Source organism: Zobellia nedashkovskayae, assembly GCF_015330125.1.
GTDB lineage: Bacteria > Bacteroidota > Bacteroidia > Flavobacteriales > Flavobacteriaceae > Zobellia > Zobellia nedashkovskayae.
Genome location: NZ_JADDXR010000002.1, coordinates 3,979,335 through 4,902,080, shown reverse-complemented (window position 1 = coordinate 4,902,080; position 922,746 = coordinate 3,979,335). Strand labels below are relative to the sequence as shown.

Annotated in this window: 777 protein-coding genes, 4 tRNA genes, 1 other RNA gene, 1 pseudogene and 1 riboswitch (1 of these 784 cut by a window edge); of the genes and pseudogenes, 381 read left to right on the top strand and 402 right to left on the bottom strand. The window is 36.3% G+C overall.

Annotated elements, in window-relative coordinates; genetic code table 11:
- From IWB64_RS20200 to IWB64_RS20140, 13 genes are all read right to left on the bottom strand, one after another.
- A protein-coding gene (locus IWB64_RS20200; RefSeq protein ID WP_194535731.1) for a sulfatase-like hydrolase/transferase crosses the window boundary here: on the bottom strand, positions 1 to 1,061 show its 5' portion. The gene continues 421 nt to the left of window position 1, outside the view; the window shows 1,061 of its 1,482 coding nt (coding positions 1-1,061); its start codon is at positions 1,059 to 1,061; the stop codon falls past the left edge of the window.
- Between the two features lie 74 nt (positions 1,062 to 1,135).
- Positions 1,136 to 3,106 (bottom strand): glycoside hydrolase family 127 protein, encoded by a 1,971-nt coding sequence (locus IWB64_RS20195; RefSeq protein WP_194535730.1) that lies wholly within the window; start codon positions 3,104 to 3,106, stop codon positions 1,136 to 1,138.
- Between the two features lie 52 nt (positions 3,107 to 3,158).
- Entirely contained in the window at positions 3,159 to 4,733 is a 1,575-nt protein-coding gene (locus IWB64_RS20190) for an MFS transporter (RefSeq protein WP_194535729.1), read from the bottom strand.
- Positions 4,734 to 4,772: 39 nt separating this feature from the next.
- Positions 4,773 to 6,854, bottom strand: coding sequence for a glycoside hydrolase family 127 protein (locus tag IWB64_RS20185; RefSeq protein WP_194535728.1), 2,082 nt, complete (start codon positions 6,852 to 6,854; stop codon positions 4,773 to 4,775).
- Positions 6,855 to 7,105: 251 nt separating this feature from the next.
- Positions 7,106 to 8,887, bottom strand: coding sequence for an arylsulfatase (locus IWB64_RS20180; RefSeq protein ID WP_194535727.1), 1,782 nt, complete (start codon positions 8,885 to 8,887; stop codon positions 7,106 to 7,108).
- A 40-nt stretch (positions 8,888 to 8,927) separates the two neighbouring features.
- Positions 8,928 to 11,003, bottom strand: coding sequence for a DUF5696 domain-containing protein (locus tag IWB64_RS20175; protein ID WP_194535726.1), 2,076 nt, complete (start codon positions 11,001 to 11,003; stop codon positions 8,928 to 8,930).
- Between the two features lie 28 nt (positions 11,004 to 11,031).
- Complete coding sequence (locus IWB64_RS20170) at positions 11,032 to 11,679, bottom strand: bifunctional 4-hydroxy-2-oxoglutarate aldolase/2-dehydro-3-deoxy-phosphogluconate aldolase (RefSeq protein ID WP_194535725.1); 648 nt, start codon at positions 11,677 to 11,679, stop codon at positions 11,032 to 11,034.
- Positions 11,669 to 12,622 carry a 2-dehydro-3-deoxygalactonokinase gene (locus IWB64_RS20165; RefSeq protein WP_194535724.1) on the bottom strand — a complete coding sequence of 318 codons (954 nt, stop codon included), beginning with the start codon at positions 12,620 to 12,622 and terminating at the stop codon, positions 11,669 to 11,671. Before IWB64_RS20165 ends, IWB64_RS20170 begins: the two co-directional genes overlap by 11 nt.
- A 5-nt stretch (positions 12,623 to 12,627) precedes the next feature.
- On the bottom strand, positions 12,628 to 14,070 hold the full coding sequence (locus IWB64_RS20160; protein ID WP_194535723.1) for an aldehyde dehydrogenase family protein: 1,443 nt from the start codon (positions 14,068 to 14,070) through the stop codon (positions 12,628 to 12,630).
- A complete protein-coding gene (locus tag IWB64_RS20155; RefSeq protein ID WP_194535722.1) occupies positions 14,045 to 15,211 on the bottom strand; it encodes a mandelate racemase/muconate lactonizing enzyme family protein in 1,167 nt (388 codons plus the stop codon). Before IWB64_RS20155 ends, IWB64_RS20160 begins: the two co-directional genes overlap by 26 nt.
- A 34-nt stretch (positions 15,212 to 15,245) precedes the next feature.
- The gene (locus IWB64_RS20150; protein ID WP_194535721.1) at positions 15,246 to 16,253 is read right to left on the bottom strand and encodes an L-rhamnose/proton symporter RhaT; all 1,008 of its coding nucleotides are present in this window, start codon (positions 16,251 to 16,253) and stop codon (positions 15,246 to 15,248) included.
- Positions 16,254 to 16,401: 148 nt separating this feature from the next.
- On the bottom strand, positions 16,402 to 17,703 hold the full coding sequence (locus IWB64_RS20145) for a GntP family permease (RefSeq protein WP_194535720.1): 1,302 nt from the start codon (positions 17,701 to 17,703) through the stop codon (positions 16,402 to 16,404).
- Positions 17,704 to 17,859: 156 nt separating this feature from the next.
- Entirely contained in the window at positions 17,860 to 18,744 is an 885-nt protein-coding gene (locus IWB64_RS20140) for an AraC family transcriptional regulator (protein WP_194535719.1), read from the bottom strand.
- A 387-nt stretch (positions 18,745 to 19,131) separates the two neighbouring features.
- Between IWB64_RS20140 and IWB64_RS20135 the strand changes: the two genes are divergently transcribed.
- The 7 genes from IWB64_RS20135 to IWB64_RS20105 all read left to right on the top strand — a co-directional run bounded on the left by IWB64_RS20135 (position 19,132) and on the right by IWB64_RS20105 (position 28,280).
- A complete protein-coding gene (locus IWB64_RS20135; RefSeq protein ID WP_226975960.1) occupies positions 19,132 to 21,909 on the top strand; it encodes a c-type cytochrome in 2,778 nt (925 codons plus the stop codon).
- Between the two features lie 30 nt (positions 21,910 to 21,939).
- A complete protein-coding gene (locus IWB64_RS20130; RefSeq protein WP_194535718.1) occupies positions 21,940 to 23,010 on the top strand; it encodes an aldose 1-epimerase family protein in 1,071 nt (356 codons plus the stop codon).
- A 17-nt stretch (positions 23,011 to 23,027) separates the two neighbouring features.
- Positions 23,028 to 24,239 (top strand): class I mannose-6-phosphate isomerase, encoded by a 1,212-nt coding sequence (locus tag IWB64_RS20125; protein ID WP_194535717.1) that lies wholly within the window; start codon positions 23,028 to 23,030, stop codon positions 24,237 to 24,239.
- Positions 24,240 to 24,330: 91 nt separating this feature from the next.
- Positions 24,331 to 25,359, top strand: a complete 1,029-nt coding sequence (locus IWB64_RS20120) for a sugar phosphate isomerase/epimerase family protein (RefSeq protein WP_194535716.1) — start codon at positions 24,331 to 24,333, stop codon at positions 25,357 to 25,359.
- 23 nt (positions 25,360 to 25,382) lie between these two features.
- Positions 25,383 to 26,189 carry an alpha/beta fold hydrolase gene (locus IWB64_RS20115; RefSeq protein WP_194535715.1) on the top strand — a complete coding sequence of 269 codons (807 nt, stop codon included), beginning with the start codon at positions 25,383 to 25,385 and terminating at the stop codon, positions 26,187 to 26,189.
- An 87-nt stretch (positions 26,190 to 26,276) separates the two neighbouring features.
- Positions 26,277 to 27,089: a sugar phosphate isomerase/epimerase family protein gene (locus IWB64_RS20110; protein WP_194535714.1), complete on the top strand. Its 813-nt coding sequence runs from the start codon at positions 26,277 to 26,279 to the stop codon at positions 27,087 to 27,089.
- Between the two features lie 39 nt (positions 27,090 to 27,128).
- Complete coding sequence (locus tag IWB64_RS20105; protein WP_194535713.1) at positions 27,129 to 28,280, top strand: Gfo/Idh/MocA family protein; 1,152 nt, start codon at positions 27,129 to 27,131, stop codon at positions 28,278 to 28,280.
- 89 nt (positions 28,281 to 28,369) lie between these two features.
- Here IWB64_RS20105 and IWB64_RS20100 read toward each other — a convergent pair whose 3' ends face one another.
- From IWB64_RS20100 to IWB64_RS20090, 3 genes are all read right to left on the bottom strand, one after another.
- The gene (locus IWB64_RS20100; protein WP_194535712.1) at positions 28,370 to 29,455 is read right to left on the bottom strand and encodes a GDP-L-fucose synthase family protein; all 1,086 of its coding nucleotides are present in this window, start codon (positions 29,453 to 29,455) and stop codon (positions 28,370 to 28,372) included.
- Position 29,456: 1 nt separating this feature from the next.
- Positions 29,457 to 30,569, bottom strand: a complete 1,113-nt coding sequence (gene gmd, locus IWB64_RS20095; RefSeq protein ID WP_194535711.1) for a GDP-mannose 4,6-dehydratase — start codon at positions 30,567 to 30,569, stop codon at positions 29,457 to 29,459.
- 197 nt (positions 30,570 to 30,766) lie between these two features.
- Positions 30,767 to 32,143: a Gfo/Idh/MocA family protein gene (locus tag IWB64_RS20090; protein WP_194535710.1), complete on the bottom strand. Its 1,377-nt coding sequence runs from the start codon at positions 32,141 to 32,143 to the stop codon at positions 30,767 to 30,769.
- Between the two features lie 120 nt (positions 32,144 to 32,263).
- Between IWB64_RS20090 and IWB64_RS20085 the strand changes: the two genes are divergently transcribed.
- From IWB64_RS20085 to IWB64_RS20045, 9 genes are all read left to right on the top strand, one after another.
- Positions 32,264 to 33,652, top strand: coding sequence for a sialate O-acetylesterase (locus IWB64_RS20085; protein WP_194535709.1), 1,389 nt, complete (start codon positions 32,264 to 32,266; stop codon positions 33,650 to 33,652).
- A gap of 162 nt (positions 33,653 to 33,814) precedes the next feature.
- Positions 33,815 to 35,833, top strand: a complete 2,019-nt coding sequence (locus IWB64_RS20080; RefSeq protein WP_317171992.1) for a thioredoxin domain-containing protein — start codon at positions 33,815 to 33,817, stop codon at positions 35,831 to 35,833.
- 91 nt (positions 35,834 to 35,924) lie between these two features.
- On the top strand, positions 35,925 to 37,643 hold the full coding sequence (locus IWB64_RS20075) for a GMC family oxidoreductase (RefSeq protein WP_194535707.1): 1,719 nt from the start codon (positions 35,925 to 35,927) through the stop codon (positions 37,641 to 37,643).
- 2 nt (positions 37,644 to 37,645) lie between these two features.
- Positions 37,646 to 38,365 (top strand): gluconate 2-dehydrogenase subunit 3 family protein, encoded by a 720-nt coding sequence (locus IWB64_RS20070; protein ID WP_194535706.1) that lies wholly within the window; start codon positions 37,646 to 37,648, stop codon positions 38,363 to 38,365.
- A 49-nt stretch (positions 38,366 to 38,414) separates the two neighbouring features.
- The gene (locus IWB64_RS20065) at positions 38,415 to 39,236 is read left to right on the top strand and encodes a sugar phosphate isomerase/epimerase family protein (RefSeq protein ID WP_194535705.1); all 822 of its coding nucleotides are present in this window, start codon (positions 38,415 to 38,417) and stop codon (positions 39,234 to 39,236) included.
- Positions 39,237 to 39,471: 235 nt separating this feature from the next.
- The gene (locus IWB64_RS20060; protein WP_194535704.1) at positions 39,472 to 41,328 is read left to right on the top strand and encodes a DUF5060 domain-containing protein; all 1,857 of its coding nucleotides are present in this window, start codon (positions 39,472 to 39,474) and stop codon (positions 41,326 to 41,328) included.
- Between the two features lie 90 nt (positions 41,329 to 41,418).
- Entirely contained in the window at positions 41,419 to 42,141 is a 723-nt protein-coding gene (locus IWB64_RS20055; RefSeq protein WP_194535703.1) for a M15 family metallopeptidase, read from the top strand.
- Positions 42,142 to 42,156: 15 nt separating this feature from the next.
- Entirely contained in the window at positions 42,157 to 43,071 is a 915-nt protein-coding gene (locus IWB64_RS20050) for an alpha/beta hydrolase (RefSeq protein ID WP_194535702.1), read from the top strand.
- Positions 43,072 to 43,137: 66 nt separating this feature from the next.
- Positions 43,138 to 43,211 (top strand) — tRNA-Pro (locus tag IWB64_RS20045).
- Positions 43,212 to 43,292: 81 nt separating this feature from the next.
- On the opposite strand, the gene IWB64_RS20040 is transcribed toward IWB64_RS20045, so the two are convergent.
- A complete protein-coding gene (locus IWB64_RS20040) occupies positions 43,293 to 44,990 on the bottom strand; it encodes a carbamoyltransferase family protein (RefSeq protein ID WP_194535701.1) in 1,698 nt (565 codons plus the stop codon).
- A 377-nt stretch (positions 44,991 to 45,367) separates the two neighbouring features.
- Between IWB64_RS20040 and IWB64_RS20035 the strand changes: the two genes are divergently transcribed.
- Together IWB64_RS20035 and IWB64_RS20030 are read left to right on the top strand one after the other, a co-directional pair.
- Positions 45,368 to 47,122 (top strand): sulfatase family protein, encoded by a 1,755-nt coding sequence (locus IWB64_RS20035; protein ID WP_194535700.1) that lies wholly within the window; start codon positions 45,368 to 45,370, stop codon positions 47,120 to 47,122.
- Between the two features lie 166 nt (positions 47,123 to 47,288).
- On the top strand, positions 47,289 to 48,275 hold the full coding sequence (locus IWB64_RS20030; protein ID WP_194535699.1) for a hypothetical protein: 987 nt from the start codon (positions 47,289 to 47,291) through the stop codon (positions 48,273 to 48,275).
- A gap of 17 nt (positions 48,276 to 48,292) precedes the next feature.
- Here the strand turns inward: IWB64_RS20030 and IWB64_RS20025 are convergent, their stop codons facing one another.
- The 5 genes from IWB64_RS20025 to IWB64_RS20005 form a co-directional block, all read right to left on the bottom strand.
- Positions 48,293 to 49,711, bottom strand: coding sequence for a purine-cytosine permease family protein (locus tag IWB64_RS20025; RefSeq protein ID WP_194535698.1), 1,419 nt, complete (start codon positions 49,709 to 49,711; stop codon positions 48,293 to 48,295).
- Between the two features lie 13 nt (positions 49,712 to 49,724).
- On the bottom strand, positions 49,725 to 50,873 hold the full coding sequence (locus IWB64_RS20020; protein ID WP_194535697.1) for an alpha-hydroxy acid oxidase: 1,149 nt from the start codon (positions 50,871 to 50,873) through the stop codon (positions 49,725 to 49,727).
- Between the two features lie 9 nt (positions 50,874 to 50,882).
- A complete protein-coding gene (locus tag IWB64_RS20015; protein WP_194535696.1) occupies positions 50,883 to 52,256 on the bottom strand; it encodes an FGGY-family carbohydrate kinase in 1,374 nt (457 codons plus the stop codon).
- 10 nt (positions 52,257 to 52,266) lie between these two features.
- Positions 52,267 to 53,547 carry a sugar isomerase gene (locus IWB64_RS20010; RefSeq protein WP_194535695.1) on the bottom strand — a complete coding sequence of 427 codons (1,281 nt, stop codon included), beginning with the start codon at positions 53,545 to 53,547 and terminating at the stop codon, positions 52,267 to 52,269.
- Between the two features lie 82 nt (positions 53,548 to 53,629).
- Entirely contained in the window at positions 53,630 to 55,735 is a 2,106-nt protein-coding gene (locus IWB64_RS20005) for a bifunctional aldolase/short-chain dehydrogenase (protein ID WP_194535694.1), read from the bottom strand.
- A 176-nt stretch (positions 55,736 to 55,911) separates the two neighbouring features.
- On the opposite strand from IWB64_RS20005, the gene IWB64_RS20000 reads away from it, so the two are divergent.
- Positions 55,912 to 56,958 carry a GntR family transcriptional regulator gene (locus IWB64_RS20000; RefSeq protein WP_194535693.1) on the top strand — a complete coding sequence of 349 codons (1,047 nt, stop codon included), beginning with the start codon at positions 55,912 to 55,914 and terminating at the stop codon, positions 56,956 to 56,958.
- A 24-nt stretch (positions 56,959 to 56,982) separates the two neighbouring features.
- Here IWB64_RS20000 and IWB64_RS19995 read toward each other — a convergent pair whose 3' ends face one another.
- A complete protein-coding gene (locus tag IWB64_RS19995; RefSeq protein WP_194535692.1) occupies positions 56,983 to 57,894 on the bottom strand; it encodes a Ppx/GppA phosphatase family protein in 912 nt (303 codons plus the stop codon).
- Positions 57,895 to 58,177: 283 nt separating this feature from the next.
- Here IWB64_RS19995 and IWB64_RS19990 point away from each other — a divergent pair, with 283 nt between their 5' ends.
- The 11 genes from IWB64_RS19990 (at position 58,178) to IWB64_RS19940 (ending at position 76,333) form a co-directional block, all read left to right on the top strand.
- Positions 58,178 to 61,273 carry a SusC/RagA family TonB-linked outer membrane protein gene (locus tag IWB64_RS19990; RefSeq protein WP_194535691.1) on the top strand — a complete coding sequence of 1,032 codons (3,096 nt, stop codon included), beginning with the start codon at positions 58,178 to 58,180 and terminating at the stop codon, positions 61,271 to 61,273.
- Positions 61,274 to 61,331: 58 nt separating this feature from the next.
- Positions 61,332 to 62,828: a RagB/SusD family nutrient uptake outer membrane protein gene (locus tag IWB64_RS19985; protein ID WP_194535690.1), complete on the top strand. Its 1,497-nt coding sequence runs from the start codon at positions 61,332 to 61,334 to the stop codon at positions 62,826 to 62,828.
- Between the two features lie 78 nt (positions 62,829 to 62,906).
- Entirely contained in the window at positions 62,907 to 63,734 is an 828-nt protein-coding gene (locus tag IWB64_RS19980; RefSeq protein ID WP_226975959.1) for a 3-keto-disaccharide hydrolase, read from the top strand.
- 35 nt (positions 63,735 to 63,769) lie between these two features.
- Positions 63,770 to 64,345: a peroxiredoxin-like family protein gene (locus tag IWB64_RS19975; protein ID WP_194535689.1), complete on the top strand. Its 576-nt coding sequence runs from the start codon at positions 63,770 to 63,772 to the stop codon at positions 64,343 to 64,345.
- 169 nt (positions 64,346 to 64,514) lie between these two features.
- Positions 64,515 to 68,036, top strand: a complete 3,522-nt coding sequence (locus IWB64_RS19970; protein ID WP_194535688.1) for a sulfatase-like hydrolase/transferase — start codon at positions 64,515 to 64,517, stop codon at positions 68,034 to 68,036.
- A 157-nt stretch (positions 68,037 to 68,193) separates the two neighbouring features.
- Positions 68,194 to 69,531 carry a Gfo/Idh/MocA family protein gene (locus IWB64_RS19965; RefSeq protein WP_194535687.1) on the top strand — a complete coding sequence of 446 codons (1,338 nt, stop codon included), beginning with the start codon at positions 68,194 to 68,196 and terminating at the stop codon, positions 69,529 to 69,531.
- Positions 69,532 to 69,722: 191 nt separating this feature from the next.
- Complete coding sequence (gene rhaM / locus IWB64_RS19960; RefSeq protein WP_194535686.1) at positions 69,723 to 70,037, top strand: L-rhamnose mutarotase; 315 nt, start codon at positions 69,723 to 69,725, stop codon at positions 70,035 to 70,037.
- A 104-nt stretch (positions 70,038 to 70,141) separates the two neighbouring features.
- Positions 70,142 to 71,704, top strand: a complete 1,563-nt coding sequence (locus IWB64_RS19955) for a sulfatase family protein (RefSeq protein ID WP_194535685.1) — start codon at positions 70,142 to 70,144, stop codon at positions 71,702 to 71,704.
- A 20-nt stretch (positions 71,705 to 71,724) separates the two neighbouring features.
- Positions 71,725 to 73,635 carry a glycoside hydrolase family 97 protein gene (locus tag IWB64_RS19950; protein WP_194535684.1) on the top strand — a complete coding sequence of 637 codons (1,911 nt, stop codon included), beginning with the start codon at positions 71,725 to 71,727 and terminating at the stop codon, positions 73,633 to 73,635.
- 9 nt (positions 73,636 to 73,644) lie between these two features.
- Positions 73,645 to 75,246 (top strand): sulfatase, encoded by a 1,602-nt coding sequence (locus IWB64_RS19945; RefSeq protein ID WP_194535683.1) that lies wholly within the window; start codon positions 73,645 to 73,647, stop codon positions 75,244 to 75,246.
- A gap of 43 nt (positions 75,247 to 75,289) precedes the next feature.
- A complete protein-coding gene (locus tag IWB64_RS19940; RefSeq protein WP_226975958.1) occupies positions 75,290 to 76,333 on the top strand; it encodes a family 43 glycosylhydrolase in 1,044 nt (347 codons plus the stop codon).
- A 114-nt stretch (positions 76,334 to 76,447) separates the two neighbouring features.
- Here the strand turns inward: IWB64_RS19940 and IWB64_RS19935 are convergent, their stop codons facing one another.
- Positions 76,448 to 77,923 (bottom strand): helix-turn-helix domain-containing protein, encoded by a 1,476-nt coding sequence (locus IWB64_RS19935; protein ID WP_194535681.1) that lies wholly within the window; start codon positions 77,921 to 77,923, stop codon positions 76,448 to 76,450.
- A gap of 126 nt (positions 77,924 to 78,049) precedes the next feature.
- On the opposite strand from IWB64_RS19935, the gene aceB reads away from it, so the two are divergent.
- The 4 genes from aceB to IWB64_RS19915 all read left to right on the top strand — a co-directional run bounded on the left by aceB (position 78,050) and on the right by IWB64_RS19915 (position 83,281).
- Positions 78,050 to 79,648 carry a malate synthase A gene (aceB, locus tag IWB64_RS19930; RefSeq protein ID WP_194535680.1) on the top strand — a complete coding sequence of 533 codons (1,599 nt, stop codon included), beginning with the start codon at positions 78,050 to 78,052 and terminating at the stop codon, positions 79,646 to 79,648.
- A gap of 210 nt (positions 79,649 to 79,858) precedes the next feature.
- Entirely contained in the window at positions 79,859 to 81,466 is a 1,608-nt protein-coding gene (locus IWB64_RS19925; protein ID WP_194535679.1) for an isocitrate lyase, read from the top strand.
- Between the two features lie 122 nt (positions 81,467 to 81,588).
- Complete coding sequence (gene rraA, locus IWB64_RS19920; protein ID WP_194535678.1) at positions 81,589 to 82,065, top strand: ribonuclease E activity regulator RraA; 477 nt, start codon at positions 81,589 to 81,591, stop codon at positions 82,063 to 82,065.
- A 25-nt stretch (positions 82,066 to 82,090) separates the two neighbouring features.
- A complete protein-coding gene (locus IWB64_RS19915) occupies positions 82,091 to 83,281 on the top strand; it encodes a pyridoxal-phosphate-dependent aminotransferase family protein (RefSeq protein ID WP_194535677.1) in 1,191 nt (396 codons plus the stop codon).
- Between the two features lie 64 nt (positions 83,282 to 83,345).
- Here the strand turns inward: IWB64_RS19915 and IWB64_RS19910 are convergent, their stop codons facing one another.
- The 3 genes from IWB64_RS19910 to IWB64_RS19900 form a co-directional block, all read right to left on the bottom strand.
- The gene (locus IWB64_RS19910) at positions 83,346 to 83,729 is read right to left on the bottom strand and encodes a hypothetical protein (protein WP_194535676.1); all 384 of its coding nucleotides are present in this window, start codon (positions 83,727 to 83,729) and stop codon (positions 83,346 to 83,348) included.
- A gap of 77 nt (positions 83,730 to 83,806) precedes the next feature.
- The gene (locus IWB64_RS19905) at positions 83,807 to 84,019 is read right to left on the bottom strand and encodes a hypothetical protein (RefSeq protein ID WP_194535675.1); all 213 of its coding nucleotides are present in this window, start codon (positions 84,017 to 84,019) and stop codon (positions 83,807 to 83,809) included.
- A 73-nt stretch (positions 84,020 to 84,092) separates the two neighbouring features.
- On the bottom strand, positions 84,093 to 84,551 hold the full coding sequence (locus tag IWB64_RS19900; protein ID WP_194535674.1) for a hypothetical protein: 459 nt from the start codon (positions 84,549 to 84,551) through the stop codon (positions 84,093 to 84,095).
- Between the two features lie 338 nt (positions 84,552 to 84,889).
- On the opposite strand from IWB64_RS19900, the gene IWB64_RS19895 reads away from it, so the two are divergent.
- From IWB64_RS19895 to IWB64_RS19865, 7 genes are all read left to right on the top strand, one after another.
- Positions 84,890 to 85,255, top strand: coding sequence for an arsenate reductase family protein (locus tag IWB64_RS19895; protein WP_194535673.1), 366 nt, complete (start codon positions 84,890 to 84,892; stop codon positions 85,253 to 85,255).
- A gap of 49 nt (positions 85,256 to 85,304) precedes the next feature.
- Positions 85,305 to 85,763 carry a universal stress protein gene (locus tag IWB64_RS19890; RefSeq protein WP_194535672.1) on the top strand — a complete coding sequence of 153 codons (459 nt, stop codon included), beginning with the start codon at positions 85,305 to 85,307 and terminating at the stop codon, positions 85,761 to 85,763.
- Positions 85,764 to 85,872: 109 nt separating this feature from the next.
- On the top strand, positions 85,873 to 86,244 hold the full coding sequence (locus IWB64_RS19885; protein ID WP_194535671.1) for a hypothetical protein: 372 nt from the start codon (positions 85,873 to 85,875) through the stop codon (positions 86,242 to 86,244).
- Between the two features lie 102 nt (positions 86,245 to 86,346).
- Positions 86,347 to 86,868 (top strand): lipid-binding SYLF domain-containing protein, encoded by a 522-nt coding sequence (locus IWB64_RS19880; RefSeq protein ID WP_194535670.1) that lies wholly within the window; start codon positions 86,347 to 86,349, stop codon positions 86,866 to 86,868.
- 56 nt (positions 86,869 to 86,924) lie between these two features.
- Positions 86,925 to 87,383 (top strand): hypothetical protein, encoded by a 459-nt coding sequence (locus tag IWB64_RS19875; protein WP_194535669.1) that lies wholly within the window; start codon positions 86,925 to 86,927, stop codon positions 87,381 to 87,383.
- Between the two features lie 416 nt (positions 87,384 to 87,799).
- Positions 87,800 to 89,038 (top strand): cation:proton antiporter, encoded by a 1,239-nt coding sequence (locus IWB64_RS19870; RefSeq protein ID WP_194535668.1) that lies wholly within the window; start codon positions 87,800 to 87,802, stop codon positions 89,036 to 89,038.
- Between the two features lie 49 nt (positions 89,039 to 89,087).
- Positions 89,088 to 89,864, top strand: coding sequence for a M90 family metallopeptidase (locus IWB64_RS19865; protein WP_194535667.1), 777 nt, complete (start codon positions 89,088 to 89,090; stop codon positions 89,862 to 89,864).
- A 40-nt stretch (positions 89,865 to 89,904) separates the two neighbouring features.
- Here the strand turns inward: IWB64_RS19865 and IWB64_RS19860 are convergent, their stop codons facing one another.
- Complete coding sequence (locus IWB64_RS19860; RefSeq protein ID WP_194535666.1) at positions 89,905 to 90,246, bottom strand: hypothetical protein; 342 nt, start codon at positions 90,244 to 90,246, stop codon at positions 89,905 to 89,907.
- Positions 90,247 to 90,431: 185 nt separating this feature from the next.
- Positions 90,432 to 91,916 carry a helix-turn-helix domain-containing protein gene (locus tag IWB64_RS19855; RefSeq protein ID WP_194535665.1) on the bottom strand — a complete coding sequence of 495 codons (1,485 nt, stop codon included), beginning with the start codon at positions 91,914 to 91,916 and terminating at the stop codon, positions 90,432 to 90,434.
- A gap of 380 nt (positions 91,917 to 92,296) precedes the next feature.
- On the opposite strand from IWB64_RS19855, the gene IWB64_RS19850 reads away from it, so the two are divergent.
- Both IWB64_RS19850 and IWB64_RS19845 read left to right on the top strand, forming a co-directional pair.
- A complete protein-coding gene (locus tag IWB64_RS19850; protein WP_226975957.1) occupies positions 92,297 to 94,078 on the top strand; it encodes an arylsulfatase in 1,782 nt (593 codons plus the stop codon).
- 36 nt (positions 94,079 to 94,114) lie between these two features.
- Positions 94,115 to 95,380 carry a glycoside hydrolase family 117 protein gene (locus IWB64_RS19845; RefSeq protein WP_194535953.1) on the top strand — a complete coding sequence of 422 codons (1,266 nt, stop codon included), beginning with the start codon at positions 94,115 to 94,117 and terminating at the stop codon, positions 95,378 to 95,380.
- Between the two features lie 402 nt (positions 95,381 to 95,782).
- Here IWB64_RS19845 and IWB64_RS19840 read toward each other — a convergent pair whose 3' ends face one another.
- Positions 95,783 to 97,312 carry a glycoside hydrolase family 28 protein gene (locus tag IWB64_RS19840; protein WP_194535664.1) on the bottom strand — a complete coding sequence of 510 codons (1,530 nt, stop codon included), beginning with the start codon at positions 97,310 to 97,312 and terminating at the stop codon, positions 95,783 to 95,785.
- 217 nt (positions 97,313 to 97,529) lie between these two features.
- Between IWB64_RS19840 and IWB64_RS19835 the strand changes: the two genes are divergently transcribed.
- The 6 genes from IWB64_RS19835 to IWB64_RS19810 all read left to right on the top strand — a co-directional run bounded on the left by IWB64_RS19835 (position 97,530) and on the right by IWB64_RS19810 (position 104,095).
- A complete protein-coding gene (locus tag IWB64_RS19835; RefSeq protein WP_194535663.1) occupies positions 97,530 to 98,738 on the top strand; it encodes an Nramp family divalent metal transporter in 1,209 nt (402 codons plus the stop codon).
- Positions 98,739 to 98,749: 11 nt separating this feature from the next.
- The gene (locus IWB64_RS19830; RefSeq protein ID WP_226975956.1) at positions 98,750 to 99,769 is read left to right on the top strand and encodes an NAD-dependent epimerase/dehydratase family protein; all 1,020 of its coding nucleotides are present in this window, start codon (positions 98,750 to 98,752) and stop codon (positions 99,767 to 99,769) included.
- A gap of 22 nt (positions 99,770 to 99,791) precedes the next feature.
- Positions 99,792 to 100,859: a dihydrodipicolinate synthase family protein gene (locus IWB64_RS19825; RefSeq protein ID WP_194535662.1), complete on the top strand. Its 1,068-nt coding sequence runs from the start codon at positions 99,792 to 99,794 to the stop codon at positions 100,857 to 100,859.
- Positions 100,860 to 100,918: 59 nt separating this feature from the next.
- Positions 100,919 to 102,217 (top strand): Gfo/Idh/MocA family protein, encoded by a 1,299-nt coding sequence (locus IWB64_RS19820; RefSeq protein WP_194535661.1) that lies wholly within the window; start codon positions 100,919 to 100,921, stop codon positions 102,215 to 102,217.
- 16 nt (positions 102,218 to 102,233) lie between these two features.
- Positions 102,234 to 103,424 (top strand): hypothetical protein, encoded by a 1,191-nt coding sequence (locus IWB64_RS19815; RefSeq protein ID WP_194535660.1) that lies wholly within the window; start codon positions 102,234 to 102,236, stop codon positions 103,422 to 103,424.
- Positions 103,425 to 103,549: 125 nt separating this feature from the next.
- Positions 103,550 to 104,095 carry a DUF4442 domain-containing protein gene (locus IWB64_RS19810; RefSeq protein WP_194535659.1) on the top strand — a complete coding sequence of 182 codons (546 nt, stop codon included), beginning with the start codon at positions 103,550 to 103,552 and terminating at the stop codon, positions 104,093 to 104,095.
- An 82-nt stretch (positions 104,096 to 104,177) separates the two neighbouring features.
- Here IWB64_RS19810 and IWB64_RS19805 read toward each other — a convergent pair whose 3' ends face one another.
- Positions 104,178 to 105,836 carry a sulfatase gene (locus tag IWB64_RS19805; RefSeq protein WP_194535658.1) on the bottom strand — a complete coding sequence of 553 codons (1,659 nt, stop codon included), beginning with the start codon at positions 105,834 to 105,836 and terminating at the stop codon, positions 104,178 to 104,180.
- 177 nt (positions 105,837 to 106,013) lie between these two features.
- On the opposite strand from IWB64_RS19805, the gene IWB64_RS19800 reads away from it, so the two are divergent.
- Positions 106,014 to 106,217 (top strand): DUF3999 family protein, encoded by a 204-nt coding sequence (locus IWB64_RS19800; protein ID WP_194535657.1) that lies wholly within the window; start codon positions 106,014 to 106,016, stop codon positions 106,215 to 106,217.
- Positions 106,218 to 106,226: 9 nt separating this feature from the next.
- Here IWB64_RS19800 and IWB64_RS19795 read toward each other — a convergent pair whose 3' ends face one another.
- Complete coding sequence (locus tag IWB64_RS19795) at positions 106,227 to 107,258, bottom strand: LacI family DNA-binding transcriptional regulator (protein ID WP_194535656.1); 1,032 nt, start codon at positions 107,256 to 107,258, stop codon at positions 106,227 to 106,229.
- Positions 107,259 to 107,590: 332 nt separating this feature from the next.
- On the opposite strand from IWB64_RS19795, the gene IWB64_RS19790 reads away from it, so the two are divergent.
- The 8 genes from IWB64_RS19790 to IWB64_RS19755 all read left to right on the top strand — a co-directional run bounded on the left by IWB64_RS19790 (position 107,591) and on the right by IWB64_RS19755 (position 119,987).
- Complete coding sequence (locus tag IWB64_RS19790; RefSeq protein WP_194535655.1) at positions 107,591 to 109,075, top strand: xylulokinase; 1,485 nt, start codon at positions 107,591 to 107,593, stop codon at positions 109,073 to 109,075.
- Position 109,076: 1 nt separating this feature from the next.
- Positions 109,077 to 110,402 carry a xylose isomerase gene (gene xylA / locus IWB64_RS19785; RefSeq protein ID WP_194535654.1) on the top strand — a complete coding sequence of 442 codons (1,326 nt, stop codon included), beginning with the start codon at positions 109,077 to 109,079 and terminating at the stop codon, positions 110,400 to 110,402.
- A gap of 5 nt (positions 110,403 to 110,407) precedes the next feature.
- Positions 110,408 to 111,064, top strand: a complete 657-nt coding sequence (gene fsa, locus IWB64_RS19780; protein ID WP_194535653.1) for a fructose-6-phosphate aldolase — start codon at positions 110,408 to 110,410, stop codon at positions 111,062 to 111,064.
- 258 nt (positions 111,065 to 111,322) lie between these two features.
- Entirely contained in the window at positions 111,323 to 115,441 is a 4,119-nt protein-coding gene (locus IWB64_RS19775) for a hybrid sensor histidine kinase/response regulator transcription factor (RefSeq protein WP_226975955.1), read from the top strand.
- Between the two features lie 129 nt (positions 115,442 to 115,570).
- Positions 115,571 to 116,050: a GNAT family N-acetyltransferase gene (locus IWB64_RS19770; RefSeq protein WP_194535651.1), complete on the top strand. Its 480-nt coding sequence runs from the start codon at positions 115,571 to 115,573 to the stop codon at positions 116,048 to 116,050.
- 283 nt (positions 116,051 to 116,333) lie between these two features.
- Entirely contained in the window at positions 116,334 to 117,473 is a 1,140-nt protein-coding gene (locus tag IWB64_RS19765; protein ID WP_194535650.1) for an endo-1,4-beta-xylanase, read from the top strand.
- Between the two features lie 5 nt (positions 117,474 to 117,478).
- Complete coding sequence (locus tag IWB64_RS19760; protein ID WP_194535649.1) at positions 117,479 to 118,936, top strand: MFS transporter; 1,458 nt, start codon at positions 117,479 to 117,481, stop codon at positions 118,934 to 118,936.
- Positions 118,937 to 118,964: 28 nt separating this feature from the next.
- Positions 118,965 to 119,987 (top strand): glycoside hydrolase family 43 protein, encoded by a 1,023-nt coding sequence (locus IWB64_RS19755; RefSeq protein ID WP_194535648.1) that lies wholly within the window; start codon positions 118,965 to 118,967, stop codon positions 119,985 to 119,987.
- Between the two features lie 57 nt (positions 119,988 to 120,044).
- Here IWB64_RS19755 and IWB64_RS19750 read toward each other — a convergent pair whose 3' ends face one another.
- The 4 genes from IWB64_RS19750 to IWB64_RS19735 form a co-directional block, all read right to left on the bottom strand.
- On the bottom strand, positions 120,045 to 123,356 hold the full coding sequence (locus IWB64_RS19750; protein ID WP_194535647.1) for a VCBS repeat-containing protein: 3,312 nt from the start codon (positions 123,354 to 123,356) through the stop codon (positions 120,045 to 120,047).
- A 124-nt stretch (positions 123,357 to 123,480) separates the two neighbouring features.
- The gene (locus IWB64_RS19745; RefSeq protein ID WP_194535646.1) at positions 123,481 to 124,968 is read right to left on the bottom strand and encodes a RagB/SusD family nutrient uptake outer membrane protein; all 1,488 of its coding nucleotides are present in this window, start codon (positions 124,966 to 124,968) and stop codon (positions 123,481 to 123,483) included.
- An 11-nt stretch (positions 124,969 to 124,979) separates the two neighbouring features.
- Positions 124,980 to 128,006 carry a SusC/RagA family TonB-linked outer membrane protein gene (locus IWB64_RS19740; RefSeq protein ID WP_194535645.1) on the bottom strand — a complete coding sequence of 1,009 codons (3,027 nt, stop codon included), beginning with the start codon at positions 128,004 to 128,006 and terminating at the stop codon, positions 124,980 to 124,982.
- Between the two features lie 511 nt (positions 128,007 to 128,517).
- On the bottom strand, positions 128,518 to 129,762 hold the full coding sequence (locus IWB64_RS19735) for an MFS transporter (protein WP_226975954.1): 1,245 nt from the start codon (positions 129,760 to 129,762) through the stop codon (positions 128,518 to 128,520).
- A 483-nt stretch (positions 129,763 to 130,245) separates the two neighbouring features.
- Between IWB64_RS19735 and IWB64_RS19730 the strand changes: the two genes are divergently transcribed.
- From IWB64_RS19730 to galK, 3 genes are all read left to right on the top strand, one after another.
- The gene (locus tag IWB64_RS19730; RefSeq protein WP_194535644.1) at positions 130,246 to 131,586 is read left to right on the top strand and encodes a Gfo/Idh/MocA family protein; all 1,341 of its coding nucleotides are present in this window, start codon (positions 130,246 to 130,248) and stop codon (positions 131,584 to 131,586) included.
- A 145-nt stretch (positions 131,587 to 131,731) separates the two neighbouring features.
- A complete protein-coding gene (locus IWB64_RS19725) occupies positions 131,732 to 132,874 on the top strand; it encodes a formylglycine-generating enzyme family protein (protein WP_226975953.1) in 1,143 nt (380 codons plus the stop codon).
- 12 nt (positions 132,875 to 132,886) lie between these two features.
- Complete coding sequence (galK, locus tag IWB64_RS19720) at positions 132,887 to 134,014, top strand: galactokinase (RefSeq protein ID WP_194535642.1); 1,128 nt, start codon at positions 132,887 to 132,889, stop codon at positions 134,012 to 134,014.
- 52 nt (positions 134,015 to 134,066) lie between these two features.
- Here galK and IWB64_RS19715 read toward each other — a convergent pair whose 3' ends face one another.
- Complete coding sequence (locus tag IWB64_RS19715; protein WP_194535641.1) at positions 134,067 to 134,768, bottom strand: LytR/AlgR family response regulator transcription factor; 702 nt, start codon at positions 134,766 to 134,768, stop codon at positions 134,067 to 134,069.
- A 262-nt stretch (positions 134,769 to 135,030) separates the two neighbouring features.
- Here IWB64_RS19715 and IWB64_RS19710 point away from each other — a divergent pair, with 262 nt between their 5' ends.
- Complete coding sequence (locus IWB64_RS19710) at positions 135,031 to 135,876, top strand: universal stress protein (protein WP_194535640.1); 846 nt, start codon at positions 135,031 to 135,033, stop codon at positions 135,874 to 135,876.
- Positions 135,877 to 135,879: 3 nt separating this feature from the next.
- Here IWB64_RS19710 and IWB64_RS19705 read toward each other — a convergent pair whose 3' ends face one another.
- Complete coding sequence (locus IWB64_RS19705) at positions 135,880 to 136,578, bottom strand: LytR/AlgR family response regulator transcription factor (protein ID WP_194535639.1); 699 nt, start codon at positions 136,576 to 136,578, stop codon at positions 135,880 to 135,882.
- Between the two features lie 253 nt (positions 136,579 to 136,831).
- Between IWB64_RS19705 and trxB the strand changes: the two genes are divergently transcribed.
- Positions 136,832 to 137,797, top strand: a complete 966-nt coding sequence (trxB, locus tag IWB64_RS19700; RefSeq protein WP_194535638.1) for a thioredoxin-disulfide reductase — start codon at positions 136,832 to 136,834, stop codon at positions 137,795 to 137,797.
- A gap of 65 nt (positions 137,798 to 137,862) precedes the next feature.
- Here trxB and IWB64_RS19695 read toward each other — a convergent pair whose 3' ends face one another.
- Both IWB64_RS19695 and IWB64_RS19690 read right to left on the bottom strand, forming a co-directional pair.
- Positions 137,863 to 138,309, bottom strand: coding sequence for a hypothetical protein (locus IWB64_RS19695; protein WP_194535637.1), 447 nt, complete (start codon positions 138,307 to 138,309; stop codon positions 137,863 to 137,865).
- Between the two features lie 81 nt (positions 138,310 to 138,390).
- Complete coding sequence (locus tag IWB64_RS19690) at positions 138,391 to 138,837, bottom strand: hypothetical protein (RefSeq protein ID WP_194535636.1); 447 nt, start codon at positions 138,835 to 138,837, stop codon at positions 138,391 to 138,393.
- Positions 138,838 to 139,101: 264 nt separating this feature from the next.
- On the opposite strand from IWB64_RS19690, the gene IWB64_RS19685 reads away from it, so the two are divergent.
- A complete protein-coding gene (locus tag IWB64_RS19685) occupies positions 139,102 to 142,197 on the top strand; it encodes a SusC/RagA family TonB-linked outer membrane protein (RefSeq protein WP_194535635.1) in 3,096 nt (1,031 codons plus the stop codon).
- Positions 142,198 to 142,201: 4 nt separating this feature from the next.
- Complete coding sequence (locus tag IWB64_RS19680; RefSeq protein ID WP_194535634.1) at positions 142,202 to 143,710, top strand: SusD/RagB family nutrient-binding outer membrane lipoprotein; 1,509 nt, start codon at positions 142,202 to 142,204, stop codon at positions 143,708 to 143,710.
- 18 nt (positions 143,711 to 143,728) lie between these two features.
- Here IWB64_RS19680 and IWB64_RS19675 read toward each other — a convergent pair whose 3' ends face one another.
- The 7 genes from IWB64_RS19675 to IWB64_RS19645 all read right to left on the bottom strand — a co-directional run bounded on the left by IWB64_RS19675 (position 143,729) and on the right by IWB64_RS19645 (position 150,185).
- Positions 143,729 to 144,772, bottom strand: coding sequence for an aminotransferase class I/II-fold pyridoxal phosphate-dependent enzyme (locus tag IWB64_RS19675; protein WP_194535633.1), 1,044 nt, complete (start codon positions 144,770 to 144,772; stop codon positions 143,729 to 143,731).
- Positions 144,772 to 145,782, bottom strand: coding sequence for a dipeptide epimerase (locus IWB64_RS19670; RefSeq protein ID WP_194535632.1), 1,011 nt, complete (start codon positions 145,780 to 145,782; stop codon positions 144,772 to 144,774). Before IWB64_RS19670 ends, IWB64_RS19675 begins: the two co-directional genes overlap by 1 nt.
- 162 nt (positions 145,783 to 145,944) lie before the next feature.
- Positions 145,945 to 146,676, bottom strand: a complete 732-nt coding sequence (locus IWB64_RS19665) for a head GIN domain-containing protein (protein ID WP_194535631.1) — start codon at positions 146,674 to 146,676, stop codon at positions 145,945 to 145,947.
- A 119-nt stretch (positions 146,677 to 146,795) separates the two neighbouring features.
- Positions 146,796 to 148,646 (bottom strand): PspC domain-containing protein, encoded by a 1,851-nt coding sequence (locus IWB64_RS19660; protein ID WP_194535630.1) that lies wholly within the window; start codon positions 148,644 to 148,646, stop codon positions 146,796 to 146,798.
- Positions 148,647 to 148,708: 62 nt separating this feature from the next.
- Positions 148,709 to 149,038, bottom strand: coding sequence for a PadR family transcriptional regulator (locus IWB64_RS19655; RefSeq protein WP_155596681.1), 330 nt, complete (start codon positions 149,036 to 149,038; stop codon positions 148,709 to 148,711).
- 215 nt (positions 149,039 to 149,253) lie between these two features.
- Complete coding sequence (locus tag IWB64_RS19650; RefSeq protein ID WP_226975952.1) at positions 149,254 to 149,652, bottom strand: nuclear transport factor 2 family protein; 399 nt, start codon at positions 149,650 to 149,652, stop codon at positions 149,254 to 149,256.
- Positions 149,653 to 149,705: 53 nt separating this feature from the next.
- The gene (locus IWB64_RS19645; RefSeq protein WP_194535628.1) at positions 149,706 to 150,185 is read right to left on the bottom strand and encodes a DUF4870 domain-containing protein; all 480 of its coding nucleotides are present in this window, start codon (positions 150,183 to 150,185) and stop codon (positions 149,706 to 149,708) included.
- A gap of 133 nt (positions 150,186 to 150,318) precedes the next feature.
- On the opposite strand from IWB64_RS19645, the gene IWB64_RS19640 reads away from it, so the two are divergent.
- The 6 genes from IWB64_RS19640 (at position 150,319) to nudK (ending at position 154,789) form a co-directional block, all read left to right on the top strand.
- Positions 150,319 to 150,774, top strand: a complete 456-nt coding sequence (locus IWB64_RS19640) for a DUF4442 domain-containing protein (RefSeq protein WP_194535627.1) — start codon at positions 150,319 to 150,321, stop codon at positions 150,772 to 150,774.
- A 246-nt stretch (positions 150,775 to 151,020) separates the two neighbouring features.
- Positions 151,021 to 151,911 (top strand): DUF6268 family outer membrane beta-barrel protein, encoded by an 891-nt coding sequence (locus IWB64_RS19635; RefSeq protein ID WP_194535626.1) that lies wholly within the window; start codon positions 151,021 to 151,023, stop codon positions 151,909 to 151,911.
- 199 nt (positions 151,912 to 152,110) lie between these two features.
- Entirely contained in the window at positions 152,111 to 152,908 is a 798-nt protein-coding gene (locus IWB64_RS19630; RefSeq protein ID WP_194535625.1) for a TIGR00266 family protein, read from the top strand.
- Positions 152,909 to 152,970: 62 nt separating this feature from the next.
- A complete protein-coding gene (locus tag IWB64_RS19625) occupies positions 152,971 to 153,627 on the top strand; it encodes a DUF2461 domain-containing protein (RefSeq protein WP_194535624.1) in 657 nt (218 codons plus the stop codon).
- Between the two features lie 96 nt (positions 153,628 to 153,723).
- Entirely contained in the window at positions 153,724 to 154,146 is a 423-nt protein-coding gene (locus IWB64_RS19620; RefSeq protein WP_194535623.1) for a response regulator, read from the top strand.
- Positions 154,147 to 154,204: 58 nt separating this feature from the next.
- On the top strand, positions 154,205 to 154,789 hold the full coding sequence (gene nudK / locus IWB64_RS19615; protein ID WP_194535950.1) for a GDP-mannose pyrophosphatase NudK: 585 nt from the start codon (positions 154,205 to 154,207) through the stop codon (positions 154,787 to 154,789).
- A 31-nt stretch (positions 154,790 to 154,820) separates the two neighbouring features.
- On the opposite strand, the gene IWB64_RS19610 is transcribed toward nudK, so the two are convergent.
- Positions 154,821 to 156,089, bottom strand: a complete 1,269-nt coding sequence (locus IWB64_RS19610; RefSeq protein ID WP_194535622.1) for a D-alanyl-D-alanine carboxypeptidase — start codon at positions 156,087 to 156,089, stop codon at positions 154,821 to 154,823.
- Positions 156,090 to 156,242: 153 nt separating this feature from the next.
- Here IWB64_RS19610 and IWB64_RS19605 point away from each other — a divergent pair, with 153 nt between their 5' ends.
- Positions 156,243 to 156,440, top strand: a complete 198-nt coding sequence (locus IWB64_RS19605; protein WP_194535621.1) for a hypothetical protein — start codon at positions 156,243 to 156,245, stop codon at positions 156,438 to 156,440.
- A gap of 95 nt (positions 156,441 to 156,535) precedes the next feature.
- Here the strand turns inward: IWB64_RS19605 and IWB64_RS19600 are convergent, their stop codons facing one another.
- Positions 156,536 to 157,474 (bottom strand): LysR substrate-binding domain-containing protein, encoded by a 939-nt coding sequence (locus IWB64_RS19600; RefSeq protein ID WP_194535620.1) that lies wholly within the window; start codon positions 157,472 to 157,474, stop codon positions 156,536 to 156,538.
- A gap of 107 nt (positions 157,475 to 157,581) precedes the next feature.
- Here IWB64_RS19600 and IWB64_RS19595 point away from each other — a divergent pair, with 107 nt between their 5' ends.
- On the top strand, positions 157,582 to 158,061 hold the full coding sequence (locus IWB64_RS19595; RefSeq protein ID WP_194535619.1) for a Dps family protein: 480 nt from the start codon (positions 157,582 to 157,584) through the stop codon (positions 158,059 to 158,061).
- A 57-nt stretch (positions 158,062 to 158,118) separates the two neighbouring features.
- On the opposite strand, the gene IWB64_RS19590 is transcribed toward IWB64_RS19595, so the two are convergent.
- Positions 158,119 to 158,484 carry a TfoX/Sxy family protein gene (locus tag IWB64_RS19590; protein ID WP_194535618.1) on the bottom strand — a complete coding sequence of 122 codons (366 nt, stop codon included), beginning with the start codon at positions 158,482 to 158,484 and terminating at the stop codon, positions 158,119 to 158,121.
- Between the two features lie 187 nt (positions 158,485 to 158,671).
- Between IWB64_RS19590 and IWB64_RS19585 the strand changes: the two genes are divergently transcribed.
- Entirely contained in the window at positions 158,672 to 159,655 is a 984-nt protein-coding gene (locus IWB64_RS19585) for an NAD-dependent epimerase/dehydratase family protein (RefSeq protein WP_194535617.1), read from the top strand.
- A 3-nt stretch (positions 159,656 to 159,658) separates the two neighbouring features.
- Here IWB64_RS19585 and IWB64_RS19580 read toward each other — a convergent pair whose 3' ends face one another.
- Positions 159,659 to 160,264, bottom strand: coding sequence for an FMN-binding negative transcriptional regulator (locus IWB64_RS19580; RefSeq protein ID WP_194535616.1), 606 nt, complete (start codon positions 160,262 to 160,264; stop codon positions 159,659 to 159,661).
- 130 nt (positions 160,265 to 160,394) lie between these two features.
- Here IWB64_RS19580 and IWB64_RS19575 point away from each other — a divergent pair, with 130 nt between their 5' ends.
- Positions 160,395 to 161,228, top strand: coding sequence for an alpha/beta fold hydrolase (locus tag IWB64_RS19575; RefSeq protein WP_194535615.1), 834 nt, complete (start codon positions 160,395 to 160,397; stop codon positions 161,226 to 161,228).
- A gap of 74 nt (positions 161,229 to 161,302) precedes the next feature.
- On the opposite strand, the gene IWB64_RS19570 is transcribed toward IWB64_RS19575, so the two are convergent.
- The 4 genes from IWB64_RS19570 to metE all read right to left on the bottom strand — a co-directional run bounded on the left by IWB64_RS19570 (position 161,303) and on the right by metE (position 167,737).
- A complete protein-coding gene (locus IWB64_RS19570; RefSeq protein WP_226975951.1) occupies positions 161,303 to 162,136 on the bottom strand; it encodes an endonuclease/exonuclease/phosphatase family protein in 834 nt (277 codons plus the stop codon).
- A 285-nt stretch (positions 162,137 to 162,421) separates the two neighbouring features.
- Positions 162,422 to 163,717, bottom strand: a complete 1,296-nt coding sequence (locus IWB64_RS19565; RefSeq protein WP_194535614.1) for a DEAD/DEAH box helicase — start codon at positions 163,715 to 163,717, stop codon at positions 162,422 to 162,424.
- Between the two features lie 58 nt (positions 163,718 to 163,775).
- A complete protein-coding gene (locus tag IWB64_RS19560; protein ID WP_194535613.1) occupies positions 163,776 to 165,329 on the bottom strand; it encodes an NAD(P)/FAD-dependent oxidoreductase in 1,554 nt (517 codons plus the stop codon).
- A gap of 83 nt (positions 165,330 to 165,412) precedes the next feature.
- Complete coding sequence (gene metE / locus IWB64_RS19555) at positions 165,413 to 167,737, bottom strand: 5-methyltetrahydropteroyltriglutamate--homocysteine S-methyltransferase (protein WP_194535612.1); 2,325 nt, start codon at positions 167,735 to 167,737, stop codon at positions 165,413 to 165,415.
- A 159-nt stretch (positions 167,738 to 167,896) separates the two neighbouring features.
- On the opposite strand from metE, the gene IWB64_RS19550 reads away from it, so the two are divergent.
- From IWB64_RS19550 to IWB64_RS19530, 5 genes are all read left to right on the top strand, one after another.
- Positions 167,897 to 168,361: an Lrp/AsnC family transcriptional regulator gene (locus tag IWB64_RS19550; protein ID WP_194535611.1), complete on the top strand. Its 465-nt coding sequence runs from the start codon at positions 167,897 to 167,899 to the stop codon at positions 168,359 to 168,361.
- Between the two features lie 127 nt (positions 168,362 to 168,488).
- Positions 168,489 to 169,832 (top strand): 2TM domain-containing protein, encoded by a 1,344-nt coding sequence (locus IWB64_RS19545; protein WP_194535610.1) that lies wholly within the window; start codon positions 168,489 to 168,491, stop codon positions 169,830 to 169,832.
- Between the two features lie 147 nt (positions 169,833 to 169,979).
- Positions 169,980 to 170,273, top strand: a complete 294-nt coding sequence (locus tag IWB64_RS19540; RefSeq protein ID WP_194535609.1) for a 2TM domain-containing protein — start codon at positions 169,980 to 169,982, stop codon at positions 170,271 to 170,273.
- Positions 170,274 to 170,312: 39 nt separating this feature from the next.
- Positions 170,313 to 170,651 carry a 2TM domain-containing protein gene (locus IWB64_RS19535; RefSeq protein WP_194535608.1) on the top strand — a complete coding sequence of 113 codons (339 nt, stop codon included), beginning with the start codon at positions 170,313 to 170,315 and terminating at the stop codon, positions 170,649 to 170,651.
- A 30-nt stretch (positions 170,652 to 170,681) separates the two neighbouring features.
- Positions 170,682 to 171,437 carry a LytR/AlgR family response regulator transcription factor gene (locus IWB64_RS19530; protein ID WP_194535607.1) on the top strand — a complete coding sequence of 252 codons (756 nt, stop codon included), beginning with the start codon at positions 170,682 to 170,684 and terminating at the stop codon, positions 171,435 to 171,437.
- Between the two features lie 79 nt (positions 171,438 to 171,516).
- On the opposite strand, the gene IWB64_RS19525 is transcribed toward IWB64_RS19530, so the two are convergent.
- A complete protein-coding gene (locus IWB64_RS19525) occupies positions 171,517 to 172,704 on the bottom strand; it encodes an LETM1-related biofilm-associated protein (protein WP_194535606.1) in 1,188 nt (395 codons plus the stop codon).
- 294 nt (positions 172,705 to 172,998) lie between these two features.
- Here IWB64_RS19525 and IWB64_RS19520 point away from each other — a divergent pair, with 294 nt between their 5' ends.
- From IWB64_RS19520 to IWB64_RS19510, 3 genes are all read left to right on the top strand, one after another.
- Positions 172,999 to 173,679 (top strand): DUF4331 family protein, encoded by a 681-nt coding sequence (locus IWB64_RS19520; protein WP_194535605.1) that lies wholly within the window; start codon positions 172,999 to 173,001, stop codon positions 173,677 to 173,679.
- 25 nt (positions 173,680 to 173,704) lie between these two features.
- Positions 173,705 to 174,493, top strand: coding sequence for a DUF4331 family protein (locus tag IWB64_RS19515; protein WP_226975950.1), 789 nt, complete (start codon positions 173,705 to 173,707; stop codon positions 174,491 to 174,493).
- A gap of 99 nt (positions 174,494 to 174,592) precedes the next feature.
- Positions 174,593 to 175,870, top strand: coding sequence for a tetratricopeptide repeat protein (locus IWB64_RS19510; protein ID WP_194535604.1), 1,278 nt, complete (start codon positions 174,593 to 174,595; stop codon positions 175,868 to 175,870).
- Positions 175,871 to 176,387: 517 nt separating this feature from the next.
- Here the strand turns inward: IWB64_RS19510 and IWB64_RS19505 are convergent.
- The gene (locus IWB64_RS19505; protein ID WP_194535603.1) at positions 176,388 to 178,631 is read right to left on the bottom strand and encodes an efflux RND transporter permease subunit; all 2,244 of its coding nucleotides are present in this window, start codon (positions 178,629 to 178,631) and stop codon (positions 176,388 to 176,390) included.
- Positions 178,632 to 178,774: 143 nt separating this feature from the next.
- Here IWB64_RS19505 and IWB64_RS19500 point away from each other — a divergent pair, with 143 nt between their 5' ends.
- Positions 178,775 to 179,827 carry a BamA/TamA family outer membrane protein gene (locus IWB64_RS19500; protein ID WP_194535602.1) on the top strand — a complete coding sequence of 351 codons (1,053 nt, stop codon included), beginning with the start codon at positions 178,775 to 178,777 and terminating at the stop codon, positions 179,825 to 179,827.
- 9 nt (positions 179,828 to 179,836) lie between these two features.
- Here the strand turns inward: IWB64_RS19500 and IWB64_RS19495 are convergent, their stop codons facing one another.
- Positions 179,837 to 180,625, bottom strand: coding sequence for a DUF547 domain-containing protein (locus tag IWB64_RS19495; RefSeq protein ID WP_194535601.1), 789 nt, complete (start codon positions 180,623 to 180,625; stop codon positions 179,837 to 179,839).
- 165 nt (positions 180,626 to 180,790) lie between these two features.
- On the opposite strand from IWB64_RS19495, the gene IWB64_RS19490 reads away from it, so the two are divergent.
- Together IWB64_RS19490 and IWB64_RS19485 are read left to right on the top strand one after the other, a co-directional pair.
- The gene (locus IWB64_RS19490) at positions 180,791 to 181,501 is read left to right on the top strand and encodes a TIGR04283 family arsenosugar biosynthesis glycosyltransferase (protein ID WP_194535600.1); all 711 of its coding nucleotides are present in this window, start codon (positions 180,791 to 180,793) and stop codon (positions 181,499 to 181,501) included.
- 9 nt (positions 181,502 to 181,510) lie between these two features.
- Positions 181,511 to 182,557: a VOC family protein gene (locus IWB64_RS19485; RefSeq protein ID WP_194535599.1), complete on the top strand. Its 1,047-nt coding sequence runs from the start codon at positions 181,511 to 181,513 to the stop codon at positions 182,555 to 182,557.
- Between the two features lie 96 nt (positions 182,558 to 182,653).
- Here the strand turns inward: IWB64_RS19485 and IWB64_RS19480 are convergent, their stop codons facing one another.
- The 11 genes from IWB64_RS19480 to IWB64_RS19430 all read right to left on the bottom strand — a co-directional run bounded on the left by IWB64_RS19480 (position 182,654) and on the right by IWB64_RS19430 (position 192,057).
- Positions 182,654 to 183,457 (bottom strand): anti-sigma factor, encoded by an 804-nt coding sequence (locus tag IWB64_RS19480; protein WP_194535598.1) that lies wholly within the window; start codon positions 183,455 to 183,457, stop codon positions 182,654 to 182,656.
- The gene (locus IWB64_RS19475; protein ID WP_194535597.1) at positions 183,448 to 183,996 is read right to left on the bottom strand and encodes an RNA polymerase sigma factor; all 549 of its coding nucleotides are present in this window, start codon (positions 183,994 to 183,996) and stop codon (positions 183,448 to 183,450) included. The genes IWB64_RS19480 and IWB64_RS19475 overlap by 10 nt, the downstream gene beginning before the upstream one ends.
- A gap of 79 nt (positions 183,997 to 184,075) precedes the next feature.
- A complete protein-coding gene (locus IWB64_RS19470; protein ID WP_194535596.1) occupies positions 184,076 to 184,684 on the bottom strand; it encodes a superoxide dismutase family protein in 609 nt (202 codons plus the stop codon).
- A 200-nt stretch (positions 184,685 to 184,884) separates the two neighbouring features.
- Positions 184,885 to 185,523 (bottom strand): hypothetical protein, encoded by a 639-nt coding sequence (locus IWB64_RS19465; RefSeq protein WP_194535595.1) that lies wholly within the window; start codon positions 185,521 to 185,523, stop codon positions 184,885 to 184,887.
- Positions 185,524 to 185,657: 134 nt separating this feature from the next.
- A complete protein-coding gene (locus tag IWB64_RS19460; RefSeq protein WP_194535594.1) occupies positions 185,658 to 186,875 on the bottom strand; it encodes a bifunctional alpha/beta hydrolase/OsmC family protein in 1,218 nt (405 codons plus the stop codon).
- A gap of 38 nt (positions 186,876 to 186,913) precedes the next feature.
- On the bottom strand, positions 186,914 to 187,609 hold the full coding sequence (locus IWB64_RS19455; protein WP_194535593.1) for a DUF2490 domain-containing protein: 696 nt from the start codon (positions 187,607 to 187,609) through the stop codon (positions 186,914 to 186,916).
- A gap of 252 nt (positions 187,610 to 187,861) precedes the next feature.
- Complete coding sequence (locus tag IWB64_RS19450) at positions 187,862 to 188,881, bottom strand: transporter family protein (RefSeq protein WP_194535592.1); 1,020 nt, start codon at positions 188,879 to 188,881, stop codon at positions 187,862 to 187,864.
- Positions 188,856 to 189,902: a cytochrome-c peroxidase gene (locus IWB64_RS19445; protein WP_194535591.1), complete on the bottom strand. Its 1,047-nt coding sequence runs from the start codon at positions 189,900 to 189,902 to the stop codon at positions 188,856 to 188,858. Before IWB64_RS19445 ends, IWB64_RS19450 begins: the two co-directional genes overlap by 26 nt.
- Before the next feature lie 71 nt (positions 189,903 to 189,973).
- Positions 189,974 to 190,777, bottom strand: a complete 804-nt coding sequence (locus IWB64_RS19440) for an MbnP family protein (RefSeq protein WP_194535590.1) — start codon at positions 190,775 to 190,777, stop codon at positions 189,974 to 189,976.
- Between the two features lie 207 nt (positions 190,778 to 190,984).
- Entirely contained in the window at positions 190,985 to 191,326 is a 342-nt protein-coding gene (locus tag IWB64_RS19435; protein ID WP_194535589.1) for a hypothetical protein, read from the bottom strand.
- A gap of 137 nt (positions 191,327 to 191,463) precedes the next feature.
- The gene (locus IWB64_RS19430) at positions 191,464 to 192,057 is read right to left on the bottom strand and encodes a methyltransferase domain-containing protein (RefSeq protein ID WP_194535588.1); all 594 of its coding nucleotides are present in this window, start codon (positions 192,055 to 192,057) and stop codon (positions 191,464 to 191,466) included.
- Between the two features lie 178 nt (positions 192,058 to 192,235).
- Between IWB64_RS19430 and IWB64_RS19425 the strand changes: the two genes are divergently transcribed.
- Positions 192,236 to 195,268: a ThuA domain-containing protein gene (locus IWB64_RS19425; RefSeq protein ID WP_194535587.1), complete on the top strand. Its 3,033-nt coding sequence runs from the start codon at positions 192,236 to 192,238 to the stop codon at positions 195,266 to 195,268.
- A gap of 70 nt (positions 195,269 to 195,338) precedes the next feature.
- Here IWB64_RS19425 and IWB64_RS19420 read toward each other — a convergent pair whose 3' ends face one another.
- The 10 genes from IWB64_RS19420 to IWB64_RS19380 all read right to left on the bottom strand — a co-directional run bounded on the left by IWB64_RS19420 (position 195,339) and on the right by IWB64_RS19380 (position 204,650).
- On the bottom strand, positions 195,339 to 196,952 hold the full coding sequence (locus IWB64_RS19420) for a M1 family metallopeptidase (protein WP_194535586.1): 1,614 nt from the start codon (positions 196,950 to 196,952) through the stop codon (positions 195,339 to 195,341).
- A 169-nt stretch (positions 196,953 to 197,121) separates the two neighbouring features.
- On the bottom strand, positions 197,122 to 198,432 hold the full coding sequence (locus tag IWB64_RS19415) for an FmdE family protein (RefSeq protein ID WP_194535585.1): 1,311 nt from the start codon (positions 198,430 to 198,432) through the stop codon (positions 197,122 to 197,124).
- Positions 198,433 to 198,448: 16 nt separating this feature from the next.
- The gene (locus tag IWB64_RS19410) at positions 198,449 to 199,426 is read right to left on the bottom strand and encodes a permease (protein ID WP_194535584.1); all 978 of its coding nucleotides are present in this window, start codon (positions 199,424 to 199,426) and stop codon (positions 198,449 to 198,451) included.
- Between the two features lie 12 nt (positions 199,427 to 199,438).
- A complete protein-coding gene (locus tag IWB64_RS19405; protein ID WP_194535583.1) occupies positions 199,439 to 199,675 on the bottom strand; it encodes a thioredoxin family protein in 237 nt (78 codons plus the stop codon).
- A gap of 50 nt (positions 199,676 to 199,725) precedes the next feature.
- On the bottom strand, positions 199,726 to 200,031 hold the full coding sequence (locus IWB64_RS19400; protein ID WP_194535582.1) for an ArsR/SmtB family transcription factor: 306 nt from the start codon (positions 200,029 to 200,031) through the stop codon (positions 199,726 to 199,728).
- Positions 200,032 to 200,191: 160 nt separating this feature from the next.
- The gene (locus tag IWB64_RS19395; RefSeq protein ID WP_194535581.1) at positions 200,192 to 201,301 is read right to left on the bottom strand and encodes a polysaccharide lyase family 7 protein; all 1,110 of its coding nucleotides are present in this window, start codon (positions 201,299 to 201,301) and stop codon (positions 200,192 to 200,194) included.
- Positions 201,302 to 201,438: 137 nt separating this feature from the next.
- Positions 201,439 to 202,266, bottom strand: a complete 828-nt coding sequence (locus tag IWB64_RS19390; protein WP_194535580.1) for a PIG-L deacetylase family protein — start codon at positions 202,264 to 202,266, stop codon at positions 201,439 to 201,441.
- A 158-nt stretch (positions 202,267 to 202,424) separates the two neighbouring features.
- Positions 202,425 to 203,339, bottom strand: a complete 915-nt coding sequence (locus IWB64_RS19385) for an NAD(P)-dependent alcohol dehydrogenase (protein ID WP_194535579.1) — start codon at positions 203,337 to 203,339, stop codon at positions 202,425 to 202,427.
- A gap of 154 nt (positions 203,340 to 203,493) precedes the next feature.
- Complete coding sequence (locus IWB64_RS20480) at positions 203,494 to 203,649, bottom strand: hypothetical protein (RefSeq protein ID WP_226975949.1); 156 nt, start codon at positions 203,647 to 203,649, stop codon at positions 203,494 to 203,496.
- Positions 203,650 to 204,116: 467 nt separating this feature from the next.
- Positions 204,117 to 204,650 (bottom strand): nuclear transport factor 2 family protein, encoded by a 534-nt coding sequence (locus tag IWB64_RS19380; RefSeq protein ID WP_194535578.1) that lies wholly within the window; start codon positions 204,648 to 204,650, stop codon positions 204,117 to 204,119.
- Between the two features lie 502 nt (positions 204,651 to 205,152).
- Between IWB64_RS19380 and IWB64_RS19375 the strand changes: the two genes are divergently transcribed.
- Positions 205,153 to 205,647 carry a hypothetical protein gene (locus IWB64_RS19375; protein WP_194535577.1) on the top strand — a complete coding sequence of 165 codons (495 nt, stop codon included), beginning with the start codon at positions 205,153 to 205,155 and terminating at the stop codon, positions 205,645 to 205,647.
- Between the two features lie 65 nt (positions 205,648 to 205,712).
- Here IWB64_RS19375 and IWB64_RS19370 read toward each other — a convergent pair whose 3' ends face one another.
- The 5 genes from IWB64_RS19370 to IWB64_RS19350 all read right to left on the bottom strand — a co-directional run bounded on the left by IWB64_RS19370 (position 205,713) and on the right by IWB64_RS19350 (position 212,866).
- Positions 205,713 to 206,660 (bottom strand): SMP-30/gluconolactonase/LRE family protein, encoded by a 948-nt coding sequence (locus tag IWB64_RS19370; RefSeq protein ID WP_194535576.1) that lies wholly within the window; start codon positions 206,658 to 206,660, stop codon positions 205,713 to 205,715.
- 201 nt (positions 206,661 to 206,861) lie between these two features.
- Positions 206,862 to 207,953 (bottom strand): OmpA family protein, encoded by a 1,092-nt coding sequence (locus IWB64_RS19365; protein WP_226975948.1) that lies wholly within the window; start codon positions 207,951 to 207,953, stop codon positions 206,862 to 206,864.
- Positions 207,954 to 208,275: 322 nt separating this feature from the next.
- Complete coding sequence (locus tag IWB64_RS19360) at positions 208,276 to 209,445, bottom strand: MFS transporter (RefSeq protein ID WP_194535574.1); 1,170 nt, start codon at positions 209,443 to 209,445, stop codon at positions 208,276 to 208,278.
- 6 nt (positions 209,446 to 209,451) lie between these two features.
- Positions 209,452 to 210,639, bottom strand: coding sequence for a nuclear transport factor 2 family protein (locus IWB64_RS19355; protein WP_226975947.1), 1,188 nt, complete (start codon positions 210,637 to 210,639; stop codon positions 209,452 to 209,454).
- Between the two features lie 16 nt (positions 210,640 to 210,655).
- Positions 210,656 to 212,866, bottom strand: a complete 2,211-nt coding sequence (locus IWB64_RS19350; RefSeq protein WP_194535573.1) for a bifunctional alpha,alpha-trehalose-phosphate synthase (UDP-forming)/trehalose-phosphatase — start codon at positions 212,864 to 212,866, stop codon at positions 210,656 to 210,658.
- Positions 212,867 to 212,968: 102 nt separating this feature from the next.
- Here IWB64_RS19350 and IWB64_RS19345 point away from each other — a divergent pair, with 102 nt between their 5' ends.
- Positions 212,969 to 214,771 (top strand): glycoside hydrolase family 15 protein, encoded by a 1,803-nt coding sequence (locus IWB64_RS19345; RefSeq protein ID WP_194535572.1) that lies wholly within the window; start codon positions 212,969 to 212,971, stop codon positions 214,769 to 214,771.
- A gap of 79 nt (positions 214,772 to 214,850) precedes the next feature.
- Here the strand turns inward: IWB64_RS19345 and IWB64_RS19340 are convergent, their stop codons facing one another.
- The 6 genes from IWB64_RS19340 to IWB64_RS19315 form a co-directional block, all read right to left on the bottom strand.
- Positions 214,851 to 216,647 carry an acyl-CoA dehydrogenase family protein gene (locus IWB64_RS19340; protein ID WP_194535571.1) on the bottom strand — a complete coding sequence of 599 codons (1,797 nt, stop codon included), beginning with the start codon at positions 216,645 to 216,647 and terminating at the stop codon, positions 214,851 to 214,853.
- A 30-nt stretch (positions 216,648 to 216,677) separates the two neighbouring features.
- Entirely contained in the window at positions 216,678 to 217,868 is a 1,191-nt protein-coding gene (locus IWB64_RS19335; RefSeq protein ID WP_194535570.1) for an acetyl-CoA C-acyltransferase, read from the bottom strand.
- 39 nt (positions 217,869 to 217,907) lie between these two features.
- Positions 217,908 to 218,255 (bottom strand): four helix bundle protein, encoded by a 348-nt coding sequence (locus IWB64_RS19330; RefSeq protein WP_194535569.1) that lies wholly within the window; start codon positions 218,253 to 218,255, stop codon positions 217,908 to 217,910.
- Positions 218,256 to 218,299: 44 nt separating this feature from the next.
- Complete coding sequence (locus IWB64_RS19325) at positions 218,300 to 220,705, bottom strand: 3-hydroxyacyl-CoA dehydrogenase/enoyl-CoA hydratase family protein (protein WP_194535568.1); 2,406 nt, start codon at positions 220,703 to 220,705, stop codon at positions 218,300 to 218,302.
- Positions 220,706 to 220,727: 22 nt separating this feature from the next.
- The gene (locus IWB64_RS19320; RefSeq protein ID WP_194535567.1) at positions 220,728 to 221,210 is read right to left on the bottom strand and encodes a MarR family winged helix-turn-helix transcriptional regulator; all 483 of its coding nucleotides are present in this window, start codon (positions 221,208 to 221,210) and stop codon (positions 220,728 to 220,730) included.
- A 185-nt stretch (positions 221,211 to 221,395) separates the two neighbouring features.
- A complete protein-coding gene (locus IWB64_RS19315) occupies positions 221,396 to 223,171 on the bottom strand; it encodes an AMP-dependent synthetase/ligase (protein ID WP_194535566.1) in 1,776 nt (591 codons plus the stop codon).
- Positions 223,172 to 223,442: 271 nt separating this feature from the next.
- Here IWB64_RS19315 and IWB64_RS19310 point away from each other — a divergent pair, with 271 nt between their 5' ends.
- On the top strand, positions 223,443 to 226,016 hold the full coding sequence (locus IWB64_RS19310; RefSeq protein WP_194535565.1) for a T9SS type A sorting domain-containing protein: 2,574 nt from the start codon (positions 223,443 to 223,445) through the stop codon (positions 226,014 to 226,016).
- Positions 226,017 to 226,040: 24 nt separating this feature from the next.
- Here the strand turns inward: IWB64_RS19310 and IWB64_RS19305 are convergent, their stop codons facing one another.
- The 3 genes from IWB64_RS19305 to IWB64_RS19295 form a co-directional block, all read right to left on the bottom strand.
- Positions 226,041 to 226,493, bottom strand: a complete 453-nt coding sequence (locus IWB64_RS19305; RefSeq protein ID WP_194535564.1) for a GNAT family N-acetyltransferase — start codon at positions 226,491 to 226,493, stop codon at positions 226,041 to 226,043.
- A gap of 83 nt (positions 226,494 to 226,576) precedes the next feature.
- Positions 226,577 to 230,260 (bottom strand): phosphoribosylformylglycinamidine synthase, encoded by a 3,684-nt coding sequence (purL, locus tag IWB64_RS19300; protein WP_194535563.1) that lies wholly within the window; start codon positions 230,258 to 230,260, stop codon positions 226,577 to 226,579.
- 201 nt (positions 230,261 to 230,461) lie between these two features.
- The gene (locus IWB64_RS19295; RefSeq protein WP_194535562.1) at positions 230,462 to 231,676 is read right to left on the bottom strand and encodes an RsmB/NOP family class I SAM-dependent RNA methyltransferase; all 1,215 of its coding nucleotides are present in this window, start codon (positions 231,674 to 231,676) and stop codon (positions 230,462 to 230,464) included.
- A 72-nt stretch (positions 231,677 to 231,748) separates the two neighbouring features.
- Here IWB64_RS19295 and IWB64_RS19290 point away from each other — a divergent pair, with 72 nt between their 5' ends.
- Positions 231,749 to 232,777: a WD40/YVTN/BNR-like repeat-containing protein gene (locus IWB64_RS19290; RefSeq protein WP_194535561.1), complete on the top strand. Its 1,029-nt coding sequence runs from the start codon at positions 231,749 to 231,751 to the stop codon at positions 232,775 to 232,777.
- 19 nt (positions 232,778 to 232,796) lie between these two features.
- Here IWB64_RS19290 and IWB64_RS19285 read toward each other — a convergent pair whose 3' ends face one another.
- From IWB64_RS19285 to IWB64_RS19255, 7 genes are all read right to left on the bottom strand, one after another.
- Positions 232,797 to 233,255, bottom strand: a complete 459-nt coding sequence (locus IWB64_RS19285; RefSeq protein ID WP_194535560.1) for a hypothetical protein — start codon at positions 233,253 to 233,255, stop codon at positions 232,797 to 232,799.
- Positions 233,248 to 233,763: a hypothetical protein gene (locus tag IWB64_RS19280; RefSeq protein WP_194535559.1), complete on the bottom strand. Its 516-nt coding sequence runs from the start codon at positions 233,761 to 233,763 to the stop codon at positions 233,248 to 233,250. The genes IWB64_RS19285 and IWB64_RS19280 overlap by 8 nt, the downstream gene beginning before the upstream one ends.
- Before the next feature lie 11 nt (positions 233,764 to 233,774).
- Positions 233,775 to 234,329 carry an RNA polymerase sigma factor gene (locus IWB64_RS19275; RefSeq protein ID WP_194535558.1) on the bottom strand — a complete coding sequence of 185 codons (555 nt, stop codon included), beginning with the start codon at positions 234,327 to 234,329 and terminating at the stop codon, positions 233,775 to 233,777.
- Between the two features lie 58 nt (positions 234,330 to 234,387).
- A complete protein-coding gene (locus IWB64_RS19270) occupies positions 234,388 to 236,214 on the bottom strand; it encodes an ABC transporter ATP-binding protein (protein ID WP_194535557.1) in 1,827 nt (608 codons plus the stop codon).
- A complete protein-coding gene (locus IWB64_RS19265; RefSeq protein ID WP_194535556.1) occupies positions 236,214 to 237,923 on the bottom strand; it encodes a phospho-sugar mutase in 1,710 nt (569 codons plus the stop codon). The genes IWB64_RS19270 and IWB64_RS19265 overlap by 1 nt, the downstream gene beginning before the upstream one ends.
- A 39-nt stretch (positions 237,924 to 237,962) precedes the next feature.
- Entirely contained in the window at positions 237,963 to 238,937 is a 975-nt protein-coding gene (locus tag IWB64_RS19260) for a glycosyltransferase family 2 protein (protein WP_194535555.1), read from the bottom strand.
- A gap of 200 nt (positions 238,938 to 239,137) precedes the next feature.
- Entirely contained in the window at positions 239,138 to 239,659 is a 522-nt protein-coding gene (locus IWB64_RS19255; protein ID WP_194535554.1) for a DUF4199 domain-containing protein, read from the bottom strand.
- A 181-nt stretch (positions 239,660 to 239,840) separates the two neighbouring features.
- On the opposite strand from IWB64_RS19255, the gene IWB64_RS19250 reads away from it, so the two are divergent.
- Positions 239,841 to 240,149, top strand: coding sequence for a type B 50S ribosomal protein L31 (locus IWB64_RS19250; protein ID WP_194535553.1), 309 nt, complete (start codon positions 239,841 to 239,843; stop codon positions 240,147 to 240,149).
- Positions 240,150 to 240,285: 136 nt separating this feature from the next.
- Positions 240,286 to 241,461, top strand: coding sequence for a GlmU family protein (locus IWB64_RS19245; protein ID WP_194535552.1), 1,176 nt, complete (start codon positions 240,286 to 240,288; stop codon positions 241,459 to 241,461).
- A gap of 11 nt (positions 241,462 to 241,472) precedes the next feature.
- Here the strand turns inward: IWB64_RS19245 and IWB64_RS19240 are convergent, their stop codons facing one another.
- On the bottom strand, positions 241,473 to 243,191 hold the full coding sequence (locus tag IWB64_RS19240) for a hypothetical protein (protein WP_194535551.1): 1,719 nt from the start codon (positions 243,189 to 243,191) through the stop codon (positions 241,473 to 241,475).
- Positions 243,192 to 243,429: 238 nt separating this feature from the next.
- Here IWB64_RS19240 and mtaB point away from each other — a divergent pair, with 238 nt between their 5' ends.
- Positions 243,430 to 244,758: a tRNA (N(6)-L-threonylcarbamoyladenosine(37)-C(2))-methylthiotransferase MtaB gene (gene mtaB, locus IWB64_RS19235; RefSeq protein WP_194535550.1), complete on the top strand. Its 1,329-nt coding sequence runs from the start codon at positions 243,430 to 243,432 to the stop codon at positions 244,756 to 244,758.
- Between the two features lie 57 nt (positions 244,759 to 244,815).
- Here mtaB and IWB64_RS19230 read toward each other — a convergent pair whose 3' ends face one another.
- Complete coding sequence (locus IWB64_RS19230; RefSeq protein WP_194535549.1) at positions 244,816 to 245,109, bottom strand: GNAT family N-acetyltransferase; 294 nt, start codon at positions 245,107 to 245,109, stop codon at positions 244,816 to 244,818.
- A gap of 169 nt (positions 245,110 to 245,278) precedes the next feature.
- On the opposite strand from IWB64_RS19230, the gene IWB64_RS19225 reads away from it, so the two are divergent.
- From IWB64_RS19225 to cls, 3 genes are all read left to right on the top strand, one after another.
- Positions 245,279 to 245,941 (top strand): alpha/beta hydrolase, encoded by a 663-nt coding sequence (locus IWB64_RS19225; protein WP_194535548.1) that lies wholly within the window; start codon positions 245,279 to 245,281, stop codon positions 245,939 to 245,941.
- A gap of 186 nt (positions 245,942 to 246,127) precedes the next feature.
- Positions 246,128 to 247,093, top strand: coding sequence for a lytic transglycosylase domain-containing protein (locus tag IWB64_RS19220; protein ID WP_194535547.1), 966 nt, complete (start codon positions 246,128 to 246,130; stop codon positions 247,091 to 247,093).
- Between the two features lie 124 nt (positions 247,094 to 247,217).
- Entirely contained in the window at positions 247,218 to 248,690 is a 1,473-nt protein-coding gene (gene cls, locus IWB64_RS19215) for a cardiolipin synthase (RefSeq protein ID WP_194535546.1), read from the top strand.
- A gap of 43 nt (positions 248,691 to 248,733) precedes the next feature.
- Here the strand turns inward: cls and IWB64_RS19210 are convergent, their stop codons facing one another.
- Both IWB64_RS19210 and IWB64_RS19205 read right to left on the bottom strand, forming a co-directional pair.
- Complete coding sequence (locus IWB64_RS19210; RefSeq protein WP_155595807.1) at positions 248,734 to 249,249, bottom strand: DUF2892 domain-containing protein; 516 nt, start codon at positions 249,247 to 249,249, stop codon at positions 248,734 to 248,736.
- A gap of 5 nt (positions 249,250 to 249,254) precedes the next feature.
- Complete coding sequence (locus IWB64_RS19205) at positions 249,255 to 250,160, bottom strand: DUF6263 family protein (protein WP_194535545.1); 906 nt, start codon at positions 250,158 to 250,160, stop codon at positions 249,255 to 249,257.
- A gap of 185 nt (positions 250,161 to 250,345) precedes the next feature.
- Here IWB64_RS19205 and rpmH point away from each other — a divergent pair, with 185 nt between their 5' ends.
- Positions 250,346 to 250,513, top strand: coding sequence for a 50S ribosomal protein L34 (gene rpmH / locus IWB64_RS19200; RefSeq protein ID WP_072991142.1), 168 nt, complete (start codon positions 250,346 to 250,348; stop codon positions 250,511 to 250,513).
- 119 nt (positions 250,514 to 250,632) lie between these two features.
- Positions 250,633 to 253,488 (top strand): carbamoyl-phosphate synthase large subunit, encoded by a 2,856-nt coding sequence (gene carB / locus IWB64_RS19195; RefSeq protein ID WP_194535544.1) that lies wholly within the window; start codon positions 250,633 to 250,635, stop codon positions 253,486 to 253,488.
- 75 nt (positions 253,489 to 253,563) lie between these two features.
- Here carB and IWB64_RS19190 read toward each other — a convergent pair whose 3' ends face one another.
- From IWB64_RS19190 to gndA, 6 genes are all read right to left on the bottom strand, one after another.
- Positions 253,564 to 256,848, bottom strand: coding sequence for a ligand-binding sensor domain-containing protein (locus IWB64_RS19190; RefSeq protein WP_194535543.1), 3,285 nt, complete (start codon positions 256,846 to 256,848; stop codon positions 253,564 to 253,566).
- Positions 256,849 to 257,163: 315 nt separating this feature from the next.
- Positions 257,164 to 258,789, bottom strand: coding sequence for a long-chain fatty acid--CoA ligase (locus tag IWB64_RS19185; protein WP_194535542.1), 1,626 nt, complete (start codon positions 258,787 to 258,789; stop codon positions 257,164 to 257,166).
- Positions 258,790 to 258,875: 86 nt separating this feature from the next.
- On the bottom strand, positions 258,876 to 259,226 hold the full coding sequence (locus tag IWB64_RS19180; protein WP_194535541.1) for a ribose-5-phosphate isomerase: 351 nt from the start codon (positions 259,224 to 259,226) through the stop codon (positions 258,876 to 258,878).
- A gap of 16 nt (positions 259,227 to 259,242) precedes the next feature.
- Positions 259,243 to 261,471: a tetratricopeptide repeat-containing hybrid sensor histidine kinase/response regulator gene (locus IWB64_RS19175; protein ID WP_194535540.1), complete on the bottom strand. Its 2,229-nt coding sequence runs from the start codon at positions 261,469 to 261,471 to the stop codon at positions 259,243 to 259,245.
- Positions 261,472 to 261,607: 136 nt separating this feature from the next.
- Positions 261,608 to 262,174 (bottom strand): DUF3124 domain-containing protein, encoded by a 567-nt coding sequence (locus IWB64_RS19170; protein ID WP_194535539.1) that lies wholly within the window; start codon positions 262,172 to 262,174, stop codon positions 261,608 to 261,610.
- A 51-nt stretch (positions 262,175 to 262,225) separates the two neighbouring features.
- The gene (gndA, locus tag IWB64_RS19165) at positions 262,226 to 263,638 is read right to left on the bottom strand and encodes an NADP-dependent phosphogluconate dehydrogenase (protein WP_194535538.1); all 1,413 of its coding nucleotides are present in this window, start codon (positions 263,636 to 263,638) and stop codon (positions 262,226 to 262,228) included.
- A gap of 172 nt (positions 263,639 to 263,810) precedes the next feature.
- Here gndA and zwf point away from each other — a divergent pair, with 172 nt between their 5' ends.
- Together zwf and pgl are read left to right on the top strand one after the other, a co-directional pair.
- Positions 263,811 to 265,343 (top strand): glucose-6-phosphate dehydrogenase, encoded by a 1,533-nt coding sequence (zwf, locus tag IWB64_RS19160; protein ID WP_194535537.1) that lies wholly within the window; start codon positions 263,811 to 263,813, stop codon positions 265,341 to 265,343.
- A 55-nt stretch (positions 265,344 to 265,398) separates the two neighbouring features.
- A complete protein-coding gene (gene pgl / locus IWB64_RS19155; protein WP_194535536.1) occupies positions 265,399 to 266,124 on the top strand; it encodes a 6-phosphogluconolactonase in 726 nt (241 codons plus the stop codon).
- Here the strand turns inward: pgl and IWB64_RS19150 are convergent.
- The 7 genes from IWB64_RS19150 to IWB64_RS19120 form a co-directional block, all read right to left on the bottom strand.
- Positions 266,105 to 266,650 (bottom strand): acyl-CoA thioesterase, encoded by a 546-nt coding sequence (locus IWB64_RS19150; protein WP_155595819.1) that lies wholly within the window; start codon positions 266,648 to 266,650, stop codon positions 266,105 to 266,107. The two genes, pgl and IWB64_RS19150, sit on opposite strands and share 20 nt — an antisense overlap.
- Positions 266,650 to 267,015 (bottom strand): 6-phosphogluconate dehydrogenase, encoded by a 366-nt coding sequence (locus IWB64_RS19145; RefSeq protein WP_194535535.1) that lies wholly within the window; start codon positions 267,013 to 267,015, stop codon positions 266,650 to 266,652. The genes IWB64_RS19150 and IWB64_RS19145 overlap by 1 nt, the downstream gene beginning before the upstream one ends.
- Entirely contained in the window at positions 267,012 to 268,358 is a 1,347-nt protein-coding gene (gene rmuC / locus IWB64_RS19140; protein ID WP_194535534.1) for a DNA recombination protein RmuC, read from the bottom strand. Before rmuC ends, IWB64_RS19145 begins: the two co-directional genes overlap by 4 nt.
- Positions 268,359 to 268,423: 65 nt before the next feature.
- The gene (locus IWB64_RS19135) at positions 268,424 to 269,125 is read right to left on the bottom strand and encodes an ABC transporter ATP-binding protein (protein ID WP_317172005.1); all 702 of its coding nucleotides are present in this window, start codon (positions 269,123 to 269,125) and stop codon (positions 268,424 to 268,426) included.
- A 93-nt stretch (positions 269,126 to 269,218) separates the two neighbouring features.
- On the bottom strand, positions 269,219 to 270,094 hold the full coding sequence (locus tag IWB64_RS19130; protein ID WP_194535533.1) for a 3-keto-disaccharide hydrolase: 876 nt from the start codon (positions 270,092 to 270,094) through the stop codon (positions 269,219 to 269,221).
- A gap of 137 nt (positions 270,095 to 270,231) precedes the next feature.
- On the bottom strand, positions 270,232 to 271,263 hold the full coding sequence (locus tag IWB64_RS19125; RefSeq protein WP_194535532.1) for a FecCD family ABC transporter permease: 1,032 nt from the start codon (positions 271,261 to 271,263) through the stop codon (positions 270,232 to 270,234).
- A complete protein-coding gene (locus IWB64_RS19120; RefSeq protein WP_226975946.1) occupies positions 271,264 to 272,412 on the bottom strand; it encodes an ABC transporter substrate-binding protein in 1,149 nt (382 codons plus the stop codon).
- A gap of 220 nt (positions 272,413 to 272,632) precedes the next feature.
- Here IWB64_RS19120 and IWB64_RS19115 point away from each other — a divergent pair, with 220 nt between their 5' ends.
- The 4 genes from IWB64_RS19115 to IWB64_RS19100 all read left to right on the top strand — a co-directional run bounded on the left by IWB64_RS19115 (position 272,633) and on the right by IWB64_RS19100 (position 277,288).
- Entirely contained in the window at positions 272,633 to 273,100 is a 468-nt protein-coding gene (locus IWB64_RS19115) for an FKBP-type peptidyl-prolyl cis-trans isomerase (protein WP_194535944.1), read from the top strand.
- Between the two features lie 77 nt (positions 273,101 to 273,177).
- A riboswitch (cobalamin riboswitch) is annotated at positions 273,178 to 273,403 on the top strand.
- Positions 273,404 to 273,434: 31 nt separating this feature from the next.
- Positions 273,435 to 275,279: a TonB-dependent receptor plug domain-containing protein gene (locus IWB64_RS19110; RefSeq protein WP_194535531.1), complete on the top strand. Its 1,845-nt coding sequence runs from the start codon at positions 273,435 to 273,437 to the stop codon at positions 275,277 to 275,279.
- Between the two features lie 18 nt (positions 275,280 to 275,297).
- A complete protein-coding gene (locus IWB64_RS19105; protein ID WP_226975945.1) occupies positions 275,298 to 276,356 on the top strand; it encodes a YncE family protein in 1,059 nt (352 codons plus the stop codon).
- A gap of 5 nt (positions 276,357 to 276,361) precedes the next feature.
- Positions 276,362 to 277,288, top strand: coding sequence for an ABC transporter substrate-binding protein (locus IWB64_RS19100; protein WP_194535529.1), 927 nt, complete (start codon positions 276,362 to 276,364; stop codon positions 277,286 to 277,288).
- A 462-nt stretch (positions 277,289 to 277,750) separates the two neighbouring features.
- Here IWB64_RS19100 and IWB64_RS19095 read toward each other — a convergent pair whose 3' ends face one another.
- From IWB64_RS19095 to IWB64_RS19060, 8 genes are all read right to left on the bottom strand, one after another.
- Entirely contained in the window at positions 277,751 to 278,212 is a 462-nt protein-coding gene (locus IWB64_RS19095; protein ID WP_194535528.1) for a hypothetical protein, read from the bottom strand.
- A 354-nt stretch (positions 278,213 to 278,566) separates the two neighbouring features.
- Positions 278,567 to 278,737 carry a hypothetical protein gene (locus tag IWB64_RS19090; protein WP_194535527.1) on the bottom strand — a complete coding sequence of 57 codons (171 nt, stop codon included), beginning with the start codon at positions 278,735 to 278,737 and terminating at the stop codon, positions 278,567 to 278,569.
- A gap of 275 nt (positions 278,738 to 279,012) precedes the next feature.
- The gene (gene bamE, locus IWB64_RS19085) at positions 279,013 to 279,369 is read right to left on the bottom strand and encodes an outer membrane protein assembly factor BamE domain-containing protein (protein WP_194535526.1); all 357 of its coding nucleotides are present in this window, start codon (positions 279,367 to 279,369) and stop codon (positions 279,013 to 279,015) included.
- Positions 279,370 to 279,685: 316 nt separating this feature from the next.
- Positions 279,686 to 279,943: a hypothetical protein gene (locus IWB64_RS19080; RefSeq protein ID WP_194535525.1), complete on the bottom strand. Its 258-nt coding sequence runs from the start codon at positions 279,941 to 279,943 to the stop codon at positions 279,686 to 279,688.
- A gap of 239 nt (positions 279,944 to 280,182) precedes the next feature.
- A complete protein-coding gene (locus tag IWB64_RS19075; RefSeq protein ID WP_194535524.1) occupies positions 280,183 to 280,362 on the bottom strand; it encodes a hypothetical protein in 180 nt (59 codons plus the stop codon).
- A gap of 70 nt (positions 280,363 to 280,432) precedes the next feature.
- Positions 280,433 to 280,888, bottom strand: a complete 456-nt coding sequence (locus tag IWB64_RS19070; protein ID WP_194535523.1) for a hypothetical protein — start codon at positions 280,886 to 280,888, stop codon at positions 280,433 to 280,435.
- Between the two features lie 71 nt (positions 280,889 to 280,959).
- The gene (locus IWB64_RS19065; RefSeq protein WP_194535522.1) at positions 280,960 to 282,447 is read right to left on the bottom strand and encodes a S41 family peptidase; all 1,488 of its coding nucleotides are present in this window, start codon (positions 282,445 to 282,447) and stop codon (positions 280,960 to 280,962) included.
- Between the two features lie 79 nt (positions 282,448 to 282,526).
- Positions 282,527 to 284,056, bottom strand: a complete 1,530-nt coding sequence (locus IWB64_RS19060) for a S41 family peptidase (protein ID WP_194535521.1) — start codon at positions 284,054 to 284,056, stop codon at positions 282,527 to 282,529.
- A 237-nt stretch (positions 284,057 to 284,293) separates the two neighbouring features.
- Here IWB64_RS19060 and IWB64_RS19055 point away from each other — a divergent pair, with 237 nt between their 5' ends.
- The 6 genes from IWB64_RS19055 to IWB64_RS19030 all read left to right on the top strand — a co-directional run bounded on the left by IWB64_RS19055 (position 284,294) and on the right by IWB64_RS19030 (position 287,948).
- The gene (locus tag IWB64_RS19055; protein ID WP_194535520.1) at positions 284,294 to 284,803 is read left to right on the top strand and encodes an RNA polymerase sigma factor; all 510 of its coding nucleotides are present in this window, start codon (positions 284,294 to 284,296) and stop codon (positions 284,801 to 284,803) included.
- On the top strand, positions 284,790 to 285,239 hold the full coding sequence (locus tag IWB64_RS19050; protein WP_194535519.1) for a hypothetical protein: 450 nt from the start codon (positions 284,790 to 284,792) through the stop codon (positions 285,237 to 285,239). Before IWB64_RS19055 ends, IWB64_RS19050 begins: the two co-directional genes overlap by 14 nt.
- Before the next feature lie 16 nt (positions 285,240 to 285,255).
- Positions 285,256 to 285,804, top strand: coding sequence for a DUF4252 domain-containing protein (locus IWB64_RS19045; protein ID WP_194535518.1), 549 nt, complete (start codon positions 285,256 to 285,258; stop codon positions 285,802 to 285,804).
- 56 nt (positions 285,805 to 285,860) lie between these two features.
- Positions 285,861 to 286,406 (top strand): DUF4252 domain-containing protein, encoded by a 546-nt coding sequence (locus IWB64_RS19040; RefSeq protein WP_194535517.1) that lies wholly within the window; start codon positions 285,861 to 285,863, stop codon positions 286,404 to 286,406.
- 44 nt (positions 286,407 to 286,450) lie between these two features.
- The gene (locus IWB64_RS19035) at positions 286,451 to 286,987 is read left to right on the top strand and encodes a DUF4252 domain-containing protein (RefSeq protein WP_194535516.1); all 537 of its coding nucleotides are present in this window, start codon (positions 286,451 to 286,453) and stop codon (positions 286,985 to 286,987) included.
- Positions 286,988 to 287,132: 145 nt separating this feature from the next.
- Positions 287,133 to 287,948: a mechanosensitive ion channel family protein gene (locus IWB64_RS19030; RefSeq protein ID WP_194535515.1), complete on the top strand. Its 816-nt coding sequence runs from the start codon at positions 287,133 to 287,135 to the stop codon at positions 287,946 to 287,948.
- 81 nt (positions 287,949 to 288,029) lie between these two features.
- Here IWB64_RS19030 and purB read toward each other — a convergent pair whose 3' ends face one another.
- The 3 genes from purB to IWB64_RS19015 all read right to left on the bottom strand — a co-directional run bounded on the left by purB (position 288,030) and on the right by IWB64_RS19015 (position 290,780).
- Positions 288,030 to 289,373, bottom strand: coding sequence for an adenylosuccinate lyase (gene purB / locus IWB64_RS19025; RefSeq protein ID WP_194535514.1), 1,344 nt, complete (start codon positions 289,371 to 289,373; stop codon positions 288,030 to 288,032).
- A 118-nt stretch (positions 289,374 to 289,491) separates the two neighbouring features.
- Positions 289,492 to 290,064, bottom strand: a complete 573-nt coding sequence (locus IWB64_RS19020; RefSeq protein ID WP_194535513.1) for an adenylosuccinate lyase — start codon at positions 290,062 to 290,064, stop codon at positions 289,492 to 289,494.
- A gap of 14 nt (positions 290,065 to 290,078) precedes the next feature.
- Positions 290,079 to 290,780: an SIR2 family NAD-dependent protein deacylase gene (locus IWB64_RS19015; RefSeq protein ID WP_194535512.1), complete on the bottom strand. Its 702-nt coding sequence runs from the start codon at positions 290,778 to 290,780 to the stop codon at positions 290,079 to 290,081.
- 35 nt (positions 290,781 to 290,815) lie between these two features.
- On the opposite strand from IWB64_RS19015, the gene IWB64_RS19010 reads away from it, so the two are divergent.
- Positions 290,816 to 291,487: a TrmH family RNA methyltransferase gene (locus IWB64_RS19010; RefSeq protein ID WP_194535511.1), complete on the top strand. Its 672-nt coding sequence runs from the start codon at positions 290,816 to 290,818 to the stop codon at positions 291,485 to 291,487.
- 126 nt (positions 291,488 to 291,613) lie between these two features.
- Here IWB64_RS19010 and IWB64_RS19005 read toward each other — a convergent pair whose 3' ends face one another.
- From IWB64_RS19005 to IWB64_RS18990, 4 genes are all read right to left on the bottom strand, one after another.
- Positions 291,614 to 293,329 (bottom strand): alpha-amylase family glycosyl hydrolase, encoded by a 1,716-nt coding sequence (locus IWB64_RS19005; protein ID WP_194535510.1) that lies wholly within the window; start codon positions 293,327 to 293,329, stop codon positions 291,614 to 291,616.
- A gap of 50 nt (positions 293,330 to 293,379) precedes the next feature.
- Positions 293,380 to 294,156, bottom strand: coding sequence for a carboxypeptidase-like regulatory domain-containing protein (locus tag IWB64_RS19000; RefSeq protein ID WP_194535509.1), 777 nt, complete (start codon positions 294,154 to 294,156; stop codon positions 293,380 to 293,382).
- 104 nt (positions 294,157 to 294,260) lie between these two features.
- Positions 294,261 to 296,069 carry a DEAD/DEAH box helicase gene (locus tag IWB64_RS18995; RefSeq protein WP_194535508.1) on the bottom strand — a complete coding sequence of 603 codons (1,809 nt, stop codon included), beginning with the start codon at positions 296,067 to 296,069 and terminating at the stop codon, positions 294,261 to 294,263.
- A gap of 141 nt (positions 296,070 to 296,210) precedes the next feature.
- Entirely contained in the window at positions 296,211 to 296,780 is a 570-nt protein-coding gene (locus IWB64_RS18990; RefSeq protein ID WP_194535507.1) for a non-canonical purine NTP diphosphatase, read from the bottom strand.
- Between the two features lie 84 nt (positions 296,781 to 296,864).
- Between IWB64_RS18990 and IWB64_RS18985 the strand changes: the two genes are divergently transcribed.
- From IWB64_RS18985 to serA, 5 genes are all read left to right on the top strand, one after another.
- Positions 296,865 to 297,317, top strand: a complete 453-nt coding sequence (locus IWB64_RS18985) for a methyltransferase family protein (protein ID WP_194535506.1) — start codon at positions 296,865 to 296,867, stop codon at positions 297,315 to 297,317.
- An 83-nt stretch (positions 297,318 to 297,400) separates the two neighbouring features.
- On the top strand, positions 297,401 to 298,009 hold the full coding sequence (locus tag IWB64_RS18980) for a SatD family protein (protein WP_194535505.1): 609 nt from the start codon (positions 297,401 to 297,403) through the stop codon (positions 298,007 to 298,009).
- The gene (locus IWB64_RS18975; protein ID WP_194535504.1) at positions 298,010 to 298,708 is read left to right on the top strand and encodes a DUF3307 domain-containing protein; all 699 of its coding nucleotides are present in this window, start codon (positions 298,010 to 298,012) and stop codon (positions 298,706 to 298,708) included.
- A gap of 7 nt (positions 298,709 to 298,715) precedes the next feature.
- Complete coding sequence (locus IWB64_RS18970) at positions 298,716 to 299,495, top strand: alpha/beta fold hydrolase (RefSeq protein WP_226975944.1); 780 nt, start codon at positions 298,716 to 298,718, stop codon at positions 299,493 to 299,495.
- Positions 299,496 to 299,638: 143 nt separating this feature from the next.
- On the top strand, positions 299,639 to 301,531 hold the full coding sequence (serA, locus tag IWB64_RS18965) for a phosphoglycerate dehydrogenase (RefSeq protein WP_194535502.1): 1,893 nt from the start codon (positions 299,639 to 299,641) through the stop codon (positions 301,529 to 301,531).
- 70 nt (positions 301,532 to 301,601) lie between these two features.
- On the opposite strand, the gene rlmH is transcribed toward serA, so the two are convergent.
- Positions 301,602 to 302,075 (bottom strand): 23S rRNA (pseudouridine(1915)-N(3))-methyltransferase RlmH, encoded by a 474-nt coding sequence (gene rlmH, locus IWB64_RS18960; RefSeq protein WP_194535501.1) that lies wholly within the window; start codon positions 302,073 to 302,075, stop codon positions 301,602 to 301,604.
- Positions 302,076 to 302,205: 130 nt separating this feature from the next.
- Between rlmH and nadC the strand changes: the two genes are divergently transcribed.
- The 4 genes from nadC to priA are packed head-to-tail and all read left to right on the top strand — an operon-like array spanning position 302,206 to position 306,941.
- Positions 302,206 to 303,063 carry a carboxylating nicotinate-nucleotide diphosphorylase gene (gene nadC, locus IWB64_RS18955; protein WP_194535500.1) on the top strand — a complete coding sequence of 286 codons (858 nt, stop codon included), beginning with the start codon at positions 302,206 to 302,208 and terminating at the stop codon, positions 303,061 to 303,063.
- Positions 303,064 to 304,032: a YihY/virulence factor BrkB family protein gene (locus IWB64_RS18950; protein WP_194535499.1), complete on the top strand. Its 969-nt coding sequence runs from the start codon at positions 303,064 to 303,066 to the stop codon at positions 304,030 to 304,032. It begins immediately after the preceding gene.
- Positions 304,029 to 304,469 (top strand): DUF2147 domain-containing protein, encoded by a 441-nt coding sequence (locus IWB64_RS18945; RefSeq protein WP_194535498.1) that lies wholly within the window; start codon positions 304,029 to 304,031, stop codon positions 304,467 to 304,469. Before IWB64_RS18950 ends, IWB64_RS18945 begins: the two co-directional genes overlap by 4 nt.
- A gap of 15 nt (positions 304,470 to 304,484) precedes the next feature.
- Entirely contained in the window at positions 304,485 to 306,941 is a 2,457-nt protein-coding gene (priA, locus tag IWB64_RS18940) for a replication restart helicase PriA (protein ID WP_194535497.1), read from the top strand.
- 64 nt (positions 306,942 to 307,005) lie between these two features.
- On the opposite strand, the gene IWB64_RS18935 is transcribed toward priA, so the two are convergent.
- Entirely contained in the window at positions 307,006 to 307,698 is a 693-nt protein-coding gene (locus IWB64_RS18935) for a LytR/AlgR family response regulator transcription factor (protein WP_038232372.1), read from the bottom strand.
- Between the two features lie 229 nt (positions 307,699 to 307,927).
- Here IWB64_RS18935 and rpsF point away from each other — a divergent pair, with 229 nt between their 5' ends.
- The 6 genes from rpsF to hisS all read left to right on the top strand — a co-directional run bounded on the left by rpsF (position 307,928) and on the right by hisS (position 314,335).
- Positions 307,928 to 308,266: a 30S ribosomal protein S6 gene (gene rpsF / locus IWB64_RS18930; protein WP_155595851.1), complete on the top strand. Its 339-nt coding sequence runs from the start codon at positions 307,928 to 307,930 to the stop codon at positions 308,264 to 308,266.
- A gap of 6 nt (positions 308,267 to 308,272) precedes the next feature.
- On the top strand, positions 308,273 to 308,569 hold the full coding sequence (gene rpsR / locus IWB64_RS18925) for a 30S ribosomal protein S18 (protein ID WP_155595852.1): 297 nt from the start codon (positions 308,273 to 308,275) through the stop codon (positions 308,567 to 308,569).
- 13 nt (positions 308,570 to 308,582) lie between these two features.
- On the top strand, positions 308,583 to 309,035 hold the full coding sequence (rplI, locus tag IWB64_RS18920) for a 50S ribosomal protein L9 (RefSeq protein ID WP_194535496.1): 453 nt from the start codon (positions 308,583 to 308,585) through the stop codon (positions 309,033 to 309,035).
- 91 nt (positions 309,036 to 309,126) lie between these two features.
- The gene (locus IWB64_RS18915) at positions 309,127 to 312,306 is read left to right on the top strand and encodes a TonB-dependent receptor (protein ID WP_194535495.1); all 3,180 of its coding nucleotides are present in this window, start codon (positions 309,127 to 309,129) and stop codon (positions 312,304 to 312,306) included.
- A gap of 62 nt (positions 312,307 to 312,368) precedes the next feature.
- Positions 312,369 to 312,842 carry a DUF6495 family protein gene (locus IWB64_RS18910; protein ID WP_194535494.1) on the top strand — a complete coding sequence of 158 codons (474 nt, stop codon included), beginning with the start codon at positions 312,369 to 312,371 and terminating at the stop codon, positions 312,840 to 312,842.
- A 116-nt stretch (positions 312,843 to 312,958) separates the two neighbouring features.
- Positions 312,959 to 314,335: a histidine--tRNA ligase gene (gene hisS, locus IWB64_RS18905; RefSeq protein ID WP_194535493.1), complete on the top strand. Its 1,377-nt coding sequence runs from the start codon at positions 312,959 to 312,961 to the stop codon at positions 314,333 to 314,335.
- On the opposite strand, the gene IWB64_RS18900 is transcribed toward hisS, so the two are convergent.
- Together IWB64_RS18900 and IWB64_RS18895 are read right to left on the bottom strand one after the other, a co-directional pair.
- Entirely contained in the window at positions 314,330 to 314,878 is a 549-nt protein-coding gene (locus tag IWB64_RS18900) for an NUDIX hydrolase (RefSeq protein WP_194535492.1), read from the bottom strand. The two genes, hisS and IWB64_RS18900, sit on opposite strands and share 6 nt — an antisense overlap.
- Positions 314,879 to 314,924: 46 nt before the next feature.
- The gene (locus IWB64_RS18895) at positions 314,925 to 316,013 is read right to left on the bottom strand and encodes a M42 family metallopeptidase (protein ID WP_194535491.1); all 1,089 of its coding nucleotides are present in this window, start codon (positions 316,011 to 316,013) and stop codon (positions 314,925 to 314,927) included.
- 102 nt (positions 316,014 to 316,115) lie between these two features.
- Between IWB64_RS18895 and IWB64_RS18890 the strand changes: the two genes are divergently transcribed.
- A complete protein-coding gene (locus tag IWB64_RS18890; RefSeq protein WP_194535490.1) occupies positions 316,116 to 316,799 on the top strand; it encodes a DUF4294 domain-containing protein in 684 nt (227 codons plus the stop codon).
- Positions 316,800 to 316,803: 4 nt separating this feature from the next.
- Here the strand turns inward: IWB64_RS18890 and IWB64_RS18885 are convergent, their stop codons facing one another.
- The 10 genes from IWB64_RS18885 to IWB64_RS18840 form a co-directional block, all read right to left on the bottom strand.
- Entirely contained in the window at positions 316,804 to 317,046 is a 243-nt protein-coding gene (locus IWB64_RS18885) for a DUF6095 family protein (protein WP_194535489.1), read from the bottom strand.
- A gap of 37 nt (positions 317,047 to 317,083) precedes the next feature.
- The gene (locus tag IWB64_RS18880; protein WP_194535488.1) at positions 317,084 to 317,941 is read right to left on the bottom strand and encodes a DUF4249 family protein; all 858 of its coding nucleotides are present in this window, start codon (positions 317,939 to 317,941) and stop codon (positions 317,084 to 317,086) included.
- Between the two features lie 4 nt (positions 317,942 to 317,945).
- Positions 317,946 to 320,345 carry a TonB-dependent receptor gene (locus IWB64_RS18875; RefSeq protein ID WP_194535487.1) on the bottom strand — a complete coding sequence of 800 codons (2,400 nt, stop codon included), beginning with the start codon at positions 320,343 to 320,345 and terminating at the stop codon, positions 317,946 to 317,948.
- Between the two features lie 125 nt (positions 320,346 to 320,470).
- On the bottom strand, positions 320,471 to 322,690 hold the full coding sequence (locus IWB64_RS18870) for an NADP-dependent isocitrate dehydrogenase (protein ID WP_194535486.1): 2,220 nt from the start codon (positions 322,688 to 322,690) through the stop codon (positions 320,471 to 320,473).
- Positions 322,691 to 323,397: 707 nt separating this feature from the next.
- Positions 323,398 to 323,748 carry a 50S ribosomal protein L19 gene (gene rplS, locus IWB64_RS18865; RefSeq protein WP_155595864.1) on the bottom strand — a complete coding sequence of 117 codons (351 nt, stop codon included), beginning with the start codon at positions 323,746 to 323,748 and terminating at the stop codon, positions 323,398 to 323,400.
- Positions 323,749 to 323,888: 140 nt separating this feature from the next.
- Positions 323,889 to 324,563: a tRNA (guanosine(37)-N1)-methyltransferase TrmD gene (gene trmD, locus IWB64_RS18860; protein WP_194535485.1), complete on the bottom strand. Its 675-nt coding sequence runs from the start codon at positions 324,561 to 324,563 to the stop codon at positions 323,889 to 323,891.
- A gap of 11 nt (positions 324,564 to 324,574) precedes the next feature.
- Positions 324,575 to 325,018 (bottom strand): GNAT family N-acetyltransferase, encoded by a 444-nt coding sequence (locus IWB64_RS18855; protein ID WP_194535484.1) that lies wholly within the window; start codon positions 325,016 to 325,018, stop codon positions 324,575 to 324,577.
- 47 nt (positions 325,019 to 325,065) lie between these two features.
- Positions 325,066 to 325,689 (bottom strand): tRNA (guanine-N1)-methyltransferase, encoded by a 624-nt coding sequence (locus IWB64_RS18850; protein WP_155595867.1) that lies wholly within the window; start codon positions 325,687 to 325,689, stop codon positions 325,066 to 325,068.
- Between the two features lie 148 nt (positions 325,690 to 325,837).
- On the bottom strand, positions 325,838 to 327,286 hold the full coding sequence (locus IWB64_RS18845) for a glyceraldehyde-3-phosphate dehydrogenase (RefSeq protein WP_194535483.1): 1,449 nt from the start codon (positions 327,284 to 327,286) through the stop codon (positions 325,838 to 325,840).
- A gap of 113 nt (positions 327,287 to 327,399) precedes the next feature.
- Positions 327,400 to 328,791: a S1C family serine protease gene (locus IWB64_RS18840; RefSeq protein WP_194535482.1), complete on the bottom strand. Its 1,392-nt coding sequence runs from the start codon at positions 328,789 to 328,791 to the stop codon at positions 327,400 to 327,402.
- 189 nt (positions 328,792 to 328,980) lie between these two features.
- Here IWB64_RS18840 and dapF point away from each other — a divergent pair, with 189 nt between their 5' ends.
- From dapF to IWB64_RS18820, 4 genes are all read left to right on the top strand, one after another.
- Positions 328,981 to 329,757: a diaminopimelate epimerase gene (gene dapF, locus IWB64_RS18835; protein WP_194535481.1), complete on the top strand. Its 777-nt coding sequence runs from the start codon at positions 328,981 to 328,983 to the stop codon at positions 329,755 to 329,757.
- On the top strand, positions 329,751 to 330,275 hold the full coding sequence (locus tag IWB64_RS18830; RefSeq protein ID WP_194535480.1) for a GNAT family N-acetyltransferase: 525 nt from the start codon (positions 329,751 to 329,753) through the stop codon (positions 330,273 to 330,275). The genes dapF and IWB64_RS18830 overlap by 7 nt, the downstream gene beginning before the upstream one ends.
- Positions 330,275 to 331,318 (top strand): endolytic transglycosylase MltG, encoded by a 1,044-nt coding sequence (gene mltG, locus IWB64_RS18825; RefSeq protein WP_194535479.1) that lies wholly within the window; start codon positions 330,275 to 330,277, stop codon positions 331,316 to 331,318. The genes IWB64_RS18830 and mltG overlap by 1 nt, the downstream gene beginning before the upstream one ends.
- A gap of 146 nt (positions 331,319 to 331,464) precedes the next feature.
- Entirely contained in the window at positions 331,465 to 332,094 is a 630-nt protein-coding gene (locus IWB64_RS18820; protein ID WP_194535478.1) for a hypothetical protein, read from the top strand.
- Positions 332,095 to 332,179: 85 nt separating this feature from the next.
- Here the strand turns inward: IWB64_RS18820 and IWB64_RS18815 are convergent, their stop codons facing one another.
- Genes IWB64_RS18815 through dnaA form a run of 3 tightly spaced genes read right to left on the bottom strand, consistent with a single transcriptional unit; the run spans position 332,180 to position 334,797 of the window.
- Positions 332,180 to 332,905, bottom strand: a complete 726-nt coding sequence (locus IWB64_RS18815; RefSeq protein WP_194535477.1) for an SAM-dependent methyltransferase — start codon at positions 332,903 to 332,905, stop codon at positions 332,180 to 332,182.
- A gap of 14 nt (positions 332,906 to 332,919) precedes the next feature.
- Entirely contained in the window at positions 332,920 to 333,366 is a 447-nt protein-coding gene (locus tag IWB64_RS18810) for a low molecular weight protein-tyrosine-phosphatase (protein ID WP_194535476.1), read from the bottom strand.
- A 6-nt stretch (positions 333,367 to 333,372) separates the two neighbouring features.
- Entirely contained in the window at positions 333,373 to 334,797 is a 1,425-nt protein-coding gene (dnaA, locus tag IWB64_RS18805; RefSeq protein ID WP_155595877.1) for a chromosomal replication initiator protein DnaA, read from the bottom strand.
- Between the two features lie 208 nt (positions 334,798 to 335,005).
- Between dnaA and IWB64_RS18800 the strand changes: the two genes are divergently transcribed.
- Both IWB64_RS18800 and IWB64_RS18795 read left to right on the top strand, forming a co-directional pair.
- Positions 335,006 to 335,416: an acyl-CoA thioesterase gene (locus IWB64_RS18800; RefSeq protein WP_194535475.1), complete on the top strand. Its 411-nt coding sequence runs from the start codon at positions 335,006 to 335,008 to the stop codon at positions 335,414 to 335,416.
- Positions 335,417 to 335,904: 488 nt separating this feature from the next.
- The gene (locus tag IWB64_RS18795; protein WP_194535474.1) at positions 335,905 to 340,434 is read left to right on the top strand and encodes a DUF7507 domain-containing protein; all 4,530 of its coding nucleotides are present in this window, start codon (positions 335,905 to 335,907) and stop codon (positions 340,432 to 340,434) included.
- Between the two features lie 8 nt (positions 340,435 to 340,442).
- Here the strand turns inward: IWB64_RS18795 and IWB64_RS18790 are convergent, their stop codons facing one another.
- From IWB64_RS18790 to ribD, 4 genes are read right to left on the bottom strand one after another with little or no spacing between them, the layout of a single operon-like run.
- Positions 340,443 to 341,057 (bottom strand): IMPACT family protein, encoded by a 615-nt coding sequence (locus tag IWB64_RS18790; protein ID WP_194535473.1) that lies wholly within the window; start codon positions 341,055 to 341,057, stop codon positions 340,443 to 340,445.
- Positions 341,057 to 341,920: a DMT family transporter gene (locus IWB64_RS18785; RefSeq protein WP_194535472.1), complete on the bottom strand. Its 864-nt coding sequence runs from the start codon at positions 341,918 to 341,920 to the stop codon at positions 341,057 to 341,059. The genes IWB64_RS18790 and IWB64_RS18785 overlap by 1 nt, the downstream gene beginning before the upstream one ends.
- A 1-nt stretch (position 341,921) precedes the next feature.
- A complete protein-coding gene (locus IWB64_RS18780) occupies positions 341,922 to 342,527 on the bottom strand; it encodes an HAD family hydrolase (protein ID WP_194535471.1) in 606 nt (201 codons plus the stop codon).
- Positions 342,520 to 343,605, bottom strand: coding sequence for a bifunctional diaminohydroxyphosphoribosylaminopyrimidine deaminase/5-amino-6-(5-phosphoribosylamino)uracil reductase RibD (ribD, locus tag IWB64_RS18775; RefSeq protein WP_226975943.1), 1,086 nt, complete (start codon positions 343,603 to 343,605; stop codon positions 342,520 to 342,522). The genes IWB64_RS18780 and ribD overlap by 8 nt, the downstream gene beginning before the upstream one ends.
- An 87-nt stretch (positions 343,606 to 343,692) precedes the next feature.
- Between ribD and IWB64_RS18770 the strand changes: the two genes are divergently transcribed.
- The 3 genes from IWB64_RS18770 to ligA are packed head-to-tail and all read left to right on the top strand — an operon-like array spanning position 343,693 to position 347,118.
- Entirely contained in the window at positions 343,693 to 344,178 is a 486-nt protein-coding gene (locus IWB64_RS18770) for a GNAT family N-acetyltransferase (RefSeq protein ID WP_194535470.1), read from the top strand.
- Positions 344,179 to 344,197: 19 nt separating this feature from the next.
- Entirely contained in the window at positions 344,198 to 345,061 is an 864-nt protein-coding gene (gene prmC, locus IWB64_RS18765) for a peptide chain release factor N(5)-glutamine methyltransferase (RefSeq protein ID WP_194535469.1), read from the top strand.
- 59 nt (positions 345,062 to 345,120) lie between these two features.
- Positions 345,121 to 347,118, top strand: a complete 1,998-nt coding sequence (ligA, locus tag IWB64_RS18760) for an NAD-dependent DNA ligase LigA (protein ID WP_194535468.1) — start codon at positions 345,121 to 345,123, stop codon at positions 347,116 to 347,118.
- A gap of 42 nt (positions 347,119 to 347,160) precedes the next feature.
- Here ligA and IWB64_RS18755 read toward each other — a convergent pair whose 3' ends face one another.
- Positions 347,161 to 348,396, bottom strand: a complete 1,236-nt coding sequence (locus IWB64_RS18755; protein WP_194535467.1) for a hypothetical protein — start codon at positions 348,394 to 348,396, stop codon at positions 347,161 to 347,163.
- A gap of 72 nt (positions 348,397 to 348,468) precedes the next feature.
- On the opposite strand from IWB64_RS18755, the gene IWB64_RS18750 reads away from it, so the two are divergent.
- Positions 348,469 to 348,771 carry a hypothetical protein gene (locus IWB64_RS18750; RefSeq protein ID WP_194535466.1) on the top strand — a complete coding sequence of 101 codons (303 nt, stop codon included), beginning with the start codon at positions 348,469 to 348,471 and terminating at the stop codon, positions 348,769 to 348,771.
- Here the strand turns inward: IWB64_RS18750 and IWB64_RS18745 are convergent, their stop codons facing one another.
- The 3 genes from IWB64_RS18745 to IWB64_RS18735 all read right to left on the bottom strand — a co-directional run bounded on the left by IWB64_RS18745 (position 348,772) and on the right by IWB64_RS18735 (position 350,968).
- Positions 348,772 to 349,224: a GNAT family N-acetyltransferase gene (locus IWB64_RS18745; protein ID WP_194535465.1), complete on the bottom strand. Its 453-nt coding sequence runs from the start codon at positions 349,222 to 349,224 to the stop codon at positions 348,772 to 348,774.
- A gap of 2 nt (positions 349,225 to 349,226) precedes the next feature.
- A complete protein-coding gene (locus IWB64_RS18740; protein ID WP_194535464.1) occupies positions 349,227 to 350,138 on the bottom strand; it encodes a bifunctional metallophosphatase/5'-nucleotidase in 912 nt (303 codons plus the stop codon).
- A gap of 65 nt (positions 350,139 to 350,203) precedes the next feature.
- On the bottom strand, positions 350,204 to 350,968 hold the full coding sequence (locus tag IWB64_RS18735) for a 5'-nucleotidase C-terminal domain-containing protein (protein ID WP_194535463.1): 765 nt from the start codon (positions 350,966 to 350,968) through the stop codon (positions 350,204 to 350,206).
- Positions 350,969 to 351,070: 102 nt separating this feature from the next.
- Here IWB64_RS18735 and IWB64_RS18730 point away from each other — a divergent pair, with 102 nt between their 5' ends.
- The 13 genes from IWB64_RS18730 (at position 351,071) to IWB64_RS18670 (ending at position 363,614) form a co-directional block, all read left to right on the top strand.
- Positions 351,071 to 351,604, top strand: a complete 534-nt coding sequence (locus IWB64_RS18730) for a DUF6913 domain-containing protein (RefSeq protein WP_194535462.1) — start codon at positions 351,071 to 351,073, stop codon at positions 351,602 to 351,604.
- Positions 351,604 to 352,491, top strand: coding sequence for a 4-hydroxy-tetrahydrodipicolinate synthase (gene dapA, locus IWB64_RS18725; RefSeq protein WP_194535461.1), 888 nt, complete (start codon positions 351,604 to 351,606; stop codon positions 352,489 to 352,491). Before IWB64_RS18730 ends, dapA begins: the two co-directional genes overlap by 1 nt.
- Before the next feature lie 119 nt (positions 352,492 to 352,610).
- The gene (locus IWB64_RS18720) at positions 352,611 to 353,435 is read left to right on the top strand and encodes an outer membrane protein assembly factor BamD (protein WP_226975942.1); all 825 of its coding nucleotides are present in this window, start codon (positions 352,611 to 352,613) and stop codon (positions 353,433 to 353,435) included.
- Positions 353,436 to 353,447: 12 nt separating this feature from the next.
- A complete protein-coding gene (locus tag IWB64_RS18715) occupies positions 353,448 to 353,780 on the top strand; it encodes a DNA-directed RNA polymerase subunit omega (RefSeq protein ID WP_194535459.1) in 333 nt (110 codons plus the stop codon).
- A gap of 3 nt (positions 353,781 to 353,783) precedes the next feature.
- Complete coding sequence (gene coaBC / locus IWB64_RS18710) at positions 353,784 to 354,989, top strand: bifunctional phosphopantothenoylcysteine decarboxylase/phosphopantothenate--cysteine ligase CoaBC (protein ID WP_194535458.1); 1,206 nt, start codon at positions 353,784 to 353,786, stop codon at positions 354,987 to 354,989.
- Positions 354,982 to 355,869, top strand: coding sequence for a type IX secretion system protein PorD (gene porD / locus IWB64_RS18705; RefSeq protein ID WP_194535457.1), 888 nt, complete (start codon positions 354,982 to 354,984; stop codon positions 355,867 to 355,869). The genes coaBC and porD overlap by 8 nt, the downstream gene beginning before the upstream one ends.
- 55 nt (positions 355,870 to 355,924) lie before the next feature.
- Positions 355,925 to 357,577: a DNA repair protein RecN gene (gene recN, locus IWB64_RS18700; protein ID WP_194535456.1), complete on the top strand. Its 1,653-nt coding sequence runs from the start codon at positions 355,925 to 355,927 to the stop codon at positions 357,575 to 357,577.
- Positions 357,578 to 357,731: 154 nt separating this feature from the next.
- Positions 357,732 to 358,544 carry an enoyl-ACP reductase FabI gene (locus IWB64_RS18695; protein ID WP_155595895.1) on the top strand — a complete coding sequence of 271 codons (813 nt, stop codon included), beginning with the start codon at positions 357,732 to 357,734 and terminating at the stop codon, positions 358,542 to 358,544.
- Between the two features lie 126 nt (positions 358,545 to 358,670).
- On the top strand, positions 358,671 to 359,672 hold the full coding sequence (locus IWB64_RS18690; RefSeq protein ID WP_194535455.1) for a glycosyltransferase: 1,002 nt from the start codon (positions 358,671 to 358,673) through the stop codon (positions 359,670 to 359,672).
- A gap of 123 nt (positions 359,673 to 359,795) precedes the next feature.
- Positions 359,796 to 360,641 (top strand): CdaR family protein, encoded by an 846-nt coding sequence (locus IWB64_RS18685; RefSeq protein ID WP_194535454.1) that lies wholly within the window; start codon positions 359,796 to 359,798, stop codon positions 360,639 to 360,641.
- Entirely contained in the window at positions 360,638 to 361,225 is a 588-nt protein-coding gene (coaE, locus tag IWB64_RS18680) for a dephospho-CoA kinase (protein WP_194535453.1), read from the top strand. The genes IWB64_RS18685 and coaE overlap by 4 nt, the downstream gene beginning before the upstream one ends.
- An 83-nt stretch (positions 361,226 to 361,308) precedes the next feature.
- On the top strand, positions 361,309 to 362,892 hold the full coding sequence (locus IWB64_RS18675; RefSeq protein WP_194535452.1) for a sensor histidine kinase: 1,584 nt from the start codon (positions 361,309 to 361,311) through the stop codon (positions 362,890 to 362,892).
- 11 nt (positions 362,893 to 362,903) lie between these two features.
- Entirely contained in the window at positions 362,904 to 363,614 is a 711-nt protein-coding gene (locus tag IWB64_RS18670; RefSeq protein ID WP_155595900.1) for a response regulator transcription factor, read from the top strand.
- Positions 363,615 to 363,675: 61 nt separating this feature from the next.
- Here IWB64_RS18670 and IWB64_RS18665 read toward each other — a convergent pair whose 3' ends face one another.
- Genes IWB64_RS18665 through IWB64_RS18635 form a run of 7 tightly spaced genes read right to left on the bottom strand, consistent with a single transcriptional unit; the run spans position 363,676 to position 369,913 of the window.
- Entirely contained in the window at positions 363,676 to 364,167 is a 492-nt protein-coding gene (locus IWB64_RS18665) for a gluconokinase (protein ID WP_194535451.1), read from the bottom strand.
- The gene (gene miaA / locus IWB64_RS18660) at positions 364,157 to 365,098 is read right to left on the bottom strand and encodes a tRNA (adenosine(37)-N6)-dimethylallyltransferase MiaA (RefSeq protein WP_194535450.1); all 942 of its coding nucleotides are present in this window, start codon (positions 365,096 to 365,098) and stop codon (positions 364,157 to 364,159) included. The genes IWB64_RS18665 and miaA overlap by 11 nt, the downstream gene beginning before the upstream one ends.
- The gene (locus IWB64_RS18655) at positions 365,098 to 365,946 is read right to left on the bottom strand and encodes an ion transporter (RefSeq protein ID WP_194535449.1); all 849 of its coding nucleotides are present in this window, start codon (positions 365,944 to 365,946) and stop codon (positions 365,098 to 365,100) included. The genes miaA and IWB64_RS18655 overlap by 1 nt, the downstream gene beginning before the upstream one ends.
- 6 nt (positions 365,947 to 365,952) lie before the next feature.
- Positions 365,953 to 367,320, bottom strand: a complete 1,368-nt coding sequence (locus IWB64_RS18650; RefSeq protein ID WP_194535448.1) for an exonuclease domain-containing protein — start codon at positions 367,318 to 367,320, stop codon at positions 365,953 to 365,955.
- A 51-nt stretch (positions 367,321 to 367,371) separates the two neighbouring features.
- Positions 367,372 to 368,025 carry a YggS family pyridoxal phosphate-dependent enzyme gene (locus IWB64_RS18645; RefSeq protein ID WP_194535447.1) on the bottom strand — a complete coding sequence of 218 codons (654 nt, stop codon included), beginning with the start codon at positions 368,023 to 368,025 and terminating at the stop codon, positions 367,372 to 367,374.
- Positions 368,026 to 368,049: 24 nt separating this feature from the next.
- Positions 368,050 to 368,937: a 3-hydroxyacyl-CoA dehydrogenase family protein gene (locus IWB64_RS18640; RefSeq protein ID WP_194535446.1), complete on the bottom strand. Its 888-nt coding sequence runs from the start codon at positions 368,935 to 368,937 to the stop codon at positions 368,050 to 368,052.
- A 16-nt stretch (positions 368,938 to 368,953) separates the two neighbouring features.
- A complete protein-coding gene (locus IWB64_RS18635; protein WP_194535445.1) occupies positions 368,954 to 369,913 on the bottom strand; it encodes a Gfo/Idh/MocA family protein in 960 nt (319 codons plus the stop codon).
- 162 nt (positions 369,914 to 370,075) lie between these two features.
- On the opposite strand from IWB64_RS18635, the gene IWB64_RS18630 reads away from it, so the two are divergent.
- Positions 370,076 to 370,717, top strand: coding sequence for a protein-L-isoaspartate(D-aspartate) O-methyltransferase (locus IWB64_RS18630; RefSeq protein ID WP_155595908.1), 642 nt, complete (start codon positions 370,076 to 370,078; stop codon positions 370,715 to 370,717).
- Positions 370,718 to 370,726: 9 nt separating this feature from the next.
- Here IWB64_RS18630 and smpB read toward each other — a convergent pair whose 3' ends face one another.
- Entirely contained in the window at positions 370,727 to 371,191 is a 465-nt protein-coding gene (smpB, locus tag IWB64_RS18625; protein WP_194535444.1) for an SsrA-binding protein SmpB, read from the bottom strand.
- A 112-nt stretch (positions 371,192 to 371,303) separates the two neighbouring features.
- Positions 371,304 to 371,861: a SixA phosphatase family protein gene (locus IWB64_RS18620; protein WP_194535443.1), complete on the bottom strand. Its 558-nt coding sequence runs from the start codon at positions 371,859 to 371,861 to the stop codon at positions 371,304 to 371,306.
- A gap of 99 nt (positions 371,862 to 371,960) precedes the next feature.
- On the opposite strand from IWB64_RS18620, the gene IWB64_RS18615 reads away from it, so the two are divergent.
- Positions 371,961 to 373,745 (top strand): PorP/SprF family type IX secretion system membrane protein, encoded by a 1,785-nt coding sequence (locus tag IWB64_RS18615; protein ID WP_194535442.1) that lies wholly within the window; start codon positions 371,961 to 371,963, stop codon positions 373,743 to 373,745.
- Between the two features lie 120 nt (positions 373,746 to 373,865).
- Here the strand turns inward: IWB64_RS18615 and IWB64_RS18610 are convergent, their stop codons facing one another.
- Together IWB64_RS18610 and clpB are read right to left on the bottom strand one after the other, a co-directional pair.
- Entirely contained in the window at positions 373,866 to 374,462 is a 597-nt protein-coding gene (locus tag IWB64_RS18610) for a TetR/AcrR family transcriptional regulator (RefSeq protein ID WP_194535441.1), read from the bottom strand.
- A gap of 129 nt (positions 374,463 to 374,591) precedes the next feature.
- Positions 374,592 to 377,192 carry an ATP-dependent chaperone ClpB gene (gene clpB, locus IWB64_RS18605; RefSeq protein WP_194535440.1) on the bottom strand — a complete coding sequence of 867 codons (2,601 nt, stop codon included), beginning with the start codon at positions 377,190 to 377,192 and terminating at the stop codon, positions 374,592 to 374,594.
- A gap of 166 nt (positions 377,193 to 377,358) precedes the next feature.
- Between clpB and ytxJ the strand changes: the two genes are divergently transcribed.
- Positions 377,359 to 377,754 carry a bacillithiol system redox-active protein YtxJ gene (gene ytxJ, locus IWB64_RS18600; RefSeq protein WP_194535439.1) on the top strand — a complete coding sequence of 132 codons (396 nt, stop codon included), beginning with the start codon at positions 377,359 to 377,361 and terminating at the stop codon, positions 377,752 to 377,754.
- Between the two features lie 58 nt (positions 377,755 to 377,812).
- Here ytxJ and fahA read toward each other — a convergent pair whose 3' ends face one another.
- Positions 377,813 to 379,105, bottom strand: coding sequence for a fumarylacetoacetase (gene fahA / locus IWB64_RS18595; protein WP_194535438.1), 1,293 nt, complete (start codon positions 379,103 to 379,105; stop codon positions 377,813 to 377,815).
- Positions 379,106 to 379,217: 112 nt separating this feature from the next.
- Here fahA and glyA point away from each other — a divergent pair, with 112 nt between their 5' ends.
- On the top strand, positions 379,218 to 380,492 hold the full coding sequence (gene glyA / locus IWB64_RS18590; RefSeq protein WP_194535437.1) for a serine hydroxymethyltransferase: 1,275 nt from the start codon (positions 379,218 to 379,220) through the stop codon (positions 380,490 to 380,492).
- 145 nt (positions 380,493 to 380,637) lie between these two features.
- Here the strand turns inward: glyA and IWB64_RS18585 are convergent, their stop codons facing one another.
- The 8 genes from IWB64_RS18585 to IWB64_RS18550 all read right to left on the bottom strand — a co-directional run bounded on the left by IWB64_RS18585 (position 380,638) and on the right by IWB64_RS18550 (position 388,864).
- Positions 380,638 to 381,294 (bottom strand): hypothetical protein, encoded by a 657-nt coding sequence (locus IWB64_RS18585; protein ID WP_194535436.1) that lies wholly within the window; start codon positions 381,292 to 381,294, stop codon positions 380,638 to 380,640.
- 148 nt (positions 381,295 to 381,442) lie between these two features.
- Positions 381,443 to 382,114: a response regulator gene (locus IWB64_RS18580; RefSeq protein ID WP_194535435.1), complete on the bottom strand. Its 672-nt coding sequence runs from the start codon at positions 382,112 to 382,114 to the stop codon at positions 381,443 to 381,445.
- Between the two features lie 46 nt (positions 382,115 to 382,160).
- Positions 382,161 to 384,239, bottom strand: a complete 2,079-nt coding sequence (locus tag IWB64_RS18575) for a tetratricopeptide repeat-containing sensor histidine kinase (protein ID WP_194535434.1) — start codon at positions 384,237 to 384,239, stop codon at positions 382,161 to 382,163.
- A gap of 76 nt (positions 384,240 to 384,315) precedes the next feature.
- Positions 384,316 to 384,639: a hypothetical protein gene (locus tag IWB64_RS18570; protein WP_194535433.1), complete on the bottom strand. Its 324-nt coding sequence runs from the start codon at positions 384,637 to 384,639 to the stop codon at positions 384,316 to 384,318.
- 134 nt (positions 384,640 to 384,773) lie between these two features.
- Positions 384,774 to 385,505, bottom strand: coding sequence for a LytR/AlgR family response regulator transcription factor (locus IWB64_RS18565; protein WP_194535432.1), 732 nt, complete (start codon positions 385,503 to 385,505; stop codon positions 384,774 to 384,776).
- A gap of 279 nt (positions 385,506 to 385,784) precedes the next feature.
- Positions 385,785 to 387,329 carry a choice-of-anchor Q domain-containing protein gene (locus tag IWB64_RS18560; protein ID WP_194535431.1) on the bottom strand — a complete coding sequence of 515 codons (1,545 nt, stop codon included), beginning with the start codon at positions 387,327 to 387,329 and terminating at the stop codon, positions 385,785 to 385,787.
- 86 nt (positions 387,330 to 387,415) lie between these two features.
- A complete protein-coding gene (locus tag IWB64_RS18555; RefSeq protein ID WP_194535430.1) occupies positions 387,416 to 387,811 on the bottom strand; it encodes an acyl-CoA thioesterase in 396 nt (131 codons plus the stop codon).
- Positions 387,812 to 388,864 (bottom strand): glutaminyl-peptide cyclotransferase, encoded by a 1,053-nt coding sequence (locus tag IWB64_RS18550; RefSeq protein ID WP_194535942.1) that lies wholly within the window; start codon positions 388,862 to 388,864, stop codon positions 387,812 to 387,814.
- A gap of 138 nt (positions 388,865 to 389,002) precedes the next feature.
- Between IWB64_RS18550 and ffs the strand changes: the two genes are divergently transcribed.
- From ffs to fsa (IWB64_RS18535), 3 genes are all read left to right on the top strand, one after another.
- An RNA gene (ffs, locus tag IWB64_RS18545) (signal recognition particle sRNA small type) lies at positions 389,003 to 389,101 on the top strand.
- A 119-nt stretch (positions 389,102 to 389,220) separates the two neighbouring features.
- A complete protein-coding gene (locus IWB64_RS18540) occupies positions 389,221 to 390,030 on the top strand; it encodes an SDR family oxidoreductase (protein WP_194535429.1) in 810 nt (269 codons plus the stop codon).
- A gap of 71 nt (positions 390,031 to 390,101) precedes the next feature.
- Entirely contained in the window at positions 390,102 to 390,755 is a 654-nt protein-coding gene (gene fsa / locus IWB64_RS18535) for a fructose-6-phosphate aldolase (RefSeq protein WP_194535428.1), read from the top strand.
- 99 nt (positions 390,756 to 390,854) lie between these two features.
- Here the strand turns inward: fsa (IWB64_RS18535) and IWB64_RS18530 are convergent, their stop codons facing one another.
- A complete protein-coding gene (locus IWB64_RS18530) occupies positions 390,855 to 392,237 on the bottom strand; it encodes a transaldolase (protein WP_194535427.1) in 1,383 nt (460 codons plus the stop codon).
- Positions 392,238 to 392,417: 180 nt separating this feature from the next.
- On the opposite strand from IWB64_RS18530, the gene IWB64_RS18525 reads away from it, so the two are divergent.
- Positions 392,418 to 394,046, top strand: coding sequence for an ABC-F family ATP-binding cassette domain-containing protein (locus tag IWB64_RS18525; protein WP_194535426.1), 1,629 nt, complete (start codon positions 392,418 to 392,420; stop codon positions 394,044 to 394,046).
- Between the two features lie 143 nt (positions 394,047 to 394,189).
- Positions 394,190 to 395,326 (top strand): hypothetical protein, encoded by a 1,137-nt coding sequence (locus IWB64_RS18520; protein ID WP_194535425.1) that lies wholly within the window; start codon positions 394,190 to 394,192, stop codon positions 395,324 to 395,326.
- Positions 395,327 to 395,404: 78 nt separating this feature from the next.
- Here IWB64_RS18520 and IWB64_RS18515 read toward each other — a convergent pair whose 3' ends face one another.
- Positions 395,405 to 396,142 (bottom strand): hypothetical protein, encoded by a 738-nt coding sequence (locus IWB64_RS18515; protein ID WP_317171991.1) that lies wholly within the window; start codon positions 396,140 to 396,142, stop codon positions 395,405 to 395,407.
- A 174-nt stretch (positions 396,143 to 396,316) separates the two neighbouring features.
- On the opposite strand from IWB64_RS18515, the gene IWB64_RS18510 reads away from it, so the two are divergent.
- On the top strand, positions 396,317 to 396,880 hold the full coding sequence (locus IWB64_RS18510; protein WP_194535424.1) for a fasciclin domain-containing protein: 564 nt from the start codon (positions 396,317 to 396,319) through the stop codon (positions 396,878 to 396,880).
- 28 nt (positions 396,881 to 396,908) lie between these two features.
- On the opposite strand, the gene pheT is transcribed toward IWB64_RS18510, so the two are convergent.
- Positions 396,909 to 399,335 (bottom strand): phenylalanine--tRNA ligase subunit beta, encoded by a 2,427-nt coding sequence (pheT, locus tag IWB64_RS18505; protein ID WP_194535423.1) that lies wholly within the window; start codon positions 399,333 to 399,335, stop codon positions 396,909 to 396,911.
- Between the two features lie 130 nt (positions 399,336 to 399,465).
- Here pheT and IWB64_RS18500 point away from each other — a divergent pair, with 130 nt between their 5' ends.
- On the top strand, positions 399,466 to 400,689 hold the full coding sequence (locus IWB64_RS18500; RefSeq protein ID WP_194535422.1) for a peroxiredoxin family protein: 1,224 nt from the start codon (positions 399,466 to 399,468) through the stop codon (positions 400,687 to 400,689).
- 3 nt (positions 400,690 to 400,692) lie between these two features.
- On the opposite strand, the gene leuB is transcribed toward IWB64_RS18500, so the two are convergent.
- Positions 400,693 to 401,811, bottom strand: a complete 1,119-nt coding sequence (gene leuB / locus IWB64_RS18495; RefSeq protein WP_194535421.1) for a 3-isopropylmalate dehydrogenase — start codon at positions 401,809 to 401,811, stop codon at positions 400,693 to 400,695.
- 148 nt (positions 401,812 to 401,959) lie between these two features.
- Positions 401,960 to 403,129, bottom strand: coding sequence for a 2-isopropylmalate synthase (locus IWB64_RS18490; RefSeq protein ID WP_194535420.1), 1,170 nt, complete (start codon positions 403,127 to 403,129; stop codon positions 401,960 to 401,962).
- A 308-nt stretch (positions 403,130 to 403,437) separates the two neighbouring features.
- On the opposite strand from IWB64_RS18490, the gene IWB64_RS18485 reads away from it, so the two are divergent.
- Both IWB64_RS18485 and IWB64_RS18480 read left to right on the top strand, forming a co-directional pair.
- Positions 403,438 to 404,982, top strand: coding sequence for a hypothetical protein (locus tag IWB64_RS18485; protein ID WP_194535419.1), 1,545 nt, complete (start codon positions 403,438 to 403,440; stop codon positions 404,980 to 404,982).
- 3 nt (positions 404,983 to 404,985) lie between these two features.
- Positions 404,986 to 405,849, top strand: a complete 864-nt coding sequence (locus IWB64_RS18480; RefSeq protein ID WP_226975941.1) for a DMT family transporter — start codon at positions 404,986 to 404,988, stop codon at positions 405,847 to 405,849.
- A gap of 88 nt (positions 405,850 to 405,937) precedes the next feature.
- Here the strand turns inward: IWB64_RS18480 and IWB64_RS18475 are convergent, their stop codons facing one another.
- The 5 genes from IWB64_RS18475 to panB all read right to left on the bottom strand — a co-directional run bounded on the left by IWB64_RS18475 (position 405,938) and on the right by panB (position 410,673).
- Positions 405,938 to 407,587: an amidohydrolase gene (locus tag IWB64_RS18475; RefSeq protein WP_194535418.1), complete on the bottom strand. Its 1,650-nt coding sequence runs from the start codon at positions 407,585 to 407,587 to the stop codon at positions 405,938 to 405,940.
- Positions 407,588 to 407,752: 165 nt separating this feature from the next.
- Positions 407,753 to 408,421 (bottom strand): RluA family pseudouridine synthase, encoded by a 669-nt coding sequence (locus IWB64_RS18470; protein ID WP_194535417.1) that lies wholly within the window; start codon positions 408,419 to 408,421, stop codon positions 407,753 to 407,755.
- Between the two features lie 119 nt (positions 408,422 to 408,540).
- Positions 408,541 to 409,092 (bottom strand): DUF4252 domain-containing protein, encoded by a 552-nt coding sequence (locus tag IWB64_RS18465; protein WP_194535416.1) that lies wholly within the window; start codon positions 409,090 to 409,092, stop codon positions 408,541 to 408,543.
- A gap of 33 nt (positions 409,093 to 409,125) precedes the next feature.
- The gene (locus tag IWB64_RS18460) at positions 409,126 to 409,824 is read right to left on the bottom strand and encodes an RluA family pseudouridine synthase (protein WP_194535415.1); all 699 of its coding nucleotides are present in this window, start codon (positions 409,822 to 409,824) and stop codon (positions 409,126 to 409,128) included.
- Positions 409,825 to 409,854: 30 nt separating this feature from the next.
- Positions 409,855 to 410,673, bottom strand: coding sequence for a 3-methyl-2-oxobutanoate hydroxymethyltransferase (gene panB, locus IWB64_RS18455; protein WP_194535414.1), 819 nt, complete (start codon positions 410,671 to 410,673; stop codon positions 409,855 to 409,857).
- A 441-nt stretch (positions 410,674 to 411,114) separates the two neighbouring features.
- Between panB and IWB64_RS18450 the strand changes: the two genes are divergently transcribed.
- A complete protein-coding gene (locus tag IWB64_RS18450; protein WP_226975940.1) occupies positions 411,115 to 412,053 on the top strand; it encodes a 3-keto-disaccharide hydrolase in 939 nt (312 codons plus the stop codon).
- Positions 412,054 to 412,116: 63 nt separating this feature from the next.
- Here IWB64_RS18450 and IWB64_RS18445 read toward each other — a convergent pair whose 3' ends face one another.
- From IWB64_RS18445 to IWB64_RS18430, 4 genes are all read right to left on the bottom strand, one after another.
- Positions 412,117 to 412,914 (bottom strand): DNA/RNA non-specific endonuclease, encoded by a 798-nt coding sequence (locus IWB64_RS18445; RefSeq protein WP_194535412.1) that lies wholly within the window; start codon positions 412,912 to 412,914, stop codon positions 412,117 to 412,119.
- A 119-nt stretch (positions 412,915 to 413,033) separates the two neighbouring features.
- A complete protein-coding gene (locus IWB64_RS18440; protein ID WP_194535411.1) occupies positions 413,034 to 413,825 on the bottom strand; it encodes a DUF3050 domain-containing protein in 792 nt (263 codons plus the stop codon).
- 155 nt (positions 413,826 to 413,980) lie between these two features.
- The gene (locus IWB64_RS18435; protein ID WP_194535410.1) at positions 413,981 to 414,307 is read right to left on the bottom strand and encodes a DMT family transporter; all 327 of its coding nucleotides are present in this window, start codon (positions 414,305 to 414,307) and stop codon (positions 413,981 to 413,983) included.
- Between the two features lie 75 nt (positions 414,308 to 414,382).
- Positions 414,383 to 415,810 carry an L-serine ammonia-lyase gene (locus tag IWB64_RS18430; protein WP_194535409.1) on the bottom strand — a complete coding sequence of 476 codons (1,428 nt, stop codon included), beginning with the start codon at positions 415,808 to 415,810 and terminating at the stop codon, positions 414,383 to 414,385.
- Between the two features lie 319 nt (positions 415,811 to 416,129).
- Here IWB64_RS18430 and dnaK point away from each other — a divergent pair, with 319 nt between their 5' ends.
- Together dnaK and IWB64_RS18420 are read left to right on the top strand one after the other, a co-directional pair.
- On the top strand, positions 416,130 to 418,034 hold the full coding sequence (dnaK, locus tag IWB64_RS18425; RefSeq protein WP_194535408.1) for a molecular chaperone DnaK: 1,905 nt from the start codon (positions 416,130 to 416,132) through the stop codon (positions 418,032 to 418,034).
- Between the two features lie 124 nt (positions 418,035 to 418,158).
- Positions 418,159 to 419,112: a hypothetical protein gene (locus tag IWB64_RS18420; RefSeq protein ID WP_194535407.1), complete on the top strand. Its 954-nt coding sequence runs from the start codon at positions 418,159 to 418,161 to the stop codon at positions 419,110 to 419,112.
- Between the two features lie 29 nt (positions 419,113 to 419,141).
- Here IWB64_RS18420 and IWB64_RS18415 read toward each other — a convergent pair whose 3' ends face one another.
- The 4 genes from IWB64_RS18415 to IWB64_RS18400 all read right to left on the bottom strand — a co-directional run bounded on the left by IWB64_RS18415 (position 419,142) and on the right by IWB64_RS18400 (position 422,820).
- The gene (locus IWB64_RS18415) at positions 419,142 to 419,570 is read right to left on the bottom strand and encodes a YybH family protein (RefSeq protein ID WP_194535406.1); all 429 of its coding nucleotides are present in this window, start codon (positions 419,568 to 419,570) and stop codon (positions 419,142 to 419,144) included.
- A 94-nt stretch (positions 419,571 to 419,664) separates the two neighbouring features.
- The gene (locus IWB64_RS18410; protein WP_194535405.1) at positions 419,665 to 420,375 is read right to left on the bottom strand and encodes a Bax inhibitor-1/YccA family protein; all 711 of its coding nucleotides are present in this window, start codon (positions 420,373 to 420,375) and stop codon (positions 419,665 to 419,667) included.
- Between the two features lie 384 nt (positions 420,376 to 420,759).
- Positions 420,760 to 421,962 (bottom strand): mannonate dehydratase, encoded by a 1,203-nt coding sequence (gene uxuA / locus IWB64_RS18405; protein ID WP_194535404.1) that lies wholly within the window; start codon positions 421,960 to 421,962, stop codon positions 420,760 to 420,762.
- Positions 421,963 to 422,013: 51 nt separating this feature from the next.
- Complete coding sequence (locus IWB64_RS18400; protein WP_194535403.1) at positions 422,014 to 422,820, bottom strand: SDR family oxidoreductase; 807 nt, start codon at positions 422,818 to 422,820, stop codon at positions 422,014 to 422,016.
- Positions 422,821 to 423,195: 375 nt separating this feature from the next.
- Here IWB64_RS18400 and IWB64_RS18395 point away from each other — a divergent pair, with 375 nt between their 5' ends.
- The 5 genes from IWB64_RS18395 to IWB64_RS18375 all read left to right on the top strand — a co-directional run bounded on the left by IWB64_RS18395 (position 423,196) and on the right by IWB64_RS18375 (position 437,335).
- Complete coding sequence (locus IWB64_RS18395) at positions 423,196 to 426,264, top strand: SusC/RagA family TonB-linked outer membrane protein (RefSeq protein WP_194535402.1); 3,069 nt, start codon at positions 423,196 to 423,198, stop codon at positions 426,262 to 426,264.
- A gap of 17 nt (positions 426,265 to 426,281) precedes the next feature.
- Positions 426,282 to 427,850 carry a RagB/SusD family nutrient uptake outer membrane protein gene (locus IWB64_RS18390; protein ID WP_226975939.1) on the top strand — a complete coding sequence of 523 codons (1,569 nt, stop codon included), beginning with the start codon at positions 426,282 to 426,284 and terminating at the stop codon, positions 427,848 to 427,850.
- A 71-nt stretch (positions 427,851 to 427,921) separates the two neighbouring features.
- On the top strand, positions 427,922 to 431,212 hold the full coding sequence (locus tag IWB64_RS18385) for a VCBS repeat-containing protein (protein WP_194535401.1): 3,291 nt from the start codon (positions 427,922 to 427,924) through the stop codon (positions 431,210 to 431,212).
- Between the two features lie 55 nt (positions 431,213 to 431,267).
- A complete protein-coding gene (locus IWB64_RS18380) occupies positions 431,268 to 435,503 on the top strand; it encodes a two-component regulator propeller domain-containing protein (RefSeq protein WP_194535400.1) in 4,236 nt (1,411 codons plus the stop codon).
- Positions 435,504 to 435,508: 5 nt separating this feature from the next.
- Positions 435,509 to 437,335, top strand: coding sequence for an arylsulfatase (locus IWB64_RS18375; protein WP_194535399.1), 1,827 nt, complete (start codon positions 435,509 to 435,511; stop codon positions 437,333 to 437,335).
- A gap of 22 nt (positions 437,336 to 437,357) precedes the next feature.
- On the opposite strand, the gene IWB64_RS18370 is transcribed toward IWB64_RS18375, so the two are convergent.
- On the bottom strand, positions 437,358 to 438,221 hold the full coding sequence (locus IWB64_RS18370; RefSeq protein ID WP_194535398.1) for an AraC family transcriptional regulator: 864 nt from the start codon (positions 438,219 to 438,221) through the stop codon (positions 437,358 to 437,360).
- Between the two features lie 232 nt (positions 438,222 to 438,453).
- On the opposite strand from IWB64_RS18370, the gene IWB64_RS18365 reads away from it, so the two are divergent.
- The 4 genes from IWB64_RS18365 (at position 438,454) to IWB64_RS18350 (ending at position 446,251) form a co-directional block, all read left to right on the top strand.
- The gene (locus IWB64_RS18365; RefSeq protein ID WP_194535397.1) at positions 438,454 to 441,702 is read left to right on the top strand and encodes a DUF1553 domain-containing protein; all 3,249 of its coding nucleotides are present in this window, start codon (positions 438,454 to 438,456) and stop codon (positions 441,700 to 441,702) included.
- 26 nt (positions 441,703 to 441,728) lie between these two features.
- Positions 441,729 to 443,246 carry a DUF1501 domain-containing protein gene (locus IWB64_RS18360; protein ID WP_194535396.1) on the top strand — a complete coding sequence of 506 codons (1,518 nt, stop codon included), beginning with the start codon at positions 441,729 to 441,731 and terminating at the stop codon, positions 443,244 to 443,246.
- Between the two features lie 59 nt (positions 443,247 to 443,305).
- Positions 443,306 to 444,409, top strand: a complete 1,104-nt coding sequence (locus tag IWB64_RS18355) for an NHL repeat-containing protein (RefSeq protein WP_194535395.1) — start codon at positions 443,306 to 443,308, stop codon at positions 444,407 to 444,409.
- A 162-nt stretch (positions 444,410 to 444,571) separates the two neighbouring features.
- Positions 444,572 to 446,251: a sulfatase family protein gene (locus IWB64_RS18350; protein ID WP_194535394.1), complete on the top strand. Its 1,680-nt coding sequence runs from the start codon at positions 444,572 to 444,574 to the stop codon at positions 446,249 to 446,251.
- Positions 446,252 to 446,328: 77 nt separating this feature from the next.
- Here the strand turns inward: IWB64_RS18350 and IWB64_RS18345 are convergent, their stop codons facing one another.
- The 9 genes from IWB64_RS18345 to IWB64_RS18305 all read right to left on the bottom strand — a co-directional run bounded on the left by IWB64_RS18345 (position 446,329) and on the right by IWB64_RS18305 (position 456,702).
- The gene (locus IWB64_RS18345) at positions 446,329 to 446,670 is read right to left on the bottom strand and encodes an L-rhamnose mutarotase (RefSeq protein WP_155595960.1); all 342 of its coding nucleotides are present in this window, start codon (positions 446,668 to 446,670) and stop codon (positions 446,329 to 446,331) included.
- Between the two features lie 4 nt (positions 446,671 to 446,674).
- The gene (fucP, locus tag IWB64_RS18340) at positions 446,675 to 448,018 is read right to left on the bottom strand and encodes an L-fucose:H+ symporter permease (protein ID WP_194535393.1); all 1,344 of its coding nucleotides are present in this window, start codon (positions 448,016 to 448,018) and stop codon (positions 446,675 to 446,677) included.
- Positions 448,019 to 448,043: 25 nt separating this feature from the next.
- Entirely contained in the window at positions 448,044 to 448,838 is a 795-nt protein-coding gene (locus IWB64_RS18335; RefSeq protein WP_194535392.1) for an SDR family oxidoreductase, read from the bottom strand.
- 76 nt (positions 448,839 to 448,914) lie between these two features.
- Entirely contained in the window at positions 448,915 to 449,742 is an 828-nt protein-coding gene (locus IWB64_RS18330) for an amidohydrolase family protein (protein WP_194535391.1), read from the bottom strand.
- A gap of 26 nt (positions 449,743 to 449,768) precedes the next feature.
- On the bottom strand, positions 449,769 to 451,217 hold the full coding sequence (locus IWB64_RS18325; RefSeq protein WP_194535390.1) for a tagaturonate reductase: 1,449 nt from the start codon (positions 451,215 to 451,217) through the stop codon (positions 449,769 to 449,771).
- Between the two features lie 39 nt (positions 451,218 to 451,256).
- Positions 451,257 to 452,909, bottom strand: coding sequence for a UxaA family hydrolase (locus IWB64_RS18320; RefSeq protein ID WP_194535389.1), 1,653 nt, complete (start codon positions 452,907 to 452,909; stop codon positions 451,257 to 451,259).
- Positions 452,910 to 452,960: 51 nt separating this feature from the next.
- The gene (locus IWB64_RS18315) at positions 452,961 to 453,977 is read right to left on the bottom strand and encodes a zinc-binding alcohol dehydrogenase family protein (protein WP_194535388.1); all 1,017 of its coding nucleotides are present in this window, start codon (positions 453,975 to 453,977) and stop codon (positions 452,961 to 452,963) included.
- Between the two features lie 175 nt (positions 453,978 to 454,152).
- Positions 454,153 to 455,694, bottom strand: a complete 1,542-nt coding sequence (locus IWB64_RS18310) for an alpha-L-fucosidase (RefSeq protein WP_394370088.1) — start codon at positions 455,692 to 455,694, stop codon at positions 454,153 to 454,155.
- Positions 455,695 to 455,862: 168 nt separating this feature from the next.
- Entirely contained in the window at positions 455,863 to 456,702 is an 840-nt protein-coding gene (locus IWB64_RS18305) for an AraC family transcriptional regulator (RefSeq protein WP_194535386.1), read from the bottom strand.
- A gap of 183 nt (positions 456,703 to 456,885) precedes the next feature.
- Here IWB64_RS18305 and IWB64_RS18300 point away from each other — a divergent pair, with 183 nt between their 5' ends.
- The 22 genes from IWB64_RS18300 to IWB64_RS18195 all read left to right on the top strand — a co-directional run bounded on the left by IWB64_RS18300 (position 456,886) and on the right by IWB64_RS18195 (position 488,571).
- Positions 456,886 to 458,049 (top strand): cytochrome P450, encoded by a 1,164-nt coding sequence (locus tag IWB64_RS18300; RefSeq protein ID WP_194535385.1) that lies wholly within the window; start codon positions 456,886 to 456,888, stop codon positions 458,047 to 458,049.
- 5 nt (positions 458,050 to 458,054) lie between these two features.
- Positions 458,055 to 458,363 carry a 2Fe-2S iron-sulfur cluster-binding protein gene (locus IWB64_RS18295; protein ID WP_194535384.1) on the top strand — a complete coding sequence of 103 codons (309 nt, stop codon included), beginning with the start codon at positions 458,055 to 458,057 and terminating at the stop codon, positions 458,361 to 458,363.
- 6 nt (positions 458,364 to 458,369) lie between these two features.
- Entirely contained in the window at positions 458,370 to 459,626 is a 1,257-nt protein-coding gene (locus IWB64_RS18290; protein WP_194535383.1) for an NAD(P)/FAD-dependent oxidoreductase, read from the top strand.
- Positions 459,627 to 459,647: 21 nt separating this feature from the next.
- On the top strand, positions 459,648 to 460,766 hold the full coding sequence (locus IWB64_RS18285) for a Zn-dependent alcohol dehydrogenase (RefSeq protein WP_194535382.1): 1,119 nt from the start codon (positions 459,648 to 459,650) through the stop codon (positions 460,764 to 460,766).
- Positions 460,767 to 460,772: 6 nt separating this feature from the next.
- The gene (locus tag IWB64_RS18280) at positions 460,773 to 461,564 is read left to right on the top strand and encodes an alpha/beta hydrolase (RefSeq protein WP_194535381.1); all 792 of its coding nucleotides are present in this window, start codon (positions 460,773 to 460,775) and stop codon (positions 461,562 to 461,564) included.
- Positions 461,565 to 461,632: 68 nt separating this feature from the next.
- Entirely contained in the window at positions 461,633 to 462,517 is an 885-nt protein-coding gene (locus IWB64_RS18275; RefSeq protein ID WP_194535380.1) for a phytanoyl-CoA dioxygenase family protein, read from the top strand.
- A 181-nt stretch (positions 462,518 to 462,698) separates the two neighbouring features.
- Positions 462,699 to 464,303: a sulfatase gene (locus IWB64_RS18270; protein ID WP_194535379.1), complete on the top strand. Its 1,605-nt coding sequence runs from the start codon at positions 462,699 to 462,701 to the stop codon at positions 464,301 to 464,303.
- Positions 464,304 to 464,962: 659 nt separating this feature from the next.
- Positions 464,963 to 467,992: a SusC/RagA family TonB-linked outer membrane protein gene (locus IWB64_RS18265; RefSeq protein WP_194535378.1), complete on the top strand. Its 3,030-nt coding sequence runs from the start codon at positions 464,963 to 464,965 to the stop codon at positions 467,990 to 467,992.
- A gap of 30 nt (positions 467,993 to 468,022) precedes the next feature.
- A complete protein-coding gene (locus IWB64_RS18260) occupies positions 468,023 to 469,627 on the top strand; it encodes a RagB/SusD family nutrient uptake outer membrane protein (protein WP_194535377.1) in 1,605 nt (534 codons plus the stop codon).
- A 183-nt stretch (positions 469,628 to 469,810) separates the two neighbouring features.
- Complete coding sequence (locus IWB64_RS18255; protein ID WP_194535376.1) at positions 469,811 to 473,164, top strand: VCBS repeat-containing protein; 3,354 nt, start codon at positions 469,811 to 469,813, stop codon at positions 473,162 to 473,164.
- Between the two features lie 15 nt (positions 473,165 to 473,179).
- Positions 473,180 to 474,811: a tetratricopeptide repeat protein gene (locus tag IWB64_RS18250; RefSeq protein ID WP_194535375.1), complete on the top strand. Its 1,632-nt coding sequence runs from the start codon at positions 473,180 to 473,182 to the stop codon at positions 474,809 to 474,811.
- Between the two features lie 93 nt (positions 474,812 to 474,904).
- Positions 474,905 to 475,702, top strand: coding sequence for an IclR family transcriptional regulator (locus IWB64_RS18245; protein WP_194535374.1), 798 nt, complete (start codon positions 474,905 to 474,907; stop codon positions 475,700 to 475,702).
- A gap of 283 nt (positions 475,703 to 475,985) precedes the next feature.
- The gene (locus IWB64_RS18240) at positions 475,986 to 476,675 is read left to right on the top strand and encodes a helix-turn-helix domain-containing protein (protein ID WP_194535373.1); all 690 of its coding nucleotides are present in this window, start codon (positions 475,986 to 475,988) and stop codon (positions 476,673 to 476,675) included.
- Between the two features lie 124 nt (positions 476,676 to 476,799).
- The gene (locus IWB64_RS18235; RefSeq protein WP_226975938.1) at positions 476,800 to 477,945 is read left to right on the top strand and encodes a glycoside hydrolase family 117 protein; all 1,146 of its coding nucleotides are present in this window, start codon (positions 476,800 to 476,802) and stop codon (positions 477,943 to 477,945) included.
- 16 nt (positions 477,946 to 477,961) lie between these two features.
- Positions 477,962 to 478,978 carry a zinc-dependent alcohol dehydrogenase gene (locus IWB64_RS18230; protein WP_194535371.1) on the top strand — a complete coding sequence of 339 codons (1,017 nt, stop codon included), beginning with the start codon at positions 477,962 to 477,964 and terminating at the stop codon, positions 478,976 to 478,978.
- A gap of 30 nt (positions 478,979 to 479,008) precedes the next feature.
- Positions 479,009 to 479,773: an SDR family NAD(P)-dependent oxidoreductase gene (locus IWB64_RS18225; protein WP_194535938.1), complete on the top strand. Its 765-nt coding sequence runs from the start codon at positions 479,009 to 479,011 to the stop codon at positions 479,771 to 479,773.
- A gap of 45 nt (positions 479,774 to 479,818) precedes the next feature.
- A complete protein-coding gene (locus IWB64_RS18220) occupies positions 479,819 to 481,210 on the top strand; it encodes a sulfatase (RefSeq protein WP_194535370.1) in 1,392 nt (463 codons plus the stop codon).
- Between the two features lie 10 nt (positions 481,211 to 481,220).
- A complete protein-coding gene (gene aldA / locus IWB64_RS18215; RefSeq protein ID WP_226975936.1) occupies positions 481,221 to 482,675 on the top strand; it encodes an aldehyde dehydrogenase in 1,455 nt (484 codons plus the stop codon).
- Positions 482,676 to 483,770 (top strand): mandelate racemase/muconate lactonizing enzyme family protein, encoded by a 1,095-nt coding sequence (locus IWB64_RS18210; protein ID WP_194535369.1) that lies wholly within the window; start codon positions 482,676 to 482,678, stop codon positions 483,768 to 483,770.
- 36 nt (positions 483,771 to 483,806) lie between these two features.
- Entirely contained in the window at positions 483,807 to 484,850 is a 1,044-nt protein-coding gene (locus IWB64_RS18205; protein ID WP_194535368.1) for an aldose epimerase family protein, read from the top strand.
- Between the two features lie 60 nt (positions 484,851 to 484,910).
- Entirely contained in the window at positions 484,911 to 485,930 is a 1,020-nt protein-coding gene (locus IWB64_RS18200) for an L-rhamnose/proton symporter RhaT (RefSeq protein WP_194535367.1), read from the top strand.
- 97 nt (positions 485,931 to 486,027) lie between these two features.
- The gene (locus IWB64_RS18195) at positions 486,028 to 488,571 is read left to right on the top strand and encodes a glycoside hydrolase family 2 TIM barrel-domain containing protein (protein ID WP_194535366.1); all 2,544 of its coding nucleotides are present in this window, start codon (positions 486,028 to 486,030) and stop codon (positions 488,569 to 488,571) included.
- Positions 488,572 to 488,586: 15 nt separating this feature from the next.
- Here IWB64_RS18195 and IWB64_RS18190 read toward each other — a convergent pair whose 3' ends face one another.
- Positions 488,587 to 491,967, bottom strand: coding sequence for a VCBS repeat-containing protein (locus IWB64_RS18190; RefSeq protein WP_194535365.1), 3,381 nt, complete (start codon positions 491,965 to 491,967; stop codon positions 488,587 to 488,589).
- A gap of 283 nt (positions 491,968 to 492,250) precedes the next feature.
- Here IWB64_RS18190 and IWB64_RS18185 point away from each other — a divergent pair, with 283 nt between their 5' ends.
- The 4 genes from IWB64_RS18185 (at position 492,251) to IWB64_RS18170 (ending at position 499,968) form a co-directional block, all read left to right on the top strand.
- The gene (locus IWB64_RS18185; protein ID WP_226975935.1) at positions 492,251 to 495,451 is read left to right on the top strand and encodes a SusC/RagA family TonB-linked outer membrane protein; all 3,201 of its coding nucleotides are present in this window, start codon (positions 492,251 to 492,253) and stop codon (positions 495,449 to 495,451) included.
- 18 nt (positions 495,452 to 495,469) lie between these two features.
- Positions 495,470 to 497,221 carry a RagB/SusD family nutrient uptake outer membrane protein gene (locus tag IWB64_RS18180; RefSeq protein WP_194535364.1) on the top strand — a complete coding sequence of 584 codons (1,752 nt, stop codon included), beginning with the start codon at positions 495,470 to 495,472 and terminating at the stop codon, positions 497,219 to 497,221.
- A gap of 253 nt (positions 497,222 to 497,474) precedes the next feature.
- Positions 497,475 to 498,776, top strand: a complete 1,302-nt coding sequence (locus IWB64_RS18175) for an MFS transporter (protein WP_194535363.1) — start codon at positions 497,475 to 497,477, stop codon at positions 498,774 to 498,776.
- Positions 498,777 to 498,807: 31 nt separating this feature from the next.
- On the top strand, positions 498,808 to 499,968 hold the full coding sequence (locus IWB64_RS18170) for a mandelate racemase/muconate lactonizing enzyme family protein (protein ID WP_194535362.1): 1,161 nt from the start codon (positions 498,808 to 498,810) through the stop codon (positions 499,966 to 499,968).
- Between the two features lie 10 nt (positions 499,969 to 499,978).
- On the opposite strand, the gene IWB64_RS18165 is transcribed toward IWB64_RS18170, so the two are convergent.
- The 5 genes from IWB64_RS18165 to IWB64_RS18145 all read right to left on the bottom strand — a co-directional run bounded on the left by IWB64_RS18165 (position 499,979) and on the right by IWB64_RS18145 (position 503,583).
- Complete coding sequence (locus tag IWB64_RS18165) at positions 499,979 to 500,191, bottom strand: hypothetical protein (RefSeq protein WP_194535361.1); 213 nt, start codon at positions 500,189 to 500,191, stop codon at positions 499,979 to 499,981.
- A gap of 34 nt (positions 500,192 to 500,225) precedes the next feature.
- Positions 500,226 to 501,947: a phytoene desaturase family protein gene (locus tag IWB64_RS18160; RefSeq protein ID WP_194535360.1), complete on the bottom strand. Its 1,722-nt coding sequence runs from the start codon at positions 501,945 to 501,947 to the stop codon at positions 500,226 to 500,228.
- A gap of 111 nt (positions 501,948 to 502,058) precedes the next feature.
- A complete protein-coding gene (locus IWB64_RS18155) occupies positions 502,059 to 502,745 on the bottom strand; it encodes an SGNH/GDSL hydrolase family protein (RefSeq protein WP_194535359.1) in 687 nt (228 codons plus the stop codon).
- A 12-nt stretch (positions 502,746 to 502,757) separates the two neighbouring features.
- The gene (locus IWB64_RS18150) at positions 502,758 to 503,228 is read right to left on the bottom strand and encodes a hypothetical protein (protein ID WP_194535358.1); all 471 of its coding nucleotides are present in this window, start codon (positions 503,226 to 503,228) and stop codon (positions 502,758 to 502,760) included.
- 70 nt (positions 503,229 to 503,298) lie between these two features.
- Positions 503,299 to 503,583, bottom strand: coding sequence for a hypothetical protein (locus tag IWB64_RS18145; RefSeq protein ID WP_194535357.1), 285 nt, complete (start codon positions 503,581 to 503,583; stop codon positions 503,299 to 503,301).
- 232 nt (positions 503,584 to 503,815) lie between these two features.
- Between IWB64_RS18145 and IWB64_RS18140 the strand changes: the two genes are divergently transcribed.
- Both IWB64_RS18140 and IWB64_RS18135 read left to right on the top strand, forming a co-directional pair.
- A complete protein-coding gene (locus IWB64_RS18140) occupies positions 503,816 to 504,955 on the top strand; it encodes a Gfo/Idh/MocA family protein (protein WP_194535356.1) in 1,140 nt (379 codons plus the stop codon).
- 189 nt (positions 504,956 to 505,144) lie between these two features.
- The gene (locus IWB64_RS18135) at positions 505,145 to 505,549 is read left to right on the top strand and encodes a hypothetical protein (protein WP_194535355.1); all 405 of its coding nucleotides are present in this window, start codon (positions 505,145 to 505,147) and stop codon (positions 505,547 to 505,549) included.
- Between the two features lie 57 nt (positions 505,550 to 505,606).
- Here IWB64_RS18135 and IWB64_RS18130 read toward each other — a convergent pair whose 3' ends face one another.
- A complete protein-coding gene (locus IWB64_RS18130; protein WP_226975934.1) occupies positions 505,607 to 506,149 on the bottom strand; it encodes a DUF4269 domain-containing protein in 543 nt (180 codons plus the stop codon).
- Between the two features lie 119 nt (positions 506,150 to 506,268).
- Entirely contained in the window at positions 506,269 to 507,111 is an 843-nt protein-coding gene (locus IWB64_RS18125) for a helix-turn-helix domain-containing protein (protein WP_194535354.1), read from the bottom strand.
- Positions 507,112 to 507,340: 229 nt separating this feature from the next.
- Here IWB64_RS18125 and hxlB point away from each other — a divergent pair, with 229 nt between their 5' ends.
- Together hxlB and hxlA are read left to right on the top strand one after the other, a co-directional pair.
- Complete coding sequence (gene hxlB, locus IWB64_RS18120; RefSeq protein WP_194535353.1) at positions 507,341 to 507,925, top strand: 6-phospho-3-hexuloisomerase; 585 nt, start codon at positions 507,341 to 507,343, stop codon at positions 507,923 to 507,925.
- Positions 507,926 to 507,978: 53 nt separating this feature from the next.
- Positions 507,979 to 508,608, top strand: coding sequence for a 3-hexulose-6-phosphate synthase (hxlA, locus tag IWB64_RS18115; RefSeq protein ID WP_194535352.1), 630 nt, complete (start codon positions 507,979 to 507,981; stop codon positions 508,606 to 508,608).
- A 234-nt stretch (positions 508,609 to 508,842) separates the two neighbouring features.
- On the opposite strand, the gene IWB64_RS18110 is transcribed toward hxlA, so the two are convergent.
- The 4 genes from IWB64_RS18110 to IWB64_RS18095 form a co-directional block, all read right to left on the bottom strand.
- The gene (locus IWB64_RS18110; protein ID WP_194535351.1) at positions 508,843 to 509,952 is read right to left on the bottom strand and encodes an alpha/beta fold hydrolase; all 1,110 of its coding nucleotides are present in this window, start codon (positions 509,950 to 509,952) and stop codon (positions 508,843 to 508,845) included.
- Between the two features lie 71 nt (positions 509,953 to 510,023).
- Positions 510,024 to 512,069, bottom strand: coding sequence for a M13 family metallopeptidase (locus IWB64_RS18105; protein WP_194535350.1), 2,046 nt, complete (start codon positions 512,067 to 512,069; stop codon positions 510,024 to 510,026).
- A gap of 10 nt (positions 512,070 to 512,079) precedes the next feature.
- Positions 512,080 to 512,241 carry a hypothetical protein gene (locus tag IWB64_RS18100; RefSeq protein WP_194535349.1) on the bottom strand — a complete coding sequence of 54 codons (162 nt, stop codon included), beginning with the start codon at positions 512,239 to 512,241 and terminating at the stop codon, positions 512,080 to 512,082.
- A gap of 464 nt (positions 512,242 to 512,705) precedes the next feature.
- Positions 512,706 to 514,700 carry a YjhG/YagF family D-xylonate dehydratase gene (locus tag IWB64_RS18095; protein WP_194535348.1) on the bottom strand — a complete coding sequence of 665 codons (1,995 nt, stop codon included), beginning with the start codon at positions 514,698 to 514,700 and terminating at the stop codon, positions 512,706 to 512,708.
- Between the two features lie 68 nt (positions 514,701 to 514,768).
- Between IWB64_RS18095 and IWB64_RS18090 the strand changes: the two genes are divergently transcribed.
- Positions 514,769 to 515,083 (top strand): beta/alpha barrel domain-containing protein, encoded by a 315-nt coding sequence (locus IWB64_RS18090; protein WP_226975933.1) that lies wholly within the window; start codon positions 514,769 to 514,771, stop codon positions 515,081 to 515,083.
- 104 nt (positions 515,084 to 515,187) lie between these two features.
- Here the strand turns inward: IWB64_RS18090 and IWB64_RS18085 are convergent, their stop codons facing one another.
- From IWB64_RS18085 to IWB64_RS18050, 8 genes are all read right to left on the bottom strand, one after another.
- Positions 515,188 to 515,664 (bottom strand): hypothetical protein, encoded by a 477-nt coding sequence (locus IWB64_RS18085; RefSeq protein ID WP_194535347.1) that lies wholly within the window; start codon positions 515,662 to 515,664, stop codon positions 515,188 to 515,190.
- Between the two features lie 218 nt (positions 515,665 to 515,882).
- A complete protein-coding gene (locus IWB64_RS18080; RefSeq protein WP_194535346.1) occupies positions 515,883 to 516,506 on the bottom strand; it encodes a hypothetical protein in 624 nt (207 codons plus the stop codon).
- Positions 516,507 to 516,647: 141 nt separating this feature from the next.
- Positions 516,648 to 517,874, bottom strand: coding sequence for a sulfate reduction electron transfer complex DsrMKJOP subunit DsrP (dsrP, locus tag IWB64_RS18075; protein WP_194535345.1), 1,227 nt, complete (start codon positions 517,872 to 517,874; stop codon positions 516,648 to 516,650).
- Positions 517,875 to 517,959: 85 nt separating this feature from the next.
- A complete protein-coding gene (locus IWB64_RS18070; RefSeq protein WP_194535344.1) occupies positions 517,960 to 519,096 on the bottom strand; it encodes a 4Fe-4S dicluster domain-containing protein in 1,137 nt (378 codons plus the stop codon).
- A 10-nt stretch (positions 519,097 to 519,106) separates the two neighbouring features.
- A complete protein-coding gene (locus IWB64_RS18065) occupies positions 519,107 to 519,736 on the bottom strand; it encodes a multiheme c-type cytochrome (protein WP_194535343.1) in 630 nt (209 codons plus the stop codon).
- Positions 519,726 to 520,448, bottom strand: coding sequence for a cytochrome C (locus IWB64_RS18060; protein WP_194535342.1), 723 nt, complete (start codon positions 520,446 to 520,448; stop codon positions 519,726 to 519,728). Before IWB64_RS18060 ends, IWB64_RS18065 begins: the two co-directional genes overlap by 11 nt.
- A gap of 3 nt (positions 520,449 to 520,451) precedes the next feature.
- Entirely contained in the window at positions 520,452 to 522,779 is a 2,328-nt protein-coding gene (locus IWB64_RS18055) for a molybdopterin-dependent oxidoreductase (protein ID WP_194535341.1), read from the bottom strand.
- A gap of 11 nt (positions 522,780 to 522,790) precedes the next feature.
- Positions 522,791 to 523,024: a hypothetical protein gene (locus IWB64_RS18050; protein ID WP_194535340.1), complete on the bottom strand. Its 234-nt coding sequence runs from the start codon at positions 523,022 to 523,024 to the stop codon at positions 522,791 to 522,793.
- A 316-nt stretch (positions 523,025 to 523,340) separates the two neighbouring features.
- On the opposite strand from IWB64_RS18050, the gene IWB64_RS18045 reads away from it, so the two are divergent.
- The 5 genes from IWB64_RS18045 to moaA all read left to right on the top strand — a co-directional run bounded on the left by IWB64_RS18045 (position 523,341) and on the right by moaA (position 527,332).
- On the top strand, positions 523,341 to 524,522 hold the full coding sequence (locus tag IWB64_RS18045; RefSeq protein WP_194535339.1) for a molybdopterin molybdotransferase MoeA: 1,182 nt from the start codon (positions 523,341 to 523,343) through the stop codon (positions 524,520 to 524,522).
- 10 nt (positions 524,523 to 524,532) lie between these two features.
- The gene (locus IWB64_RS18040) at positions 524,533 to 524,874 is read left to right on the top strand and encodes a winged helix-turn-helix domain-containing protein (protein WP_194535338.1); all 342 of its coding nucleotides are present in this window, start codon (positions 524,533 to 524,535) and stop codon (positions 524,872 to 524,874) included.
- Between the two features lie 95 nt (positions 524,875 to 524,969).
- Positions 524,970 to 525,410, top strand: a complete 441-nt coding sequence (locus IWB64_RS18035) for a molybdenum cofactor biosynthesis protein MoaE (protein ID WP_194535337.1) — start codon at positions 524,970 to 524,972, stop codon at positions 525,408 to 525,410.
- Between the two features lie 4 nt (positions 525,411 to 525,414).
- A complete protein-coding gene (gene moaCB, locus IWB64_RS18030; RefSeq protein WP_194535336.1) occupies positions 525,415 to 526,326 on the top strand; it encodes a bifunctional molybdenum cofactor biosynthesis protein MoaC/MoaB in 912 nt (303 codons plus the stop codon).
- Between the two features lies 1 nt (position 526,327).
- Complete coding sequence (gene moaA, locus IWB64_RS18025) at positions 526,328 to 527,332, top strand: GTP 3',8-cyclase MoaA (protein ID WP_194535335.1); 1,005 nt, start codon at positions 526,328 to 526,330, stop codon at positions 527,330 to 527,332.
- Between the two features lie 54 nt (positions 527,333 to 527,386).
- On the opposite strand, the gene IWB64_RS18020 is transcribed toward moaA, so the two are convergent.
- Together IWB64_RS18020 and IWB64_RS18015 are read right to left on the bottom strand one after the other, a co-directional pair.
- Positions 527,387 to 528,679: an alginate export family protein gene (locus tag IWB64_RS18020; RefSeq protein ID WP_194535334.1), complete on the bottom strand. Its 1,293-nt coding sequence runs from the start codon at positions 528,677 to 528,679 to the stop codon at positions 527,387 to 527,389.
- Positions 528,680 to 528,765: 86 nt separating this feature from the next.
- A complete protein-coding gene (locus IWB64_RS18015; RefSeq protein WP_194535333.1) occupies positions 528,766 to 529,245 on the bottom strand; it encodes a DUF7738 domain-containing protein in 480 nt (159 codons plus the stop codon).
- 182 nt (positions 529,246 to 529,427) lie between these two features.
- Here IWB64_RS18015 and nrfH point away from each other — a divergent pair, with 182 nt between their 5' ends.
- From nrfH to ccsA (IWB64_RS18000), 3 genes are all read left to right on the top strand, one after another.
- A complete protein-coding gene (gene nrfH / locus IWB64_RS18010) occupies positions 529,428 to 530,024 on the top strand; it encodes a cytochrome c nitrite reductase small subunit (protein WP_155596024.1) in 597 nt (198 codons plus the stop codon).
- 11 nt (positions 530,025 to 530,035) lie between these two features.
- Positions 530,036 to 531,529, top strand: coding sequence for an ammonia-forming cytochrome c nitrite reductase (gene nrfA / locus IWB64_RS18005; protein WP_194535332.1), 1,494 nt, complete (start codon positions 530,036 to 530,038; stop codon positions 531,527 to 531,529).
- Positions 531,530 to 531,618: 89 nt separating this feature from the next.
- Positions 531,619 to 534,741, top strand: a complete 3,123-nt coding sequence (gene ccsA / locus IWB64_RS18000; RefSeq protein WP_226975932.1) for a cytochrome c biogenesis protein — start codon at positions 531,619 to 531,621, stop codon at positions 534,739 to 534,741.
- A gap of 164 nt (positions 534,742 to 534,905) precedes the next feature.
- Here ccsA (IWB64_RS18000) and IWB64_RS17995 read toward each other — a convergent pair whose 3' ends face one another.
- From IWB64_RS17995 to IWB64_RS17985, 3 genes are all read right to left on the bottom strand, one after another.
- A complete protein-coding gene (locus tag IWB64_RS17995) occupies positions 534,906 to 535,469 on the bottom strand; it encodes a hypothetical protein (RefSeq protein WP_194535331.1) in 564 nt (187 codons plus the stop codon).
- A gap of 102 nt (positions 535,470 to 535,571) precedes the next feature.
- Positions 535,572 to 536,084 (bottom strand): threonine/serine exporter family protein, encoded by a 513-nt coding sequence (locus IWB64_RS17990; protein WP_194535330.1) that lies wholly within the window; start codon positions 536,082 to 536,084, stop codon positions 535,572 to 535,574.
- A 3-nt stretch (positions 536,085 to 536,087) separates the two neighbouring features.
- Positions 536,088 to 536,849 carry a threonine/serine exporter family protein gene (locus IWB64_RS17985; protein WP_194535329.1) on the bottom strand — a complete coding sequence of 254 codons (762 nt, stop codon included), beginning with the start codon at positions 536,847 to 536,849 and terminating at the stop codon, positions 536,088 to 536,090.
- 317 nt (positions 536,850 to 537,166) lie between these two features.
- Here IWB64_RS17985 and IWB64_RS17980 point away from each other — a divergent pair, with 317 nt between their 5' ends.
- Together IWB64_RS17980 and IWB64_RS17975 are read left to right on the top strand one after the other, a co-directional pair.
- A complete protein-coding gene (locus IWB64_RS17980; protein ID WP_194535328.1) occupies positions 537,167 to 537,610 on the top strand; it encodes a DUF4199 domain-containing protein in 444 nt (147 codons plus the stop codon).
- Positions 537,611 to 537,750: 140 nt separating this feature from the next.
- Positions 537,751 to 539,133, top strand: a complete 1,383-nt coding sequence (locus tag IWB64_RS17975) for an exonuclease domain-containing protein (protein WP_194535327.1) — start codon at positions 537,751 to 537,753, stop codon at positions 539,131 to 539,133.
- Here the strand turns inward: IWB64_RS17975 and IWB64_RS17970 are convergent, their stop codons facing one another.
- A complete protein-coding gene (locus IWB64_RS17970) occupies positions 539,134 to 539,733 on the bottom strand; it encodes a GNAT family N-acetyltransferase (RefSeq protein WP_194535326.1) in 600 nt (199 codons plus the stop codon). It abuts the gene before it with no gap.
- Positions 539,734 to 539,869: 136 nt separating this feature from the next.
- Positions 539,870 to 540,865 (bottom strand): alpha/beta hydrolase, encoded by a 996-nt coding sequence (locus tag IWB64_RS17965; protein WP_194535325.1) that lies wholly within the window; start codon positions 540,863 to 540,865, stop codon positions 539,870 to 539,872.
- A gap of 587 nt (positions 540,866 to 541,452) precedes the next feature.
- Between IWB64_RS17965 and IWB64_RS17960 the strand changes: the two genes are divergently transcribed.
- The 8 genes from IWB64_RS17960 (at position 541,453) to IWB64_RS17925 (ending at position 550,626) form a co-directional block, all read left to right on the top strand.
- Positions 541,453 to 542,151, top strand: coding sequence for a lycopene cyclase domain-containing protein (locus IWB64_RS17960; RefSeq protein ID WP_194535324.1), 699 nt, complete (start codon positions 541,453 to 541,455; stop codon positions 542,149 to 542,151).
- The gene (gene crtD / locus IWB64_RS17955; protein ID WP_194535323.1) at positions 542,148 to 543,608 is read left to right on the top strand and encodes a 1-hydroxycarotenoid 3,4-desaturase CrtD; all 1,461 of its coding nucleotides are present in this window, start codon (positions 542,148 to 542,150) and stop codon (positions 543,606 to 543,608) included. Before IWB64_RS17960 ends, crtD begins: the two co-directional genes overlap by 4 nt.
- A gap of 87 nt (positions 543,609 to 543,695) precedes the next feature.
- A complete protein-coding gene (locus IWB64_RS17950) occupies positions 543,696 to 544,268 on the top strand; it encodes a carotenoid biosynthesis protein (protein WP_194535322.1) in 573 nt (190 codons plus the stop codon).
- Positions 544,269 to 544,270: 2 nt separating this feature from the next.
- A complete protein-coding gene (locus IWB64_RS17945) occupies positions 544,271 to 544,888 on the top strand; it encodes a 1-acyl-sn-glycerol-3-phosphate acyltransferase (RefSeq protein WP_194535321.1) in 618 nt (205 codons plus the stop codon).
- A complete protein-coding gene (locus IWB64_RS17940; RefSeq protein WP_194535320.1) occupies positions 544,889 to 545,989 on the top strand; it encodes a glycosyltransferase in 1,101 nt (366 codons plus the stop codon).
- Positions 545,959 to 546,717: a tetratricopeptide repeat protein gene (locus tag IWB64_RS17935; RefSeq protein ID WP_194535319.1), complete on the top strand. Its 759-nt coding sequence runs from the start codon at positions 545,959 to 545,961 to the stop codon at positions 546,715 to 546,717. Before IWB64_RS17940 ends, IWB64_RS17935 begins: the two co-directional genes overlap by 31 nt.
- A 17-nt stretch (positions 546,718 to 546,734) precedes the next feature.
- Entirely contained in the window at positions 546,735 to 547,817 is a 1,083-nt protein-coding gene (locus IWB64_RS17930) for a DUF4056 domain-containing protein (RefSeq protein ID WP_194535318.1), read from the top strand.
- A 247-nt stretch (positions 547,818 to 548,064) separates the two neighbouring features.
- Positions 548,065 to 550,626 carry a cyclic nucleotide-binding domain-containing protein gene (locus tag IWB64_RS17925; protein WP_194535317.1) on the top strand — a complete coding sequence of 854 codons (2,562 nt, stop codon included), beginning with the start codon at positions 548,065 to 548,067 and terminating at the stop codon, positions 550,624 to 550,626.
- A gap of 66 nt (positions 550,627 to 550,692) precedes the next feature.
- Here IWB64_RS17925 and IWB64_RS17920 read toward each other — a convergent pair whose 3' ends face one another.
- The 5 genes from IWB64_RS17920 to IWB64_RS17900 all read right to left on the bottom strand — a co-directional run bounded on the left by IWB64_RS17920 (position 550,693) and on the right by IWB64_RS17900 (position 553,676).
- A complete protein-coding gene (locus tag IWB64_RS17920; RefSeq protein ID WP_194535933.1) occupies positions 550,693 to 551,316 on the bottom strand; it encodes a class I SAM-dependent methyltransferase in 624 nt (207 codons plus the stop codon).
- A gap of 173 nt (positions 551,317 to 551,489) precedes the next feature.
- On the bottom strand, positions 551,490 to 552,035 hold the full coding sequence (locus tag IWB64_RS17915; protein WP_194535316.1) for a hypothetical protein: 546 nt from the start codon (positions 552,033 to 552,035) through the stop codon (positions 551,490 to 551,492).
- Between the two features lie 192 nt (positions 552,036 to 552,227).
- Positions 552,228 to 552,611: a hypothetical protein gene (locus IWB64_RS17910; protein ID WP_194535315.1), complete on the bottom strand. Its 384-nt coding sequence runs from the start codon at positions 552,609 to 552,611 to the stop codon at positions 552,228 to 552,230.
- A gap of 20 nt (positions 552,612 to 552,631) precedes the next feature.
- Entirely contained in the window at positions 552,632 to 552,976 is a 345-nt protein-coding gene (locus tag IWB64_RS17905) for a hypothetical protein (RefSeq protein WP_194535314.1), read from the bottom strand.
- 223 nt (positions 552,977 to 553,199) lie between these two features.
- Entirely contained in the window at positions 553,200 to 553,676 is a 477-nt protein-coding gene (locus tag IWB64_RS17900; RefSeq protein ID WP_194535313.1) for a hypothetical protein, read from the bottom strand.
- Positions 553,677 to 554,087: 411 nt separating this feature from the next.
- Between IWB64_RS17900 and IWB64_RS17895 the strand changes: the two genes are divergently transcribed.
- Positions 554,088 to 554,837 carry an SDR family oxidoreductase gene (locus tag IWB64_RS17895; protein ID WP_194535312.1) on the top strand — a complete coding sequence of 250 codons (750 nt, stop codon included), beginning with the start codon at positions 554,088 to 554,090 and terminating at the stop codon, positions 554,835 to 554,837.
- A 60-nt stretch (positions 554,838 to 554,897) separates the two neighbouring features.
- On the top strand, positions 554,898 to 555,770 hold the full coding sequence (locus tag IWB64_RS17890) for an RNA polymerase sigma factor (RefSeq protein WP_194535311.1): 873 nt from the start codon (positions 554,898 to 554,900) through the stop codon (positions 555,768 to 555,770).
- Between the two features lie 227 nt (positions 555,771 to 555,997).
- Here the strand turns inward: IWB64_RS17890 and IWB64_RS17885 are convergent, their stop codons facing one another.
- From IWB64_RS17885 to IWB64_RS17870, 4 genes are all read right to left on the bottom strand, one after another.
- Positions 555,998 to 556,756, bottom strand: coding sequence for a hypothetical protein (locus IWB64_RS17885; RefSeq protein ID WP_226975931.1), 759 nt, complete (start codon positions 556,754 to 556,756; stop codon positions 555,998 to 556,000).
- Positions 556,757 to 556,955: 199 nt separating this feature from the next.
- Positions 556,956 to 558,086 carry a DUF4932 domain-containing protein gene (locus tag IWB64_RS17880; protein ID WP_194535309.1) on the bottom strand — a complete coding sequence of 377 codons (1,131 nt, stop codon included), beginning with the start codon at positions 558,084 to 558,086 and terminating at the stop codon, positions 556,956 to 556,958.
- A 143-nt stretch (positions 558,087 to 558,229) separates the two neighbouring features.
- Positions 558,230 to 558,664, bottom strand: coding sequence for an RbsD/FucU domain-containing protein (locus IWB64_RS17875; RefSeq protein ID WP_194535308.1), 435 nt, complete (start codon positions 558,662 to 558,664; stop codon positions 558,230 to 558,232).
- Between the two features lie 103 nt (positions 558,665 to 558,767).
- Positions 558,768 to 559,535: an SDR family NAD(P)-dependent oxidoreductase gene (locus IWB64_RS17870; protein ID WP_194535307.1), complete on the bottom strand. Its 768-nt coding sequence runs from the start codon at positions 559,533 to 559,535 to the stop codon at positions 558,768 to 558,770.
- A 648-nt stretch (positions 559,536 to 560,183) separates the two neighbouring features.
- Between IWB64_RS17870 and IWB64_RS17865 the strand changes: the two genes are divergently transcribed.
- On the top strand, positions 560,184 to 560,951 hold the full coding sequence (locus tag IWB64_RS17865; protein ID WP_194535306.1) for an exodeoxyribonuclease III: 768 nt from the start codon (positions 560,184 to 560,186) through the stop codon (positions 560,949 to 560,951).
- 13 nt (positions 560,952 to 560,964) lie between these two features.
- On the opposite strand, the gene IWB64_RS17860 is transcribed toward IWB64_RS17865, so the two are convergent.
- The gene (locus tag IWB64_RS17860) at positions 560,965 to 561,414 is read right to left on the bottom strand and encodes a pyridoxamine 5'-phosphate oxidase family protein (RefSeq protein WP_194535305.1); all 450 of its coding nucleotides are present in this window, start codon (positions 561,412 to 561,414) and stop codon (positions 560,965 to 560,967) included.
- A gap of 124 nt (positions 561,415 to 561,538) precedes the next feature.
- Here IWB64_RS17860 and IWB64_RS17855 point away from each other — a divergent pair, with 124 nt between their 5' ends.
- Positions 561,539 to 562,264: an LOG family protein gene (locus tag IWB64_RS17855; RefSeq protein ID WP_194535304.1), complete on the top strand. Its 726-nt coding sequence runs from the start codon at positions 561,539 to 561,541 to the stop codon at positions 562,262 to 562,264.
- A 3-nt stretch (positions 562,265 to 562,267) separates the two neighbouring features.
- Here the strand turns inward: IWB64_RS17855 and IWB64_RS17850 are convergent, their stop codons facing one another.
- The 3 genes from IWB64_RS17850 to IWB64_RS17840 form a co-directional block, all read right to left on the bottom strand.
- Positions 562,268 to 564,493, bottom strand: coding sequence for a PAS domain S-box protein (locus IWB64_RS17850; RefSeq protein ID WP_194535303.1), 2,226 nt, complete (start codon positions 564,491 to 564,493; stop codon positions 562,268 to 562,270).
- Between the two features lie 109 nt (positions 564,494 to 564,602).
- On the bottom strand, positions 564,603 to 565,352 hold the full coding sequence (locus IWB64_RS17845) for a ThuA domain-containing protein (protein WP_194535302.1): 750 nt from the start codon (positions 565,350 to 565,352) through the stop codon (positions 564,603 to 564,605).
- Positions 565,353 to 565,377: 25 nt separating this feature from the next.
- Complete coding sequence (locus tag IWB64_RS17840) at positions 565,378 to 566,682, bottom strand: sugar phosphate isomerase/epimerase family protein (RefSeq protein ID WP_194535301.1); 1,305 nt, start codon at positions 566,680 to 566,682, stop codon at positions 565,378 to 565,380.
- Positions 566,683 to 567,103: 421 nt separating this feature from the next.
- Here IWB64_RS17840 and IWB64_RS17835 point away from each other — a divergent pair, with 421 nt between their 5' ends.
- Positions 567,104 to 567,514 carry a hypothetical protein gene (locus IWB64_RS17835; RefSeq protein ID WP_194535300.1) on the top strand — a complete coding sequence of 137 codons (411 nt, stop codon included), beginning with the start codon at positions 567,104 to 567,106 and terminating at the stop codon, positions 567,512 to 567,514.
- Between the two features lie 85 nt (positions 567,515 to 567,599).
- On the opposite strand, the gene IWB64_RS17830 is transcribed toward IWB64_RS17835, so the two are convergent.
- Together IWB64_RS17830 and IWB64_RS17825 are read right to left on the bottom strand one after the other, a co-directional pair.
- Complete coding sequence (locus IWB64_RS17830) at positions 567,600 to 568,499, bottom strand: SMP-30/gluconolactonase/LRE family protein (protein WP_226975930.1); 900 nt, start codon at positions 568,497 to 568,499, stop codon at positions 567,600 to 567,602.
- Between the two features lie 642 nt (positions 568,500 to 569,141).
- The gene (locus IWB64_RS17825; protein WP_226975929.1) at positions 569,142 to 570,545 is read right to left on the bottom strand and encodes a purple acid phosphatase family protein; all 1,404 of its coding nucleotides are present in this window, start codon (positions 570,543 to 570,545) and stop codon (positions 569,142 to 569,144) included.
- Between the two features lie 288 nt (positions 570,546 to 570,833).
- On the opposite strand from IWB64_RS17825, the gene IWB64_RS17820 reads away from it, so the two are divergent.
- From IWB64_RS17820 to IWB64_RS17805, 4 genes are all read left to right on the top strand, one after another.
- Positions 570,834 to 571,823, top strand: coding sequence for a FecR family protein (locus tag IWB64_RS17820; RefSeq protein WP_194535299.1), 990 nt, complete (start codon positions 570,834 to 570,836; stop codon positions 571,821 to 571,823).
- Complete coding sequence (locus IWB64_RS17815; protein ID WP_194535298.1) at positions 571,813 to 572,415, top strand: RNA polymerase sigma factor; 603 nt, start codon at positions 571,813 to 571,815, stop codon at positions 572,413 to 572,415. The genes IWB64_RS17820 and IWB64_RS17815 overlap by 11 nt, the downstream gene beginning before the upstream one ends.
- 85 nt (positions 572,416 to 572,500) lie before the next feature.
- Positions 572,501 to 575,869, top strand: coding sequence for a SusC/RagA family TonB-linked outer membrane protein (locus tag IWB64_RS17810; RefSeq protein WP_194535297.1), 3,369 nt, complete (start codon positions 572,501 to 572,503; stop codon positions 575,867 to 575,869).
- A 7-nt stretch (positions 575,870 to 575,876) separates the two neighbouring features.
- Positions 575,877 to 577,550, top strand: coding sequence for a RagB/SusD family nutrient uptake outer membrane protein (locus IWB64_RS17805; protein WP_194535296.1), 1,674 nt, complete (start codon positions 575,877 to 575,879; stop codon positions 577,548 to 577,550).
- A gap of 190 nt (positions 577,551 to 577,740) precedes the next feature.
- Here IWB64_RS17805 and IWB64_RS17800 read toward each other — a convergent pair whose 3' ends face one another.
- The 11 genes from IWB64_RS17800 to IWB64_RS17750 form a co-directional block, all read right to left on the bottom strand.
- A complete protein-coding gene (locus IWB64_RS17800; protein ID WP_194535295.1) occupies positions 577,741 to 578,229 on the bottom strand; it encodes a hypothetical protein in 489 nt (162 codons plus the stop codon).
- Between the two features lie 63 nt (positions 578,230 to 578,292).
- Positions 578,293 to 581,292 (bottom strand): type I restriction endonuclease subunit R, encoded by a 3,000-nt coding sequence (locus tag IWB64_RS17795; protein ID WP_194535294.1) that lies wholly within the window; start codon positions 581,290 to 581,292, stop codon positions 578,293 to 578,295.
- Positions 581,289 to 582,593, bottom strand: a complete 1,305-nt coding sequence (locus IWB64_RS17790) for a restriction endonuclease subunit S (RefSeq protein ID WP_194535293.1) — start codon at positions 582,591 to 582,593, stop codon at positions 581,289 to 581,291. The genes IWB64_RS17795 and IWB64_RS17790 overlap by 4 nt, the downstream gene beginning before the upstream one ends.
- Positions 582,594 to 585,173, bottom strand: coding sequence for a KAP family P-loop NTPase fold protein (locus IWB64_RS17785; RefSeq protein ID WP_194535292.1), 2,580 nt, complete (start codon positions 585,171 to 585,173; stop codon positions 582,594 to 582,596).
- A gap of 476 nt (positions 585,174 to 585,649) precedes the next feature.
- Positions 585,650 to 587,227 carry a type I restriction-modification system subunit M gene (locus IWB64_RS17780; RefSeq protein ID WP_194535291.1) on the bottom strand — a complete coding sequence of 526 codons (1,578 nt, stop codon included), beginning with the start codon at positions 587,225 to 587,227 and terminating at the stop codon, positions 585,650 to 585,652.
- A gap of 138 nt (positions 587,228 to 587,365) precedes the next feature.
- Positions 587,366 to 587,989 (bottom strand): hypothetical protein, encoded by a 624-nt coding sequence (locus IWB64_RS17775; protein ID WP_194535290.1) that lies wholly within the window; start codon positions 587,987 to 587,989, stop codon positions 587,366 to 587,368.
- 43 nt (positions 587,990 to 588,032) lie between these two features.
- Complete coding sequence (locus tag IWB64_RS17770) at positions 588,033 to 588,389, bottom strand: hypothetical protein (RefSeq protein WP_194535289.1); 357 nt, start codon at positions 588,387 to 588,389, stop codon at positions 588,033 to 588,035.
- The gene (locus IWB64_RS17765) at positions 588,386 to 589,309 is read right to left on the bottom strand and encodes an LLM class oxidoreductase (RefSeq protein WP_194535288.1); all 924 of its coding nucleotides are present in this window, start codon (positions 589,307 to 589,309) and stop codon (positions 588,386 to 588,388) included. Before IWB64_RS17765 ends, IWB64_RS17770 begins: the two co-directional genes overlap by 4 nt.
- 1 nt (position 589,310) lies before the next feature.
- Entirely contained in the window at positions 589,311 to 590,576 is a 1,266-nt protein-coding gene (locus IWB64_RS17760) for an MFS transporter (RefSeq protein ID WP_194535287.1), read from the bottom strand.
- A gap of 3 nt (positions 590,577 to 590,579) precedes the next feature.
- Positions 590,580 to 590,984: a hypothetical protein gene (locus tag IWB64_RS17755; protein WP_194535286.1), complete on the bottom strand. Its 405-nt coding sequence runs from the start codon at positions 590,982 to 590,984 to the stop codon at positions 590,580 to 590,582.
- 19 nt (positions 590,985 to 591,003) lie between these two features.
- Complete coding sequence (locus IWB64_RS17750; protein ID WP_194535285.1) at positions 591,004 to 591,378, bottom strand: DUF6804 family protein; 375 nt, start codon at positions 591,376 to 591,378, stop codon at positions 591,004 to 591,006.
- A 121-nt stretch (positions 591,379 to 591,499) separates the two neighbouring features.
- Here IWB64_RS17750 and IWB64_RS17745 point away from each other — a divergent pair, with 121 nt between their 5' ends.
- Positions 591,500 to 592,312 carry an endonuclease/exonuclease/phosphatase family protein gene (locus tag IWB64_RS17745; protein WP_194535284.1) on the top strand — a complete coding sequence of 271 codons (813 nt, stop codon included), beginning with the start codon at positions 591,500 to 591,502 and terminating at the stop codon, positions 592,310 to 592,312.
- 54 nt (positions 592,313 to 592,366) lie between these two features.
- Here IWB64_RS17745 and IWB64_RS17740 read toward each other — a convergent pair whose 3' ends face one another.
- Entirely contained in the window at positions 592,367 to 592,522 is a 156-nt protein-coding gene (locus IWB64_RS17740) for a hypothetical protein (RefSeq protein ID WP_155596093.1), read from the bottom strand.
- An 80-nt stretch (positions 592,523 to 592,602) separates the two neighbouring features.
- Here IWB64_RS17740 and IWB64_RS20565 point away from each other — a divergent pair, with 80 nt between their 5' ends.
- The 10 genes from IWB64_RS20565 to IWB64_RS17695 all read left to right on the top strand — a co-directional run bounded on the left by IWB64_RS20565 (position 592,603) and on the right by IWB64_RS17695 (position 606,894).
- Positions 592,603 to 592,737 carry a hypothetical protein gene (locus IWB64_RS20565; protein WP_262893346.1) on the top strand — a complete coding sequence of 45 codons (135 nt, stop codon included), beginning with the start codon at positions 592,603 to 592,605 and terminating at the stop codon, positions 592,735 to 592,737.
- A 146-nt stretch (positions 592,738 to 592,883) separates the two neighbouring features.
- Positions 592,884 to 593,642, top strand: a complete 759-nt coding sequence (locus IWB64_RS17735; protein WP_194535283.1) for a hypothetical protein — start codon at positions 592,884 to 592,886, stop codon at positions 593,640 to 593,642.
- A 188-nt stretch (positions 593,643 to 593,830) separates the two neighbouring features.
- Positions 593,831 to 595,279, top strand: coding sequence for a DNA/RNA non-specific endonuclease (locus tag IWB64_RS17730; protein ID WP_194535282.1), 1,449 nt, complete (start codon positions 593,831 to 593,833; stop codon positions 595,277 to 595,279).
- Between the two features lie 688 nt (positions 595,280 to 595,967).
- Positions 595,968 to 596,504 carry an RNA polymerase sigma-70 factor gene (locus IWB64_RS17725; protein WP_194535281.1) on the top strand — a complete coding sequence of 179 codons (537 nt, stop codon included), beginning with the start codon at positions 595,968 to 595,970 and terminating at the stop codon, positions 596,502 to 596,504.
- A gap of 68 nt (positions 596,505 to 596,572) precedes the next feature.
- Positions 596,573 to 597,541, top strand: a complete 969-nt coding sequence (locus IWB64_RS17720) for a FecR family protein (RefSeq protein WP_194535280.1) — start codon at positions 596,573 to 596,575, stop codon at positions 597,539 to 597,541.
- Between the two features lie 139 nt (positions 597,542 to 597,680).
- Complete coding sequence (locus tag IWB64_RS17715; RefSeq protein WP_194535279.1) at positions 597,681 to 601,166, top strand: SusC/RagA family TonB-linked outer membrane protein; 3,486 nt, start codon at positions 597,681 to 597,683, stop codon at positions 601,164 to 601,166.
- 9 nt (positions 601,167 to 601,175) lie between these two features.
- Complete coding sequence (locus IWB64_RS17710; RefSeq protein WP_194535278.1) at positions 601,176 to 602,681, top strand: RagB/SusD family nutrient uptake outer membrane protein; 1,506 nt, start codon at positions 601,176 to 601,178, stop codon at positions 602,679 to 602,681.
- Positions 602,682 to 602,932: 251 nt separating this feature from the next.
- On the top strand, positions 602,933 to 604,945 hold the full coding sequence (locus IWB64_RS17705) for a S9 family peptidase (protein WP_194535277.1): 2,013 nt from the start codon (positions 602,933 to 602,935) through the stop codon (positions 604,943 to 604,945).
- Positions 604,946 to 605,020: 75 nt separating this feature from the next.
- The gene (locus IWB64_RS17700) at positions 605,021 to 606,358 is read left to right on the top strand and encodes a sulfatase-like hydrolase/transferase (protein ID WP_194535276.1); all 1,338 of its coding nucleotides are present in this window, start codon (positions 605,021 to 605,023) and stop codon (positions 606,356 to 606,358) included.
- A 341-nt stretch (positions 606,359 to 606,699) separates the two neighbouring features.
- On the top strand, positions 606,700 to 606,894 hold the full coding sequence (locus IWB64_RS17695; protein WP_194535275.1) for a hypothetical protein: 195 nt from the start codon (positions 606,700 to 606,702) through the stop codon (positions 606,892 to 606,894).
- A gap of 1 nt (position 606,895) precedes the next feature.
- On the opposite strand, the gene IWB64_RS17690 is transcribed toward IWB64_RS17695, so the two are convergent.
- Positions 606,896 to 607,411 (bottom strand): NUDIX domain-containing protein, encoded by a 516-nt coding sequence (locus tag IWB64_RS17690; protein WP_194535274.1) that lies wholly within the window; start codon positions 607,409 to 607,411, stop codon positions 606,896 to 606,898.
- A 222-nt stretch (positions 607,412 to 607,633) separates the two neighbouring features.
- Positions 607,634 to 607,707 (bottom strand) — tRNA-Met (locus IWB64_RS17685).
- 137 nt (positions 607,708 to 607,844) lie between these two features.
- Between IWB64_RS17685 and IWB64_RS17680 the strand changes: the two genes are divergently transcribed.
- Together IWB64_RS17680 and IWB64_RS17675 are read left to right on the top strand one after the other, a co-directional pair.
- Positions 607,845 to 608,228 carry an START-like domain-containing protein gene (locus tag IWB64_RS17680; protein ID WP_194535273.1) on the top strand — a complete coding sequence of 128 codons (384 nt, stop codon included), beginning with the start codon at positions 607,845 to 607,847 and terminating at the stop codon, positions 608,226 to 608,228.
- A 57-nt stretch (positions 608,229 to 608,285) separates the two neighbouring features.
- Positions 608,286 to 609,131: an aminotransferase class IV gene (locus IWB64_RS17675; protein WP_194535272.1), complete on the top strand. Its 846-nt coding sequence runs from the start codon at positions 608,286 to 608,288 to the stop codon at positions 609,129 to 609,131.
- A gap of 20 nt (positions 609,132 to 609,151) precedes the next feature.
- Here the strand turns inward: IWB64_RS17675 and IWB64_RS17670 are convergent, their stop codons facing one another.
- The 5 genes from IWB64_RS17670 to IWB64_RS17650 all read right to left on the bottom strand — a co-directional run bounded on the left by IWB64_RS17670 (position 609,152) and on the right by IWB64_RS17650 (position 613,717).
- Positions 609,152 to 609,712 (bottom strand): YqgE/AlgH family protein, encoded by a 561-nt coding sequence (locus IWB64_RS17670; RefSeq protein WP_194535271.1) that lies wholly within the window; start codon positions 609,710 to 609,712, stop codon positions 609,152 to 609,154.
- Positions 609,713 to 609,823: 111 nt separating this feature from the next.
- The gene (locus IWB64_RS17665; protein ID WP_155596098.1) at positions 609,824 to 610,096 is read right to left on the bottom strand and encodes an HU family DNA-binding protein; all 273 of its coding nucleotides are present in this window, start codon (positions 610,094 to 610,096) and stop codon (positions 609,824 to 609,826) included.
- Between the two features lie 174 nt (positions 610,097 to 610,270).
- The gene (gene fmt / locus IWB64_RS17660) at positions 610,271 to 611,218 is read right to left on the bottom strand and encodes a methionyl-tRNA formyltransferase (protein ID WP_194535270.1); all 948 of its coding nucleotides are present in this window, start codon (positions 611,216 to 611,218) and stop codon (positions 610,271 to 610,273) included.
- A 37-nt stretch (positions 611,219 to 611,255) separates the two neighbouring features.
- Positions 611,256 to 613,154 carry a RecQ family ATP-dependent DNA helicase gene (locus tag IWB64_RS17655; RefSeq protein ID WP_194535269.1) on the bottom strand — a complete coding sequence of 633 codons (1,899 nt, stop codon included), beginning with the start codon at positions 613,152 to 613,154 and terminating at the stop codon, positions 611,256 to 611,258.
- Entirely contained in the window at positions 613,154 to 613,717 is a 564-nt protein-coding gene (locus IWB64_RS17650) for an AAA family ATPase (RefSeq protein WP_194535268.1), read from the bottom strand. The genes IWB64_RS17655 and IWB64_RS17650 overlap by 1 nt, the downstream gene beginning before the upstream one ends.
- An 87-nt stretch (positions 613,718 to 613,804) precedes the next feature.
- Between IWB64_RS17650 and IWB64_RS17645 the strand changes: the two genes are divergently transcribed.
- The 3 genes from IWB64_RS17645 to murA all read left to right on the top strand — a co-directional run bounded on the left by IWB64_RS17645 (position 613,805) and on the right by murA (position 616,161).
- Positions 613,805 to 614,092, top strand: a complete 288-nt coding sequence (locus IWB64_RS17645) for a DUF493 family protein (RefSeq protein ID WP_194535267.1) — start codon at positions 613,805 to 613,807, stop codon at positions 614,090 to 614,092.
- Between the two features lie 82 nt (positions 614,093 to 614,174).
- The gene (locus IWB64_RS17640; RefSeq protein WP_194535266.1) at positions 614,175 to 614,837 is read left to right on the top strand and encodes a DUF4290 domain-containing protein; all 663 of its coding nucleotides are present in this window, start codon (positions 614,175 to 614,177) and stop codon (positions 614,835 to 614,837) included.
- Between the two features lie 16 nt (positions 614,838 to 614,853).
- Positions 614,854 to 616,161, top strand: coding sequence for a UDP-N-acetylglucosamine 1-carboxyvinyltransferase (gene murA / locus IWB64_RS17635; protein ID WP_194535265.1), 1,308 nt, complete (start codon positions 614,854 to 614,856; stop codon positions 616,159 to 616,161).
- Between the two features lie 58 nt (positions 616,162 to 616,219).
- On the opposite strand, the gene IWB64_RS17630 is transcribed toward murA, so the two are convergent.
- Positions 616,220 to 616,669 carry a VOC family protein gene (locus IWB64_RS17630; RefSeq protein ID WP_194535264.1) on the bottom strand — a complete coding sequence of 150 codons (450 nt, stop codon included), beginning with the start codon at positions 616,667 to 616,669 and terminating at the stop codon, positions 616,220 to 616,222.
- Between the two features lie 309 nt (positions 616,670 to 616,978).
- Between IWB64_RS17630 and IWB64_RS17625 the strand changes: the two genes are divergently transcribed.
- Positions 616,979 to 618,028, top strand: coding sequence for a DUF6340 family protein (locus IWB64_RS17625; protein ID WP_194535263.1), 1,050 nt, complete (start codon positions 616,979 to 616,981; stop codon positions 618,026 to 618,028).
- Positions 618,029 to 618,041: 13 nt separating this feature from the next.
- Here IWB64_RS17625 and IWB64_RS17620 read toward each other — a convergent pair whose 3' ends face one another.
- The 3 genes from IWB64_RS17620 to IWB64_RS17610 are packed head-to-tail and all read right to left on the bottom strand — an operon-like array spanning position 618,042 to position 620,557.
- A complete protein-coding gene (locus IWB64_RS17620) occupies positions 618,042 to 619,352 on the bottom strand; it encodes a cryptochrome/photolyase family protein (RefSeq protein WP_194535262.1) in 1,311 nt (436 codons plus the stop codon).
- 3 nt (positions 619,353 to 619,355) lie between these two features.
- On the bottom strand, positions 619,356 to 620,048 hold the full coding sequence (locus tag IWB64_RS17615; RefSeq protein WP_194535261.1) for an SDR family NAD(P)-dependent oxidoreductase: 693 nt from the start codon (positions 620,046 to 620,048) through the stop codon (positions 619,356 to 619,358).
- 11 nt (positions 620,049 to 620,059) lie between these two features.
- Entirely contained in the window at positions 620,060 to 620,557 is a 498-nt protein-coding gene (locus tag IWB64_RS17610) for an SRPBCC family protein (RefSeq protein WP_194535260.1), read from the bottom strand.
- Between the two features lie 291 nt (positions 620,558 to 620,848).
- Between IWB64_RS17610 and IWB64_RS17605 the strand changes: the two genes are divergently transcribed.
- On the top strand, positions 620,849 to 621,697 hold the full coding sequence (locus IWB64_RS17605; RefSeq protein WP_194535259.1) for a DUF2911 domain-containing protein: 849 nt from the start codon (positions 620,849 to 620,851) through the stop codon (positions 621,695 to 621,697).
- A 53-nt stretch (positions 621,698 to 621,750) separates the two neighbouring features.
- On the opposite strand, the gene IWB64_RS17600 is transcribed toward IWB64_RS17605, so the two are convergent.
- From IWB64_RS17600 to IWB64_RS17545, 12 genes are all read right to left on the bottom strand, one after another.
- The gene (locus tag IWB64_RS17600; protein ID WP_194535258.1) at positions 621,751 to 624,882 is read right to left on the bottom strand and encodes a DUF5107 domain-containing protein; all 3,132 of its coding nucleotides are present in this window, start codon (positions 624,880 to 624,882) and stop codon (positions 621,751 to 621,753) included.
- Entirely contained in the window at positions 624,882 to 628,181 is a 3,300-nt protein-coding gene (locus tag IWB64_RS17595) for a VCBS repeat-containing protein (protein ID WP_194535257.1), read from the bottom strand. The genes IWB64_RS17600 and IWB64_RS17595 overlap by 1 nt, the downstream gene beginning before the upstream one ends.
- A 101-nt stretch (positions 628,182 to 628,282) precedes the next feature.
- A complete protein-coding gene (locus tag IWB64_RS17590; protein ID WP_226975928.1) occupies positions 628,283 to 629,842 on the bottom strand; it encodes a SusD/RagB family nutrient-binding outer membrane lipoprotein in 1,560 nt (519 codons plus the stop codon).
- Between the two features lie 28 nt (positions 629,843 to 629,870).
- A complete protein-coding gene (locus tag IWB64_RS17585) occupies positions 629,871 to 632,924 on the bottom strand; it encodes a SusC/RagA family TonB-linked outer membrane protein (RefSeq protein WP_226975927.1) in 3,054 nt (1,017 codons plus the stop codon).
- Between the two features lie 171 nt (positions 632,925 to 633,095).
- On the bottom strand, positions 633,096 to 634,136 hold the full coding sequence (locus tag IWB64_RS17580; protein WP_194535255.1) for a LacI family DNA-binding transcriptional regulator: 1,041 nt from the start codon (positions 634,134 to 634,136) through the stop codon (positions 633,096 to 633,098).
- Between the two features lie 141 nt (positions 634,137 to 634,277).
- Positions 634,278 to 636,011, bottom strand: coding sequence for a sodium:solute symporter (locus tag IWB64_RS17575; protein WP_194535254.1), 1,734 nt, complete (start codon positions 636,009 to 636,011; stop codon positions 634,278 to 634,280).
- Between the two features lie 107 nt (positions 636,012 to 636,118).
- The gene (locus tag IWB64_RS17570) at positions 636,119 to 638,644 is read right to left on the bottom strand and encodes a PIG-L family deacetylase (protein WP_194535253.1); all 2,526 of its coding nucleotides are present in this window, start codon (positions 638,642 to 638,644) and stop codon (positions 636,119 to 636,121) included.
- A 151-nt stretch (positions 638,645 to 638,795) separates the two neighbouring features.
- Complete coding sequence (locus IWB64_RS17565; RefSeq protein WP_194535252.1) at positions 638,796 to 639,341, bottom strand: mechanosensitive ion channel family protein; 546 nt, start codon at positions 639,339 to 639,341, stop codon at positions 638,796 to 638,798.
- A gap of 4 nt (positions 639,342 to 639,345) precedes the next feature.
- Positions 639,346 to 640,290 (bottom strand): septum formation inhibitor Maf, encoded by a 945-nt coding sequence (locus IWB64_RS17560; RefSeq protein WP_194535251.1) that lies wholly within the window; start codon positions 640,288 to 640,290, stop codon positions 639,346 to 639,348.
- A gap of 36 nt (positions 640,291 to 640,326) precedes the next feature.
- A complete protein-coding gene (locus tag IWB64_RS17555) occupies positions 640,327 to 640,908 on the bottom strand; it encodes a Maf family nucleotide pyrophosphatase (protein WP_194535250.1) in 582 nt (193 codons plus the stop codon).
- Positions 640,909 to 640,911: 3 nt separating this feature from the next.
- Positions 640,912 to 641,439 (bottom strand): KdsC family phosphatase, encoded by a 528-nt coding sequence (locus tag IWB64_RS17550; RefSeq protein ID WP_194535249.1) that lies wholly within the window; start codon positions 641,437 to 641,439, stop codon positions 640,912 to 640,914.
- The gene (locus tag IWB64_RS17545) at positions 641,423 to 642,187 is read right to left on the bottom strand and encodes a Rossmann-like and DUF2520 domain-containing protein (protein WP_194535248.1); all 765 of its coding nucleotides are present in this window, start codon (positions 642,185 to 642,187) and stop codon (positions 641,423 to 641,425) included. Before IWB64_RS17545 ends, IWB64_RS17550 begins: the two co-directional genes overlap by 17 nt.
- 286 nt (positions 642,188 to 642,473) lie before the next feature.
- Here IWB64_RS17545 and ccsA (IWB64_RS17540) point away from each other — a divergent pair, with 286 nt between their 5' ends.
- The 10 genes from ccsA (IWB64_RS17540) (at position 642,474) to bshB1 (ending at position 660,714) form a co-directional block, all read left to right on the top strand.
- A complete protein-coding gene (ccsA, locus tag IWB64_RS17540) occupies positions 642,474 to 645,653 on the top strand; it encodes a cytochrome c biogenesis protein (RefSeq protein WP_226975926.1) in 3,180 nt (1,059 codons plus the stop codon).
- Positions 645,654 to 645,775: 122 nt separating this feature from the next.
- On the top strand, positions 645,776 to 646,339 hold the full coding sequence (locus IWB64_RS17535) for an RNA polymerase sigma factor (protein ID WP_194535247.1): 564 nt from the start codon (positions 645,776 to 645,778) through the stop codon (positions 646,337 to 646,339).
- Positions 646,340 to 646,527: 188 nt separating this feature from the next.
- Positions 646,528 to 647,655 (top strand): FecR family protein, encoded by a 1,128-nt coding sequence (locus IWB64_RS17530; protein WP_194535246.1) that lies wholly within the window; start codon positions 646,528 to 646,530, stop codon positions 647,653 to 647,655.
- A 103-nt stretch (positions 647,656 to 647,758) separates the two neighbouring features.
- On the top strand, positions 647,759 to 651,199 hold the full coding sequence (locus IWB64_RS17525) for a SusC/RagA family TonB-linked outer membrane protein (protein ID WP_194535245.1): 3,441 nt from the start codon (positions 647,759 to 647,761) through the stop codon (positions 651,197 to 651,199).
- A gap of 3 nt (positions 651,200 to 651,202) precedes the next feature.
- Positions 651,203 to 652,873 (top strand): RagB/SusD family nutrient uptake outer membrane protein, encoded by a 1,671-nt coding sequence (locus IWB64_RS17520; protein WP_194535244.1) that lies wholly within the window; start codon positions 651,203 to 651,205, stop codon positions 652,871 to 652,873.
- Between the two features lie 3 nt (positions 652,874 to 652,876).
- Positions 652,877 to 655,405, top strand: coding sequence for an alkaline phosphatase D family protein (locus IWB64_RS17515; RefSeq protein WP_194535243.1), 2,529 nt, complete (start codon positions 652,877 to 652,879; stop codon positions 655,403 to 655,405).
- A 54-nt stretch (positions 655,406 to 655,459) separates the two neighbouring features.
- Positions 655,460 to 657,022: a sulfatase family protein gene (locus tag IWB64_RS17510; RefSeq protein WP_194535242.1), complete on the top strand. Its 1,563-nt coding sequence runs from the start codon at positions 655,460 to 655,462 to the stop codon at positions 657,020 to 657,022.
- A gap of 301 nt (positions 657,023 to 657,323) precedes the next feature.
- The gene (locus tag IWB64_RS17505) at positions 657,324 to 658,733 is read left to right on the top strand and encodes an MATE family efflux transporter (RefSeq protein ID WP_194535241.1); all 1,410 of its coding nucleotides are present in this window, start codon (positions 657,324 to 657,326) and stop codon (positions 658,731 to 658,733) included.
- Positions 658,734 to 658,773: 40 nt separating this feature from the next.
- Positions 658,774 to 659,949, top strand: coding sequence for a trans-sulfuration enzyme family protein (locus tag IWB64_RS17500; protein ID WP_194535240.1), 1,176 nt, complete (start codon positions 658,774 to 658,776; stop codon positions 659,947 to 659,949).
- Between the two features lie 42 nt (positions 659,950 to 659,991).
- Positions 659,992 to 660,714: a bacillithiol biosynthesis deacetylase BshB1 gene (bshB1, locus tag IWB64_RS17495; protein ID WP_194535239.1), complete on the top strand. Its 723-nt coding sequence runs from the start codon at positions 659,992 to 659,994 to the stop codon at positions 660,712 to 660,714.
- Here bshB1 and IWB64_RS17490 read toward each other — a convergent pair.
- The gene (locus tag IWB64_RS17490) at positions 660,711 to 662,777 is read right to left on the bottom strand and encodes a tetratricopeptide repeat-containing sensor histidine kinase (protein ID WP_226975925.1); all 2,067 of its coding nucleotides are present in this window, start codon (positions 662,775 to 662,777) and stop codon (positions 660,711 to 660,713) included. The two genes, bshB1 and IWB64_RS17490, sit on opposite strands and share 4 nt — an antisense overlap.
- 276 nt (positions 662,778 to 663,053) lie before the next feature.
- Between IWB64_RS17490 and IWB64_RS17485 the strand changes: the two genes are divergently transcribed.
- Positions 663,054 to 663,129 (top strand) — tRNA-His (locus IWB64_RS17485).
- 117 nt (positions 663,130 to 663,246) lie between these two features.
- Here IWB64_RS17485 and IWB64_RS17480 read toward each other — a convergent pair.
- Positions 663,247 to 664,815 (bottom strand): M28 family metallopeptidase, encoded by a 1,569-nt coding sequence (locus IWB64_RS17480; protein ID WP_194535237.1) that lies wholly within the window; start codon positions 664,813 to 664,815, stop codon positions 663,247 to 663,249.
- Between the two features lie 149 nt (positions 664,816 to 664,964).
- On the opposite strand from IWB64_RS17480, the gene IWB64_RS17475 reads away from it, so the two are divergent.
- Positions 664,965 to 666,152 carry an aldose epimerase family protein gene (locus tag IWB64_RS17475; RefSeq protein ID WP_194535236.1) on the top strand — a complete coding sequence of 396 codons (1,188 nt, stop codon included), beginning with the start codon at positions 664,965 to 664,967 and terminating at the stop codon, positions 666,150 to 666,152.
- An 8-nt stretch (positions 666,153 to 666,160) separates the two neighbouring features.
- Here the strand turns inward: IWB64_RS17475 and IWB64_RS17470 are convergent, their stop codons facing one another.
- The gene (locus tag IWB64_RS17470) at positions 666,161 to 667,021 is read right to left on the bottom strand and encodes an AraC family transcriptional regulator (RefSeq protein ID WP_194535235.1); all 861 of its coding nucleotides are present in this window, start codon (positions 667,019 to 667,021) and stop codon (positions 666,161 to 666,163) included.
- A gap of 142 nt (positions 667,022 to 667,163) precedes the next feature.
- Between IWB64_RS17470 and IWB64_RS17465 the strand changes: the two genes are divergently transcribed.
- From IWB64_RS17465 to IWB64_RS17450, 4 genes are all read left to right on the top strand, one after another.
- Positions 667,164 to 668,102 (top strand): dihydrodipicolinate synthase family protein, encoded by a 939-nt coding sequence (locus IWB64_RS17465; RefSeq protein ID WP_194535234.1) that lies wholly within the window; start codon positions 667,164 to 667,166, stop codon positions 668,100 to 668,102.
- 154 nt (positions 668,103 to 668,256) lie between these two features.
- Entirely contained in the window at positions 668,257 to 669,843 is a 1,587-nt protein-coding gene (locus IWB64_RS17460; protein ID WP_194535233.1) for an aldehyde dehydrogenase (NADP(+)), read from the top strand.
- 28 nt (positions 669,844 to 669,871) lie between these two features.
- The gene (locus IWB64_RS17455) at positions 669,872 to 670,879 is read left to right on the top strand and encodes a 4-hydroxyproline epimerase (RefSeq protein WP_194535232.1); all 1,008 of its coding nucleotides are present in this window, start codon (positions 669,872 to 669,874) and stop codon (positions 670,877 to 670,879) included.
- 14 nt (positions 670,880 to 670,893) lie between these two features.
- Positions 670,894 to 672,144: an NAD(P)/FAD-dependent oxidoreductase gene (locus tag IWB64_RS17450; RefSeq protein ID WP_194535231.1), complete on the top strand. Its 1,251-nt coding sequence runs from the start codon at positions 670,894 to 670,896 to the stop codon at positions 672,142 to 672,144.
- Between the two features lie 4 nt (positions 672,145 to 672,148).
- Here IWB64_RS17450 and IWB64_RS17445 read toward each other — a convergent pair whose 3' ends face one another.
- The 3 genes from IWB64_RS17445 to IWB64_RS17435 are packed head-to-tail and all read right to left on the bottom strand — an operon-like array spanning position 672,149 to position 673,757.
- Positions 672,149 to 672,538: a VOC family protein gene (locus tag IWB64_RS17445; protein ID WP_194535230.1), complete on the bottom strand. Its 390-nt coding sequence runs from the start codon at positions 672,536 to 672,538 to the stop codon at positions 672,149 to 672,151.
- Positions 672,535 to 673,113: a GNAT family N-acetyltransferase gene (locus IWB64_RS17440; RefSeq protein WP_194535229.1), complete on the bottom strand. Its 579-nt coding sequence runs from the start codon at positions 673,111 to 673,113 to the stop codon at positions 672,535 to 672,537. Before IWB64_RS17440 ends, IWB64_RS17445 begins: the two co-directional genes overlap by 4 nt.
- Entirely contained in the window at positions 673,113 to 673,757 is a 645-nt protein-coding gene (locus IWB64_RS17435; protein WP_194535228.1) for an alpha/beta hydrolase, read from the bottom strand. The genes IWB64_RS17440 and IWB64_RS17435 overlap by 1 nt, the downstream gene beginning before the upstream one ends.
- A gap of 73 nt (positions 673,758 to 673,830) precedes the next feature.
- On the opposite strand from IWB64_RS17435, the gene IWB64_RS17430 reads away from it, so the two are divergent.
- The 9 genes from IWB64_RS17430 to IWB64_RS17390 all read left to right on the top strand — a co-directional run bounded on the left by IWB64_RS17430 (position 673,831) and on the right by IWB64_RS17390 (position 683,596).
- On the top strand, positions 673,831 to 674,256 hold the full coding sequence (locus IWB64_RS17430) for a PaaI family thioesterase (RefSeq protein WP_155596141.1): 426 nt from the start codon (positions 673,831 to 673,833) through the stop codon (positions 674,254 to 674,256).
- Positions 674,256 to 675,371 (top strand): chorismate-binding protein, encoded by a 1,116-nt coding sequence (locus tag IWB64_RS17425; RefSeq protein ID WP_194535227.1) that lies wholly within the window; start codon positions 674,256 to 674,258, stop codon positions 675,369 to 675,371. Before IWB64_RS17430 ends, IWB64_RS17425 begins: the two co-directional genes overlap by 1 nt.
- A gap of 49 nt (positions 675,372 to 675,420) precedes the next feature.
- Positions 675,421 to 677,190, top strand: coding sequence for a 2-succinyl-5-enolpyruvyl-6-hydroxy-3-cyclohexene-1-carboxylic-acid synthase (menD, locus tag IWB64_RS17420; protein ID WP_194535226.1), 1,770 nt, complete (start codon positions 675,421 to 675,423; stop codon positions 677,188 to 677,190).
- Between the two features lie 28 nt (positions 677,191 to 677,218).
- Complete coding sequence (locus tag IWB64_RS17415) at positions 677,219 to 677,563, top strand: DUF2853 family protein (protein ID WP_194535225.1); 345 nt, start codon at positions 677,219 to 677,221, stop codon at positions 677,561 to 677,563.
- Between the two features lie 81 nt (positions 677,564 to 677,644).
- Complete coding sequence (locus IWB64_RS17410) at positions 677,645 to 678,475, top strand: CvfB family protein (RefSeq protein WP_194535224.1); 831 nt, start codon at positions 677,645 to 677,647, stop codon at positions 678,473 to 678,475.
- Positions 678,476 to 678,658: 183 nt separating this feature from the next.
- Positions 678,659 to 679,258 (top strand): SPOR domain-containing protein, encoded by a 600-nt coding sequence (locus IWB64_RS17405; protein WP_155596146.1) that lies wholly within the window; start codon positions 678,659 to 678,661, stop codon positions 679,256 to 679,258.
- Positions 679,259 to 679,260: 2 nt separating this feature from the next.
- Positions 679,261 to 680,169, top strand: coding sequence for a 1,4-dihydroxy-2-naphthoate octaprenyltransferase (gene menA, locus IWB64_RS17400; protein WP_194535223.1), 909 nt, complete (start codon positions 679,261 to 679,263; stop codon positions 680,167 to 680,169).
- Positions 680,170 to 680,203: 34 nt separating this feature from the next.
- Complete coding sequence (locus IWB64_RS17395; protein ID WP_194535222.1) at positions 680,204 to 680,956, top strand: LytR/AlgR family response regulator transcription factor; 753 nt, start codon at positions 680,204 to 680,206, stop codon at positions 680,954 to 680,956.
- A 669-nt stretch (positions 680,957 to 681,625) separates the two neighbouring features.
- The gene (locus tag IWB64_RS17390; protein WP_194535221.1) at positions 681,626 to 683,596 is read left to right on the top strand and encodes a sensor histidine kinase; all 1,971 of its coding nucleotides are present in this window, start codon (positions 681,626 to 681,628) and stop codon (positions 683,594 to 683,596) included.
- A 4-nt stretch (positions 683,597 to 683,600) separates the two neighbouring features.
- Here the strand turns inward: IWB64_RS17390 and IWB64_RS17385 are convergent, their stop codons facing one another.
- A complete protein-coding gene (locus IWB64_RS17385) occupies positions 683,601 to 684,398 on the bottom strand; it encodes an SDR family oxidoreductase (RefSeq protein ID WP_194535220.1) in 798 nt (265 codons plus the stop codon).
- Positions 684,399 to 684,443: 45 nt separating this feature from the next.
- Between IWB64_RS17385 and IWB64_RS17380 the strand changes: the two genes are divergently transcribed.
- From IWB64_RS17380 to IWB64_RS17370, 3 genes are read left to right on the top strand one after another with little or no spacing between them, the layout of a single operon-like run.
- Positions 684,444 to 685,496: an o-succinylbenzoate synthase gene (locus IWB64_RS17380; RefSeq protein ID WP_194535219.1), complete on the top strand. Its 1,053-nt coding sequence runs from the start codon at positions 684,444 to 684,446 to the stop codon at positions 685,494 to 685,496.
- Positions 685,487 to 686,470: a CPBP family intramembrane glutamic endopeptidase gene (locus tag IWB64_RS17375; RefSeq protein ID WP_194535218.1), complete on the top strand. Its 984-nt coding sequence runs from the start codon at positions 685,487 to 685,489 to the stop codon at positions 686,468 to 686,470. The genes IWB64_RS17380 and IWB64_RS17375 overlap by 10 nt, the downstream gene beginning before the upstream one ends.
- The gene (locus tag IWB64_RS17370) at positions 686,430 to 687,527 is read left to right on the top strand and encodes an AMP-binding protein (protein WP_194535217.1); all 1,098 of its coding nucleotides are present in this window, start codon (positions 686,430 to 686,432) and stop codon (positions 687,525 to 687,527) included. The genes IWB64_RS17375 and IWB64_RS17370 overlap by 41 nt, the downstream gene beginning before the upstream one ends.
- Before the next feature lie 22 nt (positions 687,528 to 687,549).
- On the opposite strand, the gene IWB64_RS17365 is transcribed toward IWB64_RS17370, so the two are convergent.
- Positions 687,550 to 689,178 carry an acyl-CoA carboxylase subunit beta gene (locus IWB64_RS17365; protein WP_194535216.1) on the bottom strand — a complete coding sequence of 543 codons (1,629 nt, stop codon included), beginning with the start codon at positions 689,176 to 689,178 and terminating at the stop codon, positions 687,550 to 687,552.
- A 71-nt stretch (positions 689,179 to 689,249) separates the two neighbouring features.
- On the opposite strand from IWB64_RS17365, the gene IWB64_RS17360 reads away from it, so the two are divergent.
- The 3 genes from IWB64_RS17360 to ettA all read left to right on the top strand — a co-directional run bounded on the left by IWB64_RS17360 (position 689,250) and on the right by ettA (position 692,226).
- Positions 689,250 to 690,245: a Gfo/Idh/MocA family protein gene (locus IWB64_RS17360; RefSeq protein ID WP_194535215.1), complete on the top strand. Its 996-nt coding sequence runs from the start codon at positions 689,250 to 689,252 to the stop codon at positions 690,243 to 690,245.
- A gap of 61 nt (positions 690,246 to 690,306) precedes the next feature.
- Entirely contained in the window at positions 690,307 to 690,489 is a 183-nt protein-coding gene (locus IWB64_RS17355) for a CAL67264 family membrane protein (protein WP_013995358.1), read from the top strand.
- Positions 690,490 to 690,534: 45 nt separating this feature from the next.
- Positions 690,535 to 692,226, top strand: coding sequence for an energy-dependent translational throttle protein EttA (gene ettA / locus IWB64_RS17350; protein WP_194535214.1), 1,692 nt, complete (start codon positions 690,535 to 690,537; stop codon positions 692,224 to 692,226).
- Positions 692,227 to 692,296: 70 nt separating this feature from the next.
- Here the strand turns inward: ettA and IWB64_RS17345 are convergent, their stop codons facing one another.
- Together IWB64_RS17345 and IWB64_RS17340 are read right to left on the bottom strand one after the other, a co-directional pair.
- The gene (locus tag IWB64_RS17345; protein ID WP_194535213.1) at positions 692,297 to 693,115 is read right to left on the bottom strand and encodes an MBL fold metallo-hydrolase; all 819 of its coding nucleotides are present in this window, start codon (positions 693,113 to 693,115) and stop codon (positions 692,297 to 692,299) included.
- A 22-nt stretch (positions 693,116 to 693,137) separates the two neighbouring features.
- Positions 693,138 to 693,587 carry a GNAT family N-acetyltransferase gene (locus IWB64_RS17340; protein ID WP_194535212.1) on the bottom strand — a complete coding sequence of 150 codons (450 nt, stop codon included), beginning with the start codon at positions 693,585 to 693,587 and terminating at the stop codon, positions 693,138 to 693,140.
- Positions 693,588 to 693,749: 162 nt separating this feature from the next.
- Between IWB64_RS17340 and IWB64_RS17335 the strand changes: the two genes are divergently transcribed.
- The gene (locus IWB64_RS17335) at positions 693,750 to 694,637 is read left to right on the top strand and encodes a hypothetical protein (protein ID WP_155596159.1); all 888 of its coding nucleotides are present in this window, start codon (positions 693,750 to 693,752) and stop codon (positions 694,635 to 694,637) included.
- 83 nt (positions 694,638 to 694,720) lie between these two features.
- Here IWB64_RS17335 and fumC read toward each other — a convergent pair whose 3' ends face one another.
- The gene (gene fumC, locus IWB64_RS17330) at positions 694,721 to 696,118 is read right to left on the bottom strand and encodes a class II fumarate hydratase (protein WP_194535211.1); all 1,398 of its coding nucleotides are present in this window, start codon (positions 696,116 to 696,118) and stop codon (positions 694,721 to 694,723) included.
- Positions 696,119 to 696,279: 161 nt separating this feature from the next.
- Here fumC and IWB64_RS17325 point away from each other — a divergent pair, with 161 nt between their 5' ends.
- Entirely contained in the window at positions 696,280 to 696,450 is a 171-nt protein-coding gene (locus IWB64_RS17325) for a hypothetical protein (RefSeq protein WP_162857241.1), read from the top strand.
- Positions 696,451 to 696,577: 127 nt separating this feature from the next.
- Here the strand turns inward: IWB64_RS17325 and IWB64_RS17320 are convergent, their stop codons facing one another.
- From IWB64_RS17320 to IWB64_RS17290, 7 genes are all read right to left on the bottom strand, one after another.
- Positions 696,578 to 699,076 (bottom strand): TonB-dependent receptor domain-containing protein, encoded by a 2,499-nt coding sequence (locus IWB64_RS17320; RefSeq protein ID WP_194535210.1) that lies wholly within the window; start codon positions 699,074 to 699,076, stop codon positions 696,578 to 696,580.
- Position 699,077: 1 nt separating this feature from the next.
- Positions 699,078 to 699,590 carry a hypothetical protein gene (locus IWB64_RS17315; protein ID WP_194535209.1) on the bottom strand — a complete coding sequence of 171 codons (513 nt, stop codon included), beginning with the start codon at positions 699,588 to 699,590 and terminating at the stop codon, positions 699,078 to 699,080.
- A 201-nt stretch (positions 699,591 to 699,791) separates the two neighbouring features.
- Positions 699,792 to 700,133 carry an arsenate reductase (glutaredoxin) gene (gene arsC, locus IWB64_RS17310; protein WP_194535208.1) on the bottom strand — a complete coding sequence of 114 codons (342 nt, stop codon included), beginning with the start codon at positions 700,131 to 700,133 and terminating at the stop codon, positions 699,792 to 699,794.
- Between the two features lie 43 nt (positions 700,134 to 700,176).
- Positions 700,177 to 701,278, bottom strand: a protein-coding gene (gene prfB / locus IWB64_RS17305) for a peptide chain release factor 2 (protein WP_226975924.1) whose coding sequence is annotated in 2 segments (ribosomal slippage) — positions 700,177 to 701,211 and positions 701,213 to 701,278 — 1,101 coding nt in all. Because the reading frame shifts where the segments join, the coding sequence is not laid out codon by codon here.
- A gap of 96 nt (positions 701,279 to 701,374) precedes the next feature.
- Positions 701,375 to 702,232, bottom strand: a complete 858-nt coding sequence (locus IWB64_RS17300) for a transglutaminase-like domain-containing protein (RefSeq protein WP_194535207.1) — start codon at positions 702,230 to 702,232, stop codon at positions 701,375 to 701,377.
- Between the two features lie 72 nt (positions 702,233 to 702,304).
- Complete coding sequence (locus IWB64_RS17295; RefSeq protein ID WP_194535206.1) at positions 702,305 to 703,252, bottom strand: alpha-E domain-containing protein; 948 nt, start codon at positions 703,250 to 703,252, stop codon at positions 702,305 to 702,307.
- A 71-nt stretch (positions 703,253 to 703,323) separates the two neighbouring features.
- Positions 703,324 to 704,787 (bottom strand): circularly permuted type 2 ATP-grasp protein, encoded by a 1,464-nt coding sequence (locus IWB64_RS17290; protein WP_194535205.1) that lies wholly within the window; start codon positions 704,785 to 704,787, stop codon positions 703,324 to 703,326.
- Between the two features lie 246 nt (positions 704,788 to 705,033).
- Here IWB64_RS17290 and IWB64_RS17285 point away from each other — a divergent pair, with 246 nt between their 5' ends.
- Positions 705,034 to 706,056 carry a threonine aldolase family protein gene (locus IWB64_RS17285; RefSeq protein WP_194535204.1) on the top strand — a complete coding sequence of 341 codons (1,023 nt, stop codon included), beginning with the start codon at positions 705,034 to 705,036 and terminating at the stop codon, positions 706,054 to 706,056.
- Here IWB64_RS17285 and IWB64_RS17280 read toward each other — a convergent pair.
- Entirely contained in the window at positions 706,051 to 706,425 is a 375-nt protein-coding gene (locus IWB64_RS17280; RefSeq protein ID WP_194535203.1) for a YegP family protein, read from the bottom strand. The genes IWB64_RS17285 and IWB64_RS17280 overlap by 6 nt on opposite strands.
- Positions 706,426 to 706,650: 225 nt before the next feature.
- Between IWB64_RS17280 and IWB64_RS17275 the strand changes: the two genes are divergently transcribed.
- Positions 706,651 to 707,751 carry an OmpA family protein gene (locus IWB64_RS17275; protein WP_194535202.1) on the top strand — a complete coding sequence of 367 codons (1,101 nt, stop codon included), beginning with the start codon at positions 706,651 to 706,653 and terminating at the stop codon, positions 707,749 to 707,751.
- A 52-nt stretch (positions 707,752 to 707,803) separates the two neighbouring features.
- On the opposite strand, the gene IWB64_RS17270 is transcribed toward IWB64_RS17275, so the two are convergent.
- Both IWB64_RS17270 and IWB64_RS17265 read right to left on the bottom strand, forming a co-directional pair.
- Positions 707,804 to 708,247: a thioredoxin family protein gene (locus IWB64_RS17270; protein ID WP_194535201.1), complete on the bottom strand. Its 444-nt coding sequence runs from the start codon at positions 708,245 to 708,247 to the stop codon at positions 707,804 to 707,806.
- 40 nt (positions 708,248 to 708,287) lie between these two features.
- Positions 708,288 to 708,614, bottom strand: a complete 327-nt coding sequence (locus IWB64_RS17265; protein WP_194535200.1) for a YbaB/EbfC family nucleoid-associated protein — start codon at positions 708,612 to 708,614, stop codon at positions 708,288 to 708,290.
- Positions 708,615 to 708,680: 66 nt separating this feature from the next.
- Between IWB64_RS17265 and IWB64_RS17260 the strand changes: the two genes are divergently transcribed.
- The 3 genes from IWB64_RS17260 (at position 708,681) to IWB64_RS17250 (ending at position 713,511) form a co-directional block, all read left to right on the top strand.
- Complete coding sequence (locus IWB64_RS17260; RefSeq protein ID WP_194535199.1) at positions 708,681 to 710,816, top strand: S9 family peptidase; 2,136 nt, start codon at positions 708,681 to 708,683, stop codon at positions 710,814 to 710,816.
- A gap of 266 nt (positions 710,817 to 711,082) precedes the next feature.
- Positions 711,083 to 712,126 (top strand): PLP-dependent cysteine synthase family protein, encoded by a 1,044-nt coding sequence (locus IWB64_RS17255; protein ID WP_194535198.1) that lies wholly within the window; start codon positions 711,083 to 711,085, stop codon positions 712,124 to 712,126.
- Positions 712,127 to 712,251: 125 nt separating this feature from the next.
- A complete protein-coding gene (locus tag IWB64_RS17250; RefSeq protein WP_194535197.1) occupies positions 712,252 to 713,511 on the top strand; it encodes an aminotransferase class I/II-fold pyridoxal phosphate-dependent enzyme in 1,260 nt (419 codons plus the stop codon).
- Positions 713,512 to 713,611: 100 nt separating this feature from the next.
- On the opposite strand, the gene IWB64_RS17245 is transcribed toward IWB64_RS17250, so the two are convergent.
- Both IWB64_RS17245 and IWB64_RS17240 read right to left on the bottom strand, forming a co-directional pair.
- Positions 713,612 to 714,730, bottom strand: coding sequence for a GTP cyclohydrolase (locus IWB64_RS17245; RefSeq protein ID WP_194535196.1), 1,119 nt, complete (start codon positions 714,728 to 714,730; stop codon positions 713,612 to 713,614).
- Between the two features lie 94 nt (positions 714,731 to 714,824).
- Positions 714,825 to 715,904 (bottom strand): transporter, encoded by a 1,080-nt coding sequence (locus IWB64_RS17240; RefSeq protein WP_194535195.1) that lies wholly within the window; start codon positions 715,902 to 715,904, stop codon positions 714,825 to 714,827.
- A 245-nt stretch (positions 715,905 to 716,149) separates the two neighbouring features.
- On the opposite strand from IWB64_RS17240, the gene IWB64_RS17235 reads away from it, so the two are divergent.
- From IWB64_RS17235 to IWB64_RS17205, 7 genes are all read left to right on the top strand, one after another.
- Positions 716,150 to 716,419 (top strand): DUF4834 family protein, encoded by a 270-nt coding sequence (locus tag IWB64_RS17235; protein ID WP_194535194.1) that lies wholly within the window; start codon positions 716,150 to 716,152, stop codon positions 716,417 to 716,419.
- A 184-nt stretch (positions 716,420 to 716,603) separates the two neighbouring features.
- A complete protein-coding gene (locus tag IWB64_RS17230) occupies positions 716,604 to 719,057 on the top strand; it encodes a YfhO family protein (RefSeq protein ID WP_194535193.1) in 2,454 nt (817 codons plus the stop codon).
- A gap of 45 nt (positions 719,058 to 719,102) precedes the next feature.
- Positions 719,103 to 720,374: a glycosyltransferase family 4 protein gene (locus tag IWB64_RS17225; RefSeq protein ID WP_194535192.1), complete on the top strand. Its 1,272-nt coding sequence runs from the start codon at positions 719,103 to 719,105 to the stop codon at positions 720,372 to 720,374.
- Positions 720,374 to 721,840 (top strand): lipopolysaccharide biosynthesis protein, encoded by a 1,467-nt coding sequence (locus IWB64_RS17220; RefSeq protein ID WP_194535191.1) that lies wholly within the window; start codon positions 720,374 to 720,376, stop codon positions 721,838 to 721,840. The genes IWB64_RS17225 and IWB64_RS17220 overlap by 1 nt, the downstream gene beginning before the upstream one ends.
- A 105-nt stretch (positions 721,841 to 721,945) precedes the next feature.
- Entirely contained in the window at positions 721,946 to 722,731 is a 786-nt protein-coding gene (locus tag IWB64_RS17215; RefSeq protein ID WP_194535190.1) for a carboxypeptidase-like regulatory domain-containing protein, read from the top strand.
- Between the two features lie 55 nt (positions 722,732 to 722,786).
- Complete coding sequence (locus tag IWB64_RS17210; RefSeq protein ID WP_194535189.1) at positions 722,787 to 723,155, top strand: DUF7009 family protein; 369 nt, start codon at positions 722,787 to 722,789, stop codon at positions 723,153 to 723,155.
- Between the two features lie 15 nt (positions 723,156 to 723,170).
- Positions 723,171 to 725,474: an FdhF/YdeP family oxidoreductase gene (locus IWB64_RS17205; protein WP_194535188.1), complete on the top strand. Its 2,304-nt coding sequence runs from the start codon at positions 723,171 to 723,173 to the stop codon at positions 725,472 to 725,474.
- A 75-nt stretch (positions 725,475 to 725,549) separates the two neighbouring features.
- Here IWB64_RS17205 and IWB64_RS17200 read toward each other — a convergent pair whose 3' ends face one another.
- Both IWB64_RS17200 and uvrA (IWB64_RS17195) read right to left on the bottom strand, forming a co-directional pair.
- Positions 725,550 to 726,746 (bottom strand): hypothetical protein, encoded by a 1,197-nt coding sequence (locus tag IWB64_RS17200; RefSeq protein ID WP_194535187.1) that lies wholly within the window; start codon positions 726,744 to 726,746, stop codon positions 725,550 to 725,552.
- A 248-nt stretch (positions 726,747 to 726,994) separates the two neighbouring features.
- Positions 726,995 to 729,772 carry an excinuclease ABC subunit UvrA gene (uvrA, locus tag IWB64_RS17195; protein WP_194535186.1) on the bottom strand — a complete coding sequence of 926 codons (2,778 nt, stop codon included), beginning with the start codon at positions 729,770 to 729,772 and terminating at the stop codon, positions 726,995 to 726,997.
- 245 nt (positions 729,773 to 730,017) lie between these two features.
- Here uvrA (IWB64_RS17195) and IWB64_RS17190 point away from each other — a divergent pair, with 245 nt between their 5' ends.
- From IWB64_RS17190 to IWB64_RS17180, 3 genes are all read left to right on the top strand, one after another.
- On the top strand, positions 730,018 to 730,599 hold the full coding sequence (locus tag IWB64_RS17190; RefSeq protein ID WP_194535185.1) for a sigma-70 family RNA polymerase sigma factor: 582 nt from the start codon (positions 730,018 to 730,020) through the stop codon (positions 730,597 to 730,599).
- 74 nt (positions 730,600 to 730,673) lie between these two features.
- Entirely contained in the window at positions 730,674 to 730,817 is a 144-nt protein-coding gene (locus IWB64_RS17185; RefSeq protein WP_194535184.1) for a hypothetical protein, read from the top strand.
- 417 nt (positions 730,818 to 731,234) lie between these two features.
- Positions 731,235 to 731,816: an RNA polymerase sigma factor gene (locus IWB64_RS17180; RefSeq protein WP_194535183.1), complete on the top strand. Its 582-nt coding sequence runs from the start codon at positions 731,235 to 731,237 to the stop codon at positions 731,814 to 731,816.
- A 231-nt stretch (positions 731,817 to 732,047) separates the two neighbouring features.
- Here the strand turns inward: IWB64_RS17180 and IWB64_RS17175 are convergent, their stop codons facing one another.
- A complete protein-coding gene (locus IWB64_RS17175; RefSeq protein ID WP_194535182.1) occupies positions 732,048 to 732,710 on the bottom strand; it encodes an endonuclease III domain-containing protein in 663 nt (220 codons plus the stop codon).
- Between the two features lie 50 nt (positions 732,711 to 732,760).
- On the opposite strand from IWB64_RS17175, the gene bcp reads away from it, so the two are divergent.
- Positions 732,761 to 733,216 (top strand): thioredoxin-dependent thiol peroxidase, encoded by a 456-nt coding sequence (gene bcp, locus IWB64_RS17170; RefSeq protein ID WP_194535181.1) that lies wholly within the window; start codon positions 732,761 to 732,763, stop codon positions 733,214 to 733,216.
- A gap of 67 nt (positions 733,217 to 733,283) precedes the next feature.
- Here bcp and IWB64_RS17165 read toward each other — a convergent pair whose 3' ends face one another.
- Positions 733,284 to 734,747, bottom strand: a complete 1,464-nt coding sequence (locus IWB64_RS17165; protein WP_194535180.1) for a TonB-dependent receptor — start codon at positions 734,745 to 734,747, stop codon at positions 733,284 to 733,286.
- A 77-nt stretch (positions 734,748 to 734,824) separates the two neighbouring features.
- On the opposite strand from IWB64_RS17165, the gene IWB64_RS17160 reads away from it, so the two are divergent.
- Both IWB64_RS17160 and IWB64_RS17155 read left to right on the top strand, forming a co-directional pair.
- Positions 734,825 to 735,601: an MBL fold metallo-hydrolase gene (locus IWB64_RS17160; protein WP_194535179.1), complete on the top strand. Its 777-nt coding sequence runs from the start codon at positions 734,825 to 734,827 to the stop codon at positions 735,599 to 735,601.
- Positions 735,602 to 735,622: 21 nt separating this feature from the next.
- A complete protein-coding gene (locus IWB64_RS17155; protein ID WP_194535178.1) occupies positions 735,623 to 736,117 on the top strand; it encodes a hydrolase in 495 nt (164 codons plus the stop codon).
- Here IWB64_RS17155 and IWB64_RS17150 read toward each other — a convergent pair whose 3' ends face one another.
- From IWB64_RS17150 to IWB64_RS17125, 6 genes are all read right to left on the bottom strand, one after another.
- On the bottom strand, positions 736,118 to 736,777 hold the full coding sequence (locus tag IWB64_RS17150; protein ID WP_194535177.1) for an alpha/beta hydrolase: 660 nt from the start codon (positions 736,775 to 736,777) through the stop codon (positions 736,118 to 736,120). It abuts the gene before it with no gap.
- Positions 736,777 to 737,097, bottom strand: a complete 321-nt coding sequence (locus IWB64_RS17145; RefSeq protein ID WP_194535176.1) for a hypothetical protein — start codon at positions 737,095 to 737,097, stop codon at positions 736,777 to 736,779. The genes IWB64_RS17150 and IWB64_RS17145 overlap by 1 nt, the downstream gene beginning before the upstream one ends.
- A gap of 88 nt (positions 737,098 to 737,185) precedes the next feature.
- Positions 737,186 to 737,500, bottom strand: coding sequence for a DUF4870 domain-containing protein (locus IWB64_RS17140; protein ID WP_194535175.1), 315 nt, complete (start codon positions 737,498 to 737,500; stop codon positions 737,186 to 737,188).
- A gap of 21 nt (positions 737,501 to 737,521) precedes the next feature.
- Complete coding sequence (locus tag IWB64_RS17135) at positions 737,522 to 738,781, bottom strand: dihydroorotase (protein ID WP_194535174.1); 1,260 nt, start codon at positions 738,779 to 738,781, stop codon at positions 737,522 to 737,524.
- Positions 738,778 to 740,730: a BatA domain-containing protein gene (locus IWB64_RS17130; RefSeq protein ID WP_226975923.1), complete on the bottom strand. Its 1,953-nt coding sequence runs from the start codon at positions 740,728 to 740,730 to the stop codon at positions 738,778 to 738,780. The genes IWB64_RS17135 and IWB64_RS17130 overlap by 4 nt, the downstream gene beginning before the upstream one ends.
- A gap of 81 nt (positions 740,731 to 740,811) precedes the next feature.
- The gene (locus IWB64_RS17125) at positions 740,812 to 741,819 is read right to left on the bottom strand and encodes a glycosyltransferase family 2 protein (RefSeq protein WP_194535173.1); all 1,008 of its coding nucleotides are present in this window, start codon (positions 741,817 to 741,819) and stop codon (positions 740,812 to 740,814) included.
- Positions 741,820 to 741,991: 172 nt separating this feature from the next.
- On the opposite strand from IWB64_RS17125, the gene IWB64_RS17120 reads away from it, so the two are divergent.
- The 10 genes and pseudogenes from IWB64_RS17120 to IWB64_RS17075 all read left to right on the top strand — a co-directional run bounded on the left by IWB64_RS17120 (position 741,992) and on the right by IWB64_RS17075 (position 751,633).
- A complete protein-coding gene (locus IWB64_RS17120) occupies positions 741,992 to 746,269 on the top strand; it encodes a PQQ-dependent sugar dehydrogenase (protein WP_194535172.1) in 4,278 nt (1,425 codons plus the stop codon).
- Between the two features lie 115 nt (positions 746,270 to 746,384).
- Positions 746,385 to 746,469, top strand: a tRNA-Ser gene (locus tag IWB64_RS17115).
- A gap of 371 nt (positions 746,470 to 746,840) precedes the next feature.
- The gene (locus IWB64_RS17110; protein WP_194535171.1) at positions 746,841 to 747,005 is read left to right on the top strand and encodes a Lacal_2735 family protein; all 165 of its coding nucleotides are present in this window, start codon (positions 746,841 to 746,843) and stop codon (positions 747,003 to 747,005) included.
- A 15-nt stretch (positions 747,006 to 747,020) separates the two neighbouring features.
- Entirely contained in the window at positions 747,021 to 747,422 is a 402-nt protein-coding gene (locus IWB64_RS17105) for a DUF2452 domain-containing protein (RefSeq protein ID WP_194535170.1), read from the top strand.
- A gap of 7 nt (positions 747,423 to 747,429) precedes the next feature.
- Positions 747,430 to 747,720: a TIGR03643 family protein gene (locus tag IWB64_RS17100; protein WP_194535169.1), complete on the top strand. Its 291-nt coding sequence runs from the start codon at positions 747,430 to 747,432 to the stop codon at positions 747,718 to 747,720.
- The gene (locus IWB64_RS17095) at positions 747,721 to 748,839 is read left to right on the top strand and encodes an FAD-binding domain-containing protein (protein WP_194535168.1); all 1,119 of its coding nucleotides are present in this window, start codon (positions 747,721 to 747,723) and stop codon (positions 748,837 to 748,839) included.
- A 24-nt stretch (positions 748,840 to 748,863) separates the two neighbouring features.
- Positions 748,864 to 749,493: a flavin reductase family protein gene (locus IWB64_RS17090; protein ID WP_194535167.1), complete on the top strand. Its 630-nt coding sequence runs from the start codon at positions 748,864 to 748,866 to the stop codon at positions 749,491 to 749,493.
- Positions 749,493 to 749,622, top strand: a pseudogene (locus IWB64_RS17085) (DUF2256 domain-containing protein). The gene IWB64_RS17090 and the pseudogene IWB64_RS17085 overlap by 1 nt, the downstream one beginning before the upstream one ends.
- On the top strand, positions 749,619 to 751,100 hold the full coding sequence (locus IWB64_RS17080) for a cryptochrome/photolyase family protein (RefSeq protein WP_194535166.1): 1,482 nt from the start codon (positions 749,619 to 749,621) through the stop codon (positions 751,098 to 751,100). The pseudogene IWB64_RS17085 and the gene IWB64_RS17080 overlap by 4 nt, the downstream one beginning before the upstream one ends.
- 35 nt (positions 751,101 to 751,135) lie before the next feature.
- Positions 751,136 to 751,633, top strand: a complete 498-nt coding sequence (locus IWB64_RS17075) for a CIA30 family protein (protein WP_194535165.1) — start codon at positions 751,136 to 751,138, stop codon at positions 751,631 to 751,633.
- Between the two features lie 430 nt (positions 751,634 to 752,063).
- On the opposite strand, the gene IWB64_RS17070 is transcribed toward IWB64_RS17075, so the two are convergent.
- Positions 752,064 to 752,588, bottom strand: a complete 525-nt coding sequence (locus IWB64_RS17070; protein ID WP_194535164.1) for a glutathione peroxidase — start codon at positions 752,586 to 752,588, stop codon at positions 752,064 to 752,066.
- 209 nt (positions 752,589 to 752,797) lie between these two features.
- On the opposite strand from IWB64_RS17070, the gene IWB64_RS17065 reads away from it, so the two are divergent.
- On the top strand, positions 752,798 to 753,559 hold the full coding sequence (locus tag IWB64_RS17065; RefSeq protein WP_194535163.1) for a CDP-alcohol phosphatidyltransferase family protein: 762 nt from the start codon (positions 752,798 to 752,800) through the stop codon (positions 753,557 to 753,559).
- A 57-nt stretch (positions 753,560 to 753,616) separates the two neighbouring features.
- Here the strand turns inward: IWB64_RS17065 and IWB64_RS17060 are convergent, their stop codons facing one another.
- Positions 753,617 to 754,030 (bottom strand): 6-pyruvoyl trahydropterin synthase family protein, encoded by a 414-nt coding sequence (locus tag IWB64_RS17060; RefSeq protein WP_194535162.1) that lies wholly within the window; start codon positions 754,028 to 754,030, stop codon positions 753,617 to 753,619.
- 152 nt (positions 754,031 to 754,182) lie between these two features.
- Between IWB64_RS17060 and IWB64_RS17055 the strand changes: the two genes are divergently transcribed.
- The gene (locus tag IWB64_RS17055; protein WP_194535161.1) at positions 754,183 to 755,445 is read left to right on the top strand and encodes an NAD(P)/FAD-dependent oxidoreductase; all 1,263 of its coding nucleotides are present in this window, start codon (positions 754,183 to 754,185) and stop codon (positions 755,443 to 755,445) included.
- 15 nt (positions 755,446 to 755,460) lie between these two features.
- On the opposite strand, the gene IWB64_RS17050 is transcribed toward IWB64_RS17055, so the two are convergent.
- Together IWB64_RS17050 and IWB64_RS17045 are read right to left on the bottom strand one after the other, a co-directional pair.
- Positions 755,461 to 755,835: a DUF2237 family protein gene (locus IWB64_RS17050; protein WP_194535160.1), complete on the bottom strand. Its 375-nt coding sequence runs from the start codon at positions 755,833 to 755,835 to the stop codon at positions 755,461 to 755,463.
- 2 nt (positions 755,836 to 755,837) lie between these two features.
- A complete protein-coding gene (locus tag IWB64_RS17045) occupies positions 755,838 to 756,065 on the bottom strand; it encodes a hypothetical protein (protein ID WP_194535159.1) in 228 nt (75 codons plus the stop codon).
- Positions 756,066 to 756,762: 697 nt separating this feature from the next.
- On the opposite strand from IWB64_RS17045, the gene IWB64_RS17040 reads away from it, so the two are divergent.
- From IWB64_RS17040 to IWB64_RS17030, 3 genes are all read left to right on the top strand, one after another.
- Positions 756,763 to 757,161 (top strand): hypothetical protein, encoded by a 399-nt coding sequence (locus tag IWB64_RS17040; RefSeq protein WP_194535158.1) that lies wholly within the window; start codon positions 756,763 to 756,765, stop codon positions 757,159 to 757,161.
- A 78-nt stretch (positions 757,162 to 757,239) separates the two neighbouring features.
- The gene (locus IWB64_RS17035; protein ID WP_194535157.1) at positions 757,240 to 761,574 is read left to right on the top strand and encodes a CusA/CzcA family heavy metal efflux RND transporter; all 4,335 of its coding nucleotides are present in this window, start codon (positions 757,240 to 757,242) and stop codon (positions 761,572 to 761,574) included.
- A 10-nt stretch (positions 761,575 to 761,584) separates the two neighbouring features.
- Entirely contained in the window at positions 761,585 to 762,733 is a 1,149-nt protein-coding gene (locus IWB64_RS17030) for an efflux RND transporter periplasmic adaptor subunit (RefSeq protein WP_194535156.1), read from the top strand.
- 25 nt (positions 762,734 to 762,758) lie between these two features.
- Here IWB64_RS17030 and IWB64_RS17025 read toward each other — a convergent pair whose 3' ends face one another.
- The gene (locus tag IWB64_RS17025) at positions 762,759 to 763,154 is read right to left on the bottom strand and encodes a YchJ family protein (RefSeq protein ID WP_194535155.1); all 396 of its coding nucleotides are present in this window, start codon (positions 763,152 to 763,154) and stop codon (positions 762,759 to 762,761) included.
- 179 nt (positions 763,155 to 763,333) lie between these two features.
- Here IWB64_RS17025 and IWB64_RS17020 point away from each other — a divergent pair, with 179 nt between their 5' ends.
- The 3 genes from IWB64_RS17020 (at position 763,334) to IWB64_RS17010 (ending at position 765,392) form a co-directional block, all read left to right on the top strand.
- The gene (locus tag IWB64_RS17020) at positions 763,334 to 764,191 is read left to right on the top strand and encodes a sugar phosphate isomerase/epimerase family protein (protein ID WP_194535154.1); all 858 of its coding nucleotides are present in this window, start codon (positions 763,334 to 763,336) and stop codon (positions 764,189 to 764,191) included.
- A 208-nt stretch (positions 764,192 to 764,399) separates the two neighbouring features.
- Positions 764,400 to 764,756, top strand: coding sequence for a pyruvate kinase (locus IWB64_RS17015; protein WP_194535153.1), 357 nt, complete (start codon positions 764,400 to 764,402; stop codon positions 764,754 to 764,756).
- Between the two features lie 69 nt (positions 764,757 to 764,825).
- Positions 764,826 to 765,392: a TlpA family protein disulfide reductase gene (locus IWB64_RS17010; protein ID WP_194535152.1), complete on the top strand. Its 567-nt coding sequence runs from the start codon at positions 764,826 to 764,828 to the stop codon at positions 765,390 to 765,392.
- A gap of 15 nt (positions 765,393 to 765,407) precedes the next feature.
- Here IWB64_RS17010 and IWB64_RS17005 read toward each other — a convergent pair whose 3' ends face one another.
- Complete coding sequence (locus tag IWB64_RS17005) at positions 765,408 to 765,803, bottom strand: DUF983 domain-containing protein (protein WP_194535151.1); 396 nt, start codon at positions 765,801 to 765,803, stop codon at positions 765,408 to 765,410.
- A 169-nt stretch (positions 765,804 to 765,972) separates the two neighbouring features.
- On the opposite strand from IWB64_RS17005, the gene IWB64_RS17000 reads away from it, so the two are divergent.
- Complete coding sequence (locus IWB64_RS17000; RefSeq protein ID WP_194535150.1) at positions 765,973 to 766,848, top strand: helix-turn-helix domain-containing protein; 876 nt, start codon at positions 765,973 to 765,975, stop codon at positions 766,846 to 766,848.
- Between the two features lie 44 nt (positions 766,849 to 766,892).
- Here IWB64_RS17000 and IWB64_RS16995 read toward each other — a convergent pair whose 3' ends face one another.
- On the bottom strand, positions 766,893 to 767,657 hold the full coding sequence (locus IWB64_RS16995; protein ID WP_194535149.1) for a TIGR02757 family protein: 765 nt from the start codon (positions 767,655 to 767,657) through the stop codon (positions 766,893 to 766,895).
- 28 nt (positions 767,658 to 767,685) lie between these two features.
- On the bottom strand, positions 767,686 to 768,378 hold the full coding sequence (locus IWB64_RS16990; RefSeq protein WP_194535148.1) for an ABC transporter ATP-binding protein: 693 nt from the start codon (positions 768,376 to 768,378) through the stop codon (positions 767,686 to 767,688).
- A gap of 210 nt (positions 768,379 to 768,588) precedes the next feature.
- Here IWB64_RS16990 and folE (IWB64_RS16985) point away from each other — a divergent pair, with 210 nt between their 5' ends.
- From folE (IWB64_RS16985) to IWB64_RS16965, 5 genes are all read left to right on the top strand, one after another.
- Positions 768,589 to 769,188, top strand: a complete 600-nt coding sequence (gene folE, locus IWB64_RS16985) for a GTP cyclohydrolase I FolE (protein WP_155596256.1) — start codon at positions 768,589 to 768,591, stop codon at positions 769,186 to 769,188.
- A gap of 96 nt (positions 769,189 to 769,284) precedes the next feature.
- Positions 769,285 to 769,590 carry a hypothetical protein gene (locus tag IWB64_RS16980; protein ID WP_194535147.1) on the top strand — a complete coding sequence of 102 codons (306 nt, stop codon included), beginning with the start codon at positions 769,285 to 769,287 and terminating at the stop codon, positions 769,588 to 769,590.
- Between the two features lie 291 nt (positions 769,591 to 769,881).
- Positions 769,882 to 771,102: a sulfite oxidase gene (locus tag IWB64_RS16975; RefSeq protein WP_194535146.1), complete on the top strand. Its 1,221-nt coding sequence runs from the start codon at positions 769,882 to 769,884 to the stop codon at positions 771,100 to 771,102.
- Positions 771,103 to 771,591, top strand: coding sequence for a monoheme cytochrome C (locus tag IWB64_RS16970; protein ID WP_194535145.1), 489 nt, complete (start codon positions 771,103 to 771,105; stop codon positions 771,589 to 771,591).
- Between the two features lie 42 nt (positions 771,592 to 771,633).
- A complete protein-coding gene (locus IWB64_RS16965; protein ID WP_194535144.1) occupies positions 771,634 to 772,530 on the top strand; it encodes a sterol desaturase family protein in 897 nt (298 codons plus the stop codon).
- A gap of 46 nt (positions 772,531 to 772,576) precedes the next feature.
- On the opposite strand, the gene IWB64_RS16960 is transcribed toward IWB64_RS16965, so the two are convergent.
- From IWB64_RS16960 to IWB64_RS16925, 8 genes are all read right to left on the bottom strand, one after another.
- Complete coding sequence (locus tag IWB64_RS16960; RefSeq protein WP_194535143.1) at positions 772,577 to 774,796, bottom strand: TonB-dependent receptor; 2,220 nt, start codon at positions 774,794 to 774,796, stop codon at positions 772,577 to 772,579.
- A 53-nt stretch (positions 774,797 to 774,849) separates the two neighbouring features.
- Positions 774,850 to 775,179 carry a hypothetical protein gene (locus IWB64_RS16955; protein ID WP_194535142.1) on the bottom strand — a complete coding sequence of 110 codons (330 nt, stop codon included), beginning with the start codon at positions 775,177 to 775,179 and terminating at the stop codon, positions 774,850 to 774,852.
- A gap of 50 nt (positions 775,180 to 775,229) precedes the next feature.
- A complete protein-coding gene (locus tag IWB64_RS16950) occupies positions 775,230 to 775,532 on the bottom strand; it encodes a DUF6787 family protein (protein ID WP_194535141.1) in 303 nt (100 codons plus the stop codon).
- 27 nt (positions 775,533 to 775,559) lie between these two features.
- The gene (locus tag IWB64_RS16945) at positions 775,560 to 776,018 is read right to left on the bottom strand and encodes a DUF6146 family protein (RefSeq protein WP_194535140.1); all 459 of its coding nucleotides are present in this window, start codon (positions 776,016 to 776,018) and stop codon (positions 775,560 to 775,562) included.
- Between the two features lie 102 nt (positions 776,019 to 776,120).
- Positions 776,121 to 776,753 carry a DUF937 domain-containing protein gene (locus IWB64_RS16940; RefSeq protein WP_194535139.1) on the bottom strand — a complete coding sequence of 211 codons (633 nt, stop codon included), beginning with the start codon at positions 776,751 to 776,753 and terminating at the stop codon, positions 776,121 to 776,123.
- A gap of 251 nt (positions 776,754 to 777,004) precedes the next feature.
- Positions 777,005 to 777,955, bottom strand: coding sequence for a D-2-hydroxyacid dehydrogenase (locus IWB64_RS16935; protein WP_194535138.1), 951 nt, complete (start codon positions 777,953 to 777,955; stop codon positions 777,005 to 777,007).
- 108 nt (positions 777,956 to 778,063) lie between these two features.
- A complete protein-coding gene (serC, locus tag IWB64_RS16930) occupies positions 778,064 to 779,128 on the bottom strand; it encodes a 3-phosphoserine/phosphohydroxythreonine transaminase (protein ID WP_194535137.1) in 1,065 nt (354 codons plus the stop codon).
- A 76-nt stretch (positions 779,129 to 779,204) separates the two neighbouring features.
- Positions 779,205 to 780,245, bottom strand: a complete 1,041-nt coding sequence (locus tag IWB64_RS16925) for an acyl-CoA reductase (protein WP_194535136.1) — start codon at positions 780,243 to 780,245, stop codon at positions 779,205 to 779,207.
- Positions 780,246 to 780,374: 129 nt separating this feature from the next.
- Here IWB64_RS16925 and IWB64_RS16920 point away from each other — a divergent pair, with 129 nt between their 5' ends.
- The gene (locus tag IWB64_RS16920; protein WP_194535135.1) at positions 780,375 to 780,728 is read left to right on the top strand and encodes a 4Fe-4S dicluster domain-containing protein; all 354 of its coding nucleotides are present in this window, start codon (positions 780,375 to 780,377) and stop codon (positions 780,726 to 780,728) included.
- Positions 780,729 to 781,058: 330 nt separating this feature from the next.
- Here IWB64_RS16920 and IWB64_RS16915 read toward each other — a convergent pair whose 3' ends face one another.
- From IWB64_RS16915 to IWB64_RS16905, 3 genes are read right to left on the bottom strand one after another with little or no spacing between them, the layout of a single operon-like run.
- The gene (locus IWB64_RS16915; RefSeq protein ID WP_226975921.1) at positions 781,059 to 784,172 is read right to left on the bottom strand and encodes a TonB-dependent receptor; all 3,114 of its coding nucleotides are present in this window, start codon (positions 784,170 to 784,172) and stop codon (positions 781,059 to 781,061) included.
- A 20-nt stretch (positions 784,173 to 784,192) separates the two neighbouring features.
- Positions 784,193 to 785,188 carry a FecR family protein gene (locus IWB64_RS16910; protein WP_194535134.1) on the bottom strand — a complete coding sequence of 332 codons (996 nt, stop codon included), beginning with the start codon at positions 785,186 to 785,188 and terminating at the stop codon, positions 784,193 to 784,195.
- Positions 785,189 to 785,243: 55 nt separating this feature from the next.
- Complete coding sequence (locus IWB64_RS16905) at positions 785,244 to 785,822, bottom strand: RNA polymerase sigma factor (protein ID WP_194535133.1); 579 nt, start codon at positions 785,820 to 785,822, stop codon at positions 785,244 to 785,246.
- Positions 785,823 to 786,104: 282 nt separating this feature from the next.
- Here IWB64_RS16905 and ychF point away from each other — a divergent pair, with 282 nt between their 5' ends.
- The 3 genes from ychF (at position 786,105) to IWB64_RS16890 (ending at position 790,481) form a co-directional block, all read left to right on the top strand.
- Entirely contained in the window at positions 786,105 to 787,199 is a 1,095-nt protein-coding gene (gene ychF, locus IWB64_RS16900; protein ID WP_194535132.1) for a redox-regulated ATPase YchF, read from the top strand.
- Positions 787,200 to 787,396: 197 nt separating this feature from the next.
- Positions 787,397 to 789,727 carry an ATP-dependent helicase gene (locus tag IWB64_RS16895; protein WP_194535131.1) on the top strand — a complete coding sequence of 777 codons (2,331 nt, stop codon included), beginning with the start codon at positions 787,397 to 787,399 and terminating at the stop codon, positions 789,725 to 789,727.
- A gap of 133 nt (positions 789,728 to 789,860) precedes the next feature.
- Entirely contained in the window at positions 789,861 to 790,481 is a 621-nt protein-coding gene (locus IWB64_RS16890; RefSeq protein WP_194535130.1) for an L-threonylcarbamoyladenylate synthase, read from the top strand.
- Positions 790,482 to 790,571: 90 nt separating this feature from the next.
- Here IWB64_RS16890 and IWB64_RS16885 read toward each other — a convergent pair whose 3' ends face one another.
- The 3 genes from IWB64_RS16885 to IWB64_RS16875 form a co-directional block, all read right to left on the bottom strand.
- The gene (locus IWB64_RS16885) at positions 790,572 to 791,426 is read right to left on the bottom strand and encodes an OmpA/MotB family protein (protein ID WP_194535129.1); all 855 of its coding nucleotides are present in this window, start codon (positions 791,424 to 791,426) and stop codon (positions 790,572 to 790,574) included.
- 103 nt (positions 791,427 to 791,529) lie between these two features.
- Complete coding sequence (locus tag IWB64_RS16880) at positions 791,530 to 792,531, bottom strand: glycosyltransferase family 2 protein (protein ID WP_194535128.1); 1,002 nt, start codon at positions 792,529 to 792,531, stop codon at positions 791,530 to 791,532.
- A gap of 12 nt (positions 792,532 to 792,543) precedes the next feature.
- Positions 792,544 to 792,990 (bottom strand): type I restriction enzyme HsdR N-terminal domain-containing protein, encoded by a 447-nt coding sequence (locus tag IWB64_RS16875; protein WP_194535127.1) that lies wholly within the window; start codon positions 792,988 to 792,990, stop codon positions 792,544 to 792,546.
- Between the two features lie 26 nt (positions 792,991 to 793,016).
- Here IWB64_RS16875 and holA point away from each other — a divergent pair, with 26 nt between their 5' ends.
- Positions 793,017 to 794,018, top strand: a complete 1,002-nt coding sequence (holA, locus tag IWB64_RS16870; protein ID WP_194535126.1) for a DNA polymerase III subunit delta — start codon at positions 793,017 to 793,019, stop codon at positions 794,016 to 794,018.
- A gap of 1 nt (position 794,019) precedes the next feature.
- On the opposite strand, the gene IWB64_RS16865 is transcribed toward holA, so the two are convergent.
- The 7 genes from IWB64_RS16865 to IWB64_RS16835 all read right to left on the bottom strand — a co-directional run bounded on the left by IWB64_RS16865 (position 794,020) and on the right by IWB64_RS16835 (position 805,980).
- On the bottom strand, positions 794,020 to 794,394 hold the full coding sequence (locus IWB64_RS16865; RefSeq protein WP_194535125.1) for a DoxX family protein: 375 nt from the start codon (positions 794,392 to 794,394) through the stop codon (positions 794,020 to 794,022).
- A gap of 144 nt (positions 794,395 to 794,538) precedes the next feature.
- On the bottom strand, positions 794,539 to 796,950 hold the full coding sequence (locus IWB64_RS16860) for an alpha-ketoacid dehydrogenase subunit alpha/beta (RefSeq protein ID WP_194535124.1): 2,412 nt from the start codon (positions 796,948 to 796,950) through the stop codon (positions 794,539 to 794,541).
- Between the two features lie 165 nt (positions 796,951 to 797,115).
- The gene (locus IWB64_RS16855) at positions 797,116 to 799,971 is read right to left on the bottom strand and encodes a gluzincin family metallopeptidase (RefSeq protein ID WP_194535123.1); all 2,856 of its coding nucleotides are present in this window, start codon (positions 799,969 to 799,971) and stop codon (positions 797,116 to 797,118) included.
- A gap of 8 nt (positions 799,972 to 799,979) precedes the next feature.
- Positions 799,980 to 800,666, bottom strand: a complete 687-nt coding sequence (locus IWB64_RS16850; protein ID WP_194535122.1) for an LOG family protein — start codon at positions 800,664 to 800,666, stop codon at positions 799,980 to 799,982.
- A 209-nt stretch (positions 800,667 to 800,875) separates the two neighbouring features.
- Complete coding sequence (uvrA, locus tag IWB64_RS16845) at positions 800,876 to 803,716, bottom strand: excinuclease ABC subunit UvrA (protein WP_194535121.1); 2,841 nt, start codon at positions 803,714 to 803,716, stop codon at positions 800,876 to 800,878.
- Positions 803,717 to 803,892: 176 nt separating this feature from the next.
- Positions 803,893 to 804,666, bottom strand: coding sequence for a TIGR03915 family putative DNA repair protein (locus IWB64_RS16840; RefSeq protein ID WP_194535120.1), 774 nt, complete (start codon positions 804,664 to 804,666; stop codon positions 803,893 to 803,895).
- Between the two features lie 45 nt (positions 804,667 to 804,711).
- Positions 804,712 to 805,980, bottom strand: coding sequence for a putative DNA modification/repair radical SAM protein (locus IWB64_RS16835; RefSeq protein WP_194535119.1), 1,269 nt, complete (start codon positions 805,978 to 805,980; stop codon positions 804,712 to 804,714).
- 168 nt (positions 805,981 to 806,148) lie between these two features.
- Here IWB64_RS16835 and IWB64_RS16830 point away from each other — a divergent pair, with 168 nt between their 5' ends.
- Positions 806,149 to 806,913, top strand: coding sequence for an XRE family transcriptional regulator (locus tag IWB64_RS16830; RefSeq protein ID WP_194535118.1), 765 nt, complete (start codon positions 806,149 to 806,151; stop codon positions 806,911 to 806,913).
- Positions 806,914 to 806,922: 9 nt separating this feature from the next.
- On the opposite strand, the gene IWB64_RS16825 is transcribed toward IWB64_RS16830, so the two are convergent.
- The 11 genes from IWB64_RS16825 to nfsB form a co-directional block, all read right to left on the bottom strand.
- The gene (locus tag IWB64_RS16825) at positions 806,923 to 807,357 is read right to left on the bottom strand and encodes a GNAT family N-acetyltransferase (RefSeq protein ID WP_194535117.1); all 435 of its coding nucleotides are present in this window, start codon (positions 807,355 to 807,357) and stop codon (positions 806,923 to 806,925) included.
- Positions 807,358 to 807,474: 117 nt separating this feature from the next.
- Positions 807,475 to 807,852, bottom strand: coding sequence for a nuclear transport factor 2 family protein (locus IWB64_RS16820; RefSeq protein ID WP_194535116.1), 378 nt, complete (start codon positions 807,850 to 807,852; stop codon positions 807,475 to 807,477).
- Positions 807,853 to 807,890: 38 nt separating this feature from the next.
- Positions 807,891 to 808,511 carry a MarC family protein gene (locus tag IWB64_RS16815; RefSeq protein ID WP_194535115.1) on the bottom strand — a complete coding sequence of 207 codons (621 nt, stop codon included), beginning with the start codon at positions 808,509 to 808,511 and terminating at the stop codon, positions 807,891 to 807,893.
- Between the two features lie 119 nt (positions 808,512 to 808,630).
- Positions 808,631 to 810,121, bottom strand: a complete 1,491-nt coding sequence (locus IWB64_RS16810) for an aldehyde dehydrogenase family protein (RefSeq protein ID WP_226975920.1) — start codon at positions 810,119 to 810,121, stop codon at positions 808,631 to 808,633.
- A 25-nt stretch (positions 810,122 to 810,146) separates the two neighbouring features.
- Positions 810,147 to 811,085 carry an NADP-dependent oxidoreductase gene (locus IWB64_RS16805; RefSeq protein WP_194535113.1) on the bottom strand — a complete coding sequence of 313 codons (939 nt, stop codon included), beginning with the start codon at positions 811,083 to 811,085 and terminating at the stop codon, positions 810,147 to 810,149.
- 18 nt (positions 811,086 to 811,103) lie between these two features.
- Positions 811,104 to 812,675: a carboxymuconolactone decarboxylase family protein gene (locus IWB64_RS16800; RefSeq protein WP_194535112.1), complete on the bottom strand. Its 1,572-nt coding sequence runs from the start codon at positions 812,673 to 812,675 to the stop codon at positions 811,104 to 811,106.
- A 7-nt stretch (positions 812,676 to 812,682) separates the two neighbouring features.
- Positions 812,683 to 813,540, bottom strand: coding sequence for an acetolactate decarboxylase (budA, locus tag IWB64_RS16795; RefSeq protein ID WP_194535111.1), 858 nt, complete (start codon positions 813,538 to 813,540; stop codon positions 812,683 to 812,685).
- 31 nt (positions 813,541 to 813,571) lie between these two features.
- On the bottom strand, positions 813,572 to 814,195 hold the full coding sequence (locus tag IWB64_RS16790; protein ID WP_194535110.1) for a putative quinol monooxygenase: 624 nt from the start codon (positions 814,193 to 814,195) through the stop codon (positions 813,572 to 813,574).
- Between the two features lie 29 nt (positions 814,196 to 814,224).
- On the bottom strand, positions 814,225 to 815,073 hold the full coding sequence (locus tag IWB64_RS16785; RefSeq protein ID WP_194535109.1) for a hypothetical protein: 849 nt from the start codon (positions 815,071 to 815,073) through the stop codon (positions 814,225 to 814,227).
- A gap of 3 nt (positions 815,074 to 815,076) precedes the next feature.
- Entirely contained in the window at positions 815,077 to 816,006 is a 930-nt protein-coding gene (locus tag IWB64_RS16780) for an alpha/beta fold hydrolase (RefSeq protein WP_194535108.1), read from the bottom strand.
- A 21-nt stretch (positions 816,007 to 816,027) separates the two neighbouring features.
- Positions 816,028 to 816,681 (bottom strand): oxygen-insensitive NAD(P)H nitroreductase, encoded by a 654-nt coding sequence (nfsB, locus tag IWB64_RS16775; RefSeq protein WP_194535107.1) that lies wholly within the window; start codon positions 816,679 to 816,681, stop codon positions 816,028 to 816,030.
- 265 nt (positions 816,682 to 816,946) lie between these two features.
- Here nfsB and IWB64_RS16770 point away from each other — a divergent pair, with 265 nt between their 5' ends.
- Positions 816,947 to 817,330, top strand: a complete 384-nt coding sequence (locus IWB64_RS16770; RefSeq protein WP_194527174.1) for a winged helix-turn-helix transcriptional regulator — start codon at positions 816,947 to 816,949, stop codon at positions 817,328 to 817,330.
- A 152-nt stretch (positions 817,331 to 817,482) separates the two neighbouring features.
- Here the strand turns inward: IWB64_RS16770 and IWB64_RS16765 are convergent, their stop codons facing one another.
- Positions 817,483 to 818,694 carry a winged helix-turn-helix domain-containing protein gene (locus IWB64_RS16765; RefSeq protein ID WP_194535106.1) on the bottom strand — a complete coding sequence of 404 codons (1,212 nt, stop codon included), beginning with the start codon at positions 818,692 to 818,694 and terminating at the stop codon, positions 817,483 to 817,485.
- A 227-nt stretch (positions 818,695 to 818,921) separates the two neighbouring features.
- Here IWB64_RS16765 and IWB64_RS16760 point away from each other — a divergent pair, with 227 nt between their 5' ends.
- Complete coding sequence (locus IWB64_RS16760; protein ID WP_194535105.1) at positions 818,922 to 820,220, top strand: serine hydrolase domain-containing protein; 1,299 nt, start codon at positions 818,922 to 818,924, stop codon at positions 820,218 to 820,220.
- A gap of 311 nt (positions 820,221 to 820,531) precedes the next feature.
- Positions 820,532 to 821,353: a hypothetical protein gene (locus IWB64_RS16755; RefSeq protein WP_194535104.1), complete on the top strand. Its 822-nt coding sequence runs from the start codon at positions 820,532 to 820,534 to the stop codon at positions 821,351 to 821,353.
- Positions 821,354 to 821,379: 26 nt separating this feature from the next.
- Here the strand turns inward: IWB64_RS16755 and IWB64_RS16750 are convergent, their stop codons facing one another.
- Positions 821,380 to 821,760: a Fur family transcriptional regulator gene (locus tag IWB64_RS16750; protein ID WP_194535103.1), complete on the bottom strand. Its 381-nt coding sequence runs from the start codon at positions 821,758 to 821,760 to the stop codon at positions 821,380 to 821,382.
- Between the two features lie 79 nt (positions 821,761 to 821,839).
- Between IWB64_RS16750 and IWB64_RS16745 the strand changes: the two genes are divergently transcribed.
- From IWB64_RS16745 to IWB64_RS16735, 3 genes are all read left to right on the top strand, one after another.
- Complete coding sequence (locus IWB64_RS16745; protein WP_194535102.1) at positions 821,840 to 822,244, top strand: MerC domain-containing protein; 405 nt, start codon at positions 821,840 to 821,842, stop codon at positions 822,242 to 822,244.
- The gene (gene folE / locus IWB64_RS16740) at positions 822,234 to 822,905 is read left to right on the top strand and encodes a GTP cyclohydrolase I FolE (RefSeq protein ID WP_194535925.1); all 672 of its coding nucleotides are present in this window, start codon (positions 822,234 to 822,236) and stop codon (positions 822,903 to 822,905) included. The genes IWB64_RS16745 and folE (IWB64_RS16740) overlap by 11 nt, the downstream gene beginning before the upstream one ends.
- Positions 822,906 to 823,150: 245 nt before the next feature.
- Positions 823,151 to 824,413 carry an aminotransferase class V-fold PLP-dependent enzyme gene (locus IWB64_RS16735; protein ID WP_194535101.1) on the top strand — a complete coding sequence of 421 codons (1,263 nt, stop codon included), beginning with the start codon at positions 823,151 to 823,153 and terminating at the stop codon, positions 824,411 to 824,413.
- Here IWB64_RS16735 and IWB64_RS16730 read toward each other — a convergent pair whose 3' ends face one another.
- Complete coding sequence (locus tag IWB64_RS16730) at positions 824,414 to 824,866, bottom strand: Lrp/AsnC family transcriptional regulator (RefSeq protein ID WP_194535100.1); 453 nt, start codon at positions 824,864 to 824,866, stop codon at positions 824,414 to 824,416.
- A gap of 138 nt (positions 824,867 to 825,004) precedes the next feature.
- On the opposite strand from IWB64_RS16730, the gene IWB64_RS16725 reads away from it, so the two are divergent.
- The 14 genes from IWB64_RS16725 to IWB64_RS16660 all read left to right on the top strand — a co-directional run bounded on the left by IWB64_RS16725 (position 825,005) and on the right by IWB64_RS16660 (position 837,657).
- Positions 825,005 to 826,159 (top strand): histidine decarboxylase, encoded by a 1,155-nt coding sequence (locus IWB64_RS16725; protein ID WP_226975919.1) that lies wholly within the window; start codon positions 825,005 to 825,007, stop codon positions 826,157 to 826,159.
- Positions 826,160 to 826,416: 257 nt separating this feature from the next.
- Positions 826,417 to 827,046 carry an O-methyltransferase gene (locus tag IWB64_RS16720; protein WP_194535099.1) on the top strand — a complete coding sequence of 210 codons (630 nt, stop codon included), beginning with the start codon at positions 826,417 to 826,419 and terminating at the stop codon, positions 827,044 to 827,046.
- A gap of 7 nt (positions 827,047 to 827,053) precedes the next feature.
- Entirely contained in the window at positions 827,054 to 827,248 is a 195-nt protein-coding gene (locus IWB64_RS16715; protein ID WP_194535098.1) for a hypothetical protein, read from the top strand.
- Positions 827,249 to 827,252: 4 nt separating this feature from the next.
- Positions 827,253 to 827,879 carry a ferric reductase-like transmembrane domain-containing protein gene (locus IWB64_RS16710; RefSeq protein ID WP_194535097.1) on the top strand — a complete coding sequence of 209 codons (627 nt, stop codon included), beginning with the start codon at positions 827,253 to 827,255 and terminating at the stop codon, positions 827,877 to 827,879.
- Positions 827,880 to 827,996: 117 nt separating this feature from the next.
- The gene (locus IWB64_RS16705; RefSeq protein WP_194535096.1) at positions 827,997 to 828,857 is read left to right on the top strand and encodes an SDR family oxidoreductase; all 861 of its coding nucleotides are present in this window, start codon (positions 827,997 to 827,999) and stop codon (positions 828,855 to 828,857) included.
- Between the two features lie 11 nt (positions 828,858 to 828,868).
- Positions 828,869 to 829,597 carry an FAD-binding oxidoreductase gene (locus tag IWB64_RS20560; protein ID WP_194535095.1) on the top strand — a complete coding sequence of 243 codons (729 nt, stop codon included), beginning with the start codon at positions 828,869 to 828,871 and terminating at the stop codon, positions 829,595 to 829,597.
- Between the two features lie 282 nt (positions 829,598 to 829,879).
- Complete coding sequence (locus tag IWB64_RS16695; protein ID WP_194535094.1) at positions 829,880 to 831,022, top strand: NHL repeat-containing protein; 1,143 nt, start codon at positions 829,880 to 829,882, stop codon at positions 831,020 to 831,022.
- Positions 831,023 to 831,050: 28 nt separating this feature from the next.
- Positions 831,051 to 831,512 (top strand): hypothetical protein, encoded by a 462-nt coding sequence (locus IWB64_RS16690; protein WP_194535093.1) that lies wholly within the window; start codon positions 831,051 to 831,053, stop codon positions 831,510 to 831,512.
- Between the two features lie 21 nt (positions 831,513 to 831,533).
- Positions 831,534 to 831,989 (top strand): hypothetical protein, encoded by a 456-nt coding sequence (locus tag IWB64_RS16685; protein WP_194535092.1) that lies wholly within the window; start codon positions 831,534 to 831,536, stop codon positions 831,987 to 831,989.
- A 312-nt stretch (positions 831,990 to 832,301) separates the two neighbouring features.
- Positions 832,302 to 833,303 carry an alpha/beta fold hydrolase gene (locus tag IWB64_RS16680; RefSeq protein ID WP_194535091.1) on the top strand — a complete coding sequence of 334 codons (1,002 nt, stop codon included), beginning with the start codon at positions 832,302 to 832,304 and terminating at the stop codon, positions 833,301 to 833,303.
- 179 nt (positions 833,304 to 833,482) lie between these two features.
- The gene (lgt, locus tag IWB64_RS16675; RefSeq protein ID WP_194535090.1) at positions 833,483 to 834,313 is read left to right on the top strand and encodes a prolipoprotein diacylglyceryl transferase; all 831 of its coding nucleotides are present in this window, start codon (positions 833,483 to 833,485) and stop codon (positions 834,311 to 834,313) included.
- Between the two features lie 203 nt (positions 834,314 to 834,516).
- On the top strand, positions 834,517 to 835,626 hold the full coding sequence (locus IWB64_RS16670; protein ID WP_194535089.1) for a serine hydrolase domain-containing protein: 1,110 nt from the start codon (positions 834,517 to 834,519) through the stop codon (positions 835,624 to 835,626).
- A 194-nt stretch (positions 835,627 to 835,820) separates the two neighbouring features.
- Positions 835,821 to 836,363: a DinB family protein gene (locus tag IWB64_RS16665; RefSeq protein WP_194535088.1), complete on the top strand. Its 543-nt coding sequence runs from the start codon at positions 835,821 to 835,823 to the stop codon at positions 836,361 to 836,363.
- Between the two features lie 160 nt (positions 836,364 to 836,523).
- Complete coding sequence (locus tag IWB64_RS16660; protein ID WP_194535087.1) at positions 836,524 to 837,657, top strand: MBL fold metallo-hydrolase; 1,134 nt, start codon at positions 836,524 to 836,526, stop codon at positions 837,655 to 837,657.
- Positions 837,658 to 837,663: 6 nt separating this feature from the next.
- Here the strand turns inward: IWB64_RS16660 and IWB64_RS16655 are convergent, their stop codons facing one another.
- From IWB64_RS16655 to IWB64_RS16645, 3 genes are read right to left on the bottom strand one after another with little or no spacing between them, the layout of a single operon-like run.
- On the bottom strand, positions 837,664 to 838,380 hold the full coding sequence (locus IWB64_RS16655) for a hypothetical protein (protein WP_194535086.1): 717 nt from the start codon (positions 838,378 to 838,380) through the stop codon (positions 837,664 to 837,666).
- A 20-nt stretch (positions 838,381 to 838,400) separates the two neighbouring features.
- Positions 838,401 to 840,104, bottom strand: a complete 1,704-nt coding sequence (ggt, locus tag IWB64_RS16650; RefSeq protein WP_194535085.1) for a gamma-glutamyltransferase — start codon at positions 840,102 to 840,104, stop codon at positions 838,401 to 838,403.
- Between the two features lie 47 nt (positions 840,105 to 840,151).
- The gene (locus IWB64_RS16645) at positions 840,152 to 840,736 is read right to left on the bottom strand and encodes an acyl carrier protein phosphodiesterase (RefSeq protein WP_194535084.1); all 585 of its coding nucleotides are present in this window, start codon (positions 840,734 to 840,736) and stop codon (positions 840,152 to 840,154) included.
- 81 nt (positions 840,737 to 840,817) lie between these two features.
- Here IWB64_RS16645 and glmM point away from each other — a divergent pair, with 81 nt between their 5' ends.
- Entirely contained in the window at positions 840,818 to 842,206 is a 1,389-nt protein-coding gene (glmM, locus tag IWB64_RS16640) for a phosphoglucosamine mutase (RefSeq protein WP_194535083.1), read from the top strand.
- A 276-nt stretch (positions 842,207 to 842,482) separates the two neighbouring features.
- Here glmM and IWB64_RS16635 read toward each other — a convergent pair whose 3' ends face one another.
- Positions 842,483 to 843,370, bottom strand: a complete 888-nt coding sequence (locus tag IWB64_RS16635) for a lysophospholipid acyltransferase family protein (protein WP_194535082.1) — start codon at positions 843,368 to 843,370, stop codon at positions 842,483 to 842,485.
- A 57-nt stretch (positions 843,371 to 843,427) separates the two neighbouring features.
- Here IWB64_RS16635 and IWB64_RS16630 point away from each other — a divergent pair, with 57 nt between their 5' ends.
- On the top strand, positions 843,428 to 844,078 hold the full coding sequence (locus IWB64_RS16630; protein ID WP_194535081.1) for a rhomboid family intramembrane serine protease: 651 nt from the start codon (positions 843,428 to 843,430) through the stop codon (positions 844,076 to 844,078).
- A gap of 180 nt (positions 844,079 to 844,258) precedes the next feature.
- On the top strand, positions 844,259 to 845,896 hold the full coding sequence (locus IWB64_RS16625; RefSeq protein ID WP_194535080.1) for an LVIVD repeat-containing protein: 1,638 nt from the start codon (positions 844,259 to 844,261) through the stop codon (positions 845,894 to 845,896).
- Between the two features lie 75 nt (positions 845,897 to 845,971).
- Here IWB64_RS16625 and IWB64_RS16620 read toward each other — a convergent pair whose 3' ends face one another.
- Both IWB64_RS16620 and IWB64_RS16615 read right to left on the bottom strand, forming a co-directional pair.
- Positions 845,972 to 847,090: a TlpA disulfide reductase family protein gene (locus IWB64_RS16620; protein ID WP_194535079.1), complete on the bottom strand. Its 1,119-nt coding sequence runs from the start codon at positions 847,088 to 847,090 to the stop codon at positions 845,972 to 845,974.
- A 102-nt stretch (positions 847,091 to 847,192) separates the two neighbouring features.
- Positions 847,193 to 847,711: a hypothetical protein gene (locus IWB64_RS16615; RefSeq protein WP_194535078.1), complete on the bottom strand. Its 519-nt coding sequence runs from the start codon at positions 847,709 to 847,711 to the stop codon at positions 847,193 to 847,195.
- An 87-nt stretch (positions 847,712 to 847,798) separates the two neighbouring features.
- Between IWB64_RS16615 and IWB64_RS16610 the strand changes: the two genes are divergently transcribed.
- Positions 847,799 to 850,711, top strand: a complete 2,913-nt coding sequence (locus IWB64_RS16610) for an FAD-binding and (Fe-S)-binding domain-containing protein (RefSeq protein ID WP_194535077.1) — start codon at positions 847,799 to 847,801, stop codon at positions 850,709 to 850,711.
- A gap of 9 nt (positions 850,712 to 850,720) precedes the next feature.
- Here the strand turns inward: IWB64_RS16610 and IWB64_RS16605 are convergent, their stop codons facing one another.
- Entirely contained in the window at positions 850,721 to 851,584 is an 864-nt protein-coding gene (locus tag IWB64_RS16605; RefSeq protein ID WP_194535076.1) for a UDP-2,3-diacylglucosamine diphosphatase, read from the bottom strand.
- Positions 851,585 to 851,943: 359 nt separating this feature from the next.
- Between IWB64_RS16605 and aroC the strand changes: the two genes are divergently transcribed.
- Positions 851,944 to 853,014 (top strand): chorismate synthase, encoded by a 1,071-nt coding sequence (gene aroC / locus IWB64_RS16600; RefSeq protein WP_194535075.1) that lies wholly within the window; start codon positions 851,944 to 851,946, stop codon positions 853,012 to 853,014.
- A gap of 99 nt (positions 853,015 to 853,113) precedes the next feature.
- Complete coding sequence (locus tag IWB64_RS16595) at positions 853,114 to 854,439, top strand: dicarboxylate/amino acid:cation symporter (protein ID WP_194535074.1); 1,326 nt, start codon at positions 853,114 to 853,116, stop codon at positions 854,437 to 854,439.
- A 72-nt stretch (positions 854,440 to 854,511) separates the two neighbouring features.
- Here IWB64_RS16595 and IWB64_RS16590 read toward each other — a convergent pair whose 3' ends face one another.
- The 4 genes from IWB64_RS16590 to IWB64_RS16575 all read right to left on the bottom strand — a co-directional run bounded on the left by IWB64_RS16590 (position 854,512) and on the right by IWB64_RS16575 (position 859,131).
- Complete coding sequence (locus tag IWB64_RS16590; RefSeq protein WP_194535073.1) at positions 854,512 to 855,618, bottom strand: DUF748 domain-containing protein; 1,107 nt, start codon at positions 855,616 to 855,618, stop codon at positions 854,512 to 854,514.
- 198 nt (positions 855,619 to 855,816) lie between these two features.
- The gene (locus IWB64_RS16585; protein ID WP_194535072.1) at positions 855,817 to 856,224 is read right to left on the bottom strand and encodes a thiol-disulfide oxidoreductase DCC family protein; all 408 of its coding nucleotides are present in this window, start codon (positions 856,222 to 856,224) and stop codon (positions 855,817 to 855,819) included.
- A 140-nt stretch (positions 856,225 to 856,364) separates the two neighbouring features.
- Positions 856,365 to 858,539 carry an endonuclease MutS2 gene (locus tag IWB64_RS16580; RefSeq protein ID WP_194535071.1) on the bottom strand — a complete coding sequence of 725 codons (2,175 nt, stop codon included), beginning with the start codon at positions 858,537 to 858,539 and terminating at the stop codon, positions 856,365 to 856,367.
- A gap of 79 nt (positions 858,540 to 858,618) precedes the next feature.
- A complete protein-coding gene (locus IWB64_RS16575; protein WP_194535070.1) occupies positions 858,619 to 859,131 on the bottom strand; it encodes a DUF3124 domain-containing protein in 513 nt (170 codons plus the stop codon).
- 159 nt (positions 859,132 to 859,290) lie between these two features.
- Here IWB64_RS16575 and IWB64_RS16570 point away from each other — a divergent pair, with 159 nt between their 5' ends.
- Entirely contained in the window at positions 859,291 to 859,956 is a 666-nt protein-coding gene (locus IWB64_RS16570; RefSeq protein WP_194535069.1) for a uracil-DNA glycosylase, read from the top strand.
- Between the two features lie 453 nt (positions 859,957 to 860,409).
- The gene (locus IWB64_RS16565) at positions 860,410 to 860,829 is read left to right on the top strand and encodes a response regulator (RefSeq protein ID WP_194535068.1); all 420 of its coding nucleotides are present in this window, start codon (positions 860,410 to 860,412) and stop codon (positions 860,827 to 860,829) included.
- A gap of 1 nt (position 860,830) precedes the next feature.
- Here the strand turns inward: IWB64_RS16565 and IWB64_RS16560 are convergent, their stop codons facing one another.
- The 6 genes from IWB64_RS16560 to IWB64_RS16535 form a co-directional block, all read right to left on the bottom strand.
- On the bottom strand, positions 860,831 to 861,676 hold the full coding sequence (locus tag IWB64_RS16560) for a substrate-binding domain-containing protein (protein WP_194535067.1): 846 nt from the start codon (positions 861,674 to 861,676) through the stop codon (positions 860,831 to 860,833).
- A gap of 97 nt (positions 861,677 to 861,773) precedes the next feature.
- Entirely contained in the window at positions 861,774 to 863,813 is a 2,040-nt protein-coding gene (ppk1, locus tag IWB64_RS16555) for a polyphosphate kinase 1 (protein WP_194535066.1), read from the bottom strand.
- A 57-nt stretch (positions 863,814 to 863,870) separates the two neighbouring features.
- On the bottom strand, positions 863,871 to 864,743 hold the full coding sequence (locus IWB64_RS16550) for a nucleoside phosphorylase (protein WP_194535065.1): 873 nt from the start codon (positions 864,741 to 864,743) through the stop codon (positions 863,871 to 863,873).
- 4 nt (positions 864,744 to 864,747) lie between these two features.
- A complete protein-coding gene (locus tag IWB64_RS16545; RefSeq protein ID WP_194535064.1) occupies positions 864,748 to 865,680 on the bottom strand; it encodes a DUF1835 domain-containing protein in 933 nt (310 codons plus the stop codon).
- Between the two features lie 120 nt (positions 865,681 to 865,800).
- Positions 865,801 to 866,130, bottom strand: a complete 330-nt coding sequence (locus tag IWB64_RS16540; protein ID WP_194535063.1) for a translation initiation factor — start codon at positions 866,128 to 866,130, stop codon at positions 865,801 to 865,803.
- 2 nt (positions 866,131 to 866,132) lie between these two features.
- Positions 866,133 to 867,083, bottom strand: a complete 951-nt coding sequence (locus IWB64_RS16535) for an isopenicillin N synthase family dioxygenase (protein ID WP_194535062.1) — start codon at positions 867,081 to 867,083, stop codon at positions 866,133 to 866,135.
- Between the two features lie 129 nt (positions 867,084 to 867,212).
- Here IWB64_RS16535 and IWB64_RS16530 point away from each other — a divergent pair, with 129 nt between their 5' ends.
- The 10 genes from IWB64_RS16530 to IWB64_RS16485 all read left to right on the top strand — a co-directional run bounded on the left by IWB64_RS16530 (position 867,213) and on the right by IWB64_RS16485 (position 876,445).
- Positions 867,213 to 869,189: an alpha-ketoacid dehydrogenase subunit alpha/beta gene (locus tag IWB64_RS16530; RefSeq protein ID WP_194535061.1), complete on the top strand. Its 1,977-nt coding sequence runs from the start codon at positions 867,213 to 867,215 to the stop codon at positions 869,187 to 869,189.
- Between the two features lie 142 nt (positions 869,190 to 869,331).
- Positions 869,332 to 869,814, top strand: a complete 483-nt coding sequence (locus tag IWB64_RS16525; RefSeq protein ID WP_194535060.1) for a lipocalin-like domain-containing protein — start codon at positions 869,332 to 869,334, stop codon at positions 869,812 to 869,814.
- Positions 869,815 to 869,824: 10 nt separating this feature from the next.
- On the top strand, positions 869,825 to 870,520 hold the full coding sequence (locus tag IWB64_RS16520; protein WP_194535059.1) for an OmpA family protein: 696 nt from the start codon (positions 869,825 to 869,827) through the stop codon (positions 870,518 to 870,520).
- An 86-nt stretch (positions 870,521 to 870,606) separates the two neighbouring features.
- Positions 870,607 to 871,731: an NAD(P)/FAD-dependent oxidoreductase gene (locus tag IWB64_RS16515; protein ID WP_194535058.1), complete on the top strand. Its 1,125-nt coding sequence runs from the start codon at positions 870,607 to 870,609 to the stop codon at positions 871,729 to 871,731.
- The gene (locus IWB64_RS16510) at positions 871,731 to 872,447 is read left to right on the top strand and encodes a methyltransferase domain-containing protein (RefSeq protein ID WP_194535057.1); all 717 of its coding nucleotides are present in this window, start codon (positions 871,731 to 871,733) and stop codon (positions 872,445 to 872,447) included. The genes IWB64_RS16515 and IWB64_RS16510 overlap by 1 nt, the downstream gene beginning before the upstream one ends.
- A gap of 4 nt (positions 872,448 to 872,451) precedes the next feature.
- Positions 872,452 to 873,507 carry a type III polyketide synthase gene (locus IWB64_RS16505; RefSeq protein WP_194535056.1) on the top strand — a complete coding sequence of 352 codons (1,056 nt, stop codon included), beginning with the start codon at positions 872,452 to 872,454 and terminating at the stop codon, positions 873,505 to 873,507.
- Between the two features lie 21 nt (positions 873,508 to 873,528).
- Positions 873,529 to 874,308 (top strand): SDR family oxidoreductase, encoded by a 780-nt coding sequence (locus tag IWB64_RS16500; protein ID WP_194535055.1) that lies wholly within the window; start codon positions 873,529 to 873,531, stop codon positions 874,306 to 874,308.
- 113 nt (positions 874,309 to 874,421) lie between these two features.
- Positions 874,422 to 874,874, top strand: coding sequence for a 3-hydroxyacyl-ACP dehydratase FabZ family protein (locus IWB64_RS16495; protein WP_194535054.1), 453 nt, complete (start codon positions 874,422 to 874,424; stop codon positions 874,872 to 874,874).
- Positions 874,867 to 876,141 carry a beta-ketoacyl-[acyl-carrier-protein] synthase family protein gene (locus IWB64_RS16490; protein ID WP_194535053.1) on the top strand — a complete coding sequence of 425 codons (1,275 nt, stop codon included), beginning with the start codon at positions 874,867 to 874,869 and terminating at the stop codon, positions 876,139 to 876,141. Before IWB64_RS16495 ends, IWB64_RS16490 begins: the two co-directional genes overlap by 8 nt.
- Before the next feature lie 49 nt (positions 876,142 to 876,190).
- Complete coding sequence (locus tag IWB64_RS16485) at positions 876,191 to 876,445, top strand: phosphopantetheine-binding protein (RefSeq protein WP_194535052.1); 255 nt, start codon at positions 876,191 to 876,193, stop codon at positions 876,443 to 876,445.
- 14 nt (positions 876,446 to 876,459) lie between these two features.
- Here IWB64_RS16485 and IWB64_RS16480 read toward each other — a convergent pair whose 3' ends face one another.
- Both IWB64_RS16480 and IWB64_RS16475 read right to left on the bottom strand, forming a co-directional pair.
- Positions 876,460 to 877,425, bottom strand: a complete 966-nt coding sequence (locus tag IWB64_RS16480) for a TerC family protein (protein WP_194535051.1) — start codon at positions 877,423 to 877,425, stop codon at positions 876,460 to 876,462.
- Positions 877,426 to 877,577: 152 nt separating this feature from the next.
- Entirely contained in the window at positions 877,578 to 878,093 is a 516-nt protein-coding gene (locus IWB64_RS16475) for a YceI family protein (protein ID WP_194535050.1), read from the bottom strand.
- A 150-nt stretch (positions 878,094 to 878,243) separates the two neighbouring features.
- Here IWB64_RS16475 and IWB64_RS16470 point away from each other — a divergent pair, with 150 nt between their 5' ends.
- From IWB64_RS16470 to IWB64_RS16455, 4 genes are all read left to right on the top strand, one after another.
- A complete protein-coding gene (locus tag IWB64_RS16470) occupies positions 878,244 to 878,573 on the top strand; it encodes a hypothetical protein (RefSeq protein ID WP_194535049.1) in 330 nt (109 codons plus the stop codon).
- A 440-nt stretch (positions 878,574 to 879,013) separates the two neighbouring features.
- Positions 879,014 to 879,370, top strand: coding sequence for a hypothetical protein (locus IWB64_RS16465; RefSeq protein WP_194535048.1), 357 nt, complete (start codon positions 879,014 to 879,016; stop codon positions 879,368 to 879,370).
- 286 nt (positions 879,371 to 879,656) lie between these two features.
- The gene (locus IWB64_RS16460) at positions 879,657 to 879,851 is read left to right on the top strand and encodes a cold-shock protein (protein ID WP_194535047.1); all 195 of its coding nucleotides are present in this window, start codon (positions 879,657 to 879,659) and stop codon (positions 879,849 to 879,851) included.
- A gap of 178 nt (positions 879,852 to 880,029) precedes the next feature.
- Positions 880,030 to 880,467 (top strand): hypothetical protein, encoded by a 438-nt coding sequence (locus IWB64_RS16455; RefSeq protein ID WP_194535046.1) that lies wholly within the window; start codon positions 880,030 to 880,032, stop codon positions 880,465 to 880,467.
- Positions 880,468 to 881,308: 841 nt separating this feature from the next.
- Here the strand turns inward: IWB64_RS16455 and IWB64_RS16450 are convergent.
- The 8 genes from IWB64_RS16450 to IWB64_RS16415 form a co-directional block, all read right to left on the bottom strand.
- Complete coding sequence (locus IWB64_RS16450; protein ID WP_194535045.1) at positions 881,309 to 881,533, bottom strand: ribbon-helix-helix domain-containing protein; 225 nt, start codon at positions 881,531 to 881,533, stop codon at positions 881,309 to 881,311.
- Positions 881,534 to 882,046: 513 nt separating this feature from the next.
- Positions 882,047 to 885,343: a type I restriction endonuclease subunit R gene (locus IWB64_RS16445; RefSeq protein WP_194535044.1), complete on the bottom strand. Its 3,297-nt coding sequence runs from the start codon at positions 885,341 to 885,343 to the stop codon at positions 882,047 to 882,049.
- Between the two features lies 1 nt (position 885,344).
- Positions 885,345 to 889,241, bottom strand: a complete 3,897-nt coding sequence (locus IWB64_RS16440; protein WP_194535043.1) for an ATP-dependent DNA helicase — start codon at positions 889,239 to 889,241, stop codon at positions 885,345 to 885,347.
- A 99-nt stretch (positions 889,242 to 889,340) separates the two neighbouring features.
- Positions 889,341 to 889,601 carry a hypothetical protein gene (locus IWB64_RS16435; protein ID WP_194535042.1) on the bottom strand — a complete coding sequence of 87 codons (261 nt, stop codon included), beginning with the start codon at positions 889,599 to 889,601 and terminating at the stop codon, positions 889,341 to 889,343.
- Between the two features lie 110 nt (positions 889,602 to 889,711).
- Entirely contained in the window at positions 889,712 to 890,956 is a 1,245-nt protein-coding gene (locus IWB64_RS16430; RefSeq protein WP_194535041.1) for a restriction endonuclease subunit S, read from the bottom strand.
- Positions 890,953 to 893,079, bottom strand: coding sequence for a type I restriction-modification system subunit M (locus tag IWB64_RS16425; protein ID WP_194535040.1), 2,127 nt, complete (start codon positions 893,077 to 893,079; stop codon positions 890,953 to 890,955). Before IWB64_RS16425 ends, IWB64_RS16430 begins: the two co-directional genes overlap by 4 nt.
- A gap of 8 nt (positions 893,080 to 893,087) precedes the next feature.
- Positions 893,088 to 894,074 (bottom strand): HNH endonuclease, encoded by a 987-nt coding sequence (locus tag IWB64_RS16420; protein ID WP_194535038.1) that lies wholly within the window; start codon positions 894,072 to 894,074, stop codon positions 893,088 to 893,090.
- Positions 894,052 to 896,016 carry an AAA family ATPase gene (locus tag IWB64_RS16415; protein WP_194535037.1) on the bottom strand — a complete coding sequence of 655 codons (1,965 nt, stop codon included), beginning with the start codon at positions 896,014 to 896,016 and terminating at the stop codon, positions 894,052 to 894,054. Before IWB64_RS16415 ends, IWB64_RS16420 begins: the two co-directional genes overlap by 23 nt.
- Before the next feature lie 249 nt (positions 896,017 to 896,265).
- On the opposite strand from IWB64_RS16415, the gene IWB64_RS16410 reads away from it, so the two are divergent.
- The gene (locus IWB64_RS16410) at positions 896,266 to 899,631 is read left to right on the top strand and encodes a TM0106 family RecB-like putative nuclease (RefSeq protein WP_194535035.1); all 3,366 of its coding nucleotides are present in this window, start codon (positions 896,266 to 896,268) and stop codon (positions 899,629 to 899,631) included.
- 3 nt (positions 899,632 to 899,634) lie between these two features.
- Here IWB64_RS16410 and IWB64_RS16405 read toward each other — a convergent pair whose 3' ends face one another.
- Entirely contained in the window at positions 899,635 to 900,198 is a 564-nt protein-coding gene (locus tag IWB64_RS16405; protein WP_194535034.1) for a tyrosine-type recombinase/integrase, read from the bottom strand.
- 169 nt (positions 900,199 to 900,367) lie between these two features.
- Positions 900,368 to 900,598 (bottom strand): helix-turn-helix domain-containing protein, encoded by a 231-nt coding sequence (locus IWB64_RS20620; RefSeq protein ID WP_194535923.1) that lies wholly within the window; start codon positions 900,596 to 900,598, stop codon positions 900,368 to 900,370.
- Positions 900,599 to 900,659: 61 nt separating this feature from the next.
- Between IWB64_RS20620 and IWB64_RS16395 the strand changes: the two genes are divergently transcribed.
- The gene (locus tag IWB64_RS16395) at positions 900,660 to 901,262 is read left to right on the top strand and encodes a hypothetical protein (RefSeq protein WP_194535033.1); all 603 of its coding nucleotides are present in this window, start codon (positions 900,660 to 900,662) and stop codon (positions 901,260 to 901,262) included.
- Here IWB64_RS16395 and IWB64_RS16390 read toward each other — a convergent pair.
- Both IWB64_RS16390 and IWB64_RS16385 read right to left on the bottom strand, forming a co-directional pair.
- Positions 901,251 to 901,925 carry an ATP-binding protein gene (locus IWB64_RS16390; RefSeq protein ID WP_194535032.1) on the bottom strand — a complete coding sequence of 225 codons (675 nt, stop codon included), beginning with the start codon at positions 901,923 to 901,925 and terminating at the stop codon, positions 901,251 to 901,253. The two genes, IWB64_RS16395 and IWB64_RS16390, sit on opposite strands and share 12 nt — an antisense overlap.
- Positions 901,925 to 903,967: a DDE-type integrase/transposase/recombinase gene (locus tag IWB64_RS16385; protein ID WP_194535031.1), complete on the bottom strand. Its 2,043-nt coding sequence runs from the start codon at positions 903,965 to 903,967 to the stop codon at positions 901,925 to 901,927. The genes IWB64_RS16390 and IWB64_RS16385 overlap by 1 nt, the downstream gene beginning before the upstream one ends.
- 1,154 nt (positions 903,968 to 905,121) lie before the next feature.
- Between IWB64_RS16385 and IWB64_RS16380 the strand changes: the two genes are divergently transcribed.
- A complete protein-coding gene (locus tag IWB64_RS16380) occupies positions 905,122 to 906,588 on the top strand; it encodes a hypothetical protein (protein ID WP_194535030.1) in 1,467 nt (488 codons plus the stop codon).
- On the top strand, positions 906,578 to 907,474 hold the full coding sequence (locus IWB64_RS16375) for a S1 family serine peptidase (RefSeq protein ID WP_194535029.1): 897 nt from the start codon (positions 906,578 to 906,580) through the stop codon (positions 907,472 to 907,474). The genes IWB64_RS16380 and IWB64_RS16375 overlap by 11 nt, the downstream gene beginning before the upstream one ends.
- Positions 907,475 to 907,759: 285 nt before the next feature.
- Here IWB64_RS16375 and IWB64_RS16370 read toward each other — a convergent pair whose 3' ends face one another.
- Entirely contained in the window at positions 907,760 to 908,446 is a 687-nt protein-coding gene (locus tag IWB64_RS16370) for an RloB family protein (RefSeq protein ID WP_194535028.1), read from the bottom strand.
- Complete coding sequence (locus IWB64_RS16365; protein ID WP_194535027.1) at positions 908,439 to 909,743, bottom strand: AAA family ATPase; 1,305 nt, start codon at positions 909,741 to 909,743, stop codon at positions 908,439 to 908,441. Before IWB64_RS16365 ends, IWB64_RS16370 begins: the two co-directional genes overlap by 8 nt.
- Positions 909,744 to 910,670: 927 nt before the next feature.
- Between IWB64_RS16365 and IWB64_RS16360 the strand changes: the two genes are divergently transcribed.
- Entirely contained in the window at positions 910,671 to 911,027 is a 357-nt protein-coding gene (locus tag IWB64_RS16360; RefSeq protein ID WP_194535026.1) for a hypothetical protein, read from the top strand.
- Positions 911,028 to 911,413: 386 nt separating this feature from the next.
- Here IWB64_RS16360 and IWB64_RS20465 read toward each other — a convergent pair whose 3' ends face one another.
- The 11 genes from IWB64_RS20465 to IWB64_RS16305 form a co-directional block, all read right to left on the bottom strand.
- Positions 911,414 to 911,611 carry a cyclic nucleotide-binding domain-containing protein gene (locus IWB64_RS20465; RefSeq protein ID WP_226975918.1) on the bottom strand — a complete coding sequence of 66 codons (198 nt, stop codon included), beginning with the start codon at positions 911,609 to 911,611 and terminating at the stop codon, positions 911,414 to 911,416.
- Positions 911,612 to 912,013: 402 nt separating this feature from the next.
- Entirely contained in the window at positions 912,014 to 913,798 is a 1,785-nt protein-coding gene (locus tag IWB64_RS16350) for a hypothetical protein (RefSeq protein WP_194535025.1), read from the bottom strand.
- A gap of 546 nt (positions 913,799 to 914,344) precedes the next feature.
- Entirely contained in the window at positions 914,345 to 914,851 is a 507-nt protein-coding gene (locus tag IWB64_RS16345) for a peroxiredoxin-like family protein (RefSeq protein WP_194535024.1), read from the bottom strand.
- A 140-nt stretch (positions 914,852 to 914,991) separates the two neighbouring features.
- On the bottom strand, positions 914,992 to 915,996 hold the full coding sequence (ahr, locus tag IWB64_RS16340; protein ID WP_194535023.1) for an NADPH-dependent aldehyde reductase Ahr: 1,005 nt from the start codon (positions 915,994 to 915,996) through the stop codon (positions 914,992 to 914,994).
- A gap of 19 nt (positions 915,997 to 916,015) precedes the next feature.
- A complete protein-coding gene (locus IWB64_RS16335; protein WP_194535022.1) occupies positions 916,016 to 916,735 on the bottom strand; it encodes a 3-ketoacyl-ACP reductase in 720 nt (239 codons plus the stop codon).
- 5 nt (positions 916,736 to 916,740) lie between these two features.
- Complete coding sequence (locus tag IWB64_RS16330) at positions 916,741 to 917,802, bottom strand: L-dopachrome tautomerase-related protein (RefSeq protein WP_194535021.1); 1,062 nt, start codon at positions 917,800 to 917,802, stop codon at positions 916,741 to 916,743.
- 1 nt (position 917,803) lies between these two features.
- On the bottom strand, positions 917,804 to 918,898 hold the full coding sequence (locus IWB64_RS16325) for an L-dopachrome tautomerase-related protein (RefSeq protein WP_194535020.1): 1,095 nt from the start codon (positions 918,896 to 918,898) through the stop codon (positions 917,804 to 917,806).
- 46 nt (positions 918,899 to 918,944) lie between these two features.
- Positions 918,945 to 919,397, bottom strand: coding sequence for a nuclear transport factor 2 family protein (locus tag IWB64_RS16320; RefSeq protein ID WP_194535019.1), 453 nt, complete (start codon positions 919,395 to 919,397; stop codon positions 918,945 to 918,947).
- 107 nt (positions 919,398 to 919,504) lie between these two features.
- On the bottom strand, positions 919,505 to 920,581 hold the full coding sequence (locus IWB64_RS16315; RefSeq protein ID WP_194535018.1) for an L-dopachrome tautomerase-related protein: 1,077 nt from the start codon (positions 920,579 to 920,581) through the stop codon (positions 919,505 to 919,507).
- 23 nt (positions 920,582 to 920,604) lie between these two features.
- Positions 920,605 to 921,003 carry a DoxX family protein gene (locus IWB64_RS16310; RefSeq protein ID WP_088696681.1) on the bottom strand — a complete coding sequence of 133 codons (399 nt, stop codon included), beginning with the start codon at positions 921,001 to 921,003 and terminating at the stop codon, positions 920,605 to 920,607.
- Positions 921,004 to 921,029: 26 nt separating this feature from the next.
- Positions 921,030 to 922,115 carry an alkene reductase gene (locus IWB64_RS16305; RefSeq protein WP_194535017.1) on the bottom strand — a complete coding sequence of 362 codons (1,086 nt, stop codon included), beginning with the start codon at positions 922,113 to 922,115 and terminating at the stop codon, positions 921,030 to 921,032.
- Positions 922,116 to 922,238: 123 nt separating this feature from the next.
- On the opposite strand from IWB64_RS16305, the gene IWB64_RS16300 reads away from it, so the two are divergent.
- Positions 922,239 to 922,613, top strand: a complete 375-nt coding sequence (locus IWB64_RS16300) for a winged helix-turn-helix transcriptional regulator (protein WP_194535016.1) — start codon at positions 922,239 to 922,241, stop codon at positions 922,611 to 922,613.
- The last annotated feature ends 133 nt before the right edge of the window (positions 922,614 to 922,746 follow it).

The following is a 922,746-nucleotide window of genomic DNA, read 5'->3' as shown; positions in this document are numbered from 1 at the left end:
GTAAAAGTAGGGTAGAGGTCAAGTGCAGTAACAGGGAAATCAAAACGCTGTTCTTTTTTGATTTTTTTTGGCCAATGAAAAAACATAGGTACCCGGTAACCACCTTCCCAAGTATCACCTTTAGTTCCTTTTAAAGGATAGTTACTAGCACCATGATCAAAGTTTCCTCCATTGTCGCTTAAGAAAACGATCAAGGTATTATCTAACTGGTTCGTTTCTTTTAAAGTCTCTACAATTTTTCCAACACCGCGGTCTACTGCATAAACCATGGCAGCGTAGGTTCTTCGGTCTTTGTCTTCTATATTGGAAAACTTAGCAATGTCTTCAGCCTTGGCTTGAAGTGGTACGTGTGGTGCATTGTAGGCAAGGTAAATAAAGAAAGGTTGTTTCTTTTTAGCGGCTATTTTAATATCATTGCTAGCCTCGCGAGAAAAGCCATCGGTTATATATTCTGTTTCGTTGGCAGGTTTCCCGTTATGCTCCATTGGAAATACATAATCTCTAATATTCTTATTCCCAGATTGCATTTGAACATCGTAGGTCTTGTTATATTCATTTGGAAAATAATCGTGACCTCCGCCTAAAAATCCATAAAAATTATCGAACCCTCTTTTGTTAGGGTGAAATTTTGGAGCTGATCCTAGATGCCACTTTCCAATAGCGCTGGTGTAATATCCTGCTTTTTGCAAGACTTTGGCCATATAAGTCTCCTCTACAGGAATACCCATATTATCGTCGTCATTTTCACTACTGTTGTGAAACAGGTTGTAAGCGGTACCAGTTAAGTGAGGGTATCTGCCGGTCATTATTGCAGATCGGCTTGGACCGCAGAAAGGATGAGCAACATAGGCGGAAGTAAATATTGAACCGTTCTGAGCTAATTTATCAAGTTCCGGTGTTGTAATATCCGTAGAGCCGTTAAAACCAACATCAGCATAACCGAGGTCGTCGCATAGAACAACAAGGATATTAGGACGCGTTTCTTGCCCTAGTCCGATGGTCGTTACAGACAAGATTGCGCCGAATAGAAATAGTTTAAAATGATTAAAGTGAATTGCCATAGTTATTAGTTTTGTTAAAAGTGATGTTTTTGATTTTTCAGTTTATTTAATGCCGTTTTCTTTAATATTTTGTCCTAATCATTCCAGACTACCGGCATGAAAACGGTCATTTCTGCCTGTCCTCTATTGCTCCAAGCAAAATAGGGTACAAGTTGAGTTTTATGTGGCGTCCATTTAGGTTTTTGGACTGCCCTGTAAATGCCTTCGCCTTTATCTTTTCGTATTAATATTTCTCCTTCTAGTGTAGTTATTCCTCCTAAAAAATCAGAATGGTAAGTTGGTTTCAAGCTTTTATTCCCATTAAAATAAACATCTAGAATATCAGTGTTTTTTGGTAAATCTGGTGACTCAATACAGTAAACAATTGGTCCGCGTTTTACGGCTATTTGGTTTCGTACTTCTTCAATTCTTGGGTGGCCTTCTATAAACTCAACCTCCATTGGCATATCAAGAACGAGTACATCTTCTTTTTTCCATTTTCGTTCAATTTTGACAAAGCTTCCTGGTTCTAAGGATTTGGATAATTCTTCTCCGTTGAGTGTTAGTTTGGAGTTTTTGGCCCATTTTGGAATACGCAGACTAATTGCAAAAGCACCTGCTTTACATTCTTCAATATTTAATTTTACTTTCCCTTGCCATGGGTATGCGGTTTCTTGTGAGACTTTAATGTGAGAACCATCTTTTAGGTGCGAGTTCAATGTATTGGCACCGTATAGATTTACGGTAAATCCGTTTTCAGAAAGACTGTATGCCCATTCCGAAACTGTAGCAATGGTACGCACCAAATTTGGAGGACAGCAGAAACAGCTCAGGTAAGGCTCTCTGTTAGGTGTTTCGGTTACATTTTCATGTGCATTGTAGTCTCTGGTATTGTTGAGCATCCGCAATGGGTTTGCGTAAAAGTATTCTTTACCTGTAACGCTAATACCGGATAGTGCACTATTGTAAAGAACCAGTTCAACAATATCTGCATATTTCGCCTCTCCGTGCAGATTCAGCATGCGATAGCTGAACATGGCATTACAAAGGTTGGCACACGTTTCATTATAAGCGGTCATGTTAGGCATCATATAGGCGTCAATAAAGCCTTCTTCTATCATATCCCGATTTACCGAAGCACCATAATGGGCTTGGCCTACGGCACCGGTAACGTACATTTTTTTAGTTGTCACGTTTTCCCATAGACGGTCCAGTGCATTAAGCAGCGCTTTTTCTCCTGTTTCGGCATAGACATCCGCAGCACCTGCATAGTAATACAAGGCAAGCACGGCATGGCCTACCGCTTCATTAGATTCTCGTAAAGGAGTACGTTCTTGTACCATGTCGCCAATAGGGTATCCTTCAGTAGTAGCATGATGTTTTACTTCGTATTTTCCACGATTATCAATAAATTTTTCAGCAAGCTGTAAATATTTCTTATCGCCCAGCGTACGGTACAATTCTACCAAGCCCATTATCTGTGTTTGGTTAAAACCAAAGCGACCAAAGTGTTTGGTGTAGGACATAAAAGTAGTGTACAGTAGGTCCGCATGCTTAATAGCGATGTCTAGAAAATTTCGCTGTCCAGTAACATTAAAATGAATGCAAGCACTTATTAGTAAGTGCCCAGTATTATACATTTCATGGTACTTACGATTTTCGTATCGGTCTACACCGTCTCTCAGCTGAATTTGAGTTTGAAGGTATCCGTCACTTTCTTGTGCCTTGCCAATTATGGCTATGTACTCATCTAATTCAGTAAGAAGTTCGTTGTTTTTTGTGTGGGCGTAAACGTAAATTTTAGCTTCCATGAATTTATAGAAATCCCCATCATGCCAAAACATGCCTTGGTGTTTACCTTCTTTTACACCTGCGGCTATTTTAAAATTATTAAGTGCATGGCCCACATCTCCACATAATACATCACCCATGTAAGGTACCATGGCATTTGCACAAAGTTCAAATTTATCGGCCCAGAAACCAGTGGTCCATTGGCAATCGCCAATGTTCATACTTGTAAGTTGGGTATATGGGCTGTTTGTATTTGCAGGAGTAGCTTGTTTCATCTGTACTGTGTTATTGGAAAAGAAATCTATTTATATGGATGTAGTATATCTATTAAGTTTTCCGTCTTGTGGCTAATGCTAATTGTACTTCTTCTATGGTCATGTTTTTAGTTTCTTTTAAATAGATATAAAGAATGACCAAACCAATGCTTACGACAATGGCATAAAATAACAGTGTTGAACTGATACCCATGGTGGCCAATTGCCATGGAAAAAATTTCTGTACCAAATAGCTCACAAAGCTGGTGACCAAAGTGAAAAAAGGAATGGCTACACCTCTCAGTGAAATAGGAAAAATCTCTGAAAATAAGACCCACATAACAGGACCGATGGAAAAATGGAAGGCACCAATAAAACTGAGTATGCCTAATAAAATAAGAAGCGCATTTATATCGGCTGCTTTCTGTAAAAGTAGGCCGGAATAATCTCTGGCGTCTGTTTCTCCTAAGGTTTCAATCAGCGCCGTTTTAAAACTTATATCGCTATCAAAAGGCACGTCCACTAAGGTGTTTAATCTTACTGAATTAGGAATAGAGGATAGTTCGGAAACAGCGGTTTCAGTAATGGTATAATTGGCAGTTTCAAATCCGTAATAGCAAACACCAAGACTTAAGATTATCCAAAGCATGCCCCAGATAATCATAGGCCTACGGCCTATTCTATCAACCAATAACAAACCTAAAACAGTAAACACCACACTGGTAAGTCCAATATAAATGGCCTGTGCAAAAGCAGCGTCTGTTCCTATACCCAATTGCTCAAATACGGTAGGTGCGTAGAAAAGAATGGCATTAATACCAGTAGCCTGTTGTGCGATAGCAATAGTCATGGCAATAATCATGGTGACACGCATTGGCTTACCAAAAATTTCCTTTAACTGAGTAAGCATTGAGCGGTCTTGATTACTGTTTTCAAGACTAGAGCGCATTTGGATTATTTTGGCCTGAATTTCGGTTTCAGGAGTTACTTTTGATAGCATGCTTACGGCTTCTGACTCACGCCCTTTATATAATAACCAAGCCGGACTTCTAGGAACAAAAAAGAGTAGGACAAACCATAAGAGAGCAAAAATAACTTCAGTACCCAACATCCAGCGCCATGTGTTCGTGTCTAGTCCCCATTCTTGAACCCATGGAGCTTCTGTATTTGCCCAACCTAAAATGAGATAGTTGATGAAGTAGGCAGCGGATAAACCTACCACGATGTTAATTTGGGTCATGGAAACCAATTTGCCACGCCATTTTGGAGGCGCTATTTCGCCAATATACATGGATGCTAAAGAGATAGAACTAAAAGCCAATCCACCCATAAAGCGAGCTACTAACAACGAGACGTATGTAGGAGCTAATGCGGAAGCTACGGCAGAACCAAGATAAAGGGCCGCAGCAATCATCAAGGTGGTTCTACGACCATATTTATTACAAGCATAACCTACAAAAACAAGTGCTAAAAGTACGCCCATAGCCGGAGCGCCAACTACCGAACCCAATTCAAGTTCCGACAGTGAAAATTCTTGTGTAATAAATTTCACTGTTCCCGATATTAGCGCAGCGTCCAATCCGAAGACAAAACCGCCCATGGCTACAATGGTTGCGTACTTAAATGCATTCTGTTTATAGGAACCCATAAATTATTTAAATTAAGGTGTGATGAGCGATCATAAATGCTAATTCCAGATTACCGGAAGAAAAACTGTCATCTCTCCCTGGCCTCTGTTGCTCCAAGCATAGTAAGGTATAAAATTGGTTTTAAAAGATTTAAATTCCGGTACACTCACTTCTTGGTACATTTGCCCCAGTTTGTCTTTACGAATTAAAATTTCGCCTTCTAAAGTGGTGACACCTCCTAAGAAGTCTGGTCTGGAGGTAGGAATAAGTTTTTTGTCAGAAGAAAGATAAACATTAGTAATATCTGTTTTTTCAGGTAAATCTGCGGACTCTATGCAGTACACAACTGGACCTCTTTTTAAGGCAACTTGGTTACGAACTTCTTCAATGCGTGGGTGTCCTTCAATGAATTTAGTCTCCATTGGCATGTCAATAGTGATTTCATCACCGGCTGCCCATTTTCTTTCAATTTTAGCAAACGTACCAGGCACGGCTTCGGCTGCTTTTGTGCCATTTACATAAATTTGGGTACCCTTTGCCCAACTAGGTATACGAAGAAGAATATCAAAGGCATCGGCTTTGGATTCATCAACCGTAATCTTAACGGCACCATCCCATGGGTAGTCTGTTTTTTGGGTGAGTTTTATGGTTGAACCGTCCAATAGGGTAGTGTTCAATTCATTTGCTCCGTATAGGTTAACTGCAATTCCGTTTTCAGATTTGCTATATGCCCAACCTGGAGATTTAGCAATGGTACGTACCAAGTTTGGAGGACAACAAAAGCATTTAAGATAGGGCTGTCTTTCCGGAAACTCAACGTTCATTTTTTCATAATCTAGCGCGCCTTCAATTTTCCGAAGCGGATTGGAATAGTAATAATTTTTTCCGTCTAGACTAATGCCTGAGAGTCCGCTATTGTGTAATACCAGTTCCATAATATCAGCATGTTTTGCATCTCCGGTCAATGTAAGCATGCGGTAGTTGAACATGGAGTTACAGATGTTGGCACAAGTTTCATTGTAGGCAGTCATGTTAGGCATCATGTACTCATCAATAAAACCTTCTTCAATTTTATCAAGACGAGAAGAACGGCCATAATGGGTTTGACCAATGGCTCCCGTAATGTACATTTTTTTGTTGGTCACGTTGTCCCACAACCTTTCTAGTGCGTCAATCAATTCTTTTTCGCCAGTTTCAGCATATACATCGGCAGCGCCAGCATAGAAATAAAGAGCCAGTACCGCATGACCTACAGCTTCTGTTTCTTCACGAAGCGGAACGCGTTCCTGAACCATATCACCAATAGGATAACCTAACGTGGTTTCGTCATCTTCAATTTTGTAAGTACCACGCATGTTAATGAATTGTTCAGCTAACTCAAGATAACGCTTGTCTTTAGTGGTACGGTATAGCTCTACCAAGCCCATAATCTGCGTTTGGTTAAAGCCAAAGCGTTTAAGGTGGTCTGGCTTGGGTGAGAAAATTTTATATAGATAATCTGCGTGCTTTACTGCAATATCTAGGAAATTGGTCTTCCCTGTAAGGCGGTAATGAATACAGGCACTGGTCATTAAATGCCCACTATTATAAAGCTCATGATATTTTCTATTTGTAAAAGGTTCAATGTCTTCCCGTATTATTGCAGGTGTAGATAAATACCCGTCTGCTTGTTGCGCTTGTGCAATGACATCTATGATTTCATCTATTTCCTCTACAATTTTTTCATCTTTATTTACACCGTAGATATACATTTTGGCTTCCATCCATTTATAGAAATCGCCATCATGCCACCAAAAACCTTTATGTTCTCCTTCTTTGAGACCGGCGGCTATTTTAAAATTATTATAACCGTGGCCTATATCTCCTTTTAGGATTACGCCCATATGGGGTATCATAGTTTCTTCTGCAACTTTCCATTTTTCAGCCCAGAAACCTTCTGTCCATCTGCAGTCTCCAATGTCAATACTTTTCAATTTAACATGCGGACTGTTTGTATTATTGATGACACCCTTTCCTGTATCCAGGCTGGCGGCATAGTCTCTTGTTTTTGTTGTATCCTCGTTGAGGCTTTGTTCAGGCGTGCTTTGTTTGCAAGAAAGAATGGTTAATAAGATACAAATGGAGAAGGTTATTCTTTTCATAATCCAATATTTATATAGTACACCGCTGTTTTGTTGTTTAGAATTCGTCTTGTAAATAGGTCTAGGTCATAGAACGAATGCTATATTAAAGTGTAGCATACAAATAAAGGATAATAGGAGAAACAGTGATTTGTAGATTTTATCCTGTTACGGCACTATTTTAACCTTGTTTGCTAATGAATGCTAAAAAATGTGGTACTTGAGTGTGATTTGATAAAGTAAAAATCGATTGAAATTATAACTTGTAAATTTTAATCAATACGCTCAACATCAACAAATAAAGGGCCTGTAGCTAATCTTTCTGTTTTTAAAAAGGCATGGAAGTTTCCTTTTCCTTCAGGAAGTACAACATCTGTAAAAGTGATTTTTTTCTGGTCTTTGTTTACTGGAAGTTTTAAATGCACGTCATTGTATTTCAAATGCGCTACACCTTCATGGTCCAGTTCGGGAAGGTCCAAACTTACGTTGTATCTACCAGCTTCCGTCTTTACGCGCCAGTGGCCCAGTTCATTCTTGGATAGAACTCTAGGGCCTCCCCAATCAAAATGAGATAGATTGGTAGAGCGTTGCGTGTTGCTGCCAAGATAAATACGTTGAATGCCTTTAGAATCTCTTTCTTCAGTAACCTCGTCAAACCAATTTTCATAACGTGCCAGAAGGTCTTCTACGATTTCAGGGTGATTTTGGGCTAAGTTTATACGTTCTGTTGGGTCATTTTCTACGTCGTATAATTCTAGGTTAGCGAGTACTTCTTTCAATTCTTCATCTTTAGGTTGATAAAGAATATGGTGTGGGTCATCATGCGGACTTATCAATTTATATTTTTGGGTTCGAACGGCAAAATGCATGTATTTAAATACCGTTGGGCCATAATGCATTTGGGTTATGAACTCCCTATTTCCAAAGTCCGTTTGTTCACCTTTCCAAAGAGATAGTAAGGATTTACCATCCAATTTAATATCCTCAGGAGCTTCAATTTTACAAACATCTAGGATTGTGGGCAGTACATCTATTACTGCACCCATAGTACTGTTCTGCTGCGCTTTTTCAATGTTTTTTGGCCATTTAACAAAGAAAGGAACGCGGATACCACATTCGTAAACACTTGTTTTTGTTCCTCGTAAATTTGCTACCCATCTTCCTGGATAAACGTCATTTTTTGTACGTCTATTTCTGGGGCCATTATCCGAAAGGAAAATGACTATTGTATTGTCTTCAATACCTAATTGTTTTAACCGCTTTAAAACGCGACCTACGCTGGCATCAATATTATCGATCATGCCGTAAGTTTTGGCATTGTCTTCATGGAGTCCTATTTTTCTATAAGGGTCTGCTTTTTCATCAGGCACTTCCAGCGGAAAGTGTGGTAGGTTAGTTGCTAAATATGTAAAAAATGGTTTGTCACTTTTCTCGCTCATAAAATCCAGAGCGGCATCCGTAAAAATATCATCGCAATATCCTTCGTATTTTTTTGATTGATTATTATGTTCAAGGATTGGGTCAAAATAGGTATTGCCAACGGGTCCTGCAGCTTGGCCAATACCACCTCCTTTATGTACAAGGGCTTCTTGAAAACCTTGGTCTGTTGGGCGCATTGGTGCATTGTCCCCCAAATGCCATTTTCCAAAAATTCCCGTACGGTAACCGTTTTTAGCCAAAATCTCGGCTAGGGTTTCTTCTGAAGTATTCATAAAGTGATCTACTTGCGTAACGCCTGTAACTCCTGTACGGTAAGGATACCGACCCGTTAAGATGGCTGCACGAGTAGCAGAACAATTTGGATAGGAAAAAAAATGGGTCATTTCAAGACCTTCCTCTCCTATCTTTTCCATGTTAGGTGTTTTTAAATACGGGTTGCCGTGAGAACCCAGGTCGCCATAACCTTGATCGTCGGTAAGCATAATAACTACGTTAGGACGGTCTTGTGCTGTAAGGAGCGTGTTATGGCAAAGAACTGTACAAAGGCAAAACGAGAATATAATTGAACTAAATCTAGTCTGATTTAATTTTAATTTTGTTGCAACATATTTCATAATGACCTGTCTTTTGTATTTGTTTGCTGGAAACCTTCTATTAATCCATGTGAAGACTCACTTGAAAATGACCGGTTTTTATACTCCCATCTTTCATTTTAATACTATAACCATATCCGGGAATGGAAGCGCCACCTTCAATTGTTTGTGCTACCGGACCTAAATTGGCAATTACTTCGGTGCCACTGGAGAAGCGACTTCTCTGTACTTTATAATCGGCACTTAAATATTCATGGCTTTTTAATTCCGAATAGAACGTTTCTTTATGAATAGGGCTTACCAAATCTCTAGCCATTTCTATCATAGGGCGCATGCCTTCAAATTCATAAGGTGAAAAGAATATGGTAGTACCTCGGCCAAATAACATACTTCTTAAGGCTTTAATTCTAAAATCGCCATTGGCGGTAACCTCATTATCCGGATCTTGAATCTTCCCGAAATTTGCTATGGCTTTATGATACACCAAATTAAAAAGCGGAGCGGGGTGGGAGATTACAGAAAGTGGACGGTCCTCTAAATAAGTCATCCCTTCGAACATATCAAAATAGGGTATCCACTGTTCTTGACCATGTTCGGTTCCATTTACCAAATTAAAGCTGTCTATATATTTAGCCAACTCAATCCGGCCTTCTTTTCCATTTTCACGGTATGCGGCAAAGGTAATATCCGTAATATCGGCCTCTAGGCCTAAATAAGAAATTTCGTTTTCAATGTTTTCTTGAGCCAGTCCTTTCTGAAATTTTGGGTCTACACGCGCCCAACGACTACCAGTATTCATTAAGTTTCCTTCGGCATCCCGCTGCATGAGGTCCGTTGTAAAATTAGGGTCGTTCTCTAGCATAGGTGAATAGGCATGATATGAGGAGTATAAATACCCGTAGGATTTAGCAAGATCAACAGCAGCCTTTAATTTTTCCGGCCCTCCTAAAGCTTCACTGATAGGGGAGTTGTGCGGTACGAAATTTGAAAAAGTTCCCCATGCATGAACAAAAGCTTTATTAATTTTTAAATCATCATGAATGGTTTGTATCGTATTTTTTAATTCATCAAAAGTGAAAGCCATTCCGGGCATGTTCACATAATGCGGATAGCCGCCGTAGATTCCGAAATAGATAGCTCCTGGAAGTTTATCTACATTCGGATTTCTTTTTAATTTTTCTTTTAAGGAAACAAAATACCCACGGGCCTTAGTCTCCTTTTGATATTCTTTTGCCATATCTACATAATCACCACCGGGAATAAAATGATAACTCATTCTCATTTTACCTTTTTCCTCATCTAGTTTCCAAATAGGGTCAAGAAAAACAATACGTTGGTAAGTAGACATTTCACCTTTAAAAAGGTATTGACCATTATTATTGATATTATATTGTAAATGTGGACGAGCTGACTCATCTACAATACCTATTACGGCAGATTTTTCATTGTACGTTCCCCACCAAGGCATCGTAAGCCCTGTTCCATTGTTAAACAACTCCAAAGAGCCTTGTGATTTATTATTGTAAGTGGCGTCATCCCATTTACAAAAACGACCTCCGTTCATAGGAAAAATATAGGACGGACAAATAATTCCCTGCTTTTGTGGAATTACAGCAGCACCCTTGTCTTCATCTGTTTTTAAGCTGAAAGCCCGTGCTGGATAACGTAAATCCGATAGTTTAAAATTACCGGCATTACGCTCAATAACTTCAACATCTAATAAAGCTGTTTTTGAGTCTAGTTTCAATTCTGTAACAATAGAAACTCCTGTAGCTACGGAGCCATCTTCAAAAACGGGGTCTATAAATTTGAGAGATACCGTATTGTTAGCCTTTTTTGAAACTTCAATTTTTTTACTTTTGGAAATGTTAACCGTATGTTTTTTTCCTTTGGAATCAATTATGGTCAATAGACCCGCGGCATTTTCCCACGGGTCCGATTTCCAAACGTGACCAGAAGTTTTTTCGGTAACAGAAAAGCATCCTGTTTCAGAATCAACACTCACATTCAACTTTTCATTTTCCAAAACAATAGGGTCTAATTTATACGTATCCAAAGCGAGACCGTTAAATACAGTCAGACCAATTATAACTAAAGATATGATCTTCTGTTTAGCCTTTTTTCTATTGTTTTTCATTTTAAAAAGTTGATTATGTTGATGATTTTTACTCTTTTATGAAATCTTTAATCTCGTTTTTCATCTTAATAAAATGCTTTTCCAAATCGGCATAGTTTCCTTCACGAATCATCTTTTTATCGAAGAGTGCACTTGCCAAACCGGCACCAACAGCTCCTGCTTCAAAAAACGATTTTATATTGTCTACTGAAACACCACCAGTAGGTAAAAGTTTTATTTCATTAAGTGGCGCCAAAACGTCTTTTATGTATTGAACCCCCAACTGCGTTGCCGGAAAGACTTTTACCGCAGAAGCACCCCAAGACCATGCTTTGTGGATTTCAGTAGGAGTATATGCTCCTGGAAAAATAGGAATGTTATTAGCTACACAATGTTTAATTACTTCCTCGTCAATAATTGGGGTTACGATAAATTGAGAGCCAGCATCTAAAGCAATTTTTAAATCTTCCATAGTACAAACCGTACCAGCGCCTACATTAAGCTCAGGATACTCTTTGGCTAAAGTTGCAATGGTTTCAGCAACCTTGGGTGAGTTCATGGTAATTTCAATCGTGTAAAAACCAGTTTTTACGTAAGAAGGCATAATCTTAAGAACCTCTTCTGTTGTTAGCCCTCTTAGGATTCCCACTATTGGGTTTTGGTTATATTTATCCCATGAAAATGTATTATTCTGCATAAGTCCGTAATATTTGTTGTTGTCCTGTTAGTAATGCTTTTTCTAAAATTTGCTCCTCAAAGCAAACGATTTGTTCGGTTGGTAAAAATGATTCTAGGGCTAGCTTATAGAGTATACTGTATATGCCACTTGCCGCTAGAAAGATGGTTCCGGTCTGGTTTTGTAAACTTGCCAACTCACCACCAATCATAAGACCGGACAAAAAGTAAAAGTTTTGTTCTCCAGAAACCTGATTAATTAGGGTATTTGCCCGGATTGCGAATAAAGATTGCATCTGTTGGTCTGCTAGTCCTTTTTTAACCCCTTCCAAGAAAATATCCTGAAAAGAAACATCCCACGCAGCCGGGGTTAGCGAAGCCGATAAAATTGTGTGCTTGCTAATAGTGTCAAAAAGTTCACCGGTCATATACGTGGTAAAGTCTTTAAAAACACCTGTTTCAAAAGCAATGTGTTTGCAATGCGTGCCTGGTAATAATAAAATCCCCTTTTCGTGTTTAGCAAGCTCTTTAGCGAGACCTATAGCCTGAACTTCTTCCCCCCGCATCACATCAGAATCTGTTTTAGCACCCGAAACAAGTAACAGGTCTGGCATATCATCAAAAGGAATGTACTTACTTATTAGGTCCTTGCCATTAAAAGCTAAGGGCATATTTGCATAATTTAACTCATGCATACCTATTGAAGATGAGAGCATTCCGGATGCTACTATAATATAATCATTACTGATTTTACCGTCTAGGTTTTTGATTTGATGTTTTAGGTATTTCGCAAAAAACTGGTCTTGAGAAACACTAGATTGTTCTTTAAATTCTTGAAAGCATTTTTTAATGCCCATATCTGTCGAGTGTTCCGAGAGAATTTTGAGCGATTTCGTTTCTATTAAACGCAGCCGAAAATTGGTGGTACCCCAATCGCAGCTAATAAATTTTTCTGGTAGTTTCATTGGCATTATAAAGCTTTGGTTACTCTTTTTTTGGCAAGATAATCATCTAGCGCATAAGTAGAGCAATCCACTCCTATACCACTGTTTTTAACACCACCATGTGGTAAGTATATATCATATTTAACACCATTAAGCTGTACTTCTCCAAATTCTAGGGCGTTGGCAAAGAAATCTAGCGTTTCTTCATCCTTAGAAAACACGTAAGAAGCTAGCCCCGCATCTGTATTATTGGCCAGTACAATAACCTCTTCTTTTGTTTTAAATGGAACAATGAGGGCTACAGGACCAAAAATTTCATGTTGAAGAATTTCAACTTCATTTTTGTTGAAGGTAATAACCGTAGGTTCAAAATAATAGCCAGAACCTTCTAAAGCACTTCCGCCATATAGTAATTTACCACCCTGTTTAACTGCTGTATCTACAATACCTTGGACTTTTATAACCGATTGCTTGTTGGTCAACGGACCCATATCAGGTTTGTTCTCTCGCCCAAACCCAAGTTTAGTTCCTTTAAACTTTTCTACCATGCCAGCCGCAAATTTTTCTATAAGCGATTCGTGAACGAAAAAACGATTAGGAGCTACACAGATTTGTCCTGAGTTACCAACTTTAAGAGCTGTACCAATATTTATGGCCAGTTCTAAATCGGCATCCTTACAAACAATAAACGGGGCATTTCCGCCGCATTCCATGCTGTATCTTTTTATGGATGTTTTTGTACTTTGTGCTATAAGCTTTTGCGCAGTTTCCGTAGAACCGATCATGGTAATCAGTCTTGGAATTTTACTTTCGCAAAGAGGAATACCCACATCGTTTAAATCCCCACAAAGAACAGTTATTACTCCTTTTGGGAAATTAATTTCAGCACATAATTCTCCAATAATATAGGCCGATAAAGGTGAAAATTCTGAAGGTTTTAAAATGATACTTGAGCCAGCGGCTAGCGCAGGCCCTAGTTTAAAACCTAAGTTCAACAACGGAAAGTTATACGCTAGGAAAGCAACTGCAACGCCTAAAGGTTGTGATACAAAATGGTGTTCATGAGTACCTTCTTTATCCTCAATAGGAATGTCATTTCGCTTCAATATTTCTTCAGAATAGTACTGTAAAGAATTGGTGATGCTGGTAAGGTCTTCTTCTGAGCCTTCCCAAGTTTTGCCCATTTCATACATGATGCTTTCACGTAGCAAGTCGCTATTCTCTATGATTTTATTTCTCAGCTTATCTATCCAATCTAGGCGCTCTTGTATGGGAAGTTTTGACCAAGTTTTAAAACCTGATTCTGCAGTTTTTAAAGCTCTTTTGGTATCTTCTAAACTAGCCCAAGCAATTGTAGCAGTGGGCTTTTCGTCCGCTGGGCAAATAACCTCAAAAGTTTTATTGTTTGAGGCTTCTACAAGTGCACCATCAATATATAATTTCTTATGACCGAATTTTAACTGCTCCATCTTTATGTATTTCTTTATCTAAATAGTATTCTAATTTGTCCATGTCAACATCTACGCCCAAGCCTGGTGTACGCGGTACTTCTAGATGTCCATTTTCGAGTTTTACATTGTGAAGGGTAACCTCGTCACGAAGTGCATTTTCCGTTCTGTCCAATTCCATTGTAGGTAGATCGTTGTACATTCTACCTGGATTCTTATCTAAATTGGCAACCAGATGAATTGCAGCACTTATAGCAATCCATGTTCCCCAAGTATGTGGTACAACATCTTTGTTGTATGCTTGTGCTAAAGTCGTAATTCGCTTGGCTTCCGTTAATCCGCCCGTTGCACAAATATCAGGTTGCGCTATATCTACACAATCATTCTCAAAAAGACGTTTAAAACCAAATTTCAAATATTCGCATTCACCACCCGCAATAGGTATAGTAGTATTTTCTCTTAGTCTGCGGTACCCGTCATAATCCTCTGGTGATACTGGTTCTTCAAACCAAGAAATATCATATTTTTCAGCTTTTCTTGCCAGTTCTATGGCCTCTTTATAAGAATAAGCATGATTGGAATCTATCATTAAACTCATGTCTGGCCCAATGGCTTTGCGAATTGCGGCAATATATTTTAGGTCTTGCTGAATGCCTAGACCTACTTTCATTTTTGTGGCTTTGAATCCTTGAGATTTGTATAATAGCGCCTCTTCAACCAAAAGCTCTTCAAGGTTCTCGCTTCGGGTAAAATATAATCCAGTGGCGTAAGGTTCTATAATCGGGTTTTTAATACCGCCTAATAACACGGAGACGGGCTGGTTTAAAAGCTTCCCCTTAATATCCCACAACGCAACATCTATAGCACTAATAGCAGCTTGAAATGCTCCGCTACGTGCGTAGTCCATAGAGCGCCTGTACATTTCTTGCCACAGCGTCTCATGCTCCAAAGCATTTTTTTCCAAGAGGAAAGGCGTGAAAAAATCGATACCGGATTTAATTACCGCCGCAGGACCATACCCTTCTCCCCAACCATATGTGCCATCATCTAAAGTTATTTTCACGATACATATCTTACGAGTATCATACTGCCACTGCGAAAAATAGAAGGGTGTGTCTAATTTATGTGTAATAACAAAAGGCTCTATCTTTTGGATTTTCATAATAAAAGTGCTTATAGTTTAATTAATGGTTGGTTTAGTAATTGGCGTATCCTAAAATACAAATGGCGATGATCAGAACGGCAAGGCCTGCTAATAAAATTTTAAAAGGCTTGTCCGCATTTTTCCATTCTCCTTCTCTATATCCCCAGATATTACTAATGATTAGGGCTAGTCCCAAAAGAATTGGCCACCCCACTACAGGACCTAAGTTACCCATAAGTGCTGCGCCTTGACCATAGACTCCAAGCGCTGCGAACCAAAAAATACCTGCAGCAATGGCCCATTTTAAGGCCTTGCCCTTTTTTGGGATTGAATAGGCATTCCATGATTTATTTTTGATGAAAAGGTAGAGCGCATAACCTCCGTTCATAACAAATGCACCTAATAAAACGACCACCCACGATGCTAAACTAGCATTTTGTGCACCTACACCATAATCGTTTACGGCAATTGCTGCAACCGGAGCTGCATTTGAAAAACCAACATTTAAAAAGGCAGATAACACACCTGATGCTACGGCAATCAATACTCCAATTTTTATAGATTTAGTCGTCGTGGAGGAATTACTATGTAATTTGTCTCTTTTGACACCTGCCACCGCTGTAATAGCAACACCCACAAGTAGTAAGGCAACGCCCACCATTATGATGGGGAATGACGGTTGGTCAAACGCTCCTTCAATCTGAAAAAGAGGAATAATAGAACCAACTGATGCAGCAAGACCCATAACAATACCATAGGTAATAGAAATACCCGTTTTCTCCACACTAACTCCAAAAAGAATACCGCCAATACCCCAAAGGAAGCCGTAAAAAGCAGCTAAGAATAAAGTGTTGCTATCAGTTTTAGAAATGATTTCAAAAAGGTTTGGCATGACTATTAATGCCCAGATAATTGGGAATAGTATCATGGCCGTAAATGCGTGGACTAACCACCAAGCTTCCCATTTTAAAGGTGCAATGTGCTTCATTCCTAATCCAAAAGTTCCTTGAAAGAAACTAGCGAATAGTATTAAAACGATAGCCAATAGATAGGTATCCATATGTGTTGTTTTATTTTCTTTGGAATTAGTAATATGGAAGATAGATGTGTTCAAATCCTCATGTGACACAAAGAAAATTGAATATAAAGCAGTTGGATTCTCGGATTTTACCCTAGTGTGACATTATTTTAACCGAGTTGTGGGTAGCTTAGAGTTCGCTAAAATAATATAATGCCAGCACAAGAAGTCCTCCACTTAAAGCCACCACACCGGATAATAGGCTGAAAGATTTTAGTAACCGTGATACAGAAACCTCATGTACTTCTTTAAACAACCAAAAGAAGCTACTGTTTACGTGGATAATCCCAAGAGAACCAGCACCAATTGCCGCAGCGGTAAACGTTGGGTGCAGGGTGCCATTAGAAACTAATGGAGCAACAATAGAGGCCGTAGTGATAAGTGAAACTGTAATTGATCCTGTAACTGTAGTAAAAAGAAAACTCAATAAAAATGGAATAACTACACCCATAGCTGCAATATCACCTACATCGGAAAACATTGAACCTACTATTTCCGTGTCTTTAATTACCTGTCCGAAAGCACCACCCGTACCGGTTATAAGAATGACAATAGCTGATTTCTCTCCCGAAGTTTTAAAGAATGTATTCAAACGGGTAGAAAAATCTTTTCTAGGAAGTAAAGGGAGTGCGAAGAGTACACCTATAAGAAGTGCCCATACTGGGTTTTTAATAAATGTGATAAATCCGTTTTCCGATGGAAAAATAGTGCCTATGGACATCAGAAATAGAGGTACTAATAAAGCGGCAAAAGGTAATATTCTTTTGAAACCAGTAAGCTCTTTTACTTTTGATGCCTCACCAATAGTTGTCTCGGGTAATTTAAGGGCAAGGTTTGTCTTGTTGAGTTTTATCCACAGTAAACCTCCAGCTATTGCTGCTAAGGCTACCACAATATTAATGGGAATCATGTCTCCAATATTAATCTCAAGAATGGCCGCAACAGCAAGTGGACCGGGTGTTGGTGGAATTAATGCGTGAGCAACCGTAAGACTAATAGCTAAAGAAAGTCCTAAAGTAAGAACGGAATGGCCAGATTTTTTTGAAAGGACGAATATGGTTGGTAATAAGGTTAAATAGGCAACATCCATAAAAACGGGTATACCAATTAAAAAACCGATTACGGCCACACTCAATGGAAGATACTTTGTGCCGAATAAATTTATAATGGTAAGAGCTATCACATCTGCGCCACCGGTTTGAGCCAGAATTTCACCCAATAAAGTGCCAAATAGAATAATAAGGCCAATCCACTTTAGGGTGTTTCCAAAACCGCTCAATAAACTATCGGTAACCAATTCCACAGAACTACCTGTGGTTAGCCCTAAAATCAATCCTGAAATAAGTAATGCAGGAATTGGGTGTACTTTAAATACGGTTACCGCAACAATGAGCAAAACAATACAAAGAAGTAAGAATAAAAGGCTCGTCACGCGGTCATATTAAAGTTAGGTCGGTAAGGCTATCCAAACAAAAATAATTGAAATATACCTTCGTAAAAATGCGTGTATTAACCATTGTAGGCACTATTATAACCTTCCTATATTTTTAAGAGAACTCAAACATGAGACAAGAGCATTTAATTTGGCTTATACCATCTCTTTCCGCTCATTGTATTTTTGCATGTATTCTGTTGGGGTGATATTCATTAAGGCTTTAAATTGCCTGTTAAAATTGGTAAGCGTATTAAAACCGGATTGGTAGCAAACGGTGGAAATTTGCATTTCTCCCTCTATTAAAAGTTTACAAGCATTGCGTAAACGAATTTCGTTCAAGTACTGCGTAAAAGATTTTCTGGTTTTCTTTTTGAAATACCTGCAGAAGGCATTTGGAGTCATATGCGCTATGGATGCAATTTCTTCTAATTCTATTTTCTTTTCAAAATTTTCGGTAAGAAAATTTATGATTTTACGCATTCTGTCCTTTTCGTTGCTGTTGTAAGTATTGGCAATTACTTCAGAGCATAGCGATTCATAATTTTCACTCATAGATAAGGTGTCTAAAATTTTCAAAAGCCCTACGATGCTAGATAAACCCTGGTCGCCAACAAGTCCGGAAATAAGATTGTGAACCATGTATGTTGCAGATGCAGAGAATTTTACACCTCGGTCTGCACGTTGCATAAGACTTTTTAAACGTTTTGATTCCGTTAAATCTAGAAACTCACTTCCTAAAAAATCGGGTTCAAATTTTATGACAATTAGGTTAACAGCTTCAGCTTCTTGCTGGTCATTGTAATACTCTTTATGATTTTTGAACAGATGTGGAATGTTGCTGCCAATAAGATACAATTCACCAGGAGCAAAACTTCCAATAGAGTTTCCTACATAACGAGTCCCACTACTTTTTATAAAGTAGATTAACTCTAATTCTTTATGAAAATGCCAATTCTGTTCAATACAGGGCAATCGATCTTGTCGAGCTAAAAAGGAATTTTCAGGTCGTTTTTCGGTTTGTTTGTACGTCAGCTTCATAGTCTCTTTCTTTTTTATTTCCTCGATTTAAAAGTCAAAAGAAGGCTTCTCAAAATTTCGAAAATCTCTTTTTTATAAGAAGAAAATTTCTATAAAGATATAAAATTACCTGAATTATTGATGATTATTAATTTTTAGAGATAGAATAGTGTAGATTGAAATTACATTTAAATCTATTATTCCAAGGTTCATTACTATAGTAATAGCTCATAATAAAGTGGTGATAAATTTAAGAAGTTATGTCGTTTTTGTCTAGGAGGATGATATTCAGTTAAATAGTCTCTTTTTTAACTTTTTCAGCTCCAATTGAGCAGCACACTACAGGATAGTAAACAAAAAATGCTTCATTAGTTTTAAACACTTAGAAGCATAGATTGTTAATTAAAAATGACTAATGCTTCTCATTCAAACCAACTCAGAATAGGGGATTTATTGGTTTTGACCAATGTATTTCTATTAAAACAAAACGAAGATATGGCCATAAAAACGTTGAAAATTTATAAGTTATTTCTCTTTCTCTCCTGTGTTTTAGTTTTAGCAACTTCCTGTACAACCGATACAAAAAAGGAAAGTGCAAATGCTAAGTCAGAAAACCCTAAAATAGCAAAGCTTAAACTGCAACCAGGTTTTAGTGCGGAACATTTATATAGTCCCGGAGATAATAACATGGGGTCTTGGGTTGCCATGACTTTTGATAATAAGGGTAGGTTAATTACTTCTGATCAGTATGGTACATTGTACCGTATGGAAGTTGCTCCAATAGGTTCGGATAACCTTGTGCCAGAAATAGAAAAGTTAAAAATTCAGACCGGTACTCAGGTTGCGGATTCAATTATACAAATGGGCTATGCCCAAGGGTTATTGTATGCTTTTAACAGTCTATATGTTATGGTAAACCATACAGGTAGTGATGAATTTGAAAAGACAAGTGGGCTTTATCGTTTACAGGATACAGATAATGATGATCAATATGATAAAATAACACTTCTAAAATCTTTGAATGGAGCGGGGGAGCATGGTCCGCATAGTATAGTGTTATCTCCTGATGGTAAGTCGCTTTACGTAATTGCTGGTAACCACACAGATTTACCGGAAATGGATGAATACCATCTTCCTAGTAATTGGAAAGATGATAATCTTTTTCCTCAAATTAAAGACCCACGTGGTCACGCCAATGATCGTGGAGCTCCAGGGGGATGGGTGGCAAAACTTAATCCAGAAGGAGAGAACTGGGCACTAATAGCTTCTGGTTTTAGGAATCCGTTCGATTTGGCATTTAATGAATTGGGAGATATGTTTGTTTACGATTCGGATATGGAATGGGATTTGGGTATGCCATGGTATCGGCCAACACGAATCTGCCATGTTACCAGTGGAGCCGAGTTTGGATGGCGAACGGGCAACGGAAAATGGTCTGCGGCGTATCCTGATAATCTGCCTCCTGTATTAAATATAGGTCAAGGTTCACCAACCAATGTATTGTCAGGAAGAGGGTCTAAATTCCCTGAGAAATATCAACATAGTATATATGCTTTCGATTGGAGTTTCGGTATTATTTATGCCATTGAGATGCAAACCGAAGGTTCATCTTACCGTGGCGAGAAGGAAGAATTTTTATCGGGCATTCCACTGCCATTAACGGACGGCGTTATAGGACCTGATGGAGCCCTATATTTTATGACTGGCGGACGTAGGTTAGAATCTGATTTGTACCGCGTATTTTATAATAATCAAGAAGAATTAGCTGGTAGTGTTAAGGATTTAGAACAAACAGCGGAAAATGAAATCCGTAAAAAACTAGAGACTTATCACGGTGCACCACAAGATGGAGCATTGGAATTTGCTTGGCCTTACTTAAATAGTAAGGATCGGTTTATTCAGTATGCGGCTCGTATTGCTGTAGAGCATCAACCGGTGAGTAGCTGGCAAGATAAGGTATATAAAGAGACTGATGCAGTAAGGAAAATAGAAGGAGCAGTTGCTTTGGCAAGACAGGGGGATAAAAGTCAACAGGGCAGAGTAATTAATTCACTCGTTAACATAGATTATGTAAGCCTTTCTGAGCAAAATCAGGTAGACTTAGTTCGTGCTATCGAACTTACATTGTCACGATTCGGAAAACCGAATGCTGATGTTAAAAGAAAAGTCAGTTCATATCTTTCAGCTCATTATCCGGCAGATACAGATGTGCTGAATCAATTATTAAGTAAAACATTGGTGTTTGTAGATGATGCTTCCGTAGTGTCAAAAACACTTGCTTTATTGGAATCTGAAGAGGGAGAAAACGCTTCTGTAATGGCAAATACGGCTACGGAGGCAGCTGATTTAATTCTCAGAAATCCGCAATACGGAATGGATATCGCAGAAACATTAAAAAATATGCCTTTGGCACAGCATACCTATTATGGTCTGGTTCTACAGGATGCTACAACAGGTTGGACGCCGGAATTAAGGGAAAAATATTTTAAGTGGTTTTACAAAGCCTTTTCATTTAAAGCTGGGCGCAGCTATATTGGTTTCATAGATAAAGCTAGGAAAAAGGCCTTGACCCATGTTGTTGCAAATAAAAAGGAATTTTACAATCAAATGTCTGGTGATTCTTTACTAAGTAAGTCAGGAAACGAATTGGCTTCGAGTGCGGTTCAACCAAAAGGCCCAGGCAAGAGATGGGAAGAAAAAGACATTGCACCTTTGTTAGTTGATGGTTTAAATAACCAGAATTTTGAAACGGGTAGAAATATGTTTTTGGCTACCAATTGTATCACCTGTCACAGTATGCGTGGCGAAGGTCAGAACATAGGCCCAGAGTTGTCTCAAGTCGGAACACGGTTCTCGCCGGAAGATATTCTTAGGGCAATTATAAATCCAAGTGATGTTATTTCAGACCAATATAACACAACTGTTTTCTCTTTAAAAGATGGAAACTCTATAGTAGGTAGATTGATCAGTGAAGAAGGAGCTGATTATAAAGTTTCTCAGAATCCGTATGCACCGGACATTCTAAGAACTATTCCTAAGGAAGATGTAACGGAAATGAAGATGTCTTCAGTTTCCTTGATGCCACCGGGTAGTATTAATCGTTTGAGTGATGATGAGGTTAAGGATTTATTGGCGTACCTTATTTCTGGTGGCGATGCAAAAAATGAGGTTTTCAGTAAAGAATAAATAAGTCAAAAGATCAGAATTAAATTATTAATGTCCACAGAAAATTTTATACGTAACGGAAAAGACAAAATAGGCAACACTACTCAGGTGGGTGGTGTTGAGACTTCTGTTTTGGATAATGGATTGGGGCGTGGAACACGCATTGCGTGGATTAATACAGGTACTGGACTTCGTTACAAGGTTGTTATTGACCGTGGGATGGATATTGCAGATGCTTTTTATAATGAATATAGTTTGGCTTGGTTGAGTCAAACAGGAGTTGTTTCTCCCGAGCGATTTTCTGATAAGGGAATGAGTTGGATACGGAATTTTGGCGGTGGACTTTTAACTACCTGCGGACTCTCGCATGTGGGTGGGCCAGAGGAAGATGAGCACGGAACAAGAGGCCTGCATGGTCTTATTAGCAATACAACTGCAGAAATAACCACCATTGTTCAACCAGATCCAGCTGCAGGAAAAATGGAAATGAGCATAACGGGTATCATCCGAGAAAGTCAAGTTTTTGGGCCTGTATTGGAATTGAAGCGAACTATTTCTGGTAAATTGGGTGAAGCTAAAATTAGGATACACGATGAGGTAATTAATCGTGGAAATCAAAAGGCGCCACATATGCTTTTATATCATGTGAATTTTGGTTGGCCTTTAATAGATGAAGGCACCGATTTACTTTGGAAAGGAAATTGGGAATCCCCGACACCGGATTCTAAACAAAAAATGTTTAAGGAAGAAGTTAATTTTCGAAAATGCCCTGAGCCTATGGAGGCGCATTCCGGAACGGGTGAGGATGTGGCATTTATTGATACAGAAGAGGATACAGAAGGAAATTGCAATTGCGGCATCTATAACGAAAAATTGAATTTAGCCGTAGCACTTCGTTTTCCTAAAAAACAATTGCCTTGGTTGATTAATTGGCAGCATTGGGGTAAAAATGAATATGTGACAGCCCTAGAACCAGCAACAAATCCACCTATTGGACAAAAAAGAGCAAGAGAAAAAGGTACTCTTATTTTGTTGGAACCAAATGAAAGTAGGAGCTATTCACTGGAATTAGAAGTGCTATCACCTGAAAAAATAAAATCATTTATAACATCTTTTTTATAAAATAAATATTGAGTAGTATGGCAAATTCATCAGCTAAAAAAGCATTGGAGCAGGGGCAAGGAATTTTACGTTTGGCGCCAACATGGGTACCACGTTCTTTTTGTGTTCCGGGTAGAAGAATAAAATTGCACCCAGACGATTATTACGTTTTGGGTGGAGAACGTGGCGGTATAGATGAACGTTGGTTTTCATCAACTACTCCCGCTGAAAATGGTCCGTTGACGGGAAAGAATGAAGGTTTAAGTCCAGTTGTTCTAGAAGAAGACGGTAAAGAAATACAGATTCTTTTAAAAGATGTTATTGATGAATTGAAAGGTGAAATTATTGGTGACCGTCTTTGGGACGAGTATCAAAGTTGGCCTATGTATTCCAAGTTTTTTGATAACATGGGGCCGTTGCCACATCACATTCACCATAATGACGAGCATGCAGCTAAAATTGGTCAAAAAGGAAAACCGGAAGCGTATTATTTCCCACCTCAGGTAAACAATCATGGAGGCGATTTTCCATATACTTTCTTTGGAATAACGCCTGGGACTACCAAAGACGAAATAAAAGAATGTCTAAAGAATTTTACAAAAGGAGATAATAAGATTACTAACTTTTCATCAGCTTTTAGATTGGAGCCGGGAACTGGTTGGGATGTACCACCAGGAATGCTTCATGCACCAGGTAGTATGTGTACCTATGAACCACAAAAAGCATCAGATGTTTTTGCTATGTACCAGTCTTTGGTGAACGAAGCTATTATTCCAGAAGTACTATTATGGAACGGAACCCCAGAAGATAGAATGGGCGATTTTGACCAGCTTATGGAGGTAATAGATTGGGAGTTGAATACGGATCCGAATATGTTGGAAACACGTTTTATGAGACCTGTTCCCGTAAAACCGCTTGAAAAAATGGAAGCAGAAGGGTATGTTGATAAATGGATATGTTATCGCTCCGATGCCTTTAGTGCTAAAGAATTAACTGTATTGCCAGGGCAAACGGTAAACATAAAAGATAATGCCTGTTACGGAATGATCATGATGCAAGGGCATGGTAAGATGGGTGTTTGGGATATTGAAACACCATCCCTTATTAGATACGGACAATTAACCAATGATGAATATTTTGTGACTGAGAAAGCTGCAAAAGAAGGTGTTACTATTGTAAATCATAGTAAAACTGACCCTATTGTAATGCTAAAACACTTTGGACCTAAAAATCCTGACCTTAAATTATAAATAAACCGTATTTTAGAGCAAGTGTATTTTATACGTTTAAAAATATGCTAAATTTAAAAAGTTGATACGTTTAATTTAAAAGAACAGAAGTATGAAAGACAACGCTTTTCCAAAACTCCACAATGCCTCATGGCCTGGTATCGTAGGTAAAGGACCAGATTCAGAACCGCCTATTTCATTTGACCAGATGCTTGATATGACTGCAAATGCAGAAGTGAACGGTATTAAGTTTGACGGAATAGATATTGGGCTATTTGATCCACATGTTGATATTCATAGTTCTGATGATGACATTAAAAGACTGGCGGATAAAGTCGCTGGTCGAAATTTGAACATTGGCACTTTGGTAGCACCTATTTGGGGCGGGCCCACCTTAGGTTCAGATGAGGATCGTAAGACCTTTGTTGCTATGGTGCAAAGAGCATGTCATTTTGGTAAGATTTTCCGAGAGCATGGCGTAAGACAATATGGGGTAATTAGAATTGATTCTGCTTCAAGTCCAGAAGAATGGGCTAAAGATCCAGTAAATAATACCAAGTTGATAGCTAAAACGTTTCGTGAGGCTTGCGATGTAGCTGCCGATTATGATGAAAAATTAGCTGCAGAAGGAGAAATATGTTGGGGAGGGATGCATAGTTGGAAGGCTATGGTAGAAACCTTGGAAGCTGTTGATAGACCAAATATAGGTTTTCAAGCAGATATGTCTCATACATTACTTTACCTATTGGGGTATAACGCGCCAGAGGATAGAATTCTGCCTAAGGATTTTGATTGGTCGGATAGAAAAGCCTTGGAAGCTGGATTGAAAACAGTTACAGATGCATTAAGACCTTGGACTATAGATTTTCATGTTGCCCAGAATGATGGTACAGCTCATGGAACTGGATCGCATGATAAAACGGGCCGTCACTGCTTGGCCACTGATCCTAATGGCAAATTAGATGTTGCCAACGATGCCGGATTCTGGTTAAGAGATGGAGATGGAAAATTGACAAAAGCTGTTAAGCATATTTGTTGGGATGGTTGCATGTTTGATAATGATGTGATGCTGAAACAACAGACTTGGAATGATATTTTGGCAACCCTTATCAAGGTTCGCGAATTACATGGATGGAGTTAACTAACAAACGAAAAATATAAACTATGTCATTTGTTACAGTTAACGGAGTTCAGTTATATTATGAAATAAGAGGAGAAGGTAAACCCTTACTCTTGATTATGGGAATTACAGCTGCATCGGCAGTTTGGGAAAAGCACGTGTCTCATTGGGAAAAAGAATACCAATGTATTCTTTTTGATAACCGTGGGGTAGGATTGTCCGATAAGCCGGAAGGACCTTATACTACGGCTGAAATGGCCGATGATAGTGCAGCACTTTTAGAAGCTTTGAGCATACCTAATGCTGCCGTTGTTGGTGTCTCTATGGGTGGAGCAATAGCTTTAGAGATGGCGATAAGACATCCTGAAAAGGTTTCAGCTATGGTGGCAATGTGCCCTTGGGCAAGTTGCGATAGAAAAGGAGAAGCTATTTTTAGGCATATAACGCATATAAAAGCACATTTAAGACCGGAGCAGTTCGCGAATTTCATGCAGTTGTTAATTTTTGACAAGCCTACTTTTGATGATGATGCTGAATATGAAGGATTGGTAAGCGGGCAAAAAGGAGCAGCTCTAGAAGCTATACAACAACCCTTACATGGATTGGAAGCTCAGGCGGAAGCCTGTATCAACCACAATGTGGTAGCACAATTATCACAAATAAAATCGCCTACACTTGTAATAGGAGGTAAGCAAGATATGTTCGTGCCAGAATGGATGGTACGTGAGGTGTCCGATGGGATTTCCAATAGTGAACTTCATCTTTATGATAATGCAGGTCATGCTTTCCATTGGGAAAAATTGGATGATTTCAATCCAAGAGTATTGAACTGGTTAAAAGCCAACTATTAAGTTAGATTATTGCCAGAACGTTTGCGGGTAATCCATATCGTTTTGGAATAAATGGCTAATCCAATCTTAACTAAAAATAATACAACGATGTCAAAAATAAAAATTGGTTGCGAGACCTATACTTGGGCAATGTCCGGGGAAAAATATAAAAATAATTTAAACCATATAATAGAGGTAACCTCAAAAGCAGGATTCAAAGGTATTGAGCCTGATACAGGTTTTATGAACGGGTTTGCAAATCCAAAAGTTTTTAAAGAAACTTTAGATAAAAATAATATTGAATTGTCTGTTCTATGTCATGTTGAAGATTGGAGAAATCCAAAGGAAACCGATGCGGAGAAAAGAAATGCGGATCAGTGGATCGAGTTCATGAAGTATTTTCCAGAAGCCATACTGTTGCTAGTACAAATGCCTGGACAAAATCGTGAGCATCTACAAGAGCGGCAAAAGAATTTGTTGACTTGTGTAAATGAAATTGCGACCAGAGCGGCCGGGGAAGGCGTGGTATGCTCTTATCACCCAAACTCTCCAATGGGTTCTATCTATAGGACAGAAGAGGATTATAAAATTTTGTTGAACGGTCTGGATAGTAAGGTGGTTAAATACACACCAGATGTGGGGCATATGGCCAAAGGCGGTATGGACCCTTTACCTATTATAAAGCAGTATCGTGAACTGGTTAATTGTGTACATTATAAAGATATGTACGATAACGGTAAATGGGCTGCAATGGGTGATGGTATTATTGATTTTAAAGGAATAACATCTTATTTAAAGGAAACCGATTTTGAAGGATGGATAATTGTAGAGGACGAATGTGATGCTGCAATTACAGATCCAGATGGGATTACTTTAAAAGATGGTATTTACATAGAAGAGGTCTTAAGGCCTTTGATATAAACAAATATGAACATTTTTTAAACTTAAAATTATAGTAGAATGGCACAAAAAAAAGAACTCCGTATAGGATTGATAGGAACTGGTTTAATGGCGAGGACGCACACAAATGGCTACAAGCGTAGCGGTGATTTTTTCCCTGAACTTGAATATCGCCCGGTCTTAAAAACGGTGTGTGCCAGGACAGAGGAAAAAGTGAAGGCTTTTGCTGAGCAATGGGGTTTTGAATCTTATGAAACAGATTGGAAAGCAGTTATTGCCAGAGACGATATTGATGCCGTTGATATCTGTACTCCTAATGATATGCATGCCAATATTGCAATTGCCGCAGCAGAAGCAGGTAAAATGGTACTATGTGAAAAACCATTGGCACGCTCTGTAGCAGAAGCGCAACCTATGGTGGATGCTATTAAAAAAGCAGGTGTTGCCAACACCGTATTTTATAATTACCGTCGTATTCCAGCTGTAACACTAATCAAGCAAATTGTAGATTCGGGTAAGTTGGGCAAGATATTCCATTACAGGGCCAACTTTTTACAAGATTGGACCATCAATCCTGAATTACCACAAGGCGGTGAAGCTTTATGGCGTTTGGATGCCGAAGCAGCAGGCTCTGGGGTAACGGGAGATCTTTTGGCACACTGTATTGATAGTGCCATGTGGCTGAATGGTGCAATAAAAGATGTGTCTGCAGTTACTGAGACTTTTATTAAGGAACGCGTACACCAAGGAACTGGGGAAGTTCAAAAAGTGACCATAGATGACGCATGTATTTTTCATTGTCACTTTGAGAACGGAGCTTTAGGTCTTTTTGAGGCTACTCGTTATGCTCGTGGTCATAAAGCTTTGAATACGCTGGAGATAAACGGAGAACATGCTTCGCTGAGGTGGGATTTGCATGATATGAACTATCTTGAAATGTATGACCATGCAGATGATGCTATAGTTAGAGGATGGAAGAGAATACTAATTACAGACAGTGATCAACCTTATATGGATAAGTGGTGGATTCCAGGTACGTCTATCGGGTACGAGCATTCTTTTGTACATCAAGTAGCCGATTTTCTAAAAAGTTTGGAAACAGGAGAGCCTTGCGAGCCTAGTTTTGAAAATGCTCTAATGACTCAAAAAGTTTGCGAAGCAGTAATTAACTCGGCCAATTCTAAAAGCTGGAAAGACACTGGATTAGTTTAGAAAAGTAGTTTCAAATTCTTTATCAAAATAAAATCCCGCTAAACAATTAAGTTTAGCGGGATTTTTATTTAAAAAATATTTATCAGTTATTATTTTGAACGATACCAACTGTACATCTTTTCTATACCCTCTTTAAGGTCAATACTATGTTTCCATCCTAGACCATGAAGCTTAGAGACATCTGTCAATTTCTTCATTGTGCCATCAGGTTTATCAGCATTAAAATTTAAAGAACCTTCAAAACCAACCATATTTTTGATTGATTCGGCTAATTCGCGAATGGAAAGATCCTTACCTGTACCAATATTGATATGGGTATTACGAATTTCTTTTTCACCGGAATTATAGGTGTCCTTGAAATCTCTACTTTTCATTATGAAAATACATGCATCGGCCATATCTTCTGACCACAGAAACTCACGCATAGGCTTCCCGCTTCCCCAAATCTCCACACTCATCTTGTCACCGGTCTTTTTTACACCGTATTTCTCAAGAATTGTATAGATATCAGATTCACTAGATTTACCATCTACACCTTCGATTGGACGTTCGTTCAAATCTTTTCGAACATTGTCCCAATCTTGAGCTTCCAACGCTCTACCTAAGTGCATTTTTCTAATTAGAGCAGGCAATACATGCGACTTCTCTAAATCGAAATTATCATTAGGACCGTAAAGGTTGGTAGGCATTACGGAAATAAAATTTGTTCCGTATTGTAAATTGTAGCTCTCGCACAATTTAATACCTGCAATCTTTGCGATAGCGTATGGTTCGTTAGTATATTCTAAAGTGTCAGTAAGAAGATAATCTTCTTTCATGGGTTGCGGACACTCTTTTGGGTAAATACAAGTACTACCCAAAAACAGAAGTTTTTTCACATTGTTCACGTAACTATGGTGAACAATGTTGTTCTGAATCATAAGGTTAGCGTAAATAAAATCTGCCCTATAGGTGTTATTGGCAACAATACCACCCACTTTAGCCGCAGCAAGAAAAACGTATTCAGGTTTTTCTTCGGCAAAAAATGAAGCGACAGCGCTAGCATCAATCAAATCAAGTTCAGCATGGGTTTTCAATACAAAATTAGAAAAACCCTCTGCTTTCAGCTTTTTAAGAATGGCGCTACCAACAAGACCCCTATGTCCTGCAATATAAATTTTTGCGTCCTTGTTCATACTATTCGAAATAGTTCATGATTCTGTAGCCACCTTCTTTTAAGTAAGTGTCTTTCTTCATCAATTTTAAATCGCTTTGCATCATATCTTCGATCAAATCTTTCAAATCGTATTTAGGAATCCATCCTAATTTATTATTTGCTTTGCTTGGATCACCAATAAGTAAATCAACTTCTGTAGGTCTAAAGTACCTTGGGTCTACAGAAACAATTTCTTTTCCTATTTCTACTTGGTAATCAGGGTTGCTACAAGAAACTACAGTTCCTACTTCATCGACACCTTCACCTTTAAATGCAACTTCTATACCTGCATGGGCGAAACTCATTTTTACGAAATCACGAACAGTGGTGGTTTTACCAGTGGCAATTACCCAATCTTCTGCCTCATCGGCCTGAAGAATCATCCACATCATTCTTACGTAATCTTTTGCGTGTCCCCAGTCTCTTTTAGCGTCAAGGTTACCTAAGTATATCTTGTCTTGAAGACCTAATGCAATTCTAGAAGCAGCTCTTGTAATTTTACGAGTTACAAAAGTTTCCCCACGAATAGGAGATTCATGGTTAAAAAGTATACCGTTACAAGCATACATTCCGTAAGCCTCACGATAGTTTACTGTAATCCAATAGGCATACATTTTTGCAACAGCATAAGGGCTACGAGGGTAAAACGGGGTAGTTTCCGATTGAGGTACTTCTTGTACCTTTCCGTATAGTTCAGAAGTTGAAGCCTGATAGATTCTGGTTTTTTTCTCCAGACCTAAAAGACGTACAGCATCTAGAATACGTAAAGTACCTATACCATCTGCGTTTGCAGTATATTCTGGAGTCTCAAAAGATACCGCAACGTGGCTCATTGCCGCCAAGTTGTAAATTTCGTCCGGTTCTATTTCCTTTATAAGGCGAATAAGGTTGGTACTATCCGTCATGTCACCGTAGTGAAGATGAAGGTTTCTACCTTCAACATGTGGATCTTGATATAAGTGGTCAATTCGATCAGTATTAAAAAGAGAGGATCTTCTTTTAAGTCCGTGAACTTGATATCCTTTTTTTAATAAAAATTCAGCCAAGTATGCTCCATCTTGTCCTGTAATTCCTGTAATCAAACATTTTTTCATAATGCCGAGTTCTAATGGTTTTTTTATTTACTTGCGCAAAGATGCCGATTTATATTCTTACATGAGTAACATCAGCTTTAAAATTATTTAAAAATGAGGATATTATCGTTGTAAGGTACATACTTTGAGAAAGCCTTATTAAGATCTTAGGTTTATGTCAAAAATTGAATTAGTAAAAAATCAACTCGATTTCGTATTTATTTAAACATCCCCGGAAGAGGATGTTCCCAGCCTTCTCTATAACTGCGTTGTAGCAATTTGGTGGCTTCAGGGTCATTCACTACTATCATTTGTTTTTGGTCGTAGACTAAAGGCCTTTCAAGTTTCATTGCCATATTGGCAAGTATACAACTGGCAGTGGATATATGTGCTTGTTGAATGTTAGCTATTGGTTGCGTTCCATTTTCTATGGCCGATAAAAAATCTAACATGTGAGCTCTTGTTGCAGGGGCGGCATGAAGTTCAATACCTTTTTCGGTTAAATCTTCTGGGTATTTTTCTCTTTCGTAGATAACATCTCCGTGAATTTTTTCGCCTTTGCCTATTGGAACAAAATCATATTTCATAACATCTCCAGAAAGTGTTCCCTTTTCTCCATAGAGTTTAAAGGACCATGGATATTCTGGGTCAGAGGATGTTCCCCAGGACCTGTGGTTCCAAACGCAATCTAATTCATCAAATTCAAAAATGGCAGTTTGTGTATCGGCAATGTTGGATTTCGCATCTTTTTGAACATAAATACCGCCTGTAGAACTTATTCTCTTCGGCCATCCTAAATCCAGCATCCATCGCACTGTATCTAACATATGAACGCACATATCTCCCATTATTCCGTTTCCATATTCCATAAAAGCACGCCACCAACCTCTATGAGGTAATCCGTCAAATGGTCTTAATGGGGCAGGGCCTGTCCACATATCATAATTGAAGAAATCGGGCACTTCTTGAACAGAAGGGTTACCGTTGGCTCGCATATGATAATAGCAACAAATTTCTACATGAGAGATTTTGCCTAATAAACCGCCATCTACGATATTCTTTTTAGCCTCTACTAAATGAGGTGTACTCTTTCTTTGAGTACCTACTTGAACCACCTTTCCATATTTGTTTGAAGCTGCGACTAAAGCTTCTCCCTCCATAACATCTACACTTATAGGTTTTTGAAGATAGAGGTGAGCTCCGGATTTCAATACATCTATGCCTTGTAGCGCATGCCAATGGTCTGGGCTTCCTACTAATACGATATCCAAATCTTTTTCGGCAAGCATCTTTTTATAGTCGGCGTAGAGACGGGGCTTTTTTTTTGATTTTTGCCTTAGTGCGATTAGCTTCCCTGCTTCCTCTAACATATGCTGATCTACGTCGCATAGGGAAACTACTTCAACATTAGCTACTTGGATAAGCCTAAAAAGGTCACTTTTACCGTACCATCCCGTTCCTATCAGTCCTACACGTAATGGTTTTTCTCTATTTGTAAAGTCTAGGCCGTACGCTCCAAATGTGGATAACGCCATGAGACTAGAGGTCCCTTTAATGAAATTTCTTCTGGTTATAGAGCTAATTTTTTTGTGCATCGGTTTTTTTGTTCTGTTCGCTTCCTAAAGATATTTAAATCATTACAATTAACACTATAGTATTGGGGTACTTTAATAATTTGGTATATTTAAATCTTGATCAAACTAATATCCATTTATATGAAATCTAAATTTTTTATTGTTGCTTTTTTACTGACACTGGCTTGCCAACCTTTATGGGCGCAGATTGAACTTCCCAACATATTCTCGAACAATATGGTATTGCAGCGAAATGAAAAAGTTTTGCTTTGGGGATGGGGAAATACAGGGGAGGAGGTTACCGTTATTACTAGTTGGGATAATAAAGAATATAGAGTAAAAACAACCATTGATGCCAAATGGAATCTTGAAGTAGATACACCCGAAGCTGGTGGTCCGTATGAAATTAATTTTAAGGGTAATGATAATGAGATAGTACTTAAAAATATTATGATTGGTGAGGTTTGGTTAGCTTCTGGCCAATCTAATATGCAGTGGAGTGCAACTACTGACAAAGGTATTGATAATGCGGAAGAGGAGATTAAAAATGCCAATTACCCTACCATTAGATTTTTTACAATTGCTAGACGTACTTCAGGTTTTCCTCAAGAGAATGTACCGGGTACTTGGGAAGTTTGTGCTCCTGAGACTATGAAAGATTTTAGTGCAGTTGCTTATTTTTTTGCAAGAAGGTTACAAGGGGAATTAAATGTTCCAATTGGACTTATTGATAATGCTTGGGGCGGTTCCCCAGCCGAAGTTTGGACACCTAAATCGGTTTTTGATGAAAATGAAGATTTAAAAAAGTCTGCCGAAAGTCTCGAAGAAACGCCATGGAGTCCTGTTTCTCCATCGCAGTTATACAACGGAATGGTACATGCTATCACTCCTTTTAAGATTGCGGGAACTATTTGGTACCAAGGGGAATCTAATAGAGATAGGTCTGATGTTTATGGCAAACTTTTTTCTGAAATGGTAGATTCTTGGCGGGACGCGTGGAATACCGATTTTCCATTTTATTATGTTCAAATTGCTCCATTTAACTATAAAGAACCAGAGCAAGGGGTCTTGATTAGAGATGCTCAGAGGCGTATTCTGAAAACGATACCAAATTCTGGTATGGTAGTCGTAAGTGATATTGCCACTATAGATAATATTCATCCAACCAATAAACAGGATGTAGGTCTGCGCCTTGCTAATTTGGCCTTAAAAGAAACCTATGAAAGTTATGATGGAGAGGTTTACGGTCCGCTTTTTAAGGAGATTCATCCGCAAGGAAAAAAGATTGAAGTGGTTTTTGACCATTCAGCCGGACTAATGTCTAAAGGAAAAAAAGTCACCCATTTTGAAGTTGCTGGTCCTGATGGGGCATACCACCCCGCGAAAGCAATAATTAAGAACGATAAGGTTATTTTGTCTTCAAAAGAAGTTAAGGAGCCTTTAAATGTCCGTTTTGCGTGGGACAATATTGCAGAGCCCAATCTTTTTAATGCTGCCGGCTTACCTGCCTCGGCATTTGTAAGTGAGTAATTAGTAAGTAATCAATTTTTAATTTCAATGCACGGTATTCATATAATTTCGTGGGATAAGAAGTGTACTATGACCTTAATATTATCTAGATTTTTGACTGGTTTTATAATACTTGTCATGTTTTTTAATGTTTCATGCAATGAGAATAAAACCGAGCAAGAAGTGATAACACATAAATACACGAATGCCCTAGCAAAAGAGACAAGTCCGTACTTGTTACAACATGCACATAACCCGGTTAATTGGAGGGCGTGGAGCCAAGAAGCATTAGAGGAAGCAAAAAAAGAAAACAAATTGTTGTTGGTGAGTATTGGTTATTCTTCATGCCATTGGTGCCATGTTATGGAAGATGAAACTTTTGAGAACGAGGAGGTCGCAAAAATCATGAACGATAACTTCATCAATATTAAAGTAGATCGTGAAGAACGTCCGGATGTTGATCAAGTGTATATGACTGCATTGCAATTAATTTCAGGAAATGGTGGGTGGCCTTTAAATGTCATTACATTACCCAACGGAAAACCTCTTTACGGGGGGACTTATCATACTAAAGATCAGTGGACAAAAGTACTGACCAAAATAAGCGAGCTATATAAAAATGACCCTAAAAAGGCAGAAGAATATTCGGACATGGTGGCAGCTGGAATTGCAGAGGCGAACCTAGTGGAACCTGCAAAAGATTTTGATGCTATAACCAAAGATGCCGTAAATACAAGTGTGGAAAATTGGAGTCAGAACTGGGATTTAGAAGAAGGTGGAGAAAAGGGCGTTCAGAAATTTATGATTCCCACCAATCTAGATTTTCTATTGAGTTATGCCGATTTAGCAAAAGACGAAAAAGCCAAGAATCATGTTAAAAACACGTTAGATAAAATGGCCTTGGGTGGTGTTTATGACCAGATAGGTGGTGGTTTCTATAGGTACAGTACAGATCCCTTTTGGAAAGTGCCACACTTTGAGAAAATGCTTTATGACAATGCCCAGGTATTAAGTTTGTATTCCAAAGCATATACTATTTTTAAAGATGATGCGTATAAAGATGTGGTTTGGGAAACTGTAGATTTTCTAGACAGGGAAATGAAAGATGAGAATGGAGGCTACCATGCCGCTTTGGATGCGGATAGTGAAGGGGAAGAGGGTAAATTCTATGTTTGGAAAGAAGAAGAGTTAAAGTTGGTTTTGGAAGATGGTTTTGAACTTTTTTCGGACTATTATACTATAAGTAAAGGAGCAGTTTGGGAGCATGAAAATTATGTTTTACACAGAAAGAGAGACGATGCTACGTTCGTAAAAGAGCACGGTATAGAGCAGAGTAAGCTAAATTTTATAAAATCCGAATGGAATAAAAAACTGTTAGAAGCAAGAAGTAAAAGAGTGCGCCCACGAAGTGATGATAAAATTATTACATCTTGGAATGCTCTTTTGATTAATGGACTGGTAGATGCTTATAAGGCTTTTGGTCAGGATAGATTTTTAGAAAAGGCAGAAAGTGTTTTTTCTTTTATAAAATCCAATTCTTTCCAAAACGTAAAGCTTGTACATACTTATAAAAAAGGAAGTCAGCGTAAAGAAGGTTTTATTGAGGATTATGCTTTCATGATAGATGCTTCGCTTCAGCTTTATGGAGTCACTTTAAATAAGGAATACCTCAATTTTGCCAAGGAATTAAATAAGACCGTAGAACAAGATTTCGCAGATGACGCATCTGGTATGTACCATTATAATGAAGGAAATACTCTCATCGCCAAAATAATAAAAACGGATGATGGTGTAATTCCTTCACCCAATGCTGTCATGGCAAATAATCTTTTTCAATTGGGACATTTGGAGTATAATACGGATTACACCAAAAAGTCAAAGCTGATGTTATCTGCAATGGTGCCAGTAATTACTGAAAGTGCACCTAGTTATTCAAAATGGAATGCACTTTTGTTGAACAATACTTATCCGTATTTTGAAATTGCAGTAGTGGGCAAAGACGCAGATATTTTGGTGAAAGCTCTAAATGAAATTCAATTGTCAAATGCTTTAATAGTAGGAAGTAAGGTAGAGAGTAAAGCGCCTCTTTTTAAAGATCGGTATGTGGAGGATAATACATTTATCTATGTTTGTCAGAATACCACATGTAAATTACCGGTAAAGACTATAAAAGAAGCTCTTATACAATTAAAAAACTTCTAGTTGTAATAATACCTGTAAAACCCAGTGTTAAAAAAGAGGTGGGTATACACTTTTTATTTATAAATTGTGCAAACAAATTAACAAACAACATATGCAAATAAAGGAAAACCCTGAGGAGTACGACGTTATTATCGTAGGCTCCGGGGCAGGTGGAGGTATGGCTACAAAACAATTGGCAGATGCTGGTCTAAAAGTAGCCGTTGTAGAAGCAGGACCTTTCTTTGATCCTGCGGATCCGAAGACAATGACTCAATTAAAGAACCCTTACGATTCTCCACGTCGTGGGGCGGGTACCACGCGCGCTTTTGGTGAGTGGGACATGTCCTATGGTGACTGGGAGGTGGATGGTGAACCCTATACCCATGCAGAAGGCACAACCTTTAAATGGTGGCGTTCTAGAATGCTAGGTGGGCGTACGAACCACTGGGGAAGAATATCATTACGATTTGGACCAAAAGATTTTAAAGGAAAGACACGTGATGGTCATGGTGAGGATTGGCCAATAGGTTATGATGATGTAAAACCATATTACGATAAAGTAGATAAATTAATAGGGGTCTTTGGTACCAACGAAGGTCTAGAAAATGATCCGGACGGTTTTTTCCTTCCTCCTCCAAAACCAAGGCTGCACGAACTTTTTTATATAAAAGGAGCTAAAAAATCAGGTATTCCTGTAATTCCTGGTCGGCTTTCAATGCTTACCAAACGTATCAATAACGAGCGCGGGGTTTGCTTCTATTGCGGTCAATGTTCAAGGTCATGTTCTGTATATGCGGATTTCTCCGCTGGTAGTTGTTTGATTTTTCCTGCTCAGAAGAACGGAGGTCAAGTAAAGATTTACGTAAATGCTATGGTACGAGAGGTGACGACCAATGCAGAAGGTAAGGCAACTGGTGTTTCGTACATCAACAAAGAAGATAGAAAAGAGTACAAGCTAAAAGCTAAAGTAGTTGTGCTGGCAGCCTCGGCTTGTAGTTCGGCACGTATTCTTTTAAATAGTAAGAGTAAGCAGCATCCTAACGGTCTAGGAAACAGTAGTGACCTTGTTGGTAAATATTTACATGATTCTACAGGTAGTAGTGGTATGGCTTTCGTACCAGATTTAATGGATCGTGATGTTTCTTATAACGAAGATGGTGTAGGGGGTATGCACGTTTATTCACCTTGGTGGGGAGATAATAAAGCTTTAGGTTTTCCTAGAGGATACCATATTGAGGTTTGGGGCGGTATGGGGCAACCTAATTACGGCTTCGGTTTTGACCAGGACAGTTTCAATAAATTGGTGGGGCAACCAACCGGTGGTTATGGAGACAAACTACGTGATGACGTTAAGCGGTATTACGGAGCATTAGTAGGTTTTGGCGGTAGAGGAGAAGGTTTAGCGGTAAAGGAAAATTACTGTGAGATAGACCCGACTACAGTGGACGATTATGGTATTCCCGTTTTAAAGTTCAACTACAAATGGTCTGATATTGAAGTTCGCCAAGCGAAGCATATGCAGGATACTTTTGAAGAGATTTCCCATAACATGGGCGGAATCTATTTGAACAAACCTGGTAAGGATAAGGACTATGGTCTTCATGCTCCAGGAGAAATTATCCATGAGGTAGGAACTACCCGTATGGGTAATGACCCCAAAACTTCTGTAACCAACAAGTTCAACCAATTGCACGATGTGGACAATGTTTTTATAGTTGATGCAGGTCCTTTCGTTTCACAAGCGGACAAAAACTGTACTTGGACTATATTGGCACTTTCTTGGAGAGCATCTGACTATATTATTGAACAACTTAAACAACAAAACCTCTAATGATGGATAGAAGAAAGAGTATACAGACCATGATTCTTGGAGCTGGTGCTTCGGCACTTGCCTTTCACGGATGTAAGACCGAAGGAGACGAACCTGTGGTGCCAGAAACTACCATTACTACAGATACCAATTATTATGGAAGGACGCCTAAAGAAATGGAGCGCGTAGAAAAATTGAATGCGGAGCAATTGTTCAATGAACATGAGATGGAAACTATTGCCGTTTTAAGCACAGTTATCCTTCCACCAAAAGAACCACACGGAGGCCCTATTGAAGCAGATGTTCCTGCATTTATTGAGTTTATTGGTAAGGATATGCCCGATATGCAGAATACGTTATTGGGAGGTCTAATGTGGTTGGATCACAGGTCTAATTCAGATAATGAAATAGAGTTTAAAGGCGCTAGCTTGGAACAACAGAAACAGATTTTGGATACCATCTGTAACCAAGATTTAGAGATACCTTTGGATAACCAACCTCTAGAAATCCAATTTTTTGCATTGATGCGTAATCTTGTTGTTACAGGTTACTACACATCAAAAGTGGGGCTTGCAGATTTGGGGTACAAAGGAAATTCGCCTAATGTTTGGGACGGTGTTCCAGATGAGGTTCTCAAAAAACATGGTGTAGCATATGATCCTGAATGGATTGCCAAATGTGTAGATCAAAGTAAGAGGAACGATATTGCTGAATGGGATGAGAAGGGAAATTTGTTAACATAGATAAACCTGGTTTAGAACAACTATCCGCTTTTAATCAAAATATAAGGAAATGAAAAAAATTAATGTTTTTATAGTAGCAGCTCTTTTTACGGTATCGCTATCGGCACAGGAAGTGGGTTTGCAGCTTTATAGTTTACGAAATCAGTTTAAGACAGATGTACCCGGAACACTTGAGACTATTAAAGGCTGGGGAATCACGAAAATTGAAGGAGGCGAAACTTACGGATTGCCGCTAGATGAATTCAAGAAATTATTGAAATCGAATAGTCTGGATGTGGTAAGTGTAGGAGCTAAGTTTGGCGATTTAGAGAAAAATGCAAAGCAAGTAGTGGAAGATGCAAAAGCATATGGCGCCAAGTATGTTATGTGTGCTTGGGTACCTCATGATGATAACAAATGGGACTTGGAAGAGACGCAACATGCTTCGGAAGTATTTAATAAGGCCGGCAAATTATTGAAGGAGAACGGTATTACTTTGGCATACCATGCACATGGTTATGAATTTCGTCCGTACGAAGATGGAACCTTATTCGATTATATGGTTAAAAACGCAACGGACTATACTTTTGAATTAGATGTTTTTTGGGCACAACACGGTGGAGCAGATCCATTGGCGTTGATGAAGAAATATGAGTCTAAATTCACCTTACTTCACTTGAAGGACATGGAAAAAGGAGTAAAAGGGAATAATACGGGACAAGAAGATCATGAAACTAACGTAGTTCTGGGTCAAGGTCAAGTAGATATTGCTGGTATTGTTGCCGAAGCTAAGGAATTGGGAATTGAGTATATGTTCATAGAAGATGAATCATCTAGTGTAGTTGAACAAGTACCTCAAAGCTTAGAATACTTAAAGAGCTTAGAAAAGTAATCTAGTACAAATTTTAATGGCAGGGGCCTTTATCTTTTTTGAGGTAAAGGCCTTTGTTTTTTAATCATTTTATTGGTGCTTTATAATAGGTTGTATGCACTACAGATCTTAAAGATGTAAGGTGGTTAAATTGAAAAAAAACATTGGTTCTATTCTGCTTAATAGAACTGAGAAATGTAGCCTGTTAATAAAAAATATTGTTACCTTATGGTCGCTTAAAACCAAATAACTGCTTATGTGTTCCCACAGACCAATGAAGTTTTTTGTGCTTAGCTGTGCACTTGTTTTCGTGTTCGGTTCTTGTACAAAAAAAGGAAGTACTAAGAATTATCTGCTTGAAGGTAATTTAAAGAAATGGCAACCCATCACCTTAACATTCAACGGACCAGAAGTATCTGAAATGGATTCTATAAATCCGTTTTTGGACTATTCATTATTGGTTAACTTCTCAAATAAAGATACCACCTATGCAGTTCACGGGTATTTTGCTGCAGATGGCGATGCGGCCAACTCTAGTGCTGAAGCTGGAAATAAATGGCAAGTAAAATTTTCTCCCGGTAAAACTGGTAAATGGGATTTTACAGCTTATTTAATGGAAGGGAAAAATATTGCCGTCAAGCAATTTTCCCTACCTAAAAAGAATAAAAGTATTTGGGATATAAAAGGAAACTTTGAAGTGCAGCCTATAGATTCAACCGAAAATGGATTTTATAGTAAAGGGATGCTCGTCTATAACGGCACGCATTATCTGAAGCAAAGTGAAACAGGAAAACCTTTCTTAAAAAATGGAGTGGGTAGCCCTGAGAACTTTTTGGCCTATTCGGAATTTGATGGTACATATGATAATGGAGGTCCAGATACGCCAACATTAGAAGATGGCCTTCATGAATATCCATCACATGTTGATGATTGGAAGGATAATGATCCGGTATGGGGCTTTAATAATGGAAAAGGAATCATAGGAGCCCTTAATTATTTGTCTAACAAAGGAATGAATAGTCTTTATTTTCTGGTTATGAACGAAAATGGAGACGGAAATGATGTATGGCCTTGGATTGCGCCTAAAGAGCAAACAAGATATGATGTTAGTAAACTAGATCAATGGGAAACGGTTTTTACTCATATGGATAAACTGGGAATGGCCATGAACGTTTTCACTCAAGAAACGGAAAATGATACGGTTTTGAACAAGGGTGATTTAGGACTTGAACGGAAACTATTTTATAAAGAATTAGTAGCTCGTTTTGGTCATCATTTGGGTATAGTTTGGAATTTAGGGGAAGAAACCAATCGTAGCCCAGAGCAGTTAAAGAATTATGCAGATTACATTCGTAAGATAGACCCTTATAAACATCCTATAGCGGTTCATAATCATGTCCGTGTTACTGGTGAACGAAGAGAGGGTAGACCTCTAGACCCTATAAAAGAAACGTTCACACCTATGTTAGGGTACCGTAATTTTGAAATTCCTTCTTTACAAATGTTCGATACAACAGAAGTACATAAGGAAGTGAAGAAGTGGTTGGATTTATCTGTAAAGAAAAAAAGACCATGGGTAGTTTACCTTGATGAAATTGGTCATTGGGATATTGGAGTAACTACGGATACTGCCGCCAATCATAATCATAACATGGTAATGCACAGCAGTCTTTGGGGAAGCCTAATGTCCGGGGCGGCCGGTACTTCCTGGTATTTTGGTGGTAAAGATGTGCCCAATAATGATATCTCTGCAGAAGATTTTAGAGCGCGTGATGCTTGGTGGGATATCAGCAATAATGCGAAGAAGTTTTTTGAAGACCACTTGCCGTATGAAACAATGCAAAATCATGACGAGTTATTGAGTAACGATAAAGCGTACTGTTTTGCTAAAAAGGATGAAATTTACGTAGTGTATTTACCAAAGAATGAAAATACCGATCTTGCCATAGGCGATGGTGCTTTTACCATTGCTTTTTATGACCCTAAAGCAGGAGGAATGCTGTTTGATAAGCAAAATGAAGGTTGGAAAATCACCAAACCTAATAGTGTGGAATTATCAGCTTACAATGGGCAAAAAGAGAAAGATTGGGTAATTGTTATAGCAAGAAAGTAATATCTTGCATGTAAATTGAAAATCGATTTTATATCAATATATCCCTAAAACCTGACCAATATCTCATGTCAGGTAGATAATTTATTTTTTATGAGGAATTTTTATAGTACCCTTATCTTATTTGTATTTTTCATGTCTTGTGGAGATAAGCCAAAAGCAGAAAAGAATGTAGAGAAAAATGAAGGTGTAACTACACAACAAGTAGATACGGTAGTTAAAGAAAAGGAAGTTCCTAAGAAAATATTTAAGACTTTTGATAAATTGGCGGACACCACATTTGTTCGCTTGGCAGATTTTAGCGATGGTTTTGGTTATGAATTACGATATGCTACCAAAAATAATTTTCTTAAAGAAAAAGTCTACGATTGCCCGGAGTGCTATACACGTGTAATAACGGCAAAGGCATTATTAAAGGCGAATGAAGATTTCAAAAAAAGCGGCGTACGTATAAAATTCTTTGATTGTTACCGACCAAATTCGGTACAATACAAAATGTGGAAAATAGTACCTAATCCACAATATGTAGCCAATCCTAAAAAAGGCTCTATTCATAACAAGGGTGGTGCTGTAGATATTACTTTGGAGTCTTTAGATGGCGAAGAATTGGATATGGGAACCGATTTTGATTTTTTCGGAAAACGGGCTTACCATGATAATTTCGATTTACCAAAAGAGATATTGGAAAACAGAAAGCTCTTGAAAGAAACGATGGAGAAACATGGATTTTGGTCTACCAGAACAGAATGGTGGCATTATAATCTAGATGGCGCGCACAAATATCCAATAGCAAATTTTAAATGGGATTGTAATTAATGACAATAGTTAAAGATGAAAAAAATCATATTCCTTACGGTATTTGCAATGAGTGTAAACGTATTTTCACAAGACACCATAATACCTTTATGGCCAAAAGACAAGATACCTAACCACGTAGTATCTAATGAAAAAGAAGAGCATGTAATAGAAGATATTTTACGCATTAGTAAAGTGCAAGAGCCAACAATTGAGGTGTATTTGCCTTCAAAAAAGAATGCTACTGGCCAAGCAATGGTTATTTTCCCTGGAGGCGGATATCGTATTTTAGCCTATGATTGGGAAGGTATTGACATAGCCAAATTCTTAAATAGTAAGGGCATAGCCGGTATTGTAGTCAAATACCGTTTACCATCACCAGTATCTCAGACTAATCAAGAAGATGTACCTTTAATTGACGCCCAACGTGCATTGCGGTTAGTGAGAAGTAAAGCAGAAGAGTTTAATATAGACCCCAATAAAATTGGCGCTATGGGCTTTTCCGCGGGTGGACATTTGGCATCTACATTAGGAACTCATTTTAATGAAAAAGTATATACACCAATTGATGAAGCAGATAAATTAAGCGCAAGACCAGATTTTCTGACGTTATGTTACCCGGTAATTACTTTTAATCAATCATCTACTCACAAAGGTTCTCAGAATAATTTATTGGGGGATAATCCTAAACAAGGAGCAGTTGATCGTTTTAGTAATGAGAAACAAGTATCGGCTAATACGCCGCCTACCTTTTTACTGCATGCTACTGATGATACATCTGTTCCCGTAGAAAATAGCTTGGTATTTTACAAGGCGTTGGTAGAAAACAAGGTTCCTGCTGCATTACACGTGTTTCCTACAGGAGGTCACGGTTTTGCTTTGGGGTTACAAGACCCATATTTAAGAACCTGGCCAGAGCTTTTATTTGGATGGATGGAGAGTCTAAAGTAGTTCTAGTATTTTTCAAAAAAGATAACAGAATATCTGTCTAACTTTTATATTTTTGCAATCCAAATTCGGGATGTAGCGCAGTCCGGTAGCGTACACGCCTGGGGGGCGTGGGGTCGCAGGTTCAAATCCTGTCATCCCGACTAATCACTTTCAATGTGGTTCCAAAGCACTGTTAACTAAATAGTTTACAGTGCTTTTTGTTTTGTTGTATTCGTTTGATATCAACTATTTCGCTTGCTCAATAGATAATTACCTATTGCCAAGTAATCTAATCCTGTAGAATAAAAACATCGTAACGCATCTTTTGGGGATTCTACAACAGGTTCACCTTGAATATTAAAACTTGTATTTAGCACAACGGGAATTCCGGTTCTTTCTCCTAACTTTTCAATTACTTCATGATATCTGGGATGCAATTCTTTCTTTACCGTTTGTAATCGTGCACTACCATCAACATGTGTAATGGAAGGTATTAAATGTTGTTTATCTTCTAAAACATTACAAACCTTAAGCATAAAAGGAGCTTCTACTTTCAAATCAAAAAAATCTTTATATGATTCTACAAGAGCAGAGGGTGCAAAGGGCCTATAGGCTTCCCTAAATTTCACTTCGGCATTGATTTTATCTTTCATTTGCGGAAAGGCAGGGTTTGCCAAAATACTTCGGCTACCTAATGCTCTGGGACCAATCTCCATAGGACCTTGAAACCATCCTATAATATTTCCTTCTGCCAATAAATCAGCTGTTTTTTGACAGATATCGTCTATGTACTCGGCTTCTAGTTTAGCTCCGTCAATGACTTTTTTTATTTCTTCATTAGTATAACTTGTTCCTACGTAGGGGTCATCATGCACAAAGTTTCTCTGATTGCCCAAAATACCATTATATAAGTAATAGGCTGCTCCAATGGCTGTACCATTGTCCCCTGCAGCGGGCATTACGTATATATCTTCAAACGGACTCTCCCTAACAATCCTTCCGTTTACAACGCTGTTTAATGAAACGCCGCCCGAGAGTACTAAAAATTTAGCATTTGTTTTCTGATATAGAATGTCGCATATTTCCAATAGACGTTCTTCCAATACTTTTTGAAAGGCAGCCGCTACATCCATATGATGTTGTTCAAATTCTTCACCGTGTATGCGTGGCCTACCAAAAGTTTTATAGAATTTATCCGAACACCTTTTACCGACAATATGCTGATAGTTAAAATAGCTTAGGTCAATTTTTATTTTCCCGCTTTTATCTACGGTAACAAGTTTTCTTACTTCATTAATAAAAGTATTGGGGTTTCCCATAGGAGCCAATCCCATTGTTTTTCCTTCATCGTAGTTGGGTCTAAAACCACAAAATTCGGTAACCGCTTCGTAAAAAGAACCCAAGGAATGTGGAAAGTAACTTTGTTCAAAACGGGTTACCGTATTGTTCTTTCCATAACCTAACCAAGAAGTGGCCCACTCACCAGAACCATCAATTCCCAAAAGAGCAGCCTCTTCGTAAGGCGATACAAAAAATGAACCCGCCACGTGAGTAAGATGGTGTTCTATAAAATGAACCTTTGGACCTTCTTCCTTTGTTTTAAAATGTTGCCTGTACCATATCCAAAAACGGCGTTGTTTGGCATAGGCATTTACTAGGTAATGACCAATAAAAGGCATAAAACTACCAAGATGTTTTAAGAGAAAGACCACTTTCTGTTTCCAATTGGTGGTTGGTTTTATGGAAACTGCAATATGATCAATATCTTCATATGATAAATCGGCCAATTTTAAACAACGATCAATGGCCATTACAGGAAAGGCTTGTGTATGCTTATCTCTGTTTAATCGCTCTTCTTCAATTGCAGCTATTAGTTTTCCGTCTTTTACTATACAAGCCGTTGAATCATGAAAATAATAGTTAAGCCCCAATATGATCATTTGTAGTGTGGTATTGGTTGATGTAAGTTTAAAAATAGGTCTTTATTAAGAGAAATTATATGACAAATGTCTCTTTTTTAATTGTTTAAAAGTACTTTATTCAGCTTGTCTTATTTTACAATATCCAATAATAGACAGCCTATGAAGTATTTAGAACGAGTTCTTTTAATCTACGGAATTTAATACATTTTACAATTATAAAGAAACTATTACGGCACAGTACAGGACAGGTAAAACAGATAGAGAAATTATATTTGGTTGTGGTGGGTTATAATGTTGAATAGTTTATTGGTTATATTCAGTGAACAATTAAAATGGAGGAAGTAAATACCACTTTTTAGTCTTAGACAGCCAAGCATTAAAATAAAATCTAAAAAATGAACAAGTATATCTCATTCTTGCGGACTTTATTGTCCTTTAGTGTTGTTTTTATATTTTTAAATGGATGCCAAACAAAAACTAAAAAAGTCGGAAAAGAAGTTGCCGTTTCTTCAGAAATAGAATTACCCAAACGGCCTAATATTTTGTGGTTGGTTACAGAAGACATGGGACCCTACATTCCTTCTTTTGGAGATTCTACAATTGTGACGCCCAATTTAAGTCGCTTGGCTAAAGAAGGTGTAGTTTATTCAAATTTGTATTCAACATCTGGAGTTTGCGCTCCTAGTAGAGCGGCGATTACTTCGGGAATGTATCCCACGAGTATTGGCGCCAATGGTATGCGAACTACTTCGTATACAGAGGTTACAGGCTTACCATCTTATGGGGCTGTTCCACCGTCAGAAACTCGTATGGTAAGTGAATTACTGCGGATGAATGGATATTATTGTTCTAATAATGACAAAGAAGATTATCAATTTAAAGCTCCCAAAACTGCTTGGGATGAAAGCAGCCCGTACGCACATTGGAGAAATCGCGGTGAAAATCAACCATTTTTCTCGGTTTTTAATTTTAACCAGACACACGAATCTGGTTTATTTGAACCCTACGGATTTAAAAATTCAGAAATCAGACATTATCATGCAGGAGATAGAAACTATACATGGGATAAGGGTAACCTAACAGAACAAGAAACTCCAGTACATTTGTCCAAAGACACAGAATTTTTTATTCCTCCTTATCTACCGGATACTCCTCTAGTGCGACGAGATATGTGGAAGGTATATAATAATATTGCTGAAATGGATAAGCAAGTTGGGGCAGTATTGAAACAGTTGGAGGAAGATGGACTTTTGGAGAATACGATTGTTTTTTTCTACGGAGATCATGGAGGACCTTTACCTAGAGAGAAGCGTTTAATTTATGATTCAGGATTAAATACGCCTATGATTATAAGATTCCCCCATATGCAACATTCGGAAACTAAGGATGAAGATTTAATCAGTTTTGTAGATTTTGCTCCCACGCTTCTTTCTTTAGTGGGAATTGAACCGCCGGCGTACATGCAAGGGCAAGCTTTTTCAGGAGAATACAAGGCTAAAAAAGAACGAGAATATATTCATGGTGCAGCAGACCGTTTTGATGGGTTTTCTGATGCAATTCGTGCTGTGCGTGATGACCAATTTAAGTATATACGAAACTACAGACCTAATCAAGGATATTATTTGCCGGTTGAATACAGAGAAAGAATACCGACTATGCAAGAGCTGTTGCGCTTACGTGATGAAGGTAGTTTAGATAGCATACAATCTCTTTGGTTTAGGGAAAGTAAGCAGCCCGAGGAATTATATGATTGTAGGACAGATCCGTACGAAGTAAACAATTTGGCCCAAGATTCTACTTATGATAAAAAACTAAAAGAGTTACGAACGGAAATGGATGAGTGGCTTAGTGAGATAGGGGATGACCCCAGCCTTCCAGAAAGAGACTTGATTACTAAATTATGGAACGGAGCAGCCAGCCAGCCTATAACTTCAGACCCCAAAATGGAATCTAATGATAATGTAATTACAATGAATTGTTCTACTAAAGGTGCATCATTGGGGTATAAAATTATTGATAGTAAAGGAGTTATTCCAAAAGCATGGAGCATTTATCAAAAGCCATTTCAAATTCCGTCAGGAAGTAAGGTTATGGCGCAAGCATATAGAATTGGTTATGTGCCAAGTAAAGTAATAGAGAAAGAATTATAATTCCCTTAAAAGGAGAGCTCACAAACGGAAGTAGTAAAGTTAGATGTCAATAAAGAACTTAATTAAAACACTGGATTGAAAATTAACAGATAAAGCAATACCAAAATCCTTGATGCGTTATAGTTCAGATAACGACCCAGATTTAAAAATAACTTTACCTGTCCCTATGAAAAATATAAAGCTAGTTTGCCACTTTTTTTTGATTCTTTTTATTGTCTCTTGTTCTAACGATATAGATTCTGTCCTTGAAGAAAATGTAGTGGAGGATCAAGAAATTATTGAAGATGAAGAATCTGTAGATGATGAAGTTATTGATGAAGAGGAAATTGAAGAAGAAGATTCTGAAGATAATGTTGCGATTACCGAGGAAGATTTTTTTAATTATGTTTACGAGGGAGAAACAGTAAGCATAGACAATTGGACTGGACAAAAAGTAGAAAATACATTAAGCATCACCGCTTCGGGGTCAGACGGGAACAGCATTAATCTGCTATTCAATACATTTGGCGACCAAGGAAAAATAACTTCATATTCCACAACCGATTTTGATTTTCCTTCATCAGGAAATTTTGCCTATTTCACGTCTAATTTTTTCACGTTTGAGTTGGTTAATATTGATGAAGTTAATAAAAAGGTTGAGGTTCAATTCTCAGGAAAATTATATGAGGATGAGTATGACATAGAATCTGACTCTCATGAAGTGGAAGGAAGTTTTATAGCCAGTTATATTGAAACGGAACCGGGCATAGCAAATTTGGGAACTCATGCACAAATAGGTGGAGAAGCTTGGTATAATACAAGTAGCTTTGAGGCTGGAGGTTTTGTTAGTGGTACTGACATAACATTTAACCAATTAAGTGATAACGAACACCTAATATCCATATCGATAAATCACGATACAACAGAAGAAGGTAGCTTTAATTTTAATGCAGATAGTAGCGTTAATTCAGTTGTCCTTTCGCGCTATGATGAAATTGATCATGAATTTGTGTCGTATGAAAGCTCTGGTATGTTGGTCATTACTGCAAAGGAAGTAGGACCCCAATTAACCCTAATAAAAGGAGAGTTTAGCCTCACAGGAATAGATACTACGGACAACAGTACTACGGAAGTTACTGGTGGCAACTTTTCTCTAGTTTATGTAAATTATTAATTAAAAGATTTTCAATTTTAATCAGCTTGTTTTTTCTGAAAATATTTACTAAAAACCAAAAACAAAGCGCCACATAATAACCATGCTGGCAAGGTTACAAAAGAAAGAAACACATTAAATTGAATTGAAATAAAATAAAACAATCCAAAACTGATGGCCCACGCCAAGAACACCGACTTATTGAATTTAATATTTGCCACTTCAGCATAGTTTTTAACGATTCCCGCTTGTTTATGGAAAAAGTGCTCAAATACGATAACAGCACCAAAAGGAGCTAGAATAAATCCGTAGAGCGCAACAAAGCCTAATAATTTCATGGCAAAAGCGGGAAACAATCCGGCAATTGTCGCTACTGTTCCCGCTATAATGGTTACCCAAAATGTAGACAGTTTAGGCATAATGGCCTGAAAGGCTAATCCAGCTCTGTAAATCGTAGGATTTGCCGTTGTCCATCCTGCTAAGACTACCGCAATAATTCCAAATATTCCAATAGCATTGTTTGCCAGAGGCCCTGGCGCTACCGGTGGTGCTTCTCCATTGGATAGGAAAGCTTGCGCTTCAGGAGACTTTAAATAGACGGCATAGAGTAGTGCAGCGGCAATCCACGCCATGTAATGACCTACGTACATTCCTGCAGCGGTAGTCCATCCGGCATTGGCTGTTTTCGCGAATCTGAAAACTGATAAATCAGACATACCTACGTGCATAGCTGCATTAGCGAACCATGACCATATCACTACGTGCCAAAAGGTGTATTTTAATTGTCCGGGAAAGGGTTCTGATCCTTCTCCCCATATATTCCAAAAATCCGTAAAACTCTTAACTCCTAATTGATTTAAAGCAACAATTCCACAGGCCAAAAAAGCAAGTACGATTATGGGAGACATCCAATTTGCTGCTTTAGATACGGTGTCGTATCCCTTTGAGGCAATCAGTGAGATTACAGCTCCTATAAGTACTACAATAATCACCCAGGTTGCTCCATTAGGCGTGGTGTCGGTTAGTTTTGGCATTTCCATATCAAAGGGAATACCAACAGCTGTGGCTGATACCGTTATCATGGCACCAGCAAGAAAACAGAATAATATGCCGTTGGCCAGATTGTAACCAATAACCAGTTTTTTACCACAGATTTTTTCAAATTGATAGTAAAGTGTCAACCTATTTTCTACGGCTATTTTTGCGGTTAGAAACCTCCAGCTTAATACGGCAAGAAGATTTCCTATCAATAAACCTACAATTAAATCAAAAGCACTGACACCAGCAGTCAAAAATAATGGGCCAATCATAAATTCGGTTCCCGCGGCATGCTCACCAGCATACATCCCTAAAAAACTTTTCCAGCTTTTTAGTTTTGATGTGGGTATTGGTTCTCTTTCATATTCGCCACCGACCAATTCTTCAATTAGTTCTTCTTCGTGATGATTTTGGCTCATAGAGGTGGTTAGTTTATTTAATAAGGTGATTTGGTAAGTCTTCGACACGTTCACAACATAACTGGTCCATAACCTGTTTAAACTGCGTTTTTAACATGGATATCGTATGGTCACCACCATTATCTCCTAGAGCACCACAACCGTAAAGAAAAGAACGCCCCATAAAAGTGAATTTAGCCCCGCTAGCCATAGTTCTTGCAATGTCCGGTCCTGAGCGTAACCCACTATCCATCATAATTTCTATCTGGTCTCCATATTTTTCTGTTATTTCAGAAAGTGAGTTTATAGTAGATTGGGCAGCATCTAATTGTCTGCCGCCATGATTGGAAACGATAATGCCATCAAATCCCATACGAATGGCATCTTGGGTATCTTGTTCAGAGGCAACTCCTTTGAGGACTAATTTTCCTTTCCATTTATCACGAATAGGTTTTATACGTTCTTCGTTTAATCTGCCAGAAAAAGTCTTGTCCATAAACTGCCCTAATTGCTTTAAGTTGAGTCCTTCTGGTGTATAGGGTTTTAATGTTTCAAAGGTGGGTTGGCCATGTTTTAAGGTGTTCATTGCCCAGGTGGGTTTGCCTAAAATCTGTAAAATATTGGTCAATGACATTTTTGGGGGTAAGGCCAATCCATTACGAATATCTCTAGGCCTGTATCCAAAAGTGGGTACATCACAAAGCAATACCAATACTGGACACCCAGCAGCTTCCGCTCTATTGATAATATCATCTCTTAAAGCATCCTCAGCAGGGTTGTACAACTGGAACCACGCATTGCCCTCTGTCAATTCACTTGCCCGTTCAATGCTCATGGTGGTCACTGTACTAAGAATAAAAGGGATGTTATTTTTGAAAGCCGATTTAGCTAAAATCTCTGGAGAATTGGGCCACATTAAACCTTGCAGACCAACAGGAGCAATGCCAAATGGTGCATCAAACTCCATACCCAGTACTTTGGTTTTTGTAGAACTAATACCTTGGTTTCTTAAATATCTAGGTTGTAGTTGCACTTCATGTATTTCCGAAGTATTTCTAGTTATACTAACATCTTCATTACAGCCACCATCCAAGTATTCAAAAGCGAATTTAGGTATACGCTTCATAGCTTTGTTTCTCAAATCATCCATGGAAGGGTAGGCCGGGTTGAATTCCTTGGTCATATCATTGGTTTATTTAAGGATAAATGGACGATGGTTTTTAACAGCGTAGTTTTTGTCTAAAAATGTAGACTCTAATACAATATCAGAAATAACGATAGCGGCTCCTAAGGCAGAGCCCAAAGAAGAATCTGTGGTGCTAAGCTTCATATTCCCTATAAATTGGGAAAGCAATTGAATATAGATTTCATTGTCACTAAAACCACCATCAATATAAAGTTGGTTTATTTCAGAATTTCCTATTGCCGCTCTAATACTTTTTTCTTGAAGGAAAACCAATTCCAACATCAACTGATGATAGGCATGCTCAAATTTATCATAGGGTATTTTGGTCTCATTAGGCATGTCTTCTGATGACATACTAGACCACTTAAACATATGGGTGAAATCTTTATTGATTTCAAAAAAAGTATCTTGATTAAATTTCACTTTTTTATGGGTATCTGGTGACACATTAAAATGGTCAGACAGCGCTTTTACCTGAAGTTTGTATTCGTTACCTAAAAACAACCGGGAAACTTTAACCGGACTACCGTCAATTCTCATATTGAACAATGAGTCGTTCTCAATATCATCTGGAGTAAGCATTCCTTCGTTAAACGGATTAATTGAAATGCTCCATGTTCCCGTAGAAATTAGCAAAAACGGTTTGGTTACACTTCTGATATACGGAATTAGGGCAGAAGAACTATCGTGGATTCCAACACCCATTTTAATTGTTTTACCCTTGTAATTTACGAGGGTCGTTTTTCTAGACGATTCAATAGGGGGTAATTTTTTATTAATCCCCTCTTGATAAACCCATGAATGATAGTCTTTTTTCTCAAAGTCCCATAGCATGGTATGACAACCAATACTTGTATATTCACTTACGGGAATACCTGTAAATAAATAGCTGAGGTATTGAGGTAGATGCAGGGAGTATTTTATTTTTTTAAAAGTTTCTGGTTGGGAATTTTTTAACCAATATAAGTGCATACCGGTATTTAACATACCTAATTGAGGAGAGCCTGTTACTCTTGATAATTCTTTCTCCGGTCCGTAAGCTTTATTAAAAGAAGTAAAAACATCATCTTTTAACGGCTTCATATAGTTGTAAAGTGGCGTGAGTGGTTTTCCGTTTTCATCAATATGTACCCAGCTTGCTCCGTAACATGAAAAGTTTAAAGCTATAATTTCATACTTTTCAGAATCTAGCATGTTATCAAAGACCTCTTTAGCCCATACTTCTAGAGCAGCAAGATTTTCAGTAGGGTAGCCGTCCTCATCTTCAATTTCTTCGAAACGATTATATTCTCGATGAACTTCTTGAAAATTTTCATCAAAAAGAAAGAACTTTTTGTTCGTCTTTCCAATATCAAATACGGCCGTTACTTTAACTTTCATAATGATGTAATTATAGTCCGGATGCTACGGAGTTAGCACCTCTTTCTTTTATTAAATTCTCTCTCACCTTTAAAGATCTATAAGCGTTAATTGGGTTTAATGCCCCGCCGCTGTTTAACCTTGCTTTTTGCAACAATGGTCTAACATCTGTGCGGTAAGCATCTTGAAGAATCTCTTGACATTTAACAACGTCATGATTCAGTTGTGCCTTAGCTAATAATTCTTGGTCAACAAGCAATGCTTTCGCGTGCGCTTCCTGTATGGCCTCTAAAGATTGGATTAAATCTTCTAACGGGTCTTTTATATTATGACTGGCATCTATCATCCAAGCTGGATAAGGGTTTTGTGGATTGTTTTCCATTCCATAAACCAAAGCATTGAAAATTAAGAATAGAGCATAAGGCTTTATACTACCAACGGTAAGGTCGTCATCGCCATATTTACTATCATTAAAATGGAATCCGCCTAGCTTTCCCTTTAACATTAAGGTGGAAACTATTTGTTCAATATTAGTGTTAGGAAGGTGGTGTCCTAAATCTACTAAAGTATACGCTTTTTCTCCGCAAGCATTAGCTAGCATAAATGAAGTTCCCCAATCCTGAATTACCGTACTATAGAAATTAGGTTCGTAGGGTTTATATTCTATAAACATTTTCCAGTCTTCCGGAAGTGTTTTGTATATGTCCTTTAAGCTATCTTCTGTATTTTGTAAAGCCGATTGAAAATTAGTTTGTCCAGGAAAATTAGAGCCGTCTGCCAACCAGACCGTCAAGCTTTTTGAACCTAATTTCTCTCCAATTTTAACTACTTCAATATTGTGAGCTACAGCCTGTTCACGAGCAGCTTTACTCGTGTTACTTAAAGAGCCAAACTTATAACTCTCCTTACTGTTCTTTTGATTTTGAAAAGTGTTTGAGTTGACTGCGTCAAATAGGATATTATGAGAGTTTGCCAAATCTTTAATGGCATTGTAATCTGTAGGTACATCCCAAGGTATGTGTAATGATATGGCTCCTGCACTTTGAGTGAGTGAGTGAATTAAGCCAACATCATCTATTTTTAACTCTAGACTTGAAGGTTCTCCTTGAAATCCAAAACGTCCGAACCTTGTACCACCTGCGCCCAATGCCCAACTTGGTATGGCTACCTGAAAGTCCTGTAATTTCTCAATTATTACGTTAACATCTTTACCCTTTTTTAAAAGTGTATAGGCTAAAAAATCGTAACGCTCATTATGCTCGGTGATTCCTTTTTTATTGGTATCTCCAAGTTGACCTTTGTCTATTCTCATAAAGTATTACATTTTAAAAAATACTTCCATGGGTTAAACGGCCCATGGAAGTAAAAAAACAAACTAACTAACTCAGAACTAACTATCGTACAAATGCATTGGCCATACCGCCATCTACATTAATAATATTTCCTGTTGTTTTGTTCAATACACCAACACAGGCAAAGACCCCATCGGCAATATCTTTAGGATAAATAATTTCATTTAAAAGATTACGCTTTGCGTAATGGGTAGGAAGCTCCTCAACCGTAATTCCGTATGCTTTGGCACGACCTTCGGCCCAATCTCCTTCCCATATTTTACTACCAACAATAACCCCATCAGGATTAACCGTATTCACACGTATTTTATCACCACCTAACTCTGCGGCTAGTAAACGAGCCATATGTTGTTGGGCAGCTTTAGCTGTTCCATAAGCTACATTATTTGGGCCTGAAACCAAACCATTTTTACTAGCAATACTAATAACGTCACCACCTAGGTTTTGTTTCCGCATAACCGCTACCGCTTGTTTTGCTAGTTCAAATTGGCCTTTTACCAGAACATTTTGAAGAATATCCCAATCTTTCTCCGTAGTATCTTCTAAAGGTTTTGAAATGGCAAGACCGGCACTGTGAACAACGATGTCTACACCACCAAACTCCAAACAAGCCTTTTTATAGGCATCTGCAACTGATTCGCTTTTTGTTACATCACAAACAGCATAGCTTGCAATATCTCTAGCGTAAGTAGCAACACCTTCTTTTAATCTATCTTCAACAATATCCGTCAATACAACATTGGCACCTTCTTCGGCCAACTTATCTGCAATAGCTTTACCTATACCGCCACCTGCACCAGTAACCAAAGCTACTTTGCGGGATAATGGTTTTTCTTTTGGCATACGCTGTAATTTTGCTTCTTCTAGTAACCAATATTCAATATCAAAAGCTTCTTGTCTTGGCAAGGATGTGTATTCCGTAATAGCTTCTGCACCACGCATTACGTTAATAGCGTTTACGTAAAATTCATTGGCAACGCGGGTAGTCTGCTTGTTTTTAGCAAAACTGAACATACCTACTCCTGGATATATAATTATAACCGGACTGGCATCTCTAACGGCAGGGCTATTAGGACGCTTATGGTTATCATAATAGGATTGATATTCCTTTCTGTACTGTTCAAAAGCTGGACGTAATTTGGCAAGAACGGCTTCCGTATCAGAAAGGTCTTCTTTAGTATCTAACTTTAATACTAAAGGTTGAATTTTAGTTCTTAAAAAGTGGTCAGGACATGACGTGCCCATAGGTGCCAAGCGCTCTAAATCATTACTATTGATATACTCAAGAACAACATCACTATCATTAAAATGCCCGATCATTCTGTTTTCAGAAGAACAGAGGCCTCTTAGCATTGGCATGAGTTGAGCGGCTTTTTCCAAACGCTCCTCTTTTGCAAGACTTTTTATCTTTTGACCGCCAAACACACTTCCGTTAGCGGCAATCTTTTTTTCTATGTATTCAGAAGCAGTTTCAATAACTTCAAGACTGTTCATGTAACATTCATAAGAAGTATCTCCCCAAGTAAAAAGTCCGTGGCTTCCTAAAACTATTCCACGTATACCAGGGTTATCGTTCAGACATTTTTCTAATTGAAGACCTAAGTCAAAACCTGGTCGTTGCCATGGTACCCAACCCATTGTATCTCCCCAAATTTCTTTGGTAACCTTTTCGCTGTCCTTTGCTGCGGCAACCGCTATTAAAGCATCTGGGTGTAGGTGGTCAATATGTTTAAACGGAAGTAACCCGTGCAATGGCGTATCTATAGAAGGGGCTTTACTGTCTAGGTCATATATACAATGGTTAAAAAGACCAACCATGCGATCTTCATCTTCAAGACCTCCATAGACATTCTTTAAACTTCTTAATCTTTCAGTATAAAGACCTGCAATTCCAGCTTTAGTTAATGTACCGATATCTCCACCAGAACCTTTAATCCACATAACCTCTACATCCTCATCGGTCAATGGGTCTTTTTCAATGGTTTTGCAACTCGTATTTCCACCACCATAGTTAGTTATTCTTAAATCTGCCCCAAGAATATTTGAGCGATAAAGAAATAAAGCCACTTGGTCATCACCTAGTGCAGCTGCTTTCTTTTCATCCCAAAGATGATCGACGTACTTGAATTGTTGTGTTGTATTTTTCATTTAAAGGGTTATTATGTTTGATAGCAAAAGTAGATTATGAAAGAAAGCTTTGTGTCCTGTACTGTACCGCTTATGTGAAAAATAAAAATGTTTTTTTTTGGTAGATTACCAAATTACATCTTTATTATTGCCATGTTGTAAGACCATTACAATGGAAAAGATAAAGACTTCTGCTGATGAATATATTTAATTTTATCAATATAAATGAGAATTCTAGAGTTCCAAAGTACAAACAGATTGTAGACTCTATCATTTATAATATTTCTGCAGGTAATTTAAAGATGGACGATAAAATTCCGTCTATAAACATGTTCAGTGAAGAGTACCTGTTATCAAGAGATACAGTAGAAAAGGCGTATAGTATTTTAAGGGAGCGGAAGGTAATCATATCCATAAGGGGAAAAGGGTATTATATAGCCAGAACTAAATTAATATCAAAAGTCAATATCCTCTTTCTAATCAATAAGTTGAGTTCGTATAAGATGCGGATTTATAATTCTTTTATAAATAGCATTGGAGGAACATCTCATACAAGTCTTTTCATTTACCATTGCGAGGAAGAACTTTTTCTAAATCTTTTGGAAAAAAATAGGAATGCTTATGACTATTATGTCATCATGCCTCATTTTAAGACAGAAAAACTAAAACATACGAGCTATACCCCTGAAGTAATTAAAGCAATAAATGAAATCCCAAAGGAAAAATTAGTCATAATGGATAATCCTGTTGCCGAAATTGAAGGAAACCATATTGAAATTTATCAGGATTTTGAGAATGATATTTATAATGCATTAAAAGAAGGATATAGTAAGATTTCTCAATATGAAAAATTGTTCATCACATATCCCAAAGAATCGGTTTATCCTTATCCCAAGCGAATTTTACATGGATTTAGAAAATTTTGTAGCGAGCACTCCATAGATTTTGAGGTGCTAGACGAGATTTATGATGATATGATTCTAAAAAAAGGCGATTTGTTCATTACCATAAGCGAATCGGATTTGGTGAATCTCGTTAACCAAATACGGAACCAGGAATTTGAGCTAGGAAATGATATAGGTGTAATTTCCTATAACGATACGCCCCTAAAACAATTATTGGGAATTACATGTATCTCCACAGATTTTAAAGCGATGGGAGAAACAGCTGCCCGTATGATTATGGATAAGAAAAAAGGGAAAGTAAAAAACCCATTTCATTTTATCGACAGAAATTCTATATAGTCAAATCAGCTATTGAATAGTAGTTTAGAGGTAGCCCAAATACTCTATTCTGTCAAGATTTTTATGAGTTCTTTGTTCGTAAAGCTCATAAATAAGACCATCTTTTAAACCCACTTTAGGGACAAGAATCTGGTCACTCCCCATTTCCTTTAGTACCCTTAAATAAATCTCAGAAGCAGGAATGATAACATCGGCCCTGTCCGGATTCATCTTTAAAATAGACATGCGTTGCTCATAAGTGAACTCACTTACATAAGCTCGCAATGCTTTCAATTCAGCAAAAGAAATCGCCATGTTTGAAGCCTTGTTGGCCAGTCCGTAGAGCTTGTTAATGTTACCGCCAGTACCAATACCAACTATATTTTTTGATTTATAAAAACTTGTGGTGTGAAGCCATTCTTTCATTGATGCAAAAACAGCCGCGCGTTCTTTTGCGGTTAATTGCCGTACTGATCCTATCTTAAAAGATCTACTTTGTATAAGTTTGCCCCCTTCAAGTAAATTTAGTTCCGTACTACCACCGCCCACATCAATATGCACGTATTTTCTATCCTGTAGCGTAGGCTTAATGGCTTTGTTTAGAATGCTAGCCTCCTTCTTTCCACTAATGACATTGATTTTCATACCAACATCTTTCAGGATTTGATTGCTAACTTCCTTTCCATTGCTTGCTTCCCGCATAGCGGAAGTGGCAACGGCATAGTAATCTTCCACTTCGTACAGGTCTATTAAATGTTTAAAGGTGCTCATTAGCTTCACAAACTTCTCTTTTGTAGGCTGCGATATTTCTCCTTGAGAAAAGACATCGTGACCTAATCGTAAAGGAAAACGTAATAATTGCAAGTTTTTAAAGCTGACTAAATCATCTTCTTCATAAACTTTTACAACCTGTAATCGTATGGCATTAGACCCAATATCTATTGATGCTAGTTTCATTTAAAGTGAAATTAATTGTAACGAATTTATTATAGAGTTAAAAGGTAATTCAAAATTTTGAAGAAAGCATATAATGGGTTTGTTCTAAGAGAGATTTAACAAGGTTGTCCATGTCAAATTAACCTTTGGTCCATGGAACTCTCGTGTAGTACAGGATAGTACAGGACACTACAGCACTGTACAGGATGAGTTCTTAGAATGACCCGTATATATTTGATTATCCCTTAAAATTCCGCTCAAAATATTAAGGATTTAATGTTACTCAACTAAACATCTCAAGATTATGAAAAAAAGATTTCGAAGGAATTCACAAGGATTTCTAATTATTGTTACCCTATTATGGGGTTTAGCAATGCAGGCACAAAGCGTTACCGTTACGGGTACAGTTATTTCGGCAGACGATTCACAAGCCTTGCCCGGGGTAAACGTAGTTGTTAAAGGAACAACTACCGGGTCTGTAACAGATTTTGACGGGAACTACAGTATTGTAGCTCCAAACGCCAATAGTGTTTTGGTGTTTACTTACATAGGATTTACTGCTCAAGAAATTACAGTAGACGGTAAAAGCCAGATAGATATATCGATGGCCGAAGATGCAGCACTTCTAGATGAAGTTGTAGTAGTAGGTTATGGTACCCAAATTAAGCGACAAGTAACAGGTTCTGTATCTACTATTCAAGCCAATGAACTTGCGGATATTCCGGTTTCTCAGGTTACACAAAAAATACAAGGTAGACTTCCTGGAGTTCAAATTAACCAGACCACAGGTAAACCAGGTCAAGGCATGTCCGTACGTATTAGGGGACAATTATCGGTTTCTGGTGGTAGTGATCCTTTATACGTGGTGGATGGTTTTCCTATTTCGGGAGGAATCAACAATATAAACCCAGATGAAATTCAGGACATTAGTGTACTTAAAGATGCCGCTTCTACTTCGTTGTATGGTTCTAGAGCAGCAAATGGTGTTGTATTAATTACCACCAAAAGCGGAAGAGCGGGAGAGACAAGTGTGAGTTTAAATATGACTACCAGTATGCAAAGTGTTCCGGAGCGTGGAAGAATAGAAATGATGGATGCTGTTCAATTTGCTCAATTTAAAAAAGAATATTACGAGGATCAAGGTAGTCCCGTTCCTGATATTTTCCAGAATCCTTCTCAATATGAAGGGCAGACTAATGATTGGTATGATGCGCTTCTAAGAACGGCACCTATGACCAATTACAATCTTAGTATTACTTCTAATAAAGAAAAATTGAAAACATCGGTTGTGTTAGGTTTCTTTGATCAAGAAGGGGTTGTTTTAGGTTCTGATTATAAGCGATATTCACTTCGTGCGAATTTAGATTATACTTTATCCGACAAGGTCCGTATTGGTGTAAACATAGCACCTAATCATGTAATTGACAATGTGCCAAGAACAGATGGTACCAGAGGTACCGGTCTTTTGTTTAATGCATTACATACTTGGCCTATTATGCCAATTTATAATGCGGATGGCTCAAGAACGGAATTCAATAATTTTCCAGCAGATACAGGAAACATTTTTTCTTACGCTAACTGGTTAAATTCTGCAGAGCGTATTAAAGATGAAACTAAAAGTATTAATCTTTTGACAAATGCCTTTTTGGAATATAAACCTATTGAGGGTCTTGCTATAAAAACTAGTTTGAATGCTGAATTATATAATGAGCAATATGAATTCTTCAGTCCTACTAATGCTACATACTCTATCAATAGACCTGTACCTACCAATAACGAGGCAATTTGGGATGACCGAAATACTTTTTCTTGGTTGAACGAGAATACGGTTACTTATGATAAAAGTATTGGTAATCATACTTTCTCTGTCTTAGGGGGTTTTACGTATCAAAAATACCGGCAAGATCGTAATAGGGTTCAGGCATCTGATTTTGCAGATGACCGCTTGCCAACAATACAAGGAGCCACCAACATAAACAGAAGTGGAACATTTGATGAGGTAAGAGAGTGGAGTTTGGTTTCTTTTTTATCTAGACTTACGTATAACTATAAAGGAAAATATTTATTGACCGGTTCAATACGTAGTGATGGTTCTTCAAGGTTTGGATCTGAGAATCGTTGGGGTACTTTTCCTTCCGTATCAGCGGGTTGGATTGTTTCTGATGAATCTTTTTTAGAAAATTCTGAGACCATATCATTACTTAAATTAAGAGGTAGTTTCGGAGTTACGGGTAATAATAACATTGGTAATTACACCCAATATGCTTTAATAGACAATACGGTAAATGCGGTTTTCGGAGACACTTTTGCGCCTGGTTCTGCTGTAAATTCTCTTTCAAATTCAAACTTAGGTTGGGAGACAACCAAGCAGTTTGATTTAGGACTTGATTTAAGCCTTTTTAATGACAGGGTGTCTTTCGTGTATGACTACTATACCAAAAATACCACTAATCTATTATACAATGTTCAAGTTGCGGAGGAATCTGGTTTTAATCAATTTAGCGATAATATTGGAGAGATTCGTTTTTGGGGTCATGAGTTTGGTCTAAACACTGTTAATACAACGGGTAAATTTAAATGGACAACTAATGCCAATATTTCATTCAACCGAAATAGGGTAGAGGCATTAGCAGATGGTATAGATAGGGTATATGGTCCAGGAGGATGGCATATTACCCAAGTGGGGCAACCTTTTGGGCAATTTTATGGACATGTATCCGATGGCGTTTACTTAAATCAAGAAGATTTAGATAGTTCACCACAGGTTCCAGGTCGTTCCACTGTAGGAAGTATTAAGTTAGTAGATATTAATGGTGATGGTATTATAACAAATGGAGGTGATGATGATGATCGAGCCATTACCGGCAGTCCTTTCCCTGATTTCACCTATGGTATTACGAATACAATCAATTATGGTAATTTTGATTTGTCAGTAGTGGGTACTGGTTCTCAAGGGAATCAATTGTTGGTGAGGCATTTATATAGTACGGCAAACTTAGACGGTGTTTTTAATCTTTTGGCTGATGTCGAGAATCGCTTTAGATCTATTGAAGACCCTGGAGATGGCTTCTATGGTACTACGGTTGGTGGCGGTAATGTTACCGGTATAGAAAGAGATTGGGTAAACGATCGTTTTGTTGCTGATGCTTCATATTTTAATATTAGAAATATCACTTTAGGGTACACAATACCTGGAGTTGAAAAGTATTTTAAGTCTGCCCGTATTTATGGGTCAATTCAGAATGTACATATTTTTACGAAATATTGGGGTGGACCAAACCCTGAGATAAGTGTACAGAACAATGGAGATGGAGATGGTGGCAACCTTGCTTCTGGTGTTGATATTTCCGGATATCCTGTTCCAAGAATATTTAGTGTTGGTTTAAACTTAAACTTTTAAATCAAAAACGATGATGTCCAAACATATTTCAATTTCGACAAATTATAAAACTGAAAACATGAAAAAGATATTCTACTGTATTGTAGCCTCGATGACTTTTTTAGTCACCAGTTGCGATGATGAATTAACTATATTTCCTGAGGATTCATTGAGTGTCCCTACATTCTTTAAAACACAGGAAGATTTTACTCAAGCAGTAAACGGAGCGTATGTTCCTTTACGCGGAATTAATAATCAAGCTAAGCCATATTTGGCGGAGATGCATTCTGACAACACCTATTTTGCTCGTAATACGGCGTTTGGAGCAACGGACAATCAAGAAGATATCGCAGATCACTCTATACCCAGTGACGGTGGCATTACAGCTAATACTCATGTAGAATCAATTTATCGCGAGTATTATCAAGTCGTAGCTCGTACCAATCAAATTTTGACAACTATTGACGAAGCAGAATTTGATGAGAAAGAAAAGGCAAATCTAAAAGGTCAGGCATTGTTTCTAAGAGCTTATTCTTATTTTGAATTAACACAATTATTTGGTAGTGTGCCAATGCACTTAGAACCTGTATTAGATCGTGATGGAGCCGCTTTACCGCTTTCTAGTGAAGATGAACTGTACACACAAATAATTGAGGATGCCAGAGCGGCTGCGGGCTTATTACCGCTTAAATCAGAACAAGAGCAAGGTAGAGTTACATTGGGTGCAGCTCAAACACTTTTGGCAAATGTTTATATAGTACGTGAACAATGGGGAGAAGCAGAAACTTTGTTGAAGGAAGTCGTAGCCAGTAATGAGTACATGTTAATGCCTAATTATGAAGATGCTTTTTCTGGAAATAGCGAAAACAAGAACAACATGGAGTCTATTTTTGAAATTCAGTATAGAGAAGGTGCTGAAGGGCTTAACGGTAGTTTTTTATATAACTTTCTTCCAAGACCACTTAATGCAGAGGAAGTTGGTTTAATAACTGGAACATCTAATCCGCAACCTCTTAATGGTGAAGGAAATAATATTCCTACGCCAGATATTATTGAAGCTTATGAAGATGGAGACTTAAGGGAGGAAGCTTCTATTATGTACGTAACGGCTAGTGAGAGTTTTTGGGAAGATGGTGTGTACCCAATTATTAAGAAATATGTTGAGCCTCATGCTCTAAATGGTAACCATGGTATGAATTGGCCTATTTATCGGTACTCTGAAGTGCTGTTGTTTTTAGCAGAAACTTTAGAAGAACAAGGTAAGAGTGGCGAAGCTCTTCCTTATTTAAATCAAGTTCGTACACGTGCCGGTCTTGGTGAGCCGACAGGTGATTTAGGTGAGGCGATTTTTAATGAAAGAAGAGTAGAACTCGCTTTTGAGAACAAAAGGTGGTTTGACTTGGTAAGAACGGGTCGTGCAATAGACGTGATTACGGCTCATGGGAACAATATAAAGGCAAACCCGATTGACTATTACTATCCCGCAGGAGTAGAACCACGAGGTAATGTCTTTACCAATATTTCCGAACGATACGCTCTTCCAGCTTCAGAGTCCTCTCTAAATCCTAATTTTTAATTAAATTAACCTAGAAGATATCAGGATACAAATATTTAAAGGTCATGGTTATCCATGACCTTTAATCATAAAAAAAATATGATGTATAAAAATAGTAGAAAAGTATCAAAATATTTAGCAGGCTGTTTTATGGCCCTTATGTTGCTTGCATACGTTCAATCTTGCAAAGAAAAAAAGCAAGAAACAACGATAGAAGCTGACGCTGTAGTTAAAATTCTAGAGGAAGGAGATGGCTTTGTAAATATTTTTGATGGCGAAACCTTAACGGGTTGGAAAGGTGATCCTAATTATTGGCGTGTAGAAAATGGTGCGTTAGTGGGTGAGGTAACCCCAGAAACTCTTTTAAAAAGTAATACTTTTATTATCTGGGAAGGAGATCAACCAGATGATTTTGAATTGAAGTTGGAATTTAAAATAGCTGAATCTGGGAATAGCGGTATTAATTATAGGAGTGATTTAATAGATACAATTCCTAATGCCATGAAAGGATACCAAGCAGATATTGATGGTAAGAGAAGGTATACCGGTCAAAACTATGAGGAGAAAAAAAGGGCTACCTTGGCCTATAGAGGAGAAAAAGTAACTATTAATAGCCAAGATAATCCTGATACTAACGGTTCGTTAAGAGCTAATGTGAAAAATAACTGTTGGCAGAGTAGGGAAGTGGTAGGTTCTTTGGGCGAATCAGATTCCCTGAAGACAAAAATAAAGAGTGAGGATTGGAACGAGGTACATCTTATTATAAAAGGTAATAGACTTCAACATTATGTAAATGGAGTTTTAATGAGTGATGTTAATGATGAAGACGCTATAAATAGAAAGTTAAAAGGATATTTAGGAGTACAGGTTCATGTAGGTCCGCCAATGAAAGTTAAGTATAGAAATATACGGTTGAAGAACCTGTAAGGACATCAATTTTAAAGAACATAATTCAATATTATATGAGTGAATTACAAGATTTTCAAAAGTTAGTTATTTCAAATGCAAGTCATCTCCAAGGATTATCCGTTGGCGATAAAGCTCCAGATTTTACTTTGCCAAATGCTTTAGGTAAAGATATTACGCTTTCAGAAATGCTAAAATCAGGGATTGTAGTTATTAAATTTTATCGTGGTGAGTGGTGCCCCATTTGCAATTTAGACCTTAGAGAAGTTCAAAGTAAACTGCCGGAAATTAAATCTCTTGGAGCTTCATTTTTAGCAATCAGTCCGCAAAGTCCGGATAGCGCATTAACGGCAAAAGAAAAGAATAATTTAGATTTTGAAGTGCTCAGTGATGCTGATCAGAAAGTAATTAAAGCGTATGGTCTTCAATTTGATCCGGGTGAAGATTATCATGCACGACGTGATTTAACACTTCTAAATGGCGACGGTTCAAAAACTCTTCCTATACCGGCTACTTTTATTATCAACACCAATCAAACAATTGAAGAAGCCCATGTTGAAGCCAACTATACAGAAAGAATGGGTGTAGACGAAATACTAAGGATACTTAAAGTGATAACAAACAAGGTTTAATTTGTCAGCCAGGTATGGTAGATAAATAAACAGTTAAAAGTATCAATCCTCAGGACAGCACAGGATGGGTAATGTTTCTATAAAACATAAGTTTGAAGAAGATTTTTTCTAGCTTCTTGATTTTAACCTGAATGCCTAGTTTCAGGGGAAATTGACAAATACCTAATTTATGAGAATACGAGTTTTGGTGGTTATTTTTCTTTGCGGATACTTACAACCATTAAAGGCCCAAAAAGCGGCGCAAGAACAGCAAGCTAAAAAGCCCAACATTATTTTTATTTTAACGGATGACCAGCGTTTTGATGCACTGGGTTATGCGGGAAACAAGCTTATTTCTACTCCAGAAATGGATAAATTGGCCAAGAAAGGCACTTATTTTGAGAATGCTATGGTGACCACCCCAATTTGTGCCGCCAGTAGAGCTAGTATTTTGACCGGACTTTATGAGCGTACGCATAGCTTCAATTTTCAAACAGGAAATATTAGAGCGTCGTACATGACTCAATCCTATCCTTCTATTTTAAAGGAGAATGGGTATTTTACTGGTTTCTATGGAAAATATGGAGTCCGTTATGATAACCTAGAAAATCAGTTTGATGAATATGAGTCTTATGACCGTAATAATGAATATAAAGACAAACGTGGTTATTACTATAAAACGTTAGGTAAGGACACGGTTCATTTAACACGCTACACAGGACAAAAAGCGATAGACTTTATTGCAGAAGTAAAAACAGACAAACCTTTTTGTCTTTCCTTGAGTTTTAGTGCTCCTCATGCCCATGATGGAGCTGAAGACCAATATTTCTGGCAAACGGAGTCAGATGCTTTGCTTCAGAATATGAATATGCCCAAAGCAGATTTGGGAGAAGACAAATATTTTGAGGCTCAACCTAAATTTGTACGTGATGGCTTTAACCGTTTACGTTGGACGTGGCGTTATGATACTCCCGAAAAATATCAACATAGCGTAAATGGATATTACAGAATGATTTCTGGAATAGATAGGGAAATTACCAAAATAAGGAGTGAGCTAGAGAAGAAGGGACTTGCAGAAAACACGGTTATTATTCTAATGGGAGATAACGGTTACTTTTTAGGTGAACGCCAGCTTGCGGGGAAATGGTTGTTATATGATAATTCTGTTCGCGTGCCTTTAATTGTATATGACCCAAGGGTAAAAAGACAAAAAGATAGTGATGCATTGGCATTGAACATAGATGTGCCTTCTACTATTTTAGATTTAGCAGGAATTGCCCAACCAAATGCGTGGCAAGGTAAAAGCCTCATGCCTATTGTAGATAAATCGAAGAAAAATTTTGAGCGAGATACCGTCTTGATTGAGCATCTTTGGGAGTTTGATAATATTGCGCCAAGCGAAGGAATCCGTACCGAAAATTGGAAATATTTCCGATATGTTAACAATCAGTCTTTTGAAGAACTTTACAATTTAGAAGACGACCCTAAGGAGATTAACAACCTAGCAAAAGATTCAAAATACGCCGAAAAGTTAGCGGCATTTCGCAACAAAACAAATGACCTTATTCTTGAGCTTTCCGATGACTATTCTAAAGGCCCTAGTGATTTGGTTGTGGAGTGGATAAGGAACACAGAAAGGGTTACGGTAATTGATACTGAACCAGAATTTGGGTGGGTGGTGCCGGACGGAGCGGTTTCACAATCGGCTTATCAAATATTGGTTGCTTCATCTAAAGAGAACATTACCAATAATATTGGTGATGTTTGGGATAGCAAGCAAATAAGAACAAGTACCTCGTCAGAAATAGAGTATGAAGGTACAGCATTGAAAAGTGGAGAGACTTATTTCTGGAAAGTACGAATTTGGGACCAAGACAATCGGCTTTCACGCTATTCTCAAAGTCAGTCTTTTACTATGGGAAGTCCTAAAGCAACGATAACCACTCCCAACAGTTTTCAAATTGATGAAATTAAACCCGTCAAATTTGAAAAAAAAGGCGAAACCTATTTCATGGACTTTGGAAAAGCAGCTTTCGCAACTCTAGACTTTACATATAAAACCAAAGAGAGTGACAGTCTTACTTTTAGAATAGGGGAACAATTAGATGGAGAAAACATCAACAGGACACCTTTCCACAGAAGTCATATCAGATATCAGGAAATTAAAATGGCTGTAAGCCCTGATCAAACAGAATACCAACTTCAGGTACAAGTAGATGAAAGGAATACAAGGCCAGGCAAGGCGCTACCGCTTCCAAAAGACTTTCCGGTTTTAATGCCGTTTAGATATGTTGAGGTTGATGGTGTAAAAGAGTCCATTACTGCAGAAGATTTCACGCTACTGGCACATCATAGTTATTGGGAAGATGATGCTAGTAGTTTCAAAAGCTCAGATGACATTTTAAATCAAGTTTGGGAAATCTGTAAATATACGATTAAGGCCACTACTTTTAATGGACTCTATGTAGATGGTGACCGTGAGCGCATTCCGTATGAGGCAGATGCGTATTTGAACCAATTAAGTCATTACACCACCGATCGAGAATATGCCATTGCAAGGCAGACCATAGAATATTTTATGGAACACCCAACCTGGCCTACCGAATGGCAGCAGCACGTGGCGCTCATGTTCTATGCAGATTATATGTATACGGGCAATACGGAGCTTATTGAAAAATATTATGACCATTTAAAATACAAGACCCTTTATGAGCTTTCTAATGAAGAAGGGTTGATTACTTCTACTAAAATGACGCCGGAGTTAATGAAGAATTTAGGTTTTTCTCCACAGTTAAAGGAGACCTTTAGGGATATTGTAGATTGGCCATCTGCAGGTTGGGGAGGAGACCCATCAAATAAAGGAGAACGGGATGCCTATGTTTTTAAAGATTACAATACCGTAGTGAATGCATTCTATTACCAGAATATGAATATCATGTCCGAATTTGCAAAAGTCTTGGGTAAAACTGAGGAAGCTAGAGATTTTGAACTTCGTGCTTTAAAAGCTAAAAAAGCGGTCAATGAAAAAATGTTCGATTCAGAGCGAGGTATTTATGTTGATGGTATCGGAACGGATCATGCTGCCTTACATGCTAATATGTTGCCCTTGGCTTTTAATATGGTGCCTGAGGAACATATTTCCTCTGTTGTGGAGTACGTGAAGTCACGCGGAATGGCGTGTAGTGTTTACGGTTCACAATATTTAATGGACGGCCTTTATAACGCAGGAGCGGCAGATTACGCTTTAGAACTGCTAACAGATACAAGTGATAGAAGTTGGTATAACATGATTCGTATCGGTTCTACTATGACCTTGGAAGCTTGGGATTTAAAGTATAAGAATAATCTAGATTGGAACCATGCTTGGGGTGCTGTGCCGGCTAATGCCATCCCACGTGGACTTTGGGGTATTCAACCTAAAACACCAGGATTTGGAATTGCTACTATCAAACCTCAAATGAGCGATTTAAAAAATAGCAGCATTGAAGTGCCTACCATAAAAGGAACTATAAAAGGAAGCTACAAATATGAAACTCCTAGGCTTCAAATTTTCGAAATTGAGATTCCAGCTAATATGGTTGCGGAATTTGAAATAGCTCCATCACCAGGAAAAGAACTCATGCACAATGGTAAAAAAGTAAACGCTGCTTTTGGCTCTGTGCGCTTGGAACCAGGTAAGCATGAAATTAAATTAGTGGTCAATTCTTTTTAAAGTTTCTTTAGTTTTTTTAATTGTAAAAGGTACATTTATAAAAACATAAGTTTAAAGATTAGCCAAATTTTGGAGTAGCCTAAACCGGCAGCATCCTGTTATAAGAACATGGAGACCGCTTTTTATTACAAGATTTTAAAATTAAAGAATAACAATAATGAAAACATCTAGAAGAAGTTTTATTCAGAAAACAGCATTGGGAACTACAGGTGCTATATTGGGTAGCTCTAGCTTATCGGCTAAGAGTTACAGAAAAGTGATGGGTGCCAATGATAGAATTCAGGTGGCCATTGCAGGTCTGGGACGCCGTGTAAGTGCTATGTATACGCCAATAGAGTTGAAGAGTAATAATGTAGAGCTGTTATACCTTTGCGATGTAATGGAGAGTCAGCGTGTAAAAGCCGCCACAGAAATGTCTACGCGATTAGGCTATACTCCAAAATTGGAAAACGATATTAGAAAAGTTCTAGAAGATAAAAAAGTAGATGCATTGTTCAACTTAACACCCGACCATTGGCACGCTCCAGGTTCAATTATGGCGTTAAAAGAAGGGAAACACGTTTACGTAGAAAAACCATGTAGCCATAACATGGCCGAAAATGAATTACTCGTTGCCGCCCAGAAAAAGTACGACCGTGTTGTACAAATGGGTAACCAGCAACGTTCAGCAGAGCATAGTATAGATATTATAAAACAAATTCATAATGGGGTAATTGGTAAGCCGTACAAGGCAGTTGCCTTTTTTAGTAGTAAAAGAGGAGAGGTGCCACATCAGAAAGCTGCGCCTGTTCCTGCTGGTTTGGATTGGGATTTATTTCAGGGGCCAGCTGTTCGTCGTGACTATACTTCTGAAACTTGGAACTACAACTGGCACTGGTACGGATGGAATTATGGTACGGCTGAATTAGGTAATAATGGTACACATGAATTAGATGTAGCACGTTGGGCGCTACAAGTAGACTTTCCAAATCATGTAGAGGCAGATGGTGTTAAATCGGCCTTTGTAGATGACGGTTGGGAAATGTACGATACTATGGAAGCTACTTTTAAGTTCGATAATGATACAACCATTAAATGGGATGGTAAAAGTAGAAATGGATATTCTACCTATGGTGGTGGTCGTGGTACAATTATATACGGCAGCGAAGGTAGTGTCTTTGTAAACCGAAACTTGTACAAGTTGTATGACAGAGGTGGTAACTTGGTAAAAACTGTTAACGCAAAAACGCAAGAAGGCGGAATTGAGCTTGGCGGCGGAGGTGGAATGACTACCATTCACGTTGGTAATTTTTTCAACACCATTAGAGGTAAAGAAACTTTACAAGCACCAATTGATGATGCATCAAAAAGTATGGCATTAGTTCACTTTGGTAACGTAGCCTATAGAATTGGTAATGGTTTTGATATAGATTCCAAAACCGGGCGAATGCTAGATCGTAAAGCATTGGCTTTATGGGGTAGAGAATACGCTAAAGGCTGGGATGTAAAACTCTAGTTTTCTAAATATTAAATTCGGGGGTAAAGTGGCTTTGGTCATTTTGCCCCCTAGTTTATTTGAACCATTTTTTGTTGATGAAATATGGGTTATATCGATTCAAATAAGTGCGTTTATTTTAGTTTAATGGTTGAATGTGATGAACAAGTAGGAAATAAAGTAAAAGAGTACTAAACCTAATCCAATAAAAAATGATTAGAAAAGCATTCAAAATGAAGGTATATCCTAATAATATAGAGGAATATGCAAGAAGGCACAATCCTATTTGGCCTGAACTAGAACAGCTACTTAAAGAACACGGGGTTCATAATTATAATATTTTTCTAGATTCCGAGACGCATTTTTTATTTGGTTATGCCGAGGTAGAATCTGAAGAGAAATGGAATGCATTAGGTGATACTGAAGTTTGTAAAAAATGGTGGAAACATATGGCAGGTCTCATGGAAACAAATACAGATGATAGTCCCGTTTCTATAGATTTAAAACATCTTTTTCATATGTCCTAGATTATCCAAGTTGTTTTTAATATTTCAGAAAGATTTATCATTTCTAATAATATCAATATCAGAGGGGGTAAAACACCACTCATTACTTTTCTAAACTAATACACATGAACAAGAAAAAAACAATCAATTTTCTACTCATTTTATTCAATGTACTCGTGGCTTTTGGTCCTATTGCTAGTCAAGATAAAAGTCCAAATATTATTTATATCCTAGCAGATGATTTAGGGTATGGTGATGTAAAGGCATTTAATCCTAATGGGAAAATTTCGACACCAAATATGGATGCCATGGCAGCAAATGGTGTTAAGTTTACAGACGCTCATACATCATCTGCGGTCTGTTCCCCAACCCGGTACGGTATTTTAACGGGACGTTACAATTGGCGTAGTTCCTTAAAAAGTTTCGTGTTAAGCGGGTATTCCAAGTCATTAATAAAGCAAGAGCGCACAACCGTTCCCGAAATGCTAAAAACACAAGGATATGCCACGGCTTATATCGGAAAATGGCATCTTGGTTGGGATTGGGCAATTGAAGATAAAGATGCCAATTTGAAGCATAATAAACTAAATGCTAACCCAAAGGTGGATTTTGCAGTACCGGTCAAAAATGGCCCGTCTACACATGGGTTTGATTACTCATTTGGTTTTTGCGGTTCGCTAGACATGGCTCCCTATGTGTACATAGAAAACGATATGCCAACCATGGTGCCGACTAAAACTACGATTTCAGTAGATGATAAGGGTATTTGGAGAAAAGGGCTAACGTCAGACGATTTTGTGCATGCCAATGTATTACAGGATTTAACGGATAAAGCTGTTGATTATATAGAGAAGAATGCAAAGGAAACTTCGCCTTTCTTTCTGTATTTTCCTTTACCTGCCCCGCACACCCCAATTTTACCAACTACGGAATTTTTAGGCAAGAGTAACACCAATATGTACGGAGATTTTGTAATGCAAGTAGATGATGTGGTTCGTCAAATACGGGAGACACTTAAAAGACAAGGTATTTCAGAAAACACCCTTCTAGTTTTTACAAGTGACAATGGGTGTTCTCCAAAAGCCGATTTTAAAGAGCTTGAAAAAGTAGACCATGACCCAAGTTATGTTTATAGAGGAACAAAGGCAGATATATTTGAAGGTGGACACCGCGTTCCTTTTATTGTGGAGTGGCCAAGTAAAGGATTAAAAAATTCAAGCACCGATAAGGTTATCTGTACAACCGATTTCTTTGCAACATGTGCAGAATTGACGGGATACCAAATTCCAGATACAGAAGCGGAAGATAGCTACAGTATGCTTTCTTTGATTAAAGGCGATAAGGATGAAGATATGCGCGAATATACAGTCCATCATTCTATTGATGGATCTTTTGCCATAAGACAAGGGGATTGGAAACTAAGTGTTTGTTCGGGTTCTGGTGGTTGGAGTTATCCGCGACCACAGGATGTAGAAAAAGAGAAGCTTGATTTGCCGGATATGCAGTTATACAACTTAAAAGACGATATAGGTGAAACCAAAAATTTAATAGCGGACAACCCTAAAAAAACCAAAGAACTAAAAAAAGCCCTTAAAAAAATCATTCTTGATGGTCGTAGTACGTCTGGAAAGAACCAAGAGAATGATGGTATGGAAGGGTGGAAACAAATTGAAATGATTGTAAATTAATAATACTCTAACTTCAATACATGCATAGTAGAAAAAGGCTGGTAATTGGTGTGATTTTACTCTTGGCGATTATTACGGAAGCGTGCAGTAAAACGAATACGTATGTTTTAAAATCCCCAGACCAATCCATTGAATTGACAATTGATAATACTGATGGTGCACTAAACTATGGGATGTCTATGAATGGACAACAGCTAGTTCAAAATTCCGAGTTGTCCATTTTTCCGAATACAAAAGTGAAAATAACGAACACCAAGGTGAGCTCCGTTGATAATACTTGGAACCCGGTTTGGGGGCAATTCAGTGAGATTCAAGATACCTATAATGAGTTAGAGGTATCCTTAGATTATGAGGGTGGCCCTGCCACTTTATATATTCGTGCCTATGATGGCGGCAGTGCTTTTCGTTTCGTAATTAATGAATTGATAGTAGATGCAGCACCTGCCTTCTATATTGAATATGGACTCTCTGTAAGCGATGAAGTTTATATGCCGGCTGGAGAAAGTATGCCCAAAGGTCCTATTGTTTTGAATGATTTGGCGCAGATGGACTCAATTCCGTACCGTTGGCAAGTGCCTTTGGTAATAGAGTCCAAGCAAAGCAAATATATCTCACTTCTTGAATCTGATTTGGTAAGTGCTCCGGGTTTTTCCGTTATCGATTTTGTATACGATAAGGAAAAAGGAAAACTCATTTCCAATAACGAATTTACTTCCGAAGGAAAAAAACTGGTGACACCTTGGCGTTTGATACTTTTGGAAGAAAACATAGGTGATTTACTTACCAACAACGTACCACAAAACGTAGCTGCGCCATTAGCTCTTAAAGACACTTCATGGATTAAGCCCGGAAAAACGGTATGGGACTGGCGTGTACATGGGTATACAACAGCAGATGGATTCAATTACGGAATAGATACGGAAAGCTATTTTCGATTTATCGATTTTGCCGCTGAGAACGGTGTTGAATACTTTATGATTGATGATGCTTGGTACACCGATGTTTCTGAAGGACATATTGAAATGTCCGATAAACTTGATTTAAAAAAGGTAATGGACTATGCAGAAGAGAAAGGCGTGTCCATATTGTTGTATTATGATAGACGAGAAGGGAATTACGGAGATGCTGCACTTTTTCCGTATTATAAAGAATTGGGTGCCAAAGGAATTAAATACGGCTTTATGGGGAGCAATGTTTCCTTTACTAGAGATGCCATTCAGATGAGCGCAAAAAGCGAACTGTTAATTGACTTTCACGATAGTCCGGTGCCGTTTACGGGAGTTACAAGAACATACCCTAATGCCATAACAAAGGAACATTGTCACGCCCAACAAGACTCCAGACGGGCTTTCACCCCAAAAGCCTTTATTAGAATGGCATTGATTAATGCTTTGCAAGGTCCGTTGGATATGAACAATGGTGTCTTTGATATAACCGGAGTTAATGCAGGGGAAAGGGAAAAAGGACCGAAAGCCAAAAACCTGTATACCACGGTCACTGCGGAAGCAGCCCGAACCTTGATTATTTTTAGCGGGCTCGTTTGTATTCCAGATGCTCCGGAAGCCTATACCGAAAAAAGCGACCTGTTTGAGTTTGTTAGGGAAATGCCCGTGGGGCAATGGGATGAAACAAAAATACTCCATGCCAAAATGGATGCCTATATTTCTACAGCAAGAAGGCATAACGAGTCATGGTTTATCGGTTCCGTGCATAATGAGCCCGGAGGAACTTTGCCTATTGCTTTGGATTTTTTGGAAGCCGGAAAGGAGTATGATATTACGTATTATGAAGATACGGAGGAGACTCATTTTAAAACAAATCCGGAAGCTTATCGTGTACGAAAAGGAGAGGTTAAAAAAGGAGATGTTATTAATGCCCAAATAGCACCCGGGGGAGGACATTGTATGTGGATTAGGCCTAGTAAGAAGTAAAGAATGATAATGAGAGCGAATATCATAAAGACTATTTTAAGTTGTGTTTGTACGGTGTTTTTGGCTTCCTGTGGAAACCAAAAGCAAATAGCTGAGCCAACTAAAAAACCGAACATCCTTTTTATTGTAGTTGATGATTTGGGCTATGCGGATTTAAGTGTTATGGGCAGTTCATATTACGAAACTCCAAATATTGATGGATTGGCAAAGTCGGGCACCATATTTACCAATGGATATGCCACTTGTGCTGTCTGTAGTCCGTCCCGAGCGAGTTTGTTGAACGGACAGTTTACTGCAAGACATGGAATTACCCAATATGAGGGAGCTAAATCTGGGCAGGCTTGGAAAGAATTGAATCGGTATACCAAATTATTGCCACCGGAGTATAAACATCACTTAGATCAAAAGGATGTCACTTTGCCAGAGGTACTGAAGGATAATGGGTATGCTACTTTTTTTGCAGGGAAATGGCATTTAGGAGGCGAAACGGACCATTCACTTCCAACAGACCATGGTTTTGATATCAACCAAGGAGGGTATGAGAAAGGTGGCCCCTATAGTGGCGGTTATTTTTCTCCTTTCAATAATCCACAAATGACGGATTATCCGGAGGAAAAAGGGATGTCGCTTTCTATGAAGCTAGCTAAAGAAACCTCCACATTTATCCGTGAACAAAAAGACTCAACCTTTCTAGCGTACCTCTCTTTTTACGCTGTACATTCCCCTATACAGACTTCTCAAACTAAATGGAAAAAATATAGAGATAAGGCGGATAGTATGGGCATTACCGAAAAAGGTTTTGAAATGGAGCGAGTGCTACCTGCTAGAACGAACCAAGACAATCCCGTATATGCCGGTTTAATAGAACAGGTAGATGAAGCCGTTGGTAGTGTTCTACAAACTTTAAAAGACCTTAGTCTAGATAAGAATACAATAGTGGTTTTTACTTCTGATAATGGTGGGGTTACCTCGGGCGATAATTTTTCCACTAACCAACTTGATCTTCGTGGAGGTAAAGGTTATCAATGGGAAGGTGGATTGCGTGTTCCCTATTTTATATATGTGCCATGGATGCTTCAAGAAGGTGTTAAAAATGAAGTACCCGTTTCTGGTGCTGATTTGTTTCCTACCCTTTTAGATTTAGCAGATATTCCTATTCAGCCGAAACATCATGCAGATGGAGTAAGCCTTAAGCCATTGCTGAAAGGGAAGCGTATTGCAGAAAGACCTTTGTATTGGCACTATCCGCATTACGGTAACCAAGGTGGAGAGCCTGTTTCCATAATGAGGAAGGGAAATTGGAAAATCATTCATTATTGGGAAGACAGTCACACGGAACTTTATGATCTAAATTCAGATTTGGGAGAAACTATTGATCTCTCTACAGAAAAAGAAACACTGTCGCTTGAAATGAAAAAAGAACTCTTGGCTTGGTTAGAATCTATGCAAACCGAATATGCCGAAGAAGACACTTCATGGAACGAAACTGAATGCAAACAAAAACTGGAAGACAATAGAAATATATTGATGCCGCGATTGGAAAAACAACGCCAAGAAATGCTGTCACCCGACTGGCAACCGAATAAAGATTGGTGGGGTAGTGCACGCTAAAACAATTCAAAATAATCATTTTTTCTAGAGCTAGATAATCACAATGAATAAATTGAAAATGAACAAAGTAAAATCTGGTTTGGGAATTCTAATGGTATTAGTTTTTTGCATAACGTCCTGTAATTCTGTAAAAAAGGAAAAAAATGCGAAGGAGGATGTAAAAACAGAAATCGACTCTATAAAGTTCTCTTATCAGGAAATAACAGGAATTGGAAAAGACTTCTTATATAATAAAAGGGATAATAGTGATATCATAAAAGTAGTTGATACGTACTACGTATGGTATACGCGTATGGTTAGTCCGGAAACTGCAGGTTATTGGGGAACTATCTGGTATGCAACTTCAGAAGATGAAGGCTACACGTGGAAGGAGCAAGGTATGGCGCTAGGCGTAGGAGAGGAAGGAGCGTTTGATAATCATTCGGTTTTTACGCCAAACATTTTAGCTTATGAAGGAAAATATTATTTGTATTATACTGGAGTAAAACCCACCCCAGACAATGCGAAAAACGAGTTTGAAAACAACTCAACTACAGACATTACCGCAATAGGTCTTGCAGTTTCAGATAGTCCAGACGGACCGTTTATAAGAGTAGAAAACAACCCTGTACTAGAGATTAGCAACGTAGCATCTGACTTTGATAGTTACCGAATAGATGACGCTAGCATGTTAGTTAAGGATGATAAAGTATGGCTGTTTTACAAGGGGAGATCTATCATACATGGAAAATCAGGGCCAAGTAAAACGCAAATGAGCGTAGCGTATGCAGATAGTCCAGAAGGTCCTTTTGAAAAGCATGATGGGCCATTGTTGGACAAAAGTCATGAGGTACTGATATGGGCAAAGGGTGGTGGCGTTGCATCGTTAGCTTCAATAAATAAGACTATAAATTTTGCAGTAGACGGAGTGAGTTTTTCCGTTATACAAGACAGCCTTGTAAATATTCCCAGAGCACCAGGTTTGTATCGTCCTCATTTAGAAAACGGAAATCCTAAAACCGAAATTCCTGGTTGGGGTATTTCACTGAAGGGAGGAAAAGGATTGGCTTATTTTGCTCGTTTTGAAAGTAAAAGTAATGAACACTAAGTTTATCTCCACTGATAATACTTGGGACCCGGTTTGGGGCAATTCATTGAAATTCAAGATGTATATCACTCCTTAGTATCAGAATACCTAATTCAGGCGATTATTGAAAAACGCCTAGCTAAATTTGGCCGTCAGCTCAGAAACTACTTCATCTATTACTTTGTTTTTTTTGATTTTCTCTAAGATTTTTGGAGCTACCACTCGCTCCTTACAGTCCATTATAGAACAACGTTCACAGGTGTTACCAACTATTTGTGTGTCTATTTTCGGGTCTTCTAAAAAGGCCATTTTCTTTTTCAATTGCTTATTGATAAGCAGACCAATACTAATACTTCTATATTGATCCTTTTTAAATGGATCTTTTGTGGCAGAAGAAAATACCAGGTATGAGACGTCATCATCCGGGTATTTGGATATTTGTATATCAAAAGCATGATCTTCTTTACTTTTATCGATGTCAGCTAGCACCTTTAATGAAACCCATCTTCTACAATAATGCTCATTGGTTTCATTACTATGAGGAGATTGTTGACTGGGTAAATGCAATTCTTTTGTCAGGTAATAATTTTTACTTCCTACGTCATGGGTAAAACGTAAAAAAAATAGCGTCTGAATGTTAAAATCTTGTGGTAGTAGATTTGTTAAACGTTGGTAGAAAGTTTCCGGTGAAGCCGCAAAAAAGGAAAAAATCTTTATAAAAGCTACCTTGTCAAAAGTGTCTTTTTTAATGAGTGTTGAAAACTCGTTAACCAGTGCCGCTCTAGGCAACAAAAGTGCGCCGGCAAAATAGGAGGCGTAAAAATTGTTCAGCACTTGATCAAAATTTTCAAACTTAATCCATGGAAACGTGTAAAGACGTTGCTCAAAATCCAAGTAGTTGTAGCCTATTTCTTTGGCATATATAAAAGTGCGTTGCGCCTCATCTATATCACTTGCCAGTAATAAGGTTTTAGTTTTTGGTACAAAGACAGAGCGCAAGTCGTAAAGTTCTTTGTGCTTTTTTAAATCGTTGTTATTTATAGTGTAACCGTATTCCTCAACAAGAACCTCTTCTAGTTCTTTAGATGATACTGGAGACTTCAAATCTATCTGATATGCCTTGCAAAACTTAACTACTTTCTGTTCTAAATCATCAAAATAATTATAGTTAGACTGTTGGTAGGAGCGTAAAGAGGAAAGGTAAAAACTCTCCCTATTAAAGTTGTAATGTTTAGCAACTTCAATTATAGTAGTGATAAAGGCATTGACCTTATCAGGCGCGTTTGCAATAATATCAATTAGGTTGCTCTCTTTTATTCCAAAAAGTTCCAATGGAATTTCCTTTAGAATCTTGGATTGTAAAATTTCACCAATAGGGGCAAGATTCTTATCCAATTTTAAAGAAACGAGGTCATCGTAAGGAATATCTAATTTTTCTGATAGTATAATAATCTTATCGGTCTTTGGATATTTCTTGCCTTTTTCAATTTCGTTCAGATACGATTTTGATAGTTTGGCAAGCTTTGATAATCCAAACAGAGATAGATTTCTTTCGGTGCGGATCTGTTTTAATTTCAGTCCAAAAATGAGCTTAACGTATTCTTCTTCCATAGTTCAAGAGCAAAGATAATCAATTATGCGAACATTGTAAATTATGTTAAAGTTTAAAATTTAGCGAACGTTCGCTAGAATATGTGAAAACTTTATTTTAATATTGTTTCATAAAACAATCGAGATATGGAAAATAGAACAACAACATTTACCAAATGGCAGTTTAATGCGGAAGTAAAAAATTACTATCCTCAGGTATTGACCGAAGAAGCTATGGCTTTTTTAACGGCCCTCCATGAGCGTTTTGATAATGAAAGATTATCACTTTTGGAGAGGAGAAAGGCAGAACAAGCTTTTTTTGATAAGGGAAAGTTTCCTGAATTTCCTGTTGAAACCAAAAGTATTAGAGCATCTGATTGGACAGCCTCGTCCATCCCGCATGATTTACAAGATCGTCGTGTAGAAATAACCGGTCCTGTAGATCGTAAGATGGTAATCAATGCCCTAAACTCAGGCGCTAAAACCTTTATGGCAGATTTTGAAGATAGTAATTCGCCTACTTGGTCTAATTGTGTAGAGGGGCAGCAGAACTTAATTGATGCCAACAAAAAAACAATTGATTTTTACAATCGGCAAAAAGACAAGTCTTACACTTTAAATACGGAAACAGCTGTTTTATTGGTGCGCCCAAGAGGTCTCCATTTAAACGAACGCCATATTCATATTAAAGAAAATGAAATATCTGCCAGTTTGTTTGACTTTGGACTTTATGTATTTCACAATACTAAAACTATGATGGCAAATAATACGGCCCCATATTTTTACCTTCCAAAGTTGGAACACTATTTAGAAGCACGCTGGTGGAACGAGGTTTTTGAATTTGCCCAAGAATACCTTAGTGTACCAAAAGGGACTTTCAAAACTACTGTATTGGTTGAAACCATTACTGCAAGCCATCAACTAGATGAGATTATATACGAACTTAAAGACCATATCGTTGGTTTAAACTGTGGCCGTTGGGATTATATTTTCTCTTTTATCAAAAAATTCAGAAATCACCCTAACTTTTTGGTCCCCAATCGTGATCAAGTAACTATGACGTCTCCTTTTATGGATGCCTATTCAAAATTGGTAATTCAGCGCTGTCATAAAAGAGGGATTCTTGCGATAGGAGGTATGGCAGCCCAAATTCCAATTAAGAATAATCCGAATGCTAATTCAGCTGCTTTAGAAAAAGTTCGGTTAGATAAAGAGCGAGAGGTCCAAAATGGACATGACGGTACCTGGGTAGCACATCCTGATTTAGTAGAGGTGGCTATGAACGAGTTCAATAAGCACATGCCAACCCCAAATCAATTGCATGTTACACGTAATGATATATCCATTACCGCTGCAGATTTGGTAGAACTTCCCATAGGTACGGTTACTGAAGAGGGCGTACGTAAAAACATCAATGTAGGAACCTTGTATTTAGAAGCTTGGCTTAGAGGTAATGGAGCTGTAGCGTTATACAACTTAATGGAGGATGCCGCGACAGCAGAAATTTCAAGAACACAGATTTGGCATTGGTTAAATAAAGAGGCTGTTCTTGAAGACGGTAGAAAATTTGATAATGCCCTTTTCAATACCATTTTTGATGAAGAAGTCGAAAAAATACTTACAGAAGTGGGGCCTTCTAAAATAAAGGAAACTCAGTTTAAAAGGGCTTTTAAACTATTTCAAGAATTGATTTTAGCCGATGATTTTGAAGAGTTCTTGACGATACCGGCATATAAGTATATCTAAAAAGAAAGAACCCTGCAGATGCGCGAACATCTATTACAGGGTCCTAATTATTAATAAATAATAACGTAAAACAAAAGTATGAAAACTTTAAAAAAATCTAAAGCTTTAGTTACCGAATGGTCAATTAGCAACACGTTGCATTACAGCGGGTCAGGAAATAGAAATGGACTTACGTCATTAATTAATCAAAACTCTTAAAACTCCACTATTATGACAAATTATAATTCAGCTCTTGATGTTGTACGTAACTTAAAAGCTAAACACGGAAATACTTGGGCAGCCATAAACCCAGAGAATTCGGCTAGAATGGCTATTCAGAACAGATTTAAAACAGGATTGGATATTGCTAAATACACGGCGTCCATTATGCGTAAAGACATGGCAGATTATGATGCAAACCCTATGAACTATACCCGGTCCTTAGGTTGCTGGCACGGTTTTGTGGCGCAGCAAAAAATGATAGCGGTAAAAAAGCACCACGGTACTACAGATAAATCATATTTATATCTTTCTGGTTGGATGGTAGCGGCATTGCGTTCAGAGTTTGGTCCTTTGCCCGATCAGTCCATGCACGAAAAAACCTCGGTGCCTAAATTAATTGAAGAAATCTATCAATTTTTAAGACAAGCAGATGCTGTTGAATTAAATGACTTATTTCACCGTCTGGATGCAGGAGAGGATGTACAGAATGAGATTGATAATTTTGAAACGCATATAGTTCCTATTATAGCAGATATTGATGCGGGATTCGGTAATGAGGAGGCCACTTATTTATTGGCAAAGAAAATGATTGAAGCGGGTGCTTGTGCGCTTCAGATTGAAAATCAGGTGTCAGATGCCAAACAATGTGGTCATCAAGATGGTAAGGTAACCGTACCGCATGAAGATTTTATAGCAAAACTAAATGCTTTACGTTATGCGTTTTTAGAGTTAGGTGTAGATGAAGGTGTAATCGTAGCTCGTACAGATTCCGAAGGTGCCGGCTTAACTCAGAAACTTCCTGTTTCTCAGGAAAAAGGAGATTTAGCTTCTAAGTATATCGATTTTATAGAAGCAGAAGAAATCTCTATGGAAGATGTAAAAGAGAACGACGTATTGATAAAGCGGGATGGTAAATTGGTTCGTCCCGTTCGTATGCCTAACGGACTCTACAAGTTTAAAGCAAACTCTAATATAGATAGAGTTGTACTTGATTGCATAACCAGTCTGCAGAATGGAGCGGATTTACTTTGGATAGAAACACCAACACCACATGTAGGCCAGATTGCAAATATGGTGAACAGAGTAAAAGAGGAAGTACCTAATGCGAAGTTGGTATATAATAATTCACCATCTTTCAATTGGACGCTTAATTTTAGACAACAGGCATATGACCTTATGAAAGAAGCTGGTGACAATATATTGGGGTATGATAGGGCAGAGCTGATGGATGCTAAATATGATAAAACAGAACTGTCTGAACGTGCAGATGAAATGATCAGAACGTTTCAAGAAGATGCCGCTTTACATGCAGGTGTTTTTCATCACCTAATTACTTTGCCAACATATCATACAACAGCATTACAAATGAACAATCTTGTCGAAGGCTATTTTGGTGATATGGGAATGTTGGCCTATGTAGATAATGTTCAGCGCCAAGAAATACGTAAAGGAGTGTCTTGTGTAAAACACCAACGTATGGCCGGTTCTGATTTGGGTGACGATCACAAAACCTTCTTCGCTGGTGATAAAGCCTTAAAAGCAGGTGGCGAAAAGAACACGAGTAATCAGTTTTCTATTGATAAAAAGGAGAAGCGAGAAGCTGTTTTATCTAGATAGTTTTACTAATTTTAATGATAAAGGCGACGTATACGTACTTCGTCTTTATCATTATTTTCATAACACGTATTTATTCTATTTCAATGCATTAAAAGTTTGTACTATAACTAATATAGATGTCTATGTTTACTACAGCAGATCTTTGGGACGAAAACATCGGAATTTTTGAATGTGCGACCCCTCTTTTTAAATCTTTTGGAAACAAGAAGACCTTCTCGGGAAAAATATCGACCTTAAAATTATTTGAAGATAATTCTTTGGTGCGCAAAAAATTAGAAACAAAAGGTGGAGGAAAAGTTTTGGTTATAGATGGTGGAGGTTCCTTGCGTTGTGCCTTAGTCGGGGACCAACTTGCCGCATTGGCTTTAAAGAATAATTGGTCCGGAATTATTGTTAACGGTTGTATTCGTGATAGTGAATTAATTAATACGATGGATGTGGGTGTAAGGGCTCTAAATACATGCCCCGTTAAGAGTGTTAAACGTAATATGGGGGAGAATGATATTCCTGTAAATTTTGGTGGGGTTACATTTGTTCCCGATCATTACGTGTACGTAGATACGGATGGTATACTATTGAGCGAACAAGCCGTTTTATAAATATTTCATCAATAAAATTAAAGATATGAAAAGTAGAAAATTATTAATGATTCCTGGCCCAATAGAATTTGAGCCAGAAGTTTTACGTGCCATGGGTATGGCAACTACCAGTCATGTAGCACCAAATTTTATTGAAATTTTTGGAAAAAGCCTAGAGATGATGAGAGAGGTTTGGTTGGCACCAAACGGACAGCCTTTTATAGTTGCCGGAACAGGAACATTAGCTATGGATATGGCTGCGGCCAATCTTATAGAAAAGGGAGATAATGCCCTTGTAATTTCTACCGGATACTTCGGAGAAAGGTTTAAGGATATTTTAGATAGATATGGAGCAAATACAACAATATTGGAAGCTCCCGTTGGTGAAGTTGTATCTCTTGAGGCTATTGAGAATGAGCTGAGGTCTAAATCATACAAAGTCTTAACCATGACTCATGTAGACACCTCTACTGGAGTTCTTGTTGACCCCGAACCTATAGCTCAATTAGCCAAAAAATATGATGTTTTAAGTATTCTAGACGGTGTTTGTTCTGTTGCGGGTGAAGAAGTTAAACAAGAAGAATGGAGTATTGATGTTGTTCTGACTGGTTCTCAAAAAGCAATAGGCGTACCTCCTGGTCTAGCACTTTTAGTAGCCTCCCCAAAAGCAATGGAGATTTGGGAAAATAGAAAAACACCCGTATCTAGCTACTATTCTGACTGGAACAATTGGTTACCGATTATGAAAGCTTATGAAGAAAGACGCCCTTCTTATTTTGGAACACCTGCCGTTAATTTAATCGTAGCCTTAGAAACCAGTTTAAAAACCATATGTGCAGAGAAGATAGCCAACAGGGTGGAAAGGAATAAAAATTTAGCAGAAGCCTTTAGAGCAGGAATTAAAGCACTTAATTTAGAGACATTACCTAAAACAGAAAAAATTACGGCCAATACATTAACAGCTATATATTATCCCAAAGGTATTGATGGGGCGGAATTACGCTTAAAAATCGCTAATTATGATGTTATTATTGCTGGAGGATTACTTACGGAAATGAAAACCTCCTATTTTAGAATAGGTCATATGGGCTCCGTATCTTCTAGTGATTTAGTAACCGTTTTGAGTGCCTTGGAAATGGCGTTATTAGAATTAGGCCATTCTTTTGAGTCTGGAAAAGGCCTGCAAGCTTTTCAAGATACATTGTTAGAATCTAAGCGAATAGCCTTAGTTATTTAATGGGAAGACCTTAAATCATTAAAGTTCATGTGGATAATATTAGCCCATATGAGTTTTTTGAAACTTATAAATATTCGCTTGAAAATTGGAAGAATTCTTTTTTTAGATTTCCATACGCTTCTCGTTGGGTTTCCATTTTGCTACGAAGTTTAAGGTGTTCTTTTACCCTGGGGATATCCATGGATTCATGTCCATTAGGTGTATGGTCTAAAATGTTTATCTCATGTTGTTTAATGCTTTTTTTGATATCCCTAACGACATCACTTTGAAGCGTAAATACATCCTTATAATGCTCTAGTTTTGCGAGTACTTCTTTATCTGTCCAATGGCTTATTAATTCTTTTAGCTTGTTCTCCAATGATTTTAATTCGCCTTCCCAAAAGGTTAGTTCTGACGTCCACAAGGTGTGTTCAAAATGTAGGTCAGAATTATAAATTACGTCTACCATGATGTTTTGTTTTAATTCTATAATCAGTTTTTATTGATAACACGAATAGGACAGCGATCCAATTTTTATAACTTAAATTACTTCTTTTTATGAGTGTCTAAATGATGCTGAAGCAGTTCTTTTAAATCTTCCAAATATTCCTGCATTACCTCTTTGTCGATATGTGGATGGTTCTTTGTTGGTAGGGTCATAGGGTTTTCATCCAGGGAACGATAAAGCTCCGGATAATTGGTTTCAATATTGGTGGTAAGCTGTGTAATTTGATTTAGTATTTTATGTAGATCTTTCATTTTATGAGTATTAAATCTTCTAAATTATATATGTTGTACTAATGATGAAATTTACACAACAATTCTAAATGATTTATTTTGGAATTAAATTTAGACGTCGTACCATTTCTTCCGCATCTATTACATGTTCCGTAATGGAGAAAACTGCTTTTCTATTTTTTCTAAAGCTCTTAACAAAAGAGGCAAGGTCATCTTCTATTTGTTGATGCTCTGTCCTAAACTTATTGGAGTCGTAAGCAAACGGATTATCCATTAACTCAGCCAAATGGTGCAAGTTTGTATTTACGTGCTGTAGTAATTTGCTAGATTGGTTATCCATCTCAACTAATCCAACTTCAATTTGTCGCACCATATCTATGTTTTCTTTTTTAGAGATCCACATAAAATATTTATCAATAAGGTGGTGTAAAAACTTAAGGTCATCATTATAGAATTCAAGATCAGATTTCCAATGCTCTGTTAGAACATATAATTCTGCCCAATCAGCTTCTTGAATATAGCTGTCTTTCGGTCTTTTTCTAAAATTGCTCACAACGGAATTATTTAGGTTATACAACTGGACTAGTACAAATGTATTGAGATTGTTATGATGAAAGCATGACGTAGGTCATGATAAAGAGGTAATAGTAAACTTATATTGTTTTGTATTAGGGCAAATGACCAATAGGGGCATATTCACAAAATAAAATATCATTAATTATACAGAATTTCATAAATAATTCACAACATGATCTATGTCAGGTCATCAACATGTCAAACTTTATAATTTTGAGTAATTAATAGTAAAGACATAGCTGTAAACTGGGAGAAGACTTACTCCAAATCTTTAGAATAAGGCAACATTAACTTGATATAAATCCTAAAAAGATTATGCCAGAATTAGCCACATCAGAATATGAAATTGTTTTGTATTACAATCCTAGCAGAGCGTCTGCAGAAAAAACATTGGCGTATGCAATAGGAGAGGGACTACCAGTACGGGACGTAGATATTCTTAAAAATATATTTACCGGAACCCAATTGGAAGAATTAGCCGAGCGTCTGTCTGTACCTCTAGAAGGATTGGTTAATAAAGATTATCCTGACTTTCCGTCTGAGTTCAATGATGCGAACCTGTCGGATAATGATTGGATCAAGCTGCTGCGTAAGAGTCCGGAATTCATTAAAGAACCAATTGCTATTCGTGGTCATAAAAGCATATTTGTAGAGACCCCTAGCGATTTATCACGATTATAAGCAGCTCATTAATTAGTATGAGATTCGTAATTATTTAATTAAAAAAGATATGAAAAGGATATGTATTGCATTGGATTATAATCCATCAGCAGAAAAAGTAGCAAAAACAGGGTATGCTTATGCCAAGGCCTTGGATGCAGAGATTTTTTTGGTCCATGTCATTTCTGATGCTTCCTATTATGCCATTGACTATTCTCCGTTTTTGGGTTATGAAAGTCCCTTTAACACAGGCTCTATGAAATTGGTACAAGAACTGATGCAGGGAGCCAATAACTTTCTTACAGATTCAGCGGCACATTTAGGTGGAGGAAGAATAAAGACAGCTGTTTTGGAAGGCGAAGCTGACGAGGCTATTTTAGAGTATGTAAATGAGAATAAGATGGATTTATTAGTAATTGGTACACACAGCCATAGCTCTTTTGAAAATGTGCTGATGGGTAACACCGCTGTAAAAATTGTAAAGCATACGAAAACACCTTTGTTGGTAGTGCCAACCAAAGTTGAATAATAATATAAAAGGATAGAAAATACAGGTTCCTTTATTTTCTGCAAAAAAATATGAATACGGCTCCATTTTCCAGTTTGAAAGAATAGGGTCAACATTAAATTAACCACCCATGTTAAAAAGAAACGCAATTTTAGTTTTTTCGATTTTACTGCTAACAGTAAGTTGTAGCAGCCCCTTAACAAATAAGGATAGTGGTTCTACTATTGAATTGAGTGAGAACGATGTGTTTACAATTGACCTGCAAGGAGAAGATTTTCCTGAATATGAATGGCGTATTGTTTCAGAAAATAATCATATAAAACTTGCGGAACCAGTTACAGCGGAGACTAGTGGGAAAAATACGGAATCTACGTTTAATTTTAAGACTGTGGGTACGGGAGAGGATATGCTTAAAATAGATTACACTAATGGAACGGAGACTAAAAAAACTTTTAAGTTAAGAGTCATTATTGGAACCATGGGGCGTATTGAAGCTTATTAGGTGAATCATTAGACGTATTTTCTAATGAAATAATATTAAAAATAGGGAATAGGGAACTCATTTTTAAACCCAAACGAGAACAGTAATAATAAAAAAAAGAAGATGAAACTAATTACAATAGTACTTGCATTGAGCATGACGTTTGTTGTGTCTGCACAGACAAGAAAGGATAAAAAAATTATTAAAGATGCCGCTAAGGCAAAAAAGGAATTAGTAAAGACCGATGCCAATATTAATACGTTTTTTGAAAACTCTGCCGGTTATGTCATATTTCCAAATGTTGGTGAAGGTGGTTTTTTAGTTGGCGCAGCATCGGGTAACGGCGTGCTCTATCAAGAAGGCACTGCACAAGGTATGGCTAATCTTAAAAAACTAGATGTGGGTTTCCAAGCTGGTGGTCAATCTGTTATTGAAGTCATTTTCTTTGAAAGTGAAGATGATGTAATGGAATTTGAAGAAGATAATTTTGAATTTTCGGCTCAAATTTCTGCTGTGGCCCTTAAATCCGGAGTGGCTGCGAATGCTAAATATAAGGATGGTGTTGCGGTTTTTACCCTACCTAAATCAGGACTTATGGCAAAGGCTACCGTAGGTGGGCAAAAATTTAAGTACAGTTCTTTTTAGAAAGAGGGAAGATTATTCTTCAAAAAAGGAAATCATAAATTCAATTTAGAAGAACCATGAAAACATTCTTACTAGGTGCAATAATGCTTTTTTGTATGCTAATGGTCAATGCTCAAAACCCATATGAAATTACGGAGCAGAATATGCCTTACAATAAAATGGCCACTAGTTTCACGGCTAATATTATTGGCCAGAACGAAAGTAATGTATACTATCAATGGCAAAAATTTATTGAGGAGCATAAGGGTAAGACCTATTTGGTTTCTGCCAATGAAGGTAATGTGGAGTTTGAGAGTGAACATGTGAGACTTCCTATGTTAGGTGAAAAATTGGTGGTATTGCATACACGTTTCGCCCCCAATTACTCAGAGAACGGCGTATTGTTGACTTTATGGATAGAGCTTCCTGACGGCAGTTATTATTCTTCTAAAACCGATGAAGATTCCGCACAAAAAATAAAAGATTGGCTGTTGAAGTATGATCAACAATTGACCAGTATTGAGTTTAGATATTGATAATTCTTTATTGATTAAATTTTAAATCAAAGAAGTGTTTTTTTTATTCAAACCCGGTGAATAAAATCATTGCCCAAAGAGCGGCCGTAGATTTAATTTTCCGGGTTTCTTTTTTTTCCGAACAAAAAAGAGGGATTTTCTTGAGACGATATGGTTGATTTTTGATAAGAGGATATTTGATAATGTGCTGTAAAGAATAAAGTTCTAATGATTTCAATAAAAATTATAGAAACATGAGCTTTAGTTTTATATAATGGAAGTGGGGTTTGAAGGGGTTAGATTACTTTTGCCATTAAGCCCAGATTACTTATTTGCACTGCCGTGCTGACATCAACACCTATTCTTGGCAAGTAGAATAGGTAATCAGTAGTGGATGTAATTAATTTAGTACAATTGTTAACAGCTTAATTTAAGACATGGATTTATTTACGATTATTAGTATTTTCATGGTGCTGGTGTCCATTTTCGCGTACATCAATTCTCTGTTCTTAAAATTACAGACTACTATAGGCACCATGATTATTTCCATTGTTTTTTCGTTGGGGATACTCGGTTTATCCAAACTCTTTCCTGAGCTGATAAAATTTGAAAAGGATATTGTAGGCACAATCGATTTCAAAAATTTATTGATGGAGGGCTTATTAAGCTTTATGCTTTTCGCGGGAGCGGTGCACGTAAATATCACTGAACTGAAATCACAAAGATGGAAAATCGTAGCTTTTTCCAGTTTAGGCGTGGTGATTTCTACTTTTTTAATAGGAGGCATTTTTTTCTTGGTTTTGCAACAAATAGGTATGCCTTTACCTCTAGTTCATTGTTTATTGTTCGGTGCCCTGATTTCTCCAACAGACCCTATAGCGGTTATGGGTGTATTAAAGAAAATTGGCATAAAAAAATCTATGGAAACTACTATCGTAGGCGAAAGTCTTTTTAATGATGGCGTAGGAGTGGTGGTATTTCTAACCTTATTACAATTTGCCAACGCCGGTAATTTGGACGGTATTGATCCGTTGGGTATTGCAGAAAATTTTTTAGTAGAAATTGGAGGAGGCTTACTTTTTGGATATATTCTAGGACGGATTGCACATAGGGCAATTTCAAAAATCAATTCGTATGAAACGGAAGTGCTCATAACTTTAGGTATGGTAATGGGCGGTTATGCATTGGCTGGCAAGATTGGTGTTTCGGGACCGATTAGTATGGTTGTTGCCGGGCTTTTTATTGGGAACAAAACCTATCGTCAAGAGAAAAAAGAAAATACGGTAGATTATGTGGATAAATTCTGGGAGTTGATAGATATCCTGTCCAACGCTATTTTGTTTGTGTTGATAGGCTTGGAAATAGTACTGATCCCGTTTTCGCAGCAAATTATTATCGTTGGTGTTTTAGCTGCTTTTGTGGTAATATTATCTCGTTTTCTATCTGTAGGAATGTTGATAGTTGTATTGCAAAAATGGCTGCATTTTGACTCAAAAACATCTTTGATAATGACCTGGGGAGGCTTAAGAGGAGGCATTTCCATAGCAATGGCACTTTCCTTGCCACAGACTGTTTCATGGGATTATATCGTGCCTATAACTTACTTAGTGGTAATTTTTTCTATAATTGTACAAGGTTTAACGCTAGAAAAAGTTATTCTTCGTTTAACAAAATAAGAACACCAGATTGCATAAAATGTTATATTCAATCTACTTTATATAAATTATGTCTACTAATTTCTTTGTCGTTCTGCCCCTTTTTCTTGTAATCACACTTATCATCTGGCGGATTTGGTTCTATAAGAAAACGGTTAATTTGAACAATTTTAATTCAGCTTGGCGCAATATCCTTAACAAAGAAGTATCATTTTATACAGATTTATCTCCCAAAGATAGGTTCCGTTTTGAAGAAGAAATTTTATACTTTTTTGATGATGTAACTATTACGGGTGTAGAAATTGAAATTAATGATACCGATCGTTTGTTAGTAGCTGCAAGTGCTGTAATACCGTTGTTTGGATTTCCAGAATTACGCTACCGGAATATTAACGAAGTTTTGCTATATAAAGGAAGTTTTAATGATGAACACCAAACTGAGGGTGAAGGGCGTAATATTTTAGGAAAAGTAGGTTCGGGCGGTATGAACCGTTTGATGATTTTGTCTTTGCCCGCGTTGCATGCTGGATTTGCAAATGAAAATTCTACCACTAATGTGGGTATTCATGAATTTGTTCACTTAATAGATAAGGCCGATGGCGCAATTGATGGTATTCCCGAAAGTCTAATGCAAAAGCAATATGTTGCCCCTTGGCTAAAATTGATGCATAAGGAAATAGATGATATTAGGAAAAATAAGTCTGACATTAACCCTTACGGTGCTACTAGCGAGGTAGAATTTCTAAGCGTTGCCAGCGAATATTTCTTCAATAATCCAGAGGCATTTCAGAAAAAGCACCCTGAACTTTATGAATTAATGAAGAAAATGTACCGTCATTCTTTCTAACGTATACTTCATAACCAAGTGCTGTTTAATTGTTTTCTACTTATTCAATTTGTTCTAAATTCAGTATAATTTTTTTCTCTTTTAATGGCACGCTGTTCTGTGCGTTGTTTTCTTCGGGGTATAACTTCTCAGTACCATAGGTAATTTTAAAAGTAGAACCCTTTAGAGAGTCATCGTTTAAGTTAAATTTCTGGAGGAGTTCATGGTTAATTATATTGAAAGTTATCGGACTTTCATCTAACCGACTTATAAAAAGGTAGCCTAGCTCAGATTTACTGTCGTAGGAAGCATCTATCATGTGCATTATTTTACTGTCTTCGCTTTGGCCTTGCAGTATATTTACAAATAGAACAAGAATAAGAAGGGGTATTAATTTTTTCATAGTTCAGATGTCTTAGTCGTTGATTTTCTTATGGTCTGGACTAAGGAGTATTAATAGAATAAAAAACCTTAACCGTCCGCTAGTTAAGTAGTTAAAGTTATGAATTACAATGGTAAATACTACTATTTCTTAAACAATCTTAGACATGTTTGGTTGCATAAAATCTATAGAAAGTATTGGATTAACTAAATATCAGCAATATAACTTTCCAAATTCTCCGAACGTTTCAACCCCATTTTCTTACGTATTCTAGAACGTGAGACATGAACACTGTGGGGTTCTATATTCAGGATTCTAGCCATTTCTTTTGTACTTAAATTCAGTTTTATGAGGGCACAGTGTTTCTGTTCTGTTGAGCTAAGTTTAGGATGTAGTTCTTTTAGTTTATCATAAAATGCTGAATTGACTTGGGTGAACTGAAGGTTAAATTCATTCCATAGGTCTTTAGACCCCTTTTTATATTTACTAAAAAGGGATTTGTAATGAGGGGAGAATTCTGTTTTTAGTAGGTTCAAAAGTTCATCTATAGCAGTATCCTTGTCTATTAATTGTATTGCATAAGAAGTGAGCTCCTTGCTCTTTAATTCTATTTCATTATTGCTACGCTCTTCTATAAATTTCGTTTTGAGTTCAGCTTCTTTTTTATGTAGAAGGGTCTTTTTGAGCTTTAGGCGCATCTGAAAAACAACACCTAAAACAAGACCTAATAGAACTAGTAAAAAGAGAATAATTTTAAGCCTAAACTGAATGGTATTACTCTTTTCAATAGTCCGTGTTTTTTGTTCTAATTGCGCATTTTTCTCTGAAATAGATTTTAAATAAGAATCCTTTATTTGAAAAAGCTCGCTGTTAGTTTGGTTCTTATTATGTAGGACCTGGTCAGCGGTATTTGTTGACTTAACAAGGTAGTCATAGGCAAGTTTGGTATCTCCGTTTGCAGAATATACTTCAGATATTTTTCGCAAAACTTCTGTTTCCAAATCGTTCCTGAATCCTTGATCTTGGCTCAGAGCTAAACTCTCATTGTAAAAGAATAGGGCACTATCTTTTTGGCCAAGGTCTTTTTTTAAATCGCCTAAATACAAAGAGATGTTGGGCCTGTAACTTGCTTTTTTTCCTAACGTATTGTTGCGAGATAAATGTAAAAAGGTATTTGCTTTTTTATACTGATGTAGTTCTTGCATAATTTTACCCTTTTCAGCATCCCAAAAAGGCATTTCTATACTTTTTTCTAGGGCAACGGAAGGAGTAACAAAACAAGAATCTAAATACTGCAGCGCTTCTTGGTGGTTCCCCATTTTTCTTTGCCGTACGGCCATATACATATAGCTAGAAATAAGATTATCTATTTGCGTAGAATCTTGAGCGTATAATTTTTTTGAAATTTCCAAGGCTTCCGTTAGATAGAAAACAGATTGCTCGTTCATATTAAATTCATCGTAAAGACGAGCCAGACTAATTCGTATTTGAACTTTTTGAGCTTTATTATGAGCTTGGTCACTTAAATATTTAGCTTGCCAAAGGTGGTCAAAAGACTTACTAAATTTTCCTTTTCTTTTTTCAATTTCGGCCATAGCCAAAAGACATTTTACCGCTGCACTTGTATCTTTTTTTCTTTCAAAATAGACTTTAGATTTATCAAGAATTTGATAGGATTCGGTAGGAAACAAATTTGAATCTGCTATAGCTTCCTTAAACCGATTTGTATAATAGGAAGTGCTGTCGTGTATACTATTTTTAGATTCTATAGTTTGATAAATTCCAATTTCTGTGATGAAGAATAGAATGGTAATTATATGTAGTGTTCTGTAATACAGAGGTGTGTGTTTTTGTTGAGGTATTCAAATCAAGATATTAAATTAAAATATGATTATAGTTATAATTAAGGGCAAATATACACTTGTATAATATTTGTAAAGTGCGTTTTTACCATTTTTTCATTTTCTATAGTTAGTTTTGAGAGGTATGCATGTGGTTGCACTAATACAAATAAGAAAATCGAAATAATGTAAAATTACCATGCTATAGTATGATAAAATTTAAGATGTTCATGAATAGATTTAGACACACTGCACTTATGTTATTAGTAGCATTATTCGTTACTAAAGGATTTGCACAAGAAGAGAAACCGCCTAATGTAATTTTGGTGATGACAGATGATCAAGGTATAGGTGATTTAGGATGTCATGGTAATCCATGGATAAAGACACCTAACATAGATAAGTTCTATAAACAAGCGGTGCGCATGACCGATTTTCATGTAAGCCCTATGTGTACACCAACCCGTGCAGCTTTAATGACGGGAAGGTATCCGGTAAATAATGGTACGTGGGCAACTTACAAAGGCCGCGATGCTTTAGCGGAAAATGCAAATACCATGGCAGATGTATTTAAAAAGAACGGGTATAAAACCGCCATGTTCGGCAAGTGGCATTTGGGAGACAATTATCCGTCAAGACCTACAGACAGCGGTTTTGATGTAGCTTTACATCATAAAGCAGGTGGAGTAGGAGAGCTATCCGATTATTGGGGAAACAGTTATAATGATGATGTGTATTACGTTAATAACGAGCCTAAACAATTTTCAGGGTATTGTACAGATGTTTGGTTTCAAGAAGCCATGGGTTTTATGGACAAAAATAAAGATGCTCCGTTCTTTCTTTACCTACCAACCAATGCACCTCATAGCCCCTTTATTGTTACAGAAAAGTACGCGGCTCCTTATCGGCATTTAGTAGGAGATAAAATTGTTGGAGCTGAATTCTACGGAATGATAACCAATATAGATGAGAACTTTGGAAAACTAGAAGCTTACTTAAAAGAGAAAAAACTAGCAGATAACACCATACTGATTTACATGACGGACAATGGTTCTGGAGGAGGGCTTAGTGAAGATGGTAAGTTAGGGTTCAATAAAGGGTTTAGAGGGAGAAAAGGCCAACGTACGGAAGGAGGTCATCGGGTTCCTTTCTTTATCCGCTGGAAAGATGGGAAGATAAAAGGAGGAAAGGACCTGAATGAATTAACGGCACATGTGGATTTGATCCCCACTTTAGCCGGACTTTGTAATCTTGAAATTCCTGAAGGCATGAAGTTAGATGGAATCGATTTTTCGCCTTTACTACTTAATAACGGAAAGTTAGATGATAAAAGAACAGTGTTTGTTCATACTCGTCAAGATTATCGTACGCCGCATGATAAAGAAGATACCGCTATACTAAATGAGAAATGGCGATTGGTAAACGGTAAGGAGCTTTACGATATAGAGGCCGATAAACATCAAGATATAGATGTAGCATCAGGAAATAAGGAAGTGGTAGAAGGACTTTTGTCTCAAAACAAGGCGTTTTTAGATGTGGCAAAATCAGGTTACGAATACCAGCAATTTCCGGTGAGTACTATTGGGAATGACAGTCAAAAGGAAATTAAGCTAACCATCCAGCACGCTATTGGAGAAGACGGTGGAATCTGGAAACCTGAGCAAGTAGCATCAGGAATGAAAAATAGAAACAATACACATCCAATAAAAGTGGAGAAAGCCGGCAGGTATAAAATATCGTGTATGCGTTGGCCCAAAGAATGTGCTGGACCTATTTTGGGTATTCCTACGGAGAATCCAAAAAACCAGTATGAATATAAAACTATGCATCCAGAGAAAGTGCGTATTCAGATTGCTAATCAAATTAAAGAACAAACTGTTGAAGGAGATATGCAGAGCGCAGATTTTATTTTAAATCTAGAAGAAGGCAAAACTATGCTGGTAAATGACTTCATTGAAAAGGGAGAAACCTTTGGCGTGTATTACACCTACATTGAATACCTAGGCAAATAATAAACAGAGCTTTTAAAAATATAACTAGACCATATGATGAAGAATATAATTTCCTTATTTCTGTTGCTTTTTGTGCTAAGCACATGCAAAGCACAATCTGAAAAGCAAGTAGTAGAACCTACTGAAAAGCAAGAAGGTTTCCCTTTTGTATTACCAAAAGAAAAACCCAATAGAAAAATGAGTGCTGCTATGGAGCGCATTTATACGGACTATGAAGCCCCGCAACCACAGCACAACGAGCTGTTTAGTCAGTTTAAGTATACGGAGTTAAAAGGATTTGATTATAACGGTCACGATGGTACAATTACAAGAAGAGATCCATCAAAAACACTTTTACATAATGGGAAGTACTATGTATGGTATACGTATAGGAACACTTCTACAGCGCCAAGGGGAGCAGATATGAGCAATGATACTATTCCGTCTTCAGATTGGGATTTATCGGAAATTTGGTATGCTACTTCTACAGATGGTTTTACTTGGGAAGAACAAGGTGTGGCTATTAAAAGACCCCAAAAGCCTATGGTGGGTTGGCGGTCTGTAACCACTACGGATATTTTAGAATGGAAAGGAAAGTATTACCTCTATTACCAAGGTTTCATGGAGGCCAGTGGTAAAAGAGGGGACGATTGTCCTGTTGCAGTTTCTTATGCAGATTCACCAGAAGGCCCTTGGACGCCTTATAACAAGATTGTGATTGAAAACGGAAAAGAAGGAGAATGGGACCAGTATTCAATTCATGATCCCTATCCGTTAGTACATAATGGTAAGGTCTATATTTATTATAAATCAGACTTTGGTGAAAAGCCGGATAAGGTACGCATGCAAGGACTTGCTATAGCGGATAGTCCCTTAGGGCCATTTAAGAAGCACCCGTTGAATCCTGTGATAACCTCGGGGCATGAAACCTCATTGTTTCCTTTTAGAAAGGGAGTAGCGGCTTTGGTGTATAAAGATGGTCCAGAGCATAATACAATTCAATTTGCAGAAGACTGGGTTAATTTTGAAATTGCTTCGATAACGGAATTGATGCCTTATGCCGCTGCGCCCCATGTGCCGGATGCTTTTACGAATACAGAGGATGGTCGTGGGATTACTTGGGGCTTGGCCCATTTTATTAATTTAGGAGGAAAAGGTGAATTCCATTCAAAACTGGTGCGTTTTGATTGTGATTTAAGCTTGGATATACACGATGAAGAAATGAAAGAGCACCGGGTTAAACATAAACCTGACGTGTACTTCAGACAGGGATTAAGTAAAAAACAGAAGGAACGTATACAATCTGAGAGTTTAAAGAACTAATTAATAGTTTAACAAACGTATTTAAAGGAGCATCATTTTATGGTGCTCTTTTTTTTATGCTCGGATTTTATCAGAATAAGTAGCTACTTCTCATTTCCAATTTCCATTCGTCTATAGGTAATTAGGTTTCAAGTGTAGATAAACGGTACTCACCTAAAATATCAAATTTTAACTAGAGCGATGCCGTAATTTTGGTGTAAGCAAATTAAAGAAATCACAATTTAGTTCATTAAAATGCGGACGATATATGTCTGATAGGAAGTTTGAAAAAGGTCAATTACTGTTGTTTATGATAGAATGATATTAAATGTTCCCCCTTTTAGAAAAACAACAATCGGCCTAGTTGAAATTATCGTTCGCATTTTTATATTTTCTTTCCGCCTAATATGAACTATTGGGAGTCTACTTATCCATTAAGTCAAAGTAATCTCCGTCTGTCCATCCTAATGGGGCTTCAACGGCATGATTACGAATTCCTTTTCCTTTAACCAATGGTTTTGTTCCATCCGCATTTTTCCAGACTATATTTCTTACTTGAAGGCCATCTACATCATCTACTATGATAGGAAACCTTGAATCTGGTGACTCTGTTCCAATGGTAACATTGTTTAAGGATATGTTTTCTGCATGCCTAACATACAATGTATGACTTGGTAAATTACCGTACGTAATTGCATGCGGATACCCTTTTTCATCTTCTTCAACAGTAGTACTAAAATCTCCCATTTTAAGTCCGCCTTTAGAGAAAAGCTGAATGTTGTTCAAAGAGATATTTTTAATTGGATGTCCTTCAAGTCCTGTAATAGAAGAACCCCAAGTACCCGCATTGTAAGCCACTACATTACTGATTGAAATATTTTTTACTTCTCCAATATTGTTGACCACAGCACCGGGCGTATGAGGCCTTGCCCTATTTCCCAAACGAATGTAAATAGGAGATTCTGTACCGTGAATAGTTAAATTATTTACGGTAAAACCTACCAACGTGCCACCATCTACAATCATAAGAGAAAGGCCGGATACACCTATACGAGGCGTATCCCAAATAGGTTTACCTTTTTCTTTTGAAGGTTTGATGACACAGTTACTTATGGAAACATTTTTAAAGCCACCAGTGGTTTCGGTACCTGCTTTTATGGCATTGCAAAAACTACTGACTACGCAATTTGTAATAGCAATATCTTCACAAGCAGCTGCCCCTGTACTCTTTAAAACGATACCGTCATCATCAGAATCAATAATACTATTTGAGAGAACAACACGGCGGCATCCGTCAATATCAATGCCATCGTTATTTCTGCTTCCATGACTGTAGACGTAAATGTTAGAGATAAATAAGTCTTCGCAGTCAAGATAATGTTGGTTCCAAATGGATGCATTGAGCATCCGTAAGCCGTCTATTTTAATATTCTTGCAGGAAATTAAAAGTATATTTCTAGGTCTTCCATCAACATCACCTGCATAAGGGTTGGGCATAGGAGTATGAAGCGGGCCTTGTCCGTCTATTGTTCCACTACCGGTCAAAGCTATGTTTTCTTGGCCTTCGGCATAAATAAGGGCATTAAATCCTCCAAGTTGGTCTTTATGAGATCGGTATATTGGCATGGGTTGTAAAGGGAAATCGGTAACGTTAATACTTGAAAGTAAAACGGAGTTATGTTCAAAATGTAGTTCAACATTACTTTTTAAAAGAATAGAACCCGATTTAAAAATTCCAGAAGGTATAATCACTTTTCCTCCTCCATTAGCAACGCAGGCATCAATTGCTTTTTGAATGGATTTTGTGTTTAAAAACTCCCCATCACCTTTTGCACCATAATCGGTAATGTTGTAGCCATCACTTTGTATTGGGCAGTCTAATTCTGCATATGCGTTATTAGAAACGAAGCCAAAAATTAAAACTAATAAGCTAATGCGTAATATTTTCATCATTCTAAAATTTATTTATTTCCTCCCAAAAAAAAATCTTCAATATTCGATAAAACTTTGGATGTGTAGTTTTAATAATTACCAATTAGAAAAGTGCGACGATTTTTTGTGAATTGCAAATTAAAGGTTATTCTGTTTTTAATGTTACTTTTAGGTTTTGGTGCAAATAGCCTTATCTCATGAGGTTCAAGTCCTAAATAATAAATCAGGTAAATTTTAAATGACAGATAGGAAAAAGAAGAATATACTTGGTTTAATAGGTCCGGGCTTTATTACTGCAGCTTTAGTTTTGGGACCAGGTAGTTTAGCAATAGGTTCTAAAATTGGGGCTAACTATGAATTTAGGTTACTTTGGGTAGTGCCTATTTGTATTCTTTTTATGGCGGCTTTCACCATAGTTTCTACTCGAATAGGGTTAAGCTCAAAACAAACACTTATTGAACTGATACGTGAAAAATATAGCAATACAATTTGTATTGTTATTGGTGTTGGTCTTTTTATAGTAGCAGCTTCTTTTCAGGCAGGTAACTCAATAGGCGCTGGTATGGTGTTTGGTGAAATGTTTAATGTATCGCCTGTGCCATGGATAATTGCATTTTCCGTTATTGCTATTATTTTACTGTTTTTTAAATCTTTTTTTAAGATTCTAGAGAAAATTATGATTGGTATGGTTGTTTTAATGCTGATTTCATTTGTACTAACCCTAATAATTTCAAAGCCTAATATTTCACTTTTAATACAGCAATTTAATTTTGAATTACCAAGTGGCTCGGAATTTTTGGCTCTGGCTTTAGTGGCTTCCAGTTTTTCAATTGCAGGAGCATTCTATCAGTCGTATCTCGTCCAAGAAAAAGGATGGGATAAGAGTGAGTCCAAGTCACATGAAAGAGAAAGTTTATCCGGCGTATTTATTCTGGGAATAATAACGGCAACAGTTATGTTAGTCGCTGCTTCAGTACTTTATCCGCAGGGAATTCAGGTTAATTCTGCTGCCGAAATGGGTAAAGCGTTAGAACCAATATTTGGAAGTTATGCCACGGTAATATTTATGTTCGGTTTGTTTGCAGCTTCTTTTTCTTCCTTAATCGGGAACGCAACTTTGGGCGGTGTTTTATTATCCGATGCTCTAAATATTGGCAGAAAGTTAGAGTCCCAAAAAGTACGCTATGTGATAATGTCAGTCATATTGATCGGTGCAGCTGTTGCTATAATTTTTGGAAATTTACCCATACAGCTTATAATTATGGCTCAAGGTTTTACTATCATAGTTGTTCCTGTAATAGGGTTTATGATTTTTATGATTGCGCGGGATAGAGCGGCAAAACACTTTTTTAAATTAAGTACAACATTGAATATTATTATGATTTTAGGATTGGCAATGCTAGTGCTATTAGCAGGTGCGAATACCTATAATATATTTATTAAATAAACTAGAAATCTATGATAGCTACAATAGCCGAATTAGAGGAACAACTCTCTAAACCTTCAAAACGATTAATAGAAGATATCAGTAAAATTGAAGGAGACATAATGATTTTAGGTTTGGGGGGAAAGATGGGGCCTACCCTGGCAAAGCTTGCTAAAAGAGCAATTGATGCTGCAGGAAGCACTAAAAAAGTAATTGGCGCTTCTCGCTTTTCAAATCAAAATCTATTTCAAGAATTGACAGATTATGGTATTGAATGTATCAAGGTAGATTTATTGGATGATGAAGCCTTGATGAAGCTCCCAAAGGTTAAAAACGTTATTTATATGGCGGGTAATAAATTTGGTACATCGGGTAATGAGCATTTTACTTGGGCAATGAACGCTTACCTTCCTGGTAGAGTTTCGGAAAGATATAAGGAATCAAAAATAGTTGTTTTTTCTACCGGTAATATATATCCGTTTGTGCCTATTGACAGTGGAGGAGCTAAAGAAGAAGTGAAACCTTCGCCAATTGGTGAATATGCCCAATCTTGTTTAGGTCGTGAACGTGTTTTTGAACATTTTTCCGTTAAAAACGGAACAGAAATGCTATTGTATCGGTTAAATTATGCACTTGATCTTAGGTACGGGGTTTTGTTAGAAGTTGCAAAGGCGGTGATTGAACAAAAACCAATAAATTTAAGTATGGGATTTGCCAATGTTATTTGGCAAGGCGATGCCAATGAGTATGCTATACGTTCCCTTTTACATTGTGAATCACCAGCTAGAAAATTAAACGTGACCGGGCCGGAAACCATATCCATACAATGGTTGGCAGAAGAATTTGGTAAATTACTTAAGGTAGAACCTATTTTTGAAAATAAGCCTGCAGAGACAGCATTGCTAAATAATTCAAACGGGGCTTATAGTTTATTTGGAAATCCCAGGACCTCACTGCAAGATATGATAAAGTGGACAGCTAATTGGGTCAAAATTGGAGGGGAACAATTAGGTAAACCTACGCATTTCCAAGAACGAAAAGGAGATTTTTAAATCAAATTAGTACAAAGTTAATATGAATACTTTAGACCCCGTATTAAAAAAATTGTTGCATCAAGGTACTGTAATTCCTGCTCATCCCTTGGCATTGACAGAAGGTCGTGAGCTAGACGAGAAACGTCAACGATTGTTAACAAGATATTATATGGCTTCAGGTGCAGGAGGTATTGCAATTGGGGTACATACAACACAGTTCCAAATACGAGACCCAAAAATCAATCTATATAAAAAGGTATTACAACTGGCGATAGAGGAAATTGAAATAGCCAATTTAGACAGACCATTTATAAAAGTAGCCGGTGTTAGCGGGAATACGGAACAAGCCGTAACCGAAGCTAAAATCTGTGCAGAATTAGGTTATGATATTGTTTTGGTAAGTACTAATGGCTTAGGAGATTGGTCAGAAGAGGCACTATTGGAACGAGCAACTAAAATTGCCCAAGTTATACCGGTATTTGGATTTTATCTGCAACCAGCTGTAGGAGGACGAGTTTTGAGTTATAATTTTTGGAAAGCTTTTGCTGAAATCAAGAATGTAGAAGCTATAAAAATGGCACCGTTTAATAGGTATCAAACTTTAGAAGTGGTACGTGCCGTTTGCGCTTCATCACGTTGTGATGAAATTGTATTATACACGGGTAATGATGACAATATAGTAGCTGACCTTTTAACGACTTATAATGTGACTATTGAAGGTAAAGTCATCAAAAAAGATATTGTAGGGGGATTACTGGGGCATTGGGCCGTTTGGACTAATAAAGCTGTTACGCTTTTGGAGGAAATTCATAAAGTAAAACAATCCGGCGGAACGATATCTAAAGAATTAATGTCATTGAATATTGCAGTAACGGACACTAATGCAGCATTTTTTGATGCGACCAATAATTTTGAAGGGTGTATAGCAGGTCTTCATGAAGTATTGAGAAGACAAGGTCTTCTAAAAGGAATTTGGTGTTTAGATGAAGCGGAAAAATTATCTACAGGTCAGAATGAAGAGATAAGTAGAGTTTATAATGACTATCCGCATTTAAATGATGATGATTTTGTTAGAGATAATATAGAAAATTGGTTGAAAGGCCTTTAAATAAGAAAGCAGTTTCAAACAATAATTTAATATTTTTAGAATAGTAAATAAGGAAGCATATGAAAACTAATCCACGGAGAAAATTTTTAAAACAAACTTCTAAAACAGTAGCAGCCGGTATGGTGTTTAGTCATCTTCCCGTTTTTTCAAATGTTAATGTCTTGGGGCAGCAAAAAATAAAATTGGGTTTAGTGGGTTGTGGAGGTCGTGGTACTGGGGCAATATTTCAAGCTTTAACGGCGTCAAAATCTGTAGAGTTAGTAGCAATGGGGGACGTTTTTCAACATGAGTTGGATAATAGTTTTCAAAGAGTTTCTATAGATTTCCCCGAACAAGTCAATGTACCGCGAGAACGTAAGTTTTTGGGATTAGAAGCGTACAAAAATGTTATTGATGAGTGTGATGCGGTAATTTTGGCTACACCACCTGGTTTTAGACCTGATCATTTTGAATATGCCATAGCATCTGGCAAACATGTTTTTCTAGAAAAACCATTAGCTGTTGATGGTCCTGGATATAGAAAAGTGATAGAAACCGGAAAATTGGCAACGGAGAAGAAGTTAAACGTTGTAGTTGGGTTACAATTCCGTTATGAAATTGCACTAAATAAAATGGTGGAAAAAATTCATGCAGGTGATATTGGAGACGTTCTTTCTATGGACGTTTATTATAACGTTGGTATGGCTACCGTACATCCACGAAAACCAGGTCAAACAGAATTGGAATATCAAATTAGTAATTGGCATTATTTTAATTGGTTATGGGGCGGTCAACTTGCCGGTCAGGCCATTCACCAAATTGATGTAGTTAATTGGATTAAAAAAGATTACCCCATTAAAGCAAGTGGAATGGGAGGTAGGGCAATGCTTAAAGGGCCGGACCATGGAGAGATATTTGACCATCATTATGTAGAATATGAGTATGCCGATGGTACAAAACTACATGTACAGTGTAGACAAATGGATAATTGTGCCAATAGACTGGGCTTTAATATTCAGGGTTCTAAAGGTAAGGCAGATGAACGTTTTCAGATGGTTGATTTAGAAGGAAATTCGCTTTGGAGATATAGAGACAAAGATGATCCATCATCTTCACAGATTGAACAGGATGAATTTATAGGAGCAATTTTAGGAAACAAACCCTATGTGAACAATACTAAGTACGGAGCAGAAAGTTCAATGACGACTATCATGGGTAGAATGGCAATTGAATCTGGTAAAATTATTGATTTGGAAAAGGCGAAAGCGTCTAATTTAAGTATAGTGCCTTCCGAATTATCTTGGGATATGAAAATGCCTAATGCACCATTAGAAGATGGTAATTATGCGATTCCAAAGCCGGGAATTCCTGTATTGTAAATGAATTAATCTGAGCATGAAAAATTTAATTAATTGCGTTGTCTTTATTTTATTGATTTCAGGTTGTTCTACGTCGGAGAAGATGCCTGTTGTTATTGTTTCTGAAACTGCGGGCTTAGACCGTCCTTTAGAATATGTAAACCCAACGATTAGTTTGGATAGTGAATTGCTGGAGAATGAGATGTTAGTAGCTATTGACCCAGAAGATGGAACTGCTATACCGGTTGATGATACAGCATTTGTTAAAAATGAAAATCGGTTTGAATATTCTATAATTTTTCCGATTACGCTTATGGCAAATCAAACCAAAAAATTCAATATCAGTATTAAAGAAAAGAGTAAGATTGGATTACCTATTCAGCAAATGCTCTCCGAAGATAATCTAGCTGTAGAGAACAAATATTACAAAGCTACTTTTAGCACGGAAGATGATAAACGCGGCGGACAAGTAAATGGAATAGAGTTGAAAAACTTTAAAAATCAGCTGTTGAAAAGAAGCCATATTGCAATGCATTGGGCTCCCAATTTTTCTAAAAGTAATTCAGGGTTATATTTTAATTTAGAAGATTTACGACCGGATTCTAAAAATCACCTAGAAGTAGAAAAGTACCGTGTAGTCAAGGAACGTTCAGGTAGTACGGATAGCGTGCCCGAGATTCTAATTGAAGGACGTTATGAGTTTTATGATAATCTGCCTTATTTTTTGTTTGAGTCTGTTATTTCGGTTCAAAAAGAGGTGGAACTAAATCTCTTACGTAATGATGAAATGACTATGGATAGTCTTTTTACCCATCTTGCGTATGCTAAAAAAGATGGTACCATTAAACGGTTAAATTTATACTCCGATGAACTAGATGTTTTAGAAGAAAATCATGTTACTGATGATGCAGCTTGGTTGGCTTTTTATAATTTAGAAAAAGGTTATGGTTTTGGTTCAATACGTCTTCAGTACGATAATTCAAATACAAAAGGAGAGCCCTCACCAACGCACAATCCATACACCAAGATTACCAAATCTTCAAACAATGGTAGATATTGGAATAGAGTTTTATCCGATACTATTCAGACCTTCCCAGTTGGAAGTCAGTATTATGAGAAAAATGCTTATTTAGTCTTTCCGGTAGGTTCAGAAAAGCCTGAAAAAGTAATTGAAAGTTATGCAGAGCGTTTAAATCAGCCACTGAGTGTACAGGTGATAGAAAATTAATATATAGCTCAGTATTAAAACCCTGGTTAATATAGAAAATAGTGTCGTCAGTATCTCCTATTTTTTTAACTCATTTAGAGTGATAAATTTGTTGTTAATTAACCTTAACAAGTACAATATTTAAAATGTCATTTTACAGCAACTTATCGGATTTCGGTTCACGTTTTGTAGGCAAGCATATCATTTTTAAACATGGTTTTAATCTTTCGCCTATGTACCGCAGAAGCACTGCTAGAATAAAGCATGTTTCTGAGGATCTTAGAAAGGTTACCATTAAGTTGCCTATCAGTTATAAAAACCGAAATTACGTAAGCACCATCTTTGGAGGGAGTCTCTTTTCAGCAGTAGACCCTATACCCATGACTCAACTAATCAATATTCTTGGTAATGATTTTGTTGTTTGGGATAAATCAGCAGAGATAGCTTTTAAAAGACCTGCAAAGGAGGATGTTTATGCAGATTTTGAATACAACCAAGAGGAAATAGACGAAATAAAGTTAAGAGTAGCACAGGAAGATGAGATAGACATTGTAAAGACTACGCGCTTAATGAACGCCGAGCGGAATACTGTTTTCTGTGAAGTGAAAAAAACAATCTATATAGCGGATAAGGCCCACTATAAAAAGAAACGAGCGCTGGCAAAAGCAAAGAAAAGCGAAGGGAAATTATAGTGGTTGTATTCTAAAGTACTACTGGTTAAAAATCTCTTCACTTTAATTGTTTCAGTATAAGTCATCTTTTATTATAAAAGTACTAGGCTCCCGTTTGACTTATTTCTGCCCTGTTCCCTTTCCATCCTTTGTTGAATTGCTGCATGAGCTCCGCTACAAGTTGGGGATTGTCTTTTGCAATATTTACCGTTTCTAACGGGTCTTTGTTGTGGTCATATAGTTCTACAAAAATGGGTTCTGCAGTAGCATCAGTATAGTCTTTCCAAACGATAAATCGGTAATTTTTAGTCCGCATGGAATAGCCCATAAGTCGGTTTTCAAATAAATCGCGATCCCATTTTTCGCCTTGTTGTTTTTTTATACGCCCTTCAACTTCTTCTATTAAAGGTCCAAAAGAAGTTTCGCGCATTCCTTTTGACAGTGGATTTGCCGCCCATTCACGAAGTGCTGGTGTAGGAAACTGAGAAAAAACTGCTGTTTTCCATTTTTGGTCAGGATTGGAAAGTAAGGGCGCAAAGCTCTGGCCTTCTAGGGTGTTGGGTTTAGAAATGTCCGCAAGATCACATAAGGTAGGATACATGTCTACTAATTCCACAAGGGCATCGGTAGATTTCCCTCTGGTTTCTTTTGCCATATCCGGGGTCCAAATTATCAAAGGAACTCTTGTAGCAATTTCATAGTTTGTCGCTTTTCCCCAAATACCCATATCACCTAAATGCCAGCCATGGTCACTCCACAAAATAACAATGGTATTGTCCTTAATCCCCGCATCTTCAAGCGCAGTAAGCATTCTGCCAATTTGGGCATCTACGTAACTAACACAAGCTAGATAAGCATGCTTGAGTTTTATGGCCTGTTCTGGAGAAATATCTCCTTTTTTTGGAATACCTGCTCTGGCCCTTAATTCAAAGGAAGCGTGTAATCCCATGGTAGCTCCGTCATTTGGAGCTTTGTCCTGGGCTGCAAGTTTTATGTCTGCCTCATCGTACATATCCCAATATTTCTTTGGGGCAATCCAATCTAAGTGTGGTTTTTTCATTCCCATACCTAAGAAGAAAGGCTTTTCAGGATTTTTCTGAAGCATATCTTTCATGGTGGCAATGGCCAGATCAGTATTGAATCCGTCTTCATAGGCGTTATCTGGAAAATCGGCAAATTCGTAAGAAGGACCTTTACCAAGACCATTTCTTAATGCATTCTCTCCGTATTTAGCAACCATGGCAGCGCTATTTTCTTTTTGCATTTTTATGTTTTCCGGTAATTTAAAACCGAATTTAACATCGGTTTTGCTCATCTTAACCGGTTCTCTGCTCCAAGAAAGCTCAGGGTCGTTATATTTCCCATGATATATTTTTCCGGTATATACCGCCTCATAGCCATTGTTTTTGAAATGCTGAGGAATGGTTACGATATCCGGATTTTTATCTCTGAAGTAGGTAAAATTTTCAATTACCTGTATGGTTTCTGGTCGGGCACCTGTCATTAAACTTGCTCTAGAGGGGCTGCAAATGGCTTGTTGGCAATAGGCATTATTAAAGCGAAGTCCGTCTTGGGCCAACGCATCAATATTTGGAGTGATGGCAATATCAGAGCCATATACACCAAGCTCTGGCCTAAGGTCATCTATAGCTAGAAATAAAATATTGGGTTGCTTTGCATTTTCTTTTTTTGGAGGAGTTGTAGTGTTCTTACAGCTAAATAATAGCCCTAAACAGATAAGAGCGAGGATGCGGATGTTCATTTTTATCGAGTTTTATAAAACGATTTAAAAGTAGATTATGGTAAAAAGCATAAAACAACATTTTGAACCTATTACAAATTAACCTTAAAATTGCGTTTATCCTTTTTCCGATTTTATCAAGCGTCGGCACTATTTTAACCATATCCGCTTACTTTCTATTCTAGTCTATTTTTACCATTGAAATTTGTCTCCATTTGGGCTTCCGATGACAAGAAAGATTGGCAAATGATCAAGAAGGAGATGTTTGCCAATGAAAACAATTTGGACCGGCTTAAAGAGATATCAATACAGCTTCCAAAGAAATCGTATTCATATTTAAAAATAATAGCGCAGCCTCAAAAAGGTCAGACTATACGGGTCAATCAATTGTTCTTTTTCTAAGATGGAAAACTAAGTTTTAATTAAGGGTATGGTGGAATCCCGCTCAATCATAGTGGTTTTGATAACTTCGGTTGCAAATGGTTTTTCGGTATCGTTTTGTTCTATTCTATTTACCAATTGTTGAGCGGCACGCTCACCCATATGATACCCGTGTTGACTGATAGATGTTAAACTAGGAACTACATATTTAGGAAGAATTCCGTTAGTAAAGCAAATAATGGAAAGCTCTTTAGGTATTTTAATGGCCAATGAATTAGCGGTCAATAAGGAGGTAACGCCCGCTTCTTCCTCCAAACCTAAAATGGCATCCACTTTTCCCGCGGAAAGCAATTTTCGTATTTCCACTTCCATAAAAGACTTTTCCAGCTTTTCAAAAATCAAGCTCTGATCTAGGTCTAAATTATGGTCCTTAAGACACTGGTGGTAGCCGTTAATTCTCAGCCGTGAAATCTCAAGGTCTCCTAATAGGGAAACTACGGCAATACGTTTAAATCCAGATTTTATAAGGTGCTCCGTTGCATTATATGCAGCTTTGGTATCATCTATGGTTACTTTGTCACAGTTCAACTTTGATGATACGCGATCAAACATTACTACGGGTACCCCTTTGTTCAAGAAGGGCTCAAAATGGTCTGTGTTATCCAGTTTACCTGTTTCTTCCGCCAACGAAACTAAGAGCCCGGATATAGCTCCTTTGCGCAACATTTCGGTAATGGCAACTTCCTTTGTGTAAGATTCGTTAGAGATGCAGGCAATCATATTATAGCCGTTGTCATTCAATACTTTCTCTACACCGCTAATAACTTGGGCAAAGAAGTAGTTGAGAATATTAGGAATGATTACACCAACGGATTGCGAAGGTTCTTTTCTAAGGTTAATTGCATTAAGGTTGGGACGGTACTTATGTTCCCGGGCATACGCAATGATTTTCGCCTTGGTTTTGGTGCTTATTTCATGGCTATCATTTAACGCCTTAGATACGGTAGATTTAGAGACTTTAAAATGCTTGGCAATATCGTCTAAACTAAGTTTTCGTTTCATAACTGTATCAAGATACTAAATATCCCATTAAGATATTACTTCTTTTTTGCTGTACTGATCGCTAAAATAGCATTTTGCACCTATTCTTTTTACGAAACCCATTTCGAAAAATACGAAATATTGTAAATATCTGATTTTAAACAGGTTGTGGTTGTGAAATTTTGAATTTATAAACGGTTCTATTTCGTATTTTTAGTACGGAAACGAATTATCTGGAACTCGTTTTAAGTTATAGTTTAAATTTGACAAAAGGGCTTGGTTTTTAGTGAGATACAAAAAATCCGATAGGATAACGTTCAAAAAACAGAAGCACTTACAAACACCAAATAATTATGTACAGTATAGGTTACGATATAGGAAGTTCGTCAATAAAAGCAGCTTTAGTTGAGGTGAGTACGGGTAAACCCGTTGCCGTAGTGAGCGAACCTAAAACAGAAATGGATATTCTAGCTATCAACAATGGTTGGGCAGAACAAGATCCGGATATGTGGTGGAAACATGTTTGTGCCGCAACTAAAACATTGCTATCAGAAAATAATATAAAATCAGAAGAGGTTACCGGTATTGGTATTTCATACCAAATGCACGGATTGGTGGTTGTAGACGAGAACCTTAAGCCTTTACGTGATTCTATTATCTGGTGCGATAGTAGAGCGGTAGGTATTGGTCAAAAAGCATTTAACGAACTTGGCAATGACCGTTGTAGTGAGCACTTATTAAACTCGCCTTCTAATTTTACCGCATCCAAATTAAAGTGGGTTAAGGAGAACGAGCAGGAAATTTTTGAACGTATCCATAAGTTCATGCTACCGGGAGATTATATAGCCTGTAGATTGAGTGGTACAGCAAACACAACACTATCCGGCTTGTCCGAAGGTATATTTTGGGATTTTAAAACGAATAGCTTAGCCACTTGGTTATTGGATTATTACGGATTGAACGAATCTCATGTGCCTGAAATAGTCGATACTTTTTCTGTTCAAAGTAAGGTATCGGAACAAGGAGCAAAAGAGTCAGGTTTAAAAGTGGGTACGCCTATTTTATACCGTGCAGGAGATCAGCCTAACAATGCGTTGTCCTTAAATGTTTTTAATCCAGGTGAGGTAGCTGCTACCGGTGGAACATCCGGTGTGATTTATGCGATAACAGATAATCTTTCGGTTAAGGAAAGCTCGCGAGTTAACAACTTTGCCCACGTAAACTACAGTGCAGAAAATAAGAATATAGGAAAACTATTGTGTATAAACGGTGCCGGTATTCAATACCGTTGGTTGTTAAACAATTTGGATGTCGCTTCATATGATGAAATGAACGATTTGGCCAATTCCGTACCACAAGGCTCAGATGGTGTAAAAATATTGCCATTTGGTAACGGTGCAGAACGCATGTTGAACAATGTGGATTTAGGTACAAATATGTTTGATATCAACTTAAACAATCATACCAAAGCACATTTGTGTAGAGCTTCATTGGAAGGTATTGCATTCTCTTTTGTATATGGTATGGAAATCCTTCGGTCAGATGGTATTACCGCTACCAAAATACGAGCAGGAAACGATAACCTGTTTAGATCGGAAATTTTCTCGAATACAATAGCAACACTTATTGATCGTGAGATAGAAATATATAATACCACAGGCGCTATTGGTGCAGCTAGAGCCTGTATTTTAAGTGATGGCGATTTTTCAAGCTTCGGAGAACAAATTATGGCTAATGATTATGTTATGAGCTATAAACCTTCCGCAGAAAAAGAAGCATTACAATCTGCATATTCCGCATGGAAAAAAGAATTAGAACAATTATTAAAAAACAAGTAACATGGCATTATTAGGAGACAAAGAGTACTTTAAAGGTATTGGAGAAATCAAGTTTGAAGGAAAAGAATCAGACAACCCTTTAGCATTTAAATATTACAACCCAGACCAAGTTGTTGCGGGCAAGACCATGAAGGAACACTTCAAGTTTGCTATTGCATACTGGCATACATTCTGTGGGCAAGGTTCTGATCCATTTGGCCCAGGTACACAAAATTTTGCTTGGGATAAATCTTCAGATGCCGTTCAAGCTGCAAAAGATAAAGCAGATGCTGCTTTTGAGTTTATCAGCAAAATGGGATTTGATTATTTCTGTTTTCATGATTTCGATTTGATTCAAGAAGGTCCAACTTTTGCTGAATCAGAAAAAAGATTAGCTACTATTACTGATTATATAAAGGAGAAAAAAGCTGCTTCGGGTATTAAGTTGTTGTGGGGTACGGCTAACTGTTTCTCTAATCCAAGATACATGAACGGTGCTGCTACAAACCCAGATTTTGATGTGGTTGCTAGAGCAGGTGGTCAAGTAAAATTAGCGATGGATGCGACTATTGCATTAGACGGTGAGAACTATGTTTTCTGGGGAGGTCGTGAGGGGTATATGTCTCTTTTGAACACAAACATGGGTCGCGAATTAGATCATATGGCACAGTTTTTAACTATGGCTAGAGATTATGCTCGTAAGCAAGGTTTTAAAGGTAATTTCTTTATTGAACCAAAACCAATGGAGCCAACCAAGCACCAGTATGATTTTGATTCGGCTACGGCAATCGGTTTCTTAAAAGAGTACGGATTGGATAAAGATTTCAAAATAAACATAGAAGTAAACCATGCAACTCTTGCACAACACACTTTTCAGCATGAAATGGAAGTTTCCGCTAAAGCAGGAATGTTAGGTAGTTTAGACGCCAACCGTGGGGATTACCAAAACGGATGGGATACAGATCAGTTCCCAAACAACATTCAAGAAACTACGGAAGCTATGCTAGTATTTTTACAAGCTGGTGGCCTACAGGGCGGTGGTGTAAACTTTGATGCAAAAATTAGAAGAAATTCTACGGACCTAGAAGATATTTTCTTAGCTCATATTGGTGGTGCAGATACGTTTGCAAGAGGTTTAATTACGGCTGATAAAATAATCCAGTCTTCTGATTATAGCAAGCTTCGTGAAAACCGTTACAGCTCTTTTGATTCAGGAAAAGGAAAAGAGTTTGAAGGAGGTAAATTAAGCCTGGAGAACTTATACGATTTAGCTACTACTAATGGTGAGTTAGAGCTTAAGAGTGGTAAGCAAGAATTGTTCGAAAACATAATTAATCAGTACATCTAGAATATATGAAGTTTTTTATAGATACAGCAAATTTAAACGATATTCAAAGCGCCTATGAGTTAGGTGTTTTGGATGGCGTAACTACAAACCCTTCTTTAATGGCTAAAGAAGGTATTACCGGAAAAGACAATATTTTAAAACACTACCTGGCAATTTGTGAAAAAGTTGAAGGTGATGTTTCTGCTGAGGTTATTGCAACCGATTATGCAGGTATGATCAAAGAAGGTGAAGAATTGGCCGCCTTACATCCTCAGATTGTGGTAAAATTACCAATGATAGCAGATGGTGTAAAAGCGTGTAAATATTTCTCTGACAAAGGAATAAAAACAAATGTTACTCTAGTGTTTTCAGTAGGTCAGGCATTATTGGCTGCTAAGGCTGGCGCTACATATGTTTCTCCATTTTTAGGCAGGTTAGATGATATTTCTACAGATGGTATGCGTTTGATCGAGGAGATTCGTTTGATTTATGATAACTACGGTTTTGAGACACAAATTTTGTCGGCTTCTGTACGTCATACCATGCACGTAATCAACTGTGCTAAATTGGGGTCAGATGTAATGACAGGTCCATTGTCAGCTATTGAAGGTCTGCTTAAGCACCCGTTAACGGATAGTGGTTTAGAGAAATTCTTGGCAGATTATAAGAAAGGAAATCAATAGGTAACCCTGTTGTAGACAGACATAATATTTAGGTCTTGGCAACAGTTTCCAATTTATTTTATAAGCTATATTGCCGGTGGTAGAAACTACCGGCAATTTGGTTTAAGAGCATTCTGTTTGTGTGAAATGGCCATTTGCCCTATCTTCAAACTGATTCCGTAATGCACGGCATATTTTTATTTTTCACTTTATCAAATACCATTTTTTAAATATCCAACAGAGTAGAAGTACTACTATATGAGATTAAGTAAGATAATTTTGAGTTTAGTTTTTTGCGTCTTCCTTACGCAATGTCATCTCTATGGGCAAAATTCAAATGACGATTACACCTTTATAGATATAGAACAAGATAATACCCAAAGAGCGGTCTCTACTATTGTTGAAGATAGCATGGGCCTTATTTGGATGGGAACCAATGGGGTGGGGTTAAAGAAATACAATGGTATTGATTTTACTACCTATAAACAAGATATTAGCGAGCCAAAATCACTAAGCAATTCGCTTATCCATACCTCATATATTGATAAATCTAATAGATTTTGGATAGGTACGGAAACGGGCTTAGATCTGTACAATAGAGATTTTGATAACTTTGATAAAATAGAGTTGAGGGGAGAACCCAGATTACAAAACGGTGTCCTAATTAGAGCAATTCAAGAGGGTATTAATGGAGAGCTTTTGGTAGGGTCTCATTACCATGGGGTATTTAGAGTAGACCCGTTAACCTTAGATAGTGAGTCAATTCCTTTTCAGTCTACCATAGCCAAATCGGCCATACAGGTAAATTGTATTTTAAAAAGCAAAACAGGTAACGTATTTGTAGCTACTAATTACGGTCTTTTTGAATATGATGGGGTTAAGGTTAAACCCTCGCAGATTATGATTGATAACGGCGAAATAGCTGAAAATCTAAATTTAAATATTGAGACTTTATTTGAAGATATAGAAGGTGCAATCTGGTTAGGTACGCTATCGGACGGATTGATCAAAATAATACTGCACTCTTCAAATAAGTATAAAATAGATTCTTTTAAAATAACTGCGGAACGGGTATTATCCATTGCCCAAGGCACAGATGGTAATATCATATGTGGTACGGAGAATGATGGGCTTTTTGTACTAAAGTCAAACGGAACACTAATTAAGAATTATCGCTATGATAAATTTGATGTTAAAAGTGTAAAATCAAACTCCATTTGGTCTGTTTTCGTAGATAGTCAAGAACGTATTTGGATTGGGTACTACAACAAAGGGGTAGGGGTTTACGATAAGTTGTTTGATAAATTTAAGGATATTGAAAGCTTGGCCAATATCAATAACTCCCTGCTACTTCCTTCTGTTACAGGTATTGCTAGTGATCAAGAAGGTAGGTTGTGGATTGGTTTAGATGGGGGTGGTATAGATGTATATAATGCTGCGGACAAAAGTATTGTTCATTTAAAAGACCCTGAAAATTCAATAGCAACTAACCTGCATGCGGCAGCTGTTTCGGGAATGTTTTTTGATAGTAAAGGAAACCTTTGGGTGGGAACATGGAATTCTGGTATCTATTATCTTCCAAAAAACACATCAACATTTATTAACTATACGATTTCAAATACCAATGGTGGGCTAACAAGCAACCGTATTATGGCATTTGATGAAGACAAAAACGGAATTATTTGGATTGGCTCTTATGTAACAGGGTTGCATTCCTTTAATCCGGAAACTAAAAAATTCACTCCTCACAATTCTCAAATTTACCAAGATGTAATTCCTAGTCATGGAGAAGTGCGTAAAATCTTGGTAGATAGTAATGATGTTATTTGGTTAGGAACCACAGGCGGACTTTATAAAATAGCTAATGATTTTTCTGAGGGAGACAAGGCTATTTCTTTAATAGAGCGCATGCACGGAGATACTGGTCAAAAACTTATAGTAGATAGAATAGTATCGCTATTTGAGGATAGCAAGAATATCATTTGGATCGGCACGGACGGTGGAGGTTTATGTAAATATGACCCATCTAAAGATATATTTACTTGGTATGGGGATAGAAATGGTTTAGGACAACAGACTATAGCTTCAATTTTAGAAGATGATAATGGTGCTATCTGGTTAGGCGGGAATAATGGTATTTCTAGATTGGATGTAGAAAAAGAAAGCTTTAAAAACTTTGATATTCATGATGGGTTATTGGCCAACGATTTTAATTACAATGCTACCTACAAAGATGATTCCGGTATTTTATATTTTGGCAGTTATGAAGGGGTTAATTCTATAGACCCCAAAAATTTGAGTTTCAATAGTAATGAACCTCAGGTTTACTTCACGGATTTTAAACTCTTTAATAAATCCGTTGTGCCAGGTACGGAAAAATCGCCTTTAGAAAAAGTTATAGGCCGTACGGAAAATTTAACCCTCACTCATAATCAGTCGGTTTTTACAATAGAATATGCAGGAATAAATTTCACAAGGCCCAAAAAGAACCAGTACGCCTATTTTTTAGAAGGTTTTGACAACCGGTGGAACTATGTAGGGAAAACCAGAAGTGCAACCTATACGAATCTTCCTGTGGGTGATTATGTTTTTAAGGTGAAAGCAGCCAATAATGATGGTGTTTGGAATGAAACACCAAAGACTTTACGGCTTACGGTTTTAGCACCTTGGTGGGGTACAACTACGGCTATTTTACTGTATGTACTGGCCATTTTACTAATAACTTACTTTTTGGTAAAGTTGGCAAATCAGCGAGTTCAGGAAAAAAGAATGGTTCAATTTGAACGCGAAAAGCGATTACAGGAAGAAGTGTTGAACGATAGAAAAATTCAATTTTTTACGAATATCTCCCATGAATTTAGGACTCCACTTACGCTTATTTTAAATCCGTTAGAAGACATTCTTAGAGATTCAGGAACTTCTTTTTCTCAAAAGATGAAGGAAAAGTTGGGTATCATCCACAAGAACACCAACAGATTAAAGCGGTTAATAGATGAGTTGATGGATTTTAGAAAGCTAGATATTAATAAGCTTAACGTTAAGGTGTCCGAGCTAGAGGCCATAACGTTCATCAAAGAAATTACAAATCATTTTGAAGAAGAGGCAACGCTAAAAGATATTCACTTTTTAGTAGAATCCGAGGAGCAACCTATAACGCTGTGGAGCGACCCTTCTATGTTGGAAAAAGTCATTTTTAACATCCTATCAAATGCCTTTAAAATTACACCGGATAGAGGAACCATAACGGTAGGCGTTTTTAAATGCGCCAATAAAATTATATTCCCATTGGTAAATGAAACGGAAGCTTTTCAGGCCTTGGAAATAAACATAGAAGATACAGGAAGCGGTATTGGAAAAGAAGAATTGGAAAAGGTTTTTGAGCGGTTTTACCGAGTAGAAAAAATGAACAGCCAATATTATGGTGGTACAGGTATTGGCTTAGAAGTAGTGAAGAGTTTTATAGACCTTTTAAAAGGTAAAATAGTTGTAGAAAGTGAAGAAGGACTTGGTACCAAATTCAGGATTTTTCTACCGCTTGGTAATGCCCACTTCAAACCCAGCGAGCTGTTTCTAAAGCCCGAGACTAAAAGTGAGGAATTAAAACCAATTACGACGGGCGGAGATATCGTTAATCAGTATGCAAATAATGGGTTGGATACGACGCTTCTTATTGTTGAAGATAATGCAGAGCTGAGAGCGTATTTAAGAAATGAACTAAAGGGAGAGTATAAAGTTATTGAAGCAGTAAACGGAACGGAAGCATTAAAGGCAGCCGAAAAAAGAACTCCGGACATTATCCTTTCTGATGTGGTTATGCCAGAAATGGACGGATTTGAGTTCTGTAGACATATACGGGAAGACCTGAAAACAAGCCATATTCCAATTCTAATGCTCACCGCCAAAACAATGACAGATGATTGGGTAAAGGGTATTGACTGCGGTGCGGATGTTTATCTGACCAAACCTTTTGAGATGACCGTGCTTAGAGCGCAGTTAAAGCAAATTTTGAGCAGTAGGCAAGTACTGTTTAATAAGTATTTAAATGATTCAAACAACGTAAAAGTACCCGAAAGTGCTTCTTTATTAGACAAAGGTTTTATTGCAAAGGTGCTAGATTATGTTACTGCTAATCTATCGGATGAAAATCTAAATGTAGAGCAGTTGGCTGAGGAACTGAATCTAAGTAGAAGTCAATTATATAGAAAGATAAAAGCGCTAACAGGCTATTCTGCAAATGAGTTTCTACGCAAAATAAGACTTGAAAAAGCCAAGCAGATGATAGAGAACGGAAACGAATCTATAAGTGAGGTTTGCTTTAAAGTAGGCTTTTCATCTCCTTCCTATTTTACCAAATGCTTTAAGGCCCAATTTGGGTTTCTTCCTACTGAGGTGAAGTAATCACTTGATAATTTCTAATGCAGTATAAATTCTATGACTTTGCTAGACTTAAGAAAATTACGGGTACAATAGAAGTATATGTACTGTTATGTGTAAATCTATATCTTTATATGAATTAAATATACTGGATTGGAAATAGTAGAAACACATAGAAATGATTATACCATTTCAACCGACAAGGATAAGTTAGATATTTTGAGCATCTACAAATTCCTTTCAAAAGAAACTGATTGGGCTAAGGGAATTCCAATGAATACCCTAAAAACATCCATTGAAAACTCTTTGAATTTTGGACTGTATCATAATAACAAACAAATAGGCTACGCCAGAATAATTTCAGACTATTCCACAATTGCCTATTTAGGAGATGTATTTGTTCTTAAAGAATATAGAGGAAATGGATTAAGTAAATGGTTGATAAATGAAATCATGGAACATCCAAAGCTACAAGGATTAAGACGATGGATTTTACTAACTGACACTGCAGAATGGCTTTATAAGAAATTTGGATTTACGGAGTTGCCCCATCCTGAATTTTACATGGAAAAGCATAATCCAAATGTATATAAAGGAATAGAAACTACTAAAGGCAATGCGGAGGAAACCTAAAACAGGATGCTTTAGCAATGAACTCAGCCTATCAAAACTTAATTAAAACTACTCATTTTCTACATTTAAAAACTTGAGTTTTAATCACTCGCAATTTCTGCGTCATGCCCAATTACTTAAAGCTTATGGCTTTTATGAGGCAAAATGCCACAAATGTTCTATACAGCGCTTCATTTGTAATATAGGTAACCTAGTAATTTCACGACTTTTATCATATTCATAGTCAATACAATTGACTAGTTATTTTATAGATTTCTCTGTTTAACCATTTTAATTTAATGATATGTTTAAAACTGTTGTGTTATTTTTTGTAATCCTGTTGTTTTTGTTCGGTTTTGGAAAAATTAAGGAAAGTGCATTTCAAACCGAAGACGATGCTGACAGTCTCAAAAAAGTTTACAAGAAAGAGTTTTATATAGGAGCAGCTATTAATGACAAGATTATTACTGGAAAAAATAAAAAAGCTCTTGAAGTTTTAAAGAGAGAATTCAATACTATTAGTCCAGAAAACGTAATGAAATGGGAAGAGGTTCATCCGTCTCCAGACACGTTTTATTTTGAAATGGCAGACAAGTATGTGGCTCTTGGTAAAGAAAATAACATGTTCGTTATTGGTCATACACTTTTATGGCATAGCCAGATAGGGCCATGGATGAATACCGTAAATGATAGTGCTACCATGGCAAATTATATCCGTGATCATATTACGACAGTAGCAAGTAGGTATAGTGGTAAAATTGATGGTTGGGATGTGGTAAACGAGGCTTTAAATGAAGATGGTTCGCTAAGGGAATCTGTCTTTTTAAAGGTGATGGGAGAGAGGTATTTAGAAGTTGCATTTAAGCTTGCAGAAAAAGCAGACCCATCTGCAGAGTTATATTATAACGATTATAATATGTGGAAACCCAAAAAGCGGGAAGGGGCTATACGGCTTATAGAAAATCTTCAAAAAAGCGGAGCTAAGATTAACGGAGTAGGTATGCAGGCACATTGGGGTTTGACAGAACCTTCATTGGAAGAAGTAGAGAATAGTATTGTGGCCTATGCAAAACTGGGTTTAAAGGTTTCCATTACAGAATTGGATGTTACCGTTTTACCAAACCCTTGGGGATTGGAGGGCGCAGAAATTGGTCAAAACTATGAGGAGAGCGAAGAAATGAATCCGTACCCAAATGCTTTGCCAGATTCTGTAGAAGTGCAGTTAGCCCAGCGTTACAAGGATATTTTTAAACTCTTTTTAAAACACAGTGATAAGATTGATAGGGTTACTTTCTGGGGTGTGAATGACCAAAGTTCATGGCTTAACAATTGGCCAATTACTAATAGAACTAATTACCCTTTACTTTTTGATAGAAAATTTGAAGCGAAAAAAGCATATCAGGCGGTAATGGAACTTAAAACAGATTCAACCAACCAACAGTAATTCTTATGAATCTAGAATCTCAAAAATTATCTGTCAAGGAGAAAATCGGTTACAGCCTAGGTGATTTAGCGGCTAACTTGGTCTTTCAGACTTTAATGACTTATCTGGCCTATTTCTATACAGATATTTATGGTCTGGAAACTAGCCATGCATCGGCCATTATACTAACGGTTGGTCTTATTGCGGCATTCGGTTTCAACCCTATCATAGGTGCTCTTGCGGATCGTACGACTTCTAAATGGGGTAAGTTTAGACCTTGGATTTTATTTACGGCGGTTCCTCTGGGTGTTGTAGCTCTTTTGGCTTTCAGCACACCTGATTTTAATTATAAGGGCAAGGTTATTTATGCGGTGGTTACGTATACATTTTTACTGCTTTTATATGCGGCTAATAATTTGCCGTACTCTGCATTAAGTGGCGTAATTACAGGCGATATGGGCGAAAGGAATAGCCTGTCCGCCTATCGCTTCGTAGGTGTGATGTTCGCACAGTTTTTTGTGCAGGTATTTATGCTGCCTATAATTGAATCTGCAGGTAATGGAGATAAAGCTGTGGGTATAGAGGTTGTTATGACTTGGTTGGCTATTATTGGCACGGTCATGCTCATTATTACTTTTTTAACTACTAAAGAACGTATTGTTCCTACTGCGGAGCAGAAATCTACCTTAAAAGAAGATTTGGGAGATTTATTCGGTAATAGACCATGGATTATAATGTTGGTGCTTACCACGCTCGTATTTGTGACCTTGGCAATGAAAGGCGGGTCTTATGTGTATTACTTTGAGAACTATGTGGATAAAGAAAGTTTAACGATTTTTATACAACCTATTTTAGATGCTCTAGCATCTATTGGGGTCAATTTTTTTGGTGAGAATCCGGTTTCTGCGGGTTTTGGACTTTTTAATGCCGGTGGTATTATTTTTATGATTTTTGGTATTACGCTATCAAAAAGATTTGCCGATAAATATGGAAAGCGAGATGTCTTTATGGTAGCGCTTTTTATATCAACGCTTTTTATTATTTTTTTTTACTTCTTTTTACCAACTTCGGTCGGGCTTATTTTTACCTCACAGATTTTTCATGGCTTCTTTTATGGGTTGACCATACCCTTATTATGGGCTATGATTGCAGACGTAGCAGATTTCTCGGAATGGAAGAATAATAGAAGAGCCACAGCCATAATTTTCTCTGCTATGATGGTGGGATTAAAAGGAGGCTTAAGTATTGGGAGCTCATTGGTTACTGGTATTTTAGGAGCGTATGGTTATATTTCAAAAGAAGCCATGGTTGCGGGAGAAGCTATTGTGCAACCAGAAAGTGCAGTTCTAGGAACAAAAATGCTAGTTAGTATTTACCCTGCAATTCCGTTTTTATTGGGAATTGCTTTGCTATTTTTATATGAGATAAATAAAAAGATGGAAACTCAGATAGAGGTAGATTTAAAGAAACGAAGACTAAAATAAATAACGCATAACATAATACGTATTTCAGATGCCAGAAGAATCTATAGAAAATATCGATTTTGATAAGTTAAACGAAACAGCTATTTCCCAGCCGTTGGTAAAGAATATATACACTGCAGATCCCTCCGCTCATGTTTTCAATGGAAAAATATATATCTACCCATCCCATGACATAGAAGCAGGAATTCCTTTTGATGATTTAGGAAGTCATTTTGCCATGGAGGATTATCATGTGATTTCTATGGATGGAATACATAGTGAAGCGGTTGATAACGGAGTAGCGCTTCATGTTGATGATGTGCCGTGGGCAGAAAAACAAATGTGGGCACCAGATGCAGCACATAAAGATGGCAAATACTATTTATATTTTCCCGCACGAGGATATGACGGAATTTTTAAAATAGGCGTAGCTGTAGGTGATACTCCAGAAGGGCCTTTTACGGCTCAGCCGGAAGCTATAGAAGGAAGTTACTCTATAGATCCTGCAGTTTTTGAGGATGAAGACGGTAGTTATTACATGTATTTTGGTGGAATTTGGGGCGGACAACTTCAAAAATATCGTAATAATACATACGATAAAAGCAATGAAATGCCAGAACCAGAAGAAGTGGCGCTATTACCAATTGTAGCCAAATTAACGGACGATATGCTAGAGTTTGCAGAAGAGCCAAAAGAGGTGCAAATTTTAGATGCAGATGGGAAATTACTTTTAGAGGCCGATAATGATAGACGTTTCTTTGAAGCTTCTTGGATACATAAATACGATGGTAAATATTACTTTTCCTATTCTACGGGAGACACCCATTTTATCTGCTATGCGATAGGAGATAACCCATACGGACCATTTACCTATACTGGACGTATATTGAATCCTGTTGTAGGTTGGACCTCTCATCATTCCATTTGTGAGGTAGAAGGTAAGTGGTATTTATTCTATCATGATTCTAGCCTATCTAAAGGCGTAACTCATTTACGTTCTGTGAAGGTTGCAGAAATTACCTATAATCCAGATGGTAGCATAGTGACTTTAGACCCTTATACACAAGAGTAAATTGAATATTAAAATGAGAAAAAGGGACTATTGTAATGATAGTCCCTTTTTCTTTTCTTATTTCTTTTTCAATTCAATGAATTGAAGATAGTCATTGTTTTTTGCAGCGATGATATAAGGCTGCGAGTTTAATTGTATGCTAGACATATTCTTCACATCACCAGAGACAAAAAAACCACTATCTGATGCGGGAATAGCCGTAAACTCTCCTTTACCATTTCCTTCTAAAAATAATCCATGACCGGCATCGTTACGTGGTGTTTCAACTTCAGAAGCATAAAGGTTTCCTGCTACAAGGATATCCAGATTGCCATCTAGGTTATAATCATCTATTAGTATCTCATTAATGCTAGAAGTTTGGGCTAAAACCGGAAGCTCATGAACTATGAATTTTCCATCCCTATTTTCTAAATAGATACTGGCAAAAGATTTCACTTGATAGTGAAGTGCGGACTCCAGAGATTTTTCGGTGTATACATCCTCTAAAGTAGCTTCTGCAAAACTCTCGTAATCCTGAAACTTTTGTTTTATGGCAGGAATCTGCTGCGATGAACAGCCCCGGCCACGAACCGGATATTGCTTGCCGTCATTGTAATAACTTAGTACAATGTCTTGGTTGTTATCTTTGTCAAAATCACTTACGAAAATATCAAAAGTTTCTTCTTCGGTAGCTTTGTATTTGTAGTTTTGACCGTTGTTACCAACAATATAATCCATATCGCCATCATTGTCAAAATCCCCCTGTTGTACGCTCCACCACCAACCAGTGGTATCTTTTGTTAACCCCAAAGATTCAGAAACTTCTTCAAACCCTGTTTTGGTATTATGGAACATACGTATGGGCATCCATTCTCCAACAATCATAACATCCTGTCTGCCATCATTGTCATAATCTGTAATTACGGCACTGGTAGCCATCCCAAGATTTTGAAATTCTTTGGGTTGTATTTCTTCAAAGATTTCAAAACTAACCTTTCCGTTACTACTCGTATTTTTTAAAATGTAGCTCGTAGCAGGGCTGGGATAATTTTTTGGAATCTGTCTACCTAATACCAAAAGGTCAGGTTTACCATCACCATTAAAATCGGATTGATAGACCTTGGAGCCGCTTATTTTTAAATCAGGTAAAGCAGTAGCGTTTGCTTTAGTAAAATTTCCTTGACCATCATTTAGGTATAATCGGTCTTGGAGAGCTTCGGAATTATTTGAAAATTCATACCCACCGCTTACTACGTACAGGTCATTATCTCCATCACCATCGGCATCAAAAATTAAAGAACCGGAATCTTCACTTTTAATATCGTCCTCTAAAAAGGTAGAAGGGTGTTTTTGAAACCCGGTTGAAGTTTGCATAAATAGACTACCTATATTACCGGAAGAACCTCCAATAAAATAATCTTCTAAACTATCGTTATTAAGGTCTCCAACCGCTAAAGTTGGACCAAAAGATGACATTTTATGTGGAAGTAAGACTTGGTCCTCAAAATCATCGTACTCGTTTTCGGTATGTTTGTAAGCAGGAAATTTTGAAGTTTTATCTGTGGCGAATATTTTGGATTTATTGATGTTTTCATCGGTGTTTACAATAGCATTGTTAAAATCTAGAGTCAATGCTTGATTAGCCTCAACGGTATTTAATTTTTGGATTTTACCATTAGGCCATACTACTTTTAGCTCGTCTACTTTTGATGCATCTCCCAATCCAAAATGAAGCATAGGAGCAACGGAAGATTGAAACCCTCTCGAAAGCGTCAATTCTTGCATTTGGGTTTTCCCGTCAACGGTAACATAAACGCGAGACCCAAGACCAAACTGGTTACTCTGATTACCTTTGAATTTTATCTGAATATAATTATTGGTTTCTGAAGCATTGTTTTTAAAGATTGAAGCTTCATCATCTATATTATTGGTAATAAGTTCTAGATCACCATCATTATCAAGATCGGCATAAGCTACGCCATTGGAAAAACCTTTGAATTCAATGCCCCAATCTTTGTTGGCTCTTTTAAATTCTAGATTTCCCATATTTTTGAAAATGAAATTATCAATTTTCTCCGATGGTATTTTTTGACTTAACTCTAATAGCGTATCGCTTTTTATTTTGATAGATTTCAGCTTATTGAAATAATCATTATTGTTGATTTCACGACGCGTACCGTTCGAAACAAAAAGGTCTTTGTAACCATCATTATCAAAATCTGCAAAAAGAGGACCCCAGCTCCAATCAGTTGAAGAAGTGCCGGTTATTCTGGAAACATTAGAAAAATGTGGAATACCATCTTCAAAAACTCCCGAGTTAACCTGCATACAGTTATGCATGTATTGGTAATGGAACCCGGCATTGACTACATCCCAAAAAAGTTCAGGATTCATGCTGGCCATATTGGCTTTCTTTCGTCGGTTTGATTTGGCATCCATATCTACCTGAAAAATATCTAGGTTGCCATCATCATTAAAATCGGCTATATCTGCACCCATACCATAAAATGCGGTTTGCGATGTGGCTTGTTTTACAACCTCTTTAAATGTGCCATCTTGGTTATTGGTGTACATAAAATCAGGAGAATTAAAATCATTGGAAACATAAAGGTCGGGCCAAGAGTCATTATTAAGATCGCCTGCCGTGGCACTTAGTGAAAGTCCGTAAGCCTTTAAGCCAGAAGCTTCGGTAACATCTGTAAACGTATTTCCGTTATTTTGGTACAAATGCCCAGACTCATGGTCTTTGACATTTGCCATTTTAAAAACATAGGCAAAAGTGGGAGAATCAAATTGAGTAGGAGGGTAGTTGGCTACAAATAAGTCTAGGTCACCATCTTTATCATAATCAAAAAAAGTAGCTTGCACACTATTTCCAATGTCATTTAGGCCATATTCTGCAGCCTTTTCGGAAAAGGTTTCATCTCCATTATTTATATATAGTTCATTGTCTTTTATGCCAAATTTGCCACCTACAGAGCAATAAATATCTAAAAGACCATCTGCATTTACATCGGCCATGGTTACACCAGTATACCAGCGGTCATCTCCAGAAATACCTGCATTTTCTGTAATATCTTCAAACTGCAGGTTGCCTTTATTTAGATAGAGTTTATTGGAAACTTGGTTACCGGTAAAAAAAAGATCTATTAAGCCGTCATTATTGATGTCGCCACTAGCCACACCACCGCCCATATAGAGATAGGAATAGGTGAAATAATTTAAGGAATCATTTTCGGTAAGGGTATTGTTGAAATTAACGCCCGTTTGGTCAGATTTTAAGCCAGTAAATATCTTACTATCCGTTTTGGTTTGTTCTTGGGTACAACTAACCAAGAGAAAAATTAAAAACGAGTATACTAAGGTTTTACTGTAAATATTTATATCCATTTGTTCGTGTTCAAAATTTTAAGATATAGTTTTTTTTAAAATAGAATAGAAACAAAAAACAGTGTGTCGACCAAAACACACTGTTTTAAAATTACTAACTCAAAACTAACTAAAATTAAGCGTTTTAATACCCTGCATTCTGGTCAGCTGCAGAGATGTTTATGTTTGCATCTATTTCAGGTTGAGGTATTGGTAAAAGCTCATGTTTACCAGCTTGAAATTGGGTGTTGGCTAATTCTGTACTAGCAATTCCCCATCGGATAATATCATTAAATCTGGTTTGCTCTCCTGCCAATTCCACTTTACGTTCGTGCACTAAAGCTTCAAATACTTCAGCTTGTGATAAGCCTGTAGCCAATGGAGCTAACGTAGCCCTTTCGCGGACTTCGTTAATATAGCCTACAGCAACATCTTGGTCGCCACCTGGTCTCATGCTCTCGCACTCCGCCATCATTAACAATACATCTGCATATCTCAAATACTTAAAGTTGATACCTGAAGTTTGATCTTCGTTCGCATCTTTGTAGTAGTTGTTGTACTTAGCCCATCCTGCATTACCACCGCCGTTACTAGGAAAAGCATCTACAGTTAATGAGCCATCAGGCCCAAAAGTATCACCGTTTACATAGAAAGATTGCTCAAAACGAATGTCTCCAATTTCATACTCTTCTAATAAGTCATCTGAAGGAAAAACATTGAACCAATCATTAAAACCATATTCTTGACCTCTAAAGGTAGCCTCGTTAGGACCTTGACCGCTACGATCAGAATTCCATTGTGCACTGGTACCAAAATCATCATTGTATTCAATTTCAAAGATAGACTCATCACCATGTTCAGTTTCTTCCATGAAATTGTCAAAGTAATTGTCTTCTAAGCTATAACCGTTTAAAGCGGAGAATTGGGTTAAAGCATCATCATATTGCTCCAAGAATAAATGAACCTTACCCAACAAAGCTTGTGCAGCTCCTTTAGTGGCACGTCCGTTCTCTTCATCGCCTTTTGATTTTAAAGTAGGTATAGCCTCTTGTAAGTCTTTAATGATTTGCGCATATATTTCAGAGCTAGGACTTTTACCAGGACCAGTGCCATCATCAGGTGGTAAGGTGGTAACAAGAGGGGCATCACCATATCTGGTTACGATAAAGAAATGAAATAAAGCACGCAAGAATTTAGCCTCACCAATTGCCTTTTTCTTTAAGTCGTCGCTCATCTGAGAAGGTAAAATTTCATTAATTTTGGTCTCATTTTCTATAACGAAATTTGCTTTATTAATGCCTCTGTAGCAACTTTCCCAATAGGCTCCTATAGCACCATGGCTGGAGTCGAACGAGAAATCTAAATATTGACGTTTATCTGCTTCTAACTGGTTGTTCCCCCCATTTTCGTGGGCCATATTATCCATCATAAAAAACATATGACGGCTATATAGACCTCTGGTTTGTAGGTTGGAGTATACGGCATTTACGGCAGACTGAACCTGAGTTTGGTTCGCAAAGAAAGTGTCTGGCGAAAGCTCGTTTGGATTCGTTAATTCTAATGAGTCTTCATTACACGAGAGCGCAAGGCCGATCGTTGCTAAGACCGTTACTAGTATTTTTGTTTTTTTCATAATCTTTTTTTTTAAAATGATAGTTGTACTCCAAGTAATACTGATTTAGGCTGTGGATAGTTTCCTCTATCGATTCCTAATTCGTATTGGCTGTTTCCACCATTGTTTGTCAAAGGGTTTCCTATTTCTGGATCTAAACCAGAATAGTCACTAATAGTAATCAAGTTCTGACCACTGATATATATTCTACATTTGGAGAAATATTCCTCTAAAGCTGGATTATCCAATGTATATCCCAATGTTATATTCTTAAGTCTAGCATATGAACCATCTTCTACAAAACGATCTGAAATAGAGTTAAAATTCTGATCATTTCCTCCTGCTGCAGGTACGCTGTTGGAAGTTCCTGGACCTGTCCATCTATTCAACACATTCGTTCCTGCGTTAAATAATCTAGGCATGCCTTCTAAGTCATAAATGTTAGTATTGTAAACATCAACACCAGATACACCAGATATAAATAGATTAAGATCTAACTGCTTGTAGTTTGCGTTTAAATTTAGACCGTATGTGAAGTCTGGATATGGATTTCCGATTTTTACTCGATCATCTGCGTTAATTTGGCCATCTCCATTTTGGTCCACAAATCTTATATCTCCAGGGTTTACAGGAAATACCCCGTCAACAGCTGTTTGAGTTAGATTAGCATCTACTTCGGCTCGTGTTTGGTATATACCATCTGTTTCATATCCGAAGAAAAAGAACAAAGGCTCGCCTACTTCAATTCTAGAAATATTCTGTGATTCAAACGTACCACCAGAAAGTGATTCGTTTGACCCTAAAGATTTCACTTCATTGCTTGAGGTACCAAGGTTAAGGTTGGCCGACCATGTGAAATCTCCATCATAATCATTATAACCAAGACTAAATTCAACACCGCTGGTTTCAACAGAACCTACATTTTCTGTTACAGAACCTGAGTTAATACCTAGTGAGCCGGCCAATGGGCGACTCATTAATAGGTCATCACTTGTATTATTGAAATATTCAACGGCACCCGTCAATTTCCCATCAAAAAGCCCAAAGTCCAATCCAATATTTTTCATGGTGGTTTCTTCCCATTTTAAATCTGCGTTGGCAAGGCCTCCAGGTGTAGTACCGGTAGCGAGAACGTCTCCAAATGGATAGAAGAACTCGGAAAGCAACGTAGAACTGTATTGGTAATCACCAATTCTATCATTTCCTGTAATACCCCAGCTACCTCTTAGTTTTAGCGTGTTAAATGCGGTATCTGTTAGAAAGCTTTCTTTCGCAATATTCCATCCTAATGCAACAGAAGGGAAAGTACCCCATCGATTGTTTTCTCCAAAGCGTGAAGAAGCATCTCTACGAATAGAAGCAGCAAAAATATACTTTTGATCAAAGTTATAATTTAGTCTGCCCAAATAGCCAATACGGTTGTATTCAAAAGTCTGAGACTGTAAAAACGATTTTTCATTTGATACTTGATTTAAATCGTCTGTAATGGGGTTTTCACTATTACTATTTAAAAGGTCGTTTTTAGTTTCTTGTTTTTCTGCAAGAACCAATAAATCAAAATTATGCTTATCACTTAAGGTGAATGAATAATTTAGACTGTTAGTAATTGTTATAGACTTCCTTATGCTAGAATTTTTTGTAATTGTAGCAAAGGTTGAACTGTGCGTAGCTCCTTCACTATCATCGTTATACGAGGGTACAAAAATATCGGTATTAGAATTTCTATAATCTAGACCAACCTGGCTTTTAAACTTCAGCCCATCAATGATTTCAAATTCACCAAAAACACTTCCAATAATTGATGAAGATTTATTGACTTGTTCGCCAAGGGTTTGAACTCTAATTGGATTTTCGGCATCTTGACCATCTAAGGCACTGTTTGGCCCTTGAAATCCTTGTAAGTTGTTAGGATTATATATTGGTAAATATGGAGCGGCTTTAATAGCATGCTCTAATAAAGAACGGTCGCCCAGGTTTCTTTCTGGATTTTGCGTTTGGAACGAAACTGCCATAGTTTCACCAAAATTGAATTTACCTACAGTAAAGTTGCTGTTAGCTCTAAATGAAAATCTTTCAAATCCGGTTTCTATTATAGCACCTTCTTGGTCCATATACCCGGCAGAAAATCTAAAATTATTGTTTTCGCCACCACCCGATAGAGCAAAATCCACTTTTTGCATAATACCTGTTCTAAAGAGAGCATCTTGAAAATCTGTAGTATTACTGTTGGATTGTGAAAGAGGAGAAGTTGGTGTAACACCAAATGCATCTTGAGCATACTGTAAATATTGCTGCGTATCTAATAAATCATACCGTTGGTTTGAATAATTAACACCTGTATAGGCATCAAGATTAATAATTGTCTTACCTGATCTATTTCCTTTTTTTGTAGTAACCATTACAACACCATTAGACCCTAAAGAACCATAAATGGCAGTTGTAGAAGCATCTTTTAGTATGTTTATGGATTCGATATCATTAGGATTTAAATCTCCTAAACCACCAGCAATGATACCATCAATAACATATAATGGGTCATTGTTGTTCATAGTACCTAGGCCACGAATACGGACTACTGGTGCACTACCTGGAGAACCAGTGTTCAAAACTGTTACACCAGCAGCTCTACCTTGTAAGGCCTGATCTGCACTAGCCACAGGTAATGCAGCTAATTCTTTGGAGCCTACTGTGGCTATTGCACCAGTTACTTCTGCACGCGACTGCGTACCGTAACCAACTACAACCACTTCATCTAAAGCTTCTGCGTCTTCTTGTAGACTAACATTTATAGAAGTTTGACTTCCTACCACGATAGTTTGAGTGGTCATCCCTATATAAGAGATCACTAACTTATCGGTAGAATTCACGTTAGAAAGGGCGTAATTACCATCAAAATCTGTAGTTGTACCATTAGTTGTACCTGCTACTATTATTGTAGCACCTGGCAAGGGAGTGCCGCTATCATCAGAAACTACACCACTTATTGTGGAAGTCTGTGAATAGGCAAACTGCCCGATCATTACAAGACATGCAATGACCGCATGTTTAAGTTTAATCATAATCTTTGAGTTTAGTTGGTTAATTATTAGATTACTGGCCTAGTGAAGACCCGACTCTAGCAAATGTATATGAAGGGCTGCATGAGCAATAGAAGATTTGATGCATATACTGAAAATTATGTTGCATTACCCCGTAAGTCTCAATATATTGAGGGTAAAACAATGAATTTGATATTTTTAAACTGTGAAATTTATCAATATAACATATGTGTTGTATGGGGTTAATATGAGGTAGAAAACCATATGTCACTCCAATTATTTGCTTTGAGTAATACAATTGTTGATTTCTTTTTGGTTATTCTAAGATTACAAGAGTAGAGTGATGGGATTTATGCTGTAATAAGAACGTTTTAGTTTAAACTTAGAACGCTTGGTATTTCATAACTAAGTATTAGAACAAGCAGGAGGAAAGAGATAGCAGATCTTTAAGGAGGGATAGTTAATGAATTAGGGGCATAAAAAAAGCCCGATATATACCGGGCTTTTTATTATCAATATGTAATGCTTCAGTTTATGCAACTTCAACTTCTGGGTTTTCTTTTCTTTTTTTCATCCAAAAATAAAGCAGAGTAAAGAGTACGATTAGAATACCAGGAAATATGGTCATGGTTAATAAGGTTGCTTGCCCAGATACTAAATCTAATTCATCGCCAGTAAAACCTTCTGCGGCAGCTTTTGCTTTATCAGCATCAATCCAACCACCAATAATAGGTTGAAATATAGAGCTGGAGAACATGCCCACAGCACCAACAATAGAAAGCCCTAGAGCACCACTTTTTGGAATTTTATCTGCAACAAAACCAATCATATTAGGCCAGAAATAAGCGACACCTAAGGCAAAGAAGATAGCAGCAACATAAGCCATGGCTCCTGTTTGTGTACTGAACAAGTAGATACCTAATGTGGCAAGAACGGCTGAACCTAAAAGAACGCCTGTTTGGTTAAATCTTTTTACCATATTACCACCAAAGAATCTTGCTACAGCCATTAAACCAGCTGTTAACGCTAGAATGATCATGGGGTTAGCTCCACTTTTAGATAGGATAAGACCTACCCATTGGTTTGGACCAAATTCTGAAATAGCGGTCAATGCCATACAAACAAGCATAAATATGAAAAGAGGAGAAAGCATTGCCTTGAAATTTCCACCAATGGTGGCAGCTTCTTCTACTTTAGCTTTAGGCCATGATTGTCCAAAGAACAAATAGGCATAGACAAGAGTTGGTATAAGAATTAACCAAATTTGACTCTCCCAGCTAAATGATAAATCGGTCATAAAACCTGAGACAAGACTACCTATGGCAATACCACCGGGAAACCACATATGGAAACGGTTCAACATTGTACTCATCCTGTTTCCTTGATATGCATCTGCAATCATAGGATTACACGCAGCTTCTGTACAGCCGTTACCTAGGCCAATCAAAAGAGTTGAGATAAGAAGACCAATGTAACTACCAGAATATATAGTTAAAATAATACCTGTAGCATGCGCAAAGAAAGCGAATTGCATAATTGCTTTTCCACCCACCTTATGGTAAATTAATCCACCTACAACCATAGATAAAGGAAATCCTAAAAACCACATTGAGTTTATAAAACCTAGTTGTTCACCACTTAAACTAAGTTCTTCTCCTAATTGAGGTAGAATACCCGCCCTGATACTAAAAGAGAAAGCGGTAGTAATTAACGCAAAGCAACTTGCGTAAAAAAGTCTGTTGGCGTTTGAGGCCATTTCAGTTGTTTTTGTTTCCATAAAATATTGGTTTGTTGTTTAAGCAGAAATTCGTAAAAGTAAATTATAATAAATGTTTATTGCGAAAATCGAAACGAAAGATAAATCAAAAATATGTAATTGATAAAAAAAAAGAGATTTTAACAACTGGGTTTATTGTACGTCAGGCTTGTAAATTGGGCAGTAAATTTCATTTTTAGGCAAATAATGTGTTATTTGGACACTTATATAAGAAGAGTGTACTATCTTCAAAGTGCCAACAGCCAGGGAATTAACTTTGAAAAAAGTAAAAGTCTATTTGATTTGGCTATCATCAAATGAAGGCAAAGATATTAGGTAGGTTTAAGAAACGAGAGTTAGAAAACTAACAATATTCCATTTTTTGATAATATAAGCTTAGAAAAACGCAATATTATGGTAAATAAATTGCGGCATTATTTTTATATTCACATTTACCTTATTGATAGCATATGTACCAGAATTAATATCAGAAATATTGAGAAAATGAAAGAAGACAAGACCAGAACCAGTATGATCAAAAAATCAAGAAGAGATTTTGTAAGGAACACTGCATTATTTACCGGTGGAGCTATGTTGTTGCCTAACCTGCATATGAGCGGTATGGCGAATGTATTAGGAAATAAAAAATTAAAGTTGGCACTGGTTGGCTGTGGTGGCCGTGGTACGGGTGCAGCGGTACAAGCTTTAACTGCAGATGATAATGTAGAGCTTGTTGCTATGGCAGATGCTTTTGAAGACCGCCTAAAAGGTAGTCTTGCGAACATCTCTAAAGCAATGGGCGAAACCAAAAAAATTAAAGTAAAGGAGAAAAACCAATTTGTTGGTTTTGATGCGGCTACTAAGGCAATGGATTTGGCAGATGTGGTTATTTTGGCAACACCTCCTGGTTTTCGTCCCCAACATTTTGAGTATGCTGTAAACAATGGTAAACATGTGTTTATGGAGAAGCCGGTAGCAACAGATGTACCCGGTGTTCGTAAGGTATTAGCGGCCGCAAAAAAAGCAAAAGAAGATAAACTAAATGTAGTAGTTGGTCTTCAGAGACATTATCAAGATAGTTATTTGGCAGCTATTGATCAAATTAAAAAGGACTCTATTGGTAAGATTGTTTCTGGACAAGTATATTGGAACAGTGGTGGAGTTTGGGTTCGTGAGCGTCAACCGCAACAGAGCGAACTTGAATACCAAATGCGTAATTGGTATTATTTTAACTGGTTATGTGGCGATCATATTTTAGAACAACATATTCATAATATTGATGTAGCCAACTGGTTTGTTGGAGAATACCCTATTTCCGCACAAGGTATGGGTGGTAGGCAAGTTCGAAAAGGAAAAGACCATGGTGAAATTTTTGACCATCATTTTGTAGAGTACACCTATCCAAGTGGAGCTGTAATAGCAAGTCAGTGTCGTCATCAACCGGAAACTATGAGTAAGGTCTCAGAGTTTTTTCAAGGTACAAAAGGTACAGTCTACACTAAAGGAGATAATGCCACATTGACGGATTATAACGGAAACTCCATATTTGAACATAGAGGCAAAGAAGATCCAAACCCGTATCAAGTTGAACATATAAAACTTTTTGAATCTATTAGAAACGGCGGTGTTATTGCCGATGCGGAAAATGGGGCTAAAAGTACAATGAGTGCTATCATAGGTAGAATGGCTACCTATTCTGGTAAGGTTATTAAATGGGACGAGGCTATGCAGTCTAATATTGATTTAGCGCCCGATGAATTAACTTGGGATTCTCCAGCTCCGGTTCAGCCAAATGCAGATGGTACATATAACATACCAAAACCTGGTGAAACCGTTGTGATTTAATTTATGAACTTCGAAAAATAACAGTGTCCCCGTGATTTACGGGGACATTTTTTTGTTTCAGTTTTAAAAGAAACAGACGGTTTTTAAATTTAACGGTTAACCAAAAAATAGGGTTAACTTTGTTTTCCATTTTTCAAATATGATTATGCACAATACGATTAAAATTTTTGCTTCTTTTGCAGTTCTTTGTTTCTCTATAGGATGTAAAGAAGATACATCTAAAAAGGCAGAAGTAGTTGAAGCTACTGAAAAAATAGGGGCTTCCAAAACCATAGAAATAGATACAACGGTCATTAAAGAAATGCCCGAAGATGTTGCTACGCCTAAAGGAATGGTTTGGATTCCTGGCGCTGTTTTTTCTCAAGGAGCGGTTCCACAAGATAAAGGGGCCATGGAGCATGAGAAGCCTGCACATAAAGTAGCGGTAGATGGTTTTTTTATGGATATCACGGAGGTTACTAATGACGACTTTAAAAAATTCGTAAAAGAAACAGGCTATGAAACCGTAGCAGAACGCGAAATTGATTGGGAAGAAATGAAAAAACAACTTCCTGAAGGCACTCCAAAGCCACATGATAGTATTATGCAACCAGGTTCTTTAACCTTTAAACAGGCTAAAAGTGCCGTACCTAATCTTTATGATTTTTCACAATGGTGGAGTTGGACCATAGGTGCTGATTGGCAACACCCCAATGGACCTAAAAGTTCTATTAAAGGTAAAGGAAACTACCCTGTTGTGCACATTGCTTATGAAGATGCTTTGGCGTATTGCGAATGGGCCAATAGACGTTTGCCTACAGAAGCGGAATGGGAACGAGCTGCTCGTGGTACGCATTTAACAACAACATATTCCTGGGGAGACGAAGACACCAAATTATCTGAAAAGGCTAATACTTGGGAAGGTGAGTTTCCTGTAACTAATGTAGAAACAGATGGTTTTGGACTACGGGCACCGGTGAAATCATATCCGGCAAATGATTTTGGGTTATATGATATGGCCGGAAACGTTTGGGAATGGACTAACGATTGGTACAATACCAACTACTATAAAGAATTGAATACAAGGTATCCGGTGGCTAAAAACCCATTGGGAGCAGACCAAGCTTATAATGAAAGGGATCCTTACGCAAAAGAAAAAGTTATGAAAGGTGGTTCCTTTCTATGTAATGCCAGTTACTGTGCAAGTTATAGGGTTTCATCTCGTATGGCTACAAGTTTAGATTCATCATTGGAACATTTAGGTTTTAGAACCGTTGCTACGGCAGATATGGTCCGTAACTCAAAATAAACAATTTCTCTCATGCAGTTTTTAGAAAATTTTAAGCCAGAATTAGTCATATCATCTCCCGGTAGAATAAACCTTATAGGTGAACACACTGATTATAATATGGGATATGTGCTTCCAACGGCCATAGAAAAGAATATTACATTCAGTTTTAAAAAGAACGGTTCCAAAAACCAATGTAATGTATACAGTAAAACGTATGACACGGGTTTTGAATTAAATCTAGATAAGATTGCGGTAAGTAAAGTAGAGTGGGAGAATTACATTCTAGGCGTGTTGAACGAAATCTCAAAAAGAACTGATAAAGTTAGAGGTTTTGATTGTATCGTAGAAAGTAACTTGCCTACTGGTTCTGGTCTAAGCTCGTCTGCTGCCTTGGAATGTGGTTTGGCTTTTGGTCTCAATGAGATTTTTGAATTGGGACTTTCTAAAATAGAAATGGTTCAGCTTTCACAGACTGCAGAACATACCTACGTGGGAACACAATGTGGTATTATGGATCAATTTGCTTCGGTCATGAGCGAAGCCGGAAATGTTATTCTGTTAGACTGTCGTTCTTTGGAGTACAAGCATATTCCTATAGATTTACATCCATATAAAATAATACTTCTTAATACAAAAGTTTCTCATAATCTAGCTTCTAGTGAGTACAATACCCGGAAAGAAGAATGTGAACAGGGAGTTGCTATTATTCAGAAAAAGTACCCTAATGTAAAATCTTTAAGGGACGTTAATGAAGAAATACTTCTTGCGTCAAAAAAGGATATGAGTCCTATAGTTTACAATAGATGTTCTTTTATCGTTAAGGAAAACGATAGGGTATTGGAAATGGTTGAGGCATTAAAACAAAACAACCTTAAAGAGGTTGGTCAGATTCTTTATAAGGCCCACGATGGTATTAGTAAGGAGTATGAGGTAAGTTGTCCTGAATCAGATTTCTTGGTAGACTTCTCTAAAGATAATGCTCAAGTATTAGGTGCTAGACAGACCGGTGGTGGTTTTGGAGGATGTACACTGAATATTGTTCACGAAAGCGCTGTTGGAGATTTTGTAAGTGCTGCTACAAAAGCATATAAAGATAAGTTTGATATTACACTTGAAGCATTTGAAGTGCGGCCAAGTGGTGGTACATCGATCATATAATTAAAAAAGGCCAATCGTAAGATTGGCCTTTTGTTTTTTATGAAATAGGCTATTAAGCCTCTGAATTCATTAAGGCATCTTCTAGCGCTAGTTTCTTATGTCTACTTAACGGAATTGAATGTCCGCATACTTCAACTTGGGATCCGTTAAATTTATCAACCCTGTCTAGGTTTATTATATAGGATTTATGTACTCTTAGGAATCTATCTTCAGGTAGCTTTTCCGCAAAGGACTTCATGGTAGAAAGAATCAGAACATTTTTCTCGTCCGTAACTACTTTAATATAATCACCAAGACCTTCAATCCATTTTATTTGACCAAGAGGTAATTTTACCTTTTTGAGTTTGCTGTTCACAAAGATATAATCGTCTTCGTTTTCTTCAACTTCAATATTGTTTTGTAGTGCTTTTTTAATAGCGGTATTAAAACGGTTTTGACGTATAGGTTTTAGAAGATAATCGGTTACATCATAGTCAAAAGCCTGCATGGCATATTCTTCTTTTGCAGAAATTAGAATAATTTGAGGTCGACTTTTTAGAGAGTCTAGAAATTGAAAACCATTTATCAAAGGCATTTCTATATCAAGAAAAACGAGGTCTACATCGCTTTCCTCCATATGCTTTTGCGCTTCTACGGCATTCTTGTAATCAGCAACGAAACGAAGATTAATATGGTTTTTGATAAGTTTGGCGACTGCAGTACGTTGCGTCTTAGAGTCGTCTATAACTACACACGTTAATTTTACAGAATTCATAGTAAGAGGATTGTTTAAAAAGTATGTAACTTCTTAAAGAGGTTAAATAATTATTAACTAATCACCTTCTTTTTACAGTTGTGGGGCCAGATAAAAAATAGGTTAGCTAATGCAAATATATAATTTAATATTTTACTGGCTTTTGAACACTTTTAAAATTAGGTCTGACTCTAAAAATTTACTGGTGTTAACCGTAAAACTGATAGATGTCATGTTTTTTTATTTTAGAAGGTCATAGTTTTATTAAACTAAATCAAAAGTCATGCTAAAAGTCCTTTTACCGACCGATTTTTCTGAAAATTCTAGAAATGCCATAGATTATGCTATGCATTTTTATAAGGAAATGGCGTGTACTTTTTATCTTCTTCATACCTATACGCCAACGACAATGAGGATTGACTATGTTTTGGGTTCAGCCGGACAGATAGGCCTGGGCGATAATTGGATGTCTGAAACAGAAAGTGAAATAAACGAGTTTTGTGAGGAGTTAGAACGCATAAACCACAATCCAAAACACCAGTTTATAACACGCATTGCACTAGACTCTTTAGTGGATGAGGTTTTACAGGTAACTATAAAAGAGGGTATAGATATCATTGTAATGGGTACTCAAGGAGCTACGGGAGCAAAATCTGTATTTTTAGGAACCAGAACAATGAATGTTTTAAAAGTAGCAGCATGTCCGGTACTGGTGGTTCCTAAGGGTTGCTTTTATAAAGCACCCAAAGAAGTGGCGTTGGTAACTAGTTATAAGAGAAATTTTTCTGCAGAGGTTTTAGAGCCCTTAAAGCGTATTCTTACCCGTTTTAAGTCATCTGTACACATTATGCATATAAATGAGGAAGAGCGATTAGATTTTACACAAGAGTCTAACAGAAATACGTTAGATGCTTATTTAAATGAATTTGAGTCCACATATCATTGGATGCCTAATTTTACAAGCAAGACAAAGAGTATTCAGGTGTTTCTTAAAGAATTGGATATTGATTTCTTGACGATGGTAAAATATGACCACGATTTTATAGAAGGTATAATGAGAGAACCGGTAATTAAAAAAGTCAGTTTCAGCATAGAAATACCATTTTTAGTAATCCCGGTGGAGAACTAATAGTTATGAAGTTCCTATGGCACTCATAAAAAAATCTCTTCTGCTACGGCTTAAAGTAATTTTCTTGCCTTCAACTTCTACCATGGTGTTATTGAATTTTTCAATTCTTTTTAAGTTTATGATGTACGATTTATGAATACGGACAAATTGGGAATCGGGTAATTTTTTTTCAAAATTTTTCATGGAAGAAAGCACAATGTGGTTAGATTTTTCGGTGACTAATTTTACATAATCTCCTAAAGCTTCTATCCATTTAATATCTATGTAATTTATTTTTACTTTTCTAGAATTACTTTTTACAAAAAAATGTGCTTCATCTTTATGGTTTGTAGTAAGTTTTGCATTGTAAAGTGCTTTTTTTACAGCTTTGTCAAACCTTAAAGGTAATAGAGGTTTTAGCAAATAATCTGTAACGGTATAATCAAAAGCTCTAAAGGCGTGGTTAGGTGTGCTGCTAACCAATATAATTTGTGGACTTTCTTTGAAAGTTTCAATTAGGTCAAAGCCGTTTATAAAAGGTAGTTCTACGGTCAGGAAAATAAGATCTACATTTTCATTGGCTTTATTGTTCTTGGCCTCTATTCCATTTCTATAGGTTTTTGTTAGGCTTAGATTTGGGTGCTGATGTATTAATTTTGCTAGTACCTCGCTGTGAAGAATAGAATCTTCAATAATTACACATGTCAATTTTAAATCATCCATAATACTCTAATATTTTTCAATAAGTATTTACGGGATGCGAATGCCAAGGGTTTGGTTTTTAACAATTTTTTACAGTAAAGATGAATATATAAGATTTATCTCTTTGTAAACTTCGTATTTACAGGCTATTAGAAGGTATGTAAGAATTACAAGGCAAAACGACCAATAGGAAAAACTTTTAATAACTTTTAGAAGAGCCTTTTTACAAAAAGGCTATTTTTGTTCATTAACTATTTAAAATGAGTATTTGATTATGTCTGAGAAAATAGAAAGGCTTAAAACGTTGATAATAGGATCGGGACCTGCAGGGTATACAGCTGCAATATATGCAGCTCGAGCAGATTTAAAGCCGGTTGTGTATACTGGGATGGAGCCCGGAGGGCAATTGACCACTACAACTGAGGTCGATAATTTCCCAGGCTATCCGGAAGGTATTGATGGTCCAAGCATGATGGTGCAATTGCAACAGCAAGCAGAGCGTTTTGGTACGGAAGTCCGTATTGGAATGGCAACTGCCGTTGAGTTGAGTGATACTATTGGCGGGATACACAAAGTAACTATAGACGATAATAAAACTATAGAAGCAGAAACCATAATTATTTCTACAGGTGCTACGGCAAAATATTTGAACATCCCAAGTGAACAACGTTTACGTGGTGGAGGTGTTTCCGCCTGTGCTGTTTGTGACGGATTTTTCTATAGAGGTCAGGATGTTGCCATTGTAGGTGCAGGAGATACAGCGGCGGAAGAAGCTTCTTATTTGGCCAACATTTGTAATAAGGTTACCATGTTGGTGCGTAAGGACCAAATGCGTGCGTCTAAAGCAATGCAACACCGTGTAGGAAGTATTAAGAACATTGAGGTTCGATACAATACTGAGGTAGATGAGGTTCTAGGAGAGCAAGTGGTTGAAGGTTTACGTGTAGTGCACAACCAGACTGGCGAAAAAGAAGACATTGCCATTACAGGTCTTTTTATTGCTATTGGTCATAAACCGAATACGGATATATTCAAAGGTCAATTAGATATGGACGAAACCGGATACCTTATAACCAAAGGAAAATCTACAAAAACGAACAAGCCTGGTGTTTTTGCCAGCGGAGACGCTCAAGACAAAGAATACCGCCAAGCAGTTACTGCTGCGGGTACAGGTTGTATGGCTGCTTTGGATGCTGAACGTTACTTGGCAAGTGTAGAAACTCCCCAAGAAACGGTTTAAAAAAATCTACATAGAGAATAAAAAAAAGCTGCGTTATGCAGCTTTTTTTATTTGTTCTAGTTTTATCAATCCAAACGCTTATAGTTTTCAGAATTGATTCTATTTCCTTCCTCATCAGTAAAAATTTGGCTGAAACTATTTTTATCTAGTTCCAGTTCCATATCCCATTTCATGTCTGAATTGGTAATCTTACGCATAGAGGCAGACATGTATTCCAGTTTTTCGGTAAGGGTGCTGTCTGTGGTTTCATAAGAACCATAGCCAAACCATTCAACAGAATCGTTGGGTACATAACGGGTCCACATTACTTTTCCGTTATAATACATTTTAATTTGGCGGTATCCATCTGCCGCGAGTAACGTGTCGGTAGGAATGCCATCTGCGTAATTATAATGGCTCACCAGTTCCCAAGTACCTTCAATAGTAGGGTGGTAGGCGGCTTCAGGAGCTTCATATTTGGTGGCAGAAATAAGTAAAAATGAAATACAGATAACAGTAATAATTTTTTTCATGGCCAAGTGTTTTAAGGTTGACGTATATAGTGTATAAAATCAGCCTGTCTTTAAGAAAGAAGAGGCAGTAAGGAGCCTTTGTTAATCTACGCGATGGTAATTTTCCGAAGCAATGCGTCCACCATCTTCGTCCAATGAAATTTGGGTGAACGTATTATTGTCTAATTGCAGTTCCATGCTCCATTGCATATCTTCATTAGCAATTTTACGCATGGAAGCAGACATATATTCTAATTTTTCAACTAAGGTATTGTCAGTAGCTTCGTAAGAACCATATCCAAACCATTCTACTTCTTTATTAGGTGTATAGCGCGTCCACATAACTTTTCCGTTATAGAACATTTTAATCTGGCTGTACCCCTTTACAGGCGTTAGTGTATCGGTAACGTTTTCGCCGTCATAATTATAACGGCTAGTCAATTCCCATGTTCCTTCAATTGAAGGGTGTAGTTCATTTTCAACAGCTATAGTTCCTGATGCAGAGATGAGTAGAAGCATCAATAAAGCCAATCCTAATAGTTTTTTCATAATAGTGTAGTTTAAATGGATAAGCGGTTTTGCAACAATAAGTTACAACAAAATTTATGAATATCGTATTTTTTGTAACAAAATAATACGATATTCTTAGTGTGGTTAAAATCTTTAATATTGGGTATTTGAAAACTAAATCGAATAAAATCGACATATTGATAATATAAAGAATGTATTTTGTCAAAGTGTTATTTCTGCAATCAAGACTGAGGTTATAAGTTAATTATTTGCTAATTTTAGTAATTAACTAACTCCAAACACATGAAGAATATTACACTCGTAATGTTTGCTCTTTTGTGCTCGTACACATCATTTGGGCAAACAATTTCAGGAAATGTCACCGATGCAAAAGATGTTCCGCTTCCGGGCGTATCAATTGTAGTCGCAAGAACAAACAAAGGTGCTACCACAGACTTTGATGGTAATTATACCATATCAGCTGCTGAGGGTGATGCACTCAACTTTTCATACATAGGAATGAAAAGTAAGACCGTTACAATTGGTGCTAATCAAACAATTAATGTAGTTCTTGAAGAAGATGCCCAACAGTTAAATGAGGTTGTGGTAACTGCATTAGGTATTAAGAAAGAAAAGCGTTCCGTTGGGTATGCTATTCAAGAAATTGGGTCAGAAGAACTTAACCGCGATAACAACGGAGACGTGTTAAGTGGCATACAAGGTAAAGTGGCCGGTGTAAATATTAATGCCAGTAGTGGTGCAGCTGGAGCAGGTTCCAGTATTATAATAAGAGGTATTACCTCTTTGAATCCATCGGCAAACAACCAACCGTTATTTGTTGTAGATGGTATACCTATTAGTAATGAAGCCTCAACAGGTAATCTTTTACCCAGTACAGGTTCTAATGCGCCTTCTTCCTCTGAGCAATTTTCTTTTACCAATAGAGGCGCTGATTTAAATCCTAACGATATAGAAAGTGTTTCTATTCTTAAAGGTCCTGCTGCAACTGCATTATATGGGGTAAGAGCTGCAAATGGTGTTGTAGTGATTACAACCAAAAAAGGAAAGAATGGAGAAACAAAGTTTAACCTTAGAACAAGCATTGGTTGGCAAGAAGTAAATAAAACTCCTGATGTTCAAACCAAATGGAGAGAAGGTAGAGGTGGTGAAATTATTTCAACTTCTAATAATAATGCCCCAGACGGTTATGATTTTGCAGACGGAAATAGTTTTGGTTTCTGGACGTTAGGCCCAGAATACGGTCCTAATGATAAGAACTATGATAATTTCAAGAACTTTTTTAATAAAGCATTTACAACGAATAATTCTTTGAACGTAAGTGGTGGTGGTGAAAACTATACTTATTTTGGTTCTGTTTCTCGTTCTGATGATGAAGGTTTAGTGCCTAATACATATTTTGATAGAACATCATTAAAGCTTTCAGGTTCAATTAACATTACAGATAAATTTACCGTAGAACCATCTATATCCTACATCGTTTCTGATGGTAGGTTACCAAATGGTGGAGATAAGTCGGTTATGAGTTCGCTATCTTATTGGTCGCCTACGATAGACGTAAACGATTACATATTACCGAACGGAGATGAAAAAAACTATACGGCTGGGGTAGTGGACAACCCACGTTATTTTGCCGAAGTAAGTTATTTAGATAGTAAAGTAAATAGAATTTTAGCAAACACTAAATTCAATTATCAGTTTAATGATTGGGCTCAGGTACAATATCAATTGGGTGTAGATAACTATCATGATTCACGACTTAGGTTCGTACCGCCAGATATTGATCCTGGTTCCGCAACAAATGGTTTTATTGTAGATGAAGGTTTGAATTACAATGAGCTAACATCCAATTTATTTGTAACTCTTTCAAAGGATTTTAGTGAAGATTTATCAGGTTCCTTACTAGTAGGTAACCAAGTATCCAGTACTAAAAGCAGAAGATTAACCACAAGAGCAGAAGGTCTTGATCCGGATAATCTGACGGCGTTTGGTCAAGCCAATAACTTTTTTGAAGATATAGGTGGTACAGAACGTAAAGTTGTTGGTCTATTTGGAGACTTTAGACTAGAATATAAGAACACCTTGTTCTTGAACGTAACCGGTAGAAACGATTGGTCATCTACCTTGCCAAAAGAAAATAGAAGTTTCTTCTACCCGTCATTTAATTTAAGTTATGTTCTTTCACAGTCACTTCAAGATGCCGGTAGCTTACCAGATTTCTTGACTTTTGCTAAGTTCAGAGCATCGTATGCTGAGGTTGGTAAGGATGCATCTGCATATGTAGGTATTTATTATGATCAGCCATCCAATTTCCCATTTGGAACAGTAGACGGTCTTTCTAGAGATAGTTCTGGTGGATCAAGTACTTTAAAACCGGAAAGAACGGCTTCTGTAGAATTTGGTGGAGAATTCAAATTTTTCAACAATCGTTTTGGAATTGATTTCACATACTACAAGCAAAACAGTAAGGATCAGATTTTACCTGTTCCGGTTGCTCAATCTTCTGGGTACGATACTTTCGTTCTAAATGCTGGAGAAATTGAGAATAGAGGACTTGAGGCATTGGTTAACATTGTACCGATTAAAACAGATAATTTTAAATGGGACGTTACATTAAACTGGTCTAAAGTAGACGCAGAAGTTATTTCGTTACCAAACGGTGTAGATGAGATTATTTTTGCAGATAGTGGTTTTCCTGGGGTTATCTCTAAGCTAGAAGTAGGTGGTGCACCTGGTGACCTTTTTGGTTATGTATGGGAGAAGCACGAAAATGGTAGTAGGCTAATTGGTGAAGATGGTTTTCCGTCTATTGTTGCTAATAACCCTTCTGATAGGGTAAAAGTAGGTAGTGCATTGCCGGACTGGTTAGGAAGTATAAGCAGTACGCTAAAATATAAAGGTTTGGCATTATCATTTTTAATTGAGAGAAAAGAAGGTGGTGAATTGTATGATTCCGGTCAACGAAATGGTATTAGAAACGGCGTGTTGCAAATTACTGAGTTTAGAGATGCAACGACAGTTTTAGATGGTGTTTTAGCAGATGGATCTCCAAACAATATTCCAGTTTTTATAGATGAGAACTATTACAGAAATTCTGCGGTTTACAATCGTGCTTCTGAAATCTTAGTTCAAGATGCATCGTGGTGGCGATTGAGAAATGTTACTTTATCTTATGACCTTCCTTCCAACCTAATAAAGAACACCCCATTTACGACTATGGGTTTCAGTTTTACAGGAACCAATCTATGGTTAGATACACCATTTAGAGGGTATGATCCAGAAGGTAGCCAGTTTAGTGCAGGTACAAATGCCTACGGTTTTACCGGTCTAAACATACCTAATACAAAGTCGTTCATATTTGGTCTAAACCTTAATTTCTAGAAAGATGAAAGTTTTTAAATATATTTTTTCAATTACGGTAGCGACTAGCCTTTTGGTGAGTTGCGATGATTATTTGGGCGATAACGTCGACCCTAATAAAGAGCTTCCTGAAAATGTCACAGAAGCTGATCTATTGCCTACGGCAATTTATAATTCTTCTTCCGCACATTATAGCATCGCTTTAAGTATCTGTCAATATTCACAACAACTGGCCTCGTATTTTGAGCCCGGTGCAGATACTCAAGAAGAAGTGCAGATAACTGGCGGGTGGAGTAATATCTATTTACAGGCCTTGGCGGATTTAGATCAAGTAGTTGCTATTGCAGAGAATAATGAAGCAAGCCATTATATAGGTATAGCAAAAGTTTTGCAAGCATTTAATTTAGGACTTGCTACGGATCAATGGGGAGATGTTCCTTTTTCAACGGCCCTAGAGGGTGAAGCAAATTTTAGACCTTCGTATGACTCACAAGAGAGTGTTTATGGTCAGATAAATGCTTTGTTGAGCGAGGCAATAACTTTTTTAGAAGCTTCGGATAGCTCAGGGTTTTCAATAGGTGAAGACGATTTGATTTATAGTGGTGACACTTCAAAGTGGGTCAAAGCTGCTTATTTTCTGAAAGCAAAGTATGCATTGCATCTTTCTGAGGTTGACCAAAACCTAGCTATTGAAGGTGTTTTGAGTAGTGTGTCCAATAGTTTTTCTGGCAATGAAGATGATTTTCAATTAGTGTACAACGAAAGAAATTTCAATCCATGGAACTCAGGAGTAGTACTTCCTAATAACACGGGTAACTTTTCTGTATTGTTATCTGATCAATTAGTGAGTCTTATGGATGGTACATCTATTCCATTTGCTTCCATAGACCTGGATCCACGTCTACCTTTGATTACCACAATAGGTGAAGACGACACAGAATATCTTGGAGGTCTAAATGGTGGTGCTGGCAGTTATAAATTAGCAGAAACCGAAGAAGAAGATAATATAAGCGCTAATACTGATTTAGGAGCTGATAATTTTTATTCTTCCCAGAGTGCTCCCATAATTTTGGGCAGTTATTCTGAATTAAAGTTTATGGAGGCTGAAGCATTGTTTCTTCAAAATGGAGGAGATGCTGCATCTGTTGGTACTTCTACAGATGCTTACAATGCATATTTAGAAGGAATAGGGGCAAACATGGATAAGCTTGGTGTTTTGTCAACGGACAAGGCAGCTTACTTAAGTGATGCTTCCATTGCTGTAGGAGCAGATAATTTAACGATGGCTTTGATTATGAGAGAGAAGTTTATTGCCACTTTTCTAAACCCGGAATCGTTCGTGGATCTAAGAAGATATGATTTTGACCCTAATGTTTTTATAGGATTGGAACTGCCTGTAGGTCATAATGAAGTTCTAAATGGACAATGGGTGAGAAGAGCTCAGTACCCAACTTCTGAACAAACCAGAAACGGAGAACAGGTAGAAGCGGTAACCAAAGGAATTGGTGACCCAGTTTGGTGGGATAGAGACTAAACCTCTAGATGTTAAGTTCTAAGGGAGGATATTGATGCAATGTAAAACGTGCTCAATATCCTTTTTTTTATGCGCTGCACTCAATACAATTCTACTCATAAGCGGAGAACTTTTATCAGGATAGGGAAAGCTGGTGACAATTATACGGTTTGCTTCAAGATACTCCGTCAACTGCACGTCAGAAAACGTATAGGCAGGATGCCCTTTCATAAAATGAAATGCTTTTCGTTTTTTAAGATTGCCAAAAAATAAATCCATATTACGTTGCAGTCGTTTTCTTTTGAGTTCATAAATGACATCTGCTTCAACAAGAGTTGCCATGGCCGCTGGAGTTGCAGGGCTGGCACCTCCAAAAAAAGGAGTTTCAGTAAGGAAGTGAATACGCTCTTTTGTGCCAAAAACAGCACCTGCCTGAATACCAAAACCTTTGCCCAATGACCCGCAGACAATGAGTTCCTTGATTTTTAATTTTGCTAAAATAGAATAAACGCCTCCACCATTTTCGCCAATAATACCCAACCCGTGAGAGTCATCTACAACCAAAATAATATCTTCTAGCGGAAGAATTTTTAAAGCTTCAAAATCGGGATAATTGCAACCGGAGAAATCTATACTATCTAAAAAAACAACAGGCGCAGATTTGCTAGATTCTAAATGCTCGCGAACGGCAATATTCAATGATGCAAAAGTGGTATACGATTTTATTTTAGATTGATAAAGCGCAGAATGCGTATTCGGTGCATAAAAAAACTGATGCTCTTTGGTATTGAGTACTTGTGCCAAAAACTGACCCACCAAGTACCCGGATGATAAAGTGATACAGGCTTCACTACCCACTATTTTCGCCAAATAGGATTCAGCCTCATCAAAGACGGACAGACGAATATTAGATTTTCTTGAGGCTCCGTAATTGGTGCCATATTTCTTAATATTACTAATAAATAATTTCTGAAAATCTCCATCGGTTTGGAGACCTAAATACGAAGTACCACCAAAATAAAGATGGGGAACTCCGTTTAGCGTAATCTTTCTGCCCGGGAATGTATCAATATAATGGTTCATTATCTTAAACTTACTCCTGTACCATTCAGTTTTGAAAAAATCAGTTTTCCGTCTGGCAATATTTTTACGCCATCGGCAATATCACCTTTAAGCAACAATGGGCCGTCCATATCAACATAGTCCAGTTGTGGAACCAATTGTGCAATGGCAGAAATACCTACGGTAGATTCTGTCATACAACCAATCATTACTTTCATTCCCATTTCTTTGGCCTCCGCAATCATGCGTAGGGCAGGGGTAATACCACCACATTTAGTCAATTTTATATTAATACCAGAATAGTGAAGCGCACATTTTTGAACATCACTCTCTACAATACAGCTTTCATCTGCAATAACAGGCAGTACACTGTGGTGCATAACTTTTTCCATGCCTTCCCAATCATTAGCTTTCAACGGTTGCTCAAGAAATTCAACACCTAATTCTTTTAATAATGGGGCATTTGCAATGGTTTCACTCGCAGACCATGCACAGTTGGCATCTATTCTAAAAACAGCATCAGTATGTTCTCGCAGCGCTCTAACAATAGCAACATCATCATCCGTGCCTAATTTTATTTTGTAAATAGGCCATGGCATTTCTTTCATTTTCTCCACCATTTTTTCAACAGGAGCAATGCCTATAGTGTAATTTGTTATTGGGTAAGAGGTATTTCCTGTTCCCCAAATATCATAAAGGGGCTTTCCTTGCAGTTTACCAAAAAGGTCCCAAGCAGCAAGATCTAATGCACAGATAGCAAAATTAGACAGCTTTTTACTTGTCAAAAAAGCATGAAAATTTTCAGGATGATCTATGTGAAAAGCTTCTATTTCTTTTCTGATGGTTTCAATTTCCGCCATCATACTTTCTACGGTAATATTGTAGTAAGGGTTAGATGTGGTTTCTCCATAACCTGTTTGTCCGTCTAAAGAAAGACTAACGATTAAAGTGTTTTGAAAATCGTGAGATTCACGGGAGATACTAAAGGTATGTTTTAAGGCTAAAACGTATTTTTTTAAATCTAACTGCATGTTCCAATTGTTTCCACTAATATAAAAAGAGAAAAAGGGTTTGCGCTTTTCTCTGAGCTTTTTTTCGGAAAGCAGAAAAGATTAACACTTCTACCGACTTAAACCAAAAACAAGCTGCCGAAAATTCGACAGCTTGCATTCAGGATTGTTCGTTTTTTGATTTTAATATTTGTGTACGCTACCCGAAACAGATTTTTTAGTTTTTACGTTAGCATTACCGGTATAGGCTACGTTCCCGCCACTACTGGCATCTGCTACGAGGGTTTCGGAAACTTGAATTTTCATATTCCCACCACTACTGGCATCTGCCGTACAGGTTTTGGTTAAAAGTGTTTTTGCATTGATATTACCACCGCTGCTTACGTCTACATTTGCACGATTGGTTTTACCGGATATTGTAAGACTTGCACCACTACTGGCGTCTATTTCAAGAGCATCTGTAACTACTTCAACATCTATTTGTGCACCACTACTACCATCTATTTCAAGATCATCACTTTCTATAGTGTTTTCAACACGCAGTTGTGATCCGCTTGATGCACTTAAATTGGAAACTACAGGAAGTGAAACGTAAACTTTCTTGGTAGCCCTGCCAATATTCTGCTTTGCGTGTATACGTAATTTTCCGTTCTTAATATCCGTAGCAATGAGGTCAATTATGTTTTCATCGGCCTCTACTTTAATATTAAATTCATTGGCCTGAGTTACATACACTGTAAGACCTTCGGATGAAGATACTTTTGTGAACTCATCTGTTATGGCTCTATCGTCCGTTACTACGGTTCCATTACCTTTTTCACCGGAGCCAAAGTCGCCAATATTGACGTCAAAACCACAGGAAGATAAAAACAGTGCTACTAAAAATGCAATTGCAATACGAATTAAAGTTGTCATGATTGTTGTTTTAAGATTGATGTAAAATTGAACTATTGGTTGCGTCTTTACCAGATTTTCAGACTCAAACGTCATATTTTGATACTGAATTGATTGCACTGGCCAAACTTTATTAAAAATTAGGTTTTATAATTGGTGTCATCTGGTTCTGAACGGTTATCATCAATATCTATATCAATGCCATTTTCGTCTATATTTATTCTATTTTGACCATCAGTATCGTCCTCATTAGAATTTATATGAACGCCATCTTTACCTATTTTCATTTTTATAGATTCACCGTCTTCTTGAATGTCAATATCAATTCCGTTTTCATCTATTCTTATTTTATTCCTCCCGTTGTTATCGTCATCATTATCATCCTCTTCGATAATCTCAGGACACTCTTGGCATTTTAATTCGCCATCAGGACCCATCTTCCATATAAAACCTCCCATTTCGCAAGCGTCTAGGTTTCTATCATTTTCAATATGAAAGCGCCAGCAACGATAACCACTATCACTTACATAATTAATAACAGTACCTACGGGGATATAGAGATTTACACGAACTTCCTGATTCATCATTTTATGCTTCCGTGCAGTGGTTAAGAAATCCTGAAGATAGAGAATGTTGTTTTCCACCTTGTAATTATAATTTATTGCTTCCGCATAATTTTCAGCAACATCAAAAGAAGGACCGTCAGATTCTTTGATAATCTCAATCTTGGTTAAACTATCTCTTGATTTTTCAATATAGATACTAACCTCGTCCATAACCATAACCTCTTCGCCTGCGGCATTTCTGGTAATTGTAAGTCCGTTGCGCATTTCAACTTTACGTTTGTTACGGAATTTACGGTCATAGGATTCTAAATTAATTTCTAATGTATCCGTTAATGGTTGGAAATACAAATTTTCAGTATTTACGGTAGATTCAGAAAACGCCCGTGCAGAAGCTTGTTTAATGCCAAAGACAATTAGCATAATAATAGATATCAGCCAAAGACCCAATAACGAGAACTTAGCAATGCTACCAATAGACTTTAAATTGTTCACCAAAATTTTCAACCCTAAATAAAGGAGAAAGAAAAAAGGAATACCTATAGCAAAGAAACCTAGTATGGATACCAACCAAATGGGCATGTTGCTTGCATCTACTATATTGTACATATTTAGACCAGGTATCTGAACCACATCTGAAATACCCACGGTTATCATGCCTATAAAAAGACCAATAATAGTAGAAGCTCCAATAATGATTAAGAGCACACCAATGAACTTTCCAAACACTTTAAAGAAGAACATGATAATATCTCCTAGGGTATCAAAAAAGGATTTGCCTCCGCTTTTTACTTTATTACCTACATCTTCATAATCAACGCTTTTAATTTTTTGGGCAACATCATCAAAGCCTTCCTTGACCTTACGTTCTATATTGCTGATGTTGATGTCCTCCCCCCGCATATCTAATTTTTGCGAAGTAGTAGTAGCCTCAGGAATCAATAACCACAGTAAGCCGTAGATTAAAATAAAACCACCCGAAGAACCAATGGTTAAAAGCACCCATATTAAACGAATCCAGAGTGGGTCTATATTAAAGTAATGTGCCAAACCAGAAGAAACACCCGCAACATACTTTTGCTCCGTATCGCGGTACAGTTTCTTAGATTTTCTTTGCTCAGAATGTGTTCTACCTGTGTTAGGCTCATCCTCAAATATATCTTCATCAACCATATAATCTTCTGGCTGTCCCATGATAGCTATAACCTCGTCTACCTGTTTTTGGGTAATAACCTGGCGTTCGTTATCAAGCTTCTCATGAAACAGTTCTGCTATACGTGCCTCAATATCTGCAAGTATTTCGTCACTGCCCGGTGTATTGGCAAAAGAGCGCTTCACGGACTCTAAATAGCGCTGCATTTTGTTATATGCATCTTCATCCATATGGAAGAGCATATTTGCTAGATTAATGTTTATAGTTTTGTTCATTTTAGTCGTTTTTTCTCTGTAAACGCATAGTAGTTATGAAGTTACAAAGTAGTTTTTTAGGTTTATTTGTTGTTGGTTACCAAATTAGTTGCTGTTCTTAGCTCATCCCAAGTACTGTCCAGTTCTTTTAGAAAAAGTTTACCGGTTTCTGTTAATGCGTAATATTTTCTTGGGGGACCAGAGGTTGATTCTTCCCAGCGGTAGCTGAGTAGACCTGCATTTTTTAAGCGAGTTAACAAAGGGTAAATTGTGCCCTCTACTACAAGCATTTTCGCATCTTTTAGCGTTGCGAGTATTTCAGAAGCGTATTTGTCTTTCCCATTTAAGATAGACAGAATACAATACTCCAAAACGCCCTTGCGCATTTGTGCTTTTGTATTTTCTACATTCATAATTTCTTTTTTCTTTTTATGCAGTTCCTTTAAATTGGGGGAACGTGTCTGTTCATAAATGGTACTCTGCATAGTGTGATTGTTCGTTTTTCTCTACTGCAAATCCGCTTAGGTTACTGCCCCGTGATTAGTGAGGCCCTGTTGTAAATTTTGAGTAAATTGATTGATGAATAAACTCCTTTTTGACTGGGGTGTGATGAGCACCTTTTTTTATATTAATGAAGGCTGATGACCCTCGTGATCTTCCAAATGGAATCTGTTTTTTTCCATATCATTATAAATTTTCCCGGTTTTGAAATGGCATCCGGCTCTTGGTTGTTATGAAATTTGTGCAATCCTATTTCTACCGCGCCAAATCCGTTTATAGGATAAACTTCAATACTACCTTCAACTAACTCTCTTGTTACTTTACCACAAATATTCTTTTTTAAGCTTTCAAGTAAATCTTGTTTTGATGTCATTAAGCCTCCCTTATCATGATAGAATTCTAAATCTTCGGCATACATTTCTGATTGCTTTTCCATATTACAGGTGTTATACGCTTCAAAGTATTCTGCATCTAACTTGGTAATCGTTTCCTTTAATTGCTCCTCGGTAGCAGATTGTGCTGCCATCTTACAAAAGTTGGAAAAGAAAATAAGTACGATTATGGCGGTAGTTGACCTCATTATTTCAAAAACTTTATAGTAATCGGATAAGAAAACTCTTGGCCTTCGTTAGTTTTAATGACCGCTAGAATAGTGTAAACTACATTCACAACAAACAAAGCACCATGAGCTAGACCGGCAACACCTAACGGAAATAACCAAGAACTAAATTTAAATGCTTCACTAAAGTCAATGTTTAGATTATTATAATCGTTCAAGTGGTTTAGGCCAAATAAACTGCTATCTAAAAAATCAGGAAAGAAACCAACAAAGAATGGTATACTAATGATTCCCAAAACAATAGAGTAGAGTAGAAGGCTAATCTGAAAGTTTAAAACCTGTTTTCCTGAATAGTCTACAAGTGCAGAATCCTTTTTATTAGCAATCCATAATACCAACGGAATAATAAAATTTCCGAAAGGAATAAAGAATTTTGAAAAAGAAGAAGCGTGCACCATTGCGGCTAAATTTCTTTCGTGTTTTGTTAGTGTACTTTCCATGGCTTAGTAATTTCTTATGCAAATATATGTCTAAAAGAAGGTACTATGCAAAACAAAGTACTAAAAATTAACATGAAATTAACAATTGTAAAAAGAAAAAATTTCAATACATTTAGAGAAAATATATAAGACCATGGCAGTATCTACGGGCAAGTTCAACACATTTACCTTCTTTAAATTACCATCTGCATGGTGGTGTGGGGTTAGGTTGCGACATATGGATGAAAAGAAGGCAATTGTAACGGTTACTCATAAATGGTTTAATCAAAATCCGTTTAAAAGTATGTTTTGGGCCGTACAAGGAATGGCGGCAGAGCTCAGTACTGGGGCTATGGTAATTGCTCAAATTAAAGACAGCGGTAAAAAAATATCTATGCTTGTAGCTAATAACACTGCCAACTTTTCTAAGAAAGCTACCGGCAAAATTACATTTACCTGTGAAGATGGTCACTTAATCAAAGAGGCTATAGATAAAACTATTGCTACAGGAGAAGGGCAAGCATTTTGGATGAAATCTATCGGTGTGAACGAAGATGGGGTAGTGGTCTCTACTTTTAAATTTGAATGGACGGTTCGGGTGAAGAAGTGATTCTTACTAGTATTACATATACCTTTAAAATATTCTTCCAAAAACTACCTTTATGTTTAAGCTGCTAATCTGTAATTCCTAAAATTTACCAAAAGAAATTAGCTTGGTAGACGAAATAGCCCTTTTGCTCTATATAGTATTCCCGGACATATATTAAGATTGATTTTGCTTCATATTTTCAACACTTTTACGGTGTATAGAATGGATTAGACCGTTCTTGAAACCAGTTTTAATGTACGTTGTTTTATGAAGAAAGTCTTGATTCTCCTAGTGTTAATAGCAGTTAATTGGTCTTATGCCCAAGATACAGATGATATTTATGTTAACTCCGAATTTTTTCCAAGTTCAGATATAGCAAGCCAAGTTAAACTAGAAGCAGGTATTGCTATTCCATTAGTTAATACCAACAAGGAAAAACTAACCATTGGAGGAAAAATTCAGAATTCAAGTTTTAGTTTTGTAGACAGAAATGTACCTTTTGAAACGAATCAAATTGAAGATTTTAATTCCTTTAGTTTAAAATTTAAGTACCAAAGAAATTTGGGTAATGATTGGTATGTGAACCTAATGGGGGAATCTCAGGTATCGTCAAATTTTGATGAACAACAAATCACCTCAGATGATGTATTTTTTAATGCCTTGGTTACTTTAAATAAGTATAGTGAGGAAAAAAATAGTATGTGGACCGTTGGTGCTGTCTATGATATACAATATGGTTTATACCATCCAATTCCCATCATTGCCTACACCAAAAGAATAAATGATGCTTGGGCTTATAAAATAGGTGCGCCAGATAGCGGTGTGAAATGGTCATTGGGGGAGAATCATGATTTTGAAGGTTTTGCTAGTTTAACAGGATTTACTAGTAATATTAATGATGGTATAGAAGTTTATAAAGAAGATTATACAGGTACATTTAGGCAAACCAGTTTTTTAATAGGGTTAGGTTATAATTTCACTTTTTGGGATAATTTTAAAGCTACGGTTACAGGGGGGTATACGGTATACAATCGTATGCAGATTCAGGATTATAATAATGATGAAGTTTATGATTTTGAAATGACTAATAGTTCCTATCTGAACGTTGGATTAAAATATTCTTTCAAAAATAATTCTAAGGTTAAGAGCTTGTACTAAAGGTTTCATGAATTTACCTGTTTTGTAGGTTGTTTATAGCATAAGTTCAAATTCATTCGTGAAATAAAAATAGATTTTCACATTACATAAAGTTTTCATTAATTGATAATTATTGCTTCAGTATAAAAGTAAGTGGTATTTTGTAACAAATAAAACATCCTTACTACTCATATATTGAAACTAAAAAAAATGTCAAAAAATGAACGCACACGAAATAGATTACCAGATTTTTGGTGAAGAAATGCAATATGTAGAAATAGAACTTGATCCGCAAGAAGCTGTTGTAGCAGAAGCAGGTAGTTTTATGATGATGGATTCTGATATTAAAATGGATACCATCTTTGGAGATGGTTCTAATCAAGATAATAGCGTACTAGGAAAGATTTTTTCCGCAGGAAAACGAATATTGACTGGCGAAAGTCTTTTTATGACCGCTTTTTTAAACATAGGTCAGGGAAAAAAACAAGTTAGTTTTGCTTCTCCATATCCAGGAAAAATTCTTCCTATAGATTTATCTGAAAAACAAGGAAAGTTCATCTGTCAAAAAGATGCTTTTTTATGCGCAGCAAAAGGAGTGTCCGTTGGTATAGAGTTTTCTAAAAAATTGGGTCGCGGTTTATTTGGAGGAGAAGGTTTCATCATGCAAAAATTAGAAGGAGATGGTATGGCCTTTGTACATGCTGGTGGTACTTTGGCAAAAAAAGAACTTGCTGCTGGTGAAGTCCTTAAAGTAGATACAGGTTGTATTGTTGGTTTTTCTCAAACTGTAGATTACGATATAGAATTCGTAGGGGGTATTAAAAACACGGTTTTTGGAGGTGAAGGTCTTTTCTTTGCTACCCTAAGAGGTCCCGGAACGGTTTACGTTCAATCATTACCATTTAGTAGACTTGCGGGTAGGGTTTTGGCTTCTATTCCAAGAGGAGGCAAGGATAAAGGAGAAGGAAGTATTTTAGGTTCTTTAGGAGATATTGTTGGTGGTGATAATCGTTTTTAGAAAGAACCTCCATAGAGAATCGGTTAACTTATAATAAGATGCGCATCAGTCGTAATATTTAAATGGATTTCAAAAACCTTATAGAGTTTTTAAAGGCACTCAATTCCAATAATTCCAAAGAGTGGATGGATGCCAACCGTAAATGGTATAAAGAAGTACGCACAGATTTCGTAAAATGGTTAGACCATATGAATGATGTAATGGCTGCTTTAGATAATGAGTATTATGATACGCCGGGAAAGAAGGGAATTAACCGGATTAATAATAATCTTATGTTTCACCCTAACAAACCGGTTTACAAAGACCATTTTGGAGCGGGTTTGGACAAAAGACCTTTAACAGGTGATTTTTATATTGAAATTGGTATTGAAAGATGCATCATGGCAGGTGGGTTTTGGCGGCCAGATTCTCCAACGCTTAAAAGTATACGTGACGCCATAGATTATGATGGAGATGTATTTCAGAAAATAATTGACAAAAAATCTTTCAAAAATATTTTCGGGGGGCTTTACGAAGATTCCAAGTTAATAAAAGCACCAAAAGGGTTCTCAAATTCTCATGAACATATTGAAATTTTACGCAATAAAACATTTGCCGTGGCACACGAATTTCCTACAGATGAAGTATTTAGGGATAATTTTGAGAAAAAAATTATCAATGTGTACAAAGAAATGCTTCCGTTTAGAAGATACCTTAATAAAGCGGTAACAGTAGCCTGAAAAGGGGTGTAATAATAAATCTTTTACATACATTTATTTTAAATAAGAGTCTTTTTTTTGATTTGAAAGTTTTTTCTTACTATATTTTGTGTAATTATGATATTTGAAAACGTGACCCCCTTAACAATTTGGATAATAGATGACGATCTCGTTTCGTTATTTGCGGCACGTTATGGTATAGAGCAGTTGAAAAAACCTTATCATGTAGTAGATTTTGATAGTGCTGAAGTTGCTTTAAAAGTACTGTCAGATAGTCTTGAGGGAGACAAAGAATTACCAGACGTTATATTGTTAGATTTGGTCATGCCTAAAATGAATGGTTGGGAATTTCTAGAAAAGTTGGAAGAAATGCCGGAGCATGTTAGAAGCTCTGATATTTATATTTTGTCTGCATTTTTGAGTACAAAAGAAAGACAACGTGCATCTACCCATCCCGTAGTAAAAGGTTATTTTGATAAACCCATTTCAAAACGGGCACTTAGCCGTATTTTTGGAGAAAAAGAAGAAACTAAAGAATAATATTCGCTTGAATGTTACTAGTTTTGATTCAATATTAACCCAGTATGAACATGCTACAGTGAAAAACGGCACCATAAAGAACATCAAAAAGGAAGTCTTATCAGATAATTGGTATACCTTAAACAAGTATGTTTACGAGTATCAAAAAGAAGATGGTTCATGGGAAACCCAACAGCGTGAAGCCTATGATCGCGGCAATGGAGCAGCAATTCTATTGTACAATCAGAAAAAGGGTACGGTGGTGTTAACAAAACAATTTCGCATGCCTACCTATATAAATGGTAATCCTAGTGGCATGATGATAGAAGTCTGTGCTGGTCTTTTAGATGGTGATAACCCTGAAGATTGCATCAGAAAAGAAGTGGAAGAAGAAACTGGTTACAAGATAGAAAACGTCAAAAAAGTGTTTGAATCGTATATGTCACCAGGTTCGGTTACGGAGATACTTCATTTCTTTGTGGGTGCCTATGAGGAAAAAATGAAAATTGGAGATGGTGGTGGCGCAGAAGACGAGACCGAGAACATTGAGGTTCTTGAATATCCGTTTGACGTAGCTATGAATATGATTACCTCTGGTGAAATCAAAGACGCTAAAACCATTCTTTTATTGCAATACGCGGCTGTTCATAAGCTGCTAGACTAGTCAACTTTTAGTTAAATCCTATATTTTTGCTTTAATACGAATCTGCTATTTGCCGTAGCACCTGTTGCATCTTCTTTTTTACCTCAGAGGTGGGTTGTTGGTAATGATTGTTCATAAAACTAAAAATCAATGTTTTTCCTGTCTTTGTAATAAGATACCCGCTCAGGCAGTAATTATTACTTAGACTACCGGACTTTGCATATAATTTTGGATATCCTCCGTCGTAATTCCATTCTTTTAAAGTTCCTGAAACTGCGTTCTCTGGAAAAATGGAGAATAACCGCTGGCGTGGTACAGTTTTGTACATTTTGTTAAGAACAGCAACCATAGACTCTGGAGTAAAGAGATTATAACGGGAAAGCCCGGAACCATCAACCCATCTTGGAGGTTGTTGTAAATTGGCTAATTGGTTTTCAAGAATGTACTCTCTTGTTTTTTTGCCGCTAAGGGTATCGGAAAGGGTAGACGATGACAAAACCAATAATTGTTCTGCAATAAAATTATCACTTTCGTGCATCATCCGTACAAAAAGAGAATCTGATGGTTGTCCATAGAGAATTTGTTTTTCGCCTATAATAGATTGTTTGGACAAGCTTATTTTCTTGTTCAGAGCAGATTCTAACAATTGTTTGGTTAATACAGAATCTGTGCGAAAGGGAATCTCAATCGTGTCTTTACGGGAACGTGAAAAGTAAAATGTGTTTTTTTCCAATTCCCTATACTTTTTATACCATGTGCGCACAACATTATCCTTAAAAAAATCAGGTGTTACGTTTAGTCCGTTTGTGTTTGAAATGCTAGTAACATTACCGTAAAGTGGTAAGGAAGTTATTTCTGGTTGATAGTAATATTGATAATCGTCCCACGCCCATCCTTGACCTAATTTTTCGTCTTCAAAATTATTCAGGTCAAGAACTATGGCATCATGTTTTTGTAAAAAATGAAAAGCGGTACTGTCCTTAAAATACGGGTGTAGGAAAGAAGGGTCTCCCGTTCCTTCAATATATACCATATTATTTTTTATAGCATATTTTAAAGCAGGGACCTGTTGGGGTAATAACTGTAAAGAAGCAAACAAAGTGAAAATTTTGGTGTTACTAGCAGGTGTAAAGTATTTCTTACTTTTGTTAGAGTATAAAGTATCGTTTGTTTCTGGGTCTAATACCAGCAAGCCTACAAACTGATTTTTATAAAAGTCAGATAAAATAATGGTATCTGTAGACTTGGAAATAGTCTTTTTATATGATTTACAGTTAGTTAGTGAAATGGAGGCAAGAAGTATAAATAGTATTTTTTTCATTTTTAAAAGTGTGTTAGTACCCGTATCGAGGGCATTTAACAAGAAATTGGCTTACATTTAACAGCGCCTAAGCAATATAGTAAATGCATTATTGTTTAACTTTATAGAGAGAGATTATCTCTTAAACAACTAATAACTTAAACATTTTGACATATGGCTAGAGCTATGCTTGAATACTCTAAAACGGTATTGAAAAAAGTTAGTTTTGACGCGAAATTGTTCATTAAAGAACTTCAAAAAGCAGTATCAATGTTGCTTCCCGAAGAAATTGAAGAACTAGAACTCTGGTTACAGCAGTTTATTACAGATAAACCAGAACTCGAACAAACGCTTATTTATATAAAATCATAATTAATAGCCCTCTAAATAGAGGGCTTTTTTATTGTCGGTACCCAATCATGGACCAGTACAGCAAAATTTGGCTATAGAGATGAATGGGTAATAATTTATTTATTAATAGGACTGATAATCTGTACATCTTGAAAAGCGATGGCTCCTCTAACAATACTAGAGATGACATCTCTTAACGCATTTGTAATTTGAATTTTCAGTTCACTTTTGTGGTAAATTAAACTTACTTCTCGAGCTGGAGAGGGTTTATCAAAATACTTCAATTTACTTTTCTTTTTTTCGTCTAAAACCAAAGTGTTTAAATAGGGCAGTAAAGTCATTCCAAGTTCTTCATCCGCTAGATTGATCAATGTCTCAAAACTGCCACTTTCCAAACGAAATTGCTTGGTGTCCAAATTCCGTGGCGCTTTACATAGGTTAATTACATTATCCCTAAAGCAATGACCATCCTGTAATAGCAGTACATCACTAATATCTAAATCTTCTGGCTTTAATGTTTTTGACTTACCAAGTCTATGCTCTTTTGGTACATAGCCTACAAACGGCTCGTAATACAAAGGCCGTTCTTTTATAAACTCAATACCCAGTGGTGTGGCAGCAATGGCCGCATCTATATGACCATCTTGAATATTACGAATTAGCGTTTCTGTGCTCTGTTCTTTTATAATCAAGTTTACCTTAGGGTACTTGTTTATAAAAGTCTTAAGAAACATGGGGAGTAGTGTGGGCATTATGGTAGGGATAATCCCTAAAGTGAAATCACCTCCTATAAATCCCTTTTCTTGATCTACTACATCCTTTATTCTACTGGCTTCATTTACGATGTTTTTGGCCTGCGCCACTATTTTTGCTCCTACCTCTGTAATAGAAATAGGTTTTTTACTTCTATCAAAAATCAAGACATCTAGCTCGTCTTCTAACTTTTGTACTTGCATACTTAAGGTAGGTTGCGTAACGAAGCTTTTTTCTGCAGCTAAGGTGAAGTTTTTATGCTCGGCAACGGCCAGCACATATTGTAATTGAGTAATTGTCATTTGCTATAAATTCTAGTGATAAAAATATAAAAACTATCAATGATATCTATCATGAAGTAGGGTCTAATATTGGGTACCTTTATACTATAGTTAAAACAACAAGAACCATGAAACTAAATAGTATAGGATTAAGCGAAAAAGATTCAAAATCATTAAGCGAAGACTTAAACGAGTTGTTAGCGAATTTTCAACGTTACTACCAAAATTTAAGAGGTATTCATTGGAATATAAAAGGGAAACGCTTTTTTGAGCTTCACCCAAAATTTGAAGAGCTATATACAGAGGCAAATCTTAATGTAGATGAGATTGCTGAACGTATTCTTACTTTAGGGGGAGTGCCATTGCATACTTTTGAGGATTATATAAAAAATTCAAAAGTGCCGGTAGGTAAAAATATAAGTAAAGATGAAGATGCTATTCGTTTGGTAGTAGATTCATTAAAAGGTCTTTTGGTTATTGAGAGACGAATTTTAGATGCTTCAGGTGAGTCTGGTGATGAAGGTACCAACTCTATGATGAGCGATTTTATTACAGGCCAGGAAAAAACGGTTTGGATGATGAAAGCTTGGTTGACCGAAGAAATATAGTTTAGGTGATTATAGATGAAAAATCCCCGATGGACTTTAGTGTTTATCGGGGATTTTTTATTTTTTGCTCTTCTTACTCTTTTTGGCCAAAGGGTTAAAATCTAGGCAAAGTTGAATCCAATGTTCAAGGTCTTCTTCCGTATCCATTCCATCGGCATCAACATAAATATAGCTTTTCATTTTTCGGCCGGTTATATCCATAGGTCTACAATGCGGTTGCTGTAGAGTTTTATCGTAATTCTCTTTTCCTATTCTAGCCATCATACGCGAAGAATCGGTGTCTTTATCTATGCTAATAGCAAAACACATTTTTTCATCGACCATAAAACAAAGGCTGCCCATCATTTTCTTTTCTTCAAAGTAAACGTGTTTCTGTTTTAAGATCTGTCTAGACCTATCAGCAAGATATTCGTCGTAAGCCATTTTTTTTTATCTTATGGATCAAAGTTTCTAAATTGGCAGATTGCCCATCTTTCAAAAATACAGTTTTGTTGCGTGCTATTTAAAATTCTTCCTTAATGGTGAGGTGTTTTACCTATTTCGGCACTTAAGTTTTATAGAATTATCGTTGCTTATGTTTATATTCGAGTAACGAATAAAATATACTACAATGAAGGTTTTATTTATAGGGGGAACAGGAAATATAAGCACAGCATCTAGTCACTTGGCAATAGAAAAAGGTATTGACCTCTATCACTTAAACAGAGGTACCAATAAAGCTGGATTACCAGGTGTGAATACTATTTTTGGCGATATAAATAAACCAGAAGAACTTTCTGAATTACAAAACCACAGTTGGGATGTAGTAGTGAATTGGATAGCTTTTACCCCGGAGGATATAGAGCGTGATATTGCCTTGTTTCAAGGGAAGACAAAGCAGTACATTTTTATCAGTTCGGCTTCTTGTTATCAGACTCCTTTGCAATATCCTGTTATAACGGAATCAACTCCGCTTTGTAATAATTTATGGGATTATTCTCAAGAAAAAATTAGAAGTGAAGACCGTTTAATGAAAGCATATCGGGAAACAGGTTTTCCTATTACCATAGTCCGTCCATCATTAACCTATGACACGGTAATTCCTATTGCCATAGGTGGTTTCAGAGAATGGACAACAGCCAAACGTATTATAAATGGCGAAGAAATTATTGTTCATGGAGATGGTACCTCTTTATGGACAGTTACCCATGCAGATGATTTTGCAAAAGGCTTTGTAGGTTTGTTAGGGTTGACAACAGCTATTGGCCATGCTTTTCATATTACGTCCGACGAAATATTGAGTTGGAATATGATTTACAAAATTTTCGCAGATGCGCTGGGGTATGAGGCTAGGGTAGTGCATATTGCTTCAGATTTTATATGTAAAATTGAACCATCGTTTACAGGTACGCTTTTAGCAGATAAAGGTGAAAGTGTAATTTTTGACAATTCCAAAATCAAAACATTTGTGCCTGACTTTAAGGCAACCATTCCTTTTTCAGAAGGCATCAGAAGAACCTTAAAATGGTTTAATGAAAATCCTGAACGTAAAGTTGTAAATGAAGATAAAAACCAAAAAATAGAGCGTATTCTTAAGGCGTACAAATCGCTCTAAGAATTATTTGTTTTTCATGGCTTGGGCAATTTCAATACTCATTGGGTTCTTGGAGTCTTCCAGCTCTTCAATGATTTTCGGGTGGTCTTGTTCTCGGTTTTTAGATAATTTATACTGCGCTTGAATGTCTGTTATCTCTATCTGAAAACCCACTACACCTTTTATCTGTTTCAACGTGCGGGGAGACATGTCTTTTAGAGAAATTGGTTTCTTTGAATTTGCTTCGTATTTATCTACTAGCCTGTGCATAGAAGCCATAACTTTTTCTTCGCTTAATATGTTCAACTTTCCATAAACATGAACCGCAATATAGTTCCATGTAGGCACTTCTTCCTCTTTATACCAAGATGAGGATACATAGGAATGCGGACCGTTAAAAATACAGAGTACTTCTTCGTTCTGATCAAACTCTCGCCATTGTGGGTTGGCCTTGGCCATATGGGCCGTGAGAACCTCTTTTCCGTCTTCTGTGGTTTCTAATTCCAAAGGAATATGTGTAGCCCAAGGTTTGTTTTGATATTGGCTTACGAGAATGCCAAAACTGTTTGCTTTCAAAAAAATTTTGATTTCTGAAAGATTTTCTTTGCGATGGTTATCAGGTATGAACATGAAATAAATACGTTTTTGTTTGCTTTAGAACTGCGAGTTAAAATATTGTAAAAAGTGAATTTTAATCCGAATGGAGCAACATCTATTGCGAACAATCTCGTAAATTTAAATTCACTTTAAAATTAAATATATGCCATTTATAAAGAACAAGAAAGGAAAAGAAGACGTAGAAATATTTTATGAGGATTATGGCTCCGGACAACCGGTTATACTTATTCACGGGTGGCCCTTAAGTCACAAGGCATGGGAGCAACAAGTTTGGAAAATTGTAGAGGAAGGTTATCGCTGTATCGCTTATGATAGAAGAGGTTTTGGAGCATCTTCTGCGCCATGGGGCGAGTATGATTATTCTGCACTTGCCAGCGATTTAAATGCCATTATTGAAAATTTGGATTTAGACAATGTGGTAATTGTAGGTTTCTCTATGGGTGGAGGCGAAGTAGTGCGTTATTTCACAGATTATGGAGAGGATAAAATTGCGAAAGCAGCTTTAATAAGTTCTATAATTCCATTAGTAAAGAAAAAAGAAGATAATCCTGATGGAGTACCGGAAGAAACTTTAGATTGGATTAAGGAGGCCTTACAAAATGATAGGGTAGGATTCTTAAAAGAAAAGTTTCTGACGGGTTTCTATAATTATGAGGATAACAAGGACAAAGTTAGTGAGGCTCAAATGGACTATGATTTTAGTATAGCGTCAAATGCTTCGCCAAGAGCTACAATTGAAACGGCTTTAGCTTGGATGCATACGGACTTTAGACCGGAATTAAAAAATGTTACGGTACCAACGCTTATTGTTCATGGAGATGCCGATGCAACGGTGCCCCAGGCAACCTCTGCAGACCAGGCGGCAAAAGGTATTGCGGATAATCAATATGAAGTCATAAAAGACGCACCTCATGGTCTGAACCTAACGCATGCCGATGAGTTAAATGAAATTCTTATTTTGTTCTTGAAGAAGTAATGTAATAGGTATTATAAATTTAAAAAGCCCGAATCTATCTAGATTCGGGCTTTTTTATGTTTGGTGAAACTTAACTATTTCTGTAGTGTAGCCATTATAGGAAGGTGGTCAGAAATATGTTGGTTATTTTCCATTCGGTCATCTATGTGAATGTACTTCTCAACTTTAAAAGCTCGTACAAAAATATAGTCAATGCGGTGGTCAAGCACTCGTGCATGGTCAAATCCACTAAAGGTCCCGGTAGGCCCATAAAAAGGCTGTTCAGTTATCTCTTTTCCGTCCGTCATTTCTTTTTTAAGAAACAGAATCGGTTTTGACTCGGGTTCTAAATTGAAATCGCCTGTAAGAACTACCGGAAGTTTATCTGTGTTTATCTCGTTAATCTTCTTTACGATAAGCGTAGCTGATTTTTCGCGAGCTTCAACTCCAATATGGTCAAAATGGGTGTTGAATACCCAGAATTTTTGCTTATTGGTTTTGTCTTCGAATAATCCGTAAGTACAAACGCGCTCCATAGCTGCATCCCAACCCACGCTAACTTTATCTGGTGTAGGGGATAACCAAAAGGTATTGGATTGTAGTAAGTTGAATTTTTCACTGTTGAAAAGAATAGGGGAGAACTCACCTTTTTTCTTTCCATCATCTCTGGCTACGCCAATGTATTTGTAATCTTCCAGCGCTTCGTCTAAATAGGTCAATTGATGATACACCACCTCCTGCATGCCAATAAACTCTGGAGCATAATGCTTAATTAAACGAACCATTGGAGCTTTTCTGTCGTTCCAGTTGTTTATGGTGTCATTTACATTATCATATTTAATATTGTAACTCATTACCGTTAGGTCTTGCGCATGCGCTATATGCACAGTGAGGAAAATGAACGAAGCGAGAAAAGATTTTAAAGCCATTTGATGTTATGAGATTAATATAGAATAGCAATTTAAGAATTATCAGTCCTACTTTCTCAAATAGAAATTATGAAACCGTTATTTTTTACTTGATAATCGAGATTTAATGCTCTGAGGCTTGTTTCGAAATCAAAGTATAATCCTTTTAATACTTCGTGCACTTGCCTCGAGATAGTTTACGTAGATAAAGAGCAAAGAAAAACCGCAAGAAGAAAAGATGCCTGATGGAATCAAAATCTTCTTGCGGTTTTTCTAATTGTTCAATTAAATAATGAACGAATTTACTTAATCGTCTCTGCGTGGTCTATTTGAATTACTTCGGTTGCGATTGTTCGCACTTCTGTTATTCGAATTCCCTGAGCGACTTTTATTTCGGTTACCTCCGTGGTTGTTTCTGGAATTTGATCTCTGTTGAGGTCTTTTTTCTTCAACTTCCTCTTCGTCCCCACCAATAAACTGATGCTCTGGCATACGTGGCACCTGTTGTTTAATGAGTTTTTCAATATCCTTTAAATATGCGCGTTCTTCCTTATCGCAAAAAGAAAGAGCGATACCACTTGCGCTGGCCCGGCCTGTTCTACCAATACGGTGAACATAAGTTTCGGGTACATTTGGCAAATCGTAATTGATAACCAAAGAAAGATCTTCTACATCAATTCCCCTTGCAGCAATATCAGTTGCAATTAAGACGCGTAACTTTCCATCTTTAAAATCACCTAAAGCTTTTTGTCTGGCAGTTTGTGATTTGTTACCATGTATAGCGGCCGATTTAATATCAGCTTGTGCTAATTTTTTAACTATTTTATTGGCACCATGCTTAGTTCTTGAAAATACCAAAACAGAATCTGTAGGTCTCTCGTTAACCAAGTGCACCAATAATTTAGGTTTATTTGGTTTGCTAACAAAATAAACACCTTGCTCTACTTTTTCTGCTGTAGCCTGCTGTGGCTTTATAGTTACTCTTTCAAATTGGCCTAAAAGGGTTTTTGAAAGTTCTACAATACTAGAAGGCATCGTAGCCGAAAAGAAAAGGGATTGTCTTTGCTTTGGAAGCTTCGCTATGATTTTTTTAATATCATGAATGAAACCCATATCCAGCATTTGATCCGCTTCATCTAGAACCACAAATTCAATATCCCGTAAAGAGATAATGTTTTGGTTCATCAAATCTAATAATCTTCCCGGAGTAGCAATAAGTGCATCAACACCATTACGTAAGGCATTCACCTGTCTAGATTGTTTAACACCGCCAAAAATCACTGTGTTTTTAATATGTGTATGCTTGCTGTAAGCAGTAAAGTTATCGGCTATCTGAATAGCAAGTTCTCTAGTGGGTGTTACAATAAGTGTGCGTATGCGTCGCTTACCTCTAGTTTGATCTTGACTGTTGTGTAAATGATGAATTATAGGGATACTGAACGCGGCTGTTTTTCCCGTTCCTGTTTGTGCAACTCCTAAAAGGTCTTTTTTGTTAAGTAAAATAGGAATGGCTTGTTCCTGTATGGGTGTAGGATTCGTATATCCTTGTTCCTCAATAGCTCTGAGTATAGGCAAAGCAATACCTAAATCTTTAAATGTCATGTATATTTAATAAGCCGTAAAGATACGGCGAATGTTTGGATAAGCCTATAAACCCTAACTATAGACCTGCTATAGCAGCTTCTGCACACCGTTCACCATCCATTGCAGCAGAAACTATTCCGCCAGCATAACCACCGCCTTCTCCACAAGGGAACAGGCCTTCAATTTCTGGGTGTTCTAATTTTTCGTTTCTAGGGATGTTTACCGGAGATGAGGTGCGAGATTCAACACCTACAATATTAGCTTCCGCAGTGTAATAGCCTTTCATTTTATCGCCAAAGGCCTTGAAGCCTTGACGTAGTTTTCCGCCAATAAGTTTTGGCAGCAAAGAATGTAAGGGAGCTGAATTCAATCCTGGTTGGTAGGAAGTAGGGTTGAGGTCTGTTGAAAGGTGGCCTTCTACAAAATCGGTCAAACGTTGTGCGGGTGCTGTTTGCGTTCTTCCGCCTGCGGTAAAAGCCAATCGTTCTAAATCTTTCTGGTATTCCAATCCTTTTAAAACCCCAAAACGCTCATATTTGTATAGGTCTTCATCTACATTAATTTCGACTACAATACCTGAATTGGCGAACTTGTTATTTCGTTTAGAGGGAGACATACCGTTTACGACAACTTCTCCTGGAGCAGTTGCAGCAGGAACTATAAAACCGCCTGGACACATACAAAAAGAGTATACGCCACGATTCTTCACTTGTTCCACTAAGCTGTAAGCAGCAGCGGGAAGCAATTCGTTACGATCTCCAGAGCAGTGGTATTGAATAGAGTCTATAATATGCTGTGGATGTTCTACCCGAACGCCCATGGCAAAAGATTTCGCCTTTAAGCTGATTTTCTTATCGTTCAATAAATAATAGATATCACGAGCGGAATGTCCCGTGGCAAGAATAACCCGGTTAACCTTCATTTCATTGCCGTTCTGCAATTGAAGGCTTTCAATTTTATTATTTTTTACAGTGAAGTTGGTCAGTCTAGTATTGAAATGCACCTCGCCACCATGATTGATTATAGCTTCTCTTATGTTCTGTACAATTTTAGGAAGTTTGTTCGTGCCAATATGTGGATGAGCATCTACCAATATTTCTTCCGTAGCACCATGATGAACTAAACTTTCAAAAATACGGCGTACGTCACCTCTTTTTAGACTTCGGGTGTATAGTTTACCATCAGAATAGGTTCCGGCTCCACCTTCGCCAAAGCAGTAGTTAGAATCTTCGTTTACAATATGGTCTTGGTTAATGGCCTTCAGGTCTCGCCTTCTGTCCTTTACGTTGTTACCGCGCTCTAGTACAATTGGTTTGTAACCAAGCTCCAAACAACGTAATGCAGCCCACATTCCTGCAGGTCCAAAACCTATGATATGAACCTCTTTGGCTTTAGAGACATCTTGGTATTTGAATTCATAGTCAGCTGAAGGTGAAGGCTTTTCGTTAATGTAAACCTCCATCTTGTAATTGAAGTAAATCTTAGGTTTACGGGCGTCAATAGATTTGCGCAACACTTTAATAGTGATGTTCTTTTCGTCCTCGCTTAAATATTTAGCGGTTTTCTTTAAAAGGATGTTGGGTTTACTTTCCTCTTTTAACGATACGCGCAACTGAATTCTTCTGACCATGGTGCAAAGCTACTACGCTTTATGGTATAAAAAAATGCATCCTACATTTTGTAAGATGCATTTTTAAAATAATATGAAGTCAATTAAGCCAATATCTCACTGTTTTGTCGGCATTCTCTAGCAGCTGCTACCATTTCTATGAGTGCTTCTCTAGTTTCGGGCCAATGTCTTGTTTTCAATCCACAATCAGGATTGATCCAAAGTTGCTCCGTTGGAATCTGTTTTGCTGCTTTTTCCATTAAAGCGACCATCTCAGCTCTTTCCGGAACTCTTGGCGAGTGAATATCGTAAACACCAGGTCCAATCTCGTTTGGATATTCAAACGTTGCGAAAACGTCTAAAAGCTCCATTTGAGATCTTGAACATTCAATGGTGATGACATCGGCATCCATATCGGCAATATTCGAAATGATATCATTGAACTCGGAATAACACATGTGCGTGTGGATTTGCGTTTCATCCCTAACACCACTAGCGGAGATTCTAAAAGCTTTAATAGCCCAGTTTAAATAGGCATTCCAATCTTCTTTTCGCAACGGAAGGCCTTCACGAATAGCAGGCTCATCAATTTGAATAACCTGTAACCCTGCTTTTTCTAAGTCTACTACTTCATCTCTAATGGCCAACGCAATTTGTGTACAGGTTTCAGAACGAGGTTGGTCGTTACGAACAAAGGACCATTGTAGAATAGTAACAGGGCCGGTAAGCATTCCTTTTACAGGTTTTTTAGTCAATGATTGTGCAAAGGCAGACCATTTAACCGTCATAGGTGCTTCTCTGGAAACATCACCATAAATAATTGGCGGCTTCACACATCGGCTACCATAACTTTGAACCCAGCCAAAACTGGTGAATGCAAATCCGCTCAATTGCTCACCAAAGTACTCTACCATGTCATTACGTTCAAATTCCCCATGAACAAGGACGTCAAGACCTGTGCGTTCTTGGAATTCTATAGTATCTCTGGTTTCTTTTTCTAAAAGAACATTGTATTCGTCTACAGATAGGTTTCCTTTTTTGAAATTGGCTCTCCAGCTGCGTACCTCTTTTGTTTGAGGAAACGAACCGATAGTAGTGGTTGGGAACAAAGGAAGGTTCAATGCGTTTTTCTGTAATTTCTGTCGCGTAGGGAATGAGCTTTCTCTTTGGTCATCTTTAGCGGTAAGGGCAGCTACACGTTGTTTTACTTTTTGATTGTGTATAAGAGTCGCTGTTTTTTTGTTTGCCTGAGCTTCGCTATTCTTTATAAGTTTTTGTAAACTATCAGAAAGATTCTCTTTGTTGGCTAACTGTTTAAGAGTTGCCACTTCATCTAATTTTTGTTTAGCGAAGGCTAACCATTGTTTAATTTCTCCGTTTAGATTTTCTTCATTAGATTCTAAATCTAGGTCGCAAGGTGAGTGTAGCAATGAGCAAGAGGGTGAGATAAGAATACGCTCTGTACCTATATGATCAATTGCTTTTTGAATTAACTGCAAAGATTTTTCAAAGTCATTTTTCCAAATATTACGACCATCAACTACTCCTAGAGATAAATGCGTATAACTATTTAGTTTGTTAGACTCTAGAATGTCATCTAGTTGTAATGGGCAACGTACTAGGTCTAGGTGTAAAGTGTGCACCGGTAAGGCTAATGCGGTGTCAATATTCTCACCAAAACAATCAAAATAATTGGCTACGGTTATTTTTATATTCGGAAATTTGGCAGCAAAATACGCATACGTTTGGTGTATGGCACGCTGCTCTTTTTCGGAAAGGTTAAGTGCTAAATAAGGTTCATCAAATTGAACATGTTCCGCATCAACATCTACTAATTGTTGTAGAATTTCTTCATATGCTGGTAGCAGTCTTTCTAGTAATTCTATTCTGTGAAAGCCACTCTCTTTCTCTTTTCCCAATAGAAGAAATGAAACAGGGCCGATCAATACGGATTTTGTTTGAATACCTAATTCTAGGGCTTCTTTGTACTCATTTATAATTTTATCCGAAGAGATGTTAAATATCTGATTCTTAGTAAATTCTGGCACAATATAGTGGTAGTTGGTATCAAACCACTTGGTCATTTCCATTGCGGTAATATCTGCTCCGTCTTGTTGAATACCCCTGGCCATGGCAAAATAAAGGTCATGGCTGGAGAAAGACGGATTCTTAGCTAAAGCCGCATAGCGCTCTGGGATGCACCCCAACGTTGTAGAAAGGTCCAAAACTTGATCATAAAGGGAAAAGTCATTACTAGGAATGAGGTCTATGCCTTGTTCTTTTTGTAATAACCAATTCTCTTTCCGAATTCCTTTTGCCGTCTCTAAAAGTGTTTCGATATTGGTTTTACCAGACCAATACTGTTCTAGAGCTCTTTTTAATTCTCTTTTACTTCCAATTCTGGGATAGCCTAGGTTGGTAGTTTTCATACTATATTTTTTGAATTAATATCTGCACAAAGCTATTACAAAGGTTATTTTGTCCACAATAATAAACTTAATTAAGAGTATTTAACTATAAATGGGTATTTTTAAAGTGTAAACGAAAAGTTAAGACCCCTAAATGGGTATTTTAAAGACGATTTATCTATGGAAAATTTAGATTTGACCGATTTAGAGTTGCTAAAACAGCTTCAATTAAACTCGAATATTACTACAAAAGAGTTAGCGGCTACCGTTAATCTATCTCCAACGCCTGTTTATGAGCGGGTGCGGAAATTAGAAAAAGAGGGGTATATTAAGGGTTACACAGCTTTATTAGATGCTGAAAAAATGGGACTTGAGTTGATAGTTTTTTGTGATATCACCTTAAAACAACATACAAAAGATATTGGAAATCAATTTGTTAGAGACATTCGTGCGGTAAAAGAGGTGACGGAGTGTTATAATATTTCCGGGGATTATGATTTCAGATTAAAAGTGTTAGTCCGAGATATGAAACATTATCAAGACTTTGTAATCAATACTTTGGGAGCGGTAAAGAATATTGGTAGTGCGCATAGCACTTTTGTAATTGGGACTATAAAACAAGGGTGCGGTGTTCCGTTTTGGTAGCGGAAGATTGCAGTTTGGGGCTGTTTATTTACAGTTGAGTAGTATTCATTTTAAAAATGTGGGCATATAGGGCATCTTTGTACTCATAAGAAACAAGAGTTAGTACTTTTTTGAAAACAGTAAGAAAATGGGAGGCAACAGAATTTTAAAAGAACTCTTTCGGGGTTTTATTATTGGGAATATAGTCTTCTTTGGGTTTATGGCCTATAGCTACTTTTTAGATGAGCAAAGGTTTGCTTTTATCTATGAAGATATCTGGCGAGAGTACTTTACCAATCTTGTGTTTTCAATAGTGTTGTATATGGCTAATATGTCATGGTTCTATTTTCTTTTGAAAAAATTTGAGAGAAACATATATAACATTAAGAGAATGACTATTGCCGTGTTAGGTAATGTGGTGATATCTTGTTTTGGTGTTTTTGTAGCAACTTTTATTGTTTTGGTAGTAATTGAGAATTGGTCTGTTCAAGAAGCTTTAACTTATAATTCAACAGAAAACTATCTAAGGTCTACGATAATTTCTTTGACTTTTGCTTTAATCTTTTATGCTGTCTATTATTACCGGTATAGGCAAGAAAACAAGGTTAAGGAGCAGAAAATAATAGCCAATACGGCATCGGCAAAATTCGATGCTTTGAAGAATCAACTAGACCCTCATTTTCTATTTAATAGCTTAAATGTATTGTCTAGTCTTATTGAAGAAGACCCGTACCAGGCACAGAAGTTTACATCTTCCTTATCAAAGGTTTACAGGTATGTACTTGAACAAAAAAGTAAAGACTTGGTTCTTGTTGATGAAGAGCTCAAATTTGCTAAAACCTATGTCCGGCTTTTGAAAATGCGGTTTGAAGATAGTATTGTTTTTGACATCCTAGAAGAGAGCAAGGACCCGGAAGCTAAGATTGTTCCCTTATCACTTCAGTTGTTAATAGAGAATGCTGTTAAGCATAATGTGGTCACTTCTGGAAAGCCTTTGCATTTAAAAGTTTTTGAACAAAATGGTGAGCTTGTGGTGGTGAACAACCTTCAAGAGAAGCAAGTGGTTAAGAAAAGCACTGGTGTTGGCTTGTATAACATACGTGAGCGCTATGCGCTTTTGACAGATAGAAAGGTGGTGATTGATAAAACAGCTAAAGAGTTTAGTGTTCGGTTGCCTATACTTTTAAAAGAAATTTCAGCTATGGAAATACAACATGAATATATAGAGGATAAGCGCTATAAGAAGGCGAAGGAGCGGGTAGAGGCAATTAAGGGATTTTACGGTAATTTGTTAGCATACTGCATTGTTATACCATGTTTGGCTTTTTTAAATTATAGAACAACAAGCTTTCCGTGGGTAATATTTCCTATTTTGGGTTGGGGTTTTGGGATTGCTATGCACGCTATGGAGGCCTTTGGAAAAAATCCGCTTTGGGGTAAACGATGGGAAGAGAAAAAGATGCAGGAGTATATGGATGATGATAACTTCTAAACTGATTTTAACGTCTTGTATAGAGGTTAAATTAAAAGTTTACAGTTCAGTCATAAAAAATTACAGTTCAGAAAGTAACATTTTAAAAACAAGACCCTTTTGATGAAATTTGAACTTGTAATAAATAACGAGAAAAACATTTAAATCATGGAAAACGAAAGCAAATATATTAGGGCGAAAGAACGAGTTGAGCGTGAGAAAAAATTCTATAATGGGTTAATTTCTTATGTCGTTACCATAAGTTTCTTGGCTGCTATAAATTACTACACCAATGGTTTTGCATATGCTTGGTTTTTGTGGGCTGCTTTTGGTTGGGGTATTGGTGTTGTTATTGGGGCTGTAAAAACATTTGGAGGTAATCCGTTTTTTGGACGTGACTGGGAACAGCGAAAGATAAAGCAATTCATGAAGGAAGATGAGCAAAGAACAAAATGGCAGTAGTCTTTAACTCAGTTAAGTTTAAATATAAAAAAGACAAAAATGGAACCATCATCATTAGGTAGAAGAAGTAAGCAGGTCAGGGCTAAAAAACGAATAGAGCAGCTAAAAGGTTTTTATATTCATCTGGTTGTGTTCGTGTTAGTAAATATAATGATCATAACAGGAGCCGTAATCGGTAATATGAACAACGGCGAAAGTTTTGTTGACTCATTTTTTAATTTCAACACCTTTTCAACATTTATTTTCTGGGGTATAGGTGTTATTTTTCATGGCTTTAAAGTGTTTTCATACAACCCTTTCTTTAGCAAGGCTTGGGAAGAGCGTCAAATTCAAAAGTACATGGATGCTGATAAAAACGAAATGAAAAAGTATTCGTAGTCAATTTTATAAAAACTAACCAAACCAAATATGAAGACTATTGTTATTGAAGATGAAAAGCCTGCAGCAAGACGATTATCCCGTTTATTATCCGAATTAGATGTGGAAGTGTCGGAAATGTTGCATTCTGTGGAAGAAGCTGTAGAGTGGTTTTTAAACAATCCGCATCCAGATTTAATTTTCTTGGACATTCAACTTTCAGATGGACTTTCGTTTGAGATTTTTGACGCTGTAGAGGTCAAAAGTGCTATTATTTTCACGACCGCTTACGACGAATACGCGTTGCAGGCGTTTAAGCTGAATAGTATTGACTACTTGTTGAAGCCTATTGATGATGAGGAATTAGAGGCTGCTGTAAAGAAGTATCAGTCATTTAAGCCAGAGGCTAAAAGCATGACCCTCAATTTTGATGATATCAAAAATCTATTGGTTAATCCATTGGAACGTGAGTATAAAAAACGATTCACAGCTAGAGTGGGGCAGCATCTAAAAATTATAAATGCAGATGAAGTAGAAAGTTTTTATAGTGAAAACAAAGGTACGTATGCGGCAACTTCAGATGGAAGAAATTACCTTTTGGATACTACTTTAGAGAATCTTGAAAACGAGTTGGAACCGAAAACTTTCTTCCGGGTAAGTCGTAAATTTTACATCAACATTAACCATATAAAAGACATTGTTTCATATACGAATTCTAGGCTTCAAATTAAGCTAAATCACTTTAATGAACAAGAAATCATTGTGAGTAGAGATCGTGTAAAGGACTTTAAGTTATGGTTAGAGTAATCGTGTTTAAAAATCTGATTTAAAAATAATTAACACCCACCATAGATTTTCCTTATAGCAGCTTTTTTAACAAAAAAATCTATTTTTCTACGCGATTTTCATCAAAAGAAGAAGGTAACAGTTTTGGAATTAGTTTAATGAAAATAGGTAGAAGTACTGCACCTCCAGGAAGTAAAAATATAGCCAAAGAGGGTATGCTTTTGAAAATATCTATAAGCTGATTTTGAACCTTTTTCTTCTCTTCTGGAGTAAGGTCTTTCATAGTAGATTTTGAAATAAGGAAAACCAACTCTTTACTTTCCGATAGTTCTTTTTGTAGTCGTTTGCTATTTCTTAAAATTAGCTTGTTTACCATTTTAGACATGTTGTCATAAAATTGAATAGCTAGATTGGTGTCTTTAAGAAAAGGTACTGTTTTTGAATTTTTAAGAAAGAATAGCTTTATCTCATCTAGTGAGTTTGTAATGATGCCTTCTTTTAACCCCAAGTCTTTGCCGAGTCCGAAAATGAATTCGGATTCTTGGTATTCCAAAGATTTATCTTCCCATACCGCCAGACAAGCAATATCTAAAAAATATCGGTTTTCTATTTCAGAACGTTTTTCAAGTAACTGCTGCCGATACGAACCATCAAAATCTTGAGCATCACTTTCAATAAACGTTAGTGAAGAAGCAAACAGTAACGCTAAGCGCTCATCACTTTTGTTGGTTTCTTTTGAACTTAAGGCGTGGTAGGTAATATTTATAGTCAAGTACTCCATGAGCTTGGCCTGTTCCCGGATATCCCTAGGGTCGCCCAAATAGCACTTAAATAGCAGTACGTCAATAAAAAGCAAGGAATTGGTAATTACGCTGTTAAAGGTCTTATTAAGTAATGTATCTCCTAATGACACCCTGGCTTCTATGAGTTTTTCTAGCCGTGCAGGTGTGGTTGAGCCGGTAAGCATTTTGCTCAAAAATGAAAAATGACCAACCTTCAATACTTTATAAAACTCAAATGTCTTTTCTAAAAAAGGTTCAAACTCACTTTCGTTGGTTTCTAATCTATAGATACCATAAAGTGCATTGAGTAAATTAATTTTAGCCCTCTCATCCTCAGAAAGTTTGTATTCTGGAACTATAAACTCCGGAATCTCCATGTTTATGCCATAGACAAACCCCGTATTTCTTAAATCGCGGTAATGCGAATCGAAATCCGTATAAAGGCCCTGCTCTTTTTCTGTAAGCGAACCGAATTTATTTATCCAACCGGAGGCTGAAGGGTTCATATGGTATTGGTTATTAAACCGCCAAATTACGCTAAAATGTGCAAACGAAAACTGCTTTTGTAGGAGAATCCCATTAAGAAGCTCATTTTTAAAAAGGTAAGAATTAACCACGTTCATTATTGTCACTTATTTAATAATGAGTCTTTTAATTCTGATTTCAGATTATTGAGGGATGCAGATGAAAATAAAGAATCGGCTCTATTTGTTTTTAACATTGTTTTAACATTTAAAACCAAACCCCCATACTAAAGCCCCGTAAGTAGGGGTGAATTAATAATCATTAAAAACTTAAAAATGAAAAAGACAAAACTTTTATTCGGCATGGGAATCCTGGCCGTAGTTGGTGCGGTTTTAGTAGCAGCGGATCATATTGATGCGCCAGGTACTACAGGAAATACAGCTGACATTGCTGATTTCTACGGATTTGAATCTCCCTCCAATCCAGGTAACACCGTTTTTATAGTAGACCTACAAACAAATGTACTTGAGGATTTAGCTTACGGGACGTTTGACGAGAATGTATTAACTGAGATTAATATTGACACCAATAACGATTTAATTGAAGATTTGGTTATTCAGGCTATTCCTAGAAAAGATACTATGTATTTCTTTGGCCCAGCTATTCCTAGTACAACAGGTAAGAGTAGTGAGGTAATGATCGGTTCGCCACTAGGGCAAGTTGCCATATCTACAGAAAGTGCTTTAACTACAACAACGGAATCTGGTATTTCTCTTTTTGCCGGACCAAGACAAGATGCTTTCTTTTTTGACTTTGGACAGTTCAATAAGGTTATTGGAGGTACTGCACCAGAAGGATTCTTACCTGCAGGTGAAGCTGTAGATACTTTTGACGGAGCCAATACTATGGCCTTGGTACTAGAAATTCCAAATAGCATTTTAGGTGAAACTACCGGTACGAATGTTTTAGGCTTAAAAGTGTACAAGACTTGGGTAACTACCAATAGAAAACAATAATAACTAATCTTAAAATTAAAAAGTAATGAAATTATATACTATAAAATACATGTTCTTATCGCTTTGCGCAGCTACGATGTTTGTTGCCTGTGATGATGATGACGCTTTAGAAATGGTAGAAACCAGTTGTACTGACGGTATTATGAACGGTACGGAAACCGGAGTTGATTGTGGTGGTGCTTCTTGTGAGCCTTGTGAAGAAGGAGAAGAGATGATGGTTACTCCTCCAGACTTTTCTGGTACGTACGCCCAAGTAGATTTTATGGGTAGACCAGGTATTAATACGGTTCTGAGTATTCCTGATTTTAAAGACCCTTATAACCAAGCAGTACCGTCTACGATTGCAGAATTTTATCAAAAAGATTTTGAAAATAGATTGGAAGGTTTGCATGATGTGTATGCAGAATTGTTAGGTCTTAATCCCGAAGATGTTAACTATCAGCCTAATATTTTAGGTGATATTCTAAATGGTCCTGACAAGGATGGTTTTACAGACAATATTGTAAGTGCAGAGGTATTAACTACTGTTTTAGCAAACGATGTTCTAGAAATAGCTCCGGATTTGCCTACCACTTATTTTAATGGAGGTAGTGGTGCACCAAATTTTGAAGGCGCTATTGGTTTTACAGGTAGAACATTACAGGACGATGTTATTGATGTTTCTTTGATCCTTCTTTTTGGAGGGGGCGACGGAGCCCGTTTTAATGGTCAAGAAGTAGAAGGTGTGGGGACTTTCCCGAGATTGGTTTCGGATGGAGTTGCTATTACTGCAAATCCAACAGATACATTCCCGTATTTGGGGGCTCCTGAATAAGACGAAAGTCTATGAAAAAGAAGGAGTGGGGAGGGTGGTATTCAAATCCTCCCCTTTTTATCAAATCAAAATCAATATCCAAACCATAAAAATCTGAAGATGAAATACGTTACCATTTGCATTGTATTGCTTTTTCTTTCCTCATGCCAAACAGAGACTAAAAACCTGTTGACCAATAAGGAAGATTATAATAAGTACTTGACATCAAATCCTTCAAAGACCACTTCAAAATATTTTGAACTTTGGAATAACAAGATATTACCAGATAGTTCTCAGTTAATGAGTTTTGGTATCGTAGGAGGGGAGTATAACCGCTATTTTCAGAATACTGGTGATATTCAATATTTAAAAAAGGCAGAACAGGTTCTAGAGAAGGCAGTTGCTATTGCGGCTATAGGAAAGGCTAGTTATTATAGGGCTTTGGCAAGAAATTATATTTCACAACATCGTTTTAGGGAAGCTGCGCAACTTGCAGATTCTGCACGTACAATTAAGAGTGGTGTTGATCAAACCCTTGGTCTTATGTTTGATGTGAACATGGAATTGGGTAATTATGACACGGCTCAGAAATACTTGGATAGCCTTAAAAACATGAATGATTTTGGATATTTAATCCGATTGTCTAAATGGAACGACCACAAAGGCGATTTAGCTACGACCATCAGGTTTATGGAAAAGGCTAAGGAAAAAGCTGAAGATTCAAAAGATAAGGGGTTAAGATTGTGGGCTTACACAAATCTTGCAGACTACTACGGACATGCGGGAAGAATTGAGGATTCTTATAAGCATTATTTAAAAGCATTAGCGTTAGACCCTGGTAATGCATATGCAAAAAAGGGAATAGCTTGGATAGTGTTCTCTCACGAAAAGAAAGCAGATGAGGCAATGCGTATTCTGGACTCTGTAACCAAAAACTATAAGGCACCTGATTATTATTTGTTAAAAGCTGAAATTGCAGATTTCATGGGCGATGATTTAAAAAGCCTCTCAAATTTTGATACTTATTTTGAAATGGTTCAAAATCCAGCGTATGGAGATATGTACAACACGTACAATGTTTCACTTTATTTAGACAGAACAGATCAGTTTGACAAGGCGTTAAAACTGTCAAGAAAAGAAGTGGGTAATAGACCCACACCAGAATCGTATAGCTTATTGGCATATAGTCACTTTAAAAAAGGAGATAAAGAGAAGGCATTAGAGATTGTTCAAGAGTATATTGAGGGAAAAACTTTTGAACCAGCTATACTACTCTATGCTGCTGAAATTTATAAAGCTACAGGGCAAATTGAAAAAGCAAAAGCGATTAAAACAGAATTAGCCGAAGCAATTTATGAATTGGGGCCTTCTTCAGAAGGGAGTATCGCAAAGTTATAGGTAAAGATGTGGTTCAAGTCCTACTGTGTAACAGTCTGATAATGATTTGGGTTTAGATTAAGTTGTTTTTTAAAGAGTCAAGACGTAGGTTTTGACTCTTTTTCTTAATGAAAAAAACAAATTATTTGTGTTTTTTTTAACTTTAGTGTAGGAAAATCCAAAACTAATTACTATGTTTATCTTCCAAATAGTACATATGCTATTCTATGTCACTGTAATGTGGCTAGAATAAAAGAGATTTAACCTAACATAGTCCCCAAAATTAGTATCGTTATGGAGTACCTCCTTTTTTTCGCTTGGCTTTCATTTATGTCTATTGTATTGTACAGAATTATAGTAGCCCGTAAAGAACTCAGAAAATTTCTCAAGGCCGAAAAACAGTAAATTTCAATTTTTATTTTAGAATGATAACAGTTAGCTGCCAATATGCTTACTGCTATTAAGGTTGTCTTGTATAGAAGGTTTTGTATACACATGAAATTCTGTTGGATATAGACTTATACGCAATTTTACATTTCTATTTTAACCACGACCGGATTAGAACTGGCAATAAGAGCAGGTCTAATACCAAAGCTGTTAATAGGGTTACACTTACCAATAAACCAATGGTTACGCTTGGTGCGTGAGCAGAAAAGAGTAATATTAAAAAACCGAAGAATAACGTCATGGTAGTGATAATCAGTGCTCTACCTGTTTCCGAAAAAGTAATTTCTAGGGCAGCCTCTTTATCCAATCCTTTATCCCTACACAATTTATATCTTCCTAAAAAGTGAATAGTGTCATCTACCGCAATACCAAATACAATGGCAAAAACAACAGATATAGTAGATTCTAATGGAATATTCAAATAGCCCAACAAAGCTCCGGCAAATAGAAGCGGTACCAAGTTTGGAAGTAAAGAAATTAAGAGTAGCTTAAAGTTCTTGAACAGTAGCGCCATTATAAGTGCAACCATTAATAATCCGGCTAAAAGCCCTGTTATTAAGCTTTGTTGAATATAATACGAATTTTTGTCCAACAGCACACCGCTTCCCGTCAATTTGAATTTAACCTGAGAGGAGTCTGTTTGAGTAGAGGTAAAACTATCAAACCTTTTGTACAGCTGGTTCAAGGTATCTGTACCAACATCCAATACTCTAGCTCTTATACGCGATTTCGTTTCATTTTTATTTACGAATTTTCCATACTGTTTACGAGCCATTTTTTTAATGTCTCCTTGATAAAGCTCAAAAGTCTTATCGTCTTTTGGAAGCGAGAAATAATCCGTCTTATTTAAATTATGAGCTTTGTTCAGGGCTTTGTACAGTGTAGAAACAGATTGAATGTTTCGTATAGGCGACTCTCCCTTTAATTGTTGTTCGGCACGTTCTATTTGTTTGACAACTTCAAAATCTGATATTTTGCTTGTTCCTTGAGTCATAACTGCTACTTCTAAGGGTCTAAAACCGGAGTAGTTATCTTGAAAGAATTTAAAATCGGTGGCAATTGGGCTGTTGGTAGGTAGACTCTCTTTTATTTGATAGTTGGTGTCTATTAATGTAGTTCCATAAGCACACGCAAAAGTGAATATTAAACTAATGTATAGAATGGGTTTATGATTTTTCTTTGTGAAGTTATTTATGCCAGACAATAGCTTGGGCCATTTAGTTGATACTTCTTTTTTGGGTAATAAATATTCTTTCTTTGGAAGTAATATAAGTGCACTGGTCAAGAAAATTACCGTAATAAATGCGGTTAAAACTCCTAAAGCTGCATTCAAACCAAAATCACTTATACTACTGGATTTTGAGGTTAAAAGCGATGCAAATCCTATTGCGGTAGTAACCGAAGTTAATAAAGTGGAGGTTCCTACCTCTTTTAAAGTGGACCAAAGGGCGTTCTCTTTCGTTAGCCCAGTCTTAAGTTTGCTCAAATAATCATCTACAATATGGATTACGTCAGAAGTACCCACTATGAGCATTAAAATAGGGTAGAAGGCAGCCATGGCGTTCAGTTCCTTTCCTAATGCGGACAGCAATCCTAAAAAGAGCAAAAGTGCTATGGTTATAGAAAATAGTGCAATAAGAACAATTAATATTCTACGGTAGATTAATAAAAGTACAATGAATATCAAAAGAATGGATGCAATGCTACTCACAATTACTTCGTGTTTTTGCATAGCAACTATAGCTTCATAGAAATAGGTGCGGCCTAATAGATGGTGATTTTTTAAATTGTGTTTATCTAGCAGCGCCCTAACCTTAGTCAATAGAATAATGCTCTGCGCGTAATCTAATTTGTTTTCTGTTTCTAAAGCGAGTACCAAGGATGTTGCTTTTTCATCTATTAGTGCGTTTACATATAGATTGTCTTCTCTTATTTTATTAAGATCGGATGCGTACTTCGTGGAATCGCCCAGATGGATAATTGGCAGCTTAGTATAGCCAAACGAGGTTTTTAATGGATAGAAAAGTGTTGTAAGCGATTGCGATTCAGTTACGAACGGAAGCTCTAGCGCTTCTTTGGAAAGTGCATCAAATCGTTGCAGAAAATCCTGATTAAAAACGGTGGAATCGTTCTCTACTGCAATAAGCAGAAAGTTATCATCTGTACCAAATTCTTCAATGAACTGGTTATAAAACACAAGATCAGGGTCTCCTTCCGGGAAAAACTGACTAAAATCAAAAGAGAATTTTAAATTGCCCAAGGACAATACCGCCAATACACTTAGTACACCAAAAATTATTAGTGCAGTTTTCTTTAAAGCAAGTATTTTATGCATATGGAATATCGGTTCTTCAAATACGGTGCTAAATTACCCCATCATAAACGATTATCAATTACTTTTTAAAAACTAAAGGTATCCTTAAAAAAAGAATGACCAACTCAAAGAGAATAGTACCGTTATTACTACTTTGCTTTTGCATGAGTTCTATTATAGCTCAAGATCAAAAGCAAGCTAGTCAAGATTCCATTGTGAAGCACTTAAAGATTTCTGCTTTTCCTGTAGCATTTTATACTCCCGAAACGGCTTTTGGTTTCGGAGGTATCGGTATTGCTAACTTTTGGCTGAAAAATGAAAAAAGAGAAACAAGGCCTTCTTCATTACAATTGGGAGCCAGTTACACTACAAAAAGTCAAATTTTAGTTTACATGCCTTTTGAGTTTTATAAGGATGATGAAAAATGGCGCTTATTGGGCGAGTTAGGTTTTTATAAGTATTTCTACAATTTTTTTGGAGTGGGAATAGATAGTAAAGAGGAAGATGAAGAATTATATGAAGTAACTTTCCCAAGAGCACGTTTGGCATTAATGCGGGAAGTTTGGCCTAACCTCTACTTAGGACTTGGGTATGAGTTTGATAGCTTTAGTAGTTTAAAAATTGAAGAAGGTGGAATTCTAGAAGCTTCGGATGTACCAGGAAAGCAGGATGGAACAGTATCAAATATTGGGTTACAAGCCTTCTATGATACTAGAGATAATATCTTCTTCCCAACAAAAGGATTTTATATTCAAGCAAACGTATTTACCTCCAGTAAAATTCTGGGTTCTAGTTTTGAATATTCAAAATTTGAGTTAGATAATCGCTTTTATCAAAAAGTAGGGAAAAAGCAGGTAATTGCTGCCAATTTGTTTTTAGGAAGCAGTAGTAAAAGTACGCCGTTTTATGATCTATTTTACTTGGGCTCTGATAGGACTAGAGGCATCAATAACAGAAGATTTCAAGATAATTCCGAGTTGAGTATGGCATTGGAATATAGATTTCCTATAGCAGGTAGATTTGGAGGAGTTGTTTTTGGCTCATCAGGTACGGTAGCTCCGGCTTTTAAAAGTCTCTCTTCTTCCGCTTATAAAAACTCAGGAGGTGTAGGACTAAGATATATCATCAATAAGAGAGATGGTGTTCGCATACGTGCGGATTATGGCATGTCTAGCGAAGGCGGTAATTTCTATTTTACGATTAAGGAAGCCTTTTAAACAAGGAGCCTAAAGGTCTATCCAGTTATCTAAGTCTAAAGTCCAATCGTAACTTTTATAGTGAAGGTCAATATTCTTAGTAGTTGGGATGATGTTAAATTCCTTTAAAATATCTTTTACCCCACTTTTACAACCAAAATCGCCTCTAAACCAGCTGAATAATGATGTTACGGATACTTCTCCACTTTCTTTATTGTAGGTAGATGTTTTATTTAAATAAGCAGCCGTACCTTTATTAAGTTGCTCATTTAGATTGTCTGCACTGTATATAGCAACTGGTGGGCAATCTTTTGCTCCACAGTTTAAGGCAAAATGTACGCGATATTCTCTGTTGTCTACTCGTAATTTTCTTTCAAATTTATTCGGGAACCATTTTCTTATCATACCAAGACCCAGTTTCCACTGCGACTTTCTAATAATGCCATGTTCTATTTTTTCAAACGAAACAAGTCTGCCTGCTATAGGTAATTGTTCAGCGCTAAAAAATGTACCTCGGTCATCATATTTTTCTGGGTTTTCAGATAAAACCACTTGGATGTAGGCATTGTATACATTAATCCAAAAAGCTAATTTTTTTTCGTCTGTATTTAAGCTTTCTTCTAATTCTTGTAACGTGGTGTTGTAGAGTTGCGCTCGTAACTCATTAGTATCTTCGTTATTACGGACTTGCGTTAAAAATGTTTCGGAGAATGTATTTAAATCCAAAATTTTACTATTGTTCATTTGCCCATATGAAGGAAAAACCGATACTACTAGTAGGAATAAAATAACAGGATATTTAAATTTGATTGCGTTCATGGGTTTTGTTTAAGAGTTGTAATATTGCTATCTCTGTAAAGGCAGAAGCAACGGTTTGGTCGGCTTTTTTTTGAAACCTTTCTTTTAAAGTTACGTAGATGTGTTTGACAAGGGTAGCTTTATAGAAGTTTTAATTAATCCCTTGAAGAATTTCTAAATGACACTATGATATCTATTATTATACCTGCGCATAATGAAAGACATAATCTTTCAAAACTACTTCCAATATTAAATTCTGAAGCTAGTAATATAGTTTTTGAAGTACTTGTTATGCTGTCCTGTCAGAGTGCAGATGGTTCTGAAAATTTGGAGGTGGCACCTAACGTAAAATTTGTTAAATGCCAGGGAAAGGGCAGGTCTGTACAAATGAATACAGGAGCATCTATGGCGGCTGGTAATGTGCTGGTCTTTTTGCATGCAGATGTAATACCACCTGTTTCTTTTTTAAATGATATAGAAAAGACTTTAAACGCGAGGTTCGAGGCTGGGTTTTTCTCGTATCGGTTTGATAAAGAAAATTTTTGGTTGGATATAAATGCTTCTTTTACGTCTAAAGATGGTATTTTCACAGGAGGAGGAGACCAGTGTCTTTTTATCAAAAAACAAACTTTTGAGAATCTTGGAAAATTTAATGAAAGCCAAGCATTAATGGAGGATTTTGAGTTTTTTAAGCGAATGAAGGGAAAAAAAATACCTTACAAGATTATAAATAACGATTTGATAGTGTCCGCAAGAAAATATGAAAGTAACTCATATTTACGCGTTAACCTTTCCAATTTCTTACTTGTAGTTTTATTTAAAATGGGAATTTCTTCAGAAACACTGAAATCTATACATAACAAACTTCTCAAAATGCCTTATCAGCATAACACTTAATTCTTTAGCATGCAGAAAATCATAAACGGAATTCAACAGATTGGTATTGGTGTTGCAGACGTAAAAGCTGTTTTTAATTGGTACCGAGCTCATTTAGGTTTTGATATTATGGTTTTTAATGATTTGGCTACGGCTAATCTAATGACACAATATACTGCGGGTAATGCAGAACAACGGCAGGCAATTTTAGCCTTGAATATGACAGGTGGCGGTGGCCTGGAAATCTGGCAGTTTAAAAATAGAAAGCCACAACCACCTAGGAAACCTGTACTATTTGGGGATTTAGGCATTAATGCTATTAAAATACGATCAGGTAGAATAAAGGAAATACATAAAGCGCTTACTGCTGCTAACACTGCAGAGTTGTCAGATGTATTGCATGAGAATCACTTTTACTTTAAGGATCCTTGGGCAAACCAAGTACAGGTAGTTGATGAACAGTATACATTTGTTAAAAACGAGGGTGACTCCGGAGGAATATTAGGTGTTATAATTGGTGTTTCTGATATGGATGCTTCACTTTATTTTTATAATAAATTATTGGGGTATGATACGGTTGTAAGTGATTCTTCGGGTGTTTTTGAGGAGTTATCAAATGGACATGGTAATAATTTTAGGAGAGTTTTGCTTACGCGAAGTAATCAACACTCGGGTGGTTTTGGACAACTTTATGGTCCGTCTCAAATAGAATTAATACAAGCACTAGATAGAGTTCCGAATACCATATATAAAGATAGACTTTGGGGAGATTTGGGTTTTATACACCTGTGTTTTGATGTGTCTGGTTTAAATTTCCTTAGAGATGAGGCAAAAGAAGAAGGTCATTCTTTTACTGTAGACAGCGCTAATAGTTTTGATATGGGTGATGCAGCGGGAAGGTTTGCCTATATGGAAGATCCAGACGGCACATTAATTGAATTAGTTGAAACCCATCGTGTACCAGTTTTTAAGAAGTTGGGAGTATTCATAAATTTAAAAACACGGAACCCTCAAAAACCTTTACCAAAGTGGATGGTAAAACTAATGGCGGTTCATAAGGTGAAAAAAGATATATAGGTTAATTTTTGTCTTTTGGACAATAGAAAACGTCAAAAATAAAAAGAGCTTTACATTATAATGTAAAGCTCTTTTTAAGTTTAAGTAATATTTCTTTTAGGAAGAAGCAACTGCTCCTAAGGTATACAGTTGTTCTAAGTTTGGTGATTCACTACCTCCCGCAGGTTCAAGTGTAATACCAAAAGCTTCTGTCTGATTTGGATTATCCAAAGTAAAAATTTTGTTTTCATCCGCTGTAAAATCTTCCAAAAGACCCATACTTGTGGGTGTTAGAGGGTCCAATTTAAGAGACCATACTTGGTATACCATACCATCTGGTGGTTCCGGTAATCCTTGGGCATCTATATAAACCTTATCTTCTTTTTTGTTCCAATACGCTTTTGCATATGAAGTAGGAGAGACCTCTTGGCCACCTAACGGAGTTAAGATTACATCTTTGTCTCTTAAGTTGTCTAACAGTTCGTTGCTGCTTGCCAATGACCCGCGTGCTTCAAAAATCTGCTGTTCTAAAATCTGCTTCTCCTGTTTAACCACATTAATGTTAGACTTAAGTTGGGTGTTTTCATTATAGAACCACGCAACACCAACGCCCAATAAAATGGCTGCGGCCCAACCTGTATAGGTACTCCAATTAGATCTTTCCTTAGGAAATTGAACAACTTTAGTGTCTTTTCTTTCTCCAATACGAACTTTAACGTCGTCAAATCCTTTTCTTCTGGCTATTTGTGGAGTAACCGATTTGGTCAACTCCAGGATAGATGCTTCTATAGCCAAAATCTCTTCTCTTATTTCAGGGTACTCGCGAGCATTCTGAAATACTTCCACATTTTGTTCTTCCGTGAGCGTTCCTGCTACGTAAAGTTCCAAAATTCCCGATGCTATATATTTGTCTACTTCCATTCTAACGTTACATTTTTCCGTAATTGAGAAATACAGCTTCTATTTCTTGTTTTTACGGTGCCTAGTGGAATATCTAGTTCTTGTGATGCCTCTGTCTGGGTATATCCCTTAAAGTAAAGCATTTCAATGATTTCAAGACATTTTTCCTTTAGGTTGAGTACTAATTTTTTCAGTTGGGAAGTATCTATTTCTTCTTTACTTTCTTCGGTACTATCCGGCCTGTTTAGAATACCTACGAAGTAATCTGCAGACAGGTTCTTTTTTTGGTCTTTAAAGGATTTTGATCGCACTTTATCGATTGCCGCATTACGGGCAATATTTAGAATCCATGTAAAAAAGCGCCCCTTAGATGGGTTGTAGCTGTCCGAATTATTCCAAATCTTAGCAAAGACATCTTGTGAAATTTCTTCGGCCAAGCCTTTGTCCTTTACAATCGTATGGACAACGCCGCATATATTTTCCCAATACATATCGTAGAGCTTCTCAAAAGCTAGGATGTCTTTTTTTTGGAAGCGAACAACCAACGTATCTAAATCCATATTTTCTTTAGTAAGTCTGTTAAAGATAAAAAAAACCGCTCCCTAAAGCGGTTTTTAAAGTAAAAGTGTAAATATTATTTTATTTTGTAATTCCAGCGCAGCCTATTCTAGAACCAGCGTCTCCACTGGGTTGAGATGTAAAATCATCAGTGCCTTTATGTACGATTACTGATCTACCTATAATGTTCTTGTTTTCATCATCACAATCCATACACCATTCGTCTGTAGAAAATTCTACTGTAGCATTACCATCTGCATCGCCTGTAAAGTTTCCTATGTCACCTTTATGGTATCCTTCTTCTGCTCCCCATTTTCCATGAGGTTCGTTTGTTGGGTTCCAGTGTCCGCCTGCAGATTTACCATCGTCTGAAGAACAATCGGCATTTTCGTGTAGGTGAATGGCATGCGAGCCTTCTTCCAAACCAGTAAAGACCGCTTTCATGGCAATTTCGTTATCGGTTTGAGTAAAAGTAATCTCGCCGTTCATATCACTATCGCTCTTGGAAGTCATCATTACGGTAAGAGGCTCGCTCATAACATCGTCCTTCATCTCATGAGCGTTTGTTTCCATTTGGTCCACGCTATTATTAATGTCACCTGTTGTTTCAGCTGCGTTCTTTTTGGTTTCTTTACAGTTTACCATCGTCAATGCGAGTATCGCAATAACTCCTATTTTTATATTTTTCATAATATTGATGTTTTAAGATTTAGGTGAAAAGTAATAAGAAATATAGGGTCTTTCAACCAATGTAAGCGTATGCGGCACGATTCTCTTTTATTGCGTCAAAAAAGAGAGGGCACAAAAAAAATCCACCTATCAAAATAGATTGATAAGTGGATTTTTAATTGGAATTTATTGATGAGACTTAACGTCTTCTCTCTAAAATTCTAGTTTTTTTGAAGTAATACTTCTGCGTGAACAGCAACATCGCTCCAGGTTTTGCTAACACCATCTTTACCGGTGTGTAAAGCCTCGCATGCTTTGTTAATTGAAGCAACGGCATCAAGAGCATCCCAGTTTTCAAGTTCCATAACACCGTCAAAAGTTAATGCGTTATCTGAAACTGCTTTATGGGTAAGTGCTATATTTTCAGTTTTACCGTTTAAGGTTACGTCAATAGAACATGAATTGTCTTCAGCAACCTTAAATACTCCTGAAATAAGTTCTGTGTTATCCATTACACCAAAGAAGAATTCCAAAATTTTTGGATCTCTTGTGCCAGTAGCATCGTTTGTAAAAAGACTGCTTACCGGAATACTGAATTCAGTTCCGTTTAAAGCTTCAAGAGCGGTATTACCTTCGCCAGCTTTAGTAATGTTTATTTTTTTAAACTGACCACCAACGGGTAACTTATCAGTTGTTTTATAAGCAGTGAAGCTAACTTTTGTAGAGTCTTGCACCAAGCTATACATTTCTGTTGCAGCTTGTGCTTCTGTACTCTGTTCCGTGTTTTCTTTTTTGGCATCTTTACAACTAAAAGCACCAACCAACAGTAGCCCAAGGGCTATAAGTTTAATTTTTTTCATGTTCCCTGTGAATTTTTAGGTTTCGCGTCAAAGTTAAACATTCTTATAACCATATCAAGTTGGCTATAAGATGATTTTAACACATAAAAACCTCCATAGTTGTAGTTCTTTAAAGTAAAATTGGGAATCTCATATTAAATTAGGGTAGTTATAACCTGCGTTTCATTATGTAAGGTCTTGTGAACCGGGCATTTATCGGCAATTTGGAGAATGCGTTTTTTCTGTTTTTCGTCTAAATCCGCCGTTAGTTTAATCTCTCTTTCAAAAGTATCGATTTTAGCAGAATCTATGTCACATTCATTACAATCTACTGCGTGGCTTCTGCTATAGGAAGTATGTACTTCTATATTATCTATTTTCCATCCTTTACGTTTGGCGTACATCTGTACGGTCATAGCAGTACAGGCAGATAAACCGGCAGATACTAATTCGTATGGTGATGGCCCAAAATCATTACCACCTACATCAATGGGCTCGTCTGCGGTCATAAAATGATTGCCAACTTTCATTTGTGTAGAAAAACCATCATCATGGTCTAAACTAGCTACTACTTGATGTTTTGTTTTAGGCTCTTCTTGTTGTTCTGTATCCAGAGTTAAATAACGTTTGGCCCATCCGGAAATTAGCTCACCAGCATAAAAGGAGTCTCTTTTATTAGATAGCAGGTGATCTGCACCATCTAAAGAAACAAAGCTTTTAGGATGATGTGCTGCACGGTAAATTTCTTCTGCATTCTTTATTTCAACGGTAGCGTCTTGTGGAGAATGTAGTATTAATATAGGTTTACGAAGTTTACCTAATATTTGGGCAAGAGGCTTATGTTGTAAATCGTCTAAAAATTGTTTTTTGATGGTAAAATCCCTTCCGCTAAGATTAACGACTGCTTTTCCGGTTTCTTCAATTTCTGGGATTCCGCTTTTCAAAAGGTTTTTAATATGGCCCGGATTTGATGGAGCACCTATAGTTGCCAATGCCTTTATAGAATTGATTCTTCCAGCAGCAAAAATAACAGCTGTACCACCAAGCGAATGGCCAACCAATAGGGTAGGTGCTTTATAATTTTCCGCTAGATAATCTGCAGCGGCAACAAGGTCATCAACATTACCTGAAAAATTAGTATCGGCAAAGTCACCTTCACTTTCACCTAAACCTGTAAAATCAAAACGTAAAACTCCAAAACCATTAGCAGTTAAGGCCTTACTGATATTACGCACTGCAGTCAGGTTTTTTGTACACGTAAAGCAATGGGCAAAAATGGCAAAATTATGCGGGTGTCTATTGGCAGGGAGTTCTAATCTGCCCACTAAATCTTGTCCGTCCTTATTTTTAAAGCTTACTTTCTGAAGGTTCATGAGTGCCGGTTTTAATTAGATAGTTATGAGAGTTACTATTAACTGCCGCTATCATTCTTTTTGAATATACCTCTTAGGTCGGGATTATAGGTGACACCTATCTGCAAACGATCAAAATTTGCTGAAGGAAAATGATTTTTTAGATAACCGGCCTGTACGCTTAGGTTGTCGGTTACATTTACTCCAAGTGCGGCATATAACCTATTCTGTCCAAAAACGTCATCTTGTAGGTTTAAGAAAATCTCATCATAGAAATTCAAGAAGAAGATATCGGTTAACGGTAGCGTTACCTGGATTCTGTATCTGGCGCGATGTTGTGTTTCCGTGGTCTCCCCAAAATCTAGAAAGCGTTGTTCTAATCTGTAACGGTGTTCAAATAAAAATTCCCATACTTTGTTTTTAAGGATGAGCTGTTCAAAAATGCGGTGTTCTCTTGAATTGGCCTCACCGGGAAATTCTTCAAAGGTACCATCTGTAGTTATGTAACCGTAGCCCATGGTGACTATGGCGTCTGGATTGATATGATAATTGAGGCCGGTACGTAGCAAAAGCTGATTAAAATTATCGGCTTGTTCATAATAACGTAGCTGACCTTCCGTATGGATACTGAATTTATCCGAAACTTTGTTAGTACCAAAATACATATGCCAAGTACCAAGGCTATTTTCGCCAGAATCTTGGGCATAGGTTAAAATAGAACATAGAAATATTAGACCTAGTAGAATTTTCTTCATTAAAATTTAGGGATTTCGTTTTTTTTAAGAAAACAAGTTGAATCAACATTGGTAAAGCCCTAAATATACCAAAAACTTTAAATCATACTTCACAAAAGGCTGTTAATGACGGGTAAGTTTGACGTAATTTCCAGTTGGTTTTTAGTGATAAATTCCTTTTCGATATTTCTTTTAAATAGTAGAAACAAAAAAAAGCCCTGCTCCCAATGACTATCAAACATTGAAAACAGGACTTTCATAAAAAGCGGTACGCTATAAATTTATATTTACGTAGACTGATAGTCTATTACGGAGTTCTACTTTATCGCTATTTAAATTTTGACTAATCGGGAGCATTCCGGTCAAACCTAATGCATACCTATTATAACTTGCCTCTACACTTAATTTTCCCAAGAAAATATCACCTTTGGTATCTGCTACTTCAAAACCTAGTTCTTCGTTAGTACCATAAATTTCTTCCGCAATTCCAATTATCGGGGTTAATGAAACATCGCCTAAAAAATAGGTTTTAAAAGCATTGATTCCCAAGTTCAATTGGTTTCCAAATTGATAATTTTTTGGATTTTTAGTTTTGATAGTATAATTTACCATAGAGCTAATTCCCCAGTTTCTATAGGTAAACCCATAATTCATGGCAAGAACATAGTCCCAACTACCATTGCCTAATTGGAAACTTGGGTTTACACTTCCTTCGTTGTTATCCTTGTCATATTTACCCGTTGGCATTTTAATTCCTCCTCCTAATTGCAGAAAATGTTGAGGTTTTATGGTTACAACGCTATCTGGTCTAGCTTTGATTAAATTATAGTAACCAAGTACACTAATATCACCAATACCATTAATGTTCTGTTCTGTATTATCCGGTAATATTCTGTTGTGAAATTGATAAGGAACTATAACATTTAGAATAACTCTTTTAGTAACAGGTATATTGGCCCAAGCCTGTACGGTATTGAAGTTTTCGGTAATCCAAGGAGAGTCTGCAAAAATTCCATCACGAGAACGGTACTCTTGACCAATATAACGTACGCCTATAAAATTATTATTTAATCCGGTGCCATACCCCATGCTACCGCCACTACTTCCACAACCACACGTATCGCAAAAATCAAAATACTCACTATTGTAATACAGTAATTTTGAACAATCAATTGGGTCTGGTACAGACGCTTTTGCTTTGTCATTTCCATAAGAAAGCGCGGTGTTGAGACTTATACCTATTATGGCTATAAGCCTAAATAGCATTCTAATATTCTGCAAATCTTTCGTCATTTATATAAGTTTCATCTGTTAATGTGCCCAAAAAGGCCAGTAACGTAGTTTTTTCATTATCAGTTAGGGCAATTCCTAATTCACCATCTTGATTTAAAATGGGGTCTAAAGTAGGGGAGTCCGTAACTGAATTGCTATAAAAATCAAGTACGGCCTCTAAAGTGCCAAACCTACCATCGTGCATGTAAGGAGCGGTAAGCTCAACATTTCTTAAGCTGGGTACTTTAAACTTGTGGCGGTCAGCAGCATCTCCACTTACTTCTTCTCTACCTATATCATTAAGAGAAGGGTTTGGAGCTAGACCATTATTTCTAAAAGCGTCATCGCTAAAAAGATCTGAGGTATGACAAGAGGCGCATTTGTTTGTAAAAACAGCAAAGCCTTCTTTTTCTTCATCGGTAAACGTTCCGCCTTCTTCCTGACGCACGTATTTGTCATATTTAGAATCTGCGGAAACCATCATTACCATAAATTGAGCAAGGGCTTTTAAGAAATTCTCATTGTTGACTTCGCCATCTTCAAAGGCAGAAGCAAACAAGTTTTGATATTCCTCATCACTTTTAATTTTAGCAAGTACACCGCTTACCGTTTCGCCCATTTCTACCTCGTTGGTAATGGGAATAATAGGAAAGAGGTCCAAATGATTCGTTGCTCCATCCCACGCAAATTCTTTCATGAATGCTGCATTTTGAATGGCAGGTGTATTTCTAACCCCTTCCAAATCATCAATACCATGGCTAAATTGGTGACCGTGATGTGTAAATGCAGTGCGTTGTTCATGACAAAAACCACAAGAAATAAATCCATTACTAGAAAGGCGACCGTCGTAAAAAAGCTTTTTACCAAGCTCAAAACCTATAGTTGTTGGCGGATTTGCCTCCAGGTTATAAACAGCATCTGGGAAATTAGAAGGCACAGAAAATTCTAAAGGTTCATTTATGGTTTCATATGTATCATCAGAAGAATTACAGGACCAAAAAACCAGCGATAGAAGTGCCGTATATAGGGTTGCTTTAAGCATTTTAATCTAATTATGACAACCGACTTTTGTGAAGCCGGTCGTCAATTATTGTAGATGTATGGCAATTGTAATTAGTGACCGTTACCATTATGAACGTGGTCTACTACAAACATCTCAGAAGTATTAACCGCAATCTGAGGAGATTTTTCGGCGTCTACCATGATTACAGACTTTTCAGTAAGTTCAATATTAGTAGTAGCTCCTGCTAATATTTTAGAAGCATCGATTTTTAAGTGAATGTTAGAATCAATACCATCTCCAACAACAACGTTTTCTGGTAATTCCAAAGTAACTTCTTTGTAATTGTCAAGACTTGACCCGTGGCTGCCCATGTGAATTTTGAACTCCGTAGCTTCTGTTATGGTTGCAGATGTAAATGTACCCTCAAAGTTTAAAAACTTATAACCTGCTTGCCATGCCCACATCATGTTGTTTTCTTCTGCAAGCGTTAGAAAATCACCTTGGCCTTCAGCACCTTGTAGGTATTTTTCTTGATCAACACCAACTCCGAACTTTAATGTAGTATACTCACCGGCAGGAACATCTGCAAGAGCTACTTGGTCTTCCTCATTTTCTTGATTGATGATGAAATAGCTATCATCTTTAGCATAAACAAATTCTTCACCATCTTTATTAACAAGTCTAATGTTACTTATGATATAATTAAAACGGTTTATAGTTATTGTTTCACCATTGGCATTAGCTGCGTTTGCAGTTCCTAAAACCAAGTCGTTGCCATTAAAGCCATTATCATAGGTTAGGGAAATTTCTCCACTTCCAGTTAGGGTTTCTTCGCTAGTTGCATCATCATCGTTTGAGCAAGAGGTCATAAAAAGAGCGAATACAGCGGAAAGAGCTAATAAAGAATTTTTCATCAGTAAATATTTTATTCTCAGATCACGAACCTAAAAGCATTTATTTTATTGCTATTCAGGTATATCAGATCCAATTGTTTTTTGGATATTATTTATGCGATAAGTGCTTACCTAATTAAAAGATAAGATTATCATAGTTTTTTTAGGGAAATTTGCCTGTCAGGTACCATAAAAGGAACAATGTAGACAAGCTAACATAGAGAAATACTATGCTAATTCAGGCGGATGGGAAATGTCTGCTGTAAGTAGAAGCGAGACTAAATTTTGTGGTATTTTGTAATTTCCTTTATGGACGTCAATATTTTCAACATTGAAATCTAATTGCAAAAGGGACTGGAAAAATACAGTCGTCTGCATTTCTATTTTAGAACTCTTTTCTCCAAAAGGGTTTTTACTGTTCTCCTCTGATTCTTTGGCAAGTTGCTTGGCAAGATAGCATTTACCGTCGCAGTTAAGCATGGGTTTATCTCTATTCTCACATAATACATTTTTGATATAGGTATAGTTGGCGATATACTCCGCCACTGGCCAAAGAGGTTTGACCATCATTATAAATGCTACAAAAAGTATTACGCATTGCTTCACATCGCAAAAATACTTTCTTTTTTCTTTTGAAGAAATATATTGCGACCAAAATGATAATATTTAGTTAATAAACACCTGCGGATAAGAAAATAGAATACTTTCTATTTCTTGAGAAAAATTCCAAAAAGTTCGTTGTCTTTGCGTGGTGGAATAGAATTATAGGAACTTGAAAAAGTGGTTGTACTAAAATGCGGATTTAGATAATTAAGATATAATTCCTTAGAACCTCCAAAAGGACGTTTTACCATATCACCCGTTAGTGGAATATTAAACCAAAGACCTACAAGCTTGCCGCCAGGCTTTAGTAGATTTGCCATTTGTTGGGCATATGTGCTTCGGTTTTTGGCGGTGGGTACGAAAGAGCAGAAAAAGGTTTGCTCAAAAATAAGGTCGTATTGGTTATTGTGCTCAAAGAAATTTTCCTGTAATAATTGTTCTTTAGGAAAATCTGGAATTCTCTTTTGAAAGTGTTGTAATGGGATTTCTGAAATATCCATAACATGAACATTTTTAAATCCTTTGTTCCATAAATACTCTGCCTCGTAGGCGTTACCAGCACCCGGTATTAAAATAGAAATATTCTTGTCCGTAAGCTGATCTATGTATTCTTTGATTGGAGTAGAAGGGTAGCCAATATCCCAACCCGTTTTGTTTTCTTTATAACGTTCCGTCCAATATGCATGCTCGTCGTTCATCGATAATTTGTATTTGAAAGTCTTCTGAATTTTCAAGTTATGATAAATTCATGGTCAAAGTATATTAATATTTTCCCAAAATGGTATTTCTGACGCTACATTTTGGGCGATTCGATAGCTAATCATTACATTTAAAACTTGTTTTCAAACTAAACCAAATAAGTCAAGCATTTCATTTATGAAAAAAATAGTATCCATACTTGTCCTAGTATTAGGGCTGATTGTTGCCAGTTGTGGCGATAGTAATCACAAGAGAGAAGGTAAGCCTAAAGTTTTGGTTTTTTCAAAAACCGTAGGTTGGCAACACAAATCTATTCCGGCAGGTATTGCTGCCATACAGAAACTTGGCGTTGAGCAGGGCTTTGAGGTAGATAGCACAAAAAACTCCGAGCTTTTTAATGAAGAGAATCTAAAACAATATTCTGCCATCATCTTTTTGAGCACCACATTAAATGTTTTGGACGCTAAACAAGAGGCTGCTTTTGAAAGATACATTCAAGCAGGAGGTGGTTTCGTTGGCGTACACGCTGCGGCAGACACAGAATATGATTGGGGTTGGTACACAAAATTAGTGGGAGCTCAATTCAGAAGTCACCCTAAAGGTACGCCAGAAGCGGACTTTATTGTAACCGATAAAAACTTTGGTGCAACGGAATTTTTTACCGACTCTGTTTGGCATAGAAGTGATGAAATATACAATTACAATAAGTTGAACCCAGACGTTCACGTGGTGATGACGGTAGATGAGTCTACATATGAAGGAGGAACCAATGGAGATTACCACCCATTTGCATGGTACCATGAGTTTGATGGTGGTAGAGCATTCTATACAGGAGCTGGTCATACAGATGAAACTTTCTCAGAAGACCTTTTCTTAAAACATTTGCTAGGTGGTATTAATTATGCCATTGGTAAGAATGAGGTTTTAGATTATTCCAAAGCTACTACACAAATACCACCAGATGTTGACCGTTTTACAAAGAAGCAGTTAAGCGTAGGTGAGTTTTTTGAGCCTACGGAAATGGCCGTTTTACCTAATAATGATGTGTTAATAGCACAGCGTCGCGGTCAGATTGCCTTATATAGTGATGCTACCCAAGAGCTAAAAGAGATAGCGTCCTTAGATGTGTATTACAAAACTTTGAATACCAAGGGTGTAAATGCAGAGGAAGGTTTAATGGGCCTTCAGAAAGACCCTGATTTCGCTACCAATAACTGGATCTATCTTTATTACTCCCCTACAGGCGATAAATGGGTAAACCGTTTATCTCGTTTTCAATATAAGGATGGGGTTTTTGATTTGGCTTCTGAGCAGGTCATTTTAGATGTGGATTCACAAAGAGAAATTTGTTGTCATACAGGTGGTTCTATTGCATTTGGGCCAGACAAGTTGTTATACCTTTCTACAGGAGATAATTCTACACCTTTCAACGAAAAAGGAGTAAAGTATGTTAGTAATGGTTTTGCACCGTTAAACGATATTCCGGGCCATGAGCAGTATGATGTGCGTAGAGCTTCTGGAAACACTAATGATCTGAGAGGAAAAATTATTCGATTAAAAATAAACGAAGATGGTAGTTACGATATTCCTACAGGCAATTTGTTTGCTGAAGGGACAGAAAAAACGCGTCCAGAGATTTATACTATGGGACATAGAAACCCATACCGTATTTCAGTTGATCAAAAGAACAGTGCCTTGTATTGGGGAGAAGTAGGACCGGATGCTCGTGAAGATAAGTTGGATACACGTGGACCAAGGGGTTACGATGAAATGAACCGCGCTACGGAAGCCGGTAACTTTGGTTGGCCATTATTCATTGCGGATAACAAACCGTATGTTGATTACGACTATGAAACAGGTGAAAGCGGTATTACTTTTGATCCGGAAAAGCCAATCAACGATTCTAAGAACAATACGGGACTTCGTGAACTTCCACCTGCAAAAGGGGCTTATATCTATTATCCTTATGTAGACTCAAAAGAATTTCCAGAAGTAGGTTCAGGTGGTAGGAATGCTATGGCAGGACCAACGTATTATTCAGATTTATACCCTAATGGAGGTGGGTTGCCTTCGTATTTTGATGGTAAGACTATTATTTACGATTGGATGCGCGGATGGATGAAAGCCGTAACCTTCTTTGATGACGGTACATTCAATAAAATGGAACCTTTTGCTTCGGATATCAAAGTGAATAGTTTAATTGATATGGAAATGGGCCCGAATGGAAGAGTCTATTTATTAGAGTATGGTAGTGGTTGGTTTACCCAAAATGAGAATTCAGCTTTAAGTTATATCGAATATAATGGAGGCAATCGTCCACCGGTTATAGATGATATGATTGTAGACCATACTTCGGGTAAATTACCGCTTACGGTTAACGCTAAAGTAGATGCAAAAGACCGTGAAGATGATGCCATTTCTTATGTATGGAATTTAGGTGATGGAGAAACCAAAGAAACCTCTGAACCACAAATTAGCCATACGTTTGCTACTGCGGGTGAGTATAGAATTTCAGTTGAGGTCAAAGATGCTCAAGGTGATGCTACAATGAGTGATGTGATTTCTGTAGTTGCAGGAAACTCAAGACCAGAAGTGGCTATTAGTCTAAACGAAGGAACCGCTATTTTTGAAAAAGGAGTTCCTGTAAAGTATGAAGTAAAAGCTACTGATGCCGATGGTGATGTTATTGATCCAGAGAACATTTTTGTATCCGTAGATTATTTAGAAAGCTTTGACGAACAGAACATGTCTTTAGGTCATCAGCAGGTTTCTGCTGCCGTTATGGGCAAAGCACTAACGCAAGGCATGGATTGTAAAACTTGTCACAAAGAGGCAAGCCCATCTATAGGTCCAAATTATAAGGCTGTAGCCGATAAATACAAAAACGATAAGAAAGCTAAGTCCTACTTGCAGAAGAAGATTGTTGCCGGGGGTGGCGGTGTTTGGGGAGAGGTAGTAATGCCTGCTCATCCAAATATCACACAAGATGAAACCAGACAGGTTGTTGAGTATATTATGTCATTGGCCGATACTGGAGAGAAGGTGAAATCACTTCCCGCTTCAGGTAGTATTGTGCCTAAACCAACTAAAGATGATAAGGTCATGGTAATTACCGCAAGCTATACGGACAAAGGACAAGAAGGAACCATTCCGCTTACTGGAATGAAGACTGTTGTTCTAAAAGAAAAAGGAGCAGATAAACCTGAGTAAAACGTTTCTTTAAAATAAAAAAGCGGCCCACATGAAAATGTGGACCGCTTTTTTTACGGAGTATACTCAATTATTTTACCTGTTTGTGGTCTACATAATAATTGCGATCTACTTCTAAAGTAGAAAGGTCTCCATTTAGCTCTTGGGTTTTCCAATCTGCCGTAGGGGAGAGGGTTTGTGACTTACCGTCAATTAATATATTAAGTGGCATGCGAAAACCTTCAACAATATTTGAGTATCGGTATTTTAACTTATTTCCATCAATCTTAAATTCAAAAAGCGGAATCATTGTAGTTCGCAAATATTGGTCAAATACTTTTGAAAGATCTATTTCTGATTTTTTTGAAATATAATCTTCAATCTGTTTTGTAGTTACCGTTTGGTGATAGAACTCACTATTTAGTCCACGTAGCACTTGTCGCCATTTTTCGTCATCGTTTACCAATTGCCTTATGGTGTGGAGCATATTGGCACCTTTGTAATACATGTCTTTTGAGCCTTCGGTATTTACATTGTACGGACCAATAATAGGCTTGTCATTTTGAATGTTTGTCCGTGTGCCGATTACATAGTCTGCGGAAGCCTCTTTACCTAAATGATAGTCTAAAAATATATTCTCGGAGTAGGCGGTAAAGCTTTCGTGAATCCACATGTCCGCAATATCTTTATAGGTAATGTTGTTTGCGAACCACTCGTGACCAGATTCGTGAATGATAATAAAATCGAATTTTAAACCTAAACCAGTTCCGGATAGGTCTCTACCCAAATAACCTTTCATATATTGATTTCCGTAGGTGACAGAACTTTGGTGTTCCATGCCTAAGTAAGGCACTTCTACCAGCTTAAAACTGTCTTCGTAAAAAGGGTAGGGGCCAAACCAATGTTCAAAAGCCTCCATCATTTTTGGAGCATCCTTAAAGTGCTCTTTGGCTTTTTCAAGATTATCCCTAAGCACATAGTAATCCATGTCTAAAGTACCTTTTTCACCTTCGTACTTTTCTCCAAAATGTACATAGTCACCAATATTAATATTTACGCCGTAATTGTTAATAGGGTTAGAAACAAACCAGTGGTAGGTATTAGTATCCTCATCCACTTTTCTTAACCTACCGTTGGAGACATCCATAAGTCCCTTTGGAGATTTTACGCTTATGAGCATACTATCTACTTCGTCATACATATGATCTTTGTTAGGCCACCAAACACTAGCACCCAGGCCTTGGTTAGAAGTCGCTACAAAGTCATTGCCATTTGGGTCTTTTTTCCATGAAAATCCACCATCCCAGGGAGCGCGAACGGCTTCTTTAGGGTGGCCAGAGTAGTATACTTTAATCTCATTAAAGTCGCCTTCTTTTTGTTTTTTCTTCAACTGAACAAAATGAGCATTACCATTGTTTACTACTTCCAGTTTTTTGCCGTCTTGAGTTACTTTTTCTATGGTCAAGGGAGGCTGAAGGTCAACCTGCATCACCTGATTTTTTTTCAGCACTTTATAGCGGATGGTATTGCTTCCCGAAATGAACTTTTTGTCTGGGTCTACTGCCACATCCAGATGGTAATAGTTGAGGTCCCACCATTCGCGTTCTGGGGTAATACTTCCACGTAGAGTATCTTGTTCTGTAAATTCTTGTGCAAAGGTTGTGGTGGCAACCATGAAGAGTACTAGTGCTATTATCCGTTTCATTGTAATTGGGTATATAAAAATGAAAATAGGCTCAATATAATGGTTTAAACTAGTTTGAGTAATCTAAAATTAGAATAATTTAGAAAACAGTATGTAGGAGATGTATGGAGTATTGGATAACTCTAGTGTTTAACTTTATACTGAAAAAAGTAGCACGCAGACAGGCAGTCTATTTACCACACTTCAGAGCATTTTTATTGATAATATCCGTTTTAATATAAGTACTCTTTAAAATGGGGTTCCAATTAAAATCACTTATTTCTGTTACAATAAAGTTCTTTTTAGGGTCAGTAGAAAGTAAGGTTTCGGTGAAGTCGTCTTCCAAGTTTTTCAATTTGTCTAAATCGCATGTGGGTAATTCTCCTTTTACGGCAATAGCACCAAGTTGGTCTATTTCTTTTGGCTTTAGACCATTTTTCATTTGAACCCCCACTGTCTTTTTGGTATCTATACGTTGTACCACAAACAAGCCATCTATAGCATCAGACACATAAAATGAATTGAATTGGTACCGGCCTCCTGTGTCATAAATTGCAGCATCTGTCAAACATGGGGAAGCTTTGCTTACCACTCGTGTATTAGTGCGGTCAATAAGCCCATCCGGATATAGTTGCTCCATAGCTTGTTGTAAAGCAAGGTGACCTACAACGAGCCCATCACAAAGATGACCGTGGAATTTTACTAGGTCGTCCAAATCTATAGTTTGAATATATCCCAAACGGCCTTTTGAAAAATCGGTGTCATTAACCCTCATTCCTGTTTCAACTGGAGCTTGTTTTTTGGGTAAGTAGAGTTTAAGTGATCTGTTACCTGTTGTAATTTTATCTAGATGCCCCATAAAAGTCTGGTCATCTCTTAAGTAGTGCACGTGAATAAAGCTTTTAGAACCCGTGAATACACCTTGATGTTGTTCTGAATAAAAACCTAAGATTTCCCCTTTTTCATTTTCTAGGGTAAAATTTTGAGATTTTATGTCCGGCCTATACCCTTCTATATCTGGACTTCTAGGCGTAACAATATGTGCGGTCATTTGATCAAACTCTCCCCCAATTCTGAAAGCAAAAGGCTCTTTTAAATCATAGCCCTTATTCTTGGCTATTGCGGCTACGTTTTCCTCTATTTGCTGAACACTATTTAATGGCCCTGGTAAGTTGAATTCTTCCCAATTTTTTACATTGCTATACACAAAGAATGGAGAACGGATATCCCAACTTTGACTAACCACAGCTTTACCTTCTTCAAATGCCGAAGCAAAGAACGGTTTGCCATCAAAAACGGTAATTTCCCCTTTCATTTTATCATAAGGCCCCATTGCAAATAGATTGGATTTATCAGGGAGGGTATCTAGCCAAACCTTAATGTCATAGGTAGGTCCCATATTGTTCATTGCTCCTTTGGTAAATACTTGTGGCGTGGTTTGCGCTAACATCGTTTGTGAAAGTAGAATGCTTAATAGCGCGATTGAAATTAATTTTTTCATAGGTTGATACTAGTGGTTATAAGAGAAAGTTAAATAAATATCCTGAAATGATGATACAAAGCGTGACTACGCCAAAGAAGATAGCAATTAGTTTTAGGGTCATTACCTTCTTAAGAAGCATAGCTTCCGGCAAGGAAAGACCAACCACGCCCATCATAAATGCAATGGCAGTACCCAAGGGGATACCTTTTGCTACCAGTACTTGAACTACAGGAAGTATGCCCGAAGCATTTGAGTACATGGGTACGGCTAAAATAGTAGCGATAGGAACGGCAAAAAGATTGTCCTTGGCCATATATTGTTCAAAAAATCCTTCGGGAATATAACCGTGCATCAATCCGCCAATAGCGATACCTACTATTACATAAGGGATAATGCCTTTAAGAATTTTTAGTACTTCATCCCATATAATGGGTAATCGTTGTTGTAAAGTCTGTTTTTCCTTAATAAAGGTATCTTGGTCTCTTTGGGCAGTGGCCAGAACTTCCTTTACCCAAGGTGTTAAAAATCTTTCTAGTTTTAATTGCTGAAGAATTACACCAGAAACAGTACCTAATAAAACCCCACTTATCACATAAATAATGGTAGTTTCTATTCCGAATAAACCTATAAAAAGTCCTATCGCAACTTCATTTACAAGGGGTGAGGTAATGAGAAAAGCAAAGGTGACCCCTAAAGGTATACCACCTCTTACGAACCCAATAAATAAAGGAACAGATGAACAAGAACAAAAAGGTGTTACAACGCCAAAGAGACTTGCCATGAGGTATTCTAATCCGTATAATTTATTCCGCGATAAATAACTTTTTACCTTGTCTATAGGGAAGTAACTGTTTACGATACCCATTAAAAAGATAACGACAAAAAGGAGAATTAGAATCTTTGTGGTGTCATAGATAAAGAAGTTTAGGGCTTCAGCTAAATGTTGCCCTTTGTCTAAATTTAAGACATCATAAACGAACCAGTCTGCACCGTTTTGAATCCAATCGAACATGATGACAAGTTGTTATTTGACGAGCGCCAACACTTCTTCTTTTGAAGGTACACGTCCTTTTATTGTAATTACATCATCTACAACTAATGCAGGAGTAGACATTACGTTGTACTTCATGATTTCCATAATATCCTCAACTTTTTCAATAGTGGCATCAATGTTATTTTCTGAAATAACATCCTTAACAACACCTGTCATAGATTGACATTTGGGACATCCAGTTCCTAGTATTTTAATTGTTTTAGACATAGCTATTTAATTTGTCTATCGCAAATAAGCGATAGGATTATTAAAAAATATCAACTAAAAAAATCTTGAAATAATGATTTTGCAATAGTCCAGTTTTCTTGATTGATACAGTATTTTATTTTAGGTGGTTTTAATTCTCCTTGAATAAGACCCACATTTTTTAATTCTTTTAAATGTTGTGAAACCGTTGACTGTGCCAAAGGAAAGACCTCTACCAAATCTCCAGTAAAACAGCAAGATTGTTTTTCAAGATGCTTTAAAATAGCAATACGTGTAGGATGTCCTAAGGCTTTAGCAAATTTTGCCAATGCCTCTGTATCTTTCTTGTATTCTATATGCTCTAGATTTCGTTTCATATTAACTATCGTAAATTTACGATGGATTTTTTAGGGCCAATGTGACTTAAGTCACATTGGCCCATTTTTTTTAATGCCTACTAAGTTTATTTCTTGTAGTTGGCAAGTTTTAGTAGATAATAGTATAGTTACTTTATACTTATCCTATATTTTTAAATCTCTAATCATTTTTAGTAAAATAACCTTCATTAGATACAGAGGCATCACTTACTTGAATACTTCCTGTTTTAAACCAAACTTCGGCATAGTTTCCGTCTGCATATTGTTTTTGAATATCACCACCATGCGTTTCGGCACCAGAACACCAGTTCATATTAACTTCGGGAGATTTTCCATTTGTTTGGTTATAGGCACCAAGTTTAAAGAAACAACCTTCGCCAGCATATGCTTCTTTACGTTCTACACCATCTTGACCAATTGGCACAAATAATTTTTGTGTTTGCTCTGGTATGTCTGCCTTTGTTGTGAATTCTGATTCGATTAAGTTTTTTGTAAAGGTTTTAGTTTCGTGTCCGTTACCAGTAAATGTTAAGTTCATTATTCCATCCTTAACTTCTATTTCATAACTAAACTCTTCCCCTAATGCAATACCATCCTCAGGTTCTTCTGGATAAGTGTTTGTATCACTACCAACAACAGAAAAGTCATTTCCCCAAACAGCTGAGGAATAATCCCATCTTTTAGAATTATCATCACCTGCCGTATTAATTTCATAATGCCAAAAAACAGAACCTTTGGTATGACCAGGAAATTTCTTGTAAAATATTTTAAGCGGTTCATTCTCAAATTTATCCGCACTATGAATTTGTCCTACCACTACGGCGTAAGTAGCAGCTACGCGAGCATCACCGGTAGCAGATACATTCATAACCTTAAGTGTAGCTGTTAATTTATCATTAGCGGTTTTTGGATACCATTTTTTTATTTGCGCCAATTCAGTTCTTGTATTATTTGAGGTCCCGTGGGTATTTCCTCCATTAGGAGCCTTAAATACAATCCAATCACTATTGCCATCATTTTCTGTGTAAAAGAAATCTTTGTTCTCAAAATTGTTTGCGATACCTACATTTGAGCCATCACCTAAAATCAATTTCCAATGATCAAAAAACGGAATAACGTCACTTGCGTAAACGGTTTTTACAATTTCTTTTTCATCTGCATCAGTCGTTGAAGTATTTGTTTTTTTTCCCGTATCACCGCAGCTATGAAGTGCAAGGAAAAATCCAAGGGTTAATAACGTTGCTAAAGATGTGCTAATTTTTTTATTCATTTTGTTAGTGTTTGATTTTAAATACTTCTGTTTTTAAATCACTATATATCTCGTGAAATGTACTACTTTAAAATTTAGTGCTATTATGTAGAATAAGCTATTTGTCTTAATACCAAGTACTGATTGAATTCCATTTTCTAGTCAAAAAAATGCTCCTTTATTGCTTTAGAGCCATTCCAAGGTCTAAAGTATATTACGCTATCCGTTTGCTTCATCATTGTAAATAAATCATCTATGGCTTCAGCAGTGTATTGAGATGTATGGCAACTAGATGCTTCATGTCCCAATTTTAAATCTTCTTCGCTAAAGGGTATCCTATAGGTAAGAAATCTCTTTCGAGTAGTTTTTAAATTTTCATTGAACCACTTCACCAAATCTGTTTTTAAACTAAGTTCCTTGTTTTTAGATTCGTTAGGAAAGCCATAATAAAGTAGTTGTTGCGTCTCTGATGCTTCCCTCTGAAAAACTTCTGTAACGATATTGCTGACCATACGATGGTCAGAATGACCATATTCTCCACCAGGGCCAAAAGTAATGACTACTTCAGGTTCGTGTTTTGTGAATAAACTATCAATTTTATCATCTAACGAAAATAGGTTTTCATTCAATGCTAAGTCACCATCAGTATAATTCAAAAAAGTTGGAGGATTAATCCCCAGGGTTTTTGTTACACACAAGGCTTCTTGGGCGCGTACATTAGCAAGTAAATCTCCAGCTGGGATATTAGCATGCGGTGTAACTCCTTTGGAGCCATCGGTAACAATTACTAAATGAATAGAAGCACCTTCCTTGGCATATTTGGAGAGGATGGGAGAAATTACAATCTCATCATCCGGATGAGCAAATATTGCCATTAAAGTCTTATCAGTATTGGTCGGTTGTTTGTTCTCCTTTTTTGTTTGCTTTTGACTGTGGCATGAAAACAACGTAAGTATGAGACAAAGGGTTGGTAGTAGTGTTTTCAAACTATTAGGTTTAGGACACTAATATATTGTTTTAAATGTGAGTTCTGGTAGATAGTCAACAAAGTTGTAGCGTCTCAGTTTATAACATATTTCTGCTAGTGGGATTCTAAGCTTATTTTCATCTGGTAATAACTAATGAAGTGAAATGCACTTCACCTTCATATTTCAATTACAACATTGCCTTTTTTATGTCCCTGATCTACATATTTATGAGCAGTAACTATCTCTTCTAATGGATAAGTTTTGTCAATGAAAGGAATCAGTTTTCCCTCCTCAGCGAGTGTTCTAATTTTTGAAAGGTGTTCGGGTTTTTCTTTGGTCAGCATTTTTACTGAAACAAATCTTCCGCCTTTAGTCAGAACCTTTTTGGCTTTTGACTTACTTGTTTTACCAACTGCATCAAAAACAATATCGAACTTTTCTAATAGTAGTGAATAGTCTTCTTTTTTATAATCTATTAAATTGTCCGCACCAAGAGATTTGACCATTTTAAAATTTGGAGCGCTACATACTGCTGTTACGGAAGCGCCTTGTTGCTTTGCCACTTGAACTGCATAGCTGCCTACACTGCCAGAAGCACCGTAAATGAGTACTTTTTGATTTTTGGATAGCTGTGCTTTCTCTAATAAGTACATAGCCGTCATAGCTCCAATAGGTAGGGCAGCAGCTTCTTGGAAACTTAGGTTTTTGGGTTTACTTTCAACCACACCATGTTTCCACTCTTGAGGTAAACAAACGTATTCCGCATAGGAACCAGCAGAAAGCATAGTTGTTGTTCCAAAGACGTGGTCACCAATCTCAAACTTTGTTGCATTTTTTCCTTTGTCTTCAACCACTCCAGATAGTTCATGACCTAATATGCTTTTTTTCGGTTTAAAGAGCCCAAAAATCAGTCTAGCCGGTAACCAAAAAAGTGCCGGAAAGTCGGAAGCGCGAAGGCGCACATCGCCAGAAGTAACGGTTGCTGCATGAATCTTGACGAGAATTTCATTGTCTTTTGGATGTGGTTTATTCACTTCTCTTAACTTAAGAACTTCTGGAGGACCATATTCTCTATAAACTGCAGCTCTCATAAGAATTTGTGTTTAGTTGGCTTCCAACACTTTGTGTACAGTTAGATGCGCATTTTAAGCACTTAATTTAGTGAATACAAACTAAATAAGAAATCCGAAAGTATTTTAAAAGGAATTTAGAATACAGTATAAGCGGTGTTATGCCAAGTTCTTTTTACGCATTAGTTAATTCGGTCAGATATGTTTTATATGTTTTTCCAAAATTGTCAATGGTAATAGCTAAGGTTAAATGAGCAGTGAATACTCCTAAAAATAACGACTTTTTACTATTTAAAAAGTCTAGTATCCATTCCGGTTTAGTTATGAACATTCCGGGAGCAAATTAGCGTTTGCTTTCCGCTACGGAACTAGCGCAATCTCTTAGTTTTGATTTATTTTTTCTGGTCAAAAGCTAAATTCTAAAGATTTCGCGACATTTTAAATATACTTAAACCTTAGCGCTAAAAAACAAAACTCGTATTTTTTATAGGTTGTGTTGTAGCCATTTTTTTTCCACGCTGCCAAGTCAATATTACGTTAGAAGATTTATTATATATTTTCATAAATAGTAAATAATCTTTAGTCCAATAAAGAATTGAATAATACCCTTGTCTCGAAAATAATATCATTTTGTTGCTCAAAGAATCGTAAAACAACGAATTCAGGCGGAAAAAGGGTTGCTAGTTTTTCTAGCAATTTCCCTTTACAAAATCTGTCAATGGCTGTGCAGCTTATTATATTTTAAAAGCAAAACCCAGAAAAAACTTCTGGGTTTAAAAATCAATAAGAAAAGTTTATTCATTCTTTCGAAGGGGGTTGTAGCGTGTAGCCCATAGACATCATCACATTCAATTGATCGTAATAATGGGCCATCATCGCAATTTTACCGTTTTCTAAAATACAGGTTACCTGCGCAGGTATCGCAATCTCTTGACCTGTTTCCTTATGGCTAATGGTATCGGTAGTCCAAACCATGACCCACTCGCCCTCGTTTATTCCACCAGTCACTTTTATAGGTGCATAGGCTGTGTTTTCGTCAATCTTATGTTTAGTGGTTGCAAAGCTTTCCTTGTAATATTCGGATAACTGTGTGGGGCTCATTTCGTTTGAAGGACCTCCAGTTAGACCATAAATTTTTGCATCATCTGCTAATTGTGCTACCATAGTTTGCACATCTTCGTTTTGAAGTGCATTGACGTAATTCGATACGATTGCTACATTGGCTTCGGCATTCTCGAACTCCATAGTAGCCGAAATTTCTTGCGCGTTAAAAATTAACGGAGTAAAAAGTACAGCAAGCGTAAAAAGCGTAATCTTGTTAATTGTTCTCATAGTATATAATTATTGGTTATTATTCTATACAATTGGTTGTTTTTACAACAAATGGGGGAATAATGTTTCTGTCAATAAATACTAGGGGAACTAACTTGCTTAATTAAAAATTTTAACTATTCAATTTTTTTAAATATAAATCTAAAATATTATAAATAATTGAAATTTAGTAATTTATGTTAAAATTAAATTAATGTGGTATTCCTATTATAAAAATCAAAACGCCTAAAAAATATTACTTTCTGCTTGTGTGTAGTATTGCTTTTCAATTGAGTTTTATTTTGCTTATAAAATTACGGAAACCTTTTTGGTAAAGTTTAAAGTTATTTACTAGATCCTGACTACTCTTTTTTATTTTGATTATTGATATACCAATTCTGTTGTCTGCGGAATTAATAATTTATCGTTTGAACTTAGGATATAATAAAACTAATGCATGGCTTAACTAAATAAAAGAATGTTTTATTCGTTCAATCTTCTCTAAACTTTAAAATAGATATAAATGAAACGTAAGTTTATTATCCCAAGTCTTGTATTGGCATGTAGTACCTTTTTTATTTCCTGTTCAACAGATGATGGAGAGGAAGAAGGTTCTAAAGAAGCTGAAATTAGTACAGCAGCCGTATCGGGTTTTTTAAATTCTGAAGCCTTTACACCTGCAACTATACATTTTACAAAAGGAGAAAGTTTTGGAGATGCAGGTTATGAATTCAAACTTTTTAGTGAAACGGAAGAATGTGATGAGTTTCAATCTATTGGAGATATTTCCTTTTTCGTAGCATCTGATACAGAATTAACACCCGGTGAGTATGATGGAAAAGGCCCTTATTTCTTCTATAAAGATGGAGAGGATTCAGGAACGGCTTCCTTTTTTGGAGCAGGGGTAATTATTACCGAAGTTACGGAAACAAGTATCTCAGGAAGAGTAAGAGGAGGTGACACTAAAGCAGAAAACGATATTGAAGGTACGTTTACAGCAACACTTTGTCAAAAATAAATAGTTTCTGTAGCATAGTATTAAGGTGAAGCTAAATGCTTCACCTTTTTTTTATACAAGATATTTCATTCCACTTTAATTTTCATCATTCTATAGGGCTCTAGCTTGTTTGTGTCTATAATCTTATTGGTGTTACCATCTAGGTTATCTATTTGTGTATTCGTTATAAAATAGATGTATCCGTCGCAAATGTCAAAAGTGGTAGGAATTCTGAAACGCTCTGTAAACTCTACTAATTTTTTGCTTTTTAGAATTTCCGTACCAGTAGAATTAAGTTCATATTTAAACAGTCCGTTTTGGGATTGTTCACCCCAACCGTTTACGATTCCGTATAAATTATTTTTATAATATTTTAAGCCATCAATACTGGAATACTCCTCTTTAGGTTTGTTCATTAGTTTTTTGGACGACAGATCAACAATAGCAATTCCATTATTTGATGCCAAGTATAGATGTTTGTCATTAGGGGAAATAGTAATCCCGTTGCAGTTTGGAATAGCTTTATTATCTAAAAAAACCGCTATGCTTTTATCAGGTCTTTTTATTTTATAGATTTTATTACTTTCAGAATCCGTTATAAAAATCTCATTAGTAGAACTAACGGCTAAATCGTTCCAATAATGAAAATCTGAATCGTTGAGAGTGTAGGAATCAATAAGGTCTCCTGTAGAAAGTTGTAAAAACAAAAGAATAGAACTGTTTTTATCTTCTGGCAATGTATTGCCAAGAGCATATAAGGTATCTCCTTTTATAGTCATTCCAAAGCCAGACAGATAGTTATATTCGTTAGATTCTAGAAATGTCTTAGGATTACTCCCATCAATAGAGCTACTTACTATTTTGTTGTGTTTAAGACTGTTCAGATATACTGTTTTAGTTCTGCTGTCTATTGTAATTCCTTCGGGAAATAGATCTTGTTCAAAAGGGAGTGCAATCAATTCCGTTTTTTGACCTGAACAGGAGTTTAACCAGATTAGGGCTAAAAAGAAAAAAAGTGATTTAATATTCAGCATTTTGTTCTTGTTTGGCAAGCTGCTCGTTTGCAGTTTACTTCTGCAATATAATATTTACGTACTTAGATTCTTACAGAATTGCGTAATATTCATAAAGGGGTGTTGTTTGCTTGAGCCATGGCCAAAGCTTGTGCTATTCTCGTTTAAGAATTCAGTTTAAATTAGAACTGGGTAGTATAAAAGAATGGCTCCGAGTAAACTTTACTGTTCATCTTCAAAAATAGTCTCCGCAAAACCAGTGTTGGTTTCTAAATCTTTGAATCGGCCTCTAGAAAGTTGGAATTCCGCTCTGCGGTTTTTTTTCTTGCCTTCGGGCTGGGAATTATCGGCAATGGGCTTTTCCCCACCATGACCAAGAAAATCCAAACGTTCTTTGTCTGCACCCAATAGAACTAAGTATTGGGTTATCGCCAATGCTCGTTTTGTAGAAAGTGATTTGTTATACTGGTCTGATCCGTCAGTATCCGTATGTGTATGAACCGTTAAATGTAATGATGGATCATTATTCAATTTATCGGCCAAAATTTTAAGACTATTCTTGGCCTTCTCGTCCAAAGAATACTCGTTAGTTTTAAAAAGAACATCATTCAGTACATAGTTTGTATCTAGCTGCAAATCTCTATCAAAAGGATCATTCATAACCGGTTTAATAGATACCATGTCCAAATAATAATAGCCAGCACTTTTAATTCCTTTAGTAGTACTCTTTACCGTAGATAGGTTGTTTCTAAAATTGCCGATCGTAAAAAAAAGTTCACCTCCCCTTGCTTTTGTTTTGAAGGATATGTACATCCATTCCTCTTTGTCCGCAAAGTATTTGGGATTTCCAATCTCTGTAAAATTAATCACTCCCGACTCTGGCTTTATATATTTTATTAGAGATTTGGAATTTGACTTAGTTAGCTCGTTCTCAGAGAATAGAACTCCTATATATTTTAGACCATATTTAGATTTTTCGGCCAAACTAATATAGAAACTGACTATATATTCAGTGTCTTTTATAAGGGGTTCCATTAATTGACCCTGCGCAAATTCTCGATAATCATTGGCAGCAAATAAATAAAAGCCCAAATATCCCACCCCGTTCTTTGGTTTCTGATTTCCATTAAAGTTATAGGGCACGCCCATGGCAACGCTACAGGTATTAAAATAGTCCGTAGTTCCGTCTGTGGGTACGGACCAGCCTACTATGTTATTCTTTGCAATACCCAAATTATCAGGGCAGGCAATAAATTCCTCAAAACTGGGGTTAACTACTAGATTTTGTGAATGGCACAATATTGTGCATAGCAATAAAAGAAAGATTACTATGTTTTTGCTAGAGATCGGGGGTGTGTAGTTTATCACCATATACTTATTATAGGTTAATTCTTACATATATTTAACGTCTAGTAGGAGTCTATTATTGTTAAAACCAGTGTCTTAGGCCTTGTTTCTATTGGTTTGTCATGGTATTTTTACGTGCTGATGTCTGCTAGTTTCACTTGCTAATCGACAAATGACCAACAGCCTTTATTTTCCATACAATTGATGGGTTTGAAGCGAAATTTTAATGCAAATTAGGTATACATCTTAAAGTACTTATATCCTATAAATGTAGTTTGAAGTGTTTAATCTAGGCTTTATACTGCTTGCCAAGTAGTCCAAAAAGCCCAATGGCAGGGCCTAAAGCCAATACAGTAAATAGGTAGGTGACATCAATTGTCTCCGCTAGGGCAGAAAGCAATTGTATGCTGAAGATGCTCACGGCAAAGCCAATACAGTTTACGAGCGTCAAGGCCGTACCTTTTAGTTCTGGTGGTACTGAGCCAGCTACTAAGTTTGAGAATTGTGGAGAATCTGCCGTGACTGCCATACCCCAAAATCCCCATCCTATTAAAAATAATGAAGTAGGAAGTATAAAGAGTAGGGGAGAAAGCAAGCAGAAAAGACCGGAAAGGAGTAATGATATCACCGCCACTTTACGGCTGCCAGTCCGCAAGGATAGTAATCCACCTAAAACACATGAGAGGCCGCCTAAAGCAATGATAATACCTGTAGATAGGGCAACGGAGAGTTCGGAACCGCTAATATCATTATAGGTTTGTATGGCCAGTGGTGTAAAGGCCCAAAAGGCATAAAGTTCCCACATATGGCCAAAGTAACCAAAGGCAGCCTGTCTAAAACTATGGAGTTTAAATAGCAAGGGTCCGGCACCTAGGGATAATTTAGAGCTAGGCTTCCTAAAAGGGCCGTTGGGTACAAACATCCATAATATCAATCCGCCTATTATTGCGAGTGCCGAGGTTATTTTTATGACCAAAGTAAAATCGCTTCCCAAACTAGTACCACTTACAAAATACGGAAATGCCGTTCCCAAAACTAGTGCTCCTACTAAATATCCCAAAGCTTTACCTAGTCCTTTTTGATAATAATCTGCTGCTATTTTCATTCCTACGGGATAAATACCGGCAAGAAAAAATCCCGTTCCAAAACGGGCAAAGAGGAGCGTCCACTTAGATAACACTTCGGAAAGCAATAGAAAGTTACAAAGTGCTGCCAAAATTGAGCAAATCATAAACACACGTGAAGGCGAAAACCGGTCTGCAATCATAAAAAGGCCAAAAACCAGTGTGCCTATAATAAAACCCAATTGTACAGAAGATAGGACGTAACCAATAATTTCTGGCCCTAATCCCGTTTTTAGGGTAAGCTCATCTACAATGGCATTGCCAGCAAACCATAAAGAGGTGCAGGCAAATTGCGAGAGGATAATTATTGGAAGAATGTGAAAGCGCGGTTTCAATAGACTTTAACGGACAAAAGTTACTTTGGCAATTTTGCCGTTTTCTACTTCATAAATGGCAACCACCCAATGGGTTTCTCCATTTATGGTAACTTTTTCTTTATCTATGATTTTATTACCAATAATAATGCGGTTTTTGATTTTGCAGTGTAAGTCCGGAGTCGATTCAAAAAAAGCTCCATACCTTTCCTTTAATACTTCTTTGCCCTCAAAACTTAGTTCATTCGGAAAATTGAACACTTGTATATCTTCTGAATAGGTATTTAAAAAAGCTTTCAGGTCTCTAGCATTGTAGGCATCTAATTGATTTTGTACAATAGCTTCTGGAGTTTGCTCTACCACTACAGATAAGTGGCTGCCGTTTGGGCTCACGGCAATACGGCTAATGTTGTTCAGTCCTTTTTTATCCAACCTTAGAAAGCGTTTCCATTCTTTACTTTCTTCTGGAGCTATCTCCATTAATGTTTTATTATCGGCGGCTATAATATGGCCGTTACTAAGCCAACATACATCATCAGTGTTTTTGAACATACTGGTGATGGTTTTAATTTTACCTGTTTTTGGGTTCAGGGATTTTACCTCCCAAGGGTCACTATTTTTACTAATAAAACTGATGAGATTCTTATCTGGAATTTTATGAAGTGAACGGCCTACGTTATTGTAAATGGTGTCATGACTGCCATTTTTGATATTAGAAATAACTAAGTTTAAACCTTCATTGCCCAATGCTGCGGAAACAATTGTTTCTTCATCATACCAAACATGATATCCTATACTAAGGTCCTTAAGAATTTCCGTATAGGTACCATCCCAAATACTGTACTCGTAGAGGCGTTGCAGACCCGTAGTATCCAAACGTATTGCAGAAGTGGAGTTCTTTCCGGGTATTTTTAAAGGTGAATATTCACTGCCTTGGGGCGTGTCTGAAATATAGGTTAACGCACCAGATTTAATATCATACTTGGCAATGTCTGTCTGTCCCCTCCTGGTAGATGAGAATAAAATGGTGTTCTCGTTGTAGAATGACGGTTGGTTATCATACCCTTCATTATTGCTTATATTTCTTGGGTTAACCATTTCGGTCTTACCGTTTACCGTCTTAATGTCCAAAAGATATACTTCCGTATTCTGTTGGGCCTGCAGGTTAGGTAAAGAAAATAGCAATGTTATTAATAGAACGTATTTTATTCTCATCTGGTTGGGTTAGCTTTTACAGTTTAGCAAATTTCTGTAAAAGATCCCTAACTTTTAGGGTGTTCTCTACGTAAAATCTAGCAGAGGTCTGCTGGCGTCCCACTTTTACCGTAACAGTACTTTCAGGTAGTTCTTGAAACATGAACTCATCTGTCCAATCATCACCAATAGCAAAAACAAAATCATATTCGTCTTCACCAAGTATGCGGCTAGAAGCACGGCCTTTATTTACATTACTGCTCTTAACTTCAACAACTTTGTTGCCGTTAAGTAAGCTTAGGTCGTCCGTGCCAATAAGGCTGGTTAACGTTTCTGAAAGTTCCATGGCTCTTTTTTCGCCAAAATCCGGGTCAGTTTTTCTATAATGCCAAGCCAAGCTGTAATTCTTCTCTTCAATAAAACTTCCTGGGGTTCGGTCAACAAAAGATTCTAAGACAGGGCGCACATGCTCCATCCAATCGTTTTTTACATTTTCCAACATTCTAAAGGGCTCTCCTTCTTGTGAAATCCAAACACCATGCTCAACGATCATGTTGTACTTTTTAGGAAGGAACCATTTGGTAAAGGTGTCTTTATCTCTACCGCTTATTAAGTAAAGTACCGTACCGGGTTGATTGTTTAAGATGTCCAGTAGTTTATACAATTGTTCATCCGGACTTGCTTTTTGAGGGTCGTTGTGAAAACCGGCTAAGGTGCCATCGTAATCCAAAAACAGCAATCTCTTTTTTGCTGTTGTATATTTTTCTGATATTGACTCAAAGATTTTATCGGTAAGCTTATGAGAAACGTTGGCAGCCTCACGTTCTTTCTGAGATTTTAAAGAGGTCATGAAATCATTGGCCCATTTCTCTACGTTATAGCGTGCTAATCTTTTCTGTAATACGGAATTTCGTGCTTTTTGCTCTTCCACTGGCATGTTTATAGCCTCATCTAATGCGTCTGCGGTCTGTTCAAAGTTATTAGGGTTAACCAGTAATGATTCGTTCATTTCGTTAGCAGAACCCGCCATTTCACTCAAAATCAAAACGCCGGTTTGATCCGTACGTGTTGCAATATATTCTTTGGCCACAAGATTCATACCGTCACGTAACGGTGTAAGCCATGCAATATCACTAGAAGTATATAAGTCGATGAGGTTTTCAAACGGCATAGATCGGTAAAAATACCAAATAGGCGTCCAGCTTACGGTTGAAAATTCACCGTTAATCCGGCCAACTAATTCATCTATTTCTCTTTTCAGTAACTGGTACTGTGGTACGTTAGAACGGGAGGGAACGGCTAATATAATCAACCTTACCTTTTCTTTATACTGTGGATATTTGTTTAAGAAATACTCAAAAGCGTTTAGTCTTTTGGCAATGCCTTTACTATAATCCAAACGGTCTATAGATAAGATAAATTTGGCATCCGGGTCCGTTTCCTTATGCGTATTTAAGCGTTGCTGTAACTCAGACTGCTCACTTTCGGCTCTATTGTAATGAATTTTTGCGGCATCGCTGAATTTCTTGTAATCGATACCCATGGGAAAAGAGTCCACTTTAATCACATGGTCGCCCATGGTAATATCGTTAAAACTAACTTCAAGCCCTAACAAACGTCTTACGGAACTAAGAAAGTGTCTTTCATAGTCATATGTATGGAAACCTATAAGGTCAGAACCTAGTACGCCTTCCAACAGTTCTTCACGCCAAGGGAGGGTTCTGAAAATTTCAAATGAAGGAAAAGGAATATGTAAAAAGAAACCAATGGATACATTAGGTCTTTCTTTTCGCACCATCTGTGGTACTAACATAAGTTGGTAATCGTGTACCCAGATAGTATCGCCATCTTCTGTATTTGCTAAAATAGCATCGGCAAATTTCTGATTTACTTTTTTATAACTTTCCCAATAGGCTAATTGAAACTCTGAATATTCTAAAAAGTAATGAAATAACGGCCAAATGGTTCTATTACTGAATCCGTAGTAAAAACCATCTACCTCTTCTTCGGTAAGTTTTACTTTAGAAGAGCCGTGTTCAGCAAGAGCAGCATCTATTTTAGGCTCAAGTTCTTTTGGAATATCTTCTTCGGTAAGTCCACTCCAGCCTATCCAAAGACTATCGCCGCCCGAATGGACCGACTTCATACCCGTTGCCAGACCACCGACACTTGGTATAGCGGTTATGTCTCCGTTGCTAATTTGTAATTGAACGGGTAGTCTATTTGAGATTATGATAGTTTTGCCCATAAATTGGATATTTTGCGGTGTTTTATATTTAATTTCTCTAAATTTCGTGAAAAAGAAGGGTAATTACAATACGTTACCCAATTGAATCAATAATATTATTGAATGGATAATTTAGACTACGGAATAATAGGGAATTGCCGAAGCGCAGCGTTAATATCTAAAACTGGGAGCGTAGATTGGTGCTGTTTGCCAGAATTTGACTCACCGTCGGTGTTTGCAAAGCTCTTAGATGAGGAAATAGGAGGCAGTTTTGAAGTGTTGGTAGACGATTCATATACTATAGACCAAAAGTATGAACCACGTACTTGTATTTTAATAACAACGTTCACAAATGGTGATGACTGTTTTGAAATCCATGATTTTATGCCGCGGTATCATAAAGAAGATGGTACATACGTAGCTCCTCCAGAATTTATTAGATATATAAAATTGGTTGAAGGTACTCCCAAATTTAAAGTGGTTTATGACCCTAAGTTGGAATATGCTGCCGGTGAAACAAAAAGTTACATCAAAAAAGATTTTATTGCCAGCTTAACGCGTGACGTTAGGTTTGATACTGTTTTTCTCTATACTTCTTTTGATAAGGAAGCTGTACTAGAAGGCAAAGAACTGACGCTTACCGAAGATGGTTTTTTCTTGTTGGGGTATAACGAAAAAATATTTCCAACTACAGCAGCTAAGGCCTATTTAGAATTACAGAGTACAAAGGTGTATTGGTTAAATTGGTCTGCTAAAACACCGACTTATAAGAAATTTAATGAAGAAATTTCAAGAAGTGCATTAACCTTGAAGCTTTTGAGTTATGATAAAACAGGTGCCGTATTGGCTGCAGCAACCACTTCTTTGCCAGAAACCATAGGTGAGGTGAGGAACTGGGATTACCGCTTTTGCTGGATTCGTGATGCCTCTATGGTTATAAAAGTAGTTTCAGAGCTTGGTCATAAGAATGTTGCTAGGCGTTACTTGAAATTTATTATCGATTTAATTCCTGACAAGGCAGAGAAACTGCAGATTATGTACGGAATAAACAAAGAGAAAAAATTAACCGAGGAAACGCTGGAGCACTTAAGTGGCTATAAGGGTTCAAAACCTGTACGTGTTGGTAATGCTGCTTATCATCAAAAACAAAATGATATCTATGGTATTTTAATGGATGTCATTTATGAACAGATGGTAAAGTTTAGTGTGGATATAGAAAACGGAGAAGATTTATGGTCCATTACCAAAGGTATTGTATGGATTGTTGGAAACCACTGGCATGAAGCAGATAAGGGAATATGGGAGTTCCGTACCGAAGACAGGCACTTTACTTTTTCCAAAGTATTGTGTTGGACAGCTATAGATAGAGCAATAAAAGTAGCTGAAATGCTTGGTAAAAAGCACAAAATAGAAAAATGGGAGCCATTACGTGAAGAAATCTGGAATGATATTTATAAAAATGCTTGGAACGAAGAAGTTGGAGCTTATACCCAATCTTATGGGTCTAAAGATTTAGACGCTTCTGTTTTACTTATGGAATCTTACGGTTGCGTAGAAGCTTCCGATGAGCGTTTTAAAAGTACGGTAAGGGCAATTGGTAGAGATTTAAGTAACGAGGGTCTTTTATACCGTTATAAAAATGAAGACGATTTTGGTTTACCTTCATCTTCTTTTACAGTCTGTACTTTTTGGTATGTAAATAGTCTGTTTAAAATAGGAGAGCACGATAAAGCGCTGGAGCAATTTGAGAAATTATTGAGCTACAGTAACCATTTGGGTCTTTTTAGTGAAGATTTGGATTTTAAAACAAAAAGGTTATTGGGTAACTTCCCGCAAGCTTACTCACATTTGGCTTTAATTGAATGTGCTGTGAACTTCGCTAAGAAAGAAAGTACCGAAGATATTAAAGAATCTATGCGGAGCTAAACTTCGTAGTAATGCCAAATAAAAAAAGCACCCCATTGGGGTGCTTTTTAGTTATAACAACAAACACTTGAGTTATATACTAATCAAAAGTATATGCATTATCAGCGGCAACTTTGTCCGCTATTTCCGTACGTAGTGCTACTACATTAGGATTATTCGTGTATTTAGTGAAACGTTTTAAGCCCATTAGCATCATGCGTTGTTCATCGCCTTCGGCAAAAGAGATAATAGCTTCCTTACCTTTTTGAATAATAGTCTCGGTAGCACTGTATAGATATAATCTAGACATTGCTATCTGAGTTTTTTGAGAATCCTCTCCAGAACGTTTAGCATTTTTCTCAGTTCTCAATATGGTACTTTCCGCCATATATACTTCAATAAGAATATCTGCCGCAGAAAGCATTAATTGCTGATGTTTTTCTAATTCAGGACCATATTTTTGGACGGCGCTACCGGCAACCATTAAGAATACTTTCTTCAATCTCTTGATCAAATCTTTTTCTTCAGCAAAAAGTTCGGAGAAATCTGGCGTATCAAAAGAAGGAATTCCCATTAATTCTTCACCAACTGCAGATGCAGGACCTAATAAATCAACATGGCCTTTCATTGCTTTCTTCACAAGCATTCCAACAGCTAACATTCTGTTAATCTCATTGGTGCCTTCGTAGATGCGCGCAATACGAGCATCTCTCCATGCTTTCTCCATAGGAGCATCGGCACTAAAGCCCATTCCTCCAAAAATCTGAACACCTTCGTCCGTTGTGTTTTGAACATCTTCGGAAACAGCAACTTTTAAGATAGAACATTCTATGGCATATTCTTCAACACCTTTCAATTCAGCTTCTTGATGCGTATTACCTTCCGCTTCACGGATAGCAATGCGGTCTTCAATATTCTTGGCGGCACGATAACTAGCAGATTCACCCGCATATGCATTGGTAGCCATATTAGCAATTTTTGCTTTAATAGCACCAAAATTCATAATTGGCGTTTTAAACTGAATACGCTCATTGGCATAAACAACCGCTTCTTTTATTATTCTTCTTTGGGCATCTAAACAAGCTGCCGCTAATTTAATACGACCAATATTTAAAGCATTCATGGCTATTTTAAACCCGTTGCCACGCTCAGAAAGCATATTTTCAACAGGTACTTTTGTATCGCTGAAAAACACTTGGCGAGTAGAGGAGGAGTGAATACCTAATTTCTTTTCTTCGTCACCAAATGTAATACCGTTATCAGGTTTGTTCTCAACAATAAATCCTGTGATATTCTTATCATCTTCAATTCTTGCGAAAACAATAAACATACTGCAAAATCCAGCATTTGAAATCCACATTTTTTGTCCGGAAATGCTGTAATGCTTTCCATCTTCGGAAAGTACCGCTTTTGTTTTACCGGAATTGGCATCAGAACCTGCACCAGGTTCCGTCAAACAATAGGCACCAAACCATTCGCCAGAAGCTAATTTTGGAACATATTTTTGTTTTTGCTCTTCCGTTCCATACAACGTAATTGGCATAGTACCAATACCTGTATGTGCACCAAAGGCTGTACTAAATGAACCTGTAGCTCCAGAAATATAATCACAGACCAACATGGTAGAAACAAAGCCCATGCCCATTCCGCCATATGATTCAGGAACGGCAACACTTAAAAGTCCAAGTTCGCCTGCTTTACGCATACATTCTTCTGTATAGGCGTAATCTTTCTTCTCAAAGCGCTCCCAATGTGCCCAAAGTTCGCGATCAACGAATTCTTTGGTACTGTCACGCATCATCTTTTGCTCTTCACTTAAATCTTCTAAAGTGAAGATGTCTTCGCAGTTGGTCTCTTTTACCAAAAACTGACCGCCGCGTAGAATTTCTTTGCTCATAGTTTTATACTTAATGTTAGTTGTCTTGTATTAGTTCAAAAATTCATAAATACCGGCAGCACCTTGCCCTGTACCCACACACATGGTTACCATACCGTACTTACCTTGCATATTTCGCTTTCTCATTTCATCGAATAGTTGTACGGATAATTTACCTCCTGTACAGCCTAATGGATGACCCAGTGCTATAGCACCTCCGTTTACGTTCACGATATCCTTGTTCAGACCAAGTTCACGAATTACGGCAAGTGATTGCGAAGCAAATGCCTCGTTCAACTCAATTAATTCAATATCATTTTGTTTTAAACCTGCTTGCTTCAAAGCCTTTGGAATAGCCGCGATTGGACCAATACCCATAATTCTAGGAGGCACACCTGCAGCTGCATAGTTTACCATACGTGCAATAGGTTCAAGATTCAATTCTTTTACCATGTCTTCGCTCATAACCATTACAAAAGCTGCACCATCACTCATTTGTGATGAGTTACCTGCAGTAACACTTCCACCAGCAGCAAAAACTGGGCGCAATTTGTTTAAAACCTTTATTGAAGTTCCTTTTCTTGGTCCCTCATCTTTGTTTACCGTATACTTTCTAGTGGCTTTTTTTCCATTTTCATCAATATAAGTTTGCTCTACTTCAATAGGAACAATCTGATCTTGAAAACGGTCTTCCGCCTGGGCTTTTAAAGCCTTCATGTGCGAATTATAAGCGAACTCATCTTGGTCTTCACGAGATACTTTGTACTCGTTCGCTACAGCTTCGGCGGTGTTACCCATACCCCAGTAATAATCTTCATGACCTTCACTTACTAAATCGTAGTTCAATTCAGTTTTATATCCCGTCATAGGTACAGAACTCATACTTTCAGCACCACCGGCTATGATACAATCAGCCATTCCCGATTGAATTTTTGCAGTGGCAATACCAATAGTTTCTATACCTGAAGAACAAAATCGATTCACTGTAACTCCGGGAACATCAACAATGTCTAAACCCATTAATGAGATCAATCTAGCCATGTTCAGACCTTGCGACCCTTCTGGCATTGCGTTACCAACGATAACATCATCAATGCGTTTTTTATCAAAATCGGGCAATTCTTTCATCATGTATTCAATGGTCTCTGCGGCGAGCTCATCTGTCCGCTTAAACCTAAAAACACCTTTCGGAGCTTTTCCGACAGCCGTTCTGTATGCTTTAACTATATATGCAGTTTTCATTTTAAATGGTATTGAGTATTGAGTTTATTGTATTGAGATCTATAATGTTTTTTGAAACGAATAATTCATTTTTTGAATTTCAACACAAACGTCAATTACTGGTTTTACTTTTTCTTTTTTTATTAAGTTTAATTCGATTAAGAGTATTAACTGAGTTTGAAGTTCAAAAGCTGAACCATTTGCAATACTCAAAAAATGTTTAAACTCTTTTTGCGAATTTCTACCAGCTCCTTCGGCTATATTTGAAGGAATTGATACAGAGCATCTTTTAATTTGAGAAACTAGCCCGTATTTTTCTTCGGAAGGCAAATCAGCTGCTAGTAGATAAATGGATTTAGCTAATTCAATAGCCTTCTTCATTATTTTTAAATTTTCTACTTTATGCATTATATCTAATTTCCCAATTCTAATATCTCAATACTTATTTATAATTAATTTCTTAAAGGTTTACCTGTCTTTAACATGTGTTGGATACGCTCAAGTGTTTTACGTTCGGTACAAAGCGACAAGAAAGCTTCTCGCTCTAAATCCAATAGATATTGTTCGTTTACCATAGTAGGCTCCGATAAATCGCCACCAGCCATTACATAGGCCAATTTGTTTGCAATTTTCTTATCGTGCTCACTTATGTAGTGGCTAGCTTCCATAGAATCCGTACCCACTAAGAACATACCCAAAGCTTGTTTACCAAGTACTTTAATATCTGTTCGTTTAACCGGTTGCGTATATCCTGATTCAGCCATTAATTTTGCGTGTGCTTTTGCAGTTGCAATCTGACGGTCTTTGTTCACCACCACGATATCTTTGCCATGCTGAAGAATACCTAAATCATAAGCTTCATATGCTGAAGTTGAAACTTTGGCCATACCAATTGTCAGGAAATATTCCTGTAAGACATTCAATTCAACATCGTTCTTTTTGAACGTGTCCTGTGCTCTTACAGCAAACTCTTTTGAGCCACCACCGCCAGGGATAACACCAACACCAAATTCTACAAGACCAATATAGGTTTCGGCCGCAGCTACTACCATATCTGCATGAAGTGAAAGCTCACATCCGCCACCAAGGGTCATACCGTGAGGAGCAGAAACAGTTGGAATAGATGAGTAACGCATACGCATCATTGTATCCTGGAACATTTTAATAGCCATGTTAAGCTCATCATATTCTTGCTCAACGGCCATCATGAAAATCATTCCAATATTGGCGCCTACGGAGAAATTTGCCGCTTGGTTACCAACAACCAAACCTTGAAAATCTTTCTCGGCAAGATCAATGGCTTTATTAAGACCGGCAAGTACGTCACCGCCAATAGTGTTCATTTTAGATTGGAATTCAACATTTAAAATGCCATCACCCAAATCTTCAACAACTACACCACTATTTTTATATACCTCTTTGGTCTTTCTGATATTATCTAAAATGATAAAAGCATCTTGACCTGGTATTTTTTCTGCAGATTTTTTAGGAATGTCATAGAAATAAGTGGCTCCATCTTTTACAGAATAAAACCTTTCGTTTCCTGAAGCTTTCATTTCTTGTACCCAAGCAGCGGCCTCTAAACCTTCTGCTTTAATAAATTCAAGTCCTTTTTCTAAACCAACAGCATCCCAAATTTGGAAAGGCCCATGTTCCCAGCCAAAACCAGCTTTCATGGCATCATCAATTTTATAAAGCTCATCTGTTATTTCAGGAATTCTGTGCGATACATAGGCAAATAACTGACCGAAACTCTTTCTATAGAAGTCTCCAGCTTTATCCTTTCCACCAACTAATACGGCAAAACGGTCAACCACTTTATCAATGGTTTTGGTAAGCTCTAGTGTAGCGAACTTGGCACTTTTCTTGGCACGATAGTCCATGATGTCCAAATCCAACGTTAAGATTTCTGTCTTACCGTCTTTATCTTTTGATTTTTTGTAGAACCCTTGTCCGGTTTTACTTCCCAACCATTTACTCTCCATCATCGTATTGATGAAACCAGGTAATTTAAACAGCTCTAATCGTTCATCGTCCTTACAGTTTTCATAAATACCGTTGGCAACATGCACCAAAGTATCTAGACCAACTACATCAACAGTTCTGAAGGTGGCTGACTTAGGTCTGCCAATAACAGGACCTGTAAGTTTATCAACCTCTTCAATAGTCATGCCCATATCTTTCACGGTGTGAAAAAGACTTTGAATACTGAAAATACCAATCCGGTTTCCAATAAATGCAGGGGTGTCTTTAGCAACTACTGAAGTTTTTCCTAAAAACTGTTCTCCATATCCGTTAAGGAAATCAAGAACTTCTTGAGAAGTTTCAGGACCAGGAATTATCTCGAACAATTTTAAGTAACGTGCCGGATTAAAGAAATGCGTTCCGCAGAAATGTTTTTGGAAATCATCACTTCTACCTTCTGACATAAATTTAATAGGAATACCAGAGGTATTAGACGTAATCAAGGTACCAGGTTTTCTGTGTTTTTCGATAGTTTCGAAAACCATTTTCTTGATATCAAGACGTTCTACCACAACCTCAATAATCCAATCTACTTTACTGATTTTTGCAATATCGTCCTCAAGGTTTCCCGTTGAGATACGCGATGCAAATTTTTGATGATAGATTGGTGAAGGTTTAGATTTCAAGGCTGCCGTTAATGAGTCGTTTACCAACCTGTTACGTACTATCTTGTCTTCTAGTGTTAGACCTTTTGCTTTTTCTTTATCGTTCAATTCTCTTGGAACGATATCGAGCAACAACACTTCTACTCCGATATTTGCGAAATGGCAAGCAATGCCGCTACCCATAATTCCGGATCCAATGACTGCTACTTTTTTAATATGCTTGTTCACGATGTAGTTATTGGGTTATTAATTAATCTGTTTTAGAATCAAGGCTATCTTGATCGCTCATTAGATTGTCATTATTATAAATATTCTTTTCTGTAATAAGCTCGTTTATGGTTTCCATAACCTCAAAAAAGCTGTTGATTTTTTCCTCGGAAATATTATTTTTCACCGATTCATCAAACCGTAGGACCACATTTTTTGAATCGTTTCTTTTCTCTAATCCAAATTCCGTCAAATAGATTAGAACGCCACGCCCATCTTTAGGATTTGGTTTACGTTCAATAAGGCCTTGCTCTTCCATCCTTTTAAGAATACGCGATAAGCTTGTAGCTTCCATACCCATCTTAGGCCCTAGAGCTGTAGAAGGTGTGCCGGTTTTAGGGTCTACACTCAACAGTGTAAAACCTATAGCCATGGTTGAATCAAATTTTTTAGCCTCTTCGTTGTACATACGCGCTACTGCCTGCCATGTGGCACGCAATGCGTAGTCTATTGTAATATCTTTCATACATAAGGTGGGTTGACGGTTATCAAATATACAAAAAATATATTATGCATGCATAATATATTTTTGAATTTTTAAACCAGAAAAGCAACACTAATATGTATAAATTACTTTATTCGTAAGGGGTGAGGGCTTTAATTAGGAAAAGACTATATTTTTGTTAAAACCTAGAAAGTCATGTTTTGACATTAAGAACGCCCATAAATATCTTCATAGAGATCCATGTATTTGCCCTTAATAATTTTACGGCGAAGTTTTAGGGTAGGAGTAAGATGGCCGTCGTTAATATTCCATACATCTGGTGTTAAACGAAATTGTTTCACTTTCTCCCATTTGGCAAATTTTTCATTGGCTTCGTCTACTTCTTGTTGGTAACGAGCTAAAACTTGTTCGTTTTTAATGATGTCTGAATTCTCAGGTATCGTAATGTTATGTAATTTAGCCCATTCATGTAAAAAGGCAAAATCTGGTTGAATAAGGGCAGCTGGCATTTTTTCGCCTTCACCCACAACCATAATTTGTTCTATAAAACGAGATTGTTTAAAACGATTCTCTAATAACTGAGGAGCAACATACTTGCCGCCGGAGGTTTTGAACATTTCTTTTTTACGGTCTGTAATCTTCAAAAATCCGTCACTATCTAACTCACCAATATCTCCAGTATGGAAATAGCCGTCTATGATAACCTCTTCGGTTTTCTGTGGATCTTTGTAATAGCCTAGCATTACTTGAGGACCTTTTATGCAAATCTCACCATCAGCGGCAATCTTTACTTCAGTTCTGTTTATAGGTTTACCAACGGTTCCAATACGGAAACCTCCATTACGTATATCATTTACGGAAATAACCGGCGATGTTTCAGAAAGGCCATAACCCTCCATTAATCCAAATTCCGCAGCGTTAAAAATGCGTGCTAAACGGTGTTGCAGTGCTGCACTTCCAGAAGCAATAATACCTAGGTTTCCACCAAGGCCTTCTTTCCACTTACTAAAAATGAGTTTTCTGGCTATAGCTAGTTGTTGTTCGTACCACCAACCATTTTTACCATAAGGTTCATATCTAAGACCTATTTTAACGGCCCAGAAGAACAACATCTTTTTAATACCTGTAAGTTCTGATCCTTTGGCAATTATTTTATCGTACACTTTTTCTAAAAGCCTAGGTACCGCGGTCATTACATGAGGCTGTATTTCTTTAAGATTTTCACTAATCAGCTCAAGAGACTCTGCGTAATAGATAGAAACACCTCTGTACTGGTAGAGATAGATTAACATACGCTCATAAACATGGCATAAAGGCAAAAAACTTAATGCTTTAGCTTTACCATCATTTATAGGAAAACGGCTAGAACTTTCAATAGCGTTGCTTACTAGGTTGTCATGAGAAAGCATAACACCTTTTGGTCTTCCTGTAGTTCCTGAAGTATATATAAGAGTAGCAAGATCAGTTGGTTTAACTGAATCCTTTAATTTTTCTACTTCGTCTTGGTTAGCTATATCCGCACCAAGCTCAAGTACCTTTTCCCAACTATCACAATCGCTTATTTCATCAAAAGAATAGACGTGTTCCAGACTTGGGACTTGGTCTTTAATACTTTTAACTTTTTGAAATACTTCTCCACAAGAGACAAAACAGTATTTAGCTTCTGAATGATTAAGCACATAGGCATAATCTTCTTCGGATATAGTTGGATAAACAGGAACATTCTGTGCGCCAATTTGAAGAATACCAATATCCATAACGTTCCATTCCGTTCTGTTGGTCAAAGAAATCACCGCAATTTTATCGTTGGGTTTTACACCCATTCGGAGCAAGGCACGGCTCATTGTGTTTGCTTGATCTATGTACTCTTTAGTGGACAAAGAAATCCACTTACCACCCTTTTTTGAGATAAGTGATTTTTCTAAATTATATTTCTCCAACTGATAGTAGGGGAAGTCAAAAAGTCGGGTAATATTTTGCATATTTTGTATCTAAATGGTCCTTGCAAATTACGAAAGAACATGGAAGTTTAAAATGACTTTCACAAAATTAGCATCAATTTTATGAGAAATCACTATTTCACCTACTCATAACGCACATCTTGACTGATAATTTTGTAAGACAGCAATAAAAAGAAAATGAAATAGTTATATATTTTTATATAGTATTAAGGTAAGAAAAAACTTATACACTAAAAATAATTCTTACATATCCCAAATTTTACCTCTAAAGTATGCCCTAAAACTACTTATCATGAAATTCTTTTTACAAAAAATGACCTATCTGATATTATTATCGGGTATAATGGGTCAATCTCAATCAACTCCGTTCGCTTGTGATTTTAATGCGTATTTATTTCAATATAATGATATCTATGCACTAGACCTAGCTTCGGGAAGTTCATATTTGGTGTCAGAAAATATAACTCCTGGTAATGTAAATGCCGTAGCTTATAATACAACTGACGGTTATATTTGGGGATATTTATCAACTCCGTCTCAATCTATTGTTCGCATAGGAAAGGATTTTACAGTAGAACAACATACTATTCCAGAATTGCCCACTGGTAACAAATACGTTGGGGATATTTCAACAGACGGTATCTACTACTTTAAAGCCGGTGGTGCATCTTATTATAAAATTGATTTAAATCCTGAATCTGAAACCTACCTTGAATATTTGGGAGAATTTTCTTTGAGCCAGAGCCTTTCCATAGCGGACTGGGCCTTTAATGCTAAGGACAATAAACTGTATACTGTAGAGCGGGGAACCAATGTGCTTTACAGAATTTCTGATGAAACAGGAGCGGTAGAATCGTTGGGTGAAGTGCCTATTTTGGAAGGGTTGAACTATACCTTTGGCGCTGTTTATTTTGATGTAGATGGCAATTTTTATATTTCGGCAAATCAAACAGGTGCGGTCTATAAAATAGATAGCGTTCAAGATATAAGCTTTGGTGTAATGAATTCCAATATTTTTGCTTTTGGTCCTGCTGCATCAAGTAATGATGGAGCAAGGTGCCCTACTGCGCCTGTGCCTCAGGAAGATTGTATTAATGGGGTAGATGACGATGGAGATGGGCTTGTAGATTGTGATGACCCTTCATGTTCCGGTGTGGCTTCTTGTCCAACAATCAACCTTACCTCAGGGGCTAATGATGGTGGTCTAGAAAGTAATGACAGGTTATCTTCATTGATAGGAGAGCGGAATTACAACCGGGCTAAAACCAATTATAAGTTTGATAAGCTAACGGCCAAAAAGGTTATGAAAGGCGCTACTTATGCCAAGACGGGAAAATTTTCTCCAGATGCTATTCCATTAAACGAATTGGTTCCTTTAGATGTTGTTGGTGAAAGTAGTACTATAGAGTCTTCTCCGGCCGATCTTTTAGACCTTACCAATGCTTCTGACATATATTCGGTAGATTATTTAAGAAAGGATGACAATATAGGCGCGCTAATGGTCATTAAGACCGATAATAAAGTTTATGAGCATAGTAAGTTTATATGTGATAGATTTCTTGGTGCTCAGTTATTATCTGTATCTAATATACAGTTGCGAGAGAAAGATTTTATTAAATCGATTATTAAACAACCAGACGGAAGCACAGAATTCGCATTAACCTTTTCAGTGCGACTGGATGCTAACGACCAATTTGTTGTAGAATCGCATTGGAATATTGATGCTTACGCAGAGAACTCGGCCTATTACAACTTTCAGATATGGTCCAATACGGTAGATGATTTGCTATTGCTTGCAGATGAGATTTTGAATCTCTTAGAAGTGCATAGTCCTATTTCAGAATTTAAAGGTTCTACACCGCCACCGGTTTTTGTGAAATCGGCAAAATATGCCAAAGGAGAGGTTATTCTTAATTTGGTGAATAATAATAAAACAGAAAAAATACAGCTTGAAGGCGGTCTTAAAAAGACAGAGACCAGCGAAACAGAAAGCATGACTTTAGCAGCGCCTATTGATGGGTATTTAGATTCCGTTGCTTTAAGTACAGGAAATATTTTCGATTTTGGTTTTAGAGTGAGTATTGCCAATGGTACTCCAGATGACCTTTTTGTAGCTGATGCCCCTTGGGGATTAGATGGCTCATCAGATGGTACTACGGTAGATAATTATGAAGTGATGCCCGTTCAAACGCCCTATATGGAAGATGGCTACCCTGTTGAACGAAATGTTGAGTTGAGCGGAAAAACATCAAGCTATATTGGAGTGTATCGCGCACTGAGTCCACGATTTACACCAGTAAATTTATCGGATTATGGAAAACTGACTTTTGAAGCTAGTGGAACTGGAGTATTGGAAGTAAAATTATTAAAGGGCGATGGTGAATCATACACAGCAAAAGTGAATTTAACTTCTGAGACAAATACCTTTAATTTATTAGACTCAGATTTTAAAAGCTCGACGAATGCAACAACTGATTTTGACAGCTTAAAAGTCATCAATTTTAATTTATTGGCGGAAGGTGGAAGTGTAGAGGAAAAGCAAATGAGCTTATCCAATGTTTCTTTCAATAATAATGAGGAAAACAAGATTTTTATTTCCGAAAATACTTCAGAATCAGTGGTATACCCTAATCCAATGCAATCTGAATCTAGTCTATATTTTTACGAAGAAAGCGCTGGCACGTATACTTTTGAACTGTTTAATATGGCTGGTAAAAAAATCTCATCTCATGATATGAATGGCGATACAAAAGAAGGTCAGAATATGATCATAGTACGGCGGAAAAATTTGAATTCAGGACTATATTTCTATAAAATTACGAGTAGTAATGATAAAGTATGGAGTAGTAAGTTAATGGTGAAATAACTGTTTTTAAGCTTAGAAGTGAAGTTAAAGATGCAATTTCATTCCCTCGTGACTAGCTGTAAAACCCAACTTTTCATAAAATTTTAGTGCATCGGGCCGCCTTTTGTCCGTAGTGAGTTGTACAACGTGTGCTCCCTTTTGCTTCGCACGTTGTATAGCCCATTCAAATAATTGTTGCCCTATTCCTTTACTTCGGTAGTCTTCATGTACACGCACGGCTTCTATTTGAGCGCGAATTCCTCCTTGGTAAGTTAGGTAAGGAATGAATGATAGTTGTATAGTGCCAATTACCTGTTCAGTCTCATTCTCAAAAACTATTAGTTCTTGGTTTTGATCTCCGTTTATAGCTTCAAAAGCATCGTAATATTTTTGTGGTAAAGGTTCTTCATAATCTTCCCGCAGTTTGCCCAATTTATCATTGGCTAATAGCGCTACAATTGCGGAAACATCACTTTCCTTTGCTTTTCGGATTTTCATATCAAACTAAAATATAAAAAAAAACAGCGTGCACATTTAAGTACACGCCGTTTTAAAATTTTGAATAGGTATGCTTTCTTGGACTATTTAGTCTCCAAAATCCATTTTTTAGCATTTACAAAAGCCTCTAACCATGGAGATACTACATCATTAGCACCTTCTGGGTAATATGCCCAGTTCCAAGGGAAAATAGAACGTTCAATATGCGGCATGGTTACCAAATGGCGACCTGTGGTATCACAAAGCATAGCTGTGTTAAAGTCACTTCCGTTAGGATTGGCTGGGTAGCCTTCATAACCGTATTTAGCAACAACGCCGTATTGGTCTTCGTTATGTGGAAGACTAAATTTTCCTTCGCCATGAGAAATCCAAACACCTAAAGAGGTTCCTGCTAAACTTGAAAGCATAACCGAGTTGTTTTCTTGAATCTTAACCGATGTAAAATTACTCTCGTGCTTATGAGAGTCGTTATACGTTAATCTACCATGGGTTTCATGCTCAGGGTTGATGAGGTCTAACTCCATAAACAACTGGCAACCGTTACAAATACCAATAGATAAGGTATCTGGTCTTGCAAAGAAGTTTTTAAGAGCGGTATTTGCTTTTTCATTGTATTTAAAAGCTCCTGCCCATCCTTTGGCACTTCCTAGAACATCTGAGTTGGAAAATCCGCCAACGGCACCAATAAACTGAATGTCTTCAAGGGTTTCACGACCAGAAATTAAATCGGTCATGTGAACGTCTTTTACATCAAAACCGGACAAGTACATGGCATTTGCCATTTCGCGTTCAGAATTACTTCCTTTTTCACGAAGGATAGCCGCTTTTGGTCTTTTACCAGTACTAGCAGGGACAGTAGATAAATTTATGTTTTTAGGAAATTTGTACTGAAGTGGCTGATTTTTATAATTATCAAAGCGGTCTTTAGCTAAATTTTTAGCTGTTTGTTTGTTGTCTAGTAAATAGGAAGTTTTGAACCATGTATCTCTTAAAGAGTCAATGTTCAAGCCCATTTCCATTCCTCCATTTCTGATTTTCAGAACGGTACCGGAAACTACGTTTCCTATTTTCTTGAAATCTATGTTGAGGTCAGCTAATTTTTGCTCTACAGATTCATTTTTCGCTTGAAAAACAATTCCCGAGTTTTCTGAGAAAAGTAATTTTATAGTGTCTTCTTCACCTAAACTAGATAAGTCTAATTCTGCTGATAAATTGATATTGGCAAAACATAATTCCAATAAAGTAGTAATTAAACCACCAGAAGCAACATCATGTCCAGCAGCGATTTCATCTTCTTTTATCAAGTTTTGAATGGCGTTGAAAACCGTTTTAAAATAGGCTACATCTTTAATGGTCGGTGCTTCAGTACCTATGGTATTACGAACCTGGGCAAAAGAAGAACCTCCCAATTTATAAGAGTCTTTAGATAGGTTGATGTAGTAGATAGCACCACTATTTTTCTTTAAAACAGGCTCTACTACCTTGGTAATGTCATCACAATTTCCAGCAGCAGAAATAACCACCGTACCTGGTGCGATAACGTCACCATCCTTATATTTTTGTTTCATTGAAAGCGAATCCTTTCCAGTTGGCACATTAATACCTAAAGCAATGGAAAAGTCGGATACCGCTTCAACAGCTTCGTACAAACGGGCATCTTCACCTTCATTTTTACAAGGCCACATCCAGTTGGCAGAAAGCGAAATGGATTTTAAATTCTCTTTTAGTGGAGCCCAAATAATATTAGTCAAAGACTCCGCAATACTATTTAAACTTCCTGCAGCTGGGTCGATTAATCCGGAAATAGGAGAGTGGCCAATACTGGTGGCAATACCTTCCTTTCCTTTAAAATCTAAGGCCATAACACCACAATTGTTCAACGGAAGTTGTAATGGTCCGGCACATTGTTGTTTGGCAACACGTCCGCCAACACAACGGTCAACCTTGTTCGTTAGCCAATCCTTACAGGCAACAGCTTCAAGCTGTAGCAATTGTTCTAAATAATCGTGAAAAAACTCTAACGAGTACTCTGGATCGGTATATTTTCTTTTAACGGTTGTATCCGTCATTATGGTTTTTGGAGAACTTCCGAACATATCTTCCAAATTCAAATCCATTGGTTTTTCACCCGTGGTAGCTGATTCAAAAGTAAACTTATGGTCGCCAGTTACATCTCCTACTTCGTACATTGGAGAACGCTCACGGTCCGCAATACGATGTAGTAAATCAATATCTTCTTTACCAATAACCAAGCCCATACGTTCTTGGGACTCGTTACCGATTATTTCCTTAGCCGATAGCGTAGGGTCACCTACCGGAAGTTGGTCTAAATCTATTTTTCCGCCCGTATCTTCAACTAATTCTGAAAGACAGTTCAAATGTCCGCCAGCACCATGATCGTGAATGGAGACGATTGGGTTTACATCATTTTCTACCATACCTCTGATAGCGTTTGATGCTCTTTTCTGCATTTCTGGGTTGGAACGCTGTATAGCATTTAACTCAATGGCAGAACTAAATGCACCGGTATCAGCACTTGAAACGGCTGCACCACCCATACCAATACGGTAGTTGTCACCTCCTAAGATTACAATTTTATCACCCGTTCTAGGTGTATCTTTTAAAGCCTGTTCTGCTTTCCCGTAGCCAATACCACCGGCTTGCATGATGACTTTATCGAAACCTAGTTTTCTTGTATTCTTTTCGTTGCTGTCTTTAGATTCGTCATGTTCAAAAGTCAATACAGAACCAGTAATTAAAGGCTGCCCAAACTTATTTCCAAAATCTGAAGCACCGTTTGACGCTTTTATAAGAATGTCCATTGGAGTTTGGTACAACCATTCCCTTTCTGGGAATGCTTTTTCCCATTCTCTATCTTCTTCTAGACGAGAATAGGCAGTCATGTAAACAGCAGTTCCTGCCAATGGTAATGAACCTTTTCCACCTGCCAAACGGTCACGAATTTCTCCACCAGAACCTGTAGCAGCACCATTAAAAGGCTCTACGGTAGTAGGGAAATTGTGTGTTTCTGCTTTTATAGAAATAACCGAATTATACTCCGATTCTTGGTAAAAATCGGGTTTATCGGCAGTTTTTGGTGCAAATTGGATTACTTTAGGCCCTTTTACGAAAGCCACGTTATCTTTGTAGGCTGAAACAATATCGTTAGGAAACTCTTGCGATGTTTTCTTGATAAGCTTAAAAAGTGAAGATGGTTTTTCTATGCCATCAATAATAAAAGTACCGTTGAATATTTTATGACGACAATGTTCCGAGTTTACTTGGCTAAAACCAAAAACTTCAGAATCGGTTAGTTTTCTGTCTAATTTCTTAGCAAGATTCTCTAAATAAGTAACCTCTTCATCGTTTAAGGCTAAACCTTCTTGCTTATTATAATCACCTATATTTTCTATTTCTAGAACTGCTTCAGGAGCAACATCAATCTGGAAAATAGACTGAGTGAGTCCGTTGAATTTTTCAGAAAGCATCGGGTCAAAATCGGTATATTTTTCGCTTGACGCTGTAAATTCTTCAATTCTAATGATACCCTCTATACCCATGTTCTGGGTAATTTCCGTAGCATTCGTGCTCCAGGGCGTTATCATTGCTGCCCTTGGGCCAACAAAAAAGGCGTCTATAGACGCCGTATTTATTTTTGGTAGGTTGCCGAACAACCATATAAGTTTGTTATTGTTTTCTTGCGAAAGTTCTTCAACCGTTTGAACGGCAAAGACTTTTTTGGCTACATCCCCGAAGAAGTGAATCATTTAGCTTGTAAATTGATAGGTTTGAGAAAAGGCAAATTTAGCCTTTAAAAGGTTCTTTTTAAAGGAGTATTGCAAATTTTTCTAAGTAGAAGTTAACAGGTTGTTGATTACTTTGTATGCCCAGTTTCTCTTCTACTTAAAGCGAAAACTGCTTCATATCATATTAATAAACCTCTGAACCTTTGTAGTTATTAAAAAAAACTAGCTTTTCTTTTCTAGCAACGCCATATAGAATCCGTCAAACCCGCTTTTGGAAGCATAAATCTTTTTCTCCTTTACCAAACTGAAGTCTTTTCCTTCTTCTGAAGATAAAAAAGATTTGACTTGGTCATTGTTTTCTTGAGGAAGAATAGAACAGGTTGCATACACCATTTTTCCACCCGGCTTTACAATTTTACTGTAACTACGGATAATTTCATGTTGCGTTTTCATGATTTTTTCAAGAAACGCAGGCTGCATTTTCCATTTGCTATCCGGGTTTCTTCGTAATACTCCAATACCAGTGCACGGGGCATCTATAAGGACGCGGTCTGCGCTACCATATAGCTTTTTGAAAACTTTGGTAGAATCAATTTCGCGAGTCTCAATATTATGGGCATCGTTTCTTCTAGCACGTCTTTTTAGCTCCTTTAACTTACTGCCATAGATGTCCATGGAGATTAGCTGACCTTTATTTTCCATAAGGGCAGCCAAGTGAAGCGATTTTCCTCCAGCACCAGCGCAAGTATCAACTACCCGTTGTCCTGGTTTTACATCTAAATATTCGGCAACTAGCTGCGATGAAGCATCTTGAACTTCAAAATACCCTTTTTTGAATGATTCGGTAACAAAGACATTGGCACGCTCTGGTAATCTAAGGGCACTTGCATACCCTTTTATAGGTTCTACAACAGTACCTTCATCTAGCAAAGCTTTACGAAGCGTTTCCTTGTTCGTCTTTAGAGTGTTGGTTCTAAGAATAACTTCAGCCTGTACGTTAAGTGCAGCACTTTCTGCAGTCCATAACTTTTCTCCTAAAGCTTTTTCGCAGATTTCATCTATCCAATCTGGCATAGATTCGCGGAACTTTCTAATTTTTGAAAGTTCATCAAATTTACCTTTGATACGGCGCTCAGGTGTTGGTTCTAACTGTTTCCAATCAGGTAGGCTTATTCCTTTTAGAACAGCCCATACAGCCCATATTCTAAAAAGGTCAGGTCTGCTAAAAGGTCCTTTTACTTCAGCAATTTCAGTATACAATCGCTTATAGCGAACAATTTCATAGGTGGTTTCAGCAATAAAACCACGGTCACGAGCACCCCAGCGTTTATCGAATTTTAGTACTTTCTGTACTACCTTATCGGCATATTCTCCTTCGTTAAAAATCAAATTCAAGGCATCGATTACTGCGAAAACCAGGTTTCTATGTAGCTTCATTACAAAAAATTAAGGCTGCAAAGGTATTGTTTTGCCGTTGGATTACCTGTATTTTTGAGAAACTTTGTACGTATGCGTTTTCTACTTCCCTTTTTAATTGTTATTCTCTTCGTCTCCTGCTCCGAAAAACCAAAAAATGAACCCTTTACATCTGTTGAAGTAGACATTATTTATGAAGATTCAGTGAGCATTAGAGCTATTGAAATTATGGGAAATAGTTTGGGCTACGCAGGTAGCAATGGCGTATTTGGAAGTGTAGATATTACTACAGGAAAAGTAAGGGAGAGTATAGAAAAGTATCATACGACTATTCCTGAATTCCGTTCTATTGCCCATACATCAACAGATTTTTTTATGCTATCCGTAGCCAACCCGGCCTTGTTATATAAAACAGGTGAGAATGGACGTATGCAATTGGTCTATAAGGAAGAAGATGAAAGTGTTTTCTACGATGCCATGACATTTTGGAACGATACCGAAGGTATTGCCGTTGGCGATATCATGAACGGTTGTTTAAGTATTCTGATTACAAGAGATGGAGGTAATACATGGAAAAAAATGCCGTGCGCACAGTTACCAGAAGGCGTAGAGGGCGAAGGCGCGTTTGCAGCGAGTAATTCGAATATTAAGGTTTTGGGAGGCAAGACATGGATAGCTACCAATAAGAGCCGTATTTATTTTTCAAGTGATAAAGGAAAATCTTGGCAAGTTTATAAAACACCCGTAAAGAGTTCTGTTGAAACTCAAGGTATTTTTTCAATTGATTTTTATGATGAAAATCTGGGAGTTGTTATTGGCGGTGATTTTCAGGACCCAGATACTAGTACAGGAAATAAGGCTATAACTATAAATGGTGGTAAAACGTGGCAACTGATGGCGGATGGTCAAAATCCACAATATAAAAGCTGTATTCAATTTGTACCTGGTTCTAACGGCAATGGTCTTGTGGCTATAGGGTTTACAGGTCTATCATACTCAAGTGATAGAGGAGTTTCTTGGAAGCAATTATCAGACGAGTCGTTTTACACACTTCGCTTTTTAAATGATTCCGTTGCATACGCCGCAGGAAAAAATAGGATTGCCAAACTAGTTTTTAAATAAATCTTGAATGTTCTAGAGTCTATCTTTGTTTATTTTCGCCTCGTTTTTGGTGGTACTTTTTAATAAGTTGTTTTTTAAACTCATTTTCAGAACGCAATAACAAGAGCGTTTTCTTAGCTGTGATTACTTTAGCCGCTTTTTTGATAAAGTCCTTTCTTATGTCTTCCTCTTCTTGCTCAAACTCTAAAAATAGTTCGACAATTGCATTAGCCTCTTTTTCTGAAAGTGTTTCAGACTCTTCTACTTTATTTCTAATTTGCTTGTGTTCTTTATCTCTAAGTACGCCACGCTTATTTTCGTATTCATTGTAGATTGGCCAAAAGGCTTGTGCCTCTTTGCTGCTTAAGTCTAATTTTTCAGTTAAAAAAGCTATTTTAAGCGACTTTATCTTAGCGTAATCATGTGGTCTCTGCGCATAAAATTGCGTAGATGCTAGTAAAAGCACCATGGTTACTAGTATTTTTTTTAATCTATTCATTGTCTTCAAGATTTAATTCGTCAAAATAATCTGTGTTCTCATTAATGTAGTCTAGCACGTTTTCTTCGCTAAAATTACTCTCGAACATATCTGTCATTTCAAGTTCACTTATGGGCATTACCTCTGCTAATTCATAGCTGGTAAGGTCTAACTCGTTTTGGTCAAAGTAATTTTCAATATCTGACTGGGCCAAATCATCAAAACTAATCTCGTTTGTTTTGTTTAAGTTCAATACCAGCGCTACTACCAATGCTGCAGCTGCTGTTGCCGCTGCGTAATAATATTTTTTATACGATTTTAATGTTATGACCTTACTTTGCTGTTCTTCTTTTAATTTTTTCTGAAGTGCATCACCTAAAGAATCAAAATAACCATCAGGAAGCTTAAAACCTTCTTTTTTGGGTATAGCCGAATCTTCATTAGAGAGCTTTTCAAAAAGATTTTTATCAAACTCTTTAAAATAGCCTTCTGGGGCTTTAAACGGATTGTTTTTATCGAATGGCTTCATATGCTATGCTGCTAAAGATATTCTTTTTGTTCTTTTAAATAGGATTCTATCTTCTTGGTTGCCAGGTGATAAGAGGCTTTTAGCCCTCCAACCGATGTTTCAAGAATCTCTGAAATTTCTTCGTATTTAAGCTCTTGAAAATATTTCATGTTGAATACCAACTTCTGTTTTTCAGGCAGAGTGGCTATCGCCTTTTGTAGTTTCAACTGAATTTCTTCTCCTTCAAAATATACGTCTGCTTCTAGGTTTTCAACTAAACGGTCCTGCAATTCACTATCGCTAACCCCCATCATTCTTGATTTGACTTTAAGAAAGGAGAGTGCTTCGTTAGTTGCTATCCTATACATCCAGGAATACAGTTTACTATCACCTTTAAAATTTGAAATGTTTTTGTAAACCTTAATGAATGTGTTCTGTAGTACATCATCCGTATCATCGTGATTCAACACAATTCTACGAATATGCCAGTATAGACGTTCTTTATAGGTCTCTACTAGCACACCAAAAGCGCTGGCCTGCGTTTCTGTTTGCTGTAACTGATTTACTAAGGTTTCCTCTGCAATCAAATGAATTGTGCTTAAATTCTATAGTTAAGACTATAAATTTAGGAAAAGGTTTAATTACCTAGCTTAAAGATTGCATTTGCACTAATTTTTTATAGGCGCCGTCCTTTGCGATAAGTTCATCGTGAGAACCTTGTTCTACTATCTCGCCTTTTTGAAGTACGACAATGGTATTGGCATTCTGAATGGTGGAAAGTCTATGGGCAATAACGATGGAAGTTCTATTACGCATCATTTTTTCAAGAGCATCTTGCACCAAGCGCTCACTCTCCGTATCTAAAGCGGAGGTAGCTTCATCCAGTATCATGATAGGAGGATTCTTTAGTACTGCTCTTGCAATAGATAGACGTTGTTTTTGACCACCACTAAGCTTGTTTCCGCTATCACCAATATTGGTATCATAGCCATTTGGTAATTCTGCTATAAAGTCGTGGGCATTGGCAATTTTAGCAGCTTCTATAATTTCTTCTTTGGAGGCATTTTCTTTGCCTAAGGAAATATTATTCGCTACCGTATCATTAAATAAAATAGAATCTTGGGTCACAAGACCTAACAGACCTCGTAATGATTTTTTAGAGATATCTTTAATGTTATGCCCATCTATTGATATTTCGCCTTCGTTTACATCGTAAAAACGAGTAACAAGATTGGCAATGGTACTTTTACCACTACCGGACTGACCAACAAGAGCTACTGTTTCGCCTTTGGGAACTTTTAAATTGAAATTCTTAAGTACATATTCATCTTCATACTTAAAAGAGATGTTTTGTAAATCTACGCCACTATCAAAAGTATCCTTAATTAGGGCATCGGGTTTATCCACAATTGGATTTTCTGTTTCAAGAATTTCCATAACTCGCTCTGCAGCGGCATTTCCTTTTTTAACACTGTACGAGGCTTTACTAATAGCTTTTGCAGGTGTTAAAATCTGATACGAAAGTCCCATATAGGTAATGAAAAGCCCAGGCGCTAAAGTTTTTTCTACAAGCACCATTTGCCCACCGTACCAAAGGATTACTCCAATGGCAGCAATGCCAAAAAATTCGCTAGTAGGCGAGGCGAGGTTTTGCCTATTGAGCAAACTGTTGGAATAATTATAAAAGCGTTTTGTAGATGTTTGAAAAGTTCTGCCAAATCTAGATTCCGCATTAAATGCTTTAATGACCCGTAAGCCGCTTAGAGTTTCTTCCAAAATGGATAAAAAGTGCCCTTGTTCTCTTTGCACCTTATCCGATTTTCGTTTTAAAGATTTTCCTATCAACGAAATTAAAAATCCCGAAAGAGGAAGAAATAAGAATACGAACAACGTGAGCTTTGGACTTATAGACAACATGGCTACAATAGTAAAGATTATAGTCAACGGTTCTCTTACTATGAGCTCCAATATAGATAAAAAGGAATGTTGTATTTCTAAAACATCAGAAGTTATACGGGCAATTGTATCGCCTTTCCTTTTTTCTGAATAGTAGGAAATAGGCAGTTCTACGGTCTTATCGTAAAGCTCGTTACGCAAATCCTTAAGAACGCCGTTACGTAAGTAGGTAATGAAATACATGGCCAAGTAATTGAACACATTTTTCATGAAAAACATTCCGATGATCAAGGCCACCATAAAAATTAGTACATCGCCGGAATCTCCCTGTCCACTTCTTTGGGTGACAAAGAAATTAAGATATTCCATTATATAATCCTTCGCTTCAGAGAGACCGTTCCAAGCCGGTTTTTCGTATACCGGCTTAGTATTGTCGAACATAACTGTCAACATCGGAAACAATGAAATCATTGCCAATGTTGAAAACAAGGCATAGAGAATATTTGAAACAATATTTAAAATCGCAAATAATTTATACGGCTTTGCGAACCGAAGGATTTTTTTGAAATACTCCATTAACCGAGATTAAGTTCTCTAAGAATATCCTGAATTTTATTATCCAATTCTTTAGAGACTTTTTTGAAATCTTCTGCTTTATCCAATGTCGTATTTGTACTGATATAAAATTTTACCTTAGGTTCAGTTCCACTTGGCCTTGCAGCTATTCGGGTTCCATCTTCAGTTTCGTATATCAATACATTGGATTTTGGAATATCTATTGCTTTTTCTTCACCTGTAAGTACATTTTTGGCAATAGAAGTATTGTAGTCTTCAATCCATTTTACTTTTGAACCGGCTACAGAAGAAACAGGATTTTCTTTAAAGTCTTTTAGCATTTGTTTGATTTCCTCGGCACCGCTCATTCCCTTTTTAGTAATGGAAATCAGTTTTTCTTTATAGAAACCATAGTCAACATAACAGTCAATTAATTGGTTATAAAAAGAGCTACCATTGGCCTTTGCCTGAGCTGCAATTTCACAAGCCAATAGGGTAGAGGTAACGGCGTCTTTGTCACGTACAAAATCACCTACCATATAACCAAAGCTTTCTTCGCCACCACCAATAAAGTTTGATTCTGGGAAGTCTTTTATCATCTTACCAATCCATTTAAAACCTGTAAGAGCGGTTTTGAACTCTACACCATATGCTTTTGCCATAGCTTCCATCATTGGGGTAGAAACGATTGTAGTTGCAATGAATTCATTGCCTTTAAATCCTTTTTGTTTTTGTTGGTCCAAAAGAAATTTGGTCATCAAAATCATGGCTTGGTTACCATTAACGATTTCCATTTCTCCGTCAAGGTTACGAACTGCAATACCTAAACGGTCACTATCAGGATCCGTGCCAACAACCATATCAGCACCTATCTCTTCAGCTTTTGTAACAGCCATAGAAAGTGCTTCGGGCTCTTCAGGGTTTGGTGATTTTACAGTTGGGAAATCTCCATCTGGTTTGGCCTGCTCTTCAATTATAGTTACATTTTTATAACCTGCTCTTTTTAATACTTCTGGAATAGCTGTAATTGATGTGCCATGAAGCGAAGTGAAAACGAGTTTAAAATCGTCTTTACCGGCAGCATTGAAATTTCCTTTTGCAACAGAAGCTTCAATAAAAGCTTCATCTACATCTTTATCTATAATCTCAATAAGACTGTCGTTCGCCTCAAAATTGATATCTTCAAAAGAAAGCGAATTAATTTCAGAAATGATTTCGCCATCTTGTGGTGGTACAATTTGGCCGCCATCTGTCCAGTATACTTTGTAACCATTGTATTCTGGCGGGTTGTGAGAAGCAGTCAATACAATACCTGCATGACACTCTAAATGTCTAACGGCAAATGAAAGCTCAGGAGTAGTACGTAGTTCAGAAAATAGATACACCTTAATACCGTTGGCAGAAAGTACTTCCGCCACAGTTCTCGCCAAGGTGTCACTATTATGACGGCAATCAAAAGCGATAACCACTTTTAAATCCTTTTTACCGTATGTTTTTATAATGTAATTACTAAGGCCTTGCGTGCTTTTGCCTAAAGTATACTTGTTTATTCTATTTGTACCCACGCCCATAATACCACGCATGCCACCAGTACCAAATTCCATTTGTTTGTAAAAACGGTCTTTTAGTTCATCGGTATCGTTATCGATTAAGTTTTGAACTTCTTTTCTTACTTCTGGGTCAAAAAAATCAGTTAACCAAGATTTGGCGGTTTTTAGAATGGCATCCATAGTAGTGTCTATATTATGTGTGTTTATTAGCGTTTAAAATTACGAAGAATATTGCTTTACTTTTGTCTCTGAGCCTATTTCTTCGGAAATGGTATAACGTGTTTCGTTTTTTCGTGATCTTATTAAAATTTCCCCTAAAAATCCAGCTAAAAATAATTGAGTCCCTAAAATCATTGCAGTAAGCGCAATGAAAAATTGTGGGCGGTCAGTTATTAATCGCCCATAAGGGTTGATAAAAAGCTTATCGACACCTAAATAAATGGCAAAACCAAAGCCTATTATGAACATTAGGACGCCCAAAGCACCAAATAAATGCATGGGTTGACGACCGAATTTAGATACAAACCAGATGGTGAGCAAATCTAGAAAACCATTTATAAAACGTTCCATTCCAAACTTGGTCTTACCATATTTACGGGCTTGATGCTTAACAATTTTTTCGCCTATGTTACTGTATCCCGCATTTTTTGCCAAAACGGGAATGTAACGATGCATTTCACCGGAAACTTCAATGGTTTTGATAACTTTTTTATCAAAAGCTTTCAATCCGCAATTAAAGTCATGCAGCTTTACGCCTGAAGTTCTTCTAGCGGCCCAGTTGAATAATTTAGAAGGCATATTCTTGAAAAGAACGGAATCAAAACGTTTTTTCTTCCAGCCAGAAACTAAATCGAACTTATCTTCCTTTATTAACCGGTACAGTTCTGGAATTTCTTCTGGATCATCCTGAAGGTCGGCATCCATAGTAATAACTACGTTTCCTTCCGCTGCCTTAAAACCAGCGTGTAACGCTTGAGATTTACCAAAATTAGTTCTAAATCGTAATCCTTTTACATTTGGATTTGATTCAGAAAGACCTGTAATAATTTTCCAAGAATCATCAGTACTGCCATCATCTATAAAAAGAATTTCATACGTAAAGTGGTTGGAACGTAGTACGGTTACAATCCAATCATGAAGCTCTTTTAAAGATTCTTCTTCGTTAAGTAAGGGTATAATTATGGACAGATCCATTCACAGTTTCTATAAGTCTGACCAAAAATACAATTTTGATACTGAAGTCATTTAAACTTTTCGGCTATAACGCTTCTTTCTTGTTGGGGACTTAATTCTTATTATTACTATTTGTGTTGTACGAATAAGTTAAGATATTGATAATTATCAAATTAAGAGCCTTAACCGAAAATAAATAATAAATATCCCAAAAAAGATCTCTAATAGGCAGGCTTTTCTTTTTTTAGAATTAGACCGGTAATAACACCTACAACTAGACCAATAAGAATGTTCATGATTAAAATTATTGGATAAGACATCCAAGAGAAAGACTTCTGCATTTCAATACCTTTATCTATCTCTTCTTCGGTTAGTTTAGGGTTGTCCACTAAGGCTTCCTGTTTTGCAATCTCATACATTTTGTCCATATATTCAGGTTCTACGTAACTAGAAAAGACATAAAAATAAAGTATACCTAAAATACCTGCTATAAGAGCAACACCTGCACCAACTTTTAAGGCCTCGGAAATCGTAAGATAATTTAGATTGCTTTTTTTAAATTGATAGATACCTAATACTATACCAACAATTAGAATTAATGTTTGCGTGCCTTGAACTGCAAGACCGCGTTCATAGTGCATGTCCATAGTATAAAGCATTATGCCAAATGCAATACCAATACCACCTACAAGCAGGCCGTAATTAAAAGCAAACTTTCCTGTTTCAGCTTTACTTTCTTCCATTTTATTGTTCTTTTTGGTTGTTTTCAAAGTTAGTGGTTGTTTTTGTTTCTTTGTTACAGAAGAAAATATCTTTTTTTTGTTTCTTTTTTTAGAATATAGATTGTGGGTTAAATAAAATTAATTAAATTTGCAGCCTTAAAATGAGTGCCTGTTGGAATGGGTGCGTAAAATTTTATTTATAATGAAGAAAGATATACACCCAGAAAATTATAGATTAGTAGCTTTTAAAGACATGTCTAACGACGAGGTTTTTTTAACTAAATCTACAGCAGTTACCAAAGAAACTTTAGAAGTTGATGGTGTTGAATACCCAGTTGTAAAATTGGAAATTTCAAGAACATCTCACCCTTTTTATACTGGTAAAGCTAAACTTCTGGATACTGCAGGACGTATTGACAAGTTCAAGAACAAATACGACAAGTTTAAGAAAAAACCAGCAGCTCCAGCACCGGCAGCTACTGAAGATAAAGCTGATACAGAAGAAAAATAATTTCTTTTACAAGATATTTACAAAGCCTCCACAATTGTCGGAGGCTTTTTTAGTTTATAACATGGCCAATATTTGCACTATTGACCGGACGGATTAGAAAAGCAGAATACCTATTTTAGTAAAAAAATAACCAGCCATGAACTATATTCTTTTTGACGGTACGGTAAGAGACAACTTGTTACCCTTTACTTTTACAAGGCCAGTTGCCGATATACGAGTAGGTATATTGACCATTAGAGAGAAATGGGAAAAGTATTTGGGAAATACCACAACAACCATTACCGAAGAATATCTATCTGAGAAATTTCCAATGGTTGAGATGGAGGAAAATGTGCTGATCAATGCCTCTTTTTTACCGAATCAAAAATTGATAGATTTAGTTCAGGACTTAAAAGAAAACGAGGCTATTTTTCAAGGTGATGAAGTCATCGCTTTTTTTACCAATGAAAGTCAAGAAGAAGTAGACTTTGATACGTATAAGCAAATTGAATTTGAAGAAGATTTAATCCAAATAGTTAACACCTGGGATATTTTCTCTAAAAATGGGGAGGCATTACAAGCCGATTTCGATTTTATAACCGAGGGAAGAAAAAGCCAGCCTATACCTAAAAGCAACACTTTAATTCATCCTGAGCGAATTTTCATGGAAGAAGGTGCACAGGTAGAACATAGTATTTTAAATGCAACAGATGGCCCTATTTATTTAGGTAAAAATTCAGAAGTTTGGGAAGGTAATCTTATCCGTGGTGCATTTGCACTTTGTGATAATGCTGTTGTTAAAATGGGAGCTAAAATTTATGGGGCTACTACTATAGGACCTTACGGAAAGGTATGTGGTGAGATTAGTAACTCCGTAATTTTCGGGTACTCTAGTAAGGGGCATGAAGGTTATTTAGGTAATGCTGTTTTAGGGGAGTGGTGTAATATTGGCGCAGATTCTAATAACTCCAACCTAAAGAATAATTATGCAAAAGTCCGTTTATGGAATTACGCTACAGAGAGTTTTGAACAGACCGGCTTGCAGTTTTGTGGGCTTATGATGGGAGACCATAGTAAAACTGCTATTAATACCATGTTTAATACAGGAACGGTAATTGGGGTAAACTGCAATATTTATGTTCCCGGTTTTCCACGTAATTTTGTTCCTAGTTTTAGTTGGGGTGGAGCCTCTGGATTTTCTACATATAGTACATCTAAAGCTTTTGAGGCAGCTAAAGTAATGATGGCTAGAAGAAATGTAGAGTTTGATGATAAGGAGGCCCGTATTTTAGAACACGTTTTTGAGTTAACTAAAAAGTGGCGGAACTACTAAGTTTATTAAAGCTATAATTTACTCTTGGATGCTGCTAGCCTCTTTAGAATCGCTACAATTTCTTTAGCGTTCTCCGGGTTCAGGGCTTCTATTTCAATTTTGTTCTCATAGTTTTGTACTTGCCCATCTTTATAGACTTTTACCAATTTTTGTTCCGATTTGACTCCAATTTCCGCCCAGACCCTTTTTCCTGATACAATAACTTTACTGCTTTTTTGGCTCAGGTCCTTCGCGCTAAATTCATAAACATATTCAGTAGTTTTTTTATCACTTGATTCGGTTTGTGTGAATTTGAACGTACTAGTTTCTGTTTCCAATAGTTCAATTTCCTGTTCGTATCTAAGGTTATCTGCCTGAACAGGTTTTATTTCGCTACTGAGCTGGGATAAGGCATCTTCTAAACCTATTTCAAAAGATTCATTAGTTTCTGTTATTTGATCTTTAAAATGTACAACTAAAAACTGTAACGCTTCTTTGCTAACATATGCTTCATCATATGAATTAAAATATAGTAGAATTTCTTTTTCATAATTCTCAGTTTCTCCATTAAAGGAATGACCTATATATTTTTCTTCTTTATTTGTATTCAGGACAAGGTAAAACCTTGTTTTTTTATCGTTGAAGCTAATTTTGTTTTGGTTAATATCCGTTAAGTTAAAAGAGTAGAGGTGTTCTTCGTTTTTATCGGAGATTGTTTCTTTAAGTGAAAACGTGGCCATATAATCTTCTAACGTCAGCTTTTGCGCCGTTGTTCGTCCATCTGATTGAATGTCGTCAATATGGTTGTTCAAATAATCTAAGGCGCTATTAACCGTGTTAAAATCTGGTTTAGACGTATCAAATTCTGTTGTTGCTAGTGGAATTATTTCTTTTAGAACTTTATAAATGTTTTTGCCGTTAGCCAACGAATTGGCATAGAAAAAAACCTTATCCGTATAGCCCTTTAATACTTCATCACTATAGAATGTTATACCTGAAACACCTTTTGCTGAACCTACTTCAATCAGAAATTCATCACCAGAAATCTTGTAATTTACTGAATTTGGGTTGAGCAATGATAGGTTGAATTCAAAACGCTCATTCTTTGAATCTACCGTTTGGTTTAGCACTACAACTCCGGATTTTTCCAAATCTTTGCTTAATTGTTGTGTTATTTGGTGTTTTGGTAAATCTACATTACCGATGTTTTTTTCCAACCATTGTAAGTGGTCTTTATAAGAATCTAAAACCAATAAATTTTTATTAACTTCAATAGCTTCGGGTATACTATTTTCAATAGCGGATTCTAGGTCACGACCATTATCTGCATTTAGGCCATACATGGTAAAGCTAGTGATGTAAGCTATTTTTCCGCCTTCATCAGAAAGTTTTTTTATTAGTTTTTGTTTCCCTTTAACAGCCAATTCAACAAGAATAACATCTTTTTTTGTAAAGTATCTTACGGAATTTTTATCGATATCTGCAAGAGCAAAAGAATAAGTGGTAGACTCTTCATTTCCTTTACTATTTATTTCGGAAATAGTATAATCATAGTAACCGGGTGATACCGTTTTAAACTCTTGGTCAAAAGTTAATTTATTTGCTTCTACCGAGCTTAATAGCTCTTGAATAGTTGTTACTTTTTGATCTAGACCAGTTTCTTGGGCGAGTGTTGCCTTAAAGGAGAAAATTAGAAAAATAAGGATGATGCGCAAGTAATAAGAAGAAAGACGGTTAGAAATATAAATCACAGTAATTGGTTTCTAGTGTTAATAGTGAAATCGCTTATAAAGAGCTTATGAGCAAGTGTTTTATTTTCGCCCAAATATAGAATATTAGATTAAGAGCATTAGGCAAAGACATGTTTTTTAATGGGTTAATAAATTGATACCGTTCATATTTGCAATGAGCTTGTTACAAGTTTGTATATTTGCATTCTCGTAAAAAAAATGGGGTAAATTGAATAAGAAAGCGCAAAGAGATCAGAACATGAAAAAGAAAGTTGCCTTCTATACACTGGGTTGTAAACTCAATTTTTCTGAAACTTCTACCATTGCAAGAGGTTTTCAAGAAGATGGTTTTGACCGGGTAGATTTTTCGGAACATGCAGATATGTATGTTATTAATACGTGTTCGGTAACAGAAAATGCAGATAAGAGATTTAAAACGATAGTAAAACAGGCTCAGAAAATAAATCCTGAAGCTTTTGTGGCCGCAATTGGCTGCTATGCACAATTAAAGCCAGAAGAATTGGCTGCCGTAGATGGGGTGGATTTGGTTTTAGGTGCTACAGAGAAATTTAAGATCGGAGATTATATAAACGACCTTACTAAAAACGATTTTGGTGAAGTGCATTCCTGTGAGATAGAAGAAGCAGATTTTTACGTGGGTAGCTACGCCATAGGAGACCGTACACGCGCTTTTCTTAAGGTTCAAGACGGATGTGATTATAAGTGTACGTACTGCACCATTCCTTTGGCCAGAGGTATTTCACGGAGTGATACATTGCAGAATGTATTAAATAATGCTTCTGAAATATCTGCAAAGGGTATTAAAGAGATTGTATTGACCGGTGTGAATATAGGCGACTATGGAAAGGGTGAATTTGGAAATAAGACACATGAACATACATTTCTAGACTTGGTAAAGGCTCTAGATAGGGTAGAGGGTATCCACCGTTTACGCATATCATCCATAGAGCCAAATCTCTTGAAGAATGAAACCATAGATTTTGTTTCTCAGAGTAGTTCATTCGTACCGCATTTTCACATTCCACTACAGAGTGGTAGTGATGAAATTTTAAAATTGATGCGCCGGAGATATATGAGCGCTTTGTATACAGATAGAGTCAATAAAATTAAAGAAACCATGCCTCATGCCTGTATAGGCGTTGATGTTATTGTTGGTTTTCCAGGAGAAACGGATGAGCACTTTTTAGAAACCTATCATTTTCTTAATGAACTAGATATCTCCTATTTGCATGTTTTTACGTATTCGGAGCGAGATAATACGGCTGCAGCAGAAATGGATGGTGTGGTGTCTAAGCAAGTAAGAAGTAAACGCAGTAAGATGCTTCGCGGGCTTTCTGTTAAAAAACGACGTGCTTTTTACGAAAGTCAATTAGCCAAAACCCACCAAGTGCTCTTTGAGGGCGAGAACAAAGAAGGTTATATTCACGGGTTTACCAGTAATTATGTAAAAGTAAAGTCACCATGGAACCCAGAATTGGTCAATACCTTACATAATGTATCTCTTACGGAAATAGATGAGGACGGCCTTGTTCGTTTTGATTTCGAAAAAAGCACCACCAAGGTTTAGGACAAAAAAAATCCCGCTAGTTGCGGGATTCATCTTCAAAAAAAACTTTGAAATACTTTAGATTCTTATGCCTACGGGCAACATTTCTTTGTATTGTCTGTTTTTACGTAAAAAACCGGCAATTTGTGGACTCGTAGGGACTACTCTAAGATTCTGCTCCTGAATGCGGTGAAGAACCGACTTAATAAAATCTTCTTTGAAACCCTCTCTTGTGATTTCCTCAGGCACTACTAATTTTGTTAGAAATACTTTACGTTCTTGCGAAGAATACTCGATTTTGGCTAAGATGCCTTCAACCGTAGTTTCGAATTGACGCAAGAAAGTGTTGTCAATAATTTCTACTTCATTCATATAGTTTGATTTTAGATGACGGCAAGAGGTAAGAAAATCACGGTGTTCTCAAATCGTAATTTTGTATACTTTTGCTCATATTTGTATAAACTATGGAAATCCCCCAAAGTCGATAGCAAAAGTAGTGAAAATAATGTTAATTTCCTAACAATTCCTATGCGTTGTCATAATGAACGATTCTAAGATTCATATATATTTTATGCCAGGAATGGCAGCCAACCCTTCAATATTTAAAAATATTGCACTACCTGAGGACAAATTTGAACAGCATCTTTTGGAGTGGTTCATACCAGAGAAAAATATGTGTTTGGAAGCATATGCTAAAAAAATGAATGAAAATATTCATCATGAAAATGCAGTTTTACTAGGGGTTTCGTTTGGTGGTATGTTGGTTCAAGAGATGGCTAGGTTTAAATCATTTCGGAAAATTATAGTTGTCTCAAGCGTTAAAAACGCATCCGAGCTACCCAAGCGTATGATATTTGCCAAATACACTAATGTTCACAAGCTTTTACCAACTGGTATAGTAAACAATATGGAACTTTTAACAAAATATGCTTTTGGCGAAAACGTAAATAAGCGTCTGGCACTTTATGAAGAATTCCTCTCCATTAGGGATAAATACTACATAGATTGGTCTATTGATCAGATTGTTAATTGGAAACAAGTTGAAGCAATTCCTGGGCTTGTTCATATTCACGGTGAAAAAGATGTTGTTTTTCCTATAGATAACATTAAAGACTGCATTACTGTTAAAAACGGTACACACACCATGATTATTCATAGGGCAAGATGGTTTAACGAGCATTTGCCTACAATTATTTTGCAATAAATGAGTTGTATTAATAGACTCGTTTCCCCCTTTGCACTAATCACATATATGACGCCTGTTTTTGAATAAAGGCAATTAAATCTGGCTTTTTGATTAATTGAAGTCAGTGTTGAATATGAGTGTGTTCCAGGTAGAAAAAATAGAAAAGAGTTTATTAACTTTGAATAAACCGTACAATACCAAAAAATGAAGATTTTAAAGAATGTATTGATGCTTTTGGGCGTCTTTTTTGTCGTAAGCACTTTGATATTTGCCGTACAGAACAATGCGGAGCCTGCTGAAGGTGATGCTGATTATGCTGAAAATGAAGCAAAAGAGGTGGATAAAAGTGTTGCCGAAGGGTATCGTATTTCTGCTATTGAGATACCTGAGGATTTAAATTTTGCTAGTGAGGTAGTCCCTCAGGATGATCCAGAGGTTATGGAACGTATAGACCGCGAATTCTTGGTTAATACGTATTGGCAGTCAAATGCTGTCCTATTAATAAAAAGGGCCAATATGTATTTTCCTATTATAGAGCCTATTTTAGCAAAGAATGGTATTCCAGATGATTTTAAATATTTAGCTGTTGCAGAAAGTGGACTTCAGAATGTGAAATCACATGCGGGTGCTGCTGGTTTTTGGCAAATAATGAAAGCTACTGGTCAAGAGCATGGTTTAGAGGTAAACGGGAACGTTGACGAGCGTTATAATTTAGAAAAGGCTACTGAGGTAGCTTGTGATTATTTAAACAGAAATTATAAAAAGTATGGTAGTTGGACTTTGACTGCTGCTTCATACAATGCAGGTGCAGGTGCTATTAATAAGTATTTAGGCATTCAGCAAGTAAGTAATTACTACGATCTTCTTTTAGGGCAAGAGACGGGTAGATATGTATTCCGTATTATGGCTATAAAAGAAATATTGAGCCACCCAGAAAAGTACGGTTTTGATATTGATAAAGAAGATTTGTACCAAGCGGTACCTACATTTAAAGTAGAGTTAGATGAGCCCGTATTTAGTTTTGCAGATTACGCACAACAGTACGAAATCAATTATAAAATATTGAAAAGGCACAATCCGTGGCTTAGAGAGGCGCACTTAAACAACAGTTCGCGTAAAAAATATATTATTGAAATCCCTAATAAAGGATATTATAAAATTGGCAAATAGTTAATTTAAAAGCCTCAATGCGCTATATTAATTTCGCATTGAGGCCAATTTTCTGCACTTTATTTCCCATCTTTAATGCTAGTACGCTTAGAATGATCTAAGGGTTTATTCCGCAACCACAAAGATGGAGACCGCACTACAAATTTTTAATGATAATCTCTGGTTAATTCTTCTTACAATTAATTATGGGCTTGTTATTGTGCTTTCCTTTTTCATACTCTTAAAGAATAAAAACCCTGTAAAGACACTTTCTTTTCTTTTTGCTCTTGCCGTATTGCCGTTTTTAGGGTTGATTGTTTATTATCTATTTGGACAAGATTATAGGAAATCTAAAATTTTTGAGAAAAAATATTTTATTGATAATAAGAAAATAATGGAATGGCGATCCAATTTTAAATTGGATTGTGACGAAAAGGAAGATTTTGAAGAAACTTATGGCGAGGGTATTTTTAAAGTATATAAGTTACTGAAGAACAATGAGAAAGCGGTTCTTACTTTTGATAATAATGTTGAGATTTTAATTAACGGGGAAGAAAAATTCAAGCGCTTGTTTGAAGACCTTAGAAATGCCGAGAGTCATATTCATATAGAATATTTTGTTCTTTTTAGTGATGAACTTGGCAATAAGATTATTGAAATCCTCATGGAAAAAGCCAAGGCTGGTGTTAAAGTTAGATTGGTATATGATGATGTAGGGAGTAAGATAGCAAGGAGTGTAAAAAGAAATATGACCAAGTCAGGAATTGAACATTACGCGTTTATGCCTGTTATTTTTTCAAATTCTACGGGTAAGCTAAATTATAGAGACCATAGGAAGATTGTGGTCATAGATGGGAAGGTTGGTTATGTAGGCGGTATAAATATGGCCAAACGTTATGATAACTCATATGATAATCCACGATATTGGAGAGATACACATCTAAGGCTTCAAGGAGCGGCAGTGGGTTCATTACAATCGTCTTTTTTATTGAATTGGAACTTTGCCTCTCATAACGAAGTTGAAATAGAGAAATCATTTTTTCCAAAAAGCAAACCGGAAACTAAACAACCCGTTGCTGTACAGATTGCGGCCAGCGGGCCAGATACGGATTGGGCCAATATTATGGAAGCTATTTTTTGCGCCATTAGTTCTGCAAAGGAGCGCATTTATATTACGTCGCCTTACTTCATGCCTAATGATGCCATTTTAACAGCCTTAGCTACCGCTGCCAGAAGTGGAATTGATGTTAGGGTAATTGTTCCTTATGAATCTGATTCCTGGGCAGCACAGTATGCTGGTGACTCTTATATTGAATACTGCTTAGAGTCAGGCATTAAAATCTATAGGTATACTAAGGGCTTTGTTCATGCCAAAACCATGGTTATAGATGATCTGTTCTCAACTGTAGGAACCGCAAATTTAGATTACAGAAGTTTTTCTATCAACTTTGAAATTAATGCTATGCTATACAACAAAGAAATAAACGTTCAGCTTGCGGCCACTTTCTTAGATGACCTAAAGGAATGCGAAGAAGTTGAGTTAGAAAGATGGCAAAACCGTGGCTTAAGACGTAAGCTAAAGGAATCCTTTAGTAGGCTATGGGCACCGCTTTTATAGTACTAAACAAAATTCTAAATACAGATGTATATTAATAGCACCCCTAGATTTTTTTCATCTGTTGTTGCATCATTTTTATTTGGTCAGTAAGCATATTGCTCTTATCTAACTTTTTAGCTTCTCGCAAAAGAGTTGTTGCTTCTCTCTTTCTTCTTTTCTGCATGGCAATACCTGCAAGACTTAATTTAGCCATGGCTATATCATAATCCATGGTAAGGCCTAATTTCAAAGCTTTTTTGAAATACTTTTCTGCCTGGGTTAAGTTCTTCTGAGAAAGTATAATACCGTGCAGGTAATTAAAGTACCCTTGCTGTTTAGTAACCAATGCAGCCTCTGGGTTTTTTATTTTATCAAGCCACTTTTGAGTACCTTCTAAATCTTGCTTTCTCATGCGAAGAAAAGCTAACAGAATAATTTCGTTTCTAAAATAAAGAAATATAAAAATAGACGATAAAAGAATTAGGGCAATTCCGTTGCCAATATTCCCTTCTATAAATTGATATATGGCATATGCTATGATGAGTCCTGCTATGACCAGTTTAAGATTTTTGTTGAACATGTGTATTAATTATTGATCGGTTCGTTTAAATTAGGAATGAGTTCGTATGATGTAAAAGACGCTATAGTTGTGGGTATTTCTTGGTCTTGCATTTGAGCCATGCTAGAAGACCCTTTAGAAATACCCTCTACGGTCATTTTCTTTATAAAGCCTGTAATGGTACTAGTAGTAATATTTGTCTTCTGTGTACCTTTAAGGTGCATTGCTGTTGCAGCTTCGGTAACATCCATTATAACATCTGCTGTTCCGGTAACATTTATAGTGTCGGTCGAAATTGCTTTTAGCGTCCAAGTGTTATTGGCTTGCAATTTGCCTGAATATTGATTTTTCCATGTATCCTCTAATTTTACTTTTTTAGAAGGATATATAAAGGTCATTTGCTTGTAACTATTAGAAAGCGCCTCCGAACCAAATTCTTTTTCCAAAGATTTTTTCATCATATTCAAAGAAAATTGGTCTTCAAGGCCAGATGCAGCAGCCATTTTAGTCACAAGATTGTCGCCACCTTTTACTTCAAGAATATCACCTGTTTTGGCTAGTATAATATTTACCGGGTGGTTTAGAAGGCTATTAAAAATTTGCGATTGCATATTGCTTTCGTCTACCTCCTGAGCATGCACATCCATCAGTTCCCCTTGTATACTAGAAGACATATTTAAATTAAGATCTTTAAATTCTAAAGCTATCTTATATGTGGTATCTCTTACTTCCAGTACCTTGAACTCTAGAATACCATTAATTTTGTTGGTCAGAATATGAGATGCCCCATCTAGTTCTTGTGTAATGGTTTGCTCGGCGTTTTGCTTTACGGTGAAGATGGCGTTTTTCTCTAATTTGTATTCAAGTTGTGTCTGAGCTAAAGAAACGGTACTTGAAAGAACAATAAAAACAATGCCCAAAATGTTTCTCATATATTGATTCTGTTGCTATAATCCGATTTTGGCAAAAGTAATAAAAACCAATCGCTAGGCGGCAGGCATTCAATAAAAATATTTTTACAAATGTATTTGGCAAAGCCAAAAGTCTTTGTATATTTGCGCCCAGTTTTAGCGAGCGGTTTCGCTAACTCTTATCACACAAAGAAAAGGATAATACAATGCCCGGACAGAAAAGAACATATCAGCCTTCAAAGAGAAAGAGAAGAAATAAACACGGATTTAGGGAGCGTATGGCGTCCGTAAACGGAAGAAAAGTTTTAGCTCGTAGAAGAGCTAAAGGAAGAAAAAAACTTTCTGTATCCTCTGAACCGAGACATAAGAAATAATGATTTTATTTTTTAAGAAATATATAGGTGTTACTTTTTATAAGTAACACCTTTTTTTATGTCAGATTTGTATTGATATTTGTAACAAATTATAGCCAAAGTTTTAAAGAACACAACGAATGCCAAAAAGAAAAGATTTAAAATCCATACTACTGATCGGTTCCGGTCCCATTGTTATAGGTCAAGCTTGTGAATTTGATTATGCAGGTTCACAGTCATTACGTTCATTACGTGAAGATGGTATTGAGACTATATTGATAAATAGTAATCCGGCTACTATTATGACGGATCCTTCAATGGCTGATCATGTGTATTTGAAACCGTTGACTACCAAGTCAATAATTGAAATACTAAAGGAACACCCTCAAATTGATGCAGTGCTACCAACTATGGGTGGCCAGACCGCTCTTAATCTATGTATTGAGGCTGATGAAAAGGGAATTTGGAAAGATTTTGGAGTAGATCTTATAGGTGTTGATATTGATGCCATAAATATTACCGAGGATCGTGAGCAATTTCGTGAGTTAATGCTTAAAATTGGTGTTGGCATGGCACCGCAGGCAACGGCTACATCATTCTTAAAAGGAAAAGAAATAGCTCAGGAATTTGGCTTTCCATTGGTAATTAGAGCGTCATATACTTTAGGTGGTGCTGGAGCTGCCATAGTATATAAAGCAGAAGACTTTGATGAATTATTAAGTCGTGGATTAGAAATTTCTCCTATCCATGAAGTAATGATTGATAAAGCCTTATTAGGCTGGAAAGAATATGAATTAGAGTTATTACGGGATGATAATGATAACGTAGTTATTATATGTGCGATAGAAAATATGGATCCGATGGGTATTCATACCGGAGATTCTATAACCGTTGCGCCAGCAATGACTTTATCCGATAGAACCTACCAGAAAATGCGTGATATGGCAATTCATATGATGCGTAGTATTGGTGATTTTGCCGGAGGATGTAACGTGCAGTTCGCAGTTAGTCCTGATGATGAAGAAGATATTATTGCAATTGAGATTAACCCAAGGGTTTCTCGTTCTTCCGCTTTAGCATCAAAAGCAACCGGGTATCCTATTGCAAAAATTGCTACAAAATTAGCTATCGGGTATCATTTAAATGAATTAGATAATCAAATTACAAAATCTACGTCCGCTTTATTTGAACCGACTTTAGATTATGTAATCGTAAAAATACCACGTTGGAATTTTGATAAATTTGAAGGTTCTGACCGTACTTTAGGACTTCAGATGAAATCTGTTGGAGAAGTAATGGGTATTGGACGTTCGTTCCAAGAGGCATTGCACAAAGCAACTCAGTCTCTGGAAATAAAAAGAAACGGATTGGGTGCAGATGGAAAAGGCTATACCAACTACGATCAAATCATTCAAAAATTAACCGTCCCAAGTTGGGATAGAGTTTTTGTAATCTACGATGCTATTCAACTAGGTATTCCGTTGTCTAGAATTCATGAGATTACAAAAATTGATATGTGGTTCTTGAAACAATATGAAGAACTTCATTTATTAGAAAAAGAAATCTCTACGTATACTATTGCAACGCTTACCAAGGAATTGATGTTGGAAGCTAAGCAAAAAGGTTTTGCGGATAGACAGATAGCTCACATGCTAGATTGTTACGAGAGCGAAGTGCATAAGAAACGTACGGAAGAAATGAATATCAATAGGGTCTACAAGTTGGTAGATACCTGTGCAGCCGAGTTTAAGGCAATGACGCCATACTACTATTCTACTTTTGAAGCAGAAATAGAAAAGGCAGATGGAACCCGTTATGTAGAGAATGATAGTATTGTTACTGACCGTAAGAAGATTGTAGTTCTTGGTTCTGGTCCAAATAGGATTGGGCAAGGAATTGAGTTTGATTACTGTTGCGTACACGGTGTATTGGCTGCTGCAGAATGTGGTTATGAAACCATTATGATCAACTGTAACCCTGAAACGGTTTCAACCGATTTTGATACAGCGGACAAACTTTATTTTGAACCTGTTTTTTGGGAACACATTTATGATATCATCAGGCATGAAAAACCCGAAGGTGTTATTGTACAGTTAGGTGGACAGACTGCTTTAAAATTAGCAGAAAAACTTTCTAAATACGGAATCAAAATTATAGGTACTAGTTTTGAGGCATTGGATTTAGCCGAAGACAGAGGTAGTTTCTCTGAAATGCTAAAAGAAAATAACATACCTTTTCCACAATATGGAATTGCGGAAACGGCAGATGAGGCTTTAGCGCTTGCAGATCAATTAGACTTTCCTTTATTAGTAAGACCATCCTATGTATTAGGAGGGCAGGGAATGAAGATTGTAATCAATAAAGAAGAGTTAGAATCGCATGTTGTAGACCTTCTTAGAAAAATACCGAATAACAAATTACTTTTAGATCATTATTTAGATGGCGCAATTGAGGCAGAAGCCGATGCAATTTGTGATGGCGAAGATGTTTACATTATTGGTATAATGGAGCATATTGAGCCTTGTGGGATTCACTCAGGAGATTCTAATGCAACCTTGCCACCGTTTAATCTTGGTGAGTTTGTTATGCAGCAGATAAAGGATCATACAAAGAAAATTGCTTTAGCGTTGAATACAGTTGGTCTGATTAATATTCAGTTTGCCATAAAAGATGACATGGTCTATATCATAGAAGCTAACCCAAGAGCCTCTAGAACCGTACCGTTTATTGCAAAGGCATATAAAGAGCCTTACGTGAATTACGCTACGAAGGTGATGTTAGGTGAAAAGAAAGTGAAAGACTTTAATTTCAATCCGCAATTGGAAGGTTTTGCGATTAAACAACCAGTTTTCTCTTTTAATAAATTCCCTAACGTAAATAAAAACTTAGGTCCTGAAATGAAAAGTACGGGAGAGAGTATTCTTTTTATAGATAGTTTGAAAGACGATCAGTTCTATGAGCTTTACGGCCGTAGAAAAATGTACTTGAGTAAGTAATAAATACTATTCTTAAATATAAAAAAGCTTGAGCACGTTGCTCAAGCTTTTTTACATTAACAGTTTTTTTGTAGACTAATTATCATCGGTTTTTTCAGGAACGATATCATTATCTATCATTTTTTTTATCTGTTTGCCAACAACGTTCGGTAGGATTACACTAAAAGTTGTTCCTTTTCCTTTTCCGTCAGATTCCGCATAGATAATACCATCGTGCGATTCAATAATTTGTTTGATCATATATAGACCCAGCCCAGTACCATTAACGTTAGAATGAAATCGTTCAAAAGGGGAGAAGAGCTTTTTTAAAGATTTTTCGTCCATCCCAGAACCATTATCTGAAACAGAGAACTGTATTTTTTCTCCGTTTTCTTCTGCTTTAATATGAACTACAGGTTGTTTTTGATCGCCCATATACTTTATGGCGTTATCTAGAAGATTTCCAAAGACTTGTATAATTCTATTTCTATCTCCATAAATGTTGGGTAGGTTTTCTTCAACTATCAGTTTAACTTTAGATACTTTTAATTTGCCTTTAACCAAAGTGGTTGAGAGGGCTACAATTTCATTCGTATCCAGTACCTCATTTTTGTTCTCAATTTTACCGATTTTCGCAATTTTAGTAATGTCGGCAATAAGGTTATTCATAGTATCACATGAAATATTAATCATTTCTAGGTATTGCTCTAATTCAGGAAAATCTTTCATTACAAACTCCATAGGAATAAGGCTTGCAATACCTTTAATACCGCTTAAAGGACTTTTAAGATCATGGGAAACAGCAAAAGTAAAACGTTGAATTTCTTGATTTTTCGTGGTTAATTCATTAGCTGTTTTTTCAAGTTCTTTCTTTTGTAGTTGCAATTGTTGAGTGCGTTCACCTATTTCTTTTTCTAATGTTAATTGATACTTTTTTATGTTTCTAACCCGAAGAAAGAGCACTAAATAAATAGCTGAAATTAACAAAACTATCATGAGTAACCGAAACCACCAAGTTTTCCAAAAAGGAGGCGTAATCGTGATATGTAGGTCAGTTTCATTACTATTCCATATACCATCAGAATTACTAGATTTTATTCGAAGTATATATTTACCTGGTTCTAAACTGGTATAAGTAGCGTTGTTTTTGTGTCCTACATAGTTCCAGTTCGTTTCAAAGCCATCCAGAAAATAGGCGTAATTTACTTTATCAGGATGACGAAAAGTTAAAGCATTGAACTCAAAATCTACTACGGTATTATCATACGAAAGGGTAATAGAATCTGCTTGTGATATGTGCTTTGTTAATATTTTAGATTCATCATCTGCATAAATAGGTTTGTTGAATATTTTTAGACTGGTAATATTTACTGTAGGTTTATCTTCCCTTTTTTTGATGTTTTTTGCTTGAAATAAATTGAAGCCATTACTACCACCAAAAATTAATTCGTCGTTTTTGGTTTTATAGAAAGAATTTGTATTAAACTCGCTGCCTTGTAAGCCATCATTAATATAATAATGTGTAGATACTTTATTTTTATGGTTGTATTGAGTAATTCCAGAACCTGTACTAAGCCATAACAAACGGTTAGTATCTTCTATAATTCCTTTGACAGCATCATTTTTTAATCCGTCATTGTGTGGGATCGATTGAAAGGAATCGGTTGTGGAATTATATGTATTTAAACCGGCTTGTGTACCAACCCACAAATTACCTTCAGTATCTTCTATGATTGCATTGATGAAGTCGTTACTTAAAACTTGTTCTTTCTCAAGGCTGTTATAACTTGTGTATTGCCATTCCTCGTTTATTTCAACTAGTTTAAAAAGCCCCGAAATTTGTGTTCCAACCCAAATATTTCCATTTTTATCTTCGGTTAAAGTAGTAATGGTAGAAACTTTAGTGTTGTTGATATTGTTTTTAAGGTCTATGTTTTTATGAGTTTTGGTTTCAGGATTATAAAATTGTAATCCACCGTGAAAAGTTGCAATCCATATGCGGCCTTTACTGTCCATCATTAGATTAAATACATTATTTGACAGCAAAAAAGAATTTTCTTTAGTCAATACCTCATAGTTTTTGTTCTTGATATTAAACAGGGTAATTCCTTTACCCCAGGACCCCAGCCATAATTGATCGTTTTTATCTTGTAGTATGCTTAGCACTACATTGGTATTGAGATTTTTATTGTCTAAACTGTATTTTACAAAAGAATTGGAGGTTCTGTCCCAATAGTTTAATCCGCCGCCATCAGTTCCTACCCAAAGGTGATTGCTAGTATCATTTATATCCTGTATAAAACAGTTTATATTATTATTATTTAAAGACTTAGAATTAAAAGGTTCGTTTTTTACATGTTTAAATTTATGATATATGGGGTCGTAGAAGCTTAGGCCTTTTTTATAAGGTCCTAGCCACATAATTCCTTCGTTATTATATATAGACCATATAGAGTTACTAGAAATTGATTCTATATTTTTACTATCATACTTTAAATTTGATAATTGTCCGGTACTTTTTGAGTAGATGTAAAGCCCGTCATTTTCACTTCCTATCCAATAATCGCCATTTGTGGCAATTGATAATGATAGTACAGGATAGCCATTAGTTATACTTTGTCTTTCTGCATTTAAAGAATTGTCACTTTTTATATTTAATTCAATTAGTTCGCCGTTATGTAAACCAATTAAAAAATGAGATGAATTTTGTTGTATTACACTACGTATTCTCTGACTTTCATGAATTTTTGATAAGACTTGTAATTCATTATTTAATACCCAAATATTGTTATCAATTATGACTAAAGTTCTTTCATTATCTAGTTTTGCAAGTTTTACGAAAAAATTGTCCTGGGTTGGTGTATCGTGATATTTAAATTCTTGGGTTTCACCTGTGGTAATATGATACCTGAATATACTATTAGTGGTTCCTAACCAAAGGAAATCTGTAGATTTAATAACGGAATAAAAGTGTTCTAATGCTAGTTTTTCACCTTCACCAATGAATGGGTAGGACTTTAGAATATCCATTTCTCGGTTATAGATATTTAAACCTTGAACGGTACCTATATATAATTGTCTATTGTTGTCTTCGTAAATATCTTCTATGTAGCCATTGGTTAGCCCTGTTTTGCTATCTTGAGCCTGTTCATATATTTGATAGTTTTTACCATCGTATTTATTGAGTCCGTTTCGGGTGCCAATCCATAAGTAACCATAACTATCTTCATATATTACATTAGCAGAGCTTTGAGATAAGCCGCCTGGTAAATGTTGAAAAGATATAGGGGTTTGATTTTGTTGCGCAAACGCAAGCTTACAACATAGCAGTAGTAAAGACGACCATAACACTAGTGTAGCTGATTGCTTGGGTGAAATCATATAACTGTATAGACTTATTTAAAGTAGGTTAACTCTTACAATTTATGCATGATTATCGTATGATATAAATTTTTGTTGCCTATTAAGGCTAAGTTGTGGTAAAAAACTGGTTTATAGAAGAGTAGGTGCTCTGGGTGTTCGGCTTTTATATAAGAGGGAATAAATAATACTTACTGTATTAATACCGCACATTGGAGGATAGTTACATGAAATGGAGATTTTTACACTAAAAAAAGCCGAAAATCTAGAATAGATGTTCAGCTGTATTTCGGGTAAATAATAGATGTGTTTAACTCAATTCGTCAAGATATTTATTTATAGTTCGCCTTGTGCGTATAGTCTTCTAATTTCTTTTTTATCAAATTTACCTACACTGGTACGGGGCACCTGGCTAACAAAAATATAGTTGTCGGGTATTTGGTAATTTGCAAAATCGCGTGATAAAAATTCTTTAAAATTGGCATCTGAAACCACTTCGTTTTCAGCTGTCAGAACAATTACTGCTAAGGGTCTTTCGGCCCATTTTTCGTCTGGTATAGCAATTACCGCTGCTTCTTTTACCTTTGGGTGTGACATTAATGCAGATTCTAATGCAACACTAGATATCCATTCGCCTCCGCTTTTTATCAAATCTTTTGTTCGGTCTGTAATATGCATATAGCCGTCGCTGTCAACCGTGCTTACATCGCCTGTTCTAAACCAACCATCATCCGTAAAATTATCGCGATTATTCGTTTTAAAGTAGGACTTAATTACCCAAGCCCCTTTAACCTGTAGTTCTCCCATGCTTTTTCCATCACGCTCAGCTACCTTACCGTTATTGTCAACAATACGCATTTCAATGCCTGGAAATTCAATACCCTGTTTCGCTCGTATTTTAATTTTTTCTTGTGTATTTAGTTTTTCATGATGTGGTTGCAAACGGCTCACGGTACCCAAAGGTGAGGTCTCTGTCATTCCCCATGCTTGTACGCCTCTAATACCAAAATCGTCTTCCATGCCTTTAATGAGGCTTGCTGGAAGAGCAGAGCCTCCAACTAGGTATTCCTGTAGCGCTAATTTTGGTCTTGGCGGATTTTTCTTCATTGCTTCGTAAACACCCATCCAAATAGTGGGTACACCATTGGCCTTTGTAATTTTCTCTTCTTGTAAAATGGAGATAATAGCTTCTGGTTGTAGGTTAGAAGAAGGCAATACCATATCAGAACCGGTTATAAGGCATAGGTAAGGATATCCCCAAGCCATAACATGAAACTGTGGAACTATAAGCAACACAATATCCGAACTGTCATAGTTGGCCGCATTTGGGGTAGAAATAGTAAGTGCGTGCAAGTATGTAGATCGGTGGGTGTAAAGTACCCCCTTAGGCAAACCGGTGGTACCGCTAGTGTAACACATGCCACAAGCATCATTCTCATTTAAGGTAGGCCATTCAAATTCTTCTGACGCACCTTCTAATAAGTTTTCATAATGTAGCACGTTCAAAAGCGTAGTGCTGAATTTTTCAGGGGCATTCATAATAACGTAGTGCTCTACGGTTTCTAGCTGATTCGCAATTTTTTCCAGCAAGGGTACAAGTGAGGCATCTACAAAAATTACTTTGTCCTCAGAATGATTAATGATGAATTCAGTTTGATGGGAGGAGAGCCTAATGTTTATCGTATGGCAAATTGCGCCAACACTGGGTATTCCATAATATAGTTCTACATGTTGGTAATGGTTCCAAGCAAAAGTACCGATCATATCACCTTTAGTAACACCTAGTTTGTGGATGAGTACATTGGCTAGCTGCTTGCATCGTTTGTGAAGGTCGCCAAATGTATATTCATGCCGGGAACCATTGGGCAGGTGACTAATTATTTTTTTATGTTTAAAAGCACTATTCCCGTATTCTAGAATAGTAGTTGTGGTGAGAGGGTAATCCATTATCAATCCTTCCATAAGCTGTAGTTGAAGTATTTAATCGTTGAGACATACTTCTCTAAAGTTACTAATTTTTGATATGTAATGAAAAAGAGGAGAGGTACTTAATTGAACCAGACAGCGTAGCGTTTTCGGCGAAGTTCTAGGGCTAAGATTTCTTCCATTTTTAAAGCTGCAGCCCTAGTGGTCAATGGTTTAATATGATTGTAAAGACTGGGGCGCAAATAAGACCCGTATTTTTTTACAATGTTAGAAGATAGGTTGTGTCCCTTTTTGTTTCTGTATCCTGTTTTATGCTGTTCAAAACGTTCTTTTGGGGTTTTGCTGGTCATTCCAACATACACACATTCCAAAACACCATTAAATTGAGGGTTTGCTTCGCGAAAACGCCTGTTTTCTGTGAATACTTTTTTGGAAAGCTCTATGACGTAAATGTGATATTCAGTTTTGGCCATTTTAAAATAGATTTCTTTAGTGTGATAAATCCATTTCTTCCTTGGGAAGGTATTTAAAAATGGTATTCAAGAATTCAGGAATATTGTAGGGCTTGTGTATGATATCATTGATGCCCGAATTGAGTATTTCTTCTCTTCCTTCGTCTAATTCAACCGCTGTCAAAGCTATTATAGGAATATTTTTATCAAACTTACGAATCATTATTGAGGCCTCCATTCCGTTTATATTCGGCATATTAATATCCATCAAGATTAAATCATAATCATTGGCTTTGCTCATGGCTACGGCTTGGGCACCATCATCTGCTAAACTAGATTTAATGTTTCGTCTTTCTAAAGTCTTTTGAGTTACTTTTTGATTTATTCTATTATCATCTACTATAAGGACATGAGCTAAATTCCCTTCTTTAGGTTCATTAGAGGTATTAGGAATGCCGTTAATAACCGGAATTTCTTTGTTTTGTTCGGTCTGTTTTTTGAGTGTTAATTGAAAGCAGAATTTAGCCCCTTTATTAGGTTCGCTTGTTAGTTTAATTTCACTTCCATAAAGTGCTAGAATCTTTTTTACAATGGTGAGCCCAAGTCCTGTGCCTGTATAGTTGTGGTTTTTGTTTTCAATCTGGGTAAACTCGTTAAAAATTTCCTTCTGCATATGAATGGGGATACCAACGCCATCATCCTTTACGATAAATTTTATTTTGCAGGTGGTGCTATCAGCAGGCTCTACTAAAATCAGTTTTAGCCAAATGTTTCCGTTCTCAGTAAATTTAATGGCATTACCCATTAGATTTATGAGTATTTGCGAAAACCGTATTGGGTCACCAACAAGGTTATTCGGTATGTTTTTATCTATATGTAAGTGTAGCTTATTGCTGTTTTCATGCAGCGAAAATTCAAAAGAACGAACAATGTTTTGAATGAGCACATCTAATTCATAAGGGATTTTGGATAAGGTAATAGCCTCTGCATCCATCTTGCTTAGTAGCAATACATCATTAATAAGGGCCAGTAAATAATCTGCAGAAAATTTTAAAGAACTGAGGTCATCTGCATAGGCCTTTAAGTTTTCATCTTCTTTTAATAACGTAGATATACCAATAACCCCGTACAGGGGTGTTCGTAGTTCGTGACTTACGGTAGAAAGAAACTTGGTCTTTACTTTAGAAAGCTTCTCTGCCTTTTCATTTGCAATACTAAGTTGCTTATTTTTTGCTTTTAGATTATTGATATAAATCTTTCTTGTTTTGTAGAAAACAATGATACCAAATAGTGCTAAAACAAGAATAATTATCACAACAACGAGAAGAGTGGTAAGCGACTTTGACTTAGAAATAAGCTCTTCGGAATAGGCATGTTCTTTTAAGGCAGATTGTAAATCCTTTTGTGTCTGCTCTAAATCGAATTTTGCCCTTGCCTTTTCAGTTTCCTCTAACTTCTTTAGGGTATACGCCTTCTGCTTAAATTGATTGTATTTGTCTAGATTGGCAAATGCTTTTCTATAATCGTCAGTTTCACTGTATAGCTTAGACAAATCTTCATAGGCTTCAATAGCTAAATCCGTATTTTCATTTTTATCGGCAGTAAACGCTATATTTTCAAGCTTTTGGGCAGCGGAATCATATTTTTTCTTTGCCAAGTAATACTTGCCGTATAAAAGGTCTATATATAATTTATCAAGAGAATCTACATTTTTTGTAGAGAGCGCTTCTGCTTTTTGAAGAACGGTATATGCCTTATCTATTTGGTTATTATCTAAATACGTCCAGATAAGATTAACATAGGTTAAATAGACCTCGTCATAATCTTTGTTCTTTTCGTTTAAACTTATACTTTCCTTAAAGAACTCAATCGCTTTTGCGTAGGTCTGCTTATTATCGGAATAGAGAATACCCAAATTAAGTGCACCCCATGCCACTAGGCTATCTGCCTGAGTAGTTCTTGCTAGTTCCAGAGCTTTTTCAGAATAAATCCTTCCTTTTATAGTATCCTCGGTTTCAGAATAAATTCCACCTAAAATATCGTATCCTAAAAACTCGTAGTAATCGTAGTTGTATTCATGCCCTTTTTCTATAAGTGTAGAGGCATATTTTATAGCGTCTTTGTAATTGTATTGTTCGTAAGCTTCATTGGATTTATTGACATACGACTCCAAGGTGTCTCTTTGCCATTCTGTAGTATTCTGAGCCTGTACATTGGTTAAATGGGAAAGAAAAAATACGAATACAAGTGCTCTTAATATACTCATAAGAATATTTGGGCCAGTATAAAATTGTGGGTATGACCTTTTTGGCTAGCTAATATAGGAATTTACTTCGCAATAGACTGCGAAGTAGGCAATTCATTGATAATTGGCACCTTTACAATTACGCTTTGGTTACGTTTTAGTTAGATGGTGGTGCTTCTACATCAATTCCTTCAGTAGTAAAAGAAAAGGCTTGGGCACCTAGTCCGCCAACCATTACGGCTTGGAATAAAGGGTTAATAGGGCGTTTGGAATACCAGTCAATTATAAAATTAGCACCACTACCACCAGAAGTATCTTGCTGCTCAATAACGTAATCTATAGATTCCATTGGGCGAAGGTAGATTGCTTGGTCTAAATAATTTCTCACCAAATCACCACCTGTATTGTAATAATCTATGGTCGTAATAAATAGGCTGTCTCGTAAGCTCGTATTTCTTATGCTCAAAGTTGCAGTCAATAATGTTCTAGAATCTCTAGTTTGGTTATAAATATCGGAATATATAGGTACGTATACCTGTTTGGTAAGAGGGTCAACCGTTGTCCGGTCGACCCTTCTATTTAAAGTATGTTCGTCAAGAACCTTTACCGGCTTTTCGTCGGTTGGTCGCTTGCATGAAGTAACTAGAATAATGAGTGCAAGAGCGCTGGCTATGGCCCAAATAGGCTTCTCAATAAAAAAAAATCTATTGCTGTATTTGTTCATTGCCTTTAACGTTCTAACCTCATTATATTCAGATGCTTCAAAACTAGTTATCTATTCCCATTCTGTATGGAAAATTCCTTCTTTATCCAATCTCTCGTAAGTGTGCGAACCAAAGAAATCTCGTTGTGCTTGAATAAGGTTCAATGGTAACCTACTAGATGTATAAGCATCAAAATAAGTAAGTGAGTTTGAAATTCCAGGTAATGGAATACCATTTGCAGCAGCGTGTGCCACTAATTTTCTTGTAGAACCTACCGTACTCTTCACTTTGTCAATAAAATGACTTGAAAGTAAAAGGTTTGGTAAATCTTTGTCGGCTTCGAAAGCCTCTGAAATATCAGCTAATAAGCCAGCTCTAATTATACAGCCTGCACGCCAGATTTTTGCAATTGTTGTAATATCTAGGTTGTAGTTGTATTCTTTGGATGCGTCCGCTAATTGATGTAGTCCTTGCGCATATGTGATAATGAAAGAGAAGTAAAGTGCTTCTTCAGCCATTTTCTCCAATTCTTTTTTGTCTAATTTCTCAATTTCTGGACGGTCATATAATTTATCGGCTTCTATTCTTTCGTCTTTAAGACCTGATATCTCACGCATGCTAACGGCAATATCAATAGAAGGAACAGGAATACCCAGATCCATTGCGTTTTGGCTAGTCCATTTTCCAGTACCTTTTTGTTTTGCTTTGTCTAAAATCTGATCTACTAGATGGCCTTTGTCTAAACCAAGTTCATCTTTTTGCTCAAGAATTTTAGAAGTAATTTCAACTAGAAAAGACTGCAAACGACCTGCGTTCCATTTAGAAAAGGTATCGTGCATTTCTTCATTAGAAAAATCACCTGCTTTTTTAAGCAAATCGTAAACTTCGGAAGTAAGTTGCATTAATCCATATTCAATACCATTGTGAACCATTTTTACATAGTTACCGGATGATTTTGGTCCTAAATAAGCTACACAAGGTTCTCCTTTGTATTTTGCGGAAACAGCTTCAAAAATAGGTTTTATATGTTGGTAAGCGGATTTTGAACCTCCGGGCATAATACTAGGCCCTAGGCGAGCGCCTTTAGCACCACCGGAAACACCAGCTCCAAAGAAATTGATAGCCTTGTCATGAAGATAAGCTTCACGGCGATCAGTATCTGTAAAAAAGGAATTACCACCATCTATAATAATGTCACCTCGGTCAATATGCGGCAAAAGACTTTCAATTACGGCATCCACAATCTTACCTGCGGGAACCAAGAGCATAATTTTTCTTGGCTCTTTTAGAGCTTGAACAAAGGTTTTTATGCTGGTAGAGGCATTTACCTTGGCTTCGTGACCACCCTCTTCCTTTAAAGCGGCTACTTTTTCAGGGTCTAAATCATGTCCGTAGGCAGAAAAACCATTATCGGCTACATTTAATATAAAGTTACGCCCCATAACACCTAGGCCAACTAATCCAAAATCATATTTTTCTTCCATCTTCTAATTTTAAAATTACATGGACGACCATTAAAGTGATATTATTGGTCGATACAACCAAAATTAAACGAAATTATTGAAATGTAAGATTATCTTAGGGTAAACTCGTTGGTATTACTGCATCTTTTCGATACTTTTAACCTTTCAAATAGTATATGGATACCATCTCATTATGAATAAAACAGAAAATCAGATTCTTGTGATATTTGGCGCATCTGGCGACCTTACAGCAAGAAAACTTGTTCCCGCACTTTTTAACCTCCATCAGGCAGATCAACTTCCTGAAAATTTTATAGTTCTAGGGGCAAGTAGAAGTGATATGACAGATAGCGCTTTTAGGAAAAAAGTGGTATCAGAAAGTACATACTTAAAAAATAAACTAAAAGACCTATCGGACGAGTATATAAAAAACTTTGCAGATAAATTCTTTTATGAAGATTTAGGTGGGAGTTACGATACGGATTATAGCCGTTTGCGTAAAAGGGTAGAGGATTTAAAGAACAAATACCAGACTTCTGGCAACATTATATATTACCTTTCTACACCTCCTACTTTATATGAGACAATAGCCCATAACTTGGCAGAAGCCGGTATGAGTACTCAAAACAACGGGTGGAAAAGATTGATCGTAGAAAAACCTTTTGGTTATAGTCTAGATACGGCCAAACAACTCAATTCTGGTCTTCAGAAGTTTTTTAAAGAAGATCAAATCTATAGAATAGATCACTATTTGGGTAAAGAAACGGTGCAGAATCTTCTGATAACACGTTTTGCCAATAGTATTTTTGAACCACTTTGGAACCGTAATTATATCCATCATGTAGAAATTACCAATGCAGAAAGTGTTGGTGTGGAAAAGAGAGGCGGTTATTATGATACTTCCGGAGCTTTAAGAGATATGTTCCAAAACCATTTGCTACAGATAGTTTCGTTAATTGTTATGGAACCACCTATTAGCGATGCTCCAGAAGACATCCGAAACGAAAAGGTTAAAGCGCTTAAGTCCCTTAGGGTGATGAAAACAGATAAAGAACTATTCGATAATACGATTAGGGCGCAGTACACAACATCCGTAATTGATGGTCAAGAAGTAAAAGGCTACCGCGAAGAAGATGGGGTAGGTAAAGATTCTACCACTGAAACATTTGCAGCTATTAAGTTTTTTGTTGATAACTGGAGGTGGAAAGATACGCCGTTCTACGTTCGTACGGCCAAGAGAATGCCAACAAAGGCAACGGAAGTTGTTATTCACTTTAAAACGCCACATCACCAGATATTTCAGGAATCAGGATTGGATAGTAAGGATAACAAGTTGGTTATCCGTATTCAACCAGATGAAGGTATTTTATTGAAATTTGGAGTAAAAGTACCTGGTCAAGGATTTAAAGTGGAGCGAGCAAATCTGGATTTTTATTACTCTAGTTTAGCGGAGACTCACGTTATGGATGCATATGAGCGTTTATTGTTAGATGCTATGCAAGGTGATGCTACATTATATGCTAGAGCAGATGAAGTTGAAGCTGCTTGGGAATTTGTGGATCCTATATTAAAGTATTGGTCTAGTGGTAAAGATGTTAGAATGTACGGGTACGCCGCAGGTGTTTGGGGCCCTGAAAATTCTCATGAATTAATAGAAGGAATCGGTGAATGGAGGAATCCTGGGCCAAACTTAACGGACGACCCTGGTTTTTGTGTTATTTGTTAATCATTATGTGGCGTGCTGTTCTTAGAACGGCCTTTTGTATATTTTAAAATAGACTATGGAATTAAAGATATATCAGGATAAAAACGAAGTTGCTAAAGAGTTTTCAAATTATTTTGCCGAGAAAGCAAAAGGAGACGAGCCCTTTCATGTAGCACTTTCCGGAGGAAGCACACCAAAAATAGTTTTTGATGTTCTTGCAAAGGAATTTGGCGCTAGTATTGACTGGAAATTAGTTCATTTCTATTGGGGAGATGAACGTTGTGTGCTTCCTACTGATGATGAGAGCAATTATAAAATGACAGTAGAACACCTTTTGTCAAAAATTGAAATTCCAGAAGAAAATATTCATAGAATTAAGGGAGAGAATGATCCAGAGGAAGAAGCTGTTCGTTATGCCCAAGTGCTAAAAAATGAGCTTCCTGGAAAAAATGGTTTTCCGCAGTTTGATTTGGTGATTTTAGGTATGGGAGACGATGGTCATACCGCATCTATTTTTCCACATGAAATAGAATTGTGGAAGTCTGTAAATCTTTGTGAAGTGGCTGTTCATCCGGACTCGGGTCAAAAAAGAATTACAATTACAGGAAACCTTATCAATCATTCTAAAACCGTTGCTTTTCTTGTTACGGGAGCTAGCAAGGAAGAAAAGGTTGGAGAAATTCTAAATTGTGAAGGTGCGTGTGATACCTATCCCGCTAATTTGGTGGCCCCAACGTTGGGTGATTTAGTTTGGTTTTTAGATGAGGCCGCAGCTGGTAAAATCAGGGAAGGTCAAGTTTAACGTTTTCACCGTTTAAACTTTCTAAATGTAGTTCTGATTTAAATTGAGTAGAGTCGAACTCGGTGTCTCTAGAGAAAGCTTCTTCTTTACGCTTCTTACTTCTGGCAAAACGCCTAACGCCTTGTTCGTTGTCTAAAAGTAGTCCAGGTATTGGTACGCCTCTGCCGTCTTCATCTTTTGCTACCATGGTAAAATATGATGAGTTGCAGTGGCGTTTTGTGCCAGACTTAATATCTTGAGATTCTACACGAACCCCAACTACCATAGATGTTCTTCCTGTATAATTAATGGAAGCGCGAAGTGTTAAGAGTTCGCCTACTTCTACGGGGTGTAAAAAGTCTACCCGGTTTACAGAGGCAGTTACACAATACATTTGCGAATGTTTTGAAGCACACGCAAAAGCAATCTGATCCATAAGACTAAGTATATGCCCTCCATGAACCTTTCCTCCAAAATTTGAGTGGGAGGGTAGCATGAGTTCTGTAATTGAAACCCTTGATTCGTTAGCGGTTTTAAATTTTTCCATTAGTTTTTAAAATGTGGTGAATTTTCTAGCTCTACTTTGGTCACAAAATATTTACTATCGCCAAGCCAAACAAAAGTAGCAAACCGTTCAACATAATGTAATTTTACATACTGTCCTTGGTGTTCTTGCAATTGCTTAATAACTTCTTTATCCTTGTCTAAAACAGAAAAAGAAAAGATTTGAGCTCCAGAAATACCTTGACTTATCTCTCCTTCCCAAGTTTTTACAATAACTCCTTTGTGACTTATTTTAATCAGCTCTCCAGAACGTATTCCATCACTGTAGGTTACAAAATAAATAAAGGCATAAACAATACCAAATAGGGCAACGATAATTCCCAAGGTTACAAAAAGCGACTTTTTCATGATTTTAGTTTTAGTTCGCTTTCAAAATCATCATCTTGAGCGCGTTTTAATATTGGTTCTGGGATTGATTTTTTAGCTTTTGCTCCCATTATTTTTAATTTTTCTATACTTACTACAATGTTTCCACGGCCTTCAACAAGCTTGTTCATGGCTCCTTTATACTCGGATTTAGCCTCGTCCATTTTCTTGCCAACCTTGGTAAGGTCGTTTACAAAACCCTCAAACTTATCATAAAGGGCACCTGCTTGTCTAGCAATTTCCAATGCATTACGTTGTTGTTTTTCGTTATTCCACATACTATCAATAGTGCGTAATGTAGCTAATAGGGTAGATGGAGTAACGATAATAATATTTTGTTCAAAAGCTTTGTTATACAGGTTGTTATCGTTATTTATGGCAATGGCAAAAGCAGGTTCTATAGGAACGAACATCAAAACAAAGTCCGGACTTTCCATAGCATAAAGGTCTTCGTATTTTTTTGCTGAAAGTTGATCAACATGCCTTTTGAGGGAGTTAATGTGGTCTTTTAGGTATTTGTCCCGCATATCGTCCTCCGCATTTACAAAACGCTCGTAATCCGTAAGGGATACTTTTGAATCCACAACCATTTTTTTACCATCGGGAAGGTGTATGACTACATCAGGAAGTACTCTAGAGCCATCTTCTCTAGTAAAACTTTGCTGAACCGTATATTCACGGTCTTTTTCTAATCCTGATTTTTCAAGTACGCGTTCCAATACCAACTCACCCCAGTTTCCTTGCATCTTACTATCGCCTTTTAGAGCTTTGGTAAGATTTTCGGCCTCTTGGGTAATCTTCAGGTTTTGATTCTGTAGATTTAAAAGTTGTTCTTTTAAAGCGGAATGAATACTAATATTCTCCTTCTGGCTTTCTTCGACCTTCTTCTCAAAAAGCTGTATTTTGTCATTTAAGGGAGATAAAATATCTTTAATATTCTTTTCGTTACGCTCAGTGAACTTTAAGCTTTTTTCCTCTAAAATTTTATTGGCAAGGTTCTCAAATTCTTTGGTGAATTTTTCTTGGAGCTTTTCTACTTCTTCTTTTTGATCTGTATTTTTAAGTTGAAGATTTTCTAAATCTGCTTGATACCGAACAATCTGGTTACCCATCTGTTCTTTTTCTGCCTGAAGATTTATTTTAAGCACATCGCTATCGCGTAATCGCTGTTCTAATATACCAAGGTTGGCGTTTAGTTGTTGCTCTCGTTCTTCAAGTGCACTATGGGCAGACTTCGTCTTTAAGTTCTGAATATAGTTCCCTAAGAGGTAACCCAAGGCCAGGCATACAAGTCCAATTAATAAATATACGAGGTAAATATTCATTTATAAGATAAAGTGTTCGGGGTAAAGATACAAGATTGGCTTTAAATCCAAACACTACTCTTATGTTACTTTTTTATTCGAAAAGAACCTGTTTTAGGGTCAAACGAGACGGTATCCGAAGGAAATAACGACTCAAAGGCTTTTTGTTCAATTAGTTCACACGGTTGCCCAAAATAATTCTTTTTACCATCTAGTAAAACCATTTTATCGCATAGCTGAATTGCCATTTCAATTTCGTGAGTAGTAAAGACTACCGTTTTTTGAGAGGTATGTGCAATAGTGCGCAGAAGTTTTAAAATCTGAATTTTATGATAAAGGTCTAGGTGAGTGGTGGGCTCATCAAGAAGTATAATGGAGGTGTCCTGTGTAAAAGCCCTGGCAATCATTACACGTTGTAATTGACCGTCACTTAACTCGTAACATTTTTTATGTTGCAACTCATCTAATTCTAATGAGTTGATTGCGCCTTTAATTTTTTGCTTGTCTATATCTGTGAGCGTACCTAACCAGTTGGTATAAGGTTGCCTGCCCAATGCAACCAACTCCAAAACGGATAAATTTTTTGAAGCAATAGGCTCCGTTAGTACCATACTTATTTCTGCCGATAATTCTAATGGGGCATAAGAAACAATGGGTTTTCCTTTAACGGCAAGACAACCCCCTAAATCTGGTTGGGCATTGCCTAAAGTCCGTAATAGGGTAGATTTTCCAATACCATTTATACCTACAATAGCTGTAAGTTCACCAGGGGCTAGTGCAAAATTTATATTTTCTGCAATAGCTTTTTTACCATATCCAATAGAGAGGTTGGCAGCAGTAAGTGTATTATGTTTTGTATGAAGGGCGACGGCGATTTCTTTTTAAAGTTGTTTTTTTATGTTTTTTGGCAATTTACTGATGTTCTTTATTTTAATGTTCTTGTAATATACTTCACAAGCTTCAGATTGAAATTGTATTTTACCCTTTGTTAGAGCCGTTGCAACATCCTCCTTGTTATACTCTTTTGCATTTTCCAGAACCATTACCACTTTGCCGTTTACAATATGGTAGGCCTTGTCTTTAATACAGATAAGCTCTACACGAGTCCATTCGCCATGTGGGTTTTCAAAATTAGCCATTCTTCTGCAACGACCATCACCACCGGTTTTAAAAGTACGTATTTCACCTTTTGGATCGTAGAACCAAAACTCTTTACCGTTTTCACTACGTTTTGTGGCTTTAATATCCATACTAACCCCAGCTAGAGGAAAGAAGTCACCACAATCCGTTTCTTGTATTTGCATTTCTGGGGAACGCATCCAAACATTCCAAAATTGGCCGTGTGGTTCTTGGGCATGGTAAAGAACACCGCTATCTCTTTTGTCTTTCAGACGTGGTTCAAATTTTTTTGTTCCCCATTTAATATCAAAAACTAGATGATAGTTTTCATATTCTTTTTTGGTACTTAATCCTCCATAGATTTTACCGCTAACGTTTAAAACGGTTTCACCGTTTTCCTGAGTGGTAGAGAAAACATTTAAAGGGTCGTTATTCAGACCAATTGGTGTTCCGTGCATTCCGTCTCCCTTTTCGTAACCTTCTAATTCTAGCGAGGTGTGAGGAACGCCTATAAAAACATCCCAATTGGTAAGGTCTTTGTCAAGAAGGTTTTCCCAGTCTTTGTCATTGTTTTGAGCTATTACATTGCTTACAGCACATACGAAAAGAAGAATAAGGTAAGTTAATTTGGTTCTCATAATTAATTAGAGGTATTAGTTGAGAGTTATTATCGAATTGGTATTCTCAGTTAGTAAATCTATATAATTATAAATACGACCTGTATAACATATGATTCTATATGTATAATTTAAAGTTTTTAATAAAAGAGATGTTATCAAAACACCATCTTTCTTTTTCTGATCAGTAACCAAATAACTACAGGTGCACCCAAAATACTTGTAATGGCATTTATAGGAAGCACTTCTGCACTATTAGGTAGTTGTGCAATAGTATCGCAAATGAGCATGAGAATAGCGCCATATACCAAAACTGCTGGCACCAAAATCCGGTGCTCCGTAGTATTAAAAACTTGACGTGTTAAATGCGGAACCGCTAAACCAATAAAGGCAATAGGACCTGCAAAAGCCGTGACACCACCTGCTAAAAGACCGGTTGCAATTATAATGAGATAGCGCGAACGTTTTAGGTTTACACCTAAACTACGAGCGTAGTTCTCGCCAAGGAGCAAAGCATTCAAAGGTTTTATGGAAAGAATTCCTAGAATAACGCCTATTATAACAATGATGAATAATAACCCCAGTTGATGCCAAGATAAGTTTCCAACACTTCCAAAAGACCAGTATACAAACTGCTGAAGTTCTTCGGCATTACTAAAATAAGATAGAACACTTACTATAGCTGCGCTGATGCTCCCAAACATAAGGCCAATAATTAAAAGCGCCATAGTGTCCTTTACTTTTGAGGCAACCGTTATGACGGCCAAAAGCACTAGAAAACTACCTATACTGGAAACAATAGCCAATGATATGTCCGTAACTAAACTCAACCCAAATAGTGATGTGAGTGTTGCTGAACCCATAATTAAAAAAGCAGCTCCTAAACTTGCTCCGGAACTTATACCCAAAACAAAAGGTCCAGCAAGTGGATTTCTAAATAACGTCTGCATTAAGAGTCCGCTTAAGGAAAGTCCGCCGCCTACAAACACAGCTGTAAAGGCTTTAGGAATTCTGTAGTTCCAGATAATATATTCCCAAGCTGTATTTTCTATAGCACCACCAAAAACGGAATGCAGCGTTTCTGAAAAGGGAATAGAAACCGAACCCAAAGAAATATTTATGCCCAAAGCAATTACTAGCGCAGTAATCAGAAGAACAAAAGAAGAGCGATATGTTTTAGGAGTTTGCAACTATTCTAAAGGCTTAAAAAAGAAAAGTTCATGATCAGGTAACAATTCAGGATGAAAAATATGAATGAGGTCTTTTAGTACCAAATCCGGTCGCATAGGTCCCAATTCATAATATAACAATCCTCCTGTAGCTCCTTTGGCAATAGTATTAGAGAAAATAGTTTTGTTTTTGTATGCATCAAATTGGGTGTAATGTTTATTGGATTCTTCAATATCTTCATATGAGGTAAGCATAGAAGGGTTGAGCCAATAATCTGCATGTTGCGCTGTGGCAAGAACGGTCTCTAAACTTTGGCCAATACCACCGGTTTCTTGCGTTTCTTTCCAAAGATAATCCGTTTTGGCATCTTTTAGAAATTGCGCCATCCAGCTTTTTCCTCCGGCAACATGCCACACATCTTTATACAATCCTCCGGTAAGTACCGTTGGTTTTTTGGTAACGTTCTCTACAATACTTTTTGTTTGAAAATATGATTGCTCTATCGACTTAAAAATACTATCGGCTTTAGTTTCCAGTCCGAAAAAAGGTGCGAAAAATTTAACCCACTCTGCTTTTCCTAAAGGAGATTCTTCCGTCCAATCGCCATTATATACAATAGGAATATTAGAACGCATTACAGTTTCGTATGCCTTGTTCTGGTTGTTCATTCCAAACCCAACCACAACATCAGGCTTTAGGCTAATAGCGATTTCCGTATTTAAAGTTTCATTATTGCCCAATTCTTTAATGTCCCCATTATCAATCAGTTTACGTGCGTTTTCGGAAGAGATTAATTCAGTTTTTGGAAAGCCAACTAATTTATCAAGAACTCCCAAAGCTTCAAGAGAAGGGATGTGGGTAGTAGAAGTTACAATTAAACGTTCTACAGGGGTGGCAACAATAGCATCATAATCATCTTTGTTGAGGGTCATTGATGCCATTTTATTTTTTGGAATCAGTGCGTATTTAAAAGAAGTATTGGCTCCTGGCCAAGCAGATAAAACTTCAATTATGGTAAGTCCGTTGTTGGACTTTTCAATTGTAAAACCCTTTGCATGGCTTATTTCAATTTCAGCTGCAGGTGTATTCGGTAAAGAAGAATCCTTTTTTTTATCGGTCTTACAGGCGATAAAAAGGCAAAACATTAAGACTAAAATGCTGTTTTTCAATGTGCTTGGTTTGTAGTTGTTACTTGGGGCATGCTTTGTTACGCTGCTAAAGGTAATGTGTTTATCTACTAAGAAGAAAGGCACTTGCTAATTAATTTTAAGGAAGAGGGCTTATAACCGGCTAATTACCATTGTTCTATTAAGTTAAAATTTAGATATGATAAAAATAATTTAAGCCCTGTTATTAGTTCATTATATTTGACGCTTAAAAATAATTATGATGAAGAAAGTTTTATTTGTTTTGGCCTTGGTTGTATTTGCTTCTTGTGGAGATGATGATAAAAATGAACCAAAAGAGGTTATAGACTACACAGTTAAGAATGAATTGGATATAAAGGAATATATTGAAGCAAACGGTTTGGATGCAACTAGAAGTGATTCTGGTCTTTACTATGTTATAGAAGAAGAAGGTACAGGTGAAAGACCTACGGCTAGTTCCGATGTAACTGTGGCTTATAAAGGTTATTTTTTAGATGGAAATGTTTTTGATCAAAGTGGCTCAAGTGGTGCTACTTTTCCTCTTTCAGGTGTCATTGCTGGGTGGACAGAAGGTATTACTTATTTCAAAGAAGGAGGAAACGGTATACTTTTAGTTCCAGCGGCCTTAGGTTATGGGAATTCAGATAGGAGTGGTATTCCCGGTGGCTCCGTACTTGTTTTTGAAGTTAATCTTATAGAAGTAAATTAAATTATAATGCTATACGATAAAAATACCCTTCAAGCGAAGGGTATTTTTTTTAGGTTGTATTTGTCAATGAATTTACTACCTTCGCCGCGAATTTTGGTTCGATAAAGTGACATATATTTTGTCGATTAAAAGGGAATCCGGTTAAAATCCGGAACTGTTCCCGCAACTGTAAGTTCATGCCAAGCTATTCTTGGTGCCTCTTACGAGGGTGTTGTTTTCTTCAATACCACTGTCTAAGTAATAGATGGGAAGGTAAGACAACATTGAACAAGTCAGGAGACCTGCCATTTTCATAACCTTAAACAAGACTTTCGGGTAAAAGGTCTTTAACGGTATGAGAGATAATAAACCATTTTTGATTATTCTTGTTTTCTTATGCACTTTGTTTGGCAATGCCCAACAGGATAGCATAACAGTTTTGGACGAAGTGATTCTTACTGATGTTCGACTTTTGCATTTTTCGAATGGAAAGGTAGACGTTCTAAAAGATTCTTTAGTTGACCGTAATGGCAGCTCTTTGACTGACCTTCTACAATTTAACTCTAATATTTATTTAAAAGAAAACGGATTAGGAATGATTTCTTCTCCATCTTTCCGAGGAACTAACGCCTCACAGACAGCGGTTATCTGGAATGGCATCAATATTAATTCACAACTTACTGGTCAGGTTGATTTTAATACGATTGTACCAAGAAATTACGGCTCTATAAGTGTTAGAAGTGGGGGAGGAAGTGTGCAATTTGGTAGTGGAGCGATCGGTGGTAGTGTGCATTTGAATGACCTGTTCCGATTCGATAAACATTCAGAACATGAGTTACTCTTTAGTTATGGGAGTTTTGATACAAAGAATTTTAATTACCGTACTTCTATTGGGTCAAAGAAAACCACAGTAGGTTTAGGAATAAACTATCTTGAATCGGAAAACGACTATAAATATTTGGGAACAGACCAAAGGAATGAAAATGGCGCCTTTAATAATGTTAATATCAATGCTAATATAGGACATGAAATAAACGATAGTCAATTACTGAAATTCTATCATAACACTTTTATTGGTGACCGTGATTTTTCAGGAACTATTACTGCACCTTCCAATTCTAATTATCGTGATTATAATTCCCGTAACCTTTTGGAATGGAGTCATTTTAATGAAAAACGAATTCATCGGGTTAAATTGGGTTACTTGTACGAAAAGTACAAATACTATGATAATAAAGAGAGGGAAGATTTTTCCTTTGGAAATACAAATACATTTTTGATCAATTATGATTACAAAATTAATTTTAAGGATATTGTTCTCAATGGCATTGCCGATTACAGTTATATTGAAGCTAAAGGAACTTCTCTTGAAAATGGTACCAGAAAAACACTGGCCACAACCCTTTTATTCAAACATAATTTAAGTGAGAAGGTTACCTACGGAGCCAACCTTAGAAAAGAATTTATAAATGATTACAAGAGTCCGTTTGTATACTCTTTAAACGCCAGATATTCTTTTAACTCCCACCACACTATTTATTTGAATGCTTCAAAAAACTATAGGGTTCCTACATTCAATGAAGTCTATTGGATTTTAGGTGGAGGATCAGGTGGTAATCCTGATATAAGACCTGAATCTTCTTTACAGGCAGAAATAGGGCAGACCTTTAAAAAAGAGAAGTATACTTTTCAATGGGCTGCCTTTTATATTAATTCTGAGGATCTTATTCAGTGGAGGCCAAATGATATGGGAATTTGGACTCCCATCAATATTAATAACGCGTCAAATTATGGTCTTGAAGTCTCATTAGAGTTAGCGGAAAAATGGGGAAACCGTCATCTTACTTGGAAAAATAGCTATGCACTGACTAAGGCGGTAGATTCTGAGACTAATAAATCGTTAATGTATGTGCCAGAACATAAGGTAACATCCATTCTAACATATGCCTATTCAAACTGGCGATTATTTTATCAATTATTCGTTAATAGCAGCGTTTTTATCACTTCAGATAATTCTGAGTCTTTATCGGGGTATGCCGTATCGAACTTAGGCTTGAGTAGAAGTTTTAAAATAAAGGAAAAAATGAATATTGAGACTTCGCTGCAAATCAATAATCTATTTAATAAAAATTATCAAAATGTTGCCTTCAGGCCTATGCCAAATAGGAATGTACAATTAAAGTTAAAGTTTAAAATTTAAAAAAAGAACAAAATGAAAATGAAACAAGTATCAATTTTAGTAGCCATGGCGGCCTTATTTACAGTTAGTTGTTCAAATGATGACGATGGAGTTGTAATTGAAGAGGTGAAGGGAGATTACCAAAATGGAATTTTAGTAGCAAATGAAGGTCCCTTTAACAACGGTAGCGGAACGGTAACTTATATATCTAACGATTCATTACTAGTAAAAGATGCTATTTTTAAATTAGAAAATAATGAAGATGTAGGTAACATACTACAGTCTATCGCCTTTGATGAAGAACTGGCTTATATTGTGGTCAATAATTCACATAAAATTCATGTGGTCAATCGGTATACTTTTAAAAGCGAGGGAGTAATAGATGAAGGCCTTTTAAACCCTAGATATATGACTGTTTCAAATGGGAAGGGGTATGTTACCAATTGGGGAGATACTGCAGATGAAACTGATGATTATATTGCCGTTATTGATTTAATTTCCAATACGGTTTCAGAATCTATTCCTGTTGAGTTAGGGCCAGAAGCTATCACTTCCAATGCCAATTTTGTCTATGTAGCCCATAAAGGAGCATTCGGTCAGAATAATAAGGTTTCAATAATTGATTCTTCTTCGGACTTAATTGCATCTACGCTAACCGTTGGAGATTTTCCTAATTCCATGCAATGGGATACTGCCGGAAATTTATGGGTATTAAGCAGCGGTGCTCCAGAATATACTGGTGAAGAAACCAAAGGAACACTTACGGAAATTAACACATCAGACAATACTATTTCACAGACTTTAGATTTTGATACTACAGAGCATCCAAGTGCTTTGAGTGTAGAAGATGATACATTTTATTATGGGATGTCTAATGCCGTTTATTCATTTGAATCTGGATCGGATGTTTTGCCTACTGAAGCTTATATAAATGATGTCTCGTTTTATACTATGACTGTTAATAACGGTAAACTTTATGGAACAGATGCTAAAGATTATGTTAGTAAAGGAGATTTGTATATTTATGATTTGAATACGAAGACATTAACCAATACTATTTCTGTGGGTATTATTCCAGGAGGTATATATTTTAATTAAAATTGATGCTTAAAGTCTGTTCTTTTATGCCTGCTGTTACCCAAATGCTCTATGATATGGGTTTGCAAGAACATTTGTATGGTGTTACGTTTGAATGTCCCCCACAGGCGCTGAAAGAGAAAAAACCAGTAGTGCGGTGTATCTTAGAAGGTAAGAATTATACAAGTAAACAGATAGATGTCTTTTTCTCTGAAGGTAAACAAGAAGGGAAGAAACTCTACTATGTAGATGAGGAAGCATTGGCGGAAATAGCGCCAGACATTATATTTACTCAAGATATGTGTGATGTTTGCCAGATTGATACGGAATGTACAGCTGCTGCAGTAGCCAATCTTGATAAGCAACCAGAACTCATTTCTATTAGTCCAATGGGTTTTGATGATGTTTTTCAAAATGCCGTTACCATAGCAAAAGCATTGGATAAAGAAGAGGTTGCTTACGCATACTTAATAAAGTTAAATGACCGGGTTAATCATGTCATAGATACAATAATAGCATCCAAGGCTCCTAAAAAGAAGGTATTGTTGTTAGAATGGTTGGAGCCTATTTATAATTGTGGACATTGGATTCCTCATCAGATAGATTTTGCCGGAGGTGTAGATATGTTATCTAACCCATCTGGGAATAGCGGGGTTATTTCTTGGGAAGATATTTTAGCGTACAATCCAGAAGTGATTGTTATAGCCCCATGCGGATTTAGTATGAAAAGAACATTGTCAGAAATGCACTTATTACTTTTAAAAGATGGGTGGAATTCATTGGAAGCAGTACAGAAACAACAGGTTTTTATAACAGATTTTGATTTGTTTACGCAATCATCTGCAGGAACGTTGGTAGATGGCATAGAACTATTGGCAGGATTGTTTCATCCGGAAGCAATTTCTATTCCTTCGCGTTTAAAACGTAAATACCAAAAATTTTATGAATTCTAAGGGACTATAAATTAATAAAAAAAGCGACCTGTTTTAAACAGGTCGCTTTTTTGTTTTTAAGTAAAGTCTATATTCCATAGGTATTTCCTAAAGAGAAACATTAGAGATAACAAAATACATCTCCTTCTAAAATTCATTCCAATTTAAGGTTTTAAAGCAAGAGTTATACAATTTTTATTTTTGACTTGTAAGTAGCCTATATTAGTAATACACTATTATTTAACTCATAAAAACAAGGTATTTATGGCTTTTGCAGGCAGATTGCGCTTTGCTCGGAAGTAGAAAAAATTAGGCAAGCAGACTTAGAAAAGCTTGTTAGAACTTCTGGTGATATTATTGATACTTATATTCGTGATGGGAAAACGAGAATAGCTTACACGCAATAACAAAAAAAAATTCCTAGAAGTTTAACTCTCAAAAGGCTTATGTTATAATTCTTCTACATATATAATTAACCAAGAATTAATAGCCATTATCCGATAAAATTTGTTGTATTTGCTGCTCTAAAACGGGTGTAAAATTATTTGCTGAATCATACATCTCTTTTTTAACTTTTCCAGAACTTATTTTAATATATGGTCTATTAACATATTCTGCAATTGCCGCAGTCATATATTCCACTGTATAGTTATCACATATTATATTTGTCACATCGTTAATAAAAGAAGAATAATCTATTCCTTGTTTTACATTGTCCCATATAGCAGAGGGAACGTCATTTCTTGTTTTAGCTTTTGTATCGATAGACTTATTTGTGAATTTTATAATATTAGTTGATACTAATAATCTATTATAAAAATCGAGACACAGTTGATTTTGTGATAAATTAGTTATATCATTTTTATAATTAATATTAATTGGAATAGCATTACTGTTTATAGAAATAAGTAAAAAATATGCTGAGATTAAAAATTTATATTTCATATGCTGAAAATTTGTTGTTTTATTAGATTAAAAATAAATGGAATACTTGGTAAAATAATTATAATAATAAAAGGATATGTGTATCCGCAAAAAATAAGCCAATTAGAAGTAATGTATTCATAAAATTTGATTTTATGTTTTTTACGGTTTCTACTTTCTATTCTCAGAAATATTAAATAAATCCAAAAAGAAAAGAAAAAGAAAATATAAAATTTTAAGTAAGAAAACCCTTTTGCGCCTAATTGCTCATTAAGACCTAAGTCAAATATTTTAACAATAATTTCAGGCAATGAAAGTATTAATATAAGACTTAACCCTAAAAAGTTAGTCCATCTAATAAATATCAAGTAAGGACTATTCGGGGCAATCATCTTCGTTAAATTCATGGCGTTTTCCATATTCATTTTCTGTATTAAATGGTTTTGTTTCCCCATTCATTTTTTCAATTTCATTTTTTAATTTTGTCTGTGGATAGTGTCCAATAACCTTTAGGTTATCGGAACTACCTATTGAATAGTATTTCATAAAGCTAGTTTATATTCAATTAGCTGGGGATAAGAGAATTATTCGTTCTGATCTCAATTTTTTTACCTGCTTTTATAGCCTCCTCAATAATTTTTTGATTTCGACTTAACGTGTTGTGAACACCATATTTAACTTCATTTAAAATCCATTTTTTAGTATTACTATTATAAATTAGGTTATCTGCAATAACACAAAAAAACTCCTAGAATTTTAACTCTCTAAGATTTGTATTGTTTTTCTTACCCGAAACTCCATTAGCTAGAAAAACTAGCTTCTTAAATTAATTTATATTCAGCTTTTTCAACTGTACCATCCTCATTAAAAAATACTATAAATTCATAATGGTCAAGAGGCGCGTAATTATCTGGATCATAGGCAACATAACACCAAGTGTTTTTACCCCAACAATTTTCTTTAAAATCTTTTCCTAAAATTTCTATGACTTCTCTTTGGGTTTTACCTATTAATAAATTGCTATTATTAATATCACGAACCATTTTATATCTTGAATTAATATCTTCAACCCTTAGTTTTTTTTCAAAACTTTTAGACCTTACTATGGGGTCAATTACCGCAAAACAAATTAAGCCTAATAATCCCGTATAAACTATCGGCATTATAAAAACTAACATTATCGATTTTAAATTCGAATACTTACTTTTAAATCTATTTACAAACTTCCTGTATAGAAAAAATGATGGTATTAGAAACACCAATTGAAGTATAACAAAACCTATTATAAGATTAACCATATTAATAAATAATTAAGGCACAATCTATTTTTGATTGTGCCTTTAATTTAAATCAAACTTTATTGATATAGACGTGTACCACTTACTATTCTTCGAATAGTATTTAAATAATATTGTCTAAGCATAGAATGCATTTATGCACTAGTATTTTCAACCTATCTAGGATATTTAATTAACCTGTGGATATTTTCTTACATTACCTTTCTACAGTAGAAATAACATCATGAAAATTATTTGAATTAATTTTATTTGTAACAATTTCCATATAACTATTGTCTTCTAAGTTTTTTAGATGAGCTTGAATGGAACAAGCTTTCCAAACATCTTCTTCTTTTATCAAACAATATAACTCAAGGTTCTTTCTAAATTCTTCAATTTCAGATTGACTGGATAATTTTAAAAAAATATTTGAAACACTATTTATATCACTTTGTAAAACATTCAAAGTGCTCAAAATTAAAAATTTATGATTATCTTCTTTTATATAAGTCTCTCGAATAATAAGTTGATAACGTATATTACTACTAATTAAATCCTATATTCCACTTTGAATAGCTTCTTCATCTGTACTAAAAGAAATGGATTCATTATATATTTCCTTTCCATCATTGTAATATAATTGTCAAACCTTTAGCTCTGGATATAAAAACTACTTGTTTGTGTTACAGGGAAGCTATATCTAATTAAAAAGGGTTACCAAATTATAGGTGGATAGGTAACATACATATTGTCTTTTAGAGGTGTAAACATTTTGGAGCTTGCCATAGTTTCAATAGGTAGCACTACCTTCTGGTCACCTTTGGCAGAAGAACCTGTTATTAATTCTATGGCTTCCGCAAGATAGGGTTCTTCTAAATCGCCTAAAACCCCCATGTTTGTAACGTCTTCTTGTAATGGTTCATCAGGAAAAAGCCCACTGGTGAAATTCGAAAACCCTCATATGTTATAATTCATTTTGTAATTCTGCTTTAAACTCTTTATCAAGCATAAGTACTTGTTCTAAAATATTTTTAAAATCATTATCTGATGCAGAAATTGGAAGATTGCATTTAACCAAGTCTTCAAACTTATAATTATTCAATACTGCCAAAGAATCAAATCGGGAAGCAAACGTTGTGAATTCTTCCTCTATATTTTTAATAGAATAAATACATTCTATTAAACCTTTATTAAAAGATATACTTAAATAAATAATGAGATTATTGATTATCTCTTCCATGTAAAAACACTTATCCCTGTTACTATATGACATACCTGGATATAAAATATTTGATTCTCTAATAACATTAATTGACGGGGTTTTGCCATCTTTGAAATTACTAAAATTATTACATAGGGCTATGTATATATCGGAAAAGCCTATTTTACTTAAGGTGGGTATTAAAATTTCATTATCCATTAGCAAGCATAATATTTTGCTAAAAATATAATTTCTATTCCAAATTCTCTCACTCTTTTTTCACACAAGGGTTACCAAATTATAGGTGGGTCGGTAACATACATATTGTCTTTTAGAGGTGTAAACATTTTGGAGCTTATCATAGTTTCAATAGGTAGCACTACCTTCTGGTCACCTTTGGCAGAAGAACCTGTTATTAATTCTATGGCTTTCGCAAGATAGGGTTCTTCTAAATCGCCTAAAACTCCCATGTGCGTAACGTCTTCTTGTAATGGTTCATCAGGAAAAAGCCCACTGGTGAAATTTGAAAATCCTTCTGCATTTTCATTTCTTCCCAATAAAGGCTGAATGGCCCATTTGTTATTAGATTTAATTTTGCTTGTTCTTTCGGCACTGTAGATGTAGTTATTACCTCTATCATCTACCATGGTTACTGAAAACTCATTTTTTCCTCGTGTGGTTTCTCCTATTTGAACAATATCCATATAAGGTCTTAGTCCATTTATTATTAATTCACTGGCAGAGGCAGTTCCGGTTGTGGTTAAGACGTATACTTTTTTTAAGTTTAACGTATTTATGGCTGTTCCCTTTCCTGTCTTTTCTGCAAAAAACCGTCTTAGCTCAGTATCGCTGTCATCTAATACTTTTTGATATTTTTCATTATAAAGGGCCTTAAGGAAGACATCTTTTGAATTGGTACCATATATCATACTAGATAAAAGAACTGCCGTGTTAACAGAACCTCCTGGGTTATATCTTAAATCAAGTACCAGTTCATTTACTCCACTGGATTTAAACCTGCCAAAAACGGTATTCAGCTGTTCATCGTATTCGTTTGTAAATCCGGTGTAAGCCAGATAACCAATTTTGCTATCTTGTATTTCTATGATTTCATCCATAAAAATTGGATTTTCTCTAAGACCTACTTCTTTGGTTAATTGTACATCTTCTCCGTTTGATTCAGCGTTTTCTCCAACTATGCTGGCCATATTTAGAGTATACGAATCACTATCCCCAAACAATAGGGATATGTAATTTTGATCGGTAAGGGTAGTGCCATTTACTCCGGTAAACAGGTCACCTCGATTTATATTTTTTGTTGATGCATTTGAATTTGGTACAATGTATTGCACATAGCCGTAAAGTTCGCTACTGTTTGCTGTTTGGCGTGCCAAGCCAAACATAAGTCCATTGCTTTTAGAAATACCGGCTAAAGACTGTGTAAGCTCTACATAATCATCTGAAAAGAAACTAAACCTATCCTCAGAAAAAAGTAATTTATCATCAAAGAATTTTCCTGGGTCTGATTCAGAAGATAGGAATTCCGTATAGATTGCGGAACCTTCAGGGGTGTTAGGGAAGTTCGTGTCAGATAAATTTTCCACATCAGATTGCCAGAAATACCAAAAATTCATGGCTTTCCACATAAAATCTTGCACTTCCACCCCTGCGTCAGGGTCAGGGTCTACGGTATCGGGAATGGAAAAATCATCACTTTTTGAACAGGAAAATGTTAGAAAAAGTGAAAGAAAAAATCCTGTGATTACGCTTTTTTTCATGGCTGATGATATAATTTATTGGGGAGTTTTAAGTGACACCGTAATAGAATACCACAACGTAAAAAAAACCATCTTATTTTTAGTTTTCTGATTTTAATGGTTTTAGTAAGCCATCCATAACCATAGCATTGTTTGTTAAAGAAAATATTCTTGAGTGTGCAAATGAATTAGTAAAGGATCTCGGGTTCAAGCTTCTTTTGGCAGTGTTGCCTGAAATTATAGATAGAGTTAATGCTAAAAGCGGTTCATCTATTTCTCCTAATACACCTAAATTTTCAACATCTTCTGGTAATTCGTAATCAGGTACTAACCCATTTTCATAATCAGAGAATCCATCTGCATTTTCATTCTTACCTAATAAGGGTTGAATTCCCCATTGATTATCTGGGTTGATGTCACTATCGTTATTTCCTGTATAAAAGTAACCGGTTGAAGGGTCATCAACGAAAGTATTAGAAAACTCACTTTTGCCTACTGTCAATTCGCCTACATGTACTACATCAACGTAAGGAGCGAGACCGTTCATAACCAATTCACTGGAGGATGCTGTTCGGCCCGTAGCAATAATATATACTTTTTTTAGATTCAGGGTATTAAGAGCTGTCTTGCTATCGAAAGTTGTATCCGTAAAATTATCTTCGACGTCAGCTGCTTCAGAATTAGCCATTATTTTATCATTGTAACGAGCTCTTAAAAGTAATTGGTCGGTTTCAGTACCATAAACAGCGCTTGCCATTTGAATTGCAGAGGTGACTCTACCACCTCCGTTATATCTGAAATCTAAAATTAACTCGTCAATGTTTTCTGCTTTAAATTCGCCAAAAACAGTATTTAACTGGTCGTCATAGGCGGCTAGAAAACTATTATACATTAAGTAGCCTATTTTCTTTCCGTTCTGCTCAATGATTTTATTAATATATATAGGGTTTTCTGAAAAATTCTCGATCTTGGTCAGAGCTACTTCTTTAGCATTGCCTATGACGGATTCTCCAGAGAAATCAGCCATATTAAGAGTGTAATTTGCATTATCGCCAAAAAGTAAATCTATATAGTTGCTACGGGTCAATGTTTGTCCATCTACTCCATTAAAGACGTCTCCTCTCATTATTTCTTTACTAGAGGCGTCTGAGTTTGGTAATATATAAGTTACAACGCCATATATATCTATATCATTTTCAGTACCGTATAATTGGAATTCTACACCATTACTACTTGAAATTCCCTGTAAAGAATTCACGAGGTCTTTGTAGTTTTCAACGGCAACACTAAACCTGTCAGAAGCGGCTGCATCTCCTACTGATTCCGCATGATTAAAGGTAAGGTCATTATAAAAGAAATCACTAGGGTTGGATTCTGAAGCTAAAAAAGAAATATAATCAGGGTCATTAGAGCCTTGAAATTTATCATCGGCGAGGTTGGGAACATCGGCTTGCCAAAAATACCATATATTCATTACTTGGTACATGAAATTTTGTGCAGGGTAGTCAGCTGCGGTTTTTAACTCTTCTTCAACAACTTCTTCCTGTTCATCTGGAAAAATGTTATCGTCATTTTTACAACTAATAAATAAAAATCCTGTAGCAAGGAACAATAAGAGATACTTTTTCATAGTTTTTCATTATCGGATAAAACTACCAAATCAATTATCGTTCCAAAGAACTGGAGATAATTTAATGGGGGAGCTTAGATTAAAAGTTCTTAATTAGTATACGTAACTAGTTAGTAAAAAGTTGTAGCAATTACTTACAGAATTGAAATATAAAAAATATTTGTAACATAATGGAAAGTAGTTCGTCTTCATTATGTAGCGCCTTTTAAAGGCGTTCAAAATAACTAGACCATTAGAATGCAACAGGCAGATTTTTTAAAGATTGTGGGACCTTTTCAGGATAAGCTGTTCCGTTTGGCAAAACGGTTGTTAGTGTCTAGGGAAGAAGCTGAGGATGCCACGCAAGAGATTCTGTTAAAGCTTTGGGCTAAGAATAAGAGCATAGAACAGTATAAGAGTGTAGAAGCTTTTGCAATGACCATGACCAAAAACTTCTGTCTGGACCGATTAAAATCTAAGCAGGCTGGAAATTTAAAACTAGTTCATACCAACTATGAGGAAAAAGGAAGTTCATTACAAAAAAAAATAGAGGCAAACGATAGTGTTTCATGGGTAGGGAAAATAATGGAAGATTTACCCGAGCAACAAAAAATGGTCTTGCAGTTACGTGACGTAGAAGAGTATGATTATGATGAGATTGCCAAAATGTTAGAAATGCAGCCAACAGCGGTGAGAGTTGCCTTGTCACGGGCTAGAAAGACCGTGAGAGAGAAATTAATACAAAAACACAGTTATGGAATTGGATAAAATAGAAAAATTACTTGAAAAGTACTTTGAAGCAAATACAACGGTTGCAGAAGAGAAGCTGCTTGGAGCGTATTTTTCTAAGGATGATATCCCTGAGAAACTGCAGCAATATATTCCTTTGTTCAGTTTTATGGACGGAGCTAAAAAAGAGCAGTTTTCCAAGGAAGTTGTATTGGAGCCTGAAACAAAAGGTACTAGTAAAAATTTCTATAAATGGATGTCTATTGCAGCAGCAGTTATGCTAATGTTCGGAGTGTATTTAGGAAAAAACTATTATGATGAAAAGGAACTAGAGCAACAACAGGCTCTTTATGCCTACAACGAAACGAAAAAAGCGTTGGACATGCTTAGTCAGAATATGGAAAGAGGTACGGAGAAAATAGGATACCTCAATGAGTTTGTTGTAGCAAAACAAAAAATTTATAATAAGAATTAAAATTAAAACCCGAGAAATGAAACAGATATTAATTGTACTAATAGTAGCGGTGTTGCCGGTAATGGGCTTTTCACAGTCCCTATTTGATAAATATGAAGACCTAGATGAGGTAAGTGCGGTAGTTGTAAACCGTAGCATGTTTAATTTACTGAGTAAAATAGACGTTGAGGTAGACGATCCAGAAGCCAAAGACTTTATGGATATAGCTAAGAGTTTAAATAACTTAAAGGTTTTTATTACTGAAGACAAGTCTATTTCTACAGATATGAAATTGTCCGTAGAGAAATATCTTAAATCTGCCAAGCTAGAAGAGCTTATGCGTGTAAAAGATAAAGATGCTAACGTTAAGTTCTATATCCGTGCTGGTAAAGACGATGACCACGTTAGTGAGCTTCTTATGTTCGTTACAGGTATAAACAACGTAAATGTAGATGTAAACGGTAGAAAGTTTGAAACGGTACTTTTGTCGTTAACAGGAGATATAGACCTAAACAAGATAGGTTCTTTGACTAAAAAAATGAACTTGCCAGAAGAGTTGAACGAAGCTGGTAAGAATAGAAAGTAAATTAATCATCATCAATCAATAATCAAAAACAATCATTAATCTTAAAACGAACAATCATGAAAAAGCTAAGTGTATTTTTAGTACTAGTAGTATTACCATTTTTTGGAATTTCCCAATCTATATTTGACAAGTATGATAACATGAACAATGTAGGTTCTGTTACCGTAAACAAAAGTATGATCAGACTAGCAGGTAACATAGCTGCTTTTGATGAGGGCGACCAGGATTCTCAGGATTTCGCAGAACTAGCCCAAGGCTTAGACGGTATTAAGGTATTTATTACCGAAGATGCAGGAATATCCGAAGACATGGGTAAAACGGTTAAAAAGTATCTAAAATCTTCTAACCTAGAAGAGTTGATGAAAGTGAAGGACAAGGATGCTACTGTAAAGTTCTATATTAAAGAAGGAAGAGATGAGGATCATGTTAGTGAGCTTTTATTATTCGTGTCGGATATTAATAGTGATGAGCTAGATATGGGCAATAGAAAATTTGAAAGTGTTTTGGTATCGCTAACAGGAGATATAGATTTGAACAAAATTGGAGCACTAACTAGAAAGATGAATCTTCCTGAAGAGCTAAACGAAGTAGGAGGAAGGTAAAAGAACACCCTCTAAGTCTAATTCAACACCCTAAAGACATTTATATGAAAAGAATAACAATGGTTATAGCTACCCTGCTATTATGTATTGTAAGTGCTTGTAATTCTACACCTAGCTTACAACAGTATTATGTAACAAATTCTGAGAATCCTAATTTTTTGACTTTAGATTTGCCGGTAGGCCTTTTGAATATAAGGGAGGCGCAATTATCTCCAGAACAAAAAGAAAGTCTTGGCTCATTAAAAAAGCTAAATGTTCTGGCTTTTAAGAAGACTGAAGCAAACCAAGCGGACTTTCTAAAAGAGCAGACTATTATAAAGTCTATCTTAAAAAAAGAAGACTTCACAGAACTCATGAAAATGAATACGGATTTTGGTAGGGCCACAATCAAGTATCTTGGAGATGAAGATGCCATTGATGAGGTGGTGATTTACGGAGATAATGAAGATAAAGGCTTTTTAGTGGTTCGGGTTTTAGGAAAAAACATGAATCCGGCAAAAATGATTCAGTTTGTTCAAGCTTTAGAAAAATCTGAGTTTAAAGGAGGTGAACTATCTAAGGTCATGGACTTTATGAAGTAAAAACAACAACATATTTAGCTTAAAAAAACAAACCAAATTGAATGGTTTGTTTTTTTTTTGAATAAAATTTAAAGTTTTTAGTGACCTTTCGATAAATCGGGTGTCTTAAATATTAAAGCATTAACCCTTAACACGAGAAACAATTATGGAACAAGCAGAAGTATGGATGAATAAAGGTATTGAATTTGCCGTTGATTACGGACCTAAAGTAATAGGGGCAATCGTAATTTACATTATTGGTTCTTGGGTTATAAAAAAGATAGTTAAGGTTGTTCAAAAGGGAATGACAAAACAAGAGTACGATAAGTCTCTTCAGAAATTTTTACTTAGCCTTGTTAAATGGGCATTGACAATTTTCTTGATAATTACGGTAATTTCTACTTTAGGGGTAGAGACTACAAGTTTTGCCGCTATAATTGCAGCAGCAGGTTTGGCAATTGGCCTTGCATTGCAAGGTTCCTTATCCAATTTTGCAGGTGGGGTTTTGATAATCATCTTCAAGCCTTATAAAATTGGCGATTTGGTAGAAGCACAAGGAGCACTTGGAGTTGTAAAGGAGATAGAAATTTTCACTACTAAACTTATTACGCCTGATAACAAATTGGCCATTATACCTAATGGGGCAATGGCTAACGGAAATATAATTAATTATACTGCCGAAGGTAAAATGAGAGTTGATACTACTATAGGAGTTGGTTACGGAGAAGATATTAAAACTGCAAAAGAAGTTTTGCTAAACGTTCTTTTAGCAGACCCAAAGGTTTTGAAAGACCCTGCTCCATCTGTAAATGTTTCTGAATTGGCAGATAGTTCTGTGAACTTTGCAGTACGTCCGTTCTGTAAGCCAGAACACTATTGGGATGTATATTTTGGAACTTTAGAAAACTGTAAGTTGGCACTTGATAAAGCTGGAATTGAAATTCCTTACCCACATCAAGTTGAGATACAAAAGAAAGGATAATATTACCTAAACACTAACCATTATCCCCCGAAGAAGGCCGCATTTGCGGCCTTTTTTTTGTTTAGGATATTTAGGTATTTATTAAATACCTGTATAATTACTTGGTGTAATTACTTTTAGTTCTTGCTTAATTTCATCAGAAACTTCAAGCGTATCGATAAACTCAGCAATAGAATCCTTGTTTATTTTAGCATTGGTTCTGGTAAGACCTTTTAATGCTTCATAAGGATTAGGGTAGCCTTCTCTACGTAAGATAGTTTGTATAGCTTCCGCAACTACGGCCCAATTATTCTCAAGATCTTGTTCAAACTTTTCTTTGTTCAATAAGAGTTTGTTTAATCCTTTTAAAGTAGACTGAAAAGCAATAATTGTATGAGCAAAAGGCATACCGGCATTTCTAAGAACTGTACTGTCCGTAAGGTCACGCTGTAATCTTGATACTGGTAATTTAGCTGATAAGTGCTCAAACAAGGCATTGGCGATTCCTAAGTTACCTTCGGAATTTTCAAAATCGATTGGGTTTACTTTATGTGGCATAGCCGAAGACCCAACTTCGCCTTCTTTGATTCTTTGTTTGAAATAATCCATGGAAACATAGGTCCAAAAATCACGGTCCAAATCAAGAATAATAGTGTTTATACGCTTAAGGTTATCGAACAAAGCGGCCATATGGTCATAATGCTCAATTTGTGTAGTAGGGAAGGAGTGGTGCAGTCCTAATTTTTCTTGTACAAATTTAGTTCCAAAAGCTTTCCAATCAATAGATGGGTAGGCTACTTTATGAGCGTTATAGTTTCCTGTAGCTCCACCAAACTTAGCTGCACTAGGTATATCGTTCAATAGGTTGAATTGTTCTTTTAATCGAATTGCAAAAACCTCTATTTCTTTACCAAGACGTGTAGGCGATGCCGGTTGTCCGTGTGTTCTTGCTAACATTGGTATGTCTGCCCATTCTTTTGCCAACTCTTGAATTTTATTCAATAGTATAGTGTATTCGGGAACATAAACTTCGTTAGTCGCTTCTTTAATAGAAAGAGGAATAGCGGTATTATTGATGTCCTGCGAGGTAAGTCCAAAATGAATGAACTCTTTATGTGCGGAAAGCCCTAATTTATCAAAAGCAGCTTTTATAAAATATTCAACTGCTTTTACATCGTGATTGGTAGTTTTCTCTATTTCTTTTATTTCTTGGGCATCAACTGTATCAAAGTTAATATAGATTTCCCGAAGCGCTCCAAATTTGGAGTTGTCAAAACCAGAAAGTTGAGGTAACGGAATCTCACAAAGGGCAATAAAATATTCAATTTCTACTCGTACCCTGTATTTGATTAGGGCTTCTTCCGAGAAAAACGGTGCCAATGGTTCAGTTTTACTTCTGTAGCGCCCATCTATAGGCGAAATAGCGTTCAAAGCGTTTAGAGACATAACAGTGTATAAGGTTGATTTTTGAAAAAAAGCAAAGATACCCTAAGATGGGTAGTATTAAAAGGTTTTTAGGTTTCTTGTGAAAAAAGTTGTGACTAAAAAGTTAATAACTTGTATTTTACGAGTAAAGCTTCTTTAACTTAGCAAAAGCATGGCGGGCCCTCGCTTTGTATGCCGCACTACCTTCGGCATAATTCTTCTCCAAAATCATTTGTAATTCTGGGTGAACCCAATCGTATTTGTGTCCTAATTGGAACAGAGAAGTTATTGAATATGCTTTTGCTGCAACTTTATGGTCGCCAATCAACCAATCAAAACATGCTGATGTAATTCGCTCCAATTGCTTTTCTGTCATAATATTTTTAAGTCCGATATTATTTTCGGAGAAATACGTTTCAGTCAAAAATTCACAAATTTTGGCTATGGGTCGTATTGCAGATTCAAAATTTACTCGGTGTAAATTGGTGGTAAAATTTTCCAAATGAGGATATATAAAAGATAGATTTTCTTTGGCGGTAAATTCAAGTACCCAGCATGCTCTATTGGAAATGGGATCATCTATCGCAAAAGCTATTTCCATTAACGGAGCTACAAGTTTTGGGTTTTGAGAAATTAAAGTAGCCATTTCCGAACGCTTTTTACGAGAATGATTTACGTAATCTAATGATTTATAAAGCTCTTCCTTGGTCATAACATAACAGCTTGTTAGTTTTTATGAATAGTTGCAATTAGTTCAGTCACAAGTTGAGGTATTCCTTGTACAGCGGTTTTAGCTATAACAGTAAGGTTATCATAATTATTTTTGGACACGTTGGGCTTAGGGTCTATAAAATAAATGGGAATTCCGCTTTGGGCATAATCAATAAGGCTGGCGGCAGGGTATACTTGCATTGATGTACCTATAATAATCACAATATCTGCATTTTGAGTAGCAATTGCCGCTTGCTCCAAAAGGGGTACAGCTTTACCAAACCAAACAATATGAGGGCGTAATTGATGGCCTTTTTCGCAATAGTCGCCTATGTTCAAATCTTTAGTCCAAGGAATAATAGAATTTTCGTTTTTAGTGCTTCTGGCTTTTAAAAGCTCACCGTGAATATGTATTACATTAGAGCTTCCTGCCCTTTCGTGAAGATCATCTACATTTTGGGTAACGATGGTAACATTATAAAAGTCTTCAAGCTTAAAAAGTGCTTTATGTGCTTCGTTTGGGGCAACTTCGGGTAACTGTCTTCGTCTTTGATTATAGAAATCAAGAACCAGTTCTGGATTTCTAGCAAAACCTTCGGGCGAAGCAACTTCCATTACATCATGCCCTTCCCATAACCCACCGGAATCTCTAAAGGTATTTATTCCACTTTCGGCACTAATACCAGCACCTGTCAAAATAGTAATTCTTTTCTTCATCGTTATAAAAATAGAGTTTTTATTATATTCGGTACATGGCAGAGGAACAACTTCTTGAATATTTAGAGAATTTTATAAGCGAAGAAAGGAAACAGCGGTTTCTAGAAATACTGGAAGAGCGCACAAGATTGGTTACAGTAGCGATTGAAGATTTGTACCAAATGCATAATACAAGTGCTGTTATCCGTAGTTGTGAAGTATTCGGTATTCAAGACGCACATGTAATTGAATCGCGGTTTGGTAAGAAGCTAGATAGCGAAATAGCTATGGGCGCTCAGAAGTGGGTAGATGTGCATCGTTATAAAAGTACTCGTAATTGTATAGAAAAACTTAGAAAGGATGGTTATAAAATTATTGCTACCACACCACATAACAATTCTACTTTTTTGGAAGATTTCAAAATAGAAGGAAAAACGGCACTGCTTTTTGGGACTGAAAAAAATGGTCTAAGCCAAGAGGCAATTGATATGAGTGATGGATTTTTAAAAATTCCGATGTTGGGTTTTACCGAAAGTTTGAATATATCTGTGTCAGCAGCAATAATTCTACAACATTTGGCGGTTAAAATGCGAGCTACAAATCTTGAATGGCGACTTACCGAGGAAGAAAAACTAGAAAAAAGACTGGATTGGACCAAAAAATCTGTTAGGAGTATTGATGATATTTTAAAAAGATATGAAACGGAAATAAATAATGGTAATATTTAGAATGGACGAGCATTTTCAAGACTAGCGCCAAGATTAATTTTTTAAGTATAAATAAAGACCTATATGATTATGATAAGGACTATGATTTTTAAAACAAAGCTTTAAAAAATCATAGTCCTCTGTAGTCTATTCTTTTAGCTCTAAGAGGGCAATATCAAAATCGTTCTCTAGTAATATTTTACCGTTTGCAACAATAACTTCTGTTTCTGAATAGGTGTCATATAGTTTAGTTCCGTCGCCAAAGAAACCTTTTACCCAAAGCGATTTTTTACCCTTAGGTAAATCTAATCCTACAACAACCTTATCCTTGTAGTTTCCTTCAATGTAAGTTCTGCTAAAAACGTAAGGTTTTTTACCAAGTCTTTTGTGTTTTCCGGCTCCCACTGCCAAATGATTTCTTCTAAACGTTCCTAGTTTTTTCCAGTGCTGTAGAATCTCTTGAGTTCTAGGAAGACTATCAAGCTCATCCCAATTCATAAATGAACGAAGTGTGGCATCACCCTCAACAGGGTTGTCTACAGAGCCTTCTATGGTTAAATCACGGGCGGTTTCATCTCCGTAATAGATTTGTGAAGCCCCAGGTGTGAGCAATAGAATATTTGCTGCTCTGAAAGGGTCTTTTCTTTCAGGGTCAAAAGGACTTCCGTCATCATGAGAAGTAAGGTAGTTTACTACACTTTTACCAATAAGATCAGTGTTCAACATCTTATTGTATTTTCGAAAAATAGACTCATAATCATTCTTGGCATCCTCTTTTAGCTCAAAATTGATAAGACTTTTGAATCCATGGGCAAAGTAATCTACCTTTTTGTCATTAAAGTCGTACTCTCTTCCGTTAGAGATTCCATAGTTGTAGACTTCACCAACCATATAGAAAGGCTTGTCATCCAGCACTTTATCAGGGTGCATTTTTTTCCAGTTTTCAAAAGCATAAGATGCTTCTTTATAGAGTTCTGACCATGCCTCTTCGTTTACATGTTTTACGGTATCTACCCTAAAACCATCTACACCTAGGTTGTTGACATAATCAGTAAGCCATTTTATAACATAGTATCTTGGAGCTCGTGGGTAACCGGTTCGTTCAAAGAACAGTTGCAATTCATCTAGTTCTTGGCTTAAACGGCCTTCTTCTTTCCATTTTGCCAAAAGGGCATCAGGAAGTTCAACAGGTTCGTTAGATTCAGTTCGGATATCCGGTAGGTTTTTTACCAAAGTACATTCAACCGTAGTTTCATAAGTGGTAAAATCACATACAGGTTCCTTTCTTACCCATTCATCTGGCCAAGTCCCATCAACTTCTGTAACGGGCCCAGTGTGATTGAGGACAACATCTAGCAAAACGCGGATACCATTTTTATGCGCGGTCTTAACCATAGTTTCTAAATCTTTTCTAGTCCCAAAGTTAGGGTCAAGATTTGTCCAGTCTTTGGCCCAATACCCATGATAGCCGTAGGTGTTTCCCGTACCTTCGTCAGTACTGCCGTGAATTTGTTCTATAACCGGGGTGAACCATATGGCATTAATACCTAAGTCCGAAAAATAGCCTTCTTCTATTTTTTCTGTAATTCCTAGAATATCCCCGCCCATAAATCCTCTTAGAGGTCCAGTTGGTTCGGTTCGGTCAAAATTTACGTCATTTTCGGTATTACCATTATTGAACCTGTCGGTCAATAAGAAGTAGATATTGGCTCCTTCCCAAGCAAAAGGAACGTTCTTTTGGGGTTCAATTGATTTGGAAATGGTGTCGGTTTTTACCGCTACCTCTTCTACAATATCCTTGCGTTGTTCTTTGCAGGAAGCAAGGATTAGAAGTATAATAACCGCAGAGAGCAGTCTTTTCATAAGAGTTCTATTTTCTCTAAAGCTATAAAATGCAATGGGAAATAGAAAATTTATTTTTTACGATTCAATACTTTAAAATCTTCGTAGCAACTACTTATAGCATCTAGAATTTGTAAATCGTTGGCTGTTTTAATAAACGATTTTGAGTAATTGCAATTATTTAGAATATCTTGAATATCTAGCTTTTCTATCTGAAGTAGTTCCATTAGGACTTCACGATCAAATTTGGAAGCCAAAAGGTCCCGTATTTGGTCGTCTTCTTTTATTTTGCGAAGTTTCTTCATTTGGTTTGGCTGTTTACCAAAAAGATTACGCAATAAATCTGCAGGATTTAAGATAGCGCCTAAAACCTTGGTAACGGCACTAGGGTTCTTGTTACCTCCTTCGTAACCTACCGAAAGGCCTGATATACTATACTGGTATGCATTGTTTATAGGAGCGTTCTTAACGTCTATTTCAAGATAGCCTGTAAGCTGATAAGGTCTAACAATTACCTCTTCTAAAGCATAGGCAAGTTCTGTTAAGGCAATTTTAGTGTTCTCAAATTTGAACATGTCATTTGTAACCCTAATTTTTTGAGACTTGAAACCCAAATAAGAAAAGTAGAGAATGTCGTCTACAGATGCAATAATTGTAAATTCTCCATCGTCTTTTGTGATGGTTCCTTTAACCTTGTTCAAATTTATAATATGAACATTACCCATGGGGGCATCTGTTTGGGCGTTTACAACTAGGGCCTTTATTTCTTTTTCCTCTAGGATTTCTTCTTCTTGAGCAAACGAAAAGGTTGATATAAAGAGCAGAACTATAATTGATATTGGTTTCATTGCTTTTAGCATACGGGGTTAAAAATACTAAACAAAACAAAAAAATACGCCGAAGCGTATTTTTTAATATAGAATTAACTTAAAATGTAAGTTGTTCTGTAGTCCTAAAAGAAGTCGCTTCTGCTTTTGCTGCTGCTGCTACCGCTTCTTCTCTTTCCTGAATGGCTAGATTTGCCTCTAGAAGAGCTTCTGTTATTGTCTCTACCTCTAGATCTACCACCACGATCACTGCTGTCACGGTCACTTCTTCCTCTGCCACCGCCGCTTCTACCTCTATTACCGCCGCCGCTTCCGCCAGGGTTTTTAGAAACTTCAACATTAATGAATCTACCTTCTAATTTAAAGTCGGTAAAAAATGAGAGAATTTTGTCAGTATGTTCAGCTTCGGTGTTGAAGAAAGAAAATGAATCCTTAGTATCAACTTTGTAAACGTCTTCTTTTCCAAGGCTTAATGTATCACGTAAGAAGTCTTTTAAAGACATCCAGTCGTAACCATCTTTTTCTCCAACATTAATGAAATAACGAACAGATCCGTTAGAAGGTGCACTTGCTCCTCTATCTCTATCTCCTCTATCACGACCACGATCATCAGAGCTGCTTATATCTTTCGTTTTGTTGTAATAGTTTGAAAAACGTGTAAACTCAACAGATACTATTTTCTTGATAAGTTCATCGCGATCTATACCTTCAAGAACGTCGTTAATTGCCGGTAGGTAATTTTCAACATCTTTGTTTATTTTAGTATCCTTTATTTTGTTGGCCAAGTGATACAGTTGTATTTCGCATATTTCAATTCCGGTTGGAATCTTTTTAGAAAGAAAAGATTGTTGAATCTTTTTCTCCATGGCGTGAATCTTGCGCATTTCGCTTCTGGTAATGATTACCATTGAAATACCAGATTTACCAGCTCTACCTGTACGACCGCTACGGTGCGTATAAGTTTCGATTTCATCGGGAAGTTGGTAGTTGATAACGTGTGTAATATCATCAACATCAATACCACGAGCAGCTACATCCGTTGCAACCAACATTTGTATTTGTTTCTTACGGAACGAGTTCATTACTAAATCTCGTTGATTTTGACTTAAATCGCCATGCAATGCTCCTGCACTGTACCCGTCTTCAATAAGCTTTTCCGCTACACGTTGCGTATCTCTTTTAGTTCTACAGAAAACTACCGAGAAAATATCTGGGTTAGCATCTGCAAGTCTCTTAAGAGCAGGGTATCTATCTCTTCCGCCAACTACATAGTATTCGTGTTGTACAGTTGAAGTTCCTGCATTTTTAGCTCCTACTGTAATTTCGGTAGGGCTGTTCATGAATTTCTTGGCAATGGTTGCTACTTCTCTTGGCATAGTTGCTGAAAACAACCAAGTAGACTTTTCTTTAGGAGTATTCGAAAGAATATCCTTTATATCTTCAAAAAAGCCCATGTTGAGCATTTCATCCGCTTCATCAAGAATACAGTAATCAATTTTTGTAATATCAACAAGACCACGGCTGATCATATCTTTCATTCGGCCGGGGGTTGCCACAACTATCTGTGCGCCACGTTTGATCTGTCTTGCTTGGTCTGTTATGCTAGCTCCACCATAAATAGCAACGGTGTTTAGGCCTTTTACATATTTAGAGTAAGCTTGTATCTCATTTGTAATCTGTAAACATAGTTCACGAGTAGGGGAGAGTATTAAACCTTGGGTAGTTCTACTGGCGCTATCTATTTTTTGGATTAACGGAAAACCAAAGGCGGCCGTTTTACCAGTTCCTGTTTGCGCAAGCGCAACAAGATCCATTTCGCTTTCCAATAAAAGTGGGATTGCTTTTTCCTGTACTTCAGATGGGGTTTCAAAACCCATATCTTTTACAGCATCTAATAAGGGCTGACTTAGCCCTAATTCTTCAAATTTTGTCATAAAAAAGGTATACTTAAATCGCTAATAGGTGTGTTGCATAGAGCGATTATCGTATATAACCTTAGTACTCAGAACAACACCTGCCATACCGGCGGCGTTAAAATTAAGGCGCAAAGGTACGTTTTATTATTTAAATAGCTATTATTGTAGAAAATCTAATAGTTTTTTGATAGCTAAACCCCTGTGGCTTATACGGTTTTTGGTTTCTAGCGGGAGTTCGGCAAAAGTTTGTTTATAGCCGTTAGGTTGGAATATTGGGTCATATCCAAAACCTTTGGAACCTTTTTTTTCTTTTGTTATTTTACCTTTTACAATATCATTGAAGATATGCTTCTCTTTATTTATGTTTAAGGCAATAACTGTTTTAAAGTGAGCTTCACGATTCTTTTTGCCTTCTAGATTCTTTAAAAGTTTGTTCATGTTGTTGTCCGCATCTTTTGTTTCGCCTGCATATCTAGCAGAATACACGCCGGGCTCACCATTTAAAATATCTACTATAAGACCTGTGTCATCTGCAAAACATGCCAGGCCATAGGTTTTTGTAACATAGTCGGCTTTTAGTTGTGCATTCTCTTCTAAGGTTGTGCCGGTTTCTGGTATTTCCTCAAAACAACCAATATCAGTTAATGAGACCAGTTCTATATGCGGAGGGACGAGTTTTTTAACTTCGTCCAATTTGTTTTTGTTATGAGTTGCGAAAACAAGTTTCATTTAAATTGATTTAAGATTGTTTATAAACGGATGCTTTTAGCGGTCTCAAAAATAGTAATTTTGAAAAGCTATAAATATTCTATTATGGAGTTAAAGATACCTCCCGCAGTTGTTTTTCTAATTTTCGCAGGTTTAATGTATCTGCTTGCTACGTTTTTGCCTTTTGGTTATTTCGATTTTTTTGGCAGGTATTATTTAATCATTTTTTTATTGGCTTTTGCTGGTATTGTGGCTGTAATTGCTCTTTTTCAATTTTTTCGTTTACGAACTACTATTAACCCGGCTACTCCTTCTAAGACTAGTAAGTTGGTAGAAAACGGAATTTTCGCCTATTCTAGAAACCCCATGTATTTGGCTTTGCTTGTGCTTTTGTTGGCTTTGGGTATATGGCTTGGTAATGCATTCAATACTTTGCTGGCAGCAGGTTTTGTTGGATATATGAATCGGTTTCAAATTATTCCTGAAGAGACGGTCCTTTTAAAACTTTTTGGTAAAGAATATAAACAGTATTGTGTAAATGTCCGAAGGTGGTTTTAGGATATAAGCAATATAGCTTATAATGTAAAATATTAGCGTTTTAGCTTATATTTTTATATATTAGCGTTTTAGCTTATATAATTATGATAGCAATAATTACTGGAGATATTATTAACTCCGAGAACCACAACTCGTCAGAGTGGTTAGGTATTCTTAAGAATTACTTATCCAAACTAGGCAAATCACCCGTAGATTGGGAGGTTTATAGAGGAGACGAGTTTCAATTAAAAATAGCCAAAGAAGATGCTTTACGGGCGGCAATACACATTAAAGCATTAATAAAAACGATAAAGGGCCTAGATGTTCGTATGGGTATTGGCTTGGGCGGTGAGACATTTAAGGGGGTTGGTGTTAGCGAGTCTAACGGTCCTGCTTATCATAGATCAGGAAGAACTTTTGAGTCTCTTAAAGAAGATAAACTCAATTTAACAATTGCTACGGGCAATGGTTTTTTTGATGATACTTTAAATCTTATGCTTAAGTTGGCGCTTCATTTTATGGATGATTGGAGTACGGTATCGGCAGAGATAATTGTATTGGCGTTAGATAATCCTAATGCTTCACAACGCGAAATAGCCGAAAGACTAAATATTCAACAGTCTGCGGTTAGTCAACGTCAAAAAAGGGCTCGTCTAGATTTGGTTCTAGAATTACTTGAGTATTATTCAAAAACTTTAAAAGAATTAAGTTAGATGATTCTGTTCACAAAACTTTTACTGGCACATTTAATAGGCGATTTTTTATTACAACCCAATCGCTGGGTTATTCACAAGGAGGCTAATAAAGAGAAATCAAAATACCTCTACGCACATGTTCTACTTCATTTTGCGCTGACGATGTTACTTGTGTGGGATTTAAAGTTTTGGAAAATAGCCTTGATTATTATGGTTTCGCACTATTTTATTGATTTAGCTAAACTGTATGTTACACCTTTGTTCAAGCTAAAAAGCATTCCTTTTTTTATTGACCAGGTGCTTCATGTTCTCGTATTATATTGCTGTGTCTATTATGGCAAGCTAATGGAACATACTGTTACCCTATTTCAAGACCTAAATTGGCCTTTGGTAACGGCAATTGTATTTGTGAGCTCTCCTGCCGCGATTATTATGGGCAAGTTATTGGAAGCCATGTCGGACAAAATTGAACTAGACCATAAATCGCTGCCCAATGCCGGAAAATATATAGGAATCATAGAACGGTTGTTTGTTCTTATGTTCATTATTATGGGCAGGTGGGAAGCTATCGGTTTGTTGATAGGAGCAAAATCTGTTTTTCGATTTAATGATTTAAAAGAAAGCAACAACCGGAAACTTACCGAATATATCTTAATAGGAACGCTGTTAAGTTTTGGACTTGCAGTAATTACAGGAATTATCTATGTTAATATATAGAAACGCAATGCATATCTTTTTTGTGGTGGTATCATTTATGTTCATTACCTCCTCATGGGGGCAAACGGAATTTTTTAATTCTTTTGACGATACTAAAATAGCTTATACTGATGAGGGTAAAGGCGATGCCGTGCTATTGATTCATGGCTTTATAAATACTAAGGAATCGTGGAAGAACACAAGTCTAAAAGAAGATTTGTTAGCAGAAGGCTTTAGAGTAATTGCTCTTGATCTGAGGGGTAATGGCGAATCTGATAAACCGCAAACGGAAGAAGCATATAGCTTTGATGCCGAGGTAATGGATATTATGTTTCTCACGCAGCATTTACGGTTAAAAAAATATATGGCCGTAGGTTATTCTAGGGGCAGTATTGTTCTTGCGAAATTGTTGCTCAAGGATAGACGTGTTAAAAAGGCGGTATTGGGTGGTATGGGAATCGATTTTACAGATTACCGGTGGCCGCGAAAAATTAAATTCATGAATGCTTTTAATGGAAAAGTAACTGAAGAAACTCAGGAAGCGGTAGATTATGCAAAATCTATTAATGCAGATTTTAGAAGTTTGTACCTGCAACAACGTTTTCAGCCCAATACCAAAAAAAGTCACTTAGCTTATATACAGGCTAAGGTTTTGGTTATTGCAGGTAATGAAGACTTAGATAACGGCAGTCCAGAAAAATTACATAAAGCCGTTCCTAAAAGTGAATTTGTAATCGTTGAGGGAGACCACAACGGAACCTATAAAACTAAGGCGTTTTCAGAAGCGGTAGTTTCCTTTTTGGATTAAAATGTTCATGTTTTTAATGTCTATGAAAAATTTAAATCATATCAAAAAGAAGTAGATTAGTTATAAGGATAACTTTTAGCAACATTAGTCTAATTTGGACAGAAATAATCTTTATTTTTGTCCCTTAATTTTTTAGCAAAGACATGGTAGAAGCAGGTAGGAAATATGTATTCGATTTTGATAGTACTTTAACAAGAGTTGAAGCCTTGGATGTACTAGCCGAAAGGACCCTGGAAGGCAATTCTAACAAAGACGAAATCATTAAGAAAATTCAGGAAATTACTAATTTGGGTATTGATGGTGATATATCCTTTACTGAATCTCTTGAAAGACGTATAAAATTATTGCACGCCCATAAAGATGATTTAGGGCCGTTGGTAGAAGAGCTGCGTCTTAAAATCTCCAAGTCTATTGCTGCCAATAAAGAATTTTTTGAAAAATTCTCAGATGATATCTACGTAATCTCTTGTGGGTTTAAAGAATTTATAGATCCTATCGTAAAGGAGTATAACATTCCATCAGACAGGGTATTTGCTAATACTTTTGAATTTGATAAAGAAGGTAATATTGTAGGTTTTGATTCTGAAAATGTACTTTCTCAACACAATGGTAAAATACAATGTCTTAAAGACATGAACCTTGAAGGCGAAGTTCAGGTTATTGGTGATGGGTATAGCGATTATGTTATGCGCGAAGCTGGTATTGCAGATAAGTTCTTTGCTTATACTGAAAATGTACACCGTGAGAAAGCGGCCAAAAATGCAGATTATATAACTCCAAATATGGATGAATTTCTTTTCGTAAACGATTTACCTCGTAATATTTCGTATCCAAAGAATAGAATTAAAATATTACTTCTAGAAAATGTTCATCCGGATGCTTTCAAGAATTTATCAGATGATGGTTTTTCAGTTGAGTTGGTAAAGCATAGTATTGATGAAGACGAATTAATTGAAAAAATAAAAGGGGTTCATGTATTGGGTATCCGTTCAAAAACCCAAGTAACTCAAAAAGTACTGGATGCTGCTGATAAACTTTTGGTAGTTGGTGCTTTCTGTATTGGTACTACACAAATAGATTTACTTCATGCAAAGAGAAATGGAGTTGTAGTTTTTAACGCACCTTACAGTAATACACGTTCAGTAGTTGAATTGGCCATTGGGCAGATTATTATGTTAATGAGAAGTGTATTCTCTAGAAGTAGTGAAATACACAGCGGACAATGGCAAAAGACTGCTGAAGGTTCAAGAGAGGTCCGTGGCAAGAATCTTGGTATTGTTGGTTACGGGAATATCGGTAAACAACTTTCTATCTTGGCAGAAGCCTTAGGTATGCGTGTTTATTATTATGACGTAGACGATAAACTGTCACTAGGTAATGCTATAAAATGTAATACGCTAGAAGATTTATTAAATGTTTCAGATGTAGTTACGCTACATATAGATGACAATAAGGCGAATAAGGATTTCATAGGTGAGCGAGAAATTAGCCAAATGAGAAATGGAGCCATGCTTATTAACTTATCAAGAGGTTTTGTAGTTGATATTGAAGCATTAGCAAAAGGTTTGAAATCCGGTAAAATTGGTGGTGCAGCTATTGATGTGTATCCAGAAGAACCACGGAGCAACGGTGAATTCTACACACCACTACAAGGTTTGAACAATGTTATTCTTACGCCGCATGTTGGTGGTAGTACAGAAGAAGCACAACGCGATATAGCGGATTTTGTTCCGAACAAAATTATGGATTACATAAACTCTGGTAATACTGTAGATGCTGTAAATTTCCCGAATATTCGTTTGCCAAAGCAACAGAATGCACACCGCTTCTTGCATATTCATAAAAATGTGCCCGGAATTATGGCTAAGATTAACGAGGTATGCGCTAAATATGGCTTAAATATCTCTGGACAATTCTTATCTACTGACAGCGAGGTAGGGTATGTAATTACAGATTTGGATAAAGAATATAATAAAGACGTTATAAAAGCTCTTAGGAAGGTAGAGAACACTATTAAATTTAGAGTGTTGTACTAGGCTTAAAATAATCTTTCAAACATAAAAAATGGCTTTCTTTTTAAAGAAGGCCATTTTTTTTGCTCAATTTTTATTGATGGTGATAAGGTTCGTTACGTAGAATGGTGAAAGCTCTGTAGACTTGCTCAACAACAAAAAGGCGAACCATTTGGTGGGAAAAGGTCATTTTTGATAAACTGATTTTACCTTGTGCTTTATTGTAAACATCCGTACTGAAACCGTATGGGCCACCAATTACAAAAACGAGCTGCTTAAGGCCTGCATTCATCTTTTTCTGTAAATAACCAGAGAAATCTACTGAGGAAAATTGTTTTCCGTTTTCGTCTAAGAGTACTAGAACATCAGTGTTGGTCAGGTTTTTCAAAATTAGTACACCTTCCTTTTCTTTTTGTTGCGTTTCGGAGAGATTTTTAGTGTTTTTAATGTCAGGTATGATTTCCAATTCAAACTTAACATAGTGTTTCAATCGGTTCTCATATTCAGAAATAAGCTGCAATAAAGCTTTGCTATCTGTTTTTCCTATTGCGATGAGTTTTATGGTCATACGGCAAATATAATTTGAAATAATAAGTTTTAAGTATTCAGATATATACCTATTCTAATAAATAACCCTTTAAGTAAGGTCTATAAACCCCCAACTATTTACTAATTTAGCTATAAGTAAAATCCCGTACATGATTTCCAAAGAACAATTCCAAGAAGAAATAGATTATATCATAAAAAATGCCATTCGTGAAGATGTTGGTGATGGAGACCATAGTTCGTTGGCCTGTATACCTGATACTGCGCAGGGAAAAGCAAAACTGTTGGTGAAAGATGAGGGCATTATTGCGGGGGTTGAGTTCGCTAAAGAGGTCTTTAAGTATGTGGACCCCAATATGGAGATAGAAACTCTTATTACTGATGGTTCTCCTGTAAAGCATGGTGATATCGCTTTTTATGTTTCAGGAAGTTCACAAAGTATTTTAAAAGCAGAACGTTTGGTTTTGAATGCTATGCAACGTATGAGTGCTATTGCTACAAAAACAAATTCATTCGTAAAGTTATTGGAGGGTACGGGAACTAAAATTCTTGATACGCGAAAAACGACTCCTGGTATTCGTGCTTTGGAAAAGTGGGCTGTTAAGATAGGTGGAGGTGAAAATCATAGATTCGCTTTATACGATATGATTATGCTCAAAGATAATCACATAGATTTTGCGGGAGGGATTGATAAAGCCATTCAGAAAACCAAAGATTATTTAAAGGAAACTAATCGAGATCTTAAAATCATTGTGGAAGCAAGAGATTTAGATGAGATAAAACAAATTCTTAAGGCGGGTGGTGTATACCGTATTCTTATAGATAACTTCAATTATGAAGATACCCGTAAAGCGGTCAAGCTAATTGGCGATACCTGTTTAACGGAATCTTCGGGCGGAATCAACGAAGATACTTTGCGCAAGTACGCGGAGTGCGGTGTGGATTATATTTCTTCTGGTGCGCTTACCCACTCGGTGTATAATATGGATTTAAGCTTAAAAGCGGTATAAATGTCGCAAGAGATAGAGAGTAGAATTGAAAAAATTCCTATTGTCAACTGGGTCGCTCGTTTGCTAAAACAAGTAAAACTACCGGCTTTTGAAGGGCTATCTCTCTATGACTTAATTGAAATGTACATTCTTGGTGTTTTCCGAGGAGCCATTTCTACGCGTGCCAGTGCCATTGCTTTTAGCTTGTTTTTGGCATTATTTCCATTACTTATATTCTTAATTACATTAATTCCTTTTATACTGCCGTATGTAAGTGTAGGTAATGATAATTTTGATTCTCAATTTCTTGTGTTTTTAGAGTCCTTTTTACCTTCGGCAACTAGTGATTATTTTGGTGAGATTTACCAACAGATAAAAGATCAGAAGCAAGGAGGGTTATTGTCTTCTGCTTTTTTGTTCTCTATTTTTCTAATGGCAAATGGGGTTAATGCTATTTTTGGGGGATTTGAAAATTCGTATCATGTAGAGTTGACTCGGCATTTTTTCCGTCAGTATTTATATGCCCTTATGGTGGGTTTAATTCTATCAATTTTGTTAATTGTAGGCGCTGTGGCTTATGGTTATTTTGAGTTGTATATAATAGACTACCTAAGTGTTTGGGCCGCTAAGACAAGGGGGTATGACCTTACTGAGAATGATATTGTGGGTGCTAAGATAGGTAAGGTGTTGTTTTTTATTATTTTATCTTATTTCACTACCGCTATATTGTATTATTTTGGAACTACAGAAGGTAAACATGCTCGGTTTTTTTCAGCAGGAGCATTTATGACTACTCTTCTGTTCATGTTAACCTCATACCTCTTTGGTGTTTATGTAGAAAAGTTTGCTAGATACAATGAATTATATGGTGCTTTAGGAGGTTTATTGATTCTTATGGTCTATATCTGGTTAAATTCTAATATATTGTTGCTCGGGTTCGAGCTTAATGCATCGTTGAACTCTTTAAGAAAAACATATACTAAGAAATGAATACAAGCGCAATTTTAAGTTTTTTTGTTTTTATCGTCATGTTATCTCCAGTAAGTCACTCCCAAGGAGTTTTCGGAAAATGGAAAACTATAGACGACCGTACAGGTAAACCAAAAGCTATTATAGAGATATATGAAGAGGATGGGATGATGCATGGTAAAATTATTGAAATAGTAGAGGAGGGGAAGGAGAATTTTATTTGCGGTAAGTGCGAAGGAGATAGGAAAGATAAGCCTGTCTTGGGCATGACTATAATTGAAGATGCAGAACATCACGGAAATGGGGTTTATAAAGGCGATACTCTTTTTGACCCTCAACAGGCAATGACTTTTAGATGTAAAATTTGGCTTAATCCGGAAAACCCTAATGAACTTAAGGTAAGGGGGTATTTAGCTTTTATTTATCGTACCCAGACTTGGGTGCGTGTAGAAGGATAGAATTCGAACGGAAGTATGCAGTATTTTATCGATGTAATTTTACCGATTCCTTTAGAGAAACTTTTTACTTATACTGTTTCCGAGACTGAAGCTGAGTTTTTGCGTCCGGGCATGCGCGTGGGTGTTCCTTTTGGTAAATCTAAAATTTATACGGGCTTGGTGCATAATGTGCATACCAATAAGCCTGAAATTTATGAAGCCAAGGAAATAGACCGCATACTTGACGAGCATCCTATTATAAATGCTATTCAGTTAAAGCATTGGCAGTGGATTGCAGATTACTACATGTGTACTATAGGTGAGGTTTTTAGAAGTGCAGTTCCTGGAGCATTCTTGTTGGAAAGCGAAACTCTTATTCTAAGAAACGATGAAGGAGATGTTGATGAGTCTAAATTAGAGGATGACGAGTTTTTGGTGTATGAGGCACTGCAGCATCAAGCATTGTTAAAGGTGCAAGAGGTGAGTGCTATTATAGACCGAAAGAATATTCTTCCCGTTTTAAATCGACTTATAGAAAAGAATGTTATTCTTCTTAAGGAAGAAATGTACGAACAGTACAAACCTAAGCTAGTGCGCTATGTGAAATTAGGAAAGGAGTATCTTGAAGAGGATAAACTGGAAGCACTTTTAAAGGATTTATCAAGAGCCCCAAAGCAAAGTCAGGTTGTACTTTCTCTTTTCCAAATACAAGCCACAAACAAAAAACCGATTAAAGTAACGGAACTAGAACAAGCCAGTGGAGGCTCAAAGGCGGTTATAAAATCACTTGTTAAAAAAGAGATTTTAGAGGAGTACTTTGTAAGAACTGACCGGGTGAGCTATGATGGAGAAGAGGATAATTATGCTTTAAAAGCATTGAACGAGTACCAGGAAAAAGCTTTTGAAGATGTATCGAAAAGCTTTGCTGAAAATAAAGTAACCTTGTTGCACGGAGTAACTTCTTCTGGTAAAACTGAAGTTTATGTAAAGTTGATAGAGGAATGCATCCAAAAAGGAAAACAGGCTTTGTATCTGCTTCCTGAAATAGCACTGACCACTCAGCTTATTTCTCGCTTGCAAGAATATTTTGGAGAAAAGGTGTCTGTGTATCATTCAAAATATAGTGTACAGGAAAGGGTAGAGGTGTGGAACAATGTCTTGACTAAAAAAGACAAAGCTCAAATTGTTATAGGAGCTCGTTCTTCTTTGTTTTTGCCGTATTCAGATTTAGGGCTTATTGTGGTTGATGAAGAGCATGAGAGTTCTTTTAAGCAGTTTGACCCGGCACCAAGATACCATGCAAGAGATGCAGCCATTGTATTGGCTAAACTTCACAACAGTAATATTCTATTGGGATCTGCCACTCCAAGTGTAGAGACTTTTAATAATGCCAAAATAGGAAAATATGGGTATGCCACAATAACAAGACGTTTTGGGAATGTACTTATGCCAGATATTGAATTGGTAGATATAAAAGAGCAGAGTAGAAAACGACGGATGAAAGGACATTTTTCCGAACGTTTGTTTTTGGCTATTCAAGAAGCTTTAGAGGCGGGAGAGCAAATAATCTTATTTCAAAACAGAAGGGGTTATGCGCCTATTGTTGAGTGTACCACTTGTGGACATTCACCACAATGTCCCAATTGTGATGTGAGTTTAACGTATCATCAGTATAAAAAACAATTGCGTTGTCATTACTGTGGTTACCATATGGCATTGCAAGAAAGTTGTCAAGCCTGCGGTAGTCATACATTAGACACCAAAGGTTTTGGAACTGAACAGGTAGAGAAGGAACTAGAAACCTTGTTTCCGGACGCTAAGACTTGGCGAATGGATTTGGATACTACGCGAGGCAAGCATGGTTATGAAAAAATAATTACTGCTTTTGAACAACAGGAAATGGATATTCTTGTGGGTACCCAAATGCTTACTAAAGGTCTGGATTTTAGAAACGTGAGTTTGGTGGGTATTATGAATGCGGATTCTCTTTTAAATTTTCCGGATTATCGGGCACATGAACGTTGTTTTCAATTATTGACGCAAGTAGCGGGTCGTGCAGGTCGTACTAAAAAGAGAGGAAAAGTTTTAATACAGAGCTATAATCCATATCATCAGATATTACAACAGGTATCTACACATGATTATGATACCATGTTCAAGGAGCAATTATACGAGCGGGAACAATATAAGTATCCGCCAAATAATAGGATAATTAAAATCACTTTTAAACATAAGGAGTATAATCGTTTGAATGAGGCAACGGAATGGTTCGCGAAAGCGTTAAGGACCACTTTGGGCGGTAATGTGCTTGGCCCTGAGTATCCGCCAGTGGCCAGGGTTCGGAATCTGTTCCTGAAAAATGTTTTAATCAAGATCCCACATTCCCAGTCGGTCATAAAAACGAAAATTGCTATTAAGAAAATTGAAAAGTCGTTTAATTCCATTTCTCAATTTAGGAGTGTACGGGTCATATATAATGTGGACCATATTTAAAATGGAAACAAAAAAAATCCCGAACATTAATTAATGTTCGGGATTTATATTTAAAGTAGAAGTGCTAGACATTGGCTAATGCTTCTGCCAACTCGGTCTTTTTATTCCTACTAAGAGGAATGGACCTGCCACTAACTTCAACATTTTTACTGTTGAATTTTTCTATCTTCTCTAAATTCACAATGTAGGATTTGTGAATTCGTAAGAATTTATCTTCTGGTAATTGCTGCTCAAATGATTTCATGGTAGACAAGATAACAATGTTAGCTTCGTCTGTCACCAATTTAATATAATCACCAAGAGCCTCAATCCATTTAATATCGTTTAAGATTACTTTACGTTTCTTAAGGTTGCTCTTAACGAAGATGTGTTCTTCGTCTTCTTGAACTTTATTTATCTGCTCATACTTAGCTACCGCTCTTTTTACCGAAGCGTCAAATCTGGCTAAGGTAATAGGCTTGTGCAAATAATCGGTTACATCGTAATCAAATGCTTTTAGAGCATAATCTGGCTTACCTGTAATCAAAATTACTTGAGGGCTGTTTTCTAGGGATTCGAGTAGGTCAAATCCACTAATAATAGGCATTTCAACATCAAGAAAAATAAGATCGATCTCGTTGTTCTTGATGCCGTTTTTAGCTTCGATCGCATTGCTGTACTCGGCCACCATAGCAAGGTTGGGATGACTGTTTACAAGCTTCGCGACTGCCATTCGTTGCATGGACGAATCGTCTACGATAATACTTCTTAATTTCATAAATAGGTCGATTTGTGGGGTTAAGTCATCGACAAAATACTAAAAAAACCTGTCTAAATACAATAATATTGTAAACTTGGGCTTCTTTTTGTTGTAATTTGTAATGACATAGGTTAAGATTTGGTTATGTAAGATTTTTGGGATTACCAAAGTATAACGAAGAAAATCCGCTTTTCTTGTAAAGTCTAATAAAAATTGTTACTTTTGCACTCCTAAAAAATATACATTTATGAACCATTACGAAACTGTTTTCATTTTGAATCCCGTGCTTTCTGATGATCAGGTAGCGGAAACAGTTAAGAAATTTGAAGATTTCTTAATTAAAAATGGCGCCAAAATGGTCTCCAAAGAAAATTGGGGGCTTAAGAAATTGGCCTATGCTATCCAGCACAAAAAAAGTGGTTTTTACCACTTGTTCGAATTCACCAGTACAGGTGAAGTTATTACTCCTTATGAGCAAGAGTTCAAAAGGGATGAGCGTATCATGCGTTTCTTGACAGTAAAACTAGACAAGCACGCTATTGAGTGGGCTGAGAAAAGAAGAACAAGGTTAAAAGCTAAAGCATAAGGAATTATGGCAACATTACAACAACAAGCAAAAGGAAAGAAAGACGGTGAAATCCGTTATTTAACTCCATTGAACATTGAAACTAATACTAAGAAGAAGTATTGTCGTTTCAAGAAATCAGGTATTAAATATATCGATTACAAAGACGCGGACTTTTTAATGAAGTTGGTAAACGAACAAGGTAAATTGTTACCTAGAAGACTTACCGGAACTTCTTTAAAATACCAACGCAAAGTGGCTCAAGCGGTCAAAAGAGCACGTCATTTGGCTTTTATGCCATACGTAGGCGATTTATTAAAATAAATTTTAAGGCAAAATGGAACTTATACTAAAACAAGACGTAGAGCATTTAGGCTTTAAAGACGATATCGTAAACGTAAAAAACGGTTACGGTAGAAATTACCTTATTCCAAGAAGCTTGGCTGCAATGGCTACTGTTTCTGCTAAAAAGGTATTAGCTGAGAACTTAAAACAAAGAGCTCACAAAGAGAAAAAAGTTGTTGACGCGGCTAGCAAAACTGCTGAAGCTCTTAAGGCTTTGGAAATGAAAATTTCTGCTAAAACAGGTACAGCTGACAAGTTGTTTGGATCGGTTACTACAATTGATCTTGCTGCAGCTCTTGAAAAAGAAGGTCACAGTATCGATAAGAAGTTTATCAACATTCAAGGTGGTGCCGTTAAACGTACTGGTCCTTATAATGCACAGATAAGATTACACAGGGAAGTTGTAGTAGAATTCCCATTTGAAGTTGTTGCTGCCAAGAAATAATGGTTAATAACAACTTATAACTTAAAAGAGCTGTGCTTGCATAGCTCTTTTTTTTTGTTCTTTTTTGTAAGACTAACTCAAACAAATGATTATGTCTTACAAAGTCCCTTTAAGTGTTGTTCTATTCTTCACTTTTTTTAGTGCAATTGCACAGGTCACCACCTCTAATATGAGCGGATCGGTGGTCGATGATCAAAACTTACCTTTATTAGGTGCCAACGTGGTTGTTGTGCACACGCCAACGGGCACAAAATCAGGTGCCATTACCAATGAAGATGGTCTTTTTAAAATCTTAAACCTTAGGGTTGGTGGACCGTACATTGTAACAATTTCTTATGTAGGTTTCAAGGAACAGACCTTAAACGACATCTACTTGTCTTTAGGAAAGACTTTTACTTTAGATGCTGTTCTAGCAACTGAGAGCCAAGCTTTGGATGAAGTAGTGGTAATCTCAGATCGCGGAGGAACATTTGGAAGTGATCGTACTGGTTCTGAAACCAGTGTTGGAAGAAGAGAACTTACCAAACTGCCAACTATTTCTAGATCTGCGGAAGATTTCACAAGACTAGAGCCTAGTGCTTCTGGAACTCCTGGTACAGGAGGTCTTTCATTTGGTGGTCGTAATGATCAATACAACAACTTTTCTTTAGATGGTTCTTTCTTTGGAAACCCTTTTGGTTTGGATGCACCTAGTCCTGGTGGTCAAACTGGATCACAGCCAATATCTTTAGATGCTATAGATCAGATTCAGGTGTCTTTGGCTCCCTATGATGTTACACAATCGGGTTTTACTGGAGCTACAGTTAATGCTGTAACCAAGAGCGGTACAAATGAGTTTCATGGTAGTGTTTACGGTTTCTTTAGAAATGAAAGCCTTACCGGTGGTAAAATTAAAGGAGAAGATGTAGTAAAGCCAGACTTGAACCAAAATCAATATGGTGTTAGCATTGGTGGACCAATAGTAAAAAACAAACTCTTTTTCTTTGCCAATTTTGAACGTGATCAACGAGATGATTTAGGTACTAGTGGTTGGGTGCCCAATACAGGTTCTGGAGCTATTAATGAATCTAGGGTTTTAGAAAGTGATTTAATGTCTGTCCAGTCTGCACTTGCTGGTTTGGGTTATGATACGGGAAGATATGATGGTTTCACTTATGGAGCTGAATCTACCAAAGGGATTTTTAAGTTGGATTGGAATGTTAATGATGATCATCGTTTAGCTGTAATTTATAATTTCTTAAAATCATCAAGAGAACAACCAGCTCACCCTACTGCATTAGGCGTAAGAGGACCTAGCTTTCAGGTTTTACAGTTTGAGAATTCCGGATACGAAATCAATAACAATATTCAATCATTTCAGGTGGAGCTTAACTCTACTTTTGGGGACAATGCAACAAATAAATTACAAGTAGGCTATTCTCATTTTGATGATTTCAGAAATGCGCTTTCTGCACCTATGCCTGCTATTACCATACAAGATGGAGCAAATAGTAATTATATCATAGCGGGGCATGAGCCTTTTTCTATTAATAATACACTTGATCAGAAAGTATTTCAGATTACGAATAACTTCAACTATTTTATGGGTAACCATACCCTTACAGTTGGTGCTTCATTTGAAAAGTTTTCGTTTGACAACTCCTTTAACTTAGGAGCTTATGGTTACGATGAAGATGGAGATTTCAATCAAGAGGTGGGTGCTTTCGCATCGTATCCTGATTTAGCAGCTTTTCAAACAGATGTTGCCGATGGTACTTTAGCGGCTGCGTTGGCCAATGCTCAAAATATTTTTACGAATAGCAATGCGGCTGGTGTTGGCAATGACGGAGGTTGGGCATTAGCGGAAACCAATGTAGGACAATTTTCTTTTTATGTGCAAGATGACTGGGCCGTAACTCCAGATTTTAAACTGACCTATGGTGTTCGTTTTGATAAGCCTTTATATTTTGATACGGATGAAAAAATTCAGGAAAACATTGATAGAAAGCCCTTTACTTTCGACCCAACAATTCCTTATTTTAATCCACAGACCAATCAAGAAACTACATTAGATTCAAAAACGTTACCTAGTAATAAATTCCTTATTTCTCCAAGGGTAGGATTCAATTGGGATGTTAAAGGAAATCAGACTACCCAGATACGTGGTGGTAGTGGTGTTTTTACCGGTCGTTTTCCTTTTGTGTGGTTAGGAAACCAAGTACAAGGTCTGGATTTTTTCTTTTATCAAATTGTTGATCCAGATTTCAAATGGCCACAAGTATGGCGTACCAACATTGGTGCAGATCATAGATTTGATAGCGGTGTTATTTTAACTGCTGATATTTCGTATACCAAAGACCTTAATGGAGCACATGTTCAAAACTGGGGATTGAGAAATCCTTCAGGGACTTTAAATGCTCCTGGAGATAATAGACCTGTTTATACTGATGCAGATAAAGGAAATAATGGATATGTATTTACAAACTCTGATAAAGGAAGAATATTTAATGCATCTTTAAAAGCTCAGAAAAGTTGGGATAATGGTCTTTTTGCAAGTGTTGCTTATAACTATTTGAATGCTAAAGATGTCAATTCTATTGAGGCAGAAATTACAGGGGATGCTTTTGATTTTAATCCAAACTTAGGAGATGCCAACCAAGATGTACTTTCGTTTTCAAAGTATGGAGATACGCACAGATTTATTGGAGCTGGAGCAAAACAGTTCAACTATGGTGCTAACAAGAAATGGTCAACTACTATTTCTACCTTCTTTGAATATGCTAAAGGCGGAAGGTTTAATTATACCTATGCTGGTAACATTAATAATGACAGCTCATTTCAGAATAATGATTTGCTTTATATTCCAACAGCGGCTCAAGTTCAACAAATGCAATTTTCGGGTGCTGGTCAAGCAGATGCTTTTGAGCGTTTCATTCAGCAAGATGAGTACATGAGTGATAATAGAGGGCAGTATTTTGATCGCTATGGAGCTCTTGCACCATGGAGAGGAAAGTGGGATGTGAAGTTCTTACAAGACTACCGCTTTAATGTATCAGAAAACAAACAACACACTATTCAGTTTAGTATTGATATTTTGAATTTTGGTAATTTATTGAATAGCGATTGGGGTGTAATCCAACAGCCAAACAGCTTAAATCCATTATCTGTATCTGTTGATGCAAACAATGTACCTACCTATACATTCAATGAACAGATTACTGAGACTTTTGGTTATGACTCAAGTTTGTTCTCTAGATGGCAAATGCAATTTGGTTTACGTTATATTTTCTAAATTAACTTAAGATTTATTAGAATTAGGCCGTACGTTTCGTACGGCCTTTTTATTTTTGCAGAATGAAATACACGAGGCTTACAAAGCAGCAATTAGAAGAGCTGCAACAAGAGTTTATCAATTTTTTGGCTACACAATCTATTACCGGAGATGAATGGCAGGAAATTAAAACAAACCAACCGCAAGTTGCCGAAGAAGAAATTGATATTTTTAGTGATTTGGTATGGGAGGGTGTGCTTTCAAAAGTTCAGTATTTAGAGAATATTTCTGAAAAACAGATGCATTTGTTTTATTTGGCAGAAAAGGAAATGAAGCTGATATCTGTAAAGGTCATGAATCCAGAAATAGATTTAAACACTACAATTGGTTTTTCTTGGTTCAAAAAGAACTGGCAATCAGACTTTGTTGAATATCTAACGGCTTCTAAAGCATATACCGAGGATAAGAATCTGGATAAATTTCAATTAATCGAGCAAGGGGCCGCTATAACCAAAGGCGACCTTTACCAATGGTTTGAAAAAGTTATTGACGCTTAAGTAGATCAACTCTTTATTTTTTTAAGAAAATTCCATTTCAGAGCAGAAGGAGGATTATCCATATAAAACGGCGCTCCTCTTCCTAAAATTTTATATTTGCATCACAATTATATCTAATGGCACAAAAACCAAGCATACCAAAGGGAACCAGAGATTTTACTCCTTCCGAAGTCATCAAACGAAATTATATTTTTGACATCGTGAAAAAGCATTTTCAGACTTTTGGTTTTCAACCTATCGAAACCCCTTCTTTTGAGAATTCGGATACTTTGATGGGGAAATATGGAGATGAAGGTGATCGCTTGATTTTTAAGATTTTGAATTCAGGGGATTATCTTAACAAGGTTGATTATGCTACGTATAGTTCAAAAAATTCAAACGCGTTGACTTCTAAGATTTCGGAAAAGGCACTCCGTTATGATTTAACAGTACCCTTTGCGCGTTACGTGGTTATGCACCAGAATGAGATTGATTTCCCTTTTAAGCGTTATCAAATCCAACCTGTTTGGCGCGCGGATAGACCTCAAAAGGGACGTTTCCGTGAGTTTTTTCAGTGTGATGCTGATGTGGTTGGTTCCGATTCTTTATTGCAGGAGATAGAATTAGTACAGTTGTATGATGCCGTTTTTACTGATTTGAAATTAGAAGGTGTCAATATTAAATTGAACAATAGAAAAATTCTTTCAGGTATTGCTGAAGTTATTGGTGCACAAGATCTTTTGATAGATTTTACAGTGGCTTTAGACAAGTTGGATAAAATTGGTGAAGAAGGTGTAAAGAAAGAAATGGCAGAAAGAGGACTAACTCCTGAGGCTATAGCCAAAGTAGAACCACTTTTTTCTCTTTCAGGAAGTAACCTAGAACAACTTCAAGCCTTAAGAGATCTTTTAAAAGATTCGGAAACAGGAAGCAAAGGAGTAGAGGAGTTGACTTATATAGTAAGTACTTTAGAAGAGCTGGGCTTACAGTCCGCTAAATTTTCTATTGATGTTACTTTGGCCCGCGGCCTTAATTATTACACTGGAGCTATTTTTGAAGTAGGCGCACCAGAGGGAGTTAAAATGGGATCTATTGGTGGTGGTGGCCGTTATGATGATCTTACCGGAATTTTTGGTTTAAAAGATGTTAGCGGTGTTGGAATCTCTTTTGGTTTGGACCGTATCTATTTGGTTTTGGAAGAATTGGGCCTTTTCCCAGAAAGCATTGACCAATCGTTACAAGTGCTTTGTTTAAACTTTGGAGACAAAGAAGCTTTGGCTTCTTTGAAGTTAGTATCCGCTTTGCGAAAAAATGGCGTAAAGTCAGATGTGTACCCATCTAACGCAAAAATTAATAAGCAGTTTAAATACGCCAATAACCGGAATGTTCCTTATGTAATTTCAATTGGTGAAAATGAATTGGCAGAAAATGCTTTTGTCGTTAAACATATGGAAAGTGGTGAACAACAAACGTATGCTCTAGATGCTGTACTTGATTTTGTAGCAAAACTATAATCTCTTTTTAATCTCTTTTATAATAGTCTTATAGTATTCCGTACTATGGGGAACATACTTAAGTAGATTAGCTAGACCCCAAGTTTCTTGTGAAAATTGGATTAATGAAATCAAGGCAAGGTCATCAACCTCGCTTTCTTGTTTTTTAAGTTCGTGCAATGGTACTTTAAGTTCACAAAGGAAAGTATGGTGAAACTCGCAGTCTATTAACTTCTCCGAATGTCTGTGAACGGATTTGAAAATTCCTATTTCCTCTAGTTCTTCTATTTGAATAGTAAGACCAATTTCTTCTTCAATTTCCCGTACTGCAGAAATTTCAATGTTTTCGCCAGCACCAATATGTCCTGCTACAGAAACATCCCAAAGTAGGGGAAAGATAGCTTTGTTTTTAGACCGTTTTTGAATTAGAACTTCTCCAGTGCTAGTGTAAAACCATATATGCACGGTAGGATGAAACCATCCTTCAAGGTGTGCTTCGGATTTCATTGCCGTTTTACCAGTGGCATTTCCATCGGAATCAAGAATATCAATTAATTCATCCATACCTAAAAAACAAAACCCTCCTTTTTGGGGAGGGTTATAATTTGTTTTAATCGAAATAACTAAAAGTTTCTCCGTCTTTTATATTCAGGAGAGTTTCGTAAATCAACCTGATTACGTTTTCAACATCATCTCTATGAACCGTTTCTACCGTGGTGTGCATGTAGCGCAACGGTAAAGAAATAAGCGCAGACGCAACGCCACCATTGCTGTATGCAAAAGCATCGGTATCCGTTCCGGTAGCTCTAGAGGCAGCCATACGCTGAAATGGAATCTTATTAGCTTCGGCAGTTTCAAGTATGCGTTCGCGTAACTTATTCTGAACAGCTGGTGCATATGAAATTACAGGACCGGCACCTATTTCAGTATGGCCTTGAGTTTTCTGTTCAATCATTGGTGTTGTGGTATCGTGACACACATCTGTAATGATAGCAACGTTTGGCTTAATGGTCTGTGTGATCATTTCTGCTCCACGCAAACCTATTTCTTCTTGAACAGAATTGGTGATATATAGTCCAAAAGGCAATTTAACCTTGTTCTCATGAAGCAAACGAGCTACTTCGGCAATCATAAAGCCACCGGCTCGGTTATCTATTGCACGGCAAACAAATTTATCGCCATTAAGTACTTGGAACTCGTCTGGATACGTAATGACACATCCAACATGAACGCCCATTTTTTCTACTTCCTCTTTGTCCTTAGCACCTATATCAATAAAAATATTATCTAATTTAGGAGGTGTTTCTTTTCCTTTATCACGTGTGTGAATAGCTGGCCAGCCAAATACACCTTTAACGATTCCGTTCTTGGTATGAATGTTTACCCATTTAGAAGGAGCTATTTGATGATCGCTACCGCCGTTTCTAATTACGTAAAGCAGTCCGTTGTCACTAACATAGTTCACGTACCAAGAAATTTCATCAGAATGCCCTTCAATAACCACTTTAAATTTAGCATCAGGATTAATCACCCCAACGGCCGTACCATAGGTGTCCGTTATGAAAGTGTCTACATATGGTTTAAGGTATTCCATCCATATTTTTTGACCTTCCCACTCGTAGCCTGTTGGCGCCGCATTGTTCAAATATTTTTCAAAAAAATCGAGTGATTTTTTAGTAAGAATTTTCTTTGTAGCCATTAAGTATATATTTAGATACGAATTTACTAATATTCACTTTTATTTAATAATAAGCAGACCTATTTATCGTTATTTTGGCAAGGCTTTTGTATAATGTCGGTTATGAAAAAAACAATTTTGTTTTTATTTTTAGTAAACCTCGTGTTTATAGGGTATGCCCAAATAGAGGAACAGCCATTGGATTCCATTAAGGAGAAGATGATTATAATAGAGGGTGACTCTATTTTTAGGAATTCTATTGACTTGGATGAAGTATATCTGTTCGGGAAATTAAAATTCAGTTCTTATAAGGATAAATTACGGTATTATATTCTTAGAAGAAAGACGTTAAAGGTCTATCCGTATGCCAAATTAGCAGCTGAACGTCTAGAAGAATTGAATGACAGTATTACGAAAATCAAGAAAAAGAGACATCAGAAAAAATATACAAAAGAAATTCAGCAGTTTATAGAAGAAGAATTTTCTGCGGAACTTAAGAAACTTACCCGTACCGAAGGTCAAATTTTGGTGAAATTAATTTACAGACAAACAGGGGAAACTGCATTTGAGCTTGTAAAGGAGCTTCGTAGTGGCTGGCGTGCATTTTGGTACAATACTACGGCCAGTATGTTTAATATTAGCTTAAAAGAGCTTTTTCAGCCAGAGACAGTGCACGAGGATTACCTTATAGAAGATATTCTACAGCGTGCTTTTACAGATTTTAGGTTGGAGCGTCAAGAATCGGTCTTAGATTACGATTATGCCCAGTTAAGCGACAAATGGGGAGATGTAAGTAAGAAGCATTAGGTGTTTAATTTTTATTTTTCTTCCCAAATAGAGAATCCATTATAATTTTTAAGCTGTAAAAAGCCATAGCTATAGCGCCAATGGCAATAATAAAACCCAATATAAGAACTGGCCAATATAAAGGGTGTTCCTGATTTTTAAATGCCTGATATATAACACCCGGCGCTAAAAACATAAGTGCAATAGTATAGCCAATATGTTTAATGCCTTTTACGAGCATGTCTTTATCTGTTCTCTTTTGAGACATAATTTGTAATATACTTTTAAAGGATGATGTGATTAGATTATTCTATAGTAATAGATTTGGAAAAGGTTTGGCATACGGCAAAATAGCCTAATGCAAAATTTTCTTGATCTATTGATGAAGCTAAGTTATCTAAATCTGAAAGATCTTCAATATTAGTTACGTTTAGAATATTTCCTCTAACCGTTGCGGAAGGAGTCTGAAAAGGTCCTTGATCACCACCAGATTGAATAATAATTTGGTTCATGTAATTATAGAAAGCCCTGTCGACACCAAGAATACTTACGTCTATGGTCATGCCTTCTTTTACATCATCATCATAAAAATAAGAAAATTCAAAGGTGCGTCCTGGGTAAAAAGTGTCTTCTGTCACCAAATATTCATTAAAGTCAAAATCGAATAGATAAAAGTCGGTTCGATTGGGTTGGTCGTCAAATGCTACTATAATTTCGGTTTCTTCGCCAGAGAAAAGAGTGGCGTCACCTTGGTCTAACTTCTCAATAGGAACCGCGGGTACATAAGTTGTTCTTGCGGCATATCTAGAACCTTCGTGTTGTATAAAAAGAATCAATTCTCCTGAAGTCATAAAGTCTACGGTGGTTTCACTTTGATATACTCCACTCCCAAGAAAGGTTTCAAAAAGCGGTATATTTTCTTGACTCGCCAAGTTGGTGATACTTATTTGTTCCAGTATAGCAGGCTCTATAGTTTCGAAAAAATTACTTGAAACACTCACTTTTACTTCGGCATAATAATTTGTGGAAGGCTGTGTGGTGTCTATGCGCATTAGGGCATCAACGGTTAATCTGGCTTTGTCCGTTGGAACTTCAACTTCAATAACATCTTCACAAGCCGCAAAAATTGGAAGCATACAAAGTATATATATCAACTTTTTCATAGACTTAAAATTTGAAATTATAAGTTACCGCAGGAACAATACCAAAAATAGCGGTGCGAACGGCTTCATTAGTTCCGGTATCTTCATTACGGCTAAAACTAATAGATGCCGCATTTCTACGGTTGTAAACATTATAAATACTGAAAACCCATTCCGTCTGCCATTTTCTGTTCTTATTCTTTTTGGGAGTAAGTGTGGCTGAAACATCCATACGGTTATAGGAAGGTAGGCGTTCTTCATTTCTTAGCCCGTAGTAAGGAATGGTAAGCCCTTGAAAACTGAATTGTCCAATAGGATAGTTTGTAGGTTGCCCTGTTTGAAAAACAAAGTTAGTGTTGAAATTCCACTTATCGTTTAGGTCGTAACTTGCATAAACAGATACATCATGGGTTTTGTCGTATGGCGTGTTGTACCAAGCTCCTGAATTTATACCCGTTTCCGTAAAGGAAGTACCATCGGACAAATCTACTGTTCTGCCTGGGGTTCTTTGTTCAGATTTAGAAAGGGTATATGCAAGCCAACCTTGAAATTTACCTTCATTTTTACGTAGTAAGAACTCAAGTCCGTAAGCTCTTGCCTCTCCATTTAAAATAACCTGTTCAATAGCATCATTGGCGATTAAGTTGGCACCGTCTATATAATCTATCCGGTTTTGAATATCCTTATAAAAGACTTCGGTCTCCACAGAATATTCACCATCATTAATCTTTTTAAAGTAACCAACAGCGTATTGGTCCAAAAGTTGGGGCTTTACGAAAGGTCCGCTTGGCGTCCATACGTCCAAAGGGGTGGGGGAGCTGGTATTGGAAATGAGGTGAAGGTATTGGGCAAGACGTGTATAACTAGCTTTTATAGAGCTATTATCATTTAAAGTGTATGCCAATGAAATACGGGGTTCAAAATTGTTGAAAGTAGCTAAGCTGCCGCTTTTTTCTACACTGTAGGTATCAATAGCAATACCTTCTTGGTATACATTTAGCACCGGGTCAAAAATAACGGGACTGTCATTAAAATAGACATTGATTTCATCCTGTCCCAGACGAATAAAGTTACTGAATCGCAGCCCGTAATTAAGACTTAAATTCTTTGTAATATCATGCTCAACATCAATATATGCGGCAAATTCATTTGCATATTTTTGAGTAAGTTGTTCTTCTATAATACCCGAATCAGCATTGCTAGGCTCTATTTTACCTGGATTAAAACGATAATAAATGTTATTAATGCCATAGTTAATTTGAAACTTGTCATTTACGTAGTGTTTCAGATCATATTTAATGTTGAAATTTTCTATACCTGAATTCCAATCAAAGCCTACAAAATCCAATTTTAAACCATAGTAGTAGTTGGAGTAAATTAAAGATAGATTAGAGAAAAGTTTGTCCGAAAATAGGTGATTCCACCTAAAATTTCCAACGGCATTTCCGTAGGTGTTTACAAAGCTGTCACTCACACTAAATACATCACGACCAAAGTAACCCGATAGAAAAATACTGTTATTATCGTTTATATTGTAATTAAGTTTAGTGTTCAAATCATAGAAATAGGCGGTGTTGTCTACATCAAAAAGCGGTAAAAAAAGATGGGCGTATGAAGCACGACCTCCAATAAGAAAAGCCGCTTTATCTTTTTTAATAGGACCTTCCACCAGTAAACGGCTGGCTACAGCACCAATACCCCCGTTTACTTTAATTTTTTTGCTATTTCCCTCCTTTTGAAAAATATCTAGAACAGAAGATACTCTACCCCCATAACGTGCGGGAATCCCACCTTTATAGAGTTTAATGTCTTTTATAGCATCAGGATTAAAGACTGAGAAGAACCCGAAAAGGTGTGATGAATTAAAAATAGTGGCTTCGTCAAGTAATATTAAATTCTGATCAACAGAACCACCACGTACATTAAAGCCAGAAGACCCTTCTCCTGCATTGGTCACACCAGGGAGCAGCAAGATTGATTTTATTACATCGGCTTCGCCTAAAATCACAGGTATTTTTTTGATAGTACCTACGGATAAGGAGTTTACGCTCATCTGTGGCTCACGAACATCCATTTTCTCTACATCTTCCGTAACCACTACTTCCTGCAATTGTTCAGCGGATTCTTCTAAAGAGAAATTCATCTTTTGGTCTCCATCAAGGGTTATGGTTTCAATAATATCCTGAAAACCTAAATAACTTACTTGCAGTTGGTATTCGCCTTCGGGCAGGGTAATTGAGTAAAAACCATATTCGTTGGTAGTGACTCCGGTTTGTATTGCAGGAAACCCAATGGTTACACCAATTAGGGTTTCGTTACTGGAGGCCTCCGAGATAGTACCACTTAAGGTGTATCGTTCTTGAGAGAAGCTATCAATGAAGAAGAGCAGAAAGACCGTAAGGACGACCTTGGTGAGTTGATTCATCTTAAGGAGCAATTTTTCATAAAAGTAACTAGAAAAACACCTACAGGGAAAACGTTAACAGTATTTTAAAAAGAAAGAGGCCTCTACTTTGGTAGAGGCCTCTTTTATATTCTAAAATAAAGAAATTAGATAGTATCTAAAATAGAATTAAAAGTTTGGCTAGGTCTCATTGCCTTTGAAACAAGCTCTTGATCTACTTTGTAATACCCACCAATATCTTGGGGTTTGCCTTGAGCATTCATTAGTTCATCAACAATTTTAGATTCTTGTGCTGAAATTACTTCAAAAACTTTTTTGAAAGTAGCCTGTAGCTCCGCGTCTTTTGATTGGTTCGCTAAGGCTTCTGCCCAGTACATAGCCAAGTAAAAGTGACTTCCTCTTGTATCTATTTCATCTACCTTTCTTGAAGGCGACTTATCGTTAATCAAGAATTTTTCAGTAGCGCTATCTAAAGCATCACCTAAAATCCTCGCTTTTTCATTAGTGTTCTTTTCGCCATAAAAGTCTAGAGAGACACCCAAAGCAAGAAATTCACCTAAAGAATCCCATCGCAAGTGACCTTCCTCTAAAAATTGCTGCATGTGCTTTGGGGCTGAACCACCTGCACCCGTTTCAAAAAGGCCACCACCGTTCATTAACGGCACAATAGATAGCATTTTTGCACTAGTACCTACTTCAAGAATAGGGAAAAGATCAGTAAGGTAATCTCTAAGTACGTTTCCTGATACGGAAATAGTGTCTTTACCATCTTTTAATCTAGCAAGCGTATACTCGGTAGCTTTCTTTGGAGAAAGAATACGGATGTCTAATCCTGAGGTATCGTAATTTGGTAAATATTGATTTACTTTTTTAATAAGCTCAACATCATGTGCGCGATTTTCATCTAACCAGAAAACAGCAGGATCATTGGTAGCTCTAGCTCTAGAGACAGCTAATTTTATCCAATCTTGGATAGGAGCGTCTTTTACTTGGCACATACGCCAGATATCACCTTCTTCAACCGTATGTTCGTCAAGGACTTTACCGGAATTAATATCAATAACCTTTACTGTACCTGGATTTTTAATTTCAAAAGTTTTGTCATGCGAACCATACTCTTCAGCTTTTTGAGCCATTAGACCTACATTTGGTACGGTACCCATTGTAGTAGGGTCAAAAGCACCATGTTCTTTACAGAAATCTAAAGTAGCAGAATAAATATCGGCATAGCTGCTATCAGGGATAACTGCTAAAGTATCTTGTTGTTCACCTTTGGCATTCCACATTTTTCCTGAACTACGTATCATTGCTGGCATTGAAGCATCAATAATAATATCACTAGGAACATGAAGGTTGGTAATGCCTTTTTCAGAATTTACCATGGCCAAAGCAGGACCTTCATTAATGGCTTTTTGAATATCTTTTTCAATTGGCTCTCTTTTGTCGGCAGGTAGCTCTTGAAGTTTAGCGAACAAGTTCTCTAATCCGTCATTAGCGCTAATACCCAGATCCTTAAAAGTGTCTTTATATTTTGTAAAAACATCAGCAAAGAAAACCTCTACTGCATAACCAAAAATAACCGGATCGGATACCTTCATCATGGTTGCCTTCATGTGAAGCGAGAATAAGACCCCTTGTTTCTTGGCTTCTTTGATCTGCTCTTTCAAAAAGGCTACAAGAGCTTTTTTGCTCATTACGGTGGCGTCAATAATCTCACCTTCTAAAAGGCTTAATTTATCTTTAAGAACAAGAGTTTCCCCATTGTTCTGAACTAATTCTATTTTTATAGCTGTGGCAGAAGGTAATGTTAATGATTTCTCATTGGCTTTAAAATCGCCATGGTCCATAGTGGCCACCTGTGTTTTTGAATCAGGGCTCCATGCACCCATGCTATGCGGGTTCTGTTTAGCGTAATTTTTAACGGCTCTTGGAGCTCTACGGTCAGAGTTCCCTTCACGTAGGACCGGGTTTACCGCACTACCTTTAATTTTGTCGTATCTAGACTTGATATCCTTTTCGGCTTCATTAGAAGGCTCATCCGGATAACTAGGTAAAGCATACCCATTGTCTTGAAGTTCTTTAATGGCTTCTTTTAATTGAGGAACGGAAGCACTAATGTTTGGAAGCTTGATAATGTTAGCCTCAGGCTTTTTAGCCAAAGCTCCCAACTCTTCTAAGTCGTTCGCTATTTTTTGGTCGTCTTTAAGAAAATCAGGAAATACCGCAATAATTCTTCCAGCCAAAGAAATGTCTTTGGTTTCAATTACGATATTGGCCGTTTTAGTAAACGCTTTTACAATTGGTAAAAATGACTGTGTAGCTAAAGCCGGAGCTTCATCTGTTTTTGTATAAAAAATTTTGGACATGTAAAGAAAGGTTTAATTTAAAGCGAAGTAAATATACGACATTAAGTATTCTTGCGAGTCAAAAGATAAGCTCTAGTTACGAGCAGATTCGCTTTAGAAGCTATTTTAACAAAAACCTTGCGAAATAGGAAAAAAAAAGGCAAAACAAAAGCCATATCATTGTACGTGTACATTGATATGGCTTTTTAGAAACTGATATTGCAAACTTTCTTCCCTGTTCTTCTGACAGATCGGCAACCCTTGATTGCATTTGCATCACAATTTCAACGTTTGAAATTAACTGTACTTCATCATCGGACCAAGCTACAATTTATATCTCTTCTCATTGTTTACACAATCTTTGTGCATATTTCCAAGACTTGCGTCTGTTGAATATTTACAAATATGTTCACGTAATCATTTCTCAAAAAGCGACAGCCTTTTGTTGATACGTTCGTTTTGATAAATGGCGTACTCTGAAATACATCTTTAAACATTTACAAAACCTAAACAATAATATAAAGAACGCTAACTCTATAACAGTTTGGGAATTTCTCTTTAGACAGAGATTTTCTTTTTCTGTTTAATAAAAGTAAGAAAAATAGTTATAGCTACCAAGATTTTTAACATATTAATAATCAACAAGTTATAAACTACGGATATTAACAATTGTTCATAACGCAAAAATCCCGCTATTGCGGGATTTTTTACTACTATATATTATTGGCTTAAGAACGAACCTCTTTGATACGTGCTTTCTTACCAGTAAGACCTCTAAAGTAGAAGATACGAGCTCTACGTACTTTACCTCTTTTATTAACTTCAACCTTTTGTAGGGCTGGCATGTTAATTGGGAAAATACGTTCTACGCCTACTGTACCTGACATTTTACGAATTGTAAAAGTCTCAGTAGAACCAGAACCTCTTCTTTGGATAACAACGCCTCTAAAGAACTGAGTACGTGTTTTTTCACCTTCCTTAATTTCATAGTACACCGTAATAGTGTCACCAGCTGAAAATTTTGGAAATTCTTTTTTTGGAACAAACTCGTCTTGTACGAATTTTAATAATTCTTCCATGATATTTTTTTATTGATTATGTTATGGTCAACATTCACGATTATCGTCAGAGGTTAATTTAACAGGGTGCAAAAATACTATATAAATTAGAAATGACAATATATTTTAATAATTTTTTGAAGCATAGGGTATTAGTCTGCTTATTCCAGTAAATCAGGTCTCCGTTCTTGGGTTCTTTTTAAAGCTTGATCTTCACGCCACTCTTCTATTTTAGGAAAGTTACCGCTCAAAAGTATCTCTGGAACTTTCATGCCTTTATATTCCGATGGTCTTGTATAAACGGGAGGGGCAAGGAGGTCATCTTGGAATGTATCCGTTAACGCAGAAGTTTCATTATTAAGAACTCCCGGAATTAATCTAATAACTGCATCGCAAAGAATAGCGGCACCTAGTTCTCCGCCAGAAAGCACATAATCGCCTACAGAAATTTCACGGGTTATAAAAGCATCCCTAATCCTTTGGTCAACGCCTTTGTAGTGACCACAAAGAATAATAACATTGTTAAGTAATGATATGCCGTTGGCCATTCTTTGGTTCAACGTCTCGCCATCTGGGGTCATGTAGATAATTTCGTCGTATTCTCTTTCCGCTTTTAATGCCGTAATACATTTATCTATAGGTTCTATCATAAGTACCATACCGGCTCCACCACCAAATTGGTAATCGTCTACACGGTTATAGCTCATGTCGGTATAGTCTCTTATGTTATGCATGTGCACTTCAACGAGACCTTTTTCTATGGCTCTTTTTAAAATAGATGCAGCAAATGGACTTTCCAGCAGTTCGGGTAATACGGTAATAATGTCTATGCGCATTTTAATTTGGGCTAAGAATTAGTGGGCCAAAAGTAGTGAAAAGCATGAGAATCTTTTTCCCAACCTAGTTTTTCGTAGAGCTTTTGTGCAGGATTATCAATTGCGGTTTCCAAGGCAAGACCTTTATATTCTTTTTTACTACAGAATTTCTGTGCTGTGGTTAACAATGCGGCTCCAGTTCCTTTTTTTCTGTGTTGCTCACTTACATAGAGGTCATTCAATACATAGCTAGCTTTCATGGAAACTGAGGAGAAAATAGGATACAATTGAACAAAACCTGCGGGCTCACTATCAATAAAAGCTATAAATACGATAGATTCTGATTTAGACAAACGTTCTTCTAAAAACGAAGTAGCAGCACTTATATCAGAAATTTGTTTGTAGAAGACTCTGTACTGATCAAACAGAGGGGCCAATAATTGAACGTGAGATAGGTTTGCTTGTATAATGTTCATTAGATAGTGGTCTAAACTAAAAAAAGCTCCGAGAGGAGCTTTTTAAATTATTTCTGTTTCTTGTATTTATTAATCTCATCTTGCAGTTGCCTGCTAATTTTTTGCTCCCTTTCTAAAGCCCTTCTACGATGGTCTTCATATTCGGTTTCAAGTTCAGACAAATTGGTCTTAGCTTCTTGTGTCAAGATATTACTGTTTCTAAATCTATAGATAAAGAAAAGCAACAATGCCAAAAGTGAAGCGATAACCGTCCAAAGGATAGCATTATATGTACTTTTTGAAACCATAATACCTAAGAAAGACATACTGTCTTTTTCTTCCGTTACAGCAGCAAGGTTATTAGTGGTCTCCTCTAATTTTTCGTTTAGCGAACCAATTGTAGATTCGTGACCGCCTATAGTAGCTTTTAATTCACCAGCTCTTTTATTGTACCCTTTAAGGGTGTCAAGAACATTCTGACGAAGTTTTTCTAGAGAGATGGTACGAACAACTTCATATTTCTTTCCATCTGCACGGTAATTACCAGATTTAACAAAAACAAATTCAAATTGTTTGTCTATTGGCCCTCTGTCTAAAGACAATGCGTCTTGAGTTTCTTCTTCCTCTTGGGCGAATTGTAGGTTATATGCTAGTAAAGCCGTTATAAGTAACAGGATTCTTAAGCCTTTCATGTTGGAGTGATTCTTTGAGTTAATGTATATCAGCCGACTAAAGTAATTCAATAATATCAATTAATAAAAAAAATCAAGGATAAGGTTGCGATTAGATGGGAAATACCTTCAAAATGACAAAAATCTTACCCTTGTTTCTCTTTAAAAATCAATAATACGTGTAGCGTCTAACTTTTGCAATGTATTTGGCCAAACGAATTACTTGATGAGAATAGCCATACTCATTATCATACCATATATATAGTATAATATTTTTACCATTATCACTAACGATAGTTGCATTGCTATCATATATAGATGGTGCATTTGTCCCAACAATATCCGAAGACACCATTTCCTTGCTTAAAGAATACTTAATTTGTTCAACTAAATCTCCTTCCAACGCATATTTTTTGATGATTGTATTAATGCCGTCTATGGAGGTTTTGTTTTTTGTCTGAAGATTTAAGATAGCAAGAGACCCATTAGGTACAGGTACTCTAATTGCATTAGAGGTAAGTTTGTCTTTTAGTTCTGGTAAAGCTTTTGCAACGGCAGCACCTGCACCCGTTTCAGTAATGACCATATTTAATGCGGCAGCTCTACCACGCCTATGCTTGCTATGCATATTGTCTACTAGATTTTGATCGTTTGTATAGGCATGAATGGTTTCTAGGTGCCCTTTTACAATGCCCAATGAATCCTCAACAACACTTAAGATAGGTGTTATGGCGTTAGTTGTACAAGAAGCGGCCGAGAATATTTTAATAGCATCCGGGTCATACATCTTGTGGTTAACCCCATGAACTATATTAGGAATTTCTTTGCCAGGTGCCGTTAGAAGTACATGAGATGCACCTTCTGCTTCTAGATGTCTTTCTAATTCTGTTTTAGTTCTGAAAGCACCAGTATTATCAATGATTAGGGCATTACTAATGCCGTATTGGGTATAATCTATTTTTTCAGGGCGATTGGCACTAATCATATGTACCGTAGTACCGTTAATGATGAGGGCTTTATTTTTAAAATCGGTTTCTACCGTGCCGGAGAACTTACCGTGAACTGAATCTATTCGCAATAGGTTAGCTCTTTTTTCAAGAATTTCAATATCATCAGCATCTCTAGTTACAATTGCCCTTAGACGTAACTGGTTGCCTTTACCGGTTTTGGCCATGAGCTCTCTTGCTAAAAGCCTGCCAATTCTTCCAAACCCGTAAAGAACAATATCCTTTGGTTTTAAGGGGGTGGCATCATCGGCATCCTTTAACTTATCAAAAACAAAGGCTTTTATATCCGTATTATGATTGTCTTCGGAGTGGTATTCATAGGTGATTTTACCAATATCTAATTTTGCGGGAGGTAGTTGAATATCGTTTATAGCCCGTAAAATTTCGGTTGAGTCAAAAATGGAGATTGGTTTCTGGACAAATTCACCTGCATATTCGTGTAGGTTTATAATGTCACTTACATTTTTGTCTATAACCTGATTTTTGAAAAGTACGATTTCAATAGTCTTGTCGTACCAAAGGTCGCTTACCAGCTTAATGAATTCGGTTGTTGCTTTTCTTCTGTCGGCTTGGAAGGCCAATTCTTTTTCGTAAGAGGCGTTGGGTGTCATTTATTAAGTTGAGTTATATTTTGATATAAAAGTAGCTATTTAGTGTTATTTGGAACTGTTTAAAACAAAAAAACACCCCAATTGGGGTGTTTGTAATATAATAGTTTCATGTTTTATTGAAAAATAAGACGTTCTCTCTCGCCTTTTTGATTAATCATGGTGATACTTGTTTTTCCATATCTAGAAATGCTTCCGAAAAGAGTTCTTGCTTCCTCAATATCGTTTATTTCTTTATCGTCTACAGATAGTAAAACCTTTCCTTCAAGACCGTAACCGCGGTACGTTTCAGGAACTCCAACTATTTTTACCCCATTTTTGGTCTTAAACTTTTTACTGTCATCTTTGCTTAAATTCTTTACTTCAAGACCCATTACCGGTACAATAACAGTTTGCCTTTTCTTTAGCATTACAGGTACGGTGAACTCTTCGCCATCTCTATCGATAGTTACCTCTACGGAATCATCTGGTCTTTTTGCCGAAAGGTATCCGGTAAGATCTGCAAATTTGCGAACCTTAATGTTGTCTACTTTTTTGATAACATCTCCTTCTTGCAATTCTGCGTCTTCTGCACCAGTTCCTTCTTCAACACCAGAAATATATACACCTTCTATTTCATTAAGCCCTTTTTCTATGGCGTACGGTGTATTCGTATTTAAGGTTTTTATTCCTAAAATCCCTTTTTGAACGTTTCCATATTCCAGAATATCGTCAACCACTTTTTTCGCAATATTACTGGGTACGGCAAATGAATATCCCACGTAGCTACCGGTTTGCGAAGTAATAGCGGTGTTAATACCAATAAGGTCTCCATTGGTATTTACCAAGGCACCACCACTGTTGCCAGGATTTACTGCGGCATCAGTTTGAATAAATGACTGATTTTTTCCTAAATCCCGAGCTTTAGCACTCACGATACCCGCTGTCACTGTTGATGTTAGGTTGAAAGGGTTGCCCACGGCTAATACCCATTCTCCTATTTTCATATCGTCAGAATCACCAAAAGCCAAATACGGAAGGTTGCCTTCTGCATCTATTTTAATAAGTGCAATGTCAGAATTTGGATCGGTACCTATAAGTTCTGCATCATAGGTTTTATTGTTATTTAGGGTTACCTGTAACTGGTTAGCCTTGCTAATTACGTGGTTATTTGTTACAATGTACCCATCTTGGGATATAATAACACCTGAACCTGTTCCTACTTGCGGCCTTTCATTTCCGCCACTTCCGTAAAAGAAGTCCATAAGATTGTGTGGTGTTCTACCAACGGTTACATTTTTAACGTGTACAACGGCATTCACCGTGTTTTCTGCCGCAACAGTAAAATCAACCTCATTAATTCCTGCTCCTTTTGCAGAAGTAGGAGTGAAACTGGTATTAAAAACGGAATGCCCCTCATCTTGAGTGATAACCGCATAATTATTGTTTTCAAAAAATAATTTGTAGCTGCCCAATGTGATTGCTCCAGCAAAGAGGGCTATAAAAAAGGTACTGGCAATTTTTTTCATGCTATTGTTTTGTTTTAATTTCTGTGATATGTTAAAATTAGTCGTTTTTTATGTGGTTTAGATTTGCTTTAACTACTCTTTAACTGCCAAATATATCTTAATCTCTACTATTTCAGGTCGCTAAGTAGCAAACCAAAGAGGTTATTTCTGATAGTAGAAAAGCCTATATTTGTGTCTTTAAATATTCTTATGACACTCAGTTTTTACAAATATCAAGGCACTGGAAACGATTTTGTTCTTATCGATAACCGACAATTGAAATTTCCCAAAAATGATACCAAACTAGTTGCATTTCTATGTGATCGCAAGTTTGGCATAGGTGGTGATGGCCTGATACTTTTAGAAAATGACGAATTGTCAGATTTTAGAATGGTCTATTACAATGCAGACGGAAATGAAGGAAGTATGTGTGGTAATGGCGGTCGTTGTACCGTGGCATTCGCTAACTTTTTGGGAGTTATAGAAAAGGATACGGTTTTCAATGCTGTAGATGGTAAACATGCTGCTACTATTGAAAATGGAATTGTCAGCTTACAAATGCAAGATGTTTCTGAAATTAAAGAAAAACCTGAATATGTATTCTTGAATACCGGTTCCCCTCATCATGTACAAATGGTAAAAACTGTAGAGAACTTTGAGGTGTATAAAGAAGGCAAAAAGTTACGTTACGGGCTTTACGGTCAAATAGGAAGTAATATAAACTTTGTTGAAATCCTGGAAGATGACACTTTTGCTGTGCGAACATACGAACGTGGAGTAGAGGACGAAACTTTATCCTGTGGTACCGGAGTAACTGCGGTGGCAATTGCTATGCATAATGCGGGAAAAACTTCAGCAAATAGAATTAAAGTGAATACTCAAGGTGGGGAGTTACAGGTTGAGTTGTGTGAAAAAGACGGAATTTATAGTCATATTCATTTGATAGGCCCTGCCAAACAGGTGTTCAAAGGTAAGATAGTATGCTAAGTTTAAAAGGGGAACGTATATCTCTAAGAGGATTAGAACCAAGTGATTTGGATTTTCTCTATGAATTAGAAAACAATACAGAGATTTGGGAAATTAGCGGAACTACTGCTCCATACTCAAAACACGTATTGGAGTTATACCTAGATAATGCCCACCGTGATATTTATGATGTTAAGCAATTACGTCTATGCATTTGTGATCAAGAAAACTCACCAGTTGGACTAATAGATTTATTTGACTTTGACCCTAAAAACTTCAGAGCGGGAATAGGGATAGTTATATTGAATAAAGAAAATAGAAACCAAGGAGTAGGAGCAGAGGCTATCCAATTAGTATCTGATTATGCTTTTAAGGTTTTAAATCTTCGTCAGCTCTATGCCAATGTAATGGAGAGCAATAATCCAAGTCTACATTTGTTCAAAAAGATGGGTTTTGAGGAAGTGGGTCTAAAAAAAGATTGGATTTTTTCCGAGGGAAAATATAAGAATGAGATTTTGTTTCAAAAAATAAATGCCTAATGTATATAAAACGTATTCTACTAATTATTGTAATTGCTGGTCTTATTGGTGGCGGAATTTTTGCCTACACGGTGTATAATGCCATTTTTTCACCCAACACCAGTTTCGAAAATAAAGAAGCTTATATATATGTACCCTCTGATGCCGATTTTAATCAGGTGAAGGAGCAAGTTAGTCCACTTATAAAAGATATGTCTTCTTTTGAGAAAGTTGCGCAACGAAAAGGATACGCATCCAATGTAAGAGGAGGTAAGTATGTCATTAAAAAAGGGGCGAACAATAATGATATCATAAATTCGCTGCGTAGTCAAAACATACCGGTAAAGGTTGCTTTTAATAATCAAGAGACGATTGCAGATCTTGCAGGAAGGATAGCTATGCAATTAGAACCAGATAGTTTGGCTTTGCTACAAGCCTTTACAGATGATGATTTTTTGAAAGCGAACGGCTTTAATGAGAATACAGAGTTGGCTATGTACATACCTAATAGCTATGAGTTTTTCTGGAATACTTCAGGAAAGGAGTTCAGGGAGCGTATGTTAAAGGAATACAAGCGTTTCTGGACGGATGCCCGTTTAGCCAAAGCAAAAGCATTGAACCTTACTCCAGCGGAAGTCATTACTTTGGCTTCTGTTGTGCATAAAGAAACAGCAAAAGTTGATGAAAGACCAAGGGTTGCAGGAGTGTATCTTAATCGTTTGCGAAAAGGAATCTTGCTTCAGGCCGATCCAACGGTAATCTATGCCTTAAAAAAGAATAAGGGTGATTTTAATATCATAATAAAGAGGGTTCTTTATAAAGATTTGGAGTTAGATTCTCCTTATAATACATATAAGTATGCAGGCCTTCCTCCAGGTCCTATAGCTATGCCGGATATTACTGCTATTGATGCAGTTCTTAATCCTGAGAAGCATGAGTACATCTACTTTGTAGCTAACGTAGAGAACTTCGGTTATCACAAATTTGCCAAAACTTTGGCTCAACATAACCGTAATAAGGCACAGTATGTCCGGTGGATAAATGCACAAAAAATCAACAGATAGGCATTTTAACCACTGTTTAGCACCTGTTAACTAAAATGGGGCACTTTTAACAAAGCCTTGTAAATTGCAACAGAAAAACGAGCCTATCTTTGCCCCTCGTAATCTAAGCGGGCTTAATTTTCGTAAGTCTTAGGTAAATATAACATATGAGAAAGTGGCTAAGTTTATCAAGCCCCCTGATCATTACCTTTATTTTATTGAGTTTCGGTTTTGAGTCCAAAGAGGTGAAAGTGCCGGAAACTCTTAAAGTAAAACAACCTACTGAAGTTTTGTTTCCCAAAAACAAAACTGTGCATGCTACGATGTTATTGACTCCTCCTTTTATAGGGAGTTCGTATATCGGTTTTAAAGAAGCTCTAGCGTTTAAAGAATCGCAGGGTAACTATTTTACAACAAATACGCTTGGGTATTTGGGAAAATACCAATTTGGTATCGGTACCTTACAGCTTATGGGTGTTTATAACGCAACACGTTTTTTAAATGACCCTGTGTTACAGGAAAGAGCTTTTAATACTAATATAGCTCGTAACAAGTGGATTCTAAGAAGAGATATTGCCCGTTTCGTTGGCAAACGAATTGGAGGCGTTGAAATTACAGAATCTGGAATGATGGCCGCAGCTCACTTGGCTGGTGCCGGAAACGTAAAGAAGTACTTACGTTCATGGGGCGCGTTCGATGTATCGGACAGCTACGGAACAACAATTGCAAAATATATGAAGAAGTTTTCAGGATATGATATTTCTTATGTTTCGCCAAAACGAAACCCAAAAGTTTAATTATTTCCTGTTTAAGATTTAATTTACATATGAAAGTGGACAAGCCCCTATAGAAATATTGGGGTTTGTTTTTTTATAGCTTTGATTACCCTTGAATAATAAAAATTGCAGGTCGCTTATGAAGAGATTCTACTTTGGTACGTTTCCAATCGGCAATAGTTTTTGTAAGTATATATTCTGTTGGTAGCGTTACATCACAAGCTACGCATACTCTTGTGCCAGGATTTAGTGTTTTTAGTAACTCGGCAAAAAGCTTATCGTTTCTGTATGGGGTTTCAATAAAAAGTTGAGACTGCCTGTAATCTTTTGAAAGTTTTTCGAGTCTTTTAATGGCACCTTTACGCTCAGTGCCGTCAATAGGTAGGTATCCGTTAAAAGCAAAGCTCTGCCCGTTCATACCACTGGCCATAAGGGCTAGAACAATAGAAGAGGGGCCCACTAACGGCACAACCTGAATGTTTTTTTCATGTGCAATTTTTACAACTTCTGCACCAGGGTCGGCAATACCAGGGCAACCAGCTTCAGATAGTATTCCGGTATTGAAACCATCAAGGCATGGTTGTAAAAAGGCGGGTATTTCTTGAGCTTCAGTATACTTGTTAAGTACTGACAAGTGAAGATTTGGTTGAGATTTTCTTGGGCTTATCTTTTTAATGAACCGTCTTGCGGTTTTCTCGTTTTCAACAATGTAATGGTCAATTTGTTCAATGGCCTGTTTGATTGAAATAGGTAGTACTTCTAATGGCTCATTTTCGCCAAGTGTGGTAGGTATTAAGTATAATTTTCCCTGGTTTTCAATTCTGTTGGCCATAACGTTTGGTTGTATTAAAGTTTTTTGGCGATAGACGTACAAGCGGTGTCTATAAGTTGAAATACCTTTTCAAATCCATTGTCGTCGTAATACGGGTCTGGTACTTCAATAACAGGTAATTCTACTTCCGTAAGCAATAGCTTAACCTTTTTAGCATCTTCTGGAGTATTGGCCAGGTTAAGAATGTTATTGAGGTTGCTACGGTCCATAGCATAAATTACATCAAATTTTTCAAAATCTGACTTTTGAAATTGACGACAGCGCTGGTTTTGAATATTTAGACCGTGATTGTTTGCAACGGCAATAGAACGAGGGTCTGGTGCTTTGCCAATATGGTAGCCTCCGGTTCCTGCAGAATCTACTAAAACCTTTTCTGGGTCAACCTTGTCTTGGAGAATGCCCTCCGCTAATGGAGACCTGCAAATATTGCCTAGGCAGACCATTAAGACTTTGGTTTTCATAAGGATTTAAGAGAATTTCTTAGTAAGGTCTTCTATGTATTTTCTAAACTGCTTGTCAGTTTCTGCTAAGTTGTCAACAGTCTTGCAGGCATGTAAAACGGTGGCGTGATCTCTTTTTCCTATTTGAGACCCAATACTGGCTAAAGATGCTTTGGTGAATTTCTTCGCAAAGAACATAGCTAACTGCCTTGCTTGTACAATATGACGCTTTCTGGTTTTAGACTGAAGCGTAGCAACATCCATTTCGAAATAATCTGAAACCACTTTTTGAATGTAGTCTATAGAAACTTCTCGTTTGGTGTTCTTTACGAACTTCTCTACTACTTGCTGAGCCAGTTCTAAAGTAACTTCCTTTTTATTGAAAGATGATTGTGCTATTAAAGAGATGATGGCACCTTCTAGCTCACGTATGTTACTTTTAATATGTTTGGCAACATAATCTATAATATCATCCGGCATTTCAACACCATCTCTATACAATTTGTTCTTAAGGATAGAAATTCGTGTTTCGTAGTCAGGCGTTTGAAGTTCTGCGGATAATCCCCATTTGAAACGAGACAACAATCTTTGCTCAATATCTTGCATGTCTACCGGAGCTTTGTCTGAGGTTAAAATAACCTGCTTTCCGTTTTGATGCAAATGGTTGAAAATATGGAAGAAAACATCTTGTGTTCCTGACTTTCCACTTAAGAACTGAACATCATCAATTATAAGTACATCTATCAATTGGTAGAAGTGAATAAAATCGTTTCTGGTATTCTTCTTAACGGACTCTATGTATTGTTGGGTAAACTTTTCAGCTGAAATATAAAGAACCGTACGTTCTGGATATTTGTCTTTTATCTCTACTCCAATGGCATGCGCCAAGTGGGTCTTTCCTAAACCAACACCACCAAAAATCAATAACGGATTAAATGAAGTGCCACCAGGTTTGTTGGCAACGGCCATACCGGCAGATCTAGCCAAACGGTTTGCGTCTCCTTCTAAAAAATTATCGAAATTATAATTTGGATTAAGTTGGGATTCAATTTTAATATTTCGAATACCAGGTATTACGAAAGGATTTTTAAGCTCAGGATTTTTTGATTTGATCGGCACATCCATTTCCTGTGGACTCATAGTAGCTCTGTTGGAACTAGGAATCTTTTCTGTAAATGGTTCTTTGTTGCCGTAAGTGTTTTCCATTCTAATGATGTACACTAATTTAGCAGTCTCACCCAATTCTTTGGTAAGCGCAACTTTCAACAATTTCACATAGTGTTCTTCTAGCCACTCGTAAAAGAATTTACTAGGCACCTGAATACTCAGTGCATTGTCAGATAACTTTACCGGCTTGATCGGTTCAAACCAAGTTTTGAATGCCTGCGGTTGAATGTTATCTTTGATAAATGTCAAACAATTGTTCCATACGGAAATAGCAGTAACACCCATGCGAAAGTTGATCTTATTTTTGTTGGTTAGTGATTTTTGTAAATCGGTCGAAAGTGTTCGGAATTATCGTTACTTTCTCGGGAGGCAAATATGTGAACAAAAAAACTAAAAAAAAAATCAAACTCTATTGAATTTACCCTTTTTTTTTTGCATGTTCGACGACCTATAAACAAAATCTTTTAAAGATATAATTTTTACATGATAATTTATGAGTTTTAACAATATTTCTTTTAGAGTACGATATTCGGAAACAGATCAGATGGGAGTGGTGTATCACGGGAACTATGCGCAATACTTGGAGATGGGAAGGGTAGAGTGGTTGCGAGATACAGGAATTTCTTACAAAAAGCTAGAGGAAAACGGAATTATGTTGCCAGTTATTTCTTTGTCTTTGAACTACAAGAAATCGGCCTTTTATGATGACTTAATCACTGTAGAAACGAGGCTCAAAAAAACGCCTTCTGTGAAGATAGAATTTGACTTCGTAATCTATAACGAAAAGCGAGAAATACTTGTGATTGCAAATACGGTTTTAGCGTTTATTAATGTGAAAAATAGAAGACCGATTAGATGTCCAAAATACCTGTTAGATTTAATTGAAAAAAGAGACAGAAAATAAATTTATTTTTCTTTTTTGAAAGAAAAAATTGATGAGCTTATAAGAAGTTTATTCGTGGTGCGCCTGTCAAATAACAGGCAAATGGTGTTACGTGGCATCTACTCCGTAAATTCCTACAAAAATGTCCTTTATTAGCGCTGAATCTCTCTTTCCTATGACAATAACTAGCTAACAATTTATCTCCATTTTTTTTAAAATAATAAAGAGATTTTACTGTTTTATGATACGTCCTACCACATCCTTTTGAGTAATTTTAAACGTAGTTTTTGTTGTTATTTTATACTATTATTTTTCGTTTAATTGCTTTTCTGGCCTACCGATGAAATGGATTAAAATTGGATGTAAAGTAATTGCTTTTTATTTCACATCTAATTCATACGCTTTCACAACAAAAACGGTCACCTCACTGCTTTTCAGGGTAATTTGGTTCATATAATGCAGTACGTTCATTTCTATTTTATTGAGCGTTTTGAGACAATTAAATTGTTATGCCCAAATTTTTATTGAAGTTTGTTTTTTTATTTTGTTGTGCTAACTTAACAGCTCAATTAGACCTTGATGTAACGCAATCGGAATCGGTTTGTTCTTCTGATGGTGGCATTACTGCATTGGCTGGTGGTGGTACGGAGCCATATCAGTATAGACTTATTAGTGGACCAGAACTTAGAGGGTTTCAATCATCAGGTATGTTCTTGGCATTACAACCAGGTACATATACTGTAGAGGTTAGAGATGCTATTTTTGATACTTTTTCAGAGTCTATAGAAGTTATTGGGAATTATGTGCTTCCTACCCTAACCACGATAATTACACAACCTTCTTGTACTTCTAGTACCAACGGACAAGTTTCGCTTTCAGGAAATAATGGTAATCATATAGGTACAACGGCTTTTCCAACATACAAATATAGAATAGTAGATTTAAGTACAACACCGCAAACCGTGCTTCAAGAGCAAAATTCGCATACTTTCACTAATCTTTCTGAAGGAACCTATACTTTCCAAATTGAAGATGGTTGTCAAAATACGGTTAGTGAAACAGTAACACTTACGGCTCCTTCAATAGTATCTTTAAATAGTGCAATCAGTTATATTGAGAAAACAGCTTGTGGTGCTTATGAAGTTGAGTATAGTCCTTTTGGTCGTGGAGCTTCGCCGCATAATGTAACCGTTACTGAGGTTGCTACAGGGTCTATAATTTTTTCAGAATCAATTGATACCAGTTCAGGCCTTTCATATAGTCTTGGAACTAACTTTGTCTATGGCGTTGATTATACTGTTGATGTTCTAGATGCTTGTGGTCAAACAGAAAATAAGAACTTTGCCTTTACCCCTGATATTGATTTATGGAGTCAAAAGTCCTTTGATTGTTCGGGTGAAACGGCATTCTTTGTATATGCATCATTAACGTCGTCTAGTTTAGAGGTAAAAAGTATATTAGTACCTGCAACATTAACCTTAATTAACCAAAATGATGCAAGTGATGTACTTACTTATATCTTCACGGACATAGATAATCTAGTGGCAGACGTTCATGAAGCCGATATTGAAGTAGGTGGTACATATGATGTTACTTTAGATGATGGATGTAGTACTGTGGCCAGTACTAGCCTGACTTTTACACCAGTGCCAGCTACTGAATTTGAAGCAGTAGTACGACCGGAACGTGGTTGTATGGACGGAACAACCGGAATGGCGTTCCATGTTAGAAACGGAGGGACTAATTACGGGCAGGTTACCATTTTATCTGGTCCAGCAAGTTTCACATCGGAAGCAGGGGTTGTAACCACTTATAGCTATCCAAGGGTATTTGAAAATACAAGTGCAAGTTCTATTTTCCCTGAAGCTTTTCCTCCGGGAAACTATGAAGCAGAAATTACAGATGGTTGCGAAACTGGTAATGTGATTTTTGAGATTTTGGCTTCGGAAACTGTATCACATGATTTTACATTAGATATTCAACAGAGTTGTGGTAATAACAATACCTTAATAATAAACCCAAATACCATTAAAGCTTCTGGGTCGTCTTTTTATACGAATGTGAATGTAGTTAATTTGGATACCGGAGGTACGGTTTTTCGAGAAAGTATAATTTTCTTTACCGAAGGTACACCTGTTAATGTCCCTAATCTTCCTCCTGGAGATTATCAATTGTTTTTGGAATTCCAAAGTGGAGGTAGTTGTAGTTCTGCACTTCCGTTTACTTGTCCTTGTGAACCACAAACTGTAAACGCAACTATTCCAGAATATGTTCCTACTTCGTTTGAAAGTATCGTTGGTTATACGTGTACTGAGGGGTCAGGAGTTATTTTTGCTGAAGGAGCAAATGGAGTTGCACCATATCAATACGAAATTATAGATTCTTCTATACCTTCTAATATTGGGCGTACGTCTACGGACGGTATTTTTACAGCAGCTGATGAAGGTACTTATACGGTTAGAATTAGTGATAGTTGCGGTAATTCTGCAGATGGCGCATTTGAAGTCACTCCTTATTTACCGGATTTAGTGGCTAATTGTGATGCATCCGGAACAAGGGTGACTCTAATGGCTAACCCAGTACCAAATGCCACATTTACTTGGATTGATGCTATGGGATCTACTATACAGCAAGGCACTAGCAATGAACTCATTTTTGACCCTTTTAATCCTTCTCAAGGTGGGGCGTATACGCTACAAGTTACAGCGCCGGGGTTAAGCTGTACTGTTTTTGACGGCTCAATAACAATTCCTAGCAACCCTTGTAATTCTAGCATAGATGTTAGTAAGGTGGTTGAATCAGGGCCTATCTATAATAATGTTACAGATGAATATACCGTAACCTATAGAATTAATGCCCAAAATAGTGGTGGTGCTGCCGGCTCTTATAGTGTTACCGATACTTTTATAATAGGAAACGGATTCACATTAAATACTGCAACTTTAGCCTATGGAGGAGAAAGTGATGGGGTTGATGGAGCGATTTTAAGTCCATTTTCTAGTGGAGATACAATTATAGCAAATGAATCAATAGCTGGACTGCGGACAGAAAGCTGGATTGTTACCGCTACATTTTCTGTAGATAAAGATGCTATTGATCCATTACAAGATTGTTCAAATGGTGGAGGATTCGGAAATGAGATAACATCATCAGTAGATACGGATACTTCTAATAACACCGCTTGTGTACCTGTGGATATTGGAAATTTAGAAATCACTAATGATGGTGTGTATGTTGATTCTGATTCCAATGGCTTAACCAATATTGGGGATGTAGTGAACTATATTTTTGTTGTAAATAACACCGGTAATGTAGCTATTTCAAATGTAGTAGTATCGGATCCTTTATTAGGAGGTGCAATAACCGGTCCTGCTTCTGGTGATGCGGATGGAGATGGTGAATTAGATATTACAGAAACTTGGACGTATAATGCTTCATACAGTATTATTCAAACTGAAATCGATGCTGGTCAGGTAAACAATCTGGCCACAGTTAGTGGAGAAGAACCTAATGGAAATAGTTTTACTGATACCTCAACTGATCCAACACCTTGTTTTACATGTACAATAGATCCAGTTTGTGTTGATTGTACATTAACGGAGTTACCTAGTACACTTGATATTGGTCTAACAAAAACCGTAGATATAAATATTGCAGAAGTTGGAGACGAGCTATTTTTTACAATATCTGCCACGAACAATGGTTCAATTGCCGCCAATAATATTGATATATCCGAAATACTTCCCAATGGCTATGATTATATAGATCACATCACTTCAATAGGGAATTATAATCAGATAACTGGTCAATGGGCTATTGCAACATTAAGCACCAGTCAAACAGCTGATTTAAATATCCGAGCTCGTGTAGTAGAGGGGTCAGATTATTTAAATACCGCTAGATTAATTGGCTTGGACGAAACGGATATAGATGCATCCAATGATGAAGCTAGTGTTGAAGTAGATATCCGTGGAATAGCTATTGCTAAAGATGGTGTATATGAAGATTCTAACTTAAATGGGGCTACAAACATTGGTGATTCAGTAACATATACATTTTTCGTTACGAATTCAGGAAGTGTAGACCTTGCGAATATAATTGTATCAGATCCATTATTAGGAGGAGATATAACAGGGCCTGTTAATGGAGATACCAACGATGATGGTTTGTTGAATGTAAGTGAAATTTGGGTTTATTATGCTTCGTACGTAATTACACAAGCCGATATGGACAATGGGCAAGTGAGCAATTTGGCAGTCACAACAGGAGAGGACCCAAATGGTATGGTTACCACGAATACCTCTACAGACCCAACACCATGTGTAACTTGTAATGTGGACCCGACTTGTATGGCTTGTACATTAACAGAGCTTCCCACTTCTAACGTAGATATAGCCTTATTGAAGTCGGTAGATATGAATTTGGCTAGAGTTGGTGATGAGTTAAACTTTACTATTACCGCTACAAATAATGGAATAGGGGAAGCAAGTAATGTATCCATAACAGAAATGCTTCCTAATGGGTATGAATATATAGCGCATTCAACTACGGGAGGTGTTTATGATGAAATGACCTCTTTATGGAATATTGAAACATTGAGTGCCGGCCAATCAGAGGAGTTACGTGTCAGAGTCCTTGTGATAGAAGGCAATGATTATTTGAATATCGTGAGATTGGTTGATGTTGATCAAACAGATACAGATTCTTCAAATGACGAAGCTAGTGCAGAAGTGCAAATTGATGAGCCAATTTGTCTGATTAATATTTACAATGTATTGACACCAAATGGTGATGGTGCCCATGACTTTTTTCAGATTGCTTGTATTGAAAATTATCCTGACAATAGGCTAGAGATATACAATCGATGGGGAATAAAAGTGTATGAGAAGGAAGGGTATAATAATACCTGGACAGGTGTTTCTGATGGCCGCGCTACTTATGAACGAAATGAAGAGTTACCAGTAGGAACCTATTATTATATTCTTGATTTGGGAGATGGTACAAAGTCTAGAGTCGGATATCTGTATTTGACCAGATAGGTTGGGTGCTAATCAACTTTTTTAATTGCTATCTTATGAAAGCCTTCAAAAGTTTGCAAGAGGTTGTTTGCTTCACTTTTTCTAACGGAAACTATGAATTTACAATCCATCTCCATTTGTTGAGATATAATCTCACATTGCCTTTGTTTTAAAACGCGCATTACTTTATCCATTTCAGCATATTCAAAAGAAAGTTGAAAAGTGTCTTCTATAAGTCGTTCTTCGATTTTTGAAATGGCCAAGGCCATTTGTGCTCCAGTTCTATAGGCCGAGATTAAACCTCCAACGCCTAACTTGGTTCCGCCAAAAATTCGGGCCACAGCTACTAATACGTTTGTAACGTCAAAAGCTTGTATTTGTCCGTAAATGGGTAGGCCTGCAGAGTTATTAGGTTCTCCATCATCGTTTGCTCGATAACGAATTATTTCAGTTCCTAATTGCCAGGCATAGCATACATGACCTGCGGTATGGTGTTTCTTCTTTAATAATTCTATAATTGGTTTTACCTCGTCTTCATTTTGAATAGGAAAAGCGTAACCAAAAAATTTGCTTTTCTTTTCTTTAAAAAGAATTTCTTCAGAAGGCTTCGCTAGCGTTTTGTATGTGTCAGAACGGTCTTCCATCAACCAAAAGCAACTAAAATTATACTGGTTACTGCCAAAGCAATACCGCCCCAATTTTTAGGACTTATTTTTTCTTCAAACAAAATGATGCCTAAAAGCGTAGTGAACATTACTATTGCCACGTTGTTTATTGTAAATACAGAAGAACTGTTCAATGTGTCATTTTGTAAGGCTTTAAGAAGGAAGTAAATGGAAAAATAATTTACCACGCCCAATGCAATACCTCCTATTAAGGTGTTTATATTGTATTTGGCTCTAAATTCAGCCGCTTTAAAAACCGTGATTAAAAGCCCTATAAATGCAGCCGAGGCAAATACTGTGGCAGAAAAAATAGGATAATCTTCTTCTTTAATGTGTATTTCTTGTAGGTACTTTAAACTGGCGTCAATAACGCCAGAGCCTAAGAATACTAATGCGGGTAAAATAAGCGCTGACTTTTTAAATTTTATCGCAGATTCTTTTAAGGCCGCAAAGTAGACCGCAGCAAGGGCTAATAAAATGCCAATTACTTTAATAGGACCTAGTTCTTCATTATAAAGTAGTATGCCAAAAATAACGGGGATTACAAAAGACATCTTTGTAGCTACTGAGGTTACTGCAACGCCTACTTTTTGTGACGCTATGGCCATTAGGTTAAAAACAACAATAAAAAGAATACCTAGAATAAACGTGCCCAAGAACCAGGGTTTTTCTGGCACTTCAAAAAAGCTTGTTTCTCCTTTATAGCGCATAAGGCCAACACTAGAAGCCACAAAGTAGTTAGTGACAATTGCAAAAAGCGTATTGACCTTAAACCGGGTGTATAGTTTAAAAATAATGAAGATGAGGCTAGAAGCCAATATGCTCAAGGCAAGTGACGCCATCTTATAGTTTTGATTTTAATTGAACGATATCTTCTTTACCTACTTGAATGTTCCAGCAGGTGATACCTAGCTTTTTGGCGGCATCTGTATTTTCTTTGGTATCATCTATGAAAAAAGTTTCTTCGGCCTTTAATCCGTTTTCATCCAGAACAAATTGATAGATTTCTGAGTTCGGTTTTCTAAGGTTGATTTCATGGGAGAGATAGAATTTCTCAAATGGACTTTTAAATCGATTATACCTGTCTGAACCCATTTTCTGTTCCACGTGCGTAATATGCAAGTCATTGGTGTTGCTTAATAGAAAGAGTCTATACGCGCCTTCTTTAGCAAGATTTTCAATGAATTCCAGTCGTTCTTCTGGAAAATCCAGTAACATGGAGTTCCATATATTTTCAATTTCTATAACACTGGCTTTGGGGTATTGGTTCTGAAGTTGTGCTATAAACTCTTCTGAGGTGATTTCTCCAACCTCATAAATACCGTTCAACGCTACCATTTCTCGTGTTAAATCTATAGAGCCACCAAATTTTTCCATTTCGCGAAATATGATGCCTTTATCTAAATTGATGAATACATCGCCAAAGTCAAAAATAATATTCTTAATCATTACCGTATATTTTTAAGGTGTCCTTGTCAATAGATTTCGTACTAATAATTTTTCCTTTGAGTTCTGGTGCTAGTATACCTGTCTTAAATTGACTATCGCCCGTAAAAATTCTAGCCTCATCCCATAAACCAGAATTAATGAAAGTTTGCAAGGTTTGGGTTCCGCCTTCTATTAGAACGCTAGTGATATTCTCTTTATAAAGCACCTCGCAAATTTGTTGCGCTATATCTCCTTTAAAATCAATTTGGCGGTAGGCTGCATTTTCTTTTAGCAGAGGCGTATCTACCATGTCTGTTAAGACCAGAGTAGGTATGCTTCCGTCCAATATATTATAATCAGCGCTTATTTTGAGTTTTCTGTCCAATACAATGCGTATTGGGTTTTTCCCGGTGTATAAGCGTACATCCAATTTGGGATTGTCTTCCAGCACGGTATTAGTACCAACCAGAATACTTTGTTCTTCACTTCGCCATTTATGTACAAGCTGTCGCGAATACGGACCAGTGATCCAATAGGGTTCTGGATTAGTAGCCCGTTCTTCTTTTTTGGGCGCGATAAAACCATCGGCTGTTTGGGCCCATTTTAGAATGATATAAGGACGTTTCTTTTCTTGAAATGTAAGAAAACGACGGTGGTGTTCTCTGCATTCTTTTTCTAAGCAACCAGTTATTACGTTACTTCCTGCATTTTTAAGTTTTTCTATTCCTTTGCCAGCTACTTTTGTATGTGGGTCTATAAGACCAATTACAACTCTTGGAATACCATGTTTGGCAATTAAATCAGCGCAAGGCGGAGTCTTACCGTGGTGTGAACATGGTTCCAGAGTAACGTAAATAGTAGCATGCTTAAGTAGTTCTTTGTCCGCAACTGAGTTTATGGCGTTCACTTCGGCATGTGGTCCACCGTACGGACTCGTGAAACCCTCACCAATAATTTTGTCTTCATGAACGATTACGGCACCTACCATAGGGTTAGGAGCAGTGGTTCCCAAGCCATTTTTAGCTATTTCCAAGCAACGAAGCATGTAAGCTTCATCTTTGGAAAAAGTGTTTTGTGGAAGGGTTTTGTTGTTCAACATGGGCTAGTTCACGGTATTTTAAAGAGGTAACATACGCACATTTCTACGTATCTTCACGCTGTAAAAATAGAATTTTATTTATTGGAAATGGGTGCAGTGAACATTCGTAACATAAGAAAAGAGGATAACGAGCAAATAGCAACGTTGATTCGTAAGGTATTAGTGGATTTAGGTGCGCCAAAAGTAGGCACTGCTTACGCAGATGTAACGCTTGATCAAATGTTCGAAAATTATGATAAACCACGTGCGGCATATTTTGTTGTAGAAGAAAATGAAACTATTTTGGGCTGCGCCGGAATTTCTCAATTAGAGAACAGCAAGGACAATATTTGCGAACTGCAGAAAATGTATTTTTTAGAGGAAGCAAGAGGACGAGGGATTGGTTCTGAAATGTTGCAGAAATGTCTTGAGAAGGCAAAGGAATTCAATTTTGAAAAAATCTATTTGGAAACCATGCCTTACATGAAAGCAGCTCAAAAGCTTTATGCAAAAATGGGATTTGAGTATATAGATAAGCCGTTGGGAGATACGGGTCATTATTCATGTCCAGTGTATATGCTCGCTAAATTATAATGTATAGCTCCAATATTTAATGGTCTTAAAAGAAATAAAGAATATTTATCACAAAGAGTTAGATGAATTATATGCAAAAGAGGAGGTAGATAGTTTCTTTTATCTGCTTATAGAGCATTACCTTAAGTTGCAGCGTTTTGTTTTGGCCTTGCAGCCTAATCTAACTTTGACAAAAGAGGAGGAACAGCCGCTTTTTGAGGCCTTATCAGGACTTAAGTTACAACGGCCTGTTCAATATATAATAGGAAGTACAAATTTCATGGACCTTTATTTTGAGGTAAACGAGAATGTACTTATTCCTAGACCGGAAACGGAAGACCTTATTCGCTGGATTGTAGAGAAGGTTAAAACCAATCAGCCAGAAAGAAAATCAGGATTACGAATTTTAGATATTGGAACAGGGAGTGGATGTATTGCTATTACATTGGCGAAACTTTTACCCGATGCCAAAATTTTTGCGCTGGATGTTTCTAAAAAAGCGCTGGAAATAGCTAAAAGGAATGCAGAACGAAACGCCTTAAAAGTCGAGTTTGTTCATGCCGATATTTTGAATTTCGATGGATTTGCTTCAAATTTTGATGTTATAGTCTCTAATCCTCCTTATGTTAGAGAGATGGAAAAGAGAGAAATGCATAAAAACGTGTTGGAACATGAACCTGAATTAGCGCTTTTTGTTTCAGATGAAAATCCATTGGTATTTTATAAAGCGATAACGGAAATGGCGAAACAGAATCTATCAGAGAAAGGATTGCTTTTTTTTGAAATCAATCAATATTTAGCAAAAGAAACGGAAGCACTTTTACATCAACATAATTTTATAGAAATTGAAGTCCGAAAAGATATATTTGGTAACGACCGAATGACAAAGGGCATTTTGGGGTGATATAAATCAAAACTTCCTCAAAAGCATACATTAAGATTACAGAAATACTGAGTTAGAAAATGCAGATAAAAGAACAAATAGAGTCCCTTCGTCAAGAACTACGAGAGCATAACCATAATTACTACGTGCTTGACAACGCTACCATATCCGATTATGAGTTTGATACCAAACTAAAAGAATTACAGGCACTTGAAGCCAAACATCCGGAATTTTATGATGCAAGTTCGCCAACTTTACGTGTTGGGGGTGGGGTTACCAAAAATTTTGAAACAGTAGTGCATAATGAGCGCATGTACTCGTTAGATAATTCTTATTCAAAAGAAGACCTTGAGGATTGGGAAAAGCGTATGCAGCGCATTTTGGGCGATGCAGAAGTGGAGTTTGTTTGTGAATTGAAGTATGATGGAGCTTCTATTAGTATTACCTACGAAGATGGAAAATTGGTGCGAGCTGTTACTCGTGGTGATGGTTTTCAAGGAGACGACGTAACCACGAACGTAAAAACCATAAAGTCGGTGCCATTACAATTAAAAGGTGATTACCCACCAAAATTTGATATCAGAGGAGAAATTGTATTGCCTTTTGAAGGTTTTGCGCAAATGAATGCCGAGCGTATTGAAAATGGGGAGGACCCTTATATGAATCCTAGAAATACGGCTTCTGGAAGTTTAAAATTACAGGATAGTGCAGCGGTCGCTCAAAGACCTTTAGACTGTCTTTTATATAGTATCGTAGGTCAGAATACAGGCATAACTTCACAATGGCAGATGCTTGAAAAAGCAAGAGAATGGGGATTTAAAGTCCCTGAAGTTGCAAAATTGAGCCGTTCAACAGATGAAGTAATGGCATTTGTAAACCAATGGGATTCAGGACGGCATAATTTGCCATATGAAACGGATGGGGTAGTGGTAAAAATAAACAGTATCCAGCATCAAGATGAATTGGGTTTTACCTCAAAATCGCCACGTTGGGCCATGGCTTACAAATTTAAGGCAGAGCAGGTTTCAACGCTGCTTAACGAAATCACGTATCAAGTAGGGCGTACAGGTTCAATAACTCCGGTGGCTAACCTGGAGCCAGTGCTTTTGGCGGGAACCACCGTAAAAAGGGCGTCGTTACACAATGCCGATCAGATTGCAAAATTTGATATTCGTGAAGGTGATACCGTTTTTGTTGAAAAGGGAGGAGAAATCATACCAAAAATAGTTGGTGTAGATTTTGAAAAGCGTCCTCAAGATTCAAAACCAACGGAATATATTACGCATTGTCCGGAGTGTCATGAACCTTTGGTACGTACAGAAGGCGATGCAAAACACTATTGCGTGAATTATTATGGTTGTCCTCCGCAGATTACTGGACGAATTCAACATTTTATATCCCGTAAGGCAATGGATATAGAGGGCTTGGGAAGTGAGACCGTAGAACTTCTTTATAAAGAAGGACTCATAGATAATTACGCAGATTTATACACGCTGACCAAAGAACAAGTTTTGCCTTTGGAAAGAATGGCGGAGAAGTCTGCCGAAAACTTGGTAAAGGGTGTTGCGGAGTCTGTTAAGATTCCTTTTGAACGTGTTCTTTTTGGCTTGGGCATTCGCTTTGTTGGTGAAACGGTAGCTAAGAAACTAGCCAGAGCTTATAAAAATATTGATGCGTTAATGGATGCCTCCGAAGAAAGTCTGGTAGCTGTTGATGAAATTGGTGGGCGTATTGCGAGTTCTGTTGTAGAGTTTTTTAATAACGAAAATAACCGTGAGATTATAGCCCGTTTAAAAGCTTATGGTTTACAATTTTCCCTTTCCGAGGAGCAATTGGAAAACCAAACGGATAAACTAAAAGGACTCACTATTGTGGTTTCTGGGGTGTTCGAGACCGTAAGCCGTAATGAACTCAAGAAAATCATTGAAAGTAATGGCGGTAAAGTAGGTTCAAGCATATCCTCAAAAACAGCTTATCTGGTAGCTGGTGACAAAATGGGGCCAAGCAAACGAGCCAAAGCAGAATCACTTAATGTACCCATCGTTACTGAAGGTGAATTTCTAGAATTGGTAGAATAATCTTGTTTAAATCTTAATCGGATTTATATAAAGGGCATAGAACTACTTTCTATGGCCTAAAAATTTGTACGTGCAATAGTGAAAGGACAGTACAAAAATAACTACAAATAAATATTCCGAAAAATACGTGTTGGCTCCTAAGCCAAGACTAGGGTAGTACACAAAACAAAATAGAAAACTCACCAAAGTAAGGGCTCCAAACAGAAATACTATTTTCTTGTTTCTGAAAAGCTCTTGGTATGTTTTTTTTACAAATAGAGGTTTCATGTCGCTGCCAAAAAGTTGCATGAACATAGGCCAAATAAATAGCAAGGGTAAGGCAAATAAGCGTGATTCTCTAGCAAATGCGGTCATGAAAACCAGAGGTGTATTTATTATTAAAGTCAATAGGAAGGCATAAACAAAGCTGTTTTGCCAAGCATCATTGTTTTTTCGTTTCAAATAGAAATAAGTAAAATATAGAAACGGCCCTACAGTAATGAAAATTGATACAACGGACTCGACGATATTTTTTAAACTTTCAATATTCTCCAGAAAACAAGAGTACCTGCTAGCTATTTCAGTATGGGTAGCGTGTAGTAGTCTTTGGTGGTAAATGAAAAAGACAATATAACATCCGTAGAAAAAAATAGGAGATAGAATAAGCAGACTGTTTTTTTTAAGGTTAGGCCACAGTTTTTTCCTTGGATGATTTTGGGTTCCTGGTAACAGTAAAATAAATGCAGGAAGTAGTAAAATGCTGGTTTCACGGGCAATAAGGGCTAAAGTGAACAAGATTACATACCAAAACCACCTTCGGCGTACAAAAGCCATAAAGGCTGTTAGAAGAAAACAGTATTGCAACGGTTCATCGTAGGTGAATACTGGAGGAAAAAAAGCAAACAAAATTGAAAATGAGGTAAAAAACACCATCATGTTAATTAGCCCTTGTTTTTTGGTAGCCTTAAGAATAAGGGATAATCTATAGATTAAAACACCGCTAAGACCTAATAGCAAGAAGTTTACAAAAATAAATGCATAACCTGCTTTTACTTTAAGGATGCTTTGGGTGGTTTCAATTAACAAGGTGGTTAGAGGCCTTCTGGCAAAAGGCGCTATTTCTTTGTGGTAGTTAATTTGGGACCGTAAAAAAACATGCGAAATTCTTGTATTATTTTCGTTGAGCATGCTGTCCATATTTGGTAACATATGAATGCCCAATATGGATACCGTGCAAATAAGTGCCAGCATATAGGGTAAAGGTCTCCAGAGGAGTAAGCTTCGTGATAGTTGAACCATTAAAGCATACGGTTAATTTCAATCGAAATTAGGTATTTTTGTATAGGAAAGAACAAATGACACTATAAATTGATGGCTACACCTAAGACTTACGAAGATTTTGAACAAACATTAACTGGTTCGACCCCTCCAATGGATTGGTCGGAAGCACTAAAAGCCATGTGGTTTGCAGCGAATGACAATTGGGAGGCATCTCATGATATTGCTCAAGAAATGTTTAATGAAATGGGTAGTTGGATCCATGCCTATTTACATCGTGTAGAAGGTGATGAATTTAACGCAGGCTATTGGTATAGAAAGGCAGGAAGGTCGTTCCCGAAAATTTCGTTAGGGCAGGAGCAAAAAGAAATTACAGAGTATTTGTTAAAAAACTAATTAGGTTAGGCCTTTCTTAAAACAGACACTATTTTCCATACCCTTATATTGACCATAATTAGGTATGACTTGGTATTCATTTTTGCTGTAAAGAGCTATAGCTTCTGGTTGGCGTTTGCCTGTTTCTAGAATGCAATTCTTATATTTTAGTTCAGTTGCCCATTCTTCCAATTCTTTTAAAAGTAAAGAGGCAATTCCTTGGCCTCGGGTTTCGGGGGAAACGTACATGCGTTTTACTTCTACCGAATCTGAATCGAACTCTTTTATGGCTCCACATCCTACTGCTACATCCTTTAAATAAGCAATGACCACGTGATTTAGGCTTTCTATTCCGTTGTATTGATGATAAAAGTCGTGCTCATCACCATCGGTATTACTTAAATAGGCATCTAGTTTGGCAACCAGACCCGCGAAATGTTCGTTTTTGTATGTGGTTCGTTCAATTCTAACCATAATTATACATTTATAGTTACACCGGAAGCATCACTGTTTTTTGAACCATCAAAGTAGAAGTCTATTCTTCCAAGGTTAAGACCAAAACAACCTACTTGATTAACCAAAACATTTCTTCCTAATTTGTTTTCTACAATAGTTGGTTTGTCAAGAAAAGTATGGGTATGCCCGCCAATAATTAAATCAGTGTATTCAAGAGCGGCAGCCATTGCAATGTCATGTGGCTTTTGTTTGTCTTTGTATTCGTAACCTAAATGAGATAGGCAGACGATAAGGTCACAACTTTCTTCGTTTTTTAATGCGCGCTCGGTGTCCTGTGCAATTTCAATAGGATTGTTGTATTCCGTTTCTTTGTACAGTTTTTTGGTGACAAGGCCATTTAATTCAATACCTAAACCGTAAACTCCTATTTTAATTCCGTCAACAGTATAAGTTTTATAGGATTTAACTTGACCGTCCATAACCGTATTTTTAAAATCGTAATTGGCGTTGATCATCTCAAAATCGGCATTGGGCATCTGAGCCAATAAACCATCAATACCATTGTCAAAATCATGGTTTCCGATAGTAGCAGCATCGTATTTTAGCAGACTCATGAGCTTAAATTCTAACTCTCCGCCATAAAAATTAAAATAAGGCGTGCCCTGAAAAATATCACCTGCATCAAAAAGTAATGTATTCGGATTTTCTTTTCTAATGTTCTCCACCAAAGTGGCTCTCCTTGCTAATCCACCAAGATTAGGAAACTCGGAATGATCTGTAGGAAATGGGTCTATGTGGCTGTGTACATCGTTTGTGTGTAAAATAGTAATGTGTTTTTTTACATCACCCAGGCAAGAGCTTAAAGAAAGTCCCCCCAAGCCAACAAGCGCTGTTGAAGCCGTTGTGTTTCTAATGAATTTTCTTCTGTTCATAAAACCATATATTTTGTTGAATGTGATCGAAAATTATCACATCCGTAACGTTTCGTTTTTTGGTGCTAATCCAGTTTAATAAATCTATTATCAATAACAGGTTTAAGCGTGTCTATTTTCTTAAAATAGTCAATCATGGCATTTCTAATCAAATAATCAGTGTTCGTAATGTTTACAGCATCTTCAAAAAAGACCATGCTGTCACCTCCGTTTACCAAATAGTTTGATGTTGCTACATAATAGGTTCTATCTTCTTCCAAAGGCTTGCCCTGGATGGAGATAGACTGAATTTCATTTTCTGCGTCTAATGTTAGTTGTAATCCAGCTATTGGATGAGCACGACCGGAATCTCTCAAATAGGACGCCATTTTCAATATAGAACTGCCTTTAAGCTCAGCTACTACTATAGAATTTTCAAAAGGCATGACTTCAAAAGCAGTACGTGAAGAAACATTTCCTTTGGAAATTAAGGACCGAATACCTCCATGATTCAATAAGACAAGGTCAATGGTGTGTCCTGTTCTTGATTTAAATATAGGGTTGGCTTCAGATAAGACAATATCGGCCATTAGGTTTCCTGCTGTGGTATTTAGCTCTCCGTCTGTTTTTGAAATAGGGTAGGGAGCGTAGGCCAATGTGCTGTCAAGAACGTGGTTTATCCTTTCACGATAGGGCTTTACCAAGGTTTCAATAGACCCGGTAGTTGTTAATGAACTGTCTATAACAATCTGTTTTGCATCTATCTTTTGAAGGCTGGGCTGTTGCTCACCACAGGAATACAAAAAAGCAATTGTTATAAATATAACAAAGTGTTTTATTTTTAAAACCATATTTCGTTTTATCTTAGCAGCATATTATGCGTGGAGATTCTTTACATTTGTAGAACCCATTCCAAATTTTACATACCAGAATGGTTCAAAATGTAAAAGTACATGTTTAAGGGAATAAAAGATAAGTTCAAGCACAAATCGGGCGTTAAATTTCTGAAACAAGAGTTGGCCAAAGATCCGCCGGTAATTGAAAGAAGTAAAGGTATTACTTCCATAGGTTGCATTGTAGATTTAGACGACTTTGATGATGCAAACCAATTTTATGGGTTTGTAGAGGATTATAATTTACGACCGAATGCGGTAAAAATTATTGGTTATAAAAGTTATTACGACAAGAATTCGCCATATTCTACCCCTGTATTTTCCGATAAGGACCTTGGGTGGAATGGAGCTATAGAAAATAGTTATGCATTAGAATTCTTAAGTAGGGAGTATGATTTACTCGTAAACTATTATACCAGCGATAATTTATTATTGCAGTTGATGAGCGTTAAAACAAAAGCCCGATTTCGTGTAGGTTTCAAAGAGGTGGATCTCATATATAATGATTTGATAATGGATTCGCCATTGAAAGAATTTAAGACCTTTAAAACGGAGCTTAAAAAATATCTTGGCGTTTTAAACGAAATTGAATAATGAAGCAATTAATTGGTACAGGTGTGGCTTTGGTCACTCCGTTCAAAACAGATTTTTCGGTAGACATAGATGCGTTGCATCGTATTGTGAACTATTGTGTGGACGGCGGTGTAGATTATTTGGTAGTATTGGGTACTACTGGTGAATCCGTAACACTTACCAAAGAAGAGAAACAATTGGTTATAGATACCGTAACCATTGCCAATGCAGGTAGATTACCTTTGGTAGTAGGCGTGGGCGGTAATAATACGGTTGCCGTAATTGAAGAATTGCAGAAACTAGACCTTACTAATTTTGATGCTGTGCTATCGGTATCTCCTTATTATAACAGACCTACTCAAGAAGGGATTTTCCAACACTTTAAGGCTATTGCCCAAGTGTCTGCAAAACCCATAATCCTTTATAACGTACCGGGAAGAACGGGAAGTAATATGCTTCCGGAAACTGTTGTTCGTTTGGCTACAGAGGTCGAGAATATTGTTGGAATAAAAGATGCATCTGGTGATATGATTCAGTTGCAGGAATTAATTAAAGATTGTCCAAAAGACTTTCATGTGATTTCTGGTGATGATTTTACCGCTTTAGCTACTGTTTTAGCAGGAGGTTCCGGTGTTATTTCTGTTTTAGGTCAAGGACTTCCTTCAGAATTCTCTAGAATGATTCGTTCTGGTTTAGACCGAAATGTAGATGACGCTTACCGACAACATTACGAACTTCAAGAAGGCATGGGATTAATTTTTCAGGAAGGTAACCCTGCTGGGATAAAAACTATATTTGAGATATTAGGTTTAGCTGGTGCTACAGTTAGACTTCCGCTCATAGAAGCTTCCGATAGTCTCAAAAAGAACATCGCCGACTTTGTAAAACCTTTTAAGGTTTTTGCATAGTGATGTTAAATGTTCCCCAAAAGCATTGGTATAAGGGTTCTAGAATGCTATTTTAGCTACTTTATTTTTTGTTTTTTATATCCATTCGGAATCCGTAATTTTGCAAAATGCTTTTTAAAATGAGGTTAATTGTCCCTATCTTACTACTCGCTTTGATTTCACAGTCATGTAGCGAATATCAAAAGGTGCTTAAAAATGAAGATGTTAAGCCTAAATATGATCTAGCTCAGAAATTCTATGAAGAAGGTGATATGAAAAGGGCCAATCGTCTTTTTGAACAAATTGCACCTAAATATGTGGGTAAACCTCAGGGCGAACGTGTAATGTTCTTCTTGGCAGATACGTATTTTCAAAGAAAAGATTACAATATGGCGGGCTATCAGTTCGAACGTTTTGTGAAATCTTACTCTAAGAGTGATAAAGTGGCAGAAGCTTCTTTTTTAGGAGCAAAGAGTTATTTTAAGCTTTCACCGGTATATTCTTTGGACCAAACGGATACAGATAAAGCATTGGGAAAATTGCAGTTGTTTATTAACTCATATCCTGATTCGGAATATTTTTCTGAGGCCAATGCCATGGCAAAAGAGTTAACGACCAAGAAAGAGCACAAAGCTTACGAAATAGCCAAGCAGTTCAATAAATTAGGTCAATTTGATTTTACGTTTCTAACGCCTGCAGTAGCAGCGTTTGATAACTTTATATCGGATTTCCCTGGATCTGTTTATCGTGAAGATGCAATGTTTTACAGATTCGAATCGGCTTCCCGATTTGCGTTGAATAGTTTTGAAAGGTTACAAGAAGAGCGTTTAAAAGAGGCTATCGCCGATTATAACACGTTTAAAAAACAGTTTCCAGAATCAGAACATGCCGATGAGGCAGAAAAGATACTTGAAAAAGTAAAATTAGAATTACAGGGTTTTACCCAAGCTAAAGAAGCAAAATAAAATAGTTTGACTATGAATATGAACGATCTTAAGAATTCAAGTGCTCCAGTTTCCACAGTAACGATCAACAAAAATGAGTTTGACCGTCCAACGGATAACATTTATGAGGCAATTTCAATTGCCGCTAAAAGAGCTGTACAGATCAATTCTGAAATTAAGAAAGAACTTCTAGAAAAATTAGAGGAGTTTGCTACGTATAGCGACAGCCTAGAGGAAGTTTTTGAAAATAAGGAACAGATAGAAGTATCTAAATTCTACGAAAAATTACCTAAGCCACATGCTTTAGCAGTTGAAGAGTGGTTGAATGACAAGATATATCACAGGAATACGGAGAAAGACCAGTAGTATATGCTAGGCGGAAAGAACATTCTTTTAGGCATTACCGGAGGAATTGCCGCTTACAAAACTACCTTTCTCGTACGTTTACTGATTAAAGCTGGCGCTAATGTCAAAATTATTTTGACAGATAGCGCCAGCTCTTTTGTTTCCCCACTTACGCTAGCTACACTTTCAAAAAACCCGGTGCTAACTTCATTGGTCAATGAGGATGATGGAGCAACGGAATGGAATAATCATGTAGAATTAGGTCTATGGGCAGACTTAATGGTCGTTGCGCCAGCTACGGCTAATACATTGGCTAAAATGGCTACCGGCACATGCGATAATTTATTGCTGGCCACATACCTTTCGGCAAAATGTCCGGTTTTCTTTGCTCCTGCAATGGATTTGGATATGTATAAACATCCAACTTCTAAAAATTCCTTTGAAAAATTACAATCTTTTGGGAATTTTATGATTCCTGCTACTTCTGGTGAATTGGCAAGCGGCCTGCACGGAGAAGGACGCATGGCGGAACCGGAAGATATGGTCGAGTTCATTAAAGCGTATTTACAAAAAGGACTTCCGCTTAGTGGAAAAAAAGTTCTGATTACTGCCGGACCCACGTATGAAGCCATAGATCCTGTGCGGTTTATTGGCAATCACGCTTCTGGTCAGATGGGGTATGAATTGGCTAAGGTGGCAGCAAATTTAGGAGCACACGTTATTTTGGTCTCTGGACCATCCCGTTTTTCTGTCTCGCATGACCTTATCAATTTAAAAAAAGTAACCTCTGCGGAAGAAATGTACAATGAGGTACATCTGCACTATAAAAATATAGATGTAGCTATCTGCGCTGCTGCAGTTGCGGACTACAGGCCGAAGACGGTAGCTAATCAGAAAATAAAGAAAAAAGAAACCGAATTTTCGATTGACTTGGTGAAGACCAAAGATATCTTGCTATCACTGGGTAATCAGAAGGAAAAGCAGTTTTTGGTTGGTTTTGCTTTGGAGACAGAAAATGAGCTTGAAAATGCTATAGGCAAGCTCAAAAAGAAAAATTTAGATGCCATTGTTCTAAACTCTCTGAACGATAAAGGAGCTGGTTTTGGAAAACCTACGAACAAAATTACTTTCATAGATAAGAATTCTGGAATTAAGCCGTTTGAACTAAAGACAAAGGCAGAGGTGGCCAAAGACATTTTTGATGAAATCTTGAAAAGATACCATGCGTAACTTCATACTTATATTTTTTTGTTCATTTTTTATGATGTCCGTTTCGGCGCAGGAAATGAATTGTGTCGTTACTATAAATGCGGATCAAGTCTCGCAAACCAATCAACAGATCTTTAAAACCTTAGAACGTTCTTTAAATGATTTTATCAATAAGAACAAGTGGACGAATCGTACTTACAAGGATAATGAACGTATAAACAGCCAAATGTTTATTACCATTACAAATTACGAGTCTAATAGATTTGAGGGTAATATTCAGATTCAATCTTCACGTCCTGTTTTTAATACATCATACGAAACCCCTATTTTCAACTATAAGGATAATCAACTCAATTTTGAATACATTGAATTTCAGCCTTTGGTGTTCAATGAAAACGTTTTTGAATCTAATCTTGTAAGTGTTGTTTCTTTTTATGTGTACACCATGTTGGGTCTTGATGCAGATACTTTCTCCTTAGAAGGCGGAACTGAATATTTTAGGAAAGCACAGCAAATTACCACCCAAGCTCAAGGTAGCAATTATACGGGTTGGGATCAAAATAGTGATCGTAGTAGGTTTGAGTTGGTAGATAACCTTTTGTCCAATACCTATCGTGAGTACCGTATAGCTATGTATAATTATCACCGTAAGGGTCTTGATATTCTTGGAGATAATAATAGTACAGGCAAACAAGTTATTGCCGGTACAATGAAACTTTTTGAGACGATGATTAAACGTAGGCCTAACGCTTTTTTGATTCAGACTTTCTTTGATGCCAAGTCAGATGAGATACAAAACATCTTTTCAGACGGGCCAAAAGTAGATATTGTGCAGTTAAAAGAGACGTTAAACAGTATTGCTCCCTTATATTCCAGTACTTGGAACGATATTAAGTACTAGTTCTTTCAGTACCAAATTATCAATTATCTTTACAGCACAAATCGAATAGAAAACTGTGCTAGTACACCTTTCCATAAAAAATTACGCATTAATAGATAATCTCAATGTAGACTTCACCAATGGGTTTACCTGTATTACAGGTGAAACTGGTGCAGGAAAGTCGATTTTGTTGGGTGGTTTGTCCCTAGTTTTGGGAAAACGTGCCGATTTATCTTCTTTAAGAGACAAGGATAAAAAATGCGTTATAGAAGCGGAATTTCAAATTGACAAATATAATTTGGAGTCTTTTTTTAAAGATAACGATTTGGATTACGAGGAACGAACCATCATAAGAAGAGAGATTCAGCCCAGCGGGAAATCCCGTGCTTTTATTAATGATTCACCTGTTACATTAGATATTCTAACCCGTTTGGGTAGTAGTCTTATAGATGTGCATTCCCAGCACCAAACGCTTCAGTTAACGGATAACGATTTTCAGTTAAAGGTAATAGATGCCCTTGCTGATAATAAGAGTGGGCTAGCCGACTATACGGCAAAACTTCTTTTATATAAAACAACTTCAAAAGAGCTATCTGAACTTATTAATTTTCAGAAAGAAGCAAATAAAGAACATGATTACAATAGCTTTCTGTTAGAAGAGCTTCAAGCGGCACCTTTAAAGTTAGGAGTGCAAGAAGATTTGGAAGAGCAGTACGAGCAACTGAACAACGTAGAGAATATTTTAGAACTTATTTCTTCAGGTCACCAACTACTTAATGATGAACAGGTAGGCATTGTAAGTCTACTTACGGAGCTCAAACAAATTGCCAATAGATTATCTGGTTTTGGAACTCAGTATGCAGACCTGAACGAGCGCGTGCAGTCTGTTTTTATAGAAGTTGATGATATAGCTTCCGAACTTCAGAACTATCAGGAGGGAACAGAAGCGAATCCACAGGTACTGGAAGAAATTAATACGAAGTTGCAACAACTTTATGATTTGCAGAAAAAACATGGAGTTCAAGAGGTTTCCGAATTACTGCGAATTAGAGAAGAACTTTCTGAAAAAGTAAGTGTCACAGAAAATCTTGAAGCTGATATAGAAAAGAAAGAAAAAGAGCTTGTAGGTCAAAAAGTCGCCCTGCAGAAAGCAGCCGATGTTCTAACGGCCAAGCGTAAAAAGGTTATCCCGCAACTTAAAAAACAATTAGAAGATTCTCTAAAAGCTTTGGGTATGCCTAGTGCTACTTTTAAGATAGAGCTTTTTAAGGCGAACGACTTTAAAGCAAACGGAGCAGACGGACTTACATTTTTGTTTTCCGCTAATAAAGGAGGTGATTACGGTGAGCTGAAGAAAGTAGCCTCAGGTGGTGAACTTTCCAGGATTATGCTTACCATCAAATCGATATTAGCGAAATACGAAAACTTGCCTACCATCATGTTCGATGAGATTGATACTGGAGTTTCTGGTGAAATCTCAGGTAAAATGGGTGATATTATGCAAGCAATGAGTAAAAGCATGCAAGTGTTCTCTATTACACATTTACCTCAGGTAGCCTCAAAAGGTGATCATCATTTTAAAGTCTATAAGTTGGAAGAAGGTGCCGTTACAAAAACAAACATGAAGCAATTGAACAAAGAGGAAAGGGTAGTGGAGTTGGCTGAAATGTTGGGAGGTAAAGAGTTATCTGATTCCGCTATGGCTCACGCAAGGCAACTTTTGAACTAGAAAAAGAGGTGCTGGACAGGTTGCTAGAGGCTGTATTTGGTTTTTAAGGTGATTTTTAGACTTATAAATACGTTTTTCTTCATGTGGCAACTATTTGTTGCCAACTTTTTAAATATCTTTGGCGCTTTAAGAACAACCAACAGAATCTATCACAATGTCGTATAATTTATTAAAAGGTAAGAGAGGAATTATTTTTGGAGCTTTGGATGAAAATTCAATAGCGTGGAAAACAGCAGAACGTATTCATGAAGAAGGCGGTACTTTTGTTTTGACCAATGCACCTGTAGCCATGCGTTTAGGGCAAATTAAAGATTTGGCCGAAAAAACTGGTTCTCAGGTTATTCCTGCCGATGCAACTAGCGAAGAAGATTTAGCAAACTTGGTAGCTCAGTCAGTTGAAATTCTTGGAGGAAAAATCGATTTTGTATTACATGCAATCGGTATGTCCGTAAACGTTAGGAAAGGACGTTCTTATACTGATGAGAAATATGACTTTACTTCTAAAGGATGGGATGTTTCTGCTTTATCTTTTCATAAGGTGATGCAAAGCTTGTATAAAGCCGATGCTATGGAAGAATGGGGAAGTATAGTTGCTTTGACTTATATGGCAGCACAGCGTGTTTTTCCTGATTATAATGACATGGCAGATAATAAAGCTTATTTAGAGTCTGTAGCACGTAGTTTTGGTTATTTCTTCGGAAAAGAGAAAAATGTTCGTGTGAATACCATATCACAATCACCAACACCAACCACAGCCGGTCAGGGTGTGAAAGGTTTTGGCGGTTTTATTAGTTATGCTGAAAAAATGTCGCCTTTAGGGAATGCAACGGCATTAGAATGTGCAGACTATACTGTTACTCTTTTCTCTGACCTTACCAGAAAAGTTACAATGCAAAACTTGTTTCATGATGGTGGTTTCTCAAATACAGGTGTTAGCCAAGAGATTATAGAACGTTTTACCGAGTAGAAATAAAATAGCTTTCAATAGATTAAATTCTGGCGAAGAATATTTGTTTTCGGCATATATTATGGGCATTTTACATTACCTACTTAAGTAATGAAAAATGCCCTAAGAACTTCCGTATAAAAGCTCATGGATTTATCTTTTTCGTTTATAGTTCCTGTTTATAATAGACCCGATGAAATAGCGGAGCTGCTAGAAAGTCTAGCGCACCAGACCTATTCCAAGGATTTTGAAGTATTGATTGTAGAAGACGGCTCAACACTTTCTTCGGAAGAAGTGGTGGAGAAATATAAGGATAAGCTTACTATTTCATATTACAAAAAGTCCAATTCAGGACCTGGAGATTCTAGGAATTACGGAATGGCCCTTGCCAAGGGCAATTACTTTCTTATTGTAGATTCAGATTGTATGATTCCGCCGCAGTATTTAGATGCGGTAGATAATGCTTTGAGAAATAACTTTGTTCACTGTTTTGGTGGACCCGATGCTGCTCATGAGTCTTTTGGGCTTTTGCAAAAAGCTATTAACTATGCTATGACTTCTGTGTTAACCACTGGAGGAATTCGTGGGAATAAAAAAGCATTGGATAAGTTTCAGCCTCGCAGCTTTAATATGGGGATTTCTAAAACGGTATTCGAAACCGTTGGTGGATTCGGAAAAATTCATCCTGGTGAAGACCCGGACTTTACGTTTCGCATTTGGAACAAAGGTTTTGATACTAAGCTTATACCTGAAGCTTTTGTATATCATAAGCGTCGTATAGACTGGAATAAGTTTTTTATTCAAGTGAAGAAATTCGGAAGTGTTCGTCCAATTTTAAATAAATGGCACCCAAAGACATCAAAAATGACCTATTGGTTCCCAACATTGTTTTGTTTGGGTTTTTTAGCGTCGCTTTTATTTCTGGCAATAGGGATTAGCTTGCCTATATATTTATATATTATCTATTTTTCGCTCATTTTCTTAGATTCACTTTTAAAGAATAGAAATTTGGCGGTTGCCTTACTTTCTCTAGTGGCTGTAGGTATTCAATTTATGGGATATGGATATGGTTTTTTAAAATCGACCATCTTTCTTAACTTTAGCAAAAAGGAACCGGAAAAATTATTTCCTCACTTATTCTTCAAATAATTGGTAAACTGGATAATAGATAAAGTCAAGAAGGCTCTTAAGAAGAGAAAAGTAAAGATATTTTTGGTGTTTTTATTTTTTTCGACCTTAATATGGCTCATTAATAACCTCTCTGAGAGTTATGTGAGTACGACTAATTTTGATTTGGAATATGTGAACGTTCCAGAAGGTTATTTGTTTAAAGGCGCCACAGATAATGAATTAAAAGTAAAACTTAAGGCAGGTGGATTTCAGCTTCTTGGGTTTAATTTTAAACATGCTAAGGTGTCTATAGATCTTGCCGATGCTTTGCAAAAAGACTCCATATTTTATATTCCTCAAAAAGTATATCGAAAGCAAGTAGAAAGGCAATTAAGTACATCAATGTCTTTAATAGATATTGAAACTGATACCCTCTTCGTGGGTATGTTGGCTGTAATTTCTAAAAAAGTGCCGGTAAGACCCAATGTAGAAGTAAATATGGCCACCAATTACCTTCTAGACGGTAAGATGGAAATACAGCCAGATTCTATTACCATTACAGGTCCTTCCAAAGAAATTGATAGTATAAATGTTGTGCGCACCAATAAGCTAACGCTTCCTGATTTAGATGCTGACTTTTCAGAAACTGTGAATATCTATAAATCTAAATTTCTAAGGAATACCCGGTACTCCGCCAGTAAAGTGGAGCTTACGGCGAAAATTGCTAGATTTTCCGAAAAGGTTTTTGAAGTGCCAATAAAGACCGTACATTTTCCTAGTAATATTGATGTAAAAACATTTCCGGACAAAGTTAATGTTTTGTGTAAGGCCAAGTTAAAACGACTTAAAAAATTGGAGGCATCAGATTTTGAAGTCATTGTAGACTACGGACAATTGAAAGACGGAAATACAGATGAATTGCAATTAGAATTAAGGAAAAAACCAAGTGGTCTGCACAGTGTAAAACTGGAACAGAACAGTGTGGAATATATATTGAACAAAAAATGATAATCGTAGGCTTAACAGGTGGTATAGGGAGTGGTAAGACCACTGTTGCCAAAATGTTTGAGGAGTTGGGTGTACCTGTTTATAATTCTGATGAACGGGCAAAAGACTTAATGCAAAAATTACCAGAGTTAATAACTGCTATAAAAGAACTTCTTGGAAATGAAGCCTATAAGGACGGAAAATTGGATAGGGCCTACGTGTCAAAAAAAGTATTCAATAACAAAGAATTACTGAACACCTTAAACGGGATAGTACATCCTGCTGTTCGAAAAGATTTTATAAGTTGGGCAGAAGATCAAAGCTCAAATTATGTAATTCAAGAAGCGGCCATTATATTTGAAATTGGCTCACAGGATTTTTATGATTGTATCATTTTGGTAACCGCACCTAAGGAGACCAGAATTAACCGTATAATGCAACGCGATGCATCTAATACAGTTGAAGGTATAGAAGCTAGAATGAAAAATCAGTTAAGCGATAATAAGAAAATAGAATCTTCGGACTATATCATCCAAAATGAGAATTTAGAACAAACAAAGGTTCAAGTCTTAGATGTTCATCGCGATTTACTTAATAAAATATAGCCCTCACGCAGTTTTAACATTTTTGTTAAGGTTTGGTTAAACGTATCATCTGCTATATGTTAAATCTTTAATTTTGCTTTCTAATGAATAAGAGGTTATTTGTCCTTTTGGTGGCGTTAATGAGTCTCTCCCTGATAGGAATTATATCTGTTCAGTTCTTGTGGATAAAGCAGTCTGTGGAAGACAAGGAAGAACAGTTTTCTAATACAGTATCGGAGGTTTTAAATGAAGTTTCCGATAAAATAGAAGAGCGGGAAACAAAGGATTATTTTGAGCGTTACATAAACATAAAAGATAGTGTAGGTGAGCCTAAAAGCTCTCATTTAAGAAATATCTTTTTTATAGACCGTGATATAAATTCCAATGAGATTCGGTTTTATTCCCATGGTATTTTAGAAGAAGATTATAATATAGCATCTACGTTCTTTGATAATGGTAATGGTAGTGATACGATTACTACAATTAAAAATTATACTAGCAAGCGTACCAAAACAATCTTTAAAGAAGATTACGGGTTGGACGGTAAAGAGTATAAACTGAATGCAGTACAGAAACTTGAAAAAATAGGAGGACTGTCGGCTATTGAAAAAGCCCAGTTCGAAGATGTTTTTAGTGAGTATGCCAAAAAAGTGCCTATTCATAAAAGGGTTTCCAATCAAGAAATACAATTGCTTCTTGATCGTGAACTAAAGAATAGAAACCTTAATATTGAATACGAATATGGGGTGTATAGCAGAGGGCTTCCCACTAAGGTAAAGTCTAGGAAGTTTAAGTTCGAAAAGGATATGCTTTATGAGACTGCTATTTTTAAGGATAGTGAAGGGGCAAGTAATTTCTCTTTGTTGATTTCATTTCCAAAGAAAAAGAAGTTTCTGATTCAGTCTATTATAAAAATGGCGCTTTTGTCATTGCTTTTTACATTGGTTATCGTTATAGCATATTCTGGGGCAATTTACCAGTTAATACGTCAAAAGCAGATTGCCGAGATAAAGTCTGACTTTATTAATAATATGACGCATGAGTTTAAAACGCCCATTGCTACTATAAACTTGGCTGTAGAAGCTATTAGAAATCCCAAGATAATTGCTGATCCTGAAAAGGTGGATCGATATCTAACAATGATTCGTGAAGAGAATAAAAGAATGCATGCTCAAGTAGAAAATGTATTGCGTATATCTAAGCTAGAAAAGAATCAGCTAGATATTAGTAAGGATAGGGTAGATGTTCACGACATAATAGAGGATGCAATAGCTCATGTAGAACTTATTGTAGCTGATAGAGGTGGATATATAGAGACGCATTTAGATGCTTCGAGAACGGAAGTTTTGGCTAGTGAAATGCATTTTACCAATGTAATTGTAAATATTCTTGACAACGCTATAAAGTATTCAGTAGAAGCACCAAGAATAGATATTTATACAGAGGTTGTTAAAAATTATATAGTAATAAAAGTAAAAGATCAAGGAGCCGGAATGAGTAAGGCAGTGGTCAAAAAAGTATTTGAAAAATTCTACCGTGAACATACGGGAGATTTACATAATGTTAAGGGGCATGGGCTCGGATTGGCATATGTTAAAAAAATAGTCGATGACCACCAAGGTGAGGTCTACGCAGAAAGTGAAAAAGGAAAGGGAAGTACTTTCTATATAAAATTGCCTTTAATCTAACTCAACAAGTTATGGAAACAGTAAATAAAAAAATACTCTTAGTAGAGGATGATCCCAATTTTGGAATTGTGCTGAAAGATTATTTATCAATGAACGATTTTGATGTCACTTTAGCCAAGAATGGTATGGAGGGATTTGAAAAGTTCAAGAAAGATAATTATGACATCTGTATTTTAGATGTGATGATGCCTTATAAGGATGGTTTTACCTTGGCAAAGGAAATTCGTGAAAAGAACGAGCATGTTCCTATCGTTTTTCTTACCGCTAAAACTATGAAAGAAGATGTTTTAAAAGGATATAAGGCTGGAGCTGATGATTATCTCAACAAGCCATTTGACTCCGAAGTTCTTTTAATGAAATTAAGAGCTATTCTTCAGAGAAAAGCATCTAACACATTGGCAGACAGTAAGAAATTCGAATTTAAAATAGGTAATTTCCAACTGAATTCTAAACTTAGATTTTTAAAGTATAAAGAAGAAGAGGCTATTAAGCTTTCTCCAAAAGAGAATGAGCTTTTACGTCTTTTGGCACTTCATGAAAATGATTTAATGCCTAGAGAGTTGGCATTGACAAAAATATGGAGAGATGATAACTATTTCACGTCTCGTAGTATGGATGTTTATATTGCTAAACTAAGAAAGTATCTTAAGGTAGATGATGCGGTTGAAATCTTAAACATTCACGGAGAAGGTTTCAGATTGGTTGTTAAAGAAGACGTATAAAACCGAATATTTAAAATTAAAAAATCCGTGCTATATTTATATAGCACGGCTTTTTATTTTCTTATAACGCTGTTATTATTTTGAATACAATTTCTTTAGGCGTATGCATTATGGAAACTGTAATGGCGTCTTCCGGTACTTCTAGCGTATTGAATTGTGAATGAAGCAATTCTGGCGGCATAAAATGATTCTGCCGTAGCTCAAGACGAGCCATAATTTCTTCAAAAGAACCTTTCAAGTAAACAAAATTTAGCTTTTTATCAATTCCGTTTTGTAAAATGGTACGGTATTTAGTTTTAAGTGCAGAACAAGCTATAACAGCTCCATTTTTAGTATTCTCAATAGCTAGGACATTTAGTCTTTCTAGCCAACCTTGGCGATCATTGTCATCTAAAGGGTTACCATCGGCCATTTTCTTTACGTTTACTTCCGGATGGTAGTCATCCCCATCATAGAATTCTAAACTCAACTCTTCTGCTAAAAGTTTGCCTATGGTGCTTTTACCAGAGCCGGATACGCCCATGACAAATATTATGGGGTTTTTACTTTTCATTTGGTATAATGTTATTTAAACTCGCTATCAATTCTTGGAAATCTGCATCATAAGAAACCCAAATGGTTGCTTCGTTTTTTTTGAACCAAGTTAATTGTCTTTTGGCAAACCTGCGGGTATTTTTCTTTATTTCTTCTAAAGCGAAAGTAAGGTCACTTTCGGCAATGCTATCTTCTAATTTTTCTTTCTTTTCAAAATAGGTAAAAAGCTCTCGGTAACCAACGGTCTGCAAAGCATTTAGTTCTTTGTACTTCTCTAATTGCTTCGCTTCTTCAATAAGTCCTTCTTGAGCCATGATGTCTACACGTTGGTTAATGCGCTCGTAAATAAGCGTGCGATCAGCTTCTATACCAACAGTAACCGTTTTAAAAGGACGATTTTTTTTGTTTTTGGAAAGAAAAGAGGAGTAAGGTGTATTGGTTCCAATACAAATTTCCAAGGCTCTAATGAGTCTATGTGGGTTGTTTAGATCTACCGTTGCATAATAGTCGGGGTCTCTATTTTTTAAATCGTTTTGCAGGCTTTCAATTCCATTTTCTGCAAATTCTGCATTGAGTTGCTCCCGAATTTTTGGGTCTACCTTTGGAAAATCGTCTAAACCCTCGGCTACGGCTTTAGTATAAAGTCCGCTGCCACCTACCATTATCACAATATCATTTACCTTAAAGAGTTCATCAAGTAAATGAAGGGCATCGCGTTCAAAATCACCTACGGAATAAGAATCAAAAACACTGATGTGTTGTATAAAATGATGTTTGGCTTGCGCTAATTCTTCCGGTGTGGGTACAGCCGTACCTATTCTCATCTCTTTGAAAAACTGCCTAGAGTCTGCCGAGATTATTTCTGTTTTGAAATGTTTTGCGAGAGCTATGGCAAGTTTAGTTTTGCCAATAGCGGTAGGGCCTACAACGGATAAAAGTATTTTCTCCATTACAGTTCGCTTCCACAGTTATAACAATGGGTGGCATCATCTCTGTGCCCTTCTTTTGAACAATTCCTACAAGCTTGCGTGTTGACATGAACAAAATGTTTATCGCCAATTGTTTTTTGTGCTTGCGATTTTTTTCCAAATTCTACAGTTACGATACCTGTTGGAACGGCAATTACGCCATAACCTACAAGCATGATCAAAGTAGCTATAAATTGTCCTTGTGGCGTTATTGGGGCAATGTCTCCATAACCTACCGTAGTAAGGGTTACAATAGTCCAATAGATGCTGGTAGGTATGCTGGTAAAGCCAGCTTCATCCCCTTCTATCAAATACATTAACGTACCTAAGATTACGGAAAGGATAAGTACGGCAAAAAGGAAAACGGTAATTTTTGCTCTGCTTGCCTTTAATGCATTTTTTAATTGAGACGCCTCTCCTAAAAACCTCACCAATTTTAATATCCTGAATACTCTTAAGAGGCGTAGGGACCGAATAGCCAATAATACTTGAGATCCAGCAAAAATATAGGACAAGTACAAAGGAATTGTAGAAAGTAAATCTATTACACCATAGAAGCTAAAAATATAGTTCTTAGGCTGTTTTATACTAACAATTCTAGCTATATATTCTATGGTGAATAGAATAGTAACTATCCATTCTAGAATAAAAAGTATTTCATGATACTCCGCATCTATCCATTTTACGCTCTCTAGCATTACCAAGAGCACACTAATAATAATCAAAACAAACAATAGAATGTCAAACCATTTACCCAAAGGTGTGTCCGCTTCATAAATAACTTCATGAACCTTGTATTTCCAGCCTTTATCGGGTTTGTTTTGTCTCAACTTTTACTAATTACTTATTTCAAGAATTTTTAGACCATGTTTTTTACGCATGTAATTTTCAATAATATGTGTTGTATTATCATTACCCTGCATAGGTGCAATTATAGATTCTAAGATATGAATATTATTGATTTGATGATTAAGGTTATAATAGCCAATACCTTTAAAATCACCATTTTTAATCAATATAGCACTGTATTCACCAATTTCTCGTCCTTTATCTACAATTACAACATTTTTATTATTCAACGAGTATTTGTTAACAGCCTCTGTAACTCTTTGGTTGTAGTCTTCAGCAGGCTCTTTGGATATACATGCGCCAAGACATTCGCCTTCATCGTAATTGGAGCAATTCTTTTTTGCTTCTGATATTCCGTTTAGCTTATCGCAAAGATTAAACTCTCGGGTGATTTTAAAAATGAAATTAGTGGCACCTGCTTCGCTATTGAATGTCGCAAACGCACCATTTCTTCCAGTAATCTTTTTAACCTTTAAAGTGTCATAACCGGTATCATTTTTTTCAACATACACACCATGGCTAAAACTTACGGCTTTTGGTCTATGATTATATTTCGTTCGGATTCTTTTAATTTCTTCGTTCTCTTTTAAGAGAGCTACTAATTCGTTTCCAGTTCTTTCAAAAGTAACTTTTTTGGTGGCTTTTTGTAATTGTCTAGCTCGTCCACCACCTTTAGTAAAATGTTGGTTTACTCTTTTCTTAATGTTCGTGCTTTTCCCTAGATATAATATCTCACCGTCTTTGTCATGCATATAATAAACACCGGTCTCAGAGGGTAAGGAATCTACAATGTCTAATTGACGATCAGAGAGTTCGCCTTCGGTTTCTTTGCGGATGACACTTTTTATAATGGTTTTATCTAGGTCTTTGGAAAGAAGAATTTTAAAGAGTTGCAAGGTTGCCAAAGCATCACCATTTGCTCTGTGACGGTCGCTTACCGCAATACCTAAAGACCTAACTAGCTTACCAAGGCTATGAGATTCTGCTTCGGGAATCAGTTTTTTGGACAGTTCTACCGTACACAAGGTCTTTCGCTCAAAATTATAGCCTAATCTTCTAAATTCTGTTCGTAATATCCTATAATCAAATTGAGCATTATGGGCAATTAGAACGGTGTCTTCTGTAATTTCAACAATCCGTTTGGCAATCTCATGGAATTTGGGGGCGGTTTGTAACATCTTGTTGTTGATACCCGTAAGTTTTACAACAAAGGGTTGAATATCCTTTTCAGGATTTACCAAACTAATAAACTGGTCTACCACTTTATGTCCATCAAATTTATGAATAGCAATTTCGGTAATGCCCTCTTCATTAAATTTCCCTCCTGTGGTCTCTATATCTAAAATGGAATACATGTATGCGTTTTTGTTCTGTGGTGAAGGTCTTTTGTGGTTAAAAGGAAGATATTAATAGTTTCGTTTTCCAAAGATACTACTTCCAATGCGTACCATAGTACTTCCTTCCTCAATAGCCATTTGGTAATCACCACTCATTCCCATGGATAAAATTGTTATCTGTGGGTTTTCTGGTTTAATAGCGTCAAAAATCGATTTCAATTGTTTGAATTCCCTTTTAACTTGCGTTTCGTCATCAGTAAAAGTGGCCATGCCCATTAATCCCACAACATTTATATTTTTAAGCTGATGGTACTCTTCTGATTTAAGAATGGCATTAAGCTCTTCATTATCCAATCCAAACTTGGTATCTTCTTCTGCAATGTGAATCTGAAGGAGGCAATCAATAGTGCGGTTATTTTGTTCCGCTCTTTTGTTGATTTCTGTCAACAACCTAAAACTATCCACACCATGAATCAAATCAACAAATTCAGCCATATATTTGACTTTGTTGCGCTGTAAGTGCCCAATCATATGCCATTTTATGTCCTTGGGAAGTCTTTCCCACTTACCCACCATTTCCTGTACTTTGTTTTCTCCAAAGATGCGCTGGCCGGCAGCATAGGCTTCCATTAAATCTTCGTCTGGTTTCGTTTTGGAAACAGCAACCAAGGTTACGTGGTCAGGAAGTGTATTTTTGATTTCTAAAAGGTTGTCTTTTATCATCGGTAAATTTGTGTATTAAAAATTTTATGAAAATTGAGATGAAACCTTTTCAGCTTTTCTAGACTCGCTATAATCATAGAAACCTTCTCCGGATTTTATACCCAGTTTTTTAGCCGTTACCATATTTACTAATAGTGGACAGGGTGCATACTTAGGGTTCTTAAAGCCATCATACATGACGTTTAGAATTGATAGGCATACATCTAGACCAATAAAATCTGCTAATTGCAGAGGTCCCATTGGGTGCGCCATCCCTAATTGCATTACGGTATCTATTTCCGAAACACCGGCTACGCCATTATAAAGGGTTTCAATAGCCTCGTTAATCATAGGCATTAATATTCTGTTAGCTACAAAACCAGGGTAATCATTTACTTCAGTAGGCGTTTTCCCTAAATGGCTGGACAACTCCATGATTTGCTGTGTAGTTTCGTCAGAAGTACTATAGCCGCGAATAATCTCTACCAATTGCATAATAGGCACCGGATTCATAAAGTGCATACCAATCACTTTCTGTGGTCGGTTTGTTGCCGCCGCAATTTGTGTAATTGATATGGAAGATGTATTGGTTGCTAGAATCGTACTTTCATCGCAAATAGCATCTAGTTCTTTAAAAATACCGAGTTTAACAGTCAAGTTTTCAGAAGCCGCTTCAACTACTAAATTTACGTTTGTAACACCTTCTTTTAAGGTAGTGAAAGTTGAAACGTTGTTTAAAGTAGCTACTTTATCACTCTCGCTTATCTTTTCTTTGGCCAACATTCTGTCAAGATTTTTCGTGATTGTTGTCAACCCTTTGGCTAGCGAATCTTCAGAAATATCGATCAAGTTTACTTTATGGCCGTTTTGAGCAAAAACATGGGCAATTCCATTTCCCATGGTACCGGCACCTATAACCGCTATATGTTGCATATGTGGTGTTTTAGTTCTAAAATGAAGCAATAATCTGCAAGGCTACTTTCAGTGCTTGTGTACCCTGCTTTAAGCTTACGATTGGCGTAGTGTCGTTCGCAATAGCATCGGCAAAACTCTCTAGTTCGTCTAGGATTGCGTTGTTTGTACCCACTTCCGGGTTTTCAAAATAGATTTGCTTTTTTTCGCCTTCTGCGTTTTGCAGTACCATGTCAAAATCGCCCACTTTTTCAGGAGCATCTTTCATTTTTACTACTTCAACTTTTTTCTCTAAGAAGTCTACGGATATGTAGGCATCCTTTTGAAAGAAACGCGATTTACGCATATTCTTCAAGGAAATTCTACTGGCCGTTAAATTGGCCACACAGCCATTTTCAAACTCTATTCGCGCATTGGCAATATCCGGAGATTTACTAATAACAGAAACGCCACTGGCATTAATTTGTTTCACCTCAGAGTTTACTACGCTAAGAATAGCATCTATGTCATGAATCATTAAGTCGAGAACCACTGGTACATCCGTTCCACGTGGGTTGAACTCTGCCAAACGATGACTTTCAATGAACATAGGCGTATTAATCTGATGTTTTACAGCAGAAAAAGCGGGATTAAACCGCTCCACATGTCCTACTTGCCCTTTTACATTATACTTTTTTTCTAATTCCAAAAGCTCTGTGGCTTCTTCGTAAGTATTGGTTATGGGTTTTTCTATGAAGATATGCTTTCCCTTTTCTATGGCCTTTTTGGCGCAATCAAAATGAGAAAGGGTAGGGGTTACAATATCAACCACATCTACCGCTTCTATAAGTTTATTAATGTTCTCATAGTAGTGATATCCAAATTCATCTGCTACTTTTTTTCCATTTATGGCATCTGCATCATAGAAACCAACTAATTCATATTTGTCGGATTCATTAAGTAGACGTAAATGTATTTTTCCTAAATGACCTGCGCCTAATACGCCAACTCTAAGCATAATTTCAATTTATATCAAAAATAAGGATACTTTAGGAGTTTTCGGGTTTGATTAGAGAAGATTCAGGTTTGATAATCTTTAAAAAAATGAAGGCTGACATTTAGGCGGTATACTTGTGAATTGAAGATTTACAAGTTAACTTTACGTTCCAAAACCAAACCGTTGAGAGATACTTTAAAACATAGGGGAATGCGTAATAAGCTGGCCGAAATATTGGTAGCTAAAGGCATTACCGATAAAAATGTACTGGAAGCCATACGTACTATACCGCGGCATTTATTTATGGATAGCAGTTTTGAAGGCCATGCCTATCAAGACAAAGCGTTTCCGATAGGGGCAGACCAGACTATCTCACAACCATATACCGTTGCTTTTCAATCTGAATTGTTGGAGGTAAAACCTGACCATAAAATTCTAGAAATAGGAACGGGAAGTGGATACCAAACCGCAGTATTGTTACTTCTTAGATCAAAGGTTTATACAATTGAACGCCAATCCGAGCTTTTTAAGAAGACTAAAATTTTCTTTAGAAAAATGGGATACCGTCCAAAGAAGCTCATTTTTGGAGATGGTTACAAAGGTCTACCAGGAGAAGCGCCTTATGACGGGATTATTGTTACTGCTGGGGCTCCGGAAGTGCCAAAAGCACTTATGAGTCAATTAAAAATTGGCGGAAGATTGGTGATACCTGTGGGAACGGATGATCAAATTATGACATTATTTATTCGAAAATCTGAAAAGGAATTTGAAAAGAAGGAATTCGGTTCTTTCCGTTTTGTACCGCTTCTTGAAAATAAGAATTAAGCAATCAACTTAATTATTGAAACTTTTCTTTATTCTTGAAAGATCACGTTGGTTATCACGGTCTTTCAGGGTTTCGCGTTTGTCATATAGTTTTTTACCCTTTCCTAACGCAATTTTTAATTTAGCTAGTCCTCTATCGTTTGTGAATAGGTTTATGGGTACAATGGTAAAACCAGAAGTGGTGACTTCTTTGCGCAATTTAGTAAGCTCGCGCTTGTTCATTAGCAACTTACGTTCGGCCTTTGGCTTGTGATTAAAGTGGGAAGCGTGAGAATACTCATCAATTTGCATGTTGATGACAAAAAGCTCTCCGCGGTCGTTAAACTCGCAAAAACTCTGAGTTATTGACGCTTTACCCTCTCGGATAGATTTTATTTCACTTCCTGCCAAAACAATACCAGCTACATAAGTGTCTATGAACTCGTATTCAAACTTGGCCTTTTTATTCTTTATGTTGACGTTCTTTTGAACCATAGCACAAAAATAGTGAAGTTCTCTAAATTATAGGCTAATTCATTGGCATAGAAAAGCGATAAGGGTATATTAAAAATTGATACCACTTACAATATATACCTAAGAAATTCGGTTAACGTTCTTTTGGGCAGTTACAGTTAATGTGGATGCGTTGTGAAGTGGCTTGACCGTTAGCGAGTTGAACTATAAAAAGACTCCCGTTATCGCTATCGTCCATTTCGTAATATAAATCTTCGCCAATCATCTTATTTACGAATTCAGGCGTGGTGTTGCTATGGCCAACAACAAGGACTTTTTTACCTAGATTATCGGTCTTAAACCGTTCTATGTTTACATTCTGAGGTTCATAGTATTTTACATCAAGCTCTTTTTTGACAGCGGTTGGTGCTGCGGTCATAGAAGTTCTTTCGTAGTCTGTAGTGTAAATAACGTCTAGCTCAACGTCTTTTAGAATTTCGGCCCAATGCATAGCTCTTCCTAAGCCACGTTGATTTAATTCTGGATCTGTATTTTCGGTATCTGATCGGTCTTTCTCAGCATGGCGAATAAAATAGAAGGTAGAAACAACACCTTTGGCGTTTGTATCTTGGTCTGCTTTTTGACCGTCCTTGCAACTTGTGAAAATTAACGTGACAAAAAGAATAATATAAAGGGATTTGATCCGTTGCATAATAAGTAATAGTTTTTGGTTGAAAACTCTTGCATAAATATTAACTAAATTTAAACAGAAAAAGTATGTAAGAATACTGGTTTTTGTTTTTTTGTAATCATGCTCAGAACTATATATACATTTCTTTTTTTACTGTCTGTTTTGGTTCTGCGGAGTCAAGAATCTCGTTTACCTGCAGATTTAAGGCAACATAATTTAACGACTTACAACGCAAGTCTATTTAATCCCGCTTATTCGGTAGATAGAAACAATGCCAATTCTTTGGCTTATTGGGTGCGTTGGCAATGGCAAACTATAGATGGTAACCCTACAACCCAATTTTTAAATTACACCAGAAAATTAAACAATAAGTCTACTGTTGGCGCTGCATTTTTTCAGCAAAATACAGGTATCTATTTTGATACGGGTGGGGTAATCAACTACGCATATAGTTTTGACCTCAATGAAACAGTAAAATTATCGGTTGGAGCTAATGTTTTTGGGTTTCAGCAATCTTTGGCAGATGACCGTTTTATTGTTGATCCAGATTTTCCATTGCCACAGTCATCATCTGTTGATGATTTTATTTTGCAAATGGCGCCGGGTGTTAGTCTTAGTGTAGAAAGACTTACGTTGGGTTTTGCTTCCGAAAATTTATTCGATTATAATTTTACAGAAAAAGAAGTCAATACGGAGAAAGAAGATAAAGTATATATGGGTCTTGTTTCCTATGATTTTCCGGTTACGCTAGGGGCTGCAATGAATGCATTTGTGCGCCCATCTATGTACTTACGTACTATTCCGGGGCAGGCCAATCAAATTGGTTTTAACGCCCTTTTGAACACTAATAAATATTGGGGCCAGTTAGGATTTAATAATTTTTACGGATATGGTGTAGGCGTAGGAGGCACCTTTTTTAATCATGTGTCTTTAGGTGCGTTGGTAGAGTTTGGAGCAGATTCATCAGTAAGTACAGAATCTTCTTTTGAGTTGATGGCCGCGTATTTCTTTGGTAAACCCGAAGAGCGACATAAAATGGTTGGTTCTGTGATTTCAGAAGAAAATGAGTTGGACCAAATAGAATCTGCCGCGTTGGCTAAGGCCGAAGCAGAAGAGGTAAAGAAAAACGAAACTCTTACCGAAGAACTTGAAAAAGCAGAGGAACTAGCGGAAGAATCTAAATCAGAAGGTAAACTAGCTAAAAAACAAGAAAAGGAACGCCGTAAGCAGGAAAAAAGTGCCCAAGATTCTATAGCGAAAGCTGAAAAAGAAACAGCGTTAGCTTTAAAGAAAGAAGAGAAGCGTCTCAAGAAAGAGGCTGAAGAGCAAATGAAAGTTGAAGAAGCATTGGTGGAAGCTACTGAAAAAGAAGCTATGCAGCAGAAAGACGAAATGGCTCAAAAAGCGAAAGCGGCAGAACTTGCAAAAATTGAAGAGGCAGAACAGGTAAGAAAATTAGACGCAATCAATAAAGCCAAACAAGAAAAAGCCTTGGCTGAAGCACAAAAAATTAAAGAAGCAAAAGAGAAAGCTGAAGCCGCCGCTGTTGCTGCAGTAAAACCGGTTCAAGAGAAAGCAGCCCAAGAAACTAAATTGACACAACAAGAAGCGGTTACACCTCGTAAAGGAGAGAAGTATGAAGAAGTCCAGGCTGAGGCCGGGCTAGAGCCAGGCTATTACTTAATAGCAAATGTGTTTGGTACCAAAAAGTACTTTGATGCCTTTGTGGCCGATTTGGAAAGAAAAGGACTTCAGCCAGATTCATTTATACGCAGCAAGAACAAATTCCATTATGTGTATTTAAACCGTTTTGATACAATGGGGCAAGCCAGAAATGCAAGAGACAGCAATTTTGACGGTAAGTTCAGCGGAAAGACTTGGATTTTTAGAGTGGTAGGGAAGTAAGGTAAATAGGCAACAGGTTGTTTAAAGTTTTTTCTCAGGAGAACTGATACGCAGACTAGGTGCGTTTTTGAATCTTAAAACTTATGTTCTGTAAAATACGGAAAGAAATAATTAGTCCAATTACTTCTTAAGCTCCTTTTTAATCAGAACCTCTAGATAAGCGATGGTGTTGGTAAGGTATTTTTTGTCACTGGTCATCGTAGCCATAGCAATAGCACCTTGAATCATTGTAAAAAGTTGCTTTGCGAATTGCGTAGGTGTAACCGGAAGGTGTAATTCGTTTTTCTTAACACCATCTTCCAGCACTAAGGCAATTTTGCCTTCCATTTCTTTTATTACTTCTTTATTTGCTGCTACCAACAATCTGTTGTTATATTGCGCATCTACACCAGTGTTTAAAATAGGACAACCGCCCATACTTAATGTGAACGTATCGTAATTCCTGTAGAAATCAGTTAGGTTGCCAAGTTTGTCAAGAGCATTGCTCTTTTCCCCAAGCACATCGTCTATTTTAGATAAAAGTAGGTTGCTATTGTATTGGTAAGCAGATAGTGCTAATGCCTCTTTATTCTCGAAGTTGCCGTAAATAGCTCCTTTTGTAAGCCCTGTGGCTTCAGTAAGGTCGCTCATACTGGTTCCGATGTAACCATGTTTGTTAAAAACAGAGGCGACAGTTTCAATAATAAAGGCTGTAGTTCTTTCGGCTTTAGTAGACATAGGGTGCAGTTTTATACGAAGATAAATAATTTATATACTGTATGGTATATACTAAGCAAAAAAAAGCACCCTTTTTTGGGGTGCTTTTAAAATTCTATTATTATTATTATTATTTATAAATTAATGAAACTATTCTACCAATTCATCTTGATTTCTAAATACCAGTTCATCGTTAAAGGAATCGATGAGAACAATACTTTCCGCTTTTATGTTACCGCTTAAGAGTTCTTTGGATAGACTATTTAAAACATCTTTCTGTATAACCCTTTTTATAGGACGAGCTCCGTATTGTGGGTCGTAACCCTTATTGGCTAAATAATTAATTGCTTCTTCTGTAGCATCAATAGTTATATGTTGCTTAGCAATGTTTTTCTTTAAGCCATCTAACTGTAGTCTAACAATTTTGGTGATATCCTCACGACTTAAAGGTGTAAACATGATGATGTCATCAATACGGTTAAGGAATTCCGGTCGTATCGTTTTTCGTAATAACCCAAGAACCTCCACTCGTGCAGCTTCAGTTGCGCTGTAAGGGTCTTTGCTGTTTTCGAATTTTTCTTGAATGATATTACTTCCCATGTTACTGGTCATAATTATAATACTATTCTTGAAATCTGCAACACGTCCTTTATTATCCGTTAGTCTTCCTTCATCCAATACTTGCAACAAAATATTGAAAGTATCAGGGTGTGCTTTTTCAATTTCATCAAGCAGTATTACGGAGTATGGTCTTCTACGCACAGCCTCTGTTAATTGACCGCCTTCATCATAACCTACATACCCTGGAGGCGCTCCTACCAATCTACTTACTGAATGGCGTTCTTGGTATTCGCTCATATCAATACGGGTCATTGCACTTTCGTCATCAAAAAGATAGGAAGCCAAAGTTTTTGCTAACTCGGTCTTACCAACCCCAGTTGTACCTAGAAATAGGAATGAACCAATAGGCCTGTTTGAATCTTGCAGTCCAGCGCGACTTCTTCTTATGGCATCGGATACCGCTTCAATAGCCTCGTTTTGACCAACAACCCTTTTGTGTAATACAGTCTCTAATTGTAAAAGTTTTTCACGCTCGCTCTGCAGCATTTTTTTAACCGGTATTCCGGTCCATTTTGCTACAACTTCAGCAATGTCTTCATTGGTTACCTCTTCTTTGATTAAGGTGTCTCCCAATTGCTGTTCGTCCAATACTAATTGAAGATCCGCCAATTTTTCTTGGGATTCTTTTATTTTACCGTATCTAAGTTCAGCTACCTTACCGTAATCTCCATTACGCTCAGCACGTTCTGCTTCAACTTTAAACCCTTCTATATCCTGTTTAGTTTTTTGAATCTCATCTACAACCGATTTTTCACTTTCCCATTTAGCAAATAGCTCATTACGGTCTTCTTTGAAATTCGCTAAATCAACGTTCAATACTTTTAGTTTAGCCTTGTCATCCTCCCGTTTAATAGCTTCTATCTCAATCTCGAGCTGCATAATTTTACGGTCAAGAACATCTAATTCTTCAGGTTTAGAATTGATTTCCATTCGTAATTTCGCTGCGGCCTCATCCATTAAATCAATAGCCTTATCCGGTAAAAAACGATTGGTAATGTAGCGTTGAGATAATTCTACCGCTGCAATTACTGCCTCATCTTTAATGCGGACTTTATGGTGAGCTTCATATTTTTCTTTAATACCACGTAGAATTGAAATTGCACTCTCGGTATCAGGTTCGTTTACGATTACTTTTTGAAATCGTCTCTCTAAGGCTTTATCTTTTTCAAAATACTTTTGGTATTCGTCTAGAGTAGTAGCACCTATTGCTCTAAGCTCTCCACGAGCCAATGCTGGTTTTAAGATGTTTGCAGCATCCATGGCACCTTGGCCTCCACCTGCACCAACAAGGGTGTGAATCTCATCAACGAACAATACAATATCGCCATCTGAAGAAGTGACTTCTTTGATAACGGATTTTAATCGCTCCTCGAACTCACCTTTGTATTTGGCTCCTGCAATAAGAGCACCCATATCTAAAGAATAAATAATTTTATCTTTTAAATTCTCAGGAACATCGCCTTGTACAATTCTATGGGCAAGTCCTTCGGCTATTGCAGTTTTACCAGTACCTGGTTCACCTACCAGAATAGGGTTGTTTTTGGTTCTACGGGATAAAATCTGTAGAATACGGCGTATTTCCTCATCACGGCCAATAACAGGGTCTAGCTTTCCGCTATCTGCTAACTGATTAAGGTTTTTTGCGTATTTTTCAAGTGAGTTATAAGTATCTTCAGCACTTTGTGAAGTTACTTTGCCTCCTTTACGTAACTCATCAATAGCTGCTTTTAAATCTTTTTCAGTGGCGCCTTGATCTTTTAATATTCGGGCAATTTTACTGTTAGATTTTAAAATAGCAAGCAAAAGGTGTTCTATGGAAACGAATTCATCATCCATCTTTTTAGCAATAATGCTCGCTTCGTTTAATGTTTTTCCAGCTTCTCTAGATAAGATTATATCGCCTCCAGAAACTTTTGGAAAGCTTTCTAACTCTTTGTCTAATATTTGCTGTATTAAAGGAACATTAATATTCAATTTCTTGAGAATGAATGGAAGAACGTTTTCATCTACTTCCCAAATTGCTTTGAACAAATGTTCATTCTCTATCTGCTGGTGGCCTAAACCTTGCGCAACCTGCTGGGCTTGCTGAATAGCCTCCTGAGATTTTGTGGTATAATTATTAAAGTTCATATGTATATAGTTTTCTAGTGTTATTGTTTATTTTTGATATAAATAAGTCAATAATCTTACCAAGATACATTGCAGGACAAAATGTCGCTTAACATCGCAAAACGCAAGACATTAAGTCAGGTGTAAGTTTTTTAAGAACATCAGACTGATACTATAAAAATACGAAATGGGTCTCTTTAATAATATATTTGGAAGCAAAAATGAAGGTGAAAATGAGAAGGAAACCAAAATTCCTTGGATAGCACTTACTTCCGTGGAGCAATTAAATGAAATTGAAAGAAAATCTTTAACAAAACCACAAGTAATATTTAAACATTCTACTACCTGCGGTATTAGCCGAATGGTTTTAAAAATGTTTACCAAGAACTATGCTTTTGAAGATGGTCAGATGGACTTCTATTTTTTAGATTTACACAGTTACCGTCAAGTTTCCGATGAAACAGGCTTTAAATTCCAGGTGATGCATCAATCACCACAGTTATTGGTGATAAAAAATGGGGGAGTGGTAGCCCATGATTCGCACGGAGCTATTACGGATATCAATCTAGAAAAATACCTTTAAGCTATTTCAAATAATGAAATTGCTTAAAGGTATCTTTAGAATGGAAACGGTTAGGCTCTTAACCTTTCTTTTTTGCTTCAAATGGTGGTAGAAGTGTAGTTCTAACTTCGCCAAAACCAATACGAATATCGTTGTTTGAGCAATATCCTTTCATAATAACAGTATCGTTATCTTGAATGAATTTACGCTCTGTACCATCTTTTAATTTTACGGGTTTGGTGCCTTGCCAAGATAGTTCTAGCATGGATCCATAAGAATCTGGTGTAGGTCCTGATATGGTTCCACTACCCATCATATCACCACTGTTTACTTTACAGCCGTTTACTGTATGGTGAGCTAATTGCTGAGCCATGGTCCAGTACATATATTTAAAGTTAGATTCAGAAATAGTAGTTTCATTACCATCTTTGGTAGCAATAGCTACTTGTAAGTTAATGTCGTAACTATGTCTTTCTTTTTGTTGTAAGTAGGGTAGTGGCTTAGGTTCTTGCTCAGTGCTTTTTACTTGAAAAGGCTGAAGTGCATCTAGCGTTACTATCCATGGTGAGACGGATGAAGCAAAATTCTTAGCCAGAAAAGGTCCAAGAGGCACATATTCCCATTTTTGAATATCGCGTGCGCTCCAATCATTAAAAAGCACCATTCCAAAAATATATTCTTCGGCTTCGTCTACGGAAATAGGTTCCCCTAAGACATTAGTATCTGTGGTAATGAAAGCCATCTCTAGTTCAAAATCTACAAGACGAGAAGGCCCAAATACCGGAGTTTCTGCTCCTTTTGGTAAAGTTTGTCCCATAGGTCTATGAATAGGAGTGCCACTTGGGATAATTGTAGAACTTCTGCCGTGGTAACCTACAGGAATGTGGAGCCAGTTTGGCAATAGGGCATTATCTGGATCCCTAAACATAGTTCCTACGTTTGTTGCGTGTTCCTTGCTGGAATAGAAATCTGTGTAATCACCAATTTGAACAGGCAGTTGCATTTCTATTTCATCCATGGAAAATAGGACCACATTTTTATGATCTTCTTTATTTTGTAAGGTTTCGTTAGATTCCTCAAAAATTTCACTGATACGATTGCGAACTAATCGCCATGTCTTTTGACCGTCAGAAATGAAATCATTTAAAGTATCTTGGAGAAAAATATCATCCGTAAGCGGAATACCCTCAAAATAACCAAGTTGATGCAAGGCACCAAGATCAATTGCGGTATCTCCAATACGGGTTCCTATAGTTATGATATCATCACGAGTAAGAAAAACACCAAAAGGAATGTTTTGGATAGGGAAATCTGATTCTTCAGAAACAGAAAGCCATGTTCTTTTTGAAGGGTCATTAGCGTATATAGGCATAGTAAGATTGTTAATTTGTATTTGATAAATTCTTAATCAAATATATTGTTTTATGAGTTTTAACAATGAGCAATTCGTATTTTTGCAGCTCAATTTAACAGAATATTTGCTTATGCAACGAGACAATCGGATTTTTGAACTAATAGCAGAGGAAAGAGAACGCCAATTAAGCGGAATAGAGCTTATTGCCTCTGAGAATTTTACAAGCCCCCAAGTAATGGAGGCTTCAGGATCAGTACTAACCAATAAATATGCAGAGGGTTATCCTGGCAAACGTTATTATGGTGGCTGCGAAGTAGTTGATAAAATAGAGCAACTTGCTATTGATAGAGCTAAAGAATTGTTTGGTGCTGCATACGCAAACGTACAACCTCACTCAGGTTCTCAGGCAAATGCTTCGGTTTATCATGCTTGTTTGAAACCTGGAGATACTATTTTAGGATTTGATCTTTCTCACGGTGGGCATTTAACTCATGGTTCTCCTGTAAATTTTTCTGGTAGACTATATAACCCGGTTTTCTACGGTGTTAATAAAGAGACTGGCGTACTTGACTATGATGTTATTCAGGAAATAGCAACAAAGGAAAAACCTAAGATGATTATTGCCGGTGCATCTGCTTATTCTCGTGACATAGATTTTAAAAGGTTTAGAGCAATTGCCGATAGTGTTGGCGCACTTTTGTTGGCTGATATTTCTCATCCTGCCGGTCTAATTGCAAAAGGTATTTTAAATGATCCAATTCCTCACTGTCATGTTGTAACTACCACAACACACAAAACATTAAGAGGCCCACGTGGTGGACTTATATTAATGGGAGAGGATTTTGATAATCCGTTCGGAATTAAATTGAAGAACGGTAAGCTTCGTAAGATGTCTGCTTTGCTAGATTTAGCAGTATTTCCAGGAAACCAAGGTGGCCCTTTAGAGCATATTATAGCGGGTAAAGCTATTGCTTTTGGTGAGGCGCTTACAGATGAGTTCTTGACTTATATGATTCAGGTGAAGAAAAATGCTGCTGCTATGGCTGCCGCTTTTGTTGCCAAGGGATACAATATTATTTCAGGTGGTACGGACAATCATATGATGCTTATTGACCTTAGGAATAAGGATATTACTGGTAAAGATGCGGAAAAAGTGTTGGTAGATGCAGATATTACTGCAAACAAAAACATGGTTCCGTTTGATGACAAGTCGCCATTCGTTACCTCTGGTATTAGATTTGGTACAGCCGCTATTACAACTAGAGGCTTGAAAGAAGCTGATATGAGTGTTATTGTAGACTTGGTAGATGAAGTGTTGACAAATGCCGAAGACGAAGCTAAAATAGCCGATGTAAAGAAAAAGGTAAATGCTTTAATGAGCGGGAGAGAACTTTTCAACGCTTAATTTAAGCTTAGAAAAGTATAGTAAATAATCAATATAATCCCATCCCCCATATACCCAATAGTATTGAGTAATAAATGGGGGAATTGATTATTTTGGGGAATGGGCAGTTATATTACTGTCAAATACCTCAAAAAATTGTTCTGATTTAATGGTTAAGCATAAATAGGTCACCGTGTTCTATGGTTGAGCTTTTTAAATCATAGATAACAGCGTCATCTTCAGACTCAAAATAAAGACCCCAATACTTAAAGTAATCTTTCTTTGTATTGTTGTCAGCTTCAATATTTCTTATAAGAATTTCATTTTTGTCATTACTTTCTTCTTCAAAAACAGGAACATAGATTTCATAAGGCGTTTCTGTTAAGCCTTTACTGAAATGAACATAATGCTTGCAGATTTCAGCTATAATTTTATCTAACTGATCAACAATACTATTATCGTAAATTTTATTTATGATTATAGCTGTATCCTTCAAGAAGAAGGTGAACTCTTCAATATCTACGCTAGACCCACTTCTTTTTACAAGTTCGTTGAGCAGTCTTATAAAAGATGTTCTGCCTGGTTTAAAGTTTCCCCAGGTTCCTTTATTAAAGTGAAACAACATTTCTACAAGTGTAATATTGCAATTTAATTCAATTGCTAAACTTGTATTTTCTTCTTTGTTCGTGCAGTCAAGAATGGTAGCTTCTGCGAAGAATAGTTTTTCCAAACTATTGGCAAAAGAATCCATTCCCTCAATTTGTGAATTGGGAGTATAGCCATTTGACTCGTTGTTACTAAAACTATCTGAATATAGAGGCATGTGTCTTTGGTTATACACTTAATTCCAAAGATAGTTTTCAGTTTTGTCAGGGCTACAAAGAAAAACCCCATAAAAACTGGGGTTTTTCTAGAGTATAAAAAGAGTGAAAAATTAAATCACTGATTAATAGGTTATTAAGGGTTTAAAATTAAATAAAACCACGTTTTCTTGCCTCATCTATGAGTGCAAAATCGTTACCACTTTCAACATTGAAAATTACTTTCAACTGTCTTTTTCGGTTTTCAACGGTTGTGCTAGATGCGGCTACTAAAGAAGATATGTCCTTAGTCTTGGTTCCAATAGATAATTGATATAATATTTTTTTATCCCGCTCGTCTATTTGATCTTCATTTGCCATTTTTCGACGAATGGCCTGTAAAGCAGCTGCTGTATAATATGGAGGGTTGTCAATTACCGTTTTTACCATATCTTGAAGTGTTTTTTCATCAACTTCAGACTTTACCATATATCCATCTGGATTAACGGTTTTCAAAACATTGTTAATATGGTAGCTGTCGCTAAAGGATGAAAGAAAAACAACTTTAGAAGATGGAGATATTTTTTTAACCAAAACACCTAAGTCAACACCACCTCTTTCTTCTTTAGAATTATCTGGAAACATTTGGATGTCCAATAATATTATATCATAGGGCATACGAGTTGCTGAGCTTTCTATTTCTGCCTTGCCTTCATGGTAACTAGGCGCTATGTTGACTGTTACGTTATAATTATCAAAATCGCACCCTTCAATAGTATATTTATAGCCTAGAACAATCATTTCATGATCATCAACAGCTAATATTCTAATTAAATTATCCATAGTTTTTTTTGGTCAGTTTTGATTTTTGTTTCAGAGGTAGTATTCTCTAATTTGTTGATGATTCCGTTCCAGCTTCTAATGGAACTTCTAGTTCAACGGTAGTGCCTTTGCCAGGGGAACTATTAATAGTATACGTTCCTTTAATTTTTTCAATCCTAGACGAAATGTTACGAAGCCCTATACCTTTTTTTCTGGAACTTGTTTTAAAACCTTTTCCGTCATCCGATATTCTGGCCATAAAACCAATGTTGGTTTTACTAAGTTCTACAATTACGTTTTTACATGCGGCATGTTTAACACAATTTTGTAAACTTTCTTGAATCATGCGGTACACGTTAATTTTTACATTCGCATCAAGCGAATCCCAATCAAAGGTTTCGTTGTAAATAAACTCATATTCAAAATTACCGGTAGCCTTCACGGTGTCTAATAAATCTCTAATAGAGTGTATAAAATTAGGAATATTTTGGTAAGCAGCATGACTAAGTTCATGAGAAATGGAGCGTACCTCTTTTTCAACATCTTGCAAGACATCTATGGCTTTTTTTCTTTCTGTCACTATTTCTTCGCCCGTTCTCTTGTTAAGTCCTGTTAGGACCATACGAGCGCCTAACATTTTACCCAACACACCATCATGAAGTTCTTCTGATATTCTTTTTTGTTCTATTTTTTTACCTTCTTCTAATTTTTCTTTTTGAGAAAGCATTAAATCAAAAATCTCTTGGTTCGCTGCTTGTTGTTGCTGTTGAAACCTAAGTTTTTGGTTTTTTGACCGCTGGTCCACAATTATGTAAGACATAAGGCCTAATAATAATATGGATACAGCAACACCTGTCCACAATTGTTTTTCGCGCTCCAACAATTGGTTTTCGGCTATAAACTCATCGGTCTCAAAACGTATACGGGCAAATTTATTTCTTGCTTGGCGTTCCACTTGTTGAAGACTATCATTTAAAGCAATGTATTTTTGATTGTAGTAGCTAGATTTTGAGGGCTCTATTTTTACTAATAGTTGTAGGCTTTTTAAAATCCGGTCATTATTACTGGCTATTTGGGAATAGCTAAGGGCTTTTTTTGCTTGTAATATAGCCTGCGCAGTATCTTTTCTACTCAAATAATAATCTGCAAAACAATAATGGCTTCTAGAAATATATTGGATTTCTCCAAGGCTATCCTGCATTTTTATGACCTTTTCAAAATAAGACGATAAATCTGAGTTTTGGTCGATTTTAGATTTACCATAGGATAAATTGTTTAAAGCCATTGCGTAAAGCTGTGGGCGTTTTGTGATTATAGATTTATTATCTATTACCTCCTGAAAGTATGGAATTGCCTTTTTATAATTGCCTTGCTCTAGATAGACAACACCAATATTATTTACGATACTTAAGTCTAGGATGTTATCCTCGCTTATTTTTTCTTGGTATTCCCTAGCGGTAGTATAATAATCTAAAGCCCGATCAAAGTCTTTCAATTCTTTGGTGATTGAGCCAAGATTATTATAACAATTATATAGCCTTTTATACTCTTCTAAAGGTTTCAGGATTTCAATAGCTTTTATGGTATTGATTTCACTACCCGTATAATCTTTAATATCTGCCTGTGTAATTGCCATGTTGTAAAGCATTCTGGCAGATTCGTAGTTTTTGTTTAGTTTTTCATATACTTTCTGGGCTTCTGAAAAATGAAAGTAGGCGTTATCAGCATTAGATTTTGATCTATAAAAATCCGCTAAATCCCAGTTGGCTTCAGCAATAGTTATGCTATCATTTAAAACTCTGGCAAGTTCAAGAGTTTGTTGGTTTGTTTTTCTAAAGTTGGCGGAGTCCTTAAGGATGAGATATTTAAGAGATATTTTTGAAAACAGTTTGGTTTTTAAGGAGTCATTTTCTATTACTGATGCTCTTTCTTGAGCCTTGTTTAAAAAAGCTATACGATTTACAGAAGAAAGTTCGGAGTTGGAGGCGCTATCTATTAATGAAAAGACAGAATCTACTTGAATGGAAATCTGAGTATTGTTAAGTTGGCCAGTTTTTTGAGTACATGAAATGACTAGAAAAAGAGCTATGAAGAAAAAGCTCAGATATTTAATACTTCGAAAAGGTCTGCAAATTACAGGAAGCATGCGATGAAAAATTCAGGTTAAAAAAAAAAGCCTTAAAACTTAATTTAAGGCTAATATAATCTATTCTGATTTTATACTAAGAACCACGTCTGTCTGTTTGCACATCGTCACCATCCGTAGAAGAACCACGTCTGTCTGTTTGCACATCGTCACCATCCGTAGAAGAACCACGTCTGTCTGTTTGCACATCGTCACCATCCGTAGAAGAACCACGTCTGTCTGTTTGAACATCGTCACCATCCGTAGAAGAACCACGTCTGTCTGTTTGAACATCGTCACCATCAGTTGAGGCATCACTATTCAATTCATATAATGCATCTTCTTTATTTTCTGACTCACAAGAAGTCATTAATCCAAGACTCATTGCCATTACTGCGAAAATGCTTGCTACTTTTTTCATGCTAAGTTTAGTTTAGGGGTTATTTGTTACACCGCTAAACTAGTACCAACTAAAAGCAGATTGATTAGATACAGATTTGTAGTAGTAAACGTACGTAATTTGTGAGTATTTGAGTAAGTTTTGAGAGTATTCGTCTAATTAAGTGCGGAAATGGTGTTTTTTGACAATATTTTCTTTAAACCATCTATATTTTCTCTATAGGATTTAGAGAAGGGTAATTGCATTTTATTCTGCTTTAACGTACAATGGGATTTTCCGTAGCTAATACGAGAAATAAAGTTTGTATTCACAATGTAACTTTGGTGAATTCTAACGAAGTTTTTAGGTAATTGATTTTCGAAAGTCTTTAACGTTTTATAAGCATTGTTTATTGTTCCGTCTTTCATGACGAATTCGGTAGAATTGTTATCTGCTTGTAGATAAAGAATATCGTCCGTATTTATGTATTGAAAATCGCGATACGACTTTAAACAAATGGTTTGAGGTTCTGTTTTGGCAGGTATTTCTTTTTTGAGACGTAGTATGGATTTCCTTATTTCAAATTCATTGTAAGGCTTTAACCAGTAATCAAAAAAACCATTTTTAATGGCATCATAGGCGTATTTTTTATTTTTAGATATGCCAATTATAATAGGAAGCTCGTTTATGTATTGATGAAGTTCCATGACCATATGGAAATATTCGTAAGCATTCTCAGTAAGATTAACAAAAACTACATCTGGAAAATACTTTAAGATAATGTTAGTTCCTTCCGAGCTATTTTGAGCAAGACCAGCGCAGGTGAAATCACCATATTCCTCCAAATAGTGCTGTAATTGCAAATTTGAAGTCGCATCTGAATCTATTATGGTGTACGTATATTCCACGAGACGTTGTTTTGATGCAAATTAGTGACAGTAAGTTACATAGCTCTAAAGATATTCCCCACAATAACTGGGGTTTTTATCCGCTAAATCTGGGTTTTTCGCTATTTCGAAAGAAAAAGATTACTTTTTTGTGATTTTATTAACATTTTGAGCTAAAAATCTCCTAATCGAAAAGTGAAAAACAAATATTTTGGGTTTTTCTGTAAGATAAAACTGAATCAGGAAGCGTTTAAAATATTCTTGACAAAAGAAGAGTTTTAAGAAGATTTTGAATACTAGTTATTCCAAAGTAGTAAATTCATACGCCCCAAGATCTGGTAGCTCTTCACGATTTGTGCCTAAAATGTCTAAGGGGACATCAAGAGCAAATAATTTGTCTCCTTTATCTAGTGCTGGGGAAGTTGGTTTTAATCTAAAATTATTTTGTGTAGCGTTTACAAATTCTAAAGGTTGATTTAGAAAGCTATTTTCATAATTCTCATTGTTTTCAAAATTGTATAAATTTTCAAAACCTGACGGGATGTTAGCGGTATTGGCCGTGATTAAACAAGAGCTAAAAAGAAAATTATAGGCATTTATACCATTAGAACTATGAGAAAGTTCAAAATCACCATTTCCATCAATAATACAATTCTTGAAGTCGGCTTTTATTAAATCAATGCCTGTAGAACCGTTTTGTTCATTTGGTTCAAAATTATTTATGGTAAGTGCTGCGCTTGGTCGGTAGCTTTCTGTCCAATAATTGGCGATTGTGGTATGAGTAAAAGAATAACTACCTCCTAAATTACAGTAAAGAGAGCTGTTTCCTGCGCTACCTAAAACTAAGTTCTCAGCAGTTACAACAGCAGTTTTGCCCCATAAATTAATTTTAGAGCTATTATAAATTTGTGAGTTCTTGATATGCAAAGTAGGAGAGGAGAAGGGTGATTCCCCTTGTGCAAAAATGCCTATGGTAGCATTCTTTAAAGTAAAATAATTAATGATATTATCTATACTACCAGTAGCTATACGAATGCCTTCCCATTGGCCAGATACATCTCCATATTCTGGTTCTAAACGATCGCCTTCAAATATCACTTCATTTTCAAGAAGTTGTTCGTCAGTGCTTAATGTTCCATTAATCGATATAGAACCTTCAGATTGGACTACAATACCAGAATTATCATGAAAATATACTCTTGCTCCCGCATCTATGACCAATTTCTGTTCTTTTGGTACTACAGCAAATCCGTAAATGATATAGGGCTTCTCATTAGTAAATCGCAATTGTTCTGTTTTAAGTTCAAAACCTGGGGATAGAATCTCATTGCCATTGTTGTCAAAACCGATCACGACCGATTGCTTTTGTCCATCAGAGGTGCTTTCTGGGAAAAGAAAGATAGCATCTTGTACAAGTGTTACCAATGGTATTTGTTGACTATTACTGCCTTGTCCAAATTGTAATATATCTGTATATAAAAGTTGATTAACAGTTTCATCTTTAATATTAACAGTAGTTTCTATGAAGATGTAAAGACTATCTTTGGCCATAAGCGGAATATCTGCAAATGTTTTGCCGGCAACGCCATCTACGTTCAGTCTATAATAACTAGTTTCACCTTGTTCCAGACCTATAAAAGGAATTGAAATATCTTCTTTACTACGGTTGTATACTTTTAGGCTATACGTGCTACTACCGATATTTGCAAATACAGTGTCTAAGAAAATGGTATCTCTTGAAAATTCCAGATTCCCTGTGCTAGGAGTGTATTCAAAATCCTTGCGACATGAACCCAAAGAGATGATTAGGACAAGTAGTGTTATGACTGTTAAATAATACCTCATTTATATCTTCTAAATATCTAGCTCTTTATTGGTATAGAGAAACCTTTTAAATTTGGTATTGAAGCTTAAAATTATGGACTTAACAGCTATGCAGTGGTGAAAAATTCTTTAATTTCATCTGATATGCGTGTGGGTCTATAGGTCTCTGCATTTAAGAGACACCACTCCGTACTTGACTTCAATAACAGTTCCTTGGTCTTCTTATTGTGCATTTCTACAATACGCACACAAACTGCACCCCGGCTTTCTTTTATGTAGGTACGCATTTCAATAACATCGTCTAATACAGCTGCGTTTTTATAGGTAATATGATGGGTCATAACCACCCAAATAATTCCACTACGCATTTCTTCGGATGCAGCAACCATCCAGTGCTCTTTGGAAATGTCTTGCATCCACTGTACATACCGCACGTTGTTTACATGATCAAGTTCGTCTAGATCATCTTGTTTTACGGTAATTGTTTTTTTATAGCTCTGCATTTATTTCTTTTGGATTTTTACCTCAAACATTTTGTCCCACTCTTTTCCGGTAACAAAAAATGTTTGTCTTTCAGGGTGGTAGGCTATTCCGTTAAGAACATTATCCGTATCACTCCAAGTAGTGTGATGGGTAACTTTCTTACTTAGACCTCCAAAATTAATAACACCTTCAATAGCACCGCTATTGGCATCAATAATCATTACGCTGGGCTTCTGGTATACATTGGCGTAAATCTTTCCGTCTACATATTCCAGTTCGTTTGCACTGTCATTAATAGATTTATTAGTGACGGTTTCTATATGACCTTCTTCAACTAAGGTTTCTGGGTTCAAAAACCATATTTTTTCAGTACCATCACTTTTAAACAACTTTTTTCCATCGTTTGTTAATCCCCAACCTTCTTTACTTTCTCCGAATTGAAAATTATCAATTTTATCCAATGTTTTTAAATCGTAGATAAAACCAACACCACTGCGCCAAGTAAGCATGTATATCTTATTATTCAGAATGGTAATGCCTTCTCCAAAATAGGTTTGGTCTAAATCTACCTGTTGTAAAACCTCACCTGTTTTAAAATCCACTTTCCGCAATGAAGACCTACCCTTTTTACCAGTACTTTCATAGAGCGTGTCATCATGAAATTCAAGGCCTTGAGTATACGCTTTATTATCATGAGGATATTCTGCAATTATCTCGTAGGTATATATCTCAGGAGCATTTGGCGCCAATAATTTAAGGTGTTTGGTAACCTCTACGGAAGCATCTTCATAAGAAACGGTAGCCTTAAGGGTTTTATCACCCAAATGAGGCATGTTAAGTGTAATTTTACCATCACTAATCGGTAGTTCTTTGCCATCTATAGTATAGGTTACACTTTCTATGGTTTTATCTTTTTTATTTTTAAGGGAAACTGCTACGTTTTGGTTTTGCTGAAAGCTTTTACTGTTTCCTTCTAATTGAATTTCGAATAGCGATGAGGGGGCATTATCACCTCCACATGCCATAAAAAGCATTAAAAAAAGACAGAGCGGAAAAAACTTTAGAGTTGTCATCACAGAATTAAATTTGGTTATGCCTGATTTACAGGTGTTTTTAGTTGTACAAAAATAACGAACTCAAAGCAAATTGTTGATATAAAAAATAGAATGTAAAACGATTGCGAAAGAACCAAAAGATTGTATATTTGCAGTCGGCAAGTCCTACACGACCAGCTCCTGTAGAATCCCCCAGGGTGGGAACGCAGCAAGGGTATACGGTTGTAGCGGTGCGATGTAGGTAGCTTGCCGATTTTTTTTCAGCCTATAATTCTTCAAAAAAAACAGGCGTCTTTCTCAATATTTTTTTTCCATAGTTCTTCAGCGTTTAATTTCTTTTCTACTACACTATATTATTGTTATTTTGCAATCTTATGGAGCAAAAAGTAGTATTGATTACCGGAGGTTCTTCTGGCATAGGGAAGTCTATAGGTTTGTACCTCAAATCCAAAGGGTTTAAAGTTTACGGAACCACCAGGAGTTTAGCAAAAAACGAATATTTTGAAGTTTTTGAGTTGCTTCAGCTAAATGTTTCTGATAAGGAGAGTATCGTTTCTGCGGTGAATCAAATTATAGCAAAGGAAGGAAGGCTAGATGTATTAGTAAATAATGCAGGAGTAGGTATTACCGGCCCTATAGAAGAGACACCACCCGAAGAAGTTCATAAAGCTTTTGATATTAATGTGTATGGACCACTTAGGGTAGCGCAGGCTGTACTGCCCCAAATGCGCAAACAAAATGGGGGGGTGATAATAAATATTACGTCAATAGCAGGTTATATGGGCTTACCGTACCGCGGAATATATTCAGCGACAAAAAGCGCTTTATCCATCCTTACGGAGGCCTTACGAATGGAAACCAAAAGTTTTGGGATTAAGATAGCTACTCTAGCTCCAGGAGATTTTGCTACAAATATTGCAGCAGGGCGTTATCATTCTCCAGTTTTGGAAAGCTCACCATATAAAGAGGCCTATGGCAATACATTAACAATGATGAACGAAGATGTGTCCAATGGAGATGATCCCATTTCCGTAGCAAAACAAGTTCTTGGTATTATTGAAAGCTCAAACCCAAAGGTTCATTACAAAGTTGGTTCGCCATTACAGAAGTTTTCTGTAGTCCTAAAGAGTATTTTGCCAGATAAAGTATACGAGAAACTATTACTAAACCATTATAAGTTGTAATTTCGTTTTTCGAAATAAATGATTTCGAAAGTGTAGTAATTATCTAATTTTAACCTAATAAACTCTAAAAAATGAAATTTTTTATAGACACAGCTAATTTAGATCAGATACGGGAAGCACAAGAACTTGGTGTTCTTGACGGTGTAACTACCAACCCGTCTTTAATGGCTAAAGAAGGAATTACAGGAAGAAACAATATATTAAAGCACTATGTAGACATTTGCAACATTGTTGATGGAGATGTTTCTGCTGAAGTTATTTCCACTACTTATAAGGAGATGATAAAGGAAGGTGATGAATTGGCTGAGTTGCATGACCAGATCGTTGTGAAAATACCAATGATCAAAGATGGTGTTAAGGCACTAAAATATTTTTCTGATAAAGGAATCAAGACAAACTGTACTTTAGTTTTTTCTGCAGGGCAAGCATTATTGGCTGCTAAAGCAGGAGCTACTTACGTTTCTCCATTTATTGGAAGATTGGATGATATCTCTACCGATGGTCTTAATCTAATTGCTGAAATTAGACTTATTTATGATAACTATGCATTCGAAACTCAGATTTTGGCTGCTTCTATCCGTCACACCATGCACGTTATTGATTGTGCTAAACTTGGAGCGGATGTTATGACTAGTGGGTTATCTTCCATTACAGGTCTTCTTAATCACCCATTGACTGATAGTGGTTTAGCTAAGTTCTTAGCAGATTACAATAAAGGAAACTAGTAAATTATACTTACCTAATGTAATTTAATTGCAATAGGGAAATAAAAAAAAAGGGATGCCATTTGGCATCCCTTTTTTTTATTCTGTAATTTATTTTTCTTAGAAGGAGGTGTAGACATTTGCAAAAGCATCTACAATTACTTTACTATCAGTAATAATACATTTGTTAAGAGGGTAGATAACAAGAGATTTGGTAAGCTCTTCAAAGTCAGAAGAACGGTATTGGCTTGTTTGATCTAAACCTGAAATCTCTAACATGGCCTTCCAATTGGTTTCTGAAGTTTTTATGTTGATACCTACATAGGAATACTCTGGCTTCTTTGAAGAGAGCTGATCAATCCTCCTTTTAATATTCTCAAAATGCATTCTATCTGTGGCAGACCAAAAATAGAATACCGTTTTGTTACTCTTAGCTGCTATTTGTTTTAATGTCATTGTGTCCCCACTTATACTGGTTACGGCAACATTTGGTATTTCTTTCTTAGGTTGAATATTCTTAATGCCTTCATATAGAGCATCAATCTCGCCCATATGTTTGTTGTTATTACTGAGTTTTCTAAAATCCGCAATAAACTCTTCGTTATTTTTTTCAGAATCATGTACTTTCAATAAATAATCAAAAGCTACATATCTAAAAAGATTGTCTTTTAGTTCTTTCTCTTGCACAAGGCTATCTATAATATGTAGTTTGTGTTCATTGAAATGCAACTGATTACGAACCACGTTATTTTTGATGGCGCAGGCATGGGAACAGGTCATATACGACATATTACCAATGTGATTGATCATGAAATTATAATAAGGTCTTAAATAGGTCAAGTCCTTGTCATCAAAAATCAAATCTTTTCTGTAATCGTAAAAATTGGCAGGTAGGTCATCTATTATTTTTTCTCCAGTAAGTCTTTTGTGCTTAAAAGGATACTCCTCTTTATAGGTGTTATAATTATAGTCAACACTGGCACTAGCAATCTTCAACTCTTTTTTGGAAAGTTTACCATCAGTTACTATATCATCTAGCACGTCTAATTTTAGTCGTTTTAGAGAGTCGATATTTCTTTCAAAATCAACTGGATCCAACCTATACATGGATCTAACAGAACTGGCTTCATCCTCGTGCGCCAAAAAAACTTCTAAAAGAAAGTTATTGAGTTCTTCTCCGTCTCCGGAAAAAACTAGGGATTCATCAAAATCTGAAGTATTTAAACGTACAACAAGACTATCTCCTTTTTCTAGATAAACATACTGTAATTCCGGGTCGTGGTTAAAATGATATAGACCTTCTGTAATTGAATCAAGGGTGAAGGAAAATCGGTTGTCATCATCTAATTCTGCAGAATCTATGACTACATCTCCTTTAAGTAGCACAATATAATCACTGGTAGGATTAACAATTTCACCTGAAAAAAATACACTGGGCGAGCTTTTTTCTGCAGCACAACTTCCAAGAAAAACAAAAAATAGATAGAGTAGATTTCTATTCATATAAGTAAAAGCTTACTATGGATTTTTCAAAATTAAACAACGCTTTGGCGGTTTGCTGTTAATAGCGAGTTAAAAATAAGAGGGTTGCGTTAAGGTTTAAGATGAAGTGAATGCTTTTTAAGTTTATTGGTTTAGGCCATTAAAATTCAGTATTTTTGCACGAATTTTAAAAAGAAATCTATGCTGTCGGTATCAAATCTATCCGTACAATTCGGAAAAAGAATCCTTTTCGATGAAGTGAACGTAACCTTTACTCAGGGTAATTGTTATGGGGTAATTGGAGCAAATGGAGCCGGAAAATCTACATTTTTAAAAATTCTATCTGGACAGGTAGATCCAACTTCTGGTCATGTACATCTTGAGCCTGGTAAGCGTATGTCTATCTTAGAGCAGAACCACAACGCTTATGATGAGTCTACTGTTCTTGAGACGGTTGTAATGGGGAATAAGCCGCTTTTTTCTATAAAGCAGCAAATTGATGCCCTTTATGCGGATTATACAGATGAAAACGCAGATAAAATTGGTGAGCTTCAAGTTCAATTTGAAGAGATGAATGGTTGGAATGCAGATAGCAACGCCGCGGCGTTATTATCAAACTTGGGTATTACCGAAGAGTTTCATTACACCTTAATGGCAGATATAGACTCAAAACTTAAGGTACGTGTGTTATTGGCACAAGCTCTTTTTGGTAATCCAGATGTATTGATCATGGATGAACCTACCAATGATTTGGATTATGAAACTATCACCTGGTTAGAAAATTTCCTAGCGGACTATGAAAATACAGTAATTGTTGTTTCTCACGATAGACACTTTTTAGATTCCATCTGTACCAGTATCGCAGATATTGATTATGGTAAGATGAATGTGTATTCTGGTAACTATACATTCTGGTATGAAAGTAGCCAGTTGGCTTCTCGTCAGAGAGCACAACAGAATAAAAAGGCAGAGGAGAAAGCAAAAGAATTGCAAGAATTTATTGCTCGTTTCAGTGCTAACGTAGCAAAAAGTAAACAAGCTACTTCTAGGAAGAAAATGTTGTCTAAGCTTAAAATAGAGGATATTAAGCCTTCTAGTAGAAGGTATCCTGCCATTATTTTTGAAAGAGAACGTGAAGCGGGAGATCAGATTTTAAATGTTGAGGGGCTTTCCGCTAGATCCGAAGATGGGGATTTACTTTTTGAAAATGTAAACCTAAATTTAGCAAAAGGAGATAAAGTTGCTATTATATCTCGTGATTCAAGAGCAACAACTGCTTTTTACGAAATAATTAACGGTCATAAAAAAGCAGAGAAAGGTACTTTTCAATGGGGTATTACTACAACCCAGTCCTATTTACCTGCGGATAACTCTGATTTCTTTAATGAAGACATAAGTTTGGTAGACTGGCTTAGACAATGGGCCAAGACAGAAGAAGAAAGAGAAGAAGTTTATATACGTGGTTTTCTAGGTAAAATGCTTTTTAGTGGTGAAGAAGCTCTTAAAACGTGCACCGTACTTTCTGGAGGAGAAAAAGTACGTTGTATGTTGAGTAGAATGATGATGCTTAGAGCCAACGTAGTGATGTTGGATGAACCAACGAATCACTTAGATTTAGAGAGTATTACCGCATTTAATAATAGCCTTAATAATTTCAAGGGGACGGTTATGTTTACTACTCATGACCACCACTTTGCACAGACGGTTGCCGATAGAATCGTAGAGTTGACCCCTAAAGGCAACATCGATAGATATCTGGCGTTTGATGAATATATGTCTGACAAGACATTACGGGAGCAACGTAATAAAATGTACGTTGCAACGGTATAACTTTTGTTAAACCTGTATTCTTAAATGATGTAGCGGGCGTTTTTTAAATTTAAGGACCCAAACCTTGAATTTAAAAAAGGCCCACTCTGTTCAATTGGCATCTTGCCAACTTGGGCCGTTTAAGGAACATTAAATTGCAACAGATGAAAACCTACAATCTATTCTATGCCTGTATGGCATTTTTAGTCCTTATTGGCTGCAGTAAAACCGATAGCGACAATCTTGGTGAGAACGAAGAAGAAAACACTGTTCAGGCCAACTACACTTTACTAGTCAATAACCAGGGCAGCCTTAGTGGCACATTGTTTAATGTGGAAGACGAAGCATTTACTATCAAACCAGAAGAAAGTAAATTTGCCGCCATGGCACTGCCTGATCTGTCTTTTGAAGAGAACAGTGTGTTAACTACCTATAGTAAAAAAAACAATTGTAGCGGTAAGCTAACTGTTCATGATTTTAATGATGATAGTAATCTAAGCTATGATGTCTTTTCGGATTTAGGAGCCTGTAACCTTACGGCAAAATCTATAGCCCGTAAAGGAGATAAACTCTACATCGCATATGAGCTTCAAATAAGTTCTACTGTAGATGAGTTTTATGTTCGCGTTCTTGATGTATCATCTTCTGAATCCGCTTTTGTTGATATAGAACTAGATCAAAGACCTATTGAATTGGCTTATGCAAATAATAGATTGTTTGTGTTAGGGGTTGATGAAGAGGTTACAGGAGAAAATTCCATTACGGTAATTGACGCTAATGTAAATAGCATTGTACATAGCCAACTAGTCGGTTTTGATGTAAGACGTATTTTTACAAACCCAGAAGATAATATCATTATTAGTTATGATGATTTGCATAGCACGTTGAACAGTGTAACTATGGCTATTTCTTATACTAGTTATGGAGAAGGCAAGGAGCCTAATTTTACAAAGTCATCTTCATTACATTTTGATAGTGAAGGTAAAATGTACTATCAAATGACACCTACAGCATATAGTACTTTTCCTGTAATACCTGCCATTTACGATTTCAGTAAGAATTTAACCGTTCTATATGCTTACGAAAATTTTATGACGGAAACTCAGCTTAACTTTGAATTCAATGTTGAAAAAACAACAATGGTGAGTTATGATGAAGAAAACAACTTATTATTGATTGGATATAAAAAGACAAGTGGAGCTAACAAAGGTGGTATACTACTAATTAAGCCGGCTCCTGAACCAGAACTATTGAATAGTATGGATGTAACCGGTATACCAACAGCTATCTTTATAAATTAATTCAGTTCACACTTAAAATAAAAAAAGGCATTCTATCGTTCGGTAGAATGCCTTTTTTGATTATAATATAGTCTCCGATCAGGAATTAAAATATTTATTGTTCCAAATGGCATTACTAAAATTCTTGCCTAAGGCAAAGCCGTAAAAAATAACAACCGCAGCCGAACATTTGAACATAAAGAAGAAAATTATAAAAAACTGAGCGTTGGAACTGTTCTTTGAGAATAGACCATCCGGAATAGATAAAGCTATTAAATAGCTTAGTGCAACTACAAGGCAAGTTAAGTTTACAATATTTTTAAATGGCCACATTAGCCATTTTCTTAATGGATGAAGGTCGTTTCCCCATTTGTGAATAAGATAAAAATAGTCGTTTCCAATAGGAGCAAATAGAATAGGGTCGTCCTTATCTTCTAATTTAAAAAGTTTGGAAGGAGCAAGGATTCTAAAACCTTGTAGCTTTATATCATGTGATACTTCAATTTTTTTTATTTCTGAAATAGCTTCAGCAGGTATTTCTCCTTTGAAATAATTTGAAGGAAGAAAACGGAGTCTATAGTCAACGCAAATTTTCTTTATTTGGTCAACGTGATAAATCCGGTTTGTTTGTAAGAGGTCAAGGTTAAAAGAATTAGTGAGAGAAGTGTCTTTCTTTTTAAGGTTATCACCAATTTCTTCTCGACTTTTAGAGTCTTGTTCTAGTATTTGGTATAAATCATTTAAAAACCGTATTTGGTCTTTTTCGCTTACCGTTCCGCTAAGTTTCTTTTCTAAGTTGACCTTGTTTAGGAGCATATAATTTGAGGTATATCTCAAATTTAAAGAATTTTATATCTTGAGAGAGAATGAAATTCATAAGCATTTGTTAATAATTTGTTAAAAATTAACATTTGAATGCGACTATATGTCAGTATACATGGGATATATCGTAACTTGTCGGGGTATTTGAACCGTTAATCGACCGTTTTAACAACTCCCTGCCGAATTTATATGAAAAATCTTACTAAAGTCTTCTCTTGTGCTCTGTTCTTTGTTTTTTTATCAACTAAAGCTCAAGAAACTGTAAGCAAATCAACTACAACTCACAATAAGGCCGTTAGTAATAAATCAATAGTTAATTCTACTGCAACTTCTAAAAATCATCAAACTCTTTTGGCGGTTATGAAGGCTGCTGATTTAGAAGATTTATTGGATCATGCTGGCCCATTTACTGTTTTTGCTCCATCCGATCTTGCATTTGCTAATTTAGCCGGTAGATCAGTAGAGGAGTTATTAGACCCAAAAAACAGAAAAGAATTAAGGGATTTGTTAACTTATCATATTGTTGCGGGACAAATTACTGCTTCAAAAATATTGAAGGCTATGTGTAGAGGAGAAGGTAAGGCAACTTTTACTACTATTCAAGGTGGTATTATTACGGCCACCATGGAGGGAATAGATATTATTCTAAACGATGCCTTTGGGAATACCGCAACTATAGTAGTTGCAGATTCCAAGCAGAACAATGGTGTTATTCACGAAATTGATAGTGTTATTCTTCCAGGGAAAATTTAAGAACTTTCTTAATTCTTCCCTTTCTTACTTATCTTAATTCCGCTCCTAATTCGTTTTGGTAAGTTTTCTCTAATTTGCCCATTATACGGTCTATTTGTTTGTCCGTTAATGTACGTTGGCTATCCTGTAAAGTGAAACTAACCGCGTAAGATTTTTTCCCTTTGGGAAGTTTGTCCCCTGTATAAACATCAAATAAGTTTATGTTCTTTAGTAGTTTCTTTTCGGTCTTTCTTCCTAGTTCATAAACCTTTTGGAAACTAACGGACTCGTCTAATAAAAGGGCGAAATCTCTTTTTACCTCTGGGTATTTAGGTATTTCGCGATAAGTAATACTATTTTTCTCTGCAAGAGATATAACGTTGCTCCAATTAAAATCGGCATAAAGAACTTCTTGTTTTATGCTCATATGTTTAAGGATCGACTTTTTAACGATACCAAAAGAGACCAGTTCTTTAGAACCTACATTTAAACTCAAACCTTCTGAGAATAAAGTGTTGGATGTTGGCGCCGGAGTAAAATCAGAGATACCCAAGCGATTTAGAATATTAGTCACTATAGATTTTGAGTAAAAGAAGTCGTTTGCCTTTTCGGTACCGGCCCAACCTTCTTCATGGCGGTTTCCCGTCAAATAGAGGCAAAGGTGCTTATCTTCTATATATTTAGACTTTTTCTTCTCGTATGTTTTACCAAATTCAAATAACTTCAGATTAAGTTTCTTTCGGTTATTATTGTATAAGATGGTTTCAAGACCTGTAAACAACATAGAACGGCGTAAAACAGAAAGGTCGTTACTCAACGGATTCAACATTTTTACGCTTTCCTCAGTTGAATTATCGTCTAATAATTCAGCATTACCAGGAGCCGTTAAACTATTGGTCATGATTTCGTAAAAACCTTGGGAAGCCAAAAAGTCTCCAATTATACTCTGAAGTTTGTAATCGTCAAACTTAGAAACAAGCGCAGTAGAAGCGTTTAATTTTGTTCCAAAGTTGATGTTGTTGTACCCGTAAACACGTAAAATCTCTTCAATAACATCTACTTCGCGCTGTACATCAACCCTGTAACTTGGTATTGAAAGGCCAAGACCAGCTTCCGTAACGCTTTTCACTTTAATGTCCAATGATGCTAATATAGATTTTATAGTGTCTTGCGGAATTTCTTCTCCAACAAGGGAATGCGTTTTCTTAAAGGTTAGAAAAACTTGGTGCTCATCAAATCTTTTAGGGTAAAAATCAACAATATCAGAAGTTATATCACCTCCGGCAATTTCTTTTATCAATAAAGCGGCACGTTTAAGTGCATATTCTACATTTTCAATATCAATACCTCTTTCAAACCTAAAAGAAGCGTCTGTATTCAATCCGTGTCTTTTAGCAGTTTTTCTAATTGCTACAGGATTAAAATAAGCACTTTCAAGAAAGATAGAAGTGGTTTTCTCTGTAACACCAGTATTTATACCACCAAAAACTCCGGCAATACACATTGGTTTTTCAGAATCACAAATCATTAAATCATCTTCATGCAACTCTCTCTCCTCGCCATCCAATGTCATGAACTTAGTTCCGGCAGGTAGTGTTTTCACAACTATTTTTTTACCATGAATGCGATCCGCATCAAAAGCGTGCAAAGGTTGTCCTAAATCATGTAAAACGTAGTTAGTTGCATCTACAAGGTTATTCATAGGGTTGATTCCTATTGCGCGCAATCTATTTTGTAACCAATCCGGAGACGGTTTTACCACCAAATTGCTTAACGTAATACCAGCATAACGTGGTACAAGTTTACTGTCATCTACTTGAACCTGTAGTTTAAGCGAACGGTTATCTATATTAAAATGACTGATAGAAGGTGTAATCAGTTCTTTAGTAATTTCTTTTTGCTTTAGGCCGGCTTTTAGATCCCTTGCTACGCCAAAATGGCTCATAGCATCTGCACGGTTAGGAGTTAGTCCAATTTCAAAGACCTCATCTACTTCTACGTCAAAAACCTCGGAACACGGTGTACCTGGTTTCAATTTAGAATCTAGAACAAGTATACCATCATGGCTAGAGCCAAGTCCTAATTCATCTTCGGCACATATCATACCGTGACTTTCTTCTCCTCTAATTTTTCCCTTTCCTATTTTCCAAGCTTTTCCTTCTGGGGTGTAAAGTATAGTGCCAACGGTAGCTACAGGAACTTTTTGGTCCTTAGCAACATTAGGGGCGCCACATACTATTTTTAAAGGTGTGCCAGTCCCTACATCTACAGTAGTAATTTTTAATTTATCGGCGTTAGGGTGTTTTTCGCAAGTAAGAACATGTCCTACTACAATACCCTTTAATCCGCCTTTTATAGACTCGAAAGGGTTGATTCCCTCTACTTCAAGACCTAAATCGGTTAAAAGTTCTCCCGTTTTTTTGGAATCCCAATCAAGTTTAAGATAATCTTTTAACCAGTTGTATGAAATCTGCATCGGTAAGTTTTAGTGGCGGTAAAGATAAAACAATGCATTAAGACATTCAATACACAGCGCTACTGAATTACTCATTTTTTTGTTGTAAGTTTTCGGGTTTTATTACGATTGTTAAAGAAAAGAGGTGATAATGAAGAAATTGATTTTTTTATTGGTGATTGCAGTAGTATTTATTACTTGTAATGAACAAAAAACTAGTGAGCTTGCCCAAGGTGATTGGCAGGGACAGTTAGAAGTGATTAGTGGTGACAAACTTCCTTTTAATTTTAATCTTTTAAAAGAAGCGAACGGCTCATATACAATGGAAATTTACAATGCCAGTGAAGTCATAAAAGTAGATGAGATTACAATTAAAGGAGATTCCATACGGATTCAAACACCTGTTTTTGAAGGATATATTGTTGGGAAGTTTAGTCAGAAAGGTATAAAGGGTAATTTTATTAAGGAGAGCTTGGACAGGGTAGTTCCTTTTGAAGCTTTTTACGGGGGTAAAGAACGCTTTACTGTTGATAAACCACCAGTTATAAATGTATCTGGTATTTGGGAAACTGAATTTAGCCAGGGTACTTCTAATAGTTATATGGCAAAAGGAATTTTTGCGGAAAACGGAGGTAAGGTAACGGGAACCTTCAGAACCACTACCGGAGATTATAGATATTTGGAAGGAGTGGTTACTGGAGATTCTTTAAAACTGTCTGCTTTTGATGGAGCTCATGCATTTTTGTTCCTAGCAAAAGTAACTGATAGTACCTTGAATGGTATGTTCTATTCTGATAAGCATTTTCAAGAACCATTTGTAGCAAAACGAAACGAGAGTTTTGAATTGCCTGATGCAGATTCGATTACTTTCTTAAAAGAAGGCTATAATAAACTAGCTTTCTCTTTTCCTGATACAGAAGGAAACATGGTGTCATTGACGGATAAAAAATTTCAAAATAAAGTTGTGCTAGTTCAGATTATGGGCTCATGGTGTCCCAATTGCTTGGATGAGACTAAATTCTATGTTAACTATTTAAAAGAGAATAAGCTAGAGGATTTGGAGATGGTAGCCTTAGCTTTTGAGTCTGCAAAGTCTAAGGAATTGGCCTTTAAAAACATTAATCGGCTAAAAGAGAGAATAGGGGTGAATTACCCTATTTTATTGGCACAATACGGTACTTATGATAAGATTAAGGCACAAGAAAAATTACCAATGTTAAATAAGGTGCTGTCTTACCCGACTACTATTTTTATTGATAAGAAAGGAAATGTAAGAAAGATTCATACAGGTTTTAACGGACCTGCTACCGGTGAAAAATACACGCGATTTGAAAAGGAATTTGATACCTACGTGAAAATGTTAATGAAGGAATAAGCGTTATATTATAGTAGATTTTCCTAGGCCAATATTCTCATCGTTTATACTCTGGTTTTCATCTGACTCAACAATGTTCTCGGAAATAAAATCTCCCACGTAATCAGTCCCATATTTACTACTGCCTAAAACGTCTGTGGTAACTACTTTTTTCACGAAAGACTTGTGTACAGCAGCTACAATGGCGTTCGCTTCTTCATTTAAGTTGAAGTGTTGTAGGAGCATAGCGGTACTTAGAATAGATGCGACAGGATTGGCTATGTTTTTCCCCTTTGCTTGAGGGTATGAACCATGAAAAGGCTCAAACATTGCGTTTTCTGTACCTACGGAAGCAGAGGGTAGTAAACCCACAGAACCAAGAATAACACTACCTTGGTCAGATAGAATATCACCGAACATGTTGTCTGTTAAAACCACATCAAACTGGCGCGGGTTCAACATCATTTGTACTGCTGCATTATCTATAAAAAGACATTCAAACTCAACATCTGGGTAGCTTTTAGCAATTTCCGTTACTGTTTTGCGCCAAAGTCTAGACGTTTCCAACACATTTGCCTTATCCACTAAAGTAAGTTTCTTTCTTCTTTTTTTTGCGGACTTAAAAGCAAGGTGTGTAATGCGACTGATTTCACCTTCAGAATAACTACAAAGGTCGGATGCCGTAGAGCCATCTTCACTTAAGGTTTTTTGTCCAAAATATATGCCACCGGTAAGTTCTCTAAAGATAACCATATCGGTATTTTCAACAATGTTTCTTTTTAAAGGAGAATTCCCTAAAAAGGCGGGAAACATTTTTATGGGTCTGATACTGGCAAAAAGACCCAGTTCTTTACGTATGCTCAAAAGACCTTGTTCCGGTCTTATTTTAGCCTCAGGATTGTTATCGTACTCTAAAGAACCAATTGCACCCAAAAGAATAGCATCAGATGCCTTACACAATTCCAGGGTTTTATTTGGCAAAGGTTTTCCAGATCCGGATATGGCAATAGCCCCAAAAGGAGCCTCAACAAGTTCAAACCTATGGTTGAATGTTTCTTCGATCGCTTTTAGGCACTTAACGGATTGGGCCAAAACTTCGGGGCCAATACCGTCACCGCCAAGGAGGGCAATTTTTAGTTGCATCTAGAGAATTTTTAGTGTGCTGCCAGATTTTAAAAAAAACTACAAAAAAGCAGCTTAAATCATAGGGGGCTAAGATTAAAAATTTTAATGACATAACCGTCAAAAAAACATTAAAATATAAACGATGAATTCTCTAGAGTCTTCGGTATTAAATACTTTCGATGGTAATATTGCTAGCTTCTATGATTTTTGGAATGTCTTGGTCTGTAATTTCCTTGTTTTCATCTGCAAATTTCAAGAATTCCTGATACACCTCATCAAGCTGAAGTTTTGTCAATTCAAATCCTACTAATTTAGCTCTGTATGCCAAAGCTGCTCTACCACTTCTTGCAGTAAGAACAATAGAAGATTCGTTTACACCAACATCTGCAGGGTCAATAATTTCATAAGTCTCCCTGTTCTTTATGACACCATCTTGGTGAATTCCAGAACTATGGGCAAAAGCGTTAGCACCAACAATAGCTTTGTTGGGCTGCACCATCATTCCCATTTTTTGAGAAACCATCTGACTTGTATCAAAAAGCAATTTGCTGTTAATATTCGTGTCCAAGTTTAAGCTAGGATGTTGCCTTAAGATCATAACTACTTCTTCTAAAGAAGTATTTCCTGCTCGCTCACCAATACCGTTAATGGTACATTCTATTTGGCGGGCCCCGTTAATTACACCAGCAATTGAGTTTGCTGTTGCCAAACCTAAATCATTATGGCAGTGGCAAGAAAGTACGGCTTTATGAATTCCGGTTACGTTTTCTTTAAGGTATTTCATTTTAGCGCCATACTCATCTGGCAAACAATATCCTGTTGTATCAGGAATGTTCAATACAGTGGCTCCTGCTTTTACAACAGCTTCGCAGACTCGTGCCAAGAATTCGTTATCCGTACGACCAGCATCTTCGGCATAAAACTCTACATCTTCAACAAAGGTTTTAGCATAACTTACGGCATCAATAGCACGCTCTATAATGGCATCTTTGTTGGAGTTAAATTTATATTTTATATGTGAATCCGAGGTGCCTATTCCGGTATGAATACGTGCTCTCTTTGCATATTTAAGAGCTTCGGCAGCTACTTCAATATCTTTTCTTACTGCACGTGTAAGTCCACATACTGTTGCATTCTTAACAAGTTTAGATATTTCGGTAACAGATTTGAAATCACCAGGACTTGATACAGGAAAACCAGCCTCAATAATATCCACACCTAAATAGTCTAGCCTTTCGGCGATGACCAATTTTTGTTCTGCATCTAATTTACAACCGGGTACTTGTTCACCATCACGAAGCGTTGTATCAAAAATTTGTACCTTATCTTTACTCATTATATCTTGTAGTTTAGCTAACTTAGGAACTGATTGCAACTTTTTCCTTGTCTACAAATATCATATTTTGTACTGTTATATCAACATTTTTAATAACCTTAGCCCTGTCTTTTACTAAAAAAAGGATTTGATTACCGTACAATGGCCTATATGTTAGGTTTTAAACAAAAAATAGCAATAAAGTTCAATACGAATATATAACCAATAGAGCGAACCACCTAGCACATGAATAAAATAGTACAACGTTAAGCTGGTTTTTTGGTTATGTAAAACACTGATATTAAGTAAATTAAATAATATTTTTTACGATGACAAATGCGCATAGAGATGCTTTGTTCGTGCTGGTGAAATCCCTTTCAAAATCGGAAAAACGCCAATTCAAATTATATGTAGGACGTTTGGGGGTAAATACTGATGCAAAATTTCTAGCATTATTCAACCTAATGGATAAAATTAGAAAGTATGATGAGAAGGTAATTTTAGAAACCGGTATTGTCAAAAAAGCACAATTATCTAATCTTAAAGCACATCTTTATAAGCAAATTTTGGTCAGTTTACGACTGAATCCCGTAAACCAGAATTTTCGGGTACAGATTCGTGAGCAGCTAGATTTTGCGACTATACTTTATCAAAAAGGGCTTTATAAGCAAAGCTTGAAAATTCTTGATAAGGCAAAATTTACCGCCATAGAGAATGAAGAAAAGAATATTGCTTATGAAATCGTTGAGTTGGAGAAAATTATTGAAACTCAATATATTACACGGAGTATACCTGATCGAGCAGATGAACTAGCTATACAGGCTAAACAACTTTCTGCCCAAAATGTAATGACAAGTAAATTGTCTAACCTGTCATTACAACTTTATGGTATTATGCTTAAGGTAGGTTATGTTAGAAGTGACGAAGACTACACACGTGTTAAAAATTATTTTGAGAAGCATTTGCCTAAATATGAATTAAGGGATTTAGGTTTTAGAGAAAAATTATGGTTGTACAAGGCTCACCTTTGGTATAGTTTTTTGACCCAAGATTTTCTTTCTTCATATAAATATGCCAGTAAGTGGGTAGACCTTTTTTATGAGCATGAAGAGCAGATAAATTTAAATCCGGTTTTCTTCTTAAAAGGGAACCACTACTTGCTAGAATCTATATTCTATGTAAAATACAGTTCTCATTTTAGAGAAGTGCTAGATAGGCTTGAAACGGTAGTGAGCAGTAACGATTTTCCTAAAAACGATAACATTTCTTCTCTGGCTTTTTTATATATAAACGCCAATAAATTGAATCTTCATTTTTTGGAGGGCACGTTTAATAAAGGATTATATCTTGTAAAAATTATAGAGTACGGAATCAATAAGCATAAGGATAGAATAGATGCTCACCATATTATGGTGCTGTACTATAAAATTGCCTGTTTGTATTTTGGTATAGGTGATAATAAAACCTGCATTCAGTACCTTAAAAAAATTATAAACAACAAGAACCTTAAAATGCGTGAGGATTTGATGTGTTTTGCCAGAGTTTTAAGCTTGGTTGCACATTATGAGGCGGGAATGGATTATCATTTGGAAATTCAGCTTAAAAGTACTTATAAGTTCCTTTTGAAAATGAACGATCTTCATGCCGTTCAAAAGGAGATGATTAAGTTCCTTAGAAACTTGGGCAACATTTTTCCAAACGAGTTAAAAAACGAATTTCAAAAACTACATACAGAACTAAAAAAATACGAAAATCATCCGTATGAAAAAAGAGCGTTCTTATACCTGGATATTATTTCATGGTTGGAAAGTCACCTAGAAAATAGGCCTGTTGCAGATATTATTCGTGAAAAGGCTATGGCCGTAAAGAGATAGCATTTGGATTCAGGTACGTCTTTCAATCTTAAAAATTTTCTAGAAATCAATTTGGCAATGGTACTATTGAGTACCTCTGGCCCTTTGGGTAGATTCATAGAATTACCAGTGGCCGTTACCATAGGTATCCGCTCTATTATTGCGCTCGTTTTACTATTTATCTATTGTCGTTTTAAAGGAATTTCTTTTGGATTGAGTAGTAAGGATAGGGGACCAATACTCATAAGTGGTGTTCTTATGGGGCTGCATTGGTTGACCTATTTTGTAGCGTTGCAAAAATCTAATGTTGCTATAGGTATGCTTTCATTGTTTACTTACCCTGTGATTACGGCTTTTCTAGAACCATTATTTTTGAAAACTAGATTTCAGAAAATGCACTTGCTTCTGGGTTTTTTAGTTCTTTGTGGAATATATTTTTTGGTCCCAGATTTCAGTTTTGAAAACAGCTCTACCGTTGCCATTGGTTTTGGAGTATTCTCAGCGCTCTGTTATGCTGTGCGGAATCTTATGTTAAAAAAGCAGGTAACAAGGTATGAAGGGTCAGTTTTAATGGCATATCAAATGGCCGTAATATTTTGTATGCTTATCCCTGCTTTCTTTTATTATGATTTAGAAGCAGTACCAAGCCAATGGCAAGGAATATTAGGTTTAGCAGTTGTTACCACTGTTTTTGGACATACCATGTTTGTAAATTGTTTTAAGTATTTCTCCATTACAACCATTAGTATTTTAAGTAGCATTCAGCCTGTTTACGGTATTCTGATTGGTGCTTTGTTACTTTCTGAGATTCCCGCATGGTCTACAATAGTGGGCGGATGTTTAATATTGATTTCGGTTATAGTAGAGAGTGTTCGTTCGTATCGTTAAGGGTACTCTAAAATATGGAAGTATCGGTTTTGGACAATAACCTTAAAAGGAGTAATGTTTCAAAGGGTGAGATTAATGTGCAATTCCTCTATAAATCTATTTTACTCTTAAAAACTTGTTTTCCTCCAACGTAGGTTTGCAAAACTTTTACATTCTTAAGTTTTTCAGGTTTTATAGTGGTCAAATTCTCATTTAAAATAACAAAATCCGCTAATTTTCCTGGTTCCAAAGTCCCTTTTATATTTTCATCGAATGAGCTGTAAGCACCATTTTTAGTATACGCGGATAAAGCTTGCTCTATATTAATTTTTTGTTCCGGAACCCAGCCTTCAGGGTTTTTGTTATCCAGGGTTTGACGGGTAACGGCGGCATACATGCCATAAAGGGGAGAGGCAGGGGCAACAGGCCAATCACTACCAAAAACCAGAGTTGTATTTGCATCTAGTAACGACTTAAAAGCATAGGTGCTTTTTATACGTTCCGGGCCAATAAGTTCTTCCGCCCATCTACCATCATCTATAGCGTGATACGGCTGTACACTTGCAATAATATTGAGTTTGGAAAAGCGCTTTATGTCTTCTGTTGTTAAATGCTGGGCGTGCTCAATTCTTAATCTTCTATCCTTAGTACCGTTTTTTTCAATAACACGCTCATAGATATTTAGCAATCCATTATTTGCTCTATCACCAATAGCGTGGACGGTAACTTGTAAATCTTCATTATCTGCATTTAAAATTTGACTAAATAAACTATCCTCATTTACAATGAATAAGCCTCTATCATCTAATTTATCGGAATAGGGGTCGTTAAACGCAGCGGTATGGGAACCTAAAGAACCATCAACAAAACCTTTGAGTAAACCGTTTTTTAGCCATTTTTCGCTTCTATCCGTTTTGGATACCGATGCCCATTTATAGAGTGGGTCTGCGGTATACATCCTTACTTTCAGCTTCTTATTGGTGTACATTTCCTGGGCTACTTCAAACCCTCCTAAACTATCCACATCATGAATAGTAGTAACCCCTTGAGAAAGCAAATAATCTTGTGCAGCATTAATTGCATCCTCTTTTTCAGAATTGGAAAGAACGGGAATTTTATTCAACACCAAATACATGGCTTTGCTTTTTAGAATGCCTGTTGGGTTTCCCTCTGAATCTTTTACAATTTCTCCGTTTTCTACATCAGGCGTGTTTTTATCAATTCCAGCGATTTTTAAAGCTGCTGAATTGGCTAAAATCATATGGCCGTCCATTCTGTAAATGGCTACAGGGTTGTCTTTGGTATATTCGTCAATCCATTCTTTTTCTGGTAGTTCTCCGCCCCAAAGTGTGTGGTCCCAATTTCCTTCCACTACCCATTGGTCGGGTTTAATTTTTTTAGCAAATGAAGCTATCCTATCAATAAATTCTTGTTTGGTTTTTGTATCTCTAAGCTGCACATTTAAAAGACTATTGCCGCCCATTAATAAATGAACATGAGCATCTATAAAACCAGGTGTAATAAATTTTCCGTGAACATCTAATATTTCAGTAGAATCTCCTTTAAACTTCTCCAAATCTTTAAATGAGCCAACAGCAAGAACAGAATCTCCTTTAATGGCCATAGCTTCCGCCTTTGGTGATTCTGGATTCCCTGTCCATATAGTAGCATTGGTAACCAGTAAATCTGCATCTATGTTATCCGTTTTACAAGAGATAAAGATTATGGCGATTAAAAAAGAAAAGAAATATTTATTCATTTTTTGTATGAATTAAAACAACTCTGGTGTTACAATTAGTGATGAAGTAGGGATATGTATTTAGGGATTGAGCAACCTCAAAACAAAAATTTTGTACCTCATAAATTTAAACAAACCTTATGGATAAGTTAGCAAGCACAAGTTATTTTAATGTGCCATGGTAAATTAAATTGATTTGAATTTCCAAAATTTATTCTTTGGCATAGACGCCTCAAAGGTTTTTAATTCTTCTGAACCTGGTAATTGGTAAGTGAGTTTCCACGCGTGAAGGCAAACGGAAAGGGGAAGGTATGACTGGTCAGAACCATATTTTTCGTCTCCAATAATTGGAAGACCCAGATGGGCTAATTGCACTCTTATTTGATGGAATCTACCTGTTTTTGGTTTTAGTTCTAGTAAATAACCAACATCGTTTTGGTCTATAAGTTTATAGGAAAGAATACATTTTAGCGATTCTTTTGATTTAGTCTGGACTATGTCCGCTCTTTTTTCTTGATTGTTTTTGACAAGAAAATTTACCAAATTCCCTTTGCTTTTCTGAGGTTTATTTTTGACGATTGCCAAATACGTTTTTTGAACCTTACGTTTGGCAAATAGTTCATTGAATTCTACAAGAACGCTTTTCTTCTTAGCAAAAACCAATACGCCACTTGTTACGCGATCTAACCTGTGTATCACACCTATATAAGGCTTTCGTTTGCTTTTTAAGAGGTGATTGAGAACCTGACTTTCTACAGTACAATCTTCGTAAGGACTTTTTTCACTTATTAGGCCGGACTTTTTATTAACGACTATATAATCGTTGTTCTCATATACTATATCAAGATTCGTCATTAATAGTTTTAGTTGCGAATTATAAAAGTAATACTAATACACTTTAGATGTATTACAGCTGTCTGGATTATTGAATGTTGACATACTTGAATTAGCTATTGGAAGAAAATAAAGGCTAATTATTTTTCTTCCTCCTCATCTCCCTGATTAATCCCAGGAGTAAAACTTCCTCCTTGATATTGGTTGATGAGACCATCACCTAATTTCTGAAATTCTTCATTTTGAGCCATCTGACGCACTTTTACGGGGTCAAAATCACCATTAAAATACAGGAAAGAACCGTTTTGGTTATTATTGTTGTAAATCAATATTTCCTTTACGGCATCACGTTTTTCTCGGATACTCACTATATTCCTTTTTAGCTCGTCGTTCTTTCGGTATACTTCAATAAAAGAGTTGCCAGTGATGCCGTTCATCTGCTTGTTTAAAAATTCAGATTTTTCTGCGGTAGTGCTAGGGAAGGACATATAGCGTAAATCTTTAGTATTGCCTACTAACGATTTCATCTCCGGAGAAATATTGCCAATGAGGGAAAGCATAAAACGGGGTACACGTACCGCTGTTACATGATTGTCTTCTTTGTGGGCGTTGTAAAAGGTGTCAATTGAATTATAGGTACTACAAGATGCTAGCAGTACAAGACTGCAAATGAATAGTGTTCTCTTAATCATGGTCTAGTGTTTATACAGTTAAATATACTGTTTTTAACAACAAGCGTTCCAAACTGGGTCTTCTGGTGGTTTGGCCACGATTTCTATAGGTTCTTTGCGGACAGGGTGAATAAAGGAGAGTCTGCGCGCATGCAAGTGTATACTGGCATTAGGATTGCTACGGTCAAAACCATATTTAAGATCTCCTTTAATGGGGCAGCCAATAGCTGCTAATTGCGCTCTAATTTGATGATGGCGTCCCGTGTGCAAGTTAATTTCAAGAAGGTAGTACCGGTCCAATTTTTTAATCACCTTATAATCAAGTATGGCTTTCTTACTTTCCGGGACTTCTTTAATATGAGCGTACGATTTATTCTGTTTGTTGTTTCGTTTTAGCCAGTGTGTAAGTGTATCCTCGTTCTTTTTCGGTAGGTTCTTGACAATGGCCCAATAGGTCTTTTTCGCTTCTTTTTCTGCGAAAAGTTTATTCAGACGCGGCAAGGCTTTAGAGGTTTTAGCAAAAACAACAATACCAGAAGTAGGGCGGTCTAGCCTATGGGCAACACCTAAGTAGACATTGCCCGGCTTATTGAATTTCTCTTTAATGTAAAGTTTAACGACCTCGCTTAAGGGCATATCACCAGTCTTATCGCCTTGAACAATATCACCGGGTCGCTTATTTATAGCGATTAGGTGATTGTCTTCAAACAATACCAATAGATTTTTTGGGTCGGAAATAACTTTATCGGCCACAGGAAAAGAATTATAGTTTAAAAGCAGCTATTAATACTGTTCTTCATCGTTTGGGAAATCCTGACTTTTTACATCGGTAACATATTGAGAAATAGCATTACCCATTTCTTCGTATAGGTTCATATAACGACGTAAAAATCGCGGATTGAACTCATGTGTCATTCCCAATAAGTCGTGAATAACAAGTACTTGTCCGTCTGCATGCTTACCTCCACCAATACCAATGGTAGGTATAGAGATGCTTTCAGAAACTTTTTTGGTCAAAGCAGCCGGTATTTTCTCCAATACAATAGCAAAACAACCTAATCTTTCAAGAAGTTTGGCATCTTCAATTAGTTTTTCAGCTTCTTCTTCCTCTTTAGCGCGAACAGTATAGGTCCCAAATTTATAGATGGATTGCGGGGTAAGTCCCAAATGACCCATTACAGGAATACCTGCTTTTAGAATCTTTTTAACCGACTCTTTTATTTCTTCTCCTCCTTCAAGTTTTACAGCATGGCCACCACTTTCTTTCATAATACGAATTGCAGAACGAAGCGCTTCCTTAGAATCACTCTGGTAGCTGCCAAAAGGCAAATCAACAACTACCAATGCTCTTTCTATAGCACGAATAACTGAGGCAGCGTGGTAAATCATCTGATCTAGCGTAATAGGTAAAGTGGTTTCATGACCTGCCATAACATTACTGGCAGAATCACCCACAAGAATAACATCAACATTTGCAGAATCTACGATTTTGGCCATAGAATAATCATATGCGGTAAGCATAGATATTTTTTCGCCATGTTTTTTCATGTCTACTAGAGACTTTACTGTTACTCTTTTATATTCTTTCTTTGCCGTTGACATAGTGGTTTTATTTTGATGTTATAAATGTAAGGAAAATGTTGGGTTTAAAACTGAGACCGGTGTTGCAACTAAATATGAATTCTTCAAACCTATTTAACGTGCTCGTTCTAAACGTTATATTAATCAGGTTTGATATAATTGAAACGAAAGAAAAAATCTATTCTAATGTGTTTTTTTCTTATTAGCCTGATTCTTTTATCACAAAAAGTCTAAAAAAAGGTCCATTCTAAAGAATGTAAGTACATTTTTTGCAGCTTTTGTCCAGAAGATTCTTAATCTATGAACAAAATGGTTTGGATAATTGTGTTATCATAAAATGCTTAAAAACCAAAGACAGAAAATAAAAACCAGACTAGGTCAATAGTATCATTATTGGATAAATAAATAGCAAAGTAAATGTTTGGTATTCCCTATATTTATGACTTCGAAAAACTTAAGATTATGAAAATGAGATTAAAATTATTTTCGGCTATGGCAGGTATGTTGCTGTCGGCCGTAGCTATTGTAAACGCTCAAGAAGCAAATCCATTAGAAGGTACATGGGATATTGTTATAGAAAAAGATGGGGAACAACTGCCATCTTGGTTGGAGATTACGCACTCTGGAACAAGTACCTTGGTAGGCCGTTTTGTGTACGCATTTGGTAGTGCAAGACCTATAGCAGAAGTTAAAGTCAAAAATGATATTTTTAGTTTTATCATACCCAAACAATGGGAGCCAGAAGGAACAGATATGACCTTTACGGGTTCTTTAGATGGCGAGGGGCTCAAAGGAACTATGATTTATACTGATGGACAGCCTTACAGTTGGACAGCCGTGAGAGCACCAAAATTGGAGTACGTGGCGAAAGCGAAATGGGGAAAATCAAAAGAACTTTTTAATGAAAAGGATTTAACCGGATGGAAAGCAAAAGGAGATAACCAATGGGTTATTGAAAATGGAATTTTGAAGAGTCCAAAGTCGGGTGCAAATTTGGTTTCAGAAGAGAAGTTTAAAGACTTTAAATTGCACGCAGAATTTAAAGTACCCTCAGGAAGTAATAGTGGGATTTACCTAAGAGGACGTTATGAAGTTCAGATTACGGATGATAAAGGTTCGGAACCGTCTAGTGTATTGTTTGGTGGAATCTATGGTTTTTTGACACCAAACGAAATGGCCGCTAATGATGCTAGCGAATGGCAAACGTATGATATTACATTAATAGGTCGTCGTGTAACTATCGTTGCAAATGGAAAAACAATTATCAACGATCAAAACATACCAGGCATTACCGGTGGTGCTTTAGATAGTAATGAAGGCGAAGCGGGTCCGTTTTTAATTCAAGGGGATCACGGTCCTATTATGTTCAGAAAATTTGAAGTTACTCCACGAGTAGAGTAGTAGTCAAGATAAGACTAATAAATAAACGCCCACCTTTATTTAACGGTGGGCGTTTTTTGTTTATTACCAGTTAATATCGGAGGTGTCAGTCAGTGGTTTGCGTTCTGTTTGTATAAAGGAATTCAAGTCAAACTCATTAGCTTGATGTATGGCATCGTCAAATGTAAAATTGCATTTGGCTTCTATTTCAGAAGGAGCTACTTCATAGGTTTTGAAAGCTTCTAAATCCAGAAAAGATAACCTGCTCAAATCTTGTGTTAGAATAAATGATTTGGTCTTTAACTTTCCGCTTTCTTCGTACATGATAGTCTTATAGAATTCAGTTGGGATTTTATAACCTCGGTATTCACGATCATCTTCATGAAAGATGCAACCACCTATTATACTCACGCGAGATCTATCCATTTCTGTTTGGTCGTACAATGAGTTTTCTAATTCGCCCCAGACACCACCTTTTCCACTTTGGTTGAAGGAGTCCATTTGTGGGGCAATATTGGTGAAAACAAAAGAATCGGAATTTGCTTTTTTGGCTTCGGAATAATCGCCCCAATTTAAATCTACCCTTCTAGCTAGATGACCACGGTCCAACGGATTGCTTTTATATAATTGATTGCCCGCTTGGTCGTCTGGTGGAATTCTGGAATCCTCAAAAAAACCGACACCCTTTCTAGATATTTTTTTTAGATTCATACCATCTATATTCCACGCAACCCAAATAGCGAATTTAGTCAGACTGCTAAGTGCCAATGAAAAATGGGTGTAATCTATTATTTCAGAACCGTTCAGTTGAAAAGCGTCTTCCGCTTGTTTCAATTTTGGCGGGCGTATAGCGGTACTCAAAAAATCTGTATCAAATGCCATAGGAAAGTTTATTCTATTACGAAGATTATGAGTCAAAAATGCGAAACTTTACTAAGGCAATGGCCATTAGTAGTTTTAAATTAAGATTATTTTTTAATAGAACAGAAGTGTTGCTATTTCTAATAAAGAGGTTTGTCTGCCATTTTGGGAGTGGTAACAGCTTCGTTAATAGCATCCCAGAGTTGAATTCTTTTACTTAATGCCTCTCGTGCAACCGTTAAGGTTTCTTGCCACTTTTGTTCATTATTTCCGCAAAGTTCTGCTACCATTTCAAGAGATAAAGGTCCATGCTCATCCCCATCTAGTTCAATATGTCTCTCTAGGTAATAAACGAATTTGTTATACTGCTTGTTTTCTGCATCAGCACTTTTAAGAACTTCCATAAACATATCAGGAATTACATCCTCACGGCCAAACGTAAAAGCGGAAGCTACTAAATGAGGCTTTTCAGTAGCGATAATATCGAATGAAAATTGAACGAAATCGGCCACTTTTTTGGGAATATCAATTGCGGCCAAAGCAGAATCAACCGTTTTACCTTCCTTTAAAAGAAGTATAAACTTATTTATTTTAGAAGTATCAGATCCTAATTGTACCATGGCTTGTAGATACATCTCAAAATGACTTTTGGGTTCCCCCAGTTCGTTTACATCACTTTCCTCACCATGCACAATTTCATTAATGAACCTAGCAAGAACTGGATTTTTACAGGGAGTCCAAGGAATACTTACGTTGGTTAATGAAAGTTGAAGTGATTTTAGCAGAGACATGAAGTCCCATACGGCATAGACGTGATTTTCAGTAAAAACCCTAATATCATCAATACTATTTAAGTTATGATATAGGGGGTGGTTTTGAAGTTGAGTTCTTAAATCTCGTATTTCATTTTCAATGTGTTCAATCTTTTTCATAGGTATTTTATTTTAGGGCAAATACGTTTTCTTATTTATATACAATATAGTAATATGTATTATTGGACTACAAGTATTGTTGTTTTGTATTACAAACTAATTTTTGTAGTTATGATTTTATCCGCTTGAGAAAAAACATTTTAGATGGATAATATTTAATGCGAAACATATTTTAAACCAATGATGGAGCTAATTAGCGTAACAATAAAGAAAACCCGCCAGAAGTTGGCCGGGTCTTTAAAAACTAAAATACCCAGTAGCACGGTACCAACAGCTCCAATACCTGTCCATACTGCATATGCTGTGCCGATAGGCAAGGTTTGAATTGCCTTTATTAAAAGAAGAAAGCTAATAGTGGCACAGATAAAAAAACCGCCGTACCAGAGGTATACATCATTTCCTGTTGCTTCTTTTGCTTTGGACAGGCAAAATGCAAAGGCAACCTCAAATAAGCCTGCAATAATTAAAACTAACCAATTCATGATCTCTATTCTGCTTTTAAATGAAAGGGGATAATTTAACGTAGTATTTTTTATTTCTGTTATTAATAGGATAGCTTAACAATCACTCATATTAATTCCGATAGCAAGACCTCCCTCGGAAGTCTCTTTGTATTTAGAGCTCATGTCCTTTGCTGTGGCCCACATGGTCTCAACTACTTTATCCAAAGGTACCTTTGCATCTTTTGGGTCTGAACCTAATGCTAGTTCTGCAGCATTAATCGCTTTTATGGCTCCCATACTGTTGCGTTCTATACAAGGTATCTGTACGAGTCCGCCTATAGGGTCGCAGGTAAGTCCAAGATGATGCTCCATGGCAATTTCAGCTGCCATAAGCACTTGTTCTGGCGTACCACCTAATAACTCCGTAAGCGCACCTGCTGCCATAGCACTGGATACTCCAATTTCTGCTTGACAACCACCCATTGCTGCGGAAATGGTAGCTCCTTTTTTAAAGATGCTGCCTATTTCACCGGCAACGAAAAGAAACTTTTTAATATGTTCAAAATCGGCTTCATGGTTTTCTATCACCATATAATACATGAGCACGGCGGGTATTACCCCGGCGCTTCCATTAGTAGGAGCGGTTACTACACGACCCAAAGAAGCATTCACTTCATTAACGGCCAAGGCAAAACAGCTGACCCATTTTAAAATCTGACGGAATTTAACCTCCGTATTTCGTATAGTAGATAGCCAAACCTCTGGTGAATCATAAACATGTGAGCCGTATAATAGATTTTTGTTGATATCATAAGCCCTACGGGTAACATTTAAGCCGCCCGGAAGTTTACCTTCTGTGTGGCAACCAATGTACATGCATTCTAGCATGGTCTTCCATACATGGTCTAGTTTTTCGTTTATTTCGCTATCACTGCGTAATGAGCGTTCATTTTCAAGAACAATCTCGGAAATGCTTTTATTTTCACTCTGGCAGTAGGCGAGTAGTTCCGTGCCTTTTTGAATGGGAAAAGGAAAACTATTGAACGTAGCTATATTTCGCTTAGCATTTTTTCGTTCTTTGACTACTACAAATCCACCACCAATAGAATAGTAGGTATTCTTTTTGGTCTTGCCGGATTTTAAAGTAGCTTCAAACTGAAGTCCGTTGGCATGAAATTCCAAAAACTTCCTATGAAATAAAATATGGGTCTTAGGGTCAAACGAAATGGGTGTTGAGTTTCCAAAGTTCAGAATATGGCTTTCTTGAATATCTGCAACAATAGAATGTATATCCTTAATGGGGATTTCTACGGGGTCGGTTCCAGAGAGCCCCAACATAATAGCGTAATCTGTGGCATGACCTTTACCCGTTAAGGCCAAAGAACCATACACATGCACTCGTATGCTTGCGACCTCAGCAAACATCTGAGCAGATTTCAGTTCGGAAATCCATCGTTCTGCCGCCCGCCATGGGCCTAAGGTATGAGAACTAGAAGGGCCAACGCCAATCTTAAGCATGTCAAAAATACTAATAGACTCCATAAATTATAAACTCGTTTTACGGTATAAAGATAGATAAAGCCAGCATTAGACAAAGCCAAAAATTAGGGCATAAAGAAACTAATAAATTAGGACTTGTTGAACAGGTCATTACAGAATGAAGAGCAGTTAAGATAACTTCAGTCTTAAGGGACCAGGCATCATACTGTCGCTTTTTGTTCAAGAAAAGCCTATTTCTGGCGGGTTCTTAACTATCTGTAAATGTAAGAGTGACATCATGTCAGGTTGTTATCAGTTGGCATATTGTTTGACAATTAGTAAACGATTATAAAAATGAACACTAATATTAAAAACATATAACATGAGTAAAATTATAGGTATTGACTTAGGTACTACCAACTCCTGTGTTTCCGTTATGGAAGGTAACGAACCGGTAGTGATTCCTAATGCAGAAGGTAAGAGAACTACGCCATCTGTAATTGCATTTGTAGAAGGTGGAGAGATTAAAGTTGGAGATCCTGCAAAAAGACAGGCGGTAACTAACCCTCACAACACCATATATTCTATAAAACGTTTTATGGGTAACAAATTTTCGGAGTCTAGTAAAGAAGCCGGAAGAGTTCCTTATAAAGTTGTAAAAGGAGATAACGACACACCACGTGTTGATATTGATGGTCGTTTGTATACGCCACAAGAACTTTCTGCAATGATTCTTCAGAAAATGAAGAAAACTGCAGAAGACTATTTAGGACAAGATGTTACCCGTGCGGTAATTACTGTTCCTGCTTACTTTAATGATGCACAGCGTCAAGCAACTAAAGAAGCAGGAGAGATAGCTGGTCTTACTGTAGAGAGAATTATAAATGAGCCTACCGCTGCTTCTTTGGCTTACGGTATGGATAAGAAAGATACTGATCAGAAAATAGTTGTTTTTGATTTTGGTGGAGGTACGCATGATGTATCTATATTAGAATTGGGTGACGGTGTTTTTGAAGTATTATCTACTGATGGTGATACTCACCTAGGTGGTGATGATGTTGATCAAGAGATTATTGATTGGTTGGCTGAGGAGTTCAATAAAGACGAAAGCATTGACTTACGTAAAGATGCCATGGCATTACAGCGTTTGCGTGAAGCTGCTGAGAAAGCAAAAATTGAATTGTCTTCTTCTGCACAAACGGAAATCAACTTACCATACGTTACTGCTACCGCTTCAGGACCTAAGCATTTAGTACGTACACTTTCAAGAGCTAAGTTTGAGCAATTGATCGGTGATTTGGTAAAAAGAACTATTGCTCCTTGTGAGACTGCACTTAAAGCAGCAGGTCTTTCTAAAAGTGATATTGATGAAATTATCCTAGTGGGTGGTTCAACAAGAATACCTGCAGTACAAGAAGCTGTTGAGAAGTTTTTCGGTAAAAAACCTTCAAAAGGTGTGAACCCAGATGAGGTTGTAGCAATTGGTGCGGCAATTCAAGGTGGTGTTCTAACTGGAGATGTTAAAGATGTATTATTATTAGACGTTACTCCTTTATCTCTAGGTATTGAGACTATGGGAAGTGTAATGACTAAGTTGATCGAAGCAAACACTACGATTCCTACTAAGAAATCTCAAGTGTTCTCTACGGCAGCAGATAATCAGCCATCGGTTGAGATTCATGTATTGCAAGGTGAGCGTCCAATGGCATCTGACAACAAGACAATAGGTCGTTTCCATTTAGACGGTATTCCACCAGCTCAGAGAGGTACACCTCAAATTGAAGTGACTTTTGATATTGATGCAAACGGAATCATAAAAGTATCTGCAACGGATAAAGCAACGAACAAAACGCAAGATATTAGAATTGAAGCTTCTTCAGGATTAACAGAAGAAGATATCAAGAAAATGAAAGCTGAAGCTGAAGCTAATGCTGAATCTGATAAAAAAGCGAAGGAAACTGCTGATAAGTTGAACGAAGCTGACGGAATGATTTTCCAAACGGAAAAGCAATTGAAAGAATTTGGTGAAAAATTATCTGAAGATAAGAAGAAACCAGTTGAAGATGCTTTAGCCGAATTAAAAGCAGCATATGAATCTAAAGACCTAGCGGTTATTTCACCAGCTTTGGATAAGATTAATGAAGCTTGGAAAGTTGCTTCTGAAGAAATGTACAAGGCACAAGCCGAAGGACAAAACGGAGCAGCCCCTGAAGGTGATGCTGCATCTGCAGAAGAGCCAAAAGAAGGTGATAACGTAGAAGATGTAGACTTCGAAGAAGTAAAATAAGTATAAGCGTTTAACGCTACGAATATAGGGCCCGCACAGTTGTTTAACTGAGCGGGCCTTTTCGTTTTATAGATTTGGTGCGCCTTTTGTTTTCAGTTCACAGAATATCAAGTAGTTTTGCAGTATGATAAAAAAATTCTTGTTTGTATGTATGGTATGGGGAATATCTTCAATGATGTTTTCTCAGGACATCGAGATTTTTAAGGTATCCGATTTTAATTTGAAGGGAAATGTGGAATCGTGTTTTGTAATTACCGACTATGGTAAGGAAGAATACTATTTTAATCCAGAAGGGTTTTTAACAAAGTCTGTTACCCGTTATAATGATACCGATTACGAGACTACGAACTATAAATACCTAAATGGGTTCTTAAAAGAACGTAGAATAGAAAATTATATGGACGGTAGTTTTGACCGTGCAACGTCTATTGCTAATTTTTATGAAATAGATACAACAGCAGCCAAAACTATAACTGAAAATATAGTTTCTTATGAAAAGGAACTTTTAGAGAAGAACGTTTACACTTATGATCAGAATGAAAAATTGACTAAGATTGTCCGTACCAATACAAGCGGCATAGATGAGAGTGATTTTGAGTACATTAATAAAGACAGCGTTACAATAGTTCGTAAAACTTTAAATACGCTATTGTCTAAATTAATCACAACGTCTCAAGTGATAGAAAATGGACAGAAATTTAAAAAAGTACTTTCAGAAAATTATATAGAAGGGAATCTTACTTCAAAAACCATTGAGGTTTTCAATGAAAATAATAAGCTTACTTTATATAAAGAGCTGATGTATGATAGCTCTACAAAAAAATGGATACCACAAAAAGAAGAGCGCTATCTATATGATGAAAATGGAGTTCTGGTAACCACTAAAACTAAAAAACGTTTTGGAGATTTAACTCAGGAATATATTTATCAGTTTGATGGTACGCCGGCCAATAACTGGGTAAAAGAAATTATAACTCCAAATAACTCATACACGACAAGGCGCATCAAGTATTACCCTACTGCCAAAGTTGAAACAATAGAAGTAATTGAAACTGAAGTAGAAGAGGGGAAGAATTAGATTTTTAAATGAGTTTAGACGAATATCAATTAGCAAGAAGAATCTGCTACAATTTTCCATTCGCCATTTATCTTATTAAATATAATCATGAAAGTACCATTGGCATCACCCACCTCTCGCGTCAAAAAGTACTGTCCCATAACATAATAGGACGCTTCATTAATTTTAGTAATCTGGTCTATTATAAAGCGCAACTTTCCAGTGTCCGCTTTGGTAGGATATCCTTTTTTGTAATTGTCCAGAGTCGTTTGCCAACCTTTGGTAACCTTTCCACCACTATAATAAGTTAGCTCATCAGATTTCCAGTAGCCCTGCATAAAACCTTCCAAATCGTGATTGGACCATGCTGTTTCTTGTTCGTGAAGTATATTTTCTATGGCTTCTACATCGTTGTTTTGAGCAGATAAAGAAACAGATCCTATTAAAAGCACGAGTAGCAATATGGTTTTATTTTTCATAATTCAGTTTATTAAGTGATGAGGTGGTAAGATAAAAAAAAAGCCCTGATAATTTTATCAGGGCTTTACACATTAAAAACGTAAACACTAAAAATTAATCAGTCGTATGAATATTGAGGATGTACCAGAATAGCAGCATAAGGCTAGCAAAAAGACCTAAAGAAGCTGCTACATATTGGTGTGATTTGTATCTGTGAACTAGGTTAGAAGTTTGATATAATATTGAACCAGAGGCCAAAATTACCATGGCAGCACTAAATAAAAGGCCCAAATTAAACCCGAACAATACGCCAGCAACAATAAGTCCAAGTGCGATTACAAAACCCACGGCTAATATAGATTTTAAAAATGAAAATTCTTTTCTAGTTAGTAAAACAATGGCAGAAAGCCCAGTAAATAACGAGAGAGTCATTATCGCAGCTTGATTAAGAATATCAAGGGAACCATTTTCTGTGAATGTAAGGGCTATGAATATTAATGGAATAAAAATAAATGCCTCTGCAACTACGTAAATTAGAAGACCTAAATAGTGCATGTTATTACTTTTACTCTTTAAGGCAATACGTTCTGCATAATTGGTTATAAACAAAAAGCCACCCAACATAATTAACCAACTATAACCCTCGGTTAGTGATAAAGCAAAATTTAATATTGGTGGGATTTGAAAAAATAAAGTTTCGACAAGAACAAAAAGTAAGACGGCTCCGGCTAAATGCGCATATGTTTTTCTGTAGAAGACAGCTCGTTCAGTCTGGGTAACCAAGCTTACCACTTGGTTGGTGGTAGTGTTCTGGTGGTCTTTCATGTTGGTGGTTTTGGCGTAAATACAAATAAAAAAATATTACGCTAAGTGTAGCTAATTATTTGTTCAACTACAGGTTTATTCGTTTTTGGTTTAATATTATTGTTTTCAATGCGTAGGCGATACAGAATAGAGCTGCAACAACTACAGAATCTTACATTTCACTTTAAGAAAATGTAACAATTATTTACAACGGAACAAAAGAACTTTAGCTGATAAACTGTGATATGTAATGGAAAAATATAGAGTAGAATAAACGAGTACTAAATGTCCCCTTTTATTCGTAATTTTTATTTTGGAAGACAATAGAGAAGGTTTTCTGGCCAACAAAGATTTTGCTGGCCTAGAAAACTATGTACGAATATGTTTAACTTTAATTAAAAAGTATTATTCAAAAAAAGCTTTGTAAATTCCTAATTCCAACCCACGTAATTCCGCCAAACCGCGCAAGCGACCTATACCTGAGTAGCCGGGATTGGTTTTTTTATGAAGGTCATCTAACATCTGGTGACCGTGGTCAGGTCTCATGGGGATCAAAGCATCTTTTCTGCCTTCTGCTTTTCTTCTTTGCTCTTCGGTAAGAATCAATTTTATAAGTTCATACATAGGAACATCTCCCTCTAAATGATTTGCCTCGTAGAAGTTTCCATTTTCATCACGTTTGGTACTTCGTAAATGTAAAAAGTGAACACGATCAGCAAATCGTTTAAACATTTGCGGTAGATTGTTATCAGCTCTTGCGCCCAAAGACCCCGTACAAAAGGTGATACCATTATTATTAGACTTTACCTTATCAAAAATATAAGCATAGTCAGCTTCATTTCGCATGATGCGCGGTAATCCTAGTATAGAAAATGGTGGATCATCTGGGTGAATACACATTAACATATCATTTTCTTCTGCAGTGGTTATTATTGCATTTAGAAAATAAACAAGATTGTTGCGCATGTTATTTTCATCCATGCCTTTATAGGTGTCTAGCGTGGCCTGAAACGGACTAAGGTCAAAACCAATCTTAGGTATATTATAATTTTCAGAAGACCCTGGTAAACCGGCGATAATCGTTTTTATGAGTTTATAGATGTCATCTTCAGACATACTGTTAAAATATGTTTTGGCAGCTTCAATTTGAGATTCCGTAAAGCTCTTTTCAGCATCGGGTCTTTTAAGAATAAATAGATCAAAAGCAGCAAGAGCCGTAGCGTTGAAAAAAAGTGCTTTTGAACCATCTTCTACCTCATAATCTAGGCTTGTGCGCGTCCAATCAAGGACAGGCATAAAATTATAGCAGACTACATTAATATTACATTCAGCAAGGTTTTTTAAGCTTTTCTTGTAGTTTTCTATAAGTTGTTCAAAACCATCTTGTTGTGTCTTAATACTTTCATGAATAGGTAACGATTCTACTACAGACCATACCAAACCATTTTTTTCTAAAAGATTTTTGCGCTCTTCTATTTCGGAAACCGACCAAACCTCTCCATTTGGTATGTGATGTAATGCGGTGACTACACCAGTGGCGCCAGCCTGTTTAATATCTTGTAGGCTGACAGGGTCGTTAGGCCCATACCATCTCCATGTTTGTTCCATATTAGGTACTTCTTAATTGGTTGATATATGTTATAATGTTAGTTTGATAAGTTATACTCCGCTAAAAGCACTAAATCCACCATCTACAGGCAGAACAATACCAGTAATAAACTTAGATGCATCGCTACATAAAAATTGAATTGCACCGTTTAGTTCCCCAACTTCGCCAAAACGACCCATTGGTGTGCTTTTTATAATAGTCTCCCCACGCTGTGTAAACGAACCATCCTCATTTGTAAGCAACGCTTTGTTCTGTTTTCCGATAAAGAAACCTGGAGCAATAGCATTCACGCGAATACCGCTCCCGAATTTGGTAGCCATTTCAACAGCCATCCAACGCGTAAAGTTTTCCATAGCTGCTTTAGAAGCAGAATAACCAGCCACTCTTGTAATGACCCTATCTGCCGCCATAGAAGAATAGTTAATGATTACACCTTCTTTTTGTTCGGACATTACTTTACCGAAAACCAGGGAAGGAATAAGTGTCCCGTTAAGATTTAGTTCTGTCACTTTATTGAAGTCGTCAATTTTTATATCAAAAATAGTTTGGCCAGGTGCTACCGTTGCGCCTGGCAGGTTGCCGCCAGCAATATTTAAGAGAATATCTATTTTTCCAAAATCCGTTAAAATTTGGGTTTTAGCTTTTTCTAAGGATTCCTCACTTAAAATATCTGCTTCGTACACATTAGCGTGCCCGCCCACGGTTTTAATTTCATCTAAAAGCGACTGAACCGATGTCTTTTTTCTTGTTAATAGGGCCAACTTAGCCCCTGATTTTGCTAAACTTTTAGCAACACTACCTGCCAAAGCCCCACTAGCCCCAGTTATAACAGCAATTTTATTGTCTATATCAAACATTCTTTCTTTTTTTTAATAAAGCCCAATATAAAACAATCTACTCTAAAAGAGATCTAAGAACAGTATGAAATGCAAATTAATTCTTTAGCTGTTTTAGTTAATATAAATACAATTTTTAAGGTAGAAGCTAGAGTGATTTTACTTTTTTTAGTAGTTCATAGGTCTACAATCTACTTTTTGGAATGTTGAGGTTGTTTTCATTATTGCTGCTATAGTTAGTTTTAAGATGCTTTTTGTGTAATAAATACACTTGTTTTTTGATGTATAACCATTTGTTGCACTCATCTGATCATATGTTGTTAAAGAATGGTTAAATAAACATCACTTTTGAAAAACTTAAACAAATGTTAACTACTCAATTAAACTAAAGATCTTATGAAAGGAACTAACTTTAAAATTAAAAAACGGCAACCGCACAGATATCTGGCTGGCATGTTGTGGCTTTTGGCAATAGCTTTTGGTCACGCTCAAGATATGTCCGTGAGTGGTACAGTTACAGATAATTTAGGGCAACCCTTACCAGGAGCCAATGTGCTGGTAAAAGGGACTACTAATGGTACACAAACAGATTTTGATGGTAATTTTACACTTAACGCTCCTGGTGATGGAACTATATCTATAAGTTATATAGGTTTTGTTACCAAGGAAGTAGCTATTAACAACCAAACTAATATTAAAGTAGCTCTTGAAGAAGATGCAGAGTCTTTGGATGAAGTTGTTGTTGTTGGTTATGGTACTCAGAAAAAGTCAGATTTGACAGGTTCTGTTGCAACCGTGGGTTCCAAGGATATTGAAAAATATACTTATAATGATGCCTCGCAAGCACTTCAAGGTAGAATGGCAGGTGTAAACGTACAGGCTCAAGGTGGAGCTCCTGGAGCTGGATCTGTTATTACTATTAGAGGTACAGGAACGTTTAGTAATGCTGGACCTTTATTTGTAATTGACGGTATGATTACCGGAAATATGAATACGGTAAATCCAGGGGATATTGCATCTGTTTCTGTTTTAAAAGATGCTTCTGCAACTGCTATTTATGGTTCTAGGGCAGCCAATGGTGTAGTTATAATAACTACTAAAAAAGGAAAGAAAGGAAAAGTAAGTATTGATTTAGATACTAACTTTGGTTATCAAAAAGTTATAAACGAGATAGACTGGGCTGATGCTACGCAATATGCAGGAATAGTTAATCGTGCTAATGACGCAGATGGTGTTCCAAGATACCCCGCTAATGATACCCAATTTGACCCTAATTATAGTAGTAATTTATATGATGATTCTTTTAGGACTGCATCTGTAAGTAATACTAACCTGAGAGTTTCTGGTGGAGGTGAAAATAGTGTGTATAGTCTTTCATTAAATCAATTTGACCAGGACGGTGTTATAAAGTTCTCAGATTTTAAAAGAACTACGGTAAGAGCTAATTTTGGATTAGATAAAGGTAAATTCAAACTTCAAAGCACCATTGGTTTAACTAGAACAGTAGATAATCCTAATCCTTATTTTAATAAAGAAAGGAATTTACTCCCTACAATTAGATTAAAAAACGATGCAGGAGAATGGAGTGCAGATGACAGAGCAGATAGAGGAATAACAACTGCTTACGGAGCTTTCTATGGTCCTGGTACAATTGCAAATGAATTAGGTATTGCTGCTACAGAAGACAGAACCAATACTTTGAATACCGTTATAGGGAATGTTTCAGGTTCTTATGAATTATTTGATGGTTTAACTTATAAGTTAAACTTAGGGATGGAGTCATCTTCAAGGAATAACTACACTTTTAGTCCTGATGCACAGGTTATTTATAATGGAACAAATAAAGCAACATCAGAATTAAGTGAAACCAATACTAATCGCTTAAATACTTTAGTAGAACATACGCTCAATTATAAAAAAGTTTTTAATAAGCATAGTGTAGATGTATTAGCTGGTTATACAGATCAAAAAAACAATTCTAGATCTTTAGGTATAGTTGCGCTAAATGCTATAAACAACATCAGTGTCGCAGGTGCTTTCAGCTCGGAAAATTTACAAAGAGCTCCTTCTGAGGATATTACAACAACCATTCAATCTTATTTTGGTAGGTTAAATTATACTTTTGATGATAGATACTTATTAACGGCAAGTTTGCGTCGTGATGGTTCTTCTTTGTTTAAAGAAGATTTAAGGTGGGGTACTTTCCCTTCTATGGCAATTGGTTGGAACATTAGTAATGAGCCATTTTTAGAAAATTTTGATGCTGTTTCTAACATTAAGTTAAGGGCTGGTTACGGAGAAATAGGATCTAATAATGTTGATGCGTATGCAATTAATCCTTCTATTAACTTATTTAGTACCTATGTTTTAGGTGAAACTCAAGCTAGAGAATCTGGTTATGCGGTTACAAGAGGTGTAAATAGTAATATCTTTTGGGAAACTACTAAAACAACAAATTTTGGATTAGAATTTGCCACTCTGAATAATAAGATAAACGTAACCGTGGATTATTTTATTAAAAAATCGGAAGATATTTTAGTAGATGTTCAGCTTCCTCTTTATACAGGATTTGCTAATCAAATTCCATTTAATAGAGGAAACATAGAAAACAAGGGTTTTGAATTCTTAGTAACCTATGCTGATCAAATAGGAGATTTAAACTTTAACTTGACAGCCAATTTCTCTACACTGGATAATGTAGTTACTTCTTTAGGAGGACAAGCACCTATTATTGGAGGCGGTTTTACTTCTAACGGGTTAAGGGGTACTAGAACTGACATAGGGGAGCCTATTGGCTCTTTTTATGGCTATGTAACAGACGGTATTTATCAAACAGATGCAGAGGCTACAGCAGCTAATGATCAAGAGGGTAACCCAATAGCAGGTGATCTTAAGTTTAAAGATTTTAATGGCGATGGTGTTGATCCAGAAGATAGAAAATACCTTGGTAGTTCTATCCCAAACTTTGAGTATGGGTTTAACCTAACGGCAGACTATAAAGGAGTAGATTTAAGCCTATTTTTTAATGGTGTATCAGGAAACAAAATTTTGAACTCTACAAAATATAGAGGATTTTTTGATTTTAATGGTAATTATTTAGCGGATGCGGCAAATGCATGGACACCTACTAATACAAATACCAACATACCAAGAAACACACAAGTTGATCCTGGTTTTAACCGTAGAATGTCTGATTTTTATTTAGAAAATGGTGCTTATTTCCGTTTAAGAAATGCGCAATTAGGATACACACTTCCTGATGATGTATTAGAAAAAATAAAAATACCTAAAATTAGATTGTACGTTTCTGCAACAAACTTATTTACAATAAGTGATTATTCTGGATATTATCCTGAGGTTGGAAGAAATAGTAGAGGTGGTACTAGTCTGTTTAATAATGGTGTTGATGAAGGAAACTATCCTACACCCAGAACTTACCAACTAGGTTTACAAGTTTCTTTTTAATAAAAAAAATAAGAAAAATGAAAAATAATAAGATAACAATAAAGGGTGTGCTGGCTATGTTTGCTCTTTTAGCCCTAAATATAAATTGTTCTGATGATGCTTTAAATCAGGATAATCCAAATATTCTTGTGCCATCATCATTTTGGGGTACAGCAGAAGATGCAAATAAAGCTATTTTGGGAGCTTATAGCCCTTTTTTAGCAATAACCTATTACTCTAGATTCGAAGTATTCCTTTCAGATTACAGAGATGATGTTGTAAACGGTTTTAACTCTTCGGATAGAACAGCTGCAGGTGCCTTCAATGCTACCGCAGATCGTAACGCTCCAAAATGGATGTGGGAAGCACAATTTAGAGGTGTTTCTAGGGCTAATGATGTTCTGTTTAACGTTCCTAATATAGAAATGGATGCTGCAGAGAAAGAAAGCATACTAGGAGAAGCTTACTTTATTAGAGGTTTTAATTATTTTAATTTAGTTAATAATTTTTTAAATGTACCTATAATAACAATTCCAGTAGACCAAATGGAAGCTCCGGAGTTACTACCACAAGCACCACCTGCTGATGTTTGGGCGCTGATAGAGGAAGATTTGAAAAAAGCACAAGCTATGTTGCCAAACTCTTGGCCTGCAGAACAAACAGGAAGAGCTAGAGCCAAAGCTGCTACAGGTTTGTTAGGAAAAGTCTATTTATACCAAGGAAAATATTCGGAGGCTAAAGCAGAATTTTCTAAGGTTATGGATGGAAGTTTTGAATTAATGGATGATTATGCTGATAATTTCACAGAGGAATTTGAAAACAATAAAGAATCTTTATTTGAAATTCAGTTAATTTCTGATGGTAACCAAGGTTGGGGAGCAGATGCTTCCAGTAGTGGTTCTGGTTCAGCTTACCAGGCCGACTTGGCTCCAGTAGGATATACAAACCAAAATACTATGAGAGTTAATCAATGGGCTCTTGATTTATTTTTGGATGAGCAGACTGTTAATGGTGAAAATGACCCAAGAACGTATACAACTTTCTTCTGGAATACTGAAGATTCTACAATTTACGAAGGAGATACGTTACGTTCAAGAACTTACCTTAACACATCTTATGCAGATGCTTTTGATGCTTCCGGTACAAATATATTTGGTAATAAATATGCAGATTGGAAATTTAATGGTAAAGAAGAATCTAGAGATGGCGGATGGCACAGTTCTGGAAACAACCTAAGAATATTAAGATATGCAGATGTTCTTTTAATGTTTGCTGAAGCAGAATTTATGTTAAACGGTTCTACAACTGCCGCGTTAAATGCTATTAATGAAGTTCGCGAAAGAGCAGACTTAGCTCCGCATGCAGTAATAACAATGCAAGATATAGAAGATGAACGTGTAAAGGAATTAACTTTTGAACGTACACGTTACTTTGATCTTCTTCGTTGGGATAGGGTTAAATCCAGAATTGTAGATAATCCAGATTTAAAATCAGAAAGTGGTGGTACAAGCTCTTACAAACCAGGAAGAGAATACCTTGCAATTCCTCTTTCAGAATTAGACGGTAATAATAATGACGAAGGGTTTAAACAAAACCCAGGTTACTAATGATCAATAGTCTGTAAATTAAAAGGGAACCGTGAATTAACGGTTCCCTTTTATATTATTTATATTTAAGCATGAGAAAGATAATTGCTTCATTAATTGTTTTGCTTATAGTTTTTTCTTGCACTAAGAAAAGTGCTATAAGTAAAAATTTTATAGAAATAGACCCTACGGTATCTGGGGTAGATTTTTCTAATACTATTATTGAAAATGACACTTTAAATTACTTTTCATTCCCTTATCTATACCTAGGGGCGGGAGTGTCTATAGGAGATATTAATAATGATGGATTATCTGATATATATTTCACAGGTAACTTAACTCCTAATAAATTATATCTTAACAAGGGTAATTTGCAATTTGAAGATATCACGGAAAAAGCTGGTATTGCAGGTGATAATAGATGGTATTCCGGTACCACAATGGCCGATGTAAATAATGACGGCTATCTAGATATTTATTTAAGCGTATCCGGCAAGTTTAGTACTACCGCAAACCAATTGTTTATTAATAACGGAGACAATACTTTTGCGGAAAAAGCTGCTTCTTATGGAATTGCAGATGAAAGTATTTCTATACAATCTACATTTTTCGATTATAATAACGACGGACTTTTAGACCTTTTTGTGGCTAATTATCCAAATGTTTTAGTGAGCAAAGGAAATAATTATTATAAGAATAAAATGAACTTGAATGTCCATGAAGATTCTGGGCATTTATACGAAAACAATGGGAATGGAACATTTTCTGATGTTACGAAAGAATCTGGAGTTCAGAATTTTGGACTAACTCTAGGCTTAGTTGCATCAGATTTTAATAATGACGGATATAAGGATTTGTACCTAAGTAATGATTTCAATGTACCTGATTATTTATACCAAAATAATGGAGACGGTACCTTTACGGAGGTTTCTAGAAAAGCAGCTAGGCATACATCTATGTTTGGTATGGGTATGGATGTTAATGACTTTAATAATGATGGTTTAGTAGATATTCTTCAGGTTGATATGACTGCTGCGGATTATAAACGTTCTAAGACTAATATGGCGAGCATGAGTCCTGAAACTTTTTATGAGTCAGTAGACTATGGTTTCAATTATCAGTACATGCAAAACTCGTTGCAATTAAACAACGGGGTAAATCAGGATAAAATACCAGTATTTAGTGAAGTATCAAGGTTTTCCAATATGTCTACCACAGACTGGAGCTGGGGAGCGCAATTTGCGGATTTTGATAATGATGGATGGAAAGATGTGTTTATATCCAATGGGGTTAAAAGAGATGTAAATAATAATGACGTTAATGCCAAATACAAATCTGAAACTTTTTTTGGTGAAAATAAAAACAAAGATTTCAGATTAATGCCTAGTACTCCTATTGCAAATTTTGCTTTTGCTAATAACAAAGACCTTTCTTTTTCTAACGTAAGTGAAGAGTGGGGATTGGATAAAGCTGGTTTTTCTAATGGGTTTGCATATGCAGATCTAGATTTAGATGGCGATTTAGATTTGGTAATAAATAATATGGATGCACCGGCATCTATTTATGAAAACAAAAACATAAAAAATAATAATTACCTGAGAGTAAGACTTCAAGGAGAAAAAAACAATCCTTTTGCCTTAGGGGCTAAAGTTGTTATTAACGAGAAGATCAACAAACAAACTCAGGAGCTAACATTAACCAGAGGATACCAGTCTAGTGTAGAACCAATTGTTCATTTTGGACTCTGGCAAGCTGAAACAGATAATTCTGTAAAAGTTATTTGGCCAAACGGAGAAACGCAGCTGGTAGAAAATGTAAGTTCTAATCAAGAAATTAAAATTAAATATGACTCTTTAAAAACCAGCACTATTCCTATTATTGACAGAGAGTATTCTTTTGCGAACATTTCAAATAAAATCAATCCTTCTTTTATACATATTGAAGATGCTTATGATGATTTTAAAACAGAACCTTTACTGCCTCATAGGTATTCTCAGTTAGGTGCAAAAGTAGCTACAGGAGATATAAATTCAGATGGATTGGAAGATTTTTTTGTTGGTAATGCAAAAGGTAGTCAGTCTGCAATGTATGTGCAAAATGAAAATGGTGGTTTTGAATTATTGGCAGGACCATGGGAAACGGATTCGCAGTATGAAGACACAGGTGTTTTACTTTTTGATGCGGATAATGATAAAGATTTAGATTTATACATTGTAAATGGTGGTAACCATACTTCTGTAAATTCAGGTTATTATCAAGATAGATTATATATAAATACGCCACAGGGTTTTGTAAAAAGTACAAAGGCACTTCCTGTAATTATAGCTAGTGGACAAGAAATTGTTAGCGCAGATTATGACAACGATGGGGATTTAGACTTATTTATTGGAGGTAGAATTGTACCGGGTAAATATCCGTTCTCTCCGGAAAGCTATATTCTTAAAAATGAAGGAGGAAAAGATTTAGAATTACAATATACTAACGTTACAGCAGAAATAGCCCCTGAATTGTCTGAGTTAGGAATGGTCACTTCTGCTATTTGGGACGATTTTAATGACGATAATGAAATAGACCTAATTGTTACAGGAGAGTGGATGCCTATTAGGTTTTTTAAAAATACTGGAGGAAGTTTTAAAGATGTAACAAATGAATTAGGTTTTGAAAATACTACTGGATGGTGGTATAGCTTACAAAAAGTGGATATTGATGCTGATGGAGATATGGATTATTTTGCTGGGAATTTGGGGCTAAATTATAAGTATAAAGCAAATGAAAAGACCCCATTTGAAGTTTATGCAAATGATTTTGATGAAAATGGGACTATGGATATCGTTCTAAGTTATAGAAAAAAAGGAACTATTTTACCTTTGAGAGGAAGAGAGTGTTCGTCTCAACAGGTTCCTGCAATAAAGAAAAGGTTTGAGACTTTTGAATCCTTTGCAAATGCTAATTTAAATGATATATACGGAGAAAAAATGTTAAAAAAGGCTTTACATTATGAAGCTAAAACATTTGCCAATTCATGGATTGAAAATAAAAATGGTGAATTTATAATCCACGAGTTACCTAAACGAGCTCAATTTTCATCAATTAATAAATTTGAAATCTTTAATTATAATGGAGATCAATTTCCGGATATGCTTATTGGTGGTAATCTATATGAAGCTGAAGTGGAAACACCTAGAAATGATTCTGGAATAGGGTTGGTTTTGGTTGGTGGTGTCAAAAACGATTTTGAACTTTTAGACATGAATGAAAGTGGATTGTATGCTCCAGGAGAAATAAAGGATATTAAATCTATAAATATTGGCGATCAGAAAAAGCCAGCTTTTATTTTTTCTGTAAATAATGACTCTCTTTTATTGATAGAACAGAGAAAATAGATTTTCTTTAATAATAAACTATTACAGCAAATCTTTTTGCTCCTTAAAATAATAAATGAAAATACTGGTGAATAGTAAGCAATTCTTAAAAGCGATATGGATTCTTTCGTGCGTTTTATTTTCTTATACATTATGTTATTCACAAAACCATATCAGTTTCAAACACATTACAACAAGTGACGGACTTTCGCAAAGTGATATTAATGCAATTTATCAAGACAAACAGGGTTTCATGTGGTTTGGTACGCATGACGGACTCAATAAGTATGATGGGTATAAGTTTACGGTTTACAATCCAAGTGCAAATAAACCTAATCGTATTAGCAGCAATTTAGTTTCTGCTATTACCGGTGATGAAACAGGTAATCTTTGGGTGGGTACAACAGGTAGCGGACTCAATTTCTATAATGCCGCAACCGGTAAGTTTACATCTTATCTTAATGATGAAGAAAATGCATCTAGCTTAATAGGAAATCATATTACTGCTTTATTTAAGGATAGTAAAAATCGTTTATGGGTCGGTGCTATTGATGGTCTCGATATGGTTGATCTGTCCGCATCATCCAAGAAAGTAGAATTTCATCATTTTAGTTCTGAGCAAGATCCCTTTGTTTTAGGGTGGGATGGTAGCTCAATTTATACTATTTATGAAGACAAGAATGGGCAAATATTGATTGGAGGAGCAACTGGTCTTTTTAAGTTAAAGAAAGACCCAAATGGTAAAGATTATTTTGGAAAAGTAAACAAATCGCTTGGACTCCCTGACGGTATCGTAAGAAGTATTACCGAGGACAACTTAGGAAGGCTTGTCATAGCAACTAACGTAGGCCTATTCTGCCAAGTCAAAGGAAAAGAGCTTGCAAAGGTTTATGATGCCAATATTAATAACATTTTGGTAGATAATAACAATCGCTTGTGGGCTGGTTCCGATGAGGGGCTGTTCTATTTTGAAAATACTTCTCAAGATAAGATTCCTCAGTTGGTTAAACGCTTTACCTATGATTCAAGAGATGTTGGTAGTATTAGTAAAAACATAATAAAATCATTATTCCTGGACGAGACCGGTATTGTTTGGGTGGGTACCAATGGTGGGGGGATCAATACTTTTGATTCTGGAAAAAAACCTTTCTTAAATGTTAGAAATACCCCAGACCCTCAGAGTTTGAGCTATGATAAAATTAGGGCAATGTATGAGGATAGCAATGGAACGGTATGGGTTGGTACTGAAGGTGGCGGGCTGAATATGCAGCTCAAAAACGATGATGATGGCAACTATAATAAATTTCAACATTTTTCTTTAATACCCAGGACATTTGCTATTACCGAAACAAATATAGATAATAAGAAAACCTTGCTTATTGGTGCAGAAGGAACACCAGGTTTGTATTTGCTGGATATTAGTAATCCAAAAAATGTAAAAGAATCAGATTTAGTTTCCCAAGGCTTAATGGGTGGAGTTTTCAGTCTGTTGAACGACTCTAAAGAAAACATTTGGATTGGTACTTATACCTCAGGTATACATAGGTGGATAAAAAAAGAAGATGGTAAAGGTTTTACTAAATCAACTTTTAAAAGTTATCCTAAACAGCCTAACGCATTGCCTAGTAACATCATCAGGGATATCCTTGAGGATAGTGAAGGTAATATTTGGTTTGCAACAGGAGGCGGTCTGAGTATGGTAAATGCTATTGAGCGCTATAAAAAACAACCTAAGTTCGAAACGTATAAAAATGATAAAAAAAATGCGAAATCAATAAGTCATAACTACATACTCTCATTATATCAAAGCACAGCGGGAGATTTGTGGATAGGTACTTTTGGCGGTGGACTCGACAAGTTTATTCCAGGTAAAGAAGGAGAAGAAGATGCTTTTGTTTCATATTCTATTCGGGATGGACTACCGAATAATGTCATCAAAGGTATTTTAGAAGATAGAGAAGGAAACCTTTGGCTTTCTACAAATATGGGGCTTTCTAAATTCAACCCTAAAAATGAAACTTTTAAGAATTATAATGAAAGTGATGGTCTACAGGATAATGAATTTCAAGAATTAGCTTGTTTAAAGCGGGCAGATGGGGAAATGCTTTTTGGTGGAATAAATGGTTTTAACGCCTTTTATCCCGAAGAGATAAATGATAATGAACAACCTGCGGAAACGGTAATAACGGATTTGCTGGTTTCCAATACATCTGTTAGGATTGGAGAAAAAGTAAACGGCAACGTTATTTTGGAGAAAAGCATTAACCAAATTGATAATGTTAAGTTGGGCTACAAACAGAATAATTTCTCTTTTGAATTTGCGGCTTTACATTATGCAGCTCCATTAAAAAATAAGTTTGCCTACATGCTTGAAGGTTTTGATAATGATTGGGTTCAAACCACTTCTGGTAAGCGATTTGCGACCTATACGAACTTAGAGCCGGGAAATTATACTTTTAAGGTGAAAGCCTCAAATAATGATGGCCTATGGGATCAGTCGCCTTCCGAAATAAAAATTAAGATTACACCGCCAATCTGGCAAAGTTCTGGAGCGTATTTATTTTACGGACTTCTAGTTTTAGGGGTTCTTTGGTTGTTTTGGAGATATACTTTTATCAGGACGAGTAAAAAGCATCAGCTGGAGTTAAATCACCTGGAGAAAGCTAAATCTGAAGAAATGCAACAGGTAAAACTAGAGTTTTTTACTAATATTTCACATGAATTCAGAACGCCGTTAACCTTAATAAAAGGGCCGTTAGAGTATTTACGGAAGGATGGTTCAAAAGTAAGTCAGACCAAGGTTCAGGAGCAGTACAATATTATGTACAAAAACACTAATTATTTGCTCAAACTTGTGAATCAATTATTAGATTTTAGAAAGATTGATCAAGGAAAAATGCACTTGGTAGTGCGTAATAGTAATGTAGTTGAATTTATTCAAGAAGTGGGGCAGCCATTTCAATTTTTGGCACACAAACAAAATGTGAATTTTAGTATCTCTTCTACAGAGGATCCACTTATGTCCTGGTTTGATCATGATGCTCTAGAGAAAATAATGAACAACCTTTTGTCCAATGCTTTTAAGTATACGCCAGATGGAGGTCATATAAACGTAGAGATGTCAACAGAAGAGGCTACTAACCTTAAGGGGCAAACCAAAAACGTAGTTATAAAGGTTAGGGATTCCGGTTTTGGAATAGCAAAAAATAGAGTGAATACTATTTTTGAGCGCTTCAATACCCAAGATAAAAAAGACCGCAGAAATCTTCAAGGAGCGGGCATTGGTCTATCGTTCACCAAAAATCTAATAGAACTACACCAAGGTTCTATTGTAGTTAAGAGTAAGCCTAATAAAGGAACCAATTTTGTGGTAAGGCTTCCTCTGGATAAGGAAACATTCATGAACATTCCTGAGGTAAGTATTAAAGAGGTTTCGGAAAGTGATTTCTTAGTCCGTTCGTCGGAAACAGAATCTTTTGCCATTGGAATAAATGATGAAATCCTTGATGAGGATGTTTCAAAATCACGTCCTAAATTGCCCATTTTACTTATGGTTGATGACAATGCGGATATCCGTATGTTGGTAAAGCAAGCGCTAGACAGTGATTATGTAATTTATGAAGCCGAAAATGGTAAACAGGCACTGAAAATGGCAAAGAGCCTAATGCCCAATATTATCTTAACAGATATTTTGATGCCAGTAATGAATGGTACTGAATTCGCAGAAAAACTGAAAACAGATAAAGAAACAAGTCACATTCCAATTGTAATGCTAACAGCAAAAGCATCCGAAGAAAGTGAAATAGAAAATTTAAAGATGGGAGTTGAGGGGTACATAAGAAAGCCTTTTGATATGGAGCTTCTTCAACTTACATTATCTAATATTTTAAAACAAAGAGACGAACTCCGTAAACAGTTTACGAGAAATATTACACTACAACCTACAGAGATCACGGTGACTTCCGTAGATGAATCCTTTCTGCAGGCCGCTATTGAAATTGTTGAAAAACATATGATGAATACCGACTTTAATGTAGAAATGTTGGTTAAGGAAATGGGGTACAGTCGCAGTAATCTCTATATGAAGTTCAAGGAGATTACCGGTCTTTCTTCTAGTGAGTTCATTAGGAACATTCGTCTTAAACGAGCCGTTCAATTGTTTGAACAGAGTGATCTGTCCGTTAAGGAGATTATGTACAAAACAGGTTTTAACACTGCGTCTTATTTTTCAAAATGTTTTAAAAAGCAGTTCGGGGTAATACCTAGTGAATATGTTGCCAAACTAAAAGATAAAAAACAACCTCTTAGATGAATACAATGAAAAGAAATCTATTTATCAAATTCTGCCTTATAGCGGGTCTAATGGCAAATGTCTCATGCGGACAACAAAAGAAAGCGGAAACAGAAAAGGCAACAACTTTAGAAACAGATGATGACAAGCCTAATGTCATCATAGTTTTTACGGATGACCAAGGATATGGAGATTTAGCTTCTCACGGTAACGAGTATATTAAAACACCTAACTTAACCTCTTTTGGAAAGGAATCCTTGGAACTTACGAACTTTCACGTGGGTACAACTTGTGCGCCTAGCCGTGCTGGTCTTATGACAGGACGTAATGGCAATAGAAATAATGCATGGCACACCATAGGGGGTTGTTCCATATTATTGGAGGATGAAAAAACTATAGCTCAGGTTTTTGAAGAAGGTGGCTATAAAACGGCGATGTTCGGTAAGTGGCATTTAGGAGATAATTATCCTTATAGACCTTTTGATAGAGGTTTTCAAGAAACACTTTATAACGGTGGGGGCGGCGTACAGCAGACACCTGATTATTGGAACAACACCTATTTTGACGACACTTATTTTAGAAATGGCGAACCGGAAAAAGTATCAGGCTACGCTACTGATGTATGGTTTGATGAGGCAATTAAGTATGTGCAACGTACCAAAGAGGAACCTTTTTTCTTGTACTTACCGCTTAATGCAGCACACTCACCTTTTAATGTGCCGGAAGAATATGCCAAGATGTACGAAGATGCACCTTTGACAGATGTACAAAAACGGTTTTATGGTATGATCACCAATATTGACGAGAATTTTGGAAAGCTGATTTCTTTTTTAAAAGATGAAAAATTATTTGATAATACCATAATCATCTTTACTACGGATAATGGTACTGCCGCAGGTATTAAAAAGAATAAGGATGGTAGTATTTCAGGGTATAACGCCGGTTTGCGTGGCACTAAGGGAAGTCATTATGATGGCGGACATAAGGTTCCGTTTTTCATTAGTTGGCCAGATGGCGATATTAAAAAAGGTGTAGTTAGTAATGAGTTGGTGGCAAATGTAGATTTACTGCCAACACTGACCAAAATGGCAGGGGTTCCTTTTAGTTCAGAAAAACCGTTGGATGGGGCCGATATGACTTCAGTTATATTGGAGCAGTCTAAAAGTGAAGAACGTATGTTGGTTATTGATACACAGCGCGACCAGTGGCCTATAAAAGGGAAAAACAGTTGTGTAATGAATACCGAATGGCGCCTAATAGATGGTACGGAGTTGTATAATATTATTGATGATCCGGGTCAGAAAAATGATATCGCTAGTCAACACCCGGAGATAGTTCAAAAAATGCAAGCATTCTATGATCAATGGTGGACGAGTATAGAACCGGAAATGAAATATGCAGAAATTCCTTTGGGCAATCCAAAAGCGAATCCGGTAATGATAACGGTTCATGATATGCACACCAATGATAATATACCATGGAACCAAGTTCTAATTCGAAAAGGGGAATTTGGGCCAAATGGGTTTTATAGTGTAAACATTGTTGAGGATGGGAATTATCAATTCAAACTTTATAGATACCCACCAGAATCAGACTTATCTCTTAATGCTGCGGCAGATGAAATTGCGAGATCTTTTTCTGTAGACGAATTGCCTGTTGGTAGAAGTCTCGTTTTTAAAACTGCAGAAGTAAAACTGGGTGATACGTTATTAAAAGAAAATATTGAAGAGAATAAGTCATATGTCTCGCTAGATGGAAAATTAAACAAGGGTAGTTATGAGCTTCATAGTGATTTCTTCACAAACGATGGTGTCAAATTTCCTGCTTACTACATAGAGATCGAAAAAAAGTAAAAAGAATAGAAACTAATAAGAATTAACCTCCGGGTCTCTTTTTACGAAAGGCTCCCGGGGTTATTCCATTTTTTAATTTGAACAATCTTGAAAGATAAGATACCGTACCTAACCCTGTTTTTTCGGCTATTTCTGCTAAAGTATTATTGGTGGTAAGTAAAAGTGTTTCTGAACGTTCAATTCGTATGGTCTGAATATATTTACTTGGCCTAATTCCAAATTTTTGTTGAAAAACCCGAGAGAAATGGTCGGCACTTAGGTTAAAATACTTCGCAAGATCAGCAACGGTAAGTTGTTCGTGTAAATGTCCTTTTATGTAGTTAAGGACTTCGTGAAAATCACTTCTGATATTCAATTTTGAGCTTTTGCTATTTTGCACAAAAGATGCAAATAAGAGCTGGAGAAGCCCTTGGGTTTCTATGAAAGATTTAGCAGATAACAAATCATTTTTCTTTTCAGTTTCAACTAAAAACTTTTGGTTATCATAAATTTTAGGATCATCATCTACTAAGTAGCGCTTTGGATGAAGTTGAATAATGTTCTTGAAATAACTGAAATGATTGTCATTGGCCTCAATATCATATCTAAAATCTTTAACATCGTAAATAGAAAGCCTATCTCCTAATTCTTCTATGAAATGAATATAATATAGCTCTAAATGATCATCACATTGATAGCGGCTATAGGTAAAACTGGGAACAAGATAGATGTGGTCCGGCTCAAGATCAAATTCTTCATAACTGTGATACATCTTGGCAGTGCCCTTGGTCACTAAATATAATCGGGAAAAAGGACTGATAACATTGTCATAATCCCACTCAGAATTTAGCTTAGAGTAGCCACCATGAAGAAAAGTAAGCTTCAATGATTGCAATATCTTGTTCATAAGGAATATGTATTTTATCGGATTTTATATACTCTTGATCAAAGTACTAAAGATATGAATAAAGCCGATAATAATAGGTTTTCAGGCGTATTTGAAAGAATTATAATTTTAACATCTTACATGCTGCGGTTAATAAAATGTCGGATATGTACAACGCATAGCCTGATTTATACAAGAAATCGACAATACAAATGATTTAAGTTTGTGGAAAACATAAATTTTGTCATAAATAATGTTCAAATCAACAAACTATCTCGTTTTTTCTTTAGCATTAGTGCTGTTTTCATGCGGAGGTCCAGACCTTCCTGAAGATGTTGAACTCGCTTATGAGAAGCTTCCGGAAAAAGTAGATTTTAACCAACATGTCAAACCCATATTGTCAGATAAATGTTTTATTTGCCATGGGCCGGATAAGGCTAAAATTAAAGGTGGGCTGCAGTTACATGATCCTGAGTTAGCGTATGCGGAGTCTACCAATACGCCTGGGCTATTTTCAATAGACCCAGGTAATCCTGGAAATAGTGAGGTTGTAAGACGTATACTGACGGACGACCCGGAAATTATAATGCCGGCACCTGCATCGCATTTAAATTTGTCCCCCAATGAAAAGGCCATGTTAGTAAAATGGATAGAACAAGGGGCGGAATACAAAGATCATTGGGCATTTCTAAAACCGGAGAAGCATGATATTCCAAAAGTGAAACAAACGGATTTAGTAAATAATACTATAGATAATTTTGTTTTGGCCAATTTGGAAGAGAAAGGGATTTCTCCATCTAAAAGAGCGGATAAGGAATTGTTATTAAGACGTGCCTCTATAGACTTAACAGGTTTGCCACCTACTTTGGATGAGATGAAATCCTTTGTAAAAGACAACTCGGAAAATGCTTTTGAGAAGCAAATTGACCGTTTGCTAGCTTCATCTCATTATGGAGAACAAATGACTTTAGATTGGATGGATGTCTCCCGTTATGCAGATACCCACGGTTATAGTAATGATAGGTATAGAGATACTTCGCCGTGGAGAGATTGGGTAATTGAAGCCTTCAATAAAAATATGCCCTATGATGAATTTATTACATGGCAATTGGCGGGTGATTTATTTGAAAATGCAACAACGGAACAAAAGTTAGCAACCACCTTTAATAGATTACACCCTCAAAATTTAGAAGGCGGAATTATAGACGAAGAGTTCAGGTCAGAATATGTTGCGGACAGAACTGCTACAGTAAGTCAAGGTATGCTTGGATTATCTTATGCCTGTGCTAAATGTCATGATCATAAATATGACCCTATTTCTCAAAAGAACTATTTTGAGATGTACGGTTTTTTTAACAATGTAGATGAGACTGGATTAATTCCTTGGGATTTGGCAACACCTGTTCCAGCCATGTTATTGCCAACTAAAGAACAGGAAGGAGTGCTAGCTTATCTTGAAAAGATTGTGGAAGAATCGGAAGAGAGATTAGCGCATACTGTAAAAGCTGAAAACGAAAATTTTGAACAGTGGTTGTCCAGTAATATGTTTCAAAAGATTCCTGTAAAAAATAGACCAAGAGGTTTGGTTGCTTCTTTGGATTTTGACAATCAAAATCTAGTGAATTCCGCAAATGGAAATGGTAAAAATGATATTCGCATGCGTCAGCAATTTGTGGATAATGAGAAAGCTATTTACAAAGAAGGAGCCTCGGGTAAAGGGCTCTTTATGGATGGGGACACTTGGTTGGACTTAGATAAAATTGGTGTCTATAAACGTAACGAACCTTTTAGCATTTCTATAAAGGTGTTTATTCCAAATGACCTGGAAGAGGGGGTTATCTTTCATAAAATGCAAGGTCCTGAATTACATAGCTTTAGAGGGTATCATTTAAAAATAAAAGAGAATAAATTAGAGGCATTGTTTGCTCATGTTTGGCCAGATAATTCAATGGTTGTGGAGTCGGTCAAGGAAATTCCAAAAGAAAAATGGGTACAGGTTACACTTACGTATGATGGCTCTTCCAAGGCTAATGGAATTGGTATCTATATGGATGGCGATAAGTTAGAAACAAAAACTTCTTTTGATAATCTATACAAGGATATTGTTTTTAATAAAATGAGAGATCCTATTTATAAAGGAACCGTAGAGCCAGGTCTTAGAATAGGTGCCATATGGAGAGGAAAGGGAATAGGTAATGCTATTGTTGATGATCTTTTGGTCTTTGACAATGAGTTAAGCGACATTGAAGTAATGCAAATAAGTGCTACGGATAAGCTTAAAGAGTTAGTGGCGAAATCCAAAGAAACGCTTAGTGATAAGGAAAAAGAACAGCTCACTAAATACTATATGATTAAAAAGTCCTCAAACTATAATGAGGCTATAGCGACTTTAGAGAAAAATCGTAAGGTTTTGGTAGATAGTGTGGAGCCAATGAAGCAGATTATGGTTATGAAAGAGCGTAAGACGCCTAGACAGACCTATATTTTGGATAGGGGTAATTATGACTCTCCAACAGATTCTGTATTTCCAAATGTGCCAACAGAAATATTTCCAATGGATGATGGTCTGCCTAAAAATAGGTTAGGACTGGCTAAATGGATAACAGATAAAGATAACCCGTTAACTGCTAGGGTAGCCGTTAATAGATATTGGCAAAATCTCTTCGGAAGAGGGCTGGTAGTGACTTCGGAAGATTTTGGAAACCAAGGCGAGATGCCTAGTCATCCTAAGTTACTGGACTGGTTGGCAATTCAATTTATAGAATCAGGATGGGATGTGAAGGCGTTACATAAGACTATAATGTTGTCCAGTACCTATCAGCAAAGTTCAGTCATTAGTGATGAACTTCTGAAATTTGACAAAGAAAACAAATGGTTGGCTAGAGGGCCCTCAACACGTTTGTCTGGAGAAATGTTAAGAGATAATGCACTATACGCTTCAGGATTATTAAACGAAACCATAGGAGGGGAAAGTGTTAGACCATACCAACCAGATGGTTTATGGAAAGTGAATGGAGGCACCTATGTTCAAGATGGAGAAGAAGGTCTTTACAGAAGAAGTATGTATACCATTTGGAAACGTACCGTTCCCAATCCTACAATTTCAACTTTTGATGCGCCTACTAGAGATTTATGCACCAGTAGAAGACAAAAAACAAATACACCGTTACAGGCGCTAGTCATATTGAACGACCCAACTTATATAGAAGCTTCCAGGGTTTTGGGAAAACAAATAACCGAGGCTAAAGATGTACGCACAGGTATAGCTATGACCTTTAAGAAACTGGCGGGCAGAAATATAACGGATAAAGAGCTAGAGGTACTTTCAGAATTACAAAGCACTGAATATCAGAAATTCAAACAAAATATTGAAAAAACCAAAGGTTGGTTGCAAACCGGAGCTTTCAAAATTTCCGAGACAGATGATAAAGCATCAATAGCTGCCAATGCGGTAGTTGCAAGCACCATCATGAATGCCGATGCCAGTATCACCAAAAGATAAATTGTTAACAGCTAACAAAAGAACGTATGTGTAATAATCACGAACATAGCAAATTGACCTCTACGAATCCCGATTTTCAAAAAATCGAGAAACAGTTAAATAGACGGCATTTCCTTAAACAAACGTCACTTGGTATTGGAGCCATGGCTTTGGGCAGTTTATTAGGTGCCGAGAAAGCCTTTGCAGGTATTGGTAAAGAAAGTACGGAAGAAGAAATTCTAAAGGTGTATAATAAAAACCGATTAGGATTGCCTCACCATGCACCAAAGGCCAAAAGAATAATCTACCTTTTCCAAAGTGGAGGACCCTCTCAGATGGATTTGTTTGATTACAAACCGAAGCTGAGTGATATGTTCGGTCAAGAATTGCCTCCGTCCGTTATAAGTGGTCAAAGACTTACGGGTATGAGTGGTAGTCAAAGTACGCTGCCTATAGCACCATCTACTTTTAAATTTAATCAATATGGAGAATCTCGTGCTTGGGTAAGTGATGCCATGCCTTATTTATCTGAGGTTGTAGACGATTTGTGTTTTATAAAAAGTATGCAAACGGACCAAATTAACCACACGCCCGCGATTACGTTTATGCAAACGGGCAATCAATTACCCGGAAGACCTGCAATAGGCTCATGGTTAAGTTATGGTTTAGGTTCGGATAATGAAAACTTACCGACCTTTATTGCACTGGTTTCTAAAAATGGTAAAGGACAGCCGTTAAAAGCTAGTCTATGGGGTAATGGATTTTTACCAACAGAGCACCAAGGCGTTCAATTTAGATCAGGAAAAGACCCTGTACTATATTTGAGTGATCCTGAAAATTACGATGGTAATGATAGAAGGGATATGCTAGATTACTTAAAACATTTAAATGAATTACAAACCGATGCCTATGGTGATCCTGAAATTCAATCTAGAATGTCTCAATACGAAATGGCATTCAAAATGCAAACTTCTATACCTGAAGTAACCGATTTGACCAACGAGCCCGAATATATTTTTGATATGTACGGAGAAGATAGTAGAGATCCGGGTACCTATGCCGCCAACTGTTTAATGGCAAGAAAATTACTCGAAAAAGGAGTGAAATTTGTACAGCTCTATCACCAAGGCTGGGATCAGCACAACTACTGCCCCGGAGGTGTAAAAAGTCAATCTAAAAAAACAGATCAAGCAACTGCAGCTTTAATAAAGGATTTAAAGCAAAGAGGTATGTTTGAAGATACGCTTGTGGTTTGGGGAGGAGAATTTGGACGTACCGTTTATTCTCAAGGCCAGTTGACCAGTGAGAATTACGGACGTGATCATCACCCAAAAGCATTTACCATGTGGATGGCAGGAGCAGGAGTGAAGCCTGGTTTTACATACGGAGCAACAGATGATTTTAGTTACAATGTAACCAAGGACCCTGTTCATGTTCATGATTTTCATGCCACCCTTATGCATTTATTTGGCGTTGATCATGAGAGGTTAACTTTTAAACACCAAGGTAGGCGTTATCGTCTTACTGATGTTCATGGGCATGTGGTGAAAGATTTATTGACCTAGATTTACCTACTATATATTAACTTTCATAGTAATTTACCAATTATAATAATTAGTATCGTATGACCAAAAGAAGAAGTTTTCTTAAAAAATCTGTCTTAGGCGCTGCTGCTTTGTCAACTGCATCATCTTTCGGTTTTAATATTTTGAAGAAAAGTGTAATGGAAGAACAAATTATAGGTCATGGTGATTTTAAGTATAAAGTGGTTAAAGACTGGGCGAAAATGTCAGTAGCTCATAACCCTATATTAAACTGTCACGAAATGCAGATGGACAGTAAGGGGAGGCTTATTATGTTAGGAGACCATACGGATAACAATATTTTAGTTTTTGATAAATCTGGAAAATTACTTGATTATTGGGGTACACGTTATCCTGGAGGGCACGGGCTTACACTTCATGATGAAGGTGGTGAGGACATGTTATACGTTGTGGACTGCGGGTGGTTTGTAGACCGTACTGGTAAATGGAGTAAACAAGCCGGTATTGTAAGTAAGACCACCGTTGATGGGCGACTTTTATTCAATTTACCTGATCCACATACCATTGGTGTTTATACCCAAGAGCAAGAATATTTGCCCACAGAAACAGCAATAGGTCCTAATGGGGATATCTATGTTGCTGATGGTTATGGTTCTGACTTTATTCTTCAATTTAATCATAAAGGAGAGTTTATTCGTAAATGGGGTGGTCACGATAACAGTGATAAAAATTACAATTTACATAACGCTCACGGTGTAGCGGTAGATTACCGAGACAAACAAAATCCAGTTTTAATTGTTACTTCACGTTCAGATAAAAGCTTTAAATTTTTCACTTTAGATGGTAAGTTTATTAAAACCGTAGAATTGCCAGGAGCTTATGTTTGTAGACCGGTTCTAGATGATGATAACGTATATGCAGGTGTATGTTGGTCAGAGAACAAACAGGGTAACCGTTTTAACGATTCTGGTTTTGTAACCATTATGGACGGCGAGAACAAAGTAGTTTCTAACCCTGGAGGAGATGCCCCAGAATATAAAAATGGTAAACTTCAGCAAATGTATCAGTCCAAAAATGCTGTTTTTAACCACGGGCACGATGTTTTTGTTGATGAGGATAAGAATCTTTACGTATGCCAATGGAACGCTAACAGAACAGCGCCTATTAAATTAGAAAGGGTGTAACTACTGAAGCTTTATAATTAATCAGATTTTGGAAGCTTAATTAAAGACATTTGTTGCCAATAATTGATCATTTCTTTTATTCCTCTCTTTTTAATATGCGTAATTTTCAGACTAAAGTCTACGACTTTGATCAAACTCTTATTAACATAATTCAAAAGTTAAATGCGCTACAAAAAGAACAATGTACTGTATGCTCTTTTGTTGCTTATTGTGTTTTCTTCTTGTAAAGAAGAGAAGGCGGTAATCACCGAAAAAAAACCGAATATCATTTACATTATGGCCGATGACCATACTACCCAAGGTTTTGGAATCTATGGTAGCCGGTTGGCAAAATTGAACCCTACACCAACATTGGATAAGATTGCCATGGAAGGTATCATCTTTGACAATTGCTTCGTAAGTAATTCAATCTGTACACCTAGTCGCGCAGCGATTATTACGGGTCAGAACTCCCAATTAAACGGAGTTTTAGATTTGGATGGTCGTATTGAACCAGCTCGCCAGTTTCTTCCAATTGAAATGAAAAAATTAGGTTACCAAACCGCTGTTGTTGGTAAATGGCACCTAAAGGAAGAGCCTGCAGCTTTTGACTATTACAAGGTTTTACCTGGTCAAGGAAAATATTTTGATCCTGAGTTCAGGGTTCGTGGTGATAAGCCATGGCCAAAGAATACGGTAGAAACAAAAGGACATTCTTCTGACATGGTTACCGATATTTCTTTGGATTGGTTAAAGAACGAAAGAGACCCTAACAAACCTTTCTTTTTAGTGCATCAGTTTAAAGCACCTCATGATGATTTTGAAAATGCTCCTCGTTACGAAGAGTATTTGGAAGATACCTTTATTCCAGAACCAGAAAGTTTGTACGAAAGAGGAAACAACGGTTCTATTGCCACACGTGGTAATAACGATTCTTTAACGAGAATAATAGGTTCATCTGTATCGCACAGAAACTTGATTCGTAACCAGGCAATGAACATTTATGTAGATAGCTCAATCCACCGCGCTTACCGTGATGCGGATAAAATTCGCCCTGAAGAGTATGTGAAGTGGGAGATGGATGATGAAGAAAAAAAATATACCAGTAAAGTATACCAAGATTATGTAAAGAAATATTTACGTTGTGTAAAAGGTGTTGATGATAACGTAAAACGTTTGATGGGTTATTTAGAGGCTGCAGGTCTTATGGACAATACTATAATTGTTTATACCGGAGATCAAGGTTTTATGCTTGGTGAACATGATTTTATTGATAAAAGATGGATGTATGAAGAATCTATGCGAATGCCTTTCTTTGTTCGTTACCCTGAAAAAATAAAAGCAGGAACCCGCACCGATGCTATAATCAATAATACAGATTTTGCACCTACGCTTATTGAATTGGCTGGCGGAAGCACGCCTGATTATATGCAAGGAAAAAGCTTTAAAGCAATCCTAGAAACAGGCGAGGAGCCGGCAGATTGGCAGAAGTCCACTTACTACAGGTATTGGATGCACATGGCACACCGTCATCAAAATCCAGCTCACTTTGGAGTGCGCACCAAAGATCACAAGCTTATCTTTTTCTATGGAAAGTACTATGTTGACACGAGTGATCCAAATGCAAAATGGGATAAAGAAAACTGGGGTAATGATTTTGATACGGATACACCTGCAGCGTGGGAGTTTTATGATTTAAAGAAAGACCCTAAGGAAATGAACAATGCATATGCTGATCCTGAGTATGCAGAAACTATAGCCGAATTGAAGAAGGAATTATTGAAACTCCGTAAAGATTTGAATGAGACAGATGAAAAATATCCACACATTCAAAAAGTTATAGACGAACATTGGGAAGATTAAGTAAGTAACGTTACCCAAAAAAAAGGAGCCTAGTTAAAACTTTAACTAGGCTCCTTTTAATTTATATAAAAATGGTATTAGAGTTTAAAAATACGCTCTAATTCAATCCATTTTTCTCCATTTTTAGCCCAAGGAAGACCTTGTTGGTACTTCCACATCAGCTGCTCCCATTCTTGTACAGCTGGGTTGCTGGCATCCATATCAGCTTTTCTTTTCGCATCAAATGTTTCATCAACTTCCATAATCATAAACATGCGGTTTCCGGTCAGGAAAATCTGCATATCTACAATACCGGCATCTTTAATGCTTTTAGTTATAGCTGGTCTGGCGTTACCGGCAGCATGGTATTCTTTGTATTCAGCAATAAGTTTAGGATCGTCTTTAAGATCACAAGAGTAACAATATCTTTTTGTTTGCATGGTATTAAGCAATTTTAGTTTTGGTTACTTTATAAGCGTACATGCCGTAAAATGCAACAAAAAGAAGACATATCATAGGCAACAAGAACGAAAAATGAATTTCTGTAATGTTTCCTGCTATTTTGTCGCCAAAAACTTCTTGTCCGTTTACGGTATCTCCAAAATCCATTATACTAGCTTGTAGCTTTGGTAAAAAAGCACCTCCTACAATGGCCATAATAAGTCCGGATGAAGCCAGTTTGGCTTCTTCACCCATATCCTTAAGTGCAAGACCGTAGATAGTAGGGAACATGATGGACATGAATACAGAAACAAATACTAAAAACACCAAGCTTAGTATGCCAGAGGTCATTATGATACCAGCACACATTAGTGCAGCGGCCAGACCAAAATAGGCTAACATTTTAGCGGGATTTATTTTTTTCATCAATGCCGTACCAATAAAGCGGGTAACAACAAAAGATACCATGGCAGTAATGTTCCACCAGGTAGCATCTACTCCTAAATTTTGTGATTCGTTTAAATATTCTACCAATTGAAAAATGGCTGTCCAGCACATAATCTGAGCACCTACATAGAACATTTGCGCTACTACACCCAGTACAAAAGTTTTGCTCTTAAAAATACGGTCTAAAGATTCTTTAATGGATAAATGGTCTCCCATGACCATGGCCGGTATTTTAGTTTTCCAAATAACCAAGAATACTAAGGCTACAAAAACACCTACTGCAATGTAGGGACCGCTTATAATATTTAAATCAAAAGCCTTTATCTCTGCGGCTTTTTCTGCTCCGAGTGCTACAATTTCAGAACTATCTGCATAATCTGCTGAGAGTATTCTGTCCAATACTACAAATTTGGCAATAAGCATACCTGTTAGTGAGCCAATTGGGTTGAAGGATTGCGCCAAATTCAATCTCTGTGTAGCTGTTTCCTTGTCTCCCATGGAAAGAATTAAGGGATTGGAAGTAGTTTCCAAAAAACCCAAACCACAAGTGATTACAAAAAGGGAGATTAGAAAATAGGTGTAAGAACCGTTTTCAGCTGCAGGATAAAATAGAATGGCACCTAATGCATAGAGTGCCAAACCAAGCAATAATCCTGATTTATAACTGAATTTACGAATGAACAATGCGGCGGGAATCGCCATTACACCATACCCGAAATAAAATGCGAACTGTACGTTGTAAGCTTCTTCATTAGAGAGAATCATTACTTTTTTAAAGGCAGAAACCATTGGATTGGTCAAATCGTTGGCAAAACCCCAAAGCGCAAAAATAGAGGTTGCAGCTATGAAGGGTACCAGCAAGTTCGTTGGTACTACAGGTATTTTGGTGTTTTTTGTCATTGGTTTATTTTAAAGTGGGTCGGTTTTAATCTTCAGTCAATAAAGAACGGTCCAGATGTACATATCCGCCGTCTACAAAAATAAACTGACCAGTAGTATGCGAAGACCTATCCGAAATAGTGAATAAACAAGTATCCGCTATTTCATTCGTACTGGTCATTCTATTTTCCAAAGGAATTTTCTTTACAATAGACTGTAGTTTTTCTTCCCCATTTGGCAATGTTCTAATCCATGTGTCGTAAGATGGCGTCCAACTTTCGGCAATTATAATTGCGTTAGAACGAATGTCATGTTTAATTAAGTCTACGGCCCACTCACGCGTAAGACCTAAAACACCACCTTTAGAAGCAGCATAACCTGAGGTTCTGCCTTGCCCGGTTAAGGCCACTTTGGAACCAATGTTCAAAATGTTTCCTTTTGATTTTATAAGGAAGGGTAGTGCATGTTTTACAATAAGAAAATAGCTCACCATATTCAGTTTAAGAGAATCCATAAACTCCTCGTAGCTAGCATCCAGACCAACACCATCATTAACACCAACGTTATTTATGACTACGTCTATACGGCCATATTTTTTGGCAATTGTTTTTACGGCACTTTCAATCTGGTCAGGATTGGTTACATCGGTCTGGCAAAAGATTGCATCGATGCCTTTTTTCTGAATAGCCTCAACGTAACCAAAACCACGGGCGTTACGATCAATGACAGCTGGTATAGCACCTTCTTCTGCTAAACGTTGTAGGATGGTTTCTCCTATACTTCCTTCCTTTCCGGCAGCTCCGCTAATTACGACTACTTTTCCTTTTAAATTTAAATCCATTTGGTTCTCTTATTTTAAATATTGTAACGGGTATTTACCGGCAGTGAAACACGCAGTATTACCGAACAATTTTGGTTTATAAACTATAGAATTCCTTTGCATTCTTGCCCATAATCATATCTTGATCTTGGCTGGAAAGAGTTGAAATGAACTTGGTAACAAGACCCTTTACTTGCCCATAATTTCCAGCTACCAGGCACACAGGCCAATCTGAACCGAACATAGTCCGCTCTGCGCCAAAGGCTTCAAGTGTTAAGCTCATGTATGGGTGTAATTGTTCTGCCGTCCACGTATTGTAATCAGCCTCCGTAATCATTCCAGAAAGTTTACAATATACATTTTCATGTTTGCCTATTTCTTTCATTAATACGGCCCAACCCTCATAAAAACCTTCTTTTATAAAGGGTTTGGCAATATGGTCTATGACAAATTTTTGATTTGGAAATCTTTTAACGAACTCTAACACAGATCCCAATTGATGGGGGAAAACTAAAATGTCATACGTGTGATTGTATTTTTCCAGTAAACTGATTCCCCTTAAAAAGTTAGGGCGAAGTAAGAAATTAGGATCAGTTTCATCTTGAACCACATGTCGCCACCCTTTTAGATTTTTATCGGAGCTGTATTTTTTTAAAATAGAATCAATATTATCTGCTCTAAGGTCTGCCCAGCCCACAACACCTTTTATAAAGGAATTCTTTTTAGCCAAATCCAATAAAAAATCGGTTTCCTCAAGAGTTTGGTCCGCTTGCACGGCAACACAACCATCTATCTGATTTTTTTGATACACTTGTTGTAAGTCTTCCGGAAGAAAATCTTTCCGAATGACGGACATGCTCTCATCGAGCCAAGAATGTTTAATTGGTTCGTAATGCCAAAAATGTTGGTGGCTATCTATTGTCATTTTTTAATTTTTAAAACCGGATTGGATTATAAGTTTTTTAAGCAGACAGCAACTCCATCTGCTTCAATATTTTCAATGTTCTTGGCTACACTATTTGTTAAGCCGTCAATTTGGGTTAAATCTTCACCCCAAATAGTGGTGTTTTTAAGGATATTATTTACAAAAGCAGCTAAACTAGAAGTGCCATCGTCTACTTTATGCCATTCTGATGTAAAGAAATCCAGTACGGACTTATCATCATTAAGAGCAATATTTTCACCGTCAAACTCGCCTTTATAAAAACGGAGCATAGCCGAAAGTCCAAAAACAATACGTTTTGGGAGCTTACCTTGTGCGTTGTAGTAATCCTTTAGGGTAGGTAATAAACGAGCAACAAATTTAGAAGTGCTATTTAAAGAGATGCTGATAAGTTGATGTTTCAAAAGTGGATTGCGAAAACGGTCAAGAACATCTGCAACGAATTTGTTTTTTACGTCATCAGGAAAATCCAGTGTTTTTGCTGCTTCTTCTAAAAGAAGACTTTCCACAAAATTACTTACTTCTTCATTTTCCATCGCCTCTTTTACAAAACGAATGCCTGCCAAATATCCAACAGGAACCATAGAAGTATGAGCACCGTTCAGAATGCGAACTTTCATCTCACGGTACGGGGCAAGGTCATCTACGAATTCTGCGTTAAGGTTTGTTTGAGCAAACGGAAGTTCTTTTTGTACGGTTTCATTAGCTTGGATTACCCAACTGTGATAGTATTCACCAGCAACTAAAAGGTCATCTTTATAATCCAGTTCTTGCTCAATTTCTTTTGCACGATCAGAAGGATAACCAGAAACAATACGGTCTACCAATGTGCTGCAAAAATGATTAGATGTATTGACCCAATTCTTAAAACCATCTTCAAGTCCCCAGTGATCAGCATATTGTAAAACTGCTTTTTTCAAAGCAGCTCCGTTGTCTTCAATTAATTCACAAGGAAGTAATATGCATCCTTTTGAAGGGTCTGCTTTAAAATGCTTGTAACGATGGTAAAGCCAAACCGTTAATTTCGCAGGAAATTCTTTTGGTGGGTTAACATCAAATTTGTCTTCGGCATTGAATTTAATTCCGGCCTCGGTTGTATTTGAAACGATAAAACGTAAGTCTTCGTTTTCGGCCAATTTTAGATAAGCGGCCCATTCGTTATAGGAGTGAATTATCTCCTGTACTTCAGTAATCAATGTTTTTTCGGCAACTAACTTTCCGTTTTTTATGCCATCAAGAACAACGGTAAAAAGCCCGTCTTGAGATTTTAATTCAGCATAATCACCTCCAGCAGTAGGTTTTATAATGGCTATATCGCCATTAAAATTTGTTTCTTGGTTGAGTACGTGTACCATCCAATCTACAAAAGCACGTAAAAAGTTTCCACCGCCAAATTGCATAACCTTCAATGGCCGTTGCACTCTATTTGGTATGGTAGTATGATTTAAAATTTGCATTAATTAGCTGTTTGTTGAGTTAAAATTTAGTTGAGATACTTAAAGCGATATGCCCCGTTTCCAGGGAATAAAGTCTTCTTGGCCTAGTTTTACCGCTGCAGGAATGATTTCTCCGCTTGCTACTTTAATAATGTATTCCAATAACTCTTCACCTTTTGTTTCAATAGTATCTTCTCCCGTAATTACCGTTCCGGTATTAAAATCTATAATGTCTTTCATGCGACTACTAAGCGTGTTGTTGCTGGATAGTTTAATGACCGGAGCAATAGGGTTCCCGGTAGGTGTACCTAATCCTGTTGTAAAACAGATTACGTTACAACCTGATCCGGCAAGACCAGTAGTACTTTCTACGTCATTACCAGGAGTACATAAAAGGTTGAGGCCTTTTTTTCTAACGGGCTCTGTGTAATCCAGTACATCTGTAACAGGACTTGTACCGCCTTTTTTTGCTGCACCGGCAGACTTCATAGCGTCGGTAATAAGTCCGTCTTTAATGTTCCCGGGGGATGGATTATTTTCAAAACCAGAGCCAACAGAAACCGCCTTGTCTGAATAAGCACGCATTAATTTGGCAAACTTGGTTGCGTTTTCTTTCGTTTCACAACGGTTGATGAGTTCTTGTTCCACACCATTCAGTTCCGGAAATTCTGAAAGCACAGTAGTAGCACCTAAACCAACCAACAAATCAGAGGCATAACCTAAAGATGGATTTGCAGATATTCCTGAAAAACCATCTGAACCACCACATTCTAGACCTAAAACAAGTTTGGTAAGCGGAGCTGGTTTTCTTTCCGTTTTATTGGCTTCTATTAACCCAACAAAAGTCTTTTTAACCGCTTCTTCTATAAACTGACGTTCACTAGAACTCTTTTGTTGTTCTAGTATTTGAAGTGGTTTTTTAAAATTAGGGTCGAGCTTAGCGATGGCGGCTTCTAATAATTTGAATTGTGCATTTTGGCAACCCAAACTTAAAATGGTAGCACCTGCCGTATTGGGGTGGGTAATGTACCCTGCCAAAAGATTACAAAGTGTTTCTGAGTCTTGACGAATACCGCCACAACCGCCGTCATGGTTCAAAAATTTGATACCATCAACATTCGGGAAGGTCCGATTCTGTTTTATTTCTTCGGGTGTTTTAATAATGTCCGAAGAAAGAAGGTCATTTTCAGAAGCTCCGTTTTTATATTGATTTACAAGAACTTCAGTATCAACTACAAAATCGGTAGTGGTGTGGTAACCCAGTGCTTCTAGTAATGCAGACTTCATTACATCTACATTTCTATTCTCACAGAAAACCAAAGGAATCACCAGCCAATGATTGGCTGTTCCCACACTTCCGTCTGCTCTATGATATCCGTTGAAGGTAACATCTTTCCACTTGCTGACATCCGGTGCCGTCCAGCTCAGTTTTTCTTGACTAACAGCATATTCAGAAGAAGCATGCACAACATTTTCGGTAGTAATGGTTTCGCCTTTGGCAATAGGTTTTGTAGCCTTGCCTACCAATGAGCCGTACATAATAATGCTATCGCCAACATTGAGGTTGGCAGTTGTAAACTTATGTTTGGCCTTAACGTTAACCGTTAACGGAAAGCTGTCATGGTTATGTGTAATTTCAGAACCTTTAGAAATATCTGTAAGGGCTGCCAGAACATTATCTTCTGGGTGTATTTGCAAAAATTGCTTTGACATAGTGTTCTTTACTTTTGTCTGTGCTTAATTATAGGGTTGATGAACGTTGGTTTACTCAAAATCAACAGTAGCCTTAATAACTCCGTTTGCCGAATCTAACCAACCATCAAAATTGGCTATCATTTCTGTATAGGAAACATTATGAGTTATAAAAGAATCGATAGGGAATTCGCCTTTTTCCAAAACAGAAATTACATGTTCAAAATCCTCTAAGGTCGCATTTCTACTGCACATAATAGTTGTTTCCTTCGCATGGATTTTAGGATGTATAAATACCAGTTCGCCTTTTGAAAGACCAACTAATACATATCTACCACCGTGGGACATGTAATCAGGACCTGCTTCAAGGGCTCCTTTATGACCTGTTGCGTCAAAAACCGCAGTAGCTAAATCACCATTGGTAATTTCTGAAACTTGGTCTAAGGCATCTTTCCCGCCTAAAACCACATAGTCAACACCAATATCATTCTTGGCATAATCTAAACGCTGTTGGTTCATATCGATTGCAATTACTTTTGCGCCTGTAATTTGTGCCAGTTTCATGATGCCAATTCCAATAGGTCCACAACCAACCACAACAACGGTTTCACCGGGTTGAACATTTGCACGACGTATAGCGTGCGCACCAATGGCCAAAGGCTCAACAACAGCCATTTGGTCATCCGTTAATTGTTGTGCAGGGATAAGTAAATCGGTGGGAACCGTAATTTTTTCTTGCATACCACCATCTGTGTGAACACCTAAAACTTTAATGCTCGTACAACAGTTGGTTTTGCCATTTCTACAAGCTATACAAGTACCACAACTTACATAGGGCATAACTACAACATTATCTCCCGCTTTGATTCCTTGAGGATTCTCATCTATTTCAACTACTTGGGTGGCCAATTCGTGACCAAGAATTCTTGGGTAGGTAAAAAAGGCTTGATTACCTGCGTATGCATGTAAATCCGTTCCGCAAATACCTACCTTCTTTACTTTTAATATAGCTTCGCCGGGTTTTCTTGTTGGTTCTTCTTTTTCTTTAAGAATGAACTCTCCCGGTTTTTCGCATACAATATATTTCATGTGTTTAATCTGTTTTTGGTCACATTTATACTAAAACGAGTCAGTTCTTTTAAATACTATCCAGCATAAAGGTTGCACCCCTATTGGTTTTTATGTAGTATTGAAAAAGAGTGCACCTTTAAGGTGCACTCCTAAATTAAAAAAAACTAACACAACTAACTTCTTTATTTCGATACTATAAGGATATTTCAAGCACGTGTGCAAAATCTCCAGACTTGTTTCCTAAGTCAGAAATTGAAAGCGCATCATCTTTCACATCAAATGAAATTTTAGCATCACTACCTAGTAATTTTACACTTTTGATATTTAGGTCTTTACCATATTCATTGGCTTTCCCAAGAGATTTAATGTCTACTTTATTACCTTCTGGCCATTCCATCATAATGGCATAAAGTTTATCTCCTTTTTTGGTAAAGCGAATATCTTGACCGGTAAAACCTTTGTTCTGGCCCTCACTATGGTGGCCTTTCTTAACTTCGGTAGGGCCTTCGCCAAAAGTGCTCCAGTATTCCGTATCATAAATAGCTTCACCATTTGTATTCAACCAATCTCCAATTTGGAATAATATTTCTTTCTGGTCTTCTGGGATGGTACCATCTGCTTTTGGGCCTACATTAAGTAAAAGGTTTCCGTTTTTAGATACAATATCAACTAAATCATCGACCAAACTATTAGCAGTTCTGGATTCCCAGTTGGTAACATAGCACCATGAATTTTTTCCGATAGAAGTATCCGTCTGCCAAGGCAGTTTGCGAATTCCAGGAAGCTTGCCTCGTTCCAAATCATAGATGACCGTGCCTTCCGGGAAAGCCTCGTGGTCAAAATTCTTATCGTTAATTACAACTTCTTTGCCCCATTCCAAACCTTTGTTATAGTAGTAAGCGGCAATTTTAGGACGGTACTCTTTATAATCTGGAATATCTAGATAGAAATCAAACCAAAGGATATCTGGTTGGTAGTTATCAATAAGGTCTACCGTTCTATCCCACCACATTTTTTTGAATTCTTCGGAAACCGGTTCTTTAAGGTCTTTTCCTTTAGGGGAATACAAATCTGCATACTCAGGATTTGTAGTATCAAACTTGTCCTTTTTATTGTAGAAAGACCAGTTAAAAGCATAATGAGAAGATGCACCCATAATCATACCTTGTGCACGGCCTTCTTTAAATAGTTCACCTAAAACATCGCGTTTAGGACCCATGTCTACTGAATTCCAACGCGTAGTGTTGGATTTGTACATAGCAAAACCATCATGATGATCTGCAACAGGTATCACATATTTAGCACCTGATTTCTTAAAAATACCAATCCATTCTTTGGCATCAAATTTTTCGGCCTTGAACATAGGAATGAAATCCTTATACCCAAATTCTTTTTGGTCTCCGTATGTTTTTTTATGATGAAGGTATGTGGCGTTAGGTCCTTTTTGACCTGGTGTTAATTGAGCACTAAAAGTGGCAGTATCCATATACATCTGGCGTGGATACCATTCAGACCCATACGCAGGTACAGCATAGGCGCCCCAGTGAATAAAAATACCAAACTTACTATCGTTAAACCACTCTGGGTCTTTATAATTTTCTTTAATGGATTCCCAATTCGGTTCGTACTTGGCCGTAGTTTCCTGGGCTAATGCTTCTTCTTTTTTCTTTTCTGTCTTTGAACCGCAGGATGCAATAACTGCACCGGTCAATATAAGTGTTAAAATTCTATTCATTAGAATCATTTGTAGATTGGTTAGTTATATCGAAATACCTTGCTATTACTGAGTTGCTAAGGTGCAATTTAATACCAGAACGGAAAGAGCGAATTGTTCAAATAACTACAACAAATGGTTATTTATTTGGTTTGTACAGTTTTTGAGGAGTTTGTAAAGTGCAGTTTTTTAGGCTTTTGCGTATTTTTTTTGATAAGTAAGAGGAGAAGAGCCCATGAATTTCTTGAATTGCCTGTGAAAAAATGGGAGCGATTCATAGCCACAAGCAAATGCAATATGAGAGACGGAATCATGTGTGTCAAGAAGCATTCTTGCCGAGATATTTATACGGAATTCATTCAAAAAAGTAAAGAAAGGACGACCCATCATTTTGGTGAAAAACCTTGAAAAGGATTGCTCGGACATATTAACCAAATCGGCTACTTCTTTAAGGTAAATTTTACGACCATAATTCAATCCTACAAAATCATGAATTTGTGCCATTCTACTCCCATATTCAGAAGGTAGGTCTTCCGTAAAGCTAGCTCCGGACAACGTTTTATAACTACAACTGGATAATTTCACTAAAATGGTAAGTAATTCAATATATAAGTCGTGTGCTTCTAATTCCGGACATTTTTTTAAACGCGACAAAAGAGGAGCGGTTTCTTCTTTGTTGAATAAGAGCCCTCTAGAAGAGGTCCTGAGCATGTGAAATAAAGAAGCTAGTTCTGGTACTTTAGGGAAAACACCAATATTCCACTGAATCACAATGGATTTTGATAGCCCTTCTAGATTGGTGTTGTTTTTCCAGCAATGTGGTAGATTTGAACGTAATAAAACCAATTCGCCCGGTTGGTACGGGCCAACATAATCACCCACGAATTTAGTACCCACGCTTTCTTCTATATACGTAAGCTCATGTTGAGGGTGAAAATGCCAAGGCGTTTCAAAATCTTTTTTAGAATGATAAAAGCTTGTAATCGTACGCTGCTCGTCTAAGTGTATGGGCTCTAATACAGGTTTCATTCTATTACTAAATTAAAAATAAGAATTTTTTGGTATAGTTTATTTTGTTTGAAAATACGACAAAATTGATAACAGGTAACAGAATAAGGTACTTATTTGCTAAAAAAGGCAACTGATAGTGATTTCGAAATATTGATTTTTGTATTTCCACAGAAAGTCGATCCTATAACTAATACCGCTTATATGAAAAAAAGTGAATTTCCAGACCCGTTTGAAAAAGCAAGAGAATCAAAAGGTTACGGAGAAATGAATGATCAAGATGATCCGGTAACTATGCTCTTGCGTCATAAAGACGTTCGTAAAACAGCGCATAATTATAAAACTTTTCAGTCTGGTGCAGCTCCGGGACGTATTGTTATTCCTTCAGAGGTAAATATTCGTGATACGCGTCAAATTCCTTTTGAAGTAGATCCACCAGTTCATAAAGAGTATAGGTCAATAGTAGAGCCCTGGTTCAAAAGACCCTTACAACAGGAATATCAGGAAAAATTAATGGATCAAATAGGTAAAATAGTAGATGAAGTAATTCAAGAAGACTCGGTTGAAGTAGTGACCGATTTTGCATTGCGATTACAATCGCGGGCTTTAACCTTATTACTGAACACTCCTTTTGATGAATCTGAAAAGTGGATTTCTTGGGGAACACATGTATTTAGAAGTGAAGGCGAAGCATTAGATGGGGATAAGGCGAATATCCTATACGATTATATAGATGCACAAATAGACCGTGCAGCCAAAAGCCCAACGGACGATATGTACTCAGTGCTTTTGGACTCTGAATTTGAAGGTAGAAAGTTAACCAAAGAAGAAGTAAAAGGTGTAATGGTACTGACTTTTGCAGGAGGAAGAGATACGGTAATAAACGCGGTCACAAATGCCATAGCGTATTTAGCTGAAAACCCTGAATCTTTAGAGCGTTTGCGTAAAGAACCGGAAATTACCGGTAAGACCGTAGAAGAGATGATTCGGTATTTTTCTCCGCTTACCCAGATGGGGCGTGTCGTTACAGAAGATACTTTTGTTTGTGAGCATGCTGCCAAGGCAGATACTAGGGTATCCTTATGTTGGGCCTCTGCCAATAGGGATGCCGCTGTTTTTGAAAATCCTAATGAGATTGTAATGGATCGTAAAATCAATCCGCATGTTGGTTTTGGTTTTAGTCACCATAACTGTTTGGGTGCTACTCATGCAAGACAGATCATGAAAATATTACTTCAGACTTTAGCTGAAAAAATAGGCTCGTTTGAAATACTCGATTACGAAGAAAATATAGAAGATTTACATCACTTTAAACGTAAAGTGGGTTTCCACAGTATTAATATGAAATTCAATCCTTTAACAAAATAGAAGCCATGGCAAAAATCACTTTTATAACCAACGACGATGAAACAATAATTTTGGAAGGAACTTCAGGTTCGGTAATGGCTTTAGCTGTAGATAATGGAGTGCCAGGAATAGATGGCGATTGTGGGGGAGTTTGCTCTTGTGCTACTTGCCACGTTCATGTAGCTCCAGAAGACATGGAGAAAACAGGAAGCGCAAGCGAAATTGAGACAGATATGCTAGAGTTGGATGATAATGCAGATGAATATAGCCGTTTATGCTGCCAAATAGATATTACCGATGCTATTGATGGGGTTGTGTTGAAAGTAGCCAAATAAAACATAATGTCCGAAAGTACAACAAACAATCAAAATTGTGTAGTAATAGGTGCCAGCCATGCAGGAGTGAATTTTGCATTTGCTTTGCGCAGAGAAGGCTGGGAGGGTACAATTACCATGATAGATATTGATCCTACTTTGCCTTACCACAGGCCTCCATTGTCCAAAGCATATTTGACCAGTGCAGATAGCATTGAGAAAAACCTGCTGAAGTCTGAAGAGAGTTATGTCAAAGAGAATATAAATCTTAAACTGGGTGTTTGGGTAGACGCTATTGACCGTGAAAATAAGAAGGTTGTTTTAGCTGATGGAACATCGCTAGGATATGATAAACTTGTAATTGCCACTGGAGCACGTCCTATAATGCCACCAATTCCAGGGTTGGATACAGCAAATAATCTGTTCCCTTTACGATCGGCTGCAGATGTATCTAATATCCGAAACACCGTTACAGCTAACGAAGGTCTTAAGGTGGTAGTTATTGGTGGAGGCTATATTGGTTTAGAAACTGCTGCATCACTAAAAAAATTAGGTGCGGATGTAACGGTTCTAGAGCGGGAGTCTCGTATACTTGCCAGAGTTACGGCACCGGAAATGTCCGAATTTTTTCAAAAACTTCATGCCGATAATGGTGTTGCCGTCCTCACCGAAAAGAACGTAGTTTCCATAGAAAATAACGGAGAAAGTAATACCGTCATATGTTCGGATGAAACCCGATATGAAGCTGATATGGTTATAGTTGGCGTTGGTATTCATGTGAATAAAGAATTAGCCGAAAAGGCAGGTTTGACCATAGAGAACGGCATTTTGGTTAATGAGAAATCTCAAACCAGCGATGAAAATATTTATGCTATTGGGGATTGTACTTTTCATCATAATCCACATTATAACAGACATATTCGTTTAGAATCCGTACAAAATGCGGTGGATCAAGCAAAGATTGCCGCTGCGGCCGTAATAGGTAAAGATTGCGCATATGATGCATTACCCTGGTTTTGGTCTGATCAGTATGATGTAAAATTACAGATGGTGGGACTTTCTCAAGGCTATGATGAAGTGCTGGTCAGGAAAGAAGCTGATAAGGAAAACTGTTTTTCCGTATGGTATTTTAAAGGTGATACACTTTTAGCTGTTGATGCAGTAAATAATGCAAAAGCCTATGTCTACGGAACAAAATTTATAAAAGGCGGAGAGAAGTTGGATAAATCTAAGTTGAGCGACCCTATGGCGGAGTTCAAACCAGCTAATTTAATCGCTCAATAACAATATATAAAAGCACAAATAATGTCTATTCAATCAAAAAGTGCAGTAGCAAAAGGTGATGGTACTTTTATTATTACCAATGTAACGGTTGCAGAGCCACAGGCGGACGAGCTACTTGTAAAAATAAAAGCTGCCGGTCTTTGTCATACAGATTATGATTCTCTTACTTGGGGCAAGCCTATTGTAATGGGGCACGAAGGCGCAGGAATTATTGAAAAAGTAGGTACGGATATAAAAGGTCTAAAAGTGGGTGACCAAGTTCTTTTAAATTGGGCAACCCCTTGTTTGCAGTGCTTTCAATGTCAAGAAGGAAATCAGCATATATGTGAAAACAATTCCCCGGTTGTCGCTGGTGGAAACGGGCATACTCCAGGTCATGCGCATTTAGAAGGTAGCCAATGGGAAGGTAAACCAATTGAACGTTCTTTTAATCTAGGTACGCTAAGCGAATATGCTTTGGTAAAAGAATCTGCCGTAGTTAAGGTAGAAGAGGAAAATTTAAATTTTTCAGCAGCTAGTATTATCAGTTGTGGCGTAATGACAGGCTATGGTTCGGTAGTGAATTCAGCAAAACTAGCTGCTGGTAGTTCTGCTGTAATTTTGGGATGTGGAGGCGTTGGACTCAATGTTATAAATGCCTGTGAAATTTCTGGAGCCGGTAAAATTATTGCTGTAGACATCAATCCTAATAAACTAGAGCTGGCCAAGCAATTTGGTGCTACAGATGTTATTCTTGCCGATAAGTCGGATAAGGGATTGGTAAACGTTGCAGAGCAGGTAAAAACTATGCTTGGGGGTAGAGGGGCAGATTATGCTTTTGAGTGTACCGCTATTCCTGCATTGGGAGCTGCTCCATTAGCAATGATTCGCAATGCAGGTACAGCCGTTCAGGTAAGTGGTATTGAGGAAGATATTACGATAGATATGCGTCTTTTTGAATGGGATAAAATTTACATCAATCCGCTTTATGGAAAATGTAGACCTCAAATAGACTTTCCAAAACTGGTTCGACTTTATAAAAAAGGGGACTTGAAATTAGACGAAATGATAACCAAAGAATATAAACTAGACGATTTACAATTGGCCTTAGATGATATGTTGGCCGGTAAAAATGCAAAAGGGGTAATAGTTTTTGATTAAATAAACATGTTCAGAACCACAGAAATTTCAGATGCCGCATACGAGAGTGCAAACCTTAGGTTCATAACCGTAAAGACCAATAAGCTGAAGGGAAGAGGAGATATTTGTGTATTTGTTCCACCAATGGCAAATCTAGAAGATTTACCGCTTGTTATTTTGTTACACGGTGTTTATGGCAGTGCTTGGGTGTGGTCTCAAAAGGCGGGGGTTCATATTTCTGCCCTTGAGATGATGGAGAAAGGGGAAATTCCGCCGATGGTGATAGCTATGCCTTCAGACGGACTTTGGGGAGATGGTTCCGGTTATCTTCCGCATAATCAAAAAGATTTTGAAAGTTGGATTGTTGATGATGTACCTAATGCCGTAATAGAGAATATTTCATCCGTTAGTAAAAAATCAGAATTATTTATTTCCGGGCTTTCCATGGGTGGTTTTGGTGCTTTACGTTTAGGCGTGAAATATCATAATCGATTTAAAGCAATTTCTGGTCACTCGTCCATTACAGATGTAGAGCAGATGGACCTTTTTGTAGAAGAATCCTTGGATAATTATAAGCAGGAAGATGCTTGGGAAAATTCCGTTTGGGGATTAATAAAAAAGAATAAGAATCATTTACCACACTTGCGTTTTGATTGTGGTAGCGAAGATCAGCTTATAGCATATAACCGGAAGCTTCACGAGCAGTTAGAGGAGCATGAAATTCCTCACGTTTATGAGGAGTTTAATGGAGCTCATGAATGGACGTACTGGAGCGAACATATCAAAGATACATTACGATTTTTTGCTTCTCATAGTTAAGGCGTTTTTGACTTGGTATATATAAGGCTTACATAAATAATCAACCATAAATAAAAGAATCAAAAACCATGCAGTTAGTAAAAGATTTGGCCGACCGCCACGAATTGATTTCGGACCTTTTTAAGCAGCCAAAATCACCAGAGGAATGGGAACAGTATAAATTGAGTGATGAGCAAGTAGCCCATTTTCATGAGTATGGTTATGTTTCTGGAATAAAATTGTTGGATGAAAGTCAGATCAATGTTCTCCGAAAAGAATTGGAAGAAATACGTGACCCGAAACACCCGGCACACGAGCTTTTTTATGAATTTCATGGCAATCAATCAACGGACCCTAATACTGTGCTTTTTCATTCTCTTGGGCACTGGCGAATTACAGAAGGGTTTCATGATTTGTTATGGAATCCCGCTTTTACAATGGCCGCAAGTCAATTGTTGGGCAACAATAATGTTCGATTTTGGCATGATCAGTTGTTCTGTAAACCCTCAAATCATGGAGGCGTAGTAGCTTGGCATCAAGATTATTCATTTTGGATAAGAACAGTGCCCATGCAACATTTAACCTGCTGGACAGGTTTGGATGATGCCACTACAGAAAATGGTTGTCTTTATTATGTGCCTGGAAGTCACAAATGGGGACTCCTACAAAAGCCGGAACTCGCAGGTAAAATGGAAGGACTTATGGAATTTATGACCGATGAACAAAAGGCAAATTTTAATCCCGTACCTATTGAGCTTAAAAAAGGGTATGGTTCTTTTCACCATCCTTTAATGATCCATGGTTCTTATGAAAATAAGTCAGAATTTAGCAGAAGGGCATTTGTTCTAAATGCTTTTTCAGATGGAACTGTGAGTGACACTGATGGAGAGATGCTTAGAGGTACACCCATTAGGGTTCCGAAAGGTGAAAAAATGGACGGTAAATTTTTCCCTCTTCTTTTTGGCCAGAAATAAAATTTGTGAAGTATTACACTGCCTCTTTTAAAGAGGCAGTGTTGTTTTTTAACCTTACTGTTCTGGTTTTTGTAACCTGTTACTGAGAAGATGAAATAGTAAGAAGTGAGATTCTGGCAACACTATTATTTAGTATCTTTCCTGTCGAAAAAAAATATCCATCCTAAAAAATAAGAAAGGTATGAAGCATTTTCTCTGTTCGATTTTGGCAGTAACTTGTTTGGTTCTCACCAGTTGTAAAAACGATGAAAAAAAAGTACAAGAAAAGGCCGTTAGGCCAAATGTTTTGTTCATTCTAGCGGATGATTATGGGTATCATGACTTAAGTGTTACGGGTAGTAAATTTTACGAAACCCCAAATATTGATAGGATAGCCAATGAGGGAATGAATTTTACCAATGGGTATGCAGCTAGTAGGGTCTGTAGCCCATCTAGAGCCAGTATTATGTTAGGTACTTTTACGGCAAGGCACGGAATTACAGATTGGATTGGAGCAAAAGTAGGCGAGGATTGGCGGAAAGCTGGCCGTTTTAATAAATTACTACCTCCAGATTATGAACATAATCTTCCTGCCCAAGCTACTACTTTACCAGAAGCTATGAAAACCGCAGGTTATAAAACCTTTTTTGCAGGAAAATGGCATTTAGGGGAAAAAGGGTCATGGCCCGAAGACCATGGTTTTGATATTAATAAAGGAGGGTGGGATGCTGGTAGCCCCAATGGAGGTTATTTTGCGCCTTATACCAATCCCAATCTGGAGAATCATGAGGATGGTGAGAATCTAACCATGCGTTTGGCAGAAGAAACCATTAACTTTTTAAAGAAAAATAATCCAAAAGAAACGGGTCAGCCTGTCTTTGCCTATCTTTCTTTTTATGCGGTGCACGGACCTATTCAGACCACCAAAGGCAAATGGGCCAAGTATCAGAAAAAGGCAGAGAAAAACGGAATTGCGGCCACAGGCTATAAGATGGCAAAATTCCTCCCGATACGCCAAGTGCAGGATAATCCCGTTTATGCTGGTTTGGTAGAAACTATGGATGATGCCGTGGGTAGAGTTTTGCAAACACTAGATTCTTTGGGGCTCGATAAAAATACATTGGTAGTTTTTACGTCTGATAATGGTGGTGTTTCTGCAGGAGATTCTTTTTCTACTTCAAACCTTCCGTTAAGAGGAGGGAAGGGATATCAATTTGAAGGAGGTATTCGCGAACCGTATTTTATAAGAGCACCTTGGTTGGTTAAAAGCGGGACATCTACTTCGGAGCCAGTAACTGGTGCAGATTTTTATCCAACAATTCTCGATATAGCCGGTATTGATTTAAAACCGGAACAACATTTAGATGGAAAAAGTCTACTACCAATTCTTAAGGGAGGAAATTTTGAAGAGCGTCCGTTGTTTTGGCATTATCCACATTATGGTAACCAAGGAGGAGAACCATCTTCGGTTGTTAGAAAAGGGGATTGGAAATTGATTCATTACTATGAGGATGATAGGGAAGAGCTTTATAATTTAAAAGATGATTTAGAGGAGTTGACCAATGTTGCATCGGAACATACAGATTTGCAAAAACAACTGAGTGAACAACTGTTTGCTTATTTAGATGAAGTTGGGGCTAGATATCCATCAAAAGACCCAGAGTACAGTTTACAAAAAGAGGAGGCATATCTCAAGAATATTGTAGATAAAAAACTACCATCCCTAGAGCGAGAGAGACTCAACTTTTTGTCTCCTGATTTTGATCCTAAAAATGATTGGTGGGGGAGTAATGTGACTGTGGATTAAAGCTGACTAAAAAGAAGGTGTAAAGACTTTAAATAGAGTGTTTTAGAAAAAAGGGGCGATTTTCGCCCCTTTTTTATGTTTCATAATCACTTGTATAAATTTTTAACATAATTTTTAGATATAATAAATGACCTTATTTGTAGAACATATGTTCTAAAGATAAAATAATGTCAGCATATGTTAATCCTAGCCTATAAGTGGTACTTGTCTAGTAGTAAGTTTAAATAGTGCAAATCTCAGAGATAATATTAGCGCTGAAATACTAGCAATATTTTAATAATTTCCTTAGTTGTTTCTTTTGATAAGTAGATTTTTGACCATCTATTTTGTTATGTAAATTATTGTTAATCAATACTATGTAAAAACAATATAGTTTGGTAAACTGGATAAAAATTTAACGATTACAAAGTTTTCTGCTTACAAAAATGTTTACTACAATATTGAAAATTTTGATGGTTGTCTAGTTTTTGTCTAGGAAAACTATAGTGTTTCATATTAAAATATTCATAATATTAGCACTGTATTATTAAGGTATCCTCAATAATTATGATAAAAAAATACTAACTTTCTTTTAAGAAATATTTAAGAAAAAAGATGATAGTACAGGACCACTTAACTAAATAATTTAACTCAAACACTCAAAACTAAAACGGACAATTATGAAAGAACACATTAAAAAATTACTTAGAAAAAGTTGCCTTTTGGCACTCTTTCTTACAACAGTGGGTATGCAGGGATTGTATGCTCAAAAAACCGTAACTGGGACGGTTTTAGATGAGGCCAATCAACCTATACCCGGCGCTAACGTTGTGGTCAAGGGAACAAATAACGGTGTAGTAACCGACTTTGATGGTAACTTCAGTATCGAAGCTTCAAGTGAAAATGTATTATCTATAAGTTACATAGGTTATGCAGCTCAAAATGTAACCGTTGGGAATAAAGCCACTATTACGGTTACCATGGAGCCTGATGTACAACAGTTAGAAGATGTTGTGGTTATTGGTTATGGTACGGTAAAAAAGTCAGATGTAACCGGATCTGTATCACGTATAGATTCTAAATCTTTTGAAGATCAACCCTTAACAAGGGTAGAAGAAGCTTTACAAGGTAGAGCGGCAGGTGTTACGGTAGCAAAAGCGGGTGGTCAACCTGGCGGTGCGGTTAAGGTTCGTATTAGAGGTGTGAACTCAGTAACTGGAAATAACAGTCCATTAGTCGTAGTTGATGGTGTATTGGGTGGAGACCTAAGTACTATAAACCCAAATGATATTGCTGCTATGGATGTTTTAAAAGATGCATCTGCAACAGCCATATACGGTGTTAGGGGGTCAAACGGTGTTATTATTATAACGACCAAGAAAGGGTCAGGTAAGGGTAAAATCAATGTTGATTATTTCACTACTGTTTCATCAAGTCCTAATTCGGTGCCAAGGTTATCTGCTTCTGATTTTGCAACTATTGAAAACCTAAGAAGAACAAACTCTGGTGGAGCAGCGGTATACACTCCTGCTCAAATAGCAGCACTTGAGGCAAGTGGAGGTACGGATTATGAGCAAGCGATATTAAGAACTGGTTTTAGCGAAAATTTGGCTATTTCGGCAAGTGGTTCTGAAGGTAAAATTAGATACTATTTATCCGGTAATTATAGAGATGAAGAGGGGGTTGTAATTAATACTGGCTACCAACAAATATCTGCAAGAGCTAATATAGATGCTCAAATAAATGATAAGTTTAAGATTGGTTTTAACTTGTACGGAAGTACAAGCGAGAACCAAAACAATACAGATAGATTTGGTAATGGTCAAGGAAGCTTTATTTATAAGGCTTTAACATGGGATCCAACAACGCCAATTTTCAATTCCAATGGAGAATATAATATTAGGTCTGCAGTTGCATCTTTAAACGATAACCCTGTTCGTACACTTAATGAAACAGATATTAAAGATATTGAAGAAAGATTGAATGCCACCGTAAATGCGACGTATAGCTTTACGGATAATTTCAGTTACTCCCTTATTATGGGGTCACAGACTTCTAATTTGAACATTGAACGTTATGCTGTGGAAGTTGGGGATGATCAACTGCCTCATACGTCTTTTGCAAACAATAAAAATGTGAGCTATCAGATAAGTAATATTCTTACATGGCAGAAAATTTTTAAGGAAAAGCATAATATAAAGTTAACGGGGGTTCAAGAATATTCAAATTCTAAATTCCGAGGAAATGGATGGAATTCCAATGATTTGTCCTTAAATGGCAGAGGGTTTTATTTTGCAGAACTAGCTCCAAATTCAGGGCAAACTGTGAATAATGATTTTAATGAGAGAGAGTTGTCTTCGTTTATGTTAAGAGCTGAATATATTTTCAATGACAATTTATTTTTAACGGCAACGGGAAGGTATGATGCAAGTTCTGTTTTTAGAGAAAAAGAAAGATGGGGTATTTTTCCTTCTGTAGCGTTGGCTTATAATATGACAGACTTAATAGATCAGTCAGGTAACACAAGCTTAAAGTTTAGATTAGGTTGGGGACAAGTTGGTAATCAAAACATTGGTCCTTATTCAACTTTCAGTACGTTGGGTTTTAACAGTTATGCAGCAGATGGGTCGGCGGCAACCACTGGTACTTTCATCAACAGAATAGGAAACCCTTTTGCAACATGGGAAACAACCACACAAGGAAATGTTGGTATTGATTTTGGATTTGCGCAAGGTCGTGGTAGTATTAGTCTTGATGGTTACAAAAAGGTAACTGAAGATTTATTGTTAGATGCTGCTATTCCGGATTATGATGGGGGAGAGCTTGGAGATAGAACTATTGTTAAGAATGTAGGTGAAGTAGAAAATATTGGGGTTGATGTAACCATTGGCTATGATATTATCAATACGGAAAACTTAAACTGGAATGCTAACTTATCATTGTCCTATGTTAAAAATGAAGTGACACAATTAAATGATGGGCTAACCGAAATCTTAGGCCAGTTCCAAGCTCCTGGTGGTCAAGGAAATATTCTTAACTTTATTGAAGTAGGAGAACCTTTGGGGCAGTTTAGAGGGGCCACTTTCTTAGGGACTTGGAAAACTACGGATAATATCCCAACAAATGATGAAGGAACTCCGGTAGCTAAACCTGGTGACGCAAGATATCTACTAGATGAGAATAATGATATAGTTTACGGAGCGATCGGAAATGGAACGCCAACAACTACATGGGGATTTAACAACTCCATAAATTATAAAAACTGGGATATAAACATCTTTTTACAAGGTGTACATGGTTTTGATGTTTATAATATTCAACAAGCAGCAATTGTTGGTGGAGCAGGAGATTCAAGAAGTTTTCTTTCTCCGGATCAAGTTAACCAGTGGACACCAACCAATGAAACAGATATACCGGCTTTCGCAGGTTTGTATGAGTCTAGCCGTTATGTAGAAAAAGGTGATTTTATTAGATTGAGCAACCTAACTATTGGGTATACCATAAAAGATATTAAAGGTTTAGGAGACACTACCATTAAGCTTTATGGCGGTGGTCAGAATTTATTTTTAATTACAGACTACTCGGGTTACGATCCAGAAGGAACATCCAGAAGAAGTGAGCAAGGTAATGAAGATGTTGCTTCAGGTATAAATATTGGAGCGTATCCAAACCCTAGAACATACACCTTGGGGGTTAAAATCGGATTTTAATTAAAAATTGCAAATCGAAATAATAAAAAAATGAAAATATATAATAGAAATAAATCGGTAAAGACGCTAGTGGCAATTTGTGCCATGGCGGTCTGCGCAATGACTTTTCATAGTTGCGAACAATTTGAGCTGGATGAAGTTCCGGGTAGAGCAAATTTAGCTGTAGAGCCTTATAATAGTATAGATGAGTTGGAGCTGGCTGTTAACGGAATTTTTGGAAAGCTGAATAAAGCAGCTTGGATGACTACATTCTATGTTAACGGTTGGGCAGGAGATGATATGACTACCCATAGAGAAAGTAACAAGGCAGATTTTAGAGAGTATGACCAAAGAAATGTTGCCGCTACCAATGGTAGGTCCGCTACAAACTGGGCAGGTGTTTATGCCATGGTAAAAGCAGCAAATACGGTTATTATCAATTCAGAAGGAGTTGATTTTCCATCAGATGCTGCTCGTCAGAAAGAATTGTTAGGACAAACCTATTTTTTAAGAGGTTTAATGTTTTATCATCTGGCTCGTGTTCATGGTAGAATTGTACTTCCATTGGATTTAGAGATTGATTTTGAAAGAGAACTAGCTACGCAAGAAGAGGTTTATCAACAGATTGAAAGTGACATGTTAACCGCTGAAACTATGCTTCCTGCAAAAACAAATGTAGGTGCTTCGGACCCGAATGCAGGTTCGGCAAGAGCAATTCTAGCAAGATTGTATTTAGACTGGGCCGGCTATCCTGTTAAAGATGCGTCTAAATATGCCATGGCCGCAGCAAGTGCAAAACAAGTAATGGATAATGCGGGTACGCATGGTTTTGCTTTAGTACCGGATATGGCAACTCTTTACACTGTAGAAGGAAGATTTAATACAGAATCTATTTTTACTATTGCGTATTGTGCTTCTTGTGGACTACCTAATCGTAAAAACGGAAAACTAGGTTTACCTAGTGATTATGCGACTCAAGGATGGCAAGAGACTTTTGCAGAAATCAGATATTTTGAAGATATGCCTGAAGGTCCTAGGAAGGATGCCACATATCATACAGAGATTCCTTTGGACGGTCCTTTACCAGGACCTGCTGATCCAGACCAGGAGTCCCGTGCTACATCTGATGTAGCAGGAGCAATTAGCTTTTTGCCATGGACAAGTTTTATTGATCAAACCCAACCAATTTTCAGAAAAATTGTAGGTCCTTTTGAAGAAGGAACCTTTAGTGGTTTCCAAAGTGATCGAAATGATTACTACATGAGATATGCAGAACTACTTCTTATATATGCCGAAGCTTCTGGTGAAGCGGGATCTGCAGGAGCTGATGCATGGCAAGCGCTTAACGATGTACGAAATAGAGCAGGTCTTGAAGATGTTAGTGCAGCGGATGGAACCATTCAGGATTTAGCGTATCTAGAGAGAAAATGGGAATTGGCAGGTGAGTATTTAAGATATAATGATTTGGTGCGGAAGGAGCAAGTGGAAGCTGCACTTGGCGGTACGGCAAGAGACCCAAGAGTTTCAATCAATACATTAACCGATCAGCCAATAACGAAAGAAACAAATGCAATAATAGGTTCTACGGCACCATCAAATTATTTTGCACCTAGACCACAGCCAGAAGTAGATAGAAACCCAAATTTGGCAAATTAAGAAGTTGAGTTAGTTAGTTTTAAGTATGACGGCAAGGTTTCTTTGTGAACCTTGCCGTTATTTATTCCGGGATATACTAATCTTACGAAGCATTTACTTTGACCAATTTGTTAGGGTACTGAGCTAAAAATCTTTGTACTTTTAAAATACCTGTTAATTTTTTTAAACATATATCGGTAACTTATGAGATATTATCTTACTGTTTTTGCCTTGTCTTTCTTATTTGTACTGAGTTCGTGTAATCAATCAAAAAAGGAAAATAAAGTTGATGGATCATCAAAAGAAAAAACACCCAAACTTTTTAGAGAGGTATCATCTGATCTTTCGGGAATTGATTTTGTAAACACCTTGGAAGAATCACTAGAATCTAATTATTATCAATACATGTACACCTACATTGGAGGTGGTGTTGCTGTTGGTGATTTGAACGATGATGGTTTTGACGATATTTATTTTACCTCTAATTCGTCCGAGGATAAATTATACATCAATACGGGAAACCTTCATTTTAAAGACATTACTAAAGCCGCCGGTATAGAGCAACGACCTGGTTTTAACACAGGCGTCACCATGGCCGATGTAAATGGAGATGGATTTTTGGATATCTATGTGTCAAGAGGGGGTTGGCAAGATGAGGATGGGAAATTCAAAAATTTACTATATATAAACAATGGTCCCGTAGGAGAAGCTGGTGTAAGCTTTACGGAACGCGCAGAAGAAATGGGCCTTGCTGATTCCAACAGAACAATTCAGGCTACATTTTTTGATTATGATAAGGATAATGATTTGGATGTGTATGTTTCAAACACACCGGATATCACCAGCAGATCGGAAATAATAGATTTAAACAAAACTCAAAAAGACCCTAAAAGTGAAGAGTTAAAAGGGAGTGATAAATTGTATGAGAATGATGGTACTGGTCATTTTACGGATGTCTCCAAAAAAGCTGGTTTACTCTATGATATAGGCTTTGGACTTAATCCGCAAGTTGGAGATTTGAATAACGACGGTTGGAATGATATCTATATCAGTAATGATTTCAACGTCCCAGATTTGGCCTATGTGAATAATGGCGATGGTACCTTTACAGAATCTCGGGACAAGCTTTTTAAGCACATGTCATTCAATAGTATGGGTAGTGATATGGCTGATATTGATAATGATGGCCTTCTGGATTTAATGACTTTGGACATGAATCCGCAAGATTATGTACGGTCTAAAACCACTATGGCCATGACTTCCATAGCAGATTTTGAAAGCATGGTAGAGAAAGGGTATCACCATCAATACATGCACAACATGCTCCAGACCAATAACGGTAATGGAACTTTTAGTGAAGTTGGGAATATGGCAGGTATAGCCAATACGGACTGGAGTTGGTCTTTACTTTCTGCAGATTTTGATTTGGATGGTTTTAATGATGTTTACGTTACGAATGGTGTGTATAGGGATGTTATTGATCGCGATAAGAATAATGAAATTCTTGAGATACTAAGAGAGAACAAGAGGAAGCCTACAGCCGAAGATTTTCTAAAGTTTGCACAGATGCTTCCACAGCAAAAACTAAAAAATTTCTTTTATAGAAATAATGGGGATTTAACTTTTGAGGACATGAGTGACTCATGGGTAGATAGTGAGCCTTCTTTTTCAAACGGAGCTGCGTATGCCGATTTTGATAATGATGGGGATCTGGATATCGTGGTGAATAATATAAATGACAAGGCCACTTTTCTAGAAAATAAAGCTATTGACAACCAGCGTAAATACTATTTAGAGCTGGATTTAATTGCTGCCGGAAAAAATACTTTTGGAGTAGGCGCAACAGTGAATTTGTACTTTGATGATGGTACAAAACAAACGCGCCAGGTAACACCAACTAGAGGCTTTTTATCTTCAGTCCCAAATTCCCTTTACTTCGGTTTGGGAAAACATTTGTCCGTAAAACGGATGGAAATTATTTGGCCCGATGGAAAAATCCAGGAATTGGAAGATGTAGATGCCAATCAATCTTTACAATTAAATTATCGCTTTGCGGAAAACAAAGTAAAAGAAGAGAATAAGGCGGATTTACTTTTTACTAAAGTCGCTTTTGACAACCGTCACTCGGACCCTTACTTTAATGATTTTGATTTACAGATTCTACTGCCTCATAAGTTGTCACAGTTAGGGCCTTCCTTAGCAAAATCCGATATTAATGGAGACGGACAAGAAGATTTGTTTATTGGGGGAGGAAAAGACCAACCTGGACAATTATTAATAAGTCAGTCAAATACATTTAAGAAGATGAGCTCTTCTGTTCTGGTAGAAGATAAATCGTATGAAGATGTTGGGGCTGCCTTTTTTGATGCGGATGGTGACGGAGATAACGACCTTTACGTAGTAAGCGGAAGCTATGAATTTATGGATAACCCAAGAATGTTGGTAGATAGGTTATATCTAAACGATGGTAAGGGGAATTTTAAGAAAGCTGAAAATGCTATTCCAGAAGTAGGTATTTCAGGTTCAGTAGTGGTGCCAGCGGACTATGATGGTGATGGCGACATAGATTTATTTATTGGCGGAAGGCTAATTACGGGTAAATATCCACATCCGGCAAGTAGTTTATTGCTGGTAAATGATGCAGGTAAATTTACAATTCAAAATGAAAACCTCGCTCCGGAATTACAGGGGTTAGGTCTAGTTACCGATGCCAAATGGGTAGACATCAATAATGATCAGAAAATTGATTTGGTTGTGACTGGTGAGTGGATGGGTATTTTGGTTTTTCTAAATAAAAACGATAAGCTAGAGCGTAGTGATGCATATCCAGAATTAGCAAAGGCCGTAGGTTGGTGGAATGAGCTTTTAATAGTTGATATAGATGGTGATGGAGACAAAGATATTGTTGCTGGTAACATGGGTTTAAATTCTAAGTTTCATGCTTCTAATGAGAAACCATTTGAAATCTATACTTCAGATTTTGATATGAACGGGTCCGAAGATGTTATTCTCGCAAAAGAGTACCATGGTAAGCAAGTTCCTGTTAGAGGTAAAGGTTGTATGACCCAGCAATTGCCGCATTTGGCGCAAACTATACCAACATATACTGATTTTGCCAGCAAGGATTTAAAAGGTATTGTGGGGGAGGGACTTCAAACGGCACTTCATTACAAAGTAACAGAATTTAGGTCAGGAATATTTTTGAACAATGGTGATAAATTCAATTTTCAATCTTTTGAAAATAGAGCTCAAATAGCACCAATTAATAGTATGTTATTTCAAGATTTTGATGGTGATGGTTTCAGGGATCTAGTGTTAGCGGGCAACAACTATCAGTCTGAGGTGGAGACCACACGTTCGGATGCTGGTATTGGTAATTTCCTTAAAGGAAATGGTAAAGGGGATTTTGAGTCAATTTCTAGTTTACAATCAGGTTTTTTTGCTGATAAAGATGTTAGAAATATGACTACGTTAAATACGAAATCAGGAAGCTTTATATTAGTAGTTAATAATAATGATGAACATGATTTATTTAAAATAAAAACAACTACCAATTAAAGCATGAAATTTCCAATGAGAAATATATTACTTTTTGGATTTGTCTTTTTGCTTTGTACGGCAATGAGCCAGTTAAGTGCGCAGCAAAACCCCGAAAAACAACACGATTCTTTAGCTAAAATATTTTTTAAAGAAACTAAAAAGTTAAGGCGAGATAACCCGGATAGTGCTCTAGTTCTTTTACAGCGTAAACATGAGGAGTTTTTAAAAAAAGGAGATACGGTAAATGCGGTTAAAGCCTTGCTGGAGATGCCATATATTTATGGACAACACGTAGATTACAACAAATCTTATGACACGCTTTGGTTTGCATTATTTTTGGCAGACAAGGCTAATAATGATGAGCTAAAAGCCTCTGTGTACAATTGGTTGGGAAGATTGTATAGTTTTTTTAAGAGGAAGGACGAAGCCTTAAAATATTTACAGACCTCTCTTGAGATTAATCGCAAATTAGTTGAAAAAGGTCAGTTGCAAAAAGCAGATTTGGTGCGAAACTATTATCTGCTGAGTGCAACACATAGAGTGCTGAATCAGCCAGAAATGGCAAAAATTTATCTAGATAGTTGTTTCCTTAATTATGCTCCTACCAATGGTCAATTACCCATGGCTTATCTTCATTTTGAAAAAGCGTTTCAATTATCGGTGAACGACAAAAACAAAGAAGCATTACAATTGTTAGAGGAGTTAGAACCTTGGTTTATAGAGCAAAGACCTTCCTATTTAGTTTTGGTTTATTCAGATATGGGTGACGTATATGCAAATCTATCTAACTATAAACAGAGTAAAACCTATTATAAAAAAGCTTTAGAGATATCAAGAAAATATAATAGCCATGTTGATTTTTCTTCTTTAGTTCATGAAAAATTAGCTAATCTATTTGAAGCGCATGGTGAGTTTGAAAAAGCGTTTAGAAATCAAAAAAAATCAAGAGAAATTGATGCTCAATTTTTTGATAGTAGAACAGCAATAAATCAAAGCCTGTTAGAGATTAAAGACGAGTTTAGGATTGAAAAAGAAAATCAAGAACGGCTAGTACAGAAGCAGCGTTTAGAAAAATTAGAGCAAGCAGATGAAATCTCCTTTCTACAACGTATTATTTTGCTTGGCTCTCTTATTTTTCTGATAATTATTGGGGTTGGATTTTTTCAATATATGCGGACAAAACATCTGGCAGAAAAACAACTTTTAAGCAAAAACAAGCAGCTAGAAATTAAAAAAGGAAAAGAACTTTTAGCATTGAAAAATAAAGAGTTAGCGGTTACTGCTTTGCAAATGGTTGAAAAAGATGAATTTTTAAAGGATATTGCAGACAGGTTAAAAGAGTTGGAAAGCACCACAGAAAAACCGGAAATAAAGCAAGTGCTCAAATCTATTTCTCATAATAGATCCGATAATTGGAAGGAGTTTAGGCTTCGGTTTACAGCAGTAAATGAAACTTTTTATCATAAGATTACCACCATGTATCCAAAACTCAGCCAAGCTGATCAGAAAATATGCGCTCTGATAAAATTAAATTTTTCCAGTAAGGAGATGTCCAGGCTCCTTGGTATTTCTGTAGAATCTGTTCATACAACGAGGTATAGAGTACGAAAAAAGATGAAATTAGATAGAGGTGTAAATTTGGAGGAATATATTTCATCGCTCTAGCAATTAGCTAATTGTAAGTCAAATTGAAAGAACTACTTACAATTTTAGGAAAAACACTAGTAAAGGTGTTAAATTGCGGCAATATTCTGTGTAATGAAGAAAGAGAAGGTAGAGTTAAAATCAACTTATAATGTCCCAAATTTAGAAAGAGGACTATCTATTATTGAGCTATTGGCCACTCAGCCAAAAGGCCTTACTCTGGCAGAAATTATTGAAAAACTGTCCATTGCAAAGTCAAGCGCTTTTCGTATTGTCAGTACTTTGATATTTAAAAATTATCTTCAAAAGAACGAGACCACAAAAAAAATAACCCTTTCTAGAAAGATGTTAACGCTAGGCATTTCTTCTATGAACGAGCAAAGTTTGGTAGAGCATTCTATAGATGTAATGCGTGCTGTACGAGACGAGCTTAAAGAATCCGTTATGCTTGGTGTGCTATTAGGCTCTACAGGAACTATTTTGGAACAAGTACCATCTTCATATCCCGTAAAACTTTTTGTTGAACCAGGTACTCAGTTTGATCTTCACAGCTCTGTTGGGGGTAAATGTATATTGGCCAATATTCCTAGTGAAGAAGCAGATGAAGCCTTAAGAGGCAAAACACTGACCAAGTATACGGAGAATACCATCACTTCTAAAAAGGAGTTTAAGGTAATGTTAAAAGAAGTCAAAAGTAAAGGCTATGCTATTGATAATAGCGAAGATATTCAGGGAATTAATTGCGTAGGGGCACCAATTTTTAATGAACACGGTTACCCCGTTGCAGCACTTTGGATTACGGCCCCTTATGGTAGATTACCAGCTTCTCAATTTGAGACTAAAGGGAAGATTATTCAGAAATATGCTATGAAAATTTCTGCAAAATTAGGGTACCTGACCCAATCGGTATAGTCATTTCATCAATTTTACAAAGTAAGTTCACTCACCCAAAGGCGTAAGTGAACTAGTTTATCATGGCCGTATTTACGTCATGAAACCGCCTATTTTAATAGGTCTACGTCCATATGAGCTCTTTTACTGGTTTGTAGGCGAAATCTCCATTTTGATTTTTTTAAGGGTGCTTGTGAAAGAAATCTTAAAAAAACACATATAAATAATATCGATATATCAATTTTTTATATATTTTTGGTTCAAATAAGAAACTAGTTTCATATTTGAATAAAAAGAACACCTTATGGAAGCAACTATTTTTAAAGAAGAGAATGCTCTTGGTACTGCGCAAAATGGCGTAGGAGTGTTTGAAAATGGAGAACTACGTATAAAAGTTGATTTTATTGATAATGGCGGAACCGATGTTTCAGTTTATAATGAAGTCTTTAGCAAAGGATTAAATATGCCCGCTATTCTATTAGGGGCGTTAAATTCATTAGGATTGAAAATTAAAGTTTTAGAAACGGAGACGGATAATAGCTTGACCAACCGTTTCAAAATTTTTAAAGACCAAGCCGAAAATAAAATGGTTTTAAAGAACGCCACGAAGAGAAAAATTTTATTTGAAAAAAAGGTTACGGAATTTTCATCACTGCATGCAAGAGACAAGGATTTTTTAAACAGAATAACCATGTACATGGAGGAAAACATGTCTGATGATACGTACTGGGTTGATGATCTTTCTTTTGATATGAATACCAGTAGATCTACCTTTTTTAGAAAATTAAAAAAGCTTACAGGACATGCTCCAAAAGATTACATGAGAAATATACGGTTACTTAGAGCGGGTGAATTGCTGGAAAAAGGGCAACTGCGCATAGCAGAGGTTAGTTATCAAGTAGGCTTTAGTGACCCTAATTATTTTAGTAAATGTTTCAGAAGGTTTTATGGTACCTCGCCATCTGATTACAGTGTGTTGAGTAGTGCTAGTTAGTAGAGAAAATATGTATATTTAATTTTAGATCAAGTAACTGATAATCATGAACAAATACTCACAATTTTTAATTCTCGCTGCGGTCCTGGTTTCGGCCTGCAACTCTCCCAAAACTACTAATGAAATGAAATCTACTTCAGAAAATGATGAGAAGGTGACATTTACCCCAGAACAAATTGATCACCTTGGTATAACCGATACGAATCATTTAAGTGCTGCATCAAAAAGAGCATTGAAATGGCCAACGGATTTAGGTAATGAATGGTTTATTCAGTTTAATGAACTAGAACCTTTAAAGGGTGATTTGGCATATGAAGAAGGAGTTGTTCGTCGTGATCCTAGTGCTATTATTAAGGAAGATGGGAAGTATTATGTTTGGTATACAAGAAGTACAGGGCCAACTCAAGGGTTTGGTGGTGATATAGAAAATGATAAGGTTTTTCCTTGGGACCGTTGTGATATTTGGTATGCTACTTCTGATGATGGTTGGACTTGGAAAGAAGAAGGGCTAGCCGTTGCACGAGGTGAAAAGGGAGCATATGATGATCGTTCTGTTTTTACGGTAGAAATCATGAAATGGGAAGATAAATACTATCTCAGTTATCAAACGGTAAAATCACCTTACAATGTTCGTGTTAAAAATCAAGTAGGTTTGGCTTGGGCAGATTCACCTAATGGACCTTGGACCAAAAGTAAGGAACCAATATTGAGTCCTGCTGATAATGGTGTATGGAAAGGTGAGGAGCAAGATCGTTTCGCTGTGATTAAAAAAGGAGATTTTGACAGTCATAAAGTACATGACCCTTGTATTCTACCTTATAAAGGAAAGTTCTACCTCTACTATAAGGGAGAGCAAATGGGAGAGCAGATTACTTTTGGAGGAAGGCAGATTCGTCACGGTGTAGCTATTGCGGATAAACCTGAAGGACCATATGTGAAATCGCCTTATAACCCAATAAGTAATAGTGGTCATGAGATTTGTGTTTGGCCTTACGATGGCGGTATAGCCGCTTTAATTACTACAGATGGTCCTGAGAAAAATACGATTCAATGGGCTCCGGATGGTATCAATTTCGAAATTAAATCTGTAATTCCAGGTGTAAATGCTCATGCTATTGGTCTAAACAGAACAGCTGATGTGGAGAAAGAACCAACTGAGATCTTAAGATGGGGATTGACACATGTTTATAATAATGGAGATTATCAGAGTATTATGCGTTTTTCTTCTGAAAGAAAAACACGTCATGTAGCTAAAGGAGTTAAAAAATAATAGAGAAACGTATTTAATGAAAGCAACAGTTTATAAAGGAAACAAAACGTTTTCCGTCATAGAAAAAGAGATAGAAGCACCAGCAAAAGGAGATGTTAGAATTAAAGTAGCGTACTCTGGCGTATGTGGTACGGATGTACACATTTATCATGGCATGATGGATAAAAGGGTGGACATGCCCCAGACTATCGGCCATGAGATGTCAGGTGTAATTGACGCTGTTGGTGAAGGCGTTGAAGGTTACAAAGTTGGAGATAAGGTTGTGGTGCGTCCTTTAGATGACCGTAAAGTTAAAGCCTCTGACAAGGGATTCAATCATATCTGTGAAGAATTAAAATTCATTGGTATTGATAGTCCTGGTTCCATGCAACAATATTGGAATGTACCTTCATTCGTTCTTCATAAATTAAAAGCTGAAACCGATTTAAAATTGGCCGCGTTAATAGAGCCTTTATCAGTTGCTACGCATGATGTTCGCAGAAGTGGATTGGTTGCCGGTGAAACTGCCGTTGTTCTTGGTGGTGGGCCAATTGGTCTTTTGGTAGCTATGGTTGCCAAAGACGTGGGGGCAAATGTTATTATTTCAGAAGTAAATGAAAAAAGAATAGCAAAGGCAGAATCAATGGGGTTACATGCAGTGAATCCTATGAAAGTTGATTTGGTTGAATACGTAAAAGAAAAAACGGATAACCGTCGTGCAGATGTTGTTTTTGAAGTGGCAGGTGTACAGCCCGCTCTAGATATTATGTGTGAAGTTGCTGGTATTCGTGGTAGAATTTTGATGGTAGCCATTCACGGAGAGAAAAAACCTGTAGATCTTTTCAAATTTTTCTGGAAAGAATTGAGCTTAATCGGAGCTCGTGTATATGAGAAAGAGGATTATGAGAAATCAATAAAACTTATCACGGAAAACAAACTTCCTTTTGAGGACATGATTACGGACGTACAGCCAATGACCAACATCCAACAAGTATTTGAGAACATAGATAACAATCCTGATGGTATGAAAGTACTAATGGATTGTCAACAATAATTAAGAGAAACAACGCATAAGAAAATGAGCATATTAAATCAATTTAGCCTAAAAGGTAAAACAGCTTTAGTAACCGGTTGTAAAAGAGGTATTGGTAAAGCAATGGCCGTAGCTTTAGCAGAAGCTGGTGCAGATATTATTGGTGTTAGTGCTTCTTTGGAGAAGCACGGGAGTATGGTAGAGCAGGAAGTTGAAGCTACCGGAAGAAATTTTAAAGCATATACGTGCGATTTTGGTAATAGAGAAGCCTTGTATGATTTTATAAAGGAAGTTAAAAGCGACTTTCCTGTAATTGATATTTTAGTAAACAATGCAGGTACTATTTTAAGAGCTCCGGCAGTTGAGCATTCTGATGAGTATTGGGACAAGGTTATTGAAATTAACCAAACTGCACCGTTCGTCCTTACCCGTGAAATTGGGAAAGAAATGGTTGCTCGTGGTGAAGGTAAAATTATTTTTACGGCTTCATTGTTAACATTCCAAGGTGGTATTACAGTACCTGGTTACGCAGCTAGTAAAGGTGCTATTGGACAAATGACTATGGCATTTGCTAATGAATGGGCTGGTAAGGGTGTAAATGTAAATGCAATTGCTCCAGGTTATATCAGCACGGACAACACTGAGGCATTAAGAAATGACCCAGATAGATCGGCATCTATTTTATCTAGAATACCGGCCGGTAGATGGGGTAAACCTGAAGATTTTGCAGGTCCTATTGTGTTTTTGAGTTCAGAGGCGGCAGCATATATGAGTGGCGTTACCATGTTGGTAGATGGCGGTTGGATGGGTAGATAATTACCTTAAATAAGAGTAGAAATTCCAATAGAAAAATACTGAAAAATGAAATTGCCAAGACAGGTATTTTTGTTCTTAGTGTCCTTTTTTGCGCTTATAAATGGCTGGACACAAGACAAACCGAACATTGTTTTTATACTATCGGATGACGCAGGCTATGCAGATTTTGGGTTTCAGGGAAGCAAAGAATTCAAGACTCCTGAACTGGATAAATTCGCCAAAAACTCAGTGATTTTTACTCAGGCTTATGTTTCCGCAGCGGTTTGTGGCCCATCACGTGCTGGACTTTTGACTGGAAAGTATCAGCAAAAATTCGGTTTTGAAGAGAACAACGTACCTGGTCTGATGAGTAAAAACGGAATTACCGGAGATGATATGGGGCTTCCGCTGGACCAGAAGACAATGGCCGATTATCTCAAAGAACAAGGTTATAAAACGGCGATATTCGGAAAATGGCATCAAGGTAATGCGGACCGTTTTCATCCTACTAAAAGAGGTTTTGATGAGTTTTATGGTTTTCGTGGTGGAGCAAGAAGTTATATGCCTTATGGAACCGATAATGAACTCAAAAGGGATGAGGATAGGTTGGAGAGGGGCTTTGGAGATTTTAAAGAACACGATGGATATCTAACAGATGATTTGGCAGAAGAGGCCAACTCGTTTATGGAAAGAAATCAAAAGAATCAATTTTTCATTTATCTGGCTTTCAATGCGGTACATACCCCAATGGAAGCAACGGAAGAAGATTTGAAAAAAGTGCAAGGGCTTACCGGTAAAAGGAAAACCTTAGCGGCAATGGCCATCGCAATGGATAGAGCTTGTGGGAAAGTTTTTGATCATATTAAGGAACTAGGTCTGGATAAAAACACGCTTATAGTTTTTACCAATGATAATGGTGGACCGTCCGATGCAAACGAATCGTTGAACGACCCATTGAGCGGTACCAAGGCAAATCATTTAGAGGGTGGCATTCGCGTTCCGTTTTTAATGTCGTGGCCAGGAAAGTTAAAACCGAACACGGTTTATGATAATCCTATAAGCACATTAGACCTTTTACCAACTTTCTTGAACGCAGCAGGTGGTGATGTAAACGCTGTTGAAGGTTTGGATGGGGTAGACTTAATTCCATATGTACAAGGAAAAAATAATGGAAAGCCTCACGAGGTACTTTATTGGAAAAAGGAAAATAGAGGAGCCATCAGGCAAAATGATTGGAAACTGGTACGCTTTCCTGATCGGCCAGCAGAACTTTATAATATTAAGGAGGATATAGCCGAAACAAATGATTTGGCTTCCAAATACCCTGAAAAAGTACGTGAGCTTTATAAGAAGCTATTTGATTGGGAACTTACATTAGAAAGACCGCTTTGGCAATTAGAAAGAAGATTCGAAGGCAAAGCAGCTACAAGAATGGATACATATAGAAAACATAATTAAAAAAAGGAACATGTCAGCAATTAAAGAATACCAACTATTTATTGACGGAAAATGGGTGACATCTACGTCAGGAGAGACCATAGACATTGTAAATCCAACTACTGAAGAAATAGTAGCAAGAGTTCAGAATGGAACTGTCGAAGAGGCAAATCAGGCGTTGAATGCTGCTGATAGGGCTCAAAAAGAATGGAAAAAACTACCTGCTCGCTCACGTGCCGATCTATTGTATAAACTAGCAGATGAAATAAAAGCAAACTCAGATTTCTTAGCTGAGCTTTTGGTTAAGGAGCAGGGTAAATTGCTTAAAGTTGCCAAAGGCGAAGTCGCAGTAACTGCCTCATTTATAGAATACGCATGTGAAGGTGCTAGAAGAATTGAAGGAGATATCATTCCGTCTGACAACCCGAACGAGCAAATCTGGATTCAAAAAATACCTCGTGGGGTAGTAGTTGCTATTACCGCTTGGAACTTTCCGTTGGCACTGGCCGGTCGTAAATTAGGACCTGCTTTGATTGCTGGAAATACTATCGTTATAAAACCGACTTCAGAAACGCCTTTAGCAACCTTAGAGTTGGGTAATTTGGCCAAGAAAGTAGGTATTCCAGATGGGGTTATCAATATTCTGACAGGTCCTGGTAGAGCTATGGGTAATGCACTTGTTGAGAGTCCTATTACCAAAATGGTGACCATGACAGGTTCTACGCCAGTTGGTCAGTCCATAGCTAGAGCTGCAGCACAAAATCTTACGCATGTGCAATTAGAACTTGGAGGAAAAGCTCCTTTCATTGTTTTTGAAGACGCAGATATTGATGCCGCTGTAGACTCGGCTTTACACTCACGTTTTGATAATTGTGGACAGGTTTGTACCTGTAATGAAAGAATGTATGTACACGAAGGTATTTACGATACTTTCATGGAAAAATTCATTGCTAAAACAAAGGCTATTAAAGTAGGTGACCCGATGTTAGCGGAAACTGATATGGGACCTAAAGTAAATGCAGCTGAATTAAAACATATGGAACATTTGGTAGCTGTAAGTCTTGAAGAAGGTGCTACGTTGGCTACAGGTGGTAAAAAACCAGAAGGGAGTGCTTTTGAAAAAGGGTATTGGTTTGAACCAACGGTTTTGACCAATGTAACGCAAAACATGACTATCGTTCATGAAGAGTCTTTTGGACCTATTCTTCCAGTTTTAAAATTCAAAACTTTTGAAGAAGTGGTTGGGTATGCCAATGACTGTGAATACGGACTTGCAGCTATGATTTTTACCAACGATATGAATACAATCATGAAATGTAACGATGAGCTGGAGTACGGCGAGATATACGTAAACAGAGGTCATGGAGAGCAACACCAAGGTTTCCATAATGGGTATAAACTAAGTGGTTCTGGTGGTGAAGATGGTAAGTACGGTTTTGAGCAGTACATGGAGAAAAAGACGTTTTACATTAGACACAAAGTATAAATGAGTACACGTATAAAATCGGTTGATTGTAAGTTGTTCAGAGTTCCGTTGCCGGAAGTCATGAACGATGCCAAACATGGAGACCATACGCATTTTGAGCTAATTACTTCCACCATTACTTTAGAAGACGGAAGCACAGGAACAGGATATACCTATACCGGTGGCAAAGGTGGGAATGCCATTAAGGCCATGGTGGATTATGATATAGCACCCGCTTTAATTGGTAAAGATGGAACTGATGTAGAAGGTATCTATGATTTCATGGAATGGCACATGCATTATGTGGGCCGTGGTGGTATAGTTTCATTTGCCGTCTCTACTATTGATATTGCTTTGTGGGACATCCGTTGTAAAAAAGCAGAAAAGCCACTTTGGCAAATGGCCGGAGGAGCGGGTAATACCTGTAAGGCATATTGCGGTGGAATAGATTTACAATTCCCAATTCCAAAGCTTTTAAAGAATATGGAAGGGTATTTAGCAGCTGGTTTTAACGCTGTGAAAATAAAAATTGGTCGTGAAAATTTAGACGAGGATATAGAGCGAATAAAAGCGGTTCGCGAATTCATTGGTCCCGATGTAACCTTCATGGTCGATGCCAACTATTCCATGACTGTTGATAAAGCCATAAAGGCGATTAACAAGTTTCGGGAGTACGATATAACTTGGTTTGAGGAACCTATCATACCGGATAATTACATGGGTTTTGCTCAGATTTCAGATGCTACGGATTTCCCGTTGGCCATGGGTGAAAACCTGCATACGATTCATGAATTTGAATATGCTATGGATCAGGCAAAATTGTCTTTTGTACAACCGGACGCTTCAAATTGTGGCGGTATTACAGGCTGGTTGGCAGCTGCGAGATTGGCAGATAAACATAACATTCCAGCTTGTTCGCACGGTATGCAGGAGCTACATGTAAGTTTAGTGTCTGCGCAACCTAATTCAGGTTGGTTAGAGGTACATAGCTTCCCTATAGACCAGTATACAACAAGACCTTTGGTTGTTGAGAACCACCTTGCTGTAGCTCCCGATTCTCCAGGAGTGGGAGTGGAGTTTGATTGGGAGAAATTAGCTCCTTATCAATCCAAATAAAACATCGAATTAAAATATTTCAAAACGCTTACGATAATGAAAACAACGCAAACGGATTTCGGTGTACTTGATGGAGAAGCTATTCACCAATATACTTTGGAAAATGATAATGGGGTTAGCATAAAAATCTCAACTTTTGGAGCTACCATAACTTCAATTCTCCTACCGAATAAGAATGGGAAAATAGAAGAAATCGTTTGTGGTTTTGATACATTCGAAAGTTATTTTTCTGATGCCTACAAAGCAAATGCGCCATATTTTGGAGGGACTGTAGGCCGTTATTGTTCGCAAATAAAAGATGCTAAATTTTCTTTGAACGGAAAGGATTATGAACTGGCTAAAATTGTTGGTGAGAATAATCTTCACGGAGGGAAAGTAGGCTTTGATAAGAAAATATGGGAAGTAAGTTCGTTTTCAAAAGAAATGGCCAACATTCAAATGGAACTTAAAAGTGTTCATTTAGAAGAAGGCTTCCCGGGGAATATTACGGTTCAAGTGACCTTTACATTGACAAATGACAATGAACTTAAAATTCGATATGGTGCAATAACCGACCAAGACACACCTTTCACCATTACTAATCACTCGTATTTTAATCTTTCTGGTTTTGCTGAAAATGTTGAGGGTCACTCCGTAATGGTAAACTCGGATACCAAACAAATTTGGGATGAGACCGGGGTAGCTACAGGAGAGAATATTTCTGTTGCTGGCAAAGCCGATGATTTACGAACAGCAAAGACTATAAAAGAAGTCCATGAAGCTATGGGAGATGGTTTTGAGCATTTTTACTTATTTGAAGACAAAGGTTTTGATTTGGGTAAAGTGGCAGAAATAACAGAACCTAAAAGTGGCCGTTCACTAGAGATTTTCACCACAGAGCCTGGCATGTTATTGTATACGGGTAAATACACGTCTGACGAACTAAAACGCGAATCTGGATTGCAATACGGAAAGTACCGTGGCTTCTGTTGTGAAACGCATCGCTACCCTAACGGGATGAATATAAAGAACGCTCCTAAGAGTATTTTAAAAGCGGGAGAATCTTATGACAGTACTACTATTTTTAAATTCAACTGGTAAATCAAATAAAGTCGGGTAAACCAGTAGTGGTAAACTTGACTTCAATTAAATATTCAAGTTATGACCGAAGGAGTATTATGGGCGATTTTCGCTGGATTGATGTTGGGACTCTATGCCCTCCCTGAAAAATTTACAAAAGGATTCAAGTATGAAAATACGTGGAGTCTCTTTTTTCTCCTGACTATGTTCGTGGTGCCCATTATAGCATCAGTGACCCTTATTCAGGGTTTTGGAGAGATTTTCGGTAATATGCCAACAGATATTTGGATCAAAATGGGCCTAACCAGTTTCCTTTGGGGAATTGGTGTAATGATGTGGAGTAAGGCAATTAACCATATAGGGCTCTCACTTGGTTTTTCAATCTTCATAGGCACCATTATTTTGGTAGGTTCGCTTTTACCGTTTATAGAAGACGGGTTACCACCATCAAATGTATTGACCTTTATTCTATTAGGAATCCTAGTGGTTTTATTAGGTGTTATCCTAAATGGTAAAGCTGGTCTTACCCGTGAAAAAGATGAAGCAAAAATAGCCTCTGCCGAAGGTAAATCTACCAAGGGTTCTATGGTAACCGGTATTATGATTGCCGTAGTAGGAGGGCTTTTAGCTACAGGTTTTAGTTATGCGAATGCAGCAGGAAGACCTTATTTACATAAGGCAAGTATTGCACAGGGAAATGCAGATTGGATAACTGCGGTAGCTGTAATGTTTCCTATATTTCTAAGTGGTGGTATTGTAATGACTGCTTATTTCTTATGGCAGCTAAATGCTAAAAAGGCTTGGGGAGATTTTAAAACGCCCGCTTTTGGCAAGAACCTATTTCTTATTTTGATTATGGCAGTTTTTCATTATGCTGCCTCGGCTCTTTTTGCGTATGCTGCGTTTAAACTTGGAAAATCAGGAAATACAGTTGGTTATGCGATCTTTAATACGGCTTGTGTTGCTACGGCAATTGTGAGTGGTCTAATTACCAAAGAATGGGCAAGCGCTTCGCCAAAAGCTAGGAACTTTTTGTATGGCGGACTTAGTTGTATGATTGCAGGTATCGTAATTGTGGCCTATGCTAACGGTTTGGGGTAAAATAACTCTTTAATCAATAATATTTTTTAGTAGTTAGCCCAGTTGTTATTAGCTTTTCAATTGGGCTTTTTTGACTCATATAGTTAACACTTCGTTCATGAAAAATTATCTTTTATATTTTGTGCTGATTGGTTCTTTATTTACTTCTTGTAATACCAGTAATCAATCTCAAAAAGACCTAACGCAGATATCTACGGATTTTAATTTTGATTGGCAGTTTCAATTGATAGATACCACAGGACATACTGCGGAATGGAAAGATGTTAGACTTCCACATGATTGGAGTGTTGAAGCTTCTTTTGATTCTATAAATGGAGAAGGGGCCACAGGATACCTTCCCGGTGGTACAGGTTTATATAAAAAAACATTCCCACTTCAATTAAAACCGGATGAGAAAGCATATGTTTTGTTTGATGGGGTTTATAACAACTCAGAAGTAATCTTAAACGGAGAAAAAGTAGGTTTTCATCCGTATGGATATTCTCCTTTTTACTTCGATATATCATCTTACTTAAAATCAGAAAAAGATTCCAATTTAATAGAAATAAAAGTAGATAGAACTCGCTATGCGGATAGTCGTTGGTACACGGGTTCCGGTATATATCGTGATGTAAAACTTTTGGTCAAAAATAAACTGCATATTCCTATTTGGGGCGTATTCGTAAATACACCTATAATTGATGATAACAGAGCAGAGGTCTCGGTTTCCGTTGAAATTGAAAACGATTTTTCAAAGGATAAAAAAGTCGATGTACGAACTGAGATTTATAACGAAGATGGAAAAAAAGTCAGTGACAAAACAATCAATTTGGCAATTCTGGGAAATGAAAATTCCCAAGAACAACTTTCTTTAACAATTGAAAAACCTAATTTATGGAAGGTAGATAATCCATATCTGTACAAAGCCGTTACTTCTGTAGTTGAAGATGGTAAGATAATAGATCAAGAGGTAACTGTTTTTGGAGTACGGTCTATCCGTTTTGATGCTAACGAAGGTTTTTTTCTAAACGGGGAAAATATGAAAATAAAAGGGGTCTGTCTTCATCATGATGGTGGTATGGTAGGAGCCGCTGTTCCCGATGATGTTTGGAGAAGACGATTGACCAAGCTAAAAAAAGCGGGCTGTAATGCGATTAGAATTTCTCATAACCCCGGTTCTGAAGCATTTTTGAACTTGTGTGACGAGATGGGCTTCTTAGTACAAGATGAGTTTTTTGACGAATGGGACAATCCAAAGGACAAAAGAAAAAATATGAATGAGCAAAGTGTAGACTACGTTACTCGTGGTTATACGGAGCATTTTCAAGAATGGGCCGAAAAGGACTTAAAAAACACGATTTTGGCGCATAGAAACCATCCCAGTATTATACAGTGGAGTATTGGTAACGAGATTGAATGGACGTACCCTAGAAATGCCGATGCTACGGGATTCTTTAATAATATGGGCTGGCAAGGCAATTACTTTTTCTCCGAACCTCCGTTTACTCCAGAACAAATTAAAGAACAACTTAAGACCTTGCCCAAAGAAAAGTATGATATAGGGAAAACTGCACAGAAGTTGGCAAAGTGGACGAAGGAATTGGATACTACCCGTTATGTAACCGCTAATTGCATTTTACCGTCGGCTAGTCATTTGTCAGGTTATACAGATGCATTAGATGTGGTAGGGTATAGTTACCGCCGGGTAATTTATGATTACGGACACAAAAATTATCCGAACAAGGTAATCATGGGAACTGAAAATCTTCCGCAGTGGCATGAATGGAAGGCTGTTATGGAGCGTCCTTTTATTTCCGGTCTTTTTCTTTGGACGGGAATTGATTATATGGGAGAGTCTAACGGAGGATGGCCTAAGAAGGGTACAAATAGCGGATTATTGAATTCCGCAGGTTTTGAAAAAACTTCGTACCATATGATGAAAACCCTTTGGAACGATACTCCTCATTTATATATTACCACACAGTCTTTAGACAAATCCATATATAAGTTGAATAATTCGGGAGAACCTGTAGAAAAGAAAAAAGATGCTTGGAAAGAAGCATTATGGTTTTGGCATGATACCAATGAATATTGGAATTATAAAGCTAATGAACCAACCGTAGTAGAGGTATATTCCAATTGTGATGAAGTAGAACTTTTTTTAAACGATACATCTTTAGGTCGAAAAAAACTTGATGATTTTGCAGACCACATTTACAAATGGTCCGTTCCATTTGCAGAGGGGCAGTTAAAGGCCGAAGGTTATATTGAGGAAAAAAAAGTAGACGCGATTGTAGAGATTAAAACAGCCAAGGAACCCGCTTCCATTCAGCTTTCTGTAGGTAAGACAGAATTAAGAGCCAACGCTTATGATGCAGCTCACATAATTGCCCAAATTGTAGATAAAGAAGGAAACCCTGTCCGTCATCTCAATTCTGAAATTACTTTTACTATTAAAGGTGATGTAAAATTGTTAGGAGTGGATAATGGTTCGGAAAGAAATGTACAAGATTTTCAGTCCAACAAAATTGTAACCGATCAGGGTAGGGCACTGCTGATTGTACAATCAAATCTAAAAGCAGACAATGTAACCATTTCCGCAACGTCCGAAGGCCTAAAAACAGGGGAGGTAACTTTAAAGATTATACCAGCTGACAAGTAGGTTTTCTTGCTGACTTTAGTTGCATCCTATAAGTTGTAAGTAATGGTCATTGTTACCGATCAGTATGTTTAATTTCTCACCTTTCTTTATAATCTTCATGTCTTTGACATCAAAAGGAGCATAAAATCCACTTTCTGCTGTTGTAATTGGAGTAAAATCTCCTTTTCCGTTGCCTTTCAGAAAAAGACCAACGCCCGCATCATTTCTGGGAGTTTCAATCTCGGAGGTAAATAAATTTCCGGCAATCAATAAGTCCTTGTGGCCGTCTTTATCAAAATCTTCTGCAAGGATGGTGTTTATGCTAGATACTTGCGCCAGTTTTGGAAGCTCGTGTAGTTGAAGTGATTTTCCATCAACATTTTCAATATAATAAGAAGCAAATGTATATGCCGATAAATGAAGGGCATCATTAAGTTGGTCTCCGTATATATCTTTCAAATCAGAATCACCAAAAGATTCAAAAGTGGGGAATTTGGCGTCTAACTCTGGTATTTGCTCCACGGAACAAGACCGTCCTCTTATGGGATAAACTTCTCCTTCTTCAAAATAACTGAGGACAATATCTTGCTTTCCATTTTTATCAAAATCTGCACTATGAACCTGAAATGGATGTTTGGGAGATGCTTTATATTTATAATTCAAACCTAAATTACCTACAATGAAATCATCATCGCCATCATTATCCATATCGGCTTTGGTGACGTTGTAATACCAACCATTGGTTTTATCTAAACCTTCAATAGATGTACGTTCAAAATTCCCGTTTTCGGTTTGCAAGAAAGTTGTAATAGGCATCCATTCGCCAACAATAATCAAGTCTAATTTGTCATCATTATTAATGAGTGCCCATTGAGCGGAAGTCACCATACCTAGATTTTTGAAGTCCGGAGCTTTTGAAGAGGTTACATTCTTTAGATACCCATTATCATTTTGTAGTAACATGCTATTGGCAGGAGAAGGGTATTTACCGGGTGTTTGTCTACCTCCTATAAACAGATCTATATCGCCATCATTATCGTAATCCGCAGAGATTACTTGGGAGCCGCTATCCAAGTATTTTGGTAATCTGCCGCTGTCTTTTTTAAAATGGCCCGTACCGTCGTTAAGGTATAGTCGGTCTTGAAGGTTTTTGCTATTTTCCTGAAATTCGTAACCACCACTAACTACAAATAGGTCTTGGTCTCCATCTTTATCAATATCAAAAAACACGCTGCCAAGGTCTTCGGAAATTTTATCTTTCAGAAAAGATAGTTGCGGAATACTATCAAAATTTCCAGCGTTATTTTGAACAAAAAGAGTTCCGCTTTTGCCCGAAGCACCCCCAATGTAAAAATCATCAAGTCCGTCCGAATTAACATCGGCTACCGATATCGTCGGTCCAAATTGAGACATTTTGTGCGGCAGAAGAACTTGTTTCTGGTAATCATCAAATTCATTTTCAGTATGCCTGTATTTCAGATTGGTTTTGGCTGTATTTTCCTTGAAAATTGGCTTGATGGATATGTTGATCCTACTTATAAATTCTTCATTTTTCTGATAAATAGCTAACGACTGATTTGAGCGAACATCTTTAAGCTCACTTACCTGGCCGTTGGGCCATTGAATCCTAATTTTTTCAATGTCTTCCATAGAACCAACTCCAAAATGAGCCGTATTTTCGCTTTTTGACATATAACCCCGCACATTGGTTACTTCTATGGTCTGCCATAGATTAGCGTCTTTATAGAGTGAAATTTTACTGCTTAGAGCTTCGGTCTGCGAAGTGGGGTGGAGGTTAAATCTAATGTAGTTTCCAATATTCTTTTCTACCGTATGATTTTTATAGATAAATGCCTTTTCATCTATATTATTTATAACAAGGTCTAAATCTCCATCTTGATCTATATCTGCGTAGGCCGAGCCATTGGATAAGGTTTCAAGCTCAAATCCCCATTCTTTATTTTGTTTGGTAAAAGTGAGGTCACCATTATTTTTATAAGCATAGTTCTGAAGCTTGTCTTCTGGAGCAATTTTGGTTAAAGCCAAAATATCCACTACATCTTGAAATTTTTTATTTTCCTTTTTTGCAACCTTATCAATGCTATCTAAAATTCGTTCGTATTCTTTATTTACATCGCTGTTGCGCATATTTCGCTTAATGCCATTGGTAACGAAAATGTCTTTTAGACCGTCATTATCAAAATCAGCAATTAGTGGCCCCCAACTCCAATCTGTATTGGACACTCCAGCCATTTGTGCAACATCACTAAAAGAACCATTGCCATTGTTTCGTTGTAGAGTGTTGAACATATATTGATAATGCCCACCTTCATTAACCATGTTCCAGAAATTTTCTGGATTCATACCGCCCATATTAGTTTTGATACGTTTGTGGTCTTCAGCAACCATATCCAAAACCATAATATCTAAGTTGCCATCATTGTCAAAATCGGCAATATCAGTACCCATGCTAAAATTGGAAATGTGTTTAAAGTTATTTTTCAAGTTTTCCTTAAACCCTCCTTTTTTATCGTTTAGATAAAAAAAGTCGGGCTCATTATAGTCGTTGGCAACATACATATCTTGCCAGCCATCATTATTAAGGTCACCAACCGCTACAGAAAGGCCAAAAGCCATATTCTCTGTTTTAGCGATGGGAGAAACTTCAATAAAACCGATATCCTTCCCCAGATTTCTATAGAGTTTATCACTATACAAGGGGTTGGAGCCCATTCTTCTCTTTTTGCCTCCTTGTCTGTTACCGTAGCCAGGAGGTTGGTTTATTACATAAAGATCAAGAAGTCCATTTTTATCATAGTCTAGAAAACTCGCCTGAATAGAAAAACCCTTATCATCTAAACCATAATGCGCAGCCATTTCCTTGAAGGTACCATTGCCAGAATTTATGTATAGTAAATTGGCGCTCTTATCTCTGTTACCTTGTTCGTTTTTACATACGTATATATCCTGATGGCCATCTCCATTGATATCTGCAAATGTGACGCCGGTAGACCAGCTATCACTTTTTAGGATACCGGCCTTTTCAGTTACATCTTCAAAAACCATATCTCCCTTATTCAGGTACAGCATATCATTTACCTGATTACCGGAAAAATAAATATCAGGCAGTCCATCATTATTTATATCCCCAATGGCTACACCTGCACCAGTAACGAAATTTTCATTTACAAGATGGTTTTCCTTGGCGGTTTCTTTTAAGGTATTTGAAAAATGGATACCAGAATATTCTGGGTCAACTAGTGTAAATAATGTGATTGAATCATCAACTGGCTTTTGCTCTGTTTTATTACAAGAAAACAAGAACAAAAGCAAACAACCGAGTAACCCCAAACTCCAATTTGTTTTCATGGAATCCAAAGCAATAAACGCTACATCTTTTACAGAGAAACTAAACATAATAAGGTTTGTGTAATAATGATCAAAATACGGAAAGACTCTTAACAGAATGGGTAATATAAGTTCATGCTCAGGTAATTACAGGTCATAAAAAACCAAGTGACCTATAATTACCCGATTTTGACCATTTATTGCCGAGTCTTAACAAGCACAATATACTTTCTTTGACAATATAATTATTGATTTCTCACCAGAGAAAGGTTTTTAAAGCGAAAATCCTAATTTTTTAAATCAATTTCTGTTGTTTGGTCAAAATACTAACTAACAAAAAACAGGCATTATTATGAAAGAATGTTTATTTAAACAACTCACAAAACACAAACATTGGTTATTGTTTGGGCTTATGTTGACTTGTGCTTCTATTGGATTTGCACAAGACTCTAATGTAAGTGGTACAATAACCGATGAACTTAATCAACCCATGTTTGGGGCAAACGTTCTCGTTAAGGGAACAACAAATGGGGTAGTCACAGATTTTGACGGAAACTTTTCCCTAGCCGCAAATACAGGTGATATCCTAGTTATTTCTTATACTGGTTATACCACACAAGAAATAGCTGCAGAAGCAGGAACTACAATTAACGTACAATTACAGCCAGATTCTCAACTTCTGGACGAAGTTGTAGTTATTGGTTATGGCTCTAGAAAAAAAGCAGACGTTACTGGTGCTGTTAGTACCGTAAAAACGGCTTACATAGAGCAACAAGCTTCATCCGATGCAACAAGAGCACTTCAAGGTAGTGCAGCAGGTGTTACGGTAAATGCCTCTGCAAGACCAGGGCAAAATGCTCAAGTACGTATTCGTGGTTTGGGTACTATTAATGGAAACGGACCTTTATATGTCGTTGATGGAGTTTTTGGTGCATCGCCACCACCAACAAGCCAAATTGAATCTATGCAGGTGTTAAAAGATGCTTCTTCTACTGCTATTTACGGTTCAAGAGGTGCAAATGGCGTAATCTTAATAACCACCACAACGGGTAGAAAAGCGCAACCCGCCAAGATTGATATTAACTTAAGGAGTGGTATGGGAACGTCTACCTCTAGATATGACTTAGTTACCGATCCTAATTTAATCGGACAACAAATTTGGTTGGAACAAACCAATGATGGTATTGCGCCAAATCATGCTCATTTTAGTTTTGATCCAAATAATATTCAGGCAACCCAAGTAAATGATTATTTGTTTCCAAATGGGGCATCAAATGGTGACGCATCAACAAATCCGGCATTATACGACCAAGTAAATTACCCGATTACTAAAACCAACCAAGAAGGAACGGATTGGATGGAAGAGTTATATCAACCAGCGCTAATACAAGATTTTGTATTATCTGTTTCAGGAGGTTCAGAAAAAACAACGTATGCCTTAAGTGCTAACTATTTTAAAGAAGAAGGGATATTACGAGACAATTCCTATAATAGATATGCCATACGTGCCAATATAGATTCTCAAGTAAAAGATTGGTTGAAAATCGGTGAACGTTTAGGAGTTACTTTAAGCGAATCTAAAGGAAACACAGTTGGTTTTAATAGTATTATTGAGACTAGTCCGTTAATTCCTGTTAGGGATATTGCGGGTAATTTTGCTGGAGGTGTAGTAGGTGGTGGCTTAAATGACGGCCCTAATCCTGTAGGTAATAATTTTAGACAACGTAAGGATAAGAGAACTACTTTAAATGTAACTGGTAATGTTTTTGTAGAGGTTAAGCCAGCCAACAACCTAACGTTCAAGTCTCTTTTAGGATATAATATGAATTGGTATTCAAATCATGATCCTAGGTTTGCGGATTTAGAGAATACCAATGGTACAGCAGGACATACATTAACAGAGACTAGAGGAGATAATTTAACATGGAACTTTACCAATACTTTAAATTACACAAAGACCTTTAATGATGTACATAAACTAGATGTTTTACTAGGAACTGAATCAACTAGATATAGGTTTGATCAAATCTCTGCAGGAAGGGAAAGCTTTATTTCTACTGATGATGATTTTTTTATTCTTAGCTCAGGATCAGAAAATCAAACTAACGATGCAGAAGCTGCTGCTTGGGCTTTAAACTCCTATTTTGGTCGTCTGTATTATTCGTATGATGATAAGTACATGATAGAAGCCACGGTTAGACGTGACGGTTCTTCTAGGTTTGGTGCTAATAACAGATGGGGTAATTTCCCAGCTATATCTGGTGGATGGGTTGTTTCTAGAGAGAATTTCTTGGCCGATAGCAGCTGGTTAAATTACTTAAAACTACGTGCTGGTTGGGGACAATCCGGTAATGACCAAATAGGGAACTATAATGGTTTCAGCACCTTTAGTTCTGACTTAGGTGGCTCGTTTTACGGTTTAGGTGGTGCTGATGGTATAATCAAACAAGGATTCCAATCTTCAGCTATTGGAAACCCTGATGCTAAATGGGAGACGACTACTTCTACTAACTTTGCTATTGATGCAACATTATTCAATCGTGTGAACCTTACGGTAGATGTTTGGAACAAGGATACGGAAGATATGTTATTCCCTATTGCTATACCAGCAGTAGAAGGATTTGCAACGGCACCAAGTGTAAATATCGGTACCATGGCAAACAAAGGCGTTGATATAGAGCTAGGTTATAGAGGTGGTGGAACTGATGAAGGAGATTTTAAATATAACGTAGGTGTTATTTTCTCAACTTATAAAAATGAGGTTGAGTCTTTGTCTGAAACAGATGGTGAATTTATTGTCGGTAGAAACCAAAGAGCTCAGACCTATTCTAGAGTAGAAACGGGTACTGCGTTCCCTGAATTTTATGGATATGTTGTAGAGGGAATTTTTCAAACTCAAGGAGAGGCAGATGCACACCCGGAAAATGGTACTTATAATCAACCAGGAAACCTAAAAATAAAGGATGTAGATGGTAGTGGAGATATTACTCCAGATGATCGAACGTATATTGGTAATCCAAATCCTGATTTTACAGCAGGGTTGAACCTAAGTATGGAGTACAAAGGGTTTGATTTTTCTGCTAGTTTCTATACTAGTCAGGGTAATGATGCTATAAACTATTACAATAGATTTACCAGATACGGACTTTTTCAAGGTCCTAAAAGTCCAGATAGATTATACAAGTCCTGGGGAAGCCCATATTTAGACAACAATGCAGATGCTGTACTTCCAAAAGCATCTTCTCAGACAAGTTTTGAGCAGAATACCCATTCGGATTTAATTGAGGATGCCTCATACATTCGCTTACAAAATGCGCAAATAGGCTTTAACGTACCGAGCACAATTTTGGATAAAATGAATTTGGCCTCTATGAGAATCTACGTAATGGGTACAAACCTGTTTACAATATCGGATTACTCTGGGCTAGATCCCGAAATCGCTTTGTATGATGATCCTGATTCAGGTTTTTCAAGTGATATCGATAGAGGTTTGGATTTGGGTACTTGGCCATCGCCAAGACAGATCATATTTGGTCTTAACATCTCATTATAAAATAAAAAATTGAAAAAGATGAAAAATAATATATTTATAAAAACCGGATTGCTTGCTACGGTCATGGCCCTTTCTTGGTCATGTGGAGAGGAGTTTCTTGAGGAAAAGCCAAAAGGAGCGGTAAGCGAAGAAATATTGACAACCGAAAATGGGGTAGACCTTCTTCTTGTTGGCGCGTATTCTAGATTGGATGGATATTCTGCCGGAGAGGCAGGTGGCAGTGGAGAGGCATCTGCTATGAATTGGGTTTGGGGAGATGTTCCTTCCGATGATATGCACCGTGGTGATCAAACTGGTGGCTGGAGCCCTATTAACCTTATAGAAAGATACGAAGCTGATGCTTCTAACCCATGGTTAGATGGATTGTGGGCAGCAAATTACGATGCAATTTCTAGATCAAATGACGCAATTAGAGTGTTAAAAAAAGCGGGAGAGAATGTAGAACCTGCCGTAGCTGTTCAACTTGAAGCAGAAGCGCGTTGGTTGCGAGCTTGGTACCATTTTCAACTCCGTAGTAAGATTGAAAAAATACCATATATCACAGATGATGTAGTTGCGAAGGAAGTAACTAACAGCGAAGAAGTTTGGGACATGATTGAAGCCGACCTTAAATGGGGTATTGATAACGGTATGGCAGAAGAGGTAGAAATAGGTCGAGCATCGCGTTGGGCGGCAAAGGCTCTTTTAGCGCGTGTTCATATGTTTCAACAAGAATTTTCTGAGGCTAAACCTTATTTAAATGATATTATAGATAACGGTCCTTTTCAGTTAATGGATCATTACTATGATAACTTTGATGAAGAAAAGCAGAACAATGCAGAGAGTATTTTAGAGGTTCAATACACAGTTAATGATGGTGCAGGTGATGCTAATAGCGGTGCTGATCATAGAACTTTGTTTCCTAGGGGTAGTGATGTGGGCTCTTGTTGTTCGTATAGTGCACCAAGTTTTGATTTATTCAATGCTTTTAAAACGGATGCAGATGGTTTACCATTGTTTGATACTTTCCAAGATGATTTATTACTAGAAGATTATGGTGTCCTAGATACTGAACCTTTTACGCCAACAGATGTGGCTTTGGACCCACGAGTAGATTGGACTATTGGTAGAAGAGGTATACCCTTCTTGGATTGGGGCCCAATGTCTGGTAGTGATTGGATGTTAGATCAAACTGGTATGGGACCTTTTTTGAACAAGAAAATCATGTTCTACAAAAGAAATAAAGGAGTTATCTCAATTTCAAGTCCAACTTGGTCAAATGGTCTTAACGGTAATAATTTACGCATATTCAGATTAAGCCATGTTATTCTTTGGAGAGCCGAAGTTGCTATGGAAGAAAACGACCTTGGTTTAGCAAAAGATTTGGTAAATGAAATTCGCGAGCGTGCCCAGGATGATTTAGTAATGGGTAAAATAAATAACACCACTTTTGAAAGTGGATATGAGTTGGATATAGATGAAGATCAACCTGCAGCTAATTACAACTTGGGTTTATATGATTCGTTTCCTAATCAAGAATATGCAAGAAAAGCTGTTTATCACGAAATGCGTTTGGAATTTGCTTTAGAGGGAATGCGTTTTCAAGATTTAGTAAGATGGGGTATTGATGATTCAACCATCAATAAATATCTTCAGTCAGAATTAAGTGATGAAAAAATACTATGGTTAAAAGGGGCTACTTATACTGCCGGACAAGATGATCATTGGCCTGTACCGCAAACACAAATAGATTTGCAACAAGGAGTGTTAACACAAGACCCTGCCTATTAAAGGTAAGGGAATAAATTAGTTGAGTTAGTTGTTTGTAAGCGGCAACAGGTTTTCCGGCCTGTTGTCGTTTCTTTTTAGCACCAACTTTTTTGTCCCAATAAAAATTAATTGTTGTTTCTACACTTTTGAATATAATTATTAATTGTTATATTGACACTTTTTAAATTTAAGTAGGACATTTCGCCTTACTCATTTCATAGAAAATAACGGAATAACAATCGACCTTTAATTTAAAAATAATACAACTAAGTAAATGACCAACTTAAATCAAGTCGCAAATCCTACGCGTAAACGTTATAATATACTGGGCATGGTATTTATTACCGTGGTTATTAATTATTTGGACAGAAGTAATATTTCCGTGGCGGCTTTTGCCATGAAAGAGGATATAGGCCTAAGTAATGTGCAGATGGGTTATGTTTTTTCGGCATTTGCGTGGACGTATGCTTGCTTACAAATACCAGGTGGAATAGTTGCGGATAAACTTCCTACTCGTATTTTATATTCTGTTATGATGGCCCTATGGTCTGTAGCAACACTTATACAAGGTATGGTCAGTTCTTTTGGCGCATTAATAGGTTTACGAGCTAGTATTGGAATATTTGAAGCTCCTTCTTATCCTATCAACAATTTAGTGGTTACCAAATGGTTTCCTGAAAACGAACGGGCTTCGGCAATTGCCATATATACTTCTGGACAATTTTTAGGACTTGCGTTTTTAACTCCGGTTTTGGTTACGATTCAAAGCTATTTTGGGTGGAGGGGACTTTTTATTATTTCTGGTATTATTGGTCTTCTTTGGGCTGTAATTTGGTATTTCTTCTACCGAAATCCACAAGATCATAAATCTATTAATAAAGCTGAATTAGATCATATTGAAAAGGGAGGTGGACTTGTTGGTAAAAATGATGTAAAAAAAGAAGACAAGAAGAAATTTGAATGGAACGACTTTAAACAAGCGTTTATTTATAGAAAACTTTGGGGACTTTATATAGGACAATTTTGCTTGGGAGCTACAACGATATTTTTCCTTACTTGGTTTCCTACATACTTAGTAGAATTCAGGGGTCTTGATTTTTTGAAATCAGGTTTCTTGGCTTCCATTCCATTTTTGGCAGCTTTCTTTGGAGTGCTTTTATCTGGTTTCTCTTCTGATTATTTGATTAAGAAAGGCTATTCCGTAGAGATTGCACGAAAGACACCAATTATCGTTGGTATGCTATTATCTACTTGTATTATAGGAGCAAACTATACAGATGATACCTTCTTTGTAATATTGTTTTTGGCCCTAGCCTTTTTCGGTAATGGTTTAGCAAGTATTGCGTGGATATTTATTTCGCTTATGGCTCCTAAAAAATTAATAGGACTTACCGGTGGGGCGTTTAACTTTATTGGTGGTCTAGCGGGAGTAGTTGTACCTATTGTTATTGGCTATTTGGTAGAAGATGGCGATTTTAGTCCAGCGCTTTTCTTTATAGGTGGTATAGCATTGCTCGGATTTATATCTTACACCTTTATAGTTGGTAAAGTAGAACGTATCGTACCAAAAAAATAATAAAACACTAAACATAGTAAATAGGCATTTTATGAGAATATCAGCTATTAAAACTTTTCCTATTAATGCAGGTTTTGGAAGCCAGCTTATCATTAAAGTTGAAACCGATTCCGGTATTTATGGATGGGGAGCTTCTGGTCTTTCTGGTAGAGAATTGGCCGTTATAGGTGCAATTGAGCATTTTAAAGGGTTTCTGATTGGAAAGGACGCACGAAACATTGGTGCGCTTTGGCAAGAAATGTACCGCGGACAATATTTTGAAGGAGGACGTGTACTTACAGCAGCCATCTCTGCTATTGATATTGCGCTTTATGACATTAAGGGAAAAGCCCTTGGGGTTCCTGTATATGAGCTCCTAGGAGGTAAACACCGGGATCATGTAGATTGCTTTGCTTCGGTACGCTTTAGAACAAAAGAAGAGCTTTTTGAGTATTCTAAAACCTGTATTAAAGAAGGTTGGACCATGCTTCGTTTGGCACCTGCCGAGTTTGAAGCTGAGGGTGATAAAGAACTTTTTGAACCCAGACAATCCATTGCTACGATTGCCGAGTGGTGTACAGACCTACGTAAAGAAGTGGGTACGGCCATTACCATAGGCATTGATTACCATACAAGACTTACTCCGGCACAGACGTATTCGTTTATAAAACGTATGCCTCCGGGAACATTAGATTATATTGAGGAACCTATCCGCGATGAAAATCCGGAAGCATATGAGAACCTTCGTAAAATGGTTGATATTCCATTTACTATAGGAGAAGAGTTTTCAAGCAAGTGGCAGTTTTTGCCTTTTATAGAAAGGAATCTTACGCAATATGCCCGTATTGATATTTGTAACGTAGGCGGAATTACCGAGGCAATGAAAGTGGCCAGTTTGGCGGAAGCACATTATATTGATTTGATGCCCCATAACCCGTTAGGTCCTATTTGTACAGCGGCTTCCATTCATATGGCAGCAGCTTGTCCTAATTTTGGATGGTTGGAAGAAATGAATACCCCGGCACAATATATGGGTACGGATGCTCCGGAATTTTACCCTGTAAGACCAATATTAAATGGTCCAACCTATCCTGTATTGGATACTCCTGGACTTGGCGTTGAGTTCAATGAGGAATTGGCCCTAAAACAGACGTTTAAACCAATTGAAATACCAAGATTACGACGTAAAGACGGTTCATTTACCAACTGGTAATAAAAACTTTTTATTCAACAAATTCCATTAAACCAAAGCGGTTGGCTTGATGCACATTCTTTGAAATGTCATAAATTGGAAATAACGTTGATGTAGACCGTCTGTTGCCATTGGCATCATTACGGTCTTGACGAATAGCGAGAAAAGCCCATTTGTTTCCGGGTTTAATTGCAACAACTTTACCAAGCTCACCAAAGTTTGAATAGGGGATGGCCATTTCCATGGTCCATCCCTTATCAATATCTACTAATTTCGCCTTATGTATTAATCTCTTCGCTTTTATTTTTTGCCCTAGCAGTTTTGACCGCTATTTTTTTCAACATCCATTCTGGATAATCTGTGGCATCTTCAGCTTCGTAAATTCGTATGTGCTGATCTTCCTGAGGTTTTTTAAGCTCATCTGGGTCACAATCTAAAATTCGCGCTGCCGTATCCACACCGGAATGTGAAACTCCTGCCACACCATGAGAAAGGATACTGGCACCACATAAATACAGGTTTTCAATTTCACTTTTTGCCTTATAGGCAAACGGGCCAATATGTTTCAGGCTTTTTTCGGTTCCGTAGATATTACCGTCCGTGGTGTTTACGTAGTACTTATTTGTCAATGGCGTTCCCAAGTCTTTTTGAATGATATGCTTGCTAATACCCGGAATAGCATTTTCTAATCCGTTTATCATTTTTTGCATCAACAATTCTTTGAAATCCAAGTATTCTTGCGAACGCTCCTGATTTTCATCTTTAAACTTTTCAAAAGCCTTATAGTCAACCAGAGTAATTGCCTCTATGCTATGATGTTTTCCATCAAAACTAGAGGGGTCTTTTAAAGTGGTACAGCTAATGAACATTCCTTCAAAAGCATCTCCTTTTGAAATGTCCGACTCTAGCATGCCGTCATAAAACTCATCCGTATCTTTATTTGGCATCATCCAAATATTACCAGAGTCTAGACCAGCTTTTCGCAAATCCATATCAACAATCAAAAACAACATTAATGAGGTGCTGGAATATTTTGTTTTTGCTAGCTTCTGCTGAAATTTAGAACTTAAATTTTCTCTTCCTACCAAATCATTATACGTAATACCTACATCTGCATTGGAAACAATAGTATCCGCATAAAGTTTTTGTCCGTTTTCCAGAACCACCCCAACGGCTTTTTTACTTTGGTCGCCTTCCAGAATTATTTTGGTAACGGCTGTACTAGTGCGTAGTTCTCCTCCATGTTTTTTAAGTGTATTGGTCATAGCTTTTATAAGCGCACCTCCGCCACCCATGGGATAATAGCCACCTTGAAAATAGTGGTACATTAATGCACTATGCAATACAAAAGGGACTTTTTTTGGCTGAACACCGTGATCACCACACTGTATGTTCAATATGTTTTTTAAAAGTGGATTTTTGATATGCCACCCAATCACTTTTCGGACACTAAACATCCCATATTTACCAAAATGTTTGGTCTTAAAAGGAATGGTCAATTTTTGCCAGAATCCTTTAAAGTAAGGTAGAGAGTAAAGCTCTTCACTTACTTTTCTAATTAGGTTAAGGTATTTGTGAATCTGTTTTTTATCTTCAGGGAAACGAGCTGAAAGTCGTTCTATAAGTAGGTCGAAATTAGCAGGGAAATCAAATCGTTCTTTACCAATACGAACATGTTCGTACGCATCGGGATTCATTCTAAAAAACACAAGCTCGTTAGCAATACCCAAACCTCTGTACAAATCATTGGTAGCCTCACCTTCAGCCATAAGCCCAACGTAATGAACGCCAGGGGTAAATCGGTGTCCGTTTAGGTAAAAACTATGGCACCAACCACCAGGAACGTCATGTTGCTCTAGCACCAAAACTTTTTTGCCAGCTCTAGCCAAACAAATAGCCGTAGCCAAGCCACCCGCTCCAGAACCTATGATTATAGAATCGTATGTACTGGGTTGGTTCTTGGAATCTTTTGAACCGGAATCTTGTACTGTTTCTTGCATTCGCAGGGTTATAGAATGATAATCAAAATAGAATCACTATCGAAGATATGCATAAAAACAGAAATCACTTTTTATGCTAAAGTTCTATTTTAGAATTGGTATGCTACTTTTTTAATTTTGTAAAGCTTCGGCAATGGCCTTTTCTACTAAAGGTTCCATTATTTTGTACCCTTCAACCGTAGGGTGTACGCCATCATTGGCATATTTTTTTGGCAATCCGTTACGTTCATCTGCCATAGTAGAAAAATAGTCAAGATAAATATGACCTTTTTCTTCGGCGTACGCTTTAATCATTTTGTTTAGATCAACAATTTTTTGAGCGGGCTGCATCTCAGGTTTCCATGGATATTTGTAAGCGGGCAGGGTAGAGGATAAAATCACTTTTATGTCGTTTGCCGTTGCTATATCTGCCATGGATTTAATGTTATCCATTATCATTTCTAAGGTTGACGGCCCCGTGTTTCCGGCTATGTCATTGGTACCCGCCAATAAGACCACTACCTTAGGCTCAAGGTTAATGACGTCTGGTCTAAAACGAACAAGCATTTGCGGTGTAGTCTGTCCGCTGATTCCTCGGTTCACATAGGGCTTGTCTGCAAAAAACTCCGGTCGGGAATTAATCCATCCAATAGTAATGGAATTCCCCATAAAAACGACCCGGTTTTCATTAGCGGTTGGTTTTGCCAGCTTGGCGTTGTCCTCTTGAAACTGACTTAAATTTGGCCAATCCTGTCCCTTTATTCCATTAATTATTCCTAGTCCCATTAATAAAGCAAGTAATGTTGGTTTAATTTTCATTCTCTTTGGTAATTATATATTGGTGTTCTTAAATTCTTTTTTGTCTTCTATGGTCAAGGGCACATCTTCCATAAACTTTTTTTGATTCGGTTTTTGCATAAAAAGATACACCACCAAGAAAATTGCAATAACCAAGAAAAGGGCATTGCCATTAAAACCATATGCAATTATGGCAAGAAAGGCAGGACCTTCTATAAACGCGTATTTTACAATAGAAGCAGCTTGGTATTTGGCCAATTTTAACGTTAGGGTATCTATTCTATCTATGGCTAGTAATTGCTTTTTAAACATAAATTGACTCATAAAGTAACCAAAAGCAGCCACTACGGGTATCACGTAAATGAAGATATCATTGGGGTCTGCATTGGCTATGAAAGTGCCGTTACTAACAAATTTAAAAACCCCAAAGGCAAGGATGGCACCTACAAGTGCAAGGTGAATTATAGATAAATTCTTAAGAGATTTAGAAGGTTTTGCCGCCATTAATTTTGAAGATTAACTGTTTATAAAGGTAGCCTTTCAACCGGAAAGATAAAAATTAATTGAGCAGTCGTTAATTAACGATGAACCAATATATATAGTAGAGAATACAAAATGTTATTACCAATGATAAGATATATATCATTAGTTCAATACGGAGATTATTTTGATGCTGTTTTTTAATGCTTTGCTTAAGCACGGCCCATTCTTTAGCATCTAGCTTTTTAAATTCAACCTCGGTTTTACTTACTCCATTTTTATAAAGTTCTCGTAAGTCTTTGAATTTACGTTTCTTAAGAAGAGCCCTATTTTGCTTTAAACTGCTTATGGCATGCGCCATGAATCCTTCACCTGCCATAATTTAGTTTTACTCGATAATCGAGATTAAATGCTCCGAGACTTTCTTCGAAATCAAAGTGTATTCCTTCTAATGCCTTGTGGGCTTGCCACGAGGTAGTTTACTTATATGTATAGGTTTTAGCATAAAAGTTACAAATCAGCTACTATTTTGAAGTCGATTTTAAAGGATGTAAGAAGAGGAATCTAATTTATATGTATTTTAGGAGAGGAAATTTTTAAAGGAACACACAATGAAAAATATATCAAGAAGAAGCTTTAATACAAAACTATCACAAGGTATAACCGGGACTGCTCTTTTGGGCAGTATTGGTTTGGGATATGGATTTTCTTCAGGAAAAGATAAAAAGAAACTGGGTATAGCGCTCGTTGGGTTGGGTGGCTATAGTAGCGGACAATTGGCACCAGGATTACAAGATGCAGAAAATTGTTATTTGGCAGGAATTGTTACAGGAACTCCGGCAAAAGAAAAGGAGTGGATGGAGAAGTACAACATACCTAAAAAGAATGTGTACAACTATGAGAACTTTGATTCCATTGCTAAAAACAAGGATATTGATATTGTTTACGTAGTGCTTCCGAATAGCATGCATGCAGAGTTTTGTATTCGTGCGGCAAAAGCCGGTAAACATGTAATCTGCGAAAAACCAATGGCAGTGAGTGTAGAAGAATGCGATTCTATAATTCATGCGTGTAACGAAGCTGGTGTAAAATTGGCTGTGGGTTACCGCATGCAATCTGACCCATATACCAAAGAAATTAAGCGCTTGGTAAAAGAGAAGCCTTATGGAGATGTACGTTACGTATCTTCTGATGCGGGATATATATCTGGAGGAAACCCAGACCAGTGGAGATTGAACCATGCACTTTCCGGAGGTGGCGCTTTAATGAATATGGGCGTATATTCTATACAGAGTAATATATACGGAACTGGGCAAAATCCTATTTCGGTTTCTGCTCAGGAATTTAGTTCAAGACCTGAGTATTTTAAAGATACGGATGAAACTATTACCGCCCAGATGGAATTCCCAAATGGCGTAGTAGGTAATTTGTATACTTCGCATAACGCCAATGCAAACCGACTTTTTGTTTCTTTTGAAAAAGGATGGGCAGAGCTAAACCCATGCCACAGTTATGGACCTTTAAGCGGACGTACATCAGACGGAAATGAAATAAAGTTCCCTCATCAAAGTATGCAAAAGCTCCAGATGGATGATTTTGCAAAGCACATTATGTTAGGAACAACAAACTATGCTCCTGGTGAAATGGGCAAACGAGATATGATTATTGTGGAGGCCATTTATAAATCGATTAAAGAGGGAGGAACGAAAATTCCTTTGGACTTAGGCGATATGGGTATCGTGCGGGTGTAAGTTAATTTATGACATAAAACTTGAAAAGGGCGGTTTTTAAATCGTCCTTTTTTTAGGTTTCAAAGAATTGAACAAAGGCTTTTTATCTCGTGAGGATTTAGCATAGAGCCAATTGACAAGCGATTACGAATTGAATAAATAGTATTATTTTTGAACCACTAAAAAAATCACCTTAATACTTTATAGTTTATGCCTTATCAAGATGTATTTGTTCAATTCTGGAATCAGGTAAAAGAAAGTGTTGAAGAAGGCAGCTTTGCCAAATTAACTATGGCAAAGACTATTGGGAAACCTAATCTTAAAAATATCTTTCTTAGACCAGTCTATTCTAAAGATGGTTTTAAAGTCTTATTAAAATTTCGTTATAGATCTAAAGACACCGAAGATAGGGAGGAAGAACTTACTTTAGATGAAGCTTTTGAAGTGTTGAAATCTCATCTTAAAAGTCATTTCTTTTCTGTTATATTATTTTCTACAAAAAAGGATGTCCTTTTTAAAGTCAATAGAAAGGGCGCGGGTAGTATTACCGAAACTGAACCTTCTTTTAGTATGGTTATTCAACCTAAGAGTGATACAGATTCGGATATGGAATAGGGAGGCGTAAATTAGATTCACCTTATATTTTCCATTAAGCTTAAGTCTATAATAATTCTATTGAGCGCTATGTTTGTTACCCAGCTTTAATAATTCAACATACGGATTCCCGTTTAGGCCCAATAGTTTAGCAAATGCAGGTTCGGTTTTTATACCACGGGATTTTAACGCTATAATTTCTTCCTTAAACTCAGCCCCTTTTTCTAGTAAAATTCGGTTTTCAATAATCATATGACGACAAGCATTTTGCCGTTCGGTTGGTATGCTTTGTCCGAAAATTTCAAATAGAAAACTTCCTGATTTAAATTCTGCAATGGTACATATAGTATGGTTTTGAGTTGTTGCGTAAACTTTAAAACCTTGCTTATGCGAGAATTCTTGTTGCAAGAAAGCACTAAAAGACAAATGGTCTTTGCAATAGCAAATGATGTCTAAATCGCTTTCAGGTAGGTCAATCCCGATTGGGATAGTTCCGGTTAAAATGGGGGTGTACTCCTTGAGTTTCTCTAAAATTTCAATTGCCTTAATTTCAGCATAGGCGAGTTTTTGTCTCTCGTTTCCAGACTTCAGATATGCAATATTTTTAAAATCCTCTATCAATTTTCGTTCTTAATTTTTTTGTTGAACCTAAGCTTTACTAGTATTTTAGCTTAGAGTTGAGATGTATTTCTTAAAAGAGATCTTTCCTATTCAAAAATGTAATTCAATTCAAAGTTACCCTAACTATACAAAGTGTTATCGTGTGAAATGACATGTTTCTTTACATTGTTTTGAAATTCTTGGGGAGTCTGTTCAGCATGCAATTTAAAAAATCGGCTAAAGTAGGAGTGATCCTTAAAACCTAGATTATAGGCTATTTCTTTAATAGTGTTCTCACTATGTATAATTTGCCTTTTTGCTTCCAGTATAAGACGGTCGTGAATAAGTTGCACGCCTGTTTTGTCTAGTTTTTCTTTTAATATTTGATTTAATCGCTTTGCGCTAATGCCTAGTTTCCCAGCATAAAAATCGGCATTTCTCTCATTTTGATAATTCTTTTCAAGCAAAAGCATAAACTCATAAACCCGCTTTTCGTTAATATCTTGTAATGTAAAGTGTTGTTCTTTTAGTTGTATCAGCTTTAATAAAAACACTTTTAAAAGGGCTTTCATCATTATTAAATTAATAGTTTCTTGATTGTATTCTTGCTCCAAAAGCTGAAGAACGGAAACCAATCCTTTTGAGCTCTCCTCATTTACCTGCAGACAAGAAAATTCACCTTGTATATTGAACATTCTAAAAACATCCAATAAGAACTCTTTTAAATCTCCTTCCAAGAGTTCCTGTTTAAAGGAAATCAATACACCATTTTTCCCGGCTTTGTTTAACTGGTGCACTCTGTATGGCGGAATCAAATAAATCCAATCTCCTTTTAAGGTTTGGAAATCATGCTGAGGAACATGAAGCGCATCTTCGTTTCGTAGCCATACAATTTCAAAGAAATCTCTTCGTGCGGGATCGTTTAAATAGGCTGGAGGGCAGTTGCCCAAATCTCTTATATATAAAACTTTATCACTGAGCATAATACTTGTTTTTTTGATTGAATTCGTAACGTATTTTATAATCGATATAATCGACTAGAAAACTACCCGTTTCCAAAATATACCACAAAAATAGCTAATAACACCATCTAAAAAGTCGGTATGGGCAGATTGTACCAGACATCTATCAGATTGTGTAACTCTACCGGAAGAAGCCTCTCTAATTTTGTACTAGGTTTTAATGACCAAAAGATTTAAAGTCGATTTAGATATGGAAAATACACTAAAAAAAAAGGATACTGAACTAGTTAAGCGTGCCATGAACACCATTATGGAAGAACACCTGAAACTGGTAAAAGCTATCCAATATGAGGATATAGCCCCTTTAATTGCGGTAATAACAGAAGCCGAACATATTTTTATTATGGGAGCAGGACGTACCGGACTCATGATGAAAGCAGCAGCAATGCGATTCATGCATTTAGGATATAAAGTTCATGTGGTTGGCGAAACAACATCACCTGCCATACGAAAAGGAGATGTGCTAATTGCCGGTTCCGGCTCTGGAACCACTGGCGGAATTGTTGGAGCAGCGGAAACCGCAAAAATAGTAGGAGCAGGGGTTGTGTGCTTTACGACCAATATGGACTCTCCATTGGCATTATTGGCAAACCACACGGTTAAGATACCTGCTGCACAAAAGCAGGAAAGAGACGAGGATGTTTCCAAACAATACGCAGGCAGTCTTTTTGAGCAGTCGCTTTTATTGGTTATGGATGCGCTTATTCAAGCACTTTGGGAATTAGATGGTAGTCCGGCTTCGGATTTATGGAAGCGTCATGCCAATATGGAGTAGGTATTACAAAATGATAATAGGTAAATAATAGAGAACATTTTAAATATAAGATTATGGTAAAATTACAAGTAGCAATAGATTTATTAAAAATAGAAGACGCAATTGCATTAGCAACTAAAGTAGCGCCTTACATAGATATTATAGAATTGGGAACACCACTTATTAAGAGTGAAGGTTTATCCGGAATTAGAAAGATGAAAGATGCTTTTCCTGATAAATTGGTTCTAGCCGATTTTAAAACTGCCGATGCAGGAGAATTGGAAGCGGATATGGCTTTTGGTGCCGGAGCAGATTATATTACCATTTTGGGAGCAACAGGAGATTCTACCATAGCAGGCGCAGTAAAATCTGCAAAAGCACACGGCAAAGGTGTTGTTGTAGATACTATTGGTGTTAAAGACAGAGTAAAACGTGCTCAAGAAGCTATTGCATTAGGAGCGGAATTTGTTGAGTTACATGCAGGTTTAGATGAGCAAGCAGAAGAAGGATACTCAATTCAGGTTTTGATAGACGAAGCCAAGACAGCCGGAGTTTCAGTTTCTATTGCCGGTGGTGTAAACCTAAGTAGTATTACAGCAGTTAAGGAGTCTGGTGTTACAGTAGCCGTTGCAGGAGCAGCCATCTACGGAGCAGAAGATCCAGCTAAAGCAGCTAAAGAATTAAAAGAGTTGTTGCTAGCATAAGTTGCTGTTAAACAATTTTCGCTTTATTAAATTATACAAATTCCCGTAAAATGTTTTTTACGGGAATTTGTTGTTTTGTTCAGTTGTCAGGATTTTGGTTGTTAATTAGTGCCTGCTACTATCGGTTTTAGGCATTTCCGTTTTTTATTTCTCATTTGCGGTTGTGTTAATTAATTACAATCTACAAGCGTAGCGAACGGCTGCTGAATGGATATGCGGTGTTCTCATTAGCGTTCAATTTTTCAGTATTTCATTGATATATATGGAACGATATTTTTCTGGATATTCAATTTGAACTCCGTGTGTTCCATTTTCAAATAAAAACCATTTCTTAGATGGTGCAATAATCGAATCAAAATACACTTTTGCTACGGACGTTTCGGTAAAATGGTCGTTGTCTCCTTGTAATATGTAAACGGGCACTTTCAATTCGGGAATATCACGCATTAGATTCATATCAATTGCTGTAGATTCTAAAATCTTTGCTGCAGGATAGTAGGCTTCAGGACTATTAATCATATCAGTAAATTTCTCACTAAACGTCAAGCCATTATCTAAAAACATACTTTTAATAAAATTAAAATTGGTATCTAGTTTTATCGGTGCATACTTCATTACAATCTGTCGTTCTATTTCAAAGGCTTCAGTTACCGTATTTTCTGAATTTGAGACATATGGTGGTTTTCCAATTTGTTTTAATTGATTGATTGAAACGGTATCATTATATTTTTGAGCTTCTGACATCGCAAATTCATAAGACAACTCTTCTGAAAGTGATAGATTCGCCATTAGACCACTACCAATATAGGCGTGATATAATTCAGGTTTTTTTTGAACCATATAAGCTGCTACCGCTGTTCCCCACGACAAACCTTCGATGTAAATTTTATCTTTTTTAAAAGTTTTTTTTAAGTGATTTGATAGTTCTAAACCATCATCTACTATATGGTTTAAGGTAATGGACGAATCGGGTATACTGTCATTGTATGCAAGTCCAGAACCTCTTTGGTCCCAATAACAGACTGTAAATAAATCTTCTAAATCGACACCTGTGAGTTTATAAATTACAGGTAAAATAGGTGCTCCTGGTCCTCCGTGAACTATTAGTAAAACGGGATTATTCTTGTCTTTTCCTCTTATGGTAACTCTTTGGGGAGCACCATTAATTACCATATCCTCGTGGGTAGTAATACTATTGGGAAGCACATTACCCGTTTCATCTAAAAAAGGTTCTTCTTCTCCAGAACTATTGATTCGGATTACTAGTAAAACAACTAAAATAAAAGCAATAAATACTCCAATTAAAATCAAGAACCATTTTCCTATCTTCTTTAAGATTCTCATATTAGTATTTACTTCAATTTATATTTTCGCAATTTTTTATACCTGCTGTAAGCCAATGATTCTTTAATACATTACCATATTTTAACTCGTTTTTCTGGTGCTAAATACAAGGAATCACTTTTCTGAACATTAAAGGCTGTATAAAACTCTGGAATATTACTGACCACTCCGTTAACCCTAAAATTTGCTGGAGAATGAGGATCAGTGTTAATTTGCATTCGCAAGGCCTCATCTCTGATTTTATTTCTCCAAGATTGCGCATATCCGATAAATACACGTTGCTCTCCTGTGTAATTATCCATAACAGGCGACTCCTTACCATTCAAGGCAATTTTGTATGCTTTTAAGGCGATGCTTAAACCACCAAGATCTCCTATATTCTCGCCTAGGGTAAACTCACCATTCACGTTTAGACCGGGTAAAGCTTCAAAGGAATCATATTGAGATACTAAAGCTGAAGTTCGTTTTTTAAATTCTTCTCGGTCATTTTCTGTCCACCAGTTTCTCATTGCACCATCTCCATCAAAAGTACTTCCTTTATCATCAAAACCATGTCCTATTTCGTGGCCAATAACCGCTCCAATTGATCCATAATTTATGGCATCCTCAGCATTTAAATCGAAAAATGGAGGTTGTAAAATTGCAGCCGGAAATACAATCTCATTTAATGTTGGATTATAATAAGCATTCACTGTTTGAGGTGTCATACCCCATTCGGTTTTATCAATCGGTTGGCCTAATTTCGCTAATTCACGATTGTATTCCATCAAAGCAGCTCTTTGCAAATTACCAAAAAGGTCCTCTCTCTTAATATTTATATCATAAGATTTCCATTTATCTGGATACCCTATTTTGGGATTAAATTTGCTTAGCTTATCTAAGGCTTCTTTTTTGGTATCAGCGCTCATCCAATCAAGTTCCTTAATACTTTGTTCATAGGCTTCTAAAAGATTTGACACTAATGTTTCCATTTTTTCTTTGGCCTCTGGTGGAAAGTGTTTTTTCACATAAATTTTACCGACCACTTCTCCTAAAGTGCCATTTACAGTTGAAACGCCACGTCTCCATAAGGGTCTTTGCTCTGGTGTACCACGTAATTCTTTACTATAGAAATCAAAATTTTGATCTGTAATTGGTTTACTTAAACGCGAGGCATAGGTGTTAAGGGCACTCCATTTTAAATAGATTTTCCAATCTTCAATGCTAGTGGATGTGATGATTTTGTCTAAAGCTTTTGTGTATTCCAGCATTAATACCCCAAGATTTTTTTCATCTTTTATACCAGCTTCTTTAAGGTAGCCCGTCCAATTAAAATTTGGCATTATGTTAGAAAGCGTATCCGTTGGAAACATATTATACAAACTAACTAGATCTCTAGTCTTTTCCTTTTCTAAGTGCTTTTCGGCAATTGCTGTTTCAATCGACATTATTTTTACAGCAGCTTTTTCAGCAGCTTGTAAACCTGCTAAATCAAACATTTTCTTAATATGTTCAACATATTTTGCTCTAATCTCTTTGGAACGATCATCATCTTTAAGGTAATATTCACGATCTGGCAATCCTAAACCTCCTTGATAAGTATATACAGTATAAATAGTAGGGTTTTTTAAATCTTGGTATACAAATAGAGTCAATGGTACGCTAATACCATATTTATTAGCATAAGCAAAATAGGAGGCCAAATCATCATAATTATTTATGGAATCAACTTTATTAAATTCAGGTTGCAAAGGAGAAACACCAAGTTGATTTCTTGTTTCAAGATCTATATAGGACTTGTAAAGATCTTGTACTTTTTGTTCATCTGTACCTTTTTCCAATTCTCCGTCTGCTGATCCTTCTATAATTTTCTTTACATTATCTTCAGATTCTTCATGAAGTATGTACCCAATACCATAAGAAGATTTATCTGAAGGAATTTCAGTTTCTTTCATCCAAGTACCATTAACAAAAGCAGTAAAATTATCGCCAGGCTTCACAGAAGTATCCATATATTCCCCTAAAACTCCAGAGGTAAGTACTATCTCTTTTTTTTCTTCTTTACTATCACTTTTGCAGCTTATGCTTACAAGCGCTACAAAAAGCGATATAATTTTAATTACAAATTTTGCTTTCATAGGATTAGTTTTAATAATGGTTATCGTTTAGTATATAAAGCGTAGCCTGTAGATAGTTGGCTATGATTTCATTTAGAGTGTTTTGCCCTAATATTTTCTTTTGTAATGCATTTATAGTATTCTCTTGAAACTTTACTAATTCCATAGAAGGTTCGATTGTTACTAATGTCATTCTTAAACTATCGTTTTTAATGTTCTTAGTTCTCTGGCATTCACAATTTCTCCAATAGCGTATCTAAAATACTTTCCAGTTTTTCCTTCTCAAAGTAAGTTTTGTCTAATTTTCTAAAGAATTTTATCATCGGTTACTGGTTGGTTATATTGAAAAACAACATTTGGCTATATCTACTCGTACGATTATTTCGTAATAGCAATGCATATAGTAGCTAGTACGTATAGCTGTTTTTTTCTAAAATGTAGGGGGAGTGTGCACTATTAATGCTACTGCAATATAAAACTATTTTTTGAAAATCTAGAGGTGTTTTTAGATGACCCTCAATACAAAAGTTAATATGACCGAATAGGTATAAAAGGACTAGCTGAAATAGCGGTTATGAAAGTCACGATTCTAGTTAATATTGGGTTGCATACTCTGTCATTTGATGACAGAGCACCCACTCAATTCTATTTTTTTTCTTATTTCAAAGCATCAATTCCTGCTTTCACAATCTTTAAGATCCTATCAGCATCCTGTACACACCCTTCCCATATACCGCTCTGCGTGGCTGCCCAAATTCTAATATCATTGGGCAATTCTGGATGTGGGCGAAGTTGTGGATGTGGTGATCTGTTTGAAAATAATTGTGCTATGTCGGCTTCACTTAGTTCGGCATTGGGATTGCTGTGTGAGGCTATTAAATTTATACTTCCATTTAGATTATCGCAATCAATTTTGATTTCAATGATATCTCCATCTTGAACCTTGCCAATAGGTCCTCCTACGAGAGCCTCTGGACCCACATGTCCTATACATGCGCCTGTGGAAACGCCAGAAAAACGTCCGTCGGTAATCAGGGCTATCTCTTTTCCAAAGGATAATTGTTTCAGAGCACCCGTTACTTGGAAGGTTTCTTCCATTCCGGTGCCACTTGGCCCTGCCCCGATCAATATTACAATATGACCTGGCTTTACTTCTCCAAGATTAATTGCCTTAATGGCATTTGCTTCTGAGACAAATACTTTAGCAACTCCTTTTTTGTAGTATATGCCGTTAGTATCAATCATTTCTGGAGCGATTGCACCGCTTTTGATCACAGCTCCTTCTGGCGCCAAATTACCATAGGGGAAAGTCAAGGTGCTTTTCATATTGGCCCTCTTCGCATCTTTAGGAGATAGTATCACATTATCAGGATGCGCATCAGGATTAAATGTCTGGAGATTAAATCGTACTTGTTGCCGTCTATTTCTTTTATTCTCTGCTTCCCAAATGAACATTTTGCCGCCTTGCTCCCAGATATCCAAATTTTCGCCCAGTGTTTTACCTGTAACTGTGAGACAGTCTTCTTTGAGTAGACCTAATTTTCGCAAATGCATCATGACCTCTGGTACGCCTCCGGCAGCATATACGTGTGCTGTGGAGTACTTTCCCGCTGGGAGCACATTGACTAATCTAGGCGTTTCTCGGTTAATATTTTCCCATTCTTCTCGAGTAGGCGTGGGTAGTCCCGCTGCATGAGCAATAGCGGGAATATGCAATAAGAGGTTGGTAGATCCGCCAAAAGCCGCATGTACGACCATAGCATTGTGTATGGCATCTTTAGTGACGATCTGATTGGTATATATATTGTTTTTTGCGAGATTTACTAGAGCAATGGCTGAATCTTTAGCAATGGCATACCAGATCTTCCCTCCAGAGGGTGCTAGTGCCGAATGTGGCAATGCCATGCCCAATGCTTCTGCTACGACTTGGGAGGTGGCTGCTGTTCCCAAAAAATGACAACCGCCACCTGGTGTTCCACAAGAAGCACATCCATGGGATTGTGCCTCTTCCAATGATATTTCTTTATGGGAAACAAGTGATGGTAAAGCCTGTACCGAACCTAAATCTTTGATTCCTTTGGCAATTAATGTCACTCCGCCGGGCATGATGATCGTTGGTAGATCTGTTTCATTCGCCAATGCCATAATCATGGCCGGTAGGCCTTTGTCACAAGTAGCAATGCCCATTACCCCTTTGCGATTAGGCAAAGAGCGTCTTAAATCTCCTAAAACTGTGGCGGCATGATTACGATAGGCCAATGAATTCATCATACCTGTAGTGCCTTGAGTACGTCCATCACAAGGGTCGGATACTGATACGTAATAGGGTTTGGTAAAGAGGTCTTTGAAAGCACTTGCAGCAACTTTTGCGGCATCTCCCAATTCAAAATGTCCTGAGTGCATGCCCAGTGCCAGCGTCTCTTCACCGTTTTTTAGTCCTCCCGCAGTACTCATTATAAGGAATTCGGATTGATTTACATCTTCAGGATTCCACATCATCCCGGCATCCTGTATTTTGCCAAAGATGTCACCACTGGGCTTGTTTTCATAGTCTTCCCGTGATATTGGTAGTTGACCTTCTCTTGGGGTAACTTCTAAAGGGAAATAAAAGGGACTGTTCTCTTGGAAGTGCTCTTTATCGGTATGGCTCATATTTCTTTGAAATCGTGATAGGAAGGCATTAAGTTAATCTATCTGTTACAAGGGTGGAAATTTTTCTAATGGATACGTCCTTATCACTTCAAACAGTATCACAATTATTAGGTACTTCAGGAGATTCTACTATAGCAGGCGCAGTAAAATCTGTAAAAGCACACGGTAAAGTTATTGTTGTAGATACTATTGGTGTTAAAGACAGAGTAAAACGTGCTCAAGAAGCTATTGCCGGTGGTGTAAATCTAAGTAGTGTTACAGCGGTTAAGGAATCTGGTGTTACAGTAGCCGTTGCAGGAGCAGCTATCTACGGAGCAGAAGACCCAGCTAAAGCAGTTAAGGAATTAGAAGAGTTGTTGATAGCACAAGTAGCTATTAAATGATAGCCGCTTTATTATTTTATTCAAATTCCTGTAAAATGTTTTTTATGGGAATTTGTTGTTTTTGTTAGGCCCGTAGTCCTTATTGTTTGTAGGTTGTGCTGTACCTAGTTTTTTTCCCATTCAAAATCTAAAACATCACGTAATCTATTAAGACTAGCTTTCGATAGAAATTTAAACGCAAGTCCAATAAAAACAAACCTTATCATTAGTATTTGCAATATAGCTACTAGAATAAAAATAGGTGAAAATTCCTCTGTGCCAGTTAAAATAGCTATTACAATTCCGATAACGGGGAAGCAAAGAATTATACTAAGCAAAATTCTAAAAACTTTATGGATTTCAACTTTCACATATCCGTTTGCAGAATTTATTTTTCCAGTCATAACGCAAAAAGCTCCTTTTCCAATAACAGAAGAAATTATTTTGAATTCGTTCCCAGTTATTGTTCCGCGAAAAGATTTGTCAGTATATTGGGAAGTCAGATTTTCAGACTTTTCTGTTCTCCGATTCAATCGATTCAGCGTTTCTGCTTGCTCACCAATTAACTTAAATTTCTGTTTTTTAGTTGGAAAAATATTCATTTATTAAATTAGATACAATGGTTGAGCGTAGTGCGGAAGCAAGGAAACTTTTCGTTTCCGTCTGAGCACGAAGCTAAAGTTTATTATTTAGTTTTATTTTTTCTTGTCTAAAGCTAAATCCATAAGATTTAATGATTTTATAAGTATACGCAGCCCTTGGTTGTAAAACCCAAACCTCACATTGATTATTGGCATTGTTGCCAACTGACTTTTGCATATTATTTGTGTTCCCATTCACTCAATGGAATGGATTTATATTTTATTTTTTTTGCAATATGAGTAAATTCCATTAGGATTTTTTCTAGTTCGCCAATAGAATTGAGTTGTTCAGTATTAGTGTTTATTCTTTTCTTAAACCCTAGCGGATTCAATTCAATATTATACGATTTCAATTCTTTGGATTTTTGTAAAAACTCAGAACTTGACAAATCCCAAGTCCGTCCATAGATTTGGAATTCCGCAACTTTTGGATTTTTAATATCAACATCAAAGATTATTTGACATTCATTAATTTCTCCATAATCTACGAAGTCTAATAATCCATTATGATTTGCTCTTTTAGTTTTGTTTATAAAGCCGATTTTTTTCAAATCAGAGTAAGGTGTTTTACTTAAAATTCGTTCCTTATATTTTCTTTTTCGGAACCAGTCATAAGTCCATATTCCTAATATTATTAATGGAAATAATAGTGTGAATATTCCAGTTATAGTTGTAAATAATACTTTTTTAACATCTTCAATAAAAAAGAAATAATATAGAGAAAAACCTATTGCCATAAAGCCACTAATCCACAGAATGCTTGATGCGAAAATTTTCTTGTTTAGTTCGAGAAGTTCTTTCATTTTTAACTTATATCCATTATAGACACACCACTAATCTAAACCAATTTTAATTATTTTAAAAGTATATAAACTAATACAGGTTCCATTATTATACTACTAGTAATGGAACCTGTGCCTATATTTTAGAAAGGGTTGTGAGGCTTAAGCCTTTTTATCTTTATACCGTAGCTCTCCCAACTCTATACCAATAGCGGTTTTGGCAAGAATGGTAAATACAAAGGCGCCCATTGCCCAAATACCAATCGTAACACCAATCTCTACGCCAGTGGGGAGGTATTCTACTATTTTACCATAAGGTCCAGGAATGAAGCCGGGAACGATTAGGCCAAACCCCTTTTCTATCCATATAGCTACAAATAGCATAAAGCAGCAGACGTACAATACTTTCAGGTTGTTTCTAAATTTATTGAATGTGAGTATCACTGTTGCAAGAACGTTTAGAGGTATAGCGGTCCAAATCCAAGGTAGTAACGCATCTTTACCATGTAGGCCAAAGAAAAGATAATACGCACTTTCACTGTGGTGTGTAGGGGCATAAAATTCCTTAAATAATTCCGAGACCAGCATGATCAAATTTATCTGAGCAGCTACCGTTACAATCATCGCAATTTTCTTGATTGTTTTATCTTCTATTTTGAAAGCTGTAAAAGAACGTATGACGGCTAAAACCAAAATAATAAGTGAAGGTCCCGCAGCAAATGCCGATGCCAAGAAACGAGGTCCTAACAATGCATTGTTCCAAAAAGGACGTGCTTGTAGACCCTGGTATAAAAAGGCAGTCACCAAGTGAATACCTACGGCCCAAAATACGGATATAATAGCGCCCGGTACATAGACACTTTTCTTAGCTTCTTTATTCTGATAGTGCTTAAAAAGGATATAAAACGGAATACTAATATTTATAAAAAGGTATCCGTTTAATACAATAACATCCCAAGTTAACATGGAGTTCGGGAAGTTAAAAACCCCTATTCCGGGAATCATATGCCATAACACGGATGGTCCGCCCATATCGGCAACTACAAAAGCCAAACACATTACTAATGCCGCTACGGCCAGTCCTTCTCCGATTAATACGGCCTGCTTAAAATCAATATCTTTTAGAACGTAGGTTGGCATGACGAGCATAACGGCAGCAGCGGCAACACCCACTAAAAAAGTAAAGTTAGAAATGTACAGTCCCCAGCTAACACGATCGGACATTCCCGTAGCGCTAAGCCCTTCTTCTAATTGAATGGAATAACAATACATGCCAATTAGCATCACAAGGGTAAGAAACCCCATCCAAAGATGATACGTTTTAGACCCCTTGGTTATGGTATCTAAACTATCGACCACCAAACTTTTAAATACTTTAAATGCTCCCATTGTATATTGTTTTAAATCTGCTGGCTAAGAATTTCTGGTATTCTTAACGTTACGATTCAGTGCTTTCTTTTCTACTATGTATTTCTTAGTCCATGAAGTACCAGAACTTGGGTTCTGTGCCTAAATCTTCTTTTAACCTAAATACTTTTTTATTTTCTAACACCCAACGTATGGTGCTATCAGGATCTAATAGATTACCGAAAATTCTAGCTCCGGTAGGACATGCTTCTACACAGGCCGGGTTTTTTCCCTTACGCGTACGTTGCACACAGAAAGTACATTTTTCCATGACGCCTTTTTTACGCATTCTGTTTCCTAGGTAATGCTGATTCTTGTTTACTTCTGGTTCAGGAACTTCAGGTTTGCTCCAGTTAAAACGTCTACCATCGTAAGGGCAAGCGGCCATACAATAACGGCAGCCAACACACCAGTCGTAATCTATAACTACAAGTCCGTCTTCCTCTTTCCAAGTAGCTTGTACGGGGCAAACCTCAACACAAGGAGGGTTGTCACAATGAAAACATTGTGTTCCCATATAGAAATGACCTTCTGCAGGCACTTCGTGGTAATAATTGTCATCCGCTTTATCGAATTTAAAACCTTCCCCGTCCTTCATCTCATGAATACGGATGTATTGCATTTCTGAATTTCGGTCTTGATTGTTTTCCTCAACACAAGCGCTAACACAGTTCATATACCCTTGGCATTTGGATATATTAAAAGCATAACCAAAGAGCACGTCTTCTGCCGCATTTTCTGCGGTCATGTTTATTTTCTTATCCGTTCTTAATTCGTACGAACGCATAAGTCTATTTATAGTGCCCTGTTTCTCCTCATCGGTCATGAGTTTATAGTTTCCTTTAAACTGCTCTTCCCAATCTATCTGAGCTTTTTCTTTGGTATCGCTCCCGGTGGTTACACTACATGAAGTAGTTACTGCACCCGCACCAATTAATAGGCTAGCTGTTAACTTTTTAAAGGCGCTTCTTCTATCCATTTTCACATCAAAAACCTGCTCAAAACCATCGCGGTGCCTTTCTTCACCAATAGATGCATTAATGGCAGCCTCGTAAAATTCTTCTGGACTTAATTCTTCTTCTACTTGTTCCTTAGGAGTGCTACTGCAGCTTCCTTCAGATTTACCGCAACCACAAGAACCCGAAGATTCTTTTTTATTGTTTAGACCTAGGTCTAGAGAGTACCATTTTTTATTATCGCTCATACCTTTATTTTTAATGACCTAAACCTTCGTTACGTTCTATTGCCGTTTTTGTATTGAACTGTACCGGCCATCTTTTTTCAAAACTTGGACTGTGTGGATTATGACAATTCACACAGGTGTTGGATGCCCTTGGAGGAGCCCATCCTGCTACTTTTTTACCGTGAGCACCACCTTTCCAATCTTCAAACTGACTAGAGTGACATTGCGAACATAGTTTGTAGCTTAAATTGAAATCTATGTTTTTTCCTGTTAATGTATTCAGCTGATTCATGTCCTCTCCGTTGTGGCAGGTAGCACAGTTCATAGCATCACTATTGGCATGATTCACTTTAATATCCCAGTGAGCTTTTGGTGCATCTTTACCCATCATTTGCGATACCGGTTTACTATGGCACTCTATACAGGCAAATGATTTTATTTGTCCTTTTCGCTCTGGAATCAAGAAGGTATGTTCTCCTTCCGTAATTTCAATTAACTCCGTATCCGCTAATAATTGTTCGGAGGTTAGTGCGCCATGATAGGGTTTACTTTCCCCTTCTATTTTATCGGATATGGAATGGTACTCTTCTTCGCCTTTACAAGAGAATAAGGACACCCCTAGAAGTACTACTACGAAATATATTAGCGTTCTATTTTTCATTTAGTTTATCGAATTGTCTTAGAAATGTATTCGTATCAACAGTAGGTTGCTCACTATGTTTTGGTATATGGCATTGTCTACAGTTTATACGTTCTGGATGCGAAACTCTAATTTCTTTAGGTGCACTTGGTCCTCCGTGACAAGAAATACAACTTTCTCTCATTTGTAATTGATGCGGCATCGTTGGAGGGCTTCCTACCAATGCATTATTTGCACCAAGTCCCACTTTTGGTGGTTCTGGTTTTGCAAATCCGTTTTCCTTAAAGTCGCTAGTGGTGTTTTTAGTAACGTGGCACTGTCTGCAGTTTACCATTTCTGGATGTGGCGTAACAGGGGCATAAGCATCAAATTTTGCTACAAAACCACCGTTTTGGTGACATTGTATACAGGTATTACCTCCAAAGCTGCGCTCTTTTGCTACAGGATGCGGAATACTAGGTGGTGCTCCCGGATAGGCTCTATTATCATAATACGTATCTAGCGTTCGTTGGTGGTTTTCATCTACAGGCATATTTAGATAATCCAAACCTGCACCTGCATCATCAAATCGTCTGAAAGCACCACTTTCCGATGGAATAAAGTTTCCGGTAGGCGTTTCAATAACAGGTGTATAGGCTTCTTCCAAACCTTGTTCATAGCTGTAGTTCCAAACAACGATAAACGCTATGAAGATCACCACAAAAAACGATATGATTCCAAGTCTCTTTTTCATAATCTATGCTCTTTCAACTTTAACCGCACATTTTTTATAATCCGGTTCTTTAGAAATAGGGCAGAAGGAGTCTAAGGTTACATCGTTAATGAGCATGTTCTCATCAAAGAAAGGAACGAACACTTGCCCTTTAGTTGGTAAACCTCTTTCATTGATGGATGCAGGTAATGTACAAGAACCTCGGCGGGAGGTTACTTTAATCTTTTCTCCGTTTCTAATTCCTAAAGACTTTGCATCATCTGGGTGAAACTCTACATACCCATTTGGCATTGCTTGATGTAATACCGGAATTCTACGCGTCATAGACCCTGTATGCCAGTGTTCTACAACACGACCTGTGTTTAGCCAGAATGGGTATTCTTGGTCTGGTTTCTCTGGGGCGTCTTCAAAAGGACGTTGCCATATGACCGCTCTACCATCTGGTTTTCCATAAAAATGAAAGTCTTCGTCATTGGAACAGGCAGGGTCATATTTAGCATTGTATCGCCATTGCGTAGACTTACCATCTACATAAGGCCAGATAGCTCCAGACTCTTTCTGTAAGACTTCAAGTGGTGCCATTCCGTGTTTTGCACCTTCGTGAAATTGTCTGTATTCGTTATATATTTCTTCTACGTGATTTTCTTTGCTGTAAGGGAATAGGTCTTCAAACCCCATTCGTCTTGCTACTTCAATAAACATCCAAGTATCTGCTGTTGCCTCTCCAGGCGCATCAACCATTTTTTGCCAATACTGTGTTCTTCGCTCAGAATTACCATAGAGTCCACCTTTCTCAATATGCCAAGCAGCAGGAAGAATAACATCTGCTACATCTGTAGTAGGTGTAGGGAATACATCCGAAACCACAACAAAACAAGATTTCTTTTCCATTGCTGGACGGTAACGACTGGTCTTAGGTAATGAAACTAAGGGATTGGTAGCTTGTACCCATATAAAATTAATATCTCCGCGATCTACAGCTCGGAACATTTCGGTGGCATGATAGGTAGGCTTAGATGGTATACGGTCCACAGGAACCTTCCAAATTTTAGCGGCCATTTCTCTATCTTTTTCGTTCATTACTACACCGTGTGGTAGTTTGTGCGTAAAAGTTCCAACCTCACGAGCGGTACCACAGGCAGAAGGCTGCCCTGTTAATGAAAAAGGTCCGTTGCCCGGTTGCGATATTTTACCGGTAAGTAAATGAATATTGTACACAAGATTGTTTATCCATGTTCCTCTAGTGTGTTGGTTCATTCCCATACACCAGTAGGAAACTACTTTTTTATTGGGGTCTCCGTAAATAGCCGCCAGATATTTAATATCCTTAACGGATACCTTAGAATATTTAGCTACTTTTTCTGGACTATAATCCTTTAGAAATTCTTTATACGCTTCAAAATCTATTTTCTCTGGCTTATCCGTAAACTTAAACTTGTCTTCTAGACCATAGCCAATATTGGTAAGGCCTTTACTAAAGCTACAATGCTTCTCAACAAAGGATTTGTTAACCCATCCGTTTTGTATAATCTCATAGCAAATAGCATTTGCTACGGCTAAATCCGTTTGAGGTTCAAATAAGATTGATTTATCAGAAGCGGTACTAGAACGTGTAGTTCGTGTAGCGAAATCTATAATTTTAGCACCACGTTTCGCTTTTTGTTCCAGCATTCTAGAGAATAACACCGGGTGCATTTCTGCCATATTATTACCCCAGGTAACAAAATAATCTGCGTAATCAATATCTTCATAACAGCCCATAGGCTCATCCGCTCCAAAGGAGGTTAAGAACCCTGTAACGGCACTAGCCATACAAAGGCGTGCATTACAATCTAGGTTATTGGTGCCAATAGCTCCTTTCATTAATTTAGAAGCAATATAGCCTTCTGGTATAGTAGACTGGCCAGAAGTATACATGGCCACGGAATCCTTACCGTTCTGGGCAATAGATTCTTTCATTTTAGAAGCAACAAGATCTAAAGCTTCGCTTAATGGGGTTTCAACATATTTGCCATTTTTCTTTACCAAAGCAGTTTCAAGTCTATCCTTAGATTGGATACACATAATCTGGTGGTATCCTTTTACACATAACAACCCTTTATTCACTGCCGAGTTTGGATCACCTTTTACGGCAACAGCTTTTCCGTTTTCGGTACCTACAAGTATACCACAACCTACGCCGCAGAATCTACATGGACCTTTTTTCCAATCTAGGTTCGCATTTTCAGGAATTCCTTTTTCTTGTTCGCTGGCAAATACAATACCGGGGAACATAGACGCAGCTGCTGTAATTGCAGACAACATGGCCATCTTTTTTATAAAACTCCTTCTATTTGTTACAGAATCGTACATAGCTATATAAATTATTGAGGGGTGTTAAAACCAGAAACTAAGGCAAGTAATTTTAGACTGCTTAGGGCTTCAATTTTTTCTTTTAGAATTTCGTCTTCTTTTTCGGTTTGGGTATCGGTAACCAATGCCAAAATATTTTGGTTTTCAGCAGGAATAACTTCGCATTGACCAAGACTTACTAATGCGGTCAGTAATTCTTCTTTTCTTCCTGCGATAGGGTGAGCTAGGTAGCTTTTAATAGGCATTCAAGGTCGGTTATAGATGTATGAAAACTAAGCGTTTTCATTAACAGTTGTTTAACAATTTAGCAAAAATAGGTGAGTATTGTTCTTGAAAAGATGATAAATATCATAGAATGAATAATAAAGCTATCGTTATATTTGAACGGAAATAACGATTTTGTATATTCATCCCCTGTAAAGGGATAGTTGGTTTTTTTCGAAAAGAAATTATAGGAATGATTATTAAAACGATGCTATAGAATTATGATGGATATTGTATTTGGAAACACCTCTTTGCGAATTCCTAACGGTTGTTTGAGAACTAAATAACGCACGGATAATGATAGATACCACTACAGCGTTAGAATTGGTTTTGTTACATGGCTTCATTAACACGAAAGTCCTTGAAGTAGACCTTAAAGATGGACTAGATTATGTTCTGGCCAAAGATGTAATTTCAGAAATAGATATGCCACCTTTTAGGCAGTCTGCTATGGATGGGTATGCATTACATTTAGGAGACGATGGTGTTTATACCCTGGTAGGGGAAGTAAAAGCAGGTGACAATAACAATCCCACTTTACATAAGGGCGAAGCTGTACGCATTTTTACGGGAGCTCCAGTGCCCGTTACGGCTAACACCGTTGTGATGCAAGAAAAAGTAACCGTAGATGGGAATAAAATCACCTTAGAAGAATCTCTAAAGGAGAATACAAATATCAGACCCCAAGGAGAGCAAATAAAAGCAGGCGGTGTTGCCATAAATAAAGGGACAACAATTAAGGGAGTTCATATAGGATTTTTGGCCAGCTTGGGAGTTACAAAAATTACGGTCTGTGAAAAACCGTCAATCGCTATTGTGGTAACAGGTAACGAACTTATAAGTCCAGGAGATACATTGTCTTATGGTGAGATATACGAATCTAATGGCGCTATGCTAACCGCTGTGTTAAATGAATTAGGCTACAAGAATACGTCTGTTGTTACTATAAAGGACGATTACGATAAAACTAAAGTAGTATTAAAAGATACCTTAGGGAAACATGATGTAGTTATTGTTACAGGCGGAGTATCCGTAGGGGATTATGATTTTGTTGGAAAAGCAATTAATGCCATAGGTGCACAAGAGATTTTTTATAAGGTGAAGCAAAAGCCAGGGAAACCTTTATTCTTTGGAAAAAAAGAAGGAACTTCCATATTTGGACTTCCCGGAAACCCTGCCGCTGCGCTTAGTTGTTTCTACATCTATGTGTATCCTCTTTTAAAGAAGTATGAAGGCGCGGAGCATATGAGCCTGCCCAATATTTTTTTGCCTTTGTTATCTGATTATACCGTAAAAGGAACTCAGGCACAATTTTTAAAAGCACGAATAGAAGGTGCGGGAGTGACCATTTTAGGAGGACAGAGTTCTGCTATGGTACGTGCTTTTGGAGATGCCAATGCCTTGGTTTGTTTGCCTAGAAACTCTACGGAAATAAAAAAAGGACAAAACGTAAAAACCATATTGCTACCCACTAAATAGACTGTTTATTATGAGCGATTATAAAATTAAAAGTAGGATTTGGATAGAGGTAGGGGATAACGTTTTGGTAGGTGAAGGTAGAGTGCGTTTGCTAAAAGAAATTGAAGCGCAGGGCTCATTGTCAAAAGCAGCGAAGTCTATTGGAATGTCATATAAGAAGGCATGGACGTTAATAGATGCCGTTAATAAATCTGCCAAGGAAGCAGTAGTGACTACATCTGTTGGTGGGCAAAAAGGAGGAGGGACGGTTATTACTCCTTATGGAAAAAACTTGATAGCAGCTTTTGAGCGAATTAATAAAAAGTGTTGGGAGTTTCTGGACGAAGAGTTTGAAACCCTAAACGGAATTTAAGAAAAACGAATCAAGGTTTATCGCTACGGCAAAATGTCAATTCTGTCAATAGCAGAAACACCATCAATTTATAGTAAAGAAAATAAGATTTGAAAATGAGCACTACTTATAAAAACGTATTTAAGCCAGGAGCAATTTCTTCGACATTTATAGGGGAATCTATTGCCAAGCATCAATCTAAAACCAGCATTGGCGCACATAATATTTTTCTAGGCCAAGTACGGGCAGATGTTGTAGACGATAAAAAAGTTACTGCTATTGAGTATACCGCATATGAGGATATGGCAAATAAGAAATTCCATGAGATAAGGGAAGCAACTTTTGAAAAATTCAACCTTACCTGTATGCATATCTACCATAGTTTGGGAGAGGTAAAATCAGGAGAGATATGTCTTTTCGTTTTTGTGTCATCGCCAAGGCGAAAGGAAGTCTTTAAAGCATTGGAATATGTGGTAGAAGCCATTAAGGCAGATGTGCCTGTTTTTGGCAAGGAAATATTTGAGGACGAATCTTCGCAATGGAAAGTAAACAGCTAGCCGAATGGTAGATATTACACATAAAAATAACACCCTTAGAACGGCAACGGCTCAAGCAATTGTAAAAGTCAGCCGTCAGGAAACCATTGATGCTATTCAGAATAGAACCGTGCCCAAGGGCGATGTTTTTGCCATGAGTAAAGCAGCTGGACTTTTGGGCGTTAAGAAAACACCGGATTTACTTCCGGACTGTCATCCACTACCCATAGAATATACAGGTATTGAATATGCGGTTAACGGACTTGAAATTAAGGTCTTGGTAACCGTAAAGACCATTTACAAAACTGGTGTTGAGGTAGAGGCTATGCACGGGGCAAGTGTGGTGGCCCTTAATATGTATGATATGCTTAAGCCTATAGATAAGGGTATAGAATTACATCATATTAAACTGATAGAGAAAAAAGGAGGGAAGTCTAGTTTTAAGGATAAGTTTAGACGCGATTTAAATGCGGTTGTGATTGTGTGTTCTGATTCTATTTCCGAAGGGAAAAAAGAAGATAGAGCTGGTAAAGCTGTTATGGCAAAATTAAGAGAATGTGAAGTTACGGTTCAGGACTATATTATCATTCCTGATGATGAAGCTTTCATTCAAGAAAAAGCGAAACACTATCAAGCCAACGGAGCGGACTTAATTATATATACAGGAGGAACAGGGTTATCTCAGCGCGATATTACGCCAGAAGCTTTAAAGCCGTTATTGGATAGGACCATTCCTGGTATTGAAGAGGCTATTAGAAAATACGGACAGGACCGCATGCCGTATGCCATGCTTTCTAGAAGTATGGCGGGAACCATAAAAAACACCTTGGTGTTGGCCTTGCCTGGCTCTACAAATGGCGCAAAAGAATCTATGGATGCTATTTTTCCATCGATTTTACATGTTTTTAGAATTTTAAAAGGAGCAAGACACGATTAATATGACGGAATCTAAAAATATACTCACAGACACATTTGGTAGAAAACATACCTATTTGCGCATCTCACTCACAGAGCGTTGCAACTTACGATGTACGTATTGCATGCCTGCAGCCGGTATACCGCTTTCGCCAAAATCCCATATTATGACATATGAGGAAATCTACGCCATAGCAAAAGAATTCGTGGACCACGGAGTCACCAAAATACGACTTACAGGTGGCGAGCCGTTAGTGCGAAAAGATGCTGCGTTGATCATGGAGAAATTGGGTTCACTTCCTATAGAATTGGCAATAACCACCAATGGCGTTATCGTAGATAAGTTCATTGATACCTTTAAGAAAATAGGTCTTAAGAAAATTAATGTGAGCCTAGATTCTTTAAATACGGGGAAGAATACATTTATAACCCGTAGGGATTATTTTAAAAAGGTCTATGACAACATACAGTTGTTGGTAAAAGAGGGTTTTGAGGTAAAAATAAACTGTGTTTTAATTAAAGGTTTTAATGAAAATGAGGTTATCGATTTTATAGAACTTACCAAGACGCAGACACTGCAGATTCGTTTTATTGAGTTTATGCCTTTTGATGGGAATAAATGGGATTTGGATAAGTTGGTTTCGCTAGAAGAAGTATTGAAACAAGTATATGCCAAGTACGATGCAAGCAGTTTTATAAGGCTTAATGATGCACCTAATGATACGGCCAAAAACTATCAAATAAAAGGTTATAAGGGGACTTTTGCTGTCATAAGCTCTGTGTCTAATCCTTTTTGCGATAGTTGTAATAGAGTGCGCTTAACGGCAAACGGGCAACTTAAGAACTGCTTATTCTCAACCACGGAATCTGATTTACTTACACCGCTTCGTGAAGGGAAATCTATAACTACGGTAATAGGGAAGGCGGTACAAGCAAAGCAAAAAGTACGTAGCGGAATGGATACGCTAGCAAAATTTAAAGATCCAGATTCTCATAAGAATCGCAGTATGATTGCTATAGGTGGATAAAAAAAGCTGCAATCCAAAAGATTGCAGCTTTACTATGTTGAGGTAGTTGTATTCCTAGTTTGATGCTTTACTCAAATTTGTTTTAAAAAGATTAGGGTTGATGGTTAACTGAACCCATCCCCAGTTGTTTGTATTATCACTTGGTCTGCCACCTTTTATAAGACTCATACTGTCCGAAGCAAACATATGTGAATAGCCTACATTTAGTTTTACATTCTTCATTAGGGCTTGCGTATAAACCAAATCTAATTCCGTTCCTAAATAAGCATCTGCATCTCCGGTAAGGTCTGCATTGGCGCTAAAATAATGCCCTTTTAACAATAGGTTGGATTTTTCTCCTGTGGTAAAAACAACTTTTCCGTACACATCATTAAGTCCAACATTGTTAGCATGGTTGCCAACATAAAAATAATCCATGAATCCATTAAACTTGTGATTGGTGCCGTAAAGAGGAAAGAACGATTTGTTTTTAGAGTCACCGTCTTGATCAGTTCCGCTTAAAAGTTCAACACCTAATCCGTAAAGAATTTTATTAGATTTAAAAGTAGCCTCTAAAGCCAATTGATAAGCCGCTAAATCTGTTGTAGCATTCGCTTTCCCAAATTGATAATAAGCACTACCGGCAAAATTTACTTTTTGTACGGGAAATTTAAAGTATGAACCCGTAGTCTGTCTATAGGAAACGCCGTCTGCAATGTCATTGGCATCACCTGTAAAATCTTGAAAACCTGTATTTAGAAAAAGAAAGCTCACAGAACTTTTCTCCCAAGATTTTTTGAGGTACGCATACTGCATCGATTTATAAGTAAAAAAACCTTGAATGTTATATGCAGTTCCTTCATTACTTGGTACTTCTTGGCTAAACGCTCCACCTAGGTCAAGCATAAAGTCATCCTTCTTATAGCTAATGATAGCAGCATCATGAAAGCGACCTTGCATTGCCCAATCCAAACCACCAAAAATACGTTGGTCATCATAAGAAATTACTTGTCTACCTAACTTGGTAGACCAATTTTCATTGAATTGTAATTGCGCCCAAGCTTGAAACAAAGAGAAAGAATCGTTACCGTCTACCGCTAATATTTGGCGGGTATCTCCCCAAGTACTTACATCTTGTACGGCAATAAATAGTTTTAGTTTTTCATCGGAATACCCAATATTAAGACGGGTACGTTGGTTTACGAATGCTGCAGGATCGGCATCATTAGGAAAAAGGTTGTTAAATCCGTGGCGATATTCAAAGCGAGCTCTTACATCTGCATCTACTTCCAGCGTTTGCGCTGTTATTGGAATAAAGTTGAAAATAAGTAAAAATAGAATACCTATCTGAAGTCTTTGTATGGTCATAATAGTTGATTTATTACATTTGGCAACAAAGATTCGCTATTTAAACCTTACTAAACATGACATTTATCATCTGTAAGAGATAAGGTCTAAACACCCGGATTCCACCCAAGTGCAATGGCTACTTGTTTTTTTTCCTTAATAATAGATCGTATCATATAAGGTCTTTCCGTATCTACGTTCTGAATGGTTTCTTGCATAGGCTTACCGTCTATAGTAACGTCTCCGGTAAAATTTGCCAAGGGTTGGTGGCCTAGGCCGTATCTGTTGTCTTCAACCAAAAGAAGCATCAACATTTTTTCAGGGTCTGGCGTAGAACAATAAATGCCAAGTTCATCCCATAGATACACGTTATTTTTTGTTTGTTTAATAGGCTCAATACGTGAAGCCTCTCCTAATATACCTTTTAGAACTGTGTAATTGGTAGGGAAACTAATAAGCGTATTATTAAGGAGTATCTCCTTAGCATTACATTCTATAGTAACGGTGTCACTCTTTTTTTTTCTTTTGCTCGGATCTCTAAAGTCAAATATTCCCATACCATGCAAGATATTTCTTTTTTTGACCATAGTGTGCAATTTGGGTTTTATTATCAGTACGTGTTTTCTGATTTTTCAACAGTAAAAAATATGATATTAATCATAAAATAGTCCAATTTTTTTTAACTTAATTTTTTGTTAAGAAATACTGTAAATCAGGCATGTATAAAGTATTTTTTAACTATTTTCGTGTTTCTAATTAACCACCAAAATTGAAGGAAACCCCTAACATACTACCCAATAAAAATTCTGGATGGAGAACTACGGCTGTATTTCTCATTGCTGTATTTATTGGTATCGGTTTGTTTTTGGCTAAAGAAGGAGAGGTTGTTTCTTACCTGTCAGATAATCCAGAAGCATGTGTTAATTGCCATGTAATGACTCCTGTTTATAATGGTTGGATGCATAGTTCACACAGAGAGTGGGCCAATTGCAATGATTGCCACGTACCTCATGATAACGTAGTAAATAAGTATTTCTTCAAGGCAAAAGATGGGTTGTACCATGCAACGATATTTACGTTAAGAGCAGAGCCAGACGTAATAAAAATGCAAGAAGCCTCTCAGAAAGTGGTACAGGCAAACTGCATACGTTGTCATATGCAACAAGTAACTCAAACAAAATATGACGGTTGGATAGATAACCATGCCGAGAATAGAACGGATAGACAATGTTGGAGCTGTCATAGGGAAATTCCACATGGAAAAGTACAAGGTATTTCTACATTACGATACAATATAGCACCATTACCAACCGATCAAGAAGAAGCTGTAATACCTGCTTGGTTAGAAAAAGAAAAGAATAAATAACGACGAGGAATATGAAAAACAAGGTCTTATTTGTAGTAACGATTATTGCTGTTTTTTTATTAGGGTTATTAGCTTCTAGTATAATCAACAGAAAAAGTGAGGCAAAATACGAGTATGTACCAAAGGTAGATATTGGTGAAAATGAACCTAGGAGTAAAGTTTGGGGAGATAATTACCCTCAAGAATACCAGTCTTGGTTACAAACGGCAGATACTACATTTGCTAGTTTTCAAGGAGGTTCTGCTATGCGTGATGTATTGGAAGAAGATCCAAGATTAGTTGTTCTTTTTGCCGGTTATGGTTTTTCCAAAGACTACAATCAAGGTAGAGGACATTCATATGCAATTGAAGATATCAGGAATAGTCTGAGAACGGGAGGTCCTAAAGGAGAGGGAGATGGACCAATGCCAGCAACATGTTGGACTTGTAAAGGTCCCGATGTACCAAGGGTAATGAGTGAGATAGGCGTAGCCGAGTTTTATAAAGGTAAATGGGCAGATAAAGGAGAAGAGATCGTAAACCCTATTGGTTGTGCAGATTGTCATGATGCGGGGAACATGAAACTTAAGATTACCCGTCCTGCATTGGTAGAAGCTTTTGATGCTATGGGTAAAGATATTAACCAAGCTACGCACCAAGAAATGCGTTCATTGGTTTGTGCTCAGTGTCACGTTGAATACTATTTTAATAAGAATTTACCAGGTAAAGAAGGCGTACCTTATTTAGTTTTCCCTTGGAAAGATGGAATGGCTGTTGAGGATATGGAAAAGTATTATGATGATATAGCATTTGCAGATTGGACACATAAAATCAGTAAGACGCCAATGTTAAAAGCGCAACATCCTGGATACGAAACTTTTAAAACGGGAGTACATGCAGATAGGGGAGTTTCATGTGCAGATTGCCACATGCCTTATAAAAGCGAAGGTGGACAGAAGTTTACAGACCACCATGTACAATCTCCTTTAAATAATATGGCCAATGCTTGCCAAGCATGTCACAGAGAAGAGTCGACCAAGTTAATGGAAAATGTTTATGAGCGTCAGCGTAAGGCAACGGAAAACCGTATAAAACTAGAGGACTTATTGGTTAAAGCACACGTAGAAGCTGGTAAAGCTTGGGAGTTGGGAGCTACGGATGAACAAATGAAACCAATTTTACAAGATATTCGTCACGGACAATGGCGTTGGGATTATTCTGCAGCATCTCATGGTGCATCTTTTCACTCTCCTGTAGAAATTGCTAGAGTAATAGGTGGAGGATTAGATATTGCCGCAGAAGCAAGAGTTAAACTGGCCCGTCTTTTAGCAGATTTAGGACATAATAAACCAGTAGATATGCCAGATATTTCTTCTAAAGAAAAAGCACAGAAGTATATTGGCCTGGATATAGAGACATTGGAAGCAGAAAAGAAAGCCTTTAAAGAGAACCTATTACCTAAATGGATGGAAGCCGCTAAAGCTCGTGAAGATAAAATGGAAACGAAGTCCGTTTCTATGAATTAGGGTATCACATTCGGATAGATTAAAAACAACTACATAACTTATCCTCATCACTCTTATAGTGTATGAGGATAAGTTTTTTTTAGAAAGATATGAGAGGAAAACTATATAAAATAATTGCTTCACCTGTATTGGCACTACTTCTTTTGTTAACCTTTGGGGTATCAATGGCTGTTGCTACGTTTGTAGAGAACGATTTTGGTACCGCCACGGCATGGAAAGTAATATATGATGCCTTATGGTTTGAACTGGTAATGGTGGGACTATGTATTAGTTTTATTCTTAATATTTTCAAATATAAATTACTGAGAAAAGAGAAGTGGCCAATTCTTCTTTTTCACCTGTCATTCATACTCATTATTGTTGGGGCAGGTATTACAAGGTACACTTCTTATGGAGGCGTAATGCGCGTTAGAGAAGGTGCTTCATCTAATATCATTATATCGGACGTTAATTATATTAAAGCAAAAATATCTAATGGGAGTACCACAAAAGTGGTACTTAAGAAAGTTAGTTTTTCTCCGTTAACAAATAATGATTTCACTATAAAAACAGATTTTGAAAATACGCCAATAGTAATAGGTTATAATGAGTTTGTCGCCGATGCTTTACCAAAAATAGAAGATGATGTAGAAGGAGGGAAGGCATTATTAGAGCTAGTAGTAACTGCAGGAAACGGAAGGGAAACTGTATTCTTGCAAAAGGGCGAAATTGAGCAAATAGGAGAACATAAGCATTTAGTTGGTTTTGAGGCAGAAGGAGAAGGAGTTATCAATATTGTAGAAAAAGACGGTGCCTTTAAAATGTATACGCCCAGAGATTTAGATTTCTTTATTATGGCTTCCCAAACGGCAGGAAAAATTAAGAAAGACACCTTAATGAATATGACGCTTAAAACGTTATATAGAGATGGGGATGCCTCTTTTGTTCCAACGGCATATCATCCCAACGCAAAAATAGAAATCGTAAGTACTTCGGATAGATTAAAGGATAACGACCCTAATAAAGATGATGCCTTATTGGTAGATGTCACTATTGACGGCGAAACAAAAACTACGAATTTACTATATAGACAAGGGTTCTTGCCAACAGAACATAAAGCAGAATTCAATGATTTATCTATTCTACTTTCTTATGGTGCCGAGGCACAGGAAATTCCATTTTCTATTCAGCTAAATGATTTTCAACTAGAACGTTACCCGGGCTCCACAAGTCCATCTGCTTATGCGAGTGAAGTCACGGTTATAGATGATGGCGTAAAAACACCCTATCGCATTTTCATGAACAATGTGTTAGATCATAAAGGGTATCGCTTTTTTCAAGCCAGTTATGATACGGATGAAAAAGGAACGGTGCTATCTGTAAATCATGATGCCGTAGGTACTTGGGTAACCTATTTAGGTTATTTGTTAATGGGCATTGGTATGTTCTTCACGCTTTTTGGAAAAGGATCCAGGTTTACGGAAGTAAATAAAAAGTTGAACAAATTAAAGAAGAATAAAGCGGCATTTCTTTTGCTTTTATTGTTGGGCGGCGGTATGGCTCAAGCAAGACCCGCACAACAGCAGGATAGAGGGCCTGAACAAATTATAGATGTTGACCATGCTGCTCTATTTGGTAGGGTTATGGTGCAAGACTTAGATGGTAGAATAAAACCAATAAATACACTTGCATCGGAGTTTTTACGTAAGATTTCCGGCAGGCCTTATTTTCAACTTACTCAAAATGGTGCAACGGTAAAATTAGATGCTAACCAAACATTTTTGGCAATGCATGTTTCTGCAAAGTATTGGGAACAAGTTCCGATTATCAAAATTGATAAGAAAAAATTAGGAACGGTTTATGAAGACTTAAAACTGGGAGCGAACGGCTTAATATCTTTTCAGAATTTATTGGATGAAACCGGAAAATATGTTTTTGTAGAAGACGTTGAAAAAGCAAACCAGAAAAAACCAGCCGAACGGAATGAGTTTGATAAAGAAGTACTTAAAGTAGATGAGCGTTTTAATATTCTTTACAATGTATTTATTGGGAACTACTTAAAAGTGTTTCCCAATAGCCTGGATGAGAATAATACCTGGTTTACTTATACCCATAATTTTGAAGATTTCCCGGAAGAAGACGGACGTTTTGCAAAATCTATAATTCCAACATATTTTTCAGATGTTGCAGCTCAAAATTGGGAAGGAGCATCAGAGAAATTGGGATATATTAGTATGTATCAGAATGTTTTGGGTAAAGATATAATCCCTAGTGATAAAAGAATAGCTGCCGAGTTGTGGTACAACGATCTAAACCTGAATTTCTGGTTGTTTCAGGTGCTGTTTATTTTAGGTTTTCTGATGTTGGTCTTGGCTATGGTAAAGATTTTTACACAAAAGAAAAGTGTAGAATATCTTTGGAATATTTTAATAATTCTAGCCCTTCTTAGTTTTATAGTTTTTGCGGGGAATATTATTCTGCGTTGGTATGTTGCCCAGCATGCCCCATGGAGTAATGGATACGAAATGTTGATTTTTGTTGCATGGGTACTTATGCTTTGTGGTTTTCTTGTTTTTAGAAAGTCAGACTTTGCATTGCCGCTTGCTACTTTATTTTCTGGAGCGTTATTATTTGTGAGTTATTTAGATTGGATCAATCCAGAAATAACGAACTTAATGCCAGTACTAAAATCGTATTGGTTAAAGGTACACGTGGCAACCATTGTAAGTAGTTATGCGCCTTTGGCATTATCCGCTGTTTTGGGGTTAATGGCGCTTGTTTTAATGATAATTAAAACACCAAAAACAAAAGACAGAATAGATTTAAAAATAAAAGAGCTTAGCTATATCAATGAATCCTCAATGACTATAGGCTTATTTGTTTTGGCTGTAGGAACCTTTTTGGGTGGTATTTGGGCCAATGAATCTTGGGGACGTTATTGGGCATGGGATCCAAAAGAAACTTGGGCCCTAATTAGTATAATCGTATATGCCATTGTATTGCATTTACGATTTATTCCTGCGTTAAGAAATACATATGTGCTTAACGTAGCTAGTATGTTCGCTTTCTGGTCAATAATAATGACCTCATTTGGTGTTAACTACTACTTATCAGGATTGCATAGTTATGCTGCTGGAGACCCGGTACCAATTCCTCAATTTGTTTACTTTCTAGCAGACTTTATGATTATTATTGCGGTATGGGCGTACATTAGAAACAAGAGAAAAGTGTAGCTATACCTACTATTTTATTCAGGTTTTTATCAAAATCAAACCCTTAAGATTTCAGTTTTTTTATTAATAGGTCAACTAGGTTAATAAGCCTCAATTGTATTATTACAAGAGGGTCTTATAGCTGCTAATTTCAAAGACGTTTAATAGAAGATTTTAGTTGTAGCTTAAAACCGATAACCTACTCTTGCATGTAAGTTAGCAGCGGCTTCTCCTTGATTTCTTGAATATCCAGCACTTTTGGCAAAGTTAAACCTGTATCCAATTCCAAAACCAGCTTCGTATGTAAAATGATTTCCTATATTTCTTTTTATTCCCCAAGATGGAATTAGTGAAATTTGATTAACCACTCGTAAATTGCTATAATTAGAAATCACAAACCAATCCGGATGATAATCTATTTTTAAAGAAACAAAATTACCGCTATTACCGGCAATACTTTTAGATTTTGAAACCCGTTTGTCCAGATTGTAGTACCATCTAGGTTCTAAAGTAATTACTGGAGTCATTAAAAAACCAACTCCATCATAAAAAGTTCCACCAAAAATTCCACTATCAAGCCCTAATTCAATTCGCAGTGCTACTTGATCAAGTAATTTAGCTTCATTGTAACCCCAAACACCTAATATACCAGTTTGGATTCCGTAAGTAGATTCTTCTACACTTTGTTTTTGAGATTTAGCTATAAAAGTAAGTCCACAAAAAGCTAGGGTCAATAAGATTTTTCTCATATTCAATGGTCCTTTAAATTATATGCTATTGTAGGATTTTACTCAATAATTATGCCGTTTTTGGTTTATTTTAACGTAAAGAATAGGATATGAGAATAACCCTTATTTTACAACACCCTTTTTTGCTTCCCTCTTTCGTAAATAATGCATTGAACTTTTTCTAAAAATGAGGTAAGGGAAACTTATTCCAATTGCTAAAACGCATAATATGAATATGGCTTTTATCCCATTAGAATAAGTATATGAAAGTAGTTTAACGAATTCGTGGTCACTTAATTCTTTGCTACCTGCAAGTTCAATAAAACCAATCATCATACGGTACAAAAAGAGACCAGGTATCATTGGAATTACGGATGGAATAGCAATAGTTAATGGTGGTTTTTTAATGTAGAGGGCTAAAAAATAGCTGGAAAAACCAACCATTATCGCACCAAAAAAAGACGCGATAATAATATTAAAATCGAAAAAGAGTAGCCCTGTCTTTATAAAAACCCCTGTGGCACCAAGAAAAAATATTGTTGCTAGTGAAGAACGATCAGCATTGAGCAGAACAGCAAAACCAATGGCAGCAACACCTCCCGCAAAGGCTTTTAATATAAGATGAATATAGTCCATGTTTTAGAAGTTAAAAATTACAATTGAACAAATCATTCCTATGGCAATCATAATAGAAAATAGTAATCCATTGGTAAGCCGTATTATTCCGTTTAACAAGTTTCCATCAATAAAATCGATAAAGGAGTTGATTAAAGGAACACCCGGGATAAGAAATAAAACTGAAGTGGCAAATCCTTGTTCTAAGCCTCCTTCTGGAAAGAAATGCCTGAAAGTGCCTGCTATCATGGTTGCTGTAAATGCTGCTAGGAATACACACAAGTTTGGATTCAAATGAATGCCGGTTGTTTCTTGCTTAACAAAAAGCCCAATAAAGGTAGCAACGAAACAAACGGCCATTGAAAAGAGGTTTCCATCAGAAAGGAAACAAAAACCCGCACCCGCCAACGAAACTGCACTTAAAATAATTAGCCGATTATAAGTGGGTGTTTTTTCTAGCTTATCAAGCTCACTGCTAATTCGGTCTAATTCCCATTTATCGTTTTCAATGCTCATACCTATTAGGCTGATTCCCGAAACAATTTTGAAATTAACTCCTATGGGTATAGTCCGTTTTATATTATTAAAAACAGGTTCTTCTTGGTTATTTAATAACGTTAATATAATTGCTCTATGCGTAATGAGTGCATCGGCATTCATGTCGTAAGCGTTGGCAATTCTGTGCAAAATAATTCTTATGCGAGCGGTACAAGCACCTGAACTTTGCAACATTGAACTGATTCTTAGTAGAATCATTCCAATTTTCTGAATTTCATTTTTTTCCAACTTTTTCGTTTTGGTAAAAGTAACCATATACCAATAAATTTTGACTTGAATTGCTTAGGAATGCTGAGCCTAAAAAAAAGTTGTGAAATAAGTAGCGCACAAGTAAAAACTAAAAATGAAGTGATGTGGACGCTAGATTCTGAGTACAATCTATTAGTGTAATTGTTGCAGATGAAGTTCTAATCTGGCTATTGACCACTACAATATAATAATGTTTAACTTTTTTAAATAAATATTAAACATTATTCCGTTTATGTTAGCCTTTTTATATGGTATTTCGGTATTTTTAAAGTAAAATCTAATCTAACAGAAAAGACATGAAAAATTTTACCCTACCTATTCGTTTTGGTCTAGCAACAAGTGGATCGTTAATTGCCTACTTTTTAGTTTTATCATTGTTTAATCTTCATACCAATGTGTTCTATAGTCTGTTTAATGGCGTTATTACAGGTTTTGGAATTTATGAAGCAATAAAGTACAGGCGTTTAGAGGAGGGAAGGGATTTTAATTATGGCAAAGGGTTTACCACAGGTATAGTTACTGGGTTTATGGCTTCACTTATTTTTACCATATTCTTTGCATTTTATGCAACTGAAATAAATGAGGGTTTTTTAACGGCGCTTTCTGAAAAGTGGTTTAAAAACCTAAGCTTTGAAGGCATCGTATTTTTTACTGTAGCGATTATGGGATTCGCCACCTCCCTTGTACTAACACTCTCTTTTATGCAACTTTTTAAAAGCTCTAGAAATATTAAGAAATAGAGGTTACAGCAAAATAGAGTTTTGTTTTACCTACAAGTCTAATGGCACCATAAAAACAATAAAACATATAAAATATGGAATATATCCAATGTGTAGGAATATTTCCTAATTTTGTATAACTCAAAAATTTGTAGCAAACAATGTCTCACCACTCCTATGCTATCGTTGCCGTAAATACAGTAGCAGTCACAGAATATTTTCACCGACTTATTGAAATCTGTATTGTGCGAATTACTAATGAAATGGAAGTGGAGCGGTTTACAAGCTTACTAAATCCACAAACCCAAATTAGTAGTGAGTTAACCGAGGTTACGGGTTTAGATAATGATATTGTCCAGTTTGAGCCTGTTTTTCGTGAAATAGCAGAGGAAATATTACGCATTCTTGAAGGGGCGACTTTGGTCTCTTTTTCGGATTTGGCCTACAGGGTTCTACGTAGCGAGTTTAAGAAAATTGGATATAAGTTTGTGCACCCCACCTTATATATTTCTAAACTTGTAAATGAGCGCTTTCCCGAAGAATCAATGGACTTAAGGAAACTGTCCGAACATTTTGGTATTCCAGTGAATGACTTAAACCGTTGTGATGGTATGGCCACATGGATAGCAGCGTGGTTAGATAAATTGGCTTTAAATGGTAATCAAAATGAAAATCATGCGATACAATATCATGACAAAAGAATGCTGCATCAACGGCGTGAAATGGAACTTAATTCGTTAGAACGGAAACCTGGGGTATATTACTTTAAGGATAGTAATGACGCAATTATTTACGTGGGTAAGGCAGTGAGACTGCGAGACAGAGTTAAGAGCCACTTTAATAGTAAACTGGAGCGAGAGTATACTCTTTGTGAAGAAACCGATGATATCGATTTTGTTTACACAGGCAGTAATCTAATAGCAGAACTACTAGAATCTGATGAGATAAAGTTACATAACCCTAAATATAATATAGCCCAAAAGAATCCTACCGCACCTTTCATTATTGCTTCTAAGGAAAATAAAAAGGGCTATCTGCAGCTTTCTATTGTTCGCAAGGATTATCCGGATTCTGTAAATGAGGTATATTATAATAGGAATTCCGTTGCGGAAAAACTCATGGAGGTTTGCAAGGAATATAACCTTTGTCCAAAATTTTCTGGTTTCCATAAAATTAAGGGTAGATGTAACCATGAAAAGATATCAAATTGCCCGTCTGCTTGCATGGGAGAGGAAGACCCTGAAACCTATAATGCAAGAGTAAAAATAGCCTTGGAATTTCTAGAATCCAATCTCAATAATTTCGCAATTAAGTTGAAAGGAAGGAAAGATGGGGAAATGGGTTTTGTATTAGTCCGTGACGGCGTTTACGCCGGATTCGGTTTTGTGGGGATTCATGATCAGATAGCCTCTCCGGAAGATTTTGAAAATTACCTTGTACATAAAACGCATTCGTATCATACCACTCGTATAATTGATACGTTTATCAGGAAGCCCCAAAACAAGTCAAAAATTATATATTTAGATAGTGATGTATTGGTTTAACTAATAGATTAAAAATTCTGGAAAGACTTCGTCTTTGAGTGTATTCCATTCTTCTTTTATGATGCTATAATACACATCAGTTCTGCTTTCCCCATTTGCAGCTACATAGTTATTTCTAAAAACACCTTCTTTTTGAGCACCTAAATTTTCTATTGCTTTTTGAGACCTTAGGTTATCTCTATCGGTACTAAATTGTATTCTTTTAAATCCAATAGTTTCAAAACCAAACTTTAGTAATTCATACTTGCAAGCTTTGTTTAATCCCGTGCCTTGAAAATCTGTCCCGTACCATGTCCATCCAATTTCACACTTTTTACTTGCGGCATTCACATTTCCGAACCTTGTACAACCAGCAACTTTATCAGTTTCCTTGTCTATAATTAAAAATGGATAACAAAGACGGTTGTTTTTGTCTTTAATCGTTTTTGCGATATAGTTTTTTAAGCCTTGTTCATTATTTACGCTCATACCCATGAACTCCCAAATTTCTTTATCGAAGATGATATCTTTGAGTTCTTCATTTCTTGGGTTATCAAAGGGAAGAAGCAACACTCTATCGTTTTCAAGTTGAATGTCTGATTTTAGAATTTTTACTTTCATTTTTTAAGCTAGTTGCCAACGTTATTAGTTAATTGGTTAAGAACGTCATTTAGAAATTAAAAACCTAATAGAGAATCCGTAAGGACCATGATAAGAGGAAAAGGTCGTGGATTTTTAATCGCATTAAAAGTATTTGTTATAAATCTGTACCAGGTGATATCCAATTAATTATTTTATCTGTTGCTTCGTTATTTTTCACAATATCTAAATGATTGGAATTGGGAATCACATAGGTTTTTGTAATATCTTCTTTCAATTTAAATACCTCTTTAAACTTATTTGGATAAAAGCTTTCATCATTGTTTCCGACTATCACTAATGATTTTGTACTAAGAAGTTCTATATCATTTTTATAATTTTTTGGAGCAAAATTTACTGCCATTTGATAAGAATAAAAACTAACCTGCAAATCATCTTCATACGCTTTTGGTCTATTAAAAAATAAAACGGGCATTTTGTTAAAAAATGTTATTCCAAGGGTGTTCCACATTGTTATTCCTACCCACCTTTTTACACCTACGGTAACCCATCCTCCGCTATTAGACTTTACTGTAGGAGCGTCATGACCCAAGTAAGGTGAAATCATAATGGCTTTGTCCACAGTGGTAAGTTCACTATTGGCTAAATATCTTAAAACTAAACCTCCGCCAGAGGAGTGTCCTGCCAAAATTATCCTCTTGGCCTCTAAACTATCTTTCGCATAGGCAATGATATCTTCAATATCGTCCTCCAAGTGTCCGATATATTCAATATCTGTTTCATTTTGAATATTGCGTCCATGTCCCCTTAAGTCCGGGGTTATAACTGTTGCTATATTTTTGGACGATAAATCTTTTGATAAATCACTCAAATACCTACTGTCCGAACCAGATCCGTGAATTAGAATACATATTGTTTTAGTGTGACTAGGATAAATTCTATTGAACAATTTTTGACCATCCCTAGCTTCAATCCATTTTTCTGTAGTAGTTGTGTCTAGGCCATTAGAAGTTTTATCTATAGAACTGTAATCATAATTTTCTATATTTTCTTTATTCGGAATAGGCCAATATATAAGTACAAGGCTTACGATAAAAAAGAGAATACAATTGACGATTAAAAATTTAAAAATCCGCTTTGTAATTTTGTTCATATCAGGTTGGTTATACATAAAGTTTAGACAAACGTATTTGAATCTGATTAAAATCTAAATGTTTAGATTCTGAACCGTAGTTTTTTAGTTACGAACTGTAATACTAGCTCAGGATTGGAAAGGAGTATTACACAAATTAAAAGAGAGGCAAGAAGAGCTGCTGTACATATTGAATTGAGCCGGTATCTTAAATAACGTAATGCAGTGAAGATTAGGTTTGCTCGCCAGAAGAAGCGTACGCTCCAAAAGTAACTAAGCAGCAGTTAGAAGGGTTTTTAGATTAGTGTAAGCGTCCCTGTTAAAAATAGGCGAGTTTGAAAAAGATTATTACTTTTGCAAATGATATTTAGGAAGATTTTAGAGTTGCTTTATAAGGGATAAACCTGCTAGCTAACAATTCAATAAAAATGTAGTGTATGCAACTTATCTTTAGTACGGTAAAGTCGTGACTAAGATAAATAGCACTCTTTTAGAGAAATTACTTAATGAGCAAATTCCAATACCTAATAGGATTAAGATCTGGGCAAAGTATTATTTACATCACCAATACCCTTTCACTGGCATAGAACAAAGGAAAAATTTAAACTATGTCACTCTATTTGATCATTCTCCTTTTTTCACTTTCGGGACCTCTAGCTTTTAGTTTTGAGAAGAACCTTAGGCTTTATAAACGTTGGAAATATCTGCTTCCCGCAATAGCAATAACGATGTTTGTTTTCGTGATTTGGGATATTATCTTTACCCATAACGGATATTGGTTTTTTAACCCTATCTATAATTCGGGCATTTATATAAATAAGCTCCCTTTAGAGGAATATCTGTTTTTTATGGTTATTCCATATGCTTGTGCGTTCTCGTTTTATGCAATTCAATTTCATTTTCCAAAATTCAAGTTGAATGAACGGTGGACAAAAGTTGTAACTTTTCTATTGGTAATAGTATCAGTTCTCATGTCATTTTTATGTAGAGATTACACCTATACTTTTGTTGTTTTCCTTGTATTGCCAGTGATACTTTTACTGAGTTATTATTTTGCCAGAGAAGTGGTGCAATACTATTTAGCTATATATCCTATTTTACTCATTCCGTTTTTTATTATAAACGGAATCTTAACGGGTACAGGAATAGAACAAGCTGTTTTTGATTATAACCCTCAGGCTATTTTGGGAATTCGTATTCTTTCAGTTCCTATAGAAGATATGTTTTATAATTTTTCATTGCTCTTATTACCGTTGGCGTTAACTCATATGTTTGAGGTGCGATTTAAAAAAACTAAAAGCGCATGAAAATTGCAGTGATTGGTTCCGGAATTGGTGGCTTGGCTACTGCGTGCAGATTAGCATCTAAGGGACATGACGTAACTGTATTTGAAAAAAACGATTCTCCTGGCGGGAAAATAAGTGAGATTCATATGGAAGGGTATCGTTTTGATACCGGACCATCCTTGTTTACATTGCCAGAATTAGTAGAAGAGCTTTATAGTGCAGCTGGTGAAACTGTTCCAGCAACTTTTGCCTACAAAAAACTGGATGTGCTATGCAAGTATTTTTACAACAGTGGTGAAAATCTTATTGCTTGGTCTGATCAGCGAAAATTCACGGATGAATGTGTAGAAAAACTAGGAGAAGACCCTTCTAATATTACTAGATATTTTAAAAGTGCGTCGTTGATTTATAAAATAACCGCAGATATTTTCCTTTTTAACTCCTTGCATAAAGTTAAGAACTTGTTGAAGTTTTCGGTTTTAAAATCACTGCTTCAAGTTCATAAGATTCGCTTTTATAAAACCATGCACGGAGATAATAAAAGCAGTTTTAAAAGTCCATTGCTTATTCAATTGTTTGATAGGTACGCCACTTACAATGGCTCTAATCCGTATAAGGCACCTGCTACATTAAATGTAATAGCGCATTTAGAAAATAACCTGGGAGCTTATTTTCCAGAACAAGGCATGTATTCCATTGTAAAGAACATTTATGAGCTCGCCCTAAAAAAAGGAGTTCGTTTTAACTTTAATTCATTGGTTACGTCCATTGATATAAAAAACAAAAAGGCTGTTGGGATAAGTATTGGGAATGAGATATTTAAGTTTGATAAGATAGTATCTGACTCAGATATTAACTATGTTGTTAATAATCTGATGGACCACCCAGAAAAAAAACAAATAGAGCGTTTAGAACCTTCATCATCTGCCTTGGTATTCTATTGGGGAGTGAACAAGGAGTTTCCGGAGTTAGATTTGCACAACATTCTTTTTAGCGGTGATTATAAAGAAGAGTTTACTAATTTGTTTCAAAAAAAAACTATCTATAACGATCCAACCGTTTATATTTTTGTGAGTTCAAAAATGGTAAAAAGTGATGCTCCTAAAAATTGCGAAAATTGGTTTGTAATGGTGAACGCCCCTTCTAACAGCAAAGAGAATTGGGATGAACTGATACGTGTTACCAAACATAATATCATTAATAAAATCAATAAATCCCTTAAAACAAATATTGAAGACTATATAGCATGTGAGAAGATTGCATCGCCGATTACTATTGAGCAGGATACGCTCAGTAAAGGAGGAGCACTATACGGAAATTCTTCTAATTCCATGTTCGCTGCATTTTTAAGACATCCAAATTTTCTTAAAAGCGTAAAAAACTTGTATTTTGTTGGAGGAAGCGTTCATCCTGGTGGTGGAATACCCCTTTGTTTAGCCAGTGCTAAAATTGTTGCTAATGAAATACCTGCATCATAGATGAATAGGATAGTGAAATACTTAGTTAACGAGGGTCTTCCAAAAACTTTTATAGTTTTTTACTGTGTTGGTTTGGTTTTATATTTTATGCCTCTCACGCACGATTTTTTTATACTCATTACCCCGTATACCTTGGTTTTAGTTACCGGGGCCATCTTATCCCATCATAAAGAATGGAATATAAAAACCATTGCAGTTTTGGCAAGTATTTTTGTGTTAAGTATCATAACAGAAATGATTGGCGTAGCAACGGGTAAATTATTTGGTGTGTATGCTTACGGTAGAGGGCTTGGTATTAAAATAGCAGATGTGCCAATTGTAATTGGCCTTAATTGGGTTTTCTTGGTATATGCTTCAAACGGTATTCTCTCTAAATACACATCCAAAAACATTCCAATTATCATAGGGGCAGCATCATTAATGATACTTTATGACATCTTACTTGAAAAAGTAGCGCCCTTAATGGACATGTGGCAATTTTTAAAAAACGACCCGCCTATAAACAACTATGTGGTTTGGTTTCTGTTGGCTTTATTCTTTAATTGGGCTATTCAATATTTTAAAATAAATACGCATAACAGACCAGCTCGCTGGTTGTTTTTTATCCAATTCGGCTTTTTTATAATTTTAGTTATTGTAAATGAGTTCAACATATTTTAAAAATGATACGAGCCAATCATAGTAAGTTATGGGTTAGAATATCTAAATATTATTCGAAAGTATTAATTGGCTTTTTTTTTGGGAGTGTTAAGTATAACGGTCAGTATGAAGAAAAAGGGCTTCCTATTCTAATGATAAGTAACCATTTTTCGTTTTACGATGGCTTTATCCAAATCTTATTAAATTTCAAAGTTTTTAAGCGAAGGTTTTATTTTATGATGCTTGAGAAGGAGTTGAGTAAAAATATGCTTTTAACTAAAATAGGGGCTAGTTCCATAAGCAAAGGCAGGCGTTCTAGTTTAAAGAGTCTAGATTATGCCGTTGAATTGTTACAGGATAAAGAGAATCTATTTCTATTTTTCCCACAAGGAAAAATTAAGAGCATATACATACGAGAGTTTACTTTTGAAAAAGGCTTGCTTTCACATGTTTTGGAAAACGTAAAGAACGATTATCAGTTGGTTTTTAATATCAACCTGATTAATTATGGAACCAATCTTAGACCAGATTTATGTGTGTATTATGAAACACAGACTATAAATGCAGATACTACTGCCGATGCTATAGAAAGAGAATTCAATCGTTTTGCTAAAGCATGTTTTACAAAACTAGGAGCCTAAATGATTTATTGCTGTTATTTTCTTATGGGCTTGCTCATTATCAGGTTGCTTGTAGCACTTGTTAATTACCTTTCGTTTGCCTATTTGCCAAAAGCAACTCCATTAGCGGCAGCCCCCTTCATTTCAATTTTAATACCCGCTCGCGATGAGGAAGAAAATATAGGAACCTTACTAGAGCAATTATCTAGGTTGGAATACAGCGCTCTTGAAATCATCGTGTACAACGATAACTCAACCGATAAGACGGAAGACATTATAAAAGAGAGGAAGGTAATAAACCCCAATATTAAACTTATAAATGGGGGAGTGCTTCCCAATGGTTGGTTAGGGAAGAATCATGCCTGTCACCAACTGTCAAAAGCGGCTACGGGAGATGTATTACTCTTTTTGGATGCGGACGTAAGCGTGAAAAAAGACTTGATTAAACGTAGCATCAGCCATTTTCAGAAATATGAACTTCACTTGTTATCCATATTCCCAAAGCAAATAATGAAGTCTTTTGGAGAAAAAGTTTCCGTACCGCTAATGAATTGGATTTTGTTAAGTTTACTTCCACTTTTTCTAATTAGAAATTCAAAAAATAAAGCCTTTTCAGCGGCCAATGGGCAATTCATGATGTTTAAAGCAGTTACGTATAAAGACATGTGGCCGCATGAGAAATGTAAGGCCCATAGGGTAGAAGACATTGCTATTATAAAATTATTTAAACAGAAAGGTTTAGCCTGCGATACGCTCTTAGGCGATACTGATATTTCTTGCCGTATGTATGACGGGTTAGATACTGCTGTTGAGGGATTTACAAAAAACATTTTTCAATTTTTTGGAAATAGTATGTTGATTACTATTTCTTTTGGAATTATAACCACAATTGCTCCATTTGTCCTTTATTTTAATATGGGTGTATGGTGGTTTACCGCTTATATTGCTGGCATAGTGTCAATTCGTTTTTTTGTAAGTTTGGCAAGCCAACAATCAGTGGTTCAAAATTTACTGTTGGCAATTCCACAGCACCTAATATTTCTTGTAATAATAATTAAAGGACTCATTAACAACCAACAGAAGCGATTAATATGGAAAGGCCGCAATATATTACAAGATTAGTTATTGTGATTTTCACTTTGTTGCTTACAATGCAATCTGGTTTTTCTCAGAGCACCACCTACCGCGATTCAATTTACAAGGCATATTCTAGAGGTAAAATGCATAAGTGGTATGAACTCATGCAGACTTGCGAAAAAAATGTAAATGAGAATAGTATAGAAGAGCAATTAGAGCTTGTTAGTTATTATTACGGTTATACGGCATGGTTAATTGGTGCCGAAAAATATGATACTGCGGAAGATTACATTGAGAAATCTGAACAAATTATTGATAAGTTATTAGATCAATCACCAAAAAATGCAACCCTTCTGGCCTACAAAGGAGCTTACATTGCCTTTACCATTGGTATCTCAAAGTTTAAGGCTGTTTACTTAGGTCCCAAAAGCATGCGATATATTAACGAATCTATAGAATTAGACCCGGAGAATATTCAAGGTAATATAGAGAAGGGAAACTCAATGTATTATCGTCCAGCGGTTTTTGGAGGAGATAAAACTGAAGCAATAGCATATTATGTAAAGGCAGTTAAAAGTTTTGAAAAACAAGGATTGGTAGTTAATAATTGGATGTACATAAACACCATGACAGCTTTAGGGCAAGCTTACGAAGCTACCGATCAAATACAGCTGGCCAAACTTTGCTATGAAAAAATAATTCGCATATTTCCTAATTTTATGTGGGTTGAAGATGAACTCTATCCGGACATGCTGAAGCGTAATAATCTATGATATTTAGCAACAGCACCATGAAATTTAACCTGTACAAAGCAACACTATATAGCATAAAACTACTATTGCTATTGGCTTTTGTTGTCAATCCAGCAACTACTTATGCCCAAGGTATTCCTGATGATGTTGATCTAGATAAAATCCCACCGCGTATTATTAGAGCCTGTTGTGCTTTTGGATATGACCTAAAATTATGGGGCGTGCCATTTGTAAATATCGATCAGGTGATTAGTGTAGACGATTTAGATGAGCATCACTATATGGGTAATAAGAGTGAAGGCATTGGAACCATTTATTCCCATAAAGGAGGCTTTATAGATATTGGACACTTACGAGATCAAATTGATTGGACGCGCTATCTGTATACCGTTATTTTAGATAGTAGAGGTAAGGGAGAAGTGATTTTACCTTTGCGTAACGAAGCAGGGCGCAAGACTTTATATTTGAATATACCAGCACAGCTTACTAGTAGCGACTGCATTCTATTAGCAGGAAAAATAACATATGACTTTTCTCTATGGCATGAGATTTCTACGTGGTTTGGTGCATCCACTATTCCTTTAATGCCAGAGAAATTCTCTAGTTTCTCGGTAGAGGATGTGTATTCCAACTTACTAGGGATTCATGTAGGGATGCAAGCCTTGCATTCTAAGCTCCCTTTTAACACTGCTGCAACAGAAATTATCAATTCTACATTAGATAGCTTAGATGTGGTAAAAACCACTCAAGAAACCTACGATGCTTATGATGCGGTCATTCACAAATGGTACACGAATAAAAAGCGCATACCCCGTAAAAGTGTAACGCTAAAGCGTGATCCGGATGTTCTTAATTCAAGTCGTCCATGGATAGTTCCTAATCAAACAAATACTATTAGCAATCCAATTACTTTAGATGTACCTCTTTTAAGTACTAAGGGAGAGCTGCTTACCAGTTTTTATCAGTTTACCATTGATCTGAATCACAGGTTTCCTATGGAAGAGATTTTTCCAAATCGTGAAAGTAGCCTCATCAACCAAGATGATTTTGGTGTATTACTAAATAGAATTGCCGCTGATTTACAAATCATGGAACAAAATACATTGGCAGAGAACAAATAAAGCCTGAAGAAATAAGTCTCGTTAGGATGTATTGTTGTTGTGAAAAATGCGCTCAATACTACGGGGTCAAAGTAGTTCTGTAAACTTTTCGGTATTAAGTGATTCGGGAAAATCGTTATCATATATTATGGATTTTTACAATATAAACGGCGGTAAATGATATTTCTATTTTAATAAAAGGAATACTTCTTTTCTTAGTCAGACTTTAATATGTTAGTACGTAGAACAGACTTAAAACCATCGTTTTTTGAAAGAAGAAATCAGTATTTCACAACTGCAAGAAAAATTCCCTAACGGAAAAATCAAAAATTATGAAAAGGGTCATACCATATGCTTTATTCATAAGAAAGTAAGAACGTTTAGGTGGCTTTTAGAAGGTAGTATAGCATACTATATTCCAACTGATAATCCTGATAAAGATGTATTAGTCTGCCAAAACTCCGAGCCGTTTTCTACTTTAGGTCTTAATGGGTTCACTACACCAAAACGCTATATCTACAAGGTGTTAATAGCTTCTCAAAAAGCGGTGTTCTTTGAAATTCCTTTTGAACAAATTGAAACGTATTTGCAAGAAGGGCATCAAAATATACTTCTTAAAAATATTGGGGCAAAGCTATATCACCTTTTGCACACAGCACTATTAAAGCAATCGGAATTATTAAATCCGGTTCGGTTTCAGCCTTTTGTGGAAGATCGTAAATTTCATGTTTCAACAGTAGCGGAAAAGGAAGAAATTATCTCTCTTATGAGACGTTCTCCATTTTTAGATTATTTTGAGGAGAAACAATTGTCTGCCATGGCAACATTTGCAGAGCGTAGAGAATATGAAGCAGATGAAGTTTTATATGTTCAGGACGGTTCTAGTAATGGGTTATTTATTTTAATTGATGGAGAGGTCACTATTAAGCGGATTGAGAATTCAATTGAAATTAAACAACGTTCCATCAAGAATTCGGGATTTGTGTTTGGTTGGTCTTGTTTGTTAAAACAGAAGGATAGCTGTTCTGCAATTACGCGTACCAGAACCTCTGCTTATTTTATTCATGATCATGATTTAATGGGTTTGTTTCAAAAAGATGATGTTTTCGAAGGTCATTTTTTTCAGCGTTTAATATGGTTTATGGGAAATCAACTTAACGCTGCATTCATAAGATATGTGGGCTTACTTGGTAAACATAATCTTCAGGCGGTATTTCAGCTGATTAAGAACAATAAATCGCGCTTATCTGTTTCATCTCCTTTACACCAAGTGCCACATCTTTTAAAAAGCAACAATACTAAAAAACTGGCTTATGATGCCCTAACTTCATTGTTGGATAATGGTAGTGCTCTAGAAAGGCATATTGCATCTTTAAGTTTGGAGTTGTTGACGGAAGATAAAAAAGAGTGCAATTTTATAAGTGGATTGGAGAAAATCTATTCAAACGTTGCGGAAAGAGATGCTACGGACCTTGATTATAATCGCAAAGTTTGCGCTACATTAACCAAGGAGGTTTTTGAAGAGGTTCCTTATGTGATTGAGGGATGGGAAAATTTACCCGAGACTACGGGTCATATTTTTACTTATAACCATTTGGTTAACGATACGCATTACACGTTAAATAATAGCTTTCAAATTACATTAGATTCCCATTTTATAAGTGCGAAGGTTTTACATGAAAAATATGGGGAGCCTGGTATTAGAACCGTGCGCATTGGTAGAGGACAAGAATATGGTCACCAAAATTATTATGATAATTTGGGACACATTAATGTGTATACCAAAGATTCTGAGCTTACGTCATCTGAAAATGTGGAACAGGCCCGAAACATATTTTATGAAGAAGCCTCAAAACATTTAAGCAATAACTATAATTTAATTATTAGTCCCGAAGGAACTTCTTATAGAACGGAAGAATCTCCTGGTCCTTTTAGAATGGGAGCCTTTAAATTGGCTGCCGGTCAGGAAAAGGAACCGCTAATAGTACCTATAGTAATGGTAAATTTTGATGATAGAATAGGAAGGTCTTTGTTTTATTGTAAAATAGGGGAGCCGTTCCTGTTAAGTGAAAAGATAGCGTCAAAAAGTAACGAAGATATTTATGCTTTTGTAGAAAAGTATCAAGCGCAATATAAAATTGATGTTCAAAAGGCTAGAAATAGGGCAGAAGAATTATTTATATCTCCGGGTGGGACGGTAAATAACGAAGAACCACCTGCAATGTGGTCCAATGAAATTAAAAGATTAAAAAGAAGAGTGAAAAAATTGAAGACCCAAGACAATCTCATAGCAATTTACGGAAGTTCTTCTGTACGTTTATGGGTACATATGCAGAGAGATTTACTTCCTTTTAATACGATAAATCTTGGTTTTGGAGGCTCTACATTTGCTTGGTGTATTCATTATTTCGATGAAATATTTGTAGAGGTCAACCCGTCTAAAATAGTGCTTTATGCCGGAGAGAATGATTTAAATCAAGGAAGGACTCCGCAAGAGGTAATGGCAGATTGTCACGAATTAGTGGGCATGGTTAGAGCAAAATATCCAGACGTAGCATTGGCCTTTATAAGTTTAAAACCAAGTGTTGAACGAGAGCAGATGATTCCGCTAATAATAGAAACCAATTTGTTGCTTTCTAAATACACGATTTCCGATTTAAATGCGCAATATATAAACGTGTTTAACCATATGATTAGCACTGATAACAGACCTATACCAGAATTATATCTATCAGATGGGTTACATTTAAATAAAGAAGGATATGCTATCTGGAGCAGCGTCATTAAAGATGCTTTGCAGTCTGTGGCTTTGTTAGAATTAGAAAACTAAAATCCTGCCAGTGTTGGCAAGAGCTTGTTCTTTATAGGTTTTTGCCAAATTGTATTAAAAAAGGTATTATTTTTTTAATCCTACAAACCTTGTTACAGAGCCTTTTCCATTGTGATAAAGTCCTTCGTTTAATTCAATTTCCATTTCTACTGACTCCAAGACCTCGTAATTTCCAAAGTCCGATTTTAATTCGTCCGTTGAAAATAATGAATCCAAGTCTTTTGGTCCACCAATTTTGGGGTTCTTCTTCTGATATTCAAGATTGTTTTTACCAAATGCCTCCAATATTATAATTCCGCCTTTTTTTAATTTTTTGTCCAGTATCTTATGATATGCCGTCCTAATATTTGGTGGAAAATGTGCGTAAATAAGAGCTATAGCATCAAATTCTTCATCTCCATAATTCAAGTTAGGTAATAGCCCAACTTGGTAGTCAATTGAGACCTTATTTTCTTCGGCAAGTTTCAAGGCCTTGTTTTTTCCTTCAATACTTATATCAAAGGCAGAGACATTCCAACCAATTTTGGCAGCATAAACAGCATTTCTACCTTCACCTTCCGCTCCTAAAAGTATTTTTCCGGTTTTAAGTTTCAGGATATGTTCCTTGAAGAATTCATTAGGCTTGGTTCCATAGGCAAATTCCTTTTCTTGATATCTATCATTCCATCTTTTTGAGTGAGTATCCGTCATTTTCTTTTTTTCATTACTATCAACGGTGAGGCTAAGCTTATTGTTTAGTTTTATTTTTTCTTGTCCAAAGTTAAATCCATAAGATTTAGCGACATTATAAATATACACAGACCTTTCGTTTTAGACCTAAAGTCCGCATTACGTTTAGGCATTGTTAGCAACTGGCTTTTGCGTTATACTTTGCCGTAAACTATTTTCAATTCCGTTCCGATTAGCTTTTCTAATTCGGTAAAAAACTCACTTTTGAAAATACCCCAATTCCAAAAGATTAGCCCGAAATCCCCAAATGCCCAATTTGGTTCGAAATTGAATTCGGTTATTGAACTTTCAGATAAGCAATTAGAACATTTAATTAAATCTGAATCAAATTTCTCATACCAATTCGCCAATGCAGTTCCCCAATCTTCTTCAATTTGATTTTGTCCGCATTTAGGGCAGTTAACTTTCTCAAGTCCATTTACGCCATTTTCAAAAACCTTTCTTTCGATTATTACTTCAACTCCGTTTGTTCTTAAGTCCAGAAATCCCTCATTTTGTTTTTCAAGGATTGATGCGAAATTTTCGGCTGGTTTATGTCCATTAGAACCAAGAACACAATCGGAAAGCTCCTTTTTAATAATTTTCTTCTCAGTTAAAAAGTTTATCACTTTTTCAGCCAGTTCTTTAGAATCTGCTGGATTGGTTTTTTCTGAAACAATTGATGTATGGTGGTCACTCACTTTTTTAAGCTTGTTGCTAACGGTCAAGGCTAAGCGTAGTGCGGAGGCAAGGAAACTTTTCGTTTCCGTCTGCGCACGAAGCTAAAGCTTTTGGTTTAGTTTTATTTTTTCTTGTCCAAAGCTAAATCCCAAAGATTTAGCGACATTATAAATATACACAGACCTTTCGGTTAAGCCCGAAGCCCGTATTGTTTATAGGTTTTGTTGTGGTGTCGTTTTTAATTCTTCAATTAGTTTATCACTAAATAAAGTCAGTTCAACAGTTTCCAAATACCAGCTGTCCTCCACAAACTTTCCAACATTGGAAGAAAAAATGTCCCATTTTAAATTTAAGCTATTGCCTAATTCGATAACCAAAGCCCTTAAATCATGTCCATTTTTTTTCAAATCTTCCATAATCCAATTTCCTATTCCGTATGCAGATTTTAAGTCGTCTGAAAAGCATAAATAGTATTTTGGAATATCATTTTCATAAATAACATCTTCATTGAATTCCAATTCCAAGAAAGGGAAGAAACGTTGATTTTCTTTTCCGCTGATTAAATATGATTCCGTTTCAAGTTTTATTTTGTCCATTTATACTATGCTCTTTTCTTTCAGTTCATTACTTGCTTAATTCTGCGATTTTCGATTCCAATTCTTATTAAATCTTTGCAAAATCCATTGAATTTATTTTGGAATTCAGATTGCAGTTTGTCGTTTCCGCAATACAATTCCCATAATGCTCCAGCTCCACCAAAAAGTTCATTAGTCAAAACATATTTTTTGAAGAGTTTAGAATCTTTTTTCATTGCTGATGCCAAAACATTTGTCAATTCCTGTTGTCCAAGACTTGTTCCAACTTCATTTAGAACTATTTTTAATTCAGTCACACTTTTGGTTAGTGACTCAATATTTTCTTCTGAAAAGTTCAACTCTTTATTTCTTGTAAATATGTTCATTTTAAATGCACCACAACGCCTGAGCTATGCGTAGTGCGGAGGTAAGGAAACTTTTCGTTTCCGTCTACGTACGAAGCTAAAGCTTATTGTTTAGTTTTATTTTTTCTTATTCAAAAGCTAAATCCATTAGATTTAGCGACACTCTAAAAATATGCAAATCATTCCGTTTATACCCAAAAGTCCGCATTACGTATAGGTTTTGTTGTGCTTAGTTTTTTTGCGTTCAGTTTTTCGTTTCTGTATTCCGTCTTAGCTTCTCAATTCTTTCGCTATCCTCTTCCGATATTTTAATTTTCATTTCACTTTTCGGAATATAAGTCGTGTCCATTTTTCCCGAATCATTTATTGCGACCACATAAGAATATTCAATTTCAAAATCCATTCGGTTATGTTCCGGATTTTTGATCGAAAACTCTACAGGATAGTAATTCCCATCATCAATATTATCACTTATCCAACCAGTTGAACTACCTGAATATTCTTTTCCATCAACATTGAATGTGTAATGATAACTTCTCTTGCTAAATTTCTTTGCAAGTGGAACCGAACGTGTAACAAGCCCATAAGCAATAGATCTATTTTTGTCTATATCTTCTTTCTCTGCTTGAGATGAGAAAAAGGCAAAAATCACAACAGGAACAAATGCAATCCAATAATATTCTTTAATTATTGACCAAGTGCTTTTTAAAAATTCGTTCACTTTTTATTCAATTCTAGGATGATTCAAAATTAAGCACAACGGTCCGGGTATATCTTCCGGTAGGCGCAGCCTCCCGAGTGGAAGATTGCTGCGACTGGAGGATAATATGCCCAGTGGTATGTAGTTATCTAAAGTAGGTAGTTAAGTTGGTAATATCAAAATAGACATGATTAAAGTTCCAACATATCCTGAGCGGTTTGTTTATGATTAATGAACAAACTCTGTAAATAAAATTCAAAAGGATATACCCATTAGTTTCTGTAACTAATATATAATCAGTTAACTAATAAACATTCGCGGTGTAATGCGTTTCTGTTTTCATCTAGTTTTGTAACACCTCTTCTTTTTCATTGTCCAAGTATTAGATATAACAATGAAATTATGTTCAACTTATTTAAAAAAAATACAGAAATGGGAAAATTAGAAGGAAAAGTAGCCGTTATTACTGGAGGAGCTAGCGGTATTGGTTTAGCAACAGCGCAAGAATTTATCAATAATGGAGCAAAAGTAGTTGTTTTTAGTAGAGGTCAGGATGCTTTAGATGCTGCAGTGAAACAATTAGGACCTAATAGTCATGCTGTAAAAGGAGATGTGACAAATCATGCTGATTTAGAGAGGTTATTTTCAGAAACCAACTCTAAATTTGGAGGTGTTGATACATTATTCATTAATGTAGGAAAAGGAAAATTAGCACCTGTAGCAGATACAGATGAAGCATTTTTTGATGATATGATGAATGTCAACTTTAAAGGATCATTTTTTACATTGCAAAAAGGAATTAAAAATTTAAATGATAATGCTTCCGTAATTATAACTACGTCTTATTTAAACGAAGTTGGTTTTGGTGGGAGTAGTTTATTAAGTGCCAGTAAAGCAGCTTTAAGATCATTAGTTCGTGTTGCTTCTGCAGAACTTGCAGACAAAGGAATACGTGTAAATGCAGTTAGTCCTGGTCCAATAGGAACTCCGTTTTGGGGTAAAATAGGTCTGCCAGATGATATACTTGCCGGTGCGGCAGAAGCTATTACGGCACAAACAGCTTTAAAACGTTTTGGAAATCCAGAAGAAGTAGCAAAAGCAGTATTGTTTTTGGCCTCGGACGATTCTTCATATATAATTGGTGAAGAAATTCCTGTACATGGAGGAATTAATTCTATATAATGCTATTCATTAGCCTCATTTTGAAACATTTAAAATGAGGCTTTTAAAAAATTTAATGAGATGACAGATTTCCTTTCAGATAATTATACAGATTTTGATGATACTAAATTAGTTGCACTATCAATAGATGGAGATAAGAAAGCACTTCAGACTCTCATTATTCGTCATCAACTTTTTGTTTATAACCTAGCCCTTAAAATGGTAGGTAATGTTCAGGATGCAGAAGATTTAACGCAAGAAGTTTTTATAAAAATAATTACAGCTTTATCAAAATTTAAAGGCGAAAGTAAATTCACGACTTGGTTGTATAGAATTACGGTTAATCATTTTATTAATAGTAAAAAACAAAGCTCAAAATTGAGGTTTGTAAGCTTTGACAACTATTTTAATACAATAGACAATGTTCCTAGTTCCGATTTAAACGAGCAGGAAGAAAAAGAGCTTAAGGATACTATTGAAGAAATTAGAATTAATTGTACCACAGGTATGTTACTTTGTTTATCAAAAGAGCAAAGAATGATTTATATTTTAGGCGAAATGTTTGAAATAGGGCATACGCTTGGAGGAGAGATTTTAGGAATTACCCCTGGTAATTTTAGAGTTAAACTTACTAGAACTCGTAAAGAACTTTATAATTGGATGAACAAAAGATGTGGATTAGTTAATTCTAGTAATCCTTGTAGATGTTCCAAGAAAACAAGAGGTTATATAAGTGAAGGAAAAGTGGACCCTAATAATTTAAAATTCAATACTAGGCATACCTCTAGAATTAGTGAAATTTCAAAAAAGAAAGCTGTTACATTTACCAATACGGTAGATGAACTGAACAAAAAAGTATTCCAAAGTCATCCTGCACAAACACCAATACAATCATCAAAAATCATTAATGACATTTTAAATAACGATTTAATTAAATCGATTTTAGAATTGTAGAACATTGTATTCAAAATAACGAATAGGTATAAACTTTAGATTGCGTTTGGAAGTCAGTAACGTAGTATCCTCAACTGGAAACTAGCGTAATGAGTGTTACGGGAGTAATGAAAAAACGGCTGTTCATGCAGTACGTGTTTTTTGCAGCGGAGTAATACGGCCTTTAGGTCATTTCTTTCAAAGGTTTTATTAATTATATATGATATTACCCATAGGCTTTTTCTTTATTATTTCAGTTGGAAATGTATATGGTCATCGTGTCTAACTGCTTGACATCCGTGAAATCGTACTTTTCCGTTGTTCAAATTCAATCGAGTTTTTAAATGTGGCTCGATGAACAATTTACCAATACTTTTTTGTTCTAAAATTAATTCTGCTAATTGTCGAGTTCCTTTTTTGGAAAATTCAATGTCCTTGTTTATAGTGCCTAAAGTCAGATATTTTGGAAAATCATATTGCCAATTTCCATTTTTCTTACAAACAGCGTTTTGGTCATATTCTTTTTTGGCCGGCAATTCATAAACACCATATCCACTAAGTGACGGTTTTTTATTAGTCAATTGTCCGTTGTCATTTTCGTAAATCAGAGAAACGTCAATTTTCTTTCCGTCATTATGACTTAAATGAGGCAAAAGAGGAAATTTATTTATAAATGGAAAATTTGCATCAAGATAAACCATTTTTATTCCTGCGTTTAATCTCTCAAATTCGGTTGCTATTTGTCCGATTGATTTGTTCAATTCAGATCTTACATAATTTCTATTCGCAAGTTTATAAAAGAAAGAATGAGCTTTTAAAAATTCCGTTTCCTTTATTTTTTCACGTCCGAAAATTGGTGCGACATTTGGAACGATTAAAAATGTTGCGAGCAAATAGAGAACTACAAAAACTCCAATCCGTTTCAACCTTTTTTTTTCTGCATTTCTCTTAACTAACAAAATTGCAATCAAATATATTATTCCACCAATTTGAGTGACAACAGTCAAAAAAATAATTATTATTATGTGAAGTAGAATTTTCAATGGTTGTTTCAGCTTATGGGTAACAATCCTAATATACCTTCCGGTAGGCGCAGCCTCCCGAGTGGAAGATTGCTGCGACTGGTGGATAATATGCCCAATGGTATGTAGTTATCTAAAGTAGGTAGTAAAGTCGGCAAAAGCAAGATGGCCATTGTTGCATTAGTTATTTTTCTACGACCTTTATTAATTCAGGGATAAAATCAGCATAAGTTGGATATTTATCTCTATTTTTTTCAAATCGCTCAATTAATTCATTTTCCATTTTTTCGAGATAAATAAAACCCTTGTTTTCGTCCCTTATTTTTTGTGCATTTTCATTGCCGAAATAAATTGATGCAATTCGAATTTCTAATAACCTTACTACATGTTCTACCAAATAACCTGTTAAATTGCCAATGCCTTCTCGTTGCATAGTTTCTTTTATCTCTTCGGTTATTAAGAATTCATGATTTTGAATAAATTCAGATATTTCTTGATTGTAGAATGAAGCATTTACGAAAGAATGACCAAATTCATGTACACACAAATTTCTTATGAAATCTTTGTCGTTATAACCAAATTGTTTTACTGAGTCTCTAGAAAAATTAGTTAAATCAATTCTATCTGAAGGGCTGATAAATTGATAGGCGATTGAAATTTCATCTGTTTTTATACTCGGTCCAATACCTCGCCAACCTCCCGTTATAAAAAGAGGCTCAGGTGATATAACATAACGGTCATTTATTTGGTTTGTGTATTCTTCCATTTTTCCAACTAAATCAAAATCCCTTGCAATTGTAGATATTTCCTGAATGGCTCCTTCATAATAGTAAAGGTGTTCTTCTATAAATGCATCAACATTGGCCTTAAGATAAAAGTCGTGGAGAGATTTGTATAATAAGTTCCATTTTGGATCTAGTCCAGTTTGTGTTGAATCATTTAGTTCGTATTCTTTATTTTTTTTGGATATTGTGTACTTGTCCCCAAATTCAGGAAACTCCTTCTTATGTAGAAGGTATAATGAAATAGCATTATCTCCACCATATTGTTTTATTAAATCTAGGACTTCATGATTTTCGAATTGTTCAAAAGAACTTAGCAGATCATCTCTTACTGGGTTTGGTCTTGTTGCCCATTGACGATTTTCTTTAATAAGATTATAGGCAATTCTAAAAGTGATTATATTTCTATTGGTCTCATATTCGATTGATTTTACTTCTGTCTTTGGTGCGTTTTTTTCAATAATTTTTGGTTTATTGTTTCTGCAAGCAACAAATGCAGCGAATACCAATAAATAGAGCATTGTCTTTCCCATTATTTTGTATAATTAATGTCAACGCTTGAGCTAAGCGTAGTGCGGAAATTAAAGGTTAACTTTAAATCTGTGCTTAGCCTGAAATTTTATTTTAACTCAAAGCCAAAACTCTTTAATCAAATTTAAGTAAATGAACTCCGGGCTTAAAAGCCACTTTCTTCGGCCATTTTTACCACGCCAACGGTTAGAATTAGATTAGCGAAACGACGCTGTTCTCCGGTTTGAATAATTAAGGTCGTATTAGGGTCTCTAATTTTGTCATAGAAAGCCCAACGTTCCATCTCGTCCCAGGTTACTTCTCCCAATAATTTTTTATAGGCATCGTGAATTTCTGCGTTTGCTTCTGCAGGTTTTTCCATAACAATAGCACCTTGTACAGGGCAAACTTCTAATATTCCCTCAAGCACGGTAAGCGCATCTAATAGTCCCGGACGAAAGTTAAGGTGTACGGTGGTGGAATTAGGTCCTGTCATGGCACCAACGGGTAAATTACCGTCTGCAATGACAACCTGTGCAAAATGGCCGGAACGCGCAAGTGCTTCCATGATTGTTGGGTGTATTACCGGAGTTTTTAGCATAAATTTATCTTTAGAAAATGGATAAAAGTAAAACACTAGGTCCTAATTGGCTCCTAGTGTTTTATGGTTCTTAACGAACAATCATAATAAAATTAATGAAGAACTACATATTGTAGACACCGCCATTAATATCTAGTGTTGCACCAGTAATAAAACCGTCGTATTCTGACGCGAGAAATAAAACCGCACGGGCTACGTCTGCTGCGTTACCTGCACGTTGTATGGGAATACCGGCAGTTGTTTCTGCTGCTGATTCTTTTGTTGTATGTGTGTTGTGAAATGAAGTGCCAAGGATAAGGCCTGGAGATACAGCGTTCACTCTAGTACCTTTAGGTCCTAATTCTGCAGATAGTGCTCTTGTAAACGTTAGTATAGCGCCTTTACTTGTAGAGTAGGCCAATGACCCTGGGTGACCACCTTTACGTCCGGCAAGTGACGCCAAATTAACAATACTACTGTTGTCGTTTTTAGCCAGGTAAGGAGCTGCGGCTTTTGTCACGAACATCATAGATGTAAGGTTAATGTCCATTACCTTGTGCCAGAATTCAGCTTCCATTTCGCTCAACATTCTGCGTGCAACCAGAGAACCTGCGTTGTTGATCAATATATCTAGACCACCAAACGCTTCTGCCGTTTTTTGAACCATTGTATTTGCATCGGCTTCCTTAGTTAAGTCACCTCCTATGGCAACCGCTTTTTGCCCTTTGCTAGTTGCATATTCTACCAATTGGTTTGCGGTATCTGCGCTAGAAAAATAATGAATGGCAACGTTGGCTCCACTATCAATAAAGTGTTTAGTGATTGATTCACCAATTCCTTGAGCCCCAGCGGTGATGAGAACATTTTTTCCGGCTATCTTATTGTTTTCCATGGTATTCCTAAATTAATGAATTTTATAATCGTCGTGAAAATACTACTTATAGCTATAGACGAACAACTTTTATTTTTTCAAATATAATTGAATAAGGTTCGTATTTATAAAAACTGAAGCAATATGTGTCATTTTTCCTTTCATCTTGCATATAATCTATGCAATTGATTACTAATGCGTAGGAGCACTACTAGTGTAGGGAATTATATGAAATTTGCTTTTTTTTTGGAGTCAAGGTCATATATGAACAGTACTCGCACCATAATTCTCACCTTTTTTAGCGTGACCATATCTAATTTTTGTTTTGGGATATTCATCACTATAGTATAGTCAATATAATGCCTCAAAAGTATTTTCGCCCATTGGTATTAGAAACCAACCATTTCTCAAAATTATAAGCTTACCATAGATAAAGCAATAATTATATTGTTATATTACAAGGTGTTTTCTCTTTTTAGCTACAGGATTTCATTTACTTAATTTTACTTCATAAATTCAATGGATAGGTATTTCATTATTTAGGTATTCTTACGCTATTTTATGATTGGCGTTCGCTTTTTAATGATTTTTCGTAGACAAACTATCATAGATAATTATTACATTGTTAAAGATAAATTGAGAGATTAATTACTAAAAAAAATATAGGAAATGAATATTATTTCTTGGAATGTGAATGGCATTAGAGCTATTACAAAAAAGGATTTTTTTGAAAATATTGAGACTTTAAATCCGGACATTCTTTGTCTACAAGAAACAAAAGCTCAGGATAACGAAGTTGAGAAAACCTTGACCACTTTAACCGAGAAGTACCATATATACTATAATTCCGCAGAAAAAAAAGGATATTCCGGTACTGCCATACTTTCTAAAACAGCGCCAATCTCCATTACTAAAGATATGGGTGTTGAAGAGCATGATAATGAAGGAAGAGTGCTCTGTGCAGAATTTGAAAATTTCTATTTAGTAAATGTATATACCCCTAATTCTGGACAGGGGCTAAAGCGCCTGGATTACAGAAAAACATGGGATGAGGATTTTTTAGGCTATGTAAAAAACTTAGAAAAAAATAAACCTGTTATTATGTGTGGTGATTTTAATGTTGCCCACCAAGCTATCGATCTTAAAAACGATAAATCTAATTACGACAAAACTGCCGGGTATACTCAAATTGAAATAGATGGAATGACGCATATTATTAATGCGGGTTTTGTAGACTCGTTTAGACATCTGCATCCAGACGAAATAGCATATAGCTTTTGGAGTTATCGTTTTAAATCTAGAGAACGAAATACGGGTTGGAGGATTGATTATTTCTTGTTAAGTACTGCTTTAAGAGACAAAATAAAGGCTGCAGCAATTCTTACCGATTATTACGGATCTGATCACTGTCCTATTCGCTTAGAAATTGAATTTTGATGTAAGCCAGCATCTACGTTTTTTCGTAACGTCCTGTTTTTTCCGTCAATTCAATTCTGTACATAACACCTTGCATTGCTTCTATAGTTTTTTTGTGTGAGTCCTTTAAAGTATGGCTAATGGTGGTTTCGCCAGTTATAAAAGGTAGTACTCTGTCCATTAAAAGGTTCATGCCTTCTTTTCGTTCTTCCGAAGTTTTAAGTTCCTGAAATTTCCCCCAGGCAATTACACTTCGCCAATTGCTCATATTTTCCAAATCATCAACTTCAAAACAAACCATTGGATTTTTTCGCATCATATCAATTTTCATCCCTTCCTTTGTATGACCGTATATATACTTGCCATCATATGCATAAGTTACCGGAACTATATACGTTTTATTGTCTGCATGACAGCCAATTCTGCCAATAATTAAACTATACAATACATTCTCAATTTGTCTACTGCTTAAGTCGCCTAACATGGTGGTTGTTTTATTATAAATGATGATTCTGTTACAAAATAAGGTTGAAAAAACAAATTCTGAAATGACTTGGGTCAGTTTGAATACTAAAATATCGGCATACTTTTAATAAACAATCACAGGTATGAAACTGAATCATCGCGAAGCAAAATTTTTAGGTGGCAGAAGAAGCCGCTTAAAAGAATTTATTAGTGTTGTTTCAATTGTTTTTGAGTTTATAAGAGGCTTTAGAAAATTGCATTTTGTGGACCCCTGTATCACTTTTTTTGGCTCTGCAAGAATTGGTGAAGACAATTTGTACTATAAAAGTGCAAGGGAATTTTCAAAATTAGCAGCAAATAAAGGTTTTACTATTATGACCGGTGGCGGCCCTGGCATTATGGAGGCCGCAAATAGAGGTGCAAAAGATGTTTCTGGTAAATCTATTGGCTGTAATGTAGAATTGCCAAAAGAACAACAACCCAATCCATACCTTGATTTTCACCTAACTATGAATCATTTTTACATTAGAAAAGTGCTGCTATTAAAATATTCGTATGCCTTTGCTATATTTCCTGGTGGTTTTGGCACTATGGACGAGCTTTTTGAAACTCTAACACTTTTACAAACCAAGAAAATATCTGATTTTCCCTTGGTACTATTTGGTAAAGACTATTGGTCTCAATTACTAAAGCAAATTAATGTAATGCAAGAGGTTGGAACCATTTCTAAAAAAGATTTACAGCTGCTTTTTGTTACAGATTCCGTTACCGAAGGAATGGATTATATCTATTCCAAATTAGAAAACAAGTATGGTAAGCCTTTAAAATTTAAAACCGCAAAAAGCAGTTGGTGGTTTGGTGAACGGTAATTTTTAAATATCGTTTTTTTGGGTTGTAGATACTATTTTACGGATAACAGCGTCTAATTCCATAGCTGAATTCATTATATATTTTAGGACTTGCTCTTTTTCATCAGCTGTTTGATCATGGGCATTTAGCAAATCTACTAATCCCATTATGCTGGTAAGAGGAGCTCGTACCCTATGCGATTGTGTCCAAGCAATCTTCCTTAGTTTTTTGTTCTGCTGTTCAATAGCCTGGGTATGTTTATAGCTCTCCGTAATATCTGTTGCCAATGCCACTTTTACCAGTTTCCCTTTATAGGATAGAATATTGGTATGGATTTCCACAATTATCTCTTTTCCGTTCTTCTTTTTATGAATATACTCACCGTGATAATAGGACTCTCCTTTTTGCTGGATATGAGTGGATGGCTCTTCTAGTTTGGGTATTTCAGATTCTGGTCTAATATCTCTCAAATCCATATCCAAAAACTCATCGTAAGAATAGCCATAGTGTTTCATGGCGGCTTTATTCACATCCAAAAATTTTAAAGTTTTGGTGTCATAGACCCACATAGGCTGTGGACTAAGGTGAAATATATCTGAATAGCGTTGCTCAGATTCTTCTAGCGCTTTTTGGGATTTAACACGGGCGGTTATATCAAGGCCTATACATTGTAGTTCCGTTGGAACTCCTTCTTTATCTAGAATACATACAAAATCCCAAAGTGTGGTAACAATTTTTCCATTCTTGCTTGGTTTGTCAATTTCAATTTTAAATACTTTTCCGGGCTCCTCAATACATTGGCCAACTACATCGTGTGTTTTTTGATGATGATAGTCAATAATTGAGGTCAAACAATTTTTACCAAGTATTTCTCCTTCTGGATGAAGCCAACCAAATTCCTCAACAAATTTTTTATTTACGTAGGTGTAGTTTCCATCCATATTGGTCCTAACCACATAGTTAGTCTGTGAATCGTATAAAAGCCTGTAATAGTCTTCACTCTTTTTTAGCTTTTCTTCTGTAATTACCCGTTCAGTTACGTCTTTTGAATTGGCCACAATACCACCTATAGCAGGGTTATCCATTAGATTTGTAACGACAGTTTCTAGCCACCGCCATGAACCATCTCTGTGTTTAAATCTATAAGGTCTAAGCGTAAATTGTGTTTCTGCTTCTAAACGTAAAATGCTCTCCTTAATTATTTCATGATCATCTATATGAATGTATTGTAATGCGTTTTTACCTATAAATTCTTCTGGGGGAATACCCAATACTTTTAAAGAGGTAGGACTGCAGTAGTGGTAATTGGCATCAATATCCATGATAACAATTAAATCAGATCCATTCTGTACGAGTCCTTTAAATCGTTTTTCGCTGTGATCATTAATTATTTCATTTTCCTTTTGCTTGGTGATGTCTGTATGTGTTCCTACCATAAGTAGCGGTTGGCCTTCCTTAGACCAACTAATGACCTGGCCTCTATCATGAATCCAAACGGCGTGGCCTTTTTTATGTAGAAAACGAAAATCGCCCACATAGAAGTCGGCTCTTTTCTCAAAACATGCAGCGTTCATTTTATTGACAGAGGGAATATCTTCTGGAAATACCATCTTGTGAATGCTCTTCGAAGTTATGGGCTGCAACTCATCTATTGTGTAACCTAACATACTGGCCCACTGCTCATTTATAGTGACCATGTCTGTAGAAAGGTCCCATTCCCAAGTGCCCACTTGCGTAGCCTTAATAATATTTTCTAAGCGATCAGATTCACTAGCATGATTTTTTGCCATTTCTTTGATCACAACCCTATTGCTATGAAGCTCAAACAGATTTACCACCTGATTTGCCAAAGATAACAGCGCGTCTAATTGTTTTTTTTCCAGCTTTTTGGGTTTTGTATCAATAACACAAAAAGTGCCTAGTACAATACCGGTTCTGCTTATTAAGGGCATTCCCGCATAAAAAACAATATTGGGTGTACCCGTTACTAACGTGTTATTCTTAAAGCGGACATCCTTTCTGGCATCTTCCACAATGAAAAGCTCTTGAGGAACTTTTATTGCATGGACACAAAATGACTGATATAGGGGTGTATGGGTATCCGTAATAATAGAAACCAGAGAAATGGGGGTATCGCATATGAAAGCCGCTAGATTAAATATTTCATCATATTCTTTTTTAGTAGGAGTGTCCAAAAGATCGATGGCTTTTAAGTCTTTGAGCTTGCTGCCTTCACAATTGTCTTTCATGGCTTTGTTTTTGTTGAGATGAGGGACATCATAGTAAGGTAAAAAAATAAAATATAGTTTACAAGTTGTAATACCTTCTACATACCGATTAAAGATTACTAGGAAGAACCTATTCTTTAGAAGCCCAATAGATACCACCGAATAAATGGTCTAAATAAATTTGATTTTGAAAAGCTTCTGGTTTATGGCCAAGTGTTGTATAGAATGAACGTCCTCCTTCGTATAATTGATACCAAGCTATAGGATGATTTTCGCCCATACCTTTAAGCGGTATTTCATCATATCCTTTCTTATAATCATAGGTGTTCTCGTCTACAGAAAGGATGACTTTAATATTTTCTGATTTTAAGAGATCAAAATTATACCATTCTTCACTCCACAACCATTTTTCCGGTAGGTGTAGGTTGGATGGAAAATTTACATCATGATTAGTTAGTACAGCGGCTTGAAACTGGGGATGGTCTTTAAAAACTCCGCCTACAAGATTATCGAACCAAGGGTTTCTAATGTCACTATCGGATGTGGAATGGACTCCCACAAACCCTTTTCCATTATGAATGTGTGTTTTTAGGACTTCGAGCTGTTCATCGGTTAAATTGTCGGCATTAGCATTTAAAAAAACAACCACATCGTAAGATGGTAATTTTTCGGCAAGGCCTTCGGGAGTTTGCGTCCAATCAAATTGAAACTGGTGTTCAGCAGCCATTTTATGAAAAGCGTCTACCGCCTTAGGAATACACTCATAATGCCAAGTGTCTTGTACAGTGAATAACAATACCTTAAATTGGTCTTGGGCAAAAGCCATATGGTTGAACGTTATGATGATAAAACATGATAATTGTAAAACTTTGGTTTTCATAAGTTTAAGTGTTGAGAGTGAATAACTATAAAATTTTAAAGTATAAATAGTTCCATGCAGAATTGATGCTGTACCATACAGGATAATTATAGGCTTCTACTTCTGCCACAATATATTTGAGGCCTGCGGTTTCTGCGTATGTAAAGTATAGCTCAAAATCCATTTTGCCGCTCTGGCCAAGTTCTTCGTAATCTTTCACGTGCCAGCTTATAAATCTATTTTCGTATTTTTTTAAATAGTCAATTGGGTCGATTTTTGAAAAATGCATCCAGTATAAGTCGGCTTGGAAACTAACATATTCGGGATCGGTGTTTTCTAAGAAGTAGTCATAAACCACCTGGTTCTCTATGGTCTTAAATTCATCGGAGTGATTGTGGTAGGCAAACTTAATCCCTCTTTCTTTACAAAGTTTTCCTATAGCATTATAATACTCAGCATACCTTTTCAGTTCGGCAAGGGTAGTAATTTCTTTAATTTGATTGTTGGATATGGTAAGGTATTCAACACCTGCTTGTTTGTGGTCTTCTATGCATTCTCCCCACCATTGCATTGCTTTTTTCCAAGCTTGATTATCATCGGAAGGGAGGTCGTAAAAAGTCATGGAACCCGTAAATTTCAAGTTGTTGTTTTCTACCATTTTTTTAAAATCTAATGGGGATAGTCCATAAAAAGAGCGGTCTTTATAAACAAAGGTTTCAATATAACTATAACCCATTCTATCAAGGAACTTCAAGGTCTCTTTAGGGTTTTTCTGCATTTGTTCATGAACCGAAACCAGTTGGATACCAATATTTTTATCTTTTGGATTTTTCTTGATATAGCGGGTTTGCCAAAGAATTTTGTTCTGTGGGTTGGTTCCTATTAAATGAACATCGGTTTGATTCTTAAAATCAAAAGTAACCGTCATGGTTTCTTTGCCGGCAAAGTCTCGGTCTTTCATTATCCAGTTTGTGTCGCTTGTAAATCCTCCTTTACCCAAGAACATATCGCCTTCAGCACTTTTTCCCAATGCAAAAATTGAATCGGTCTTTGCATCGTGTCCAATAAGCTCTGTTAAGGTTTGGCTGTAGATTTCCCCGTCCTGTTGTAACACATCTACGGACATTGTGGTATGATCTATTTTAGGATAGTTGTTCATTTTTATTAGAGGCACGTTGGCCACACTATCCGTTTTATAATTAATTGAACTAACCCAGAACCCAACATACTGCTGCAACCTATCCGATTGTTTTGGAATGGACATTTGTGAGAAAGCAGAATTTGTTCCTATTAAAAGAAACAGTAGTATGGTTTTATAGGTAAACCGTTGCAAACTAAAATTGTAAGTCATCTTTAAAATCTTATGGTAGTAAATTTAAACGAGTTGCTTTTGTATGACTATAAACCTTGAAGCTATGATTGCCACTAGTGTTGCAAATGGAGAATTATGTTTAACTGAAGCTAACTTATAAGGTATTAAAATCTGTGGAGTCTATGGACTTATCGCCATGCCAATAGGGGTATAAGTTTCCGTGTACTCCAAAATACTAACGAACAAGAGGGAATGCCACATTGGTGCTATAAATTGCGCAATTTATTATAGAATTCGGTTAGGATAACCTTTACTTTCGAATTGAGCGTAGCATATGTAATCATCAACTATGCACTTTTGTATAGCTTAGGGAAAAATACCAAAATTGGTAAAAGAATCAATTTAAGAAATCGTAAAATAGAAGAACTTTTAAAAACAAACATTAAAACAAACACAACTTATGAAAAACATACTTTTTGCCGCGTTAGCTATGATATGCATTACAAACTTTACCTATGCCCAATCTCCTGTAAAGAAAGGTGGAGATAAAGAAGACACGGAGAAGATGCTTTTAACCATTTTCTTGAAACACGATCAATCCATGAATTTAAGTGAGATAGAGGAGGTTAGGACCAAACAAGGGTTTTATGAAAATTTCCCTCCAGAAGGCGTTTCGGTCGTTAATTGGTTTGTGGTAATGGGTATAGGCCAAATGGTGGTATTGGAATTACCGGCTTCTAAACTTAGAGACGTGAATTTAGCTATAGAAAAAACGGCATGGAAAGCATTTAGTTCTGAAATGTATCCTACTTATGATTTGTACCCGCTTATGGAAAAAAAGTTGGATAATAAGTCTAAAGTAAGTTATTAAATAGTGTTCTAACTCATCCAGATTTCTTTAGCTAACCTAGTTTAAAGCAATTTGGATGAGTCAATTGAACTAGATTCTATAAAAACTAGTTTTTAAGGGGTACCGCATAAATTTTTCCTCCCATCATATCGGGCACCAATAATCTATTGTTATCTTCTTCATGATAAAAATCTGCGGCAGATTCTAGTCCTTCTATAAGCACGGTAGACACTTCTGTTTCAGGATTTATTTTCCAAACTTTTCCAGAGACCCAACTACTTACATAATAGTTGCCCTTACTATCTTGTTCTACGGCGTCAGCTCCTCTAAATTCACCTTTAAGCGGACTAAGTTCACCATTTTTAGTAACTAAGAAGTTACCCTTAAAAAAAGCACCTACCATAATGTTTCCATCGTTGTCAACACCAACACCATTGGGGTTTAACATAAGAGGTGAAGTATCTTGTTTTATGGTAATATGCCCTTCCGAATCTACATGGTAGATACGTCCCAACTCAGGAATTTTCTTGGCTTCTTCGCTATCTAGCGGCCATAAATCATTATTAGCATCACGCATATATTGGGTAGCTCCCATATCGGCTACATACATCCCGTTTTCTTTGCCATCTAATGAAACGTCGTTTAAATAGAGAACTGTTTCAGGAAAATCGGCTTTATCAACAAAAATGCTAGCGTTCCCTTCTTTATCAACTTTCCAAATTCGGGTAACATCAGAAAAATACAGATTGCCATTTAAATAAACAATTCCTTTAGGCTCATCAAAACCCTTGGCAAAAACCTTAACGCCGTTTTTGGATATCTCAACCAATTCGCCATCTCCTGGTTCTTTTGCGTTCATTACGGTCACATAATAATTATCGTGGAAACCTTTTGTAATACTCTCAGGTTTCATGCCCACCTCAATCGGAAATGCTATCTCAGATTGTGCCTGACCTATAAAGGCAAATACTAAAGCGATTATGAATGTGATTTGCTTGATTATCATAACTGTATTTTTTAATGTTTAATATTGATACTTTGCAAATTTATAGCCTAATAATATATGATTATGGCAATTTTGAAGCAGATGCTATCATATTTGTGTCGTGTATGGTTTTATAGTATTCTGAAAAGAAAACATATTCTTGATAGGTACTTCTTCAATTGACTGAAGGGGTATTTAGGCTTTTCAAATGTTTATATTATTTCGTAGGACGCGATAGGTTTACAAAAGGAAGTGGTTTGGTCTAAAAATTAGTTGTCCAAAAGGTTATTACAGCAAAATTCAATCTCCGATAAAGGGAATCCTAATTGAAAAAGGAAACGTACTGTCTCTTAGAGTCGTCACGCTTTGCTGTAAAATTTTTTGGGGAAGGGAAATACTTCTTTGTAGACAGGTGGTGTTCTAAAAAGTGTTTAATTCTAATTATGTCGAAAAATATAGACATAAAACAAACGGTTTGTGAATACACAAATAGCTGTTATTACTAATACTTTATATAGGTCTGCCTGTGTTACTGTGAAGAGATTATTATCTTTAAATAAGACAGTGTAATGCAGTTGATGAAGACCTATGAATACTCCAAATCAATTTCTGTGTAGAGCAATTTTTATTAGCCTTTAAAGCACCAAAATTATTTAAATAAGGTTATTCTTGCACGAAATCTTTTTTCAAACGCAAAGGAAGTTCGGCATCTATATTGATGAGTTTTTTCTCTCCCTTGTCATTTTTTTGCAGTTTAAAACTATCATATAATCCTCCTAAAGGAGTATAGGCTTGGTATTTGATGCTGTTTTCAGATACCGTAATTATCTGGAATAATTGTGTGAACTCTCCGCGACGAGTCATCCAATCTTGGTCTTGAGATTCGTACATTTTAGGACCACTAACAGAAACGGTATAGATGGTTCCTACATCGGAAATAACGGTTTGGCCATGGTCTTTATTGGAATCGTTACCACGAGCATAGGTATGATCATGACCTTGTAAGACTAAATCCACTTTATATTTGTCTATTAAAGGCTTTAGTGCTAAACGTAACTCTTTATTGTCACGCCCCTTTGCCGTAGAATAAATAGGGTAGTGCATAAATAAGGTGGTCCACTTATTTGTGTTTGCGGCAAGAACGGAATCTAACCATTCTACGGCCTTTTCTTGCAATTTTGGATGCTCCCCAAAATGTTTCGCATCAAAGGAAATCAATTTCATGTTTTGATAATCAATGGCATAATACGTCTCCGTACTTTCGAACTCGGGACCGTTTATCGGTAAATTAAATTGAGGTGTCCAAAGACTCGAAATTTTTTCATCTCTATATTCATGATTACCAGGTGTCATTACACTAGGTACCGTAGCGTGAATATAACTACCGGCATAGAACCATTCACCCCATTCTTCGTTAGATTCACTATGATTAATTAGGTCACCTGCGTGAAGCATAAAATCTACATCGGGAACCATTTTATATGATTTCCGAATAACCCTAGACCACATGGATTTTACATCGTTTTGCGCATCACCAAAATAAATGAAGCTAAAAGGAGCGTTCTTATCAGCATCCGGCATTTCTATTTGAAACCATTCACTCCAAGTACTATCGTTCATTTTCCCGAACCCAACGCGGTACGCATAGATTTTACCTGGCTCTAACCCATCCACTAAAACGGAATGGTAAGCGGCTTTTACAAGAGGTTCGTTATCACGTATGTTCTCATTTTCAAACAACTCCGTTTTTGCCAAAATGCGGCGAGCAACACCTGGCATACGTATTTCAGGGCCATGAGATTCTAAAGCAACCTCAATATAAGCGGTATCCACAGATTGCTCCGTTCGCCAGTTTACCGCAAAACTATGGGAAGGGTCGGTCGTAAGATTTACGATGATTCTATCAGGCACCTCTGAAGGGAAAATTAATTTATGGTCTACGGTATTAGAAAAGTTGCTATAGTGGCTATGACCATGCGTGTTGTTTTCATGTTGCTCTTGTGAAATACCATATTGATGAATGGCGAAAAGTAACATTAAGGCTTTTATGATTTGATGAAGTTTCATTGCGTGTTCTGTTTGGTTTGTGGAAACTATTGGCCAAGCAATACGTACTAAGCAATAGAAGCATTTAAAAATAGGGAACTTATGTTAGTTTACTATTTCCTTAGGGTTAAAAAAGGGTATAATATGTTCTTTAATCAAATTGAGAAAAAAAAGAACTACTCCTGTTTGTCTTAAATGGTTACAATTAAACTCCGTTAACCTTAAGTTAATCCACTTTTTGCATTTTGGTGACATTGCCGTCTAGGGGTAATCCTACCTTTTCACCCTCATAGAGGTAAACAGAGGACCATGAAAATAGCTAAGGAAGATATTGAATCTGCTAGAAGCCTTTCTGGAGAAATGAAAAGCGAACAGGAGCAATCCATGTTTCAGGTGAAGCTCATTTTGGACGATGAAGCCAATGAAATTCATCAGGATTATAAATTGTTGTGGAAGTGCTACCCTAAATCGGCCTTATTCCTTAGAAAAGATAAGTTTGCCAAACGTTTAAGAACACAGTTAGAAGCAAAGCCGCAACATAAAGTAGCTTGGCTGAATACAAGGGTAAAATTGCTTTTAGGAGCAGCTGCACTAGTCTTGCTGGGCCTTTTTTTATATACAATTACATCTGTTAGCGATTCTTCTAGATATACCAATCATATTATTGCTTCCAACGGAGAGCGAAAACAGGTTACACTTCCCGACCATTCTATAATCACTCTGAATTCTGGAGCACAGCTAAAATTTCCGGAGGTGTTTACGGATGACCGCCGGGAAGTATGGGTAGAAGGGGAGGCCTATTTTGATATAACCAAGGATGCAGAAAGACCTTTTAAGGTTCATGCAAACGGATTCACCATAGAAGTATTAGGAACCAAATTTAATGTGAACGATAAAGGGGAAACCAATACCGTCTCTTTAGAAAGTGGAAAAGTACAGGTAACCTTAGAAGACTCAGGAGATAAAATTCAATTGCTGCCCAAGGAAGAACTCATTTGGAACAATAAAACAGGGGAGGTGGTAAAGCGGAGTTTTGATGTTGGTAAAAAAACGGCATGGAAAGACAACATTCTTGTTTTAAGTGAATTGCCGCTCAAGGAAGCCCTAACCGATATCAATACATTTTATGGGGTTGAATTTGTTCTTAATGATAGCCTGATAGGTCATAAAGAAATCAATGGTGCTTTTGAGAATCAAAGCCTGACCGATTTCATACAAACATTGGAATTTATTGCCGATGTAAAGATTACTCCTCTCGCCGAAAAAAAATTTTCAATAGCCCCAAACGATGAAAAATAAAAGCCGCAAAAGCCTTATGTACTTGCAGCAGTTGTCTGATTTGGAATTGTTCCGTTTGATAGAAGAAAGGGATAAGGCCGCATTGGAGACTATTTTCCATAGATACTATGAAAGCCTTTGTCGCTTTGGGTTTACCTATACCAAGGAATTAGATATCGTTGAAGAAACGGTATCGGACGTGTTTTTTCAGCTTTGGAACAGTGGCAAACGTATTCAGGAAATCAGAAACCCCAAACCTTACTTATATGTAGTGGTAAAGAACAAATTATTAGCTTCCGTTTCAACGGCAAGCATGGAACGACGGCTGGGTCCGGGAGAGGAAAACAGACATATTTCCAGTCCTAGTATTGAACAACAGATCATAGACCAAGAGGAAAAAGAAATCTTTGGGCGCAAGATTGAAAAAATCCTGTGTCAAATTCCCGAAAAATCCCGTCAAGTTTTTGAAATGAGCCGTCTAGACGGACTTAAATACAAAGAGATATCGGAAATCTTAGGAATTTCAATCAAGACGGTAGAAAACCACATGGCCTACGCGCTAAAAATCATTCGCAATCTAGTAATTAAGAGAAGTAATGTTAACCATACCTAAAACCACTTATGACAAAACTGTAACTAAGAAGAAATCAGAAGTACTTAAAATTATCGAGAACCAACATTTAAAGCTTAAGTAACAAATGAAAAAATTCAACCTATTAGCACTGCTACTATGTCTTCCCCTTTTAGGCATGGGAAAAGGCGTTTCTTTTTCCGTAACGCCCATAGTAAAGTCACAAAAACAATCCGCTATTAACCTAAACCTTAAGAGTGTGTCTTTAGAGAAGGTTTTTGACCTGATCGAAAGCCAAACCGGAACAAGGTTTATTTATGCTGCCGATACCCAATACCTAAAGCAACGTATTAGCATAGATGTAAACAAAGAAAACCTGGACGCCGTTCTGGAACAGTTGAAAGGCAAGGCGAACGTAGATTTCAAAATAACGGAACAGGGTGTTCTGGTAAAATTCATTCAAGAAAAGCGTAAAGTATCCGGAACCGTTATTGACGAAGCCGGTGTACCTATACCGGGAGCCAATATTTTTGTGGAAGGAACGGAATACGGTTCGGTCTCGGATTTTGATGGAAATTTCAGTATTGAAATCCCTTCTAATCTTACTACGCTTAGTGTTACCTATATTGGGTACAAGCGCCAAGATGTAAATGTAGAGGGACTTCAAACTGTTAACATCACTTTGTTGGAAAGCGCATCACAATTAGAAGAGATTATTGTTGTGGGGTATGGAACGGAATCCAGAAAAAACATAACGGGCGCCATTGCTTCCATTTCTCCGGCTGAAATCAACACACAACCAAAATCCAATGTGGTGGAAATGCTGGATGGTAGATTGCCCGGGGTTCAGATTATGAGTGATAATTCTCCTGGTGGTGGAACGTCTATTCGCGTTAGGGGTTTTAGTACCATTAACAGTAATGATCCTTTGGTTATTATAGACGGGGTTCCTGCTTCCAACGGATTGAACGGAATCAACCCAACCGATATAGAAAGCATTCAAGTATTAAAGGATGCGGCTTCTTCTTCTATTTATGGGTCAAGGGCCGCTAACGGGGTGGTTATTATCACTACCAAAAAAGGCTCCGATACGGAGAGCGGTTATGAAGTAACTTTTGATAGCTATGCCGGACTTCAGTCTAGTTATAATATGCCTAGAATGCTCAACGCCCAACAGTATGGCGATTTGTTGTGGCAAGCAACTATAAACGACGGGGGAACACCTTCCAATGATATTTACGGTAATGACCCTACCCAAGCGGTTATCCCGGAATATTTGAATGCGGAACAAACCATTCCTAGTGGAGATGTGGATTGGGTAAATGAAATTATGCAAACTGCCTCGGTTCAATCCTATAACCTTTCTTTGGCCAAAGGAGATGCCAAAGGACAGCATATGTTTTCCGTAGGGTATTTTAACCAAGAGGGCCTTATCAAATACACGGGTTTTGAAAGGTATTCGGCCCGGTTTAATTCGTCATATAATATTGGGGAGTTTCTTACTATCGGAGAGAACTTTACGGCCAATTATAAGGAGCAGGTTTCAGTGGGTACCAATAGTGCGTTGGGGAGCATCATCCTTACCGCTATGCAATTCCCGTCTATAGTACCTGTAAAGGATATAAACGGGGAATATGCAGGAAACCCTATCAACGACAGCAATAACCCTATGGGGCAGTTGTATCGTAATAAGGATAATAAACAGAAAAGGGTACAGGCTTTAGGTAATGTTTATGCTAACCTGTATGTAAAAGACTTCACTTTCAAGACTTTGTTCGGGTTGGATTATCAGAACTACAATCTCAGAAGTTTTTCACCAACCTACGATGAAATTTTGGCTATCAACAATACCAATTCTTTGTCTACTTCCAATAGTTTCAACTATCAATTCTCCTTTTCAAATACGTTGAATTACAAAAAACGTTTTGGAGACCATAGTGTAGATGTGTTGTTAGGTCAAGAAGCTATAGAATACCATTACGAAGACTTTGGCGCTGAGGTAAGCGAATTTCTATATGAAGATGAAAACTTTAGGTACCTGAGCTTTGGTACTGAAAACATGTTGAATTCCGGTGGAGCGTCGGGCTGGTCTCTTAACTCGTACTTCGGTAGGTTGAATTACAATTTTGATGAAAGATACCTGTTTACGGCAACGGTACGGCAAGATGGTAGTTCTCGGTTTAACGAAGACAACAGATGGGGCACATTCCCTGCATTCTCTTTAGGATGGCGTTTGGACCGTGAGAATTTCTTTAATACGGATGGTATCGCATCTTCTCTACTGCTAAGAGGTAGTTGGGGACAGACCGGTAACCAAGAAATTTCCAATTATGCTACGGTAAACAGTTATAGAAGTAACAATGCAAATTCCAATTACGCTATAGACGGAGCACAAGAATCCGTTTATACGGGACTTACTCAATCGCGTATAGCAAATCCCGATTTAAAATGGGAAACGACCACACAGACCTCATTGGGTATGGACTTAGGTCTTTTGGACGACCGTTTGAATATTACCGCGGATTACTACATTAAAAAAACCGATGATATTCTGGTGTACAACACCGTTCCGTTAACCTATGGAGGCACCAATGACGGCCAATGGGTGAACGATGGTAAGATGAAGAATACCGGGTTTGAATTGAATATTGATTATGCCGATAAAGTAGGGGAGTTGGGGTATCAAATAGGCCTGAACCTAACCGGTGCTAAAAACGAACTGACGGAATTGAATACTTCGGATTATTTGGGTATTCCTAGCTCGTCTTTACACAGTGTCAACTTTGATCAAGAAATTTCTAGAAGTGCCGTAGGGCAACCTATTGCTTCGTTTTTCGGTCATGTAGCGGACGGATTATTTCAAAATCAAGCCGAGATTGATAGTTATGGTCTTCAACCGGATGCCAGTCCTGGAGATATCAAATTTAAGGATGTAGATGGCGATGGGGATGTAGATACGGATGATAGAACGTTCATAGGCTCTCCACATGCGGATATTATGTTGGGGTTGAACCTTCAATTCAATTATAAGAATTTTGATTTGGGCATGTTCTTCAACGGAAGTTTCGGAAACGATACGTATAACTTCACCAAGTACAAGAATCATTTCTTCAACCAAGGCGCTTATAACAAAGAAGATGTATTATTGGATGCTTGGTCTCCAACGAATACGGATAGCAGCATTCCCCGTCTATCTTCGGATGACCCTAATAATAACATACGCCCTTCGTCCTATTACGTAGAAGACGGTTCTTTTGTTAGACTTACCAATTTGCAATTGGGGTACAACTTTAATCCGGATCTATTGGGTGGTGTTACCCTTAGGCTTTATGCCCAGGCCAGTAATGTATTTACCATAACGGACTACTCCGGTATGAACCCACAAGTAGGACTTCAAAATTATTCGGGAAGCAACAGAAACCTGGATATTGGTGTAGATAGGGGACTTTACCCACCAAGTAGAACTTTTGTTATTGGATGCAACCTAAAACTCTAAGAAAGCCATGAAAAATTTTATACAAAAAAACTCAAAATTAGCGGTGGTCTTTACGGCTACAGCACTTACGATACTAGGTTCTTGTTCTGATGATTATTTAGAGGAAGTAACCTTTGGAGAAGTACCACCTTCAGAACTAACAACGGCCGACAATGTGGAAAAGGTGATCATATCTGCCTATAGTGTTTTAAACGGACAGATAGACGATGCCAGTAACGCGTACAACTCTCCGGCATCTAACTGGAGCTTTGGCGATGTAGTTTCGGATGATGCCTATAAAGGTGGTGGTGGAACCGGAGACCAGAGTCAAATCCATCAAATGGAATTGTACAATACCAATTCGGTTATTTATGATGTAGAGCGCAAATGGATGGCTTTGTACGAAGGAGTAAAAAGAACCAATGAAGCGATCAAACTTGTAGATGCTTCCGAAGATTTTGAAGCGGATGTACAGACCCAACGCAGAGCGGAATTGCGATTTTTAAGGGGACATTATTATTTTGAACTTAAAAAAATCTATAACCAGATTCCCTATATAGACGAAACTGCGGAAACGGTAGAAGATTACGCCCGTTCCAATACGGAGTTTACTTCGGAAGAACTATGGGGAAAAATAGAGGGCGATTTTCAAGCGGCCTATGACGTACTGCCGGATACGCAAGAGGAGGTAGGTAGACCTACAAAACTGGCGGCAATGGCCTATTTGGCAAAAACCTATCTTTTTCAGGAAAAATGGCAGGATGCTTTTGATGCTACCACCTTGGTTATGGGAGGTAATTATGGACTGATGGATGATTTTCAGTCGGTTTTTCTTCCAGAGAACGATAATGGAATAGAAGTGGTCTTTGCCGTTCAATATTCTGTGAATGACGGTCAGGCCGATAATTACAATGGAAGCATAGGCGACCGATTAACGGCTCCCGGAGGTCCGTTTTATTCCCAATACGGATTTCACCGTCCGTCCCAGAATTTGGTGAATACCTTTAAAACGGATTCAGAAGGATTGCCTCTTGTAGATAATATAGATGTTACCGCTACGGATAACGTAGACCCACGGTTGGACATTACTGTTGGCCGCCCGGGAATTCCCTATAAAGATTTGGATATTTTGTACGAAGATAGCTGGGCACGGGATTTGGCCACTTATGGTGCCTTTGGTCCTAAAAAGCGAATCCTTTCCGCAAATAATGCCTTGCACGTAAATGTATGGCCTTATGTAGATGCGCTCAATTATTATATTATCCGTTATGCTGAGGTGCTTTTATGGAGAGCGGAAGCAGCGGTAGAATTAGGAGATTTGGAAGCAGCGCGCGGTTTGGTAAACGAAATCAGACTACGTGCGGCAAATTCTCAATATGTACAGACTTTAGAGGGCACGGCCGATGCTGCCAACTATAACATAGCTACCTATGATGCTATTTGGACCGATGCCGATGATGCCATGGAAAAAGTACGATTGGAAACCCGTCTGGAATTGGCCATGGAAGGACACCGCTTCTTTAACTTGGTACGTTGGGGAATAGCCAAAGATGTTATTGATGACTATCTAGAAGTTGAAAAAACAAAGCGAAGCCATTTGACCAATGCAGCATTTACAGCCGGTAAAAATGAATACTGGCCCATACCGCAGGAATATATAGATGGTGTAGACGAAACCGTTACCCAAAACAGCGGGTATTAAGTAGTAATTTAGTTTAAGTTTTATAGTGGGAGCCCTGTCATTTTTTGGCGGGGCTTTTTTTAATAAAATTTTGAATGTTTTAGCATCTTTATTTACTTTCCAATAATTGCTTTGTATCAAAGGAGTTGATTATTCAGTTGTTATTATATAGAACATTCAGTCACAACTTAAATAATAAAACATACCATTTTTACCAATCGTCTTCTTGTGAGAGTTCAAAAAGCTGTGCTAAATTAGTTTCAATTATAGGAAGGTCTTTCGATTCAAAACGTTTTCTAAATTCACCGTTTCCGTTTAAGGCATATTTTTCTATAGGGTAGATACTTCCTTCGTCAAATATACCTACACTAGTCTGGCTTTTGAATTTAATGTTTTTGGCAGTTATCCGGTATCTACCTTCTTTAAAGTTAACAACAAAGCTACCCATCATATTTGAAGCCATTAAGTACATACTAGCAGTGCCTTTAAAGCTTACGGGGGCATCAGTAAATTTACCAATAACAGAATTATTGATTGATTCCAAAGAAGAAAATTTGCCAGATGATTTTAGCTGTTTCAGTAGTTGTTCAGAGGTACCATCGTACTGCCTTATACTTCGCCAAATGACTTGGCCATTATCTACTTCTATCTGCGAAAACGCCAACGTATTGACCATAAATAAAAACAAAAATAATCTCATCTTACAATCTCTTTTTTAAACTTATTTTTCTTAATTATTTTACGAATAAATTTTTCCAAAATATTACCCAAGCAACGGCCACTCCCCATATTGCCCTTCTGCTTGTTCTATGACTTCTTTTAAAAGCTTATCTAATTCTGAGAAAGGAACTTTGCCCCGTAATTCTTTTTTAACTGCTAAACGTATGGCTGCTCTTGCATTTTCTTTTTTGGTCCAATCTAGCTGAAGGTTTTTCTTTACGGAAGCTACAACGGTATGGACCAGGTCTTGTACTGGTCCCGCTTCATTTAAGATGGCGCTATTTGCAGATAGTAGATCGTAGAAAGCGAGTTCGTCTTCGGTTAGCCCTAGTTCTTTTGTTCGCTTATCGTCTTCTTTCATCTCATTTGCAATGTCTAGCAAGTGCTTTATTGCTGCAATGGAGTCTAAGCTGTTCTTATGGTATTTGCCCAATACTTTTTCAAGTTCGTCTTTAAGCTTTCTACCTTTTTTAATGTTTTTGCTCATGCGTACTTTCAATTCGTCATTGATGATACGGCGCAACAACTCTATTTTAATATTTTCTCCTCCTTTGTCCTTTATAATGGCTTGGAAAGAATCATCTACGATAGATATATCAATCTTATCTAAATTGTACATGGCAGCTAAATCGACAATGGCTTGTGATTCCAATGACTTGCTAATAAGGTCTTTTATACGGTCATTTTTGGTACGCTGGGCTCCCGGAGGGTACTTTATCTTTCGTATCTGTTCTCTTAACTTTTGAATAATAGCCACATCTTCTTGAATCTCCCAAATTCGTTCATCTGAATTGGTCATAGCTATCAATTCGCTTAACTTACGTTCTTCTTTTAGATAGCCTTCTGTTGTAGCATCATCTTTTAATAACCCATTTAGGACGCTGGTGGTCCATTTCATTTTCTCTGTTGCCGGCATTTCATTAATGACATCCAATTCAAAACCGCCTAATAGGGATTTAACTATACTCAGTTGTTCTAAACATAATTCTACTGCAGCATCTAAATCTAAGGTGGGTTTTCCTGCTCCGCCGCTGCCAGTATATTTTTTTGTGGCTTCTGCCAAAAAGCCTGATATGCCAATAAAATCAACTACCAATCCATTCGGTTTTCCCTCAAAAACACGATTGACACGTGCAATGGCTTGCATTAGGTTATGACCTTTCATAATCTTGTCTACGTACATTGTATGGGCACACGGAGCATCAAAACCGGTGAGCCACATATCTCTTACAATTACCATTTTCAAAGGGTCTTCAGGATTCTTGAATCTTGACTTCACCGCTTCCATAGCATCTTTGGTCCGCATATGTGCATTCCAACTAACAGGATCTTTTCCTGGGCTACTGGTCATAATCACTGCAATTTCTGGGCAGTCATCTAGAACAGATAAGGCATCGTACATTTTAACGCAATTACGGCGGCTCATACAGACCACCATAGCCTTGCCGTCTAAAGTTTTAGTACGTGCTTTAAAGTGTTCTAAAATATCTTTAGCTACAGTCTTTACCCGGTCTTCTGAACCTGCAGCATCTTCAACAGCTGCCCAAACACCTACGGTAGTATCTTCTGCTTGTTCTTCAACTTCTTCTAATTCTTGCGTGTATTTTGCTTTTATATTAAGCGGTACCATTTTTGGCTCGTAGTAGATGGGTACCGTGGCACCATCTTCTACGGCTTGTTTGATATCGTACGTGTGAATAGTGGGACCAAAAACCTGTTCAGTATCGGCATCTTTGCCATCTACGGGTGTACCGGTAAAACCAATAAAGGAAGCGTTAGGTAATGCACGGCGAATGTTCTGTGCGAAACCACCACTTTCAAAACCGTATTGGGTACGGTGCGCCTCATCTGCCATAACAATAAGATTGAAGCGCTCGCTTAAAATTGGGTGTTGAGTTTCTTTGCCGTTTTCTAAATCTTTCAACCTGAATTTCTCAATAGTCGTGAAAATAACGCCACCACCGTCAGAACTTAATAATCTTCTTAGGTCGTCGGTGCTTTCGGCATGCTGAACATCACCTACCAAATCTTTGGCGAGTACAAAGTTGTCATGTAATTGTTGGTCTAAATCTGAACGGTCTACTTGTATTACAATAGTTGGATTCTTCAATTCTGGTCGCTGGCGTAGAATACCGGTTAGTATAGCCATACTAATACTCTTACCAGAACCCTGGGTATGCCAAATGACACCTAATCGACCATCTCCATTTGGTTTTATGTTCTCTAGGCTGCTTTCTACGGCACGGCTAATGCCCCAATACTGGTGGTACTTTGCGCCTTTTTTTATAATCTTACCGTTATGGTCTTCATGAAAGATGAAATGTTGCAAATAATCTAATAGCGTCTTTTTTGGGAATAGCCCATGTAATAAGGTTTCTAATTGTAATTCTGCTTTTTGCTCGGTGTCATCTCCATCTAAACTTTTCCATGGGGAGAACCATTCTAAAGCGGATGAATACATACCGTGTAAAGCCTCCAGACCGTCTGATGCTATACAAATAGCATTGTAATCGAACAGCTGTGGAATATCTAGAACGTAGTTATGTAGTTGCCTATGTGCATTTTCCACCCCTACGGTAGAATCAAACGGATTCTTAAACTCAAAGACAATAAGTGGCAGCCCGTTGATAAAGATTATTAGGTCCGTACGGCGGCTGTTCTTGCCTACAATGCTCAATTCGTCTGAAACTATAAAACTATTGTTTTCTGGGTGTGTATAATCTATAGGGTAGATGTGCTTTGCTTTTTCATTACCCTGTGCATCTTTCCAAGCAATGTCTATACCTTGAGTTAGTTTTCTGTGAAAATCTTGATTACGATACGCGACCTCCATACCCTCATGTTGGGTAAATTGGGCAAAAGCCTCATTACGTGCCGTTTCTGGAACGCTGGGGTAAGTGGTTTTTAAAAAGTTTTTCAATTCATTTTCTAAAACTACTTTTTTAAGGTCACGTTCTATTGCATTACCGGGTATATGGTTATAGCCTAAACTTTTTAACCAAGCTATAGCAGCATTTTGGGCGGTATGTTCATTTAAGCTCATAAAGCTGCGGTGATTTCTTTCTCAAATTCTTTTAAACGGACTTCTCCTGAAATAAGTTTGGGGAGTAGGGTGTCTCGGAGTTGGGTAAGTGTTTGGTTTTCTTCTGTTAATTGATTTTGTTGTTCAATTAGTCTATCTACATGAGAAGAGAAATTTATAAAATTTTCAATTGATAAAAAGGGTATTTTATAATCAAAAATATCTATTAATTTAATACTTGCTTGATTTGCACTACCTTGAGCTGTACTAACTATATAATTTAAAAATCTATCATTTTTCAATGAATAATACAGTAAACCTTGATGATTTTTATCTTTAAGAGTCATTTGTAGGTTAACTGCATTTTGATTTAATAAGCACCCATTTGCAGTACTTGGAACTCTAACTACTTTGCCAACTACAGATGCATAATTTGTAAGCCATGAACCAACACTAGCTATTATAACATCGTTTGTTTTCAAATTATATTTTTTAAATTCCTCTGCCTTCTGATTACTGATTTTATTACAGGTACTTAAATCTATTGAATTATGTGTTGTGTCACTAACCCTAACTATTTCTTTTCCTTTGGATTGATACCATTTAGATTTAAATGCATAACCCTTTTGATGGCTTATTAATTCGCCTATTCTTTTCACCTGCCATCCCTCAGGAATTTTACCTAATTCAGAGTCTACGAACTTGCCTTCTTGAAAAGGACCAAAATCTACAAACCAATGTTTGTAAAGTGCCATAGCCATGTCTTCTAAGGTTTTGTTCATGGCTAGGTTGTTTTCTATTTTGTCATCTAGGGCTGAGAGGATGCTGGCGATTACTCGTTGTTCGGGGAGAGGTGGGAGATTTATTTCTGCAAGTTTGAAGTCTTTAAGAATCACTCTTGGAATTGCCGCACCTGAAATAAATCTTGATTTTAAATATTTCAAAATGGCTGGAGAACTAAAATAACATTTTAGAAAGTAAGGGTCAATTAGTTTCATGTCGGGTCTAAGAATAGCCACAGAAGACAATAACACCGCCTCAACACTCTTTTTAATTACACAGACAGTATCCAATGCACTATTGCCGTCTTTAGCGATTACAACATCGTTTACTATTGGCTGACATCCTTGCTTAATTAGTTTAAAATAATCTAACTCAGAGATTCTTTTTGAGGATTCTAGGTTAACCCCAAACGGTGTTAAATCTTTTACGGATGGCATTGGGTAGCCGCCTGTTCCAATATCTTTTGGACTATGATGTGCACCATCAGTAATTTTTGTGCACAATTCTCCAAGCTTATATGTTTTCCAGTTTTTAGGCATTTAGAATTTGGCAGGTTTAGGATGAATAATCTTTATCTCTTTTTCAGGGTCACTTGAATGCTCTAAAAAGGACTCATTATTAATTAGTTCAGCTTTATCTAAACTTTTGGCTTTCCAACCTAATTTATCTGTGCCAATTTCATTTAAGAGTATAGCTATTTTTACTAAATCAGCGTTGGCATTTTTTTTGTAAATGTTGATTATTGAAACAATAGTGTCATCGTTATCATAAAGTTCAATTTTTGGAATTAAATTATAATTTTGGTGGCTACGAATGGCGTAAAGAAATTCTTTGTCATTCGTTTCTAAAATGACTTGATGATAATCTTTGTACTCATCAAAACTTGAATTATTCAGATACTGTTTTTTTATATTTTTAATTCTCTCTTTTGCAAGTGTGAAGGTTTTGAATTTAAATTCAATAGGGCTTTTAAAGCGAGTTTTTTGAAGCAAATCTAGAAATTGGATATATTCTTTAATTTCAGGTTTTTCCGCAAATTCATGTTTTTTAACAAAGCTGACAAAATTTTCTTTTGCACCATATATATCAATTATAACATCTGAAAGACGATAAACACTTGAAGAAAAAGCAACAGCATCAATAGTTTGAGCGCAAAGCAATTTAATGTCTCTATCCTTCCAGAAACTTTCAAATAGTTCATTAAGTTTGGGTTGAATCTCATTTATATTTTTCAGAGCATGATAGTAGCCATAAAATTCAAATTGATTGACTTTCCAGGTTGTTCCTTTTAATTCATTTAATTTTAAAGCATACATTTCAATCGCTTTTTCAGAAATATCGTCTTTTGAAAATTTCCATAATTCATTTTCGTTTCTGGAGCTCCAGATCTCGCCTATCAAATATATTTTTTTGTCTAAACTTAAGTTGTCTTCAGTAAATAGTTTATTCCATAGCCATTTTGCATTTTCTGCTGATTCGCCAAATTCTTTAGTAAATAATTCCTTATTATAAAAGTTGAGTCTTTCATTAACATCGACTCCATTTAGACTATATTCATCTTTCATTTGATAAAGATGAATTAAAATTTGAATAACTTTTTTAAGTATATCAGTATTAGTTGCTTTAAACCATTTCAACTTTTTCAAAAGTTGAAGAAGTTTGTGATTAGCATCTAGATTACTAATATCAGATTTCAAAACTTCTATATTTTTAAAATTCAGTAAATCTTTAAATTCTTTTTGAGTAAAATTATTTTCTTGTATTTTTCGATAGAAAAGAGTATTTAAATTATCACTCAATTGTATAGAGTCCGAGCTTTCTATGTCTTTTTTGCCAAATAGAGTATAAAGCGTTTTAAATAACAGATATAAATCATCACAGTCAACCTTGTTGCTATTGTCAGAGCAGCCGTTATCTTGAATTATACTTTTGAAAATTTTATATTTTTTAAATTCTTTTAAATCTTTAGTTTCTATAGTCTTATTAGTAGTGCTTTGGCTATTGAAAAAATTAAATAAATCAAGTGGTATTGATTTTCCTTCATCTTCTTCCTTTGCAGATTCTGGTAATACTTCTATATGATACAAATCATTTATATTATCATATCGTAATAAATTTGACCTGTCTTCGTAAAGCTGATTTACTATACTTGGGAATCTAGTTTTTAGAAATGTAAAATTTATAAAATCGACTAGATTTATTTCAGATTTAATAAATGGATAATCAAATTTTATTTGATTGGAGTATCTTTTTACATCTCTAATGTTTTTAACATAGTCATTAAAGAGAATATCACTATTGGAAAGTGCCTCTTTAATTCTTAATGCAAAATCTAACGATTCAGTGTCCTGTGCTAATTCGAAAATTTCAAGAAAATTTTCTCTTAATAAATTATTATCAATTTCAGGAAGGTAAATTTCCAATTGGAAAAACTTTTCTAAATATGCTGAATTAAGAATATGGTCACTACTTTTTAATCTTTGTAAGACGTAGTCCTTATCCATGGCTACTATAAAAATTGTATTCTTGAAATTACCTGTATTACGAATTAACTTTAATACTTGTATAATCTCATCTCCGTTCAATCTGTCTAAATCATCAATAAAAACAATTATTTTTTTGTTTATTCGAGTAAGACTTTCATTAATCTTGTTATAAAGCTCTTTTGCAGCAAGATTTTCTTGAGTATTCGTTGATTTAGAAACAAAGTTAATTAGACTTTTAGATTGGTATAAGTCATTTAATTTTTGAGAGTAGTTTAATATTTCATTAGAAATGTTGCCATCAAACTTTGAAAGCTGATTACTTAATAGAATAAAAAATTCATTAATAATATCGTATTCATTATGATTCAGAAATGGTTGGAAATCAATGAAAATATTATCCCTTAATACCTTTTCATTATCTTCAATTTCGCTTTTAATTAAATCAAAAATACTTGATTTACCATTTCCCCAAGGTCCAACTAGTCCAATAGAGAATGCTTTAGAAAAACTTTCATTGAGTATTATTTTACCTAAATTCTTTACATAGGGTTCATAACCCAATTTATCATCATTTATTTTATTAATTGGCACGTCACTTTGAAATTGACTTCTAAATTCTGGTTTCTTAGACAAGACAATTATTGTTCTCTTAATAATATAATAAGTCAAAAAAAGAAATATGGGAATTAAAAAGTAAAGTGGGTAATGAAGCTTTAAAATACTATCGGTAAAAAATGACCAGTTAAGGTTATTTGAAAAGAGAATGAAATTGAATAATATGTAGGAAGTTAAAAAAAGAAGAATTACTGTGGTTTCACTTGGTGTGTACTTTGTGTACCAAAACCTAAACGAAAAGAATATAATGGTACTTAGCGAGGTGAAAATAATAAAACCATCTAACCAAAAATTGGAGAAATTTTCAGTCATTATCAAATTTTCATTGACAGACTCTACAATTTTTAAATAAAATACATGAAATAAGATTATAGAAATAAATAGTATACCTGGTTTTATTGGAGAGATATTAGCTGTTGACCTTCCCCTTTTAAGAATGAATTCTAGAGTTAGTTCCTTAAAACTATTTAGCTTAGAAATAAAGTCCATTATGCTTATATTTTACTGAAATTCTTTAATATTTGTTGTTTCAACTCCTCACCATTCTCAAACTGTTCAAACAAAGTAGCTTTTAAAGTCTCCATTTTTTCTTCAAATGGAATACCATCATCTTCTTCCGCTTCCGTGCCTACGTATATACCGGGGGTGAGCTTATAATCTTGTTTTTGTACCTCTTCTAAAGTGGCAGCTTTGCAAAAGCCGTCAACGTCTTCGTAAGTTTTACCAACAGTTCTCCAATCATGATAAGTATCCGCTATTTTGTCAATATCGGCATCTTCGAAAATTCTTAATTTTCGGCTTGCCATCGTACCCATTTTAGCAGCATCAATGAATAAAACTTCTTTCATCCGCTCGCGGTGCTCGCCATCTTTACCATCCCGGTTTTTACTTAGAATAAACAAACAGGCAGGTATACCGGTTGTTAAAAAGAGTTTATCTGGCATACGAACAATACAATCGATCATGCCTTCATCAACCATATACTGGCGCACATTCTTTTCTCCTTTTGTATTAGAGGTCATGGCTCCGTTTGCCATTACAATACCTGCGGTACCAGTATCACTTAAATGATTCCAAAAGGTTTGCATCCACATATAGTTGGCACTACCATCTGTGGTGAATTCTTCTCTTGGTCCAAAAAGTCTAGGGTCTTTTTCAGAAAGATCTTCAGGGTGCCAATTACTAACATTGAAAGGTGGGTTGGCAATGACATAATCTGCCTTTAGGTTAGGGAATTTATCATCTAGCAAAGAGTTGCCTAGTTTGATATCAAAAGATAAGTCTCGTAATAAAAGATTCATTAAACACAAGCGCAGCGTTTGCGAGGTCATTTCTTGTCCGTAGATAGAAATATCACTTTTATTACCGCCGTGTTCTTTTATAAACTTTAAGCTCTGTACAAACATACCGCCACTACCACAGGCAGGGTCAAATATTCTACCTTTGTAGGGTTCTAGAAGTTCTACTAACAGGCGCACAATACTACCTGGTGTAAAGAATTGACCGGCACCAGAACCCTCTGCCATAGCAAAACGACCAATGTAGTATTCATAAATACGACCAAGTATATCACTTTCAGGATTTTCTTTTTCAGAGAACTTAGGGTGAGATAATAGGTTAATTATACCACCAGTTTGCTTCGCAGATAATTCGCTCTTAACAAATATTCTAGGTAATAGGTTATTTAGTTGCGGGTTATAGGCTGATAACAATTCTTGAATGACATCAAAAGCATCATCAATAATAACTTTGATATTGTCTTGTTCCGCATTATCCTTAAAATATTGCCATGAAGCTTCGTGAGGTATTACAAAAGTATTGCGAGACCTATATTCATCAGCATCTGAGAGTACATAATCTTTCTCTGCTTTATCTGCGGTATAGTATTCTGAGGCGGGGTCATTTAGAACATGGGTAAGTTCTTCTTGAACAATCTCGAACCGCTCACTAAGGTGCTTTAAAAACACCAAAGGTAAAATGTAATTTTTGTAATTATTTTCGGAAACGGCGCCTCGTAATTCGTTCGCGGCATCCCATAATTCTTTTTCAAAATCAATATCTGCTTTGGCCATAAAAAGATGTGATCAATTATTGTTAGGGGGGAGTCCTATTGTTGGAACCACCAATTTAAAAAACCTTTTTGAAATTACGGTACTAATAGAAAAATCTTACATGAAAACTTTAAGGTTTGATGTTGTTGTTTTGTATTTCTATTTTAGAGGTTTAGCTATGCTTAATAGGCTGCGGCCCTGTGTCCAAAGAATTTTGTCTACAAACCTATTATGTCTAATTAGTTCTAAGTTTTCAATCTCACCTTGAAATTCTTTTTCTATTATAGCCAAATGTTCATCGACTGATGATAGCATTGTATTTATTTCATTTTTATTATTGGTAATAAATATGTCAATCAAAGGCAGGTAGTCTGTATAACTATTTCCTCTAAGGCCAACTGCTTTTTTTGCTAAATTATCTAAAGGTAAAATAGACCAAGGATTATTTAGAAATAGAATTTTTGAAGCTAATGAGGTCATAACTTTACCATGTGTTATTCCGTTATTTTTAAGATGTTGCGCAAATTCATCTACATGGTCTCCCTGTTTTTGTTTAACCCATTCCGTTGTTAGACTAAGCAATATATCGGTTTTGCCTTTATTTACATTTCTAGCGACACGAAATTCGTTAATGAAAGCTTTAAAGTTTCCTTTTGAATTTTTCACATACTCAGAAGAGGTTTTATTATTGCTTTTATACTTCTGAAAGTTTCGTATATAAGTAAGGTCTGAGTGGTAATTCGCCAGTAGGTTACCTAGTGCTTGGATGTTTTCTTTTTTCATTTTTCAGTCACACTGTTTATTTATATTTCATAAAACTAGTTCATTAAAAATCAGGAGCACAATTTAGGTTTTCGTTATAGGGTTGTATATAGTCCCAAAAAGCTTCGCCTGCACTGGTCATATAATTCGTTGAATAATTATACTCCGTATTTGAGCCTACTTGATAGATATAATCCGTGTAAGAACTTGTAAACCTAACCACTGCAAAGTAATAGTCATTGTAACTATTGTCTGAAATTTGATAGAATGTAACCTCAGAAATAGCATCACTGCTATAGCTATAGTAAGAGGATCCATAACCTTGACTTTCAACCATATCTAACATTTCGTCGCAGGTAGATTGAGCATAGAGGCTTGTTAGAGAGAATAATATTATAATGAATAAGATACTGTTTTTCATAAGTTTATAAAATCATAAATTACTTTATCAACACTAGAAGCTAGATCCGCATTTTGAATTTTAAATTTTTGAATGCCCATTTCATTGAACCAATTGGTCCAATATGCACGCATAACATCTATAGCATACGGGTTTTTTGGATTTAAACTTTCAACACCTATTACCAAAACTTCTAAGTCTTCAAGATTTTCATTTGCCTTAATAAAACCATATTCTTTTTCTGTAAGAGTTTCATCCCAATTAGACTTAGAGAGAGGAAGTCTACTTAATGATTTAGGTGTTAAGTATGAGCTTAAATTACCCTCGTTCATTTGGCTGTTTTCATGATACATATAGCCATCTGTGAGAATCACCAGAATATTTCTATGACAATTGCTAATGGTGTAATCTTTAACATTGTCTTTAAAAAATCGCCATATATCCGATCCCGCAAAATCTTTGGGGTTTTCAGCATCTGCTAAGGCAAGATTATATATTTCGGCAGGTTGGCCAGCATATAATTCTTCTGTTTCAGTAATTTTAGCTTTTGGCGAATTTTTATCGAACTCTATATGAAGTTTTTCCGCAACACTATTTATGGTATTGTTCGTAGGTTCAGGATTAAAGTAAAGCTGAATTTGATCTTGTAGGAGTATTAGCTTTTTAGTCTTTACATGATTTGTAAATGCTTTTGAAATACTTTTTAAATATTCCGTGTCTTTTTGAATGGTTTTAGGTTGGGTAATTCTATCGGATAAATCTAAAAACACGCTAATATTTAAGTTGTTTTTTTTGTTGTCAAGTATATATTTGGGGCAATCTCCTTTGATCTCGGATTTAGCTATCGCAACCTCTTTAATCATTTCTTTTTTGTCTGATTTACAAGAAGATAGAATGACTAAAAATGTAAAGAGTAATATGAATTGGTTTGAGCTTTTCATCTTATAAGGTTTTGGTGTACACTTTGTTTTGGTAGTCATCTGTGTCTAAATCTAGTTTTGTAATATGAGTATCGTAAACCTTTCTACACTCATTTAAATAATCTCTGGTCTGTTCAGGTCCTAAAACAATTTCTGAGGTAATACACTCCTGCCAACCTTGAAGATATTCGGAAGACAAAGCTTTGTAATTTCTAATGGGAAGAATAAATCCATCAATAATATCCTCTAATTCTGAACAGCGAATTTTATTTTCACTAATAACTTTTTCCAGTGATAGAATCGTATCGTTTTGCTTATCTATAATTTGAAGTAAATTCTTTATTTCACTTTCCAAAGAGGAAATATAATTTTCAATTTTATCCTTATCCGCATGCTCTTTCATAACGATGTCAAAAACAAGTCCCCAAATAATATAAGAGACAAAACCTGCAAAGATGATTACCCAAAAACTAGGGCTTGAGAAAGCTACGGCAATAGAAAAATCCGGGTCTTCAAATGTTTTGTTTAGGTTGTATAATTTTTCATCAATTAAATAAGCTAGGAGTGCATCAAAAATAAATGTGGTTATAAATAATAGAATTACTTTGAAAATGTTTCCAATACTATGTTTGTACATGAAAATATGAATGAGATACCCTAATCCAAAAAACACAAAGGGTATAAAGAGAATAAATCCCAATTCTAATGCACCCGCATCATAAGCTTCCTGTAAGGCTTTTGGATAAAACATTCCCCCGAATAGTTCCGTAGACGGGTCAAAAGTTCTAAAAAAAGCGGAAAATGATGTGGAGATATAAAATATGAAGATGTAAACGGTTAAAAATGTCAAAAGAATGGATCCTATCCAAAATTTTGAGGTAGACCTTCTATCTACAGGTATGCCAAAATCTTGAGGACTTCTTCTTACATGAACAATATCCGACCTTAGTTTTTCAATTTTATTTTCTTTTTCCTCAATACGTTCTTTTTCACGTTGGAGTTCTTCGTCTTTGGTTAGCGAGAGGGTTTTCTTTCCCTTAAGTTCGGTAACGTAGGGTTGTTTTAGTTTAATTTGCTCAATCTCTTCTTTTTTACACTTATTTTCGAACTTAAAATAGATAGCATCTAGACTAGCTTGTAAATTTTCAGAACGACCTTGGCAAGACCGTGAAGTAGCATGCCCATCTTCATGATATGTTTTTCTTTGTTCCTCAAAAGTTGGTGAATTATCATTTACCTCTATATTTTTGGTAGGTTTTATTTGAGCAATACTTTTTAAAAGTCCCATGGGCTAATTGTTTAGTTCTAATAGAATTGATTCTTTGCTTTTACCTTCTTTTGCACTCTCAATCAAGTATTCTGTGAGAGGAACAATTTTGTCTTCCATAAACTCAAACTTTCTACAATACTTTTTTAAGGCATTGTATTCGTCATCTGTAACCTTTTCATCGGCCCAAATCATCAATGCAAAATCATATAAATACTCTATTCTCTTTTCTAAAGTCTCCGGTATGGTAATAGGGCCAGAATGTGCAGTTAATATTTCATCTAATTGTTCCTTAGAGATTTTTCTTTCGTTTGCAAATTGATAGAGTAGCCGCATTTCTAATGGACTAAATTCCTCGTCTGCTAGGGCAATTTGGTAAAGTCTTAGAAAATGGCTTTTGATCTCTTCTGAGATGGTTTGGTTTTCCATGTTTAATTGTTTGGTTTAATTAAAATTTTCTATCCCTTCCATACGATTTGGTAGTTTTTTTTCTCGCATAGGGAATAAAAGGTTTGGTGCTTTTTGTTTTGAATGTATTAGCCAAAAAGAGTAGGGCAGTGATAACATCCAGAGGCATCCATATCAATTTTTGATATAGGTAAATAGGAAATATAGGATTGAATAGATAAGCTATAAGAACAAATGAAAGCAGCCTGAAAGGATCTTTGGTAAATTGGCTGCCAATAACCAATGCACCAGTGAATACCAATACTCTCAAAAATCTATAATAGGAGCTCTCTATTGAGAATATTGCTATTATCAAAACCAGTGCACATGTTATGGCTATATAGCTGTATGGGTTTTTTACAAAAATATATTTCATTGGTTTAAATCTATTTGGCTTAGTACAATTCAAACCTATTACAATTCTCCAGACATACTTTACAGATATCCGTAACCAACAAAATCTATTTGTGTTAATTTCGTTCTGTAATAAATACACCATGATCAAAAAACCGCTTCTTTATCTACTTATCTTTTTCAGTTTTATTGGATTTTCACAAGAACAAATAAGCCTTATATCTTGGAACATAAGAGACTTTGGAAGAACAAAAAACAGTGAAGAATTAGATAAAATGGCAGATATACTGCGCGATGCCGATATTGTAGCCATACAAGAAGTGGTATCCGGTTATGGTGGTGCCCAAGCGGTGGCAAAACTTGCGGATAATCTGAATAGAAAAGGCGCTAAATGGGATTATGTGATTAGCAATCCTACCCATAGTTCTAAATATGTTACCGAACGTTATGCCTTTATTTGGAAGACTAAGAATATTAAAATTAAAAATAGGGGAGAGCTAATAACTGAACTAGATTCACTAGTAGATCGAGAACCATTCTTTCTTGATTTTTTTATTAAAGGTCAAAAATTGACTGTTCTTAATTTTCATTCTAGGCCACACGATAAAAACCCTGAAGCGGAGATTACCGCAATAACCGATTATCTTATAGGCTTAGAAATAGATAACCCCGTAATTTTAGCAGGGGATTTTAATGTAAATGAGAAAGATTCGGTTTTCGCCCCAATCAAGCAAGCCGGATTTCAAGCTAGTGTCGTAAATGCGAAAACAACTTTAAAAAATGCATGTAAAAGTAGCGGATACCTAAACCATGCTATTGATAATATTTTTTATTCCAAAATGGTAAAGAAATTGGAAGGCCGGGTTATTGACTTTGTTAGGTTTTGCGAAAACGTATGGGCTGCTCGTCAACTATCGGACCATCTACCCGTTGTATTAGAATTTGAAATAGAATAAAAAGATAAAAGGGCTGTACTTTTAAAGTACAGCCCAAATATTTTAAAAGTGTATCTATCCACGTGGAGGTGTTGTTGGTGGATTTCCGTCGTCACCTTCAGTAGCTTGAGTATGATATAAATTATCTGTTTCCGAGGTGGTTTGGTCTTCGCAGGAAAATAGAAATGTATTAAAAACTATGACTGTTATGGCTAAAAATATTCGCTTCATCTTATTGAATTTTCTGGACATGCCGGTGGCCGTCCGAGTTTATACTCAGTTATTTTTGCGATGAATACATCGCGTAAAAAATGAAGGGACGTCTCCCGGTTTTGAGAAGTGGAAATCCGAATACAGTGGCTAGAAACCTACTTCTCAATCGGTCTTTTGCCGACTGTATTCTGGGACTTCCTTATGAAATGATTTTTCTAGAAACGCTATGGTAGCAATGCATAGCGGCAATCATCTCGAAGACAAAGTAAATGAGAAGCGATTTTAATCTATGGAGAAACGATGGAAAAGAAATTCCGGAAAATAAGTTCCATTAAATTTCTATAATCAGTAGTTTTAAGACACCAAACCAACCAACTTTATGTCACTAGAAATTTTAAACCTTGCTTTTAAAAAAGCGGAAAAGGAAATAGGGTCAAATAAAAAAACGCATTTGGCTCAACACCTTTCCGATGTCCTACAGGACGATTATAACTATACTATTAGTGAGCGTACCCTGCGAGACTATTATACCAAAATCCATAAAGGAGAAGTTGGCCCTCAGGATGACTTAAAACCTAAACTCATAGAGCCCTTATGTCAATATTTAGGGTTTGCGAATTATGCAGAATTTTTAAAATCTTCTGAGGAAAGAAGTATTGATGCTGTTGTTGTACCTACTCCAATTAAAAAGAAGCCAAACAAAAAGTGGTTAGTAGGGTTGTTGATTATCTTAGGTATTGGTTTAGCCATAATTTTTCTAATGCTAGATAGGAAACCTGAAATCAAAGATTCCGAAACTATTATCTCTGCTAATTGTATGACATGGGCAGATTCAACCTACGTTAAGGTTGCCTGTGATAAAGGGCCATACTCAAAATATGGTACGGAGGTGATTCCGTACGTAGAAAGTGAATTCAAAAATTTAAAAAAGATTCAGGTTTATTTGGCCTATGATTTTTTCAATGACAAAGGCGAACCATTGGTTTGGTATTTTAGAAATGAAGACAAAGTATATGAGTTTTTCTCGGCTCCAGGTTTACATCCCGTTAGCGGAAAAACATTGAAAGCGGTAACCCCATATATTGTTCAGAAGCATGTTCCCCTGCACAATGATCAATTAGATTCTTTTGTGGAGTAACAATGTATTTTCAAAATGTTCTAATGGGTATGTTTATAGTGTGTGGAGATAGTATGGTTCAACTAGAATCTAATTTTTTACTTTTTATGTTAATATCTTAGCATTCTACACATTACATTTAAAGTAGGTAAAGTATTACATTATATTTACATTTTAATCTAATGTAAACTATAAAAGTAACTAGCCCTATGAAGTATTTCGCCCCGAATTACGTTTCTCTTTTTGCTCTCGTATCTTTTTTTTTAATTGGTTGTTCCAAGGATGAATATCATCCGGATAATTCTATTTATGAGGAAATTCCAATAGAAGGAACTCCATTAGAAGGGATCACAATAAATGGAGAACTGGATGTTCCCACCTATTACTATGATAATCAAGGTCCACATAAACATAAATCTCAAAGCTTCACAGCAAAAGATGTTGGGTTTACTGAAACTTTTGAGTCTGGTTCAAAAGGAAGTTATGCCGGAGGTAGTGTAAGTTTATCCCCTTCAGGAGACTGGTATCTTGATGATGCCCTTTTAGGTTCTTTAACGAATGACCGAAAGTTTGGATCTAAGTCCGTTAGAATTAGAAATAGCGGCTCATTAACCATGAGTTTCAATATGGATAATGGAGCTAGCAGTATTCTTGTCCGCCATGCTGCCTATGGTAGTAATGGAACATCTAATTGGAGATTGATATCATCGTACGATGATGGTGTAACCTGGTATTTTGTTGGTGACACGATAACCACAAATTCAACGACATTGAATACGGTTACATTTGAAGTGAATGATACCCAAAGTGTTCGGTATGGTATTTATAAAATTTCTGGAGGGTCTAATAGGATTAATATAGATAATATTGAAATTGATGTAGATACATCAGGTGGAGGGGATAGTCCATCTATGGATAGTAATCTTACTTTCGGAAATCCCTCTGATGCAGCTTCATCTCCTGATAATTATTTCCTTTCTAAACCAGATTTTAGCCTATCATATAATAACAGTAACGGAACGGCCAACTGGGTTAGCTGGCATTTAAGCACAGCATGGACGGGTACAACTTCAAGATGTAACTGTTTCAAATCGGATACAACTCTGCCGAGTACTTTCTTTAGAGCAACTACTAGTGATTATACCAATTCAGGATTTGATAGGGGCCATTTATGCCCTTCGGCAGACCGTAATGGTAGCGAGGACTCAAATGAGAACACCTATTATATGACCAATATAGCACCACAGGCCCCGGACAATAACCGTAGGTCATGGGCCAATCTGGAAAGTTATTTGCGTTCACTTACTTTGGAAGGTAATGAAGTACATATCATTTCTGGGGTTGTTGGCACTGGTGGAACGGGAAGTAATGGGTCTGCAAATACCATATCAAATGGAGAAATAAACGTGCCGGATTCTTTCTGGAAAGTAGCGTTAATTTTGCCTAATGGGATTAATGATATTCAACGTGTGACTGCATCCACAAGGGTAATAGCAGTACTTGTTCCTAATGACCAAGATATAAATACGGATTGGACACAATTTAAAACTACGGTAGATAATATAGAGAACTTAACGGGGTATGATCTTCTGGAGAATATATCCGATACTATAGAATCTGTTTTAGAGTCTACTGTGGCCACTGAACCGTCAGTGTAGCTAGGGCTCTTTCAATTAAGAAGACTTAATTTTAGTATAGATTATATTAGGGTGTATTATGGGTTAACCAATAATACACCCTAAGTTTTTGGGTTTGATTTACACAAATTAATGAAATATTAGGTATTATTCCTGTGGAACTAAAAATAGGGTGCTGGCAGGGTGCAACTATATAACCCTATCAACACCTATTCAAGCTCTCTTAAAATTTTCGAGCCGAGTTCTTGTCTAAAGTTTAATGTCATTTGATTTATAATTTTACGTGCAGAAGTAGAATCGCATTATTAGAACTAAACTCTTTTTTGTAGCTCAATAAAAATATTAGATGTGCCTCGGGTTTAATACTTTTTCTAAGGCAGTAATTATGCTTATTTGAATTTGATTTATTTTATAGAATGGAAGGATAATCTCTGGTTGTTGTAATTTTATTTTTTAATGTTTAAATGAAATTTTAGTAAGAAAATCCTGTATTTACTGTTGCTAACAAAGATTCAACGGCTTATTAAATTGCGATATTAAGTAATAAGAAAATGTTATATGTATAATATAGATATGCGGAAAAAGGGTTTTCTGTTATTCTTAGGGATATACTATATCCAATATTATTTTTTGGTTAAGTTTAGAATATAAACCACTGTTGATGCCCCGAGATTATAAAACTATTAAGAGTGAATTATCTACCCACAGTTTGAATATTAATAGCGATGCGGAGTTCGAATTTATATTCAACCTTTATCATTCTAAACTATTACATATTGCAAATAACTATGTCATTAAAAAAGAAGAAGCGGAAGAAATAGTTCAAGAAGCTTTTATAAAATTATGGCAAAAAAGAAGAGACTTAAATCTGCAACCTAATAAAATTAACGATTACCTTTTTATAATGGTTAAAAATGGATGTCTCGACCATTTAAGAAAAAAAAAGAGACAGCTAAGTTTACACGGTCCTACTCAACAAATAGAGGATAGAATAAACTATAATGCCCTTTCTGATGATGTGGCAACAAGTATAATAGCAAAAGAATTGACTGAGCAGATTGTACAAGCCATAGATTTACTACCACCGAGGTGTAAAAATGTTTTTGTAAAAAGTAGGGTGGAAGGTTTAAACCATAAAGAAATATCAGAAAAACTTCAAATATCTACAAAGACCATAGAAAGCCATATGGGCAAGGCTTTAAAGCATATGCGTTTTCATTTACAAGAGTATTTACATTTATTTTAAAAAAAAAGCAATAATCGACTAAGGGGTAACTTCATTTATTTCGTCTTTATTATAAAGACACTATTTAGATGCAAGACGATTCGCTGCAAAAATACTTAAACAATGAACTTTCTCCTGCAGATAGAGAAATTGTTTATAATTGGATAAAAGAGAGTGATGAACACGAGAAAAAGTTTAATGTTCTAAAGGCTGAATACGTAGCCAAATCTCTAAACCAAAATTCAACTACTGATTCCAAAACAGCTTATAAACTTTTTAAAAAGAAAAGGAATCGAAGACGTTTGTCTAATTACGCTTCTTACGCTGCAATTGGCCTAATTTTTCTTTCGACGGGTTTTTTCTTTTTAAAGGATAGTTTAAGCTATGAGCAAAAAGAGAATCAATCTTTAAATGATAAAGTTCAAATTGCTGAATCATCCAATGTAAATAAGGAAAGTGTAGTTCTGCCCGATGGGAGTACTGTGGTTTTAAACATTGATAGCCGTATTGAGTATCCTGCGAGTTTTACGGGAGAAACTAGGAGAATTTTGCTATATGGAGAAGCAATATTCGATATTGTCCATGACTCCTTACATCCCTTTATAGTCCAAACAGAACATTATGATGTAAAAGTATTGGGAACTACGTTTAATGTGAAGTCATACCCAAATGATACACAAACGGAAACAACCCTCATAACTGGAAAGGTGGAACTTTTGAGGGATAAACAAAACCCTATAGTTCTCTCTCCTTCTGAAAAAGCTGTTTTTCATAAAGTAGAAAATAAAGTAAAAGTTAGAAAAGTAATTTCTGAGGATGTAGTTGCATGGCAGAAAGGAACGCTTGTTTTCAATAATACACCATTACAGCAAGTTGCTCTTGATTTAGAACGAAAACACAACAAAAAAATAACAATTAACTCTGTAAAATTATTAAAATATGAATATACCGGAACGTTAGATAATTTGACTTTAGAGGAGTCACTTGAATTACTGAAAATTTCATCCCCAATTGATTTCAAAATATCAGAAAATGAAATAGTACTTAAAATGAAATAGTAAATAAAAAAGAGGATGTTGTCGCATCCCCTTTATTTATATCAATCAATCTAATTATTGATCAATATCAAACCAATTCAAAATTATGAAAAAAAGCGAACTTAAAAGGTTTTCGCTTAGAAAACAATTTCTAAGAATTATGAAAATCTACATCGTAATTGCATTTATTAGTCTCACAAAGCTATTTGCTACTAATGTTAATGCACAGACAATTACTTTAAAAGAAAAGAATACAGAACTCAAGAGCATTCTTGATAAAATAGAAGCTACTAGCGGTTATCATTTCTTTTATAATAGTAGTATCGTAGACGTATCGGAAAGGACAACTATAGTCGTTAATGAGAAAGGTATAGAGCTTGTCTTAACGGAACTCCTATCCAATACTACAATAAGTTTTAAAATCTTCAAAAATCAGATTGTTCTGTTCCCTAAAAATGACCCTTCCGGTCAGGAATTTTTGAGATACTTAGAGGAACAGGAAAAACAGCGTAATAATTCGTTGCAGTCTCCAAGTACGGATCTTAGTTCTTTAGTGAGGAAAAATTTTCAAAACACCATAACGGGAACAGTGAAAGATGAACATGACGAACCTTTAGCAGGTGTGTCAATTGTTATACAAGGAACCACAACGGGTGTGCAAACTGATTTTGATGGCAATTATCAAATTATAGCAAACAAAGATGATGTGCTATTATTTTCATATCTCGGTATGGAGTCGCAAACTGTAACAGTTACTACAGAGAGTTATATAAATGTTGTTCTTAAAGAGAATTCAACTGAGTTAAACGAAGTGGTAGTTGTTGCATACGGAACTTCAAGGAAAGAGGCAATAACTGGGTCAATGTCTTCTATTGCCGCAGAAAATATTGAGAAAAGGAGCATTACGAATATATCAACTGTTATTGAGGGTTCTTCCCCAGGAGTTATTGTTGCAGCGCCTTCAGGGCAGCCGGGCTCAGGGCAAAGTATTCGCGTAAGAGGATTTGGGTCTTACGGTTCTTCAAATGATGTTTTATATGTGGTAGATGGTATCCCCATTAATGGAGACATAAGCAATTTGAATCCTTCTGATATTGAGAGTGTGAATATCTTAAAAGATGCAGGGTCAACAGCTTTGTATGGTAATAAGGCTGCTAATGGAGTTGTTCTGGTTACTACAAAAAGTGGGAAAAGCAAAGATGGAGAACTTAAAGTTAGCGTGTCTACATCAACAATTAATAGAGGATCCAAAGAATATGATAGATTAGGGCCGGCAGATTTCTATGAAGCATATTGGGACGCAAGACGAAATGCGATAGCCGTACCTGGTATAGCTAGTAATGCGGAATTAACTGCGGCCAATTTAGCATCATCCGCTGGTATTTATGATGATTTGCTCAAAAATCCTTTTAACGTGCCAAATGACCAAATAGTTGGCACCGATGGGAAAATTAATCCTAACGCAAGTTTATTATACCCTGATGATTTAGACTGGGTAGACGCTCTTACCCGAACAGGAATAAGACGTACTGCGGACATGAGTTTCAATAGTAAATCAGAAAAAGGAGATTTATATGGCTCTTTAGGATATCTTGATGAAGAGGGGTATTTAATTAATTCAGATTTTAATAGAATTACAGGGAGAGTAAAGGGAAGTTATAAAGCAACGTCTTGGTTAGATGTGGGTATAAATTTATCAGGGTCACTTTCAAAAGCAAATCAGGCCCAAACCTCAGTTTCAGGGAGCACAATTAATCCATTCAGGTTTACCCGGAATATGGGGTCAATTTACCCTATTTATCAACATAATCCCGTTACAGGCGATTTTATCTTGGATGAAAATGGAGAAAGAACCTTGGATCTAATAAGAGGGCCGGGAGCTAGTAGTGCTAGGCATATATTATATGAAATAGAGAACGACACCCATTTGGAAGAGAGAAATAGACTTGATGGTAAAACGTTTGCTAAAATACAGTTAGCAAAAGGGTTGACTTTTACAAACAACATGTCTTATGAGGTTGAAGATTTTTATGCAAGTGACTATTTTAATGCAGAAATAGGGGATGCCGCCCCTAGTGGAGAGGCTGCAAGAACTTATATACGTACTTCTACTGCAGCTTTCAATCAATTACTGACTTATAATTTTGATTTAAATTCAATTCATTCGTTTGATGTTTTGGCGGGTCATGAGACTCAAGATTTTACTAGGACATATTTGTATACTAATATGTCTACACAAATATTTCAGGGTAATCAGGAACTAGCAAATTTTGTATCTCCAAATGGAACAACATCTTACATTGATAAAGTAAAAGAAGATAGTTATTTTGGAAGGCTTGGTTATAACTACGATTACAAATACTTTTTAAGCGGATCTATCCGTACGGATGGAAATTCCAAATTCGCCGATGGGAATAAGTGGGGTGTATTTTATTCTATAGGTGGTTCATGGAGTATTCATCGAGAAGATTTCTTGGCAAATGCGAGCTGGATTAATAATTTAAAAATTAGAGCTTCACAAGGAGAACTGGGGAACGCTAATTTAGGGGACGGTGTTTACTATCCCTATCTTCCACTCCTTGGTCTAGGCTACAATAATCAATCTGAAGCTGGTGTGCTTACAACTTCATTGGGTTCACCAGATTTGAAATGGGAAAAGTCAGTACATACAGATGTTGCTATAGAATTCAGCTTTTTCAATCGATTGAGGGGATCTGTCGAATATTATAAAAAGCTCTCTAAAGATTTAATTTTTGCAGTACCACTGCCCTTATCCGCAGGAGGAATAGTATATGATGATAGTCAATTACAAAATGTTGGCGAGTTATATAATAAGGGGATTGAATTGTCTTTAACCTATGATATTATACAAAAGGAAGACATCGGATGGTCTACTACGATTAATGCCTCAACAATTCAAAATAAAATTACAAAGTTACCAGAAGGCCAAGAAGCCATTTTGACAGATGACAATAAAAGACTGGAAGTAGGTAGGGGTTTATTTGATTACTATTTACGTGATTGGTATGGTGTAGACCCTTCAGATGGCTCAGGATTATTTGTAGCCAATGACCCAACAGCTAGTGATGTTAGAATTATAGATGGTGTATCTGTTACGCCATTTGCTAACAATGCAAAAGAAGTGTACGCAGGTTCTGTGCTTCCTGATGTCTATGGATCAATCAATTCTAACCTAAGATATAAAAATTTTAATCTGGGCTTCTTATTTACCTATCAAATAGGAGGGGATAACCTGGATATTAATTATGGAAATCTAATGGCTACTGATACCTATGGATCAGCTTTACATGCTGATGTGATAAATAGATGGCAACAACCGGGTGATATAACAGATGTTCCAAGAGCGGACACTACTATGGACACTCAATGGCAACAGACATCCGACAGGTTCTTAACTGATGCGTCTTACTTAAGCTTAAGACAAATTAATGCGTCTTATAACCTTCCAGATGCCTTGATTCAAAAAATGGGGGTTTCTAGTATCAGGTTCTTTGCCAATGCAGAGAATGTATTTAATCTTAATGCAAGAAAAGGTTTGAACCAGCAACAAGATTACAGCGGGAACACTTCTAATTTATATGTACCAGCTAAGTCATTTTCTATTGGATTAAACATAACGTTATAAAAAAATAAGATGAAAAATATAATTATAAAACTGACCCTGGCACTTGTTTGCTGTGTATTGATTACTTCTTGTAATAAGGAGTTTTTGGAAACCGAACCCACTAATCAAGTTTCGGCAGATCTTGCGGTAGAAACCACGGCTAATGGGATGATTCTTTTGAACGGTTTACATAGGTCTATGTATCATAAGTTCTACACACGCATAATTTTTAATGGAATTGGAAGTCAACTAATAATAAATGATTTAGCTGGAGATGATTTTGTTGACACCGGAAGCAATAATACATGGACAACCGTATACCAGTGGACTGCCTCTACAAGTGATACTGATTTATTTTCCGATTTTGCATGGAAATTTTATTATCACTTAGTTGCCAATGCTAATATTCTTATTAATGGAATAGATGGAGCAACAGGTACTCAGGATGAAAGAGATTATATTAAAGGTCAAGCCCTTGTTTATAGAGCATTTGCACATTACCAATTAGTTCAGTTGTTTGCAGAAAGATATAACTCGGAAGCTGATAATAAACAACTAGGTGTCCCCTATAAGCTAAATACGGATGAGTTGTTGGTACCTAGAGAAACTGTGGAGAATGTTTATAGTTTATTAAATACAGACTTAGATCTTGCCATCAAATTACTTGAGGTAGAAGGAAGATTGAACAAATCCCATATTAATCAATCGGTCGCCCTAGGAATTAAAGCTAGAGTTGCGCTTACACAAGGAAATTGGGATGTGGCAATTACCAATGCTACGATGGCTCATGAAGGTTTTGCATTAATGAATCAATCAACTTATGCCGAAGGTTTTACAAGTGATTCTGAGAGTAACCCAGAATTCATGTGGGCTTCTCAAATAATAGCAGGAGATCAAGCAATTCCTTTTTCCGATTATGGTGCTTGGGTTTCAAGAAATTTCAATGGAAATGCTGTTAGAGGGAATCCAAGAGCTATCACAAAAGTTTTATACGATAAAATTGCGGATAGCGACGTAAGAAAAACACTTTGGGACCCTACAGGTTTACATCCTGATGTTGAATTGACCGATAACCACTCACGACATCCTTACACTAATCAGAAATTTCTTGTTGCTGATATTGCAGATAGTAGAATTGATATTCCTTTAATGAGAGCTGCGGAAATGTATTTGATAATAGCAGAAGCGAATGCACGTAAAGGAGGAGCGGATGGATTAGCTGCACAAGCATTGTTTGATTTAGCTTCAACCCGAGATTTAGAATATTCTTTATCAATAAATACCGGACAGGCATTAATTGATGAGATTATGGTTCAAAGAAGAGTAGAACTTTGGGGGGAAGGATTTCGGTTTTATGATTTAAAACGTTTAAATCAAGATTTGGTAAGAGAAGTTGGTCTTGCAGATACAGGTACGCATCAAGCATCGTTTATTGGAAATGTATCTTTTGTTCCTGCGGGTGACAAGAGATGGGTGTTTTTGATTCCGAAATCCGAAATTGATGCTAATCCTTTAGTTGAGCAAAATCCATTATAATATTATAAGATATTATTGGAGCCAGAAAATATCTCTTCAAGAGATCCATACATGAGACTTTGGCTTAAGGAAGAGCTATCATAATTATTAACCCTGCAATTAATATAACTATAAGATATTATGAGCAGGGTTGTATAATTATTTTGTCTGGTGTAAACACTGTTTAAAGGAGGAGTTGAGAAAATTTTTAAGCCCCAAATTTGAATTGAAATATTTTCTATTCAATTCAACAGCAAATTAAAATCAACAAGATGATAAAATATTACCTACTAGGGATGGTCTTTCTAAATACATTGACTATTTACTCTCAGGAAGCGAAAAGGAACATGTCCATAAAAGACTTTTTAAGTATTCCTAGTGTCTCCAATATCCAAATTTCGCCGGACGGTAAATCCATACTATACATTCTAACCGAAAGTAATTGGAAAGCCAACAAACAAATAAACCACGTTTGGCAAGTAGATAGTAATGGTAAGCAAACAAAGCAATTAACCTTTGGTCTAGGAAATGACAGTGAGCCCCTGTGGTCTCCAAATGGAAAATGGATTATTTTTTTATCTAAAAGAAATGCTGATAAGGGGAGTCAAATTTATTTAATGAGATCAGATGGGGGGGAGAGTAGGCAGCTTACTAAACATAGCACTTCTGTTGCAAACCTGAGTTGGTCAACGGATAGCAAAAAAATATTCTTTATTGCTAATGATTCTATGACAGACATTGAACAGCACTCAAAAATAGATAAGAATGATGTTTTTCCTTTTGAAGAAAACTATAAACAAAAACACTTATGGCAAGTAGATTTAGAAGCTAATAAGAAAAAAATTACTTCCGGGGATTATTCAATTTTGCATTATAGTTTTTCAAATGACGGCAAAAAACTTGTTGTGCATAAATCACCTAATCCTCTTCCCGATTACTCGTTGCTCAGTGAAATTTGGATGATGAATGAAGATGGAAGTAATGCAATTCAACTGACGGATAATAAAATCTCAGAAATAGCAAATAACAGACTTTTTAAAACGGGAGCTAGAATCTCTCCTAACAATAAAACCATTCTTTTTGTAGCTCCTGTAAACGATAAACTTGAAGAATACTACAATAATAAATTATTTCAATTGAACTGTTCTGCAAATTCAAATATTGATTTGCTAATAAAAGATTTTCCTTACGAAGTATCTGCAGCTGAATGGTCCTCAGACGGACGACGAATATTTCTTGTTGCTAATATGGGGTCACAATCTCAGCTATGGGAATATCAAACATCAACTAAGAAGTTAATTCAACTTACCGAAGGTGAACATTCAATAGGGCAATGGACTTATAATCCGCGTAACGATGAGCATTTTTTAACCATTAAAACAATGGAAAACCCAGGTGATATTTATTCCTTTAAAAAGGGCAAGTTTAATCAGATTACTCATCATCATGATTCCTTAAGCGTGAAATTCAATTTACCAAAACAGGAGGTAATCAAATGGACGGGGTCTGATGGAGTTTCTGTAGAAGGATTAATATATTATCCACATAATTATAATAGTGATACAAAATACCCACTAGTTGTCCAAACACATGGTGGTCCAAGAGCTTCTGAAAAATATGGAATGTCATTACGATATACTACTTATGTACCGGTTCTTACCGGCTTGGGTTATGTAGTGTTACAACCAAACTATAGAGGTAGTACTGGTTATGGCGATGAATTCTTACGAGGTATGGTAGGTGGGTATTTTAATGAATCTCACCTAGATGTAATGGCAGGAGTTAATTTGCTTATTGACAAAGGTATTGCGGACGCAGATAAAATGATAAAAATGGGTTGGAGTGCCGGCGGACACATGACCAATAAATTGATTACTTATACGAACCGGTTTAAGGCGGCATCTTCAGGAGCAGGTGCTGTCAATTGGATAAGTATGTATTCTCAAAGTAATGTTAGAAATAATCGAAACGAGTGGTTTGGTGGTTCTCCATGGCAAAAAAATGCACCTATTGAGGCTTATTGGAACAGTTCTCCATTAAAGGATATAAGTAATGTTGAAACACCAACACTTGTTATAGTTGGTGAAAATGATCCTGTTGTTCCTATGCCTCAGTCTGTAGAGTTATTTAGAGCATTGAAAAGTAATAATGTACCTACGCATCTATATATTGCTCCTAGAGAGGCTCATAGATGGATGGAATTAAAGCATCGTTTGTATAAGATAAATGTGGAATTGGAATGGTTTGCTAAATACGCACTTGGTAAATCGTATGAATGGGAATAAGAAAGAAAGCATTTCATCAGCCAAACATTTAAACTTCAAAAAAATAAATCACTTGTTCAAGAAACATAACTGATTATGAGAAAAATAATAGTATTGTTGTTAATTAGTACATCCTTTTTATCATGCTCCGATAAAAAAAAGGAAATTGAAAAGACCCCGAATTTTATAATTATAATGGCGGACGATTTAGGGTATGGAGATATTTCTTGTTATGGTAGCCCTCATACAAAAACTCCCCATATAGATCAATTAGCTAATGAGGGGACGAGGTTTCTTGATTTTCACTCTAACGCTCCTGTTTGCAGTCCAACAAGAGCTGCTTTTATGACAGGAAAGTATCAACAGCGGACAGGAATAGAAGGAGTTGTTACCTCCAAAAAACATAGAGATGTAGGCCTAGGTCTAAAAGAGATTACCATTGCAGAAGAATTAAAAAAATATAATTATAATAACGGAATTTATGGAAAATGGCATTTAGGGTATTCAAAAAAATATAACCCTATGAATCAAGGGTTTGATGATTATGCAGGGTTTGTTAGCGGAGGGATAGATTATCACGGCCATATTGACCAAGAAGGATACTTAGACTGGTGGAAAGGAACAAAAATGGACAATGAAGATGGGTATGTTACAGATTTAATAACACAATACGGGTTAAAGTTTTTAAAAGAAAATAATCCTAAGAAAACAAATAAACCCTTTTTCTTATATCTACCACACGAATCTCCTCACAGACCCTATCAAAGGCGCATAGACAGAGTATTGAGAGAAGTTGGTAAGGCTGGTACTCTAGCGGTTCAAGATAGTATCCAAAGCATTTATAGAGAGATGGTAGAGGTTATGGATGAGGGAGTGGGTGAAATAATCAAGGCCTTAAAAGAAATTGGAGAGTATGATAATACAGTCGTAATTTTTTTGTCTGACAATGGAGCTAATGAATATGGTAGCAATGGTGTATTAAGGGGATTTAAAAATGAAGTTTATGAAGGTGGTAGTAGAGTTCCTGCAATTATTAGTTATCCAGGTCATATAAAAGCGGGTATTGTTAATGATCAAACGGTTCTTACAATGGATTTACTTCCCACCGTACTTGATTTAATTCAAAAAGAACCAACTGCGGATTACATAGATGGTATTAGTATCAAAAACAACCTTATAAATGAATCTGACCTGCCTGAAAGGGATGTTTTTTTTGCATATGGAAACTTAAGTTTTGTGAGAAGTGGTAAGTGGAAAATGATTCGGATAAAAGAAGACAATGGTTTTAATTATGAACTTTATGATTTGATAAATGACCTTTCTGAAAAAAATAATATGGCTTTAGAAAATTCAACTTTACTTAATACGATGAAGAATAAACTTTTACTTTGGGAGAAAGAGGTCAGAAAAGGAGCCGAATTAATTACTCAATAAATTAGTTTTATTCTTTTCAACTTGCTTAATAAAGGCATCATCAATTAAAAAATTAAGGGCTTCACTATCTGAAAATAGTATAGCTTTTTTCTTTTGAACTCATGCCCTTTTTTTGGTGCAACTTTTTTTTTAATACCTAGAGTTGAATCGTAATCATCATTTTTAAAATTGAACTGCTCGTTCAAGGTTTAGAAGTCAAAGGGCAGGAATCAAAGTCTTTTTGGAACGGAATTAAAATAAAACCTGCCATCGTAATTCGTACCAAAAATAAGAAGTACATTATAGAAACTAAATGGAAAAATATTGGTGGTAATAAACCATTCACACATGATTTGGGGTAAATGTATGTTTACAATAAATACTGGGATTCATTTAATGCGCTTCTACTATTTCCGGCACTGAAAACAGAAGAACCTGATTTTATAGCTTTTGAAGGAGATGAGAATTATCAATGTGCTATAGGAAGACTAAATATTCTTAAAGCAGAAAAGCTAAACGATAAGTTGGGTGAAGAAATAATTAAGTGGTTTTTATAGATTACATTTTTTCAGCCAAAAGCTCCAACAAAAAAGTTTCCCGTTCAATAGACATTCCTTTTTTAGTACTCGTAGCCATGGTTTTCTTATTATGCTTTATAGCCTCGTGTATATCTACCCAAATGGCTTTCATACCATTTTTTGTTTCGTAAAGCTCCATTTTTGTCTCACCTAACTCTTTGCTGATATCACAGGTGTAGCAATACGAAATCATATGCTGTATGTCAAAATCAGGTTTGTGCCAAGGTCTGTACTCCTCATACATCCCAAAGGGTTCTATGTTGCAAATGTTTTTAGCTCCGGTTTCTTCAATCAGCTCTCGTGTCATTCCCTCAATGATATTTTCGCCGGAATCCAAGCCGCCACCGGGTAGACTATAATCCTCATAGCGCTCCGTATAAAGCAGTAGAATGGAATTACCTTGTATAGCAATACTCCTTGTGGCCAACCTGGTGAAAATAGATTTATTCTCTAAAGTTTCAACATCTGGGTGAAAGTGGGTTTTTAATTTTTGCATATATAAGGGCTACTGATTAGGTTCACCATTGTAAAAAGTGGCTCATTGGTTGGTATTCCTACGTGTAGTGCACGGTAGGTATTCATAAAAGAAAACAGTTTATTCTAAAATTATATAGAAACCGATAGGTTTTGGACTTTTAAATAGTGTTCCTAAAATAGAAGGCATAAAAAAGCGGTTTGTGAGTACACAAACCGCTGTTTTTGTTGGTTTTAAACCTTGTAGCGAGAGGGGGGCACGATCCCCCGACCTCCGGGTTATGAATCCGACGCTCTAACCAACTGAGCTACCTCGCCGCATAATTATTTTGATAACGGCTGCAAATGTAAAGTTTATTTCTTGTTCCTCGGCAATACTTTGATAAAATTATTCTATCTCTTTTATTTTTTTATCATAAGGAAATCTATATATTGCCCATCGTAAACACTAAAGAATGGACGATAAAATAAAATTTGAACTAGAATTTGTAATACAAGCTTCTCCACAATTGCTTTACCAATACTTATCGACCCCATCAGGTCTTTCAGAGTGGTTTGCTGATAATGTGAATTTGAAAGGTGAAGTGTTCAGTTTTATATGGGACGGTTCTGAGGAAGAAGCCAAATTGTTAAAACGTAAAAGTGACGAGTTTGTGAAATTCGCATGGGTGGAGAATGATGACGATTCATTTTTTGAATTAAAAATAATCGTAGATGAAATTACCAAAGATGTTTCACTTTTTATAACGGACTTTGCAGAAGAAGACGAAGTAGACGAAGCCAAAATGCTTTGGACGAATCAGGTAACAGATCTTAAGCAGGTTTTAGGTTCTAAGTAACCGTATTCTTCTAATATCACCTTATATTTGGTCCCGATAATTATCGGGACTTTTTTTATGGTTAATTACAACGGAAATCTTTTAGAGGAAAATACACAATTTTTAGACCACCAAAACAGGGGCTTGCGCTATGGCGATGCCCTTTTCGAAACCATGAGAATGGTAAACGGAAAACTGTTCTTTTGGGAAGACCACTACCTTAGGTTAATGGCCTCTATGCGCGTATTGCGAATGGAGATACCTATGGATTTCACTATGGAATTCTTGGAGTCAAAAATTAGTGAAACCGTTGAAGCAAACAATCTGACCAATTCTCAGGCTCGCATTAGATTTACGGTGTTCAGGGAAAAGGGAGGTCTATATTTACCTACTACCAACGAAATTAGCTACTGTATAGAAGCCTTACCACTAGAAGCGCCTTTTTATGTGCTTGCTGAAGATGCCTATGAGGTTGAGCTTTTTAAGGATTTCTACGTCAATGCAGATATGCTATCTACATTAAAGACAAACAATAAAGTCATAAATGTTGTCGGTAGTATTTTTGCAAAAGAAAACGATTATCAAAATTGCCTTCTTTTAAACAGTTCAAAACAAGTTATAGAAGCTTTAAACGGTAATATTTTTCTAGTTAAGAACGGTGTGATAAAAACGCCGCCTTTAAAAGATGGTTGCCTAAATGGAATTATCCGTAAGAAGTTAATAGATATTTTGGGTAAAATTGAAGGATATGAGTTTGAAGAGGCCTCTATATCTCCTTTTGAACTACAAAAGGCCGATGAGCTGTTTATTACAAATAGCATTGCAGGTATACAGCCCGTTACTAAGTACAGGAAAAAGGAATTTGGAAATACCGTAGCAAAAGAGCTTATAGGTAAGTTAAACGCCACCGCAAGGCTTTCTTAAAGGTGAAAATAGGGGAGTACCTAGTTTAAACTAGGATTTTCAGGAGAATTAGACCAAAGAAGGTAATCTCCACCTAATTCTACCATCTTTTCTTTCCAAAATGCCTCGGAAGATTTGTGGATCAATCCGCTATCATAATCGTTCTCTACAACCACCCATGATTTGGATAATAGTTCTTGGTCCAATTGTAGTGAAGACCAACCGGAATAACCAAGGAAAAAACGAATGTCTTCCTCAGAGATAATTTTCTTGTTTATAAGATCTATGGTGTTCTCAAAATCTCCGCCCCAAAAGATACCATCGGAAATCTCAATGCTGTTGGTTATCAAATCTGGAACTTTGTGTATAAAGTACAAATTGTCCTGTTCTACAGGGCCGCCGTTATAAACTTGGAAAGGAATTTCAATTTCGTTTATGAGTTCGCCAATGGTGTACTCTAAGGGCTTGTTTAATATGAAGCCAACTGAGCCCTCTTTATTATGTTCTGCTAAGAGAACTACGGAGCGATTAAAGGATACGTCTCCGGTCAAGGTTGGTTCTGCAATAAGGAGCTTGCCCTTTTCTGGTTTTAGGTCTACCATAATTATATGAACTAATGATAACTAAAATAAGACATTTCTTATAAAAAGCAAGTATGAATAAAAAAAAAGCGCCTACAAAGTAGACGCTTTTTAATATTAAGGCTAGTAAGACTAGTTTACTGAATTTGCTAATTCAGATCCTGCTTTGAACTTTACAACGTTCTTAGCTGCAATCTGGATAGTTTTACCTGTAGAAGGGTTTCTTCCTTCTCTTGCATTTCTTTTAGATACTGACCAAGATCCAAAACCAACTAAAGAAACTCTGTTACCTCCTTTAAGAGATCCTTCAACATTTCCTAAGAAAGATTCCAATGCTTTTTTTGCTGCGGCTTTTGTGATGCCGGCGTCTGCTGCCATTGCATCGATCAATTCTGTTTTGTTCATAATTTAATTAATTAATTGTTGTTAAACGTATTTTAATGTTAAACAAATTTATAGGGATTTCCTTCCAACGCAAGTAAAATAGGGGGAAATCGCTGTTTTTGTTAATAACTATGGGTGTTTGTTGATAAAGTAGGGGGTTTTTTACGCTTCTCGCAGCCCAATGATACCAAGGCTTTACAACATTTGGGCATTTTTTTGCAAGTTTAGACCATTTAGAACATCCTGAATTTTCATTTTTCGCTTACCTGGCAGCTGTATTTCCAGTAGGTTTAAGTACCCACCAACTACCGCAACTTTGAGTTCTTTTTTGGTGAATTCTATTTCTCCTACATTTAATTGGTGATGGATAATTTCTTTCTCGGTATCATATATTTTTACAAAAACCTTCTCTTCTCCATTTATTAATGTAGTCCATGCACCAGGATAAGGACTTAATCCTCTTATATGGTTAAAGACATTATCAATAGATTTATTCCAATCTATTTCACAAGTATCCTTGTGTATTTTAAATGCTTCTTTTAACTCTTTTGAAGTGGGTTGTGCTATAGTGGTTACAGATCCTTTGGCAATTGCTTCCACCGTTTTTAGTACAAGATCGGCACCCATGACCATTAATTTGTCATGTAGTTCTCCTGCAGACATGTTTTCTTCTATGTTCGTGCGGTCTTGTAGTATGATTTCTCCGGTATCTATTTTGTCATCTATAAAGAAGGTAGTAACGCCTGTTTCTTTTTCTCCGTTGATAATAGCCCAGTTTATAGGTGCTGCACCTCTGTAATCTGGTAAAAGGGAAGCATGAAGGTTAAATGTGCCGTATTCGGGCATGGCCCATACCGCCTTTGGTAACATGCGGAAAGCAACCACAATTTGAAGGTTTGCATTCAAGTCCTTTAATTCGGCTAAAAAATCTTCGTTTTTAAGATTCGTAGGCTGTAGTACTTTTAGACCGTTTTCTAGTGCGTATTTTTTTACGTGAGATTGTTGTAGGCTTCTGCCTCTTCCGGCGGGTCTGTCCGGTGCCGTAATGACGCCTACTACATTATAATTATTATCCACTAATTTCGCTAGAATGGTAGTTGCAAACTCTGGCGTTCCCATAAAGACGATGCGTAAATCTTTCATTGTGTTCCTTTATTTTTTAACCTATACTATATAAGGTCTATTTTATTCGATACTCATTTTTTGTGTCAATCTCAATAACATCATCTTCTAACATCAGCTGCAAAGCTCTTAAAACAAGCTTTTCTTTATAGGTCATTACAGCTATTAGCGCTCTTGATGTATGTGGTGAATCTTGTAATATGGAGGTGATTTCCTTTGAAACCTCAATGAATGTAGGTTGCTGGGGTGTTCTCTTTTTTATACAAACATCGCATATGCCACAGTCTACCGTATTATTTTCTCCAAAGTATTCCAAAATCTGTCTGCTTCTACATTTGGTATCATTCTTAATGTAGTCTATCATTTGAAAAACCTTTTCCGTCTTAACTTGGTTTTGTTCCTGTACTTTTTTGGCGAAGACATTTATAGTTAGGTCGTCTTCACGGGGAACAAGAAAGGTAATTTCTAAATCGCTTTGGTGTGCTTCATAGGTTATGATGCCATCTTTTTTTAGTTGTTCCAAAACCTTGAAAACATGTTTTTCAGATGTGTTGGTTTTCTTAGAAATAATACCCGTATTGATTTTTGTCTCAAAATCAAAAATTCCACCATAGGTTCTTAAAATGGTTTGGATAATACTAGCCGCTTCTTTATGTAAATCCAAATAGTCAAAAATGGCATCCTTTTCAGAAATGAATTGAACAATAGTTCTTTTTGAAAACGATTCCGATAACGAAACCACCGAGTTGCGGTCTAGAATTTTGAGACCGTTATAGGCTAGAAATGAATTTAAGCTATAGGTCCTTACAAACTCATTAAAGTTGAACTGAAAGGTTTCATTACTACCCTCGCCGTATCCTATTCTAAAGTAATTGTTGAGTTTGTTATATATCTTTTTTAGAAAGGCAGTATCCGGTAGAACGCTCAAAAACTGATTCTTCAGTTGTTCTTCATCGTTGGGATTGGTAATTAAAACGGCTTCTGCCGGTTGACCATCACGACCTGCTCTCCCAGCTTCTTGATAATAGTTTTCAAGACAATCCGGTATTTGATAATGCACCACTAAAGAAACATCTGGCTTGTCCACGCCCATACCAAAGGCATTAGTAGCTACCATAATTTGTGTTTTATTCGTGAGCCATTGGTCCAGTTTTTTCTCTTTCTCTTTTTTTGGTATTCCTCCGTGAAAAAAAGTAGCGCTACATCCTTTGGAGTTTAAAAACTGAGCTAGTTCTACAGTGCCTCTCCGAGTGCCCACATATACAATTCCGCTTTTCTTTATTTGTGAACAAAGCTGTGCCAGCCTGTAATGCTTGTCTTCTTCCCATAAAATCTTGAAAGCAATATTTTTTCTGGCAAAAGAATCCGTAACAATTACGGGAGCTGTTAAATGCAAGCTCTCCACAATATCATGGGCAACTCTATCCGTTGCTGTTGCGGTCAATGCCACTACTGGGGTCTGGGGTAGGAGTTTACGTAGTTCTGCGCATTCTAGATAAGCAGGCCTAAAATCGTGTCCCCATTGAGAAATACAATGTGCTTCATCTATGGCAACAAGGTTCACGTTCATCTGGCGTATTTTCTCCTGAACCAATTCTTGTTGTAAACGTTCTGGGGATAGGTATACAAATTTGTACCCTCCATATAAACAGTTGTCTAATAGATCCAAAAGTTCATTAAAAGGGATACCGCCAGTAAGCGCTATGGCTTTAATGCCTTTTTTTTTGAGACCTTCTACCTGATCTTGTATAAGGGCAATTAGAGGAGAGACTACAATACAAAGTCCTTCTTGTGCCATAGCTGGCACTTGAAAGCAAACAGATTTACCACCACCTGTTGGTAGTAAGGCCAACACGTCTCGCTTATCTAAAATGGCATCAATGATTTCTTTTTGGGAACCTTTAAAACTATCAAAGCCCCAATATTGCCGTAAAATGGATATCGGGTCTTCGTGCATTATTTTAAATTTAGCAGTTCTAGAATAAAGCTTGTGCGTTCTTCAATACTTCCTTTTGGCACTATAGTTATAGGATAGCCTACTTTTTCATAGGTAGCTTTAAGGTGCTCATAAACCTGCTGGGCTTCTTCAAAAGATTCAAACCTTTCGTTGTCTACTACATGGATTTCTTTCCATGGTGGCATCAGTAGAATTTGATGGTAGCGATAGGTGTGACATGGCTTCTCAAACTCCTCGCTATAGGTCTGTCCAAAACAGTTCATGTATGCATGTACATCAGGTATTCCTCGGTCAAAAAAAACAATTTTACCAGAGGTGTTTTCTGCGTCCACATATTGTTGTATCCTGCCATCTAAAAGGCTCTGATTAAATTTCTTAGGGTCTTTTACGGAAAGAATAGGGTTAACGGCAAATTCATTGGCGTTATCCTCATTTTTTTCTAATGAAGTCATACTTCGTATAAGTTCGTGTACAACCGGAAAACCATTTTTTTCAAGGTTTTCTATAACTGATGTTTTGCCTGTACTTGGGCCACCTGTAATAACTACTTTTTTAAGATCCAATAGATAATTGTTGTTCGTGCAAAAGTAATCATTCCGCAATGATTTTAAAATTGAACGTTTACCGTTATCTTTGTAAAAAACGGATATATGGAAAATCAATCTCCAGAAGATTTCTACAAACACTTACGTAAGCAGTTAGAAGAAACATCTACTTGGCCCTCTAATTATCTTTATAAATTTATAGTGAAGACCGAGCCTGAAAAAATAAAAAGCATTCATGAAATATTTGATAACACGGGTGCTGTTATACAATTAAAGAAATCTAAAAACGCAAAGTATACTAGTGTTTCCATTACGGTAGACATGAAAAACCCCGATGCTGTAATAGAGAAATACGAAGAAGTAGGCAAGGTTGAAGGGGTTATATCCCTATAAATAGTATTTCACCTATAATTTTCTTAATTTGCAGACGTTATAAGAACACTTCCTTATTTATTTTTAAGCAAAAATTTTCAATTTGAATTTAGTAGAAAACCTAGAATATAACACGGAGAGGTCAAAATTGATCATTCCAGAGTACGGGCGTCATTTTCAGAAAATGGTAGATCATGCCATTTCCATAGAGGACGATGAAGAGAGAAATAAAGTGGCCCAATCTATTATTAGTGTTATGGGTAATATTCAGCCACACTTAAGAGATGTGCCTGATTTTCAGCATAAACTTTGGGATCAGTTGTTTATTATGTCCGATTTTAAATTGGATGTGGAATCGCCTTTTCCTATTACGAGTAAAGAGGTTTTAAGAAAACGTCCGGATTCGTTAGAATACCCTCAGAATTTTCCAAAATACCGTTTCTACGGAAACAACATTAAAAGAATGATTGATGTTGCCGTAAAATGGGAAAAGGGAGATATGCGAGATGGGTTGGAATATGCCATTGCCAACCACATGAAAAAATGTTACCTGAACTGGAACAAAGACACTGTAGATGATTCCGCTATTTTCAAACACCTGCTAGAACTTAGTGACGGTCAGATAGACATGACCGGAGAAAGTCTTACGGATAGTGGTCAGTTCTTGAAAAATAGGGTAGCAAAAACTCCTAGAAACAACAATTCAGGAAAGAAAAATAACCAACGTAGCAATAACAATAACAATCGCGGTAAAAAGCGATATTAATACTCCTCAATCTTACATGGGTACCTTTATAATTGAAGGCGGTCACCAGCTCTCTGGTGAGATTACGCCACAAGGCGCTAAAAATGAAGCCTTACAGATTCTCTGTGCCGTACTACTTACTAGCGAAACGGTTACCATTAATAATATTCCGAACATCGTAGATGTCAATAAGCTAATTGCCTTGCTTGAAGATTTGGGTGTAAAAATCCAGAAAAAAGCAAAAGGCTCGTATAGCTTTAAGGCAGACGATATCAACTTAGATTACCTACAGTCAGACCAATTCAAAAAAGATGGTCGTGGTCTTAGAGGGTCTATAATGTTGGTAGGTCCTTTATTGGCGCGTTTTGGTAAAGGATATATCCCTAAACCGGGCGGTGATAAAATAGGACGTAGACGTTTGGATACCCACTTTGAAGGGTTCATAAAATTAGGAGCCAAGTTTAGATACAACAAAGAAGAATATTTCTACGGTGTTGAGGCTAAAAAACTAAAGGGTACATATATGTTACTGGACGAAGCTTCAGTAACGGGTACGGCCAATATTCTTATGGCGGCTGTTTTGGCCGAAGGTAAGACTACGATTTACAATGCTGCTTGTGAGCCTTATTTGCAACAGTTGTGTAAAATGTTGAACCGTATGGGAGCTAAAATTTCTGGTGTAGGTTCTAACCTATTGGAAATAGAAGGTGTTGAGTCCTTAGGTGGAACAGATCATAGAATGCTTCCGGATATGATTGAAATCGGTAGCTGGATCGGTCTTGCTGCTATGACCAAAAGTGAACTTACTATTAAAAATGTGAGTTGGGATGATTTGGGTCAAATACCAACGGTATTTAGAAAGCTTGGTATTACAGTAGAGCGAAAAGGGGACGATGTTTTTATACCAAAACACACTAATGGTTATGAAATACAGAACTTTATAGACGGTTCTATTCTTACCATTGCCGATGCTCCTTGGCCAGGTCTAACACCAGATTTACTAAGTATTATTCTTGTTGTAGCTACACAGGCTAAAGGAGAGGTGCTAATTCATCAGAAGATGTTTGAAAGCCGTTTGTTCTTTGTGGATAAACTTATAGATATGGGTGCAAAGATCATTCTTTGTGATCCACACCGTGCCACAGTAATTGGTCATGATTTTAAATCTACTTTAAAGGCTACCACTATGGTATCGCCGGATATTAGGGCAGGAGTTTCTTTGTTAATAGCAGCGTTATCGGCAAAAGGTACTTCTACTATTCATAATATTGAGCAGATAGATCGTGGGTATGAAGATATTGAAACGCGTTTACGAGCAATTGGAGCAAAAATCACACGTGTCTAAAAGCTATTTGTTAGTTTTATATAAAGAAAAAGAGGCCATCATGGCCTCTTTTTTATTTCTAGTGTTTTGCAGTATTTATTTCTATCCAATACTTATCCGGGTCTTGAAAGTATATTTGTCGTACACCATCTGTACGAAGGGTAACTGCATTTTTCTTACCTGGCCAATCCCAATAAGGAATGTTATTTTCTTCAAGATGCGCGATCATACCGTCTAAATCTTGTGTAGAAAGACACAAGTGCATTGATTTATTCTTCTCAAAAGGAGCAAATTCCTTTTCAATAAGGTGTATTTGAGAACTTCCACTTACCACGAACCAACGAAAACCAGGCTTTAAATCTGGGTGAGGGGTTTCTTCTAATTTAAGAATATTGGCATAGAAATCTGCACTCACATCTGAATCCTCAACTACTAAAGCAAAATGGTCAATTTTAAAGTCGAAAGTTTGAGCTTGAACGAGCAGGGTAGAGCTGGTTACAAAAAGAAGGGTAAGAAATAATTTTTTCATGTGGTTTGGAATAGTATTGATTTTATATAAACAGCCTTAACGCTGTATTTTAAAGACGTAAGATACAAAAGGATTTTAGAAATAGAACTAGCTCAATATGCTCACATATTTTTATGTCAATACAAAACACCCGTTTGGAAAAGTAGTCCATTGAATTTTTTTAGGGATAGTTTTAAAAAATAGGTAGTTGGTCGAGTTTATTGACCATAGCTGAGCTAAAGACAATAATTGAGGTCGGTTTTAGTTTATATCGAACCTACTTAGCTTTTTGAAAATTTTTAAAAAGTATAACGATTTAACTTTTGTCCCATGAAAAATCTTAACCGATTACTTTCCGCAGGTGTTATATTACTTCTTTTATCTAGTTGTGTGTCAACTAACAAACTTACAATGGGTGTGACTGAGCCAGCTAGGATTAGTCTGCCATCAAATGCTGTTCGCATTGGTTTGATCAACAGAAGTATTCCATCCGAAGAAAATAAGGTAGTAGATAAAATAGATAAGATTCTTTCGTTAGAAGGACTCAATTTGGACAGAGAAGGAGCAGAATCTGCGGTAACCGGACTCTTTGATGAACTTACCCGTAATAATCGTTTTGAAACAATTACTATTATTAACGATACTGATATTCAAAGAAAAGGATTGGGCATTTTTCCTGCAGCTTTGAATTGGCAAGCAGTTCAAGAGATTTGTGATGCAAATAATCTAGATGTACTGTTCTCCTTAGAATTTTATGATACGGATACGCAAGTAGATTATGAACTCACAACGGTTAATATACCAAATGATTTAGGTATTAAGGCTGCATTACCAGGCCATAAAGTTACGCTTAACACGGCAATTAAAAACGGATGGAGAGTTTATGATCCTCAAAGTAAGTTGATACTTGATGAATATATAAATAACAATCATATTACGTCAATCGGTTCTGGTATTAATCCAATGAAGGCCGTAGAAGCTGTAATTGGAAGAAAAGAAGCTGTAATACAACGTAGTAACAATATTGGTAACTCTTACGGTTATGATGTGCGTCCGTTAAGTAAAAGAATTTCTAGAGATTACTTTGTTAAGGGGTCAGATAATTTTGTAATTGCAAAAAGACGTGCACAAACTGGTGATTGGGACGGTGCTGCTGCATTATGGGAAAAAGAAGTAAATAACCCAGACGGTAAAGTTGCTGGTAGGGCATGTTATAACATGGCCATTATAAATGAAATTAATGGTGATTTGGATAAGGCAATGGAATGGGCGTCCAAATCTTATACCGATTATAATAATGGTGATGCTTTACGGTATGTAAACGTGCTTAAGTATCGAATATCTGAAAAACAACAATTAGACCGACAGCTTTCTCGCTAGTATCTATGGAGTTTTAGTTTAACGCTTCTTTGTAAGTTGATAAACAACGTTCTCTAGCTTCTTTATGATCTACCATTTTATTGACATATTTGTCGGTAGAATGCTCGGGAACCCACTTTGAAATATATTTTTTCTCTTTATCAAATTTATCCACCTGGGTCATTGGGTTGAAAATACGGAAGTATGGAGCGGCATCAACGCCACTACCTGCAGCCCATTGCCAGTTACCTACATTACTGCTCATTTCATAATCCAGCAATTTTTCAGCAAAATAAGCCTCGCCCCAGCGCCAATCTATAAGCAAATGCTTACACAGAAAACTGGCAACCAACATACGTACACGGTTGTGCATACGACCTGTTTCATTAAGTTCGCGCATTCCTGCATCTACTAGCATATAGCCGGTATTACCGTTTTTCCACTTTTCAAATTCATCTTCGTTATTTCTCCAACTAATACGGTCGTACTTTTTCTTGAATGCTTCGTTTACCGTCCTTGGAAAATGCCAAAGAATCTGCATAAAAAACTCACGCCATATCAATTCACTCCAAAAGACCTCATTTTTCTCGGCAATAGCTTTTTTCATCATTTTGCGAACTGAAACTGTACCAAATCGCAAATGCGGCCCTAACAGCGAGGTGCCATTTTCAATAGCAGGATAATTTCTAGTATCCTCGTAATTATCTATTAAAGTAGGAGTTACGGTGTAGTCGGAAACTTTCAATGAAGATGTTTTAAAACCCATGTCCGACAAGGAAAGGTTAGGTAACCTAGAATTCTGGATTAGGTTATCTCTATATTGACTTGTATAATGTATGTTTAAGTGTTCCTCTGGATTAAAATGCTCTTTCCATTTATTTTTAAATGGAGTGTATACAATGTACGGAGTGCCATCGGCTTTTAGAATGTCATCTTTTTCAAAAATGACCTGATCTTTAAATGTGTTAAAAGAAATGTCATTTTTTTCTAAAAGATTTTTAATCTCTTCGTCTCGCTTTTTAGCATAAGGTTCATAATCATGATTCGTATAAACGGTATCAATATTATATTCCTCTAAAAGATTTTTAAATATGGATGCTGTTTTACCGTGATAGATAGCAATTGAGCTATGGTTTTCCTTTTGAAGCGTATCTCGCATTTTCTGCAAGTTTTCAAAAATGAACGTCACACGGGCATCATCTTTGGGGAGGTTTTCAAGAATTTCAGTATCAAAAATGAAAATTGGTAAGACTTTATGAGTACTCTTAAGAGCTTCAAGAAAGCCAACGTTATCATCTAAACGTAAATCTCTTCTGAACCAAAAAACCGATATTTTATCTGACATAAACTAGCTTAAATTTAAAGTTGACATTCCGCCGTCCACACCAATAACTTGCCCTGTAATCCATGAGCTTTTTTCGCTGAGTAAAAATGCTGCCGCATTAGCAATGTCTTCCACTTCACCAATCCGCTTTAAAGGGTGTCTTTGGGACATCATTTCTATTTTCTTGTCATTACTCAATAGGCGTTTGGCCAATGGCGTATTTACCAATGAGGGCGCAATTACATTTACTCTAATATTGGGAGCATATTCTGCGGCCAAAGCTTTAGCGAAGCCCTCAACAGCTCCTTTGGCTGCAGCAACACTAGTGTGATAAGGCATGCCTGAACCAACGGCAACCGTACTAAAAAGTACAATTGCACCGCCTGCAGTCATTAAAGGTAGCGTATCTTTTACAATCTTTACCATGTTGAAAAAATTGAGTTGCATATCAGATTCAAAAGTGTCCAAAGACATCATTTTGAAAGGCTTTAAATTAATTGAGCCTGGGCAATAAGCAAATCCATGAATTTCATCGGGCAGAGCTGCGGTATCTAAAGAGTCCGTATTTGCATCGAAAGTAATGTGAGTTGCGTTGGTTCCCTCCAATCCTTCGGACGTTCTTGAGGCCACATAAACCGAATAATCTTCAGAAAGTTGTTTGACCAATTCAAGTCCAATTCCGTAAGAACCACCAATTAAAAGTATATTTTTTTTCATATTGAAAATATCTAGAAAGAATTAAAATGAAGCTGTTTTGTGCTGTTCTCTAAACTGCCAAAAAGCTCGATAAGCTTTTGTTCCCTGAAGGAAAAAATTTGTTTCAATTGTTTTTTAACCAAAATAGGATGGGCAAGTTGACCAAGAATGCCAAACGGAATTTTATAATCAATGATGTCTTCCATCTCAACCCCACCGTCTACTGGTTTTATAAAATGTTTGTGATGCCAAAGTGCGTAGGGACCAAAACGTTGTTCGTCAACAAAATATTCACCTTCCTTTACATGTGTTATTTCCGAAACCCATTTGGTAGTATAACCTGGGAATGGCGAAACGGTATATTGAATGATTTGACCGGCAAACATGGCACGTTCATTACCTGAATGTATTTTAAAACCCATGTGCTGGGGAGTAATTACTTTGAGGTTATTTGGGTCGGACAAAAAGTTCCACGCCTTTTCAACACTTATAGGAAAGGATTGTTTTGAATGCAGTTGATATAGTTTCATATTACAAATGTAAAAACATTTTGTTGAAGTTATTTACTTTATCGATAAACAAAATGACTTTAATCCAATTTGTATCCTTTTCTAGGGCTATATTCTATTGTGAGGGGACATTTTTCTTTTTAAGAGATAAGTGTATAGGGATATTACGGTGAATATTTTCCAGAGGTTTAATTTAAGAACTTTCCTATTTTAATAATAGTTATTAAATAATTAGATTTCTTATTTAAGATTTCATTAACATATAAGGAATGCTTTATATTTAGTTTTGTGAAAACTAATAAATCAATTCAAATGAAAAAAATTATCCTTTTAGCTAGTGTGGTATTTGCATCTGTAACAATGCAGGCCCAAATTAGCACACCAGCACCTAGTCCTGCTTCTAAGATACAGCAGACTGTAGGTTTGACGGAAGTAACTGTAGATTATTCAAGACCATCTATGCGTGGTAGAGCTATTTTTGGTGAGCTTGTTCCCTTTGGAAAATTATGGAGAACAGGAGCTAACGGATATACAAAAGTTTCTTTTAGTGATGACGTTAAGATTGCCGGTCAAGATGTAAAAGCAGGTACATATTCCGTTTTTACTAAACCGGGAGCAACTTCTTGGGAAGTATTCTTTTATACTGATATTGATGGTGGAGGTACACCAAAAGAATGGGATGACAGCAAAGTGGTTGCTAAAGCTACTGCAGAAGTTTATACTTTACCTGTAGATATTGAAGCTTTTACAATTACAATAGATGATATGACAAGTGGTTCTGCTAATTTGGGTATGATGTGGGAGAAAAGCTATGTAGCTGTTCCTTTTGAAGTTCCAACGGATGCAAAAGTTATGGCTGATATTGATAAAGTTTTGGCCGGTACTCCAAAAGCAGACGACTATTACGCTGCTGCTGTATACTTTTCAAGTGAGGATAAAGACATTAAAAAAGCATCTGAATGGATGGATAAAGCAATGTCTATGACGGAAGAGCCTGCATTTTGGCAATTGCGTCAGCAATCGCTTATCCAAGCAAAATCTGGAGATAAAAAAGCAGCTATTAAATCTGCTAAAAAGTCTTTAGAAAAAGCTAAAGAAGCCGGTAACGATGATTACATTAAAATGAATTCGGAGTCTATAGCAGAGTGGAGTGCTAAATAAGTATCCCTTCTAGTAGAAAAAAAGCCCTGATTGTTAAATCAGGGCTTTTTTATTTATAAATCTTTTAGTGATTTTAAGAATTTTAATTCTTGCTCAGGTAACTTGACTTTTTCGTTGAGTTCCGCAGTAACTTTTACATCTTCATTAAAAATAGCTAATGCCATTTGAGTCTTTATATGGTTTGATGTTGCGTTTAATTGTTCCTCAATCGGCTTTGTATCTTCTCCAATCTTTTTAGCTGCTAATAAACCAAGTATGTGGTTGATACTATTGTTACCAGAGTGCTCTTTGGTATAGTATATAATGGATTCAAATGCTTCCTTACTCTCTTTTTGCTTACCAGTTTTGTCTAGGGCTATGGCGATTAGATAATCGGTTATTCTTTCATCAGGAGTGTATGGTTTTCCGACACCAATATTTTCTGGCCATTGTTTTGCTTTGTCTAGGACAGAAAGTGCTTTTGAGTAATTCTTTTTCTCAATCTCTTGCATAGCTGTTCTTACATACGCTTTTTCATATATTTTTCTACTCTCGCTGGCATGTTCAAAAGGAAGAACCTCTATGCTTTCAAGAACATTTGAAACCTGTTCATAACGTTCAAGGTTTAAGAGCGACTTGGCATGTGCTAAACCTATATTATAATTTTTAGGATATTTTTTTAATGCTTTTTTTGAAAGGGAGTAGGCATTTTTATCATCGCCAAGCTCTTGATTTACTAGTATGTTTTCTTCCCATATTTTCCAATCATTTGGTTTTAGGTCTAGTGCTTTTTGTAAATCTTCAGCAGCAGAATTAGATGAGAAATTATTTGGATTGGCCAAATTCAATTTCGCTCTAAATCGATAAAAAATATCTGAATCTGGATCATTTTTTAACTCTTTCAGAATAGTAATCCCCTTATCTTTTAAACCAACTGCTAAATAGTTTTGCGCTAAATAATATTTCAATTTCCAGTTTGTGTTTTGTGCTATTGCCCACTCTAAGACAGGAATAGTTTCTCTACGATATGGAAAAACAAAATCAATTTTGGACGAAAGTAGGTTACTCAAGATTTTCTTACTTTCATCGGGTTTTGAGTCTCTTAGTAGATAGGCCATCCATAATTGATTTTTAGGGCTTTCGGCATTTGTGGACAACGCAAGTAATGCTTCTGCATCAAAACCAAGCTCCTTAAATCGTAATGATACGGATAAGTAGGTCTCTTCTATAAACTCATTCTCAATGGTAAGGTTTGCTTTTAAATCAGTAGTATTATCGTTTGATAATTCGTTTTCAACAGTAACTAAATAGTTTAAAGGGTCAATAGCCTGAATATGTTCTTTTTCGGCATTAAAAGCATCTTTATTACTATGTGCTCTGTTCAATAAGAGTAAAACCTCTCTGGCATTAAGATTGTAAGTATTAAAATCTAAAGATTTGTTGGCATAAGTCTTCGCTCTGTTATAATTTTTATCGGCTAGATAGATTTCAGACATTTGCGCATAAGCCACTGACCTGTATTTAATATCACGAGCCGCCCAACCTAAAGACTCCAAAGCATTTATAGTATCATGCTTAGCGCGATACGCGATACCTGCCATATAGTTTGCGCTTGAATTATAAGTATCCATCTTAAGAACTGTATTTGCATGCTCTAATGCAAGTTCATAATTACTTCTTCTGTATTCTAATTCGGCCAACCTCACTAATGCCTTTGTATTAGAAGGGTCGATGCTTATTAGTTTGGAGAGATGTTCATGGGCCTTTTCAAACTCCCGAAATTCTAAAGCCTCAATTCCAGCAAAAAGTAGTTTTTCACTTTCAGAGATATTCAAATTTTCATCGGCATTAAAAGGTCTTTTTAAATCATTTATTTTCGGATTGCTACTATAGGATAATTCGGTATCATTTATAGAAACTTCTATTTCTTGGTCAGGGGCAATAGAAATGGTTTTTGTAAACACCTCCATTGGTTTTAGATTTAGTTTCTCGGTAATAGTTTCTTGTCCAGCTAGAATATGAATTTCAGATTCTAAATCTTGTAGTGCGTTTACACTAATTATGGTTTCTCCATTAACGGTTTCAACATTCAACACTGCTTTTGGCGAGGCATCTACCATACCACCAATTTGCTTAAATGGAAACCAGATTTCACTCCATTTATCCATTACATAAGGGTCAAAGCCTACTTGGCTTATTGGGTTATTAGCTCCTGATGGTTCATACTGATCAAAAAGTCTTCCGGCTTGAAATTCAATATATTGCCCATCCGTATCCGTAAGTAAATCTTCCCAAATACCTCCTGAACGCGATAAGGCCCAAAGCCATAATTTTTGTCCTGGCATTTCTTCATAAAGAGACCATTGTCCAAAACCGAACTCCTTATCATGATAATAACCTCCAAAGAAATCATTAAACTCACCAACAATGTGATATGATTTTGCAGGGCCAAAATTATTGTTTTTATACATGCTTAGGTCACGACCTTCTTGGTCAACAGGCCAAGAATGCGCATTTCCATTATGTTCTACATACGCATTACCCGGAATAAAAAATTCTAAGTCGTTGGTTGCCACGGCAGCACCAGTCATCCAATTATAATAGGATTCCGTTAGGGGAGAGGCATTGTACCAAGAAGCATTCGTTTCAAAATAAGCCTTGTCCTTTTCCAAGCGAATTTCAACAGTCCATTTTGTGTTTGATGGTAGGTCTACATTACTAACAAAACAACTGACACTACCGTCTGTATTAGTGCGGGTAATATAATCTACAGGTGTTGCCGTAGACGGATGATGACCAATTATACCAAAATTAAATTCTATGCCACCAGAGGTCCAAGGGCCTCTCATAGCTATATTCCTGAATTTTATTACCTCATTTTTATAAAGGAATTCTTCACCTGTGCTTTTTTCAATAGCTCCCCAAATCTTTCCGCCAATTTCTGGGAGAACCATTACTTTAATATAATCGTTTTCTAAGGTTACTACTTTCCATTCTTTTTTTTCTGGTGTATGTTGATAACCCTCAAACTTAAAATATGGATGAATTTTAGTGTTGTCCACTAATAAAGGAACAGGGTTAGGTTCACCAAAATCATAGGTGTCTATAGAAACCAGTTCTTCCTTAACTGAAATGGATTGTGATTGCGCATTAAAAGATAGGCCAACAGCTAATAGCAACAGGGCCAATTGCAGATTTTTTGACATTAGAAATTAGTTTTATATATTGAAGGAACTTGATTGTTGCGAGAGAAAATTAATAAGGTCTCTTTGTTTGCTAATGGAATAGATTTAATATCTCTGATTTCTCCGCTTAGGTTTAAACCGCTTTCTTTTTGATTTACAACTTTAAAGGTTCCGCGCCCATTACCCATGAGAAGAGTTCCCTTATTGGCATCATACCTGCCATACTTAACTCGTGTTCCAAAAAAATTGCCGCCTAAAATTATATCTAAATTACCATCATTATTAAGGTCTTCTATAAGAATACCATATATAGGAGCAAATTGAGCAGGGGCGGGGAGAGGTGAGATTTTGAAGTTATTATTACCTAAGTTTTCTATATAACTTGTAGCAAAAGTAGTTGCTTCTAAAACCTCTACATCGGTCAAATCTTCTTTTGAGAAAATATCAGTGATTTTCTGGTCGGCATAATCTGCGTAGTTCAAGTATTTTCCTTTTAGAAAACTTAACTGCCCAATTAAATCATCCTTAGAAAAAACGGGATAACTTTCACCCATTATATAAGAGGTTAGAATAGGGTCTATAGAACCATTATTATCAAAATCTTTGACGTATAATGCTACGGGTTCTTTTTCGGAAGCTTTGAGTTGGGAGTTCAAACCAAAATTCCCTACGATATAATCTACATCACCATCATTATCAAAATCGCCTTGTTCAATACTGTTCCACCAACCTTTTGCATTACTGAGTGTAGAATTATTGATTTCAATAAGTTTCCCGTTTGTATTCTCAAAAGCTCTAATGGCCATAAATTCCCCAATTACCATTAAATCGTCAATGCCATCGCCAGAAAAATCACTCCATATAGCATCTGAAACCATGCCTATACGTTCTAAATCCGAATTTACAGTTGCAGTAATATCTTTGAAATTACCTTTGCCGTCATTTTGCAGCAAGTAACTTCTTGGGCTAGTTGGATAGTTACCAGGAACTAATCTACCACCTACAAAAAGGTCTAGGTCTCCATCATTGTCAAAATCACTGGCTTTAACACAGGAGCCACTTGTAAGCATAGAAGGCAGCGATGTAGTTGACTTTTTGAATGTACCATTGCCATGGTTTAGATAGAGTCTATCCTGTAATTCTTTGGAGTCTTCGTTGAACGCATTTCCGCCGCTCACGACGTATAAATCTAAGTCGTTGTCATTGTCTGCATCAAAGAATAATGAGTTGGTATCTTCAGAAGCTATATCACTTTCAAAATATGGTTCTCCAATGTTGAAATCTCTCTTTTTATTTTGTAGAAATAGTTGACCAGTTTGTCCTTTGGCTCCTCCAATAAACAAATCTTCTAAATCATCTCCATTGATATCTCCTTTTGATATTTTAGGACCTTGAGTAGAAAGTTTGTGAGGTAGTAATTGTTGGCTTTTAAAATCGATGTAGTTGTTTTCTTTATGCTGAAAAGGAATCAAACTATCATTGCTAATGTCAACTAAAACACCAATAGAATCTGTTTTAACAACCTTGTTGGGTGATTGACCGTCAGATTGCTTTAGATTCAAAGTCTGATTGCTTAGTACATTTAGTAAAGTCTGTTCTGTAAAATCCGGCCATACAATGGTAAGTTTATCTATAGTGTCATTTTCGCCTAAACCGAATACAAGCTTTTGATCTACGGAAGATTGATAACCCCTTGTGTAAATTGCTTCCTGAGCTAAAATTTGACCTTTACTTTCAATAATTATTTTTGAACCAATACCAAAGGTATTTTTACCACTACCGGTTAACTTTATTCTGAGGAAATTGTTTTCATAGAATTTCTCACTATTGTTTCTATATATAAAAGCTTCTTCCTCAATATTATTGACTATTAAATCTAAATCTCCATCATTATCCAAATCAGCATAAGCTGCACCGTTTGAAAGAGATTTTGTGTCCAAGCCCCATTCAGAGTTGACTTTTGAAAAAGTTAAATCCCCATTGTTTTTATAAGTGTAATTTTCTTCTATTGTAGCCGGGATATTTTGTAAAAGCTCCATAATGGCCGTCTGCTTTCCGGTCTTGTTTTCCTTTAATTTTGCTTGGACTGCATAATTTATAAAGTCCATATTGGTATAGTCTCTCTTATACCCATTGGTTATGAATACATCTTTAAAACCATCATTATCCAAATCGGCAAACAGGGAAGCCCAACTCCAATCTGTATTTGATATTCCGGAAAACTGTCCTATTTCTGAAAACGATTCCCCTTGGTTGTTAAGCTGAAGCATATTACGCATAGTCTGATTGTAAAAACCAGAATTAACTAAGAGTTGGTATTTATCATAATTATCAGGACCCGAAACCATTTTTTGACGGTAATTGCCTTCTGGTAACATGTCCAATGTCATAATGTCCATGAAGCCATCATTGTTAATGTCAGCTATGTCGGAGCCCATTGAAAATAACGAAGTATGTCCTATATATTTCTCAAGACTTTCTGAAAATGTACCATTTTGATTATTGATGTAGAGGTAATCTTGTTCATTGTAATCATTGGAAATATAGATATCCTGCCAGCCGTCATTATTAATATCGGAAACCGCCAAACCTAGTCCAAAGCCCAGAACATTAGATACTAGGCCAGATTCAGAACTAACATCCTTAAATTTTCCATTGTCATTTCGGTACAGCTTATCTGAGTAGGCGGGATTATTTTTTTTCTTTAACGAGCCAGTAATCTGACCAAAACCTGCATATTCTTGGGTAGAGTGGTTTATTATATAGAGGTCTAAATCCCCGTCTTTATCATAATCAAAAAATGAAGCTTGAGTGGAGTAGCCAGAATTATCCACGCCGTATTTTGATGCACTTTCCGTAAAAGTCAAGTCACCATTATTTATAAAAAGTTGATTTTTTCTCTTATTGGAATCCGGAGCTGCAGATCGGCAAACGTAGATATCCAAAAACCCGTCTCCGTTTACATCTGCCATGGTGGTTCCTGTATTCCATAAGCCTTCTGCAAAAACACCGGCTTTTTCAGCTATTTCTTTAAATTCAAAATCTCCTTGATTAATATAAAGTCTACTACCAACCATATTTCCGGTAAAGTATATATCTGTAAGACCATCATTATTAACATCACCTACGGATACACCTCCGCCATTATATAAGTAGCCATATTCTAAGACATTAAATTGTTCTGTTTCTTTTAGAATATTTTTAAATTTTACACCGGTATTTGAGGATTCTAATTTTGTAAAAAGCTTTTTATCATTACTCTCGTTGCACGAGAGAAATATCAAAGAAAATATAAGGGTATAAAACAATCTGAAACGCATAGGTTTTCTTATTTGAAGAGGACTTCTAAGATAGCATGAAATAAATAGTAAAAAAAAAGCACCAATGGTTAAGTTGGTGCTTTTTAAAAATTTATAATGGATTATTTTTTATCCCACCAAAGTTTGGTACTGTTAAGATCTGCACCATTAAGTTCAGGCCCAGCTATAGCAGCATTTACAGATTCTGAATTTGTATCAAACTGAGCAGAAACGTACACCATTCTTCTCATAATTTCATCTGCAGCAACATCTGAGTTGTCAGATTGTGCACGAGCATATTGTTTTGGATAACCTGTTCTTCTCAACTCAGCCCATGCTTCCCAACCGTTAGGATAGATTGCTATCCATTTTTGGGTTATGATTTGCTCTAATTGAGTTTCTGGGTCGGCGCTAAAAGCAACAGGTATATCTGAAATTGGTTCCGCTCCGGCTTCATAGGCAGATGGAGTGTTAGAGCTTGCGATATAGGCAGCTATTGAAACAGGGTCACCAGCTTCTCTATCTTCCATAGATGTAGAAATTCCCATTTCGTAAAGTTCTTCGGCGCTTCCGCCCATTGCCCATCCTTCCAAGGCACCTTCGGCGCGTAAGAAATATACCTCCGCAGCGGTCATGACTTCCATTGGAGGGTTTATTCCTCCTAGGGCCGTGTCAATATATAGTGTTGCCATGTCCGAATGGCTGTCATTTTGACTAGTTTCCAGCGTAACTTTCGTTTGACCGTTCAATAAACCTTCGTATGCACTTCCATCACCATCGCTATCACCATCTACTGCTGGTGTAAAATAAGATGCTAAACGAGGATCTTCATATCCTTCTAGAATACTTTCCATAGTAGCACTCATTCTAAACTCACCCCAGTCTGTAATAGATTCTAAAGGGTTTCTGTTTACCTCGTCAACAGAAACATATGCGTTGTCATCGTTAGTTAGAAATACGCCTGCAGCTACAGCTTTTTCAGCTTCTGTTTGGGATAGTACAGGGTCTACATACTTAACTCTAATAGCTAAACGAAGACGAAGACTATTAGCGAACTTCAACCATTTTCCTGCATCGCCTCCATAAGTACGATCGCCTGCTGTAAATGAAACTTGATCAAGATTTGCTTCTAACTGAGCTACGGCTTCATCTAACGTTACGAAAAAGCTTCTATAAATATCTTCTTGAGAATCATATGGAATAGCTTCTAATTCAGTATTCCCAACTTCTAAATATGGTATTGGACCCCAATAGTCAGTCATCCTGTGAAAAGCATTTACTTTCCAAATTTTAATCATTGCATTTCCTACTGCGTTTCCAGTTTCTTCTGTAGCATCTTCCACCAAAATAATTTGCGGTAGAGATTGAACGTAAAAGGAGCTCCAAGCTAAATCTGCCCAGTTACCAACTTGGATATAACGATCTGAATCAAAACCAGAGGCCGTAGTTGCGAAATACTGACACCAAATATCAGCAAAAAGATTCTGTGCAATTTGGTATCTCCAGTTTTCACCAAACATTGAGGTGTATTGAGCTTGCGCAAAGGCTTGTCCTTGTAAAAGTTCGCTTTCTACAATATCTGGTATAGCGAAAGCCAAGGGGTCTGTATTCGTTTCTTCGAAATCACCGGTACAGCTTGCAAAGAGCAAGACCATAACAAGGAATAAACTTATATTTTTCATGATTTTCATATTTTATATAAACAATTTTTTAAAATCCAAATTTTAGGTTTAGCCCTAAACTTCTTGTGGTTGGGGGCGAAAAAGATTCATAACCATCAGCACTTGTTAAATCTGGATTTACAATAACCTCTGGATCTACACTTGCATTATTGGAAAAGAAGAATAAGTTTCTACCTACCAACGTAAGTTTAATATTTCTAAAAGGCGTTCTGTCTATTAATGAAGAAGGTAAACTATAGCCTAATGTTATTTCTCTCATTCTTACATTAGAAGCATCTTCAACAAAAGCTTCTCCAACAGGGGCATTTCTACCACCAATAGAGGCCCAGAATGTTTCAGCATCGGTTTGAATATCATTAGCAGAACCATCAGCTTTTACAACTTCTAAATCACTAAAAACGTTGTCACCAAATACCAAAGAACCATCACGACCAATAGTTGTAATATCAAGAGCCCCATCAGAAGCTAATATAGCATTAGTAAGTGAGCCGATTACTCCACCTTGACGAATATCAATTAAGAAACTCATGCTAAAGTTTTTAAAACGGAAGCTATTACTAATACCACCTAGCCAATCTGGATTGTAGTTACCTATTAATACGCTCTTACCATCAGTTACCGACGGGGTACCATCGTCATTTACGATAACTCTATTTTGGTCATCTCTTACAAAACCTCTAGAGTACATGTTACCCCACGGGTCACCAACATTTAATTCAAATTGTCTAAAGAAAGAATTACCGGGATCAAGAACAAGTGATTCAAGATTGTTTGCAAGACGTAAAACTTCACTATCATTCTTACTAAAGTTTACAGAAACGTTCCAACTAAAATCTTTTGATTGTACGGGAGTACCTGTAACAATGGCTTCAATACCTTTATTTTGAATATCACCACCATTTACAAAGCGAGTGCTAAAACCAAAAGCAGGATCGACACTAACAGGAAATAATTGGTCAATACTGTTACTCTTGTAATAAGTGAAATCAACTCCCAAACGATTATTAAAAAATCTAGCATCTACACCAAATTCTAAAGATTGGGTTCTCTCTGGTTTTAAATCCGAATTTGGTTGAGAAGATGATAGTGAAACAAAACCACCTGCAACCGTATTAGCAGTTCGAGAAATAGCATATGGATTAGTGTCATTACCAACCTCTGCATATGAACCTCTAAGTTTTAAGTACGAAACTACCTCTGGTAATGTTATCAAATCTGAGATAATAGAACTTAATCCTGCTGAATAATAGTCAAATCTATTATTTTCAAATGGTAAAGTAGAACTCCAATCACTTCTATAAGTAAGGTCTAAGAATAGCGCATCTTTGTACCCTATTTGGCCAAAAGTATAAAGTGAATTTACCTTTTCTTTATTATAATCTTGAGTTGATGCAAGGGTTAAGGCATTACTAATAGCGAATATGTTAGGTGCATTTAAACCTTGGTTGTCAGTACGAACCCATTTACCTTCAGCCATACGACTGTTACCCCCCAAGTTTATATTGAAATTAAAGTCTTCATTTATTTCTTTAGTATAGCTTAATAAGAAATCAGAATTCCATTCGATACCTATTGTATTGGTAGTTTCGTAATCTCCATTATCAGCTACCACATATGAATCAGTGTAATCCCTATCTTCTCTAAAAGTAGTACTGTGATCTACTGCAGTACGAACCATTAAACTTAGGTTGTCAAGAAAATTATATTTTAAAGAAGCGTAACCAATAACCCGGTCGTTAATGTTTTCATTTAGGTTACGATTAATTGTCCAATATGGGTTTGCCCCACCATTATCACCAGGTTTCCAGTAATTTTGCAAAGTATTACCGTCTGTTGCAACATATTCAAAAACTTCAGCGTCTACTGTGCGTATATTTCTTGGTAATCTATAAGCGTGTCTCCATGGGTTCGTAAATGCTTCGCCAGTATCAAGAATATTATCTGTTTCAGTTCTTATATAGTTAGCTTTTGCGCTCAGTTCTATTTTGTCGTTAAACATCTTATTATCGATTTTTAACGTCACATTATGTCTTTTAAGCTCATTACCTGCAACGATTCCTTTTCTATTTTCGTTGGTATATCCGAAAAAAGTTCTTGCAGTTTCATTACCTGTTCTTATTGACACGTTATTGGCAATATTAAAACCTGTCTGCATAAAGTCATTTATGTTGTTAGGCTGAGCTTCGTATGGTAAATTACCTGTAATATCTGGACTTGAAGACCAGTTTGCTATAGAAGACCCATCCATGCGAGGACCCCATGAACCGGTTGAGGATCCATTATAAATACCAGCACTACCTTGGCCATATTCATTTTGGTAATCATATAGTATATTACCTGTGTCTGCAGTCATAGTAGAGCTAAAGTCAATTGTAGTAACATCACTAAGTCCTGTCTTAGTGGTAATCAATATAGCACCATTGTTCGCTCTAGCTCCGTACAATGCTGCTGCATTGGCGCCTTTTAAAACGTTAATTGATGCTATATCATCGGGACTCAAGTTCGAAATATCACCACCTAATGGCACACCATCTACTACATAAAGCGCTTGGCTACTACCCGCTATAGAACGGTTACCTCTCAAAACTACTTTCGATGATCCGCTAACACCATTACCAGAAGTCTGAATGGAAAGACCGGCTACCTTACCTTGTAGACTGTTAACTAAATCTTGTTGAGGCCGAGCTTCATCAATACTTTCAGTATCTACGCCTTGCGTAGCGTAGGTCAATGATTTTTTCTGCCTTTTGATACCGAGTGCTGTAACTACAACTTCATCTAGCTCACTTGCATCTTCTTGTAATGAGGTATTAACAACATTTGATTCGCCAATAGTGATGCTCAATGTTTTCATACCTATATAAGAGAAAACAAGAACATTTCCTTCGGCAGCTTCTATAGAGTAGTTACCGTCAAAATCCGTCTGTGTCCCAGTTGTACTTCCTTGTACAAGTACATTTACTCCTGGTAAAGGCATTCCGTCATTTGCATCGGTAACGGTACCATTAACCATCTTGTCCTGTGCTAGTAAGGGGTGAGCCCCCATAATCAGTACCAGGAACATTAAAATCTTTTTCATCATAGTGCTAGTTTTTAAACCTGTTAGTTGTGAATATTCTCTTAAAGTTATGTGAATATAGACCTAATTTTTTAAAAACCTTAAGATTTTATTACAAAATGTGCTCGAACACACTTTGGATTACGAGAATGACATTAATGGTGGCACTAGAGTTGTAAGTCTATAAAAACCGTCCTAATTTATATAGTAATCGACATTTTCAGAAGTAACGATGTCTATAGGAAGTAAATTTTTCAAGGGAACGTCTTTTCCAAAAAGGAAAAATTCAGCAAAATAACTAATGCTTAAATAGGTTTGTTCTTTTGGTCTTTGATGAATTAAAAAATCAATTTTTCCTTGTTTCAGAAAATCGATATTTTGATGGACCAAATCATAACCGATAATCGCACAATTCTCAGTAACTTCATTTAGGATGTCTACTAACATGTGGGCTTTGGAGTTGGTTACAAACAAAGCGCTTAAATCTGAATTCGTAACCAGATACTCTCTAAACTGCTTTTCAAAATTAACTTGGTTGTCAGAAGTGAAGCTAATTCCATCTAGAATAATATGATTACTATTTTTTTCTTTGAAGTAACTTTTAAAACCACATTCTTTTAGTAAAACATGTGGCTCTATATCAATATGGACAATTCCAATTTTGGAATTAGGTAAAACGGTCTTATCAAATAAATCGGCCGCAATTTTTCCGCTTTGGGGAAGATTTTGGCCAATAAAAACCTCTTTATTAAGGGTGTTCAAGTAATTATTAAAAAGAGCTATCCTAATATTTTTTTCTTTACAAGTATCAATAATTTTATAGGATTCTTCTTTGAATAGGGGAGTTATTAAAAGAACATCGGGTGATGCATCTAATGCTTGATTAGATTTTTCGTAGAAATCTTCCTTTTTGTACGGGTGATACAAGTATTTTTCAACTACAAGACCAAACATAACAAATTCTTGTTGGGCTTCATATATTCCTTCATGTGCAGGTGTCCAGAAAGCATCTATTTTATCATCGGGAATGAGTACACAGATTTTATATAACTTATTTTCCTTTAAATTTCTTGCAATTGGATTGGGGTGATACTCTATTTCTTTTAATACTTTCTCGACCTTTTCTAAAGCATCCTTAGAAACTTTGCCGCGTTTATGCAAAACACGATCTACAGTTCCTTTGGATACCCCGGCAAGTTTGGCAATATCTTTAATGGTCTTTTTTTTATTGTTCATTTTAGGATAAAAGTGGCTTTGATTATCAGTTTTGGTGAGAGAAAATTCTTCACTAAATTATAGATATATAATTTATAGAAACAACTTTCGACTAATTTTTAATCGAAAATAAAATAGTGATGAGACGTAACTGAATATAATCTAACGACTTACGGGCTGTTTTTTTAATAGTCTGTCAAACCCTTCAAAAGCAACAGCCATAGCGATTACCAAAGCAGCTCCTATGAAGTTAAGCCATAGATATCCCAGTTTTTCTTCGCCCGCAGGGTGAATAAAAATAAGATTGTAAAAAAGTACAAAGATGATAAGCTGTGTGAGAAGTGCAGCAAAGAAAACAGCATTACCTTTAACAAACTTAAAGAAAAAGGCCAATAGAAATATACCCAAGACATTGCCATAGAAAATGGAACCGATTATATTAACAAGTTGAATAAGGTTGTCAAATAAATTGGCAATACTGGCTATAGAAATTGCTATTATACCCCATAAAAGAGTGAATGCTTTTGTAGCTCTAACATAGTGCTCATCAGTCAATTTTCCTTTTATGTTTCTTTTATATAAATCAAGAGCAGTTATGGTACCCAAAGCATTAAGTTCAGATGCTGTGGATGACATGGCTGCGGACAGAATAACTGCTAAAAGTAGTCCAATTAATCCTCTTGGAAGGTTATGAAGAATAAAGTGGATAAAAACGTAATCCTTGTCATTGGTCTCAACAGTACTGTCAGCCTCTTTTATCAATGATTTAGCTGCTGCACGATTGGTACTGTCTTTAACGTTAAGACTGATAATTTCTTGTTTGGCCTCTTCTACGGCACTGTACTCTTTTAGTTCCAAAGCTGCAGAAAACTTGTTTTGGGCCATTTTCTTTTCTGCTTCTAATTTCTCTTGTCCTTCTTGTAGAATAGCGTAATCTTTTGCATATTCGGAACTCATGACAGCCTCCGTAGCTGCAGGGTTGAAGTTTAATGGAGATGGATTATATTGATAAAAAACAAATACCATAACACCCACTAAAAGTATAAAGAACTGCATTGGTATTTTCAACAGGCCATTGAATACCAAGCCCAATTGACTTTCACGAAGGGATTTTCCCGAAAGATAACGTTGTACTTGGCTTTGATCGGTGCCAAAGTAAGCTAAAGCTAAGAATAGTCCACCTGTTATTCCACTCCAAAAAGTGTACCTGCTTTTGGTATCAAAACTAAAATCGATGATATTTAATTTATTGCTAGCGCCAGCTATTTTCAATGCTTTTCCGAAGTTGATATCGGCTGGTAAATATCCTAATATGAAAAAGAATGTGATGAACATACCTGTCATGATAATGAACATCTGTTGTTTTTGAGTAACGCTTACTGCTTTGGTACCACCTGATACGGTATAAATGATTACCAAAACTCCGATAATGACATTTAAAGTTCTCAAATCCCATCCAAGTACAGCTGATAATATAATGGAAGGCGCAAAAATAGTAATCCCGGCAGCCAGGCCTCTTTGTACCAAAAATAAGATAGCGGCCAATGACCGTGTTTTTAAATCAAAACGATTTTCTAAAAATTCGTAAGCGGTATAGACTTTTAATCGGTGGTAGATGGGTAGGAAAACCAAGCAAATTATAATCATGGCAATGGGAAGTCCAAAATAGAACTGAATAAAACCCATACCATCATGGAAAGCTTGCCCAGGAGTAGATAGAAAAGTAATGGCGCTGGCTTGTGTTGCCATTACGGATAAACCTATTGTCCACCATTTAGCATCTTTTCCACCACCTACGTAGTCATCTACACTTTTACTTCCTCTGGTTTTCCAAACCCCATAGGCAACTATGAAAAGCAATGTACTCGATAAAATAATCCAGTCTAATGTTCCCATATTAGGTAAATGCAGTCATTAAGTAACTAAAAACCAGTATGTATATGATATTAAGTATCAGTACTAACGAGTATTCCTTTTTCCAATCGAACTTGTCTAACATAACTTCAATTCAATTTCGTGGGTTGTACATTCTTTTCTACAGAAAGCATATTCGCAAACAACTTGTATGCTCCAGGTACACCGGCAGGGAGTTCTCTAAAAAAGCTTAATCCTGTATAAATGTAATTTCCTTTTCCATAAGGAGCTATTAAAAGGCTTCCTTTTTTATCGGATTCACCTTTATCACTCATAGACAGAACAGGAGTAAACTCTTTAGACCATTCATTAGGGAAATAAAGCCCGCGTTCTTGTACCCATCCATTAAAGTCATTAACATCAATTTTATTCGGGTAATTTACCAAGGTATTTTTTTTAGCTATTATTTCTACAGCGGAATTTTCATCCGTTACCCGGTCACGGGATAGTTTAATAGGGTAGGGTGCCAAATTTTCAAACTGATCGCCCCATCTGCTTGCCGTATTGTATTGCACTACAAGATTACCTCCTTTTTCAACATAATCAAAAAGAAAACGTTGTTTGAACTTCAATTCGTCTACCACGTTGTACGCTCTAATACCAACAACTACGGCATCATACTTGTCTAAAGAGCCTTTTGCAATACTACTAGGGTCTATTTTATGTACAATGTAGCCAATTTGGCTTAAACTTTCAGGTACTTCATCTCCGGCACCAACAATGTAACCAATGTGTTCGCCTGACTTTTTAATATTCAAGCGCACCACTTTAGTCTCTGATGGAAGTAATACTGACTGCGTAGGAACGTGATCATAATTTATCATTACCAACTCCTTGGTCATTTCTTTACCGTTTAATTTTATAACGGGATAAATAAAGCTTTCGTCTTCGTCACCAGGTGGTGTTAACGTAAAAATTAGTGTTTGCTCATCACCTTTATTAACAATTTCAAAAGGTTTTGATTCTGCATCTACTGCCCATCCCTTAGAATGGCTTAGTTGGAGTTCGCCTTTTATATTATCTGCATGAGCTTTTACTGTAACCGAAATTTTCTTAGGTTCGCCATCAGCAAATAGCAATACTTTATCACTGAAACTGGCTGTAGCCTCTGGTAGTATTTCAAAAGGCTGAAACAATTCACCTTTATCGGGTTTTGCATAATGATAAATCACAGGCTTTATAAAAGATAGGATCTTGCCATTAAATTCAAGTTCGAATTCGGCTAAAAATGCACGTGGCGTTTCGGGCTTTCCAATAAGTTTTTGATTATCTACTTTATACATGCCCAGACTACCTTTTTCTTTCAGCCAATACGGGCTTGTAAAGTCTGTAGTTTCAGGTATATCCAAATCGATTTCAAAAGTTCTTTTTTCATTATTTTTTAAGGCGATGGAAGGTTTTAATTCCTTATCCGTAGAAGAGATAGAAATAGATTTCAAAATAATATTAGCAGAACTTCTATTAACAGCTTCAATGTTCACCTTCACTTTTCCTCCGGGATTGGAAGAAGAAGTTTCGGCGGAAGCTTCAAGATAAAGGCCTCCCACATTTAGAATGATGTTCTTTAATTCCTGAGACTTTAGCGCTTTCCAGTATGGGTCATCAACTTTTTGAAGCAGTTCATAAGCTTCCAACAGTTGCGGCAAATGTTTTGATGGGTTTGCGAAGTCAAAGTTCTTTTCAACAGCATAAAGAATATCTCCAACAGCTTTACCACCAGATACACGAGACCAAGAAGTATCTATGCCCTCAAAAATGTCATTAGAATTTTTTGGCATTGAACCTTTCAAAAGTTCAACGTATTCGTTTTCCGTACCTCTTTGAGATAAGCGTCCAAAACCTTGGCATAAATGCTGACTACTTGCCAAAGCGGCAATTTCGTTATTAGACTTTCCTAGAATAGGATAGTAGGTGCCAATGTCTAAATTGACCATTTTTGATTTGTCCGCTTCGTCAAATTTCTCTTGGCTACCATAAAACCACCAAGAAGTATTAAAAAACAATCTTTGTGGTTGCCAGGTTTCTGTAAGCTCCAATTGTTTGCTGTAGGCATTTTTATCATTGGCCAAATCAAAAGCCTCAAAACTTAACATGGCCGAAGCAGTGTGGTGCCCATGAGTAGAACCGGGGCTTCTATGGTCAAAACGGTTGATGATAACATCTGGCTTAAAATTACGAATGGCCCAAACTACATCGCCCAACACGGCTTCTTTGTTCCATATTTCTAGAGTTTCATCTGGGTGCTTGGAATACCCAAAATCATTAGCCCGCGAAAAAAACTGTTCGCCACCATCTACGCGTCGGGCGGCTAAAAGTTCCTGCGTACGTAAAACGCCTAAAAGCTCACGTAGCTCAGGTCCAATAAGATTTTGTCCGCCATCACCTCTGGTTAAGGATAGGTAGCCAGTTCTGGCTTTGGTTTCATTAGATAGATAGGAAATAAGTCTTGTATTTTCATCATCTGGGTGTGCAGCAATATAAAGTGCGGTACCCAAAAAGTTCAATTTTTCAAGGGAATGATAAATATCAGAAGATGATTGTTGCACAGGTTTTTGTGCGTTGGTAATATTTGAACACAAGAGTATTCCGGCAAAGAATGCCAAAAAGTAGCGCATAAAGTTGGTTTTAGTCTGGAAGAAGCTACTGATATACAGTAGCCACACGATACCAAAGATAGAAAGTTTAAAGGGCTTCGCAGGCTTTTTAAAACTTCTTTAACAAAAATAAATAGATGTTGTGTTTTAAGAGAAACATCTATAGGTACATTTAAGCTTCCTCTGTGCCGTCCGGTATATCTTCAGAAGGATACATTAGAATTACCGCTTTTTGCATCATTAAGTTGTTTGGGTAAATCAAAAGTTCCCCGTTAGATTTTCTTAGGCTAACGTGAAAAGCCCTAATATCTTCAATTAAAAAAGGTTCTTGAGATTCAATATCCTTATCTAAAATCTTTACCTGGTCTCCAATCTTAAACGGAAAAGAGAAAAATAGAATGACGCCAGCGGTTATATTGCTCAAAATGGACCAGCTGGCAAATAGGGCGACACCAATTACAGCGAATACGGAAGAAAAAACAAGACCTACTTCTCTAAAATTTACGCCCCAAATAAATGAAATGACACCAAAACCCAGCAATGTTAAAAGCATGGAGGCATATTTGGTAATCAAAAGTGTACGTGCTTCTACAATATCACTTATTCTACCAATCTTACGGATGGTCTTATCTGTAATAAATTTTAAGATAAGCAACAGCGCAAATGTTATAGCGGTCGCTACCAGCTCCTGCTTGTATGAGAAAAGAAATTCTTGCATAAATCTAAAGGCCTAAACTATCACGCAAATGTAAATCCTTATTTCCGTTTTGTCGCCAGTAAGGAGTCTTTAAACTTTTTATTTTTGTAGCTGTAGAAGTCATTGATTTGGCATCTTTTCCAAAGCCGCTTTTAAAGGTGTCAGACCAACTTTCAATAGTATAAGGAAAAGCTGTTGTGAAGTTAATTGTTAGGGTTCTTTCTAACTCAGGATAAGTTATTTGGTACGTTGAAATACCATCTTTACTATTTAAACTAGCAGTTGATTCATACTCTTTTAATTCTTTGTGAGACAAGCGTATAAACTCTAGAGAAGGTATAATTTTTAAGTCTCCTAAAGGAAGTGTTTCGGGTGAAATTCTAATCTTGTTCCATAGCTCATTTTCAAGCACGGTTTTCTCTAATTTAAAGTCTTTGTCTGCTTCACTCTCAAAATACGAATGGGACATTACATCAAATTTTTCACGGTTATTAAGCTGTGCATAAACCTGTCCACACCACTCTTGTGCAGAGAACGAAACTTTAACCGCATGGTCGTTATCATGAACCGGATAAAACGTGCTTGTCATTATGGAGTAAGGGTAGATTCCGGTTAGATATTTCTTGGTAACATTAAGTTTTAAAACTGGAATATTATCAGGGTTGTTTCCATCTGCTTTCACCTGTTCATCTTTCAAGAAAGGTTCGGTAACAAAAACTAGGACAGCTTTGCCATCTCTTATTTCGCCATATCGTGCTAGTTGTAATTTGTACGATGTAATTTCGGCATCACCAGCGTACCAGTACTTCTTAAATTCAGCAGAAAGTTCTTTCTCTGGTAATTCTACAATTTTTTCAGTACTAACAATATCTTTATTAGCCTCTTTTTTAACCTCTTGACAAGATTGGGTAAAGGAAATTAGTAAAGCAATATAAGTGAGTGGAAGAGCTTGTTTTGTTATGATTCTCATAAAGCAAAAGTTTTATTTAAAATTAACCAAAAAGAACTACTTGACCATTTCAATTAACGTTTTGTATACTAATTGTGTAGGTAGGCCAACAACGTTAGGATAAGATCCTTTGATTTCTTCAATACCTGTTAGACCTATCCATTCTTGGATGCCGTACGCACCAGCTTTATCAAAAGGCTTATAATTATTAATGTAATACCTAATTTCTTCATCAGAAAGTTTCCTGAACTTCACTTTTGTTACTTGGTGAACAACTTTTTGTGAGCTATAAGTGGTGAAGCAAACCGAAGTTATCACCTCGTGCCAATCTCCAGAAAGAGCACTCAGCATTTCAAAGGCTTCTTGTGTATCTGCTGCTTTAGCTAACGACACCCCATTATGCCAAACTACGGTATCGGACGTAATCAGGATTTCGCTAGCTTGTAAGGAGCCTTCAAAAGCATCAGCTTTTAGTTTTGCTAAATAATCGCTGATTTCGCTTCCTTCTAATTGAGGCGGGTAAACTTCGTCCACAGATTTTAACCGTACTTCAAACGGAAGCCCCATTTCTTTTAAAAACTGATGTCTTCTTGGTGAGCCACTAGCTAGAATTATGGAGTGATTATTTAGGTCTAACATAATTTAGTCGTTTGCTGCGCTAAAATTGGTCATCCAGTCTCCTTTTACTTTTAAAACCTGCTCAATAACATCTCTTACACAGCCTTCTCCGCCATTTTTATGAGAAACGTACATGGATACTGCTTTTACTTCCTGAACAGCATTTTGCGGGCAGGTAGGTAATGCAACTACTTTCATTACTGGAATATCAGGGATATCATCGCCCATATATAACATGGTGCTTACGTCAATTTCATGATTGTCCATATAGTCTTTTAGGGCATCCATTTTTTGGTGTGCTCCTAAATAAATATCCTTTATGCCTAAAGCCTGCAAGCGGCTTCTTACACCTTCATTTGTGCCACCAGAAATAATACAGATTTTATAACCTTTCTGTAATGCGGTTTTAACAGCATAGCCGTCTTTTACGCTCATTTTACGAAGCATTTCGCCTTCCGAAGTTATAATCAATGTACTGTCGGTGAAAACACCATCCACGTCAAAAACAAAGGTGTCTATGTTTTTTAGATATTCTTTATAACTCTTTTCCATAAGTTGCTTGTATAGATTTGCTCAACAGTTCGTAAACTGCTTTGAGCTCTGGTTTTTTTATTTGTTCTAGCTGGTTTGTAATAGTATTTGAATCGTTACGCCTAGCGGGACCTGTTTGTGCTTCGTACGGGGATAGGGTTTCGATTTTTCTTGCCGTTTCCTGTATAAGTGGACTTAAAATTTGAAAAGGGACATTGTTCTCTTCGCAAATTTCAGAACCCAAATGATACAAGTGATTGGTGAAATTATTTACAAACACTGCGGCAAGGTGAAGGCTTTTGCGTTGTTCCGTGTGTATTTCGTATACGTTTTCTGAAACAAGATTTGCTAGATTTTTCAATAGCGCCAAGTCTTCTTTGCTCTTTGCTTCTAAACAAATTGGAACCTTCTTGAAATCTAGTTCGTTAGATTTGCTAAAGGTCTGTAAGGGGTAAAAAACTCCATGTCTCTGGTGATGGGAAAGTTCGTTCATTGGGGTACTTCCAGAAGTATGAACTATCAATTTGTTTTCAATCGTAAGTTGCTCTGATACAGTTTTTATATAATTATCACTTAAAGCAATTATATAAACATCAGATTCTTTTAAATCGGAGAAATCAGAGGTGGTTTTATTCTCTGGAGCAAAAGCAAGAAGCGCTTTTTTATTCCGTCCTATAACTTGAATAATCTCTATTTCGTCCGACTTTGAAAAAGCCTTGAAAAGGTGGGTTGCAACATTGCCGGTACCTAAAATGCTTACCTTAATCATGAGGCGAAAATAAGCATATAATTGCGTAAAAGAGACTTTGTTTTGCTGAAAAATAATTCAAAAACTTTACTCTAAAGTGAGGAAGTGACACTCTTGTTTCTGCGAAATTTGTAATAACTGCTAATATCTATTTCGGTTTCAAAAAAATCTACTTCCCCTAGATTTAATCCAATAAAATTTTCACTTATAATTAACAGTTTTAGCGGGACTTTAGATTGGTCTATCTTCCTGTAAATAAGAAAAAGGGCGTATTTTTGCCTGCTGAAAACCAATTTAGCTGCTGCCGATGAACATGCTCAAAAAATTCTTTTTCTCCACCCGATTAATGTCCGTTCTTTTTATAGTCTTCGCTGTCGCAATGGGACTAGGAACATTCATCGAAAGTAAGTACAGCACTGAAACAGCTAGAATTTGGATTTACAATACTACATGGTTTGAGGCTATTATGGTCTTTTTTGTCATCAATTTTATTGGTAACATGTTCAGATACCGGTTGCTACGTTGGGAAAAATGGGCAGTTCTGACACTTCACCTTTCATGGATTTTTATCATAGTTGGCGCATTTGTTACCCGTTATATAAGTTATGAAGGCATGATGCCTATTCGTGAGGGCAAATCAGAAAAGGTATTCTATTCAGATAAAACCTATTTGACCGCCTATGTGGATGGTGATATTAATGGAGAGGCGAAAAGAAAAACGTTACAAGAAGATTTAATTGTTACTGCGGAAGATATAAAATCTAGGTTACCTTGGAAGTCAGATTTTAACGGTCAGCCTTTTACTATTTCTTATGCAGGTTTTATTGATGGGGCAGAAGAGGGGTTGGTTCCAGATGAAAATGGAAAATCGTATTTAAAGATTGTTGAAGCAGGCGATGGTCAAAGACATGAGCACTTTTTAGAAAGTGGTAAAGTTTCTAGCATTCACAATGTGCTCTTTTCATTGAATAATGACACTGAAGGTGCCATTAATATTTTTGAAAAGGATGGTGCGTATACAATAAGAACTCCTTTTGAGGGTAATTATATGCGAATGGCAGACCAGTTTAAAGGTCAGGTTGCAAAGGATAGTCTTCAAGAATTTATTTTACGCTCATTATACTCAACGGCAGGAATGCAATTTGTAGTTCCTGAGCCTGTAGTACAAGGCTCGTATGGCGTTGTAAAAGTGCCAAAAGAAAAAATGACAGATGCTACCATGGATGCTATGATAGTAGATATTACGGTTAATGATGAAACCGTTCAGCAAAAGTTATTGGGAGGAAAAGGTGTCTCTAACTTCTCTGAAAAAGTAAATATTGGTGGACTTGATTTTAGTTTGAGTTATGGTTCCAAAGTATATGAACTTCCTTTTAGTATTAAACTGAATGATTTTATTGCTGAGAAGTATCCTGGTACTGAGCAGGGGTATAAATCTTTTATGAGTAAGGTTACTGTTGAAGACGAAAGAGATTTTGACTATAGTATATTCATGAATAATATACTCGATCACAAAGGGTATCGTTTTTTTCAATCTAGTTTTAGTCCGGATGAAAAAGGAACCGTTTTATCTGTAAACCATGACCAGTGGGGTACGCGCATTACCTACTTGGGATACTTCTTGCTGTACATTGGCCTAATGGGCATTATGTTCTTTGGAAAGACAAGGTTTAAGGATTTAGCCGTTTCTCTTGATAAATTGAAAAGCAAAAAAGCAAAACTGACAGCGGTTTTTGTTTTGGGTATGTTATTGAATGTAAATGCCCAAGAACATTCTGCAGATGATGGTCATGACCATGGTAATATGGTACCTACGCAATCTCAAATAGATTCGCTTTTACAAACAACGATTGTATCTGAGGAACATGCGGAGAGGTTTGGAAAACTTGTAATTCAAGATGAAGGCGGGCGGATGAAGCCAATAAATACCTTTTCCTCAGAATTGCTTCGGAAACTGAGTTTAAAGGATGTTTATAAAGATATGAATGCTGATCAGGTATTCTTATCCATGATGTTGAGCCCAGCGGCTTGGTATAATGCAGAATTTTTAGCTGTAGATAAAAAAGGAAAGAACGACAGTATACGTCACGTAATAGGTATTCCCGAAGGACAACCATTTGTAAAAGCAACTGATTTCTTTGATAAGGAAGGAAATTACAAGTTAGAGCCATTTTTAGCAAAGGCTACATCTACCAATATTCCTAATCAGTTTGATAAGGATATTAAAGAAGCCAACATTCGGTTAAGTCTTTTGGACCAAGCATTAAGTGGTCGTATTATAAAGATTTTCCCTTTGTTGAATGATGAAAACAACAAATGGATTTCGGCAATAGAATATAGGGGAGGGCAGTATCAGGTTTCAGATTCGCTATACGCTAATTTTATCAAAAACTCGGTTCCTTATTATTTAATGACCTTGCGAAAAGCAAAGGAAACCGGTGATTACGCTAATGCGGACAAGTTATTAGAAGCATTCAAGCAAAACCAAAAAAATCATGGTAAGGAAGTACTTCCTTCAGAAGATAAGATTAATGCAGAAGTAATTTACAATAAGCTTAATATTTTCAATATGCTATATAAGCTATATGCTTTAGTTGGCGTAATTATGTTTTTTGTTTTAGTATTCCAAATTTTTAAAGATCGTTCTATTTGGCGCATAGCAGTTTACTCCTTAAAGGGTACTATTTTCATCTTGTTTTTATGGCATACTGCAGGTCTTATTTTACGATGGTATATTTCAGGTCACGCTCCATGGACTAATGCTTATGAAAGTATTTTATATGTCTCTTGGGCCACTATGGGAATGGGACTTCTTTTTGCTAGAAAAAGTGATATGACTATTGCAGCTTCTGCATTTGTTACCAGTATGCTATTGACAATTGCCCATTTAAATTGGGTGGATCCTGCAATATCTACTTTGGTTCCGGTACTTGATAGTTATTGGTTGATGGTTCATGTTGCGGTCATTGTAGCGAGTTACGGACCGTTATCTGTAGCAATGATTCTAGGTTTAGTGTCTTTGTTACTTATGATTTTTACCAATAAGAAAAACAAGGCCGTAATGGACTTAAATATAAAAGAATTGACCATAATCAATGAATTGTCTATGACGGTAGGTCTGGTCATGTTAACTATTGGTAACTTTTTAGGTGGCCAATGGGCCAACGAAAGTTGGGGTAGATATTGGGGCTGGGATCCAAAAGAAACTTGGGCATTAATATCTATTATGATATATGCTTTTGTTATTCATACTCGCCTGGTACCTGCTTTAAGAAGTAAATGGGCATTCAATTTTCTTAGTGTTATCGCCTTTGGAAGTATCATGATGACTTATTTTGGAGTAAACTATTACTTGGTAGGTTTGCACAGTTATGGGCAAAGTGGCGCAGCCGCGATTACACCGGATTATATTTGGTATATAGTTTTGGTAGCAGCTATTCTTGGAGCTATCAGTTACTGGAGGTATAAGGTTAATTATAGCAAATAGGGAGTATTGTTTTTAGTTGAAATCATAAGGTATTTAATTAAAAATAAGTGTTCTTTTTACTGTTATCGTAATATTCGATCTATTTTTTATAGATTTAGCATCTTGTTACCCATGGGATGAAAATGATAACTGAAGATATTAAGCTCTTAGAAGGTATGAAGGAAGATGATAATTCTTCTTTCAAGGCTGTTTATGAGAAATACTCTAAAGTTCTGTTTATCTACGCTCATAACATTATAAAGGACAAGGTAATTTGTGAAGACATTATTCAGGAGGTTTTTATATCGCTTTGGGCAAAAAGAAAAACTAGTAACATATCTTCTCTAAAACCGTATCTCTTTCAAGCGGTAAAATTTCAGATATTCAATCATTTTAGAAACAACAAGTTTTCAACTGAGGATTTGACAAGGTTGAATATAATAGATGTTTCAATGAATGTCTCACAGAAATTGGAATATTCTGAACTTGATCAGATTATTCGTGACCAGGTCGCCAAATTGCCTAAAAGGTGTCGTCATATTTTTGTATTAAGTAGGTATGACCATAAATCGAATAAAGAAATCGCGGAAGAACTTGAGATATCCGTACAGGCGGTAAAAAACCAAATATCAAAAGCATTAGCATTTTTACGAAACAATCTTCAGTTAGAAGAAGCTGTTATTATTTCTCTTATTCTCCTTCATTAGCTATCATAATTAGCGTATAACTCCTATTTATTAGGGTTTTAACACTCTATTTGGCTACACATACAATGTGTATTCCTCAATTTTTTCGTTTTTATTTTATCGATTTTAAAAAATAATACACTTCTAACGTGTACCATCGCATTAGTTTGGGTACTTAATTGTGATATCGTTTTCTAATTGTGATATAAATGAACGAAAAAAAAGCAAAAAAACTCTTTAAGAAATATGTGAACAATGAGTGTTCTCAGGAAGAAAGAGATTTAATGGAGCGTTTTCTTGAATCATATCAAGGAGAGCGTATCTCAGCATCAGATTTTAGATTTGATAGTGAAGCAAAAGAAGAGGTTTGGCAGAAAATCACGAATAAAACTAAGGCTCCGCAATCAAAGAAAAATAACTTCAACGGTTTTATATTAAAGTACGCGGCCATTTTTATTGGTTTAGTGGGGCTTGCCATAGTTTTTAATTATCTATTGAAAGATGGTAGTGAAAAGGGCCACTTAATTATTGAGGATAATGCTATTGTTTTAAAGACAGGAGATAACCGCGAAAGAAAAATCATAGTTGGTGGAGGAGAATCTATAACTGATGCACACGGAAATATTTTGGCATCCCAATCCAATGACCAAATGGTCTATCACGGTAAGGCAACTACCGAGTTGGTCTATAATGAGATTATCATTCCTAAAGGAAAAACTTTTGAATTGAAACTTTCTGATGGCACACTTGTGCACCTTAATGCAGATACCTCTTTAAAATACCCAGTAAGTTTTATTAAAGGCGAAGACCGAAAAGTATTTTTAAAAGGTGAGGCTTATTTTGAAGTGGCCAAAGACCCTGAGCATAAATTTACTGTGGTAGCCAAGGATGTTGATGTTCAGGTTCTAGGTACTCATTTTAATGTTAGCTGTTATACCGGAGAAGAAACCTATGCGGTACTTGCAGAAGGTAGTGTTGCTATTAGTGACAAGCGTGCTGGCCACGTGAGTGATAGCTTAAGCATTCTAAAACCAGGTCAAAAAGCAGCAATGCAGGAAGATGCTTTGGTAATAAGTGAGGTAGAAATAAACGATTACTTGAACTGGCGAAATGGGGATTTAACTTTTAACAATGAGCCTTTTGAAAATATTGTAAAGAAGATAGAGCGTCGCTACGGAGTCCGAATTGAAAATGGATATACAGAATTAGAATCGATTCGGTTTAGAGGGGCTTTTAAAAATGAAACTATAGAAGATTTACTTGACACTTTTAAGGAGAGTGCTGAGTTTGATTACGAGATAACCAATAACCAAATACGAATTAAAAAACCAACATAAACTTATGTGACTTAAAGCCAAAAAAAATCGGGGAACGCGGCAACGTCCCCCGACAAATAGTGATTTCAATCCTAGTAATAACAAATCAAAATCCTTTAAAAATATGGAAAAAAAACCATTGTTTTTCATTCTATTGAAAAACATTCTTAACAAGAATCGCACAGTGAAAATCTCCATTCTAATGTTTGCTTTTGCCTTGTTCAATCTTCATGCGAATTCATACGCGCAAAACAAGAAGGTTTCTATAGAGGCCAATAACGAGACAATTGAAAGTGTACTTAAAAAAATAGAAGCGCAAAGCCAGTTCCGGTTTTTTTATAAATCGGGAAAGCTAAACGTAGCTAAAAGGGTGACTCTCAGTGTAGAGAAACGCCCTATAAAAGAAGTTTTAAAAATGGTATTTGGTAATAGTGTTACGTACACCTTATTGAAAAACCAGATTGTTCTAAAGAATGACCCTTCTTATAAAGTGCCAATTGAAACAATTGTATTAGATAATTTGGTTGAAGATCAACAGTATGTAACAGGTGTCATTACCGATGAAATGGGAGTGCCTCTTGCAGGCGCCAATGTTGTGGAAAAAGGAACGACAAATGGGGTTACCGCAGATTTTGATGGTAATTTTAGTCTAGAGCCTAGTTCTGATGATGCTATTTTGGTGGTTTCCTATATTGGTTTTGCCACCAAAGAAATTCCGGTTGATGGACAAACTACTTTAACTATAAAATTGGTAGAAAGTGCCGCAGGCTTGGAAGAAGTAGTTGTGGTTGGTTTTGGTACTCAAAAGAAGGTGAACGTAATTGGTTCCGTTTCTCAGGTGTCTTCCAAAGACATAGAAAATAGACCTGTTACTCAAGTTTCACAAGCCATTACAGGGCAAATGCCAGGGGTTACAGTTGTACAAAGGTCTGGTAGACCGGGTCAAAGCGGAGGAAATATTAGTGTAAGAGGGGTTGGCTCTTTTGGAGCAACACCAGACGCATTGGTCTTGATTGATGGTATTGCCGGTAGCATGAACGATATAAATCCGGATGATATTAAATCTATTTCAGTATTAAAAGATGCCTCTTCAGCTGCTATTTATGGAGCACGTTCTGCAAACGGGGTAATTTTAATAACTACAAAAAATGGTGCTGATAATAAGTTTTCTATCAATTATAATAGCTACGTAGGTTTTAATGCAGCAACGGAACTTCCTGAATTTGTAAACTCTTGGGAATATGCGGAGATGTACAATATAGCTTCTGGTAGTAATAGTTTTTCTGCAGATGACATTTCAAAATACAAGTCAGAAAGTGATTTGGATAATTACCCGAACACTAAATTCTTAGATGATTTATTTTCGAAGAATGGTGTACAGACATCGCACACGTTAACTCTTAGTGGAGGCGATGAAAAGAACAAGTATTATGTTTCTGTAGGTATTTTAGAGCAGGACGGTATTGTTCCAAAAAACAGTTTTAGCAGGTACAATTTCCGAATGAATCTTACCAACAAACTTGGTGACAAGTTCAATTTGAATACACGGTTCTTTGGTTCTGTAGAAAAGAGAGAAGAGCCACAGGTAACTGGGAACAAAGGACAGGGCTATAGAAGTGAAGCAAATAGAGCAACCGATGCCGCTAATAACGCTGGAAGTTTTGTTGGAGATTTAGTGTCTAATGCCGTAAGATATCCTGCCGTAGTTTTAGGGCAAGATTCTCAAGGTAATTTTGGTATTGGACCTGAGAGCGGTGGAACTCCTGTAGCTTGGTTGGCTTCTGAATCTTATTTAGAAAATCCAAAAACAAAGGCAGGTGTAAATGTAAAGTTGGATTATAAGCCTACCGATGATTTAACATTTTCTGCAATAGGTGGATATAACTTTACTTTGAACGAGGAACGTTCTTACTATGCATCGCAACGTCTTAATGAGGAAATTTACCTCGGCCAATCATATTTAAATCAGTATAGTAATAAAGAGATTTACAAAACACTGCAATTTACAGGAGAGTGGTCTAAGGAAGTTGGTGTTCATGACTTTAGTCTTTTAGGAGGATACTCTTTTGAAAATGAAGAATTTTCGTTTTTCAATGGATACCGTCAAGATTTTGCAAGTAACGATTATACGGTATTAGATTTAGGGAGTGCGGAGAACCAACAGTCTGCGGGTTTTGATTCTGAATGGGCTTTACAATCTTTCTTTTCTAGGTTAAAATATAGTTTTGATGAACGTTATCTTTTTGAAGCCACACTTCGTTATGATGGTTCGTCAAGATTTCCTAAAAACAATAAGTATGCTGTTTTTCCTGCCGCCGCGGTAGGTTGGAGAGCTTCTCAAGAAACTTTCTTGGAAGATGTTAATTGGTTGTCAAATTTAAAGTTCAAAGCTTCTTGGGGTATTTTAGGTAACCAGAACATTGGTAACTACCCGTATCAAACTGTATTGGCTTCAGGGCGTGATTACGCTTTGGGTGGCGGATTATCTACAGGAGCTGCATACTCTAATTACCGTGATGCGAATATTAAATGGGAGTCAACAGAAACTACCGATATAGGTATTGAAACGGGACTTTTTGATGGAAAGGTAACTTTTAACGCGACCTATTTTAGAAGGAATACTACAGATGTACTCTTTAAACCATCATCTAGTGTGTCTTCCGTGCTTGGTGTAGGTATAAGTGAAACTAATACAGGGGCAGTTAAGAATACAGGTTGGGAATTCGATTTAGGACATAGAGGCAGCAAAGGTGATTTTAGCTATTCCATTAATGGAAACTTTTCCGTAATAAACAATGAAGTGGTAACTCTAGGTTTAGGTAATGTAGAGCAACCAAATGGCTTTGTAGGTAACGGTTCAGACCTTTTTATAGGTTATCCAATGCAGATGTACTATGGTTATAAAACAGATGGTGTGTTCTTAAATGATGCAGAAACTTCTAGCTGGCCAGATCAAAGTGCTGTAAATCCTACTTCTCAAGCAGGGGATTTTAGGTATAAGGATATTAGCGGTCCAGATGGTGTACCTGATGGAATTGTAGATCCTACTTATGATAGGACTTATCTAGGGAGTAGAATTCCAAAATACACCTACGGGGCTAACATCAACTTAAATTATAAAAACTTCGATTTTTCTTTGTTCCTACAGGGGGTGAGCGGTGTAAAAGGTATGTTGGATAATTATGCCGGTTATGCTTTTTTCAACTTGGGAAATATTCAAAAATGGCAAATGGATGGTCGTTTTGATGCTAATAATCCCGTACGTAATCCTGGTTACCCAAGGTTGGAAGTATTGACTAATAGTGGCTCGCCAAACACGGCTACATCAGATTACTGGGTAATTAACGCAGGTTATTTAAGAGTTAAAAACGTACAGTTAGGATATAATTTTCCTGATTCTTTAACTGATTTGATAGGCATAGATAACCTAAGGATGTATATAGGAGCAGAGAATTTACATTCTTTCAACTCTTATAGAGATGGATGGGATCCTGAAATTAATTCTTCTGGTGGATACTATCCTATTTTAACTACGTACACCTTTGGTTTAAATTTAAAATTTTAGAACATGACAAATTTTTTATATACATATATAAGTCGCGTACCTTCCTTTTCTAGGTTAATTGTTTTAAGCATGACGTTGGTTTTGTTTATTGGCTGCGATAAAGAATTGGAGCAATTTCCTAGCAATGCCTTTGCTAAAGATAATTTTTGGACATCAGAGTCCAATGCAAATATTGCTTTAACCGGTGCTTACCGTGGTGCAATTGAATATGGTACGCAAGTAGTACCTTCTGATTGGTGGACCTATTGCGGTATTGTTTTTATGGAATTCGCCACGGATAACGCGTATGATCGTAGAGGAGATAATTCTACTCAGAATCGTTTAACGGATGGAACGCTATTGCCAAACAACAATGTCATAAACGGCTATTGGAAAGGTTCTTACAAGCGAATAGCTATTTGTAATGACTTTTTGGAGAATATTGGTAATGTAGAAATGGAACAGGCAAAAATTGATAGAATGGCTGCCGAGGTTCGTTTTCTTCGTGCCTCCACTTATTTTTATATTTCTCAGTTTTGGGGAAGTGCTCCTTTGGTTACAACTACCTTAACGCCTGATGAGGCTAATAATGTAGATAAGGCATCAAAAGCAGAATTGGTTTCGTTTATAATTAGTGAGCTTAAAGCTTCAGCGGAAGATTTACCTTCATTTGGTCAAATATCCGGTTCTGAAGCGGGTAGGGCTAGCAAGCAAGCTGCTCTTGCTTTTTTAGGTAGAATGTATTTGGGAGAGGAGAATTTTGCAGAAGCTTCTAAAGTGTACAAGGAAATTATGGATATGGGCGAGAATATCATTGACCCTGATTATGCTTCCCTTTTTACACCTGTTAATGAAGCTAGCAGTGAAAATATCTTTGGCACTCAATATTTTGGAGGTCAAGCAGGAAATTCTTTACCACAACATGCGTATCCCGCAGTAGCTTCTGGTTGGCATATTGTAAACCCATTGGGAAGTTTGGCAGATGCTTATGGTTTTGACGATGGTACTTCATTATCATATGATGATCCTAAGTTTGATTATGCAGATATGGGGGCTAATAGAGACCCAAGGTTTAGATACAACCTACTTTGGGATGGTTCTTCTTTTGGAGATAAAATCTATGATTGCAACCCGGATAGTACAGAATCTTTAGATCAGTTAACATATTCCAAGCAGGCAACTAGAACAGGGTATGGATTACGAAAGTTTTTTGATGAATCTTTTAGTGGAAATTTAAAATCTGATTACGGCGGAAACGTTCCAATTATTAGATATGCCGAAGTTCTATTGAGTTATTTAGAAGCTGAACTTGAAGCGGGGAACCCTATTACACAGCAATTGTTAGATGAGACCATTAATGCGGTACGAGGAAGAGCTTCGGTTGGATTGCCTCCAATAACGGAAACAGATGCAGCAACGCTTCGTCCTATTCTTAGAAATGAAAGAAGAATTGAATTAGCATTTGAAGGTCAACGTCTTTGGGACATCATTAGATGGGATATTGGTGACGAGGTTTTGGTTGGTGATTTCTGGGGAGCTCCTTTTCCTAATTCCACTTTATATCCAACTACTTCTAAGAAAATAGACCCACAGTCGCGTTGGTACGTTACCACAAAGAATTTTAGAAAAGGGGTTGATGATGTTTGGCCTATTCCAGAATCTGAGGTGAATGTTAATCCAAAATTGGGGAACTAGCTAATGACAATCAAACGAAGAAAATTTATACAAAACTTAGGACTTGCCGTGCCCATGCTGGCAAGTCCTTTTAACCCCATTCTTGCAAAAGAAATGGTGTTTACAAACTTAGCTACATCAGATTTGGTCAATTCACCATTTAAGGCAGACTTCAAAAAGTATAACGAAAGGGTGTGGATAGGAAGTTCCTTTTGGGCCGTACCCATGGAGGACTGGGAAATTAAAAATAACCGACTTGAATTTTCAGGTGTAGAGAAGCAATCAAGGCTTCACATATTAACTCATGTACTAGGGGAGAACCAAGGAGACTTTGAGTTTACAGGAAATCTGGGGTTACTTGAGGACAAAGGTAAAAAGGGAGGTGTTGGTTTTTCCGTTGGAATAAAAGATTACACAGATCCCAACAGCGTTAAAGCAGCTTGTTACTTTGGTAAAGGTATTTCCGTAGGCGTAAATCTGGAAGGAGATATTTATATTGATAAGAAGACAGAAGCGCTACCTAGCGGATTTGACTTTGGAAATATTTCACTTCAGTTAAAAGGGCATAATAAGGGAGGAGAAACACAGCTTGAACTTAAAGCGACTGATGCAGCAGGAAAAAATATAACATTAAAGAATACTGTAAAAGGGAATCTAGATGGACTTGTTGCTCTGGAGAATAAGGGCAGTGAAAAAGGAGAAAGTACCTTTTGGTGGGAAGATATTGAATTTTCAGGTTCAAAAGTCCAATACAAACCGGACAATAGTTTTGGACCTATTTTATGGGCTATGTATACCTTATCACAAGGTAAATTGAAACTTACTGCACAGCTTCCGCCAGTAGGAGTAAAAGATTCTCAAAAAGTAGAATTACAGTTTTTAAGAAATGGAAAATGGATAAAAGATGAGAAATCTCAAATTGATCCAGTTTCGTTTACCTCGGTTTTTTCCATTGAGGATTGGAATTCTTCAGAAGATATTAAATATCGTTTACGCTATAACATAGATAAAGAAAGACATACTTATGAGGGAGTTATTCGCAAAGAACCTTTAGATAGACCTTTAACCTTTGGCGGACTTACTTGTCAGCATGCCATGGGATTTCCCTATCGCCCCTTAGTAGAGAACCTAGATAAGTCTAATCCTGATATACTTTATTTTTCTGGTGATCAGCTGTATGAAGCTAACGGAGGTTATCCTATTAAGAGGCAACCAGAAGATAAAGCCATTCTCAACTATTTGGGTAAATGGTATATGTTTGGTTGGGCTTTTGGTGATGTATTAAGAAACAGACCTTGTATTTGTACGCCAGATGATCATGATGTATATCAAGGTAATCTATGGGGAGAAGGAGGAGAAGGAATTACTTTTGAGGAATGGGAGAAAGTGAGAGATGCTCACGGAGGTTTAGTGCAAACTCCAAATTTTGTAAATGTCGTTAATAAGACCCAATGTGGTCATATGCCAGAAGCATATGATCAGGCTCCAATGAAATCAAATATTAGTACGTGGTATACGCACTTGGTTTATGGTAAGGTTAGTTTTGCCGTTGTTAGTGATCGCCTTTTTAAATCGGGTCCTGAAATGGTGAGAGCAGGTGAGGGGAGAATAGATCACTTGACTTCGCCGGCAAAACCAGGAGAGTTAGAATCTGCCGACCTTAATTTTATGGGGCAACGCCAACTAGAGTTTTTAAACGATTGGGTTGCGGATTGGGAAGGAGTAAATATGAAAGTATTGCTTAGTCAAACGCTATTTTCTAATGTGGGTACGCACCACGGACCGGAGAAGGAATTTTTATTTGGAGACCTTGATTCTGGTGGATGGCCAAAATCTAGAAGAGACAAAGTAGTTGAAACGATAAGAAAGGCGTGTGCTTTTCACATTAATGGAGACCAGCATTTACCTTTTGTAGTTCAATACAGTATTAACGAGCCAAGAGATGGAGGTTGGACGTTCTGTACGCCCGCTATTTCTACAGGATATCCAAGATGGGGACAGCCAGATTCAGTCAACGTGCCTTTTACCGATAGACCGGCGCATGGTTTACCAAATACAGGATGCTACCGTGACGGATTCGGGAATGATAACTATATCTATGCCGTTGGTAATCCTACTGATGACTTTGAAGAAGAATTTGATCGCTACCAGAAAGCTCAGAAAAAGGCTTCAGGTTATGGCATAGTTACTTTTGACACAACAGAAAGAACTATAAAAATGGAAGCTTTTCGGTTTTTAGCTAATCTTGATATCATGTCAGAGAATAACACTTATCCAGGATGGCCACTTACGATTCAACAATCGGATAATGATGGGCGAAGGCCAATAGGTTATCTTCCTAAATTGGAAGTAAAATCGGCCAATCAATTACTTAAAATTATTAATGACGATACCAAAGAGCTGGTCCATGTCATGCGGATTAAAGGTAATACGTATACGCCGTCAGTTTATGAATTAGGAAAGTACACCCTTATTATAGGTGAAGGAGCTACGGAAAAAACCATAAGTGGTATAGAAATAACCATTGATCCTAAAAAGACCATTTCTGTCTAAGCAAAAAAAGAATAAATTTGAGAGTAAATTAATTTTATAAATACCAAACTGTTCATGACAAGTTTTAGAAATTATTTTTTAACTGGCACCATCTTTTTACTAATGTTATCCAGCTGTAAGTCGAAGGAGGAAAAAACGGTAGTTAAAGACGAAAGTCCAAAACAACCTAATATTGTTTTCATTTACATGGATGATTTAGGTTATGGAGACCTAAGTTCATATGGAGCAACGCAGCTAAGTACCCCTAATATTGATGCCTTGGCAGAGGGAGGAGTTCAGTTTACTAATGGTTATGCTACATCGGCAACATGTACGCCAAGTAGATATGCTATTCTTACGGGTAGATATCCTTGGAGAAATAAAGATGCAAAAATACTTCCGGGAACAGCGCCTTTAATTATTAGTACGGATCAGCTTACTGTTCCTAAAGTGCTTAAAGAAAAGGGCTATGCTACGGGTATAGTTGGTAAATGGCACTTAGGCTTAGGTAGCGGTAACGTAAATTGGAACGAGAGAGTATCTCCTGGGCCAAATGAAGTTGGTTTTGATTATTCGTATATATTAGCTGCTACTCAAGACAGAGTGCCAACTGTATATATAGATAATGGTAACGTAGATGGTTTAGATCCAAACGATCCTATAGAAGTAAGTTATAAAGAGAACTTTGAAGGAGAGCCAACAGGTTTGGATAACCCAGAGTTGACTACTATGAAATGGCACCATGGTCATAATAATAGTATCGTAAACGGAATACCACGTATTGGTTACATGAAAGGTGGTGAAGCTGCAAAATGGACAGACGTTGATATGGCTGATCACTTTTTGGCTAAAGCACAAGCTTATGTAACGGATCATAAAGATGAGCCTTTCTTTTTATACTATGCTTTACAGCAACCACATGTACCGCGTACACCACACCCTCGTTTTGCAGGTAAATCCGTAATGGGCCCTCGTGGAGATGTTATTCTTGAGGCGGATTGGGTTGTAGGTGAATTCATGAAGACATTAGAGGCACAAGGTCTTTTAGAAAATACGTTGATTGTTTTTTCTAGTGATAACGGTCCTGTTGTAAATGATGGGTATTATGATGACTCTGAAGAAAAACTTGGTAAGCATACGCCAGCAGGTGTTTTACGTGGTGGAAAATATAGTTTGTTTGAAGCGGGTACTCGTGTTCCTTTTATTACCTATTGGAAAGGAAAGATAGCTCCAGGTAAATCAGATGCTTTGGTTTGTCAGGTAGATTTATTGACTTCAATGGCTGCTTTAGCGGGTAGTGATAAAAAAGGTGAGGATAGTGAGAATTTTCTAGACACTTTTTTAGGTAAAACGGATAAAGGTAGAACGGAATTAGTGTTAGAAGCAGGTTCTAGAACAGCACTTAGAAAAGGAGATTGGGCTATGATTCCGCCATACAAAGGTGCAGCTGTAAATACTCAGGTTAATATAGAGCTGGGTAACGATAGCGAATATCAGTTGTATAATGTTAAGGAAGATTTGAGACAGACTAAAAACGTGGCAAAAGAGAATCCAGAAAAACTTCAGGAATTGATTGCAGACTATGAGGCTATACGAGGTACATCTGATATAGAAATCAAAGAACTGGAATTAAAATAGAAAATGTTGAGGTGTTATATTTCTTCAAAATTGAGGAGGTAAAATATCCTAAATATTAAGTAATACATACCGTTTCAAGTGTAATAGGTGTTCATTTTGAGCATGTTATACTTGAAACGGTTATATTTTCTCTACTTTTTAAATAGACTCAACACCTTTTTTTTTGCATCTTTGCGCAATCATGAAGTAATAGAAATTATGTTTCGTAAAAATGTCGCTAGGTTTTCGCCTATAAATTAATCGAGCTTTCTTCGTTCGGTTAAGACATGCTTTTCTTTTCATCAACATAATTTCATTTCAAATGCCACACTTAAATAGAATCACATTTAAAAGACTGTTTCAGTACTTTATAGTTGCCGTTACAGGTAAAGAAACAGAGTTTACCACTGGAAGTATCCGCAAGGCTATTTTTATGCTCTCCATCCCCATGATTTTGGAGATGATGATGGAATCCATTTTTGCCATTGTAGATATTGCTTATGTCTCACAGGTAAGTGTAAATGCCGTAGCTACTATTGGCTTAACAGAATCCGTAGTTACTTTGGTTTATGCGGTAGCCATAGGTTTGAGTATGGCCGCAACAGCTATCGTTGCCAGAAGGATAGGGGCAAAGGATATTAAGGGCGCTCAGGAAGCTGCTGTACAGGCAATAGCACTGGGAGTTCTGGTTTCTATAATCGTAGGATTCTTTGGATTTTTATATGCCGAGGATATACTTGGACTAATGGGGGCAGAACCCGACTTAATAGCCGAGGGCTCTGGATACACAAAACTCCTATTAGGAGGTAATATTACCATTCTACTTTTGTTCTTGATTAATGCCATATTTAGAGGGGCAGGTGATGCTTCCGTTGCCATGTGGGCCTTAGTCCTTTCCAACGGACTCAACATTATACTGGACCCTATCTTTATTTTCGGCTGGGGACCCATACCAGAGTATGGTGTTATGGGAGCTGCTATAGCTACTAATATAGGCAGAGGTACAGCTGTGCTATTTCAATTGGCTGTATTGTTCTTTGGGTGGAGCCGCATACAAATCGGCTTTAAGGATATGGTTATTCGCTTTAGCGTAATGCTAAATCTTATTAAAGTCTCACTTGGGGGAATTGCTCAATTTCTAATAGGGACTTCTAGTTGGGTATTTCTTATGCGTATGATGTCAGAGTTTGGCAGTGAGGTGCTAGCTGGTTATACAATTGCTATCCGAGTAATGTTATTCACTTTAATGCCATCTTGGGGTATGAGTAATGCAGCAGCTACATTGGTGGGGCAGAACCTTGGTGCTCAGCAGCCCGATCGTGCAGAAACTTCGGTTTGGAAGACGGGAAAATACAATGCGTATTTTATGGGGGCTGTTTCTTTGGTTTATCTATTCTTTTCATATGATATTGTTGGTTGGTTCAGTGCCAATCCTGTTGTAGTGGAGAATGGAGGTTTGTGTCTGCAGATTATTGCTGTAGGGTATATATTCTATGCCTATGGTATGGTCGTCACTCAAGCTTTTAACGGTGCGGGCGACACAGGGACGCCAACAAAAATTAATCTCATTGCCTTCTGGTTATTTCAATTGCCATTTGCGTACCTAATGGCCATAATTTTTAATTTAGGTCCCATGGGTGTATTTATTGCTATTACTGCAGCTGAGGTGCTGCTGGCAATAATTTCTATGATTTGGTTTAAAAAAGGCAACTGGAAAAAGGTGAGTGTCTAATACTCTTTTTGTAACTTGATCTTTCTAAATTTTTGAAATTATGCAGCATAAGAAAATAGGACTTAATACCATTTGTACCCACGTAGGGGAAGTTAGAGACGAACAGTTTAAAGGGGCAATTTCTCCACTTTACATGAGTAGTTCGTATGCTTTTGAAGATGTAGATGTAAAAAGGTATCCTAGGTACTTTAATACACCTAACCAAGAGGCCTTATGTAAAAAGATTGCTGCATTAGAGCATACAGAAGCCGGTCTTATATTCGGAAGTGGTATGGCAGCTATTACAACAACCTTAATGGCTTTTCTTAGAGCTGGTGATCATATTGTACTTCAGCAAGTACTATATGGAGGAACTTACAATCTAGTTGTAGAGGAATTTGAGAAGTTTGGTATAGAATATTCATTTACCGAAGGATGGCAAGCTGAGGATTTTGAAAAAGAGATTCGTTCAAATACAAAGGTCATTTACATAGAAACACCTTCTAATCCGCTATTGACGATAACCGATTTAGATGCTATTAGCAAACTAGCCAAGAAGCATAACTTGGTTTCTATGATAGACAATACGTTTGCTAGTCCTGTTAATCAGAATCCCATAGACTTTGGTATTGATGTGGTAATACATAGTGCCACTAAGTATATGGGCGGTCATTCAGATATTCTAGCAGGAGCAGTTGCATCTTCCGAGGAGAATATCCATAGGATTTTTGGGTTAGCAAAGAACTTTGGAGGTAGTCTTAGTGATTATACTGTTTGGTTATTGGAAAGGAGTTTAAAGACGATGGGCTTGAGGGTGAAAGCTCAAAATATAAATGCCCAGCATATGGCAGAATATCTAGAAGGGAATGAAGCGGTCACAAAAGTATACTACCCAGGCCTAAAGAGTCATCCGGAGCATGAATTGGCAAAAGCGCAAATGAAAGGTTTTGGAGGAATGTTATCTTTTGAGCTTCATGAAGACTATGATGCAAATCAATTTCAAAAAGAACTACAATTAATAAAATCTTCCATGAGTTTGGCAGGGGTAGAGAGTACTGTTCTTTCTCCCACAAAAACATCACATTCTCTTTTGAGTGCAGAAGAGAGAGCTAAGCAAGGTATTGCAGATGGCTTAATCCGGTTTTCTGTAGGCATAGAGGAACCAGAAGATTTAATTGCAGATATAGAACAAGCATTAAAAAAAGTAAGGTCTGGTAATATAGTAGCGACTAGTTAGTAGCATTTAGCCTGAAGAAAGAACAATACTCAATAAAATAGAATGAAATTAGATATATTAGCTTTTGGTGCTCACCCAGATGATGTAGAACTTGGTGCCGGAGCTACCATTGCCAAAGCCATAGCAAGTGGTAAAAAAGTAGGCATTATAGATTTGACCCGTGGTGAACTTGGTACTCGAGGTTCTGCGGAAATTAGGGATAATGAAGCTGCCGCCGCTGCTAAAATATTAGGAGTATCGGCTAGGGAGAACTTAGGTTTTGCAGATGGTTTCTTTATTAACGATAAAGAACATCAATTACAGATTATTAAGATGGTTCGGAAATATAGACCGGATATTGTTTTATGTAATGCAATAGATGATCGTCATATAGACCATGGTAAAGGAAGTAATCTAGTGAGTGATGCTTGTTTTTTAAGTGGGTTGATAAAGATTGAAACCCAGGTAGAGGGTGAAGAAGCAAATCAGGCACAGTGGAGACCAAAGGTAGTTTACCATTATATTCAATGGAAAAATATTGAACCGGATTTTGTTGTAGATGTTTCAGAATTCATTGAAAAGAAAACGGAAGCCATTTTGGCCTATTCATCACAATTTCATGACCCTACTAGTAAGGAGCCCGAAACACCAATAAGTAGTAGAAACTTTATTGAAAGTGTAAATTACAGAGCCAAAGATTTAGGAAGATTGGTAGGAGTAGAGTATGCTGAGGGATTTACTACAGAGCGTTTTGTTGCAGTTAGTAATATAGATGATCTTATTTAGGCGGTCCTTTGGTATTTGTCTTTAGCTTTGGGTAGAATAAAATGAAAGGTACTTCCCTTTCTCAATAGGCTTTCTACCCAGATTTTGCCGTTGTTTTTCTCTATCATTTCCTTACATAAGGATAGTCCTAGGCCGGTACCTTTTTCATTGTTTGTACCATAGGTCGTTAAGGTAGAATTATCTGAAAATATTTTATCGATGGTATCTTGGTTCATACCTATGCCAGTATCACGAATAGAGACTTGCCATTGGTCCTTTTTCTCAATGGCGGTAATAGTTACCATACCATTTTCGGGAGTAAATTTCACGGCGTTACTGATGAGGTTTCTGATAACAATATCTATTTGGTTGGTATCTGACCAAGTCAATGTCTTTGCTTCTAAATGATTTATAAGACGAATGGATTTGTTCTTTGCTACTTCTGATAATAAGTCAATGTTTTCTTTGACCACCGTCTCTAAAGCTACTACTTCTGCTTTAGTAACAGCACCGTTCATTTGGGTTTGGCCCCATGTTAAAAGATTGTTGAGTGTAAACGATATATGGTCTATATCATTAGAAAGTTTAGGCATAAAACCCATAAACTCATTTTGTTCTATTTCACCATCTTTAAATAGTTTTAAAAGCCCTTGAAAAGCAGCTATTGGTCCGCGAAGGTCATGACCAATAATTGAAAACAACTTGTCTTTTGTGCGATTAATTTCATGCAGTTCAAGTTCGTTCAGTTTTAAATCTTCTTGTTTTTTCTGGAGTTCTGAATTCAAGTTCTTTTGAACTTTCTCACTTCTGAAAACTAATAGAGTTACGATAATAAAAATTAAAAGAATACCCAAAGCAACATTTACATAAGCTCTCTGTGTGTCTAGTTGCTTGGTGTTTTCTTTAATAAGGTCTACTTTCTGTTTTTCATGCTCCATTTTGGTTTTAAGCATGGTTAGACTCTTTTTGTTTTCATTTCTATATAAAGTATCGGATAATGATTGATATATCTCGTGGTACTTTAAAGCTTCTGTATAATCTTCTTTGTTCTTATTTACTTGATACAATGTTTTGGCACATTGCTTAGAGCCTTCCATGTCTTTAATTCTATGAGAAATAGCATAAGCATTTAATGCATATGTTTCAGACATCGCATCATTGCCTAAGCCTAAATAGGCTTGAGACATACCATTGAGCATTTCGATTTCACCACGATCGTCCTGAATTTTTTCATGGAGCATTTCACTTTGTCTATACCAGTAGAGGGCCCATTCAAATTTGTTGTCTTTTAAATAGATTTTAGCTTTCGTGGCATAAGCATAGGCAAGCCATTCTATTTTTTTTGTTTTTTCAAAAATAGCTATGCTGGTATTAGCATTATACATCGCATGCTCCAATTCTCCCGTATCCGCATAAATAGAGGCTATGTTACTCATAGTTTCAGCAGAGATTGATTCATTCCCTATCTCTTCGTTAATTTTTTTTACTTTTTTATAGAATTCTAAGGATTGAACAAAATCATTTTGTGATGCATATAGGTTAGCAACATTTTCATTAAATATAGATAGCCAGAATTTGCTATCGTTTTCATTTGCGATATCTATACCTTCTAAATAGTAAATTAATGATTTTGCATAATCTCCTATATAAGCAAATTCTGAAGCAAGGTTGTTTTGTGCCCTTAATCTCAATTCTATATCCTTTGAGACGATACTCATGGAAAGAACATTTTTAAAATAGAGCATACTTTTGGTATGGTTACCCTGATCTGAATAGTAATTCCCTAATCCTAATAGAGCATAGTTTTCTCCTTTTTTGTAATTAGAAGATTTACTATAATCTAAGGCGAGTTGTGAGAGCAATAAAAGACTGTCCGTATTGAAAAACCTTAATTCACGCCCTAAATGGTTGAGTAGATTTATATGGGTGGTATCTTTAATAGAAAAATTAGGTGTGCTTCTTAATTCTTTAATGAGTGTTTGCAAGCTATCCTTAGCTTCTTGTTGCGCACTTATATTTGTTGTGGACAATACAAGTAAGCCAAAAAGCAAAATGGCTAATTTGGAAAGTAGGTTGGAGGTCAAAGAATGGATTTTGACAAAAAGCATTTCTAAAATTAATTATTCATCTAATGTATCTACATACTGTTGAAATCTCTAAAAATTGTTGTGAAACGCTAAAAATTGTGTGTTTTAACGAGAGTAACGTGTGTTTTAACGATGTTTTTCAATTTTTTATTAGCGTTTAGACATTCACTGTCAAGCTGTTCAAGTAAAGAATATAGATAGGGTATAAAAATAACCGAAGTTTTATTTTGAAAGATTACATGAAAAAAAGTATCTTTGCCACCGCTTACAAATGGTGGTTGTAGCTCAGCTGGTTAGAGCGCTTGATTGTGGTTCAAGAGGTCGCCGGTTCGAAACCGGTCTTCCACCCCGAAATAAAAAGCCTTGTCAATTTTGACAAGGCTTTTTTGGTTTTATATATTACCTTAAAATAAAGCATAAAAAAACCCGCCGTTTAGGGCGGGTTTTCTATTTACTAGTGCAATTTTTATTCAGCGGCTTTATCTACCACTAAACGTTCGTTTCTATTGGCTACTTCCCAAGCCGTGTAAAAGACTAAACGCGTACGATTTTCAAGAAGATCGTAGTTGATTTTGTCTGGCGTATCTCCTGGTTTGTGGTAATCCGCGTGGGTTCCGTTAAAATAGAAAATAATAGGAATGTTATTCTTTGCAAAGTTGTAATGGTCACTTCTATAATAGAAACGATTAGGGTCGTTCTCGTCGTTATAAGTGTAATCCAACTCAATATTTGTGTATTTGTCGTTGACCTCTTCAGAAAGCTCGTGTAGGTCTGTACTGAGCTTGTCAGAACCAATTAAATAGATATAATTACGATCACCATCTCGTTCTGGGTCAATACGGCCGATCATATCAATATTAAGATTGGCAACAGTATTTTCTAATGGATATATTGGATCTATATCTGTATAGTATTGAGAACCTAATAGTCCTTTTTCTTCACCTGTAACATGTAGAAAAACTACTGATCGTTTTGGTCCTTGTCCGGCATCGGCAGCTTTTTTAAAAGCTTGTGCAATTTCTAAAAGGGCAACGGTTCCAGAACCATCGTCATCCGCACCATTGTTTATTTCGCCATCTCCAGTAATACCAATGTGGTCCAAGTGAGATGAAATCACTAAGTATTCATCAGGCTTTTCAGAACCTTTTAATATAGCAACTACATTTTCCGACTCAATATCGCCATTTTCACTTTTGACATCAACAGTAAGTTTTTTAGCTAAACTTTTCGGTTTGTTATCAGATAAAATACTTGGTAAAATTGCTTTTGCCAATTTTGCATCGATTAAGAAGTTAAAAAACTCATCAGAATCGTCTTTGGCCAGTTCCATTCTGCCACTTTCGTTGGTCTTCATCCATTCAAATCTACTTTTAAAACGTGCAAAGTTAGTTTCATCATAATAAAGAATGCCTTTAGCTCCTTTAGAAGTAGCTAGCTCTAGACGTTTCCCTAAAGATTCTGACATGTTGCTCCAGATAGATTTTTCTGAGGAACCGGATAAAAGGTAGTTTCCGTTAGCAGCTATTGGTTCACCAGATTTAACCAAGATCACTTTGTCCTTAACATCAATATCTTTGTAATCGGAATAATCACCTTCTTCAATACCATAGCCAACGTAGACAATATTATCATAAGTTCCTTCTGCTTTAGAAAAAGTAAGGAAATCGTCTCCTAGTGGGTACTCTTTACCATCAATTGTAAGAGAGCCAGAAGGTAATTGGCTGACTTGAAGCGGTACTGTTTGAAAATAATTTCCGTTTTCCTGTGCGGCAGGAATACCCATTTTTTCATACTGTGCCTTTAGGTATTCTACAGCCATTTTCTGACCTGGTTTCCCGGTTTCCCTTCCTTCGTATTCATCGGAAGCGTAGGTGTAAAGGTGTTCTTTAAGTTCACTTTCGGTAATAGTTTCTGCGAAAGTTTCAGGGGTACTGGTAGGTTTGGCAACTGCGTTTTTATCGCCATCAGAAACAGTTGTTTGTGATGAGTTGCAGGCCATAGCCAATCCTATGGCAAGGATAATGAGTTTTTTCATGTTATATGAGTTATGCTTTCAAAAGTTCCCAAAATTAACGAAAACAAATAGAACAGGTCTGCTGGCTAGGCAATAATTTCGTGTGTTGGTTTATTACTTTTTTAGTTAACTTGCCTGAGGTTTGACCAAATCCAGATGTACTTATTGATATGAGAATTTTAAAACTACTAATAGCCTGTAGCTTAGCAGGAACCATTAACCTTTCCTGTAATCAAATTATAAAAGAAAAAATGACCGAATCCGTTTCCGAGCTGCCAAAAGCAAAATACGAGAAGAATATTAACCCCCAAGATTTTACTACAGTTATAGAAGGAGATTCGGTAAAGTTCTATGCTCTGACCAATGCCAATGGAATGGAAGTTACTTTTACCAACTACGGGCAACGTTTGGTTTCTTTATATATACCTGATAGGGACGGCAATTTTGAAGATGTAGTGCTGGGTTTTAATAATTTAAAAGACTATAGGGCGAAAAAGAATTTTTATGGTGCTACAATCGGTAGATATGGAAATCGTATTGCTAAAGGAAAATTTTCTTTAGATGGTAAATTGTATGATTTAGCTATAAATAACAATGAAAATCACCTTCACGGAGGAGAAGTAGGATTTGAAAGTGTAGTTTGGAAAGTTGTGGAACAGTCTAAAAATGCAATTAGCTTTAGCCGCACATCTCCTGATATGGAAGAAGGTTACCCTGGTAATCTAGAGGTTAGGGTTAGTTATGTACTAACAAATGATAATGAATTACAAATAAGCTACGAAGCAAAGACGGATAAGCCCACGTATGTAAACCTTACCAATCATTCATTCTTTAATCTTAAAGGAGAAGGTAAGGGTAACGTTTATGATCATGTGGTGCAATTGAATGCCGATAAATTCACGCCGGTGGATAAGGGCTTGATTCCAACTGGAGAATTGAGAGATGTGGCAGGTACTCCTTTTGATTTTCGAGCACCAAAACTTATAGGAAAGGATATTGAAACTGATTATGACCAAATTGAATTGGGTAATGGTTACGATCATAACTTAGTTCTAAGTGAAGTGCCTAAAAACCGCGAAGGCTTGACTTTTGCAGCTAGGGTTGTAGAGCCTACTAGCGGTCGTACTTTAGAGGTTTATACTTCTGAACCTGGAGTCCAGTTTTATACAGGTAATTTTTTAGATGGCTCTGATATTGGCAAAAGTGGTAATGTTTATGAGCGCAGAGGTTCTTTTTGTTTAGAAACACAACATTTTCCAGATTCGCCTAACCATCCTGAATTTCCTAGTACACGATTAGACCCAGGAGAAACATACACGTCTTATTGTATTTATAAGTTTGGTGTTACTAAGAACTAAATACAGTTTTAAGTAGATTTTTTATTTTTTTGTTGCGCAGCAAACCGTGAAGGAATCACACCTTTTAATTTTTTGAATTGTCTGTTGAAGTTAGAAATCGATGAAAATCCGGATTGTTCTGAAATTTCTAGAATAGAGTTTTGGTCGTCTCCTCGGTTTAATAATTGACACGCATGCTCTATACGAAGCTCTATCAAGAATTGAAAAAAGGTCTTATTGGTATGCTGTTTAAAGAATTTACAAAAGGCATTGGGTGTCATATGTACTTTGCTTGATACTGTATCTAAATTAATTTCATTCTGAAAATGAGTTACCACGTAATCAAAAATAGTTTGCATACGTTCTCCTTGGGAACTCCCCATTTTCTTTGAGGATACAAAGTTTGTCAAGGTCTTTTTATCTGCATAACACAGGTTTTTTAGTAAATTGAAAAAGCAAATGAAACGCTCCAGTTTTTGCAAATTAGGAAGCTGTTTCATAGCATTTTGAATATCTTTCGTATCACCTAAAACCTGAAAGCCTTCTTTTGAAACATTAAAAAGGGGGTGTAACTCCTCCAAGTCTGGTAATTCAAAAAATGATTCGCCAAAAGTAGTTTCCGTAAAGAATAATGAAATTCTATGGGCCATTTCATCTGTACTATCATTTTTGAATAAATGCGGACTATGAGGACCAATCACAAAAAAATCGCCATCCTCAAATGGGTGAATGCTATCGCCAACAATCAATTTTCCTTTTGCTTTAACAATTAGAGTTAGTTGTATTTCTGCATGCTGATGCAGTTTATCATAGAAAACCATCTCCCTGTCTACCTGAACTATTAGATTCTGGTGTAGCGGTTTTGGAATTTGAAAAGGATGTACTTTCATTGTATAAATTAAGCGTATTTAAGTCAAATAGTAGGTATATTGGTTTAATGATGGATAATATAGTATATAATTTTGATAATATGCTCTAATTAGTACTCACTTTCTTCTATTAATTTTGAGGGTGTAATTAAAAATTGACCAAATGAAATTTGAATGGAAAGGTGTTATGCCAGCGGTGACTACAAAATTTAATGAAGATGATACGCTTGATCTAAAGATGTTCCGTACCAATATAGAAGCTCAACTAGAAGCTGGGGTTCACGGAATTGTTTTAGGAGGTTCTCTTGGTGAGGCAAGTACTTTAACTGCAGATGAAAAAAAGGTACTTATAAAAGAAACAGTTCAGATAGTTAACGGTAAGATTCCTGTTATAATGACTATTGCAGAACAGGCAACGAAAGTTGCCCTTCAAGCGGTTAAAGATGCTGAAGATAGCGGTGCAGACGGACTTATGATTCTTCCTCCAATGCGCTATAAATCTACGGATAATGAAACCGTTCAATATTTCAAAGAAATAGCCAGTAGTACCGAGCTTCCTATTATGATTTATAATAATCCTGTAGATTATAAAATTGAAGTAACCGTAAGCATGTTTAAAGAACTACTTGAATTAAAAAACATCACGGCGGTAAAAGAGTCAACAAGAGATATCATAAATATTGGACGTTTGCGTAATGAATTTGGTACCGATTTAAGCATTTTAACGGGAGTAGACCCATTAGCTTTAGAAAGTCTCTTTATGGGTGCCGATGGTTGGGTAGCAGGTCTTGTTTGTGCTTTTCCAGCAGAAACCGTTGCTATTTATGAACTGGCCAAAGCTGGTTACACCATCGAAGCTACTGAGATTTACCGATGGTTCCTACCATTATTAGAGCTAGATATAAGCCCGCAATTGGTTCAGAATATTAAGTTGGCTGAAGTTGCTACAGGCATTGGTACCGAAGTTGTGAGAAAACCAAGACTTCCATTACAAGGTAAAGAACGAGACAGGGTTTTGAAAGTAATACAAGACGGACTAAAAAGTAGACCTCAATTACCAGATTATAAAAATTTGACTGTACTAAATAAGCAGTTGGCGTAATCTCATTGAAATTTAGGTGGATTTTTTCAATTACGTCTATAAAAAACGCTTGTTAAAGTTATTTGGTGAGTAAAAGTCTTTCTAGTAAATTCTTGGTGCTTAACCCCAAATATAGTAGCTTCATGCCTATTTTAAAGAGCAGAAATACCATACTATGATTACAGGAAAAAACTATATAGGAAATGAGCTTTCATCTATTGGAAGTGATACATATAAAACCTTTGATCCAAAGCTTAATTTGGAAACAGAATGGACTTTTTATGAGGCCACAAAGGAGGAAATAAATAAGGCTGTGGATAAAGCTCACGAAGCTTTTCAGACTTACAAAAACTTTTCAGGAGCTAAGAAAGCAGAATTTTTAGAAGCTATAGCCGAAGAGATTGAGGCTCTAGGTGATGAATTGATTCAGGCGTATTGTAAAGAGTCTGGATTGCCAGAAGGTAGAGCTGTTGGTGAACGTGGGCGTACTATGGGGCAGTTGCGGGCTTTTGCTCAATTGCTAAAAGAAGGTTCGTGGGTAGAGGCTACGATAGATACGGCCCAACCAGATAGACAGCCAATGGCTAAAACAGATTTACGTAAAATGTTGCTTCCTATTGGCCCTATAGCTGTTTTTGGTTCAAGTAATTTTCCGTTCGCATTCTCAACGGCTGGTGGTGATACCGCTAGTGCTTTGGCTTCCGGTTGTCCGGTAATTGTAAAAAGTCACCCTATGCATGCTGGTACTGGAGAACTGGTTTCTTCGGCAGTAATTAAAGCAGCGGAGCGCACGAGTATGCCTGACGGTATTTTTTCTAATTTGAATAGTAGTGGTATAGAAGTGGGACAACAGTTGGTGCTTCACCCTAAAGTTAAAGGCGTAGGATTTACAGGAAGTATAAAAGGTGGTACGGCGCTTTATAAATTGGCTAACGAACGAAAAGAACCTATTCCGGTTTTTGCTGAAATGGGTAGTATAAACCCTGTTGTGGTTTTACCTTCCGCTTTGCGTGAAAAAGGTCAGGATTGGGCTAAACAATATGCCAGTTCGGTTATGATGGGTGCTGGACAATTTTGTACTAATCCAGGATTAATTTTGGGAATAAAAAGCACATCGCTAGATGTTTTTATAAACGCTTTAGGTGAAGAAATAGATAAATTGGAGCCTTCTTGTATGTTGCATCCAAACATTTATAACAACTACGAAAAAGGTAAAAAAGAGCTTTCAGGTCAAGGTGGTGCTGATGTTGTAGCGGAATATGAAAAGGCAGTAGCACCAAATTATGCAAAACAGAAAGTGCTAACCGTTAATGGGGCTAATTTTTTAAAGAACTCTAAACTACATCAAGAAGTATTCGGACCATTTTCTATTGTGGTAAGATGTGGCGATGCAAAAGAGATGACAGAAGTTTTGAACCGTTTGGAAGGGCAGTTAACAGGTACCGTTCTTGGAAATCCTGAAGAATTAAAAACATACAGTTCAGCAGTAGACGCTTTACAAGGAAGAGTTGGGAGGTTAATTTTTAATGGTGTTCCAACAGGAGTAGAAGTTTGTCCCTCTATGCAACATGGCGGACCTTTTCCTGCCAGTACGGATAGCCGTTTTACTTCGGTTGGAGTATCTGCTGTGAAGCGTTGGGTTAGACCGGTTTCATTTCAAAATTGGCCACAAGAATTACTTCCTGAAGAATTACAAAATGGTAATCCGCTCGCGATAATGCGAATTGTTGACAGTGAGCATACCAATAAAAAAATTGAGTAAGATTAGAACATGTAGTACTATTTGAATTATGGCGACGCGTATTTTCACCTGTATTGATGCCCACACCTGTGGAAACCCAGTAAGGTTAGTAGCTAAGGGAGGACCTGAACTTATAGGTGCATCCATGAGTGAGAAACGTCAGCATTTCCTAAAAGAATACGATTGGATTCGTAAAGGGTTAATGTTCGAGCCTAGGGGTCATGATATGATGAGTGGTAGCATTTTTTATCCACCAGCAAATACTGAAAATGACTTTGGTATTCTGTTTATAGAAACCAGTGGTTGTCTGCCTATGTGTGGTCACGGTACTATTGGAGCCATCACCATAGGTATTGAAGAAGGATTACTTAAACCAAAAAAGCTGGGTGAAATTCGAATGGAAACACCGGCTGGGCTTGTTAGAATAACCTATAAGCAAACAGGAAATAAAGTAGATTGGGTAAAGTTGACGAATGTAAAATCGTATTTGGCCGCTACAGATTTAACAATTGAAAGTTCTGATTTAGGTGAATTGGTATTTGATGTTTCTTATGGCGGTAATTTTTATGCGATAATAGACTCACAATCCAATTTTTCAGGCATTCAAGATTTTTCAGCAGGCAAACTGGTTCAATTGAGTCAAGAAATTCGAGATAAAATAAATTTAAAATACCCCAATACATTCGTCCATCCGGAGGATGAAACCATTAATGGAGTAAGTCATATTTTATGGACAGGAGATACTATTTCTACCGAAGCAACCGCTCGCAATGCTGTTTTTTATGGAGATAAGGCAATTGATAGGTCGCCTTGCGGTACGGGAACTTCCGCGAGAATGGCACAATGGCATGCCAAAGGAAAATTAAAAATAGGAGAGGAGTTCATTCATGAAAGCTTTATAGGTTCAAAATTTATAGGTAGGATAGAAGAAGAAACTCTTTTGAACGGTAAAATAGCTATTTACCCCAGCATTCAAGGTTGGGCCAGAATATACGGCCATAATACCATTACAATTGATGACGACGACCCTTATGCACATGGGTTTCAGGTTATATAAAACAGAAAGAAGAATTGAGTAAGAAAGTTATCATAATAGGAGGAGGAATTGTGGGGTTAAGTTCTGCATATTTCTTAAGCAAGGAAGGTCATGATGTTACGGTAATAGATAAATCCGATATTACATCTGGAGCTTCGTTTGTAAATGCAGGTTACATTACTCCTAGTCACATTATTCCACTGGCGTCCCCGGGCATGATTGCCAAGGGCATTAAGATGATGTTCAATTCTGCGAGTCCATTTTATATGAAACCTAGATGGGATACCGAGTTCTTTAAATGGTCATGGTATTTTCATAAATCATCTACCAAAGAAAAAGTGGCTAAAGCTATTCCTATTATTAAAGACATCAATGTTCTGAGTAGAGAACTTTTTGGGGCTATAAAAGCTTCGGGTGATTTAGGTGATTTTCAATTGGAGCGTAAAGGGTTATTGATGCTTTATAAAACCCAAGAGGCTTATCTTCATGAGAAAGATGTGGCAAATAAAGCCAGTTTTTTAGGCCTAGAAGTACAAGAACTAGATCAGAAACAATTGGCAAAGTTAGAACCAGAGGTTGCTATAGATGCAAAAGGAGCTATTCACTATGAATGTGATGCACACTCTACGCCAACTCAGTTTATGCCAAAAATAGTAGCTTATCTAAAAAGCGCAAGAGTAAAGATTAGAACGAATGAAGAAGTTCTGGATTTAGAAGTAAAAGGAAATCGGATTCTCAAGATTAAAACTTCTAAAGGCAACTATACAGCGGATGAAGTAATACTTGCAGCTGGCTCATGGAGTGGCAAAATCGCAAAAAAAATTAGGATGGACTTACCTCTGCAAGGAGGTAAAGGCTACAGTATAAATGTTGCGAGGCCCACAGGAATAGCCATTCCTGCTATTCTTATGGAGTCAAAAATGGCGGTTACACCAATGGATGGTTTCACACGGTTTGCCGGCACAATGGAGTTTTCTGGCAACAACGATTTTGTTAGAAAAGAGCGAGTTATGGCTATTGCCAGCGGAGCAAAAAACTTTTATCCTACCGTAGATATAAACGCAAATGAAATTGCGAGTGTAAAAACAGGATTACGCCCAGTTTCACCGGACGGACTTCCCTATATTGGGCGTTCTTCCAAATGGGCCAATTTGACTTTCGCAACCGGGCATGCTATGATGGGATGGAGTCTAGGGCCGGCTACAGGAAAATTAATTTCTGAAATAATAGACGAGAGAAAAGTGTCCATGAATATCGATGCCTTTTCTCCGGATAGAAGATTTTAGCAAACTATTTTCTTTCGATAAGGTCCCAGAGGTTTCCGTACAAATCTTTAAATACGACAACGGTTCCGTAGGGCTCATCACGAGGGTCTTCGTTGAATTCTACAGCTTGGTCTTTCATTTTTTTGTAATCTCTCCAAAAATCATCGGTGTGCAGAAATAGAAAAACACGACCACCAGATTGGTTTCCTATAGCTTTTCGTTGTTCGTCATTCGTAGCTTCAGCTAGTAAAAGCGATAGTCCGTTTAGACTAGGAGGAGATACCGTAACCCACCTTTTGTTATCATCTAATTGAATGTTGTCTACCAGTTTAAAGCCTAATTTATTAGTGTAGAAGACAATGGCTTCATCATAATCTTTAACTACTAGGGTTACTTGTGCTATGGCTTGATTCATATAAAGTTTTTAAATTTTGATTGTTTAATATCTGCCCATTCCTCGTTCAGGATTCCGTAACAGCATGAACTTCTTCTGAAATCACTTTTGGTGATGACGTTCTTTCTTAGGATTCCTTCTAAACTCGCCCCTAATTTTTCTACCGCTTTTCTAGAACGTATGTTTCGCTCATCAATTCGGAATTCCACTTTCTCAAAATCCATCTTTTCAAAAGCGTAGCTTAACATCAAAAATTTCATTTGATGGTTAAAACCAGTACCACGGGTGGCAGGAGAAATCCACGTCCAACCAATATGTAATACTCTGTTTTTATAGTCAATATGACCAAAACGGGTACTACCTATGCAATCATTGGTTATTTTATTATAAATAACGAAAGGAATAGATTTTTTCTGCTTTTCTTCGGTCAAAGCTGTCTCTATATAGTTCTCTAATTTTTGAATTGTAGAAACATCATTAGAACCATATTGGTAAAGGTCTATTTGCTGTGCAATTGGCCAGAGTTCTTTGGTATGTTCTTTTTTTAAAGGAACGAGCTTCACCAATTCATTTTCCAAAATAAAAGCTGTATTCATTATACCAGATTTAGGATGAGTTCTTTTTTTATTTCGTGCCCGCCTTCGAAGAAAATTTGTTCTGCTTTTCCTGCAAATAGATGATCTATTTTTTTGGATTCGGTTTCCCGTCTCTCCTTAGTTATATACTCATCCGTGTCCCCAACCAGTGTAGTCACCTTGGTGTGATTTTCTTTTAAGAAACTAAAGTCAGATGCTTTTAATTCATTAGGAATACCTCCAGCATAAAGCACTAATTGATTGCACTTTATCTTTCTTTGAGCTACCCATCTTGTGGCGATCGAAACTCCTTGTGAGTATCCAAGTATTATAAAATTACAATTTTCCGGAAACTCTTGTGCGGCATACACAGCATCTAGATAGGCCAAAACATTTTGTGTTTCTTGTTCTGTACCTTCTTTGGTAAGCCAGCTGGCTCCAACGCGCCTATATGTATTGTTTAAATAGTATTTTGATGGTGCTTGAGGTGCAATAATATAGTTTTCTTCAGGAGGTAATTCATCAAAATACCTTAAGAAATATCGACTTAAATAGCCAATGCCATGCAGTACAATCCAAACGTTTTTAGTTTGACTTGTGAGCGAGTTTAACGTAGCATAGCTATTTGTGGTGGTATAAGATACCGTATTTTCAGAATAATCCATAGAACAAAAATCTCTATAAAAGTAATGGCTTTTATTGATGACGTAATGCTTAATTTTGAAAAAAATAGTAGATATGGACGCCTACAAGGAAAAAATACTGAAGGTTTGCAATGAATCTTCAAAAAACACACTGATGGAGACCCTACAAATTGAATACGTAGATGTGGGTGAAGATTTTTTGGTTGGAAAAATGCCTGTAAACTCGCGAGTTCACCAACCAGATGGAGTTTTACACGGTGGAGCTATGGTTGCCTTAGCAGAAAGTATAGGTAGTATGGCCTCGTATATTTTTCTTGATGCACAGCAATTTTCCATACGTGGTATTGAAATTTCTGCTAACCATGTCAAAGGTGTTCGTGATGGCGATGTGTTTGCAAAAGCTACTATTTTGCATAAAGGAAGAACTACCCAACTGTGGGAAATTAAGATTACAAATGAAGAAGGTAAACTGGTCTCGTTCTGTAAATTGACCACAATAGCTTTACCAAAGAAAAAATAATGCCCTTGGATTTTTTTCAAAAAATTGAATCTCACCTAGAGAATAAATTACCTTTTGTAGCTTATCGTAAACCTAATGAGAAAGGCGTTACTGCCATTTTTCAAGAAGATGAAGAGTTGCATCACCTTAATGACTATTTAGAAACAGGATTTGTTTTTGCACCATTTGATTCCGATAGAGGAGCCGTACTCTTGAAATTGGACGAAATTGTTAGTCTTGCTCATTTCCCGGAAGAAGCTAATGCGCCATCACAAGACATTGAGATAGGAATAGACACAAAACAGAAGGATTTTCATCTGGAGTTGGTAAAGAAAGGTATTGCCGAAATCAAGGCGGGAAGTTTTGATAAAGTAGTGCTTTCAAGAGGTATACAGCTTAAAACAGATGCTTCTCCTTTAGTTTTATTTCAGACGCTCTTGCATGAATATAAGACCGCATTTTGTTATTTGTGGTATCATCCAAAGGTAGGGATGTGGCTTGGGGCAACTCCTGAAATTTTATTGACCATGCACAATAGAAAACTAACGACTATGTCATTAGCAGGCACCCAAGATTACGGTAACGACGAAAACCCTACTTGGGGCAACAAAGAGCTGGATGAACAGCAGTTGGTAACAAATTATATTATTAAAGCTTTGGAGGGTAAGGTTTCGGACTTGGAACGAACGCCAACAGAAACCGTAAGGGCCGGTTCTTTAATGCATCTTAGAACCAAAATATCTGGTATTGCAAAGCAAGAAGAACTTGGAGAGGTGGTAAAAGCGCTTCACCCAACACCTGCAGTCTGTGGTATGCCCAAAGAGAAAACAAAAGCATTTATTTTAAAGGAAGAAAACTATGACCGTGAATTTTATACCGGTTTTTTAGGCGAATTGAATTTTAAGACCGAAAGGAATAGAAACAATCGCCCTAGGAATACAGAGAACAATGTGTATCGTTCTATTTCTAAAAACACCACGCTTTTTGTGAATTTACGTTGTATGCAATTAAAGGAGGGTAACCTGCAGATTTATGTTGGTGGCGGAATTACTAAAGATTCGGACCCCGAAAAAGAGTGGAACGAGACGGTAGCTAAGAGCAAGACTATGCTTAAGGTGATAATGGCTACAGAGTAATTTAAACAAGATTGGTTTAAGAAATACAACCGTTGTATTTTTGTAACTCATGAGATACTCTAGCATACCCTCCGCGCAATTGGTAGTACAACACTGCAAGGCGAAAAAGATAAAAAATATTGTAATTTCTCCAGGGTCACGAAATGCACCGCTGACGATTGATTTTAGCGAAGACCCTTATTTTAAATGTTTCAGCGTTGTGGACGAACGCAGTGCCGCTTTTTTTGCATTGGGTATAGCACAGCAATTACATGAGCCCGTTGCCGTGGTATGTACTTCAGGAAGTGCTTTGTTGAATTATTACCCAGCGGTGGCAGAAGCATTCTATAGTGGTATTCCGTTAGTTGTGATTTCAGCAGATCGACCGATTTATAAAATTGATGTAGGTGATGGGCAAACTATAAGACAGGATAATGTTTTTGATAGGCATATTGGTTATTCGGCCAATTTAAAACAAGATGTTTCGCACGCTGTAAAAAGAGTAGAGAAATATAAGCCTGAGTGGTTATCAGAGGAAAATAAAGATACCGCACAACAAGAAATACAAGATTATAATGATAGTGAACTGAATACCGCACTTAACGTGGCATTGCAGATTAAGTTACCGGTACATATAAACGTTCCTTTTGAAGAACCCCTTTATGACACCACTACGGAACCTTCTGTAAAAGCGCTTATTGTTCCTGTAAGAGATAAAGAAGAACTAGAGATTTCAGATTTACAGAACTATGCGGATATTTGGAATACTTCGTCAAAAAAAATAGTATTGGTGGGTGTGAATCCGCCTAATGAGGTGGAGCAAAAATTCCTAGATGTGCTAGCAACCGACTCGTCTGTAATAGTTTTGACGGAAACTACATCTAACCTTCATCATCCAAATTTCTTTGCGAGTATCGATAGTATTATTGCTCCTATAGAAAAAAGTGAGGAATCTAATGTGTTGTTTGAAAAGTTAAGACCTCAGGTGCTATTGACCTTTGGAGGTCTTATTGTATCAAAAAAAATAAAGGCATTTTTACGGGAGTACAAACCTGAACATCATTGGCATATAGATGAGCTTAAGGCATTCAACACTTTCTTTGCGTTAACACATCATTTTAAAACGGATGTAAACAGTTTTTTTGCTGATTTTATGAATCAAATAGAACCTCAATCCAGTGATTATTTTAATTACTGGAATAAAATTCGATTACAATATGAAATAAAACGTGAGGATTATATGAAGCAAATTCCGTTCTCGGATATGTTGGCTTTTTATAATATATTGAAATCAATTCCTAAAAGTCAGCATGTACAGTTAGCTAATAGTTCTACGGTGCGTTACGCCCAACTATTTAATTTAGACCCTAGTTTAGAAATTTTCTGCAATAGAGGAACTAGTGGAATTGACGGGAGTACATCTACAGCAGTTGGATCTGCATTTTATGCTAAAACTCCTACGTTACTAATTACGGGAGACATCAGTTTTTTCTACGATAGCAATGGTCTTTGGAACAATTATATCCGCTCAGATTTTAGAATAATTATTATAAATAATGATGGCGGTGGTATTTTTAGAATCTTACCAGGTCAAGAAGAAACTGAAAATTTCGCTACTTTTTTTGAAACGGCTCATGATAGAAATGTTGAACACTTAAGTGCTCAATTTGGCTTTGAATATATGTTAGTAAATGGGGTAACTAGTCTGAATGACAGGCTCAAAGATTTTTACAAAAAATCTGATAAACCTAAAATTTTGGAGGTCCATACACCAAGATTTATAAACAACAAAATTTTGCTCGGTTATTTTGATTTTATATCTTCGAGGGAATTAACATAAACCATTAACATTTTCAACACTAACTATTATGAGTAAAAGAGACGATTTGATTGTAAAGTATGCTGCAGACATTAAGGACAAATTTGGAGAAGCTCCAGATATGGATCTTCTGACAAAAGTAACTGTGGGTCTAGGTCCAGCAATCTACAATATCGATGCTTCTAAAGTTTCAGGTTCTGATGATAAAGAACTAGAAACCGTGAAGAAAAATTATTTAATGAAAAAGTTGGGTATGTCTGACGACCCAAAATTAATGGAGGCTGTGAAGTCTGTAGTAGAAAAGTACGGTTCTTCTAACAGAAACAAGCATAGAGCTGTAATTTATTATATGCTTTGTAAGCACTTTAAAAAAGCTTCTGTTTATACTAAGTAAGATTTTCAAAATGTAATTTAGACCGTTTGCTTTATGGCAGACGGTTTTTTTATACCCAAATTTTAAAGTTACTTTTGCAGTATGATCGAACTGGGAAATTATAACGAGTTAGAAGTGCTTAGAGATACTAGTGTTGGACTCTTTTTAGGGAGTAATACAGGTACAGAGATTCTCTTGCCAAATAAGTATGTGCCAAAGGTTATTGATATTGGCGATATGATAAAGGTTTTCTGTTATTTAGATCATGAGGAAAGGCCTGTAGCCACTACCTTAACGCCACATGTTATTAGGAATACATATGGTTTTCTCCAAGTTGCCGAAGTAAACAAAATTGGTGCCTTTTTAGACTGGGGTCTTGAGAAGCATTTACTTGTTCCGTTTAGTGAACAAAGAGATAAGATGAAAGAAGGGCAGTGGTACGTGGTACGCTGTTATATGGACGAAGTTTCTTTTAGACTTGTTGGTTCAAACAAAATAGATAAGTTTTTAAGCAACGATGAACTTACCGTTCGTGAACGTGAAGAGGTAGAATTACTTTTTACACGGCTAACGGATCTAGGTTGGGAAGTTATAGTAAACGATCAGCACAAAGGGTTGGTGTATTCTAATGAAATCTACAAACATGTAGCTGTTGGTGATAGAACCAAGGGGTATATAAAGAATATTCGCCTAGATAATAAGTTAGATATTTCATTGCAGCCCATAGGTGAGAAATTACTTGAACCAGCTGCAGAAGCAATATATAAGAAGTTAATGGCCCATGGTGGGTATTTGGCACTTCACGATAAATCAGATCCCGCACTCATTAAGCAGGAACTTCAAATGAGTAAGAAAACCTTTAAGAAAGGTGTGGGTACACTGTATAAAGAAAGAAAAATAGAAATTAAGGAAGATGGCATACATGCTATCTAATTAAAAACGAGAGTCTTTTGGAAATGTAATCCTAGATTAATCGATAAACGGAAAGTTTTTAACATCGTAAATATTAATCTATACCACAGAATATGGTAATTTTGCAACATTCCGAGAGTGCATTTCATCGATCTTTCGGTATTTTGGTTAACTTTAACAGTGTAACCTCGAAAAAATAATTATATGCCATTTATAGAAGAAAGCGACTTACTAGAGTTGCACAAAGATATAGACAAGGCGCAAATTATAAACGAACGTCTTCTTGATCAGATAAAGTTCAAGAATAAGGAACTTAGAAAGAAAAAAGTTCAACGTAATTTGCTTGCTGGTGTAACGGCTTTGTTTCTTATTGGCGGTCTAACTGTTTTTTCTTTTACAGCGGGGAGAAGCGTTTCTAACAATTTTGAAAGTCCTAGTAATTTATTGGTTTCTATAGATAGCTTAGATGCTATTAAATCTAGAATAGACAATTTAAAGCAACAGAACGAAGAGCTCAGTTTAGTGCGCGAGTTTTACTTGGCCAAAGAATTTTTAGAGAAAGAAAAAATCTATTCAGTACAGATAAAGTCATTTGTAGATAACAACATGACGCTTGCTTCTGAAGCACTTACCAACACCATTTTTGTAAAAACCAATCCGTTTTATTCATATTCATTAGGTAATTTCGAAACTTTGGAAGAAGCTCAGAAATTTCGCGAACAACTAGTAGACCTTGGTTTTCAAGATGCTTTTGTTGCATCCTATAAAGAAGGAAAAAGAATTCAGATTGAATCCCCTCAGTAGTTTTGACAAATATTAAAGCTTGGATAAGTGCGGCTAGGTTAAGAACACTACCACTATCCGTTTCAGGTATTGTGGTGGGTACGGCTTTAGCTAATTTATATGGCTTTGAAGATACAGTAGTATTTGTACTGGCGCTGTTTACAACCATTGGTTTTCAGGTAACCTCTAATTTTGCCAATGATTATGGCGATGGAGTAAAAGGCACGGATAACGAAGATAGAATAGGCCCCAAAAGAGCTATTCAAAGCGGAAGTATTTCAAGAAAGGAGTTAAAGGAAGGAATAATTTTTTCCATAATTATAGATTTTATTTTAGTCATCGCTCTTGTATATTTTGCATTTGGATTTGATAACATGATGTATCCTATGTTATTTGTAATTCTTGGTGCAGCAAGTATTTGGGCGGCTATAAAATATACAATAGGAGATTCAGCTTACGGTTATAGGGGCTTAGGAGATATATTCGTTTTTCTGTTCTTTGGTTTGTTGGCCGTTATGGGTTCTATGGTTCTTTATACAAAGCAGCTTAGTGCCATATCAATATTGCCAGCGGTAGCCATTGGTCTGTTAAGTGTAGGAGTTCTAAACCTTAATAATTTGAGGGATTATGAATCAGATAAAAAAGTAAATAAAAATACGCTCATAGTTTATATAGGTTTTCAAAATGGTAAAATTTATCACTATGCATTATTGATTATTGCGTTTCTGAGTATTTTGGCATTTTCAGTATTAAATTTAAGAGGATGGCGAATTTTTTTACCTTTAATTTCCTTTGTACCTATTTTCTTGCACATGAAAAGGGTATATGCAACAAATAAAAATAATGAAATAGATCCTGAGCTGAAGAAGTTGGCGTTAAGCACCTTTCTTTTGTCCGTACTGATGTACATCAGTTGTAATAATTTTTTGTAAATTTAGAATATGAACCTACTAAATAATAACCATTTTGGAACAACCAATTAGAATTCTAATCGTAGAGGATAACGTAATCATTGCCGATGATATGCAATCTATGCTCGAAGAAATAGGGTATGAGATTGTAGACAACGTTATTGTCTATGAACAAGCCGTAGAGGTTTTAAAAACACAACATGTTGATCTTGTTTTGATTGACATTATATTAGCTTCCGATAAAACAGGAATTGATTTAGGTAGACATATTCGTGAGAACTATGATATACCATTCATTTTTGTGACATCTAACTCAGATAGGGCTACGGTAGAAAATGCTAAAATGGTTAAGCCAAACGGTTATCTAGTAAAACCTTTTGAGCAACAAGATTTATATACATCTATTGAAATAGCACTTTCTAATTTCACGAGATCAGATGATTCTGCCGCTGCAGTTGTGGAGAACCAGGAAGATGTTCCTATGTCCAATACGGTTTTGAAAGATTCTATTTTTGTAAAAAAACAACATTTGTATTATCGTATTCAATTTAGCGATATTCGCTTCATTAAGGCAGATAATGTATATCTGGAAGTAAATACGGTTGATAAGAAATTTTTGGTTCGTTCTCCACTTAAGGATTATTTAGAAAAACTACCTAAAAATAAGTTCTACAGAGCTCATAAGTCTTATATAGTAAATGTAGATCACATTGATGCCATCAACTCAAAAGACATCATGATAAAAGATACACTAATACCTATTTCTAAAGATTTTAAAGAGTTCATAATCTCGGCAATGAATTCGTAAAAAATAAAATTCAAAGTATTGAAAAGGGGAACATTTCTAATGTTCCCCTTTTTTTATTCTCCAAAAGTAGCGTTCACCACAACTTTTGGGGGTTTCACAACATTATTTTCCATATTTACGCATAAAGCAATAGTTTGGTAGTGTATTACAGAGGTGATATATACAAAAGCAAATAAGATTTTTCATTTTCATATAGTGTTCTCGTAAAGGAGCCTAGTCTCACAAGATTAGGTTCCTTTTTAATTTTAGGAATTTATTCTTTTAAACCATGTCTAAAATTGTAGTTCAAGACAGGTAAATACATGTTGTAAAAGGAAAATACATAAAAAGTCCAAACCACAACTAAATGTACTTTCACAACAATGGTGGTTGTTTCTTTATAGGCAAGTGTTATTTTTACCATCGTAAAAACACCTTAAAATAAGGACATTAGATTAGTATGTTGCACTTATTTCAAGCGGTTCTTAAAATAGATTATTTTGTTACAGTCCTTTTTTTTAACTTTATATGTAAATGGACTGAATAACCAATTAAATAGTTTAGCTTAGATAAGACGTTATTTTGATAAAATGTTGTTTTCGTGGGTATTAAGACGGAATACCATAGGCTAAGAGAGTAACCTAGTATGAACAGGGCAAAATGTTTTTTGATTTTGTTTCATTTAGATATATGAACAACATTTACTATAAAAATACCATTTTCATTTGGGCAGTTTTTTTTCTATCCGTCGTTGTATCGGCGCAAAATGAAAAGGATACAGAAGAGAACTTGTTTCAGCAGTTTCAAGATTTTGAAACCCCAGATGAAAAACTCACTTTCTTTTTTAATGCACAGGACTTATACAGAGAAACTTCCACCTATGACTGGCTAGACCTAGTCAATCTTTATCTAAATGCGGCAATAAAAGATGAAGACTCCGCAGAAATAGAACGTTACAAACTTATTCAGGCCCGGATTTATTATGATTTAGGTGATTATGATAAGAGTCTGGCCATTTCCAAAGAACTTTATGCAGAGAAAGAAGATTTAGATATTTATCTAAAGTCTAAGTTATTGGATATAATGGACGACAATTATGGTCAGCTGACCATGTATACGGAGCAAATTGAAATTCGTAAAGAGCAGAGGGAGCTAGGAATAAACGAGAATGTTGCTTTTTATGATATCTATGCCAATTTAGGCATGTACAGAAAGGCAATGGAGCATTATATAGATAATGTTAAAAAAACCATTGAGGAGAATGACTTTTATGCTCAAGCCGAATACTACAATAACTTGGGTAACTATTTAAGACTAGATGAGTCTGCACCAACGGCTTTAAGTCACTATAAAAAAGCTAAAGGGTACATAGATGTTTATATGAACCTTATTACAAGAAAAAAATCTGAAGAAGAAATAGAGCAGGCTAATCTTTTAAGAGGCATAATTGAAGGGAACATAGGAAAATGCCATGTAGACTTAAAGCAGTATAAAGAAGCCATACCACATTTAGAAAGTGCTATAAACACTCTAAAAAAATACAAAACCCAAGATCTTTCCTCTGAAATAACAGAAAATAGTTTGGCTATTAGTGAATGTTATCTTCAATTGGAAGATTATGGAAAAGCTACAGATTTCTTGAGTGACAACCTTGAAACGAAGACAACTAAGAACTTGCTACGTAAGAACAGACTTTTTGCTTTGTATTATGACAGGACTGAAGATTACAAAAATGCTTCAATATACTTAAAGAAGAATATTCGTGTACGGGATTCTGTTTTGGACAATCAATCAGAATTAAGGAAACAGCAACTAGCCACTGTAATGGGGCAAGATCTTGCTGTATCTCAGACTATGTTGGCTGAGCAGAAGCTTGCGTTAGAAAAGTCTCGTGTGGATATGATGGCGAAAGAAAGGAACATAAACTTGGTTCTTATTTCATTGTTGTTCACTCTTGTAGGATTTGCTGGATTGGTTTATGCGTATTTGAAAAGTATTAAAAACCAACGTCTAATTGCAGAACAGAAATATATAATTGAAAACGCACTTGTAGAAAAAGATTCGCTTTTAAAAGAGATTCACCACAGGGTAAAGAACAACCTTCAAATGGTTTCCAGTCTATTGAGTTTACAGACCAAAAATACTAGAAGTAAAGCAGCTATAGAAGCTTTGGAAGAAGGTAAGAGTAGGGTGAAGGCAATGGCTTTGATTCATCAGAAATTATATCAAAACGAAGACCTGTCTGTTATTGAAATGCAGAGTTATATAGAGAGTTTGATCAACAGTGTTCAATCGGTCTATAAGAAAGGTGGGCATAACATTAACATCACAGTAGATGCAGAAGGTGTTGAGCTAGATATTGATAGAGCTATTCCTTTTGGACTAATGCTTAACGAGCTTGTTTCCAATTCATTTAAATATGCTTTTCCTGATGATGACGAAAATGGTAAAATTTATATCCATATTCGCAAAATCGGTGAAAAAGAAGGGTATTTTGAATACTCTGATAATGGTATAGGTTTACCAGAAGATACAGATGAAAGAGCCAATTCATCTATGGGTATTAGGTTAATGAACCGTTTAGCGAATCAGCTACAGACTACCTTAAACATTGATAAAACTGCAGAAGACGGTGTTCGCTATTGGTTTAACTTTAGCTAAATTTTTATCTTTTTCCTGTATTTCTTAATACAATTCTATGTAATAATTTAGGGAAGAATCGTTTAAGATAAATTCCTAAAACTTCCTTACCACCCATATAGGCTTCAAACTTTTCTTTTTCTATAGCCTTTATCATTTTACTGGCAAAATCAGTCGTGGTCAAACCATTGGCATTGTCATCATCTTCATGACCTCTAGCACTACCATCGCCAACTAAGGCATTTTTGGCAATATTTGTTTGAACAAATCCTGGAGCAACGAGAGTTACTTTTATATGGTCTTTTTCATGTTCCATACGTAGGACGTCAAAAAAACCATGAAGCGCATGTTTTGATCCACAATACCCAGAGCGTATGGGTGAGCCAAATTTTCCCATAAGACTAGTTACCGTTGCAAAATGGCCTTGTTGCTGTTCAATAAAATAGGGTAGAATGGCTTTTGTAAGCGCAACGGTCCCCAAGTAATTGATGTCTACCAACTTTTTGTAGACATCAAAATCGGTATCAATAATATACGAACGCTGGCTAATACCTGCATTATTAATTAAAATATCTACAGTGCCAAAAGCAGCAATAGCCTCCTTGGCTTTTGAAGGCATTAAGTTGTATTGGGTAATGTCTAAGGGAAGAATTTTCACAGCATCAGGATATTGGCAACTATTTTTTACCCTTTTTAGAGCTTCCGTTTTTCTGGAGCTTAATATCAGTTTACATCCTTTTTTATTCAATTCGTAAGACAACGCTTCACCAATTCCTGAAGAGGCTCCGGTAATCCAAACGGTTTTGTTGTTTATGCTTGTCATTTAGGGTATTTAAGAGCTAAAATATAGCTAAATTTGAAGCTAATTATGCAAGCAACCTACAAAAAATATATTTTAAACTTTAAGCGCCCTAGCGGAACTTCGCGTGGGGTACTGACTCAGAAAGAAACCTGGTTCTTGATTCTCAATAAAAACGGAAAACAAGGAATTGGGGAATGTGGTATTTTGAGGGGATTGAGTTTTGATGATGTTGACGGTTATGAGGATAAACTAAAATGGACTTGTGAAAACATCCACTTAGGTAAAGATGAGCTTTGGGAAGCGTTAATGGAGTTTCCTAGCATACAATTTGGTGTAGAACAGGCATTTTTGTCCCTTTCTGCGGATAATCCGTTTCTATTATATCCATCCGGATTTATTAGTAAACAACAACCAATACCAATTAACGGTCTTATTTGGATGGGAGACGAATCATTTATGCATGAGCAGATAGCTAAAAAATTGGCCGAAGGCTTCAAGTGCATTAAAATGAAAATAGGTGCTATTGATTTCAATACGGAAATTGCACTTCTGGAATCCATCAGAAAAAAATATGATGCATCAAAAATAGAATTGCGAGTAGATGCAAACGGAGCGTTTACTCCTGAAGATGCCTTTGAAAAGCTTAAGATTTTAAGTGAATACACCTTACATTCTATAGAACAACCAATAAAACAGGGGCAGTCCAGTACAATGAAAGACCTTTGTGCAATCACGCCCTTGCCCATTGCTTTAGATGAAGAATTAATAGGAGTTTTTAGTGTAACAAAAAAGGAGGAACTATTACAAACTATAAAGCCACAGTATATTATTCTTAAGCCTAGTTTAGTAGGAGGTTACAAAGGATGTGAAGAGTGGATTACAATTGCAAAAAAAATGAATATTGGTTGGTGGGTTACTAGCGCCTTGGAAAGTAATGTAGGCTTGAATGCTATAGCACAATGGACATATATGTTGCAAAACCCAATGCCACAAGGTTTGGGTACAGGTGGTTTGTATACCAATAATTTAGACTCACCACTTATCGTTCAAAATGGACAGTTGTTTTATGACAGCAACAAAAATTGGAAAAATAATTTAATAGAAGATTTATGTATATAGCACAAGCCTATAAAGGCTTAAGTGATTCTTGGAGATATGTTTTAGGACTTTTAGTTGTGTTTGTCTTCTGGCAAGTTATAGGAGGTATTCCTTTGATTGCTGCGCTTTTGGTAAAAGCGGATTCTCTTGAAGTTTTAGGGTCTGGTGATATGGGGGTAATGGCAGATATTTTAGGAGCCAATACGCTGCTTTTTTATATGCTTTTAACGTTTGCTATAGGATTAATAAGCCTTTTTGCCTATGTGAAATTAGTACACAAACAGACGGTTACCGAGCTAACGACATCAAGAAGGAAAATCGATTTTAAAAGAATATTCTTTGCTTTTGCTATTTGGGCGCTGATTTCGGCCGCATTTATCTTTGTTGGTATAGCTCTGGCCCCTGAAGATTATGAGTTCAACTTTAAAGTAGGGCCTTTCGTAATTTTAGCTATCATCTCTATTTTGATGATGCCTATACAGACTAGTATGGAAGAGTATTATATGAGAGGGTATATGATGCAAGGGTTGGGAGTTATCGCAAAAAACCGTTGGTTCCCTTTAATGGTTACTTCGTTACTTTTTGGACTTATGCATATTTTTAATCCAGAGGTTACTAAATTAGGCTATGGTATCTTAATCTTTTATATAGGTACTGGATTTTTTCTTGGTATTATTACGTTGATGGACGAAGGATTGGAATTGGCCTTGGGTTTTCATGCGGCAAATAACATAATCTCAGCACTTTTGGTGACGGCAGACTGGACGGCCTTTCAAACCGACTCGTTATACCGTGACGTTTCAGACCCAGTTTTGGGATGGGATGTTTTGGTTCCCGTATTTGTTGTTTACCCGATACTACTTTACATCTTTTCAAAAAAGTACAATTGGTCTAATTGGAAAGACCGACTTACAGGCGATGTGCCTTCCGAAGAAACATTTTTAGCGCTACAAAATGATAACTCTGACTTACAAAGACCTTCACAGGCAATTTAAATTAAATGGGCGCTCTTATTCAAAAGTAGAGCTCAAAGAGGTGGCCTACAGTTTGGTGAAGGAGGGCGAAGAGTATGAAAGAGCGATAGGCGATTTTCTTATAGATTGGTTAAATGACAAATCAACTATAATAGTACATACTTCTGGGTCTACGGGAAAACCTAAGCCCATTACGTTGCAAAAGCAACAGATGGTTAATTCTGCCTGTGCGACAGGTAATTTTTTTCACCTTCAACCCAATGACACGGCTTTGTTATGTCTCTCTGCTGATTTTATAGCAGGGAAGATGATGTTGGTTAGAGCAATGGTTTTAGGACTTTCCATAGATTGCGTTGCGCCGTCATCCAAGCCTTTAGTGAAATCCAAAAGCTCTTATGATTTTGTAGCCATGGTTCCTTTGCAATTTAGAAACTCACTCAATGAGTTGGATGACGTAAAGAAACTTATTGTTGGTGGTGCACCAGTTTCATATGCGTTGAAAAAAGAATTTTTGAATGCCAGTCAGAGGACGAAAGTTTATGAAACCTATGGTATGACAGAGACCATAACTCATATAGCGATAAAGCCGCTTTTGGGGGAGTTGATTGCATCGGATATAGATTTAGATGTGTTTTCAACTTTAGCCGATATAAAAATCTCCTCGGATGAAAGAGGCTGCTTAGTGATTAACGCACCATTGGTTTCTGATAAAATCATTCACACCAATGATATGGTCGAGTTAATTTCGGACAAACAGTTTAAATGGTTAGGCCGTTTTGATAATATTATAAACTCCGGAGGTGTAAAATTGTTTCCAGAACAGATAGAGGCAAAATTATCACCAATTTTAGAAGCGCGTTTTTTTGTAACTGGACTTCCAGATGAAAAACTAGGCCAAAAGCTGGTTTTGATTGTTGAAGAAATCCAAGAAGTACCTGTTCTGCAAGAGAAAATAGAAAAACTTACTTCCCTAAATAAATACGAAATACCAAAGCAGATTTTTTTAGCAGATAACTTTGTAGAGACCGAAAGCGGTAAAATAAAAAGAAAGGCAACCTTAGATAAGATTGCCTTTTGATTCTATTAGATTTCCAAGTTGGTTACACTTGAATAACTCCTAAGTTAAAATCTTTTTCTATTGGTGCATGATTGGCAGCTTCTATACCCATAGATATCCATTTACGGGTATCTAAGGGATTTATGATTGCATCTGTCCAGAGACGAGAAGCTGCATAATACGGAGAAACTTGATCATCGTATCTTTTTTTGATTTTATTGAAAAGTTCAGTCTCTTTTTTCTCGGTTAAGACTTCACCTTTCTTTTTAAGGGAAGCTTTTTCAATTTGAAGAAGCACCTTTGCAGCAGAGTTGCCGCCCATTACGGCCAGTTCAGCACTTGGCCATGCTACTATTAATCTTGGGTCATATGCTTTTCCGCACATGGCATAGTTTCCGGCTCCGTAGCTATTACCAATAATAATAGTGAATTTTGGAACAACGGAGTTGCTCACCGCATTCACCATTTTAGCGCCATCTTTAATTATACCACCATGTTCACTTTTACTTCCTACCATAAACCCGGTAACATCTTGCAAGAATACAAGCGGAATTTTCTTCTGGTTGCAATTGGCAATAAACCTTGTTGCCTTATCAGCAGAGTCAGAGTAAATAACACCTCCAAACTGCATTTCGCCTTTCGTGGTTTTTACAACTTTACGTTGGTTGGCAACAATACCAACTGCCCAACCATCAATTCTGGCATAACCGGTTAAAATAGTTTTGCCATACCCTTCTTTGTACTCTTCAAACTTAGAGTCGTCTACTAGACGCTTTATGATTTCGCCCATATCATACTGATCTGCTCTAGAGGCGGGTAGGATACCAAAAATATCTTCGGGATTTTCCTTAGGCTTAACAGCCTCTTTCCTACTATATCCAGCTTTATCGAAATCACCTATTTTATCCATGATATTCTTGATGGTTGTTAACGCATCAGCATCATCTTTGGCTTTATAATCGGTTACTCCGCTTACTTCACAATGTGTGGTAGCTCCACCCAAAGTTTCATTATCTATACTTTCGCCAATAGCTGCTTTAACAAGATAACTTCCCGCTAAGAAAATACTACCTGTTTTATCCACGATTAGAGCCTCGTCACTCATAATAGGTAGGTAGGCGCCACCGGCTACGCAACTGCCCATGACAGCGGAAATCTGGGTAATACCCATGCTGCTCATAATGGCATTGTTTCGGAAGATTCTACCAAAGTGTTCTTTGTCTGGAAAAATCTCATCTTGTAACGGAAGATAAACACCAGCGCTATCTACTAAATTGATAATAGGCAGGCGGTTTTCCATGGCAATTTCCTGCGCACGAAGGTTTTTCTTTCCCGTTATAGGAAACCAAGCTCCAGCTTTAACTGTAGCATCGTTGGCAACAACAATGCATTGCTTACCGGAAACATAACCTATTTTAATGACCACACCGCCAGATGGGCAACCGCCATGCTCTTCATACATGCCGTCGCCTACAAAACCACCTATTTCAATACAATCTTTATTTTTGTCCAGAAGATAATCTATACGTTCGCGAGCTGTCATTTTTCCTTGAGCATGCTGCTTTTCAATACGAGCTTTGCCACCTCCTAATTTTACTTGGGTAAAGCGTCTTTTAAGGTCGCTTAGAAGTAATTTGTTGTGATCTTCGTTCTTATTAAATTTCAAATCCATTTTTTTGCCTTGACTTTTATTGCTTAAAGATAAGGAGTAAAATTGTTTACATTTGAAAAAATTGAAATCATATGGCACAACAAGTACGTTGGGGAATTGTAGGTTTGGGAAGTATTGCCCATACTTTTGCGAAAGATTTGGCTTTGGTAACAGGGGGAAGCCTTGTTGCTGTTGCTTCTAGAAGTACTCAAAAAGCGAAGGAATTTGCTAATGAATATGGAGCTGCACATAGTTTTGATAGCTACGAAGCCCTCTTTGAGTCTAATGAGGTTGATGTGGTTTATATAGCAACTCCTCATACATCTCATGAAGATTTGAGTATTAGTGCGATGCAAAAAGGGAAGCATGTACTTTGTGAAAAACCAATGGGTGTAAACCCTGAACAGGTAGCAAGAATGATTGCCGTTGCTAAAGAAAACAAAGTTTTCTTAATGGAAGCGTTATGGAGTCGTTTTAACCCATCTATTCAAAAGACAAAGCAGCTGGTAGAAAGTGGTGAAATTGGACCTATTGGATTTATTCATGCAGATTTTGCTTTTTATGCTTTAGGAAGAGATTCAGAAAATAGGTTGTTAAATCCTGATTTAGCCGGAGGTTCTTTACTTGATGTTGGTATTTACCCTATTTTTCTTTCGTATTTGTTATTGGGAATGCCTACAAAGATTCAGGCATCATCTCATTTTTATAAGACTGGAGTGGAAATGCAGACTTCTATGATATTTGATTATGAGGGAGCGCAGGCTATTCTTTACAGTGGCTTAAATTCTAAATCAGAAATGAAGGCTGAAATATCAGGAAGTGAGGGAAGTATTTTTCTTCACCCTAGATGGCATGAAGCAGAAGGGTATTCTATTGAGAAAGAAGGGGAGGTAGTTGATTATAATTTACCTACGCATGGTAAGGGCTATACTTATGAAATTGAAGAAGTACAAGCTTGTTTGGCTTCAGGAAAACTACAAAGTACTATGTGGAGTTATCAGAATAGTGTGGATTTAGCAAAGCTTCTGTATGATGTACGACAAAAATCAGGAGTTATTTTTCCTTTTGAAGAACAAAAGCAGGTATAGAGCCTTAAAATATTTTAAAATTTACGATATTTGAAGTTACCGAAATTGAAACCGAATTAACATGGGGATGAATAAAAATACCGTTTTGGCATGGGCCACATTTATAATGATTTTTGTGGGTTTAGCGCTAATAGCTTTAGGAGCTTTTAGATACGATGAAGTTGCTGGTTGGGGTTTTGCCTCAGTAGGGATAGGATTTTTTGCTATAGCTTGGGTGTTTAATGCACTTAAAGGAAGAGTTTAGATAAATTAGACAATACCCTTTTAATAAATTACTTAACAATATATTATGCCTGATGATAAGAAGGTGATTTTCTCCATGTCGGGAGTCACTAAAACATATAAGAACGCGAATACGCCTGTTCTTAAAAACATATACCTAAGCTTCTTCTACGGTGCCAAAATTGGTATTCTTGGTTTGAACGGATCGGGTAAATCTACTTTGCTTAAGATTATAGCGGGAGTGGATAAGAACTTTCAAGGAGATGTTGTTTTTTCACCTGGTTATAAAGTTGGTTACTTAGAACAAGAGCCGGAGCTAGATGAGAATAAAACAGTTCTTGAAGTTGTAAAAGAAGGTGTGAGTGAGACAGTTGCCATACTTGATGAGTACAATAAAATCAATGATATGTTTGGTCTTCCTGAAGTATATGAAGACGCAGATAAGATGCAAAAGTTGATGGATAAGCAAGCGGAGCTTCAAGATAAAATTGATGCAACAAACGCTTGGGAGCTTGACACGAAACTAGAAATAGCGATGGATGCCCTGCGTACTCCGGAGCCTGATAAAATAATAGGTGTGCTTTCTGGAGGAGAAAGAAGACGTGTAGCGCTTTGTCGTCTATTGCTTCAAGAACCAGAGATATTACTATTAGATGAACCTACTAACCACTTAGATGCGGAATCGGTTCATTGGTTGGAGCATCACCTGGCGCAATATAAGGGTACCGTAATTGCTGTAACTCACGATAGGTACTTCTTGGATAATGTAGCGGGATGGATTTTGGAACTAGATAGAGGAGAAGGTATACCTTGGAAAGGAAACTACTCTAGCTGGTTAGATCAAAAATCTAAACGTTTAGCTGACGAAAGCAAAACGGCTTCTAAAAGACAAAAAACTTTGGAGCGTGAGCTTGACTGGGTGCGTCAAGGGGCTAAGGGGCGTCAGACAAAACAGAAGGCACGTTTAAAGAATTACGATAAGTTAATGAGTCAAGATCAGAAGCAACTTGATGAAAAACTTGAAATATATATCCCTAATGGCCCACGCTTAGGTACAAATGTACTAGAGGCTAGAGGTGTTAGTAAAGCATACGACGATAAGTTGTTATACGAAGATTTGAACTTTAAGCTTCCGCAAGCTGGTATAGTTGGTATTATTGGGCCAAACGGTGCTGGTAAGACCACGATTTTCAGAATGATTATGGGTGAGGAAACCCCTGATAAAGGAGATTTTGAGGTAGGTGAGACAGCTAAGATTTCTTATGTTGACCAAAGCCATTCTAATATAGATTCAGAGAAAACAATATGGCAGAACTTTAGTGATGAGCAAGAGCTTGTTATGATGGGTGGTCGCCAAGTAAATTCTAGAGCTTATTTAAGCAGATTCAATTTTACGGGGAGTGAACAGAACAAGAAAGTAAGTATGCTTTCTGGCGGCGAGCGTAACCGTTTGCATTTGGCCATGACCTTAAAAGAAGAAGGTAATGTATTGCTTTTAGATGAGCCTACTAACGATTTAGATGTGAATACATTACGAGCTTTAGAAGAGGGTCTTGAGAACTTTGCAGGCTGTGCAGTAGTTATCTCTCACGACCGTTGGTTCTTGGATCGTGTTTGTACACATATTTTAGCGTTTGAAGGTGATTCTCAAGTTTATTTCTTTGAAGGTTCTTTCTCTGATTACGAAGAAAATAAGAAGAAACGTTTGGGTGGAGATTTAATTCCACAACGTATCAAATACAAAAAATTGATTCGCTAGTTTGCAATCAGTTTTAAAAAAAGCTCTTAAGAAAATTCTTAAGAGCTTTTTTTATAGTATATATTTTTGTTTAATATGTGTCGTTCGGGTACCAATCTAATTGAATTACTTCAATATTAGAATCACCGGCGTTTACCAATTCTTTGAACTTGGAAACATCACTTACATCAGGTTTGCCTCTATAGTGATAGGGATAAACTTTTTTCGGTTTAAATTCCAAAACAGCATCTGCAGCGCTTTCGGGCGTCATGGTGTAAGGAAGGTTCATGCAAATGAAAGCCTTGTCAATATCTTTTAAATTTCTCATTTCAGGAATATCCTCGGTATCACCGGAGAAATAAATACGTTGGTCTCCAAAAGTCAATATATAGCCATTACCACGTCCTTTTTCGTGAAACTTTAATGCTTCTTCCCTTAAATTATACATTGGTACAGCTTCAATTGTAATTCCGTAACGTTCTTTGCTTTCGCCATTGTTCAACACATCGATCTGTGGGGTGAAAACTTCCGGCAGCTTTTCGGCTACTGCTTGTGGTGCTATTAGTTTAGCTTTGTCAGTACCTAGTGCTTCCAAAGTTTCTACATTAAAATGGTCTCCATGAATATCGGTTATCAATATAAGGTCGGGAGATTTGTATCCCTCAAAAGCTTCTGCGCCACCTACAGGGTCTATGTAAATGGTAATATTTTTCCATTCTAAAACTGCAGTAGCATGCTCAATAGGAGTTATTTTTACTTCTGAGGTCTCTTCTTCGTTCATAGAAGTGGCTTTAGCGGTATCGTTTGCTTCGGTAATTACATCTTGGCCTGGTGCAGCGTCTTTCTTATTCTCCTTGCATCCAATAAAAAAGATGCTAGAGCTCATCAGTATAAATAATAGGTTTTTCATAGGGTTCTTGTTATAAGGTTAATTACATTTTTATATCGCTACGAGCGTAATCTAAATTTCTTTCTATGGGCACTTCTTCAAAACCGAATTTCTTATAAATATGTAAGGCATTATCCAATTTAGTGCTAGAATATAAAATAAGTGTTTCCCAGCATTGCTCCTTTGCAAATTTTATCGCGAAAGATAATAGCTTTTGGCCTATTTTAAGACCTTGAAACTCTGTTGAAACAGCCATTTTACCTAACTCAAAAGTGGTGTTGCTTACAGGTAAAAGAGCGAAACATCCTGTTATAGAATCTTCTTTTTTCGCAAAAAAGATATATCCGCCCTTATCAATAATATGTTCTTGGCAGTTTCCAAGTAGGTAAAGATCCTTAGGTTCTATCGTAAAGTATTGCTCTATCCATTTTTGGTTTAACTCTTTAAAAATGGGAGCATAGTCAGGTTTAAATGGTATTATTTTAATTGACATAAACTAGAGCTAATTGAGAACTATAGTTTAAAGTTACCATATCATAATCTTTTGATTGATATATTATTTGATTTTTTTACATCAAAAAATCTAAAAGGAAAATCCTACCGTATATAAAGCGATACAAACCAATAATTTTTATTAGTAATAAATCTTAACATTATGACTGAAACAAAAAGCAACAATGGATTGAAGGTGCTAGCAGGATTGCTAGGTGTGGTTCTTTTGGGTACCATAATATACACCGTTAGTCTTTACCAAGAAAAAAAGAAAAACGAAACTGCGCTTACTCAAGAAAAGCAATTAGTAGTTGAAGATTTAAATAGCTTAAAGTCTGAATATGATAAGGCAATTTTAGAAAGCAATGCTACTAACGAAGAGTTGGTTTCTGCTAGAGATAACATTGCAAAATATATTGATTCTGTAAAAAGTATGAAAGGTGATATTTCTTCTCTTTCTAGATACAGAAGACAAGTTGGTGTGTTGAAGGAAGAAAGAGCACAATTGTTGAAACAAGTTGATTCGCTTACCAAGTCGAACACTTTTATTGCAATGCAGAGAGATAGTACGTATACAGAGTTAGAGAAGCAAACTGTTTTTAACGATTCTTTAGTTGTACAGAATACACAATTAGCAGACGTTGTTGAAAAAGGTTCAGCTCTTAACTTATCTAAGTTTAGTGTTGATGCAGTTAAAGAACGTAGCAGTGGAAAATTAGTTTCTACTTCTAGAGCTAAGAGAACGGATAAATTTAAAATCTGTTTTACTGTTGCTGATAACGTAATCGCTCAAGCTGGTGATAGAGAATTCTTTATTGAAGTTCTTGACCCACAAGGTAACGTATTAGGTGAAAGCTACTCTAAGACAAATGATTCTGGAGCTTCTGTAACTTACAGTAAAGGAACTGGTTTTTACTATGAGAACAAATCTTTAGATGTTTGCGATTACATTAGCAAGCCTGCAGGAGATTTCAAAGAAGGAAATTACATGGTGAATGTTTATGATACGAGATTAAAATTATTGGGAACTTCTAAGTTCACTCTAAAATAATAAACGCGCTATCCATTACATATAAACAGAAAGGGGCAATCTTTATGATTGCCCCTTTTTTTATGTTCAATTTTAAGGTCTACCTATTTTAGGCTTCCTACCATATCTTCTGGTTTTACCCACTCGTCATAATCCTCAGCAGAAACGTAGCCTAGATTAATTGCTTCTTCTTTTAATGTAGTTCCGTTTTTATGTGCTGTATTTGCAATCTCTGCAGCCTTGTAATACCCTATTTTAGTATTTAAGGCAGTAACCAACATTAAAGAGTTATTCAGTAATTCTTTAATTACATCATAATTAGGCTCAATACCAGCCGCACAGTTCACTTCAAAGCTTACACAAGCATCACCAAGTAATTCTGCTGATTGGAGGATGTTAGCGGCCATCATAGGCTTAAACACGTTCAATTCGTAATGACCTTGAGTTCCACCAACGGAAACAGCAACGTCGTTACCCATTACTTGAGCACAAACCATAGTCATAGCTTCACACTGGGTTGGATTGACCTTACCAGGCATAATAGAACTACCTGGTTCATTTGCAGGTATGATAATTTCACCAATTCCTGACCTTGGTCCTGAAGCCATCATACGAACATCATTAGCAATTTTATTTAAAGAAACGGCCAGTTGCTTAAGTGCCCCATGACTCTCTACGATAGCGTCATGTGCTGCTAAAGCTTCAAATTTATTGTCCGCTGTGCGAAAAGGAAGTCCGGTAAAATCTGCAATGTACTTGGCAACAAGAACATCATAACCTTTTGGTGTATTCATTCCTGTACCTACAGCAGTACCACCTAAAGCTAATTCGCTTAAATGATCTAAGGTATTATTTAAGGCTCTTAATCCATGGTCTAGTTGTGACACATAACCTGAAAATTCTTGACCTAAGGTTAGGGGAGTGGCATCCATAAGGTGCGTTCTACCTATTTTTACCACCTTGGCAAAGTCTTTGGATTTTTTATTTAAAGTGTCACGTAGCTTAGTTACACCTGGTATAGTATTCTGTACAATTTTCTTATAGGCGGCAATGTGCATACCTGTAGGAAAGGTGTCATTAGATGATTGCGATTTGTTTACATCGTCATTAGGCTGAATTGTCTTTTCGCCTTCACCAATTTTCTTTCCGGCAATTTCATGAGCGCGATTGGCAATAACCTCGTTAACGTTCATGTTGCTTTGCGTACCTGATCCGGTTTGCCAAATAACCAATGGAAATTGGTCGTCAAGTTTTCCATCTAAAATCTCTTCGCACACTTGTGCGATAAGGTCCCTTTTGTCTTCGGCAAGTACACCTAGTTCACAGTTGGCGTAAGCGGCAGCTTTTTTTAGATAGGCAAATCCATAAACTACATCTAAAGGCATAGATGCGGAAGGGCCTATTTTAAAATTATTTCTTGAACGCTCAGTTTGGGCGCCCCAATATTTGTCGCTGGGCACCTCTACCTGGCCCATGGTATCTTTTTCGATTCTAAAGCTCATTATTAGTAGTGTTATGTTAGTTTACAAAGGTAGTATTTCACCATTTTAATTCCCCTTTGGGGCTTTAAAAATAAATGTTTTTTAAGTTATGTTATTTTTTTTGATTTCAATTTGCAATTTTGGTACTTTCTAAAGTATATTTGTAGTGCAAAATTGAGAACATGGAATTTGATCAGTACCTTGGATTTTTAGCATTTTTAACCATTTTAACCATTGGATTTTGGTTGATGATTTTCTTGTTGACCTTTGTAGTGCCTTATTGGTTAGGTGGAAACATCTTGGAACTCTACAAAGAATGGAGAGATAAAAAGAAAGCAAAACGTAGCGTATAAGCGCTCTTATATATTAAAAAGCAGGAGAACGAATTGTCGTTTTCCTGCTTTTTTATGAGCTAAACTGAATAAAAAAATCCCTGCTAGTTCTAAAAAACTAGCAGGGATTTTTCTTTAGTAGTGGTCTTTAGCCTTCCATTTCATCTTCTCCACCACCATTTTCATTGCCACCTTTTCCTTGCTTACGGTTGTTTTCTTTAGTTTGATTTATTCTATAACGAAGCGATAACGTAATAGATCTAGGTCTAAACTGAAATTCGCTTCTTGAAGTAAAATCATCCGATACGGTGTAAGACTGCCTTTTTCTTGAATTAAGAAGATCACTTACGTTTAGGGATAGTGTACCCTTATCTTTCATAATATCTTTACTGAAAGCCAAGTTTAGCGATAGCATTCCTTTTGTTTCGGTTTGTGAGTTTTGACGTGGGCCCATATAAAATGCATTGGTCTGCCACTCTATTTTTTTAGGCAAACTTACTTTAGAGCTAAAGCGGGCGAACCAACTTGTGTTATCTGTACCATAATCTGTACCATTATGCTCCCCTTCACTAGAAAATTTAAAGAAGTTGACACTACCGTTCAACCGTAACCATTTTTTTGGATTATAAAGAACACCAGCTTCGGCACCTATTCTTTCGTTAGAAGATAGGTTAATGGGTAAAGATCTAATAATTCGTACGCTATCTGTTGTAACTTGCCCTGTAGCTTCCTGAATGTATTCAAAAGAGTTGGTTTCACGCTTATAATAGATTGAAGAAGTAAGCGTAAGCTTATCCCAACGTTTTAAATAACCCAAATCAAATGAATTTGAATAAGCAGGGTCTAAATCCGGATTTCCTTGAAAAATATTGGCTCTACTCGATCTAGAGGGGAATGGATTTATAAAGCGTCCTCTGGGTCTGTTGATTCTGCGGTTGTAACCGAGGGATATATTTTCCATTTCGCCAATTTCGAATATGAAATTTAGGGTAGGGAATAGGCCTAAATAGTTTTTATCAAAATTAAGGTCTATATCTTCACCTAATGCTTCTTCAACCGAAGAGGTATCATAATCGGAAGTTACCTCTCCTTTAAGTTGTGTGTTTTCTAATCGTAACCCAGCTAAGAAAGAAAACTTACCAAATTTGTTACCATACTGAGTATAGACGGCATTTACGTTTTCTTCGTATTTAAATTTGTTCGTTAGGTCTTCGTTGGTAACAAAAAGCCCTGTAGCCCTGTTTAGTGAGTCCAGTTTGTAATCCGTGACTTCCTTGTCAAAAGTGCCTCTGTACCCTGCTTCAAATTGCGCATCGCCTAGGGGAAGCACATAATCTGCTTGTACGAGATATTCATCTTCAATTTCGTTTTGATAAACACTTTCTAGCGTATTTAAACTTGTATTAGGGAAGGTGTTATTATCGTCAATAGTAGAGTTCTCTACTTCATCACCATTTGAATATTGTAAATCAACCGTTAGTTTTTGGCCATCATCATCAATATTATTTATATAATTTAAGGAGAACTGATAATTTTCTTCATCTTCTAATTCAATTTCTTCTCTAAAACTTTGTCTGGTAAGTAAGCCACCTTCAAAGTAATTGCTGTAATTCTCTGTTAAATCATCCCCGTCTTGAAAACGCATAAAAAAACTTCCCGTTATGGATGATTTTTCAGTTATAAAGTACTCAACACCAAAATTGTTATTAAGCCCCTTACTTCTTCTAGTGTAATCTCTATCTTCATTGATTTGCCCATACTGGCCACTAGTATACGAGTTTTCGTAAAAAGCATGTCCGGGAGAATCATTATACCGGTAACCAAGTGTATTGAAAATATTGAATTTGTCTGTTCTCAAATTCGCATTAATAGAAATGCCACTTTGACCAGGATATCCGATATTTACATTCACTAAACCGTTAAATCCTAATGTTTTTTCGCGCTTCAAAACTATGTTGAGTATACCTGCTGTACCCTCTGCATCGTAACGGGCGGAAGGACTTGTAATCACCTCAACCTTTTCTATAGCATCTGCGGGGAGTTCTCGTAAAGCATCTGTAGAACCAAAACCGGCTAAAGCCGAAGGTTTTCCGTTAATTAAAATTCTAACGTTTTCATTACCTCGCAAGCTAATTGCACCCTCCACATCAACATTTACAGATGGAACGTTGTTTAGGGCATCACTTATAGTAGCTCCACTAGTGGTAAGGTCTTTGCCTATGTTATATATTTTTTTGTCAAGACGAACTTCAACAGTTGTTTTTTCTCCAACAACTTCTACGCCTTCTAGTTGCGAGACGTCTAGTGCAAGTTTTACAATACCAAGATCTGTAGATTTGCTTAGTAGCTGATTTGGTAGTTTATACGTTTTATAGGAAATGTATTCAATACTGACATTGTATTTTCCAGGGAGTGCTTCAACTTCAAATTTTCCGTCAATATTTGTAATTCCGCCGGTAACCTTTTCAGGATTTTCTACACTATGAAGAACAAGGGTTGCATATTCTAAAGGTTGCCCGTCATCTTGGTCCAAAACCGTTCCGGTAATTTTTATTAGTTGTTGTTCTTGACCTTGGGGCCTCTGCGGCCGTTGTGCGAATGTATTAATCGATAACAGTAACAGGGCAATCAAGAACGGTATTTTCATGTCAATCTTCGGTTTTTTTCTTCTTTCGTTTTTTCTCTCGTTTCTTTTCTTTCTTGGTCTTCTGTAAGCCTTTCTTTTGCATTGCAACAAAAGCATCATATTTTTCAATAGGAAGTCCGGCTTTTAACTCTTCGTCCTGAGCTTTGGTAATTTTCTCCATTCCCTCGCGCATTTGCTCAGGAGTAAGTTGCAGAATCTGCATTTCAATTCGTTTCTGCAGATACTTTTTTAATACAGAACTCATTACTGCGCTCTCAAACTCATTTAGCTCTAAAGCTTCGGCGATACCAGGCATTTCACCATCAACGATTTGAGCGGCGGTTTTTGCTTCAGGCTCCTTTGGAGTTTCCTGTACTTGAGGTATAGCACTACGTTGTCTTCCATAACCGCTATTTCCATAACCACTATTTCCGTATCCATAACCTCCGCCTCCATAACCATATTGAGCAATGAGTTCAGGACCTGTGAACATTAGAACAAAAAATAAAATAACGAATGGGATATTGTTTTTCATGACGATATCAATTTATAAGATTGTGTTTTTTATAAATGGTTTAACCTATCATGGTTAAAGCTTTGTTAAAATGAAATAGCAACAAATGTACCAAATTATTAAAGAGGGGAGACTAATATAATAAAAGAGAGCATCCCTTTTGTTTTCAAGAGAATGCTCTTTTTATATATGTTCAATTTCAAGAGGAATAAAGCAATGGTATTAAATAATTCCGTCAATTAAATTAACAGGCCTGCCAATAACAGCTTTACCATTGTTAACAACAATAGGTCTTTCAATCAATTTTGGATACAGAATCATAGCATCTAAAACTTCTTCATTAGATAGAAGTTTACCTCTAAAATTATCTTTCCAGATTTGCTCATTTTTTCGAACAAGCATTTCTGGAGTAATGCCTAAGCAGTCTAAAACACTACGGAGTTCTTCCTTAGAAGGAATTTCTTCTAGGTATTTTATGACTTCAAATTCCTGGCCAGATTTTTCAAGCCGTTGTAATCCTTCACGGGATTTTTGACATCTTGGGTTATGATAGATTTTTATCATTTTGCAATTTAATTGTAATTTTTATTCATTTAAAAGTGAAAACCTATTCTTCATCTTTTTGACCCATCATCATTAGAAAGGCCTTTAAAAAAGCATCTATATCGCCATCCATAACAGCATCTACATTGCCTGTTTCTTCAGCAGTTCGTACATCCTTTATCAATTTATATGGGTGCATGACATAATTACGGATTTGAGAGCCCCATTCAATTTTCATCTTTGAGGATTCTATTTCCTGACGCGCTTCCATTTTTTTGCGGAGCTCTATTTCATACAACTGAGACTTCAACATTTTCATGGCCGTAGCTCTGTTATCATGCTGACTTCTAGAATCCGAACAGGATATTTGTATGCCTGTGGGATGGTGAACCAATTGAACTTTGGTTTCAACTTTGTTTACGTTTTGACCACCGGCACCACTTGATCGTGCCGTTGTAATGGTTATATCTGCGGGATTAACATCAATTTCAATACTGTCATCTACAAGAGGGTACACGTACACAGATGCAAATGAAGTGTGACGCTTGGCATTACTATCAAAAGGAGAAATACGTACCAATCTATGCACGCCGTTCTCACCTTTAAGCCATCCAAAAGCAAAATCGCCATCAATCTCTAGAGTAACCGTTTTTATACCAGCAACATCTCCTTCTTGATAGTTGAGTTCTTTTACTTTGTATTTGTTCTTTTCTGCCCACATCATGTACATGCGCATGAGCATGGAGGCCCAATCGCAACTTTCGGTACCACCGGCACCAGCTGTAATTTGTAGAACGGCAGGAAGTTCATCACCTTCTTCAGAAAGCATGTTCTTGAATTCGAGCTTCTCTAACTGGCTCAGAGCTTTATCATACTGAGCGGTTACTTCTGCTTCGTTATCTTCTCCTTCTTGTTGAAACTCTAGTAAAATTTCTACGTCATCAACCAGTGTTTTGGCAGCATTGTAATCATCTACCCACTGTTTTTTTGATTGTATGAATTTCATATGAGCCTGGGCTTCCTGTGGATTATCCCAGAAATGAGGAGCTAAAGTTTTCTCCTGTTCGTTTTCTATTTCAATAAGTTTGGCATCAACGTCAAAGATACCTCCTTAACGCACCAAGGCGCTCTTGTAGACCTTTAAATAGGTCTGTAGTAATTGTCATTATATTCTGTTTTCAAACAAAAATACTACTCTTTTTTATCTATTCCGCAGTTAATGATTGAATGTTTGCAAGGTTAGAATAATTACATTTTAAATTCTATTGTTGGCTTTGACTGCTAACTACTACAGAATGAACGGTTTCGTTCTTACCGGTAGAGAATACTACACCTTTTAAGGGTGAACAGTCATTATAGTCTTTGCCATCAGCTATTTTTATATGGGATGTCCCAGCCAAAATATCATTTGTTACATCAAAACCAATCCAGCCAACAAAGGGCACATAGGCTTCTGCCCAAGCATGCATTTGCGCATCTCCAAAATAGCCGTTGTCTTGATGCAAATATCCTGAAACATAACGTGCAGGTATACCGTTTAACCTTGCGAAGGCACAAAATAGATGGGTGAAGTCTTGGCAAACGCCTTGGCGGATTTTTAGTAAATCTTTTAGTTTGGTGTATACATCAGTAGCTTCTGCGTTAAATTTAATATAATGGTGTACAAAGCTATTTAGGGCCAAAAGGTTTTCAAATATCGATAGTGTAGTATCTAATGTAAATAGATTTTTACTTTCCTCAGGAAGACTAGTATAATCCGTTGTTTTTAAGAAGGTGTCATAGTTTACCTTAAAATCTAATTCTTGAAGCTTTTGAAACGATTTCAACACATCTTCTTCCGGTTCAAAGTCAAACGGATTAATTTCTTTCTTTAATAGTTTAAAATTCGCCTCAAAAGCAATGTGTGTAAATTCGGTTTTTGGGTGAACCCGAATCGTTTTAAAGCCATATCCATTTATAGAAAATTCACTCCTAGCATTTAGCGAGTTGTTAAAATCTATACTAATGAACTGTTGTGAGTCGTTCTCTTGTGGTATTATGAGAAATTGCCAATATGCTTCGCGTACTGGTTCTTCATAGGTGTTTTCTGCTTTATAAGTAATTGAATATTCTAATGACATTAGGTAATTGTGAGTTCGTTAGGTTTGATAAGAAAGTGATTTTTTTTCCTGATTAGCTTTGTAATATAAGGCTTAATAACTAAAAAACTCTTTCTCCATTTTTTGGCTAATTTCATAAAGATGTGTCAACGTATTATTAATTAATAATTGAATATCACTTTCAATATCTACCATGGATTTAAATTCATATTCCGCTCTAACTTTTCCAACTAGAAATGAAGTAGAGTCTCTATCGTGTTTTTGCTTAGTGTCCAAGATTTTTATGTGTTTGCATACTTGGTTTAAACTGTTGATAATAGACCTTGGACAGTTTGGATTAAGAATCAAAAACTCTAAAGTAGAAATGCTTGTTGGCGTTTTTTTGTAATGCCTGCGCATCATATCATAAGATTCCGTGCACTTTAATAAGGTGGTCCATTCAAAGCTATTCTTGAACTTATCGCCATAGCTACCCTGAGCCTTAAGAGCATCATTATATTTGGAACTAATAATCCGCATCACCTGTGTTGCCCGTTCTATATTTGCACCCATTATAATGATAGCATAAATTTCATCGTGCATTAGAGTACTACGCACTTTCCCCCTTAGAATTGCTGACATTTCCGTTACATTCCGTGTAAAATCATCAAGCCCGTTTTTTGTATAAACGTTAGCGTCGTAGTTAGCGATGAAGTGGTAGAATTTATTGATGGATTCATAAAGTTCAGTAGAGATCAGATCCCTGGCGCTATTGGCATTTTCTCGTGAATTCCTTACGTTATTAAGAATAGAAGAGGAGTAGTTGGGGTCTAATCCTATTTTATATAAAACTTCGGTCTCGTTAAGATCGCCTTCCTCATCAGCAGCTGGGTCGCCCACTAAAGTTAACATTGAACGAAGAACAAATTGTCTAGATTGCGATATTTGATTGGGGGCATCAAGAGATGAAAAATAATTTACTCGAAGGTACCTCGCAATATGTTCTGAACGTTCTATATATCTCCCCATCCAAAAAAGGTTATTGGCAACTCGTGCTAGCATAGGTGTTATTTAATAGTTAGTGTTCTTTTTTCTGTTTTTTCTAGAGTAGAATATTCGTACTAAGCATTCTACTAGGTCTTCAATACCCATGTGTCCTTAGATCCGCCACCTTGTGAAGAGTTTACGATTAAATTGCCTCTTTTTAGCGCTACTCTTGTTAGTCCGCCCTTTAAAACGAACTCTTTGTCTTTTCCTAACACAGTAAAAATTCTGAGGTCAACATGGCGCTGTTCAAAAGATTCGGTTTCATCTATATATGTAGGGTGTACGGAAAGTGACATAATTGGTTGGGCAACGTATTTCCTAGGACTTAAAAGAATCTCTGCTTTTACAACTTCAACTTCTTTATCGCTCAATCGGTTTCCAATAGATATACCATAACCACCTGCCTCATCTACAGGTTTAATTACCAAGTTCTTAATATTATCTAATACATATTTTAGCTCTTTGGGTCTGCTGCAATGATATGTTTTTACATTATTTAGAATAGGCTCCTCGTTTAAGTAGTACTTAATTATTTCCGGCATATAAGTGTAAATGGCCTTATCATCTGCAACACCGGTACCAGGTGCATTAGCCAAAGTTACGTTGCCCTTTTTATAAGCGGAAAAAAGACCTGGCACGCCAAGAGCTGAATCTGGTTTGAATTCCAGTGGATCTATAAACGCATCATCTATTCTTCTATATATTACATCAACCTTTTGTGGGCCTTTTATGGTTTTCATGTATACAAAATCATTTTCAACGAAAAGATCTCTACCCTCAACTAATTCAACACCCATAGTTTTTGCCAAATAGGAATGCTCGTAAAACGCAGAATTGTACATACCGGGAGTAATGACTACTACATTGGGTACATCCACACCTTTAGGTTTAACGGTTTCAAGCAAGTCAAGAAGGTTTTCCGCGTAATTTGTAACGGAATACGTTTTGTAATGATCAAAGACACCAAATAGAGCCCTTTTTAATGCTGTACGATTGCAAATAACATAACTTACGCCACTTGGGCACCTTATATTGTCTTCAAGAACATAATATTGTCCATCACTATGTTTAATGACATCAGTACCTGAAATATGGTTGTAAATGCCCCCAGGTGGATCTAAACCTATCATTTGGTCTAAATAGTTAGCAGAAGAGCTTATGAGGCTCATAGGAACTATACCATCTTTAATTATTTTCTTATCATGATAAACATCCCACAGAAAGAGGTTTAGCGCCTTACTTCTCTGTATGCAACCAGATTCAATTATTTCCCATTCTTCTGGTGGAATTATTCTAGGAAAAAGGTCGAATGGAAAAATCTTCTCTTTGGTTTTCTTTTTGTCATACACCTGAAAAGTAATTCCCTGATTAAAAAATGACGACTTTGCCTTTTCGTTTAAATTGACATATTCACTAATGGAATGCCCGCCGTAGAGGTCGAATAGTTTAGAATACACTTCCTTTACTTGTCCTTCTTGATCAAAGATCTCGTCGAATAAAACGGGGTTTCTTTGGTAGGATGAAAAAATCTGATTTTCTAAGTTTACCATAGTATATTTGTTTGTACTTAAGGTATATATTTCTAATATCTTGAATAGAAAGAATTACATAATAATTGAAATGTTAATTTATCATTTATGTAAAAAAAATGGAGATTGTTTATCATATTTCTTGTTAAAAAGAGAGAATTAGCTCTGTTTTATCCGTATATGGTCGTTTTTCATAAGTAATTCATATAGTCTTTGCTCATCTAGTATAGCCTGAACTTTTATAGTCCAATTATTAAAAATCATTACATGCAAATTAATCTTATTAGTGATACAGTAACCAAACCTACCCAAGCAATGTTAGCGGCCATGATGTCTGCTAAAGTGGGGGATGACGTGTTTAAATCGGACCCAACGGTGAACGCTCTTGAAGAAAAAGTAGCTAAAATGTTCGGGAAGGAAGCAGCGCTTTTTTTTCCTTCAGGAACTATGGCAAACCAAACGGGTATAAAGTTACATACGCAACCTGGTGACCAATTAATTTGTGATAAATATGCTCATGTTTATAATTATGAAGGTGGAGGCGTCAGTTTTAACAGCGGAGTATCATGTAAATTGATAGATGGTCATAGGGGAATGATTACGGCAGAACAAGTAGAAGCAGCAATTAATCCACCGGATTTTTACCACAGCCCATTAACATCTCTAGTCTGTATAGAAAACACTACTAATAAAGGAGGTGGTGCGTGTTGGGATATAGAAGAGCTGAAAAAGATAAAAGAAGTCTGCAAAAAGCATAATTTATCCTATCATCTTGACGGTGCCCGTTTGTGGAATGCCTTGGTTCAAAAAAACGAAAGTCCCCTAGCTTATGGAGAATTGTTCGATACTATTAGTGTTTGTTTAAGTAAAGGCCTAGGGTGTCCTGTAGGTTCTGTTTTGGTGGGCAGTAAGGGGTTAATGGATAAAGCGCTTCGTATTCGTAAAATATTTGGCGGGGGAATGCGTCAGGCAGGTTTTCTTGCAGCAGCAGGTATTTATGCGCTTGATCACCATGTAGAACGTTTGGCCGAGGATCACCAAAAAGCAAGAGAGATAGGGGAGGTGTTAGAAAATCTATCCTATATAAAGCGTGTTGAACCTATTGAAACCAATATTATCATTTTTGAAATAGATGAAAATTTTATGACAGGAGATGTTTTTGTAGAAAAACTTAAAGAGGAAGATGTCCTTATAATAGGTATGGGTCAAGGAAAACTTCGTATCGTTACCCATTTGGATTATACCAAGACAATGCATGAAAAGCTTTTAAAAATACTAAAGGGTTTATAGTTTTTTTAAGTCGGTTAAACGATTATGCAAATTTTTAATTCCATTCTCCATTCCAGCTTCCGAATCGTAAAGTTGACTGGTACCTATTAGTGAGCCATTGCCATCTTTTAAATCAAACAGAAATTTACCTTGATGATTGGTCTTTCGTTCAAAATTCCCTCTATTGATTTGAAGTGTATTCAGTTTAGAAAGCGCAGTATCCAAATCAGCCTGGCTATGAAACTCTTCACTTGTAAGTAAGATAGCATCACTTTTAGATTTTATTTGAAAACGATGTCCGGAATTTGTTGTATTAACTATTTCTATCACAGGTAAAATTTTAGGTAAAAGATACAAAATAAGAGTGATAATTTCAGGATTATCTGCCATTGGGTATAGTTGGAAAGTGTATTTATTTTATGTTAAAATTAAGAATATCACAATAAACTGCTTTATATGCTGTTCTATGCTAAGATCGATGAACGGCACGGTTTTGATAAAAAAGAATGTATTTCATCGATGATTCTAATACTTAACAGGAAACGACTTGTTAAATATATATTAAATCATTAACTTTAAACCAACTATACATTAACATTAAACATTAACTATCTTATGAAGAAAATTCTTTTTTCCCTTGCCGTTCTTACGGCTTCATTTAGTATGGCTCAAGACTTGCCAGCTAACCCCGAACCTGGAAAGTGCTATGTACGTTGTACTACGCCTGACGTTTATGTAAACGAGACCGTGACTATTACAGTAAAGCCCGGTTATAAAGTTTTAAAAACTGTACCTGCAACGTATAAAACCGTTACAGAGCGTGTTTTAGTAAAAGAAGAAAGTAAAAAATTAAGAATTGTTCCGGAAGAATGGGGATCTGAAAAGGTTAGCTATGTATCTAAGGAAGGCGGAAATTCTTTAAGCGTTAGCCCAGCTAGTTTTGGTAGTGCTTCACAGACTATAGAGGTGAAACCTGCATATGCTCAGTGGGAGTTGGGTGCATCGGCTCCAGATTGTGATTCAGGTAACCCTGATGATTGTAGATACTGGTGTTATAAAGGATATCCTGCAGAATTTCAGACTATTGAAACAGCAACCCTTGCTAACAATGCTTCAACAAGCAAAACTGCTATTCCTCAAAAGAGTGGTACATATACTAAAAGAATACTTGTTTCCCCAGCTAAAGTTGTTGAAGAAGTAGTTCCAGCGGTTTATGAAGAAATTACTAGAACGGTATTAGATAAGGACGCTTACGCTGTAGAAGAGGCGGTTGCTCCTGTTACTAAATCTTATACAAAAGAGGTTTTAAAAGAAAAAGGTGGTTTAACTACTTGGAAAGAAGTAGAGTGTGAATTGGTTACTTACCAAGCGCTTCCAATAAACTGGGACTCTGGTAGTGCTACTTTAACAGCACAAGCTAAAACTATCATTGATACTCGTTTATTACCTGTATTGGCTCAGAATGAAGGCGCTAAAGTAGAGTTGGCTTCTCATACAGATGCTCAAGGTAGTGCTTCCTCTAACCAGGATTTATCTGAAAGAAGAGCTAAAGCAGTTGCGCAGTACCTAATTTCAAAAGGTATTAACTCTAGTCTTTTAGTAGCTAACGGATACGGTGAAACAAAACTTAAGAACAGGTGTAAGGACGGTGTTTCTTGTACTTCAAGAGAGCATGCTGTAAATAGAAGAACAGAATTTAGATTGATTAATAACTAATTCATTTCTGAATAGACACAAAAAAGGGCCCTTTTAAAGGGCCCTTTTTTAATTACTTATTTTTCTTGAGAAACTTTAAATGATAACCAATTTCTCCGGTCATACCGTAACCAGAGTATTCATCTAATGCCTTTCCTTTTCCATTTACCACACTTAACAAAGGAAAGACTCCTTTTTTATTAAGTTTTTTTAAGACCTCTTGGTTGTGATTCCACTGCTTATCACTCAATAAATCCTTATTTCTAGGAATATCTACATATAATAGGACATAACTTTTTGATAGTTCAGAGAACTCCTCTGTCTCAAAAAGATCTTGTTTAAGCTTTTTACATGGTGGACACCAGTCGCTACCGGTAAAATAAACCAGAACATTCTTATTTTCTTTTTTTGAGACTTTTAAGGCCTTGTCGTAGTTCTTAAGCCAGTCAACATTACTAGTAGTATCGGTTTGGCCTAGTAAACAAAACGGTAATATTAGAAAAAGTAATAGTTTCATCTGTAGTTTAATTTAGTAATCAAAAGCAAATAGCTTGCCATTATTTAAATAACGAGTCCATTCCCGGAATATTGGGCATCCCTTCTTTGGCAACAGCACCAAGTTCTGCTTCATTTACCTGGGTTGCCTTTGCAATAGCCTTATTGACTGTCATAATTAGAAAATCTTCCAATTGCTCTTTGTCTTTTAGTAAACTTTCATCAATTAGAATCTGTTTAACTTCTCTATTAGCGGTAATAATCACCTTTACCAAATCTTCAGAAGAAGATTCTTCTAAGGTTACTGTGTCTAAACGTTTCTTTGTGGCTTCTACTTTTTGCTGGGTTTCTTTAAGTTTCCCCATCATACCCATCATATCTCCAAACATAATTTGTTTTTTTATAAGTTGAATTACTTTGCGAAATTACTAAATTGTGTCTGAAAAACATCAACTATGAGCTTGTCTAAAAAAAAGAAAATCGTTCTTGGGTTAAGCCTTACATTTGTGCTTTTAGTACAAAGTCAACAAAAGAATATGAGTGAAGTTAAAGCACCGATTGCGAAAAAGATTCCACATAACTTAGAAAAGCACGGAGATGTTAGGGTGGATAATTATTATTGGTTGAACGATAAAGAGAACCCAGAGGTGATTTCATATCTAGAGGCTGAGAAAGAGTACTATGAATCTTTGACGGGGCATACCAAAGAGTTTCAGCATCAACTTTTTGATGAAATGAAATCTCGTATCAAAGAAGATGATACATCTGTACCGTATAAACAGAACGGCTATTGGTACATTACCAGGTATGAAATAGGTAAAGAGTATCCTATTTATGCTCGAAAAAAAGAAACATTAGAAGCTCCGGAAGAGATTATGTTTGATGGAAACGAAATGGCAAAAGGTCATGAGTATTTCAGCATAGGAGGTTTGGCTATTAGTCCCAATAATAAATTTGCCGCTTTTGGCGTAGATACAGTTTCTAGACGGCAGTACGTTATAAGCATAAAAAACCTTGAAACAGGGGAGGTTTATGCAGATAAGATAGAAAATACAACGGGTGGTGCAGTTTGGGCTGATGATAATAAGACCCTTTTTTACACTAAAAAAGATGAAGTTACTTTACGATCAGACCAAATTTTGAAGCACAAATTTGGTACTTCCGCAGCTGAAGATCAATTAGTTTTTCATGAGAAAGATGATACATTTGGAACATATGTCTACAAGTCAAAATCCAAGAAATATATTATTGTTGGCTCGTATAGCACGCTTACTTCGGAATTTCAGTTTTTAAGAACGGATAATCCTGACGGAGATTTGAAAATGTTTTCACCCCGCGAAAGAGGTGTTGAATATGGTATGTCACACTATGGTGATCATTTCTATGTTCTTACCAATAAAGATGGTGCAACCAATTTTAAATTAATGAAAACCGATGAGAATAATACCTCTTCGGAAAACTGGAAAGAATTTATACCCCATCGTGAAGATGTTCTGTTGGAAGATATAGATATTTTCAAAGATTACTACGTAATATCAGAACGTACAAACGGATTGAACAAGGTTCATATTAACAGATGGGATGGCACGGATTCGTATTACCTACCTTTTAAAAGTGAAACATACACTGCCGGTGTGGGCCGCAATCCTGATTTTGATACAGAAATTCTTCGTTATGGTTACAATTCCATGACAACTCCAACTTCCATTATCGATTTTAATATGCGGACCAAGGAGAGAGAAGTTAAAAAAGAACAAGAAGTACTAGGAGGGAAGTTTGATAAGGACAACTATAAAGAAAAACGTATTTGGGCTAATGCTCGCGATGGGGTAAAAGTACCGATGTCCATCGTTTATCATAAAGACACTCCGCTAAGTAACACAACACCTATACTTCAATATGCCTATGGGTCATACGGGAACACTATAGATCCGTATTTTTCTACTGTACGTTTAAGTTTGTTAGACAGAGGTTTTGTTTATGCAATAGCGCATGTTAGAGGAGGGGAATACTTGGGCAGGCCTTGGTACGAAGATGGTAAATTGTTAAAGAAAAAGAACACTTTTACAGATTTTGTAGACTGTTCTCAGTACTTGATAGATGAAGGTTATACTTCGGCAGATCACTTATATGCAATGGGTGGTTCTGCGGGCGGTCTACTTATGGGGGCAATCATAAACATGGCTCCTCAATTATATAATGGTGTAATTGCAGCTGTTCCTTTTGTTGATGTGGTCACGACAATGTTAGATGATTCCATTCCTTTAACAACAGGGGAATATGATGAGTGGGGCAATCCAAACGAAAAAGCATACTATGAGTATATGAAGTCGTATTCGCCTTATGACCAAGTAGTTGCTCAAGAATACCCTAATTTATTGGTTACTACCGGACTTCATGATTCACAAGTTCAATATTTTGAACCTGCCAAGTGGGTAGCGAAATTACGAGAGATGAAATCAGACAAGAATCTGTTGATGATGGATATTAATATGGATGCAGGACATGGTGGCGCTTCAGGACGTTTTGAGGCATTAAAAGAGGTGGCTAAAGAGTATGCGTTTCTGTTGGATTTGGAAGGTAAAATCTAAAGGATTAATTAATTTACAAGTTAATTAGTTGAACTAACATAATCTCGTCTGAAAAAAGGAGTGGTTTTATGGCTTAGAAATTGGCTAGATTATTGCTAATATGCTAACTAAATGTTAACAAAACAGCATAAAACCGAAAATATCTTCATTTTTTGGATGTATTTTCATGGATAAAATGGCATATTCAAAAAAAATAGTAATTTTGTCCCAACAATTTTGTGGAAACTTTTTAGTATATGAAAAGTTCTCATAACCAGACATCCTTTATGGAAAACAAAATTAAGGCATACAATAATATCCTAGAGCTCGTAGGAAACACTCCACTAGTAAAATTAAAGAGAATAACAGAAGGCTTTGCAGGTAACTTTTTTGCCAAAGTAGAATCTTTTAATCCTGGCCACTCTTCAAAAGATCGTATTGCGGTACATATCATAGAAGAGGCAGAGCGTAAAGGTCTTTTAACCGAAGGTAGCACCATTATAGAAACAACTTCTGGTAATACAGGTTTTAGTATTGCTATGGTGAGTATTATTAAAGGTTATAAATGTATTTTGGCTGTTAGTTCAAAATCATCGAAAGATAAGATTGATATGTTGCGTACTATGGGTGCCACGGTATATGTTTGCCCGGCTCACGTAAGTGCGGATGATCCACGTTCTTATTATGAAGTAGCAAAACGCTTACATAAAGAAACTAGTGGCTCCATCTATATCAATCAATATTTTAATGAGTTGAATATGGAGGCTCATTACCAGAGCACTGGTCCAGAAATATGGAAACAGACTGGTGGGCAGATTACGCACTTTGTAGCATGTAGCGGAACTGGTGGTACTATTTCAGGTACGGCTAAGTACTTAAAAGAGCAAAACCCAAAAGTTAAGGTTATTGGTGTTGATGCTTTTGGTTCAGTATTGAAAAAATATCATGAAACTAGAGAGTTCGATTCTAATGAGATTTATCCATATAGAATAGAAGGTCTTGGCAAAAATCTAATTCCAGGAGCTACTGATTTTGATGTTATAGACAAGTTTGTCAAAGTAACCGATTCTGAAAGTGCACATACTGCTCGTGAAATTGCAAAGACCGAAGGTATTTTTGCAGGATACACCAGTGGTGCAGTAATGCAGGCGTTAAAACAGTTGAATGAAGATGGAGAGTTTGGCCCAAAGGATAACGTAGTTGTTATATTTCCGGATCACGGCTCGCGATATATGAGTAAAGTGTACAGTGATCAGTGGATGGAGGACCAAGGTTTCTTTGACACCAATACTGTTAGTGAAACTCAAAAAGTACAATACATTAAAGAATAACATACAAGTTTGTAAAAGTTGGAAAGCAATGGCCGTATGGTCATTGCTTTTTTGTTAGAGAATAATATTTTATGAATGTTGCTCTTAAAATCTTACTTTTGCACTAAAATCCAAAGTACACCTAAATGCGAGATTTATTTGACAGAATTTTAGAGAACAAGGGGCCATTAGGAAAATGGGCTTCACAGGCGGAGGGATATTTCGTTTTTCCTAAGTTAGAGGGACCGATTTCTAATAGGATGAAGTTTCAAGGAAAAGAGGTAATTACCTGGAGTATCAATGACTACTTAGGTCTAGCCAATCTTCCTGAAGTTAAGAAAGTAGACGGTGAAACCGCTGCTGAATATGGATCTGCTTACCCTATGGGAGCAAGAATGATGAGTGGCCACACTGATTTTCACGAACAGCTAGAACAAGAATTAGCTGCGTTCGTTAATAAAGAATCTGCTTATTTATTAAACTTTGGTTACCAAGGTATGGTGTCTGCAATAGATGCCCTTGTTTCTAAAGACGATATTATTGTATATGATGTAGATGCTCACGCCTGTATTATTGATGGCGTTAGATTACATATGGGTAAGCGTTTTACGTTTAAGCATAATGATATTGAAAGTTTAGAGAAAAACTTAGAACGCGCCACTAAAATGGCTGAACAAACCGGTGGAGGTATATTAGTTATTTCCGAGGGTGTTTTTGGTATGCGTGGTGAGCAAGGTAAGTTAAGAGAGATTGTTGCTTTAAAGAAAAAATATACTTTCCGTTTATTTGTAGATGATGCTCACGGTTTCGGAACCTTAGGAGCAACTGGTGCAGGTACAGGTGAGGAGCAGGATGTACAGGATGATATTGATGTGTATTTTGCAACTTTTGCAAAGTCTATGGCAGGTATCGGTGCATTTTTAGCTGCCGATAAAGAAATTATAGATTATTTAAAATATAACCTTCGTTCGCAAATGTTCGCTAAATCATTACCTATGATTTACGTAAAGGGAGCATTAAAGAGATTGGATATGTTACGTACCATGCCTGAGCTTAAAGCTAAGTTGTGGGAGAACGTAAACGCGCTTCAAAACGGACTAAAGAACAAAGGTTTTGACATTGGAAACACAAATACATGTGTTACGCCAGTTTACCTTAACGGAAGTATTCCAGAAGCTATGGCTCTTGTGAAAGACTTGCGAGAAAATTACGGAATATTCTGCTCTATAGTAGTTTATCCTGTAATACCAAAAGGACTAATATTACTTCGTATGATTCCTACTGCTACGCATACAATGCAGGATATAGAGGAAACATTAGAGGCGTTCTCGGCAATTAGAGACCGTTTGGAAAATGGTACATATAAAAGATTATCTGCTGCAGTTGCTGCGGCAATGGGTGAGTAATATTTACCTAATTGATAATATTAAAAAAGGCCTCACTATATAGTGAGGCCTTTTTTGTTCCGTATGTTTTAAGTAAAATAGGGCAGAAGGTCCTTATAGCCTATAGGCTCTTTTTGTAAGTACAACGTCGTTTGTATATTTTTGGGTCAAAATGTTTCCACATTTGGCGAATAGCAATATTATCTTCCAATTCCGGTGTACGGTAACACATTTCAATACCTCTCTTATTAAATGTTTTGTAGTATTCATTAAAAATTATGGCAGTAACGCCTTTGTTTTGGTATTCAGGGTGGATACCTATAAGGTAAAACACAACATCCTTATTATATTTTTTTGCTCTTAGTAGGTGCAGGAAGCCAAAAGGAAATAATTTTCCTTTAGCCTTCTGTAAAGCACTGGAGAAGGAAGGCATAACAATGGCAAATGCAATTAGGTTATCTTCCTTGTCTACAATGAACTTAATGTACTCTGGGTTTATAAACGTAATATATTTCTTTTTGAAATATTCTTTTTGAACATCTGTAATAGGTACAAAAGAAGAGAGTTTAGAATAGGTTTGGTTAAACAGGTCAAACATTTGATCTACTAGTGGTAGAACTTCACTGGTTTTCTTGAAATTAATTTCGCGAAGACCGTAGCGACGTTTTACCAGTCCGTTCAATTTTGTGAATAATGCTGGATCGGCATTCTTTGCAGGAAACTTGTTTTCAACATATCCCTTTTCTTTTACAAAGCTTAGGCGTTCATAATGATTAATATAATATGCATCATTGTACCACGTTACCATGCTTCCAGGTTGATCAAATCCATCTGTGAGTACACCAACCTTATCTAGATTAGAAAAACCTACTGGCCCTTCCATAAACTCCAATTTGTGTTCAGCTCCTATTTCCGCAACTTTTTTCAGAAGGGTTTCTGATACTTCTGTATCATCAATAAAATCGAACCAGCCAAAGCGCATCTTTTTTACGTTTTGGTCATCTACTTCTAAATGATTGATAATGGCAACGATTCTGCCAACAAGCTTGTTGCCTTTATAGGCTAGAAAGAACCAGGCACTTGCATTTTTAAAGGCAGGATTTTCATCTCTATCAAAAGAAGATAATTCATCTTCAATTAAGGGTGGTACCCAATAAGGAGAATCTTTATAAAGCGAAAACGGAAATTTAACGAACTCTTTTAGCTCGTCTTTTGAAATCGCTTCTTTAAGGGTGACCATACATTTATTTTTGTAAAGCCAATATTAGGAATAAATAGGGTTAGAATAAAATTATGAAACTTAATTTTATCAATAAAGAAAAAGTCAGTTTTACTTAGAAATCAATAGCTCCGCTACCTCGTTCTTTATTTTTCTTCTTTTTTCTCTCTTCTTTCTTAAGTTTTTTCAATTGTTTCTTAGACGGGCCTAAGTCAATATCTTCTGCTCCGCTGCCGCTTTTTTTATTTTTGCCATCTTCTTTTTCCTTCTTTTTCATGGCGTTCTTTTTGATAGGCTCACCATTTTCACCAGCACCTTGCTCATCTATCGCTTTTAATTTGTCTTTGTGAAAATCAAAACGGTACGATCCACCGGCGGTTATAAAAATTCTAGAAGGAGTATTCTTAAAGCTGGCACCAAGGTTAAAATCTACTTGAAGATCATCTGTTAACAAATGGGCAACACCACCACGAATTAATACATCTGAATAGCGATCACTCTGTATACCTTGGTTTTCAACAAAAGCACTCCATTTTGGATTGCGGAAAGCATGGGAAAAGGAAACTAAATAGCTTAATTCAGGATAATCTGTTGTTATACGGTCATAGGCAATATTGGTAATAAGGACAAAACGAGGCGTTAATCTACTTTGTGTAATTACCATACCACGATATGATACGGTTGGGTCACCAACGTAAAAAGGATTGTCTCCCAAGTTAAAAGTAGCTCCACCATAAAGTGAAACGGATGGAATTAGGTTTTTGAACTTGAAACCATAATTTGCTTTCCAGCTGTATAAATTAGGTTTGTTTCGTTCTGGATTTTTAAAACGATCGTAAAGCAAATATTTAAGACCTACACGATTTCTAGAAAAATCAGTTAGGTTTTCAGTTATGTCTAAACTGGTATAAGTAATGTTTTGATTTACAAATGTTCCTTCATAGTTAAGCTCTAGTCGCTCAAAAAGCAATCCGTAACGTAATGATATGTCAGAACCCCAGATATTGCTTTTTGTATTTAAAAGGGTGTGGTCTCTTTGCTCATAAAGAACACCGGCTTCTACTTGTAATACATTTCTACCAACAGCATACGCACTAACGGAAAGGCCTGGGCGATTAGAGTTGATAACGTCCGTATATTGTGATGTCCCTATAAATGGAAGGGCAAAAATCAGTGTCAATAGGTAATTTTTCATTTTTTTCGGCGCTTGATTAATTAATTCAGGCTTGTTCTTTTTTGTGTGTAGTCTAAATATTAACGCTCAAAATAAGGCGTTTTTAAAATAGCGAACTATTGTTATTACTGCTTTTTAGATATTGCAAGTCTAATATAGAATAGGTAAAACACATCAATAAAGCGGACTTTAATAATATTTTAGCACTTCTACACAGGTATTACAACGCTAGATTTGTATTTTTGATATAATCATTTTGAAAAAATATGGCATTTTTAAAGACAATCTTTATAATTTTATTGGTCTATTACCTTTTTAAATTATTGGTAAAGATGTTCGCCCCTAAAATTTTTGGTTATGCCGCGCGTAAAACGCAAGAGCACTTTAATGAGAAATTTGGTGATTTTGCGCAACAAGGTTACGGGCAGGCTCCAGCAGATCAGGCAGGAGAGGTTATTATAGACAAGAAACCATCTAGAAAGAATTCTTCAAATAATCAGGTGGGCGATTATATCGATTTTGAAGAAATAGATTAGGATATCATCTTCAAGAAAATCAACTGTCAATTTTAATTACACCTCTTTTTCGGCTTTTTAAAAAACCTTTAAACTTAATTTTTATTTTTCAAAACTAACTGCTATATCTTAAGTTAAGACGAAAACAAATTCCATAGTAGAGATAACTTCATTATTTTAGCCGAATCAATCGATAAATCCCATTATGCAAAAAGGATTGAAGGCCTTCTTCGTACATTTTTTTGTTACCGTTTTCTTTGTTATTGCCGCTTTGGCTTATTTCTACCCGGTCCTTCAGGGCAAGGTAATAGAACAATCAGATATTGTTCAGTTTACCGGTATGGCTAAGGAACAAAATGATTTTAGAAAAAAAACAGGGGAAGAGCCCTATTGGACGAATAGTGCCTTTGGCGGTATGCCTACTTACCAATTGGGCGCGTATTACCCTCATGACTACGTAAAAAAGTTAGATAATCTTATCAGGTTTCTTCCTAGACCAGCAGATTATTTGTTTCTATATTTTATTGGCTTTTATATATTGCTATGCTGTTTAAAAGTAGATTATAGGCTGGCTATTATTGGCGCGTTGGCTTTTGGTTTTTCAACATATCTTATTATCATACTTGGAGTAGGGCACAATGCAAAAGCACACGCTTTAGGATATTTACCCATGCTTCTTGGTGGTATCGTTTTGGTTTTTCGAAAGAAATACCTTTGGGGTTTTATTCTTACGGCCATATCTATGGCTTTAGAAATAAGGGCCAACCACTACCAGATGACGTATTACTTTATGCTTTTGGTTTTGATTTTGGGTGTAGTCTACCTAGTAGATGCTATCAGAACAGAAAAACTAAAGCACTATTTTAGTTCCGTTGGTCTTTTATTAGTAGCTGTCATATTGGGTATAGCAGCAAACGCCACCAGTCTAATGGCCACAAAGGAATATGCGGATTGGAGTACTCGTGGAAAATCTGAATTGACCATCAATCCAGATGGAACAACAAAGGAAAATACGGGGGGATTGGATAAATCTTATATTACCCAGTGGAGTTATGGTATTACTGAATCTTTGAATCTTTTTGTCCCACGTTTGTTTGGCGGTTCTAACAGTGAAAATTTAGGAGAAAACTCAAAAAGCTATGATTTTCTTATAGATCAAGGAGTATCCCGTAGTCAAGCCCTTAGTTTTTCTAGTGGTTTACCTTTATACTGGGCCGATCAACCTGGCACATCCGGTCCTGCTTATATTGGTGCTATTATTTTCTTCCTTTTTATTTTAGGGCTTATCCTAGTAAAAGGAAAAGCCAAATGGTGGCTTCTTGGTGGCGTTCTTATGTCATTGTTCCTTTCATGGGGTAAAAACTTTAGTTTCTTGACAGATTTAATGATTGATTATTTTCCGCTATATGACAAATTTAGGGCGGTATCATCTATTCAAATTATTCTAGAACTATGTGCTCCGGTATTGGCTGTCTTAGCTTTACGTGAACTTTTTAAATCTACGGTAGATGTTTCTGAAAAATTAAAAGCACTTAGAATATCTTTTTTTACGGTATTGGGGCTAAGCGTAGCGCTCTTTATTTTTAAAGCTGGTTTTGATTTTGAAGGACCTAGTGATGACTTTTTAAAACGGAATTATGGAGATGAATTAGTTTCATTAATTCAGGCTGATCGTAAGGCGGTGTACAATTCAGATCTTCTTCGGTCTATAATCCTTGTATTTTTGACCGCTTTGGCACTTTGGTTTTATATTAAAGGAAAGCTAAAAGAAAACTTGGTAATTATAGCTATAGGAGCTTTGATTATTTTTGATTTGGTAGGTGTGGATCAACGTTATGTTGATGGTGATAATTTTGTTTCTAAACGAAAAATGACACAACCATTTCCAGAGACCGCAATAGACCAAGAAATTAACAAAAACAAAGGTATCTACAGGGTTTATGACCCTACTGAGGGTATAAATGGTGCTCGCACATCATATTATCATCAATCTATTGGTGGTTATCACGCTGCAAAACCTGCGGGTTTGGAAGACTTGTTTAGCTTTTACGTTTACAAGGGCAATATGGGCGTTTTGAATATGCTTAATGTGAAATATGTGATTCAGCAAGATGAGGAAGGTAAAAGTTATCCTGCAGTGAATCCTGATGCAAATGGTAATGCATGGTTTGTGAATCATGTAGTTAAAGTGAATTCGGCCAATGAAGAAATTCAAGCATTGGATAAGTTAAATACCAGAACCGAAGCTGTAGTTAATGTAGCTAAAGTAAACGGTCTAAAAGCTTATGATTTTATAGTTGATTCAACGGCGACAATAACATTGGTTGATTATGTGCCGAATCATTTGACGTACAAGTCCACTAACCAGAACGATGGTCTTGTTGTCTTCTCTGAAATGTATTACCATAATGGATGGAACGCCTATGTAGATGGAGAATTAAAGGATTACTTTAAGGCTAATTATACGCTTCGTGCGTTAGAAGTTCCTAGTGGTGATCATACCATAGAATTTAAATTTGAACCGGAAGTTGTTAGAATAGGAAGTAAGATTACATTGGCAAGTTCTATTTTATTGGCACTTATAGTTCTAGGAGGTATTGGATTTACGTTTTTCGGTTCAAAGAAAAACAAAGGTCAAGAAAAGAAGGAAGTTAAATAGTTTTAAGTAAAGATTCCCCAATCTTTCACCTTGTAATTTGCACTTATGAAGAAAGTCCTCATTATCACCTATTATTGGCCTCCTGCCGGTGGTCCTGGTGTGCAGAGGTGGTTGAAATTTGTAAAATATCTTCGTGATTTTAATGTTGAACCAGTAGTATATATTCCTGAAAACCCGCACTACCCCATAGAGGATGCAAGTTTAATGAGTGAGATTCCCAAAGACATCACCATATATTCCAAACCTCTATTTGAACCTTACGGACTTGCGAAATTGGTTTCTTCAAAAAAGACAAAACGGATTAGCTCTGGAATTATACAGACTAAAAACCAATCGTTTTTTGAAAAAAGTATGTTATGGGTTAGAGGTAATTTTTTCATTCCAGATGCCAGAAAATATTGGATAAAACCTTCTGTGAAATTTTTGACGGAGGTTATTTCAAAAGAAAGTATAGATACTGTAATTACTACAGGTCCGCCGCATAGTGTACACCTTATAGGAAGAGAACTAAAGAAAGAAAAGGGTGTCAAATGGTTCGCTGATTTTAGAGACCCGTGGACTTCAATTGGATACCATAAAGAGTTAAAGCTAACTAGTAATTCAGAAAAGAAACATAAGAAATTAGAGTATGCAGTTTTAAACGGAGCCGATAGAATTCTTGTAACAAGCAATACTACAAAAACTGAATTTGAGAGCATTACAAAACAACCTATTTCCGTTATTACAAATGGGTATGATTCTGATTACCAGGGTGACGCATATTTAGACAAGAGTTTTACCATTTCACATATTGGTTCTTTGCTAACGGGAAGAAATCCAAAAAATCTATGGAAAGTATTGTCACAGATTGCCGCAGAAAACTCGGTCTTCCGTGGTGATTTGCAATTGGAATTCATGGGTGTAGTAAGTCAAGATGTAATGGATTCAATGTATCGTTACGAACTTGGTCCGTATATTAAAATGTTGGGGTATGGCTCTCATGCTGAAGCGCAACGCAAGCAGCAAAGGTCACAATTGTTGCTTTTAGTAGAAATTGACAGTGAAGAAACCAAAGGAATTATACCAGGTAAACTGTTTGAGTATATGATTGCTAAACGACCTATTTTGGCAGTTGGCCCAAAAGGGTGGGAGGCAGGTGAGATAATTGATAGCACTCACGCAGGTCAGGTTTTTGATTATAAGGCTCAAGCAGAACTTAAGAGAACTATTCTTGAATGGTATGAAGCCTTCAAAAAAGGAAGAATAACTTCAGAATCTATAGCTATAGAAAAGTACAGTCGTAGGGCGTTAACAGAAGAATTATCTAAATTGCTCTAATGGGATTGGTATTTAAACAGTCATTGAACAACTCTATAATTACCTACTTGGGTTTTGGTCTTGGCGCGATTAATACCTTAGTCTTGTACTTGCAATTTATGGAGCCCAAATATTATGGACTTCTTCAGGTGGTTTTGTCCGCTTCTGTTGTGCTTATGCCGGTTTTGGCTTTTGGGGTACCCAACACTTTGGTTAAATTTTATAGTAGCTTTAAGAATGACACGAAGTCTATGGACGGTTTTCTCACGCTTATGTTGTTTTTACCTTTGGTTTTAATTCTTCCTATAGGAGGCATAACGTATTTGTCAAATGAAACCATAGGAAGCTTTTTATCTAAAGAGAACCCCATTGTAAAAGATTATGTCTGGCATATATTTTTAATAGCTATGTCTATGGCATATTTTGAATTATTTTATGCCTGGGCTAGGGTACAGATGAAATCTGTCTTTGGTAATTTCATGAAAGAGATTTTTGGGAGGGTGGCGCAAACGGTCCTTTTAATTCTTCTCTATTTTGAAGTTATTAACGTTCGGTCGTTTCTTGATTTTTTAGTAGCTGCCTATTTACTTCGTACGCTTATTATGAAAATCTATGCGTATCAGTTACATCGTCCTAAACTAATATTTGACTTCCCTGAAAACACACGGAAAATATTAGTCTACAGTGCATTGATAATTTTGGGAGGTTCTGTTGCTATCGTGCTATTAGAGATAGATAAGGTGATGATCAATCAATTTATTAAAATTGAAAATGTAGCGTATTACGGTGTAGCAAGTTTTATAGCTTTGGTAGTTGCAGTTCCTTCTCGGTCTATGCATCAAATTACATATCCGCTTACTGCAGAACTTCTGAACAAAAATGATTTAGTGGGGCTTAAACGTCTTTATCAGAAAAGCTCATTAACGCTTTACATTATATCAGGTCTTTTGTTTGTTCTTATTTACCTGAATCTGAATGACCTTTATGAGTTATTACCAGATGCGTACCGCAATGGTTATATAATTTTTGTTTGGTTGGGCTTGGCTAAATTGTACGATGCTTTGCTCGGGAACAATAATTCAATTTTGTATAATTCAGATTACTATAAAGCTGTTTTGTATATGGGTTTGTTTTTAGCTATTGTAACTGTATTTTTAAACATATGGCTTATTCCTGCTTATGGTTTAGATGGTGCGGCAATAGCTAGTTTTTCAGCTTTCTTTATCTACAATACTGTAAAGTTGATTTATGTAAAAATGAAATTTAACATGATTCCTTTCACTAGGGAAACCATTCAAATTTCCATATTATTGGTAGTGACCACGTTAGTTTTTTACTTTTTGAATCTTTCATATCACCCCATTATAAATATTATAATTAAGAGCTTGGGTATAGCTGTTCTCTATATAGGGGTATTGTTCAAGTTCAGGATTTCTGAAGATGTTTTTCAAGTCCTATCAAAAGTATTTGGAAAGAAAGAACAATAACTTTATCTTAACACTCTAATTCATAAAGAAAGCCCCCTTTCATACTTGCACTTATCCTCCTCCGCTAAATAGATAGTATTTTTTTCATCGATTAATTGTAAAGAAATGGGGTATATAATCAAAGGTAATCTAAGAGCCTGTCTATATTTAGACCTCTATGAATCTTTGGATAGTGTAGAGGTTAAAGTCTACAAAGTTACGAGTGATATAAAGGTAGCTTGTAATCACAAAAGTGAATTAATTAAACTACCTGCGGATATTATTGCCTATAAATCAAAGAACCTTCTTGGGTCTGGGCATACTAATTGCGAAGGAAATTATACTATAGATATTTGTGACTCTTATAGTGATGGTGAAATTGAAATAGATTTGATTGTAACCGATAAACACGAGAGCTATAGAAAAATACACGACCCAATTCATTTTACTGCACGAAGGCTAACTCCAATATGGAGAGGCGGTAATCCGACTAAGGAATTTAGCTGGAATTATTGTTTTAGTTTTCAGTTTTGGAACCAAGTCCGTAAACTATTAGATGTTTGGACAATTATAGGTAATGTAAAGTCTGCTCAAGACAAAGAAACACCAGTATCTGGTGTAGTTGTTTCTGCAATTGATGTGGATTGGGTAAAAGATGATTTTCTAGGGAGTGCTGTTTCAAATCGTGACGGCAAGTTCCGAATAGATTATAAAAGTATAGATTATAAACAGACGTATCTCTCTCCTATTATAAGTATTGAAACACCTATTTCTTCCATTCCCGGGCCTGGAGTTTATTTTAAAATAACAAATCCTGATGGTATTTTGTTATATGAAGAGCACAGGAGTATGGGGAAGACTCAAGAAAGAAGAAATATTCAGCGTTTTTTCAATATTGACTTGTATATTTAACCTTAATTAAGATATCGGGCTATTTTCTACTAGTCATTATCAATATTTTCTTCAAATGAAGGTACGTATAAAAGGTAATTCAATACGCATGCGCATTACCAAAACTGAGGTGTCTCAGTTTTGTAGAACAGGATATATTCAAGAAGAAACTCAATTTGTTAATAGCACATTTACCTACGCTTTAAGTAGCCAGGCTGATGCGTATGCTATAACAGCAAAATTTGAAGAAAATAAGCTTACCATAGTGCTACCTTTAGAAGGAATTCAGAACTGGGAAAATAGCGAAAAAGTGGGATTCGGTAATTCAATTTCTCTTACGGACGGCAAAACTTTATCGCTTTTAGTTGAAAAGGATTTTACGTGTCTAGAAGATAGGGGAGAAGATGAATCTGAAAATTATCCCAATCCAAAATTGCAACACTAGAAATAGAAGTTAAGTATGTCAGATAAAGACTTTCAGAGAAATGTATCAGTTATAGGTTCTGAAGATTTTTCAAATATAAAAATTACCGAGCCGGTTAGATATGCCGCGGGAAAATTAGGAGTTAAAGAAGCTTTACGCCACGGGTTTAAGGAAATGGGTATTGTACGTTCTATGCGTGCCTTCTTAGAACTTAATCAAGAAGATGGTTTTGATTGCCCAAGTTGTGCTTGGCCAAATCCAGAGCACCCTTCTACTGTAGCTGAGTACTGCGAAAACGGTGCAAAAGCCGTTGCAGATGAAGCTACCACAGATAAAATTGATCGCGATTTTTTTAAGAAGTATTCAGTAGAAGAACTCTCCAAACTCACGGAATATCAACTTAATAAATTCGGTAGAATTACCGAGCCTATGGTTCTTAGGCCGGGAAGTGTTCATTATGAGCCAATTTCTTGGGAAGCATCTTATGAGCTAATTTCAATAGAATTACACAAATTGAATTCGCCAAATGATGCCATCTTTTATACATCAGGTCGTTCCAGCAATGAGGCGGCATACTTGTACGGTATGTTTGCAAGAGCTCTGGGCACGAATAATATGCCAGATTGTTCTAATATGTGCCATGAATCTAGTGGTGTGGCGCTTTCAGAAACTCTAGGCATAGGTAAAGGCTCTGTAAAGCTTGAAGACTTATATGGTGCCGATGTTGTCATCGTTGCCGGTCAAAACCCTGGAACAAACCACCCACGAATGCTTTCTGCTCTAGAAAAATGCAAGAAGAATGGTGGGAAAATAATTAGCATTAATCCCTTAGAAGAGTCGGGGCTTATCAACTTTAAAAACCCACAACATTTGAATGGTTTGTTAGGGGGCGGAGAAGATTTAACTGATATACACTTGCAAGTCCGTATAAATCAAGATATAGCTTTAATGAAGTTGATTCTTAAAAGGCTTGCAGCTCTTGATGAAAAGGGACAAAAAGTTTTTGACCATGATTTCATGCTCAAATATGTTGACGGTTATGCGGCACTTATTTCCGATTTTAAGAATTATGACGAAGAATCATTATTACGTCTTAGTGGTGTAACTAATGAGATAGTAAATGAAACTGTTGCTCTTTTGGCAACAAGTGAAAATATAGTTGTTTGTTGGGCTATGGGGCTAACACAACATAAAAATGGAGTAGCCACTATTTGTGAATACCTAAATTTACTTTTATTAAAAGGCTCTTTAGGTAAGCCTAATGCAGGAACATGTCCTGTTCGTGGACACAGTAATGTGCAAGGAGACCGTTCTGTTGGTATCATGCATTTTGTAGATAAAGGACTAAATGAACGAATTGAAAAGCATCTAGGTTTTAAGGCCCCTACCGAAGAAGGTTTGGATGTTGTTGGAGCTATTAAGGCCATGCATAACGAAGAAGGAAAAGTCTTTGTTTGCTTAGGGGGTAATTTTTTAATGGCCGCTTCTGATACCGTGTATACTGCTGAATCTATGCAGAACTGTGAATTAACAGTTCAGGTAAGTACAAAGTTGAATCGCTCGCATTTGGTTACGGGGAAGACAGCTTTGATTTTACCCACTTTTGGTCGTTCCGAAAAAGACATGAAAGATGGTACACTTCGTTACCAGACTATGGAAGATAGCATGGGGCGGGTTAGACAATCTCGTGGACTTTTGAAACCAACATCTGATAATATTAAGAGCGAACCCGAACTTATTGCAGAATTGGCGGATACTTTTTTTGGAGGTAAGCATTCTGTGAATTGGAAAGGGATGGGTGAAGATTATGAACTTATTAGGGAAAGCATAGATAACGTGGTTAAGGGTTTTGATAATACCAAAGAGCAGTCAAAAGGTATTGGATACTATCTACCAAATAATGTACGTGATTTAGATTTTAGTATGCTGCCAAATGGAAGGGCACAACTAACCGTAAACCCTCTGCCAGAGCACAATTTAAAACCGGAAGAGTTTATGTTGATGACCATTAGATCACATGATCAGTTCAATACTACTATTTACGGTATGGATGATAGATATAGAGGCATCTATAATGAAAGGCGCGTTTTGTTTATGAATCCAGAGGATATGGAGAAGAAAGGCCTGAAGAAAAAGGATGTCATCAATATTACCAGTACTTATGACGGAAAAGTGCGTACCGCGAATAAATTTCTGGTTATACCTTATAACATTCCTGCTGGAGATTTAGCGGCATATTATCCGGAAACCAATGTTTTGGTGCCGCATGATCAGTATGCAGATAAAAGCAAAACTCCCATTAGTAAATCTATTAGGGTTACTGTAGAAAAGGTGAGTTAATAAATAGTCTACAAAATAAAACCCCCGCATTAGATTATTCTAATGCGGGGGCAACAACCAACCTAAAAACTATTTTTAATATCTTCTAGCACTTCTTGATGAAGTTGTTCTTGAAGAAGCAGTACTACTATTACTCCTACTTCTAGATGGAGCTTTGCTCACTGTACTTCTAGTACTTCTTGTGCTAACACTACTTCTACTTTGCGTAGGTGTTTGCTTTACGCTTCTGCTTGCAGTCCGGTTTCTCGTTTGTGGGCTTTTATAAGTACTGTTACTTCTTCTTGTTACCGATGTATTACGTGGCGAACGTGTTACCGTTCTTTTTGTTACCGTATTACTCGTTGGCTTTCTAACCGTAGTTGACCTTTGAGTAACTGATCTATTGCTAGATGGAGTAGTTGCTCTTGATTTTACAGTTGAATTTCTCTTTGCAATATTTCCATTAGAATTAATTGAACGTGTGGCACTACTTCTAGAGGCTGTTCTTCTTACCGAATTATTTCGGGTAGAAACAGTAGCTCTGTTTGTTCGTGTAGTGTTATAATTCCTTTTAGAAACTGATCTGTTGTTTCTAGAGTTATTACTACGTACAGCAACTCTATTATCATTTCTATAGACTCTAGATCTGTCACTTCTTACTTTATTATAACGGTGCGTGTTTCCTATTTTGGCATATGCACGTCTTGTATTGTATCTGTAAGGATTATAATACGTATAACGAATTGGACTATAGAATCTTCTATAAGGCTTATTGAATACTAGACTGAAACCAATAATCGGTCTTGCAAAAAATGCATGAAAAGGTCTATATACATATTGTCTGTTATAAACATTTATATAACCTGTATGATAATCGTAAAAACCTCTACGGTTATAGAAAACAGACATTCCACCAACGCTACGTACACGATTGTTGTTATAACTGATATCAACATCACCTACTTGGGTAACACGACCGTAATAGTCATAATAAATAGCAACGTTTTCTACTTGAACCACAGCGCCATAATCATCATATTGTGCATATGGACTATAATCGTAACCTGAATTAAAGGTTACACCATTACGACGACCGGTTACACGATTGTCTATATAAAAATCGAATTCACCATCTGGATATACCGAAAACGTAATGCCATTCTCGACAAAAATAAATGAGTCGTTGTTTGTATAAGCATTGCGTTCAGCAACCTTATCTTCTACTGTACTTGTGGCCATAACACCTGAGGTGCTAAAAATAAGGGCCGAAAAAAGGAGTACTAAGTTTTTCATGATATAAGGTTTTAATTCTTGAATGAAAATATTCACATTCGAGTAGTAATAAACAAACAGCGTGCCAAAAAATCCGAATCACATTTATTAAATTGATAATCAGTTGTTTATGGTTTTATGTTTGTTTGCTTTAACAAAGGGATATGTCTTTAAACATGTATTGCTATTGGAAGAAAAATTAAAAGACCATACTTCTTTTTAAGGAAATATGGTCTTATAACTTACTGCTTAATGTTTTAATATTTCTACTATAGCTTCTCTTTTAAATATTTGGCCGTAAAAGAGGTTTTACTCTTTATTATTTCCTCTGGAGTACCTTCTGCTAAAAGCAATCCTCCACCTTCGCCGCCTTCAGGACCAAGGTCAATAATATAATCAGCACATTTAATCAATTCTATATTGTGCTCTATTACTATAACGGAATGTCCTTTGGAAATTAAAGCATCAAAAGATTTTAGAAGTTTCTTTATATCATGAAAATGCAAACCGGTTGTAGGTTCATCAAAAATAAAGAGTGCCTTATCTTTAGTTGTACCCTTAACTAAAAAGGATGCTAGTTTAATTCGTTGAGCTTCTCCACCGGATAAGGTAGAAGAGGACTGTCCTAAGGTTACATAACCCAAGCCAACATCCTGTAAAGGTTTCAGTTTATTAACAATTTTTGTTTGCTTATGTAAATCAAAAAATGCGATAGCGTCATCAATAGTCATATTTAGGACATCATCAATACTTGCATCCTCAAATTTTACCTCTAACACTTCCTTCTTAAAACGTTTGCCACCGCAGGTATCACATTCCAAGTGAACATCGGCCATGAACTGCATTTCTACAGTAATCTCACCTTCTCCTTTACATTTTTCGCATCGGCCTCCATCCACATTAAAAGAAAAATGTTTGGCTTGATAAGCTCTTATTTTACTTAGCTTTTGTGAAGCAAAAAGATTCCTGATGTCATCATATGCCTTTATATAGGTTACAGGATTTGAGCGTGAAGACCTTCCAATAGGATTTTGGTCAACAAACTCTACATGTTTTATATTCTTGTATTTACCCTCTACTTTGGTAAACTGTCCCGCTTTTTCTCCGTACCCGCCAACTTCTTTTAATATAATAGGATACAAAAGCTTTTTGACCAAAGTGCTTTTACCACTTCCTGACACCCCGGTTATTACCGTAAGCATGTTGAGTGGAAAGGTTACATCTATATTTTTTAGATTATTTTCACGAGCACCTCTTATTGTAATGTAATCTGTAGAAGTTCTTCTTTTGCTGGGTACAGTTATTTCTTCTGTTCCATTTAGGTAACTCGCAGTTAGTGACGTAGACTTTAATATTTCATCTAGCGTTCCATGGGCAACAACTTTTCCACCATGTGTACCGGCTTCGGGACCAATATCAATAACTTCGTCTGCCGCTTTCATGATATCTTCATCATGCTCAACAACAATAACGGTGTTACCAAGGTCTCGTAAAGATTTTAAAACATCAATTAAGTTCTCGGTATCTTTTGGGTGTAGTCCTATACTGGGTTCATCCAGAATATACATACTTCCCACAAGGCTACTTCCTAATGAGGTTGCCAGGTTGATACGCTGGCTTTCTCCACCTGAAAGTGTATTAGATTTTCTATTTATCGTCAAATAACTTAATCCAACCTTATAGAGAAAACCTAATCTCGTAATGATTTCCTTTAATAACCGCGATGCAATTTTCGCATCATATTTATCTAAAACCAGTTCTTCAAAAAATGGAATCAATTTTTTGATAGGTAATTCAACTAAATCAGAAATGTTTTTTCCGCCAACTATAATGTAATCGGTTTCTTTCCGTAATCGCTTTCCTTGGCAAACATTACATTTGGTTTTTCCGCGGTAGCGAGAAAGCATAACCCTATTCTGTATTTTGTAACTCTTTTCTTCTAATTGCCCAAAAAATTTATGTAAACCAATAAAGTGGTCATTGCCATCCCAGACCAACTGTTTTTGTTCTTCGGATAGTTCAAACCACGGCTTATGAATAGGAAAGTCATATTTATAGGCAGAATTTACAAGTTGATCTCTATACCACCCCATACTCTCACCACGCCATGGAAAAATAGCATTTTCATATACTGATAATGCCGTATTGGGAATCACAAGGTCTTTGTCTATTCCTATAACATCTCCATACCCTTCACATTTTGGACAAGCTCCATAAGGGTTGTTAAAACTGAATAAATGAACATTTGGCTCTAAGAATGACATTCCGTCTAACTCAAACTTATTACTAAAAGGAGTAACAACCTTTGTAGCTAGCTCTTCTATAGCACATTCTCCTTTGCCTTCAAAAAAAGCCGTATCAATGGCGTTGGCCAAACGATTATAGAAGTCTTCATCGTCCTTGACTATAATCCGATCTATGACCAAGTCAAAATTCTTACCAATATCTTCGGGTGCATTATCTATCCTTAGCACTTCGCCATTATACTTTATTCTGGCATAGCCTTGTTTGGAAAGTAGTTGAAGAGATTTTAATGAATCTCTTTCCTTATCTATAACAATAGGGGCCAGTAAAAGAAGTTTGGTACCTTCCTCATACTTTTTAACATGTTCCACCACATCTGTAACCGTATCTTTTTTTACTTCTCGGCCAGAAATGGGAGATATGGTGCGACCGATACGCGCGTATAGTAATTTTAGATAATCATAAATCTCCGTTGTAGTACCAACGGTAGACCGTGGGTTTGTAGAGTTCACCTTTTGTTCAATGGCAATGGCAGGGGCTATACCTTTTATATAGTCCACTTTTGGCTTATCTAATTTGCCTAAAAATTGTCTGGCATAGGAAGAAAGACTCTCTACATAACGTCTTTGACCTTCTGCATATAAGGTGTCAAATGCTAAACTGGACTTACCTGAACCAGAAAGACCGGTAATAACAACTAGTTTGTTTCGGGGGATGACAACATCAATATTCTTAAGGTTGTGCAGTTTTGCGCCTTTGATTATTATGTTGTGTTTTGGGTTTACGTCTACTATTTCCGTCATGTTCTTATATAGATTTGCAAAGATACAATTTGAAGATTTCAATAGCTAGAATTGTATGGTTAGCATTAAAAAATGTGTGTATGACGATAGAAATTTTCCAAAGTCATTTAATTTTATCTATATTTGGGGCCTAACAAAATGTTAATACGCCTATAGCAGAAAATTACTTTTAGAAAGATTAAAACATTATCTACAAGACCTTTCCACAGGGGAGGTGTCTCGTTTTAACTATTAAAGTAATTGTTATGGATATATTGACGGAAGATTCTCTTCTTATTAAAAATTATGTTTCTGGTGATGAAAAGGCATTAGAATTTCTAATTGCAAAGCACAACCAGCGGCTTAGTAGTTTTATTTATTCCAAAGTAAATAACCGAGATATTACCGAAGACATTTTTCAAGATACCTTTATTAAGGTTATAAAGACACTACGTCGTGGTACATATAATGAAGAAGGTAAATTTTTACCTTGGGTAATGCGCATAGCCCATAACCTTATAATAGACCATTTTAGAAAAACCAGTCGTATGCCCATGTTTCAAGGAGCAGATAGTTTTGATATCTTTTCTTTGATCGGTGATGATAAGCTTAATGCTGAGCGCCAACTTATAAAAGACCAGATAGATTGTGATTTGGAAGTGCTTGTTGCTGAATTGCCAGTTGATCAACGAGAGGTATTGATTATGCGTATATATAAGGATATGAGTTTTAAGGAGATTTCGGAAAATACAGGAGTAAGTATAAATACAGCCTTGGGAAGAATGCGTTACGCTTTAATTAACCTTAGAAAGATAATTGAAGAGCATAATATTGTTTTAACGAATTAACGTGCGTTAGGTCGGGCAGTTTTATTATATTTATGTTTGTGGCGTTATAATGCTGTAACAATACTAAAATAGATATGGGAAAAATTTACGCGACAGAATCGGATAAGCATAAATCGGCTAAAGCAAGCCCTTCAACAATTAAGTTTCTATTGGATTATTCAAAGGCATTAGAAATAACAGAGGCCGATGGCCTTCAATTTGAATCAAATTTGAACTAAGTACTAGTTCTTCAAAATATATATAGCCCTAGTAATGAAAATTGCTAGGGTTTTTTTGTAGGAAATAACCAAGTTTAATTACTGTCTTTATAGTACATACTATATGTTATATCTTATTTAGAATAAACAGCCGAATAAAAGGACCACTTCACCCATATTCTACAGAAGGCTGATTTTGTGTGGCTAACGCACTTCATTCCATTTTATTTTACAGAAAAATAGAAAAGTGGCATTTCACATCAAAAACTAGCGGTTTTACAACAATGTTTTTTTCTAGAGCCCTCTATTATCTAGTTTTACATCAGAAATAACAACAAGGTCATCCGCCAAAGGATAAAAATATTACTCGAAAATAACTAAATAACGGTAGCCTTTCTTTAGAAAGTCTCAAATCCAAAAAACTAAAAACCCTACACCATGAGCTCACAAATCGAAGATTCAGTATTAGTAAGAGATTATATCAGCGGAGATGAAAAAGCACTTGAAGTTTTAATCAACCGTCACAACCAAAGAATATCTAGCTTTATTTACTCAAAGGTTTTAGATAGAGATGTTACAGAAGATATTTTCCAAGATACTTTTATTAAAGTAATTAAAACTTTGAAAAAAGGTTCATATAGTGAAGAAGGTAAATTTTTGCCATGGGTAATGAGAATTGCACATAACTTAATTATTGATCACTTCAGAAAGAACAAAAGAATGCCAATGTTTGAAGGCAGTGATGATTTTAATATCTTTTCTGTAATAGGAGATGATAAATTGAATGCAGAAAAGCAAATCATAAAAGATCAGATTACTTCAGATTTAAAGCATTTAATTGAAGAATTACCAGATGATCAAAAAGAAGTTTTGGTAATGCGTATCTATAAAGATATGAGCTTTAAAGAAATCTCGGAAAACACAGGAGTTAGCATTAATACTGCCTTGGGGAGAATGCGTTATGCATTAATCAATCTAAGAAAAATTATAGACAAGCATAACATTGTATTAACGAATTAATAGATCGCTAATACCTTGTAACAATATATCCATTCTAGTTGCGTTATCCATTGTATAACTATATTACTACTATGGAAAAAATTTACTCTGAGAACCTTGAAAGAGGTGCAGCTATCCAAGCAACAAAAGAAACTATCAACTTTTTGCTTAGTTTTTCTAAGCAATTTCATATTGTTGAATACAAGAATTTTCAGTTTGAAAATAGCTTGAACTAAACAAAAAAGACCTGGCTTAACGGGTCTTTTTTGTTTTGTAATAATTATCGATTATTGCTTTCCTACCAATAGTTTTGGTAATGATATCATTATCTAAATCCCATCCTCTGGCAGGAGAATATTCTCGACCGTACCAAATTATCTGAAGATGCAAGTCATTCCAAATTTCTTTTGGAAATAGGCGCTTGGCATCTTTTTCTGTTTGCACAACGTTTTTTCCATTAGTAAAGCCCCATCTATACATTAATCTATGAATATGGGTATCTACAGGAAAAGCAGGAATACCAAAAGCTTGAGAAACCACTACACTTGCAGTTTTGTGACCCACAGCAGGAAATTCTTCTAAAAGTTCTAATTCCTGAGGAACTACACCATTATATTTTTCTACTAACATTTTAGATAGTCCATGAATTCCCTTAGATTTCATAGGAGAAAGACCAACGGGTCTAATAATATCACGAATTTCTTCTACAGATAATTTAATCATATCATAAGGGTTGTCCGCTCTTTCGAATAAAAGAGGTGTAATTTTATTTACTCTAACATCTGTACTTTGAGCAGATAGTAATACGGCAATTAATAAAGTATATGGGTCTTTATGCTCCAAAGGCACCGGTATCGTTGGATAAATATCTCTTAAGGTCTTAATAGTAAAATCAACCTTTTCCGCTTTTGTCATTTTTGTCTAATTTTAGCAATGAAAATTGAAACACAAAATAAAGAAGTGCTATGAATACATTACAAGTAGGGGACAAAGTACCCGATTTTTCAGCGAAAGACCAAGATGGTAATACAATTAAATTATCTGATTTTAAAGGCAAGAAGTTAATTGTCTTTTTTTATCCTAAAGCAAGTACGCCAGGTTGTACTGCAGAAGCCTGTAATTTGCGGGATAATTATGAGGAGCTTCAAGCTCAAGGATATGAACTGTTGGGTGTAAGTGCAGATTCAGAAAAGAGACAAAGTAACTTTAAGAATAAGAATAATTTCCCCTTTCCGTTATTAGCAGATGAAGACCATACCGTAATCAACACTTTTGGGGTCTGGGGACTGAAAAAATTTATGGGTCGCGAATATGATGGTATTCACAGAAAAACTTTTGTTGTAGACGGTAATGCAATTGTTACGAAGGTGATAGACAAGGTAAAAACCAAAGATCACGCAGCGCAATTGCTTGGTGATTAAATAAATTACTACAGAATTATTAGAAGCAATTCAATAAAAAAAGGGGCCTAAGCCCCTTTTTTTATTTTTACTTTATTTCATCACTTTTAGGTTTCAGTAACTTTCTGGTAAACAGACTTTCATTCTTGATTATCTCTGGTATACCTTCAGGAAGCATTTCTTCCCATCCTTCTTCATTATTAATAAGTTTCTTGAGTGCATCTCTTGAGAAAATGTGCATAATCTCAGGGTCGTAATCTATGATGTCCATTACTTTTCCATTATACTTAAAGAACTTATAAAGTTCTTTCATTCTTGGATGAACTTTAATGTTGTTACTGGTCATAATCTGACCGGTTTCCGCATTTTTCATAGGATAAAGATAAACCTGTAGTTCTTTAAAGAACAGTTTACCAAAGGCTTCCAAAATACCTCCAGATAGGTGTCTGTAATACTTTTCATCAAAGATGTCTACCAAGTTATTGACACCCATGGTAAGACCAAGTTTTGCCTTAGTATATCTATTAAAGTATTCTACTAGTTTAAAATATTCTTGAAACTTAGATATCATTACATTATGGCCAAGAGCACAAAGCAATTCTGCGCGATCCATAAAATCTTGTTCATCTATTTCTCCAGAAGCTTTTAAGTTAGAAAGGGTTATTTCAAAAATAACCATAGTATTCTCTTGGTCTACTGCTGGATCCCGAACAAAAATATCGTAAGATTTATGGAACATGTCCATATTTACCTTGGTGACCGGTCTAAAACTACCTCGTAAAGCCAAAATATTCTTTTTGTACAAAGCAGAGGCGGGCAGGAAATTATTACCGTCAGGTCCAAACATAACCGCATCGGTCATATCATTTCGGATCAGCTGAAGGCTCATCAATCTATTATCGACATCTTTAAAGTTAGGCCCAGAAAAGTTCACCATATCGATCTCTACGGTATCCTTATCAATATGATCGTAAAGGTATTTTAACATTTTTCTTGGCTTGTGGTACTTGTAAAAAGCACCATAAATCAAGTTAACACCAAGAATACCTAAGGTTTCTTGCTGTAAACGGGCTTCGTTTTGTTTAAAACGTATATGAAGTATAATTTCATCTAGTTCTTTCTGGTTAGGATCTAATTGAAAACGAATACCTACCCAACCGTGTCCTTTAAATCTTTTTGAAAAATCTATAGTAGCCACTGTATTGGCGTACGAAAAGAAAAGACGTTCTGGATGAGTTTCTCTACTAATACGCTCTTCCATAAGTGTCATCTCATGAGAAAGCATCTTTTTTAGTCTAGATTGTGTTACATATCTACCATCATTTTCAATACCATAAATGGCATCGCTAAAATCCTTGTCATACGCGCTCATAGCCTTGGCTATGGTGCCTGAAGCACCTCCTGAGCGAAAGAAATGGCGTGCCGTCTCTTGACCAGCTCCAATTTCCGAAAACGTTCCGTAAATGTCAGGGTTTAGGTTGATCCTCAAAGTTTTAGCTTTGATGGAAGGGATATTCTCAAATACAGTATCTCGTTTTAAAACTGAAGCCATTTGGTTGATTTTGCTTTTAACAAAGTTAACAAGTTCGGGTTATCTATTAAATTTTTTAGTTATAAATTTGACTCTAGATGAACGATACGTTAAAAATAACATTTTTAGGTACGGGCACTTCTCAAGGAATCCCAGTAATAGGCAGTAATCACCCAGTTTGCAACAGTAGTGATATAAAGGATAAAAGACTTAGAACTTCTGCTTTGGTTTCATGGAAGGACTATAATTATGCAATTGATTGTGGTCCGGATTTTAGACAACAGATGCTCACTAACGAGGTCATGAAGCTAGACGGTATTCTTTTTACACATGAACATTCTGACCATACCGCCGGTTTAGATGATATTAGACCTTATTTTTTTAGACAAGGCGATGTGCCTGTATATGCGCACAAACGTGTTGCTGATTCCCTTAAAAGGCGTTTTGATTATATTTTTGCAGATGAAAATCGGTATCCTGGCGCACCTGCGGTAGCAGTTAACCTAATTGATAAAGATCATCCGTTTACCATTGGGGGATTAAAGGTAATTCCTATAGAAGCGAGTCACAATCGTATCAATGTATTAGGCTTTAGAATTAAAGGCTTCACTTATTTAACGGACGTCAAAACCATTTCAAAAGAAGAGACCGAAAAAGTAAAAAATTCCAAAGTACTTGTTATTAATGCTTTGCGACTAGAACCGCACCATTCTCATTTTAATTTAAAGGAAGCTTTAGCTTTTATTGAAGAAGTAAAACCTGAAACAGCTTATCTTACTCATATTAGCCATATGTTAGGGTTTCATGCCGAAGTTGAAGAAAATTTGCCAAAAAATGTACACTTGGCATACGATAATCTTACCATATCAGTTTAAAATAATAAACCATATTCATTTATGAAAAGTAGAATAGTTCTTTACCTATTGATTTTTGTATCACTTATTTGTCTCTATCTTTTTGTGAGTAATGGAAAGATGGCGAGTTCAAAAGATACACGTATTGCTAAGTTGGAAACTCAAGTAGAGCAGTTGCAAGATTCTGTACAAAACACACAATTGAAGGTTTTGGAAATGCAATACTTTTCATTGGAAAATAATGATGATGCCTTGGCTTATTATGATCATTTGGATTTAAAAGACCCTTCTAGATATATTGCGGATAAGTTGCTTGAGACTAATGAAAGTAAAGGAGATAACCCTCTAGTGCCTTATGAAGGCATGGAAGGTGACTTTAAAATCAATAAAATAAAAATCTTAAATCACAAATGGATTTTAACCGATTTTTCTGATGGTAAATACTGGGGAGAGCTTCTTATAAAGTACGAGCTTAAAGATGACCTTGCGGTAGATTTTACCTTGCGAGACCATTTGCTTTATACCCGAAGTGAATAATTAGATTTTATCTTCTAACCACTTTTTAAACGAATAGAAATTCTGGGGAGCAACGCCGTGACCTACGGGAAATTCTTCGTATACATGCTCAATTTTCAAATTTTCAAGGAATTTTGGAGCACGTTGTGCCCATTCTGGAGGAATCACTTGATCTACTTGGCCGTGGGAAGCATATATCTTTAAGTTGGAAAAGTCGTTGTTTTCATAACCTTCCTTTAGAATAGCTTCATTTATATAGCCGCTTAGAGCAATTACATTTTTAATTTTTTCTGGATATGAGAGTGCCACCGCATAACTTAGTATTGTTCCCTGGCTAAAACCTAAAATAGTAACACAATTTGCATCTAGAGCATAGACAGAGCAGGCTTCATCAATAAAAGCAACAATCTTATCTCTGGAAGATTTTGCTTGTTCATCATCACTCCATTTGCCTTGTTGCGCATCAAAATTAATGGCATACCATGCATTGCCATAAGGTTCCATAGGGTATGGCGCGCGAACGGAAATTATACAAAGTTCTTCAGGTAGTTCGGGAGCAAAAGAAAACAGATCTTCTTCATTACTTCCGTAACCGTGAAACATAAAAAGAACGGGAGCCTTACCTTCTTTAATAGAGGATGGTCTAATAAGATGTTCTAGAGATAGTGGAGCTGTTGTCATTAGATAAATTTAAGCCATTTTTGAAAGAAATTACCAACTAGAGGAACGGACTGTTTTTCGTCCTTTATTGCGCCAATAAATCCATACCCCCATAATACAATATAAGCAATGTATAAGCCGTACCACGCATATTCATTAAACCATTGGCTTAAAAATATAGCGAATCCTAAGAAAAATATATGTAAACCAAATGCCTGCCGAATATGAAATCGGGCGAACTCATTTTTACTATCGGAGTTCATGCTCATTGCAATAAGCGAACCTACAATCGTGAAATAAGCTATTAATGCCGTTGTTTTTCCTTCCTTTACTGTGTCCATGTTGCCAAAGTTAATGTAAGCTATAGTCTTGCACAAAAAAAGAGACCCGAACAGGGTCTCTTTTTTTTAATATTTTTAAAAATGGACTTTATCCAATATCTCCAACTAGCGGAATCTTTTCCACTTTGCCGTTCATGGCATTTAAACCTCCTATTATAGCTAGAACTAGTCCCGCATATTGAAAATAACCTAACAGGCCTATGCCAGTGAACATGATTAATACTTTTGCAATAAAAGTAACAATCAGCCCTGTAATCCAAGCCCTCAGCGCTTGTCCAATATGAAACTTGACAAATTCGTTATTATTTTTTTTGTTCATAAAGTACGCAATCAGTGTACCTATTAAAGTTACATAGCTAATGATTGCCGTGGTTTTTCCTTCGTCTATTGTATTTTGATCCATTTGATTGGTTTGTAATAATTCTTAATCGTTTGTTGTGTGCTGCCCATTATTAATGATACTATATACTTTGCCTTTTAATTCGGCACTTATGAACATACTGTTTTTTGAGGTAGATTTTATGTGCTCCTCAGTAAAAACATAAGTGTCATCAGGATTGAAGAGTGTTAAACATGCTACTTCACCTTCTTTTATTTCAGGCGATTTTAATCCGTAACGTTCTCGGCCTTTAGAAAGAATTGCAATTACTGTTTCTATATCTAAAAGTTGGTTCATACTACCAAAAGCAGATTCTAGACCAATGGTCCCGTTAGAGGCATTGTCAAATTCAACTCTTTTTTCTTCAATGTTCATAGGAGTATGATTGCTAGTCACAAAATCTATGGTGCCATCTTTCAACCCTTTTAAAAGGGCTTTAGCATCCTTTTTGGTGCGTAACGGTGGCATTACCTTATAGATGGAATCAAATTGTTCTAAAACGGAATCAGTATAAATTAAATTATGAATCGCTACGCTACAACTTACGTTCAGGCCTTTTTTCTTCGCATCGGCAATTAGCTTTACAGAGTTTGCTGTAGAGATAGTAGGTATATGTAATTTACCTCCCGTATATTCTAAAATAAAAAGGTCTCTTGCCACCTGAAGTTCTTCTGCTAAAGTGGGGATTCCTTTTAAGCCTAGTTTAGTTGAAACCTCACCTTCATTAACAATGCCTTTCCCGGCAATTTTGGTGTCCAAAGGAAAAGAATAGACCAATCCGTCAAAGTTTTGTACATATTGCAAAGCAACCTTTAAAAGGTTAGCATTGGTCACGGGAAGCTTATAGTCATAAAAACCAACAGCTCCTGCATTTTTCATATCGTACAGTTCGGCCAAATCGTTGCCGTCTGCTTTCATAGTTAAAGTACCTAGCGGATAAAGATTTGTTGCTAGGCCTGTGGATGCACTCTTAAGATATACAATATCGGAACTACTATCAGGGCAAGGGTGCGTACTTGGATTGAGGATTACATCTGTAAAACCACTTAGTGCCGCGGTGTGCAATCCATTTTCAATCGTTTCCCGTTCTTCGTAACCCGGTTCGCCAAAAGAAACGCTGCTATCAAACCAGCCGATGGATACATGTAGGTTTTTGTGTTTTACGACCTGAGTTTTACTTTCAGGCTCTATTTTAGCAGCAATTTTGACTATAATGCCATTTTTGATATAAATATCGCGAGTTTTCAAATGAAGAGCTTCGTTATTCGTATCAATTATTTTTGCCGATTTTAAGAGAATGTTCATTTAAGATATTTTTGAATAAGTACTTCAATAAACAGCAACGCCAGCGCTAAAATAACAAACCATTTCCAAAGCTCCGTTACGCTGTTGTCTTTTTCAATGGTTTCGAACAAAGATGAGATAGAGGTTGATGTAGATGCCATTTTTTGTTCGGTTATATTCAAATAGGAAAGATTGCTTTCGTTTCTATTATAATTAAAACTGATGTTTTTTATTGGTTTTTCGTTTTGCAGTATCGCATAGCTACCATCTTCCTGTAAACTTTCGTTAAAAGAGAGAGCAACTTTATTGCTTAAAGACTGTTGTCGCGGAATAAACTCGTAATCACCTTTCTTCAACTTAAGAATATCGTCCTGAGCTAGCGAAGTGGATACATCTATTGAAACCGATTGTCCCAAAACGGAATACAAAGAAGCTAATTTTAAACTTCCAATGGCCATGTTATAAAAAGTAGGTACCACTAAAGGCGAATTGATAAAGTTTGAATTCTGGTTAGATAAGGATGCCGTAAATAAAAAGAAAGACTTACCGCCCACGAGAAATGGTTCGTTTCCTTGAAAAGCCAATGCTGTGGAAGCGCCAGTTTTTATTTTGTAAAACTCGTTGGTTTTTGGGTATTGAAAGTTGGTTACATTCTTTTCAAATACATTCTGATATAGCGGATGGGAAAACGAGATGTTCGTTATTTCACGCTCATTTTGTACCTTTTGCAGAAGGGTAGTAGAGGCGTAGTTACTAGTAAGTAAATTATATGAATTCAAATCGATTTCAGTAGCAGGTATAATTGATAAATGTCCACCATTATCTGTAAAAGCCTTTAAACCGGTAGTTAACGAAGCAGGAATCTGTTGCAAATTGTTTAGTATAATCAAATGCTGATTGGCAAGATTACTGTAGTTCAAGGTTTTTAGCTCAGTTGCCGAAAAAATAAACTCGTCCTTGGTAAAAATTCGAGCTAAAAATCTATTTTGAACGTCACCAACATTAAGCACTTTTATTTTCTCCTTTTCGCCAACAGTAAAATAAAGTAGATTGTCATAAGTCAGCCCGGAATCGGATATTTCGATTTTTCCGTCAAAAGCTTCGTTTTTAGGAATTGAAAAATTGGCGGTTCCTTTTTTTGATTCATTAAATGAAGCCGATGTTTTGGCTATAAGTGTTTCTCCATTAAATAAAGAAACAGGAATATTTTCTATAGCGCCGGAACCTGAAAGATTAACCGAAAGATTCAGGTTTTCTGAAGTTTCAGATTCAATATAAGCGGAATCAATAGATACGTTTTTAACTTCCTTTCCACGTAGTGCTACCCAATGTGAATGTACATTTAGTAAACTATCCGTTTGGGTGCTGGCCATAAGCTGCTGAAAATCGGAAAGTATAATTAGATTTTTATCCGTAGCAATATCTGAAGAGAAAAGTGTTTTTCCCTTTAGCTGAATTTCGTTTAGCTTTAACTGTTTGCTCCCAGTACTTAAGGCAAGAAGCTCATTTTGAATATCTTGTATGGTGGTATTTCTACATGTTTTTGCATTTGTAAACAGTGAGAAGCGCTCTGTCTTAGGTAGGTTCTTTATAAGTTCCTGTACAGCATTTTCCAAAAGAGTAGTACTTTCTTCTTTTAATTGCATGCTAAAAGAGTCATCCAAATAAATAACCGTTTCCTTTTGTTTTAAGGCAGATTTTTCTGCAAAAAAGGGTTGGGCAAATGCAAATATAAAAGCGATAAGCAATAACATTCGGGTAAACAGTAACAACCACTTTTTTAAAGTGTTGCTCTGTCTTGATTCTGAAACTACCTTCTTTAAAAACTTGACGTTCGTAAACGGCGTTTTCTTAAAACGACGTAATTGGAATAAATGAATGAAAATGGGAATCAGGAGAAGAAAAAGGGCCCAAAAGAGTTCTGGATATTTAAACTGCATTTCCTGTATTGAATTATCAAAGATAGACATTTAGTCCTTTATTGCTACAGTAGGCAAAAAGATATTTTATCTGACTCAAAAAAAAGAGACATAAGGGTTGATACTAAGTTTTTAGCAGAAAAAGAAATAGTCTTCCATTGGCTTTTTATTGATAGCTGAGAAAAACTTTTTAATATTAACTTGTGCGCTTTCATTAGCCACACTAATAATACTTTGTGCATTAGGTAGTTCCTTTAGTTTACTGAAGTGAAACATTTCTTTGTTGTAAATATGCTTTCCAATTTTCTTTGGATTATCGCAGACCCAATAAAAACCTATATTCTGCTCTTGCAATATTTTTGCAATTTCTTTTCCTTTAGTACCCGCGCCCCAAACAGTTAAAGGTCTAGTGGGATTGTAATTTAGTTTTAAGAAATAGCGAAGTTTAATGTCTAGAAAATAGTTTTGGGCATAATGCTCACTAGTTCTAGAGGTTCTGGTATCATAATCGCGCCACAAATGCAGGAGTTTACTACAGGGAATACATTTAAGTCCGTTTTGATAAAAACGAAAAGCAAGGTCATAATCTTCTGGATATAAATCTGGAGCAAAAGCACCACAGCGGTCTAAATCTTCGCGAAAGACCATCCAGCAAGGGGAAGGAATAACACACTCTTTATATATTTCAGAATAGTTGTCGCCAGATTCGGTTAGATGATTTAGCCATTTTTCATAGCGCTCATAACCATTACTAATGCCTCGATGAGAAAAATAACGTACTTGTCCAACCGCCAAGTGACCTTTTCCATTCTCCAAAAGCGATTCCACCATAATTTCCAGTTTTTCTGCTGTCATAATATCGTCAGAATCCATTCGAGTAATGAATTGCCCTTTACTTTGTTTATATGCGGTTCGTAAGGCTTCTATAATACCATTTCCTTCATTATCAAATAAGTGAATACGTGCGTCATTTTTGGCATATGATTTCACCAAATTAAGACTGCCGTCAGAACTTTCGTCATTAACTGCAAGAACTTGCCAGTTTATATATTTTTGTTCTATAATAGAATCAAGACATTGATTAAGAAAGGCTTCTGTATTTTTAAAAGGAATAAGAATACTAACAAGAGGTTGTTGCATGGTGGCCAATTTAATGAAAATGAAGTAGCTTATATAGAAAGAGAAGATAAATTTATGTTGTATCATTGTCTTAAAGTAGAGTGCTTTTCATCGATTTTATCTGATTTTAAGCGTTCATTTCAACCCTTTCATCGATTTTGAGATTAGTTTAAATAATAGGATTTAGAACACTATGAAATTAAATTATCGAAAAAAGACGGGCGCGGTATGCCTTGTTATTACCGTCTTTTTGACCTTTTCCTTTATACCATATCTTTATGGCCCCGGACTTGAAAATGCCGAGCCATTGGGTGCCTTTCTTAATGGGACTTTTCCTTCTTCAACTCCTACAGGAACAGAAGATGTGAATGCCAATTATAGTGTAGAAAATGCTTTTCCAAATTTAACTTTTGTAGACCCGGTAGATATGGAGGAGCTTCCTGGGGGTAAAGAATTTTTGATTCTAGGCTTGCAGGGTCATATTTGGAAAATTGCTAACAATGCTGGAACCATTTCTAAACAGTTACTTCTTGATATCTCTGATAATGTTGTAACCAATACAGATGGTGGAATGTTGAGCTTGGTGCTGCATCCAGAATATGGCCGCAGAGGCTCTCCCAATGCTGAGTATATATATGCCTTTTACCGGTACACTCCTGTTCAGGGTACTGACAGAATTGGAGCAACGGTTAATGGGTATATGCGTCTTTCCCGATTTAACCTTCCGATAGGTGCAAATGCAATTAACCCCTCTAGTGAAGAGGTTCTTATCAACATATATGATCGGAGCGACTATCACAATGGGGGAGATATGTTTTTCGGTCCTGAAGATGGGTTTTTATATCTTGGAGTTGGTGATGAAGGGGACGCTAATGACAGTTATAAAGTAACACAACAAATTGACAAATTCCTGTTTGGTGGAATTTTACGTATTGATGTTGATAAAAGGGGCGGTAAAATTAGTCATCCTATACGGAGACAACCTCTTAATGCGGGCATCCCACCCAACGGATGGCCAGATTCCTTTACCCAAGGCTACTATATTCCTAATGACAATCCTTGGGTAGATACTAGTGGCTCTAACCTAGAAGAATTTTATGCAATCGGTACTCGAAGTCCTCACAGAATTAGCATTGACCCACCAACTGGTGATATATGGGTTGGTGATGTTGGACAAGGTGCTAAAGAAGAAATTAGCTTAGTTAGAAAAGGTGACAACTTACAATGGCCCTATCGTGAGGGCGATAAAGACGGACCTGCTGTTATGCCAGATTCGCTTATTGGTAATGATAGGCCACCTATTCATGCCTATGATAGAACTACCGGAAGAGCAATTATTGGAGGAATGGTGTACCGAGGGAATCGATATCCTGAATTGATTGGGAAATATGTATTTGGTGATCATGAGACCCAAACCGTTTGGACCCTTTCCAAAATAGGTGAAAATATGGGTAACGTAGATTACCTTTTGAGCGTTCCCGTAGACGGCGAAGGTAACAAGGATGGTATTTCCTCATTTTTTATAGATTCAGATGGTCATATGTACATTCTTGATTTGTTCGGTACGGCACAAGATGGTGGTGTCATTCAAAAAGTGGTGCGTACGGTGGCTGTGCCCGACCCTCCTTCAAAACTTTCAGACTTGAACGTGTTTACCAATATGCAGACTTTGGCAACTGTTGATGGAATTGTTCCTTATGACGTTAACTCACCTTTATGGTCAGATGGGGCGGAAAAACGAAGATGGATCGCCTTGCCTAATGATGGAGCACATAATACTTCAGAAGAGCAGATTGTTTTTCAGAATGAAGAGAATTGGTCATTTCCTGCAGGTACGGTGGTTATAAAGCAGTTTGATCTTCCCGTGGATGAAAATGAACTTTCTAAAGTTATAAAATTGGAAACTCGTTTTTTAGTTTTTACCAATGATAACGATGCCTACGCGGTTACCTATAAATGGAACGATGAGCAAACGGATGCCTTTCTTGTGGGGTATGATGCGTCTGTTTCACAGAATTATCAGGTTAAGAAAAGTGACGGATCGGTAGAGGAGCAAACTTGGGATTTTCCTACTCGAGATCAGTGTATGCAATGTCATAATAGCGTCGCAGGATATTCACTGGGTTTAAAAACACGGCAACTCAACAGAGATTTTACCTATCCCTCCACAGGAATTACAGGTAATCAATTACAAACTTGGAGTCATTTAAATATGTTTACCGAAGATATAGCTTCTCATACAAAGCTGCCGGCATCAGCTCATATTAACTCTGAAAACACAAGTGATGAAATGAAGATCCGGTCGTATATGGATGCAAACTGTGCTTACTGTCATCGTCCAAATGGTGTGGAGGGTGCGTTTGATGGCCGAGCTATGACGGCGCTTTATGATCAATCTATGATTAATGCGGATGTGGAGAGTCACGCCTCTATTCAAGGAAGTAAAATTGTAAAACCAAAAGATATTTTAAACTCTGTTTTGTATGTACGAGACGCCAGCACCTCGGATAATCGCATGCCCCCTATAGGGCGAAATATGTTGGATGAAGACTATCTACAGACATTGATTGGATGGATAGATGGACTAGATGTTGATGGCCCTATGACTGTAGAAGATGGATGGTATACTTTTAAAATGGGAGACAGAAAAAAATACCTAACCATCGAGAATGCTTCGCTTTTAACTGATGCAAGAGCAGTAAATAGTATTTCGGATTCTGGTGATAATGCTAAATGGTATGTAGAACAAATGGGAGGAAATAAATATCGTATTAAAGCAATGCATTCCGATATGGTACTGTCTCTTCGTGATTTAAAGTCTGAACGTGGGTCGAATGTGATTCAAGAGGTTTGGGATGGTAGTCAGCATCAATTGTGGTATTTTGAAGATATTGAAGGTGAAAACTTACGAATAGTTAGTGCTTATAATGGTCTCGCACTTTATATTTCAAAAGGAATTAATAAAAACGGAAGGGCAGCAACAATGTGGTCACCAAGTAATTCGGAAAACCAACAATGGAAATTGGAGCCCGTAAGCGTTGGAGTAGGCTTAACCGATATTGGCGAAACTGGAACTGTAAACACCAATCACAACTGGGTTAGCGTTAGTTTAAATAAAACGTACAAGAATCCAGTGGTTATAGCGGGCGGTCCTACTTACGAAGGAACCAACCAAGCAACAGTGCGGGTAAAAGATGTTACGAGGTCTAGTTTTAAAGTACGAATTGATGAATGGGAGTGTTGGGATGAAAGCCATTTAACAGAAACGATACCTTATATTGTTGTAGAAGCAGGAGTACATGAACTTGCCAATGGTAAATTATTACAAGCTGGAAACGTAGAAGGCAGAGATCACCAGTGGTATACACAGCAATTTAATCGCTCTTTTGGGGAGAAACCATTGGTTTTCGGTCAATGTGTAACTGAAAACGAGGTAGAGGCTGTAACTGTATTTTTTGATGAGCGATATTCAAATACATCCCAACTTCGTATGAAATTAAAAGAACAGGATAGTTCGGTTGGAGGGCATTCACCGGAAATAATAAGCTGGCTAGCAGTAGAACCCGGTATATTTTCCGATGAAAATTTTGCTTTTGAACTGGCAAATACCGGGCGAGAGGTTGACCACAATTGGCATACTATTGACTTTGAACAAAATTATGATGATAACGCTATATTCATAGGAGGGCTTGGGTCTGAATACGGGGGTAATGCCGCTACGATGCGATATAAAGAACTAACGGGGAGTAACGTCTCCGTATTTCTGGAAGAGGAGAAGTGTGGTGATATAGAAACGGAGCATACTACTGAAGATATACATTATATGATATTCAGTTCGGCAGGCGCACTTATGGGTAAAACCTTTGAAGAAAGTCCAAATACCGAAGCTTTGAAGTTGAGTGAGCTACCAAGTAATTTTTATTTTGATGGCGTTTCGGTGGATAAAAAATCACATGTTGTAAACATTGAATGGACCGCTACGAATGACATAGAAATAGAAACCTTCATTATAGAAAAATCAGTGAACGGTGATGATTTCAGCATGGTTACTGATCAGCCGGGTTCAAGAGTGGCTGGGAAGAATGGCTATAGTGATTCAGATTATCACCCGATAATCGGAAACTCGATTTATCGAATTGTAGCCGTTACGGGTGATGGCGAAAGGGTGTATTCAAACCAAGTTGAAATAAATTTCAAAAATTCTGGAAATAATATTTTGCTCTTCCCAAATCCAATAGATAGGTCTCAAACATTGACAGCCGATATTTTGCTAGGTGACAGCGAAGAAGAAGAAAATGTTACATTAAGCATATACAGCTTAGACGGTAGTTTGGTCCGATCATGGTCTAAAATTATGGGTAGTAAACAATCTTTTGAGCAGTTAAGTACTGACGATTTGGGAAGTGGTGTTTATATTTTACAAGTAAAAGGGGCAAATTGGACTCAGTCGCGTAAGTTTATGGTTAGATAATGATTAAGGCAGCATTAATATTGAACCAAAAATAAAAATTAGAAAGACCCTTGCGGAATTGAAAAAGGTTCCTATATTTGCACCCGCATTCAGGGAATACCTGATAAGGCACTCAGGAGAAATGGCAGAGTGGTCGAATGCGGCAGTCTTGAAAACTGTTGAGGGTCACACCTCCGGGGGTTCGAATCCCTCTTTCTCCGCAGAAAGTCCTGTATAAGGCGTAGTAACCCTGTAAATCATTGATTTACAGGGTTTTTTATTCTTCTCGGTTTTAAAGATATCATTGAAATCTAATTATTAGAAATCGTTTTGATTTCAGATAAAGATGATAGGAGCTAATGTGCAATCTGCTCCTTACATGGTTGCCGTATATTAAATCTTATCAGCAAAATTATACTTCCAGGGTTTTACATATTAAAACTATCCTTTAGGATTCATTAGGTAGCTAAATTTACAATTCAACATATAATTAAATTTCGTTTAACTTAATTTAAAAATAGTTAAACATTTTGTATCTTTATGTCATGGTTCTTACATTCTATTTTTAAGAACTTATAAAGTTGAAATAAATATGTTCGGATTATTTAAAAAGAAATCAGAGAAAGTTAAACTTCAGGATCAATATGAAAATCTTTTAAAAGAAGCTCATAGCTTGTCGACCACCAACAGGAAAATGAGTGATCAGAAAATCTATGAAGCGGAAGAAATAATGAAGCAACTAGAAAAGTTGAGCTAATACATTTTTATACCAATGGTAGAAGATAAAAAACCTGATAATGTAGTTTTCGATCTGGAAACAAAAAAATACGATGCGGCTCTCAAGCCTTATGCAACGTCTGTTGGGGCTCCGGTAATTACGATTACAGATACAATTGCCTGGAAGAACAGAAGTATAAGTAAAGTAAATCATAAGATTGAAGCCAGATATGTTGAGTTAAAAGCCGAGTATGATAAAATGATGCAAGAGTTTGAATTCAACAAACTCATTTATAATGCAAAATTCAATTTTGAACCTATTATTGGTAAAATATATCATTTATACAAGAGGGAAAATGGAGAATCTTTTCTTTCCATAATAGCACCAGAAGAATGTAGATTTAATGCATTAGGAAGCTTTTATTTGAATGCAGACCAAATCTGGGAAAAAATCTAGTTTTAGTATGACAACAGAAACAAAACAATTTACAGAAAGAGAATTAGACCGTATAATAGAAATGGCTTGGGAGGACAGAACACCTTTTGAAGCTATTCTGTTTCAGTTTGGTTTACCGGAGAAGGAAGTTATTAAAGTTATGCGCGGCAACCTTAAAGAATCTAGTTTTAAGCGATGGCGTAAACGCGTTAATAGCGGCGTTAGCCAGAAGCATTTAAAGAAACGCAGTTCTGACATAACACGATTTAAATCTTCTCGACAAAGAGCTATTTCGGGGAATAAAATAAGCAAACGATAAATGGAATTATTTGAAGATCAAGATTCTATTTTCCCAACATCATATCCTGAAATTCTTCAGCGTGTTCGTAATATTGATCCTGTTAAGTATGGTAAAACTAGAAATTTTGTAAATGGTTCAGTCACCTATTTATCTCCCTATATTTCTAGAGGAATTATTTCAACAAAATTTATTCTTTCTGAAATTTTAAAGCGTGGTTATCAACCTGCACAAATTGAAAAATTCATTCAAGAATTGGCTTGGCGAGATTACTGGCAACAAGTATGGATTGATAAAGGAGATGCTATTAATTCGGATTTAAAAAATCAGCAAACACCAGTTTCCAATCATTCAATTTCAAAAGCTATTGTAGAAGCAGATACGGGTATTAATGCTATTGATAATTCTATTAAGAAATTTTACGATGAGGGGTATTTGCACAATCACCTAAGAATGTATATTGCATCTATAGCGTGTAATGTAGCCCAAAGTCATTGGAAGGTTCCTGCACAATGGATGTATTATCATTTACTAGATGCAGATTGGGCTAGTAATGCGTTAAGTTGGCAATGGGTTGCTGGAGCAAACGCAAATAAGAAATATGTTGCCAATCAGGAAAACATCAATAAATACAGCTTAACACAACAAAGAAATACGTTTTTAGATGTGCCTTATGAAGTTTTTAGCGGATTAGAAATTCCTGAAGTGTTAAAAGAAACTTCAGGAATGGCTTTACAAACGTCCTTACCAAAGAAGCAAACAATTACTATTAATAAAAACCTTTCCACTTGTATCTATAACTTCTATAACCTAGACCCATTATGGAAAAAAGATACTGCTGCAAATAGAATATTGCTATTAGAACCTTCACATTTTGAAAGCTATCCTATATCCCAAAAAACACTTGATTTTATATTTACTATTTCTACCGAAAATATAGAGGAAATACAGGTTTATGTAGGTGAGTTTCATGAGCTTATTTCTGATTATGACACTACTGACGTCTATTACAAAGAACATCCTTTAAATAAACATTATGAAGGTTTTGAAGAACCAAGAGAATGGATGTTTGATGTAAAAGGATATTATCCGTCTTTCTTTGCTTTCTGGAAAAAATGTAAAAAGCAGCTTACCTATTAAGTACCCATTTCCATAGATAATTATATGATGTATACTAAAGAAGATATAGCAAAACTAGACCGTATTAGTAAGCTTAAAATAGTTAATTCGGTTACGGGAATTAAGCCGGCGAATCTTATAGGTACTATAAATGATAAAGGCCGGACTAATCTGGCTATTTTTAGTTCTGTGGTTCATTTAGGCAGCGATCCAGCGCTTTTAGGCTTTGTCGCTAGACCAAGAACGGCCGAAGTGGGACATACGTATCGTAATATTTTTGAAAGCGGGATTTATACCATTAATCATGTTCACCCAGAATTTATAAAAAATGCGCATTATACCTCGGTAAAATTTGATATTGGTATTTCTGAATTTGAACAATGTAAACTTACTGAAGAATATATAGCTAATTTTAAAGCTCCCTTTGTTGAAGAAAGCAGTTTTAAAATAGGAATGCGTTTTATAGAAGCTATTGATATTAAGCACAACGGTACGGCTCTGATTATTGGCGAGATTGAACATTTGATATTGCCGGACGATGCTATGATAGACGGTGGTATTGATTTAGAAATAACCAAAGCCGTGGGTATTTCAGGTTTAAATAGCTACTATACCTTAAAAAAGATAGAAAACCATCCTTATGCTAGGTTAAATGAAATACCTGAATTTGAGTAATGAAAAAACAACATCTTCCTGAGAAAATATGCGTTGTTTGTCAGCGACCATTTATATGGCGTTAAAAAATGGGAGAAAAACTGGGACACCGTAAAATATTGTAGTGAACGTTGTAGAAGGAACAAATGAAAAGTATCAACTTAATATTTCCACATCAATTATTTAAAGAGTCACCACTTTTTGAAGTGGATGCTCCAATATATATTATTGAAGAATATTTATTCTTTAAGCAGTACCCTTTTCACAAGCAAAAAATAGCTTTTCATAGAGCTACAATGCAGCGGTATGCCAGTTTTTTAAGGGAAGACAGACATCTTGAAGTATCTTATGTTGAAGCGATTGATGTTACTTCTGATATTAGAGAGCTTATCCCAGCGTTAAAGCTTAAGGGAATTGAACATATTAACTATATAGACCCAACAGATAATTGGCTGCAAAAGCGAATAGAAAAAGGCTGTTTAGAAAATGATATTTCAACAACGGTATTCAGCTCACCTTTATTTTTAAATACAAAAGAAGATTTAGCGACTTTTTTTAGAACGGATAAAAAGAAATACCATCAAACGACCTTTTACACCGAGCAGCGTAAAAAGCGAAGTATTTTAATAGATGCTGATGGTGAGCCAACAGGAGGAAAATGGACTTTTGATGCGGAAAATAGAAAGAAATATCCTGCTAAGAAAACGCCTCCTTCCATTCAATTTCCAGATGTAGATATCTATTATGAGGAAGCTATAACCTATGTAGAAAAGCATTTTTCTGATCATTTAGGAATTCTAACAAAACAGTCCCTATATCCTACAAGTTTTGAAACAACTCAAATGTGGTTGCATCAATTTTTTGAGCAGCGCTTTATGGAGTTCGGAATTTATGAAGATGCAGTGGTCGCTGAAAACTCCATTTTAAATCACAGCGTTTTAACGCCCATGCTTAATGTAGGTTTAATAACACCTAAAGAAATTATCGAAGCTTGTTTATTGTATGCGGAAGAAAACAAGGTGCCCATTAATTCTACCGAAGGTTTCGTCCGGCAAATCATAGGTTGGAGAGAATTTATGAGAGGCATTTATGAATCTAGAGGTAGTGAAGAGCGCACAACAAATTTTTGGAAATTTAAAAGAAAAATACCGTCTTCTTTTTATGATGGAACAACAGGTATTCCTCCAATTGATCAAACCATTAAAAAAGTATTACAAACAGGATATTGTAACCACATAGAACGTCTAATGATTTTGGGTAATTTTATGATGCTGTGCGAGTTTGATCCAGATGAAGTCTATACCTGGTTTATGGAACTTTTTATAGATGCTTATGACTGGGTTATGGTCTCTAATATCTATGGAATGAGTCAATTTGCAGATGGTGGACTTATGGCTACCAAACCCTATATTAGTGGAAGTAATTATTTGTTTAAAATGAGTAACTATAAAAAAGGGGAGTGGCAAGACACTTGGGACGGGCTCTTCTGGCGTTTTATGCATGTACATCGCGATTTCTTTTTATCAAACCCGCGTTTAGGAATGCTTGTGCGAATGTTTGATAAGATGCCTGCTGAGAAACAACAGCGGCATTTAGAAAATGGGCAAGCTTATTTATCGACTTTGTAAATTAACTAAAGATTCATTTATTATTCATATTTATAATGACAATACAACCCCATACTATTTTTGATTCTAATGCAGTAAATTATATTAGCGATTGGAAAGTGATAGACGATGTGGTTATGGGAGGAAGGTCATCTGGAACCGTCCATTTAAATAACGAAGGCAACGTCAGTTTTGAAGGGCACGTTTCATTAGAGAATAATGGGGGTTTTTCTACTCTAAAACACCGTTTCAATGACATAGTTACAAAACCGTATTCAAAGATTGTTTTGAATGTAAGAGGTGATGGAAAAAAATATCAGTTTAGATTAAAAAAGAAAGTATCAGATAATCATTCTTATGTTTCATACTTCAATACATCAGAAGATTGGGAAGTTATAGAGTTACTTCTAGTAGATATGTATCCTACTTTTAGAGGTCGTAAGCTAGATATTCCAAATTATGATGGCAATAGTATTCAAGAAGTTGCTTTCTTAATCGGTAATAAAAAAGCGGAAAATTTTAAACTAGAAATTGGTTCTATCGTGTTAAAGTAAGAGTTATTCTATAAAATCTAAATAACACAATAAGTAAAGCTAAATAGAAATAGTAGTGTCCATAATATAGTTCGAATCCAATTTTTTTTAACTAGCGAAATCAATAGTTTTTCATTAATTATTCCTTTTGAAATTTGAGAATGTATAGGTACAAATTGCGAGAAAGTGGATGCCCATATAAGAACTATACATACAAGGCTTATGATGGTATATAAATTAGTCACTACAATAACTTGATAGATGGAAATAGCAAGTTGGCCAAGCATTAATGGTATGACTATGGTGCTAAAACGAGAAGTGTACACGTTATGCCAAATAATTAGATTTTGAGTTTTATAATGAAGAAAGCTCGGGTAGACAATACGCTGAATTATCCAAATTAAAACAACTAGTCCAAAATCTAATAGAAGTCTAATGATAGCTATTGACATTATAAATGTTTGGTGATTTTAGAACTCATAGGTTTAGTGATTGAAAAATAATAATCAATTAAATTCCCTTTATCATCTATCAGATATTTTTGAAAATTCCATTTTACACTAGAACTTTTTTTGCCGTTTAATTCTTTGGAGGTAAGCCACTTATACAATGGGTGTTGTTTGTTTCCTTTTACATTAATCTTTTCGGTGAGTAAAAATTTGACACCAAAATTCAATTCGCAAAACTCTTGAATCTGCGAAGCATCACCAGGTTCTTGTTGACCAAATTGGTTGCAAGGAGAGCCAATAACAACAAGATTCTCATTGTAAGTATCACTTAAAGTTTGTAACTCTTTATATTGTTTTGTAAACCCACATTCAGAAGCAACATTTACAAAAAGTATTTTCTTCCCCTTATAATCTAAAAGAGATATAGGTTTACCATCTAAAGTATTGATAGCTAAATCATAGACAGACTGCTTTTTTGTATCAGAGGAAGTACTTGGTGATAGTTTTGCTTTATCAGTTGTTTTCATAACTAAATTTTAATAAATGGAAATATCTGACTAGATGATAAACAAAGTTACAATTTCGTTTAAATAATGATGTAAAATGATAAACAAAATTAACTACTAAAGCTAGGCTTTATCCATGAGGCTATTGTACATTTACGAATTACTTAAATAAATTTATATTCTGATTGATTTTTGGTGCTAGACTCAAAATTTCAGAATTAGAAAGTAGCATGTCCAAGTTACCAAAAGAGCATAAATTCATAGACCTTTCTGATTACGGAAGGCCTATAGCAAGACTTCTAGCTAATTCGCTTAAGGAAACTTCATATACGCCAATTGATGTAACGATATGGTTTATAATTTCCGGTTTAATAGCTGTTGTTTGTATTCTATTTGGTTATTACTGGGCCGCAGCTTTTTTTTTGATACTCAAATCAATATTGGATGCTGCCGATGGGGAATTGGCAAGAGTAAAAAAAACACCGTCATATACAGGTCGTTATCTTGATTCTGTTGCAGATATAGTTTTAAACGTATTTATTTTTGCAGCACTTTGGTATACAACAGAAGCTAATTTATTACATAGCTTTTTTGCATTCTTAGGGATTCAATTACAAGGTACTTTATATAATTACTATTATGTTATTTTAAGAAATAGTGTAAATGGTGATACAACAAGTAGAGTTTTTGAATATGATTCTCCAACCGCTTTAAAGGGAGAGAAGCAAAAGAATGTAAATATTCTCTTTGGATTTTATAAAGCGCTTTATGGCGTTTTTGATAAAATTATTTACACCCTAGATTCAAATGCTTCAAGTGGTAAACGACTACCCAGTTTACTAATGACAGCTTTGTCAACTTTTGGGCTTGGTTTTCAGCTTCTAACCATAAGTTTACTTTTGGTAACAGGGTTTAAAGAATATATTGTACCGTTTTTCCTGTGGTACTCCCTAATGATTATTGTCTTTATTAGTATTAGAAAGTTGCTGTAATTTTATAATAGCACTTGTGGTTCAAATCTCTTTCAACTTATTTTCAATTAAGATAATTTACGAATAAGGGTATTCCACAAAGTTTCTTGGCGTTTCATATAACTTTATTAGTAATTCTAGACCTTCATCTAACTCCGCCTTAAGAATGTCATAAATTACCATTGCTATATTTTCCGCGGTAGGATTTAAACTTTCAAATTCCTTAGTATCTAAGTTTAGGTTTTTATGGTCAAATCTGTCCAATACTTTATTTTTAATAAGGGCAGAAAGAATTTTTGTATCAATGACATAACCCGTATTGGGGTCGCAAAAACCAATAACCTTAACCTCTAGGTCATAATTGTGTCCGTGATAGTTGGAATTGTTACACTTACCAAAAATCTCGAGGTTTTTTTCATCGCTCCAGTTTGTGTTATGCAATCTATGAGCTGCATTAAAATGTTCACAACGTGTAATGGCTGTTTTATTCATATATAGTATAAGTATCCACTATTTGTATTTTACCTTTGAGATAAAGATAAAAGTATTTTTTGTTTATTTTTACAAGTTAATTGTTAAACAAAAATAGAAACTATTAAATTAGTCCAATAGAAGATTGTTCTATTTTAGTAAATGATTTAATTATGGAAAAGCAGGACTTTAAAATTCACATCATAGGTGCGGGAGTAAGTGGTTTAATCGCAGCTACCGTTCTGGAGCAAAACGGCTTTTTTCCTATCGTTATTGAAGCTACAGATCGTGTTGGCGGAAGGGTGAAAACAGATATTATAGATGGGTATCAATTAGATTATGGTTTTCAAGTGTTACTTACGGCATATCCTGCTGCTCAAAAATATCTTGATTTTGAGTCTTTAGATTTACAAAAGTTCTTGCCAGGCGCCGCTATTTTTAAAAATGGCGAACAAATGGCTATAGGCGACCCGCTAAGAGATTTGTCATTATTATTTCCCACTTTATTAGCCGGAATAGGAACTCTTTCTGATAAAATCAAAATACTTAAACTGAATAGTAAATTAAAGACAAAAACGTTGTCAGATATTTTTTCTGATAAAGAGCAATCTAGTTTCTCTTATTTGAAACAATTAGGTTTTTCTTCTGAAATGATCGAAGATTTCTTCTCACCGTTCTTTAGTGGTATTTTTCTTGAAAATAAGTTAGAGACATCCAGTAGAATGTTTGAGTTCGTGTACAAAATGTTTGGAGAAGGATATGCTGCTTTGCCAAAATCTGGAATTGAAGCAATTCCAAAACAACTGTCGAAAAATCTAAAAAACACCACCTTCAAATTCAATACAAAAGTAACATCCGTAAAAGATGCGGAAATAATATTAGAGGATAGCACAAAATTAGAAAGTCATTATACTATAGTAGCCACGGATGCGAGTAGTTTGATTTCTAATTTAAAAAATCAATCAACTGAGTGGAAATCATGTGATACCTTATATTTTGAAACAGAAAATAAAGTTATTAAAAAATCACTCATTGGTCTTATTCCTGAAGCAGGAACGCTAATCAATAATATTTTTTACCACACAAATTTGGATACCAAGACAACAGGTGATAAAGAACTACTATCGGTAACAGTAGTGGATAATCAAAATTTGACAGGAGAAGATTTTATTGAGCGGGTGAAAAGGGAGTTGAAAGAACATTGTGGAATTGATTTGTGCAGGTTTATAAAACAGTACAGTATACCAATGGCACTTCCTAAATTAGTCAATTTACAATATGACATGTTGCCATCTGAAACACGATTAACAACAAATATATTTTTAGCTGGAGATACGCAGTTAAATGGTTCGTTAAATGCAGCTATGATTTCCGGAGAAAGAGCCGCGCTCTCTATTCTAGAAATAGTCTCTAATTCCATTTCTTCAAAAAAGTAGCAATGTTTAGTGTAATTATACTAGAGCTTCATATTTCCGAAGCATTTTTAAGGTAGTATATTCCAGAGCTTTTTGGTGAGTTGCTTCAAGAACTACAAACGGAGCTTTACCAGCCCGTTCAGCTTCTAACCACCTAAAAATACATAGACACCATTTGGAGCCAGGTTTAAGGCCAGGAAAATTCCAATGAGGTAAGGGCGTAGAAAGATTATTTCCACGCCCTTTTGTAAAATTTAAAAAATCCTCAGTAACAATGGCACATAAAATGTGCGTTCCGGAATCTTCTTGAATAGTTGTACAAAACCCATCTCTAAAATATCCAGTAGCGGGATTTGTACAACAAGCTTCTAAAGCAGTTCCAAGAACATTTAATTTGTTACTTTCCGGCATTGCTAAAGTCCTGAGTCAGGTCTTCCTTTTAACCGAATATCAATTCTCTTTTTCTTAGCGGTTAACCGCTTCATGACATCCATTAAATTTGAATCTTGCGTCTTTTTGTAAATTTCGTTGATTTCTAAAATGAGTCTTTTTGCTTCACGCGAAGCCGTTACCCTATCACTGGTACTCATATGACTCATTTTGGCAGTTTCAAAATTTGATGCTTCTTCTAAAATGTCCATAAATATATTACGTTTGATCTTTTATAAAAGTAATTAAACAAAAAAATAATAGCAAGTATCACATATACATTAATAATACTTTAACACCACTATGATGCGCTAAATAATTGCAAACTTAATCTTAAATTACAAAATAGTATTAAAATGACCCGAATTTAGGAGTATTAATTTTTAAAAATTAATTTCCAATCCCATGCTAACAGCGATAATTATTGACTAATATTCTCTGTACCCTTAGGGAAAGTCCTTATAAACCAAATGTTTAAAGATTATATTCTTGCTATAAGCAAAAATGATTCCGTACTATAATAATTTTCAGTTTTTTGATAAAAAACCACTTTATATAAGTTTAAAGCTGACTTTATTGCAGTTAATATGACAAATGTGGTACTATATTGTCGGTGAAGTAGTCATGCACCAATGCTCATTTAAGACATAATAAAGACAAACAATCTTGAAGAGCTTTAAATTCATATGTTTTTTTTCTATAATAAAACAATCCATTTAGGCATTAGCATACTAAGGTCTTCTTTTGTTAGTGAATTTTTAATTATTAAACCTTATTCATATTTTGTAATTATCATAAATAGTTGTTTGTTAGCAGGTATCCACAAAAATAAATTAGACAGATTCTATATTAACAAACTATTGATTTTCATAGAACTAAGTAAAAGTGTTAATCATTATCTTTATACTTGTGAGTAAAATAGTATCCATATCTCTATCATTTGTTATTCTATTGCACAGCTTTGGAATAAGTCTCTATGATGTTTCTCAAATAGATGAATTTATAGAGCATGCACAATTTCATAGCGAACAGTATGGAGATAATGTTTTTGTATTTATTTCCAAACATTATGGAGAGTTAAAAGCTGCTCACGATAAAGAGCATCAAGAAGAAAAAGAGAATCACGAACAGTTACCATTTCAACATAAATCCCATATTTGTTCCATTACGGCTTTTGTTTTAAATTCTCAAAAAGAGGATATTAAGTCTATAGAAATTTCTGAGTACAGGTCACACAATTTCTTTTATCAAGCACCTTCTTCATCACTTCATTCAGAAGGTATTCTTCAGCCACCTCGGCATTCATAAAATAATCGTATTCATTTTTTTGAACCCGTTCACCACTTGGTGAATTTGGGACGTTTAACGTTTATTATTTATGCAAAAATGCTATCATATATTATTAATTTCAGCATAAAGAACAAGTTAATTGTTCTATTGTTTACAGCCTTTATTGTAGGGTTTGGGTTGTATTCATTAACACAAATACCTATTGGTGCCGTACCCGATGTAACAAACAATCAGGTTCAGGTCATTACTACATCAAGAAATCTGTCTACACAGGATATTGAGCAGTTTATCACCTATCCTGTGGAGTTAGAAATGGCAAATTTACCTGGTGTGCAAGAAATCAGGTCTATATCAAAATTTGGGTTATCCGTGGTAACCATTGTTTTTGATGACGAGATGGGCACATATCTACCTCGCCAGCTTATTGCCGAAAAAATTAAATCGGCCACAGAGAAAATCCCAGAAGGTTTTGGAGTGCCGGAAATGGGGCCAATTACAACGGGGTTGGGAGAAATCTACCAGTACATTCTTGATGTTAAACCGGAATACAAAGGTGAATACAACGCAGAAGACCTCCGTACTATTCAAGATTGGGTGGTTAGGCGCCAACTGTCAGGAATTCCCGGTGTTGTTGAAGTTAATACTTGGGGTGGATTTTTAAAACAATATGAGGTAGCCATAAATACTGAAAAACTAAATGCAATGAACATCACCGCCCAAGATGTCTTCAAGGCAGTTGAAATGAATAATAGTATTTCCGGTGGCGGTTATATCGAGAAAGTTAATCAGGCCTACTTTATTCGAGGGGAGGGTTTGGTGGCTTCTTTGAAGGACATTGGTGATATTGTAATTAAGAATGATGGCAATCTGCCGATATACATAAAAGACGTTGCGAATGTTGGTTTTGGTAGCGCCACCAGATTTGGAGCTATAACTGGGAACGGAGAGGGCGAAAAAGTGTTAGGACAAGTAATGATGTTAAAAGATGCAAACTCTAAAAAAGTAATTGATGCCGTTCATGAACGTGTTGCTACCATTTCACAATCGTTACCAAAAGGGGTCTACATCAATGCATTTTTGGACCGTAGCGAACTTATCGCGAAAACTACTTTTACCGTATCTGAGAATCTTATTTTAGGATGTTTGATTGTAATTTTTGTTGTTGTTCTATTATTGGGAAACTTGCGTTCCGGGCTAGTGGTAGCCTCTGTAATTCCACTTTGTTTACTTTTTGCTTTATCGCTCATGTATATTTTTGGAGTAGACGCTAATTTAATGAGTCTTGGGGCCATTGATTTTGGAATTATTATAGATGGAGCGGTAATTATAGTAGAGTTCATTGCTTTTCAGATTACTCAAAAAAAAGACGAAATAATTGGTCTCCCAAAAGCAGATCAACAGTTTGCAAAGGACAAAATTACATTAAATGGGGCCTCAAAAATGATGAACTCTGCCATATTTGGGCAATTGATTATTTTAATTGTGTTTATCCCTATTCTATCTCTATCTGGTGTTGAAGGAAAAATGTTTAAACCCATGGCCTTAACCTTCAGCTTTGCCCTTATAGGTGCAATGTTGCTATGTTTCACTTATGTTCCTGTAGCTGCTTCTCTGTTTTTGAAGCCTTCTAAGGCATCGGATAAGAATATATCCATACGTTTTATGAATTGGCTGAACTCCAAGTACGAACCTATTATTCATTGGGCTTTATATAGCAAACGAATGGTATTGGGTATTGCGGGACTTTTGTTGGCGGTGTCAGTGTATTTGTACGCTAGTATGGGAGGCGAATTTGTACCGACATTAGATGAGGGCGATTTTGTTATTCAGCCTGTACTTAAAACGGGAACCTCTTTAAGTAATACTGTAGAAATCACCACCCAAATAGAGAATATTTTAATAGATAATTTTCCTGAAGTAAAACAGGTCGTTACGCGCATTGGTGCTGCAGAAGTGCCAACGGATCCCATGTCTATGGAAGAGAGTGATGTTATTATTGTTTTAGAACCCAAAAGCGAGTGGACTTCTGCCAGTTCAAAGGATGAATTGGCAGATCTGTTCAAAGAAGCGCTATCCATAATCCCGGGAATGGAAGTAGAATTCACACAACCTATTGAAATGCGGTTTAATGAGCTTATTACCGGAGTTCGTGCGGATATTGCCATCAAAATATTTGGTGATGATCTTGATATTCTTGCAAAAAAAGGAAATGAAATTGGTGCATTAATTAAAAATGTGGACGGTGCCGCAGATATTTCGGTAGAGAAAATAGCGGGACTTCCTGAAATGAACGTAAAATTTAATCGAGCTAAAATTGCGCGTTATGGCCTGAATATCCAAGAGGTGAATGATATAGTTTCCATGGGGTTTGCAGGCCGTAGCGCAGGAAATGTTTTTGAGGGCGAAAGACGTTTTGACCTTGTGGTACGTCTGGACGAGAAATTACGGCAGGATATGGACAACCTAAAAAACTTCTATATAGACGTGCCTAGAGGAGGTAAAGTTCCACTAAGTGAATTGGCTGATATTACCTATAAAAAAGGGGCTGCAAAAATATCTCGTGATGATACCAGACGTAGAATTGTAGTGGGTATCAATGTGCGCAACCGGGATTTACAATCGGTGGTTAATGATGTGCAGCAATTGATTAATGATAATATAACCTTACCTGTGGGGTATTCCATAACTTATGGCGGCCAGTTTGAAAATCTTCAAAGTGCAAAAGCTAGGTTAATGGTCGCAGTACCTATTTCCTTGGTGCTGATTTTTGTGCTCCTTTATTTTGCATTCAAATCGGTTAAAGAAGCATTAATGATTTATTCCGCCATACCTCTAGCTGCAGTAGGTGGCGTGTTTTTGCTATGGATACGTGGCCTGCCTTTTAGCATATCCGCTGGAGTTGGTTTTATTGCCCTTTTTGGAATAGCGGTACTTAACGGGATTGTATTGATTGAACATTTTAAAGAGCTTAAAAAAACAAATCAGTTTAATGATATTAATGAGCTGATTAAACATGGGGCTAAAGACAGGTTGCGAGCTGTCTTATTGACCGCAATGGCAGCTGCTTTTGGGTTTTTACCCATGGCGATTTCAACAAATGCAGGAGCGGAAGTACAAAGGCCATTGGCCACGGTAGTTATAGGTGGTTTGATTACCGCAACACTTTTAACCTTGGTCGTATTGCCAGTATTGTATTCGTATTTTGATTCACCTAATAAGGTAAGGACATTAGCTAAAGGAAATAAACTTACTGGACTAACATTGCTATTACTGCTTTTTACGATAAATAGCAATGCGCAAAAAAGTCCAGTGAATCTGGAGACTTTAATTTCAATGGCTATTGAAAATAATGCAGGTCTTAATGCCAATAGGTTAGAAGTGGACCAATCTAGTGCACTGGTCAACAGTGCTTTTAGTTTTGATAAGACCCATGTGTATTATGAGTTTGATGAGAATAATTTGGCATCAAACAATGAACCATTACGAGTGTATGGCATACAGCAAGACTTTAGGTTTCCAACAGTTTATTTTTCAGAGAAGAAACTCAATAAAGCTAATCTAGCTTTAGCGGGAAGTTCCTATGAAATAAGGGAAAAAGGGTTAAAAAGAAAAGTTACAAGCGCCTATTTCGCCTATCAAATAGCCAGAGAAAAACAACGGGTTTTAGAAACATTAGATAGTTTGTATTTCAGTTTTTCTAATATGGCGGCAAGGCGTTTTGAATTGGGTGAAACCAATTATTTGGAAAAAATTACCGCTACCTCAAAACAAAAACAAATTAGTTTAAAATACCTTGAAGCACAACAGAATGTAGCATTGGCTTATGTTGATTTATTGAAAGTAGTACAGTCAAAAGACACACTACAAATAGCGAATGAGCCTGTCTTAAAGGTGAGTTTTAATGCTGTAAATTCTCATGAAAATCCAGAATTGGACTATTACCAAAATAGGATATCGGTATTAAAGTTTCAACATGGTTTTGAAAAACAGCGTTTGTTGCCAGATATCAGCCTTAATTATTTTCAAGGAACCAATTCCGGGCTAAATAGTGATTTATATGGGTATCAATTAGGACTAAGGATTCCTATATTATTTGGTGGACAGGCTTCTAAAATCAAAGCTGCTGGTTTTGCAAAAGAAATAGCCGCCAAAGAATATAATGAGTACGAAATTCAACTGAATGCCAAGTACGTATCACTCAAAGCGCAAATGGATCAATTGATGAATTCACTCGATTATTATGAGCAAGAAGGAACCGCCTTATCGGACGAAATTTTAAAAACGGCCAACGGCAGCTTCAAAAATGGCGAAGTAGATTTTTATCAATATATACAAAGCTTAGAAAGCGCCTATGAGGTTAAACTAGATTATCTAGACAAGTTAGAGCAGTACAACCAAATAGTAATCGCTATAAATTACCTAACCCTTTAATATACGCATTATGCAACGCACCATATATAATATACTAACCTTAAGCTTACTTGTAACCTTTTTTAGTTGTGGCGATAAGCAATCAGAAAATGGTAAAGTAGAAACACAAAAAGAAGAAACAGCAGATAGTAGAATATTTGTGTCCAAAGTACAATTTGAACGCAGTAAAATGGCCATGGGCAGCATTGTATCTATGTCTTTTCCCATAACTGTAAAAACTAGTGGAATGATTGATGTGCCGCCAGAAAATAGGGCGGAGGTAAATGCTACCATGGGCGGATACATAAAGACGGTTCCTTTGTTGATAGGAGATAAGGTACGCAGGGGCCAAGCGCTGGTTACAATTGAAAACCCTGACTTTATTACATTGCAGCAGGACTATATGGAGGTGAATGGAAAATTAGAATTCCTTAAGTCTGAATATTTGAGGCAAAAAACGATGATGGAAGAAAACATCACTTCTCAAAAAAGTTTTTTACAATCAGAAAGTAATTATAAAACCACTATGGCGCAATACAATGGTCTACGCAAACAGTTGACACTTTTAAATATTTCCCCGGCACAGGTAGAGAATGGAAATATGAGTTCCGTAGCCACTATTTATGCACCTATTTCGGGAAGTATAACAAAGGTTGATGTGACTAGGGGTACGTATGTCTCCCCTGCAACATCCATAATGGAAATCATAGATAATGAGCATATTCATCTAGAATTATCAGTATTCGAAAAGGATATTATGAAATTAAAAAAGGGGCAAGAAATCAATTTTAAAGTCCCAGAATCTTCAGCCAATATTTTTAAAGCGGAAGTCCACCTAATAGGTACTTCTATTGAAGAAAATAGGACAATAAAGATTCATGCACATCTTAAAAATGAAAAAGAAGCCCATTTCTTGCCGGGGATGTTTGTAGAGGCCGAAATTATTACGGAAGTATCCGAGGCTAATGCGATACCTGAAACTGCAGTTGTTGCCATAGAAAACATTCATTCGATCTTAAGGTTAAACGAAGAAACGGATGAAGGGTATTATTTTGACTCGGTTTCGGTACAAGTGGGCAATACCAATAAAGGAAATATCGCGCTGACCTCAATGGAAGGACTAACTATAGAAAATAAAATATTAACAAAAGGAACCTTTAATCTTATTGGTGGGGAATAGTTTAGTCTAGTAAAGTTTTAATTGTTTAGGAGGAATGCTCTCCATTAGCATAAACCCAATGACCGTTTTCTTTACTGAAATTAGAGTTTTCATGAATGACGCCCATTTGGCCGTTTTCGATATAAAAGGCCTTGAACTCTACTGTCCCTTCAGTATCTGTTGCGGTTTCTTTGGTAGAATTTAAAATTTCTAACTTCAACCAGTTTACAGATTTAGTCCAAGCTTCAATTTTACGTTTTTCTCGTTTGTTTGGTCGGGTAGTGCTATGGTGACTCTTTTGTAGATACTTTATATTGGCCAATACAAAAGCGCTATAACGTGATCGCATTAGGGCCTCCGCGGTTTTGACGCTTAGAATATCATTATGGGCTTTTTGACAGCAATCAGTATAATCTTTTTGAGGATTGCATGGACATTGCATAGCGAATGGATTTAAAGTTTAAAACTACATTTTTTGAATGCCTTTTTAAAACTATACAGCATAGAATTTTGTCCAGTACACATTTTAAAATTATGTGCAACCCAAATTTTACGATTATCAGTCAGTTTATTTTTATGGAGATGTAGTATCTTAGCGTACTACACAAAACTCAAACAATAATGAAAAAAATTCAATTACTACTGGTCTGTTTTTTAATGATATCAACCTCATTTGTAAATGCCCAAGATAGTTATGGAGGACTAGCTTTATATACCCTTAGGGATGATATGGCTTCTGATGCCAAAACTACTTTGCAAGCTGTAGCTGATGCCGGTTATAAGTATATTGAAGCCGCAGGTTATGATAATGGCAAGTTTTACGGAATGACCCCAATAGAGTTTAAAAAAACGCTAAAAGAAATGGGCTTAAAGCCAATTAGTAGTCACCAAGCTTCAGTTACTTTAGAAAATGCAGATGCTATGATTGCGGATGTTAAGGCTGCCGGCTTTAAGTATTTTGTTATTCCTATTCCACCAATGGGTCTTTTTACCTTTCAAGAAGAAGGTATGGTAATGGGTATGACAGGAGGCGCAGAAAACCTTGCAGGTATTTTAGATATATTAGGGGAGAAATGTAAAAAAGCAGGGCTTAAATTACTTTATCATAATCATGATTTTGAATTTAAGAAAGATGAAAACGGAGTAGTGGTTATAGATTATCTGTTGGAAAACTGTAATCCAAAATATGTTAACTTTCAAATGGACTTATTTTGGGTGACAAAAGCTGGTGCAGACCCGGTATCTTATTTCAAAAAGTATCCAAAAAGATTTAAGATTTGGCATGTTAAAGATATGAATGAAGATGGGTGGTTTGCTCCTGTAGGAACGGGTAGTATTGATTTTGGGCCAATTCAAGCACAAAAGAAACTGTCTGGTATGAAGTACTATATGGTAGAGCAGGATAAAACATTTACCATGAAGCCCTTAGAGGCTATAAAAGTAAGCCATGAAGGATTAAAAAAGTTTGGCTTTAATTAGATAAAAGCAACTTATTCATTTAAAACCACTGTCGTAAGGCAGTGGTTTTTTTATTTACATATTTCGTTTGAGTAAAATTATGAACTTTTAGTGTGGAGACTTAAAGGTCAGTCTTCTAACTTACCACTACAAAATTTGTTAATAATTTCTGACATTCAAATTCTTTGTAAACCATTTAAAGCCATTAAATTTACATGCTTTTATAGCTATGAAAGAACTAGAAATAGGAGACAAATTATATAATACCAAGCAAGAGGGTTTTAACGATTTTATAAGGTATTCTTTTTCAGAAGTTGTGGAGCTGACCAAGACTTTGGCAGTTCTAAGAAACGGAGTTAAGCTAATTAACCAGCCTAAAATATCTTATATAACTGAAGGCATTGGTTATTCTGTAAATCGTCACAAAGGAGTGCATTGGCATTTGGTATCGTTAGATGCCATTAGAACCGCACAAATTGAAAACGAAAAAATAGCCGCCCACGACTGGTTCGAAAATAAAGAGTTTTCTCTTCAAGAAAAGCAATGGGTATATAAGCAGTTTAAGAAATTGAGCGAAACGAATTAAGTTGTTCTTAATTTAGACTAAAGTCATTTTAGGCAGCATTTAGTTTCGCAGCTAGTACATTTGCTACCTATGAAAAAAAGAAAATTAAGTATCAGTGATGGTGTGCTATTTGTCTTCGTTCTGCTATTAATTATACCACAGACGAGAAAGCCCATTCAGGTTGCTTTGAATAATTTAAAAATGCAATTCTTTTCTCCTTCAGCGTTAGAAGAGGAAGACCAAATCTCACTACAACCATTTTCGTATCAGGTAACCACTTTGGATGGTGCAACCTCATCTATAGAAGTAGGTAAGGAAAAAGTAAGTTTTATCAGTTATTGGGCTACGTGGTGTCCACCTTGTATTGCTGAAATGCCTAGTATCCAAAAAGTATATGATGATTATGGGGATTCGGTACAATTTATTTTGTTGACTAACGAGGAACCCGAAGTTGTGAAGGAGTTTTTAAACAAAAAGCAGTATACTTTACCGGTATATATTCCTAGAATGCAAGCACCTAACGAACTTAATGAAAAGAGCATTCCTACCAACTTTATCATAGATAAAAGCGGAAAAATTGTCATAAAGGAGACAGGTTCTACGGATTGGAATGCTAAAAAATTCAGGCAAATTTTAGACGAACTTATTGCGTCTTAGTCTTTAAGGCTGTAATTAAGCCTTCTGTTCACTTTTAAGAGGTCGTTTGTAATGTAGAAAGAAGTTAATCCAAATATTTCTAGATAAACGTAGAATTATAGGTAGTACCAAAATCATTTCTACTACAATAACCAGAAATGTGGTTAAAAGACTCAGATGAAGAATAAAAAAACAAAGAAATAGGGCGATACTTGCAAAAAAGAGACCCACTGGGTAACTAACATACATTGCTCCATAAAAGAAAGAAGGTTCTATTTTGTACTTTGTGTGACAGTGGCTACAGCGCTCTTCCATTTTTAAAGTACTAGAAATTTGATAAGGATTAGATTCCTTATACATGCTTTCGTTTTGACAAACAGGGCAAGTTCCCGTAAATATGCTGTAAACCTTTGTCCCTTTTAAAAATTTCATATCCTCTTTTTTTAGATAGTTTGAAATTTGATGAATTTATAATCTCACTTTTGAAACGAATAACGATTAGCTAGTTATTCAATCACCGTGCAAATTTAAAGCACATAAGATGTTGAGCACTTATAGACTTATCGCAGCTTTTTGTACTTTTAGGACATAATTTGCTTTCATGAAGGTTTTGCCAATATTACATATAGAACAGTTTGAGGATGCAAATGCAACGGTTGAGTTTTATAGTAATGATTTAGCAACTCATTTAAAGAATAATGAAGCAATTGTACATAAGTCTCATAAGCACGATTTTTACTTATGTGTCCTATTCTTAAAGGGGAGTGGTACACACGAAATAGATTTTAGTTCATACCCTATAAAAGAAGGGAGCTTATTTTTTCTAAAACCAGGGCAAACTCATAGCTGGAATTTTGATTCACCTGCTGAAGGATATATTTTCTTTCACACACAGTCTTTCTTTGAGTTGAGTATTTCTGATGTTAAGGTTAATCAACTTCCTTTTTACTATTCTTATAAGAATCCGCCTAATCTCCATCTATCAACTATAGAACTTCAAAAAATAGCTAGTCGTTTTAATGAAATCAATGTAGAGTACCATACCAATGTAGTTTATAAAAAACAAAAATTAGCGAGTCTCATTAGTCTTGTATACATAGATTTAAGTAGAATTTATACTGTTTTTGATATAACAGAAAACACACTTTCGTCTACTTATCTAAAGATACTTTCTGACTTGGAACGGGCTATTGAAGTATTTTATAAAACTGAAAAGCAGGCTCATTTTTATGCAGACAAACTGAACATTACTACAAAGCATTTAACCCGGGTAACGAAAAGTACTTTGGGAAAGACCACAACGGAATTAATTCAGGAACATATTCTCTTAGAGGCAAAGCGACTTATAGTGCATTCAGGAAATTCCTTGTCTCATGTTTCTGAACTGCTGGGCTATGATGATTATGCCTATTTTTCACGGATATTCAAAACAAAAACAAAGATGACACCTTTAGAGTTTAAAAAGAGGTATTTATAGGTAATACATTGTATTTAATGTTCTTATGTATTCTTATTATTATTTTAAAACTTCTCAAAAACACCTAGACCAAAAAGAGCGAAGTCATATTTAACAGGGTCTATAGGGTCCAATTTTCGTAAGTTTTTATCTAGTTCAGCAAGAGCTTTGGCATCGTTTTGTTTACGGGTAAGTAGCTTCAATTTCCTGCCTACATTTCCAGAATGAACATCTAAAGGACATGATAGTTGACTGGGAGTAATAGTTTTCCATATCCCAAAATCTACTGAAGTTGTGTTCGGGCGTACCATCCATCGTAAAAACATATTGATACGTTTGGCAGCAGAACCTTTCAAAGGGTCACTAACATGTTTCTGGGTACGTGAAGGGTGTGGTAGTTCAAAGAATATTTTCTTAAAGCCGGAAATAGCAATTTGCATGTTTTGTCCTGCAGCGTGCTTAGCAAAAACGGCTTCTAATCCGCCGTGATTTATATAGATATTCTGAAGACTTTTTATAAAGTAGCCTAAATCCTTCCCATTAAAAGTTCGGTGTACGAAAGCAGATAGCTCTTCATTGTTGTCCTCAGTGTATTCTAAGACGTAATCGTAAGGCGAATTGCCCATTAGGGCCATTAGCTTATTGGCGTTATTAATGATACTCTTACGATTGCCCCAGGCAATTGTTGCCGTTAAAAATGCACTTATTTCAATATCTTCTTTGCGAGAGAATTTATGGGGAATTTGAATAGGGTCCGTCTCCAAGAATTTTGGATGCTCATACTCTAATACCTTGGCGTCCAAAAACAGCTTCAGTTCGGTGCGGTTCATTCCGTATAAAAATTAAAGTAAAAATAGATTAGAGTTCCGGAGAATCAAGGACTACTTGTTTATTGACGATTAAACCATCTACCATAGTTAATTTCCGGTCTGCCATATCCGCCAACTGCTCGTTATGAGTTACGATAACAAAAGTTTGACCAAATTCATCACGTAGCTCAAAAAAGAGTTTATGAAGGTTATCGGCACTTTCGGAATCTAGGTTTCCGCTAGGCTCATCCGCAAAAATAATAGAAGGGTCGTTAACCAATGCACGGGCCACAGCTACACGTTGTTGTTCGCCACCAGAAAGTTCGTTAGGCTTGTGATTATATCGTGCGGACAACCCTAAAAAATCTAATAGTTGCTTTGCTTTTGCTTCAGCCTGAGCTTTAGGTGTATTTTTTATAAATGCAGGAATACAAACGTTTTCAAGTGCTGTAAATTCGGGAAGCAATTGATGAAATTGAAAAATAAAACCGATATGCTCGTTTCTGAACTTCGCCAAATTTTTATCAGACAGTGTTGTTACTTCGGTACCGTTAATTAGAAGTTTACTATCAGAAGGGTTAGACTGAATATCTAATGTACCTAATATCTGCAATAAAGTTGTTTTTCCTGCTCCTGAAGCGCCTACAATAGAAATAACTTCTCCTTTTTTTATATGAAGGTCTACACCTTTTAGAACTTCTAAATCGCCGTAAAACTTTTTAATATTATTGGCTTTAATCATATATTTTGATTCTTAATCCGTGTAAATTTCAATTATAAAAACTAATCCCAAACTTTATTGAATGGTAAAAGTAATGAAAATTGATGTTTGCAGACAGATAGGTAGAGATGCTGTTTTTGATACAAAAAGATTAAATTGGCAGATTAGTATAGAAAGCTATACTTTTGTTTACTATTTTTACACATACAATAAACAAAATAAAAAACCTTTATGGCACCCTATAAAAATTTTGAAGAATATAATATGGAAATTACAACGGAGGTCAAAGACCGTTTTTCAAAAATTATAGATGGAATAGGAGAGGATGTCACTCGAGAAGGGTTAGTAAAAACACCCGAAAGAGCAGCCAAAGCTATGCTTTTTCTTACGCAAGGCTATCAACAAGATGCTGTTGAAATACTTAAAAGTGCCATGTTCAAAGAGGATTATGATGATATGGTCATCATTAAGAACATTGAGTTGTATTCACTTTGCGAACATCATATGTTACCTTTCTTTGGTAAAGCACACGTGGCCTACATTCCAAACGGGCATATTGTAGGTTTAAGTAAAATTCCACGTGTAGTAGATGTTTTTGCACGTCGTTTGCAGGTACAGGAACGTCTTACACACGATATTCTGGAGTGTATTAATAGTACTTTAAAACCCAAAGGTGTAGCTGTAGTAATAGAGGCATCGCACATGTGTATGATGATGCGTGGAGTGCAAAAACAGAATTCGGTTACCACAACATCTGGATTTAGAGGGCAATTTGAAAAAATTGAAACTCGGAATGAGTTTTTAAAATTGATCAGCTCAGATTTATCGTAGGAGCTAAAAAAAACACCTCATCTAAAGAGGTGTTTTTTTTAGATTATTTTTTGGCATTCTTATTGCTTTTAGTAATAAGAATAAATACTTTCCATTATGTCAAAAGATAAAGACGAAAAATATAAAAAACTACTCATAAGTTTACTTTTTGATGGTATAGGCATGCTTTCATTTGCCATTCCGTTTGTAGGTGAGTTTTCGGATATTGTTTGGGCGCCGCTAGCCGGTTGGCTCATGACCCGCATGTATAAAGGTAAAATTGGTCAGGGTGCTGGTATCGTTACTTTTTTAGAGGAGATTATTCCCGGTTTAGATGTCATACCTACTTTTACGCTTATGTGGTTGTACACCTACGTTTTCAAAAAATCTAAAGAAACGGAAACAATAGAGGTTAATGCTTAATTTGCCTTTCAGCAGTATTCCACTTCTTTTTTAATTTTTAAATAGCAGCATAAAAGCCTATAGATTCAATACCTTTTTTTATAAATCTAATTTTCAATAGGTTATATATGTTTTGGTTAATACCACTTCAACCTTTGTTCATTAAGGGGCTTATCCTTCATAACATTATTTTGGTCAATCTTTTTTAGCCAAGTATAAATCTGAATTCTTAAAAAAAAAATAAATTTTGGACCAGCATAGAGGGGTATACTAAATATCTATAACTTTGAGTGTAACCCAGACCTAAATTTTATGCAAAGAAGAAAGTTCATAGGAAAAGCAGCACTTGCATCTTTAGCAAGTATTGTTGGAGCTGATATTGTGTATGGCTCTAAAATGGTAGAGAATTATATTCCATTGGCGCTGCAAGACCCAGACCCTTTTAAATTATTCAACAAAGACAAGGAAATGGTCGTTTTGAACGACAAGCCTTGGAATATGGAAGCTCAGGCTCATTTGTTAGATGATAACATCACGCCTAACAAGTATATTTTTATTCGTAATAATGGACTTGTACCAGAAGAGATAGATGTAAAGAACTGGACGCTTACCATAGACGGTGAATCTGTTAAACAAAAGAAAACCTACACTTTGGACGAGCTTAAATCAAAATTTAAACAACACACCTACCAATTAACCTTAGAATGCGGCGGTAATGGAAGGAGCGAGTTTGATCCGCCAGCTAAAGGAAACCAATGGACTATTGGCGCTGTTTATTGCGCTAGTTGGACGGGTATTAGACTTCGTGATGTGCTAGAGGATGTAGGTATAAAAGATGATGCCGTATATTTTGGTTATCACGCAGCAGATATTCACTTAAGTAGAGACCCTACAAAAGAACCCATTTCACGAGGCGCGCCAATGGCAAAAGCACTACAAGATGAAACTATATTGGCATTTAAAATGAATGGCGAAGATATTCCTTTGGCGCACGGTTATCCACTTCGTGTGGTTGCTGGAGGGTGGCCAGCTTCGGTTTCGGGTAAATGGTTGCAAAGAATAAGTGTTCGGAATATCGTGCATGACGGTACTAAAATGACGGGTACTGCCTATCGCATGCCTTGTAAGCCTGTTGCTCCAGGTGCTAAAGTAGCTGATGAGGATATGTGCATCATTGAATCGATGCCAGTAAAATCATTAATTACCTATCCAAAATCTGGTGCTACCATTTCTAAAGGAAAAACATTAACTGTTAGAGGACATGCTTGGGCCGGTGAGTTACAGGTTGCTAAAATGGAGTATTCCATAGATTTTGGAGCTACTTGGAAAACATGCGTGCTAGATAAACCTGCGAACCGTTTGGCATGGCAACATTTTTCTGCAGAGGTAGATTTTCCGCAAGAAGGGTATTATGAAGTTTGGGCAAAGGCTACTGATTCTAATGGTGTTGCTCAACCTATGTTGCTTCCCGGTTGGAACCCAAAAGGATACTTAAACAATGCTTGTCATAGAATAGCTGTAAAAATCGCATAGATGGAAAAGCAAAATCATGATAAACTAAAAAAGGATTTTCGGAGTTTTTATAAGGTGCTTGTTATCGTTTGCGCTAGTATTGGCGTTTTTGTCGTTGCATTAGTGTATCTGATAAAAAACCCAGATATATCAATTTTTAAGGGTTCTGAGCCTGATTCAGAAATAGTTACCGTACCAGTTGAAGAAGATGATTTTGATAAAATTGAAAACGGCATTCACGTGCGTACCGGTTTCGTTGAAGGTCCTGGAATGATGGAGATCGTTCAAAATTGCACCAATTGTCATTCGGCCAAGCTGGTCATCCAGAACCGAATGAACAAAGAACGCTGGAAAGCAACCATCAAATGGATGCAGGAAACCCAAAATTTATGGGACTTAGGAGAAAATGAAGATATTATCATAGATTATCTGGTTACGAATTATCCGCCTCAAAAGAAGGGTAGAAGAACGGTTCTTACAGATATTGATTGGTACGAATTGAAAGATTAAGCATTCTTTTCCGACCTATATTATGCAAAAGCTTATTTAACAATGGAAAAATACTTTGATGCATTTCTAGATTCCCTATTGGGAACTCTTAATTGGACATGGAAATCTATCCTGTTTGATGTTCCTTGGTATACCAATTATTTCTGGGGTATTATAGTACTCTCGGCATTGGTATGGATTCTGGAAATTGCTTTTCCATGGCGGAAAAATCAGGCGGTATTTAGAAGAGATTTTTGGTTGGATGCATTTTATATATTTTTCAATTTCTTCCTTTTCGTAATTGCAATAAGTGGATTTTATAAGTTATTGGAATTGATGTTTTTAGACATTGGAATGCCATCTGATGCTTTAGCGCTTATTAACCTGCATGAATGGCCTCCAATCTTGCAGTTAACAGTCTTTTTTGTGCTGCTGGATTTTGTGCAATGGTTTACTCATATGCTGCTTCATAGGTATGCTTTTTTATGGGAGTTTCATAAGGTTCATCATAGTGTAAAAGAAATGGGTTTTGCAGCCCATATGCGTTACCATTGGATGGAGAATTTATTTTACAAACCTCTTAAAACTTTTGCGGTAATGGTATTGGGAGGGTTTGAGCCTGAGCAGGCTTATATCGTTCATTTTTTTGCTATAGCAATAGGGCATCTTAATCATTCGAACATTAAACTAACTTGGGGCCCGTTAAAGTATATTTTCAATAACCCGGTCATGCATTTGTACCACCATGCTTATGAGCTTCCGGAAGGAAAGAAGAATGGTGTAAATTACGGTATTAGCTTAAGTCTCTGGGATTATATTTTTAAAACCGACTATATCCCCGAAGACAGTGGTTTGGTCCCATTAGGTTACGAAGGTGATGATAAAATGCCTAAAGGATTTTTTGGCCAACTTGTTCATGGTTTTCATTTTAAGGAAAAAAATAAAACCGCAAGCAAATAGTAGTTTTTCTAGTTGACTTGCGGCTTAGTAGTAGGTGAGTTTAATTTTAAAGAGGAATGCTCACCCCTAAATTGATATTCCTACCAATATTAGATATGCCATCGCCTTTTAACCTAGATAAGTGCGAAATATAATCCGTATTAAGGATGTTGTTTCCGCTTAAACGAATGTCTATAGGATGATTAAACAATAAAGTTGTTCCTCCAAGCCCTATATTTAGTAGGTTGTATCCATCCGAAGCTAGTTCAAATCCACTTATATTATTCTGTTTAAACACTGATTTTAAGGTGATAAATGCATAGCTGCTTTCTAGCCGGTTATTTGTTTTTGTAAATTCTGTTCGTAAAGTATTGGTAAGCGAATTCGCGGGGATTAAAGGCAAATAGGTATCATCTTTTAGTTTTCCGGTAACCGTTTCAAAGCTACTTTCAATATGTAGCCAATCTAATGGGTGCGGGTGAATATGAAGTCCTATTTCTCCACCGTATAATTTAGCATCTTGTTGTTGGTATAGAAAAACTTCATTTTCCTCAATAGTCTGTCCGTTAGACTGAATGAAAATAAAGTCGTTCACGGAATTATAGAATCCGTTCACATAAAACTCCATGTGCTCGTTCTTGTATTCTATTGAGATATCAGTCTGAAGGTTCTGCTCGTTGCTTAAATCGGCATTACCAATTTCATAGCGGTTAGTACCTTCGTGAACCCCATTAGAAGTCAATTCGGCCAAATTAGGAGCTCTGAAACCTGATGCTAGGTTTATTCTGCCTGTTAGCTTTTTTAAGAGTTCAAGTTTGTAGCCCAATGCGGCATTAAAACTGTTGTAGCTCTGGTCAATAGGTGATATATAACCTTCTTCACCAGAAATTCCATTTTCCTCTCCATCTAATGCACGACGGTCATAGCGAATTCCAAATTGCATATCGCTATTGTTCTCAAAATGGAGGTGAGAAGTAGCTAAAAAACCTATATCATTGGTGGTCGCATCAGGAATAAGGGCCTCTTCGCCAAAATTTGAATTAGTTTGGTGCATACCTTGTGCTCCAACTATAGTTTCCCAATTCCCCCATTTTGGCAGGTGATATAGAAGATTATAGTTGAAGGTGGCCAAATTCATGTCTAAAGCAGCTTCATCTTCACCTTCCTCAAATTCCTTTCTAGTATTAAAAGTATAGCCTAGAGTAGTCTCTAAACTAGATTTGCCAAAGAAAATATTGGTTTTTGAACTTAATATATGATTATCTATAGATTCATAAGGAGAAAGGGGAGTGCGGTCATTCGTTTGCTCACCAATTTCTTCGGGAATACCTAATTTCAAATAATTATAGTTGTACCTAAGCTCCGTTTTAAAGCTGGTTCCTTGGTAAGCTACGCCTGTTTTAATATCTTGTTCTTGAAACCTGGAGTTGGTAACCGTTACATCATCTCCTGTGTGATAATCCGTATGACTTGCCGTGCTTCCTCGTAACATAAACTTGAATTTTTCTCCAGAGGTTTTAAATCCGGCATTGGCATTTATTCCCTCGGTATTTGAAAAATAAGTAAGGTTTACATCGCCTTCGGTTTTATTTGGTAAAGCAAATTTTTCCGGATTCAGATATAATACGCCACCTAGTGCATCGGAGCCGTAAAGTAGGGAAGCGGGTCCTTTTATAACTTCTACACTCTCAATACCCGCATCGCTTATACCAAGACCGTGCTCGTCACCAAACTGCTGATTTTCAAGACGAATACCTTGTGCATATACCAAAACCCGGTTGGAGCTTAATCCTCTTATGACCGGTTTGCCTATTCCTAGCCCTGTGGAGACACTTTCAACCCCTGGAACATTAGTTATTCCTTCGCTCAACGTAACTGCACCTTGGGCTTTTAAATCTTTCATATCAGCTCTTTCGACCTTCATAACATTTTCACGCTGTAATTTGTGGAATGGGGTTGAAACAATAATTTCTTCCATTTCTATGGCGCTAGGCGTCAATTGAGCATTAAAAGAGGTGTTGCCATCGGTAATCACAATGGACTGTGATGAAGTTAGGAACCCAATATGGGATATTATTAATTTATAGCTCCCTGTAGGTAAATTTTTCAATTCATAATATCCATTTTCGTCGGTTACGGTGCCCTTTTCCAATTGAGGAAAATAAACTTCTGCGCCAAATAAAGTAGCTTGGTCTATTTTATCTGTAATTGTTCCTGATATAGAATTTTGAGCCTGTAAAAAAGTGCCCAACATTGTAAAAAGTAACACATTTATGATACGTTTCATAATGCATGTAGTTTAAAGTGATACTTAAATAAAGATATTGTAAGTCAAAGTAATTATGAAAGATAGGGAGGTCCCCTAAGAATAAATTGAAGTTTTTGGTACTTACTTAAAAAGAAATAAAAATTAGTAATACCTTCTTTTATTAGGGCATGTTTATACTGATTGAAAGTGATTGTAAATTGAGCAAATTGAGGTGATAATTGAAACTTTTGAAAATCACAATCTAGTTCAGCTTCATGAACATGCAGCCTGTTTGCATCTGTACATTCTTCAGAATGATGTTCGTTTAGTGCGTGCGCAAACTTAGCTAATGAAGGGATGAGAAGACAAGTTACCAGCAAAATAGAGGTTAATGAAATTAAAATACCGGTAATTTTATTCATGTGGCAAAATTATAAAACAACGCCATGGCCTTTAAAAAAGAATGGATAAATTATTTAAGAAGAAACCCCAGACCGAGTCTGTTTATCATTTTCTTCTCAAAATTCCAGAAGAACTGAAACTGACCAAAAAGCCATCCAAATGCCACTAAAAGCACTTGGTAAATTGGGAATATGAGCAGAATGCGAAAAGTCCAATATATCCAGGCATTAGTTGTTTCGCTATCAAGACCGATAAATGCGGTAACGGGCGCAGCTAGTTTAGTGGCAGTGGAGCCAGTAATAGCAAAGACTAAAAAAATGACGGCTAACTGAAGATTAGAGTCTATTCCCCAGCGTTGTTTTAATTTTTTCATAACTTGTATCTAAGCAAATATAGGCAATCAAATTCTTGGTACAAAAGGCCCCAAGCGCTGATTGTATTTTCGTTGGAAATAAATAAAGTAATTATAGAGCTTATAATTCACTTCATAACCATAATCTATGTTAGGTTCATAATTGATTTGTTGCTCGTAAAGATTAGGGTCGTAACGCATAGGCTGCATTACCTTTTGGTTGTAATTGACAACAAAAATCTGATTCCGATTTTCCATGTACGACTGTGAATAATAATTACGTGGTTTTGCGATACTCTGTAACCAAAAATTAAATCCTGGTTCAATGATTATAATCTCATATTCTGTGGCATCGCTAGCAATTGTAATGGTGTCTCTTTCCTTTTGCTGAAAGGCGACTTTTTCTTCATCAGAAATAGCAACAACTTCTTTTGCGCTAGAACAACTACTAGCGATCAACAAGGTAAAAAAGCTAAGTGTTCCTAAAACTAAATATATCTTTTTCATAATCTGATTCTTAGTAGTATCGCAACGACTGTTATACAATTTACAAAAAAAAGCCACTTGAATTAACAAGTGGCTTAAGTATGCTATTTAACAATCTAGTTTTTACTTTCCAAAAAGACCTCCTAAAAGGCCGCCAATGCCACCTTTATTGCCACCAAGGGCCATAGAGGCAACGTCATCAAGAATACTACCGTCACCATCAGAGTCTAAAAAAGATTCAATTAGGGACTGTTGTTGGTTACCAGAGTCGCCACCGCCCATAAAGCTGCCAAGGAGATTACCAATTCCATTAGAATCGCTAATATTCTGTTCTTTTGATTGTTTACCTAAAAATCCTAAAAGAATAGGAGCGGCCACTTTTAATATGGTAGCAACAGAACCTGCGTCCATTCCGGATTTTTGACTTAATGCATTTTCTACAGTTGCTTGCTTACCACCTAGAACGTGACCTAATATACCTGCACCATCGTCCATAACAGATTGGTCTACGCCACCGCTAAAAAGCCCACCAAGGTTGTCTAATATGCCTCCGTCATGTTTTCCCGAAAGCGCACTCATTAATCCTTGTGCACCTTCTGGTGAAGCTGCATTCTTTTTCATGGCTCCCATTAAGATTGGCAAGGCCATACTTAATACGCTACCTGTTTGATCGGTAGAATTACCGGTCTGGCTGGCTACGCCACTTATTAATTGTTTGCCCATTGGGCTGCCTAATAGGTCTAATAATCCTGACATAATATTTAATGGTTTATGTTTGTTTAACAATTTACGAAAAAGTTTCTGTCAAAAATGAGAAATAGGGAAAAGAACCCTTAAAATGACTCAACTTAATCCGATTAATATATTCTTTTGATTAGTAAAGAGTTATCAAAAAAAACATATTTAATTGAATGATAAAAATTTCTATTGTTTACTGAGGCTATATAAAAAACCTCGCTAAACAGTAAATTGTTCAACGAGGTTTTCTTAAAGGTATTGTATATGGACTATTTTAAAAGGGTAATGATTTGTTCTGCTAATTCCATTCCTATTCTGTTTTGCGCTTCTGCAGTAGCGGCACCAATATGTGGTGTTAATGAGATATTAGGATGCATAAGTATTCTGATTTCTGGTTTAGGTTCAGATTCATAAACATCAAGACCGGCAAAAATAACATTGCCATTCTCCAAAGCATCAACAAGAGCAACTTCATCTAAAACACCCCCTCTGGCAGCATTTATAATACCAACACCAGGCTTCATCAATTCAAATTCTTCTTTCCCAAGAATATAGTTCTTTTGAGCGGGAACATGAAGGGTGATAAAATCCGAAGTGGACACCAATTCTTCTTTGGCTTGTGATTCAAAATTGAATGTTACCGATTGCCCATCAAAAAAAGAAACTTCAAGAGAAGTATTTTCTAAGTAAGGATCATGATAAATAACTTTCATACCAATACCCAAAGCTATTTTAGCCGTAGCTTGTCCTATTCTCCCAAAACCGATAATCCCCAAAGTTTTTCCGCGAAGCTCCGTTCCTGATCCGTATGACTTTTTCAACTTTTTGAAGTTACTATCGCCTTCAAGTGGCATGTTTCTGTTAGCATCGTGCAAATAGCGAACGCCTCCAAAAAGGTGGGCAAAAACAAGCTCTGCCACCGATGACGAAGATGCTTCAGGAGTATTAATGACAAATAAACCTTTTTTCTCGGCGTATTCCACATCAATATTATCCATGCCAACACCACCTCTCCCAACAAGTCTAAGGCTAGGGCAATTGTCAATAAGATCTTTTCTTACTTGTGTGGCACCTCGTACCAATAATCCGGTTATTTCGTTTTCATTTATGAAATTTTGTAATTGCTCTTGGGCTACTGTAGTAGTTAGCACTTCAAAACCTGCGTTTTCTAGCGCTTTAATACCCGATTGGGCAATTCCATCATTTGCAAGTATCTTCATTCTATTCGGAAAATTTATTAGTGTTGCTATTGCTTAAAATGAATCCGTTAGCAGTGTGCCAACGGATGCATTTTTTATTGTTTATTGAATCAAGGTAAAAAAGTAGCTTTACCCTTTTCTTTCCATTTCGCTCATGATATCTACCAAGACGCCAACACTTTCTAATGATAGGGCGTTGTACATAGAAGCGCGGTATCCACCAACGGAACGGTGACCGTTAATACCATTAATACCAGCTTCTTTACATTGGGCATCAAAGGTTTCTTTTAATTTGTCATTGGCCAAATTGAAAGTAGCATTCATGATTGATCTATCCTCTGTTTTAGCAAATCCTTTAAAAACAGGGTTCAAATCAATTTCAGAATAAATTAATCGAGCTTTCTTCTCGTTAATTTCTTCAATAGCAGCAATGCCACCAAGATTTTTTAACCATTCTAAGGTTAGCATAGAAGTATACACAGCAAAAACAGGAGGTGTATTGAACATACTGTCTTTTGAAATATGTACTTGGTAATCTAACATACTAGGAATCTTTCTAGATACTTTTCCTAATATATCCTCTTTTACGACTACGAGGGTTGTTCCTGCGGGCCCCATATTTTTCTGCGCCCCAGCATAAATCAAATCAAATTGAGAAAAATCCATTTGACGGGAGAAGATATCAGAACTCATATCACATATCAACGGCACATTAGTCATTGGAAATTTTTTCATCTGCGTACCAAAAATCGTATTGTTAGAGGTAACGTGAAGATAATCAAGGTCTTCAGGGACTGAATATCCTTTTGGTATGTAATTGAAATTTTCGTCTTTAGAAGAGCCTACTTCAACAATATCACCAAACAATTTAGCTTCATTAATTGCTTTTTCGCTCCAAGTACCTGTATTAAGGTATCCCGCTTTTTTTTCTAAAAGGTTATAGGCCGCCATTAAAAATTGCATACTGGCGCCGCCTTGAAGAAAGAGTGCCGTATAGCCTTTTCCTTCAAGACCTAAAAGCTCAAGAGCAAGGCTACGAGCATTTTCAATGACTTCTACAAAGTCTTTGCTTCTATGAGAAATCTCTATAAGGGAAAGTCCAGAACCGTTAAAGTCCATTATGGCTTCAGAAGATTTTAATAAAACTTCCTGTGGCAGTATGCTAGGTCCGGCACTAAAATTATGTTTTTTCATAAGAATTGTAAAAAAATTAAGTGGTAAAGGTCTTGAATTTAAGGGTAAACAGGGTTAGTATTAACAAAAAATTCTATTAGGTTCTTAACAGGAAGTCAACAGTGTCTACATTATCTGCATAGTCCGTAAGCGAAGGTTGTTGGGTCTGTCCGAAGGCTATTTCTCCCTCAAAAATGTTTTCACCAACAATACATTGTAGCTCATTGGCATCTGCAGTAAGGCGTTCTTTTAAATCATCTAAACTCTCATAGCGCTCATAAAACAAGGAAGCGATAGGGGAGGAATAGCTTTTGTCTTCTTTGAGAATCAAGAAGCCATTATCTAGTATTTTAAATTCTGACATGAGGTAAACCGCTTTGTTATAATCGTAATTATTAGCGTATTTTACATGGTCTACAATAGGATGATAGGAGTAAACTGCTTTAAAAAGGCTGTCAAAATCATATGATTTGGGGACAAAAACTTTGCTAACGCTACGGCATCCTAGTCCATAATATCTAAAGATATCCTCACCTAGAGCATTTAATTGTTCTTTTGACTCGTTTCCGGTCAATACTGAAATAGAGTTTCTATTTTTTCTGATGATGTTGGGTACTTTGCTAAAGTAGTGTTCAAAATAACGAGAAGTGTTATTACTCCCTGTAGCTATAACGGCATCAAAACCTTCCATTTTACCCTCTGCAATTTCAATAGTATCTTCAAAAGTAGGTTCAATAGAAGAGAGGTAATCCTTTATGAATAAGATGAGTGCATTGTCATTAGAGGATAGTTTCGCAAACACCTTATTACCGGTAATAAGTACACATAATAAATCATGAAAACCAACGAGCGGAATATTTCCTGCCATGATCAATGCCACGATTTTTGGTTTATTCTGACTCAAATTATAGGGCTCCAACCAAGCAGAAAGTTGTTCTTCCGTTAGTAATTCTCCCCAACTTTTTATGGCATGGGTGACATTTTCTCGAGTAAACCAACCATTTTTGTGTTTGGAAAGAATGATAGCTTCGTCTAATTTAATAGACCATTCGTCATTTGGTGTTTCCAATGTAACAAACTCTCTAAGAAAGTGGCCGAGTTTAACAAATGCAATAAAAGTTTTGTGATGGTCGTTCATATATTTGTTCAAAATTGTATTCCGAAGTACCTTTGTGCAAAAGTAAGAATACTGAATTGATTTTTGCTTTCACGATTAAAATGAAATATAACGAACGGGTTAAAGGCTGTTCAGCTTAATAAAAATAATATGGCAATAGTTATAACGGATGAATGTATTAATTGCGGAGCTTGTGAGCCGGAATGTCCGAACACTGCAATTTACGAAGGAGCCGATGAATGGCGTTACAATGATGGCACCTCTTTAGAAGGTGATGTTGTACTTCCAAATGGAAAATCGGTGAATGCGGACGAGGTACAAGAACCTATCAGTGATGAAATATATTATATTTCACCAGATAAGTGTACGGAATGTATGGGCTTTCATGAAGAACCACAGTGTGCGGCGGTATGCCCAGTAGACTGTTGTGTTCCAGATGAGGATCATGTAGAGTCCGAAGAAACCTTATTGGCTAAGCAAAAATTCATGCATCCTGACGGTTAGGATATCAAAATAATTTTTCAGTCGAAAGACATTGAATAAAAACCTGGGCATTGCCCGGGTTTTTTGTTTCCCTATTTTGGTTGTTTATTCAAGGATTTAGAAGCTGTCATAACATATGTTAGCCTCATATGAATCAAAAGTGTCTTTACTCTAATATAATCTTGTGTGGACTCATTTATGCAATGAGTATTTATGCCAGTATTCATAGAAATAAATTCTTATAACCAAAGCCAAACACTTTGAATATTCTATTTTGAATTACCTGAATAAAAAAAGCTGCCTGGTTACAGGCAGCTTTAGCTAAAACAAAAATACACTTAAACTCAAATCTTAGAACTTATAGTTTAACGATAAGTTAAACATCGTTCCTAATTGACTAAAATGGTAACCATCATAAGTCATTTGAGAATATCTTTGGTTGAAAGTAATTAGATTAGACTGGTTTTGAACCTGTGCTGGGTCAGCAAGAATAGCATTACCTGCAGCGTTTTTAGATTGAAAACTCCACTCAGGCAACACATCAAATATGTTGTTGACATTTAATGCAATCGTAAATTTTTCAGTCGCATTAAAATTGATTCCCAAGTCAGTTACAACGTTTGGTGTAAACTCAGTAAATAAATTCTCATCTAAACCTTGTTGTTGGAATTTAGTCTTTCCGAAATACGTATTATTCAAAGAGAAACCGAATTTGTTGATATCGTAGTTAATTCCAAAAATCCACTTTGTTTCCGGACGCGAAGTAAAGAACAAAGCCTCTTGAGTACCGTTTACAACAGACTGACCTGAATTGGCTACTAAATCAATATCCTTAACAGGGCCATCAAGTTCGTTTTGAATCGTATAGTTTCCAGATAAATTTAAATCTAGACTACCTGCTCCAAGCGCAATACCTTTGTAGGCAAGAACAACATCTACACCAGAAGTTTTTGTATCAATAGCGTTAGAGAAAAAGCTAACATCACTTAAGTTATTGCTTGCTAAAAGAATATCTAATGGGTTAGTAGGATCACCACTACCTCCAATTTCATTTCCTAACACAATTCTATCTTCTACAGCAATATTGTAGTAATCAAAAGTATAGCTGAATTTATTACCTAATTTACCACCAAAACCAATGGTGAAGTTGGTAGACGTTTCAGCATCTAATTGCGGTATACCTAGAAGTTTAGCTTGTGTAGATACGTTGTTAATTAAACCACCTACTTGAATACCTTGTCCTGGCACAAAACTATACTGCGCTTTTTGGGTATAAATTTGGTGTAAGGTAGGAGCTCTAAAACCTGAAGAAATTGAACCTCTTAAAGTAAACGCATCAGCTACTTTGTAACGGGTACTGAACTTGTAAACAAAAGCATTACCAAAATCAGAATAGTTTTCTGTTCTAATAGTACCACTTAGCAAGAAGGCATCGGTTACATCGTAATCTAAACTCAAGTAGCCACCAATATTGTAGCGATTGAATTTTCCTGAGTTTTGAGGAGAGGCTCCAGCAAAAGAATCTGCACCACCACCATCGTAAGAAGCTAATTCTCCTTCTATGATTTCAAAAGTTTCTGTTCTAAACTCAGCACCAAAACCAATACTAATTTTATCAGAAAGCAACCTTGAAATATCAATGTTACCTACATTATGAGAAAATTTAGTTCCTCCTGGATCAAAAGATTGTTGACTATTTTCTCTGTATAGTTCAGAACCTTCTGTTATTTCACCGTCATCAACCGAGCCATTACCATTAGCATCTATAAATACTGATGGAGAATATACGATGTTTCTATTATGAGTGTCATTTACTTTATAGGTTTGTAAGTTACCACCGGTTGTAAAACTTGCATCAATATTCCAATCATTAATAGTTGATTTGAAACCTATTGTAGCATTGTAATCACTTAATAAACCTTCAAAAGTAGGAACATAACCATCATAACCTCCAGCTGTGTTTGGATTGTTTCCAGGGAAAAAATCAGCCAAATAAGGGTAATCATCTACAGTCCTCCAATACGGTGTCCTATAATTAGCAAAACTATTTACGGCTTTGTAGACATAAGCTGCATTACCATATAATGAAGTGTTTTCACTTAAGTCATAACCTAAGTTTACTGAGAATTTAGCTGCAGCAGTTTCTGGTGAACCATTTATATTTCCGGCATCAGGTCTTCTAGATAAGAACTCCTGTACATCTGCAATATCAGCGCCAAAATCAGCCGCCTCACCAGCTGCATTTACCGTACCTGGTCTGTTCGCTTGGTTTACTTTTGATAAATCAATGGTATAATTTATAAAACCTTTATCGTCTCCAATAGTAGACCCATTGTTAGCAGCAACACCAAACATCTCTCCGTCACCTTCTGAAGTAATGCCCGTACGAATTGTAGCAGAACCTTCATTAGGGGTGTCTTTTAAGATAATATTCATTACACCTGCAATGGCATCAGAACCGTATTGAGCAGAAGCACCATCTCTTAGAATCTCTACTCTTTTGATTGCATCTGTAGGTATTGCAGAAATATCAGCGCCTGTTTCGCCACGTCCTGGAGAGGTTTGTGTATAAAGCAAGGCGCTTAAGTTTTTACGTTTACCGTTAATAAGAATCAAAGTTCTACTTGGCCCCATGTTACGAATTTCATAAGGATCTAGTAAAGAAGTTGCATCGTTTACCGGTGTTTGAACGGTGTTAAATGATGGAATTCTGTATTGCAAAGCTTTATCAAAAGTTGCTTGACCGGTAGAAGTCAATTCCTTTACGCCAACAACATCCACTGGTAAAGGCGTATCTGTATTACTTCTTGGTGCAGTTCTTGAACCAACAACAATAAACTCTTCTAATTGTACACCTTCACTAAGTGATACATTAACAACAGATTTGCCGTCTACCTTTTTTTCCTTGGTAGGAAAACCGATATAACTAAATACCAAAGTCGCATCTGCTGCGGCATCAATAGTATAGTTACCATCAAAATCAGATGTAGTTCCATTAGTCGTGCCTTTTTCAACAACGTTAACACCTGCTAATGGATTACCATCTTGATCTTTAATATTACCGGTTATTGATTGTTGTAATATGGATAAATCTTTTACCGTACTGTAACTTAAAGTGTTAAGAGAAAGTTTGTTAAGTTTAACTTTCTCTGCTTTCTTGTGGTAAACCACATAATAGTTGTTTCCTAAATACTCAAAATCGAAACTTGTTTTACTTTCAAGTTTGCTTATGATTTTATTTAGTTTACTATATCTATATTCTTCAGGATCTAAGTTTTCTCCGGATATAAGACTGGCATTATAAGTAAAGTAGACTTTATGCTTTTTGCTTATATCGGTAAGAAAATCGGACAGAGCAACATTCTCTTCCACCTCCATGGTAATGTTGTTTTCTGATGCCTGAACCTGCACAGTTCCTATCGCTAGACTTGCAGTTAACAGTGTTTTCAAAATAGTTTTTCTCATAATAATCATTTAATTTTTAGTTAGTTCTTGAAGATTAGTAGTCTCTTGCCTTTTATGACAATTCTCGTCCCTGTCGATTTTTCTATTGCTGACAAACAAATTTTGAGATTTTGATTGGGGATTCCCCCGGTTAGTTTTTGGTCTTTAAGTTCTTCGTCAATGAATTCGGTTTCCATTCCATATGCCTGTTCTATGTTTTTCATAACCTCGTATACCGTAGTGTTATTAAAAATATAAGTTCCTTCCCGCCATAAAGAGTATGATAGCTCTTGGGTTACTTTGTCATGCGTTATAGCTTTATCTTCTTTGGAATAGGACACCAACTCACCCGGTATCATTTTTTGGGTGGTTCCATTGTCCAATAAAAGTTCGATAGAACCTTCATCTAAAAGAACTCCGGTCTTATTATCCCTTGTACTTACATGGAACTGTGTTCCAAATACTTCAACTTTTAAATCTTTTGTGTTTACCCAAAATTTAGCTTTGGTAGATGGTATAGATTTCACTTTGAAATAAGCTTCTCCTGATAAATTTATATTACGAGGGGATGTTTTGTCGTATGAGATTTCAGAATTTCCGTTTAAAACAACAGAAGTGCCATCAGGTAATTTTAAATCAATTATTTCACCAAATACCGTTTTGTGTGTTATTGTGGTGTTAGTAGGTAAAAAACTATAACCAAAAGTTACCAATAGGATTAGGACAGCAGTAATTGCTACATACTTAACTGCTTTTGAAGTAGGTTTTTTTCTTTTGGGACTATTTTTTTCTGGCTCTATCTGAGCTAGGATATGACTAAGTTCCCTCTCAATTTTACTTTCGGAAATTAGGGTTTTCTCAAACTGAATTCCAAGAACTATAGCCTTAGCATTAAACACGGTTTCTATTTTATCAGGGTGTTTTTCAATCCAATTGTTCCAGAAGGCTACGTCGTTTTGATTTTGGTTCTTGGCCCAATTTATAAACGAAATATCGTCTATGAGAATTTCTAAAAGGGAAAGGTTTTTTTTACTCATAAAAATGGTCTTCAGTAATAAAGAGACCATCTTATATTATTTATACCCTACTTTTTTAAGTTTTTTTTAAAACTGCAGATATTTCATGGTCTAAAATCTCACTCCGCAACTTGGTAAAGGCTTTTTGTAATGTATTTAATACGCTTTGATACGAGATATCCATAACCTCTGCTGTGTCCTTAATAGAAAGCCCGCTGTAGTATTTTAAATACACCACTTCCCGTTGTCTTGTAGATAGGGAGTTGAGGAGGATAACTAGGGTAGTGCTCTTTGTTTTACTTATTTCTTGTTCAATTTTTAATTCTTCGGGGGAAAATCCAAATGATGGGTTAGATTCTAAGCTTTCTTCATAAGAAGTAAATAGGCGCTCTTTTTTAAGACTTTTTAAAATAGCTCTTCTGAATGATATAAATAAATAGGATTTTACGTTATTAACTTCACCTAAATTTCTTCTATTTTTATGTAAGTAAATAAAAAAACTCTGGAGACAATCTTCAGTAATAAATTGGTCAGAAGATATCTTCAAACCATAACTATATAATTGTGAATAGTAGGTTTTAAATAATGAAGAAAAGGCATTTTTATCACCTTCGATAAATAATTGCCATAGAGGTTTTTCAGAAGAAGTGTTCATATTCTATATCTGTCCAGACCATAAATATATGTAATCATTATTAAAATTATGTTAAATGAAATATTAAAACCAGCAATTATAACAATTGGTTAAATATGTGGCAATGATACACTTATTTAGCTGACTATTATTTAATGTTAAATATTGTGGTTGAAAGGAGATGATTTAGGGTAATACGTGAGGGAAAGACTTTTATTAAAAATACCAATTCAAAAAGTTATCTTTGCAGCCTATTTTAGAGGACCTTTTAAATTTATTCAAACTTTAATTACAATTTTCAAGATGAAAGCAGGTATTGTAGGATTGCCAAATGTAGGAAAATCAACTCTTTTCAATTGTCTTTCCAACGCTAAGGCACAAAGTGCCAATTTTCCTTTTTGTACAATAGAGCCTAATATTGGAGTAGTAAATGTTCCAGATGCTAGATTGCAAAAACTAGAGGCTTTGGTAGACCCAGAACGCGTTTTACCTGCAACGGTTGAAATCGTTGATATTGCTGGGTTAGTAAAAGGAGCAAGTAAAGGCGAAGGGTTAGGAAATCAGTTTTTAGGAAATATTCGTGAAACCGATGCTATTTTGCATGTCTTACGTTGCTTTAATGATGATAATATTATTCATGTAGATGGTTCTGTAGACCCAATTAGGGATAAAGAGACCATTGATATGGAATTGCAACTAAAAGACTTAGAAACAGTAGATAAAAAACTGGACAAAGTAAAGCGAGCTGCTAAAACGGGTAATAAAGAAGCCCAAAAAGAAGAAGCTGTTCTTTTGAAGTTGAAAACAGGTTTAGAAGCAGGTACTTCAGTTCGTGCTATTGAATTGTCTAAAGATGATAGAGAAGAATTTGTAAAGCCATTGCAGTTTATTACGGATAAACCTGTAATGTATGTTTGTAATGTAGATGAAGATGCTGCCGCAACAGGAAACGAATATGTTGATAGAGTAAAAGCTGCCGTTGCTCAAGAAGATGCAGAAGTAGTTGTCCTAGCAGTGGGCACAGAAGCAGATATTACGGAATTAGAAACTTACGAAGAACGTCAAATGTTTTTGGAAGATCTTGGTTTAGAAGAACCGGGTTCTGCTAAATTAATTCGCGGTGCTTATAAATTATTAAATTTAGAAACATATTTCACAGCTGGTGTAAAGGAAGTACGCGCTTGGACTATTCCTGTTGGTGCAACTGCTCCACAGGCCGCTGGTGTAATTCATACGGATTTTGAGAAAGGCTTTATTCGTGCCGAGGTTATTGCTTATAATGACTATGTGCAATTTGGTAGCGAGGCTAAGGTGAAGGAAGCTGGTAAAATGCGTGTAGAAGGTAAAGAGTACATTGTTAAAGATGGCGATGTTATGCACTTTAGATTCAACGTATAGTTTTCATTACATTTATGAAAAATAGAGCTATAACTATTTGTTAAGCTCATAGTAAAATAATTTTTTAAGACCACATGAGTATATCTTATGTGGTCTTTATTTATAAATAGCCTTTCTGTTTATAAAAGAAATCAACATCATTTTAGGATAAGCCTATTTATGGTTAAATTCACAATTCTAAAAAACACTCTAGTAAATTGAAGAATTTCATAGATGAATTGAACGATGCCCAAAGAGCACCCGTTCTACACAAAGATGGACCGTTAATGGTTATCGCAGGAGCTGGCTCAGGCAAAACAAGGGTTCTTACCTATCGTATCGCGTATTTAATGCAGCAAGGTGTTGATCCTTTTAATATCCTGGCATTAACCTTTACCAATAAGGCAGCGCGTGAAATGAAAGAACGTATTGCCAAGATAGCAGGGAAGTCGGAGACTAAAAACCTTTGGATGGGTACGTTCCACTCCGTTTTTGCCAAGTTACTCCGGTTTGATGGCGATAAACTGGGTTTTCCTAGCAATTTCACTATTTACGATACGCAAGATTCGCAACGGCTATTAGCTTCCATTATAAAGGAAATGGGTCTTGATAAGGATATTTACAAGTATAAACAGGTACAAAATCGTATCTCGTCATTTAAAAACAGTTTAATAACCGTTAAAGCTTATTTGAAAGACCCTGATTTGGTAGAGGCAGATGCTATGGCCAAAAAACCCAGAATGGGAGAAATATACCAAAACTATGTGGATCGCTGTTTTAAAGCGGGCGCTATGGATTTTGATGACCTTCTACTTCGTACGAACGAACTTTTAAATCGTTTTCCTGAAGTATTAGCTAAGTATCAAGATAGGTTCCGCTACATTTTGGTAGATGAGTACCAAGATACCAACCACTCGCAATATCTTATTGTAAAAGCACTAGCAGACCGTTTTCATAACATTTGTGTGGTGGGTGATGATGCACAGAGTATTTATTCGTTTCGCGGGGCGAATATTAGTAACATTTTAAACTTTCAGAAAGATTATGATAATGTGGGCATGTATCGCTTAGAGCAAAATTATAGATCCACAAGAAATATAGTAAATGCGGCAAACTCAATTATCGCAAAGAATAAAGAGCAGCTAGAGAAAATAGTTTGGACATCAAATGATGACGGTTCAAGCATTAAGATACATCGAAGTACAACTGATGCCGAAGAAGGTAGGTTTGTGGCTGGTTCCATTTGGGACCATAAGATGAACGAGCAATTGGGTAACGGTGAATTTGCCATACTCTATCGTACCAACTCGCAATCACGTGCTATGGAAGACGCGTTACGAAAGCGTGATATTCCTTATCGTATTTACGGTGGACTTTCTTTTTATCAGCGAAAAGAGATAAAAGATGTGTTGAGTTATTTGCGTTTGGTCATTAATCCTAAGGATGAAGAAGCACTTAAGCGAATAATCAATTTTCCTACAAGGGGTATCGGTCAAACTACTTTGGATAAATTAACGGTTGCCGCCAACCATTATAACCGTTCCATTTTTGAGGTGATTCAGAATCTTGATAAAATTAATCTGAAAATCAATAGTGGTACGCAACGAAAGCTACAGGACTTTACTACTATGATACAAAGTTTTCAGATCATGAACCAAACTGCGGATGCTTTTGTCATGGCTGAACATGTGGCCAAGAAATCGGGTATTCTTTTAGAGTTTAAAAAAGATGGAACTCCAGAAGGTATTGGTAAAATGGAGAATATCGAAGAGCTACTTAACGGTATTAAAGATTTTGTAGAAGGACAGGTGGAAATTGCCGATGCTACAGGAAGCATAGGTGAATTTCTTGAAGATGTGGCCTTGGCAACAGATTTAGACAATGATAAAGGAGATGATGACCGTGTTGCCCTTATGACCATTCACTTGGCTAAGGGACTTGAATTCCCATACGTTTATATCGTGGGTATGGAAGAAGATTTATTCCCTTCGGGAATGAGTATGAACACCCGGAGCGAACTGGAGGAGGAGCGAAGGTTATTCTACGTGGCTCTTACACGTGCAGAAAAACAGGCATATCTTACTTATACTCAAAATAGATACCGATGGGGTAAATTGATAGACGCAGAACCTAGTCGGTTTTTAGAGGAAATAGATGAGAAGTATGTAGAGAATCTCACTCCAATCGATACAGGTTACCGTTACAAACCACTGGTGGATAACGATATTTTCGGAGAAATTGATAAAAGTAGGTTGCGGCAAGGTAAACCTACCAAAGGAACACCACCACCTAGTAGTAAAAAACCTAACGAAGGTCAACTTAGGAAACTTAGGAAATTAAAACCTGAACTGGCTACTCCTATTGGGAATACCAATATGGTAGACCCAAATTTAGCGGAGGGTAGTATCATAAACCATACTCGTTTTGGTCGTGGAAAAGTAATTAAAATAGAAGGAGTAGGGAATGATAGAAAAGCAGAAATTCAGTTTGTAAAAGGAGATATAAAAAAACTCTTGCTTCGTTTTGCTAAGCTGGAGGTCATTTCGTAAAATTGGTTTTAGAATTATATTTTTTCTGAATCCATTCTCCATGTGAAGAGATTTAATAGGTTAAAAATCGATTTTATAAAGAGCAAACACTAGTAGTAAAAAATTTATTTTATATAGTGATTAGGTTAAAAAAATGGCAGATTTTATAAAAATATACGAAGAGAATCCAAACCCTAAAGAAATAAAAAGGGTAGTGGATGTGCTGCAGAAAGGTGGTTTAGTTATTTATCCAACAGATACTGTATACGGTTTGGGTTGCGATATTACCAAATCGAGAGCGTTAGAGAAGATAGCCCGGATTAAAGGTATAAAGTTAGCTAAGGCTAATTTTTCTTTTATCTGTGCGGATTTAAGCAATCTCTCTGATTATGTGAAGCAAATAGATACGGCTACTTTTAAAATACTTAAAAGGGCGCTGCCAGGACCTTATACTTTTATTCTCCCTGGTAATACAAACCTACCTAAGGACTTTAAAAAGAAGAAGACCGTAGGTATTAGAGTCCCGGATAATTCTATAGCAAAAGCGCTTGTAGAAGCTCTTGGGAATCCTATAGTGTCAACTTCCATTCGCGATGAAGATGATTTGCTTGAGTATACTACCGATCCTGAACTTATTTTTGAAAAGTGGGAAAACTTGGTAGATATAGTAATTGATGGGGGTTATGGAGATAATGTAGCTTCAACGATAATTGATTTATCTGATGGCGAACCCCGGGTTATTAGAGAGGGTAAAGGAGATATTGATATATTATAAAAGGAAGTATAATCTCGGAAATCTAACACCAGGACATAAAAAAACCGCAACTTATAAAGTTGCGGTTTTTATTTATGCTATAGTTACTGCTTAGTTGTTGATAGCAGGATCATCCATACCTTCTTCGATCATACTGTAGAACTGATCAATTTTTGGAAGTACCACAATACGTGTTCTTCTGTTTTTAGATTTTTCAGTTGTAGAAACAGGAATAAATTCCGCTCTACCTGCAGCTGTCATACGCTTAGGATCAACATTGTAATCGTTCTGTAAAATTCTAACTACTGCTGTAGCACGTTTTACACTTAAATCCCAGTTGTCCAAAAGAACACCATGTCTTCCGTAAGGTACATCATCAGTGTGACCTTCTACCATGAATTCAAAATCTGGCTTGTTGTTTACAACCTGTGCAACTTTACCAAGAATTTCTTTTGCTCTGTTAGTAACATTGTAGCTACCGCTACTGAACAATAATTTATCAGATATAGAAACAAAAACAACACCTTTCTCAACGCTGATCTGGATGTCTTCGTCATCTAAATTACCCAAAACACCTTTTAAGCTCTGTACCAAAGAAAGGTTTACAGAATCTCTTCTAGTGATGGCATCTTGCAATTTACGTATGGTAAGATCTTTCTCTTGTAAGCTTTCTAAAGATTTTTCAAGATTCTCGGCACCTTTTGAAGTTAAGGTAGTCAAGTTCCCCATATTATTAATCAACTCTTGATTATTTGCTTTTAAGAATGCATTTTGATCTTGTAACGTTTTAAGTCTAGAACCGGTAGTAGCCTTTTCTTCTAAACAATCGTTCAATTTAACCGTTGCGGAATTTAAAAGATCTTGTGCTTCTTTATGTTTTGATTCTAAATCAGTATACTTCTTTTGTGATACACACGAAGACAACAACATGGTCACTCCTAAACAGCCTAAAATTAATTTTTTCATAATGAGAGTTACTAAGTATTTAATGATTGTTATTTGATTTTTTAACTAAAGTCAATAAGAGACAAAATTAGATAATCGACAAAGGTAGTATTTGTAAAATTAGTTAATGTTTTACTAAATCGTTAAAATTCTTTACATGATGTACGAAATGCTGCCATACAATGGACTTCGTATAGTAGTATTTTTGGATAAAATTGGCTTTTTCCCTTCTTTTGTACATTTTTCTAAAATGTCTGTAAAAGCTTAAATGTGCCTTTAAAATTGCTAAGCAATGTCTGAATCTGAATTGAAAGATAAAACGAACTGCTGCAATCCCATCTAGTAGTAGACGTAGCATAATAATCGTCAATGCTTTTCTTCTTGGTAAATTCTTGGTAATAGAGAAAAGAGAGTTTCTAAAATTTAGATAGGTCTTCTTGGGATTCATATTACTAAGAGTAGAACCTCCCAGATGATATACTTTAGAAGTACCAACATAAAATACCTTGTGCCCATTGTTCTTAGCTCTCCAACATAAATCAACCTCTTCTTGGTGAGCAAAATAATGTTCATCAAATCCATTGAGTTCCCAATAGACCTCTTTTTTAATGAACATGCATGCTCCGGTCGCCCAAAAAATTTCGGTAACGTCATCATACTGTCCATTATCCTTTTCAAGGTCTTGGAAGATACGTCCCCTGCAAAAAGGATACCCTAATTGATCTATAAATCCTCCTCCTGCTCCTGCATATTCAAAATGATCAGGACGCATGAGGTCCAGAATTTTTGGCTGTACGATAGCAATCTCCTTATTTTCAGAAAAGACTTTTAAAATGGGTGGTAACCAGCCTTCGGTTACTTCTATATCAGAATTTAAAAGACAATAAATATCGGCATCTATACTTTTTAGCCCATCATTATATCCTTTTGTGAAGCCACCGTTCTCGCTATTCTGAACAATTTTGACGGAAGGATAATTGGTTTTGATAAAAGCAACTGAATTATCTGTAGAGGCATTATCCACAACGTAGATTTCTGCGTCACCGGAGTGTTGCACAACAGAGGGCAAGTATCTTTCAAGAAGAACCTCTCCATTCCAATTTAATATGACGACAGCAATACGCAAAACGATCGCAAATTAACGGCTAAAATCAGGAATATCCCTGAGAAACGTGTATTTTTCTGAAGTAAAATCCATTTTGCAATAAAAATGATCAAGTCCATTGGTTACCATAAGATAATCGGCCTTTAATTCAAGATTGTAACGTGCTATTTGGTCAAAAGTGGTTTGATCTATATTAATTTGTGGAGCTTTGCATTCTACCAAGATGTGAATACTGCCGTCCGAATTAAAAACAACAATATCATATCTTTTCTTAATATTGTTTATAACCAATTGCTTCTCAACGTTTACCAGACTTTTTGGATAGCTTTTTTCTTCTAGCAAATAGTTGACCACATGTTGTCTAACCCATTCTTCTGGCTGCAATACCACAAATTTTTTGCGTATGCTGTCAAAAATGCGTACGTTATTTTCGCTACTTTTGAGACGGAATTTATACTCCGGAAAATTAAGGGGTACCATTTAGCAAATTTGATGATTTTTTTTGGATGGATGAAGCAAAACAAATAGTTACCGATATTAAAAACGGCAAAATCAAACCCATATATTTTTTATTTGGGGAGGAGCCCTATTATATTGATGCCATTGCCTCTTACATTGAGAAAAAGCTTCTTGCTGAAGAGGAAAAGGGGTTTAACCAAATGGTTCTTTATGGAAAAGATGTTACCATAGACGATATTGTAGCCAACGCAAAGCGATACCCCATGATGGCCGAACGCCAGGTGGTAATTGTTAAAGAGGCGCAACATCTTGTTAGGACTATAGAAGACTTAACGTCCTATGTTGATAATCCTCAGATGTCTACAGTGCTAGTGGTTTGTTATAAATACAAAAAACTAGACAAGCGTAAAAAGTTATATAAGTCCGTTCAAAAGGCAGGAGTTCTTTTTGAAAGCAAAAAGCTGTATGAAAATAAGGTCTCTGATTGGATTAGGAAAAACCTACAGGGTAGGGGTTATAGTATATCACACAAAGCAGCTATTTTGCTCACCGAATACTTAGGTACGGATTTAAGCCGTATCAGTAAAGAGATAGAAAAGTTACAATTGGTTTTGCCTAAACAGAGTGAGATTACACCGGCGGATATAGAAGCCCATATAGGCATCAGCAAGGATTATAATAATTTTGAACTCAAAAAGGCAATAGGAGAAAGAGACGTATTGAAGGCAACGCGTATTATTAATTATTTTTCTCAGAACCCCAAGGATAATCCCTTTGTGCTCACCGTAACTTTGTTACATTCATTCTTTACTCAACTTTTACAATATCACGGTCTTAACGACCATTCTCCCAAGAGCGTAGCAAGCGCATTGCGAATTAACCCCTATTTTGTTGGTGAGTTTCAAACAGCGGCCCGTAATTACCCTATGAAAAAGGTAAGTGGTATTATATCTTCTCTTCGTGAAATGGATTTAAAAGGGAAGGGTGTTGGTGCTAACGTCAATTCGCAAGCAGACCTCTTAAAGGAACTTTTGGTAAAGATTATCTAAATTATCTTTTGTCTATACTGTATTTTCCAGGCCCCAAGAGAATGATAGCGACGAATATGACAAAATAAATAAGTGCAAGTTCTTTTTTTTGAAAAGGGTCTGCTCCATGTACCATAAATGCTGCAACTCCCATTGTAATAGCCGTGGGAATAGCAGACAGTCTAGTTTTAAATCCAAAGATTATAAGTATTGGACAAACAAATTCTGCTAGTACCGCTAAAAACAAGGATGGTGTTGAGCCAATACCAATGGGATCGGCAAATTCTGCACCGTTAATCAACATTTGCAATTTTCCATATCCGTGAACAGCAATCATTGCAGATGCTGCTATTCGTAATAGGGCTAAGCCAATATCTTTTAAAAGTGTGTTGGACATGTGTTTTTGAATTTACTTTAATTATAAAAGTATTCATTTTTATGAAGTTGCCCAAATGCATTTTAAAGAAATAAACCCATAGGTATATAACGCTTTATAGCAAAGCTAATTTATTATTTGCAGATGAGTTTGATAACTAAATAGTTAACGTATTTCTGGAAAGCTTTCCGGGTCTAATTCATTCATGATATTATATACCCTTTCAAAGACATCTTCGGCATTTGGTTTTGAGAAATAATCACCATCAGTACCATAAGCAGGTCTGTGAGCTTTTGAAGTCAGTGTCTGAGGAGCAGAATCTAAATATGCATATGCTCCTTGTTTTTCAATGATTTCGTTGAGCAAGTAAGCCGAACATCCACCGGGAACATCTTCATCTATTACAAGTAATCTATTTGTTTTCTTAATACTCTCTAAAGTGTCATGGTGCACATCAAAAGGTAATAAGGTCTGTGCATCTATTACTTCAGCATCAATACCTACTTCTTTTAGTTCTTCTGCCGCTTGTACTACAATTCTAAGTGTGGAACCATAAGAAACTAGTGTAATATCGGTTCCTTCTTTAATCGTTTCAACTTTACCAATAGGCGTACAGAATTCCCCTAAATTTATAGGTTTTTGTTCTTTCAGCCTGTAACCATTTAAACTTTCGATTACTAAAGCAGGCTCATCGGTTTTTAAAAGCGTGTTATAGAAACCGGCCGCTTGTGTCATATTTCTAGGTGATAGAATGTACATGCCCCGTAAAGCGTGAATTAGCGTTCCCATAGGAGAACCCGAATGCCAGATGCCTTCAAGACGGTGGCCTCTTGTTCGCACTATCAATGGCGCTTTCTGCTTCCCAAAAGTACGGTACCTTAAACAGGCTACATCATCTGTTAAAGTAGATAGGGCGTAAAAAATATAATCTAGATATTGAATTTCTGCAATTGGGCGAAGTCCTCTCATTGCCATTCCTGTACCTTGTCCAATAATGGTAGTTTCGCGTATGCCGGTATCAGCCACTCTAATTTTCCCAAATTTATTCTGTAGTCCTTCAAGCCCTTGATTAACATCTCCTATAGCACCGCTATCTTCACCAAAAACTAAGGTATTCGGATATTTTTCAAATATTTTATCAAAATTATCTCGCAGAATAACACGGCCATCAACATTTTCAGTAGTTTCCGCATATTCCGGTTTCACTTCCGCAACGCTTAAAGCTCCTGTTGGCCCATCATTGTACAAATTAGCGCTATATAACGGTTGCGTTTCCTTAAGGAATGTGTTAGTCCATTGTAAAAGTTCTTGTTTCTCAGGAAATGACTCTCCAATCAAATATCTAAGTGCTTTTCTGGAACTTACGGCCAAATCCTTTTTAATAGGTTCTTCAATCGCTATAAGGTCATTTTTAACCTTAACGATAAAGTTTTTGTTTTGACTTTTTAGCGAAGCGCTATCCAGTAAAACAACTAAGTTTTTCTTAAGAGCTTTATGGTTTTCTAAATATTCGGACCAAGCCTCTCTTTTTGCAGAGCGCACTTCTCTAACAATATTCTTTTCAATTACTTTTAGCTCCTCGTCCGTGGTAATACCGGTTTCTAGTATCCATTCACGAAACTGCTTATTACAATCGTTTTCTTTTTCCCAGTCTAGTCTTTCCTCGTTCTTATAGCGTTCATGAGAACCAGAAGATGAATGACCTTGTGGTTGGGTAAGTTCTGTTACGTGAATAATAACAGGTACATGTTCATCCCTAGCTATATCCGCAGCGTTTTCGTAAGCGTGCATGAGGGCAGTATAATCCCATCCCTTAACTTTAAATATTTCGTAACCGTTCTGTTCTTCAGTACGTTTAAAGCCACTTAGTATTTCTGAAATATCTTCTTTTGTCGTATGGAATTTTGCTGGTACAGATATACCATATTCATCATCCCAAATACTTATTACCATAGGTACCTGAAGTACTCCTGCAGCATTGATTGTTTCTAAAAACATGCCTTCACTTGTACTGGCATTACCAATAGTACCCCAGGCAACTTCGTTCCCTTTGTTGGAAAATTTAGTAGCGTCTAAACCATTTAGGTTTCTATATACTTTGGAAGCTTGTGCAAGGCCTAATAATCTAGGCATCTGGCCAGCAGTACAAGAAATATCTGCACTACTGTTTTTTTGGTTCATCAAGTTTTTCCAGCTACCGTCTTCATTAAGACTATGAGTTATGTAGTGGCCACCCATTTGGCGACCTGCACTCATAGGTTCCTTTTCTATATCAGTTGTAGCATAAAGACCATGAAAAATATCTTTTGGGGTCAAAAGTCCCAAGGCCATCATAAAAGTCTGATCCCGGTAATACCCACTTCTGAAGTCACCATCTTTAAAAGACCGAGCCATTGCCAATTGGGGCAGCTCTTTTCCATCTCCAAAGATTCCAAATTTTGCCTTGCCGGTCAAAACTTCTTTTCTCCCCAGTAGACTACATGTTCTGCTGAGAACAGCAATTTTGTAATCGCTTATGATTTGGGTTTTGAAATCATCAAACGTAATATCGTTACTTGTTTTAGGCGAAGTATCCATTTAAGCTTTACGAGTTTTTACAAAAATAACAAACTAGAAGCATTTTTACAATGCTTGCAGAACATACTTGATCAAAATATATTTAAAAAAGAACGGAAATCAATAGTGTATTGATAATTTTATATTGCTAAAAATTGATTTTATTAAGAATTCAACAACTAAACATTAAAACCATTTCCGTGTGAACAGGCCAATTAACGTTTTTGGACTCACAGTGACAATAAATCTAATTTTCTCTCCATAGTTGGGCTGTGAGACTTCCCATCCGTTATTGGAATACACCGGAAGGTATAATTCAAAATAGTCTGTAAGAAGGTTTAATCTAACCCCGGAATCATATACGAATTTCCCGTTTACACCTTTATTCTTGACATAACCCAAATCGCTATAGACCTCAATCCATTTCCATAGGTTAACACTAGTGTTTATAGTGGCTAAATAGTCATTTGCAAAACGATATTCTTGAGGAAGAAAGGATTTAAATCCACCTTCGGCAATAATAATCTGTTGACTATAAATACCCGAGTCTTCCGAGCGTCCCAAATAGCCATAATCAAATAAATAATCTGTGGGGCGGTCTAATGCAAAACTGTAATAATTGGGGTCTGCGTAATCCGTAGTCTTGTTTCTGATAAATTTACCTGCGTAGAAACGGAAATTGAACTGCCGGTTACTTTCAAACAGTTTACGATATTCCAATTCAAAAGCCACTTTGGTAAAATCACTTGCATGTTGAGCATCTGCAAACCACGAAACATAATTAATAATCCCGGGGTTTCTATTGGTATACCGGACATTCATAATACTGTAATCCGGCGGCGTCTCAAAATCACCTAAACTCTCTGCTTTGTCTCTTAATACGTTTACATACCTAAAACGTAGGAACTCCCTTTTGTTAGATATAAGGTTTGCTGGTCTCCATCCAAAAGTAATTGAAGGCGTAATGGTGGAGTATCGTGAATTTTCTTGAAAGTGATAAGTAGAACCTCCAAGGCTATAGTTAGCCAAATAAAGTCCACTTTTACTAAGATACTTTCGGTACGAAATCCGTCCTGAGCCTACAAAAGCTTTTTCACGGAATGAATAGGAGGGGGCAAAATCGTATACGAAAGGACGCTCTAACAATGTTTTATTATACAGTCGCATGCCTGGCGTCCATCCGTCATAAATATTAAAATTTAGAATAGGAACGTAAAACACCTGGTTATAATATGGATTCTCAGAATCACGGAAAAAAGTGAATTTCAGCTTTTTATTTCCTGAGAAAAACCCTCCTAAAGATTTCCAGTTGTCCCTTTGGTTAAATTCAGGAATTTTTTGGTCATAGTTAAGAACTAGTCGTTTTTCACCATTCTTTGGAATAGTAACTGTTTTTATATCATTAATACCGGAAAACCAATATTTAGAAACTACGGTATCATTCTTAAGACCGAACATAGAAATAGGTACGTTGGTCCCTTTCTTGTTCTTAATGGTAACTTTAAGAGAATCTTGGGTTTTTTCTACTTTTTTAATCTTAAAATCTATTTTACGATCAGTAGTTACAAAGTCTTTAAAAAACCAGTCGATATCTGTACTCGTAGATCTTTTTAATATCGATTCAAAATCCAAGGTTTTTACTTGACTAAGCTTATAATGTTTATAAAAGGTTTTTATGCTCTTATCTACCTTGTCTTTGCCAATATAACTCGCAAGATATGCTAGTCCAAGTCCCGCCTTATATTTATTACCAATTTTTTGGTTGAATTTAATTAGGGAATCGTTGCTAGTGCTAAGAGGTTGATCTAAGTTGGTACGAGCAGTAAGCATATACAAAAACGTATACTGTTCGTTGAAATTCATTTTTGCTAGATTGAAACTGCGAACTCCCCATATTTTAGATAGTTTTCCAAGCAGTTTTTGGTCTGGGTAAAACTCCTCTACATATTCTATCATTAAATAGTTGGCAATAGCATCACTTAACCATTGTTCTTTTCTAGGGTCTAAGAAAAGGGTTTCTTCTAATATATTTATAAGTGCAGTTTTTAAAAATTTCATCTCAAATTGAAACTGCTCTTCATAAGGTCTTATGAAAGAAGGCAACTGATTGATGCCGTACAATGGATTCTTTTCATAATCCAACTGACTAACCAATAATTGGCGATGCGGATATTTACCTAAATTATTCTCTATGAATTCTGTAACCCTGTTGATAGACAGTCCTTTAAATACATCTGCATACTTAAATGCTTCAATATCAGTAATTACTGTTATTTGAGGGGTAACGTGGGTCATAAATCGCTTTTCCGGACTAAGTAAAATCTCGCAATTCTTTTGTTGGTCCGCCGTTAACTGTGCCATTTGGCCGTTGGAGATGCTGCTGTTTCCTAAAACCGTAAAGTTAGTGGCAAGGTTTAAATTCTTGGGGTAAACAAAATTTACCGTAGTTTCTGTAACACCCGTAAAAAGGTCTTCTAAATTTTTATTGGAATATAAATGCCAAGCACCATCAAAATAAGAGGGTGTTAAATACCAGTCTTTTAGGTAGTAACTATTCTTTCTCTTGTCATAACCATAAGGCGTAAACTTATTTTCAGGAAGCTTTATGGTGTACGTTAAAAAAAGTTTAGCAGATGCACCTGCGGGAAGCGGACTGTTTAGGTCTATTTTTATAATATCCTCACCTGTAGTACGCTTCCAGTGAAGACCTCTATATTCGCTATCTACCGCACTTATAATTGTAGTGTAGCCTCTTTCGTTCTTTTTGGCCAAGTGCAGACTTTTCTTGAATTGTTCATCAAAACGCTTGGCTAACCCCGTGTTCTTACTTGCATAAGCATGGGCCCAATCATTAAAGTATAGTGTACTTAACGTTTGGTTAGAATTGTTCTTATACGTAAATTCTTGTTGAACCTGTATCTCTTTATTTTGTCCGTCTAATGTAGCTGTCAAGACGTTTTCGTGTTGCGCGGCTAGCTCTCCGAAACCGCCTAAAAGAACAGTTCCGAGATAAAATAAAAATATGAGGTGTTTGATTTTCAAAAGTGATATTAAAAATTAGGACTCAAGTTTCGGCCCTTGTAGAATGCATCAATAATATCTACAACTTCATCTTCCGTATCTGCAATTTTAATAAGATCTAAATCATGAGCACTTATAGTTTTCATCTCCAGCATAGTGTTCTTGACCCAATCCATAAGACCGGTCCAAAATTCACTCCCAACAAGAATTATTGGAAATTTTTCAATTTTGTTAGTCTGAATAAGAGTAATTGCTTCAAAAAGTTCATCTAGAGTCCCAAAACCACCTGGCATAACAACGAAACCCTGAGAGTATTTAACGAACATTACTTTTCTCACGAAAAAATAATCAAAATCTAAACTTTTATCAGAATCTATATATGGGTTGTCATGTTGTTCAAACGGCAAGTCAATATTTAAACCAACAGAAGTTCCACCTGCTAAATGTGCACCTTTGTTACCAGCCTCCATAATACCAGGTCCTCCACCAGTTATTACACCATACCCTGCATTTGCTATACTTTCAGCAATACTAACTGCTAACTCATAATATTTATCACCTACTTTGGTACGGGCTGAACCAAAAATAGAAACGCATGGGCCAATAGAACCCATTTTTTCAAATCCCATTACAAATTCGCCCATAATTTTAAATATGGCCCATGAATCGTTAGTCTTTATTTCGTTCCAACCTTTATGATGTTGTTCTTTTCTCATGTATAATTACTCTTGTTTGTATAATTTATTCTTCCTCTGAGTCAGCTTAAAGCTTGCCTTTTAATATTAAAAGGAGTGCTTTTCTTTATTTCAGTGGATGAATTTATCGTTTTTATTTTATTGAAGCGTAAAGCTATTAATATTTATAACTGAACTCAGCATTAATTTGATTAATCTTTAATTTCTTGGCCTGCATGTGTTTTAAGTGTCTAGTCCGGAATATTCAATTCTGGTCCCAAGTACTTTGCCGTATAGCTTTTTTTATCTTTAGCAACTTCTTCCGGTGTTCCTTTGGCAACTACTTTTCCGCCGCCACGACCACCTTCATAGCCAATATCAATAATATAATCTACAATTTTTATAACATCCATATTATGTTCAATGACTAATATGGTATTTCCTTTGTCTACCAAACGAGTCAAAACTTCCATCAAAACTCGAATATCCTCAAAATGAAGTCCTGTAGTGGGTTCATCCAAAATATAAAAAGTATTGCCCGTATCTCGCTTAGAAAGCTCCGTGGCAAGCTTAATACGCTGAGCCTCACCACCCGAAAGCGTAGTGGACTGTTGTCCTAGTGAGATATAGCCCAATCCTACGTCTTGAATGGTCTTCAACTTACGATAAATTTTGGGTATAAGCTCAAAAAAATCGACAGCTTCGTTGATTGTCATCTCCAAAACATCGGCTATAGATTTGCCTTTATAGCGTATTTCTAGTGTTTCCCTGTTGAAGCGTTTTCCGTTACAAGTCTCGCATTCAACATAAACATCGGGTAAAAAGTTCATTTCAATAACTCGTAGACCACCACCTTGACAGGTTTCACAACGACCACCTTTTACATTGAAACTAAAACGACCAGGTTTGTAGCCTCTAATAGCTGCTTCTGGTGTTTTGGAGAACAATGCACGAATCTCTCCAAAAACTCCGGTATAGGTGGCAGGGTTAGACCTAGGCGTCCTACCTATGGGTGACTGGTTAATGTCTATGACTTTGTCAATATGCTCTAACCCAGTAATCTTCTTATAAGGCATAGGTTTCTTTACGCCATTAAAATAATGAGCGTTCATGATAGGGTAGAGGGTCTCGTTTATTAATGTAGATTTTCCACTACCAGAGACGCCTGTAACCCCAATCATTTGACCTAATGGAAGCGTTATAGAAACATTCTTTAAATTATTTCCGGTACATCCAGAAAGGGTGATTTTTTTACCATTCCCTTTTCTACGTTTTTCAGGAATTGCAATCTGTTTTTTTCCAGTAATATAATCAGCTGTTAGGGTATTCTCATTTTTTAAATCCTTTGGAGAGCCTTGAGAGATAATCTCACCACCATGCTTTCCGGCTCTCGGACCTATATCTATTACGTGGTCTGCACACTCTATCATGTCTCGGTCATGCTCCACAACAATCACTGAATTGCCTAAATCACGAAGTGACTCCAGCGATTTAATTAATCTTGTGTTGTCTCGTTGATGTAAACCAATACTAGGTTCATCAAGAATATAAAGCACGCCAACCAACTGCGAGCCAATCTGTGTAGCCAATCGTATACGTTGTGCTTCACCACCGGATAGTGATTTTGAGCTTCTGTTTAGCGAAAGATAGTCAAGACCAACATCTAAAAGAAACTGAATACGTGTTCGTATTTCTTTAATAATTTCTTCGGCAATCTTAAGCTGATTTCCTTCTAACTTCTTTTCTAAACCTTTAAAGAATTTAGCCAGTTCAGCAATATCCAAATGGGCTAGTTGCGCTATATTCTGTTCGTTTATTTTAAAATTGAGCGATTCTTTTCGCAAACGGGACCCTTCGCATACAGGACAGGTGATTTTGTCCATATATTCTTTGGCCCAACGTTTTAGGGCTGTTGTGCCGGCTTCTTCATATTGATTTTTAATAAAGTTGGCAATACCTTCATAATCAATTTTATAATTCCGTTTAACACCTAAGCTCTTAGAATCCACCTCAAAGGTTTCGTGACCACCGTTAAGGAGAACGTCAATAGCTTCTTCAGAAATTTTTGAAATAGGGTCTGTCAGTTCAAATTCATAGCGTTTAGCTATGGTTTCTATCTGTTTAAATGCCCAAGAATTTTTATACTCTCCAAGGGGAGCGATTCCTCCAGATTTAATAGATAATTTTTTATCTGGGAATATCTTTTTCTCGTTCACCTCGTAAACATGGCCCAAACCATTACAATTAGGACACATTCCTTTGGGAGAGTTGAACGAAAACGTATTAGGCTCAGGAACAGGGTAGGAGATGCCAGTGGTTGGGCACATCAGGTCACGGCTAAAGTACCGCGCAACAGATTGACCTTCTTCCAATACCATAAGTACGTTGTCTCCACTGTACATAGCGGTATTCAGGGATTCGGTGAGACGTTTGTCCATATCTTCCGAATCAACTACTTTTAGACGGTCAATTACAATTTCTATATCGTGGGTTTTATAGCGATCCGCTTTCATTCCCTTGACAATATCTTTTACCTCGCCATCAACCCTGACTTTTACAAACCCTTGTTTGGCAATTTGCTCAAAAAGCTCTCTATAATGTCCTTTTCTAGATTTAATAATAGGAGCAAGGATATTGATTTTCTTACCATCATAATCCTTTTTTATGAGCTCTTTTATCTGCTCATCACTATAACTCACCATTTTCTCGCCTGTATTATAACTGTAAGCATCTCCAGCTCGTGCAAAAAGCAGGCGGAGAAAATCATAAATTTCAGTAATCGTACCTACTGTAGACCGTGGTGATTTTGAGGTGGTTTTCTGTTCGATAGCGATAACTGGCGATAGACCGTCAATTTTATCCACATCAGGCCTTTCCATGCCTCCTAAAAATTGTCTGGCATAGGCTGAAAAAGTTTCAATATACCGGCGTTGGCCTTCGGCATAAATTGTATCAAAAGCAAGAGAAGATTTGCCACTTCCGGAAAGCCCGGTTATAACCACTAATTTTTCTCTGGGTATGGTAACATCTATATTTTTAAGGTTGTGGACACGAGCACCCTGAACCTCAATATTTTCTTCGTAGTTTATCATTTTCAATAGCAAAGTTGCAAAGGTACGATTTTGACCTTTAACAAAGAAGTGGCCTTTACTTATATCTATGTTAAGGAAAAGGTGGAAAACACCTGAAATAAAGGGAGTAACTCACTTATGAGTTAATGTTTTATTCAATAAAAACCATATTCTTTAACAGTTAAATGAACTAGGAACTATACCACCTTTTTCTCACTTAAATATTTCCAATAACGTTTTGGAACGTGTTGTTTGTGAAGTTTTAAATTAATGCGCGATTTGATGTTTGTACTTTTAAAGTAATTGTTCCAAAGGTCTTGGTAGTTGTATTCTTCATCACCAAAATGAGCGCTTTTATTCAAACTGTTGGTGTGGATTTCATCAAGGTCTAGGGAAACAACTTCAACTTGATTTAAATCATAAAAAATACCGTACTTACGTTTTATATCATAGATAAGCCATTGCTGGTCTGCATATCTAGACCTAAAATGTTTAGAGATTAAAGGCAAAACATCAAAATCCGGTTCTATATTGGCGAAATAGATTTCATCTTTAGTTAATTGAAACCGTACAAAAGCCTCCATACGATGTTTTTCTCGACCAACGGACCTTGCCAATTGACTTGTCTTTAAAACGATATCATCTGAGTAATCAGAGGCTATTGAAGTATTAGCAGCAAATAATTTACAAATATATCGGTACAAAACTAATTCAATGCCCTTATTCTCGCTCAAGAAAGCAAAGTAGATATCCTTAATGGCGTTGTGACTCTTTTTATGAATGCCATTCCATACTCTTTTGGCCTTGTCCATTTGCGTAAAAATGGTTTCGGGTTCGGAAAAAAGTCCATTTTGAGAGGCGGAATTCTTTTGAATATCGGCTATTTGAGACTTTTCATCAAACGCCACAAAAATAGCGGTTAGAAATCCGTTGAAGCTTCCGTCGTAAATTAAGGTTTTTGTCGCATTCATAGTTTCATATTTTGTTCTGTTCGCACTTGGTGTCAATAGGCTGATTCAACTAAACAACTGTAGTTGATTACTATACTCTTTTCTAAACTTACCGACCGAATTCTGAAGAATTAAGCCTTTTACTTTGGTTCCTTCCATATCACTATGATCCCATTTATTAGAGTCACAAATGATGAAATACTTTGCTCTGTTCAACGCCACGCCAATTTTTTGAAGATGTTCCCAGTTTAAGTTTCTAAATTTTCTTGCATTAATTATTTTATGAACGGATTTCATTCCAAGCCCTGGCACACGGGCCAAAACACTTTTATCTGCCTTATTAATATCCACAGGAAAGTATTGCATATTCCGTAATGCCCATCCTAACTTAGGGTCAACGTCCATATCCAAGTTGGGGTGGTCGTTATTTAAAAGTTCCTGAACCCCAAAGCCATAAAAGCGTAACAGCCAATCTGTTTGGTATAATCTGTTTTCCCTCAGCATAGGTACTTGGGTGCCAATAGCGGGAAGCCTATTATCTTCCGCAACGGGGACATAACCAGAATAATACACCCGTTTCATATTATAGTTTTTATAATAATGCGTGGCGGAGTACATAATATCTTTATCAGATTCTCCTGTAGCTCCAACAATCATCTGAGTGCTTTGCCCGGCCGGCGCATATTTTGGGGTACTCTTAATTATTTTCTTCTCTGATTTGTATTGGATGATTTCATTTTTAACTTTTAACATAGGCTTGGTGAAGTCTTCGTGCTTTTTATCGGGAGCCAATAGTTTGAGCCCAGAAATAGTAGGTATTTCAATATTTACAGATAACCTATCTGCATAAAGCCCAGCTTCTCGCATAAGCTCATCACTGGCACCGGGAATGGATTTTAAATGAATGTATCCGTTGAAATTTTCTTCCAATCGTAGCTTTTTTGCCACAGCAACTAAGCGTTCCATAGTGTAGTCTGGACTTTTAAAAATACCTGAACTCAAAAAAAGCCCTTCTATATAATTCCTTCGGTAAAAATTAATGGTCAAATCTACTACCTCTTGGATTTTGAAGGCGGCACGTTGTACATCATTACTCTTGCGTGTCACACAATAGGCGCAATCAAAAATACAATGGTTGGTCAACAAGATTTTCAATAAGGATACACATCTTCCGTCTTCCGTATAGCTGTGGCAAATTCCCATACCACTGCTATCTCCAAGCCCTTTTGAATTATTCTTCCGGACACTTCCGCTACTTGAACAGGACACATCATATTTGGCGGCATCGGCCAAAATGTTTAATTTTTCTTTAATTCTATCGAATGATAATGACATTGTAGGTATTTGTATTTATTCCAAATTTATGGAAAAAATCCATATTATGGATATATTCCAAATAAAACTTTGGATTATGTCCAAATTGTGTATATTTGGAAATGAAAGGGTAGTGGAGAGTTCAATGTCTATTATTGTTTTGAACAACAGAGATAATTCAAGAATTATATGGAAAATGAAATCACTTTAAAACGCTTCACCGATATACGCCGCGAGTTGGGCTATACCCAAGCGGAGTTTGCCAAGCTTCTTGGCGTATCTAGTACTACTGCGGATATAGAACGCGGGCGTACTAAACTTTCTGGTAAAGTTGTAATGGAGCTTTTAAAGCAGTTCAAAATTAATCCGCTGTGGTTGTTTGGAGATAGTGATAATCAGTATTTAGAGACTTCTAAAGTTAGCGTTATACCAAAGGTGGTTACTATAGACAATGCCGGAAATGACAACATGGTATTGGTTAATGCCAAAGCGGCTGCCGGTTATCCTCAAAACATTGCAGATACCAGCTGGTACGAACAACTGCCTGCTTTTGATTTGCCTATTCCTGAATTTAGAAATGCTACGTACCGTGGTTTTCAGGTTGATGGAGATAGTATGTTACCCAATTTAAGATCTGGGGAGTGGGTTTTAGCCAAGGCAGTAGAACATATTGATGATGTAAGCCAGAATAAAATGTATGTAGTGGTCTTAGAAGATGCCGTTTTGGTTAAAAAAGTGGAGAAACGACCTAATTCAAATAACGTTACTTTGGTATCTCTTAATGAAACTTATCCGCCTTATGACATCAAACCTTATCAAATACAGGAAATTTGGGAAGTGAGCAGTAGAATTACATTTGGCGAAGATGCTACCACAGAGAAAGGTCTTTTAAGACAATTACAAGAATCTATGGAAGAATTAAAAAGTCAGCTTCGTCATGTAAAAAAGGTGTAGCATATCTTTTTAAGATTTTGGCACTTTCAGATTATAAACTCCGCTTTCTCTTAAAGTAAAACCAAGGCTTTTGTATAGTTTAATTGCGGGTGTTCTGTGATGACCTGAGAAAAGAAGAATTTCATCCATATTTAAATGTTCGGCCTCTTTTAATAGTTTGTCCATTAGTTTTCTGCCGATTCCTTTTCCACGATGTTCGGCATCAACTACAACATCCTCGACTAATCCTCGGTAACCTGAAATTACCTTATATGTAACCAAAAGCGCTATCCCTACAATATGACCTTCTTCCTTACATGCTGCTAAAATTACATGATTGCCATCTTGAAGTATTTGATGTAACGGGCGCTGTATATTTTTGTCATTCAGCTGTTTATATAAATTCTGAATTTCTTCTTGAATTTGGTCATTAAGATCGTACTTATGTAATATTTCTATGGTCATGTTATATTAGTTTATAGATTGATAAAACTAAGAATATAATGAGAACAATAACGCTCGTATATCCTAAATTTAATACAAAAACAGAATAGGTTTAGCCGTATTTGCTTATAATCTAGTTTAATACATGGTGTTTGGGTTTGCCGATTTTTTAGGAATTTGCTGGATGGAATCCCAATGCTCACAAATTTTTCCATTTTCATCAAACCGAAAAAAGTCCATTGTTATGTATTGATCATCATCTGGCCAGACTTGATGCGTGTGAAGAGCAACTAAATTGCCTTCTGCTATACTTCGGACAAAATCAATAGATTTTTCTGGGTACTCTCGATTCATTCTTTCAAAATAATCTATAAAACCCTGTGGTCCATTGGCAACATCTGGATTGTGTTGAATGTATTGACCTCCACAAAATTTATCAATAGCTTCTTTTGGGTTGCCTTCGTATGCCATTCTATAGAAAGCAATGGCGTTTTTCTTATTTTCTGATTTATTCATACAAGTAAACTTTTAAAAACGTCTTAAGTGATTTGATGTTAGGCGGTAAACTCAAATGATATCTTAATCCCTTGTATAATCATGTCGGTTCCTATAATGGCAATAATTAGCCCCATAATTTTACCAACTACAGATATTACGTTGTGGCCTATTTTCTTAATCACTAATTCACTTAACATGAATGAAAAATAGGTTAGCCAGCATAACAGCCCGAAAATAAATATAACCACACCAATCTTGAGGTAGCCCGCATTTGAAACGAAATTCATTCCGGTAACGATTGTTCCTGGTCCTGCTAAAATGGGTATAGCCAATGGAGATATAGCAAGATCCTCGTCTATATGCGTATCCGTTAAATGTTTTACATTAGACTTTTTAGATTGAAGCATATCAAAACCTACAAAGAAGATTAGAATACCTCCAGTAATCTTAAAAGCAGGTATTGTAATTCCGAAAAGAAGAAATATAAATTTCCCGAGAACAAGGAATATAGTAACGATAATAAAGGCTGTTAATGTTGCCTTTTTACTAATTGTCCGTTGCGTTTTTCTGTCAGCACCTCCAACCAATGATAAAAATATAGGTATATTAGAAAGCGGATTCATTATGGCGAAAAAACCAGTGAATACGGTGATTGAAAAGGTAATAAGGTTATCCATTTATAAGTTACGGTTTCTTTAAATATGATTTTGATCACAAGTTAGCCAAAATAAATATATGCTAGGGTAGGTGTAGCGCCTGGCCCTAGCATATAGTATTGAAATTAAATTATTCTATTTTACTGAAAGTCAGCTGCTTTAAAAGGATATTTTCTTGGTGTTTTTTGAATTGTAATCCAATGTGCAACGGTAAATGATTTTACACCCCATTGTCCATTAAAACGTCCTAGACCTGAGTTTTTAACTCCACCGAATGGTGCATAGGCACTGTCATTTACCGGCTGATCATTAATATGTGTCATACCAGCTTCAATGCCTTGTGCAAATGCCATTCCTTTTGCTTCGTCTTGTGTAAACACAGAGCTAGATAAACCGTAATCTGTAGCATTTGCTAATCGTAGCGCATCTTCTGTATCTTTTGCTCTAGCAATAGACACTGCTGGTCCAAAAATCTCATTTTGAAATAATGGACAGTTTTCGTCTACATCTACAAAAACGTGTGGCGGCATATGTAAACCTTCAGCTTCACCACCTAATGCCATTTTGTAACCTTGTTCTTTTGCATCGTCTATTAACCCTTTAACAGTATTAAACTGATTTTGATCAATAATAGGACCTACAAATGTATCTGGATCATTCATATCCAATCGTTTTAAGGTTTTTACTTTTGCTATAAACTTTTCTGTAAATTCGTCATAGACTTTATCTTCAACGATAATTCTATTGATAGCCATACAGATTTGACCTTGGTTCATAAATTTACCCCAAGCAGCAGCCTCAACCGCCTGATCAATATCTGCATCTTCTAGCACCACAAACGGACTGTTACCGCCCAGTTCTAACTCGATATTTTTAATGATATCTGCTTCCAGAGCATTTTTACCAACTTGACGACCAACTGGTGTTGAGCCTGTAAACGAAATTAGTTTTGAAATTGGATGCTTTGTAATTGCCGTACCAATAGTACTTCCTCCACCAGGCAATACACTTAATAACCCTTTAGGGAAACCTGCCTCTTCTAAAAAAGACGCAAAAATTAATCCGCCTGTTACTATAGACGTTGATGCCGGTTTTAACACCACAGCGTTACCAACTGCCAATGCTGGACCTAAAGTACGCGCGGTTAATTGACCCGGGAAATTCCAAGGAGAAATTAAACCAATAACACCTAAAGGTTTTCTAACTGCGATAGATTCTTTGCCATCAATATCTTGTGGTAATATTTTACCTTCTACTAATAATGGTAAATGCACAGCACTTTCAAAAACGCTAGCTACTAATTCTGCTTCAAAATATCCTTTTGCTAAGGTCGCTCCTACTTCTTTTCTTGCCCATTCTGCAAACTCTTGCTTTCGGCTTCTAACTACTTCGGCTAGTTTAAGCATCATTCTACTCTTTTCAGGAGGTAGTACAGCTGCCCATTTTTTCTGCGCAACTGCTGCTTGTTCAAAAGCTTCATTTACATCATCTGTGGTAGCTCCATTTAAAGAGAATAACTCCTCTTGGTTCCAAGGGTTAATATCTTTAATTGCTGGTCCTTTTCCGTCTTTCCATTCGCCACCAACAAATATTTTTCTCGTATAGTTCGGTAATTTATCTTGTGTTTTCATTTTCATTGTGTTTTAATAGTTGATACTAAAATGTTACGATTACTTTACCCACTGTTCTTCCTTTTTCAACTTCGGTATGGGCAGCAGCCATATCTTGAAAAGCAAACGTTTTGTAAATGTTTGGTTTAATGCTACCGTTTTCTAACATTTCTTTTAAGGTGTTCATATCTTCAGCACTAGAGTGTACTAAAATGTCTGAAACGGTTTTGTTCTCCTTTTTAACTGATGCTTTTAAGTCATCTAAGTCCATGCCTACTGTTGTATAAGCTGTTCCACCGCTTTTTAAAACTTTTACGGAATTTTCTAATACTTCACCACCTTGCGTATCTAACACAAAGTCGATATCAGATAAAATTTCTTCAAACTTTTCAGTATGATAATCTATTGCGTTATCTGCTCCAATAGACATAACAAATTCAGTGTTTTTTGCAGAAGCAGTAGTATTCACAAAAGCACCCATTGCTTTTGCTATTTGAATCGCAAAATGCCCGACACCACCAGAACCTGCTTGTACCAGTACTTTATCACCTTTATTAATTCTTCCTTCTAAGATCTGCAATGCAGTTAGAGCAGCTAAGGTTGTAGCAGCAGCCTCTTCAAAAGAGACGTTGTCTGGCATTGTAGCTAAATGTGCTTCTGGCGCAGCAACAAATTCCGCGTAAGCGTTACCTACACCAGGGAAGTTTACCATACCAAAGACATTGTCGCCTATTTTAAAATTGGTAACATCAGTACCGACTTCTGTTACGGTTCCTGCTATGTCCCAGCCTAAAATAACAGGTCGTTTTTCACCATACATTATATTCAGCATCTTATCTTGATACTTTGGTTTTACATCTGCCGGGTTTAATGAAATAGCCTTTACCGCTACTAATACCTCGTTATCTTTTATGCTTGGTTTTGCTACTTCTGCTAAATGAAGGTTTTCTGGTCCTCCTGCTTTTTCTAATACTATTGCTTTCATAGTGTTTCTATTTTTTAATTATTTTTTATTGTAGACAATGGTCATTCCCTTGCCTTGCTTAAGTGTTAAGCGCATTTTGGTATCTGTAACTTCAATTACAAGTTCATCATACCCTAAATCCATATCTCCGATTTTGCTTGTTCTGGTGAAGAAATTATTTTTCCAATCCCAAGTTCCTGTCAATACTTTACCTCCAAAAACTCCAAATATTTGTCCGTCGTGAGTAGCAACAGATTGCCCGTCTTTGTCACCATAAAAATTATCGGCAGCTATCTTTAAATATTCTTCTTTTGTGTTTATTCTTTTCCAATTTTCATCTACAGGTATAGCTTCACTAATCGTTGATGGAAGTGTGTAAGATGCTATTGAATTATTAAATAGAACCGGAGTAAATAACACATTGTTTTCTATAGTAATATCCGCTAAACCTTTCGGAAAGTTTCCAATTAATTGTCGCGTATTCTCATTTATAAAAAACAAGTCACTAACCGTACCTCCTGTTACTAAAAAACCATCATTAACAGCAGTTAAACCGTCTAAAGCTCCTAGTTGATAACTGCTTTTAAACCGTGTTATCGTTTTATCTTTTAGGTTAACTTTATATAGACTGCCGAACTTATCTGGTGAAATTTCTAAAGTCAATTCTTCACCAAAATTTGCAATAACCAAGTCTTCATTTTGAATATAAAGTCCGTTTGGATGCTTAATTTCTGGGGATTGAAACCAAACCTCTAATTTGTTATTTACTAATGTGAAAATCTTACCACTTGCTATATCAGAAATAAAAACCTGTCCGTTTTTAGAAACCACGACATCATTTAATGACACAACATCTGGAGAAGTAATGCTATTTACGACTTTACCATTTTTAACATTGATAATATGAAGCTCCTTACCATCGCCTACGTATAATTTGTCCCGATATAATGCCAAGCCTGCAGGCGAATTTAAACCAGTTACCCATTTATAATTATCAACTTTTCCGTCCTTTGAAATTCTACTTATATACCCTTTGTTATTTTGATTTACATTAGAAACATATAACCAATTCTCTGTTGGTGATGCCACAATAGACTCAGGCATAGAAAAGCCATCTAACTCCCAGTTTTTAACTAATTGTTGTGTTGTATTTATGTATTTAGATGCCGTATAGTTTGTTTCTTCTAAAACTTCCTTTAAAGTAAAAATGCCATTATTTGCAGCAGGAAAGCCCGTATACAAGCTTAATAAAATCATAGTTTCTGAAATCTCATTTGGCGTAGCACCTAAATTTAAGGCAGCCTTTATATGCGACTTTAACTGCGATTTTGCATTAGCTTGTGTAGTAAGACTAGCAATTATTAATAATTCTTTGGTTTTAAAATCTATGCCTTTTCTGTTATAAACTTCTCCAAAACCATAGCGAATAATATAATCTGCCATATCTGGAGAGACACTATTAAAAGCTGCTTCTAATCCTTTTGAAGCGCCTTCACCATTAACCTCGTTAACAATTTTTACGCCTGTTTTATAGTTGTCTTCTTTAGTGTTTTGCGCAATACCTGCAAAAGAGAAAGACAATGCTAAAACTAAAATGATGTACTTTTTCATAACCTTTTTATTTGCCGTTTTGCTTTGCAGTTGCTTTTGGTGAGGCACCTTGCTTCAACGTTTTGTTTCTGAATTTTTCGGTTTGAGGAAGCTGTAGGTTTACTTGGTTTATTTCTTGAATTTCTACTTGAAGTTTGTCAAACTTGATATCTTCTAAATGTCCTCCCAGTGTTATATCTTCAGATAAAAAGTGAAAGTGCATTCCCGGAATCACTACATTTCCAATATAATCTGGCGTAAATAAACCTACTAAAGTTCCTTTGATATTTTCTCTAGTATACATTACTCTTGTATCTAAATATTCAAAAAGAGAGACATCTTCGTTTTCTACTTTATGTGCAGATGCCATTTTTAGATATCCAAACTCTCCTTTAATTCTGTAAGCATAAAAACTATTTTTAGAAGTAGAGTATTTTTGAAGCTCTTTATTTAGTTCTTCGTATGAAGTAATGTTTTCAACGGTTACCGTTTTTTTAGGTTGAAAATTTATCATCGTCATATTAGGTGATTCTAAATCTTCTGGCGCCTCTTTAATTCCGCCTTCCGCATCAATAGTATATACCACACCATCTACAGCAACCAACTCACCTGCTAGGTGATTTACGGTACCAATACCAATATTACCTTGCTGTACCATTTGTTCTGGCGTAAAATCACCTTCATATATACTATTTAACAACGCAACCGTTGGCGCATATTGATGAATGGTATTTTCTGTATGTGGTGCTAATCCGTTTTCATCCACATTGTGTGGATGCGGATGTTCGTGATCCTGCGTTTCTGTAGTTGAAACTGCTTCTTTTTTGTCTTGATTTCCGCAGCTTGCTAAAATCGCCAAGGAAACTAATAGAATTGCTTTTTTCATAAGAGTGCTTTTAGTTGATTATTAATTTCTCTTAAATTTCTGTAACGAAATTCATATACTGCTTTAAGTCACCAATGACAGCTTCTTCCATTAGTTTGCCTGTTTTTACTGCATAAGGTTGATTAAAGTGAATGTCCCAAACATCAGATTCTTTTCTCCAATGCTCGTAAACCGCTAGGGTATCTTCCTGATCATCTACTGTGTATAAATCAAAAAGGATGTTGCCTTCTTCCTCTTTTCTTGTGTGGGTAATGTGATCTTCAAACTGCTCTATAAGTGCTTCTCTAAATTCAGTTTTTAATTTAAAAATGAAGAAAATAATAAATACTTCATCTTCAGGATTTGCAGATTTAGAATGATCTGGAAGCGGATTTGTATCGCCTAAAAAGTAGAAATCAGGAGCCATTTGTAACGCAATTTGCCCTACTTCCATTAACTTTTTGGTATGTGGCTCTTTATCGTGAGATGTAATAGCAGCCTTGTCTGCCCAACGTTCGTAAACAAAAAACACATTGTCTTCTTGTTTAGAAACAAATACTCTAATCTCTTTATTACCAGTTTCTTTTTGGGTTGCAGCTTGTGCTTCTTTAAGTGTTGCTGCAAACGTGTTTTTGTGTTCTGGTTTTGCTGTAAATTTTACTATTGTACTTTTCATAATAATGTTCTTTATAATTGAATTATATTTTATTTTAATGGAGTAAGTGGCACTTTTTGAATGATTGTAATCTCTTTTATTTTTGCAAACCTGTCATTTGGATTATCCTTTACTATCCAATGGTGTGCGGTAGTTGCGGTTAATTTTTGACCCTCTTTTGTTATCCCTTTCCAAACAAAATCTACATTGACTTCATATTTATTTTCTGAAATTACTTTTACAGTAAAGTTCTCTGGAAAATGACTGCTTTCCTTCAATTGTTTTGGTGTTCCATTCAACCATTGTTCTAATTGCTCTACGGTAACAATAGGTTCGCTATTTGTTGAAAAATTAAGTTTAAAATCATCTGCTAATACCTCTTTAAAAGGCGCAACATTACCATCTAACTGTTCCATATTTAAGAGCCAGTAGTGCATAAGAGATAACATTCGGTTTTCTGGATATGCATCCTCAAATGTTTGATCTTTAATCTCGCCAGTAGGCTTAATATTGATTTCTGTAAACACAGGTAAAAGCGCACCAGGAACCTCTTTTAAAAATGTGCTGTAATGCAAAGGATAACTATCATTAGAACCGTCTGACTTTAAATTTTGATATATAATATCAGCTTCTAAATTAACAGTACCGTTCTCTAATTTATTAACTGCTATATTTTGAATATGATGCGCATTCTTCCATCCTTTATAAACTTTTAATCTTTCAGGATAATTCGCTTTGCCTTGCATTTCTCCAGCTGCAGATTTCATTTTTATATCATCTGCTAAAATTTCTAACTGATTTTCTAGTCGCTGTTTGTTTTCAAAATCACGTTCATAAAAAAGATACCAACGGTGATATTGTACGATAGCTGCGTGAACAATTTTTGTATCTGTTTCCATAATTTATTTAGTATTAGAAATGAATTTTTTAATATCATTAGTCACTTCTTCTGGAACTTCTAATTGAGGTGAATGCGAAGCGTTTTCAATAACGACTAACTTCGCATTTGGGATTTGATCTCTATAGTACTCTGCCACATTAAACTTTACCACTTCATCGTGTCTACCTTGTAAGACCAACGTTGGTATTTTTATAGATTGCACATCATCTTTAAGGTTGAAATATTTTCCGTTTTTAATTGCAGGAATTAAAGAACCATCTACGAAGTCTTTACTATTGTTTATGGTTTCTATCATGTAATCGGCTATAGGTCCAGGAAGGTCCGGCACTTTATAAAAGACGCGAGAAAGCACAGCATCCAATTCTTCTTTGTTTTTAATTTCTTTACCAAAACCACCATACACCACGTGGTCATCTATTTTAATACCCGCAGCATCTAGTAAGATCAAATTGGTAAGGTCATTAGGGTATTTAATGGCATATGCTGCAGCGGTATGTCCGCCCATTGAGTTACCAACAAGGTTAAATTGACTTACGCCAAGTTTTTCTAAAAAGGATTTCAGAAAAGTGGCTTGACCGTCTATAGAATAATCAAGTCCTTCTTTTCTTTCATTTTCACCGTGACCCGCTAAATCGGGTAGAATTAAATGATAGTCTTCTGATAAAAATTTAGCCGTTTGTAAAAAACTACTTTTATCATCTCCCATACCGTGAACAAGAACAAAGTCTGGCTTATCATCTTCCCCTTCACTTTCATAGAAATAAACAGTGTAGCCATTTATTTCAATCGTTTTTTTCTCAAGACTGGCAGCACGAGCATAACTGGCATTGGTTTGGTCTACAAGAACCTTTGGAAAAAAGAAGTATATGACTGCTACAACAATCACTAATACTCCAATAATTCCACCAATAATTTTTAAAAGCTTCTTCATGTTTTTAGGTTTAATTATTGATTATAGCTGAGTAATAACTGTTTCTTCAGGAAACCTTGACTTTGGTAATTTTGCATTAAAGTCACTGTCTTTTCTATAACCTAAAGACACAACCGCTAGAGCAGTGAAGCCTTTTTCGCGTAAGCCAAACTCTTCATCTAAGGCTTTTACATCTACACCTTCCATTGGGCAAGCATCAATACCTAAGGCAGCTGCACCTAATAAAAGTGCGCCCATATTTAAATACACTTGTTTTTCCATCCAGTGTGGTAAATCTTTAAGATCGTAGCGGTGAATGTTTGCAAATAGCATACGGCCACCGTGCATTTGATCTTTATACTCTTGTTCTGCAAAGCGTCCATCTTGGTCTTCTTGTTCTAGAATGCTGTTCATATAATCATCGTCTGCATCTGTGCGAGCTGCGATAACAATTACGTGAGATGCGTCTAAAACTTTTGGTGTGTTGAATTTGAAAAACCCTTGTGTCCCTTTTGCAATTCGTTCTTTGCCTTCTTGAGTATCTGCAATTAAAAAATGCCAAGGTTGTAGGTTTACGCTAGACGGACTTAAACGCAGTACATCTTTTATCTGTTGAAAATCTGCATCTGATATTTTCTTAGTTGCATCAAATTCTTTTGCTGAGTAGCGGTTGCTTAATATTTCTGTTAGATTCATTTTACTGTTTATTTTATATTGATTTAATTAAACTATCAAAATTATAGTTACAAAAGTAAATATAGTAATGATGCAAAACAATATCGGTCATAAAGTATAGTATAAATATGTTTTGTTAGTAATTGATAATCAGTTGTTTAAAATTAAAATATTTACTATCAAAAATATAGTTGCATACTTAATTAAAGCGTTATAACTTTGTATTAAGAATTAAGAAACGACTACATAACCCTAGTAACTGTTATGTTTCAAATAATATTTAAAAATGGACAGAAAAGAACTGTTTGAAAAAAAGCCAAAGATTAAAATCAATAATAAAATTTCATTTTGCCCAACAAGCGCAGCAATGGAATTAATTGGCGGTAAATGGAAGAGTGTCATACTAACTCATTTAATAGGCGATAAAAAACGCTATAATGAATTACGCAAGGAAATCCCTGGTATCACTGAACGAACGCTTAGTTTACAGCTAAAACAATTGGAAGCTGATGGAATGGTAAACAGAAAAGTGTTTACTAAAAAACCACCTTTAAAAGTAGAATATACCCTTACGGAGTTTGGACAAACATTGGTTCCAATTCTAAACCTAATTGTTGATTGGGGATTACAGGCGGCAGAGACTAAAGGTGAGTTTTTGTTTGAAGAATGAGTTTGATTAACAATTGAATAAATTGGATTTTTATAGCACAAAAAGTGCTTTGTACTATCTTTAAAACGCTTTAAAAGAGCGTCCTAACTCTGTAAAAAAAGGGAAAGTAAAAAAGTGTGATATCGTAATAGTGAAGAATACTCAATATAATTTCACTGAATGACTAAATGGGGGAATCTGCTTTCAGATTCAAATCTAAAAGATGAAGGAACTGTACGGTGTAACAGAACGCTAATACAATTATTAAACTCCATAAACAATTGTAATTCTTTATTAAATGCATCTGCAAAAGTCTCGGTATTTCTTAAACTAGGCTCTAAAGTCAGCTGGTGAATATGTAAAACTTTCTTTTTCCTATCCACTTTACTGTCCATTCGGGCAACCAATTTTCCATCCCACAAAATGGGTAAAGTAAAATACCCATGTATGCGTTTATGTTGTGGCACGTAACATTCCAAAAGATAATCAAACCCAAAAATCTCTGACGTTCGTTTTCTTTGAATTAGCAAATTATCAAACGGAGATAAAATATTAAGTTTCTTTCGTGTCAGGGGTTTGTTTAATAGCTCATAAGACTCAGGTAAGATATAATACATGTTGTCTCCAACATGTATTTGCGCTATTTCTCCATCTGCAAGCATATTTTCTAAAGCATGAGAAACCAATGGTTTTGTGTTTTTGATGAGATAGGTCATTTCTGTTAACTTTCCCAGTCCGTTGGCTCGTAAATATTTTTTCACCAAAAACTTGCCATATTCATCATCCGTTGGAGTAGTAGTGTTCAATGAACTCGGTAAAACTCTTTCGGTAAGGTCGTATACTTTATGAAAGTTGACACGTTTTGAAATCATCAATTCACCCTCCATAAATAAATTTTCTAAAGCCTGTTTTGTAGGGGCAGTTTTCCATTCACCATGCTTCTTCCCTTTTTTATCAAAATCCTTAGCCATCAAAGGGCCTTCGGTTTTTATACGTTCAGCTACAGATTGCATAAGTTTTGTATCTCGCTTGTACCAGTGTTTTTGTTTTCCAGAAGCAATAGCTTGTTTACGAGGCAAAGTAAAACGGTAATCGGTCATAGGAAGATATGAGGCGGCATGTGCCCAATATTCAAAAACTTTCTTATCCGCTATTAATTCTTCTAAATGAGCTGATTTATATCTGGAATTCCGATTGTACAGCGTATGATGGTGTGCCCGTTCAATAACAGATATGGTATCTATTTGTACATAACCCAAATGCTCAATTGAAGAAAGTGTTGCATCTTGGGCAGAACCGACCACTTTTGGTGTAGGTAAACGTTGTGATAGCAAAACCAATTTTTGGGCTTCGCGAAGAGAAAGGCTTTCTTTTTTTAAACTCATGTATCCGTGCAGAATCAGCTTTGATAAGAATGTAAAAGTAAGCACATCATTATTTATTTTTAGGAGTTTCGTTAACTGATTCTATCAAATATGTGCTTTTATCGCACAAAATGTTAAGAAGTACATAAAAAGTAATCAAAATGAATAAGAAAAAGTGCATTTTAACCGTTATTTAAGCAATTCACCCTATTTTCGTTCATCTCAAACAACCAAAGATCCGATCATCAATGCAGAGATATAAAATTTTAATAGTATCTGCGCTCGTCGTTTTCACAATATCAGCGCTAAGTTCACGTATATTTCACTCAGAATCAACAGATATACCTCACAAGGCAGAAACCGCAGCTACTACCGCAGAAAAGGAGCCAAATAATAAGAAAGATGTTGTTCTCTACGCATCTAGACAAAAGAAATTACACACTGCATTAAATGCCTATTTTAGAAAAGCCATTGCAAAAGGAGATGTTGTTGGAGCAGGGGTGAGTATTGTAAGGGGAGATTCTATTATGATTTCTGAAGGGTACGGAAGAAAAAATAGCTTGGAGAGCAGTACTGTAAACGGAGAAACAGTTTTTAGGTTGGGTTCTTTGTCAAAAGGTTTTGCAGGTATGTTGGCTGCCAATATTAAAAGTGAAGGAAAATTAGATTGGACGGATAAAGTAAGTGATTACCTTCCTGAGTTTCAGTTGGGAGATGGGTCTAACACCAATAATGTAACATTGGCGAATGTTTTATCCCACACTTCAGGCACACCTTACCACAGTTTTACCAATCTCGTTGAAGCTGACATACCCTTAAAGGATATAGCCAAACGATTTAAAGAAGTGATGCCCATTAGCAAGCCGGGAGTTATGTATAGTTACCAAAATGCGATGTTTGCGCTTTGTGGGGAAATGATGAAAAAAGCAACGGGCCAAAAAATAAATACACTTTTGGATAACCGGTTCTTTAAGCCGTTAGAAATGTGTACTACCACTACCAATTACGAGACGCTAACTCATGAGCTTAATATTGCCATGCCTCATGTACGCATAAGAAATGGTTGGAGAGCGGCTCACTTAAGGGATAATTATTACAATGCTGTTGCAGCGGGCGGAATTAGTTCTAACGCTCACGATATGGGCAGATGGATGCGTTTTTTGTTAGGTCACAATCCTGAAATCATGAAAAGTGATGCTATTGGCGAGGCTTTCAACCCGTTTATTGAGATTGCAGGTCACAGAAAATACTACCAGAGGTGGCCAGGCCACACAAGATCGTATTATGGCTTTGGATGGAGAATTCATAAATTTATTGAAGGTGATACTAATTTTGAAAAAACTATCTGGCATCACGGCGGAAGCGTTAATAACTACAGAAACGAAATAGCGGTTTATCCAGAAGCAGATTTAGGAATTTGTGTTCTATTGAATAACAACTCTCCAATTGCCGGAACGGTAATTCCAGATTTGTATGAGATAGTTAAAGAGGTGTACAGCCAAACAGAGCCTAAAGAAGTCCAGAAGGTTTCAGTTACTTCTTTGTAACCTTAAAAATATTTTGAAAACGCTCCTTCATATGTGTTAGCATAAGAAGGAGCGTTTTTGTGTATAAATGTTTTGCGAATAAAAATAGCAAGTATGGAACTTGTAGGTTATTAGGTTTTTTAGAACAAATAAAACGCTTATGTACTTCACTTTTTAAAATTTCTATTTCAACATCAGTGGGTTTCTAGGGGTTTAGTACCTAATGATTTAGCTGATAATCAATGAGAAATGATTATTTAACAATATTTTACCTACTCGTTTTATCCTAGAGACTAATTTGTTTTATAATTTGCTTGTAGATAAAAATAAGCATGCCTTTTCGTAAACCCTATTTTGGAATTAGTTGCTTCTTATTTGTTTTATTAAATGCAAATTCTTGTTTTTCTCAAGACAAAACCAAATTACTTAAGGGGAAGGTCCAAAACGCGGCTAATGAAATTAGAGATGTGTTGGTGGTGAACCTGGATTCCAAAAAATCTACAATTACAGATTCATTAGGGTTGTTTACTATTGAAGTCAAACTAGGGGATATAGTACGGGTTTCTGCTGTTCAGTACTTAACAAAAGATATTAGTATTTCGGATACCATCTTCAATGAGAGTTTAATTAAAGTAAACCTTATTGAGAACGTTATTAATTTGAACGATGTAACCGTTACCCCTTATAATTTAACTGGGCGAATAGATCAAGATTTAAACCGCTTAGGTCTTGAGCCTATTGTTACATCAGGGTCATTAGATTTGCCCAATGCAGATTTAGATGTCATGAGCCAAAGTGAGCGTTTGCTTATAGAGGCAGATAGGGGAAAATACTTCAATTTTTATGTTATTGCTTTAACTATAAACACCCATAAAATATTGAACCGCCTTTCCGGTAGAACCAAATCTTTTGAGGAAATGATTGTTCGTGATGAAATTATGGACATGGAAAGAGAAGTCATCACAAAATTCTCTAAGAAAACCCTAGCAGAAAGTTTTGATATCCCCGAAACCAATGTTGATGGGTTTTTGACCTATTGCATGTCTCAAAACGATTTTACGACATTATCCGAAAGAGCAAATACAATAGAAATCTGGGCGTATTTGAAGGAGAGAAGCCTTGAGTTTAAAGAGACGGGATTCGTAAAAGAATAACGTAATTCTGCAGTGTTTTTAACACTTTAAATCATGCACGCTTCACATTGCCCTTGAAGCAATATCTGAGATATTTCCACTTTGCGATTCGGTATGTTGGGTATACGAATATTTATGGTCAAACAATCTACTTTTCCACAGCTAAGACATTGAAAATGAGGATGTACATCATGATGTGCGGAAGCGGAGCAACCGTTGCATTTAGCGTACCACTTAAGACCCGTTTTACCAAGAAAAGAATGCAAAATACCATCTTCCTCCAGCCTGTCCAAAACCCTATACACAGTGGTTTTATTCAAGCTAGAACTAAGACGGTCTACTAAAGTAATGACCGAAATAGCACCAGAGTTCATTTTGAATTCCGCTAGTATGGCATCTACTGATTTTGTTCTCCTGACAATTCCCATATAACAAATATAATGCAACTGAGTTGCAACAACAAATAGTATTGATTACATTTGCAACTCAGTTGCATTAACAAACATAATGATGTATTTAACAAAAAAACCGGACACTTTAGGAGCGTTAGCAAGTTCATTATGCCTTGTACATTGCGCAGCTACACCGTTTCTGTTTCTAGCCCAAACGGGTTCCGTATTAAGCCACATGACAATGCCATCATGGTGGAAATTTCTTGATTTTATATTTCTGGCTATTTCATTTTTAGCCGTCTATCGTTCAACTCAAACAACAAAAATAAACTGGGTAAAGCCAGCCTTATGGTTAAGTTACGCCTTTTTGTTCATAATTGTTATTAACGAAAAACTAGAACTAATACCCTTGCCTGAAACTGTTATTTATATTCCTACTCTGGCATTGATAGCTTTTCACCTTTATAATAAGAAGTACTGTAATTGTACTACAAATGAATGTTGCACAAATGAAGGATAGGAATAACGAACGGATTGAAATTTTAGGTGATAATCATTTTTCTAAAAATACAGAAACGCCTTTGCGCGCAGATGCTTTTGATAAGTCTGATGATGAAAAGATTAAAAATATCCAATATCATTTTGAAATGATAATGAAAGAGATGGGTTTGGATTTAACAGATGATAGCTTATCCGGCACACCATATCGCGTAGCAAAAATGTATATCAAAGAGTTGTTCTATGGCTTGAACCCCGCTAATAGACCTAAGCTTTCTACCTTTGAGAACAAATATGGGTATCAAAAAATGTTAGTAGAACAGAACATAACTATTGATTCTGCGTGTGAACACCATTTTTTACCTATTGTAGGGCATGCTCATGTAGCCTATATTCCAAAAGACAAAGTAATTGGGCTATCTAAAATTAATCGCTTAGTAGATTATTATGCACACCGCCCGCAAGTACAAGAAAGACTAGTCCTTCAGATATGCAATGACTTACAAAAGGTATTGGGTACCGAAGATGTGATAGTGGCTGTGAGTGCAAAACATTTATGCGTTTCTTCTAGGGGGATTAAAGATAAAAATAGCTTTACTACAACTTTAGAGTATGGCGGATGTTTTGCAGATAAAACTTACCGTGATGAATTCTTGACAATTATCGGACAACAGTCAGTATAGGCTTATGCTATAGAAGAGTCCAGCATCAATTTTTACCTATTCCTTATGAGGGAAAAGAAAGCCACATTTATTCTGTTATTCTCAAAATCTTACCCATAAGAAAACACAAAATACAATTCGCACCTACACCTTAAATGTGACACTCGGTAATACTTTATATTTAGGTTAGGCTTGATAGATTTTCATTGGATTATAATCTGTTGTCCTTCTATTGAACCATTCGTTAATCTTCAAAATCGATCTGTATGAAAAAACGTGACTTCTTAAAAAACATTTCTCTGGTTGCATTAGGAACTCCATTTTATGGTAGCGCTGTATCCGTTTGTGTAGGGGAAGCTGCAGAAATACCAATAGCTACATTGGCTTCCAGTGAAGATTTCTGGCTAAAAGTTAGGCAAGACTATAAGCTTAAACCAGACTATATCAATTTAGAAAGTGGTTATTACAATATCATTCCAACACCTACTTTGGAGGCCCTTCACCAAAACATAAATAAGGTTAATTATGAAGGTTCCTTTTATATGCGAACCGTGCAATGGGACAATAAAGAGCGTATGACGGAAAAGTTAGGCGGCATTATTGGAACAACAAAAAAGAATATTATCATAACCCGAAATGCCACCGAATCTTTAGACATGGTCATAAAAGGTATGGATTGGAAAGCTGGGGACGAAGCGGTATATGCCATTCAAGATTATGGTGCTATGAAACTCATGTTTGCACAAGTAGCAGAAAGGTTTGGAGTTGTAAATAAAGAAGTTTCCGTGCCCAACCACCCAAAATCAGATGAAGAAATTGTAGCTGTTTACGAAAACGCCATTACAGACAAAACCAAACTACTTATGGTTTGTCATATGGTCAATATTACGGGTCAAATCTTACCGGTTAAAAAGATTTGCCAAATGGCTCATAGTAAGGGGGTGAAAGTTATGGTAGATGGCGCGCATTGCATTGGCCATTTTGAATTTGATATTAGTGATTTAGAATGTGATTTCTATGGTTCTAGTTTGCATAAGTGGTTGGCCGTTCCTCTAGGTACCGGCTTATTGTATGTGGCCGATGACCACATAGATATACTCTGGCCAATTTTTGCCGAAGCCAAAAGAGAACCAGGAGATATCTCTAGATTAAATCATACAGGAACAATTCCGGTGTATCATGACTTAACCATAGAAAATGCCATAGATTATTATAATTTACTTGGTGGTGCAAGAAAGGAAGCTAGATTACGCTATTTACAAGAATATTGGACGAGTAAAGTAAGAGGTGAAGCTGGAATACGAATAAACACCCCTAAGGAGTCACATAGAGCTTGTGGTATTGCCAATGTGGGTATTGAAGGGATGGAGCCTGCAGATTTAGCAAAAAAACTCTTAGACGAGTACCAAATTTTTACCGTAGCCATTAAGTACGCTAATGTACATGGTTGCAGAATTACACCAAATGTATTCACAACCACAGAAGAATTAGATGTGTTCGTAAAAGCTTTGAAGGAGATGGCTGCTTAATCACAAATTATAAGCCGTACTGTCCTTCACTGAATTTAGTACAAACGAGGTATGTATGGTAGCAATTCCATCAATGATAGACAATTTATCATTAATAAATTCATGGAATCCGGCAATGTCATCTACGGCTATCTTTAGTAAGTAATCAAAATTTCCGGAGACTTGATGACATTCCATTATTTCTGGCAGTAAAAGCATTTCACGTTTAAAACTGTCCGCTAATTTCTTCTGTTGCTTTGATAAAGTAACTTGGCAGTACGCAATCAATTCTTTCCCTATTTTAGATTTATCCAATACCGCAACGTAGGATTTTATAATTCCTTGTTGCTCTAATTTTCTAATTCTTTCATAAGTTGGCGTTACACTCAGACCCACTTTGCTCGCTATTTCCTTGGTATTTTGCTTTGCATTTTCCTGAAGCTGCATCAGTATTTTACCATCTATCTCATCCATACTAGATTATTTATCTATTCTTTATACTTACAAAATTCTAATCAGAAATTTAAAACTGTTAAATTAAATAATACAGTTTAATAATCTAAATTAATGTATATAGAAGTAATAAACTATTGTCAATTGTAAATTTACAGAATGAAATTGAATGGAGAAATGACGTCAAATATGGATAATGAACAACAAATAGATGAGCTTTTAACTAAACTAATCCAAGAAAAGGATAGAGTTATAGGATACCCCGTGGCTAAAGATTTTGATTATTCACCATTGTATGAATTCTTAAAACATCCGATTAATAATGTTGGTGATCCGTATGAGGATAACACTTATAAGGTTCAAACGCATGAAATGGAAAGGGAAGTGGTTGATTTCTTTGCACAACTATTTAGAGCTGACCAAAAGGACTTTTGGGGCTATGTAACAAATGGCGGTTCTGAAAGCAATCTTTATGGATTATACCTAGCTAGGGAATTACATCCAAAAGGAATGGTATATTTTTCTGAATCAACACATTATAGTGTAAGGAAAAATATTCATTTATTGAATCTACCAAGTATTACCATTAGAGCTCAGGAAAATGGAGAATTAGATTATGAAGACCTTGAGAATACCTTGCAGCTTAACCGAGATAAACCGGCTATTGTTCTTACCACTTTTGGAACAACAATGACCGAAGCAAAGGATGATGTTTCTAAGGTGAAAGGAATTTTAAAAAAATTAGCATTTCAAAATCACTATATACATTGCGATGCTGCCTTAGCGGGTTCTTATGGAGCTTTTATAGAACCTCGCGTTCCTTTTGATTTTGAAGATGGAGCGGATAGTATTTCTATTAGTGGCCATAAATTTATAGGGTCTCCTTTTCCTTCGGGTGTTATTATTGCAAAGCGCTCCTTGCGAGATAGAATTGCACGCGGTATTTCTTATATTGGTTCTCTAGACACAACAATCACTGGATCTAGAAATGGCCATAGTCCGCTATTTTTATGGTACGCTATAAAGAAAATGGGGATTGAAGGTCTAGAAAAACGGTATCGTCATAGCTTAGAAACCGCGGAATATTGTAAAAAGGAACTTGCTAAAATAGGAATACCTGCATGGACAAATACAGGGGCCATTACCGTGGTATTTCCAAAAGTACCGGAACCAATTAAAGAGAAATGGCAGTTAGCTACAGATGAGGCCACTCATATTATTTGTATGCCAAATGTTACTAAAAAACAGATTGATGAATTTATAGTGGACATGGTAAATGAGAAGGAACCTGTCGCAAGCATGGCTTGTAATTGATTATCAGCTGATGTAACTCATCACATTATAAATCAGTTGTAACAAGTAAAAAAACAAAGTTCCCATAGGTTAACCTATGGGAACTTTTGTCTTGAATAATCTTTGATTCATTTAAATATTCATCCTAAAATAGAATTGGTATATAGGAATCAAGAAATTTATTAAAATCAGTGGTTACACATTTACCATTCTATGTCTCGCTTTGATAATCTTTTGGTGTAACGATTATCCGAACTTTGTATTCTAATTTATATGCTATGTTAGTTGTTGAACAACCCAATAAAATAGAATTAACCTTAAATCATTTATTTAAGGATGCAAAAAGTGATCGTTTCAAAATAATTAAAGGTTTGACTAAAAGTATCATCAGGCCAATGCAACCCATTGATTTTAAGGATGTATATCTTTCAATTTCCAAGGAACAAGGGCTTGATTTGGTACGGCTGATAAAGAAAAACAACCTTAAAAATGTTGTTGAGTTTGGGACCTCTTTTGGTATCTCTACGCTGTTCTTAGCACAAGGAGTTAAGGAAACAGGAGGTTCTGTCATTACTACAGAGCTCATTGAATCAAAAGCTATTAAGGCAATAGAGAATTTTGAAAAGGCAGGAGTAAGTAATCTAGTGGAAGTAAGAATTGGAGATGCAATGGAGACCTTAAAAAATCATGAGGACCCCATAGATTTATTGTTGTTAGATGGATGGAAAGACTTGTATTCACCTCTTTTTAAAATGTTAGAGCCTAACTTTAAAGCAGGTACACTTATTTATGTTGATAATGCTGACATGGCATCATCCCGGGCATTTTTAAAAACGATAAGTCAAAACAAGAATTATCGGTTAGAGTCTAAAGCTGAAGGAAAAGTGGTATTAATACTTACAAAATAAGTAACATATGAGCGAAGTAGCTAGTTGCCCAACATGTGGCAGCAAATCCAAAATAAAGGAAAGAGAAGGTAAAATAACTTATGAAGCGGTTCAAGATGAGGAGGCTTTCAAGAAAATAGGTCAGCTTAAAAAAGCTATGGAAAAGTTTAAATCAAAAGCCGAAGCTTTAGAAGAAGAGTTAAGGGAATTAAAATCGTCTTAATTATATGGACTTTTTAAAAAAGAATTATGGTTGGATGTTGGTGGCTATCTTGGGTAGTATGCCATTACTTGTCTTGACCAACATGTTAGACTTGAATCTATCTAACGGGGTTTCAATAACTTTGGTAGAAAGCGCAGGAGGAGAGGGCAAAACCACTCTAGAAATGCTGTACCACGTTTCTGGAGAGTTTGCCATAAGGTGGATGACCGCGGTACTTACGTGCACTCCGTTTTTCATTCTCTTTGGTGTTACCAATCTTTTTGTAAGGCAAGCTATGGGTATTGCCACAGCAGTTTGGAGTTTTATTCATTTTATAATTTTTATTTGGGCAGAAGGTTTTATGGAAACCTTTACCCAAGTGAATTATGTAGCAGGGTTTATAGCAATCCTCATTTTAGTGCCTCTGTTTTTTACCTCCAACAGAAAATCTATGAAGCTATTGAAAAAGAACTGGAAAAAGCTACAAAGTTTAGCTTATGCAGCTATTTTCCTTAGTTTGGTACACGTAGCTATTTTAGATAAAACGTGGATTATCTATGCGGTAATAGTAGGCTTAGGTTTTATTATTAGAATTCCATTGGTGAGAAAAAGGATTATGGCCATTCGTAAAAAGAAAGCAGGTCTAGCTTAAAATTAATAGAAGTAAACTATCTCTGGGCAAGCCCACGAGGTAGTAATAGGAATACATTTTGATTTCGAGGCAAGCCTCGGAGCATTTAATCTCGATTATCGAGTAAAAAGAAAACATATGAAAATAGCAGTCACATCGGCAAGTGGAAAATTGGGGGCTTCAATTGTAAAGCACTTAGTTGATTTAATAGGGAAAGACAACGTAATCGGTATTGCTAGAACCCCTGAAAAAGCAATACATTTAGGCGTAGAAATCAGAAAAGGCGATTATAACAATCGGGAAGATTTTAATAGCGCTCTAAAAGGAGTAAATAAAGTATTACTCGTCTCAGGAATGGACGAGCCTCAAAAGAGAATTGAACAACATAGAAATGTGATAGAAGCCGCCAAGAATAATGGTGTACAAAAGATAGTCTACACAAGCATTATTGGTAGTGAAACAGGTACGGCTTTTAGCCCTGTAGTAAACAGCAATCGACAGACGGAAGAAGATGTTCGTAATTCAGGATTGGACTATGTAATTGGTAGAAACGGAATTTATATTGAGCCAGATTTAGAATATATAAATACCTATGTAAAAGAAGGTGAGATTAGGAATTGTGCTGCAGATGGTAAATGTGGTTATACCAGTAGGGAAGAGCTGGGCTTTGCTTACGCGCAAATGCTTAACAATGATCATCTGGATGGCAATACCTATAATCTGTTGGGCGAAGCTATTACACAAGCACAACTGGCAGCATATATTAATGAGGTGTACAAGACGAATTTAAAATATACTTCGGTTCCTGTTGAGGCGTATAAAAAAGAACGTCAAGATGCGCTGGGTGAATTTCTGGGTACCGTTATTGCCGGTATTTATGAAGGCATTAAAAATGGTGCGAATGATGTACCTTCTGATTTTGAAAAAGTAGCCGGAAGACCTCATAAATCTCCGCTAGGGATAATAGAGAATTATCATCAAAATCATCCACAAATCTAAACAGAGCAGCAGTGAGCATCATAGAAAACATCTTAAAAAAGGTAGTCTTAAATGAGGCTGTCATTACAGAAAAGAAAGCCCTTTCTCAGTCGGTTTTTAGAATCCGGTTACAAAGCGAGAGTATTCGCAACGCTAATTTTCTACCTGGTTCTTTCTTGCGAATGGCTATTGGTATTGGTAATGAAGAGGTATCCTTAAAAGATAAAATCAGAAGTTACAGCGTGTGGGATATTAACAGCAAAGAAGGTTTCCTAGATTTAGCAATCGCTACGCATAGCAACGGTATGGGCTCACAATGGGCAAAGGAATGCCAAGTGGGTGACCAGGTTTATTTTAAATGGAAGAAAGGCAATTTTCTAGCAGATGATTCTGCGGATAGTTATCTTATGGTAGGAGACCTTTCTGCGCTTTCTCACTTGTATATGGTAAATCGAAATATTGGCAAAAACAAACAACTAGCTAGTCTCATATACAGTCAACAAAAAAGCGAATTATTCCCAGATATTGATGGAAGCACTCCTTTTGACTTCTATGATTTTCCTCAAAACCCAAGTACTGAAATCATTGCTAAACTAAGGGAAATAGTTCCTGAATTAAAGGGTAAGAAGATGGTCTATGTTGCTGGCGATAGTAGGTTATGTGTTGCACTAAATCAATTTTTTAGAAAAGAATTGCAGTGGCCAACTAAGCAGATTAAAACAAAACCTTTTTGGAACCCAGAAAAAAAGGGATTGGAGTAACCTCAATTAAATATATAGATTTAGGTAGTACCCTATGCGGCAAGAGCTTCAAGTTTTTGCCGCTTTTTTGTTTTTAGTGAATAACAGAGTTTTCCATTTATACTTTAATATTTTCCTTAAAACTTCACTTTTAAAAAGTTTGTTTAAAAACTTACAAATAATTGTCAGATATATTTTGTTAAAGTATGTACATTGTCCCTTTAAAATGTTGATGCACAATGACCACTCATATTTTATAGGCAAATTTCAAGGATTAATTGAATACTGAAAAGAAATCGTAAAATGAAACGCTTTATTTATCTATCAATCATCGCTATTTCATCAATCCTTACAACGGCTTGTACTGATGATGAAATTCCTTTTATCGAAAATTCCGAACCAGACAAAATTCTTAAGGCTCTTAATATTTTGGTAAACAATGAAATTGGTGTTTTAACCACTGGAAGTATCCCAAATTCAAATCAAAGTGGTTTCCCGTCAATCATAAGCTATCCTGATAGAATTCAAACGACAAGGTTATCTCAAGAACGTATTAATTTAGTGTTTGAAGTAGATTCAAATATTGAAGAGATTTATTTTACGATTGAAGGTGCTTCTGAATATTACACGTTTATTAATAATAATGGACTTGCGGGGGCAGAAACTGAATCCGTTAGTATAACTATTGAAATTCCATCTTCAATTAATGAGGATAGTTTTAATACAAATATCAGTGTTAAGGATAAGAACCAATCCGTCTCTACTGTAACTCAGGTTAGCACTATAATCAACGAGGAGGATGCAGAAAAACGACTTATCCATTTTGCTGATTATTCGTATAATTCTAAATTATCTACATTAAATTTTGACACAGCTGAAGTAATCAATATAGGTTCAACAGGTTACAAATTGACTGATATTGCTTTTTTTGATAATGTCCTTTATGGTATTTCAGCTTATTCAGATTTAATAACTATCGATTTAAATACGGGTGAAGGAACCTTAGTAGGCAAAGTTGATATTCCTAATGTTAATGCACTGGAGGGGAGTGACACCACACTTTATGGAGCTACACGTGGAGGCGAATTTATAATTATTGACCCTCTTACTGCTAAAGTCACCGTAATTGATTCTTTTAGTTTAGGTGCAATGTCATCTGGTGATTTAGTCTTTGACGGGAGCAAGTCTTTTCTATATGGAACGTTAGTTGTTCCAGGTTCTTCAACAGACCAACTTGTTACCATAAACTTAACTACAGGAGTGACAGAGTTTATTGGTGAAACCGGATTTAAAGAAGTTTGGGGCTTGGCTTTTTTTAGAAATCAGCTTATCGGGCTTACCACAAATGGAGAATTTATAATCATTGACCCTAAAACAGGAAAAGGTACATATATTGAAACCACACAAGCTTTTAGTGCTGGTGGTGCAGCAGCAATTATTAAGTAATTATTTTAGTAATAAAACTTACAAATCTATGAATAGAAAAGATACTTTGTATTTAATTGCCTCAACCGGTTTGTCATTTCTGTTGTGTCTTTTGTTGTTTGGTTTAGACGAGATTGAACCTAGTTCAAATTTTTCTATTAGTATTTATGACACCTATTATGTAACTCCAAAGTGGCCCATAATTCTTCTAGTGATAGTATTCGTCTTTTTTTCAGTATACCTTTTTAGAGCAATTATGGAAAAGTTTAATAATGTTCGGGCTAATCTAATTTTAATCGTAACTAGTATTGTACTCATACTCGCCTTTGGTAAAATAACAAACATATTAACCTTGTTAGCAAAACCCTCTAATGGAAGTTCGCTTGATCAAGGAGCGCATGCAATGAATGATTTTATAGGAACGCTAACTGGTGTTCTCTTCTATACACAAATAGTATTACTCGTTTTTCTAACTTTTTGCGGTTTTAAAATGGGACAAAAGATTAAGTGATTTATAATTAAAAAAATGAATATGAGAACTAAATTAAAGAGCATCATTTTAGCCAGCACATTTCTACTAACAATTATCTGCATTTCTTGTAATGCAACCGGTAATTTAGAAAAAGTAAGTAATTCAAGCGCCATAGATGGGGTTTGGGAATTGAGCCATTTCTATAACCTAGGAAACGGAGACACGCTTAGTGTTAACACCAGTAAAGTGCAACATAAAATCTATTTAGATGGGCACGTCATCTGGAATACGGACCCAGCTGCGGATGCATCTGAATGGCATGGCTATGGTACCTACACTTTTAAAAATGATACCATTATAGAAACCCTGACCTCAATGTCTAAATCTATGCAGAGTGATGTAAGTACATATGTAATTCCCATAGAACGCAGTAATAACACTTATAAGCAGGTAAACACTTATGAGCGAAACGATACTATTTTTCAAAATATTGAGATATATAAAAAGCTGAATTAAATCCCGTTTAATACGAAACGAAATTTATGATAAAAGGAAACCCATCTGTCAATATATACTGTTGGTTGATGGGTTTTTTATTGTGATAGTAGGGTATCCAGAATACTTTTAAACACGTTTACTCGGTACTAAAAATTGCACATAGAATCTTTTATGAAAACCTTAAAACTTTCTGTTACTCGAATGTTTTATACAGCCTTAAATTTGCTGTGAAATTAAGTGCGGACTCGGGTTTTTGATTCGATAATCGCTTAATATTCAGAACATAAAAACAGAGTAGAATAAGAATTATTTCCTATTAGAATTTGCAAAATGAAAAAGAATCTATTCGGGTTGCTTATAGTAATCCTCTCCACGCAATTTACTATCGCACAAGACAATAATTTGCATTGGTTAGATATTGAATTATCAAATTATGAATATCCTTTTCGGGTGGAAACATTAGAATTGAACATTCAAGAGCAAGATTTACAAATGTCCTATATGGATGTTACTCCAGAAAATTACAATGGTAAAAACATTGTGCTGTTACACGGTAAAAACTTTAATGGCGCCTATTGGCAAACCACGATAGATGCTTTGACCAAAGAAGGTTTCCGTGTTATTGTTCCAGACCAAATTGGCTTTGGGAAATCTTCCAAACCAGACCATTTTCATTACACCTTTCAGCAATTGGCCCAAAACACAAAAGCGCTGCTAGATAAGCTGAATGTTAATAGAACTGCCGTTTTAGGACATTCCATGGGGGGTATGCTAGCCACACGTTTTGCCATAATGTACCCGGAAACCACAGAAAAACTGATTCTAGAAAACCCCATTGGTTTAGAAGATTGGAAACTAAAAGTGCCTTACAAACCAGTAGAGTGGTGGTATACCAATGAGCTTAAAAAGAATTACGAGGGCATAAAAAAATACCAGCTCGTTAACTATTATGACAATCAATGGAAACCAGAATACGACCAATGGGTAAACTTATTGGCCGGTTGGACATTAAATTCTGAGTACAAAACCATAGCCTGGAATGCTGCATTAACGTATGACATGATTTTCACCCAACCTGTGGTGTATGAATTTAAAAATGTAACCGCTCCCACTTTGTTAATTATAGGAACTAGAGACCGAACCGCTTTAGGAAAATCATTGGTTTCAGAAGAGGTTAGAAAAACTATGGGGTTATATAGTGAGTTAGGAAAACAAACTAAAAAAACGATACCAAACTCAAAACTGGTAGAGATTGAAAATGTAGGCCACCTGCCACATGTAGAAAAGTTTGATGTTTTTATAGATACACTGGTGTCGTACTTAAGAGAATAATTAGAGTTACTACTTTTTGTATAAAAATAGTATTGTTGAAAGTTTTGTTGAAAACCTTACAGATTTCTGTAAGGTTTTTTTGGTAAAGGATGTAAATTGGTGATGAACTAGGTTTATATATTACATATATCCATACGTTAGCCACAAACAAAAAAATATGGCTATTAAAACTAACCGAAATGAAAGACGGGATAATTAATTGGAATGTTGACCCTGAAATTTTCATTCTATTTGACACTTTTCCAGTCAGATATTATAGTCTTTCTTGGGTAATTGGTTGTGCACTTTGTTACTTAATTGTAAAGAAAGTATATCAAAAAGAGAAAATTCCCCTTGAAAATTTAGAACAGCTAACTATGTACATCTTAATAGGTGGTCTTCTTGGTGCACGTCTAGGACATTGTTTTTTTTATGAACCACAATATTATTTTCAAAATCCGCTTGAAATACTATTGCCAATCCAAAAAGTGGGCGAAACGTTCCAGTTCACCGGTTTTCAAGGTCTTGCGAGCCATGGAGGATTAACAGGTATAGTAATAGCAATAATTCTTTATGTTAGAAAATCCAATACAAATATTTTATGGATAATGGACAGAGTTGCTCTCGGCTGCGGAGCAATGGCCGCGAGTATAAGAATTGGAAATTTTATGAACTCTGAGGTGTATGGCAAACCGACAAATGGAAACTGGGGTGTAGTTTTTGAAAGAGATGACCTAATACCAAGACATCCAACACAACTATACGAAGCAGGGGCATATTTACTAATTTTCGTGGTTCTCATGTTCATCTATAAATCGAAAAAAATAGAAAGAAGGAACGGACTTATGGTCGGCATCTTTTTTATTTTAATGTTTACTGCTAGATTTATGATTGAATTTGTTAAAGAAAATCAAGTCGGATTTGAAGATTCGATGTCAATAAATATGGGGCAAATTTTGAGTATTCCATTAATACTTTTAGGTTTTGCGATTATATACTACGGTAAAAAGCCCTTGACTTACAAGACCTAAACGTAATTCAGGCATTGGTGCAAAACCGAAAGGTCTGCGTATATTTATAAAGTCGTAAAATTTTTCGAATTTAGCTTTGGACAAGAAAAAAGCAAAACAAAAAGCTTTTGCTGCGTGACATGCGGAATGGGAATTTTGTCTCTGCTCCCGCACTAAATCTAGTTTATTCGTTGAAGATAATTTTGCTAAACCTTAAACATTACATGAAAAATTATCTGTTAATAACCATTTCTATTTTGTTCTATAGTTGTGGAAATGGACAAACGAAAGTTGCTTTTGACAATCAAGATTTTGTAAAGGGTGGAATTACCAGACGTCAATCCCAACTGATTTATGAAAAAGCTAAAGTGTTTCCAGAAAACACCCAACTCTCTATTGCATTTATCAAAAATGGAATTGCGGAATTTTACGGAGTAAAAAGAACAAACGATTCGATTAAATACATAGACAACTCCCAAAAAGTTTTTGAAATCGGGTCAATTACTAAAGTATTTTCATCCACCTTACTTGCGGACTTTGTTTTAGCGAAGAAAATTGGTCTTGACGATGATATCAATGATTACTTAAAATTGCAATTAAAGGACAACCAAAAAATAACGTTCAAGGAACTTGCCAATCATACTTCTGGACTCCCAAGACTACCGTCAAACCTTAATTTGATGTTGGTCAATAAAGACAATCCTTATAAAAAATATAAAGAACCACAATTAAAAGAATACTTGACCCAAAAACTCGACATATCTAAGAAAAACCACAATAAGTATGAGTATTCAAATTTAGGTGCTGGCCTTCTTGGCTATACCTTATGTCAAATTGCAAATACGAGTTATGAGGAACTTTTAAAAACGAGAATATTTGTCAAGTATCAAATGAATAATACGACCACGAATAGAAATAAAATAGAACAAATACTAATAAAAGGTCAAAATCCAGATGGAAAAATTATTCCTAATTGGGATTTAGCGATATTATCAGGAGCAGGCGCAATATTATCAACCTCAGAAGACCTATCAAAATTTGCGATTGCCCAGCTCGAAAGCAAAAACAAAGATTTGGAGTTGACAAGAACTAAAACATTTAAGGTGAACGAAAATATGGATATTGGTCTTGGTTGGCATATTATCAAAAACAAATCAAATCAAAGTTGGGTTTGGCACAATGGAGGAACAGGAGGTTATACTTCGTCTATGGCAATAGACACGGAGAAGAGAAATGGAATTATTATCCTTTCTAATGTTTCGGCGTTTAGTCCCAAAATGGGCAATATTGACCAGCTTTGTTTTGAACTTATGGAAGCACTAGAACGGAAATAATAGCACGAGCAATACCTAGTGTTAATAGTGTGGTAATTACTATTTTTGATGGCTTGGTTTTATATGCTAAGTTCGCCAAATTTTTAGAATTTATTTTTAAAATAAATAAGATGAAATCAAGCAAAAATATTTGTCTACGCTCCTAAACGGAAATGAAAAATTTCCTTGCTGAATCTTAACAAAACATAAACACCATGAAGAATCTAACGCTATTAACCGTCCTAATGTTTTTCGGTTTTGTAAACTCACCTCTTTTTGCACAACAGAACAATTATGTTCAAGACTATTTGGAGCGGTTAGAAAATTCCCGTAAGTATATAGTTCTGGTAGCAGAAACAATGCCGGAGGACAAGTATAGTTTTAAGGCTACACCAGAATCCCTAAGCTTTGCGGAGAATTTATTGCATATTGGCTACGCCATGGATTGGCACAGTCAATCTTTATTAGGGGGCAGAGAATCTAGAGATTGGCAAACGGACACTGTTTTTAAAGTCGGCACAAAGTCCAAAGCGGAAATGATAGCTTTAATCAATAACACGTTTGATGAAACCATAAAACTAATTGGTCGATTTGAAACAACGCAATTAGATGACGAATTAGATTATTTTGGTCTGAACAGAAGTAAACGACAAATCTTCATGCTATTAGCTGACCATATAACCCACCACAGAGCACAAATGCTAGTCTCCATGCGTCTAAACGGACTTGTGCCACCTAGATACGTTTTGTTTCAATAAGTCAATACATTCATTGGTACACCTCTTCATTGTTTCGTTGTATTTAACCCTAGAGAGGTCCGTTATATCTTGGTAAATCTTATTTTTACCAAAAGGTTGAATTTGTTGACTTACAAAGCCAAGACCTTTGCTATACTAATGAGACTAGTTGAATAAAATAATGCTGAGAAAAATTTTAAAGAAAGTACTACTTACGGTTGTTGTATTAATTGGAGTTTTAGTAATAGCATACGTTTTGTTCAATAATTTCTATCCAAGTTTTGGCGGTGATGTCACTAAAGAACGTCAGCAGGCTTATGAGCAATCAGAACAATTTAAAGAGGGCATATTTATTAATAAAAAGGCCGTACCCAAAGATTTGAGTTTTTCAAAATCACTGGACCTGGCCTATAAATTTTTCACGACCAAAGTCCCCAACGGTCGCCCCAAAGAAGATTTAAAAGTAATAAAATTAGATTCTGTCCATGTAGCTAATTATAATAGTAAAACAAGATTGGTATGGTATGGGCATTCCTCATTTTTGCTCCAAATGGATGGGTTGAATATCTTGTTAGATCCTATGTTCGGTATGGTTCCTGCACCTCACCCGTGGCTGGGCGATGACCGGTTTAATAAAGAAATGCCATTAGAAGTTGAAAAATTACCTCGTATTGATGCGGTCATTTTTTCTCATGATCATTATGACCATTTGGACTACGAAACCATTTTAAAACTAAAGGACAAGACCAACCATTACTTTGTGCCGCTAGGGCTAGGAGTGCATTTAGAAGCTTGGGGAATTCCTGCAGACAAGATTACAGAGATGGATTGGTGGGAAGAAAAACAATTAGAAAATATAACCTTGGTTTGTACGCCCGCGCAGCATTTTTCTGGAAGAAAATTAGACAACGGCCAAAGTACACTTTGGAGTTCATGGGTCGTACAATCTATGGATGAAAACATTTATTTTAGTGGAGACAGTGGCTATGCACCGCACTTTAAAGAAATAGGCAAGAAATACGGTCCGTTTGATTTGGCGTTAATGGAATGCGGACAATACAACAAAATGTGGCCGGATATACATATGATGCCTGAAGAAACAGCACAAGCAGGATTAGATGTAAAAGCAAAAAAAATAATGCCCATACATTGGGCAGGTTTCAAATTGGCACTCCACGATTGGAAAGACCCTATAAAACGTGTTGAGGCAAAAGCCTTAGAGTTGAACCTAAAGGTAATTGTACCTCAAATAGGACAAGAAATTATAGTTATGGATTCCGTTAGCACCTATACGAGTTGGTGGAAAAATCTTTGATGAGTATTAATTATACCCTTTAACTTCACCCATATCCAAAGTCATTGGTCCTAGTTTGTGAGAGGTTGGTAAGAAAGCACCACTTTCCATAATCTTCCAATCATCCCATGTCGCTTTGAGACCGCCTATGGGAATGATGCTAACCCACATCTGGTAACTTTCGGGTAATCCGTTAGGTCCTAAATGCCATAGGTATGAATCTCCGGGCGTACTACCGCCAGAAGAATACGTAATCATTAAAGCATTAGAACCGTCTTCTAACGTTACCAAACTGCGTTGTGTTCCGTTATCAAAAACCTTAAAAGGAGCAAATAGCCAAAAAGAGTCATTATTAAAAAAACCTTCGGCCTTTGCAATGAGCTCTTTTCGGTTATCGCCTATCACTTCAGCTTCATTTTCAAACACCTTACTTTTAGAAGTATTCTTTAAGTTGAGTAGTATACGGTAGGCATCCCATTCCACATCAACCTCGCCATTTTCCTTATCCCACTTATACGAATGTGCGCCATTGGCAAAACTCCATTCTAAATAGTGAGTTTCCGTATACGCTTTATTATTGATGGCTTCCAGCATTTTTTCTGCAAGGGCATCTGCTTCAGCACCGGGGATTCCCGTTGGTAAAGGCTCATCATATAGCATATAAAGGATTCCAAAACCAATTAGAAGTATGGCGGCAAGGATTAAAATACTTTTACCAACAATTCTCAATATCTTCTTTACCATCTACCAAACAATCTTTTATATTAAAATCCTACAGCAGTGTCATCGCCACGGTGATCGGCTCCACCTTCTAAAGTTCCGTCAGGCAATACACGAATGGCATCTACTTTACCAATAATAGGCGTGCGGTCTTCATTTATAATATATCCTTTGGACTTTAATTTTTTCTTTAATTGTTCAGAAAAACCGTCCGGTTCAAAAATAACCATATCCGGCAACCATTGGTGATGAAAACGAGGAGCATCTACGGCTTCTTGCATGCTCATATTAAATTCATACCCGTTTAGAATGGTTTGTGCCACAGCGGTTATAATAGTAGAACCTCCCGGAGTACCGACAACCATCCAAAGTTTGCCATCTTTTTCTACAATAGTAGGCGTCATGCTACTTAGCATACGTTTTCCGGGAGCAATGCTGTTAGCTTCGGCGCCTACAAGTCCGAACATATTGGGAACACCGGCTTTTGAACTGAAGTCATCCATTTCATTATTCAAGAAAAAGCCCAATTCATCGCAATAGAGTTTTGAACCGTACGCTCCGTTTAAAGTTGTTGTAACAGAAATGGCATTGCCTTCTGCATCTACAATAGAGTAGTGGGTGGTTTCCATACTTTCGGCCATTTGCACGCTTCCTTCATGAATATCCCCTGACTTGGTGGCTTTATCAAAAGAAAAATCTGCCATACGCTCTTTTAAATAAGTATTGCTCAAAAGTTCTTCCATAGGAATGTCTACAAAATCTGGATCACCCAACCAATAGTTTCGGTCTGCATATGCGCGGCGCGCAGCTTCAACAAATAATTGAATAGTCTTTTCAGAATTGTGTCCAAATTTTGCAACGTCATAAGGCTCCATCATTTTCAAAATCTGATTGATAGTTACCCCTCCACTACTAGGCGGACTCATAGAAATAATATGTAGGTCTTTGTATCTAAAAGAAACCGGTTCACGCCACTGGGCTTGGTATTGCTCTAAATCTTCTTCGGTAACGAATCCTCCGTTTTCTTGAATGAAAGCGGCCAATATTTTTGCTGTTTCACCTTTATAAAATCCATCACGGCCTTGCTCCGAAATCCGCCGTAACGTAGTTGCCAAAGCAGGATATTTTACTATATCACCCGCTTTACTATCAACGGGAAAAGTGGTAACACTATCGTTTACCTCTAAGATAACATCACGTACTTTAGCAAACCGTTCTCCTTGTTTTTCAGAAACGACAATCCCATTTTCAGCCAAGGCAATTACGGGCGCAAGTATATCTTTTAAAGGTAGCGATCCAAACTTTTTATGGACCTCAATGATTCCAGCAACGGTTCCCGGTACGCCCACAGCAGTAGCGCCTTTGGTACTCATATCAGGAATTACGTTACCTAAAGAATCTAAATACATATCTTTTGTAGCCGATAAGGGGGCTTTTTCACGATAATCCAATGCACCAACAGAACCATCTGCTTTGCGATAAACCATAAATCCGCCTCCGCCAACATTACCGGCAAAAGGGTAGGCGACTACCAAAGCCATTTCTGTGGCTACCATGGCATCAAAAGCATTACCACCTTGTTTTAAAATAGCAGCGCCAATAGCAGAAGCTTCTTCTCGTGCCGAAACCACCATAGCTTTTTCGGCAATGACACCCGTTGCTTTTGCAGGTTCTGCCGGTAAGCTTTTACAGTTAACGAAAAGGAGAAGTATTAGGGACTTGAGGAGAATTAAACGTGTTGGTTTCATACGCAGTCGGTTTAAAAATTTAAAATAGGTTCGTATATGCCTTGATATTAGAGTGATATAAATTTTTGCTTTGAAAACACCATAAGTTCATCAAAGAAAGCCGTAAACTCTTCTTCAAATTTGTCATAATGCTCTTCAAGGTCTAAAATGGCAAAATTCATTTTAGATTTGTTATTTGTTCTTCGGTTCATGCCTTTTAAAACCTTGCCTATTCCTTCCATTTTAGAATAGTTGTAAATCCAGTTATCGGATATCATATAAGGCATCATCCTTTGCACACCTACCGGTAGAATGATATAATTATCTTCTAATAGGTCGTAAAAATTTTCCACGTAGATATCTAATGGGGTATCAGAATAGGTACTCCAGTTTTTGGCCAGGTAGTGGTCGTAAAAAATATCTACGATTACACGGCTGTAGTGGCTATAGTTCTTATGTAACCGTTTGCTGCTAATCTTAGGAATTTCATGTGTATCCGTAAACGTATCAATTTCACGATGCAACATAATTCCTTGTTGAACCCGTTCCGGTAAATGCGTGTATTTATTAGCCCTAATACTGTCTGCTATAAAGTTTCCCAAGGTGATTTCTGGGTCGTCAAAAGAGAGGTAAATGTGTGCGAGAAAATTCATAAGCTCGAATTTACAAATTGAAAACATAGTATTTGTCCTAGACCCGTATATTTGCATAAACTATTAAGAATTTAGAAAAATATGACTTTAATAAAATCGATTTCGGGAATTCGGGGCACAATTGGCGGCCGTTCTGGTGATAACCTAACTCCAATAGACGCCGTTAAGTTTGCGGCGGCGTACGGAATATGGCTTAAAGAGTATTCAAAAAAGGATAAATTAAAAGTAGTTGTAGGTCGTGATGCCCGTCTTTCTGGCGAAATGATTCAGAACCTTGTAGTTTCTACTTTGGTAGGTTTAGGAATTGATATCGTAGATCTAGATTTGTCTACCACACCAACGGTAGAGATTGCCGTACCTATGGAAAAAGCAGATGGTGGTATTATTTTGACCGCTAGCCACAATCCAAAACAATGGAACGCTCTAAAACTTCTGAATGAAAAAGGTGAATTTTTAGATGCTGCTCAAGGTGCTAAAATTCTTGATATAGCCGAAAAAGAAGATTTTGATTTCTGTGATGTTGATGATTTAGGAAGTATTACTAGAAACGATTCTTATATAGATATTCATATTGATGAAGTATTGGAACTACCCTTAGTAGATGCCGATACGATTCGCAAAGCCAAATTCAAAGTTGTGGTTGATGGTGTAAACTCCACAGGAGGAATAGCCATTCCAAAACTTTTAGAAGAGCTTGGTGTTGAAGTTGTAAAATTATACTGTGACCCAACGGGTCATTTCCCACATAATCCAGAGCCTTTAAAAGAACATTTGGGAGATATTTGCGCTTTAGTTATTGAAGAAAAAGCCGATTTTGGAATCGTAGTTGATCCAGATGTAGACCGGTTGGCATTTATTGACAATACCGGTGAAATGTTTGGCGAGGAGTATACTTTGGTTGCCTGTGCAGATTATGTTCTGGGTAAAACTAAAGGAAATACAGTTTCTAACTTATCTTCTTCACGTGCATTAAGAGACATTACTCAAAAGCATGGTGGTACATATGAAGCTTCTGCCGTAGGCGAAGTGAACGTAGTTACTAAAATGAAGGCTAACAAGGCTATTATTGGTGGTGAAGGAAATGGTGGTATTATCTATCCTGAAAGTCATTACGGACGTGATTCTTTAGTAGGAACAGCTTTATTCTTAATGTTGATGGCCGAAAACGGAGGCACTGTTGCAGACCTACGGGCTAGCTATCCTTCATACTTTATGAGCAAGAAGAAAATACAATTGACACCAGGTCTTGATGTAGATGGTATTCTTACAGCTATGGCCGAAAAATATAAAGACGAGGAAATAACAACTATTGACGGAGTAAAAATAGACTTCGCCGAAAATTGGGTACACCTAAGAAAATCAAATACAGAGCCCATTATCCGTATTTATACCGAAGCAAAAAGTCAGTCAAAAGCTGATGAACTTGCCGACCGTATTATTGGTGAGATTAAGGCAGTAGCTGGTTTATAAAATCAGCACCGCCCTTCGACTGCGCTCAGGGAGGTGCTTGATAACAAAACGCTCGGAATGATTGAGATTCTTCTCATTTTCATTCCGAGCGTTTTTATGTGTAATAGAGAAATACTTTCTCTTAAATCTTATCAGATATAAGTAATACCTTTCTGAGCACATTCAGATTTTTGAAGATTCACGCAATTGAAGTAGCGACTTCCTGAGCGCAGTCAGATTCTAGAGTATACACGCAATTGAAATAACACCTTCCTGAGCGCAGTCGAAGGAAGAGGGTTACTGAAACTCCACAGGAACCTTGTCCCTATGTTTCCAACGTCTATGCGTCCATAGGTAATATTCTGGCTGCTCACGAATCTGTTGTTCGGCAAGACGAAGAAACTCATCGGTGATTTCGTTTTTTTCTGTAGAAGAACCAGCAGTTGTAATCGGAATAAATTCGGCACTATAATAGCCACGCTTTACTTTTGATACTTTCAGGAAAACTACCGCAAGGTCCATTTTTCTTGCTAAGCTTTCAGCTCCATTAATAACAGGTACTTTTACCCCCATAAATTCTGCCCAATAATGAGCGCGGTGCCATTGCGGAGACTGGTCACTTACCATACCGAAAATTCCCGTTACGTTGTTCTTGTAATTCAGTAAAACGGTTTTGGCGGTTTCTTCTTTTGTAATAAGTGTAGTATTCCAGCGCGCACGGACATTTTTTATCCAACGGTCAAAATAGGTATTGCTTATTTTCTGGTAAACGGCATAACCCTTAGAACTCACATAATTATTCATGCTAACGTTCCATTCCCAATTGGCATAGTGAGAACAAACTACAAGAATTGTTTTTTTCTTTTCAATTTCCTGTATCACTTCCATGTTCTTAACGGTGTAGCGTTTTTTTACCTCTTCTTTAGACAGATGCATTGTTTTCACCATTTCTAGGAACATATCGCACATGTGGTGGTAAAACTTCTTCTGAATATCTTTTATATCGGCTTCTGTTTTCTCCGGAAATACCAATTCTAGATTCTGTCGCACCACATCTTTTCGGTATCCTACGACGCGATAGACCCAAAAGAAAACAAAATCAGAAAACCCGTAAAAAAGTCGGTAAGGAAGTATGGAAATCAACCATAACAAGGGGTATACTAAAATAAAAACAAGCAACTGCATGAAAACCTTTTAAGTAGGCAAATATAACTATATTTGAACCGAAATTAACTGCTACGTATGAACAACCTAGATATTGCCACCATAGTGGTAATCGCTGCCAATGTATTAGTCTCTCTAAAAGGTTTTAACGATACCGCTTTCTTTGAACGCTATAAATTTGGCATAGGTCAGATTCAAGCCGGTCAGAAAGACCGTATGCTTACTTCTGGCTTTTTACATGTAGATATTTCGCATCTTTTCTTTAATATGTTCACCCTTTACTTTTTTGCACCGGTAGTGGTAAACTGGTTTAGCTCAGGAAAATTTATAGCGATCTATTTCATTAGTTTATTAGCAGGTAGTCTTCTTGCCATGTTTTTCCATAAAAATGAACCTAATTATAGTGCAGTAGGGGCAAGTGGTGCGGTAACAGGCGTACTTTATGCCGCAATTCTTTTACAACCCAATATGCAGTTGGGTATTATGTTCATACCATTACCAATTCCGGCGTACGTTTTTGGTATAGGGTATTTACTGTACTCGATTTATGGAATGAAAAGCCGACTAGGAAATATTGGTCACACCGCTCATTTTGGTGGTGCCATTGGTGGTTATGTAAGCACACTACTATTCATGCCGCAACTCCTGGTAAATGAGCCTCTGATGGTAGGATTGTTGGCCTTGCCTATCATTATTCTATTGATAATGGCTAAAATGGGCAAAATATAGGTTGCCGTTCATCGGTAATCCTTAATAAATTGCCTAGTTAACACCTCCAAAAGCTATAAAAAGGCAAAAAAAGTAGCATAAGTGTGTATTTCGTCGAAAAAAAATACGACACACATACCGTTAAGAGTAGTTTTACGTTCTGTTAGAGCCCAAATCTAATAGCTCATAAACCTACTTATAATGAAAAGACTTTCCCTTGCCGCATTTGCGGCTGTTGTATTTGCTACTTCTTGTAGCGATGAGACCACGGTTTTCAGTGACACCGAAGATAATATTTCAATTGAAGCCCAAAAATCTGTATTAGATAATAGTATTCTTTTTGATGATGCAGGGGTATTAGTAATTAACCTTACGGACGGAACTTCCGGAAAAACTTCAAAAACGGGTGAGGAAATGGCCGGTGATTATCCGTTAACATTAATTGCGCGCGTAGACCCACCATCTTTTAGCGGAGGTGAAAATCTTACCGCTTCTCATGTAGATGTAGATGGGGATTACGCTTATGTTTCTTACAACACCGTAGAAGATGGTTATGCAGGTGGCGTAGATATTATAGATGTTAGTGACCCTAATAATCCTCAAGTTACCTCTAGATTATATTATTCCAACGCAGATATTAACGCTATTGCTTATGATAATGGATATGTATATGCTGTTGGTGGCGTAGATGCAGAAACGTCTGTTAGGGCAACTGCCAACTCTTTTGTGGTTAAGATTCCGGCTTCCAACGGTACATTAGATGTAAGTGGTGAGTTGATTTACGGTTTCCAAGAAGGTTTTACAGCAAACGATGTAAAAGTAACGCCAAACGGAATTATGGTAACCAGTGGTAAAGATGGTTTATTAACCTCTTATAAGAGTACAGACCTTTCTGTTCAAAATGATGTTTCTTTTTCTGATTTGCGTTCTGTAGCCTATAATAATGGGACTATTGCTGTATTAGATGCAAGCCAAGGTGTTAGCATTATGGATGAAAACTTTGCAGTAAGTAAAGAAATAGCCATCAGTTCAGATTTTGGTGATAACAGTAAAAGAACAATTGATTTTTCTACTGAAAAAATATATGTTTCAGAAGGTTCTAAAGGTGCTGGTGTTTATAATTTGACCAGTGGTGACTTAGTAGAATATATCTCTATTCTTTTAAACCCAGAAGGAACGGATAGTCAAGACATTGTTACCAACGCCGTAGCAATTAACGAAGATATTTTATTAATGGCCAATGGTGGTGCCGGATTGTGTCTGACTGAAGAAAAGGATGGACAGACCAACATTGTTGGGGTTGTTGACCTTGATGGTTCAATCAATTTTGTAGCTTCTAAAGGCGATTACATTTTTGCTGCCTCAGGTAAAGCTGGACTTCAGATTGTAAAATTAAACAGACCTGAGGAAAGTTTAGAAGCGCGTTGTGCAGATTTACTATCTTATTCTGGTAGCGCTAATTTATCAGTTAATCAAGGAGAAACAAAAGAATTCAAAGGCTCTAAATATTTCAATTCTGTTAATGTAAATGGTTCATTACTATTATGCGGTACATGGTCGGTAAACAACAGTAGCTATATTAATAGTGATGGTTTATTTGAGATGAACGGTTCATTGTCTATAGGAAGAAATAACAAACGAAAGAATATTACAGTTAATAAAGACGCTACCCTTAAAATTGAAGGCAGCCTGACTGTTTATGGAGATATCATTCTTAACGATGGAGCTACATTAGAGTTTATAGGTGATGCTTCCGAAGCAAATGTTTTTGGAAGTGTAAAGAAATTAGGAACTGCACAGGTTGTAGGTGAGTTTAAAGACGTTAGAAATAAGTTCTAAAAACTCCAATTTAAAGTATAAAAAAGCCCCGAACGGATTTCCGTTCGGGGCTTTTTATATGTTATGTTTCTTAAACTAGTTAAGTAGTTCTGCAATTTTTTGTTCCAAAGCTGGTCCTCTAAGGTTCTTAGCTATAATAACACCGTTCTCATCTAATAAGAAAGCCGCTGGTATAGCATCTACATTATATAGCTTAGCAATAGGATCGTTAAAGTATGCAAGGTTAGAAACTTGGTTCCAAGTTAATCCATCTTCAGCAATAGCTTTTTTCCATGCATCTCCTGTTTTATCCAAAGAAACACCAATGATATTCAAACCTTTATCATGGTATTTTTCGTAAACACTCACCACATTAGGGTTCTCAGCACGACAAGGCTTACACCATGCGGCCCAAAAATCAATTAAGGTAACTTTACCCAAAGCATCAGCAAGCGCCAATTCTTTTCCATCTGGAGTAGGAGCGCTAAAAGCCGGAGCTTTAGCACCTACAGCTGTACCTTTTTGGTTTTCTTCAACTTTCTTTTGTGCCTCTAGTTTTTCTGTAATAGAAACAGCAGCCTTTGTTTTTTTGATTTCAGGAGAAAGTCCGTCAAACATGGCTTGTGCCTCTTCAGAAGTTACGGCACGAGCGCCAATGGCTCTATCTATCAAAAGAACAGAAATAAGAGCATCCGGATGTTCTTTAACATAGTCAAGCTCAAAATTTTTGTATTCTTCTTGAAGCTCCATCATTTCATCACGAAGAGAATTTGCAGTAGCTTGATCCGCTTTTTGCATATCTTCTTGAATAGATTGTGCTTGTGCAGTTATTTTTTTAGACTTGTCCATGTAATCCATGAACACTTCGTTTTGCATAGAACCTTTTACAGTAGCAAAACCTAAACTGTCTTTCTGAGCTTTAAGCTCTATATCCCCATTCTCTAGGATAACAGCAGTATACCCCATTAGCTTGTCTACAAAAACGTAATGCATTTCAGGCATATCTGCTACACCGGTAAAAGCAAACGCTCCGTTTTCAATTGTGGTAGTATCAATATCTACAGGCTGTCCATTTTCGCCCATGGCCCTTAGAAATACTTTAGTTCCGTTTTCAACTTCTCCGGTTATATTCCCTTTAAAGTTATAGCCTTCAGGCTTTGAATTACAGGCTACAAGACCTATTAAAATACAGATAGATAATACTACTTTTTTCATTCTTTTGGTTTAAGATGTGGCAAATGTAGGTATATATCGGTACAAAAAAAAGCCCTTAACATTATGTGTCAAGAGCTTAGAAGTATGTTTTACTTAATTTATTTAAAATTGATAGCGAATACCTAAGGCAATATCAAAATTCAATGTGTTATCAAAATTTTTGAAACCTATAAGTCCTAGTTCAGGTCTAAAATCCAAAGACACTACTATAGGTAGGTCTGGGTTGTATTCTATTCCTACGTCAGCGGCAACGAAAACAAAAAGGCCACCATCTGGATCTTCGGCAATGGTTGGGTTGTTCTTATTGGGGATTGGAGAAAAATCTACACTTCCAAAACCAGCTCCAGCTCCATAAAACCAGTTGAATCCTTTATCGATCTCATATACCCATTGGTAAATACCAGTAAGTTTAACCGCATCAAACTCGCGACTATCCCGGTAACCTAGATCAAATTCTGCGCGCGTATAACGACCAATAGATCTCTGATAAGAAATTTCAGCACCAAACCCATCACTGTCACCAAGTCGCAAACCTAACGCGTTGTCTGCAATTTCTTGGGCCTGAAGAGAAAGTGCGGTAAAGCAAAAGCAAATAAAAAATAAAAATTTCCATTTTTTCATATTCTTGTGATTTTTGGTTCTAAAAAGGTGTTTTACATTCGCCTTTCAACCATAAAAACTTAATTTAGCAATCTAAATTGTTTACCGTTGAATAAAAATTTACTTCTAGAACTAGGGAATTCACTGCAAGGTCGCGTTTTATCGGATAGTTTAACAAAAACCTTATACGCCACGGATGCTTCTGTATATAGGAAAATCCCTACTGCCGTAACTTTTCCTGAGACGATCAAAGATCTTAAAACTTTGGTTTTGTTCGCAAACAAGCATAAGATTGGTCTTATACCTCGTACTGCAGGTACCTCTTTAGCAGGGCAGGTAGTTGGCGAAGGTATAGTAGTAGATACATCAAAGCACTTTACAAAGATCATTAGCTTAGATGAGAAAAAAAAGCAGGTAACATTACAACCAGGTGTAATTCGTGATGAATTGAACCAGTACCTTGAGCCTTACGGTCTGTTTTTTGGACCAAATACTTCTACAGCTAACCGTTGTATGGTTGGCGGTATGGTTGGAAACAACTCTTCGGGAACTACATCTATTAAATATGGTATTACCCGCGAAAAAATTGTCTCGCTTAAAACGGTATTGTCAGATGGAAACGAGGTAGAATTTAAAGCACTTACCGTATCTGAATTTGAAGAAAAACAAAGTTTAAATACTTTAGAAGGAACTATATATAGAGAAATTTACAAGGAATTGTCTCCTAAGGAAGTGCAAGAACGGATTTTTGAGGAATTTCCGAAACCTGAAATTCACAGAAGAAGCACAGGTTATGCCGTAGATGAGTTGCTGAATACAAGTGTATTTGGAGATACGGATGAAAAAATTAATATCTGTAAATTATTAAGTGGAAGTGAGGGTACTTTGGCTTTCACTACAGAAATAACGTTTCAATTAGATGATTTGCCGCCTAAGTTTTCTGCTATGGTGGTAACACATTATAAAAGCTTGGAAGACTGCCTATCTGACGTAGCACCCGTAATGGAGCACGATTTACATCTTTGTGAGATGATGGACAGGGTAATTCTTGACTGTACAAAGAATAATAGGGAACAATTAAAAAACCGGTTCTTTGTTGATGGAGATCCTGCAGCACTTTTAATGTTAGAGGTTAAAGCGGATACCGAAGAAGACCTCCAAAAGCAAATTGATGCACTTCTGGTAACAGCAAAAGTATCAGGTCTTAGCTATTCTGAAGCTATATTAAGAGGCGATGATGTAAATAAGGCCGTCATACTGCGCAAAGCTGGGCTAGGGTTGTTAGGAAATATGGTTGGTGACCGAAAAGCCGTTGCGTGTATTGAAGATACGGCAGTTGCCGTTGCTGATTTAAAAGATTTTATAGGTGAGTTCACCCAAATCATGGATGGCTATAAGCAGTCCGCTGTGTATTATGCACATGCTGGGGCAGGGGAATTGCACCTTCGTCCTATATTAAACTTAAAAAAGGGCGATGACGTAGTGATGTTTAGAAACATTACTACGGATGTGGCTAAACTGACGAAAAAATATAAAGGTTCATTTAGCGGTGAACATGGTGATGGTATTGTTCGTGCCGAGTTTATTCCTTTGATGATAGGCGAGGAGAACTATCAGTTGTTAAGACGGATAAAATCTTATTTTGATCCTGAAAGTATTTTCAACCCAGGTAAAATTGTTGATGCCTACCCAATGGATGAATCGCTTCGTTATGAAGTAGACCGAAAAGAACCAGAAATAAAAACACTACTTGATTTTTCAGATAGTGAAGGTATTCTAAAAGCTACCGAGAAATGTAACGGAGGTGGTGATTGCCGAAAAACCGAACATGCAGCGGGAGCTATGTGTCCTAGTTTTCATGCCACCCGAGATGAAAAACATACCACTAGAGGAAGAGCAAATGCACTTCGTGAATATTTAACTACAGGAGAGCAGAAAAACAAGTTTGACCAAAAGGAACTTAAAGAAGTTTTTGATCTTTGTTTAAGTTGTAAAGCTTGTGCTACGGAATGCCCAAGTAATGTTGATGTAGCCACTTTAAAAGCGGAGTTTTTATACCAATATCAAGAAGCAAACGGGTATCCAATGCGTGGTAAATTGTTTGCCTATAACACTCAATTAAACAAACTGGGAAGTAAAATGCCCGGGTTGACCAATGCTATATATGATTCCAAGTTCTTTGGAGGTTTATTAAAAAAATCCGCAGGGGTTGCACCAGAAAGAACACTTCCAAAAGTTTATAGCTTTAATTTTGATGATTACTTACAATCGTTTAAAAATAAGCATACTATAACAAAACAAAAACTAGTTTTATATATAGATGAGTTTAGTCAATTCTTGGATATTGAATTAGGTAAGGATGCCATTGAAGTGCTTACCAAGTTGGGTTATGATGTGCAACTTTTCTACGCGGAAAGCGGAAGAACCTATTTATCTAAAGGCTTTTTAAAGCAGGCTAAAAAATTAGCATTGGCGAATATTCCAAAACTTAAAGATTTTGCAGCAAACGGGCTGCCGGTTATTGGTCTGGAGCCATCAGCGGTTTTAACTTTTCGAGATGAATACAAACGTTTCTCGCAAGATTCAGAAACGACAACTGCTATAGCGGTCAACACTTATTTGTTAGAAGAATTCCTAGCTTCTGAAATACAGAAAAATGAAATTACGGCAGATTTATTCACCAAAGAAGCTAAAACGGTAAAGATTCATGCACACTGCCACCAAAAGTCATTGAGTAACCAAAAGGTGACTTTTGATGTTCTTAATCTACCTGAAAACTATAAGGTTTCTATTATTAGCTCTGGCTGTTGTGGTATGGCGGGTTCTTTTGGGTATGAAAAGGAACATTACGAGGTTAGTATGAAGGTTGGTGAGTTAAAACTATTTCCATCCGTCAGGAAATCGCCTGAAGACACCATCATTTCAGCGAATGGAACAAGCTGTAGGCATCAAATTTATGATGGAACCAAAAGAAAGGCTTTGCATCCGGTAACCATTTTTAAGAACGCACTACTGGCTTAAGAGTTAAAATCAACTTTCAAGAGGGGTTTCACCTTCTTTTTCTGATTTTAATTTTGACATGGCTATAGAGTTTATGAGGTCTTGCATGTTCATGTTCTTCAATTCCTCATCCATAAAAAAAGGGGAAAGTTTATCATGATTGTAACGGTAGACTTTCCATCGTTTTAAAGAATACTCCAATGCGGTTAGGTTTTCGACCCAATCTCCAGAATTTAGATAGGTACAAGCGCCATTATCTGTTTCGTGTCTGCTCTTCTTTGGTTGATGAATATGACCGCAAACCACATAATCGTAATCGTTCTCAATAGCAATATCAACAGCAGACTTTTCAAATTTGGCAATGTAGTCCAAGCTTTTCTTGTTGTTCTTTTTTATCTTTTTAGAAAGAGAGTATTTGTCTTTCCCTCTTTTTTTCAATGACCAGTTTAAAGCTCGGTTGGCAATAAAAATCAAACCGTAACCATATCCACCCAATTTAGTTAGCCATTTGGCGTTGCGCATGGATATATCAAAAATGTCCCCATGAAAAAACCAAGCCTTCTTGCCGTTAATATCTAGCAATAGTTTGTTTACAATATGTAAGTTGCCCAATGAAATACCTGCGAACCTTCGCATCATATCATCGTGGTTTCCCGTAATGTAATACACTTCTACGCCTTTCATTGACAGGGTAATGATTTTACGGAGCACCTTTGTGTGCTCTGGTGGAAAGTAACTTTTGTTAAATCTTCTTATATCAAGAATATCTCCATTTAAAATGAGCGTCTTTGGTTGAATGCTACTTAAATAGGTCAACAATTCGTCTGCATGGCATTCGTAACTACCCAAATGAACATCTGAAATTACAGCAATGTCTACTTTTCGTTTTTTCATAATTGACAGGTATGTTCAATTTATATATGGTGTTCTAGCTCTCTTAAAAAACGAATAGAATAACCGTCAGATCTGCCGGTATTCCTTTTAACTCTGGGGATATACAAATAAATTATATATATGTAAAGTAAACATGAATTTGATAACACCAATAGATGTTGAAACCATTAAATAATCATTAAGAAAATACCTGCATCATCTTAATGTATAATACACAAAGGCTAATTTTGCGGTCAATGATTTAAGATTTATCTTTACCGCTAGCTTAGACCAAATTAACCTTTAGCCTAACAAACAGTGTTCTGTTTTAAGTTTTGATAGAATTTGGTTTAGCATTAATTAACTTTTAATATTTTAGAATGGCTGGAAATTCTTTTGGAACCCTATTTAAACTATCAACGTTTGGAGAATCTCATGGTGTAGCAATAGGAGGAGTTTTAGATGGCTGTCCATCAGGAATTGAGGTCGATTTTGATGCCATTCAAAACGAGTTAAACCGAAGAAAACCAGGTCAATCTGCTATTGTTACCCAAAGAAAGGAACCGGATACGGTAGAATTTTATTCTGGAATATTTGAAGGAAAGACCACAGGTACGCCTATTGGTTTTGCCATTCATAATACCAATCAAAAATCTCACGATTACACGCACATAAAGGACTCTTACCGTCCTTCTCACGCAGATTATGTTTATGACCAAAAATATGGTTTTAGAGATTATCGTGGCGGTGGCCGAAGTTCTGCAAGGGAAACTGCAAGTAGAGTAGTGGCCGGCGCTTTGGCGAAACAGTTTTTGTCCGAAATGAAAATAAATGCTTATGTTTCTCAAGTAGGGAACATGAAAATGGAAACACCTTATCAGGATTTAGACTTTTCTCAAATTGAAGCTAATCCTGTTCGCTGCCCTGATCCAAAAATGGCAGCTGAAATGGAAGCGTACATCAAAGAGATACGTAAAGAAGGTGATACCGTTGGAGGTGTTATTAGCTGTGTCATTCAAAATGTACCAATTGGCCTTGGAGAACCTGCATTTGATAAGCTTCATGCAGAATTGGGGAAAGCTATGCTTTCTATAAATGCGGTTAAAGGTTTTGAATATGGCAGCGGATTTGACGGTGTTGCTATGAAAGGCAGTGAGCACAATGACCAATTTAACCAAGATGGTACCACAAAGACCAATAATAGTGGGGGAATACAAGGTGGTATCAGCAACGGAATGGATATCTATTTTAATATAGCTTTCAAGCCTGTGGCTACTATAATTCAGCCGTATCAAACTATAGATAAGGAAGGTAATTTTGTTCAAACAAAAGGGAAAGGTCGTCATGACCCATGTGTAGTTCCACGCGCTGTGCCTATTGTTGAGGCTATGGCCGCATTAGTAATGGCGGATTTTACCTTGCTGAATCGTACTATTAAGGCAAATTCGTAATCAGTTTATTGGCAATTCATTAAAACCAGAGGGGATTTGTAGGTTGTTTTTCTGCTTTCAGATCAAAAGCAGTATATTACTTGCTTAAACTTTTGATGAATGAAAAAATTGGAATTACACTGGAGAATCTTGATTGGAATGGTCTTAGGTATTCTCTTTGGTTTTGGAATGACTTATGTTGATTGGGGCAGGGATTTTGTTCTAGATTGGATCAACCCTTTAGGTTCCATTTTCGTTAAGCTTCTAAAGCTAATTGCAATTCCACTTATTTTAGCTTCGCTGATAAAAGGAATATCGGATTTAAAGGATATTTCTAAGTTCCGTAATATTGGTTTGCGCACAATAGCCATTTATATTGGTACCACTGTAATTGCTATTTCCATCGGGCTTATTTTAGTGAATCTCCTCAAACCAGGCGAAGGAATATCCGAAGATACCATAGCTAAGTTAACAGAGACGTATTCAAGTGATAGTGGTGTTACTTCCAAGTTGGAAGAAGCACATAGACAACAAGATAGCGGCCCGCTTCAGTTTTTAGAAGATATGGTGCCAGATAATGCAGTTAAGGCATTAGGCGATAACAGTTTAATGTTACAGGTTATCTTTTTTACCATTTTCATGGGTATCTCCATGCTTCTAATAGGAGAAGAGAAAGCTAAACCCCTTAAAGATTTTTTCGATTCCCTCAATGACATTGTTTTAAAGATGGTGGATTTGATTATGCTCAGCGCTCCTATAGCCGTTTTTGCACTGTTGGCGAACGTTGTAGCTACTTCGGGTGACCCGGATTTGCTTATAGCTCTTTTAAAATACGCTGGTGTAGTAACACTAGGGTTGTTGTTAATGATTGTTTTCTATAGTGTAGTTGTGGCAACTTTTACGCGCTACAGCCCATGGAAATTCTTAAAAGAAATGAGCCCTGCTCAACTTTTAGCGTTCTCCACGAGTTCTAGTGCAGCTACTTTACCAGTAACTATGGAAAGGGTAGAGGAGCATATTGGTGTAGATAAAGAGGTGTCTAGTTTTGTACTTCCCGTTGGTGCTACTATAAATATGGACGGTACAAGTCTTTACCAAGGCGTTGCTGCTGTTTTTATAGCGCAGGCCTTAGGGTTTGATCTATCTTTTAGTGGACAACTGACTATTGTACTTACTGCGTTATTGGCCTCAATTGGATCTGCGGCGGTTCCTGGTGCCGGTATGGTTATGCTGGTAATTGTTCTAGAGGCGATTGGTTTTCCGCAAGATAAATTGGCAATAGGATTGGCACTTATATTTGCAGTAGACAGACCTTTGGATATGCTCCGTACCGTAGTAAATGTTACCGGTGATGCTTGCGTTGCGATGATGGTGGCCAAGTCTGTTGGAAAATTAGGCAAACCCCATGTACAGAATTGGGATGATCATTATGATGAAGTGAAATAACTAGTAAACCACATAAATTTAAAAAGCGAAATAGTTCTGGGAAGTTGTTATTGAACAACAATGCCCTAAAAATTATTTCGCTTTTTGTTTTACACTATCAGCCTCCTTTTCAGCATCTTCAAAATTTATATCGTCATCTACTACGCCCTTATATGCTTTTATCCAAGCATTCTTAAAGATGTTAGTTACTGTGGGCCATGTTTTTGTTCCTAGATTATTCAAATCGCCTTCAAGAGGAACCTTGGTTGCTAACGTGTTGTTTTTCTGGTTTTTAAGGACAAATTTAAAGAAGCCAACAAAGCCTTCCCATAGGGTTTCAAGAAATCCATCTTCTTTTCCAACGAGTTTACTGTCTTTAATAATAGGTTTTATAGAGCCTTTAAGATACCCATCCGCAATAGCTATCTCGCCAAAAACTTCAAACGTGCCGCTTTCAAAGTCTATTTCTGCATAATACTTCGTGAAGTCATTTAATGCTTTTACATCCGCCTCTGTGACAGAAAAAGCAATATCCATATCAGGAACCTCCTTTACAAGGTTCATTTTGCCATCTAGAACTAGATTTCCGTTGCCAATTGAAGTAGCTGTTGCGCTAACCTCTGAGGGCAAGGAACGTTCTTTCTGAATCACGTTTCTAAGGTTAGTAGCGTTTAAATTTAAGTTTTTGAGGTTTAGATCTATGGTTGGGTCAGCCTGCATTTGAACGAAAGCTACCGTTCCATCGGTTATTTGGAGATTATTAATTGATATAGGAACTAAATCCGTTAAAGCTTTAGTCCAATCTTCAACCTCAGGCTCCGTTCCGTCATCCTGTTGGTCTTCGAGAACATAAATAATTTTTGGCTTATTTATATGAATCTCACTAACAATTCTACCTTTTATTAAGGCATTCCATTCAATTGAAATATCGGTTTCTTCAAAATCCAAAAACGGGACTTCGGAACCTGCTTCAACTTTGCTAAGTGTCATATTTTCAATTACATAAGCGCCTCTATATAAATCAATATCAATACCATCTACATGACCATAATACCCTGGAATATCTGCCAAAACATTATTCACATAGTTCTTGACCAATACCGGCATGAATAATCGTAATACAATTAGGAACACTATAATACCTAGCGGAATTATGTATCGCTTTTTTTTATATCCCCTTTTTCTTATTTCCTTTGACATACGTTTTGAATTGGTTGTAAAAATCTATGATTTAGCTCATTTAGGTTTGTTCATATACATAAAAGGCTATCTCATAAGAACATAGCTTTAGTATGAGGATTTAAATAATGAGTGGTGGAATGTACTAGCTTTCGCAGAGGTATGAATATTTATAAAGATAAAAAGGGTTAGATAGCTCTTCTTTCTAAATAAAACAGTTTAGCTTAAAAACTTGGATTTGAGCTCAGGTGTAGGAATCATACATTGCTCTTTTTTGCCCCACCATTTGTAACGATTACGCGCAATTAAATCGTATACGATATCACGAATATTAACGGGAATCCAATGTAGTATTGATGAAATTGTTTTATACCCTTTCAATTGTTTTCCTATTTCTAGCGCGGCATCAGATTTAATGTAATAAGCAACACCATGTTCTATTAAAATTATGGAATCGATACTTGAAGAGTCAATATTCCGCTGTGAAATCAGCTTCTTTCCTAAATCGCTTTGAAGTGGAGCATATCGGAAAACATCGTTTTTATCATGTTTAATGATAAACTGAATAGCACCGTTGCACAGGTTGCAAACACCGTCAAAAAGAATAATTTGTTTTGAATTTTCCACGGTGTAAAGTTAATGCTGTATTTATTGAAGACCTAAATTTTATTAGAGATTTACGAGAGGCCTAAAAAGGTTAAGTGTTTATATATCCAAGAAAAACAATCCTTTTATCGCTATTGATAGAGATAATTTTCTTGGGATACTTACTTCTTAACCCGCTCCACAAGCTCCAATTGGTCAACGCTAACATTGGTGGTGAAGATGCCGTAGTTCACTATTGCCTTTTTCTTTTCAAGCTTATCTATTGTACCAACCGCTTTACCGTCTTGCATACGGACGCGATCTCCTAGTTGAAAAATAGGCCGTGGCTTATTCTTCTCTTTAATAACCGCTTTTTTCTTTTCGACTATCTTTTTCTCCCGAATTACTTTTACCTCTTTTTGAACTTCCTCTTTTACTTGCGCCTTTTTGGTGCGTTCTACCTTAGCTTCTTTGGCCGTTTTCTTTTTACGCTTGCTGTTTTCCGTTTCTACGATCCGTAATAGCTCAGAAACAAGCGGTCGTTTCTTGTTATCTATAAAATAACGGTCTGCAGCCTTGTCAATCTTATTTCCTAGCTGCACCATGCGCTGGTCATGGTCGTACAATTCTTGATAGTCCTCTAGTTTGCTCTTTACTTTGGCGTTCAATTTCTCCAGTCGCATAGCCTCTTCTCGTGCTTTGGACTCTTCCTCTTGAAGTCTAGTGCCTGTTTGCGCCATTTTACTGCGCTCTTTCTGAAGTTTGGCTATGGTAGCGTCAAAACGGACTTTGCCCCGCTCCACCTTTTTCTTTGCTTTGTTAATTAAACTGTAGGGGATACCGTTCTTTTGGGCAACCTCAAAAGTAAACGAACTACCAGCTTCTCCTAGGACCAATTGAAATGTAGGTTCTAGTGTTTTGCTGTTAAAAACCATGTTCGCATTAGTCGTATGTGGTAACTCGTCCGCCAAGGCTTTTAAATTGGCATAATGTGTTGTGATAACGCCATACGCTCCTCGTTCATAGAAAATCTCTAAGAAAGCCTCTGCTAGGGCACCACCTAGTTCAGGGTCACTTCCTGTTCCGAATTCATCAATAAGAAAGAGCGTTTCGTTATCGCAAATCCGTAAAAAGTTCTTCATATTCTTTAAACGATAGCTGTAGGTACTTAGGTGATTTTCTATAGATTGATTGTCACCAATATCTGTCAATATGGTACTAAAAAAACAAACGGAACTCCTTTCATGAACGGGAATTAGAAGCCCTGATTGAAGCATTACTTGAAGTAGTCCAATTGTTTTTAAGGTGATACTTTTACCTCCGGCATTAGGTCCGCTGATAACTATAATCCTATTTTCAGAATGCAGCTCTATAGTCTGTGGGTAGGTTTCTGTACGCTGTAATTTGTTACTTAAATACAACAATGGGTGAAAAGCATTTCGTAAATAGAGTCGCTTTTCATCATTTATTTTAGGTAGTAAAGAGTTCGTGTCCCTAGCATAAGAAGCCTTAGCGGCCGTAATGTCCATATGCGCAAGGAAGTCTTGATATTCGGCTAATAACCAAGCAAAAGGGCGTATTTGGTCCGTAAGCTCGTTCAGAATACGCTGAATCTCTTCCTTTTCATCATACTCAAGATTATTTAGTTCCCGACTATATTTTAAAGTAGCTTCTGGTTCAATATAAACAATGCTTCCTGTTTTGGAAGTACCCATTACCGTACCCTTTATTTTTCTACGGTACATGGCTTTGACCGCCAAAACCCTACGGTTTTCGACGACTGACTCCCGTATATCATCTAAATAATCAGAACCGTGGTAGGTATTTAAAGCCGAAGCAAAACTCTGGCCAATTTTCCCTTTCACTTGGTTCATTTGGCGACGTACATCAAAAAGCTTGTTCGAAGCTCGGTCCTTAACTTCTCCAAAACGGTCAATAACTACATCAATTTCTTTCGGAATATCTGTGTTCAACTCAACTTTATTGGAAACCTCAAAGAGTAAGGGGTAGTATTCTTTAAACTTTTTAAGAAATTTTTTATGTGCGGTCACCGTCGTACAAATGGTTCCGATTTTTTTAAAACTAGAAACCTCCAGAGTCGTGTTTTCTATTCTAAGCAGTTGAAGCTCTTTGTTTATGGCGTCAAAACCATGAGGAGGTATTCGGTTTTCACTAATAAAAGAGGACAGATACTCTGCTGTTTGCCCTAAAACCTCAACCAACGCTTCCTTGTCGTCTATTGGAGCGATTTCCAAAGCACGCTCTTTACCTAATTCGGTAGAGCAGCGAGCTGAAACTTGCTTTAAAACTGTAGGGAATTCAAGGTCTTGAACTGTCTTGGAGTGAATATTTGCCATTCTTATTTAATTGCGACGGCAAAGGTAGGCATTGGTAGCGAGATTTAAAATCCATTGAACAGACAAGAAAATCAGGCTATTACTCAATACGTCTTGCTTGTGTGGTAAACGAAAGACCTTGCTGAGACATGGTGGAGTTCATTATTCCTTCAAATAATGGTTCTGGACAACCTTTTGGCACCTTCCATTCAATTAAGAAATTAGAACCTGTTCCACCTTCAATGTCAACCTCATCAATAATTATTTCAGTGGTTTCCATTGGGGCTAAATAAATGGGGTGGTCAAAATAAGTACGTACCGGTTTACCGTGAGTATCAAAATATTCTGCTTTTGTCAAGTATACGGTATCTTTATCACTTGTGTTTCTTAAACTAGCCATAGCAGTTAGGTTGTGCGTTTTATGCTCCGTCATGCTGTAAATTTGAGAATATATGGATAAATAGGATTTACCATACTCTAGCGAATCTTTACTGCTGATGTCAATCTTTCGTTTAGACCAATTTTCAGGATTTATAGAACTGACTTCTTTTTTTTCTTGAATACAGCTATAGAGTAACGACACCATCAATAGGGATAAAACACACTTTTTCATTTTTCTCGATATTTAAAGCAGACTTTTCTTAGCCAATACACTGTAAATTTTAGGTAATTTTGAAATCGATGGAAAAATAGCTTCTCTAAAGAAGGTTTTCTTTGGATGGAACATCGATTATTTGCAATTACCCTTGCTATACAAAAATGAGCATAAAATATGACAGTACAAATACATGAAAGCTGGTTAAAGCAACTTTCTGAAGAATTTGAACAACCTTATTTTCAGGAACTGGTTGAATTCGTTAAAAAAGAATACGCTCAGCATACTTGTTACCCTAGAAAAAAGGACATATTTGCGGCCTTTGACCATAGTCCTTTTGATAAAACAAAAGTAGTTATTATTGGACAGGACCCGTATCATGGACCTAATCAGGCCAATGGACTCTGTTTCTCTGTAAAAGACGGAATTCCGCACCCACCTTCATTGAGAAATATATTTAAAGAGATTGAAACTGATCTAGGGAGGCCTTATCCAGAAAGCGGAAACCTAGAATGTTGGGCCGATCAAGGGGTACTTCTTATAAATGCAACGCTTACCGTTCGTGCTCATGAAGCTGGAAGTCACCAGAAAAAGGGGTGGGAGACTTTTACGGATGCGGTAATAAAAAAGCTATCCGATGAAAAAGAGGACCTCGTTTTTCTACTTTGGGGCGGATTTGCCAAAAAAAAAGCTAAACTTATAGACAAGAGCAAACATCATATTTTGACTACAGGCCACCCTTCTCCTCTAAGTGCTAACCGCGGTTACTGGTTCGGAAACAAGCATTTTAGCCAGGTTAATGATATTTTAAAGAGTAAAGGACAACAGCCTATTGATTGGTAGCCTGACTTTACGTACCAAAATCTCTATTTTAGGAGCGTAAGAGGTCTGTGTATAAGTAAGCTTACTAAAAATACGATTACGAATAGAAATGGTGATATTTTTACTGGTTTAACTTTATTTTAAATAGGAATAAATTAAACTTTAGTTTCCCTGTTTTTTTAAGCCACAAGTCTAATTCTTGATATTAGAATGCTAACCGTAAAAATTTCATCACAGTTTTTTAAAGTTCACTTTTTTTTCAATATTAATTTTTAGAAAAATATTAAAATGATAAATAGAGTTTATAAAAAGTTTCTATTGCTTTGGAAATAGGCGGTTTATGACTTTTTGCAAAAAAATTAAGAAATAAACAATAAATCTCTTAAGGGTTAAGTTATTTAGTTAAAATTTCTTTAATTTTAGCAAACAATATGTTTAAACACTATTAAGACCATTAACCAACAAAAAAAAGCCATGAGAAATTTAGAGAGATTGAATTCTATATTACTGATAGATGATGATGAGATAAACAACATTTTACATTCAGTTTTTATTAACAAACTAGACTTAGATTTGCAAGTTAATACGGTGCTAAATGGTCAAGAAGGTATTGATTTTATCATGGGTAAAGATTTAGAATTGCCTTGTATGGTAATGCTTGATTTAAAAATGCCAATTATGGACGGATGGGAGTTCATGAAAGCATATGAAGAATCGGTTCCAAAAGAATTGAAGGAGCAAATAACCATAGTACTAGTAACTACAAGTGATAACGAAGAAGATAAAGATAGAGCTGAAGTCAATGAATTTATTGACGATTTTTCTCAAAAACCTTTATCTGACGATACTTTTAGGCATTTGATTCAAAGTCATTTCAACTTAGCTGCTATTTAAATCAATTTAAAATTTGGGATAGGGGAATAGATTTATTAATTAACTCTAATTCCCTTAAAGTATCCTGAACTTTAGTCAGCGTAGCTTCCGGAATTTGCTTCTGGCTCCATTGTGTTATTTTTAGCCATTCTTTAATATCTTCTAATTGTTGGCTGTACCTATTGGCCAAACTACGGTCTATACTGGGTATTTGTTTAAATTCGGAGGTGTAATTATTGATGACCTCTAAAATATGGTTTATGGTGCTTTTTTCTTCATCAATGAATTTTTGAGTAGCAGCAACTACAAAACAGGGCCAAGGGGTAGGGCAGTCTCCCAAACGCCGGAAAATACCTTTATCTACTAAGGGCTTCGTTGTAAAATACTCCCACATAAAATAGTCGGCTGTGCCTTCCGTCAAAGCTGTAACCGCACCATCTAGGTTATTTATGATTTCAAACTGAAGTGAGTCGGTCGCCCATCCTTCATTCTGGGCGTTTACAAAGGCCATCAGGTGACTTCCGCTACCTAATCGGCTAATTGCCGCTTTAGAACCTTTTAGATCGGCTATGGAGTTGAATTCGCTTTTGGCGCCTACATGAATTCCCCATTGTAATGGTGTTGAAATATATTCTTGAACAATTTTAGCAGCATTCCCTTCAGTAATACTTTTAACAAGACCTTCGGTTAGGATAATAGCTAAATCTGTTTCTTCGTCCTGAAGCATTTGACACATTCTACCCGTTCCTTCCGGAACTTCTGTCCACTGCAAATCAATACCTCTTTCTTCAAAAGCACCTTCCTCAATAGCCATGTGCCAAGGGAGATTGAAATGTTCGGGAACGCCAATTATTCTAACTTTTTTCATAATTTTTTTTTCAATAGGGAACTCCGGTAAATTTAAGAAACTTGTCTCTCTTTACCTGGGTACCATGAGGTCTTTCTGTTGCTAAATTTTATTTATTTTAGGAAAGAACATTTTCATCTTTCGCCTTCAAATATTCATAAATAGCATATTGCGAGCGAATGGGATTTTCTTGTTGTAGGTCGATCAATGTATTCGAGTCATCTGAATCCTGTACACGGGCTTTTGCCGAATCGTTTAATTGTAGTTTAAGAATATCGTTTAACTCATTAAATATATCCGAGTCTAAAATTGGTGTCAAGACTTCAATTCGCCTATCTAGGTTTCGCGTCATCCAATCTGCAGAACCTATGTACATTTTCTCATCACCATTATTATGAAATAAATATATGCGGCCATGTTCCAAATAGCGATCAACGATACTTGTAATCAGTATAGGTTCACTGGCCGAAGGAAGCTCACTGGCAGGCTTGGGTATGAGGCAGGAGAAACCACGAACGATTAGACGCACATGAACACCAGCTTCGCTAGCCCGGTACAAAGCATCGATCATGGTCTTGTCTTCCAAACTGTTCATCTTTGCTGTAACCTTCGCTGGAAGGCCTTTTTTACTATTTTTTATTTCATTTTCAATAGATTGCAGGAACACATTCCTAGTATTGAAAGGTGAAACTAAAAGCCGTTTTAACTTAGGTATAATTAAATGACGTTCTAATGTTGAAAACACTTGGTGTAAATCTGCAGTAACCTGAGGATTAGCGGTAAACAGTCCGTGGTCGCAATAAATACTTGAAGTTTTTGCATTGAAATTGCCAGTGCCTATATAAGCGTATCGTTTTAAGGAATCAGCTTCGGTACGTTCTATTAAAGCGATTTTAGAATGGACTTTAATATTAGGGATACTAAAGAATACTTTGGCTCCTTTATCTTGAAATATGTTACCCCATTCAATATTGTTCTTCTCATCAAAACGAGCTTTGGCTTCCACAAAAATGGTCACCTTTTTGCCGTTCTCCAGTGCTAAAAGCAAAGCGTCTGTAAGTACCGATGCTTTTGCAATACGATACAATGAGATTTTAATGTGCCTTACCTTATCATCTTTTGCTGCTGCAACGATAAAATTTTCTACCGCATCAAAACTCTGATAGGGAAAATGAACTAGCTGGTCCTTTTCTCTTATGGAAGCAAAAAAGTCTTTTGTTCTCGATAAAATAGGGTGAGGCAAAGGAACTTGAATTTTATATGTTAAGTCCGGATTGTCAGTAGGGTTGTCAAAACCGAAAAAGTCTGAAAGATTATGGTAGCGTCCTCCTGGAAAAAGGTCGATATTACCAATATCCAATGTTTTTCTAATAATCTCTTTATAGGATTCCGGCATATTAGCATCATATAGTAGCCGTGTAGGCTGGCCTGACTTCCGTTGATGCAATGCATCATAAATCTGATCAGCTAACGGTGTGTCCCCAAAATCGTCTTCTAGATACAACTCAGCATCCCTAGAGAGCTTTATGGAGTAACTACCTTCAATAGCTCCTTCTGGTAATAATTGATTCAGGTGCATTTTTACCACATCATCTAAAAAGATAAACGAATGGCCATTCCCGGGAATTTGAACGAAACGGTTATGTAGGTCTGTAGGTATTTTAACGAAGTGATATGTATCATTAGCTTGTGCTACGAAAAGATACAAACCACCGTCAGATAATTTAGGGTTCTCATCCGTCGTCAAAACTTCACAATCAGCCGAAATACTTTTAAATAAGGTGTTGAGAAAAGCTTTTTGCTCGCTGGTAACTTCTTCATCAGTTATAAAGTGGATATCTTCTTTTAACAACTCTTTAAAAATAGCTTCCATAATAGCACCAAAACGTTGTTGTTGCTCATGAATGATGCGAAGAATTTTTTTCAGCTTCTTATTCGGTTTTGAAATCAATTTCTTTCGCAACGATTTGTCAACGGACTTTAGCTGACGTAACTGAGATATGCGGACTTTAAAGAATTCGTCAAGATTAGACGAGAAGATGGCTAGAAATTTTAGGCGTTCTAGTAGGGGAGTAGTGGAGCTGGCAGCTTCTAGTAATACCCTTTCATTAAAAAACAGCCAACTTATATCTCGGTCTTTGTAATCTTCATTTTCCATAGACTCACAAACATAACAAATAGCTAGCTTATGAATCTAAAATTAGTGTTAACTAAATTATGAGGAGGTAAGCTTTTCCAAACTGTATTTAATAAGCTCTTCTGTAGATTCTGTAGGTTTGGTACTAAATTCACCATTGGCTCTATTAGCTAAAATACAGTTCATAGAAACAGCACGGTGTCCTAGTAGTTTAGCAAGACCATAAATACCAGAAGTCTCCATTTCTAAGTTGGTAATCTTAACATCTTTGTATTCAAAAGAAGCTAGTTTATCTTGTAAATTATTATCGCTGAGTTTTAATCTTAAAACCCGACTTTGTGGGCCATAGAAGCCAATATTGGTAACTGTAGTCCCTAATCGTATACGATTAGAAAATAGTTTTTCACCTAGGCTTTCGTCATATTTCACCACATAGGGCACTGATTTATTTGGAGACCAATTGGCATGAGCAACAAAAGCTTTGGAAACATCCAACTCCTGAACAGAATCACTATCATAAAAATGCAACAAGCCATCAAGGCCCATAGCATATTCGCTCATTAAAAAAGAATCAATAGGAATGTCTGCTCTTATAGCTCCAGAAGTACCTATCCTAACAATGTCCAATACGGTCCTGTTCGGTTTGATTGTTCTGGTTTCAAAATCGATATTGACAAGAGCGTCCAATTCATTAAAAACAATGTCAATATTATCTGTGCCGATTCCTGTTGAAACAACAGAAATACGTTTTCCGTTAAGCGTTCCGGTATGCGTATGAAACTCTCGCTTCCCTTTTTTCAACTCAATGGTATCAAAAAACTTGGAAACATTAGCTACGCGGTCAGGATCACCAACCGTTATAATAGTTTCTGCAAGGTCTTTGGGTAATAAATTTAAATGGTAAATGCTCTTATCAGCATTTAAGATAAGCTCAGAGGGGCTTAATTGCATGCGGTTACAACTTTAAAATTCTGTTAGATTCGGTGTTGTAAAGGAAATTATATTTTAAAGCACCGCCTAAGTATACATTGTTATCCTGAATGCAGGAATAGTAACTGGTTTTATTCTCAAGGATTTCTTTTCCTTTTTTCGTAAGTCTTACCGGATTGAATGAAGAGAATAGAGGTTTTAATCTTCCTAAGGCCCTGTCATACTGTGTATCAGAAAAACCTAACGAACCTTGGTTTTGAAGAATTTCAGAAACAAATGCTCCTTTTGAAGTAGGCTTTTTATCTATTGCAAGCCTTAAAATGGAATTCTCCATTTCATTAAGTCCGTTTTTTATACTTGGAAAACGGTGTAAATGTGATCGAACGGCATCACCTAGATAGTTGAATTGGAATTCACCAAAATCAGATAAATTTTCTAAACGTATAGGGTTATCGCTACAATACAATTGCCAAACGTAATCTGCATACTCAATATCGTCTTGCGTTAAATCAATTTTGTTATCGTACAAGTTACGTAACTGATCATCGCTCAATTCATTCAAGTTGTACATCTTGTCAGTACTATCTTCTTTGCCGCTACAAACTAAAGAAACCTGTGCATATTTACGGTTGGTCTTTAGCCAGCTAAGCACAGCGATCATATTTACTTGACAAAAAAGATCATACTCAAACCAGAGTACAATCTCATCTTGTTGTTTATGGTTACATAGGGAACGGTATTCTTTCAAGGTCTTTTCAATGAACCATGATTTAGATACCTTATAGTTTTTATTGAGAAATTCAAAACGGGCTTTCCAGAAAGACTCACTACCAACATTGGTAAGTGTCTTACCTTCGCAGAGCATCTCACGCCATGTGATAATATCTCCACTAAGATTAAGTGTTTTTATTCTATCCGTAAAGCTATCTCCGTTGGTGATGTGCAGAAGGGAACTCATTTGAGGTCTTGATTAAGGTTCGAAAGATTAAAAGTACTATTAATTCAAAATAAAGCAAAAATAATTAACAGAATTAAACCTCTCTATCTTAGGTATGTTCAGGCCCCGTGTTTAAAGGGGTCATCCACCAACACGCTTCACAGAGAAACCTTTTTCTTTTAATAACCCCATAATTTTGTCTCTATAGTCGCCCTGAATTATGATTTGACCGTTTTTAAATGATCCTCCTACGCTTAATTTGGTCTTCAGCTCTTTTGCCAACATTTTGAAGTCACTTTCCGCGCCATTATATCCCTCTAAAATGGTAATAGGTTTACCTTTCCGTTTTTCATATTTGCATACAATGGGGTCATCTTGTAACCAGATGTCATTTTCCGTTTTGGAGGTGGTTTCTGTTTTTTCCGGCTCGTGTTCTGGGAATAAATTCTTGAGTTGGTCCTGTAAATCCATGTTTATGCTTTTATCAACCCTAATTCAATTAAACGCTCATGCAAGAACTCGCCTGCAGTTATGTCTTCAAATTGTTTTGGATGCGCATCATCTACACAGTTTTCTAGGCAATTAAGTGGCATATCGCCTACTGGATGCATAAAGAAAGGAATAGAGTACCGAGAAGTACCCCAAAGCTCTTTTGGTGGGTTTACTACTTGGTGTATCGTAGACTTCAATTTGTTGTTTGTTAGTCTAGATAACATATCGCCTACATTGATCATTAATTGGTCTGGACGAGCAATGGCATCTACCCATTCGCCTTCATGGTTCTTTACTTGAAGTCCGCGTCCATGTGCACCCATTAATAAGGTAATAAGGTTAATGTCTCCATGAGCCGCAGCACGAACCGCATTTTTAGGCTCTGATGTTATAGGCGGATAATGGATAGGACGTAAAATTGAATTCCCATTCTTTATGTAATCATCAAAATAGGTTTCTTCCAGGTCAAGATGAATAGCCAATGCCCTAAGTACATATTTAGCTGTTTTCTCTAACATCTGATACGTTTCCTTGCCAACAGCATTAAAAGTAGGTAATTCCTTAACCTGAACATTATCTGGATATTCCGCTTCCAGCTTTGCATCATCTTGTACATACTGTCCAAAGTGCCAGAATTCTTTTAAGTCCCCTTCTTTTTTGCCTTTGGCATGTTCTTTCCCGAATGAGGTATAACCACGTTGGCCACCTATACCTTCAATTTCGTACGTATCTTTTAATTCTTGCGGAAGATCAAAAAACTTTTTGATTTCATCGTAAAGGTTCTTCACTAAATCATCCGATAGAAAATGCCCGCTCAAGGCTACAAAGCCAATGTTCTCAAAAGCGGAACCAATTTCTTTTATAAATTTCTCTTTTCTTTCAGCGTTATCCGAAACAAAATCTTGTAAGTCTACACTAGGTATTGCACTCATGCCGTTGCTTTAAAAGTTTTCTCAAAGTTAGTAAAATATGCTCAACTATTATATATAACAAACCAGGCGGTAGGTGTGGTATTTTTGCTACTTTTATCTGCGGAAATGCAAATTACACCTAAGAATTTTATGCAATACGATAAAAGCAATTTAAGCGAAGCTGTTTTGTTGAAACTCTATAAAGACCTTCTGCGGCCTCGCATGATAGAGGAGAAAATGCTAATTCTATTGCGGCAGGGTAAAATTTCAAAATGGTTTAGCGGAATTGGGCAAGAGGCTATTTCGGTAGGTGTCACCAATGTATTGAATGAAGAGGAGTATATATTGCCCATGCATAGAAATTTGGCTGTCTTCACTACCCGTGGTATTCCGTTGCACCGTCTTTTTTCGCAGTGGCAGGGTAAGATGAACGGATTTACCAAAGGCCGCGATCGTAGTTTTCATTTTGGCACCCAAGATTATAAAATTATAGGAATGATCAGTCACCTTGGTCCGCAATTAGGAGTGGCAAATGGGATTGCATTGGCAGATATTCTTCAAAACAAGAAAGTGGTTACTGCTGTCTTTACAGGTGAAGGTGGTACTAGCGAAGGTGATTTTCATGAAGCTTTGAATATAGCTTCCGTTTGGGATTTGCCCGTTATTTTTTGTATTGAAAATAATGGCTACGGACTTTCTACACCCACTAAAGAGCAATACAACTGTAAAAACCTTGCGGATAGGGCATTGGGTTATGGTATGGAATCGTATATAATTGACGGAAATAACATATTAGAAGTTTACACTAAGCTGAAAGAGATTGCAGAAGAACTTCGAGAAAAACCGCGTCCGGTTTTAATTGAGTTTAAGACTTTTCGTATGCGTGGGCATGAGGAAGCTAGCGGCACCAAGTATGTTCCGGAAGAATTAATGACGGAATGGGGAAAGAAAGACCCGATTTCCAATTATGAAAAGTTTCTTTTAAAGGAAGGGGTTTTAACGGATGAAAAAATTGAAGCACTACGAGTTATGATTGAAACGGAGATTAACGAAAATCTAAAACTCGCTTTTGACGAAGAAGAAGTTCAATCAGAACCTGAGCAAGAACTTCTGGATGTCTATGCACCTTTTGAATATGAGGAAACGAATCCGGGAAGTGTTGTAGAACATATTAGATTGGTTGATGCTATTTCCAAGGGGTTAAAACAATCCATGGAGAAACACTCCAATTTGGTCATCATGGGGCAAGATGTGGCGGATTATGGTGGTGTATTTAAAATCACCGAAGGCTTTATGAATGCTTTTGGTAAAGAACGTGTTCGAAATACGCCAATTTGTGAATCTGGAATTGTTTCTGCCGCAATGGGACTTTCCATAAACGGAATGAAAGCCGTTGTAGAAATGCAATTTGCTGATTTTGTTAGTAGCGGTTTTAATCCCGTAGTCAATTATTTGGCAAAATCTCATTACCGTTGGAGTGAAAAGGCTGATGTTGTTATCCGTATGCCTTGCGGTGGCGATGTAGGTGCTGGACCATTTCATTCCCAAACCAACGAAGCTTGGTTTACCAAGACACCTGGACTAAAAGTCGTGTATCCTGCTTTTCCTTATGATGCAAAAGGGTTATTGGCTACGGCTATTAATGACCCTAACCCAGTTCTATTTTTTGAGCACAAAGCTTTGTACCGCAGTATTTACCAAAATGTACCTGCGGATTATTACACACTTCCATTTGGCAAAGCAGCTTTGCTTAAAGAAGGAATCGATATTACTATTGTTTCTTATGGCGCAGGAGTGCACTGGGCATTGGATACATTAGAAAAGAATCCAGATATTTCTGCAGATCTTATTGACTTGCGAACACTGGCGCCTTTGGATATGGATGCTGTCTATTCATCTGTAGAAAAAACGGGTAAACTTATCATTCTTCAAGAAGACAGTATGTTTGGTGGTATAGCCAGTGACATTTCTGCCATGGTCATGGAAAATAAATTTCAATATTTAGATGGTCCCGTAAAGCGTGTGGCCAGCATGGAAACGCCTATTCCCTTCGCTAAAAAACTAGAAGACAATTACTTGCCTAAAAATCGATTTCTCGTAGCATTAAAAGAGCTCTTGAAGTACTAGTTATAGAGCAAATATCTTAGTCTTTAAAAGTATCATAACGTATCTAGATTCGGTACTTTTGTAGTATTAATATTTGTTTAACGGTGGGTAGACAACAATGCAATGGTCCCAACCGTATATATGCAAACCTTAAATCAAAATTATGATCAAAAACAGTGTAGTAATGCTAGTACTGGCTCTGATATTGGGATCATGTTCCATATCAAAAGAAGTGCGTAATGAACGCAAGACCATTAACGGTAATTGGGTGTTGGAGCATGTAGGATATGAAGGCAGTGAAGGCTCCTTTAAATCTATGCTTTTTGAAGACGCCAACGGGTTCTGTTTTGAAGGAAGTACCTGGTACTTTTTAGAAAACAACAGTACCGGAAGTTATGCGATACCTACAGACAATAGTGTTTGTGCAGGAGGAGTTCGTAACATTAGATGGTCGGTTTTGGAAAACGAAAACGGTAACGACAAGTTGCAATTCAAGTACATAGATGAAAAGAAAAAAGACATTTATGGCAGAGTTGGATATCGCTTAGAAATTCTTTCTCTTTCCGAGTCGCAAATGACATTAAAATCAGATGTAAATGTTGATGGCAGTCCTGTATCTGTCGTTTACAAATTCACAAAACAATAAAAAGTAACTCATGAAAAAATCAGTTTTAAAATCAGCGTATATTATCATGGCACTGACCATGGTAGTAGGGTGTAAAACCATCCAAAATTCAAATAGTAAGCAAAAAGGTGCCGTAATTGGTGCCGGTAGTGGTGCTGCACTTGGTGGTATCATTGGTAACAATGTTGGAAGCGGTAATAATACCGTTCTTGGAGCTATTCTTGGCGCTGCTATTGGTGGTGTTGCGGGTGGTTTTATTGGTGACCGTATGGATCGTCAGGCAGAACGTATTGAAGAAGAAATTCCGGGAGCAGAAGTTAGTCGTGTTGGTGAAGGTATCAACGTAACTTTTAACGAAGATGCCGGTGTCTATTTTGATACGAATAAATCTGATGTAAAAGGAACATCTCAAACTACATTGAACAAGATGGCTCAAATCTTAAAAGACTATCCAAAATCTAATGTTTTGGTAGAAGGTCATACAGATAGTGCTGGACCTGATGAGTACAATATGAATTTGTCTAAGCAAAGAGCTACATCGGTAACCAATTACTTAATTTCTCAAGGTATTGATAAAAGCCGTTTGGAAACCAAATGGTATGGTGAGACTCAGCCAGTAGGTGATAACACTACTTCGGAGGGCAAGGCTAAGAATAGAAGAGTGGAATTAGCTATCGTTGCCAGTGAAGCGCTTAAACAAGAAGCAAAACAACAGGTTAAAGGATAGTAGTCTATTCGTGACTATATAATTTTTGAAAAATACCGACAGTTTCTGTCGGTATTTTTTTTGTCTAAATTGATTATCTTTCGTTAGTGGAGCAATATGACGTAATCATTGTTGGAGGAGGTTTGGCTGGCTTAACAGCTGCCATTCACTTAGCGAAAGCTGGCCATAAAGTATTGGTCTTTGAAAAGGAGCCCTACCCGCATCATAAGGTCTGTGGTGAATATGTCTCTAATGAAGTTCTTCCATATCTAAAAAACCTGGGAGTAGATTTAACTGATTATGGCGCGGTTGCGATTAACACTTTAAAGTTCTCTACGGTAAAAGGAGCACTTTTAGAAGTGAAGTTGCCTTTGGGTGGCACAGGTATTAGTCGCTATGCTTTTGATGATTTATTATTTAAGAGAGCAGGCGACCTAGGAGTTACTTTTGTTTTTAATAGCGTGGCTTTAATAAAATTTCAAAACTCTGTTTTTAAATTAGTTACAAGTTTTGATAAAACTTATACTTCAAAAGTTGTAATTGGTTCATACGGCAAGCGAAGTGTTTTGGATAAACAGTTGAATCGTAATTTCATCCAAAAGAAATCCTCTTGGTTAGCGGTGAAAAGTCACTATCGCTTAGATGATTTTCCAGACCATGAAGTTGGACTGCATAATTTTAAAGGAGGGTATGGCGGACTCTCAAAAACAGAATCCGGTGCGGTTAATTTCTGCTATTTAGCTTCCTATAAAAGTTTCCAGTTAGAAAAGGATATTGACCTGTTTAATGAGAAAGTGGTTGGCGAGAATCCAATTTTGAAAGACTTCTTAAATGTAGCAAAACCTCTTTTTGATGCACCTTTAACCATAGCTCAGATTTCATTTCATTCCAAGAATCCAGTAGAAGAACATGTGCTTATGTGTGGAGACACGGCAGGTTTGATTCACCCTCTTTGTGGTAACGGTATGGCAATGGCCATTCACAGTGCTAAAATAGCTTCTGAATTAATAGATACTTTTTTAAACGGAAAAGAAAAGGACCGAAAAAGAATGGAACTGGCTTATGTTAAAGAATGGAACCGTACTTTTAAAAGACGGTTATGGTTGGGCAGAAAACTGCAATCATTATTATTAAATGTAACCTTATCTGACTGGGCGATTTCATTGGTTGCAAAACAACCGTGGCTTTTAAAACAACTAATTAAGAACACACATGGCAAACCAATTAGTTAATGGGTGATTTTTCAAAAAGAAGCACCGAAACCGAGCTGATGGACGATTTATCTCTTGATCAAGCTCACCTTCAAAAGGTATTGCTTGATATTGATAAGGCCAATCGTTTTTTGAATGGGAATAAACTGACTATTCAAGCCATACATCAACTTATACGTACTAAAAGTCTAGAATCATATACGATTTTAGATATGGGTTGCGGTAATGGGGAGATGCTCAGAACTGTTGTTTTATGGGGAAGAAAACATCATATAAAATTTAAATGCATAGGCGTGGACTTGAACGAAAAAAGCCTGGCCATTGCGCGTGAACAATCACATGATTTTCCTGAAATTCGGTACTTGAAGCAAGATATTCTAGAGTTGCAACCAGATGAACTACCGTGTGATATTTTACTTTGCACTTTAACCATGCATCATTTTAGGAATGAGCAAATCCCACAATTCTTGACGCAGTTTTCAAAATTGAGCCGTATCGGATTTATCATTAACGATTTAGAACGAAGTGCCCTGGCATACCAACTTTTTAAACTGTTTAGTGCTATTTTTATGCAGACGGATATTGCCAAAAAGGATGGCCTCACGTCCATACAAAGCGCTTTTAAAAAAGACGAATTGATTGCCTTTTCTAAAAACCTACCTGAAATGCAACATGCTATACATTGGAAATGGGCCTTTAGGTATGTATGGGTAGCCCAACAAAACCGACCGAATTAGATATATGAATGAAGTTCGAATAGTAAATACGTCCAAACAATTGCCGGATTATTGCAAACCTACTGAGGAGATACTCCCGTTTGTGAATCTATGGCTTTCTGGGCAGGAGGACCGTTTTAAGCGTAAGGTCATAAAAATTTTTGAAGGTGCTGCCGTAGACAAGCGCTACAGCATTATGAACCCAGAAGAGGTTTTTGTTGCTACTTCGTTCGAAGAGAAAAATGCCATTTATGTACGAGAGGTCAAAAAACTGGGAAAAAACGTTCTTGAAAAGGCGTTAAACGATAGTAATTGGACAGCAGACTCCATAGATTACATTATTACGGTAAGCTGTACCGGTATTATGATTCCCTCTTTGGATGCGTATTTAATCAATGATTTGGGGTTACGGCAAGATGTAGTTCGGCTTCCGGTTACGGAGATGGGCTGCGCTGCTGGTGTTTCTGGGTTGATTTACGCTCATAACTTCCTGAAATCGAATACAGGTAAGCGAGCAGCCGTTGTTGCCGTAGAGAGCCCGACAGCTACATTTCAGCTTAATGATTTTTCAATGGCCAATATGGTGAGCGCAGCTATTTTTGGCGATGGTGCTGCCTGTGTCCTTTTATCTTCGGAAGATAACGCAGAGGGACCGATGATTAAAGGCGGAGAAATGTATCATTTTAAGGATGCTACCCACATGATGGGATTCGACTTAACCAACCACGGGCTTAAAATGATTCTTGATATTACGGTGCCAGAAACCATAGCGGAACATTTCCCAAATATTGTACATCCGTTTTTGGAGAAGCATGGCACATCTATAGAAGCCGTAGACCATCTTATTTTTCACCCTGGAGGAAAGAAAATAGTACAGACGGTTGAAGAGCTCTTTGGAAAGATGGGCAAGAATATAGATGATACACGTGAAGTATTGAGGCTGTATGGAAATATGAGCAGTGCAACAGTACTTTACGTATTGGAGCGTTTCATGGAAAAAGATAATAAACAGGGCGAGCAAGGACTCATACTTAGTTTTGGTCCAGGATTTTCGGCACAACGTGTATTATTGGAATGGTAAGATGTTTTTAAACAAAATCACATGACAGAGAAGTGGGTTCTTATTCTTGGAGGGAGTAGCGGTCTTGGTTTGGCTGCAGCTAAAAAAATGGCTAGCCACGGGTATCATATTATAATTATTCACAGAGATAGAAGGATTGATTTAGAGGGTGTTAAATCACATTTTGAAAACATTACTTCAAGTGGGGTGAAATTGCTGAATTTTAATATAGATGCCACAAATCCTGATAAGCGTAGACAAACAATTGATGAAATCAGAACAACTTTGTCCACGACCGGAAAAATTAAAATGCTGGTTCATAGTATAGCCAAAGGAAGCCTAAAACCCATGATTTCCAATGAAGAAATTACTTTAAACCATCAAGATATAGAAATCACCTTAAATGCCATGGCTTTAAGTCTTTATGATTGGACAAAAGAAATATTCGGAGCACATTTGTTTGATGAAGATGCACGCATTGTTGCCTTTACAAGTGAAGGGAGCAGCAAGGCTTGGGAAGGCTATGCAGCGGTTTCCGCAGCCAAGGCAACCCTTGAAGCACTGACTCGCAGTATCGCGTTAGAATATGCTCTTAAAGGCATTAAGGCCAACTGTATTCAGGCGGGTACAACAGAAACCAAGGCATTTCAAATGATACCGAATAGCGAGGTTTTAAAGAAAAATGCACTGGAGCGTAATCCCAATAAACGTTTGACTACACCGAAAGATGTTGCCAATGCGGTTTATTTACTAAGTACCGAAGAGGCAAAATGGATAACTGGGACCGTTGTTAAGGTTGATGGTGGGGAGAGTTTGCGTTAACCCCTCCCTTCGACTGCGCTCAGGAAGGGTATGGGGGAATAGAACATACATCTTTTGAGTGCGCTCAGGAAGGGTATGGGGGAATAGATGTTTTTTAAATAGAAATTTTAAGAATGACTAAAATAGATATCATAGACCAGTTGCCTTACAGTAAGCCTTTTCTTTTTGTTGATGAGCTTATTGATGTTTCTGAGAACGGGGTTACAGGATATTATAGGTTTCCTGAAAGTTCTGATTTTTATAGGGGGCATTTTAAAAATCATCCTATTACACCGGGAGTTATCTTAACAGAATGCTGTGCGCAGATAGGTGTGGTTTGTTTGGGTATTTATTTACTTCAAAAGGAAGGTAGTTTTATTCAGAAAGGGATTCAAATTGGTATGAGCAGTACGCAGATGGAATTTCTACTGCCGGTTTTACCTAATGAAAAAGTAATTGTAACCTCAGAGAAAGTCTATTTCAGGTTCAATAAGCTGAAGTGCAAAGTAAAAATGCATAACTCAGAAGGGCAATTGGTCTGCAAAGGAGAAATATCGGGAATGTTCAAAAGTGATGCGAATGCGTAGAAGAGTCGTCATAACGGGAATGGGTGTTTGCGCGCCAAACGGAATTGGTCTAGCGGCTTTTTCCGAAGCAATGGCTATTGGCAAAAGTGGCATACGGTTTCAGCCGGAGTTAGAAGAGCTGGGATTCGGTTGTCAGCTAGCGGCAAAACCAGAACTTAGTGATGAATTGCTCGCTCAATATTTTACCCCACTACAATTACGCGGACTCAATGCAACAGGTATTATGTATGGCGTGATCGCGGGTACCGATGCTTGGAAAGATGCCGGCTTGCCTATTGCCGATAAAGAGCAACCGGATTGGGACAGTGGTATTCTCTTTGGCTCCGGTACTTTGGGAGTCGATAAATTCCGTGAAGCCATTTATCAGATAGATGCAAAGAATGTCCGTCGTTTAGGGAGTACCACGGTTATTCAGACCATGGCAAGTGGTGTAAGTGCCTATTTGGGCGGTATTTTGGGATGTGGAAATCAGGTCACTACCAATTCTTCGGCCTGTACAACGGGTACGGAAGGTATTCTTATGGGGTATGCGCGAATTGCCTATGGGCAAGCAGAACGTATGTTGGTAGGTAGTTGTAGTGATAGCGGCCCTTATGTATGGGCTGGTTTTGATGCTATGCGTATTCTTCCTAGAAATTATAACGATAATCCAGAGGCAGCAAGTAGACCTATGAGTGCGTCTGCGGAAGGTTTTGTGCCAGGAAGTGGGGCAGGGGCCATGGTGTTGGAATCGCTAGAAAGTGCCCAAGCCCGTGGTGCAAAAATCTATGCCGAAATCCTAGGCGGTACCGTAAATAGTGGCGGGCAACGTGGTGATGGTACGATGACCGCACCCAATAGTGAGGCGGTGCAACGTTGTATTTCTCAAGCTGTGTTTCATGCAGGAATTCAAAATAGTGATATTGATACGATAAACGGACATTTAACGGCCACATCAAAAGATGCGCTAGAAATAGCCAATTGGAGTGCCGCTTTGGAGCGTTCAGGAAGCAATTTCCCTTATATCAATTCTTTTAAGGGGCTTTTTGGACATTGTTTATCAGCAGCAGGGAGTATTGAATGTGTCGCATCGGTGCTTCAGTTTGAAAAAACGCAACTGTTTGGAAATGTGAATTGTGAGGACCTTCATCCTGAAATTACGGATATTATGACTTCTGATCGTATTCCACAAAAAACCATCTTGTATCAACCTGCTATTTTAGCAAAAGCAAGTTTCGGTTTTGGAGATGTAAATGCTTGTGTTATTTTTAAACGATTTACAGACTAAAACCCGAATCCTGAATATCAGCAATCAATCAAAATCGACTTAAAAAAATATGGATCAAGAAACTAAATATAATAAGCTTAAGGATATTGTTAAGGTGTATTTACCCGAAGATGTTTCCGTAGATGCTATAACTTTAGGGAGTAATTTTATTAGTGAGCTCAACATTAATTCTGCCAACTTAGTAGATATTGTTCTAGATGTAGAAGATGAGTTTGACATCATGTTAGAGAATGCAGATATGGATAAAATGCAAACCGTACAAGACGCCCTTGGTATTATTGATGCTAAACTAGAGGCTAAATAAGGTGCTTATCCTGATTAATCGTTTTGTTCTGCTTCTTCCTTGTTTTCCTTCTCGGGAATCAACAAAGAGGCGGCAATACCAGAGATCAATGCCAATGCTATTACGGCAAGAGATAACCACTCCGGTAATTCCACTAGATGCGAGAATAACATTTTAAGACCCACAAAGGCCAATATTACTACAAGACTATAGTTTATAAAACGGAATTTGTCTAGCATTCTAGAAATAAGAAAGTACATAGAACGCAAGCCTAGAATGGCTAATATATTGGAGCTGAATACAATAAAAGGGTCTGCTGTAATGGCTAAAATTGCGGGAATACTATCTAAGGCAAACAAAACATCTGTCAACTCAATAATTACCAAGGCTACAAAAAGGGGAGTGGCAGCGTTCAGACCTTTTAATTTTACAAAAAAATCATGCCCGTGAAAATTAGACGTAATCGGGTAAATTTTACCGATCTGTTTGAATACCCATGAATCTTTAGGTTTAAAATTCTCATCATCGCCTTTCAACATTTTAAAAGCGGTCCAAAGTAAGAATATCCCAAAAACGTAGATGATCCATTCAAACTTGGTAATTAATGCCACACCAAAGAAAATCATCAATCCCCTAAAAACAATAGCACCCAAAATTCCCCAAAAGAGCACCCGATGCTGGTACAGGGCCGGAATCTTAAATGCAGAGAATATAACGGCAATAACGAATACATTATCTATACTAAGAGATAATTCTATAAGGTAGCCGGTTATGTATTTCAGTACGGCTGTATTAGGAGTAAGGTTCGTAGGGTTTTTTACCAGACCTTCTGTAAAAAGCCAATAGATAACACCACTAAAAGCCATGGCCACGGTAACCCAGATGGCCGTCCATATAGCAGCTTCCTTGCTTTTTATAACGTGTTCGTGTTTATTGAACACGCCTAAATCTAGTGCAAGAAATACAATAATGAGAGCAATAAATAGTATCCAAACCAACATAATACGCAGTTTTAAGGCTGCGAATATACTTCATTTTTAGTGTTGTTTCAGACGCAAATGAAAAAGGATTTGATTCATTTAAAAACTTTAAACCAGAGTTATGAAATGAAATGCAAACTAGTATGCAACTGACCTATTTTAAGAAGACGGATTTACTCATTTAGGGCTAAAACAATGGTTACCTTAACCTCATTGTCAACTCTTTCTTCCTTTATCGCTATACCATAATCTGATGAAAATAGGGTAGTGGTACCTACTAATTGCGCCTGCTCTTGCGTGAATTTTATAGTGATTGGTTTTATTGTTCCTTTTAAGGTAAGCATACCCTTAACGGTAAACCCTTTTTCATTTTCTATAATTTGTGTGCTTTCAAAAGCAATTTTTGAATGTTTATCTACGTTAAAATACTTGTTACCCTTTAAATGCCAATCTCTAAGGAAGTTACCGGTTTTTATTGTTTCGACCATAACAGAACCTTTAAACTTGGATTGGGTAATATTGCTAAGATCTATTTTTGATTGAGATTCAAACCCGGAGATGGTACCATCTACATTTTTTGAATTGAATTTAAAAGTGATTTTTGCAGAAGAAACAGTAAACTCTTCTTGGGCAAATATTGAAAAACAGGAGAATACAGCAACTATAACTATAGTAAAAATTGATTTCATGGGCAGGTAATTGTATCTTTATAGGTATAAAGGTATTTGAAAACACCGATAATCGGAAGAAATTTATCGTCCTAATAACAATCTGGTGCACGAATTGGTACTACTTTTGTTAAAGTAGTATCTTCGTAACAGAACTAATATGAAGTAATTATGAAAAACCCCCTTTTTATGATCGCTGCTTGCATTCTTGTAGGCACATGCGGATTGTCCGCTCAAGAAATAAAAGAAAAACAAACTGAAGTTACCAAATATACGGTAATGGAACGTTTTGATTCTGAAGAAGATATTACAACCTTTGAGAAACGTACCAAATTGAGAGAAGAACATTTGGCGGAAACCAAACGACGCAGAGAGATATTAGATACCTTAGATATTTCCGAAAGAAAAAGACAACGGTTGTTACAAGATTTGATAACTGAGCCATTTTCGAACCGATTATCTCGTCAGATGGCAGAGATTGAGTTTGAAGACGAAGAATAGTAAACAAACCACCTAGACTGAAATACCCTCATTGAGCATTATGCTTTTTGAGGGTATTTTTTTTATTAATAATTCAATACAGTTGTACTTTTTAACGATTAAATTGATACTTACAACGGAATTTTTCAATTTATTAGCCTTTAATACGTTGGTTTTCGAACAAGATAATGAAAAACTCTAAAAATTTAATTTTCAGATAATTACAATGTGCTACACTTAACTACTGTTGAAAATTCTTACGCTAAGTATTTATAATCAGCTTATTAGCTGTTGATAACTTGTGTATAAAAAGCCTCGTTACCGTTGGTGACATAGTATAGCAAACATCACTAATTAAGTGTTAAAGTCTGATTATGTGTATGTTAAGTCGTTTTTCGATTGATTTTTTTATTAACTTAGAGTATCGCTTAATATCTCAACAACCCCTAAACTCTGCACCTATGACAACAACAGCTCAACATGCCGCGTCAAGAGTTGAAGAAAACGACAAAAATGCAATTGTTGTAAGACTTCAACGCAATCAAAAAGATTTGGTTCAATTACGAACGAAGCTCAATTCGTATCGTTGTGAACCTAAAACCTATTCCCTTTATGAGAGAATAGAATCATTACGAAGTAAAATGGACTCTTTAAGCCATTCCAACAGCGAAATTATTTCATCGCTTAAAGGAAAACGTAAAACGGTCAGCAATCAACTAGATCGAGCGAAAAGGCACCTTACCGAATTCAGAAGATTGAATGAAGGTGTAGAGGAGTACCTTACTATTTGTACAGGACAACAATCTCCTTTCTTTTAAAAACCCAATACAAAACGCCTAATGAATGTTAGGTAAAATCTACTTTTGCAGTATCTACCTGCTGTAGTGTGCTTTGAAGCTAAAAATCCAAAGAACATTACAGCAGGTTTTATTTAGAACAAAAATTGTTTTCTTCCTTAATTATAGAACGACAGGGGATTTAACTTACAATGACAAATTTTTAGGTTAACGAGACTTATATGTAGAAAAATAGTGTCATAATCCATTTGTGGCATCATAATTGTTATTCTCTAAGTAATTATTAATATTAAATTATATTACATTTATGAGTACAGGAACAGTAAAATTCTTCAACGATTCCAAAGGTTTCGGATTTATTACAGAAGAAGGTTCAAACGAAGAACATTTTGTTCACATTTCAGGATTAGTAGATGAGATTCGCGAAGGCGATGAAGTCGAATTCGAACTAACCCAAGGAAAAAAAGGATTAAACGCAGTTAACGTTAAAGTTATAGATTAACCTTAAAAAGCCCGTCAGCAATGACGGGCTTTTTTTTTGCTAAATCCGGTTCTTGTTTATAGATAGTCAATTCTAATATTTATCTATTATCTTTAAAGAACAACCAAGGTAATTACGAACTTGTAAAGCCTTGTTCAACAACGAATAACACCATTATTAACTATAAATACTAAATACTATGTTAGATCAACTAAAACAAATGGCAATTCAAAAATTGCAAGAAAAAATGGGCGCAAATTCTTTAAGTTCTGAAGCAACCAGTGGTGCTGCCGAAGAAGGAGCTTCATCACTTATAGATGGCCTTATGGAGAAAGTAAGCTCCGGAGACCTAAGTGCGGTAACAAGCTTATTTTCTAACGATGGAAATGCGACTGAAGACAGTGGTATTGTTCAAAATTTGAAAGGTAAACTTACTGAGATTCTACAGGAGAAAGGAATGAGTGCTAGTGAAGCTGAGGCAGAAGCTGGTAACGTGGCACCAGGACTGGTGGATAGCCTTAAAGAGAAGTTTTTATCTAACGAAGCAGGAGATTCTGCTTTTAGTTTAGAAAGTCTTAGCGGTCTAGTTGGCGGTGATGCTGGTGACTTGCTTAGCAAAGCAAAAGGTCTGTTCTAAGAGATTAGTTTAGATTAGTTAGAATTAAAACCGTTCATCAATGAGCGGTTTTTTTTGTTTCTCTTAAATCGTTTACAAGTTTTTAATTATGCTGTGGGCGATTGAAATGAAATGTAACGTTGGTAAATGTAGGTTAATAGGGAGGTTCTTAAATATTCTATTTTACATAATATAAATTATAGAACAGATTGGTGTATCTAGAATTGAAACCGTGTGTATAGCTGTAGGCTATAATTCTATTATGTAAAATATCCCTCAAGTTTATAGCTTTTATGAGAATTACCAACAGGGTCATCAACCTTTTTAATTTACATAGCTTCAATATTTGTAAACAGAATAAACTTTTTAGAAAATTTCAAATTCTCAGAAACCCAGCGAGAAACTGTCAAACTTCAATTAAAATCTATACCGACATTATTTAAAATCTGAACTATTATTCACAAAAATATTTATAAGCTAGTGATATGTAGTAATTTAGGTGTAATCAATTTGTGAATTTTCTGTGAAAACGTGATTTTAAAATATAGATTTTAAATAAATATGTGAATTTTCATTATTCTTTGAAAGTAAAATTTTCACCAAAATATTAATTGATATAAATCTTACGAAATAATTCCATTTGTCGACGTCAAATTAAAATATCCTATATTGGATTTTAAAATATACTCATTATTGCTTTACTGCATTTTTAAATTATTAATTATCAGTACTTTAAGTTATTAATTTATGAAGGTTTTCGTGAAAAACTCATGAAATTTTACTTTTTTCAATTTTCTTGAAGTAATTAAGGTTCATGAAAATTTAATTACTTCAATTTGTAATAGAGCCTATACTAAACGAGTTAGTTATTTTTCTTGGAGGCTATAATTTGGTTTAAGGATTTTTTACTACCCGGACCTGACCATCCTCGTTCAACTTCAATTTGAAAATTTTTAATGGATTTTTGGCGGTATTCAGAATGTAGACTGATTGCATCTTTTAGTACATCATTTATGTTTTCGTACTCACCAGAAGCGATTAGCTTCTCTAAATAATTATGCTGTTCTTTAGTAAAATCTATATTCATAATTACGGTGGTTTTAAAAACCTTTTATTATTCTATATACTTGGTCTCTGCCAGTTTAGCTGTCGACGTCAAATTGAAATTAGTATTCTATATAATTGTTTCAACATTCATTTAAATTACTTTTATAGTTCTTGAAAAATTAAATTAAATGTGTCGTTTTCAGATAAAGAATTTCCTTCTATTGAACAGGAGTGATAAGTCATTCTAGTAGCCTGATTTATCCTCCTACTTTCTTTTTTCTGGTAAAGATTCAAACTAAATTTTTACTTTTTTTAATTCTAATTTGGGTTGATTGTCTATAGTCCTTGTTACAATTAAAAGATTTAGAAATTGCTATTTAAACCTGAGATAAACTATTGATTTTGTGTAATATCAAATCGTTAGTTACCTCCCTCCTACTAACTTAGGAAAAATTAAATTATCGGTATCTATATTGAATATAATGATTAATTAAAACAAAATTTATTTTCATCATTTCTTCAAGTCCTTTCTAGTGATGGTCCACAGCGACTGTCAAGCCGAAAAACCCCTACCCTGTTCCGCCAATTCATAAAAATGCTGAAATACCACATCAGTCTTTTCTGAGAATACTTTACGGTCATAGCTTTCTGGCAGAGCTTCGTTTAGAATCTTTTTTATTTCCTGGCGTACCATTTCTTGGGTAGCTTTTTCTTTATGCCATTCTTGAATCAATATTTTATTCTTTGCGTCAAAAAGAGATTCTAATAGCCCAGTAGCTGCCAACTTAACAGCTTTTTCCTCCTCTTTAGTTAGCTTTTTCTTCTTTAGTAAATCGTAAATTTCTAGTTGCTCATCAGTAAGTCCTTCGGATGCGGCTCTTTGTTGTTCTTTTGATAAATCTTTTCCAAAATCAGTCATTGCATCATAAACATCTTCTATATCTAAATGCCCTGAATTGTAATCTTCGATAATTTTTTCGAATCTTTCTAGGAATGATCCTCTTGTTTTGTTTTGAGCAATCATCATTTTGAGTTTCATCTCCATCAATTCCCTGAGGTCTGCAAATTGAATATTTTTATGCTTATTTTCTGGGAATGCGGCACGTAACTTCTCAAAATCGAGCTTACTTAAATCAATCTGTTTTGAAGATTTTATAATATAATTATCGGAAATAGAAGGTTCTTGGAGATCTCCCTTGCCCAATACACTGCTATCTAAAAGCTTGTTTAGTTTTTGCTTCGCTCGTTCTACAGCTTCGTCTTGATCAACATGACGGTCCACTACTTTCTTAAGGTACTCAAAAACATCTCTTGCTTTTTTAATTCTTGGATGTCCATAAATCTCAGGTTTTGCCGAGTCATATAGCCCATCAATTGTATTTACAAAAAGGCCTAATTGGCGTTTATGGTCGTCTTTAGCTAAAATGAGATTAGCGTATTCTTGAAATAATTCAATTTCTTTAAAGCCTTTTTCTCCTAAGTTGATTATCGTATCTATGTCTGCACCTAAGTCTTTACAGAATACTTTAGCTTCTAAAATACCCTGTTCCAAAAGTTCTAATAGTTCTTCGAACTCTTTAACTGGGAATTCATCATCATCGCCATCTGTTGGTTTGCCTTTAGTTCCTTCTGCATAAGCCGCCAAAGCTTTTTTGAGATTTCTGAACACGCCAAAATAGTCAATAATCAATCCGTTTTTCTTCCCTTCCAAAACCCTATTTGCCCTTGCAATGGTTTGCATTAAGGTATGATTCTGCAAAGGTTTGTCTAGATAGAGCGTAGAAACAGCAGGGGCGTCAAAACCCGTAAGCCACATCGCTGTTACAAAGACGATGCGATACGTGCTATTTGGGTCTTTAAAATAGTCTTCAATATTACGGCCATCTTCATCAGGGTAATCCATTAGTTTCCTATGAGGACTAATGTTTAAACCTTCTTTTTCAAATTTTTCCTTTTCTTCCTCTTCGCTTCCTTCTCCACTAACTACTGCTGCCATGCGAGTCTCTTCCATAAAGGTCAAGGCTCTCTTATATCTTTCTTTTACTTCAAAATCTGTGGTTATAAGAATTTTTCTACGCAATTGCTTTATTTCCTCCTTTTGAGCCTCTTGAACAAACTCATACATCCTCACAGCAGTAAACTTATCTATGCTTACCACCATGGCTTTCATGGGCTTTCTATTGCCTTCTGAGTCCTCCATATCTAAGCGGTACGGATAATGCTGCACAATATGCTTTGCAATTTCCTTTAGTCGGTCTTCCCTACGGACTACCTGCATTAAGGTCGAATATTCCCTGTCTAACTGTTTTTTTTGTTCTTCGGTAAGATTTTCATTTTCCAGTATTTGCGCTGCATCACCAACCAAATCCTCATTTACTTGCTCTACCCTAGGTACGCTTTTCTTATAATAAAGTGGAACGGTAGCTCCATCTTCAATACTTTGTGCAAAATTGTATTCGGAAACATAAGGGCCAAACCAGTCTTTGGTCAACTCACTCCGTAATAAAGGTGTTCCAGTAAAGGCTATATATTGGGCATAGGGAACCGCTATGCGCATATTTTCACCATATCCTTTGTACTGGGTACGATGTGCCTCATCTACAATTACAATCCAATCGTCTCTATCCGTTAATTGCGGGTAGGTTTTTCCTTTTTCAATTCCGAATTTATGAATAAGTGAAAACAGAAATGTTCGATTCGATTGCAAGTATTCTTGTAAGTGCTTACGCGAACTTGGTCGGTAATAATTTTCTTTTTGTTCTTTGGTTTCGATTATAGTATCAGTATCCTTAAAGTTGCGATAAATCTGACTATCAAGGTCTTTACGGTCGGTGATAATTAGGAAGGACCAATTACCCGCTACTTTACGTTCTATTTTTCGGGAAAAGAAAATCATAGAATATGATTTACCAGAACCTTGCGTATGCCAAAACACGCCTAACTTACCCTGTCTATCTTCTTTGTCTTCTAGAGCCACAATTGCATTATTGACTCCTAAAAACTGATGGTTTTTTGCAATAATTTTTACTTTATCATTGTAGTACAAGGTGAAATTTTCATAATAGTCTAGAAATTTTTCTTTTTGACAAAGACCCTTACTAAAAAGTTCCAAACTGAGTCTGTTTTTACTGGCTTCACTTTCAGCCTCTACTTCTAAACGGTTCATTTGGTCATGGGTAACGGCTGTGTCTTGGAGTTTGACCCAAGAGAAAAAATGTTCCCACGGTGCATTGAAAGCACCAACACGAGTTTGTATACCGTTAGATATGCAGGTGAAACAATTATACCAAAACAGTTGCGGAATATCCCGCTTATATCGTCTTAAATTGGTATCGTAGCCAGATTTCACCTTTTCCGTGGCATTCTTAAGTTCTATCATTACCAAGGGTAAACCATTCACATAGAGAAGTACGTCTGGCCTTCTTGTAATTCCTTCGATTTGAAGGTATTCAATACTCAATTGAGAAACCACTACAAAATCATTAGATTTTGGGTGTTCAAAATCTACAACCTTTACATAGCCATTTTCTTCTCTACCTTGAGTGTTCTTATAAGAAACTGGAATTCCGTTTTTAATTAGTTGATAGACTTGCTTATTTGCTAATACTGGCGTCATGGTCACCCTGCTTTTACAGAGCTCATAAACAGCTTTCTCAATGCAAGTTTCAGGGAGATTGGGATTTAATTTCACCAGACTGATTCGCAAACGGTCACGCAAGACAACATCTTTTAGGTTGTTACGACCTACCAGTTTCTTTTCCCAGGCGTTAATATGTTCGTCGTAGCCCAATTCATTCAAGTAAAACTGAATGTCTGCGTCTTCAATATGTGATTCGTTTAGAAATGCCATACTATCTTAAATAATAATGATGATTAGAATACCGGTGGTATTTGTCTTCTGTTTCTACTTTGTCTTCAATAATTAAATCTATAATGGTTTCTATTTTAAGTGGATTAATTCCATTTCTTTCATCCGTAGAAATTACGTTATTCCATATGCCTGCATCTTTGTAGGTCTTTGTTTTTATATTTTTCCATGTCCAAGAATACTTGCGTTGCTCTAATAAACCAAGGTGCTCCCAATACCATTCTTTTGAATTTACGTAAACTGTGAAATCTGTTTTTATATTGATTTCCTCACCATCAATTATTGGTTTTTCTTCATATGCAAAATCAAAAATGTCTTTACCTAGGTCATCTCTCTTTTTCATAAGTAGATGATATATGAGTAATTCAATTCTAGATTCAACGTAAATGCCAGGTTCAGGTTCTAAATCATAAAAACGATAGGGTTTGTCTAACATTAAACTTGTTCTTCTACTTGCTGAAAATGACCTACTCATTGCTATTTCTAAAACACTTTTAGATTTTTCTGAGTTGGCTTGTAGAAATAAAGTGATCGACTTTTTTGTTCTTGTAAGTGCTGTATAAATCAATTCTTTCGATAATAGCCCATATCGAGCCGGTATGACTACAAATAGATGATTAAACCCACTTCCTTGTGATTTATGAACAGTAACAGCATAAGCCAATTCAAAAAATTCTTGCTCCATGCTTCTAATATCTGAGAATGGTATATTTTTCAACCCTTCTTTATCTTCATGAAAAAATTTCTCTCTGTAGTTTTTACCCCCTATAAATCCGAGTGTACCGTTTGATAATAATAATTTCTTGTTTTGATAGTAATTTTTTGTTCTAATTAATTTATCAGATTTTTTATAAAGGTTTTTGCGCAACTCATACTTAGCTCCCTTTTTGAATTCAGTTTGAATAAAATCATTTATTTTACTGGCTCCCGAAAATTGCGCTTGATACGGTGACAGAATTTGAAAATTTTCAAGACCAGTCTTAGAATTTATAATATCTCCATTTGATTTCAAACCAAGTATTTGATTTAAAGATTCATGGAGATTGCCATTTATCCCTTCATTAGCTGCTAATTTTTTAAACTCCTCGGTAATTTGAATATACAGTTTGTCTTTACTTTCCCAATAACGGGTTCTAAAACCATTTGAAATCTGAATTTCCTTATCATCAAACTTTCGCTTTAGATTTGGTTCTAGTTCACCCTTTTGTTTAAATGCCTCTGCCAAATCAAGTACCTGATTATCTTTTAATTCAGAACGGCAATTGGTTTCTAATTGAATGAAGTTATTCTGATGACTATTTGACGACCTTATATAATTAATTACATCTGCTAGAACACGACCATATCCAATAGCAGGTAACTGATTAGAATCTCCAATCAATATTAATCTTTTAAAAGAAGGTTCTTTAAAATTGAAGATTTTAAGTAGTTTCTCGAACTTCAACAAATCAACCATTGATGTTTCATCAATAATTACATTTTTAAACTGTTTGATTGTTGCTCTAGATATTTTATGATACTTAACGTCTGCAATAAATTTATCAATTGTAGAGGCTGTTATATTAGGAAAATCTCCATCTGAACTTAATCTTAACGCAGCCTTACCTGTAGGTGCTAATAATAGATACTTTTGATTCTGATTAGTTTCTAAATGAGTTAATATATTCAGTATTTCGTAAGACTTTCCGCTACCAGCATTACCTGACACAACAAATAGTTTTTGTGAAAAGATGTTTTGATAGAGGTTATTCCTTTCATCTCTAAACCCTACTTCATCAAATTCATCTCCAATATTTTCTTTTAATCTTAAAACAGATTTATTCAAATAGTCATCTAGTTCTGGGTATACATCACTATTAGAACTTGCCCTTAGTAATTCATGTATTTTCTCTTCAATATTTTTTTCGGCGTTATAAACCTCAGATAAATAATAATACATAGTATCATTTTCTTCAACCAAAACCAGCTTGTTATATTCATCTTGAAAATGATTTGCGTATTCTGAATTAATGGGGTAAAAAAATTGAGGTGGTACTTGGTAATCCTTACCTATCTCATAATAAAGGGGATAATTTGCCATTACTTGTTGAAGTGCATTTGCATCGGCAAAACAATCTCCTGAATTTTCTAAAGTATTAAGATGTCTTACGATTAAAGCCCGAATACGCCTTTTGTCAATAAAACTCATTTTCCGTTGTAGGTCAATTCTTGGTTGGAAATTTGGATGCGGAAAATATGCTATGTCTATTTTAAATATGTCTATTGGTGCATCTAGTTCTTCTCCATAAACATCATCGTGTGAATCTGGCCAATATTCGTAATCTTCATAAAGTAGATATGGATTTTCAATAATATCATTTGGGTTATGAGAGCGTTTGACACTTTCATCAAATTTCCGAATCCAATCATCAGAAAGTCGAAGCTTACCGTCTAAAATCCTTTGAAATTGAAATGGTTTTAAATTTAGCATAGCTAAATTCAAAAACTGTTCAATCGTTAGTCCTTTTTGGGCTAGTCTATCTACTAAGTCTATTAAATAACCTTCAACCTTTTTAGATAAATTTTGAGTTCTTGGGGCATTTAAAACTTGTTCTAATTCCTTATCTGGTTGCTGCGCATCTATTTTAAAATCTTCATAAAATTGTTCTAATGGAAAATCTGGTTCATCATTTTGATGCAACAAAACTCGGCTTATACTAACAAAACCTGGGAAGTATGACCGAGAAGACCATGCCATTTCTAGTAAATTCTCTACTTTTTCAATGCGCTCTTGCATTTCTTCCACAGGTACAACACCATCATCTCTGCAGGTCATTAGTGATTTACGCATTTTGGTAAGAATATAAATCGCTTCATCGTCACCAATATCCATAGCAACATATTTAAAGCACCATTCTAATTCTGGCTCAGATATCGCTACTTTGATATTCTTCAGGAATTCATCTCTATCGGTTTCTTCTAACCTTTCTGCTTCATCTAAATATTCGTGATAAGGCATACGTACTGTAGCATAATTATCAAAGCTAAATCGCATAGCCCAGTTCATGCTAGGAAAATTTCGATATTTGAAATTACCACGAGGTCGCTCCTTTATGCTTTTAATTTCAGATGCGGGTCCAAAATGCTTAATGTCTGAAGCCTGTTGTTTATTATCTACTATGCCTGCACCAACCACTAAATACTGTTGCTCTTCCTCCGTAATAGGGTTCGAAAACTTAGCATACATAAATGCAATACTTTTGTTTTCATGAATTTTAGCATTAAACCTAGGAATACGAACACTTTCTAAATTCTTTGGATATGCACCACTCTCGTTTTGTTCTTTTTGAGTGCGTGTAAAAGAAACCGCAAATGGCCAGCTCAAAATGGAGTTAGCAGGTAACTTTTCTTCTATTGTTTCTAAATTTGGTGCAGCAGGATTGTCATGCTTTACTTTAATAGATTTTTCGCTGAACAAATTTGCAGACCAAAAGCAAGGTGGTAAGTAATCTATATTAGAAATAGCTTTACCGCGATTACTAATTTCTTTAGCCATATTTTCATCCTTACGTTTTCTAATACGCTCAGACAAAAGAGAATGGAACCCGTTACAATAGGTATTGTTTGCTGGGTCATTACATATAGTACCATTCCATTTATTATCATGCCATGCAACTCGTAGCGTTAGATTGGAATTTGGCATATTAAAACTAGAGGATTTTATAAATGCTTCAGACTTTTTATCCTTCTCATCATCTTCTATGCGTTCTTCTAAATCTTCTACAATGGATAAAGCCCATTTAATCATCTTGTCAGATAAGTATTTAGATATACCAGCTTTCTTTTTTGCTGATTTTAAAGCCCCTACATTTTTAAACCCAATTTTCTTTTCAATAGCCAATTGAATATAATCTTCCCATTCATCTTCATTTATAGCGTCAAAATCTGAGCGCATAATATCTAAATCGTATGGGTCTTGTAAATCGTAACTAGCCATATTTTATTTTTCAACTTTATACTCGGCAAGTAATTCCCACCATTCGACATTATCCTTCCCAAAACTTCTTACAGCACCATTTCTCACTAACATACGTCTCAGTTCATCAGATTCAAAACCACCCATCTTTTCACTTAAATATTCAAAAGATCTTCGGTTAAATTTCACATGATTTAAAAATTTTGACAATGCCAAATCTGCCCTTCTTTCAGTTTTAAATTGTTCTTCTAATTTTTCGCGTTCTAATTGAAACAAATTTCTCATCCTTTCTCTTTCTAATTTCAGTTTTCTTTCCTGAATTAAAAATGTAATAACACCTCCTATTAAGGCTATAATACCCGAAGTAATAATTGATACGGTAATTGTTCCAATACTTATATATGTAACGTTTCTAGCTCCAAATCCTCCACAGACAATTTACCACTAATTAAACGTGGCAATATTAAATCTCTGGTGTCTTGAAGGAGTTTATTTTTTTTATTTAGAAGGTCGATTTCCATGAAAATTGGCGCTATTATTTCATCAAAATTTTGTTGTAATGATTTATCAGGAAGATTCAATTGAATTCCGTGTAGGTGATTTTGATTTAATGTTGGTACCCCAGCTCCTGAATTATACCTCTCAAGATTGAGAAGTTTGAGAAAATAATATACAAAGTACACCGAATTACCCATAAAATCCTTTACGTATAGGCTTGTGTTTAAAGGCCACGAATTTTGGTTTACAAATTGTACTGAACCAAGAGACCCTGATCGACCTGTTACTATGCAAGGAGCTTTGACTTTATATTCATTATGAAACGCCTTTATACTAGTAGATGCAACAACAGGGTATTTTCCATGAATTATCTTTTCATTAGGCAAATCAAAACCCCTATTCAGTTTAATAAATTTACGAAACCTTATCTTCCTCCAACCATAGGGTAAGGACCCAATCGTTTGAGGGGGCGTTTCACTCCCTTTATCATCACAAAATATAGCATTTTTATACTCTGGAAAACGAAATCGAACGAACCACTCCTTGTAGATTTCTTCGGCTATTTCTTCCAATAGCTTTATTCGTTGGTAGTTATTATTGATTAAATCATCATAAGCAGAAAGTATTGCGACTACCTTTTTCTGGGTAAGAAGATTAGGAAGTTTGATAGGTACATTTCTTATTTCTCCTAAATTTAATAAAGGGACAGAACTGCCTCTATTTTGACCTTCCAAATATTTACGTAATGATTTCGATCTTAATTGATAAAAAATGAAATAAGGATTAGCTTTATCTTTATCTACTCTTAACCTAATTTGTTTATTGGATATAATATAATATTCAAAATTGGTGCTCTTTGGAATTATACCAACTTGACCAATTGTACCCACAGCTGTAAAAATAATATCATCCTTGACTGCTTTACACTTTATTAGCTCTTTTGCTTTTGATTCAGTTATAAATACAAATCCGTCATCTATAAAATATTTTGATTTTGACTTAAGGTTATTTCCTCGTATTACAGGTATGCCTTCATCGACAAAATATTTTGCTGAAATATTAGATCCAAACGGACCAGAAACTAAATCTCCTTTATTTTTTTCCAAAAATTTTAATCGTAAACTCTTTTTCAAATTAATCATTCATTTATAATTTGTTTAAGCTTGCTAAGAATGCTTTCTTCAATTTTCAATGTATTCTTTGTTAAATTTTCAAACCTACTTCTTCTTTCAATTAAAAGTTTATGAAATTCTTCTTCTGTAATACTATCATCTTGTATCTCCACCCCGACATACCTTCCTGCATTGAGTGAATAATCTTGTTCTTCAACATACTCCGTTTTATTTGCCATTTTGCATAACCCTACTACGTCTTCATATTTGGCTTTTGGGAAATGTGTCTGCAACCAATTTATGTTTGTTACCCAATACGATGCCTCCTCTGTAGCTTCTAAATATAGTTGGTATGACTCTTCTAGGTTTTTATCGGCTTTCACTAAATCGTACTTACTCCAAATTTTATCTGAAGATAACTTTAGATTTTTGTCTGCTATTTTATAAAGTTCTAATAGCGTATTGACATCTAGTTTTAAGGCATCACTTTCTCGTTTATTTTGCGCAACATTCCATTTTAAATGTTCTGCTACTTCCAATTGCGCTTCGTTATCTAATGGTGTCTTTTCAATAGGGTATGATAGATTATTTAATACTCTTTCATTTTCTTTAAATTCACTTCTTGCAAAATTTTCAACTAGATTAAAGAAATCAGCTTTTTTTAGAGCTTTTACTTTAGCAGGTGTACGTTTACTGTCTTTAGTTTCTTCAATGTGCTGTTTCAGACTATCAACTACCTTCTCAATTTGTAAGACTAGAGCCTCTTTTGCTAGTGCAATGTTGTTTTTAGCTTGGTCTGCTTCTTTTATATACTTATCAATTAGCTCTAAATAACGCTTAGTTTCACCACGATATAAACGTACAATAGCTGCCAAATTTTGCTGGTTTTCTGTAGTCCATTCTCTATGTGCCCTGTCTATTTGGTTATACACATTACGAGCATCTAAAAACAAGATTTGGTCTTTACGATCTGTATTCACTTTTTGTTTATCGAAAAACCATAACGTAGCAGGTAAGGTTACTGTTAAAAACATATTGGTCGGCATACTCACCATACAATCTACTATACCAGAATCTACTATATTTTTACGGATATCGTATTCTGAATTTCTAGCATCAGAAGCTGAATTAGGCATTACGAAACCTGCACGTCCATTTTTATTTAATGAGGTTGCAAATAAGGATATCCATAAATAATTGGCATCCGAAATTTTATCGTCTTTCTTTCCCTTGTTTTTTGGTAAACCGTATTTGTAAAAACGCTCATCGTTCTTAACCGTACTTTCTTTTACAGACTTTACATTAAATGGTGGATTTGCCATAACAAAATCGAACTTACCTAATCCATCATAAGGATCACTATCGTAAGAGTTAGCTTCGGTAATTTCGCCACGTAAATTGTGAACGAGTAAGTTCATTTTTGCCAAACGAACGGTTTCACCCATATATTCTTGTCCGTACACATAGATATCATTTAAATCATGCCCTTCGTGTGCAATAAAATCGGCAGATTGCACAAACATACCTCCAGAACCACAAGCAGGATCGTAGATTTTACCTTTATAAGGTTCTATAACTTCTACAATAAAACGGACCACCGAAGTTGGTGTAAAGAACTCACCTCCTTTTTGTCCTTCGCTCATGGCAAACTTGCCCAAGAAGTATTCATATATCTTACCAAATATATCGCCAGAAGCATCTTTAGGAATGTCTGAGAATGATTTTAATAGTTCCGGTAGAATATCATCCTTCTTCTTTTCAATATCAAAATAAGCCTCCGCAGGCAATACATCTTGAAATTTAGCATCTTGGTACTTTTCGATGCCTTTCATAGCATCTCGCAAAGCTTCTGCTCGTTTGTTGCCTGCTAACTTTAACAGATAATCATACCTCGCATTATCTGGTAAATAAAATCCACATTTAGCTAAAGCAATTTCTTGAATGGTACGTTCCATTCTAGTGCCTTTATCCTTTTGATATTCATTTAGAATATCAGGCTCGTGTTGGCTGTATTTATTCTCGGCAAACTTCAAGAAGATTAATCCTAATACTGGTACAGCATAATCTGAAGCTTTTAGTCCTCCATGTGCACGCATAGCATTTGCAGAGTCCCAGAGTTTATCTTCTAGTTGTTTTAGTTGTAGGTTTGTCATGTATTCTTTTAAATCAATTTAAAATCTTCGCTTATATCTTTCATCATCTTAGCTAATGGTCTTTTAAGTAAGTCTTTATTTTCTGTATAATTACCTACAATAAAACGATGAATCATTTCTTGGGTTAATGAAATACCTTTCTTTTTTTTGAAGAAGTCTGTGAGTTCTTTTTTTCTGTAATTATTATAATACAATCCCTTAAGATAAGTTTCACCAACAACATCTTTAAATTGTTGATATTGTGTCTCTACCTTAAATTCGTTTTTGTAATTATTTAATTTGTTTTCAGTTTTTAAATCACCTAAAAATTTCTTCCTAACATTAAGCTGTAATTCAATGTCGTTCTCATTTTTATTTATATCTAAAAGAAATAACGCTAAACTTTTATAGGTAGCTTCGTATTTTGCTATCTCATCTAAACTGTCAATATAAGGATGAATATTTTCTTTTATCTGATAAGGTTTATTGGATTTACTCATATTGCAACTGGCGCAACATGGAATTAGATTGTAATAGGATAAACTTAAGTAAGGATAAGTGCTTTTTGGAAAAAAATGATCTAAATGAAATAATAACTTAGTTTTACCATTATGCTCAACAGTAAGTGAGTATTGCGAATTACAATAAGTACATGATTTAATTTTTAGTGATTGAGCTAGTAAAATCGCTCTTTTACTTTCTCGAAATCCTTTATAGTTAAATATAATTTCGATTTCTTTACCAAGTTTGTTAAGCTTTCCTTTTTTAGTAAGAATTTTTTTTTGATATCCTTTTTTTAAGAATTCTTGAATTATTTTTTCAAGTTCCTTTGGCTCTGCTTTTAGTATATGCTCAATATTGTTTTTGATATAGTTAAACATGCCTCTGCCTCTATGTCCGGGATTTGCAGCTAGCCAATTATCGATTTTGGTTGTAAGTGCAAATTTAGCACCAGGCTTCAAAAACGATTTAGCAAAATCATTTGCTTTAGTTTTATTGGTTTTGATTTTTATCATTCTGGCTATTTATTTGATTTTCTAAGTCTTCAATTCTTTTTCTCATCAAGGATACTTCGGAAAGGTTTAATCTTTGTTCTCGCATAGATTCTAATTGCATTTTAATTAAAGGTTCACCTAGGGTATCTATTACATAATTGATTTCGATTAAATCTTCATCAGACAATCTTACTTCAACATTGTCCAATTTATTTATCACCCTTTCAATTTTTTCTTTGGCAAATTCACCAATAGTGCCATTTTTCATGAAAAAAGAATCGGAAAGTAAGGTGTAGATGTTTGCTCCGAAGGTTTTTTCCATTTCAAAATTTTTTTTTAATGCGTTTCCTTCCGTATCCTTATCTAAAAAAATCACATTTTCTTTAGGGATATCTGAAAGGACAAAAGGACTATGTGTAGTAAGTATTAATTGAATTTCTCTATTTTCAAAAAGTTCAGATAAATAGTTAATTACTTGATTAAAATATAACCGTTGCCATTCCGGATGATACCCAACTTCTCCCTCATCAATAAAAATGACTATTCTTTCAGCTTCATTTTTTGGATAATCTTTTTCTATTTCTAGCACTTGATTTTTAGCATAATAAAATCGTGAATAGAAGTTCAATAAATTTTGTTCACCAGCACTCAATTGATGAAAAAACTCGTAATGAAAATTTAGCTGGTTATTTAAAAACTTTTTAACGGTTGAGATTAGATTAATTAGAAGTTCTTTGGCATGCTTTTGTTCAATGTCAATTTCAAAATTACTGTATAAACTATAAATTTGGAGTTCCCTTTCATTGTCAGGAGACAGACTTTGTTCAATTATTTCAGCTTTAACATCTTCCCATTTATTTAAATCGACAAGCTCTTTAATTTGCGCTTTCAATTTTTCCAAATCTGACAATAAAGCCTTGTCCTCTAAATCATATTCATGGTCAAAAATGAAATTGAATAAAAAGCCATCTGGAAAAGTTTTATTACCAAAAAAGAGAAGGCCTTTAAAAAATTGAATTAAAAAATTCCATTTAAAAGCATTTTTTCTATCATCAGCTTTTATATCATATTTTTCGTAACCTGTTCTAGTTTCAACATCTAATTTTAACCTCTCTAGGGAATAATATTCGAATCCTACATTCATTTGAGATAGCTCCTGATAATGATTCCCTATTTGTAGTGTCTTTTTATCTTCCCTTCTAGAATGTCTACCATTAAGTAAGTTGTTCTCGGTATGATGGTCTACAGAAATGCGTATAAGTTTAGGAACCTTAATTAATTCCTTTATTGGTTCATAATTTAAAATAAGGTCAGATTCCCTTAATTTTTCGTTTCTGAAATGAGCCCTTAATGAATCGGTTGAATCCTTTTTTTGCCATGAATAAGTTTCATTATTTAGTACCGATTTAAGAGTATCATAGACATCATATCTAATTAAATAACTAGATGAAATGTTAATCATGTTGTCTAATCCACGTCCGCTATATCCAAGTCGATAGCTATTGATAGGACAGTAATAGATAAATTTATTCTTCTCCATAAGATGCCAGTCCACTCCAGAACTTTTATCTAAAGGAGCATTTTTATATTTGATAATATCATAGCCCTCTTTGTTTAAGGTAGCTGTATTTTCTATATTGATATCCTCTTGAACAAATATCTTGTCTTTGAGAACAATAATACCCTCTCCTTTCATGAAGGTCGATAACCCTCTACCAACATGAGCTAAATTGTATGTTAAAAACTCACTTAGATTGGTTTTTCCTGAACCATTTTTACCTACAATCGTTGTTAGCCCCTTTATATTTCTGCCAAAAAAGTCTTTTTTAGATTGGAGTTTATTTTCTTTAATATTTAAAAAACCATCATTATACTCAAAAAAATCATCGCTTGGATGTTGAAAATTGAAATCTATATTTTCTAGATTTTTATATTTTTTTATCCAAACATATTTGAGTTCCATAAATAAATAGTGTTACTAAAAGTGATGATATTTTTAATTAATCTTTAATTCATTGTATACAAATAAAGAAGTATTGCTAAGAGCAACATCTTCAATAAAGTTTTAATAAGTAAACTCTAAATATAACTTTAAAGTTCAAGTTATACATTTATAAAATTATACAATTACGGAAAACCGTAATCTTGTTTAAAACGATACTCTTAAATTACTCTTATGTTTTCAAAATACTCAAGAATCTAAATTGCTTTTATGAATTATAAGAACGACCAAATTACTTATAGCCCTTCTGATTTATCTTCTCATAGCAGTTGTAAACACCTTACACAGTTAAATAAACAGCATGTTAGAGGAGAAATTTCAGATCCAGAAATATATACGAATCGTGTACTTCAAATGTTACAAGAAAAAGGGCTTGAGTTTGAAAAAAATCACTTGCAAGAAATTAAGACTCAAGGAAAATCTGTTGCAGAAATTAGTATTGAGGACCCGCATGCTGAGAAGCAAACAATTGAAGCTATGCAAAAAGGTGTAGATATAATTTATCAGGCAAGGTTAAAAGAAGATGGTAAATGGAGCGGCTGGGCTGATTTTTTAAAGAAGGTTGATAGACCAAGTGTTTTGGGAGATTGGTCATACGAAGTTTGGGATACCAAATTAGCGAATGAAACTAAAGCTGGTACAATATTGCAAATAGGTCTCTATTCTGAACGTGTAGCTTCAATACAAGGTCTGACCCCAGAGTTTATGGGGGTAATAAAGCCTGAAGAAGAAGAAAAGTATCGATATGATGAATATGCTGCATACATAAGATTAGTAAAAAGAAACCTTGAAGATGCAATTTTGAAAGAAGAGGATACCTATCCTAACCCTGTAAGCCATTGCGATATTTGTAAATGGTGGAAGAATTGTAATGCGGTTAGAAGAAAAGATGATCATTTGACTTTCGTGGCAGGATTAGGAACTTCCCAAGCAAAAGAATTAAAACTACATGAAGTTGATACCCTAGAAAAACTTGCTAATTTAAATTTACCTGTACCTTTTAATCCATTAAAAGGAGTAAAGGAAACCTATAATAAACTTCGGGAACAGGCACGGTTACAATATACAAGTAGGCAAAACGGATATATACCGATATACGAAACCTTAGATTTAGAAGAAGGTAAAGGATTCAACAAATTACCAAAACCATCTGTAAATGATATTTACCTCGATTTTGAAGGAGACAGAATGGTTGAACCGGATGGTCTTGAGTATATGATCGGTTATGTACACAAAGGAGAATACCATGCCCTTTGGGCTAAAAATGAAAAAGAAGAAAAAGAGATTTTTGAGCGATTTGTTGACTTTGCTTTCAAACAGAAACAAGAAGACCCTTCACTTCATATTTATCATTATGCACCTTACGAAGTCACTGCTTTTAAACGATTAATGGGTAAGTATGCATCGCGCGAAACTGAGATTGATATCTTTTTAAGATCACACACATTTGTTGATCTCTATACCGTTGTTCGTCAGTCAGTACGAGCTAGTGTGGAAAAGTACTCGATTAAAGACTTAGAAGTGTTCTTTGGTTATAAACGTAAGATGGATTTACGTCATTTATCAAGTCATAAATCCCAATTGGAGCTACTTCTTCAAACTAAAAATATTGATAAATTAACAAAGGAGACCAAAGATGTCGTACAGCTTTATAATCAAGATGATTGTCAATCATTAATTCGTCTTCAAGAATGGTTGGAAGAGATTCGTGCTAGTCTAATAAAACAAGGTGATAACATTCCAAGACCAGAGGATGAAGATGGCACAGCAAGTGATAACATTACTGCTCATCAAGAACGTATAGAACCTATAATGAATTCTTTGCTTGATGGCATACCTTCAATAAGAACCGAACGAAATAGAATTGAACAGGCTAGATATATACTAGCCCATATGCTTGATTGGTATCGTAGAGAAAAAAAGTCTTTTTGGTGGGAGTTTTTCCGTTTGAAAGAGCTACCAGAAGACCAAATTTTGGAAGAACGTAAAGCTATTTCATTTCTAGAATATACAGGTAATCGAGAACCTGAAAAAAGAAGCGTCGTAGATGAATATAAATTTCCGCCCCAGGAATGTGATTTGCGTCAAGGTCAAGCCTTAGAAGACCAAGAAAATAATAAAATAGGTGCTATTCATGAGATTGACGTTGAAGCAGGTATACTCAGAATAAAAAAAGGTCCATCTAAAATTAATTTACCGCACCCAATGTCGGTCATCAGCTTGGAAAGCGTGAATTCTAGTGTAAAAGAAGAATCAATTATTAGATTGGCAGAATGGGTTGTTGAACATGGAATGGATAACGAGGATATGACCTATCGTGCAGCTAGACAGTTGCTGATGAACAGTCCTCAAAGTTTGATTAAAGATAGAACGCATTTAGATGATCTTTTTGAGAAAACGTATGACTTTGCATCTAAGCTAAACCAGAGTTATTTGCCCGTTCAAGGTCCGCCAGGTGCTGGTAAAAGTTTTACAGGAAGCCACCTTGTCGTTAGATTGATTAAAAATGGTAAAAAAATAGGTGTTACAGCTCTTAGTCATAAAGTCATCTTTAACTTACTCGACAAAATATGGGATGCAGCTCAAAAGGAAGGTTTAAGTATTGAAATGATACAAAAGATTAAAGCGAATACTGAGGAAAGTAAACCATGGACGTTAGTTAGAGATGAGAGTATCATCCAAAAAGCAATTGGTAATGTTGACGTTATTGCCGGCACATCCTTTATGTGGAGCAAACCACCTTATCAAAACAGTGTGGATTACCTTATTGTTGATGAAGCAGGTCAATTATCTTTGATTGATACTCTAGCTGTTGCACATAGTTGTTCCAATCTTGTTTTGTTAGGAGATCCACAACAGTTAAAACAGCCACAGCAAGGTGTGCATCCAGACGGCACAGAGGTATCTGCACTTGAAAATGTATTACTGGGCGAAAAAACTATTTCTGATGAACAAGGAGTGTTCTTGGCTGAAACTTGGCGTATGCATTCATCAATTAATACTTTCGTTTCTGAACTATTTTATGAGAGCAAGTTAAAATCAAAAAAGCATCTTGATGTTCAGCAAATAATGGGCTCACGGTATGCTGGAGCAGGAATGTATCTTGAAGAGGTTGAGCATGATGGAAATACTAACTCATCTTCTGAAGAAGTTGAGAAGTTAATTGAAATTGTAGCACACCTCACAAGTGGAAAAGTATCTTATATCAATGAAAAGGAAGAGGAAGCTACACTTACCAGTAGAGAAATCAAAATAATAACTCCTTACAATGCACAAGTACAGGCTATTAAAAAAAGTTTACCTGACTTAGAAGTTGGTACTGTTGATAAATTTCAAGGTCAGGAAGCTCCAGTAGTTATTTATTCAGTGGCAACATCAAGCTTAGAAGAAGCCCCGCGTGGAATGGAGTTCCTATTTAGCCCAAATCGATTTAATGTTGCAGTTTCAAGGGCTCGCACATGTATTATTATGGTGGCAAATCCATCTATTTTTGAAGCCGAATGCAAAAGTCCGCATCAAATAAAGTTGGCCAATGCCTTTTGTAGGTTTAAAGAGCTTTCAAAGAAAATCATTTAATAATTAGCCCCAAAGTTTTTCAAATCTACTACTAACTACTCTAGTATAATGTGCAGTATGTTTGGGGTCTCGATGCCCTAAGTAATCCTGTATTAATCTTAAGTCGTAACCTTTGTTAGCTAAATAAAAACCGCAAGAATGCCTTAAAGTATGTGGATGAACACTTGGTAAATCTGCCTTCTCCCCTACCGATGTTGTAATATAATTTACAGCTTGCCTAGTTAATGGTAATCCTCTTTCATTTACAAACAACCATGGTAGATTATCTTTTCGTGAATTTAGATATCGTCTTATAGCCCTAAGTTCATCTCCTGATATTGGATGCTCAACTGAAAGACCATTTTTCAGCCTATTTATCCAAACTCTTGATTCTTTTATATTGACATCTGATTTTTTCAAGTTTACAGCTTCACTTACTCTTAATCCATGTCTATAAATCATAAGTAATAAAAGGTAATTCCTTTTTGGATATCGGGTCTTTTTTGAAGCCTGAAGAAGTAACTTCATTTCAGAGTCACTTAAATAGTCTTTGGTTCTTTCATGTGCATCGGCAGTTACATTTTTCATACTCTTTACATTTCGCCCGTTGGTAGATATTTTCTAATATTTGGTAATCCCAATGTAATATAAGCTAAAAAATACATACTCTTTACAAAATACGGATTTTGTAAAGAGTTTTTTTTGAATACAAGCGTATACGCGAAAATTTATTTGTTTTGCGGATATGTGGCTTTAATTAAAATTTTTGGCAATTCATAAAGAAGCTAGATAAGGATATGTCGAAATATTTACATAAAGCATCTAATGTACTAACTGTTATATTGACCTTACTTGTTTCTATACGAGAGATATGTACTCCTGTGTCATTATAAACATCTTCTTGCGTTAGTCCTTTTTTCTCACGAAGAAGTTTCAACTGAGTTGAAATCTGTTGTAGTAGTTTCTCGTTTCTTAAATGACCTCCCATATAATTTGAAAAGTCCAAAGAATTCAGGATATTTATAATGACATATATGTCATTAAATAGGATGCGCGATAACCAAAAGATTAAATATAGAATTATAGTATCAGCAGATATATCAGAAGAACTTAATGTTCAGATATTCCAGTATTGGGCTTTTGATATATCTGACTTCAACTATTCGCTGGAAGACCTTAAATCAATTGATGAAGAGAATGAATTTCCTTTTATGGAAGTACAAGCAAATTCTTACGTTAAAATGACTTTGACACATTGTAAATTGTGTTTCAATTCAATTTTAGTAACAGCCTATAATAGAAATGAATTTATTGAATACCTTAATGGGTACTATGAGACTTGTGATATATGCAAACTATACTCCCCAAATTATGAAGAAAGTATCACCCTTTTAAAACCTCTTGAAACAAGGCTAAAGCAGTTAAATAAGAATGAGTTAAGAGTTTTAAACGGAATAATAAAACTTAAAAGTAAAGCACTAATTTATCAGCATATTTTCAATAATGACGTTATGGATACTAGCATCTGGAAGATAGTTAATTCCCTGCAGCGTAAGGATTTAATTTGGGTTGAAAGAGATGATGAAGGAAGAATTTTATCTTTTAACTTTGACCCCGAATTATGTCTATTAATCAATCAGTTAAGTAGCTGAATTCTCTTTTAAATAAAGATAATTTTCTATACTATTTGTTAAATCACCAATATTTTTGATACCCAAAAACCGATTATTAATATCTTTTGATTTAACTCCATATGCGTTGCAAACACCTATTATTTCCTCTTTAGTTAAGTCATTTAATGGTATAATTCTATTAATCCTTCTGTAAAATTCTGGTACACCATTTTTTTGCAAACTATTCCAGTTTTTCAATTTTTCAACAAAATATTTGGGACCAGCTAAAATAATTCCCAAATTATTCTCTGTTAAATCTCTTAGTTCATGAAATAAGCCTAATTGTTCATTATTAAACATACCACCCTCATCTACAATTAAAAGATGTTTTTCATTACTTTCTTCAATATAAGCTTTTATCCAATTCATAAAATGATAAAAAGATCTTCTGGTACATCCTCCGTAATTATACGCATTTGATATTTCTGTAAAAAAATGACTAGTGGACATGCTTTTACGTAATCGAACATATTTAATGTTTTCTCCATTTTTCTGACTATAACTCACTAGACCTTCAGTTTTACCACTGCCAGTTTCACCTGCAATTATTAAAAATTTAGAGCTTGTATGTGCATATTGACATATTTTTTGAATATCTGAGTAGTTTCTTAATTCAAATATTTGTTTTTTGAATTTTTCCATTACCTAACTCTTTTAAGTACAAATGGAACTTTATCATCAATTGATTCAGATATAGTCTTTAAATCCCCATCGTAAGCAGAATTACTAGGGATTTTATTTATAACTCTTAATGATAATAATTCATTTTCAATATCCCTTATACTATCTAAACTAGACTCTTTAATTTTTAAATTAGTTTTTTCATCCAAACCTAAAACCGGTGTCTCTTCTAGTTCATCATACCCCTCTTTTATCTCTTTATAAATATCTTTTAAATTTTGTTTTATATTTTTAATATTTCTCAAACTATGACTTTGGTAAACTTTTGCTTCCGAACTTTTGACCGGAACTATATTCACTTTATGATCTCTGTAAACAACACCTATCATTTCATCATTTAAACCACTCATAAATACATGGGTTGGATCAAACTCATCATAATGGACCTTTACAACTGTTCGGTTTACCTTATTGGATATTTTTCTATCTAATATTGTATAGGAGTGTTTTGAACCTAAAAGAGTTATAAAAATCTTAGAATTTCGAACTCTAATTTTTTTTGTTTGCCCAAAAATCAAAGCAATATCATATTTATTGATATATCTGTCAGAATTTTTAGCTGAATTCTTAAATGCTCTATACGGACTATCCTGTGTTATAGAGTGAATTGCTTCATTATATTCCGTGATTTTATTGTTTATAATTTGTATTAATATCTCCTTTTCATAAAGGTTTTTAGTTTTTCTATACTCTTTTGTTTTCTCGTTATTAGCTCTGCCATTTTCTCTTTTTGTTTTAATTCCTTCTCCTAGGAAACCATAAATATCAATCAAATATTTTGATTGAAAGGTTCCAAACCATCTTTCTACATGGGCTTTATCTTTTGCGTTTTTAACTTTAGCATATCTAATATTTACACCAATACCCATCAACTTATTTTTTAACAGTGTAAAATCTTTAGAATGATAAGATTTGTGATTGTCTACTAATATGTTATCGGGTCCTATTCCTCCATTAACGAAAGCATTTTTCATAGCATTACTTATTAGTTGAAAGTTTTCATTAGCACCAATACTATTACCTATAATTTTTCTAGAATAAACATCTAAAACGACACATAAGGTCAAATATGATGGAGTTCCTTCGTTATTATAATATATATTTATTTGAGAAGAATCTATTTGGTAGAGACCACCAGCATAATCAGGAGTTTTTCTAGGTAAGTAAGGAGTTATATTATCGTCAGCATACTTTTTTCCAAGTCTAAGTATATCTGTTTTATTTCTAAACTCTATATCATCACAAATTCTATCTACAGTAGATTGCGAAATTTTATGATGACCTAGTTGTTTAAGATGCGTATTGACTAAAATTAATATTTTAGATTTACTATATCTTTTGCTATTCAATCGATGAGCTTGAATGAGCGATTTCACAACTGAGGTTACTCTATATGGTTTTCGGCCATTAATTGTAAAATCATGTACTAAATTTTCAGTAATTCCATAGATATTAAACTTTTTTATTTTACTTGAGAAATAGGAGTAAGATTTTGCTTTAAAACACACCTTTGGTAGTTTTTGAAATGCCATATGTATTTCCTTTAAGCTTCTTACTCCAGTCCTTATGCAAATTATTATTTCTTGAATTATGGCATGTGTCCTAGCATAATTGCTGATTACCTCAATATCCGTAAAGTATTCTTTGTACAAAGGCATATACTCTACCCAATATTTTTGGTGGATCCAAATTTGATGGAAAATAAAATCTAACGCAGTATCGCAAGAGCCATGAACTGGTGCTGCATTTTTCAGCAAATCAATAATTTCTGACTCTTCTGTTGGTAATTTGAGTTTCGTCAGTACTTTTAACGGTATACTTTGATAACGAATCCATATTTTTTTAGACCCTAATTTTTTATGGGTATCATAAAAACCGGTTTTATTTACTTTGGCTTTGGATATAGCATTATTGAGTGTACCCGCATTCATACCATTATCAGTTAATAAAGATTTCAAAACATATGCATGATCTTCAATAATTTGCAAATAACCAATCTCCATAATAATAGTTTAATACTTGACAAGTAATCAGTTACAAATATAACTAATCAAATCTAAAGAATACACAACAATCTGATATATAGATTATTACGATATTTATTATTAATTTTTACGATTTTAAATAAGTTTTACCATGAGTTTAAATAATATCGATTTTAAAAGAAGAATAATATATGATAAGTAAAAGTTCAATTTTTAATTGAATTGATAATTCTGATGATAACCCTTAGAATATATGGGTTGTGTAGAGAAAAAAATGAGGATGCAGATTATGGATTTAAATGAAGTATTACAAAACCTTTCGTCTGTATCTATAATTAGTCGTTATGTAAAATTGCCGCTAGCAAACGCTCGATTGCTTTTTAAATTCTAAAATGCTAAAAACGCATGTTAAATTTAAACACAATTTGCAGCCGCTTGCCAACGCCAAAAAAAGCAAAACTTTTAGATTCTTTTGAAATATGCGATTTATGAGAAAATCTTAGTCAATAAATTTTTCAGGAGATTCTCGGCAGCTTGCCGCAACAGCTCAAAATTTCGAAAATAAAATTTCTGAGCACTTGCTACCTCTTGTCTTTGATTGAAGCTTTTCTTTAGGTGTTCCTAATATTATGTAAAATAGACTTTCAACATTGTAACCAGTAACCGTAATGTTTTATCTTTTTTTCTTGATAAAAAAAGAAACAAAAAAATCAAGGCTTACAGATAATTTTGGAACAGGGCTGAGCGTAAAGAAAATGTACCCAAAGTACATTTTTAGCGAAAGAGCCAGCTGGCGCGGTGGCGCTCGGTCGCTATATTCTAGAAAGCAAACTAACTCTTAAGACAGCTGGCAATCAATTGAAATTTTATACCAGTCAATAAACTGTATAACTAGAAGTCTAGAATATGGCCGCTCCCCTCGCCTATTGTTTTTCCAAAATTTTCTTAGGCCGTCCAGCTCCTCGGTAACTAAAAAGCTTATAGTTGCTTATATATCTAGCTGGTTTTACGAAAAAAAATTGAAAATATTTTTGGTTTTTTACGGATGTTTTTAACTATTCAGTTGAATTATTTCACTGTAATATAATTTTTCTTCATGAAGATACCTACAAATGGGTATTTTTCAAATCAAAGTATTTGCCTAAATTAGAGCTTACTAAAACCATATTACCATGAAAAAACTTACAATTATTTTTCCCTTACTACTATTTTACAGTTTTATATATTCACAATCAATTTCTGTTGAAGGTATTGATGTTACAAATACCATTTTACCTAATGACATCATCTATTCATTACCTAAAACAATTCTTCAACAGAAAATTAAATTCGAAGAAAGCATTCATACCCCACCCAAAAAACTGAATATATCATTATCGAACATTTTCAACGCTCCTGCAATAGAAATACCTAGTCCGATTTCCTCTGAAACTAGACTAATCAAAATAAAAAACTTCTCTTTGAATACTTTAGGCGTCCCTGATGATTCGCATATTTATAGAATCCACCTTAAGAAAAAATGGAACAAAGAAAATAAGGTTGGTTTAAAAATTGGTCAGAATGGTCTAATACAAGGTGGAGAATTGACTAGTCAAGATAAAACATTCAAAATCATTACTTCAGTATTGTCCGGTGTGATATCTCTATTTAAGGTAAATGGGGCGGGCAAACTATACAATCCAGAAAAAGATGGAGGCAATCTATTTAACAAATTGAAGCTTACTGAAATCCAACCCTTACCAATTAATTCAGATAAAAATTTTGAAATAATTAAAAGTTTAAGGGCTTTACTGAATCAGAGAAATTCAATTGATGTTGACCTAAAGAGTTACAAGAAAAATCTAGCAAATTTAAAAAAGGACTTTGTAAATAATAATAGATTTGGTGATAATCTCAACGTCTTCAAATATAAAGTAAATATGCTAGGCGAAATGATTAAGTCTCTCAATCAGGAAAAGGAAAAAACTAAAAAAGCATTTATAAAGACTTTAAACTCCTTTATAGGAACCTTAGAGAAAAGAGAGGTTGAAATAAAGGCGGATTTAGATGTACAATTCGACCATAAAGAATTTCAAGACTACGATAAATATTTTAAATTAGAATATCCTGCAGGAAGTCAAGATGTAATAATAAATATTTCTTCAAAATCTGTTTATGATAATAATGATGATGGAGAAAGATGCGAGAATTGTTTCAGAATCTCCATTAAAAGAGATATAAATGATTTTGGAAAAGATTTTTACCTAAAACTGGCCCCCAAATCAACGAATACTGGGTTGGCTTATAAATTTCCAGCTTCATATACAGCGAAGGTTTATACTAACAATGTTGGAGAAATAGGAAGTTTTACATTTTTTGCAGTTGGTAAAATGCATGGTAGGCTTCCCTCTAAGACCAAACTCAATAATTTAGTCTATTATTCCGACTTAGGGTGGTTTAAGGAAATAAATGCATCTACCAATTCGATCAACCCAGATGATGTAACATCACTAGGGAAATCAATTGGAGAAACTATTGATCTTATTAATGGAGATACTGAAATTGAATCACTTAAAGAAGAAACAGATTTATTAGAACTGAGGATTAAGAAAGCTGAATTAGAAAAGCAAATTAAAGAAGCAGAAGTTGATGATAATTAAACGATTAAGATGGCGAACTACTTTAATCATTCTTTTAGCACTGACTCTGTTCATATTTTGTTTCAGAGCATGTGTTACTTATTGGCAAGAAGAGGAAGGTACTAGAGGAATACGAGGCGGGGTGGAAGCATCAGAAAATGAATTTCCATATCAAATAGCGATAGTATCCAAACAAAGAAAGAAGGAAGCCTATTGTGGTGGAGTTATAATCAATTCTGAATGGATTTTGACAGCAGCTCATTGTTTTGACAACGTTAATAAAGATAATTATCTAGTCTACTCCGGCAATGGTAAATTAAATTCTAGCGGTAAATATTCTGATATTTTAAATGTGTTTTCCTTTGAAGGAATTAACCCATATAATGGACAATTAGAGAAGTATGATAGTGGTGGATACCAACATGATATCTTGCTAATTCAATTAAAGAAACGTTTAGAAATAAGTTCTAAGACTAAAACGATAAGACCTATCTCCTCTTCTCTCCTTAAGCAGGTGATTGAAAATAAGCAATCTGCCATGATGGTTGGATGGGGAAAAACAAATAGCCTTTTTAGACCTGAAAGACTTATGGAGAAACCACTTCCCTTGATTTCAAAATTGAACTGTCAAAGTGAAAAAAATATAAAAGGATATATAAAAGATGGGATGATATGTATAGGAGAAAAAAATGTTGTTTCTGCGTGTAATGGGGACAGTGGTAACGGTGTCTATTACTTTTCTATCGAAGGAGCTAAACTTGTGGGTATTACTACAATCGGAAGCAATTCATGTAATATGGATATCAAACATTTAGAATATGATGTATTGATGGATATCACTTTTTATAGTGACTGGATTACCTTAGTAATACAATCCAAGTCTAATTATAATAATGCAATTAGTTAGCAGACCCTCTTAAGATATGTTATTTGGAAACCACCTAAAGTTTCTTTTCTTTTTTTCTTGATAAAAAAAGAAACAAAAAAATCAAGGCTTACAGATAATTTTGGAAACAATGTACGGCTCAATCGCTATATTCTAGAAAGCATTGTAACTCTTAAGACCGCTTTGAACTGCTAGAAAAATTGTACTGTTCAGAAAACCATAAAACTAGAAGTCTAGAATATGGCCGCTCCCCTCGCCTCTTGTTTTGCCAAAATTCTCTTAGGCCGTCTTAACTGATTTGCAAATTTAATCAGATAGGTATTTATTCAATTCTTCAACTAATAAGTAAACATGCGATATTGGGTTTTGTAAGTGCGGACTAATTCCTTCATGTTGCTCAACAAGCTTTTTAGACCTTTTTATAGCATCAATTTGACTAGCCTTACCATTTTTTTCCAAAGCAGTATATAGTTTTAGAACAAACTTTCTTTTCTTTCCATCCTTGCTGTAGTTAATTCCAAAAATTTTTCCCAACTGCTCGTTATAAAAATCACGATGATTTTTTTGGTCAGTAAATTGAAAATGTAGGTAAAGCCATAGTTCAAATGAATCATTAGAATATGCACAATTCACTCCGTTGGCATGACACTTTTGTATGGCAGAATTGAAGTCATCAGCTTGGCCGACAACATCTGGCTTTACATCCATATCGAAAACGCACCAAACTTCATCATAATTACTATCTTTTGCTAAGTCAATAGTGCAATCCGCAAGTGTAGTATGAGAACATCCCATACCGTATGTTTTGACTTCAGCTGATATAGTAGGGAATGATTCAAAATACAAAGCTTCAGTTTGACCTTCACATACTATTAAAAAAGTTTTGTTAGGTTCTTTAGTTTCTTCTTTGTAAGAAGTTAATCCAACTTTTTTTAACCAAGGTTTGTCACCCTTTATATCGGTCTTTTTAATTGCTTTGGTTTTCTTAGGCATTTTCCTCTTCTTCTAAAAAAATTTCTTCAAAATCATCTAAAAACGGAATGGCACCATATTTACCGTGCATATAATCACTTTCATATGATGAAGAGTTACGAACTCCCTTAAATTCAGCTAAAGAACTAAAATGAGTTGCACCATATTTATCCCGTGTTGTAAACGAAATTTGGTCTCTTCTCAGCATTTTTGATGATAAAAGATTGGTGTCATGAGTAATGAAAATCAATTGCCCTTTGAGATTTGATTTTGAATTAAATAGCTCGACAATTTTTTTCGTGAGTAGTGAATGAAACCTAGAATCAAATTCATCAATAAATAAAGTTCCTCCTTCTTTTAAAGCTCTAATAATATAAGGGGAGAGTTCAAACATTTTTTGAGTTCCCTTTGATTCTTCAAAAGCAAAGCCCATCCATCTATCACCGGTTTCCTTTTTGTTTGCATCGTAGTGTTTCTTTACTGCATAAACTATTTTACGAGATTCTTTTTCATTACCTCTAACGGATTTGTTTTTGGCACTCTTATCCTCATCATCATCATCATCAACTTCGATATAACCAATATCATCAATACCCATATCGGCTGCCTTTACCAAGTCAACTAATACATTTTTGTTCTCCTCATTTTCAATAAACTTTTCGGCAGATTTACTGTTGTGATAACTATTCAATCCAGATACCATTACAATTTTGGTAGTTAAAAAATCTACTAATTTAGAAGAAGTTTTACCTTTTAACACCTTTGCAATAAAAGAAAGAAACAGATAGTTGTCTTGAACTAAAACTTCTGTAGACTTTTTAAGAATATCTTTCAAAATACCACCCTCGGAAAATTGTGATTTATTAATTTTTGATTCTTCCCCTTCTCTTGTAAATAAATAAACTTCTCTATCAACTTTTTTAAATAACCACTCTGAAAAGACCTGAGTTTTATCAGCAACAAAACCATATCTATAAATAGCGTTGTCTTTTAAAAATTGAATTTGAAAGAATGTAGGTTCGTTTTCTGTTTCCGTACTAAGTTTAAAAGGCACAATAGGACTAAGGGGGTTTTTTTCTCCAATATTACTACTGACAATTTCCTTGAATGCTTCTAATGCTTTGTGGAAATTTGATTTTCCACTTGCGTTTGCTCCATAAATTGCTTTAGATTTCAATAATTTAAAATCCTCATCAATTTTAAAAACATTATTCACTTCAAGATGAGGAAACTTTGGCTGAAGTTTGGATGTTACCATACTTAAAGTCTCAATTTCCTTAATTGACTTAAAATTGCCTACACTAAATTCGATTAACATTTTGTTGGTTTTTCTACTATTGCAATTAACGGCTTTTTCTTAGACAAATTACATCTTATATGGGTTATTTGCAATAATTTGGAAAATATTAACTTTAACTTCAGATAATAGAAACATTATCCATTCCACACACATTGCTTTCCCTCCTATCGTTGGTCAGTTAATAAGTGTTCCATTACCTTTTCAGAGAAAGCTTTTTAGAAGAAAAATTTAAAGAGAATAATTGCCAATTACTTTGCTTTACCAAAGCAAAGTTACATAACGCAGAACATTATAGTACATTTGTAGTAGTTTTGTGTATAGCGCATTCCGCGCTATTTGACATAGTTGCGTTATAAGCCTTGCAAGTGGATTATAACAATGCAATTATGACAAAACGAAACTACGGTACGTTCAACTGTATTCTATTTAAGGCAGCCACATCAACCCGCAGATTAATAAAATTCATCCTCAGGATAAATATTATTCACTCGTATTTTAAAACACAATTTGCTGTCGCTTGGCCAGCGCCAAAAAAAACTAACCTTTTAGATTCTTTTAAAATTCTCGTATTCGATAAAATGTACGGCATATTTTTTTCTAGAGCATTCTCGTCAGCTTGCCGCAACAACTAAAAATTAACGCAGCCACATCAACTCGCAGATTTTAAATTGATACTTAATCAATTTAAAAATCTCGTGAGATAATTTCTTAGCCCTTGCCAACCACTCGTTTTGTTTGAAGTTTTTCTTTAGGTACTTCTAACATTATGTAAAATACGATATAAATTCTGAAGATTAAGAATCTTTAGAATTTTGAGCAAGCTGTAGCGTTGGCATCTGCCGTGACTATTGTTTCAAAAATATCTGGTACACTATTTGTATTTATTCAATATTCTTAGCATTTGCTACAGATTAGGTTACCGATTCAACTTTATAAAAATTTTTTATGAAAAACGTATTTAAAGTTCTTCTACTATCGCTGATTAGCACTATGGCAGTTCATAGCATAGAATCTAACGAAGTAACGGACGAAAACCATCACGAACTAAGCGAAAATTTTAATTCAATAAGATGTGGTTTTCTTGAAATAAAATCACCTTTCCGGACCGATAAGATTGTTAGAGCAACACGAGCAGGTTGTTTCCGGTGGGAATATTCAAAGAATGGAAAAGTAACATCTATATCCGAAACTATTACCATTAAACAAGGAGAATCTAAAAGAGGTTTTAGTAAGAACGGAGAGACTGTTAAAATTAGATGTAGTTGTCGCAATCAAAGACGCAGCCTGCAACCAAATCATTGATTTTCATCTTTTTTTCTTGATACGGCAAAGCATGCTTTGAGCGAGATGAAGCGCTGGCGAAACAAAAAAATCAAGGCTTCAGATACCTTTGGAAACAATGTACGGCTCAATCGCTATATTCTAGAAAGCATTCTAACTCTTAAGACAGCTTTGAAGATTCTTTGTTGCAGATTGATGTAACCGTGATTCGATTTAATTCTGAAAAAATTGGCAACGGCAGGGACTTCAAAACAAATTTTTTCCCTATTCTCTAAAGACAAACAGAAGAACTCAGAATCTTCAAGACAATCTACAAAAATAGTCCCTGGTCCTTGATGTTGAAAAGCGCAATGGTCGCTCACCCAATAGTTTTCCATGGCAAATTGAAGAATGTGTTCTTTGCCTTTTTAGTCTATGGAATACGCTTTTACTAAGCCTTTGATAATCCAATATTCAAAGTCCACAGGTTGCCCAACTTGTATTAAAAATTGGTGTTTTTTAAGACTTTTAAATTCAAAGTGCGATTGTATAAAATTCCACTCCTCATCAGTTAAAGAAACGATTTCTTCAAAATGTTGTCTTAGTAACTGTAACTTGTCTTCCATAAAGCAAAAATACTTTTCTTTATTTAAAATGTTATTTATTGTTGCATATTATATTAATTAGACAACCAGTTAAAGAGCATAAATTTACTATACACAGTCATTAAAAATACATTTTCATTCCACACACATTGCCCTCCCTCCTATTGTCGGTCAGTTAATAAGTGTTCCATTACCTTTTAGATCAAAATTTTTGAAAGAAAAAAATCAAGGAAGATTGTAACAACTTTGCCCGCGCACCAACCCGCTCAAAAAAGAAAGATTCTTATCTATATTTTTCTGCCGTAACCAAAGCTCAAGTTACATAACGCGGAACATTATAGAGCAGAGTTGCTCTATAATCTGGCGTTACTTCAAATAACGATAGTTATATGTAATTTCCGAGAAATATCCGGTAACGGGCTTTTACAAACTACAATTTCCATCAAGAATATCTTGTTCAGTTGGATTGTAAACATTTTGATTGACCGTATAATTTTCGGGTATTTCTGGCAGTCCGTTTTGTATTAGTGTTTGTATCGGACATAGATTTTCTAATAGTATATTTCCACTAATACCAAGTCTTCCACTAATTGAGGTTATATTAGTCAAACCCGCAATGCTTTTTAGTGACATGTTTGAGCTAATGCTTAAACGTCCAACGACTGTTGTTATTTGGCTTAAGGCATCTATGTCAGTGATTAAATCGTTCCATGCAATTCTCAAATCGCCTCCCACGGAAATAACATTTGCTAAACCATCGATATTCTCTAAATTATCATTAAAATCTACAGACACCCACCAACCTATTTCGGTAATATTTTGTAGACCATTTATGTTCTTTAATGCCTCATTGTCAGATATTTGCAAATACTGACGAGCTGTCGTTAATCCAGTTAGACCATCAATATCTAAAAGCGACTTGTTGGTTCTCAGCTTGATATGTCGTTCGACAAAAGTTAAATTACTGAGTCCGTCTATATTGGTTAACATCGGATTTCCCGATATTTCTAAATCTTGCCCAATAGTTGCTAGTTTAATTAGACCATCAATGTTCTTTAGAGCTTCATTCTGGTAAATTTTAAGATAATCGCCTATGCCTATCAAATTATTCAAGCCATCGAGAGAAGACAGCATTGGATTATAGCTAATTTCGCAATATCCTCCGATAGTCGTTAACTGCTCAAGACCCTGTATATTGGTTAAAGTTTCATTTGCAAAAACCTTTAGATACCCACCTATAGCGGAAATTTTAGACAAAGAATCTAAATTCGATATCTTGTCATTGTTCTCTATTTCAAGAAATCCACCAACAGAAGAAACATTACTTAGGCCATTAATGTTGGCCAATACATCATTAAATGATATATGTAAATCGTTTCCTACAGCACTGATGTTGCTTAAGCCATCAATCTGCTTAATGGACCTGTTTCGAGAAATGTTAAGGTGCCCTTTGGCCGTATTAAGATTGATAAGTCCGTTTACATTTTGCAAAGCGTCATTGAGGTCAACACTTATATTTTCTCCAACATCTGTGAGGCCACTTAAATCATCTATATTAATTAAAATCGCATTATAATAAACGGACAAATATCCTCCTACTTTTGTCAGGGTCTGTAAACCATTTAAGCTGGTCAAATTTTCATTATCGAATATCCATAGGTCTCCCTTTACTTCACGCAAAGAGCTCAGAGCCTCTAGACTTGTAGTTGATGTCGAAGTTCCATCACCAATAGTAAGATTCCCATTTACTTCAGTATATATATTTGCTCCGAAAGCATCAACCTCTTCTTGTGATTTGAGGTAAACATCACCTTCAAAAACAACAGCTTGGTACGCTACGGTGGTAAAGCTTAATTCGTTTCCATAAGTTGTGGTACTTCCGTTAGTCACAAATGACCTCACATAATAGGTTGTACCCTGTTCCAACCCACTGATGGATATAGCAAAACTGTCACTATTTGCACTGCTACTTGAACTTTCATTGGCTACTGTTGGATTTGGAGATGTAGACCAGCAAATACCGCTGTCAGTAATGTCTATGGCTTCGCTTGAAGTTATTGAACCACCAGAAACCGCTGAATTTTCAGTAATTGAAATTATTGCCGAAGTGGTTAACTTTATAGTAGTATTCTCAATAGGCTTACTGTCTTCCTTCTCGCAACTATTTACTAAAAGAACAACTATCACATATAGAACTATTTTTTTCATGGTATCTCAGTAATGATCCAATTTAGAACGGTATTTTCAGAGTAATATTTTATATTTCAGCGTTGAAAAGGAATGGCAATATTTTTCTATTTTTAGAGGAATACAGAAGCTATTCCATTTCACACACATTACACTCCCCTCCTACCGTCGGACCATATAATAAGTGTTCCATTACCTTTTAGATCAAAATTTTTGAAAGAAAAAAATCAAGGAAGATTGTAACAACTTTGCCCGCGCACCAACCCGCGCAAAAAAGAAAGATTCTTATCTATATTTTTCTGCCGTAACCAAAGCTCAAGTTACATAACGCGGAACATTATAGAACAATTTGATCATCCTGTAAAAAGGCGCATGCTTGCATTTGATATAATATCAGATATGACGCCTTTAGGTTCATATCGACAGATTACTGAAATGTTTTAAAACACTTTCTTACAGTAACAAACTGCCCATATTTTTAAATCGCTATTTGTTATAAACTAAAAAGTTGATGAAACTCATGTTTACATCAACTTTTTAGTTTTGTTAGCTATTTAATAAAGAAAACTATGCTTCTCCTCTAGCAGGATAATCTGCTTTTAAGATATAGTCGATACCACCTAAAACATCGTTAAAACTAGGTCTGCCAAATGGCATAGACTGTACAGATTCCCAATAAACTGTTTGTTCTGGAGTTAACAAAAACAATCCAGGTTCGGTAAAATGTTTAGGCTCGTTGTTAATACCTTCAGAAATGAATAAACCCCATTCTCTGGCTTCTTCTATAGGTAAACCATTACCTAATGGAATATCTGAAATGTCCCATTCGTCATACGTGGCTTTGGCAACTTCTTCAGTGTCTGTACTAATGGCTATTATAGAAACGCCACGTTGTATAAACTTATCTAACTTTTTCTGTAGTTCTTCTAACTGCATTTTACATACAGGGCAATGTTTACCCCTGTAAAACAATATCATGGTAAAATTTTCAGGTGATTGATCACTCAATTCCCACGTGGTATCATTCACTAATTTAATTGCTAACTCGGGTGCTTTTTGTCTCGGTTTTATCATGCTTCTATTATTATATTTTATTTGAACTTAATTTAGGCGTAAAAATGAATTATGGTTGACACATATGTTCCGATAAAGTCTACTAAATTCTTTCCTTTACACTTGCGCTAATTAGATTTATATACTAAAGTTAATTTCGTCTAATTTTTTAAGACGATTCTAAATCGTGCATTTCCTTTTTCTAGATGTTCTATTGCTTCATTAACTTTTTCCATAGGAAACTCCTCTACCGTTGGGTAGATAGTATGTCGTACACAAAACTCTAACATTGTTTTGGTTAGAGCCGGACTTCCTATAGGGCTCCCTCCTACTGTTTTTTCTCCTCCAATTAAGCCAAATGCTGGAATAGCCATGGGTTCTAATACTGCACCAACAGTATGCAATCTACCTTTAGGAGCTAGAGTTGTTAGGTAAGAATTCCAGTCTAAACTTACATTGGTGGTGTTTAGAATAAAATTTAGACTTCCTGCAATAGCTTCTAATTCCTTAGGGTCTCTGGAGTTAATCACTTTGGTGGCACCCATAGCTAAAATCTCTTCTTTTTTAGCAGGGTTTGAACTAAATGCGATAACCTCGCAGCCCCAGTGTTTTAAGAATTTAATAGCCATATGTCCCAAACCTCCTATCCCAATGACACCTACCGTATCCGTAGGTTTCACATCTGCAAGTATAATGGGGTTGAATACGGTAATGCCACCACATAACAAAGGTCCGGCTTTACTTAAATCTATTGCTTGGGGAAGAGGAATTGCCCATGACCAATGACCACGAACATAATCTGCAAAACCTCCATGTCTTCCTACTATGGTAGATTGGGATTTTTTACATAAATGATGTGAACCTTCCATACACTGTTGGCAACTCATGCAGGAGGCAGATAGCCACCCTAGACCGACTTTATCTCCAACTTTAATATTTTTTACAGCATTACCTGCCGCTACTACTTCACCAATAATTTCATGTCCAGGAACAAGGGGATATTGCGTCATTCCCCATTCATTGTTCATCATACTTAAATCTGAATGACAAACCCCACAATAGGACACTTTTATATCTACCTCCTCTGAGCCTAACGTACCTAATTCATAGGTGTAAGGCTTTAATTTACCCTTGGGCTCTGAAACTGCATATGCATTTACTTTCATAAGTATTATTTTTTGGTTGTTAAGGGTTTGTAGACCATAAAGATGCATTGACCAACATGGCTCTTCCCGGAAGCTTCAAACCAGCAACTATTAGGGCGGCAAAATCTTCTGGTTTTAAAACCTGGTCGTTGTCTTCTTCATCTACAATACCAGCTTCTACAGCCATATCCGTTACGATTGTACTAGGTGTAAGTGTACACACCCTAATGTTGTTTTTACGAACTTCTTTCATTAAAGATTCTGACATACCAATAACCGCGAATTTTGATGCGGAATAGGCAGATACGTTTGCATTACCATTTAATCCTGCAGTAGATGCAACATTTATGATATCTCCTTCATTCTTTTTCAATAAAAACGGTAGCACTTCTTTGGTTACAAAATAGGTGCCCAGCACATTTGTTTCAATCATTTGTGTCCATACATCAACCTCCATATCATTAAAGGATCCCAAAGTAGCAATACCAGCATTGTTGATTAAAATATCTACATCACCAAGGGTATTCAAAATTTCCTTAATACTATTTTTTACTTCCTCATACTTACTTATATCAAAAACGGAATACATCGCTTTAACGCCGATTGCCTCTAACTCGGCAACGGTCTGTTGCAAGGTTTCTTCATTTCTACCCGTAATGGCTATTTCTACACCTTCTTTAGCCAGTGCTATGGCGGTAGCTCTACCTAAACCTCTACTGCCACCTGTAATTATGGCTTTCTTACCTTTTAAATCTTTCATCTTTTTTATTTAAATTTTAGTTTCAATATTCTAAATAGTCCCGTGGACCTTTCAATACCTTCTCCAAAAGCAGGTGACTTGTGTATCTGATTGGTTGCAATATATAGCCAGTCTCCCTGGATTCTTACACTATCTGGCCAATCGAAAAAAGGACTCTTTTTAATTGTGCTTAAGGTCCCGTCTTTTGAAAGCACATCAATGCTATTATTTTGAATATTGGTGAAATAATGATTGTAGTTTTCATCTGTAGCAGCACCATCACAAATTGGTTTTTTGCCTACCACAGCAATATGTTTTATGATTTCCTCATTTTCTGCACCTTCCCTTATCTGCTTCGTGGGTACTTTATACCATTTGGTGCCATTCATTGGACCATAATACAGCGTGTCCCTGTCAACAGAAATAGTAATTGCATCTAAAGAAATACGCACAGGTTTTCCTTTTCTATAGTGCACCATATTGTCTATGATGATGTCAATATCTTCCGGTTGCATGCTTGGGATATCAATAATTTTTGAAAATTCATTTTTACGAATATCAATGACAATGATTCCTGGGTTTCTAACATCGGCTAAGTATACAAAACCATTTATTTCATCCACCACCAAATCTTGTACAAAACTAGTACTGGGTGCAAATTCTAATGGAATATCAAAACGAAGCACTTCTTTTCTGGTATCAATATCATAGGCAAATAATCTAGTATGCCCAATATTTAGACCTACATCAAGTACCCAAAGTCGGTTTTTGTTATCAAAAATAATACCTAGGGGAGCATCTAATTTATTGTCTGATTTGTTATCTGAAGTGGATTGTACCTGCTCATTAGGAAAAGGTACATAAGTTGACTTACTCGTAATTTCTACTAATTGATAGTTGCTAGGTCTAAAGGGATGAATACTAGAAAATATTCTTCCTTCCTTAGAAACCGCTACATTTCCTGGGGTAACTTCTAGTTCTGCTACCACTTCAAGGGTTCCTATTGCTTTTTCTTGCGCTACTATAGCGATGCTTTTTAAGAAAAACAATGAAAATAGTATGGATAATTTTAGGCATATACTCTTCATATTATTTGAATTTTAATTTCAGAATTCTAAAAAATCCATCTGACAACTCCTTGCCATTAGCAAAAGCCGGTGTTTTATGCACTTGACTAGCTGCGATATATAACCAATCTCCTTGTATTCTAACGCTATCCGGCCAATCTAGTAATGGGTCTTTTTTTAAGACACTTAATTTGCCATCTTTTGAAAGGATATCAATACTATAGTTTTGAATATTGGTAAAATAATGATTACCATGCTCATCAGTATCGGCACCATCAGAAAAAGGCTTGTCTGCCAAGACGGAAATCTGTTTAATTATTACAGCATCAGTTGCTCCATTACGAATGTTTTTTGTGGGTAATTGATACCATTTTGTACCATTCATAGCACCATAATACAAGGTTTCTTTATCCGCAGAAATGGTGATGGGGTCTAAAGCGATCCTGGCAGGTTCACCATTTAGGTATTGCACTTTACCATCTATGACCATATCGGTATCTTCAGATTGCATAGTGGGTAGGTCAATAATTTTACGGAATTCATTTTTATTGATATCCACCACAATGATTCCAGGATTAGTTACACAGGCCAGATACACAAAACCGTTTTTATCATCGACCGCTAAATCTTGAACAAAACTGTTGCTTGGAGCCAATTCCTTAGGAATATTGAACCGCATGAGTTCTTTTTTAGAGTCAATATCAAAAGCATATAATCGAGTACGCCCAATACTGAAACCTGCATCAAGAACCCAAAGTCGGTTTTGATTATCAAAGATTAACCCTTGTGGTGTATCAAATGTATCATCAGATGCAGACGCAGTTTTAGGTTGTAATTTTTCACTTGGAAAAGGAACAAAAGTGGTCTTGCTGGTAATCTCAACCAATTTGGTCATATTGGGTCTCATAGGGTGAATTGTGGAAAACACCCTGCCTTCTTTTGAAACCGCCACGTTACCTGGGTTAATATCCATTTCGGCTACTATTTCTAGTGTTCCTATTGGTTTATCTTTTTCTGCTTTCGCCAATTTGTTTTGTTGACTAGACCCCATAAAGAAGCACAGTGAAAAGCTGATTGATAATAGGAGACCTATACTTTTATATTTTATATTTTTCATAATCTATATTTGTGATTAATTAATATGTGCATAGCGTTTCACAGAACTATTGCATGGCATCTACCACGGGTTTGCTATCCACAATCTGTTCAAAATTTATTATTTTTCCGTCCTTAAGTTTCCATATGTGAGACACACGGGCGATAAATGATTTGTTCGTTTTTTTATACGTTCCCGAATAGGTTCCAAAGGCAATGACCTTATCATCACTAGCCACATAATCTTCTACATTGAATTTAAAGCCGGTCCATTCTGCCCCTATTTTGGAAAATATATTGGTAACGACTTCATCATAACCTGTATAGGTGCCCCCATAAGGAAATCCTTTGGCTTCCGTCCAAGTGGCATCTTCCGCTAAATATTTTTGAAGTGTATTGCTATTTTCTTCGTACGTGCTTTTTACGATTTCGAGATTTGAACTATGGTTAACCGTACGCTTTTGGCTGTAACAAGAAAGTGCTGTAAGTGTGATTATTAATAGGATACTAAAATTTTTCATCTGTTTTTAATGTTATGCCCTGCTTTTAATGATTTGAAAAGAAAGACTTGTTAAATTTATTTTAGGTAAAGTGGAACTATTGATGCTTTGTATGTTTGTAATTTGTGTTATCTGTACTTTAATTTTAACACTAGAAAAGGTGCGGTAGACAATTCTACACCTGTAGTAAAGGCAGGTGATTTATTTATTTGATTAGCAGCAATAAACATCCAATCTCCATGTATTCTTATGCTATCCGGCCAATCTAAAAGAGGGTCTTTAATTAATGTAGTAAGCTGCCCATCTTTAGAAAGCATGTCTATGCTATAGTTCTGAATATTGGTAAAATAATGATTGCCATTATCATCTGTAGCAGCACCATCGGAAAACGGTTTTTCGCCAACGAGGGAAACACGTTTTACGAGTTCATCATTCGATTCTCCTTCCCTGATATTTTTGGTGGGTAATTGATACCATGTATAACCATTCATAGGGCCGTAATACAAGGTCTCCCTATCTGCCGAAAGTGTTATGGGGTCTACAGAAATTCGGGCAGGATTGCCCATCCAGGTTTGTACTTTACCATCTATAACAATATCGATATCTTCGGATTGCATACTGGGTATGTCTACAATTTTTCTGTATTCTTTTTTCTTGATGTCAATTACTATAATTACAGCTTTAACAGGGTCTGCCAGGTATACAAATTCGTTTATTTCATCAACAGCAAAATCTTGGAGAAAACTGTCGCTTGGTGCTAACTCTTTAGGAATATCAAAACGCATTAATTCTTCTTTGGTGTCAATATCATAAGCGAAGAGTCTGGTGTACCCTATTTTGAAGCCCAGATCCACCACCCAAAGACGATTTTTGTTATCAAATAACACACCTAGAGGTGCATCAAACTTGGAATCTGATTTGGTGTCTTCTGTAGATTGTAGCTCCTTATTAGGAAAAGGAACATAGCTAGTTTTACCGGTAATCTCCACCAATTGAAATTTGTATGGTCTTAAGGGGTGTATGGTAGAGAACACTCGACCTTCTTTTGAAACCGCTACATTCCCTGGGTTTACATCCATTTCGGCTACAATTTCAAGTGTGCCAATTGCTATTTCTTGGGCTGCTACCTGTACGCTATTGTATAAAAACAGCGAAAATGCCAGCCATAATACGATTCCCTTTTTTTTAATTCTATAATTTTTCATTAGATATATTTTTTTGATTTTAATTAATCCCATTGATGTGTAGATGATACTGCGTATTTTCCACTACCTGTAAATAGTAGTGCCACAGCTCCAAAAGTGTACAATCCTAATAACTCCACACTCCAACCACCATGTTGGGTCAATGTAAAAATCTCTGTTGAGTGTACTAAAAACATGGCGAACAGTGTTCCGAAAATAAAAAGGGCAGCTCCTATACGGGTTCTGTAACCTATAAGTAGTAGTATGGGTGCTATAACTTGGGTAACATAAACGCCGTAAGATAAAAAGTTGGGCAAGCCTCCTTCTAGAAGTTTTTGCTGCACAAAATCTATACTTTGCATTTTACCTATTCCGTGTAATAGCATTAAAAGTCCTACCGAAATGCGGACAATCAATAATCCTAAGTCATTGTTTTTTTTCATGATTTATTTTTAAAAATTCTTTTGTTTTAAGCCGTTACTTTTTCAAGTGTTGGATAATCTGTAAATCCCACTTCAGTAGCTGAATAATGCGTCTGCGGGTCAGAAATCGCAAAATCTTTTCCATCTCTGATTCTTTCCACAAGATCAGGGTTAGCAATAAATGGTCTGCCAAATGCTACTAAATCTCCGTGTTCATTATTTATGGCATCTTCAGCAGTTTCACCATTGAATCCACCGCTAGCTATATAGGTTCCCCCAAATGCATTTTTTACTTTTTCTTTAAGAGTTGATGAAACATGAGGAGCTCCCATAGCTTCGTGATCTACCATATGTAGGTAAGCGATTCCCATATCTTTAAGTGACGATGCCAAATACAGGAAAGCTTCGTCTGTTCCTTCAAATGGTATCATATCATTGTAGATGCCATTAGGGGAAATTCTAATTCCTACCTTTTCTTTACCGATAGCGTTTGCTATTTTTTGTGTTACTTCCAAGGCAAACTTCATTCTTCCTTCCAAAGAGCCGCCGTATTCATCAGTACGAAGGTTGGTATGCGGATTGATAAACTCATCTATAAGAAATCCCGTGCCCGCATGAATTTCTACACCATCAAACCCAGAGGTTATTGCATTTTTGGCGGCTTGTACAAATTCTTCAATTGTATTTTGAATATCATCAGCGGTCATTTCTTTAGCTAAAGGAAAAGGCTGATTACCATTTTGGTCTGTCCACATGGTTCCTTTATGGTATACGGCAGAAGGTGCTAATACCACTGCGTCATCAGGCATATTATCAGGATGTGATGCTCTACCCGTATGCATGAACTGCGCAAATATTCTTGAGCCTTGCTCATGAACCGCTTCTGTTATTTTCTTCCAGCCTTGTATTTGATTTTTATTAAATATTCCAGGTATTCTTGCATAACCAAGTGCATTTGGCGATGGAGCTATTCCTTCTGCTATGATTAAACCCGCGCCAGCTCTTTGCGCATAATATTCTTTCATAAGGTCGTTGGGTATATTATTGATGGCTCTGCACCTTGTCATAGGTGCCATTACCACCCTGTTTTTTAGAGTGATATTTCCTAGTTGATATGTTTCTAATAGTTTCATTAAATTATTTTTTTATATTTGTACTATAGTTTTTATAGTATACAAAATTATGGGTTGTATAGGAGCTGCGCAATAACGATCCAATTGGATAGTTTAACTTTTAAGAAATATTTAAGGAAAAAGATGTACACAATAAACAATAAGGAATACCCTTGTCCGGCAAGCGTAACCATGGGAATCATTGGCGGTAAATGGAAAGTGGTAATGTTATTTCACTTGATTAAAGGGCCATTAAGATATAACGAGTTAAGAAAAAAAATGGACGGAGTTACTGAACGAACGTTAAGTATTCAGTTAAAAAGTATGGAAGACGATGGCATGATTAGCCGAAAAGCTTATAACACAAAGCCACCGTTAAAGGTTGAATATTCATTGACCGAATATGGAAAAACACTCATTCCTCTTATAAATTCTATTGTTGGTTGGGGTAATTTTGTAATTGATAAACACGCAGAAGAACAGTATGATAAAAAGTGTATAGAGGATGTAGAATTGTAGAAGCAAATTGCTATTTGTGGTTAGGTTTTAATATGTGATTATTGCAGAATCCCACTTCATACACATTATCACTTCGCTCCTATCGTCGTTTGGGCAAAGCGTATTCCATTACATTTTTAGAAAAGTTTGTAAA

Coding starts and splice junctions, on each gene's coding strand:
- IWB64_RS20195 (WP_194535730.1), bottom strand. CDS start 3,106: ATGAAACAAGCTACTCCTGCAAATACAAACAGCCCATATACCCAACTT.
- IWB64_RS20190 (WP_194535729.1), bottom strand. CDS start 4,733: ATGGGTTCCTATAAACAGAATGCATTTAAGTACGCAACCATTGTAGCC.
- IWB64_RS20185 (WP_194535728.1), bottom strand. CDS start 6,854: ATGAAAAGAATAACCTTCTCCATTTGTATCTTATTAACCATTCTTTCT.
- IWB64_RS20180 (WP_194535727.1), bottom strand. CDS start 8,887: ATGAAATATGTTGCAACAAAATTAAAATTAAATCAGACTAGATTTAGT.
- IWB64_RS20175 (WP_194535726.1), bottom strand. CDS start 11,003: ATGAAAAACAATAGAAAAAAGGCTAAACAGAAGATCATATCTTTAGTT.
- IWB64_RS20170 (WP_194535725.1), bottom strand. CDS start 11,679: ATGCAGAATAATACATTTTCATGGGATAAATATAACCAAAACCCAATA.
- IWB64_RS20165 (WP_194535724.1), bottom strand. CDS start 12,622: ATGAAACTACCAGAAAAATTTATTAGCTGCGATTGGGGTACCACCAAT.
- IWB64_RS20160 (WP_194535723.1), bottom strand. CDS start 14,070: ATGGAGCAGTTAAAATTCGGTCATAAGAAATTATATATTGATGGTGCA.
- IWB64_RS20155 (WP_194535722.1), bottom strand. CDS start 15,211: ATGAAAATCCAAAAGATAGAGCCTTTTGTTATTACACATAAATTAGAC.
- IWB64_RS20150 (WP_194535721.1), bottom strand. CDS start 16,253: ATGGATACCTATCTATTGGCTATCGTTTTAATACTATTCGCTAGTTTC.
- IWB64_RS20140 (WP_194535719.1), bottom strand. CDS start 18,744: ATGAAGCTGACGTACAAACAAACCGAAAAACGACCTGAAAATTCCTTT.
- IWB64_RS20135 (WP_226975960.1), top strand. CDS start 19,132: ATGACTAATGCTTCTCATTCAAACCAACTCAGAATAGGGGATTTATTG.
- IWB64_RS20130 (WP_194535718.1), top strand. CDS start 21,940: ATGTCCACAGAAAATTTTATACGTAACGGAAAAGACAAAATAGGCAAC.
- IWB64_RS20125 (WP_194535717.1), top strand. CDS start 23,028: ATGGCAAATTCATCAGCTAAAAAAGCATTGGAGCAGGGGCAAGGAATT.
- IWB64_RS20120 (WP_194535716.1), top strand. CDS start 24,331: ATGAAAGACAACGCTTTTCCAAAACTCCACAATGCCTCATGGCCTGGT.
- IWB64_RS20115 (WP_194535715.1), top strand. CDS start 25,383: ATGTCATTTGTTACAGTTAACGGAGTTCAGTTATATTATGAAATAAGA.
- IWB64_RS20110 (WP_194535714.1), top strand. CDS start 26,277: ATGTCAAAAATAAAAATTGGTTGCGAGACCTATACTTGGGCAATGTCC.
- IWB64_RS20105 (WP_194535713.1), top strand. CDS start 27,129: ATGGCACAAAAAAAAGAACTCCGTATAGGATTGATAGGAACTGGTTTA.
- IWB64_RS20100 (WP_194535712.1), bottom strand. CDS start 29,455: ATGAACAAGGACGCAAAAATTTATATTGCAGGACATAGGGGTCTTGTT.
- gmd (WP_194535711.1), bottom strand. CDS start 30,569: ATGAAAAAATGTTTGATTACAGGAATTACAGGACAAGATGGAGCATAC.
- IWB64_RS20090 (WP_194535710.1), bottom strand. CDS start 32,143: ATGCACAAAAAAATTAGCTCTATAACCAGAAGAAATTTCATTAAAGGG.
- IWB64_RS20085 (WP_194535709.1), top strand. CDS start 32,264: ATGAAATCTAAATTTTTTATTGTTGCTTTTTTACTGACACTGGCTTGC.
- IWB64_RS20075 (WP_194535707.1), top strand. CDS start 35,925: ATGCAAATAAAGGAAAACCCTGAGGAGTACGACGTTATTATCGTAGGC.
- IWB64_RS20070 (WP_194535706.1), top strand. CDS start 37,646: ATGGATAGAAGAAAGAGTATACAGACCATGATTCTTGGAGCTGGTGCT.
- IWB64_RS20065 (WP_194535705.1), top strand. CDS start 38,415: ATGAAAAAAATTAATGTTTTTATAGTAGCAGCTCTTTTTACGGTATCG.
- IWB64_RS20060 (WP_194535704.1), top strand. CDS start 39,472: ATGTGTTCCCACAGACCAATGAAGTTTTTTGTGCTTAGCTGTGCACTT.
- IWB64_RS20055 (WP_194535703.1), top strand. CDS start 41,419: ATGAGGAATTTTTATAGTACCCTTATCTTATTTGTATTTTTCATGTCT.
- IWB64_RS20050 (WP_194535702.1), top strand. CDS start 42,157: ATGAAAAAAATCATATTCCTTACGGTATTTGCAATGAGTGTAAACGTA.
- IWB64_RS20040 (WP_194535701.1), bottom strand. CDS start 44,990: ATGATCATATTGGGGCTTAACTATTATTTTCATGATTCAACGGCTTGT.
- IWB64_RS20035 (WP_194535700.1), top strand. CDS start 45,368: ATGAACAAGTATATCTCATTCTTGCGGACTTTATTGTCCTTTAGTGTT.
- IWB64_RS20030 (WP_194535699.1), top strand. CDS start 47,289: ATGAAAAATATAAAGCTAGTTTGCCACTTTTTTTTGATTCTTTTTATT.
- IWB64_RS20025 (WP_194535698.1), bottom strand. CDS start 49,711: ATGAGCCAAAATCATCACGAAGAAGAACTAATTGAAGAATTGGTCGGT.
- IWB64_RS20020 (WP_194535697.1), bottom strand. CDS start 50,873: ATGACCAAGGAATTCAACCCGGCCTACCCTTCCATGGATGATTTGAGA.
- IWB64_RS20015 (WP_194535696.1), bottom strand. CDS start 52,256: ATGAAAGTTAAAGTAACGGCCGTATTTGATATTGGAAAGACGAACAAA.
- IWB64_RS20010 (WP_194535695.1), bottom strand. CDS start 53,547: ATGAGAATAGACAAAGGTCAACTTGGAGATACCAATAAAAAAGGAATC.
- IWB64_RS20005 (WP_194535694.1), bottom strand. CDS start 55,735: ATGAAAAATACAACACAACAATTCAAGTACGTCGATCATCTTTGGGAT.
- IWB64_RS20000 (WP_194535693.1), top strand. CDS start 55,912: ATGAATATATTTAATTTTATCAATATAAATGAGAATTCTAGAGTTCCA.
- IWB64_RS19995 (WP_194535692.1), bottom strand. CDS start 57,894: ATGAAACTAGCATCAATAGATATTGGGTCTAATGCCATACGATTACAG.
- IWB64_RS19990 (WP_194535691.1), top strand. CDS start 58,178: ATGAAAAAAAGATTTCGAAGGAATTCACAAGGATTTCTAATTATTGTT.
- IWB64_RS19985 (WP_194535690.1), top strand. CDS start 61,332: ATGAAAAAGATATTCTACTGTATTGTAGCCTCGATGACTTTTTTAGTC.
- IWB64_RS19980 (WP_226975959.1), top strand. CDS start 62,907: ATGATGTATAAAAATAGTAGAAAAGTATCAAAATATTTAGCAGGCTGT.
- IWB64_RS19975 (WP_194535689.1), top strand. CDS start 63,770: ATGAGTGAATTACAAGATTTTCAAAAGTTAGTTATTTCAAATGCAAGT.
- IWB64_RS19970 (WP_194535688.1), top strand. CDS start 64,515: ATGAGAATACGAGTTTTGGTGGTTATTTTTCTTTGCGGATACTTACAA.
- IWB64_RS19965 (WP_194535687.1), top strand. CDS start 68,194: ATGAAAACATCTAGAAGAAGTTTTATTCAGAAAACAGCATTGGGAACT.
- rhaM (WP_194535686.1), top strand. CDS start 69,723: ATGATTAGAAAAGCATTCAAAATGAAGGTATATCCTAATAATATAGAG.
- IWB64_RS19955 (WP_194535685.1), top strand. CDS start 70,142: ATGAACAAGAAAAAAACAATCAATTTTCTACTCATTTTATTCAATGTA.
- IWB64_RS19950 (WP_194535684.1), top strand. CDS start 71,725: ATGCATAGTAGAAAAAGGCTGGTAATTGGTGTGATTTTACTCTTGGCG.
- IWB64_RS19945 (WP_194535683.1), top strand. CDS start 73,645: ATGAGAGCGAATATCATAAAGACTATTTTAAGTTGTGTTTGTACGGTG.
- IWB64_RS19940 (WP_226975958.1), top strand. CDS start 75,290: ATGAATAAATTGAAAATGAACAAAGTAAAATCTGGTTTGGGAATTCTA.
- IWB64_RS19935 (WP_194535681.1), bottom strand. CDS start 77,923: ATGGAAGAAGAATACGTTAAGCTCATTTTTGGACTGAAATTAAAACAG.
- aceB (WP_194535680.1), top strand. CDS start 78,050: ATGGAAAATAGAACAACAACATTTACCAAATGGCAGTTTAATGCGGAA.
- IWB64_RS19925 (WP_194535679.1), top strand. CDS start 79,859: ATGACAAATTATAATTCAGCTCTTGATGTTGTACGTAACTTAAAAGCT.
- rraA (WP_194535678.1), top strand. CDS start 81,589: ATGTTTACTACAGCAGATCTTTGGGACGAAAACATCGGAATTTTTGAA.
- IWB64_RS19915 (WP_194535677.1), top strand. CDS start 82,091: ATGAAAAGTAGAAAATTATTAATGATTCCTGGCCCAATAGAATTTGAG.
- IWB64_RS19910 (WP_194535676.1), bottom strand. CDS start 83,729: ATGGTAGACGTAATTTATAATTCTGACCTACATTTTGAACACACCTTG.
- IWB64_RS19905 (WP_194535675.1), bottom strand. CDS start 84,019: ATGAAAGATCTACATAAAATACTAAATCAAATTACACAGCTTACCACC.
- IWB64_RS19895 (WP_194535673.1), top strand. CDS start 84,890: ATGCCAGAATTAGCCACATCAGAATATGAAATTGTTTTGTATTACAAT.
- IWB64_RS19890 (WP_194535672.1), top strand. CDS start 85,305: ATGAAAAGGATATGTATTGCATTGGATTATAATCCATCAGCAGAAAAA.
- IWB64_RS19885 (WP_194535671.1), top strand. CDS start 85,873: ATGTTAAAAAGAAACGCAATTTTAGTTTTTTCGATTTTACTGCTAACA.
- IWB64_RS19880 (WP_194535670.1), top strand. CDS start 86,347: ATGAAACTAATTACAATAGTACTTGCATTGAGCATGACGTTTGTTGTG.
- IWB64_RS19875 (WP_194535669.1), top strand. CDS start 86,925: ATGAAAACATTCTTACTAGGTGCAATAATGCTTTTTTGTATGCTAATG.
- IWB64_RS19870 (WP_194535668.1), top strand. CDS start 87,800: ATGGATTTATTTACGATTATTAGTATTTTCATGGTGCTGGTGTCCATT.
- IWB64_RS19865 (WP_194535667.1), top strand. CDS start 89,088: ATGTCTACTAATTTCTTTGTCGTTCTGCCCCTTTTTCTTGTAATCACA.
- IWB64_RS19860 (WP_194535666.1), bottom strand. CDS start 90,246: ATGAAAAAATTAATACCCCTTCTTATTCTTGTTCTATTTGTAAATATA.
- IWB64_RS19850 (WP_226975957.1), top strand. CDS start 92,297: ATGAATAGATTTAGACACACTGCACTTATGTTATTAGTAGCATTATTC.
- IWB64_RS19845 (WP_194535953.1), top strand. CDS start 94,115: ATGAAGAATATAATTTCCTTATTTCTGTTGCTTTTTGTGCTAAGCACA.
- IWB64_RS19840 (WP_194535664.1), bottom strand. CDS start 97,312: ATGATGAAAATATTACGCATTAGCTTATTAGTTTTAATTTTTGGCTTC.
- IWB64_RS19835 (WP_194535663.1), top strand. CDS start 97,530: ATGACAGATAGGAAAAAGAAGAATATACTTGGTTTAATAGGTCCGGGC.
- IWB64_RS19830 (WP_226975956.1), top strand. CDS start 98,750: ATGATAGCTACAATAGCCGAATTAGAGGAACAACTCTCTAAACCTTCA.
- IWB64_RS19825 (WP_194535662.1), top strand. CDS start 99,792: ATGAATACTTTAGACCCCGTATTAAAAAAATTGTTGCATCAAGGTACT.
- IWB64_RS19820 (WP_194535661.1), top strand. CDS start 100,919: ATGAAAACTAATCCACGGAGAAAATTTTTAAAACAAACTTCTAAAACA.
- IWB64_RS19815 (WP_194535660.1), top strand. CDS start 102,234: ATGAAAAATTTAATTAATTGCGTTGTCTTTATTTTATTGATTTCAGGT.
- IWB64_RS19810 (WP_194535659.1), top strand. CDS start 103,550: ATGTCATTTTACAGCAACTTATCGGATTTCGGTTCACGTTTTGTAGGC.
- IWB64_RS19805 (WP_194535658.1), bottom strand. CDS start 105,836: ATGAACATCCGCATCCTCGCTCTTATCTGTTTAGGGCTATTATTTAGC.
- IWB64_RS19795 (WP_194535656.1), bottom strand. CDS start 107,258: ATGAAACGAAAACTTAGTTTAGACGATATTGCCAAGCATTTTAAAGTC.
- IWB64_RS19790 (WP_194535655.1), top strand. CDS start 107,591: ATGTACAGTATAGGTTACGATATAGGAAGTTCGTCAATAAAAGCAGCT.
- xylA (WP_194535654.1), top strand. CDS start 109,077: ATGGCATTATTAGGAGACAAAGAGTACTTTAAAGGTATTGGAGAAATC.
- fsa (WP_194535653.1), top strand. CDS start 110,408: ATGAAGTTTTTTATAGATACAGCAAATTTAAACGATATTCAAAGCGCC.
- IWB64_RS19765 (WP_194535650.1), top strand. CDS start 116,334: ATGTTTAAAACTGTTGTGTTATTTTTTGTAATCCTGTTGTTTTTGTTC.
- IWB64_RS19760 (WP_194535649.1), top strand. CDS start 117,479: ATGAATCTAGAATCTCAAAAATTATCTGTCAAGGAGAAAATCGGTTAC.
- IWB64_RS19755 (WP_194535648.1), top strand. CDS start 118,965: ATGCCAGAAGAATCTATAGAAAATATCGATTTTGATAAGTTAAACGAA.
- IWB64_RS19750 (WP_194535647.1), bottom strand. CDS start 123,356: ATGGATATAAATATTTACAGTAAAACCTTAGTATACTCGTTTTTAATT.
- IWB64_RS19745 (WP_194535646.1), bottom strand. CDS start 124,968: ATGAAAAAAACAAAAATACTAGTAACGGTCTTAGCAACGATCGGCCTT.
- IWB64_RS19740 (WP_194535645.1), bottom strand. CDS start 128,006: ATGATTAAACTTAAACATGCGGTCATTGCATGTCTTGTAATGATCGGG.
- IWB64_RS19735 (WP_226975954.1), bottom strand. CDS start 129,762: ATGGAAACAAAAACAACTGAAATGGCCTCAAACGCCAACAGACTTTTT.
- IWB64_RS19730 (WP_194535644.1), top strand. CDS start 130,246: ATGAAAGAAGACAAGACCAGAACCAGTATGATCAAAAAATCAAGAAGA.
- IWB64_RS19725 (WP_226975953.1), top strand. CDS start 131,732: ATGCACAATACGATTAAAATTTTTGCTTCTTTTGCAGTTCTTTGTTTC.
- galK (WP_194535642.1), top strand. CDS start 132,887: ATGCAGTTTTTAGAAAATTTTAAGCCAGAATTAGTCATATCATCTCCC.
- IWB64_RS19715 (WP_194535641.1), bottom strand. CDS start 134,768: ATGAATTCTGTAAAATTAACGTGTGTAGTTATAGACGACTCTAAGACG.
- IWB64_RS19710 (WP_194535640.1), top strand. CDS start 135,031: ATGCTAAAAGTCCTTTTACCGACCGATTTTTCTGAAAATTCTAGAAAT.
- IWB64_RS19705 (WP_194535639.1), bottom strand. CDS start 136,578: ATGGATGATTTAAAATTGACATGTGTAATTATTGAAGATTCTATTCTT.
- trxB (WP_194535638.1), top strand. CDS start 136,832: ATGTCTGAGAAAATAGAAAGGCTTAAAACGTTGATAATAGGATCGGGA.
- IWB64_RS19695 (WP_194535637.1), bottom strand. CDS start 138,309: ATGAAAAAAATTATTACTGTTATCTGTATTTCATTTTTACTTATTTCT.
- IWB64_RS19690 (WP_194535636.1), bottom strand. CDS start 138,837: ATGAAAAAACTATTAGGATTGGCTTTATTGATGCTTCTACTCATCTCT.
- IWB64_RS19685 (WP_194535635.1), top strand. CDS start 139,102: ATGAAGAATATTACACTCGTAATGTTTGCTCTTTTGTGCTCGTACACA.
- IWB64_RS19680 (WP_194535634.1), top strand. CDS start 142,202: ATGAAAGTTTTTAAATATATTTTTTCAATTACGGTAGCGACTAGCCTT.
- IWB64_RS19675 (WP_194535633.1), bottom strand. CDS start 144,772: ATGAACCATTATATTGATACATTCCCGGGCAGAAAGATTACGCTAAAC.
- IWB64_RS19670 (WP_194535632.1), bottom strand. CDS start 145,782: ATGCAGTTAGATTTAAAAAAATACGTTTTAGCCTTAAAACATACCTTT.
- IWB64_RS19665 (WP_194535631.1), bottom strand. CDS start 146,676: ATGACAACTTTAATTCGTATTGCAATTGCATTTTTAGTAGCACTGTTT.
- IWB64_RS19660 (WP_194535630.1), bottom strand. CDS start 148,646: ATGAACAAAACTATAAACATTAATCTAGCAAATATGCTCTTCCATATG.
- IWB64_RS19655 (WP_155596681.1), bottom strand. CDS start 149,038: ATGAATGTAGAAAATACAAAAGCACAAATGCGCAAGGGCGTTTTGGAG.
- IWB64_RS19650 (WP_226975952.1), bottom strand. CDS start 149,652: ATGGCAGCACAATCTGCTACCGAGGAGCAATTAAAGGAAACGATTACC.
- IWB64_RS19645 (WP_194535628.1), bottom strand. CDS start 150,185: ATGGAAAGTACACTAACAAAACACGAAAGAAATTTAGCCGCAATGGTG.
- IWB64_RS19640 (WP_194535627.1), top strand. CDS start 150,319: ATGGCAGTATCTACGGGCAAGTTCAACACATTTACCTTCTTTAAATTA.
- IWB64_RS19635 (WP_194535626.1), top strand. CDS start 151,021: ATGAAGAAAGTCTTGATTCTCCTAGTGTTAATAGCAGTTAATTGGTCT.
- IWB64_RS19630 (WP_194535625.1), top strand. CDS start 152,111: ATGAACGCACACGAAATAGATTACCAGATTTTTGGTGAAGAAATGCAA.
- IWB64_RS19625 (WP_194535624.1), top strand. CDS start 152,971: ATGGATTTCAAAAACCTTATAGAGTTTTTAAAGGCACTCAATTCCAAT.
- IWB64_RS19620 (WP_194535623.1), top strand. CDS start 153,724: ATGATATTTGAAAACGTGACCCCCTTAACAATTTGGATAATAGATGAC.
- IWB64_RS19610 (WP_194535622.1), bottom strand. CDS start 156,089: ATGAAAAAAATACTATTTATACTTCTTGCCTCCATTTCACTAACTAAC.
- IWB64_RS19605 (WP_194535621.1), top strand. CDS start 156,243: ATGGCTAGAGCTATGCTTGAATACTCTAAAACGGTATTGAAAAAAGTT.
- IWB64_RS19600 (WP_194535620.1), bottom strand. CDS start 157,474: ATGACAATTACTCAATTACAATATGTGCTGGCCGTTGCCGAGCATAAA.
- IWB64_RS19595 (WP_194535619.1), top strand. CDS start 157,582: ATGAAACTAAATAGTATAGGATTAAGCGAAAAAGATTCAAAATCATTA.
- IWB64_RS19590 (WP_194535618.1), bottom strand. CDS start 158,484: ATGGCTTACGACGAATATCTTGCTGATAGGTCTAGACAGATCTTAAAA.
- IWB64_RS19585 (WP_194535617.1), top strand. CDS start 158,672: ATGAAGGTTTTATTTATAGGGGGAACAGGAAATATAAGCACAGCATCT.
- IWB64_RS19580 (WP_194535616.1), bottom strand. CDS start 160,264: ATGTTCATACCTGATAACCATCGCAAAGAAAATCTTTCAGAAATCAAA.
- IWB64_RS19575 (WP_194535615.1), top strand. CDS start 160,395: ATGCCATTTATAAAGAACAAGAAAGGAAAAGAAGACGTAGAAATATTT.
- IWB64_RS19570 (WP_226975951.1), bottom strand. CDS start 162,136: ATGGCTTTAAAATCTTTTCTCGCTTCGTTCATTTTCCTCACTGTGCAT.
- IWB64_RS19565 (WP_194535614.1), bottom strand. CDS start 163,717: ATGACATTTAAAGATTTAGGTATTGCTTTGCCTATACTCAGAGCTATT.
- IWB64_RS19560 (WP_194535613.1), bottom strand. CDS start 165,329: ATGGTCAGAAGAATTCAGTTGCGCGTATCGTTAAAAGAGGAAAGTAAA.
- metE (WP_194535612.1), bottom strand. CDS start 167,737: ATGAAAACTACCAACCTAGGCTATCCCAGAATTGGAAGTAAAAGAGAA.
- IWB64_RS19550 (WP_194535611.1), top strand. CDS start 167,897: ATGGAAAATTTAGATTTGACCGATTTAGAGTTGCTAAAACAGCTTCAA.
- IWB64_RS19545 (WP_194535610.1), top strand. CDS start 168,489: ATGGGAGGCAACAGAATTTTAAAAGAACTCTTTCGGGGTTTTATTATT.
- IWB64_RS19540 (WP_194535609.1), top strand. CDS start 169,980: ATGGAAAACGAAAGCAAATATATTAGGGCGAAAGAACGAGTTGAGCGT.
- IWB64_RS19535 (WP_194535608.1), top strand. CDS start 170,313: ATGGAACCATCATCATTAGGTAGAAGAAGTAAGCAGGTCAGGGCTAAA.
- IWB64_RS19530 (WP_194535607.1), top strand. CDS start 170,682: ATGAAGACTATTGTTATTGAAGATGAAAAGCCTGCAGCAAGACGATTA.
- IWB64_RS19525 (WP_194535606.1), bottom strand. CDS start 172,704: ATGAACCCTTCAGCCTCCGGTTGGATAAATAAATTCGGTTCGCTTACA.
- IWB64_RS19520 (WP_194535605.1), top strand. CDS start 172,999: ATGAAAAAGACAAAACTTTTATTCGGCATGGGAATCCTGGCCGTAGTT.
- IWB64_RS19515 (WP_226975950.1), top strand. CDS start 173,705: ATGAAATTATATACTATAAAATACATGTTCTTATCGCTTTGCGCAGCT.
- IWB64_RS19510 (WP_194535604.1), top strand. CDS start 174,593: ATGAAATACGTTACCATTTGCATTGTATTGCTTTTTCTTTCCTCATGC.
- IWB64_RS19505 (WP_194535603.1), bottom strand. CDS start 178,631: ATGCATAAAATACTTGCTTTAAAGAAAACTGCACTAATAATTTTTGGT.
- IWB64_RS19500 (WP_194535602.1), top strand. CDS start 178,775: ATGAGTTCTATTATAGCTCAAGATCAAAAGCAAGCTAGTCAAGATTCC.
- IWB64_RS19495 (WP_194535601.1), bottom strand. CDS start 180,625: ATGAACGCAATCAAATTTAAATATCCTGTTATTTTATTCCTACTAGTA.
- IWB64_RS19490 (WP_194535600.1), top strand. CDS start 180,791: ATGATATCTATTATTATACCTGCGCATAATGAAAGACATAATCTTTCA.
- IWB64_RS19485 (WP_194535599.1), top strand. CDS start 181,511: ATGCAGAAAATCATAAACGGAATTCAACAGATTGGTATTGGTGTTGCA.
- IWB64_RS19480 (WP_194535598.1), bottom strand. CDS start 183,457: ATGGAAGTAGACAAATATATAGCATCGGGAATTTTGGAACTTTACGTA.
- IWB64_RS19475 (WP_194535597.1), bottom strand. CDS start 183,996: ATGGATTTAGATACGTTGGTTGTTCGCTTCCAAAAAAAAGACATCCTA.
- IWB64_RS19470 (WP_194535596.1), bottom strand. CDS start 184,684: ATGAAAAATATAAAAATAGGAGTTATTGCGATACTCGCATTGACGATG.
- IWB64_RS19465 (WP_194535595.1), bottom strand. CDS start 185,523: ATGAAAAAAATTAAACTTATAGCCCTTGGGCTACTGTTGGTTGGTGCT.
- IWB64_RS19460 (WP_194535594.1), bottom strand. CDS start 186,875: ATGAACCTTCAGAAAGTAAGCTTTAAAAATAAGGACGGACAAGATTTA.
- IWB64_RS19455 (WP_194535593.1), bottom strand. CDS start 187,609: ATGAAGAAAATTCTACTAGGTCTAATATTTCTATGTTCTATTTTAACC.
- IWB64_RS19450 (WP_194535592.1), bottom strand. CDS start 188,881: ATGACGAAAGATTTGCAGAATATTAGAATGCTATTTAGGCTTATAGCC.
- IWB64_RS19445 (WP_194535591.1), bottom strand. CDS start 189,902: ATGCTTAAAGCAACCCTATATACGGCACTTCTATCGCTGGTTTTTTGG.
- IWB64_RS19440 (WP_194535590.1), bottom strand. CDS start 190,777: ATGAAAAATTCTTTATTAGCTCTTTCCGCTGTATTCGCTCTTTTTATG.
- IWB64_RS19435 (WP_194535589.1), bottom strand. CDS start 191,326: ATGATGGTCAAACCTCTTTGGCCAGTGGCGGAGTATATCGCCAACTAT.
- IWB64_RS19430 (WP_194535588.1), bottom strand. CDS start 192,057: ATGAACGACGAGCATGCATATTGGACGGAACGTTATAAAGAAAACAAA.
- IWB64_RS19425 (WP_194535587.1), top strand. CDS start 192,236: ATGAAAAAAATAGTATCCATACTTGTCCTAGTATTAGGGCTGATTGTT.
- IWB64_RS19420 (WP_194535586.1), bottom strand. CDS start 196,952: ATGAAACGGATAATAGCACTAGTACTCTTCATGGTTGCCACCACAACC.
- IWB64_RS19415 (WP_194535585.1), bottom strand. CDS start 198,432: ATGAAAAAATTAATTTCAATCGCGCTATTAAGCATTCTACTTTCACAA.
- IWB64_RS19410 (WP_194535584.1), bottom strand. CDS start 199,426: ATGTTCGATTGGATTCAAAACGGTGCAGACTGGTTCGTTTATGATGTC.
- IWB64_RS19405 (WP_194535583.1), bottom strand. CDS start 199,675: ATGTCTAAAACAATTAAAATACTAGGAACTGGATGTCCCAAATGTCAA.
- IWB64_RS19400 (WP_194535582.1), bottom strand. CDS start 200,031: ATGAAACGAAATCTAGAGCATATAGAATACAAGAAAGATACAGAGGCA.
- IWB64_RS19395 (WP_194535581.1), bottom strand. CDS start 201,301: ATGAATAAAAAAATTAGCACATCTTTAGCAACGTTATTAACCCTTGGA.
- IWB64_RS19385 (WP_194535579.1), bottom strand. CDS start 203,339: ATGAGAGCTGCAGTTTATAGAGAATATGGTCCTCCAGAAGTTCTTAAG.
- IWB64_RS20480 (WP_226975949.1), bottom strand. CDS start 203,649: ATGTTCATAACTAAACCGGAATGGATACTAGACTTTTTAAATAGTAAA.
- IWB64_RS19380 (WP_194535578.1), bottom strand. CDS start 204,650: ATGAGAACAATTAACAAGATTACGCTTTTTACGCTTGCTGTACTTTTT.
- IWB64_RS19375 (WP_194535577.1), top strand. CDS start 205,153: ATGAAACGTAAGTTTATTATCCCAAGTCTTGTATTGGCATGTAGTACC.
- IWB64_RS19370 (WP_194535576.1), bottom strand. CDS start 206,660: ATGCTGAATATTAAATCACTTTTTTTCTTTTTAGCCCTAATCTGGTTA.
- IWB64_RS19355 (WP_226975947.1), bottom strand. CDS start 210,639: ATGAGAATAAAATACGTTCTATTAATAACATTGCTATTTTCTTTACCT.
- IWB64_RS19350 (WP_194535573.1), bottom strand. CDS start 212,866: ATGGGCAAAACTATCATAATCTCAAATAGACTACCCGTTCAATTACAA.
- IWB64_RS19345 (WP_194535572.1), top strand. CDS start 212,969: ATGGATAATTTAGACTACGGAATAATAGGGAATTGCCGAAGCGCAGCG.
- IWB64_RS19340 (WP_194535571.1), bottom strand. CDS start 216,647: ATGAGCAAAGAAATTCTACGCGGCGGTCAGTTTTTGGTAAAAGAGACC.
- IWB64_RS19335 (WP_194535570.1), bottom strand. CDS start 217,868: ATGAAAACTGCATATATAGTTAAAGCATACAGAACGGCTGTCGGAAAA.
- IWB64_RS19330 (WP_194535569.1), bottom strand. CDS start 218,255: ATGCATAAAGTAGAAAATTTAAAAATAATGAAGAAGGCTATTGAATTA.
- IWB64_RS19320 (WP_194535567.1), bottom strand. CDS start 221,210: ATGAAAGATATTACAATAGACTACGCATTGCGTGCCACATGGCAGGCA.
- IWB64_RS19315 (WP_194535566.1), bottom strand. CDS start 223,171: ATGCAAAATATTACCCGACTTTTTGACTTCCCCTACTATCAGTTGGAG.
- IWB64_RS19310 (WP_194535565.1), top strand. CDS start 223,443: ATGAAATTCTTTTTACAAAAAATGACCTATCTGATATTATTATCGGGT.
- IWB64_RS19305 (WP_194535564.1), bottom strand. CDS start 226,493: ATGAAAATCCGAAAAGCAAAGGAAAGTGATGTTTCCGCAATTGTAGCG.
- purL (WP_194535563.1), bottom strand. CDS start 230,260: ATGATTCACTTCTTCGGGGATGTAGCCAAAAAAGTCTTTGCCGTTCAA.
- IWB64_RS19295 (WP_194535562.1), bottom strand. CDS start 231,676: ATGAAGCTACATAGAAACCTGGTTTTCGCAGTAATCGATGCCTTGAAT.
- IWB64_RS19290 (WP_194535561.1), top strand. CDS start 231,749: ATGCGTTTTCTACTTCCCTTTTTAATTGTTATTCTCTTCGTCTCCTGC.
- IWB64_RS19285 (WP_194535560.1), bottom strand. CDS start 233,255: ATGAATAGATTAAAAAAAATACTAGTAACCATGGTGCTTTTACTAGCA.
- IWB64_RS19280 (WP_194535559.1), bottom strand. CDS start 233,763: ATGAAGCCATTCGATAAAAACAATCCGTTTAAAGCCCCAGAAGGCTAT.
- IWB64_RS19270 (WP_194535557.1), bottom strand. CDS start 236,214: ATGGAGTATTTCAAAAAAATCCTTCGGTTCGCAAAGCCGTATAAATTA.
- IWB64_RS19265 (WP_194535556.1), bottom strand. CDS start 237,923: ATGGATGCCATTCTAAAAACCGCCAAATCTTGGTTAACTGATTTTTTT.
- IWB64_RS19260 (WP_194535555.1), bottom strand. CDS start 238,937: ATGGATCTGTCCATAATTATACCCTTACTTAACGAAGAAGAATCTTTA.
- IWB64_RS19255 (WP_194535554.1), bottom strand. CDS start 239,659: ATGGAAGAAAGTAAAGCTGAAACAGGAAAGTTTGCTTTTAATTACGGC.
- IWB64_RS19250 (WP_194535553.1), top strand. CDS start 239,841: ATGAAGAAAGATATACACCCAGAAAATTATAGATTAGTAGCTTTTAAA.
- IWB64_RS19245 (WP_194535552.1), top strand. CDS start 240,286: ATGAACTATATTCTTTTTGACGGTACGGTAAGAGACAACTTGTTACCC.
- mtaB (WP_194535550.1), top strand. CDS start 243,430: ATGAAAAAGAAAGTTGCCTTCTATACACTGGGTTGTAAACTCAATTTT.
- IWB64_RS19230 (WP_194535549.1), bottom strand. CDS start 245,109: ATGAATGAAGTAGAAATTATTGACAACACTTTCTTGCGTCAATTCGAA.
- IWB64_RS19225 (WP_194535548.1), top strand. CDS start 245,279: ATGAACGATTCTAAGATTCATATATATTTTATGCCAGGAATGGCAGCC.
- IWB64_RS19220 (WP_194535547.1), top strand. CDS start 246,128: ATGAAGATTTTAAAGAATGTATTGATGCTTTTGGGCGTCTTTTTTGTC.
- cls (WP_194535546.1), top strand. CDS start 247,218: ATGGAGACCGCACTACAAATTTTTAATGATAATCTCTGGTTAATTCTT.
- IWB64_RS19210 (WP_155595807.1), bottom strand. CDS start 249,249: ATGTTCAACAAAAATCTTAAACTGGTCATAGCAGGACTCATCATAGCA.
- IWB64_RS19205 (WP_194535545.1), bottom strand. CDS start 250,160: ATGAGAAACATTTTGGGCATTGTTTTTATTGTTCTTTCAAGTACCGTT.
- rpmH (WP_072991142.1), top strand. CDS start 250,346: ATGCCCGGACAGAAAAGAACATATCAGCCTTCAAAGAGAAAGAGAAGA.
- carB (WP_194535544.1), top strand. CDS start 250,633: ATGCCAAAAAGAAAAGATTTAAAATCCATACTACTGATCGGTTCCGGT.
- IWB64_RS19190 (WP_194535543.1), bottom strand. CDS start 256,848: ATGATTTCACCCAAGCAATCAGCTACACTAGTGTTATGGTCGTCTTTA.
- IWB64_RS19185 (WP_194535542.1), bottom strand. CDS start 258,789: ATGGAAGGATTGATAATGGATTACCCTCTCACCACAACTACTATTCTA.
- IWB64_RS19180 (WP_194535541.1), bottom strand. CDS start 259,226: ATGGCCAAAACTGAATATCACATTTACGTCATAGAGCTTTCCAAAAAA.
- IWB64_RS19175 (WP_194535540.1), bottom strand. CDS start 261,471: ATGAGTATATTAAGAGCACTTGTATTCGTATTTTTTCTTTCCCATTTA.
- IWB64_RS19170 (WP_194535539.1), bottom strand. CDS start 262,174: ATGAACAAATACAGCAATAGATTTTTTTTTATTGAGAAGCCTATTTGG.
- gndA (WP_194535538.1), bottom strand. CDS start 263,638: ATGGAAGAAAAATATGATTTTGGATTAGTTGGCCTAGGTGTTATGGGG.
- zwf (WP_194535537.1), top strand. CDS start 263,811: ATGAATAAAACAGAAAATCAGATTCTTGTGATATTTGGCGCATCTGGC.
- pgl (WP_194535536.1), top strand. CDS start 265,399: ATGGAATTAAAGATATATCAGGATAAAAACGAAGTTGCTAAAGAGTTT.
- IWB64_RS19150 (WP_155595819.1), bottom strand. CDS start 266,650: ATGGAAAAATTTAAAACCGCTAACGAATCAAGGGTTTCAATTACAGAA.
- IWB64_RS19145 (WP_194535535.1), bottom strand. CDS start 267,015: ATGAAAAAGTCGCTTTTTGTAACCTTGGGAATTATCGTTGCCCTATTT.
- rmuC (WP_194535534.1), bottom strand. CDS start 268,358: ATGAATATTTACCTCGTATATTTATTAATTGGACTTGTATGCCTGGCC.
- IWB64_RS19130 (WP_194535533.1), bottom strand. CDS start 270,094: ATGAGAACCAAATTAACTTACCTTATTCTTCTTTTCGTATGTGCTGTA.
- IWB64_RS19115 (WP_194535944.1), top strand. CDS start 272,633: ATGAAGAAAGTTTTATTTGTTTTGGCCTTGGTTGTATTTGCTTCTTGT.
- IWB64_RS19110 (WP_194535531.1), top strand. CDS start 273,435: ATGAGAGATAATAAACCATTTTTGATTATTCTTGTTTTCTTATGCACT.
- IWB64_RS19105 (WP_226975945.1), top strand. CDS start 275,298: ATGAAACAAGTATCAATTTTAGTAGCCATGGCGGCCTTATTTACAGTT.
- IWB64_RS19100 (WP_194535529.1), top strand. CDS start 276,362: ATGCTTAAAGTCTGTTCTTTTATGCCTGCTGTTACCCAAATGCTCTAT.
- IWB64_RS19095 (WP_194535528.1), bottom strand. CDS start 278,212: ATGAAATATAAATTTTTAATCTCAGCATATTTTTTACTTATTTCTATA.
- IWB64_RS19090 (WP_194535527.1), bottom strand. CDS start 278,737: ATGAAATACTATTCAATAGGTAGTTCCGATAACCTAAAGGTTATTGGA.
- bamE (WP_194535526.1), bottom strand. CDS start 279,369: ATGTTAGTTTTTATAATGCCGATAGTTTATACGGGATTATTAGGCTTA.
- IWB64_RS19075 (WP_194535524.1), bottom strand. CDS start 280,362: ATGGGGGTTTTAGGCGATTTAGAAGAACCCTATCTTGCGGAAGCCATA.
- IWB64_RS19070 (WP_194535523.1), bottom strand. CDS start 280,888: ATGGATAATGAAATTTTAATACCCACCTTAAGTAAAATAGGCTTTTCC.
- IWB64_RS19065 (WP_194535522.1), bottom strand. CDS start 282,447: ATGAAAAAAAGCGTAATCACAGGATTTTTTCTTTCACTTTTTCTAACA.
- IWB64_RS19060 (WP_194535521.1), bottom strand. CDS start 284,056: ATGAAAAAGTATCTCTTATTGTTCCTTGCTACAGGATTTTTATTTATT.
- IWB64_RS19055 (WP_194535520.1), top strand. CDS start 284,294: ATGCAACAGGCAGATTTTTTAAAGATTGTGGGACCTTTTCAGGATAAG.
- IWB64_RS19050 (WP_194535519.1), top strand. CDS start 284,790: ATGGAATTGGATAAAATAGAAAAATTACTTGAAAAGTACTTTGAAGCA.
- IWB64_RS19045 (WP_194535518.1), top strand. CDS start 285,256: ATGAAACAGATATTAATTGTACTAATAGTAGCGGTGTTGCCGGTAATG.
- IWB64_RS19040 (WP_194535517.1), top strand. CDS start 285,861: ATGAAAAAGCTAAGTGTATTTTTAGTACTAGTAGTATTACCATTTTTT.
- IWB64_RS19035 (WP_194535516.1), top strand. CDS start 286,451: ATGAAAAGAATAACAATGGTTATAGCTACCCTGCTATTATGTATTGTA.
- IWB64_RS19030 (WP_194535515.1), top strand. CDS start 287,133: ATGGAACAAGCAGAAGTATGGATGAATAAAGGTATTGAATTTGCCGTT.
- purB (WP_194535514.1), bottom strand. CDS start 289,373: ATGTCTCTAAACGCTTTGAACGCTATTTCGCCTATAGATGGGCGCTAC.
- IWB64_RS19020 (WP_194535513.1), bottom strand. CDS start 290,064: ATGACCAAGGAAGAGCTTTATAAATCATTAGATTACGTAAATCATTCT.
- IWB64_RS19015 (WP_194535512.1), bottom strand. CDS start 290,780: ATGAAGAAAAGAATTACTATTTTGACAGGTGCTGGTATTAGTGCCGAA.
- IWB64_RS19010 (WP_194535511.1), top strand. CDS start 290,816: ATGGCAGAGGAACAACTTCTTGAATATTTAGAGAATTTTATAAGCGAA.
- IWB64_RS19005 (WP_194535510.1), bottom strand. CDS start 293,329: ATGAAAAGACTGCTCTCTGCGGTTATTATACTTCTAATCCTTGCTTCC.
- IWB64_RS19000 (WP_194535509.1), bottom strand. CDS start 294,156: ATGAAACCAATATCAATTATAGTTCTGCTCTTTATATCAACCTTTTCG.
- IWB64_RS18995 (WP_194535508.1), bottom strand. CDS start 296,069: ATGACAAAATTTGAAGAATTAGGGCTAAGTCAGCCCTTATTAGATGCT.
- IWB64_RS18990 (WP_194535507.1), bottom strand. CDS start 296,780: ATGAAACTTGTTTTCGCAACTCATAACAAAAACAAATTGGACGAAGTT.
- IWB64_RS18985 (WP_194535506.1), top strand. CDS start 296,865: ATGGAGTTAAAGATACCTCCCGCAGTTGTTTTTCTAATTTTCGCAGGT.
- IWB64_RS18980 (WP_194535505.1), top strand. CDS start 297,401: ATGATAGCAATAATTACTGGAGATATTATTAACTCCGAGAACCACAAC.
- IWB64_RS18975 (WP_194535504.1), top strand. CDS start 298,010: ATGATTCTGTTCACAAAACTTTTACTGGCACATTTAATAGGCGATTTT.
- IWB64_RS18970 (WP_226975944.1), top strand. CDS start 298,716: ATGCATATCTTTTTTGTGGTGGTATCATTTATGTTCATTACCTCCTCA.
- serA (WP_194535502.1), top strand. CDS start 299,639: ATGGTAGAAGCAGGTAGGAAATATGTATTCGATTTTGATAGTACTTTA.
- rlmH (WP_194535501.1), bottom strand. CDS start 302,075: ATGACCATAAAACTCATCGCAATAGGAAAAACAGATAGCAAAGCTTTA.
- nadC (WP_194535500.1), top strand. CDS start 302,206: ATGATTTCCAAAGAACAATTCCAAGAAGAAATAGATTATATCATAAAA.
- IWB64_RS18950 (WP_194535499.1), top strand. CDS start 303,064: ATGTCGCAAGAGATAGAGAGTAGAATTGAAAAAATTCCTATTGTCAAC.
- IWB64_RS18945 (WP_194535498.1), top strand. CDS start 304,029: ATGAATACAAGCGCAATTTTAAGTTTTTTTGTTTTTATCGTCATGTTA.
- priA (WP_194535497.1), top strand. CDS start 304,485: ATGCAGTATTTTATCGATGTAATTTTACCGATTCCTTTAGAGAAACTT.
- IWB64_RS18935 (WP_038232372.1), bottom strand. CDS start 307,698: ATGAAATTAAGAAGTATTATCGTAGACGATTCGTCCATGCAACGAATG.
- rpsF (WP_155595851.1), top strand. CDS start 307,928: ATGAACCATTACGAAACTGTTTTCATTTTGAATCCCGTGCTTTCTGAT.
- rpsR (WP_155595852.1), top strand. CDS start 308,273: ATGGCAACATTACAACAACAAGCAAAAGGAAAGAAAGACGGTGAAATC.
- rplI (WP_194535496.1), top strand. CDS start 308,583: ATGGAACTTATACTAAAACAAGACGTAGAGCATTTAGGCTTTAAAGAC.
- IWB64_RS18915 (WP_194535495.1), top strand. CDS start 309,127: ATGTCTTACAAAGTCCCTTTAAGTGTTGTTCTATTCTTCACTTTTTTT.
- IWB64_RS18910 (WP_194535494.1), top strand. CDS start 312,369: ATGAAATACACGAGGCTTACAAAGCAGCAATTAGAAGAGCTGCAACAA.
- hisS (WP_194535493.1), top strand. CDS start 312,959: ATGGCACAAAAACCAAGCATACCAAAGGGAACCAGAGATTTTACTCCT.
- IWB64_RS18900 (WP_194535492.1), bottom strand. CDS start 314,878: ATGGATGAATTAATTGATATTCTTGATTCCGATGGAAATGCCACTGGT.
- IWB64_RS18895 (WP_194535491.1), bottom strand. CDS start 316,013: ATGGCTACAAAGAAAATTCTTACTAAAAAATCACTCGATTTTTTTGAA.
- IWB64_RS18890 (WP_194535490.1), top strand. CDS start 316,116: ATGAAAAAAACAATTTTGTTTTTATTTTTAGTAAACCTCGTGTTTATA.
- IWB64_RS18885 (WP_194535489.1), bottom strand. CDS start 317,046: ATGTCTCAAAAGAGAACAGATAAAGACATGCTCGTAAAAGGCATTAAA.
- IWB64_RS18880 (WP_194535488.1), bottom strand. CDS start 317,941: ATGAAAAAGTTGATATATATACTTTGTATGCTTCCAATTTTTGCGGCT.
- IWB64_RS18875 (WP_194535487.1), bottom strand. CDS start 320,345: ATGAATCAACTCACCAAGGTCGTCCTTACGGTCTTTCTGCTCTTCTTC.
- IWB64_RS18870 (WP_194535486.1), bottom strand. CDS start 322,690: ATGTCCAAAATTTTTTATACAAAAACAGATGAAGCTCCGGCTTTAGCT.
- rplS (WP_155595864.1), bottom strand. CDS start 323,748: ATGGAAGAATTATTAAAATTCGTACAAGACGAGTTTGTTCCAAAAAAA.
- trmD (WP_194535485.1), bottom strand. CDS start 324,563: ATGCGCATAGACATTATTACCGTATTACCCGAACTGCTGGAAAGTCCA.
- IWB64_RS18855 (WP_194535484.1), bottom strand. CDS start 325,018: ATGAACATTATACAAGCAAACCTATCTCACGTTCAATTATTGGCCCCT.
- IWB64_RS18850 (WP_155595867.1), bottom strand. CDS start 325,689: ATGAAAGGCTTAAGAATCCTGTTACTTATAACGGCTTTACTAGCATAT.
- IWB64_RS18845 (WP_194535483.1), bottom strand. CDS start 327,286: ATGACACCCAACGCCTCTTACGAAAAAGAATTGGCCTTCCAAGCCGAC.
- IWB64_RS18840 (WP_194535482.1), bottom strand. CDS start 328,791: ATGAAAAAAATTGCCAGTACCTTTTTTATAGCCCTCTTTGCTGGAGCA.
- dapF (WP_194535481.1), top strand. CDS start 328,981: ATGACACTCAGTTTTTACAAATATCAAGGCACTGGAAACGATTTTGTT.
- IWB64_RS18830 (WP_194535480.1), top strand. CDS start 329,751: ATGCTAAGTTTAAAAGGGGAACGTATATCTCTAAGAGGATTAGAACCA.
- mltG (WP_194535479.1), top strand. CDS start 330,275: ATGTATATAAAACGTATTCTACTAATTATTGTAATTGCTGGTCTTATT.
- IWB64_RS18820 (WP_194535478.1), top strand. CDS start 331,465: ATGAGAAAGTGGCTAAGTTTATCAAGCCCCCTGATCATTACCTTTATT.
- IWB64_RS18815 (WP_194535477.1), bottom strand. CDS start 332,905: ATGGCCAACAGAATTGAAAACCAGGGAAAATTATACTTAATACCTACC.
- IWB64_RS18810 (WP_194535476.1), bottom strand. CDS start 333,366: ATGAAAACCAAAGTCTTAATGGTCTGCCTAGGCAATATTTGCAGGTCT.
- dnaA (WP_155595877.1), bottom strand. CDS start 334,797: ATGGGTGTTACTGCTATTTCCGTATGGAACAATTGTTTGACATTTATC.
- IWB64_RS18800 (WP_194535475.1), top strand. CDS start 335,006: ATGAGTTTTAACAATATTTCTTTTAGAGTACGATATTCGGAAACAGAT.
- IWB64_RS18795 (WP_194535474.1), top strand. CDS start 335,905: ATGCCCAAATTTTTATTGAAGTTTGTTTTTTTATTTTGTTGTGCTAAC.
- IWB64_RS18790 (WP_194535473.1), bottom strand. CDS start 341,057: ATGGAAGACCGTTCTGACACATACAAAACGCTAGCGAAGCCTTCTGAA.
- IWB64_RS18785 (WP_194535472.1), bottom strand. CDS start 341,920: ATGGCGTCACTTGCCTTGAGCATATTGGCTTCTAGCCTCATCTTCATT.
- IWB64_RS18780 (WP_194535471.1), bottom strand. CDS start 342,527: ATGATTAAGAATATTATTTTTGACTTTGGCGATGTATTCATCAATTTA.
- ribD (WP_226975943.1), bottom strand. CDS start 343,605: ATGTTGAACAACAAAACCCTTCCACAAAACACTTTTTCCAAAGATGAA.
- IWB64_RS18770 (WP_194535470.1), top strand. CDS start 343,693: ATGGGTGCAGTGAACATTCGTAACATAAGAAAAGAGGATAACGAGCAA.
- prmC (WP_194535469.1), top strand. CDS start 344,198: ATGGTCTTAAAAGAAATAAAGAATATTTATCACAAAGAGTTAGATGAA.
- ligA (WP_194535468.1), top strand. CDS start 345,121: ATGCAGATAAAAGAACAAATAGAGTCCCTTCGTCAAGAACTACGAGAG.
- IWB64_RS18755 (WP_194535467.1), bottom strand. CDS start 348,396: ATGGTTCAACTATCACGAAGCTTACTCCTCTGGAGACCTTTACCCTAT.
- IWB64_RS18750 (WP_194535466.1), top strand. CDS start 348,469: ATGGCTACACCTAAGACTTACGAAGATTTTGAACAAACATTAACTGGT.
- IWB64_RS18745 (WP_194535465.1), bottom strand. CDS start 349,224: ATGGTTAGAATTGAACGAACCACATACAAAAACGAACATTTCGCGGGT.
- IWB64_RS18740 (WP_194535464.1), bottom strand. CDS start 350,138: ATGAACAGAAGAAAATTCATTAGAAACACAACGGCTTCAACAGCGCTT.
- IWB64_RS18735 (WP_194535463.1), bottom strand. CDS start 350,968: ATGGTTTTAAAAATAAAACACTTTGTTATATTTATAACAATTGCTTTT.
- IWB64_RS18730 (WP_194535462.1), top strand. CDS start 351,071: ATGTTTAAGGGAATAAAAGATAAGTTCAAGCACAAATCGGGCGTTAAA.
- dapA (WP_194535461.1), top strand. CDS start 351,604: ATGAAGCAATTAATTGGTACAGGTGTGGCTTTGGTCACTCCGTTCAAA.
- IWB64_RS18720 (WP_226975942.1), top strand. CDS start 352,611: ATGAGGTTAATTGTCCCTATCTTACTACTCGCTTTGATTTCACAGTCA.
- IWB64_RS18715 (WP_194535459.1), top strand. CDS start 353,448: ATGAATATGAACGATCTTAAGAATTCAAGTGCTCCAGTTTCCACAGTA.
- coaBC (WP_194535458.1), top strand. CDS start 353,784: ATGCTAGGCGGAAAGAACATTCTTTTAGGCATTACCGGAGGAATTGCC.
- porD (WP_194535457.1), top strand. CDS start 354,982: ATGCGTAACTTCATACTTATATTTTTTTGTTCATTTTTTATGATGTCC.
- IWB64_RS18695 (WP_155595895.1), top strand. CDS start 357,732: ATGTCGTATAATTTATTAAAAGGTAAGAGAGGAATTATTTTTGGAGCT.
- IWB64_RS18690 (WP_194535455.1), top strand. CDS start 358,671: ATGGATTTATCTTTTTCGTTTATAGTTCCTGTTTATAATAGACCCGAT.
- coaE (WP_194535453.1), top strand. CDS start 360,638: ATGATAATCGTAGGCTTAACAGGTGGTATAGGGAGTGGTAAGACCACT.
- IWB64_RS18675 (WP_194535452.1), top strand. CDS start 361,309: ATGAATAAGAGGTTATTTGTCCTTTTGGTGGCGTTAATGAGTCTCTCC.
- IWB64_RS18670 (WP_155595900.1), top strand. CDS start 362,904: ATGGAAACAGTAAATAAAAAAATACTCTTAGTAGAGGATGATCCCAAT.
- IWB64_RS18665 (WP_194535451.1), bottom strand. CDS start 364,167: ATGAAAAGTAAAAACCCCATAATATTTGTCATGGGCGTATCCGGCTCT.
- miaA (WP_194535450.1), bottom strand. CDS start 365,098: ATGGAGAAAATACTTTTATCCGTTGTAGGCCCTACCGCTATTGGCAAA.
- IWB64_RS18650 (WP_194535448.1), bottom strand. CDS start 367,320: ATGTATTCCATTTTAGATATAGAGACCACAGGAGGGAAATTTAATGAA.
- IWB64_RS18645 (WP_194535447.1), bottom strand. CDS start 368,025: ATGATAAAAGACAACCTTTTAGAAATCAAAAATACACTTCCTGACCAC.
- IWB64_RS18640 (WP_194535446.1), bottom strand. CDS start 368,937: ATGCAACATATAGCGGTTATAGGTGCCGGTACCATGGGAAATGGAATT.
- IWB64_RS18635 (WP_194535445.1), bottom strand. CDS start 369,913: ATGCTTAGAGTTGGCGTATTAGGCGCAGGTCATTTAGGAAAAATACAT.
- smpB (WP_194535444.1), bottom strand. CDS start 371,191: ATGGTTCAAAAGAACGTCAACATAAAGAATAAAAAGGCCAAGTTTGAA.
- IWB64_RS18620 (WP_194535443.1), bottom strand. CDS start 371,861: ATGCAACGGATCAAATCCCTTTATATTATTCTTTTTGTCACGTTAATT.
- IWB64_RS18615 (WP_194535442.1), top strand. CDS start 371,961: ATGCTCAGAACTATATATACATTTCTTTTTTTACTGTCTGTTTTGGTT.
- IWB64_RS18610 (WP_194535441.1), bottom strand. CDS start 374,462: ATGTCTACTAAAGCCGAAAGAACTACAGCCTTTATTATTGAAACTGTC.
- clpB (WP_194535440.1), bottom strand. CDS start 377,192: ATGAACTTTAATAATTATACCACAAAATCTCAGGAGGCTATTCAGCAA.
- ytxJ (WP_194535439.1), top strand. CDS start 377,359: ATGGGTCTCTTTAATAATATATTTGGAAGCAAAAATGAAGGTGAAAAT.
- fahA (WP_194535438.1), bottom strand. CDS start 379,105: ATGCCTATATACGCTAATGACCCTTCAAAAAGAACATGGCTTTCTGTT.
- glyA (WP_194535437.1), top strand. CDS start 379,218: ATGCAACGAGACAATCGGATTTTTGAACTAATAGCAGAGGAAAGAGAA.
- IWB64_RS18585 (WP_194535436.1), bottom strand. CDS start 381,294: ATGCCTCTATATTCAGATAGTTTTAGTAACAACGAGTCAAATGGCTAT.
- IWB64_RS18580 (WP_194535435.1), bottom strand. CDS start 382,114: ATGGATAATTTAATTAGAATATTAGCTGTTGATGATCATGAAATGATT.
- IWB64_RS18575 (WP_194535434.1), bottom strand. CDS start 384,239: ATGCTTCCTGTAATTTGCAGACCTTTTCGAAGTATTAAATATCTGAGC.
- IWB64_RS18570 (WP_194535433.1), bottom strand. CDS start 384,639: ATGAAAAAAGTAGCAAGCATTTTCGCAGTAATGGCAATGAGTCTTGGA.
- IWB64_RS18560 (WP_194535431.1), bottom strand. CDS start 387,329: ATGAGGTATTATTTAACAGTCATAACACTACTTGTCCTAATCATCTCT.
- IWB64_RS18555 (WP_194535430.1), bottom strand. CDS start 387,811: ATGCAGAGCTATAAAAAAACAATTACCGTAAAACAAGATGATCTAGAC.
- IWB64_RS18550 (WP_194535942.1), bottom strand. CDS start 388,864: ATGACAACTCTAAAGTTTTTTCCGCTCTGTCTTTTTTTAATGCTTTTT.
- IWB64_RS18540 (WP_194535429.1), top strand. CDS start 389,221: ATGGAGCAAAAAGTAGTATTGATTACCGGAGGTTCTTCTGGCATAGGG.
- fsa (WP_194535428.1), top strand. CDS start 390,102: ATGAAATTTTTTATAGACACAGCTAATTTAGATCAGATACGGGAAGCA.
- IWB64_RS18530 (WP_194535427.1), bottom strand. CDS start 392,237: ATGAATAGAAATCTACTCTATCTATTTTTTGTTTTTCTTGGAAGTTGT.
- IWB64_RS18525 (WP_194535426.1), top strand. CDS start 392,418: ATGCTGTCGGTATCAAATCTATCCGTACAATTCGGAAAAAGAATCCTT.
- IWB64_RS18520 (WP_194535425.1), top strand. CDS start 394,190: ATGAAAACCTACAATCTATTCTATGCCTGTATGGCATTTTTAGTCCTT.
- IWB64_RS18510 (WP_194535424.1), top strand. CDS start 396,317: ATGAAAAATCTTACTAAAGTCTTCTCTTGTGCTCTGTTCTTTGTTTTT.
- pheT (WP_194535423.1), bottom strand. CDS start 399,335: ATGCAGATTTCATACAACTGGTTAAAAGATTATCTTAAACTTGATTGG.
- IWB64_RS18500 (WP_194535422.1), top strand. CDS start 399,466: ATGAAGAAATTGATTTTTTTATTGGTGATTGCAGTAGTATTTATTACT.
- leuB (WP_194535421.1), bottom strand. CDS start 401,811: ATGCAACTAAAAATTGCCCTCCTTGGCGGTGACGGTATTGGCCCCGAA.
- IWB64_RS18490 (WP_194535420.1), bottom strand. CDS start 403,129: ATGAGTAAAGATAAGGTACAAATTTTTGATACAACGCTTCGTGATGGT.
- IWB64_RS18485 (WP_194535419.1), top strand. CDS start 403,438: ATGACAAATGCGCATAGAGATGCTTTGTTCGTGCTGGTGAAATCCCTT.
- IWB64_RS18475 (WP_194535418.1), bottom strand. CDS start 407,587: ATGAATAAATATTTCTTTTCTTTTTTAATCGCCATAATCTTTATCTCT.
- IWB64_RS18470 (WP_194535417.1), bottom strand. CDS start 408,421: ATGACGAATCTTGATATAGTATATGAGAACAACGATTATATAGTCGTT.
- IWB64_RS18465 (WP_194535416.1), bottom strand. CDS start 409,092: ATGATTAAGAGAACACTATTCATTTGCAGTCTTGTACTGCTAGCATCT.
- panB (WP_194535414.1), bottom strand. CDS start 410,673: ATGTCAACGGCAAAGAAAGAATATAAAAGAGTAACAGTAAAGTCTCTA.
- IWB64_RS18450 (WP_226975940.1), top strand. CDS start 411,115: ATGAAAATGAGATTAAAATTATTTTCGGCTATGGCAGGTATGTTGCTG.
- IWB64_RS18445 (WP_194535412.1), bottom strand. CDS start 412,914: ATGGCATTTGATACAGATTTTTTGAGTACCGCTATACGCCCGCCAAAA.
- IWB64_RS18440 (WP_194535411.1), bottom strand. CDS start 413,825: ATGAAAAAGATTGAACACATTGAAAATGAAATACGAGATTTAAGAACT.
- IWB64_RS18435 (WP_194535410.1), bottom strand. CDS start 414,307: ATGAATTGGTTAGTTTTAATTATTGCAGGCTTATTTGAGGTTGCCTTT.
- IWB64_RS18430 (WP_194535409.1), bottom strand. CDS start 415,810: ATGGAGTCTATTAGTATTTTTGACATGCTTAAGATTGGCGTTGGCCCT.
- dnaK (WP_194535408.1), top strand. CDS start 416,130: ATGAGTAAAATTATAGGTATTGACTTAGGTACTACCAACTCCTGTGTT.
- IWB64_RS18420 (WP_194535407.1), top strand. CDS start 418,159: ATGATAAAAAAATTCTTGTTTGTATGTATGGTATGGGGAATATCTTCA.
- IWB64_RS18415 (WP_194535406.1), bottom strand. CDS start 419,570: ATGAAAAATAAAACCATATTGCTACTCGTGCTTTTAATAGGATCTGTT.
- IWB64_RS18410 (WP_194535405.1), bottom strand. CDS start 420,375: ATGAAAGACCACCAGAACACTACCACCAACCAAGTGGTAAGCTTGGTT.
- uxuA (WP_194535404.1), bottom strand. CDS start 421,962: ATGGAACAAACATGGAGATGGTATGGGCCTAACGACCCTGTCAGCCTA.
- IWB64_RS18400 (WP_194535403.1), bottom strand. CDS start 422,820: ATGTTTGATATAGACAATAAAATTGCTGTTATAACTGGGGCTAGTGGG.
- IWB64_RS18395 (WP_194535402.1), top strand. CDS start 423,196: ATGAAAGGAACTAACTTTAAAATTAAAAAACGGCAACCGCACAGATAT.
- IWB64_RS18390 (WP_226975939.1), top strand. CDS start 426,282: ATGAAAAATAATAAGATAACAATAAAGGGTGTGCTGGCTATGTTTGCT.
- IWB64_RS18385 (WP_194535401.1), top strand. CDS start 427,922: ATGAGAAAGATAATTGCTTCATTAATTGTTTTGCTTATAGTTTTTTCT.
- IWB64_RS18380 (WP_194535400.1), top strand. CDS start 431,268: ATGAAAATACTGGTGAATAGTAAGCAATTCTTAAAAGCGATATGGATT.
- IWB64_RS18375 (WP_194535399.1), top strand. CDS start 435,509: ATGAAAAGAAATCTATTTATCAAATTCTGCCTTATAGCGGGTCTAATG.
- IWB64_RS18370 (WP_194535398.1), bottom strand. CDS start 438,221: ATGAACAAGATATTGCAATCATTGAAGCTTACTTTTCTTCATGGTGGC.
- IWB64_RS18365 (WP_194535397.1), top strand. CDS start 438,454: ATGTTCAAATCAACAAACTATCTCGTTTTTTCTTTAGCATTAGTGCTG.
- IWB64_RS18360 (WP_194535396.1), top strand. CDS start 441,729: ATGTGTAATAATCACGAACATAGCAAATTGACCTCTACGAATCCCGAT.
- IWB64_RS18355 (WP_194535395.1), top strand. CDS start 443,306: ATGACCAAAAGAAGAAGTTTTCTTAAAAAATCTGTCTTAGGCGCTGCT.
- IWB64_RS18350 (WP_194535394.1), top strand. CDS start 444,572: ATGCGCTACAAAAAGAACAATGTACTGTATGCTCTTTTGTTGCTTATT.
- IWB64_RS18345 (WP_155595960.1), bottom strand. CDS start 446,670: ATGCAAACAAAAAGATATTGTTACTCTTGTGATCTTAAAGACGATCCT.
- fucP (WP_194535393.1), bottom strand. CDS start 448,018: ATGACAAAAAACACCAAAATACCTGTAGTACCAACGAACTTGCTGGTA.
- IWB64_RS18335 (WP_194535392.1), bottom strand. CDS start 448,838: ATGGATTTAAATTTAAAAGGAAAAGTAGTCGTAATTAGCGGAGCTGCC.
- IWB64_RS18330 (WP_194535391.1), bottom strand. CDS start 449,742: ATGACAATAGATAGCCACCAACATTTTTGGCATTACGAACCAATTAAA.
- IWB64_RS18325 (WP_194535390.1), bottom strand. CDS start 451,217: ATGCAAATTTTAAATCATACTACCATACCAAATAGAGTGCAACGGCCA.
- IWB64_RS18320 (WP_194535389.1), bottom strand. CDS start 452,909: ATGTCAAAGCAATTTTTGCAAATACACCCAGAAGATAATGTTCTGGCA.
- IWB64_RS18315 (WP_194535388.1), bottom strand. CDS start 453,977: ATGAAATATATTGTATGCGAAAAACCGGGAGAGTTCATTCTTAAAGAA.
- IWB64_RS18310 (WP_394370088.1), bottom strand. CDS start 455,694: ATGAATAGAATTTTAACACTTATATTGACCGGTGCAGTTATTGCATCC.
- IWB64_RS18305 (WP_194535386.1), bottom strand. CDS start 456,702: ATGAAACCTGTATTAGAGCCCATACACTTAGACGAGCAGCGTACGATT.
- IWB64_RS18300 (WP_194535385.1), top strand. CDS start 456,886: ATGAAAAAAAGTGAATTTCCAGACCCGTTTGAAAAAGCAAGAGAATCA.
- IWB64_RS18295 (WP_194535384.1), top strand. CDS start 458,055: ATGGCAAAAATCACTTTTATAACCAACGACGATGAAACAATAATTTTG.
- IWB64_RS18290 (WP_194535383.1), top strand. CDS start 458,370: ATGTCCGAAAGTACAACAAACAATCAAAATTGTGTAGTAATAGGTGCC.
- IWB64_RS18285 (WP_194535382.1), top strand. CDS start 459,648: ATGTCTATTCAATCAAAAAGTGCAGTAGCAAAAGGTGATGGTACTTTT.
- IWB64_RS18280 (WP_194535381.1), top strand. CDS start 460,773: ATGTTCAGAACCACAGAAATTTCAGATGCCGCATACGAGAGTGCAAAC.
- IWB64_RS18275 (WP_194535380.1), top strand. CDS start 461,633: ATGCAGTTAGTAAAAGATTTGGCCGACCGCCACGAATTGATTTCGGAC.
- IWB64_RS18270 (WP_194535379.1), top strand. CDS start 462,699: ATGAAGCATTTTCTCTGTTCGATTTTGGCAGTAACTTGTTTGGTTCTC.
- IWB64_RS18265 (WP_194535378.1), top strand. CDS start 464,963: ATGAAAGAACACATTAAAAAATTACTTAGAAAAAGTTGCCTTTTGGCA.
- IWB64_RS18260 (WP_194535377.1), top strand. CDS start 468,023: ATGAAAATATATAATAGAAATAAATCGGTAAAGACGCTAGTGGCAATT.
- IWB64_RS18255 (WP_194535376.1), top strand. CDS start 469,811: ATGAGATATTATCTTACTGTTTTTGCCTTGTCTTTCTTATTTGTACTG.
- IWB64_RS18250 (WP_194535375.1), top strand. CDS start 473,180: ATGAGAAATATATTACTTTTTGGATTTGTCTTTTTGCTTTGTACGGCA.
- IWB64_RS18245 (WP_194535374.1), top strand. CDS start 474,905: ATGAAGAAAGAGAAGGTAGAGTTAAAATCAACTTATAATGTCCCAAAT.
- IWB64_RS18240 (WP_194535373.1), top strand. CDS start 475,986: ATGGAAGCAACTATTTTTAAAGAAGAGAATGCTCTTGGTACTGCGCAA.
- IWB64_RS18235 (WP_226975938.1), top strand. CDS start 476,800: ATGAAATCTACTTCAGAAAATGATGAGAAGGTGACATTTACCCCAGAA.
- IWB64_RS18230 (WP_194535371.1), top strand. CDS start 477,962: ATGAAAGCAACAGTTTATAAAGGAAACAAAACGTTTTCCGTCATAGAA.
- IWB64_RS18220 (WP_194535370.1), top strand. CDS start 479,819: ATGAAATTGCCAAGACAGGTATTTTTGTTCTTAGTGTCCTTTTTTGCG.
- aldA (WP_226975936.1), top strand. CDS start 481,221: ATGTCAGCAATTAAAGAATACCAACTATTTATTGACGGAAAATGGGTG.
- IWB64_RS18210 (WP_194535369.1), top strand. CDS start 482,676: ATGAGTACACGTATAAAATCGGTTGATTGTAAGTTGTTCAGAGTTCCG.
- IWB64_RS18205 (WP_194535368.1), top strand. CDS start 483,807: ATGAAAACAACGCAAACGGATTTCGGTGTACTTGATGGAGAAGCTATT.
- IWB64_RS18200 (WP_194535367.1), top strand. CDS start 484,911: ATGACCGAAGGAGTATTATGGGCGATTTTCGCTGGATTGATGTTGGGA.
- IWB64_RS18195 (WP_194535366.1), top strand. CDS start 486,028: ATGAAAAATTATCTTTTATATTTTGTGCTGATTGGTTCTTTATTTACT.
- IWB64_RS18190 (WP_194535365.1), bottom strand. CDS start 491,967: ATGTTTAGTTTCTCTGTAAAAGATGTAGCGTTTATTGCTTTGGATTCC.
- IWB64_RS18185 (WP_226975935.1), top strand. CDS start 492,251: ATGAAAGAATGTTTATTTAAACAACTCACAAAACACAAACATTGGTTA.
- IWB64_RS18180 (WP_194535364.1), top strand. CDS start 495,470: ATGAAAAATAATATATTTATAAAAACCGGATTGCTTGCTACGGTCATG.
- IWB64_RS18175 (WP_194535363.1), top strand. CDS start 497,475: ATGACCAACTTAAATCAAGTCGCAAATCCTACGCGTAAACGTTATAAT.
- IWB64_RS18170 (WP_194535362.1), top strand. CDS start 498,808: ATGAGAATATCAGCTATTAAAACTTTTCCTATTAATGCAGGTTTTGGA.
- IWB64_RS18165 (WP_194535361.1), bottom strand. CDS start 500,191: ATGGAAATGGCCATCCCCTATTCAAACTTTGGTGAGCTTGGTAAAGTT.
- IWB64_RS18160 (WP_194535360.1), bottom strand. CDS start 501,947: ATGCAAGAAACAGTACAAGATTCCGGTTCAAAAGATTCCAAGAACCAA.
- IWB64_RS18155 (WP_194535359.1), bottom strand. CDS start 502,745: ATGAAAATTAAACCAACATTACTTGCTTTATTAATGGGACTAGGAATA.
- IWB64_RS18150 (WP_194535358.1), bottom strand. CDS start 503,228: ATGGCGGCAAAACCTTCTAAATCTCTTAAGAATTTATCTATAATTCAC.
- IWB64_RS18145 (WP_194535357.1), bottom strand. CDS start 503,583: ATGGCAGGTGAAGGATTCATGGCGCATGCCATAAGCAGTTTAAAGCAA.
- IWB64_RS18140 (WP_194535356.1), top strand. CDS start 503,816: ATGAAAAATATATCAAGAAGAAGCTTTAATACAAAACTATCACAAGGT.
- IWB64_RS18135 (WP_194535355.1), top strand. CDS start 505,145: ATGCCTTATCAAGATGTATTTGTTCAATTCTGGAATCAGGTAAAAGAA.
- IWB64_RS18125 (WP_194535354.1), bottom strand. CDS start 507,111: ATGCTCAGTGATAAAGTTTTATATATAAGAGATTTGGGCAACTGCCCT.
- hxlB (WP_194535353.1), top strand. CDS start 507,341: ATGGAAAATACACTAAAAAAAAAGGATACTGAACTAGTTAAGCGTGCC.
- hxlA (WP_194535352.1), top strand. CDS start 507,979: ATGGTAAAATTACAAGTAGCAATAGATTTATTAAAAATAGAAGACGCA.
- IWB64_RS18110 (WP_194535351.1), bottom strand. CDS start 509,952: ATGAGAATCTTAAAGAAGATAGGAAAATGGTTCTTGATTTTAATTGGA.
- IWB64_RS18105 (WP_194535350.1), bottom strand. CDS start 512,069: ATGAAAGCAAAATTTGTAATTAAAATTATATCGCTTTTTGTAGCGCTT.
- IWB64_RS18100 (WP_194535349.1), bottom strand. CDS start 512,241: ATGACATTAGTAACAATCGAACCTTCTATGGAATTAGTAAAGTTTCAA.
- IWB64_RS18095 (WP_194535348.1), bottom strand. CDS start 514,700: ATGAGCCATACCGATAAAGAGCACTTCCAAGAGAACAGTCCCTTTTAT.
- IWB64_RS18090 (WP_226975933.1), top strand. CDS start 514,769: ATGGATACGTCCTTATCACTTCAAACAGTATCACAATTATTAGGTACT.
- IWB64_RS18085 (WP_194535347.1), bottom strand. CDS start 515,664: ATGAATATTTTTCCAACTAAAAAACAGAAATTTAAGTTAATTGGTGAG.
- IWB64_RS18080 (WP_194535346.1), bottom strand. CDS start 516,506: ATGAAAGAACTTCTCGAACTAAACAAGAAAATTTTCGCATCAAGCATT.
- dsrP (WP_194535345.1), bottom strand. CDS start 517,874: ATGGGAGCATTTAAAGTATTTAAAAGTTTGGTGGTCGATAGTTTAGAT.
- IWB64_RS18070 (WP_194535344.1), bottom strand. CDS start 519,096: ATGAGCGATAATAAAAAATGGTACTCTCTAGACCTAGGTCTAAACAAT.
- IWB64_RS18065 (WP_194535343.1), bottom strand. CDS start 519,736: ATGAAAAATAGAACGCTAATATATTTCGTAGTAGTACTTCTAGGGGTG.
- IWB64_RS18060 (WP_194535342.1), bottom strand. CDS start 520,448: ATGAAAAAGAGACTTGGAATCATATCGTTTTTTGTGGTGATCTTCATA.
- IWB64_RS18055 (WP_194535341.1), bottom strand. CDS start 522,779: ATGTACGATTCTGTAACAAATAGAAGGAGTTTTATAAAAAAGATGGCC.
- IWB64_RS18050 (WP_194535340.1), bottom strand. CDS start 523,024: ATGCCTATTAAAAGCTACCTAGCTCACCCTATCGCAGGAAGAAAAGAA.
- IWB64_RS18045 (WP_194535339.1), top strand. CDS start 523,341: ATGATAGATACCACTACAGCGTTAGAATTGGTTTTGTTACATGGCTTC.
- IWB64_RS18040 (WP_194535338.1), top strand. CDS start 524,533: ATGAGCGATTATAAAATTAAAAGTAGGATTTGGATAGAGGTAGGGGAT.
- IWB64_RS18035 (WP_194535337.1), top strand. CDS start 524,970: ATGAGCACTACTTATAAAAACGTATTTAAGCCAGGAGCAATTTCTTCG.
- moaCB (WP_194535336.1), top strand. CDS start 525,415: ATGGTAGATATTACACATAAAAATAACACCCTTAGAACGGCAACGGCT.
- moaA (WP_194535335.1), top strand. CDS start 526,328: ATGACGGAATCTAAAAATATACTCACAGACACATTTGGTAGAAAACAT.
- IWB64_RS18020 (WP_194535334.1), bottom strand. CDS start 528,679: ATGACCATACAAAGACTTCAGATAGGTATTCTATTTTTACTTATTTTC.
- IWB64_RS18015 (WP_194535333.1), bottom strand. CDS start 529,245: ATGGTCAAAAAAAGAAATATCTTGCATGGTATGGGAATATTTGACTTT.
- nrfA (WP_194535332.1), top strand. CDS start 530,036: ATGAAAAACAAGGTCTTATTTGTAGTAACGATTATTGCTGTTTTTTTA.
- ccsA (WP_226975932.1), top strand. CDS start 531,619: ATGAGAGGAAAACTATATAAAATAATTGCTTCACCTGTATTGGCACTA.
- IWB64_RS17995 (WP_194535331.1), bottom strand. CDS start 535,469: ATGAGAAAAATCTTATTGACCCTAGCTTTTTGTGGACTTACTTTTATA.
- IWB64_RS17990 (WP_194535330.1), bottom strand. CDS start 536,084: ATGGACTATATTCATCTTATATTAAAAGCCTTTGCGGGAGGTGTTGCT.
- IWB64_RS17980 (WP_194535328.1), top strand. CDS start 537,167: ATGAAAAATTTTACCCTACCTATTCGTTTTGGTCTAGCAACAAGTGGA.
- IWB64_RS17975 (WP_194535327.1), top strand. CDS start 537,751: ATGTCTCACCACTCCTATGCTATCGTTGCCGTAAATACAGTAGCAGTC.
- IWB64_RS17970 (WP_194535326.1), bottom strand. CDS start 539,733: ATGAAAGTAAAAATTCTAAAATCAGACATTCAACTTGAAAACGATAGA.
- IWB64_RS17965 (WP_194535325.1), bottom strand. CDS start 540,865: ATGAACAAAATTACAAAGCGGATTTTTAAATTTTTAATCGTCAATTGT.
- IWB64_RS17960 (WP_194535324.1), top strand. CDS start 541,453: ATGTCACTCTATTTGATCATTCTCCTTTTTTCACTTTCGGGACCTCTA.
- crtD (WP_194535323.1), top strand. CDS start 542,148: ATGAAAATTGCAGTGATTGGTTCCGGAATTGGTGGCTTGGCTACTGCG.
- IWB64_RS17950 (WP_194535322.1), top strand. CDS start 543,696: ATGCCTCTCACGCACGATTTTTTTATACTCATTACCCCGTATACCTTG.
- IWB64_RS17945 (WP_194535321.1), top strand. CDS start 544,271: ATGATACGAGCCAATCATAGTAAGTTATGGGTTAGAATATCTAAATAT.
- IWB64_RS17940 (WP_194535320.1), top strand. CDS start 544,889: ATGATTTATTGCTGTTATTTTCTTATGGGCTTGCTCATTATCAGGTTG.
- IWB64_RS17935 (WP_194535319.1), top strand. CDS start 545,959: ATGGAAAGGCCGCAATATATTACAAGATTAGTTATTGTGATTTTCACT.
- IWB64_RS17930 (WP_194535318.1), top strand. CDS start 546,735: ATGAAATTTAACCTGTACAAAGCAACACTATATAGCATAAAACTACTA.
- IWB64_RS17920 (WP_194535933.1), bottom strand. CDS start 551,316: ATGACGGATACTCACTCAAAAAGATGGAATGATAGATATCAAGAAAAG.
- IWB64_RS17910 (WP_194535315.1), bottom strand. CDS start 552,611: ATGGACAAAATAAAACTTGAAACGGAATCATATTTAATCAGCGGAAAA.
- IWB64_RS17905 (WP_194535314.1), bottom strand. CDS start 552,976: ATGAACATATTTACAAGAAATAAAGAGTTGAACTTTTCAGAAGAAAAT.
- IWB64_RS17895 (WP_194535312.1), top strand. CDS start 554,088: ATGGGAAAATTAGAAGGAAAAGTAGCCGTTATTACTGGAGGAGCTAGC.
- IWB64_RS17890 (WP_194535311.1), top strand. CDS start 554,898: ATGACAGATTTCCTTTCAGATAATTATACAGATTTTGATGATACTAAA.
- IWB64_RS17880 (WP_194535309.1), bottom strand. CDS start 558,086: ATGGGAAAGACAATGCTCTATTTATTGGTATTCGCTGCATTTGTTGCT.
- IWB64_RS17875 (WP_194535308.1), bottom strand. CDS start 558,664: ATGCTAAAAACTCCGGTAATACACCCAACAATCATGGAAGCACTTGCG.
- IWB64_RS17870 (WP_194535307.1), bottom strand. CDS start 559,535: ATGGAAAACAATAAGATAGCCGGAAAAAATGTTCTCATCACCGCTGGG.
- IWB64_RS17865 (WP_194535306.1), top strand. CDS start 560,184: ATGAATATTATTTCTTGGAATGTGAATGGCATTAGAGCTATTACAAAA.
- IWB64_RS17860 (WP_194535305.1), bottom strand. CDS start 561,414: ATGTTAGGCGACTTAAGCAGTAGACAAATTGAGAATGTATTGTATAGT.
- IWB64_RS17855 (WP_194535304.1), top strand. CDS start 561,539: ATGAAACTGAATCATCGCGAAGCAAAATTTTTAGGTGGCAGAAGAAGC.
- IWB64_RS17850 (WP_194535303.1), bottom strand. CDS start 564,493: ATGAAAGACAATTGTGAAGGCAGCAAGCTCAAAGACTTAAAAGCCATC.
- IWB64_RS17845 (WP_194535302.1), bottom strand. CDS start 565,352: ATGAAAACCAAAGTTTTACAATTATCATGTTTTATCATCATAACGTTC.
- IWB64_RS17840 (WP_194535301.1), bottom strand. CDS start 566,682: ATGACTTACAATTTTAGTTTGCAACGGTTTACCTATAAAACCATACTA.
- IWB64_RS17835 (WP_194535300.1), top strand. CDS start 567,104: ATGAAAAACATACTTTTTGCCGCGTTAGCTATGATATGCATTACAAAC.
- IWB64_RS17830 (WP_226975930.1), bottom strand. CDS start 568,499: ATGATAATCAAGCAAATCACATTCATAATCGCTTTAGTATTTGCCTTT.
- IWB64_RS17825 (WP_226975929.1), bottom strand. CDS start 570,545: ATGAAACTTCATCAAATCATAAAAGCCTTAATGTTACTTTTCGCCATT.
- IWB64_RS17820 (WP_194535299.1), top strand. CDS start 570,834: ATGAAAATAGCTAAGGAAGATATTGAATCTGCTAGAAGCCTTTCTGGA.
- IWB64_RS17815 (WP_194535298.1), top strand. CDS start 571,813: ATGAAAAATAAAAGCCGCAAAAGCCTTATGTACTTGCAGCAGTTGTCT.
- IWB64_RS17810 (WP_194535297.1), top strand. CDS start 572,501: ATGAAAAAATTCAACCTATTAGCACTGCTACTATGTCTTCCCCTTTTA.
- IWB64_RS17805 (WP_194535296.1), top strand. CDS start 575,877: ATGAAAAATTTTATACAAAAAAACTCAAAATTAGCGGTGGTCTTTACG.
- IWB64_RS17800 (WP_194535295.1), bottom strand. CDS start 578,229: ATGAGATTATTTTTGTTTTTATTTATGGTCAATACGTTGGCGTTTTCG.
- IWB64_RS17795 (WP_194535294.1), bottom strand. CDS start 581,292: ATGAGCTTAAATGAACATACCGCCCAAAATGCTGCTATAGCTTGGTTA.
- IWB64_RS17790 (WP_194535293.1), bottom strand. CDS start 582,593: ATGCCTAAAAACTGGAAAACATATAAGCTTGGAGAATTGTGCACAAAA.
- IWB64_RS17780 (WP_194535291.1), bottom strand. CDS start 587,227: ATGGCCAAAGCAGATATTGATTTTGAAAAAGAATTATGGGATGCCGCG.
- IWB64_RS17775 (WP_194535290.1), bottom strand. CDS start 587,989: ATGAAAAAAGAAAACATCCAAGCACTAGGTAACCTACTGGCGAATTAC.
- IWB64_RS17770 (WP_194535289.1), bottom strand. CDS start 588,389: ATGAAAAACAGTATCTTATTCATTATAATATTATTCTCTCTAACAAGC.
- IWB64_RS17765 (WP_194535288.1), bottom strand. CDS start 589,309: ATGAAAAGCTCAAACCAATTCATATTACTCTTTACATTTTTAGTCATT.
- IWB64_RS17760 (WP_194535287.1), bottom strand. CDS start 590,576: ATGGGACTTTTAAAAAGTATTGCTCAAATAAAACCTACCAAAAATATA.
- IWB64_RS17755 (WP_194535286.1), bottom strand. CDS start 590,984: ATGGAAAACCAAACCATCTCAGAAGAGATCAAAAGCCATTTTCTAAGA.
- IWB64_RS17750 (WP_194535285.1), bottom strand. CDS start 591,378: ATGAAATATATTTTTGTAAAAAACCCATACAGCTATATAGCCATAACA.
- IWB64_RS17745 (WP_194535284.1), top strand. CDS start 591,500: ATGATCAAAAAACCGCTTCTTTATCTACTTATCTTTTTCAGTTTTATT.
- IWB64_RS17740 (WP_155596093.1), bottom strand. CDS start 592,522: ATGAAGCGAATATTTTTAGCCATAACAGTCATAGTTTTTAATACATTT.
- IWB64_RS20565 (WP_262893346.1), top strand. CDS start 592,603: ATGAAGGGACGTCTCCCGGTTTTGAGAAGTGGAAATCCGAATACAGTG.
- IWB64_RS17735 (WP_194535283.1), top strand. CDS start 592,884: ATGTCACTAGAAATTTTAAACCTTGCTTTTAAAAAAGCGGAAAAGGAA.
- IWB64_RS17730 (WP_194535282.1), top strand. CDS start 593,831: ATGAAGTATTTCGCCCCGAATTACGTTTCTCTTTTTGCTCTCGTATCT.
- IWB64_RS17720 (WP_194535280.1), top strand. CDS start 596,573: ATGCAAGACGATTCGCTGCAAAAATACTTAAACAATGAACTTTCTCCT.
- IWB64_RS17715 (WP_194535279.1), top strand. CDS start 597,681: ATGAAAATCTACATCGTAATTGCATTTATTAGTCTCACAAAGCTATTT.
- IWB64_RS17710 (WP_194535278.1), top strand. CDS start 601,176: ATGAAAAATATAATTATAAAACTGACCCTGGCACTTGTTTGCTGTGTA.
- IWB64_RS17705 (WP_194535277.1), top strand. CDS start 602,933: ATGATAAAATATTACCTACTAGGGATGGTCTTTCTAAATACATTGACT.
- IWB64_RS17700 (WP_194535276.1), top strand. CDS start 605,021: ATGAGAAAAATAATAGTATTGTTGTTAATTAGTACATCCTTTTTATCA.
- IWB64_RS17695 (WP_194535275.1), top strand. CDS start 606,700: ATGTATGTTTACAATAAATACTGGGATTCATTTAATGCGCTTCTACTA.
- IWB64_RS17690 (WP_194535274.1), bottom strand. CDS start 607,411: ATGCAAAAATTAAAAACCCACTTTCACCCAGATGTTGAAACTTTAGAG.
- IWB64_RS17680 (WP_194535273.1), top strand. CDS start 607,845: ATGGACGATAAAATAAAATTTGAACTAGAATTTGTAATACAAGCTTCT.
- IWB64_RS17675 (WP_194535272.1), top strand. CDS start 608,286: ATGGTTAATTACAACGGAAATCTTTTAGAGGAAAATACACAATTTTTA.
- IWB64_RS17670 (WP_194535271.1), bottom strand. CDS start 609,712: ATGGTAGACCTAAAACCAGAAAAGGGCAAGCTCCTTATTGCAGAACCA.
- IWB64_RS17665 (WP_155596098.1), bottom strand. CDS start 610,096: ATGAACAAAACAGAATTGATCGATGCAATGGCAGCAGACGCCGGCATC.
- fmt (WP_194535270.1), bottom strand. CDS start 611,218: ATGAAAGATTTACGCATCGTCTTTATGGGAACGCCAGAGTTTGCAACT.
- IWB64_RS17655 (WP_194535269.1), bottom strand. CDS start 613,154: ATGCACGAAGACCCGATATCCATTTTACGGCAATATTGGGGCTTTGAT.
- IWB64_RS17645 (WP_194535267.1), top strand. CDS start 613,805: ATGGAAAATCAATCTCCAGAAGATTTCTACAAACACTTACGTAAGCAG.
- murA (WP_194535265.1), top strand. CDS start 614,854: ATGGGTACCTTTATAATTGAAGGCGGTCACCAGCTCTCTGGTGAGATT.
- IWB64_RS17630 (WP_194535264.1), bottom strand. CDS start 616,669: ATGAAAAAATTATTTCTTACCCTTCTTTTTGTAACCAGCTCTACCCTG.
- IWB64_RS17625 (WP_194535263.1), top strand. CDS start 616,979: ATGAAAAATCTTAACCGATTACTTTCCGCAGGTGTTATATTACTTCTT.
- IWB64_RS17620 (WP_194535262.1), bottom strand. CDS start 619,352: ATGTCAGATAAAATATCGGTTTTTTGGTTCAGAAGAGATTTACGTTTA.
- IWB64_RS17615 (WP_194535261.1), bottom strand. CDS start 620,048: ATGAAAAAAAATATACTTTTAATTGGTGGTTCTTACGGAATTGGACTT.
- IWB64_RS17610 (WP_194535260.1), bottom strand. CDS start 620,557: ATGAAACTATATCAACTGCATTCAAAACAATCCTTTCCTATAAGTGTT.
- IWB64_RS17605 (WP_194535259.1), top strand. CDS start 620,849: ATGAAAAAAATTATCCTTTTAGCTAGTGTGGTATTTGCATCTGTAACA.
- IWB64_RS17600 (WP_194535258.1), bottom strand. CDS start 624,882: ATGTCAAAAAATCTGCAATTGGCCCTGTTGCTATTAGCTGTTGGCCTA.
- IWB64_RS17595 (WP_194535257.1), bottom strand. CDS start 628,181: ATGCGTTTCAGATTGTTTTATACCCTTATATTTTCTTTGATATTTCTC.
- IWB64_RS17590 (WP_226975928.1), bottom strand. CDS start 629,842: ATGAAAAATATAAGTTTATTCCTTGTTATGGTCTTGCTCTTTGCAAGC.
- IWB64_RS17585 (WP_226975927.1), bottom strand. CDS start 632,924: ATGATGAAAAAGATTTTAATGTTCCTGGTACTGATTATGGGGGCTCAC.
- IWB64_RS17580 (WP_194535255.1), bottom strand. CDS start 634,136: ATGAACAATAAAAAAAAGACCATTAAAGATATTGCCAAACTTGCCGGG.
- IWB64_RS17575 (WP_194535254.1), bottom strand. CDS start 636,011: ATGGGAACATTAGACTGGATTATTTTATCGAGTACATTGCTTTTCATA.
- IWB64_RS17570 (WP_194535253.1), bottom strand. CDS start 638,644: ATGCGCTACTTTTTGGCATTCTTTGCCGGAATACTCTTGTGTTCAAAT.
- IWB64_RS17565 (WP_194535252.1), bottom strand. CDS start 639,341: ATGCAAGAATTTCTTTTCTCATACAAGCAGGAGCTGGTAGCGACCGCT.
- IWB64_RS17560 (WP_194535251.1), bottom strand. CDS start 640,290: ATGAGAATCATAACAAAACAAGCTCTTCCACTCACTTATATTGCTTTA.
- IWB64_RS17555 (WP_194535250.1), bottom strand. CDS start 640,908: ATGTTAGACCTAAATAATCACTCCATAATTCTAGCTAGTGGCTCACCA.
- IWB64_RS17550 (WP_194535249.1), bottom strand. CDS start 641,439: ATGGAAAAGAGTTATAAAGAATATCTAAAAAACATAGACACCTTTGTT.
- IWB64_RS17545 (WP_194535248.1), bottom strand. CDS start 642,187: ATGATTAAGGTAAGCATTTTAGGTACCGGCAATGTTGCAACCCACCTT.
- ccsA (WP_226975926.1), top strand. CDS start 642,474: ATGAACATGCTCAAAAAATTCTTTTTCTCCACCCGATTAATGTCCGTT.
- IWB64_RS17535 (WP_194535247.1), top strand. CDS start 645,776: ATGATAACTGAAGATATTAAGCTCTTAGAAGGTATGAAGGAAGATGAT.
- IWB64_RS17530 (WP_194535246.1), top strand. CDS start 646,528: ATGAACGAAAAAAAAGCAAAAAAACTCTTTAAGAAATATGTGAACAAT.
- IWB64_RS17525 (WP_194535245.1), top strand. CDS start 647,759: ATGGAAAAAAAACCATTGTTTTTCATTCTATTGAAAAACATTCTTAAC.
- IWB64_RS17520 (WP_194535244.1), top strand. CDS start 651,203: ATGACAAATTTTTTATATACATATATAAGTCGCGTACCTTCCTTTTCT.
- IWB64_RS17515 (WP_194535243.1), top strand. CDS start 652,877: ATGACAATCAAACGAAGAAAATTTATACAAAACTTAGGACTTGCCGTG.
- IWB64_RS17510 (WP_194535242.1), top strand. CDS start 655,460: ATGACAAGTTTTAGAAATTATTTTTTAACTGGCACCATCTTTTTACTA.
- IWB64_RS17505 (WP_194535241.1), top strand. CDS start 657,324: ATGCCACACTTAAATAGAATCACATTTAAAAGACTGTTTCAGTACTTT.
- IWB64_RS17500 (WP_194535240.1), top strand. CDS start 658,774: ATGCAGCATAAGAAAATAGGACTTAATACCATTTGTACCCACGTAGGG.
- bshB1 (WP_194535239.1), top strand. CDS start 659,992: ATGAAATTAGATATATTAGCTTTTGGTGCTCACCCAGATGATGTAGAA.
- IWB64_RS17480 (WP_194535237.1), bottom strand. CDS start 664,815: ATGAAAAAACTCATTATCCTTGCCATAGGATTGGCTATGGCCTGCAAC.
- IWB64_RS17475 (WP_194535236.1), top strand. CDS start 664,965: ATGAGAATTTTAAAACTACTAATAGCCTGTAGCTTAGCAGGAACCATT.
- IWB64_RS17470 (WP_194535235.1), bottom strand. CDS start 667,021: ATGAAAGTACATCCTTTTCAAATTCCAAAACCGCTACACCAGAATCTA.
- IWB64_RS17465 (WP_194535234.1), top strand. CDS start 667,164: ATGAAATTTGAATGGAAAGGTGTTATGCCAGCGGTGACTACAAAATTT.
- IWB64_RS17460 (WP_194535233.1), top strand. CDS start 668,257: ATGATTACAGGAAAAAACTATATAGGAAATGAGCTTTCATCTATTGGA.
- IWB64_RS17455 (WP_194535232.1), top strand. CDS start 669,872: ATGGCGACGCGTATTTTCACCTGTATTGATGCCCACACCTGTGGAAAC.
- IWB64_RS17445 (WP_194535230.1), bottom strand. CDS start 672,538: ATGAATCAAGCCATAGCACAAGTAACCCTAGTAGTTAAAGATTATGAT.
- IWB64_RS17440 (WP_194535229.1), bottom strand. CDS start 673,113: ATGAATACAGCTTTTATTTTGGAAAATGAATTGGTGAAGCTCGTTCCT.
- IWB64_RS17435 (WP_194535228.1), bottom strand. CDS start 673,757: ATGGATTATTCTGAAAATACGGTATCTTATACCACCACAAATAGCTAT.
- IWB64_RS17430 (WP_155596141.1), top strand. CDS start 673,831: ATGGACGCCTACAAGGAAAAAATACTGAAGGTTTGCAATGAATCTTCA.
- IWB64_RS17425 (WP_194535227.1), top strand. CDS start 674,256: ATGCCCTTGGATTTTTTTCAAAAAATTGAATCTCACCTAGAGAATAAA.
- menD (WP_194535226.1), top strand. CDS start 675,421: ATGAGATACTCTAGCATACCCTCCGCGCAATTGGTAGTACAACACTGC.
- IWB64_RS17415 (WP_194535225.1), top strand. CDS start 677,219: ATGAGTAAAAGAGACGATTTGATTGTAAAGTATGCTGCAGACATTAAG.
- IWB64_RS17410 (WP_194535224.1), top strand. CDS start 677,645: ATGATCGAACTGGGAAATTATAACGAGTTAGAAGTGCTTAGAGATACT.
- IWB64_RS17405 (WP_155596146.1), top strand. CDS start 678,659: ATGCCATTTATAGAAGAAAGCGACTTACTAGAGTTGCACAAAGATATA.
- IWB64_RS17390 (WP_194535221.1), top strand. CDS start 681,626: ATGAACAACATTTACTATAAAAATACCATTTTCATTTGGGCAGTTTTT.
- IWB64_RS17385 (WP_194535220.1), bottom strand. CDS start 684,398: ATGACAAGCATAAACAACAAAACCGTTTGGATTACCGGAGCCTCTTCA.
- IWB64_RS17380 (WP_194535219.1), top strand. CDS start 684,444: ATGCAAGCAACCTACAAAAAATATATTTTAAACTTTAAGCGCCCTAGC.
- IWB64_RS17375 (WP_194535218.1), top strand. CDS start 685,487: ATGTATATAGCACAAGCCTATAAAGGCTTAAGTGATTCTTGGAGATAT.
- IWB64_RS17370 (WP_194535217.1), top strand. CDS start 686,430: ATGATAACTCTGACTTACAAAGACCTTCACAGGCAATTTAAATTAAAT.
- IWB64_RS17365 (WP_194535216.1), bottom strand. CDS start 689,178: ATGGATTTGAAATTTAATAAGAACGAAGATCACAACAAATTACTTCTA.
- IWB64_RS17360 (WP_194535215.1), top strand. CDS start 689,250: ATGGCACAACAAGTACGTTGGGGAATTGTAGGTTTGGGAAGTATTGCC.
- IWB64_RS17355 (WP_013995358.1), top strand. CDS start 690,307: ATGGGGATGAATAAAAATACCGTTTTGGCATGGGCCACATTTATAATG.
- ettA (WP_194535214.1), top strand. CDS start 690,535: ATGCCTGATGATAAGAAGGTGATTTTCTCCATGTCGGGAGTCACTAAA.
- IWB64_RS17345 (WP_194535213.1), bottom strand. CDS start 693,115: ATGAAAAACCTATTATTTATACTGATGAGCTCTAGCATCTTTTTTATT.
- IWB64_RS17340 (WP_194535212.1), bottom strand. CDS start 693,587: ATGTCAATTAAAATAATACCATTTAAACCTGACTATGCTCCCATTTTT.
- IWB64_RS17335 (WP_155596159.1), top strand. CDS start 693,750: ATGACTGAAACAAAAAGCAACAATGGATTGAAGGTGCTAGCAGGATTG.
- fumC (WP_194535211.1), bottom strand. CDS start 696,118: ATGAGCTTTAGAATCGAAAAAGATACCATGGGCCAGGTAGAGGTGCCC.
- IWB64_RS17325 (WP_162857241.1), top strand. CDS start 696,280: ATGGAATTTGATCAGTACCTTGGATTTTTAGCATTTTTAACCATTTTA.
- IWB64_RS17320 (WP_194535210.1), bottom strand. CDS start 699,076: ATGAAAATACCGTTCTTGATTGCCCTGTTACTGTTATCGATTAATACA.
- IWB64_RS17315 (WP_194535209.1), bottom strand. CDS start 699,590: ATGAAAAACAATATCCCATTCGTTATTTTATTTTTTGTTCTAATGTTC.
- arsC (WP_194535208.1), bottom strand. CDS start 700,133: ATGATAAAAATCTATCATAACCCAAGATGTCAAAAATCCCGTGAAGGA.
- IWB64_RS17300 (WP_194535207.1), bottom strand. CDS start 702,232: ATGTCATTAGAATATTCAATTACTTATAAAGCAGAAAACACCTATGAA.
- IWB64_RS17295 (WP_194535206.1), bottom strand. CDS start 703,252: ATGCTAGCACGAGTTGCCAATAACCTTTTTTGGATGGGGAGATATATA.
- IWB64_RS17290 (WP_194535205.1), bottom strand. CDS start 704,787: ATGGTAAACTTAGAAAATCAGATTTTTTCATCCTACCAAAGAAACCCC.
- IWB64_RS17285 (WP_194535204.1), top strand. CDS start 705,034: ATGCAAATTAATCTTATTAGTGATACAGTAACCAAACCTACCCAAGCA.
- IWB64_RS17280 (WP_194535203.1), bottom strand. CDS start 706,425: ATGGCAGATAATCCTGAAATTATCACTCTTATTTTGTATCTTTTACCT.
- IWB64_RS17275 (WP_194535202.1), top strand. CDS start 706,651: ATGAAGAAAATTCTTTTTTCCCTTGCCGTTCTTACGGCTTCATTTAGT.
- IWB64_RS17270 (WP_194535201.1), bottom strand. CDS start 708,247: ATGAAACTATTACTTTTTCTAATATTACCGTTTTGTTTACTAGGCCAA.
- IWB64_RS17265 (WP_194535200.1), bottom strand. CDS start 708,614: ATGTTTGGAGATATGATGGGTATGATGGGGAAACTTAAAGAAACCCAG.
- IWB64_RS17260 (WP_194535199.1), top strand. CDS start 708,681: ATGAGCTTGTCTAAAAAAAAGAAAATCGTTCTTGGGTTAAGCCTTACA.
- IWB64_RS17255 (WP_194535198.1), top strand. CDS start 711,083: ATGGAAAACAAAATTAAGGCATACAATAATATCCTAGAGCTCGTAGGA.
- IWB64_RS17250 (WP_194535197.1), top strand. CDS start 712,252: ATGCGAGATTTATTTGACAGAATTTTAGAGAACAAGGGGCCATTAGGA.
- IWB64_RS17245 (WP_194535196.1), bottom strand. CDS start 714,730: ATGGTCACCCTTAAAGAAGCGATTTCAAAAGACGAGCTAAAAGAGTTC.
- IWB64_RS17240 (WP_194535195.1), bottom strand. CDS start 715,904: ATGAAAAATTACCTATTGACACTGATTTTTGCCCTTCCATTTATAGGG.
- IWB64_RS17235 (WP_194535194.1), top strand. CDS start 716,150: ATGGCATTTTTAAAGACAATCTTTATAATTTTATTGGTCTATTACCTT.
- IWB64_RS17230 (WP_194535193.1), top strand. CDS start 716,604: ATGCAAAAAGGATTGAAGGCCTTCTTCGTACATTTTTTTGTTACCGTT.
- IWB64_RS17225 (WP_194535192.1), top strand. CDS start 719,103: ATGAAGAAAGTCCTCATTATCACCTATTATTGGCCTCCTGCCGGTGGT.
- IWB64_RS17220 (WP_194535191.1), top strand. CDS start 720,374: ATGGGATTGGTATTTAAACAGTCATTGAACAACTCTATAATTACCTAC.
- IWB64_RS17215 (WP_194535190.1), top strand. CDS start 721,946: ATGGGGTATATAATCAAAGGTAATCTAAGAGCCTGTCTATATTTAGAC.
- IWB64_RS17210 (WP_194535189.1), top strand. CDS start 722,787: ATGAAGGTACGTATAAAAGGTAATTCAATACGCATGCGCATTACCAAA.
- IWB64_RS17205 (WP_194535188.1), top strand. CDS start 723,171: ATGTCAGATAAAGACTTTCAGAGAAATGTATCAGTTATAGGTTCTGAA.
- IWB64_RS17200 (WP_194535187.1), bottom strand. CDS start 726,746: ATGAAAAACTTAGTACTCCTTTTTTCGGCCCTTATTTTTAGCACCTCA.
- uvrA (WP_194535186.1), bottom strand. CDS start 729,772: ATGACGGAAATAGTAGACGTAAACCCAAAACACAACATAATAATCAAA.
- IWB64_RS17190 (WP_194535185.1), top strand. CDS start 730,018: ATGGATATATTGACGGAAGATTCTCTTCTTATTAAAAATTATGTTTCT.
- IWB64_RS17185 (WP_194535184.1), top strand. CDS start 730,674: ATGGGAAAAATTTACGCGACAGAATCGGATAAGCATAAATCGGCTAAA.
- IWB64_RS17180 (WP_194535183.1), top strand. CDS start 731,235: ATGAGCTCACAAATCGAAGATTCAGTATTAGTAAGAGATTATATCAGC.
- IWB64_RS17175 (WP_194535182.1), bottom strand. CDS start 732,710: ATGACAAAAGCGGAAAAGGTTGATTTTACTATTAAGACCTTAAGAGAT.
- bcp (WP_194535181.1), top strand. CDS start 732,761: ATGAATACATTACAAGTAGGGGACAAAGTACCCGATTTTTCAGCGAAA.
- IWB64_RS17165 (WP_194535180.1), bottom strand. CDS start 734,747: ATGGCTTCAGTTTTAAAACGAGATACTGTATTTGAGAATATCCCTTCC.
- IWB64_RS17160 (WP_194535179.1), top strand. CDS start 734,825: ATGAACGATACGTTAAAAATAACATTTTTAGGTACGGGCACTTCTCAA.
- IWB64_RS17155 (WP_194535178.1), top strand. CDS start 735,623: ATGAAAAGTAGAATAGTTCTTTACCTATTGATTTTTGTATCACTTATT.
- IWB64_RS17150 (WP_194535177.1), bottom strand. CDS start 736,777: ATGACAACAGCTCCACTATCTCTAGAACATCTTATTAGACCATCCTCT.
- IWB64_RS17145 (WP_194535176.1), bottom strand. CDS start 737,097: ATGGACACAGTAAAGGAAGGAAAAACAACGGCATTAATAGCTTATTTC.
- IWB64_RS17140 (WP_194535175.1), bottom strand. CDS start 737,500: ATGGATCAAAATACAATAGACGAAGGAAAAACCACGGCAATCATTAGC.
- IWB64_RS17135 (WP_194535174.1), bottom strand. CDS start 738,781: ATGAACATTCTCTTAAAATCGGCAAAAATAATTGATACGAATAACGAA.
- IWB64_RS17130 (WP_226975923.1), bottom strand. CDS start 740,730: ATGTCTATCTTTGATAATTCAATACAGGAAATGCAGTTTAAATATCCA.
- IWB64_RS17125 (WP_194535173.1), bottom strand. CDS start 741,819: ATGCAACAACCTCTTGTTAGTATTCTTATTCCTTTTAAAAATACAGAA.
- IWB64_RS17120 (WP_194535172.1), top strand. CDS start 741,992: ATGAAATTAAATTATCGAAAAAAGACGGGCGCGGTATGCCTTGTTATT.
- IWB64_RS17110 (WP_194535171.1), top strand. CDS start 746,841: ATGTTCGGATTATTTAAAAAGAAATCAGAGAAAGTTAAACTTCAGGAT.
- IWB64_RS17105 (WP_194535170.1), top strand. CDS start 747,021: ATGGTAGAAGATAAAAAACCTGATAATGTAGTTTTCGATCTGGAAACA.
- IWB64_RS17100 (WP_194535169.1), top strand. CDS start 747,430: ATGACAACAGAAACAAAACAATTTACAGAAAGAGAATTAGACCGTATA.
- IWB64_RS17095 (WP_194535168.1), top strand. CDS start 747,721: ATGGAATTATTTGAAGATCAAGATTCTATTTTCCCAACATCATATCCT.
- IWB64_RS17090 (WP_194535167.1), top strand. CDS start 748,864: ATGATGTATACTAAAGAAGATATAGCAAAACTAGACCGTATTAGTAAG.
- IWB64_RS17080 (WP_194535166.1), top strand. CDS start 749,619: ATGAAAAGTATCAACTTAATATTTCCACATCAATTATTTAAAGAGTCA.
- IWB64_RS17075 (WP_194535165.1), top strand. CDS start 751,136: ATGACAATACAACCCCATACTATTTTTGATTCTAATGCAGTAAATTAT.
- IWB64_RS17070 (WP_194535164.1), bottom strand. CDS start 752,588: ATGAAAACAACTGATAAAGCAAAACTATCACCAAGTACTTCCTCTGAT.
- IWB64_RS17065 (WP_194535163.1), top strand. CDS start 752,798: ATGTCCAAGTTACCAAAAGAGCATAAATTCATAGACCTTTCTGATTAC.
- IWB64_RS17060 (WP_194535162.1), bottom strand. CDS start 754,030: ATGAATAAAACAGCCATTACACGTTGTGAACATTTTAATGCAGCTCAT.
- IWB64_RS17055 (WP_194535161.1), top strand. CDS start 754,183: ATGGAAAAGCAGGACTTTAAAATTCACATCATAGGTGCGGGAGTAAGT.
- IWB64_RS17050 (WP_194535160.1), bottom strand. CDS start 755,835: ATGCCGGAAAGTAACAAATTAAATGTTCTTGGAACTGCTTTAGAAGCT.
- IWB64_RS17045 (WP_194535159.1), bottom strand. CDS start 756,065: ATGGACATTTTAGAAGAAGCATCAAATTTTGAAACTGCCAAAATGAGT.
- IWB64_RS17035 (WP_194535157.1), top strand. CDS start 757,240: ATGCTATCATATATTATTAATTTCAGCATAAAGAACAAGTTAATTGTT.
- IWB64_RS17030 (WP_194535156.1), top strand. CDS start 761,585: ATGCAACGCACCATATATAATATACTAACCTTAAGCTTACTTGTAACC.
- IWB64_RS17025 (WP_194535155.1), bottom strand. CDS start 763,154: ATGCAATGTCCATGCAATCCTCAAAAAGATTATACTGATTGCTGTCAA.
- IWB64_RS17020 (WP_194535154.1), top strand. CDS start 763,334: ATGAAAAAAATTCAATTACTACTGGTCTGTTTTTTAATGATATCAACC.
- IWB64_RS17015 (WP_194535153.1), top strand. CDS start 764,400: ATGAAAGAACTAGAAATAGGAGACAAATTATATAATACCAAGCAAGAG.
- IWB64_RS17010 (WP_194535152.1), top strand. CDS start 764,826: ATGAAAAAAAGAAAATTAAGTATCAGTGATGGTGTGCTATTTGTCTTC.
- IWB64_RS17005 (WP_194535151.1), bottom strand. CDS start 765,803: ATGAAATTTTTAAAAGGGACAAAGGTTTACAGCATATTTACGGGAACT.
- IWB64_RS17000 (WP_194535150.1), top strand. CDS start 765,973: ATGAAGGTTTTGCCAATATTACATATAGAACAGTTTGAGGATGCAAAT.
- IWB64_RS16995 (WP_194535149.1), bottom strand. CDS start 767,657: ATGAACCGCACCGAACTGAAGCTGTTTTTGGACGCCAAGGTATTAGAG.
- IWB64_RS16990 (WP_194535148.1), bottom strand. CDS start 768,378: ATGATTAAAGCCAATAATATTAAAAAGTTTTACGGCGATTTAGAAGTT.
- folE (WP_155596256.1), top strand. CDS start 768,589: ATGGCACCCTATAAAAATTTTGAAGAATATAATATGGAAATTACAACG.
- IWB64_RS16980 (WP_194535147.1), top strand. CDS start 769,285: ATGTCAAAAGATAAAGACGAAAAATATAAAAAACTACTCATAAGTTTA.
- IWB64_RS16975 (WP_194535146.1), top strand. CDS start 769,882: ATGCAAAGAAGAAAGTTCATAGGAAAAGCAGCACTTGCATCTTTAGCA.
- IWB64_RS16970 (WP_194535145.1), top strand. CDS start 771,103: ATGGAAAAGCAAAATCATGATAAACTAAAAAAGGATTTTCGGAGTTTT.
- IWB64_RS16965 (WP_194535144.1), top strand. CDS start 771,634: ATGGAAAAATACTTTGATGCATTTCTAGATTCCCTATTGGGAACTCTT.
- IWB64_RS16960 (WP_194535143.1), bottom strand. CDS start 774,796: ATGAAACGTATCATAAATGTGTTACTTTTTACAATGTTGGGCACTTTT.
- IWB64_RS16955 (WP_194535142.1), bottom strand. CDS start 775,179: ATGAATAAAATTACCGGTATTTTAATTTCATTAACCTCTATTTTGCTG.
- IWB64_RS16950 (WP_194535141.1), bottom strand. CDS start 775,532: ATGAAAAAATTAAAACAACGCTGGGGAATAGACTCTAATCTTCAGTTA.
- IWB64_RS16945 (WP_194535140.1), bottom strand. CDS start 776,018: ATGAAAAAGATATATTTAGTTTTAGGAACACTTAGCTTTTTTACCTTG.
- IWB64_RS16940 (WP_194535139.1), bottom strand. CDS start 776,753: ATGTCAGGATTATTAGACCTATTAGGCAGCCCAATGGGCAAACAATTA.
- IWB64_RS16935 (WP_194535138.1), bottom strand. CDS start 777,955: ATGAAGATACTTGCAAATGATGGAATTGCCCAATCGGGTATTAAAGCG.
- serC (WP_194535137.1), bottom strand. CDS start 779,128: ATGAAAAAACATAATTTTAGTGCCGGACCTAGCATACTGCCACAGGAA.
- IWB64_RS16925 (WP_194535136.1), bottom strand. CDS start 780,245: ATGAACGACCATCACAAAACTTTTATTGCATTTGTTAAACTCGGCCAC.
- IWB64_RS16920 (WP_194535135.1), top strand. CDS start 780,375: ATGGCAATAGTTATAACGGATGAATGTATTAATTGCGGAGCTTGTGAG.
- IWB64_RS16915 (WP_226975921.1), bottom strand. CDS start 784,172: ATGAGAAAAACTATTTTGAAAACACTGTTAACTGCAAGTCTAGCGATA.
- IWB64_RS16910 (WP_194535134.1), bottom strand. CDS start 785,188: ATGAGTAAAAAAAACCTTTCCCTTTTAGAAATTCTCATAGACGATATT.
- IWB64_RS16905 (WP_194535133.1), bottom strand. CDS start 785,822: ATGAACACTTCTTCTGAAAAACCTCTATGGCAATTATTTATCGAAGGT.
- ychF (WP_194535132.1), top strand. CDS start 786,105: ATGAAAGCAGGTATTGTAGGATTGCCAAATGTAGGAAAATCAACTCTT.
- IWB64_RS16890 (WP_194535130.1), top strand. CDS start 789,861: ATGGCAGATTTTATAAAAATATACGAAGAGAATCCAAACCCTAAAGAA.
- IWB64_RS16885 (WP_194535129.1), bottom strand. CDS start 791,426: ATGAAAAAATTAATTTTAGGCTGTTTAGGAGTGACCATGTTGTTGTCT.
- IWB64_RS16875 (WP_194535127.1), bottom strand. CDS start 792,990: ATGGTACCCCTTAATTTTCCGGAGTATAAATTCCGTCTCAAAAGTAGC.
- holA (WP_194535126.1), top strand. CDS start 793,017: ATGGATGAAGCAAAACAAATAGTTACCGATATTAAAAACGGCAAAATC.
- IWB64_RS16865 (WP_194535125.1), bottom strand. CDS start 794,394: ATGTCCAACACACTTTTAAAAGATATTGGCTTAGCCCTATTACGAATA.
- IWB64_RS16860 (WP_194535124.1), bottom strand. CDS start 796,950: ATGGATACTTCGCCTAAAACAAGTAACGATATTACGTTTGATGATTTC.
- IWB64_RS16850 (WP_194535122.1), bottom strand. CDS start 800,666: ATGAGAAAAGAACAACATCATAAAGGTTGGAACGAAATAAAGACTAAC.
- uvrA (WP_194535121.1), bottom strand. CDS start 803,716: ATGATAAACTACGAAGAAAATATTGAGGTTCAGGGTGCTCGTGTCCAC.
- IWB64_RS16840 (WP_194535120.1), bottom strand. CDS start 804,666: ATGAATGCGACAAAAACCTTAATTTACGACGGAAGCTTCAACGGATTT.
- IWB64_RS16835 (WP_194535119.1), bottom strand. CDS start 805,980: ATGTCATTATCATTCGATAGAATTAAAGAAAAATTAAACATTTTGGCC.
- IWB64_RS16830 (WP_194535118.1), top strand. CDS start 806,149: ATGGAAAATGAAATCACTTTAAAACGCTTCACCGATATACGCCGCGAG.
- IWB64_RS16825 (WP_194535117.1), bottom strand. CDS start 807,357: ATGACCATAGAAATATTACATAAGTACGATCTTAATGACCAAATTCAA.
- IWB64_RS16820 (WP_194535116.1), bottom strand. CDS start 807,852: ATGAATAAATCAGAAAATAAGAAAAACGCCATTGCTTTCTATAGAATG.
- IWB64_RS16815 (WP_194535115.1), bottom strand. CDS start 808,511: ATGGATAACCTTATTACCTTTTCAATCACCGTATTCACTGGTTTTTTC.
- IWB64_RS16810 (WP_226975920.1), bottom strand. CDS start 810,121: ATGAAAACACAAGATAAATTACCGAACTATACGAGAAAAATATTTGTT.
- IWB64_RS16805 (WP_194535113.1), bottom strand. CDS start 811,085: ATGAAAGCAATAGTATTAGAAAAAGCAGGAGGACCAGAAAACCTTCAT.
- IWB64_RS16800 (WP_194535112.1), bottom strand. CDS start 812,675: ATGAAAAAGTACATCATTTTAGTTTTAGCATTGTCTTTCTCTTTTGCA.
- budA (WP_194535111.1), bottom strand. CDS start 813,540: ATGAAAAAAGCAATTCTATTAGTTTCCTTGGCGATTTTAGCAAGCTGC.
- IWB64_RS16790 (WP_194535110.1), bottom strand. CDS start 814,195: ATGAAAAGTACAATAGTAAAATTTACAGCAAAACCAGAACACAAAAAC.
- IWB64_RS16785 (WP_194535109.1), bottom strand. CDS start 815,073: ATGGAAACAGATACAAAAATTGTTCACGCAGCTATCGTACAATATCAC.
- IWB64_RS16780 (WP_194535108.1), bottom strand. CDS start 816,006: ATGAAGAAGCTTTTAAAAATTATTGGTGGAATTATTGGAGTATTAGTG.
- nfsB (WP_194535107.1), bottom strand. CDS start 816,681: ATGAATCTAACAGAAATATTAAGCAACCGCTACTCAGCAAAAGAATTT.
- IWB64_RS16770 (WP_194527174.1), top strand. CDS start 816,947: ATGGACAGAAAAGAACTGTTTGAAAAAAAGCCAAAGATTAAAATCAAT.
- IWB64_RS16765 (WP_194535106.1), bottom strand. CDS start 818,694: ATGAGTTTAAAAAAAGAAAGCCTTTCTCTTCGCGAAGCCCAAAAATTG.
- IWB64_RS16760 (WP_194535105.1), top strand. CDS start 818,922: ATGCAGAGATATAAAATTTTAATAGTATCTGCGCTCGTCGTTTTCACA.
- IWB64_RS16755 (WP_194535104.1), top strand. CDS start 820,532: ATGCCTTTTCGTAAACCCTATTTTGGAATTAGTTGCTTCTTATTTGTT.
- IWB64_RS16750 (WP_194535103.1), bottom strand. CDS start 821,760: ATGGGAATTGTCAGGAGAACAAAATCAGTAGATGCCATACTAGCGGAA.
- IWB64_RS16745 (WP_194535102.1), top strand. CDS start 821,840: ATGATGTATTTAACAAAAAAACCGGACACTTTAGGAGCGTTAGCAAGT.
- folE (WP_194535925.1), top strand. CDS start 822,234: ATGAAGGATAGGAATAACGAACGGATTGAAATTTTAGGTGATAATCAT.
- IWB64_RS16735 (WP_194535101.1), top strand. CDS start 823,151: ATGAAAAAACGTGACTTCTTAAAAAACATTTCTCTGGTTGCATTAGGA.
- IWB64_RS16730 (WP_194535100.1), bottom strand. CDS start 824,866: ATGGATGAGATAGATGGTAAAATACTGATGCAGCTTCAGGAAAATGCA.
- IWB64_RS16725 (WP_226975919.1), top strand. CDS start 825,005: ATGAAATTGAATGGAGAAATGACGTCAAATATGGATAATGAACAACAA.
- IWB64_RS16720 (WP_194535099.1), top strand. CDS start 826,417: ATGTTAGTTGTTGAACAACCCAATAAAATAGAATTAACCTTAAATCAT.
- IWB64_RS16715 (WP_194535098.1), top strand. CDS start 827,054: ATGAGCGAAGTAGCTAGTTGCCCAACATGTGGCAGCAAATCCAAAATA.
- IWB64_RS16710 (WP_194535097.1), top strand. CDS start 827,253: ATGGACTTTTTAAAAAAGAATTATGGTTGGATGTTGGTGGCTATCTTG.
- IWB64_RS16705 (WP_194535096.1), top strand. CDS start 827,997: ATGAAAATAGCAGTCACATCGGCAAGTGGAAAATTGGGGGCTTCAATT.
- IWB64_RS16695 (WP_194535094.1), top strand. CDS start 829,880: ATGAAACGCTTTATTTATCTATCAATCATCGCTATTTCATCAATCCTT.
- IWB64_RS16690 (WP_194535093.1), top strand. CDS start 831,051: ATGAATAGAAAAGATACTTTGTATTTAATTGCCTCAACCGGTTTGTCA.
- IWB64_RS16685 (WP_194535092.1), top strand. CDS start 831,534: ATGAGAACTAAATTAAAGAGCATCATTTTAGCCAGCACATTTCTACTA.
- IWB64_RS16680 (WP_194535091.1), top strand. CDS start 832,302: ATGAAAAAGAATCTATTCGGGTTGCTTATAGTAATCCTCTCCACGCAA.
- lgt (WP_194535090.1), top strand. CDS start 833,483: ATGAAAGACGGGATAATTAATTGGAATGTTGACCCTGAAATTTTCATT.
- IWB64_RS16670 (WP_194535089.1), top strand. CDS start 834,517: ATGAAAAATTATCTGTTAATAACCATTTCTATTTTGTTCTATAGTTGT.
- IWB64_RS16665 (WP_194535088.1), top strand. CDS start 835,821: ATGAAGAATCTAACGCTATTAACCGTCCTAATGTTTTTCGGTTTTGTA.
- IWB64_RS16660 (WP_194535087.1), top strand. CDS start 836,524: ATGCTGAGAAAAATTTTAAAGAAAGTACTACTTACGGTTGTTGTATTA.
- IWB64_RS16655 (WP_194535086.1), bottom strand. CDS start 838,380: ATGGTAAAGAAGATATTGAGAATTGTTGGTAAAAGTATTTTAATCCTT.
- ggt (WP_194535085.1), bottom strand. CDS start 840,104: ATGAAACCAACACGTTTAATTCTCCTCAAGTCCCTAATACTTCTCCTT.
- IWB64_RS16645 (WP_194535084.1), bottom strand. CDS start 840,736: ATGAATTTTCTCGCACACATTTACCTCTCTTTTGACGACCCAGAAATC.
- glmM (WP_194535083.1), top strand. CDS start 840,818: ATGACTTTAATAAAATCGATTTCGGGAATTCGGGGCACAATTGGCGGC.
- IWB64_RS16635 (WP_194535082.1), bottom strand. CDS start 843,370: ATGCAGTTGCTTGTTTTTATTTTAGTATACCCCTTGTTATGGTTGATT.
- IWB64_RS16630 (WP_194535081.1), top strand. CDS start 843,428: ATGAACAACCTAGATATTGCCACCATAGTGGTAATCGCTGCCAATGTA.
- IWB64_RS16625 (WP_194535080.1), top strand. CDS start 844,259: ATGAAAAGACTTTCCCTTGCCGCATTTGCGGCTGTTGTATTTGCTACT.
- IWB64_RS16620 (WP_194535079.1), bottom strand. CDS start 847,090: ATGAAAAAAGTAGTATTATCTATCTGTATTTTAATAGGTCTTGTAGCC.
- IWB64_RS16615 (WP_194535078.1), bottom strand. CDS start 847,711: ATGAAAAAATGGAAATTTTTATTTTTTATTTGCTTTTGCTTTACCGCA.
- IWB64_RS16605 (WP_194535076.1), bottom strand. CDS start 851,584: ATGAAAAAACGAAAAGTAGACATTGCTGTAATTTCAGATGTTCATTTG.
- aroC (WP_194535075.1), top strand. CDS start 851,944: ATGGCTGGAAATTCTTTTGGAACCCTATTTAAACTATCAACGTTTGGA.
- IWB64_RS16595 (WP_194535074.1), top strand. CDS start 853,114: ATGAAAAAATTGGAATTACACTGGAGAATCTTGATTGGAATGGTCTTA.
- IWB64_RS16590 (WP_194535073.1), bottom strand. CDS start 855,618: ATGTCAAAGGAAATAAGAAAAAGGGGATATAAAAAAAAGCGATACATA.
- IWB64_RS16580 (WP_194535071.1), bottom strand. CDS start 858,539: ATGGCAAATATTCACTCCAAGACAGTTCAAGACCTTGAATTCCCTACA.
- IWB64_RS16575 (WP_194535070.1), bottom strand. CDS start 859,131: ATGAAAAAGTGTGTTTTATCCCTATTGATGGTGTCGTTACTCTATAGC.
- IWB64_RS16570 (WP_194535069.1), top strand. CDS start 859,291: ATGACAGTACAAATACATGAAAGCTGGTTAAAGCAACTTTCTGAAGAA.
- IWB64_RS16565 (WP_194535068.1), top strand. CDS start 860,410: ATGAGAAATTTAGAGAGATTGAATTCTATATTACTGATAGATGATGAT.
- IWB64_RS16560 (WP_194535067.1), bottom strand. CDS start 861,676: ATGAAAAAAGTTAGAATAATTGGCGTTCCCGAACATTTCAATCTCCCT.
- ppk1 (WP_194535066.1), bottom strand. CDS start 863,813: ATGGAAAATGAAGATTACAAAGACCGAGATATAAGTTGGCTGTTTTTT.
- IWB64_RS16550 (WP_194535065.1), bottom strand. CDS start 864,743: ATGCAATTAAGCCCCTCTGAGCTTATCTTAAATGCTGATAAGAGCATT.
- IWB64_RS16545 (WP_194535064.1), bottom strand. CDS start 865,680: ATGAGTTCCCTTCTGCACATCACCAACGGAGATAGCTTTACGGATAGA.
- IWB64_RS16540 (WP_194535063.1), bottom strand. CDS start 866,130: ATGGATTTACAGGACCAACTCAAGAATTTATTCCCAGAACACGAGCCG.
- IWB64_RS16535 (WP_194535062.1), bottom strand. CDS start 867,083: ATGAGTGCAATACCTAGTGTAGACTTACAAGATTTTGTTTCGGATAAC.
- IWB64_RS16530 (WP_194535061.1), top strand. CDS start 867,213: ATGCAATACGATAAAAGCAATTTAAGCGAAGCTGTTTTGTTGAAACTC.
- IWB64_RS16525 (WP_194535060.1), top strand. CDS start 869,332: ATGATCAAAAACAGTGTAGTAATGCTAGTACTGGCTCTGATATTGGGA.
- IWB64_RS16520 (WP_194535059.1), top strand. CDS start 869,825: ATGAAAAAATCAGTTTTAAAATCAGCGTATATTATCATGGCACTGACC.
- IWB64_RS16510 (WP_194535057.1), top strand. CDS start 871,731: ATGGGTGATTTTTCAAAAAGAAGCACCGAAACCGAGCTGATGGACGAT.
- IWB64_RS16505 (WP_194535056.1), top strand. CDS start 872,452: ATGAATGAAGTTCGAATAGTAAATACGTCCAAACAATTGCCGGATTAT.
- IWB64_RS16500 (WP_194535055.1), top strand. CDS start 873,529: ATGACAGAGAAGTGGGTTCTTATTCTTGGAGGGAGTAGCGGTCTTGGT.
- IWB64_RS16495 (WP_194535054.1), top strand. CDS start 874,422: ATGACTAAAATAGATATCATAGACCAGTTGCCTTACAGTAAGCCTTTT.
- IWB64_RS16490 (WP_194535053.1), top strand. CDS start 874,867: ATGCGTAGAAGAGTCGTCATAACGGGAATGGGTGTTTGCGCGCCAAAC.
- IWB64_RS16485 (WP_194535052.1), top strand. CDS start 876,191: ATGGATCAAGAAACTAAATATAATAAGCTTAAGGATATTGTTAAGGTG.
- IWB64_RS16480 (WP_194535051.1), bottom strand. CDS start 877,425: ATGTTGGTTTGGATACTATTTATTGCTCTCATTATTGTATTTCTTGCA.
- IWB64_RS16475 (WP_194535050.1), bottom strand. CDS start 878,093: ATGAAATCAATTTTTACTATAGTTATAGTTGCTGTATTCTCCTGTTTT.
- IWB64_RS16470 (WP_194535049.1), top strand. CDS start 878,244: ATGAAAAACCCCCTTTTTATGATCGCTGCTTGCATTCTTGTAGGCACA.
- IWB64_RS16465 (WP_194535048.1), top strand. CDS start 879,014: ATGACAACAACAGCTCAACATGCCGCGTCAAGAGTTGAAGAAAACGAC.
- IWB64_RS16460 (WP_194535047.1), top strand. CDS start 879,657: ATGAGTACAGGAACAGTAAAATTCTTCAACGATTCCAAAGGTTTCGGA.
- IWB64_RS16455 (WP_194535046.1), top strand. CDS start 880,030: ATGTTAGATCAACTAAAACAAATGGCAATTCAAAAATTGCAAGAAAAA.
- IWB64_RS16450 (WP_194535045.1), bottom strand. CDS start 881,533: ATGAATATAGATTTTACTAAAGAACAGCATAATTATTTAGAGAAGCTA.
- IWB64_RS16445 (WP_194535044.1), bottom strand. CDS start 885,343: ATGGCATTTCTAAACGAATCACATATTGAAGACGCAGACATTCAGTTT.
- IWB64_RS16435 (WP_194535042.1), bottom strand. CDS start 889,601: ATGAGAAATTTGTTTCAATTAGAACGCGAAAAATTAGAAGAACAATTT.
- IWB64_RS16430 (WP_194535041.1), bottom strand. CDS start 890,956: ATGATTAATTTGAAAAAGAGTTTACGATTAAAATTTTTGGAAAAAAAT.
- IWB64_RS16425 (WP_194535040.1), bottom strand. CDS start 893,079: ATGACAAACCTACAACTAAAACAACTAGAAGATAAACTCTGGGACTCT.
- IWB64_RS16420 (WP_194535038.1), bottom strand. CDS start 894,074: ATGATAAAAATCAAAACCAATAAAACTAAAGCAAATGATTTTGCTAAA.
- IWB64_RS16415 (WP_194535037.1), bottom strand. CDS start 896,016: ATGGAACTCAAATATGTTTGGATAAAAAAATATAAAAATCTAGAAAAT.
- IWB64_RS16410 (WP_194535035.1), top strand. CDS start 896,266: ATGAATTATAAGAACGACCAAATTACTTATAGCCCTTCTGATTTATCT.
- IWB64_RS16405 (WP_194535034.1), bottom strand. CDS start 900,198: ATGAAAAATGTAACTGCCGATGCACATGAAAGAACCAAAGACTATTTA.
- IWB64_RS20620 (WP_194535923.1), bottom strand. CDS start 900,598: ATGGGAGGTCATTTAAGAAACGAGAAACTACTACAACAGATTTCAACT.
- IWB64_RS16395 (WP_194535033.1), top strand. CDS start 900,660: ATGCGCGATAACCAAAAGATTAAATATAGAATTATAGTATCAGCAGAT.
- IWB64_RS16390 (WP_194535032.1), bottom strand. CDS start 901,925: ATGGAAAAATTCAAAAAACAAATATTTGAATTAAGAAACTACTCAGAT.
- IWB64_RS16385 (WP_194535031.1), bottom strand. CDS start 903,967: ATGGAGATTGGTTATTTGCAAATTATTGAAGATCATGCATATGTTTTG.
- IWB64_RS16380 (WP_194535030.1), top strand. CDS start 905,122: ATGAAAAAACTTACAATTATTTTTCCCTTACTACTATTTTACAGTTTT.
- IWB64_RS16375 (WP_194535029.1), top strand. CDS start 906,578: ATGATAATTAAACGATTAAGATGGCGAACTACTTTAATCATTCTTTTA.
- IWB64_RS16370 (WP_194535028.1), bottom strand. CDS start 908,446: ATGCCTAAGAAAACCAAAGCAATTAAAAAGACCGATATAAAGGGTGAC.
- IWB64_RS16365 (WP_194535027.1), bottom strand. CDS start 909,743: ATGTTAATCGAATTTAGTGTAGGCAATTTTAAGTCAATTAAGGAAATT.
- IWB64_RS16360 (WP_194535026.1), top strand. CDS start 910,671: ATGAAAAACGTATTTAAAGTTCTTCTACTATCGCTGATTAGCACTATG.
- IWB64_RS20465 (WP_226975918.1), bottom strand. CDS start 911,611: ATGGAAGACAAGTTACAGTTACTAAGACAACATTTTGAAGAAATCGTT.
- IWB64_RS16350 (WP_194535025.1), bottom strand. CDS start 913,798: ATGAAAAAAATAGTTCTATATGTGATAGTTGTTCTTTTAGTAAATAGT.
- IWB64_RS16345 (WP_194535024.1), bottom strand. CDS start 914,851: ATGATAAAACCGAGACAAAAAGCACCCGAGTTAGCAATTAAATTAGTG.
- ahr (WP_194535023.1), bottom strand. CDS start 915,996: ATGAAAGTAAATGCATATGCAGTTTCAGAGCCCAAGGGTAAATTAAAG.
- IWB64_RS16335 (WP_194535022.1), bottom strand. CDS start 916,735: ATGAAAGATTTAAAAGGTAAGAAAGCCATAATTACAGGTGGCAGTAGA.
- IWB64_RS16330 (WP_194535021.1), bottom strand. CDS start 917,802: ATGAAGAGTATATGCCTAAAATTATCCATACTATTTTCATTGTTTTTC.
- IWB64_RS16325 (WP_194535020.1), bottom strand. CDS start 918,898: ATGAAAAATATAAAATATAAAAGTATAGGTCTCCTATTATCAATCAGC.
- IWB64_RS16320 (WP_194535019.1), bottom strand. CDS start 919,397: ATGAAAAATTTTAGTATCCTATTAATAATCACACTTACAGCACTTTCT.
- IWB64_RS16315 (WP_194535018.1), bottom strand. CDS start 920,581: ATGAAAAATTATAGAATTAAAAAAAAGGGAATCGTATTATGGCTGGCA.
- IWB64_RS16310 (WP_088696681.1), bottom strand. CDS start 921,003: ATGAAAAAAAACAATGACTTAGGATTATTGATTGTCCGCATTTCGGTA.
- IWB64_RS16305 (WP_194535017.1), bottom strand. CDS start 922,115: ATGAAACTATTAGAAACATATCAACTAGGAAATATCACTCTAAAAAAC.
- IWB64_RS16300 (WP_194535016.1), top strand. CDS start 922,239: ATGTACACAATAAACAATAAGGAATACCCTTGTCCGGCAAGCGTAACC.